Annotated in this window: 711 protein-coding genes, 1 tRNA gene, 1 other RNA gene, 7 pseudogenes, 2 riboswitches and 5 other annotated features (2 of these 727 only partly in view); of the genes and pseudogenes, 535 read left to right on the top strand and 185 right to left on the bottom strand. The window is 47.5% G+C overall.

Going from position 1 to position 776,271, the window contains the following annotated elements:
- The 8 genes in view from BBR47_RS07145 to BBR47_RS07180 are tightly spaced (at most 58 nt apart) and all read left to right on the top strand, a layout consistent with a single transcriptional unit that may run on beyond the window.
- On the top strand, positions 1–203 hold the end of the coding sequence (locus tag BBR47_RS07145) for a response regulator transcription factor (RefSeq protein WP_012685084.1). It extends 589 nt beyond the left edge of the window; 203 of the gene's 792 nt are visible here — the last part of the coding sequence; its start codon lies beyond the left edge, outside the window; it ends in the stop codon at positions 201–203.
- Positions 204–233: 30 nt separating this feature from the next.
- A complete protein-coding gene (locus tag BBR47_RS07150) occupies positions 234–1,595 on the top strand; it encodes a nucleotide sugar dehydrogenase (protein WP_012685085.1) in 1,362 nt (453 codons plus the stop codon).
- 44 nt (positions 1,596–1,639) lie between these two features.
- Entirely contained in the window at positions 1,640–3,472 is a 1,833-nt protein-coding gene (gene glmS, locus BBR47_RS07155) for a glutamine--fructose-6-phosphate transaminase (isomerizing) (RefSeq protein WP_012685086.1), read from the top strand.
- Positions 3,473–3,527: 55 nt separating this feature from the next.
- Positions 3,528–3,734, top strand: a complete 207-nt coding sequence (locus BBR47_RS07160; RefSeq protein ID WP_012685087.1) for a hypothetical protein — start codon at positions 3,528–3,530, stop codon at positions 3,732–3,734.
- The gene (glmU, locus tag BBR47_RS07165) at positions 3,731–4,753 is read left to right on the top strand and encodes a bifunctional UDP-N-acetylglucosamine diphosphorylase/glucosamine-1-phosphate N-acetyltransferase GlmU (RefSeq protein WP_012685088.1); all 1,023 of its coding nucleotides are present in this window, start codon (positions 3,731–3,733) and stop codon (positions 4,751–4,753) included. Before BBR47_RS07160 ends, glmU begins: the two co-directional genes overlap by 4 nt.
- 47 nt (positions 4,754–4,800) lie before the next feature.
- A complete protein-coding gene (locus BBR47_RS07170; protein ID WP_231850571.1) occupies positions 4,801–5,667 on the top strand; it encodes a hypothetical protein in 867 nt (288 codons plus the stop codon).
- A gap of 3 nt (positions 5,668–5,670) precedes the next feature.
- Positions 5,671–7,350: a hypothetical protein gene (locus tag BBR47_RS07175; protein ID WP_012685090.1), complete on the top strand. Its 1,680-nt coding sequence runs from the start codon at positions 5,671–5,673 to the stop codon at positions 7,348–7,350.
- A gap of 58 nt (positions 7,351–7,408) precedes the next feature.
- Positions 7,409–7,915 (top strand): hypothetical protein, encoded by a 507-nt coding sequence (locus BBR47_RS07180; protein WP_012685091.1) that lies wholly within the window; start codon positions 7,409–7,411, stop codon positions 7,913–7,915.
- 57 nt (positions 7,916–7,972) lie between these two features.
- Here the strand turns inward: BBR47_RS07180 and BBR47_RS07185 are convergent, their stop codons facing one another.
- The 5 genes from BBR47_RS07185 to BBR47_RS07205 all read right to left on the bottom strand — a co-directional run bounded on the left by BBR47_RS07185 (position 7,973) and on the right by BBR47_RS07205 (position 14,443).
- Entirely contained in the window at positions 7,973–8,839 is an 867-nt protein-coding gene (locus BBR47_RS07185) for a hypothetical protein (protein ID WP_012685092.1), read from the bottom strand.
- 335 nt (positions 8,840–9,174) lie between these two features.
- Positions 9,175–10,482, bottom strand: a complete 1,308-nt coding sequence (locus tag BBR47_RS07190; RefSeq protein ID WP_012685093.1) for a YheC/YheD family protein — start codon at positions 10,480–10,482, stop codon at positions 9,175–9,177.
- Between the two features lie 41 nt (positions 10,483–10,523).
- On the bottom strand, positions 10,524–11,900 hold the full coding sequence (locus tag BBR47_RS07195) for a YheC/YheD family protein (protein WP_012685094.1): 1,377 nt from the start codon (positions 11,898–11,900) through the stop codon (positions 10,524–10,526).
- A gap of 3 nt (positions 11,901–11,903) precedes the next feature.
- Entirely contained in the window at positions 11,904–12,992 is a 1,089-nt protein-coding gene (locus tag BBR47_RS07200) for a YheC/YheD family protein (RefSeq protein ID WP_012685095.1), read from the bottom strand.
- Between the two features lie 5 nt (positions 12,993–12,997).
- Positions 12,998–14,443 carry a YheC/YheD family protein gene (locus BBR47_RS07205; RefSeq protein WP_012685096.1) on the bottom strand — a complete coding sequence of 482 codons (1,446 nt, stop codon included), beginning with the start codon at positions 14,441–14,443 and terminating at the stop codon, positions 12,998–13,000.
- Between the two features lie 91 nt (positions 14,444–14,534).
- Here BBR47_RS07205 and BBR47_RS07210 point away from each other — a divergent pair, with 91 nt between their 5' ends.
- Both BBR47_RS07210 and BBR47_RS07215 read left to right on the top strand, forming a co-directional pair.
- Positions 14,535–15,692 carry a DUF445 domain-containing protein gene (locus BBR47_RS07210; protein ID WP_012685097.1) on the top strand — a complete coding sequence of 386 codons (1,158 nt, stop codon included), beginning with the start codon at positions 14,535–14,537 and terminating at the stop codon, positions 15,690–15,692.
- Positions 15,693–15,906: 214 nt separating this feature from the next.
- Complete coding sequence (locus BBR47_RS07215; RefSeq protein WP_012685098.1) at positions 15,907–17,217, top strand: DRTGG domain-containing protein; 1,311 nt, start codon at positions 15,907–15,909, stop codon at positions 17,215–17,217.
- Positions 17,218–17,265: 48 nt separating this feature from the next.
- Here BBR47_RS07215 and BBR47_RS07220 read toward each other — a convergent pair whose 3' ends face one another.
- A complete protein-coding gene (locus BBR47_RS07220) occupies positions 17,266–18,555 on the bottom strand; it encodes an MFS transporter (protein ID WP_012685099.1) in 1,290 nt (429 codons plus the stop codon).
- Positions 18,556–18,679: 124 nt separating this feature from the next.
- On the opposite strand from BBR47_RS07220, the gene BBR47_RS07225 reads away from it, so the two are divergent.
- Both BBR47_RS07225 and BBR47_RS07230 read left to right on the top strand, forming a co-directional pair.
- The gene (locus BBR47_RS07225) at positions 18,680–19,537 is read left to right on the top strand and encodes a helix-turn-helix domain-containing protein (protein ID WP_012685100.1); all 858 of its coding nucleotides are present in this window, start codon (positions 18,680–18,682) and stop codon (positions 19,535–19,537) included.
- Positions 19,538–19,733: 196 nt separating this feature from the next.
- Positions 19,734–20,363 (top strand): metalloregulator ArsR/SmtB family transcription factor, encoded by a 630-nt coding sequence (locus BBR47_RS07230; RefSeq protein ID WP_012685101.1) that lies wholly within the window; start codon positions 19,734–19,736, stop codon positions 20,361–20,363.
- Between the two features lie 219 nt (positions 20,364–20,582).
- Here the strand turns inward: BBR47_RS07230 and BBR47_RS07235 are convergent, their stop codons facing one another.
- Complete coding sequence (locus tag BBR47_RS07235) at positions 20,583–20,894, bottom strand: YtpI family protein (protein WP_012685102.1); 312 nt, start codon at positions 20,892–20,894, stop codon at positions 20,583–20,585.
- A gap of 169 nt (positions 20,895–21,063) precedes the next feature.
- On the opposite strand from BBR47_RS07235, the gene BBR47_RS07240 reads away from it, so the two are divergent.
- The 11 genes from BBR47_RS07240 to BBR47_RS07290 all read left to right on the top strand — a co-directional run bounded on the left by BBR47_RS07240 (position 21,064) and on the right by BBR47_RS07290 (position 36,472).
- Positions 21,064–24,492 (top strand): DNA polymerase III subunit alpha, encoded by a 3,429-nt coding sequence (locus tag BBR47_RS07240; protein ID WP_012685103.1) that lies wholly within the window; start codon positions 21,064–21,066, stop codon positions 24,490–24,492.
- Between the two features lie 168 nt (positions 24,493–24,660).
- Positions 24,661–25,905: an NAD(P)-dependent malic enzyme gene (locus BBR47_RS07245; RefSeq protein ID WP_012685104.1), complete on the top strand. Its 1,245-nt coding sequence runs from the start codon at positions 24,661–24,663 to the stop codon at positions 25,903–25,905.
- Between the two features lie 105 nt (positions 25,906–26,010).
- Complete coding sequence (locus BBR47_RS07250; RefSeq protein WP_012685105.1) at positions 26,011–26,682, top strand: FadR/GntR family transcriptional regulator; 672 nt, start codon at positions 26,011–26,013, stop codon at positions 26,680–26,682.
- Positions 26,683–26,763: 81 nt separating this feature from the next.
- A complete protein-coding gene (locus BBR47_RS07255; protein WP_012685106.1) occupies positions 26,764–26,946 on the top strand; it encodes a hypothetical protein in 183 nt (60 codons plus the stop codon).
- Positions 26,947–26,965: 19 nt separating this feature from the next.
- On the top strand, positions 26,966–27,910 hold the full coding sequence (gene accD / locus BBR47_RS07260; protein ID WP_012685107.1) for an acetyl-CoA carboxylase, carboxyltransferase subunit beta: 945 nt from the start codon (positions 26,966–26,968) through the stop codon (positions 27,908–27,910).
- Positions 27,877–28,833, top strand: a complete 957-nt coding sequence (gene accA / locus BBR47_RS07265) for an acetyl-CoA carboxylase carboxyl transferase subunit alpha (RefSeq protein ID WP_012685108.1) — start codon at positions 27,877–27,879, stop codon at positions 28,831–28,833. Before accD ends, accA begins: the two co-directional genes overlap by 34 nt.
- 221 nt (positions 28,834–29,054) lie before the next feature.
- Entirely contained in the window at positions 29,055–30,014 is a 960-nt protein-coding gene (gene pfkA / locus BBR47_RS07270; RefSeq protein ID WP_012685109.1) for a 6-phosphofructokinase, read from the top strand.
- A 40-nt stretch (positions 30,015–30,054) separates the two neighbouring features.
- Entirely contained in the window at positions 30,055–31,809 is a 1,755-nt protein-coding gene (gene pyk / locus BBR47_RS07275; protein ID WP_012685110.1) for a pyruvate kinase, read from the top strand.
- Positions 31,810–32,252: 443 nt separating this feature from the next.
- Positions 32,253–34,514 (top strand): ribonucleoside-triphosphate reductase, adenosylcobalamin-dependent, encoded by a 2,262-nt coding sequence (gene nrdJ / locus BBR47_RS07280; protein WP_012685111.1) that lies wholly within the window; start codon positions 32,253–32,255, stop codon positions 34,512–34,514.
- Positions 34,515–35,642: 1,128 nt separating this feature from the next.
- Positions 35,643–36,074 carry an acyl-CoA thioesterase gene (locus tag BBR47_RS07285; RefSeq protein WP_012685112.1) on the top strand — a complete coding sequence of 144 codons (432 nt, stop codon included), beginning with the start codon at positions 35,643–35,645 and terminating at the stop codon, positions 36,072–36,074.
- A 2-nt stretch (positions 36,075–36,076) separates the two neighbouring features.
- Positions 36,077–36,472, top strand: coding sequence for an FxsA family protein (locus tag BBR47_RS07290; protein ID WP_012685113.1), 396 nt, complete (start codon positions 36,077–36,079; stop codon positions 36,470–36,472).
- 76 nt (positions 36,473–36,548) lie between these two features.
- On the opposite strand, the gene ytvI (BBR47_RS07295) is transcribed toward BBR47_RS07290, so the two are convergent.
- Positions 36,549–37,679: a sporulation integral membrane protein YtvI gene (ytvI, locus tag BBR47_RS07295; protein WP_012685114.1), complete on the bottom strand. Its 1,131-nt coding sequence runs from the start codon at positions 37,677–37,679 to the stop codon at positions 36,549–36,551.
- Positions 37,680–38,103: 424 nt separating this feature from the next.
- On the opposite strand from ytvI (BBR47_RS07295), the gene citZ reads away from it, so the two are divergent.
- From citZ to BBR47_RS07355, 12 genes are all read left to right on the top strand, one after another.
- Complete coding sequence (citZ, locus tag BBR47_RS07300) at positions 38,104–39,216, top strand: citrate synthase (RefSeq protein ID WP_012685115.1); 1,113 nt, start codon at positions 38,104–38,106, stop codon at positions 39,214–39,216.
- A gap of 153 nt (positions 39,217–39,369) precedes the next feature.
- Entirely contained in the window at positions 39,370–40,653 is a 1,284-nt protein-coding gene (gene icd, locus BBR47_RS07305) for an NADP-dependent isocitrate dehydrogenase (RefSeq protein WP_012685116.1), read from the top strand.
- Positions 40,654–40,705: 52 nt separating this feature from the next.
- The gene (mdh, locus tag BBR47_RS07310) at positions 40,706–41,644 is read left to right on the top strand and encodes a malate dehydrogenase (protein ID WP_012685117.1); all 939 of its coding nucleotides are present in this window, start codon (positions 40,706–40,708) and stop codon (positions 41,642–41,644) included.
- Between the two features lie 702 nt (positions 41,645–42,346).
- Complete coding sequence (locus BBR47_RS07315; protein WP_012685119.1) at positions 42,347–43,042, top strand: response regulator transcription factor; 696 nt, start codon at positions 42,347–42,349, stop codon at positions 43,040–43,042.
- A 13-nt stretch (positions 43,043–43,055) separates the two neighbouring features.
- The gene (gene pnpS, locus BBR47_RS07320) at positions 43,056–44,819 is read left to right on the top strand and encodes a two-component system histidine kinase PnpS (protein ID WP_012685120.1); all 1,764 of its coding nucleotides are present in this window, start codon (positions 43,056–43,058) and stop codon (positions 44,817–44,819) included.
- A 106-nt stretch (positions 44,820–44,925) separates the two neighbouring features.
- Positions 44,926–45,582, top strand: coding sequence for a phosphate signaling complex protein PhoU (gene phoU, locus BBR47_RS07325; RefSeq protein ID WP_012685121.1), 657 nt, complete (start codon positions 44,926–44,928; stop codon positions 45,580–45,582).
- Positions 45,583–45,729: 147 nt separating this feature from the next.
- Complete coding sequence (locus BBR47_RS07330) at positions 45,730–46,818, top strand: PRK06851 family protein (RefSeq protein WP_012685122.1); 1,089 nt, start codon at positions 45,730–45,732, stop codon at positions 46,816–46,818.
- Positions 46,819–46,910: 92 nt separating this feature from the next.
- Complete coding sequence (locus BBR47_RS07335; RefSeq protein ID WP_012685123.1) at positions 46,911–47,855, top strand: VanW family protein; 945 nt, start codon at positions 46,911–46,913, stop codon at positions 47,853–47,855.
- Positions 47,856–49,047: 1,192 nt separating this feature from the next.
- The gene (locus BBR47_RS07340; protein WP_012685124.1) at positions 49,048–49,476 is read left to right on the top strand and encodes a MarR family winged helix-turn-helix transcriptional regulator; all 429 of its coding nucleotides are present in this window, start codon (positions 49,048–49,050) and stop codon (positions 49,474–49,476) included.
- Positions 49,477–49,485: 9 nt separating this feature from the next.
- Positions 49,486–50,145, top strand: a complete 660-nt coding sequence (locus tag BBR47_RS07345; protein WP_012685125.1) for an HlyD family secretion protein — start codon at positions 49,486–49,488, stop codon at positions 50,143–50,145.
- Between the two features lie 6 nt (positions 50,146–50,151).
- The gene (locus BBR47_RS07350) at positions 50,152–51,381 is read left to right on the top strand and encodes an efflux RND transporter periplasmic adaptor subunit (protein WP_012685126.1); all 1,230 of its coding nucleotides are present in this window, start codon (positions 50,152–50,154) and stop codon (positions 51,379–51,381) included.
- 15 nt (positions 51,382–51,396) lie between these two features.
- Entirely contained in the window at positions 51,397–52,974 is a 1,578-nt protein-coding gene (locus BBR47_RS07355; protein WP_041749295.1) for a DHA2 family efflux MFS transporter permease subunit, read from the top strand.
- A gap of 60 nt (positions 52,975–53,034) precedes the next feature.
- On the opposite strand, the gene BBR47_RS30810 is transcribed toward BBR47_RS07355, so the two are convergent.
- Both BBR47_RS30810 and BBR47_RS07360 read right to left on the bottom strand, forming a co-directional pair.
- Complete coding sequence (locus tag BBR47_RS30810; protein ID WP_155801074.1) at positions 53,035–53,175, bottom strand: hypothetical protein; 141 nt, start codon at positions 53,173–53,175, stop codon at positions 53,035–53,037.
- Positions 53,138–54,082: a DMT family transporter gene (locus BBR47_RS07360; protein WP_041749296.1), complete on the bottom strand. Its 945-nt coding sequence runs from the start codon at positions 54,080–54,082 to the stop codon at positions 53,138–53,140. Before BBR47_RS07360 ends, BBR47_RS30810 begins: the two co-directional genes overlap by 38 nt.
- Positions 54,083–54,213: 131 nt before the next feature.
- On the opposite strand from BBR47_RS07360, the gene BBR47_RS07365 reads away from it, so the two are divergent.
- Positions 54,214–54,957, top strand: coding sequence for an N-acetylmuramoyl-L-alanine amidase family protein (locus BBR47_RS07365; RefSeq protein ID WP_012685129.1), 744 nt, complete (start codon positions 54,214–54,216; stop codon positions 54,955–54,957).
- Here BBR47_RS07365 and BBR47_RS07370 read toward each other — a convergent pair.
- Complete coding sequence (locus BBR47_RS07370; protein WP_012685130.1) at positions 54,928–55,710, bottom strand: divergent polysaccharide deacetylase family protein; 783 nt, start codon at positions 55,708–55,710, stop codon at positions 54,928–54,930. The genes BBR47_RS07365 and BBR47_RS07370 overlap by 30 nt on opposite strands.
- Before the next feature lie 141 nt (positions 55,711–55,851).
- Here BBR47_RS07370 and polA point away from each other — a divergent pair, with 141 nt between their 5' ends.
- From polA to BBR47_RS07395, 5 genes are all read left to right on the top strand, one after another.
- Complete coding sequence (gene polA / locus BBR47_RS07375) at positions 55,852–58,500, top strand: DNA polymerase I (RefSeq protein ID WP_012685131.1); 2,649 nt, start codon at positions 55,852–55,854, stop codon at positions 58,498–58,500.
- A gap of 48 nt (positions 58,501–58,548) precedes the next feature.
- Positions 58,549–59,379: a DNA-formamidopyrimidine glycosylase gene (mutM, locus tag BBR47_RS07380; protein WP_012685132.1), complete on the top strand. Its 831-nt coding sequence runs from the start codon at positions 58,549–58,551 to the stop codon at positions 59,377–59,379.
- 102 nt (positions 59,380–59,481) lie between these two features.
- Positions 59,482–60,090 (top strand): dephospho-CoA kinase, encoded by a 609-nt coding sequence (gene coaE / locus BBR47_RS07385; RefSeq protein ID WP_012685133.1) that lies wholly within the window; start codon positions 59,482–59,484, stop codon positions 60,088–60,090.
- Positions 60,087–60,650, top strand: a complete 564-nt coding sequence (locus BBR47_RS07390) for a lytic transglycosylase domain-containing protein (RefSeq protein ID WP_012685134.1) — start codon at positions 60,087–60,089, stop codon at positions 60,648–60,650. Before coaE ends, BBR47_RS07390 begins: the two co-directional genes overlap by 4 nt.
- A gap of 174 nt (positions 60,651–60,824) precedes the next feature.
- Positions 60,825–61,871: a glyceraldehyde-3-phosphate dehydrogenase gene (locus BBR47_RS07395; protein ID WP_012685135.1), complete on the top strand. Its 1,047-nt coding sequence runs from the start codon at positions 60,825–60,827 to the stop codon at positions 61,869–61,871.
- A gap of 62 nt (positions 61,872–61,933) precedes the next feature.
- Here BBR47_RS07395 and BBR47_RS07400 read toward each other — a convergent pair whose 3' ends face one another.
- The gene (locus BBR47_RS07400) at positions 61,934–63,067 is read right to left on the bottom strand and encodes an HD-GYP domain-containing protein (protein WP_012685136.1); all 1,134 of its coding nucleotides are present in this window, start codon (positions 63,065–63,067) and stop codon (positions 61,934–61,936) included.
- A 137-nt stretch (positions 63,068–63,204) separates the two neighbouring features.
- Between BBR47_RS07400 and nrdR the strand changes: the two genes are divergently transcribed.
- The 3 genes from nrdR to dnaI all read left to right on the top strand — a co-directional run bounded on the left by nrdR (position 63,205) and on the right by dnaI (position 66,223).
- On the top strand, positions 63,205–63,684 hold the full coding sequence (gene nrdR, locus BBR47_RS07405; RefSeq protein ID WP_012685137.1) for a transcriptional regulator NrdR: 480 nt from the start codon (positions 63,205–63,207) through the stop codon (positions 63,682–63,684).
- Positions 63,685–63,835: 151 nt separating this feature from the next.
- Positions 63,836–65,275, top strand: a complete 1,440-nt coding sequence (locus BBR47_RS07410) for a replication initiation and membrane attachment family protein (RefSeq protein ID WP_012685138.1) — start codon at positions 63,836–63,838, stop codon at positions 65,273–65,275.
- Positions 65,276–65,290: 15 nt separating this feature from the next.
- Positions 65,291–66,223, top strand: coding sequence for a primosomal protein DnaI (gene dnaI, locus BBR47_RS07415; protein ID WP_012685139.1), 933 nt, complete (start codon positions 65,291–65,293; stop codon positions 66,221–66,223).
- Here the strand turns inward: dnaI and BBR47_RS07420 are convergent.
- Positions 66,200–66,841 (bottom strand): YdcF family protein, encoded by a 642-nt coding sequence (locus BBR47_RS07420; RefSeq protein ID WP_012685140.1) that lies wholly within the window; start codon positions 66,839–66,841, stop codon positions 66,200–66,202. The genes dnaI and BBR47_RS07420 overlap by 24 nt on opposite strands.
- A gap of 180 nt (positions 66,842–67,021) precedes the next feature.
- On the opposite strand from BBR47_RS07420, the gene BBR47_RS07425 reads away from it, so the two are divergent.
- Together BBR47_RS07425 and BBR47_RS07430 are read left to right on the top strand one after the other, a co-directional pair.
- Positions 67,022–69,613 carry an Ig-like domain-containing protein gene (locus BBR47_RS07425; RefSeq protein ID WP_012685141.1) on the top strand — a complete coding sequence of 864 codons (2,592 nt, stop codon included), beginning with the start codon at positions 67,022–67,024 and terminating at the stop codon, positions 69,611–69,613.
- A gap of 170 nt (positions 69,614–69,783) precedes the next feature.
- Positions 69,784–69,859, top strand: a tRNA-Ala gene (locus BBR47_RS07430).
- 319 nt (positions 69,860–70,178) lie between these two features.
- On the opposite strand, the gene BBR47_RS07435 is transcribed toward BBR47_RS07430, so the two are convergent.
- Together BBR47_RS07435 and BBR47_RS07440 are read right to left on the bottom strand one after the other, a co-directional pair.
- Positions 70,179–70,787, bottom strand: a complete 609-nt coding sequence (locus BBR47_RS07435) for a LysE family translocator (RefSeq protein ID WP_012685142.1) — start codon at positions 70,785–70,787, stop codon at positions 70,179–70,181.
- A 32-nt stretch (positions 70,788–70,819) separates the two neighbouring features.
- Complete coding sequence (locus tag BBR47_RS07440) at positions 70,820–71,449, bottom strand: pyridoxamine 5'-phosphate oxidase family protein (RefSeq protein ID WP_012685143.1); 630 nt, start codon at positions 71,447–71,449, stop codon at positions 70,820–70,822.
- A gap of 109 nt (positions 71,450–71,558) precedes the next feature.
- Between BBR47_RS07440 and BBR47_RS07445 the strand changes: the two genes are divergently transcribed.
- A complete protein-coding gene (locus BBR47_RS07445) occupies positions 71,559–73,013 on the top strand; it encodes a PLP-dependent aminotransferase family protein (RefSeq protein ID WP_012685144.1) in 1,455 nt (484 codons plus the stop codon).
- Positions 73,014–73,097: 84 nt separating this feature from the next.
- On the opposite strand, the pseudogene BBR47_RS07450 reads toward BBR47_RS07445, so the two are convergent.
- The 4 genes and pseudogenes from BBR47_RS07450 to BBR47_RS07465 form a co-directional block, all read right to left on the bottom strand.
- Positions 73,098–74,178 (bottom strand): annotated as a pseudogene (locus BBR47_RS07450) (IS256 family transposase).
- Positions 74,179–74,311: 133 nt separating this feature from the next.
- Positions 74,312–75,421, bottom strand: a complete 1,110-nt coding sequence (locus BBR47_RS07455) for an acyltransferase family protein (RefSeq protein ID WP_012685147.1) — start codon at positions 75,419–75,421, stop codon at positions 74,312–74,314.
- Positions 75,422–75,864: 443 nt separating this feature from the next.
- Positions 75,865–76,608, bottom strand: a complete 744-nt coding sequence (locus BBR47_RS07460; protein ID WP_041749298.1) for a LytR/AlgR family response regulator transcription factor — start codon at positions 76,606–76,608, stop codon at positions 75,865–75,867.
- Positions 76,580–78,295, bottom strand: coding sequence for a LytS/YhcK type 5TM receptor domain-containing protein (locus BBR47_RS07465; RefSeq protein ID WP_012685150.1), 1,716 nt, complete (start codon positions 78,293–78,295; stop codon positions 76,580–76,582). Before BBR47_RS07465 ends, BBR47_RS07460 begins: the two co-directional genes overlap by 29 nt.
- A gap of 273 nt (positions 78,296–78,568) precedes the next feature.
- Between BBR47_RS07465 and BBR47_RS07470 the strand changes: the two genes are divergently transcribed.
- Entirely contained in the window at positions 78,569–79,900 is a 1,332-nt protein-coding gene (locus BBR47_RS07470) for an MFS transporter (RefSeq protein WP_012685151.1), read from the top strand.
- A 149-nt stretch (positions 79,901–80,049) separates the two neighbouring features.
- Here BBR47_RS07470 and BBR47_RS07475 read toward each other — a convergent pair whose 3' ends face one another.
- Both BBR47_RS07475 and BBR47_RS07480 read right to left on the bottom strand, forming a co-directional pair.
- Entirely contained in the window at positions 80,050–80,580 is a 531-nt protein-coding gene (locus BBR47_RS07475; protein ID WP_012685152.1) for an ECF transporter S component, read from the bottom strand.
- A gap of 312 nt (positions 80,581–80,892) precedes the next feature.
- Positions 80,893–81,468 (bottom strand): NAD(P)H-dependent oxidoreductase, encoded by a 576-nt coding sequence (locus tag BBR47_RS07480; RefSeq protein WP_012685153.1) that lies wholly within the window; start codon positions 81,466–81,468, stop codon positions 80,893–80,895.
- Positions 81,469–81,610: 142 nt separating this feature from the next.
- On the opposite strand from BBR47_RS07480, the gene BBR47_RS07485 reads away from it, so the two are divergent.
- The 6 genes from BBR47_RS07485 (at position 81,611) to BBR47_RS07510 (ending at position 86,358) form a co-directional block, all read left to right on the top strand.
- Positions 81,611–82,630, top strand: a complete 1,020-nt coding sequence (locus BBR47_RS07485) for an AraC family transcriptional regulator (protein WP_041749300.1) — start codon at positions 81,611–81,613, stop codon at positions 82,628–82,630.
- 130 nt (positions 82,631–82,760) lie between these two features.
- A complete protein-coding gene (locus BBR47_RS07490; protein WP_012685155.1) occupies positions 82,761–83,417 on the top strand; it encodes a TetR/AcrR family transcriptional regulator in 657 nt (218 codons plus the stop codon).
- 11 nt (positions 83,418–83,428) lie between these two features.
- Positions 83,429–83,797: a DUF4180 domain-containing protein gene (locus BBR47_RS07495; protein WP_012685156.1), complete on the top strand. Its 369-nt coding sequence runs from the start codon at positions 83,429–83,431 to the stop codon at positions 83,795–83,797.
- Between the two features lie 2 nt (positions 83,798–83,799).
- Positions 83,800–84,489: a formylglycine-generating enzyme family protein gene (locus tag BBR47_RS07500; RefSeq protein WP_012685157.1), complete on the top strand. Its 690-nt coding sequence runs from the start codon at positions 83,800–83,802 to the stop codon at positions 84,487–84,489.
- A 37-nt stretch (positions 84,490–84,526) separates the two neighbouring features.
- Entirely contained in the window at positions 84,527–85,078 is a 552-nt protein-coding gene (locus tag BBR47_RS07505) for a MarR family transcriptional regulator (protein WP_012685158.1), read from the top strand.
- A gap of 74 nt (positions 85,079–85,152) precedes the next feature.
- Complete coding sequence (locus BBR47_RS07510; protein ID WP_012685159.1) at positions 85,153–86,358, top strand: MFS transporter; 1,206 nt, start codon at positions 85,153–85,155, stop codon at positions 86,356–86,358.
- A 36-nt stretch (positions 86,359–86,394) separates the two neighbouring features.
- On the opposite strand, the gene BBR47_RS07515 is transcribed toward BBR47_RS07510, so the two are convergent.
- Positions 86,395–87,867, bottom strand: a complete 1,473-nt coding sequence (locus BBR47_RS07515; protein WP_012685160.1) for an MFS transporter — start codon at positions 87,865–87,867, stop codon at positions 86,395–86,397.
- 129 nt (positions 87,868–87,996) lie between these two features.
- Positions 87,997–88,380: a nuclear transport factor 2 family protein gene (locus BBR47_RS07520; RefSeq protein WP_012685161.1), complete on the bottom strand. Its 384-nt coding sequence runs from the start codon at positions 88,378–88,380 to the stop codon at positions 87,997–87,999.
- A 220-nt stretch (positions 88,381–88,600) separates the two neighbouring features.
- Here BBR47_RS07520 and BBR47_RS07525 point away from each other — a divergent pair, with 220 nt between their 5' ends.
- The 12 genes from BBR47_RS07525 to BBR47_RS07580 all read left to right on the top strand — a co-directional run bounded on the left by BBR47_RS07525 (position 88,601) and on the right by BBR47_RS07580 (position 101,293).
- The gene (locus tag BBR47_RS07525) at positions 88,601–89,047 is read left to right on the top strand and encodes an SRPBCC family protein (RefSeq protein ID WP_041749301.1); all 447 of its coding nucleotides are present in this window, start codon (positions 88,601–88,603) and stop codon (positions 89,045–89,047) included.
- A gap of 220 nt (positions 89,048–89,267) precedes the next feature.
- Positions 89,268–90,035: an ABC transporter ATP-binding protein gene (locus tag BBR47_RS07530; RefSeq protein ID WP_012685163.1), complete on the top strand. Its 768-nt coding sequence runs from the start codon at positions 89,268–89,270 to the stop codon at positions 90,033–90,035.
- Positions 90,022–91,950 (top strand): ABC transporter permease, encoded by a 1,929-nt coding sequence (locus tag BBR47_RS07535; RefSeq protein ID WP_012685164.1) that lies wholly within the window; start codon positions 90,022–90,024, stop codon positions 91,948–91,950. The genes BBR47_RS07530 and BBR47_RS07535 overlap by 14 nt, the downstream gene beginning before the upstream one ends.
- A gap of 20 nt (positions 91,951–91,970) precedes the next feature.
- Positions 91,971–92,342 carry a YxeA family protein gene (locus BBR47_RS07540; protein ID WP_012685165.1) on the top strand — a complete coding sequence of 124 codons (372 nt, stop codon included), beginning with the start codon at positions 91,971–91,973 and terminating at the stop codon, positions 92,340–92,342.
- A 106-nt stretch (positions 92,343–92,448) separates the two neighbouring features.
- Entirely contained in the window at positions 92,449–93,147 is a 699-nt protein-coding gene (locus tag BBR47_RS07545) for a response regulator transcription factor (protein ID WP_012685166.1), read from the top strand.
- A 3-nt stretch (positions 93,148–93,150) separates the two neighbouring features.
- Positions 93,151–94,566, top strand: coding sequence for a sensor histidine kinase (locus BBR47_RS07550; protein ID WP_012685167.1), 1,416 nt, complete (start codon positions 93,151–93,153; stop codon positions 94,564–94,566).
- Between the two features lie 45 nt (positions 94,567–94,611).
- Positions 94,612–95,748 carry a VanZ family protein gene (locus BBR47_RS07555; RefSeq protein WP_012685168.1) on the top strand — a complete coding sequence of 379 codons (1,137 nt, stop codon included), beginning with the start codon at positions 94,612–94,614 and terminating at the stop codon, positions 95,746–95,748.
- An 83-nt stretch (positions 95,749–95,831) separates the two neighbouring features.
- Positions 95,832–96,593, top strand: coding sequence for a DUF4253 domain-containing protein (locus tag BBR47_RS07560; protein WP_012685169.1), 762 nt, complete (start codon positions 95,832–95,834; stop codon positions 96,591–96,593).
- An 87-nt stretch (positions 96,594–96,680) separates the two neighbouring features.
- A complete protein-coding gene (locus tag BBR47_RS07565; RefSeq protein WP_012685170.1) occupies positions 96,681–97,118 on the top strand; it encodes a CoxG family protein in 438 nt (145 codons plus the stop codon).
- Positions 97,119–97,232: 114 nt separating this feature from the next.
- Positions 97,233–97,625, top strand: a complete 393-nt coding sequence (locus tag BBR47_RS07570; protein WP_012685172.1) for an iron chaperone — start codon at positions 97,233–97,235, stop codon at positions 97,623–97,625.
- 32 nt (positions 97,626–97,657) lie between these two features.
- The gene (locus BBR47_RS07575) at positions 97,658–100,279 is read left to right on the top strand and encodes a LuxR C-terminal-related transcriptional regulator (protein WP_012685173.1); all 2,622 of its coding nucleotides are present in this window, start codon (positions 97,658–97,660) and stop codon (positions 100,277–100,279) included.
- A gap of 81 nt (positions 100,280–100,360) precedes the next feature.
- Positions 100,361–101,293 (top strand): NAD(P)-dependent alcohol dehydrogenase, encoded by a 933-nt coding sequence (locus BBR47_RS07580; protein WP_012685174.1) that lies wholly within the window; start codon positions 100,361–100,363, stop codon positions 101,291–101,293.
- Positions 101,294–101,354: 61 nt separating this feature from the next.
- On the opposite strand, the gene BBR47_RS07585 is transcribed toward BBR47_RS07580, so the two are convergent.
- From BBR47_RS07585 to BBR47_RS07600, 4 genes and pseudogenes are all read right to left on the bottom strand, one after another.
- Positions 101,355–102,200, bottom strand: a complete 846-nt coding sequence (locus BBR47_RS07585; protein ID WP_012685175.1) for a DegV family protein — start codon at positions 102,198–102,200, stop codon at positions 101,355–101,357.
- Positions 102,201–102,427: 227 nt separating this feature from the next.
- Entirely contained in the window at positions 102,428–103,285 is an 858-nt protein-coding gene (locus tag BBR47_RS07590; RefSeq protein WP_012685177.1) for an amidohydrolase family protein, read from the bottom strand.
- Between the two features lie 2,768 nt (positions 103,286–106,053).
- A pseudogene (locus BBR47_RS31935) lies at positions 106,054–106,395 on the bottom strand (GNAT family N-acetyltransferase); the annotation flags it as partial.
- 143 nt (positions 106,396–106,538) lie between these two features.
- Complete coding sequence (locus BBR47_RS07600; RefSeq protein WP_041749302.1) at positions 106,539–106,967, bottom strand: hypothetical protein; 429 nt, start codon at positions 106,965–106,967, stop codon at positions 106,539–106,541.
- 247 nt (positions 106,968–107,214) lie between these two features.
- On the opposite strand from BBR47_RS07600, the pseudogene BBR47_RS07605 reads away from it, so the two are divergent.
- From BBR47_RS07605 to BBR47_RS07630, 7 genes and pseudogenes are all read left to right on the top strand, one after another.
- Positions 107,215–107,523 (top strand): annotated as a pseudogene (locus BBR47_RS07605) (exonuclease domain-containing protein); the annotation flags it as partial.
- 152 nt (positions 107,524–107,675) lie between these two features.
- Positions 107,676–108,872 (top strand): DUF418 domain-containing protein, encoded by a 1,197-nt coding sequence (locus BBR47_RS07610; protein ID WP_012685181.1) that lies wholly within the window; start codon positions 107,676–107,678, stop codon positions 108,870–108,872.
- Positions 108,873–109,035: 163 nt separating this feature from the next.
- Entirely contained in the window at positions 109,036–110,508 is a 1,473-nt protein-coding gene (locus BBR47_RS07615; RefSeq protein WP_012685182.1) for an S-layer homology domain-containing protein, read from the top strand.
- A 230-nt stretch (positions 110,509–110,738) separates the two neighbouring features.
- Entirely contained in the window at positions 110,739–112,121 is a 1,383-nt protein-coding gene (locus tag BBR47_RS07620; protein WP_012685183.1) for a TraB/GumN family protein, read from the top strand.
- Positions 112,122–112,285: 164 nt separating this feature from the next.
- Positions 112,286–112,687, top strand: coding sequence for a DoxX family protein (locus tag BBR47_RS07625; protein ID WP_012685184.1), 402 nt, complete (start codon positions 112,286–112,288; stop codon positions 112,685–112,687).
- Positions 112,688–112,852: 165 nt separating this feature from the next.
- Positions 112,853–113,005 (top strand): hypothetical protein, encoded by a 153-nt coding sequence (locus BBR47_RS30815; protein ID WP_012685185.1) that lies wholly within the window; start codon positions 112,853–112,855, stop codon positions 113,003–113,005.
- A 100-nt stretch (positions 113,006–113,105) separates the two neighbouring features.
- Entirely contained in the window at positions 113,106–113,951 is an 846-nt protein-coding gene (locus tag BBR47_RS07630) for an alpha/beta fold hydrolase (protein WP_012685186.1), read from the top strand.
- 171 nt (positions 113,952–114,122) lie between these two features.
- Here the strand turns inward: BBR47_RS07630 and BBR47_RS07635 are convergent, their stop codons facing one another.
- Positions 114,123–115,175, bottom strand: a complete 1,053-nt coding sequence (locus BBR47_RS07635; RefSeq protein WP_012685187.1) for a 2,3-butanediol dehydrogenase — start codon at positions 115,173–115,175, stop codon at positions 114,123–114,125.
- A 246-nt stretch (positions 115,176–115,421) separates the two neighbouring features.
- Between BBR47_RS07635 and BBR47_RS07640 the strand changes: the two genes are divergently transcribed.
- Entirely contained in the window at positions 115,422–116,453 is a 1,032-nt protein-coding gene (locus BBR47_RS07640; protein ID WP_041749803.1) for a LacI family DNA-binding transcriptional regulator, read from the top strand.
- Between the two features lie 74 nt (positions 116,454–116,527).
- On the opposite strand, the gene BBR47_RS07645 is transcribed toward BBR47_RS07640, so the two are convergent.
- Positions 116,528–117,265, bottom strand: a complete 738-nt coding sequence (locus BBR47_RS07645) for a cyclase family protein (RefSeq protein ID WP_012685189.1) — start codon at positions 117,263–117,265, stop codon at positions 116,528–116,530.
- Positions 117,266–117,484: 219 nt separating this feature from the next.
- Between BBR47_RS07645 and BBR47_RS07650 the strand changes: the two genes are divergently transcribed.
- From BBR47_RS07650 to htpG, 7 genes are all read left to right on the top strand, one after another.
- A complete protein-coding gene (locus BBR47_RS07650; protein WP_012685190.1) occupies positions 117,485–117,901 on the top strand; it encodes a VOC family protein in 417 nt (138 codons plus the stop codon).
- A gap of 144 nt (positions 117,902–118,045) precedes the next feature.
- On the top strand, positions 118,046–120,049 hold the full coding sequence (locus BBR47_RS07655; protein WP_012685191.1) for a serine hydrolase: 2,004 nt from the start codon (positions 118,046–118,048) through the stop codon (positions 120,047–120,049).
- A gap of 50 nt (positions 120,050–120,099) precedes the next feature.
- A complete protein-coding gene (locus tag BBR47_RS07660) occupies positions 120,100–120,807 on the top strand; it encodes a response regulator transcription factor (protein WP_173362196.1) in 708 nt (235 codons plus the stop codon).
- Entirely contained in the window at positions 120,794–122,173 is a 1,380-nt protein-coding gene (locus tag BBR47_RS07665; protein WP_012685193.1) for a HAMP domain-containing sensor histidine kinase, read from the top strand. Before BBR47_RS07660 ends, BBR47_RS07665 begins: the two co-directional genes overlap by 14 nt.
- Before the next feature lie 156 nt (positions 122,174–122,329).
- Positions 122,330–122,989: a type A chloramphenicol O-acetyltransferase gene (catA, locus tag BBR47_RS07670; protein ID WP_012685194.1), complete on the top strand. Its 660-nt coding sequence runs from the start codon at positions 122,330–122,332 to the stop codon at positions 122,987–122,989.
- Between the two features lie 81 nt (positions 122,990–123,070).
- Complete coding sequence (locus tag BBR47_RS07675; RefSeq protein WP_012685195.1) at positions 123,071–124,234, top strand: substrate-binding domain-containing protein; 1,164 nt, start codon at positions 123,071–123,073, stop codon at positions 124,232–124,234.
- 238 nt (positions 124,235–124,472) lie between these two features.
- The gene (htpG, locus tag BBR47_RS07680; protein WP_012685196.1) at positions 124,473–126,353 is read left to right on the top strand and encodes a molecular chaperone HtpG; all 1,881 of its coding nucleotides are present in this window, start codon (positions 124,473–124,475) and stop codon (positions 126,351–126,353) included.
- A gap of 69 nt (positions 126,354–126,422) precedes the next feature.
- On the opposite strand, the gene BBR47_RS07685 is transcribed toward htpG, so the two are convergent.
- Entirely contained in the window at positions 126,423–127,184 is a 762-nt protein-coding gene (locus BBR47_RS07685; protein WP_012685197.1) for an SDR family NAD(P)-dependent oxidoreductase, read from the bottom strand.
- 114 nt (positions 127,185–127,298) lie between these two features.
- On the opposite strand from BBR47_RS07685, the gene BBR47_RS07690 reads away from it, so the two are divergent.
- Positions 127,299–127,676, top strand: coding sequence for a MerR family transcriptional regulator (locus tag BBR47_RS07690; RefSeq protein WP_012685198.1), 378 nt, complete (start codon positions 127,299–127,301; stop codon positions 127,674–127,676).
- An 84-nt stretch (positions 127,677–127,760) separates the two neighbouring features.
- Here BBR47_RS07690 and BBR47_RS07695 read toward each other — a convergent pair whose 3' ends face one another.
- Positions 127,761–128,396, bottom strand: coding sequence for a DUF5701 family protein (locus BBR47_RS07695; RefSeq protein WP_012685199.1), 636 nt, complete (start codon positions 128,394–128,396; stop codon positions 127,761–127,763).
- Between the two features lie 161 nt (positions 128,397–128,557).
- Here BBR47_RS07695 and BBR47_RS07700 point away from each other — a divergent pair, with 161 nt between their 5' ends.
- Positions 128,558–129,265 (top strand): MerR family DNA-binding transcriptional regulator, encoded by a 708-nt coding sequence (locus BBR47_RS07700; protein ID WP_041749303.1) that lies wholly within the window; start codon positions 128,558–128,560, stop codon positions 129,263–129,265.
- Positions 129,266–129,321: 56 nt separating this feature from the next.
- Here BBR47_RS07700 and BBR47_RS07705 read toward each other — a convergent pair whose 3' ends face one another.
- Positions 129,322–131,151 (bottom strand): adenine deaminase, encoded by a 1,830-nt coding sequence (locus BBR47_RS07705; protein ID WP_012685201.1) that lies wholly within the window; start codon positions 131,149–131,151, stop codon positions 129,322–129,324.
- Between the two features lie 108 nt (positions 131,152–131,259).
- Here BBR47_RS07705 and BBR47_RS07710 point away from each other — a divergent pair, with 108 nt between their 5' ends.
- Positions 131,260–131,601 (top strand): hypothetical protein, encoded by a 342-nt coding sequence (locus BBR47_RS07710; RefSeq protein ID WP_041749304.1) that lies wholly within the window; start codon positions 131,260–131,262, stop codon positions 131,599–131,601.
- A gap of 49 nt (positions 131,602–131,650) precedes the next feature.
- On the opposite strand, the gene BBR47_RS07715 is transcribed toward BBR47_RS07710, so the two are convergent.
- Positions 131,651–133,021 carry an amino acid permease gene (locus BBR47_RS07715; protein WP_041749305.1) on the bottom strand — a complete coding sequence of 457 codons (1,371 nt, stop codon included), beginning with the start codon at positions 133,019–133,021 and terminating at the stop codon, positions 131,651–131,653.
- A gap of 416 nt (positions 133,022–133,437) precedes the next feature.
- On the opposite strand from BBR47_RS07715, the gene BBR47_RS07720 reads away from it, so the two are divergent.
- The 6 genes from BBR47_RS07720 (at position 133,438) to BBR47_RS07750 (ending at position 139,032) form a co-directional block, all read left to right on the top strand.
- Positions 133,438–134,181, top strand: coding sequence for a metal ABC transporter ATP-binding protein (locus BBR47_RS07720; protein ID WP_012685204.1), 744 nt, complete (start codon positions 133,438–133,440; stop codon positions 134,179–134,181).
- A complete protein-coding gene (locus BBR47_RS07725) occupies positions 134,181–135,041 on the top strand; it encodes a metal ABC transporter permease (RefSeq protein ID WP_012685205.1) in 861 nt (286 codons plus the stop codon). The genes BBR47_RS07720 and BBR47_RS07725 overlap by 1 nt, the downstream gene beginning before the upstream one ends.
- Positions 135,042–135,056: 15 nt before the next feature.
- Complete coding sequence (locus BBR47_RS07730) at positions 135,057–136,001, top strand: metal ABC transporter substrate-binding protein (protein WP_012685206.1); 945 nt, start codon at positions 135,057–135,059, stop codon at positions 135,999–136,001.
- A 160-nt stretch (positions 136,002–136,161) separates the two neighbouring features.
- Positions 136,162–136,881, top strand: a complete 720-nt coding sequence (locus tag BBR47_RS07735) for a YebC/PmpR family DNA-binding transcriptional regulator (protein WP_012685207.1) — start codon at positions 136,162–136,164, stop codon at positions 136,879–136,881.
- Between the two features lie 959 nt (positions 136,882–137,840).
- Positions 137,841–138,416, top strand: a complete 576-nt coding sequence (locus BBR47_RS07745) for a hypothetical protein (protein WP_012685208.1) — start codon at positions 137,841–137,843, stop codon at positions 138,414–138,416.
- 22 nt (positions 138,417–138,438) lie between these two features.
- Positions 138,439–139,032 carry a hypothetical protein gene (locus BBR47_RS07750; protein WP_012685209.1) on the top strand — a complete coding sequence of 198 codons (594 nt, stop codon included), beginning with the start codon at positions 138,439–138,441 and terminating at the stop codon, positions 139,030–139,032.
- A gap of 849 nt (positions 139,033–139,881) precedes the next feature.
- Here BBR47_RS07750 and BBR47_RS07755 read toward each other — a convergent pair.
- Positions 139,882–140,820: an ABC transporter substrate-binding protein gene (locus BBR47_RS07755; protein ID WP_012685210.1), complete on the bottom strand. Its 939-nt coding sequence runs from the start codon at positions 140,818–140,820 to the stop codon at positions 139,882–139,884.
- 250 nt (positions 140,821–141,070) lie between these two features.
- Between BBR47_RS07755 and BBR47_RS07760 the strand changes: the two genes are divergently transcribed.
- The 4 genes from BBR47_RS07760 to BBR47_RS07775 all read left to right on the top strand — a co-directional run bounded on the left by BBR47_RS07760 (position 141,071) and on the right by BBR47_RS07775 (position 145,726).
- The gene (locus BBR47_RS07760) at positions 141,071–141,307 is read left to right on the top strand and encodes a hypothetical protein (protein ID WP_012685211.1); all 237 of its coding nucleotides are present in this window, start codon (positions 141,071–141,073) and stop codon (positions 141,305–141,307) included.
- Positions 141,308–141,350: 43 nt separating this feature from the next.
- Positions 141,351–141,767, top strand: a complete 417-nt coding sequence (locus tag BBR47_RS07765; RefSeq protein ID WP_012685212.1) for a VOC family protein — start codon at positions 141,351–141,353, stop codon at positions 141,765–141,767.
- A gap of 382 nt (positions 141,768–142,149) precedes the next feature.
- Positions 142,150–143,880 carry an ABC transporter ATP-binding protein gene (locus BBR47_RS07770; RefSeq protein WP_012685213.1) on the top strand — a complete coding sequence of 577 codons (1,731 nt, stop codon included), beginning with the start codon at positions 142,150–142,152 and terminating at the stop codon, positions 143,878–143,880.
- Position 143,881: 1 nt separating this feature from the next.
- Positions 143,882–145,726 carry an ABC transporter ATP-binding protein gene (locus BBR47_RS07775; protein ID WP_012685214.1) on the top strand — a complete coding sequence of 615 codons (1,845 nt, stop codon included), beginning with the start codon at positions 143,882–143,884 and terminating at the stop codon, positions 145,724–145,726.
- Between the two features lie 56 nt (positions 145,727–145,782).
- Here the strand turns inward: BBR47_RS07775 and BBR47_RS07780 are convergent, their stop codons facing one another.
- The 3 genes from BBR47_RS07780 to BBR47_RS07790 all read right to left on the bottom strand — a co-directional run bounded on the left by BBR47_RS07780 (position 145,783) and on the right by BBR47_RS07790 (position 147,628).
- The gene (locus tag BBR47_RS07780) at positions 145,783–146,523 is read right to left on the bottom strand and encodes a class I SAM-dependent methyltransferase (RefSeq protein WP_012685215.1); all 741 of its coding nucleotides are present in this window, start codon (positions 146,521–146,523) and stop codon (positions 145,783–145,785) included.
- Positions 146,520–147,278 (bottom strand): MBL fold metallo-hydrolase, encoded by a 759-nt coding sequence (locus tag BBR47_RS07785; RefSeq protein ID WP_012685216.1) that lies wholly within the window; start codon positions 147,276–147,278, stop codon positions 146,520–146,522. The genes BBR47_RS07780 and BBR47_RS07785 overlap by 4 nt, the downstream gene beginning before the upstream one ends.
- Positions 147,279–147,361: 83 nt before the next feature.
- Entirely contained in the window at positions 147,362–147,628 is a 267-nt protein-coding gene (locus BBR47_RS07790) for a CD3324 family protein (RefSeq protein WP_012685217.1), read from the bottom strand.
- Between the two features lie 285 nt (positions 147,629–147,913).
- On the opposite strand from BBR47_RS07790, the gene BBR47_RS07795 reads away from it, so the two are divergent.
- A complete protein-coding gene (locus tag BBR47_RS07795; RefSeq protein WP_012685218.1) occupies positions 147,914–148,129 on the top strand; it encodes a hypothetical protein in 216 nt (71 codons plus the stop codon).
- Positions 148,130–148,215: 86 nt separating this feature from the next.
- On the top strand, positions 148,216–149,046 hold the full coding sequence (locus tag BBR47_RS07800; RefSeq protein WP_012685219.1) for a prohibitin family protein: 831 nt from the start codon (positions 148,216–148,218) through the stop codon (positions 149,044–149,046).
- 49 nt (positions 149,047–149,095) lie between these two features.
- Here the strand turns inward: BBR47_RS07800 and ahpF are convergent, their stop codons facing one another.
- Together ahpF and ahpC are read right to left on the bottom strand one after the other, a co-directional pair.
- Positions 149,096–150,625, bottom strand: a complete 1,530-nt coding sequence (gene ahpF, locus BBR47_RS07805) for an alkyl hydroperoxide reductase subunit F (RefSeq protein ID WP_012685220.1) — start codon at positions 150,623–150,625, stop codon at positions 149,096–149,098.
- Between the two features lie 13 nt (positions 150,626–150,638).
- Positions 150,639–151,202 carry an alkyl hydroperoxide reductase subunit C gene (ahpC, locus tag BBR47_RS07810; protein ID WP_012685221.1) on the bottom strand — a complete coding sequence of 188 codons (564 nt, stop codon included), beginning with the start codon at positions 151,200–151,202 and terminating at the stop codon, positions 150,639–150,641.
- Positions 151,203–151,510: 308 nt separating this feature from the next.
- Here ahpC and BBR47_RS07815 point away from each other — a divergent pair, with 308 nt between their 5' ends.
- A complete protein-coding gene (locus BBR47_RS07815; protein ID WP_012685222.1) occupies positions 151,511–152,002 on the top strand; it encodes a PH domain-containing protein in 492 nt (163 codons plus the stop codon).
- Complete coding sequence (locus tag BBR47_RS07820) at positions 152,002–153,513, top strand: PH domain-containing protein (protein WP_012685223.1); 1,512 nt, start codon at positions 152,002–152,004, stop codon at positions 153,511–153,513. The genes BBR47_RS07815 and BBR47_RS07820 overlap by 1 nt, the downstream gene beginning before the upstream one ends.
- Before the next feature lie 38 nt (positions 153,514–153,551).
- Here the strand turns inward: BBR47_RS07820 and BBR47_RS07825 are convergent, their stop codons facing one another.
- Entirely contained in the window at positions 153,552–153,944 is a 393-nt protein-coding gene (locus tag BBR47_RS07825; RefSeq protein ID WP_012685224.1) for a VOC family protein, read from the bottom strand.
- Between the two features lie 156 nt (positions 153,945–154,100).
- Here BBR47_RS07825 and BBR47_RS07830 point away from each other — a divergent pair, with 156 nt between their 5' ends.
- The gene (locus BBR47_RS07830; protein WP_012685225.1) at positions 154,101–154,811 is read left to right on the top strand and encodes a YetF domain-containing protein; all 711 of its coding nucleotides are present in this window, start codon (positions 154,101–154,103) and stop codon (positions 154,809–154,811) included.
- A 34-nt stretch (positions 154,812–154,845) separates the two neighbouring features.
- On the opposite strand, the gene BBR47_RS07835 is transcribed toward BBR47_RS07830, so the two are convergent.
- Both BBR47_RS07835 and BBR47_RS07840 read right to left on the bottom strand, forming a co-directional pair.
- On the bottom strand, positions 154,846–155,706 hold the full coding sequence (locus tag BBR47_RS07835; RefSeq protein ID WP_012685226.1) for an S-layer homology domain-containing protein: 861 nt from the start codon (positions 155,704–155,706) through the stop codon (positions 154,846–154,848).
- Between the two features lie 36 nt (positions 155,707–155,742).
- The gene (locus BBR47_RS07840; RefSeq protein ID WP_012685227.1) at positions 155,743–156,573 is read right to left on the bottom strand and encodes an MBL fold metallo-hydrolase; all 831 of its coding nucleotides are present in this window, start codon (positions 156,571–156,573) and stop codon (positions 155,743–155,745) included.
- A 138-nt stretch (positions 156,574–156,711) separates the two neighbouring features.
- Between BBR47_RS07840 and hrpB the strand changes: the two genes are divergently transcribed.
- Positions 156,712–159,216, top strand: coding sequence for an ATP-dependent helicase HrpB (hrpB, locus tag BBR47_RS07845; RefSeq protein WP_012685228.1), 2,505 nt, complete (start codon positions 156,712–156,714; stop codon positions 159,214–159,216).
- Positions 159,217–159,469: 253 nt separating this feature from the next.
- Here hrpB and bluB read toward each other — a convergent pair whose 3' ends face one another.
- Positions 159,470–160,123: a 5,6-dimethylbenzimidazole synthase gene (gene bluB / locus BBR47_RS07850; protein ID WP_012685229.1), complete on the bottom strand. Its 654-nt coding sequence runs from the start codon at positions 160,121–160,123 to the stop codon at positions 159,470–159,472.
- A 105-nt stretch (positions 160,124–160,228) separates the two neighbouring features.
- Here bluB and BBR47_RS07855 point away from each other — a divergent pair, with 105 nt between their 5' ends.
- From BBR47_RS07855 to BBR47_RS07880, 6 genes are all read left to right on the top strand, one after another.
- A complete protein-coding gene (locus tag BBR47_RS07855) occupies positions 160,229–160,942 on the top strand; it encodes a response regulator transcription factor (RefSeq protein WP_050763823.1) in 714 nt (237 codons plus the stop codon).
- Complete coding sequence (locus BBR47_RS07860) at positions 160,908–162,341, top strand: HAMP domain-containing sensor histidine kinase (protein ID WP_012685231.1); 1,434 nt, start codon at positions 160,908–160,910, stop codon at positions 162,339–162,341. The genes BBR47_RS07855 and BBR47_RS07860 overlap by 35 nt, the downstream gene beginning before the upstream one ends.
- 144 nt (positions 162,342–162,485) lie before the next feature.
- Complete coding sequence (locus BBR47_RS07865) at positions 162,486–164,081, top strand: efflux RND transporter periplasmic adaptor subunit (protein WP_012685232.1); 1,596 nt, start codon at positions 162,486–162,488, stop codon at positions 164,079–164,081.
- Between the two features lie 4 nt (positions 164,082–164,085).
- Positions 164,086–164,817 carry an ABC transporter ATP-binding protein gene (locus BBR47_RS07870; protein WP_012685233.1) on the top strand — a complete coding sequence of 244 codons (732 nt, stop codon included), beginning with the start codon at positions 164,086–164,088 and terminating at the stop codon, positions 164,815–164,817.
- Positions 164,804–166,015 carry an ABC transporter permease gene (locus BBR47_RS07875; protein ID WP_012685234.1) on the top strand — a complete coding sequence of 404 codons (1,212 nt, stop codon included), beginning with the start codon at positions 164,804–164,806 and terminating at the stop codon, positions 166,013–166,015. The genes BBR47_RS07870 and BBR47_RS07875 overlap by 14 nt, the downstream gene beginning before the upstream one ends.
- A 53-nt stretch (positions 166,016–166,068) precedes the next feature.
- Complete coding sequence (locus tag BBR47_RS07880; protein WP_012685235.1) at positions 166,069–166,284, top strand: hypothetical protein; 216 nt, start codon at positions 166,069–166,071, stop codon at positions 166,282–166,284.
- A gap of 336 nt (positions 166,285–166,620) precedes the next feature.
- Here BBR47_RS07880 and BBR47_RS07885 read toward each other — a convergent pair whose 3' ends face one another.
- Entirely contained in the window at positions 166,621–166,962 is a 342-nt protein-coding gene (locus BBR47_RS07885; protein ID WP_012685236.1) for a hypothetical protein, read from the bottom strand.
- Between the two features lie 216 nt (positions 166,963–167,178).
- Here BBR47_RS07885 and BBR47_RS07890 point away from each other — a divergent pair, with 216 nt between their 5' ends.
- From BBR47_RS07890 to mscL, 3 genes are read left to right on the top strand one after another with little or no spacing between them, the layout of a single operon-like run.
- On the top strand, positions 167,179–168,027 hold the full coding sequence (locus BBR47_RS07890) for a nucleoside hydrolase (protein WP_012685238.1): 849 nt from the start codon (positions 167,179–167,181) through the stop codon (positions 168,025–168,027).
- 4 nt (positions 168,028–168,031) lie between these two features.
- Positions 168,032–168,964 (top strand): nucleoside hydrolase, encoded by a 933-nt coding sequence (locus BBR47_RS07895; RefSeq protein ID WP_012685239.1) that lies wholly within the window; start codon positions 168,032–168,034, stop codon positions 168,962–168,964.
- Positions 168,965–168,977: 13 nt separating this feature from the next.
- Positions 168,978–169,442, top strand: coding sequence for a large conductance mechanosensitive channel protein MscL (gene mscL, locus BBR47_RS07900; protein ID WP_012685240.1), 465 nt, complete (start codon positions 168,978–168,980; stop codon positions 169,440–169,442).
- Between the two features lie 36 nt (positions 169,443–169,478).
- On the opposite strand, the gene BBR47_RS07905 is transcribed toward mscL, so the two are convergent.
- Positions 169,479–170,273, bottom strand: coding sequence for a YheC/YheD family protein (locus BBR47_RS07905; protein WP_331382766.1), 795 nt, complete (start codon positions 170,271–170,273; stop codon positions 169,479–169,481).
- A 164-nt stretch (positions 170,274–170,437) separates the two neighbouring features.
- Here BBR47_RS07905 and BBR47_RS07910 point away from each other — a divergent pair, with 164 nt between their 5' ends.
- The 5 genes from BBR47_RS07910 (at position 170,438) to BBR47_RS07930 (ending at position 175,061) form a co-directional block, all read left to right on the top strand.
- Positions 170,438–171,262, top strand: coding sequence for an AraC family transcriptional regulator (locus BBR47_RS07910; RefSeq protein WP_231850572.1), 825 nt, complete (start codon positions 170,438–170,440; stop codon positions 171,260–171,262).
- A 76-nt stretch (positions 171,263–171,338) separates the two neighbouring features.
- Complete coding sequence (locus tag BBR47_RS07915; protein ID WP_012685243.1) at positions 171,339–171,698, top strand: MmcQ/YjbR family DNA-binding protein; 360 nt, start codon at positions 171,339–171,341, stop codon at positions 171,696–171,698.
- 11 nt (positions 171,699–171,709) lie between these two features.
- A complete protein-coding gene (locus BBR47_RS07920) occupies positions 171,710–172,087 on the top strand; it encodes a VOC family protein (protein ID WP_012685244.1) in 378 nt (125 codons plus the stop codon).
- A 246-nt stretch (positions 172,088–172,333) separates the two neighbouring features.
- The gene (locus BBR47_RS07925) at positions 172,334–173,749 is read left to right on the top strand and encodes an FAD-binding oxidoreductase (RefSeq protein ID WP_012685245.1); all 1,416 of its coding nucleotides are present in this window, start codon (positions 172,334–172,336) and stop codon (positions 173,747–173,749) included.
- The gene (locus BBR47_RS07930; protein ID WP_050763824.1) at positions 173,742–175,061 is read left to right on the top strand and encodes a (Fe-S)-binding protein; all 1,320 of its coding nucleotides are present in this window, start codon (positions 173,742–173,744) and stop codon (positions 175,059–175,061) included. The genes BBR47_RS07925 and BBR47_RS07930 overlap by 8 nt, the downstream gene beginning before the upstream one ends.
- A gap of 36 nt (positions 175,062–175,097) precedes the next feature.
- On the opposite strand, the gene BBR47_RS07935 is transcribed toward BBR47_RS07930, so the two are convergent.
- Together BBR47_RS07935 and ytvI (BBR47_RS07940) are read right to left on the bottom strand one after the other, a co-directional pair.
- Positions 175,098–176,342: a pyridoxal-phosphate-dependent aminotransferase family protein gene (locus tag BBR47_RS07935; protein WP_012685247.1), complete on the bottom strand. Its 1,245-nt coding sequence runs from the start codon at positions 176,340–176,342 to the stop codon at positions 175,098–175,100.
- A gap of 93 nt (positions 176,343–176,435) precedes the next feature.
- Entirely contained in the window at positions 176,436–177,467 is a 1,032-nt protein-coding gene (ytvI, locus tag BBR47_RS07940) for a sporulation integral membrane protein YtvI (protein ID WP_012685248.1), read from the bottom strand.
- A gap of 263 nt (positions 177,468–177,730) precedes the next feature.
- Here ytvI (BBR47_RS07940) and BBR47_RS07945 point away from each other — a divergent pair, with 263 nt between their 5' ends.
- From BBR47_RS07945 to BBR47_RS08015, 14 genes are all read left to right on the top strand, one after another.
- Positions 177,731–179,005 (top strand): cation:dicarboxylate symporter family transporter, encoded by a 1,275-nt coding sequence (locus BBR47_RS07945; protein ID WP_012685250.1) that lies wholly within the window; start codon positions 177,731–177,733, stop codon positions 179,003–179,005.
- A gap of 458 nt (positions 179,006–179,463) precedes the next feature.
- Positions 179,464–180,372 (top strand): NUDIX hydrolase, encoded by a 909-nt coding sequence (locus BBR47_RS07955; protein ID WP_012685251.1) that lies wholly within the window; start codon positions 179,464–179,466, stop codon positions 180,370–180,372.
- Positions 180,373–180,396: 24 nt separating this feature from the next.
- Positions 180,397–181,257, top strand: a complete 861-nt coding sequence (locus BBR47_RS07960) for a TIGR02452 family protein (RefSeq protein WP_012685252.1) — start codon at positions 180,397–180,399, stop codon at positions 181,255–181,257.
- Positions 181,254–181,967, top strand: a complete 714-nt coding sequence (pnuC, locus tag BBR47_RS07965; protein ID WP_012685253.1) for a nicotinamide riboside transporter PnuC — start codon at positions 181,254–181,256, stop codon at positions 181,965–181,967. The genes BBR47_RS07960 and pnuC overlap by 4 nt, the downstream gene beginning before the upstream one ends.
- On the top strand, positions 181,955–183,013 hold the full coding sequence (gene nadR, locus BBR47_RS07970; RefSeq protein ID WP_012685254.1) for a multifunctional transcriptional regulator/nicotinamide-nucleotide adenylyltransferase/ribosylnicotinamide kinase NadR: 1,059 nt from the start codon (positions 181,955–181,957) through the stop codon (positions 183,011–183,013). The genes pnuC and nadR overlap by 13 nt, the downstream gene beginning before the upstream one ends.
- Positions 183,014–183,054: 41 nt before the next feature.
- A complete protein-coding gene (locus tag BBR47_RS07975; RefSeq protein WP_012685255.1) occupies positions 183,055–183,642 on the top strand; it encodes a DUF1802 family protein in 588 nt (195 codons plus the stop codon).
- Positions 183,643–183,674: 32 nt separating this feature from the next.
- Complete coding sequence (locus BBR47_RS07980; protein WP_012685256.1) at positions 183,675–184,655, top strand: quinone oxidoreductase family protein; 981 nt, start codon at positions 183,675–183,677, stop codon at positions 184,653–184,655.
- A gap of 67 nt (positions 184,656–184,722) precedes the next feature.
- A complete protein-coding gene (locus BBR47_RS07985; RefSeq protein ID WP_012685257.1) occupies positions 184,723–185,202 on the top strand; it encodes a GNAT family N-acetyltransferase in 480 nt (159 codons plus the stop codon).
- A 234-nt stretch (positions 185,203–185,436) separates the two neighbouring features.
- The gene (locus tag BBR47_RS07990; RefSeq protein ID WP_012685258.1) at positions 185,437–185,874 is read left to right on the top strand and encodes an RrF2 family transcriptional regulator; all 438 of its coding nucleotides are present in this window, start codon (positions 185,437–185,439) and stop codon (positions 185,872–185,874) included.
- A 62-nt stretch (positions 185,875–185,936) separates the two neighbouring features.
- Positions 185,937–186,323 carry an IDEAL domain-containing protein gene (locus BBR47_RS07995; protein ID WP_012685259.1) on the top strand — a complete coding sequence of 129 codons (387 nt, stop codon included), beginning with the start codon at positions 185,937–185,939 and terminating at the stop codon, positions 186,321–186,323.
- Positions 186,324–186,352: 29 nt separating this feature from the next.
- Complete coding sequence (locus BBR47_RS08000) at positions 186,353–186,916, top strand: thioredoxin family protein (protein ID WP_012685260.1); 564 nt, start codon at positions 186,353–186,355, stop codon at positions 186,914–186,916.
- A 32-nt stretch (positions 186,917–186,948) separates the two neighbouring features.
- Entirely contained in the window at positions 186,949–188,154 is a 1,206-nt protein-coding gene (locus BBR47_RS08005) for an MFS transporter (protein ID WP_012685261.1), read from the top strand.
- A 55-nt stretch (positions 188,155–188,209) separates the two neighbouring features.
- Positions 188,210–188,468, top strand: a binding site (T-box leader).
- A gap of 69 nt (positions 188,469–188,537) precedes the next feature.
- The gene (gene ileS / locus BBR47_RS08010; protein WP_012685262.1) at positions 188,538–191,618 is read left to right on the top strand and encodes an isoleucine--tRNA ligase; all 3,081 of its coding nucleotides are present in this window, start codon (positions 188,538–188,540) and stop codon (positions 191,616–191,618) included.
- 116 nt (positions 191,619–191,734) lie between these two features.
- A complete protein-coding gene (locus BBR47_RS08015) occupies positions 191,735–192,709 on the top strand; it encodes a Gfo/Idh/MocA family protein (RefSeq protein WP_012685263.1) in 975 nt (324 codons plus the stop codon).
- Between the two features lie 79 nt (positions 192,710–192,788).
- Here the strand turns inward: BBR47_RS08015 and BBR47_RS08020 are convergent, their stop codons facing one another.
- Entirely contained in the window at positions 192,789–193,379 is a 591-nt protein-coding gene (locus tag BBR47_RS08020) for a TetR/AcrR family transcriptional regulator (protein WP_012685264.1), read from the bottom strand.
- A 151-nt stretch (positions 193,380–193,530) separates the two neighbouring features.
- On the opposite strand from BBR47_RS08020, the gene BBR47_RS08025 reads away from it, so the two are divergent.
- Entirely contained in the window at positions 193,531–194,169 is a 639-nt protein-coding gene (locus BBR47_RS08025) for a DUF2306 domain-containing protein (protein ID WP_012685265.1), read from the top strand.
- A 94-nt stretch (positions 194,170–194,263) separates the two neighbouring features.
- Here the strand turns inward: BBR47_RS08025 and BBR47_RS08030 are convergent, their stop codons facing one another.
- A complete protein-coding gene (locus BBR47_RS08030; RefSeq protein WP_012685266.1) occupies positions 194,264–195,157 on the bottom strand; it encodes a LysR family transcriptional regulator in 894 nt (297 codons plus the stop codon).
- Positions 195,158–195,296: 139 nt separating this feature from the next.
- Here BBR47_RS08030 and BBR47_RS08035 point away from each other — a divergent pair, with 139 nt between their 5' ends.
- The 5 genes from BBR47_RS08035 to BBR47_RS08055 all read left to right on the top strand — a co-directional run bounded on the left by BBR47_RS08035 (position 195,297) and on the right by BBR47_RS08055 (position 200,313).
- Positions 195,297–196,232, top strand: a complete 936-nt coding sequence (locus BBR47_RS08035) for a dipeptidase (protein WP_041749308.1) — start codon at positions 195,297–195,299, stop codon at positions 196,230–196,232.
- A 35-nt stretch (positions 196,233–196,267) separates the two neighbouring features.
- Entirely contained in the window at positions 196,268–197,326 is a 1,059-nt protein-coding gene (locus BBR47_RS08040; protein WP_012685268.1) for a P1 family peptidase, read from the top strand.
- A 72-nt stretch (positions 197,327–197,398) separates the two neighbouring features.
- Positions 197,399–198,208 (top strand): alpha/beta fold hydrolase, encoded by an 810-nt coding sequence (locus BBR47_RS08045; protein ID WP_012685269.1) that lies wholly within the window; start codon positions 197,399–197,401, stop codon positions 198,206–198,208.
- 114 nt (positions 198,209–198,322) lie between these two features.
- Positions 198,323–198,820, top strand: a complete 498-nt coding sequence (locus tag BBR47_RS08050) for a hypothetical protein (RefSeq protein ID WP_012685270.1) — start codon at positions 198,323–198,325, stop codon at positions 198,818–198,820.
- Positions 198,821–198,987: 167 nt separating this feature from the next.
- Complete coding sequence (locus tag BBR47_RS08055) at positions 198,988–200,313, top strand: serine hydrolase domain-containing protein (RefSeq protein ID WP_012685271.1); 1,326 nt, start codon at positions 198,988–198,990, stop codon at positions 200,311–200,313.
- A gap of 91 nt (positions 200,314–200,404) precedes the next feature.
- Here BBR47_RS08055 and BBR47_RS08060 read toward each other — a convergent pair whose 3' ends face one another.
- Together BBR47_RS08060 and BBR47_RS08065 are read right to left on the bottom strand one after the other, a co-directional pair.
- Positions 200,405–200,746 (bottom strand): DoxX family protein, encoded by a 342-nt coding sequence (locus BBR47_RS08060; RefSeq protein WP_012685272.1) that lies wholly within the window; start codon positions 200,744–200,746, stop codon positions 200,405–200,407.
- Between the two features lie 152 nt (positions 200,747–200,898).
- Complete coding sequence (locus tag BBR47_RS08065; protein WP_012685273.1) at positions 200,899–201,324, bottom strand: MarR family winged helix-turn-helix transcriptional regulator; 426 nt, start codon at positions 201,322–201,324, stop codon at positions 200,899–200,901.
- Positions 201,325–201,532: 208 nt separating this feature from the next.
- Between BBR47_RS08065 and BBR47_RS08070 the strand changes: the two genes are divergently transcribed.
- The 3 genes from BBR47_RS08070 to BBR47_RS08080 are packed head-to-tail and all read left to right on the top strand — an operon-like array spanning position 201,533 to position 204,654.
- The gene (locus tag BBR47_RS08070; protein WP_012685274.1) at positions 201,533–202,852 is read left to right on the top strand and encodes an ABC transporter substrate-binding protein; all 1,320 of its coding nucleotides are present in this window, start codon (positions 201,533–201,535) and stop codon (positions 202,850–202,852) included.
- A gap of 18 nt (positions 202,853–202,870) precedes the next feature.
- Positions 202,871–203,821 (top strand): carbohydrate ABC transporter permease, encoded by a 951-nt coding sequence (locus BBR47_RS08075; RefSeq protein ID WP_041749309.1) that lies wholly within the window; start codon positions 202,871–202,873, stop codon positions 203,819–203,821.
- Entirely contained in the window at positions 203,821–204,654 is an 834-nt protein-coding gene (locus BBR47_RS08080) for a carbohydrate ABC transporter permease (protein WP_012685276.1), read from the top strand. The genes BBR47_RS08075 and BBR47_RS08080 overlap by 1 nt, the downstream gene beginning before the upstream one ends.
- Here the strand turns inward: BBR47_RS08080 and BBR47_RS08085 are convergent.
- The 10 genes from BBR47_RS08085 to nikC form a co-directional block, all read right to left on the bottom strand.
- Positions 204,651–205,535, bottom strand: a complete 885-nt coding sequence (locus BBR47_RS08085) for a phosphotransferase family protein (protein WP_012685277.1) — start codon at positions 205,533–205,535, stop codon at positions 204,651–204,653. The genes BBR47_RS08080 and BBR47_RS08085 overlap by 4 nt on opposite strands.
- Positions 205,536–205,607: 72 nt before the next feature.
- Positions 205,608–206,054 carry a hypothetical protein gene (locus BBR47_RS08090; RefSeq protein ID WP_012685278.1) on the bottom strand — a complete coding sequence of 149 codons (447 nt, stop codon included), beginning with the start codon at positions 206,052–206,054 and terminating at the stop codon, positions 205,608–205,610.
- A 135-nt stretch (positions 206,055–206,189) separates the two neighbouring features.
- Positions 206,190–207,083 (bottom strand): DMT family transporter, encoded by an 894-nt coding sequence (locus BBR47_RS08095; protein ID WP_012685279.1) that lies wholly within the window; start codon positions 207,081–207,083, stop codon positions 206,190–206,192.
- 22 nt (positions 207,084–207,105) lie between these two features.
- Positions 207,106–208,434, bottom strand: coding sequence for a sodium:solute symporter family transporter (locus BBR47_RS08100; protein ID WP_041749310.1), 1,329 nt, complete (start codon positions 208,432–208,434; stop codon positions 207,106–207,108).
- The gene (locus BBR47_RS08105) at positions 208,431–209,135 is read right to left on the bottom strand and encodes a response regulator transcription factor (protein ID WP_012685281.1); all 705 of its coding nucleotides are present in this window, start codon (positions 209,133–209,135) and stop codon (positions 208,431–208,433) included. Before BBR47_RS08105 ends, BBR47_RS08100 begins: the two co-directional genes overlap by 4 nt.
- A 4-nt stretch (positions 209,136–209,139) precedes the next feature.
- Positions 209,140–209,928 (bottom strand): sensor histidine kinase, encoded by a 789-nt coding sequence (locus BBR47_RS08110; RefSeq protein ID WP_012685282.1) that lies wholly within the window; start codon positions 209,926–209,928, stop codon positions 209,140–209,142.
- Positions 209,929–210,023: 95 nt separating this feature from the next.
- The gene (locus BBR47_RS08115; RefSeq protein ID WP_041749311.1) at positions 210,024–211,019 is read right to left on the bottom strand and encodes an ABC transporter ATP-binding protein; all 996 of its coding nucleotides are present in this window, start codon (positions 211,017–211,019) and stop codon (positions 210,024–210,026) included.
- Positions 211,020–211,021: 2 nt separating this feature from the next.
- The gene (locus tag BBR47_RS08120) at positions 211,022–212,044 is read right to left on the bottom strand and encodes an ABC transporter ATP-binding protein (protein WP_012685284.1); all 1,023 of its coding nucleotides are present in this window, start codon (positions 212,042–212,044) and stop codon (positions 211,022–211,024) included.
- A 12-nt stretch (positions 212,045–212,056) separates the two neighbouring features.
- On the bottom strand, positions 212,057–212,977 hold the full coding sequence (nikB, locus tag BBR47_RS08125) for a nickel ABC transporter permease (protein WP_012685285.1): 921 nt from the start codon (positions 212,975–212,977) through the stop codon (positions 212,057–212,059).
- A 13-nt stretch (positions 212,978–212,990) separates the two neighbouring features.
- Entirely contained in the window at positions 212,991–213,890 is a 900-nt protein-coding gene (gene nikC, locus BBR47_RS08130; RefSeq protein ID WP_012685286.1) for a nickel transporter permease, read from the bottom strand.
- A 180-nt stretch (positions 213,891–214,070) separates the two neighbouring features.
- On the opposite strand from nikC, the gene BBR47_RS08135 reads away from it, so the two are divergent.
- The 7 genes from BBR47_RS08135 to BBR47_RS08165 all read left to right on the top strand — a co-directional run bounded on the left by BBR47_RS08135 (position 214,071) and on the right by BBR47_RS08165 (position 223,593).
- Positions 214,071–215,306, top strand: coding sequence for an amidohydrolase (locus tag BBR47_RS08135; protein ID WP_012685287.1), 1,236 nt, complete (start codon positions 214,071–214,073; stop codon positions 215,304–215,306).
- Positions 215,307–215,322: 16 nt separating this feature from the next.
- Positions 215,323–216,546: an amidohydrolase gene (locus BBR47_RS08140; protein WP_012685288.1), complete on the top strand. Its 1,224-nt coding sequence runs from the start codon at positions 215,323–215,325 to the stop codon at positions 216,544–216,546.
- Positions 216,547–216,580: 34 nt separating this feature from the next.
- A complete protein-coding gene (locus tag BBR47_RS08145) occupies positions 216,581–217,798 on the top strand; it encodes an amidohydrolase family protein (protein WP_012685289.1) in 1,218 nt (405 codons plus the stop codon).
- Positions 217,799–217,978: 180 nt separating this feature from the next.
- Positions 217,979–218,653: an ABC transporter ATP-binding protein gene (locus tag BBR47_RS08150; RefSeq protein ID WP_012685290.1), complete on the top strand. Its 675-nt coding sequence runs from the start codon at positions 217,979–217,981 to the stop codon at positions 218,651–218,653.
- Positions 218,613–219,794, top strand: a complete 1,182-nt coding sequence (locus tag BBR47_RS08155; RefSeq protein WP_231850573.1) for an efflux RND transporter periplasmic adaptor subunit — start codon at positions 218,613–218,615, stop codon at positions 219,792–219,794. Before BBR47_RS08150 ends, BBR47_RS08155 begins: the two co-directional genes overlap by 41 nt.
- An 18-nt stretch (positions 219,795–219,812) precedes the next feature.
- A complete protein-coding gene (locus BBR47_RS08160; RefSeq protein WP_231850604.1) occupies positions 219,813–222,695 on the top strand; it encodes an ABC transporter permease in 2,883 nt (960 codons plus the stop codon).
- A gap of 4 nt (positions 222,696–222,699) precedes the next feature.
- Entirely contained in the window at positions 222,700–223,593 is an 894-nt protein-coding gene (locus tag BBR47_RS08165; protein ID WP_012685293.1) for an ABC transporter ATP-binding protein, read from the top strand.
- A 328-nt stretch (positions 223,594–223,921) separates the two neighbouring features.
- Here BBR47_RS08165 and BBR47_RS08170 read toward each other — a convergent pair whose 3' ends face one another.
- On the bottom strand, positions 223,922–224,809 hold the full coding sequence (locus BBR47_RS08170; protein WP_012685294.1) for a LysR family transcriptional regulator: 888 nt from the start codon (positions 224,807–224,809) through the stop codon (positions 223,922–223,924).
- A 112-nt stretch (positions 224,810–224,921) separates the two neighbouring features.
- Between BBR47_RS08170 and BBR47_RS08175 the strand changes: the two genes are divergently transcribed.
- Positions 224,922–226,304 (top strand): MFS transporter, encoded by a 1,383-nt coding sequence (locus BBR47_RS08175; protein WP_012685295.1) that lies wholly within the window; start codon positions 224,922–224,924, stop codon positions 226,302–226,304.
- A 13-nt stretch (positions 226,305–226,317) separates the two neighbouring features.
- On the opposite strand, the gene BBR47_RS08180 is transcribed toward BBR47_RS08175, so the two are convergent.
- Positions 226,318–227,202 carry a LysR family transcriptional regulator gene (locus tag BBR47_RS08180; RefSeq protein ID WP_012685296.1) on the bottom strand — a complete coding sequence of 295 codons (885 nt, stop codon included), beginning with the start codon at positions 227,200–227,202 and terminating at the stop codon, positions 226,318–226,320.
- 133 nt (positions 227,203–227,335) lie between these two features.
- Between BBR47_RS08180 and BBR47_RS08185 the strand changes: the two genes are divergently transcribed.
- Positions 227,336–228,538: an MFS transporter gene (locus BBR47_RS08185; protein ID WP_012685297.1), complete on the top strand. Its 1,203-nt coding sequence runs from the start codon at positions 227,336–227,338 to the stop codon at positions 228,536–228,538.
- 75 nt (positions 228,539–228,613) lie between these two features.
- Here BBR47_RS08185 and BBR47_RS08190 read toward each other — a convergent pair whose 3' ends face one another.
- Positions 228,614–229,456, bottom strand: coding sequence for a DUF92 domain-containing protein (locus tag BBR47_RS08190; RefSeq protein WP_012685298.1), 843 nt, complete (start codon positions 229,454–229,456; stop codon positions 228,614–228,616).
- Between the two features lie 263 nt (positions 229,457–229,719).
- Between BBR47_RS08190 and BBR47_RS08195 the strand changes: the two genes are divergently transcribed.
- Positions 229,720–230,094, top strand: coding sequence for a nuclear transport factor 2 family protein (locus BBR47_RS08195; RefSeq protein WP_012685299.1), 375 nt, complete (start codon positions 229,720–229,722; stop codon positions 230,092–230,094).
- Positions 230,095–230,135: 41 nt separating this feature from the next.
- Here BBR47_RS08195 and BBR47_RS08200 read toward each other — a convergent pair whose 3' ends face one another.
- The 3 genes from BBR47_RS08200 to BBR47_RS08210 are packed head-to-tail and all read right to left on the bottom strand — an operon-like array spanning position 230,136 to position 232,170.
- On the bottom strand, positions 230,136–230,846 hold the full coding sequence (locus tag BBR47_RS08200) for a B3/B4 domain-containing protein (RefSeq protein ID WP_012685300.1): 711 nt from the start codon (positions 230,844–230,846) through the stop codon (positions 230,136–230,138).
- Positions 230,847–230,874: 28 nt separating this feature from the next.
- Positions 230,875–231,513, bottom strand: a complete 639-nt coding sequence (locus tag BBR47_RS08205) for a LysE family translocator (RefSeq protein WP_012685301.1) — start codon at positions 231,511–231,513, stop codon at positions 230,875–230,877.
- Between the two features lie 33 nt (positions 231,514–231,546).
- Complete coding sequence (locus BBR47_RS08210) at positions 231,547–232,170, bottom strand: FMN-binding negative transcriptional regulator (RefSeq protein ID WP_012685302.1); 624 nt, start codon at positions 232,168–232,170, stop codon at positions 231,547–231,549.
- A 103-nt stretch (positions 232,171–232,273) separates the two neighbouring features.
- Between BBR47_RS08210 and BBR47_RS08215 the strand changes: the two genes are divergently transcribed.
- Positions 232,274–233,683 (top strand): PLP-dependent aminotransferase family protein, encoded by a 1,410-nt coding sequence (locus BBR47_RS08215; RefSeq protein WP_012685303.1) that lies wholly within the window; start codon positions 232,274–232,276, stop codon positions 233,681–233,683.
- On the opposite strand, the gene BBR47_RS08220 is transcribed toward BBR47_RS08215, so the two are convergent.
- Positions 233,680–234,027, bottom strand: a complete 348-nt coding sequence (locus BBR47_RS08220) for a hypothetical protein (RefSeq protein WP_041749313.1) — start codon at positions 234,025–234,027, stop codon at positions 233,680–233,682. The genes BBR47_RS08215 and BBR47_RS08220 overlap by 4 nt on opposite strands.
- Positions 233,993–235,234, bottom strand: coding sequence for an amidohydrolase family protein (locus BBR47_RS08225; RefSeq protein ID WP_012685304.1), 1,242 nt, complete (start codon positions 235,232–235,234; stop codon positions 233,993–233,995). Before BBR47_RS08225 ends, BBR47_RS08220 begins: the two co-directional genes overlap by 35 nt.
- A gap of 283 nt (positions 235,235–235,517) precedes the next feature.
- Between BBR47_RS08225 and BBR47_RS08230 the strand changes: the two genes are divergently transcribed.
- Positions 235,518–236,987: an amidohydrolase family protein gene (locus BBR47_RS08230; RefSeq protein ID WP_012685305.1), complete on the top strand. Its 1,470-nt coding sequence runs from the start codon at positions 235,518–235,520 to the stop codon at positions 236,985–236,987.
- 56 nt (positions 236,988–237,043) lie between these two features.
- On the opposite strand, the gene BBR47_RS08235 is transcribed toward BBR47_RS08230, so the two are convergent.
- Positions 237,044–237,826 (bottom strand): SDR family oxidoreductase, encoded by a 783-nt coding sequence (locus BBR47_RS08235; protein WP_012685306.1) that lies wholly within the window; start codon positions 237,824–237,826, stop codon positions 237,044–237,046.
- A gap of 230 nt (positions 237,827–238,056) precedes the next feature.
- Between BBR47_RS08235 and BBR47_RS08240 the strand changes: the two genes are divergently transcribed.
- From BBR47_RS08240 to BBR47_RS08310, 14 genes are all read left to right on the top strand, one after another.
- The gene (locus BBR47_RS08240) at positions 238,057–239,130 is read left to right on the top strand and encodes a branched-chain amino acid aminotransferase (RefSeq protein ID WP_012685307.1); all 1,074 of its coding nucleotides are present in this window, start codon (positions 238,057–238,059) and stop codon (positions 239,128–239,130) included.
- A gap of 204 nt (positions 239,131–239,334) precedes the next feature.
- Positions 239,335–240,051, top strand: coding sequence for a GntR family transcriptional regulator (locus BBR47_RS08245; protein ID WP_012685308.1), 717 nt, complete (start codon positions 239,335–239,337; stop codon positions 240,049–240,051).
- 26 nt (positions 240,052–240,077) lie between these two features.
- Entirely contained in the window at positions 240,078–240,710 is a 633-nt protein-coding gene (locus BBR47_RS08250; protein ID WP_012685309.1) for a sterol desaturase family protein, read from the top strand.
- 475 nt (positions 240,711–241,185) lie between these two features.
- Positions 241,186–242,790, top strand: a complete 1,605-nt coding sequence (locus BBR47_RS08260) for a glutathione ABC transporter substrate-binding protein (RefSeq protein ID WP_012685310.1) — start codon at positions 241,186–241,188, stop codon at positions 242,788–242,790.
- Positions 242,791–243,632: 842 nt separating this feature from the next.
- The gene (locus tag BBR47_RS08270) at positions 243,633–245,219 is read left to right on the top strand and encodes a glutathione ABC transporter substrate-binding protein (RefSeq protein WP_012685311.1); all 1,587 of its coding nucleotides are present in this window, start codon (positions 243,633–243,635) and stop codon (positions 245,217–245,219) included.
- A gap of 101 nt (positions 245,220–245,320) precedes the next feature.
- Entirely contained in the window at positions 245,321–246,892 is a 1,572-nt protein-coding gene (locus BBR47_RS08275) for a glutathione ABC transporter substrate-binding protein (RefSeq protein WP_012685312.1), read from the top strand.
- Between the two features lie 37 nt (positions 246,893–246,929).
- Positions 246,930–248,150, top strand: coding sequence for an amidohydrolase family protein (locus BBR47_RS08280; RefSeq protein ID WP_012685313.1), 1,221 nt, complete (start codon positions 246,930–246,932; stop codon positions 248,148–248,150).
- A gap of 843 nt (positions 248,151–248,993) precedes the next feature.
- A complete protein-coding gene (locus BBR47_RS08285; protein WP_012685314.1) occupies positions 248,994–250,568 on the top strand; it encodes a glutathione ABC transporter substrate-binding protein in 1,575 nt (524 codons plus the stop codon).
- Between the two features lie 130 nt (positions 250,569–250,698).
- A complete protein-coding gene (locus BBR47_RS08290; protein ID WP_012685315.1) occupies positions 250,699–251,337 on the top strand; it encodes an NUDIX hydrolase in 639 nt (212 codons plus the stop codon).
- 145 nt (positions 251,338–251,482) lie between these two features.
- A complete protein-coding gene (locus tag BBR47_RS08295; protein WP_012685316.1) occupies positions 251,483–252,919 on the top strand; it encodes an MDR family MFS transporter in 1,437 nt (478 codons plus the stop codon).
- A 146-nt stretch (positions 252,920–253,065) separates the two neighbouring features.
- Positions 253,066–254,316, top strand: coding sequence for a GNAT family N-acetyltransferase (locus tag BBR47_RS08300; RefSeq protein ID WP_041749806.1), 1,251 nt, complete (start codon positions 253,066–253,068; stop codon positions 254,314–254,316).
- A gap of 90 nt (positions 254,317–254,406) precedes the next feature.
- On the top strand, positions 254,407–254,580 hold the full coding sequence (locus BBR47_RS31190) for a hypothetical protein (protein WP_016739076.1): 174 nt from the start codon (positions 254,407–254,409) through the stop codon (positions 254,578–254,580).
- Between the two features lie 77 nt (positions 254,581–254,657).
- Entirely contained in the window at positions 254,658–255,134 is a 477-nt protein-coding gene (locus BBR47_RS08305; protein WP_012685318.1) for a PilZ domain-containing protein, read from the top strand.
- A 114-nt stretch (positions 255,135–255,248) separates the two neighbouring features.
- Entirely contained in the window at positions 255,249–256,391 is a 1,143-nt protein-coding gene (locus BBR47_RS08310; RefSeq protein WP_012685319.1) for a DUF2087 domain-containing protein, read from the top strand.
- Here the strand turns inward: BBR47_RS08310 and BBR47_RS08315 are convergent.
- The 3 genes from BBR47_RS08315 to BBR47_RS08325 all read right to left on the bottom strand — a co-directional run bounded on the left by BBR47_RS08315 (position 256,388) and on the right by BBR47_RS08325 (position 257,736).
- Entirely contained in the window at positions 256,388–256,705 is a 318-nt protein-coding gene (locus BBR47_RS08315) for a hypothetical protein (protein WP_012685320.1), read from the bottom strand. The two genes, BBR47_RS08310 and BBR47_RS08315, sit on opposite strands and share 4 nt — an antisense overlap.
- A gap of 126 nt (positions 256,706–256,831) precedes the next feature.
- A complete protein-coding gene (gene gerQ / locus BBR47_RS08320) occupies positions 256,832–257,281 on the bottom strand; it encodes a spore coat protein GerQ (RefSeq protein WP_012685321.1) in 450 nt (149 codons plus the stop codon).
- Between the two features lie 32 nt (positions 257,282–257,313).
- Positions 257,314–257,736 carry a cell wall hydrolase gene (locus BBR47_RS08325; RefSeq protein ID WP_012685322.1) on the bottom strand — a complete coding sequence of 141 codons (423 nt, stop codon included), beginning with the start codon at positions 257,734–257,736 and terminating at the stop codon, positions 257,314–257,316.
- A gap of 168 nt (positions 257,737–257,904) precedes the next feature.
- Here BBR47_RS08325 and BBR47_RS08330 point away from each other — a divergent pair, with 168 nt between their 5' ends.
- From BBR47_RS08330 to BBR47_RS08340, 3 genes are read left to right on the top strand one after another with little or no spacing between them, the layout of a single operon-like run.
- A complete protein-coding gene (locus tag BBR47_RS08330) occupies positions 257,905–258,321 on the top strand; it encodes a MerR family transcriptional regulator (RefSeq protein WP_012685323.1) in 417 nt (138 codons plus the stop codon).
- Complete coding sequence (locus tag BBR47_RS08335; protein WP_012685324.1) at positions 258,318–259,889, top strand: class I adenylate-forming enzyme family protein; 1,572 nt, start codon at positions 258,318–258,320, stop codon at positions 259,887–259,889. The genes BBR47_RS08330 and BBR47_RS08335 overlap by 4 nt, the downstream gene beginning before the upstream one ends.
- Positions 259,886–261,697: an acyl-CoA dehydrogenase family protein gene (locus BBR47_RS08340; RefSeq protein WP_012685325.1), complete on the top strand. Its 1,812-nt coding sequence runs from the start codon at positions 259,886–259,888 to the stop codon at positions 261,695–261,697. The genes BBR47_RS08335 and BBR47_RS08340 overlap by 4 nt, the downstream gene beginning before the upstream one ends.
- Before the next feature lie 52 nt (positions 261,698–261,749).
- Here the strand turns inward: BBR47_RS08340 and BBR47_RS08345 are convergent, their stop codons facing one another.
- Entirely contained in the window at positions 261,750–262,316 is a 567-nt protein-coding gene (locus BBR47_RS08345) for a YqaA family protein (protein WP_012685326.1), read from the bottom strand.
- 242 nt (positions 262,317–262,558) lie between these two features.
- Between BBR47_RS08345 and BBR47_RS08350 the strand changes: the two genes are divergently transcribed.
- From BBR47_RS08350 to BBR47_RS08395, 10 genes are all read left to right on the top strand, one after another.
- Positions 262,559–262,783 carry a hypothetical protein gene (locus BBR47_RS08350; protein ID WP_012685327.1) on the top strand — a complete coding sequence of 75 codons (225 nt, stop codon included), beginning with the start codon at positions 262,559–262,561 and terminating at the stop codon, positions 262,781–262,783.
- A gap of 147 nt (positions 262,784–262,930) precedes the next feature.
- A complete protein-coding gene (gene mqnC / locus BBR47_RS08355) occupies positions 262,931–264,037 on the top strand; it encodes a cyclic dehypoxanthinyl futalosine synthase (RefSeq protein ID WP_012685328.1) in 1,107 nt (368 codons plus the stop codon).
- 186 nt (positions 264,038–264,223) lie between these two features.
- Positions 264,224–265,144: a putative sporulation protein YtxC gene (ytxC, locus tag BBR47_RS08360; protein ID WP_012685329.1), complete on the top strand. Its 921-nt coding sequence runs from the start codon at positions 264,224–264,226 to the stop codon at positions 265,142–265,144.
- Positions 265,145–265,465: 321 nt separating this feature from the next.
- Positions 265,466–267,379 (top strand): threonine--tRNA ligase, encoded by a 1,914-nt coding sequence (gene thrS, locus BBR47_RS08365; protein WP_012685330.1) that lies wholly within the window; start codon positions 265,466–265,468, stop codon positions 267,377–267,379.
- 148 nt (positions 267,380–267,527) lie between these two features.
- Positions 267,528–269,582, top strand: coding sequence for a methyl-accepting chemotaxis protein (locus BBR47_RS08370; protein ID WP_012685331.1), 2,055 nt, complete (start codon positions 267,528–267,530; stop codon positions 269,580–269,582).
- A gap of 206 nt (positions 269,583–269,788) precedes the next feature.
- The gene (moaA, locus tag BBR47_RS08375) at positions 269,789–270,808 is read left to right on the top strand and encodes a GTP 3',8-cyclase MoaA (RefSeq protein ID WP_012685332.1); all 1,020 of its coding nucleotides are present in this window, start codon (positions 269,789–269,791) and stop codon (positions 270,806–270,808) included.
- 74 nt (positions 270,809–270,882) lie between these two features.
- Positions 270,883–271,033 (top strand) — a sequence feature (ribosomal protein L20 leader region).
- Between the two features lie 41 nt (positions 271,034–271,074).
- Positions 271,075–271,581, top strand: coding sequence for a translation initiation factor IF-3 (infC, locus tag BBR47_RS08380; RefSeq protein WP_041749807.1), 507 nt, complete (start codon positions 271,075–271,077; stop codon positions 271,579–271,581).
- Between the two features lie 30 nt (positions 271,582–271,611).
- Entirely contained in the window at positions 271,612–271,809 is a 198-nt protein-coding gene (gene rpmI / locus BBR47_RS08385) for a 50S ribosomal protein L35 (RefSeq protein WP_012685334.1), read from the top strand.
- A 91-nt stretch (positions 271,810–271,900) separates the two neighbouring features.
- Positions 271,901–272,260 carry a 50S ribosomal protein L20 gene (gene rplT / locus BBR47_RS08390; protein WP_007728568.1) on the top strand — a complete coding sequence of 120 codons (360 nt, stop codon included), beginning with the start codon at positions 271,901–271,903 and terminating at the stop codon, positions 272,258–272,260.
- 158 nt (positions 272,261–272,418) lie between these two features.
- Positions 272,419–272,784, top strand: a complete 366-nt coding sequence (locus BBR47_RS08395) for a hypothetical protein (protein ID WP_041749316.1) — start codon at positions 272,419–272,421, stop codon at positions 272,782–272,784.
- A 64-nt stretch (positions 272,785–272,848) separates the two neighbouring features.
- Here BBR47_RS08395 and BBR47_RS08400 read toward each other — a convergent pair whose 3' ends face one another.
- Complete coding sequence (locus BBR47_RS08400) at positions 272,849–273,535, bottom strand: helix-turn-helix transcriptional regulator (RefSeq protein ID WP_012685336.1); 687 nt, start codon at positions 273,533–273,535, stop codon at positions 272,849–272,851.
- 213 nt (positions 273,536–273,748) lie between these two features.
- Between BBR47_RS08400 and BBR47_RS08405 the strand changes: the two genes are divergently transcribed.
- From BBR47_RS08405 to leuB, 10 genes are all read left to right on the top strand, one after another.
- Positions 273,749–274,642, top strand: coding sequence for a R2-like ligand-binding oxidase (locus BBR47_RS08405; protein ID WP_012685337.1), 894 nt, complete (start codon positions 273,749–273,751; stop codon positions 274,640–274,642).
- Positions 274,643–274,818: 176 nt separating this feature from the next.
- Positions 274,819–275,058: a hypothetical protein gene (locus tag BBR47_RS08410; protein WP_012685338.1), complete on the top strand. Its 240-nt coding sequence runs from the start codon at positions 274,819–274,821 to the stop codon at positions 275,056–275,058.
- A gap of 159 nt (positions 275,059–275,217) precedes the next feature.
- Positions 275,218–275,448 carry a hypothetical protein gene (locus BBR47_RS08415; RefSeq protein WP_012685339.1) on the top strand — a complete coding sequence of 77 codons (231 nt, stop codon included), beginning with the start codon at positions 275,218–275,220 and terminating at the stop codon, positions 275,446–275,448.
- A 212-nt stretch (positions 275,449–275,660) separates the two neighbouring features.
- Positions 275,661–276,362: a phosphoadenylyl-sulfate reductase gene (locus BBR47_RS08420; RefSeq protein ID WP_012685340.1), complete on the top strand. Its 702-nt coding sequence runs from the start codon at positions 275,661–275,663 to the stop codon at positions 276,360–276,362.
- Complete coding sequence (sat, locus tag BBR47_RS08425) at positions 276,344–277,483, top strand: sulfate adenylyltransferase (protein ID WP_012685341.1); 1,140 nt, start codon at positions 276,344–276,346, stop codon at positions 277,481–277,483. The genes BBR47_RS08420 and sat overlap by 19 nt, the downstream gene beginning before the upstream one ends.
- Positions 277,484–278,147: 664 nt before the next feature.
- The gene (ilvB, locus tag BBR47_RS08430) at positions 278,148–279,884 is read left to right on the top strand and encodes a biosynthetic-type acetolactate synthase large subunit (protein WP_041749317.1); all 1,737 of its coding nucleotides are present in this window, start codon (positions 278,148–278,150) and stop codon (positions 279,882–279,884) included.
- A 1-nt stretch (position 279,885) separates the two neighbouring features.
- Positions 279,886–280,392: an acetolactate synthase small subunit gene (ilvN, locus tag BBR47_RS08435; RefSeq protein ID WP_012685344.1), complete on the top strand. Its 507-nt coding sequence runs from the start codon at positions 279,886–279,888 to the stop codon at positions 280,390–280,392.
- 56 nt (positions 280,393–280,448) lie between these two features.
- On the top strand, positions 280,449–281,471 hold the full coding sequence (gene ilvC, locus BBR47_RS08440) for a ketol-acid reductoisomerase (RefSeq protein ID WP_012685345.1): 1,023 nt from the start codon (positions 280,449–280,451) through the stop codon (positions 281,469–281,471).
- Positions 281,472–281,528: 57 nt separating this feature from the next.
- Entirely contained in the window at positions 281,529–283,067 is a 1,539-nt protein-coding gene (locus tag BBR47_RS08445) for a 2-isopropylmalate synthase (protein WP_012685346.1), read from the top strand.
- Between the two features lie 79 nt (positions 283,068–283,146).
- On the top strand, positions 283,147–284,241 hold the full coding sequence (leuB, locus tag BBR47_RS08450) for a 3-isopropylmalate dehydrogenase (RefSeq protein ID WP_012685347.1): 1,095 nt from the start codon (positions 283,147–283,149) through the stop codon (positions 284,239–284,241).
- 72 nt (positions 284,242–284,313) lie between these two features.
- Here the strand turns inward: leuB and BBR47_RS08455 are convergent, their stop codons facing one another.
- Together BBR47_RS08455 and BBR47_RS08460 are read right to left on the bottom strand one after the other, a co-directional pair.
- A complete protein-coding gene (locus BBR47_RS08455) occupies positions 284,314–285,660 on the bottom strand; it encodes a TrkH family potassium uptake protein (RefSeq protein WP_012685348.1) in 1,347 nt (448 codons plus the stop codon).
- Between the two features lie 88 nt (positions 285,661–285,748).
- Positions 285,749–287,191 (bottom strand): PLP-dependent aminotransferase family protein, encoded by a 1,443-nt coding sequence (locus BBR47_RS08460; RefSeq protein ID WP_012685349.1) that lies wholly within the window; start codon positions 287,189–287,191, stop codon positions 285,749–285,751.
- 174 nt (positions 287,192–287,365) lie between these two features.
- Between BBR47_RS08460 and BBR47_RS08465 the strand changes: the two genes are divergently transcribed.
- The 10 genes from BBR47_RS08465 (at position 287,366) to BBR47_RS08510 (ending at position 298,131) form a co-directional block, all read left to right on the top strand.
- Positions 287,366–287,872: a MogA/MoaB family molybdenum cofactor biosynthesis protein gene (locus BBR47_RS08465; RefSeq protein WP_012685350.1), complete on the top strand. Its 507-nt coding sequence runs from the start codon at positions 287,366–287,368 to the stop codon at positions 287,870–287,872.
- 121 nt (positions 287,873–287,993) lie between these two features.
- Positions 287,994–289,772 (top strand): B12-binding domain-containing radical SAM protein, encoded by a 1,779-nt coding sequence (locus BBR47_RS08470; protein WP_012685351.1) that lies wholly within the window; start codon positions 287,994–287,996, stop codon positions 289,770–289,772.
- Between the two features lie 37 nt (positions 289,773–289,809).
- Positions 289,810–290,481 (top strand): DNA alkylation repair protein, encoded by a 672-nt coding sequence (locus tag BBR47_RS08475; RefSeq protein ID WP_012685352.1) that lies wholly within the window; start codon positions 289,810–289,812, stop codon positions 290,479–290,481.
- 171 nt (positions 290,482–290,652) lie between these two features.
- Entirely contained in the window at positions 290,653–291,270 is a 618-nt protein-coding gene (locus BBR47_RS08480; RefSeq protein WP_012685353.1) for a DedA family protein, read from the top strand.
- Positions 291,271–291,273: 3 nt separating this feature from the next.
- Positions 291,274–291,657 (top strand): DUF1294 domain-containing protein, encoded by a 384-nt coding sequence (locus BBR47_RS08485; protein ID WP_041749318.1) that lies wholly within the window; start codon positions 291,274–291,276, stop codon positions 291,655–291,657.
- Positions 291,658–291,751: 94 nt separating this feature from the next.
- On the top strand, positions 291,752–293,032 hold the full coding sequence (gene kynU / locus BBR47_RS08490; RefSeq protein WP_012685355.1) for a kynureninase: 1,281 nt from the start codon (positions 291,752–291,754) through the stop codon (positions 293,030–293,032).
- Between the two features lie 133 nt (positions 293,033–293,165).
- Positions 293,166–294,707: a spore germination protein gene (locus BBR47_RS08495; RefSeq protein ID WP_012685356.1), complete on the top strand. Its 1,542-nt coding sequence runs from the start codon at positions 293,166–293,168 to the stop codon at positions 294,705–294,707.
- Positions 294,704–295,864: a GerAB/ArcD/ProY family transporter gene (locus BBR47_RS08500; RefSeq protein WP_012685357.1), complete on the top strand. Its 1,161-nt coding sequence runs from the start codon at positions 294,704–294,706 to the stop codon at positions 295,862–295,864. The genes BBR47_RS08495 and BBR47_RS08500 overlap by 4 nt, the downstream gene beginning before the upstream one ends.
- On the top strand, positions 295,857–296,987 hold the full coding sequence (locus BBR47_RS08505; RefSeq protein ID WP_012685358.1) for a Ger(x)C family spore germination protein: 1,131 nt from the start codon (positions 295,857–295,859) through the stop codon (positions 296,985–296,987). The genes BBR47_RS08500 and BBR47_RS08505 overlap by 8 nt, the downstream gene beginning before the upstream one ends.
- Positions 296,988–297,000: 13 nt before the next feature.
- The gene (locus BBR47_RS08510; protein WP_012685359.1) at positions 297,001–298,131 is read left to right on the top strand and encodes a GerAB/ArcD/ProY family transporter; all 1,131 of its coding nucleotides are present in this window, start codon (positions 297,001–297,003) and stop codon (positions 298,129–298,131) included.
- A 42-nt stretch (positions 298,132–298,173) separates the two neighbouring features.
- On the opposite strand, the gene sspI is transcribed toward BBR47_RS08510, so the two are convergent.
- On the bottom strand, positions 298,174–298,410 hold the full coding sequence (gene sspI / locus BBR47_RS08515) for a small acid-soluble spore protein SspI (RefSeq protein WP_012685360.1): 237 nt from the start codon (positions 298,408–298,410) through the stop codon (positions 298,174–298,176).
- 171 nt (positions 298,411–298,581) lie between these two features.
- On the opposite strand from sspI, the gene BBR47_RS08520 reads away from it, so the two are divergent.
- Complete coding sequence (locus BBR47_RS08520; protein ID WP_007728524.1) at positions 298,582–299,235, top strand: potassium channel family protein; 654 nt, start codon at positions 298,582–298,584, stop codon at positions 299,233–299,235.
- A gap of 4 nt (positions 299,236–299,239) precedes the next feature.
- Positions 299,240–300,055, top strand: a complete 816-nt coding sequence (locus BBR47_RS08525) for a TrmH family RNA methyltransferase (protein ID WP_012685361.1) — start codon at positions 299,240–299,242, stop codon at positions 300,053–300,055.
- Between the two features lie 68 nt (positions 300,056–300,123).
- Here the strand turns inward: BBR47_RS08525 and BBR47_RS08530 are convergent, their stop codons facing one another.
- Entirely contained in the window at positions 300,124–300,474 is a 351-nt protein-coding gene (locus BBR47_RS08530; protein ID WP_012685362.1) for a hypothetical protein, read from the bottom strand.
- Between the two features lie 88 nt (positions 300,475–300,562).
- On the bottom strand, positions 300,563–301,282 hold the full coding sequence (locus BBR47_RS08535) for a DUF2225 domain-containing protein (protein ID WP_012685363.1): 720 nt from the start codon (positions 301,280–301,282) through the stop codon (positions 300,563–300,565).
- Between the two features lie 120 nt (positions 301,283–301,402).
- Positions 301,403–301,689: a binding site (T-box leader), on the top strand.
- Positions 301,690–301,740: 51 nt separating this feature from the next.
- Between BBR47_RS08535 and pheS the strand changes: the two genes are divergently transcribed.
- The 3 genes from pheS to zapA all read left to right on the top strand — a co-directional run bounded on the left by pheS (position 301,741) and on the right by zapA (position 305,572).
- Positions 301,741–302,775, top strand: coding sequence for a phenylalanine--tRNA ligase subunit alpha (gene pheS, locus BBR47_RS08540; protein WP_012685364.1), 1,035 nt, complete (start codon positions 301,741–301,743; stop codon positions 302,773–302,775).
- A gap of 15 nt (positions 302,776–302,790) precedes the next feature.
- Positions 302,791–305,214, top strand: a complete 2,424-nt coding sequence (gene pheT / locus BBR47_RS08545; protein WP_012685365.1) for a phenylalanine--tRNA ligase subunit beta — start codon at positions 302,791–302,793, stop codon at positions 305,212–305,214.
- Positions 305,215–305,296: 82 nt separating this feature from the next.
- Positions 305,297–305,572, top strand: coding sequence for a cell division protein ZapA (zapA, locus tag BBR47_RS08550; RefSeq protein ID WP_007728510.1), 276 nt, complete (start codon positions 305,297–305,299; stop codon positions 305,570–305,572).
- A 95-nt stretch (positions 305,573–305,667) separates the two neighbouring features.
- Here the strand turns inward: zapA and BBR47_RS08555 are convergent, their stop codons facing one another.
- Positions 305,668–306,042, bottom strand: a complete 375-nt coding sequence (locus BBR47_RS08555; protein ID WP_041749319.1) for a phage holin family protein — start codon at positions 306,040–306,042, stop codon at positions 305,668–305,670.
- A 245-nt stretch (positions 306,043–306,287) separates the two neighbouring features.
- Here BBR47_RS08555 and BBR47_RS08560 point away from each other — a divergent pair, with 245 nt between their 5' ends.
- The 7 genes from BBR47_RS08560 (at position 306,288) to BBR47_RS08590 (ending at position 313,255) form a co-directional block, all read left to right on the top strand.
- A complete protein-coding gene (locus BBR47_RS08560; RefSeq protein WP_012685367.1) occupies positions 306,288–308,645 on the top strand; it encodes an endonuclease MutS2 in 2,358 nt (785 codons plus the stop codon).
- 17 nt (positions 308,646–308,662) lie between these two features.
- A complete protein-coding gene (locus BBR47_RS08565; RefSeq protein ID WP_007728502.1) occupies positions 308,663–309,073 on the top strand; it encodes a DUF350 domain-containing protein in 411 nt (136 codons plus the stop codon).
- 281 nt (positions 309,074–309,354) lie between these two features.
- Entirely contained in the window at positions 309,355–310,653 is a 1,299-nt protein-coding gene (locus BBR47_RS08570) for a nucleotide sugar dehydrogenase (RefSeq protein ID WP_012685369.1), read from the top strand.
- A gap of 146 nt (positions 310,654–310,799) precedes the next feature.
- On the top strand, positions 310,800–311,387 hold the full coding sequence (locus tag BBR47_RS08575) for a sigma-70 family RNA polymerase sigma factor (RefSeq protein ID WP_041749320.1): 588 nt from the start codon (positions 310,800–310,802) through the stop codon (positions 311,385–311,387).
- A complete protein-coding gene (locus BBR47_RS08580; protein ID WP_041749321.1) occupies positions 311,366–312,127 on the top strand; it encodes a DUF4179 domain-containing protein in 762 nt (253 codons plus the stop codon). The genes BBR47_RS08575 and BBR47_RS08580 overlap by 22 nt, the downstream gene beginning before the upstream one ends.
- A gap of 106 nt (positions 312,128–312,233) precedes the next feature.
- A complete protein-coding gene (locus tag BBR47_RS08585; RefSeq protein WP_012685372.1) occupies positions 312,234–312,434 on the top strand; it encodes a cold-shock protein in 201 nt (66 codons plus the stop codon).
- A gap of 206 nt (positions 312,435–312,640) precedes the next feature.
- Entirely contained in the window at positions 312,641–313,255 is a 615-nt protein-coding gene (locus tag BBR47_RS08590; protein WP_012685373.1) for a hypothetical protein, read from the top strand.
- Positions 313,256–313,322: 67 nt separating this feature from the next.
- On the opposite strand, the gene BBR47_RS08595 is transcribed toward BBR47_RS08590, so the two are convergent.
- Both BBR47_RS08595 and BBR47_RS08600 read right to left on the bottom strand, forming a co-directional pair.
- On the bottom strand, positions 313,323–314,150 hold the full coding sequence (locus tag BBR47_RS08595; RefSeq protein ID WP_012685374.1) for a M55 family metallopeptidase: 828 nt from the start codon (positions 314,148–314,150) through the stop codon (positions 313,323–313,325).
- A gap of 163 nt (positions 314,151–314,313) precedes the next feature.
- The gene (locus tag BBR47_RS08600) at positions 314,314–315,450 is read right to left on the bottom strand and encodes a glycosyltransferase (RefSeq protein WP_012685375.1); all 1,137 of its coding nucleotides are present in this window, start codon (positions 315,448–315,450) and stop codon (positions 314,314–314,316) included.
- Positions 315,451–315,660: 210 nt separating this feature from the next.
- On the opposite strand from BBR47_RS08600, the gene BBR47_RS08605 reads away from it, so the two are divergent.
- Positions 315,661–317,010 (top strand): glycosyltransferase family 4 protein, encoded by a 1,350-nt coding sequence (locus BBR47_RS08605; RefSeq protein WP_012685376.1) that lies wholly within the window; start codon positions 315,661–315,663, stop codon positions 317,008–317,010.
- Between the two features lie 153 nt (positions 317,011–317,163).
- Here BBR47_RS08605 and BBR47_RS08610 read toward each other — a convergent pair whose 3' ends face one another.
- Genes BBR47_RS08610 through BBR47_RS08620 form a run of 3 tightly spaced genes read right to left on the bottom strand, consistent with a single transcriptional unit; the run spans position 317,164 to position 320,870 of the window.
- Positions 317,164–317,982: a hypothetical protein gene (locus BBR47_RS08610; RefSeq protein ID WP_012685378.1), complete on the bottom strand. Its 819-nt coding sequence runs from the start codon at positions 317,980–317,982 to the stop codon at positions 317,164–317,166.
- Positions 317,975–319,603: a hypothetical protein gene (locus BBR47_RS08615; protein WP_012685379.1), complete on the bottom strand. Its 1,629-nt coding sequence runs from the start codon at positions 319,601–319,603 to the stop codon at positions 317,975–317,977. The genes BBR47_RS08610 and BBR47_RS08615 overlap by 8 nt, the downstream gene beginning before the upstream one ends.
- A 4-nt stretch (positions 319,604–319,607) precedes the next feature.
- Entirely contained in the window at positions 319,608–320,870 is a 1,263-nt protein-coding gene (locus BBR47_RS08620) for an O-antigen ligase family protein (RefSeq protein ID WP_012685380.1), read from the bottom strand.
- Positions 320,871–321,059: 189 nt separating this feature from the next.
- Between BBR47_RS08620 and murJ the strand changes: the two genes are divergently transcribed.
- Positions 321,060–322,586 (top strand): murein biosynthesis integral membrane protein MurJ, encoded by a 1,527-nt coding sequence (gene murJ / locus BBR47_RS08625; protein ID WP_012685381.1) that lies wholly within the window; start codon positions 321,060–321,062, stop codon positions 322,584–322,586.
- Here murJ and BBR47_RS08630 read toward each other — a convergent pair.
- A complete protein-coding gene (locus BBR47_RS08630) occupies positions 322,561–323,937 on the bottom strand; it encodes a phenylacetate--CoA ligase family protein (RefSeq protein WP_012685382.1) in 1,377 nt (458 codons plus the stop codon). The two genes, murJ and BBR47_RS08630, sit on opposite strands and share 26 nt — an antisense overlap.
- A gap of 204 nt (positions 323,938–324,141) precedes the next feature.
- On the opposite strand from BBR47_RS08630, the gene BBR47_RS08635 reads away from it, so the two are divergent.
- A complete protein-coding gene (locus BBR47_RS08635; RefSeq protein WP_012685383.1) occupies positions 324,142–325,794 on the top strand; it encodes a putative polysaccharide biosynthesis protein in 1,653 nt (550 codons plus the stop codon).
- Positions 325,795–325,851: 57 nt separating this feature from the next.
- Here the strand turns inward: BBR47_RS08635 and BBR47_RS08640 are convergent, their stop codons facing one another.
- Together BBR47_RS08640 and csaB are read right to left on the bottom strand one after the other, a co-directional pair.
- Entirely contained in the window at positions 325,852–326,703 is an 852-nt protein-coding gene (locus tag BBR47_RS08640; protein WP_012685384.1) for a class I SAM-dependent methyltransferase, read from the bottom strand.
- A gap of 24 nt (positions 326,704–326,727) precedes the next feature.
- The gene (gene csaB, locus BBR47_RS08645) at positions 326,728–327,825 is read right to left on the bottom strand and encodes a polysaccharide pyruvyl transferase CsaB (RefSeq protein WP_012685385.1); all 1,098 of its coding nucleotides are present in this window, start codon (positions 327,823–327,825) and stop codon (positions 326,728–326,730) included.
- Between the two features lie 430 nt (positions 327,826–328,255).
- Here csaB and BBR47_RS08655 point away from each other — a divergent pair, with 430 nt between their 5' ends.
- The 18 genes from BBR47_RS08655 (at position 328,256) to BBR47_RS08740 (ending at position 346,453) form a co-directional block, all read left to right on the top strand.
- Positions 328,256–329,179, top strand: a complete 924-nt coding sequence (locus tag BBR47_RS08655) for a 50S ribosomal protein L11 methyltransferase (RefSeq protein ID WP_012685386.1) — start codon at positions 328,256–328,258, stop codon at positions 329,177–329,179.
- 65 nt (positions 329,180–329,244) lie between these two features.
- On the top strand, positions 329,245–330,420 hold the full coding sequence (locus BBR47_RS08660) for an acetyl-CoA C-acetyltransferase (protein ID WP_012685387.1): 1,176 nt from the start codon (positions 329,245–329,247) through the stop codon (positions 330,418–330,420).
- 54 nt (positions 330,421–330,474) lie between these two features.
- Entirely contained in the window at positions 330,475–331,464 is a 990-nt protein-coding gene (locus BBR47_RS08665) for an LCP family protein (protein WP_012685388.1), read from the top strand.
- Between the two features lie 200 nt (positions 331,465–331,664).
- Entirely contained in the window at positions 331,665–333,365 is a 1,701-nt protein-coding gene (locus BBR47_RS08670; RefSeq protein ID WP_041749322.1) for an AMP-binding protein, read from the top strand.
- Between the two features lie 151 nt (positions 333,366–333,516).
- The gene (locus tag BBR47_RS08675; protein WP_012685390.1) at positions 333,517–334,107 is read left to right on the top strand and encodes a TetR/AcrR family transcriptional regulator; all 591 of its coding nucleotides are present in this window, start codon (positions 333,517–333,519) and stop codon (positions 334,105–334,107) included.
- 118 nt (positions 334,108–334,225) lie between these two features.
- On the top strand, positions 334,226–334,999 hold the full coding sequence (locus BBR47_RS08680; protein WP_012685391.1) for an enoyl-CoA hydratase: 774 nt from the start codon (positions 334,226–334,228) through the stop codon (positions 334,997–334,999).
- Between the two features lie 52 nt (positions 335,000–335,051).
- Positions 335,052–335,819 (top strand): electron transfer flavoprotein subunit beta/FixA family protein, encoded by a 768-nt coding sequence (locus tag BBR47_RS08685; RefSeq protein WP_012685392.1) that lies wholly within the window; start codon positions 335,052–335,054, stop codon positions 335,817–335,819.
- Positions 335,820–335,839: 20 nt separating this feature from the next.
- Entirely contained in the window at positions 335,840–336,799 is a 960-nt protein-coding gene (locus tag BBR47_RS08690; RefSeq protein ID WP_012685393.1) for an electron transfer flavoprotein subunit alpha/FixB family protein, read from the top strand.
- A 109-nt stretch (positions 336,800–336,908) separates the two neighbouring features.
- Complete coding sequence (locus tag BBR47_RS08695) at positions 336,909–337,196, top strand: hypothetical protein (protein ID WP_012685394.1); 288 nt, start codon at positions 336,909–336,911, stop codon at positions 337,194–337,196.
- Between the two features lie 140 nt (positions 337,197–337,336).
- Positions 337,337–337,654 carry a thioredoxin gene (gene trxA / locus BBR47_RS08700; RefSeq protein WP_007722428.1) on the top strand — a complete coding sequence of 106 codons (318 nt, stop codon included), beginning with the start codon at positions 337,337–337,339 and terminating at the stop codon, positions 337,652–337,654.
- Between the two features lie 184 nt (positions 337,655–337,838).
- On the top strand, positions 337,839–339,026 hold the full coding sequence (locus BBR47_RS08705; protein WP_041749323.1) for an ABC transporter substrate-binding protein: 1,188 nt from the start codon (positions 337,839–337,841) through the stop codon (positions 339,024–339,026).
- Positions 339,027–339,173: 147 nt separating this feature from the next.
- The gene (locus BBR47_RS08710) at positions 339,174–340,040 is read left to right on the top strand and encodes a branched-chain amino acid ABC transporter permease (protein WP_012685396.1); all 867 of its coding nucleotides are present in this window, start codon (positions 339,174–339,176) and stop codon (positions 340,038–340,040) included.
- Between the two features lie 5 nt (positions 340,041–340,045).
- Positions 340,046–341,017: a branched-chain amino acid ABC transporter permease gene (locus BBR47_RS08715; protein WP_012685397.1), complete on the top strand. Its 972-nt coding sequence runs from the start codon at positions 340,046–340,048 to the stop codon at positions 341,015–341,017.
- Between the two features lies 1 nt (position 341,018).
- Positions 341,019–341,780, top strand: coding sequence for an ABC transporter ATP-binding protein (locus BBR47_RS08720; protein WP_012685398.1), 762 nt, complete (start codon positions 341,019–341,021; stop codon positions 341,778–341,780).
- Position 341,781: 1 nt separating this feature from the next.
- Positions 341,782–342,495, top strand: a complete 714-nt coding sequence (locus BBR47_RS08725; protein WP_012685399.1) for an ABC transporter ATP-binding protein — start codon at positions 341,782–341,784, stop codon at positions 342,493–342,495.
- A 124-nt stretch (positions 342,496–342,619) separates the two neighbouring features.
- A complete protein-coding gene (locus tag BBR47_RS08730) occupies positions 342,620–342,871 on the top strand; it encodes a DUF2164 domain-containing protein (RefSeq protein WP_012685400.1) in 252 nt (83 codons plus the stop codon).
- 38 nt (positions 342,872–342,909) lie between these two features.
- Positions 342,910–344,691 carry an excinuclease ABC subunit UvrC gene (uvrC, locus tag BBR47_RS08735; protein ID WP_012685401.1) on the top strand — a complete coding sequence of 594 codons (1,782 nt, stop codon included), beginning with the start codon at positions 342,910–342,912 and terminating at the stop codon, positions 344,689–344,691.
- 102 nt (positions 344,692–344,793) lie between these two features.
- A riboswitch (Lysine riboswitch) is annotated at positions 344,794–344,980 on the top strand.
- A gap of 231 nt (positions 344,981–345,211) precedes the next feature.
- Positions 345,212–346,453, top strand: a complete 1,242-nt coding sequence (locus tag BBR47_RS08740) for an aspartate kinase (RefSeq protein ID WP_012685402.1) — start codon at positions 345,212–345,214, stop codon at positions 346,451–346,453.
- 49 nt (positions 346,454–346,502) lie between these two features.
- On the opposite strand, the gene BBR47_RS08745 is transcribed toward BBR47_RS08740, so the two are convergent.
- Complete coding sequence (locus BBR47_RS08745) at positions 346,503–346,955, bottom strand: YslB family protein (protein ID WP_012685403.1); 453 nt, start codon at positions 346,953–346,955, stop codon at positions 346,503–346,505.
- Positions 346,956–347,383: 428 nt separating this feature from the next.
- Here BBR47_RS08745 and BBR47_RS08750 point away from each other — a divergent pair, with 428 nt between their 5' ends.
- The 3 genes from BBR47_RS08750 to sdhB are packed head-to-tail and all read left to right on the top strand — an operon-like array spanning position 347,384 to position 350,540.
- Positions 347,384–347,995, top strand: a complete 612-nt coding sequence (locus tag BBR47_RS08750; RefSeq protein ID WP_012685404.1) for a succinate dehydrogenase cytochrome b558 subunit — start codon at positions 347,384–347,386, stop codon at positions 347,993–347,995.
- A gap of 19 nt (positions 347,996–348,014) precedes the next feature.
- On the top strand, positions 348,015–349,772 hold the full coding sequence (sdhA, locus tag BBR47_RS08755; RefSeq protein WP_012685405.1) for a succinate dehydrogenase flavoprotein subunit: 1,758 nt from the start codon (positions 348,015–348,017) through the stop codon (positions 349,770–349,772).
- A gap of 18 nt (positions 349,773–349,790) precedes the next feature.
- Positions 349,791–350,540, top strand: coding sequence for a succinate dehydrogenase iron-sulfur subunit (gene sdhB / locus BBR47_RS08760; protein WP_012685406.1), 750 nt, complete (start codon positions 349,791–349,793; stop codon positions 350,538–350,540).
- Between the two features lie 570 nt (positions 350,541–351,110).
- Here sdhB and BBR47_RS08765 read toward each other — a convergent pair.
- Positions 351,111–351,554: a MarR family winged helix-turn-helix transcriptional regulator gene (locus BBR47_RS08765; protein ID WP_012685407.1), complete on the bottom strand. Its 444-nt coding sequence runs from the start codon at positions 351,552–351,554 to the stop codon at positions 351,111–351,113.
- 189 nt (positions 351,555–351,743) lie between these two features.
- Here BBR47_RS08765 and BBR47_RS31775 point away from each other — a divergent pair, with 189 nt between their 5' ends.
- From BBR47_RS31775 to BBR47_RS31520, 10 genes and pseudogenes are all read left to right on the top strand, one after another.
- The gene (locus BBR47_RS31775; protein ID WP_012685408.1) at positions 351,744–355,475 is read left to right on the top strand and encodes a S8 family serine peptidase; all 3,732 of its coding nucleotides are present in this window, start codon (positions 351,744–351,746) and stop codon (positions 355,473–355,475) included.
- A gap of 72 nt (positions 355,476–355,547) precedes the next feature.
- The gene (locus tag BBR47_RS08775) at positions 355,548–355,946 is read left to right on the top strand and encodes a hypothetical protein (protein WP_041749324.1); all 399 of its coding nucleotides are present in this window, start codon (positions 355,548–355,550) and stop codon (positions 355,944–355,946) included.
- Positions 355,947–356,038: 92 nt separating this feature from the next.
- Positions 356,039–356,497, top strand: coding sequence for a chemotaxis protein CheX (locus tag BBR47_RS08780; RefSeq protein WP_012685410.1), 459 nt, complete (start codon positions 356,039–356,041; stop codon positions 356,495–356,497).
- A 74-nt stretch (positions 356,498–356,571) separates the two neighbouring features.
- Positions 356,572–357,096 carry a hypothetical protein gene (locus BBR47_RS08785; RefSeq protein ID WP_012685411.1) on the top strand — a complete coding sequence of 175 codons (525 nt, stop codon included), beginning with the start codon at positions 356,572–356,574 and terminating at the stop codon, positions 357,094–357,096.
- A gap of 20 nt (positions 357,097–357,116) precedes the next feature.
- On the top strand, positions 357,117–358,865 hold the full coding sequence (locus tag BBR47_RS08790; protein ID WP_012685412.1) for an ABC transporter ATP-binding protein: 1,749 nt from the start codon (positions 357,117–357,119) through the stop codon (positions 358,863–358,865).
- Positions 358,866–358,911: 46 nt separating this feature from the next.
- The gene (locus BBR47_RS08795) at positions 358,912–359,436 is read left to right on the top strand and encodes a GNAT family N-acetyltransferase (RefSeq protein ID WP_012685413.1); all 525 of its coding nucleotides are present in this window, start codon (positions 358,912–358,914) and stop codon (positions 359,434–359,436) included.
- A 350-nt stretch (positions 359,437–359,786) separates the two neighbouring features.
- Positions 359,787–360,650, top strand: a complete 864-nt coding sequence (locus tag BBR47_RS08800; RefSeq protein ID WP_041749325.1) for an ABC transporter permease subunit — start codon at positions 359,787–359,789, stop codon at positions 360,648–360,650.
- 34 nt (positions 360,651–360,684) lie between these two features.
- Entirely contained in the window at positions 360,685–361,608 is a 924-nt protein-coding gene (locus tag BBR47_RS08805; RefSeq protein ID WP_012685415.1) for an ABC transporter permease, read from the top strand.
- A 421-nt stretch (positions 361,609–362,029) separates the two neighbouring features.
- On the top strand, positions 362,030–362,251 hold the full coding sequence (locus BBR47_RS08810) for a helix-turn-helix domain-containing protein (RefSeq protein ID WP_003387736.1): 222 nt from the start codon (positions 362,030–362,032) through the stop codon (positions 362,249–362,251).
- Positions 362,252–362,715: 464 nt separating this feature from the next.
- Positions 362,716–362,865 (top strand): annotated as a pseudogene (locus tag BBR47_RS31520) (DNA adenine methylase); the annotation flags it as partial.
- 32 nt (positions 362,866–362,897) lie between these two features.
- Here BBR47_RS31520 and BBR47_RS08815 read toward each other — a convergent pair.
- The 9 genes from BBR47_RS08815 to BBR47_RS08860 form a co-directional block, all read right to left on the bottom strand.
- Entirely contained in the window at positions 362,898–363,092 is a 195-nt protein-coding gene (locus BBR47_RS08815) for a hypothetical protein (RefSeq protein WP_041749326.1), read from the bottom strand.
- Positions 363,093–363,270: 178 nt separating this feature from the next.
- Positions 363,271–363,654 carry a hypothetical protein gene (locus BBR47_RS08820; protein ID WP_012685418.1) on the bottom strand — a complete coding sequence of 128 codons (384 nt, stop codon included), beginning with the start codon at positions 363,652–363,654 and terminating at the stop codon, positions 363,271–363,273.
- 850 nt (positions 363,655–364,504) lie between these two features.
- On the bottom strand, positions 364,505–365,182 hold the full coding sequence (locus BBR47_RS08830) for a hypothetical protein (RefSeq protein ID WP_041749328.1): 678 nt from the start codon (positions 365,180–365,182) through the stop codon (positions 364,505–364,507).
- 478 nt (positions 365,183–365,660) lie between these two features.
- Positions 365,661–366,446 (bottom strand): hypothetical protein, encoded by a 786-nt coding sequence (locus BBR47_RS08835; RefSeq protein ID WP_012685420.1) that lies wholly within the window; start codon positions 366,444–366,446, stop codon positions 365,661–365,663.
- A 412-nt stretch (positions 366,447–366,858) separates the two neighbouring features.
- On the bottom strand, positions 366,859–367,881 hold the full coding sequence (locus tag BBR47_RS08840) for a GNAT family N-acetyltransferase (protein ID WP_231850575.1): 1,023 nt from the start codon (positions 367,879–367,881) through the stop codon (positions 366,859–366,861).
- 1,266 nt (positions 367,882–369,147) lie between these two features.
- On the bottom strand, positions 369,148–369,231 hold the full coding sequence (locus BBR47_RS30235) for a YjcZ family sporulation protein (protein WP_012685423.1): 84 nt from the start codon (positions 369,229–369,231) through the stop codon (positions 369,148–369,150).
- A 243-nt stretch (positions 369,232–369,474) separates the two neighbouring features.
- A complete protein-coding gene (locus BBR47_RS08850) occupies positions 369,475–369,834 on the bottom strand; it encodes a VOC family protein (RefSeq protein ID WP_012685425.1) in 360 nt (119 codons plus the stop codon).
- 79 nt (positions 369,835–369,913) lie between these two features.
- The gene (locus BBR47_RS08855; RefSeq protein ID WP_012685426.1) at positions 369,914–370,432 is read right to left on the bottom strand and encodes a hypothetical protein; all 519 of its coding nucleotides are present in this window, start codon (positions 370,430–370,432) and stop codon (positions 369,914–369,916) included.
- 224 nt (positions 370,433–370,656) lie between these two features.
- On the bottom strand, positions 370,657–371,196 hold the full coding sequence (locus tag BBR47_RS08860; RefSeq protein ID WP_231850576.1) for a M23 family metallopeptidase: 540 nt from the start codon (positions 371,194–371,196) through the stop codon (positions 370,657–370,659).
- Positions 371,197–371,432: 236 nt separating this feature from the next.
- Here BBR47_RS08860 and BBR47_RS08865 point away from each other — a divergent pair, with 236 nt between their 5' ends.
- Complete coding sequence (locus BBR47_RS08865) at positions 371,433–373,613, top strand: glycosyl hydrolase family 18 protein (protein ID WP_012685428.1); 2,181 nt, start codon at positions 371,433–371,435, stop codon at positions 373,611–373,613.
- A 249-nt stretch (positions 373,614–373,862) separates the two neighbouring features.
- On the opposite strand, the gene BBR47_RS08870 is transcribed toward BBR47_RS08865, so the two are convergent.
- Positions 373,863–374,105 (bottom strand): hypothetical protein, encoded by a 243-nt coding sequence (locus BBR47_RS08870; RefSeq protein ID WP_012685429.1) that lies wholly within the window; start codon positions 374,103–374,105, stop codon positions 373,863–373,865.
- 321 nt (positions 374,106–374,426) lie between these two features.
- Here BBR47_RS08870 and BBR47_RS08875 point away from each other — a divergent pair, with 321 nt between their 5' ends.
- The 13 genes from BBR47_RS08875 (at position 374,427) to BBR47_RS08935 (ending at position 388,202) form a co-directional block, all read left to right on the top strand.
- A complete protein-coding gene (locus BBR47_RS08875; protein ID WP_012685430.1) occupies positions 374,427–375,632 on the top strand; it encodes an ROK family transcriptional regulator in 1,206 nt (401 codons plus the stop codon).
- Positions 375,633–375,784: 152 nt separating this feature from the next.
- Positions 375,785–377,065, top strand: coding sequence for an ABC transporter substrate-binding protein (locus BBR47_RS08880; RefSeq protein ID WP_012685431.1), 1,281 nt, complete (start codon positions 375,785–375,787; stop codon positions 377,063–377,065).
- A gap of 71 nt (positions 377,066–377,136) precedes the next feature.
- On the top strand, positions 377,137–378,096 hold the full coding sequence (locus tag BBR47_RS08885; RefSeq protein WP_012685432.1) for a carbohydrate ABC transporter permease: 960 nt from the start codon (positions 377,137–377,139) through the stop codon (positions 378,094–378,096).
- A 30-nt stretch (positions 378,097–378,126) separates the two neighbouring features.
- The gene (locus BBR47_RS08890) at positions 378,127–378,969 is read left to right on the top strand and encodes a carbohydrate ABC transporter permease (RefSeq protein ID WP_041749329.1); all 843 of its coding nucleotides are present in this window, start codon (positions 378,127–378,129) and stop codon (positions 378,967–378,969) included.
- A gap of 28 nt (positions 378,970–378,997) precedes the next feature.
- Positions 378,998–379,987 (top strand): Gfo/Idh/MocA family protein, encoded by a 990-nt coding sequence (locus BBR47_RS08895; RefSeq protein WP_012685434.1) that lies wholly within the window; start codon positions 378,998–379,000, stop codon positions 379,985–379,987.
- 13 nt (positions 379,988–380,000) lie between these two features.
- Positions 380,001–380,975 carry a Gfo/Idh/MocA family protein gene (locus BBR47_RS08900; RefSeq protein WP_012685435.1) on the top strand — a complete coding sequence of 325 codons (975 nt, stop codon included), beginning with the start codon at positions 380,001–380,003 and terminating at the stop codon, positions 380,973–380,975.
- 15 nt (positions 380,976–380,990) lie between these two features.
- Positions 380,991–381,965, top strand: a complete 975-nt coding sequence (locus BBR47_RS08905) for a Gfo/Idh/MocA family protein (protein ID WP_012685436.1) — start codon at positions 380,991–380,993, stop codon at positions 381,963–381,965.
- Positions 381,966–381,970: 5 nt separating this feature from the next.
- Positions 381,971–382,795, top strand: coding sequence for a sugar phosphate isomerase/epimerase family protein (locus BBR47_RS08910; RefSeq protein ID WP_012685437.1), 825 nt, complete (start codon positions 381,971–381,973; stop codon positions 382,793–382,795).
- A gap of 27 nt (positions 382,796–382,822) precedes the next feature.
- Positions 382,823–383,809 (top strand): ROK family protein, encoded by a 987-nt coding sequence (locus tag BBR47_RS08915; RefSeq protein ID WP_012685438.1) that lies wholly within the window; start codon positions 382,823–382,825, stop codon positions 383,807–383,809.
- Between the two features lie 163 nt (positions 383,810–383,972).
- Positions 383,973–384,794: a hypothetical protein gene (locus tag BBR47_RS08920; RefSeq protein WP_012685439.1), complete on the top strand. Its 822-nt coding sequence runs from the start codon at positions 383,973–383,975 to the stop codon at positions 384,792–384,794.
- A 125-nt stretch (positions 384,795–384,919) separates the two neighbouring features.
- Positions 384,920–385,972: a hypothetical protein gene (locus BBR47_RS08925; protein WP_012685440.1), complete on the top strand. Its 1,053-nt coding sequence runs from the start codon at positions 384,920–384,922 to the stop codon at positions 385,970–385,972.
- A 136-nt stretch (positions 385,973–386,108) separates the two neighbouring features.
- Positions 386,109–387,023 (top strand): cysteine synthase A, encoded by a 915-nt coding sequence (gene cysK, locus BBR47_RS08930; RefSeq protein WP_012685441.1) that lies wholly within the window; start codon positions 386,109–386,111, stop codon positions 387,021–387,023.
- A gap of 15 nt (positions 387,024–387,038) precedes the next feature.
- Complete coding sequence (locus BBR47_RS08935) at positions 387,039–388,202, top strand: FAD-dependent oxidoreductase (RefSeq protein WP_012685442.1); 1,164 nt, start codon at positions 387,039–387,041, stop codon at positions 388,200–388,202.
- A gap of 58 nt (positions 388,203–388,260) precedes the next feature.
- On the opposite strand, the gene BBR47_RS08940 is transcribed toward BBR47_RS08935, so the two are convergent.
- Positions 388,261–389,445, bottom strand: coding sequence for an amidohydrolase (locus BBR47_RS08940; RefSeq protein WP_012685443.1), 1,185 nt, complete (start codon positions 389,443–389,445; stop codon positions 388,261–388,263).
- 241 nt (positions 389,446–389,686) lie between these two features.
- Between BBR47_RS08940 and BBR47_RS08945 the strand changes: the two genes are divergently transcribed.
- Positions 389,687–391,015 (top strand): sensor histidine kinase, encoded by a 1,329-nt coding sequence (locus BBR47_RS08945; protein ID WP_041749330.1) that lies wholly within the window; start codon positions 389,687–389,689, stop codon positions 391,013–391,015.
- A gap of 76 nt (positions 391,016–391,091) precedes the next feature.
- On the opposite strand, the gene BBR47_RS08950 is transcribed toward BBR47_RS08945, so the two are convergent.
- Positions 391,092–392,279 carry an MFS transporter gene (locus BBR47_RS08950; protein ID WP_012685445.1) on the bottom strand — a complete coding sequence of 396 codons (1,188 nt, stop codon included), beginning with the start codon at positions 392,277–392,279 and terminating at the stop codon, positions 391,092–391,094.
- Positions 392,280–393,229: 950 nt separating this feature from the next.
- Between BBR47_RS08950 and BBR47_RS29720 the strand changes: the two genes are divergently transcribed.
- Entirely contained in the window at positions 393,230–393,955 is a 726-nt protein-coding gene (locus BBR47_RS29720; protein ID WP_012685446.1) for a CPBP family intramembrane glutamic endopeptidase, read from the top strand.
- A gap of 269 nt (positions 393,956–394,224) precedes the next feature.
- On the opposite strand, the gene BBR47_RS08960 is transcribed toward BBR47_RS29720, so the two are convergent.
- The gene (locus BBR47_RS08960) at positions 394,225–394,983 is read right to left on the bottom strand and encodes a TrmB family transcriptional regulator (protein WP_012685447.1); all 759 of its coding nucleotides are present in this window, start codon (positions 394,981–394,983) and stop codon (positions 394,225–394,227) included.
- Positions 394,984–395,379: 396 nt separating this feature from the next.
- Between BBR47_RS08960 and BBR47_RS08965 the strand changes: the two genes are divergently transcribed.
- From BBR47_RS08965 to BBR47_RS08990, 6 genes are all read left to right on the top strand, one after another.
- A complete protein-coding gene (locus BBR47_RS08965) occupies positions 395,380–397,641 on the top strand; it encodes an immune inhibitor A domain-containing protein (RefSeq protein WP_012685448.1) in 2,262 nt (753 codons plus the stop codon).
- Between the two features lie 199 nt (positions 397,642–397,840).
- On the top strand, positions 397,841–398,671 hold the full coding sequence (locus BBR47_RS08970) for an electron transfer flavoprotein subunit beta/FixA family protein (RefSeq protein ID WP_012685449.1): 831 nt from the start codon (positions 397,841–397,843) through the stop codon (positions 398,669–398,671).
- The gene (locus BBR47_RS08975) at positions 398,668–399,690 is read left to right on the top strand and encodes an electron transfer flavoprotein subunit alpha/FixB family protein (RefSeq protein WP_012685450.1); all 1,023 of its coding nucleotides are present in this window, start codon (positions 398,668–398,670) and stop codon (positions 399,688–399,690) included. Before BBR47_RS08970 ends, BBR47_RS08975 begins: the two co-directional genes overlap by 4 nt.
- Positions 399,683–400,978 (top strand): FAD-dependent oxidoreductase, encoded by a 1,296-nt coding sequence (locus BBR47_RS08980; RefSeq protein ID WP_012685451.1) that lies wholly within the window; start codon positions 399,683–399,685, stop codon positions 400,976–400,978. The genes BBR47_RS08975 and BBR47_RS08980 overlap by 8 nt, the downstream gene beginning before the upstream one ends.
- Complete coding sequence (locus tag BBR47_RS08985; protein ID WP_012685452.1) at positions 400,978–401,274, top strand: ferredoxin family protein; 297 nt, start codon at positions 400,978–400,980, stop codon at positions 401,272–401,274. The genes BBR47_RS08980 and BBR47_RS08985 overlap by 1 nt, the downstream gene beginning before the upstream one ends.
- Before the next feature lie 16 nt (positions 401,275–401,290).
- Complete coding sequence (locus BBR47_RS08990; protein WP_012685453.1) at positions 401,291–401,479, top strand: hypothetical protein; 189 nt, start codon at positions 401,291–401,293, stop codon at positions 401,477–401,479.
- A gap of 36 nt (positions 401,480–401,515) precedes the next feature.
- Here the strand turns inward: BBR47_RS08990 and BBR47_RS08995 are convergent, their stop codons facing one another.
- From BBR47_RS08995 to BBR47_RS09010, 5 genes are all read right to left on the bottom strand, one after another.
- On the bottom strand, positions 401,516–401,905 hold the full coding sequence (locus BBR47_RS08995) for a M67 family metallopeptidase (RefSeq protein WP_012685454.1): 390 nt from the start codon (positions 401,903–401,905) through the stop codon (positions 401,516–401,518).
- Positions 401,906–401,927: 22 nt separating this feature from the next.
- On the bottom strand, positions 401,928–402,110 hold the full coding sequence (locus tag BBR47_RS31525) for a hypothetical protein (RefSeq protein ID WP_217364556.1): 183 nt from the start codon (positions 402,108–402,110) through the stop codon (positions 401,928–401,930).
- A gap of 83 nt (positions 402,111–402,193) precedes the next feature.
- Positions 402,194–407,374, bottom strand: coding sequence for a hypothetical protein (locus BBR47_RS09000; protein ID WP_012685455.1), 5,181 nt, complete (start codon positions 407,372–407,374; stop codon positions 402,194–402,196).
- Between the two features lie 151 nt (positions 407,375–407,525).
- Positions 407,526–408,728, bottom strand: a complete 1,203-nt coding sequence (locus tag BBR47_RS09005) for a hypothetical protein (protein ID WP_041749331.1) — start codon at positions 408,726–408,728, stop codon at positions 407,526–407,528.
- A gap of 108 nt (positions 408,729–408,836) precedes the next feature.
- On the bottom strand, positions 408,837–409,721 hold the full coding sequence (locus tag BBR47_RS09010) for a glycosyltransferase family 2 protein (protein WP_012685457.1): 885 nt from the start codon (positions 409,719–409,721) through the stop codon (positions 408,837–408,839).
- A gap of 136 nt (positions 409,722–409,857) precedes the next feature.
- Between BBR47_RS09010 and BBR47_RS09015 the strand changes: the two genes are divergently transcribed.
- Positions 409,858–411,219 (top strand): hypothetical protein, encoded by a 1,362-nt coding sequence (locus BBR47_RS09015; RefSeq protein WP_012685458.1) that lies wholly within the window; start codon positions 409,858–409,860, stop codon positions 411,217–411,219.
- A gap of 55 nt (positions 411,220–411,274) precedes the next feature.
- Here the strand turns inward: BBR47_RS09015 and BBR47_RS09020 are convergent, their stop codons facing one another.
- Positions 411,275–412,381 (bottom strand): peptidoglycan-binding protein, encoded by a 1,107-nt coding sequence (locus tag BBR47_RS09020; RefSeq protein ID WP_012685459.1) that lies wholly within the window; start codon positions 412,379–412,381, stop codon positions 411,275–411,277.
- A 95-nt stretch (positions 412,382–412,476) separates the two neighbouring features.
- Here BBR47_RS09020 and BBR47_RS09025 point away from each other — a divergent pair, with 95 nt between their 5' ends.
- On the top strand, positions 412,477–412,824 hold the full coding sequence (locus tag BBR47_RS09025) for a DUF1360 domain-containing protein (RefSeq protein WP_012685460.1): 348 nt from the start codon (positions 412,477–412,479) through the stop codon (positions 412,822–412,824).
- Positions 412,825–412,828: 4 nt separating this feature from the next.
- Here the strand turns inward: BBR47_RS09025 and BBR47_RS09030 are convergent, their stop codons facing one another.
- Positions 412,829–414,016, bottom strand: a complete 1,188-nt coding sequence (locus tag BBR47_RS09030; protein WP_012685461.1) for a glycosyltransferase family 2 protein — start codon at positions 414,014–414,016, stop codon at positions 412,829–412,831.
- 123 nt (positions 414,017–414,139) lie between these two features.
- Positions 414,140–414,988, bottom strand: coding sequence for a DUF1698 domain-containing protein (locus BBR47_RS09035; protein ID WP_012685462.1), 849 nt, complete (start codon positions 414,986–414,988; stop codon positions 414,140–414,142).
- A 207-nt stretch (positions 414,989–415,195) separates the two neighbouring features.
- Between BBR47_RS09035 and BBR47_RS09040 the strand changes: the two genes are divergently transcribed.
- The 6 genes from BBR47_RS09040 (at position 415,196) to BBR47_RS09065 (ending at position 420,977) form a co-directional block, all read left to right on the top strand.
- Positions 415,196–416,041 carry a hypothetical protein gene (locus tag BBR47_RS09040; protein WP_041749332.1) on the top strand — a complete coding sequence of 282 codons (846 nt, stop codon included), beginning with the start codon at positions 415,196–415,198 and terminating at the stop codon, positions 416,039–416,041.
- A 113-nt stretch (positions 416,042–416,154) separates the two neighbouring features.
- Entirely contained in the window at positions 416,155–417,558 is a 1,404-nt protein-coding gene (locus tag BBR47_RS09045; protein WP_012685465.1) for a sugar phosphate nucleotidyltransferase, read from the top strand.
- Positions 417,551–418,642: a CDP-glucose 4,6-dehydratase gene (gene rfbG, locus BBR47_RS09050; protein ID WP_012685466.1), complete on the top strand. Its 1,092-nt coding sequence runs from the start codon at positions 417,551–417,553 to the stop codon at positions 418,640–418,642. Before BBR47_RS09045 ends, rfbG begins: the two co-directional genes overlap by 8 nt.
- Positions 418,643–418,666: 24 nt before the next feature.
- Positions 418,667–419,446 (top strand): glucose-1-phosphate cytidylyltransferase, encoded by a 780-nt coding sequence (rfbF, locus tag BBR47_RS09055; RefSeq protein WP_012685467.1) that lies wholly within the window; start codon positions 418,667–418,669, stop codon positions 419,444–419,446.
- Between the two features lie 13 nt (positions 419,447–419,459).
- Positions 419,460–420,053: an FkbM family methyltransferase gene (locus BBR47_RS09060; protein ID WP_012685468.1), complete on the top strand. Its 594-nt coding sequence runs from the start codon at positions 419,460–419,462 to the stop codon at positions 420,051–420,053.
- A 36-nt stretch (positions 420,054–420,089) separates the two neighbouring features.
- The gene (locus BBR47_RS09065) at positions 420,090–420,977 is read left to right on the top strand and encodes an NAD-dependent epimerase/dehydratase family protein (protein WP_012685469.1); all 888 of its coding nucleotides are present in this window, start codon (positions 420,090–420,092) and stop codon (positions 420,975–420,977) included.
- Positions 420,978–421,028: 51 nt separating this feature from the next.
- Here the strand turns inward: BBR47_RS09065 and BBR47_RS09070 are convergent, their stop codons facing one another.
- From BBR47_RS09070 to BBR47_RS09095, 6 genes are all read right to left on the bottom strand, one after another.
- A complete protein-coding gene (locus BBR47_RS09070) occupies positions 421,029–422,468 on the bottom strand; it encodes an FkbM family methyltransferase (protein WP_012685470.1) in 1,440 nt (479 codons plus the stop codon).
- A 27-nt stretch (positions 422,469–422,495) separates the two neighbouring features.
- Positions 422,496–423,602: a glycosyltransferase family 4 protein gene (locus tag BBR47_RS09075; protein WP_012685471.1), complete on the bottom strand. Its 1,107-nt coding sequence runs from the start codon at positions 423,600–423,602 to the stop codon at positions 422,496–422,498.
- Complete coding sequence (locus BBR47_RS09080; RefSeq protein ID WP_012685472.1) at positions 423,599–424,555, bottom strand: GDP-L-fucose synthase family protein; 957 nt, start codon at positions 424,553–424,555, stop codon at positions 423,599–423,601. Before BBR47_RS09080 ends, BBR47_RS09075 begins: the two co-directional genes overlap by 4 nt.
- Positions 424,556–424,585: 30 nt before the next feature.
- Positions 424,586–425,821 carry a glycosyltransferase family 2 protein gene (locus tag BBR47_RS09085; RefSeq protein ID WP_012685473.1) on the bottom strand — a complete coding sequence of 412 codons (1,236 nt, stop codon included), beginning with the start codon at positions 425,819–425,821 and terminating at the stop codon, positions 424,586–424,588.
- A gap of 44 nt (positions 425,822–425,865) precedes the next feature.
- A complete protein-coding gene (locus BBR47_RS09090) occupies positions 425,866–426,837 on the bottom strand; it encodes a GDP-mannose 4,6-dehydratase (protein ID WP_012685474.1) in 972 nt (323 codons plus the stop codon).
- Between the two features lie 125 nt (positions 426,838–426,962).
- A complete protein-coding gene (locus BBR47_RS09095) occupies positions 426,963–427,820 on the bottom strand; it encodes a hypothetical protein (RefSeq protein ID WP_012685475.1) in 858 nt (285 codons plus the stop codon).
- Positions 427,821–428,020: 200 nt separating this feature from the next.
- On the opposite strand from BBR47_RS09095, the gene BBR47_RS09100 reads away from it, so the two are divergent.
- Positions 428,021–428,728, top strand: coding sequence for a hypothetical protein (locus BBR47_RS09100; protein WP_012685476.1), 708 nt, complete (start codon positions 428,021–428,023; stop codon positions 428,726–428,728).
- A 6-nt stretch (positions 428,729–428,734) separates the two neighbouring features.
- Here BBR47_RS09100 and BBR47_RS09105 read toward each other — a convergent pair whose 3' ends face one another.
- On the bottom strand, positions 428,735–430,471 hold the full coding sequence (locus tag BBR47_RS09105) for a phospho-sugar mutase (protein WP_012685477.1): 1,737 nt from the start codon (positions 430,469–430,471) through the stop codon (positions 428,735–428,737).
- A gap of 223 nt (positions 430,472–430,694) precedes the next feature.
- Here BBR47_RS09105 and BBR47_RS09110 point away from each other — a divergent pair, with 223 nt between their 5' ends.
- The 9 genes from BBR47_RS09110 to BBR47_RS09150 all read left to right on the top strand — a co-directional run bounded on the left by BBR47_RS09110 (position 430,695) and on the right by BBR47_RS09150 (position 442,182).
- Positions 430,695–431,663 (top strand): GDP-mannose 4,6-dehydratase, encoded by a 969-nt coding sequence (locus BBR47_RS09110; RefSeq protein WP_012685478.1) that lies wholly within the window; start codon positions 430,695–430,697, stop codon positions 431,661–431,663.
- Between the two features lie 279 nt (positions 431,664–431,942).
- Complete coding sequence (locus BBR47_RS09115; protein WP_012685480.1) at positions 431,943–432,968, top strand: asparaginase; 1,026 nt, start codon at positions 431,943–431,945, stop codon at positions 432,966–432,968.
- 79 nt (positions 432,969–433,047) lie between these two features.
- Positions 433,048–434,718: a peptide ABC transporter substrate-binding protein gene (locus tag BBR47_RS09120; protein WP_012685481.1), complete on the top strand. Its 1,671-nt coding sequence runs from the start codon at positions 433,048–433,050 to the stop codon at positions 434,716–434,718.
- A 75-nt stretch (positions 434,719–434,793) separates the two neighbouring features.
- The gene (locus BBR47_RS09125) at positions 434,794–436,869 is read left to right on the top strand and encodes a sigma-54 interaction domain-containing protein (RefSeq protein WP_012685482.1); all 2,076 of its coding nucleotides are present in this window, start codon (positions 434,794–434,796) and stop codon (positions 436,867–436,869) included.
- On the top strand, positions 436,866–438,299 hold the full coding sequence (gene pepV, locus BBR47_RS09130) for a dipeptidase PepV (RefSeq protein ID WP_012685483.1): 1,434 nt from the start codon (positions 436,866–436,868) through the stop codon (positions 438,297–438,299). Before BBR47_RS09125 ends, pepV begins: the two co-directional genes overlap by 4 nt.
- A 15-nt stretch (positions 438,300–438,314) precedes the next feature.
- Positions 438,315–439,247, top strand: coding sequence for an ABC transporter permease (locus BBR47_RS09135; protein WP_012685484.1), 933 nt, complete (start codon positions 438,315–438,317; stop codon positions 439,245–439,247).
- 9 nt (positions 439,248–439,256) lie between these two features.
- Entirely contained in the window at positions 439,257–440,192 is a 936-nt protein-coding gene (locus BBR47_RS09140; protein WP_012685485.1) for an ABC transporter permease, read from the top strand.
- Between the two features lie 20 nt (positions 440,193–440,212).
- Positions 440,213–441,235: an ABC transporter ATP-binding protein gene (locus BBR47_RS09145; RefSeq protein WP_041749334.1), complete on the top strand. Its 1,023-nt coding sequence runs from the start codon at positions 440,213–440,215 to the stop codon at positions 441,233–441,235.
- The gene (locus BBR47_RS09150; RefSeq protein ID WP_012685487.1) at positions 441,232–442,182 is read left to right on the top strand and encodes an ABC transporter ATP-binding protein; all 951 of its coding nucleotides are present in this window, start codon (positions 441,232–441,234) and stop codon (positions 442,180–442,182) included. The genes BBR47_RS09145 and BBR47_RS09150 overlap by 4 nt, the downstream gene beginning before the upstream one ends.
- A 51-nt stretch (positions 442,183–442,233) precedes the next feature.
- On the opposite strand, the gene BBR47_RS09155 is transcribed toward BBR47_RS09150, so the two are convergent.
- The gene (locus BBR47_RS09155; protein ID WP_012685488.1) at positions 442,234–442,611 is read right to left on the bottom strand and encodes a DUF3899 domain-containing protein; all 378 of its coding nucleotides are present in this window, start codon (positions 442,609–442,611) and stop codon (positions 442,234–442,236) included.
- An 18-nt stretch (positions 442,612–442,629) separates the two neighbouring features.
- The gene (locus BBR47_RS09160) at positions 442,630–443,499 is read right to left on the bottom strand and encodes a LysR family transcriptional regulator (RefSeq protein ID WP_012685489.1); all 870 of its coding nucleotides are present in this window, start codon (positions 443,497–443,499) and stop codon (positions 442,630–442,632) included.
- Between the two features lie 127 nt (positions 443,500–443,626).
- Between BBR47_RS09160 and BBR47_RS09165 the strand changes: the two genes are divergently transcribed.
- The 12 genes from BBR47_RS09165 (at position 443,627) to BBR47_RS31195 (ending at position 479,931) form a co-directional block, all read left to right on the top strand.
- Complete coding sequence (locus tag BBR47_RS09165; RefSeq protein WP_012685491.1) at positions 443,627–444,523, top strand: PhzF family phenazine biosynthesis protein; 897 nt, start codon at positions 443,627–443,629, stop codon at positions 444,521–444,523.
- A 179-nt stretch (positions 444,524–444,702) separates the two neighbouring features.
- Positions 444,703–452,445 carry a S8 family serine peptidase gene (locus BBR47_RS09170; protein ID WP_012685492.1) on the top strand — a complete coding sequence of 2,581 codons (7,743 nt, stop codon included), beginning with the start codon at positions 444,703–444,705 and terminating at the stop codon, positions 452,443–452,445.
- Positions 452,446–452,507: 62 nt separating this feature from the next.
- Positions 452,508–457,898, top strand: coding sequence for an RHS repeat-associated core domain-containing protein (locus BBR47_RS09175; protein ID WP_012685493.1), 5,391 nt, complete (start codon positions 452,508–452,510; stop codon positions 457,896–457,898).
- A 51-nt stretch (positions 457,899–457,949) separates the two neighbouring features.
- Positions 457,950–458,579, top strand: coding sequence for a hypothetical protein (locus tag BBR47_RS09180; RefSeq protein ID WP_012685494.1), 630 nt, complete (start codon positions 457,950–457,952; stop codon positions 458,577–458,579).
- Between the two features lie 360 nt (positions 458,580–458,939).
- Entirely contained in the window at positions 458,940–469,403 is a 10,464-nt protein-coding gene (locus BBR47_RS09185; RefSeq protein ID WP_012685495.1) for an Ig-like domain-containing protein, read from the top strand.
- A 15-nt stretch (positions 469,404–469,418) separates the two neighbouring features.
- The gene (locus BBR47_RS09190) at positions 469,419–470,390 is read left to right on the top strand and encodes an RCC1 domain-containing protein (RefSeq protein ID WP_012685496.1); all 972 of its coding nucleotides are present in this window, start codon (positions 469,419–469,421) and stop codon (positions 470,388–470,390) included.
- A 68-nt stretch (positions 470,391–470,458) separates the two neighbouring features.
- Positions 470,459–475,924, top strand: coding sequence for an RHS repeat domain-containing protein (locus BBR47_RS09195; protein ID WP_012685497.1), 5,466 nt, complete (start codon positions 470,459–470,461; stop codon positions 475,922–475,924).
- Between the two features lie 12 nt (positions 475,925–475,936).
- Positions 475,937–476,374: a hypothetical protein gene (locus BBR47_RS09200; protein ID WP_012685498.1), complete on the top strand. Its 438-nt coding sequence runs from the start codon at positions 475,937–475,939 to the stop codon at positions 476,372–476,374.
- Between the two features lie 502 nt (positions 476,375–476,876).
- The gene (locus BBR47_RS09205) at positions 476,877–477,410 is read left to right on the top strand and encodes a TlpA family protein disulfide reductase (protein ID WP_041749335.1); all 534 of its coding nucleotides are present in this window, start codon (positions 476,877–476,879) and stop codon (positions 477,408–477,410) included.
- A complete protein-coding gene (locus BBR47_RS09210; protein WP_012685500.1) occupies positions 477,407–479,191 on the top strand; it encodes an ABC transporter ATP-binding protein in 1,785 nt (594 codons plus the stop codon). Before BBR47_RS09205 ends, BBR47_RS09210 begins: the two co-directional genes overlap by 4 nt.
- A 15-nt stretch (positions 479,192–479,206) precedes the next feature.
- Complete coding sequence (locus tag BBR47_RS09215; protein ID WP_012685501.1) at positions 479,207–479,767, top strand: MauE/DoxX family redox-associated membrane protein; 561 nt, start codon at positions 479,207–479,209, stop codon at positions 479,765–479,767.
- A complete protein-coding gene (locus BBR47_RS31195) occupies positions 479,764–479,931 on the top strand; it encodes a hypothetical protein (RefSeq protein WP_173362197.1) in 168 nt (55 codons plus the stop codon). Before BBR47_RS09215 ends, BBR47_RS31195 begins: the two co-directional genes overlap by 4 nt.
- Positions 479,932–480,201: 270 nt before the next feature.
- On the opposite strand, the gene BBR47_RS09220 is transcribed toward BBR47_RS31195, so the two are convergent.
- A complete protein-coding gene (locus tag BBR47_RS09220; RefSeq protein WP_012685504.1) occupies positions 480,202–480,648 on the bottom strand; it encodes an acetyltransferase in 447 nt (148 codons plus the stop codon).
- Between the two features lie 288 nt (positions 480,649–480,936).
- Between BBR47_RS09220 and BBR47_RS29890 the strand changes: the two genes are divergently transcribed.
- Positions 480,937–482,043, top strand: a complete 1,107-nt coding sequence (locus BBR47_RS29890) for a peptidylprolyl isomerase (RefSeq protein WP_041749336.1) — start codon at positions 480,937–480,939, stop codon at positions 482,041–482,043.
- A 78-nt stretch (positions 482,044–482,121) separates the two neighbouring features.
- On the opposite strand, the gene BBR47_RS09230 is transcribed toward BBR47_RS29890, so the two are convergent.
- Positions 482,122–483,153: a superoxide dismutase gene (locus BBR47_RS09230; protein ID WP_041749337.1), complete on the bottom strand. Its 1,032-nt coding sequence runs from the start codon at positions 483,151–483,153 to the stop codon at positions 482,122–482,124.
- 170 nt (positions 483,154–483,323) lie between these two features.
- On the opposite strand from BBR47_RS09230, the gene racE reads away from it, so the two are divergent.
- Together racE and BBR47_RS09240 are read left to right on the top strand one after the other, a co-directional pair.
- Positions 483,324–484,136, top strand: coding sequence for a glutamate racemase (gene racE / locus BBR47_RS09235; RefSeq protein WP_012685507.1), 813 nt, complete (start codon positions 483,324–483,326; stop codon positions 484,134–484,136).
- Between the two features lie 96 nt (positions 484,137–484,232).
- On the top strand, positions 484,233–485,285 hold the full coding sequence (locus tag BBR47_RS09240; protein WP_012685508.1) for a GerMN domain-containing protein: 1,053 nt from the start codon (positions 484,233–484,235) through the stop codon (positions 485,283–485,285).
- Between the two features lie 19 nt (positions 485,286–485,304).
- Here BBR47_RS09240 and BBR47_RS09245 read toward each other — a convergent pair whose 3' ends face one another.
- Positions 485,305–486,552, bottom strand: coding sequence for an MFS transporter (locus BBR47_RS09245; RefSeq protein ID WP_012685509.1), 1,248 nt, complete (start codon positions 486,550–486,552; stop codon positions 485,305–485,307).
- Between the two features lie 214 nt (positions 486,553–486,766).
- Here BBR47_RS09245 and rph point away from each other — a divergent pair, with 214 nt between their 5' ends.
- The 10 genes from rph (at position 486,767) to BBR47_RS09295 (ending at position 498,619) form a co-directional block, all read left to right on the top strand.
- The gene (gene rph / locus BBR47_RS09250) at positions 486,767–487,528 is read left to right on the top strand and encodes a ribonuclease PH (RefSeq protein ID WP_012685510.1); all 762 of its coding nucleotides are present in this window, start codon (positions 486,767–486,769) and stop codon (positions 487,526–487,528) included.
- On the top strand, positions 487,521–488,114 hold the full coding sequence (locus tag BBR47_RS09255; RefSeq protein WP_012685511.1) for an XTP/dITP diphosphatase: 594 nt from the start codon (positions 487,521–487,523) through the stop codon (positions 488,112–488,114). The genes rph and BBR47_RS09255 overlap by 8 nt, the downstream gene beginning before the upstream one ends.
- A gap of 30 nt (positions 488,115–488,144) precedes the next feature.
- On the top strand, positions 488,145–488,684 hold the full coding sequence (locus BBR47_RS09260) for a metallophosphoesterase family protein (protein WP_012685512.1): 540 nt from the start codon (positions 488,145–488,147) through the stop codon (positions 488,682–488,684).
- 124 nt (positions 488,685–488,808) lie between these two features.
- Positions 488,809–490,101, top strand: a complete 1,293-nt coding sequence (tig, locus tag BBR47_RS09265) for a trigger factor (RefSeq protein ID WP_012685513.1) — start codon at positions 488,809–488,811, stop codon at positions 490,099–490,101.
- A gap of 131 nt (positions 490,102–490,232) precedes the next feature.
- Positions 490,233–490,814 carry an ATP-dependent Clp endopeptidase proteolytic subunit ClpP gene (gene clpP / locus BBR47_RS09270; protein ID WP_012685514.1) on the top strand — a complete coding sequence of 194 codons (582 nt, stop codon included), beginning with the start codon at positions 490,233–490,235 and terminating at the stop codon, positions 490,812–490,814.
- 20 nt (positions 490,815–490,834) lie between these two features.
- Positions 490,835–492,100, top strand: a complete 1,266-nt coding sequence (gene clpX / locus BBR47_RS09275; protein ID WP_012685515.1) for an ATP-dependent protease ATP-binding subunit ClpX — start codon at positions 490,835–490,837, stop codon at positions 492,098–492,100.
- 197 nt (positions 492,101–492,297) lie between these two features.
- Positions 492,298–493,995 carry an ATP-dependent protease LonB gene (lonB, locus tag BBR47_RS09280; RefSeq protein WP_012685516.1) on the top strand — a complete coding sequence of 566 codons (1,698 nt, stop codon included), beginning with the start codon at positions 492,298–492,300 and terminating at the stop codon, positions 493,993–493,995.
- 248 nt (positions 493,996–494,243) lie between these two features.
- Positions 494,244–496,583 (top strand): endopeptidase La, encoded by a 2,340-nt coding sequence (lon, locus tag BBR47_RS09285; protein ID WP_012685517.1) that lies wholly within the window; start codon positions 494,244–494,246, stop codon positions 496,581–496,583.
- Entirely contained in the window at positions 496,580–497,227 is a 648-nt protein-coding gene (yihA, locus tag BBR47_RS09290) for a ribosome biogenesis GTP-binding protein YihA/YsxC (RefSeq protein WP_012685518.1), read from the top strand. The genes lon and yihA overlap by 4 nt, the downstream gene beginning before the upstream one ends.
- Positions 497,228–497,266: 39 nt before the next feature.
- Positions 497,267–498,619, top strand: coding sequence for a protein O-GlcNAcase (locus BBR47_RS09295; RefSeq protein ID WP_012685519.1), 1,353 nt, complete (start codon positions 497,267–497,269; stop codon positions 498,617–498,619).
- A 49-nt stretch (positions 498,620–498,668) separates the two neighbouring features.
- On the opposite strand, the gene BBR47_RS09300 is transcribed toward BBR47_RS09295, so the two are convergent.
- The gene (locus tag BBR47_RS09300) at positions 498,669–499,610 is read right to left on the bottom strand and encodes a DMT family transporter (RefSeq protein ID WP_331382892.1); all 942 of its coding nucleotides are present in this window, start codon (positions 499,608–499,610) and stop codon (positions 498,669–498,671) included.
- 233 nt (positions 499,611–499,843) lie between these two features.
- Here BBR47_RS09300 and hemA point away from each other — a divergent pair, with 233 nt between their 5' ends.
- From hemA to BBR47_RS09335, 7 genes are all read left to right on the top strand, one after another.
- Positions 499,844–501,208: a glutamyl-tRNA reductase gene (gene hemA, locus BBR47_RS09305; RefSeq protein WP_012685521.1), complete on the top strand. Its 1,365-nt coding sequence runs from the start codon at positions 499,844–499,846 to the stop codon at positions 501,206–501,208.
- A gap of 141 nt (positions 501,209–501,349) precedes the next feature.
- The gene (locus BBR47_RS09310; RefSeq protein ID WP_012685522.1) at positions 501,350–502,168 is read left to right on the top strand and encodes a cytochrome C assembly family protein; all 819 of its coding nucleotides are present in this window, start codon (positions 501,350–501,352) and stop codon (positions 502,166–502,168) included.
- A 23-nt stretch (positions 502,169–502,191) separates the two neighbouring features.
- Positions 502,192–503,121, top strand: a complete 930-nt coding sequence (gene hemC, locus BBR47_RS09315) for a hydroxymethylbilane synthase (RefSeq protein WP_012685523.1) — start codon at positions 502,192–502,194, stop codon at positions 503,119–503,121.
- Positions 503,118–503,930, top strand: a complete 813-nt coding sequence (locus tag BBR47_RS09320) for a uroporphyrinogen-III synthase (protein ID WP_012685524.1) — start codon at positions 503,118–503,120, stop codon at positions 503,928–503,930. Before hemC ends, BBR47_RS09320 begins: the two co-directional genes overlap by 4 nt.
- Entirely contained in the window at positions 503,914–504,888 is a 975-nt protein-coding gene (gene hemB / locus BBR47_RS09325) for a porphobilinogen synthase (RefSeq protein ID WP_012685525.1), read from the top strand. Before BBR47_RS09320 ends, hemB begins: the two co-directional genes overlap by 17 nt.
- A 7-nt stretch (positions 504,889–504,895) precedes the next feature.
- Positions 504,896–506,185 carry a glutamate-1-semialdehyde 2,1-aminomutase gene (gene hemL, locus BBR47_RS09330; protein ID WP_012685526.1) on the top strand — a complete coding sequence of 430 codons (1,290 nt, stop codon included), beginning with the start codon at positions 504,896–504,898 and terminating at the stop codon, positions 506,183–506,185.
- A gap of 120 nt (positions 506,186–506,305) precedes the next feature.
- Positions 506,306–506,782, top strand: coding sequence for a GyrI-like domain-containing protein (locus BBR47_RS09335; RefSeq protein ID WP_012685527.1), 477 nt, complete (start codon positions 506,306–506,308; stop codon positions 506,780–506,782).
- A gap of 53 nt (positions 506,783–506,835) precedes the next feature.
- Here the strand turns inward: BBR47_RS09335 and BBR47_RS09340 are convergent, their stop codons facing one another.
- Positions 506,836–507,513, bottom strand: a complete 678-nt coding sequence (locus BBR47_RS09340; protein WP_012685528.1) for an alpha/beta family hydrolase — start codon at positions 507,511–507,513, stop codon at positions 506,836–506,838.
- A 110-nt stretch (positions 507,514–507,623) separates the two neighbouring features.
- On the opposite strand from BBR47_RS09340, the gene BBR47_RS09345 reads away from it, so the two are divergent.
- From BBR47_RS09345 to BBR47_RS09395, 11 genes are all read left to right on the top strand, one after another.
- Complete coding sequence (locus BBR47_RS09345; protein ID WP_012685529.1) at positions 507,624–508,415, top strand: alpha/beta fold hydrolase; 792 nt, start codon at positions 507,624–507,626, stop codon at positions 508,413–508,415.
- An 88-nt stretch (positions 508,416–508,503) separates the two neighbouring features.
- Positions 508,504–510,381, top strand: coding sequence for a bifunctional metallophosphatase/5'-nucleotidase (locus BBR47_RS09350; protein WP_012685530.1), 1,878 nt, complete (start codon positions 508,504–508,506; stop codon positions 510,379–510,381).
- Positions 510,382–510,488: 107 nt separating this feature from the next.
- On the top strand, positions 510,489–510,818 hold the full coding sequence (locus BBR47_RS09355) for a PadR family transcriptional regulator (RefSeq protein ID WP_012685531.1): 330 nt from the start codon (positions 510,489–510,491) through the stop codon (positions 510,816–510,818).
- Positions 510,805–511,356, top strand: coding sequence for an HAAS signaling domain-containing protein (locus BBR47_RS09360; RefSeq protein ID WP_012685532.1), 552 nt, complete (start codon positions 510,805–510,807; stop codon positions 511,354–511,356). The genes BBR47_RS09355 and BBR47_RS09360 overlap by 14 nt, the downstream gene beginning before the upstream one ends.
- A 1-nt stretch (position 511,357) precedes the next feature.
- The gene (locus BBR47_RS09365) at positions 511,358–512,206 is read left to right on the top strand and encodes a DUF4097 family beta strand repeat-containing protein (RefSeq protein ID WP_012685533.1); all 849 of its coding nucleotides are present in this window, start codon (positions 511,358–511,360) and stop codon (positions 512,204–512,206) included.
- A gap of 138 nt (positions 512,207–512,344) precedes the next feature.
- Positions 512,345–513,382, top strand: a complete 1,038-nt coding sequence (gene hemE / locus BBR47_RS09370) for a uroporphyrinogen decarboxylase (protein ID WP_012685534.1) — start codon at positions 512,345–512,347, stop codon at positions 513,380–513,382.
- Positions 513,383–513,399: 17 nt separating this feature from the next.
- Complete coding sequence (gene hemH / locus BBR47_RS09375; protein ID WP_012685535.1) at positions 513,400–514,332, top strand: ferrochelatase; 933 nt, start codon at positions 513,400–513,402, stop codon at positions 514,330–514,332.
- Positions 514,333–514,344: 12 nt separating this feature from the next.
- Complete coding sequence (gene hemY, locus BBR47_RS09380) at positions 514,345–515,754, top strand: protoporphyrinogen oxidase (RefSeq protein WP_012685536.1); 1,410 nt, start codon at positions 514,345–514,347, stop codon at positions 515,752–515,754.
- A gap of 94 nt (positions 515,755–515,848) precedes the next feature.
- Complete coding sequence (locus BBR47_RS09385; RefSeq protein ID WP_012685537.1) at positions 515,849–517,348, top strand: LysM peptidoglycan-binding domain-containing protein; 1,500 nt, start codon at positions 515,849–515,851, stop codon at positions 517,346–517,348.
- 14 nt (positions 517,349–517,362) lie between these two features.
- Positions 517,363–518,361: a phosphotransferase gene (locus tag BBR47_RS09390; RefSeq protein WP_012685538.1), complete on the top strand. Its 999-nt coding sequence runs from the start codon at positions 517,363–517,365 to the stop codon at positions 518,359–518,361.
- Entirely contained in the window at positions 518,348–519,343 is a 996-nt protein-coding gene (locus BBR47_RS09395) for a hypothetical protein (protein ID WP_012685539.1), read from the top strand. The genes BBR47_RS09390 and BBR47_RS09395 overlap by 14 nt, the downstream gene beginning before the upstream one ends.
- Before the next feature lie 38 nt (positions 519,344–519,381).
- Here the strand turns inward: BBR47_RS09395 and BBR47_RS09400 are convergent, their stop codons facing one another.
- The gene (locus BBR47_RS09400; RefSeq protein WP_026133903.1) at positions 519,382–519,564 is read right to left on the bottom strand and encodes a hypothetical protein; all 183 of its coding nucleotides are present in this window, start codon (positions 519,562–519,564) and stop codon (positions 519,382–519,384) included.
- 250 nt (positions 519,565–519,814) lie between these two features.
- On the opposite strand from BBR47_RS09400, the gene BBR47_RS09405 reads away from it, so the two are divergent.
- From BBR47_RS09405 to BBR47_RS09510, 22 genes are all read left to right on the top strand, one after another.
- Entirely contained in the window at positions 519,815–521,017 is a 1,203-nt protein-coding gene (locus BBR47_RS09405) for a PP2C family protein-serine/threonine phosphatase (protein ID WP_012685541.1), read from the top strand.
- Between the two features lie 27 nt (positions 521,018–521,044).
- Complete coding sequence (locus tag BBR47_RS09410; protein ID WP_012685542.1) at positions 521,045–522,283, top strand: ATP-binding protein; 1,239 nt, start codon at positions 521,045–521,047, stop codon at positions 522,281–522,283.
- Positions 522,284–522,390: 107 nt separating this feature from the next.
- A complete protein-coding gene (locus tag BBR47_RS09415; protein ID WP_007726674.1) occupies positions 522,391–522,717 on the top strand; it encodes an STAS domain-containing protein in 327 nt (108 codons plus the stop codon).
- A 58-nt stretch (positions 522,718–522,775) separates the two neighbouring features.
- Positions 522,776–523,017: a binding site (T-box leader), on the top strand.
- 57 nt (positions 523,018–523,074) lie between these two features.
- The gene (locus tag BBR47_RS09420) at positions 523,075–525,747 is read left to right on the top strand and encodes a valine--tRNA ligase (RefSeq protein WP_012685543.1); all 2,673 of its coding nucleotides are present in this window, start codon (positions 523,075–523,077) and stop codon (positions 525,745–525,747) included.
- 43 nt (positions 525,748–525,790) lie between these two features.
- Positions 525,791–527,164: a bifunctional folylpolyglutamate synthase/dihydrofolate synthase gene (locus BBR47_RS09425; protein ID WP_012685544.1), complete on the top strand. Its 1,374-nt coding sequence runs from the start codon at positions 525,791–525,793 to the stop codon at positions 527,162–527,164.
- Position 527,165: 1 nt separating this feature from the next.
- Positions 527,166–528,548 (top strand): UDP-N-acetylmuramate--L-alanine ligase, encoded by a 1,383-nt coding sequence (murC, locus tag BBR47_RS09430; protein ID WP_012685545.1) that lies wholly within the window; start codon positions 527,166–527,168, stop codon positions 528,546–528,548.
- A gap of 419 nt (positions 528,549–528,967) precedes the next feature.
- Positions 528,968–529,963, top strand: a complete 996-nt coding sequence (locus BBR47_RS09435) for a ketoacyl-ACP synthase III (protein ID WP_012685546.1) — start codon at positions 528,968–528,970, stop codon at positions 529,961–529,963.
- Between the two features lie 113 nt (positions 529,964–530,076).
- Positions 530,077–530,511, top strand: a complete 435-nt coding sequence (locus tag BBR47_RS09440) for a prepilin peptidase (protein ID WP_041749816.1) — start codon at positions 530,077–530,079, stop codon at positions 530,509–530,511.
- Between the two features lie 117 nt (positions 530,512–530,628).
- Entirely contained in the window at positions 530,629–531,921 is a 1,293-nt protein-coding gene (locus tag BBR47_RS09445; protein ID WP_012685548.1) for a hypothetical protein, read from the top strand.
- 159 nt (positions 531,922–532,080) lie between these two features.
- A complete protein-coding gene (locus BBR47_RS09450) occupies positions 532,081–532,320 on the top strand; it encodes a DUF4321 domain-containing protein (protein WP_026133904.1) in 240 nt (79 codons plus the stop codon).
- Between the two features lie 8 nt (positions 532,321–532,328).
- Positions 532,329–532,916 carry a Maf family protein gene (locus BBR47_RS09455; RefSeq protein ID WP_012685550.1) on the top strand — a complete coding sequence of 196 codons (588 nt, stop codon included), beginning with the start codon at positions 532,329–532,331 and terminating at the stop codon, positions 532,914–532,916.
- Positions 532,917–533,017: 101 nt separating this feature from the next.
- Positions 533,018–533,716, top strand: a complete 699-nt coding sequence (radC, locus tag BBR47_RS09460; RefSeq protein ID WP_012685551.1) for a RadC family protein — start codon at positions 533,018–533,020, stop codon at positions 533,714–533,716.
- Between the two features lie 108 nt (positions 533,717–533,824).
- Entirely contained in the window at positions 533,825–534,868 is a 1,044-nt protein-coding gene (locus BBR47_RS09465) for a rod shape-determining protein (RefSeq protein ID WP_012685552.1), read from the top strand.
- Between the two features lie 14 nt (positions 534,869–534,882).
- The gene (gene mreC / locus BBR47_RS09470) at positions 534,883–535,836 is read left to right on the top strand and encodes a rod shape-determining protein MreC (RefSeq protein ID WP_012685553.1); all 954 of its coding nucleotides are present in this window, start codon (positions 534,883–534,885) and stop codon (positions 535,834–535,836) included.
- A complete protein-coding gene (gene mreD, locus BBR47_RS09475) occupies positions 535,836–536,360 on the top strand; it encodes a rod shape-determining protein MreD (protein WP_012685554.1) in 525 nt (174 codons plus the stop codon). Before mreC ends, mreD begins: the two co-directional genes overlap by 1 nt.
- A gap of 21 nt (positions 536,361–536,381) precedes the next feature.
- Positions 536,382–538,814, top strand: a complete 2,433-nt coding sequence (locus BBR47_RS09480; RefSeq protein WP_012685555.1) for a peptidoglycan D,D-transpeptidase FtsI family protein — start codon at positions 536,382–536,384, stop codon at positions 538,812–538,814.
- 154 nt (positions 538,815–538,968) lie between these two features.
- Positions 538,969–539,646 carry a septum site-determining protein MinC gene (gene minC / locus BBR47_RS09485; protein ID WP_026133905.1) on the top strand — a complete coding sequence of 226 codons (678 nt, stop codon included), beginning with the start codon at positions 538,969–538,971 and terminating at the stop codon, positions 539,644–539,646.
- 20 nt (positions 539,647–539,666) lie between these two features.
- A complete protein-coding gene (minD, locus tag BBR47_RS09490) occupies positions 539,667–540,461 on the top strand; it encodes a septum site-determining protein MinD (RefSeq protein ID WP_012685557.1) in 795 nt (264 codons plus the stop codon).
- A gap of 58 nt (positions 540,462–540,519) precedes the next feature.
- The gene (locus BBR47_RS09495; protein WP_012685558.1) at positions 540,520–541,650 is read left to right on the top strand and encodes an FtsW/RodA/SpoVE family cell cycle protein; all 1,131 of its coding nucleotides are present in this window, start codon (positions 540,520–540,522) and stop codon (positions 541,648–541,650) included.
- 308 nt (positions 541,651–541,958) lie between these two features.
- Positions 541,959–542,159 carry a cold-shock protein gene (locus BBR47_RS09500; RefSeq protein WP_005832370.1) on the top strand — a complete coding sequence of 67 codons (201 nt, stop codon included), beginning with the start codon at positions 541,959–541,961 and terminating at the stop codon, positions 542,157–542,159.
- A 158-nt stretch (positions 542,160–542,317) separates the two neighbouring features.
- Positions 542,318–543,103, top strand: coding sequence for a M23 family metallopeptidase (locus tag BBR47_RS09505; RefSeq protein WP_012685559.1), 786 nt, complete (start codon positions 542,318–542,320; stop codon positions 543,101–543,103).
- Positions 543,096–543,932, top strand: a complete 837-nt coding sequence (locus tag BBR47_RS09510; RefSeq protein WP_012685560.1) for a M50 family metallopeptidase — start codon at positions 543,096–543,098, stop codon at positions 543,930–543,932. The genes BBR47_RS09505 and BBR47_RS09510 overlap by 8 nt, the downstream gene beginning before the upstream one ends.
- Before the next feature lie 10 nt (positions 543,933–543,942).
- Here the strand turns inward: BBR47_RS09510 and aac(6')-35 are convergent, their stop codons facing one another.
- Positions 543,943–544,482, bottom strand: coding sequence for an aminoglycoside 6'-N-acetyltransferase AAC(6')-35 (gene aac(6')-35 / locus BBR47_RS09515; RefSeq protein ID WP_012685561.1), 540 nt, complete (start codon positions 544,480–544,482; stop codon positions 543,943–543,945).
- Positions 544,483–544,588: 106 nt separating this feature from the next.
- Between aac(6')-35 and BBR47_RS09520 the strand changes: the two genes are divergently transcribed.
- The 9 genes from BBR47_RS09520 to BBR47_RS09560 all read left to right on the top strand — a co-directional run bounded on the left by BBR47_RS09520 (position 544,589) and on the right by BBR47_RS09560 (position 551,811).
- The gene (locus BBR47_RS09520; RefSeq protein ID WP_012685562.1) at positions 544,589–546,064 is read left to right on the top strand and encodes an Rne/Rng family ribonuclease; all 1,476 of its coding nucleotides are present in this window, start codon (positions 544,589–544,591) and stop codon (positions 546,062–546,064) included.
- Between the two features lie 57 nt (positions 546,065–546,121).
- Positions 546,122–546,200 (top strand) — a sequence feature (ribosomal protein L21 leader region).
- Between the two features lie 10 nt (positions 546,201–546,210).
- A complete protein-coding gene (rplU, locus tag BBR47_RS09525) occupies positions 546,211–546,522 on the top strand; it encodes a 50S ribosomal protein L21 (protein WP_012685563.1) in 312 nt (103 codons plus the stop codon).
- 13 nt (positions 546,523–546,535) lie between these two features.
- Positions 546,536–546,886 (top strand): ribosomal-processing cysteine protease Prp, encoded by a 351-nt coding sequence (locus tag BBR47_RS09530; protein ID WP_012685564.1) that lies wholly within the window; start codon positions 546,536–546,538, stop codon positions 546,884–546,886.
- Positions 546,887–546,893: 7 nt separating this feature from the next.
- Positions 546,894–547,187 (top strand): 50S ribosomal protein L27, encoded by a 294-nt coding sequence (gene rpmA / locus BBR47_RS09535; protein WP_005832382.1) that lies wholly within the window; start codon positions 546,894–546,896, stop codon positions 547,185–547,187.
- A 72-nt stretch (positions 547,188–547,259) separates the two neighbouring features.
- Positions 547,260–547,880: a sporulation initiation phosphotransferase B gene (locus BBR47_RS09540; RefSeq protein WP_231850578.1), complete on the top strand. Its 621-nt coding sequence runs from the start codon at positions 547,260–547,262 to the stop codon at positions 547,878–547,880.
- A gap of 13 nt (positions 547,881–547,893) precedes the next feature.
- A complete protein-coding gene (obgE, locus tag BBR47_RS09545; RefSeq protein WP_012685566.1) occupies positions 547,894–549,171 on the top strand; it encodes a GTPase ObgE in 1,278 nt (425 codons plus the stop codon).
- A gap of 8 nt (positions 549,172–549,179) precedes the next feature.
- Positions 549,180–549,845 carry a PilZ domain-containing protein gene (locus BBR47_RS09550; protein WP_012685567.1) on the top strand — a complete coding sequence of 222 codons (666 nt, stop codon included), beginning with the start codon at positions 549,180–549,182 and terminating at the stop codon, positions 549,843–549,845.
- A 289-nt stretch (positions 549,846–550,134) separates the two neighbouring features.
- Positions 550,135–550,590: a DUF1641 domain-containing protein gene (locus tag BBR47_RS09555; RefSeq protein WP_012685568.1), complete on the top strand. Its 456-nt coding sequence runs from the start codon at positions 550,135–550,137 to the stop codon at positions 550,588–550,590.
- A gap of 42 nt (positions 550,591–550,632) precedes the next feature.
- A complete protein-coding gene (locus BBR47_RS09560; RefSeq protein WP_012685569.1) occupies positions 550,633–551,811 on the top strand; it encodes an NAD(P)/FAD-dependent oxidoreductase in 1,179 nt (392 codons plus the stop codon).
- Between the two features lie 51 nt (positions 551,812–551,862).
- Here the strand turns inward: BBR47_RS09560 and BBR47_RS31200 are convergent, their stop codons facing one another.
- On the bottom strand, positions 551,863–552,015 hold the full coding sequence (locus BBR47_RS31200; RefSeq protein ID WP_007728640.1) for a hypothetical protein: 153 nt from the start codon (positions 552,013–552,015) through the stop codon (positions 551,863–551,865).
- A gap of 185 nt (positions 552,016–552,200) precedes the next feature.
- On the opposite strand from BBR47_RS31200, the gene BBR47_RS09565 reads away from it, so the two are divergent.
- The 6 genes and pseudogenes from BBR47_RS09565 to BBR47_RS31530 form a co-directional block, all read left to right on the top strand.
- Positions 552,201–552,644 (top strand): ACT domain-containing protein, encoded by a 444-nt coding sequence (locus BBR47_RS09565; protein WP_012685570.1) that lies wholly within the window; start codon positions 552,201–552,203, stop codon positions 552,642–552,644.
- Positions 552,645–552,680: 36 nt separating this feature from the next.
- A complete protein-coding gene (locus tag BBR47_RS09570) occupies positions 552,681–553,982 on the top strand; it encodes a homoserine dehydrogenase (protein WP_012685571.1) in 1,302 nt (433 codons plus the stop codon).
- Complete coding sequence (thrC, locus tag BBR47_RS09575) at positions 553,982–555,064, top strand: threonine synthase (protein ID WP_012685572.1); 1,083 nt, start codon at positions 553,982–553,984, stop codon at positions 555,062–555,064. The genes BBR47_RS09570 and thrC overlap by 1 nt, the downstream gene beginning before the upstream one ends.
- Positions 555,061–555,990 carry a homoserine kinase gene (thrB, locus tag BBR47_RS09580; protein ID WP_012685573.1) on the top strand — a complete coding sequence of 310 codons (930 nt, stop codon included), beginning with the start codon at positions 555,061–555,063 and terminating at the stop codon, positions 555,988–555,990. Before thrC ends, thrB begins: the two co-directional genes overlap by 4 nt.
- Positions 555,991–556,012: 22 nt before the next feature.
- Complete coding sequence (gene pheA, locus BBR47_RS09585) at positions 556,013–556,876, top strand: prephenate dehydratase (RefSeq protein ID WP_012685574.1); 864 nt, start codon at positions 556,013–556,015, stop codon at positions 556,874–556,876.
- Positions 556,877–557,024: 148 nt separating this feature from the next.
- Positions 557,025–557,078 (top strand): annotated as a pseudogene (locus BBR47_RS31530) (LysM peptidoglycan-binding domain-containing protein); the annotation flags it as partial.
- Positions 557,079–557,203: 125 nt separating this feature from the next.
- Here the strand turns inward: BBR47_RS31530 and BBR47_RS31535 are convergent.
- Entirely contained in the window at positions 557,204–557,671 is a 468-nt protein-coding gene (locus tag BBR47_RS31535) for a hypothetical protein (protein ID WP_041749338.1), read from the bottom strand.
- A 147-nt stretch (positions 557,672–557,818) separates the two neighbouring features.
- Between BBR47_RS31535 and BBR47_RS31540 the strand changes: the two genes are divergently transcribed.
- Both BBR47_RS31540 and BBR47_RS09600 read left to right on the top strand, forming a co-directional pair.
- Entirely contained in the window at positions 557,819–558,583 is a 765-nt protein-coding gene (locus BBR47_RS31540) for a hypothetical protein (protein WP_050763825.1), read from the top strand.
- A gap of 183 nt (positions 558,584–558,766) precedes the next feature.
- A complete protein-coding gene (locus tag BBR47_RS09600; protein ID WP_012685576.1) occupies positions 558,767–559,795 on the top strand; it encodes a phosphotransferase in 1,029 nt (342 codons plus the stop codon).
- Positions 559,796–559,850: 55 nt separating this feature from the next.
- Here BBR47_RS09600 and BBR47_RS09605 read toward each other — a convergent pair whose 3' ends face one another.
- On the bottom strand, positions 559,851–561,839 hold the full coding sequence (locus tag BBR47_RS09605) for a bifunctional 2',3'-cyclic-nucleotide 2'-phosphodiesterase/3'-nucleotidase (RefSeq protein ID WP_012685577.1): 1,989 nt from the start codon (positions 561,837–561,839) through the stop codon (positions 559,851–559,853).
- Positions 561,840–562,054: 215 nt separating this feature from the next.
- Between BBR47_RS09605 and BBR47_RS09610 the strand changes: the two genes are divergently transcribed.
- Positions 562,055–562,627: a BofC C-terminal domain-containing protein gene (locus tag BBR47_RS09610; protein ID WP_041749339.1), complete on the top strand. Its 573-nt coding sequence runs from the start codon at positions 562,055–562,057 to the stop codon at positions 562,625–562,627.
- Between the two features lie 85 nt (positions 562,628–562,712).
- Here the strand turns inward: BBR47_RS09610 and BBR47_RS09615 are convergent, their stop codons facing one another.
- On the bottom strand, positions 562,713–563,798 hold the full coding sequence (locus BBR47_RS09615; RefSeq protein WP_012685579.1) for a hypothetical protein: 1,086 nt from the start codon (positions 563,796–563,798) through the stop codon (positions 562,713–562,715).
- A gap of 132 nt (positions 563,799–563,930) precedes the next feature.
- On the opposite strand from BBR47_RS09615, the gene BBR47_RS09620 reads away from it, so the two are divergent.
- The 9 genes from BBR47_RS09620 (at position 563,931) to yajC (ending at position 571,375) form a co-directional block, all read left to right on the top strand.
- Positions 563,931–564,122: a hypothetical protein gene (locus BBR47_RS09620; RefSeq protein ID WP_007724527.1), complete on the top strand. Its 192-nt coding sequence runs from the start codon at positions 563,931–563,933 to the stop codon at positions 564,120–564,122.
- Positions 564,123–564,285: 163 nt separating this feature from the next.
- Positions 564,286–564,786: a crossover junction endodeoxyribonuclease RuvC gene (gene ruvC / locus BBR47_RS09625; RefSeq protein ID WP_012685580.1), complete on the top strand. Its 501-nt coding sequence runs from the start codon at positions 564,286–564,288 to the stop codon at positions 564,784–564,786.
- Positions 564,783–565,400, top strand: a complete 618-nt coding sequence (gene ruvA, locus BBR47_RS09630; protein WP_012685581.1) for a Holliday junction branch migration protein RuvA — start codon at positions 564,783–564,785, stop codon at positions 565,398–565,400. The genes ruvC and ruvA overlap by 4 nt, the downstream gene beginning before the upstream one ends.
- 4 nt (positions 565,401–565,404) lie before the next feature.
- A complete protein-coding gene (gene ruvB, locus BBR47_RS09635; RefSeq protein ID WP_012685582.1) occupies positions 565,405–566,403 on the top strand; it encodes a Holliday junction branch migration DNA helicase RuvB in 999 nt (332 codons plus the stop codon).
- Positions 566,400–566,618: a DUF2905 domain-containing protein gene (locus BBR47_RS09640; RefSeq protein WP_012685583.1), complete on the top strand. Its 219-nt coding sequence runs from the start codon at positions 566,400–566,402 to the stop codon at positions 566,616–566,618. Before ruvB ends, BBR47_RS09640 begins: the two co-directional genes overlap by 4 nt.
- A gap of 163 nt (positions 566,619–566,781) precedes the next feature.
- Complete coding sequence (locus tag BBR47_RS09645; RefSeq protein ID WP_012685585.1) at positions 566,782–568,716, top strand: SpoIID/LytB domain-containing protein; 1,935 nt, start codon at positions 566,782–566,784, stop codon at positions 568,714–568,716.
- Between the two features lie 43 nt (positions 568,717–568,759).
- Entirely contained in the window at positions 568,760–569,788 is a 1,029-nt protein-coding gene (queA, locus tag BBR47_RS09650) for a tRNA preQ1(34) S-adenosylmethionine ribosyltransferase-isomerase QueA (RefSeq protein WP_012685586.1), read from the top strand.
- A gap of 117 nt (positions 569,789–569,905) precedes the next feature.
- Positions 569,906–571,036, top strand: coding sequence for a tRNA guanosine(34) transglycosylase Tgt (gene tgt, locus BBR47_RS09655; RefSeq protein ID WP_012685587.1), 1,131 nt, complete (start codon positions 569,906–569,908; stop codon positions 571,034–571,036).
- Between the two features lie 18 nt (positions 571,037–571,054).
- A complete protein-coding gene (gene yajC / locus BBR47_RS09660) occupies positions 571,055–571,375 on the top strand; it encodes a preprotein translocase subunit YajC (protein WP_012685588.1) in 321 nt (106 codons plus the stop codon).
- 49 nt (positions 571,376–571,424) lie between these two features.
- On the opposite strand, the gene BBR47_RS09665 is transcribed toward yajC, so the two are convergent.
- Positions 571,425–571,832 (bottom strand): TIGR04086 family membrane protein, encoded by a 408-nt coding sequence (locus BBR47_RS09665; protein ID WP_012685589.1) that lies wholly within the window; start codon positions 571,830–571,832, stop codon positions 571,425–571,427.
- Positions 571,833–571,962: 130 nt separating this feature from the next.
- Between BBR47_RS09665 and corA the strand changes: the two genes are divergently transcribed.
- Both corA and BBR47_RS09675 read left to right on the top strand, forming a co-directional pair.
- Positions 571,963–572,940, top strand: a complete 978-nt coding sequence (gene corA / locus BBR47_RS09670; RefSeq protein ID WP_007717563.1) for a magnesium/cobalt transporter CorA — start codon at positions 571,963–571,965, stop codon at positions 572,938–572,940.
- Between the two features lie 68 nt (positions 572,941–573,008).
- Positions 573,009–573,716 (top strand): DUF421 domain-containing protein, encoded by a 708-nt coding sequence (locus tag BBR47_RS09675; RefSeq protein WP_012685590.1) that lies wholly within the window; start codon positions 573,009–573,011, stop codon positions 573,714–573,716.
- 9 nt (positions 573,717–573,725) lie between these two features.
- Here BBR47_RS09675 and spoVB read toward each other — a convergent pair whose 3' ends face one another.
- Positions 573,726–575,312 (bottom strand): stage V sporulation protein B, encoded by a 1,587-nt coding sequence (gene spoVB / locus BBR47_RS09680; protein ID WP_012685591.1) that lies wholly within the window; start codon positions 575,310–575,312, stop codon positions 573,726–573,728.
- An 88-nt stretch (positions 575,313–575,400) separates the two neighbouring features.
- On the opposite strand from spoVB, the gene BBR47_RS09685 reads away from it, so the two are divergent.
- The 8 genes from BBR47_RS09685 (at position 575,401) to BBR47_RS09715 (ending at position 584,633) form a co-directional block, all read left to right on the top strand.
- Entirely contained in the window at positions 575,401–575,637 is a 237-nt protein-coding gene (locus tag BBR47_RS09685) for a post-transcriptional regulator (RefSeq protein ID WP_012685592.1), read from the top strand.
- 185 nt (positions 575,638–575,822) lie between these two features.
- Positions 575,823–577,061: a protein translocase subunit SecD gene (gene secD, locus BBR47_RS30250; protein WP_012685593.1), complete on the top strand. Its 1,239-nt coding sequence runs from the start codon at positions 575,823–575,825 to the stop codon at positions 577,059–577,061.
- On the top strand, positions 577,051–577,968 hold the full coding sequence (gene secF, locus BBR47_RS30255; RefSeq protein WP_012685594.1) for a protein translocase subunit SecF: 918 nt from the start codon (positions 577,051–577,053) through the stop codon (positions 577,966–577,968). The genes secD and secF overlap by 11 nt, the downstream gene beginning before the upstream one ends.
- Before the next feature lie 164 nt (positions 577,969–578,132).
- On the top strand, positions 578,133–580,481 hold the full coding sequence (gene recJ, locus BBR47_RS09695; RefSeq protein ID WP_012685595.1) for a single-stranded-DNA-specific exonuclease RecJ: 2,349 nt from the start codon (positions 578,133–578,135) through the stop codon (positions 580,479–580,481).
- Positions 580,482–580,493: 12 nt separating this feature from the next.
- Positions 580,494–581,006, top strand: coding sequence for an adenine phosphoribosyltransferase (locus tag BBR47_RS09700; RefSeq protein ID WP_012685596.1), 513 nt, complete (start codon positions 580,494–580,496; stop codon positions 581,004–581,006).
- 383 nt (positions 581,007–581,389) lie between these two features.
- On the top strand, positions 581,390–583,561 hold the full coding sequence (locus tag BBR47_RS09705) for a RelA/SpoT family protein (protein WP_012685597.1): 2,172 nt from the start codon (positions 581,390–581,392) through the stop codon (positions 583,559–583,561).
- 51 nt (positions 583,562–583,612) lie between these two features.
- On the top strand, positions 583,613–584,050 hold the full coding sequence (gene dtd, locus BBR47_RS09710) for a D-aminoacyl-tRNA deacylase (protein WP_012685598.1): 438 nt from the start codon (positions 583,613–583,615) through the stop codon (positions 584,048–584,050).
- A 22-nt stretch (positions 584,051–584,072) separates the two neighbouring features.
- Complete coding sequence (locus BBR47_RS09715; protein ID WP_012685599.1) at positions 584,073–584,633, top strand: short-chain dehydrogenase; 561 nt, start codon at positions 584,073–584,075, stop codon at positions 584,631–584,633.
- Between the two features lie 75 nt (positions 584,634–584,708).
- On the opposite strand, the gene BBR47_RS09720 is transcribed toward BBR47_RS09715, so the two are convergent.
- Together BBR47_RS09720 and BBR47_RS09725 are read right to left on the bottom strand one after the other, a co-directional pair.
- Entirely contained in the window at positions 584,709–585,251 is a 543-nt protein-coding gene (locus tag BBR47_RS09720; RefSeq protein WP_202890437.1) for a DinB family protein, read from the bottom strand.
- A 190-nt stretch (positions 585,252–585,441) separates the two neighbouring features.
- Positions 585,442–587,286, bottom strand: coding sequence for an SH3 domain-containing protein (locus tag BBR47_RS09725; RefSeq protein ID WP_231850607.1), 1,845 nt, complete (start codon positions 587,284–587,286; stop codon positions 585,442–585,444).
- 206 nt (positions 587,287–587,492) lie between these two features.
- Here BBR47_RS09725 and BBR47_RS31205 point away from each other — a divergent pair, with 206 nt between their 5' ends.
- From BBR47_RS31205 to BBR47_RS09750, 7 genes are all read left to right on the top strand, one after another.
- Positions 587,493–587,663, top strand: a complete 171-nt coding sequence (locus tag BBR47_RS31205; protein WP_012685602.1) for a hypothetical protein — start codon at positions 587,493–587,495, stop codon at positions 587,661–587,663.
- 107 nt (positions 587,664–587,770) lie between these two features.
- Positions 587,771–589,294 (top strand): coproporphyrinogen III oxidase, encoded by a 1,524-nt coding sequence (locus BBR47_RS09730; protein ID WP_012685603.1) that lies wholly within the window; start codon positions 587,771–587,773, stop codon positions 589,292–589,294.
- 495 nt (positions 589,295–589,789) lie between these two features.
- Positions 589,790–591,064, top strand: coding sequence for a histidine--tRNA ligase (gene hisS / locus BBR47_RS09735; protein WP_012685604.1), 1,275 nt, complete (start codon positions 589,790–589,792; stop codon positions 591,062–591,064).
- A 24-nt stretch (positions 591,065–591,088) separates the two neighbouring features.
- Positions 591,089–592,879 carry an aspartate--tRNA ligase gene (gene aspS / locus BBR47_RS09740; protein ID WP_012685605.1) on the top strand — a complete coding sequence of 597 codons (1,791 nt, stop codon included), beginning with the start codon at positions 591,089–591,091 and terminating at the stop codon, positions 592,877–592,879.
- 50 nt (positions 592,880–592,929) lie between these two features.
- Positions 592,930–593,111, top strand: a non-coding RNA gene (ssrS, locus tag BBR47_RS29900) — 6S RNA.
- Between the two features lie 68 nt (positions 593,112–593,179).
- Positions 593,180–593,935 carry a tRNA threonylcarbamoyladenosine dehydratase gene (locus BBR47_RS09745; protein WP_012685606.1) on the top strand — a complete coding sequence of 252 codons (756 nt, stop codon included), beginning with the start codon at positions 593,180–593,182 and terminating at the stop codon, positions 593,933–593,935.
- Positions 593,936–593,941: 6 nt separating this feature from the next.
- On the top strand, positions 593,942–595,300 hold the full coding sequence (locus BBR47_RS09750) for an AAA family ATPase (protein WP_012685607.1): 1,359 nt from the start codon (positions 593,942–593,944) through the stop codon (positions 595,298–595,300).
- A gap of 16 nt (positions 595,301–595,316) precedes the next feature.
- Here BBR47_RS09750 and BBR47_RS31210 read toward each other — a convergent pair whose 3' ends face one another.
- On the bottom strand, positions 595,317–595,490 hold the full coding sequence (locus BBR47_RS31210) for a hypothetical protein (RefSeq protein ID WP_016739245.1): 174 nt from the start codon (positions 595,488–595,490) through the stop codon (positions 595,317–595,319).
- A 97-nt stretch (positions 595,491–595,587) separates the two neighbouring features.
- Between BBR47_RS31210 and cymR the strand changes: the two genes are divergently transcribed.
- From cymR to BBR47_RS09785, 7 genes are all read left to right on the top strand, one after another.
- Positions 595,588–596,007 carry a cysteine metabolism transcriptional regulator CymR gene (gene cymR, locus BBR47_RS09755; protein ID WP_012685608.1) on the top strand — a complete coding sequence of 140 codons (420 nt, stop codon included), beginning with the start codon at positions 595,588–595,590 and terminating at the stop codon, positions 596,005–596,007.
- A gap of 210 nt (positions 596,008–596,217) precedes the next feature.
- On the top strand, positions 596,218–597,363 hold the full coding sequence (locus tag BBR47_RS09760) for a cysteine desulfurase family protein (protein ID WP_012685609.1): 1,146 nt from the start codon (positions 596,218–596,220) through the stop codon (positions 597,361–597,363).
- 172 nt (positions 597,364–597,535) lie between these two features.
- Complete coding sequence (locus BBR47_RS09765) at positions 597,536–599,200, top strand: methyl-accepting chemotaxis protein (protein ID WP_012685610.1); 1,665 nt, start codon at positions 597,536–597,538, stop codon at positions 599,198–599,200.
- Positions 599,201–599,282: 82 nt separating this feature from the next.
- Positions 599,283–601,544 carry an SF1B family DNA helicase RecD2 gene (locus BBR47_RS09770; RefSeq protein ID WP_012685611.1) on the top strand — a complete coding sequence of 754 codons (2,262 nt, stop codon included), beginning with the start codon at positions 599,283–599,285 and terminating at the stop codon, positions 601,542–601,544.
- 74 nt (positions 601,545–601,618) lie between these two features.
- Positions 601,619–602,098 carry a PRC-barrel domain-containing protein gene (locus BBR47_RS09775; RefSeq protein WP_012685612.1) on the top strand — a complete coding sequence of 160 codons (480 nt, stop codon included), beginning with the start codon at positions 601,619–601,621 and terminating at the stop codon, positions 602,096–602,098.
- Positions 602,099–602,132: 34 nt separating this feature from the next.
- Positions 602,133–602,339, top strand: a complete 207-nt coding sequence (locus BBR47_RS09780) for a hypothetical protein (RefSeq protein ID WP_012685613.1) — start codon at positions 602,133–602,135, stop codon at positions 602,337–602,339.
- Positions 602,340–602,366: 27 nt separating this feature from the next.
- Positions 602,367–602,561: a hypothetical protein gene (locus BBR47_RS09785; protein WP_229088206.1), complete on the top strand. Its 195-nt coding sequence runs from the start codon at positions 602,367–602,369 to the stop codon at positions 602,559–602,561.
- 113 nt (positions 602,562–602,674) lie between these two features.
- Here BBR47_RS09785 and BBR47_RS09790 read toward each other — a convergent pair whose 3' ends face one another.
- On the bottom strand, positions 602,675–603,361 hold the full coding sequence (locus BBR47_RS09790) for a TerC family protein (protein WP_012685615.1): 687 nt from the start codon (positions 603,359–603,361) through the stop codon (positions 602,675–602,677).
- Positions 603,362–603,739: 378 nt separating this feature from the next.
- Between BBR47_RS09790 and BBR47_RS09795 the strand changes: the two genes are divergently transcribed.
- The 9 genes from BBR47_RS09795 to BBR47_RS09835 all read left to right on the top strand — a co-directional run bounded on the left by BBR47_RS09795 (position 603,740) and on the right by BBR47_RS09835 (position 613,477).
- Positions 603,740–604,804: an AI-2E family transporter gene (locus BBR47_RS09795; protein WP_012685616.1), complete on the top strand. Its 1,065-nt coding sequence runs from the start codon at positions 603,740–603,742 to the stop codon at positions 604,802–604,804.
- 312 nt (positions 604,805–605,116) lie between these two features.
- Positions 605,117–607,765, top strand: coding sequence for an alanine--tRNA ligase (alaS, locus tag BBR47_RS09800; protein WP_012685617.1), 2,649 nt, complete (start codon positions 605,117–605,119; stop codon positions 607,763–607,765).
- A gap of 110 nt (positions 607,766–607,875) precedes the next feature.
- Positions 607,876–608,136 (top strand): IreB family regulatory phosphoprotein, encoded by a 261-nt coding sequence (locus BBR47_RS09805; RefSeq protein ID WP_012685618.1) that lies wholly within the window; start codon positions 607,876–607,878, stop codon positions 608,134–608,136.
- Between the two features lie 9 nt (positions 608,137–608,145).
- Positions 608,146–608,562, top strand: a complete 417-nt coding sequence (gene ruvX / locus BBR47_RS09810; protein ID WP_012685619.1) for a Holliday junction resolvase RuvX — start codon at positions 608,146–608,148, stop codon at positions 608,560–608,562.
- Between the two features lie 5 nt (positions 608,563–608,567).
- Positions 608,568–608,858, top strand: coding sequence for a DUF1292 domain-containing protein (locus tag BBR47_RS09815; RefSeq protein WP_005832492.1), 291 nt, complete (start codon positions 608,568–608,570; stop codon positions 608,856–608,858).
- Between the two features lie 147 nt (positions 608,859–609,005).
- Positions 609,006–610,106 carry an endolytic transglycosylase MltG gene (mltG, locus tag BBR47_RS09820; protein WP_041749341.1) on the top strand — a complete coding sequence of 367 codons (1,101 nt, stop codon included), beginning with the start codon at positions 609,006–609,008 and terminating at the stop codon, positions 610,104–610,106.
- A 105-nt stretch (positions 610,107–610,211) separates the two neighbouring features.
- Positions 610,212–610,847, top strand: coding sequence for an O-methyltransferase (locus tag BBR47_RS09825; RefSeq protein ID WP_012685621.1), 636 nt, complete (start codon positions 610,212–610,214; stop codon positions 610,845–610,847).
- Positions 610,848–610,898: 51 nt separating this feature from the next.
- Positions 610,899–611,543, top strand: a complete 645-nt coding sequence (udk, locus tag BBR47_RS09830; protein ID WP_012685622.1) for a uridine kinase — start codon at positions 610,899–610,901, stop codon at positions 611,541–611,543.
- A gap of 107 nt (positions 611,544–611,650) precedes the next feature.
- Positions 611,651–613,477, top strand: coding sequence for a peptidoglycan D,D-transpeptidase FtsI family protein (locus BBR47_RS09835; RefSeq protein ID WP_012685623.1), 1,827 nt, complete (start codon positions 611,651–611,653; stop codon positions 613,475–613,477).
- On the opposite strand, the gene BBR47_RS30260 is transcribed toward BBR47_RS09835, so the two are convergent.
- Positions 613,389–613,880, bottom strand: coding sequence for a Mov34/MPN/PAD-1 family protein (locus BBR47_RS30260; RefSeq protein WP_049684149.1), 492 nt, complete (start codon positions 613,878–613,880; stop codon positions 613,389–613,391). The genes BBR47_RS09835 and BBR47_RS30260 overlap by 89 nt on opposite strands.
- A 216-nt stretch (positions 613,881–614,096) precedes the next feature.
- Between BBR47_RS30260 and BBR47_RS09840 the strand changes: the two genes are divergently transcribed.
- Together BBR47_RS09840 and BBR47_RS09845 are read left to right on the top strand one after the other, a co-directional pair.
- The gene (locus tag BBR47_RS09840) at positions 614,097–615,161 is read left to right on the top strand and encodes an HD-GYP domain-containing protein (protein ID WP_012685625.1); all 1,065 of its coding nucleotides are present in this window, start codon (positions 614,097–614,099) and stop codon (positions 615,159–615,161) included.
- Positions 615,162–615,354: 193 nt separating this feature from the next.
- Positions 615,355–615,921 carry a GNAT family N-acetyltransferase gene (locus BBR47_RS09845; RefSeq protein ID WP_012685626.1) on the top strand — a complete coding sequence of 189 codons (567 nt, stop codon included), beginning with the start codon at positions 615,355–615,357 and terminating at the stop codon, positions 615,919–615,921.
- A 90-nt stretch (positions 615,922–616,011) separates the two neighbouring features.
- On the opposite strand, the gene BBR47_RS09850 is transcribed toward BBR47_RS09845, so the two are convergent.
- From BBR47_RS09850 to BBR47_RS09860, 3 genes are read right to left on the bottom strand one after another with little or no spacing between them, the layout of a single operon-like run.
- Positions 616,012–616,731 (bottom strand): DUF1266 domain-containing protein, encoded by a 720-nt coding sequence (locus BBR47_RS09850; RefSeq protein WP_012685627.1) that lies wholly within the window; start codon positions 616,729–616,731, stop codon positions 616,012–616,014.
- Positions 616,732–616,751: 20 nt separating this feature from the next.
- Positions 616,752–618,776 (bottom strand): J domain-containing protein, encoded by a 2,025-nt coding sequence (locus BBR47_RS09855; protein ID WP_012685628.1) that lies wholly within the window; start codon positions 618,774–618,776, stop codon positions 616,752–616,754.
- Complete coding sequence (locus BBR47_RS09860; RefSeq protein ID WP_012685629.1) at positions 618,776–620,476, bottom strand: molecular chaperone HscC; 1,701 nt, start codon at positions 620,474–620,476, stop codon at positions 618,776–618,778. The genes BBR47_RS09855 and BBR47_RS09860 overlap by 1 nt, the downstream gene beginning before the upstream one ends.
- 185 nt (positions 620,477–620,661) lie before the next feature.
- Here BBR47_RS09860 and BBR47_RS09865 point away from each other — a divergent pair, with 185 nt between their 5' ends.
- Genes BBR47_RS09865 through BBR47_RS09875 form a run of 3 tightly spaced genes read left to right on the top strand, consistent with a single transcriptional unit; the run spans position 620,662 to position 622,940 of the window.
- Positions 620,662–621,987, top strand: coding sequence for an SMI1/KNR4 family protein (locus BBR47_RS09865; RefSeq protein WP_012685630.1), 1,326 nt, complete (start codon positions 620,662–620,664; stop codon positions 621,985–621,987).
- A gap of 16 nt (positions 621,988–622,003) precedes the next feature.
- Positions 622,004–622,432, top strand: coding sequence for an immunity 22 family protein (locus tag BBR47_RS09870; protein WP_012685631.1), 429 nt, complete (start codon positions 622,004–622,006; stop codon positions 622,430–622,432).
- 19 nt (positions 622,433–622,451) lie between these two features.
- Positions 622,452–622,940, top strand: coding sequence for an ankyrin repeat domain-containing protein (locus tag BBR47_RS09875; protein ID WP_231850579.1), 489 nt, complete (start codon positions 622,452–622,454; stop codon positions 622,938–622,940).
- A gap of 20 nt (positions 622,941–622,960) precedes the next feature.
- Here the strand turns inward: BBR47_RS09875 and BBR47_RS09880 are convergent, their stop codons facing one another.
- Complete coding sequence (locus BBR47_RS09880) at positions 622,961–623,158, bottom strand: hypothetical protein (RefSeq protein WP_012685633.1); 198 nt, start codon at positions 623,156–623,158, stop codon at positions 622,961–622,963.
- A gap of 153 nt (positions 623,159–623,311) precedes the next feature.
- Here BBR47_RS09880 and BBR47_RS09885 point away from each other — a divergent pair, with 153 nt between their 5' ends.
- The gene (locus BBR47_RS09885; RefSeq protein ID WP_012685634.1) at positions 623,312–623,671 is read left to right on the top strand and encodes a sigma-70 family RNA polymerase sigma factor; all 360 of its coding nucleotides are present in this window, start codon (positions 623,312–623,314) and stop codon (positions 623,669–623,671) included.
- A 902-nt stretch (positions 623,672–624,573) separates the two neighbouring features.
- Here the strand turns inward: BBR47_RS09885 and BBR47_RS09900 are convergent.
- Positions 624,574–625,326 (bottom strand): hypothetical protein, encoded by a 753-nt coding sequence (locus tag BBR47_RS09900; RefSeq protein WP_012685635.1) that lies wholly within the window; start codon positions 625,324–625,326, stop codon positions 624,574–624,576.
- Positions 625,327–625,505: 179 nt separating this feature from the next.
- Between BBR47_RS09900 and BBR47_RS31895 the strand changes: the two are divergent.
- Positions 625,506–626,361 (top strand): annotated as a pseudogene (locus tag BBR47_RS31895) (recombinase family protein); the annotation flags it as partial.
- A gap of 413 nt (positions 626,362–626,774) precedes the next feature.
- Here BBR47_RS31895 and BBR47_RS09910 read toward each other — a convergent pair.
- The 3 genes from BBR47_RS09910 to BBR47_RS09920 all read right to left on the bottom strand — a co-directional run bounded on the left by BBR47_RS09910 (position 626,775) and on the right by BBR47_RS09920 (position 628,660).
- A complete protein-coding gene (locus BBR47_RS09910; protein ID WP_041749344.1) occupies positions 626,775–627,092 on the bottom strand; it encodes a DUF2834 domain-containing protein in 318 nt (105 codons plus the stop codon).
- Between the two features lie 562 nt (positions 627,093–627,654).
- On the bottom strand, positions 627,655–628,071 hold the full coding sequence (locus BBR47_RS09915; RefSeq protein ID WP_012685640.1) for a DUF421 domain-containing protein: 417 nt from the start codon (positions 628,069–628,071) through the stop codon (positions 627,655–627,657).
- Positions 628,072–628,279: 208 nt separating this feature from the next.
- Entirely contained in the window at positions 628,280–628,660 is a 381-nt protein-coding gene (locus tag BBR47_RS09920) for a DUF1259 domain-containing protein (RefSeq protein WP_012685641.1), read from the bottom strand.
- Positions 628,661–629,349: 689 nt separating this feature from the next.
- Between BBR47_RS09920 and BBR47_RS09925 the strand changes: the two genes are divergently transcribed.
- The 4 genes and pseudogenes from BBR47_RS09925 to BBR47_RS09940 form a co-directional block, all read left to right on the top strand.
- Complete coding sequence (locus tag BBR47_RS09925; protein WP_012685642.1) at positions 629,350–629,775, top strand: hypothetical protein; 426 nt, start codon at positions 629,350–629,352, stop codon at positions 629,773–629,775.
- A gap of 238 nt (positions 629,776–630,013) precedes the next feature.
- Entirely contained in the window at positions 630,014–631,204 is a 1,191-nt protein-coding gene (locus tag BBR47_RS09930; RefSeq protein ID WP_012685643.1) for a hypothetical protein, read from the top strand.
- Between the two features lie 212 nt (positions 631,205–631,416).
- The gene (locus tag BBR47_RS09935) at positions 631,417–632,916 is read left to right on the top strand and encodes a recombinase family protein (protein WP_012685644.1); all 1,500 of its coding nucleotides are present in this window, start codon (positions 631,417–631,419) and stop codon (positions 632,914–632,916) included.
- Positions 632,917–632,949: 33 nt separating this feature from the next.
- Positions 632,950–633,324, top strand: a pseudogene (locus BBR47_RS09940) (sigma-70 family RNA polymerase sigma factor); the annotation flags it as partial.
- Between the two features lie 146 nt (positions 633,325–633,470).
- Here BBR47_RS09940 and BBR47_RS09945 read toward each other — a convergent pair.
- Positions 633,471–633,665, bottom strand: coding sequence for a tautomerase family protein (locus tag BBR47_RS09945; protein WP_012685646.1), 195 nt, complete (start codon positions 633,663–633,665; stop codon positions 633,471–633,473).
- Positions 633,666–633,786: 121 nt separating this feature from the next.
- On the opposite strand from BBR47_RS09945, the gene BBR47_RS30825 reads away from it, so the two are divergent.
- Positions 633,787–633,939 carry a hypothetical protein gene (locus tag BBR47_RS30825; RefSeq protein ID WP_155801079.1) on the top strand — a complete coding sequence of 51 codons (153 nt, stop codon included), beginning with the start codon at positions 633,787–633,789 and terminating at the stop codon, positions 633,937–633,939.
- A 223-nt stretch (positions 633,940–634,162) separates the two neighbouring features.
- Here the strand turns inward: BBR47_RS30825 and BBR47_RS09950 are convergent, their stop codons facing one another.
- Positions 634,163–634,630 carry a hypothetical protein gene (locus tag BBR47_RS09950; protein ID WP_012685648.1) on the bottom strand — a complete coding sequence of 156 codons (468 nt, stop codon included), beginning with the start codon at positions 634,628–634,630 and terminating at the stop codon, positions 634,163–634,165.
- 124 nt (positions 634,631–634,754) lie between these two features.
- Here BBR47_RS09950 and BBR47_RS31215 point away from each other — a divergent pair, with 124 nt between their 5' ends.
- The 3 genes from BBR47_RS31215 to BBR47_RS09960 all read left to right on the top strand — a co-directional run bounded on the left by BBR47_RS31215 (position 634,755) and on the right by BBR47_RS09960 (position 635,990).
- Complete coding sequence (locus BBR47_RS31215) at positions 634,755–634,901, top strand: hypothetical protein (protein WP_012685649.1); 147 nt, start codon at positions 634,755–634,757, stop codon at positions 634,899–634,901.
- A 308-nt stretch (positions 634,902–635,209) separates the two neighbouring features.
- The gene (locus tag BBR47_RS09955) at positions 635,210–635,656 is read left to right on the top strand and encodes an ASCH domain-containing protein (protein ID WP_012685650.1); all 447 of its coding nucleotides are present in this window, start codon (positions 635,210–635,212) and stop codon (positions 635,654–635,656) included.
- A complete protein-coding gene (locus BBR47_RS09960; RefSeq protein WP_041749346.1) occupies positions 635,640–635,990 on the top strand; it encodes a YopX family protein in 351 nt (116 codons plus the stop codon). The genes BBR47_RS09955 and BBR47_RS09960 overlap by 17 nt, the downstream gene beginning before the upstream one ends.
- 34 nt (positions 635,991–636,024) lie before the next feature.
- Here the strand turns inward: BBR47_RS09960 and BBR47_RS09965 are convergent, their stop codons facing one another.
- Positions 636,025–637,356, bottom strand: coding sequence for an IS3 family transposase (locus BBR47_RS09965; protein ID WP_012684240.1), 1,332 nt, complete (start codon positions 637,354–637,356; stop codon positions 636,025–636,027).
- A 114-nt stretch (positions 637,357–637,470) separates the two neighbouring features.
- On the opposite strand from BBR47_RS09965, the gene BBR47_RS31940 reads away from it, so the two are divergent.
- Positions 637,471–637,545, top strand: coding sequence for a YopX family protein (locus BBR47_RS31940; protein ID WP_155801118.1), 75 nt, complete (start codon positions 637,471–637,473; stop codon positions 637,543–637,545).
- 27 nt (positions 637,546–637,572) lie between these two features.
- Here the strand turns inward: BBR47_RS31940 and BBR47_RS09970 are convergent, their stop codons facing one another.
- Positions 637,573–637,878: a recombinase family protein gene (locus BBR47_RS09970; RefSeq protein ID WP_041749347.1), complete on the bottom strand. Its 306-nt coding sequence runs from the start codon at positions 637,876–637,878 to the stop codon at positions 637,573–637,575.
- Positions 637,879–638,006: 128 nt separating this feature from the next.
- Here BBR47_RS09970 and BBR47_RS09975 point away from each other — a divergent pair, with 128 nt between their 5' ends.
- Positions 638,007–638,399, top strand: coding sequence for an ArpU family phage packaging/lysis transcriptional regulator (locus BBR47_RS09975; protein ID WP_012685652.1), 393 nt, complete (start codon positions 638,007–638,009; stop codon positions 638,397–638,399).
- 40 nt (positions 638,400–638,439) lie between these two features.
- On the opposite strand, the gene BBR47_RS09980 is transcribed toward BBR47_RS09975, so the two are convergent.
- On the bottom strand, positions 638,440–638,886 hold the full coding sequence (locus tag BBR47_RS09980) for a replication/maintenance protein RepL (protein ID WP_012685653.1): 447 nt from the start codon (positions 638,884–638,886) through the stop codon (positions 638,440–638,442).
- Between the two features lie 243 nt (positions 638,887–639,129).
- Between BBR47_RS09980 and BBR47_RS09985 the strand changes: the two genes are divergently transcribed.
- A complete protein-coding gene (locus BBR47_RS09985; RefSeq protein WP_041749348.1) occupies positions 639,130–639,339 on the top strand; it encodes a hypothetical protein in 210 nt (69 codons plus the stop codon).
- 737 nt (positions 639,340–640,076) lie between these two features.
- On the top strand, positions 640,077–640,328 hold the full coding sequence (locus BBR47_RS09990) for a hypothetical protein (protein WP_041749349.1): 252 nt from the start codon (positions 640,077–640,079) through the stop codon (positions 640,326–640,328).
- 202 nt (positions 640,329–640,530) lie between these two features.
- Here BBR47_RS09990 and BBR47_RS09995 read toward each other — a convergent pair whose 3' ends face one another.
- On the bottom strand, positions 640,531–641,019 hold the full coding sequence (locus BBR47_RS09995; RefSeq protein ID WP_041749350.1) for a hypothetical protein: 489 nt from the start codon (positions 641,017–641,019) through the stop codon (positions 640,531–640,533).
- Positions 641,020–641,209: 190 nt separating this feature from the next.
- Between BBR47_RS09995 and BBR47_RS29740 the strand changes: the two genes are divergently transcribed.
- The 4 genes from BBR47_RS29740 (at position 641,210) to BBR47_RS10020 (ending at position 644,237) form a co-directional block, all read left to right on the top strand.
- On the top strand, positions 641,210–641,536 hold the full coding sequence (locus tag BBR47_RS29740) for a hypothetical protein (protein ID WP_231850581.1): 327 nt from the start codon (positions 641,210–641,212) through the stop codon (positions 641,534–641,536).
- 386 nt (positions 641,537–641,922) lie between these two features.
- Entirely contained in the window at positions 641,923–643,218 is a 1,296-nt protein-coding gene (locus tag BBR47_RS10005) for a site-specific DNA-methyltransferase (protein WP_012685657.1), read from the top strand.
- 392 nt (positions 643,219–643,610) lie between these two features.
- The gene (locus tag BBR47_RS10015; protein ID WP_012685659.1) at positions 643,611–643,847 is read left to right on the top strand and encodes a hypothetical protein; all 237 of its coding nucleotides are present in this window, start codon (positions 643,611–643,613) and stop codon (positions 643,845–643,847) included.
- 33 nt (positions 643,848–643,880) lie between these two features.
- Entirely contained in the window at positions 643,881–644,237 is a 357-nt protein-coding gene (locus BBR47_RS10020) for a hypothetical protein (protein WP_012685660.1), read from the top strand.
- A gap of 122 nt (positions 644,238–644,359) precedes the next feature.
- Here the strand turns inward: BBR47_RS10020 and BBR47_RS10025 are convergent, their stop codons facing one another.
- The 4 genes from BBR47_RS10025 to BBR47_RS10035 all read right to left on the bottom strand — a co-directional run bounded on the left by BBR47_RS10025 (position 644,360) and on the right by BBR47_RS10035 (position 647,395).
- Positions 644,360–644,788 carry a NucA/NucB deoxyribonuclease domain-containing protein gene (locus tag BBR47_RS10025; RefSeq protein ID WP_012685661.1) on the bottom strand — a complete coding sequence of 143 codons (429 nt, stop codon included), beginning with the start codon at positions 644,786–644,788 and terminating at the stop codon, positions 644,360–644,362.
- 286 nt (positions 644,789–645,074) lie between these two features.
- Positions 645,075–645,320 carry a hypothetical protein gene (locus BBR47_RS10030; protein WP_012685662.1) on the bottom strand — a complete coding sequence of 82 codons (246 nt, stop codon included), beginning with the start codon at positions 645,318–645,320 and terminating at the stop codon, positions 645,075–645,077.
- A gap of 166 nt (positions 645,321–645,486) precedes the next feature.
- Positions 645,487–645,639: a hypothetical protein gene (locus BBR47_RS30835; RefSeq protein WP_155801080.1), complete on the bottom strand. Its 153-nt coding sequence runs from the start codon at positions 645,637–645,639 to the stop codon at positions 645,487–645,489.
- Between the two features lie 964 nt (positions 645,640–646,603).
- On the bottom strand, positions 646,604–647,395 hold the full coding sequence (locus tag BBR47_RS10035; protein ID WP_041749351.1) for a DUF2935 domain-containing protein: 792 nt from the start codon (positions 647,393–647,395) through the stop codon (positions 646,604–646,606).
- A 167-nt stretch (positions 647,396–647,562) separates the two neighbouring features.
- Here BBR47_RS10035 and BBR47_RS31780 point away from each other — a divergent pair, with 167 nt between their 5' ends.
- Positions 647,563–647,685 carry a hypothetical protein gene (locus BBR47_RS31780; RefSeq protein ID WP_041749352.1) on the top strand — a complete coding sequence of 41 codons (123 nt, stop codon included), beginning with the start codon at positions 647,563–647,565 and terminating at the stop codon, positions 647,683–647,685.
- A 213-nt stretch (positions 647,686–647,898) separates the two neighbouring features.
- On the opposite strand, the gene BBR47_RS10045 is transcribed toward BBR47_RS31780, so the two are convergent.
- Complete coding sequence (locus tag BBR47_RS10045; RefSeq protein WP_012685664.1) at positions 647,899–648,705, bottom strand: DUF2935 domain-containing protein; 807 nt, start codon at positions 648,703–648,705, stop codon at positions 647,899–647,901.
- Positions 648,706–648,835: 130 nt separating this feature from the next.
- On the opposite strand from BBR47_RS10045, the gene BBR47_RS10050 reads away from it, so the two are divergent.
- From BBR47_RS10050 to BBR47_RS10070, 5 genes are all read left to right on the top strand, one after another.
- Positions 648,836–649,330, top strand: coding sequence for a DUF1648 domain-containing protein (locus BBR47_RS10050; RefSeq protein WP_012685665.1), 495 nt, complete (start codon positions 648,836–648,838; stop codon positions 649,328–649,330).
- Positions 649,331–649,469: 139 nt separating this feature from the next.
- Positions 649,470–649,895 carry a DMT family transporter gene (locus tag BBR47_RS10055; protein ID WP_012685666.1) on the top strand — a complete coding sequence of 142 codons (426 nt, stop codon included), beginning with the start codon at positions 649,470–649,472 and terminating at the stop codon, positions 649,893–649,895.
- Positions 649,896–649,918: 23 nt separating this feature from the next.
- A complete protein-coding gene (locus BBR47_RS10060; protein ID WP_012685667.1) occupies positions 649,919–650,617 on the top strand; it encodes a Crp/Fnr family transcriptional regulator in 699 nt (232 codons plus the stop codon).
- Between the two features lie 22 nt (positions 650,618–650,639).
- The gene (locus tag BBR47_RS10065) at positions 650,640–651,107 is read left to right on the top strand and encodes a DMT family transporter (protein WP_012685668.1); all 468 of its coding nucleotides are present in this window, start codon (positions 650,640–650,642) and stop codon (positions 651,105–651,107) included.
- Between the two features lie 102 nt (positions 651,108–651,209).
- On the top strand, positions 651,210–651,713 hold the full coding sequence (locus tag BBR47_RS10070; RefSeq protein ID WP_012685669.1) for a CarD family transcriptional regulator: 504 nt from the start codon (positions 651,210–651,212) through the stop codon (positions 651,711–651,713).
- Between the two features lie 68 nt (positions 651,714–651,781).
- On the opposite strand, the gene BBR47_RS10075 is transcribed toward BBR47_RS10070, so the two are convergent.
- Positions 651,782–652,750 (bottom strand): GNAT family N-acetyltransferase, encoded by a 969-nt coding sequence (locus BBR47_RS10075; protein ID WP_012685670.1) that lies wholly within the window; start codon positions 652,748–652,750, stop codon positions 651,782–651,784.
- Between the two features lie 150 nt (positions 652,751–652,900).
- Positions 652,901–653,968 (bottom strand): CapA family protein, encoded by a 1,068-nt coding sequence (locus BBR47_RS10080; protein ID WP_041749353.1) that lies wholly within the window; start codon positions 653,966–653,968, stop codon positions 652,901–652,903.
- A gap of 154 nt (positions 653,969–654,122) precedes the next feature.
- Here BBR47_RS10080 and BBR47_RS10085 point away from each other — a divergent pair, with 154 nt between their 5' ends.
- Positions 654,123–655,289: a UDP-N-acetylmuramoyl-tripeptide--D-alanyl-D-alanine ligase gene (locus BBR47_RS10085; protein WP_012685672.1), complete on the top strand. Its 1,167-nt coding sequence runs from the start codon at positions 654,123–654,125 to the stop codon at positions 655,287–655,289.
- 281 nt (positions 655,290–655,570) lie between these two features.
- A complete protein-coding gene (locus BBR47_RS30840; protein WP_041749354.1) occupies positions 655,571–655,843 on the top strand; it encodes a hypothetical protein in 273 nt (90 codons plus the stop codon).
- On the opposite strand, the gene BBR47_RS10095 is transcribed toward BBR47_RS30840, so the two are convergent.
- The 6 genes from BBR47_RS10095 to BBR47_RS10120 form a co-directional block, all read right to left on the bottom strand.
- Entirely contained in the window at positions 655,832–656,608 is a 777-nt protein-coding gene (locus tag BBR47_RS10095) for a FixH family protein (RefSeq protein WP_012685674.1), read from the bottom strand. The two genes, BBR47_RS30840 and BBR47_RS10095, sit on opposite strands and share 12 nt — an antisense overlap.
- 6 nt (positions 656,609–656,614) lie before the next feature.
- The gene (locus BBR47_RS10100; protein ID WP_012685675.1) at positions 656,615–657,226 is read right to left on the bottom strand and encodes an SCO family protein; all 612 of its coding nucleotides are present in this window, start codon (positions 657,224–657,226) and stop codon (positions 656,615–656,617) included.
- 34 nt (positions 657,227–657,260) lie between these two features.
- Positions 657,261–658,130, bottom strand: coding sequence for a cytochrome c oxidase assembly factor CtaG (gene ctaG, locus BBR47_RS10105; protein WP_012685676.1), 870 nt, complete (start codon positions 658,128–658,130; stop codon positions 657,261–657,263).
- Positions 658,131–658,304: 174 nt separating this feature from the next.
- A complete protein-coding gene (locus BBR47_RS10110) occupies positions 658,305–658,775 on the bottom strand; it encodes a thioredoxin family protein (RefSeq protein ID WP_012685677.1) in 471 nt (156 codons plus the stop codon).
- Between the two features lie 3 nt (positions 658,776–658,778).
- Positions 658,779–659,207 (bottom strand): disulfide oxidoreductase, encoded by a 429-nt coding sequence (locus tag BBR47_RS10115; RefSeq protein WP_012685678.1) that lies wholly within the window; start codon positions 659,205–659,207, stop codon positions 658,779–658,781.
- 169 nt (positions 659,208–659,376) lie between these two features.
- Positions 659,377–660,162 carry a metallophosphoesterase family protein gene (locus BBR47_RS10120; RefSeq protein WP_012685679.1) on the bottom strand — a complete coding sequence of 262 codons (786 nt, stop codon included), beginning with the start codon at positions 660,160–660,162 and terminating at the stop codon, positions 659,377–659,379.
- Between the two features lie 178 nt (positions 660,163–660,340).
- Here BBR47_RS10120 and BBR47_RS10125 point away from each other — a divergent pair, with 178 nt between their 5' ends.
- From BBR47_RS10125 to BBR47_RS10140, 4 genes are all read left to right on the top strand, one after another.
- On the top strand, positions 660,341–661,096 hold the full coding sequence (locus BBR47_RS10125; RefSeq protein ID WP_012685680.1) for a cupin domain-containing protein: 756 nt from the start codon (positions 660,341–660,343) through the stop codon (positions 661,094–661,096).
- A 101-nt stretch (positions 661,097–661,197) separates the two neighbouring features.
- Positions 661,198–661,920: an NAD-dependent deacylase gene (locus BBR47_RS10130; protein WP_012685681.1), complete on the top strand. Its 723-nt coding sequence runs from the start codon at positions 661,198–661,200 to the stop codon at positions 661,918–661,920.
- A gap of 264 nt (positions 661,921–662,184) precedes the next feature.
- Entirely contained in the window at positions 662,185–664,101 is a 1,917-nt protein-coding gene (locus BBR47_RS10135; RefSeq protein ID WP_012685682.1) for an ABC transporter ATP-binding protein, read from the top strand.
- Between the two features lie 90 nt (positions 664,102–664,191).
- Positions 664,192–664,413 carry a hypothetical protein gene (locus BBR47_RS10140; RefSeq protein WP_012685683.1) on the top strand — a complete coding sequence of 74 codons (222 nt, stop codon included), beginning with the start codon at positions 664,192–664,194 and terminating at the stop codon, positions 664,411–664,413.
- A 44-nt stretch (positions 664,414–664,457) separates the two neighbouring features.
- Here BBR47_RS10140 and BBR47_RS10145 read toward each other — a convergent pair whose 3' ends face one another.
- On the bottom strand, positions 664,458–664,829 hold the full coding sequence (locus tag BBR47_RS10145; protein WP_012685684.1) for a L,D-transpeptidase: 372 nt from the start codon (positions 664,827–664,829) through the stop codon (positions 664,458–664,460).
- A 77-nt stretch (positions 664,830–664,906) separates the two neighbouring features.
- Positions 664,907–665,152, bottom strand: coding sequence for a hypothetical protein (locus BBR47_RS10150; protein WP_012685685.1), 246 nt, complete (start codon positions 665,150–665,152; stop codon positions 664,907–664,909).
- 202 nt (positions 665,153–665,354) lie between these two features.
- Between BBR47_RS10150 and BBR47_RS10155 the strand changes: the two genes are divergently transcribed.
- From BBR47_RS10155 to BBR47_RS10170, 4 genes are all read left to right on the top strand, one after another.
- Complete coding sequence (locus BBR47_RS10155) at positions 665,355–666,113, top strand: DUF4931 domain-containing protein (protein WP_012685686.1); 759 nt, start codon at positions 665,355–665,357, stop codon at positions 666,111–666,113.
- Between the two features lie 22 nt (positions 666,114–666,135).
- Positions 666,136–666,996: a GNAT family N-acetyltransferase gene (locus tag BBR47_RS10160; RefSeq protein ID WP_012685687.1), complete on the top strand. Its 861-nt coding sequence runs from the start codon at positions 666,136–666,138 to the stop codon at positions 666,994–666,996.
- Between the two features lie 102 nt (positions 666,997–667,098).
- Positions 667,099–668,229: a virulence factor gene (locus tag BBR47_RS10165; protein WP_012685688.1), complete on the top strand. Its 1,131-nt coding sequence runs from the start codon at positions 667,099–667,101 to the stop codon at positions 668,227–668,229.
- Between the two features lie 280 nt (positions 668,230–668,509).
- The gene (locus BBR47_RS10170; protein ID WP_012685689.1) at positions 668,510–669,805 is read left to right on the top strand and encodes a phytoene desaturase family protein; all 1,296 of its coding nucleotides are present in this window, start codon (positions 668,510–668,512) and stop codon (positions 669,803–669,805) included.
- 106 nt (positions 669,806–669,911) lie between these two features.
- On the opposite strand, the gene BBR47_RS10175 is transcribed toward BBR47_RS10170, so the two are convergent.
- Positions 669,912–670,724 carry a serine hydrolase gene (locus BBR47_RS10175; RefSeq protein ID WP_012685690.1) on the bottom strand — a complete coding sequence of 271 codons (813 nt, stop codon included), beginning with the start codon at positions 670,722–670,724 and terminating at the stop codon, positions 669,912–669,914.
- Between the two features lie 110 nt (positions 670,725–670,834).
- Between BBR47_RS10175 and BBR47_RS10180 the strand changes: the two genes are divergently transcribed.
- The 6 genes from BBR47_RS10180 (at position 670,835) to BBR47_RS10205 (ending at position 675,651) form a co-directional block, all read left to right on the top strand.
- Positions 670,835–672,460, top strand: a complete 1,626-nt coding sequence (locus tag BBR47_RS10180) for a peptide ABC transporter substrate-binding protein (RefSeq protein WP_012685691.1) — start codon at positions 670,835–670,837, stop codon at positions 672,458–672,460.
- Positions 672,461–672,487: 27 nt separating this feature from the next.
- Positions 672,488–673,225 carry a gamma-glutamyl-gamma-aminobutyrate hydrolase family protein gene (locus tag BBR47_RS10185; RefSeq protein ID WP_041749355.1) on the top strand — a complete coding sequence of 246 codons (738 nt, stop codon included), beginning with the start codon at positions 672,488–672,490 and terminating at the stop codon, positions 673,223–673,225.
- Positions 673,226–673,373: 148 nt separating this feature from the next.
- Positions 673,374–673,865: a hypothetical protein gene (locus BBR47_RS10190; RefSeq protein WP_012685693.1), complete on the top strand. Its 492-nt coding sequence runs from the start codon at positions 673,374–673,376 to the stop codon at positions 673,863–673,865.
- Between the two features lie 17 nt (positions 673,866–673,882).
- Positions 673,883–674,323: a peroxiredoxin gene (locus BBR47_RS10195; protein ID WP_012685694.1), complete on the top strand. Its 441-nt coding sequence runs from the start codon at positions 673,883–673,885 to the stop codon at positions 674,321–674,323.
- Between the two features lie 73 nt (positions 674,324–674,396).
- Complete coding sequence (locus BBR47_RS10200) at positions 674,397–675,449, top strand: DNA polymerase IV (RefSeq protein WP_012685695.1); 1,053 nt, start codon at positions 674,397–674,399, stop codon at positions 675,447–675,449.
- A 13-nt stretch (positions 675,450–675,462) separates the two neighbouring features.
- Positions 675,463–675,651, top strand: coding sequence for a hypothetical protein (locus tag BBR47_RS10205; RefSeq protein ID WP_012685696.1), 189 nt, complete (start codon positions 675,463–675,465; stop codon positions 675,649–675,651).
- A 47-nt stretch (positions 675,652–675,698) separates the two neighbouring features.
- On the opposite strand, the gene BBR47_RS10210 is transcribed toward BBR47_RS10205, so the two are convergent.
- The 3 genes from BBR47_RS10210 to BBR47_RS10220 all read right to left on the bottom strand — a co-directional run bounded on the left by BBR47_RS10210 (position 675,699) and on the right by BBR47_RS10220 (position 678,014).
- Entirely contained in the window at positions 675,699–676,145 is a 447-nt protein-coding gene (locus BBR47_RS10210; protein ID WP_012685697.1) for a GNAT family N-acetyltransferase, read from the bottom strand.
- Positions 676,142–677,359, bottom strand: a complete 1,218-nt coding sequence (locus BBR47_RS10215) for an MFS transporter (RefSeq protein WP_012685698.1) — start codon at positions 677,357–677,359, stop codon at positions 676,142–676,144. The genes BBR47_RS10210 and BBR47_RS10215 overlap by 4 nt, the downstream gene beginning before the upstream one ends.
- Before the next feature lie 106 nt (positions 677,360–677,465).
- Positions 677,466–678,014, bottom strand: a complete 549-nt coding sequence (locus BBR47_RS10220) for a TetR/AcrR family transcriptional regulator (RefSeq protein ID WP_012685699.1) — start codon at positions 678,012–678,014, stop codon at positions 677,466–677,468.
- A 214-nt stretch (positions 678,015–678,228) separates the two neighbouring features.
- Here BBR47_RS10220 and BBR47_RS10225 point away from each other — a divergent pair, with 214 nt between their 5' ends.
- The 9 genes from BBR47_RS10225 to leuS all read left to right on the top strand — a co-directional run bounded on the left by BBR47_RS10225 (position 678,229) and on the right by leuS (position 686,181).
- Positions 678,229–678,753 (top strand): YqeG family HAD IIIA-type phosphatase, encoded by a 525-nt coding sequence (locus BBR47_RS10225; protein WP_012685700.1) that lies wholly within the window; start codon positions 678,229–678,231, stop codon positions 678,751–678,753.
- Entirely contained in the window at positions 678,750–679,871 is a 1,122-nt protein-coding gene (yqeH, locus tag BBR47_RS10230; RefSeq protein WP_012685701.1) for a ribosome biogenesis GTPase YqeH, read from the top strand. The genes BBR47_RS10225 and yqeH overlap by 4 nt, the downstream gene beginning before the upstream one ends.
- Positions 679,872–679,946: 75 nt before the next feature.
- Positions 679,947–680,798 (top strand): shikimate dehydrogenase, encoded by an 852-nt coding sequence (locus BBR47_RS10235; RefSeq protein WP_012685702.1) that lies wholly within the window; start codon positions 679,947–679,949, stop codon positions 680,796–680,798.
- 29 nt (positions 680,799–680,827) lie between these two features.
- Entirely contained in the window at positions 680,828–681,118 is a 291-nt protein-coding gene (gene yhbY, locus BBR47_RS10240) for a ribosome assembly RNA-binding protein YhbY (protein WP_007727776.1), read from the top strand.
- A gap of 14 nt (positions 681,119–681,132) precedes the next feature.
- A complete protein-coding gene (locus tag BBR47_RS10245) occupies positions 681,133–681,726 on the top strand; it encodes a nicotinate-nucleotide adenylyltransferase (RefSeq protein WP_012685703.1) in 594 nt (197 codons plus the stop codon).
- Positions 681,710–682,300, top strand: coding sequence for a bis(5'-nucleosyl)-tetraphosphatase (symmetrical) YqeK (gene yqeK / locus BBR47_RS10250; protein ID WP_007727774.1), 591 nt, complete (start codon positions 681,710–681,712; stop codon positions 682,298–682,300). Before BBR47_RS10245 ends, yqeK begins: the two co-directional genes overlap by 17 nt.
- Positions 682,300–682,656 carry a ribosome silencing factor gene (gene rsfS, locus BBR47_RS10255; protein WP_012685704.1) on the top strand — a complete coding sequence of 119 codons (357 nt, stop codon included), beginning with the start codon at positions 682,300–682,302 and terminating at the stop codon, positions 682,654–682,656. The genes yqeK and rsfS overlap by 1 nt, the downstream gene beginning before the upstream one ends.
- Before the next feature lie 6 nt (positions 682,657–682,662).
- The gene (locus BBR47_RS10260; RefSeq protein ID WP_012685705.1) at positions 682,663–683,412 is read left to right on the top strand and encodes a class I SAM-dependent DNA methyltransferase; all 750 of its coding nucleotides are present in this window, start codon (positions 682,663–682,665) and stop codon (positions 683,410–683,412) included.
- A 351-nt stretch (positions 683,413–683,763) separates the two neighbouring features.
- Positions 683,764–686,181 (top strand): leucine--tRNA ligase, encoded by a 2,418-nt coding sequence (gene leuS / locus BBR47_RS10265; protein ID WP_012685706.1) that lies wholly within the window; start codon positions 683,764–683,766, stop codon positions 686,179–686,181.
- A 94-nt stretch (positions 686,182–686,275) separates the two neighbouring features.
- Here the strand turns inward: leuS and comER are convergent, their stop codons facing one another.
- The 3 genes from comER to asnB form a co-directional block, all read right to left on the bottom strand.
- On the bottom strand, positions 686,276–687,109 hold the full coding sequence (comER, locus tag BBR47_RS10270) for a late competence protein ComER (protein ID WP_012685707.1): 834 nt from the start codon (positions 687,107–687,109) through the stop codon (positions 686,276–686,278).
- Positions 687,110–687,175: 66 nt separating this feature from the next.
- A complete protein-coding gene (locus BBR47_RS10275) occupies positions 687,176–687,880 on the bottom strand; it encodes a ComEA family DNA-binding protein (RefSeq protein WP_012685708.1) in 705 nt (234 codons plus the stop codon).
- A 119-nt stretch (positions 687,881–687,999) separates the two neighbouring features.
- The gene (gene asnB / locus BBR47_RS10280; RefSeq protein WP_012685709.1) at positions 688,000–689,928 is read right to left on the bottom strand and encodes an asparagine synthase (glutamine-hydrolyzing); all 1,929 of its coding nucleotides are present in this window, start codon (positions 689,926–689,928) and stop codon (positions 688,000–688,002) included.
- A 204-nt stretch (positions 689,929–690,132) separates the two neighbouring features.
- Here asnB and BBR47_RS10285 point away from each other — a divergent pair, with 204 nt between their 5' ends.
- From BBR47_RS10285 to holA, 4 genes are all read left to right on the top strand, one after another.
- On the top strand, positions 690,133–692,535 hold the full coding sequence (locus tag BBR47_RS10285; RefSeq protein WP_012685710.1) for a DNA internalization-related competence protein ComEC/Rec2: 2,403 nt from the start codon (positions 690,133–690,135) through the stop codon (positions 692,533–692,535).
- Positions 692,536–692,588: 53 nt separating this feature from the next.
- Entirely contained in the window at positions 692,589–693,134 is a 546-nt protein-coding gene (locus BBR47_RS10290; RefSeq protein ID WP_012685711.1) for an RNA polymerase sigma factor, read from the top strand.
- Entirely contained in the window at positions 693,134–693,991 is an 858-nt protein-coding gene (locus tag BBR47_RS10295) for an anti-sigma factor family protein (RefSeq protein WP_012685712.1), read from the top strand. Before BBR47_RS10290 ends, BBR47_RS10295 begins: the two co-directional genes overlap by 1 nt.
- 241 nt (positions 693,992–694,232) lie before the next feature.
- Positions 694,233–695,270 (top strand): DNA polymerase III subunit delta, encoded by a 1,038-nt coding sequence (gene holA / locus BBR47_RS10300; RefSeq protein ID WP_012685713.1) that lies wholly within the window; start codon positions 694,233–694,235, stop codon positions 695,268–695,270.
- Between the two features lie 64 nt (positions 695,271–695,334).
- Here the strand turns inward: holA and rpsT are convergent, their stop codons facing one another.
- Positions 695,335–695,610 (bottom strand): 30S ribosomal protein S20, encoded by a 276-nt coding sequence (gene rpsT / locus BBR47_RS10305; protein ID WP_012685714.1) that lies wholly within the window; start codon positions 695,608–695,610, stop codon positions 695,335–695,337.
- Positions 695,611–695,788: 178 nt separating this feature from the next.
- Here rpsT and gpr point away from each other — a divergent pair, with 178 nt between their 5' ends.
- The 8 genes from gpr (at position 695,789) to BBR47_RS10345 (ending at position 704,610) form a co-directional block, all read left to right on the top strand.
- Positions 695,789–696,889: a GPR endopeptidase gene (gene gpr, locus BBR47_RS10310; RefSeq protein WP_012685715.1), complete on the top strand. Its 1,101-nt coding sequence runs from the start codon at positions 695,789–695,791 to the stop codon at positions 696,887–696,889.
- 146 nt (positions 696,890–697,035) lie between these two features.
- On the top strand, positions 697,036–698,214 hold the full coding sequence (spoIIP, locus tag BBR47_RS10315; RefSeq protein WP_012685716.1) for a stage II sporulation protein P: 1,179 nt from the start codon (positions 697,036–697,038) through the stop codon (positions 698,212–698,214).
- A 5-nt stretch (positions 698,215–698,219) separates the two neighbouring features.
- A complete protein-coding gene (locus BBR47_RS10320) occupies positions 698,220–698,528 on the top strand; it encodes a YqxA family protein (protein ID WP_007727739.1) in 309 nt (102 codons plus the stop codon).
- Between the two features lie 313 nt (positions 698,529–698,841).
- A complete protein-coding gene (locus tag BBR47_RS10325; RefSeq protein WP_012685717.1) occupies positions 698,842–699,810 on the top strand; it encodes an ABC transporter ATP-binding protein in 969 nt (322 codons plus the stop codon).
- 18 nt (positions 699,811–699,828) lie between these two features.
- Complete coding sequence (locus BBR47_RS10330) at positions 699,829–700,800, top strand: ABC transporter ATP-binding protein (RefSeq protein WP_012685718.1); 972 nt, start codon at positions 699,829–699,831, stop codon at positions 700,798–700,800.
- Positions 700,801–700,928: 128 nt separating this feature from the next.
- On the top strand, positions 700,929–702,584 hold the full coding sequence (locus BBR47_RS10335) for an ABC transporter substrate-binding protein (RefSeq protein WP_012685719.1): 1,656 nt from the start codon (positions 700,929–700,931) through the stop codon (positions 702,582–702,584).
- A gap of 93 nt (positions 702,585–702,677) precedes the next feature.
- Positions 702,678–703,688 carry an ABC transporter permease gene (locus tag BBR47_RS10340; protein WP_041749357.1) on the top strand — a complete coding sequence of 337 codons (1,011 nt, stop codon included), beginning with the start codon at positions 702,678–702,680 and terminating at the stop codon, positions 703,686–703,688.
- A 16-nt stretch (positions 703,689–703,704) separates the two neighbouring features.
- A complete protein-coding gene (locus BBR47_RS10345) occupies positions 703,705–704,610 on the top strand; it encodes an ABC transporter permease (protein WP_012685721.1) in 906 nt (301 codons plus the stop codon).
- A 56-nt stretch (positions 704,611–704,666) separates the two neighbouring features.
- Here the strand turns inward: BBR47_RS10345 and BBR47_RS10350 are convergent, their stop codons facing one another.
- Positions 704,667–705,437, bottom strand: a complete 771-nt coding sequence (locus tag BBR47_RS10350; RefSeq protein ID WP_012685722.1) for an alpha/beta fold hydrolase — start codon at positions 705,435–705,437, stop codon at positions 704,667–704,669.
- Positions 705,438–705,561: 124 nt separating this feature from the next.
- Here BBR47_RS10350 and BBR47_RS10355 point away from each other — a divergent pair, with 124 nt between their 5' ends.
- The 9 genes from BBR47_RS10355 to BBR47_RS10395 all read left to right on the top strand — a co-directional run bounded on the left by BBR47_RS10355 (position 705,562) and on the right by BBR47_RS10395 (position 716,015).
- Complete coding sequence (locus tag BBR47_RS10355; protein ID WP_012685723.1) at positions 705,562–706,656, top strand: M24 family metallopeptidase; 1,095 nt, start codon at positions 705,562–705,564, stop codon at positions 706,654–706,656.
- A gap of 13 nt (positions 706,657–706,669) precedes the next feature.
- A riboswitch (cobalamin riboswitch) is annotated at positions 706,670–706,870 on the top strand.
- A gap of 170 nt (positions 706,871–707,040) precedes the next feature.
- Positions 707,041–708,060, top strand: a complete 1,020-nt coding sequence (locus BBR47_RS10360; RefSeq protein ID WP_012685724.1) for an ABC transporter substrate-binding protein — start codon at positions 707,041–707,043, stop codon at positions 708,058–708,060.
- Positions 708,061–708,129: 69 nt separating this feature from the next.
- On the top strand, positions 708,130–709,143 hold the full coding sequence (locus BBR47_RS10365) for a FecCD family ABC transporter permease (RefSeq protein WP_012685725.1): 1,014 nt from the start codon (positions 708,130–708,132) through the stop codon (positions 709,141–709,143).
- A complete protein-coding gene (locus BBR47_RS10370; RefSeq protein WP_012685726.1) occupies positions 709,140–709,952 on the top strand; it encodes a heme ABC transporter ATP-binding protein in 813 nt (270 codons plus the stop codon). Before BBR47_RS10365 ends, BBR47_RS10370 begins: the two co-directional genes overlap by 4 nt.
- 222 nt (positions 709,953–710,174) lie before the next feature.
- Positions 710,175–711,218 carry a dipeptidase gene (locus BBR47_RS10375; protein ID WP_012685727.1) on the top strand — a complete coding sequence of 348 codons (1,044 nt, stop codon included), beginning with the start codon at positions 710,175–710,177 and terminating at the stop codon, positions 711,216–711,218.
- Positions 711,219–711,242: 24 nt separating this feature from the next.
- Positions 711,243–713,417 (top strand): CocE/NonD family hydrolase, encoded by a 2,175-nt coding sequence (locus tag BBR47_RS10380; RefSeq protein ID WP_012685728.1) that lies wholly within the window; start codon positions 711,243–711,245, stop codon positions 713,415–713,417.
- Positions 713,418–713,423: 6 nt separating this feature from the next.
- Positions 713,424–714,437: a methyltransferase domain-containing protein gene (locus tag BBR47_RS10385; RefSeq protein ID WP_012685729.1), complete on the top strand. Its 1,014-nt coding sequence runs from the start codon at positions 713,424–713,426 to the stop codon at positions 714,435–714,437.
- 55 nt (positions 714,438–714,492) lie between these two features.
- Positions 714,493–715,041, top strand: a complete 549-nt coding sequence (locus BBR47_RS10390; protein ID WP_041749358.1) for a sigma-70 family RNA polymerase sigma factor — start codon at positions 714,493–714,495, stop codon at positions 715,039–715,041.
- Entirely contained in the window at positions 715,011–716,015 is a 1,005-nt protein-coding gene (locus BBR47_RS10395) for a hypothetical protein (protein ID WP_012685731.1), read from the top strand. The genes BBR47_RS10390 and BBR47_RS10395 overlap by 31 nt, the downstream gene beginning before the upstream one ends.
- A 54-nt stretch (positions 716,016–716,069) precedes the next feature.
- Here BBR47_RS10395 and BBR47_RS10400 read toward each other — a convergent pair whose 3' ends face one another.
- Together BBR47_RS10400 and BBR47_RS31785 are read right to left on the bottom strand one after the other, a co-directional pair.
- On the bottom strand, positions 716,070–716,948 hold the full coding sequence (locus BBR47_RS10400; protein WP_012685732.1) for a GNAT family N-acetyltransferase: 879 nt from the start codon (positions 716,946–716,948) through the stop codon (positions 716,070–716,072).
- A gap of 60 nt (positions 716,949–717,008) precedes the next feature.
- Positions 717,009–717,158, bottom strand: a complete 150-nt coding sequence (locus tag BBR47_RS31785) for an HIT family protein (protein ID WP_012685733.1) — start codon at positions 717,156–717,158, stop codon at positions 717,009–717,011.
- Positions 717,159–717,433: 275 nt separating this feature from the next.
- Between BBR47_RS31785 and lepA the strand changes: the two genes are divergently transcribed.
- Together lepA and BBR47_RS10415 are read left to right on the top strand one after the other, a co-directional pair.
- On the top strand, positions 717,434–719,251 hold the full coding sequence (lepA, locus tag BBR47_RS10410) for a translation elongation factor 4 (protein ID WP_012685734.1): 1,818 nt from the start codon (positions 717,434–717,436) through the stop codon (positions 719,249–719,251).
- Between the two features lie 207 nt (positions 719,252–719,458).
- Positions 719,459–719,659: a hypothetical protein gene (locus BBR47_RS10415; RefSeq protein WP_012685735.1), complete on the top strand. Its 201-nt coding sequence runs from the start codon at positions 719,459–719,461 to the stop codon at positions 719,657–719,659.
- Between the two features lie 159 nt (positions 719,660–719,818).
- Here the strand turns inward: BBR47_RS10415 and ycaC are convergent, their stop codons facing one another.
- The gene (gene ycaC, locus BBR47_RS10420; RefSeq protein ID WP_012685736.1) at positions 719,819–720,451 is read right to left on the bottom strand and encodes an isochorismate family cysteine hydrolase YcaC; all 633 of its coding nucleotides are present in this window, start codon (positions 720,449–720,451) and stop codon (positions 719,819–719,821) included.
- Positions 720,452–720,830: 379 nt separating this feature from the next.
- On the opposite strand from ycaC, the gene hemW reads away from it, so the two are divergent.
- The 12 genes from hemW to BBR47_RS10480 all read left to right on the top strand — a co-directional run bounded on the left by hemW (position 720,831) and on the right by BBR47_RS10480 (position 732,440).
- Complete coding sequence (gene hemW, locus BBR47_RS10425) at positions 720,831–721,973, top strand: radical SAM family heme chaperone HemW (protein WP_041749360.1); 1,143 nt, start codon at positions 720,831–720,833, stop codon at positions 721,971–721,973.
- A gap of 153 nt (positions 721,974–722,126) precedes the next feature.
- Positions 722,127–723,152: a heat-inducible transcriptional repressor HrcA gene (gene hrcA / locus BBR47_RS10430; RefSeq protein ID WP_012685738.1), complete on the top strand. Its 1,026-nt coding sequence runs from the start codon at positions 722,127–722,129 to the stop codon at positions 723,150–723,152.
- A 9-nt stretch (positions 723,153–723,161) separates the two neighbouring features.
- The gene (gene grpE, locus BBR47_RS10435; protein WP_012685739.1) at positions 723,162–723,752 is read left to right on the top strand and encodes a nucleotide exchange factor GrpE; all 591 of its coding nucleotides are present in this window, start codon (positions 723,162–723,164) and stop codon (positions 723,750–723,752) included.
- 51 nt (positions 723,753–723,803) lie between these two features.
- Entirely contained in the window at positions 723,804–725,633 is a 1,830-nt protein-coding gene (dnaK, locus tag BBR47_RS10440; RefSeq protein WP_012685740.1) for a molecular chaperone DnaK, read from the top strand.
- 150 nt (positions 725,634–725,783) lie between these two features.
- A complete protein-coding gene (dnaJ, locus tag BBR47_RS10445; RefSeq protein WP_012685741.1) occupies positions 725,784–726,911 on the top strand; it encodes a molecular chaperone DnaJ in 1,128 nt (375 codons plus the stop codon).
- A gap of 99 nt (positions 726,912–727,010) precedes the next feature.
- On the top strand, positions 727,011–727,952 hold the full coding sequence (gene prmA, locus BBR47_RS10450; RefSeq protein ID WP_012685742.1) for a 50S ribosomal protein L11 methyltransferase: 942 nt from the start codon (positions 727,011–727,013) through the stop codon (positions 727,950–727,952).
- An 18-nt stretch (positions 727,953–727,970) separates the two neighbouring features.
- Entirely contained in the window at positions 727,971–728,729 is a 759-nt protein-coding gene (locus tag BBR47_RS10455; RefSeq protein ID WP_012685743.1) for a 16S rRNA (uracil(1498)-N(3))-methyltransferase, read from the top strand.
- Positions 728,730–728,831: 102 nt separating this feature from the next.
- Complete coding sequence (mtaB, locus tag BBR47_RS10460; RefSeq protein ID WP_012685744.1) at positions 728,832–730,190, top strand: tRNA (N(6)-L-threonylcarbamoyladenosine(37)-C(2))-methylthiotransferase MtaB; 1,359 nt, start codon at positions 728,832–728,834, stop codon at positions 730,188–730,190.
- The gene (locus tag BBR47_RS10465; protein ID WP_012685745.1) at positions 730,187–730,615 is read left to right on the top strand and encodes an NUDIX hydrolase; all 429 of its coding nucleotides are present in this window, start codon (positions 730,187–730,189) and stop codon (positions 730,613–730,615) included. The genes mtaB and BBR47_RS10465 overlap by 4 nt, the downstream gene beginning before the upstream one ends.
- 4 nt (positions 730,616–730,619) lie before the next feature.
- A complete protein-coding gene (gene deoC / locus BBR47_RS10470; protein WP_012685746.1) occupies positions 730,620–731,285 on the top strand; it encodes a deoxyribose-phosphate aldolase in 666 nt (221 codons plus the stop codon).
- Between the two features lie 101 nt (positions 731,286–731,386).
- Positions 731,387–731,782: a CidA/LrgA family protein gene (locus BBR47_RS10475; protein WP_012685747.1), complete on the top strand. Its 396-nt coding sequence runs from the start codon at positions 731,387–731,389 to the stop codon at positions 731,780–731,782.
- Positions 731,775–732,440, top strand: coding sequence for an LrgB family protein (locus BBR47_RS10480; RefSeq protein WP_012685748.1), 666 nt, complete (start codon positions 731,775–731,777; stop codon positions 732,438–732,440). Before BBR47_RS10475 ends, BBR47_RS10480 begins: the two co-directional genes overlap by 8 nt.
- On the opposite strand, the gene BBR47_RS10485 is transcribed toward BBR47_RS10480, so the two are convergent.
- Positions 732,406–733,389: a Na/Pi cotransporter family protein gene (locus tag BBR47_RS10485; protein ID WP_012685749.1), complete on the bottom strand. Its 984-nt coding sequence runs from the start codon at positions 733,387–733,389 to the stop codon at positions 732,406–732,408. The two genes, BBR47_RS10480 and BBR47_RS10485, sit on opposite strands and share 35 nt — an antisense overlap.
- Before the next feature lie 90 nt (positions 733,390–733,479).
- On the opposite strand from BBR47_RS10485, the gene BBR47_RS10490 reads away from it, so the two are divergent.
- Positions 733,480–734,775: a class I SAM-dependent rRNA methyltransferase gene (locus BBR47_RS10490; RefSeq protein WP_012685750.1), complete on the top strand. Its 1,296-nt coding sequence runs from the start codon at positions 733,480–733,482 to the stop codon at positions 734,773–734,775.
- Between the two features lie 64 nt (positions 734,776–734,839).
- On the opposite strand, the gene BBR47_RS10495 is transcribed toward BBR47_RS10490, so the two are convergent.
- Positions 734,840–735,028 (bottom strand): DUF4177 domain-containing protein, encoded by a 189-nt coding sequence (locus BBR47_RS10495; protein ID WP_041749362.1) that lies wholly within the window; start codon positions 735,026–735,028, stop codon positions 734,840–734,842.
- 100 nt (positions 735,029–735,128) lie between these two features.
- The gene (locus BBR47_RS10500; RefSeq protein WP_012685752.1) at positions 735,129–735,620 is read right to left on the bottom strand and encodes a hypothetical protein; all 492 of its coding nucleotides are present in this window, start codon (positions 735,618–735,620) and stop codon (positions 735,129–735,131) included.
- Positions 735,621–735,854: 234 nt separating this feature from the next.
- Here BBR47_RS10500 and BBR47_RS10505 point away from each other — a divergent pair, with 234 nt between their 5' ends.
- From BBR47_RS10505 to BBR47_RS10540, 8 genes are all read left to right on the top strand, one after another.
- The gene (locus tag BBR47_RS10505; protein WP_012685754.1) at positions 735,855–736,982 is read left to right on the top strand and encodes a D-alanine--D-alanine ligase; all 1,128 of its coding nucleotides are present in this window, start codon (positions 735,855–735,857) and stop codon (positions 736,980–736,982) included.
- Between the two features lie 214 nt (positions 736,983–737,196).
- Complete coding sequence (locus BBR47_RS10510) at positions 737,197–739,002, top strand: IucA/IucC family protein (RefSeq protein ID WP_012685755.1); 1,806 nt, start codon at positions 737,197–737,199, stop codon at positions 739,000–739,002.
- 25 nt (positions 739,003–739,027) lie between these two features.
- Positions 739,028–740,896: an IucA/IucC family protein gene (locus tag BBR47_RS10515; protein WP_012685756.1), complete on the top strand. Its 1,869-nt coding sequence runs from the start codon at positions 739,028–739,030 to the stop codon at positions 740,894–740,896.
- A gap of 1 nt (position 740,897) precedes the next feature.
- Positions 740,898–742,142, top strand: coding sequence for an AMP-binding protein (locus BBR47_RS10520; RefSeq protein ID WP_012685757.1), 1,245 nt, complete (start codon positions 740,898–740,900; stop codon positions 742,140–742,142).
- A complete protein-coding gene (gene asbD / locus BBR47_RS10525; protein WP_012685758.1) occupies positions 742,139–742,405 on the top strand; it encodes a petrobactin biosynthesis protein AsbD in 267 nt (88 codons plus the stop codon). The genes BBR47_RS10520 and asbD overlap by 4 nt, the downstream gene beginning before the upstream one ends.
- A 32-nt stretch (positions 742,406–742,437) precedes the next feature.
- Positions 742,438–743,421 carry a DUF6005 family protein gene (locus BBR47_RS10530; RefSeq protein ID WP_012685759.1) on the top strand — a complete coding sequence of 328 codons (984 nt, stop codon included), beginning with the start codon at positions 742,438–742,440 and terminating at the stop codon, positions 743,419–743,421.
- 7 nt (positions 743,422–743,428) lie between these two features.
- On the top strand, positions 743,429–744,265 hold the full coding sequence (locus tag BBR47_RS10535) for a sugar phosphate isomerase/epimerase family protein (RefSeq protein WP_012685760.1): 837 nt from the start codon (positions 743,429–743,431) through the stop codon (positions 744,263–744,265).
- Positions 744,266–744,376: 111 nt separating this feature from the next.
- Positions 744,377–745,510 carry a hypothetical protein gene (locus tag BBR47_RS10540; protein ID WP_012685761.1) on the top strand — a complete coding sequence of 378 codons (1,134 nt, stop codon included), beginning with the start codon at positions 744,377–744,379 and terminating at the stop codon, positions 745,508–745,510.
- A gap of 48 nt (positions 745,511–745,558) precedes the next feature.
- Here the strand turns inward: BBR47_RS10540 and BBR47_RS10545 are convergent, their stop codons facing one another.
- A complete protein-coding gene (locus BBR47_RS10545; protein WP_012685762.1) occupies positions 745,559–746,941 on the bottom strand; it encodes a UDP-N-acetylmuramoyl-tripeptide--D-alanyl-D-alanine ligase in 1,383 nt (460 codons plus the stop codon).
- A gap of 154 nt (positions 746,942–747,095) precedes the next feature.
- Between BBR47_RS10545 and BBR47_RS10550 the strand changes: the two genes are divergently transcribed.
- The 25 genes from BBR47_RS10550 to BBR47_RS10655 all read left to right on the top strand — a co-directional run bounded on the left by BBR47_RS10550 (position 747,096) and on the right by BBR47_RS10655 (position 768,333).
- The gene (locus tag BBR47_RS10550; protein ID WP_012685763.1) at positions 747,096–747,419 is read left to right on the top strand and encodes a histidine triad nucleotide-binding protein; all 324 of its coding nucleotides are present in this window, start codon (positions 747,096–747,098) and stop codon (positions 747,417–747,419) included.
- A 113-nt stretch (positions 747,420–747,532) separates the two neighbouring features.
- On the top strand, positions 747,533–747,706 hold the full coding sequence (gene rpsU, locus BBR47_RS10555; protein WP_007727630.1) for a 30S ribosomal protein S21: 174 nt from the start codon (positions 747,533–747,535) through the stop codon (positions 747,704–747,706).
- 17 nt (positions 747,707–747,723) lie between these two features.
- Positions 747,724–748,170, top strand: coding sequence for a GatB/YqeY domain-containing protein (locus tag BBR47_RS10560; RefSeq protein WP_007727628.1), 447 nt, complete (start codon positions 747,724–747,726; stop codon positions 748,168–748,170).
- Between the two features lie 164 nt (positions 748,171–748,334).
- Complete coding sequence (locus BBR47_RS10565) at positions 748,335–749,678, top strand: NfeD family protein (protein WP_012685764.1); 1,344 nt, start codon at positions 748,335–748,337, stop codon at positions 749,676–749,678.
- 7 nt (positions 749,679–749,685) lie between these two features.
- A complete protein-coding gene (gene floA, locus BBR47_RS10570) occupies positions 749,686–750,690 on the top strand; it encodes a flotillin-like protein FloA (RefSeq protein WP_012685765.1) in 1,005 nt (334 codons plus the stop codon).
- 11 nt (positions 750,691–750,701) lie between these two features.
- Complete coding sequence (locus BBR47_RS10575; protein WP_012685766.1) at positions 750,702–751,202, top strand: hypothetical protein; 501 nt, start codon at positions 750,702–750,704, stop codon at positions 751,200–751,202.
- A 170-nt stretch (positions 751,203–751,372) separates the two neighbouring features.
- Positions 751,373–751,543, top strand: coding sequence for a sigma-70 family RNA polymerase sigma factor (locus BBR47_RS30845; protein ID WP_155801082.1), 171 nt, complete (start codon positions 751,373–751,375; stop codon positions 751,541–751,543).
- Positions 751,544–751,749: 206 nt separating this feature from the next.
- A complete protein-coding gene (gene yqfC / locus BBR47_RS10580) occupies positions 751,750–752,046 on the top strand; it encodes a sporulation protein YqfC (RefSeq protein ID WP_007727617.1) in 297 nt (98 codons plus the stop codon).
- A gap of 27 nt (positions 752,047–752,073) precedes the next feature.
- Entirely contained in the window at positions 752,074–753,258 is a 1,185-nt protein-coding gene (gene yqfD / locus BBR47_RS10585; protein ID WP_012685768.1) for a sporulation protein YqfD, read from the top strand.
- A 56-nt stretch (positions 753,259–753,314) separates the two neighbouring features.
- Complete coding sequence (locus tag BBR47_RS10590) at positions 753,315–754,286, top strand: PhoH family protein (protein WP_012685769.1); 972 nt, start codon at positions 753,315–753,317, stop codon at positions 754,284–754,286.
- Between the two features lie 3 nt (positions 754,287–754,289).
- The gene (gene ybeY / locus BBR47_RS10595; RefSeq protein WP_253901956.1) at positions 754,290–754,799 is read left to right on the top strand and encodes an rRNA maturation RNase YbeY; all 510 of its coding nucleotides are present in this window, start codon (positions 754,290–754,292) and stop codon (positions 754,797–754,799) included.
- Between the two features lie 9 nt (positions 754,800–754,808).
- Positions 754,809–755,180 (top strand): diacylglycerol kinase family protein, encoded by a 372-nt coding sequence (locus BBR47_RS10600; protein ID WP_012685770.1) that lies wholly within the window; start codon positions 754,809–754,811, stop codon positions 755,178–755,180.
- A gap of 123 nt (positions 755,181–755,303) precedes the next feature.
- Complete coding sequence (cdd, locus tag BBR47_RS10605; protein ID WP_012685771.1) at positions 755,304–755,702, top strand: cytidine deaminase; 399 nt, start codon at positions 755,304–755,306, stop codon at positions 755,700–755,702.
- On the top strand, positions 755,695–756,612 hold the full coding sequence (gene era / locus BBR47_RS10610; protein WP_012685772.1) for a GTPase Era: 918 nt from the start codon (positions 755,695–755,697) through the stop codon (positions 756,610–756,612). Before cdd ends, era begins: the two co-directional genes overlap by 8 nt.
- A gap of 104 nt (positions 756,613–756,716) precedes the next feature.
- Entirely contained in the window at positions 756,717–756,872 is a 156-nt protein-coding gene (locus BBR47_RS30280) for a YqzL family protein (RefSeq protein ID WP_012685773.1), read from the top strand.
- On the top strand, positions 756,863–757,636 hold the full coding sequence (recO, locus tag BBR47_RS10615) for a DNA repair protein RecO (RefSeq protein WP_012685774.1): 774 nt from the start codon (positions 756,863–756,865) through the stop codon (positions 757,634–757,636). The genes BBR47_RS30280 and recO overlap by 10 nt, the downstream gene beginning before the upstream one ends.
- A gap of 325 nt (positions 757,637–757,961) precedes the next feature.
- Positions 757,962–758,888: a glycine--tRNA ligase subunit alpha gene (glyQ, locus tag BBR47_RS10620; protein WP_012685775.1), complete on the top strand. Its 927-nt coding sequence runs from the start codon at positions 757,962–757,964 to the stop codon at positions 758,886–758,888.
- A complete protein-coding gene (gene glyS / locus BBR47_RS10625) occupies positions 758,881–760,950 on the top strand; it encodes a glycine--tRNA ligase subunit beta (protein WP_012685776.1) in 2,070 nt (689 codons plus the stop codon). Before glyQ ends, glyS begins: the two co-directional genes overlap by 8 nt.
- A gap of 122 nt (positions 760,951–761,072) precedes the next feature.
- A complete protein-coding gene (locus BBR47_RS10630) occupies positions 761,073–761,717 on the top strand; it encodes a helix-turn-helix transcriptional regulator (protein ID WP_012685777.1) in 645 nt (214 codons plus the stop codon).
- A gap of 11 nt (positions 761,718–761,728) precedes the next feature.
- Positions 761,729–762,565: a pyruvate, water dikinase regulatory protein gene (locus BBR47_RS10635; RefSeq protein ID WP_012685778.1), complete on the top strand. Its 837-nt coding sequence runs from the start codon at positions 761,729–761,731 to the stop codon at positions 762,563–762,565.
- A 202-nt stretch (positions 762,566–762,767) separates the two neighbouring features.
- Positions 762,768–764,642: a DNA primase gene (gene dnaG, locus BBR47_RS10640; RefSeq protein WP_012685779.1), complete on the top strand. Its 1,875-nt coding sequence runs from the start codon at positions 762,768–762,770 to the stop codon at positions 764,640–764,642.
- A 34-nt stretch (positions 764,643–764,676) separates the two neighbouring features.
- Positions 764,677–765,807, top strand: coding sequence for an RNA polymerase sigma factor RpoD (gene rpoD, locus BBR47_RS10645; protein WP_012685780.1), 1,131 nt, complete (start codon positions 764,677–764,679; stop codon positions 765,805–765,807).
- Positions 765,808–765,900: 93 nt separating this feature from the next.
- Positions 765,901–766,815, top strand: a complete 915-nt coding sequence (locus tag BBR47_RS10650; protein WP_012685781.1) for a hypothetical protein — start codon at positions 765,901–765,903, stop codon at positions 766,813–766,815.
- Positions 766,816–766,890: 75 nt separating this feature from the next.
- Positions 766,891–767,055 carry a hypothetical protein gene (locus BBR47_RS31220; protein ID WP_012685782.1) on the top strand — a complete coding sequence of 55 codons (165 nt, stop codon included), beginning with the start codon at positions 766,891–766,893 and terminating at the stop codon, positions 767,053–767,055.
- Between the two features lie 138 nt (positions 767,056–767,193).
- On the top strand, positions 767,194–768,333 hold the full coding sequence (locus tag BBR47_RS10655) for an acyl-CoA dehydrogenase family protein (RefSeq protein ID WP_012685783.1): 1,140 nt from the start codon (positions 767,194–767,196) through the stop codon (positions 768,331–768,333).
- 78 nt (positions 768,334–768,411) lie between these two features.
- On the opposite strand, the gene BBR47_RS10660 is transcribed toward BBR47_RS10655, so the two are convergent.
- Entirely contained in the window at positions 768,412–769,692 is a 1,281-nt protein-coding gene (locus BBR47_RS10660; RefSeq protein ID WP_012685784.1) for a S8 family peptidase, read from the bottom strand.
- A 383-nt stretch (positions 769,693–770,075) separates the two neighbouring features.
- On the opposite strand from BBR47_RS10660, the gene BBR47_RS10665 reads away from it, so the two are divergent.
- From BBR47_RS10665 to BBR47_RS10685, 5 genes are all read left to right on the top strand, one after another.
- The gene (locus tag BBR47_RS10665; protein WP_012685786.1) at positions 770,076–770,810 is read left to right on the top strand and encodes a tRNA (adenine(22)-N(1))-methyltransferase; all 735 of its coding nucleotides are present in this window, start codon (positions 770,076–770,078) and stop codon (positions 770,808–770,810) included.
- The gene (locus BBR47_RS10670; protein WP_012685787.1) at positions 770,786–771,901 is read left to right on the top strand and encodes a Nif3-like dinuclear metal center hexameric protein; all 1,116 of its coding nucleotides are present in this window, start codon (positions 770,786–770,788) and stop codon (positions 771,899–771,901) included. The genes BBR47_RS10665 and BBR47_RS10670 overlap by 25 nt, the downstream gene beginning before the upstream one ends.
- A gap of 56 nt (positions 771,902–771,957) precedes the next feature.
- On the top strand, positions 771,958–773,958 hold the full coding sequence (locus tag BBR47_RS10675; protein ID WP_012685788.1) for an S-layer homology domain-containing protein: 2,001 nt from the start codon (positions 771,958–771,960) through the stop codon (positions 773,956–773,958).
- Positions 773,955–775,451: a S41 family peptidase gene (locus tag BBR47_RS10680; protein WP_012685789.1), complete on the top strand. Its 1,497-nt coding sequence runs from the start codon at positions 773,955–773,957 to the stop codon at positions 775,449–775,451. The genes BBR47_RS10675 and BBR47_RS10680 overlap by 4 nt, the downstream gene beginning before the upstream one ends.
- Positions 775,452–775,581: 130 nt before the next feature.
- Positions 775,582–776,271 carry the beginning of an alkaline phosphatase family protein gene (locus BBR47_RS10685; protein ID WP_041749363.1) on the top strand. The gene runs 795 nt beyond the window's last position, so 690 of the gene's 1,485 nt are visible here — the first part of the coding sequence; its start codon is at positions 775,582–775,584; its stop codon lies beyond the right edge, outside the window.

Consider the following 776,271-nt stretch of genomic DNA (forward strand, 5'->3'; position numbering starts at 1 on the left):
TGAATCTCCCTATCCTCAATGGATACCAGCTCATGGAAAAAATCAAGCATATCAGCGCTTCCATGAGCAAGATTATGGTGCTTACAGACAAACGTCTGGAAGAAGATGTGCAAAAATCGTTTGCGATGGGAGCATCTGACTACATTACGAAGCCATTCTCTCCGGTAGAGCTGGAAGCCAGGGTGAAAAGGCTGATTTCATAATTCTAGAAAGAGAAAGGGAGAGAAACGAGGATGGCGAGATACGAGGAACTGCAACAGAAGATTCAACGAAAGACAGCGAGAGTGGGTGTCATTGGGCTTGGGTATGTAGGGCTGCCGCTTGCCGTAGAGACGATCAAGAGCGGTTATACCGTAATCGGAATCGATTTGCATGGTGGAAAAATCGAGAGCCTGAAAAGAGGAGAGTCTTACGTCCAGGATATCTCTAATGAAACCTTGCAGGAATGCCTCGCGACCAACCGCTTTTTTCCGACGACTGATTATAGCGTAATCGAAGAGCTGGATGCGATCAGCATTTGCGTTCCGACACCGCTCAGTCCCAATCAGGACCCGGACACCTCTTACATTATAAACGTTGTCGAGCAAATCAAGCGATTCATGAAAAGAGGAATGCTCATTACACTGGAGAGCACAACCTATCCGGGAACAACGGAAGAGCTGATCCAGCGCGAATTTGAAAAGCTGGGCTATCGGGCTGGCATCGATTTTTTCCTCTGCTACTCGCCGGAGAGGGTCGATCCGGGCAATCGCAAATACAGTACGTACAATACGCCAAAGGTGATCGGCGGGACGACAGAACGTTGCATGGAGTTAGGCACACTCTTGTATGGCAGTCTGGTCAAAACCGTCGTACCAGTCTCCTCGCCAAAGGTGGCGGAAATGTCCAAGCTTTTGGAAAACACCTTCCGTAGCGTCAATATTGCCTTCATGAATGAGATGGCGATGATGTGCGACAGAATGGGCATCAATGTTTGGGAAGTAATCAAGGCCGCATCGACCAAGCCTTTCGGGTTCATGCCATTTTACCCGGGACCCGGAATCGGTGGGCATTGCATACCGCTCGATCCGATGTATTTGTCGTGGAAGGCCAAGGGCTTTCGTTTTCACAGTCAATTTATTGAGATCGCCCAGTCGATTAACGACAACATGCCGGACTATGTGCGAAACAAGACAGCACAGGTACTCAATATTTACGCCAAAGCGATTAACAGCTCGCGCATCTTGATTCTTGGCATGGCCTACAAGCCGGAAGTCGATGACTTGCGGGAATCACCTGGGCTGGAGATTTACGAGCTATTCACCAATAGCGGAGCGACGGTTGACTATTACGACCCGTATGCGCAGAGCTTTGTGAATAAAAAAGGGGAGATCGTCCATTCCATTGCCAATGACTACGAGGCGTTCAAGACTTACGATTGCATGGTGCTCATTACGAATCACCAATGCTTTGCCTATCAGGAGCTGGCGGATTTGGGAGTGGCTATTATCGATACACGAAATGCGTTTGAGGGCATCACGAATCCGAATGTGTATCGCATCGGAACCTCCGTGGCTATCAAGCAGGAGAAGGAAGTCGTCAGCTTGCTCGCATAATACAAAGTCGCAACATTATACGCAACAAGGGAGGAACCAAAGACATGTGCGGAATTATGGGATATATCGGGAACAGGGAAGCGCAGCCGATTCTTATCAATGGGCTGCGAAAGCTGGAATACAGAGGCTACGATTCCGCTGGCATTGCGATTTGTGACGGAGCAACGATCGGCATTCGCAAGGCAAAAGGCAGAATTGACGTACTGGAGAGCCAAACCCAAAAGTCCGGCTTGCAGGGCTCCATCGGCATTGGTCATACGCGCTGGGCGACACACGGACGACCATCTGACGAAAACTCTCATCCTCACTTTGATCAGTCTGGCAAGTTCTCGATCGTGCATAACGGCATTATCGAAAACTATCTGGATCTGAAGCAGGAGTTGATCGAAAAAGGCGTGACGTTTACTTCGGAGACGGACACGGAGGTCATCGTACATCTTTTGGCGCAGGAATACGATAACAACCTGGTTGCGGCAGTGCAGAAGGTCGCTGGCAAAATTCGCGGAGCCTTTGCCCTCGGTGTGATGACGGAGCATGAGCCTGACAAGCTGATTGCGGTTCGTATGGCGAGCCCGTTGATTATCGGGGTAGGGGAGAATGAGAATTTCATTGGCTCTGATATCCCGGCGATCCTGGAGCATACGCGTGATGTGTACGTTTTGGAAGACGGAGACCTGGCGATTCTGACCAAAGATTCCGTTCACGTCATGCGTCTGGATACCACGGAGCCAATCGAGCGAGAGCTGGTGCGGATTGAGTGGGACAAGGAACAAGCGGAAAAAGACGGCTTTGCGCATTATATGCAAAAGGAAATTTACGAGCAGCCGCGTGCCCTGCGCAATACAATGACAGGTCGAATCGATACTACCGAGCAAAAGGTTATTTTCCCTACTCTTCAGTTATCAGAAGCGAGTGCCAAGCGTGTGGAGAAAATCTACATTGTCGCATGCGGTACCGCTTATCATGCAGGCTTGATCGGGAAGCATGTGATCGAGCGACTGGCACAAATTCCGGTAGAAGTAGATGTAGCGTCGGAGTTTCGTTACCGTCGCCCACTCTTTCAGCCCAATACGCTCACGATTGCCGTCAGCCAATCAGGGGAGACAGCAGATACATTGGCAGCGATGCGTGAAGCCAAACGAAACGGCTCAGCAGTACTCGCGATTACCAATGTAGTCGGAAGCTCGATTGCCCGTGACGCCGATGACGTGATTACGACAAATGCAGGTCCGGAAATCGCGGTTGCTTCGACGAAGGCATATACGTCGCAGCTGATTGCGTTTTACTTGCTTGGCATTTATTTGGCGCAAGCGAAGGGTACACTGGATGCTGACACCCGTGCCTCACTGCTTCAACAACTGACCGCGCTCCCGGATCAAGTCGATCATATTCTCCAACATGCGGATGAGATACGTCATTTCGCTGAATCGATCAAGGACGAGCAGCATCTGTTTTTCATTGGACGAGGACTCGACCATGCCGTATCGATGGAAGGCTCGCTCAAGCTGAAGGAAATCTCGTACATTCATTCGGAGGCGTATGCGGCAGGAGAGCTGAAGCACGGCACGCTGGCGCTGATCGAAGAGGGAACGAGAGTCATCGCCTTGGCTACACAGGATGAGCTGCATGAGAAAATGATCAGTAATATTACAGAAGTAAAAGCCCGAGGAGCAAAGGTTCTCGGTATTACCTTAGATGGACATGTAGAGCTGCATCGCTCGGTTGATGATGTATGCCTGATTCCGCAGACAGATGCCTTGTTTACATCGGTGTTAGGCGTGATCCCCCTCCAGCTCATTTCCTATTACACTTCTGTTGCGCTCGGCAATGACGTAGATCGTCCACGAAATTTGGCCAAAAGTGTAACAGTTGAGTAAACACAAACGTCTGTCGTAAGAAAGGTAGAGACATTCAAATAAGGGGGAAAGATGAATGAACACCTCGAAGCGGACGTTGAATCAGGAGAAATTACTGGAGATTATGCTTCAGGCCTATCAGCTGGGCGTGCAGAGGAAAGACATTAATTTGAGCATGATGATTGACACACTGACCTATGAATTGAAACCATACTTCGATCAGCAAATCCAACAAGGTCAGCTTGCAAAAGGGGAGCTGACCAAGACGGAGGCGATAGGATGAACATACATGCAGTAGTACTCGCAGCAGGAAAAGGAACCAGAATGAAATCTTCGCTCTACAAGGTCATGCATCCAATCTGCGGGAAGCCGATGATTGAGCATGTCGTAGAAACATTGGAACCATTATCACTTCGGCACTTAGTCGTCGTTGTCGGTCACGGAGCCGAAGTGGTCAAAGAACAGCTGAAAAACCGTGTTCAGTATGCGTATCAACCGGAACAGCTAGGAACTGCTCATGCAGTTTGGATGAGCCATGAAATTCTCGGGGCGCAGGATGGCATAACGATTGTCATGAATGGCGATACACCGCTCGTACAAGAACAGACGCTGCGAAGCTTGCTCGAGTATCATCAGCTCAAACAAGCAGCAGCCACGGTTTTGACATCCATTGTGGACGAGCCTACAGGCTATGGCAGGATCATTCGCGACGAGAACGGCGATGTCCGGAAAATTATCGAGGAAAAAGACGCGACCTTGGGCCAAAAAAAGGTGAACGAGATCAGCACCGGAATCTTTTGCTTTGACAATCAAAAGCTGTTCTCGATGCTGCCGATGGTCTCAAACGAAAACGCGCAAGGGGAGTTTTACTTGCCGGACGTTCTGGGGCTATTGCAAGAGCAAGGTCATTTGGTAGCGGCGTTTGCAACGGATGATCCCGAAGAAGGCAATGGCGTCAATGATCGTGTGCAGCTTGCAGATTTGGAACAGCTAATGCGCAAGCGAATCAATGATTTCCATATGCGAAACGGAGTGACGATGATAGACCCGAGCTCGACGTACATCGATTCGGACGTAATGATCGGGCGTGATACGGTGCTCTATCCGGGAACCTGCCTTTTTGGCGACACACAGATCGGTGAAGGCTGCCAGATCGGGCCGAACGCGTTGGTCAAAAACAAGAGCATCGAGGATTACACGAGAATTCCGCCGTTTTCAGCGGTTGACGGTAGTACGTTTGGTGAGCGGGCTTTTGCTGGAGTGGGAGCGACGACACAGCAGTACGGTATCGACCAGCGCTGATGCAGGTACTTCGCCGATATAGCTGGCTTTGGATAGCATTGCTTCTTGTGACAGTGACTTCGATCATCATGCTGTCGTTGGCAAGCACCCGCTCCGCCCTGACAAAAGCAACCTGGATATGGGATGCCAAGCAAATGAAGACCCAAACCGATGAAATGATCGAGTTTGCCGAGAAAAATGACATCAACCTGATCTATCTTCACGTTGAACCAGCAGCAGTTGCGCCAGAGACGTATCGTACCTTCATTGAAAAAGCCAACCAAGCAGGCATCAAGGTAGAGGCGCTTGGCGGTGACCCAAATTGGGCGTTAACAGCAAATCGACAGAGTATCGACGATCTCATCTCCTGGGTGAAGGCGTTCAATCGAAGTGCCAAGCCAGATGAACAATTTTCGGGGATTCACGTCGATATCGAGCCGTATTTGTTGCCTGCATGGAAGGAAGACCAGGCAGAAATCGTCCGGCAATGGCTGAAGAATGTCAGTTATTTGGCAGCAGAGACGAAGAAGGATACGGATCTTGCTGTCGGTGCCGACTTGCCTTTTTGGATCGACTCCGTAAACGTTCCTGGCAGTGATGAAAAAGTGAGCAACTGGATGGTGCAGCGACTCGACAGTATTACATTAATGGCCTACCGCAATCAAGCCCTTGGGCAAAACGGGATCGTCGAAATCGTAGAAAAGATCGTCGATGATGCCAATGTACGCAAAAAAGGGTCGGTCATTGTTGGCGTCAACATCATGGAAACGATGGAAGGCGCTCATGTGAGCTTTTATGAAGAAGGCACAAAAGAGATGAATAACCAGTTGGCCATTTTACAGGAGGAGCTGTCAAACAATCCGGCGTTTGCGGGAAGTGCGATCCATGATTACGAGAGCTGGAAGCACGCAAGTCAACGAGAGGAGCAACTTTGACGAATGAAAGCTGCGCGCATCTATTTGAGTGTTCTCTGCCTGACGGTCGGCTTTCTGTTCGGCTTTTCCCCCGCGGAGAAGAAGAGTAAAGCAACGTGGATCTGGCAATCCGAAATGATCGGGAGAGAGAAACAAGAGATTCTCGATTTCTGCAAAAGGAACGATATTAATCTCGTCTACTTGCGAATCGAAATGAACAAGCCCTATGAATACTACCGCGATTTTATCCGCGAAGCGACAGAGATGGGAATCGAGGTACATGCGGTTGCTGGTCATCCCGCATGGGCACTCAAAAGCAATGAAAAGCGGATGATGAACATCGTCCACTGGGTAAAAAGCTACAATCATGAAGCCCAGAAGAATGAGCGAATTCGCGGGATTCAGCTAGACATCGAGCCGTATCTCCTGCCGTTTTGGGAGAACGATCAGAAGCGGATTATTCGGGAATGGCAAGCCAATGTGCAGGCGTTCACAGAAGAGGTGTCAGAAGATGAGGAATTGGTTTCCAGTGCAGCCATTCCATTTTGGCTGGACGATATTCCTGTTCCGGGACAAGAAGACATGTCTCTGTCGAAATGGATGATAGGTCAGTTTGATACGGTATGTATCATGGCGTATCGTGACACACTGTCAGGTCAAAACGGCATCCTGAATTTGATTGATCAGGAAATGAAGGAAGCGGATGAATTAGAGAAGCGTGTCTTGGTTGCTGTGAATATGAAGCCGCTTGATGAAGACCACGCTTCTTTTGCAGAGGAAGGTCCGGCTCTCATGCAACAGCAATTAGAGCAATTACCTGCCCTTTTGGCACAGCATCCGTCCTTCTCTGGCGTCGCGATCCACGATTATCGCTACTGGAAGGAGGCGGCTCCATTGCCCCCGGCAACGAAGCAACGCTACAAAGGCACCTACATATGGCGTGCAGAATTGATTGACACGGAAAAGGAGGAAATTCTCTCCTTTGCAGAACAAAACGGGCTGAATCTCCTCTATGTGCGTCTAGATTTGGAGCAGCCGATTTCCTATTATCGCGATTTCGTGAAAGAGGCTCGTGAAGCGGGTATCGAGGTTCATGCGATGGGGGGCCATCCGATTTGGGCTCTGTCTGAAAGTAGGAGCAAGATCATGAAGCTCGTGAATTGGGTGAAAGCCTACAATGAGGCTGTCTCGACAGAAGAGCAGTTTCACGGCATTCACTTAGACATTGAGCCGTATGTCCTTCCTGTCTGGCGTGAGGATAAAGAGGCAGTTTTACGCCAATGGATGGGTAACATCGAAGCATTTGTCGAAGAGACCAAGAAAGAAACATCCTTGGAAGTAAGCGTCGATCTCGCCGCATGGCTGGACAAGACACCAACTCCGGGTCAGCCGGAATTGCCGTTTTCGCATTGGATGATCAAACAGCTTGATCATACGACCTTGATGGCCTTTCGCGATCGCGCTCCTGGCATCATCGGCTTGGTTGAAAATCAGATGAAGTACGCAGAGAGCCTCCAGAAAAAGCTGGTCGTCGCCGTGGAAACGAAAGAGAGTCACGAAGGGAACGGGATTACCTTTCACGAGGAAGGCATGGGCGAAATGGACCGGCAGCTGGATCTGGTGACAAAAGTGTTGGATCGATACTCCTCTTATTGGGGGCTCGCTATTCATGCCTATGACTACTGGAAAAACGGGAAAGAGTAAGCTGCCATCATTGTTGTACAATAGAAGAAAACGAGCGTCGGAAAGAGGAGAACAAGCCATGCGAGATGTGCAAAACCGACATCGAAATCTTCCGCCGCGTACACCAGAGATGTTGTACAACGTGGTGCGCAAGTTTTACCGTGGAGCAGTCAGTCATTTTGATCTGATTCAGGAGAAAAAGCAGGAAGCACGTGCAGCCTTGGAAACGGGTGACCATGACAGAATCCGTGCAGCTGTACACACGTTATTTTTGGAGTTCCATTTTTATGTGACCTGCTGGCTCCAGATTGAGCTTGCCCTGTATCGGCTGTCGCGTCAGGATGAACGGCTTGCACAAGTGATGGAAAACTATCGACCATCGTTGGAAAAGCATGTAGCGGTACGGCAACTGCTGGATCAGACGGAGGCGTGTGTGGAGGCACAGTTTCAACCAACCGGGGATGGATGGTCCTGCGTGCAGAAGGATGCCTACGTGTTTGGCAGCATCATTTTTACAGTGGATGAACAGAGTTTGCAAGATTTGCACGCCGTGTATCAGGCGATTTGGGAAAAGGTAGACCGCTGAACCATCTCCCATAATAAAAAGCGTGACCGTCGCGATGGATGGTCACGCTTTTCTCGTTTAGAATGTGCCAGGGAAAATGGAGCCTGTGTGAGGAGCCATTTGGCCTGGGGTGTTCAATTGTTGAACCTCTTGCGTATTCGTGCCTGCAAAGCCAGGAGAGAAAATTGCTTGTGCTCCTGCGCCAGCCTGATTGCTGTACCCCTGATTGGCATATGCCTGTGGTTGCAGCTGAGATTGTTGCAGCTGAGATTGTTGTAACTGAGATTGTTGTAACTGAGATTGCTGCAGCTGACCTTGCTGCCCATACATGCCATAGCCAGTGTTATTCAACTGGCGAACTTCCTGGACATTGGTATTGGCAAAGCCAGGCGAAAAAATACTGCCAGTCATCGCTGGCGGATAGGCTGCTTGATTCGTATAGCCAGCTTGTCCACCGTAGCCGCTATAGCCAACCTGATTGCGGGCTTGAACGTCTTGAACATTCGTGCCGGCAAAGCCTGGAGAGAAAATGGAGCCTTGTCCAACCGATTGCTGATAAGAAGGCTGTGCTTGTATGTAGCCAGCTTGCTGGCCTTGTGCATAGCCAGTGGATTGGTTTTGCAACGAGTGAAGTGCTGGATTTTGAGCATAGCCGAAATGCTGTTGCTGTTGTTGTTGTGGATAGCCAGTGTTATTTAGTTGTCTCACTTCTTGGACATTCGTATTTGCAAAACCTGGGGAGAAAATCGCTTGTGCCCCACCGGAGGACATCCCCAATGAAGGAGTTCCGATGGATTGGGCATGACCGCCGTGGTTCCAATGTTGTACTTCTTGTACGTTTGTTCCGGCGAATCCTTGTTGGAACATAGCACCTGCAGGGCTCATTGCTCCAAAAAATTGCGGTTGTTGCTGGGAGTGCATCATATTGTTAAGTATATGGGTCATGGTTAAGACCACCTCCATGGAGTATTTTTTCCAAGGTTGATCAAGTCATGCATTCGAAACGAAAAAAACATGCCGCAGTCTAGACGGCATGTTCCTTTAGATCAAAATGTGAGACTTGCCTCATTGTTCAGTGCTACCCGCACGTGCAGCCAGCATGCCAATTCACTTATTGCGGTAGCGTTTATCTACAACCAGGAAGGATTGACCCATTATGAGCCAACAGCCTGGGGGTCAATCGCGTCAGCCAGTCGTCGTTGGGTGACGCGCCGTTCCCCTTCCTGACGGGCAAATCGCACCAAGGTCGTCTGTGAATCAGCTAGTGCTGTTCGACTCCCTTATCCTGCGGCACTCCCTGGCTTGCTTTGCATATGGGAGACATGCTGTGCGTAGTGGATTAAATTCGCTAACGACAATTGTCGAATCGAGGGTTCATCGAATTTCTCCGGCTTTGCATTTGCTTCAAAGAGCCATAGCTTTCCTTCTTCTGTCAAGCCAAGGTCCATCGACATCTCAGCCAAATCCGTCCATTCTGCATTTAATGATCGTGCGATGGCGAGCGCTGTATCGTGAATGTGTCTTTCCATTTGCTCGTGATTATTATGAAACAAGGCTTGCATAACGGTTGATAACGAGTGGATCGAGCCACCGCGTGGCACATGAGTAGTGATACTTTGCGAGCCAGCCCTTCTGATGCCAGCTCCGGTTATGCTCCACTCGCCCTCACCATCTTTTTGTACGAGGACGCGTACATCGAAAGGTTTACCGTTGTAGCGGGCACGACGGATGCCTTGCTGCATGATGTACTTCTGCTGCTTGACATGAAGTCTAATATGCCTCCATACGTCATTCAAATTGGAAAAGCGGCGAGTAATGGCCTTATGCTCCTTTAACCGTTGCAGGAACCACTTATCGTTTTTGAAATCAATGCGCATGATTCCCTGACCAGCTTTGCCGCGCACAGGTTTCAAGTAGACAAAGCGATGTTCGGTGCAAAAGCTTCGAAAGCGGGCCAAGGTGTCCAGCTGTTTCGTCTCCGGGAGAAAAGCTTGCACTTCCAGATGGGACTCAAGCATCGTAAACAGCTGTTGCTTGTCAAAAAAGCTGCGATTAAACAAAGTGACATTTGGCATCTCATGGATGCGGTTCAATGTTCTTCGGACTTCAGGTCGCCGTTCTGCTTTTCTCGTCGGAATTCGGTTGTAAACCACATGGGGGAAAGGTAGAATCACCTCTTGCCACGAGTTTAGACGATTGTTGTACAAATAGCCGCGCACCTTTTTCTTCTCCCAATTGATTCCTTGTGGAGTGAACACATATACGAGTGCACCCCATTGCTTTCCCGATTGAGAAATATCCTTGAAGTTCTCGCGATTTCCTAAAAATGTTGCCCCTTCACCAACGGTCAATATGCCAAATAATGGGCCAAGCTTCAGGGAGTCGTCCGCCATTTTCCAGTTAATGCGTGTACGAATACGGTTTGCTTGCACGCGGGGTAAACCAGCGTATATCCGTTTCGTATGAGAAAAGGGACCGAGACTGGCGACCAGTGGCTTTGGCGAGCGTTTAAGGACTAGCCGAGGTAACTGTACGAACCATCTACCGCTAGGGAGGATCGTCAGCCACCCGGAGCGCTGCTGAAGCATGGTGTTCCTCCTTCCTGAAAAACGGTACAGATCGCGTGCGACTAGAAATTGGCCAAGTAACAGCTATAATCGACGAGCAACTTGCGTGATTCCTGATCAGCCTGCTTGAGACGGGCGTGCTTGAATATAGAACGGCCAGGCTTGGAATTCGCTTCGAACATCCAGACATGGCCTTGTGTATCAATCCCCATGTCCAGCCCCAATTCTCCTAAATCAATCCCTTTTGCCAGTTCAATTGCGGTAGCGAGTCGGATTGACGCGTCAGAAATGCGCTGAGTCATGAGGGGTTTTTGTTTGCCAAACAGGTGCTGCAACAGGTCATCGCCTGGGATAACAGTTCCACCTGTGCGTACATGGGTAGTTACGCTACCAGAACCGGCAACCTTCGCTGCCGTGCAGGAGACGACCCATTCGTTTTGTTGATTTTTATGCAAGTGAACACGGAAATCAAACGGTCGTCCATGGAATGTCATGAGCGAAATGCCCTGTTGTGCCAGATACGAACTAACGCGACGACTGCGGAAGACATGCTGATAAAGGCTGGACAGCTTGGAGAATTGTTTTTTTACATTGCCGCTGCCTGTATGATAGGAGGCAGTAAAGCCACCGCCTGCCTGGCGAACAACTTTGACAATGCCATACCCGAGACTTCCGTTTTTGGGCTTCAAATAAACGATAGGGTATTTACGCAGCAAGTCTCGAACTGTTGTAAGGGAAGGAGAGGTATAAGTCTCCGGGATATGCTCATTCACTTCTGGATTCGGATACAGCAGCTGGTGCACGCCCCATTTGTTGAAAAAGCCCTGATTGAACATCGGTAAATTGGGGTAACTGGCGAGTCGATACTTGAATTCCTGAACGGCTTCATGTTTTTCTGCTGAACGAGAGGGAATACGATCATAGACGACATCGGGCATGGCGGTAACATGCTTTTTCCAAAAGTAGCTGCCTGATTTGTTTCTGCGCAAAAACCACGCTTTGACCGTATTCGATTCCCAGTCTACATCGGTTGGGGAAAATATATAGTAGAAAACGCCTTTCCCTTCTTGGGCCTGTAACAAATTGTGAAAAAACGAGGTGCGTGGGCCAATTGGCTGCTTGGGATCTCGTCTGATGCCAGTCGTAACGATCCCGATTGAAGGACCGATCCGGAGCGCGGAACCCTCTAGTTTGAGCTGGATCAAGCCAGGGTGAGGAATGCCCAGCTCTGATTGCAATAGCGTCGTCACTTTTATGACATTCGCATCCGGATTGCGTTTGTCTTGTAAGACAGTTGCGACTACTTCCTTTTTACCCAGTAAGACTTTAATTTTCTGGCGTTGCCGTAGCTGTAGCTTTTGGAAGAGACTAGCTGGCAGAATAATCCCACTGATACGGGGGTTGGAAAGGAAGCGAAGCCGCATTCTGAACGTTTCCATGCTTTAACCTCCTACACGCTCTTTCATGAGATAGTGGGCGTAGCGAACAGGCTGAGTAATCGAATGTAGTTGTGCAGTTGGGTCGTCAATCATTCGAAAAACTGTTCGCCCTGGTCTGCTGTTTACTTCGATGATCCAAACATTACCTGCGGTGTCGATGCCAATATCGATTCCCAGCTCAACGAGTCTGCCGTGCGACTCTTCCAAAAAACGGGGAAGTTCTTCCGCCACTCGGTTGATTGATTGCTCGATGCGTGCCGCTTTTGCGGATTTGAAGTGAAGGGGCAGGAAAGAGGCCAGAGGTGTTGCTTTCCCTCCTCCGTGCAAATTGGAGGTGATGCTGCGTTTGTCTCCCAGGCGCACAGCTTTGCCAGTTGTCGCCCATTTACCTAGTCCGTTTTTTTGAACCAGAACACGGACATCAAATGGGGTACCATCCGGGGTATGCAACTCCAAATAGGGCTGTACCAGGAACTTGCGGCCAGCTGTAAAGACAGACACAAAACTTTTTAATCCGGCAGTGTCACGAATTCGCCTGGTGAAAGGTTGATTGTCCCGGTTTCGTCCAGAAGCTTCATAGCCACTGCGCACTTCTTTGATTCTCACGACGCCAATACCGTGAGTTCCCGCCATTGGTTTGATGATGGCTGCCCCGTATTTTTCCAGGGTTGCCTGAAGCACAGGATATGAGAATATTTCAGTAGGTGGTAGCAGCGGGGCGAGAAGAGGAGACTTAGCGAGCATCTGGTGCACCTGCCATTTTCCAGACAGACCATGCCCCAAAAACGTAATGTTGCGATCGTTTTGCAACTTTTCCACAAATGGTTTATAGTGGCGATAAGATGGGCCCACAAAGCAACGATCATAGATAAAGGCGGGGATTGGGAATTCTTTCGCGTGCCAGGACCCATTGCGATATTCGAAGCCTTTTACCATACGGGTGGAAAAGTTAACCTGACGTGGTGAAAAAACGAAGACACGTATGCCGTGCTTGCGTCCATAGAGCGTAAGCTTTTTATAGTACCCTTTGTCTACAAAGTGGGAGCCTTGGCACCGGGCCATGATGCCAAGACTTCTCTCGGATGCTGTCATGTAGGTCACCTTCGCCTGTTATTGTTGCGCTTCGGTCTTCTTTTTATGGGCTTTTGTGGTTGAATGGTCCGGGGAAAACCACTTAGAAAGGCGGAATAATCCAGCATGCGAACGACAGAAGGGCGAGCGCGCCGAGGCAGCTCTTCGGCACCCTCAGGCAACGGAACTGTTTTGGCTGACTTGGATGGCTTACTGTTGACCTCCAATAGCCACACCCGTCCATGGACATCGACTCCCAAATCAATTCCGAATTCTCCGTAATGCCCAGGCAGTGATTCTTCTAAAAGGATCGCGAGCTTAAGTGCTACTGTGTGTAACGTTTGAGGGGATGGTCGTATCGTGCTCGCCCGTGGTCCACATACTCGCAGCGCCTGAAGGGGAGTCATCATTTGCCCACCTCTGGATATATTGGAAACAATGCTGTTTAATCCCAGGCGAGCGACCATGGAAGTGACGGACCATTCGCCTTTTCGGTCTTTTTGTACCAATACACGAAAGTCTGTCGGTCGTCCTTGGATGCCGATTAACGGTAACCCTTGCTGCAGCAAATAGGATGTGCCTTTTGTCCTTTTTTGCAAATACTGATGTAAGCCCTGAATGCTAGCAAATGATTTGCGGAATCCTCCGGGGAACGCGAGCTGGTATCCTCCGGGTGAACTGCGAACTCGAATGATCCCGCGTCCCATACTGCCGTTAGCTGGTTTAGCATAAATCGTGCGATAGGTAGATAGCATTTGTCGCAGGTCTTCTTGATTCAAATAACGAACCATGCTGGGAAGATGCTCGGAGGCTGTCGGTTGATTCTCGAGAGCGGCGTGCACATGCCACTTATTCAAAAAACGCTCGTTAAAAAAGGGAATGGAAGCTTCCTTGCAGCGTTGAACCCAGTTGGCCATTTGTTCACTTCGTTCGCGTTGGCGGGACACGAGTCGGTTGTAAATGCATTGTGGAAGCGGAAGTAAGGTTTGTCTCCAAACGCCTCCTTTTCTAACGAGGCCGCGCACGGTTCCTGCATCCCAGTTGACATCCTGAAGCCGAAATGCGCAAAGGATCCCTCCGCGTTTACGGGTGATATCGGACATCTCGTGAAAGAAATTGTTTAGGTGTCCAAACGGTCCTTGCGAGGATGCTGCATTGTAGTTTGAAACAAGAACACCTACATACGGTCCGAAAACGATTGTTTTCTGATTCGTATCATAACGAACTAAGAGTGGAACGCCTTTGGGTAGATAGAGTGATTGAGCTAAAGAGGGTCGAATGAAGGTTTTGCCCGAGGTTTTGCCTCCCCGTTCCCAACCGCCTACGCGTGCGGAAACGGTTTTGTTCCCAAATTGGACCGAAATGGTGGACGGTGTTGAAAGATTCCATTTGCGCAAGTGCGCCTGGGGCAGGTAAAGGTCTACTTCCGATATTATCTCGTTTTCGACAACGATTGTTGGAACGTAGGACATGAGTATCCCCTTCCCATCAGGCAAAGTTAGTCTATGGTATGAGCATCCAAAACGTTTGGTGCCATGTAGAGAAGAGAGGTTGTTAGGATTTATGAACGCATGGATACTATTAGTGAACATTGCAGTAGGCTCTGTCATTGGTGGAGTGACGAATGAGTTAGCCATCCGAATGCTGTTTAAACCAGTAAAACCGTGGTATATAGGCGGATGGAAAGTGCCATTTACTCCGGGATTGATCCCAAGAAGACGGGACGATATCGCGATACAAATGGGCAGACTCGTCGAAGAGCATTTGCTGACGACGGAGGGGGTCAAGCGTGCGCTGAACCAGAGTGGTCTGGAGAGTACACTGACAGGATGGATGAACACCATCGCTCGCGATTGGATGACAGATGAGCGTAGTCTACGTCAAGCATTGCTCACAGTGATGCCACAGTTATTTAAGGAAGATGGAACGTGGAGTGAGGGTGTCCGCGCGCCTATCGAGGCGAAATGGGGTGCCTTTGTCGATCAGGTTCTGGCACAATATGAAGAGAAAAAACTGCGAGAGTTGGTTACGGACAACGGACGCGAGCGTCTGGATGCTGCACTTGGCAGTGTGAGCGAACTGCTCTTGAAACGTTTTCGTGAATATTTGCATTCCCCGGAAGGTCAGCAAACCTTGCAAAACATGGTTCGCGGATTGCTCGGCGGAGGCGGAGGCATGTTTGGTGGCTTGGTCGGGATGTTTCTTGGGGATGACAAGATTTTGGGCAAGATTCTCCCATATCTCGATGAGCTTTTGCAGAGCAGGGAGCTTTCGGAACGCGTGCACTACTTTTTGCATAAGGAAGCGGACAAGCTCTTGGACAAAAATGTGGGCGAAGTGGTTGCCTGGATTGGGCGAGATCAAGTGGACGATTGGGCGCGAAAGCTTTTTGCCAAGCTGGAGGAGCAAAGCCTGCGTATCGTGGACGAGCCTCTGTCTCGTTTGACGGCGCCTATTTCTGAGACGGTGACAACGGAACTCGTTCCCCGTTTGGCCAAGTGGATGGTGGACACGCTGCAACAAAATATAGAGAGAATATTTTCGCGCCTGGCCATCCGGGATATTGTTACCCGGCAAGTAGAGGGTTTCCCGATTGAAAGAATTGAAGAGATGGTAGTCGGAATCTCAGGCAAGGAATTCCGCATGATCACCGTGCTTGGATTTATTCTTGGCGGGATTATTGGGCTTGTCCAAGGTATATTGGCAAATTTAGTTAGTTAAACAAAACTGAAAAGAAACTGTAACTGTGTTGTAATAATCCTGTAATATTCCTTGGGTATGATAAAAGCACGATGAAAACCCCCTTAATGATATACTTTCTGGTCGGTAGCTTTCGAAAAAGCTACCCTTTTTTTTTGCCCCGCCTTCGGGTATATTGGTCGAAGGAGCGCACGTACATGGAACGGGTGGGAGAAAAGGAAGGGGGAGTAGCAATATGGCAACGAAGCATGAACAAATCTTGCAACATATTGATCGCCTTCCGATCGGTTCGAAGATTTCCGTGCGGCAGATCGCGAAAGACCTGGATGTGAGTGAAGGGACTGCATACCGCGCGATCAAGGAAGCGGAAACGCAAGGATACGTCAGCACGATTGAGCGTGTCGGTACGGTGAGAATCGAGAAGAAGCAGAAGGAAAATATTGAACGTTTGACCTTTGCGGAGGTTGTGAACATCGTCGATGGTCATGTGCAGGCTGGACGTGAAGGCTTACACAAGACCTTGAATAAATTTGTAATAGGCGCCATGCAGCTCGAAGCCATGATGCGCTATATCGATGCCGGGAGTCTCTTGATTGTCGGTAACCGCTATCAGGCACATAAAATCGCTTTGCAGCAAGGGGCTGCTGTATTAATTACCGGAGGATTCGATACAAGCGAGGAAATCAAGCAGCTTGCTGACCGCTTAGCGCTGCCAATCATCTCCTCCAGCTATGACTCCTTTACGGTTGCTTCGATGATTAACCGAGCCATTTACGATCGCCTGATCAAAAAAGAAATCGTAATGGTAGAGGATATTTTGAAGCCGCTTGCAGAAACGCCTGTCTTATTGACATCCGATTCTGTTGCCAAGTGGCATCAGTATACGGAGTTGTATCAGGACACGAGATTCCCCGTTGTTGACGAGCAGATGCGCCTGATCGGGATTGTTACTTCCAAAGACATCATCGGTCATGAGGAGACGGCCATAATCGACAAGGTCATGACGAAGAACCCGATTACGACCTCGCCGCGGGTATCCGTAGCGTCATCTGCGCACACCATGGTGTGGGAAGGAATCGAGCTATTGCCTGTCGTAGACAATCATCGCAAGCTCGTAGGGGTCTTGAGCCGCAACGACGTGCTAAAAGCGCTGCAATTTACAGCGAAGCAACCACAGATGAGTGAGACGTTTCCGAATCTGATCATGTCCCATTTCAGGGAGGAGCGACAGGCAGATGAGATGGTCTATCTGGGTGATGTGAGCCCACAAATGACCAACCATCTCGGTACGATTGCCAGCGGAATCATGACGACGGTCATGGTCGAGGCTGCTTGTAACCTGTTGCGCCACCATCGTCGAGGGGACATGGTACCAGAAAATATCACCGTCTATTTCCTAAAGCCAGTTCAGATGGAAAGCCATATCGAAGTAAAGCCGCGCCTATTAGACATCAGCCGCCGCTTCGGAAAAGTCGAAGTATCCGTATTCCACGGCGATCAGCTCGTGGGGCAGGCCATGATTACTGCGCAAATTATTGAGCGATAAAAGAAAGGAACAGTCTTCGGGACTGTTCTTTTTTTAGTTGGTAAGCAATTATAAACCGTCATTCATTTTCTGTGTTGAGTTGGGGCAAGAGGCGCGCCTCCTTTTTTCTATGCGCATAAAAGGGATGTGAATGAAGATTTTAGCCAGCATGCCTACGCCCAAAACAAATGCTGCATAAACCAATTCAATTGAGTCAAACAGCGCTCCGTATAGTTGAAAACCGATCAGCCTACCCACAGCAAACAGCATAACCATGACGGAAATAAATCGTCCCAGCATATGTGATTCGATGGTTTGCTGATAGAAGGTACGGAAAAATACACCGTAGATATTGAACATGGAAAACAGAAAATAGCTTACCAATGAATAAAATAGGACTACGGCAAACGGAGAGGTTTGCAAGAGCTGTAAAAAAGAATTACTGCCCAAGAGCAGGAGGGGAAAGACCGCTGCAACGATCCCGATCAGACCGATACCAATACTATTGGAGACGGAAAAGCGTTTCTTTAAAAGGATCACCCCAATAATCGAGCAGACGGAGCCCATAGTTTGTGCACTTTCGACCAGTCCGAAATCGATGTCCGATCCACCAAATACCTGTTTGATCATGTACGGGAAGCCAATCATGACAAAAGGAAAGAGAAAGATATGGGTAAATAGACCGTTTAGTACAAGTGAACTAATTCGAAGATCCGTGGTGAAAATCTGTAAACCTTCCTGTAGTTCCTTTATAATCGAAGAAGAACTGGATGCTCTTGGAATCGAAGGAAGCCTCATGAAATACGTGGATGCTGCTGAGCTCAAGGAAAGTATCGCGTTTAGTAAAAAGACGGCTCCAATTCCGCTCATAGTATACAGTAGTGTGCCAATGAGTGGAGCGAGGACACGAACGCTCTCCACGATAGTACTATCCAGAGCGATAGCGTCAGTCAATTCTGTTTTCTTCACCACATGCTGCAAGAGTGTAGTATACGCGGGAACTGCCAGTAGATTGCATACAGAAAAAAATAGAACGGCCACATAAATTATCGTCTCTTTGATGGGCTGAAACAGCGAGAAAAAGAACAGCGAAAGCAGAAAAATACCGTAAATGAGATCGATGCTGCAAAGCAGCTTTCGCTTGTCCAGTCGGTCAGCCCATACACCTGCAAATGGACCGAACAGGATTTGCGGGATTACCCCCAGCGCCAGTATGGAAGCAAATTTTCCTGCTGATCCTGTGAGTGCCAGGATGTACAGGGCAAAGGCAACGCTTAGGCAGATCGTACCAAACTCGCTGGTAGAATGGCGAAACAAAAACAATGAGAAATTCGGGTTGGCAAACAAATGAAATTTCATAGCTGATCCCTCCAAGTGCTCTAGGCAAAACACATAGGTTGATTGTAGAGGGATCAGGAAAAAAAGCTCGGCAAATTTTGCTGTTAGAATGAGCAATTATTGACATCGGAAGGTGGGGATGAGAATGATGAGCCAGATTACCAAGCCGTTATCCTTGAAGAATGTGAATAGCGCTATTACCATCTATCAGATAGAGGCAGGCGGCTCTGATGAGCTACATCAGCATGATAGTTTTTTTCAAATCAGCATGTTGCTTCAGGGCAATCCGCTGGTGCAATGTGAACAGCAATTTCGCAAGTTGGCTGGACGTCAGCGTCTGGTTGCATCACCTGGGTGTCAGCACCGTCATTTTTCTGAAGCTGAGGCTATGCGGTTGTTGCTCTTCTTTATCAGCCCAAGCCTTCTGGAGAGCGTCTATGCTGACAAAATGGAAGCTGTTAGCGGACCGATTGAATTTGTCCCATGGTCGGAGGATGAAACGGATGGTTTTCAAAGAATCGCGGAAACAGTCTGTACACAAATGATTACTCAGCAGGTGGAAAAGCTTGCGCTTGAACAGCTAGAATGGGAGTTGGCCACCTTGTTGTTAACAGTGCAGGAAGGATCGCACACGCAAAAATGGCGGGGCAAGCATCTAGCCCCTTATTCCGCCATCCCTGCATCGATCCATCCAGTCCTGAAAAGGGTGACTGATTTCATTCAGGATGATGTAACCGTAGATTGTTCACTGGATACACTGGCGGGGGTTGCGGGTATCAGCAAATTTCATCTGATTCGTCTATTCCGTGAGCAGATTGGTCGCACCCCGGCGCAATATGTGACAGATCAACGTGTAACCCGGGCGGCCTGGTTGCTCCGAAACAGTAAGCTCGCCGTTACGGTCATCGCCTTTGAAGTGGGCTTTGGCAGTGTAAGCACATTTGAGAGGGCATTTAGAAAAAAATATAGTGTAAGTCCGCTCGATTACCGCAATAGCATGTAGGTGCGAACAAATATCGAAAAGTTGGATTGCGATGAGGCTATGGGGCCAACCACGACTGGGATGACTACTTTGGACGCGGTTTCCCTTTTCCGTGGAGCTTTGTCAACCATGAATTGACAGGGCAAGGAATGTAACTTATCATCTAATTAGGATATCATCTAATTAGATTGAGTAAACGAAGAAAGGAGTGTCCCACTTGCAATTAGACCAACTCGTCACCTTTTACAAAGCACTCGGAGACCCCACGCGCATACGCATTCTCGCAATATTGGCAAACGGCCCCCTACATGGACAGGCGTTGGCAGGCAAGCTCGGCGTGACACCTCCGACCATCACACATCATATGGCAAAGCTTCGAGAAGCAGGTGTTGTTTACGAACGTCGTGATAAAAACACCATTTACTTTTACCTGCATGAAGCCAATGTAAAACGACAGTCGCAGGCTATCGTGAATGTCATGGAAAAAGCAAAGGATACGTCAGTAGAGGAGTTATTTGCAGAAGACACCTTACATGTTCAGAGGAGGCACCAGATGGCAGCCGAAAAAATGCAGGTTATTCGCAGCTTCATTACTCCAGATGGCAAGCTGAAACAAATCCCGTCCCAGCGTAAGAAAAAGCTGATCGTCTTTGAATACATGGTGCGCGGTTTAGAAAAAGGGCGCAAGTACAAAGAACCGGAGATCAACGAGTATATCCGTCAGTTCCATGAGGATTACGCAACGATTCGCCGGGAATTCATTATGAATCATTATATGTATCGGGAAGAGGGGATCTACGAGCTGAACCCAGAGGAAATGTGGGCAAAAGCCGAAGACCTGCAATAATGGGAATTGTTTCCTCCTGACTCGAACAGAAAAAAGGACAACCTTCGGCACTGCCGCTCAGGTTGTCGAAGCAATAGAATGTCACACAAACTCATTATAGCGAGAGCTCTAGCAAGTTTGTATGATAAACGGCTGGGAATAGAGGAAAAGTATTTCCAGTCATCCTTTCCCAAAAATGAAAAAGGCATGCGGAACGTAAAGCTGTTCCCATGCCTTTTTTTATACCCCTTTTTTCAATTCTGCCTGCCAAGCCGTACGATAACGGAAATAATTGCGAGTTCCCAAAAATAAATTCATAACCCCTACAATCAGCATGATCAACGCAACGACAATGCGGAGCGTATCGAGAGAATCAAAAGTAAACTGATTGATACCGAACAAAGAGACGAGTATCCCCAATGACACATTCATTTTCCCCAGCAACATACGGGATTCAAGCGGATGGATGCCTCGCCTGCGCGCATGGATACTATAGTAGACACTGGCTACTAGGGAGGCGAGAACACCGGTCATGTAAAAGGCAGACCACATAGATGGATTCATCCTTTCTAGCCATTCTGGTATTACCCATCCTACCAAAATCAGGGGATAACGGTCAAATACAGGTAGGAACGTTTGTTCTTATCATCCGTATACGTTATACTTCCGGTATAATGTAAGGGAGAAAGTTTCAATCGTGAAAAGTGAGAGGGGTAATATCATGACCTCCTTTGTCCATTTGCATGTTCATACGGAGTATAGTCTGCTGGATGGAGCAGCACGTATCGATACGCTAGTGAAGCGAGCCAGCGAATTGGGCATGCATGCACTGGCAATGACAGATCATGCCAACTTGTACGGGGCAATCCCGTTTTATAAAGCTTGTCTGGAGGCAGGCATCCGACCGATTATCGGGATGGAATTATACGTAATAGAGGGGAATCTTCAAGATCGCGTGCGAAATGCACCGCCGCCTAGTCATCTGATCGTTCTCGCTGAAAATGAAACGGGTTACCGCAATCTCCTGAGGTTGGCAACAATCGCGAATACAGATGGCAACTATATCCTTCCACGTCTCAACAAAGAGGTGTTGGCAAAGCATACGGACGGCCTCATTGCACTGAGCGGCTGTCAGCAAGGGGAAGTAGCCAAGCTGTTACTGGCTGGAGAAGCGGACACTGCCAAAGAAGCAGCCCTCCGGTATCAGCGAATGTTTGGTGAACAGCATTTTTATTTGGAACTGGCTGATCACGGATTGGAAGTGGAGCGCAGGCTGAATACTCGTCTCGTGAAACTAAGTCAGGAGACGGGGATTCCGCTGATTGCGACCAACAACGTTCACTACATCCACAGAGAGGATCACCAGCAGCATGATATCTTGTTGGCGATCAAAGAAGGCAAGACCATTGGCGAAGAAAACCGTTTTCGTTACGAGACGGATCAGTACTATTTGAAAAGCGCTGAGGAAATGGCGGCGCTCTTTGCTTTTGCTCCACAGGCGTTAGCGAATACGGTAGCTGTTGCAGACAGGTGCAAGCTGGACCTTACCTTTGGCGCGCATATTTTGCCGGAATTTCCCTTGGCAGAGGGACAAGATTCGACGCAGTATTTGCGTGAACTGTGTGAAAAAGGCTGCCTGGAGCGATACGGCGAGATTACGCCAGAGGCACAAGCGCGTCTGGATCACGAGCTGGCGATCATTACAGGAACGGGCTTCACCGATTACTTCCTGATTGTTTGGGATTTCATGCGGTATGCTCACGAAAACGGGATTCCGACCGGACCTGGACGAGGATCTGCGGCAGGTAGTCTGGTCGCGTACGTTTTGAAAATCACGAATGTCGATCCCCTTCGCTTTCAGTTGCTCTTTGAACGCTTTCTCAACCCGGAGCGGGTGACGATGCCCGATATTGATATCGATTTTTCCGTAGAGCGCCGTGACGAAGTCATTCACTATGTAGCGAGCAAGTACGGTCATGATCGCGTCGCCCAGATCATTACCTTTGGTACGATGGCGGCTCGTGCAGCGGTGCGTGATGTTGGGCGGGCGCTAGGCTTGTCTTTGGGCATCGTGGATCGCGTTGCCAAAATGATTCCGCAATCTCCAGGCATGACGATTGAACGAGCCATGCAGATCAACCCGGATATCGGCAAGCTATGCGCGGAAAACAAACAGGCAGCGCAACTGATCGAAACGGCAAGGGGTGTAGAAGGTTTGCCGCGTCACGCCTCTACACATGCGGCGGGTGTCGTCATTTCGCGTGAACCGCTGACGAATTACGTCCCATTACAGACGGGCAATGAAGGCTTGGCGCTTACTCAATATCCGATGGAAATTCTCGAAGAAGTCGGTCTGTTGAAGATGGACTTCCTCGGCTTGCGCAATTTGACAATCATTCAGGAGACCTTGCGTCATTTGCAGGAGCAGGGAATATCGCTTGATCTGGATAAGCTGCCGACAGACGATGAGAAAACATTCCGCATGCTCTCCCGTGGGGAGACAACCGGCATTTTTCAACTGGAATCCTCAGGGATGCGCAATGTGCTGCGAGATTTGAAGCCGAGCAGCCTTGATGACATCATTGCGGTTCTCGCATTGTATCGTCCGGGGCCGATGGAGATCATCCCGCAGTATATCGCCGCCAAACACGGGACTAGCAAAGTACAGTACGCTCATCCTGTTCTCGAGCCGATTTTGCGTGAGACACACGGCTTTATGATTTATCAGGAGCAAATCATGCAGATTTCCTCGACACTGGCAGGCTTCAGTCTTGGTGAGGCAGATATTTTGCGCCGAGCAGTCGGGAAAAAGAAACGGGAGCTATTGGCGGAGCAGCGGGAGAAGTTCGTGGCTGGTTGCGTCCGGCAAGGTTACGGAGATGAGCTGGGCAATCAAGTTTACGATTTGATCGTGCGCTTTGCCGATTACGGCTTCAACAAAGCCCACTCGGTTGCTTATGCAATCATCGCCTATCAGATGGCCTATTTGAAAGCAACTTATCCGCTTGCGTTCATGGCAGCGCTGCTCTCCTTGTCCATTGGCAGCCAAACGAGAATTGCCGAATACACGGAGGAAGCGCGGCGACTACAGCTTACCGTACTCGGACCTGACGTGAATAAGAGCTTGGCCTTCTTTACAGTGGAGCAGGATGCGATTCGCTTTGGTTTGGCTGCAGTGAAAAACGTCGGATACGGTGCCATTGAATCGATCGTGAAAGAGCGCAAAGGCAGACCGTATCGTGACGTCTTTGATTTTTGTGCGCGCGTGGATGCACGATTAGTCAATCGTCGAGTAGTAGAGTCGCTCACTTTATGCGGCGCACTGGACTCGTTGCCAGGACATCGCAATCAGCTTTTGCTATTGCTGGATGAAGCGGTAGGGAAGGCAAACAACAAGAGAATCGAGCGTGACGCCAACCAGCTCAATCTTTTTGCGGGAGAAGAAGATGCGGCACCTTTGCGGGAGCCAGCAGAATATCCCGAGGTACCGCCACTCTCACATACGCAGCAATTAAAAGAGGAGCGGGATTTGATCGGGGTATACATCTCCGGTCATCCACTTGATCAGTTTGCCCATGTCGCAAGTCGCCCGGAAGTAACAGTGATCTCTTCGTTGGGGGATGTGCCGCGCGACAAGACGGTAAAAGTATTTGGAATGATAACGGAAGCCAGACGCATCCAAACGAAAAAAGGGGACCCGATGGCATTTATTACGCTAGAGGACAAAACGGCACCAGTAGAGCTGGTCGTTTTCCCGCAGGTGTATGCGAAATATGCACAACTGCTCGAGCGCGAACAAATCATTGTGGCAGAAGCCCGAGTCGATCACCAGGAAGACATGGTTAAGCTCTTGGCTTCTCGTGTCTGGGATGCACAAACGCTGCCGCAGCCGAAGTCTGAGACTGTATTGTTTGTCAAAATATCGGCAGAGCAAGAGCACGATTCGACGCTGCAAAAACTTTCACGCTTGTTTGTCGAAAAAAAAGGAACGATTCCCGTTATCCTTTTCTACGAAGGAAAAAGACAGACAATTCGCCTGCCAGAAGCAAATTGGGTAGTCGTAGATGAGTCATTTTTGGAGCAAGCGCGAGAAATTGTGGGGCCTGACAGCGTAATTCGGAAAGAAATGCCTATAAATTGGGGAGGATGAGGAATGTCCTCCCTTTTTCGCCGTTTTCGGCAGGTTTACAGGAGAACAGATTTTTATTATATTGAGAGCATAACTCAATGAGTGGTCAGACCACTTGGAATAACCCAGGCATTTTTACTGCCTACAAGCCATCATAGAAACTATTATCGTGAAATGGAGTGGGATCTCATGTCCAACCTGAGAGAAGAAGCACTGGAGCTTCACAGAAAACATCAAGGAAAATTGGAGGCAGTGACCAAGGTACCCGTTCGTAATGCTTACGATCTGAGTCTTGCCTATTCTCCAGGGGTTGCTGAACCTTGCAAAGATATCTTTGATGACAAGTCCAAAGTCTACGATTACACGATGAAAGGCAATCTGGTTGCAGTAGTCAGCGACGGTACTGCTGTACTGGGTCTCGGAAATATTGGACCAGAAGCAGCAATGCCGGTTATGGAAGGGAAAGCAGTTTTGTTCAAATCCTTCGCAGGCGTAGATGCATTCCCGATCTGCTTGAATACAACAGATGTAGATAAAATCGTAGAGACAGTAAAACTGCTCGAGCCTACTTTTGGTGGCGTGAACTTGGAAGACATCGCAGCTCCTGCATGCTTCGAAATCGAAGAGCGTCTGAAGCGCGAAACAAACATCCCGATTTTCCACGATGACCAACACGGTACAGCAATCGTTACAGCGGCAGGTCTGATCAATGCTCTGCGCGTGGTGGACAAAAAGCTGGAAGATATCCGCGTAGTAGCAAACGGTGCAGGTGCAGCTGGTATCGCGATCATGAAGCTTTTGATTTCCATGGGCGTGAAAGAAGTGATCATGGTTGATACAAAAGGAATCGTGTACGAAGGCCGTCCGTTCGGTATGAACCCAGTGAAGGAACAAATGGCAAAAATTACAAACCGCAGCATGCTGCAAGGTGACTTGGCTGATGCCATGAAGGGCGCTGACGTATTCGTCGGTGTATCCGTAGCTGGTGCTGTTACCCAGGACATGGTTCGTTCGATGAACCGCGATCCAATCATTTTCGCTATGGCAAACCCAGTACCAGAAATCATGCCGCAAGAGGCAAAAGAAGCAGGTGCGGCAGTAATCGGTACAGGCCGTTCCGACTTCCCGAACCAAGTAAACAACGTACTGGCATTCCCGGGAATCTTCCGTGGTGCTTTGGATGTACGTGCAACGGAGATCAACGAAGAAATGAAGCTGGCTGCTGTATATGCAATCGCAGACCTGATCACGCCAGAAGAGCTTACTGCGGATAAAGTAATTCCTTCCGCATTCGATCCACGTGTAGCGCCAAACGTAGCTGCGGCAGTAGCAAAAGCAGCGATGGAAACGGGTGTTGCTCGCATCACAGTTGATCCGGAAGAAGTAAAACAAAAAACAATGAAATTGACAGCTATCTCTTACCAAGAAGCGTAAAATACTCTTTATCGAGGCACCGATGACACCCTCCGCGAAAAAACGTAGGTATTTTACAAACGTGGAGGGTGCTCCTCGTTGAACGTACGAGTAAGGAGGAAAATCGTGCTCGACTCTTCTCAAGATCGAAAGGTTTACGAAGGAATTCTCCTGCAACTTCATGAAATCATTCAGGAGCAAAACTTGCGGCCCGGGGACAAGCTGCCGTCTGAGCGGGAGCTGTCCGAGCAACTGGGAGCAGGACGTTCCTCTGTACGCGAGGCTCTTCGGGCTCTGGAGCTGCTCGGACTCATTGAGACGCGTCGCGGGGAAGGCACCTTCCTCAAGCATTACCGACACAATCGGCTGATCGATATTCTTGGCTTTTTTATCCTACGGGATACGAAAACCAAGAAGGACTTGATCGAAATGCGGCGAATGCTAGAGCTGGATGCTGTCCGCCTAGCCTGTAGACGGGCGACTGACAAGCATTTTGATGAAATGGAACGCATCCTGGCCATTGCAGAGGAAAGAGTAGCAAGAGGCGAGGTACCTGCGGAGGAAGACTATCAGTTTCATCGTGTCATATGTCGCTCCAGCCGTAACTCGATTCTGCATCGCATCTGGACGCCTTTGGTTGAGTACAGCAACAGTATTCGTATTGAATCACTGTCGCGCGAAGGTAGAGCGAGTGCAGCACTCGTAGAGCATCGACAGATTATGGAAGCCATTCGCGAAGGCGATGTGAACGTGGCATTAGAGAGAATGAAAAAGCATTTGGAGAACAGTAAGCTATAGTTTTCCCCTAATTTGCGAGGGGCGCTGGCGCTGTGATATGATGATGCAGACCTGTATTGGACGATTGAGGAGGAAGCCAGCATGTGGACGGTCATCTACATCGCTCCTAGCGCTAGAATTGCAGAACGGATACAGCAACGTTTGACAGATGAAGGATTTTTGGTAAAAATTCGCGAAGGCAAGGTCTCCAAGCAATACGAGATTCTCGTGCCTGAGAGCGAACTAAACGAAGTCCGGGATGTACTCGGCACGATCCTTCACTGAAGAGAAAGGTGGGTTACCTGTGCTTAAAGATCTTTTTGGGAAAAAGCGCAAATTCGCTACAGTTCCTTCTGAGACACTAGCACGTGTCCCTGCTTCCACCGACATTAGCAAGGAAGCGGGTACGAAAGAAAAGGAAGTCCCTGAGGGATTGATGAATAAATGCCCACATTGTGGGACGATTCACTACTCGAAGGATTTGGAGAAGAACTTGCGCGTCTGCAAAGGCTGCCAGTTCCATTATTCCATGTCCGCTCCTGAGCGCCTGCAAGCGCTTCTGGATGATGGGGTTCTGAGAGAAGAATTTGATGCCAATTTGATAACAGCCAATCCACTCGGTTTTCCTGGTTATTTGGAAAAACTGGAGCAAGATATGGCCAACACCAATTTGAACGAGGCAATCATTACAGGCGAAGGTTTCCTAGGTGGGAACCGCATTGTGATTGGGGTCATGGATTCTCGTTTCCGTATGGCGAGCATGGGCTCGGTCGTCGGGGAAAAAATCACGCGTGCAATTGAGCAAGCGATCGAACGGCGTTTGCCTTTCATTCTGTTCAGTGCATCTGGTGGAGCACGCATGCAAGAGGGCGTATTGAGCCTGATGCAAATGGCGAAAACCAGCGCAGCGTTGTCTCGATTGGATCGCGAACGCTTACTGTTTGTCTCGGTCATGACGAATCCTACATATGGTGGGGTATCAGCCAGCTTTTCTTCGTTGGGAGATTACAATATTGCAGAACCAGGTGCTATGATCGGTTTTGCTGGGCGTCGAGTCATTGAGCAAACGATCCGTCAGGAGTTGCCAAAAGACTTCCAAACAGCGGAATTCTTGTTAAAAAACGGGCAGCTCGATATGGTGGTACACCGTAAGGACATGCGAAATACACTGTCCAAACTGGTAGAGATGCACACGTCTCGGGAAGGAGTAGAAACATGGCAGGCGAGCTCTCCTTTGAAAAGCCATTAGTAGAATTACAAGATAAGATTAAGGAATTGCGCCGTTTTACTGAAGAAAAGGGAATTGACTTCTCCGAAGAAGTACAGCGTCTCGAACAAAAATCAAAAGAGCTTGCTGCGCAAATCTACGGCAATTTGACTCCATGGCAACGCGTACAGCTGGCTCGTCATCCGGAACGGCCAACGACTTTGGACTATATACAACTACTTTTTACTGATTTTATCGAGGTTCATGGAGACCGTCTGTTCGGAGACGACCATTCGATTGTGGGTGGAATTGCCAAGCTGGATGGACGTCCGGTTACGGTCATCGGTCACCAAAAAGGGAAAGACACAAAAGACAACATCAAGCGTAATTTCGGGATGGCTCATCCTGAAGGCTACCGGAAGGCATTGCGCATTATGCAGCAGGCGGATAAATTCGGTCGCCCGATCATCTGCTTTATTAATACATCAGGGGCATATCCTGGAAAAGCGGCAGAAGAGCGCGGTCAGAGCGAAGCGATTGCCCGCAATCTGCGTGAAATGGCGACATTTGGCGTGCCAATTATTTGTATCGTCATCGGGGAAGGCGGAAGCGGTGGAGCCCTGGCGATCAGCGTAGGTAACCGTATCTATATGTTGGAGAATTCCTATTACTCCGTGATTGCACCAGAGAGTGCAGCAGCGATTCTCTGGAGAGATTCCAGCTTGGGTATGCGTGCAGCGGAGACGATGAAAATTACGGCACCTGATTTGTTGGAATTAGGAGTCATTGACGGAATTATTGATGAACCATTCGGAGGAGCCCATCGTGATTTGATCGCGCAGGCAGGAATGGTCAAGGCGGTCATCGCGGAACAACTAGAACAGCTGGGCCGTTTAACTCCAGATGAATTGATACAGGAACGTTACGAGAAGTTTAAACAGATCGGACAATTCGCCTCCCTGTAAGAAACAGGGGGCGTTTTTTTCTTTTTTCTCTGAGGAAAATCTGCTACAATCGAAGTCGAATGAAAGAGTTATCAGAGCTTTCAAAAAGTATGGCACATATCTTTTGAGTGTATAACAGATATGAGGATTTGAGTGATACAGCATGTTTCATACAAAGTATGGTACATACTGTTTCCGTTAAATGACATGCTAAAGACGATACGATTGGAGAGGTGGATTCCATGCGGAAACTTGCAGTTCTCACTAGCGGTGGAGATTCTCCTGGAATGAATGCCGCCGTCCGTGCGGCTGTACGTCGTGCTCATTTTCACGAGGTACAAATGTTTGGGGTTTACCACGGATACGAAGGGCTGATGAGGGGAGATATCAAGGAGATGTCTCTAGGCTCTGTTGGGGATATTATCCAACGGGGAGGAACCATTCTCTACTCCGCTCGCAGTGAGGCGTTCAAGACGGAAGCCGGACAGCAAAGAGCGGTGGAACAATTACGTGCTCATGAAATTGAGGGTCTGATTGTCATTGGGGGAGACGGGTCGTTTCGCGGTGCACAGAAGCTAACCGAAAAAGGTTTCCCGACTATTGGCGTACCGGGTACGATTGATAATGATATTCCATGCACCGATTTCACGATCGGGTTTGATACGGCATTGAATACCGTAGTGGAAGCGATCGATAAAATCCGCGATACGGCCACCTCGCATGAACGCACGTACATTATTGAAGTAATGGGGCGAGATGCTGGCGATCTGGCATTGTGGGCAGGGCTTGCAGCTGGTGCCGAGTCCATTATGATCCCAGAAGCGTCGCAGGATATGGACGATATTATTGAACGTTTGCATGCTGGACAACGCCGTGGTAAAAAGCATTCCATCATCATTGTGGCGGAAGGGGTAGGAAGTGCCGCTTCTTACGCCGAAGCGATCACGAAAGAGACAGGCTGGGAGACTCGCGTGACGGTACTGGGTCATATTCAACGTGGTGGTTCCCCTACTGCGATGGACCGAATGCTGGCGAGCCGAATGGGTGCCGCAGCTGTCGATTTGTTGCTGGAAGGCAAGCAGGACCGAATGGTTGGGGTTCAAAACAACCAGATCGTTGATGTTGATTTTCAGGAAGCATTGGCGAAAAAGCATCAATTGGATTTATCCATTTATCAATTGGCGCGCACGCTATCTATATAAAACTGACAGTTTTTACGAGTGTCGAGGAGGCCTACATCCTATGTTAAGGAAAGCAAAAATTGTATGTACCATCGGACCAGCGAGTGAATCGGTTGAAACGCTGAAGAAACTAATTGAAGCAGGAATGAACGTAGCCCGTTTGAATTTCTCGCACGGTTCCCACGAGGAGCATGCGGCGCGAATCGTAAACATTCGTCAGGCATCAAAAGAAACCGGGAAACCCGTTGCAATCCTGTTGGATACAAAAGGTCCTGAAATTCGCACGGGTACGCTGGCAGTAGATGCAGTCGAGCTCGTAGAAGGAAATACGCTGATCCTCACCACGGAGGAAGTAGCGGGTACCGCAGAGCGCGTCTCCATTACGTATCCGGAATTGCCACGTGATGTGAAAATCGACGATACGATCTTGATCGACGACGGCTTGATCGGGTTGACTGTACAAGAAGTGCGTGGCACCGAAATCATCTGCTTGATCAAAAACGGTGGAACACTGAAGAGCAAAAAAGGCGTAAATGTTCCTGGTGTTAAAATCAACTTGCCAGGTATCACAGAAAAGGATGCGCAGGATATCGAATTCGGTATTGAACAAGGAGTCGATTTCATCGCGGCTTCCTTCGTCCGAAAAGCATCGGATATCTTGGAGATTCGCCAAATTCTGGAGCGCCATAACGTGCGTATCGATATTATCGCGAAAATTGAAAACCAGGAAGGCGTCGATAACGTAGACGATATTCTGGTAGTAACAGATGGAATCATGGTTGCGCGTGGTGATTTGGGCGTAGAGATTCCGGCAGAAGAAGTACCGCTTGTTCAAAAGAAGCTGATCAAAAAATGTAACGAACTCGCGAAGCCAGTCATTACGGCAACACAAATGCTTGATTCTATGCAGCGCAACCCACGTCCAACACGTGCGGAAGCAAGTGACGTTGCGAACGCCATTTTCGATGGGACAGACGCAATCATGCTCTCCGGAGAGACGGCTGCCGGTAAATATCCGGTTGAGTCTGTCGAGACCATGGTGCGGATCGCTGTACGTGCAGAGCAAGAGCTGAATTATCGTGAAATCTTGTATGCACAAGCACAGCTTAAACAAGTGACGATTACGGATGCGATCAGCCAAGCTGTATCCAATGCAGCATTGGATCTGGACGCTGCAGCAATTATTACAGCGACCGAAAGCGGACACACTGCTCGCATGGTATCAAAGTTCCGTCCGAAAGCACCAATCGTGGCTGTAACACCGCATGAGGCGATTATTCGCCGTCTTGCACTCGTAAATGGCGTGTATCCAGTGAAGGGCGAAATGGCGAATACAACCGATGAAATGCTGGAGATGTCTGTTCAAGAGGCGCTTGATGCAGGCTTCGTTCGTCATGGCGATCTCGTTGTGATCACAGCAGGCGTGCCTGTGCGTGAAGTTGGGACAACGAACCTGATGAAAATCCACGTCATTGGCGATGTGGTAGCAAAAGGACAAGGTATCGGCCGCAAAGTTGTCACAAACAAGGTAGTGATTGCTAGATCAGCTGAAGAGGCACTGGCAAAGGTAGAAGAAGGAGCAATCCTGGTAACCATCGGTACGGACTCCGATATGATCGAAGCGTTTGGCAAGGCAGGAGCGGTGATTTGCGAAGAGGGCGGACTTACCTCTCACGCAGCTATCGTAGGCCTGAATCTCGGCGTTCCAGTCATCGTAGGAGTGCAATTTGCTACGGATGTATTGAAGGATGGACAAATCGTTACAGTGGATTCCGAGCGCGGGCATATTTACTCAGGACACGCACGGATTCTGTAGGTAAAACTACTCATCTTTAATGGAGAGTACCTCTGAAGGGTGACCAAAGGGTCACCCTTTTTGGCTTGGTGTAAAAAGGATTAGCCGACGAACTACCTGATAAGTTTTACCAGATAACGGTGATTATTAGGTGATGCAAAGCGAGTGGGAATCTGTTAAAATCGGTCGGTGGCTTTGTGTCAGAACGGATGAAATCCATACGTTCGGGGTTTCCAAAACATGCCAGAATGGATGTTGTAGCGCTCGTTGCCAGGAAAAGGCTGAACATAAAACTGCCCTTCTGTACGTCCAATGTTCGGGATTTTGTGTCAAGTGTTTTTTTTAGGGTAAACACAACATCTAGTATTGTCGAAAATTATTTCGCACAATATATAGGTAAAGCTATTGAGTTTTACAGATAAAGATAGTTAAACTAGAGAGGATAGATTTGAAGGAGGAACGATATGCTGGCGACCGAAACCGTATCCCGAACTCAATTTTTGCGGGATGAATTCTTAGATCAATACCCTGATTTTCCGAACCATATGAGTCCTCTGGGACAATTTGTTTACTACCGTACTTATTCTCGCTTTGTGCCGGAAAAAGGAAGACGGGAAACGTGGAAAGAAACTTGCCGCCGCTCGGTGGATTACAATATTAAGCTGGCTTATCAGCATTTGAACAAAATCGGAATGAACGCCGATTCCCGCGCAATGGAAAAAGAGGCAGAAGGCTTGTTTGACAACATGTTCAACCTTCGCCAGTTTTTGTCTGGCCGTACCTTGTGGGTTGGTGGTGCAGACAATGGTGTAGCGGATTTGTATCCGTTGGCAAACTTCAACTGCTCCTTCCTGAACATCAAGTCTTGGGATGACTTGGGCGATTTGTTCTACCTTCTCTTGGTAGGAACTGGCGTAGGCTTCAAATGTACGAAGGAAATGGCTGCTGGACTGGGCCCGATTCGCACGAATGTTTCGCTGCTTTCTTCTGAATACAGACCGCTGCCAAAGCATCAGCGCCTAGAGCGTTCTGAACTGAATGTACTGGATAACGGCTTTGCCAAAATTTATGTGGGCGATAGTAAAGAAGGCTGGGTAGAATCCCTCCGTCTCTACCTGCAAATTTTGACAGATTCCACTTACGAACACATTCACACCGTGAAAATCTCTTATAACAGCGTGCGTCCGAAAGGCGAGCGACTGAAGCGCTTTGGCGGTACGGCTAGTGGTCATGAGCCGCTTCGTGAAATGTTTGAAGGAATCGATAAAGTGTTGAAAAACCAAATCGACCAGCATTTGGCACCAATCGAGAGTGATGAAAAAGGATACGGTAAAATCCGTCCGATACATATCCTTGACATTGGAAACCTCATCGGAGCAAACGTCGTAGTAGGTGGCGTGCGCCGTACAGCGGAAATTTTCCTGTTTGATCACGATGACTACGAGTGCATGCTTGCAAAATACGGCATCAATGGCTTCTGGACGGAGGATCAGCTGAACCATCACCGTCGTGTAGGCGAGCTGTTGGGAGAGCACAAGCCTGTATGGTTTGACACCATCCAAAATGTAGGGGACGGACGCGTTGGTCTGGATCACCGCCGCATGTCCAACAACTCCATCGCTTTTACCAAACAACCGACCAAACCATTCTTGAACCTCGTGTTCACCTTGATGCAATTGGAAGGCGAACCAGGCTTCATCAACCTGGAAGAAGCAAACCGTCGTCGTCCAAATGCAGAGGGCTTGAACCCTTGTGCAGAAATCCTGCTCGACTCTTATGGCGTCTGCAACCTGACGACAGTCAATCTGGTTGAATTCGTGAAGGATCGCGGGGATAGTTCCAAGTATCTGGATCTCGATGGCTTGCTGGAAGCACAACGTAAATCTGCTCGCGCTGGACTGCGCATGACGCTGGTAACGTTGGAGCTGCCGCATTGGGATACCGTTCAACAGCGTGACCGTTTGCTCGGGACTTCCCTTACTGGTGTGAAGGATGCGCTGGCATCCCTTGGCTATACAGAAGAGCAAGAGCTCGAACTGCTGCGCCAGCTGGGCGATGCTGCTCGTGACGAGGCGAACCGTTATGCGTATGAGCTGCGTGTGAACTCTCCACTCTTGGTAACGACCGTGAAGCCGGAAGGTACGCTGTCTCAAGTAGCTGGTGGTGTCTCCAGCGGTCTGCACTGGTCCCATTCGCCGTACTACATCCGCCGCATTCGTATCAATGCTGAGGATCCATTGGCAAAAGCGGTACAAAATCTTGGCTGGACAGTCAACCCAGAGGTAGGAACACCAGGCGAAACGTATGAAGAGCGCATGGCAAATGCACGTACACTCGTAATCGATTTCCCTGTAGCATCAGGTGCAGAAGAAACGAAGAACGAAGTAAGTGCAAAGCGCCAATTCGATACGTACTTCCGTTTCCAGAAAGAATATACGGAGCATAACTCTTCGAACACCATTACGGTACGCAAGGAAGAGTGGGCAGAAGTAGAAGACATCGTTTACGATAACTGGGATAATTTCGTAGGGGTATCCTTCTTGCAATTGGATGGCGGAAACTACCAATTGGCTCCATATGAAGAGTGCACCAAAGAACAGTACGAGGCATTGAAGCATTCCATGAAGCCATTTGATCCTGCGATTTTGCAGCAGTATGAAACTGGCGGCGAGGCTGACCTGTCCACCGCTGAATCTTGCGAAGGCGGAGCTTGCCCGATTCGTTAAGCGATCTGAATAATAAGAGGCAGACTGAGAAAATCAGTCTGCCTCTGTTTTTTTATGTGGCTGTAGGGGAGAGAAGAATATTTCCAGTCTAGGCTCCAGGCTCCGTCCTGCTGAGGGCTGGGACTGTCCGCTCCGAAGGGATTCGCGGGGAAACGCAAAAGTGGTAGCCGCTACGCCGCGTTGGCACGGTTGCGTTTCTGTTGCCCGCCAATCCCTTCTCCGCTCGGTAGGACTCCACAAGTCGCTACGTCTGGAAATATTCTTCTCTGTCGTGACTGATGGTATTTCTTCGTTCTTTTAAATCCTTAAAAGCTCATTTAAACACGGGAAAGCTCGTAGAGGAAACAGGAGAAAAAAGCGAAGATCTTTGGTACACCGACCGAGACGTAATGCAAAAAGCGAAACACGCTCTTAAGCGTCCACCTCTGAAAACACATCCTGAAAGGACCACTTTGGACGCGGTTTCGCTTTTTGCATGGAGTCGTGCAGTCAATCCCCCAATGGGTGGACCTAGAATCTGAGCGTTTTCTCCTGTTTCCTCCCCACTACTACAGCAACAACTTGAGGGTCTTATGTATGTGGCTATGGTGGGGAGAAGAATATTTCCAGTCTAGGCTCCAGGCTCCGTCCTACTGAGGGCTGGGACTGTCCGCTCCGAAGGGATTCGCGGGGAAACGCAAAAGTAGTAGCCGCTACGCCGCGTGGGCACGGTTGCGTTTCTGTTGCCCGCCAATCCCTTCTCCGCTCGGTAGGACTCCACAAGTCGCTACGTCTGGAAATATTCTTCTCTGTCGTGACTGATGGTATTTCTTCGTTCTTTTAAATCTTTAAAAGCCCGTTTAAACAGGGAAAGCTGGTAGAGGAAACAGGAGAAAAAAGCGAAGATCTTAGGGACGCCGACCGAGACGCAATGCAAAAAGCGAAACACGCCCTTAAGCGTCCACCTCTGAAAACACATCCTGAAAGGACCACTTTGGACGCGGTTTCGCTTTTTGCATGGAGTCGTGCAGTCAATCCCCCAGTGGGTGGCCCTAGAATCTGAGCGTTTTCTCCTGTTTCCTCCCCACCACTACAGCCACATAGGGGTACTATGGTACAATCATCCTATAGAGAAAGGAGCGATCCAAAATGACTCCGTTTATTCATTCCCATCGATTGCGTGTCCGCTATGGCGAAACCGATCAAATGGGTGTGGTCTACCATACGAATTATTTGAACTGGTTTGAAGTAGGAAGAACAGAACTGATTCGCCATGCGGGAATCACCTATCGTGAGCTAGAGGAAAAAGGCGTACTTCTGCCTGTCACAGATGCGAACATCTCTTACAAACAGCCCGCTCGCTATGACGACGAGGTAGAAATACGCACACGTGTAAAAGAAATCAGTCCTGTCCGTCTCACATTTGCTTACGAGATTGTTAGATTGCCTGACCAACAGCTGTTGGTGTTAGGTGAGACGATGCATGTATTTACCAACACAGCATTGAAGCCGATTCGCTTGTCGCGAGCGGTACCTGACATCTATGATTGGTTGGACTCCCAACATAAAGGAGGGGAATAGGCATGTTCCGCTTTTTTGCCATTCTATTTGTCGTTGCGTTTGGTTTAGAGCTTTGGGGGCTTATTACCATTGGATCGTGGATCGGCGGCTGGAATACAGTCGTGCTGGTCATTCTCACGGGGATCTTGGGTGCTTGGCTTGCGAAGCAGCAAGGGATGCAAGTATTCCGCATGGTCCAACACCAGTTGTCGCGTGGCCAAATGCCTACGGATTCGCTTATCGATGGTGTCTTGATCCTGATCGGTGGCATTTTGCTCTTGTTGCCTGGATTCGTCACGGATGTGATTGGACTGGTCTTCCTCATTCCGTACACACGGATGATCATTCGTCATCTATTAAAGCGCTGGCTGTGGAACCTTATCTCGTCTGGTCGTGTTCAATTGTTTTTCCGACGCTAATACAAATATTCTTTATGAAAAAGAACCGCTCCGAGCTACGTACAAGCTGCTCGCAAGCGGTTCTTTTTACATGAGGTCAGGTTTTCCTCCCACGGATGTAGCCCCATACATCTACGAAGACGTTGGCTTTTACCAAAGCGTTGATCATGACGAGTGAAACAGGTCCAATGATCAAGCCCAGGAATCCGAATAGCTGGAGACCAACAAACAGCGCGACTAGCGTGAGGAGCGGGTCGAGACCGACGTTTTCGGCAACGACTTTTGGTTCGATAATTTGACGGAAAATCAAGACGACCCCGTACAAAATGGATAAGCCAATGACCATCGTGTAATTGCCTTTGAAAAACATGTAGATGATCCAAGGAACAAAGACGGTCCCAGTCCCAAGATAAGGCAAGAGATCGACCAAGCCCGTGATCAAGCCAATCGTAATCGCGTACTCGACACGCATGACCAACAGGCCAATGATGACGATGGCAGCGGTTAAGGAGATGAGGGTCAACTGCGCCTTGACGAATCCGAACAAGGCATTGCGCAAATCGATGAAAATTTGATCGAGACGGCTGTTTACCCCAGTTGGCAAAAGACGACGAGCCCTCGCTTCCCAAAGGGAAAAATCTTTAGAGATAAAGAAGGCACCCATGATGGAAATAACGGAAACTGTTGCCATATTAGGGAGTGAGAGAAGCAGGTTTTTCAATCCATCCAGGAATTTGACGATCAAGTTCTGCCCGACATTCGTGATGGTCGAGATTGCACTGCCTACCGTACTGGCGAGCTTCTCTTGGTATCCTTGATCAAGCTGAGCATAAAACCACTGAATCTGATTGTACAGTCCCATTAAAAAGTCTTGAGAAATTGTAGTTTGCAAATAATGGGCCAGCTCCTGTGCAACGACTGGCAAACGCTTGGCCAGCTCTCCGATTTCCACGACCGTTTCCGTGATGATCAGTGTGGCCACTCCGCCAGCGAGCAGTATCAAAACCAAGAGCGCGATAATGACCGAAAGCCAGCGGGGAATCCGGAACTTACTGGTCATAAACGTAACGGGTTTGTTGATGATGAGCGCAATGAGTAAAGCGATTATAAATGGGTACAGTAAAGGTGTTGCGTGTTGGAATACCCAAATCCCTACATAGACAAGCTGGCAGACCCATAACAAGCGAATGATTTGAAAGAGGCGCTCTACCCAGTTTTCCTGATTCAAACGATTTCTCCTTTCCGCCGCGAAGGTGCGAACATAATACTGATGTTTCTATTATGCAGCATGCCTCATAGGTGGAGCAAGAACGCGAAAAAACAAAACTCCGTTTCACCCTTCGAAACATTTTTTCGCTAACCTTATTCACAAAATCGCAATAATCTTTTATAATTGGGTCGTCTTAGTGGATTCTTTTCTCTCGCCTCTCCCCTTACACGAGCGTCATTTTCATGTACGACCTTGTGAGGATTTGCGTGGATACATTCCCTGTCAAGAGTGGTGGATGAAAGAAACCGCTGCTTACAATTTCATAGATAGGATATTCAAAAAGTCGTCTATTTTGAACTTGATCAGGCCGTTTATCAGTCATGGCGGACAAGCGAAGACTAGATAAGCACTACTACTTGAGTGGAAAAGGAGAGGGAGTTCTATGACAACTACTCGTGGACTTGAAGGCGTTGTTGCCGCTCAATCATCTATCTGTTCGATCGTCGATGGAGTTCTTTGCTATGGCGGGATCAACATCGATGAGCTGGCAGAACATGCAACTTTTGAAGAGGTTGTATATTTGCTCTGGCATGGAGCGTTACCGAAGCGTGATCAGCTGGACGCTTTGAAAAAACAATTGGGTGAAAATGCAGCAGTGGCCAAAGAAGTGCTGGAAAGCGTTCGCCACTATCCAAAAGGCGTACACCCAATGGCGGCGTTGCGCACAGCTGTCTCTTCGTTAGCGCTCTACGACACAGAAGCGCAAGATATGTCTCCAGAAGCCAACTATCGGAAATCGATCCGTCTGATGGCACAAACTCCTACCTTGATCGCTGCTTACGAGCGTATGCGTAAAGGTTTGGAGCCAGTAGCTCCACGTGCAGATTTCACGATTGCACAAAACTTCCTCTACATGCTCACAGGCCAGGAGCCAACAGAAACAGCAGTAAAAGCGTTTGACGTTGCTCTGATCCTGCATGCTGACCATGAGTTTAACGCATCTACATTCTCTGCTCGCGTAACTGTTGCAACTCTGACTGATATTTATTCCGGTATCGTGTCTGCAATTGGTACGCTCAAAGGCCCTCTGCATGGTGGCGCTAATGAAGCAGTAGCGAAAATGCTGAACGAAATCGGCGGTATGGCTAATGTAGAATCCTACATCCGCACCAAGCTGGATAACAAGGAAAAAATCATGGGCTTCGGACACCGTGTATACAAAGATGGTGACCCACGTGCGAAATGGCTGAAAGAAATGTCCAAAGCACTGACCGCGCAAATCGGTCGCCCTGAGCTGTTTGAGATGTCTGTGAAGATCGATGAAATGATTTCCGGTGAAAAAGGATTGAAGCCAAACGTTGACTTCTACTCCGCATCTGTTTACATTTCACTTGGCCTCGAAACGGACCTGTTCACACCGATTTTTGCTATCAGCCGTATGTCCGGTTGGACAGCACACATCATGGAACAGTATGAAAATAATCGCCTGATCCGTCCTCGCGCGGATTACACCGGTCCGGTCAACCAACACTACGTTCCAATTGACCGCCGCTAAGAACTCGCTATTTTCGAGCGTGGAGGGCAGGTGGTCAGCCAGGCTGATCGCTCCTGAGCGCAAGCTTGAGAACTACCACAAGTGAGTGGTAGTTCTCCTACGTCTGGAAATATTCATAATCACCGAATATATATAACACTGGAGGGATTTTTTGTGTTTAAAAACCTGACGCAACCAACTGTAGGCGAAAAAATTACTGTGGATAACGGTAAATTGGTAGTTCCAAACAATCCAGTCATTCCTTTCATCGAGGGTGACGGTACTGGCCCTGACATTTGGAAAGCTTCTGTTCGCGTTCTGGATGCAGCTGTAGAAAAAGCTTACAAGGGCGAGAAAAAAATCGCTTGGTTCGAAGTATTCGCAGGTGAAAAATCCTTCAACCAATACAGCGAGTGGCTACCAGAAGATACGCTGACTGCTGTTCGTGAATACCTGATCGCAATCAAAGGTCCTTTGACTACGCCAGTAGGCGGCGGTATCCGTTCTATCAACGTAGCACTGCGTCAAGAGCTGGATCTGTATGCTTGCGTACGTCCTGTTCAATACTTCGATGGTGTTCCATCCCCAGTGAAACATCCTGAATTGACTGACATGGTAATCTTCCGTGAGAACACTGAAGACATCTACGCTGGCGTAGAGTGGGCTGAAGGTACTCCAGAAGTGAAAAAAGTAATCGACTTCCTGCAAAACGAAATGGGCGTGAAGAAAATCCGCTTCCCAGAAACTTCTGGTATCGGTATCAAGCCTGTTTCCAAAGATGGTACAGAGCGTCTGGTTCGTGCAGCGATCAACTATGCGATCGAGAACAACCGCAAATCCGTTACCCTCGTACACAAAGGTAACATCATGAAGTTCACGGAAGGTGCTTTCAAAACTTGGGGATATGCAGTAGCTGAAGCAGAATTCGGCGACAAAGTATTCACTTGGGCACAATACGATCGTATCAAAGCTGAAGGCGGCGACGCTGACAAAGCACAAAAAGAAGCAGAAGCAGCTGGCAAAATCATCGTGAAAGATGTTATCGCTGACGCGTTCCTGCAACAAATCCTGACTCGTCCAGCTGAGTACGACGTAGTAGCAACACTCAACTTGAACGGTGACTATGTATCTGATGCATTGGCTGCACAAGTAGGCGGTATCGGTATCGCTCCAGGTGCAAACATCAACTACCTGACTGGTCATGCGATCTTCGAAGCAACTCATGGTACAGCTCCGAAATACGCTGGTCTGGACAAAGTAAACCCATCCTCCGTGATCCTGTCCGGAGAAATGATGCTGCGTCACCTGGGCTGGAACGAAGCAGCTGATCTGATCATCAACTCCATGGAAAAAACCATCTCTGCGAAAACAGTAACATACGATTTCGCTCGTCTGATGGAAGGCGCAAAAGAACTGAAATGCTCCGAGTTTGCTGACGCTCTGATTCAAAACATGTAAGATAGATTTGGGTACAAATTTTTACACTTACATTTTTGGAGGGGAATAGTTCATGGCATTCAACCGTAAAAAAATCGCTGTTATCGGTAGTGGCTTCACTGGTGCAACAACTGCATTCATTTTGGGGCAAAAAGAACTGGGCGACATCGTATTGGTTGACATTCCGCAACTGGAAAACCCAACAAAAGGTAAAGCGCTCGACATGATGGAATCCGCGCCAGTATTAGGCTTTGATGCAAGCATCACAGGTACTGCCAACTATGAAGACATCAAAGATGCTGATCTCGTCATCATCACAGCTGGTATTGCCCGCAAGCCTGGCATGTCCCGCGATGACTTGGTTAACACGAATGCTGGCATTATGAAATCTGTTGCAGAGCAAGTAAAAACATATGCACCTAACTCTATCGTGCTCGTATTGTCCAACCCAGTTGACGCGATGACGTACACCTTCTTCAAAACGTCGGGCTTCCCGAAAGAGCGCGTAATCGGTCAATCCGGCGTTCTGGACACAGCTCGTTTCCGTACCTTCGTGGCTATGGAGTTGAACGTATCTGTAGAAGACGTAACGGGCTTCGTTCTGGGTGGTCACGGTGATGACATGGTTCCTTTGGTTCGCTACTCTTATGCTGGTGGTATTCCATTGGAAAAATTAATCCCGAAAGACCGTTTGGATGCGATCGTAGAGCGTACCCGCAAGGGCGGCGGCGAGATCGTAAACCTTTTGGGGAACGGTTCCGCTTACTACGCACCTGCGGCTTCCTTGGTACAAATGGCCGAAGCCATCCTCAAGGACAAAAAACGCATTCTACCATCCATCGCTCTTCTGCAAGGAGAATACGGCTACAACGATCTCTACCTGGGAGTACCGACTCTGCTCGGCACAAACGGGATCGAGAAAGTGATCGAATTGGATCTGACTGCCGAAGAGAAAGCAGCTCTCGACAAATCTGCTGACTCCGTACGCAGCGTAATGGCTGTTTTGAAATAAGATCAATACATGTAAGACGCCTTTCTTTGGGAAGGCGTCTTTTTTATTAAAGTTGCTGTGGTGGTGGAAGAAGCGAATTTCCAGTCTACGCTTCGGCCTACGCCCCGCAAGGGGTATGACTGTCCGCCCCGGAATAAATGGCGGGAGCGCTTCAAACGTAGAAGTTTCGAGGGAGGATTTCATAAGTGAAGCTGAAATTCCCCGCCATTTATTCCGGAGCTGAGCTGGGCTCCAGAGGCGCTTGGACTGGAAATTCGCTTCTTCCACGATGCTTTTCAGTTTTTTTAAAAGCGCTCAATGAAAAAGGGATGTGATTTTAAACTCTAGAAAACTTCACTGAGCCCACTTGCAAAACGTTGTAAAAGCAATATATACATCTACAGCTGTCCGAAAGCACTGTCACATGTTTGGAAGGAGACCGCCCGAACGCAGAGAGGATACAGGCGACTGGAAAACATGTGGCAGGGCTTCTCCCGACCACTACAGTTTGAAGGCATTTTTAATATAGTACCTTTACCTAAAAGAGGAATACTATTGCCAAGCCACTAAGTTCTATGTACGAACAGCATGTCTTTACAAAAAAATTACTTGTTTTCCGCAATCAGCATTGGCAGACTGAGTATTGTAGAGAGAAGTATTTTTCAGGGGACGTAGGATAGAAAATCGAGCGCAAGCATTGCAACGCTAGGGGGAAACAGACAGATGATCAAAGTATTGGTAGTGGATGACGAAGCTTCTATTGTAAAGCTATTGCAATTTAATCTTGAAAAATCAGGATTTCAGGTCGTAACTGCTTTTGACGGTAAACAGGCCTTGGAAGTAGTTAAAAGCGAGCAGCCTGATTTTATCATTCTTGATTTGATGCTTCCCAAGATGGATGGAATGGACGTATGCAAAACCTTGCGCCAAGAACGCAATAATACGCCGATCTTGATGCTTACAGCGAAAGATGATGAGCTCGACAAGATTTTGGGGCTTGAGCTTGGTGCCGATGATTATTTGACAAAGCCTTTTAGCCCGAGAGAAGTAATTGCTCGCGTGAAAGCCATTCTGCGGCGGTTTCAGAACACGCCAGAAGCAACTACAGGGCATCAAGAGGTGTTGCTCCAATTCGGAGATATTCGCATTTACCCGGAGAAGTACGAGGTGTTCTGTAAAGACGTCAAGGTCGAGCTGACGCCAAAGGAATTCGAGCTGCTCAACTATTTAGCGAGCCACCAAGGGCGTGTACTGACGCGCGATCAATTGTTGAACGCTGTTTGGAACTACGATTTCATCGGGGACTCTCGAATTGTGGACGTTCATGTCAGCCATTTGCGCGAAAAGCTTGAGGATGACACGAAGAACCCGAAATACATTAAAACAGTTCGCGGATTAGGATACAAACTGGAAGGATAACGGAGGATTTACCTTGACTCGCTTTCGAATCAAACTCACTTTGACTATTTTGGGTTTAATCTCTCTCGTACTATTGGTGATGGGCATGTATTTTGCCAAAGTGCTTGAGAATTCCTACCTCCAATCACTGAATGAGCTATTGTCTCGCGAGTCGAAGCTCATCGCTCAGGCGGTCCGATTCCCGGACGTCTTTTCTGATAAGGCGACGTTAGAGGATCGGGTTAAACAAGTAGCGCCAGCAGATGAAGTACGGATCACCATTATCGACAAGGATGGTCAAGTGATGTACGACAACTCCTCCCATTCGGAAGAGATGGAAAACCACCATGACCGACCAGAGATGAAGGCAGCGTTACAAGGAGAAACAGGGATTTCCCGCCGTTTCAGTGAGACGCTCGGCTATGACATGATGTACGTTGCAGTACCTGTTGAACTGAACAACGAAATATTCGGTGTTGTTCGTTCAGCGATGTCAATGAAAGATATTACCGATACGATCCACAAAATGTGGTACAGCTTACTCACTGGTTTATTGGTTACCTTGGTAGTCGGATCGATTGTCGTTTCCCGCATTTCCTTTTCCATTATTCGTCCGATCGAGGAGATCACCCGGGTAGCCCGCAACATTACACAGCGCCAATATGAGAGCCGTGTGAGAATCAAAGCAAAGGATGAGATCGGTCAGCTTGCAGGCGCGATCAACTTCATGGCATCGAGCCTGGAGCAGCAGATGTACGAAATCTCGGAGAATCAGCAGCGCCTGGCAGGGGTGCTGACTAATATGACGAGTGGCGTAATCTTCATTTCAGAGCAACGTCGGATCATGCTGGTCAATCCAGCCGTTGAAAAGCTGTTGGGGACTGCTGGCCATGAGATCGTAGGCAAGCTGCATATCGAGGCAGGCAAAAGCTTTGGGCTTAGCCAATACATCGACAGGTGCCTCGACAGAAGCGAGAAGTTTCGTCAAGAGGTACACATCTATTACCCGCAGGAACGCATTCTTGACGTGAATTTTGCTCCCTATATCAACTTCAAGGGGGAGTCGAGGGGTGTAGTCGTGGTACTGCATGACATCACGGACATTCGTCGCTTGGAGAAGATGCGCAGTGAATTCGTAGCAAACGTATCGCATGAGCTACGTACGCCGATTACCTCGATCAAGGGCTTCACGGAGACCTTGCTTGAAGGCGCGATGCAGGACGAGGAAACATGTCGCAATTTCCTGCAAATCATCTCGGATGAGAGCGAGCGGCTCTACCGAATGATACGCGATATCTTGGATCTCTCCAAAATCGAGCAAAAGCGAATCCCATTGCATCTGGGTCAGGTTCACTTACAGGATTTGATCAGTTCAGCAGTTGCCATTATGCATGACCAGGCACAGCGCAAGGAATTGACGATCACGCTCCCTTCACCGAAGCCAGATATTTGGCTGATGACCGATAAGGATTGCTTGCAGCAGATCATCCTGAATCTGTTGACGAATGCGATCGCCTACACGCAAGAAGGTGGAAAAATCAGCATCAAGACAGAAGCAGACAGCGAAAACATCACTATACAAGTCATGGATACCGGGATTGGCATTCCGGAAAAGGAGCTCACGCGTATCTTTGAGCGGTTTTATCGCGTAGACAAAGCCCGCAGCCGCGATTCAGGTGGAACAGGTTTGGGCCTCGCAATTGTGAAGCATCTCGTGGAAAATTTGCACGGGCATATTAGTGTGGAGAGCAAGGAAGGAAGAGGGACAACCTTCACAGTTACACTCCCCCTTACCTAAAAACAACTGCAAAAAGATTTACACAAACAAAATAGTAGCTTTACTTCTACAATACAATCGCCTTGTACCATTTGACATGTCAGACACAAGAAGGGGGAAGAGGGAAATGTCACGGCATGCTTTTGAAGAACAGCAGGATATACTGCACCGCAAGCTCATGACGATGGGCACATTGGTGGAAGAAGCCATTCATAAATCGATTAAGAGTCTGGTTGAGCGAGATGCCCAACTGGCTGAACAGGTTATCGCAAGCGATCCTGTGATCAATGAGTTGGAGCAAGAAATACAGAGCGATTGCTTCCGTCTCATTGCGCTACAGCAGCCAGTCGGTGGTGACTTGCGACGCTTGGGAACTATGTTGAAGCTGGTGACGGATTTGGAGCGCATGGGTGATCATGCCGTTTCCATTGCCAAGACGACCCGACGCTTGATGGCGGACCCGTACGTGAAACCCCTCATCGATATTCCGATGATGGCTGATCACGTTAAGGCTATGGTGCGTGATTGCTTAAATGCCTATATTGCACGCAACAAAGAAGCGGCAGAAGAGATTGCCTCACGCGACGACATTGTTGATAAACTGTACTCCACGATTTTCCATGATCTGATTGAATTGATGACGAAAAACAGTCAGGCCATTTCGCAAGGAACGCATTTGCTCTTGGTCGCGCAATATTTGGAACGGATTGCCGATCATGTTACGAACATCTGCGAATGGATTATTTATATGTCTACTGGAAAAATGACGGATTTGAATAAATAATGCCCGAATAACAAAAAGCCGCTGTGAGCTATGAATATTAGCTGGCAGCGGTTTTTTCACGGTTGTAGACAGACGCCTATTCTCCCTTTTGTGCATACAATACATCGATTCAATGGCAGCTAGAAGAAGTACAGGAGGGAAAGGGCAATGACCACAAAAGTCCGCCATATATATGCCGCAGGGAATACTGCGCGAGGATACAAGACGTTTTATGACTCCGTATTGGAAGGCTTGGAGCGTGTTTATATTTTGACAGGGACAGTAGAAGGAATTACTTCACCGCTCATAGAGGCGATTGGCAATCAAATAGCACGAGTGACAGATGAAGTGGAGTGGATTCATTCGCCTTTTGTGAACGGGCAGTTTGATGGTGTTATTTTTCCAAAGTATAAAGTGGCGATCATGGATGGAAGCTATCCCCGGATTTGGAGACCAGCTTCTCCCGGTGTAAAGGAAATTCAGGTCAATTTGCAGTCGATGGTCAACATTGATCAGCTGGTGGATGAGAAAGACCAGATTGCCAGTTGGTACGAAGAGATTTTTAGGAAGAGTGAAGAGGCATACCAAGCTTTTGGCGAGGCGCTCCGCATCCACGATGAGTGGGAGGCTCCCTACATTGAGCACCTCAATAGAGAAGAAGCCAATAGTGTTACGGAAGAAGTAAAAGCCTTGTTCTTCGGCGAGGAGCAACTGGAAAAGAAAGCAAAGGTAAGGCGTATGTATTTGGGGGCAGCGACGCCGCAGGGGCCCGTAGATCATATCATGAAGCTGACCGACCATTTGGAGAAGCGCTACTTTATCAAGGGCAGACCAGGCTCTGGCAAGTCTACTATGCTGAAAAAGTTGGTGGAGGAAGCCAAAACACGCGGCTTTGACGTGGAAGTATACCACTGTGGATTAGACCCGCACAGCCTTGATATGGTAATTGTTCCTGAGAAGGGCCTCGCTATTTTTGACAGCACCGCACCTCATGAGTATTTTCCAAGCAAAGAGACAGATGAGGTTATCGATATGTATGAACGGGCAATTGAACCTGGCACAGATGAGGTATACGAAGAAGAGTTAATGGATATTCAGGTCAGATACAAGCAAAAAGTGAAAGAAGCAACGGCGAATCTTCTCGCTGCGAAGGAGCTGCGCGACCAGTTGAACAATGCTTACCAGGAAGCGGTGGACCAGCAACGTCTCAGGGCAGTTACGCAAGCAATTGTCAGCAGACTGACGAAGATGAGCTAATCGAATTCAAGTCGTAGAATGAAACCCGTTCGACTGCTCATACTACAAGAACGGAAGAGGATCGTTGTTGGAGAATGGAGGTGAGCAGCCGGATGGGTTTTGCTATGACGATGGCTCTGTTACTGTTAATCAATCCCCTCGACCCAACGAATTTTTTGCAGGTAGAGATCGAGGGCAAGACAGTAGCTATGCTCAATCGGGCTGATTATGCTCTTCCCTTTGATGGCGTTCCTTTGGTCGATGACAGCAAGCTTGCTCGAATGGTGGAAGAGTTGGCGAAAAAAACATACATCGAGCCGATCAATGCAACGATTAATAACGCCGGGGCCATCGTTCCAGAAGCTAAGGGAAGAAAGCTAGATGATCTAGCATTTCACGCACGTTTTTATGATTATTTTTACGGTGCGGGAGCCGCAAGTATGAATGTCAGCTACAAAGAGATATTCCCGAAGGTAGACAAGGCTCTCATGAGTCAGGTTCGGAAAAAAAGGATCGGACAATATGCGACCTATTTTAATGCAGGCAACCGGAATCGTGTACACAACATCAAGCTTGCCTCGCAGGCGATTAACAATTACGTGGTGTTACCAGGAGAAGTTTTTTCTTTTAATAAGGTAGTGGGCCAGCGTACGAAAGAAAAAGGGTATTTGCAGGCTCCTATCATTGTCAGAGGAGAGCTGTCGGAAGGCATCGGGGGAGGAATCTGCCAAGTATCGTCTACGTTGTTCAATGCGGTAGATCAGGCAGGTCTGCACATTATTCAGCGCTATTCCCACAGTCGAAACGTAGCGTACGTACCTCCAGGTCGAGATGCAACCGTGAGCTGGTACGGCCCTGATTTTGTGTTTCAAAACAAATACGCTTATCCCGTCTTGATTCGTGCGATCGCGAGCAATGGAAGCATGTACGTGACGGTTCACTCTTTTCCAGAAATGGAGCATGAGCCGCGAAATGTACCAAGCGTACGCCGCACGACCCCTGAAGAAGCACCGGATGCTCCATCTATTTTGAATGAAAATGGACCGACAATCCCTTAGAGATGAGAAGGGGTGTCGGTTTTTTTGCTTTTAGTGCGAGGCTACGGTGGGGAGAAGAATATTTCCAGTCTAGGCTCCAGGCTCCGTCCATATGAGGGTTAAGACTGTCCGCTCCGAAGGGATTCGCGGGGAAACGCAAAAGTGGTAGCCGCTACGCCGTATGGGCACGGTTGCGTTTCTGTTGCCCGCGAATCCCTTCTCCGCTCAGTAGGACTCCACAAGTCGCTACGTCTGGAAATATTCTTCTCTAGCGTAACTGCTCACATTCCTCATTCATTTAAGGCTTTTAAAACTCGTTTAAGCACAGAAAGCTCGTAGAGGAAACAGGAGAAAAAAGCGAAGATCTTAGGGACACCGCCCGAGGCGCAATGAAAAAAAGAGAAACAAGCCCTTAGCGTCCACCTCTGAGACGCCCCCTGAATGGACAACTTTGGACGCGTGTTTCGCTTTTTTTCATGGAGCCGGACAGTCAATCCCCCAGCGGGTGGCCCTAGAATCTGAGCGTTTTCTCCTGTTTCCTCCCCAGCACTACAGCAACAACTTGAAGTTCTAATGTATGTAGCTGCGGTGGGGAGAAGAATATTTCCAGTCTAGGCTCCAGACTCCGTCCCGCTGAGGGTTGAGACTGTCCGCTCCGAAGGGATTCGCGGAGAAACGCAAAAGTGGTAGCCGCTACGTCGCGTGGGCACGGTTGCGTTTCTTTTGCCCGCGAATCCCTTCTCCGCTCGGTAGGCCTCCACAAGTCACTACGTCTGGAAATATTCTTCTCTGTCGTAACTGATGATATTTCTTCATTCTTTTAGCTCTTTAAAACTCGTTTGCGAACGGAAAGCTCGTAGAGGAAACAGGAGAAAACAGCGAAGATCTTAGGGACACCGACCGAGACGCAATGTAAAAAGCGAAACACGCTCTTAAGCGTCCACCTCTGAGACGCATCCTGAAAGGACGACTTTGGACGCGGTTTCGCTTTTTCCATGGAGTCGTGCAGTCAATCCCCCAGCGGGTGGCCCTAGAATCTGAGCGTTTTCTCCTGTTTCCTCCCCACCACTACAGCCCATCCCAAGCATGCTTCTAAAAGCTTGCCTAGTTAAAGTTTCACCTAAAGAAATAGTTGCCACGGATAGAAAAACATCGTATAGTTTTCATGTGATAAATTTCGTACACGAAATATTACTTAAGAAAGGAGTGCGTTATGAATAAATCACTGCATATTCGGGACTTGTTAAAACGGTTGAACAAGACTTTTGGCACAATGGCCACAAAAGAACTGTCCCAATATGGTGTGACTGTCCCGCAGCTAATGGTCATTCGAGAAATACATCCTGATCCCAAAACGATCGGTCAGATAAGCAAAGCCGTAGACTTATCCTACAGCACCGTTTCTGGCATCATTGATCGTTTGGAACGAGAACAACTCGTAGAACGTGTACGTGATGAGAATGACCGACGTGTTGTCTGGATTCGTAAAACACCGAAGATTTCCGAGCTGTTCGCAAAAGTTGATTTTTTCTCAGAGAATTTTTACAAGCGTATTTTCCATGGATTTTCCGATGAGGATTTAGACATCATTATTCAGTCGATGGAAACATTGATTGCGAAACTAGAAGAACGAGAAAGTTGAGGAGAAACCATGAAGCGAAAACTGGTTTTGTATGTCATTTTGCTCCTGATCGTGGCAGGTGGTGGAGGAATCGGTTACTACTATTGGTATCAAGGTGCGCATTATGTGACCACACAAGATGCCCGGATTGCGGGAGACATTTATCGGGTCATGCCCAAAATGACAGGCAAACTGACCGGACTCGCTGTCAAAGAAGGCGACACCGTTATAGCGGATCAAATCGTAGGGCAGCAAGATACAAGCAATGTAGCAACGACCATGCTGGAAAACAGCGTGTTGCGTTCCCCCATTACAGGTACGGTGATTAAAACGCAAGCCAAAGAGGGAGAGATTGTTTCAACAGGGCAATCGGTAGCTCTCGTGATTGACGAAAGCAAATTGTACATCTCCGCCAATTTGGAAGAGACTGAGATCGAACGCTTGAAACTCGGCCAAAAAGTCGATTTTACGATTGACGCTTACCCAGGTAAGAAATTGGGCGGTCATTTGATGGAGATCGGAAAGGCGACGAATTCTACATTTTCCTTGATGCCAGCGGCCAACACGAGCGGGAACTTCACCAAGGTAACCCAGCGTATCCCGATCAAAATCGCCATAGATGACACAGCAGGTCTGGACCTCGTGGCCGGATTGAACGCCGAGATCAAAGTGCACGTGAAGGAGATGTAATGAAGCATGAAAAAGACAGCACAATGGAAAACAATCGCTGCAGTCATGGCAGCCGTTTCGCTTATTGCAGCGGGCTGTAGCGAGACATCTTCAGCAACGCAAACGAGCGAGAACGTCCCTGTTGTGAAGACGTGGAAGGTGACTTCTGGCTCTACGGGTGTCATCGCCAATGGTAAGGTGGCAGCATCTGAGGAGATCCAAGTCGTTTCTAAAGTTTCTGGAAAAGCAGCGAGCGTGAATGTAAAAGAAGGTGCAGTCGTCAAGCAAGGCGATGTTCTGGTCACGCTGGAGGCAGCCGATTATCAGCAGCAGATCAATCAGGCACAGGCAGCTATTGCAGGTGCTCAGGCAAAACTGCGAGATACAAAAGCAGGTGCACGCAATGAGCAACTGACGCAGCTTGGAAGTATTGTCACGCAGGCAGAAGCCAGCCTGAAGGTGGTTGAGAGCAACTACAATCGGATGAAAGCACTGTTTGATGCAGGCGCATTGTCCCAGGCTGAGTTGGAGAAATCTTCGCTGGAATTGGAAAAGGCGCGCACAGGTCTTGAACAGGCGCAAGCCCAATACGATCTGGCAAAAGCAGGCCCAACTGCCGACACGGTAGCAGCTATGCAAGCAGAAGTGAGCCGTTTGGGCTCCAGTCTCGAGCTGGCGAAAAGCAATTATGACAATACCATTATTCGTGCGCCAATCACAGGTATCGTCGCCAAGCGCGCGGTTGACCCGGGAGAAATGGCAGCAGCGGGGACACCTCTTATGGTGCTAGTGAATATGGCAGATGTCAAAGTAGAAGCAAGCGTACCGGAAAACGAAATCAACCAAGTGAAAGTCGGCTCCACTGTTGATGTGAAGGTAGGCAGTCTGGGTGGGAAAGTGCTGAAAGGTACAGTTGAGTTTGTCTCTCCGATTTCGGATACCAACAGCAGTTCGTTCCCAATCAAAGTGAAGGTAAATAATCAGGACGGCATGCTGCGCGCAGGTATGGTAGCAGAGGTTATGCTCCAAGGACAGGCAACACCAGGAACAAAATTACCTACCTCTGCTGTGCTGGAAAAGGACAGCAAGCATTACATCTATACAGTAGATAACAACGTTGTGCACCAAGTGGAAGTTGCAGTAGAGAACGCAAGCGGCGATTGGACAACTGTCACGAATGGCGTCAAAGACAATGATCAAATTGTGCTGAACCCGACAGACAAACTGTCCGAGGGCAGCAAGGTGATCGCAAACTAACGGGGGTGTTGACACATGGCGGAAGCGGTGGCACACCGAGAGGAGAAAAGCGGGAACGGCGGCATGTGGCTGTCTCTTGTCGCCATCCTCTCAGGAACCTTCGTTGCGATTCTGAACAATAGCTTGATTAACGTTGCCCTGCCTGCCATGGTCAATATTTTTGGTTCGAGTACCGAGACCATGCAGTGGGTATTGACCGGATATATGCTGGCAAACGCCGTCATGATTCCCATGAGCGGCTCGTTGTCCGCTAAATTCGGCGCGAAAAAAATATTTGTACTTTCCTTATCAGCATTTACTTGTTCGTCCATCCTTTGTGCATTGGCGTGGAGTGACTCTTCGTTGATTGCTTTTCGCGTCGTGCAAGGCGTCAGCGGGGGGATGATCATGCCAATCGGGATGTCGATGATTTACATGATCGTTCCGCGTGAAAAGATCGGAATGGCATTGGGGATATTCGGGATTGCTTCCATGACAGCCCCTGCGCTTGGCCCGACCTTGGGTGGGTATCTCATCGAATTTTTAAGCTGGCAATTTCTTTTTCTGGTCGGTGTACCCTTTGGTATTTTTGCGGTGATCATGAGTATCGTACTGCTCAAGGAAACGCCGAAAAAGCCAGAGTTAAAGTTCGACTTCTTGGGAGCATTTCTTGCCATCGTCGGTTTCGGGACGCTGTTGCTCGCTTTGAGTAAAGGGCAAGCAGAGGGCTGGACCTCCTTTTTCATCGTCAGTTTGTTTTTCATTGCGGTAATGAGCTTGATCCTGTTTGTCTGGGTCGAGCTGGGGAAGGAAAGTCCGCTGCTCGATCTGCGGCTTTTGAAGATCCCTACCTTCACCATCAGTATTTTGACTTCCGGCTTCGTCATGATGGGGATGATGGGCGGTATCTTCCTGATGCCGATTTTCCTCCAAAACATTCAGGGCTTGACGGCTATGGAGTCTGGAATCTTGCTGATGCCGCAATCGATTGCCATGGCTATCATGATGCCAATCAGCGGAAAGCTGATGGATAAATATGGGGTCGGCCCGATTGGATTGGTCGGCTTGACCATTATGAGCATCACGACGTATGAATTGCACAATCTATCTGCTGACAGCATGCATTCGTGGATCGATATGATCCTGACCATTCGCGGGATCGGAATCGGCTTGTGTATGATGACACTGTCCACCGTAGGGATGAACGCTGTTCCGCGTACAAGTGTGGGGGATGCCTCTCCGCTGTCCAACGTATTGCGTCAGGTCATGAGTTCGTTTGCCATCGCGATTTTGACAGTGATCATGCAGGCACGTCAAAATTTCCACATGGCCTCAATCTCTGACAACTTGAATACGGATATGGCAACGCAGTTTATCAGTGGCATTTCAGGAATGTATGCACAAGTAGGGGTAGATGCAGCGAGTGCGACAGGGGGAGCCAGCGCGATTTTGTACGGAATGATGGCAAAAGAATCGTTGGTCCAAGGCATCGGGGATACTTTCCTCGTCTCAGTAATCCCTATTGTCCTCTCGATTCCACTTCTGTACTTCCTGCATAAAAAGCCGAAAAAAACGCAGCAACAGGTGCCAGCAACTGAGAAGGCAACAGCCTAATAGCAAGGGGCAATTCCGCAAGTCTTATCGAAGACTTCTTTGGAATTGCCCCTTTTCCTGTTAGGACATCATTTTAAATAACCAGTACAAAATCCGTCCTACGATGTAGCCAAGCAGAATTGTCCAGCCAATCTTCGCCCAAATACTCAGTCCCTTGACGAATTCACGCAAGCTTTTGCGCTTCTCCGGTTGCTTGTTCAATGGAGGACACTCCTTTAGCAGGTTGGTTAAAACGAATGAACACATAAATACCGGCGATAATGATCAAGCCGCCGATCCATTGCGGAGGCGTTACCACTTCACCCAAGATGAAGTAAGCGAGAATCGCAGTCCCGATCGGTTCTCCCAAAATCCCCATGGAGATCGTCGTCGTATTGAGCCATTTAATGATCCAGTTAAAAATAGAATGTCCAAGCAAGGTCGGGAACAGGGCGAGACAGAAGAACCAGCCCCAATCCGCCGCAGGGTAACCGACGAGCGAATACCCGAGAGCCAGATCATAGGAGACGAGAATCACGCTGGTTGCCGTATAGACGACGAGTGTATAGGCAAAGGAAGACATATGCTGGCGAACGTACTGCCCGACCAGCCAGTAGCCCGTCACGGTGACAGCTCCCATCAATGCGAGGAAATCCCCCCACAGAGCCATGCCGCCTACTTGAAAATCTCCCCAGCCAATCACAAAGCTACCTGCAATAGCCAGAAAGCCGCCGGTTAGAGCAAGAAATCGAACTTTTTCACCAAAAAAGAAGTAGCCGCCAATGAAGGCAAATAATGGCTGTAACGTTACGAGCACAGTAGAACTGGCTACAGATGTGTAGTTCAGTGATTCAAACCACAACAGAAAATGGCTTGCCAAAAAGGTTCCCGATAAAATACAGAGTAGCCACACTTTCTTGGACATTTCTCCAATCTCTGCGAGGGCACCACGATTCCAAAATAAAAAAGGAAGCGTTAATAGAACGGAAAAAATCAGGCGATACGTAGCAATAATCGGAGCAGGTGCATCCGATAGCTTTACAAAAATCGCAGAAGAGGAAATGGCGATCACCCCGATTAAGAGAGCCAAATACGGAGGAAATAACGGTTTTTCCAAAGATTGATTCATCAGTACACCTTCTTATGCGGGTAAGGTCATGGTTCATTAATTGTAATTGTACAGTTGGATTAAAAAATTCACAATGTTATGTGTACCTCACCGCTTGAAAGGTTTCTTTTCAATCCGGTTATCCTACTGGCATGAGAAACTTACAGGCTTTTTTCCGTATAACTACTTTCATGCTTATCCTCATCTGTATCCCGACGCGAAGTGAGGCATTGCCGCTCACCCCCTTTCATATTTTGATTGATGTTGGACATGGAGGTGTAGATTCGGGAACTTCATTTGGGGATTTGTACGAAAAAGACATCAATCTGCAAATTGCCAAACGACTTTACCAACAACTCACAGCTGCGGGTTACACCGTGGCTTTGAACCGCCACAAGGATGTTGCCCTGAGTGATGACAATCGTTGGTTGGACAACCGATCCCGCCATATACGTGACCTGGCTCAGCGCAAGAATTTGGCAAAAGAAATTGGCCCGCAGATGATGCTTAGCTTGCATGTAAACTGGTCACCGAGTCCTCGGCGCAGAGGAGCGATTATTTTGCATCAAAACACAGAAGAAAGCTACCTGTTGGCAGGGCTGCTGCAAAACTCGCTGAACAAGCTCTCAGGGTCCAACGAAAAGCCAGTCAAGGGCAAGACGTACTACATGCTCCGACATAACTACTGTCCGTCTGTCATCGTGGAGATGGGGTTTATCAGCAACGCGCAGGACCGCGAAATGTTAACGAATCCCAAAGCACAAGAAAAAATCGCTCAGGCCATTACAGAGGCCGTGAGCGAATACGTAAAGCTATCACAAAATCTGAAAACGGAGGCTAGTGTGCAGGAGAGCTGGTGGAGAAAATTAATGAGTAGTTTGCTGGATAAGCTTTGAAATGGTTACAAATTCGGCCTCCTTCTGAATTCGCGGGATGTACTGGCGCAGAAGGGAGGCTGTTTTCTTGCCAGGAGGTCCAACATGACCAATTGCGATACATAGGGGATGGTTATGGATTTTTTTGCAGACGAGCTCCATCTGCTTCGTAATATGTGGGACAGAGTATACGTCATCCAGAAAAATTTGATTCACTGCATGGGGGACGCCCATTTCGGCTGCGACTTTCGCCGCCACGCTTTTATCGGTAGTCTTGCTGTCCAGGTAAAAAAGGCCCCGTTCTTTGACGACCTTCATGATGATGCGCATGATTCGCTCGTCAGCCGTAATTTTTGAGCCCATATGGTTATTCATGCCAATCGCATGTGGCACATCGTCAATCGCTTTCTCCACGCGACTGCGAATCTCATCGTCGGACAGGTCAGCCGTAATGGCTCCAGGACCGAGCCAGGAGCGTTTTCCTTTCATTGGCTCCATCGGCATGTGAACGAGTACATCATGACCTTTTTGATGAGCGAGCTCGGCATCCTGCTTTGTGCTGGGCATAAACGGCATGACGGCAACAGTCAGAGGGACTGGCATTGCTAATATTTCCTCCGTCCCTTGCATGTTGTTCCCGAAATCATCAATGACAAATGCCATCAGCTTTTTGACGACGGGTGCAGGGGCTGGGGTGGAGTTAGCAGTCACTGGAATCGCCCCAAGGGAAAGTAAAAGCGTGAGCACGATCGGAATCAAATTTCTCCCATTCATAAGATCACCTTCCTTGTCCATTTTTTTCATAGTCTGTTCAATCACCTTGTGCTTTACCCGCCATATCTACGGCTTGGCTTTGATGTTTGCCCTATGTTACGATTAAAGATAGTAGTTTTGTAACGAGAGGGGTCGAATTCCTTGAGTCATTTTGTGTTGATTGATGGAAACAGTGTTGCGAACCGGGCGTTTTATGCGCTCCCTTTGTTGTCCACATCGGCAGGACTGCATACAAACGCAGTGCTGGGCTTTACGACTATGCTGTTAAAAGTGTTGGAGGAAATGAAGCCGACGCATATCATGGTTGCTTTTGACGCGGGAAAAGTCGTGTTTCGCCATAGCGAGTATGCCGAGTACAAAGGGGGACGCAGTAAAACTCCGCCGGAGCTGTCTGAACAGTTTCCACTGATTCGGGAGCTGTTGGATGCCTTCTCAATCAAACGCTTCGAGCTGGAAGGCTATGAGGCGGATGACATTATCGGTACGTTGACGAAGCAGGCAGATGAGCAAGCTTGGAAAACGACTGTCATTACCGGAGACAAAGATATGCTGCAGCTCGTGTCCGAGCATGTATCCGTTGCTTTGACGCGCAAGGGAGTTAGCGAAATCGAGATGTACACTCCGGAAGAAATTCACGAAAAGTACGGCCTTAAGCCGCTGCAAATAATTGATCTGAAAGGCTTGATGGGCGATTCGTCCGACAACATTCCAGGTGTTCCTGGTGTCGGGGAAAAAACAGCGCTGAAGCTGCTGCACGAATACGGTTCTGTTGAGCAAGTACTGGAAAATATCGATAAAGTATCAGGTAAAAAGCTGCAAGAGAACCTGCGTGAGAATGTAGACAAGGCGAACATGAGTAAAGCCTTGGCAACCATTTTGCGTGAAGCGCCTGTGGAGCTGGATGTACAAGAGACTGGCTTTGAAGGCTATGATGGCCTACCTGTGAGCGAGTTCTTTAAAAAGATGGAATTCAAATCGCTCTTGTCCAAGATCAAAGTGGCACAGCCAGAAGGTGGAAGCGGACAAGCAGACGCCAAGCCATTCTCATTTGAGATGATTTCAGAGGAAAACAAAGCGGCGTACGAGTCCAAGCTGACTTCGCCAATGGCTCTTTACATCGAAATGGACGGGGAAAACTATCATCATGCGCCTTTCCTCGGGATTGGACTGGCTACGGAAGATACGGTGATGTTTGTGCCGTGGGACGTAGCCAAGGAATGGAAGGCGCTCTGTGAGTGGCTGGCTGATCCGGCAAAGGAAAAGTGGGTATTTGACGGCAAGCGAGATACGGTTGGACTCGCTTGGCATGATTTTGCGATAAAAGGCATCAGCTTTGATGTGTACCTCGCTTCTTACCTGCTGAATGCGGCTGAGAGCAACCCGACCTTGGATAGCATTGCGGCACAATACGCTCAGACACGGGTATTGTCAGATGAAGAGGTGTACGGCAAGGGTGCCAAGCGTCTTGTTCCTGAAATGGACGTGCTGAGCGAGCATGTGGCACATAAAGCGGCAGCCATCTGGCAGAGCGTTCCAGTATTGCGCGAGCAGCTGGCGGAAAACGAAATGGAAAAGCTGCTCGGCGAATTGGAAGCACCACTGAGTATGGTATTGGCTCTCATGGAAAAGCAAGGCGTGAAAGTAAACAGTGAGCGTCTCGTGCAAATGGGGGAAGACTTGGATAAAAAGCTAGCGGGTCTGACTGATCAGATTTACGAGCTGGCGGGTGGGGCATTCAACATCAACTCGCCGAAGCAATTGGGTGAAATTTTGTTTGACCGCTTGTCTCTGCCTGTATTGAAAAAGACTAAAACCGGGCCTTCTACTAGTGCGGATGTATTGGAGAAGCTCGCCCCGTATCATCCGATCATCGATGCGATCCTGACCTTCCGTCAGCTCGGCAAGCTCCGTTCTACGTATATTGAAGGTTTGACCAAGGAAATTCATACGAAGACGAGCAAGGTGCATACGCTTTACAACCAAGCGACTACGGCGACAGGACGCCTGTCCAGCACAGACCCGAATCTGCAAAATATCCCGATCCGCATGGAAGAAGGACGCAAGATTCGCGAGGCGTTTATCCCGTCAGAGGATGGCTGGTACATGCTGGCGGCCGACTATTCCCAGATTGAGCTGCGGATTTTGGCCCATATTTCGCAAGACGAAAACTTGATTGACGCCTTCCAAAAAGGAATGGATATTCATACCCGCACCGCGATGGACGTCTTTGGTGTGAGTGAGGAAGAAGTGACTTCGCTGATGCGCCGTCAGGCCAAAGCGGTCAACTTCGGGATCGTATACGGCATCAGCGACTACGGTCTGTCGCAAAACCTCAATATTACCCGTAAAGAAGCTGGGGACTTCATTGAGCGTTACTTTGATGTCTTCTCTGGTGTGAAGCGCTGGATGGACGAGATCGTTCAGCAGGCGAAGGCGGATGGCCATGTGACGACCTTGTTGAACCGCCGCCGCTACCTGCCTGATATTCGCAGCAGCAACTTTAACCTGCGTTCGTTTGCCGAGCGTACCGCGATGAACACGCCGATCCAGGGGACTGCTGCCGATGTGATCAAGCTGGCGATGATTCGCATGCAGGAAGCGCTCGAGGAGAAAGGTCTCGCTAGCCGCATGCTTTTGCAGGTGCACGATGAGCTTGTATTTGAAGTGCCAGACAACGAGCTTGAGGTCATGCGCAAGCTGGTACCAGAAGTGATGGAGAGTGCGCTGTCCCTCGACGTGCCGCTCAAGGTGGACGTCAGTGACGGACGTACCTGGTACGATGCGAAGTAGGCATGCCTAGGACATAAGGATCGATAGACAGCGAGAGGAGGAGGGCATATGCCAGAATTGCCGGAGGTAGAAACCGTCGTAAGGACTTTGCGTGGCTTGGTTATGGGAAAAACGATCGAGAGAGTAAGTGTTCATTTGGCGCGTATTGTACGTCAGCCAGATGACGTGGAAGCTTTCAAATCTCTCTTGGTGGGACAAACCATCCAGGATATCCAACGGCGGGCAAAATTCATTCAGTTTTTCTTAAACGAGGACGTGCTCGTGTCCCATCTGCGAATGGAAGGGCGCTATGGCGTGTATCAGGCGGATGATCCCGTTGAGAAGCATACCCATGTCGTCTTCCATTTTACGGACGGGACGGAGCTGCGTTATCGGGATGTTCGCCAGTTCGGGACGATGGATCTGTTCCCTAAGGGGAAGGAAACAACCATTGGACCTTTGGCAAAACTGGGGGTAGAACCGCTAGATAAGAGTTTTACTCCTGAAGTTTTGGGGAAATTGTTAAAAGGACGGTCAACAAAAATTAAGCCGCTTCTCCTAAACCAGGAATGTATTGTAGGGCTGGGGAATATTTATGTGGACGAGTCACTCTTTAAAGCAGGCATTCATCCGGAGAAACCAGCAGGAAAGCTGACAGATAAAGAAGTTATTCGACTGCACGAAAGCATCGTCTCCACTTTGCAAGAAGCGGTAGAACAAGGTGGTAGCTCCATCAAGTCGTATGTGAACGGACAGGGCGAGATGGGAATGTTCCAGCAATCTCTATTAGTGTATGGACGAAAAGATGAGGCGTGTACGAAGTGCGGAGCCGAAATCATTCGGTTTGTAGTCGGCGGCAGAGGGACGCATATTTGCCCGGACTGCCAAAAGAACCAGTAGTGACCGTTTCTTTTGGCGACCGCAAGCGGTCATTGTATTTTCATGAAAAACTTCGAGAAGTTTTTCACAAAGCAGTTATAACAGTTCGACCAAGGGAGGAGGATGGGCATGATACTAGGGTTAACAGGCGGAATTGCCACTGGGAAAAGCACGGTGACAGGTATGCTTCGAGAGCGTGGAATTCCTGTCATTGACGCTGACCAAATCGCCAGAGAGGTCGTAGAACCAGGTAAACTGGCCTATGAAGCGATCGTGCGCCATTTTGGAAGAGAAATCCTATTGGAAGATGGTCAAATTGATCGAAAAAAACTAGGTGAGATCGTGTTTTCGGACGAGTCCGAGCGTCAAAAGCTGAACGCCATCGTCCATCCCGAGGTACGCCGCGTCATGCGGGAAGAGGCCGAATCAGCGGAAGCGAATGGAGCCGAGATCGTCTTTATGGACATTCCTCTGCTGTATGAGAGCAAGCTTACGCATATGGTAGAAAAAATCGTGGTCGTCTATGCGCCCTACGAGATGCAACTGGCGAGAATGCTGGAGCGCGACGAATTGGAAGAAGAACAAGCACGAAAAAGACTGCGGGCACAGTTTCCTATTGATCAGAAGAAGCAGGGCGCAGACTTTTTGATCGATAATTCTGGTTCGCGTGAAGAAACCGAGCGTCAAGTGGAGGCTGTATTAGCCGCGATTCGATCGGAGCGTCAATCATGAGTTTTGGCAAACGTGCAGCATGGATTCTGCTCGTTTTGGCGAGTGTATTTTTGCTGCTAAACACGCCAGTGGTGTGGAAATGGATGTACCCGATCAAATATGAGCAACAGATTGTGACGGCTGCACTGAAATATAAGGTGGACCCTCATTTGGTATTGGCCATCATTCGTTCCGAGAGTGGATTTGCGACAGATCGCGTTTCGAAAAAAGGTGCGGTCGGGCTCATGCAACTCATGCCGGAAACAGCGCAATGGATTGTCAATGAGGCAGGCTTCCGTCCAAAGGACAGTCAATACTTGTACGACCCTGTCATGAACATCGAGATTGGGACATGGTATCTCGATTTTTTGCTGTCCCGCTATGATGGCGATATCGTCAAAGTCATTGCCGCCTACAACGCCGGTCCGGGAAAAGTAAATGGATGGCTCGCGAGTGAGCAATGGAACGGAACTCGAGACACGGTTGAGGACATACCATATGGGGAGACCCGTCAATATGTCCAGCGAGTGCTCTATTATCATGATCGTTACAAAAATATATACGACTTTCAATTACGTTGAAAATTATGAAAAGCCGCTTCTCTTACGGGTTAGAGAGCGGTTTTTTCTCTTTTTTTGGGTAGGGTAAATCGTCCAAATATTTATTTTTCAGTAAAACACATTGATAATTGTGTCATACTTATTATAATAAAAGTATCAGATAAGCGTAACTCAATTCGAAAGGGGTTTCTATATATGACAATTAAAATCGGTATTAATGGTTTCGGACGTATTGGCCGTATGGTATTCCGCCGCGCTATCCAGGACCCCAACATTGAAATCGTTGCAATCAACGCTAGCTATCCAGCGGAGACGCTTGCACATTTGTTGAAATATGACACGATCCACGGACGCCTGCAAAATAAAGTGGAAGTCCAAGACAACAAGATTATCGTAGATGGAAAAGCAACAGTTGTACTGTCTGACCGTGATCCGCTGAAGCTGCCTTGGGGTGACCTGGGAGTAGAGATCGTTGTAGAAGCTACAGGTAAGTTCAACAATCGCGAAGGCGCTGGCAAGCACCTGCAAAGCGGTGCGAAGAAAGTTGTGATTACAGCACCAGCGAAAGAAGAAGACGTGACAATCGTAATGGGTGTAAACGAAGGCACCTACGACCACGCCAATCACCACATTATCTCCAATGCTTCCTGCACAACCAACTGTCTCGCACCTGTGGCAAAAGTGCTCAACGATTCATTCGGTATCGAACAAGGTCTCATGACTACCATTCACTCGTTTACAAACGATCAGGTGAATCTCGACAATCCGCATAAAGACCTGCGTCGTGCACGTGCAGCTAGCGAGTCCATCATTCCAACGACGACAGGAGCTGCTCGTGCAGTAGGAATCGTTTTGCCAGAATTGAATGGCAAGCTGAACGGTTTTTCCTTGCGCGTACCAACTCCAAACGTTTCTGTAGTAGACTTGGTGGTCAATACGAAGAAGCCAGTTACATTGGACGAAGTAAACCGCGTCCTGCGTGAAGCGAGCGAAGGCAGCATGAAAGGCTACCTCGAGTTCTGCGACGAGCCGCTCGTATCCAGCGATTTCAATGGCAATGATCACTCCTCGATCATCGACGGTCTGTCTACGATGGTAATGGGAGACAATCAAGTAAAAGTCATTGCTTGGTACGATAATGAGTGGGGCTACTCCTGCCGTGTCGTAGACTTGGTTCGCCACGTATCCGAGCAGCACAATCAAGCTGCAACAAGAGAAGCTGCTGCTGTTGGTGTAAAATAAGTAGCATATACAAAACCCCTTTGCCGATATTTCGAGCAAAGGGGTTTTTCGTTGCTTCGTATTTACGATGAGGTAGGAGGATCTTCTAATGAGTTCACGTTAAATAGATCATCATCTTCAAAGCCGATAATAAACAGTCGGATGTTCGCTTTGAGATCGAGGTCATAAGGGCTAGGGACGTCGTTTCCTCGGCCGTCTTTTATCACACGTACAGTAGGGCGATGCGAATAATCCGGATCAACCCGACTCACTACCCCGACTTCTCCGGTATTCAAAACGACGCTGCTACCAATCGGGAAGATAGCAATGTGCTTGATAAAGGCACTTACGAGATGGTGCTCGAATAACGTACCGCCAGACCCAAACAGGTATTCCACAGCATCCTGTGGCATGTACCGCTTGCGCCATGGACGTGGGGAAGTCAATGAATCATAAATATCGCAGAGACCGACGATTTGCGCGAATTCGTGAATTTGCTTGCCGGATAATCCCTGTGGATAGCCACTTCCATTTAGCCGTTCATGGTGCTGCAAGCAGACGTGGGCTGACAAAAGCGAGATGTCATGCTGCTTTCGCAACAAATTAAAGCCAAGCATCGTGTGTTGTTTGGCGATTTCCTTCTCTTCGTCTGTCCAACGCTCTGTTTTTTGCAACAGCTCTTCAGGCAGGCTCACTTTGCCGATATCGTGCAGCATGGCCCCTATCCCCAAATTGATGAGCTGTGTGCGATTGTAGCCTAGAGACATGCCGACAGCAGTCGCCAGTACGGCCACATTCACGGAGTGATGGTATAAGGATGGCGAATGAGAAGAGATCGTCGTCAAATGTCCAACCATTTGCTTGTTTTGCATCAGGTCGTCCAAGATAGAACTAAAGGCACGCTGAAAATGAAGGCCCATTTCTTTTAAGGAAATTTTCCGGGCCAGCTTGTTTGAGTTTGTAATTTGTTTGATCGTCTTCTCGATGGCTTCCACAGCTACTTGTCTGGTTTGTGGGCGAATCACTTCTTCCACAACGATGTCATTGGTACGGGCATCATCGATATACACCGAATCAACACCAGTTCGCTCTAATCCGGAAATGAGTCGTTCCGTTAATTGCATACCGGTTCCAAGCAGCACCTTTCCATCTTCTGTGAAGACCGTACGTCCCAATTTCATTCCAGGCTGTAGGTGTTTTAAAGATACTAAACGCATGACTATCCCTCCAACAGTACCATAATTGTACTCCATTCGACTTATGCTTTAAATAGGTACAAGGATTGACTTGACTTCTGACAGGAATATGAGGGACACTGTAGACAAGTATTGTCAGTATTGGAGTTGATTCTGATATGCGTTGTCCATTTTGCGAATATAATGGGACTAGAGTCCTGGATTCACGTCCTTTCAATCATAATAAATCCATTCGTCGCCGCCGTGAGTGCGAAGCCTGCGAGCGCCGTTTTACTACCTTTGAAATGGTAGAAGAAACACCTTTGTTAATTGTGAAAAAGGACGGAACACGCGAGGAATTCAGTCGAGACAAGATATTGCGCGGGTTGGTGCGTGCTTGCGAAAAGCGTCCCGTCCCGTTGGAAGTGCTTGAAAATGTAGTGAACGACATTGAAAAAGAATTACGCAGTTGCGGACAAGCAGAGATCCCGAGCAATGACGTTGGGGAGAAGGTCATGGAGCGTTTATACCATGTTGATGAGGTCGCCTATGTGCGCTTCGCCTCTGTATACCGTCAATTCAAAGATATCAATGTATTTATGAAAGAGCTGGAGGAGCTATTGGCTCAAGCGCGAAACAGCTCGTTTCCGAAAGAATAGATAAGCTTTTTCTGCCAGACTGGCAACTTCTTTCTCGCTCTTGCGGCCAATCCGCCAGGGCTTCTTTGGTTTTCCAACTCATTTTTCCGCGAATGAATGGGTTGTCATGCTATAATAAAAGAATCGAATTTTGTCAGGAAGGAAAGATCTGATGCGTCGTTTAGTTTGGAACGAGTTGTTGCCGAAGGATCGTTATCTGGTGCGGATGGCAAGACCGATTGGCTTTGCCGAAATGGGCTTTGTTACGCAGCTATACTTGCCGATCATCGGTGTCGAATCGTACGCTCTCTACCAATTGCTCGTCCATGGCGTGCAGGAGGTGAGCGGAGCCTCTTCGGAGGGGACCCATCGCAGTTTGATGCTGACGACTTCGCTTTCTCTGGACCGGCTATTGGATGCGCGTGAACGTTTGGAGGCAATCGGGCTAGTTGAGGTGCGCCGCAGGGAAAATCAGCAGCGTGACTATTATTACGAGTACTTGATCAAACCGCCGCTTAGTCCGGCTGAGTTTTTTGCAGACTATGTACTGTCGTTGATGTTGTTAAACAAAATCGAAAACGTTCGCTATTCGCAACTGCGCCAGTATTATGCAGACACGCTTGGCAGTCAGTTGGATCAAGAATACTCCATTGTGGAAAACGTCACGAAAGACTTCCACGATGTGTTCCAGTCGTTGAAACCATCGGAGCTGGAAGTGAAAAAAGGATCGGAGCGGGATCAGTTTTTAACCGAGATGGACACTAGCTTCCCGCAAGCGCCGATGAAATCAGGCTACGAGGCACAGGTCAACCATTCGCTGAGTGTATCGTCCTTGCGCCTGTACTTGCCGGATAATGCCGACTCGGTCAAAGTGTTGGAAGGCAAGAACATGGAGCTGTTATTCTCGCTGTGCCATTTCTATCAGCTGGACAGCTGGGGGATGGGGCAGGAGTTGCGTGATTGGACGCTGTACAAATCGGATCGGAGTTTGGACGGAGAAGTTTTGCGCAAGCGTTTGGTACAACGTTACACGGAAGACAAGCTGTACCGGACTACGCCTGCAACTGACACGACAGAGGATGGATGGGGACCCGGTCGCTTGCCTGAGCCTGGCAGCGAAGCCTTTATTCGTGCTTGTCGCCAGCTATCTCCGGTGACCCTGTTGGAAAAGGTCGTCGGTGGCAGAATTAGCAAGGTGTTTTTGGAACGGGCTGAAACGCTTGTATTTGCGGATGGGATGCAGCCGGATGTCGTCAATGCGCTGCTGCTCCATACGCTAGCCAGCATGCAAATGGAGCTGCCAAAAGCGTACATGGAGACGATTCGTGACAGCTGGAAAGCGAAGCGGATTGCGACAGTGGACGAGGCAGTCAAGCAGATTCTCGAGCGTGCGGATCAACGGGCACAAACAGCCGAGAAGGCAAAAACGAGCAAGAAGGAATCTACTCCGGTCAGACGCAACGGTAGAGCCATCTTGCAGGACAAGCTGCCGGCATCTGTCGAGTGGCAGCTGTCGCAGGAGAAAACCACATCGGACGCTGAAAAGAAACAGTCCATTCAGGATTTTCCAGACTTGCAGAAAAGACTGGAAACCTTGCGAAAACGGAAATAAGGAGTGTGAGGGAACGTGGAGTCTATCAGTGAGTTTATGCAAGAGCTCGCCAAACGAACACCGCGTCAGTTGCTGACACCGGATCAGCAGTTAGATAAAATGTTCCGTTCGTCAGCGTATTTAAAAGCATTTCAACAAGAGCACCCCGCATTGACCAGGGACGATTACCTTCGCTCGCTCTCCAATATCTATACGGCAGTCAAGGAGCAGTATTGGTGTGAGCGTTGTCCAGGTCTTGGCGAATGCCCGAATTTGGTCAAGGGGCATAGCACTCATTTGGAGCTCGCTCACCAGCATATTATCAGCTCGATGACGCCTTGTTCCAAGCAACTGTCGCACGAGGAAGAGATTCGCCGCCGTCGACTGATGCGCAGCTACTATGTTTCCGAAGAGACCTTGAACGCGAGCTTTGAAGGCTTGGTCATTGACTCCGGGAATTTGGCTACCGTAGATGCCGCGATTCAGTTCTGTGAAAAAGTCGGAACAGGCGAGCGGGTAAAAGGACTTTATTTGCACGGTCCGTTTGGTGTTGGAAAAAGCTATATCATGGGAGCAATCGGTCGCGAGCTCTCGGAGCGCAACGTGGCTTCCTTGCTGGTTTATGTGCCAGACTTTATCCGGGAGATGAAGGACTCTATCTCGGATCAATCGTACGCAGGGAAGCTGGAGCTGCTGAAAGAAGTACCTGTACTGATCCTCGATGATATCGGCGCGGAGAACTTGACACCATGGGTTCGGGACGAGATTTTGGGCGTTATACTGAATCAGCGGGCAAACAACCATTTGCCTACGCTATTTACTTCAAACTACGCGCTGAATGAACTGCAAGAGCATATGTCTATCTCCAACGGAAATCGGATCGAACAAACAAAAGCGGCTCGCATCATGGAGCGAATCCGCCATTTTGTCGATGTGTATGAAATTTTACGCGAGAACCACCGTTCCTAGCACTTGTGTAAAGAGGCGAGAGAGCTCCCAATACGTGAGGGCGAGTACTTCTCTCGCCTTATGATACGGTCCAAACAGGACGTGTGACGTCGTTCCTACAGGCGAGGCGACAATTCCCAGTGAATCAGCCATGACCATGGCACGGGCCAAATGGTAGTCGTGGCTGATGATCAGGGCGTCTTGAATATGATGTTCCTCCAAGACCTGCTGGCCGTACAGCAGGTTTTCGTATGTGCTGGTAGACTTGCTTTCTAGCAAAATGTCCTCTTCGGGAATTCCTTTGGCCACCAAGTAATTTCTGCTTACAGCAGCTTCCGTGATCGTTTTGCCTTCACCAAGGCCACCAGTGACCAACAGCTTCGATACATAACCTTCTTTATACAGGATCGCCGCCTGCTCCAGACGCTCGCGCAGACCGGGACTAGGTCCCTCACCCCAGACAGCTGCACCGAGGACAATGCCGACGGTTGCGTGTCGTGCGTTGGCCTTCTCAATCGTCTGTTCGATGCGGTACCAGTTGTAGCCCGACCATAGTAGACCGAGAAGGATGACAAGCTCCAACATGATCCATATCCTGCGCCAGTAAGGACGCTGTGCGTTTATCGTTCGATTTTTCATTCTTCGAAATCTCCCTCGTAGTCTCTCTCTATTTAGACGTTTAAAATAAGGTCTAGTTACAAGGTTTGACATATGCCTGACACGAAAAACTAGTAAATTCTTTCTTGCACTTTGCCGATATAGTAATGGTGGAATGGTTTCGAAGAACAGCAAATTTCATACTTGCGAGGGAGGCTAGCAATGTTCTGGAAAAAAACGATGCTCTTGTTTCTGGCCGTCTTTCTATTAGTGGGGACTGGAAACGCAGGGGTAGGATTGGCTGCCGATGAAATCAGCCGACTCGTTCTGTCCAAGAACGAGGTAACACTGGAAAATGGAGATTCTACTAACCTGACGGCTACCGCTATTTATGTGAGCGGAAAAACGGAAGACGTCACCGTCAAGACAGAATGGACGACACAGGACGCGAATATCGCTACTGTTTATGCCGGACAGATCACAGCCAAATCGGTAGGGAAATCTACCATTACAGCTACTTACATGGGTAAGCCTGTCGTAGTGGGTGTGACTGTAACCAAAAAGGTAAAGGCACTGACAACAGAAGATCAAACGTTGAACGTGAGAATTGGCAGCACGGAAAATGTAAAGCTGACAGCAGTATACAGCGATGGGACAACAGAAGACGTTACCACTAAAGCAGATTGGTCCATCGACAATCCTGCGATTGCGACTGTAGTAAATGGAGCAATCAAAGGTCTAAATTCAGGATCTGGTACAGTGACAGCAAAATTCGGCAGCCAGTCAACAACGATCTCTGTAAACGTCGAGATTGCACACAGATTGGAGCCTAGCAAAAACCAGATTTCACTCTTGCTGAACGGCGAAGAAAAAATCAAGCTCAAAGCCATTTTCCCGGATGGAAGTGTAACGGAAGACGTCTCCGACAAGGCTGAATGGTCTTCAGACAATACCGCTGTAGCAGATGCGCTCAAGGGCACGATCAAGGCTTATGGCGCGGGTACAGCAACTATAACGGCGAAGTATGGAACAAAAACAGCGACGATTAAAGTCGATGTGGATACAACGCAAAAATTGGAACTCAACAAGCAAAACATTTTCATGAATGTAGGCAAGGAAGAAGACATCGAGCTGAAGGCAACCTATGCCAATAATGGCGGTTCCACAGTAGTGAACGATAAGGCCGAATGGTCCTCGGATCGCGAGGATGTTGCTTACTACAGCAACGGAAAAATCCATGCGGTGAAGTCCGGTGAAGCAGTGATTACTGCGAAATACGGAAACAAATCCGTTCAGGTACGTGTAGATGTAGAAGTCCCCCGTTCCTTGTATATCAATCCTGCTTTCTTAACGATGAAAAGCGGGGATAAGAAAGACGTAATTGTAAACGCGTCCTTTGCAAACGGTACAAGTGAAGAGGTCACTTCAAAAGTAGAGTGGTCTTCGGATAATGCAGATGTCGTATTTGCAAATGGCAAGACCGTATCCGCGTACAAGGCTGGAACAGCGAATGTAACAGCTAAATACGGCGGAAAAACAGCGACACTGGTTGTCGATGTAGATGTACCGCAAAACTTGACCGCAGATATCACGACAGTAGCAATCCCCGTGGGTGGCGCGAAGCAAGTGACGGTAAAGGCTTCGTATCCAGGCGGAGGCTCTGCTGAAGATATCACACAAAAAGTCGTTTGGTCATCGAGTGCACCTAACGTAGCAAGCGTGCGTCAAGGCTTGATCACTGGTGTGTCCACAGGTTCAGCGACCGTGACCGCTACATACGGAACACGCACAGTAAACATTTCCGTATCCGTTGGCGTCATGCAGACATTAACTGTAGACAAGAAAAAGATCGTGCTCGCCAATGGCAAGTCCGAAACGCTTAAGCTGACGGCAGCTTACGCAGATGGAACGAACAAGGATGTAACAGATACAGCGACATGGAGCACAGCTTCTGCTGCTGTAGCAGAAGTAATGAACGGAAAGATCACGGCGACAGGAGCAGGGAAAACGACCGTAACAGGTACCTTCGATGGCAAGTCGGTTTCAATTGCAGTAGAAGTAGACCAAGCGACGAATCTCTCTGTTGATCCTCGCATGCTGATCTTGAACGTCAATGAATCAAAAGACATCAAGCTGAGCGCAACAAACTCTGCTGGCAATTCGGACAATGTGACCAGCGATGCTGAATGGTCCTCGTCCTCGCTGAAAGTAGCGGATGTGGTAAACGGCCGTGTAACAGGTCTCTCAAACGGCCGTGCGACGATCACCGCGAAATACGGCGGGAAATCGATCAGCATCCCGGTAGAAGTCGGAATCGTGAGCAAGCTGGAGGCAGACAAGCGCTTTGTTTCTACGAAGTCGAACAGCAACGTACAAGTAACCTTGACAGCTACCTTCTCCGATGGCCGCACCATGGATGTTACCAATCTGGCTGATTGGAAGACGAGCAACTACAAGGTAGCAGACGTAACAAAAGGCCTCGTTTCAGGACGTGCTTACGGCAAAACGACAGTTACAGCTAGGTACAACGACAAGAGCGTATCCATCCCAGTCGATGTTGATATGTTGAAATACTTGAAGACAGATGTCGTTCAGCTCGTTATGAACAAAGGTGAAACGAAGCAAGTGAGCGCCATTGCGACGTACATGGATGGCTCCGAGCAAAATGTCTCCAAGCCAGCTCTCTGGACCACTACTCGCCTGTTGGTAGCCGATGTGAAAGACGGCGTGATCAAGGCCACAGGGTCGGGTAAAGCAACGATTTATGTGCAATATGGTGGGAAGAAGACACCGATTGTGGTGACGGTGAGATAGTGGAGTGTTAGGGAAAAAGAGGAAAGCCAACCGGGTGGGATCGGTTGGCTTTTTCTTTGGTTTTTTCAGCAGGGACGGGGATTTATCTGATTTTTTCGCTTGCAGTGTACGGCTGGCGTATGCTATACTGATTTCACTGAGGCGGTAAACGCTGGAAGTACCATACATATGGGCCCTTAGCTCAGCTGGGAGAGCGCTACACTGGCAGTGTAGAGGTCGTCGGTTCGATCCCGATAGGGTCCACCATAAAGAAGATTTTAAACGCTTGAGTTTTCGAGCGTTTTTTTGTTTTTTAGCTGATGATTCTTATGTTTTGGTCAGTGGTCACACTTCGGCGTTTTTTCGTCTTTTTTTAGGCAGTATTCTTCAAAGTATAATAATTCTCGACAATAAATAACCCGCTTAGTCGTAAGGTTTGTGGACTGAGCGAGTTTTCATTTCTCTATCTAAACAACATATCACTATATTGTTTAGATAACATAGGAATAGATATCTAGGGTTACTCGGATACCGCTATGCCTAAGAATTATAGACATATGCCGTAACTGGGTTCAACTTTAGACTCCTAGCGCGTTACAATCAAGATGGCAGCGCAAAACATCATCGCACCTGCTGAGCGATCAATGAGTCCCTTGGAATTCGACATAGAGAACAGTTTTCTTGCGACCTCTGCCATTAGGCCATAGCCGACCACAATCGCAATCATTACACAAATAATCATTGAACACAAAATAACGTAGCTGTAGAGTGTTAAACCCGAGACATCAATCGTACCTGGAAGAAGTGCCAAGTAGAAGATGATAGCAATTGGATTAGATAGAGTCATGGCTAGACCCAGTCCGATTTCAACAACGAAGTTGACGGGTTTTGTATTCTCGTTTGACGCAAGCACACTCCCCGCATTCCTCCATTTCTTAATACCCAACCAGATAAGATACGCAGCACCGCAAAACTTCAACGCTACGAATACTGGGCCTAGTACGTTAACAAGTGCTGTAAGTCCAACAACCGCAGCTGTGAAAAAAAGCAACTTGCCAAGAATCATACCTATAGCGAGAGGCAGACTGGCGAACATCCCGCCAGAAAGAGTTCGGGATAGAAGTCCGGCAATTTCTGGTCCAGGTGAAGCTGCAGATACAGCAAAGGCCAACATAAAAATGAAGTAATCAGTCATGTAGATTCTCCTGAAATGTGCTTTTTTGCTTTTTAGTCTGTATGGGCATGCGGACAGTAGCGGCGCATCAGTTCAATCGTTTCAGCGTCCTGCGGAAGACCGCGTTCTGAAAGCCCTTCGATGATCCCGTTTCTAACTGGCTCCTTCAAGTTCTGTCCAAATTTGAACTTCCCGCTTGTATGATCGGCATCGATGCGGACGAGGCCTACACCTTTCAGTCGAGGGATGTAATCGGGATCATCGGCGTCAATCGTCTTGTAGCCGCCCTCAGGCTGCAGCTTGCGCATGAACGCTTCCAAGGCGTCCGCCTTTTCGCGCAGATCGCTGACGACAACTGCCCGTCCGTCTATCCGCACAGATTTGTAGTAAGCGGTTGCCGGACAAGCCAGCAGCGGGTCTTCAAAATATGACGGGATAATCGCGTATTCTTTGGCGATTGCAAATGTAACCTCTTCATTGGCGGATAAATTGTTCATTTTCTCTCCAATTCTACTTCCGTGGAAATAGATTGATCCATGATGGTATACATAATTGAGCGGAGTTACGGAGGGCTTTCCGTCCGCTCCTACCGTTCCGAGAAACCCGAAGCTCATTTCGTTCAAGAACGTTTCCAATTCCTTCATGTTTTCTTCTTCCGTCATTGCAAATTCCTTTCTACGCATATGGTATCCTCCTGTAGAGTTTCACAAGTTTGTTATAATCAAATAAAGTATACATAGGATACCACCCATACAGTCAAACACTGACCCTAACACTTAAGGCGGGAAAAATATGAAATGGGAACTGAACCGTTTGTCAGAAATACCTCTAACCAAGCAAATTTATCAGGCGATTGCAGACAAAATTTTATCCAATTTAATCGCCGCGGGTACGTTATTGCCGTCTGTTCGCAACCTGTCAAAAGAATTAAAAGTTAGTACCGATACGGTTATTCAAGCCTATCGTGATTTGGAAAAAGATGGTTTCATTACTCGCTTGCAAGGAAAAGGAACTTTCGTGAATCAACGAGAACAAAAGCCAGTACCCAAAAGCCCAAACACATTACCCTATGCATGGCAGTTATCCGTCCAAGATTATTTGCCAAGAGCATATTTCTCCAACCATGCCCAGTCTCATGAAAAAAATAATCTCTCCATTTCTAGGATAAACCCTGGTTTATTCCCCAATCGGTTCATTGAGAAACTAATATCGGACGAATTGCTACAAAATTCAAAATCAATTTCAACGTACGGAGAAATTCAAGGAGATAAAGAACTTCGAGAAGTTTTTGCCCGTTATCTGAAGAAAGAGCATAAACTGAAAACGAGTCCCCAGGATTTACTCATTACATGCGGTTCGCAACAAGGAATTGAATTGGTTGCTAAAAGTTTTGTAGGCCCTGGTGACTTCGTCATGGTAGAAGCCCCCACCTATCCCGCAGCTATAGATATATTTAGGTCCAGAGGAGCATCGATCATTCAGGTTCCTGTTGATCAGCAAGGATTACGGGTTGATCTGCTAGATCCACTCGTCGAAAAATATAAGCCGCGCTTGATATACACGATACCAAACTTTCAAAATCCAACTGGCGCAGTATTAAGCTTTCCTCGAAGACAAGAACTTTTACATATTGCACAACGAACAAATACTCTGATTGTAGAAGATGATCCATGGAGTGAAATATACTTTGATGGATGTCCCCCATTGCCGCTGAAAAGCCTTGATACATATGGTCATGTGATCTATTTGAAAGGGAGTAAGATCATTGGTCCAGGTTGCAGAATCGGGGTTTTGGCAGCCAATGGAACACTATTAAGCCGACTAATTGCAGCGAAAGGCTTATCCGATTTAGGAACGCCTCTTCTAAATCAAAAGGTGGTATCGCTATTGCTGGACTCCAAACGAATCAGTACACACACTGAAAAGCTTAGGACGGCATTAGAAATAAGACGTGACATGATAACGGAAATGTTGAAGAAATTGCCGGATGTGGTTACGGTGAACGTTCCAACGGGAGGACTCAATTATTGGATTACACTTCCTGCATGTGTAAATACCGACAATCTATTATATGAGGCGAAAAAAGAAGGAGTTTCTTTTATGCCAGGTTCAGCATTTTATGCACATGCTCCCGAATGCCATCATCTCCGCATTTGTTTCTCATCTGTTGATGAATACAGCTTGCAGGATGGGGTACATAAGCTATTCAAGGTTATGAACAGAGCAGTAAAGGGCAGAAAAGAATGAAAAATGAGAGCCGCAACATGCTGCTTGACGCGTTGGTGTAGAAAAAGACAATCCCTTCGGGGATGAAAGCCTTTCTTTTATGGCTTAACGGATGTGTGGTCGTACGCGATCCTCAAAGAAAACAGATAGCTGAATGAGAATCTGTCCCCAATTGTGGACTCGTCCCGTCCATTTACGTAGGACATCCATGGTTACGAGATATAACATTGTGAGAAGAGCATCGTCTGTGGGAAAGACGGCTTTTCCCTTCGTTACCTTACGAAGTTGTCGATGGTAACTTTCAATAACGTTGGTTGTGTAGATCAGCTTTCGAATTTCTGGGGAATATTTAAAAAAGGTCCCAATCTCATCCCAGTTGGTGCGCCAAGAGCGTACCATCAAGGGGTATTTACTCCCCCAAGCTTGCTCAAACAGATCGAGTTCTTCGCGTGCAGCTTGCTCCGTTGGAGCCTTGTAAATAGGCTTTAACTCTGCCGTAACTTTCTTTAAATCCTTATAGGAAACATATTTAATGGAGTTACGGATTTGATGAATGACACAGTTCTGAAGCTCTGTCTTTGGATAACATGCTGAAATGGCCTCCGTAAAACCTCGGAGGTTATCAACGCTCATAATGAGAACATCCTGGACTCCACGGTTTTTCGGTTCATTGAGTACATGTAACCAGAATTTCGCTGATTCATTTTCTCCAATCCAGATTCCAAGGACATCTTTATGACCGTCAAGGTCAATTCCAATGACCATATAGGCAGCTTTGTTGACGATAGCCCCGTCCTGTTTTACTTTAAAGTGGATCGCGTCTAAGAAAACAACGGCATAAATCGATTGCAAAGGGCGATTTTGCCACTCTTTAATCAGGGGAACAATTATTGGACTGGTGCTTCTTTACGATGGCAGGCTCAAATTCTCCCTCACGATCACGAGGGACTTGAATGTCAACTTCACCATACTCGGAACGGACTGTTTTTTTACTGTATCCATTACGGCTATTCGTTGTCCGCTTTCTTTTCATGTCATGCTTCGCATATCCAAGAGAGGACTCCATTTCTGCTTCGAGCATTTCTTGGATCGTTTCAGCAAACAAATCCTTCAAAGCCGACTGTACGTCGTCCACAGACTTCATATCCTTCTCTTTGATCCACTGTTTGATCTGCTCTTTTGACATCATAAAAAATCTCCCAACCTTTCTAAGACTAATTGTAGTTTAGAGGTTGAGAGTTTACACAGAATATTTTACAGACTCGTACTCTTGGACGCATTTTAATCGGTTCCTAAATATATTAGGAACGGATTAATTATTACACATTTTTCTGGAATTTTATTGTTCTTTGCTTTGCCCATTTTATACAGTTCTTTTCAATAAAATGATACGATACGCTAGAAAACAATATTGCCGTTGTAACACATAAGAGGAACAGCAAAGAGATTGGAATTTTGGTATACAAAAGTTTAAATAGCACCATCATGATTGGAAAATGACATAAATAGATACTATATGAAATTTCCCCTAAGTATACAAATACACTCTTATTTAAAATTGCTTTTACTTTTAGGTTACTCATAGCCATTATAATAAGTATACTAACACCAATTACAACGCCCCAATCTTTTAATAGAAACATCGTATCACTACGAGAAATCAGCAATAATCCAGTAGAGTATAAATATAGAATGACTCCTAATGTGATAAGAAGCCTTCTTTTTAATTTTTTCATATTTCTATATAAACGGACAAGTTCTTCCTGATGCTTAAAAAGTAACATTCCGACCATAAACATAGATGTGAAATGTAGTGTATCAGCATAACCATTATAAAATCCCTCAGCTTTTCCAATGTGCAATATATTAAGGAAAATACTAATGAAAGAAAAGCTCATGGCAAGCAGTATCGTTTTCTTCCAACTCTGTTTATAAAAAAGAAGGAATAACAAGGGAAACACGATAGATATACGCATTTCTTGAGCCAATGACCAGATAACCGGATTGTAATTATCTGAAAAAAAGTTGTTGAGAAGCACTAGGTGATTGATAATATCTAATCCTGTTATAGGACCTTGCCACTTATCATAGTACCAATCTCGTAGTCCCGTAACTTCATATGGCGAAAACAAAATAAATAAAGCAAAGGTGATGAATATCCAGACATAATAAGGGATATAAATTCTTACAAATCGCTTAATTAAATATCCCCAATAGTTTGTTTTTGAATGATAAATTGCCATAGATAAGACAAAACCACTGAGTACATAAAAAATGATTACAGCTTCTCCACCAGCCCATAAAAATCTAAGAGGTGAAAATTTAATAGAATCAGGCAACGATGGTAACATTAAACAAAAATGTCCTATCACCACTGTAATAGCCGCCAATCCTCGTATTGAATCTAATTCTTTTATTCTCTTACTCATCGATGACTCTCCTTGTAAACTTTGCTGTTGGTAAATGCCACTATACTAGTTTTGAAGGGGATTTTTATATTTAGGGATAAATCATATAGTAATAATCGAAAGATAAAAGAAACTTTATTTAAAGGTTTTTTAAAGATTTCATTTCAAATTTATTGCTGTAATGGGTGTTGCGCTTTGGATTGCCCGGGATGCAAACGGATGCGAACAAGAAAAACCCTTGATATCCAAGGGTTTTTAAGATTGGTTTGTTTTCACAAATTGAATTATTTTCACTAGCAGTGTAGAGGTCAGCGGTTCGATCCCGCTATGCTCTACCATATAAGTAACTACGGAAACGGCAGAGATGCTGTTTTTTCTTTTTGTAATATATACCGCACGTCTCTGAAAAAACGGAGCGAAAAGATACTATCTCCTCGCTCCGTCCATCCTGCTTTCCCCAAAACTCACAAATTCATCAACCCCCGAAACGCTTTCATCCTCCCCCTACTAACAGGAATATCCGTCTGACTATCATCATTCATCTTAATCAAATACGTATGATTAAACCACGGAATAATCTCTTTAATATGCTTCACATTCAAAATATAATTCCGATGACTTCGAAAGAAAGAGCGGGACCGATTCAAAATCTCCTCTAGCTCATTTAAGGACAAATCACACTTGTCGATACTCTCTTTAGTCGCCACATATAAATCTTTCTCCCGCACAAACGCAAAGTAAATCTGCCCTACAGGGATCGGGATGATCTTGTTGCTCTTCCGGATGCAGACATGCTCTTCCATCAGGGGAACTGTCGCGGTGCGGTCATTCATGGCCGCTCGCTTCCTCAGTGTCCGCACTTTTTGGATCACGTCGTCCAATTTCGATTCCATGATCGGTTTGGTCAAATAGCCCACAGCCAGCGTGGAAAAAGCCTCCAGAGCGTGTTCGTGATAGGCAGTCGAAAAAACGATCAATGGGGGATTGGACATCTGATTCAATGTTTTGGCAAATTCAAGCCCATTCATCCCGGGCATCTGAATATCGAGCATAAGCAAATCAGGCTCGGAATTGAGCATATGAGGCAATGCTTCCAGTGGATTGGTATAGATTGCGTCCACCTGGATATCAATATACTTTTTCAGCAAATATTCCAATTCGGAACAAATGGCTGGCTCGTCATCGATGATGATCGTTTTCAGGAGCATCTGGATGCACTTCCTTTTCAAATGCGGATAACGGAGCGACAAAGGATACGACTGTTCCCAAACCAGGCTGGCTTTGAATCGTGAGGCCGTATTTTTTGCCATAAATGGATTGCAGCCGTGAATGGACATTGATAAGGCCGATGCCTTTTGATTGGCTGTTCCAGATTTCGGCCAAACGCTCTTCGCTGATTCCAACTCCATTGTCCTCAATGCTAATTTTCACTTCATGGTCGTACGGTTCCACTCGAATCGTGAGCAGACAGTCGCTAACTTTTGGGGAAAGTCCATGGTGAATGGCATTTTCCACGATTGGCTGCAAAGTCAGGACAGGCAATTTGCACTCCAGCAGGGTTTCGTCGATCTCCATGTTCACCTTTAAACGGTTGCTAAATCGGACCTTCTCGATTTCCAAATACGACTTGATTCCGTCCAGTTCTTCCTGCAAGCTGTGATGATTTCCCTTGCTTTTCAAATTGCGCCTGAAGATGTCGCTTAAATGACCGATTAAGTTTCTCGCTTGATCAGGGTCTGTTCGACAGTAGGACATTATCGTCCCCAAGGTGTTGAACAGAAAATGCGGGTTGATTTGTGCTTGCAGGGCGCTCACTTCAGCTTGCTTCCTCATTTTCGCTTGATGCTCGATCTCCGCCAGTTCAATTTGGACCGACAGCAGCTTGGCTAGGCCGTCCACTAACTTCTCGTTGGTCTGGGACGTCTTGGAGGAAGAGGTTTTATAGTAGAATTGCAACGTCCCGATTTTCTGGTTTTGATGATACAACGATGCGGCGTTGATCGATTTTAGGCGAGGTGGATGCGGAAGAGCAAAATCTTTGTCGCACCATATCCCTGTAGGGTGGTTCAAAACAGCCTCCGCTACTTGTGCACACAGCGTCTCTTTCTGCAAATGATTCTCCAGTTCATGGCCTTTTGCGCTGAGCAGCTTTTCGCGGTCGGTAATGGCGACTGCATCCACCTTGGCCATTTCACGGATCAGTTCAGCGGTTTTTTTCGCAGAATATTCATTTAGCCCCGTCCGCAGATGAGGCAACGTCTGGCTGGCAATCGACAAGGCAAGGTTTGCCCCCAATGCGCCGGACTGGTCTTGCATCATTTTGAGATTTTGGAAAACGCGCGTGAAGAGCAGCAGACCTGCAATGGTCATAATGGTGGTCGGGATCGCGATTTTGACTTCCAGCTCGAGTGCCGCTGAAAAAGGCTTGGCCATGAGCAGCACCATAACTTTTTGAATGAGCTCGGCTGTAACGCCAATCAGTACGATATGCTGCCATTTCAGACGTAGCATATTCATTTTCGTACTGACGATTCCGGCCAAGTAGCCGTTCATTACGGTCGAGATGGCACAGGCGAATGCGGTAAATCCACCGATCGAATAGCGATGAATACCGCCTATTAGGCCGGCCAAAAAACCGACGACAGGCCCTCCGATCAACCCACCAGCGACGGCACCGACAATGCGCGTATTGGCGAGTGCGTCATTGACCCGTAAGCCATTCTCCGTTCCGATAACCGACAGGAACCCAAACAGCGTAGAGAGGATCACGATCCGCATCCAGTTGTTTTTCCCGTACATGATGTTCCGAAAGTAATCGAGTTGGCCGATGATAAGGGCGATGACTGCAATTACAGAGATGTCTTCAAGCAGTCCCAGAAGCATAGTGATTGTCATAACAGCCGCCTCCCTATGGAAAAGGGTAGCCCGAACTGGTCGAAAAATCAATGTAACTCAACTGGGTTTTTCGGCAGCTCGGATGCCGTTTTTGCACATCCGGGAGTATTCAATAGATTCTAGCAAAACAAACAACTTAGAATAAAAACAGTTCTTCGAGAATCCATCCGGGTAAATATGTAACCCCTTTCAAAGCATCGTTTCATTTTGAAAGCGGTTCAGCGATCCCAATTGCGAATGGATTCGGGTCAAACATAAGGAGGGGGCAAAACAATGAAGCCATCGAGTGATCGTGAAAATACGCGGCGCATCACAAGCAACATTTTTAAAGGTTCACTGGGGAACCTGATTGAATGGTACGACTGGTATGTCTATGCAGCTTTTGCGGTGTATTTCTCGTCTCAGTTTTTTCCAAAGGGCGACGCTACCAGCCAGTTGCTGAATACTGCCGCTGTTTTTGCTATCGGATTTTTAATGAGACCGATCGGGAGCTTGCTCCTGGGTCGATACGCTGACCGTCATGGGCGTCGTGCTGCGTTGACATTGTCTGTTACCATCATGGCGGGTGGTTCTCTGGTGATTGCCGTAACACCAAACTATGAAACGATCGGCGTGTTTGCGCCTATTATTCTCGTTCTTGCCCGCTTGCTCCAAGGTCTTTCGCTTGGCGGGGAATACGGAACATCTGCCACGTACTTGTCCGAGATGGCTTCGAGTGGTCGCCGAGGGTTCTATTCTAGCTTCCAGTACGTCACGCTAATCAGTGGTCAGCTGTTGGCATTGGGTGTGCAAATTATCCTGCAGCAAATACTCCCAGAAGAAGCGATGATGGCATGGGGCTGGCGAATTCCGTTCATCATCGGAGCATTTGGCGCAGTAGCCGTGTTGTGGTTGCGCCGCAGTATGGACGAATCGGAGCAGTATACCAAAATGGAGTCGAAAAACAAGGAGAAGGCGGGTACACTACGAGAGCTGATGAAGCATCCGAAGGCGGTGCTGGCAGTTGTCGGTCTTACGCTCGGGGGAACCATTGCCTTTAACACCTACACAACCTATTTGCAAAAATTCATGGTGATTACGGTAGGAATGCCGAAAGATGTAGTCAGCTGGATTAACTTTACCGCATTGCTCGTATTCGTCGTCTTGCAGCCGCTTGCTGGTATGCTGTCCGACCGAATTGGACGGCGCCCGTTGTTGATTGGTTTCGGTATTCTTGGAACATTGTGGACCGTACCGATGTTTATGCTCCTGGAACAAACGACTAGCCCATATGTTGCTTTCCTGCTGATGCTGTCTGGTCTTATCATTGTTACTGGCTATACGTCCATCAATGCGATCGTGAAAGCCGAGATGTTTCCTACCGCCATTCGTGCTCTGGGTGTAGGCTTTCCATACGGGGTGACCGTTGCGATCTTTGGGGGAACAGCGGAGTTCATCGCGCTATGGTTCAAAAGCATCGGGAACGAGTCTCTCTTCTATTACTATGTAGCAGCTTGTATTGCCATAAGTCTTCTCGTTTACTGGCGCATGGGTGAGTCTTCGAAAAACTCCCAGATTGAAGCTGAGCTGAACACTGAAAAGGACAAGCATGCTTCTAGTCAATAGGAGTGAACGGACATTTTGAAAGCGGTTCGATCCCGTTATGCCCACCTAACGATAAAAAACACGATCCAATGGGTCGTGTTTTTGTATTGGGGAGAGTGTTGAAAAAATCGCCCAAGAGAACTCATGTCCCCTGAGCGATTTTTCTCTTTTTACCCTTGCCCAACAATCTTCTTCAATCGCCCCACCAGCGGAATAACAATAACCGCTGCTACTACCACCTGCAAAACGTTCCCCGGAATGGAGCCAAACGGTTGAATCCAGTTCCCGTAAAGAATAACCTCAACAAAGTAGTAGCCCACGATCTTAATCACCAATGCAGCGACAACCGCGAGTGCGTACACAAATACCCGATTGCCAGGCACCTTTTCGGCGATGAGGCCAGCTACATACCCCATTGCACCTACGATTACGAAGGTAAACGGTGCCCATGCTGTCCAACCGGAGATAAGGTCAAAGAGGCCCATACCAAAAGCTCCAGCGATAGCTCCTGTTTTTCTGCCGTACACAAAGGCTGCGATTAAAAGAGGCACGTTACCGAGATGAATGAGGCCACCGTTACCCATGATCGGGAGTCGTAAATTGATAAACATGGTGGCTGCGAGCGTAAAAGCGATGAAGAGTGCGTTAATAACTAAGGTTTTCGTCTTTGTTGCTTTTCTTGGTGAAAAAGTAGAATCCATATGATAGCCTCTTTCTTATTATTTTTACTATTATCATACTCACAATCAGCTACATAATAAATACACTTTGCACGATTTATTTGCCTAGGTAAATCATTCCAACGAAAGAAACACGCTAGAGAGTGGCTAGGAAGCAGGTGCAGGACAGTGGCAGATTTGGATTAACTAGCAGATCCGCTGCTGGAAGGCGGCCCCGCATCAAGTTTTTGGAAAGTGTGCAAACGCATCTCGATCAGTAAGCGAATAGGAAAAACTCAAGTCTATTTTAGCTTGAGTTTTTTGTCAGTTTGATTCGTTTTTTTACCGTAACGCTTAGGCTAGCCTCTCCCCAAGCTGTTTCACTTTCTCCAGCCACATCTTGCGCTTTTCCTCCGCCGAGGCATTCACCCCACTAATCTCCGTAACCTTCACAGGCTTAATCCCGCAAAACTTCAAAATGTTGCGTTTCATCACGAGATGTCCGGCTTGCCAGTAGATCAATCGGTTGTACCAAGATGGGGTATCCATGGTCACAATTACATGGGCGGTTTTGCCTGTTAACAGCTTATCCCAGAGTGACGAACCCTCCCGATATTTATAGGCGAATCCGGATAAAAGGACGCGATCGAAAAACCCCTTCAAGATAGCGGGCATCGTGCCCCACCAGATCGGATAGACAATGACCAGATGATCCGCCCAACGGATGAGGTCCTGTGCTTCTTTTAGGTCATCCTCCAGCTCTGTTCTTTTCCGATATCCGTACTTCAAATTTGGGTCGAAAGCAATTTGGCTCAAATCAATGGTGCGAATCTGTGCTGCTTTGCCTGCGGCTCCTTTCATATAGGCGTGCGCCAACGCGGAGCAATAGCTCTCGGGATCCGGATGTCCGATGATAACGAGAATGTTCATTTTCATATCCCCCTGTAGAGTTGATTCCATAACCGACAGATCGTGGTAAACTGAACTGTATTCAGCATATCGTGTGGAATGGAACAGATGAATGATCGAAGGCGCATAAATGTTGTGGATTCACGCAAAGGAGGTTCCGTACTTGGAAAATGCGCATGGGTTTGCGATTTCGATGGTGTATCCGATTATGAAAACAATTACTCACAAGAAGCTTGATTTTGAGCGTTTTTGTGATCATATTTCTTTCGACAGTAGCTTGCTAAAGGATGTAGAGGCGCGGATTGATGAAGCAGAGCTCGAGCGCTTGATGAAAGAAGCTGCCATTTACACGCAGGATGATCATTTCGGACTGCATCAAGGACAGTTAACGGATATTGCCGATCTGGGCATCCTTGGCTATGTCATGATGCATTCGGAAAAAATCGTTGATGCATGGAAGGCTTATCAGCGATATCACGTGATCCTTTGCAGCGGGTACGAGCTGGATTGGGAAGAGCGGGGGAAGGATGTTTTCCTACGGTTTCATAGACAAAGTCCTGGGAGCGTGTCCCGACACTGCATGGAGGATATGATCAGCTCCTTGTACCACTTGATCGTCCGTATGAGTCATCAGACCATTCCGTTACAGTCCATACATTTCACACACGACGCTACGGATGATATCGCTCCGTATTTGAATTTGTTCGGGATGGAGCCTCACTTTGGTGAAGAAGAAAATGGGCTCTTGGTAGGCAAAGAAGTTTTGCAATACCCGATTCTGTATTCAGATATCCGGCTGCGTAAAGCTTTCGAACCAATCGCGGAAGAAATTAGAGAGAGGCTGATCAGGGGGCGGGAATTTTCGGACCGTGTGTTCCAATGGATGATGGGATGTATGCCTGCGGCTTTTCCGACCTTACAGCAGACAGCCGCTGCTTTTCATATGAGTACGAGATCCCTGCAAGCAAAACTAAAGGCAGAGGACACTTCCTATCATGAATTGTCCACGAATGTCCGCAAAGAAATGGCGATGGGGTATTTACAGCAAGCGGAGCATTCCATTGGAGAGATTGCCTACCTGCTGCATTTTTCAGATCCAAGCGCCTTTCAAAATGCTTTCAAGAAATGGACGGGGCTGACACCGGGGCAATATCGGATCAGTCGCCAAGCGCTTGCTATGTAACGGCATGATCGAACACGCTGCGTAAGCGTGTTTTTTTGTGCTGTGGAGCCTCCTCGTTTGACAATTTGGAAAACCATGGTGTACACTTTTTTTATTCCGACCGTACAGTATAAATAAAAGAGGTAAAATCATGCCCAAATTAGGAATGGAACCAAAGCGCCGAGCGGATGTCATCAATGCGACCCTCACTTGTATTAGCAATCACGGGATTGATGGCATGACACTGGATAAGGTGGCGGAGTATGCGGACTGCTCAAAGGGTGTCGTCACGTATTACTTTAAGAATAAGGATAATTTGACGAGTGAAGCCTTTCAGGCATTTTTGGCCTACTATGGCTTGAAAATCGAAGCTGACATTGAGAACACCATGACCGCCCAGGAAATGATGGACGTTACGCTTGCACACATCTTGCCGCCATACGTGAACGACAAGGAAAAACGGATCAATGTTTCGCAGCTGCATGGCATCGCTGAGATGTACATCCCGCATGAAGATCAAGCAAGACTCTTTGTCCAATTCTTCTCCAAAGCCGCATTGGACCCCAAGCTGCAAGAAGTGGTTGCGAAGAGTTATACGAGAGATTTGCAGGGCATCACCAAGATTTTTGAATACGGCAAGCAAACCGGGCTTATGTCTGCAGAGGATTCACAAAACGCTGCCTACGGACTTATGGCAATGGTTGTTGGCTTGAGCTTCTTTCGAGTGGCGAGCGTTTCGCCAGCAACCGGTGGAGACAACCGATATATTTGTGAGGATTATGTGAGGCAGATTACCAATAGAAGATGAGGAGGGTACACATGAATATTACAAAGGTAGAAGCTGGCGGAAAAAATATTGCTATTGTGAGTGGTAGCGAGGTTCTTATAGGGGATGTACAGTCCGCATTGGATTTGATTGCAACGGTACACTATCAAGCAGACAGTGAGCGTATTGTTCTCAACAAATCATTGCTGAACGAAAGCTTTTTCGATTTGAAAACACGCCTTGCTGGGGAAATCCTTCAGAAGTTCATCAATTATCGAGTGAAAGTGGCAATTGTAGGAGATTTTTCGGTGTACACAAGTAAAAGTCTAAAAGACTTCATCTATGAATCGAACAACGGAAACGACATCTTTTTCTTGCCGACCGAAGAGCAGGCGATCGAGAAGTTAAGCCAGGTGAAATAGAGATGGAGCGGTCGTATACTATGGTGAGCATCCCAGCAGGGCATATCGAATTACGGGACGATCGAATCAAGGCGACATGGACAACCGAGGTGAACGCTTTTTTACTCGCACCGGTTCCTGTTACGAATGCGTTATACTTCTCGGTTGTACAAAAAGCAGCTGGACCGAGTGACCACCCAGAGGCTCCCGTCGTGAATGTCTCGTGGAATGATGCGATTTCGTTTTGCAATCTGCTTTCTCAGCAAGCAGGTCTCACGGAATGCTACTCGATAAGTGAAGATGGTGAGCGTGTTGGTTGGAACGAGGAAGCGGATGGCTATCGTCTGCCGACAGAGGCGGAATGGCAGTACGCTTGCAAAGCAGGGACGGGTGGTTATCGGTACGGCGAGCTGGATGAGATCGCATGGTACGAAGGGAATGCTGAGGGTACAGCACATGCAGTAGGACAAAAGCAGCCGAATGCGTGGGGGCTCTATGACATGCTGGGAAATGTTTGGGAGTGGTGCTGGGACCTTTACGATGTAAACGTCTATGGCTCCTACCGAATTTTTCGCGGTGGTAGCTGGGCAGAAGAGGCCAGAGGCTGTGGGGCGACGTGCCGCAGACGCAGTCACCCCACGTTTCGAATTGATGATCTCGGCTTTCGTCTTGCCAGAGGGGCTTGCAAAATCCAAAAAAATCCTTTATATTGATTTTAGTTAGATAATCTAATTATATTCAAGGTGGATTATGAGCAGAAAAAACAAGTGTGAGCATACATCCGATCAATTGCCGAAACTTGGTATTCAGCCATATTTGCATCTGATGGAAACAACTGCTCTGCAAAATACGGATCGCAAATTGGCTCATTTGGGATTATTGATGCTATGGCTGGGGGATAACGCCATAGACGTCATTGATTTGAATTTGGAGAAATTCGGCATAACGGAATGTAAATGGGACGTATTGCTGTTGCTTACGTTACATAAAGACAGAGAACTTATCACCCCTTCTTCGCTTGCAGACAGGCTGGGGATTCGGCGTGCTTCTGTTACAGCTTTGCTGGACTGGCTGGAAAAAAGGCACTGGATCATCAGGGAGCAAAGCACGCTGGATGGTCGCAAGATTCATGTCAAAATAACGCAAGAAGGCAGAGAATTAGTAACCAGCGTACTGCCAGTTTTTTGGTCTGCTTGCTCCTCCATTATGAGCGAATTAGAAGAGGAAGAACGGATGCTGTTGGAAAAAATCTTGATGAAGTTGAATAACAGCATGGAAGAGAAACTGGGGGTGGGAAGATAAGATCATATTTTTTTGTGAATATAATTAGATAATCTAACTAGAATGTGTGTAAATATTCGAAAAAGAGGTGTGCGATGTCACAGCGAAATTACTCACTCATGACGGCAATTCTCTGCTGGTCTGGAATCGTCGTCATGTCGAGCTTATACGTTACGATTCCCCTTATGACCCTGTTTGCCGATCTTTTCAGTATTACGTTGACACAGGCTGCAGCAGTAGGCAGCGCATTTTCGGTTGGGTTTGCCATTGGGTGTCTGATTTATGGACCGCTGTCCGAAAAGTATGGCCGCAAGAACGTTATTGTGATCGGGATGATTGCCCTGGCTCTCTTTTCTTTGTTGCTTGGTAGTGCAAATGATTTCGTATGGATCATTGTACTCAGGGGCTTGCAAGGTGCTGCCGCTGCTACGTTCTCGCCTGTTGCACTCGCCTATGCTGTGGAAATGTTCCCTGCGGCAAAGCGGGTAACGGCAATCGGATTTATCAGCACGGGATTTTTGGCGGCAGGAATCATTGGTCAAGTGCTCAGCACTGTAATGAGTCAACAATACAGTTGGCACGCTGTATTCTATATGCTTGCTGCTATCTATTTCGTGACGCTGTTTGTGGTGATGAGGTGGCTGCCAAAAGAAGAGAGTCCCCTTGCTACCGTTAATATTTGGGAGCCGATTAAGCGAATTCCCTCCTTGTTCAAACAAAAAAATATCGTCTTGAGCTACATAATCGCTCTTGTATTGCTTATGTCTTTTGTTAATATGTATACAGTCTTGAGCAGTTATTTGGCGGGATCTGATTTTGGGCTTAGCAACAAGGAGATGCTGCTTGTTCGAACGATTGGTGTAGTGGGTATGCTCATTTCTCCGCTGGCGGGCGGGCTGGCAAAACGGTTTGGCTTACGTACCGTGCTCCGCTTCGGATTAGGTTTGGCAGTGGTCAGTATGGCTTCCCTCGGTATGATATCTAACTTGGCTCTTTTGATTGGTACGAGTGTGCTTTTCGTTGCTGGAATTGCGTTATCCGTTCCTTCCGTGATCTCGCTTGTTGGACAGCTAGGGGGCAAATCGCGGGGAATTGCGGTTTCTGTTTATACGTTTATCCTGTTTTCGGGAACAAGTCTTGGGCCGATATTGTCCATCCGATTAATGAATGTTGGAAGCTATGAACTTACTTTTGTCCTGCTTGCAATCGTACTAGGAATTGGTCTGTTGGCTGCATGCCTGATTCGCAGTGATTCTGCAGTTGAAAGTAGTAGCACAAAACCTCCTTCGCCACTAGCTTAGTGGTTGAGGAGGTTTTGTTGTTAGAAACGATGGCTGCTATTGATTGTTTTGTTGATTCAGCAAGCGTTCTCGCCGCTTATGCACGGCAATGAAAGCGGCAAACACGAGCAACAGACATCCTGTGAACAGAAACCCTTCCTCGATGGAGAAGGGCAGCCAACCTAAAAGGCCTGAGCCGACGACCACACCGAGAGAGAAAAAGGCGTATAAGTAACCGTGTGCTTTCCCCCGCAATTCTTGCGGCGTCGATTGAATGAGCATCGTATTGACAGAGGGAAACAAGAGAGCAAAGCCGATCCCATATAGTCCTAACATGCAGTACAGTGCCAATGTCGTGTTGGATTGACCAATAAGCAGCTGACTCACGCCCATGAAGCCAATACCGATGGACATCGTTTTGGAAGGGGCCACACGATCAAAAATCTGGTTGGTCGGAAGCACAAAAAGCAAGACGGCAATGATCCCAAAAGTGCTCATTAATGTACCGCTTAATTTCGAATCGTATCCAAGCGATTGCACATGCAAGGGCAAAAGATAAGCGATCACACCTTGTGAAAACATGAGCAAAAAGGCACCGCCGTAAGCCTTGATTATCCCAGCATTGAAGATCAAGGCTGAGGTCGGGACGTCCTTCTTAAGCTTCTCTTTCTTGCAAGCCTGAGTGGATTTCAGAAAAATGACGGACAGGATGGTTAGGAAAAAGCCCATAACAGCTACACATGTAAAGACAAAGGGCACGGAGGTTTTGCTTGCCATAATGCCGCTGAACGCAGGTCCGATAATCGCTGCGAGTCCCACAAAGGTACCAGTGAAGGCAACCTTTCGTCCTTGCTGCTCATGTGTCGTGTTATTCGCAGAAAAAGTAAAAGCAGCAGGAACGATCAAACCGGCGACAAATCCGTGAATGATTCGCACGATAATCAACAGAAACGGCTGATCGACGATGTGATACAGCAGCAAGGCACAGCTCGATAAAACCAAGCCGATCAACAGTGGTTTGGATGGACCAACCTTATCTGTCAGTATGCCTGAGATAATATTGCCAAAGGTATTGGCTAGCGAATACAGACCGATGACAAACCCTATAACAAATGAGCTGGCACCTACGGAAGCAGCAAATGTACTCATGACCGGCAGTTGCGAGAACAAATCAAAGAACGAGAAAAAAACGATGGCGTATACGAGCAGGGCATTGTTAAACGGCTTCAGAGGATACACATCCTGTGCCGTTTTCAGTCTGCGATCCAGAAAGAAGTTCCCAAACGGTACAAAAGCGGCGAGTAACGCAGCAAGAGACCAGAGCAGGCTCCATCTCACGCGAATGGCTGCATAGAGTATCGCCAGAGCATACAAGCAAAATATCCCGCCGTGAATACTCCCTATGATGGTTACGGCTTTGTCTAAGCCCCACACGTATTTCAAGGGCATCGCGATGCCCATCAATACTAATAAAGAAAGGCCATCGAGTAGGCCTGTAAGACGTAAAAAGTAAATTGGATGTACCCGCACTTGTGACTCTCCTCATTTTTTATGAAGTAATGCCTCTATCCTACCATTTTTTTTGAGGAAGAAAGTGAACAAATTCGGGTCATTCCTGTGTCGATATCATGAGGGCGGTGTATTTCTTTTGCCGTGTTCTTAACTGTAATCTTCAATCAGGGAGACTTTTCCTTCTTTTATCATAAAAATCGATTTTCCTTTTAATTGGAGCGTATCTCCAGCCTTAAGTCCGTTTGGCAAATCAATCGCGAGTGTTCCTTCATAATCAATTTGCACTTCTGCTTTGTCATCCATCACGAGGCAGGCGAGAATCGTCTGACGCCGACTCGAGAAAATTTTCGCAGACTTTTCAGCTAGCTCTCTAAACGCTTCTATTCCTTTTGTTTCTGTGTTCAGTTCACCGTTGGAATAATTCCTGAACACAATATCCGTATGCAAGAGTCTCGCCATACCTTCGACATCAAATGAATTGTAGGCCTGCACATAATTTTCGATGATTCCTTTTACCTCTTCATTCGTCATGGTCATGCTCCTCTTCAGGGATATATCAAGCGTATTCCTTAGGATTCGTTTAGATGCAGCTGTTCTCCTCTTATAACGATAGGAGAACAAGCAATCGACGCCCAATCGCAATACTATCGAGGTGTTGGTCTTCTGTATAGGAGTGACATTTTATTGGCGATTGTTTACAATTTACTCGTGAAAAGTTCGTCCTAACAAATAGGGTTGGCGAGGTGACCCGATGAAGAGTCAAAATCCCGAATCTAGCAAAATCGTTGGTCAAACGGCAGCGACAGGCTTCCAGGTAGGTGTACGCAGGACGATGCCCATTACCCCTGAACAGGCTTGGGCGTTTTTAACCTCGTCCGAAGGGGCGAAGTTATGGCTTGGACATGTAGCGAACCTTACCTTTAGCGAGGGGGAGACCTTTACTTCCAGCGATGGAATATCGGGTCAATTTCGTGTGGTAAAGCCGTTTCGGCAGTTTCGTTTAAAGTGGTCGATGAAGGACTGGGAAAAGCCGTCCACATTGCAAATTCGGCTGCTATCCGACAAGCCTGACCAAACGACCATTAGTTTTCATCAAGAGAATTTGGATCATGAGAATACACGAGAGCAAATGAAGCTTCATTGGGAAGAAGTTCTGAATGAAATCAAGCAAAAGTTCTCCATGATGGAGAGGGGATAAAAGCTTCTGTCGGAACGGGGATTTATTTTTCCATGTTCTACGCAGATTAGCAAAGTATGTTTCCAATAGTAACGTGGGAGGCGTCCGAGGGAGGACGCTTTTTTGCTTTTCGGATGCTATTTTTAAGGATTATATAAGGTTTAAATAAAAATGCTCTAAGGTTCGATCGCTATGATAAATGCAGTACGCAAAAATGAGTTGCATTTGAAAGGATAGCGATATGAAAACCATTCTGGAAGCAATCAACGTGCAAAAAACATTTGGTGCAAAAGGAAATGTGTATACAGCCTTGCAAGATATTAACTTAAAAATACAAGAGGGTGAATTTGTCGGAATCATGGGTCCATCCGGAGCCGGCAAATCAACCTTGCTCAATATTTTTTCGACCATCGATATGCCTTCTTCGGGCGAGGTCGTTATTGCTGATCAAAATATCGTCCACATGAACGAAGAGCAATTATCAGACTTTCGCCGGAATAAACTGGGCTTTATTTTTCAAGATTATAATCTTCTCGATACGTTGACTGTCAAAGAAAATATTTTGCTTCCGCTTGCCTTGTCGAAGGTGCCAGCGGCTGAAATCGAAAAGAGAGTCAACGAGATAGCGGACACGTTCGGCATTCGAGAAATCTTAGACAAATACCCTTACCATATTTCAGGGGGTCAAAAACAACGGACAGCGGCTTCGCGGGCCATCGTGGCAAATCCAAGCCTCATTTTGGCGGACGAGCCCACAGGTGCGCTTGATTCCAAATCGGCAGCAAGCTTGTTAGCAAGCTTAAGCAGACTCAATGAAACCAATCGATCTACTATTCTGATGGTCACGCATGATGCATATGCGGCGAGTTACTGCAACCGGGTTATTTTCATCAAAGATGGTCAGCTCTTTACCGAGTTTTACAAAGAAAAGCAGTCCCGGAAGGAGTTTTTCCAAAAGATACTGGAAATTCTTGCTTCGCTTGGGGGTGGGTATCATGACGCTCTTTAGCATTGCCAGAAAAAATATCCGAAAAAATTTCACCAACTATTTTATCTATTTTGCTTCGATGATTTTTAGTATTGTGATTTACTTCACGTTTGTTTCCTTAAAATATGACGATTCCATTCAGCTGGCCGCCGAAGGGTCGAATAAAATAAGTTCTGTATTTAGCGGAGCTTCGGTCGTGTTAATGATCTTCGTGGCCATCTTTATCTGGTATTCCAACGCATTCTTTACACGTAAACGCAAGGGTGAGGTCGGGCTTTACTCCCTGCTCGGCGTGCGCAAGAAGCAGATCGGCCGCATGCTTTTTTACGAGAACTTCATAATGGGAATCATTGCACTCCTGATCGGAATTGCTCTTGGTTCTGTGTTGTCCAAGTTTTTTGTTGCGGTATTAATGAAGGTCATGGGTTATGATGCCATTGCTAATTTCTCTGTTTCATCCGAGGCAATTATAGACACGATCACCGTCTTCTCCATCATTACGTTCATAAATTCGCTCCAAGGCTATCGGTTAATTTATCGCTTTAAATTAATCGAACTCTTTCGCGCGGATCAAGAAAGCGAAAAAGAACCAAGAACGTCTTGGATCACTGCTATCTTATCGGTTCCGTTGATTGGCTTCGGTTATTGGCTTACGCTGCAAAACATCTTTGAGTCAGCGATATGGAGAAAAGTAGGGATAATGGCAACGCCGCTCCTCATCTTATTAACCGTCATTCTCGGAACGTATCTCCTATTCGGTGTTTTCAGCGTTACGCTATTGAAAAGGTTAAGAAACCATAAGAAGAGTTATTGGTATGGCATTAACGTAATTGGGATTTCTCAGCTGCTGTACCGAATGAAAGGAAATGCCCGCACGTTAACCATCATTGCTGTACTAAGCGCCACGACGCTCACGTCTGTTGGAACGGCATACAGTTTGTATTACAACAATAGAAGCACTGTCGAAAAGGTGAATCCGAACAGCATGATGTTTATCGCTACGGACAGCCGTTTAACCAAACAGGTGGAGGAATTGATTTCGAAGCATCTTAATCATGAAGTTCTTTATCATCGAACCATTCCGGTTATTCAGATGGATGTAGATACTAGTGATCTGGATGTTGGAAGTAATGAACGGACATATACCGTGATGTCAAATCGTGAATTCAACCAATTGACCCAATTACAAGGAAAAGACGATGTGCTTTCCTTACAAGCCCAGGAAGCCGTTTTATTAGACCCCTTTTACATGGAGGGTATTTCCCCTCAATATGTCGGGACAAGGCTTCCTTTAAAAGCGAAGGGCGGCGAAGTAATTATAACGATCAAGGATCGAAAGGATTACAACGTCTTGAATCTGCAAACGGTCTTTTCGACGATCGTCGTCAGCGATGAGCTGTTCGTCCGCTTGCAACATGAAGTGAATCAGGCGAGCTTGGTAGCATATGCCATTACACAGGAAGATCAGGCCAAGCAATTAACCAAAGAGATTCAAGCGATCTTACCCGAAAAAGCAAGATTTGCAAGCTTCTATCAGGACTATGCACAAGGATTGGAAACGTCCGGCTTACTCATTTTTATGGGCGGATTTCTGGGACTCGTTTTCCTGGCTGCAACTGGTAGCATCATTTACTTTAAACAGCTAACGGAAGCCCATGCAGACAAAGGGCGATATGAGATTTTATACAAAATCGGCGTCAGAAAAAAAGAAATCAAAAAAACCATTGCCAAACAAGTCTTGTTCATCTTCGCGCTTCCCTTACTGGCTGGTATCGCGCATAGTGCCGTCGCTCTAACGCCTTTATCGCGGATGTTGCAAATGAACTTAGTCGTTCCTGTAGTGATTTGTATGGCAATCTATACATGCATGTACACCGCCTACTATTTCTTGACCGTACATGCGTACTACAAAATCGTAACGAAAACAAAATCGTAAACTTGTAAAGGAGACTATCTATGAAAAAGACAACCATCATTGTATTATCAGTCATACTTGCTCTTATGATAGGAGCTGTACTCTTGCTTCAAAACGTGAATTTTAACAGATTGGGTGCAGATGAGTATTATGTTCAGATTAATAAAGAAGGGAAAAAGAATGAAGTTACACTGGATAGCGGGGAGAAGTTGGTCTCGTACGATTATACGTTGCAAGGCTATAATGCAAATGGCGAAGAAAAAGCACTCAACTTTATGGCGATGAAAGAGCTGCGTAAAGATGCCTATCTGTGCGTATTCGTAAAAGAGGGAAAAGGAGTTACCTCTTATCAGGAAGTGAAAGTGGACGAACTGCCTGATAAAGCGAAAGAAAAATTGGCAATCCAGCAGTAAACGAAAGAAGGTTATACCGAAGGCATTCAAGGATGGCTTCGGTGTATCCTGGTTTGTTCAAGGAAAGGATAAGAAATGATTCTAGTTTTGGCAGGGGGGCTTCTTCGTGAGCAAAGTACTGATTGTGGACGATGAAGAGGATATCGTCAGACTGTTGAAAACGGTTCTGATCAAGGAAGGCATCGAGAATGTATACACGGCTTCAACGGCAGCCGAAGGATTCGGGCAGTTTCAAGACAAGCATCCAGATGTTGTGATTTTGGATATTATGCTTCCGGACGGGGAAGGCTATGACGTATGCAAAAAGATCAGAAGCATTTCACATGTCCCGATCTTGTTTCTATCCGCAAAAACGGAAGAAGTGGATAAACTAGTAGGCTTGGCCATCGGCGGTGACGATTATATTGGCAAACCGTTCAGTCCGAAAGAAGTGGCCTATCGAGTGAAAGCACAGTTAAGAAGAGCTGAATATCAGCAAGTTCAAGTAAAGGCGGATCCTATCATTCAGGTCGGCCCATTTGTCTTTGATGAAGAAAAGGTCGAGTTGCGAAAGCATGGAACCATCATCGAATTGAAACCGAAAGAGCTGGGGCTGTTCACCCATTTGCTCAAGCATCCTAACCAAATTATCAGCAAAGAAAAGCTGTACTACCAAGTATGGGGTGAAGATTTTTTTGGTTTTGACAATACCGTGATGGTACACATCAGAAAATTACGAGAGAAAATAGAGGATGATCCTTCCAACCCAACATACCTGTTAACGGTGAAGGGCTTGGGATATAAGCTGGTGGTAAAGGATGAATAGTGGATGAATTGGAGGTTGACTGGGAGGTTTCTGGCGTCTGTTGTTTTGATTGTCATCTTGGTTGTACTGAGCAATATTGTTCTTCTTGTTTTGTCGATCATGGTCACCATCCAAACGGAGTGGGATGAAACTGCAATAAGCGAGAAAGGAAACTCTGCTGAAGCAATAACCAGTCGTTTCCATGAGCAAATTATCATTTCGAATCATCAGGCGACGCTTACAGACAAAGGGAAAGCCGAGCTGGATCAGCATAACGCATGGATACAAATTCTAGACGAAGATGGCAAACAGATCTTTGGCTATCGATTGCCGGTGGGTATAAAAGAAAAATATGCGCCCATAGACATTATCCAGATGTACAAATACAAAGAAATTGATATGAACACGATGGTGTTTATTGGTGAGAAGCAAACAGGTTCTAGTCATTATAGTTACTTTATCGGGTTTCAAAATCGAAATTTGCAAAGACACGTATTGTCCTATGATATCCGGGAGGTCGTGCAAGTTTTTAACATAGGAAGCATTCTCGTACTGACCGTCGACGGATTGATCGCGCTGATCGTTGGATATTTTTTTAGCAAAAGACTAACGAAACCACTGCTGTCACTCATAGAGGGAATAAGAAAGCTTGCTAATAAGGAATACCATATCAACTATGAACCGATTGGCATCTATAAAGATGTTTTCTATAATGTCAATTATTTATCATATGAACTGAGAGCGGCGGAAAATGAAAGAAAAAAATTAGATGCAATGAGAGAAGAGTGGATCGGCAATGTCTCTCACGATTTAAAAACGCCATTAGCGTCGATCCAAGGCTACGCAGAAATGATGAAAGACACCGAGTATGACTTTTCGTATGAGGAATTGAGAGAGTTTGCGGAGATTATTGAACGAAAGTCATTGTACCTGAAAGACGTCATTGAAGATCTGAATTTATCTGCCCGCCTAAAAAATAAAGAATTGCGCTTGCACAAATCAAATAAGAACATCGTGACCCTGTTACGAAATGTCGTCATTGATACATTGAACGATGCGAGATATGCAGACAGGAACATGGAATTCCGATTTAGCGATGAAATGATCAAAGTGGATATGGATGAAATTCTGATTCGTAGAGCGATCACCAATTTAATTTACAATGCCATCGTCCATAATGATCCTTCCGTCCTCATCAAAGTAAGTGTAGAGAAAGGTAAGCACACCCTGATCAGAATCGAGGATAACGGCAAAGGAATGAAAGAGCAGGAGCTCGATCGAATCTTTGACCGTTACTACCGGGGGACGAATACTGGGGAGCTGCACAAAGGCTCCGGGCTGGGTATGGCCATTGCGCGGGATATTATTGTGGCGCACGGTGGAGAAATAAAGGTGAATAGTTTATTGGGGCTAGGAACAAAGATTGAAATCCAACTATGAAAAAAGCTGCCACGCAGCTACTCAACAGGTAAAAGGAGTACTCTCATGTCATCGTACGTATTTCCCATTCAATATGCTTTTCTTGTTTTTATGCTAGGTTCTTATTTATTGTTTGTTCCCTGGCTCATTTACACGTATAGAAAAGATGGGTTTTTTAGTTGGTGGAGGTTCATTTTAAACGCCTCCTTTCTTTTTTATTTGCTTTGCTCTTTGTTTTTGGTGCTGCTTCCTTTGCCAGACACGAGGGATACTTGCGCGATGCAAGCAGAGAATACGGTTTATTATTCGCTGGTTCCCTTTACCTTTGTCCGTGATATTCTCAAGGAAACTTCGATAGTATGGTCCCACCCATCCAGCTATATTCAACTCATATTGGAACGAGCTTTCTTGCAAGCTGCATTTAATTTTTTGTTACTGCTCCCATTTGGTGTTTATCTCCGGTACTTTTTCCAGAAGCGGGAATATTGGAAACGGGCATTGGGGCTTGGCTTTGGGTTGTCGCTTTTCTTTGAGGTCACACAATTAACAGGGATTTATGGCATTTATAATTGTCCCTATCGACTGTTCGACGTCGATGATCTTATACTCAACAGCAGCGGTGCATTATTTGGATTTCTCATTGCTCCGATCATACTGGCTTTGTTTCCGTCCAATAAAAGCATAGAAGCAAAAAGAGAAAGTGTCATGGAGAGTGGTATCGTCCTCCCTGTACCACAATTGCTGGCGTTGTTGATCGACAGTATCGCAGTTGAGTTCTTGTCGGATTTGTTTGGCCTTCTTTTTCCGGTTGGCTGGCTGACAGAGGTGATCAGTACCTCGCTCGGTATGCTGCTTTGCTTCTATTTCATTCCAATTATATGGAATGGAAAGACCATTGGATCGGTGATATTGCGGTTCAGACTGGTGAACGAAGATTCCGGGAAGCCATCCGGAATTGCTTTATTCAAGCGATTTCTTGCGCTATATTTCACTTGGTTTTTCACGTACACCTCGAGTGCAATCAGTCAGATAGAGAGTTTAATGGAGTCGGCTTTTTATCCATTTCTTATCCTTTTCTCCTTTGGCGTCTTCGTACTGATTTCGCTTGTACTCCTCGTTCACGGTCTGCTCGTGGTGTTTTCCGGCGGTAGACGTAGGTTTTATTTTGACTTTGCGTCCAGAATAAGACCAACTCGAAAGTGAATCCAAGAGAGGGTGCACAGGATTTTTCTGTTAGATGTGGTAAGATATACGGTATGAAAAAAAGCAAAAAAAGAGGTGTGACGATGGTAGAAGAGTTGTCGAATTACCTAAAAGAATGTGACATAGAAGTGGTTGCTGCGGAGGATTTCACGGTACCTGCTACAAAGGAAGATAAGCACAGCATTTTGGTTCTGCCTAGCTATAATATACTAGAGATGATAGAAGAAGCAGTGGACGAAGAGGGGTCACTCTCTGATTATGTACATAAACAGCTAGAGGAGGTTCACGGCTTATCTGTGGAGGATGTCTTTCGGCGGATTGTGAAATCTCACCTTTTGTATACAGACATTGAATCCGAATTGAAAAGTTTGGAAGGAAAGAACTTTGAAGGCATCTATCAGGCATATTCCCTAATATGGGAAGGGAACGAGCTGATCAATGAACAACTCAGTGAAACAGAGACGGAGTCCTTCCTCATAAGTGAAAAATGGGTGCAGGATCGATTACAAGATGACGCCCTGATTGTCCTGGAATTGCCGAATGCATCCGGCTATGAAGCACCGTTGTGGGTCCCGATGGGCGGATATAATGAATGCCCACTGCCCGTTTACCAGTCCGTTATCGTAAAGCACTGGCAGGAGGCGTATGGGATCAAGATTCTCGCTGTGACAGAGGATACGTGGATTTTTCAAGCCGGTTCAAGACCGCAGACCTACGAGGAGGCAATTAAGCTGGCAAAAGAGCATTTCATCTTTTGTCAGTACGTCTTGGATGAGTTTCCTTCATTAGGGCATTACGCGGATTATTTAATGAAACAGGATGTATGGCATTTTTGGTGGGATTAACCCGCCATATTCCTGAAATATCTCCCGTGTTCCGACAATAAACATAACAAGATACCAAAGAACACTGGGGGAAGGGATGAGCAAATCATGCCTCAAGGAATACATGATGTGGAGCTGAACCAGCCCATCGGGGCGGTATGGCAGTTTGTGAGTATAGTGGAGAATTGGGTTCCACTGGTACCTGGCTACATCAGCCACGAGGTAATCAATGAACGTCGTGTCGCTTGGACGTTTACAGGCGATATCGGCATCATGAAGAAGACCATCAGCCTGCAAGTGGATATCACCGAATGGACGCCTCCGACCGAGGTGAGGTTTACCTTGACCGGGATTAGTGGGAATTTTACCGGTCATGGCTACTTCAAAGCGAAGGCATTGGGTGAGGCACGGACGAAAATGACGGGGTGTCTGGATATCACCGCACACGGTGTGAAGGGTCCTATGATTAATTCGATTTTAAAATCCAATCTGCCCAAGACAACGAGAGAGCTCGTGGAGGCTATTGGAAAACGTATAACGAAATAGCATCCTTGCCACCAAAACGAAACGAAACACGCCAGCGCGGCGTGTTTTTTTGTGTCATGCACGATTGGGAGATAATAAAGGCATTCACCTCTGATCGAGAAAGGAGATTCCTCCATGAAAGAAACCAAAGTCACGTATGCGTCCATCGATGAATATATTTCGACGTTTGCTCCCGAGGTTCAGGAGATTTTGCAAACGCTCAGGGGAGTAATAAAGGAGGAGGCGCCGGATGCGAAGGAAAAGATCAGCTACCAGATGCCTACCTTTGCCCTCCATGGAAATCTGGTGCATTTTGCTGCTTTCAAAAATCATATCGGTTTTTATCCATCCCCAGGTGGTATAGAGGAATTCAAAGAGGAAGTGAAGGAATATCACAAGTCGAAAGGGACATTGCAATTTCCGATCAATCAGCCCTTACCTTATGATCTGATTAGGAAAATCGTCCAATACCGTGTAGCGAGCAACCTGAAAAAAGCAGAGAGTAAATCAAAAAGTCGGCGGAGTTGACGCTTAGAGACAACGGTACATATAATTTCTTTATGACGATTCCAATTGTAACCACCAAACTGTATATGCCCCCGCCACGGTTGAAGACCGTTACCCGTCATCGACTAATCGAGCAGTTAAACGAGGGCCTAAATCGCAAGCTGACGGTCATTTCAGCACCAGCAGGCTCCGGGAAAACAACACTTGTCAGTGAATGGCTTGCTAGCGGTGATCGACCCTTCGCCTGGATTTCCATGGATGAAGGGGATAATGACCCTGCGCATTTTTTTACATACCTCTTCACAGCGCTGCAAAATATTGGCCCGAATATTGGATCGGGCATATATCCTTTGTTCCATTCTCCTCAACCTCTATCAATCGAGTTAATGATCTCGACTCTGCTTCATGAAATAATCGCAATATCCAACCCTTTTGTTCTTGTCTTCGATGATTACCACGTTTTGAAAACGGGGCCGCTTGATGATGCTATCTCATTCCTGCTTGAACGCATGCCCCGGCAAATGCATCTGGTAATTGCAACCCGTGAGGAACCACGACTGCCTCTTGCCCGCCTACGAGTACGGAACCAATTGAATGAAGTCCGCGTATCCGATTTGCGCTTCACCTATTCGGAAGCAGCTGAATTTCTGGAGAAGGTGATGGAGGTAGAGTTGTCACCGGAAAACATCGCCCTGCTCGAAGCCCGCACAGAAGGCTGGATTGCCGGTTTACAGTTAGCTGCTCTTTCCATCAAAGAACAAATAGATGTCGAAGCCTTCCTTCCATCTTTTTCTGGGAGTCATCCTTTTATTCTCGACTATCTGGTTGAAGAAGTGCTAACCCAGCAATCGGCAAGCACTCAAGCATTCTTGTTGCATACATCCATTCTCGACCGATTGTCCGGTCCTCTTTGTGACGCCGTTTTTAGTCAAAGTGATATGTGTTTAGGTTCAGGCCAGGAAACGTTAGAATTCCTCGAACGCGCCAATTTGTTTATCGTTCCGTTGGACAGCGAACGGCGTTGGTACCGCTATCACCACCTTTTTGCTGATTTGCTGAGGCAGAGGCTCCGTCAGCGTGTTTCATCGATAACAGGAGAGGGCGAGCGAATTCTCGCAGAATTACACACCCGTGCAAGCATTTGGTATGAAGACAATGGATTTGAAATGGAAGCTTTTCACCATGCAGTAGCAGCCAATGATCTATCGCGAGCAGCACGACTGGTGGAGGGAGAGAGGATGCCGCTGCTCTTTCGTGGAGGAGTAGTTCCTGTGCTGAATTGGCTGGAGTCGTTACCACGCGAGGAGCTGGATGTAAGGCCAGCGCTGTGGGTGATGTACGCCTCAGCATTGCTGATGACTGGACAAATAACTGGCGTTGAGCCGAAATTGCTAGCAGCTGAAAAAGCAATGCAAGGTATGGGCCAAGATGCAGGTGCTAGAGATACTCTTGGGCATATCGCTGCTATACGTGCCACTTTGGCTGTGAGCATGCATCAAGCAGAGGAAATCATGGCTGAGGCCAAGCGAGCCTTAGCATACCTGCACCCCGACAACTTGCCTGTCCGCACAGCCACTACGTGGTCGCTGGGGTATGCTTATCACCTCCAAGGGAATCGTACCGCAGCCACCAAGGCTTACCAGGAGGCATTATCGATCAGTAAAAAGATTGGCCATGTTGTGATCACCATGATGGCTACGCTTGGACTAGCGAAGCTACAGGAGGCAGATAATCAGCTCCATATGGCGGCTGAGACTTATCAGCATGTACAAAAATTGGCGGGTTCTCCACCTTTACCAGCTGCTTGTGAAGCGCATCTGGGTTTGGCCCGGATTTTTTATGAATGGAACGACCTGCATACAGCGGAGCTCCATGGTCAACAGTCCATTCAATTAGCACGTCAGCTGGAACAAACGGATAGAGTCGTAGCAGCGCAGGTGTTTCTCGCAAGACTGAAGCTAGCACAGGGAGACGTTAGCGGAGCGGCTACCATGCTTGCAAATGCTGAGTATGTGGCTCGCAAGCAAGGCTTTGTCATGCAGATGCCTCCTATTGCCGAAGTACAAGTCCTTATTTTGCTTCAGCAGGACAACCTGACAGCGGCAGCCCGATTGGCACTGAGGCACGACCTACCCATACTCCAAGCCCGTGTTCTTCTGGCACAGGGAGATACGTCCGCAGCACTTGCGGTGCTCGAGCCATTACTCGTGCAGGCGGAGGCAAAACAGATTGAAGATGAACGGCTCAAAATCATGCTTTTGCAAGCGGTTGCTCTGCAAGTGCAGGGAGATCAAGCAAAAGCTGCGCAAATAATGAAAGACGTATTGGTGATAGCGGAGCCGGGTGGCTTCATTCGCACTTTTGTCGACGAAGGTAGCCAGATGAAAAGAATATTGCACGATGCGACAGTCCATAGAATGCTGCCACGCTATATAGAAAAACTGCTTGCAGAATTCGAGCCCCACCATGCTGATTCCCTGATCGAGCCGCTTAGTGAGCGAGAGCTTGAAATTTTGCAGCTCATCGAAAAAGGATTATCGAATCGTGACATTGCCCAACAGCTGTTCCTCGCACTCAGCACGGTGAAAGGGCATAACCGGAATGTCTTTGACAAGCTGCAGGTACAGCGGCGTACGGAAGCAGTCGCACGGGCTCGCCAGTTGGGCTTGTTGTAAATTCCAAAACAATACTTAAGTATCTGTATACCAAACAATGCTCCCGCTATACTCATGGCAAAGTGGATGGGGGAGATGCCAATGAGAGCCGTGATATGTACAAAATACGGATCGCCAGATGTTTTGGAGCTAAGAGAAGTAGAACATCCTATACCTAAGGATAATGAAATTCTGATAAAAGTTCATGCCACAACGGTTACATCTGGAGACTGTAGAATACGCGCCTTCAAAAGTCCGTTTTTGCTCTGGATTCCCATGCGCATCGTGCTCGGCCTCACCAAACCGAGAAATCCGATTCTTGGTGTGGAGCTATCTGGGGAAGTCGAAGCGATCGGCAAACATGTGAAACGATTTAAAAAAGGAGACCACGTCTATGCATTAACCGGGATGCGATGCGGTGCGCACGCGGAGTACATCTGCCTGCAAGAAAACGCAATCGTGGGCTTAAAGCCGACAAATGTAACACATGAAGAAGCCGCTGCGATTCCTTTTGGGGGAACGACTGCCTTGCATTTTTTTCGAAAAGGAAAGCTGCAAAAGGGACAGAAAGTGCTGATCTACGGGGCTTCTGGGTCAGTAGGGACCGCCGCGGTACAGCTTGCCAAGTATTTGGGGGCTGAGGTGACAGCGGTATGTAGCTCCGCCAATTTCGATTTGGTGAAATCGTTGGGGGCCGATACCGTCATCGATTACACGAAAGAGGATTTTACGAAAAAAGAAGAGCGGTATGACGTTATATTTGATGCGGTTGGGAAAGCAACGAAGTCCCATTGCGTAAAAGCATTGGTGCCCAACGGGATATTCCTGACAGTGGATGGGCAAGGGATTGCGAAGGTGCGGACGGAGGATTTGGTTTTCCTCAAAGAGTTGATGGAGGCAGGGGAGATAAAAGCGGTTATTGATAGACGTTATTCGCTGGAACAAGTACCGGAGGCTCATCGATATGTAGAGACAGGGCGGAAGAAGGGGAATGTAGTGATTAGGGTGGAACATGATGAAATGGTGCTAAAATGACATACAAAAGGGGCCGCTCTTTGCCGAAAAAATCGGCAAGTGAGACTGCCCCATTTCACTCTTACTCATTCCGCCAAGCCAACGCCAGCGTCCCCATCCCAGCATGCGCCCCAATCGTAGAACTGATCGGCCCAACCAACACCTCGACATCGGCGTACTTGCTTTGAATTTTCTCTTTCAGTTCCAGCGCTTTGTCCAAGACGTTGCCATGCAAAATCTGCACGTGCTTCACGGAGTAGTTCTGTTTGGCGTTCTCCAGCTGTTCCAGCATGCGCTTGACCGCTTTTCCTTCGGTACGAACCTTTTCATATACTTCAAACAGCCCGTCTTTCATTTGGAAAATCGGCTTGATCTGAAGCAGATTGCCGATGAAATATTGCAAACCGGTCATTCGGCCGCCCTTGTAAAACTGGTCGAGACTGCCGACCAGGATATAGTTCTCGAAAGATTTGTATTCTTCGCGCAAGGAAGCCGCGATTTCTAGATAGTCTTTTCCTGCTTTGGCTTGCTCGATTCCGTTTAAGATAATCGAGGTAATCGGGTACGACATCAGCTTGGAATCTACCGACTCGACAGGGAAGTCTACCATCTTGGCTGCTGTTGCGCTTGTATTATAGGTTCCGCTCAGATCAGAGGAGAGGTGGACAGCAATCGCGCATTCATACTCTTCCTTTAATCGTTCGTAGAGCGACACAAATTTTCCTAAGCAAGGCTGCGACGTTTTGGGAGCATGATTGGCCTGCTTAATTTTTTGATAAAGCTGTTCAGGAGCTAAATCAATGCCGTCTTCATAAGTACCATCTTCAAAGATAATCTCCAGTGGAACGACGTAGATATCATGCTCTTCCATGACGTGTTCAGGTATGAGCGCGGTACTGTCTGTAACCCAGGCAATTTTTTTCTTCAAGGAAACATGTCCTCCCCCAATTTAGTAGAAACCTTGCTATCTCTTTACTCTCGAAAGTTTTGGGTCATGGTTGTCCGAACCTGACGATGTATAAGTAAACTCGCATATATGTATCATAATACGGAAACTGTCGTTTTTTGTCGTAAATAGAAGAAGTTTTCTTGAACAAATGAAAAATCCCATGTTTCTTCGAGAGGAAGAGACATGGGATATAGGATTTGTATCGTCTACTCAACTAACGGCTTGATTTTGGGAAACACCTTCAATGCTGTCTTGTAAAACACATCCTCGTGATACTCCGCTGGGATTAGGTCCTGTACAAACTGGATATACGACTTCACTGGTGCCAACGGCCAGTCTGTTCCGAACAAAAACTTGTCGTAATGATCACAATAGGTGATCGCGTGGCGCAGATGGGAGAAGAAGAGAGGAGATTCCGCGAGTCGCTTGCAATTGGCTGCGTCACCGACCATTAAGCCGGAGAGATCTGCAAACATATTGCGGTTTTTATAAACAACCTCTGCCCCATCGAGTACCCACGGATCACCAAAATGGGCCATCATGAAATTGACGTCTCGATGCTTCACCGCCACCTCGTCCAGTGTCAGAGGGTGGGAGTATTTTAAGAGCCCACGCTCTGAGTACGTATCGCCGGTGTGAAAGACGACAGGCACCTGGTATTTGGCAGCGAGTGCATAGACGGGATCGTAGACGCTATCATAGGCGTAGAAGGGATAGTAGCCCAAATAGATTTTTAACCCGACCACGTTGGGTTTTTGCAAATCAGCTTCCAAGCGTGCCACTGCTGCTTCATCCAGCTTGAACGGATTGATTCCCAGACAGTAGACGAACTGTGGCGGCAACTCGTCTGTCAGGTCTAGTCCCATAGGAGTGAGAGCTTCCACATCGGGAAAGCCGTCTGGCTGAGTCTCTGTCAAGCCCATGCCTATCCCAAGAACCACGCCATTTTCGGCATATTCTTGCAAGAGACCAGCGACAGAGTAATCGACAAACGACTTTTCAGCTGCCGTCCGCTTGAATTCCTCGATATGGGATAAATGCATGTGCGCATCAATGATTTTCATTGTGAAGCCCTCCCTTATTTGGCAAAGCGAATCGCTCGTAAGTCAGATAAGGCATTGGATGGGAGCGTGTTGTCGGCAAACAGGAAAAAGACAGGCGGAGTAAAGGTCGTGCTGTTGTTTGGCAGATTTAGTTCGCGTACGACAGAAGCTACGGCCACTTCTTTGTTTGCGTATACTTGGAGGTCCGCAGTATCGAGGTCAGTAACGATATGCATCTGATCCTTGCTGTTAGCTCGCCCGAGGACATAATCGGAGACCTCAAGGACATCCAATTCACCTTGTGCCAGCGTGTAGTTGAGCTCCTCGCCGTTTGTACCGACCGTTTTCAGCCATACCGCTGCGTCCTCGGTTCCTGTCTGCAAAAAGATGTCAGTGGCCAATTCTTTGCCAGCAAAGTACGTTCCGGTATTCTGCTCAATCTCTACGGTATGACAGAGGACAGGTACTCCTGGCAGCAGCAAGTAATACTGGTGGCAAGTCAACCCGCGATACTTCTCCTGCTTTTTCACATGGTAGCTCACCTTGATTCCCTGCCAAGCATTTTGCTTGTTGTCGACTAGCTCGACAAACGAAGCCGTACGCTCTTCCTTAACCAATGAAAACGCACTTAACTCCTCCATATAGTTGCCGATTCCGCCTGTCCATGGATTCCACCAAGATTTCGGCTTCCGCTCAGGGAAGGCGCTGTCCAGCCACTCCTGCCCATTGCTTGTGAGCGAGTAGAGTGTGGAGGCAAAATCTGGAGCGGCTTTGATCCGCAATCGTCCATTGTCGGCGATATAGACCTGCTGTCCCTCTTCCACTGTTTGCTCCTGGATGACCTTGCCTTGACCGATTGGGAAAATGGCGCTCTGCAAATGAGACACATGCGTAGCAAAACGTCCCTCTACTTGCACGAGGTCATATGGTTTTTCCGGCGTCTTGAAGGAGAAGCCAGATTCCGTCTCTTCCTCATCTTCTGTAAAGCTCTGTGTTTGTCCGGAAGCTGACTCACTCATAAGAGATGCCATCAGTTCTCCTTCCAAGTACTGCTGCTTGTACTCTTTCACCTGTACATCCACGTCTGTGCTTGAGACAAACGGATTTTGTCCATTGGCACTCAACTCCAGGTGAGAGGTCAAGATCAGGTCTGCTGGCATAGGTTCCTTACGGGCAAAGGCGCGGAACTCTTTCCAGTCGTTATAGCCACCATGCGAGAAGTGGATCGGGCCAAACGATTTTCTTTCATGTGGAGCAAGCATGCCGAGATTGGTTTCCAGTGTGACGTACCAGCCTTGAATGTCAAAACGGTATTCAGGAGGCCAACACATTCCCCATGGGGCCGTTTCATCTTGTGTAAACAGCCAGTTTTCACTGACTAACTCAGCATCCCAATAATCCATATCGCTACCATAGGAGGATGGTGTTTCAACATAAAGGCCTTGGTACGGCACAATGGGGCGGAGAAAACTGTGATGAAAGCCTTGGTTAAGCCAAAGCTCAGCAGCCAGCTTGTCAGCCGAGTGGTTTTCTATCTCCAATCCGTGTTCTACGGTGCCATCTCCGAATAGGAGCGTTTTGCTAACCAATGCGATTTGCGGGTAGGTACTAGAGTGATACGTCGCATGGATTCCGATCGCTCCCTTTTCAGCGATAAACGTAACTTTCTCGGCACGTTTCTTCGAGAACTCGCTGGAAAAGGGTTTGCCGAGCTTGGGATAGTAGAGAGTGGTTGGGTCCCCGCCTGTCCCGCCGACAACGGTCATCTCATTATCTTCTTTGTTCAAGTAGAGCGAATGGCGGCCATGGTGAACTTGCCAAGCCTGTTCCGTTTCTCCCGACACCATCGCACCTAGTCCGGTAAAGGCAGCTCCGATTTTTTTAGCAAAAGAAACCGTTCTGCCATCTGCGAGCTTTGTCTCCACCTGTACGTTGGCTTCGTAAAAGCCGTGTTCATACAGGTCAGCGTTAAGCGGAAGCGAAATGCGCTCTTTGCCGGACAGTTTCAGTATGTGAGGGTGCTCTTGTAAGCTGAAAAATGAGCAAGCGGGCAGCTTGAATACAAATTCCGCTTCTTCCGCAAAGTTGTTTTCCACGTCCAAATAAAACAGTTTTGTCTGTCCCGGATAGGAGAGGCCAGGTACATGCAAGGAAAGGGTAGCAGGAAACTTGGGAAGGATTCCTACCTCAAATAGCGCTGCCTTGCCGTTGATCAGCAGGTGGGTGCAGACACGCGGATGCGTGCGCCAGATGCTTTGCTCTTCTGTGATTGGATCGACAAAAAAGGTTGCAGACAGCGTGGTATCCCCTGTCACAGCCAGCTCGTGCTGATAATCAAAGCGGATCGTGTCGCTCGGTTGCCCGTTTAACGAAATCTGTAACGGCTTGCCTGATTTGTTGATGATTCGGTAGTGAATCTGATATTCCCGTCCAAAGACCAGCTCCAGCTTTTCCACTTCGGCGGAGACGAGATAATCTTCTGTCTCGATGAGGCGCATGCCTCGACCGCGCCGCTCAAACTCCACGCGCAAGCTCTGTTCTCCTTTTGCCCAGGAGTAGGTGAAGTAATCAAAGCCGTTTTCCTTGCGTCCATCCGGCTCTACGACGATCTCCCGCGTGGAGTCCTGATACCAGTCAAGCTCTTCAAAATAATGGGCGATTGCTTCGGTACGGAGCACAGAAGGAATCATGTTCATCAGATGGGTGGCGTCGTCCCGGTCTTCCCAGAAAAAGCCGAACTTCTTATACAACGGAACAGCCTTCGTGTTTCCTGCCCACGTATACAGATCAAGTCTCGGCCATCCGAGCTCAATCGTTTTTTTCAGTGCGCACGAGAGTAGCATCCGGCCGACCTTTTTTCCGTGATAGTCGGGACGTACATTGAGCAACGGGATGTAGAGGGCGCCGGTATCTTCCCGATATTCGGCTAGGCTGCAATAACCAACGACCGTTTCACCTTCCATTGCGAGATAGACAGTGATAGCGTCAGAGGCTGCCTCTTCTTGTCTGATTTGTTCGGCTGTCGTAATCGAATTTCCGCCTCCCCAGCTATCTCGGCTGGCATTCCACATATCTGCGACCGCTGCGGCTAGCTCAGGGCGGTAGGTGACAATTGAGATTGATGCTTCCATGCTTGTTAACACCTCGATTACATTGTTAAATGATGTATCTTATAAGAGTTGTACGTATGATCGACAAAATTGTTGCTAGTTTTCGGAAAAAGTACCAAAGCATATGCAAAAAAAGCACCTTATTCAGGTGCCTTTTAACGCATTCAGGTTCTCGTTCTTACTGCAAGTCCACTAAACGTAACAGGACCCACAACATTAGCTCTGGTATTTGCCGTTCGATTTTCTGCGGTTACTGTGTAAATATGGGTACCAGCCCTTACATTTCGATCGATTGCCTGAAAGGTGACAGCATAGTTTTGTTCAGAACCAGTAGATTCAATACCTTGGAGGGTGTTGAAAATCTCTCTACCATCACGAAATACACGGAAGAGGATTTGCGCAATACCGGTAATCCCCCGAACACCAACTGTTGCAACTAATTCCACACGATTTGGTTGGGAATTCCTGGATGGTATTCTGATTCGGATGGTGGCGAGACGAGACCTTCCTGGCGAGCGTCTGATTGTAAAGGAATTTGCCAAATTAAATCTACGGCGTGGCTGAACGGCTGCTTTATCGAGAATACGTGCCAATAAAATCACCCCCTCTTACCTTGATAACTCAAATTATGTTGGACAACGGGAGAGTGATTGGACGAGTAAACGATGCCTTTTGAAATTAAGTCATCTATCTGATAGACGAGAGGACCTTTTGATAGGCTTGCTAGTAGGTGTAGGATAAATTTGGTATATTTTCTAGAGGGATACGTGCCAGTCGCAATATTCGTTTTTAGGGAAATGACAATGCATTGGAAGAGTGTCAGCCACGGGAGGAATGACTATGAATTACATCATCTTTGACCTTGAAGCTACATGCTGGGAAAACGACAGGACGAAACAAAATGAAATCATAGAAATTGGAGCGGTAAAGTTGAATGAGAACCTTGCCGTGATCGGTGAGTTTCAAACTTTTATCAAGCCAAAGCTAAACCCTATTCTCTCAGACTTTTGCAAAAAATTAACATCCATTTCTCAAAAAGAGGTGGATCAAGCACCGAGCTTTGGTGAAGCAATCAGCCATTTTCAAAACTGGATAGGCAGTGAGTATCACCTTTGTTCATGGGGCTTCTACGACAAGAAGCAATTGAAAATAAAATATTCGTCGAAATATTTGATCGGTTGAAGTTCTCCTGATCGTCTATCATACGCAAGTTGCGACAAATGTAAAATTAAGGTAACGGTAAGGCGTGATTTAGAAGCCATTAAGCTTAGCTCGTTACAATCAGGCTTGAGGTGATTGTCATGGAGCTAAAGCAGAACCGCGTTCGCATCATCGATGGCTTGCGGGGATTTAGTTTAGTAGGGATTTTGATGGCGAATATGCTGATTTTCCAGTATGGGATTTGGGGAAGCCAAGAAATGGAGTTGTACGCCCTCCCCAATTATGAAATGACAGCTTATCAGCTTGTGAAAATATTTGTGGAAGGCAGCTTTATGCCGATTTTTGCCTTCATGTTTGGTTTTGGCATGATCAAAATGCAGCAAAGCTTGGCTGCCAAAGGCTTGAGACAAAAACGCTACCTTACCCGCAGGTTTTTCATGCTGATCGGACTTGGTCTCCTTCATTCGTACTTCCTGTGGGAAGGAGATATCTTGGGGTTTTATGGCATGATGGGCTTCTTTTTGTTACTGTTCATGAACCGGAAACCGAAAACTCTGCTCATTTGGGGGATTGTCTTGCTCTGCCTCGTCAGTTTAATGGGGCTTGCTCCAAATGATCCGAATGATCCTGCGAGTATTACCGATTCTGCCCGTATGGAAGCCTATGTGGTCAAAACCATGACCGTCTACGGCACGGGAACATACGAGGAGATCGTGCATCACAGAAGCAACGAAGATCCGCTTGATTTGCCAGAATACATGATGTTTGTTTTGCTGTTGATCGCGCCGCTTATGACTGCACCGATGTTCCTTTTTGGGATGTATGCTGCGAAGTGCAGGTGGTTCGAAAAGCCAGAGCAAGAACGAACCTCGTATCTCCGAAACATGCTGATCTTCTTGCCAGCGGGACTTCTGTTAAAAGCGCTCCATGTGTATCTGCCGGGAGCTTGGTGGAGTGGCGTCGGTGATATAACGGGGGAAAGCATCCTTGCCATCGGTTACATTTTCGCCTTTGTTTGGTTCTTTTCCAGAGGCGCGGAATCAACTTGGCTGCCAAGATTTGAAGCTGTGGGGAAACTCTCTTTAACCAATTACCTTTTGCAAACCGTCATTTGTACGACCATCTTTTATGGATATGGACTCGGATGGTTCGGAAAGATCGGGATATTGGCTGGTTGTGGATTAGCGATCGTGATTTATGTGGCACAGCTTTTCTTAAGCCCACTGTATCTAAAACGATTCCGTTATGGTCCAGTGGAACGACTATTGCGTATGTGGACCAATTTTTCGTTTTCCGGCAAGACAAAGCAACGCCCGGAAAAACCTATTTCTGCGTAGCATCAGAAAATAAAAACCAAGTAGCTGCTCTATTGGCTACTTGGTTTTTTGTTTGTTTTTGGCCTCTAAAAATATGAATCCTCTTATCGGTCTCCATCATACAATGTAAATGGTTGGAAAAAAGATGATCAGATAGGTCATCGGAAAGAACGGAGGATGGGAATTGGGACGTTTTCACAGAGCCGTAACGAGTCTGGTTTTCTTTAGCCTCTTTTGCTTGATCTTCCAAGCATCCATATTCGTGCCTGTAAGCCAAGCAGCAAGTGCAGAGGAAACACCTGCCGCGGTAGAAGCCACTGTAGATCTTCGTCACTTACAAGGAAAAGTCAATGAAATTAACGCCGAGAACTTAAACCAGGAAAAATATACGCCAGACAGTTGGAGCAAGCTTGTGTATGCGTTGGATGCTGCAAAAGCGGTACTGACGAAGCCAAACGTCACCCAAGCAGAAATCGATGGTGCCTTGTCCGTGTTAGTCATAGCAAGAGACGGGCTGAAGAAGCAGGAAGGTACAGTTGACAAGAGTAGACTACAAACGAAAGTAGAGGAAATTGCAGTAGAAAAGCTGCAAGAAAAAGATTACACGAGGGCCAGCTGGAAAGAGCTACAGAATCGACTAGGGAATGCTTACTTTGTGCTGGATGATCCGCATGCGAGCCAGATTGTCGTAGATGTTGCCCTTGAGAAACTGATCAAAGCAAGACAAGATTTAAAGAGACAGGATGACGCGGTCTATAAAAGAGAATTGAGAGCCAAAGTCGACGAGATCGAGGATAAAGACTTGGATAAAGACGACTACACCAGATCAAGCTGGCGTGATTTGGAAGATGCACTCAAACAAGCATGGGATGTCATCGATGATCCACATGCCACGCAGTCGGAGGTAGACGATGCTCTGTACGATTTGAAGAAAGCATGGAGAGATCTAGAGGATGACAAACATCGAGACAGAGACCGGGATCGGGACAAAGGCCGTAAAAAAGGTTCCTATACCACGCCGACAAACAGCTTTTTTACGGGAGGCAGCTCTACAGATAAGAAAGAGGAACGCCCGTCAACCAATAAGAAAAGTAAGAGTCAACGTGGCTATATCAACGGCTATCCAAACGGAACGTTTCAACCGGATCGCACGGTGACACGTGCGGAGATGGCGGCCATTTTACTGAACGCCGGAATGGTGAGCCAGTCTTCTGCGAATAAGGGAAGGTTCTTCGATGTAGCCGACAACTACTGGGCAGTAAATCCGATTCATCAAGCAAGTGCGGCGGGTATGATGAGCGGCTACACCGATGGCACATTCCGCCCATCGGCCAACATTACCCGGGCGGAAATAGCCGCAGTCATCTATAAATACAAGGCCTTGCAAGGTGGAGGAGGGGGCACTGCCTTCTTTGATGTGAGGGGAGATCACTGGTCATCTCCAATCATTGCAGCGGTTGTTGCGAAAGGCTACATGACAGGTTACCCCGATGGCACCTTCCAGCCAGAGAAAGCGCTGACTCGTGCCGAAGCCGTAACGATTCTCAATCGCGTGCTGAATCGCGTCCCAGAGAACCAAGCTGGTCCGCAAAGATGGCCGGATGTCGCACCTGGTCATTGGGCGTATAAAGAAATCGAAGAAGCATCTATTCAGTAACGATTTCGAAAAAGGGCTCACCCTCCTGTAAAATAGAGGGTGAGTTTTTTTATGGTGATGAACATGATCCTGACGATCAGAGTGGCTGCTTTTTATGTATAGTGAAAAAGGCCCTATTTTCTATTCTTTTCTATCATTCGGTTATCTCTTCCAGAAGATTGTGGTATAATCTACCACTAAGATAGAATGGCATAAAATCATTCAGCTTAGAATCGAGAGGAGAAAGTTTCATGAAATTAAACAAACGCTGGAGCAAACTGACTCGTTGGGCAGGTACAGGTGCACTCAGTTTGGCGCTTTTGCTAGGGTATGTGCTTCCGGTTCACGGGCAAACTCCCGTAGCTCCCGTAATCAGCCCTTGGTCGGTGACCACGTTGAACGAAGGGGAGAAATACGGAATTTTTCCACTGGCGTGGTATGAAGACGGTTTATTTCAGCAATCGATTCCTGCTGACAAATTTATTTCGTTGATGGAAGGAACGGCGAAAAAGCTGGATCTTCTGGGATTGAAGAAAAAGAACGCTTCCTTATCCTTTCCGACTGATAAGGTCATTACGAGAGAAGCAGTCATTACTTCTCTGTACAAACTCCTGGCGAACTACGAATTGCCAGCAGCATTCGAAATGACCGGGGATAACCCGATTGACTATATGAAGAAAAAAGGCTTGGTCAAAGGGACAAGCGCAGGTCTGGAGCTGAACCAGCCAAGCACGCTTGAACAAGCGACGGTGATGGCGAGCCGACTGGTCGAGTTCGCATTCGATACGGTGGGAAGCGGTGCCGAAGGTCTCATGTGGAAAGTGACTAATGGCAAAAATACCATGTACTTGCTCGGCTCGATCCACATGGGGATCGCAGATATGTACCCGATGCAAAAAGACATCCGGGAAGCGTATGAAGAATCGGATGAACTGTGGGTCGAAGCCGATATTATCAACGGTGACAATGACTATTTAACACAGAAGATGGTATACACGGATGGCACCACACTGAAGGATCACGTATCCGCTGAGACGTACCAAAAGGTGCAAAAATTGCTTGCAAAGCTGCAACTGCCAGCCAATTCTTTTGATGCCTACAAGCCATTTGCTATTGCGTTGTCTGTGCCAACGCTCGGCTACGCAGACGGTGAAACGGATCTTCAGTTCGCGATGCTGACTGGCATCGACAGGTACTTCCTGACGAAGGCGATGCTGGATGAGAAGCCGATCAAGGAGCTGGAAGGCATTAAGCTGCAAGCGGACTTGCTGTCAGGTGTACCGGCAGAGCAGCAGGAGAAAGAATTGAACATTATTTTAGATAGTGCGATGACCGAAAAAGGGCTGGAGGAAGGCACAAAGCTCTTAAAAGATATGCAGACGGAATGGGTAGAAGGGGATCTTAATGGCTTTACCCAGATCATGACGACGAATGGCGATTTCGGTGAAGGCGAAGTGAACCAGCGCCTGCTCGGTGAGCGAGACAAAAACATGGCTATTAAACTGGCAGAAGTGTTGGAGAAAAAAGGAGAAACGACTTCTTTTGTCGTGGTCGGTGCTGCCCACTTCTCAATGAAAGGCATGGTTATCGATCATTTGAAAGCCAAGGGCTATCAGGTGCAACAATTGCAATAAGAGCTGGAATAGGAAGTGTCGGCGGGCAGGCTGGCACTTCTTTTTTCTGCTCGAAAAACCAGGTTACCGAGTGAACATTTCCCCAAAAGAGCAATTCAGAAGAAATCTCTCTGTTTTGAATGTGCTACGATCTGCTTAGGAAAAAAATGAAAGGTGGGACCCCCATGCGGAGTCAAATTTCAAAAACACGTCTGTGGATTGCACGGATTATGAGCGGACTAGTCATTCTTTTTATGCTTTTTGACGGTGTATTTAAACTCATCCAGCCTGCTCCTGTCGTAGAGGGAACCCTCGTACTCGGCTATGCGCAGCATCACATTGGTGTGATTGGAATTCTCGCCCTTGTATCAACGGTGTTGTATGCGATCCCCCGGACAGCAGTTTTGGGTGCGCTTCTGTTGACTGGATTTTTCGGTGGGGTCATTGCGACCCAGATCCGTGTCGACGCGCCTCTTTTTACGCATACACTGTTTGCTGTCTACCTCGCGATTTTAATGTGGGGCGGATTGTGGCTGCGTAATGAGCGGGTGCGAAAGCTGCTTTTCGCTGTCAAAGAAGAAAAATGATAGCTACGAACAACCGTTGAAACTGCCAATCGTTGACAGATGAAAAAGCATGTGATAGGATGGGCACAACTTATCAAGAACGGAGGGTTACGTGTGGCAAATTAATTTTTCGATACTTTATTCGCACAACACAATCGATGATATAGCGTAAAAAGGCTATGTTGTGTGCATACGAATCGAAAAATGGTTTGCCGCTACGGTAACCCAATTGAATCATGGGCAAATGGGAGTGAGGAAGGCAAGCGTGCTGCCCCCTCTATTTGCATGATCTGCAAAGAGAATGGAATCCATCCTGTACAATCAGATGCGGGTATCTGATGTCCATGGTTTCCGTTTCTCTTTCCTTTTTCGATGACGTAAGCACAGGCAGCCTAGCCTGTGTTTTTTTATTACAGTTCGTTGAGGAGGAAAACGTACAATGGCAGAACAGATCCTAAAAGTAAACGGTGTGGAAATATGCGCGGAAAGCTTTGGGAATCCCACAGATCCGGCGATTTTGCTGATAATGGGAGCCCAGATGTCCATGCTTTGGTGGGAGGAAGAATTTTGTCAGCGAATAGCCGACGCTGGACGATTTGTTATTCGTTTTGATAATCGGGATGTCGGGCGCTCCACGACGTACGAGGTTGGCCAACCAGGTTATATGTTTGAAGATATGGCGGATGACGCTGTTCACGTCCTGGATGCATTCGGTGTACAGCAGGCACACTTCGTTGGTATGTCGATGGGCGGAATGTTGACACAAATGATTGCATTGCGACATCCCGAAAGAGTTCGCACGATCACATTGCACGCGACATCGAATTTTGCACCTGGCCTACCACCAATCGATGAGAAGCTGATGGAGTTTTTCAGCAAGATGGGGGAGATCAACTGGGAGGATGAAAAAGAGGCGTTAGAGGCGGCGGTTGCGAGTTGGAAAGTTCTCAGTGGTTCCAAACATCCTTTTGACGAGGAGCGCGTTCGTGAATTGGCCAAAATCGATATCGCCAGAAGCAACCACTATGCGAGTAGAAATAACCACGCCTTCGTGACGGCCAGTGAACCGTATTTGTTGCGGACAGCGGAAATCGCTGTACCAGCTCTCGTGATTCACGGTACAGAAGACTTGCTCATTCCTTTCGCGCATGCATTACATCTTGCAGACACCATTCCGGGAGCAGTCTTGCTCACGTTGGAAGGGACAGGGCATGAGCTTCCGTATGGGGATTGGGATGTCGTCATCGAAGCGATTTTGAAACATACGCAAGAAAAGGAAGCGTAAGGACACTTCCTCCTCTTCACTGAGCGCAAGGTTACAAATCGAAGAGGGTAACAAGAAAAAACGGAGCGGAAAACAGGAATGACCCCTGCTTTCTCTCCGTTTTTTTGTAGCGGAATGGCGTATTTCCTTATGTGGAAGGAAACAGCACGATATTTATGGAATCGTTTTCGATTATGCTCTCGGGCTAACGAGAATTTTTACCTGGTTTTTCTCTTTCAGCAGCGCTTCAAAACCATTCTCCATAATGTCGTCGAGCTTGATGCGCTGGGTGACCAGCTTGTCTGCCGGGAAGAAGCCCTTTTCCATCAGGCTGATGACGGCAGGGAATACATCGCGGTAGCCAATAATTCCTGTCATGTTGCGCTCTTTCATCACGATGTGATTTGGCTTGATTGAAGCTTCTCTTTCGAAGATGCTGACGATCATGATTTGTCCAGCGATTTTGGTAGATTCGATGGCTTGCGTGAGGACAGGAGGCACGCCTGTGACTTCAAAGGCGATATCTGCACCGCCGTTTGTCCGGTTGTGAATTTCCTGGACTACGTCGCATTCTTTTGGATCGATGACGATAGCTCCCAGCTCAGCGGCCTTGCTTTTACGTTCGGGGGACAGCTCCACTGCATAAATCTCAGCTGCACCTGCTGCTTTCAGTGCTTCGATGACAAGCAAGCCGATAGGGCCTGCACCGAAAACGACAGCTTTGTCACCAGCTTTCAACTGACTTGAACGAACTGCATAAAGGGCTACGGCAGATGGCTCCACAAGAGCACCTTGCTCATAGGAGAGACTGTCTGGGATTTTGTGGACCATGTGCTCATCGCAAGCCACGTATTCCGAGAAGCCGCCACCACCGCCTGCCAAACCGAGGAAGCCCATTTTTTCACAAAGATTGTATTTGCCTTGTCTGCACGCAGCGCATGTTCCGCAAGCGAAAACCGGCTCGACAACGACGCGATCGCCAACCTTGATAGTGGTTACGCCTTCCCCGATTTCCACCACTTGTCCGGAAAATTCATGCCCCATTACGATCGGGGCTTTTTCACCTGTAAGTGGATGTTCAGCTCCCTGTGGGATGAAGATCGGGCCAGCCACGTATTCGTGCAAGTCGCTTCCGCAAATCCCGCACCACTCGACTCTGATTTTCACTTTACCTTTGCTCGCAACCGGTTCCGAAATGGTTTCCAAACGGAGGTCTTTCAAACCGTGCCAACGTAATGCTTTCATATCTGCCATCTCCTCGTTCGATTTGGATTCTATATGAAATTCAGCAAGTAAAATAGGAAACGTTTCCGAAAATTAATATGTCATAAGTTCAGCATCTTGTCAATTTGATTTCCTAGGCAAGAGTCTGCTATGTTTTGCTCACGCCTCGTTACCGTTACTTTTGTGTATGCTATAATTGCGGTAGGAAAACACAATTTAGATCGGAAACTTAGAAAACGATTCCGGTATGGAAAGGAAAGCAAGGCGTTGGATACAAAAAATAAAGTGACAATAGAAGACGTGGCGAAGAAGGCTGGCGTAGGAATTGCAACAGTATCGAGGGCCATCAATGACAGCGGCGGGATCAGTCCGAAGACGAAAGCGTTGATTTTGGACGTGATCGATGAGCTGGGCTTTATTCCAAACACTTCCGCGCAAAGTCTAAAGGTACGCCAAACCTATCAAATCGCGTTGGCTGTCCCTGACATTCGCAATGCGATCATTCCGGATATCGCCTGGTCTGTCGAGCAAGCAGCCAAGCAGCACGGCTACCGTGTCGTACAAATTAATACAGCAGGAAATGCCCGAATGGAGCTTGAGACTGTGCGTGAGGTCAAAAAGCTGCATGTAGACGGGCTGATTATCATGCCGCTCGCCTATCCGAAGACGTTGGTCCAGATGATTAACAAAGCGAGTGTTCCCGTTTCGATTATTAACTATGGAAAAAAGCTTGAAGATAGTGTGAAAGCAGATGTGGTCAGCATGGCCCGTCAAGAAGGGCGACTCGTCATGGAACATCTGATCAAAATTGGCCGTACGCGAATCGCATACGCTGGTGCGCCGAAGGACAAGATCGAGGAGCGGTATTTTGCCTATGAGGCGTCACTTCAGCACGTCGATCCTTCGCTGGTGTATTTTGGTGAGGACTTCTCGTTTGAGACGGGCCTTCGTGCTGCCGATTACTTTTTTAGCCTGAAAAACATGCCGGACGCTATCTATGCGGTCAATGACATGGTGGCAATCGGGATCGTGAATCGGTTCAAGGAGCTCGGCGTCCGCGTACCAGAAGATGTCGCGGTCGTGGGAATTGACAACAATGTGTGGACGACGATTACGACTCCGCAGATCAGTTCTGTTTCGATCATGGGGGAAGAGGTGGCACGGCTGGCGACTGAGCTTTTGCTGAAACGGATTCGTGAGCAGGGGGCAGGAGCGTATGAACGCGTACAGTTCGAGCCGCGGCTGATTGTAAGGGAGTCCAGTGTGGCGGTTATCCGTAAATCGTCATTGGATACGTAGAGAATTTTCAGCTGAAAAGCCGAGTGAAAGACAGGTGATCGGTGATGATACCTGGCTTTTACTCGGCTTTAGCTTTAAGGCAATATGGCGAACGAGCGAACCGGAAACCCGGAGGCTTTTTCAGGCTTGGGTGTAATGTTTACAATGACAGCGCCTTTTGCCGGGAGCTTATCGAGATTTTTGAGCAGCTCTACTTGATAGGTGTCTTGATCGAGGACGAAATACTCACCCAAAAGTGCTCCGTTTTTTCGGTAATCAATCGTCGCATCTGTATCAAAGGTTTCGTGACCGACTGCTTTGATTTGTCTTTCCGCGAACAAAAATTGTAAAGCCTCCAATGACCAGCCAGGAGCGTGGTTGTTTCCATCTGCATCCTTATTGTTGAAGGCCTCCACATCTGGCCAGCGCTTGCTCCAATCTGTACGCAAGGCGACGAAGGAGCCGCTCTCGATTTGACCATGCTCGTTTTCAAAGTGCAAAATGTCTTCCACGGAAAGCGAATAGTCGTTGTTGGCTTCGGCTTCTTTTGATTTGTCGATGACGACGAGCGGCAATACGAGTTCTTTTAGTTCGATCTCGTCCAAGTAACGCTTGTTGCGCACGAAGTGAATGGGTGCATCCAAGTGCGTACCGTACTGTCCAGGAAAAGAGAAGCGCTGGGCAAAGAAGCCGTCGTCATGCGTGAACAGTGTTTGGAATTCGGCGGCGTCAAAGGCGTGGAAGTGCGGAGATTCCGGACCGAATGTGTGCGTAAGATCGACCCATTCTTTTTGTTTTAACAGGGTAATTGCTTGAATCAAATCGTTTGCCATGTGTCCACCTCGTTACTGTTTTTAGAATTTTCGCGCTTATAAAACCGAGTTTATCCAATACTTTATCGCTTCTAATTCCGAGTGTCAATATCGGAAATAATATGGATGAATGGTTTAACAAAAAATAGCAATCGAGAAGAAGCGTTCGAGCATGATTCTGCTATGCTTTAAAGGAGAAGAATGAGTATCATCCAAACAAAACGCGAAGGAGAATTTCCCATGACAAAAGAGCTTTGGATCAATTTGCCCGTCAAGGACCTCGAAAAGTCCAAATCATTTTTTGCCGCACTCGGTTTCTCTTTTCATCCTCGCCATGAGAATAGCAAAGAGATGGCGGGCTTGGTAATCGGCGAAAAAAACATGCTCATCATGCTGTTTCCAGAGGATACCTTCCAATCGTTTACGCAAAATGAATTGGCAGATACGAAACGCGGAACGGAAGTGTTGTTTTCGATTGATGCCGAGAGCAGAGAAGAAGTGGATGAATTGGTGAATAAGGTGAAAGAGGCTGGGGGCACTGTTTTCAGTGAGCCACGGGAACATGGTCCAGGGATGTACGGGGCGGGCTTCGCTGATTTGGATGGTCATCGGTGGAATGTGTTGTATATGGATATGAGACAGATATCGAGAGAATAGAGGAGCGTGCCCCTGAGAAATCAGGGGTTTTTGCATGAACAAGCAAAAAATTCATGTTCTATTAAGGTTGTATAGAAATACGATTAAGACTGATTGTGTATTCTTCTAGAGAAGGAAATAAGGGTAAAGAAGAGGAGCAATCTTATGAAAATGTTTTCGAAGTTACAGACATTAATGGCGACTGTACTTGTAACTACTATGAGCGTCAGCCTTGTAAGCGGAGTTGTTTCTCCAACCAAAGTGTTCGCATCTTCTGTATCTGGGCCGGATGATCCGAGAGAGGTAGAGCAATTTGCAGATGAATTTTTTAACCAGTCAGAAATTAAGAACAACATGGCAGGAGCTTCATTTGTAGTTGTAAAAGGAGACAAGGTCCTTTTTAAAAAAGGGTATGGATATGCGGATGTAGAGAAGAAGATTCCGGTCGATCCTGATCGGACTGTATTCCGTGTAGCGTCAGTATCCAAGGTTATTACAGCTACAGCCGTTATGCAATTGGCGGAGCAAGGAAAAATAGATTTGAACAAAGATGTATCCGCATATATGGGGGGTGCCCGGATTCCGAATAAGACAGGCACTCCTCTTACAATGAAACATCTGTTAACGAACTCCACTGGATTTGACTTTGGAGACACTTCTGACGGTTCAACAACCGACTTGAAACGGGAGGTTCCTTTAAAGAAATTCGTTATGGACAATCTCCCAAATGTCATTCGCAAGCCAGGAGAGTTTTACAGATATGACAACCTCGGCTTCGACATTCAAGGTTATGTTGTGGAACAAGTAGCAGGAAAACCATTTGGTGAATACGTGCAGGAACGCATCTTTAAGCCGCTTGGCATGGAAAATAGTGATTTTCGACTGACGTCAATAGTCAAAGAGTTGGCTGTACCTTATAATATTATCGGACAGCCGATCCCGACTTATGCAATGGTACCAACTGAGCTTCCTGATGGTGGAATGCTCTCAACTGGTTCTGATATGGCTAAATTCATGATTGCTCATCTCAATAAAGGAAAGCTTGGGAATGAGACGATTATGGAAGAAGAAACGGCGGCAGAAATGCACAGACCTCATCTTTCCGTGCATCCAAAGCTGAATAACATGGCGCTTGGTTTCGAATATGCCAACCAGCAAAATTACAATGGACAATATGTTATTGAAAAAGCAGGGGATTTACAAGGATACCATACCGGGATGTGGTTGATCCCGGAAGAAAAAGTGGGAGTATTTGTTACAGTCAATAAGGACTACGAAATTCGTATACCTTTGATTAAAGCGTTTATGGATCATTACTACCCGAAAAATGAGCAGAAAAAGGGAGTGTTTGAGTTAGCGAAACAAGAACTCACGAAGTTTGAAGGGACATACAGCGATTTGCGAAACCGGATGTGGACGACCCGTATACGTGCTGAAGGCGGCAAACTCATTGTAAAAGACTCACTGGGAGAACATGTCCTATATGAGGTGGAGCCACTCTTATTCCAGGATGAACAAGGTAGTAAAGCTGCTTTTAAGCTGAACGATCACGGAGATGTGCGGGCTTTCTATTACGAGTTAAAATCAGATAGTTGGGCAGAAAAAATGCCTGAGCCGCAACGTTATCAGGATGTGGAGAATGACCATCCATATGCGTCCTATATTTATCACCTGAGACAGATCGGTGTCTTTGCTGATATGGAAGGAGACAATCGCTTTTCGCCCGAACAACAGATAACAAAAGGAGAGTTTGTTGGCTGGTTCATCAAGTGGAGTGGTATTGCCCCATCAAAGCATAAACCGATTTACACGGATCTTTCAGGTAACAAGTATGCGCGGGAAATTCAATCAGCTTACGAGTTAGGTTTACTAAAAGCATCTGCTGATGGCAAATTTTATCCGAACGAGCCATTGACGCGTCAAGAAGCAGCATCCATCGTATGGCGCATGGCATTTGGCTATCTTCATGCAGAACCGAAAAAAGCCAAGTTGAGTGGTAGGACAGATGCTTGGGCTTTAGAGGGAGTCCATTTCGTAGTGGCAAAAGGATTATACGGACCAGAAGTGGTGAAAGGCAGAGATGGCAGTCTCGATTATAAATCAGAGCAGCTGATGGTAAGGAAAGAAGCGGCTGCGTTACTATCTCGGTTCGCAGACCAATTATTTTAGTGTACAACAAGCTCTGACTTCTTATTTGTGCTTCGTTGCGACATGAGGCGATGGAGGGAAATACAATCAAAACGATACTGATCATCGACGATGAAGCACAAATTCGTGAACTACTCAGTATTTATTTGAAAAATTACGGGTTTGCTACTTATGAAGCAGGTAATGGGGTTGATGCGCTGGCTGTATTCTCAAACGTGCAAATCGATCTGGTTATTGCTGATATTATGATGCCGATGATGGATGGATACGAGTTATTAAAAAAGATTCGACATATTTCCGAAGTTCCGTTTTTGTTCCTGTCCGCTAAATCGGACGATATGGATAAAATTATTGGACTGCAGCTTGGCGCTGACGACTATGTGGGGAAGCCTTTTAACCCCATAGAAGTCGTCAGCAGAGTTCAAGCGTTATTCAGAAGAATGGATGTATTTTCTAAAGGTGAAAAGCAGAACCATGAAATCATACAAATTGGCGATGTCATGCTCGATTTGGTGAGCTGTAAGCTGTACAAAAATGGACAGCAGAAAGAAGTGACATCGTACGAGTTCAAGATTTTGTCTTTACTGATGAAGCATGCGGGGAGAGTTTTTACAAAAGCATCCATTTACGAGCATGTTTGGGGGCAGGAATACATAGGGGATGAAAACCTCATCATGGTCTATATCAGCAAACTCAGGGAGAAGATTGAGGATAACCCAAGAAAGCCAGTTTATCTTATTACGATCAGGGGGTTAGGCTACCGTTTTGAAAAAAAATGAGAGCATCCCCGACAAGCCGCCGTTAAAACAACTGTTTTTTCGGCACTATGTTGTGATAAGCTGTTTGTTCTTATGCACGATTATGATTGCTCTTTTGGGGACAGACCTGTTGATGGACAACTATTTTGATAAATCGCCTGATTTGACCCGAGTGGACGGCAGTAAAATATACCAGTACCCTTTTGAAAAGATTGATGGTCGGTTGTTAGACGAGTACGGTGGCTGGTTCGAGATCGTGGATGAATCGGGGACAGTCATCTATGTAAAAGGCAACAAGGAAGACAATATCATGACATATAGCGATGGAATGCTGTACGCTAAAGTGGACATACTGCGAAATGATGATTCAATTTTCTACCATGCCTTTCAAGTGCAAGGGCCAGAGGGTGAGACCTATGTTCTGTTATGGAAAATTCCTGAGCGGTCGGAAATTATATCATTGGCGTTTGGAATCTTACTAGCGTTGTTTGTCGTTCTGTTGTTCATCGCCCTTTATTTCTACACCCGGTACTCCGTCTTGAAGATGAAGAAGCCTCTCCGGCAAATTGTAGAGGGCATTAAAGAGATGGAAGGCTTCAATTATCAGAAGAGGCTTACATTTTCGGCTGAAATGGAATTTGCAGAAATCCGAGAAGCATTTAACGGAATGGCAGAACGACTACAGCAGACCTCTGAAGAGAAAGAAGCGGTAGCGAACAACAAAAGAAACATGCTGTTGCATTTGTCTCATGATCTGAAAACACCGATTACCTCTGTATTCGGGTATTCTCAGTTGTTGCTGGATAGGCCGGAGCTAGAAGAAGAGCAAAGGCGTCAGTATGTTCAATATATTAACGACAAATCGTCTTATATGGCCCATTTGATTCAAAATTTGTTCGAACTGGCAAAGCTGGAAGACCAGCACGTGAGACTGGATCAAGAAAAGGTGAATATTAGTAAGTGGTTTATGCAGCTTGTTGCGGAATTTTATCCGGAAATAGAAGATAGGGGATTTCAGTTGGAAGTGAAAATTCCAGAGGAGCCGCTGTTTGTCATGTTCGACAAAATGCATATGAACCGCGTTATTACGAATTTGATCGGTAACTCACTAAAACATAATCCTCCGGGAACGCAGCTATTCGTTTCATGCGAGAAAATAGAGACCGGCGTTGTTCTGTGGTTGGGTGATAACGGTATAGGTGTTCAAAAGGATGTTAGGGAACACATTTTTGAAGAGTTCATAAAAGGGAGCAATCCTGTGAAAGATAGCACCGGACTCGGTCTAGCCATTTGTAAAAAAATTATAACGTTACATCAGGGGACCATTCATTTTGAAAGAAATCAACGGTATACGACTCTATTTAAAATAACTTTGCCTCTTGAATGAGCGGTACTCTTCTTGTGGCAGTCTGATGTCAGGAAGAGATACAAATGGTATGCTGGAAGGGTAAGGCAGGATTGGAGAAGGGGATGGTGTTATGAAAAGGACACGCAAAATCACCTCCTAAAATCATGATGGTTTCGATTTTAGGAGGGATATCCAATGGAATTTCAGCGAATCGATCTAGATAATTGGAGCAGAAGGTCTTATTTCGAGCATTATCTGAACCGAGTGAATTGCACTTTCAGTATGACTGCCAACATAGATATAACGGAATTGCTGCCCGCTCTACGGCAAAAGGGGATGAAGCTGTACCCGGCTTTTCTGTATATGGTGACAAACGTTGTCAATGCGCATCGTGAATTTCGGACTTCCTTTCATGCGGATGGCGAGTTGGGCTATTGGGAGAGCATGATACCCAGCTATACTTTTTTTCACCAGGACGATCAAACTTTTTCTACGATGTGGACGGAATTCGACGACGAGTTCCCTGTGTTTTATCAAAATTACGTAGCGGATATGAAGCAGTACGGGGACAACAAAGGTCTTGTGGCAAAAGAGTTGGAACCGCCTTATACGTTCCCTGTCTCGTGTATTCCCTGGGTTAGCTTTAGTGGGTTTAATCTGAATATTACGGGAGATGGGCGATATTTGCTGCCGATCATTACGAGCGGAAAGTATTTCGAGCAAGAAGGCAAAACGTTATTGCCTGTTTCTTTGCAGGTCCATCATGCGGTTTGTGATGGCTATCACGCCAGTCTGTTCATTAATGATTTGCAAAAATGGGCAACAAACTATAAGGAATGGTTAGGTGTCGAGTGAATTGGCTCGTTTGGTATGCTTCTCCTTCCTAATCTCTTCCAATCACTTATAATAACGGTAGGAGAACTGGGAGGAGAAGGAATGAATAAAGAATTGGTAGGAAAAGTCTTCGGCTGTATCGTTTTAGGTGCGATCATTACTGTGATCGGAGTCGTGGCGATGGTAATGACTGCCTTGAACGCACAGGGAAGAGTTTATTCCCTACTTGTCGCTGTCACGACAGTCGTTTTTATCCTTTACATCATCGGGCAAATGTTCGCCCCGCAAAAGAGTCGGTTATGGAACAGAGCCCTCTTTGTCTATTTTCTCTTTTGTACGCTGCCAGTTGCAGGATATGAGATCAGCAGCTATTACCATAATAGCATTCCTATGGTCAGTGAGGCAGAGGTCGATCAGGAACAATATAAACCGTTTCGTACAGGCTCCAAAATTCAAAAGCTTGATCAACCTGCGACACTGTCATTACAGTCTGATTTGCCCAAAATAGATGGGGCGACTGCCTTGTATCCTCTTTACGCTTCCTTTGTGCAGGCTGTTTATCCCAAGAAGGATTACGACCTTGAGAACAGCGAAGTCATGGTAAGCAAAACGCCAAAAGCGTACGAAAACTTATTGGATGGCAAAGTCGATGTCATCTTTGCAGCAGCTCCTTCCGAGGAACAGCTCCTAGCAGCCAAAGAAAAAGGCGTTGAGCTGAAGCTGACCCCAATCGGAAGGGAAGCCTTTGTCTTTTTTGTCCATGCAGAGAGTCTTGTTCAGGGACTCACTACTCAGCAGATTCGGGGCATCTATGCGGGAGACATCATTTCTTGGGAGGAAGTCGGGGGTGGGTATGAGTTCATTCGCGCCTTTCAGCGTCCGGAAAATAGCGGGAGTCAGACGATGCTCAAGAAGATCATGGGAGGTAAAGAGCTCATGAAAGCGCCACAAGAAGACGTGGTAACAGGAATGGGTGGAATCATTGAGCAAACAGCCAACTACAGAAATTATTCGAATGCCATCGGTTACTCGTTCTTGTTTTATGCCACGGAGATGGTGCGAAACGGAAACATTCGTCTACTCGCTATTGATGGGGTTAAGCCTAATAAGGAAACGATAAAAAACAGAGCGTATCCGTTTGCGGCGGAGTTTTACGCAGTGACAGCAGGGACGGACAATCCGAATGCAGAGAAACTGATCGAATGGATTTTGTCTCCGCAGGGACAAGAATTAGTAGAAAAAACGGGCTATATTCCAGTGAAATAATCAGTAGCAAGTAAAGGAGACCCTTGGGCAATTGACCCCGAGGGTTTCTTCTTCGCTTTTGTGGTTCGTAACGGTAGGAGGGGCGGCACCTCGTCACAGATGGACGCACAGACTGGCAGGTTCATATTGACAGAAAAATCTAAGACTGTTATAAAAATAGTAAATAGCACTCGCGAGGTGAGAGTGCTAATATTGAAAAAGGAATACATAAGAAGTCCGGAAGGGTGGGTATTTTTTCATGGAAAAAAAGCAGTTTCAAGCAGAATCTACACGTCTGTTGGAAATGATGATCCATTCAATTTACACACAAAAGGAAATCTTTTTGCGCGAATTGATCTCTAATTCCAGTGACGCGATTGACAAAATCTACTACAAATCGCTCGTCGATGAGCAATTGGTGTTTGATAAAGAGAACTATTTTATCAAAATAGCGGTTAACAAAGATACCAGAACTTTGACCCTGACAGATACCGGGATCGGCATGACGCAGGATGAACTGGAAAATAATCTGGGTGTCATTGCGAAGAGCGGTTCGTTGGCGTTCAAAAAAGAAAACGACGCAAAGGATGGCTACAACATCATCGGTCAATTCGGCGTAGGCTTCTACTCGGCCTTCATGGTTGCCGACAAGGTTACGGTCATCAGTAAAGCACTGGGCAGCGACACGGGGTACAAATGGGAGTCCAGCGGTGCGGATGGCTACACGATCGAGCCTTGTCACAAAGATTTGGTCGGGACCGAAATCATTCTCGAAATCAAGGAGAATACAGAAGAAGAGAACTACGACGAGTTTTTGGAAGAGTACCGTTTAAAAGCGATTATCAAAAAGTACTCCGACTTCATTCGTTACCCGATCAAAATGGACATTACCCAGCATAAGCCAAAAGAGGGCAGCGAAAACGAATACGAACAAGTGACGGAAGAACAAATCGTGAACAGCATGGTTCCGATTTGGCGTAAAAATAAAAGCGAGCTGACAACAGAGGATTACGAACAGTTTTATGCGAGCAAGCATTACGGCTTCGACAAGCCGCTGGGACACATCCACATTAATGCAGATGGAGCCGTTGTTTATCAGGCGATTTTGTACATCCCGGAGAGCATGCCATTTGATTACTACTCGAAGGAGTACGAAAAAGGTTTGGAGCTGTATGCGAACGGCGTACTGATCATGAACAAATGCGCGGACCTGCTTCCAGACTACTTCAGCTTTGTTAAAGGGATGGTTGACTCCGAGAGCCTGTCGCTCAACATTTCCCGTGAGATGCTCCAGCATGACCGTCAATTGAAGCTGATTGCGAAAAACATCACGAGCAAAATCAAAAGCCAGCTCCAAAGCTTGCTGAAAACAGAGCGGGAAAAATATGAGCTGTTCTACAAGTCATTTGGCAGACAGTTGAAATACGGCATGTACAGCGACTACGGAACGCATAAAGAAACATTGCAAGACCTGCTGATGTTCTACTCTTCCAAAGAGAAAAAGCTGGTGACGCTACAAGAGTATGTAGAGAGAATGCCAGAAGATCAAAAGTACATCTACTACGCGTCCGGCGAGTCGATCGAGCGAATCGAGAAGCTGCCGCAAACTGAGCTCGTATCCGAGAAAGGCTACGAAATCCTGTACTTCACAGATGACGTCGATGAGTTCGCGATCAAAATGATGATGAACTACAAGGAAAAGGAATTCAAATCCGTATCGAGCGGGGATTTGGGAATCGAACCGGGCGAAGAAGAAAAAGCAGCCGAAGCCGAAAACGAGAACAACAAAGATCTGTTCGACTATATGGCATCGCTGCTCGAAGGAAAAGTCAAAGCTGTAAAAGCTTCCAAGCGCTTGAAGTCACACCCTGTCTGCTTGTCGACAGAGGGTGAAGTGACGATTGAAATGGAAAAAATCCTGAATGCGATGCCAAACAATCCGAGTGTGAAGGCAGACAAGGTACTGGAGATTAATGTGAACCATGCGGTGTTCCAGTCGTTGAAGGGTGCATTTGACACAGACAAGGAAAAGGTCAATTTGTATACGGCACTTCTGTACAATCAGGCTCTCTTGATCGAAGGCTTGCCAATTCAAGACCCGGTTGAGTTTACGAACGATATTTGCAAAGTAATGGTGTAATCACAAAAAAGGGGATGAGACTTGCTCATCCTCTTTTTTATGCGGAAAACGTCTAGGAGTGACAAAAAACTAGTTGCTTGGCCTTGGTACATACGTGAAGATTGGATCTCTAAGCTCGAACTCATATGTTGCTCCATTCACGATTCCAACGACCTTCTCACTGTCATATAAATCGAGTAAGAAACCGGCCATTTGTTTAGCTGTATGGAACTTAGGAACTGCACCAGCATATTCAAAGTGATCCATATCAAGGGAACGCTTCGCAAACTCGGTCTCTGTTGCAGCAGGTGCCAATACTTTTGCTTGCATGGCTGCTCCGTTCTCCCTCAATTCTTGTGCCAGACCTTCCGTAAAGGCACTAACATAGAACTTCGTCGCGCAATAGGTCACGGCGTTAGCGATGATTCTGTAACCTCCGCCTGAAGAGATATTGATGATTTGCGTTCCATTCACATGTGCATAGTCACGAGCATAACGAGAAGATAGAATCGTTAGTGCTTCAATATTCAAGTGAAGCATGGACTCAATTTTATTCAAATCTTGTTCCCCGACAGAAGCAAAGTTTCCAAACCCTGCATTGTTAATCCAGGTCTCAATCTCATAATCCTTTAGACTGTCGTAAAAGTCATGAACATTTGCGCGCACACTTAAGTCAACTGTCCGAATGACCACATCCAATTTTGCGTTGATTTCAGCCACTTTTGATTGGAGCTTTTCTAATTCCTCTGTTCGACGAGCTGCTAAAATTAAGTTTTTTCCACGAGCAGCAAATGCCAGAGCGGTTTCAAAACCAATTCCTGAGCTTGCTCCCGTAATGACCGTATAATTCATGTATATCCCTCCTGAATTTATTCAATAGCTTCCATGGAGATGGAATGTTTCATTGAGTATACAGATTAGAGTAAACTCTAAGTCAAGGGTGTAAAAACTATTCGGAGGGTTCTCATGCGCAAGATTGGTGAAGTGGCACATCTATTAGGGATAAGCACACATACGCTGCGGTATTATGAAAAGGAAAAAATAATGATTCCGGATCGCGATGAAAGCGGTGACAGGCGATATAGCGATTCGCATATTCAATGGCTGCGATTTGTTATCAAGTTAAAAGAAACGCAAATGCCTATCTCGAAAATCAAGAAGTACGCTTCCCTGTTTTTAGAAGGAGAACATACTGCCTCAGCTCGATTGAGTCTTTTAGAAGATCATAAACATTATATTGAGCAACAAATAAAAACTTTAATCGATGTGGATGGTATGCTAGAGCGTAAAATTGTTGCTTACAAAGATTTCATCAGTAAAACCGAGCAGCCAAAGCACAGGTAGACTAAGCTCCATTGCACGCGTGCATGGAAACAAGCAGGCTTGTGGAAGATGGATTCATGGATAGAAAAAACCTTGAGTGAGGCTTCAAGGTTTTTTTTCGTCCAAACGAGCTTGGCAGGAAGCTGAACCGAGCCACGTATGAGGATTGCCGGCCCAGCACCAGCCTAGCTTCGGTTTATTTTCGCTGATCCACATGGCTGTCACGCGTCGGTCGCCACAACGAGAGCCGAGCAGAGAAAAGCCGTTGTTTTTCTTTACCCGATCCGGGAAGTGAGTGATCAGGGCAATCCCTTCCTCCAGCGTGAGCGGAGAACGCTGTTGCTCCAAGAGGATGGGCATCGCGTCATTCGGAGTGATGTTCAGCGTCTCATTTCCTGTATCAATTCCGGTCATCAGGTAAGCCATTCCTGTAGGAATCTCGATGCTTTCGATGGGTGTAAATCGCCGGATTTCTTCTGCATCCATGACACTGAAGCCAGCTTTCTTTTTCCGCTCGATTGCTTGCATCGCTTTTTCTCCGTCGAACCAATCGCCTTTTACCACGAGAACAAAAGGGATAAGGCCCTCCTGCTGTTCGTCTTCTTGAATGGGAAGAGCTTCTGCCAGTGGTTGCAGCGGGACCAGACTTTTCCTGAACTCTTCTGCTGTCATGCCCGCCATTTCAGGATAGCCCTTTTGAATGAGTGTTGTTAGTTGCCGTTCGAATTCTGCTCTGTGCATGGGTTAATGCGCCTCCCTCCACTTTTCACATTCATCTTACAACATTCGTGCTAATTCAAAGGTTTTTCCAAAATAAAAGGAATAAAGCAAATTTCGGTTGAAGTAACTTTACAACTTAGCTTTAATCTTGATGGAAGAAAATCGGAAGGAGGCTGTCTGCCATACGCCCTATTGATATTGCACGTAAGCTGAAGCTGAGTACAAGCGCCTTGCGAAATTATGAAGCACATGGGCTGGTTCCGCCTGTAGAGCGGTCAGCGAGCGGCTACCGGAAATATACGGAGGAACACGTCGCTTATTTTACCTGTATTCAAGCCATGTCTCCTGGCTTTGGGATGGATGTGACGGCGCAGGTGATGCGGCTGATCCAGGATAAACAGTTGCAGGCTGCTCTGTGGCTTGTGAATGAGGTACAGGCTAATTTGCAGAGGGATAAGCAGTTAGCGGAACGAAATTTGGCGATGCTTGAAGACGGCCGAGCAGGTAAGGTGGAGGAAGCTGGAATCAGCGAATGGATGACGATTGGAGAAGTAGCAACCATGACTTCTCTGCCCAGCTCAACCATCCGCCACTGGGAAAAGGTTGGACTTATTACGACTTCCCGCGATGAGAAAAATGGCTATCGTCTTTTCAATCGCTCGCAAATCCGTAAAATCATGCTGCTTCGTACGCTGCGACCTGCTGTCTATTCTTTATCGGTTGTGGAGTTAAAGGAAGCCATTGCGAGCATGAACGAAGAGGATGTAAAAGAGGCTCGAAACATCGCTTTGGAAACGCTGCGCTATCTGGATCAGATGAATCTCGTACAAACACGTGGGGTTTTCTATTTCTATCAATTAGGCAAAGTGGTTCAGTTGGTCGAAGAATAGGGTAGCGAAAAGAGAAAACCCTCTTCTGCTCATTCGCAAAAGAGGGGATGTCATCGTTATTCCACAAACAGTGATACTCGCTCAAATCCTGCATCTGAAATGCGAATCAAGCCTGTATCCGATATGTGCAATGTCGGTATGACGACCAGAGCAAGCAAAGACAATGTCATAAAGGCGTAGTTCATCGTGCAGCCAGCCTTCACCAAGGCTTGGCTAATCTCCATGGACTGCTGGACAACTGTTTCATAAGGCTCGGTCGACATCAGTCCAGCTAAACGCAGCGGAAGCTCCACCATTTCGCCGTCTCCAGTCACGACAGCGATACCACCTTGCATGCTGATCACAGCATTGGCTGCTTGTGCCATCCGCTCATCATCGTTTCCGATGACAAGCACGTTATGGCAGTCATGGGCGACAGTCATGGCAATCGCTGCTGGCTGGTTAAATCCGACATTGCCGACAATCCCGATGCCAGAGCCGCCTGTTTTCCCATGGCGTTCGAAAACAGCCATTTTGCACAAGGTACTCTCGGGCGTAATCTGGAGCTCGCCATTTGCGACAGCCACATCGACAAACACTTCTTCCGTCTCTACGTGATTTTCGCGGACAACTGCGACGCGTGTCTTGATCGTCCCGGACGGAACGGGGGTCTTGATGATGAAGTCAGATGGAGTGAGCTCAGCCTTGATTTTCACAGAGTTGATGGCAAACTCAGGGTAAGGGAACGGAGAAAGCTCGAGCGTCATTTCACCGTTTTCCGCCACTACTTCACCGCGTGCGATCGTCGTCACGACATTTACATCAGCCAGATTCCCGTCGAGCAAAATGATATCGGCGATGATACCCGGTGCGATCGAACCTACATCTCGTGCGACACCGAATCGTTCTGCTGTATTAATGGTCGCCATCTGGAAGGCAGTCACAGGCTTGACTCCTTGCGAGATCGCATGTCTGACGATGAAGTTCATATGACCTTCTTCTTTCAACGAATCACAGATGCGGTCATCGGACACGAGCATCATCCGGCGGGAGTCAATGCCCTGTTCGGTGTGTGCCTTGATCGTTGCCGCAACATCGTGCCAGGCTGAGCCGCGGCGCATTTTGGCATACATGCCAAGGCGTACCCGCTGTGCGACATCTTCGCTGGTCACACACTCATGGTCGCCGGTTACACCCGCAGCGGCATAAGCAGCCAGACGCGGATCACTTGACGGCCATGTATAGTGACCATCCACTACTTTTCCTGCCCGAAGTGTCGCTTGAATTTCTCCAATCATTTTCGGGTCCCCGTACACAACACCAGGGAAATTCATGACTTCTCCGAGTGCGATCATATCGGGTCCCCAGCTCAATGCTTCCGCGACCTCGGCTGGTCCGAATTCTGCCCCAGCCGTTTCAAAAGAAGCATCCGTTGAAGGGACGCAGGAAGCGACCTGCATGTAAGCAGCCATCGGGGTTTGTCTCGCCTCATCCAGCATGATTCGCAAACCGGGTAGACCGAGAACATTCGAGATCTCATGCGCGTCGAAAAAGCCGCCTGTCGTTCCGAGCGGCAATACCGCATTGGCGAACTGCGTCACGGACAGCATGCTGCTTTCGATATGACAGTGCCCGTCTAACAGTCCTGGTGCCATATACTTTCCTTTTGCATCGATGATCGTGGTGGATTCATCCGTCATTCCTTCCACAAAAGGACCGACATAGGCGATACGGGTGCCAACAACAGCGATGGACATATTCGGCAAGATTTCACCGGAGAGAACATTGACGAGAGTGCCGTTATGGATGAAGAGGGTCGCTTTTTTCTCCCCTCTGGAAAAGGCAACGAGATCAGGAATGCAATCTGCGAGTGGAGGTCTTGCAAAGGACGAATGTTGCTGTGTCATGTTTACTATCACCTCATGCTGGATTTGGTTTTTTACATATCGTACACATCGGAGGCGAAGGAAGCTAGTTTTCTCTTAGAAAAATTTTTGAAAAAGAGGGTGCAGTGGATGACGAGAGTAAAAGTCAAATACCTAAAAATATCGTCCTACCTAAAGCTGTGCGTAGGCGCTGGGGTTTCAATTGGGATTTTGGATGGGGCCTTCCGTTTTTTATTATTACTCGTAATGGGGCAGTTGAGCACTTCGGAAGCATTGCTATTCAGTATGCAGGTAAAGGGATGGATAGCGGGAATTTTGCAGTTGCTTTCTGTACCGTTGCTGTATGGGGTGGGTACAGTCTTGTTTGGCTGCGTCTCCTATTTTCCGTTTATGTACTACCTAAAATGCAAGAAGGGGCTTGTGATCGAAGGGGTATTTGAAGGGGATTATCACGAGGACATACCAAAATAAAGCACCTCCCATTTTCACCGTTGTTGAAAGTGAAAACAGGAGGCACTGCTTAGTGTTCTGCTACCTCTATTTCATTTGTCTTTGTTTTCCGCAGTTTGTAAATCGCAACGAGTAAAATAAACCACACAGGTGTGATGAACAAGGCGACTCGTGTATCTTCCGCGAGAGCCAGCACGACCAGAATGAAGGCCAGGAATGCCAGGATCAGGTAGTTGGCAAACGGATAGAGCGGCATTTTAAACGAATTCGCTTTTGCTAAATCTGGTCTCGTTTTGCGATATTTCAAATGACAGATGACGGTAATTCCCCAAATAAAGATAAAGCAAACGGTCGAAACGCTAGTGATCAGTGTAAATACGCCTTCTGGCATGACGTAATTCAAGACAACGGCGATAAGGATAACAATCGTCGAAAAGAGGAGTGCATTTGCCGGAACCTTATTGGCAGTCAGTTTGGTAAGGGGCACAGGTGCATTCTTTTCTTTGGCAAGGGAGTAGACCATACGGCTTGTACTGAAAATGGCGCTATTACATGCGGAAGCGGCAGATGTCAGTACGACAAAGTTAACGATACCGGCAGCGGCTGCAATGCCAATCGCTGCGAAGACCTGCACAAACGGACTCTCTAACGGGTTGATCGCGTTCCAAGGATAAATGCTCATGATGACGATGAGTGCGCCAACATAGAAAATCAAAATCCGAATCGGGATTTGGTTAATCGCTTTTGGAATGACTCGTTTTGGGTCTTCTGTTTCACCGGCTGTCAGACCGACGAGCTCGATTCCAACAAATGCGAACACGACCATCTGGAAGGAGAGAAGGAACCCATTGAAGCCGTTCGGGAACATACCGCCATGACTCCAGAGATTGGTGAAGCTGGACGCACCAGCATTCGTAGAAAAGCCCTTGATGATCATGAAAATGCCGACAAAAATCAGAGCGAGAATCGCGATGACCTTAACCAGCGCGAACCAAAATTCCATTTCTCCAAAAAGCTTCACGGTCGCCAGGTTCATGATTAACAAAATCACGAGGGCGATTAAGCCTGGCATCCACTGCGGTATTTCCGGAAACCAAAATTGCGTATAAAGACCAACAGCTGTCAGGTCGGCCATGGCGATGGAAATCCAGCAAAACCAGTAAGTCCAGCCCGTGACAAATGCGGCCATATTCCCCAAATAGTCTTTGACGAAATCCACAAAAGAATGGTAGTTCAAATTGCTCAAGAGGAGCTCCCCGAGTGAGCGCATGATTAAAAAGCAGATGATGCCTGTAATCAAGTAAGCAAATAAGATGGATGGGCCGGCCAAATGAATCGATTTTCCTGCGCCCAAAAATAATCCTGTTCCGATTGCTCCGCCGATCGCGATAAGTTGTACGTGTCTGTTTTTCAGACCTCTCTCCAATTTTTGATCCTGCATACGATCCACCTCTCTCTATTTTTAGTTAGTTTTTAATTTTTAGATTTTTACCAAACAGATAATGTTCATATTAACATAACTATTGTTGTTTCACATATGTTTATTTATTTTTATAGAAAAAAAGCTTTTAATTATGAACGAGATAGGAACATTTTGGAAGTGTTGGCTTTTTTAAACAAAGGCCGCACTTTTTTTGTATTTCAGAAAAAAGAAGATATTGACATGAGAATGGAAATCATTTAATTTTGCATTAAGGAAACTTTTTTATACATAACCACATTAGTTTTCTTGAGTAAATATTATTGGTACAAGACTACATTGTTGTGTGTAGGCATATATGCAGATAGGAATTACCCGTTTCACCATCGTTTTCTGGACGGGATCATACAACGGGCTATCATTTGGAGGGAAGAAGCATGGAATCGGCTATCGCGGTAAGGGACTTGCATGTCTCCTACTTTGGGAACGAAGTTGTTCGGGATGTCTCGTTTGACGTTGAGCTAGGGAGTATGGTTGGAATCATCGGTCCAAACGGGGCAGGGAAGTCAACCCTGATCAAAGCGCTCTTGGACCTCATTCCGAGAGACAAGGGGAATGTGCGGATTTTTGGGAAAGAGACAAATGAATTCCGGAAGAAAATCGCCTATGTACCACAGCGGAGCATGATTGATTGGACGTTTCCGATCACCGTCATGGATACCGTACTGATCGGAACCTATCCAAGCGTCGGACTATTCAAATTTCCGAAAAAAAAAGAAAAAGCGTGGGCGCTGGAATGCTTGAGAAGAGTAGGGCTGGAGGATTTCCGCGACAGGCAGATTGGGGAGCTCTCCGGCGGGCAGCAACAGCGTGTCTTTCTCGCAAGGGCACTTGCACAAAAACCGGAGCTACTGCTTCTGGACGAGCCGTTTGTGGGGATTGATGTAGCGAGTGAGGACACCATCATTCGCATTTTGAAAGAGCTGCAATTTCAGGATAAAACAATCGTGGTCGTCCATCATGACTTGTCCAAAGCATATGCGTATTTTGATCAGCTTCTTCTCATGAACAAAGAATTGATCAAGTTTGGTACGGTCGATGAAGTACTGAATCGAGAAGTCATGTCGAGAGCATATTCCTATCAACTCCCATTTCTCGAAAAGACCGAGGTGCTTGCATAATGGATTTCTTGATGGCAATTGGACAGTATGAGTTTTTGCAAAAAGCATTGTTTACATCTGTAGTGGTTGGGTTAATCTGCGGCGTCATCGGTAGCTTTATCATCTTGCGCGGAATGTCTTTGATGGGGGATGCCATCTCACACGCTGTTTTGCCTGGGGTGGCTCTCTCCTATGCTTTTGGGATCAATTTCTTCGTGGGCGCTGTTTTAACGGGTGTGCTAACCGCAGTTGGAATTGGCTACGTGAGCCAAAATAGCCGCATCAAGAATGACACGGCGATTGGAATTTTGTTCACGTCCGCCTTTGCAATTGGAATCATCATGGTTACGATGCTGAAAAGCAGTACCGATCTGTATCACATTTTATTCGGGAATGTATTAGCTGTGCGCTCGTCAGATATGTGGGTGACGGTTGGTATCGGGGTCATCGTCATCGTGACAGTCTACGCTTTTTTCAAAGAACTGTTACTGACTTCGTTCGATCCGACCATTGCTGCTGCCTACGGCTTGCGTAACAACCTCATTCATTACTTGCTGATGACCTTGCTGACGATGGTAACTGTCGCTTCCTTGCAAACCGTAGGAATCGTGCTCGTAGTCGCCATGTTGATTACACCGGCTGCTACCGCTTATCTTTTGACGGACCGTTTGTCGATCATGATCTTCTTGGCTGGCGGTTTTGGGATGCTGTCTTCGGTTATTGGTCTTTATTTTAGTTTTACCTATAATTTGGCCTCTGGTGCCACGATTGTCGTGGTTGCAACTGTGCTCTTCTTCCTGGCCTTTCTCTTCTCCCGAAAACACGGGGTGGTATGGAAATCAATCCGAGCTCGGCAAAAACGAATCGAGCTCTTAAAGTAAAGGAGAATTATCGTCATGAAGAAGTGGAATCTGCTTTTCGTTTTTCTACTAGCAACCGTATTAATGGCAGCGTGTGGTGCTCCGCAAAGTGCGAACGAGCCCACGAAATCAGAGAGTGACAAGCTACAGGTCGTAACCACGTATTCGATTCTGTATGACATCGTGAAAAATGTTGGGGGAGATCGAGTAGAGATTCATAGTCTCGCTCCGATTGGCTCCAATCCTCATGAATATGACCCACTACCTGCTGACGTGCAAAAAACGACGGATGCAGACGCGGTTTTCTACAACGGACTGAATTTGGAAGCAGGTAACTCCTGGTTCGATAAGCTAATGACCACAGCAGGCAAAACAGGTCCGGATGCACCCGTGTTCCGTCTCAGTGAAGGCGTAGCAGCTAAGCACTTGACGACCAAAGGCAAGGAGAGCGAAGAAGACCCGCACGCTTGGCTGGATGTACGCAATGGCATCAAGTATGCGGAGAACGCCAAAAATGCCCTGATCAAGGTGGACCCAGCGCACAAGGAAACGTATGAGCAAAACGCCAAGAAGTACATCGAACAGCTGACTGCGCTACACGAGGAAGCGGTTAAGCAGTACAACCAGATTCCGAAAGAACAGCGTTTGCTTGTGACGAGCGAGGGAGCGTTCAAATATTTCAGCGAAGCGTACGATTTTGAAGCGGCATACATTTGGGAAATCAACGCTGAGAACCAAGGAACACCAGAGCAGGTCACACAGGTGGTCGATACAATCCGTGCGAAGAAAATCCCGGCTCTGTTCGTAGAGACGAGTATCGATCCGCGCAGCATGGAGATGGTATCGAATGAAACGGGTGTACCGATTGTCGGGAAAGTATTTACAGATTCGCTCGGAAAGCCGGGAGAAGATGGTGATACGTACATCAAAATGATGGAATGGAATATCAAGACGATTTACGAAGGATTGACCAAGAAATAAGCTTCGTAAAAGCAAAGCACAGCTCTCCTAATCAGGGGCTGTGCTTTTAAATTCTTCCACTGCTTAACATCCTTCATCAGATTGAGGTATAATAGGCTAGTGTGCAAAAGGAATCCGGAGTATTCATATTTAATCTGTCATATTGAAAGAGAGTGGGATTATGGGTCGTAAGTGGAACAATATTAAAGAGAAGAAAGCTTCTAAAGACGCGAGCACCAGTCGTATTTACGCAAGGTTCGGGAAGGAAATTTACGTAGCGGCAAAGCAAGGCGAGCCGGACCCAGAGTCCAACCGTGCTCTGAAGGTCGTCCTGGAGCGTGCTAAAACGTACAGCGTACCGAAAGCGATTATCGACCGCGCGATTGATAAAGCAAAGGGCGGCTCTGATGAAACGTTTAGCGATCTGCGCTATGAAGGCTTTGGGCCAAACGGTTCCATGATCATCGTGGATGCACTGACCAACAACGTAAACCGCACAGCTCCTGAAGTGCGTGCCGCTTTCAACAAAAACGGCGGTAACATGGGCGTATCCGGTTCGGTTGCTTATATGTTTGACCCAACAGCGGTATTTGGTTTGGAAGGCAAATCCTCTGATGAGGTGTTGGAAATCTTGATGGAAGCGGACGTAGACGTGCGCGACATTTTGGAAGAAGACGGTGCTGTCATCGTTTACGCAGATGCAGAACAGTTCCACGCTGTACAAGAAGCACTCAAAAATGGTGGCGTTTCAGAGTTTACGGTAGCTGAACTGACTATGCTGCCACAAAACGAAGTAACGCTGACAGAAGATGTACAAGCGCAATTCGAAAAGCTGATCGATGCTTTGGAAGACTTGGACGATGTGCAGCAGGTGTACCATAACGTTGATTTAGGTGAATAAGTTTTTAATGGAGAAGACCTTTGTTTTAGGACAAGGGTCTTTTTTATGTGCTGTGTATTGGCTGTGGTGAGGAGAAGAATATTTCCAGTCTGGGCTCCAGGCTCCGTCCTGCTGAGGGTTGAGACTGTCCGCTCCGAAGGGATTTGCGGGGAAACGCAAAAGTGGTAGCCGCTACGTCGCTCGGGCACGGTTGCGTTTCTTTTGCCCGCAAATCCCTTCTCCGCTGGGTAGGACTCCACAAGTCGCTACGTCTGGAAATATTCTTCTCTGTCGGAATTTCTCACATACTTCAATCTTTTAGGTCGTTAAAAGATCGGTAAACACGGAAGCTCGTAGAGGAAACAGGAGAAAACAGCGAAGATCTTTGGTACACCGACCGAGACGGAATGCAAAAAGCGAAACACGCCCTTAAGCGTCCACCTCTGAGAAGGCATCCTGAAAGGACCACTTTGGACGCGGTTTCGCTTTTTGCATGGAGTCGGGCAGTGAATCCCCCAGTGGGTGGGACAAGAAGCTGAGCGTTTTCTCCTGTTTCCTCCCCACCACTACAGCGACACTTATGTGGCTGAGGTGAAGAGAAGAATATTTCCAGTCTGGGCTCAAGGCTCCGTCCTGCTGAGGGTTGAGACTGTCCGCTCCGAAGGGATTTGCGGGGAAACGTAAAAGTGGTAGCCGCTTCGTCGTGCGGGCACGGTTGCGTTTCTGTTGCCCGCAAATCCCTTCTCCGCTGGGTAGGACTCCACAAGTCGCTACGTCTGGAAATATTCTTCTCTGGCGTAACTGCATGCAATCTTCAATTTTAAAGCTGGTCGAATGCATCAAAGCAAGCAGATAATTAGTAACTTATCATCCCATTCAATTAGTAGAATTAAAACGGATAATTACAAATATTTACAATTTTATTTCTGTCATATATTATGGGCTTGATGTTAAAATTTTCTTGATCAGGAGGATATTTTATGTCACGTAAAAGGAAAAAAGTTGCTGCTGGTTTATTCACTGTCATTGCCTCGCTTTCATTTTTTACAACAAGTGCATTTGCTGACTATCTCGGAGGAGAATGGGACATCTATGATGTTACATATGAAGATATCAATTTAGATGAAAAATACTCGGATTTACTTTGGTCTGCTGCTGACCAGTGGAACGCAATCAGTAATATCAACCTTTCGCCAGCAGACACTAATGAAACTGGTTATATTTCTGTAGAACACCCAGATTCAAGAGTCGAAAAGGAGCTTTATAGGCTTGGTACATATGGACTTGGAATACCATATGATGATAGAGGCAGGATGAATCGATCTCCATATGCGTCAGCCAACATAATAATTGTAAGGTCTATGTGTGACGATCTTGACACGGATGACACGATAAAAACTATGACTCATGAATTCGGTCATACACTTGGTCTTGCTCATCCTGAAGATACTAGTGTAGATTCCATAATGGATAACAACGATGTATTTGACTGGGATATCCACGGTCCTACAAAGTATGACAAAAAAGAACTTCGAGGTCTCTACGACAACAACTAATTATGGAAAGGATGTGTGAACATTGAAAAAACTGATTGCTATTGTGTCTGTGACAGCAGTAATTGCTGGTGTTGGTTCTGCACTGATGTATAAAGAATTCAACCATTCAAACTCTCATAGCGTTGCTCTATCTAGAACATTCAACTCTACTGAAGAAATAGTCAAAAAAGCTAATGTAATCATAAAAGGAAAAGTACCATCTGAGTTTAGACAAGAAAAAGTGGGTACTGTTGTTTATAATGTATACGAAGTGCAAGTGGATAAATTATATAGTAACCTTTCTGACGCCAAGATAACTGAAGGTGAAAGCATCGAACTTTATCGTCTTATAGGTCTAGATTTAGGTGACAATAAAGAGATTGCTAACGTAGTTGATGCGAATTATCACGAGTTAGAAAAAGGTGAATATCTGCTATTTTTGAGTGGCGAATATGATGACGAATTGAAAAAATATACTTATATTCCAAACACACCTAATCAATTATTTAAAATGAACAGTTCGAATGGCTTAAGATCTAATCAATCAAACGTTGAATTTGAAAATATAACTGAGGCAGGTGAGCTTCCTTCCATCAATGAGGCAGATTTGTTAGAAGTAATAGAATCAATGAAGTAATTTTATCTTAGGCGCTTCCTATGAAGTGCCTTTTTTAATCTCAATATATACAGCATTCCCGATGACAGCAATACAGTAACAACGTAAGGTTTATATGATGTGGCTGCGGTGGAGAGAAGAATATTTCGAGACTAGGCTCCAGGCTCCGTCCTGCTGAGGGTTGAGACTGTCCGCTCCGAAGGGATTTGCGGGGAAACGCAAAAGTGGTAGCCGCTTCGAAGCACGGGCACGGTTGCGTTTCTGTTGCCCGCTGGTAGGACTCCACAAGTCGCTACGTCTGGAAATATTCTTCCCTAGCGTTACTGCTTACATTTCATCAATCTTTTAAGGCTTTTAAAACCCGTCTTAATCTGGAAAGCTCGTAGAGGAAACAGGAGAAATTAGCGAAGATCTTTGGCACACCGACCGAGGCTCCATGAAAAAAAGCGAAACAAGCTTTTAGCGTCCACCTCTGAGCCACCCCCTGAATGGACGACTTTGGACGCGGGTTTCGCTTTTTTTCATGGAGCCGGGCAGCTTACGCTACCCTGGGGGTGGGACAAGAAGCTGAGCGTTTTCTCCTGTTCCCCACCACAACAGCCCGACAAACGATTTTTAAAAGAAATAAAACCGCCTCCATAAAGGAGACGGCATATATCGAGCTCGTTAGTTTTGAGGTGCTACCGATCATCACGTGCGACGCATCTACCTCCAGTATGAAGTTAGAAGCTTAAAGCAGTGTACGGTTTCCCTTACTCACTAGGTGATCGTGTAAATCATCCATGGCACATCGCCTCCGTAAAGGTCTACAGCCTGATTGAAAACACACCACCGAGCTCGATGAGTATAGTATGGGCAAAGCCCATCTTTTTATTCACTCATCTGTAGCATCTGTTTTCGAATAGCATTTAAAAACTGTTGGTTGCTGTAGGCCGTGCCACCAGCTAATCCTGGTTCTACTGCATTCACGTACATTTGATCAGCTTTGACTGCACGTAGATTTTTCCATGCAGGCTTCTCTTGCAACTGCTTGAAAGCGGGCTGGTCTTCTTTGTTAACCATCACAAACAAGTAGTTAGGATCTTCTTTTGCCAAAGCATCCATAGAGAGTGCGGTACGCTCCTTCATGTTCGCGACGACATCTGGGACAGGCAGGGCCAAGTCCGTATATAACAGGTTATTATACCGTTCATCCTTTGGATAGGCGTAAAAGGAGCCTTCTTGGAACCACAGCGTCAGCACTTTCTTTTCCGGGAGTGGAGCGAGCTTGTCGCGGAGTTCCTGTGCATTTTGCTTCACTTTCCCTATAAAGGTATCCAAATTGTCATCTCTTCCACGAACATCAGCGAGCAAACGCAAGTTTTCTTGCCAATGAGCTCCGTTCGTAGAGACGGGAATGACGGATGCAGCGGTTTGTAATTTGGCCAAGTCTTCCTTGGAGGTCTTGTCAGTTGTCATGATGACGTCAGGTTCGAGGGCAACCAGCTCACCTAGGTTCTCAGTTATATGATAGGGGAGCTGCTTGGCATTTCTAATCATGGCTTGATATTCCGCCGGAAACTTTCCGTTTTTATCCACCGTAGCTGCGACGGGCGGGATTCCCAGCAAGAAAGAATCTTCATACGAAGCAGGGAAGCCAACGAAAACAATAGCTTTGGTTCTGGCCGGAATTGTATAAGTGTTGCCTAAGTAAGTGATCGATCTGGTCGGTTTTGCTGCCGCTGAATCGCCCGTTTGTCCACCATTTCCGCAGGCTGCCAGGACGAGGAGCAAAGCAGCAATCGGGATAGCTAGTAGCCGTTTATACATACAGGTCACTCCGTTCTTACTTCTTGTGTTATCAGGAAAGTAGCAGGACTCATGTAAATTATAGGCTACCCGATCCATCCGTCGCTGTTGCATTCCTGAACATTTTCAAACATTCTGCTGTAACCTTTTTCCTGCTCAAGACACTAATGGGTATCCAAGAAAATTTTCGCATATGAAAGTAGTCGATCAGCCGACAGCAAGAGAATGGAGGAGCTTCTTTGTATGAAGAAATGAAACATCAGGTCATCATATGGGGGGCTATACGGTTCACTTTGATGTGGACAGGAAACAGGTGATCGGAATCATTCCTCCGGATGCAGAGGATTCTAAACCGCTTCCTAACAAAAGCAAAGCAATGTCACGGGAAGACGCGACTAGCGTATACGTCACCCATCGTCCGCTCCGATTGGTCTACAAGCTGATGGAGAACCCGGCTACATGGCAAAATAGCAATCCAGAAGAAGCCTCGGGTAATGGGAAATGCTAGGATATAGACATCAAGGAAAAACAACCCCGAGGAGGAATCACACATGGCATTGCAATCCAAACAAATTTTCGTCAATTTACCGGTGAAGGACCTCAACAAATCAATCGACTTTTTTACGGCGATCGGGTATGAATTTAACCCGCAATTTACGGATCAAAAGGCAGCATGCATGGTAATCGGCGAAAATATTTTTGCCATGCTGCTCGTCGAAGAGTTTTTCCAAACGTTTACGAAAAAAGAGCTGACGGATGCAACCAGAAGTACCGAGGTCATTGTCGCGTTGTCTGCGGACAGTAGAGCGCAAGTCGATGAGATCGTAAACAAAGCATTTGCTGCGGGCGCAACTCCAGCGAAAGACCCGGTTGACCATGGCTTCATGTACGGCTGGAGCTTTCAAGATTTGGACGGCCATCTGTGGGAGTTCTTGCATATGGATCAAGGCGCTGTTCCACAGGAATAATAGACCAAGAAAACGAACTGAGGGCAAAAAGCACGGGATCGAAAAAAGATTCCAGCTTTTTGCCCTTTTTTCCATTCTATACTGGCACATCCCAAGTGGATTCCCGTCCGGGTCAAACAAAGGTCTGCACCCAAGCTTTTCTTCATACCATTTTGCAGACGCGCTTGGGTCCGTCACACGTATAAAAAACCCTTCCATGCCTTTTAACAGTGATTGAACCATCTTTTCATCTCCCATTCGACCAAAAATCAATCACCTAACATTTTCGACGACGATGGTAGGAAAAACCTGGAATTCCCACACTTTCATTTTGACAATCACTCGTGACATTTCGCTAGCTAAGCGTTATCTTGTACGTAAAGAACACAGATGGGGTGAACGGATGCGCTTCTACACAACCTACATAAAAAAATACGGCGTAGTCGCCGGGATTTCCATGTTTTTCTTAGCTTTGGAGGCGGTATGTGATCTATTGCAGCCGACGATTCTGTCTCACATTATCGATACGGGTATCGGAAACCGGGATATGGATTACGTGCTCAAGACAGGCGGGCTGATGCTGCTCGTTACGGCGTTGGGGGCAGTCGCGGCATCGATCCGCAATGTGCTGGCGACATACGTGTCGCAAAACTTTGGTGCGCAGCTGCGCGCAGATTTGTTTTCCAAAGTGCAATCCTTACCCTTTGAAAACCTGAACAAGTTCGATAGAGCCTCACTCGTGACACGTCTGACTAATGACGTCAATCAAGTGCAGATGTTTGTGAACGGCATGATGCGAATATTCGTCAAAGCGCCGTTGATGTGCATTGGCGGGTTGTTTATGGCAACCCAATTGAACGTGGATTTGGCTGTGATTCTCGCCATTGTCGTACCCATTGTGGGTCTGTTTATTTTCTTGAATATGAAAATCGGTTTTCCGTTCTTCCTGAAGGTACAGCAAGCACTCGACCGAGTGAACGGTGCGATGCGTGAGTATTTATCTGGGGTACGAGTCGTTAAGGCATTCAATCGCTTTGATTTTGAGCGTGGCAAGTTTACACGGGCAAACGAAGAGCTGCAGTCCAAATCGGTCTCGGCTACGCGGGTGATGTCGATCTTCAGTCCAGCGATTATGCTGACGATGAATCTCGGAATTGTCGCGGTCCTCTGGCTTGGGGGGCTTGGCGTAGAACAAGGAAGCATCGAGGTCGGTCATATCATCGCGTTTACGAACTACATGACGCAAATCCTGTTTTCACTCATGATGATTTCCTTGGTATTTAACATGTTTGTGCGGGCCAAAGCATCGGCAGGACGCATCGGAGAAGTATTTGCGGAGGAAAACCAAATGAGCTGGAAGGAGGAGCAACCTCACGAGCTTCCAGGCAAAAAGGGACGCATCGACTTCGAAGAGGTCAGCTTCTCGTATGATGGAGAAGGCGGTCAGCCAGTACTCAAGCAGATTTCGTTTACTTGTCTGCCGGGGGAGACAGTCGGGATTATCGGGTCGACAGGCTCTGGAAAAAGCAGTTTGGTTGGTTTGATTCCACGGTTTTATGATGTAACGGAAGGCACGATTCGAGTAGATGGCATCGATGTACGCGATATCGAACCGAAGCGATTGCGCGAAAAAATGGCAATTGTGCCGCAAAAAACCATGCTGTTTACGGGCACGGTGATGGAAAACATTCGTTGGGGCAAGGCAGAGGCGACCCACGAGGAGGTCGAGCAAGCGGCACGTATGGCGCAGGCTCACGAGTTCATCTCCGCCACTCCTGAAGGCTATGAGACACGCGTAGGACAGGGAGGAGTCAATTTCTCTGGAGGACAGAAGCAGCGTATTTCCATAGCCAGGGCCTTGGTGAAAAAGCCGGAAATCCTCATTCTCGATGACAGTACAAGCGCGGTAGATGTGGCAACAGAAAGGAAGATTAAGGATGCGCTTCGAGCCTATGCGGCTGGTCTTACCTGCATTTTGATTGCACAGAGAATAACCTCCGTTATGGATGCGGACAAAATCATCGTGCTCGACAATGGTGAAGTTGCGGGCATCGGTACGCATGACGAATTGATGACCTCTTGTCAGGTCTATCAGGAAATCTTTCAGTCACAAATCGGCCGGGAGGTGAAGTAAGGTGAGTCAACAGAAGCAACAACAACCTGTCTTTTCACCGAGACCTGGCCGAGGCTTTGGACATGGTGCTGCCAGAGGTCCAGTAAGTAAGCCTAAAAATTTTTCGGGTACGCTAAAAAGACTCTGGTTAGCTTTTGGCAAAGAAAAGAAGCTGCTGCCGATCGTATTCGCCATTGTATTTGTCGATGCTCTACTCATGCTGTCTGCCCCTTATTTGATCGGAAAGTCGATTGATGCGATGACAGGTGGCGAGGAAGCTCTTAGCTTTTTGTCTATCCTCATTCTTGCTTTGCTCGGCTCGTATATCTTCGATGGGGCACTGACGTTTTTGCAAAGCTGGTTGATGGCAGGCATCTCGCAACGGATCGTCACGAACTTGAGGCAATCCCTTTTTGACAAGCTGCAAAAGCTGCCAATTGCTTATTTCGATTCGCGGACGCACGGGGAGTTGATGAGCAGGCTCACAAATGATATCGACAACGTCAGCAGCTCCATTTCCCAATCGACAACGCAATTGATGTCAGGGGGGATCGTGATCCTCGGTTCGCTGGTGATGATGCTCGTCCTGTCTCCGATCCTGACACTTGCATGCCTGATCACGGTGCCACTCGTTTTTCTGCTCACACGAACAATTGCCAAACGAACGAGCGTACTGTTCAAAAATCAGCAGATGGAGCTAGGTAAGCTAAATGGACACATTGAAGAGACGATTTCAGGCATTCAGGTGGTGCAGGCCTTCAATTATGAGCAAAAAGCCATTGAGGACTTTACGACGATCAATGACCGGCTCAGCAAGATCGGGATGAAGGCACAAGTCTGGACGGGCTTTCTCATGCCGATCATGAACGTGATTAACAACCTCGGCTTTGCCATGGTGGCGATTGTCGGAGGTGTTCTCGCTGTCAAAGGATTGATCACAGTCGGTGTGATTGCGAGCTTTCTCAGTTATTCCCGCCAGTTTGTCCGTCCGCTGAACGACCTCGCCAACATTTTCAATGTGCTTCAATCCGGTGTTGCTGGGGCGGAGCGGGTGTTTGAGGTGTTGGATGAACAAGAGGAGCCAGTGGATTCTCCGGGTGCCACTGTGCTCGCACAGCCTAAGGGTCACGTTGTTTTCGATCAGGTTAGCTTTGGCTATCGTCCAGATCAACTGATTTTGAAAAATATCAGCTTCGAGGCACAGGCGGGGAGTACCATCGCGTTAGTCGGACCGACGGGTGCAGGCAAGACCACCATTGTGAATTTGCTCACGCGGTTTTACGATGTGACCTCGGGTACGATTTATTTGGACGGAAAAGACATTCGAGAGTATTCGCGGGACAGCTTGCGGCGCAGCTTTGGCTTTGTTTTGCAGGATACGTACTTGTTCTCTGGTACGATCAAGGAAAATATTATGTACGGCAAGCCAGATGCGACAGATACGGAGGTAGTAGCCGCTGCGAAAATGGCAAATGCAGATGTGTTCATCAATCGGCTTCCGATGCGTTATGACACGATGCTGACGGAAAATGGGGGCAACCTGAGTCAGGGACAACGCCAGCTTTTGGCGATTGCCCGCGTCATACTCGCCAAGCCCTCGCTGCTCATACTCGATGAGGCAACAAGCAGCATCGACACACGGACAGAGCTGAATATCCAGGATGCGCTCCTCACCATTATGGATGGGCGTACGAGCTTTGTGATTGCACACAGGCTTAATACCATTCGGGATGCCGACACGATTATGGTCGTGGATCGGGGAGAGATCGTGGAAAAAGGCAGTCACGATGAACTTATTGAGCAAAAAGGTACCTACTATCAATTGTTTTACAACCAGTTTAAAAATCTGGAGGCTGCTGGGGAATAACAGAGCACCCCGTCCAAACACGGAAATGACGTGGAGGGCGGGGTGCTTTTTAATAGTTAGGATGATGCTGGTTTGCTGGCGGCGATCAACAAGAAGATCGGCCGACGGATTTCGTCTCGCATCCCGGGTATATCCAGCATTTCCTCAGGAGGACCAGGCTCAGCGACTTTTGTAAGGTAAAATCCGGCAGCAAGGAGATCGTTCATATAGCTTGAAAACGTTCGGTGATACTTGACGACTTCATGATCCAGAAAGTTGGTTTGTCGGATGCCTTCCTGCTGATAGTTGTCCACTGGCCAATGCAACCGTTCGCCCCCGGGTCCGTAATGCCAGTCCTGTCCAGCCAGAGCAGTGAAGACGGGATGCTCCACGGAGAAAACGAAGGAACCTCCAGGAGCAAGACAGTGATAAATACGTTGGCAAAGCAAGTCAAAGCGCTCCACATAATGGATGGCCAAGGAGCTGATGACGACGTCGAATTCCTCTGGAGTAAAATCAATGTCTTCAATCGGAAGACGCAGATACTCGATGGCGGGATCAGTTGTCGTCTCTTTGGCACGCGCCAGCATTTTTTCGGAAAGGTCCACACCCACAACAGAGCGGGCCTGCTGCTCACGCGCATATCGGCAATGCCAGCCGAAGCCGCAGCCTAGGTCGAGCACTTTTTTCTCGCGAAGGGAAGGCAGTAGCTCTCGAAACGCGTGCCATTCTCCCGCGGCGTTCAGTCCCTCAACCGAACGGGCCATTTGACTGTAGGTGGTGAAGAAACTTGGCTCATCGTATTTGTTCTGTTTCATCCGTTTAAAACCTCCTGGGTCGGGTCGTAGGCTTGGAGTAGTTCCCGCAGCGCTTTCTTGACGTCCCCCTGAAACGATCCACCGTGATAGCAAATCAACTGCTCGATGTCATAATCGAGCAAACGGCGGACAGAGCGAATCGCTTCCTGCATATCCAGCGTATAGGACGGATTGGCGATTTCGAGTCTACCGTTTTCGATGACAACAGCATCACCAGCAATCAGTGTTTTGCTTGCGATCAAATACAATGAAATATGTCCCGGCATATGTCCAGGTGTATGAATGATCTCGATGCCGCCGCACAAAGGCAGGCGTTCGTGATTCGTTACGGTTCGATCAACCGCACAGGGCTCGATGGACCGCAAAAAGCGAATAAATTCCTCAGCGTGCTGCTTTTCACCCGACGCCAGATGGTCCAGTGTTGCTTGCGCCTGTTCCAATCGCAAAGATGTCTTTTGTCCAGCGATGTACGGTGCTTCGGATTCGTAGGCGATGATTTCGAGGTGGGGATAGGTTCTTTTTAACGCTGCCAAAGAACCGATGTGATCCATATCGTGATGCGTCACAATGACCTTCGTAAGGTCGTCGAGCGTAAGCTGTTGCTTGTGTGCGGCCTCCTGAAGCAGTGGCAAAAAGTCCGGATAACCACAGTCCACAAGAATCAGTTCATGCTCATCTTGCAGCAGCACAGGGGTAATGACCTGTGCAGATCCATTGTACATAAACGAAATGGCGAGAAAGTGAATCTGGTTCATACGTTGTCCCTCCTGACTGACTCATCTTAAAAAGGAGTGTAACGCAAGAGTAGAGCAGACACACGGTCGACCTTTTCTCTGTCTCATTTATGTCCACGAATAATGCGCCGAATACTGTGTTCGGTCAAGTAATGTTTCTGGGCGAGCATTTTGACAGAAGCCCCTTCGCGATAGGCTTGCCAAATCGCTTGATTACGCTCGCTTAACCATTGCTTTGTGTCTGTGGATGCGCCCCATTGTCGTTTGTTTTCGTGGTGGATCGGGATGTACAAGTAACTTCCTTGTACGTAATGCTGAATTTGCCGCAGTAGATCGCCTGGCAATAGGTCTTGTGCATTTTTGTATTTCATGTGCTTTGCTCCTGTCTATATAGCGTGATGTGCGTATATAGATGAGCAAAGAGATCCTCAACTCAATATGGGAAAGGCTCTGAACCAAGAGAAAGAAGAACTCTTTGCTCAGAGCCGCATTCGGCTCTTCGTACATAAGGGTCTCGCATTTGAATCATCTCCCTTCTAGTCTCTATAGTAGTGAGAAAGGGAAGCTCCTTCAATAAACAACTTTTCCTCGATTACAAAAGAAAGGGTAAGATGAGAGGGATGCATAATTGTTTTTGGGATGGAGATGAGAAATAAATGAGTCTTGGCGGCTTTCAAAGCGGCTTTTCCGCTCGCAAGGTATCACGTTCGGAAGTGCGGTGGGGACAGTTTTTAATATGCAATCACGGGTGTGAGGAAGTCATCCAATTGATTTCGCATGTATCTGGTGAAGTCGAATTTGAGCTATGCAAAATTGAGGCAGAGCGCATGGCGCACGTTCTGTTAGAAGCTTCGAAAGCAGAGCGCTTATGACATGTACTTTTCATAAATTTCTTGAAACTTATAGCCCCCTCTCTCGTATACATGAATGAGCATGTATAGATAGAGGGAGGACGAGTATGAGCGACAAAAATGTTGTAAAAATGAGTCCCTTTCAAGCAGGAGGAAAGCTGATCGCAACGATTGTGATACTGGTTGCGTTGGTCTTGCTTGGCACGCAATCTTTTACGATTATTTCCGCAGGGCATAGTGGGGTTGTGCTGCAACTGGGAGCGGTACAGCCAAAAGTGTTACAAGAAGGCATGCATTTTAAAATTCCGTTCATTCAAACGGTGGTGCCGATGGAAGTGCGGGTGCAAAAATCAGAAATGAGCCAGACTTCTGCTTCACGTGACCTGCAAACCGTCTCTACGACAATTGCTGTTAACCATCATTTGGATGCAGAAAATGTCAATAAACTGTATCAGCAAGTGGGATTGGAGTACAATAGCCGAATTGTTGATCCTGCCATTGCCGAATCATTTAAAGCCGTGACTGCTCAATACACAGCAGAAGAACTGGTATCCAAGCGTTCTGAGGTCAGCCAAAAGGTAAAAGAAGTCTTGCATAAAAAGCTGTCGAATTATAACATCATCCTCGACGAAATCAATATTCGCGAGTTTACTTTCAGTGATGAATTCAACCGCGCCATTGAATCCAAGCAGGTGGCCGAGCAGCAAGCGCTCAAATCGAAGCTGGATTTGGAGCGGATCAAGATCGAGAAAGAGCAAGAAATCACAAGAGCAGAAGCACAGGCACAAGCACTGCGTCTGCAAAAGCAAGAGGTTACGCCAGAGCTGATTCAGCTCAGACAGATTGAGGCGCAACTCGAAGCGATACGCAAATGGGATGGAAAGCTGCCGAGCGTAACGGGTGGAGCTACTCCGTTTATCAACGTGGGTACTAAGTAACCAACTAAATAAACAAAGCCACTCCCTTGAAGAGGAGTGGCTTTGTTATTTAGTTGCGGATGAGATAATCGAAAGCTCCCAAAGCCGCAGTAGCTCCAGATCCCATCGAAATGATGATCTGTTTATAAGCACTGTTCGTGCAATCACCCGCAGCAAAAACACCAGGGATGTTTGTAGAACCATGGCTGTCTACTACGATTTCACCAAAGCGAGTGCGCTCAATCGTTTCGCCCAACCAATCTGTATTTGGTACCAGACCGATCTGTACAAACACACCTTGCAATTCAATGTGCTTGGTTTCACCTGTCTCACGCTCGATGTAAGAAATGCCGTTTACTTTATCTGTACCCGTAATTTCTTTGGTTTGAACGTTTTTGAGTACAGTGACATTTGGCAGACTGTAAAGACGATCTTGCAATACTGCGTCAGCTTTCAGTTCTGGCGAGAATTCCAGAACGGTTACATGCTTCACAATACCTGCGAGATCAATCGCTGCTTCCACACCTGAATTACCGCCGCCAACAACTGCGACATCTTTGCCTATGAACAAAGGACCATCGCAGTGAGGGCAATAAGCTACACCCTTGTTCTTGAACTCTGCTTCACCTGGTACACCCAGATTCCGCCAACGAGCACCTGTCGACAAGATGACTGTCTTACTCTTCAGAACAGCGCCGTTTTCGAGTTCGACTTCGATCAGATCCTTCTTCTCCAAACGCTTGGCACGTTGCAGCTTCATGACATCAATGCCATACTCTTTTACTTGCTTTTCCAAGTTGGCTGCGAGCTGAGGACCTTCAATGTATTTCACACTGATGAAGTTCTCAATGCCCAATGTGTCATTGACTTGACCGCCAAGGCGTTCAGCAACGAGACCAGTACGAATCCCTTTACGTGCTGCATAAATCGCCGCACTAGCACCTGCTGGGCCACCGCCAACAACAAGTACATCATAGGGGTCTTTATTGTCAAACTCGGATGCGTCCGGAGCAGAACCCAGCTTGGCAAGAATTTCTTCCACGGTCATACGGCCGCTTTCGAAAAATTCACCGTTGAGGAAAACGCTTGGCACAGCCATCACGTTTTTGCTCTCTACCTCGTCCTTGAATACGGCACCGTCAATCATTGTATGAGTAATACCAGGATTGAAGATACTCATCAAGTTCAGAGCTTGGACAACATCTGGACAATTGTGGCAACTCAAGCTGATGTAAGATTCGAACTTATATTCACCACGAAGGTCTTTGATTTGATCAATGACACTTTGCTCGACCTTTGGAGCTCTTCCGCTAACCTGCAAGAGAGCCAATACCAAGGAAGTAAATTCGTGACCCAGCGGAGTACCGGCAAAAACAACGCCAGTATCTTCGCCGACACGGTTTACGCTAAAGCTAGGTGTGCGAGTGAGTTCTGCTTTCTCCACACTGATCTTCAAAGACATGCTGGCTAGCTCATCAATCAGTGCAAGCATCTCTGAGGATGCCTCATCCGTGCCTGCACTGACTTTGAGTACAATATCGCCTTCCAAGAGCTCGAGATATTGTTCTAGTTGCGCTTTGATTTCTTGGTCAAGGGCCATTTTATATCACACCTTAGATTTTGCCTACGAGATCAAGGCTTGGTTTCAGTGTTTTGCCACCTTCTTGCCATTTAGCTGGGCAAACTTCACCTGGATTGTTGCGAACATATTGTGCTGCTTTGATTTTGTTGATCAGAGCACTTGCATCACGGCCAATGCCACCTGCAGTAATCTCAACAGCTTGGATGACACCGTCTGGGTCGATGATGAATGTACCGCGATCTGCCAGACCTTCAGCTTCGATCAATACGTCGAAGTTGCGGGAGATCACATGGGAAGGGTCACCGATCATGATGTATTCTACTTTGCTGATTGCTTCAGAGCTTGCGTGCCATGCTTTATGAGTGAAGTGAGTATCTGTAGAAACGGAGTATACTTCAACACCGAGTTCTTTCAAAGTTGCATATTGGTTTTGCAGATCTTCGAGTTCAGTAGGGCAAACGAAAGTGAAGTCTGCTGGGTAGAAGCAAACTACGCTCCATTGACCTTTGAAGTTTGCTTCAGTTACTTCGAGAAATTTACCTTTTTGGAATGCTTGTGCTTTAAAAGGCAATACTTCAGTTCCGATGAGTGACATAGTGTTAGCTCCTTTATATGTTTTTTGTATAGTACATATTCAGGACATGCGTAACGAGGCATGCTTGAATATAATTTACAATGATTATTATTTAATAAATGATTCAGTAAGTCAAGTTTTTTATAATGATTATAATGTGATAATTTTTACAAGCCGTTTTCTCCATTATTTAGTATGATTCGAACGGCATAAGAGTATTCGTTTGCTGCATGAAAAATTGCCGATTCGTTCGTAGAAACCAGACGGAATGTTTTACGTATGAAATAAAGGGAGCATGGACAGTGGAATAAACATACAGGAGTGATGATATGCCTTCTCGAATTAGCGCACCACAGAAGAGCTTGTCCAAGGATGCGTTCAAGGTAGAGCTTATTACTGCGGGGATTACGGTTGTAATCGGGCTTGTTATTTTGACCGTTCTTTATTATCTAGATAATCGTTTTGCCTGGAAGGAATGGATGGGATGGTGTTTGCACGGATTGCTCGTTATCGGTGTGATCGCGACGATCTGGTCTTTTGTCGAGCCGTATTTTTTATATAAAAGCTGGCGGTATGATATCGATGAGGATTTCCTGCAAATGAAATTCGGGGTGATCACAGAGAAACATTTCCTTGTTCCCATGACGAAAATTCAAGCAGTCTCTACGAAACAAGGACCAATTTTGCGAAAGTACGGGCTGTACACCATCTCGATTAAAACAATGGGCTCCTCACACGAAATTCCAGGGTTGCCGGGGGATGTCGCTTCTCAATTGAGAGAACAGATTGCACACTACGCCAAATTAAAGGAAGTGGAGTAGTGATGGAAGCAAAACGATACCATCCACTAACGATCCTTTTTGATCTCATCATCCAAGTTAAGCATCTGTTTTTTCCTGCGTTGATTCTGTTTGTGTTCAACCATGACGCGACAAACGCATTCATTACATACGGGAGAATTGCTTTTTACATCTATGTAGGAGGGATGCTGGCCTATCTGCTTTTGAAATGGGTTTCGTATAAGTATAGGCTGGATGATACGGCTTTCCATCTTTACGAAGGGATTCTTACGAAGAAAAAGCAAACGATCCCCTTTAGCAAAATCCAAAACGTCAATCGACATACGACGTTGCTGCACCGGATTTTTAAAGTGACTTCTATCCGGTTTGAGACAGGGATGGTTGGCGATGATTCTAGAGTGGAATTCGCGGTGATTTCTGTAAACGAAGCAGATCGACTGGAGGCCTACACGAAACAGGCAGTGCGATTAGAGAAAGAGTCTGAGGCTGAAGGGAAAGCAGGAGATTCCACGGAGGAAATCGGTACACCGTATATCACTCCTGAGCGAGTCATACACTTTACGCCAACGAAAAAAGAGATTATCAAGGCTTCCTTCACTTCTCTCAGCTTCCTCGGGATGATTACGTTACTGATTTGGGCGTACTTCAAACTCACCGAATATATCGACGTGGAGGAGCAGGTAGTAGGTATTTATTCGCTGATAATGAGCTCGTGGACATGGATCACGCTAACAGCCGTTGGACTACTCGTCCTGTCCATCATATTCGGCCTGGTTACGACTTATATTCGTTACGGAAAATACGAGATTTCTTCAGATCACGACCGGATTTACATTGCCAAAGGAGTCATTGAAGAAACGACTTTTTCGATCGCAAAAGAGAGAGTGCAAGCGATTAAAATCAAACAATCCTTGCTAAAGCGCATGTTGGGTCTCGCCGAAGTCAAGCTGACGGTTGTTGGCGGGGATAGTGATTCGGATAAGGATAAACAGGATGTCAGCTCCCTCTATCCATTTCTACCAATAAAACGTGCGTATGAGATGATCGCAGAAATATTGCCTGCGTATGAAGTGACGGAAAAAATGACGAGTCTCCCCATAAAATCGTTATGGGTTCGCTTGGTCAGATCGAGCTGGATTTGGCTTATAGGCACAGGTGCACTTTTTTATTTCAAGCCGAATATGTTGGGGTGGGAGCAAGCCTGGTGGGTTATATCCATTGCGTTGACACTGATCATCCTAGCCTTCGAAGTCATTGAATTCTACAACACGCGATACATCTTGAATGATCATTTTATTCAGTTCCAAACAGGGAGCCTAACTACGACCTTATATATCTCCAAACGAGAAAAGATTATTGAGGTCAACGTCAAAAGAGGCCTCCTGCAAAAGCAGCTAGGGCTTGCTTCGATCAAAACAGTCAATCGTGCCAAACCAGTGAGTCATAGAGGGGTAGCAGATGTGCCGATAGAGTTGGCGGAAGGATTTTATCAGTGGTATATGGGACGTAGAAAAGAAATCAAAGTAAAATAGAAGAGGGGACGTAGAAGGAAAAGGCGAATCTTTTCCCTCTACGTTCTTGTGCTTTCAAACAACTCCAGCCACTCCCCATCCGGACCTTTGAAGAACATATAACGCGAGCCGTTCGGCAAGGTGGTTATTTCCTGATCGATAAAGGTTACATGTCGTTGCTTCAAACGGTCGATTTCAGCTTCGAGGTTGTCCACAGCAAACGCCAGGTGGTGGACTTTGCCCTCTACCGGAAGGGAATCGCTGTATCCATGAATGAGCTCCAGCTCTGTCTCAGTGCTTCCCGGAAATCCAAGAAAAGCAAGCGTAATAACTCCGTTGGAATGAGCGAGCTTTCCTTTTAGCTCCATTCCAATCACTTCGGTGTAAAAGGCAACTGAGGCGTTCAAATCTTTTACCATCAAGCCCACATGCTCCAGCTTTTTGATCGCCATATCATTTTCATTCCTTTCCATGGGTATGATTTTTTTCTATTGTAGAAGAATTTGTAGGAAATGTCTGTATGCGAAACGGTCATGATAGGTTTTCCATTGATAAACATGGCTATAATTGGGGTATGGTGCAAAATTTCGTCATCCCCGGGGTGGAGCATGGAATCTATTGTGGAAGTAATTGCGAGAGCACTGCTGGCTTTTGCCATCATGATGATCATTACTAGAATCTTGGGCAAGCAGACGATTGCGCAAATGACGTATCACGATTTTGTCGCGGCGATCACCTTGGGGGCGCTGACAGCAAATCTTGCCTTTAACAACATGGCCAAAATATCGCACATGCTCGTGACATTACTCACTTTTGGTGGTATCGCCTATTTGTTGATGATTCTCTCCCTGAAAAACCGGAAAATGCGAAAATGGTTTTCGGGCCAGCCGACGGTGGTCATCCAGGAAGGAAGAATTCTCGAAGATAACATGCGCAAGCAAAAGCTGTCTTTGGATACGCTGAATCAAGAGCTGCGGGAAAGAAACATTTTTAATATCGAAGAAGTTCAATATGCTGTGCTGGAGTTGAATGGAGAGATATCCGTCCTGAGAAAACCGCAATTTTTACCTGTTACTCGCGGGGACTTGAAACTGAAAATGGGGAAGAGACAGATATTCCCGATTGAATTGATCATGGATGGTCAAATCATCCAGAGCAATTTACGCCAACATAGCTTAACCATCGAGTGGCTACTTTCACAGGTGGGCAAAAAAGGCTTGAGTGTCGAGGAAGTGAATTACGCCGTGATTAGCTCCAATGGACAAATTTATTTCGACCCGTATGAGGACCGTATGAGTAATCCGATCGACAAAGAATAAAGTGTCGCAAAAAAACCTCCGGGATGGAGGTTTTTTACTTGCTCGAGTATTGGCGGAGTGTCCCTGTCTGCTTCAAATGGTTATAAAATCTGTGCAAAATAGTGACGGCTTCGGCGCGAGTCAGCATTTCTCCACCCTCGAACTTGCCGTTCCATGCAGTCATGATCCCTGTTCTTTGCAAAAGGGCGAGGTTGGTTCCGAGGATTCCGCTGTAGTCATCCGTAAACAAGATTTCATCGCCATCTTGGCCAAAGAGAAGCGGATACAGGATGTTCGTTTGGTCTCTCCCATCTTCGTTGTACCGACCATCCTCCTGGAAAAGGTGTCCAGGCGAGTTTGGGTCAAGCGAATACGGACTCAAGATGATGGGAATATCCCGCATGCCAGAAAGGATTTGTAAGACCTCTGCCGCTGGAATGTCTTGGTTTTCCAACATAAAGACGGGCAGGACGTTTGCCGCACCAATTCGATTTAGTTTCGTGTCTGGGAAAAAAAAGTAGCCATTGGACGAATATCGGACAGCGTTCCACCAGTCTCTTGTGACGATCGAGCTGATCTCTGTGTACGCCCAGTGACTTTTAGGCACGTCAGCAAATTTCTCGATGTGATAGTTGCTGTAATCTGTTTTTTTGTTAGCTTTGTATGGTCTGTATTGATCAAACAGGCGATAGATCATGACGGTCATTTCCGCTTTGTCTACCAATCTTTCGGGTTGGAAGCGACCGTCAGGATAACCGCTAACAACCCCCTTATCTACCATGAAGGAGATCGAATTCATGGCCCAGCCGTATTTCTTCGGATCGACATCATGAAATTTCGGTGCAGCATGTGTAACCGCAGGATAAATACCAGATAAACCTAGAATGAGTGCAAGGAATACTGTGATGACTTTCATATACGCTCCTCTTTTTTAAAAATAGAATTGTAAGGATTATCCTTCTAGTATACTATTCGGCGTTGGAAAAGGAAGGTGTTCTGCAAGAACAGATGTTACGATATAGAGGGAGTCAAACTCGCCAGAAGAAGCCGCGATGATCAGCGGTTTAGAAGGAAACAGTTGCTTGTTTATTTCGCGGGAAGAAAGCCCTTGGCTATACAAACGCAGGATTTCCCCAGACAGATTCTCCAAATGCTCCAGCTTTTGCTGCAAGCGTATTTTCCCGTCTGGATGATATCCGGAATGGGCGCAAAAGATTGTTTGGAAGTCACAAGCCAGCACGGTTCGAAGGGACTTCATCAAGGTGGGGATTGATTCTTCTCGTAAAATAACCTTCGTTTTCACACCCATAAAAAGATCGCCGCAGAACAAGCGACCGTTCATTTCGTCCAGCAAAACTACATGATCATGGGCATGACCGGGGGTATCCATCACTTTCCATTCGAGGGAACGAGAGTGATGGACGTCACCCAAAGGGTGGGCCACAAACGGATCGCGAATCCCCCAAGTCAGCTGTCGGTAGAATGGGTACAGTGCTTTTTGGGAGCAAATGTTCACGCCTTTTTCGTGAATGAAAAGAGGGACCTGCTTGTGCTGGGCAATCCACGAGGCGGTACCGACATGGTCTTCATGACTGTGCGTCAATACGACCGAATCAAACGAGGCTTCCAGAAACCTGTGAATGAGAGCTTGCTCGAGTACTTTCGGGCCCGTATCAACCAGCATGCCATCGGTCATATAAACATAGATTGCCGATTCCCAATCCCCTACGCGAACAATCCCTTCCAGACAAGCCACGTCTTCATGGTGATGAATGTGAATCATACCGCACACCTCCCATAGTAATGGATTCATTATACTGTTGAATGATTATTCAGTCATTTTCGTTTACGATCCACACTCATCCTATATTCCTATATCGTGTATGATGAAAAGGGATGATTGCTCGTATGAGGTGAAAACATGAATGCATTGCCAATAAATGAAGTATTGCCCGAGCTGGTAAACACGCTGCGTGAAGAGACAAACGCAGTGTTGGTTGCTGCTCCGGGTGCGGGGAAGACGACGCGGGTACCACTGGCCTTGCGTGAAGAAGCTTGGTTACATAATCGTCGAATTGTGATGCTGGTCCCACGTCGACTGGCCGCACGTCAAGCCGCTGCCTACATGGCTGCCTTGCTGGGGGAAGAAGTTGGACAAACAGTCGGATATCGGGTCAAGCGTGAATCAAGAGTAGGTCCAGGCACACGAATTGAAGTGATGACAGAAGGAATTTTAACGAGAATGCTACAGGATGATCCGGAGCTATCTGATGTTGGTCTTGTTATTTTCGACGAGTTCCATGAACGAAATTTGCACGCGGATTTAGGGCTGGCCCTTAGTCTTCAGGCACAAAGCTTGTTTCGAGAGGACCTGCGAATACTCGTGATGTCCGCTACACTCGATGCAGAGCCTGTGTCAGCCTTGCTGGGGAATGCTCCCATTGTCAGTAGTAAAGGCAGGATGTTCCCGGTAGAGACGCGCTTTTTGACATCCCCGATGCAGGGGCGTCTGGAAGAAGCGATTGTCCAGATGATCTTTCAGGCGTTGAGACAAGAAGAGGGAGATATGCTTGTCTTTTTACCGGGAGCCAAAGAGATTCACCGGGTGCAAGAGTTGCTTGAGCAAAGCGGTGTGGGCACGAACATACGGATTGCGCCTCTTTACGGAAATTTGTCGCAGGAGGAACAAGATAAGGCGATCCAGCCTGGGAAAACAGGAGAACGCAAAATTGTCCTCGCTACCACGATTGCCGAGACAAGCTTGACTGTCGAGGGTGTGCGCATCGTGATTGATAGTGGATTAAAACGGATCCCGCGCTTTTCTCCGCGAACAGGGATGACGAGACTGGAGACTGCAAAGGTATCGAGAGCATCTGCTGACCAACGCCGTGGAAGGGCTGGACGTCTTGCACCCGGGGTCTGTTTTCGACTGTGGACAGAGCAAGAAGATCGTATGCTCATACCACAGCAGGCACCTGAAATCATGGAAGCGGATCTGGCTGTGTTGGCATTAGAGCTGGCTTTGTGGGGAGTCGGGTCGTCGGACGAGCTGGATTGGCTGAATCCCCCACCGAAGCCAGCGATGGCACAGGCTCAAGAGCTGCTGCTCCAACTGGGCGCATTAGATGAGCGGAAGCAGATCACAGCACATGGACGAGCGCTTGCTGGAATGGCTGTGCATCCGAGATTGGGTCACATGATTCAGAAAGCGAATGAGCTGGGGGAAGGTGAGCTGGCCTGCGAGCTAGCTGTTCTCTTGGAAGAACGAGATATTGTGAGGGGGCGCCAAGCGTCAGTAGATGCGGATATGCGTACGCGTGTTGAACTACTTCGTCGGGTAGGAAATAAACAGAGTGGTGGAACGGAGCTTCCGATTGATGTAGGAGCATGCCAAAGACTTTGGAAGGAGGCAGCTCATTTCAAACGGGTATGGGGAAACAACCAGTCTGCTGGCACTTCCACTCGTACAGAAGCGACGGGAAGACTGCTGGCGTTTGCGTACCCGGACCGGATTGCCCAGCGAAGGGCGGATGGACGTTATTTGCTTCGCAATGGGCGTGGGGCGGCTTTTTCCGTGCAGCAACCACTGGTGGCTTCGCCGTATATTGTGGCAGCAGAACTCGATGATCAAGGTGCAGATAGTCGGATATTACTGGCGGCTAGCGTGGAAGAAAGCGAGCTGTTGAAGGATTGTGCGATGCAGATTACTGAACGAATGAACGTATGGTGGGAGCATTCAGCTGGGGCAGTTCGCAGCCGCAAGCAAAAACGGTTGGGCGCGATCCTGTTGGCGGATATGCCTGCGGAGTCTTCTCCAGATGAGGTGTTAACAGCGTTTTTGGACGGAATAAAAGGAGAAGGCTTGGAGATTTTGCCGTGGAATCGGCAGGCGAGACAGTATCGGGAGCGTTTGTTGTTTATGCATCGTCTGGAGGAAGACTGGCCGAATGTGGAAGATGAGTCACTGCTTGCTTCCTTGGAGGAATGGCTCGCTCCCCATGTGTATGGTTTCAAAAGAAAGGAAGACCTACAGTCGCTGTCGGTGACGACGTTGCTAGAGAGTATGCTCTCATGGGAGCAGCGAAGACAGCTAGACGAGCACGCTCCGACTCATGTGATCGTCCCGAGCGGTTCCAAAATTCCTGTCGATTACAGCAATCCAGCGGCTCCAGTGCTTTCGATCCGGCTACAGGAGTTGTTTGGTTGGCAAGACTCCCCGCGAATAGGCAGAGGCAGAGTCCCACTGACATTGCACCTGCTTTCGCCAGCGCATCGTCCGGTACAGGTGACACGGGACTTGGCGAGCTTTTGGGCACATGCGTATTTTGAGGTGAAAAAAGATTTAAAGGGACGTTATCCCAAGCATTACTGGCCGGATGATCCGCTTGCGGCCATTCCGACAAACCGGACGCGTCCACGCATATAAATCGATTCGCTAGGTATATTCGAGCAGAGAGGAAGAGCTCCGTGTCAGGTGAAATTTCCCATTTTGCTAGTTCGATGTTCGTGAGTCACGTAAATTGTGAAACCTTCCTCGTATCCTAGCACGTCAGGAAGATACCGTGAATCACGTACTACCCCCTCCATTTCTCTGGGCTGCCTGTTTATCAGGCGGTCTTTTTTTTGTGAAAAAAGGGTGCCGCAGTAGCAGCGCCCTTGCTTTCGTACAGGGTCAAGGCTTACGCTTTATTTCCCCACTGCTCTCGATAAATCAACTGTTGCAGGTCCTCACGTTGTCTCCATTGGTGCAGCTCCAAGAGTGGACGTTCGGGATAATGATCTGTGTAGCCGATCGACAGCAATGCGACAGGATCGATATGCGGCGGTATGTTCAGGATACGACGCACGTCGGCCTTCTTGTAAAAACTGACCCAGCCCATCGCCAAATCTTCGGCGTAGGCCGCCAGCCACATGTTTTGGATTGCACAGCTGACCGACATAATATCTGTTTCCGGGATGGAATTGCGTCCGAGTACATGGTCTCCGCCACGTGTAGGATCACAAGTGACACAGATGGTGACAGGCGCTTCCTTGATCCCTTGAATTTTCAACTCCAAAAAGGTCGACTCTCGTCCTGTTCCTTCGTAGTGGATGGCAAGCGCCCGGCGTTCTTTATCCGCACATTCTGCCAGAGCTTGCTTGGTTGCGTCGTCTTCTACCAGGACAAAATTCCAAGGCTGCATGAATCCGACAGAAGGAGCATGGTGGGCAGCGGCCAAGATCATGGCGAGCTTATCCGGGGAGACAGGGTCTTGGCGAAAGGTACGAATATCGCGACGATTGCTGATGGCTTTATACAAACCGTTTTTTTCTTCCGCACTTAAGCGTTTCATGAGAAAAACCTCCCTATTTGCATTCACTTCTCTTTATTTTACTTACAAAGTATGCTTCCTTCCAGACATCTGCTTGACATATTCATGTCCTACGCTAAAGAGAGGATGAGTCCGAGCAGAGGGGAGAGTACGAGCACGCATAATATCTTAATCGTGGAAGACGAACTACCCATCTCTCGGGTATTGAAGGCGTACTTGGAAAAAAACAACTTTCGGGTTGAACAGGCATTTAACGGCGAGGAAGCAGAACGGAAGTTTGATTCACACAGTCCTGCGCTCGTTTTGCTGGATGTGATGCTGCCTGGACGAAGCGGATGGAGTATTCTCGAATATATTCGGGCGAAAAGCTCGTGTCCTGTCATCATGCTGACAGCGTTGGGACAAATCGATAACAAGTTGGCGGGCTTGAACAAAGGCGCCGATGACTATATCACCAAGCCCTTTATTGCCGACGAAGTGGTCGCTCGCGTACATGCAGTATTACGTCGCTCGAAACAATTGATAGAAGGCAATCATGTGAAGCAGTTTGGCAGTCTGAAAGTCGACTTCAAGGCATATTCTGTGATGCTGCACGGCATTGAACTTGCGTTTACGCCAAAGGACTTGTGCCTGTTTCTATTTTTGGCCCAGTACAAAAACCAGACGTTCACCAGAGAACAGCTCATCGAGCAGGTGTGGGGGATGGATTACGAAGGAAGTGATCGCGCAGTAGACCTCGCGATCAAGCGCATCCGGCGATCTTTGGAGAATTGGCCGACATCCGAAGGGGAAATCCGTACTTATCGTGGCTTGGGCTACAAGCTGTGCGTATATGAGTGAGAAAAAACGCACCTCTTTGTTTCGCTATTGGACGACGCGATACTTGATCATTTTGTGTATCGGCCTTTTCGTGATCGGGATTGCATCCAGCTACTGGATTTCTTATAGCGAGACTCAAAAACGCCTTGATTTTATGAGACTGATGGCAGCAGAAGTAGCGGATCGGGTCGTTGATATGGAAGGCAAGGTAAAAATGGCTCCGTTCTTGTTTCGTATTGTGGACAGTCGCCAGGAGTCACTCGGAGTCAATTACAAGCCAATGATGATGATCCTGGATGAACACAAACAACCAGTATTTGGCGTACCTGGTCCTTTTTCTAGTGAACTGAAGCGCCTCGCGCCTGATCTGGTGGAAGCGAATGACAGCCTGTCACAGTTTGAGCTTGCGCGGGGAGACGAAGTGCTTTTCGTGAAGGAAAGCATTAAGGTTGATGAGCGAGTGGTCGGATGGGTCATGCTGTTCACCCCACAAAAACAGCTGATACGCAGCATGACCGAATTCCAATTGCTTGCGATCATGCTTCTAGGTCTCGGTTTGCTTGGTTGGCTCGTCATTTATTTGCTGACGAAAAAGCTGTCTCAGCCGATTAAGGATGTGGCAGACGCTGCCAAGCAAATCGTAATGGGAAACTACGAGATTCAATTGGATAAAAATAAGCGCGAACAAGAAGTGTATGAACTGATCCATTCCTTTGAAGAAATGGCAGAGCGATTGAAGCAGCTGGAAATGATGCGTACAGAATTGTTGGCAGGGGTAACCCACGAACTCAAAACACCTGTTACGTCCATCAGTGGGCTGGTGCAAGCCGTGAGGGAAGAGGTTGTGAGCGGTGAGGAAGCCAAGGAGTTTTTGGATATTTGCACGAAGGAAACGACACGTCTGATAAAGATGGTAGAGGATTTGCTCGATTTTAACTCTTTTGCAGTCGGTGACATTCGCATTCGCAGGCAACCTCAAAACATGCAGGAGCTGATCCGGGAAATTACGCACCAATGGAGAATTTTGCAAGAAGAAGAGAAGCTCAGCCTGCACATCGAAAGTACCCCTGATCCGATCATGATAGATACCGACCCGTTGCGTGTACAGCAAATCATGTACAATCTCCTAAACAATGCAGCACAAGCGATGGAATCGGAAGGGCGGATCGTCGTGTCACTATCTGCATCAGCAGAGGAGATTCGCATTGACGTGAAGGACAATGGACGTGGGATACCAATAGAAGAACAGTCTTTGATTTTCGAGCGATTCTACCGAGGCGAGGACAAGAAGCACATCGTCCGTGGGCTGGGGCTTGGTTTGTCTTTTAGCAGAATGATTGCCCAAGCGTTAGGAGGTATATTGATTCTGACTGAGAGTACGGCGTCAGGCAGCACCTTCACGTTGATTTTGCGCAAATAATCCATGCATGATCATAAAACGACCTGGTTATCTGGTCGTTTTTTTTGTGTTTTCATCTGACTTTTCCCTGACGTATTCGTTCCGTATAGTGATCGCAACCAAAAAGACAAGTCTTCAATCAAGCAGACAGTAGGAGGACTGAGCGTGACTCACAAGGAGAAAAAGAGAGAGTTGTTTTCGAGGGCAGGAAGCAACAAGAGAAGATGGATTGTTGGGGCTTTGGCTGTCGGGGTCGTGATTGTTTCAGGCGGTATCTTCAGCTATCAGTCGTTTTTTACCCCGCAAACGGCGCAGGCCGCTTTTCAAGTGGAGACGGTAAAAAGGGGAGACATCTCAGAAGTCGTGCAGGCATCAGGCACGGTCCAGGCTTCCAAGCGCTCGTCTCTCTCGTTTTCAGATGCAGAAGAAGCGAAGGATGCGATCTCTACCATTCAGGTCGGCGTTGGTGATGCGGTAAAGGCAGGGCAAGTTCTGGCGACGATGGACGATTCCGTAGCGAGAATCCAGGTGACGAATGCGGAAGCAAATCTTTTATCGGCGCAAGCCAGGCTAGAGGAGGCACAAAAGCGCAAGAGTCCCGCAGAAATCACTTCTTTGCAAGCCGCCGTCAATCAGACAAAGAACGAATGGGAGCTCGCAAAGCAAAACATTGACGGGAAAAAAGCGGCGAATGACGTGGAGAAGGCAAAGGCAAGCCTGGCGAGTGCCCAGAAGACGTACACTTCCCAGCAGGTCTTGTTCGCGGCAGGTGCGATTGCCAAGAGTGAATTCGACAGTGCCCAGGCCTCGTTGGACCAAGCCCAGCGCGATTACAACACGGCCATGCTGACAGCCAGACAGACGACAGGACAGGCCGGTGTGAAGGTAGAGCAAGCACTGGCTGCGTATCAAACAGCGCAAGAAGCGTTACAGGAAGCCAATGAAGGCCCAGATGCTGCCACAGTGTTATCGGCCAAAGCAGCGGTAGAACAGGCAAAAGCGGGGCTGCAACAGGCACAAAAGGCATGGAGGGCAGTCACCTTGAAAGCGCCGATGGATGGAGTGGTCGTCCAGGTAAACGGCAATGTAGGAGAAATACCCGGCAATGATTTCATTATCATGGATAATTCGAATAGCGGAGATTTAGAGGTAGTGGCACAAATTAGCCAGAGCGATATCGGAAAAGTGCAGGAAGGCTTGCCTGTGACGTTTACGACGAGTTCTTATGCGGACGAGACGTTCCGTGGAAAAGTAAAGCTGATCTATCCAGAAGCGAAAACGGACGCTGGAGTCACCACTTACGATGTGCTTTTGTCTGTGGCAAATCAGGATAACAAATTGAAGATCGGGATGACGATGAATGTCGCGATCGAACGAGGAACCCATAAAAATGTGCTCGTGGTACCTGCGCAAGCGCTGCAAACGCAAAATAATAAGGATGGCGTGTATGTGCTACGGGATGCTACTGCACAACAAGCTGAAGAAGGAGCGGAAGAGAATCAGGTTGAGGCGAAGCAAGCGAATAACCGCAGTGGAGGCAAAGCGGGCAGAGCCAATATGCCGTATCGATTTGTTCCAATTAAAATGGGGTACTTCACTGCCGATCAGGTAGAGGTGACGGAGGGGCTTACCGAAGGAGAGCGTGTCGTCATCCTCGTGAATACACAGACCTCGTCCGGAACGAATCAAAATGGAAATCGAATGGGCGGCGGTATGCCAGGATTCGGCGGAATGGGCGGCGTCCAGATAAGGGGACGGTAGGCAGATGAAACCGGTCATTCAAATAGAAGAGCTGAGAAAACAGTACGTCATCGGAGATCAGGAGATTTATGCGCTCAGGGGTGTCAGCTTGTCGATTGAGGAAGGGGATTTCGTGGCAATCATGGGGCCGTCTGGTTCAGGCAAGTCTTCGATGATGAATGTGATTGGCTGCCTGGATAAGCCTACCTCGGGAGAATTTTTTTTAGATGGCTATCCTGTATCACTAGCACATGATGATGAATTAGCAGTCATCCGCAATCAAAAAATCGGATTTGTTTTTCAAAATTTCAATCTGTTACCACGTACGACCGCAGTTGAAAATGTAGAGCTGCCCCTTTTATATGGAGGCGCGCCTGCACGGGAACGAAGAGAAAAAGCCATCTGGGCATTAACGAGTGTCGGACTGGCAGAGCGATTGAACAACAAGCCCAATGAGCTGTCAGGTGGACAACAGCAACGCGTGTCGATCGCGCGAGCTCTCGTCAATGATCCTGTCATTCTGCTGGCAGATGAGCCGACAGGAGCGCTGGACACAAAGACGAGTGAAGAGATCATGGGTATTTTTCAAAAGCTGAACGATGCGGGCAAAACGGTTATTTTGGTGACACATGAACCTGATATTGCGGAGTATGCCAAGAGGATCGTCCGGTTTCGTGATGGGCAAATCATCGCGGATGAAGCGGTGGAGGATCGCAGGAGGGCGTCGATGGAGGGTAGAGCAGATGAGCTTTCTTGAATGTGTACGCATTTCCTTTCGCAGCATCAGGGCAAATGGCTTGCGCTCCGTTCTCACGATGCTGGGAATTATCATCGGTGTGGCTGCTGTTATTGCGATGGTGGCGATCGGCGAAGGAACTTCCACGTCTGTTGCGTCGCAGATCAATGGTTTAGGGAGCAACCTGCTGATTGTCACACCTGGTCAGGCGACACAAGGCAGGGTAAGCCTTGGGGCTGGCTCTCTGAATACGTTGACGATGGCAGATGCAGAAATCCTGACGCAAAAAGAGTCCATTTCGGGTGTGGCTCCCAGCGTCAATGCCCGGGGGCAGATTGTCTGGGGAAGCAATAACTATTCCAGTATGCTCGAGGGGACGTCAGCCGATTTCCCCCAGGTGAGGAATGTAGAGGTGGGACAAGGGCGCTTCTTTAGCAACTTTGAAGTGAAGATGCAATACAACGTGGCTGTCGTGGGGACAGAGGTGGTCAGTAACCTGTTTAAAGGAGCAAATCCAGTAGGGCAAACCGTTCAGATCAACCGGATTCCGTTTACGATCATCGGCGTATTGCAGAGCCAGGGAAGCTCAGGCATGACAAACAACGATGATCGGATCATCATTCCGATTACCACTGCGATGAACAGGTTGACCGGAGGCAAAAACGTGGGCTCGATCTACGTCTCGGCAGCGTCGTCGGACTTGATGGAGAAGGCGCAACAAGATATTCAGCAAGCCCTTCGTGCCAATCACAAACTACGGCCACAAGCTGCCGATGATTTCCGCATCACGTCCCAGTCAGACATTTTAAGTACAGCACAGTCCGTATCCAGCTCGATGACTGCACTTTTATCTGGTATTGCCGCGATCTCGCTGATTGTTGGCGGGATCGGCGTGATGAACATTATGCTTGTATCTGTCACGGAGCGGACAAGGGAGATCGGAATTCGCAAGGCGATTGGAGCCAAGCGGGGAGATATTCTCCGCCAGTTTTTGATCGAAGCCGTTACGCTTAGTCTGATTGGCGGGGTAATTGGCATTGCTTTAGGGGTTGGGGCTGCGTTTTTGGTTAGCAAGCTCGGTCAGATGGCTACCTCGATTAGTCTGTCGCCGATCATGTATGCGTTTTTGACCTCTACATTGGTTGGTGTCATTTTCGGTGTGTATCCGGCGCGAAAAGCAGCACAGCTCAAACCCATTGACGCACTACGGTATGAGTGAGTGTGTAATTTTACCAATCCGGGGCATACTAGCCGTGAGAGGTGTTGGTGCTGATGGAAAAAAGCGTTCAATTTTCCGTACCATGGCGAGAAGCGACACGCATTGTGCAAAGGATCAAAACAAGCAAATTGCGTTATTTTGTCAGACAACAAGAGGGCAAGACCAGTGTTGCGTTCGTCTTTCCTCGAGTTAGCGTCAGCCAATATGTCTATTTGTATATCATTTTTGGACCAAGAGCTGCTGATGTGCTCAATAACGATAGCAAATAGAATGATCCCTGATGGCCTTTAGCAGGCGTCAGGGGTTTGTAATAATTCACAGGAAAACAAAACCTGACACTTTTCGATAGGACTGTTTCATAGTACAATTCGAATATGAACGAACTTGGGGAAGTTCGGGATGGCGGCACCCAATCTGTGCAGAAGGGCCGCCTCTTTTTTTTGCTCATAGGAGATAATAGGTACAATTACCTGAATGTACAGCTGGAATGAGTGAGTAGTGGGATATAAAATAAGCTTATTCACGTGAATATAACGTACTACTCTCTCCCAAGAATTGATCTTGGGGCTTTTTTTTGTTCAAAATGCATCAAAAAAAGCCGTTTCTCATGACGGCTCTGTTATCGATAGGGTAGGTTGAAAGCTTCCTTTTAGCAAGGCATCAATCAATTGCTCCTGTGTGAGAGAAATCGTGATGCCCATCCCAGGCAGATCGACAGAAAAAACATTCTCCAGGTACAAATACCAGAGGTGGCCTGTCGGCTCGATGGAATAGACGTGTATATTTTTCTGGGAATGCTGGCCAGCCTTTTGGATTTCCCGCAAAGCTGTAAACAGTTCTCCCCAAATAGGCAGATAAGGCTTCGTTTGGTGCTGCACAATCGCTTGGATCAGTTGGTTTTTCGTGAGAGAAATAGCATCCATGGTTGGGTGGTTCAACGAAAGCATGACCGTTATACTCCTTTTGCATGGCATGGGGCATTAGTCTTTCGTGATGGCGATTTCTGTCGAAGTTATGAATAAGTGTAAAATAGTTAACGGCTCGATGCAAGAGAAGAGAAGGTAGAGATGAGCATTTGGATATTTGACGGTTGCTCTGGATTTGGATAGCATAGGAAAAGCGGTTTTGACAAATGGAAATAGCGAGAAGCGGGAGATGAGATTGTGGCAAAAAAACACCGGTTGATTATTGAGTTTTGCGGTGGATTTGGTCAAGGGTTGGCCTTGCTGTATGCTTTGCGGTCGCCTGATGTTCAAGTGGCAGGAATCATTTGCAGTGACACGCAGTCAAGTTTGGCTAGCAAGCTGATTGATTTTGCACAGCCAGGCTATGAAATTCCAATTGTTACAGGTGCCAAGCAGCCCCTTTTCTCAGGAACCATAGAGACGAGCACCTCGGAAGGTGTACGGCTCCTTGCAGAAGCGAAGCAGGATGAGGAAAGTGACTTGACGCTCGTGACGTTTGATCGTTTGACGACGCTAGCTTTGGCTGTCACGCGTGATCCACTGTTGGCGCGTAAATTTACGAGAATCGTTGTGCAGGGTGGAGCGATACGCGTACCAGGAGACGTCACGGCTATTGCCGAAACAAACATGTATCGTGATCCAGAAGCAGCTGCGCTCGTTTTGTCAGCCCGCTTGCCACTTGTGCTTGTTCCATTAGATACAACCAGCTCGTTTCGTTTGAAGGAAGAGCAAGTACATACGCTGGGGAGTCTCGCAAAAGCAGTTGGCCTGATCGATAGAACGACGATGTCTGACGTGCCATTCGCCGTTTCTGGTGGTGCGCTCCATGCATGGGTAGCGATGCTCGCGGCTCTCTCGCCTGATAAAATACGGACGGAGCAGATGAAGCTCTCAGTCGAATGCAAAAGCGAATTATCACGCGGTGCCATTTTAGCCGATTTACGGGCAAAACCGAGTGTAGGAACCGATACGGCCGTATGCGTTGAGGTTGAGATGGCAGAGGCAGAGCGCTTTTTGCAAACCGTTTTGGATCAGGGAGGGGTATAAGCGCATGGAAAAAATCATTTTGGATGTAGATACCGGGATTGATGATGCGATGGCGATTGCTTATGCCGTTCACTCGCCTGCGCTTGAAGTGTGTGGAATTACCACGACTTTTGGCAATATCACGGTGGAGGAAGCAACACGCAATACCTTACAGGTGCTCGAGCTGCTGGGTGCGTCTGAGATTCCTGTCTATCAGGGGGCATCGAAGCCGATTGTTCGCGAGCTTACTGGAAAAGCAAGGCTGTTCCACGGTGAAAACGGGCTAGGCAATGTCGTCCTTCCAGATCCATCGACAAAGGCTCAGCCACAGAGTGCCGCACAATTTCTCATCTCTACGATAAAGGAAAATCCTCACGAAGTGACACTCGTGACCGTCGGGAGCATGGCCAATTTGGCGCGGGCGATTATGGCTGCTCCAGAAATCGTATCCCTTGTCAAACGCGTGGTCGTGATGGGAGGAGCTGTAACCGTGCCGGGGAATCGTACGCCAGTAGCCGAGGCGAATATTTGCGCCGATCCGGAAGCCGCAGCGTACATCTTCCAGTCTGGTATTCCCGTGACGCTCGTAGGCCTGGATGTGACGATGCAAACGCTGCTTACCCGCGAACACTTGCAGGAATGGAGAGCGAAGGATACACGCTTAAGTCATTTTTTCGCGGATATGTGTGAGGTGTACATGGATGCCTACGCAACAGTGGGCAATTTGCGCGGCTGCGGTCTGCATGATCCGTTGGCTGTCGGTGTCGTCATTGATCCAACGTTTGTGAAGTCAGTCCCGATGCATGTTGCGGTAGATACATCCGGGGGAGCCAGTGATGCCCGTACGATTGGAGACAGACGTCCACATCCAGCGCAGCCGCCGAATGTGGACGTATGCCTGGAGGTTGATCATGAACGCTTTGTCAGCCATTTTTTACAAAATGTTTTAGGTGAGTAAGGAGGAAGTCATTATGTTAAAAGAGTTTAAAGAGTTTGCGTTAAAGGGAAATGTAATGGATCTCGCTGTCGGTGTCGTGATCGGTGGGGCTTTCGGGAAAATTGTAACCTCGCTTGTTAATGACATCATTACTCCCCTGATCGGATTGCTTCTGGGCAAGGTGGATTTCTCCGGCTTGTTCATCAATTTGAGCGGGGTTCCTTATAAGACGATCGCCGAAGCAAAAACAGCACATGCTGCGACGCTGAACTACGGGTTGTTCCTCAACTCTGTGATTGATTTTGTCATTATTGCCTTTTCCATTTTTATCGTCATCAAGCAGCTCAACCGTTTCAAACGCAAGCAAGAAGTGGAGCAAGCGCCTGTAACGACCAAAGAGTGCCCGCATTGCATCTCCGCGATTCCGGTCAAGGCTACGCGCTGTCCGAACTGCACCTCCATGCTGGAGACAAAAGGAACGGCATTGGCACACGAATAAGACATATTCAGGAATCAGACAAACAGAGGAGGGCGATTATGCCTTCCTCTGTTTTCGTTTCACGCGGTTTTTATACTGATAGTGAAGTCTTTTAATCGTATGATAATAGGTCTTGTCTTTGAGCTTGGCAAACAGCCCATGGGATGGAAAGTCGTAATTCACTTCAATAATGGAGAGGTTTCCAGCTTTATCAATGGCAAAATCGACGCCGATTTGCGCACTGTGCCGATATTTATTAAAGTGGGCACATACACGGTGACTGACTTGGATTAACTGAGAGACGATCCCTTTTATCTTATCTGGTGTGACAGCTCCAGACTTTTTCAAGGCATGCGGGACAGTGACGGCATATCCGCCGCCGCGAGCGACATTGGTAATAATACTGTCGGCACCGGCTACCTTGGCTAGCATGCCGGCATATTGCCATTTACCCAAGCCATTGCGCATCATCATGACGCGAATATCAAAGGGACGAGCGTCGATTTCAGCTAAATCCAGCCCTTTTTGTATGACGTAATTTTTTTCTGTGCACTGCGCGGCAAGTTGCTGCTTCAAGTCAGCTAAAGAATTTGCTTGCACAGGCTCTCCGCGCTCCTTCACAAATTGATAGTCCCCACGATCTGTTTTCCAGACACGAATAATGCCTTTCCCCATATGGGTTCTCGTCGGTTTGATATAGACGGTAGAATACTTCGCTAAATACTTCGCTAAATACGAGTCCAAGCTTGCGGGCTGATATAAAGCAGTAGGCGGCAGGTAAGGACGAATGTAAGGACTTTTTGAAAAGAACTGGTGAAGGCTCCACTTGGAGGAGGAGATCACATCATGCACCTCACTTTACGAAAAATCCATTCGTCCCAGCATATGCAGAAGTGTTCGCGACCGTTTTTATTTTGACAAGGGACGTTTTTCAAAAAATGCCAAGGACGTAAGAAGGAGTTAAAGGATTATGGGGGAATATATGTTCTAATCATAGGAGAAGGATGGCGAAAATCATGCGGAAATTCCGTCCGGTGCAACCTCCGACTCTGCAACGAGCGAGCGCCCAAAATGCCTATCATTATCAGGAGTACATGCCCAGCAAATGTCTGGTGAACGAGATCGCCTGCTACTGGACCTCAGAGTACGACGGTAAAGGGATAGCACCTGCAAGCCGAGTCATACCCGATGGATGCGTCGATATCATTTTCAATCTCGGTGCCACTTCCTATCAGAAGGCGGCATTTCTAACGGGACTGATGAGGACGTACGAGGTGATTCCGTTGACTGAACCACAATCCTTGATCGGTATTCGTTTTTACGCGGAGGGAGCGGCTCGCTTTTTGCGCTACCCTGTCGCCATGATCAATGGTCATCATCCGAATCTGGAAGACATCTGGGGTAAAGAGGCAGATGAGGTGATAGAAGCCTTGCTCGAAGCTTCCAACACGGCGGAGCGGATCGCTTTGTTGGAGCGGGAGCTCATCAAACGATTGTGGATGGATGATCCAGCAGACCCGTTGCTATTGACCAGCATGAACTATTTATATGAATACAGAGGAAATCTTTCCATGGCAGCACTCGCCGAGAAAGTGAATTACAGCGAGAGAACCTTGCGCAGGACGTTTCAACAACAATTGGGTATGAGCCCGAAGGAACTGGGCCGAATCATTCAGTTTCAAGGGCTGTTGCAAATGCTGGCGAAGGGAATACGCACTTCGTTTACGGATGCAGCCCTCCAGAGTGGCTATTATGATCAGTCGCACTTGATCAAGAGCTTTCATACTTTTTACGGTGTTGCTCCAAGCAAAATGATCTCGCCAGATCGTACGAATCGATAGTCTTTAAAAGTTGTCCGTTTTTTACAATCTTCTTATGGTTAGACCCGTTATCTTAAAGAAAGGATGGTGAATTCATGTGAATGAACAAACTTTAGATGCATACTGTCGGAAGCAGCCCGGTGTCACCCATGACTATCAGATGGATTGGGAATGCGATCGCTACCATGTCGGAGGCAAAATTTTTGCCATGATTGGAGGCGATTCCAAAGGTGTTCGCATCCTCACCTTGAAATGCGATCCGATGCGCGCAGAGGAATTGCGCGAGACCTACGAAGGGATCGTACCCGGCTATCACATGAACAAGTCCCATTGGAATTCTGTCTACCTGGACGCTGATATTCCCGAAGGCTTATGGGAAAGGATGATCGAGCATGCGTACGAAACGGTGCTCCAAAAACTGCCCAAGCGCGTCCAGCAAGAAATCAAGAGCGAATAGGAGTGAATGATGTGGGAATCAAGCTTGATATGGTAGGGATTGTCGTACAGGACATGAAAAAAGCGTTGGATTTCTATCGGGTACTCGGTTTCGATATTCCTGAGGGAGCAAATGAAGAGCCGCATGTGGAGGTAGCGCAGGACGGTGTTCGTCTGGCCTTTGATACAATAGAAGTTGCCAAGGGTGTGTATGGAGGATGGGAAGCACCTGTCGGGCATCGGATTGAGCTGGCATTTTTGTGTGAGAATGCGGAGGCACTTGATGCGTTGTATACGAAAATCATTTCCCATGGTTACGAGAGTCACCGTGAGCCGTGGGATGCGTTCTGGGGCCAGCGATATGCCATTGTGAAAGACCCGGATGGGAACTTGATCAGTTTGTTTGCGTAATACGATCCTTACATAAGAAGACAAGCCGAGCCTTTCTGAAAGAGGTTCGGCTTGTTTGCGTTTGGAGACGGAATCATTGGCTACTTAATCGTGAAATGAAATTTACTTATGGTTAGTTGATTTGTGTAATTTTACTTCATATAATGAGGGTGATAATAGGAGTGAATTTTCAGTCAATGAACAGGAAGAATCAGGGAAGCCATTCAGCAGTTGGACTAAGACTTTGGGAAAGGGTGGAGAGATTCCATGTTGCCAGCATCCATTCGCGAAGAGCTGCGTGCCATCGTCGGAGCGAAAAACTGTCTCGACAAACAGGAAGCATTAGTCGCCTATTCGTATGACGCGACGCCGATGCAGCAAGCATTACCGGATGTGGTCGTCATGCCGAAGAGCACAACCGAAATCCAACAGGTCATGCGAGTCGCTGCACGACATCACATCCCGATTGTGACGCGTGGAGCAGGCTCCAATCTATGCGGAGGCACGATACCAGTCGGTGGCGGAATTGTTTTGGTGTTGAGCCAGATGAATCAGATCGTAGAGATTGACGAGCAAAATTTGACGATTACGGTGCAGCCGGGGGTTCGAACAGTCGACATCCATCAGGCGGTAGAGGCAATCGGTTTGTTTTATCCACCAGATCCAGGCAGCATGGTCATCTCCACGATTGGTGGGAATATTGCGCTCAATTCGGGTGGACTGCGCGGGTTGAAGTACGGAACCACCAAGGATTACGTGCTGGGTCTCGAAGCTGTGTTGCCGAACGGAGAGGTCATCCGTACTGGGGGCAAGCTGATGAAGGATGTAGCGGGCTATGATCTGACCAAGCTTTTGGTTGGTAGCGAGGGTACATTGGCGATCATTACCGAGGCAATTCTCAAGCTGATTCCAAAGCCGCAGACACAGCGAGTTATGCTCGCGATGTTCGCAGATATGGCACAGGCGGCGAGGTCTGTTTCCGATATTATTGCCAACCGTATTATTCCTGGAACGCTGGAATTTCTCGACCAGGGCACGATCCGTGTTGTCGAGGATTTCAAACAGATCGGGCTTCCAACAGATGTGGCGGCGATCCTCCTGATCGGTCAGGACGGAGAGCCACAGACGGTTGATCGGGATATGGAGCAGATAGCTGCTATTTGCAAGAAGAATGCAGCCGTGCAAATCAAGGTAGCGACGACAGTGGAGGAAGCTGATGAGGTGATGACTGCCAGACGCAGTGCGCTCGCCGCATTGTCCCGGATGCGTCCAACGACCATATTGGAGGACGCAACCGTTCCTCGTGCCGCGATTGCGCCCATGGTTGCCGCGATCCAAGAGATTACAGAGCGTTACGGGCTGCAAATTTGCACCTTTGGCCATGCAGGAGACGGCAATTTGCATCCGACCTGCATGACAGACGCTCGCAACACGGAAGAGATCGAGCGTGTCGAGCATGCCTTCGAGGAAATTTTCGCGGCGGCAATCGATTTGGGCGGTACGATTACGGGAGAGCATGGTGTAGGAATCGTTAAGGCACCGTATTTGGAGTGGAAAGTAGGGGCCGCAGGTATGGAGATCATGAAAGGCATCAAGCACGCTTTCGATCCTCACAATCTCCTGAATCCTGACAAGATGTTTGCGAAACAGTCCCGGAACAGAGTGGTGGTCCAGCGTGCTTAAAGAAGCCTTGGAAAAGAAGCTCGATTACGACGAACTGTCCAACTGTATGCGCTGTGGCTTCTGTCAGCCAGCCTGTCCGACCTTTCGGGAAACTGGCTATGAGGCGGCTTCTCCACGAGGTCGCATCGCCTTGATGAAAGCCGTAGCAGACGGTGTCATGGAGCCGGACAAAGATTTCGTCGACCAAATGAATCTGTGTCTAGGCTGCCGGGCATGTGAGCCGGTATGTCCAGCAGGTGTGCCGTACGGTCAGCTGATCGAGCAGACGCGAGAAGCGATCGAAGAGGCGCAGGAGCATCCATGGTGGGTCAAAGCCGTCCGCAGGCTCGCGTTTTTCCACCTGTTTCCTCATCAGAAGCGCATGTACCAGCTCGGCGGACTCCTGCGCTTCTATCAACGCTCAGGTGTGCAAAAAGCCGTTCGCAAGCTGGGGGTGCTGTCCATCCTGCCAAAGCAAATGCGGGAAATGGAAGCGATTATACCAGAAGCAAGCAGTAAAGGCATTGTGGACTACTTTGGCGGCACTGTCATTCCGGCCGTTGGAGAGCGCAAGTATCGTGTCGGGATGTTTCACGGCTGCATCATGGATGTCCTGTTCAATGAGACGAATCGCAACACCGTTCGGCTTTTGAGTGAGGCAGGCTGTGAGGTCATCATCGCTCCAGACCAGGTTTGCTGCGGCGCTCTCCATGCACATAGCGGTGAACGTGAACAGGCTCGCCATCTGGCGCGAAAAAATGTGGCTGCTTTTCACAAGGCTGACGTGGATTTCATTGTATCCAATGCAGGTGGTTGCGGGGCGATGCTTCTAGAATACGACCACTTGCTGGCAAAAGATGCCCTGTGGCAGGAGAAAGCACAATGGTTCGCTTCACGAGTAAAGGATATTAGCGAGGTACTTACACGCCTTGTTGAGCCAAAAGAATGGCAGTCATTGTCGCAACGAATCACCTATCAATCCTCCTGTCACCTGCGCAACGGGATGAAGGTGACCAAAGAGCCAGTGAGCCTCTTGCAAGCCATTCCGGGTGCTACATACGTACAGCTACGCGAAGGAGATCGCTGCTGCGGCTCTGCGGGTATTTACAATCTGGTGCAGCCTGAGATGGCCGGGAGTCTTTTAGACGAAAAAATGGGGCATGTAGCGGCTACCCAAGCAGACATTCTTGTGACATCGAATCCGGGCTGTCTGTTGCAAATGAAAGCAGGCATTCACCAGGCAGGACTAGAAGGAAAGATGGAAGCCGTGCACATCGTCGATTTATTGGCACGTGTGCAGCAGGAAGAAAAGCCCTTGTCGCCCCTTGAGTGAGTGGGGATGACAAAGGCTTTTTCTGCTTAAGAGGGGCTAGCTGTTTTGTCCTTTTTCCTGATCGTAGATATCCAATGCAGCTTGAACAGCGCGCCCAGCGTGTACACGGGCTCCATGCCGAATGAGAACGGCTTCCAACGCCCCTAGCACATGCAAAATGTTTTTCTTCCGGCAGCTGTAGCCCATTGTGCCAATCCGCCAGATTGTTCCTTTTAGCGGCCCAAAGGAACTGGCAATTTCAATATGAAAATCTTCGAGCAGCATAGCACGGACTGACTCTCCGTCGAGCCCGTCAGGAATTTTAATACAGGTCACGACGGGAAGCTTGCAAGCCGGATCGCCATAGAGCTGCAATCCCATCGCCAACACACCAGCGACCAAGGCTTGTTCATGCAAGCGATGTCTGGCAAATCTCGCCTCCAGACCTTCCGTGAGGGCGATGCGCACTCCTTCGCGCAAGGCGTACAGCATCGTTGTCGCCTCCGTATGGTGGTTCAGCCGTGCGGGTCCCCAGTAATCCATGAGCTGGCTCAAGTCAAAATAGTTGCTGCGGATCGTTCGGGTTTGAGCAGATTTCGGAGCAGAGGGATCAGCGAGTCCACGCTCAATCTTTTTCCGTTGGAGCAAGAGTTCTTCTATACGAGAATTAAACGTGATCGGAGCCATTCCTGATGGGACCGACAAGCATTTTTGTGTGCCGCCAATACAAGCGTCGATATACCAATCGTCTACCTTCACTTCTGTCCCGCCGATCGAAGCGACAGCATCAACGACAAACAGCACATCCATCCGGCGGCAAGCTTCTCCGATTTCTTTCAAGGGCTGAACACAGCCAGTGGATGTTTCACCGTGAACCATTGCTACGATTTTGGGCTGAACTCGCTCGATTTCGGCAATGACGTCCTTCGGTTCAAAGACACTTCCCCAGCGCGTTTCCATCGTTATCACATCTGCGCCGTACCTTTCCGAAATCTCCGTGAGCAAGTGCCCGAATCGTCCATAAATGGGTACAAGCACCCGATCTCCTGGTTCAATTATGCTACATAAAACGGCCTCGATGCCCGCCCGGGAAGTTCCATCTATAGGGAATGCCCAATGATTGGATGTCTGAAACAATTTCCGAAGCATTTCCATTGTTTCGTTCATGATGTCTGTGAATTCTGGATCGAATTGTCCCAAAATGGGTGACCCCATCACGCGGAGAACACTAGGCTCGGCCTCGACTGGCCCTGGCGTCATGATTGTCCGTTGTGAGGTGGTCAGTTCTTTGTATGCACACATAAGCTCTCCCCCAGATCTTTCTATATCAACGGCCGCTTTTCCGATTCCATTACCGGAAAAACGGCGGTAGCACTACCTATACTTTTGTGCCCATCAAAAATCGATTTTGAAATTCAAGAATCCAGCTTTTCTCAGCGCCTCGTAGATAATGACGAGCGCTGGACCAAGTATCAGCCCGAAAAATCCCAGCACCTGAAATCCGAGGAACATGCTGACAAGAGCGGCCAGGGCGCTTATTCCCAGATTAGATGCGAGTATCTTTGGTTCAATAATGCGACGGACGACCGTAATCACGAGGAAGATGACGATCAGGCCGATTGCCAGAGAAGAGTTACCCATCAAGAAGGTGTAAATGGCCCATGGGACGAGGAACGAGCCTGTGCCTAAGATGGGGAGAATATCGACGAAAACGATCATGAGCGAAATGACGGCTGCATACTTGACCTGCAAAATGAGTAATCCCAATAAGGACAGCGCGAACGTCATCAGACTCAAGATGATTTGGGCACGTAAAAACCCAAGGGTGGCACGGTTCAATTGAGAGATAACCACCTCGACCTTTTCACGAGCAGATACGGTGAACATTCTCATGAACCCAGCACGCAACTTCGGCAAATCGAGACTGATCAAAAACAAGGCAACCAGGTAAATAATCGTGGAGATTAAAAAGCCCGGAATGATGGCTGCCACACCGAGAATCCCTTTGGCAACCGTAGAGGCTGAAGTAAGCGCCCAGCTTTTCAGCCCAGCGAAGACACTCTGGATTTCCGATACGGTTTCAGCAGGTAACGACGCATAGTAAGTTTCCCAGCTCATCAAATAGGACTCGACCAACTCAAAAATATGCTGTGAATAAGCCGGTAATCGCTGAGCCAAATCTATTCCCTGAATCACAATCTGCGTACCGATCCAGTACAGTACAATCCCAAAAGAAATGAGAAACAGGAAAAAGGCTGTGATTACTGCACTCATCCGATTCGTTCGTAGTCTTTTGATAAGAAACAAGACGAGCGGCTCAACCAGAATTGCAGTTAACAGTGCTAGCAAAAAGGGGATGGAGTAAGGCAAAAGAAACAACCCGACTGCTAGAACTAGTAGCAGGATGATCATTTTCCGAATCGTCATGACTGCGCTCCATTCTGAGTGAAAAGTCGCTGAAAATTGATTCCCTTATTTTATCATTTTTCCAGAAATGAATACAATGAGCCCAATCATATCGCGAAATTGATAGAGAATATCAGAAAAAACAAAAAAATGAAAAGAATACAAAAAAGGGGAAAACACAAAAAGTCATGATATGATGCTCACCTATATACCACTCAAGCTTGATGCGTGTAAGCATATCGTCTTGAGAGTCACATCTTATTCTTTCATAGCGAGGTGTCGGAATGAAGCGGTTTGGATTAGCGATGCAGATTGTCGTCGGTCTCATTCTGGGTATCCTGGTGGGTGCCATTTTTTACGGCAACCCGGCAGTGGCGACCTATTTACAGCCTATCGGTGATATTTTTCTCCGGTTGATTAAAATGATTGTCGTTCCGATCGTTGTTGCCACGCTTATTGTGGGCGTAGCAGGCGTAGGTGACATGAAAAAGCTCGGCAAAATTGGTGGTAAGACAATTCTGTATTTTGAAATCGTTACCACGATTGCCATTATCATTGGTCTTTTGGCGGCCAATATCTTTCAACCGGGTGTCGGCGTGGATCGAACAGTCCTTACCAAGACTGATATCCACAAGTATGTAGACACGGCAGAAGCAACACAGAGTCACGGTATGGTGGAAACATTTGTTAAGATTGTACCAACGAATATCTTTGATTCGCTTGCTCGTGGTGATATGTTAGCGATTATTTTCTTCTCCGTTCTGTTTGGACTTGGTGTCGCAGCAGCAGGGGAGAAGGGAAGGCCGGTTCTCAACTTTTTCAATGGAGTCGCGGACGCCATGTTCTGGGTTGTGAACACCATCATGCGTTTCGCTCCGTTCGGTGTTTTTGCACTGATTGGTGTTACCGTTTCCAAATTCGGTTTGTCTTCCTTGATTCCATTGGGGAAACTGGTTATTTTGGTTCACGTTGCCATGGTGTTCTTCATCTTGGTGGTATTGGGCATCATCGCACGTATCAGCGGAATCAAAATCACTTCCCTTCTGCGTGTATTGAAGGACGAGCTGTTGTTGGCTTACTCCACTTCCAGCTCCGAGACTGTACTGCCTAAAATTATGGAAAAAATGGAGAAGATGGGCTGTCCGAAGGCGATCGCGTCCTTTGTTATTCCGACAGGCTACTCCTTCAACCTGGATGGTTCCACACTGTACCAGGCACTGGCTGCTCTGTTCATTGCGCAAATGTATGGTATTCACATGCCAATTAGCACACAGATCACGCTGATGCTCGTACTGATGGTTACGTCCAAAGGGATCGCTGGTGTACCGGGAGTATCGTTCGTAGTACTGTTGGCTACCCTCGGCTCTGTAGGTCTCCCAGTAGAAGGTCTTGCTTTCATCGCCGGTGTAGACCGTTTGATGGATATGGCTCGTACAGTTGTTAACGTAGTAGGGAATGCGTTGGCAGCAATCGTGATCTCTCGTTGGGAAGGTCAGTTCGACAAAAAGAAAGCAGACGATTATGTTCAGGCAGTAAAAGCCGATCCGAGTGCTGCTTAATCTAAGCTATTAATAGTTTGAAGAAGCCTCCTGTCAGTGAATTTAGCTGGCAGGAGGCTTTTTTGCATTGCGTGGAAAAGTGGCTGAAGTGGAAGGAAGAAGCGCATTTCCAGTCTACGCTTCGGTCTCCGCCCCGCAATGGGGGGAAGACTGTCCGCTCCGGAATAAATGGCGGGAGCGCTTCAAACCAGAAAACGCTAGAGCGTTTTTGTATGTGATAAAAGCTGAAATTCCCCGCCATTTATTCCGGAACTGGGGCGGGCTCTAGAGGCGCTTGGACTGGAAATGCGCTTCTTCTACGCGGCTGTTTTCAACAAATAAAACTCCTTACTTGAAAGTGGGGATTTTTTGTTGACACCAAAAACAGGAAAGAGTAATATGATACCAACAACTTGATAATAACATTTTGTTAATAACAAAAAAGTAACAACAACTCAGCAGCAAAAAGAGGCGATTGGATGAAAGATAAACCTTCTGTCAATAAACAAGGCCAAACCGAACAGGAGTACTTGGAAGCTTATGATGTCAGCCAATTCGAGCGACCGTCTGTGACAGTCGATATGCTGGTATTCACCGTGATGGATGAGCTGGAAGAGAATTACCGCAAGCTCTCGCCCAAGTCGTTGAAAATATTGCTGGTGAAGCGTGGTGAGCATCCGTATATCGGCCAATGGGCGTTGCCAGGTGGGTTTGTTACACCTGGGGAGAGTCTGGAGGAGGCAGCCAGACGCGAGCTGCGTACGGAAACAAACGTAGACGACATTTACTTGGAGCAGCTCTACACCTGGGGCGATGCGGGCAGAGATCCACGGACATGGGTTATTAGCACGTCGTACATGGCCTTGGTAGACAGCTCGTCTTTACAGTTGCAGGCAGGGGATGATGCAGAGGAAGCGGAGTGGTACCGCATCGAGGACAGGTGGCTAAAAGAAACGAAGACGGCGACGCTTGACGGCTCCATTACTGAAAAATGGCTGGAGCTGCGTCTTGTACATGAGAGAGAGCAACTGTCTGCCACGATTAAAATTACCAAAACAGTAACGGGTCGCACTGTACGTGAGACTCGCGAAATTGTAGAGACGAACAACCTTGCATTTGATCACGCCAAAATCATTCAATACGCACTGGAGCGATTGCGTAACAAGATTGAATACACAGATATCGCCTTTGCCTTAATGCCGGAGCTGTTTACCCTAAGCGATCTACAACAGGTGTACGAAGTGATTTTGGGACGTGAGCTGTTGGCAGCGGCGTTTCGCAGGAAGGTAGCCGACAAAGTGGTGGAAACGAATCAATATCGAAAACATGCCGGGCACCGCCCATCCAAGTATTTCCGCTTTAACCCGGAATGGATGGATCAGACGTAGCCCCATACCAGGGAGGAAATCACAATGAATCAGGGACACAATCGAAGCGTACGCGTACGAATCGCGCAAGAGACGCTGCAAATCATAGAGCAGGGCTACTACGTAAACAAAGCGGGAGAAAAGAAGAGCATTACGGAGGATCTCGCTGCTGCCATCAGCCAGTCGGTCTTGTATCGTCCAAATGATTTGGCTGCAGATACAGTACAACTGCCATCACATCAAACAACAGCTGCACAACTGCGTGCCAAGATCGAGGTCACCTCGGAATCCAGCCTGGATGCAGCCAAGCGCCTTGTCGTTTCTGAGAAACGAGCAGATGCCGTATGCTTGAATTTTGCTTCCGCCAAAAATCCGGGCGGAGGATTCCTAGGGGGAAGTCAGGCGCAGGAAGAGAGCTTGGCGCGTTCCTCTGGTCTGTATCCTTGCATCGTGCAAATGCAGGAAATGTACACCTACCATCGCCAGTTGAAAACCTGCTTTTATTCCGACTACATGATTTATTCACCGCGGGTCCCCGTGGTCCGCGATCAAAGCGATCAGCTTTTGCCTGATCCATACCTCTTGTCTTTCGTAACGGCGCCTGCTGTGAATGCGGGGGTTGTTCGTGAGCGAGAGCCTGAAAATATCGCAAAGATTGGTCCTGTCATGATGGAGCGCATCCGGAAAATTTTGCGGGCAGCAGCCATTCACAACCATCGGACGATCATTTTGGGGGCGTACGGCTGCGGAGTATTCCGCAACAAAGCGGAGGACGTAGCAGATTACTTTGCGACTGTTTTGATCGAGGAACAGTATGCACAGCTTTTTGAACACATTGTTTTTGCCGTCTACGACAATTCTGCGCGCCAGGAAAACCTGCGAGCGTTCAAGGAGAGATTCGCATGAATGCGAAAAGCACCGGCTTTTTAGCAGACTGGAATTGGTTTGAAAAAATTTGGCTCATCTCGTTTACACTCGTTACCCTCTACTTGTATTTCGCGCTGGATGATACATTCATCGGCTTGATCGCCTCCTTAACAGGGATGCTGAGTGTCGTGCTCGTCGCCAAAGGAAAGACGTGGAGTTATTACCCGGGTATCATCAATGTGGTTTTGTACGCGTTCGTCGCCTATGGGCAAAAGTACTATGGGGAAGTCATGCTGAATCTTCTCTATTTTTTGCCGATGCAATTCATAGGACTCTACCTGTGGCGCAAAAACCGCGTGTCCGAAGTCAAACAAAATGACGTCAAGATTGCGATTTTGTCCAACCGAGCACGCATCTGGTGGACGATCTTGAGCATCATCGCAACCATTGCCTACGGGTTTGTATTGAAGCAAATGGGCGGGGCCTTGCCTTTTGTTGATTCCTTGACGGCTGTTCTCTCCGTCATCGCGATGCTTTTCATGGTGAAGCGCTTGGTCGAGCAGTGGGTGGTCTGGATCATTATTGATTTGTTCACGATCTACATGTGGCTGGCAGCGTTTTTGAAGGACGGAAGCGATATTTCGATGCTGGTCATGTGGTCCGCTTATTTAGTGAATGCCGTCTACGGCTTGATGAACTGGGTAAAACAGTATCGCAAGCAAAGGGAGGAGCAAACATGGGGAGCGTAGGCTTCATTGGCGGCAAATTTTTGCCACTTCATCAAGGACATGTATACGCGATTACACAGGCGGCCTGCCGCTGCGACGAGCTATACGTCGTTCTCTCGCACAGCCCTACGCGCGACCGAAAGCTGTGTGAGGAGGCAGGAATCAGGTCCATTCCCTATGAAGTACGGTTGAGATGGCTGTCCACGCTGGTTAAGGACATGGAAAATGTCCGTGTGCTTGCAGTTGAGGATCTTGCGGATAGCGACGAGAGCTACGATTGGGAGGCGGGAGCAGCGGACATCAAGCGCGAGATCGGGAAAAAAATCGATCTGGTTTTCAGCTCAGAGTCCGCCTATGATCCGATTTTTCGCCGTTTATACCCGGAGGCAGCGCACATCATTCTCGATGAATCGCGCAGCCAAGTACCGATCTCCGCTACCCAGATTCGCAACGAAGGGGTCTTCGCTCATTGGCAGCACATCCCGGCTATTGTTCAGCCCTATTTCGTCAAAAAGGTAGTCATGGTAGGAACAGAGAGCTGTGGAAAATCGACCTTGACCCGTTATCTTGCGAAAATCTACAACACTATGTTTGTCGAGGAGTACGGTCGCACAATCTGCGAAGAGGTTGGGGGCTGCGATACGATTTTGACACCGGAGTATTTCCCGCACATCGCGTATGGTCACAAAATGGAAGAATACAAAGCGCTCCAGCAAGCCAACAAGCTCTTGTTTATCGATACCGAAGCGATTGTCACCCAGTTTTACTCTGAACTGTACACCGGGCAAACCTTCCCTGTTCTTGACCAGATTGCCAAAGAGCAGGCGTATGATTTGTGGCTATTGATGGAGCCAGATGTCGCATGGGTAGATGATGGACTGCGTGTGCACGGAGACGAGCAAGTGCGCCTGCACAATCACGAAAAGCTGCGTAAGATGCTGGATGATCGGGGAATTACGTACGTGACATTGCGAGGAAATTATGCGGAGAGACTGCAAGGAGCTATGCAGCATGTCGATCAACTGTTGAAGGCGACTTCTCAACGAGCTGAAATTGGGCTAGACTAAAGTCATCAAACGATTCTGACAGTAGAAGGGAGCCGTGCTGCATGCAGTCGATCGTACAGCCGCTATCCCCCCTTAGCTTGAAGGAATGGGCAGTCGCCGTCAAAGCGCTTGGAGAAGGTGAGCAGATCATCACGATCCGCAAGGGTGGGTTATACGAAGAAACACGAGAATTCCGCTTGGAAAACAATCAATTTTATTTGTATCCGACCTATGAGCACCAGAAGCGCGACATGGTAAAGGCAGACTACCAACATCTGTTAGATGCGACCCTCGAAGGCTGGACAATGGACAAGAAGACCGTGACGATCGAATATTTTGCCGAAGTAACCGACGATGTAGAGCTGATGGACGAAGCCAAGCTGCGCGCGCTATCGCCCTTCCACATCTGGACGGAAAATTTCGCAGATGTGCGCTTGCATTGGAAGAAAAAACAGCCGCTGCACATTTTGTTCGTGCGGATGTATCGATTAGAGCAACCGGTAGAAATTCCGATTGACGCTGCTTATCAGGGCTGCAAATCCTGGCATGATCTATTGGTGGAGATTCCGCGAGCTACGTTTACGCCTGTGCTTTCCGACGAGGAGTTCGCAGGGAAAAAAGCTGCGATCATGACGATTCTGCAAAACTAACATTCCATTTTACTCTTGTCTGGAGGGTTCTCATGAAAGCGATCCTGGTAACGGAATTAGGCGGGCCAGAGACGATGAAATATGCGGAAGTCGAGATGCCGACCATGTCATCTACACAAGTCCTGATCCGCGTCGAGATGACCAGTGTCAATTTTGCCGATATCAAATCCAGGTATGGAAAAAAGGGAGCTGCCAAGCTGCCGTTTATCCCGGGACTCGATGCGACTGGCGTGATCGAACAGGTAGGGGCAGAGGTGCAAAGCCTGAAGGTGGGACAACGAGTCATTGCGTTTCCGGCCAACGGATCATACGCCGAGTATATCGTGGCGGAAGAGTGTTTGACTTTTGCACTGCCAGATCAAATCAGCACGGAAACAGCAGCCGCTTGCCCAGTCGTGTCATTTACTTCGTACCAGCTACTGGCGAAGGTTGCCCGCATTGCCAAAGGGGAAACTGTACTGATTCACGCTGCGGCAGGCGGAATTGGGACGACGGCGATTCAATTAGCCAAGCTACTCGGAGCAGGTCGTGTCATCGGAACAGTCGGTAATGAAGCAAAGGCGGAAATTGCCTTGTCAGCTGGTGCCGACCATGTGATTTGCAATGATCGCGAAGATTTTGTGGAGAGTGTACGCGCGCTGACGGATGGTGCGGGAGCCGATGTGATTTTGGACTCGATTTCTGGAACGGTGAGCGAGCGTAGTCTCGAGTGCCTCGCTTGGTACGGCCGACTCGTCCATTTTGGCAATGCCAGCGGTGAAATCGGTCAGATCAAGACAATCGATTTGCACGCAAGCTGCCGCTCTGTATTAGGCTTCAGCTTTGGTACGACACGCAAGCTGCGTCCACACTTGTTACAGGATACTGCCAAGCAAGTTTTGGACTATTTGGCGAATGGACAGCTGGATATCAAGATCGGCAAGCATTTTGCATTGGAAGAAGCAGCAAGTGCCCATGCGTTGGTAGAGAGTAGGGCGAGTACGGGAAAAGTACTGCTGGATGTGCGTTCGTAACGATGTGGAGCCCTTGCTGACTCAAAAGCGAGGGCTTATTTTCTATCATTTTGGAGAGGTGAATGCTATGCAGATGATTTCAACAAGTGAACTGGACAAAAACGTCATCACTGAATTTTTTATCAAACATTGGGGAAGTCCGCAAATGGTCATCTCCAGTGGCGTTTTCCAATGCGATGCGCTGGACGGCTACGCAGTAATGGGGGAAGAGGGTGCAATCAACGGATTTATTTCTTATGTGCTCGAAGATCAGGAATGTGAAATTATTTCCTTGGACAGTTTGATCGAAAACAAAGGAATCGGGACCGCCCTTCTCAATCAAGTAGAGCAGACCGCCAAAGAAAAAGGCTGCCACCGGATGAAGCTCATCACCACCAACGATAACCTGCACGCCATGGGCTTTTACCAAAAAAGAGGCTATCAGTTTCACGAGCTGTACATCCATGCTGTGGACAAGGCCCGGCAAATCAAACCAGAAATCCCCCTTATCGCAGACAATGGCATCCCAATCCGCGATGAAATCCTTTTTATTAAAAAGCTTTTTTGAAAATAGCCTCGCAGAACCAACTGTTGTCCGAAAAGCGAAGGTACATGTTTGGAAGGAGACCGCCCGAACGCAGTGAGGAAAAAGGCGACTGGAAAACATGTGCCTTCGCTTCCCCCAACCACCGCAGATTGAAAACCTCCAGTTTTAAAAAAAGTTTGCCCCCACACAATTGTTGACATTCGTAACTGTACGAATTAATATTACAGTACTCTTCGCAAGGAGGCCGTCTGTGACGTGAATAGTGAATTTACCATTGCTGTTCACAGCTTGGCTTTGTTGGCTCATATCCCGGAGCATATGGCAAGCAGTGAGCTCATCGCAAAAAATGTATGTACGAATCCAGCCAGAATTCGCAAAATCATGAGCATTCTGCGTAAGAACGAATTTGTGAAGACCAAAGAGGGAATTGGCGGCGGTTATATCCTCGCGTGCGACCCGAATGAGGTCACCTTGGCCGAGATATATCGTTCGATCTCGAATGGTACGCTGAAGCCGCACTGGTGTTCGGGAGATCCGCAAGAAGCGTGTCAGGTTTCTGCGAATATGCACGGAGTTATGGATCAGATTTTTACCGAAGCAGAGATGTACTTTACAAAATATTTGGAACAAATCACGATCCAAACCGTATTAGATAAAGTCCGTCATGGATGTCAGGAGAGTTCGCAACAGTAACCTTACAAATTTTTAACATGGAAACTGTAATGATTTCCGTTACAATTAGGAGGTGCACCAGAATGAATCGAGATGAGTTATTGGAAGTCGGAGAATGGGTATTAGGTAAAACCAAATTCGGCGAGTTAATTCAAGGCTTCGTCGAAACAGATGATTCATTGCGAGGTACCGCGAAAGTATATGTGGTTCAATGCGACAACGAAGAGACGATCGGCAAGCTGGTGGTGATTCCGAGACAGTGGATGGATCGCATTCCAGTAGGCTCTTTTGATGATGAAGAGCATATGCATGATTTGATCGACCTCGCACTCGTAACCAAAGACAGAGAGTGGTTTATGGACCTGACTGCCAAGGCAAGCACCATGAAACAGTCAGGGAAAGAAGCCCGCAAAACAAGAAGCTCTTCCATTCGCAATCGCTTGGGAACTTCTGCTATTTGGGAGCAATAATTTTTCACTATACAGGAGGAGTACGGAGTATGTCTGTCGTGAATCATAACAGTTGGTTTGAAAAAGGAATGAGCTTTACGGCGTACAAAGAAAGCATGAACGTCAATAAAGAAGAGCTGTCCCGTGTGTACGATCAGCTCACATTTACTGACGAGGATATGGCTGTCTGGAAGGATCTCTCCCAACGCAATTGGAAAGGGGTCGTCCTGACCGCAGACTGGTGTGGGGATGCTTCCTTATGTGTTCCTGTCATTCAGCGAATTGCCGAGGAAAGCAACATCGAATTGCGCTTTCTCATCCGTGACGAAAATCTCGAGCTGATGGATCAGTACTTGACCAATGGCACAGCACGTGCGATTCCGATCTTTATTTTCCTCGACCAGGATGGCTACGAGGCAAGAGTTTGGGGACCTCGTTCTCAAGAAGTTCAGGAAATGATTACGACTGCCCGTGCTGGATTGCCGGCTGCTGACGCTCCTGATTTTGAGGAAAAGCAAAAGGAGCTGTACCGCAACTTTAAGCAACAGATTTCAACAGACCCTGCCATTTGGCGTACGGTGATTGAGAGTGTGAAAGCGAAGCTGCAAGGCTAAAGAGAAAAATCTACAAGGATAGGACTGGATAAATGAATATGAATGCACAAGAGAATAGTGAGCGACCGATTCTCTTCCTGATGATTAACATGTTTATCGCCATGCTGGGAATTGGCTTGATTATTCCGATTTTGCCCGAGTTTCTTAAAGAGTTCGGCGCGGGTGGGGAGACGGCTGGATACCTGGTGGCGGCTTTTGGTGTGACTCAATTTCTTTTTTCTCCGATTGCGGGGGAATGGTCAGATAAGTACGGTCGTAAAATCATGATTGTAATGGGACTCGTCCTGTTTACGATCTCCAACCTGGTTTTTGCCTTGGCTGAACAGACATGGGTGCTCTACCTTTCTCGTCTGATCGGCGGGATCGGGGCAGCAGCGATGATTCCGTCGATGCTGGCATATGTAGCGGACATTACGACCGAGGATAAACGTGGAAAAGGACTGGGGATGCTCGGAGCCGCCATGTCTCTCGGATTTGTTATCGGACCTGGTATTGGCGGATTTTTGGCAGAGCTTGGCTTGCGCATGCCGTTCTACATTTCCGCGGCAGTTGGTGCGGTAGCTACACTCGGTTCCATCTTCTTCTTGTCAGAATCTCTTCCGAAAGAGAAGCAGCTCGCGTCACGAAACGCCAAAGACAAACAGGAAAACATCTTCTTACAACTCGGCAAGTCGTTCCAATCGTCGTACTTCATCATGCTGGTACTGGTCTTTACGATGACGTTTGGCTTGGCGAACTTCGAAGTTATCTTCCCGCTGTTCGTCGATGCAAAGTTCGCTTATACTCCACGTGATATTTCCATCATTATCACAGTGGGAGCACTTGCCGGTACGATTGTGCAGGCAGCGCTGATCGGCAAGCTCATTACTCGTTTTGGCGAGAAAAAACTCATTAACGTGACGTTCTTCTTGTCTGCTGTTTCGATGGTGATGATGTTATTGTCGGGTAACTTCTGGTATATGCTGATTATGACGGTTCTCTTCTTTACCCTGACGTCGATTATGCGTCCAGCAATCAACACGCTGATCTCCAAGCGTGCGGGGGATGAACAGGGCTTCGTAGCGGGGATGAACAATGCGTATATGAGTCTGGGGAATATTTTTGGCCCAGCAGTGGCAGGTACGTTGTACGGGGTGCATTTGAACGCACCGTATTTGTTCGGCGCGATTATCCTGGTTCTTAGCTTGTTCTTGTCGCAGGTGGAAAGCCGTCGCAGCGTGAAGCGCGTCGTGGCCTAACCCTTGACAGTTTTTAGAAAACCGTGTAAAAAGTAAAGTAATAAAAATAACACCAACAAATTCATTGACGAGAAAGAGTAAGCTAATCCCCTTGTTCCCCAGAGAGTTGGCCCTAGTGCTGAAAGCCAACGTTCAAGACTTAGCCGAAAATCCTCTCCGAGAAGGAAAGCTGAAGCATTTGGAGTAAGCTGACCCGGAATCCCACCGTTACAAGGGACGCGTATGATGGTACGTAGTAGAGGTGCCGAAATGACATGCTTGCATGAAGATTTCGGAACAAGGGTGGTATCGCGAGATCAAATCTCGTCCCTTAGGGGGCGGGATTTTTTTGCGTTCTATGAACCTACACTTCTACGCAAACTACAGAAGAGGGAGTGTACATGATGAGGAAAGTAGACGTAAAAGAAAAAGCAAGGGCACGAGAGTTACGTGTTTTGGAACAGTGGAGGAAAAACGATACATTCCGCAAGTCAATGGACAATCGGCTGGGAATGCCAAACTTCGTCTTTTATGAAGGTCCTCCGACCGCCAACGGACAGCCGCATATCGGTCACGTGCTCGGACGGGTCATCAAGGATTTTATCGGGCGCTACAAAACGATGTCCGGCTACCGTGTCGTCCGCAAAGCAGGCTGGGATACACATGGTCTTCCGGTAGAGCTTGGGGTGGAAAAGCGACTTGGCATTTCCGGCAAGCAGGAGATCGAAAACTACGGGGTGGCCAAGTTTGTCGAGGAGTGCAAAAACAGCGTATTCGAGTACGAAAAGCAATGGCGTGAGCTGACGGAAGGCATCGCCTATTGGACGGATATGGAGCATCCATATGTGACGCTGACCAACGATTACATCGAAAGCGTCTGGCACATTCTTTCTGACATTCATAAAAAAGAACTGCTGTACAAAGGGCATCGTGTCAGTCCGTATTGCCCGGATTGCCAGACGACGCTCAGCTCCCATGAAGTGGCGCAAGGCTATGAAGACGTGAAGGACTTGAGTGCAACGGTCAAATTCAAAAGCAAGACAAGCGATGACTACTTCCTCGCGTGGACGACAACGCCATGGACACTTCCAGCCAACGTGGCTTTGGCTGTAAACAAAGAGCTCGATTACGTGCGGGTGAAGCACAAGGATGAAGTGTACGTCGTAGCAAAAAATCTCGCGGAGAAAGTCTTCAAGGAAGACTACGAGGTTTTGACCACGCACAAAGGCGCAGAATTGGTCGGTACCCCGTATGAGCCGCCTTTTGGCTATATCAAGGTAAACCATGGGCATATCGTCGTCGATGCGGACTATGTCAGTGATACGAGCGGAACGGGTATCGTGCATACTGCGCCAGCGCATGGGGAGGATGACTATCGCACGACCCGTCAGCATGGACTTGATTTCGTGAACGTCGTGAATTTGGCTGGTCGTTATACGGATCAAATCTCAGATTTCGCAGGTCGGTTCGTGAAGGATTGCGACGTCGATATCGTTAAAGACTTGTCACATCGCGGTCTGCTGTTTTCCAAGGAACGCTACGAGCATAGCTATCCGTTCTGCTGGCGCTGCAAATCGCCACTGCTCTACTATGCGATGGAGAGCTGGTTCATCAAAACGACAGCGATCAAGGATCAGCTGATCGAAAACAATAGCAAGATCGACTGGTATCCGGGCCACTTGCGCGAAGGGCGCTTCGGGAAATTCCTCGAAGAGCTTGTAGACTGGAATATTAGCCGCAACCGGTATTGGGGAACGCCGCTCAATTTATGGCTTTGTCAGGATTGTGGCAGCGAATATGCGCCAGGCAGTGTAAAAGAGTTGCGTGAGAAATCTGTGGCACCAATCGACGAGAAGCTGGAGCTGCATAAGCCGTTTGTGGATGAGGTGAAGCTGCGCTGCTCTTGCGGCGGTACGATGGAGCGGACTCCTGAGGTCATCGATGTGTGGTTCGACAGTGGTTCGATGCCGTTTGCTCAATACCATCATCCATTCGGAGACGAAAAGGTGTTCGAGGAGCAGTACCCAGCCGACATCATTTCGGAAGGAATCGATCAGACGCGGGGCTGGTTCTTCAGCTTGTTGGCAGTCTCTACCCTGTATAACGGAAAAGCACCCTACAAGGCGGTCATCTCTACCGGTCACGTTTTGGATGAACACGGTCAGAAGATGTCTAAAAGCAAAGGAAACGGGATCGATCCGTGGGAGGTAATCGAGGAGTTCGGTGCAGATGCGTTCCGTTGGGCGCTTTTGTCTGACAGTGCGCCGTGGAGCAGTAAGCGCTTCTCCAAGCGGATCGTCGCCGAGGCGAAGTACAAAGTGATCGATAAGATCCATAGCACGCATGATTTTTATTCGTTATACGGCTTGATCGATGCATTCAAGCCAGAAGAGCATCCAACACAACCACCTGTGAACAAGCTGGATCGTTGGATATTTTCCCGCTTGAATACCACCTTGCAGCACGTGGTAAAAGGTCTGGAAACCTACGATTTCATGAATCCGGCGGGGCATATCGAAGCGTTCGTCGACGAGTTAAGCAACTGGTACATCCGTCGTTCGCGGGATCGTTTCTGGAGCAGCGGGATGACGCCTGACAAAGTATCTGCTTACCAGACCCTGCGAGAAGTGTTGCTGACGCTGGCGAAGATGATCGCACCATACGCGCCGCTGATCGCAGAAGATTTGTATGGCAATCTGGGGGGAGAAGGCAGCGTTCATTTGACTGACTATCCGAAAGTGAACACAGAAGCAATCGACGAAACCCTTGAGCGGGACATGGAAACGGCTCGAAACATCGTGGAGCTGGCGCGAAATGTCCGCAACGAAACCGGACTCAAGACCAGACAGCCTCTGTCCGAGCTGATCGTAACGATGGAGCAGCCATTTAACCTCGAGCGATTTGCTAGCATCATCGAAGACGAGATCAATGTCAAAAACATTCGGGTAGAGCAAAGCGACAGCAGCTTTGTGACGTATCATTTCAAGCTCAACCTGAAGGTAGCCGGGAAAAAATATGGCCAGCTCGTTGGGCCAATCCAAGGGTATTTAAAAGAATTGGAAGCAGCCGATGCACAGAAGGCAGTGGACAATGGCTACTTGGATGTGGAGGTCGCAGGCGAGAGGGTGCGGCTTACGCTAGATGAGCTGCTTGTGGAAAAGCAAGGGAAGCAAGGCTTCGCTTCTGCATCCGGCTATCAGCTTCACGTGGCCTTGAATACGACACTCACAGAAGAGCTTGAGCAAGAAGGCTTGGTTCGTGAGGTCATCCGTGTCATTCAGGATGCACGCAAAAAGCTGGATTTGCCTATCGATAAACGTGTCCAGCTCACCTTGGATGTGGACGATGAGCTACGAGCAGCATTAGAGCGCTTTGATCATGTTTTGCGTGGGAGCGTACTCGTTTCAGATGTGTCTTTTGCGAAAATAGCAGATAGGGAAACCGTTTCGATCGGAGACAAAACTTTAGGCTTGCACATCGGGTAAAAAAGGAAGCACAGCAGCAGCTGACAATCTGAGCTTTTCAGAAGGAATGTTCAAATCAATGGAGAAAGGGGTAGAGGCACGAAGACGAACATTCATCAGGAAGCGAGGAAAGGCAGATGGATCAAGTGAAATGGAACGTTGGGGTGATTGGTGCAGGCGTCATGGGCGAACGCATGATGAACGCGATCCGTACCCACGAAAAATTTCGAGTAGCTGCAGTGAGTGATGTATCAGCGGAAAGAGCACAGGAAGCCGCGCAAAAGTCCGGCGATGTGCCTTGGTACACAAATTATAAGGAATTATTGAAAAAGGTAGAGCTGGACGTCATCTATTTGGCAGTTCCTCCGAAATTCCATCATGTGATTGCCCTGGATGTGCTGGCACACAAAAAGCATTTGCTCTGTGAAAAGCCGTTGGCTAATTCCTTGACAGAAGCGCAAGAAATGTTGGAAGCAGCAAATAACGCAGGGGTTGTCCATGCGATGAACTTCCCGCTCTACTATCAAAGTGTTTTTCCTGAACTAACCCGCAGACTCGAAGCAATCGGAGATGTCCGCCGTATCGATATCCTGACGCATTTTCACCAGTGGCCGCGTCCATGGCAGCAAACACCTTGGCTGGCTGGTCGTGAGCAAGGCGGTTTCATCCGTGAAGTGCTGCCTCATTTCACTCACCTGACTTACGAGCTCTTCGGAGACCTGCATGTAGTCCACTCAGAGGTAGACTATCCAGCAGATCCTGCGCTATGTGAGACAGGTGTATCGGCCATTCTGCATCTGACAGATGGTACCCCGGTTACGATCAATGGCTTGGCGGGTATCGCGCATGAGGAGCATTTGGATTATCGCGTGTACGGGTCAAAAGGAACGCTGAGTGTCGTGAACTGGAGCAATCTGTTTGTGGGTGGACACGGCGAAGCGCTCGTTCCGGCTGAGGTTCCGCAGCAAGACCGTCTCTCCCTGTTGTTGGATGAGCTGTCTATTGCGATGAACGGTGGCGATGCCCGACTGGTTACATTTGAAACAGGCGTGAAAGTACAGCAAGTGCTGGAAGCATTGCTCGGACATGAAAAAGTACACTACATCAAATAGAAAGTAGCAGGAAAAGTCCACGAAAAAAGAGCAGGTAGGCAGGGGTAGCACATCCTGCGCGACTGCTCTTTTCTTTTTGCTAGGGCCGGTATGACTGTAAAAGCTGCTCAATATGCTTGCTGGCAAAATGGACATGCTTGTTATCGTGTGTGAGTCTGCTTGCCATGATGGCTCCTTCAATGGAAGAGAAGATAACCGAAGCGACTGCTTCTGCGTCCATTTCGGAACGAAATTCTCCCTGGGAGATTCCTTCTTCCAGCAATCCCTGCATGAACGAAATGGTCTCTTGGTAAGCGGCAACGGCATAATCGCGAAGAACAGGGAACGAATGGTCACTTTCGATGGCTGTGTTGAGAAGCGGACAGCCACCTTGGAGCGGGGGATTGTTTACCGCATCAGAATACACCTTTGCCATGGCTACGAGTTTTGCAGTAGCTGTGTCCTGTTTTTCCAATACAGCGGCAAAATGTTCATTCAATACTTCTCCCGCATATTTGAAGGCCTCTATGGCAATTTCATCTTTACTGGCAAAAGCTCTGTAGAGGGCACCTTTTGTAAGTCCCGTGGCATCCATGATGTCTTGCATGGAGGTTCCTGTATATCCGTATTGATTAAATAGCTCTGCTGACTTCTGGATAATATACAGCTTTGTTTTTTCTCCTTTTCGCATCGCGATAGTCCTTTCATTCGGCCAAAACGGTCTGTATTCGTCCAAGTTATTGTAACATTTCTCTCGTGTACGAAAGAAGGCAATCATGTAAAATGAAAAAGAGACCGAACCGTTCGGTATCAAAAAATCGAACAAAGGGTTGTGTGACAGGATGAACCGTATCAAACCGTATTCGATGGTCATTTTCGTCGCCTGTATAGCGATCACGTATGCACTCGTGCAAAACTTTATCATCGATCCAGAAGCAAAAGGCTTTCTCAGTCACAAGTCTGATTTCAACAAAGAGCGAATGAACACATCGATCTGGCTTACGGTCATGTACGTCCATTTGTTTTTCGCCCTGATTGCCCTAATCTGTGGGGTGGCTAACTTTTCGGACAAGCTACTCGCCCAGAAGCGCAAGCTACATAAAGTAACAGGTTATGTTTATCTTTTTAGTGTGTTGGTTGTGGTAGTCACATCGGGGTATATGGCTCCTTATGTAACGGGCGGAAAAGTGGCGAGTTGGCCCTTCCACCTGTTGAACATTATCTGGCCGGCAATCACTATTACGGCGCTCGTCAAAATTAAAAAGCGCCAAGTCATGAAGCATAAGGAATGGATGGTCCGGAGTTTCGTCTTCTTATTTACCAACATGCTGATTCATCTCATGAAGCTGATCGTAGAGAAGGTGGTAGGCTTGCCGTATGAGCTCAGCTACACAATCGGTGTATATGCCGCCCTGATAGGACTTGTCGTGACGGCGGAGATCATCATTCGTACAAAATTGCGAGCACGGAAAAAAGCATGAGAGAGACGCAGCGCCTCCTTAAAAAAGCTTCGCATCAACCAACTCCATTGGTTCAGATGTGAAGCTTTTTTAGGGGGTAAACCGATGGCCATTCCTACTGCTGCAAAGCTTTGCACTGCATCAAAAAGTCGATAAACGTACGCATAATCCCGTGAACAGGTGTATCCTTGAGGTAAATCAGCTCGAAGTTCCGGTTGATTTGCGGCAGATTCAAGACGTCTACTTCCTGGAGTTCCCCTTCGTCCAAGTCTTTGGAGATGGCAAACCGAGGCAAAAAGGCGATGCCCAGCCGTTGTTTGACCATTCGCTTCACGACCTCGATATTGTCAGCCTCCATGATGACGTTGTTTTGTAGCTGAAAATGGCTGAATGCATTGTTGATCAGCTTCCAGTCGAGCGAGCCCCGATTGAACAAGATCAATCGTTCACGTGCGACTTCTTCAATGGAAACCTGGTGGCGGAATCCAAACGGATGGTCAGGATAAATCGCTAAGACCATGTCATCCGGCATCAGTTGAATCCGGTTAATCTGTGGATGGGTAACGGCACGAGCAATTCCAAACGACACCTCATGGTTTAGAACCATATCCAGCACCTGATGAGAATGTCCGGTGAGGATCGTCAGCTTGATTTTGGGGTACAATTGCTGGAACTGCTGGACGAGGTCAGGCAAAATGTAAAAGGCGGAGACAAAAACGGTGGAGATGGTCAATTCTCCCTCTACATCGCCTTGCGATCGCTGAATGGCTTGCTGTCCCTCTTGTAGCATATGCATGATGTTTTTGGCATAAGGAAGGAACAGATCGCCTTCCTTTGTAAGAGAAATCGTATGACCCGTACGTTGAAACAGCTTACAGCCCATAGTCGTTTCGAGTGCCTTGATTCGCATGCTGACCGTGGGCTGTGACAGATAGAGCAAATCAGCCGTTTTGCTGAAGCTCCCGGTCAGGGCGACAAAGATGAATGCTTCCATTTGCTCCATATTCATAAGTAGTGGCTCCATTATGTGAATTTTTAAAGTGGCCTATTGCAAATTTTAATTGGAATCGCTTATAAAATTACATTAACGTAAAATTAGCAGAATAGGTAGAGTTATCAAAAGAAAATAGCCCAAGGGATGGATGAAAATGGCGAGAATGCCGATTATCGATTTACACTGTGATGCACTTCTGAAAATTTGGGAGAAAAATGGGGCTCTGTCCTTTGCAGATGCGGACGAGCTGGACGTCAACAGGAAACGGCTACACGATGGCGGGGTGAAGCTACAGTGCTATGCGATCTGGACATCACCTGAATTGTCCACGGAGCAACGTTTTCAAAAAGCTTTGGATCAAATTCATTACTTTTATACAGAGGTTCTCGGAAAACATCCAGAAATGAAACAGATCCGTGATTGGAGCGATCTCGACCGTTTGCAAGAGGGAGAGATCGGAGCGTTGCTGACGTTGGAAGGGGTAGAGCCAATCGGTAACGATTTGAAGAAGCTGCACATTTTTTATCAGCTAGGGGTTCGCTCTGTGGGCCTCACCTGGAACTTCGCAAATCTCGCTGCGGATGGTGCGCTGGAACCAAGGAATGCCGGACTGACGACCTTTGGCAAGGAAATCATTCAGTTCCACAATGAGCATAAAATGTTGACGGACGTCTCGCATCTAGGAGAGGGCAGCTTCTGGGATACGATTGAGCTGGCTACATATCCGATCGCGAGTCATTCAAATGCACGAGCGATCTGCGACCATCCACGCAATCTGACGGATGAACAGGCAAAAGCGTTATTTGCCAAAGGCGCGAATGTACATGTCGTTTACTGCACCCAGTTTATCAATGAAACGACACCAACCACGATAGATGATCTAATTAAGCACATCGAGCATTTTTGTTCACTCGGTGGCGTGCGTCATATCGGGCTCGGCTCTGACTTTGACGGCATTACCGCAAAGGTCGTGGGCTTGGAGCATGCGGGGCAGAGCCAAAACCTGATCAACGAGCTGCTCAAGCATTATAAGGAAGAAGAAGTGCGCGGGTTTGCCTATGAGAACTTTCTGCGCAATCGTCCCGTGTAAGCAATCGGCATAGATGCACGAAAGGAATGGAATGTATGACGAAAAAAATGCGGCAGCTTAGTGCGACAATTAGTAGACTGCCGGTTGGTGAGAAAAATGACATTACGGATGTAGCCGGAGTCCGAGTTGGACATGTGACGATCCAGCATGAGCTGGACAACGACGACTATGCATGTACAGGAGTGACAGCCATTTTGCCACATGGCGGCAGCTTGTTTCGGGAAAAGGTAACCGCAGCCAGCTATGTGATCAACGGCTTCGGCAAAACGACGGGACTCGTGCAAGTAAATGAGCTGGGGGTGCTGGAATCGCCGATCATGCTCACCAATACGTTTTCCGTCCCTGCGGTTACACAAGGGACTCTGCAATACATGCTGGATACGAATGAAGAGATCGGGGACACGACCGGGACGATCAACATTGTCGTGGGCGAATGCAACGATGGTCATCTCAATTCCATTCGCCGCTGTGTCGTGCGCCCGGAAGATGCTAGAGAAGCGATTCAGAACGCAACGGACCAAGCCGTAGAAGAAGGAGCTGTCGGGGCAGGGACGGGGATGATTGCCTTTGGCTATAAAGGTGGTATCGGCTCGTCTTCTCGTATCGTAGTGGCTGAGGGGCATACCTATACATTGGGGAGTTTGGTACTCAGCAACTTTGGCAACAAAAATGATTTCTTGGGAGCAAATCTGTTCACAAGCTGCAAAAGCTATGAAAACGCAGTAGAGAAGTCCGAGGATGGCTCCATTATCATCGTACTGGCGACAGATGCGCCGCTCAGCGATCGACAACTGCTTCGGGTAGCAAAGCGCGCAGGAATTGGCTTGGGACGAACGGGCAGCCATTTTGGGCATGGAAGCGGCGACATCGTCATCGCTTTTTCCACAGCACAAAAAATCCCCCATCAGACAACAACCATTACGGAAACGCGCGTGCAGCTACGCGAGGATCATCCGATCATGAACGAACTGTTTGCTGCTGCGGCAGAAGCGACAGAAGAAGCCATCTACCATTCCCTTGCACAAGCAGTCACGACCACGGGAAGAAAAGGACGCATCGTTCATGCGTATCCAAGTCAGGGCTTAGGACAGTAGGAACATAACCCTACAACTGGTGACATACCTTGAGTGTAAAGAGGTGCATGGTGTGATACAGGAGGTAGGGTTATGTACATTGAAGTCGAAAAGGGTGTCACGGTTTTCGTTGAAGACCTCAATCCTGGCCCGAATAGCAAAACGATTTTTTTCGTTCACGGCTGGCCGCTAAACCATAACATGTTTTCCTACCAATTCAACGTACTTCCCCAGCACGGTTTCCGCTGTGTTGCCATGGACATACGCGGCAACGGCCAATCGGACAAACCATGGAGCGGGTATACGTATGATCGCTTGGCAGATGACATCTTTGTCGTTTTGGAAGCATTACAGATTAGGGATGCTGTCTTGCTAGGCTTCTCGGTGGGCGGAGCCATTTCGATTCGGTATATGTCTCGTTATGAGGGGCGGCATATTTCCAAGCTAGCGTTAGTGGATGCGGTTTCTCCTTCCTTTGTGAAAATGCCGGGTTCTCCATACGGCGTCTCGAAGGAGCAAGCGGACGGGCTGATCAGTCAGATGTACGCCAATTTGCCTGAGTTATTAAACACAGTTTCCTTGCAGTTTTTCAATCGAAATTTAGGGACTGCTATGCTCCAGTGGTTTGTCAAAATGGGGCTGGATTCCGCTTCCTATGCGCTCATCAAAATCATGCAAGCAGCAGTGAAAGAGAATGTAATTAATGACTTGGGTCAAATCCGCGTGCCGACCGGAATTTTTCATGGGATTCACGATCAATTGATTCCATTCAAAAGCGCCGAGCTCACCCAGCAGCAAATCAAAGGGTCGAAGCTGTTTTCGTTTGATAACAGTGGACACGGCTTGCCGATATGTCAGGCGGATGACTTTAATAAGAAGCTGATGGCGTTTGTTCAATCATAATTCGTAAGGGAACTGACAGCCGATTCTCTGCCTTACGTGCAGGATATCGGCTGTTTCTACTGGAATTTACCAAAATATCATTTTCAATAGCACTGGAAAAAACAACGAGTAAGGATGGGAAAATTGAAGAAAAGATTGTGGGTTTCTATACTACTTCTAGCAATCGTTGTGGGAGGTTTTTATTCCCTTGTAAAAGGTAATCCGCCATTGGATATTGGCACCCGTGCTTCAAGCGAAGATCATAAATCTGTTGTTGTGGGCATGGGTAATAAGGGCTTTGGTGAAGTGAAAATCATAGATGTTTCAGTGAATAACGATGAAACACCATCAAAAACAAAAGTACAGGTTAGTAATGCTTTACAAGGGTTCATCATAACGGATGATTTTGATAATCCGGGCTCCAAGCCGTATGGATTTCAGAATCTAGAGGACGTAGCGATAAAAGCTGGCACATCTCCTTCTGCTTATTTTAAAAAAATGGATGAGGGTACTGCTACGAAAAACGATGAAATTTATGGACTAAGTGTCGTTCATCATGAAGCAATAGACAGAGTGCATGTAAAGTACAGCTATCTTGGGATGACATTTGATGAAATCGGGATTTTACAGTAAAAGAAGCATTTGGCTTTACGTCCCCTAGAGTCAAGCATTGGGTATTATGCGCGCATGACTCATGTATCGATGTGTTGGCCCATTCCTTTGAATGGGAAGAGGTCGAATGACTTTTGGAACACTCTTTTTGCTAGCTAGAATCTTTCAACCAAAGGCAGGGGAATGGAATGGACCACGCAAGCGTTTCAGCTCTGGAAGCATTTGTGCAACAGTTCATGCAGAAGGAAAAGGTGCCGGGGCTCTCCATTGGCATCTCTCGGGATGGTGAGACCATCTATCAAAAAGGCTTTGGTGTTACCGATCTGGGGACGAATCAGCCAGTAACACCCGAGACCATTTTCGGCATTGCTTCGGTTACCAAATCGTTTACGGCTGCCGCTATCATGCAGCTCGTGGCAGAAGGCAAGCTGTCTGTTGACGAACCGATTCGCAACTATTTGCCTGATCTACAAGCAAAGGGAGACATACATACGGACAAAATCACGATCCATCATTTGCTCTCTCATACTTCAGGTGTTCCACCGCTGCTACGCCGTGAAGAACTGACGAGACTGCCTGAGCATATTGCCTATTTGAACGAAGTCCAATTTGAACCCCTTGGTATGCCGGGTGAGTATATCAGTTACAGTAACGACATGTTTCTCCTGCTGGGAGCTATTATCGAACGTGTCACTGGGCAGCGCTACCGTACCTATGTAACAGAACGCCTGCTAGCGCCGCTCGAAATGAATCGCTCGACCTATAACCTGGAAGAAGTGGCTGGCTTTGCCGATGTCTCCGTCCCTTATGTCAAAGGGGAGGAGCAGCAACTGAAAAAGGTGTCGTGGCCCATGCTTGGCAACTATGAAGTGGGGGGAGGCATCCGCTCCTGCGTCGTTGATTTGCTGAAATACGGCCAGCTCTATGTCAATGCCGGGCGCTATCAAGAGAAGCAGGTAGTAGATGGGGCCTCTCTTAGAGCCATGTGGCAGCCAGTTCATCGACTGACAAAAGACACCTGGTATGGCTACGCGCTCAAAACAACGCCTGGTTATGCAGGAATAACGCTAGTTGAGCATGGTGGCGGTCAGCCCGGGGTGTCGTCGAACTTCGGATTCGTTCCGGAAAAAGGGCTAGTCGTCACCGTTCTTTCCAATCTGGAAAATGTGCCGATTCGGGGCGTCTGGCTGGCTGCTGTGAATGCTGCCCTTGGTTTACCGCTTACACACAAAGAAGACGAAGCCCCGCTCTATACGCCAACGAGAGAAGAGCTAGAGAAGCTCGTCGGGACGTACACGTCAGGAGAAGGCGGAAGATTGCGGCTCTTCCTTCGAGAGGATGCTCCTGTAGCAGAAGTAGCTGGCATGGAGTACGCGTTACGGGCCAGTAGCCACGATACGCTGATCGATGTACAAAACGGTCAACCGCTCCGTTTCTTTTTCAAAAAACAGCAGCAAGCATGGGCGGTCCTCATGGGGCTGAGGATGCTCTGTAGGAGCGAAGACAAGTTCTAGACGGACTCCATAAATGAAACAGCGGCGACCGAAGACATGATCATGAAGTCTTGGGCTCGCCGCTGTTATGATTGTATGGGTATTCCTCTGTCTAGGCTAAATAATGATACGTCGAGATGAAAAAGGAGAGAATGCAAAGAACGAGTGCCGGTATTGCTTTTGGAAAAGGATCTCTAGCAATCACAAGCAGGATGAAGGCAGCAACCAACATAGTCACGCCTAAAAGCAATCCAGATAATAATGCCGCGATCGAAAACCATATTCCAATAATCAAGCCAATGGAACTGATGATCTCGATAAAGCCAGTTAAGAAGTTAAAAATGGGTGGGAGTCCAAAGCGGTCAAATTCATTCGCCATTTTACCGGAAATAATTTTTGTACCTGTAAACATAAAGAAAATCGCTACCACGACTTGCAAAACGATTAGGAACATGATGACTTCCTCACTTTCGTTATTCATTATCAAACTAAATGTATGCTATAAAAACGATTAGGAACATGATGACTTCCTCACTTTCGTTATTCATTATCAAACTAAATGTATGCTATAGCATGTATTTGGTAGAGAAAGTATCTGACCTCTAGTTATTCATCTTTTACGACTTGATAGAGTTTGTCGAGTAAAGCATGCAATTCCGCAATCTCTACATCGGTAAGGTTTTGCGTTACATGGTTATGCGCATCGGTAACGACGGGTAGAAGCTTTGATTTTAGCTCCATCCCTTTGTCACTCAGTAACAAATTATGTGAGCGTCGATCCGCGTCATTTAATGTACGAATGACGATTCCCTTTTTTTCAAGCGAGTAAATCATTCTGACGACGGTGGTTTGATCGCGGTCAATCGCATCCGAAAGATCCTTTTGTGTGATCGCTCTTTCTCCATCCATGATGCTAAGAATGCCCCATTGCTCTGGCGTGATCTCCAATTGCTTTAACCTTTTCTTAAAATAGTTCGTCATTTTCATATCTGTACGGTGAAGAAGAAATCCGGTCAGATTGAATAATTCCATAGAGAATCCAAACCCCTTTATTTATATGCTATAGCATATAAAATGCTAACGTATTTTTTCCCGTTAGTCAAATAAAGAGTGTCGGGAAAGCCTCACTGAAAAAAGAGTAAAGAAAACGAAAAAACTGGTAAAGATATTAAAACTTATAATTCAGAATATTTAATATAATACGAACTGTCCAATAAAAAGAACATGAGGGGGTTCGTGTATGGGATTTCGTTCCTGGATTTCTGTGGCGCTCCAATTAACGATGGCGACAGCATTGCTTGTAGGCTGTAGTCAACCGGCGGCCACTCCTGACTCAGCATCGCCGTCAGGTGCGAATGGCGTCACGCTAAAAATGGTCGAGAGCATTACTAGCCCGCAACGAACTGCGCTGTTAAAAGACATGCTAGCCCAGTTTGAAGCGAAGAATCCGGGGATCAAAGTCGATCTTATTTCACCTCCATTCGAAGGAGCGGATCAGAAGATCACACAGATGCTGATGGCAAAAGAAGAGCTGGACGTACTAGAAGTTCGTGAATTCAATGCCAAGCAGTTTTCGATGAACGGCTTTATTGAAAATTTGAAGCCCTACACAGACAAATGGAAAAATTACGATCAGCTGACGGACGTCGCCAAACGGCGTGCCACCTGGGTGGACAAGACTCCTTATTACATTCCGAATGGACTGTACCAGCGCGTCTTGTATTATCGGACGGATTGGTTTAAGGAAGCAGGGATCGAGGTGCCGAAGACGTGGGATGAGCTCTTGGTCGCAGCCAAAAAGCTGACGGACCCTTCCAAAAACCGCTACGGGTACAGCTTCCGGGGAGGAGCGACCGGGTGGGATTACGCGCTGATCACGATGTGGGCCTACAACGGGACGGAGGTCGACCCTGACTCTGCCTTTTTCATGAAGGATGGACGCACGCTCTTCTCCACGCCGCAATCATTGGAAGCGATGCAGTATTACAAACAGCTTTACAAGGAAGGCTCTCCAAAAGATTCCGTGAGCTGGGGCTTTCAGGAGATGGTACAGGGCTTTGTAGCGGGTTCGACTGCCATGCTGATTCAAGACCCTGACGTTATTGATGGAGCCAAGGAAAAGATGCAGGAAGGGACGTGGGCGACCGCTCCGATTCCGCTTGGTCCTTCGGGTGTTGCTCAACAAGTAGTCGGTGGACCGGGATGGGGGATGACTGCGTACTCGAAGCACAAGGAAGAGGCGTGGAAGCTGATTGCATTCCTCTCTGATCCTGAACAGAGCACTCATTTTGCGAAAAAGACTTCCACGATCCCTGTCGTGAAAAGCGCGGCCGAAGATGAATTTTACAAGACAGGTTACTTCCAGCCGTTTATTGAGATGAGCCAGCAGCCGACGAAGTTCCTCGATGTTTCACGTCCTGTGGACTACAAAGGCTGGGGAGCCTGGCAAAGCACGGCGGATAAAGATATTCAGAGCTTTTTGCTCGATCAGCTCACCGCAGAGGACCTGTTGAAAAAATGGGATCAATACTGGACAAAAGAAAAAGCCGAGCGAAAGTAGACGTGGGGGGATGGTAGCTTGGACACACAAAAACCCATCGTCATGATGACGAAGCAGGTTGTGCCGGAAGGGAAGAAATCGTTCCGGATTTCCAAAGAAGGTCGTTTTATATTTTTGTGCCTGTTACCCGCCATTTTGTTTGTTTCGGTCTTTACGTATTATCCACTCGTGCGTGGAATCATCATGTCTTTTCAGAACTACACGCTTTTTGATTTGATGAATATTCAGTTCATCGGGCTGGACAATTTTGTGAATGTACTGACAAGCCCGGACTTCCCGCGTGTTGCCATGAACAGCTTTTACTGGGTGTTTTTCTCCCTTGTCTTTCAATTGCTGTTTGGCTTCATGCTGGCCCTTATGATGCAAAAAAAATTTCGCGGGAGAGGGATTTATCAGGCATTTCTCTTTTTTCCGTGGGCGATGTCCGGCTTTCTGATTGGGCTGATTTGGCGGTGGATGTTCAATGCCCAGTTTGGCGTTATTAACGATTTGCTCTTGAAAACGGGACTGATCGATGCGCCGATCTCCTTTTTGGCGGATGGAACTTGGGCGATGGCTGCCGTCATTATCGCGAATATTTGGTATGGCGTCGCGTTTTTTGCCATCATGATTCTGGCTGCCCTGCAATCGATTCCAGAGGAGCTGTACGAAGCGGCGGCGATGGATGGAGCGGGGCGGATTCAGCAGTTTTGGCGGGTGACACTGCCGTATATCATGCCTACGATTCTGGTGACGATCCTATTGCGGGTCATCTGGATTCTTAACTTTCCGGACATTATTTACGCGATGACAAATGGAGCTCCTGCAGGCTCCACGCATATATTCGCTACCTACATGATCGATAAAGTGATCTTTGGACAAGACTACGGGCAAGCCTCGGCTGTAGGTGTCATCATCGTGGTGATTTTGATGTTATTCACGATCTTCTACGTGAAAGCGACCAAAGTAGAGAAGGGAGGGGACTTCTGATGCATCGTGAACATCTAGGGTGGAGGACTGGCAGAGCGATTGTCTTGACCTTGTTTCTTGCGTTCGCGATTTTCCCGCTGTATTGGATTATCATTACGTCGCTCAAGGGTCAAAAGGAAATCTTTTCGCTGCCGATTCAATATTGGCCACAACAGGTGACGTTGAACAATTATCTGGAGATCTTTCAGATTTCCCACTTCCAGGTGTACATCTGGAACAGCTTTCTCGTTTCCTTGGTCGCTTCGGCTATGGTCGTGTTCATCGCGATGCTCGGCGGTTACGTGTTGGCTCGCTTTTCGTTTAAAGGAAAGCGTCAGGTGATGTTTGGATTTCTCGTCACCCAAATGATTCCGATGTTCATTGGCATGGCGCCGTTGTACGTGATGATGTCCAAAATGCACATCTTAAACAGCCTGTTTTCGTTGATGCTCATCTACACAGTCATGCTGATTCCCTTTTGTACGATTATCATGTCTGGCTTTTTCCAACGGATACCCAATGCCTTGGAGGAAGCAGCGATGATGGACGGCTGCTCTCGATTGAGCGCTTTGTTTCGCGTCATCGTACCGATCATGCTCCCCGGAATTGCGGCCACGTTTATTTTCGCCTTCGTTCAATGCTGGAACGAGCTGATTATGGCCGTTCTGTTCATTGATGAAGAGTCGGTCAAAACGATTCCGGTCGCGATGAACGCCTTTATCAAAAAATACGATATCGAATGGGGAGCGATGTCGGCAGCTACGGTGCTGTCAGTCATCCCAACGATGCTATTGTTTGCCTTTTGCCAAAAGTACTTGGTGGAAGGGCTCACACAAGGTGCCGTAAAAGGCTAGAGGTAGTCTCGCATGCCAGCTAGGTAAGCTGTCTCATCGTCATTTGTCAGACCAAACAGCGCTTCTTCCAAGGCAAATGTACTGCGGTAAAATCTCATCCTTGTCATCACCTGTTCAAGCTGGGGGTACACCGGGTTGAAATGCTGCAAAAACGCTTCTCCGTAGCTCGCACATAGTCCAGCGAGGTCGTATGCCGGATCGCCTACACCAGAGCCGCCAAAGTCGATGATGCCAGTGATGCGTTGTTTTGCCGGGGAGTACAAGATATTCCCTGTGCCAAAATCTCCATGAGTCAAGCAAGGCTGAAAATCAAAGTGGGCAGGGTCTGCCAGGTATGCTTCAAAGCGCTCAGCTACATCCCTTTTCGCTTGCTCACGCATGGCAGGGAACAACTTCGAAGCAATCTGTTCATACAGCTCAGTCAACTGCTTGGCCATGTCAAAATCGTCAGAGATAAGCTCCGGGAGCAAGGAGGAGACGGGGAGCTGGTGCAGCTCATGAAGAAATTGTGCCAGCTGGGTAGCGACAGTCGGTACCGCGTTTTGACGCGAGGCTGCTTGAAAAGCTTCTCGGGTAAAAGGCTCGCCTTCGAGTAGCGGATATCCGGCAAACACTCGCCCAGGTGCTTCCTCGGCAAAGGACAAATAGATCGGAGCCGGAATCGGCAGGGAGAGATATGGTCTTACCGTGCGTAAAATGCTCGTTTCCATCTTCAGTTGCTCGATTCCGGCGGTGTACTTCGGAAAACGAAACACGTACGCGTCATTGACGATGAGTACATCATTGTTTTGGCCCATCTCGTTAAAGTAGGCGGAAGTGATGGTCAACTCTGGATACATTGCTTGAATGTGTTGGATATACGTTTGCGTTGTCGTTGTCATCATGATTCTCCTTCCAATACCCCGCATTTCGAAAAAAGAGCACTCTCCCCTGAGGAAAGTGCTCTTTCGTATTTACGATGCTGCCAGTTCAAATCTGACGAGCGTTTCTTTGGTGTTTGCGAGCTTTTCTAGTTCAACAATTCGCCAGTTAGGGGAGATTGTCCTGCGCATCCACGCCAACGCATCGTCTGGTAAACGAACGTGGTGCAACGCTGTCTCCTCGACTTGATAGTCATGCTCCGCTTGGATGTTGTAACGTTTGTTCAGCAAAAACTTGATCCCGTTAAAAGTGGTGAACTTGATCTGGTAGCCTTCGCGAATGGCAGCTTCCAGCGTAAGGGGATCATTTTTGGACAGTTCAAACAGAGGGGTGTAATCGTACTTGCCGCCCTCCACGTCCGAAAAAGGCGCAGGGTCACCTGTTCTCAGCTTGTGGATGATTTCTTCATCGACGAATCCATGGGCACGGGCTGCCTCTAACAGCATCGTTTCCCACTGGGATAGCTTTACGGTAGACATGGACTGTCCCTCCTCTTATCACGATGTAACGGCACAGACATCGCCAGCCTTTCTTCTAGTATAAAACAATGAAATTGTACTTCTCAACTACAATTCCGACTGTTTTACTATGAAAAGTGCAGCGAGCTGTTTTGCTCAGGATGAAAGCGAGGAGGGGTTCTTCTTTTTACGCGGTTCCTTGGAGGTTGTGGTCAAGGTCACGCCCGCGATGATGAGAATCGCACCGAAAAACTGTACGCCTGTAACAGGCTTTGCCAGCAATAACAAGCCGAAAAGCATGGCAATAAACGGTTCCAGGTTGGCAAACATCGCGGCTTTGGCAGCGCCTACCTTCTGTAGTTGGCTGTTCCAGATTAACGTCACAATGCCGTGCATGACGACACCGGTGACAAACAAGAGAAGCCAGGATGAAAGGCTGGTGCTTACCATGGCCGTAGGGATGCTGATCAGGACAAAAGGCAGCAGCGATCCAAAGCCGATCAAATTGGATACGAGCGTCGTCACGAGTGGAGGGAGTCGATGTCCCAACAACCTGACGAGGATGATCGAGGTAGCGAACGTCAGCATCGTCAATACAATCCAGAGGATACCGACATCAAAATGCAGCTCTGCCCCTGTATAAATGACGAATATAACCCCGGATGTACCGATTACCGAACCGATTGCCATGCGACCAGTCAGCGACTCTTTCAAGAACAAGGCAGCCAAAAGAGCGGTTGTAATCGGCGTCAGCGCCAGGATCAGGGCCGAGGTGGTCGGATCAGCTGTAACGAGTCCTTTGTAGAAGGACCACTGGTTAATGAATACGCCAACTACCCCCAATACCGCGAGCAAGAGCCAGTCCGTACGAGAGAGCTTTGGCATTTTCAGCCGCCCTCTGGACCAGATGAGCAGAAACAACACGATAAACAAGAGACGCATAGCCGATAAAAAGAGCGGAGAAAACTCGGCGACGAGCATTTTCCCGAAGACGAAATTGCTACCCCAAGCGGTTACGCAAAAAATGAGCAGCAAGTAGGAGCGTAGCATAGGATTCGTTCCTTCCTGTGGGTCAGCGAGTGTGATCCGGCGTTCGGATGTACCGTTTCCATAGCCAGGTCATGCACAAGTAGGCGGTTAAGACCAAAGCTGTACATAAGGAGGCAATCCAGATTGCCATCATCGGATCGACGTACATCCGGCTGCTATAGCCTGCGACGAATCCCATTACTGCGCTGATCAAAATGAAAGTAGGTGCTTTGCCCTTCGTCAACACGATGACGACGACAGGCAAAAACAGCGAGGCATACATAATGCCAAAGAAGAACAGCAAATCCAGCAAGGTCGGCTGGAAGTAGATCGTCAAACCATACGAAAGCGCACCGATGGCAATGGCAAGGATGTAGCCCAAACGGATTTTTTGCCGTTCCGAAGCGTCTGGGCGGAACAGCTGATAGACGTTGTTGACCATCAGACTGATCATGGAATGAAGCCCCGCCCCGAAAGCGGACATGATCGCACCAAAGGCACAGAGAACAAATAATACAAGTAAGATCATCGTGTCAATCTTGCGTACGAGATCAAACAACAGCGAGTAAATATCATCAAAACCGCCCGTAAAAAGGACGATGATGATTAGCGAGGAAAACGCCAGTGGTACGGTGGCAAAAATGAGTCCGGACACCAGAAAAGTAGGGACGATCTTTTTCTCTTCCATCATATAGAGCCGCTGCCACGATGCCTGATCGACAAACACTTGACCAAACCCGATCAACAGCCCGGTAATGATAAAAAAAAGACCCTCGTTGTTGTTGAGCACCAGAAGGTAAGGATGGTAAAGGCGCAGTCCGTTATAGACGTGCTCGACACCTTTTCCGACGAAAAAGTAGACGGGAATCAGGATGACGGCAGCAAACGTAATGACAATTTGCACGATGGCAAAACGATGGATCGAGCGGATTCCCCCGATGCCTGCAAACAGCACACAAAATACGAAAAAGCAGAGCAAGCCGAGCGGGATCGGGAAGCCAAACAAGATGTTCAGCAATACGCCCCCAGCCATTCCCTGGACGAACATCGCTTCAATCGTCGTAATCAAAAGGATGATGATCATTAGCCAGTAACCAAACGGATGCAGCTTGTCCCGCATGTAGTCCCCGATGGTCATCCCTTCTGATAACTCACGGCGGACCTTTCGCCCAAGAAGTCCAAACATACTGAGGGCAAATGCTCCCATCAAAGCGAAGCCGATCCCGCCAAATATCCCGTATTTGACGAGTGCTTCCGGTGAACCGAATATCGTGTTTCCGGTCACCCAGCGGGCGAGGATCGAGACGACCCCAAGCCCGATGCCGATTTTTGCTGCACCGACCACATATTCGCGAAAAGATAAGTAGGTCAAGATGCATTCCCCTTGTCTCGGTATTCTTTCGGGGTTTTCCCCACTACCTTGCGAAAAATGGTGCTGAAATAGTGTTGGCTGTTGAAGCCAGTCCGCTCCGCAACCGTCGATATGCTCCAATCAGGATGAGCGATCAGGAACTTCTTCGACATTTGAATGCGGTACTGCATTAAATACTCAGAGAATGAGACGCCTACTTCTTCATGAAAACGGCGGCTCAAATACGTCGGATTGATATGGACCTCTGCGGCCAGATCAGCCAAATTCAGCTTCTCCGCGAATTTTTGATGAATGATGTTCATCGCATCAGAAATAATTCGGGTGTAAGCAGAGAGGGCAGGGCTCTTCTGATATTTTTTCAGAATGTCGACCAGCTCGCTCTCAATGACGGGCTTCGTGATGTAATCCACGACACCGAGGCGGATCGATTGCTTGGCATAATGAAAATCTTGATAAGCCGTTACAATGATGAGCTCGATGTCTTTGTGCTGGGCTCTCAGCTCTTCGCCAAGCACCAGCCCGGATTTCCCCGGAAGATTAATGTCCAGAAAGGCGAGATGAAGAGGAACCTTCTGGCTGATCGCCATGGCCCTGCTGCCATCTGCGGCCTTGTAGAATTTCCACAAGGGGAACATGGGCTGAATCAAATACTCGAGTTGGTCCAGCTCCAACGGTTCGTCATCCACGAGTAGTACGTTCATCTTCTCACCTCAGATCGATTTGTTCATACGTACAGGGCCACCTGACAGACACAAGAGTTCCTCCCTCAGATATCGGAGCAAGCTCCAGATGTGCATGATCACCAAAACAAAGGTGGAGCCGCCTGCGGATGTTGTCCAACCCGTGACCGCTCTCCTCATGTGGCTGTTCAGTTTCGATCTCACTTTCATTCTGGAATGCTGTGAGTCCGGAAGAACCGTTGTCGATGACCGTAAGCAGGACATCGTCATCTTTTCGGCTTATGCGGATGTCTAAGATAGCTTCGCCCATTTTTCGTTCCAATCCATGCTTAAATGCATTTTCCACTATCGTCTGCAAGACGAATGGCGGAATAGATGCTTGCAAGAGATCATCTGCACAATCTAGCTGAATTCGGAGCCGATCACCGAAACGCAGCTTTTGAATCTCCAAATATTGCTCCGTGTACGTAATCTCCCGCGCCAATGAAATCAACGGCTCTGTGGATTTGTATTTGAATTTGAGAAACTGGGAGAGGACTTCGAGCGCTCTCACCAGTTCCTTCGTTCGGTTCAATCGCGCCAGACTCAGAATGACATTTAGCGTATTAAACAAGAAGTGAGGCTGGATTTGTTGATTCAATTGATTGTAGAGCGCTTGCTGCAACTCTTTTTCCAGCTCGATCTTCAGATTCTTGTTTTCTAACAGATCAATCCTCTTCTCGAAAATGAACAGAAACAATAAAGCAATAGCTCCTATGATAGGAGCCAAAATAAACAGCAGAATGAGTAATGTGAAACCTTCGAAGCTTATCATGAGATCCCTTCTGTATGGAGAGATTTTGCAGTTACCATCATATCATGCTGCTTCTTGATCTCTTGCGTTTTTAGAAAATTTTAATCTCTCTATGATTAGACTTGGGCAAGGTGGCAGGCTACTTGGTGCGTATCGTGCAGGCTCGTGAGTCCAGGTACTTCTGTTTTGCAGCGATCAATTGCATACGGACAACGCGTATGGAAGCGGCAGCCCTGCGGAGGATTGATAGGAGAAGGTACATCTCCGCGCAGAATGATTCGTTCCTGCTTTTTATTGATGTCCGGCACCGGGATCGCAGACAAGAGAGCCTGTGTGTAAGGATGCTGCGGGTTGTCGAACAGCGACTTTTTATCCGCGATCTCTACCACTTTACCGAGGTACATCACCATGACGCGATCCGAGATGTGACGAACGACGCCGAGGTCATGGGAGATGAACAAATAGGTCAGCTTGAATTGCTTCTGCAACGATTTCAGGAGATTCAGCACTTGAGCCTGAATGGATACGTCGAGTGCCGATACGGCTTCGTCACAAATGATCAGCTTCGGCTGCATCGCGAGGGCACGGGCAATCCCGATCCGTTGACGTTGACCACCACTGAACTCATGCGGGAAACGGTCAATTTGATCCGGACGCAAGCCTACATAGCCGAGCAGCTCGATAATGCGCTCGCGGCGTTGATGCGCTGGTACGATATTTTGGATCGCCAACGCTTCCCCGAGAATAGCGGATACAGATTGGCGCGGGTTGAGCGAAGCAAACGGGTCCTGGAAAATGACCTGCAAATGCTTGCGCATGTCGCGCATTTGCTTCTTGGACATCGCCAGCAGATCCTGTCCCTCGAATAGTACCGTTCCGCTTGTCGGTTCGTCCAGACGGAGGATGGCACGACCGGTAGTGGATTTTCCACAACCGGATTCGCCTACAATACTCAGTGTTTCTCCTTCATGGATCGTGAAGCTGATGTCATCCACGGCTTTTACATGGTTGACGGTACGACCCAATAAGCCGCCTTTGATCGGGAAGTGCTGCTTGAGATTTTTTACTTCCAGCAGTGGTTTTTTCGTTGGATTCGCTTGTGTCGTCATCATGGTCATACCCCCACTTCCGTAACAGTCTTGGTGTCGCCGTCCCACTCAGACGTATACATCCAGCAGCGTACTTTGCTTCCGTCTGCATACTCCAAGAGTTCAGGAAGCTTTGTATGGCACAGCTCTGTTGCATGCGGGCAACGTGGAGCGAATCGGCAGCCAACTGGCATATTGAACGGACTTGGTACATTTCCTTTAATTGCTTGCAGCTCTTCTACGTCCTCATCCAGACGGGGGAGGGAGTTCATCAGCCCTACAGTATAGGGATGACGTGGATTCGCGAACAGGTTTTGTGCAGTCGTGTACTCTACGACTTTTCCTGCGTACATGACCGCGACCCGATCGCATGTTTCTGCAACGACGCCAAGATCGTGGGTAATCATGATAATGCTCATGCCCATTTCGACTTGCAGCTTTTTCATCAGCTCGAGAATCTGAGCCTGAATGGTAACGTCCAAAGCTGTCGTCGGTTCATCCGCGATCAAAATTTCCGGGCGGCAGGCGAGAGCCATCGCGATCATGACACGCTGGCGCATACCCCCAGACAATTCATGCGGCTCTTGCGTCGCGCGCTTTTCCGGGGAAGGAATACCGACCAGGCGCAGCATGTCTACTGCTTTGTCCCAAGCTTCCTTCCGTCCCATGTTTTGGTGCAGGCGCAATACCTCTGCGATTTGCTCTCCAACCGAATAAACCGGATTAAGCGAGGTCATTGGCTCTTGGAAAATCATCGAAATCTCGTTGCCACGGATCGCACGCATATCTGCTTCTGATTTTTTCGTCAGGTCTTGCCCTTTGAAAAGGATTTCTCCTCCTACAATTTTTCCCGGAGGACTGGCAATCAAACGCAGGATCGAGAGGGAAGTGATACTTTTTCCACAGCCCGATTCTCCTACCAGCCCGAGTGTCTCTCCTCTATTTAGAGAGAAATCAACGCCGTCCACTGCTTTACTGACGCCATCTTCTGTGAAAAAATGCGTTTGCAGATTGCGAACGTCCAGGATGATATCTTGTTGTTCCGCCATGGTGATCCCTCCTTAGTTCAGATCAATTCGTTTATTGAAGTAGCGATACAATACATCGACGAGCAGGTTCACGAACACGAAGATAATGGAAGCGATCAGTACGCCGCCTTGTACGACAGGCAAATCACGCATGCGGATCGCATCGACGATCAGACGACCCAAGCCGTTGATGGCAAAGACAGATTCTACGAGAACCGTACCGCCCAAAAGGAAACCGAACTGCAAGCCAACGACGGTAATAATCGGGATCAAGGCGTTTTTCAAAGCATGCTTGTAAATGATGACTGTTTCACGCAAGCCTTTTGCTTTTGCTGTGCGGATGTAGTCTTGACGTACGACGTCGAGCATACTGGAGCGAGTCATACGAGCAACGATGGCGGCTCCGGCAGTACCGAGTGTGATCGCTGGCAAAACCATGTGCTTCCAGGTGCCCCAGCCTGCGACCGGGAAGAGTTGCAGCTTGACGGAGAACGTGTAGATCAAGCTCAAACCGAGCCAAAAGCTTGGCAAGGATACACCGAGCAAGGCAATAACCATGATCGTAATATCAGCAGCAGAGTATTGCTTGGTAGCAGAGATGATCCCTGCGATCATTCCGAGGACAACCGTTACAAAAATACTGGCAACAGCGAGCTCGATGGTAGCAGGCAAGCGTGCCATGATCTCATCCCACACGGGGAGGTTGGAGCGAAGTGATGTCCCAAGATCGCCTTGGAACACGTTGACGACATATTGCGCGTATTGAACCATAATCGGCTGATCCAAGCCGAGCTGTGTACGCATTTTCGCAATCGTTTCTGCAGAAGCGCCTTCACCAGCAAGCAATACTGCCGGGTCGCCAGGAACCATTTGCATGATCAAAAAGACGACCAGAACGACACCGAGCAGGACGGGAATCATTTGCAGCAGGCGACGAGTAATGTAAACAAACATGTAGCATTCCCTCCTATTGTTTCATTCGTGGATCGAGAGCGTCCCTGAGGCCGTCCCCAAAGATGTTGAAGCCGAGAACAAGAGTTGCAATAGCGAAACCAGGGAACATGGCCAGATGCGGAGCGGTAAACAAGAAGTCGCGTCCGTTACTGAGCATGGCGCCCCACTCCGGCAGAGGAGGCTGTGCTCCCAGTCCGAGGAACGAAAGGCCAGCGGCGGAAAGAATCGCGGTAGCAAGGCGCATCGTTGCCTGTACGATAATAGGAGACAAAATGTTTGGAAAAATGTGTCTAAAGATAATCGTGAAGTCATTGGCACCGAGTGAGCGGATCGCATCGATGTACTCCAGTTTTTTCACCGTCAAAGTAGAGCCGCGGACAATCCGTGCAAATACAGGAATCGAGAAGATACCAACGGCGATCATAACGTTAAAGAGACTCGGCCCTAAGGCACTGACAATGGCTAGAGAAAGCAGGATTCCCGGGAAGGCGAGGAGGACATCGATGATACGGGAGATGATCGTATCTACCCAGCCGCCGTAGTAACCGGATAATAAGCCGAGAATAATTCCGAAAAATGCACCAATAAAGACGGCGACAAATCCGACGGACATCGAGAGCTGTGTTCCGTATAAAAGACGGCTCAGTACATCCCGACCTTTGTCATCGGTACCCATCCAGTGTTCAGAAGATGGTGGCTTCAACTTGTTAACCAAGTCAATCTCATATGGATCGTGGGGCGCGATAAAAGGTGCCAGCAGGGCAATCGCGATGTAAAAAATCACGATACAGCCGCCTACCATGGCGAGTTTGTTTTTTCGTAGTTTCCTGTAAAAAGTCCGCCATCTGCTAGGGCGTGTAGCCGCTGCTTTCGGCGGAAGAGCTTGATTGGTTGGTGCGATCTCAACCTTCATGGTGTAACCCCTCCTTTGCTTACGTCAAAGTTATCAGAAAAATGTACGAAGTAAAGGCAATTTGAACAAGTCGTAAAAATAGTGAAAATAGACGTAAAGATTGTGCAAATCAAGTCTTTCAGCTTCCTAGATAATGGGGGAGAAAGGAATGGAGAGAGACAAAGAGAGGGTGGATAATGGATGGGCGTTACCTATTGGTTAACCAATGTTCGTTTGGAGACGGGCTACCGTCGGGAAAACGGTGTCGTCACGGGGACAGAGGCATCCTTGTTTCACATTTTAGTTAAAGACGGAAAATTCACGCGTATTGTACCAGAGACCGAGAAGCTTACAGACGGTATTTTGCAAAAGGATGCAAAAGGCTTATTGGCACTCCCATCTTTTGTAGAGAAGCATGTTCATTTGGACAAGACGCTTCAGGGAGAGCCATGGCGGGCTGTCATTCCTGTATCCAATATCATTGAACGCTGCGAAATTGAAAAGCGTACACTGCCGGGATTGCCGTCAACGACACAAGAGCGTGCGGAGAATCTGTTGGAGATCCTCTTGTCCTATGGCTCGACACACGTGCGTACACATGTGGACATTTACCCGGAAGTGGGAATCTCCAATTTGGAATCAGTAAAAGCAGCATTAGCAACCTACGCGGATCGAGTCACCCACGAGATCGTGGCATTCCCGCAGCATGGCTTGTTGCGTACAGATGCAAAAGCACTCTTGCGTGAGGCGTTGCGCCAAGGTGCGACTCATGTCGGGGGTGTAGACCCAGCTAATGTAGATGGCGATATAGAAGAATCCTTGCACCAAATGATGGAGCTAGCAGTAGAAGCAAACGCAGGTGTGGACTTGCATTTGCATGACCCAGGCCATTTGGGGACCTACACGATGAAGCGACTGGCAGCAATGACCGTAGACGCTGGCTGGCAAGGCCGCGTGGCTGTCAGCCATGCGTTTGCGCTCGGAGACATCTCAGTGCAAGAAGCTGAAGAGATGGCGACGATCCTGCGGGAAGCAGGCATTACGATTATCACCAGCGTGCCATTTAGCCGCGTGATCCCACCTGTACAGCTACTGCACCAAAATGGCGTAGACGTTGCGGTCGGCTGCGACAACATTTTTGACACATGGCAACCTTATGGAAATGGCGATGTACTGGAGCGCCTCTGGCGACTGGCAGAACGCAATCGTTGGCTGGACGAGCTGTCTTTGTCTCAATCGCTGCGTTTTATCACAGGGGGCAAAACGACGCTGGATGCCAACGGAACACAGCTGTGGCCTGTACAAGGGGAAGACGCGAGCCTGATCCTCGTGGATGCGACCTGCTCGGCAGAAGCGATCGCGCGCCGTGCAGATCGACACGCTGTATTCTTCAAAGGCAACCTCGCTTCTGGTCAAGTGGAAGAAGTGAACGTTTAAGAGGGGGGAAAAGCCGGTGAAATCTTCTCCTTATTGGATCGTCAACGCTCGATTGGAAATCGGGTATGAGTGGGAAGAAGGCGTGATCAGTGGAACGCGGACAGAGCTGTGCGATTTGCTCATTGAACATGGAAAAATCACACGCATTGTCCCTTCCAGTGAAATTTTGGAGGATGGGCTGCCTAAAAAGGACGCGAAGGGCTTACTGATTTTGCCGTCTATGGCGGAGAAGCACATTCATCTGGAAAAAACGTATTACGGCGGCCCATGGAAGGCAACAACTCCCGTAAAAAACTTGTTCGAACGCCACGCTGAGGACAGAGAGCTGTTGCCGATGTATCTCAAGCAGGCACAGACAGGAGCAGAAAATATACTCTCGCTGCTGGTGGAAACAGGCGTTACGCATGTAAGAACGCATTGTCATGTGGACCCACAGGTTGGGCTAGGGTTTTTGGAAGGAATGAAGAGTGCGTTTGAGACGTATGCAGACCGCGTCTCCCACGAAATCGTTGCTTTCCCGCATTACGGCATGCTGCGGACACAAGCACGCGACATGGTACGTGAGGCACTGCGTCAAGGCGCCACTCATGTAGGCGGCGTCGATCCGGGTGGAGTAGATGGCGACATCGAGCGTTCCCTGCAAACGATGCTAGAGCTGGCTGTAGAAGCGGATGCCGACATTGACATGCATTTGCATGATCCAGGGCATCTCGGAGTGTTTACGATGAAGCGTCTTGCTGCTCTGACGGAAGAGGCAGGCTGGCAGGGACGTGTCACGATTAGTCACGCGATGGGATTGGGCGATGTTTCGCAGGAAGAAGCCAGAGAGATGGCGCAACGCCTCGCCTCGCTTGGCATCTCCATCGCCTCGACCGTTCCGATCAATCGCCCGACCATTCCGATTCCGTTGCTGCATCAAGAAGGCGTAGCCGTCATGCTCGGCAACGATAGCCTGACAGACAACTGGACCCCCTTTGGCAGTGGAGACCTGTTGGAAAAAGCAGGACGATTGGCTGAACGCTTCCGCTTGACGGATGAAAGATCGTTAGGCGTAGCACTTGGCTTTGTGACAGAGGGGCGGATCACTCTCGATGAAACCGGGAATCGCCTGTGGCCATTGGTTGGCGATGAGGCGAGCCTGATGGCGGTCGAAGCGACATGTTCAGCAGAAGCAGTTGCGAGACGTGCGAAGCGCAAGGTCGTTCTTTTCCAAGGCAACCGGGTCGCGGGTGACTGGTAGTACTACTTTTAAATAGAAAGGATGTCATGGATAGATGTCTACAGCCTATTGGATTACCAACGTCCGCTTGGAGAGCGGATACCGCAAAGAAAATGACAAGGTGGTTGCTACAGATACTGAAGTGGCGCATCTATTAATCGAAGACGGACGAATTGCACAGATCGTGAGTGGAGCAGCTCCACAAACCGAGCTGCCAACGAAGGATGCCAGCGGTCTATTGGCACTGCCGTCATTCAGGGATATGCACATCCACATCGATAAAACGTACTATGGTGGCCCTTGGAAAGCCGTGACGCCAGTAAAAAGCATCCTGGGTCGACTGGAAGAAGAGAGCCAGCTCATGCCGAAGCTGTTGCCAACAGCACAAGAGCGGGCAGAAAAAATGCTGGAATTGCTGCTGTCCGCAGGCTCCACCCATATTCGCTCCCATTGTAATATCGATCCGTATATCGGACTCAAAAACCTGGAAGCGACCATGGCAGCACTGGAGACATTTAGCGGCAGATTGCAGTGCGAGGTCGTGGCCTTCCCGCAGCAAGGTCTTTTGCGAAGCAACCAAGTGGAAAACATCCGCCAAGCCTTGAAGATGGGCGCGACCTACGTTGGTGGTGTGGACCCGGCGACAGTGGATCAAAACATCGAGAAATCGCTCGCTACCATTTTTGAGCTGGCAGTCGAAGCGAATGCACCTATCGACGTTCACTTGCATGATCCAGATCATCTCGGGGTGTTTACATTCAAACGTCTCGCTAAAATGACCGAAGAAGCAGGGTGGCAAGGTCGCGTTACCATCAGCCATGCCAACTCCCTTGCTGACATCAGCCTGGAAGAAGCAGGGGAAGTAGCAGAAATGCTAGCTGGTTTGGGCATTTCGATCACTTCCACTGTACCAGTGAACAGAGGAACAATTCCAATTCCATTGCTGCATGAGAAAGGCGTGTCGGTGTCTCTCGGAGACGATAGTATTACCGATCACTGGTCGCCATTTGGTCAAGGAGACAGCTTGGAAAAAGCAGGCCGCTTGGCAGAGCGCTTCCGCATGCAGGACGAGCGTTCCCTGTCCCAAGCACTAGGCTTCATAACAGGTGGGAAGACGCCGTTGGATAAAGAGGGCAACCGCCTGTGGCCGAATGTTGGCGACGAAGCGGATATTGTATTCGTTCATGCATCCTCGGCAGCAGAAGCAGTTGCACGCCGTGCGAAGCGCCAAGCAGTCATGTTCCGAGGGAATGTCGTTTCTGGGACTTTGTAAAATCGAAAAGGAAATAAGAAAAAGGCAGAGCCACAGGGTTTTGCCTTTTTTCTTTTTGTATTTTATTTTCGTTTATATTCATTTATCTTAATTTATTCCAATTTTATTAAACAATAGTTTCCAATTCGGTTACTATTAATAAAAATTGTATTTTTCAGATATTTATTCGGGGGTGTCATTTTGTCGTTCATTGCAGAGACAAAAAACGTAGAGCGCACGTTTGGTAGAGGGGCAGCTGCCGTTAGAGCGCTTGCGGGTGTAAAAATGCGCGTAGAAGCAGGACAATTGCTCGTACTAAAAGGCAGATCAGGATCAGGAAAAACGACGCTATTAAACCTTTTGGGTGGACTCGATCGTCCGACGGTAGGAAGCGTGTATTTTCAGGGGCGAGAAATCGGCCAGCTATCGGATCATGAGCGAACGAGGATCAGGCGAAAGAACATGGGCTTTATCTTCCAGTCGTTTGGCCTGCTTCCGCTGATGTCAGCCGCTGAAAACGTCGAGTTTGGGCTCCGCCTGTCAGGTGTGCCTGCTGCCGAATGGAGGGAGCGTGTTCGCGAAGCGCTCGATTTCGTTGGGCTGTCCAAACGGGCGCATCATCGGCCGTTTGAGATGTCCGGTGGAGAACAGCAACGCTGTGCGATTGCAAGGGCTGTTGCGAACAGACCGACACTACTATTGGCAGATGAGCCGACAGCTGAGCTGGATAGTAAAACCGGTCTGCAAATTAGCCGTTTGTTTCGTCAATTGGTCGATGAAGGTGCGATGAGCATTGTCATGACGACACATGATCCTGGTGTAATGGAGGTGGCGGATGATGTCTATGAATTGGAGGACGGTCTTATCAAGGAATAGCAAAATAAAATGGGCGTACTTGAGCGTTTTCCTCTTGTTGACGGGCTGTTCCCTATTCCCTAAGGAGGAGGAGGTTCTGGCTCCGCCATTAGTAGAGCCGTCGCCTATCAAATATGAGGTGGCAGAAGTTTTACAAGGGCCGATCGTAAAAAGTGTGAAAGGAAACGCTTCCTTCACGACCGTGAAAACGGCGGAGCTCTCTTTCCCAGAGACGAAGGGACTGCGGCTGAAGTCGTTCTCTGTCCAAGGCGGCGATAAGGTGAAAAAAGGACAGGTACTTGCTGAATTGGATGCGGCTGAAATGGAAAGGGAGATCGAGTCGGCCAAGTATGAGGTGGAGAAGGCAAAACTGGAGCTGCTTGAAGCCCAGCAGGATAATCACTACGAAGTCGAATCCGCGAAGCTGGACGTTTTGAAGGCAGAGATGCACGCCAAGGTAAACGAGACCAAGCTAGCCAAGATCGAATTGGAAAAGGTTAAGCTGGACTTGGCGAAATTGCAGGATCCCAAGAAGCAGCAGTACGTGGTGGAGGGTGCCAGACTAAACGTGAAGCAAAAAGAGATGGACCTGAAGAACCTGCAACAGCGTTGGAACGAGACCAAGCTGATCGCGCCCTTTGACGGCATCGTGCTGTTTACAAGCAATGGGCAGGTGGGAGATGAGGTGGAAGCGCATCAAAAGTTGGTAACGATAGGCGACCCGAACAAGCTGTTCGTCATGTATATCGCGCCCGAGAAAGAGGCCCTGCAAGATGTTAGAGAAGGGATGAAAGTGATTCTCACCGGTAAAGACGGCGAAAAAGGCGAGGGGACAGTTGTTCAGACGCCCCTGCATGTCCCTTCCAATTTACCAGAGGATTTGACGAAGCTGTATCAGAGAAGTCTACTCATTACACCGAAAATCCCTCCAAAGGGCCTGGAGATCGGGACAGGAGTCAGTATGGAAGTGATTGTGGACAAGCAGGATCAGACGCTTTTTATACCGAGAAAAGCACTTCATGATTTATCGGGCAGGAAGTACGTCCGGGTGCTCGACGGGAATAGCAAGAAGGAAGTGGACGTGGAAACTGGGATCATGACCCAGACGGAGGTTGAGATTCGCAAAGGTCTTTCGGCAGGCCAACTGGTTATTTTGGAATAGGGGGACAATGTCGTGGCGATGCTGCAAATGATCCTGCGGAAAATGATGAATAACCGCTGGCTGGTCGGCAGTCTGTTGATCGGGCTGGTCGTCGCTGTCGGATTGGTATCGAGTATACCGGCGTTCACGTCAGGGGTACTTCAACGTATGTTGATCAAGGATATGGAGGAATACCAGAAGAATATGAAGCGCTTCCCTGGTGGCTTACTGATCGCGGTCAATCAAAACAAACTGGGGGAGAATGGGGCGGTTATTGTAGACGAAATGACCGCTCATTTGCAAAACGAAGTAATCGCTCAACTGAATGTCCCGGTGTATGCAGAAGTGACAGTTTTGCGGACCATTCCGTTTAATGCCATTCAGGAAAACATAAAGGAGAAGAGCCCGCTCAGTTCCGACAGCTCGCGGATCTATTCGCTGAGTGGACTTGCGCAGCATATGACGCTCGTTGACGGTCGCTTGCCTGCTGCAACCCCCGTTGATGGCGTGTACGAGGCGCTGGTAACGGAAAAAGCGCTAAAGGACCGCCGGATGGTGCTAGGTAGCTTGTATGAACTGACCACGAGCCAGGTAGAAGGACTCAAGGTGCGAATCAAGCCGGTCGGTGTTTTCAAGGAAAAAGAGGGGAACGATCCTTATTGGTTTGCTTCGATGAGTGAATATTCCAGTGGCTTCGTATTGGATGAAGGGCTTTTTCGGCGTGTGTTTTTGGAAGAGAAAAATCTGGTCATTTCAAGCCAAATGTATACGGCCCTTCACTACCAATCCTTTCGGATCAGCGATACAGAGAAGCTGAATTCATTGGTGACTGGAATTGAAGGGAAGCTGCAACAGCATGGATTGAAAAAAGCGGAGATCAACGTTCAGTTTCCGGCGGCTAATCTCGTCGGCAAGTACAATGAGCAAGAGAAGCAATTCAAAACCATTCTCTGGTCGCTCTACATCCCCGTTTTCATTATGCTGGGCATTTATCTCGTCATGATTTCGGGATTAATTGTGGAAAGGCAACGAACGGAAATCGCTGTGCTGGGCAGCAGGGGAGCCAGCAGAATGCAGATTTTTTCTATTTATTTCATGGAGATCGCCATTTTGGGGTTATGCGCTTTTCTGATTGGTCCATTTGTGGGGATACAGCTTAGCAAGATACTCGGCATCTCGAATGGATTTCTCGAATTCGTCGATCGCAAAGGTTTGGATGTCACCATAAGTCGCGAAGTTTTCGTGTATGCTGCGTGGATGGTGCTTGCCTGTATCACACTCGTTTTGATTTCTGTATTTCTGGCAACCAAGCAAAATATCGTCACGCACAAGCAAAACATGGCGAGAATGAGTGGACATGCCATTTGGCACCGACTGTTTTTAGACGTATTGCTGCTTGCGGTCTCGTGGTATGGATGGTATTCCTATCAAAACGCCGCTGAAACCGCAGCAAAAACAAGCGAAGGGGCTTCGGCCGTCTCGATCGATTTCCTTCTCTTTTTTGTGCCCGTTCTGTTCTCGCTCGGTTTTGGCCTGCTGCTTCTCCGATTGTACCCGTGGCTCCTGCGCCTGATGTCTTGGGCAGGACGTTCCTTCTTCCCGCTTTCTCTGCATACGACGCTGGTTCAGGTAGGGAGAGCTCCGCGGCAGTATCATTTTCTCATGCTGTTTGTGACGATTACGGTCGCAGTAGGAATGTTCAGTGCAAGCATGGCACGGACGATCAATCAAAATGCAGAGGAGAGAATCCGTTACCAAATCGGCGCGGATATTCGTTTGAAGGCCGAGTGGCAGAGCGACAAACCGGAAGTAACGGTCTATCGGGGAGGATTGAATGCGGAAGAAGGTGAGGGGGCAGAAGTGGTACAAGCGCCCGTAGCTCCTCCCGTTCAGTATGTAGAGCCGGATTTCGAAATGTACAGTCGGCTGCCTGAGGTTGAGCATGCAACAAAAGTCTTTGTGAACGGCTTGGCGGAGGCTTCTTTTCAGGGCGATCCTGTGAAGGACATCACCTTGATGGGGATCGACCCCAAAGAGTTTGCAAAGACCGCTTGGATGAAGCCTGACTTGCTGCCGCATCACTTCCACGATTATTTGAATTTGATAGCAAAAGAACCACGTGCCCTCTTGCTGTCTCGCAGCCTCGCTGACAAACTGCATGTGGTGGAGGGACAAACCATCCTGCTAGGTTGGGGGGATTCTCGCAGGGTTGAAATGATTGTGTATGCCATCGTGGATTACTGGCCGGGATGGAACCCTACTCCTGTAAAAAGCACATACGGAAACAGCGTGGAAGAACAGTATTTGGCAGTAGCCAACTTACCGTTCGTGCAAGACAAGATTCACATGGAGCCGTATGAGGTTTGGATCAAAATGAAAGAGGGATCGTCTTCTGAATCGCTTTACAAGGGTCTGTCACAAGAGGGAGTCAAGCTCGCCTTGCTGAATAATGCCAAACAGCAAGTCATCCAGATGAAAAACAACGCATTTTATTTGGGGCTGAACGGATCGCTGACGCTTGGGTTCCTGCTTTCCATGCTGGTCACCTTTATCGGCTACGTGTTGTACTGGGTGCTTACACTTGGAGCCAGAAAATTGCAATATGGCGTGTTCCGCGCGATGGGAATGCCCTTCAGACAGCTTCTTGCCATACTCGCGTGGGAGCAGCTCTTGACGTTTGGCGTCGCTTTTGCGATGGGAATGACAGCTGGCAAGCTGGCAAATAGCCTGTTTTTGCCTGCACTCAGCCTCTATTTGCATGCCGATAAGCAAGTTCCTCCCTTTACCGTCATTTCGATGCCGCAAGATGAACAAATCATTTATACGTTCATTGCTGTGACACTGGTTATCGGAATCGGGGTCGTCGGTATTTTGCTGTCACGGATGCAGATCCATCAAGCCGTAAAGCTGGGGGAGGACTAATCAAATGATCGTATGCGAAAATTTGGTGAAAATCTACAAGGCAAATGATTTGGAAGTGGTGGCGCTGCAAGGGTTGGATTTGCGGGTAGAGACCGGAGAGCTGATGGGGATCATCGGGAATAGCGGCAGCGGAAAATCAACGCTTCTGAACATGCTGGGTGGGCTAGACCGTCCCTCGGCAGGAAAGCTTTCCGTGGCGGGAGCTGATTTGTTTCGATTGACGACTTCCGAATTGGTTCAGTACCGCTTGCAGACCGTAGGCTTTGTCTGGCAGAACAACGCCCGCAATCTGATCCCTTATCTATCTGCTCTGCAAAATGTGGAGATGCCAATGCTTTTGCGGGGCAAGCGAAAAAGGGAGCGCGCCCACGAGTTGTTGGAACTGGTGGGGCTGGGCCACCGAAAAAAGAACAAGTTAAGCGAACTTTCCGGCGGGGAGCAACAGCGGGTAGCCATTGCGATCGCGTTGGCGAACGAACCCAAGCTGCTTTTGGCAGATGAACCGACTGGCAGTGTAGACACTCGAACGGCAGCTATCATTCTCGATTTGTTTCAAGAGCTGAACCGATCTTTTGGGCTAACCGTCGTCATCGTGACGCATGACTTGGAACTGGCGCGAAAAGTGGATCGCGTCGTAGCTATTAGGGATGGGAAAACGTCCAGCGAGCTGTTGCGGCGAAAAGGAACGGAAGAAAACACTTCCGATTCGTTGGATGAGTCAGCTAACGCGGACACGCATGAGGAATTGGCGGTGCTTGATCAGGTGGGGAGGCTGCAGATCCCAATGGAGTACCTCCAGGCGATTCAGGCGGACGGCAAGCTGCGAATCGAGCTGGAAGAAGATCGAATTATCCTAAAGGCTCCTGTAGCCTCCACAAAAACAGACACGCGATTGTGACGTGTCTGTTTTTGTGTTCATTTGCCTGCACCTAAAATGCATGGCACCAGCATAAAGGATCATCTCCCCCACAATGAGGGCAACAACCACCTGTATAGCGAAGTCGAATTTGATCGGAATGTAGCACACCATAGTCGGTAATCGGTTCGACACCCGGGATTGGTTCGTCTGGAATCTCGCGCACTTTCATGTCCGACCACTTTCCGCTCCAGGAACATTTCCTGCACGTTAATCTCTCTGCTGTAGGGTGCAACGCATTCTCGATGACGATCATACATTCTTGACTGTAGGTATTACAAGTAGGGCAATCGTGAAATTTCATGATTCATCACCTCTCAAGTTTGCAAACATCCCCAAAATAATCGACAACGACCTCACGGAATTCTTGGGCAGCTCGCGAAATGTACCGACTCTTGTTCCATAATAAAGCGATTTCCCGTACCAATTCGTGATTCTCGACTCTTAGATACGTGATTTGTTCACGAGAATCTCTTGCCGTGCTTGGGATGAAGGCTATGCCAATTTCTGCTTCCACCAGCTGGATGAGCCTTGCAGGTTCATCTCCCTCATACACATAGGTAGGTACAAATCCAACCGACTTGCATATAGCGTCTACGAAATCGCGTGTACCGTACCCTTTTTTTACACCGACAAACGATTCATCCTTCAGCTCTGTCAAAGATACGATACTTCGGTCTGCCAGTCGATGTCCCCTTGGAACAGCTACGAGAATAGGGTCAATGAACACGATTTCACATTCAATGTCATCGTCTTGGATAGGAGGGGAGGACAAGCAAAAATCGACCTCTCCTCTATGAAGAAGCGTAACCATTTCCTGCGTGGTGAGCATTTGTACATGGAATTGGATATCGGGACGCTTTTTCCGAAACTCTCGAAGGATATTGGGCAGGGTGCTTGCCGTAGTCACTGCTAATTCAAGCGTACCATGCTCCGGGTTGGACAAATCGCGAAGCTCCAGTTTCCCTTGTTCCAATTCAAACAAAGCTCTTTCCACCCGGCAAAGGAATTTGCTTCCGAACTCATTCAGACGCAGCTTTCTCCCTGTACGATCAAAGAGAGGGACTCCCAGATCCTCCTCTAATCTTTGGATCGTTTTGCTCAGGGACGATTGGGTTACATGCAGACTTCGTGCAGCTTCGGTCACATGCTCCATACGAGCTACGGTAAGAAAGTATTGCAGTTGAAGAAGTTCCATGTAGCTCCTCCATTCATTCCTTTCAATCCATGAAATCATAACACGAAATGCGTTGGAGTAAATGTATGATTTCCAGTACGATATCATCAAAACTCTTAAGGAGGGCCTGAAAATGGGGGCTCACAACAGGTGGTTGATGATTGCCGTTGGACTAGGGATAATGTTGAACCCATTAAATTCTTCGATGATTTCTGTTGCAATTGCAAGGCTGCAAAATGTGTACCGTCTTGATTTCACGGTTGTTTCGTGGATTATTTTCTCGTTCTACATTGCGAGTGCAATCGCTCAACCTGTCATGGGAAAGGCAAGTGATTTGTTCGGCCGCAAGAAGATATTTCTTATTGGGCTTGTCGTATCTTTCGTTGCTTCCTTATTGGCTCCATTATCACCAAACTTCGGGTGGCTCATTGTATTCCGAATTGTGCAATCGATCGGAACAAGCATGATGGTTGCCGTTGGAATGGCCCTTGTACGAATTCATATTACGGAGAAGCAAGCGACTGCGCTTTCCGTACTGTCCATATTCCTATCTGGAGCAGCAGCGATTGGACCTTTTATTGGTGGGGTATTGCTTCATTATTGGGATTGGTCTGCGATCTTTCTCATTAATATTCCGTTCGTGGTGGCGAGCTTGCTGTTAGCCTGGAGGATGATTCCAAATGATGAATCGGCAGCATCTGTTACACAAAACATGTCCTTTCGAAAATGGTTGGAGCTGATTGATGCAACAGGGATCGTGCTCTTCGCAGTCGGTCTGGTTGCACTGCTCGTTGGATTACTGTCAGCAAAATCATCGGGGCATGTCTCATGGTGGCATATCATGGTTGGAGGGATCGGCTTCGTTACATTGGGGGCTTTCGTACGACATGAGTTAAAAACGACGTCGCCGTTTATTCCTCTAAGGACATTCGCGAAGTATCCTGCGATGACGTGGGTCAATATCGAATTCATGCTCGTTAACGTCCTTTTTTATTCGCTTTTTTTCGGGCTTCCGTCCTACTTGCAAATGGTTCGTCATGTCAGCGAGTTTCATACTGGAATGCTCATGCTCAGCTTAGGCTTATGCTCACTCATTGTGTCTCCACTAGCAGGACGATGGATTGATCACTCAGGACCTCGGCCAGCATTGTTAGCATCCGCCATACTGATGACATTTGGGTCATTGTGGCTCGTGATGTTCAACCAAGATTCACAGGTCGTCAGTGTTTGTGTGGCGTTAGCGGCATTCGGCATTAGCAACGGCTTAAACAATGTCGGAATGCAAGCAGCCTTGTTCAAAAGCTCTCCAAAAGAAATCATCGGCGTCGCATCCGGATTATTTAATACATCCAGATACCTAGGAACCATTCTTTCCTCATTATTGATCAGCATAGTAATGGGAGATACGTTTAGCACCGAGGGTTTGCAAGTGCTTGGCATGATCCTCACGACAATCTCATTGTCTTTGGTACTCATGAGTTGGCGACGGGAATCAAGGCAAGCGGGGGAGTCGTAGATTCACCCATCCCTTATTCAAAATCGCAGGCATGATCCATAACAAATTGTTGGAATTTTTCAGTGGCAGGTGATAAATATCTCCCTTCTACCCAAGCGATTCCAATTGTTCGTTGGCACTTCGGGCTTTTGACAGGGATTTGTGTGATCTTACTTTGGTCCGTTCCCTTTAAATTGGGCAAAAGGGAGATTCCCAATCCAGCAGCGACCAGCCCTGCAACGGTATCTGCTTCCTCTCCTTCAAATGTAATGGGAGGTGTAATTCCCGCTTCTTGAAACAATTGCTCGACAGTGATACGAAGGGAGTATCCTTCTTTTAAATGGATAAAGGATTCATCTGCAATCTCTTTCAAAGTAATGGAGGTACGATTTGCATATTTGTGGTCTTTGGGGACAATCACAAAAAGCTCTTCATCCCAAAGCGGTTTCCATACAAAGGGAGACTTCATATCCATCGGAGCAAGTAGACAAAGATCAAATTCTCCTCCTTGCAATTGATTCATAAGCGTATGAGAGGGACCTTGCCCGAGTCGAAAATGAATGTTTGGGTAGTGGGAGCGAAAAGAAGCCAGTAAATCAGGGATGCGACTCGTACTTAACGTGTGCAGAAATCCAAGAGACACCTCTCCCTTATCGGGATCAAGTAAATCCATGATTTCTTGTTTTCCTTCATGAAATTCCTTCATCATATTTTCGACTCGCTTTAAAAAGAGCTGACCATATTTATTGAGCCGAATCGAACGTCCCTGACGGTCAAATAGAGGCACGCCTATTTCATCCTCAAATCGGGCAATCGAACGACTAAGGGCAGGCTGGGAAATCGAAAGAGCTTCGGCAGCATGTGTCACGTGTTGGATTCTTGCCAGGGTTTGAAAATATTCGAACTGTTGCCATTCCATTCGAAAGCACCACTTTCCGTTTGGATTAATCATTACATGAATGCATGAAAAACATAATTATAATGAATTATACATCATAAATAAATGGTGGTACCATGAAGCCATAATCATCCTGAAATGATATGGTGATCACATGATACAACAAGGCACATCACTCTTCCGCAAGACAAGCTTTGCTTTTTTTGCCGCTGGTTTCAATACGTTTGCGATTCTTTACTGCGTACAGCCTTTGATGCCAGAATTTTCAAAGGAATTTGCGGTTAGTCCAACGACAGCAAGCCTTTCCCTCTCCATTACGACAATGGTTCTTGCTGTCAGTATGCTCGTTTTTGGTTCGTTGTCTGAAGTATGGGGACGCAAGCCAATCATGATCGTTTCTATGCTCGCTTCGTCTGTGTTTTGTATTCTCACAGCATTCAGTTCGAATTTTCATGTTCTCCTGGTAATGCGAACGATTGAAGGTATTTCATTGGCGGGTTTACCCTCCATAGCAATGGCCTATCTTGGAGAAGAAATCGAATCCAAAAGTTTGGGAGCGGCTATGGGTCTCTATATATGCGGCAATTCAATTGGAGCTGTGTTTGGCAGGGTTTTCTCAGGTATGATGAGTGACTACTTCGGCTGGCAGATCGCAATAGGGGGAATTGGCCTCATTAGTTTGGCTGCCACACTGGTTTTTTGGAACACCTTACCGCCTTCACAAAATTTCGAAGCACGCCCATTCGTAATGCGAAAGTTAGGTCTGTCTTTAATGGACCATCTAAAGGCTCCAAGTCTTATTTGTTTATTTGTCATCGGCTTTATCCTTTTAGGGAGTAATGTAGCGTTGTTCAATTACATCGCTTATGTATTGCTCGAGAAGCCCTATTCACTGAGCCAATCACATATAAGCTGGACATTTTTAATTATGATCATCGGGATGTTCAGCTCCGTCTGGACAGGAAAATTAATAGATCGTCACGGCAAGCAAAGGCTGTTATTCACAAGCTTATTCCTTGCCTTGATCGGCGTCTGCTTGACGTGGGAAGCGAATCTAATGATGAAGATCGTAGGACTTGGATTTTTTACTTTTGGATTTTTTGGAGCGCATGCCGTCGCAAGCAGCTGGGTAGGACAGCTTGCTTTACAGAACAAAGCACAGGCCTCTTCTTTGTATTTATTTTTCTACTACACGGGTTCAAGTGTAGGCGGAACACTCGGAGGAATGTTTTGGTCCGCTTACGGATGGGGAGGCGTCATCAGCATGAATGTCGGCTTTCTCCTGATTGGCTTTATACTTTGGGCGTGCGTTTCAAAAATGGTACAGAACGCGAAGAAAGTGACGAAAATCGCCTAGACTTGTGCCTCAACATAAAGAAACGGAAAAACTCAGTATCGTTTCGTGATACGAAGTCTTTCCGTTTTTTATAGGTCATAGGTCAAACAGCAAGCCGATTGCCAGCGCCAATAAGACGGCGAAAGCACCACCTGCAAGTGAGCCAGCGACATTGACGGCATCGTTGTTCCAACCAGCGCGACCGCGGATTCGGATGGCTGGCTTACCGCAGTGACGGGCCTGCTCGATTTCTCGACCGCAAACGCTGCAACGGTACATTTGTTGCCATGTTGCACCGATCCATGAATCGACCAGTGACCCTACCAGGCCCGCCAGTCCTGCTATGCCGATCCACGCTGCCAGTCTAAGGGCAGGTGTGATCACATCCGGCGCGGGGTGACCGGCTACCGCAAGCAGCAGCCACGCTGTACCGCCGATAAATAGTCCACCGGCAAGCGAAGCACCCATGCCGAGACTAGAAACACCGCCGGAAGTACCAGGAGGAACACGCTGCCCCGTCTTAATCGATCGCGGAGGCTTCCGGCTCAAGCCGCCGATTTCTGTCGCCCATGTATCGGCTGTGACCGCCGCCATCACGCCGAGAAACGCGTACCACCAAAGCGGATGCGGCCACGCCCAATTTGCCATACATAACAGCAACCCTAGCCCGCCGTTTGCGAGCACCTGGCCAGCATCGCGTCTCCCTGTTTTCTCATAACCGCTCTCGGCCTCTTCCTTTTTATGCTTTTTCCACTTGGATAATAAAGTGGACGAGACAAAAAAAGCGATGAGGGAGCCGAACCAGATAGGGCTTCCGAGTGCGTACATCACGGTGCCCACTATCACGGCCGCCAAAAAGCCGGAACCAGACAGCGACCGTTTTACATAAGCCGCCCCCGCAATCCCAGCGCTACAGGCTAGACCGATTAACCATGCCACAGCTTCCCGCCCCCTTTGCTTTGACTATTATACCTCACCGTAGCAGGCAAGATGAGCGGTTTCCTCTAGAAAATGGTAATGACAGAATAGAGGAGTAACGGATATGGGAAAAAGGTTAATTAGGTATACAGAAGAAATAGTAAATACGTATGGCAAGATTGAAAGCATAGCAAGTGACGAGGAGTGTTAAAAAGTGCAAAAAGTTGGGCATAAATAGACGTGTTATACGAACGGGTATCTTGATAAAGAAAGGATGATTGGTTATGGGGACTATTCTCAAAGAGAATGCGGTGTCGTTCTTGCAACTGGTAGCGTCGGGGAATGTGCGAGAAGCATACCAAAGATACGCGGGTCCGAATTTCCGCCACCATAATCCCTTTTTCCGTGGCGATGCTCATTCTCTCATGCTCGCAATGGAAGAGAACGCCGCAAAGAATCCGCATAAGATTCTCGAAGTGAAACGTGCCATCGAAGAGGGGAATATCGTTGCCGTTCATTCTCATGTGAAGCAAAACCAAGAGGATCTTGGGGGAGCTGTGGTTCATATCTTCCGTTTCCATAACGACCAAATCGTCGAATTGTGGGATGTAGGCCAACCTATACCGGCTGATTCCCCCAATGAGAATGGAATGTTCTAAAACACGAAGTACGGCAGCCAGTGAATTTGGCTGCCGGTTGTTTAACTATAGAGGGTCATTTCCTTCTGATGGATATCTAGCACTTCCATTTTCACCATACCGCCAAGATGAAGTGGCACGAGATCAGACAATTCTTTTAGCGCCATATGGAATTCATCGATTCTTGTTTCATCTACTAATTCCATACAGAGGAATGCATTTTTCGTGTTTTCTGTTAGCATCGTCCTCTGGGCTTCCCGCCAATTCCAGCATCTGCATATGGCACCTTCATCATCTTTATAAACAATTTCCCCTTCATAGGGCGAAGCATTTTCATCCTGTCCCAATGGGAGAAACGGTTCGTTGCCATTTGCTTGCGTTAGCCGAATATCGCCTACAAAAGTGTCGATATCTTCTCCACCACAGGGAAATCCATAACGCAAGGAAATGGAATTATAGATGTCAACAAGCGGGTTTATGGTTCCGATCGGATTGCCATTTTTCACTCTTTTTAATAAAGCTTCAATGGAACACCTTGCCCCTTTCTTGGTCTTGAATTTCTGAAAAGCTTCTCGCCAAACGGAAATGACAGGATTACTGCTAAATTCCTCCAGGCGTAAAAATTTGTGTGCTTCTTTTTCTGCCTCCCGCAGTAGCTTCTCGTATTTTTCAACGTCCCTACTTGAATTATCAATCCCTTGGCATATCACGATGCCTATTTTTGCATGCGGAAATAACGACCAAAAATCATCTTCTACGATAAATCTGGACATAACCTATCTCTCCGTTTCATTTCATTGATTATGTTTTGGAGGGGCTCGCAAAGGCGGAGAAAATCCCGAGAGCAATATAGAAATAACCAGTGACGCGATTCATTACCTTTGAACTCGTTGTACTACCCACAATCCGCTTTCTCATACTTGCTGCGAGAACGGCATACAGACCATCGCTAATAAAAGCGAGGATAATAAATATCGTTCCTAACAGCAAAAATTGAACGGTGACTGACCCAGCAGTAGGTGCGATAAATTGCGGAAAGAAGGCTAAAAAGAAGAGTGCTGTCTTGGGGTTCATTACCTCCACAAGCGCTGATTCGTAAAAAATCTTTCGTAATTTTTTGCGAGGGGCTTTTGGAATTTCGGAAGTAGTGCTATCAGATTTTGAAAATAATGTCTTGCACCCTAAATAGATAAGATAAGCAGCGCCCAAGTATTTTACGATATGGAAGGCTGTTGCTGATGTCATAAGGATCGCAGAAACTCCGATTGCTCCAGCTAAAACGTGAACAGAACCACCAAGAGACACTCCTAGAACTGATACTAGACCTGCTTTTTTCCCTTGATCAATACTTCTTGCCATAATATAGAGCACAGCTGGTCCAGGTATGATTAACAATGTAGAAGCGGCAACGACAAATAGCCAAATAGTTGAAAACTCCATAAGAAGCAACTCCTTGTTGTATCTATAGGCTGATCACTTGAATAACTCTTTTCGTTGCTCACGCATCCACTGAGCAACCTGAATTTCCTCTTGATCCTTTGATTTTTCAAGCTCTGTCACAATTGATTGATAATCGGTGTTGTTGCGATTTTGGCTCATTTTGGCTGCCCCTTGGATCGAGGTGATTTCAATTTCAAAACCAACGATTCCTTTCATTTCTCTCTCAAGCAATTCAGGATCAAATGTCTCCCAGAGCCGACCATTTTCTCGGTGAGATTCATAGTGTGTCAGCATCGTATCCAAAGCCGACTTGAGTTCATCCTTCGTGAGAATACGTGCTGTCCCATACGCATGTACAGCGAGATAGTCCCATGTGGGAACCTGTTCACTCTCATACCAGCTTGACGAAATATAAGCGTGCGGTCCTTGAAAAATCAGCAAAACATCTCTATCGTTATCCAACGTTTTTTTCTGCATGTTTCCGTATGCGATGTGCCCAGTCGCATAGATTTTCCCGTCCTCTTCACGAATTTCCAACGGGATATGTGTAGCCAACGGGCGATGTTCATCAACCGTAATCAATAGGGCAAACGGGTTAGCCTTCATCATCTGAACGGCCTCATCATGTTCCATACGATATAGCTTAGGAATGTACATAGTAACCATCCTTTCAACTTGTATTTGAACCAAGCTTATGATACAAACTGACATAAAAAAAGATACAATAACAAACAAATATACATGTCAGAAGGGTTTCAAAATGAAAAATACCATTTTTACATTCAAGGATAGCTCTCCTAAATACAAACAAATCTATGAGAAATTTAAATCATTTATTGAACAAGGCGACATAAAGGCGGATGAGCCATTGCCCTCCATTCGTCAACTCGCAGATTCCTTACATGTAAGCCGTAATACAACATTAATGGCGTATGAACAGCTTGTTGCGGAAGGGTATATTCGTGGAGAAGGCCGAAAAGGTTATTTTGTGAATGAGTTAGAGCCCGTTTTATTTCATGAGGCCCGTAGCTCTTCTGCTCACAAGCAAACAGAGCCGGTACCCTCTGTTCGCATTGATTTTCGCGCTGACGTTGTCGATCAATCGCATTTCCCTTTAAAAACGTGGCGGAGGATTTCGAATCAGGTATTGATGGAAAAGGACAGCTTTCGGTACGGGGAACCTTTTGGTGAATGGGGCCTGCGTGAGCAGATTGCAGCCTATTTACTCCAGTCTCGTGGGGTGAGAACAGAACCAGATGCCATCATTATCGGCAGTAGTACACAACAAATGCTGGTGTATCTCGGTCTTGTCCTGAAACATGATTTTTCTAGCGTGATTGTGGAGGACCCTGGTTATGATGGAGCTAGGAAAGCTTTTCAATTAAATCGTTTTACACTGGAAACGTTACCCGTTTATGAGACAGGTGCTGATTTTTCACACCTGGAACAAATGAAATCACGGTTGATTTATGTGGCGCCATCCCATCACAGTCCATATGGGGTAAGTATGCCCATTCAGCAAAGGCACGCACTCATCCATTGGGCAAAAAATAGACAAGGCTATATTATCGAAGACGATTATGATAGTGAATACCGCTATACCCAACAGCCATTTCCGGCTCTCGCTTCCATCGATTCAACGAGGGTTATTTATCTCGGAAACTTCTCGAAGTGCTTTCTGCCAGGAATTCGTTTAAGTTATATGGTATTGCCACAGCCACTGATCAGCTGTTATAAAAATCAATTCGCACATTTCGAGAGCACCACTTCACTCCTTAGCCAATTTGCCATGGCGAAATTTATGGAAGAAGGGGAATGGAATCGCCATATTAAACGCATGCGTCTTGTCTATAAACGAAAAATGCAGCATTTCGTTAGTGAGTTAAGGAAGTACTTCACACACCATATTTCAATCATTGGGGAGCAGTCTGGTTTGTACGTATTAGTCAAAGTACACCTGGAGCGTTCAGAAGAATGGCTCATTCAACAAGCGTCCCTTCAGGGAGTTAAAGTCTATCCGACTTCACTCTTCTTCATTAAAAACAAAACCGATCACCCAATCGTCAGACTTGGTTTCAGTAATTTATCAACTGATGAAATTCAGCTTGGTGTAAAGCTCTTAACTAAGGCTTGGTTACAAAATGACGGGTTCAATAGCTCAAGCTTTTAGTCGCGAACAAACACCCAAGCTGGCAAGAGAAAAAAGAAGAAATAAGCGAAAGTCTTTGGGATACCAGCCGAAGCGCAATGGAAAAAAAGAAACCTGCCTTTAGCGTCCACCTCTGAAATACTTCGCAGAGGCGCGACTTTGGACGCGGGTTTCTTTTTTTCCATGGAGCTGGGCAGGGATGACCCCATAGGAGGTAGCCCAAGAACTTGAGCGTTTTCTTCTTTTTTCTCCTCACCACCCAAGGCTCGATTTAAACCCAAAGAAAAAAGGCTCCCCTGAAAAATCAGCGAAGCCCTCGTATCTAACTGGCTACTTTGTTTCTCCCATTCTCTCCAAAGCACCATGCACAATTTTCCCTTTAAACATAACAGCAGCCCGACGAGATTTTCTCGCAATCGCTTCCGCAGAGCAGGAGCTTTCTGCAAACACGATGCTCGCCTCGTCGCCAACCTTTGGCCATGCACGGTTGCCATCTTTATCGAGCGTTGTTTTTCCTCCGGTGATGAAGTACAACGATTGCACCAATGATATCTCATCGACCCAACGGTAGCGTTCAACCAGACGGTTTAGCTTATCCAGCATATCGCCTGTACCATATGGCGACCACGAATCGTAGAACCCATCATAACCAAGTGCGACTTGTACACCTTTGGCATGAAGCATCGGAACAGGTGGCATTGCACGATTAATCGGAACGGTTGTCATGATCATCGTTCCCAGCTGGGACAATCGATCTGCCATGTCCGAGGACTCCTCCATCGACACATCTCCGAGCGCAAAGGCATGACTGATTGCCAAACGGTTCTGCCAGCCAGCTTCCTCGGTTAGATCAAGCAGTCTTTTGATCGTATAAAAGCCGAGTGTCCCCGGATCATGCAGGTGAATATCGACATCTGCATCTGCTTCCACCGCAATGTCCATCATTTCACGCAAGGAGCCTTCCAATTCATTATCAATCCCAGCCGGGTCCAAGCCCCCAACCAGTGTAGCGCCTTCCTTCATCGCTTGTCTCATCAAGGAGCTTGCTTGTGTGCGCAACAGCCCCTGCTGCGGGAAAGCAACGATTTCATACGTCAGACGATCACTGTACTCTTCTAGTGCTGCACGCACACCCTCTAGGTTTTTCAGCCCGATGTATGGATCGATGTTCACGTGTGTGCGCACATGTGTGGCACCGCCTTTAATATGGAGCTGGAGCATCGCTTGAGCACGCTCTTTGGTCGTTCCCGTCATCAGCGGCATTTCTTTTGCTTCGAACTCCAAGCGATCGATCAGTTTTTTCGGAGGGAGGCAGGATTTCCAGGTTGCGCCTGCATACGTTTTATCCAGATGATTATGCTTTTCAACAAAAGAGGGGAGGGCCAATAAACCTTTTGCATCTTCTTGTGGTAAAGGGGTGTCGAGTGGTTCGGTCGCGGATACGATCTCTGCGATTTTGCCGTCTTCGATTTTTAAATGACAGATCTCCGAGATTGTGTGAAAGACACCGTCGTCTCCTGTTTCAAATCCTTTATCGAGACGGACGTTGGTTAACCAAAAAGCTTGTATCACTAGAAATCAGCCCTTTCTCTATCTTGCAAGTAGTGGATGAGAGTTCGGTCTAGCTGTCTCTCTTAATTGTAGTGAATATTTTGAACAAGGGTTTTCATCTTTTTTACTAGTTTTTGCATGATCTTTACGTATTGTATGGAATCTTGCCTGTTTTCGAAAAGGAGTAAAGATTGTGCAAATACACGTAAAGGTTTTGAAACAAATTTTACAGAATATTTCCTATAATAACGAAGGATACAACCGAGTGGAGAGGTCGGAACGAAAAAGAGTAGGGAGGATCATCATGAAAAAGAAAATAACCGCAAAATATGTCATCGGTTTTGACGGCGAAGATCATGTGATTATCAAAGATGGGGAAGTCGTTTACGAGAATGACACCATTTTGTATGTGGGGCACCATTTTGATGGCGAGGTAGATGAAGTAATCGATGCGGGCAATGCAGTAGTCAGTCCGGGCTTCATTGACCTGAATGCGTTGGGTGATATTGATCACGACATCTTACATTTGGAGCAAGCCTCTGCTCGAAACAAAAACATGCTCTGGTCGGAAGACTACTACCGTAAAGGCTACCATGAGGTAATGACCCCTGAGGAAGAGGCATTCAAATCCCTTTACGCCTATAGTCAACTGATTCTAAATGGAGTAACGACAGCGATGCCGATTACATCCGTTTTCTACAAGCGCTGGGCGGAAACGTATGAGGAGCTGGCAGCCGCAGCTGTTCATGCAGGGCGCTTGGGATTGCGTATGTACATGGGGCCGAGCTATCAGTCCGGCATGCGTGTTGTGAAGGCAAATGGAGAGATCGAAGTACTGTGGAACGAAGCAGAAGGACAAGCAGGGCTGGAGCGGGCTGTCCAATTTGTCAAAGATTTCGATGGGGCTCACAACGGACTCATCCGTGGAATGCTGGCACCAGAGCGAATCGAGTCACAGTCTGTAGAAAACCTGATCAACACAAAGCACTTCAGCGAGGAGCTCGGATGTCCGATCCGTCTGCATGCTGCACAAGGTCTCTATGAATATACGGAAATCCATCGTCGTCATAGCAAATCACCGATTCAGTTCCTGAATGAGATCGGCTTCCTCGGGAAGAAAACAGCAATTCCGCACGCACATTTCATTCCAGGCTTTAGTAAAGCGAAATTCGGTGAGGGAGACGATTTGGCGATCCTGCAAGAGACAGGTACGACCGTGATTCACTGCCCGCTCGTAGTAGGCCGCCACGGTGAGGCTCTCGAATCGTTTGCCCGTTACAAACGTCGCGGCGTCAACATCGCGATTGGAACCGATACGTTCCCGCCTGACTTCATCCAAAACATTCGCACAGCCAGCATGCTGTCTCGGTTGGTGGAAGGCGATGTTACGGATTCCAGCTACGCGGATATTTACCGCGCAGCGACATTGGGCGGCGCACGCTTCCTTGGCAGAGATGATCTGGGACGATTGGCACCGGGGGCAAAAGCAGATATCATTGCTATCGATCTGGACGGTTTCCACATGGGTGCGGTTGATGATCCAATCCGTACGATCATCACGTGTGGCTCAGGCCGTGATGTGAAGCTCTCCATCATCGCTGGGCGCACCGTGATGAAAGACCGCCTCCTGCCAGGAGTTGATCTGGAAGAGATCAGAGCGAAAGGACAGCGTTACTTTGACAAAATGCGTCTAGGCTACGTCGAGCGCGACTATCAACAGCTGGGCGAAAAAGAGCTGTTCAAGCCATCTTTCCCAATCGTGAGTAAACCATAGCTTGAATAAATAGAAGAAGCACAATCTGCTAGAAACGGCGGATTGTGCTTTTTCACTTACCGGATGAATCCGCCTTCGGAATGCATGATTTGTCCCGTAAGCCACTCCGCTTCGTCACTTGCCAGAAAAGCTACCAGACGCGCTGCATCCTTGGGCTGTCCGACCCGGCCGAATGGAGATTGCTGCAAAAGGTAATGCTTGATTTCGTCGTTCATCCAGCCAGTATCGGTGGGCCCTGGATTTACAGCGTTGACCGTAATCCCTCTCGTAGCTACTTCGACAGCAAGTGTCGTCGTTAGGGCATCCACGGCTCCTTTTGTTGCCGCATACGCGATCTCACCGACCATCGGGCCTTTGGACTGACCAGATGTCATGTTGATGATTCGGCCTCCGCGTTGTTGGGAGAAGCGACGTGCAAATTCCACACTGAGCATTGTGGTTGCCCGCACATTGATGGCATAATGTGCGTCCAAACTAGCGATATCCAGCGCCTCGAAGCCGTCATTTGTTGAATGGCAAGCGTTGTTGACGAGGATGCTCGGAGCGCCCAATTGTGCTGCAGCTGCGTCAAGCACCTCTTTGTAGGCATCAGGCTGTGACAGGTCGATCTCGATCCCGGCACATCTGACTCCGTAGCATTTGATCTCTTCCTGCAAGATGGCGGGTTCATCCTTTTGAATCCCATGCGTCATGGATTGGTCATAGGCGGTCCAATACGTATGGAAAATATCGGCTCCGTGTGAGGCAAGCATTTTACAAATAGCAGCCCCAATCCCTTGAAGGCGGCTGGCTCCTGTTACTATGGCAATTTTTCCGTGCAAGCGAAGGTGCGTGGTCATACATATCCCTCCTCATTCTGTCGCTATCCATTCCTTTCGGGATACCTATTCCTTTCATCCTGCCTGGCGAAGAAAAAAATCAATCACGAAATTTTTGCGAAGTTTTCGCTAAATAACCAGAAATTATAGAGGAAGGACAAACTTACGCTGGAAATCATGCAAAATTGTTGCTATTTTGTATATATAGGAAGTTTCAAATCGTGGTTTTCATACTAAGGGAGATGTAGAAGATGGAGTGTCAGTTAACAATTACCCGGACAGAACAGAAAAAAGAGAAACCAGCTTCTGACAAGCTGGGGTTCGGTGTGCATTTTACCGATCATATGTTCACCATGGATTATACTGAAGGTAAAGGATGGCATGATCCACAAATTGTCCCTTACTCTCCGCTGACATTGGACCCGGCAGCAATGGTGTTCCATTACGGACAAGCTGTGTTTGAGGGCTTGAAAGCTTATCGCAATCAAGAGGGCAAGGTTCGCTTGTTCCGTCCTGATCAAAACTTCAAGCGTATGAACCGTTCATTGGAGCGTATGAGCATGCCGCTGATCGACGAGGAATTCATGGTCGAGGCATTGAAACAGCTGGTGGCAGTAGATAAAGAATGGATTCCAACAGAAAGCGGACAGTCTCTCTACATTCGTCCCTTCGTAATCGCGACAGAGCCATGCTTTGGTGTGCGCGCTTCGCATACGTACAAATTGGTGATCGTTCTTTCTCCAGTTGGAGCGTACTATGCGGGTGGAATGAAGCCCGTGAAAATTTACGTAGAAAACAACTATGTTCGTGCGGTAAGAGGCGGAACAGGAAATGCAAAAGTGGCGGGCAACTACGCAGGCGGTCTGAAAGCACAAGTGGAAGCAAAAGAAAAAGGCTATGAGCAAGTGCTGTGGCTGGATGGTGTAGAGAACAAATATATTGAAGAAGTAGGCAGCATGAACGTGTTCTTCAAGGTAAAAGGGGAAGTGTGGACCCCAGCATTAAACGGTAGCATCTTGGAGGGGATCACGAGAGATTCAACGATCCAATTGCTCAAGGACTGGGGAATTCCAGTCGTAGAGAAGCGGATTTCCATGGAAGACCTGCATACCGCTTACGTCAATGGTGAGCTGGAAGAAGCATTCGGCACGGGAACAGCAGCTGTTATTTCCCCAGTCGGTGATCTGAACTGGAACGGACATCAGATGATCATCAACGGTGAAAAAACAGGGGAACTGACCACGAGACTGTACGACGAGATGACAGGAATCCAGTACGGTGAGCGTGAAGACAAGTTTGGCTGGTCGGTAAAGGTGACAGAATAGTCACGCCAGCAAAATAAGAGGCATAGCCTTCTCTTTTTCGGGAGAGGGCTATGCCTTTTTTGAGCTGGAGAAGGAGCACTCAATTTCGCGTGGGTACTGGTAAGTCCAAGTTTTTCACCTCTTGACAGGAGTTGTGTAAAATATTACCTTTTGTGGTAATACCACAAAGATTTGCTGTAGGACCAACAATGCAGGGAGGGAAACATGACAATGGAGAAAAAAGGGGGAAGGAAGGAACGGTCGTCGGATCAAATTGAGAAGAAATTAATCAGAGCAATTTTGACCCGAGAGTATCCTGCAGGAAGTACGCTACGGCCGGAACGGGAGTTGGCAGAGTACTACGGAGTAGGTCGGCCAACCGTTAGAGAAGCACTGCAACGCTTGGAAAGAGATGGATGGATAACTGTGCGGAAAGGACATCCGGCAATTGTCAACGATTATTGGCATCAAGGCAATATCATGACCCTAGTCCATATCATTCAAAACCACGACGATGTTACGGATGAGTTTATTTCGTACTTGCTGGAACTGCGGATATCGTTGGCGCCTGTTTACATTCGTAACGCGGTTGCTGCTCATCAGCCGAAGGTGGTCGCATTGCTTGCCAATCTCGATCAACTGAAACCTGATGCTGATTCTTATGCAGCGTTTGACTGGGAGCTACAGAAAAATCTGACGAGGCTCTCCCCAAATCCTATCTATTTACTGATTGTAAACAGTTTTGATTCCTTTTACCTAAAAATGGCACGAAAGTATTTTTCCACCCCGGAACACCGCGAGGCATCTTGGCATTATTACCATGAACTTTTGAACGTCGCTTTACAAGGTGATTACATCGAAGCAGAGCGTGTAGCCAGAAAGGCAATGGAAAAAAGTTTGGAGCTGTGGAGAAACCGAACCGTGTTGGAACAAGACAAGTGAAGGAACACAAGAGGAGGGCGTTTTTGTTGAAGGCAAAGTATCTAAAGGAATTCTTTACGTTTCCGGATATCCTCATCATGAGCATCCTATTTCTGATTAGCTTGTCTATCACTCTTTCTGAATGGTACGTGTTGAAAACATGGGTGGCACTCGTGGCGGGGATGATTGGATATGCGGCAAGCGAATACTTGTTTCATCGATTTCTCTTTCACCTCAAACCGCCTCGAAATCCATTTTTTCTCCAAATGTTAAAGCGCCTCCATTACGATCATCACGCCGATCCCAACAACTTGCACCTGCTATTCTTGCCCGTGTGGTACAGCTTGCCGCTCATTGCAGGAACCGGAGCCATTTGTTATCTGCTCACTTCCGACGCGATTATCACCAATGCCTTTGTTACAGGCGTGATCGGATTTCTGCTATTTTATGAATGGACGCATTATATCGCCCACCGCCCGGTTCAACCCATATCTCCATGGGGGCGCTGGATGAAAAAGCTCCATCTATGGCATCACTTCAAAAACGAACATTATTGGTACGGTGTTACCAGCCCTGTTTTTGACGTCATGCTGGGAACTTACAAGAATGAACAGGATGTCGAGAAAAGCTCGACCGTGAGGGATCTGGAAAGACGGTGGGACAAAGATGTTGAACTATAAATGTTCTTTCATGCACGGCCATCCCTTTTTGAGGGATGGTTTTTTATCTTCTTAAGTTTTAGAAGCTATCGCTAAACCTCAAGCTAGTGAGAAGAAAAAGCACAGGGCTCGCAGACCTTGACAAAGCCTACCCAGTCGGAACTTAAAAAAGGGGACCACGCTTGTCGAACACTTCTTCCTCGAGAAACGTCCGCCCGTAGGGTGGCTTTGGCTCGACGGTCCCCTTTTTTAAGTGGAGACGTCCAGTGAATCCCCCCTTGCGGGCGTGTCAGAGTCGAAGAGACCTGTGCTTTTTCTTCTCCGCCACTATGGTAAGTAAATTCAATAGAGTTATTTTTAACATTCAAAAAAGACATAGTAAAGAAAGTGAAAAGAAAGGTAAAGATAATGAAAAGATTAATAGTGAGAAAATTAGTAATATTTAGTCATGTCATATTCATTTCATTCTATCATCCAGAATAAGGGGGCATTCACAGTGAAGAAGAAGCACATGCTACGATCCATTCTCGCCCTGTCTGTCTTGGTTTCCACAGTCTTGACAGGCTGTGGTGGCAGTCAGACGTCCAGTGGGACGAATTCCGCGTCCAACTCCAATCAAGCTTCGACTAGCCCCGCGTCTTCATCCGCCGCAGCAGGTGGAGGTGGTACCCTGATTATTGCGCGCTTGTCCGATGCCAATAATCTGGACCCGCATTTTAGTACCCAGATTAACTCCATGGCGGTGACGCAGCACAAGCTCTATGAAGGTCTGGTCATGATGGATCGGAATAGCGAGTACAAACCTCTTTTGGCAAAAGAATGGAAACAAAAAGATGATGTCACCTGGGAGTTCACACTGCGTGACGGTGTTACCTTCCACGATGGGGAGCCTTTTAATGCGGAAGCGGTGAAAAAGACGATCGACCGCATCTTGGACAAAGACAATCCGACTCCCAAAGCAAACATGTTTGGCATGATTAAAGAAGTGAAGGTCATTGACCCACTGAAGGTGGAGATTATTTTACATTATCCGTTCGCAGGGCTCCTGTCCGTTCTGGCTAGTGCCGAGGGTGGCATCATTAGTCCGAAGGCGATGAAGGAATTTGGCAAAGAGTTGTCCAAGAAACCAGTAGGGACGGGGCCGTTCATCTTTGAATCATGGACACCTGGACAAGAAATCGTCTTGGTGAGAAACGAGAAGTATTGGGGAAACAAGCCGAAGCTGGAAAAAGTCGTTTTCAAGACCATCCCTGAGGATGCGACACGTGTAGCCATGGTGGAGACAGGGGAAGCTCATGTCGCAGAGCAGCTACCGGTCACTGAACTGGAAAGGGTACAGAACTCGCAGAGCATGTCTTTGGGGCGGTTCGAATCATTCGCGGTTGACCATATCGGGATGAACGTCAAGCAGAAGCCTTTTGACGATGTTCGTGTCCGTCAGGCCATCGCCCATGCGATTGATAAGGAAGCAATTATTAAAGGGGTCTATAACAATGTCGGAAAAGTAGCCATCTCGTCATTAGGTCCAAAAGTCATCGGCTATAGCCCGAATATTAAAACGCCAGACTACGATTTGAATAAAGCGAAGCAATTGCTCACCGAAGCAGGCTACGCCAACGGATTCAAGGCAACCATCTATCTCAATGACAACAAGGCGCGGATCAATGTGGCAGAAGTGCTGCAATCCCAGCTGAAGGGAATCGGGATCGACTTGCAGATTCAAGTGATGGAGTTCGGCGCGTATTTGGAATTGGCGGCAAAAGGGGAAGCGCAAATGTTCATTAGTGGCTGGGGCAATGCGACCGGGGATGCCGATTACAACCAGTACAACCTCTTTCACAGCACGTCAGCAGGTGTGCCAGGCAACCATTCCTTCTACAATAATCCGAAAGTCGATGCGCTGATCGAGGCGGGGCGTAAGGAAAAAGATCCAGAGAAGCGCAAGGAAATCTACGCAGAGGCGCAGCAAATCGAGATGGAGGAGGTGCCGTTGTTGCCATTCCGCAGCAGTGAAAACCTCGCAGCCATTGCAAAAAATGTACAGGGTGTGTACATCAGTCCATCCGGGTACATTGACGTGAGCCAAGTCACAATTCAATAGCAGGAGCTAGAGACCTTCTCTACCAAATGGAGAGGGTCTTTTTTTAGTAGATAAGAATTTATAAAAATTCATATCGACATGGAAGACTTTTGCTCTTTGGGTACGAAGGCTTCACCAAAAATCTTGGCGAAGCCAGTATTGTGGCTGCGGTGGGGAGAAGAATATTTCCAGTCTAGGCTCCAGGCTCCGTCCTGCTGAGGGATAAGACTGTCCGCTCCGAAGGGATTTGCGGGGAAACGCAAAAGTGGTAGCCGCTTCGTCGCGCGGGCACGGTTGCGTTTCTTTTGCCCCAAATCCCGTCTCCGCTTGGTAGGACTCCACAAGTCGCTACGTCTGGAAATATTCTTCTCTGGCGTAACTGATGATCTTCTTCAATCTTTAATGATCTTAGGGACACCGACCGAGACGGAATGCAAAAAGCGAAACACGCTCTTAAGCGTCCACCTCTGAAAAACCTCCTGAATCGTCTACTTTGGACGCGGTTTCGCTTTTTGCATGGAGTCGTGCAGTCAATCCCCCAAGGGGTGGCCCTAGAATCTGAGCGTTTTCTCCTGTTTCCTCCCCACCACTACAGCAACATATACTCCAAGTCTATTTTTATTGCATGATTCGCATAAAAGTAGAAAAAGTGAAAAAAAGAGTAAAGAAAGTGAAAATACAAGTAAAGAGAGTGAAAACACAGTGACAGAATAGTGGGTAAAATGAAATATGCGCGAATGGTCAAAATATTCAAGTACATCTGGCGCAAAAAGCGGTCACGACTGTTTTTTTGACCGCAAGCAGTCACATCAACATGGATGAAAAACATCGAGACGTTTTTCACAAAAGAGGGGGATAACTACATGAAAAAGACGCGCTTTTTCCAGACGCTGCTTGCCATGACCGTTGCGGTTTCTACAGCGTTGGCAGGCTGCTCACAAGCACCTGAAGCAGGAGGGACTTCCAATTCTTCAGGGCAAACCAATGCTTCATCACCAGCTGGCAAAGAAGGCGGGACACTCGTCATCGCTCGCTTGTCTGATGCGAACAACCTTGACCCACATTTTCTAACGCAAATCAATTCCGCCGCCATCATTCATCACAAGGTATACGAGGGTCTCGTTCGGATGGACAAAGAAAGCAAATATGTAGGCTCACTCGCTTCTGAATGGAAGCAGCTCGATGATGTGACATGGGAATTCAAGCTCCGCTCTGGTGTGACATTCCACGATGGCACGCCATTCAATGCGGAAGCTGTGAAAAAGACGATTGCACGTGTTCAAGACCCGGCTGTAGGCTCTAACCGCGCCAATTTGTTTGAAGCCATTAAGGAAGTAAAGGTCGTGGATGATACAACGGTTCGATTCATCCTGCACTATCCATACGCACCACTCCTGTCTGTGCTCGCCAGTGCGGAGGGGGGAATTTTGTCACCAAAAGCGATTGAACAGTATGGGAAAGATTTGACCAAGCATCCAACGGGAACAGGGCCTTATAAATTCGAATCATGGACACCTGGACAAGAAGTCGTCCTGGTGAAAAACGACAGCTATTGGGGCGACAAACCGAAGCTGGATAAAGTCGTCTTCAAGACCGTTCCAGAGGATACGACCAGACTCGCGATGGTCGAGACAGGAGAGGCGAATGTAGCTGAGCAATTGCCAGTGACAGAAGTTGATCGGGTGAAAAATTCTCCGAGTATGACACTTGGCCGTTACCCTGCTTTCGCTAGCGATCATATCGGGATTAACAACTCGAAGAAGCCATTCGATGATGTACGCGTTCGTCAAGCGATTGCACATGCGATCGATAAGAAAACCATCCTTCAAGGGGTCTACAACGATGTCGGGACGGTTGCTCATTCCTCCATTACCCCGTCCATGGTTGGTTACAGCCCGAATGTAAAAGACTTGCCTTACGATCTGGAAAAATCCAAAAAGCTGTTGGTGGAAGCTGGATACGGAAACGGCTTCAAAGCAACCATTTACTTAAATGATAACAAGGCACGAGTAAGCTTGGCAGAGGTGCTGCAGCAACAGCTGAAACAAATCAATATCGATTTGGAAGTGAAAGTGCTAGAGTTCGGTGCTTATATTGAAGCAGCCAACAAAGGCGAAACAGAATTGTTCCTCAGCGGTTGGGGAAATGCCACAGGCGATGCAGACTACAACCAATACAATCTGTTCCACACGAAGTCGCAAGGGGCAGCCGGCAACCATGCTTTCTACAGCAATCCGGAAGTGGACAAGCTGATCGATGAGGGCCGCAAAGAGAAAGACGAAGAAAAACGGAAGCAAATCTACGAAAAAGCACAGCAAATCGAAATGGACGAAGCGGCAATGGTACCATATCGCTTCTCAGAAAACCTCGCAGCGATTCAAAAAGGCGTAGAAGGAGTTTGGATCAGCCCAGCAGGACACATTGAGATCGACGATGTAACCATGCCATAATTTCAGCAAAAAAGTGCTTCACGATCAGCATAGCTTCGTCCATTGGGAACGAGCTATGCTGATTGATTATACAAAGAAAGAATAAAATGGGGGCGAGTCTAGTGAAAAAACAAAAGATGCTAGGTTCAATGCTGGTAGGTATTCTGAGCGTTGGCCTCGTGCTTACAGGCTGTTCATCGGGTACAGAGCAAGGTACGGCAGGGACTCCGACTGCGAAGGAAGCTCCGGCAACGGATCAGACGCTGGTGATTGCACGGCAGTCTGACGCAAACAATCTGGATCCGCACTTTATTTCAGCGATCAATGCAGCGAGTGTGGTCCATCACAATGTGTACGAAGGTCTTGTCCAGCGAGATGATAACATGGCGTTCAAACCAATGCTAGCCACGGAATGGAAGCAGTTGGACGATGTCAACTGGGAGTTCAAGCTACGTCAGGGAGTCAGCTTCCACGATGGTACGCCGTTTAACGCCGAAGCGGTGAAAGCAACATTCGCACGCGTACGCGATGAAAAAGTCGCCTCTCCACGCGCGTCTCAGTTTAAGATGCTTTCGGAAATAAAAGTAGTGGATGATTACACCGTGCAATTCAAGTTAGCCTACCCGTACTCCCCATTACTGTCGATCCTCGCCAACCACGAAGGCAGCATCATCAGCCCAAAAGCAATAGAGCAATATGGCAAGGACCTGAGCAAACATCCCGTCGGTACAGGACCGTTTGTATTCGAATCGTGGACACCTGGCCAAGAGATTGTACTCGTGAAAAATGACAATTACTGGGGAGAGAAGGTAAAATTCAAGAAGGCCGTCTTCAAAGTCGTACCGGAGGACACGACCCGCGTAGCCATGGTAGAGACGGGAGAGGCGCACATCGCTGAACCATTGCCGGTAACGGAAATTGACCGCGTCAGTAATTCCCCTCATATGAGCTTGTACCGAACAGAGGGTTTAGGGACAGATTTCATCGGGTTCAATACCAAGAAGAAGCCGTTTGACGACATCCGTGTTCGTCAGGCGATCAACTATGCGATTGAGACAGATGCGATTATCAAAGGTGTGTACAACGATGTCGGAACGAAAGCGAATTCAGCAGTGAGTCCGAAGGTTCTAGGATACGATGGGGCGTTAAAAGGATACGAGTTCGATCCGAATAAGGCGAAGGCCCTGTTAAAAGAAGCAGGCTACCCAGACGGCTTCAAGACAACCTTGTGGACAGGCGATCGCAAGGAACGGATTAATGCTGCGGAAGTCATTCAGTCCCAGTTAAAAGGAATCGGCATTGATGTAGAGGTAAAAGTGCTTGAGTATGGAGCTTATTTGGATGCAGAAGACAACGGTGAGACAGAGCTGTTCATCAGCGGCTGGGGCAATGCCACTGGAGACGCTGACTACAACCAGTACAATCTGTTCCACTCCAGTTCTTTGGGCAAAGGCGGTAACACAACATTCTACGTGAATAAAGAAGTGGACAAGCTGATCGAAGAGGGGCGCCGCGAGCAGGATACGGAAAAACGCAAGCAAATTTATGGGAAGGTATTGGAGATTGAAAAGCAAGAAGCACCAATCGTCCCGATCCGCAATCTTGAACATGTCGCTGCAGTCAGCAAAAACATCAAAGGCTTCTGGATCAGCCCTTCTGGGTATATGATGATCAAAGGCATTACGATCGAATAACGCAAACATTTAGAGAGAAAAGGATGGGAGACGAAGCATGAAAGCAAGCTTGTGGATCAAAAATGCGAGTCTGGAATGTGGGTATATAGAGGAGAATGGCATCGTGACGGGAACAAAGACGGAGCGTTTCCACGTCTTGCTCACGGACGGTCGCGTTGAGAAAATCGTACCTGCGCTGTCAGATATACCTGACGGGGTATCTGTGTGGGATGCACAAGGCCTACTGATGCTTCCTTCTTTCCGGGAAATGCACATTCATTTAGACAAAACATTTTATGGAGGTCCGTGGCAAGCTGTTCTTCCTGCTCCCAATCGTTTTTTTCGAATCGAGCAAGAGCAGGAACTGCTACCCCTCCAGCTTCCCGTTGCCCGTGAGCGTGCAGAAAAGCTGCTGGAGCTAGTGCAATCGCACGGCGCTACTCACGTGCGGACGCATTGCAACATTGACCCGGTCATTGGGCTGAAAAATCTGGAAGCCACATTAGAGGCATTGGCGACTTACCGTGAAAAACTTTCCTGGGAAATTGTCGCGTTTCCCCAACATGGCTTGCTGCGCAGTGATTCTGTTTCCCTCGTTCGTGAGGCGATGAAGCATGGAGCCGGACTCGTCGGTGGTGTCGATCCTGCCACGTTTGACGATGATATCGAGAAATCACTTGATACGATGATGGATATAGCGGTTGAAGCGAATGCGGATGTGGACATTCACCTGCACGAGCCTGGTCATTTGGGTGTTTATATGATGAAAAAATTGGCTGCAATGACGAAGGATGCGGGGTGGCAAGGTCGAGTCACTGTCAGCCATGCTTACGGGCTAGGAGAGGTACCGACTGCGGTGGCCAAAGAGGTCGCGGAGCTTTTCACCGAGCAGCAAATCGCTGTCATGTCGGCTGTTCCCATTGATATGCCAACCATCCCAATTCCGTTGCTTCATGCCAAAGGCGTCCATGTTGGATTGGGCAATGACAACATTACTGATCATTGGGACCCATTTGGAACAGGAGATATGCTGCAAAAGGCAAACCGTCTGGCTGAACGGTTCCGGTGGATCGATGAGCGATCTCTATCGCGTGCACTGGGATTCGTTACAGGTGGCGTGACCCCACTGGATCAAGCTGGCAATCAAGTTTGGCCGAAAGTCGGAGATGAGGCAAATGCGGTTTTTGTCCGTGCCAAATGCTCCGCCGAGGCTGTGGCCAGACTATCTCCGAAGGAAGCAGTGGTTTTCTCGGGCAAGATAGTTTGGCAGAAACAATAAAGAGTAGGAAATACGATCCGATCTTCTTAAGAAGGTCGGATTTTTCATGTGCTTTAAAAGTGGCTGTAGTGGAGAAGAAGTGCATTTCCAGTCTACGCTTCAGCCTCCGCCCCGCAAGGGGGATCGACTGTCCGCTTCGGAATAAATGGCGGGAGCGCTTCAAACGTAGACAGTTTCGAAGAAGTATCTCATAAATGAAGCTGAAATTCCCCGCCATTTATTCCTATGCTGAGATGGGCTCCAGAGGCGCTTGGACTGGAAATGCACTTCTTCCGGCGTAGCTTTGGGGACATCTTGAAAGTAGATTCAAGGTGACAATTGATTACTTAACTAACTATAAAATGATTTTCATAGCAAAATCCATATATTAGAATGCTACAGAAGAACAATCATGAAGAACCTTCAAACATTTTCTTGTTGCTTTTCATACATAGATCGAAAAATAGACACAAGCAACGTCAAAGAAGCGTGTTTCCAGTCATAGCGCCTCTGGAGCCCGACCAAGCGGAGGGATGAATGATGGGAGCGTTTTTAGCTTCAACGTGCGAATACCTCCTCGAGGCAACCACTTTTGAAGCGGCTCCCGTCATTCATACCGGAGCGGACAGTCTTCACCCCCTTGCGGGGCGTAGGCCGAAGCGAAGACTGGAAACACGCTTCTCTACCGCGGCTACGGTATCGAGTATATTTTCACGTTTTTTAATCTGTACAAAATTAAATAAAAGTAAAAATATTATAAATTGATGTAAAGATGCTGAAAGGTTCGGTTGGGGATCTACCGTATAATGCAAATAAGAAATACATTCAGAATTTTCGACAGTATTCTACAGGGGGTAGACACAAATGAAGAAAACGGGCATGGTCGGTTCCTTGTTGGCTCTGACATTGACGGTTAGTGTTGCGCTGACTGGATGTGGTGGTGCGAACTCGGAGCAATCCGGTTCGACGAATACAACTGCTGCTGAAGCGCCGAAAGAAGGGGGAACCCTGATTGTCGCTCGCAAGGCAGACGCCAATAATCTGGACCCGCATTTCATCTCCAATATTCCTTCGGCAAACTATGTGTATGGAAAAGTGTATGAGAGCTTGGTTTCTCGCGATAAAAACGGCGAGTACAAGCCTACTCTAGCAACTGAATGGAAACAGCTCGATGACTTGACATGGGAGTTCAAGCTCCGTGAGGGTGTTACGTTCCACGATGGTACACCCTTTACAGCAGACGCTGTGAAAAAGACGTTCGAACGTGTACGCGATCCAAAGGTTGCATCACCGCGTGCATCCAACTTCTCCATGATCAAGGAAATTAAGATCGTAGATGATAAGACAGTACATTTCGTACTGGAGTATCCTTTTGCACCGCTGCTCTCCATCTTGGCTAGCTCAGAAGGAAGTATCATTAGCCCGAAAGCAATCGCCGAGCATTCCGATACATTGGCGAAGCAGCCTGTGGGAACCGGACCTTTCAAATTTACATCATGGGCACCGGGTCAAGAAATGAAACTCGCAAAAAATGATACCTACTGGGGTGAAAAGCCAAAGGTAGATGAAGTATTGTATAAGGTTGTTCCAGAAGATACGACGCGTGTAGCGATGATCGAAGCAGGCGAAGCGCACATCGGCGACCAGCTTCCCGTGACGGAAGTAGAGCGTGCACAGGCATCTCCTGGGATGAACATGGTGCGTGCAGAAGGCTTGGGTGTGGATTACATCGGCTTTAACGTGCAGAAAAAGCCATTTGATGATGTACGTGTACGTCAAGCTGTCGCACATGCTATCGAAAAGCAAGCCATTGTACAAGGGGTATACAACAATGTAGGAACACAGGCTGTTTCCTCGCTGTCACCAAAAGTCATCGGCTACAACCCGAATCTCCAGGATTACGCGTATGACGTCAATGCAGCAAAAGCACTGCTCGCAGAAGCAGGTTACCCAAACGGCTTCAAGACAACCATCGTGACAGATGACCGTAAAGAGCGCATGAACGTAGCAGAAGTCATCCAGTCACAGTTGAAAGGCATCGGCATTGATTTGGAGATCAAAGTAATGGAATACGGTGCGTATCTGGAGTACGCAGACAATGGTGAGCATGCGATGTTCATCGGGGGCTGGGGCAATGCAACAGGGGATGGCGACTACAACCAGTACAACGTCTTCCACAGCACTTCGAAAGGCAGCGCAGGTAACATGGCGTTCTACAACAATCCAGAGGTAGACAAGCTGATTGAAGAAGGACGTCGCGAAAAAGATGCGCAAAAACGCAATGAAATTTACGCAAAGCTGCAAGAAATCGAGCTGAAGGAAGTACCGATTCTTCCAATCCGTACGATTGATCATGTGGCGGTTACGTCCAAGAATGTAAATGGCTTCTGGCTGAGCCCTGTTGGCTACTTGATGCTGGATGATGTATCGATCAACTAATGGTGATAGAAGGGATGGCGCTTGTCGCTGTCCCTTTTTTCGTCAATCGTCAATAGAGGAATTCGCGTTCTGGACCAGGAATAACTTGGGGAAGAGAAATGCTCAAGAGACAGGTCATGGGGTGGAAAACATGCAGGAAGAGCAGCTAGACATATTTGACGAAGCAGGACAGCATATCGGGGTAGAAGCGCGTAGCGAAGTACACCGCTTGGGGCTGTGGCACCAAACCTTTCACTGCTGGATTTATCGTGTAGTAGATGACCAGATCGAAATGTTGTTCCAAAAAAGACATCCACAAAAGGATACTTGTCCAGATCTGCTCGACATTACCTCTGCCGGTCATCTTCTCGCCACGGAACAGCCATGTGACGGCGTGCGGGAATTGGAGGAGGAGCTGGGCTTGTCCGTGAGCTTTGAGGAATTGGACCAGTTAGGCGTAATTCGTGATGTTATGGTTGCCCCCTCTATCATTGATAAGGAAATGTGCCATACATTTTTGTATGAATGCGATCAACCGTTACGCGAGTACCGTATACAGGAAGAAGAAGTCACAGGGCTGTTTTGGGTCAGTCTGCGTGAGTTAGAGCGGTTGTTTGCGGGCGAGATCGGACAGATGACGGTGAATGGATTTTTGCTAATGGAAAATGGTGAACCAAAGGATATAGCAATGATCGCGGCCAAGGCTGACTTTGTACCGCATGAAGTGCATTATTACCAGCAGGTGTTTGCAGCAGTGAAACGACGCGCAGCCAACGCAGCCAATCGATAGCCCTGAACGGAAAAACAATGCCTCGCTTGTTATTTGACAAGACGAGGTTTTTCGTTGGTCGAGAAAGATTGTTCTTTCGTGTGGTATACTAAACAATGCTTTTTCGCTACTCGCGATCATGCGTACATAGAGAGAGGAGATCGAGATGAGACTACAGATTATGATTGCCCTTATGCTCTCGACATTCCTTGCTGCGATGGAAGGAACGATTGTGAGTACAGCCGTACCGCGCATTACGAGTGATTTGGCAGGCTTTGAACAGGTGAGCTGGGTATACGCCATCTACATGCTTGCCACTGCCGTATCTGCTCCCATTTACGGCAAACTAGCTGATTTATTTGGCCGAAAAAACGTGTTGTTAATCGGGATCGGCATCTTTTTGTTAGGTTCTACGCTCTGTGGAGTGGCGACGTCAATGTGGCAGCTTATTATTTTCCGTGCCATTCAAGGCTTGGGTGCGGGATCAGTCATGCCGATTACGATGACCATTATCGGAGATTTGTATACGGAGCAGACTGCCCGGGCAAAAGCGCAGGGCTGGATTAGTGCTGTATGGGGACTTTCCGGTGTGGCAGGTCCGTTGGTCGGAGGATTTTTGGTCGATACACTGACGTGGCGTTATATCTTTTTTCTTAACTTACCTTTTGGACTTGTATCGTTTTTCATGCTCATCTTTTTGTACAAGGAAAAGCTTGCCGTCAAAGAAAAGCGCCATATCGATTATCCGGGCGCGCTTATTTTTTCGGTCGGGACGATCGCCTTGTTGTATGCCTTGCTAACAGGTAGCCAGAATCAATCCTGGACCAGTCCAGTGACGATTTCCTTGATCGTATTTGCTTTGGTGACCTATCTAGTGTTTGTATCGGTGGAGAAGAAATCGCCTGAGCCGCTGATTCCGCTTTCGCTTTTTACCAATCGAAATGTAACCATGATCAATCTGCTGACGCTCTTGACCAATGGAATTGTAATCAGCATGGTGGTTTACTTGCCGATCTGGAGCCAGGGAGTCTTGGGCGAAAGCGCGACGATGGCTGGCTTTGTTCTAACACCGATGCCAGTTTGCTGGACGATTGGCTCTATCCTTGCGGGGAACTTGTTAGGAAAGCTACGAGCGGAACAGTTATTTATCGCAGGGACAGCCGTTCTGACGGTAGCGACAACATTGTTGAGCTTCCTATCCACTCACTCAGCGGGATACCTCATTTATGTGGCTGTGGGCTCAATTGGTTTAGGAATGGGACTCATTTCCCCAATCGTTATGGTAAAAATTCAATCGTCTGTTGAAGTCGACAAGAGGGGGACTGCCATTGCCCTCAATACATTCACGGGTACATTTAGCCAAACCTTCGGGGCAGCGGTATTTGGAATGTTGTTCAACATGGTGACTGTAGCAGGTGGCCATACGAATTTAGGGGCCTCGTTTGAACACGGATCGATCCCTGTGGCCCAGCTGGCACAGATCCGAGACTTATTGGCTAGTGGTGTTCATGTGGTCTTCACAGGCACCTTCGTGCTTGCGATAAGCAGCTTTGTTCTGACCCTTTTGATCGCAAAAGGAAACCGAGTCAAGCAGACTCACTAATTCGAAAACGTCCGCCGCGTGCGGGCGTTTTTCAATATTTGGTTACAATTTTCCAAAAAATGCAAACTTCGTATTGCCAGCCGTTACATTCATCGATACTATTTTCCTAGATACCCAATTTCTTGCAGACAGGAGTGCATGAGATGATGGAGGAGATTCGTCCGGTTTCCATTGACGATATCGATGAGGTCGTGAGAATAGCAGCGCTGAGCTACCCTGGAAGCAATCTACTGGGTGCAGAGAGCAGACAGCGATTTGCCCAACGCGTAAGGGAGACGATCGAAAACGACCCACATGTCAGCTACCACGGCTGCTACCGTAATGGACAATTAGCGGGTATAATGAAATGGTACGATTTTCCTATGAATGTTCTTGGTACACCGCTTTTGACTGGCGGAATTGGGCTGGTCGCCGTAGACCTTTTGCATAAAAAGGAAAAGGTCGCCATGTCGATGCTTCAAGGCTTTCTTTCCAGCTATCGGGAACGGGGAATCTCGCTGGTCTCTCTCTATCCGTTTCGTGTTGATTTTTACAAGCAAATGGGGTTTGGAATAGGGACCAAGGTTCATCAATACAAGTTCAAGCCGTCCAGCCTGCCGTTTATAGGCAAGGACAAAATCATTTATATAAGAAAAGAGGACAAAGAAGAACTGTCTGCTTGCTATCATCGCATCGCCCGTCAAACCCATGGCATGATCAAGCGAACAGACCGTGAGTGGGACAGACTCCTCGATGTCCCTGAAATGATTGTCGTCGGTTACAAAAAGGAAGGGAGATTCGCCGGCTATCTCGCTTTCCAGTTCCAGAGCGCTCATGAAAAAAACAAACTCATCAACAACATAGAAGTAAGAGAGCTTCAGTATGAGAGCCGCGAAGCACTTGCACAACTGCTCTCTTTCCTGCGGAGCCAGGCCGATCAGATTCAGCGAATCGAGTTCACGACGACGGACGAAGATTTTCATTTGTTGCTATCCGACCCGGGCAATGGAACGGATTCGATTTTATGGAGCATTTATCATGAGAGCCATGTATCTGGAGTCGGTCTGATGTATCGGATTATTGATGTACCGGGATTTTTTCGTCAGCTGTCCCACCACCGATTTGGTTTGGAAACAGTGAATGTAAAGCTGACGATCCACGATTCGTTCCTGCCTGAGAATGAAGGGACATGGCTCATCAAGTTTGTCGATGGACGTCCGGAAGTAGGAGAGGCAGCGGAGTCTGACGTTTCGGTGGAGCTAGATATTTCGGATTTTTCTTCACTCGTGATGGGGGTAGTAACGGCACGCAAGCTGTATCAATACGGCCAGTTGGAGCTGGATGCACCAGAAAAGCTCCCCATTTTGGATAGACTGTTTGCTGTTTCCGAGAAGCCGAGAAGTGTGACAACCTTTTAGAAAAGAAGGTTCGTCACGTTTTTGACACATTTGGTTATCTTATTTTGCTTCCTCCCATATGTTGTTAGTAAATGGGAGGAGGTACGATTTATGATCTTTCTAACACTGGTTATCTTTTTTGCATTTCTTTTGATTGTTTGGGTGGTCGTTAGACTCCTCTTCCGGCTGGAAAAGCATGATTCCATCACACATGATGAGAGAGAATTATGGAATCGTTTTCAGGTGAAGGAGCAGGAGATCAGATACCGAAAGCCCAAAAAATAAAAAGAAAGGCGCCAAGATGACAGGCGCTCTTTCTTTTGCGTGTTACCCACTATGAGATGAGAAAGAAGGAGAAAACAATGCCAGGTAGATCAGAGGGGCATCAACGTGAATTTTTTCGCTTACGTCTAGAATACGCCCTCTGTGCAGACATGACCATTGTGCTGGTCAAAGGGAAAACGATGGAGATTGGGAGCACGCAGGTATTGATCGAGGATATTGGGGCAGGTGGACTTCGTTTTCTTTCTCATCTCAAAATGCCAGCAAACGACCAGCTCGTTCTGCAGTTTGCGACGGAATTGTGCGGACAGGCTCTGAAAATGTACGGCCACGTCGTTCGCACGATTCCGTGGGAAACGGACTATTACGAATACGCTGTACGGTTTACGATGGAAGAGGAACAGCATCTTGAGATTAATCGCTTGGTAAACCGATTGGCCATCCGCTATCGGCAGAAGCGTACAGCAACAGAAGGACGTTTCTACAAAGGTGACCGTTTGACATTTTTAAAAGAGTTGGCTCAAGCAAGTCTTTCGATGCGAGCCAGTGAAGCATAGATAAAAAGGCTTTCTGTTGTGCGAATACAACGGAGAGCTTTTTTGTTTGACATGGAATAAACACAGTGATAAGTTATCTATAATAACTCAAACGAATAAAGGTTGTGTTTATAGATGAGTCTTCATGAAGCATTTTGGAGCGCTTCTCTTCAAGAATGGAAGCAAGGTTACATCGAACAAGAAGAACATTTCATGTGTTTGCTCTGTGGGGAACAGGTGGAGAAAGGCATCATTTATCCGGTGGAGGATGTCCTGTACGAAGCCTCCCGCTTTATCCGCCATCATATTGAGGTTACGCACGGTTCTGTCTTTACCCACCTGAGCCAGTTGGATAAACGATTGACGGGCTTGTCTGATCATCAAGTTAATCTACTTCGCCTTTTTTACCAAGGAAAGACAGACGCCGAGGTTCAAAATGAAATGGGGATCGGCAGTGCATCGACGATCCGTAATCACCGCTTTGCACTCAAGGAGAAAGAACGCCAGGCCAAGGTGTTCCTGGTCATGATGGAGTTATTGCATGAAGCGGATAAACAGCAATCGTCCAATGATGCCAAATCAAGCAAGCAAAAGAACAACTCGAAAGATGGCGATGTCACAGAATATGCCGCGGTCGTAAAGAAATTCCTTCCGAATGGACTATCAGGTCGATTAGAGCGCTTCCCACGCAAGCAAAAGCATAAACTCATCCTACTCGAAGAGATTTCCAAAAAATTCGAGCTTGATCGTCTCTACACCGAGCGGGAAGTGAATGAGATTCTCGAAGGTCTCTACGATGATTATGTGACCTTGCGGAGATATTTAGTCGATGCTGGATTGATGGATAGACAGGCGGACGGTAGTCAATATTGGAGGATCGCTGTGGAAAACGAAGGAGAGGAACGGGGGGCGCAGCAGATGAATCGCAAGCAAGAGCTCAAGCAGATGTACAAGGAAGTAGAAACCGATGCAGGTGTTTATCAAATAAAGAACAAGCAAGACGACAAAGTCTTCATCGCCAGCACGAATAACCTAAAAACGATCAACGGTAGAAAGTTCATGCTTCAGCATGGCTCGCATCCTAATCGACAGCTGCAAAAAGACTGGGATAAATACGGTCCGGACGCTTTTGAAATCGAAGTGCTAGAGAAGGTTGAAAAGAAAGACCACCCGTATTTTGATTTGAAGGATGCATTGGAAAAACTCGAAGATAAATGGATGAAAAAGCTGACGCCATATGGTGATCGAGGCTATCACGTGCAAAAAGATCCGTCTTAGTCTCGTCCATTCTCCAGCATGCGGAAGCGCTCCAAGTGATCCCACAGACCTTCCTTTTGCAAGATCTGGATTTGTTTTTCGCCAAGTAAATCAAAATGCGGGAAAGGCGCACGATTATGAATGTAGGCAGGATCGAGTCCGTTGGTAAGGCACCAGTCTGTCAGTAACGAATAATTGGCGCAGCCTACTTTTGTAACGGTTTTAATTCCAGGAAACCGGGGGTCCAGCCAATAGTGGGTAAGAAATGCCAATTCGCCTTGACTAACGGCTTGCTTCCAACGGTTTAGTTCGTCTCGTGTAATCCCAAATGCCACTGTTCCTCATCCTTTGCAAAGCAGTTGTGTCTCTCCCTCATTAATAGCATGGAATGGTAGATACGTCAAAAAGACAGTTCTCCCCGGGGATAGCCGAAGGAAACTGTCTTTTTGTGCTTGGTTTGCTTACCGAACTCCTGTAGGAAGCTGAGGCGGGATGTAATTCAATTCTTCGTCCGCGGTGATGTAATCCGTGTGGACCATGAGGAGCAAATAGCGTTTGCCGGTTTGCGGATCACTGAGAATGATGTGGTCCCGGCCAGCAGTTTCGAGGACACCGCGGAAAATTTTGGCGTTCCATTGGCTGTTGTTTTCAAACGTTTGGTACACCGTAATGACTTTGCCTCGATTCAGGCGAAGGATGTTTTCGATGTACGATTCTTCCAGCACTTGCCCAGGAGTAATGGGCATTCCAGGAATCAAGGATCCGCTTGGTTGCATCGGAACCAGTTGAGGTTGCTGCTGAATCATCTGCTGCTGTTGCTGAGGTATGCCGTATGGATACTGTGCGGATGGGTACATATCGTAACCGAATTGTTGTTGAGGGTAACCAGTGTAAGGCATTTGTTGACTCATGATGAACTCGCTCCTTTATCTATCTAATCCTTTTAATAGACGCGTGGACAATCTGCAGGTGTTGGAACGAAGAAGCAGTGTGCCTTATAGCGACCGGAGTTTTGTTGATCCCACCAGGTAGCTGGACAGTTTCCGGCAGGCCGGTAGAACCATAATGCGTTGCTAGCCGGACGGGTCTTTTCGCCATTGACTGCGCGCTGTGCCAATCGTCTTTCTTTATCCCTGGTCCGTTGATAGAAATACGGCTTCTGGACCGCTTCGAATCCTCCCGGAGATTGATAGACCATGTCACGCATGCTGCGAATGTTTTTGAAGTCAAGGCAGTTACCTAAAATCCGATTTACCCCAACGTTGCCAACCATCAACATGCCCAACTCACCTTCACCCTCAGCCTCAGCTCGAATCAGTCTGGCAAGCATATCGACATCTTTGGAGTTCGCTTTGATGACGGCCATTGCTTCACCTCCTTCCACAAAAATCACAATAACAATATATGGGCGAATAATAGATTGGTGATTGGCCCGATAAATTTTTCATCAAATTGACGTTTACGTAAACGGCAGTTACAATTATTTTATTCGGTAAATTTAGAATTTTACAAATGTAAGTAAGGGGCGCTGGACATGAGCAGAGAAGGAATACAGAAGGAAGAATCGTGGACCATCTCTGATCTTGCTCAACAATTAGATGTCAGCACCAGAACGATTCGGTACTACGAGGAGCTAGGCTTGATTTTCCCCAGTCGGACAGAGAAGGGCAGCAGGCACTATAACCGTAAGGATCGTGCCAGGCTGCGACTCATTCTGCGAGGGAAGCGCTTCGGATTTTCGTTGGATCAGATTCGCGAGATGATTAAGCTGTTTGACGAGGATCGTACAGGTCGGGCGCAGCTTTTGCGAACGATTGAGTACGGCAACCAAAAGCTGGCTGAGATCGACGAGAAAATCATGGAACTCCGACAACTGAGAGAAGACATTCTCGTCTACAAGCAAAACTTTGAACAAAAATTGCTTGAAGAAAATGAGGAGGAGAAACGATGAACGTATCAGCTCTGCTCGCAGCAAACGGAAGGAAATACCCTGACAAGCCCGCTCTGGTTGCAGGAGATGTAGAGGTCACCTACTCCCAGTGGGATACACGCTCTACACAGTGGGCTTTCTATTTGCGAGAGCTTGGCATCGAGCAAGGGGATCGGGTCGTCATGCTGATGCCCAATTGTCCGGAGTTTGCCATTTTTTACGTCGCCGTCATTCGCACTGGTGCACTCGTCGTGCCGATCAACGCACGCTCAACTCAAGAAGAAGTACGACATATATGTGAACATGCCGGAGCAAAGGCACTTCTTGTTCACGATGCCCTCGTGCCGATCGTGAATGAGTGGGTCCTTCAAACGCCGCAGCTTGTGGCCATCAAAACAGGAACGAGCCAAGGGAATTGGCAGGGCATTGCTGATTGGGATGCCACTGACGTGTCTTCTGATGAAATGAATGCGTTTTCTTTGCAGCCCTATTTGGTGAATATGAACGAAGATAGCGAGGTTAGTATCCTCTATACATCTGGAACGACTGGACGACCTAAAGGGGTGCTTTATACACATAGAAGCTTATTGACTGTCGCGAAAATGATGTCGATTGAACTGACGATGTCACATCGTTCTCGAATTTTACATTTGATGCCGCTGAGTAATTCGGCTCCGCTCCATCTCTTTTTCATTGCAGGGCTCATGCTTGGCGCCACTCAGGTAATGGCTCTGACCTTCTCGCCGCAGCTTCTTTTGGACCTGGTGCAGCAGCATCGGATTACGCATTTCTTCGGAGCGCCTGTGGCGTATTTGCTGACGATGAAGCATCCCGAGTTTGCTTCGTACGATTTGTCTTCCATCGAATATTGGATGTATGGCGGGGCTCCTTTGTCCAAAGAGATGGCTGCGCTCATGGAAGAAACTTATGGACGCGATAAACTGGCGTGCGTCTACGGCTTGACAGAGGCAGGGCCGACCGGAATGTGTCTTTTGCACCGAGAACATCCAGATAAAATCGGTAGTATAGGCAATCGTGGTGTATTGTTCGTCGAAATGGAGGTCGTAGACGAGCGAGGAGAGCGATGCGCCAGTGGCGAAGTGGGTGAAATTCGCTTGCGCGGGGAAGGGACAATGAAAGGATACTACAACAATCCAGAGGCTACAGCAGAATCGATACGAGATGGCTGGGTGTATACGGGCGATATTGCACGGGTAGATGAGGATGGATTTCTGTGGATGATTGATCGCAAAAAAGACGTGATGATCACGGGTGGGGTTAACGTTTACCCCAAGGAAATCGAGCAGTTGTTGGAGCGTCATCCGTTGATTGGCGAGGTAGCGGTTGTAGGTTTGCCACATGTGGAGTGGGGCGAGACGGTGACGGCCTATGTGGTGCTAAAATCAGGAGTCGATAACAATCGAGATTGGCTAGAGGAAATCCAAAGCTTTTTGCGCGGTCATCTCGCGGATTACAAGCTACCGCGACAGGTCCATATTGTCCCTGCGCTGCCGCGGAATACGAGTGGAAAAGTCCTGAAGCATGTATTGCGTGATGTCAGTTCCCAGAAGGAAGTGGAGCTGCGATGAGTGATTTGCAAACGAGCATCGATCAGCGAACTTACAGTGACAACATCCCGCACCCGCGTATGCCACAGGGGGAAAACTTTTTCAAAGCAGATCCCAATCTCAATTACTTGCTGGAACGTTATCTCCCTGCTTCCATGCATGAATGGGCCAAACAGCAGTTGAGCTGGTTAGGTGCGCAAGTGGCAGGACCTATCGATGAGCGTGCCGCTTATACAGACAGGGAAGGCAAGCCAAGATTACGCAAGTACAATCGGCTGGGCGAGGATATTTCCGAGATTATTACCAATGAAGGCTACAAGGAAACAGTAGCAGAGGTTTACGGAGCAGGCATCGTCAGCTATTTGTATCAAGACATCCCTGAGTTGGGGAGAAAAGCGCCGTACAGCTATTCCTTTTTCATGGGCTATCTCGTGAGCCAGTCTGAGCCGGGCTTTTATTGCCCTGTCACCTTGTCGATGTCAGCCGCTTATTTACTTGATCGTTACGGCAGCGAAGAACAGAAGGAGCAGTACCTGACAGGACTGACCTCTCGCGACCGCACTCGCTTGTATGAAGGGGCTACTTGGCTGACCGAGAGACAGGGCGGGTCGGATGTCGGTGCGAATTTGACCGTTGCAGAGCCAGTAGCAGGTCGGCCCGGAGTGTACCGATTGACAGGAGAAAAGTTTTTTGCGAGCAATGCCGGAGCATTTGTTGCGACTGTTTTGGCAAGAATCGATGAGGAGAAACCGGGGACAAAAGGGCTCGGACTGTTTTTGGTGCCTTGGGTAAAGCCTGACAACGAACGCAATCACATCCAGGTCCGCCGCTTGAAAGAAAAGCTGGGCGTCAACGCCGTACCATCTGCGGAAATACTGTTGAACGGGGCAGAGGGTTATTTGATCGGGGAGCCACAAAACGGCTTCAAATACATGGCAGAAGCCCTGAACCTCTCGCGCATTTGCAACGCGATTGCTTCGATTGGGATTATGCGTAGAGCTTTTTACGAAGCGAGGAATTATGCCGAGCAGCGCCGTGCATTCGGGAAGCCAATTGATCAGTACCCGATGGTAAAAGAAATGCTGGTGAGCCTCTTATTGGATACAGAGGTCAGCACGGGTGCGGTGTTTGATATGATTGCTGTCTATGATCGCTTGCAGTCTCATTCCGTGAGCAAAGAGGATAACGCGCTTGCACGCCTATTGATTCCTTTGCTGAAATACCGTACAGGGGAAGAAGCTGTCAAATCAACCCATACCGCGATTGAAATTCATGGGGGTAACGGCTATATCGAGGAATACGTGACGCCGCGTCTGTTGCGTGACGCGCAAGTTTTGACCGTATGGGAAGGCACCTCGAATATACTGGCACTCGATATTTTGCGTGTGATGCAAAAAGAAAACAGCCACGAAGTGTTTAGCAGAATGCTTCGGGAGCGCATAGCTGGCTGGAAGCATGTCTTTTCACAGCCGTACGCCGAGCTGATTCGAACAGAACTGGCCATCCTGGAGGAAAATATCGCCTATCTCATGCAACAGATCCACGATTATATAACGTACAAATTAAAAACGCTCGCAGACCATATGGTAGATTTGTACACCTTATCATGCATCGTCAGTGAAGCAGAGGATCAGGTGACACGTGAGGGAAATGCGCGCAAATACATTTTGGCAAAGCTGTATGCCGAAAAGCATTTCCCTTCACGAGAAAAGCGGGGGATTCAAGTTGATCCTTTGCTGGATGTTCAGTTCTTTACCCAATTGGTGGAGTATCAGTTGGTCAGCGTAGAAGAATGGGCCCAACAGTCCGCTATTGTTCCGACCCGATAATCAAAAAGCGCCTTTTGTCCACTTGGTGAGGTGGCAAAGGCGCTTTTGATTTTTACGCGTACCGCTTGCGGCGCATGCTCCAAATAAACCAGGTCGCAGCAACCAATGCTGCTACCGCCAACAGCGTGATCTCGAAGTATTCATCGATCAGAACCTTTGCGTGATTTCCGTATAAATAAAACAAGGTGCCAATCAAGAAAAACTTCAATCCCCGCCCGATGATCGCATAAAACATGAGCTTGGTCAGCGAGTAATTGAATACGCCAGAGAGCACAGTGAAAACCTTGAAAGGAATGGGGGTAAAAGCTCCGATTAGGACGGCAGCATCCCCGTTTTTTGCGAATTTTTCCGTCGCTACGATAACCCATTTTTCAGGGAGAATCTTGTGCAAAAGTGGTTTTCCCAGCCATCTCCCCAACAAAAATCCGATGGGAGCGCCGAGGACGGAAGCAGTAAAGGCTACTGTCGCAAACTGAATCGCTGAGCCTGGATCGAGCAGACTCATCGCAATTTGCATAAAAAACGGAGGAATTGGACTGATAAATGAGTCCAAAAATGCCATGGCCGCGAGTCCCCACATCCCATATTGCATGAATAGCTGTGTGATATGTTCGAGCATGAGCATCTCCTTACGGGGTTTTTTCTATTGTAGCCATCTTATGCCACTTTGTCCAAAGAAAGACCACAACGGAAGTTAGGTGACGTGAGGAAAAACGAGGAAATAGGGCGATTGGCCCAGCTATCACATTCCAAAAGCTCTAGGTCGAATATTGGTAATGAAGTCCTTGCTTTTTCATTGACGCTAGGAAAGATTATCCACTAAAATGTAGGGAAACAGGACAAACATCATGGGAGGAACCAATGAAAACATTGGGTTCGGGAAAAGTCGTTTTCTATGCACCAAACGGGACTAACTTGCAAGTATCAGGGGAAATTGACGTACGTGGTGATCGGGTATCCATAACAGAAATCATCTATTTTAATGGAAAACCAAACGGAGCGCGCGAAACGAATTTGCCATTAGCGCAAACCGTGATTTACTGGGAGCCAGAAGTGTACGAACAGATTGGATATGAAGAAGAGTAAGAATCATTGCGATTCCAAGCCCTGTCTCTTGCAGGGTTTTTTCGCGTATGGCAAGTGTGCCTGTCAGCACCTCGGGCTATAGCCGATGTCCCGGTATTGTGTTATGATGTGGGATGGAATTTACGTATGGTACAAGGAGTGATCCTTATGATCGATTCTATATTAGAACGTGCTCTCGCAGGTGAACGCCTGGGTCTCGAAGACGGTCTGGCTTTGTTTGCGAGCAATGAAATCGAAAAGATCGGACATTACGCCAATCTGGTTATGCAGAAGCATCATCCAGATCCGATTGCGACCTTTGTTATTAGTCGCAACGTCAATTACACGAACGTATGTGACACGTATTGCCGTTTTTGTGCCTTTTATCGTCCCCCAGGCTCTTCTGAAGGATACGTTCTTCCCAGAGAGACGATTTTCGAAAAGATTCAGGAGACCGTTGATGTAGGCGGTACAGAAATCTTGATGCAAGGCGGCACCAATCCTGATCTAAAGCTGGATTATTACACTGACCTCTTGCGTGCGATCAAAGAGCGCTTCCCGCAGATTACGATGCACTCTCTGTCTGTGGCGGAAGTGATGAAAATCGCGGAAGTTTCTAACGTGTCTGTCGAGGAAGTGCTGAAAGAGCTGAAGGCAGCAGGTCTCGATTCCTTGCCGGGAGCGGGTGGCGAAATCCTCGATGATCGTACACGTCGGAAGATTTCCCGTTTGAAGGGTTCGTGGACTGAGTGGATTGATACCCAAAAAGCCGCACACCGTGCAGGCTTGCCTGGTACAGCTACCATGGTCATTGGTTTTGGGGAAGAGATGGAGGAGCGCGTACTTTCTCTGTTGCGCATCCGCGATGCACAAGATGAGACAGGCGGATTCAAAGCGTTCATTGTCTGGACCTTCCAACCGGACAACACCAACATGAAGGCTGTCAACAACACGCCGGAGGAATACTTAAAAACACTGGCAATCAGCCGCCTCATGCTGGATAATATCGAAAACTTTCAATCTTCTTGGGTGACAATGGGCCCGCATTACGGTCAGCTTTCTCTCTCTTATGGAGCGAACGATTTCGGCCAAACGATGATGGAAGAAAATGTTGTTTCCGCAGCAGCATGTACGTACAAGGTCAACACGAACCAAATTTTGGAGCTGATTCGCGGCGCAGGCAAAATTCCTGCACAGCGCAACACACAGTATGACATCCTGCGCGTTTTCAAAGACGGCGAGATGGCAGAACGTGATTTTGTCATGCAAAACTAAAAACCAATAAATCCAAAAGACGCTTCTCTGTCCCCTAACAAAGGGAAACTGGCAGAGAAGCGTTTTTTGGTATTTTAATCAGGAACTTTTTACCTGCAACCTTCCCTGAGTTTCCAACCGTTTAAAAGTATATCGCTCCTGACGGGACATATACTGTAACTACAATGGCGGGTTGGGGGGATGGTTATGCAGACGTTTCGCGTATTGCTGGAGAATGTCCCTGAGCATTGTGACACGTATCGGGCTATCGTAAATGAGATGACGGAGCGGGTCAACACTGCACCGGTGCGCATTACATACAGGGAGCAAGAAGAGAATGGATACCTCTTGTTCTACTTTCAAAGCTGGTGTGAGAGTGAGTATGACGCGCAGACCATCGATTGGGCAAGAGCCTTCGTTGCTCTTACATTAGCCGAATGGGTCATTCAGGTGAAGGAACCGAAAATCATGGAAGAAATGGCCGCAGACTTACTCGCTGTCGAACAGATGGAAAGCGAGTGGGCGGAAATTTTTCCTTATATTCAACGCATGTGCCAAGAAGTCGAGCTGGATGGCGGGGAACTGTTAACGGCTACGACACGCAAGGCAAACGTATATCGCAATGTCTTCTCCTATCTGGAGTGGGAGAGAACGATCAACGTATTGGGCTTCATCCGTTTTCGACTGCAGGAGCATTGGAACGAGCTGTTCGAACTCGTGGAAACGGGCATTGACGAATATCTGGAAGACAAGCAATACCAAGAGTTTGTCGAACTGCTGCGCTATTTCATTGCTGTACAGGAAACCAAGCAGGAAATCGTTCATGTCGTTCCTAGTGTGGACAAACCTTTCCATCTTTATGATAAAAAAGGGGATCGTCTTTGGCTTGAACAGTTGGATACGGTTCTGAACATGGACGAACAAAAATGCCGAGACGAGGATTATTTGGTCAGTGCTTTGGTTACACTGGCTCCTGAGAGTATCGTGCTCCATATGGCTTCGGAAAAGCCTGGGCTTGCACAGACGATCCGCAGTATTTTTGACGGTCGGCTCATTACTTGCCACTCTTGTTCCCTTTGTCTATCCGAGCGACGTGTACTTGACGGGAATAATCCCTCTAAACTATAATAGCAAAAACAACTTTACATCGCTTATAAATACGATGAGAAGGACACGGACAATAGTAAGGACGCTCTAGAGAGGCGGGCCACAGGCTGGAAGCTCGCTGCGAACTGTTATTGATCTACCACCTTTGAGTAGCTGCCGGGAACGAAGCGTAGGCTTTTACTATCGGTATGCCGGTTAGATACCGTTACATGGAATGAGGAGTCTGTTTTTGTACGCAGACTTGAAGTAGGGTGGTAACACGAGAACACACTCGTCCCTTTTTGGGGATGGGTGTTTTTTTATTTTCTCAACCAAAACAGATACAGGAAGGAAGAATCCACAGTGGCACAAATTCATGTTACTTTCCCAGATGGAGCCGTTCGTCAATACGACGCTGGGATTACTATCGAAGACATCGCAGGCTCCATTAGCTCTAGCCTGAAGAAAAAGGCAGTAGCTGGTAAAAAAGACGGCAAGGTTGTTGATCTGTACACAGAACTCACAGATGACGCAGCGATTGAAATCGTTACCCTCGATTCTGCCGACGGGTTGGAAGTATACCGCCATAGTACAGCTCACTTGCTCGCCCAAGCGGTAAAACGTATTTACGGCGCTGAAGTGAAGTTCGGAATCGGTCCTGTGATCGAAGATGGCTTCTACTACGACATGGATATTCCGGTTTCCCTTTCCCCAGAGGATTTGGGCAAAATCGAAGCAGAAATGGAAAAAATCGTGAAGGAAGACCTGCCGATTCGCCGCAAAGTTGTAAGCCGCGAAGAAGCAACTGCGATTTTCCAAGAACTGAACGATCACCTGAAGCTGGAGCTGATTCGCGACCTGCCAGAGGATGCGACTATCACGCTGTATGAGCAAGGCGAATTTTTCGACCTCTGTCGTGGACCGCACTTGCCGTCCACTGGCTTCATCAAAGCATTCAAGTTGATGAGCGTGGCAGGTGCATACTGGCGCGGAAAAGCAGAAAACCAAGTTCTGCAACGCGTGTACGGTACAGCTTGGCCGAAAAAAGCAGACATGGATGAATATCTGCACTTCATCGAAGAAGCGAAAAAGCGCGATCACCGCAAATTGGGTAAAGAACTGGGCCTGTTCATGTTCTCTGAGGAAGCACCAGGCATGCCGTTCTACCTGCCAAAAGGTTTCACTGTTCGCAACGAGCTGGAGCAATTCTCCCGCCGTCTGCAACAATTGGCACAATACACAGAAGTGCGCTCACCGTTCCTCATGAACGAGCGTCTCTGGAAAGAATCCGGTCACTGGGATCACTACAAAGAGAATATGTACTTCTCAGAAGTAGACAACGCGACTTACGCCTTGAAGCCAATGAACTGCCCAGGTCACATGCTGATCTATAAAAACGAGATGCATTCGTACCGTGACCTGCCGATCCGTTACTCTGAGTTCGGGCAAGTTCACCGTCATGAGTACTCCGGGGCGTTGAATGGAATGCTGCGGGTGCGTACCTTCTGCCAGGATGACGCGCACGTGTTTGTCCGTCCTGATCAGATCGCGAGCGAAATCAAAGGCATGATCACTTTGATTGACAGCATCTACAAGGTATTTGGCTTCGAATACAGTGTGGCTCTGTCCACTCGTCCGGAAGATTCCATGGGCTCTGATGAGCTGTGGGAAGCAGCAGAAAGCTCTCTGAAAACAGTGTTGGAAGAGCTCGGCATGGCCTATGAAATTAAAGACGGAGACGGTGCGTTCTACGGACCGAAGATCGACTTCCAAATTACCGACGCGCTGAAACGCCGTCACCAATGTGGAACGATCCAACTGGACTTCCAAATGCCTGAGAAATTTGACCTGACTTATGTTGGTCAAGACAACGAGAAGCACCGTCCAGTTGTTTTGCACCGTGCGATGTACGGCTCCATGGAGCGCTTCATCGGTATCCTGATCGAGCACTACGCAGGTGCATTCCCGATTTGGCTGACACCAATCCAAGCACGCATCATGAACATCAGCGAAGTGCACATGCCATATGCAGAACAAGTAAGAGAAAAACTGCAACAAGCCGGTATTCGTGTAGAGCTGGATGGCCGCAATGAGAAAATCGGCTACAAAATCCGTGAAGCACAAGTTGAAAAAATCCCGTACATGCTGGTCATCGGTGAAAAAGAGGTGGCTGACGGTACACTGTCCGTCCGTAAACGCGGAGTGGGCGATGAAGGCGCGATGACAGTGGATGCGTTTGTAGAGAAAATCCGCGCTGAAATCAATGAAATGAAGTAAGAGCGTTTAGAAGTAAAGCCGCCCTGAAGTTTCGGGCGGCTTTTTTTCAGTAAACGTTTACTTGATACGTTTACTTGGAAAAAAGAACGGGAAAAGGATGTAGAGTAAGTATCCTTATCGACATCAAGAAGAACAGCGGGGGATTCGCATGCGGGTAAGCATTAAGCAAAGACTGATAGCAGCATTTCTTGCCATTATTTTAATCCCGATTGGGGTGATTAGCTCATTTGTATATGTCAGTATGGAGGAGCGAATCCAGTCTTATTTTATTGAATCCTCGACAAAAGAAGTGGCTCAGGTAGACAACGCGATTAACTTGTATTTCGACTCGATTCGTGAAAACGTCAACCTGATAGCAGGCAGTCCCTTACTAAAGAGTGCAGATAACACCATCACGACGTATATGGACAAACCAACCAAAACCAAGCATACCCCCCTGCAAAATGGCGGGGTAGAGGCCGCTATTTTTCAAGATTTCCTGCGATTTGTCGATTCTCATCCGAATACTGCCTTTATTTATTTAGCGACAAAATACGGAGGATACATACAGTGGCCGACAGATGATGTCATCGCGAATTACGATCCGCGTACAAGGGATTGGTACAAAAAACCAATGGAGAATCCCGGAAAAGTGATCACAACAGATCCTTATCTCTATTTGGGCGATAACAGTATCGTGATCAGTAACGTGACGACGTTAAAGGATGACAAGGGTGAACCATTGGGCGTTGTTGGACTGGATGTGAATTTAAAAGGGCTAACCGATATTTTGAAAGAAATTAAGATTGGGAAAACGGGTTATCTCATGTTGGTGGGCAAAGACGGAACGATTTTAGCTGATCCCAAGAACCCCGAGCTCAATTCGAAAAACCTGAAAGATACCCAAATTCCTGAATTGGCCGCTATTGCAGAGAATACCCCCAGCAGCTTTGCGGTCACAATGAACGATACCGAGTATTTGGCAAACGTCTTTACTTCCAGCAAAACCGGTTGGAAATATATTTCGTTTATCGAAAAAGCTGAGCTCTCTGCTGAAGCCAATCAAATCGGTTTCACCATCGGGGCATTAAGTATTTTGTTTGCCTTACTAGCGGCAGTGGCTTCTGTTCTTTTCTCGCATAAATTTACCAAGCCATTGCTTGCCATCGTTGACCAGATTGCACAGATCGGTCGTGGTGACTTTACCGCGGAATTGCCCAAAAACCTTTTGGATAGAAAAGACGAAATCGGTATGCTTGGTCATAGCATTCAGGTGATGCAAGTATCCATCCAAGGACTCATTCGGGAAGTTCAAAAAGCGGTGAACACCCTTTCTACTTCGTCAGACAACATATCGGTTCGCATGGCGGACAATGTAGATACTGCGAACAAAATATCTACCACGATACAGGAAGTAGCGAGCGGGGCGCAAAATCAGCTCCGAGGTACAGAAGAATCCGCAAGAGCGATGGAAGAAATGTCGATCGGCATCCAACGTGTGGCGGAGACAACCTCCATTATCTCGGAATCATCTACAAGTACGGCGGATGAAGCGCAGCTAGGAAACCAGTCCATCCAAAAGGCTATCCAGCAAATGGACTCCATCCGTGGCTCTGTGGAACATTCTGTATCCGTCGTCAAGCAATTGGGTGAGCGTTCCAAAGAAATTGTGCAAATCATTGACGTGATAACAGGAATTGCCTCTCAAACGAATCTGCTTGCTCTGAATGCAGCCATTGAAGCTGCTCGTGCGGGAGAGCATGGACGAGGTTTTGCTGTCGTAGCAGATGAAGTGAGAAAGCTCGCAGAACAATCTGATGAGTCTGCTCGACAAATCGCCAACCTGATTCAGGAGATCCAAACAGATACGAACATGGCGGTCAACTCGATGGATTCCGTCAATCAAGATGTTCAGGTTGGATTGTCTACGGTACTGGAGTCAGGAGAAGCCTTCCAACGCATCTTGCAAGAAATTCAACAGATAACCGATCAAATTCAAGAGGTATCTGCTGTCTCTGAACAGATGTCCGCCGGATCGGAACAAGTAGCGGCATCTGTGGACGAGACTGCCCAAATCGCAAGGGTTTCAGCGCACAATGCTGAAAATCTGGCGGCTTCCTCCAAAGGTCAGTTGGCCACAATGGAAGAGTTTGCCGTTTCATTTGAATCATTGAACCAGATGGCTCGCGAACTGGAAAGAATGATTCGCAAATTTAAGATATAAGAATGCATAGCGGGAAGAGTACGAATGTCAGGAGGAATTCGTACTCTTTTTTTGCAAAGCGAACCCATTTATGCCACAATGTGCTGTTTGCGTTTGAAAATTTGGCGATTTCGATTTAAGATAATAGACTGGAACGAAGTCGAAATACGGTATGATGAAGATGAAGGGGAAAAGTCGTCCTATAGATAAAAGGAGAGTGAACAGCTATGCCAGATAAAGTGCTTGATTTACGGAACCGTCCTCTCCGAGATTTACGAATATCTGTTACCGATAAATGTAATTTTCGTTGCCGTTATTGCATGCCTGCCGATATTTTTGGACCGGATTTTGAGTTTTTGCCGCAAAGCAAGTTGCTGACCTTTGAGGAAATTACCCGTTTGACCCAGATCTTTACTTCGCTTGGAGTCGGGAAAATCCGCATTACCGGCGGAGAGCCATTAATGCGCCGAAATTTGCCTGAATTGATTCGAATGATACGTGAAGTAGAAGGCGTTCAAGATATTGCGATGACGACCAACGGCTCTCTCTTGTCGCGCCATGCGCAAGCACTAAAAGAAGCAGGTCTGGATCGGGTCACGGTCAGCCTGGATAGCTTGGATAATGAGCGCTTTGGGATGTTGAATGGAAGAGGCTATCAGGTCGATTCTGTACTGGATGGGATTCGTGTTGCAGCAGATGCTGGGCTTTCGATCAAGATCAACATGGTGGTACAGCGCGGAGTCAATGATCAAGATATTTTGCCGATGGCACGGTACTTCCGTGAGCAAGGGCACACCCTTCGATTCATTGAATTCATGGATGTGGGGAACAGTAACGGCTGGCGGCTGGATCAAGTCGTACCTTCCCGTGAAATCGTGCGTATGATCCATGAAGAGATGCCGCTGGTAGCGACCGAAGCGAACTACTATGGAGAGGTGGCTTCTCGCTATCGCTATGAGGGATCCAACCAGGAAATCGGGTTGATCTCATCGGTGACCCAAGCTTTTTGCTCCACTTGTACGCGGGCTCGCCTGTCGGCAGAAGGGAAATTGTACAATTGTCTCTTCGCTTCATCCGGAGATGATTTGCGCGAACCAGTCCGCGATGGACGCACGGATGAAGAGATTCGCGAGCTGATACGTGCGATATGGGAGCGGCGTGACGTGCGCTACTCGGAGGAACGACTAAGTGAAACGCCTGGTCTCGACAAGCGTGAAAAGGTCGAAATGTCCCATATCGGGGGATAATTAGGTATTAGCCTTGACAAAACCCAAGCTACCTTGTAATATAAATTGCGTGTATAAACAACACTTCATACTTCGAGAACAAGCAGAGGCGCCCAGCTTCTCACCTGGGTCGACGTCGTATACGACTGTTGACAGGTAACTCTTACGCAAGGATCTTCGGATCCGATGAAATTGCTTAGGTGAGATATGTGCGGGCGCAGAATGCGTTCGCACATTTTTGTTCCTTCTCGAAATTGACGGGGGTGGCAAGTATTAGCAAGGATCAAATGTTAATTAACGAAGCGATCCGTGCCCGTGAAGTCCGTTTAATCGGTGCTGACGGGAGCCAATTGGGAGTCGTACCTTTTAGGGAAGCATTGCGCATTGCCCAGGAAGCTGAATTGGATCTGGTAAACGTTGCTCCTACAGCCAAGCCGCCTGTATGCCGTATCATGGACTATGGAAAGTTCAAATACGAGCAGGCGAAAAAGGAAAAAGAAGCGCGTAAAAACCAGAAGATCATCGAGCTGAAAGAAGTGCGTTTTTCTTCTAACATCGAGGAACACGATTTTCAAACAAAGCTTCGCAACGTCCGCAAGTTCTTGGAGGATCAACACAAGGTGAAGTGTACGATCCGTTTCCGTGGACGTGAAATCACCCACTCCGAAATTGGACTAGGCGTTATGGAACGTGTAGCTGCCCAGTGTGAAGATCTCGCTGCGCCTGAGCGCAAGCCGAAGATCGAGGGCCGCAGCATGATCATGATTCTGGCTCCGAAAGCGGAAAAGCAGTAAGATAGTAGTTTAGACAGGAGGATTTTTCAGATGCCTAAAATGAAAACCAACAAGGCCGCTGCGAAACGTTTCAAAAAGACTGGAAGCGGCCAATTGAAGCGCGACCGTGCGTTTGGTAGCCACTTGTTCGCTAACAAATCGACGAAAGCTAAGCGCCACCTGCGCAAAGCTGCACTCGTTTCCAAAGGCGATCAAAAACGTATTGAGCAAATGCTCACTTACCTGTAAGTTTTTCTTTATTACACACCATTACGCAGCATGAGCTCCCTAAGCGCCTAGCAGTAGGCCGCCATGCTGGAAAGACCAGGAGGAGTTTAGTATGCCAAGAGTAAAAGGTGGCATTGTTACACGCCGTCGTCATAAGAAAATCCTGAAGCTGGCGAAAGGATACTTCGGTTCCAAACATCGCCTGTTTAAATCCGCTAATGCGCAGGTAATGAAATCCCTGCTGTATGCATACCGTGACCGTCGTCAAAAGAAACGTGATTTCCGCAAACTGTGGATCACTCGTATTAACGCACAAGCTCGCATGAACGGTCTGTCCTACAGCCGTTTGATGCACGGCCTGAAAGTTGCTGGCATCGAAGTTAACCGCAAAATGCTGGCTGACTTGGCTGTTAACGACAAAGCTGCGTTCAACGAACTGGCAACAGTTGCAAAAAGCAAACTGAACGCTTAATTTTTGAATAGAAGAGCCGATCTTCCCGATTGAGGGCAAGGTTGGCTTTTTTGTTGTGGTCTAGAGCGCAAAATCAAACGAATAGCATCCTACACCTGTCCACACGCTATCAATCTCCTTGTCATATCTTATAGCAAAGATAGAAGGAGGTGAGTGGCATGGCAGAATTACGAGTAAGCCTATGGGCAGGTCGAAACTTTGAAGCTCGTCGTATTCGTTTTCGTAGACGTGGGGTAGCAGTTAGACAGTGTCAGGCTCTTGAATTCAATGACGTACTGTCGAGTTTTCGATTACGAGCAGGGAATAATGGCCGAGTGACACTCGTTCTGTTTTCAGGAACCGCTTATCAAGGCGATTTTCGTGTCTTTCGGGGCAATCGAGATATTGCCAACCTCGGTAATTTTGGCTTCAATAATCGTACCTCGTCGTTCATTTTTGTGGGACGAAATCTGACTACTTCTCAAATCAGGGAGATTCAACGGACGAGAACAGCACCGAGAAACGTGGTAGAAATCAGAACGTAGAAAGAGAAGTTTGAGTCAAAGAAAAAACAACCGAGCTCACATTCGGTTGTTTTTCTATTTCTATTCAACAAATGATTCGTTGGCGAATAGCGTCTGCCACACCCTGTGCGCGATTTTGTACACCGAGCTTTTTTAAGGCGGACTTGATGTAATCCTGCACGGTAAACTCACTAATTCCCATCCAGCTCGCCATCTCCTTAACGCTTTCGCCCCATGACATCCGCTGCATGACTTCGACTTCTCTGCGTGAGAGCTTGACGGTTTTAGGGCGAAGGGAGTCGGTTGCCAATACTTTGCCCAGCATCGAGCAGTATGCGCTCAAAGATTGTACCAATGGATGGTTGATGCCAGAACAGCCATCCTGATGCCAGGAAATACCGGCGTAGCCGAGTACATTAGGTCCATAGCTGATAGGGAGAATGAGCGCATAAGGGGCGCCGTACACTAAATGGGGCGGTAACTCACGAATCGCCTCAGAATCTAGTAGTACGGCTCTCTGTTCACGGATCGCCTGCTGGATAAGGGGCATATTGCGCAAGTCCACCCGGATATTTCGGATGGAGCATAACTCTTGGTCAAGGATCGACCATAGTCCCTCACCCGTTTGACTGAGCGTGGAGTAATTGCACAGAATGGCTCCCGTAAAAGGAAAGAGATCCACGAAACCGCGTACAGCAAGCACTAGTTTCTCCTCGTAATATGCCGTTTCTTCGATTCGATCGATGTACATGTTCAGCTCTGGACTGACCATGGAGTGATTGCCACCTCCATTTGAGTGATAAACACCCCCTGATTTTTGGGGATATGAACGACCGTTCAGCCTGACCTATAATCAACCTACAGCGCCTTCATTTTATCAAACCGCAGATCGGAGCGTAAAGAATGGAATTGGTATAAATTAACAACTTCACAACTTCTTTCATTCATTCGAAATAGAAGGCGTATCAGAAAAAAGAAAGGTTGGATGGGGATGAGGAATGGTTTTGTTTCGATCAGCCAAAAAGGATTCGATCAGGAGCTACTGCCATACCAGTTGTATCAAAAAGCGAAGAGATACGGCATTTGGAACCCGCAGGACATTGATTTTACACAAGACCGCGAAGATTACGCGAATATGAATCCAGAGCAGAAGGAAGAAACCTTGGGACGGATTGCTGGTTTTCTTGGTGGGGAAGAGGCTGTCACCCTCGATCTTTTGCCTCTGATCATGGTCATTGCAGAGGAAGGGCGACTGGAGGAAGAAATGTTTTTGACGACCTTCCTCTTTGAAGAGGCCAAGCATACGGAGTTTTTCCGGTTGGTTCTCGACAACATCGGCGAGTCAGGAGACTTGCATCATTTTCACGACGATGTGTACAAGCGAATTTTCCATGAGATCCTACCGAACGCACTCCATCGTCTATTAACGGATAAATCCCCCGAAGCCATCGCAGAAGCTTCTACTGTCTACAACATGTTTGTGGAGGGCGTGCTCGCAGAGACAGGTTACTATGCGTTTTACGAAGCACTCAGCAAAACGGGGCTCATGCCTGGTCTCATGCAAGGAATTGGGTATTTGAAGACAGACGAATCGCGGCACATCAGCTATGGAACATTCCTGCTACAGCGATTGATCTGTGAGCATCGGCATATTTACGATGTCATTGCCAAAAAGATGGATGAGCTAGCTCCGATGGCAACTCATCTGTACGACTGGATGGATGACCCACAAGGGGTGAGTGCATTCGGAGTGAAGATCACTGATTTGAAGCAGTTTGCGAAAAAGCAACTGAGTGTGCGCATGGAGGTACTTGCCCGAGCAAAAGGACAGACGATTGAAGAGCTGTATAAGCATACAAGGACAACGATTGATGTGTAAGCAAAAATGCGATCGAACATATTCGCGTCGTTGTTTACAGAACTAGGCTATGGTCCTAAAGCGGAATCCGCCTAAGGTCTGAGTAAAAAACAACCTCCCGTCCGTGTTAGACAGCCTGGCTAATCCCTTACAATAAAGCCATAAGAGGAAAACATTGGATAGGGAGAGAGATCAAAATGAGAAAACAAAAGTGGATGATGTTAGGAATTACAGCGGTTGTTTGTTCGGCGATGGTCGTGCCAGGGGCGTTTGCCAAAGAGAAAGAAGACGCATATTCCGTAACGAATGCTTTCTTCGCCCCTGCTCCAAACACGACAGCTCCAGTAGTCCAGAAAACAGATACCGTGACAGGTACGCAAACAACAGGAAGTGCATTTATTTTCGCTCCAAATGTAAACGAAAAAGAAAAAAACTAATGGGTTAAAGCATCCGAACAGGATGCTTTTTCTTTTGGAAAAAACGAATCCATCTCAAGTCTGAGAAAAAAACAATCTTTCGTCCGTGTCGAGCAGACTCCCTACTGCCATACAATAAAAAGCGTTACAGGAAAACATTGGATAGGGAGAGAGACATAGATGAGAAAACCAAAATGGATGATGATGGGTGTAACAGCAGTTGTCTGTTCAGCATTGCTCGTGCCAGGAGCGTTTGCAAAAGACAAGGATGATTCTTACACGGTGCTACCTTCCTTGGTAACCCCTGGTTCTTACGCCGTACCAACGGAAAAAACCGAGGTCAAAAACACGCAACAAACCGGAGCCTCTTTTATTTTCGCTCCCACCGTAAACGAAAAAGAGGAGAAATAAAGCAGAAGAAAGCTGTCAGACCCTGTCTGGCGGCTTTTTTCCTGTGAAAAGCGTCCTCTCTCATCTGGGGATCGAAACATCGACCGCTTGCATTCGATCAAACGATCATGACCGTTTGGTTTGGGCGAGTTGGATATAGGTGGACGATGCGCCACTTCCAGTTACTAGGCATATGATGGTGGGTGAATCCTAGCAAGAGAGGAGTTTCGCTGATGAGCAATCGCCAGAAAATGGCGGATGAGGAATTACAGGAATGGGCAAGCAGACTGGAGACTCAAGCGCCCCAAGACGTGCTTGTGAACGCCGTGGAAAACTATGCAGCGAGTCTGATCCTAGCTGCCAGCTTTGGCGCTGAAGATGTCGTTTTAATCGACATGCTGCACAAATTGGCTCCCACGATTCCTGTATTTTACCTTGATACCAACATTCATTTTGCTGAAACGTACGATACGCGTGACAAGCTGCAAGTCAGGTACGGCACGACATTTATTCAAGTGCAGCCACAGGTGACGTTAGCCGAGCAGGCAGAAACACACGGTGACAAACTGTGGGAGCGAGAACCGAATCTTTGCTGCGAGATTCGAAAGGTAGAGCCATTAAAGCGCGCCCTGTCCAACTATCAGGCGTGGATTACAGGCATTCGCCGCGAGCAATCACCTACCCGAGTGAATACCAAAAAAGTGGAGTGGGACGAAAAATTCAACCTGGTCAAATTCAATCCGCTAGCAGATTGGACGGAGGCCCAGGTGTGGGAATATATCCATGCACATGATGTCCCTTACAATCCATTGCACGACCGGAACTATCCAAGCATTGGCTGCCGAGTATGCACGCGCGCTGTCCTGCCTGGCCAAGATTCTCGGTCGGGACGGTGGGCTGGCTTCGAAAAGACTGAATGCGGTCTGCACAAATGAACAGCGCAGGAGGGAAAGGTGTGAAGCAAGCGATTTTGCCGCACGGGATCAAAAAAGCCATTATCGTGGACAAATGGACCCTGTCGGACATCGAATGTCTTGCCATCGGAGCATTTTCGCCGTTGACTGGTTTCATGGAAGAGGCGGATTACCACACTGTCGTGGAAACGATGCGTCTAGCCAATGGAGCGATTTGGCCGTTGCCGGTGACATTGGCTGTCGATGCAGATGAGCACGACGATCTTGTGCCTGGCGACAGCATTCTGTTACGTGGGGAAGATGGAGTGGACTATGCGATTTTGCAGGTGAAAAGCTGCTTTGTGCCAGATAAAACGCGTGAGGCAGAGCTTGTTTTTCGCACGGTGGATCTCGCTCACCCCGGTGTGAAAAAGCTGTTTGAAAAGCCCAACCTATACGTGGGTGGGCCTGTAGAAATCCTGCAAAAGCCACAGCCTGAGCGCTTCTCTGATTTTTATTTGACGCCGGCAGAAACCAGAAAAAGATTTCGAGAAAATGGCTGGAAAACGGTGGTTGGTTTCCAAACGCGCAATCCCGTTCACCGGGCGCATGAGTATATTCAAAAAGCCGCATTGGAGATTGTCGATGGCCTTTTTCTCAACCCATTGATGGGGGAAACGAAATCAGACGATGTTCCTGCACAAGTACGAATGAAAAGCTATCTCGCCCTTCTGGAAAATTACTATCCACACAACCGTGTACTGCTCGGTGCTTTTCCGGCTGCTATGCGATATGCAGGTCCGCGTGAGGCGGTGTTCCACGCATTGGTACGAAAAAATTACGGTTGTACACACTTTATCGTCGGCCGTGATCACGCAGGGGTAGGCGATTACTACGGCACGTATGATGCGCAGCACATCTTTTCCGAGTTTGCTCCTGGCGAGCTCGGTATCCAGCTGCTCTTTTTTGAGCACAGCTTTTACTGCAACGCCTGCCAAGGGATGGCGACGACCAAGACGTGCCCACATGACAGAGATTCTCATATGACCTTATCGGGAACAAAAGTGAGGGAAATGTTGAGAAACGGGATGACGCCACCTCCGGAATTTACACGTCCGGAAGTCGCAACAATTTTGATTGAGGGATTGAAATCTCCGCAATAAAACGGAACCGGAAGAGCAGGAGAGGGACGGCAAAGCCGTTCTTTTTCCGTTGCAAAAACTGGACAAGTGTGGTGAAAAACGTCTCGGCGTTTTTCATAAAAGTATACGCGATCGCTTGCGGTCAACAAAACGGTTTTGATTGTTTGTTGTATCCGCTTTCACGCAAAAACCGCGCTATAAAGCCATTTCCAACTGAGCATTCGTTCGGACGAAAGTCTAGTAAAATCTTTTTGTTTTCGTTGACACCCCCTAGGTGCCTAGCTATAATCAGACGTAACACTTTATTCTGACAACAACAATATTGAAAATATTTTTTAAATAGCAGGCTATGACGAGGACGGTGCGCGTTTCCCCTTTTACAGAGAGCCCTGATGCTGAGAAACGGGTATAGGGTACGTCGCATTGCTCACCTCCGAGCCGTTTTGCTGAAACTTGCTTTGCAGGTAGTAGGCCAAACCGCTTAACACCCGTTAACGTGTTACAGTCCACATTTGTTGTGACTGGCTGAGATCGGCTGACCGCGAGGCGCCGATAAAGTTGGGTGGTACCGCGAACCCTTTCGCCCCAAAAGACATGGAAATCGAACCGTGTCGGGGCGAAAGGGTTTTTCTATGTGTCTATAGTTATTTTCAATACCTGTTGGAATTGGGAGGAGGAGAGAGCAATGAGTGTTGAAATGGCCGAATTGCAGAAAAAGAACGGCATTCCACCGATTCAGTTCGGGGAAGAGGTGACAGGAGCAGAAACACTGCTTCGCTGTTTGATCCTGGAGGAGGTCGAATACATTTTCGGCTATCCAGGTGGGGCGGTTCTCCCCATTTATGACTCCCTGTACGGGAGCTACTTCAAGCACATTTTGACTCGCCACGAGCAAGGCGCTATCCACGCTGCTGACGGATATGCCCGAGCGACTGGCAAACCGGGTGTATGTATCGCCACTTCTGGTCCGGGAGCAACGAACCTTGTAACAGGGATCGCAACAGCTCAGATGGACTCGGTTCCGCTAGTCTGCATCACGGGTAACGTGGCACAGTCACTGATTGGTACCGATGCGTTCCAAGAGGCGAACATTACGGGAATTACCATCCCGATTACGAAGCACAGCTACTTTGTCCGCGATATTCGTGATCTCCCGCGGATTGTAAAGGAAGCGTTCCACATTGCGACAACTGGACGCCCTGGCCCAGTATTGATCGATATTCCAAAAGACGTCGCCAATGAGAAGGCACCATTTACCTACCCGGATAAAGTGGAAATTCGCGGCTACCGCGCTTCACTCGTACCAAGCGACAAAGAAGTACAAGAGTTTGTCAAAGCCGTTAGCGAAGCGAAGCGTCCAGTCATTTTGGCGGGCGGGGGAATCATTGCAGCTCAAGCAGAGAAAGAATTGCGCGACTTTGCTGAAAAAACACGCATCCCGGTGATCAACACCTTCATGGGATTGGGCGGTTTCCCTGGAACACACGAGTTATCGCTGGCAATGCCGGGGATGCACGGAAATTACACAGCGAACCAAGCGCTCTTGAATGCGGATTGTGTGATTGGTCTGGGAGCACGCTTTGATGACCGGATCACGATGGGACGCACGAAGGAGTTCGCACCAAAAGCCCGCATTGTACACGTCGACATCGATCCAGCAGAGCTGGGGAAAAACGTAGACACAGCGGTAACAGTAGCGGGCGACGTGAAGAGCACGCTGGCAAAAGCAATTCCGCTCGCAAAAGCTTGTGAATCAGAAGCGTGGATCAGCCAGTTGAAAGAGTGGAAAGAACAATATCCGTACAAGTACAAAAAAGATGGGGACGTATTGAAGCCACAAGCAGTCATTGAACTCTTGTACAACTCCACAGATGGGGAAGCGATCGTCACAACAGACGTTGGACAACACCAGATGTGGACAGCTCAATACTATAAGTTCAAGCACCCGCGCTCCTTTATCTCTTCCGGTGGTCTCGGCACGATGGGCTTCGGCTTCCCGGCAGCAATTGGCGCACAGATCGCTCACCCAGATCGCACGGTAATCTCCGTCGTAGGGGATGGCGGATTCCAGATGACCAACCAAGAGCTGGCAATCGTCTCCCAATACAACATTCCGGTCAAAGTAGCGATTGTGAACAACCAGTGCTTGGGAATGGTTCGTCAATGGCAGGAGCTCTTCTATGATAACCGCTACAGCCAAATCGATCTGACATGCAGCCCGGATTTTGTGAAACTGGCCGAAGCATATGGCGTTAAAGGCTTGCGAGCACACACGCCTGAGGAAGCCGAAGCAGTTTGGGCAGAGGCACTTGCGCATGATGGACCAGTCGTGGTGGACTTCCGAGTTGCACAGGAAGAAAACGTATATCCGATGGTTGCATCAGGCAACACACTAGATCAGATGGAATTGGGGGACGATTAGGATGCAGCAACATACCATTTCCGTACTCGTCAACGACCAACCAGGCGTTTTGACTAGAGTGGCGACACTGTTCGGCCAACGCGGCTTCAACATCGACAGCATTACGGTGGGAGGCACGGAAGAACAGGGGCTGTCCCGGATGATCATTTCAACCGGGGGAGATGACCGCCAAATCAATCAGCTCATGAAGCAATTGCACAAGCTGATCGATGTCATCTCAGTCACGAATCTCAGCGAGAACCCTTTTGTTTCACGGGAACTGGCACTGATAAAAGTGACAGCATCGCCCAGCCAGCTGGCAGAGTTAAACGGAATTGTCGAGCCGTTCCGTGCCGCGATCGTCGATGTGGGTCCTAGCTCACTGATCGTGCAAGTAACGGGTGACACCGAAAAGATTGATGCGCTGCTCGTACTATTACAAAGCTACGGCGTTATTGAATTGACAAGAACAGGTTCAGTAGCGATGGCGCGCAGTATTGTTCCAGTAACAGCCGCAGCAACGGTTTAAATTAAAAAATTTCAGAATAGAAATTCAAACTAAACATTTTTAGGGAGGCTATACAAATGGTAAAAATGTATTATGAAGCGGACGTAAAACAAGAGGTACTGCGTGGAAAAACAATCGCAATCATCGGTTACGGTAGCCAAGGTCATGCACAAGCACAAAACCTGCGCGACAGCGGTTATAAAGTAGTGGTGGGTCTTCGTCCAGGTAAATCTTGGGATGTTGCAGCGAAAGACGGTTTTGAAGTTTTGACTGTAGCAGAAGCAACCAAACGCGCAGACGTAGTACAAATCCTGATGCCGGATGAGCGTCAAGCACAAGTATACCGCGACGAGATCGCTCCAAACCTGAAATCCGGCGCTGCACTTTGCTTCTCGCACGGATTCAACATCCACTATGCGCAAATCGTGCCACCAGCTGATGTAGACGTAATCATGGCAGCTCCAAAAAGCCCGGGTCACCTTGTTCGTCGCGTATACCAAGAAGGCTTCGGTGTACCTGGTTTGATCGCCATTTACCAAGATGCAACTGGCAACGCGAAAGATCTGGCACTCGCATACTCCAGCGGTATCGGTTGCACAAAAGCAGGCGTAATCGAAACTTCTTTCCGTGAAGAGACAGAAACAGACTTGTTCGGTGAGCAAGCAGTATTGTGCGGTGGCGCAAGCGAGCTGGTAAAAGCAGGCTTCGATACATTGGTGGAAGCAGGATATGCTCCTGAGATCGCCTACTTCGAGTGCTTGCATGAGCTGAAGCTGATCGTTGACCTGATGTACGAGGGTGGCTTGGCTCGTATGCGCTACTCCATCAGTGACACGGCTGAGTACGGTGACTACAGTACAGGCCGTCGCATCATCACAGATGAGACTCGCAAAGAAATGAAAAAAGTACTGGCAGAAATCCAAGATGGTACATTTGCTCGCAATTGGATCTTGGAAAACCAAGCAAACCGTCCTGGCTTCACTTCCCGTCGCCGTCTGGAATCCGAACATGGTATCGAGGTAGTAGGGGAGCAGCTGCGTGGCATGATGTCTTGGATCAACAAAGATACGAAAAAAGAAGAAGTGAAAATCGGTCAATAAATAGGTGTGTAAAAAATGTATATATAATGTAGGGAAAAATGTGGAGGTGAAAAGTTCATGCGGACCATTGAGATTTTTGATACGACTCTGCGCGATGGGGAGCAGTCTCCGGGCGTCAATATTAGCACGAACGAAAAGGTGGAGATCGCCCTTCAACTCGAGAAGCTGGGCGTAAACAGAATGGAGGCGGGCTTCGCTGCTGCCTCCCCTGGTGACCAAAAGTCTGTGGCCGAAGTTGCAAAACGGGTGAAGAATGCAACCGTCGTCAGTCTGGCTCGTGCCGTAAAAGACGACATGGATAAGGCATACGAAGCGCTTCGCAACGCACAAAACGCTTCCCTCCACGTCTTTCTCGCAACATCTCCAATTCACCGTCAGTTCAAGCTGAACATGAGCAAGGAAGAAGTCCTTGCTCGGGCGGTGGAAGCGGTCACTTATGCGAAAAAGTATTTTACGGAAGTTCAGTTTTCCGCAGAGGATGCGGCGCGTACCGAGATCGACTTTTTGGCAGAGGTTGTAGAGGCAGTCATTAAGGCAGGGGCTACCACGGTAAATATTCCAGATACGGTTGGCTACATGACGCCGTATCAATACGGAAACATTTTCCGAGAGCTGAAAAAACGCGTGCCTTCTACTGATCTGATTCGCCTGAGCTGCCATTGCCATGATGACCTCGGGATGGCCGTCGCCAACAGTCTTGCTGCTGTCGAGGGTGGAGCTACACAAGTAGAGGGTACCATTAATGGAATCGGAGAGCGCGCAGGAAATGCTGCTCTGGAAGAAGTGGCGCTTGCGTTGGAGACACGCAAGGATTACTACCAGGCGACGACCAAGCTGAATTTGAAAGAAATCGCACGGACCAGTCAGCTGGTAAGCCGTTTGACAGGGATGATCGTACCAGGAAATAAAGCAGTCGTGGGTGCAAATGCGTTTGCGCACGAATCCGGTATTCACCAGGATGGTGTGTTAAAAGAGGTCACTACGTACGAAATTATCCGTCCGGAATCGGTTGGCTTCAAGTCAAACAAACTGGTTCTCGGCAAGCACTCTGGCCGTCATGCTTTCAAAGAAAAATTGGTTGATCTGGGTTATCACTTGGAGCAAGAAGAGGTAAACGCAGCGTTCGCTGCATTTAAAGTATTGTGCGACAAGAAGAAAGAAATCACGGATGATGACATCCTCGCATTAGTCGATTCCAAGATGGTTCGCGGACCCGAAGCGTTCCAGCTGGAATCCGTGCAGCTCGCTTACGGCAACATTTCCGTTCCGACAGCGAGTGTGCGACTGGTTCGTGCCGACGGATCGGTATGCGAAGAAGCCGCTTGTGGAAATGGATCGGTTGATTCTATCTACAAAGCGATTGACCGCGCTACCGGAGAAGAAGTCTCTCTTGTCGACTACAAAATTCTTTCTGTTACCCATGGACAAGATGCGTTGGGTGAAGTGTTCGTACGCCTCCAACAGGACGATCTGATCGTAACAGGACGCGGTGTGAGTACGGATGTGCTGGAAGCAAGCGCCATTGCCTATGTACGGGCAGTCAACAAGATCATGGAGCGGCGAGGCGAGCCTACTCCTGTCAGTGCAACGATATAAAGATAGGGTTTAAAGTGGATAGGATCATAGGAACCAGCAGCGTTCGGAAACCATTACGTATAGAAAAGCGGGATAAACGATGAAGAAAAACTATCGCATCGCCGTTCTTCCTGGAGACGGTATTGGACCAGAAATCATGCAGGAAGCGGTCAAAGTCCTTACACTCGTAGGGGAACTTGAAGGTGTCACTTTTACATGTGAAGAAGGCCGGATCGGTGGGATCGCAATCGATACGGATGGAACACCGTTGCCAGAAGAAACGGTAACGTTGGCAAAGCAAGCGGATGCTGTGCTCTTGGGTGCCGTTGGCGGACCGAAGTGGGATCAAAATCCTGGGCATCTTCGTCCAGAAACAGGGCTGCTCGGTATTCGCAAAGCACTCGGATTGTTTGCGAACATTCGCCCAGCTACCATGCACAGCTCTCTGGTGGATGCGTCCACCCTCAAGCCAGAAGTCGTTTCTGGCGTTGACTTGATCGTTGTACGTGAACTGACCGGAGGGATTTACTTCGGTGAGAAAAAACGCTATGACGGTCCAAACGGTGAAGTCGCAGAAGATCAGTGCATTTATCATGAAGCGGAAGTCGAGCGAATCATTCGAGTTGGCTTCGATATTGCCCGCAAACGCCAAAAGCGTCTCGTATCTGTAGATAAGGCAAACGTTCTCGAAAGCTCCCGCCTCTGGCGCAAGGTAGCCGAGCGAGTAGCGGCTGACTATCCAGATGTAGAGCTGTCTCACCAGTTGGTAGACTCTTGCGCGATGCAGCTTGTGCGTGAACCAAAACAGTTTGACGTCATCGTGACAGAAAACATGTTTGGCGACATCTTGAGTGATCAGGCAGCGATGCTGACTGGTTCGATTGGGATGCTGTCCTCGGCGAGTCTGGCAGCTGGCAGCTTTGGCCTGTATGAACCGGTTCATGGCTCTGCCCCTGACATTGCTGGAAAAGGCATTGCCAATCCGCTGGCAACCATTCTGTCCGTAGCGATGATGCTTCGTCTCTCTCTCGGAATGGATGAAGCGGCAGCAGCGGTGGAAAACGCAGTTTGGTCCGTACTGGAAGCAGGACATCGCACGGGCGATATCGCAGCAGACAGAAGCAAAGCGATTGGTACAATCGAGATGGGCCAACTGGTTCGCGACGAGCTGTCCAAACAGTGGCAAACACAATAAACCATACACAAAACGAAACCCTGCCAAAGTCCTTCGGGTGCTCTGGCAGGGTTTTCTCCATTATGATACGACTTATCCGATCGTGATCTTCCCTTTTGGATAGCGGAAGTACTCCTTTTGCTTGCGTTGTGCGAGGGCAAAGGCAATGGTGAGAGGCCCTACCCGACCGGCAAACATCGTCAATACGATCAGGATTTTCCCGATTGGAGTCAGATGAGGGGTTAGCCCCATGGACAATCCAGTCGTAGCAAACGCAGAAGTGACCTCGAACAGGATCATTTCGAATCGGGCACTTGTCTCTGTAATGGAAAGCACCATCGTCATGACAAGGACAATAAACAAGGAGATCATCGTCAATGTCAGCGATTTGTAGACCATGTGAGGCAGGATGCGTTGTCGGAAGAAGATCACGTCTTCTTTGCCTTTCATTTGGGCGACAACAGCACCAATCAGTGTGGCGAATGTCGTCGTCTTGATACCGCCACCCGTTGATCCTGGGGAAGCACCGATGAACATTAAGAGAATAATGAGGAATAAAGATGACTGATACATGTCACCGATATTCAAGGTGTTCGAACCTGCCGTACGTGCTGTCACTGATTGATAAAGTGAGCCAAGCACTTTGCCCATCATAGACAAAGGCTGCAAGGTCTTCGGATTCGCATACTCCAAAATAAAGATCAGAGCAGTTCCTGCGACAACTAATATCCCGGTCGTAGACAAAACGACCTTCGTATGTAGAGAAAGACGGCGCGTTTGACGGTAATCGTACAGCTCACTCACAACCATGAAGCCGATCCCGCCGAGGATGATCAGCAGACAGACAACGAGCGTGACGACCGGGTCATCTACGTAGGCTGTCAAGCTGGAGAATTCCCCCATTAAGTCAAAGCCAGCATTATTAAAGTTAGAAATTGCATGAAAAAAGCCGAAGTAGATCGCTTTAGGCAATGGGAAATCAAAGGCAAAGCGTATAGAGAGAAGCACACCGCCGATCAGCTCAGTGAGGGCAGTAAAGACCAGAATCATTTTGGCCAAACGAACGATACCTTCCATTGACATCTGATTCAGGGATTCTTGCAGGATGAGTCGCTCGCGCAAGGAGATCTTTTTGCGCATGATTAGTGCGAAAAAGGTAGCGAACGTCATAAAGCCGAGTCCGCCAATTTGGATGAGCGATAAAATGACGAGTTGACCAAAGGTAGTGAAAGTCGTTCCAGTATCGACGACAACCAAGCCTGTTACACACGTAGCAGAGGTGGCTGTAAACAGCGCATCAAGCCAATGCAGACCAAGTCCATCAACTGTAGCGACCGGGAGTGTCAAAAGCAGCGCTCCTAAGAAGATAATCAAGGAAAACCCAAGGACAAGCGTTTTTGGTGGATCAAGGTGAAGCTTTTCTACGATTTTTTTAATCATAGCAGGTTATACCTCGGCTTTTTTTTGAGTCTAGTGAAAAGGAAAAGAGGGAAATCCATTTCTTAGTATGGCATTTCCCTTGGAAAACTTACCGAAGTAGAGCAGCACCCAATCGGTGAAGCCAATGCTTCAACTCTCGTTCTTCCAGTGGAGCGAGTGGAAAACGGACTGCCGGGCAGCGCAGAATATCGGCGGGCTCATCTGCTACGCGAAAAGCATGACCGCCAGTCAGCTCGAGTCCTTCCTCACGCAGAATAGCGACGACTCTCTCTTCTTGTTCGGTTGCTCTTGCGGTTGGCGTGCCCCATTTGATCCACGTATTTAAGCCCCCTGAAATGGGGTACATTCTCGCATGATCAGGAAGTGCCTGGCGTCTTTCCTGCCACAGTCGCAGGAAGCGGGTCTGGAACAGGGCGCGACGATCCGTCAGAAACTCTTCATAAAACCATGGATCATCGAGGAGGCGGACGGCGGATTCCACGACGAGCAAGGATGGCTCAGCTCCTGTCATGGAAACAAGCTGACTGTAGCGTTCCAACTCGTCATCCGATAAATCAGAAGGAAGCATCAATACGCCCAATTGCAGATCGCGAGCCAACGTTTTTGACAACGAATGCAGATAGTAGACCTCCACAGGGCTTTTTGCCTGTGCAGCCATCTGGTACAGCGGAACACTCGGTTCTTCAAACCAGAGGTCGCCATAATGGTCATTTTCCACAAGACGTACGTTGTGGCTTTGCGCCCATTCGAGCAGATCTTCCTTTCGTTTCAACGAATAGCTGATACCCGTAGGAAATTGATAATGCGGGTTAATCAAAAGCCAATTCGCCGGGTAATGCTCCTGCTCTTCTGTGAGAGCTTGAATACAAACGCCTTCTTCATCCATGCGAATCGGGCGAACGGTAATTCCGCACTGACTCAATAGGCGAAGAAATACGGGATAGCTGTACTCCTCCACATAGACGACATCACGTGAATTCATGACACGCTGGGCAAGAAAGGCGAAGCCGCTTGTGCTTCTATTAAAAAGCAGGAGGCGCTCAGGTGAGTGAGGAAGCCCACGGCGGCCGAGGTGATCGGCAAAAACCTTGGCAGCTTGTGTACGCCTGATTTTCTTTTGCGCGGACGGTTCATCCAATACGGTCAGGCTCTCATAAAAAGCACCACGCAATCGTTTCACCAGCTCTTCGCTAGGACGAGGGGAGGAATCAGCTAGGGAAGCGATCGGAATATCTGTGAGCGGGAGGCGATTTTCCAAACGAGCTTCTTTAGCAAGCTGCGTCAAGTAATAACCTTTGCCGTGCACAGCTTCCAGCCAGCCTTCCAACGCAAGATGATCGTATGCTTTTTTGACTGTCTCCAACGAGCAGCCGCTAATTGTTTTCATATCTCGCAGTGATATCAATTGTTGTCCATCTACAAGAAAGGCACCACGAAGAATCGCTGTTTTCAATTGTTCAGCGAGTTGTACATAGATCGGTGTGTGCGATTGTTTGTGGAAATGAAAAGAAAAATATGGTCGCTCTGGCATTCGCGCACGCCTCCTTGTCTGTCAAAAAAATAGCAGTCATCAGCATTATATAGGAAAGCGAAGCATCTCGGGTATAGGGAGTGAAGAAATTGTTGCCGGAACGACGAGGGTATTGGAAACCGGAACATGGTATCATGAGAAGAGATATATATTGAAGAAATGAGGAAAATACGGATGAGTACGCAGGAACACAAGGCGCTATCGCCCAAGCAAGTCACATGCATGGTCATCACCGTTTCCGATACCCGGACAGAGGATACAGATAAAAGCGGGCAATTAATGAAGCAACTATTGACTGAAGCAGGTCACAGCGTTGCGCTTTATCAAATAGTTAAGGACGAGCCTGTACAGGTCATAGCTGCGATCGAAGCGGGAATCGCACATGAAGATGTTCAAGTCATTCTTCTCAATGGCGGTACTGGCATTTCCCCTCGAGACAATACCTTTGAGGCTGTTTCTGGCTTGCTCGATAAGGAAATGCCAGGGTTTGGCGAGCTGTTTCGGATGTTGAGCTTTACAGAAGACATCGGTTCGGCAGCGATGCTCAGTCGTGCGATTGCAGGAACGCGGAAAGGGAAAATGATTTTTTCCACGCCAGGTTCGACAGGTGCGGTGCGACTGGCGATGAATCGGTTGATCGTGCCGGAGCTGGGGCATGTGGTGCGCGAATTAAACCGTTAACGATTTGCCGTTACTAGCCTCGTATGGTACTGTTACGAAAGGAAAAAGATCGGTCAGACCTGAACCATCGATTGCAGATGGTTTTTTGGTGCCGAATTTTGCAAGGAGAGTAGACCCATCCATGAAGATTTTACTATCGACTTTAAACGCCAAGTTTATTCACTCCTCACTCGCTTTGCGTTATTTGCGAAGCTATGCTCAGGAAGCATTTCCTTCGATTGAGCTGGTGGAGTATACCATCAACGATGTGACGTTAAATATAGTAGCAGATATACACAAGCGCAAGCCCGATGTTGTTGCATTTTCCTGTTATATCTGGAACATTCGTGAGACCCTCAGTGTCATGCGCACGCTGAAAAAGATTTGCCCGGATGTTCCGATTATCCTCGGCGGACCAGAAGTGACCTATGATGCGGACGAATGGATGAAGAAGCATCCTGAAATCGATGTGATCTGCATTGGTGAAGGGGAGCAAACCTTCTTGGAGCTTTTGCAGGTGTACCAGGAATCCCTGCAAACCAAGCAGCCTCCGCGCTTGCGTGATGTAGCCGGAATCGCTTATCGCGAAGAGGAGTACGTGCGTTTTTCTATGCCGCGTGCGCAGGTTGAAGAGATGGACAGCATTCCTTCCCCATACGCGGATCATCTGGACGAGCTGAACAACCGCGTCGTCTATTTCGAGGCATCCCGTGGCTGTCCGTTCAAATGCCAATACTGTCTGTCTTCGATTGAAGACGGCGTACGCTATTTCAGTCTGGAACGAGTGAAGGAAGATCTCATGCGTTTGATCAATCACGGCGTCAAAACGATCAAGTTCGTGGATCGAACGTTTAACATCAATAAAAAATATGCGTTGGAAATCTTTCAGTTTTTGATCGATAACCACAATGGCACGGTCTTTCAATTCGAGATTACGGCAGACATTTTGCGCGCGGACGTACTCGACTTCTTGACCGAGAACGCACCTCCAGGTATTTTCCGCTTCGAGATTGGGGTTCAGTCCACGAATGATGAGACCAACCGCCTTGTTCAGCGGATTCAGCGCTTCGATCGCCTTGCGCGGACAGTGACACAGATCAAGGATTCGAAAAAAATCGATCAGCATTTGGACTTGATCGCTGGTTTGCCTGAGGAAGATTATGCGTCCTTCCGCAAAACCTTCAACGACGTGTTTGGTCTGCGCCCGGAAGAACTTCAGCTCGGCTTTTTGAAAATGCTGCGCGGGACAGGTGTTCGTGCGCGAGCGGCTAATCACGGCTATGTTTTTATGGATGAGGCTCCTTACGAAATTTTGGGGAACAACGTCCTTTCCTTTGATGACATGCAAAAAATCAAGCGTGTAGAAGACATTTTGGAAAAGTACTGGAACGCGCACCGGATGGACTATACAGTGGAGTGGCTCTTGGCGAATCAGTTCGAAACGGCTTTTGACTTCTTCCAGGCATTTGGCGATTATTGGGAAAATCAGGGTTGGGGCCGAATTGGTCATCAATTAGAGGATTTGTTCGTACGTTTGCAGAAGTTTTTGCAATTCCAGGAAGTGGATGGTATGGGTCATGTGCTTAGCATGATGAAATTCGATTTCCTGCGCAACCAGAAGCATCGCCCGCGCAAGCTGTGGTGGGAGGATGTCATGGACAAGGAAGAGATGCAACAGACGTTTGCTGTCCTAACCGAGCAGCGTGAGCGACTCCGCGATGATTTTGCGGCACATGCTGCGTTGGAAAAAGATTATTTCAAACACACGCTGACTGCCAAGGTGACCTTTGATATTGAAAAATGGATGGAGACCGGTGAGCTTGTCGAGGGAGATTTTACACTCGTCGTGTATTATCCGTACAAAGACGAAGAGCAAAATGCTTTTGCCGTCGTCAAGCAGGACGTCCAAGCAGCAGGCTAAACCACCGGATGATCAGATGGGGTGGGAGGAGACGCGGATGAACGCAAGTGAGTATACGGAGGCTGTCGAGGAACGGTTGCGTGCACATAGTGATTCGATTGTGGCTGGCCCCATGGCACAGTACATGAAAAATCATTTTCCTTTTCTGGGGATAAAATCACCACAGCGCAAAGAACTGACCAAACAAATCTTTCGTGAGTATGGTGTACCCGAAGATTGGGAGCAGGTCGTTCGGTCCTTGTGGGCTTTGCCAGCGCGAGAGTACCAGTATGTAGCGCTTGACGTACTCGAGAAGTCCAAAAAGCGTCTCACCCCTAACCATCTCCCGTTCGTTGTCGAACTGATTACGACAAAATCGTGGTGGGATACCGTCGATTATTTGGCTTCCCATACAACGGGCAAATTGTTCGCCGTACATCCCGAACTGATCGAACCGAATACGACAGCCTGGATGGATGGGACCAACATGTGGCTGCAACGAACGGCAATTTTATTTCAATTGTCGTACAAGGACAAGACCGATCAGCGGCGGCTCTTTTCTTTGGTGGAAAGATGCGCGGATTCCAAAGAGTTTTTTATTCAGAAGGCAATCGGCTGGGCGTTGAGAGAGTATGCGAAAACCAATCCCAAAGCCGTGCGTGAATTTGTAGAAGCGACTCCACTTGCGAGTTTGTCCAGGCGTGAAGCGCTCAAGCATCTATCAGGATAGGGTCGTCTGTTGTATCTGTGCTTGATAAAATACGCAAATCTATTGCACAATAAACAAGTACCTTTTTTGAGGTTCATAACGTAATACATAGAGTCAGATATCGTGCGATGCCATAGCTGCTAGTATGTCAAGAAATGACCGCACTGTGGCAAGGATAGGGGATTTTGCCTCATGGAAGTCGACCTGCTAATGTCCATCATAGAGCAATACGGTTACGTAGCGATTTTTTTCATGCTTTGGCTGGGGATTGTAGGCTTGCCGATTCCCGATGAGCTGGTTGTCGCTACAGGAGGATTTCTTGCCTCCATTGGCATGTTAAACCCTTGGTATTCTTTTTTGGCGGGATATTTAGGGGTTGCCTCCGGATTGACGATTGGCTTTTTACTTGGAAAGTACTTTGGGAAACCGATATTGCAGTGGTTGTGCAAAACCGAGAAAATGAGGAACGCCGTGAATCGATCAACGAGCTTGCTGGAGAAGTATGGAACTACTGCTCTTTGCATCAGCTACTTATTTCCGGTTGTCCGTCATGTCGTACCTTATTTGGTCGGGCTTGGTGGTATGACGTTCCGGCGTTATGCGGTGCTGTCATATCCGATCGGGTTGATTTGGACCATCGCCTTTTACTTTCTCGGCCATGTATTCGGTAATAATGTGGAAGCCATTATCGAGGTCATCCGTAAATACGGTTTCTACGCTTTGCTGGTGATCGTGATTGTATTGGCTGTGGTATTTTTCGTACGCAAGCAGTTTATGGCAAATCGGGCATATCGGGCAAAAGGAGAATAAGAAATGTACCATCAACAATTAGCTGCCCACCGCCGCAATTTCATGTTGCTGCTCGTTATTAGTTGGGCCCTCCTCTTGGTCGGATACTTCAATTCGAATGTTTGGGTGCTGGCGGCAGGAGCTTTACTGGTGAATGGCTATGCTTATTACCTGATGCAGGCAGACAAGCGTCTGGCTAAAGAAAAAGGTTTTCGGGTTCCAGAAATGAGCCTTTTTTTGGTCGCATTTTTAGGAGGAGGGATTGGGGCGTTTGAGGGTATGCTCATTCAACGGCATAAAACCAAGCATACCTCTTTTCGTATTCTACTCCCGCTCTTTTGCATCGCGCAAATCTTGCTAGTCATTTGGGGAATACAACTATATTTGGATAAGAATCTCGTGTCGTAGGTGGCACGGGATTTTCTTTTTGTAAAAAGGATTCTTTTGTTTGAAAATTCAGCCTATAATGGAAGTAACGATGGAACAAGCTGAGGAGGTAGTTATGTCTCAATCGAGCGGCTTAACGAAAGCGTACGCGCAGCAATTGGATGCACAGGATGAACTCGCGAGCTATCGCGAAGAGTTTTATTTGCTTCCGAGCCTGTATTTGGATGGAAACTCGCTTGGCCTCATGTCAAAAAGAGCGGAAAAGAGCGTCATGGATATGATGCAGTCTTGGAAGGAGCTGGGTGTGGAAGGCTGGACAACGGGTCGTCATCCGTGGTTTTTCTTTTCGGAGAAATTGGCAGAGATGAGCGCAGCGCTTGTAGGGGCAGGCCCGGAGGAAGTGATTGTCACGGGATCTACGACGATCAACCTGCATCAGCTGGCAGCTACCTTCTATCGTCCTGTTGGGAAGAGGTCGAAGGTCGTTGCCACTGAACTGGATTTCCCTACCGATATATACGCACTGCAGAGTCAAATGAAGCTCCACGGGCTGGACCCGGAAGAGCATTTGGTTCGGGTGGCATCAAGAGATGGTCGCCTAATCGAAGAAGAGGATATTATCGATGCGATGACGGATGAAGTAGCACTCGTTGTCCTTCCTACCGTCCTGTATCGCAGTGGCCAGCTGCTCGATATCGAACGGTTGACAGCAGCCGCACATGAGAGAGGCATTCTGATTGGTTTTGACGGATGTCACTCTGTAGGAGCGATCCCGCATTCCTTCAGTAAATGGGGAGTGGACTTTGCCTACTGGTGTAACTACAAATACGTAAATGCAGGGCCTGGAAGCGTGGGCAGCCTATATGTAAATCGCAAGCATTTTGGCAGGACTCCTGGATTGGCGGGATGGTTCAGCTCGAAAAAGGATAAGCAATTTGACATGGATCATACGCTGGAGGCATGTGAAAGTGCGGGCGCTTACCAGATCGGTACCCCACATATGCTGAGTCTCGCCCCACTGCTTGGTTCGTTGGAAATGTTCCAGGAGGTGTCCATGGAAAAGCTCCGTACCAAGTCGCTCGGCTTAACGCGGTTCATGATGGATTTGATCGAGGTGGAGCTGACAGACATGGGTTTTACGATTGCGAACCCACAGCAGGACGATCGCCGAGGTGGGCATGTCAGCCTTGAGCACGAAGAGGCCATACGTATATGCAAGGCCTTGAAGGAAGCGGGCATTATTCCTGACTTTCGTGCCCCAAACATCATCCGGTTAGCCCCTGTTGCTTTCTATACGACTTATACAGAGGTTTGGGAAAGTGTCCAGATCTTAAAGGCGATCATGCTGGAGAAGAGCTACGAGAAATTTGAAAACAAGCGCGAGGTAGTCGCTTGACAGGTCCGACTTAGGTTGGACCTGTTTTTCTTTTGTAATACGCCATTTACGGGATTTTCTTTCCATTATTGGGCACACTATCCGTACCTGTAGACAGTCTACATTCTACATTCCATGGATAAGGGTGAGCAGCTTGAGCCAGTTTCTTCAAGCATGGAAAAAAAGAAAAGAAGCCCTCCAGTCAAAAACGTTGGAGCAGCACTCCGACAAGAGCATGGAAAGCGTATCCGATGTTGCGCTCACGACAAATGTGGAGGAAAACATCCAATTGATTCAAGCGCAGTTTGGAAAGTGTGACGATCTCGTCGTTCGTCGTTTTCAAACGAAGACAAAGACGCAAGCCGCTATCGTTTTTATAGATGGCATGGTGGATCGAAATGTCATCAGCGATTTTATTATTCGCTATATGACGACTCCCGATATCACCTATAATGATCCGGCTACAAATGAGCTGGATTTGACAGACAAACTGAGGCAGATCGTCCGAAATATTTTGTCTGGATGTGCGGTACTGATCCTCGATGGATGTCAAAATGCATATTTGAATAACACGAGAGGTTGGGACAGGCGTTCAGTGGAAGAGCCTCAGACGGAATCCGTCGTACGAGGGCCACGCGATGGTTTTTGTGAGACGTTGTGCGTGAATTCAGCACTAATCCGCTTCCGCTTGAAGGACCCGAATCTCAGAGTGCGACATATGGTTGTCGGAGAACGAACGCAGACTGACATTTACATCATGTACGTCGAGGGTATTGCGTATCCCCCGATGGTAGAGGAAGTGATTGCGCGAATCGAGAGTAATGTTCGGGTGGATTCTGTGCTGGAGAGCGGGTACATCGAACAAATGATCCAGGATCGGAGATGGTCTCCATTTCCGCAGATTCAAAATACGGAGCGCCCGGACAAAGTAGTGGCCAATCTTTTGGAAGGGAAGGTAGGCATTCTGGTAGATGGGACTCCGTTCGGATTGATTGCTCCGGCTGTTTTTTCGCAGTTTTATCAGAGTCCTGAGGATTATTACGAGCGGTTTTATATCGCGACCTTGATTCGTTTCATTCGGATTATCAGTATCAGCATTGCCTTGTTGTTGCCGTCTCTTTATATCGCTTTTAGTTCGTTTCATCCTGAGATGATCCCTTCTCGACTGGTCATTGCGATGGCGGCAGGACGATCTACCGTTCCATTCCCTTCTTTAATCGAAGCTCTGTCTATGGAGTTGGCCATTGAAATATTGAGGGAAGCGAGTGTGAGGCTGCCGGGGCCAATCGGTCCTACGATTGGGATTGTTGGGGCACTCGTGGTTGGGGAAGCAGCGGTAACGGCTGGGCTTGTCAGTCCTGTCATGGTGATCATCGTGGCTGTAACGACAATTGGCTCGTTTGCATCCCCAAGTTACAGTGCAGCGATTGCTATACGCATGCTCCGCTTTCCGGTAATGATTCTGGCAGGAATGTTTGGTCTATACGGTATTATGCTGTTTTTGATTGTCATCCTCATTCATTTGTCTTCACTGAAATCGTTTGGAGTGCCCTATATGAGCCCGCTTAGTCCGCTCAACCTGAATGGAATGAAGGACTTGTTCATACGGGCACCCCATCACATGTTGAAAACAAGACCGATGATGTTTCATGTTCAAGACAAAATCCGGATCAGAGAGGAGGATAACCAGAAATGAACAGGAGGGAAGGGCACGTCTGGCACCAGACTCTATCGATGTGGCAGCAAATTTGTCTCATGACAAGTACCTTAATCGGTGTCGGAGTTTTGACCCTTCCTCGCACAACCAGTTCGAAATTATATGAGGCAGGCTGGATCGCCCCTCTGATTGGCTCAGCAGGTGCGTATGTCTCCTTATGGCTAATTGTCAAATTGAGCAAGCGTTATCCAGGGGAAACCTTTATTGAATACAGTCACAAGGTGTGGGGATCTGCCAAACGGCCCTGGGTGGGAAAAGTTTTCAGCCTTCCTTGGATTTGTATCTATTTGGTATACCTGTATTTCTCCACGGCAGTCGTATCGCGTGTATTTGGTGAAGTGGTTGTGACTTCCGTTCTGTTGCAGACTCCGTTGGAAGTTATGCTTATCACGATGTTTTTATTGATACTATTCTTGTGTATGCATGAGGTGGAAGTAGTAGCGCGAGTGAACGAGCTGCTGTTTCCTTTTATTATCTTTCCCCTTCTTTTTATCGCGATTGCGTCGTTTCAAAAGGCGGAAATTGGGAATCTCCTGCCGATTAATCATGTGTCGATCCGATCAATGGTAGAAGGAGTGTACGAAGGAATTTATTCCTATTCCGGTTTTGAAATTATGTTCATCTTTTTCGCCTATGCGCAACAAAACACGAACAGGGAATTGGCGGGATTTTACAGTTTATTAATTGCAGCATCACTCTACATGTTAATTGTGGTTGCTGGTATTTCGGTGTTTGGTTACGAAGAGCTGCAGAGGGTGACGTGGCCGACACTAGAATTGGTCAAGACGACCCAGGTGCCCGGATTGATCTTGGAACGATTGGAGTCCGCTTTTTTGGCAGTGTGGGTTTCGGCTGTTTTTACTACGGTAGCCAATGCGTATTACGTTGTTGTTTATTCATTGAGACAGTTGTTTCGTAAGGGAATCAGGTTTCAAAGAATCATGGCTTCTGTCCTTCTCATCCCTTTATTCTTCTTTGCCCTCATTCCACAAAACATCACGGAAGTATTCAGTATGGCTTCGGTGCTGGGGTTGTCTAGCCTGGTCATTAATTTGCTGATCCCTGTCGTTTACTGGGTAGCAATCCTCATCCGCGACATGGTGACCCGACGAGAGGGGCGGAATATCGATGGGTAAGTCTCTTAGATACTTCGCGTTGCTGATTATCTGTACAATCCTGCTGACAGGGTGCTGGGACAGACGTGAATTGGAAGAACGCGCATCGGTGTTGGCCATTGCGATAGATCAGGATGAAAAAAATGAAAATCTGTACAAAATGACCGTCCAAATCCCTATTCCCATCAAAATCGCAGGGAGTAGCGGAAAGGGCGGAGGAAATAATGCGGATGCCGTGAAAATCATGAGCGTGACAGGAAGAACGGTGACAGATGCATCCAATAACTTGCAAATGCGGCTAAACCAACGATTGTTTCTTGGGCATACGCGTATTCTTGCCGTAAGTGAGGAAGTGGCTAGAAAGGGAATCCAAGACATCATGGACAGCTTTCGTCGTGAACCGCAAATACGACGCCTCCTGTGGCCGATCGTCGTAAGGGGCAAAGCGTCTACCTTGCTGGAAATCAAGCCGAGGATCGAGCCGATTCCAGTCGTCTTTTTGATGGGGCTGATCGAAAATGGCATGAAATTAGGAAGAATTCCAGACCAAACGTTGGGCGACTATTTCAATCAGACCTCTAATCTAACCATGGAGCCGTTTTTGAATTATGTAGAGGCAAGAAATAATGAGGTGAGCTGGAAAGGGGTTGCTGTTTTTCGGGGACACAAGATGGTGGGGATATTGGATCACGTACAGTCATGGGTATTACTTCAGCTGCGAAATAAAAAACCGGGTGGAGACATTGTGATTCCGTTGCCGAAAACCAAGAACGGATATGTGAGCTTTCGTCCGCATTTTGTAAAAAAAAAGGTGATCATTCACAAATCCTCTTCCGCTACCTATCAATGCGAGCTCCAAGGGGATATTGTCGAACTTACAGAAAACCTGAAAATTCCTCCTGAGCAATTCATCTTACAAATGCAAGCGCTTATTAAAAAAGAAATGGAAAACCGCGCAAAGAAGCTCTTGCAGCAATTACAAAAGCAGTACAATAGTGACATTTTGAAACTGGGCCTTACACTGCGTGCGAAGCATTACCAAGACTACTGGAAAACGCACAACTGGAAGCAAGATTTCAAGGATTTTCCGATTCGCGTTACATACACAATCAAGCTGCGCCGTCTTGGTATGGAAATGCAATAGGAGAGCGATCACTGTGGAGAAACAGCAACGTAATTTTGGTACCTGGCAACTGACAAGCATTATGATCAGTTCAATGATCGGGGTAGGTATCCTCGTCATCCCGAGAACGGCAACCGAACTGCTTCATCAAATGGGATGGTTGGGACCCATTGCAGGTGCTTTCGTAGCGTCTTTGGCTGTGGCGGCTATCGTTTATTTAGGCAACCAGTTTCCTGGCCTTACCTTTGTCGAATTTATGCCGAAGATATTTGGTGTTGCCATCGGTACCCTGTGTATATGTCTCTTCATTCTCTATCAGTTCCTCAATGCGGGAATCACAGCCAGATTGTTTGGGGAAGTCGTCGTGACCTCCGTATTGCCACAAACGCCACTGGAAGTAATTATCATCACGTTGCTATTGTTGGTCGTGTTTCTTTGTTGTCATGAGATTGAAGTTGTGGCAAGGGTAAATGAGCTGTTGATTCCTTTCCTCCTTTTGCCGTCTCTCTTGATTCCGCTCGTCTCCTTCATGAACGCAGATTGGTACAATTTATTGCCATTCCGATTCGAGTCATGGACAAATGTCATGAAAACGGGGCTGAATACGTATACGCTCTACACTGGGTATGAGTTGTTAATGGTTTACTTTGCCTTCGCTATTCCTGGGGCAAGGTTAGGGGTGGCTAGCATGACAGGGATGAGCTTTTCTCTTGTCGTTTATCTGATTACAGTTGTAGCAGGCATTACTGTATTTGGCTATGAAGAATTGCAGAGGCTGGTGTGGCCTACACTTGAACTGGTCAAGGTAACGCAGAAAACTGGCTGGTTTTTGGAGCGTTTTGAGTCCGCCTTTTTGGCGATTTGGGTTGCTTCCGTATTTACAACGATCGGGAATATGCTTTACGCGACGATTTTTTCATTGCGGCGCTTGTTCCACAAAGGCATTCGTTTTCAGCAAATCACCGCGATTGTGATCATGATGCCTCTTTTTTTCCTAACGTTAGTGCCGCAAAATATAGTGGAGCTGTTTTCTTATACACAGCATTTGACCAATGTAGGATATTTGATCACCATCATCATCCCTATCTTGCTGGCAATTACCCAATTCATACGCAATCGGTTCAACAAAGGTCGAGAAGTGAATAATGCAAAGGGAGGGACATAGGAGCCCCTCCCTTTGCAGCATGTCTGTTCGAAGAAGAAATGGTTAGATTGGCTTCTCGGCTTGCTCAGGCAAGTGTTCCGCGATAGTCGTAATCATGGATTGACGTGAGGAAGCATCGCTGTTTTGCCACAGAACTTCAAACAAAACGCCTAACCCCGGCAGTGTCTTCTCCTGACCGCTTGAGATAGCATCACTGATGGTCTCTTCCACTTCGTTTGGATCTGAGCCTTGCATTTTGTACATGATCGCTTGACGTAAATTGAGTGAGGCAATATTCATGACCGCGCTTGCACCTCTCTTGTGAGAATGAATTCAAGAAATAGTATTTGTAAACGCTGATTTGTGCATACCATGCTTTTCGTACAAAACGTTCATGACCGTTTTGTGGGGGATGTTTTGGTTGTGCTATAATGCTTGTTATTGGTAAGTTCCGTAAAGGGGAAGATTAACATGTCCAAGCAATTTGCCATTATCGGGATGGGACGTTTTGGTTCCAGCGTGGCGAGAACGCTGTACGAGATGGATTATGAAGTGATGGGTATAGATGAGAACGAGGAGCGCATTAACGAAAATATTCAGTATGTAACGCACGCGGTAGCAGCTGATTCTACGGATGAACGCGCCTTGAAGGAAATCGGCATCCGCAATTTTGACGTAGTTGTCGTGGCCATTGGGGTCGATATTCAGGCGAGTATCCTGACGGTGTTGACGCTGAAAGACTTGGGTGTCAAAAAGATCGTGGCAAAAGCACAGAATGAGCGTCATGGACAAGTATTGTACAAGGTGGGAGCTGACCGTGTCGTATTCCCTGAGCGTGACATGGGTGTTCGGGTCGCCCACAATCTGATCTCTTCTAACGTACTTGACTTTATTGAGCTGGCAGAGGACTACAGCGTAGCGGAGGTAGTCGTGTCGTCCAAGCTGGTCGGTCAAAACTTGCGCCAACTGGATATTCGGAAAAAATACGAAGTCAACGTGATTGCGATCAAAAGCGGAGATAAATTCAATATCGCTCCTAGCCCGGATGAAGTCATCCAATACGGCGACGTGCTTGTGGTGATCGGGAACAACAAAGACTTACGCGAATTTGAGGAGCGGGCATAGGTTTATGACAAATGAAATCATTACTTCAGTACAAAACCCTCTGGTAAAGCGATTGCACCAGTTGCTATCACGGAAAGGACGGGAAGAGCAGCAGCGTTTTCTCGTGGAAGGGGCGCATCTGGTAGAAGAGGCGTTAAAAAGTGGGGCGGAGGTAGTCACGGTGATTTACGATCAGCAGCGTGACATGGACCCTGCTTGTCAGCGTGCTCTGGCTAATCATCCGGAAGCTGTTCAGGTCATTGCTGCGCCAGAGACAGTGCTGGCGAAGCTGTCCGAAACGAAGTCACCGCAAGGAATTGTGGCCGAAGTGAAAAAAACAGCAGCAGATTGGGCAAAATGGGTGGATCAGAAGAGAGAGGAACAAGGAAGCTTACTGCTCCTCTTTTTGGACGAAATACAAGACCCGGGCAACCTCGGCACGATTTTGCGCACAGCGGAAGCGGCTGCAATCGATGGTGTCGTACTGGGGAGTGGCAGTGTCGATATTTACAATGGAAAAGTGGTACGGGCAACAATGGGGGCACTGTTCCGGATCCCGGTCTTTACGCAATCGTTAGTTGACACGGCTGATGAATGGAAGGCAAAGGGAGGGAGAGTTCTCATTTCTTCGTTGGAGCAAAACAGTGTTTCCTATGACGAGGCTGATTATGCGGGTCTGACGGCACTGGTCATCGGCAATGAAGGAAGAGGCGTCTCGAAAGAGATGTTTGCCAAAGCTGATCAATTCGTCCACATTCCGCTTTACGGCGGAGCGGAGTCGCTGAATGCAGCGGTTGCGGCAGGAATATTTGTCTATGAGGCACAGCGCAAAAGAAGATAATAAGGAAAGCCGACATCCTCGAGAATAGTAAGGATGATCGGCTTTGTTTGTGTGATCCACCGAAATGATTACATGGGACCTACATTAAAATGGAAGATATACACTTTCGTGCCACCGTAATAGACATCAACCTTGTAGTAGCCTGGAGACGATGCAATCACTCGGCCTTGGGAATCGATGCTAATCCCACCCTTTGTCGACTCGTATGAGATGACACTCGTATGGTTGTTGGTTGGGAGTCTGTCATAAATAGGGTTTTGATAAATGTCCAGATTAACGTTGACTTCTGTAACGCTTGACATGGCAACCACTGCCTGCGATGGCTTGTTCGAAACCTCGGCAGCACTTGCACCAGCTTGTCCTGCCAAAAGCAATGGGATTGCCAGCAGACTTGACGTGATAAGATTCCACTTTTTCACAAGAATCACTCCTTTGTATTAGATGTCTAAAATATACTATTTTTACCATATTCTTTCAATTGTTGCATATAAAAAAAGATCGGCATGTCTAGCCGATCTTTTGCTCGTTCTTCTTCTCTTTAAACTCTTCACGCGCGAGTTGCCATTGATCCTGCGCCATCCGGATAATGCCGCTCTCAATGGTGTGGTTGCGAAAGGCGAGTGCCTTGCCGAAATATTTAATGGCTAAGTCAAACTTTTCGAGTCTGCGATAGAGCTCACCAATCAAGTACAGCAAGCGGACTTCGGTCATTTCTTTGTCACCGCGTGTATAATCGGAATGAATATACGATTGTTCATATTCTTCCACGGCCATATCGATAAAGCGCATTTCTTCCGTGACATTTTTTTGGTATCGATAAAGCCAGGCAAGGCGCAAATATAGACCCGCTTTTACGGAATGGGGCTGATCTGTTATTTCAGCTGCATAAATAGCGAGCTTGTAGCTGACAATGGCTTCTGGTACGTGTCGAACCTTGCCAAAATCTTTTGGCTTCCATTTCGAGGAGATTTGTTCATCCACAATCTGCTTTTGCCAGGGGGCGAGCTTGTCCCGGAATTGATCCGTAAAAGCAAAGCCGCATTCAGGGCAGACATTGACGGTATATAAAATGGGATTTAAAGATTGCTCTTTAAAAGTGGTATAAAAATCGCTGTCGCGGTTGACCATCGTCAACGTGCCGCTTCTGATTCTTTTGGTCGAAAAGGTCGCTTGGCAATGGCGGCAGCTGCTTGTCTTATCGTAAAGGGCGGAAACATTGTCTATCATGTCAAAATCCCCTTTCGAATGGGTAACATACACTTGAAAACACAATCTGGATATGTAACATTTGTAGAATTGAAAGTTCTCTCTTGTTACGCTATAATTTTCCTTACGTCACAATTATAACGTAAAGCGATGACGGAGACTAGTACGCAGGACCTATCTGTTTTTTCAGGGAGAAGATGCCACAGACTGCGAGCATCTTTAACATGATAGCTGCCGAATTCACTCCAAAGCCGCACTCTGAACCGCTTTTCGCGCAGTAGGAGCAGCCGGGTCATACCCGTTACCAATGATCTGAAGTGAGACAAATGTCTCTTTCCACTAGTGATATTGTCATGCATTTGTCACAGGGTGGAAGCGAATTGTCTAACAAGGGTGGTACCGCGAGAAAAAAGTAACTCGTCCCTTTTTGAGGGGCGGGTTTTTCTTTTTCCAAAACAGAAATAAAGGAGCGATTCGAAGTGCAAACTCGGTTGCAAGAAATGAAAGAGTCCGCACTGGGCCAAATCAGCCAAGTGACAGAAGCCGCACAACTTCAGGATTTGCGCGTCAAATACCTGGGGAAAAAGGGCGAGTTGACAGAACTGCTGCGCGGCATGGGCAGCCTGTCCCCAGAAGAGCGTCCAGTTGTCGGTCAGCTGGTGAATGAAGTAAGGGAAGCGCTGGAGGCAGCGTTCTCCGGTAAACAAAAAGCATTTGAAGAAGCGGCTCTCTTTGCCAAGCTTTCTTCTCAAACGATCGATGTGACACTGCCAGGACGCCCAGTACCAGCAGGCACCATGCATCCGCTTTCTCGGATCATTGAAGAGATCGAGGACATCTTCATTGGCCTAGGCTTCGAGGTGGCAGAAGGTCCTGAGGTTGAACTGGACCACTTCAACTTCGAGATGCTGAACCTGCCGAAGGATCACCCGGCACGCGATATGCAAGATACGTTTTACGTCACAGAAGAGCTGCTGCTCCGTACGCAGACATCCCCTGTGCAAGCACGTACAATGTTGAAAAAAGAAGGCAAGACCCCGCTCAAAATGATCTGTCCGGGTAAAGTGTATCGCCGTGATGATGACGATGCGACACATTCCCACCAATTCACGCAGATCGAGGGTCTTGTGATTGATAAAAAAATCGGGATGAGTGACTTGAAAGGTACCCTCTTGACGTTTGCCCGTCAAATGTTCGGGGAAAATCAGCAAATTCGTTTGCGCCCAAGCTTCTTCCCGTTCACGGAGCCTTCCGTAGAAGTAGACCTGCAATGCTTCAACTGCGGCGGTCACGGTTGCCGTGTATGTAAGCAAACCGGCTGGATCGAGATTTTGGGTGCTGGTATGGTACACCCGCGCGTACTGGAAATGGCTGGCTACAACCCTGAGGAAGTCAGCGGCTTTGCATTCGGTATGGGTGTGGAACGAATTGCGATGCTCAAATACGCGGTAGAGGACATCCGCCATTTTTATACCAACGACGTTCGTTTCCTGCGTCAGTTCAATCGAGGCTAGAGAGGAGAGGTAAAGATGAAGGTATCGTACCAATGGTTATCTGAATACGTCGATCTGAGTGGAACGACGCCCCAGGAGCTGGCTGAAAAGCTGACTCGCAGCGGGATTGAAGTAGACGCAGTTGAATCGCGCAACGAAGGTGTATCCGGTGTTGTGATCGGTTATGTAAAAGAACGCAGCAAGCACCCGGATGCAGATCGTCTCAACGTATGTGTGGTTGATGCAGGACAAGGAGAAGACCTGCAAATCGTTTGTGGAGCAGCGAACGTAGACCAGGGACAAAAAGTTCTCGTTGCCCTGATCGGTGCGAAGCTCCCAGGTGGTCTGAACATCAAGCGTTCCAAGCTACGCGGTGTAGAATCCCAAGGGATGATCTGCTCTGCAAAAGAATTGGGCTTAAACGACAAGCTTTTGGCAAAAGATCAGCAAGAAGGCATTATGGTTCTGCCAGCGGATGCGGAGATCGGAATGGATGCTGTTTCGTACCTCGGCTTGGATGACTACGTGCTGGAATTGGGATTGACCCCGAACCGTTCGGATTGCTTGAGCATGTTGGGAGTTGCTTACGAGGTTGCTGCTATCTTGGGCAAAGAAGTGGTATTCCCGCAAATCGAGCTGACCGAAAACGGTGGCGACAACCCGATCCAAGTTAAGATCGATGCGACAAATGAATGCTATCAATACCACGGTCGTCACTTCACCAACGCCAAAATCGCGACATCTCCGCAATGGATGAAAAATCGCCTGATGGCAGCAGGAATTCGTCCAATCAATAACGTGGTAGACGTAACGAACTACGTCCTGCTCGAGTACGGCCAGCCGCTGCATGCTTTCGATGCGACACAGGTAGCTGATCGATCTATTGTCGTTCGACTGGCAAACGAGGGCGAAAAGCTCGTGACATTGGACGATCAAGAGCGCGCGCTGGATGCACAAACCTTGCTGATTGCCGACCAGACCAAAGGCTTGGCGATCGCTGGTGTAATGGGCGGAGCGAACTCCGAAATTACTGGTGAGACGAGTGAAATCATTCTCGAAGCAGCCTGGTTCACGCCAAAAACAGTGCGCCGTACTGCTCGTATGCTTGGCATGCGTACAGAAGGCTGCGTACGTTGGGAAAAAGGCGTTGACCAAGCACGTGTACAAGAAGCTGGTGAGCGCGCCGCTGCGCTGATTCAGCAATTGTCTGGGGCAACAGTATCCAAAGGAATCAGCTCTGCTGTTGTAAGCGAAGCTGCGCCTGCTGTTGTTTCCGTTACGCTTGCAAAAATCAATCAGCATCTCGGAACCGACATGTCTGCTTCTGATGTATCGCCGATTTTCGAGCGTCTGCAATTCCCGTATGAAGTAGCGGGCGACAAATGGACGGTAACCGTTCCAACGAGACGTGGCGACATTACGCTGCCAGAGGATTTGGTGGAAGAGGTTGCACGTCTGTACGGCTACGACAACATTCCGACCAGCTTGCCTTCTGGCTCGACCACACAGGGACAGTTGACAAAAGAACAGCAATTGCGCCGTACGATCCGTCATCACCTGATCGGTACTGGTATGAATGAAGCGATTTCCTATGCACTGGTTCATCCAGATCGTGTTGAGGCAGTAGCGGGTCTGCATCAGGAAAAAGTAAACCCTGTTGCGCTCATGATGCCAATGAGTGAAGACCATAGCGTTCTGCGCACGAGCTTGATTCCTAGCCTCTTGGAAACAGTCGCTTACAATAAAAACCGCCAAAACCACGATGTTGCGATTTTCGAATTGGGCCGTGTGTTCTTGACAAAAGAAGAAACACTCACCCAGCTTCCGGAAGAGCGTCTGTATGTAGCGGGTGCATTGACTGGACAACTGCTCACACAAAACTGGATGGGCGCCAAGCAGCCTGTTGATTTCTTCCAAACCAAAGGGATTGTGGAGTCACTCTTCGCTCGTTTGGGCATCCAAGCTACCGAGTACAAAGCAGTCCAGGACATCGCAGGTATGCACCCAGGACGTACCGCAGAGGTATGGGTAGGAGAAAAACGTCTGGGCTATCTGGGGCAAGTTCATCCGGGCACAGAAAAAGCGTATGATCTGTCCGAAACGTACGTATTCCAGTTGGATGTAGCTGTTTTGATTGATGTAGCTGCCGAGGTTGGACATTACAATCAGCTGCCGAAGTCCCCAGCGGTAACGCGTGACTTGGCTCTCGTTGTCGATCGTAATGTAGCTGCTGGTGCATTGGAAGCAACGATTCGTGAAGCGGCAGGAGAGCTGCTTGAGTCCGTAACCCTGTTCGATGTATACATGGGTGAGCGTATTGCCCAGGATAAGAAGAGCATGGCATTTGCCCTCGTATTCCGTCACGCAGAGCGTACCTTGCAGGACGAAGAGATTCAACAAGTGACTACTGCTGTCATCGAAGCCTTGAAAAACAACACAGGTGCTGAATTGCGCGTGTAACACAGCTTGACGAAATCTGACATTTTCAGTAACCTAAAAAAGGATAATGTAGAGCAAAGGTCGCAGTAGGGAGGTACCTCTCGTGCAAGGTGATGGGAAAAATCGTTTGACGGTGGACATCTTTGGCCAACAATACCGGCTCAGCGGCAAGGCAAGTGTCAATCACATACGCATGGTGGCCGGTTTCGTTGATGACAAGATGAACGAAATCGCAAACGGCAACCATCGACTGGATACTGCCAAAATTGCCGTACTTTCTGCAGTCAATATCGCGGATGAATACTTCCGCTTACGTCAGGAGTACGAAGAACTGCTGAAAATCATTCAGGAAGAGGCAAAGGCTAAACCGATAGATTAAGGAAAAGAGGGGCGAAATGCCTCTCTTTTCACGTTGAGGGTAAAAGGAGAAGAGCCACCCCGTCTTTGATGGGATGGCTCTTTGTTGCATTTTGCCTATGTCTCCTGCTTGTTCCCGGCATCTCCATTGCGCAAATCCATATGGGTTTTGATCGGGATAAACAAGTCGATGATCCCAATCACCAAGGAAGCCAGGAGCGCTCCAAGAATCGTTACGCGGAAGCCAGAGACGATGAACTGTGTGAGATAAATCACGACGGCACTGACCAAGAAGCCGATAATACCCCGATTGTACGGCGAAATTCGTTCTCCGAAGATGGCTTCTACGGCCCAGCCAATCAGTGCGATGACAACGGCCGCGAGCAGAGCTGTCCAAAAACTGCTAACTGAAAAGCCGGGGACCAGAAAGCCGACAAACATCAGGACTACGGCAGCGACGATAAAGCGGACGATATGGCGCATGATCGTCAAGTGTACTCCTCCTTTAGGGTTGTTTCACCTTTCATTCTCTCACGCCAGGAGCTGAACTATGCCAAACGAAAACGTGTAAAATTATCCTTCGCTAGTGGTGCCTGTCCGAAGCTATCCGTTGCCCAAGTTTTCTAAGCTCCGCTGCCATGCTATAATGGGGAGATATCGTAATGATTGCCGGTATAGACCGTCGCTCCCGCCCGCACGGTACAACGGTCGCCGCTGGATAAAGAAGGAGGAGCACAGTGGAACAACGGGTTTTAAAGACGTTAGAATACGATAAAATAGTCGCCCTGTTGATTGACAAGGCATCTTGCACATATGGAAAAGAAAAAGCATCAGAGCTGATTCCTTTTTTACGTTTGGATGAAGTCATTAACGCTCAGCAAGGGACTGAACAAGCAGCAACCGTGTTACGCTTAAAAGGCAGCGTACCGCTCGGAGGCATTCGCGATATCCGCGGCCCCGTACAGCGCGCCAGATTGAACGCCATGCTCGCCCCGATGGAATTGCTGGATATCGCCAGCACCGTTATGGCCGGACGCAGGCTCAAAACGTTTTTGCTCGATATGTGTGACGATCACGAGCTGCCATTATTGCAACAGCAGGCAGAGCGTATTGAGGGCCTGCGCGAGTTGGAAACCGAAATTCGCCGCTGTGTTGATGAAAACGGCGATATTTTGGACAGCGCGAGTCTTGAATTGCGTCAGGTGCGTCAGGAGATTCGACAGCTCGAGTCCCGCATTCGCGAAAAACTCGATCAAATGACACGCTCGTCTACGTACCAAAAAATGCTGATGGAAAACATCGTTACGATTCGTGGAGATCGTTTCGTCATTCCGGTGAAGCAGGAGTATCGTTCGGTATTTGGTGGAATTGTTCACGATCAGTCGGCATCCGGAGCGACGCTCTTTATTGAACCGGAAGTGATTGTCGAGATGAACAACAAGCTTCGCGAGCTTCGCCTGCGCGAGGAGCGTGAAGTGGAGCGCATTCTGTATGTGTTGACGGAGCAAGTATCCTTTGCGGTAGAGGCTTTGGTCGAGAATACAGAAGCACTGACAGAGCTCGATTTTATGTTTGCCAAGGCGCAGCTTGCCTGGAGCATGAAGGCGATTTGTCCACGCATCAATGATCGCGGATACGTGAACATGCGAAAAGCGCGTCATCCACTCATTCCACGTGAAGTTGTCGTTCCAGTCGATGTGGAGCTAGGTGGAGAGTATCAGGCAATTGTTGTGACGGGTCCGAATACAGGGGGGAAAACCGTTTCCCTCAAAACAATCGGGCTGCTGTCCTTGATGACGATGGCGGGCTTGCACATTCCGGCGGAGGAAGAGAGCGAGATGACTGTATTCTCCTCCATTTTTGCCGATATCGGGGATGAGCAATCCATCGAGCAGAGCCTGTCTACATTCTCGAGCCATATGACCAATATTATTCAAATCTTGGCGAAAATGGATGACAAGAGCTTGGTGTTGTTTGACGAGCTAGGCGCAGGAACAGACCCAACAGAGGGTGCTGCTTTGGCCATGTCCATCATCGACCATGTGATTGATTCCGGTGCGAGATTGGTTGCAACGACTCACTACAGTGAACTGAAGGCGTATGCCTACGATAGACCCGAAGTCATCAACGCCAGCGTAGAATTTGACGTACAGACGTTGCGTCCTACTTATCGCTTGCTCATCGGGGTGCCTGGCAGATCCAACGCGTTTGCCATCGCAAGACGTTTGGGATTGCCGGAACATATCATTGATGTAGCGCGTGGCTCGATCAGTGAGGAAGACAATCAGGTCGAGAGCATGATTGCTTCGTTGGAGCGTAATCGCAAGTCGGCGGAAGCAGACAGGTTGGCGGCAAAGGCAGCCCGCCAAGAAGCGGAAGAACTGCGTACACAGCTCGAGGAAGAGCGCGCCCAATTTGCTGAAGAGAAAAACAAACGAATGGAGCGAGCAGAAGACGAAGCGCGAATTGCTGTCCAACTCGCAAAAGAAGAAGCGGAAACGATCATTCGCGAGCTGCGCGAAATGATGGCAGAAGGCATGGAGATCAAGGAGCATCGTCTCATCGATGCGAAGAAGCGCTTGGGTAATGCCGTGCTTGAGCTGGAGAAGGAAAAGGTGAAGAAGCCGGCAAAAGCAGTTCGCGCCACGCAGATCAAGGTGGGCGACGAGGTAATGGTGACGAGCTTCGGACAAAAAGGAACCGTGCTGGAAAAGGTAAACAATGAAGAGTTCCTCGTGCAGATCGGGATCATGAAAATGAAAGTAAAACGCGATGATATGCATGTACAAAACTCCATCCAGCAAAAACCGCAAGCGGCTCCGTATACCTCTGTGAAACGTCGCAGTGACAATATCAAGATGGATCTCGACTTGCGCGGCTACAACGTCGAGGACAGCATTCGGGAAATCGATCAGTTTTTAGATGATGCACTGCTGGCAGGCTTGCACTCGGTGTCTATTATTCACGGACACGGGACAGGAGTACTGCGCAAAGGCGTGCACGAGTATTTGCGGAGTCATCGTAATGTAAAATCCTTCCGCTTGGGCGGTCAAGGAGAAGGCGGCGTAGGTGCTACCATTGCCGAATTGAAATAAGAGGTCGGGAGGGACATATGGAAAGCCTTCTACACAATCCATATTTTGCAACTGCAGCTTATTTTACAGTGTCTGGACTGGCGATGGTTTTATTCTTAGCCATTTTTGAACTGGTGACGCGATATCGTGTTTGGGAAGAATTGAAGCGTGGGAACATGGCAGTAGCAATGGCAACAGGCGGGAAAATTTTTGGGATCGCGAACATTTTCCGTTATTCCATTCAGGCGCATTTGTCTTTGGGCGAAGCGTTGATTTGGGCGACATTCGGATTTTTCCTGTTGCTGTCTGCGTACTTCATTTTTGAATTCATGACCCCAACGTTTAATGTTGATCAGGAAATTGCGAAGGATAACAGGGCCATTGGCTTTATTGCGATGGTCCTGTCCATCGGTTTTTCGTATATCATAGGGGCATCCTTGCCTCGTTAGACGGGTTGAACGATATTTCAAACGAGAGTATAATTTGATTTGGCGAAAGAGTACCAAACTATTCTGCCCAATCAACGTCCTTTTTACGAAAAAGAGGACAAGCCAAGATTGTATGGGGGAGGAACAGCCTTGGAAACGTTGTACAAGGTCCTCATCGGATTGTGTGTGCTTTTTGTCGCTGCAGGTGTTTACTACCTGTCCTAAAATATACGCAAGTTGGCCGCGTGATTTCTTACAGTCATACGGACCTTACTTGGAGAATGTGAAAGAGGAGATACGCAATGACACAACCTGTACGCGTAGCTGTTGTGGGATTGGGGTTTGTAGGCTTGCCGTTGGCGCTTACCTATGCCATGAAAGGAGCAAACGTCATCGGTATTGACGTCTTACCGCATGTCGTCGAAGAGATCAATGCGGCACATTCCCATCACCTGGAGTCCTATCAGGGAAAAACGTTGCCAGAGATCCTCAAAGAGCAGATTGAAGCAAAACGTTTCCGTGCAACGTCCTCCTACGAGGAAGCTGCTGCGGAAGTCCATAACTATATTGTAACAGTTGGGTTGCCTGTTCATAACGGCGATCCTGATCTCGGACCGCTGAAAAGCTGTGCACAGTCGCTCGGTCGTGTACTGAAAAAAGGCGATACGATCATGATCCGCAGTACCGTCGTACCAGGAACGACAGAAGATGTGATTCTGCCGATTTTGGAGGAAACAAGCGGCCTTGTTGCGGGTGTCGATTTCTACCTGACATACTGCTCGGAGCGAATTGCAGAGGGGCGTGCTTTTGAAGAGTTCATCCATATGCCGCTCGTTTTGGGTGGCATCAATGAACAAAGCGCTGAAAAAGGTAAAGAGTTGTTGTCCTTCATCAGCGAGACCGACATTACGATTACGGATATCCGCGTAGTCGAGACAGCAAAAGTCATCGAGAACATCCAGCGTGATGTGAACATTGCGATGGTGCAGGAATTCGCTCGTTTCTCTGAGGCATTTGGCATCGATACGTTCGAGCTGATCAAGGTTGCTAATACGCACACACGTGTAAACCTGTTATCGCCAGGACCGGGTGTAGGCGGCTTCTGCTTGCCGAATGCGTTGTACTACTTGCAGCCTAAGGCACGTGAATTGGAAGTAAACCTGCCGATTCTGCAACTGGCTCGCAACACGAATGATGCGGTACCTGAAGTGTTGATCGGCATGCTCGAGCAAGCGTTGAAGAAGAATGGCAAGACATTGGCAGAAAGCCGTGTAGCTGTGTTGGGAATGGCAATGAAAGACTTTTCCAATGACGACCGTGTAAGCCCTGTCCACGACCTTATCAAGGTGCTCATGGCAAAAGGAGTAGACGTTCGTTCTTACGATCCGGCTGTTCCGACTGTGTATGATCACAAGGTTGAAAGCCTGGACAAAGCAGTGAATGGAGCAGATGCGTTGATCCTGACTGCTGTGCAAAAGGAATTTGCTGAGGCAGATTGGGCACAGGTTGCTGAAAAGATGGCTGACGCACCGATCCTCTTCGATACAAAGAACCGCATCCCGCGTGACCTTGTCAGCAAGGCGACTGTGGTGCGCATTTAATTCTTAAATAAGGTTCCACTGATTCGTACGAGAAAACCTCTCTAAACGCACGTAAAAGCGTTTGGAGAGGTTTTTTTCATAAAGTAGTGAACCATATTGAACGAGAGAGCCAATACAAGGTGTATACAATTTCAGGGGGCCCTCCGATGAATGATCAAATGTTAGAACTGTGGCTGGACCGTTTGCGTGAAGGAGATCAAGAAGCTTTTGAGGTGATCTACAGCATGACGCGGACAAAAGTTTACGGTACCGTAGCAGCCATGGTCACGAATAAAGAAGATGTTCATGATATTGTAAGCGAAATTTACTATCAGCTATGGAGATCACTGCCTGCCTATGATCACAAGCGTCCGTTTCTTTTCTGGGTGAATGGGATTGTCATTAGACAGGTGAATAACTGGCGTAGACAGATTTGGAGAAGATTCCGTCTGTTAGAACGAAAACAGAGCTTGGAAGAAGAGCAACATGTCGAAACACCGGATGAGCCAATGCTTGCGATGGAGTCTGCCACAGAGATGCAGCAAGCAATCCAAAAGCTGCCGTTCAAGCTGCGGATCGTCGTCATTTATCGGTATTACTACGATTATACGTACGATCAGATAGCCGAACTGCTGCAAATACCTGTGGGGACAGCAAAATCGAGAAATCATCTGGCATTAAAGCGCATCCGCGAGTGGATTGACGTCGAATGGAATGAGGAGGAACTCCAAACATGTCTATCGAAAAAATCATAAAACAGTCACTCACCAAGCAAATGGACGAAACCACGATCCCTGATGAACTCGACCAGCGTGTCAGGCAGTCCTTTCATCGCTATCACGAAAAAAAGGAGCCTGTAACGATGAAGAAAAAATTACTTATGATGGGATTAGTTGCTGCTATTATACTGCCGACTGGCGTATATGCGGCTTTAAATGGAACCTCTTATTTTGCAGACAATCCAAAAGACTTGAACAAGTTGGTGGGTGAAGGGGTTAAGCGAGCAGCGGCAGAAGGATTGTCTATTCCGATCGATCAAAAAATTACCGATCAGGGGATTACGATTCATTTTACGGAAGTGTATGCGGAAGATAGCAAGGTTCTGTTGCACTATCGCATTGAACAACAAAATGGAGAACTGGTGCCTTTCGAATTCGATACGACAGGTTTAGATGTGGTAGGCGAAGCAAATGGCAATCCCGTGTACCAGGAAAAAGGCTTGGAAGGTACAAGTGTCCTAAACTTTATCGGGACCAAAGGGGATAATATGCCTTTCTACTTAACAGACGAGTCCGGTAAGGAAGTCGAGGTTGGAATAGCCGATCATGACAAGCCAGAGGGCGTTCTTGCCTTCGTCACGCATGGAGTCAAGCTACCACAGCCACTCACTTTAAATATCGATGTGAACCGGATCGGTAAAACAAAGGGCGACTGGAAGGGACAATTTATTGTGGACCAGAGCAAAGCCAAAGAAGCAACAGAGGCTGCGAAGTAGGAGAAAAAAATTCGGTCACGTATAATAAGCCTCGTAAATGGCAATAGTAACCGAGGTAAGACAATATTTCAAATGTCATGTAAGGGTTACATGCTAGGAGGCAAAAATGGAACGTGGAAGAGTAAAGTGGTTCAACAGTGAAAAAGGTTTCGGTTTTATCGAGCGTGATGGTGGAGATGACGTATTTGTTCACTTCTCCGCTATTCAGGGCGAAGGGTACAAATCCTTGGACGAAGGGCAAGAGGTGGAGTTTGACGTAGAAAACGGTCAACGCGGTCCTCAAGCCACGAACGTTCGGAAATTATAAAAGCTGAAACGACAAGCAGACTCACATGGTGGGTCTGCTTTTATATTTGGGTAGTAACTACAGTGGAGGAAAGAAGTGAATTTCCAGTATACGCTTCGGAATACGAACAATAGTATATTTTTTGCAAATCCACATCATTTGTCCAACACGCTTTGTCCGTCTTGCGCATTTACATGTAGTAGCTCATGTAAAGGAATGAACTGCACATGTCCCGTCGGAAGGATAAACTGACAGTCATTTACCAAAAGGGTAAAAAGCGAATGGTCGTGAAGACATTTTTGCGTGAAACCAGTAGAGTGGTTGTCGTACTCAATACGCAGTTTACGAATGCCCCAAACACCACCCAAATTGCCAGTGGAGCAGGACGAAGCGGTGCTGCCGGTAATGATGCCGCCATCGATTCATCGAACACACTGCAACAACAGAGCGTGGGAGCTGGTGGAATTGCGCGAAATCGGGGAATGGCCGGCAAGCAATCGGAGTATCATGGTCATCATAAGGGCAAAAAGAAAAATGGAAAAGAAGCCATTGTGGTGATAAACGATCAAGTAGTCAAGCTGGCAAGACGTCTTAGAAATGCTTCCGCCACACAAGTTGCAGGTGGGGGTGGCACGTACAGTACAGGTGGTACGAATGCTGCGATTGAAAGCTCCAACACGAAGCAACAGCACGCTGTTGGAGGCGGGCCAGGCTCTCGGGCATCCAATCGAGGAATGAACAACAGACAGAAGGAGAAAGCGAAGGGAAAAGCAAAAGCTAGAAAGGGAAAAAGAGGCTTCCGGCCACAAGTAGCGCGGAAACGGAAGAATAGGCGGGCTTGAATAATCTACCGCCAAAATGGAGAACGGAAGAACTGATTTCAGCCCTTCCGTTCCTTCCTTCTTCTTTTTAAAAAAATTCAGCACCGGATGCCAGATTCAGCATAGCGCGCATTGTTTTGTACATATCCTGCGGATTGGCTGCATTGTAATAGACAGTGTTTGTTGCTGTTTCATAACGCGTGCCCGGGACAATTGCGGCCATCTCGGCTTGTCCTGCGTGCGAGAATTCCATCGCCAGCTCTACAGGTACAGCTGTACGGAATGGCTGGATGTTGTTCCGGTTGCGCAAGGCATTGGCTGTCTTGCGTTTCAGTTCAGCGGTCGCTTCTTCGCGCGAGAGACAGATAGCAGCTGTGCGGGATACCGCTTCCTTCACGATCGCTGTTTGGATGCCTGGAATCAATTCCTGTGCTTCGACAGCGATGAGATTATCACCAGACACCATGACAACAGGAACGTTATGCATACCCGCGATCGCGGCGTTAAAGCCGAACTCACCCACGACTTGTCCGTTGATATACATATTGTGAACCACCCCGGACATTGTATGGCTGAGCACACCAGGAATCCCTTGGCGAGTATGATAGCCGATAAACATCGCTGCATCAAAGCTCTCATCGATTCCCTGCATCATGGATGAATCGCGTGGAGAACCTGCCAACAGTCTCGCTTTCGGATGGAGCTTTTCCCAGAGAATGTTGTTCATCGTGTTGTGGCTGTCTGCTACGACAATTTCCGTTACGCCAGACTCAAGTGCAGCTTCAATAACCGCATTGGCATCATCTGTCATAAATTGGCGTCCACGCTGATAGTTAACCCCCGAACTCGGGTTAATATAGCTCGTATCTACAATGCCTGAAATACCTTCCATGTCTACCGATAGAAATAGTTTCATCTCATTTTCACCCTTTCTGTCTGGTGCAGCTTGCTATACAAAATAGTTCCAATTCATATGTAACCAGATTGATCATGAGTAGGCAACCATAAAAACAGATTCTTCAAATAAATCATATAAAAAAAGCACGATGCCCGCTGTTCGCGTTTCACCGTGCCTTTCGTCATTTCAGTAACGTACGATAAAGAGCAACAATTTGTTCGGTCATGAGTTGAATGGTAAAAATCGATTCTACTTTGTTCAACGCGTTTTGCACCAAGATCTCACGCAATTGTGGTGAAGTCCAAAGTCGTTCCATTGCTTGCGCCAACAAAGCAGGATTTCCCGGTTCGACGATCAGCCCCGTCTCGCCATCGAAAACAAACTCTTTCACACCACCGACATTGCTTGCTACGACAGGAACCTCCGAAGCCATAGCCTCGATGATGGTATAGCCAAGCCCTTCATACAAGGAAGAGTGGACAAAGCCATCTAAGGCATGCAAGCACGCAGGAATGTCTTGTCGAAATCCAGCAAAGCGAACACGCGATTCCAGCCCCAATTCTTTTACCTTCGCTTCAAGCATTGCACGTTCAGAACCGTCTCCGATCAATACGAGGTAAGGAGCCGCCCCTTTCGTGTCCGCCACAAGCGTATGAAAAGCATCGAGCAGAATCGGGAGCCCTTTTACGGGAACAAAGCGAGCTGCTGTCCCGAACAAAAAGGCGTCCTCTGGTATGTTCCATTCCGCACGCAGTCGATTGCGGTCATTCTCCCGTAAATGGTTTTGCCGATAAGGCTTCATGTCCATTCCGTTATAAATCACGCTAATGTCAGACGAGCGAACACCCTGCCCCCGCAAAATATCGGCAATCGCACCACTGATCGCGATGTAATGACGGTTCCAATGTCTCGTGCTCATTTCCATCATGCTGACAATGGCATAGGCCAAGGAGCTTGTATAATCATAACGGAGTGAGCTGTGAACAGTGGTCAGCAAAGGCACCTTCATACCGCGAGCGGCCAGTCGTGAAAAGAAATTGGCTTTAATCCCATGCGTATGAATGATCGCTGGTTGGAATGTGGTAAAGGCATTCCGCAGAGCCTGTAGCAATCGTAAGTCAAAACGTCCGAACTGATTCAGTGTAATGACTTGGATGCCTGATTCCCGCAATTTACTCGCAAAAAGAGAATCATAGAAGCATACGACTGCGACTTCTACTTCGTCGACTGGAAAAGTAGTGACCAAATTGAGAATATGTTGTTCAGCACCGCCAAATTCCCCCCCGCCAATCACGTGGAGGACTCGTAATTTGCTCATCTGAATTCACCCGAATCGTAATTAAAAACCCCTACTGAGGTTATGTACATGGAGGCACGACCGAATAGAGGCGGTGTACCGAAAAAATAAACGATCATTTGTAAACAAAGCCATTTTCACTATAGCAGATGCCTGCTAGATTCGCAATAAGACAGCACTTATGGTATCGTTGATGATGGAAAATTGAAATGGAGAAGGACGGTTACGTAAATGAATACGCACAACGTGTTGATCATATGCTACATATTTCCTCCTATTGGGGGAGGCGGCGTGCCAAGACCGTTGAAAATGGCCAAATATTTGGGGGAGTTTGGCTGGAATGTCCATGTACTGACAGTAGATCCTGCTTATCATGCGACGCTCGATCCATCCCTTTTGGCACAACTGCCGAGTGATGTCACCATTCACCGTGCGAAGGAGTGGCAGCTGCTGCCGAATCGAGGGGGACAAGCCCCATCAGCAAGTGCCAATACAACGTCTACACCATCACAGCCATCATTTAAGGCGAAGGTAAAAAAACAGATCGTCAACGTGCTGAAAAAAGTTAAGCCATACCTGTTGATTCCAGACGACCAAATCCTGTGGATGCCGAATGCGCTCAAGCTAGGGCGAGAAATCATGCGACGTGAAAAGATCGACGTGATTTTTTCTACATCGGGACCCGTAACGAACCATTTGATTGCGAAAAAGCTTTCCCGTGAGTTTGGCTGCAAATGGGTAGCGGATTTCCGTGATCCATGGACGCAAAATATGCACACCTCTGGCATCGAATGGCGAGAGCGCATGGAAGAGCGAATGGAGGAGGCGGTGATGTCCCAAGCGGATGCGATCACGACCGTCACTGCGACCTTCGCCTATAATTTTCGCGAGAAGCACCAGAACCGCATCAAGCGGATGGAGCTGATCTACAATGGGTTTGATCAGGCTGATTTTCAAGGGTTGGCTCCCAGCCATGCTGCTCCGGACAAGTTTCATGCGGTGTACGCAGGTATTTTGTATCAAAAGCGCAACCCACGCCTTCTCCTGCAAGCCATCCGGGAACTCATCGATGAAAAAGCAGTAGACCGAAATGATCTCTTGCTCAGCTTTGCCGGAGTGTTCGATTACCCGGGGTATTCCGAAAATCGCGACTGTGTAGAAGCATTGGGGCTGAGTGACATCGTTCGCGTGTTAGGGAACCTGCCGCATAAAGAAGCGCTCGGATTGATGAAAGGCGCGAATGCTCTCTTGCTGATCGGGGATGTGTCCGCTGACGCCGGAGCGTATATTCCGGGCAAGCTCTACGAATACATGGGGATTGGCAACCCGATCCTTGCTCTGAACAAAAGAGGCGAAGCGACAGAGATTATTGAAGATTTCCGTCTTGGGCAAGTAGCCGATCCTGAGCAAAAAGACGAGATCAAGCAAGCATACCTGAAGCTGTATCAGGAGTGGAAAACGCAAGAACAAACGGGTAGCGAGGAACGCGGAGCGGATTTTGCAGAGCGTGTGAAACCGTATGAGCGCCGTGAACAGGCGAAGCAATTGGCGCAATTGATGGATGAACTGGTGAAAAAATAGTACAGCATCGCCCCGGAGCCAATGAAGGCTACGGGGTTTTCTTCGTGTGGCAGGCATACTTCTTCTGCTTCAAAATAAAAGGACCTGACGATGTTCGCCAGGTCCTGATTCGTACTGATTTGTCTGCTGCCAAGCTAAGGTAGCAGGCTTTTTTTAGTACAGCAAATATTTCTCTACTTCTTCCGGTTCCTTGATGTGAATGCCACCAGTATCGCCGTATTTTAACAGGTTGAACATCACTTGCTGGTCCATCGTTCCGGCTTCAGGGAGTGGGAGAATGATCCAAGTCTCGTATTGGTGGATCAGACGGTCTTCCTTACCGAACCAAAACGTTGTCTTGATCGTGGATTCCTTCAAGATATAGTCCAGATCAGGGCGTTCTCCCAATTGCTTTTTCAATGGTTCAAACAGTGGGCTTTGGCTATTTTTCAGCCATTCTGCTCCTGTCATTTTCAATTGGAACGGAACGCTGACTACACCGATAACTTTTTCCTCAGGCAATTGGACGGCCTTGTCCATGAGAGGCAGCCAGTCCTCGAAGCCTTTCAATACATCAAATGCTAGCGGCTCATCCGGAGCGGTTACAAACTGCTCATTTGCCTTGATGTAGCGTTTGTCGTTAATTCGATAGTACGAATAAGGCTGGGCCGCGATGCGTGCATCCACATTGTAGCCTTTCCCGTTGATGACGGCTCCATTGAACATACTCGTCGTGGTACGAGACAGGATTGTGTTTTTTACATACCCCTTATACCAGTAAGTCTGTGCATCTTTATCCGTTTTTCCCTTTTCTAGGGCTGTTTTCAACCACTCTGCCCCTGACTCGGTTTGGACCGTTGTCGTTTGATCCGGCTTTTGGTCAAAATTGGTAGTGGCAAAAGCCTTCGTCCCTGATTCATACGTGCAGCCACCGAGCAGGGAGGCTGTGCAGATGGCAGCGAGCAATGCCCATGCTTTCGTCGCTTTACGCATGGCGAAACCTCCTTACGACTCCGTATCCCAAGAGTCCCACGAATAGCCCGATTGTGAGTCCGAGTACCGGAATGTTGTGCTGCTTAAACACGAGAATACGATGCGTATTGTACATATTAGCCACGATTTCGTTTTCTTTGTCTCCATCGATGTCGCCGATTTGAACATTGATCAGCGGCATGTAGATGCGCCAGGTTTGTTTCAAGCCCTCTGGCGTGTAGTCATAGCCAGCCAAATAGCGAGTATCTGTGGTACTTACCCAGCTTTTCGCTTTGGCTACGATCTCAGGCTTGGCGTTGTTACCAATCGTAGCAAAGTTGGAGAAGCGGAAGCTCTTATCGTAGTCACCGCTTGCCCACAAAATTTCCCACGTACCGTCTGCTTTTGGTTTCAAGATGTACGAAGGTTTGCCAGCCACGAGTAGCTCATCGACCTTGTCGTTGTCGATATCGGCAGGAATGAACTCGCCAGTTGCCAATTCAGCCTGTTTGCGTGTCAGTGTGTACGATTCTGTCAGTGTGCCATCTGCCTCTACAGACAGTACACTCAGGTGCTCGCCCATGACAACGATTCCCTCGCGGCCATCTGGCAGCATCATGGTGGTCATCAGCTTGGTAGCTTTGGTCGTGCCGCCAAAAGGCTTGCCGTCGTAGTTACCTGTTAGCATACCATCCTTAATGTGTAGATCCGTGTACTTGGAACCCAATGTTTGTCGGACGTCTATACTGCCTGCATTATCTGCCAGTTGATTTGCGATGTTCTCCATGTCAAGCATAAACGCACGATAGGGTGCCGTTCCGATTTGCATCATGCCTTCCGCATATGGTTGGCGTTGGACATTCGGTACCAATTGCCCATCTTTCATCGTGTAATACGGGAAGCCTGGGTAATCGGTCGGCAGCTTTTCCTTGATGATCTCCATGGTTTCTGCCGGAATCTGATCATTCGGCATCCGCACCATTTGCCCATCTTTCCAGGTCAGGACGTAGAGAGAAACAGGTTCCGCCTGCAAATGGCGCAGCTTCTCCGCCATTGCTTTTTTCTCTTCTTCCGTCTCTGGCTTTTCAATTTTTTCTGGTAGTGGAAGCTCCTCGGCATTGCCGTACGTAATGATCTCCATCTTGCCATCGCCATTGACGTCTTGCAGCGTGATCGGGAAATAATCTACCCAATCGCCGTTGTACAAACGATCAGATTCGTATGTCACGGTAAAGTGGCTCAGTGCAGTCAGAGTATCTCTGTTGAACGTCACGTTCGCCAAAAGTGCGATCAGAACTAACGAGCCGACTGCACGCCAGTTGAGGCGCCCATACCATTTCACGAGAAGCGCAATCACGATGACTGCGATTGCACCACCGATCAACAGAGCAGCGGTCGTTTTCACATCGACGCGTGTCAGTGCGCGATCCAAGAGCAAGAAGCCGATGGTAAACACAAGCACTTGTCGACGTTCCGACGGATGTACCACAAAGTAGCAAAATGCTAGCAGTGGCAGGAAAATGAGTACAGCAATCCACGTTAAATCAAGGAACGCGGGTTTCACGAGCAAATGATAAATCAGAAACAGGGCAATGGCGTACAGCGCCCAGCTTATCGTATCGAGAATAGGATTCCGGCGCATGCCCTCACCACCTTTTATTTTGTGTCTGGTCGACGAATAATGCGCAGAGGAAGCCGCCAAACAGCCAGAAATAGAGGGCCACGAACGGCACCTCGAAAATGTTTTCCACGAGGTTATGCGTTGCTACCGCGATTAGTCCGCCCAGCAGTCCGAGAATCGCGAAAAAGTGCGGCGAGCCTTGGAGGTTGCGGATAAGTCCGGCGCCATACTTGAACATGGTGATCACGGAACCGATTAACAGGATGATCCCGATCAGACCGTATTCCGCCAAGCTTTTGAAGAAATAACTATCTGAATAAATCGTTCCGAAATGGCGCGTAGCAACTGCACCGCCGTGATGACCGAGACCGACGCCGAATAATGGCTCGATGCGCATCTTGTCATAGGCTTCGCCCCAACGGCCAATACGTCCGCCTTGGCTGCTAGATTCGAAGTATTCAGGTGTAAACAGCGTGAAAATGCGGTCTTTTACTTTTCCGACAAGCGGAACTGAATCAGGAACGAAGAACAGGGCTACAACCCCGATAATTCCTGCGATCACCAGATATCCTGCTACTCGTTTGTTCCAGATGTAGAAGCAAACGAACACGGCAAAGGCAAGAGCGAACCAGGCACCGCGGGACCCGGTTAAGAGCAAAGCAAGCACGGTGGTCAGTGCAACAATGGCCCAAATCAATTTTTGCTTGAGAGTAGTAGCTGTCATGAACAGACCAGCGGCAATCGGTGTAACCAACGCCATATAGCTGCCCAATACGTTCGGGCTCGTTACGAAGGAGAATGCACGCGTTGTAACTGCTTCCCCTTCCTGCACCCATGATTCAGGTGTTTTGACGCCCACGATGACTTGCAAGACACCATACAGTGCCGCTACGAAACCAACCAGCACAAGTACCTTCATGAACTTGTTCAGGTCTTCCATCGACTTCAGTAAATAGAAGCCCATGAAAAAGGCGAGGATGTACTGGTAGACAGAGCGGAATCCTTCCACAGTCGCTTCCCAGTTCGCCATGTCTGTCACCATGATGGCAACACCCAGGACGAAAAAGGCTCCCAGCCAATGTTTGATTCCAGGCATCGTTCTGTTTGATTGCAAAAAGGCTCCAAACGTAAACAGCATCAGAACGATGAGCAGTGCTTCATCCCACAAAGAAGATATGACTAGAATCGGTAGAATCTGTCGCAAGACGTAATCAATTACTGGATAGGCCAACAGCAAATACAACCATGTAGTTGATTGGCTTCCCCACTTCAACACGGTTTCTCTCATTTTTATTGTAGTCCTCCTACAGGTAGGGATTAACCTACCTATTATAATGAATCTGGCAACCCGGTAGCAAGCCGGGGGGAAAGAGGTTGGTAGGAACGGTAGAAATAAGATATGATAACTAGGTAGTTTGAGGGGTTAGAACCAAGCCTGGAACGTAGGGTTTCAAATAGGGATAGGAGAAAAGTGGACATGAGTTTGTTAAAAATTGCTTCCATGATTGTTGTGCTGACTCTCGTTGGAAGGCTTCTGGGCTTTTTTCGCAGTGTGTATGTATCCAACTTGTACGGTACTGGTATGGAGGCAGATGCGTTTAATATCGCGGCAACGATCCCGCTGACGCTGTTCTTGGTCATACCGGGAGCGGTCAATGCTGTACTGATTCCGACCATGCGCGGCATGATGGAAAAAGGGGAGCGGACGACTGACCTCTATCAGAAGATGCTCACGATCATTTTAGGTATATTCGTTGCTCTGTCTGTCTTAGGAGTTGTCTTTTCTTATCAGCTTGCTGCAATGTTTGGACTGACAGGTGAGAAGCTTGAACTCACGGCTAGCATGCTGCAATGGATGTGGCCATCAGCTATTTTCATCGGGTTAACAGGGCTGTGGTCGAGTATTTGTAATGCTCACCAACATTTCTTTACACCGACGCTCGGTACGGTAGCCAATGGTGCTTTGGTAATTGTCAGCATGTATGTGCTCGTTCCGATGTATGGACCCATTGGTTTGGCCATGGCTACGACAATCGGTTACTTGGCTGCACTGTTGCCGATTCTCCCGACTTTGCGCGGATTCGGTTATCAGCAGCGCTTCTCCTTCGCTTGGCGTGAGGACGCTGCTCTCAAAGGCATGGGCGAGCGAGTCATTCCGATTTTAATTGGTGCAGTTGTTGCTCAGGCGACTACCTTTTTGGAGCGAGGTTTCGCGGAAGGGCTTGGAACGGGTGTCGTTTCCGCTCTCGCCAATGCGAACCAGATCATGCAATTGCCTCTGGCTATTTTTGTCGGGGCGTTTACGTTGCCGTTATTCCCACTGTTGGCTAGTCATGTCAAGCGGGGGGAAATGACGGAGATGAAGCAAATCCTGCAAAAGGGACTTGCCTATCTCCTCATTTTGCTGCTGCCCGTGACTGTTGGACTTGCGTTATACGCAGAGCCGATCATCCGTCTAGCTTTTGAGCGCGGTGCGTTCGATGAGCATTCTGTCGCTTTAACAGCGTGGGCACTACCGTTTTACGGCGTGGGACTTTTCTTCTTAGCGTCGAGAGATCTGCTGACTCGCGCCTTTTATGCACTGGAAAACACGAAGACACCCGTTATAATCGGGGCGATTGGGATCGGTGTGTATGCCCTAGCCAACTGGTTGCTCATTCCGCTGCTTGGTCATGGCGGAATTGCTCTCGCCAATGCGGTTTCAGCCATCAGTCAAGCGCTTCTGCTGTTTATTTTGCTGTGGAGGGCAATAGGTAGCCCTGTACGAGCGAATTTCCTCATGACTACGGGGAAAACCATTCTGGGCTGCGCAGTCATGGCTGGTGCTATTTTGTTCATCGATCCATGGTTATCCGTTTTGCCTGTCTGGTTGTACTTATCGCTGGGAATTATGGGTGCAGCTCTTTTATATCTAGTTGTGCTCATTTTGGTTCGCGAGCCACTTGTGTCAGAGCTGCTGCAAAAAGTACGCAAGCGGTCTACTCCAGCGGGGGGGCGCTCGTAAGCGAGAATTCCCGGATGGCATAACGAGTCTTACCTGAGCTAGCTGGGGGAATGGTCTCCACATAAGAAACGTGGATACTCACTTGACCTAACGCCGCGCGAATTCCTGCCAAAAGCTTGGCTTCATCGGCAGGCAAAAAACGTTCGGGCTCCTTCACCAGTCGCAGGCTCAGTCGCTCCGGTTCATGCTGGACGATCTGGAAGGTGCGAAAGCTGTCCATATTGCGAACAATGTGATTAAAATAATGTCCGTGTACATACTGTCCGTTTCGTGATAGGAACATGTCGTCTTCTCTGCCGTCGATCGAAGCAAGAAGTGGAAAAGGGAGATTGCATGAGCAGGCTGAATCAGAAAGAGCGACGACATCTCCTATTTGGTAGCGCAGGCGAGGCATGACGGTATTGTGCAGGTCAGTGACAAGCAGTGCTCCTGGGTGCCCATTGTTGAGGGGAATATGCGTAATTGGATCGACTACCTCCAAATAACAGTTCCCGGAAAAGGCATGCATGCTCCCTGCTTTACATTGATAGGCGATCATTCCGCCGTCACGAGCGCCGTATTCATTCACAACAGGCGCATCAAAAGCTTGGGTAATCGCTTGCCGTTGTTGCTCGTGCAGGCTTTCTGCTGTAGAGACCACGGCTTTAAGCGGGATTCCAAGTCCCATGCCGCGTCGTAGCATCATCATGGCGAGGGTATGCAGCGCGGAGGCGTACCCGTATAAATAGGCTGGACGGAATTCCCGGATGAGGCGCAGGTTTGCTTCCAAATGTCTTTCGTCCAATTCATAGGCAGAAATCATCAGGCGGTTTTTCAACCAGCGTTCCTTCCAGCGGTAGCGGCGAGCTTGCTGGGCGTTTAATTCGAGTGGAGAGCCCCAAATCATCACACATGGGTCACCAAAGCGAATACCGTACCAGGATAGCCCAAACCACCGTGCAGCTTCATATCGCTCGACAGTTGGACGATCGAGGTAAAAATGGGTAGGTTCACCCGTGGATCCTCCCGTTCGATTGCCAATGAGCCTGCTTGTTTGTCGGCCCTGGCTCAAATATTGATCAGCGTTTTGCCGAAAGTGTGTTTTGGTCAGAACAGGAATCCGCTGCAAAAAACGTTCAGGCATCTCGCGCATGTTACTCCAATCTGGGGCGAAGGCAGTGTAAGCTGGAACATTTTGTATCGCATGATCGAGTAGTTTCACCAGCTTTTCTCGCTGCTGCACGGCAAGCGCTTCGGCAGGTAGACGCTGTGTTGCTTGCAATTCTTTCATGTAAGGACGGATGCGATTTCCTTTCAAAGCCTCCATTAGCGGCCACTGTACATGGCGGATCAAAAATCCGGTTGTGGGCATAATATCCCCTCCTACTCATAGATCACACAGGCAGATGATTAAAAAAAATCAATGGAATCTGTTTTTCACCAGTATTCCTGCGAAATTCCATCGATATACCTGTTTGCTGGAAGAGGGAAATGATAGTAGGATAGAGAGTGGGTTCATGTCGATTGGTGCTGCCCCACGGGTATCCAGTCAAAGAGACGAATAAAGGAGTTACCCATGTTGAAAAAAAGTCATTTTCTCGCGGGAGCGTTGATCTTAGCCATAGCGGGGATTTTGTCAAAAGTTATCGGGATGTTCTATCGAATTCCCCTTCAAGAGATAGTTGGCGACAGAGGTCTCGGACTCTATCAGGAAGTATATCCTCTCTACCTGACCTTTCTCATATTGGCGACAGCAGGTGTGCCAGTAGCGTTGTCGAGAGTGATTGCAGAGGCATTGGCTGAAGGAAAACAAGGCTCTATTGGACAAATTTTGGCCCGTAGCATGGTCATGATGGGCGCCATCGGACTTGTCTTGTTTGGGCTCCTGTACGCCAGCTCTCCACTCATCGCAAAGCTCATGGGAAATCCGCATTTGATTGAGCCGATCCGAGCGATTTCCATGTCGCTGCTGTTCGTTCCCTTGATTGCGGTTATTCGCGGCTTTTTCTACGGCCATCAAAAAATGTTGTTTGTCGGGCTCTCGCAAATCGTAGAGCAGACGTTGCGTGTCGTATTTATTTTGGTAGCTTCCCTGTATCTCGTGTCACTCGGTGAAGATACGGATACCGTGATTACCGGAGTCAACTTCGGTACGATGATCAGTACGTTTTTAAGTCTCGGGTTTCTAGCGTTACTCATGTGGCTCCACAATCGGAAAAATTCCGTATTTGGCGGGGCTGAGTGGCGGAGCCTTACTTGGTGGTATGATCGTGCCTTCTTCGCCTCGATGTGGCGAATTGCCTGGCCGATTTGTATCAGCGCCTTAGTTATCCCGATTTTTAGCTTGACGGATTCCTTTCTGGCGATTAACATCTTCCGCTACATATGGAATGTGGACGGCTTGACGGCGGATACGTGGTTTGGCATTTACAGCAGGGGAGGACCACTTCTGCAAATGGCAAGCTTGTTCGGATCATCGATTGCTCTCTCGATCGTTCCTGCCATTGCCGAAGCGATCAGACAAAAGGATCAGGAACGGATTACGACCTTGACCAAGCTCTCCCTGCGTTTTGCTTGGCTAATCGGTCTACCTGCTGGTCTGGGACTGACAGCTGTAGCTGAAGGGGCGAATCTGGCGTTGTATGGTGATATGGAAGGCACGCGTGCCATGGCGATTTTAGGCATCACGGCGATCCCGCTTTCTTTGTTGCTGGCTACAAATGGTATTTTGCAAGGGATCGGCAAAGAAAAAATCCCTGCACGACATCTGCTGTATGGGGTTATTGTGAAGGTACTGGCGACACTCGTGTTTACCTCGATGTTCGGTATGGACGGCTTGTCCCTGTCTTGGCTGGTTGCGACTGCATTTGTCTGCGTACTGAATATGCGAGTCATCAACCGTTACGTATCGATTCCGATTAACTGGCGCTTCGATACCATTTATCCGTTACTGGTGGCTAACCTCATGCTGATTCTGGCTTGGGGAGCGACAGAGGCAGTTGATTTCCTGTTCAGGGGAAGAGAACCAGTACGCATGTTGGGAGCGATAGAGACCGTCGCTGGAGTCGGTGTAGGACTCATTGTGTACTTGGGACTGCTCATCCTCATTCCGCTCATTGAGGACAAGGAGTTGGATTGGCTGCCTGGCGGAAACAAGCTGCGCACCTTTATCCAATTCATTCGGAGGAAACAAGCTTCTTCATTAAAGTCCAATACGAATAACGATTAAACCAATCATAAAACCCCTTTCTCCACAAACGGAGGAAGGGGTTTTATGTGGTCCTTTTTATTTCGCTTTTTGATAAACACAGACGACCATTTTTACGAAAAATTCACGGGTAGCGGGCAATTTTGCCAAGGTCTGCAACTGATTGCGCAACGGAATCTCTCGCTGGTAAACCGCAGGCTGCACCACGCCTTGTTGAATTTTTCGAAATCGCTTGATCGTCATGCGATTGATGTACGAGATCGTATCTCTGCCATCAGGAAGCTTGTCGAAGCGAAAAGCAATCCGGTCAGAACCGTCTGGCAAGTCGCGGACTAGCTGTTTATAGGCGTCAATCAAGGCTTGCTCCGAGAAGAGAGCATGCACCCAAGGAATGCCGATCGCATCTGACAAATGAGCACCGTATGGATGATAATACGGCGGAAAATTGATGTAGAGATGCCCGCCAGGCTTCAAGACCCGAAAGCATTCCTCCAGCGTTTTTTCCGGTTCGCCTACGTGCTCCATCGCGTCATTCATGATGATCGTATCGAACGTGTTGTCCGGGAAGTCCATTCTCGCGGCATCACCAGTCATGAAGGAGACGAGATGATCCAGTCCTTTTTTCTTCGCGAATTCATTTCCTTCGTCCGCGTAGTGGGGGACGATGTCGATGCCGATCATTTTTTTCGGTTCAAAGGTGGCGTAATAACAGGTTTTTCCACCGCCGCCACAGCCGATGTCCAAAACCGTTTTGTCACGGAACATTTGCTCCTGTGAATGGAAGGGGAGGAAAAACTGAATCGTTTGATCCCCTTTTTGAAATTGCCATTCTGTATAGCTCATTTCCCCGTTGTTTGCCAGATTAAATGGGTGAACGGGGAGAGGAAATAATCGATTTAAACGAAGTAACACTTGTGAAGAAAAGGACATGATGTCCTCCTTTCCAGGTCAGCCTTATTTGCGCAGCGCCTGCAAAACAAGTTCACTGCTTTTGGAAGCTTCGATCGCTAACAGATGGGAATGCTTCGTTACCACATCAATTTCGTGTTCGAGGTTGTCCAGTTTTTCAGCGAGCAAGGTCAAAAGTGTAGTTTCATCGAGTTCAGTAATATGACCAGCATTGGGCATTCCAGCGCGTTCAACGAATCGATCGATTTTCGGATCGTAGGAGATACCGATAAAAGGGATTCGCAGCATGCACGCAAGAATAAGTGAATGAAGCCGCATTCCAACGACGTAGTTGCATTGCTTCAGTACCGACATAATGTCATGAAAAGTCACGGGTGCATCGAGAAGACGTGCTCCTGGTTGGCTCATCTGGTCCATGATTTCCTGAGACGGTGCCAAATCACTAGGGACATGCATCGGCAGGAAGAGAACATTCCATCCGCGCATGATAAACCAATCTGCTGCCCTGGCTATCTTCTGTTTGAATTGTTGTTCCTGCTTCCAGTCCCGGACGGAGATGGCGACCAAAGGCTTGGAAGGATCATCAAACATACCATGGAGCAGCTCTTTTCCCCGTTGATCTGCAATATCGTCAGGGGATATCGTCAGAGCAGGGTCAGCTGTTATATAGATAGGGGCTTTTTTTACGCCGCAGGCTTTGAAGTCCTCCCCTGATTCGTAGTCGCGAACCGTGATGATGTTGACGTGATTCACCACGCGTTTAATCATCGTGCGACTGAGCGATTTAAGGATGGGTCCAAACCCTTGCGCGTAAAAGACCACGGGTTTACCTAAAAGCTTGGCAATGGTGACGATGCCCAAATAGTAGAGGACACTGCGCGGACTGGTTACATCCTGCATCAGTGTACCGCCGCCCATCACCAGCATGTCACTTCGCGAAAGCTCGCGGACGATGGTTCCAAAGCTCCAGCGGTTATAGGCTTCAATCCCGAACAGTTCTGCAGTCCGATCAGGCTGATTGGACAAGACGGCGAGAGAGATATTTGGTTGTTCCCGCTTAAGTGAGCTGATGATGCCGTACAGGACCACATCGTCTCCGGCATTATTAAAGCCGTAGTACCCGGAGATGAGAATTCGCGACATGGAGTGAACCTTCTTTCTATATCAAACGTACAGGAAAAATACATTCTCAAGTATAATCGAGTAAACAAGGGGAAGTAAAGCAACCACAGTAGAAAACTTCCCGCTCCAATTGTTTGGACAGATACAGTGGGTGCAGCACGGTTCGTAGGGTATAATGATGTTGTTCCGACTTACGAGAACATATAGAGGAAACCCATACCGAACATGCCGATGCCAAGAACGATGAGGGCAATCATGACGATAAAAAGTCCCTTGTTTTTGCGGCGACGGTAAAAAAATTCGTCAAACATGGTAAGCCTCCCTGCGGTTGTGATAGTCCATTCTACTATCATACCATGTTCTCTATCATCCTTGCCATCTACATATGAGTGAATAGATGTCCGCAAGAATAGGGGCGACTAACAGCAAAAGGGAAGGAGCATTTTTCATCATGGAAAACATGTGGCTCAAATACACATTACTAGTAGAACCAGAAATTGAGGATTTGTTTGTGGCAGAGGTTTTGACCAGCTCCTACACGCTTGGCTGGATCGAACCGCAAATCGAAGTACTGACAACGGAAAACGGATATGATTACGCAGAAAATACGGAAGGTCCACTTGCTGGTTATTTGTTTGAACCCCAGCACGATCGTGAAGAGGAGCATGTAGCTCGCCTGAAGACCTACATTCAGCGGTGGAATGGACAAGTCACGATAAAAGATGTAGAACTCGTCGCTGAGGAAAATGATTCGTGGAAAGAGGAGTTCCGTGAAGTCAAAATAGGCGACTGGTGGGTGGCACCAACGTGGACGGACCCCGCAGCGCTGGAGTCGGCTCGGCATATCCTATGGATCGATCCAGGTGCAGCCTTTGGAACCGGCTATCATGGGACGACGCAAGACATACTTTTGTTTTTACAAGAAATGGATTTAGAGGGTAAGCAAGTCATCGATGTAGGAGCTGGCTCAGGAATTCTCTCTTTGTACTGCGCCTTGAATGGAGCGAAGCATCCTGTATGGGCAGTGGACATTAATCCACAAAGCGAGTATCAGGTTCTCGTCAATGCGACCAATAACCACCTTCCTGACCACGCTGTACAAGTAATCATTGGGGATGCGAGCGAGGACGGAGTGAAGTCCCAATTGCCTGATCAAGCTGATGTCATTCTGGTCAACATCGGGGGCGATGAAAATGTCGCGATGCTTCCGATGATTACGGAGAGAATGGCACCGAAAGGAACTTTGATTCTCTCGGGAATTGTCGAATGGAATCGGGATGCTGTCATCGCCTTATTTGAACAAGCAGGCTTCCAAGTAGAAAAAGAAAGTCAACATGACGAATGGGTTACCGTTGTATTGAAAAACATCGCTTAGAACCGCCCTGTAACTTCCGTGTGAGACAATAAAGAAAATAAGGTACTCAATGGAGGGGAAAACAAATGGAGCAGGTTGTCATTGCTGCTGCTGGACGTACGCCAATCGGTACGTTTGGTGGCGTCTTGAAAGATGTAAGCGCTCGCAAGTTGGCAGAAACCGTCATTCGTGGTGTCATGGATCGATCTGGCCTGGAAGCTTCTCAGATCAATGAAGTCATTTTAGGCAATTGCATTCAGCGCACAGACGAACCAAACATAGCGCGAGTGGCAGCATTGGACGCAGGATTGGGAAAAGAAGTGACGGGCTTCACGATACAACGTCAATGTGCGTCCGGCATGCAAGCGATTGTGAGCGGCGCTTCCCAGATCCTTTTAGGCGACAGTGAAATTGTTTTGGCAGGCGGCGTAGAGAGCATGAGCAACGCCCCGTATGTCCTGAAAAATGCGCGTTGGGGCAAACGTTTGACACATGGAGAAATGACCGATGCAATGTGGGAGTTGTTAACAGATCCCCACCATCAAATCCTGATGGGCGAAACGGCAGAGCGTCTAGTCGACCGTTACGGGATCACACGTGAGGAGTCGGATGAAATTGCCTTGCGCAGTCAGCAGAATGCGATCCGCGCCATAGACAGCGGTTTGTTTGCCGAGGAAATCATCGGGGTCCCTATTAAAAAACGGACCGAAGAAATCATGGTTACGGAAGATGAATTCCCTCGCAGGGGAGTGACCCTGGAGAGTCTTGCGAAGCTTAGACCCAGTTTTCGTGACAATGGTACAGTGACGCCAGGCAATGCTTCCGGGCTCAACGATGGAGCGTCCGCAGCCGTTTTGATGAAAGAAGGAAAAGCGAGAGAGCTCGGGATCGAACCACTCGGCAAAATTGTCTCGTGGGCAGTAGCGGGAGTAGAGCCTGATTTGATGGGATATGGACCCGTTCCAGCGGTGAAGCGAGCATTGGCAAAAGCCGGTTTGACGCTCGCGGATATCGAACTGATCGAAGTAAATGAAGCCTTCGCCGCACAATATCTCGCCGTGGAAAAACTGCTGGAGCTGCCTCGGGAAATAACGAACGTGAACGGGAGTGGCATCGCGCTGGGTCATCCTGTCGGTTCTACTGGCTGCCGAATTGTCATAACCTTGCTGCACGAAATGAAGCGGCGACAGCTGAAACGAGGCTTGGCTGCCCTTTGTGTTGGCGGCGGGATGGGTATGGCGATGGTTGTCGAACGCACATAGGTTTAAACGAAGTCTCCCCTGTTAAAAATGGAAGCAAAGGGGGAGGCTTTTGTCATGTTTATAGGGTCATTTTTCAAGCGACATGGAAAACAGATTGCGTTTCATACCTTATCCTGTTTGGCGATCGGGGCGTTGCTGCTGGTTGCCTACAGTGCCTATCAATACAAGCAAATGACCAATCAGTGGTATGCTCCGATTGATGGAGCCAAAGGGAGCGCAAAACAGACGACTGCGTCCCTTCCTCCTCGTGATCTTTTGACAGGAACAGAACCATTGAAGCCTTTCGTCGCCCTGCTTCTTGGCGTAGATAGTCGAGACGGGGAAAGTGCTCGTTCAGATACGATGATGCTTGCGGCGATTCATCCCGGGAAGCAATCCGTCTACCTTTTGGCGATTCCGCGTGACAGCTACATGGAGCTCCCGGGAAAAGGATACGACAAAGTGAACCATGCGATGGCTTTTGGTGGTCCGAAAATGGTGAAGGAGTCACTGGAAAAGTTTTTACAAATAAAAATTGATCGGTATATCTCCGTAGATTTCGATGGCTTCCGTCAAATTGTGGACGAGCTGGGCGGTGTCACTGTCGATGTGAAGAAACGTATGAAGTACAGCGATCCGAGCGACGACACGTACATCGATATTCAGCCAGGGCTGCAGACTTTATCAGGTGAGCAGGCATTGGATTATGCCCGTTATCGCAAAAGTGATCTGGGCAAGGAAGACAGTGATTACATGCGGATTGGTCGGCAGCAGGAGATTCTCAAAGCGTTGGCTTCTAAAGGCACCTCGCTCCAAGGGTATACCAAGGCATTTTCACTCATGGAAATACTGGGTCAGCATGTGAAAACGGACCTCACGGAGCAGGAAATCGCCTCTCTGTTACTGTCTTATGGCGATGGCACTCCGAACACCATTCAAGTCGATACACTGGTCGGGCAGGATGAGCGGATTTGGCATAATGGAATCGTCGGCTGGTATCATCTCGTCCCCACAACTGAACGGGAAAGAGCACGTCAGCAAATAATCAAGGAAATAACACCGTAAGACTCAAAGAGCATAAGGGTAAAGGACACGGCTTCATCATGGGTCGTGTCCATTTTTGTCGAATGCTCTTGTCCTGATAGAAAGTACATGATTTTAATTGGAAAATTGAATATGTTTCGAATACAATAGTCATTAGGAAGAGATTATGAATGTAGATCATAGGGAGAGGCAAGGCCATTTAAGGGATGGAGGGAATGACCATGTCAAATGCCAAGCCTTGGATTGCCAATTACCCGCCCGAAACTGCGCCGTCATTGGATTACCCCCGTGTTCCTTTGACGCATTTTCTGGAGCAGTCTGCAGCTATGTATCCAGACAGTAACGCGATCTATTTCATGGGAAAAAGCATTACGTATCGAGAGCTTTTGCAGTTGTCATACCAATTTGCCAATGCATTGATCAAGCGCGGTGTAAAGAAAGGTGACCGCGTGGCGATTATGCTGCCAAATACTCCGCAAGCCGTCATCAGCTACTACGGGGCGCTTTTTGCAGGCGCGATCGTGGTCATGACCAACCCGCTATATACCGAGCGAGAATTGATTCACCAAATGAACGATTCAGGCGCCGAGACCATCATCACACTGGATTTGTTGTACAAACGTGTTACCCAAGTCCGTGCATCTACCTCACTTCAACGAATCATCATCACAAGCATTGGCGATTTCCTTCCCTTACTGAAAAAATGGCTCTATCCGTTCGTGCAGAAGAAACAAGGACAAAATCCGCAGGTTACATACAGCGCAGATATTGAGCCTTTTCTTTCCGTATTAAAAGAAAGCGCTACCAAGCCTGTTGAAGTACCAGTCGATCCGACCAAGGACATCGCGCTCCTCCAATATACAGGGGGGACAACAGGTGTTGCCAAAGGCGTCATGCTGACGCACGCCAATCTCATTGCAAATGCAGTTCAGTGCCAAGCGGTCCTCTACAAACTGAAAAAGGGAAAAGAACGGATTTTGTGTGTGCTCCCGCTGTTCCACGTGTATGGAATGACTACCGTGATGAACAAAGGGATTTGTATCGCAGCAGAAATTATTCTCGTTCCCAAATTCGACGTGAAGCAAATATTTGAAATGATCGATAAGCGCAAGCCTACTCTTTTCCCAGGGGCACCCACCATGTATATCGGTCTCATTAACCACCCGGACTTGAAAAAGCATGATCTTTCATCTATCGACGCATGTGTCAGTGGATCAGCTCCGTTGCCGATCGAAGTGAAGCTCAAATTTGAGGAGTTGACGGGAGGCAAACTGGTCGAGGGCTATGGAATGACAGAGGCTTCTCCCGTAACACATTCCAACCCGATTTGGGAAAAAGGCATTACGGGAAGCATCGGGATGCCGTGGCCAGATACGGATTGCCGAATTGTGGATCCGGCCACAGGAGAAGAGATGCCCCAAGGCGAGGTCGGGGAGTTGGCCGTAAAAGGACCCCAAGTCATGCTAGGCTATTGGAATCGCCCAGAGGATACCGCTGCCGTATTAAGGGATGGCTGGTTTTTGACGGGAGATATGGGCTATATGGACGAAAACGGCTATTTCTATATCGTAGATCGCAAAAAAGACATGATTATAGCTGGTGGCTTCAATATTTATCCGCGCGAAGTAGAAGAAGTGCTGTTTGAGCATCCCGCCATCCAGGAGGCAGCAGTCATCGGTGTCCCAGATCCGTACCGGGGGGAAACAGTCAAAGCATACGTCGTTTTCAAGGATGGACAGCTCGTAAGTGAAGAGGATCTGGAATCGCATTGCAGACAGAGACTCGCCGCCTATAAGATTCCGAGACAATACGAGATTCGTACAGATTTGCCCAAAACCATGGTCGGAAAAGTATTGCGTCGTCAATTACAAGAAGAAGACAAGAAGAAAAGGGAAGCCCAGGAAGAAATCAAAACGAGCTAGTAGCTGATGTTTTGAGGCTTGCGATCCCAGGCGGAAAGCGGCCTTTTTTGCTGACCTCTTGCGATTGACAGAGGAATGGCCCTGTATTACACTAATTATGAATGAGTGATCATTCATTTCATCATCAATGTTAGTAAACATGGAGGTAGTTATGGCAAAGAAAACGGGGGAAAAGTATCAAGCCATTATTGATGCTGCTGTTCGAGTAATCGCCAAACAGGGCTATTACAGTGCCCAGGTATCGAAAATTGCGAAAGAGGCGAAGGTAGCAGACGGCACCATATACCTCTATTTTGAAAACAAGGATGATATTTTGATATCACTGTTTAACGAAAAGATGGGCCAGTTTGTGGAGACAAACCGCAAACGCATTTCGGAAGCGACGACTATTGAGCAAAAGCTGTATGTACTCATCCATGCACACTTGAGCCAGCTATCCAAGGACCATGATCTGGCAAAAGTGACGCAAATCGAGCTCCGCCAATCCAGTCCGTTCATTAGTGAAGGAATCGGCAACGTGATGAAGCAGTATTTCAACCTTATTGACGAAGTGATCGTAGAGGGTATGGAGCAGGGCGTATTCCGATCTGATCTCGAGGTGCGGATTACGCGCAAAATGATTTTTGGAACGCTGGACGAAGTGACGACATCTTGGGTGATGAAAGAGTGCAAGTACGACCTTGTCTCTTATGTTGATTCCATTCATAACCTCTTCCTGCTTGGTATGAAGGGAAAAGAATGAAAAGAAAAGCTTTTTTTGCATGAAAACGTTTGTTACAATGGAAACAGTAAGACTGAGCGATCGCTCGGAATGAAAAGTAGCTGTTTTTTATATATGGGGAGAGTTTGGGGGGAGAGGAATGGCGTCGCATTGGAATGTAGAAATCGTTGATCGCGTTGCTACGGTTACGATTAGCAACCCGCCTGCTAACGCACTCAGTCAAGCAGTGCTCGGTCAATTGAGTGAACTTTTGGACCAGTGGGAAAATAACGATGAAATCAAAGCGATCGTTTTGACTGGCGAAGGTCGGTTTTTCATTGCAGGAGCGGACATCAAAGAATTTACCCAACTGAATCGGGAAAATGCAGAAGAAATGGCGAAGAAGGGTCAAGCGTTGTTCAATCGCTTGGAAACGTTCCCGAAGCCAATCATTGCAGCAATTAACGGCGCTTGCCTTGGCGGAGGATTGGAGCTTGCATTGGCATGCCATATCCGCTTGGCAGCACCTGAAGCCAAGCTTGGGTTGCCAGAGCTGAATCTCGGACTCATTCCTGGCTACGGTGGTACGCAACGTCTACCACGTCTGGTTGGCCGTGGCAAAGCAACACAGATGATTCTCACTTCTGAGATGATCGGTGGCGAGGAAGCATTGCGTATCGGTCTTGTGGAAGCGGTTTATCCCGTAGAACAATTGCTTGCAGAAGCACAAAAGCTGGCGGCTGTTTTCGCGAGTAAGAGCGCGATAACCCTGAAGCTTGCCCTAGCGTCCATCCATAACACAACGGAGCTTTCGTTATCACAAGGCTTGGAGCAGGAAGCAAAGCTCTTTGGTGATGCTTTCGCGACGGAGGACGTAAAAGAAGGCGTGACTGCATTTCTCGAAAAGCGCAAGCCGCAATTCGCAGATCGGTAGTTAAGCATATAGCTTCACAAGTATGAGGTACCACTAAGGAGGAGGCATCCTGATGAATATCGTGGTTGTGTTGAAACAGACGTTTGACACAGAAGAAAAAATCGTCATCCAAAACGGACAAATTTCCGATGATGGCGTTGAATTCATCATTAATCCCTACGATGAGTACGCTGTGGAAGAGGCAATCAAGCTCAAGGAAGAGCACGGCGGCGAAGTAACGGTGGTCAGCGTCGGCCCAGATCGTGCGGAAAGTGCCCTGCGCACTGCTTTGGCTATGGGCGCAGACAAGGCTGTTCTGGTGGATGACGAGTCTCTGTTCGGAGACGAATTCACAATCGCCAAAGTATTGGCTGCAGTAGCGAAAAAGGTTGGCTTCGATATCATCATTGGTGGACAAATGGCTGTAGACTCCGGGGCTGGCCAAGGCGGTCCTCGTCTTGCAGAAGAGCTGGGAATTAACCATGTATCGACTGCTGTGAAGTTAGAGGTGGACGGTACGAACGTACGCGTAGAGCGCGATGTAGAAGGGGACCTGGAAGTCGTGGAGACGAGCCTTCCTGTTTTGATTACGGCTCAGCAAGGACTCAACGAGCCGCGCTATCCTTCTCTCCCAGGTATCATGAAAGCAAAGAAAAAACCTTTGGATAGACTCGGCGCAGACGATTTGGGAATGACTGCGGATGAGGTAAAAGCAAAGACAGAAATCGTCGATCAGACATTGCCTCCGAAAAAGCAGGCGGGCCGCATTCTCTCTGGCGAATTGGCAGCTCAAACGTCGGAATTGGTGCAACTGTTGCGCAATGAAGCGAAAGTGATCTAAGCGAGAGGGAGAGGATATCCATGAAAAAAGTACTTGTATTGGCAGAAGTACGTGACGGACAACTTCGCAACGTGTCGCTGGAAGCATTGACTGCAGCACAAGCATTGGCTGAGGGCGGCGAAATTGTAGCAGGTGTATTCGGAGCAGATGCAGCAACGCATGCAGTGACATTGGGGCAGCATGGTGCGAGCACGGTGTATACGGCTGATCATACAGCGTTGGCACAATACACGCCAGATGCGTATGTGCAGGCACTTACGCAGTTGATTGAGCTGGCTTCTCCAGATGCAGTTGTTTTGGGTCACACCGCGATCGGTCGTGACATCGCACCTCGCGTAGCAGCGAGACTCGGTTTTGGTCTGGTTTCGGACGTAACCGGTGTTGAAGCAGGCCCAGTATTTATTCGCCCGATCTATGCCGGAAAGGCGACGCAAACACGCAAATTCGTTGATGGAACAACATTTATTACGATTCGTCCAAACAACATTGCCATCGGCGCCGCTGACCCTTCGAAAACGGCAGTGGTGGTACCGGTTGAATTGGAAATCAAGGATTTGCGCACCATCGTAAAAGAAGTTGTACGAAAAACAAGCGGCAAAGTAGACCTTTCCGAAGCGAAAGTCGTGATTTCCGGAGGACGTGGTGTGAAGAGTGCAGATGGCTTCCAGCCGTTATACGATCTGGCGGAAGTGCTCGGTGCAGCTGTTGGTGCATCTCGTGGAGCTTGCGACGCAGACTATTGCGACTACTCCATGCAGATCGGACAGACAGGTAAGGTCGTTACACCCGATTTGTATATCGCATGCGGAATTTCCGGAGCGATTCAGCACTTGGCTGGTATGTCCAGCTCGAAAGTCATTGTTGCCATCAACAAAGATCCGGAAGCGCCAATCTTCCAAGTGGCTGATTACGGTATCGTAGGTGACTTGTTCGAAGTGCTGCCATTGCTGACGGCTGAGTTCAAAAAAGTATTGGTTTAACATAAAGATGATGACTAGGCGCTCCTTTTGGGGGCGCTTTTTTTGTCCTTGGCTCTTACTTTATGCTTTCCTTGCTTGGTATAATAGGGGATAAGGTGAGGTGATCGGAATGAGCGAGGAACTTTTGCAACAACTGATTCACATGGTTGCTGAGAATAATCGGCTTGTAAAAGAGACACAACAGGAACAGCGTGAGTTTAAGAAAGAGATGTATGATTTTCGTGATGAGATGTACGCGTTTCGAGATGAAATGTACGAATTCTGCGATGACGCTACACGCCGATTAGACAGATTAGAACGTCAAAATAAACATATCGATGCAGACCTTGACCTGCTGCATCGGAAAGTTAGTGACCACGAACGGGAGATCAACCGGCTCAAACAAGTTGGGCAATAAGGTGCGGTCAGACTGGACAGACTATAGCGAGAAGTGCAGGGCAAAGTGTGGAGCGGCGTAGTCAATTTGTTGTTTGAATGATATACTGATAACCGTTAGGAACCTTTATTTAGTAATTGAAATTCAAGGAGGTAACTTCTATGGCAATTGTAAATGCTACCGACCAAAACTTTTCCCAGGAAGTAGAGCAAGGCGGTACAGTCCTGGTTGACTTCTGGGCTCCATGGTGCGGCCCTTGCAAAATGATCGCTCCTGTACTGGAGCAAATCGACGGTGAAGTGGGCTCCCAGCTCAAAATCGTCAAAGTAAACGTGGATGACAACCCAGACTCTGCTGGTCGTTTTGGCGTAATGTCCATCCCAACCCTGATCGTATTCAAAGACGGTCAACCAGTTGACAAAGTGATTGGCTTCCAACCAAAAGAAGCGCTCATGGCAACTGTAGGCAAACATCTGTAAGAGCAATCCAACGGCTGAAGCGGCATAGTTATGTGCCGCTTTTTTATTATGTTTGAATACTGAATTCTGAGCGATCGTTTGTCAAAAAATTAAGTTTACTTGAGCGAAAATAATTGCGTTTTTAGAGTACTTTGATTAAACTTCATATATTCAATTTATTTCGAAAATAGAGGGGGCTTTTCTAATGAAGGGATTTCATTTGATGCGCTCGCTGGCGGCGATCTCGCTAGGGGCGGTATTGATGGTCGGATGTTCGAGCGGAGGAAATACAAGTGCTCCTGCAGCAGGAGAAGGTGGCTCTGGACAAGCAGCTAGCACCGACGGACAAGAGATACAAGCAAAACTCGGTGTCGTTGGTTTCCTTTCAGGATCTGGTGCAGCATATGGAGAAGCGCAAAAAGCAGGATTGGAGCTGGCGTTGGGCGAGGTGAATGAAGCCAACAAAGGAAAGCTTAAGATCGAACTGAAGTTTGAAGACTCCGCAGGAGAAAAAGAAGGCGCGATTAATGCGGTAAATAAACTGATTAATCAGGATAATGTCGTGGCGATCATCGGACCGACACTTTCCGGTGAAATGTTTGCAGCAGGACCAGTTGCAAACGAGGCGGAAACTCCGATTTTTGGTATCTCCAACACGTCAGAAGGAATCAATGATATCGGGGAGTATGTGTTCCGAAATTCTTTGCCTGAGTCCATTGCAATCCCGACAGCTATGAAAGCAGCCGTGGAGAAAAATGGCTTGAAAAAAGTAGCACTCATCCATGCATCCAACGATGACTTCTCCGTGAATGGTTACAAAGTCATGAAAGCAACCGCAGAAAAGCTGGGCTTGGAGATTACTGGTGAAGCGACTTTTGCAAATGGCGATGTGGACTTCTCGGCGCAGTTGACCAAGCTGAAGCAAACAAACCCGGATGCTTTGCTTGTGTCCGCTTTGTACAAAGAAGGCTCCATGGTTGTGAAAAAAGCACGTGAGTTGGGCTTTACAAGGACCATTCTTGGTGGAAATGGTTTCAATAATCCGAAAGTTTTTGAAATAGCAGGTCCAGCAGCAGAGGGCTTGATCGTTGCCACTCCATTCAGCCCTGAAAAGAAGGATGATAAAGTACAAGCCTTCGTAAAAGCATTCGAAGCCAAATACAACAAAAAGCCTGACCAGTTCGCTGCCCAAGCATACGACTCACTGTACATCATGTCGCAGTCACTGCTTGCCGCAGGAAAAGCAGATCGCGAAGCGTTGCGCGGACAATTGGCTCAGCTGAAAGACTTCACAGGTGTATCCGGCAAACTGTCTTTTGACGAGAAACGCAATCCGATTGGTGATGCGGTGGTCGTTGTCGCAAAAGAAGGCAAATTTGTCCCGTTTGAATAGGATCGTGCCCGGGGTCGCTCCGGGCTTCTTTTTCTATCTGTTATCTCGCTGGATCAGAAAGTATCAAATGATATTTTCGCTTGCTGATCCAGCGAGAATAACCCAATCATCGTTGGATGGTAACCACTTAACAGTGAGGTGAGGCATTTGTTTTGGCAGCAATTAGTCAACGGTTTGACAGTTGGTAGCACTTATTCATTGATTGCATTGGGCTATACGCTCATTTTTGGTGTCTTGGGAATCATTAATATGGCACACGGCCAAATTTTTATTTTTGGATCACTGGTTGGCTTGGTGTTGATGACCAGCCTGAATATGCCTTTAGGGGTAGCGCTGATCGTAGCAATCGTCATATCTGCTATTTTGGGTCTCGTGCTTGAGTATATAGCGCTTCGCCCCCTTCGTAAAAAAAATGTACCCCATCTGGCATCCTTGATCAGTACGATCGGATTTGCCATTTTGATGGAGGAGGCCATGCACAAATTTTTCGGTGCTGACTCCCGTGCGTTCCCGCAATCTTTTGGGGACACCACCTTTGACTTGGGGCTCGTTCAAATTCGCAGTGTCGATCTCGTTATTTTGGGGATTTCTGTGTTACTGATGTTCGTTCTGCATTTCTGGATTCAAAAAACGAAAATGGGAAAAGCCATCCGCGCGACGGCTGAAAATACGGATACAGCAAATATTTTGGGGATTAACACGAATATGGTCATTGTCGTGACCGTCATGCTTGCTTCGGCGCTGGGAGGCATCGCCGGCATATTGATCGGGATGGCGTACTCTGCTCTCATTCCGACGATGGGAATGACGCTTGGCTTCAAAGGTTTGGCGGTCTTGATTTTAGGCGGTGTGGGGAGCATTCCTGGAGCCATGGTGTGTGGCGTATTGCTCGGGATTATCGAGGTGTTTACCGTCGCATACGGAGATTCGTCGTATCGGGACGCGGTTGCTTTTGGCTTGATCATTCTCATTTTGCTCTTGAAGCCGGAAGGACTATTTGGACGCAAAGCGTAAGGGAGGTGCAGACATTGGACATTCTCAATCCATATAACTTACAGGTACTGACTTTTATCTTGTTAAACAGTATTTTGGCGATCAGTATTTACATTACGCTCTCGACGGGACAGCTTTCCTTGGGACATGCGGGCTTTATGAGCATTGGTGCTTTTACGGCGAGTATTTTGACGAAGCAAGCGGACATGCCGCTGTTTATCGCCATCATTATCGGAGGACTGGTGGCAGGGCTGATTGCACTGTTGATCGGTGCTCCGACATTGAAGCTCCACGGCCTGTATCTGGCAATTGCTACGCTTGGCTTTGGTGAAGTGATTCGCGTTATTTTTCTCAATATGGAGATGACAAATGGCGCTCTCGGATTGACCGGACTTCAATCGATTGGCAATTACTTGTACGATTTTGAAAAAGCAATGGGGGTAAAAGCACAGACCTTTGGCATTTCGGTCATGCAAATCAAGTCATTATCAACCTTTGTGTTTATGCTGCTCCTGTTTGCCTTCGTTCTTTTTCTGACGCTGCGTCTGAACCGTTCGCGTCTGGGGCGAGCTTTTGAAGCGATCAAAGCGGATGAAACGGCAGCACGAGCAATGGGATTGCAAGTCAACTATTATAAAATGCTTGCGTTTGTGATCGGTTCCATTTTGGCTGGTGTATGTGGAGGATTGTTCGCCCACATTACGACGACGATTACGCCTGATGATTTTAACTATCATAAAGTAGTCGAAATCTTGTCCTATGCCGTTATTGGCGGCAGTGAAGTGGTTTGGGGGCCGCTATTCGGTGCCTTTGTTTTGACAGCACTGCCGGAGGTGTTGCGTGGTTTGGCCGAGTACAAAATGCTCATGTACGGTTTGATCATGGTCGGTGTAATGGCGTTCCGCCCGCATGGCTTGATTGGTGCCGACACGTTCCAAAAGCTGTTCAAGCGTCGTCGGGGCAAGTCATCCGACAAGGAAGCGAAGGGGGGAGTATAAGATGTTGCTGGAACTTGCGAACGTAGGAAAAAGCTTTGGCGGCATCACTGCTCTTCGTGACGTTTCTTTTACTGTGGGAGAGGGTGAGATTGTCGGCTTGATTGGTCCGAATGGTGCGGGGAAAACGACCATTTTTAATATGGCGACGGGCATATTCGAACCAACGACGGGAACCTTTACTTTTGCCGGACAGAAGCTAAATGGAATGGCGCCTAACAAAATTACCGAAATGGGGATTGCAAGGACGTTCCAAAATATTCGCTTATTCGGTCACATGAGTGCGTTGGACAACGTGAAGGTAGGATGTCATTCGCGCATGAAGGCCGGCTTCTGGGCTTCCCTTTTGAAAACATCGGGACAACGTGCGGAAGAAAAGGCGGTGACCAAAAAAGCAGAGGAGCTCCTCGAATTCGTAGGCTTGTCTGACATTGCTGACGTCCGCTCGGATACATTGGCGTACGGTCAACAACGGCGTCTGGAGATTGCACGGGCACTGGCTACTGAACCAAAACTCTTGCTATTGGACGAACCTGCTGCCGGGATGATCGAGACCGAGACGAAAGCACTCATGGAGCTGGTCAAAAAAATTCGCGATGACGGAACGACTGTTTTGTTGGTCGAACACGATATGGGATTGGTCATGAATCTGTGTGAAAAGGTCGTATGCATCAACTTTGGGGTCAAAATTGCTGACGGCACACCAGCAGAGGTACAAAACAATCCAGATGTGATTGAAGCCTACCTCGGCAAGGAGGACGAATAAGATGCTGAACATACAAAACTTGACGACCTCCTACGGTCAAATCAAGGCGATTCGCGGGATAACGCTGGAAGTGCCGGAGGGCAAAATCGTCTCGCTAATCGGGGCGAATGGAGCGGGCAAAACCACAACTATGCGTACGATCGCAGGTCAACTGAAGCCTGAAGCAGGGACGATTACGTTTTGTGGTCAACGCATAGAGGGTTCGAGACCCCATCAGATCGTGAAAGCCGGGCTGGCTTTGGTTCCAGAAGGGCGTGCAATTCTCGGGAAGATGACCGTACTGGAAAACCTGGAGATGGGCGCATTCCAGCGCAACGATGCACAAGGCATCAAGGACGACATGGAGAAGATGATGACGTGGTTCCCCATCCTCAAGGAGCGTCTTTCCCAATTGGGAGGGACGATGTCTGGTGGTCAGCAGCAAATGCTAGCCATTGCCCGCGCATTGATGTCTCGACCGAAGCTGCTGCTTTTGGACGAGCCGTCAATGGGCTTGGCTCCCATTGTGGTGGCAGACATTTTCAAGGTGGTCAAAGAAATCAATGCAGAAGGTACGACCGTCCTGATCGTGGAGCAAAATGTCAAGCAGGCCCTCAAAATCGCTGATTACGGGTATGTGCTGGAGGCTGGGCAAATCGTATTGGACGGCACAGGAGTAGCGCTGTTAAACGACGAGCGTGTAAAAGAAGCATATTTGGGCGGTCGCAAACACTAGGTCTGCCTGTAAAAACTGTCGCCATGGAATGAGGCGGCAGTTTTTTTCGTATGGATTCCATGGTACTATGAAAGATAGAACGTATATTCTCTTATGATGCGAAATGGGAAGGAAGCCGGATACGATGCCAACCAAATTGACGAGAGAGCAAATGGAATATCTTGTTCATCAAGTACAACGCTATTTTAAAGAAGAACGGTCGGAAACACTCGGCAATTTGGAGACGGAAGAGTTGATTGCCTTTTTTTCAAAAGAGCTCGGCCCTTTCTATTACAATCAAGGGGTGCAAGACAGCCGCAAGCTGCTGATGGAACGGATGAGTTCCTTAGAAGATGAACTGTATGTATTGGAAAAGCCAATCCAAAAGAACAAATAGATGCCAGGCAGATATAGAGCAAAGAGGAGAGAGCAGCCATGAACAGCTCCTTAAAAGATAAACTGGCCGTCCTGCCAGATAAACCAGGCTGCTACCTGATGAAAAATGCGAGCGGGGAAATCATTTACGTCGGAAAAGCCAAGGTGCTGAAAAACCGCGTCCGCTCGTATTTTACAGGCAGTCATAACGGGAAGACGCAGCTGTTGGTCAGTGAGATCGTGGACTTTGAGTACATTGTGGTATCCTCAGCGATTGAGGCGCTTATTCTCGAGTGCAACCTGATCAAGGAGCACGACCCGCGCTACAATGTCATGCTCCGCGATGACAAGACGTATCCATACATCAAGATTACGAATGAGGCGCAGCCACGTCTGGAGATTACCCGTAAGGTATTAAAAGATAAAGCCAAGTATTTCGGGCCCTATCCGAATGCCGGAGATGCTTCCGAGGTGAAGAAGCTGCTGGATCGACTCTATCCGTTGCGAAAATGTCGCAATATGCCCAAGCAGGTTTGTCTTTACTACCATTTGGGACAATGTCTTGCGCCCTGTGTGTACGAGGTATCGGCAGAGGAAAACCAGCGTTTGGTGGATCAAATCAGCCAGTTCCTCGATGGTGGCCATGAGGAAATGAAGCAAACCCTCACGGAAAAAATGCTGCAAGCCGCAGAAAACATGGAGTTCGAACGAGCTAAGGAATATCGTGATCAGATCAAGAGCATCGAAGCCGTAATGGAGAAGCAGAAGATCACGTTCACCGATACGATAGACCGCGACATTATCGGGTTTGCCGTGGAAAAAGGCTGGATGTGCATCCAGGTGTTTTATATGCGAAAAGGGAAGATGATCGAGCGTCAGACGACTTCCTTTCCATACTATGGAAGCGAAACCGAGGACTTCATGTCTTATGTGAGCCAGTTCTACTACGACAAGCAAAATGCGCTGCCAAAAGAAATACTGCTCCCGCAAGAGAGTGAGCCAGAGCTTTTGGCTGAGTGGTTGGGCATCAAAGTCCATGCTCCGAAAAGAGGCAAAAAGCATGAGCTCGTGAAGATGGCTACCGAGAACGCCCGTATTGCTTTGCAGGAGAAGTTCGCGCTGATGTCCAAGGACGATGCTCGTACGGTCCAAGCGGTACACAATCTCGGTCACATTTTAGGGATTCCGGTTCCTCATCGAATTGAAGCGTTTGACAACTCCAACATTCAGGGAACAGAGCCAGTGTCTGCAATGATTGTGTTTACAGACGGCCGCCCTGATAAAAAGGAATACCGCAAATTCAAGATCAAAACCGTAGAGGGACCAGATGATTACGGCTCCATGCGCGAAGTTGTTCGCCGTCGTTACTCTCGTCTGCTGAAAGAAAACCAGCCAATGCCCGACCTGATTGTGATCGATGGTGGTAAAGGCCAAATCAGTGCAGCTATGGACGTGCTGGAAAACGAGCTAGGTCTCTATATTCCTGTCTGTGGTCTGGCGAAGGATGAGAAGCACCGCACTGCTCAGCTCATGTACGGAGATCCGCCAGAGCCTGTAAATCTTAGACGTGATAGCTATGAGTTTTATTTGTTGCAGCGTATCCAGGATGAAGTCCACCGTTTTGTTATTACGTTCCACAGACAATCCCGGACAAAAACAATGCTTTCCTCGCAGTTGGATGAGATCCCGGGTATTGGTGAAAAGCGGCGCAAGCTGTTGTTCTCTCATTTTGGCTCGTTGAAAAAAATGCGCGAGGCGACCGTTGAAGACTTCCGCCAATTGGGAATCGGCGACAAGCTGGCAAAAGAAATCATTGGGCATCTGCGTAAGCTGGACACATAGCCAGTGTGGCTTTTGGAACAACCTTTAAAAAGGAATTGATCCATTTTTAGACTCATGATATAATCCGATTCAAACAGAATAGTTAGCCTCACTTCCATTATGGAGTGAGGTAGAGGCGCGAAAACCAAGAGTACCACCCTGAGATCGGGTATCTGTGAAGGGTCGGGAAAGGGGAATTCGCCGAAGTGTGGAGGGAAACCCGCTTTTCTCCATGCTGGGTCTGCGTTGAACAAATGCAGGACTGTCATCTGCACAATGACCAATTGTCAGATGGAGAGCTATCTCACGGTGTGTCAATGTGAGTTTTGATGGTGATAACTGTCAATCTTCGTTGTCCGCGTGTATTGGGAGGGAGGAACCGGTATGTCGAAACAGTAGGCAGCGGCAGGTCTTATTCCTTGTCGGTGCCTTTTTTGTAAAATAAAAATGCAAGACTTTTCCTTATAGAGAGAATAGTGAAAAACCATACGATACGAGATAAATACCAATATTGGATATGAGAAAAAGGGAGAGAAGCCGCATGGGGTTGATCGTGCAGAAATACGGAGGCACCTCTGTAGGTACCATTGAGCGAATTTTACGAGTTGCGGATCGAATTATCAGCTATAAAGAGGAAGGGCATGATGTGGTAGTTGTTGTTTCTGCAATGGGGAAATCTACTGACGTGTTGGTAGACATGGCCAAGCAGATTAGCGCATACCCATCCGAGCGTGAAATGGATATGCTGCTGACCACGGGGGAGCAGGTATCGATCGCGCTTTTGTCGATGGCCTTGCATACAAAAGGCTACGATGCCATTTCTCTTACGGGCTGGCAAGCTGGAATCACCACAGAGGCGATTCACGGAAGAGCACGGATCAAGCAGATTGATCCAGAGCGGATTCAATCCGAGCTCGGTCGTGGTCGTGTGGTGATCGTGGCAGGATTCCAAGGGATCAGTGACGAAGGGGAAATTACGACGCTCGGCCGCGGTGGATCGGATACATCTGCGGTTACACTCGCAGCCAGCTTGAACGCTGAGAAATGCGAAATCTTTACGGACGTGTCCGGGGTTTATACAGCTGATCCGCGAATGGTTCCAGCTGCGAGCAAGCTGGATACGATCTCGTATGATGAGATGCTGGAGCTGGCGAACCTCGGTGCAGGGGTTCTTCATCCTAGGTCAGTTGAGGCTGCGAAAAAATACAAGGTAAGGCTGGTCGTCCGCTCTAGCTTTACTGCCGAAGATGGTACGTACGTTGAGGAGGTTGCCAACATGGAAACAGGAAGAGTAGTAAGTGGAGTTGCACACGATGAAGATGTAGCCAAAATCACGGTTGTCGGCATGCCTGCCAAGGTCGGGACACTCTCCCGTCTGTTCAATACGCTGGCGGACAATCAGGTGAACGTCGATATTATTATCCAAAGCTCTTATGATGCTACTGTTACAAATATTTCTTTTACAGTTGCAGCGGATGACCTGAAAAAAGCACTGGATACGCTGGACAGAAACAAAGAAGAGCTTGGCTTTGAAAAAGTCGATTTCGAGGAAAGCTTGACCAAAGTATCCATTGTCGGCTCTGGAATGATCAACAATCCAGGGGTAGCTGCCGAAATGTTCCGCGTTCTGGCAGAAAAAGAAATTTCTATTAAAATGGTATCAACTTCTGATATCAAGGTTTCTTGCGTCATTCCAGCAGCTTTGACAGAGCTGGCTGTTCGCAGTCTTCATTCGGCCTATGGTCTGGATGTTGAGGAAACCGCGGTTGTGCACGGAGTATAAAAAGATAGATGCTCCCTCTCCCTTCTTATAGGTAGAGGGGGCATTTTGTTCATGACGCCACTTGTACAGAGATGCGTATGTCTGAAGGGCTTTCCATTTCGATTTTGCTGAACGCTTCTTTTTCTTTCCACTGCTCAATCATACCTGCGATGATCCCGGCTTCAAAGGAAAGACTGCAACCTAGTCTTTCTATAGACTGATAGCTAAAAATGGAATGATTGAGTGAATAGACGATCGTTTGCTCGTTCTCCTCGAGGACGTCTAGCTGACCTAATCCAAGCCGAATAAAAGGCATAATCGGGCCTGTTGCAGATTGAATGGGGATTTGGCGACCCATATTTTTTCCTATCCAATAGAGAATATGGTTTTCACTATCGCCTAGCAGGGTGCTAGTAAGCGTTTCGCGTAGAAGATGATAGCCAAGATAGGGCATATTCATTCTCTCTGCATAGGGAATGGTCTCTGGCGGCAATAGTGCTGCAAGCTGATCCTTCTCTTTCATATGTGCTTCCCTCCTGTCTTTACTAGATTATGAGGAGGGACACGCATTCATGACATCGGAATAGAAAAAATAGCTGGACTAAACAAAGTTATTCTATCAATGTATTTAGTACATTGATTGTCTTGACGCTCTGTGTCGACAAGAGTACAATTGGATTTGGTCATAGTTTTGCCCAACTTTTTCTCGTATTTTGACACATTCCGACAAATTCATTTGATCTAGTGAACGCAGTCATTTTGTGAACAGCGTCAAGATCCCGTTCATAAAATGATCGTGGTGGTTTTGCTATGTCTAATGGGTGAGGCAATGGGTTAGGATATTGGGGAAAGGTCTATCAAAACGGTCGAAGCCGTTTTGGACCGCTTGCGGTGATGCTTGACGTTTTTCACAAAATTGAGAGTTACATACATTGAAAGGGGGACCATTGTATGGCGAAAGGCCATAGCTTTCTCAGTCACAAGCTCCACTCACTTCTTGGTTTGTTTCCGATCGGGCTCTTCCTGCTGTTTCACTTGACAGCTAACTACCAAGCGACCCGTGGAGCCGAAGCTTTTAATCAAACAGTTGGTTTGATTGAAAATGTTCCATTCGTATTGGTGCTTGAATTTGTTTTCATCTACCTCCCGATCCTGTTTCACGCTATTTACGGTATCTACATTGCGTTCCAAGCAAAGCAAAACGTAGGGAACTTCGGCTACTTCCGAAACCAAATGTTCTTGTGGCAACGTGTTACAGGAGTCATTACCCTCATTTTTATCGTTTGGCACGTTTGGGAAACCCGTATCCAAAAAGCAATGGGTGCACACGTGGATTTTGACATGATGGCAAACATTTTGAGCAGTCCTGCAATGATCGTATTCTACACTATCGGGATTATTAGCACGACTTTCCACTTCTCCAACGGACTGTGGTCGTTCCTGGTTCACTGGGGAATTACAGTTGGGCCGCGTTCCCAGCGCATTGCAACATTCCTGACTTTGGGCGTATTCGTAATTGTAACCTTCATCGGCTTGCGTGCGATGTCGGCTTTCATTTTGTAGGGATAGGGGGACAAAACACATGGCAAAAGGTAAACTGATCATTGTCGGTGGAGGTTTGGCCGGCTTGATGGCTACCATCAAAGCAGCAGAAAAAGGCGTTCCTGTTCAGCTGTTCTCCCTGGTTCCGGTAAAACGTTCCCACTCTGTCTGTGCGCAGGGCGGTATTAACGGAGCGGTAAATACCAAAGGGGAAGGCGACTCCACATGGGAGCACTTCGACGATACAGTATATGGCGGAGACTTCTTGGCAAACCAACCGCCAGTTAAAGCAATGTGCGATGCAGCACCTGGCATCATCTATATGTTGGACCGTATGGGCGTTATGTTTAACCGTACGCCAGAAGGTCTGTTGGACTTCCGTCGTTTCGGGGGAACCAAGCATCACCGTACCGCTTTTGCGGGTGCGACAACTGGACAACAGCTTTTGTACGCATTGGACGAACAAGTACGCCGTTATGAAGCTGAAGGTCTGGTAACCAAGTACGAATATTGGGATTTCCTCGGAGCCGTTTTGGACGATACAGGAACCTGTCGCGGGATTACTGCACAGAACATGCGTTCCGGTGAAATTCAATCCTTCCGTGCGGATGCCGTTATTTTGGCAACAGGCGGACCTGGTATCATCTTCGGTAAATCGACGAACTCGATTATCAATACTGGTACAGCAGCATCTGCGGCGTACCAACAAGGGGTTATCTACTCCAATGGTGAGATGATCCAAATTCACCCAACTGCAATCCCGGGCGACGACAAGCTGCGTCTGATGTCCGAGTCTGCTCGTGGTGAGGGTGGTCGTGTATGGACGTACAGAGACGGTAAGCCTTGGTACTTCCTGGAAGATAAATACCCTGCTTACGGAAACCTGGTTCCGCGTGACATCGCGACTCGCGAAATCTTCTCTGTTTGCGTAGATATGAAGCTGGGTATCAACGGCGAAAACATGGTATACCTCGACCTGTCCCACAAAGATCCAAAAGAACTGGATGTAAAATTGGGCGGTATTATCGAGATTTACGAAAAATTTGTTGGGGATGACCCACGTAAAGTTCCAATGAAGATTTTCCCTGCGGTTCACTACTCCATGGGTGGTATGTGGGTAGACTACAACCAAATGACCAATATCCCTGGTTTGTTTGCAGCAGGTGAGTGCGATTACTCTCAGCACGGTGCAAACCGTTTGGGTGCGAACTCCCTCTTGTCCGCGATCTATGGTGGTATGGTAGCAGGTCCAAAAGCGATCGAGTACATCAATGGCTTGAACCAATCCTCTGATGACCTGTCTTCCACGCTCTTCGACGGCTTCACAAGCAAAGAGCAAGCGAAATATGACAGCATCCTGAAAATGGACGGAACAGAAAATGCTTACCTGATCCACAAGGAACTGGGTGAGTGGATGACTGACAACGTAACGGTAGTACGTTACAACGACCGTCTGCAAAAAACGGATGATAAGATCGTTGAACTGATGGAACGCTACAAGAAAATCAACATCAACGATACAAATAAATGGAGCAACTCTGGTGCGGCGTTTACCCGTCATCTGTGGAACATGCTCGCACTGTCCCGCGCGATCACAATTGGTGCGCTCAAGCGCGACGAGAGCCGCGGTGCTCACTACAAGCCTGACTTCCCTGAGCGTGATGACGAAAACTTCATGAAGACGACAATGGCGAAGTTCAATGCTGAAACGACTGCGCCTGAAATCTACTATGAAGACATCGACGTATCCCTGATCGCACCACGTAAACGTGACTATACGTCTGACAAGAAGCATTAAGAGAGGAGGAAACTGATCATGGCAGAAAAATTGATTCATTTGATTATCACTCGTCAAGATAGCCCTGACAGCACTCCGTACAAGGAAGAGTTCAAAATCCCTTACCGTCCTGGTATGAACGTGATCAGTGCTTTGATGGAGATCCAACGTAATCCACTCAACGCACAAGGTCAAAAAACGTCTCCAGTTAACTGGGAATCGAACTGCTTGGAAGAAGTATGCGGTGCGTGCTCGATGGTTATTAACGGAAGACCACGTCAAGCGTGCTCGGCACTGGTAGATAAACTGGAACAGCCGATTCGTCTTGAGCCAATGAGCACCTTCCCTGTACAGCGTGACTTGTCGATTGACCGCAGTCGCATGTTCGATGCGCTGAAGCGCGTAAAAGCGTGGGTTCCAATCGATGGTACGCATGATCTGGGACCTGGTCCTCGCATGCCGGAAGTGGAGCGTCAATGGGCGTACGAGCTTTCGAAGTGCATGACGTGCGGTGTTTGCTTGGAAGCTTGCCCGAACGTGAATGCGAAGTCTGACTTCATCGGTCCGTTCGCAATTTCGCAGGTTCGTCTGTTCAACCAGCATCCAACGGGTATGATGAACAAGCATGAGCGTCTGGAAGCTTTGATGGAAGATGGCGGTATCGGTGATTGCGGTAACTCGCAAAACTGCGTACAAGCATGTCCAAAAGGCATTCCGCTGACAACCTCGATCGCTCACATGAACAAAGAAACAACTAAACATGCAGTGAAGAAGTTCTTCTTCTCCTAATTGTTTGCAATAGAAAAGGCGTGCACCGGTGATCCGGAATGCACGCCTTTTTTCAGTTACATGTCGCTGTAGTGGAGAGAAGAATATTTCCAGGCTAGGCTCCAGGCTCCGTCCTGCTGGGGCTGAGACTGTCCGCTCCGAAGGGATTCGCGGGGAAACGCAAAAGTCGTAGCCGCTTCGTCGTATGGGCACGGTTGCGTTTCTGTTGCCCGCGAATCACTTCTCCGCTCGGTAGGACTCCACAAGTCGCTACGCCTGGAAATATTCTTCTCTGTCGTAACTGAAGACATTTTTCCTTCTTTTAAGGCTTTTAAAACTCGTTTAACACGGAAAGCTCGTAGAGAAAACAGGAGAAAACAGCGAAGATCTTAGGGACACCGACCGAGACGCAATGCAAAAAGCGAAACACGCCCTTAAGCGGCCACCTCTGAAAAACATCCTGAGGATACCACTTTGGCCGCGGTTTCGCTTTTTACATGGAGTCGTGCAGTTAATCCCCCAGGGGGTGGCCCTAGAAGCTAAGCGTTTTCTCCTGTTTTCTCCCCACCACAACAGCAACGTACAAGGAGTTTATTCACTCGCCTCGATAACCGCCGCCATTGCCAGCTTTTCAAAGATGCTAACGAAGTGCTGAAGTTCATCCTCACTGAGGTGAGAAAACATTTTATTTAGTTGTTCTCTCCGATTCTGCTTGGCTACTTGCAGAATTTTTTTGCCAGAATCACGCAAGCTGATGTAAACAACTCGGCGATCTTCATCATCACGATCACGGGCGACGAAGCCGTGTTTATCCAAACGGTCGACCATTGCTGTGATTGCGCTTGGTTTGACCCCCATTGATTCAGCCAACTCTCCAACCGTGCATTTTTCCTTCTGTTCCAACTGATGAAGAATGTAGAATTGGGGGCCAGTTAAACCAGAGACAGGTTCGGCTAATTGTGTTCCCATCGTGCGCATAATGGTACGAAACGCCTCCTGCAAGCGCTCAAGCGTATCTGTAGAGGGGGAGGGCATGCTCGTATCATCTCCTTATTTGATCTATTTCTTCGAGAAAGGGAATATTTGATATGCAATATTTAACGCAATTAAATATTGGCTGAAATTACTTCGTTTGTCAACCTTCGCGAAAAGAAGGGAATACCCAAGCCATTCCTAGTGAAAACTGAAAACATAATGGAATGACTTCCAGCAAGGGGGCAAACGATGAAGAAAAAGGTATGCAGCATTGGATTGATATTGGCTTTGCTTCCCGCAACGACTGTCAGCACAACAGCGTTTGAAGGAACGGCGACCATTCGTACGCAGATTTTGCAGGATCTCGCGGAAATGCACGAGCCATTACATACAGGCAAGGCGGACAAGGAATATAAAACGACGGCAGATGAATGGCAACGACAAGAACTACTACTGCGAGGTGAGCAATTAAAATCTGCGCCTGTCGATTCGCTGGAAATGATTGAGGCGACGAAGGCTTGGGAGGAAGCGGGGGTAAAAGGGGAAGGGATGCTCGTTTCGGTGATCGATACGGGAATCAATCCGCGCCACCCCGATTTACCTGCCCCACATGATAAGCGTTCAGCCATGCAAAAGTCAGGCTCTTCCCAGAAGGTGATTCCTGGCTTTAACTGGGCTGACCGTACGCAAACAACGGAAGACGTATCGGAATCTCAGCATGGTATCCATGTTGCGGGAATTATTGGTGCGAACGGAAAAGTAAAAGGGGTTGCACCTGAAGCCCAGCTCATCAGCCAAAAGGTATTTTCCAATTATCAAAGCGAGGTTCCTGGGCTAGGTGAATCGATTTTATTTGCGATCAATGATTCTATTACGAAAAAAGCAGATGTGATCAATTTGAGTCTCGGTTCCTCTGCGGGTTATGTAGATGAAACAAATGTGGAGCAAATGGCAGTGAAGCGAGCAGTCGATAGTGGGATCGTAGTAGTGGCAGCCGCCGGCAATGATGCGTATTTCGGCAGTGATAAGGTACGAGCACAGAATCCGGATATCGCCATGATCGGTTCTCCAGGCTTGAGTCCTGATGCGTTTTCAGTTGCTTCTATTAACGCAACAGCACTGGCTGGTTATAGCTTCACGGTGCAAGGGGTACCCGGTATGGAGAAAGTCGTGTATTTATCGGGCTATGTGGAAGGCGGGGGTGCAATAAACCCAGTCATGACGCTGATGAAGCCGTATCCGCTCGTCTATATGGGGAAAGGGAAGAAGGAAGACTACAATGTTTCCGTAAAAGATAAAGTGGTATTGCTCGAGCGAGGTGACATTTCATTTGACGAAAAGCTACGTCTAGCCAAAGAAGCAGGAGCTGTTGGTGCCGTCATCTACAACAATGAAATGGGACCACTGATTATCAGTGCGGAGCACGCCAAACAAATCCCGGCTGTTTCTATTTTGAAGCACATGGGCGAGCAAATGGCACAAGCGATTAAAAAAGGCAAGAAGGTGACGGTCTCCTTTAACGGTGAATATGGACAAAATCCAATGCCTTATCCCGACGGAGGAACAATCTCGGCTTTTTCATCATGGGGACCAACGCCCGATTTGCAGTTCAAGCCGGAGATTGCAGCTCCAGGCGGGGGCATCCTGTCACTCACGCGAGAGTCTGAATATGCCGTGAAAAGTGGCACCTCAATGGCAACGCCACATGTGGCAGGCGGGATGGCATTGCTGAAGCAAGGCTATCTCAAGCAAGGGCGGAACCTGCAAGGCAGGTCGCTTGTCAATACGTTAAAGGCTGCGGCCATGAATACAGCAGAACCGATTATCGATCCGCAAATCAGCGTACCAGCAGCGGATAAAGAGAAAGCAAAAAAAGTACCTTACAGTCCACGTGTTCAAGGGGCAGGGTTGATGCAAACCGCAAAAGCGATCAAGACTCCAGCCATCGTTGTGACTGCAAAAGGAAAAGCAGGTGTCTCGTTAGGCGAGATCGGGAATTCAACGACCTTTTCTCTGTTTATTAATAACAAGTTTGGCAAAAAGCCGATTACGTATCAGCTGCAAAATGAGTTTGGTGTCTTGACTGACTTGCGCAAGAATGGGCTCAACATGCTAACGGATACTCTTTTCGAGGGGGCAGAACTGCAATTTTCCGCCCCGAAGATTACCGTTGCGCCAGGGAAGTTAGAGGAAGTGAAGGTAACGCTTACGATACCGCCAGGCTCCGCACGCAATCAATTTGCAGAAGGATTTATTTCCTTTCAACCAGATGATAAAGAGCTGCCTACGTTGCGTACGCCGTTTTATGGCTTTTACGGCGATTGGGATGAGCCAAGGATTATGGATCAGCCTGTATGGGAGGCAGAAAGTCAGGAAAAACGAACAGGTGTCAAGACAAGCTGGTATCACGATAAACGCAATGACAAGTGGCGCTACCGGGATTATCTAGGAGTGACAGGTGTCAGAGCCGATGGCGGCGCGAAAATCGACCCCAATCATATCGCCTTTTCACCAAACGGGGATGGGCATTACGATGTCGCTGCTCCTTCAATTACATTTTTGCGCAATGCCCGTCATATTATCGTCGAAGTAACCGATCAGTCAGGCAAGCCGATTCGCACTCTTGTACGCGATGAAAAGGTGAGCAAGTACGACCAATCCAAGCTGGGGACTCCATACTATTATACGGAAAGGGAAGCGTGGAGCTGGGACGGAAAGATCTTTTCACCACAAAAAGGCGCCTACATACAGGCACCTGATGGACAGTACCACTTCTCCATTAAGGCCAAAATAGACGACCGCAATGCAAATTGGCAATCAATGACACTCCCCATCCGCGTGGATACAAAAGCTCCTGTGATTACAGCTTCTGTGTCAGGTAACCGGGTTCAATGGAGTAGCCGTGATAAAGATATCCAGGCCTATTTCCTTTATGTAAACGGAAAAAGGGTAGGAGGCCCCTATTCTCCAAAAGTGTCCAGCACACTTATTAATCAGCCGGATAAAAAAATGAGTGTGGTAGCGCATGATTACGCGGGGAATATCAGTGTGGCACATATAAACGGGAAAAGCGACAGCACCCCGCCCTTTGTGGAGTTCCCGGATGATTTGTTTCCTTATTTGAAAATATCCAAGCAGCCAGACGTGGCCTTCAGGGGCAAAGTAACAGGCGAGGATATGATGGACAGGGTGCGTTTGTCGATTAACAAAACGCCTGTAAAGCTGGCGACGGATGGCTCCTTTGAAACCATCCTGCGATTAACGGAAGGTCTCAACTATGTGATGTACAGTGCAATGGATATGTATGGAAACAAGCGCCAATTCACGCAGCGGGTTATCGTTGATACGAGCCCTCCGATATTGCAATTGCTAAACGACGGTAGCGAAGACGTACAGTTCGATCCAGCAACCAAGAACATGCTGGTTCCGGTCCGTTTCCTATACAGAGATCAAACATACAAAGGTCAGGTAAGTATCAATGGGCAAATCGTGTCCTACTTTGAAGAAGAGCAATTGGAAATCCCTGCACAAAAATACGTAACCCAAATTTTGAACATGAAGCAGGGAGAAAATCGCATTTTGCTCGAAGGGAAAGACGGGGCAGGCAATCAAAGCATGTTGCTGGTGTATGCGTATGTCGATGCCAATTCAGGGGCGGTTGTCATAAGCAATGGGGAGCAGCGTATATCCTACAAGGCGCGAACAGTGCCAGCACCGACGATCCAGCTACCGAACAAACAGCTAGAAGGGCAGGAAGGTGAAGCGCTGCCCATCGAAGGGAAAGTGACAGGTGCTGGTGCTGTTAACCTCCAAATCAACTATGGATCAAAAAGCTTTCAGACCAACGCGAATGATCAAGGGTTATTTCGCTTGGTGCTTCATGAGGTAGAGGAAGGCAAGCAAAAAGTGACGGTTGTTGCCACCGATGCGCTGGGGAGGGAAGCCCGAGCGGAGATGAACGTCGTCGGAAAGAAGAAATAGGGTAGCGGGCCCGTCAGTAGCAGATAAACGGCTATTGCCGGGCCAAATTTTTTTGTGGGAGGATTCTATTCGATGTTTTACCATGGGATCATGTGGGAATATGTTATGAGAGAGTACCCAGTGCTCTCACCAAGAAGGACAGCCAAAAGGAAACGTGGGGCGGAGCAATTGTTGGATCGCATTCATCTGATCGAACAATTCGGTTTGGAACCCGTTCATTTGCTTGAGGCCGACGAGGATTACGATGAAGTCCGCTGTATACAGGAATGTTTGGCATTTGGAGATACTGTTTTTGCCTTTGATCGAGTCCAGCTTCCGATGTGGCAATTGAGTAAGCATGAGATTGGTGTAGAAATAGTAGACTTGCGAACGTGTACGGCCATCTATACCATTGGTCATGAGACAAAAGTAGAGGATTATTTTCCTGGCAAACCTTGTTTTTGTGACCTTATACCTAGGAAGTTTTCGTAATCCTATTGCATCTGCCAAAAATCGACATTATGATAGTCCTATACGAGTTCAACGTCTGAGAGTGAATTGCCCGGGAAAGGAAGAGAATGCAGATGATAGTCCAGTACCTTGATCCATTTCTTGAATCAGCTTCGTCCGTGATTCAACAAGTATGCAATGTCGACATTTCGCGTGGAGAGTTAGCTGAAAGAGAATGGAGCCATGTAGAAGGCCATACATGGATTCGAATCGGAATGACAGGTCAATTACAAGGTGAGGTCTTTTTCGGTCTGCAAGAGGAATTGGCTTTGCGCATTGTCTCGGCCATGATGGGTGGCTATCCCGTGCAAGAGATGGATGAGCTCGGAAAAAGTGCCATTTCCGAGTTAGGGAACATGATTTCCGGGAATGCGAGTACGCTTTTGTCCAATCGAGGAGTTATCGTGGACATAACCCCGCCCTTATTTTTACATCAGCATGACTTGAAAGACATGGCAGGGACAGCATTGATTGCACCGCTCGATCTTCATGACATGGGCAGACTGGATATTCAAATAATTGTGATAAGATAGAGGCGGCTAATGGCCGTCTTTTTTGTGAAGGATACGTACCTACGCTTTATCATTCAAAGGAGGGAAGGAAAGAGATGGATCATTACTTCTCGATCTGCTCAGCTGAGATGTATTACGAGAAATACATGGCCTTTTTATTGGAAAACTACGACCAGCTTCGCATGCCATATTCCTTTCCTGTGGCGCTCAGTTTTCTGGCGAGTCCCGTTTTAATGGAGGGGAAAGCATTTCTTTGCTTCAACGATGACGATGAAGTGATCGGTGCCTTTTCATACATTTACGGGACAGGTGAGAATCAGTACGAAGACAAGCAAATCGTTCAAATTCAGGTAATCTATTTTTTGGAACAGTATCGCAGCAGTCGCCTTTTTTTGCATGCCCTTCAGTATGTAACCGAGTATATCGCCTATATGGAGGAGGACGTGAAGGAGTTTCGATTCTGGACTTCCTCAGACGACTCTTTACGCAAATTGTTTGCCAAGATTGCAGATCGAGTAGCTTCTGTGGAAACGGAAAACGGTCCATTGGATGAATATCGCGCATCATTTCGGGCTTGGAAATCCTATGCGGCCAGGTTTCAACATGAACCATTTTTCTAATCCAAGAAGGAGACGTTACGATGCTGTTCGTCATCAAAAACCTGTTTGGCTACCTACGCCCCTATAAGCTCCTGAGTTCCCTTTTTTTCCTCACGCTTGCACTTGATCTACTTTTTTTATCCTTGGCACCTCTCAGTTTCCAGATGATCATTGATAGAGCGATTGTTCCCAAAGATATGCACGTATTCTCAGTTATCATGATAGTCTTGGCGATTAGCGGGTTTATCTGTATCAGTGCTGGAATGATCAGTGATTATGTGCTGGCAAAACTAAATGCACGTGTGCAAAATGATTTGCGGCAAAAACTGTTTGCGCATATGCAACATTTGCCGGTCAGCTATTTCCATAAAACGCGTTCGGGCGAACTGATCTCTCACTTTTCAGTGGATTTGCCTGTCATTGACAGATCGTTAGCGATTCTCTTCACGACAGGTATTCAGTCATTGGTGGTCGTGACGATTAGTACAATGGTGTTGTTTTATTTGGAATGGGTGATGGCGCTGTGTATTTTGGTTGGGGCAATCTTGATCTTTACAGGCCCTTATTTGCTTGGACGACGTGCCCACGCAATCAATGCTGCCTATAAAGAACAACTCGCTGCTATGACGAATGATGTCCAGGAAAATACGAAAGCGCAAATGGTTATCAAGGGATTCAACCTGCAAGCTGTCATGATCGATAAATTCATGGAAAGACTCGAATTGCTGTTGGTCAGCAACTATCGCAAAAATTTGATGGCAGCGAAGCTGGAACGAATTCCTGCGCTATGCTTACTTCTCATCAACTTTACGATCATTGGCTTCGGTTCCTATCTAGCACTTACCGGGCGAATCTCTGTCGGTTCGCTTGTCGCCTTTTTCACCATGTATACGTCGATGGGGAATGCTGTGTTTAATCTGACCTTTACGCTTCCACTGATGACAGATGCACAAGTCAGTATGGAGCGAATCCAGAAGGTGCTGAATGAACCTAGTGAAAAAGTCGACCATTCTTCATCCGAACAGATCGATTTGCGTACGACTGAAGTGTCCATAAAAAATGTTACGTTTGGCTATCAAGAAAATCAGTTATCTATTAAGCAAATCAACATGCAGATTCCAGCTCGGTCAAAAATTGCGATAGTTGGCTCCAGCGGGTCTGGAAAAAGCACGATCATTCAGCTGTTATTAGGCTTTTATCAACCTAGTTCTGGTCATATCGAGATAAACGGGACAAAACTAGATGAAAGGAATCGGGGAGCCTTCCGCAACCATGTAGGGGTTGTCTTTCAGGAGCACTTTCTTTTTCACGGAACAATAGCAGAAAACATCCGGCTCGGCAAACTCGACGCGACCAACGACGAGCTGAGGATGGCTGCACAGCAAGCAGAGATCCATGACTTTATCATGAGTCTACCAGACAAGTACGAGACACTAGTTTTGGATGGGGGTAGCAATCTCTCGGGGGGACAAAGGCAGCGACTCGCCATTGCTCGAGCGATTCTGCGCAATCCTTCTCTATTCATTCTGGATGAAGCAACTTCTGCTCTCGATCCCATTACTGAGGCTTCTATAAACAAGACCTTTGCGAAGCTTTCCAGCGATCGGACTGTCATTACGGTGACACATCGTTTGTCGACCATAACGGACATGGATCAAATATTTGTTTTGGAGCAGGGGGAACTAGTGGAGCAAGGGACACACTCTCAACTGTTTCAAAAGCGGGGCTATTACACAAGACTATGGGAGAAGCAGCAGAGAAGTTCCATCTCCTCGCACGCGGAAAGGTAGAAGTGATACGTTAACCAACAGAAAAAAGAGAGGCGGTGTGTAAAGGATGCATGTCCAATTTAGAAAATGTACCAGTGACAATGATTTTGCCCAATTCACGCTATTCTTTATGCGCAATCGATTGGAATTTAGCCGTATGTTTTCCCTTAGTGACACGCTCGTTCATATTTTGACGTTTCTCCCGGATTCTCATTTGATCCTCATAGAAGACGAGCGAGGTAAATTGATCGGATGGGGCCATTATCAATACTTGACAGCAGAAAGGCAACCAGACCCAGAGGGAGAAATTTGCTATATCCATTCCGTCATCGTTGAAGAAAAATATCGAAGGAGCAGGGTATTTCTAAAAGGCTTTCGCCATCTTATCAGACAGGTCCAGGAAGAGAATGAACACGTGAAACAAGTAACCTTTCATGCAGATGCTAATCATATTTATCTGAACCGGCTCTATTCGAAATTTGCACAGCTTGCAGGGGAGCAGGAGGGGTATTATGGACGAGAAAACATCTACCTATCCGAAATCAATCAGCTCGCTTCCTATCTGGGAATGGACGCAATTGACGTTAAATAAGGAAAAATGCTATTCTTAAGAAGATATTGTCAGAAGGGAGGTCTATCAGATGATTCCAATGGTACCACGTTTGAAAGACGGAGTAAGAAAACCATTCACTGCTTCGATTCAAAATCTTCTCATGAAAAATGAGCAGCTGCGTGTAGCTACTTCTTCTACGAAGTAATCGATCAGCTATCATCTTTTTCGAATCAACTGTTCCCATGAATGGAGAAGTGGTTGACAGGCTATCCTGCTCAGCCACTTTTTTATTTCTGTTTGAATAGAATTAAAAAATAAAATATTTTCTATTGTCTAGATGATTTTTAATAGATAGTGTATTGTTGGAACTAGTAAGGGGGTATGAGAGCTTGACCTATGTAAAACAATTAATTGGGATGTTTTTCCTGGTTATCGCCGTTTGCGGCGGGCCTTTCATGCTATATACGCAAAAGGAAGAAATCGTGTTCGAACCAGGAAATATCGTAGTCCATGCGGTATATCTGATTCAGCAGTTTGCAGAGGGCTCCCTCGGAACCTATTATTCCGGGCAAACGGAAAGGAGCATCGCAGAGGATATCCTCCCATTTGCAATTAGCTCCTTTAAACTACTATTCTCAAGTGTGATTGTCGCCGTTCTTGCTAGTATTATTTTTGGATTGCTATTGCAGCGCTTTCGGATTGTACGTCAATTTCAAAAGGTTTTGAATTTACTTGCCACCATTCCTGATTTTATTCTGATCGTTGTTTCGATTGTGGGTGCGGTCGGATTTTACAAGATGACGAACATTCGAATTATCACCCTGTCACCTGTAAGTGACTCTGATAGTACTTGGTTTCCGATCACGCTACTGTCCATTGGACCAACGATTTTTCTCATGAAGGTAGTCAGTCTGAAGTATGCACAAATCGGCGGCGAAGACTATATTAAAACAGCTCTTGCCAAGGGGATGGGGATCTGGCATGTTCTCATTCACCACGTCTATAAAAATATCAAGCCGTTTCTCATTGCTGATTTAAAGAAGACGATTGCGATTTCGGTAGCCAACTTGTTTATTGTTGAGTACCTATTAAACGTCGTAGGATTGACCCGCTTTATTTTTAGCAAAGATGGCAGTTACGAATTCAATGCTGCTGTCATGGGATTGTTAGGTATCATTTTGCTATCCATTTTGGTCTATGGATTGATTCGTCTCATTTTGTATGTGATTGAACGCGCGGTTGTATATAAATAACCCAGACTTCTTTTGGAATGAGTGAGGGTATGGTATGAGGAAACGGTTCAATTGGTCTTTATGGCTAGGCAGTATCTTGGTATTATTTTTAATCATTATCGGTGTAGCCGGACCCTATGTAGCCCCCTATGACATCGATTACCAGGCGAAAGTGCGTAATGAGATGGTGAACGGGAAGCAAATGATCATTTCGCCTCCTTTGGCACCGTCAAGCGAGCATCTGTTGGGTACGGATAAATGGGGCTATGATTTGCTTACAAAACTGCTCCACGGGGCACCGTATACCATTTTTATTACGCTCATGATTGCGTTATTGCGATTATTGATGGGAGCATGGATCGGACTGAATATTGGAATATTGGACAAGCAGCAGCGTTGGTGGATTGCGATTGAGAACGCCTGGGGATACATGCCTATATTTATTCCTGTCTATTTTTTATTGAAAGGAATCAATATCAATCCCGAATTGCCAACGTTTACGCTCGTATTGTTTTTCATAGTGGTCGTGGCTGTGCTAGGGACGCCTTCGGTAGCTGCGTCCATCCGTCAAAAAACAGAGCAAATCAAGGAATCGCAGTACGTATTAGCTGCGACCTCTCTGGGGGCCGGGCGGGATCAGATCATCTTTCGCCACATCCTGCCGCATTTGAAGGAGCATCTGGTCATTGTCCTGGTGACAGAGATGATCGCCACCATGACGTTGATGGGGCTTCTCGGGATATTTGGTCTTTATGTAGGCGGCACGACTATGTACTATGACCCGGTTGAGTTTCACTCGATCACACATGAATGGGCAGGACTGCTCGGGACTTACAGAAGCTTTGTCTACACGAATTACACGTGGATTTTCCTGATCCCACTTGCTGCTTATATGCTTGCAATTGGTTCCTTTAGTCTACTGGCCAAAGGCTTGCGTGATAAGTTCGAACAGACGTATAGTCGTACCCCATTTATTTAAGTTGTGGTGCTCTTGATTTTTACGAATCAAGGGCACTTTTGGTTGATCGGGTTAAAAAAAGTGGAATGGAAGTCGAATTGTAGGGAGCAGTATATGTCTCGGATGAATAGACTGGAGTGTCGGGGGCGGTGTTGGCCTTGGGTTCCGATGGCAATCTCATCAGGCGAGGAGAACTCGTCGCGATCTGAACGGGGAACAACTGGCGGCCATCGTCGTCTCGAACGGAAAAATTCACGGCGGATGTCGAAGAGGTTTCTCATCGGTGTTCGGAACCCATTGCCCATTTTCTGAATAGGATGTAAGGCAAAAGCCTAAAATCCTTGAAATTCCGGCACCATCACCCACCCCCCATCATAGGATAAGGTGACTCTGTAATCCCTCAACCTTGTTCCTGTAGAGCCCACAAGGAGGGGTGGCACGATTGAAGGGTAGCGACCAAACCAAGCCGTTGTTAACGAATCGCGAAAGAGAAGTGTTTGAACTCTTGGTCCAAGATAAGACAACCAAAGAGATTGCCGGACAACTCTTCATCAGCGAAAAGACTGTGCGCAATCACATTAGTAATGTCATGCAAAAATTAGGTGTCAAAGGTCGATCTCAGGCAGTAGTCGAACTCGTTCGACTTGGTGAACTAGAGATTTGAACCCAGTCCACCCAGCCTCCCTTTTCTTCCCTTGGTCGGAAGGGAGGGTTTTTTTATGTTGTTTTGCCCGGATACCCCTCAAAGAAAGGAGCAAGGAAAGATGGATGAAAAAAAGACCACCCCCTACCATTTTCATGGTCTATGGGATAGCCTCTTTTGTAATATCTCACTTAGTCTGGACACATGCATTTCGTGTAGGGTGGAAACCAAAGGCAGGGAGGAGTACATCTAGCTTGGGGTTGACTACCTAACTTTTGAAGAAGTTTTTTGAACATTCCTAATCGCCTCCTATTTATGGATGAATTTAACTTTCTATTAAATAGTAACACATGGAGGTGATTTTTTGTATACAGTCTTTTCTGAATTTTCACTTTAACTGAGCGCGTGCAAGAAATAGAAAGCATCAGAATAGTAATATTATCTCTTGCTCACAGAGATAAACGAAGCGGAACGAGGCGCGACAGGTGAGTAAAATACAGCGAATTTTGCACTACCCCGGCAGCAAGTGGAGCATGGCTGACAGGATTATCAGACACATGCCGGATCATACAACTTATCTGGAACCCTTTTTCCGTAGCGGTGCTGCTTTGTTCAACAAGGAGCGATCGATACTGTTGAAAGAGTGGTGATTTACATTGGAAACAAACTATTTTTCTTTCTCTTCCTCTTCCTGATTCATAAACGAGTAAAGCGGATCTCTTTTAACACGCCCAGACATCATATCGTCGTAAGGGGTAAAATCTGTTCTTTTTGGTAATTGATTTTTATTAATTGATGTAAAGATCCACCAAAATATTGCAGCTACAATAACGAAGGTAATTACAGTAATGATTAAACTCATTTGTATCACCACTTTCTGCACTAGAGGGTACTTTTGTTTAACATATTAGACTGGATTACCATCCGAAAGGTCACAAGTGGAACTGTTAACAGGATTTAACACAGGTGAAACTCCATAAAAAAACCTGCAGCAAGATAAGTTTAATCTTGTGCAGGTTAACAGTTTTTAAGTGAAATCGTTAGAAAGGTCTTCTAATAACTTTAATTCTCCGTGCTCCATTGCGGATAAGCCTTTGCGCTCGTTCACGGCTGATTCTAACAAGTACTGAAATATCTGTTGAGTTTTCAACGTCAAAGACTGAAAAAAACCGACCATTAGCGAAAAGTACACCTTTAAATTCAACTTTCAATCCAGGACAAGCTCGCGGTCGTGTGTTCTGAATAATAGTGCGCATTACACCTGCTTTAATGAGCGCCCTCGCTTGTTGGGGCGTTGTACGAACCGCAAAAACAGGGTCAATTTCAACACCTGGCGCCTTTGCTTCCACTTCAACAATTAAGAAAAATTGGTTTCCGATCTTTGCAATACTATTTGCTCCGATAGTAATCGGTGCTTTTGCCATGAGAGATCACCTCCTTGTACCAAAATATTCAGGAGGTCATGAAGGGGACAAGGGCTATACTACAATTTTTCAAATTTGGTATTTTGACTAGATTGGAAAAGAAATTCGCTGCTCTTCTTTATTGCTTCGAAGGCATTCCAATAACTCGAAAATGATATCCATATCCTTTTTAGCACCACCTTACTGTGATGATGGCAGGAATGGGGAAACAGCTGAACACAACGGTATTTTAGAAAATGAACTCTAAGGCTGTCAAAAGTATCCCGAAAAGCAAGAGTATCCAGCCGATCACGAATGTTATGTAAGTTAAAAGCTTCCAGATTCCATAAACAGAGCCTTTTCGTAAACTAATACGACTCCATAGAATCATCCATAATCCCATCAGGGTCGCTTCCTTTTGAAGGACTGGAAAAGCAATACAGATTAATAGACCTGTGATGAAACCTAATAGTACCAATTGTATTGAGACAGTCATATAAACTACCTTTCAAGTCCCGGATTTATGTTTCAAACACCATAAGGAGGAAAGAAGATGCTAAAAAAGGCCATTTGGTCGTGATGCATACTTGTGGTGAGGCTGAAACGAACAGGCCGTGGTTCATCCTCATCGAGAAAGAAGCTGAATATTTGGAGGCATGCGGGAGATGTATCGAAGGAATCGCGCTAACAAGCACAATTTTACAAAACATGTAAATCTAAATTCTTGATTAAACCAAGTATCGTATTTTCTGATCACTGTAGCGGTGGCTTCACATTCATTTCGAACATATTGTTACAAGCCCACAAGCTGATGCCGATTGCATCTCGACGTCAGCTCGCGGACTAGATACATTGCCATGTACTCTTTGTTTTAGCCAATTTTCCTGATTACTTTTGATTTTCCACCTGAACTGAGAATAATCCATCCTTCAGGAACAGGCGAGGCTTGCAGTACCTCAATCTGCGTTCCGTTAGGAGCACCATTGACATTTCTGATCACATTCGAACCTCCATAGGTTCGGACCATGACCCATCCTTTAGGGATAGGCGAAGCGAGCATCACTTCTACCTCCGTGCCGTACGAAGCATCATGAACATTTCTGATTACATTTGATCCTCCAAAGGCTCGAACCATGACCCATCCGACTGGAATAGGCGAGGCGAGCATCACCTCTACCTCCGTACCATAAGAAGCACCGTTCACATTCTTGATGACATTCGATCCTCTAAAGGCTCGAACCATGACCCATCCGCTGGGGATAGGCGAAGCTAGCAGCACCTCTACCTCTGTGCCATAAGAAGCACCGTTCATATTCCTGATCAGGTTCTGCGTTCCTAACGTTCTAACGATAACCCATCCGGCTGGAATAGGAGAGGTAAGCGACACCCAGATTTCTTCTCCATACGTGGCGGTTCTGATGTTTTTATTGGAAGCGTAGGTGGTTGCCTTTTCCTGTGTAGGGGGCGTTGCCGCTTGGACTTGTGTGGCTAGAGAGGGTACTATGACGACTGAACTTAATGACAGGATAATAAGTGCTTTTTTAAACATGAACATCAACCTTTCATGATAAAAGTTGTTTGGAAACTATCATCGAGTAGAGGTCAATTGTTATAGCATTTCTTGCAAAAAAGAGGTGGGTGCCTATCATCTCCTCCCTAAAATACCAATATATACCATCCTATCACAAAGACGATCCTCTAACTTTAAGAGAAATTGTCGAATGGAGGTTTAAATTGACAATATTTTTAATGAATGAATAAGGTGCACATGGAGAGCGGATGTGAGATTTGGCTGAATGGAAGGCTCCGATACTCCGACAGATTGAGTATCTACAAAAAGGGTGAAATACACAAAAAATTAAAAAGAGGCCTCCAGTAGGAAGCCCCTATCAATTAGCGAACATGTAGTGAGTAATGGCAGAGTGGAGCTACATTACCTGAACCATTCAAAGTTAGACATAGCCAGATCAAATGAATAAAGTGCCAGATGTAATATCTGACACTTTAGTAATGAAAGTAGAAGATATCTACCTTAATTCATGTCTAATATAGATTGCAACTACTAAACCGTTTGAGGTTGCGAAAGAAATATAAGCAATATCGGTCTCGGACAACATTTGGTAATATCCTACAATATTGTTTCTTGATTTTTTATAACCGTAAGCCTTATGTACATCTTCAATAGAATCGCCTATTTTAATTCCACGTGGGGTTTGGTAGTTAAGCTGATTGTTTGCATACATTAAGGAGATGATTCCGGAATTTTCCTCTCTTTCTCCGGCGATGATCCGTTCTCCCCAGGATGAGGTGAAGTGATTCTCATTACTTATATAAGTTTCATCTGGTGGACGGCCAATTAATTCTTGAACATCTAAAGAAGTCAATCCTGTGTTTAACGGACCAATTTGTAAATCTTGTAGGGTTAGCTTAGGCGCAGTTAATGGTTCAATGGTTTCGGAAACATCTTGCTCTTTAAGAGATTTAATCGTTTCGGAAGCATCTTGCTCTTTAGGAGGTTCGTTGGTTTCGAAAGCATCTTGTTCTTTAGGAGGTTCAATGATTTTGGAGGGATTGCCCTCCGTTTGAGAATTATGGGCTATAGAATTTTTTCGATCTTCGCTAGGAGGTTTAACTTTAGCGAATTTGTTAGTTACCCCTATGTATGTTACTACGAAGGCAAGTAACGAAATTATTAGTAGGAGTAAATTCACTCGGGCAAAAATCACTTTGTTTTTTAGCATTGTAAAAATCATCAATAACGTAAAAAAAATTGTTGAGATACCGAAAACGAGTAGAAGAGGATCTTTTTCCATCAGGTGCCATCCTTAATAAAAGTTTGAAATCAAAAATATAATTCGTATGAGATACCCTCATATGTCATCTGTTTATCTCATCTATCAATGAACAAGGCTACCTTTTTGAGCGATATAGTTCAATCTTCGGCATAAAAATCAACACCGAATACAGAAGTGAATTCCTCGGCATCTTCACTTTAGCAGTTCGTCCGGTAAGAAAAGTTTACCATATATATAGGAGTATGAGACAATTTTAAGGGAAATTATCAAGAGATTTGCAGCTAGTGAAGAATGTGAAACACCATTAGGTTTGTACCCAGGGAGGGAACAAGGGACGGTTTCGGTAATGAAGTTACCACTACCCATTATTAAGTGTCATTCTAAAATTAAAACAAGCTGATCCATTGTAGATCAGCTTGTTAGGAAATTACTACTCTTTCACCAAGGTTATTCTGCTATCAATAAGGCGAGAAACTCTGTAAGAAACAGGAAGGAAGCCTTGACGAGGCCAATAACGTGAAGATTGTAAATTCGTTTCTCTCCAATCTGTCATGCAGGAGACATATCCTTTTTTCTTCGCATGGGCAAGTCCATGTAGTGTAAGTGCATAATTGATACCTTGCCCGCGATATTGATCTAGAGTACCAGCCACCCCTAATTCAACACAACGATCCGGTACATTCAAATTTACATTACTTCTATCGAAGGGGAAATATCCTTGAAAAGAAATAATTTTTCCATCTTTTAAGGCGATCCAGAAATCGACATCATGATCATCAAGGAGACCTGCATAACCTTTACGTAATTTCTCAGGGTCATCATGTAAAGAATAAGCAAAAACGGGTGCCTTATTTTGATGAGTTCTAATAATGTTTGCAATCTCCTCTACCAAATTACTATCTTCAGGGGATGCCAAGCGAATTTCCACATTTGGAATGCTCAAAGGAAGAGGAAATTCCCGATCAAGTAATGAGAGTAATGCATGTGTTTGTTCAAAGCCAAATCCTAAACGGAACCAAGAATGAAGTAATTCCGGTTGACTGGCTGGAATTAGTGCAAAATGACTGAAATATCCCTCATCTACCCATAGTTGAGAAGCTTCTGAATAAAGATCTCTATATAATTCAAAGGAGGTATTGCGAGAAATGGCATGTCCCTCCAAATTCATCCAGACATGTCGACCCCGAAGAGGGTTTTCCATCTTTTGTCCAATGAGGTATCCGATTAATTTACCATCTTCCATTGCTGCGACTCCGCTACTGTTTGGTCTTGACCATATCGTTTTAACAGCAGTCGTTGCATAATTTTCATCTTCACATTCAATTGGTAGTACCGAAAGGATTTCCCGATCTAGTTTATGACGTTTGGACAATAGTTGCCCAGCTTCTGAGATTAACTCATCCGTAAATGGTATGAAATACATAAAATGGACACCTCTGTTTTTTATCATCATAAAGCTGCTCTTAATCTGTTGCAATTAGTTTTGCCCTAGAAGGTGAAGTAAAATGAAAGATTCTCTTTTCGGTTCCTATGAGTGAAGTATATGTCAGGATGCAGGCGTTAGGTTAAATCGGGGTCATTCTTTTCCAATACCCCTTTGGATATCAAAAGAGCGAAGTATATGTATGTAATTAGGGCCGGGATCAAGTAGGATAAGAAGGTTCCTCCAATATTCCAACCATTAAAATATTGTACTTTGCCAAAATAATAGGCGATAGATTCCAAAAGCGTTTGGGCAACAGAAAAAAATAGTATCCAGAGAACTGGCTGGGTTTTCGTTCGGAAAATGAGAAAGTAAGTACAGCAGGCAATAATAGGGAATAGTCCGAGGTTCATTGGAAGCACGGAAGCGGTCTTAACCTCTAAAACAGGTGTCAATATCCAGTAATGGTTATAAATCCCCCAGACATTAACGATGTACGACAGGACCGATGCAAATGGACCCATCGTGAGAACGATTTTAGGTGATCGCAAATACAACCAGATTCCAAAAATCCATGGAAATACGAAGCCAAGCAAAATGTTTATAAGCATTGCTTTGTTTTCTCCTCAAATTCTTTTTCATGAACATTATTGCCGTTGTTTACAAGACTTATCACAATGCTCAAATAGAGGTTTGAAAAAAAGAGAGGGAATATGTATAAGCCCCGTTGGACCGGGGCCTTGAAGCTAGCAATTGCAAGGGAATGGAAAGAGGTTTATAACGAAATTTAATGGAATGGTGATGATGGTGAACGTCTCATTGCTACCAGTGTAGACCCGAACACGATAACCATTTGGTCCGACACTGAGAAGACATCCAGTAAATGTATCGAAAATGGTTCTTATTACAACGATTCTGTTGATTAATCGGACTGCTTTTCTCCGATTCTTTCTTTGTATTTCTAAGGACACTCTTCTCGACGAAGTTGTAACACCTTTTTGAGCCGCCAATTCTCGCACCTCCTTTTAAACGATCTTGCATACTCGATTTGATGTTTTTGTGAGAGAGATGCGTATACTTCGCCTCCGTACGTCAGATTACTCAACTCGCTTCTCTCACATGGTATAGGGAATGCAATTAGGGGATGCTTGGCAACTGATACGAGCCTAGGGTAAACGTAAATGTGCGAATGAATGCGCAAATTTATTTATTAAGGGCATATCCTAATGAACGACAAGTTTAGCGGGAAGTTATGTAAAAAGGGCAGCTTATAAAGCTACCCAAAAACATTGAAAATTACTCGCAACTGCAAGCAACAATTACCAACAGGACGAAGAGAACCAAAATTAAAGAAAAGTCATCAAAAAAGCCAGCGCTCATGAATGTCACTCCTTAATTGTGATTGAGGGTACTCCCCAAATTAAGGTATGTGATATAACGAATTATGTAAGGGCGTTTGTACATGAAAAAAATAATGGGTGGAAAAAAAGTTGTTTTTATGGTGGTTGACACAATGTGTAGGGAGTGAAACCGATGGATCGCAACTGCATGGTTAGAGTGGCTAGCCGCATGAAATCGACGGCAGGCAGAAGTGGACGAACAGCACTGAATTATGAATAGGCTTCAATTGGACTGTAGATGACCAAGAATGTTGATGAGCTTGCCAAATGGGTCGCGGACGTAGAAACGCCGAACACCCCAAGGCTCATCTGCTGGCCCATATTCAATTGGAAACCCTGCTTGCTTCATCCGTTCAAGCGCTGTATCGACATCATCGACTTCAATGGATAGATCAGGAGTAAGCGTGTGGGAACCTCCCTGTGAAGCAAAACTAATTTGAACGCTCATTTCTTCGTCAGTTCCGTAAGTTGCGATCCAACCATGATCCATCAATAAATGTAGGCCGAGTATGTCCTGATAAAAGCATTTAGCTGCGGCGATATCCTGGGTGTCTATATTGGCGACAATTCGTTTGACCTTCATTTCGGACCCTCCAAATGATTACGCAAACGGCAACACACCTCTTACCCAATGTAAGAGGTGTGTCTATTCGCAAACTTTGTTATTTGTCTAGTAAGGAACCATCGGGAAATGCATTCTTTAGAGAGTCAGCAAGTACCATAATTTTATTCCAATCAAAATTGTATTTGTTAAAAACAGATGCGCTTGTGATGCCACGCTTAACTACTCTTCCGTTTTCTTCATCTAAAAGATAGACAGTTGCACTGCTTTGAAACCTTATCAGTTGAGCATTTTCGCCTATGACTTGCCCATCAGGAATACTGCTGAGAGACGGATATTCCCTAATACCATCCCAACTATTAAACAATTTAAAGTAAACATCGGCACTGACAATGCCTCTCTTTTTACCATCCATGACTACATATACAGTTGCGCTGTTCGTTTCCTTCACTCGAAAACCATTCAATAGAGATGGATCTGTTGCTATTGCTTGGATTGACCGATTTGACTTTGAAGATTGGAAGGTGGCAGTCGTCTTATTTGCTTCGGCATACGATGGTGTAGCTAACATACTTGCTAAAAGTAATGTAGCAGAAAGGAAAGACAAGGTTCGCTTCATGAAAAACACTCCTTATTTGTAATTTATTTCCAATTCAATATGAATTTCTTGTCTATCATTAGTTTTCCTTTAAATGTATGGGGGGATTTGTTACAAAAATGTGAATACCGAGATTTTGTTGAGTTTTTTCGCAATCCCATTCAAGAAAGGATAATGATACCGAATAATCAGCTGGGTATGTGAATGAAAAAAGCCACCATTCCTTACGGAAGGTGACTAGATCCTCATTGGGTACTTTTAGGTAGAAAATCGGTAGGATTTACTAGAGTTCCTTGTTTCATAACAGAAAAATGCAACATATCTCCTGTTTCGGATGACCCTACTTCTGCTATTTTTTGACCTTTCTTTACAGTATCTCCGGGCTTCACAAGAAATGAACCAAGGAGAATGTGACCATAGAGAGTACTGAATTCGGAATTGTGCTTGATTATTATTGTTTCTCCAAATCCTTGTGTGCTTTCAGCGAAAAGAACGACACCATCATTTGCTGCAAAGATAGCTGTACCTTTAGCGGTTGCATAGTCCAATCCGTTATGTCCTTTTGATTTCTTGGTTTCGGGATTTATTTGCAAGCCGAAATCAGAGGAAATGACATAGGGATCATGAATGGGGGCTTCTAACAAAAAGGGTGCTTCGTTCATTTTACCAGGCTGACTCAAATTACTTGCCTCCGCTGCGAAAGCCGTTGGTGTTAAAGTAACAGCTAAAGTTAAAAGATTCAAAGTAACAATATTCCTGATCCTCATATTTTTTCCTACTTTCATAAAAATTAGTTTCATTAATAAATACGAGGAAAATGGAAAAAAGTAACTGTTAAGGAATTGTTGGTTGTGAAAGTGGCCAAGGGAACCTACTCAGAGCCCCCCCTTTTCTTCCCTCGGTCGGAAGGGAGGGTTTTTTAATGTACATTCGCTTCGGATTAACCTTTTATTACCATTTATGTAAGCGCATTAGCATATTGTAATGTAAGGCGTAATAAGATGGATTTGTAACAAAATCCATGAAGATCGAGAGGGATACTATGAAATTCAAGAAATGTGTGAGGAATGTGCTAATGGTAGGGGCGCTGCTTGTCACCGCCGTTTTGCCGTTGGCGGCACAGGTGGCACAAGCAGAGGAAAATCAAGCGGAGGCGACTGCGGTATCCAATTACAAAATTATTGGCTACTACCCCTCATGGGGGGCTTATGGACGAAACTACAATGTAACGGATATCGATCCTAATAAAGTAACACATATTAACTACGCTTTTGCGGACATTTGCTGGAATGGCAGACACGGCAACCCAGATCCAACGGGGCCCAATCCACAAACGTGGGCTTGCCAGGATGAAGTAGGCAATATTAATGCCCCGAATGGTACGGTTGTTCTCGGAGATCCATGGATTGATGTGCAAAAATCCTATCCCGGGGATACATGGGATCAGCCGATCCGCGGAAATTTGAATCAATTGGCAAAACTAAAGCAAAAAAACCCTCAATTAAAGACATTGATATCGATCGGGGGCTGGACGTGGTCCAATCGCTTCTCGGATGTAGCAGCAGATCCGGCTGCACGCCAAGTATTTGCGCAATCTTCAGTCGATTTCATCCGGAAATATCAGATGGATGGGGTCGATCTCGATTGGGAGTACCCGGTTGGTGGAGGTTTGCCTGGAAACAGCACACGTCCAGCAGATAAGCAAAATTATACGTTGTTGCTACAGGCTGTCAGAGATAAACTCGATGCGGCTGAGGTAACGGATGGTAAACAGTACTATTTGACGATTGCCTCTGGTGCCAGCCCTAGCTATGCAGTAAATACAGAGCTTGGGAATATTGCCCAGGTTGTGGATTGGATCAATATTATGACCTACGACTTCTATGGAGCCTTCCAAAAGCAGACCGGACATAACGCACCGTTGGCCTATGATCCGGCAGCAGGAGCAGCAGGCTTGCCAAATGCCGAGACCTATAATGTCCAAACAGCAGTAGAGGGTCATCTTCGTGACGGGGTTCCTGCCAGCAAGCTCGTTCTCGGACTTCCGTTTTACGGCAGGGGCTGGTCGGGTTGCGGAACAGCGAACAATGGGGAATATCAAAATTGCACAGGGCCTTCAACAGGAACGTGGGAACCTGGCATGCTTGACTTCACGGATATCCAAAATAATTATGTGAACAAAAATGGCTTCACACGCCACTGGAATGACGCTGCAAAAGTGCCTTATCTCTTCAACTCGGCTTCGAAAACATATATTAGCTATGACGATGTGACTTCAATCGGTCACAAAACTTCTTATATTACATCCAAAGGATTGGCAGGCGCAATGTTCTGGGAATTTAGCGGGGACCGTAACAAGGTTCTGCTAGACAAAGTGAATGGCGATCTTCTGGGCGGGACAGCACCAGTCGACAACGTTCCGCCGACAGCACCAGCTAATCTCCAAGCGACCGCCAAAACAGCAACAAGTGTTAGCCTGAGTTGGGGGGCTGCTACTGACAATGTAGGGGTTACTGGCTATGAGGTATACAATGGCACTCAGCTTGCGAAAACGGTAACGGGTACAAATACGACGATTAGCGGGCTGACAGCTGGCACTACGTACCAATTCACTGTGAAGGCGAAAGATGCAGCAGGGAATTCCTCAATAGCAAGCAATGAGGTAACGGTTACGACGGATACGATTCAGCCAGACAACCAACCTCCTAGCACACCTACCAATCTAGTCATAACAGGGAAAACTGGCACGAGTATCAGTCTAAGCTGGGCTGCTTCTACAGACAATATTGCGGTGACAAATTACGAGGTTTACAACGGGACAGCATTAGCAGCGGATGTAACGACTACGTCTGCAACTATCACAGGACTCACGCCTAACACTTCTTATACCTTCTATGTGGTAGCGAAGGATGCAGCAGGTAATGCTTCACAAAAGAGCATTGAGGTCGTAGGCGTAACAGATGCTGCAAATCCAGGAATTCCTGCCTGGGCGCCAAATGTAAATTATGCAGCTGATGATTTGGTCAGCTATCAAGGCAAGGTATACAAATGTCTGCAACCTCACACTTCTCTCGTAGGGTGGGAGCCAGCAAATGTAGCAGCTCTCTGGCAGGTTCAACAGCAAGGGGCAGTGGAAGAAGTCGATGGTTATGTAGATGAGGAGATTTTGGAGGAAACAGAAGGAAATGCAGATACTCAATAAGTAAGGAAGGGGCTGCCCCTCCAGTCATGAAAATGACGGAGGAACAGCCCCTATTTGTTCGTTTGGAAATTAAGCAAAGGCTTTTAACAGTTGGAGGACTAATGGAATAAGATCTCCAATAAAAGTAAGAATCGCAATTGCCGTATTCATAGAAGCCCCTCCTTAAAATTCCAAATTCACTATTATTATATGAATGCTGATAATAGAAATCAAGAAATATTTTCCACCTACACTGAAATAATAAGTGGCTTATGTGAAAAAGTCATACAATGACTTGATAAAAATAACGATTTGTAAGGCAACTAGTCCAAAAATTTTGACAGCCCAGTTTCTGTTCTTTTTCCATTCCAATACGCCTTTCGAGGCACACATAACGACTAAGCCTACCATTGCTAATAGCTGAATGAAAGCGACACCTGTCAGAAATGCTAGAATTCCAATGACAAAAACAACAGTCACGGTCGCTTTAAACCAAAAGGGATGCTCACTCATACTAACGCCCCATTCCCTTTTTTGTAAATTTTAACATACACAAGAAAAAAGCCAAGCCATGTAGCCGAAGCTTCAAAAGAGTCGTAGCTATTTGAGAACAGCAAGTACAGGGAGAAAAAGCTGATCATGGATATCATACGGTCACCTCATACAAGTTTTGGCAAATTAAGTATATCAGTTTGATTGTTGGCGAAGGTATATGGAATATTCAATCAGAAAAAGTTGATCGAAATCTAAGAAAAAACGAAATTGACACAAAATACAAACTTCAGTATGATCACTTTATAAAGTCATTGGAAAAATAAAGGATGAACGAATACGATGCGCAGAACTGGAGATCTAAAACTAATTCAAGAGCTCAATCGCTTTATTATACTCGACACCATTCGCCAGTTTGGGCCCATCTCGCGAAGTGATATCGCCAAAAAGCAGGGCATCAGCCCCACTACAGTCACCTCGGCAGTCAACGAGCTAATCCGTGACGGCATGGTTGCAGAAGATGGAACTGGTGAGTCAAAGGGTGGTCGTAAGCCGATTATGGTTCGCTTTTGTCCAGACGGGAAGTTTTTGATTGGCGTCTCGATTACGAATACAGCGATTACGATAGCTGAAATGAATTTGGAAGCGGCTACAAAGCAAAAGAAAATCTATCCTGTCAAAGCTGGTCTAGTGAGTGACCTGATCATCCAGTATGTGCTGGATTCGATCGGGGACTTTCTCCAGTCGGTGGATGATGTCAGCCGTTGTTTGGGCATTTCCATCATCGCACCAGGGATTGTCGATGCAGCGAGCGGGGTCATTCGCTTCAACTCCAAGCTACGTTTGCATGATGTTCCATTAAAGGACATGGCAGAAGAGCGTTTTGGGCTAAACACATGGCTCGACAACGATGCCAATGCAATCGCCCTGGCGGAAAAAAACTTCGGTGGTGGTCTGAATGCTGACAATCTCCTGTTTGTTACTGTAGGAGAAGGGGTTGGTTCGGGCCTCGTTGTAAACGGTTCCATCTTCCGCGGAAGTCGAGGTGGAGCAGGTGAATTCGGGCATACGACTGTTGATCGAAGTGGGATGCGCTGTGACTGCGGTAATGTCGGCTGTTTGGAAAACTACGTGGCGTGGCCGGCCATTTACTCAGGCATACTGTCCGCCGTTACACGTGGAAAAGAAACGCTCGTCATGGATTTGGCTGACGGAGATATGACAAGAATCACATTTGATGTCTTTCGCCAAGCACTGCATCAAGGGGATCAGGTATGCCAAGACATCGTCGACGAAATCGCTTCATACATGTCAATTGGCATAGTGAATCTGGTGAATTTGTTCAACCCGAGCCTGATCATTCTGGGTGGAGAAATGATACGGGACAACCAAGTGTTGTTTGAGCGCATCCAAAAACAAGTGATGGCCCAAGCGATGGGGACGATGGTCGAAGGACTGGAATTCCGTCCAACTGTACTGGGGGCTGATTTCGAGGTCAAGGCTGCTGCTGCTGTTTTGTTACAAGATGTTTTTCACTTCAGCTTGTAACATCTTTTTATATACTTTATTTGGTCATTGGAAAAAGAAAGTTTACCCCATCAAAAATCGTTGAAAGGGGGCGAGTCGAAAAGGAAAGCGTGTTGGGTTTGGCCATATTTTGGGGGTAAAAGAGGAGAACGTAAATCGAGGAGGGGTTTCTGATGAAGAAGTTGGTTTCGATTGCAATGGCTGCTCTCTTGGTAGCAGTAGCAGGATGTTCGGGCGGCGGGCAGAGCTCCGCACCAGCTGGAACAACTGACAGTGCTGCTTCAGGCGAAAAGGTAACGCTCACCTATGCGCTGTGGGACAAAAACCAAATGCCTGCGATGGAGGAAATGGCAAAAAAGTTTAACGAAAAGAACCCGAACGTGGACATCAAGATCGAGCTAACACCTAACAAGCAATACTGGACAAAAATGGAGGCAGCCGCAACGGGTGGCACCCTGCCGGACATTTTTTGGATTAATGGTCCGCGTATCATTAAATACGCAGATAATGACATGCTCTTGCCGATAACAGATCAAATTAAGGCAGATGGCATCGATCTGAACAATTATCCGAAAGCTCTCGTTGATCTCTACACCTACGATGGACAAAACTACGCGCTACCGAAAGATTTCGACACCATTGGCCTCTGGTATAACAAGAAGCTGTTTGACGATGCAAAAGTACCATATCCAGACGAAACCTGGGATTGGAACAAGCTGAAGGAAGTAGCAAAGCAACTGACGGATGAGAAAAAAGGCGTTTGGGGAATTGCAGCACCTCCTTATGGACAGGACGGCTTCTATAACACAATCCTTCAAAACGGTGGCTACATCATTTCGGAAGACAAGAAAACGTCCGGCTATGACAAACCGGAAACGATCGAGGGCCTCAAGTTTTGGACAGACCTGATCAACGAAAAAGCATCACCAACAGCAGCGCAATTGTCCGAAACAGAGGCAACACAGCTATTTGAATCAGGCAAGATCGCGATGATGTACAACGGTTCATGGATGGCATCCGCTTTTCATAAGAATGAATATACGAAGGACAAGGTGGACGTGACGTATCTTCCAAAAGGGAAAGAGAACACAAGCGTCATTCACGGCTTGGGCAACGTAATTTCGGCTAATACCAAGCATCCGAAGGAAGCATGGGAATTCGTGAAATTCTTGGGCTCGAAAGAAGGGGCAGAAATTCTGGCAAAATCGGGTGCTGCGATTCCGGCATTTAACGGAACACAGGATACATGGATGCAATCCATGCCGAACTTTCATTTGAAAATTTTTATTGATCAGGCAGCTGTGGCGAAACCGTATCCGATCTCGAAGGACACGGCAAAATGGGCCAAGCTGGAAACAGAGCTCATGACCAAGGCTTGGGCAGGACAAATGAGCGTAGAGGATGCATCCAAAGAGCTCGCGCAAAAAATGAACGAAATGCTTAGCCAAGAATAAAAGGTCTATGATGGATGGCTTCGCATCATGGACGAGGCCATCCTTTTTTGAAAAGCTGATGTAAGGAGGGAATGAATGCGATGAGCAGCCAGTTGCAGCCTGAAATGCACGCCGCCGTCCAGCCAAAAACGAATAAATCGTTGAATCGCATGAAGAGAAGTGATTGGTTCTGGGCGTATCTCATGATTGCTCCCACACTGATCGGGTTGGGTGTCTTCTACTTATGGCCGATCGTACAAACCATTTATTTAAGCTTTACCAAATGGGGAGGCTTCGGCAAGTACAAGTGGGCTGGCTTACATAATTACGAGCTGTTGTTGAAGGACCCTAACTTGTGGATCGCGCTGAAAAATACGCTGATTTATACAGTAATCGCAGTTCCGGTAGGTATCGCTATCTCCATTTTTATCGCTGTGCTACTTAATCAGAAAATTAAGGGGATTTCGATTTATCGCACCCTGTACTTCCTGCCTGTTGTGACGATGGCAGCAGCTGTGGCGATGGTGTGGAGATGGTTGTACAACGCTGATTACGGTCTGATCAATTATTTGCTGGGATCGATAGGTATTGAGGGCCCACGGTGGATATCTGATCCTGCCATTGCTTTGTATGCGGTGATTATCGTTGCCGTTTGGAGCTCCATCGGATACAACATGGTGATTTTTCTGGCTGGCCTGCAAGGCATCCCGAGAAGCTATTACGAAGCGGCAGAAATTGACGGAGCGGGGCCGGTTCGCATGTTTTTCAAGATTACGTTGCCGCTGTTAACTCCTTCGATTTTTTTCGTCAGTATCACTTCCTTGATTGGGGCTTTTCAAGTATTTGACCTGATTTACCTGATGCTTGGAAGCAAAATGGGCAATCCAGCGACTGAACAAACGCAGACGATGGCGTACTTGTTCTTTACGAATGGATTTGAATCAGGAAACGGTGGCTATGCGGCCGCAGTTGCTGTCGTGCTTCTGGTGATGATCCTGATTGTTACCGCAATTCAAATGAAGTTGCAGAAAAAATGGGTTCACTATGATTAATCAACGCTGAACAGACGGGAGGGATATGGAATGAGTGTTTATACGAGTCGGAACAAAATGGGCAAGAAGTTGCTGATTCATCTGCTGTTGATTGCAGGTGCTCTCGTGATGATTGCGCCATTCGTCTGGATGGTTCTCACCTCGCTCAAGTCACTAGGCGAATCAACACAGGTGCCTCCGGTCATTTTGCCGACCAAGTACCAGTGGGAGAATTACACCCATATTTTTGAGATGCTGCCCTTCTTGGACTTTTATTGGAATACCGTGATCACAACTGTGGCGAAGGTAATCGGACAAGTATTCCTTTGCTCGCTTGCGGCGTACGCATTCGCGCGAATTGAATTTCCAGGGCGAAACGCCTTGTTCATCCTGTTCTTGACCGTTTTGATGGTGCCAGGCCAGGTGTTTCTGCTCCCGCAATTTATGATCATGAAGGAGCTTGGCTGGCTGAATACGTTGACAGCGCTGATTGTACCGGGATTGTTCAGTGCATTCGGTACGTTTCTTCTGCGTCAGTTTTTCATGTCGCTGCCTAAAGAACTGGAAGAAGCGGCGAAGCTCGATGGCTGCAACCATTTTCAGATTTACTGGAGAATTATGCTGCCGTTGTCGAAGCCCGGCTTGATCGCACTCGCTATTTTCGTAGCGTTGTGGTCTTGGAACGACCTGATGTGGCCGTTGATCGTCAATAGCACGCCTGATAAAATGCCGCTTTCCGCTGGCTTGGCGTATTTGACGGGCGAGCACACCAATTTGACGAACTACCCGATTTTGATGGCGGGCTCCGTTCTTGCCATTTGGCCGATGATCATCGTCTTTATTTTCTTGCAGAAGCATTTTGTCGAGGGAATTACCCTAACTGGGTCCAAATAGACTTTTTCCCAAAAGGAGTGAAACCATTATGAATCATGTTCTGGTAATCGGAGCAGGAACCATGGGGACTGTTCACGCGAAATCGTATGCTGCCATGGAAAACGTCAAGCTGGTCGGGATCGTCGATATCCGCAGCGAGAGAGGAAAAGAGCTGGCAGCCGAGACAAAAACAGAATGGTTTGGGAGCTATGAAGAGGCCATAGAAAAACTGGCGCAGGTAGATATCGTAGACGTGTGTTTGCCTACGTACCTTCATAAGACCTATGTGAAAAAGGCTGCAGATGCAGGCAAGCATGTCATTTGCGAAAAGCCGTTGGCCCGTGATAAGGAAGAAGCTCGTTTTATCGTTGATTATTGCCGGGAGAAAAACGTCAAGCTGTTCGTCGGACACGTCCTGCGCTTCTTCCCGGAGTACGAAAAGTCCCGTCAGCTGGTTAATGACGGTGCGATTGGCAACGTTGGTGTGGCACGGACGTTCCGTGGTGGTATCTTCCCGACAGCGTGGAATGACTGGTACGCCGACTACAAAAACAGTGGCAGCCTTGTTTTAGATATGATCATTCACGATTTTGACTTTTTGCGTTGGTGCTTCGGGGATGTGGAGCGTGTGTACGCGAAAGGCTTGCTTGGTCGAGGCTTTGCACGGATGGATTACGCGCTGGTCACGCTTCGCTTCAAGAACGGCATGATTGCACATGTGGAAGGCTCGTGGGCACATGAAGGCTTCGCGATGAAAATGGAGCTGGCAGGCAAGGAGGGTATCATTTCCTACGACAGCTCGAAGGAAAAACCGCTTGTAGCAGTTAATCGCTCGAAGCAAGCAGGCATGAGTGGAGTCGCAGTTCCGGAGAGCCCGTTGCGTGAAAACCCGTATTTCAGAGAACTGAAGCATTTCATCGAGTGCATCGACCGTGATCTGGAGCCACTCGTGACGGCAGAAGACGCCGTGAAAGCGGTAGAGATCGCTCGTGCCGCGCTTGTGTCAATCGAAACGGGCAAACCCGTAACTTTGGTGTAGGAGGGGACTGGACATGAAACTCGGAATCATCAGTGTTGCACATATGCATGCATACAGTTACGCAAATGCGGTTGCGAAATTAGATGGGGTTCAATTAGTCGGGGTAGCAGACGAGGATGACGTACGTGGAAAGGCGGCGGCTGAAAAGTTTGGCGTTCCGTTCTTCGCCGATTATCATGAGCTACTCGCAACGGATATCGATGCGGTCATCGTCACCTCGGAAAACGCCAAGCACCAAGAGCATACGATAGCGGCAGCGAAGGCAGGCAAGCACATCCTGTGCGAAAAACCGCTGGCGACAACAGCAGAGGCTGCTCAAGAGATGATCGACTTTTGCCGTGAACAGGGCGTCATTTTGCAGACGGCATTCCCAGTGCGATTCCATCCAGCTGTTGTTCGAGCAAAGCAATTGGTGGAGCAAGGCAAGGTCGGACGGATCATGGCAATCCGGGGTACGAACCGTGGACAAAATCCTGGTGGTTGGTTCGTCGATCCGGAAAAATCCGGCGGAGGTGCAGTGATCGATCACACGGTTCACGTTGTTGATTTGATGCGCTGGTTTATGAACGCTGAAGTGCGTGAGGTATATGCGGAGATAGACAGCAAGTTTTCCGATACGCCGATTGATGATTGCGGCATTTTGACCATGGAATTTGAGAATGGGGTATTTGCCACACTTGATTGCAGCTGGTCTCGCAACAAGTCCTTCCCGACATGGGGAGACGTGACAATGGAAATTATCGGGACAGAGGGCACAATTTCGCTCGACGCTTTTTCTCAAAAGCTGGATGTGTATTCGAATGAAAAAGGCTTGAAGTGGGTCAACTGGGGCGATGACATGGACAGTCAATTGGTCAAGGATTTCGTCACCAGCGTGCGAGAAAAGAAAGCGCCGTCGATTACGGGTGAAGACGGCTTGCGGGCTGTGGAAGTTGCACTCGCCGCTTATCGATCCGCTGAACAGAAGCAACCAGTCGTATTACGCTAGGACGGTGAAAGACGCATGAGTGTACGTGTAGGCATGATCGGCGTAGGTGGAATCGGGCAGCATCATTTGAAAGGCTTGTTGGCGGACGAAAGGGTAAAGGTTGTTGCAGTGTGCGACGTTAACCAAGAAGCGGCTGCTGAGACTGCTGAGCGCATTGGTGCGCATGGCTACACCTCTTGGCGGGAGCTAGTAGAGGTAGAAAAGCTGGATGCTTTGTTTGTGTGCGTCCCACCTTTTGCCCATGAAGAGATTGAGGAAACGGCGGCTGCGAAAGGGATTCATCTATTTGTGGAAAAGCCAATTGGGCTGGACATACAGAAAGTAAATGAAAAGCAAGCAGCGATTGAAAGGGAAGGGATTATCACCGCGACTGGCTATTGCCTGCGTTATCTCGATATCGTGCAGGAAGCGAAAGCGTACTTGGAAGGCAAGTCGATTGCACTCGTCCGCGGTCATTATTTGACCAAGTTCGTCACGACACCTTGGTGGAGGGAAATGGGCAAGTCGGGTGGACAGCTTGTCGAGCAGGCGACACATACGCTGGACATGATGCGGTATTTGGCTGGAGATATCGAGAAGGTCTATGCGCAGATGGCCTTGCTCGTCTCGCGTGACATTCCAAACATCGATATTCCAGACGTGACTTCCATTAGTATGGTGTTTCAGTCTGGGGCGCTAGGACATCTGGATACGTGCTTCATTCAGCCGGATCACCGTACGAATGTAGAAATCTTGGGCAAAGATTTCCGCGTCATGATTGACGGGAAGCAATTATCGATCATCGATGAGCAGGGAGCGCGTACGAAAGAGAGTACAGTGGATATGTACGTGGAGCAAGATCGGGCGTTTATCACAGCAATTGTTACAGGGGATCGCAGCTTGATTCTGTCGCCGTATGAATCAGCGAGAAAGACGCTGGAAGTAACATTGGCAGCGAATCAATCGGCACAAGAAGGAAAGCCGGTCACCATTTTGAGAAAAGGGGAGTGAGGCGCATGGCTTTTCAAAAGGGGATCAATGCTTGGTGCTTCCCAAAGGAAACGAGCGTGCAAGAAATGTTTCGCCAGGCGAAAGCGCACGGCTATCAAGGGGTAGAACTGAATTTGGACGAGGGAGATGCTCCCTTTTATCTAGGGATGACAGAGCAGGAATTAAAGGGGCTGGCAGACGAGGCTCGCGAGCTCGGTTTGGAGCTGCCAAGCGTCTCTACTGCTCTTTTATGGAAATATCCGTTGACACACAATGAGGAAGCGACCCGCGAGCAAGGCATTCATGTTGTCGAGAAAATGATAGGGGCGGCAAGCATTTTTGGCTCGCGAACCGTCCTCGTCGTTCCAGGTCTCGTAACAGCTGAGGTGTCGTATGATACGGCCTATGAACGGGCACGTGAAGCATTGCAGCGCTTGGCGAAAAAGGCGGAGCAGCATCAGGTATACATCGGAGTCGAAAACGTGTGGAACAAGTTTTTGCTTAGTCCACTGGAGATGGCCCGCTTGATCGATGAAGTAGATAGTCCGTGGGTAGGCGCTTATTTTGATGTAGGCAACGTGTTGCAATTCGGTTTTCCTGAGCAATGGATTCGCATTTTGGGCAAGAGAATTCAGGCTATTCACGTCAAAGATTTCAAGACAACGACAGGCAACATCACAGGTTTCGTGCCGCTGCTCGCTGGCGATATTCCATGGAACCGCGTGATGGAAGCGTTGCGTGAGATCGGGTACGACGGCTACATCATCCCGGAAATCTCACCTTATAGCCAGTTGCCTGAGCAAATGATCGCGCATACGTCCCATTCGTTGGACGCCATTTTTCAATCGTGAATGGACAGCAAGGATGTGAAGCGGAAGATGAATCAAGACAAACCATATGCCATCGGGATTGATCTGGGAGGCACGAAGATCATCGCCGCGATCGTCGACGAGCATGGTAATATCCTCAGGCAGGCGAACGCAGCGACCCAAACAGAAGAGGCAGCGCAGGCAGTCATCGGACGTATCGGTGATTTGGTGCAGACGGTCCTAGACGAGAGCGGCATCAATCTCTCTCGCATTCGCGGGATCGGGATTGCAACCGCGGGAATTATTGATACGCAGCGCCAAATGGTCATTTTTGCGAGCAATCTAAACTGGAGCGATGTCCCGATCGGCGCGATCCTTCAGGAGCGGTTTGGTGTAGCCGTGCAATTGATCAATGATGCCAATGCAGCAGCGGTAGCAGAATGGGCGTTTGGAAGTGCACGAGGCACGAAAGACTTGATTTATGTAACGGTCAGTACGGGTGTTGGTGCTGGGATTATTAGTGGAGGGCGGCTGATTACAGGCGTTGGCGATAGTGCCGGGGAGTTCGGGCATATTTCGCTTGATCCAGAAGGACCGCTGTGCGTGTGCGGGAATAGAGGATGTCTGGAAAATTACACGTCTGGGCTGGCTTTGGCAAGCAGGGCTAGGGAACAGCTTCTACAGGGTGCTACAAGCTCGTTACTCGTTGAAAATGGGAATGACCTTAGCAGGATAACGGCTAAAGAGGTCGGAGAGGCAGCGGTTCGCGGAGATTTGCTTAGCATGACCTTGATGAAGGAAGCAGGTTATTATCTCGGGGTCGGGCTGACTAATCTGATCCATCTGTTCAATCCACAGGTGATCGTCATGGGTGGCGGTGTGATGAAGAACGGGCAGCTGCTGCTTGCGGAAGCGAAGAACGTCATTCGCGAGCGCTCTATCTCTCGGATGGCAAACCAAGCGAGCATCCAGTTGACGACAATTGGAGCAGAAGCAGGCGTGCTCGGTGCAGCAGGTATGTATTATCCATCCGAGCGTGAAATGGTTGAGGTATAACGGAATGAAAGTGCGAGAGGCCGATGTTTGGGAGACATCGGCTTTTTCCTGTTCCCTGTATAGTGCAAGTCATAGGAGCCTAGACCTAGATTCTATCTATTGGTAAAATATTAATTGGAAAAATCTTCACATAGCATGATAGAGAGACAGACGGAGGGGTACCATGGCAGAGGCCAAAACAGCAAAAGCAGCGAAGAAGCCCGGATTTTTCAAAGAACTCCTTACTTTTTTATTGGTAATTGCCATCATCCTCGGAATTGCTAGCGGTGCTATTTTCTATTTATCTGGGAAAAACCTTGAGGATCTGCTAGGACCGAGACCCGTAGCGAAAAAGGAAACGAATCAGACTGCACCTGTAAATCCGGTGTCTACAGGTCAGGAAGCGGGCACAAATCAGCAGTCAAATGCTGTACCTGTTTCATCGGAGGAAAATGGTGCAACAGACGCGGCGACGCCAACGGCTTATCCTGTAGAAACGCAAGGACAACAAAGTAATGTAGATGTAGGAGAACAGGTAGCACGAACAGCACTTCCTACTCAAAAGGGAGCACTCAAGGGTACGATTACGTGGCAGTATAACGATTTTGTTGGGACGAAGCCGGATGTGAATGCGAAGATTCTGCTCATTCGTACAGATTTTGATAAAAATACGATTACCGACGTAGAAGAGGGGGTATTTGCAATAGGTTTGGCTCCAAAAAACTCGGGTTTATTCGCGGGAAAAGCAAATGGGTATGGAAACTACGAGATTGGTAACTTGCCGGTTGGAGAATACCATATCACGATCGTATCCGCACAAACTAATCGCAACATTATGCTGCCTGTGGATGAATATCCTATAACGAAATTGAAACCATACATACAAAAATGGGATGCATTTTTATCGATGAGTCTATTGGATAAGAAATATCACGTCGCTACCATTACCATCGAAGAAGGTCAAACACTCGATTTTAGTCACGATTTTGGGAATACGTACTTTTAATGAGTGTTTTGGCCTTTAGACTCATAGGGTTTTCCAGCGCGATTCATGTATCATATTACTATGGCACGTTTTGGCAGGAAAAACAGGTCAAACGTAATAGAATTTGTGGGTAAAGGGGTCGCAGCATGAAGGGGAAAAACAAAAGCATCATGATCGTCATGGCTCTGGTCATCGTCGCACTGCTGGGTTACGCAGGCTATCGTTTCCTTGGTCCTGTGACACTGGCGGAAGGGTATTTGTATGAAGACGATACACGCATGTTATACACGAGTGTCACAGTGAATAACGAGAAAGTAAACGTTGAATTGACGGACTCCATCGTCGAAACGGAAGACAGCATCCCGGTTCTGAAAACCGAGTCGATCTTGCTAGAGGGGACGATAGATGGGAAGCAGCTGACCCTCAAAAATCCGGCGACTGGTCAGGATATCATCGGTACAGTGCAGGGGGACGAGCTTCAATTTGACGGGCTGCTGATGGAAGGAAATAAGGGACAGACGAGTCTTGTTGCCACAAACAAAAGCGCGTACGAAAGCAAATTGACGACATTAACTAAGCGCATCAACGAGGAAGCAGAGGTAAAAAAGAAAGCAGCAGCAGAACAACAAGCTAAAGAAAAAGCGCGTGTGGACTTCGCCAAAAAAGTAGAAAAGACAGGAAAGCTAGAGGCTGATCTGATTGAAACGGCAAAGTATTTGGACGAGCTGCAATTTACGGATGAGGCGCAGTTTTCAAACGATCAAATAGCGGAGTTGCAAAGACTGTTGGAAGAGATACGTACCTATTCGACGCAGCCAGGCTTGAGCAAGATGGAATTCGAGGTCATGCAAGGAACGCTGGGCAGTATGAAGGTGTTGGTCGATGGGATGAACACGATGGATGGCTCGATCCAGGATAAAAACAAAAACATGCAGGAAATGATCGCCATCATGGAGACCGACATGAAGGACCTCCAAACGATTTGGGCGGAAATCAAAGCGAGCGTGCCGGATGCCGAGAAACGGGAAAAAGCAGTCCACGCGGCTATCAAGACGGCGACTGATTCAATCGCGCAAGCGAAGCAGCGCCAAGGCTCGGTAGACAAAAGCGGACAAGCAAAAGTGAAAGAAACCGCGAACGGTCTGTATCAACAAGCGGTGAATGTAGTGAATCAGACAAAAGCAAAGTATGGTTTTTAGACAGGAACAAGGCTCTCCTTCGAGAGCTTTTTCTCATTTAAGCACCCTTATCGTTTTCAGGTCGGAAAAATTGTATTATTCTTATAGTATTACTAAGAGATAATGACATGAAGGCATATTTTCCAGGAGGAGTACGATGAGCGTCTACCAGAACATTACCGAATTGATTGGAAACACGCCGATTGTTCGACTGAGGCGCATGGTTCCTGAAGGAGCAGCAGAAGTTTTTGTGAAGCTGGAGAAATTCAATCCGTCAGGGAGTGTGAAGGACCGCGCTGCCTATAATCTGATTTTGACGGCTGAGCAAGCAGGACTGATTCAACCGGGGGATACGATCATAGAGCCAACGAGCGGCAATACCGGAATCGGCTTGGCGATGAATGCCGCAGCAAAAGGCTATCGTGCAATTTTGGTCATGCCTGATAATATGTCGAAGGAACGGATCAATATATTGAAAGCGTATGGGGCAGAGGTTGTCTTGACTCCGAGCGAGCTAAGGATGCCGGGGGCTATTGCCAAAGCGCAAGAGCTGCAAAAAGAGATTCCGCGCAGCTTTATTCCCCAGCAATTCGAAAATCAGGCAAACCCTGACATTCATCGAGCGACGACAGCTAAGGAAATTTTTGCGCAAATGAATGGTCGACTGGATGCTTTTGTCGCCACAGCTGGGACGGGAGGAACGATTACTGGAACAGGAGAAGCGTTGCGCGAAAAGCTCCCGGAGCTGTATATTGCTGTCGTCGAACCAAAAGGCTCCCCGGTTCTGTCTGGCGGAAAGCCTGGTCCACATAAACTGGTGGGCACAAGCCCCGGTTTTGTTCCACAAATCCTCAATACAAGCATTTATAATGAAATCATTCAAATCGCAGACGAAGACGCCCTACAAAGCATGAGGCAGCTTGCAGCGTTGGAAGGGATTCTCGTCGGCCCTTCATCGGGTGCTTCGGTCTTTGCTGCCATCACGATTGCCAAAAGGCTCGGAGTGGGGAAGCGAGTCGTTTGCATTGCGCCTGACACGGGGGAGCGGTATTTGAGTATGAATCTTTTCTAATGAGGAGAAAGAGCGATGAGCAACGAAAAACACGCGGTGATCATCGGGGCAGGCTTGAGTGGGCTTGCAACTGCGCTTACTTTGAAGCAAAAGGGCTGGCAAGTGACGCTTTATGAACAGGCAAAGGAGCATAAAGGCATCGGCGCTGGAATTGTTTTGGCTGCCAATGCCATGAAGGCATTGGATAAGCTGGGAGTTGGACAGGAAGTACGCGAACTTGGAGCAACTGTCCGTTCAGCAAGGATTCGCGACTGGAAGGGAAATTTGTTAGTCGAGCTACCTGTTGCGGAACAAGCAGAACGGTACGGGGCTGACAGCTACTTGATTCATCGGGCTGATCTACAGCAGGCTCTTTTGGCGAAAATCTCGACACATGAATTGGTTTTAGGCAAGCAGTTCGTTTCATTTTCTCAAGAAGAAGAAAGGGTTCATGTCGCTTTTGCAGATGGGTCGCGTACACATGGGACGATTCTGATCGGAGCGGACGGGATTCACTCCCGTGTACGGAAGAGCTTGTTCGGTGAAGAGTTGATGAGATACTCCGGGTATACGGCGATTCGCGGAATTGCTACTTATCAAGACCCTCGTTATCCACTGGAATCAGGGGGAGGCTTTGAAGCATGGGGCAAGGGAATTCGTTTCGGATTTTCCCATATCGGCAACAATCGAATACATTGGTTTGCCGCCATCAATGCACCTGAGGGAGAACAAGATGGGCCGATGGGACGGAAGCGAGAGACGTTGTGCCGACTTGAAGGCTGGTATGAGCCAGTACGTGCAGTGATTGAGGCGACAGAGGATGCAGCCATCTTGCGCCATGATATTTACGACCGTACACCACTCAGGAGATGGAGTGAGGGCCGTGTTACATTAGTGGGCGATGCGGCACATCCGATGCTGCCGAATCTGGGGCAAGGAGCGGGTCAGGGAATGGAAGACGCACTTGTGCTGGCCAGATGCTTGGCGGATAACGACACGGACTCGGCTCACGCTTTGCGCATGTATGAAGAGATACGAAAGAAGCGAGCGAATGCGATTGTGAAAGGCTCCCGCTTGATGGGGACAGTCACCCAATGGGAAAATCCGCTCGCGATCGCGGCTCGTCATTTCCTGCTAAAAACGATCCCTGCCCGTATCCAGAGCAGAAGACTGGACTGGATTGTCGGACACGAGGTGTGAATACGGCGGCAGAAAAAAGGCAAGGAGCATGAGGCCCTTGCCTTTCGACTTTTTCCGCTTATTGATGACGTGCCTGATAGGCAAGCAACGCTGCAATGAATAACTGACCAGTTTGAATCATGGAGCGCTCATCGACATCGAATTTGGGATGATGATGCGGATATGTCGCTTGAATCTCCGGATTGCGTCCACCGACCATGAAGAAGGTAGCGGGGCGCTCTTGAGCAAAGTAAGCAAAATCCTCTCCGCCCATGCCAGGTGGGATTTTCAAGACGCGCTCCTCACCAAAAATACGTTTGGCTTCTTCTGCAAGTAGTGGAGTTTCTGTCTCATCGTTCCAAGTAGCTGGGTAGCCGCGTTGGTACATGATTTCGCAAGTAGCGCCGACTGCCTGGCAGCTGGCTTCCACGATACGTTTCAGAGATTGCTCGACCGCTACTCTTACTTCCTCGTCATACGTGCGGACAGTCCCCTTGAGCCTCACTTGATCAGGGATGACGTTGAACGCTTCGCCCCCGCCCACGAAGGAGCAAACAGACAGAACGACTTGTTTCAGCGGATCTACCTGACGGCTGGCAATCTGCTGCAAATTCATGACAACCTGACTGCCCAATACGATTGGATCAACGGAGGTATGAGGATAAGCACCGTGTCCGCCTTTTCCGTACAAAACGATCTCAAAGCTGTCTGCTGCTGCTGTAATGTAGCCATGACCGATTCCGACAGTGCCTACGGGAAGTTCGGAGGCAACGTGTGCGCCATACACAACATCGACTCCTTCGAGACAACCCGCCTCCACCATGGCTTTGGCGCCACCGGGGGGCAGCTCTTCCGCGAACTGATGCAGAAATACCACATTTCCTGGAAGCTCATCGCGAAACTCGCTCAACACTTGTGCGACTCCTAAAAGTCCAGAGGTATGTATATCGTGACCGCACGCGTGCATGACGCCTGGAATGCGGGACTTATACGGTACTTCTTTTTCATCATGGATGGGTAAGGCATCGAAGTCAGCGCGCAACGCAACTGTTTTTCCTGGCTTTCCACCCCTCAAGAGACCGACAACACCCATACCACCGACACCGGTTTGTACCTCTATACCAAAAGAAGCAAGCTTGTCTGCTACTTTCTTCGCTGTATTTTCCTCCTGAAAGGAAAGCTCGGGATACATATGCAAATCACGTCTGAATGTAACAAGCTCTGGATAAATCTCCTGTAGCCGGGCAAACCATTTTTCTTCCATCGAACCCACTCCTTTTTCCTAGGGAAAGAGATTGGTATTTCGTATTCGTCTTATTATAAAAATATTCCGAATCATAATTCAATGTATGATTTCGAGAAGTATAATGAAGCTACATTCATATTATGTAGACATTTCCAGTAGAAATCTCTAGAATATTAGAGAGACATGTTCAAAAAGTCGTGTTTTTAGTACAACCAAATAAACAAAAGACGACTTTTTGCACAGATGGATTGAGGAGATTATGACGAGTACACACCCAAAAAACCCCAGAGTTCTAATCATTATGCTCGTTTCTAGCATCCTTGTTTTGATCTTGACTTGTGTAAGCATCGCGATTTCTTATTTCAATACGATTCAATCCGTCCGACTCTCCATTGCGAATCAAAGCATGAAAGCTGCCTCTACAGTAGCAGACAGTCTAGATGTTGACGCGTATCAGGAGTTTTTACGAAATCCGGTAAAAGGGACCCCCGCCTATAAACGAATCGAACAGCAATTGAATCAAGCGCGTGAGCAGCTCGGTCTGCTGTATTTATACACGATTCAAATCAGTGAAGACAGGCAGAGTGGTCGCGCAATGATCGTCGCAAGGCCTCCAAATGCGAAGCAAACTTTTGATATCGGTATGCCTATTGTTCTATCTTCTAAGCACATTCAAATGATTTACGAAGGATCATCAACGTACTACTCAGATATTATCAGGGATCCAAATTACGGGGTCTACCTGTCTGCTGGCGCGCCGCTTAGAGATAGAGAAGGAAGAATCATCGGAATCATTGGAGTAGATACCGACGTAGCCATCGTCGAGGACATTGGAGATGATGTCGTTCGTAGCAGCATTCCTGTTTTTGCGATTCAAGGTTTGTTTGTCGTCGTACTGATCTTCCTGGTTCTTTGCATGGAACGCTGGTACCAACGTGCCATCAAGGCAGCAGTTGACGAGACGGAAGAAACCTATCAGGATGAATTGCGCTCAGTCATTTGTTCGATGCGCTCCATACGCCATGATTTCGTCAATCACATGCAAGTGCTCTACGGTTTGATCGAATGCGGATATTATCCAAAAGCACGAGATTACGTGCAGTCGTTGCTGAAGGAAACCAAGCTTCTGGACCTCACCGTGAGGATTGCGAATCCTGCCTTAATGGTATTGCTTCACACCAAATGGGAGCAGGCTAAATCGAAACAAATCGTGATGCAATTTGAAGAATGTTCTGATCCAATCGATAGCATTCCTTCCATTGATCTGATCAAAATTTTATCGAATCTTATTGATAATGCGATTGAAGCGGCTGATTTAGCGGATGGGGAGAAGCGAGTCAGCATATATTTTTGCTGTGATGAAGAACACGTTATTTTCCGAGTTGAAAATACAGGACCGGAAATCACGCCAGAACAACGTGCACGTATTTTCGAGCATGGCTATACAACGAAAACAGAGAAAAAATATGGCTCGCGTGGAACGGGTCTGACGATCGTAGATGCAGTTGTTCACAAGTACAAGGGGAAAATTGAGGTTTGGTCCGAGCGGGGAATCACGAGATTTACCGTCTGGCTGCCAGTGAAATAGGCGCATAACGAAAATGATTCAAGGATGATAAGAAAAAGCCGTCAAACAGTTGACGGCTTTTTGCTTTTGCGAGTCTCTATGCATGGTGTCCTGGCGCAGGTTGTACCACTTGGCTTTCCTGTGCTTGAAATGGACGTGAGACCGAGTAGAAGGCAAATCCGAATGAAATCAGGACGAACACGGCTCCAACCCAAGGCGTGTAGATGACGGATGACCGTTCGACGACGAGGCCGCCAGCCAGAGAGCCAAGGGCGATACCTAAATGCTGGGCAGAAGTATTCAAGCTCAATTGAATATCCGCAGTAGCAGGTGAGCAGGAGATCAAATAGTTTTGCTGCGCTGGCGAAATAGCCCAGCTAAGCGCACTCCAGATGACCATGATCGGCAAGAACAAATAAAGCGAGCCTGTAAAAAACGGCAAGACACACATGATCAAGCCAAACACTGGAATGATGAACAGTATGCTTTTGGTTGCTCCCCATTTATCTGCGATCCAACCGCCAATACCGCCGCCAGCAACGGCTGCAAGCCCAAACAAGAGATAAATCCAGCTCAGTGTCGTTCCATCGACATTCATCGTCGTTTGCAGATATGGAGTGAAGTATGCATACAGCGTCAAGTGACCTGTCAGCATTAACAAAACGATAAACAAGGCGCTGAATAGCTTGCCGCTACGGAGGGTAGTCATTTGATCACGCAGCGGAATCGGCGGTGCGGTTTGAACTTTTGGCAAAAACAAGAGGATAAAAATCATCGCGACAATACTCAGAGCTGCAATCAGCCAAAAGGGGGCACGCCATCCGAAGGCATTCCCCAGAGCCAGTCCGACAGGGACGCCGAGTACGAGCGAACCGCTAATCCCCATGAAAATAACCCCAATGGCGCGGCCGCGATAAGCAGGTTCCACAAGATTCGTTGCAATTGTAATCGACAGCACAATCAGGATGGAGCTACTTGCTGCGCTCAAGACGCGCGCCGTCATTAATACAGCGTAGCTCGGACTAAGTGCAGCGAGCACATTACTCAGGAAAAAGGCTGCTAATGCATACAAGTATAGCTTTTTACGCTCGACGCGCCTTGTAACATGCAGGAGCAGAGGAGCAGCAATGGCAAAGGCAAGCGAGAAAATGGTGATTAATTGTCCGGCAGCGCTAATCGATACCTGAAGATCACGAGCAATCAGATCGAGCGTACCACCGATAATCAATTCCACCGTACCTACGACAAAGGTAGCAATCGCTAAGATGAAGACACGTGGATTCAAGACAATAGCTCCTCTCAAGTAAAAAGGTTACTACCATAATAGTAACCTTTTTATTCTTGTGCAACTAGAAAATTCTCCATATAAATAGAAAAGTCTCCGGCCAACTGTAGAATTAAAAGCGTAAAAAGTTCATCATGACCAATAAAAATAAGTAATCGAATACAAAATAAAACAATTTATTGAAGGATGTGTAATGTAAAAGGGATATTCCTTTTTGCGTTACCATCCTCTTCATTTTTTTACGTGCGATTTCGATACGTACATAGTAAGAAATGAATACCTATTTATGTGATTTTTAGTTTAATTTGCTTTTGAAGAGCGAGTTTTACGCTTAGCCCCAGAACAACATCGGAATAACCGCAAAGATGAAACAGATGCCATTGTTCAATATTTACCTGAAATCAGGGCGACTGCACGGTTTCGATGGAGTCAAGTGAAACAACGTTGGTTTCTCCGAAAAATAAAGTCCTAGACTGTCGCTGTTATATTGAAGGATCGTAGTCTACTAAGCTTATTCCGTGAATTGATTCGTCATCAACCTCGTTTTTTACCAAGGAAGAACTCCAACTTCACCATAGAATCCACCTGTAGCTCCGGCATGAGGGAGAGTGGCAAGTTGTACCACGATGCGGTAGCGCCTTGGGAGTGTTTTAACTGAAATTGCGAAGAAGGGGTTAAAAGTCTCATCTGCAAAAGCAGGTTTGAATCTAGAAAGGAATTAAGATCTATCGTAACGATGAGCAGGGCAATGTCGTAGTAACATCAAATGGAACTGAAATCGGTTTTCAGTTAATGATTGGAGGCCTGCTACATCTGAGAAAACAAATGGGCAGTTCTTAATATCTGTACTGCCTAAATTGTAAAAAATCTTTATGAATAGTATAGAAATTGAGGTTGTGCAACCTTTCGTATTTAATTAAACCGGCGCTATAAAGGAGTAATTCTAATCTATGAATATTGAGAAACTAAAAAAGGAATTGGGTATCTTTATACTATATTCTTTATTATATATTTTCATTGTTGCATTATTTTCTGTAGCGATAATGTATTTTCCTATACCAATTTTGGGAGCTACAGGGTTTATTCAGGATGTATGGTATGTAGTATTTGTAAAAATCATTTTTCTACTTTTTCTTCCCTTGTGTATTTATAAAAGACTTGGGTACGAAATTTCTAGTATATTTAAAACCAAACTAACGTGGAAAATATGTATAGCAGTATTTAGTTGTTTTATTCTTGGAATGCTTCTAAATGTCAGTTACATAGCTGAGATTAATAGAGTTGTTGCCAATGGTGGTATCATGATATGGATAAACTTCACAGTTGGACTTCTTTTACCGCTTGTGCAAGCGGCTATTCCAGAAGAGATTTTTTATAGATATATACTCCAAACTCGATTGGAAAAAGTATGTGGTGCTATCTTAGGTATTTTTTTATCTGCGCTCTTGTTTGCTTCATTTCATTTTCCCTCTCGTTATCTACTTTCAAGCGGAGTAGAGGGAACTGCGGGAAATATTTATTCGGTCCTCATAGGAACTATTGTACCAGTGTTTGTTATTGGTATTATCTTCGGATTTTTATGGTGGAGATATAGGAACATCTGGATTTTGATTGCTTTACATTATGGAATAGATACATTACCTTCAATTGCTTCATTTCTACATATAAGCAAATAGAGCCATTAAAGATGAGTTCATGTCGGCAGATGATGCTGTTCAACTAGCTGATTTCGATCGTTCAAATAAACGAAAGCCGATTTACAGAACAAAAGAGTTGCTGTAAATAACAAAAAGAAATGGATAGAATTCAGATCTTCTCTGAAACCTCTATCCATTCTTATTTTCACTAATAAACGTCTAACATTGTATCGCATTAATTAATAGGATCGGTTAAATTGGACTTCCTAGCTATTTAAATAAAACCAAAAGCCAAAGTCCAGGGATTATCAGTATCGGAGACGGATGATCATCTTGCGGATTTCTTCATCGTCAAACAGTTGATCCACATATTTTTGGGTGATTTTTGTCAGTGCGACATCATGGTAAAAAGAATCGGCAAAAAATTTGACGAATGGTTGACCGCGTGTCTTGATCGCATGCCAGCCTGTGTCCTCCTCACCTGCAAAAATCATTTCATCTTGGTCCACTACGATTAGCTGATAGCGCTCCAAGCCTTGATGCTCTTGCACCGGGATAAAGGAATGAACACAGGAAAGCGTGGTGTAAATCTGCCCGATCACCAAGGCTTCGATCTCGACGCCTTCCTTTTCTTTCTTCTCAAGTAGGGAGACATACTCTAAAAAATCATCGGACCAGGCGGAGATACGAATAGACCGAGTCGCTCGTTGGATCAGTTGTTTGCATTCTGCGCGAATCGATTCGTCAACCTTCAGGCTCCAGACTCGGTCATCACGTACGGTTTTATGAGAAAGGGAGCTGGTTAATTTTTTGACGTCCGTTTGAAATTGGCGGGTCAGCTTTTCTACCAGGCTGTCCAGAGGAAGGGCTGTATACCGCTTCTTCTTTTCCGAGATGGTGTCAAGGACCATCCCCTTTTCTACCAGACGATTGAGCACCTCGTAAATTTTGGCCTTTGGCACCCCCGAATGCTTCACGACCATTGCAGCATCGAGAGGCTCGCCGCTAGACGCCAATGCTTCATAAACTTTACTCTCATACAGAGAAAAACCAAATGTTTGCAGCATCAAAATCCTCCATGGAAAACACGAGCATTTTTATTCGATCGTACCGATAATTGAGGTGTTTTGCAAGAAAGAGGAGGGGCGAAAGGAATATTTTATCGAAAAGTATCGAGTTTTTTCGACATAATTCGACGGTATTCTTGTAGGTCCTTAGGCAGTAGACATACCAAGCATATATCAAATAGAGACCCTATGTGTAAATGATCAGCCGAAAATTCGGCACTTGTTGCAAGTAGGTCGATAGCCTTATTGAGCAATTTCTTTTGAACGTGAAGGTTTTTTTGTCGAAGGAAAAAATTTGGCAAAGATTACGTATCGCGTAATAATTAAAAATAGTCGGAATTGGGGGTTTAATTTTCCGATGCATCACAAATAGATAGAAAAAGAGGGTGAACCGCAGTGAAGAAAAGCAAAAAGCTCTTATCCGTTTTATTTTCCTCCTCACTCGTGCTCAGTACTTTCGTGGCTGCACCTGTAACGGGTTTGGCCAAACCAAAAGAGGACAAGCATGATCTGCATGTAGATTTGTCCACTGTGAACCTGGATCGACTGATTAAAGGGTTAATGGAGCAAGGAATCATTGATGAAGACGCCGATCAGGAAGAGATTGACGAGGCGTTGCTGGAGTACTTCGAAGACAAAAAAGTACCGCACGGCATTGATGAGTCGTCTTCTTACGGTAAGGAAGCGAGCAGAGGACAGCAGGCAGCATTAGCTGATGCTGTGCAGAAAGCGGCTGAGATGGAAGACGGCGATGAAGTGCGTGCTTCCAAGCGTCTACATACCGATAACATCGTTGTCGCTCTTGTCGAGTACCCTGACCGGGAGCATAACCAGCTGCCAAAAGTGAGTGACTCGCTTTGGACGGAAGACTTCAACGAAAAGCACTATAAAGAGATGCTGTTTGATCAGAAGGGGTACAAAACTCCTGAAGGAGTCAGCATGACAACAATGGCGAAATACTTCTACCTGCAATCAGGAAGATCTTGGACAGTTGACGGTGTGGTAACGCCTTGGCAAATGGCAGAGAATGGCTATAAGTATTATGGAGGAAACTCCAAGGCCGGTGACGATTCCAATCCGCGCGATCTGGTAGTCGAGACCTTGGCGGCGGTAGGGGAAGCCATTGCTGGAAAAGAGGAATTGTACGATCAGCGCGATCCGTATGATATCGATGGTGATGGAGACCTAATGGAGCCGGATGGCAATCTGGACAATCTCATGCTCGTTCATGCGGGGATCGGAGAAGAGACAGGGGAAGATCCAGATGCGATCTGGTCTCACCGTTGGACTTTGAAAAAACCGGTGGAAATTCCTGGAACAAGCCTCAAGGCATTTGATTACATGATCCAGCCTGAAGATGGCGCTCCAGGTGTATTCACTCACGAATACGGACACAATCTCGGTTTGCCAGACTTGTATGACACGACAAGAGCCGGCAAAGATTCGCCAGTAGGCGCTTGGTCCCTCATGTCGTCCGGTAGCCATACAGGTAAGGTCTTCCAAACAGAACCTACAGGCCTTGATCCTTGGTCCAAAATGGTTCTGCAACAAATGTTTGGTGGCAACTGGATTGCTCCGACTGTTCTGGACTACAAAGATGTAGAAAAACGCAAGAAAACGGTTCCGCTCATTGATGCGAGCAGCATTGAGAAAAACGGAAAAGTCGTCAAGCTGAATATGCCGAAAGTTGAAAAGAAACCGCCGGTTGAGCCAAAAGATGGTGGCTACGCATACTTCTCGGATGAAGGAAACAAATTGAACACCAAAATGACTTCCGATGTGATCGATTTGACAGGGGTCAGCTCCGCAACGATGAAATTCGATTCATGGAGAAGCATTGAGGAAGGCTATGACTACCTGAGCGTTAATGTAATCGATGTGGATACAGGTGAGAAAAAAGAAGTGGAAAAATTCGATGATGTAACAAATGGCTGGGACAAAGAAGAAATCAGCCTGAATGAGTTTGTCGGCAAAAAAGTGCAAGTCGAGTTTAACTATGTGACAGATGCTGCTTTCGTATTGGACGGCTTCTATCTCGATAACTTTGAAGTAGAGGCAGATGGGCAAGTCATCTTCGCGGACGATGCGGAGGGTGAGAAGAAGTTCAAATTGGATGGCTTCGTCCACTTTGATGGAAAAGGCAAGCTATACGATTCGTACTATCTGGTTGAGCTGCGCTCTCACGAAGGAATTGACGCTGGACTGAAATACTTCCGCCGTAACGACTCCTTCTTCACGTATGATCCAGGTATGGTGATCTGGTACTTTGATGGTCGCTACGAAAGAACACGTGATAACAATACGAGCAAGCATCCAGGTTACGGCTTGCTCGGTGTGGTAGATGCCCATCAGGAAGTGCGTTACTGGAACAATGATGAGAATAACAAAAACGCAATCGCAGACTCCCGCTATCAGGTGAACGATGCTGCGTTTAGCCCGAACAACACATCCGGTATGGATCTGGATTACATCTATGGAACGATGAAATACGATCCGTTGAAAGGCGTTAAGGAGTTTAGCGATAGGGATGACTACTCGATGCCAGAAGTACCGGAAGTCGGAAAAATTCTGCCGCAAATCGGTTTGCAAATCAAGCTGAAAAGAGCTTCCAAGAAGTTCACGGATGCTACGGTTGAGTTCTCCATTGACAAACATTAATGAATAAGTCAAAAGACGCCACACAGCGCCAAGCTGATGTTTGGCGTCTTTTTCGTTTCTATGATTACTGGTCTAAGCTCGGCTGCATCGAAATAGGCTATAACAATGAACAACAAGCTGCCCGAACTGATTGCGCGTAAGAAAGGCAACCTTTTGTACAGGCATAGGAATCGCGCCCGGCAGCAAGGGGGGATCAATCATGCTGCATATTGTCGCTTGCATTAAGCAGGTGCCGGACACCAAAATCATCAAGATGAATCCGAAGACGAATACGATGGATCGCGCCAGTGCACCAGCTATTCTTAACCCGTATGATGCACATGCGGTAGAAGAAGCCGTTCGGTTGAAAAATCGATATGGGGGTGTGGTCTCCGTCGTCACCATGGGACCGCCGCCAGCGGTGAAGGCCATTCGGAAGTGCATCGAGATCGGTGCAGACGCAGGTTATCTGGTAACGGATCGTGCATTTGCTGGGGCAGACACATTGGCAACCAGCTATGCGATTACCAAAGCCATTGAGAAGATTGCAGAAAGCCAGCCAGTCGACCTCGTCATTTGCGGAAAGATGACCATCGACGGTGATACGGGACAAGTCGGACCAGGAGTCGCCAGACGGTTGGATATTCCGCCGCTTACGTGTGTGAAAAAAGTAGTAGAGATAAACAAAGAACAAGGTTACGCCATCGTGCATCGAAAGCTGGAGGATGGTTATGAAGTCATCCAGTCGACCTTGCCTTGTTTGTTTTCTGTGGAGAAGGAGATTAATGAGGTACCGTATTCTCCGCTGCCCAATATGCTTCGAGCTGCTAGGTATAATCCTGTTGTTTGGTCCGTCGATGACTTGGGGGATATCGATCGGACGCAGTTAGGTCTGAAGGGCTCTCCTACCATCGTTGCAAAAGTTTGGCCCCCAGAGAAGCCAAAGGGTGGCGAAATGCTTGAAGGAAGCGTCAGCGAGCAAATCGCACGCTTGATGGAAGTTTTGCACGATAAACAGCGATTGTTTCGGGTGAAGGAGGAGCAGATATGAATCTGGATGATTTTCGTGGCATCTGGGTGTTTTTAGAGGTGAGTGACGGCCGTATCGCCCCAGTATCACTCGAGCTGTTGGGGGCGGGAAGACAAATGGCTGACAAGCGAGACGTGCCGCTTGCTGGCTTGTTAATCGGAGATGGAGTCAAGGAGTTGGCCCACACGGCGTTTCCCTTCGGTGCGGATCAAGTGTATGTATACGATCAGAAGATTTTTCATGAGTACCGTACAGAGTCCTACATGCGAGCTGTCATCGAATGTGTCCAAAAGCACAAACCGGAAATTATCTTGTATGGGGCGACGTCCACGGGAAAAGATTTGGCTAGCGCTGTTGCGACGGATTTGGAGACAGGGCTGACCGCCGATACGACCATGCTCGATGTAAACGCGGAGACAGGATTGTTGGAGGCGAGCCGTCCAGCGTTTGGTGGTAACATCATGGCGACGATTTTGTGCAAAAAACATCGACCGCAAATGGCGACCGTTCGCCCAAAAGTCATGAAAGCGCTTGAGCCAGACGAGTCACGTACAGGAGAGATCATCGAGGAAACCATGGAGCTGCGTGAAGAAGACATTCGCACAAAAGTACTGAAAATCGTCCGGGAGACGAAGGAAAAGGTGCGGTTGGATGAGGCAGATGTGATCGTCGCTGGCGGTAAGGGACTCGGGAGCAAGGAAGGCTTTGCGCTTATTCATCGCTTCGCAGAACGAATCGGGGCAACCGTCGGGGCCAGCAGAGATGCGGTGGAAGCTGGCTGGATCGGTCATGAACATCAGGTCGGACAGACGGGAGTGACGGTCACGCCAAAAATCTATTTTGCCATCGGCATATCGGGAGCTATCCAGCATTTGGTCGGCATGCGTAACTCAGGATTGATCATTGCCATCAATAAAGACCCGAATGCACTCATCTTCCAGGCTTGTCACTACGGTATTGTCGGTGATGCTTTTGAAATTGTGCCATTGCTCATGGAAGCATTCCAAAAGGAGCCGGATAAGGAGGTAACGTATGGCTGAGAAATTTGATGTAATCATTGTCGGAGCAGGCCCGGCTGGAACAGCTTGTGCTTATACGCTTGCCAAAGCGGGTGTAAATGTACTGTTGATGGAGCGCGGGGAATATCCGGGTTCCAAAAACGTCATGGGAGGTGTGTTGTATCGCAAAACGATGGAAGACATCATCCCCGAATTTTACAAGGAGGCACCTGTTGAGAGACCGATCGTCGAACAGCGGTTCATGATGCTCGATAGGGAATCAGCCATCAATTTCAGTTATAAAGGCATGGAGTGGGCCCAGGAACCTTATAACAATTTCACGGTGCTGCGGGCGAAATTTGACCAATGGTTTGCAGACAAAGCCGTGCAGCAGGGAGCACTTTTACTTAATGAGACCGTGGCTTTGCAGTGCATTGTTGAAAATGGCAAAGTAGTCGGTGTGAAAACAGATCGACCGGATGGGGATTTATACGCAGATGTTGTCGTTCTGGCAGACGGCGTGAACTCCTTGTTGGCGAAATCGTTAGGGTTCCACAAAGAGTTTCGTCCAGATGAAGTAGCGCTCGCTGTCATGGAAGTACTGAAGCTGGATCGTAAAATAATCGAGGATCGCTTTAACCTAGAGGGCGATCACGGTTGTACGATTGAAATTTTCGGAGATTCGACCAAAGGGATTTTGGGGACGGCTTGGTTGTATACGAATAAGGACAGCTTGAACATTGGGGTAGGGACGATGCTGTCGGGTTTGATCAAAAACAAGATCAAGCCGTATGAGTTGTTGGACTATGTAAAGAATCACCCGATGATTCGGCCGTATATCCAAGGCTGTGAGCAGCAGGAATACTTGGCGCACCTGATTCCCGAGGGAGGCTATCGTTCCATTCCCAAAATTGTTGGCAATGGTGTCCTTGTCGTAGGAGATGCTGCCCAGCTCGTCAATGCGATCCATCGAGAGGGATCGAATATGGCGATGGCATCTGGTGTCATGGCGGCGGAAACGATCCTGGCGGCAAAAGAGGCGGGGGACTATTCCGAAAAAATGCTCGACGGATACCGAATCAATCTGTTGAATAGCTTTGTCGGTCAAGATTTGAAAAAATACAAGGACGCAACGCATCACTTTGAAAAATTCCCGCAGTATTTTGAACAGTATATTCCGATGATGAACAAAGCGGCGAGTCAGATGTTCACGGTTGATGGCAGCTCGAAATGGAGCAAGCAGAAGAAAATCTGGAGCGACCTCGGCTCCGCGAAGGACAAATGGAAAATGGCGCGTGACTTGATGAATGCGTGGAGGGTGATGAAGTGATGCAGGATATACCGAAGGGCCAGTCAATCGAGGAGAAACAGTATCTCGTGCGCTTCAAAGCGGATACGGAGTCACATCTGCATGTGCTCTCTGCTGATGTTTGTGCGACGCAATGCCCTGATAAGCTCTGTACCATCTTTTGTCCTGCGGAAGTATACAAATGGGAAGAAGTGCGGATGCACGTCGGTTACGAAGGATGTCACGAATGTGGGAGCTGCCGTATTGGTTGCCCGTATGAAAATATCAAGTGGGTGTATCCGAAGGGTGGACACGGAATCATCTTCAGACTCGGGTAATGGGCGGCGATAAGCGGTGATACAAGTAGGCGATCTGGTCGTATATGTAAAGGATGGGGCAAAGGGAGTCGTCATTCATATGGAGGAGGACCGCTTCCAGATAAAGTGGGAGGATGATTTTGTCAGCTGGGAGAAAAGGGAATGGCTGTTGCCCAGTTCATTGGAACAAAGCGATCTTCCAAAACAGAAAGAACAGCAGGAGTAGATTCCCGCTGTTCTTTTGTTTTGAGGAATTTGATCACTAGTTACGGACTGTATAAGGATACATCCGAGCAAAAGACCCCTCAATTCGAAAACAGCCGAGAACTGGTTGTGGAGAAGCGAGTGAAACGATGAGATACGCGACCTCCGGGTAGCGACAGTAAGCAATATCTTCAGGTGACGGAATGGGAGGTGCAGTAGGGTGGGAGTGGTAGATCCCGACCAAATGCTCCCCGCGCAACGCCATTTCGTGGAAAACGTGTTGAATCTGCTTGGGGTCCATAGCGAAGGCGACCGGGCTTTTCAACGTATTTTCCATTCGCCAAACTGTCTGTGCACTTCCATTTCTACCGGAGAGCAATCCACACGTTTCATTTGGCCGCTTCTCCAGGGAATCTCGGATGATCTCATCCCAGACGGTACGTGTCATGGAAAAGGGGGGTTCTAAAAGATTAGCCCTGCCAACGCCTGCCGCAGCAGCCTCCGCTTGTTCTAGTCTGGACGGACGGTTGGACTCTATGAACCGGACCGGATTTTGGCAATGGCGATCGCGGCATTTTCGATGGGCGCTGGGCAGGTTGGACTTGATGTTGTTGACGTTGATGATACAGTGCACGCATTTGTTCAGGGGTCATGGTTTTTCCTCCCTTTCTGGACTGTAATATGTTGTATTCAGGTTAGATTCACATGGTAACGGCTCTTGCACATTTTCACTTTTTCAACGAAACGGGTTGAATTCGTTGGCATTTTTGGGATAGGGCATCTGCATTTTTACTGGTGTGGAAGATAACTGTTGAGTGGAGGGATCAGAGCTTGGCATGAATTGGGTGTTTGAGTGGAATTGGGCGCTTGGTTGAAATTGCGTGTTTGGCTGAAATTGGACATTTTGCTGGAGTTGACTGAAGGCTTTATTGGATCGAGCTTCTTTTTGCGTGAATTCCTTGATGATTTGCTTGTATTTTTCTTCGTTGTTTTGGTGTTCTTTCACCATGTTTTTAAGTCCGGTTATCGTCTTTTTCAACACTTGCTCCTGGGATGTAAGCTGCTCAATGGTTTTTTCCTTTTCTGTTAACAGAGAGTCATATTTTTGGGTTGTTTTCTCCAGTACTTCGTTCCATTTATTTTTTTGAAGAGAGACGTTCGCGAGCTTTTCATCGGTTTCCTTGGCTTGTTGCTGAAAAGCTTTGATACGATCCTGTGCATCGGTTAATTGCTGTTGAGCTTCTTTTAACTCCGACTGGAGACTCTTAACAGTGTTTTGTGTTTGTTGGATTTCTTCGTCGCGTTGTTGGATGCTTTGCTGCAATTCTTGCTCATGCAGGGAATGCAATTCGGCCAGCTTTTTATAATCGGCTACGAGTTGATTTTTCGTTAACCGGGCTGTTTCCAGCTCAAGCAGGGCTTCCGTTAATTGCTGAGAAGTCTCTTCGTGCTTTATTGTCCAACTTTGCTCGAGATCTATTGCTTTTTGCAACATCTCATGGCGAGTGGCTTCTAGCTCTTGCTCTTTCGTGCGCAAATCTTGTTTTTGTGCTTCGAGTTCTTGTTCTCGGGTGTAGATGTCTTGATTCTGTACTTGTAGCTCCTGCTCCCGGGTTTGCAGCCCTTGCCTTTGAGCTTGGATTTCTTGCTCCAAAGAGAGTAGTGCCTGTTCCAGTGTGTTTAGTTCTTGCTCCCGAGTAAGCAACTCCTGTTCACGAGTGTGTAGGGTATTCGCTTGAGCGTGCAGCTCCTGCTCTTGGTTGTGCAGTTCTTGATCTCGGAAGTTCAGCTCTTGTTTCATCGTGAGTAGCTCTTGCTCGTGGGAGTGGATTTCCTGCTCATGAGAGAGAAGCTCCTCCCCGCGAAGCTGCAGTGCTTGCTCTCGGGATTGAAGTCCTTGTTCTTGAACCTGTAGTTCTTGGCTCTGCGTTAAAAGTGCTTGCTCCTGAGAGAGGTTGGCTTGTTCCCAATCCCGAAGCCCTTGTTCATGGCTCTTGAGCTCTTGTTCTTGAACCTGCAAGGCCTGTGCATGAGCATGTAGTTTTTTTCCTTGGGCCTGGAGCTCTTGTTCAACATCGTTTAGTTCTTCTTCACGTGCTTCAAGGTCTCGCGTCCGCTCGAGAATTTCTTGATCTCGGGCCTGAAGCTCTTGTTTGAAAGCGAGCAGCTCTTGTTCTTTTGTCTGGAGGTTATGATTCTGAGAGTGAAGTTCTTGCCCGCGCGTTTGTAGCTCTTGCTCAAGGGTATATAGGTCTTGCTCTCGAGCTTGAAGGTATTGCGTCTGGGTGAGAAGCTCTTGCCCTTGAACTTTAAGTCCTTGTTCGAGCTCGAGAAGTTCTTGTTCTTTTGTTTGGAGGTGATCTGCTTGCGTTTCCAGCTGTTGCCCTTGTACTTGGAGCTCTTGCTCGAAATTGAGAAGATCCTGTTCCCGTGAGTTGAGGTCTTGCGTCTGGGAATGCAGCTCTAGCTCTTTGGATTGGAGCTGTTGTTCTTGCGTCTGCAGGTTATGTTTTAGGGATTGAAGTTCTTGGTTGTGCGTCTGAAGTTCTTGCTCGAGCTCGAGAAGTTTTTGTTCTTGTGCATGGAGGTCTTGCGTTTGGGAATGCAGCACTAGCTCTTTGGACTGGAGCTGTTGTTTGAGCTCGAGAACTTCCTGCTCCCGTCCGTGGAGGTCTTGCGCTTGGGAATGCAGCTCAAGCTCTTTGGACTGAAGCTGTTGTTCTTTCGTTTGCAGGTTTTGAACCAAGGATTGGAGGTCTTGGTTTTGCGTCTGAAGCTCTTGTTCGAGCTCGAGAAGTTCTTGCTCCCGTGAGTTGAGGCCTTGCGTTTGCGAATGCAGCTCAAGTTCTTTGGACTGGAGCTGTTGTTCTTTCGTTTGCAGGTTTTGAGCTAGGGATTGAAGCTCTTGGCTTTGTGTTTGAAGCTCTTGTTCGATACCGAGAAGTTCCTGCTCCCGTCCGTGGAGGTCTTGCGCTTGGGATTGCAACTCAAGCTCTTCGGACTGAAGCTGTTGTTCTTTCGTCTCAAGGTTATGTTTTAGGGATTGAAGTTCTTGGCCTTGTGTCTGAAGCTCTTGTTCACGTGAGTTGAGGTCTTGCGTTTGAGAATGCAGCTCAAGCTCTTTGGACTGGAGCTGTTGTTCTTTTGTCTCAAGGTTATGCTTTAAGGATTGAAGTTCTTGGTCTTGTGTCTGAAGCACTTGTTCGAACTCGAGAAGTTCCTGCTCTCGTGAGTTGAGGTCTTGCGTCTGGGAATGCAGCTCAAGCTCTTTGGACTGGAGCTGTTGTTCTTTCGTTTGCAGGTTTTGAACCAAGGATTGGAGGTCTTGGTTTTGCGTCTGAAGTTCTTGTTCGAGCTCAAGAAGTTCCTGCTCCCGTGAGTTGAGGTCTTGTGTTTGGGAATGCAGCTCAAGCTCTTTGGACTGAAGCTGTTGTTCCTTTGTTTGCAGGTTTTGAGCTAGGGATTGAAGTTCTTGGCCTTGTATCTGAAGCTCTTGTTCGATATCAAGAAGTTCCTGCTCCCGTGAGTTGAGGTCTTGTGTTTGGGAATGCAGCTCAAGTTCTTTGGACTGGAGCTGTTGTTCTTTCGTTTGCAGGTTTTGAGCTAGGGATTGAAGCTCTTGGCTTTGTGTTTGAAGCTCTTGTTCGAGCTCGAGAAGTTCTTGTTCACGTGAGTTGAGGTCTTGCGTTTGGGAATGCAGCTCAAACTCTTTGGACTGAAGCTGTTGCTCTTGCGTCTGCAGGTTATGCTTTAGGGATTGAAGTTCTTGGCCTTTTGTCTGAAGCACTTGTTCGATATCAAGAAGTTCCTGCTCTCGTGAGTTAAGGTCTTGTGTTTGGGAATGCAGCACTAGCTCTTGGGACTGGAGCTGTTGTTCTTTCGTCTCAAGGTTATGCTGTAAGGATTGCAGTTCTTGGTCTTGTGTCTGAAGCTCTTGTTTGAGAACGTGAAGTTCCTGCTCCCGTGAGTTGAGGTCTTGTGCCTGAGCGTGCATTTCTAGTCCTTGCGCTTGTAACGCTTGTTCAAAACCGAGAAGTTCCTGCTGTCGTGCTTGAAGCTCTTGTGTCTGAGAATGTAGCTCTAGCTCCTTAGCCTCGAGCTTTTGCTCAGTAACAAGCAGCTCTTGCTCTTTGGTCTGCAGGTTATGTTTTAAGGATTGCAGTTCTTGGTCTTGTGTCTGAAGCTCTTGTTTGAGAACGTGAAGTTCCTGCTGCCGTGCTTGAAGCTCTTGTGTCTGAGAATGCAGATCCTGCTCCTTAGCCTCGAGCGTTTGCTCAGTAACAAGCAGCTCTTGCTCTTTGGTCTGCAGGTTATGTTTTAAAGATTGCAGTTCTTGGTTTTGCCCGTGCAACTCTTGTTCAAAACCGAGAAGTTCCTGCTGCCGTGCTTGAAGCTCTTGTATCTGAGAATGCAGATTTTGCTCCTTAGCCTCGAGCTTTTGCTCAGTAACAAGCAGCTCTTGTTCTTTGGTCTGCAGGTTATGTTTTAAGGATTGCAGTTCTTGGTTTTGCCCGTGCAACTCTTGTTCAAGACTGAGAAGTTCCTGCTGCCGTGCTTGAAGCTCTTGTGTCTGAGAATGCAGCTCCAGCTCCTTAGCCTCGAGCTTTTGCTCAGTAACAAGCAGCTCTTGTCCTTTGGTCTGCAGGTTATATTGTAAGGATTGCAGTTCTTGGTTTTGCCCGTGCAACTCTTGCTCAAAATCGAGAAGTTCCTGCTGTCGTGCTTGAAGCTCTTGTGTCTGAGAATGTAGCTCTAGCTCCTTAGCCTCGAGCTTTTGCTCAGTAACAAGCAACTCCTGTTCTTTGGTCTGCAGGTGATCCGCTTGCGTATGCAGTTCTAACCATTCGGTCTGAAGCTCTTGTTCAAGACCGAGCAGTTTCTGCTCCCGTTTTTGTATGTGTTGCGACTGAGAGTGTAGATCCTGCTCTTTCGTCTCAAGGCTACTCGATAGGGATTGCAGTTCCTGCCCTTGCCCCCGCAGCTCTTGTTCAAGATCGTGCAGCTCCTGCTCGTGAGCCTGGAGACTATGCTCAAAGGCGTGGAGGTTTTGCTCGCGCACCTGTAGTTCTTGTTCTCGCATCTGTAGCTCCTGCTCCCGTTGCTCCCAATTTCCGCTTGCTGCTGTAAGCTGCTGTAGGTTAGAGAGTGTTTGCTCTTCCCGTGCCCGTGCATCCTCCAACTGCTGATTCAATGATTCAATTTTGGATAGTTGCTCGTGCTGTCTTATCTGCGCACTCTCAAACTCTTCATTTGCATGATCCAAAGCTTGTTTCCATGTAAGTTGTTGCTGCTCCAGATGCGCGATCATGTCTAAATGCTGCTGGCGTTCATGCAGGATCTCCTCGATTTGACTCAGCTGCTGCTGATCTTGCTCGTGTAACGCCTTTTGCCAGTGTGCCTCTTTTTGTTCGTAGCTTTGTACTTGCCGCTGGAGCAAATCAATGTGCTCGCGCAAGTGTGCTTCCTGGGCTTGATGTTTGGACATGATTTCTTCCAGTCGTGGACCTTTTCGTTGTTCTCTGATCTCGGTTTGCAAGCTCTCGATTGAACGCTTTAGTTTTGCCTCTGTTTCCTGGTGGTCGGTTATGGCATTTTCGCGTTGTTTCAAGAGATGTTCGTAGTAGTCGAGCTTGCCCTTCATTTCTTGAAGCATGTCTTGTGAATCGTTCAAGCGCTGCTTCCATTCGGCCCCTTTGCTGTCCAAATCGTGGAGGTTCTGGTTCAGATGTTCAAGCTGCTCTCTATATGCTTCGTTTTTTTGGGATGTTTCCTCGATCAGCTTTTGTAGGTGCCACACTTCTTGCATGAGTTGGTTTGTTTTTTCTTCGTAGTAGTGTGCTTGTTTTTTTAGCAGGAGGAGCTTCTCATTTTCTCTCTCTTTCGACTTGTTCGCATTGGAGATTCTCCTTTTGTACACAGTGTTGTCCTCCTTTTACCGTCTGGCTTTCCCATATAGACATATGTACGGGGTGGGAATTGGTGCCTGTATTGTAGTGACGGTTCCTCTATAGAAAAAACGGGAGAAGTGTTGGTCTTCTCCCGCCTGATTGGAAACGAATATTTTTTTCTTATGGAGTGGTAATGACAATATCCCCAAACGTGATGCAATCGGCAACCAGTAATTGTTCGTCCGGAACGACTGTAATGGTGGCGCTGAAGACGAGAACACCAGAAGAGTCGGTGAGTGTGAGAATGATAACGTCTGGCAGGCCGAGTCCTGTTTCGGCGAGTGTCAGAGAGTAGGTCAGGGTTTCTTGTGCGCCTGTTGCTGTGAATGTCCGTACACCAGTACCTGTTACGACCAGACCTGTCACAATTGGCAGGATAGGCAGTACGGTAATGCATGTCGGAGAGCTGATAGTCGTTGGAGAGAAGCTGAAGCTTTGATCGCCAAGGACATCAGGCAGGAGAGCATCAAAGAAGTTAAAGGTAAACGAGCTGCTGGATGGATCGCAGCTTGGGCAGATATCTGCGATGAGTTGGATCGTACCGACGGCAACGGCGAGTGGGATACCAATAGAAATGGAGACGTTTGGTACCAACGCGTTGACGGACGCCTGGCAATCGCAGTTGCGTACTGGGAAGATTGGTGGGCATTGTGGCGGGAATGTAATCGGCGGGCAACGGAAAGATGGCGTTGGCGATGGAATTGGAATGCTGTTTGGACGTGGAGAGCAGAATTTCGCCAATACTTCCAGTTTGACTTCTGCTTCTACTTGGATTTCTACGCAGACAATGACGTCGAGTTGAACCATGCCTCCGAGGAGAACAGTACCGGTCGGTGAGCACTCGAAAGCACTGATTCGGCACAAGATATTGTCCTCGTCAAGCGGTTCAGGCAAGCAGAGAACGACTTCCTGATCGAATTGCACTGTTGTTGTGAATTCGCAGAGAGGTGTTCCGTCTGCGAAAACGCGAACGAGCACAGTGGCTCCGAACACAAAGCGAACGACTCCGACCCGAACAGTGGTCCCATTGACTGTAATGTTCTCGCGGCGAATACTGACGACTCTGCAAGTAGGACCAGGAGAAACTGGCTCAACGCAGGAGAGCGTGATATCTTGCCCAGCACGAATGGCAGCGTCTACCAGAGCTTGACAATCGTCGGGAAGGGCAATCTTGTTTCGGTAGCTGTTCGCTAATACTACCCAGTCATACACCTTATTGACGCGAATGCACTCTTCCTGCAGGTTGTTCGATATAGGAGGAGTTGCTGTAGGCGTCGGTGTAGGGAGCTGGCGACCCATAATGGGCTTCACGTGATGTTTCACCGTAAGAATCCTTCCTTTCCTAGGGAGTTTGCTTTGCAGTTACATACTATGTGGGCAACGGGAGTTTGGCATGTTGAGCATGCGCCTATTTTTTAGGTCACTATTTTGTTAGAAAGGAATTTGGAATTTTTGGAAGAACCAATTGTCGTCGAATTTTCTTTGGGAAGTGTATCGAACACGCTGAGCAGCAGCTCCGCAAGTCAGCACATCATCCGCAATTTCACTCGCATTTGCGTAGAGCACAAGTTTTTTCGCAGCCTCAATCCGCCGCTCGTTAAAATGGCTGTACGCCATTCGAAGCATATTGTAATAAATGTGCTCATGTGCAACTGTGTAAGGGTGAACTTGCCTAAACAAATGCAAGATTTTTACGGATGGCTGGACCATACACGTATACCCAAAGAGCCACATCTTAATGGAAAATTCGATATCTTCAAATCCCCAAATGCGAAAACCACGGTCAAAACCCCCGACCTTCATAAAAGCTTCACGGGTGACCAGGAAGCAACCCCCTGGCAATATCGCAACCGGTGAAGGGCCTGTTGGCTTTGGATACCAGGTGATTTCGAGCTTCTGATTCAGATTTTGCCCATATCCGATTTTATGTGGCTCTGTCATGGAAGCGATTCCGGGAGCAACGCCATCTGCTTTCTTTGTCAGAATGAGCTCCATCATGCGATCGATCCAAAAGTTTTCAAAAGACAGATGGGCATCGCAAAAAATAAAGTAGTTGCCACGGGCATGATTCACACCTAAGTTTCGTGCTGCTGCAGCACCAATGCCTTCTGTCGTGATTAATTTTATTTTTTCATTCTGCCCTTGGCCTTGTAAAAAGTGACAACCGTTATCAGTTGAGGCATCATCGACTACGATCACTTCATACGGAAACGTGGTTCTTGTATTCAAAAGGGAAGTGATGGTAGAACGCACATTGTCCCCCTCATTTTTGACAGGAATGATAATGGAGATTAGGGGCATTTGTGAGGTGGGCATATGACCACTCCTTTCTGTAGCATCGTATGCGCAAAGCGTTTCTTCGGAACAGTCATCGCCAAAAATGTTCACTTTGGACACTGGGCATTCATACAATATCGCGGACTGACGGAAAGTTTCGTGAGGAGAGATGGGAATGGATGTTGAGGTATATTACAGTGGTCAACGTGGCGGGACCATGCCGTACGCGGCTCTGCCAGCGTTTCGTTTATTTTGCAAGCAAAATGGCTTTCAATTGAAGTGGGATTCGACGAATAAAAGAGTTGACCTGGATTCGGGGTTGAAAGGAAAAGTTTGCGTTCTCTTTACAGGCATATCTTCAGGAGGAGGAACTGCCTATGAGTGGGAGGTATTGGCGAACGTACAAAAATTTCTTTCTGATAGCGGGATGGAAGTTGTCATAAGCCAAAACAATCCGTCTCTGGCGAAAAATACGGATGTCGCTATACGTTTCAGCTTGAAGGAAATGAGAGTTCTGGAAAAGCCAAGACTGATTTTCTTTCAGTCGGAGGATGAAAAGCGGCAAGACCTGGTTAAGTGTTTGCGTGCAGAATTGCAGCAGTCAGGAATCCCGTGTCACTACAAAGTAACCAAAAACCAAAAGCAACCATCGATCGTTCACATCCAGTTGCAGTTGCCGCTTTTTACGGAAGTGAGCAAGCGTAAACTCTATGCGGAAAAAATTGCGCTACATTTAGCGTCAGGGGTTTTGGAGTATTTCCAAAATGGATTGCACATTCAACCAATGGCGTTTTTACCACCCACTATTTTAAAGCTGTTTTATTCCACCATGCTCATTACCCCTGACAACGAAAGTCAGCAGGGAGCAGATGAAAAGCCATGGGCAGAGGAACAAAGCACGATTCAGGAAAGTAACCAGTCGAGTGCTGAGGACAGTGACTCAAATATAGAAGGAAACAGTGAATCAGACAGTGAACGGGAAGAGCTGATGATCTTGGCAGAAGAAGAACTGCTGGATCAAGTAGTGACCATTCACCCGGTCGAAGAAGTGCCAGAACAGGTTGAAACGCGTACAGCGGCAGAAGTGTATTTTGATTACACGTTGATTCACTCAGAATCAGCTGAGAAGCCGTACCTGTTGATTGGGACGCTTCAGGTGAAAAATACGGGGAACGTTGAACTGAAAAATCCAATCGTTTGCCTGCGTGTTTCACCTGTCGATTCGATCAAAATGGGAGGCCAGGTATTGCCGCCGAAGCTCGTGGAGACGATGGCCGTGCAAGGTACATCGGGCTTAAAAGGATGGAGATACTTGGAAGACGATTGGTTTGCCCAAGCGATGGAGAGAGGGGAATATTGGATAGCGCCGATCCAGCCTGTAACCATTGCACCGGAATCGACGGAATCCTTCCAGAATTTCCAGATTTCGTTTTTGAAACAAGAAGCGGGGAAGGGAATCGTCGTCGAGGGTGTCGTGCTGTGCAACGATCAGACCGTACACTTTTCCGCCAATAACCGGATCGCCGTGTCGTTCTAATCGAGAAGAAAAGCCACCATTTCAGAAGAAATGATGGCTTTTCCGTTCCGCGCCTTTATTTTTTCAAGAACATTTGTACGAACGTTTTCCCGTACGGACCGCCATTTACAACAGCAATGGCAACGTAGTCGTATGTTGGACTCATGATATTAGCTTTGTGCCCAGAGGAATTCATGAACATTTGATGAGCGCTGCTTACAGAATTGTTTTGGGCAATATTTTCGGCAGCAGCCAAATAGCGAATACCAAAAGTGTCCATCATTTGAAACGGTGAGCCGTAAGTGGGAGAGGTGTGGCTAAAGTAGCCTTTGTTTACCATCTCTTGAGCTTTTACACGTGCAACGTTCTCCAACTGCATGTCCACTTGATAGGGTGCGAGTCCGCGGCTGGTGCGCTCTTGATTCACGAGCTGAACCATTTCTTTTTCCTCAGCCGTCAAACCAGCGGGTAGAGGAACTTGCGCGCCAGCACCAGGGTTTTGCGGCTGCTCAGGCTTGCTAGGTGTTACGGGAGTCGTTGGATTTGTTGGAGTGGATGGCTTCGTATCTGGTTTGGGCTGCACGGGATTGTTCTTGTATTGCGTTTGAATGGCTGTATAAGTTTTGGTATCGGCTTCACCAGTCAAGGTTTGTTTATTGCGCGACTGGAACAGCATGACGGCAAAACGTGTAGATTCATCGAATTGTCCCGATGCTGTTACTTTGTAACCGAGGCCAGCGAGCATCGTTTGCAATTCCTTCACGCGTTCACCGCTAGCACCCAATTTTAGCGTAGCGTAATCATTGGACTCAGCCGGAGTGCTAGGCTTGGACGGTGTGCTTGGCTGTGCTGGTTGTGTTGGCTGCACTTGCTTGCGAGCTTGGTACACGCTCGTCAGTTTATCGTAGGTGGTTTTGTTTACAATTCCGGTTTGCGGCAGCTTGTATTTTTTCTGAAAAGCTTTGACGTTATAAACTGTGTAGCTATTGTATGTCTTGTCCACTACCAGCTTGTAGTCGTAATGGAGTGCATCGAGCATCTTTTCCACTTCAAGCACGCGCGAGTTCTTCATCCCTTTTTTCAAAGAGGTAAAGCTTGTTTTCGCAAATGCAGGTTGTCCGATCATGGTTACGAGGACGGACAGGGAAAGGATGGTTGCCATTTTCTTTATGTTGCGATTCATCTCATCACGCCTTTCTCTGTTTTGTCGCACCACAATGGTACTAAATGTGGAACAAATGAGAAAAGCACAAAATATTGGAAAGAGGTGGAGGTGGAATGTTTGACCTCTCTTGGATCGACCTAATCATTCTCGTGCTGGCAAGCTTTCGTCTCACGCATTTGATTGTTTTTGATGAGATCACGTCTTTTTTGCGAAACCCATTTTACCAGGTGTTCTATGTACCCGACGAGTCGGGGCAAATGGTTCGGGACTTTCAATTTAAAGGCGGAAGGGTGCGCCAATGGATAGGCAGATTGTTGAGCTGCCATTGGTGCGTGGGAATTTGGGTGGGGGCCTTGATCGTGGGGTTGTATATGTATGTGCCAGCCGCCTATCCGTTGCTGCTCCTGCTTGCCATAGCCGGAGCGGCGGCTGTCATTGAAACGAAGCTATATACGAGTTGAATGGTTAACTCCTTGAAAAAATTCTGTACACGATCACTTCGTCATACGAAAGAGGAATAATCTCTTCGGCCATGTATCCCCCCACGATTCTTTGCTGGACTTGCGGGGTGTTCGGTACACCGACACTAGAAGAAGCGATGTCCACACGGTGTGTCGTGGCATTCGGATCGAGTGGGATTTCGAGGGCAAAGGTGGGTTTATCAACGGTGTAGCTTTTTACGTTTACGCCATTCACGAGCGCAGTCAAAACAATGGGCTTTGGCAATTTTGCAGGGGAGCCAGGGACTTTGCCCTTCAGTAACAACATTTGAGCCGGTGCAGATGGATCTGATTCGACAATCGCACGCAGGACAGGAGGCGCCCACAAGTCCATCCCCCGGTTCATGCTTGTAATTCTGGTTGTATTAGATGGAAAGGACTTATAGATCCTCAACAGGTCGAGTACACCCATGCCTTTGTAGTGTGGGACGTACGATATCCAATGGCTGGGGATGGACGAATAATTTTTTGCTAATGATCGCAACACTTCAGGTACGCCGACAGAATGCCATTGTGTAGCTGATTTGCAGGTCGTGTGGATTCGGGCGTTTCCTAAGTAGTGAGGCACATAACCGATGGGATAAAATTTGGCGATGCGCATCCACAGGTCGTAATCCATGCAAAATTGCAATTTTTCATCCACGCCCCCCATATGCCTGAAAACGTGGGTCCTGATGAAAGCGGATGGCTGGCAAATCACGCAGCTCTGATACAGCTTCTTGGAATCAGCCTGTTCGGACGGGTAGGTGCTAGATACTTGACCGTACTCGTTCATCACTTGGCAATTGCCGTGAAGCATTCCCCAGCTCGGGTTGCTCGCAAAAGCGTGAACAGCCATCATGATGGCGCCGGGTACATAGGTATCGTCTGAATTCAGCCAGCCAATGATTTCCCCTCTTGCCATTGCCAGACCTTTGTTAAGCGCATGAGACTGTCCGCGATCCGGTTCGGAAATATAACGGAAGCGCGGATCTTTTTGTGCATATTCTTGCAAGATGGAGAGCGTATCGTCAGTCGAGCCTCCATCTACCACGATATGCTCAAGGTTTGCATAGTCCTGGGTCAATATGCTATTTATCGTCTCACGAATAAACCGGCCTTGGTTAAAAGAGGGGGTAATGATACTCACTAATGGTTGCTGTGAGTGGGACACGAGATTCACTCCCATCTTTCCATCATAAAAAATGCATGCACTACCATCAGACTATGATAGAACGGAAAATCGGGTACACAAGCATCGTCGATCTTGTGCACCCGATTTCAAATTCCCCGGATATTACAGGTAGTCCGGAATGATCCCCGGATTGCGGAATATACGGAGTAACTCCGCGTGACAGTTCTGGTCGATCTCGCTACCAGGAATGGCTCTTGCCACGAGGCTGATGCGACCCGCATCGTAATTGTTTATTTTGCCAGAGGGGATGGTCCTAACCGATTCAGGAATAACTTCAAACAACGTGCCTCGGAGCATCTCCTCAATGCAAAGTACGGATGGCAACCACCAAGTCGTATCGTCCTTATAAATCCGATTCATTTGTCCAGGAGCTCCGTTGTAGACCATGATGGACTGATTCGTATCCAGAATACAGGCAGTTTCCAACAAGAGGTGCCCACCTGGCTTAATCACGCTTCGGCATTGCGACAATGTCCACATCGGATCGCGCAGATGATAGAGCAGTCCAAGATGCTGGACGACATCAAATTGATTGTGCCGTATTTGTTGAGGGAATGGCAGTGGTTCTATAAAATCGTCCATCAGCAAAACTTGCAGCCCTTCCCATAGTTTGTAAGGGCTGGTATTGTACAGCGGCAAAACTTTGCTTTGCAGGATGTTCTTGCAAAACTCAAAATTCAAATAGAGCGGCTGCATACAATCCGTAGCCACGACAAGACTTGCCCCTCGCTGCTCCGCTTCAAAAGCCCACATACCGTCAAAACTAGCCAGATCAAGAACGCGTTTCCCCGAATATGGGATGTATTCTCTGGATTGTCTCGTCATATTCCATATATTTTCCAGAAGCGTAATCCCGGGAGTGACAATACCAGGTCGCAACTCGATTTTATGGTACCATCGTCGTTTGTTGATCTCATCGAGAATTTCCTGATCTGTCCAAAATCTTCCCATCGACATGTCCCCCTCCACTGCAGAGTGCTTGCCCTATACGATATGTTCGGACCTTGCTGGGGGAAATGATATAAATGCATTAATTTCGTCCTATTCACGTCTAAAGTTGCTTGGCAACAAGGAGGTTTTTGGAAAAAAGGCATATGCCCGTTTCTTGTTGTCTGTCACATACATAAAGTATGGGGAGAAAAAGGAGGCGGAAAGAGTATGCCCTTGCCCATCGTGATCATCCATCGGGGGGACGATGATTATCTCACATACAGCTTGCAGCAAGCGAAAAGAAGTAATCCCCATTCGCCTGTCTATCTGATAGGGAACGTGGGAAACAGAAGGTATGCCGTGAACGGCATCATTCATGAGATGATAGACGATTACATGCCTGCTGCTAGTGAAATGACGAGAGTCTATAAACATATTCATTTTATGCCCTATGAGTACAATCTGTTTTGTTTTCAAAGATGGTTTATTTTGTTGGCGTTTATGGAAAGGCATCAGATTCCGAAATGCTGTTATATCGATACGGATGTCATGCTGTTTACCGACGTGAACCATCCGCGCTTTGAAAACTTTACGATGGAATTCGTATGGACAAATTTCGTAGATAGGCAGAAGTTGGAACTATATTGTGAGTTCATGAAGTCTCATTTTGCCAATCCGATTGCATTCGCGCAAGTCGTTCAATACACCATGCGGAGAAAGGAACACGTACGATTCAATCAACCTCTGATAACGGATATGGTGCTGGCCTTGCTCTTTCTTGAGCGGCTCAAGGGTTACCAAATCACGAATGGCTTGTTTCATGATGGCATAATTGACGGGAATATTCAGCAGGCGACATCAATGGAAAATTTGTACGGCTATAAGAAAATTTACTCGATAAATGGTGTCCTGTGCTGCAAGGATAAGGCAACGTTGCGATATCTGCCGGTGTTTTCTCTTCATTTTCAAGGATATACGAAGCACCATATGAAGTTTTTCACGACTCCCTATCTCCCCCAAGCCGGTTCTTACATTTTCGATTATATTTCTAACCGTTGGATTCAGTTTCTATAGGCTTCTATCATTCCTCGTGTTAGTTGACCATTTTCATTGGACGATAGAGCATTGACTGCGACAGACGCATAAGATGGTGCATACAACACGCTAAACGGATCGAGGTGGCCTGAGTGAAACTGATATTACTATCGGGTGGTTCAGGGAAAAGGCTGTGGCCGCTCTCCAATGATGTCAGGTCCAAACAGTTCTTGAAATTGATAGGCAATGCACATGCCCAACCAGAGGCGATGGTTCAACGAGTATGGAGGCAGCTGGCCTCCCGCAATTGGTCGGAGCCTGTTTATATTTCAACAGGTCGCTCGCATGTTGATTTGCTTCAAAGCCAACTAGGTGAAGACGTTCCTTTGATCGTGGAGCCGGAAAAAAGGGATACCTTCCCTGCCATTGCTTTAGCGGTAACCTATTTGTACTCTGCTTTGACAATGGACCCGGATGAAGTCATCGCCATCATGCCTGTAGATCCATTCGTTGAGGACCGCTTTATGGACAGGATCAAGGAGCTAGAGAACGTCATCCTCAAATCTGGCGCGAATCTCGCATTAATCGGAGTGAAACCTACGTATCCATCTACGAAATACGGCTACATTGTTCCACAGCTAGAATCACAATCGGATCAGGGTAAAATACCCCATGCCTATCAAAAAGTAAAAAGCTTCAAAGAAAAGCCGTCCCTTGAGCAAGCGCAGGATTTAGTAGAAAAGAAGGCCCTGTGGAATTGTGGAATTTTTGCTTTTCGATTGGGCTATCTGATTCGCGAATTGGAGCAAAAAGGATTGCCTACTGAATACAACCGCATGCTTGAGCAATATAGCCAAATGCCTGCCATCAGCTTTGACTATGAGATTGTAGAAAAGGCAGAGAAAGTAGTCGTTCTCCCGTATGAGGGAGCCTGGAAGGACCTAGGGACGTGGAATACACTCACGGAAGAAATGAGCAGGAATACAATTGGTAAGGTTTTGCTGGATGAGAGCTGCACCAATACGCACGTTATCAACGAATTGGACATCCCTATCGTGTCCATTGGTCTATCGGATATGATCGTGGCGGCGAGTCCGGATGGCATCCTCGTTTCTTCCAAGGAACAAAGTCATATGGTCAAAAATTTGTCTTTGGATTGGACAAAGCGCCCAATGTATGAAGAGCGGCGCTGGGGTTGGTATCAGGTTATGCATTTTCAGAAAAATGAAGACGCGGGGGAAGTATTAACGAAACAAATCCATGTATACGCCGGGAAAAATTTGAGCTATCAGTACCATCACCACCGTAGCGAAGTATGGATCATCGTAGAGGGCAGCGGAGAGTTCATTTTGGATGATCAGCTGAGCCAGGTTGGACCAGGTGACGTATTGCAAATCCCGATAGGAGCCAAGCATGCAATCAAAGCTACGACCGAACTGGCATTCATCGAGGTGCAGATGGGCAGTCAGCTGGTAGAAGAAGATATCGTTCGACTTGGGATGACGTGGTCAGCGATTCTGGAGCAGATTAGGAAGCACGGTGATCCCAATGATTGATCCTGCGTTCTGGCGAGACAAAAAAGTGTTGATCACAGGTCATACAGGCTTCAAAGGCGCATGGCTGTGCTTATGGCTGCATGACTTGGGGGCGAAGGTAACAGGGTATGCGCTGTCGCCGCCGACAAATCCGAGTATTTTTGAGTGCGCCCAAATCAGTTCATTGGTTGATTCAATCATTGATGATGTCAGATCGAAGGAAAGTGTTCAAAAAGCAATCAACCAAGCAAACCCGGATATCATCATTCACATGGCCGCTCAGCCGCTGGTGCGTTTATCGTATCAATATCCAGCGGAAACCTTCGAAATCAATGTCATGGGTACGGTAAATGTACTCGAGGCGGCGAGAGTGGCTGTGCAAGACGGAATGAAAATCAAAGCAATTATCAATGTTACGACGGATAAGGTTTATGAAAATCGGGAGTGGGTGTGGGGATACCGCGAGCAGGATGTGCTGGGCGGCTATGATCCGTATTCCAACAGTAAAGCATGTTCGGAGCAAGTGACTGCTTCCTATCGCAATGCTTTTTTCCACCCCGACCAGTATCATCAGCATGGCGTCGCCGTTGCTACAGCGCGAGCAGGCAATGTGATAGGCGGTGGTGATTGGGCGATGGATCGCTTGATACCGGATTGCCTAAGTGCCTTGATAAAGGGAGAGACCATCGTCATCCGAAATCCAAAAGCAATTCGACCGTGGCAGCACGTCCTGGAGCCCTTGAAGGGGTACTTGATGCTCGCTGAAAAAATGTGGGCGAATGGCAAGGATTACTCCGAGAGCTGGAATTTTGGTCCGAATGAGGAAGATGCCAGATCGGTAGAGTGGATCGTCCGGCAATTGTGTGAGCGTTGGGGGGCTGGTGCTCGTTTTGAAGCAGAGCGAACCGAGCCACAATGGCACGAAGCCAAATATTTAAAGCTGGACTGTTCCAAAGCCAAAGGCGTAATAGGCTGGAAGCCCAACTGGTCGCTCGAACAGACCTTGGACAGTATCATTTCTTGGCAGAAGGCTTATCAGCGAAAGCAAGACGTAAGAGAGATTTGTTTGGCCCAAATCGCGGCGTATACCAATGAGGCCAAGTGAACAACAGAGGAAGGAGGGAAGCCAATGAAAGTCGTCATCCTAGCAGGAGGGTATGGCACGCGCATTGGAGAAGAAACGCATCTTCGGCCGAAGCCGCTCATTGAAATCGGTGATTGGCCCATCATTTGTCATATCATGTCCATTTATTCCAAGTACGGTTTCCATGATTTCATCATCTGTCTCGGGTACAAAGGCTACATGATCAAGGAGTACTTTGCGCACTACTTCCTTCACCATTCTGATGTGACGTTTGATTTTCGTAACGACAATCAGGTCACTTTTCACAATCACAATGCTGCTCCGTGGCGAGTCACATTGATTGATACGGGGAAAGACACAGGGACAGGTGGAAGGGTGAAGCGGATACAGAAGTATGTGGGAGAAGATACATTCATGCTGACGTATGGAGATGGCCTATCCGACATTAATATTGAACAGCTGGTAAAATTTCATCGCACGCATAAAAAACTCGCAACGATCACTACGACTCAACCGCCAGGCAGATTCGGAGCATTGGATATTGCCAATGGGAACACCGTAACAGGATTCCAGGAGAAGCCAAAAGGGGACGGCGGATGGATCAATGCTGGTTTTTTTGTCATGGAGCCAGGCGTATTTGATTATATGGCAGGTGATGAGACGGTATTGGAAAAAGAGCCGTTGGAGGGCTTGGCCAAGGCGAATCAACTAATGGCCTTCAAGCATACCGGTTTTTGGCAGCCAATGGATACACTCCGGGATAAAAACTACTTGGAAGAACTGTGGAAATCCGGAAAGGCAGCATGGGCAACCAGCCGAACATAAGGAGGAAGCAGGAGTGGGCGGATTAAACGAGAACAGTGAAGAAGTTTTTTCTCCGATCGGATACGGGGACATAACGATCGATTGTGGGGCAAATTATGGGGTCATTTCTCAAAAAATGGCGGATAAAGGCGCTCTCGTCTTTGCGTTTGAGCCGAATCCATACGTATTTGAGGAATTGAAAAAAAGGGTAGGCGCCTATCCCAATGTTATATGTATCAACAAAGCCGTTTGGCATAAAAACGATAAGCTACGTTTGCATTTGCACGAACATTACCATACGGATCCGGCAGGGTCTGCTTACGCCTCTTCCCTTTTGAACAATCATCCTGTTACGAATCCCCATAAGTATGTAGAAGTAGAGGTCATTGATTTGACACAGTTCATCCAGATGCTCAATCGGCCGATCAAATTAATCAAAATAGATATCGAGGGGGCAGAATTTGAACTGTTGGAAAAAATCGTAGAGCAAAATTTACACCTGCAAATCGAAAAAATCGTCGTAGAAAATCATGAATGGCTGATTGAAGGCTTGAAAACGAAAGCCGATCACTTTCGGAGGGTCATGCAAGAAAAACAAATTCACAACATCGACTTGAACTGGATATAAGAAGATTGTAGAGCAGGTGAAGGGGAGCGATCCCGAATGAAGATACTAGTGACCGGCGCGACAGGCTTTCTCGGAAGCCAGCTCGTAAAAGCGCTGCGATTGGACGGACATACTGTCATCATCTTGAAAAGGAGTACTTCCGATTGCTCGCGTATCCAGGACATATTGCCTGATTTGATTACGTATGATGCGGATCGCGGTCAATGGGATGCTCCTTTTTTCGAGCAGGGGAGAATCGACGCAATCATCCATACGGCAACCTGTTATGGACGAAACAACGAGAGCATTACCACGATGGTAGATGCCAATGTGACCTTTCCGCTGAAGCTGCTGGATATGGCCATGCACTTTGGTACCCCTGTTTTTCTAAATACAGATACGTTTTCCAGTGCGCCCATCCGATTATCCAAACATCTGCAACCATACAATTTGACGAAGCGTAAGTTTCGAGAATGGGGAAAATGCCTAGCAGATACCTCTTCCCTACAATTCATCAACGTCAGGCTGGAGCATGTGTATGGTCCTTATGACAATACGAATAAATTTGTGACTTCTGTCATCAAAAGCTGTCTCGAAAATCAACCTGAACTAAGGCTTACAGAAGGGAATCAAGCAAGAGACTTTATTTATGTGGAGGATGTTGTTTCTGCCTTCCGCGTGCTGTTGGCGCATGTTGCTCGTTTACCCGCGGGCTTTACGGAATACCAGGTAGGGACAGGTACGGCTACTTCGATACGAGAGTTTGTAGAACTGGTTCATCAGATGACGCAATCAAGCACGGTCTTGAAGTTCGGATCGATTGCGTATACTGATAGGGAAATCATGCATTCACATGCAGATACTCGACCGCTGCAAGCACTAGGGTGGAATCATCGAGTGAAGCTGGAGGATGGATTGAGAAAGGTAATGGCCACTTTCAAATAGCAACGCAACAAAAAACATGGCGAGCATACAGCCATGTTTTTTCATGTGCGTTTAATCGAGGAACGTCTTGTTTGTGCAAAACAGATCAGCGTGAAAAGGTTTCATTTCGTCTAGTAAGTGGTTGTAGTTCTTCACCTTTACCACTGTATTGTCCCGTTTAAACATATACAGGTGGGTAAATAATTTCTCCAGCAGTGTGTAGAGCACGAGTGGATGTCTGCCGAAGTTTTCCGTGATGCTCTCAGGGTTGAATTCAATGATCACATCTGGGTCCCACTGCTTAAGCGTTCGCAAGGCACTTTCCAAGACGATGACCTCAGAGCCTTCCACGTCAATTTTTATCAGGTCGATGCGCGAGATCATATTCTGCTCTACCCAGTCATCCAGCCTGACACATGATATGAATTGGGTGGATTTCTCCACGGCTTCTGGCTCATGTGGGATATAAGACCATCCGCCTCCACGCGGGTCGTCGTTAAAATGAATGTTCCCGTTGCGATCGGCTATTCCCAGCTGGAGTGGCTCGACATTGGTGATGTGATTCTCGGCAAGATTTCGCAGGAGATAAGGATAATTGACATCGGAGGGTTCAAATGCGTACACCTTGCCTTGAGGCGCGAGATAGCTTAGGGCGAGCGAGATCGCACCGATGTTCGCTCCGATGTCTAGGCAAACATGGTCAGGTTGTACGATTTTTTTCAGAGGATGGATAACGTAGTCTTCATAGTACCCTTTGTAATACTCCATAAAATACAGGACGCTTTGATCAGAGTCGTCCCCATAGACGGTAAAGGTTTGATTGTCAAACGGCAGGTGAAAGTCAACTTTCTTCATCGAATTTGTTGCTCCTTCAAGTGGATTGTAGATCATGATGATGTCATTTCCTACGACGAATAAGAGGTCGGGACGAAGAGAATGAACGAATTCTCGTAGTTCTTGGATAGTGGGATAATCTTTCAACAATGGATTGGGACCAATAAAGCAACGAGCATCATCAATCAAAATGACGTGATTAAGAACAGAATGCTGCAAAATGGCAGCCAGCTCATGCAAGATAGGGGTGTCCAGGTCCCCCTTGGCTGCCTCCGTTGAGCGCGGGATGTAATGACCGTCCAGCCAAAACAGGCAAGGTGATGTAACAGAGTGCATCAGGTTGCTCAATACTTTTCCACTGTCACCGTGGAGGATATGGATGTGGCTGTCGCCTGAGAATCTTTCTTTTGCCGCGATAAACAATGCTTCATCCAGCTCGATGGAAACAAGCAAGTCGAAATGGTGTTTCATTGCTTGCAACATGTCGCCTTTAAACGTACCTGTCTCGATCAAGGTGCGGATGCCCATCGTTTTTGCGATATGCTTGATCTTCGACTTTTTCAAATCGTTTGTCGGTGCTTCCAACAGCCAAAAATCCCAAGTTTCTTGTTCGGTTAACGGAAACGGGATTCGGCGCTCCTTCCTCCACGTATCCCGAATTTGCTGCATGCGTGACATACAAGGATGACCTCCTTTCAAATGACATTAGCGTGCGACGGAAGAAAAGACAGCCAAAGTTTCGCGCGCGCATTTCTCCCACGAAAAATGCTTGGCTTGATGGATGCCTTTGGCAACCAGGTCTGCTCGTGCCTCAGGTGTCAGATAAATATGGGCGAGCTTCACTGCGATATCATCGGAAATATTCGGGTCGAAGGTGAGAGCAGCGTCACCAACCACCTCAGGAATGCTCCCTGCATTGGAGCAAACGATGGGAATGTTGGACTTCATAGCTTCTACCAGTGGAATGCCAAAGCCTTCGAAGAGGGAAGGGAAGCAAAGAAACTGGGCATTCCGGTACAAGTAAGGCATCTCTTCCTGCGGTACGTAATGAAGCCATTTGACTTGGTCCCAAAGCTGGTTATTTGTGATGTAATTCATGACGTTTTGATGAGCTTCTTGAGCAAAACCGGTGAAAACCATGGGAATTCGGATTTGGTGTTTATCCCGCAAAGTGACAAGAGCTTTGAATACATTCAGGTGATTTTTGTGATGCCATGTATTCGCGGGGAAAAAGCCGTATTCGCTGGGCAGCTTATACTTTTGTATGACCTGTTGGTTGAGTGCCTCATTATGTGGCAAGGAAAATTCCCGCGAGGCATCTAGGTGGATCGCATGTACTTTATGCGGAGGAAGCCCGAATTTTTGGAGGATCGTTTGCTTGGAAAACTCCGAGAGAGTCAGCACGGCACTGCAACGCTCTGCAGACGATTTGTAATTGTCTAGTCGCCAACGCAAGGAATGTGCATCGAAAAACTCCGGGTAATACTCGTGCTGGATATCTGGAATGTTGATCACAGAAGGGATTGTGACATCGGCTGGATTCAATACAAGCAGCGGGCAAAACCACAAATTCAACTGCAGGGAGTTTATCCAGAAATGAAGCATCGCGTGTGCATTACCGTGGTCAGGGACCATGAATTTGCGCACATTTTTTTGCGCCTCAAAGGTATGGAAATTGTGTGAGGATAAAAAAAGAAACCACTGATGGCCATCCCCAGCATTCATCGAGTAGGCCAGCAAGTTCCTGACATACTGCTCCATCCCGCCGATTTTGCCAGGAATCACTGACATCAGGTTTATTCCGACTCTCATGTAGGGATCCTCCCTTGCACGTGAGGATGTGCCATGTACCAATTGATCGTTTTCTCCAAGCCAGCGAGTAAGGACGTTTGTGCCACGAAGCCGAAATGCTCTTTTGCTTTGGTCACATCTAAGAGGCGGCGCGGCTGTCCGTCTGGCTTGGTTTTATCCCATTCGATCTCTCCTTGGAAGCCGCTTAGCTGCTTGATCGTTTCTGCTAAGCTTTTGATGGAGATTTCTTGACCAGAACCGATATTGACCGGTTCGGATTGATCATAGTTCATGGTTGCAGCAATAATCGCTTGAGCCGCATCCTCGACATAAATGAACTCGCGTGTGACGCTGCCTGTTCCCCAGAGAACGATCTTCTTCTCGTCATTGCGAATAGCATCTACGCATTTTCGAATGATGGCAGGGATGACGTGTGAGGTTTCCAAATCGAAGTTGTCGCCCGGGCCGTACAAATTGACAGGGAGCAAATAAATGGAATTGAACCCGTATTGCTCGCGATAGGCTTGTGATTGCACCAGCATCATTTTCTTGGCTAAGCCATACGGAGCATTGGTTTCTTCAGGGTAACCATTCCATATATCTTCTTCCTGGAACGGTACGGAAGCATATTTCGGGTAGGAGCAAATGGTTCCGATAGCTACAAATTTTTCGACACCGAATAAACGGGATTGCTCCATGAGCTGAGTCCCCATGATCAAATTATCGTAAAAGTATTTCCCGGGATTTTTTTGATTCGCGCCGATTCCGCCAACGACGGCAGCCAAGTGAAGAATGATATCGGGACGGAAATCCTGCAACATCTTGTTCACATCATGTTCTTTGCGAAGATCGTATTCATGGCTTCTAGGGATGAAGATGTCCGTACAGTCCAGCTTGCGCAAATGATGAACGACGTGGCTTCCTAGAAATCCTGATCCACCCGTAACCACAATCCGTTTTTTCGCCAGATTCAATTCTTGTCAACCTGCCTTTCTCGTCCGCATTCAAATTCGAGGCGAAGGGACTCTGCGATTTACCCAATTTTCGATCTGGGCCTTTCCTTTGGTAAATTCCTGATAAAATTGGTACTCCTCATAGGAAAGCGGGAGGACTTCTTCCAGGTGGTAGCTGACAGAGCGTTTGACTTCAGGATTGTTGGGGTGGTTCTGAAGAATCTGCTGGCTGCAAAAAATACTCACTTCACATTGCTGTCCCTCTGAGGTAATGGGAATCACGACTTGAAAACGCCCTTGGGTAACTTGGAATTTGTATACGAATTTTCCATTCCTCATGACATGGAAATGAAGAAGAGGGGCGATATCTTGGTTGCTTCCTTTGATAAGCAAAGCGTTCATCGGTCCATGGCTGGCTTCGATGGTCATTCGCAGGTTTTGGGGAGCCCATGAGTCCGAGTAGCGGTTGGATGCGATGATTTGGGGAGAGGGCCCGAAAGCATGATACGCTTTTAGTTTATTGAGAAACCAAAAGGCTCCTTGCTTGTAATGATTCTGCGTATAGTGATAGAGCCATTCATTTGAGATGGTGCCATGATGCTTCACGCTTGTTTTCAAAATTTCGGAAAACCCTGGCTCCAATTCATAGACAAACGTTTTGCATGCGTCATATAAGCGTGAGTTAGCCAAGAATTCCGGTATCGTTCCAATCGGATAATGCAGGGAAATCCGGTTCCACAAATCGTAATCCATGCACCAGTCGTGTTCTTCATTTACACCACCAACTGCTTCAAAGGCATGCTTTCGCAGGAAAGCAGCGGGTTGGCAGATGATGTTGAAATGAAACAATTTTTTTCTGTCAAACTCCACCCAAATGTACGGATATTTTACTTTGTCATCCTCATCAATGTGGAGCCCTTTACCGTATACCACGCCCCAATCGGGATTTTGCTGCAAGGCTGTCACAGCTTTTCGAATGGCACCGGGGAAATACGTATCATCTGAATTGAGCCAACCGATAATCTCGCCACGTGCCATTTGTAATCCTTTATTAATGGCATGGGATTGGCCGCGATCTGGTTCGGAAACGTAGCGGAAGCGGTCTGCCAGGTGGCTGTACTGCTGCAAAATATTCTGTGTACCGTCAGTGGAGGCGCCATCTACCACAATATGCTCAATATGGGGATAGTCCTGTGTCAGTACACTTTCGATTGTTCGTTTGATAAATTTTGCCTGATTGTACGAAGGGGTGATGACACTGACGAGAGGAAGGGATTGCATGGACATAAGAAGTTCCCTCCTGATTTTTTCTACTCATCCACTCGACGTTTTCAAGGGCTGATCTGTTGGCGTAGTACAGAGCGCCAGTAATTCAACAAATCTTCCATTGTTTGCTGGAAGGAGATCTCGGGCTCCCATCCCGTCTTTTCTCGGAACAGCGAAGAGTCTCCCAATACAATGTCCACATCAGAGGGGCGCAACCGATTGGTGTCTACATGTATTTCTACCTGCACATCAGTCAAGGCAAGTAGTGTCTTCAACATGTCCTCGATGGTGTAGCGAGTACCCGCGGAAATATTGTAGACATCGCCTGGTTCACCTCGGGTAATCGCCAACCAATACGCCTTGACAATATCCCGTACATCCGTGAAGTCTCGAATGGCCTCAAGATTGCCGACATGCACTTTTGGCTCTTGCAGACCAAGCTCAATCTGGGCAATTTGTTTGGCAAAATTGGAGGTCACATAGCTTTCGCCTCTTCGCGGACCTGTATGATGAAACGTACGTGTACGGATGATGGCCAGACCGTAACTATGGTGGTATTGGTATCCGAGATAATCCTGGGCGATTTTACTGACCGCGTATGGATTCAGAGGACGGAGGGGGTTGGTCTCCTTAATGGGGATTTCCTCCGGATAAACCAAACCATACTCCTCACTGGAGCATGCGATTTGAATTTTGCAAGCAACAGCATGGTTGCGTACCGCCTCGAACAAATGTAACTGTGGGACAATATTGTTCACCATCGTATCCGCAGGAGATGACAACGAGGTGGGGACGAAGCTTTGGGCAGCCAGGTGAAAAATGAGATCAGGCTTTATTCTCTGGATGAGTTCATTTACAGATTGGGGATCTTTTAATTCACAGTTTTCCATATGCACGCGGTCTATCAGGTTCCCCAGCTGCTCCTTTTTGGTAAGGGACCGGAATGTACCGTAAACATCTACATCTCCCCGCGACAGTAGATACTCAGCCAAGTGACTGCCGGCAAATCCCGTTACTCCGGTAATCAATGCCTTCATGAGTCGAATCCCCCCTGTCCATGATGCTCGTAGCGAAGGATGAACAGCTTAACATATTATGAATATGGAAAAACGTGAAAAATGGCACGGCGTACAGCTCGTTTCCAGAGGGAATTTTATGGGGATCAGGGCTCGGCATGCACCCATTTGCAGGTTGCATAGTCGAAAAACATGAAATCATCTGTGTTCGGGATAGCCTGTGAGCCAAAGAAGGGGATATAGGCTTTTGCGTGTCCTTGAAAATGCAAGGAATGAGCAGGAAGGTAGTCAGTCGTGCCCGTTATTTTGCAAAAAAGAGCACCAGCCTTTTGATAAATCTGCTTCTTCCCATCTTGACTGTCAGCCTGCGGGCAGGATGGAGCAAAAGGACAGTTGAGATTATGATCGAAAAAGCCGTTGGCGACTATACCATACGTAGCTTTACGGCGAAGCGCGTAATTGTGAAACAGGATAAACAACACCATGTCGGAAATGGGGACATCTCCGATTTCTTTTGCGAATTGAAGCAGAGTCTCGTAGTGAAGAGGGTCGCGAAAAAATTTGGTCGCGTAATCGCAAAATTGATTGAGTTTTTCCAGATCGCATACAGTCGTCCAGGTATACTCAAATGTAAAGTCATCGAACTCCTCGTTGTATCGCTTGCTGATATCGGTGAATAGCATGACGTCGGAGTCCAGATAACAGCAACGTTCTATCCCTTGATTCCTCATAAAATCGCGCAAAATAAACCAGCGTTGGAAGCAAAACAGATTGTATTCGTAGGTGTTGGAAGTGGAGTGCTTGTAAACATGAGAGAAAGCTTGGGCGCTTTGGTAGAAATGACTCAACAGGAAGTGCTCTGTATTTCCTGTAGAAAGATACTTGTTTTCTGGGCTCCCGATAAGAATGACACGAGAAGAAGGGTTGCTGTATTTCGCCTGTTGCATGCATAATCCTACATGCTCTTCAGCCGTTCTGTGAATAAACACGATGGGCAAACTCACAATTATACATCTCCTCTGTCTTACAAAATGCCTGCTAGGCTCCTATTGATAAACTCTATCCTAATATATTGTCCCGAGGAGGGCCTTGAAACCATGCAAATAGCCTGTTTTGCGGCCTGTTCATTGAATGACCAATCGTATCCGCAAAAAGATAAATAAGATATGAAAAGAGGGACGTTGTGAATGGAGGCATGGAGAGAATGGATCTGTTAAACCGATATGAAAGGCAAGTGTATTCTCAAAATGGAGAGGACGGCATCATTGAAGAAATATTTTCGCGAATCGGAACTACGAATCGCTATTGTGTAGAATTCGGGGTTGGCGATGGCTCGGAATGCTTGATAAAAAATCTCGTCACGCAGCATGGATGGAGCGGATTGGCGATGGAAGGCGACCTGAACAGCTGCAATAAAATGTCTGCGGATTATGCTGCCTATCCCCAGGTCATCATCAAGAATGAGTTAATCACGAGAGAAAATATTGCTGGTTTATTCGAAAAAAATGGTGTCCAAAAAGAATTTGATCTGCTCTCTATCGACATTGACGGCAATGACTACTGGGTATGGCAAGCTCTTTCTGCTTACACCCCGAGACTTGTCGTTATTGAGTACAATGCGGCTTTTCCGCCTCCACAAAAAATGGTGATCGTGTATCAACCGGATTTTAAATGGGGTGGCAATACCTACTATGGTGCCAGCTTGAGTTCCCTGGCCATTTTGGGAACCAGCTTGGGATATGCCTTGGTGGGGACAGATTCAAAGGGCGTCAACGCTTTTTTTGTAAGACGCGACTTACTTCTTCAATCCGGTTTCCCTGAATTAACACCAGAACAGGCTTATCATCCTCCTCGTTACGGATCAGTCGCGGGCGGACATCCTCCTCAGTCCGGTCCCTATTTGGAAATCTAGTCCTGACTAGAAATCGAGCAGCTGCAAGACAGCTTGCTTCAAGGTGAAGAGCTTTTCCTGGCTATCTTGACTACTCGTTCCTTTCACTCCTAAATAAATTTTGATTTTGGGCTCCGTGCCTGAGGGTCTGACACAAAACCACGCATGATCGTGGAAAAAGTATTTGATTGTATCCGAGGCTGGCAAGGTGAGCGGTGTGGTTGTACCTGTTTGACAATCCGTGCGGATTCCGCTGGCATAATCTTCGATGGCTAGGATGGGGTGGGAGGCGATTTGGGAAGGTGGCTGATTGCGCAGGGAAGACATCGTTGCCGATATTTTTTGCATGCCTTCTCCACCTTTGCATGTGAAAGAAATCAGCTCTTCTGCATAATGACCGTAACGGTCGAATAAGTCATTCAGTGTGTCAGCGAGGCTTTTGTGTTGTGATTTGCAATACGCGCACATGTCAGCAAGTAGCAAAGCGGTTTGTACGGCATCCTTATCCCGGACAAAATCACCGATTAAGTACCCGTAGCTTTCTTCGTACCCAAACTGGAAGACGTACGCTCCACTTTTTTTATAGGCTTCGATTTTTTCGCCAATATATTTGAAGCCTGTCAGGGTGTCTTCTGTCAATACACCGAAGTCTGCCGCGATGGCTCTACCCATTTCGGACGTGACGATTGTTTTCAAGACAAGGCCGTTTGTGGGGAGCTCCCCCTTTTTTTGTTTGGTTTCCAGCAGGTAATGAAGAAGCATGGCTCCCAACTGATTTCCTGTCAGGACGCTGTAGTCTCCTGCCTTATTTTTGACGAGCACGCCAAGGCGATCTCCATCAGGGTCCGTCCCCATGATCATGTCGGCATCCACCTGTTTGGCGCATGAAATCGCTACTCGAAAGGCCTCAGGCTCTTCGGGATTAGGCGAGTCTACCGTCGAAAAGTTAGGATCGGGGATAGCTTGCTCGAGAACAACACTCACTTGTGTATACCCGAACTGTTTCAATCCACGCGTGATCGAGTCATGGGTCGTGCCGTGCAGAGGAGTAAAGACGATTTTCACTTGCTCTCGGATCGCAGGAGATAAGTCTGGATGGACGCGCAATTGCTTTACTTTTTCCAAATACGCATGCAAGAGAGAATCGTCAATGTAGTGGAGCAGTCCATTCTTGTGCAGCTCTTGCTCATCTGCTGGAGTGATTTCGAGTTCATTTCCGGCATTAGCGATATGGTCCATCAGTCGTTCGGCTGTCGCGAGCGTAATTTGTCCCCCGTCTGCGCCATAAATTTTATAGCCGTTATATTCTGGCGGATTATGGCTTGCTGTAATGACAATGCCAGCACACGCACGATAGTAGCGCACGGCAAAGGAAAGCAGAGGGGTAGGAGTCAGCTGTTTGAATATACATGTAGTAATCCCGTACTGCCCGAGAACTTTGGCGGTTTCCTTGGCAAACATCTGTGAGTGTTTCCGTGAATCATAGGCAATGACGACTTTTTTGACGGCCAGATCCGGGTATGTTTCGAGTAAATAAAGAGCCAGCCCTGCGCTTGCTTTGCGAATCGTGTAAAGGTTGATGCGGTTTATTCCCGGCTCCATGACCCCGCGCATCCCTCCGGTTCCAAATGCAATCGGGGCAGAGAAGCAATCCGCAAGCTGCTTTTCATCAGCGTGCATGGCGGTTAACTGCTGACGAAGCTCTGAATCAAGGGATTCACACTCGTTCCAGCGTGTGTAGTGTGTGTACCAGTTTGCATTCATATAGAATTCACTCCCGCGTGTAGAGTACGACATCATTTATTAGGGTATTAAGAAAATAGTGAGGGAGATACTGCTTCACCATTACGATGGGCTTCCATTCTTGACCCAGTCAACCTCGTTAAACTGAACGTATGAGCATCGTCCGGCATAAGCTTAAGAGAAATTTATAGGAACAATCGGATTGCCCATTACGGCACAGCCTGAAGAGGGGGAGTAGAAACGGATGAAAACAGCTTTCCTTACAGGAATTACAGGTCAGGATGGAGCCTACCTGGCAAAATTTCTGCTGGAGAAGGGATACCATGTGGTGGGACTGGTTCCACGTCGGAGCACAGTGGACAGGTGGCGGCTGGAGTATTTGAACATCGCAGATCAGGTAGAGTACAAGGACGGCGATTTATTGGATGTCTCGTCGTTGACGCGTGCGCTGAAGGCATGTAAACCAGCGGAAGTGTATCATTTAGGTGCACAGAGCTTTGTCGGTTCGTCGTGGGAACAACCTATTTTGACCGCGCAAGTAACGGGAATGGGTGTCCTGCATGTTCTGGAGGCGATTCGGGAAACGGACCCTGCTATCAAAATGTATCAGGCTTCGTCAAGTGAGCTGTACGGATTAATCCAGGAGCCACAGCAATCGGAGCAAACGCCTTTTTACCCAAGAAGCCCATATGCAGTCTCCAAGCTGTTTGGCTACTGGATGACCAAAAACTATCGGGAAAGCTTTCAGATGTTTAGCACCAACGGCATTTTATTCAATCATGAATCGCCTTTGCGTGGGCTGGAATTCGTTACGAGGAAAGTGACGCATGCTGTTGCAAGGATTGCCGCCAACAAGCAAAAGGAACTGCGGCTGGGGAATATTCAGGCGAAGCGGGATTGGGGCTTTGCTGGAGATTTCGTAGAAGCGATGTGGCTGATGCTCCAGCAGGATAAGCCAGATGATTATGTCATCGCGACAGGAAAAACATCGACGGTGGAAGAGATGTGCAAAATCGCCTTCGATTATGTTGGGTTGAACTACTTGGATTACGTCGTGATCGACCCGGAATTGTATCGACCAGCAGAAGTGGACATTTTGTTGGGCAATCCGGAAAAAGCGAAAAGAGAGCTCGACTGGACACCGAGAACGAAGCTGGAAGAGCTCATTTACATGATGGTCGAAGCGGATATGCAGCGGGTTGCCAAACAATAAGAGAAAGGCTATTCAGGACACCCTATTTCCGATTCCGGGAGAAAAAGGGGTGTTTTTCTTTTATTTGATCATGAAGGTAGCCTGATTATCGAAAAGGACAACCTATTAATGTTTATGGGGTGACTCATTCATCGTGCGGATGGCTATTTTTGTCCCACTACTCATAGGTAAAATAGCAGAAAATTCAATATTAACTGTCATATCCTTGCGTTGGCACGCTAATTGCTTACTGTAGAAAAGTACAACCATTCTACTATTCACACTCAAAGGAGACTTGCTATGAACGTCGTTGCCAACGTATACCGGGGAGAACAGGTAGAGAGCTCACATCTTGGACATATCGCAGTTGTTGATTCGCAGGGGAGATTGCTCTATTCGTACGGGGACCCCCATCGCCTCACATATGCACGCTCCAGTATGAAACCGTTGCAGACGATTCCGGTAATCGAGACGGGGACGGCAGATCGGTATGGTTTTGAGCCGGCTGATCTCTCGCTCTGTTGCGCTTCTCACAGTGGAGAGCCACGCCATCGTACACGGGCGCTCTCGATGCTTGCGCGAGCAGGTCAGCCAGAAGCGGCATTGCAATGCGGGACACATGTGCCACGTCATGAGGAGAGCTACAAACAGCTGATCCGGGAGGGCAAGCCGCTCACACCCGTATTCTCGAATTGCTCCGGTAAGCATTCCGGCATGATTGCCACTGCGACACATATGGGGGAGGACGTGACTACCTATCATTTGCCTACGCATCCGGTGCAACAGCGAATTCTCGAAGTAATCGAGGACATAACAGGCTACCCCAAAGACAAAATCAACCTCGGGACAGATGGATGTGGGGTTCCCGTCCATCATTTGCCGCTCGCTCATTACGCGTGGGCCTTCGCCAAGCTGGCGAGACCAGAGGTGATTGAGAATCCCGAGCGACAAAAAGCTGTTCAGCGAATTACGGATGCCATGACCGCTTATCCCGAAATGGTCGGGGGCGAAAATAGATATTGCACAGACCTCATGTCAGCATTTAGCGGTCGCATCGTAGGGAAGGCAGGCGCAGAGACTGTGTATTGCTTGGGGGATAGAGAAACAGGATTGGGCATAGCCATCAAAATCGAGGATGGAGGACCACGAGCGATCAACCCGGTCGTCAATGAAGTGCTTCGTCAATTGGGAATCGGCATGGACGGTCCATTGGAAGCGCTCGCGGAATATACCAATCCGCCTATTACAAACATGAGTGGGAACGTTGTTGGACGGATCGAGACTTCCTTTCGTCTTGCCAAGACAGATTTTTCATTGCGTGTATAAATGGCATTCCCAGCGTGCCGTTTATTCATAAAGCATCAAAGGCTACATGCTGTTTAAAAAGAAAAGGGGGTCACATGCAATGAACATGCGAAAAGGATGGAAGCTGCTTAGTACCGCTGCACTTGTCACTGTTCTTGCCATTACGGGTTGTAGTCAGTCGGCAACGCCGACACAGCCAGGAGGGGGAGGGACAGCAGGTCAAGCGTCCACAGATTCAGGTGGACAAGCAAATGTCGCTGCAAAGCTCAAGCTCAATCTGAAGACCGAACCACCTTCACTCGATCCGCCAAAGGGCTTTGACAGTACTTCCAACGAGGTGTTGAACGCCACAATGGAAGGCCTGGTTCGACTGGACAAGGATCACAAGCCGCAAGCAGCCATGGCCGAGAAATGGGCGGTGAGTGAGGATGGAAAAACGTATACCTTTACCCTGCGCGATAGCAAATGGTCGAATGGTGAACCAGTGACAGCGCAGGACTTCGAGTTTGCGTTTAAGCGCATTGTCGATCCGAACAATGCATTCCCGTCTGCTTTTCTCGCCTATTACATCGATGGAGCAGAAGCGTTCAACAAAGGAACAGGAAATGCAGATGGCGTACAAGTAAAGGCCGTAGACGAGAAGACGTTTGAGGTAAAGCTGAAGGCGCCAACAGGTTATTTCCTCCACATCCTGACGCAGCCGACCTTCTTCCCAGTGAATAAAAAAGTCGTGGAGAGCAATCCGAAATGGGCGGAAGGCGCTGCAAGCATCGTGACGAATGGACCGTTCAAAATGGAAGATTGGGTTCATGACCAGACAGTGAAGCTGGTGAAAAACGATGGCTACTGGGACCGTGATTCGATCAAATATGCGGGAATCGAGTTTGTCATGGTCAACGATGAAAATACACAATTCCAAATGTACAAAACAGGTCAGCTCGACATGATCCAGACCGTTCCCAATGATATGAAGAAACAGTTGATCGATTCCGGAGAAGCAAAAGTGGAGACGGAAGCGTCCATCTACTACTACCGAATGAACACTACAATTCCTCCGTTCACGAACGCCAACATTCGGAAAGCATTTGCACTGGCCATCGATCGCAAAACCTTAATCGACAATGTCGTGCAAGGGAAGCAAACACCTGCCATGGCCCACGTTCCATTGGGCTTCCCGGAGCCAGACGGAGCGGATTTCCGCACAAAGGGCGGAGATTTCTTCAAGGATAACGATGCAGAGCAGGCAAAAGCATTGCTGAAAAAAGGGATGGAAGAAGAAGGCTGGACAACCCTGCCGCCTGTCACCATGACCTATAACACCAGTGATGCACATAAGGCCATCGCGCAAGTTTTGCAGGAAATGTACAAGAAAAACCTTGGGGTAGATGTGAAGCTGGAAAACAAAGAGTGGAAAGTATTCCTCGCAGAGCAGCGTGCTCGCACTCTCCAATTCTCCCGCTCGACGATCCCTGCCGACTACGGAGACCCGGTCAATTACGTGGAGCTGTTCGTGACTGACCATCCTGGGAATCGTATCAATTACAGCAACAAAGAGTATGACGCACTGGTCGAGAAGATTCGCAACACTGCCGACGAACCCGAGCGCTTCAAGCTCATGCATGACGCGGAGAAAATTTTTATGGATGATATGCCACTCGTACCTATCTATTTCGGGACAAAAGTATTTATGGAGCAGCCAAACATAAAAGGAATTATTCGCCATCCAGTCGGTACGATTGACTACAAATGGGTAGAAATCGGTAATAAGTAGTAAGTAAAATAAGCGAAGACAAGAGCGAATATTCGAAACGTTCTTGTCTTCACTTTACATCTTGGAGCGGCTGAAATGGACAAAAAATCGATCATATTTATTGCGAGAATGGATGAGTTTCTACAGTCTGTCGTTAGTCAATACCATGAATTGGGAATCGGCGATGATATCCATGTCGAGGCGATGCGAGTAGACCAGCTTCCGTTACGCCCGATCACGCCTGGTGCTCTCGTCATTGTATCCACCAAAAGGATCGTCCCCCTTGTACAACCGTATATGCCGAAAGAATCCAGCATCATCATTGCCAAGCGAATGCTGCCGTATCATAATTTACGCGGCATGCTGGAAATTCCGAAAGGCGTGAAAGTGCTTCTCGTCAGTGACACCAAGGAAACTGCTGAAGAAAATGTGGAATTGCTGCGTGCTTCAGGGATGGATTTTGAGCTGTATCCCTATTATCCAGGTGCTGACTATCCACCTGACATCGAAATTGCGGTTACGCCAGGAGAGGCAGAGCATGTCCCCACGCACATTCGTAAAGTTGTCGATATTGGGTATCGGATCATCGATTTATCTACATGGCTTGCCATCTACTCTCATTTTAAAAACGGTAATTTTCAAAAGGTGACCGCACGCGCTATGCAATCGTTGGTCGATATCACCAAAGAGCTGAACAACGAGATTCAGCATGCGCATCTGTTAAGCAAATATTTGGAGGCCATCGTCAATGGAATCGAGGACGCAGTGATTGCCATGGATGAAAAAGAAAACATCCGTTTTGTCAATCAGAAAGCAATCGATACGTTGCAGATGGAAGGGAATGAAGTCGTCGGTGAGAAGGCGTCCAATTGCTTGCCCGCGAGTTTTTATCAGTTGATCCGGCAGTGTGAAGAGAACAAGGATGTTTTGGTAGATTGGGCGAACAAGACCTACTTTTTCCGCAAAATGCACATCGTCATGGAAGGCAGCTTTCTGGGGAGTCTGCTCTTGTTTCGTCAGGCGGCAGAAATTGAAAAGCTAGAGCATGATTACCGCATGCGCCTTTACAGCAAAGGATTGATAGCCAAATACCAGTTTGATGATTTTTATGGGGAGAGTGCCCCTGTACAAAAAGTCATTCAGATTGCCCGCAAAATCGCCAGAAGCAACTCCACCGTGCTGTTGTTGGGAGAGACAGGGACAGGGAAGGAATTGCTCGCCCAGGCTATCCATAATGCTTCGCCACGCAGAAGAGAGCCATTTGTTGGGGTCAACTTCGCTGCTATATCGGAATCTCTTTTGGAAAGCGAGCTATTCGGCTATGAAGAAGGGGCTTTTACCGGAGCGCGTAAAGGTGGACATATCGGCTGGTTTGAATTGGCCCACAAAGGGACCATTTTTCTTGATGAGATCGGGGATGCCAGCACCGCTATTCAAAACCGACTGCTGCGTGTATTGCAAGAACGTCAGATTATGCGCGTAGGAGGGAGCAAGATCATTCCGACAGATATTCGCGTCATCGCCGCAACGAATCAAGACTTGCAGCGGATGATTGCGGAAGGAGCCTTCCGTGCTGATTTGTATTATCGCCTGAATATCTTGCCAATTCATTTGCCGCCGCTACGGAACAGACGGGAGGATATCCCGTGGTTGGCCCAACAATTTATAAAGAAATATTCCTATGATTTGCGCCGCCCGCCGTTTACGTTGACCAATGAAGCGATGCGAGCGCTCCATGAGTACGATTGGCCTGGAAATATTCGCGAGCTTGAAAATGTGATCGAGTATTTAGCACATGTCGTGGAGGAGGAAGCGTATCCGTATCATTTGCCGTTTCTGCGGGAAATACCGGAAGCGCCGTTGCCTGTAGATGGTCTACACAATGAATGTGAAAGCATCGTTACTGAATATAAAAAGCGAGGATTTCTAAATGAAATCACCGCTATTTTGCAGGAGCTGAGACAAGGAAGCGGTGGGCGCTATACGCTACTTGCGCAGTTGCAAGAACAAGGTCACTCGGTTACGTTGCAACAGCTGCGCTATCGCCTGAAGCTTTTGCAGCAGGATGAGCTGATTCAAGTGGGAAAAGGAAGACAAGGAAGTCAGATTTCCTCGAAAGGTGAATCGTTTCTTGCCTATTTACATCGGATGAAAGCAGGGGAACGTATATGAGCGATTACTGGAGGCAGCAAGCGCTTCTGCAAAGAGAGCAGTACCTGGATGATTTGAAATCCTTTCTTTCCATTAACAGCATCGAAGACATGACGACGGCAAAAGAAGGAAAGCCATTTGGTGAAGGTGTTGCCGCGGCGCTTGAAGCCATGCTCGGACGCGGTGAGCTGGATGGCTTCCAGATCAAAAACCTGGATGGTTACGCTGGGACAATCGAGTTCGGCGACGGGAAAGAAGAGATCGGTGTGCTCGTTCATATCGATGTTGTCACTGTGGGAGAAGGCTGGACGACCCCGCCTTTTGAACCGAGCATTCGCGACGGTCGTATCTATGCGCGGGGAGCGATTGACGACAAAGGCCCAGCGATGGCTGCGTACTATGCGCTGAAGCTGGTCAAGGATTCAGGCTTGCCACTAACCAAACGTGTTCGCATGATCATCGGAACGGATGAAGAGAGCGGCTGGCTGTGCATGAAGCATTTTGCCCAGCATGATCGCATCCCACCGATTGGCTTCTCACCTGATTCCTCCTTCCCGATGACACATGCCGAGAAGGGACAGATCAATCCGACATTGACGATTCCCGTGATGGAAGCAATCGAACGAAATGGAGCATGGCAGTTAGCGTCGTTTGTCTCCGGTGATCAAGGCAACAGTGTACCCGAAAAAGCAGTCGCTCTAGTACGACTGGACTCCGAGGCACGGCAGGAGGTCGTCCTTTCCCGATTGGCGGAAGAATGGGAGATGTTTCTGAATGAAAAGCACACAACTGGTCGTATGGAGCTGGTAGGGCTGGGGCAGCTGCAATTCACGCTCGCAGGAAAGCCAGCACATGGGATGGCGCCATTCCAAGGCGTGAATGCGGGAACCTTGTTGGCTACTTTTTTACGAGCGTACCCGTTTGGTGGCTCCTGTTTGTCCTTTCTTACGATGTTGGCTGATGTTTTGCATGAAGATTATTTTGCTCACCATCTCCATATGGCTTGCGAGGATGAAGTGTCAGGCAAACTGACGGTCAACGCGGGGATTTTACATTACGATTCCAGCGAAGGGGGGACAGTTCGGCTCAATATCCGCTATCCGGCGACCATTTCCTGTGAAGAATACGTTGAAAAATTGAAGCAAAGGACTGCTGAGCTGGGCTGGACGCTTTCCGCTCTGCGGACATCCAAGTCGCATTTTGTACCCAAAGAGCATCCTGTGATCCAAACCTTGTCGCGCGTGTACGAGGAGCACACGGGAGAGCCAGCGACCCTTCTTTCCTCAGGAGGAGCCACTTACGCCAAAATCATGCCGCATGGTGTTGCTTTCGGTCCGCTCTTTCCGGGGAAGGAATCTATGGCCCATCTCGCTGATGAATATGCCGAGATTGACGACCTGCTGCGTGCCATGGCGATTTACGCGCATGCCATTTACGAGTTGGCTAAGTAAACGAGGAGGACTTCCATGTCAAACTATCTGGTAAAACGTATTTTGATGATGTTCGTCACCCTGTGGATTATCGTGACGCTGACGTTTGCCTTGATGCATGCCATTCCGGGGAACCCGTTTGCCTCCGAGTCGGATCAGTTGCCCGAGCAAATTCTCAATAATTTACGTGCCAAATACAACCTGGACGAGCCGTTGCCTGTTCAATACATTTTATATCTGAAAAATCTGTTAATGCTCGACTTGGGCCCATCCATCAAGTCAGACTCTCGTGGAGTCAATGACATGATTTCCGATGGTTTTGCTGCATCAGCCTGGTTGGGTGCACAAGCGATCGGGGTCGCAATCCTTTTCGGCATTACATTGGGCATTATCGCAGCGCTTAATCGCAACAAATGGCTGGATTACGTTGCCATGGCGCTTGCCGTATTGGGGGTAGCGATTCCGAGCTTTATTATGGCACCGCTTCTGATCAATTTTTTCGCGATCAAGCTACCGCTCTTTCCCGTTGCGACATGGGGTACCTGGATGCATACGATACTGCCTTCGCTGGCGCTTGCCTTTGGTCCAGTTGCGGTCATTACCCGCTACATGCGTGCCAGCATGATTGAAGTCATGAACCAGAACTACATTCGAACAGCAGAAGCAAAGGGGATTCCGATGTTTATCATCGTCGTCAGACATGGAATTCGCAATGCGATTCTGCCAGTTGTCACCTTTCTAGGACCATTGATTGCCAGTTTGATAACAGGAACCTTTGTCGTGGAGAAAATCTTTGCGATTCCCGGCATTGGCAAGTATTTCGTAGACGGCATTTTCAACCGTGACTATCCGGTCATCTTAGGTACGACGATTTTTTACAGTGCGATTCTGATTTTTACCATTTTCCTGATTGATATCGCATACACCCTGATTGACCCGCGGATCAAGCTGACCAACAAGGAGAGATAAACTGTGGCGATGGAGCACAAAGTAGACCCGATATTTCGTCCGTTGGCGAAAAATACGCAGGCGAATGTCATTGCACGACCCAGTCTCAGCAATGGACAGCAGGTCATTCGGAAGCTACTGAAAAACAAGCTGGCTATGCTCGGGCTGTTCATTATTCTCGCTTTGGTTGGCATGGCGATCATTGGCCCGAATCTCGTGCCGTATAGTTATTCCGACCAGAGTTTGCTGACCAAAAATCAGGAAATCTCAGCAGAGCATTGGTTCGGTACGGACGAGCTGGGGCGTGACATGTTTGCCCGTACGTGGTATGGGGCGAGGATTTCTTTGACGATTGGCATTGTCGCGGCATTGATCGACCTGGTCATCGGGGTGACTGTCGGGGGCATTGCAGGCTATATGGCCGGACGAGGCAAACGAGGGGATCGCATCGATACCATCATCATGCGCATTATCGAGGTTTTGTATGGGCTGCCGTATTTGCTGGTCGTCATTTTGCTCATGGTGGTGATGGAGCCGGGAATGTTGACGATTATTATTGCCCTGTCTGCTACGGGTTGGGTTGGCATGGCGCGGTTGGTGCGCGGACAAATCCTGCAATTGAAAAATCAAGAGTTCATTCTGGCTGCCCAAGTACTGGGAGCAAAGTTTTCACGAATTTTGTTCAAGCATTTGATTCCCAACACATTTGGGGTCATTATCGTCAATTTGACCTTTACGATTCCATCGGCGATTTTTGCGGAATCGTTTCTTAGCTTTCTTGGACTCGGTGTACAAGCTCCCGTCGCCAGTTGGGGGACGATGACAAACGATGGCTTGGGCGTTATTTTGACGGGCGATTGGTGGCGACTGTTTTTCCCGGCATTGATGATCTCGCTGACGATGTTCGCCTTCAACGTATTCGGCGACGGTTTGCAGGATGCGCTTGATCCGCGTCTACGTGATTAGAGACGACAGGGGGAATGAGGATGAATCAGCATTTGCTGACAATCGATGACTTGCGGGTGAATTTCAAGACGTATGGCGGAGAGGTTCAGGCCGTGCGGGGCGTGTCCTTTTACGTGGACAAAGGGGAGACGGTTGCCATCGTAGGGGAGAGTGGATGTGGCAAGAGCGTTACGGCTCAAGCGATCATGGGATTAATCCCGCATCCACCTGGAAAAATCGTCGGGGGAAGGGTTGTATTTGAAGGAGCCGAAATCAGCCACCTGCCCAAAAAAGAGCTGCTGGGTATTCGCGGAACGCAGATCGGCATGGTCTTCCAAGACCCGATGACAGCGCTCAATCCGACAATGAAGGTAGGGACACAAATCGTAGAGGGGTTTGTTCGCAGTCACCAAGTATCGAGAGAGGAAGCGCGAAAGCGATCGATCGAGATGCTTTCCCTCGTAGGAATTCCCGATCCGGAAAAGCGAATCGATCAGTACCCGCATCAATTCAGCGGAGGGATGCGTCAGCGTGTGGTCATTGCGATTGCCCTTGCTTGCCAACCCAAGCTAGTGATTGCGGATGAGCCGACGACAGCGCTGGATGTGACGATTCAGGCGCAGATTTTGGATTTGCTCAAGCGACTGCAAGAGGAACAGGCGTTATCGGTGGTGATTATTACCCATGATTTGGGAGTCGTAGCCGAGATTGCTCATCGCATGGTTGTCATGTATGCGGGGATGGTGGTTGAGACTGGGACGGTTGAGGATGTTTTTGCAAATCCTCGTCACCCGTATACATGGGGACTAATGCGCTCGCTCCCTCGTCTGGATGAAGGCGAAAAGCAACGGCTGATTCCCATCGAAGGCAGTCCGCCGGATTTATTTCATCCGCCAGTCGGCTGTCCGTTTGCTGCCCGTTGTGATTTTGCGATGGAGATATGCGAACAACAGATGCCTGTGACGGACGAATTCGGTCGTGGACATCAGGCTGCTTGCTGGCTTCACGATCCACGGGCACCGCGAATAGAGGAGCTCGTGGCAGCGGGGAGGCAGGGAGTATGACAGAAGCGTTGCTTGATGTTCGCGATTTGAAGAAGTATTTTTCGCTTGGAACGGGATTTGATTTGAAAGCAGTCGATGGTGTCTCGTTTACGATCAACAGAGGGGAGACATTCGGTCTGGTCGGCGAAAGTGGCTGCGGGAAGTCTACGCTAGGCAGGACGATTATTCGCCTGTATGACCATACAGATGGCGAAGTGCTGTTCAAAGGGAAGAACGTTCATCAGCTTCGGGGAAAAGAAGTGGGGCAGTTCAATCGGGATGCCCAGATGATTTTCCAAGACCCGCAAGCAAGTCTGAACCCGCGTATGACCGTAGAGGATATCATTGCAGAGGGCTTGGACATCCACCATTTGAACCGCGGGATGAGACGAGAGCGTGTGGCGGAGCTGCTCCATCTAGTGGGCTTGCATAAGGATCATGCGCAGCGTTTTCCGCATGAATTCAGTGGGGGACAGCGCCAACGGATCGGAATCGCGCGTGCGTTGGCAGTGGAACCGGAATTTATCATTGCTGATGAGCCGATTTCCGCACTCGACGTCTCGATTCAAGCGCAAGTCGTCAATTTATTGGAGGATTTGCAGCATGATCGTGGATTGACCTATTTGTTCATCGCGCATGATCTGTCCATGGTCAAACATATTTCCAACCGGATTGGCGTCATGTATTTGGGCAAAATGGTCGAGCTGGCATCGAGCTATGAGCTGTACGCTCGTCCGTTGCACCCCTATACGCAGGCTTTGCTCTCTTCTGTGCCAGTGCCGGACCCGACGGTAAAGCGAGAGCGTATCGTTTTGCAGGGAGATTTGCCGAGTCCAGCGAACAAGCCGAGTGGCTGCGGATTTCGCACACGCTGCCCACTCGTTCAACCTCGTTGTGCGGAAGAAGTACCGAGGTGGCAGGAGGCACAACCCGGGCATTGGGTGGCATGCCATTTGATAGAGTCGTAAGAGAGGAAGAAGGGCTGTTCCCGATCGATGGGACAGCCCTTTCTTGTGAGATTATAAATAGTAGAAACAGGTGAGAACGATTGAGAAGACAATCAATCCAGTGCCCGATGTAAGAAAAAGCGACGTTCCGATTCGCACGAACGACTCCTTCTTTTCCTCGAAAGCAGGGTCGTTAGCTTGAACGATGTCACTGTCCATCATGCGCGGCTTGCGAAAGAACATCCCTTTCAACTGCTTGAATCCATGCAGAAAAATCGTGAAAAATCCGGAGCGTGTCACGACGACAATACTCCCTACGATCAACAGGAAAAGCCCGATTAAAAAACTCTGGTTAATTAATGGCACCAACGTCCCAGCTTGAATGGTAATTCCTAAAATCACACTGCTGATCACGGAGAGAGCGAGTAGGAGAATGAGCCATTTTTTCAACGAAGAAGCACGTCCTTTTTATAGTGTAGGTGCGATGCGCTCTGCCTCTCGCAAAAAAGCCTGAACGGCAGATGGGGCTTCACGAAGCGAACGTACAGCCAAGCCGATTTGCCGAGAGAGAGGCGGCGTGATTTCTTTGACAGCGACATCAGGTAGTTGTGTTGGTAGAGTCAGTGACGGAACGATTGTAACTCCAACACCGCTTTCTACCATGGCCAAAATCGTTGTATTATCAGCGATTTCATAGGAAACAGTTGGCGTAAGCCCAGCCTTGGCAAACTCCGCGCCAATCAACAAGTGACAACCCGCCATGGGCATGAGAAACGATTCGCGGGCTAATTGCTCCAAGGTAAGGGAGGGCTCTTTTGCCAAAGGATGCTGGGCTGGAACGACAGCATGCAGGGCGTCTGTCGTCAGCAGAATTCCCTCGAGCTCGTCATCGGGCCACACATGAAAACCGACATCGACAACTCCCGAGCGAATCCATTCTTTTATTTCTTGATAGCTACCTTCATATAGCTTTGTTTGCATATGCGGATAGTGACTTTCTATCGACTTTAGCAATTTGGGTAGGAGCTGAGCGGTTACGCTGGGAAAGGAAGCAATCCGGAGCGTTGCCTCCAGATGCTCGCCTGATTCGGCAGCCACCTGTTTAATCAATGAGACGTTTTCCAATATGATCCGGGCCGAGGTGACGATTTTTTCGCCAGCTGCGGTCAGCTTAACACCGCTGCGATTGCGGGTGAACAAGGAAATACCGAGCTCTTTCTCCAGTGCGCCGATGGTATGACTTACACCCGACTGGCTCAATCCGATTTGTTCCCCAGCTCGCGTGAAGTTGCCAGCGTTGGTGACAGCCACAAGGACTTCCATTTGAAACAAAGTCATAGAGCTTCTCCTTTCATGAAGTTTTTATCATGGTTGGTATGCGAAAGCTTCATTTTACAGCGCGCTTGCACCACTTTAAGATGAAAAACAAGAGAAGCATTCGTTTAACAAAAGGAGAGAAATAACCATGAATCATGTGAGCGTATATCATGTGGACGCCTTTACGAGAGAGCCGTTTGCAGGCAATCCCGCGGGCGTCATCCCGGAAGCAGGTACTTTGACTTTACACCAAATGCAGAAAATTGCCAATGAGTTGAATCTTCCTGAGTCTGCCTTTTTGATGCCATCCGACCATCCAGAAGCTGATTTTCGCATTCGCTATTTTTCTCCTTCGGTTGAGATCGATTTCTGCGGACATGCGACAGTGGGTTCTGCTTGGCTATTGGCAACAGAGCGTGGTTGGTTGGAAAAGGGTAGTCGTATCGTGTTTGAGACAAATGTTGGTTTGATTCCTGTTCAATTGATGATGGAGGATGGCCAGTTACAGCGAGTGGAAATGACCCAAATCAGGCCTTCCGTGAAGGAGATTGATGTAGACAGCGAAGAGGTAGCGAGGCTGGTAGGCATAACATTGGCCGATCTGGATGATCGCTATCCGATGAAGCTCGCTTCCACTGGAAATAGGCATCTACTCGTTCCAGTCCGCACCCGCCAGGCAATCGATGCAGCACAGCCATTGCTCGCTTCCCTCGCAGAAATGAATAAGGAACACGGCATCACAACCACTCATTTGTTTTCGTGGGATGCTCCTGAAGGCTATGACTTGTACACGAGAGATTTTGCGCCTGCGATCGGGATTGCGGAAGATCCTGTAACAGGTGCTGCAAACGGGGCTTTGGCTGGTTATCTGGCATTGGAAGAGTTGCTGCCTGCTGGAAAAGTGACAGAGCTCGTCATAGGGCAAGGACATGCGATTGGTCGGCCAGGAAAGCTGTATGTAACCGTTGATCGATCTGGAGAGGAGCCTGTTATTCGTGTAGCAGGTGAGGCGCATTTGACGATTGCGGGGCAAATGAGAGGATAAATAAGGAAAGGTGAAAGGCGTTCTTGTCTAAGAACGTCTTTTTTTGTCTTTATTTCCTGTTGATCCAATATAAGGAATTCATTATAATTCGAATTGTGTGTTTAAGGAATATTTCACTAATTTTACCTGTACTTATTTTCTTTCGGTTTTGAACCGGTATGGGGGAGGGAGTCTTAGAGATGAACAGTAAATTCATCCGTTCCATCAGTATTTGTAACGTATTTATCCTGCTCTCTTTACTGTTTTTGCAAGCGGTTCCTGAGCAGGTGCGTGCAACGGAAAAAAGCAAAACTTACTTGATTGGTTTCAAGGACAGTAAGCGAACAAAAAGGAGCGCCATTCAAGGAACGTCTGTGCAACAACTTAGCTCCAAAATTATGGTGGCTACCTTAACTGAAAGCGAAAGGGAGGAATTATCTCAAGATCGAAATGTCGCGTACATAGAAGAAGATAGTGACACAGAGTTAGCAGAGATCGACCTGACAGAAAAACAGGAGATCCCATGGGGAGTCGAGCATGTAGGTGCACTTCAAGCACATAGCAAAAATTACTTAGGTAAAAATGTGAAGATAGGAATTTTGGATACCGGAATCTCACGTCATGAAGATTTGAAAGTGAATGGTGGCATTTCCTATGTAGAAGGTGAAGTGGATTACGATGATGCCCATGGTCATGGTACCGCAGTAGCTGGGGTAATCGCAGGAAAAGACAATCATCTTGGAATCGTAGGAGTCGCGCCAGAAGCGGAAATCTATTCGATCAAAGTTCTTGATGAAAAAGGTCATGGCAAGTATTCGAGTATGATTCAGGGAATAGAATGGGCCATCCAGAATGGCATGAATATTATCTCGATCAGTGCAGGTGGGTCCGTGGGCAGTCAAGCGTTGCACGACCAGATTAAAAGGGCAAATGAGCATGGAATTCTGGTCATTGCAGCAGCGGGCAATCGAGGCCTGGGGGAGGATACCCAATTATTCCCGGCACATTATCCGGAAGCCTTGTCGGTAGGTTCGGTTGATCGGGATAACCAGCGTGCAGATACCTCCAGTGTAGGAGCGGGTTTGGACCTGATGGCTCCGGGCGTGGATATTTTAAGCACTTCCCTTCACAAAGGGTATGAATTGCGCTCGGGTACTTCGCTAGCTGCTCCTCACGTGGCAGGTGCCGCAGCAGTCATTTGGTCGAAGAAGGGAAAGGCAACCAGCGATGAAGTCCGGGATATTTTGATCGAGAGTGCAACACCACTAGGGGAGCCACGTTTTTATGGTAAAGGGCTGGTGAACCTGGAAAAAGCCTTGGAAATAGGAAGCACACAGTCTACCGGGATTCAGGCGATTGAATCTAATCCTAACGAGCTGGCTATTTCCGTAGGGCAGAGCCATCCATTGAAGATCAAGGCGAAGCTGAAAGATGACACGACCAAAGACATTACCGAGCAAGCGAATTATGCCAGTAACGATGAAAAAATCGCTACAGTAAACCCAACAGGAATGGTGATCGCGACTGGCATTGGTGAGACGCGATTGATCGTAACGTTTGAAGACAAGACGATCGAAATCCCGGTAGTGGTTAGTGAAAAGGTACCTTTGACCCCACGTGGTGGTCTTGATACCCCAGAAAATGGTGAATTCATTGTCAGTACGTATGTGTTGAAGGGATGGTATCTAGATCCAGCAGGCGTGTCCCAAATCAGTATCATGGTTGATGGCTTAAAGGTTGGAGAAGCAACTTATGGTGACCCAAGGCCCGATATTGAGGCCAAGTATCCAGCGTACCAAAATGGAAACGCAGGCTTTCATTTTAACCTGGATACAAGAGAAATGAGCGTAGGATTGCATACGATTTCGCTTGCCATTCAAAACAAGAATGGAGAGCAGTCGGTTATCGAAGGAAATACGTTCTATGTTGGCACCAAGCAGCCAGTAGAAGGCCTTCATGCGGATGTTTCCAAGCTGGAGCTAACGGACGAGAATACGCATCAGCTCGTTATCTCTACGATTCTCGAAGATAAAACGCTAAAAGATGTCACGATGCTGGCTGAATACACTTCTTCGGATGAAAGTATCGTAACGGTATCCCCAACTGGCTTCGTAAAAGCAAAAGGACTGGGAACAGCGATTGTGACGATTCGCTATGAAGGACAAGCCATCACGCTGCCTGTCACGATCCAGGAAAAAATCGCGCTCATACCGCGTTGGGAACTAGAGAGTCCAGCCGATCATTCCACAATGACGGGAGTCTCTCTCATGAAAGGCTGGTATTTAGATCCGGCAGGTGTAGCAAAGATAGCGGTCCATGTAGATGGGAAATTAGTCGGGGAAGCTCTTTACGGGCAATCGCGACCTGATATCGCGCAGGAGTACCCGGCATATCAAAATGCTACTTCTGGTTTTCAGTATTTTTTGGATACGACTCAAATGACGGAAGGGCAGCACACCATTACTCTGATGGCTGTGAATCAGGAAGGCAAAGAGCAAGTGCTGGCGGAGCGCTCCGTGTCTATCGAGCGTGCACAACCTGCCAAGAGTATAGCTGCAAATGTAAGCAAAGTCGAGCTATCACAAGGGAATACACAGCAACTGACCATTTCGGCTGTTTTGCAAAATGACCAAATCAGAGATGTAACAAGAGAAGCGAAGTACACCCTTGAGGATTCTACTGTTGCCAGCATTTCCGATCACGGAATCATCACTGGTCTGCAGATCGGAAAGACCACGGTGATTGTCGACTACCAGGGACAAGTGCTGACGTTACCGATCACGGTGAAAGCAGCTGCTGGAGCTTCCCAAGGGGGATTGGACAGTCCTCTCGACAACGCGACGATTAGCGGAATCTACCCTGTAACAGGCTGGTTTATCGCCTCAAGTGGCGTCTCGAGCATTGAGGTATTGGTGGATGGCGTTGTAATCGGTGAAGCCAAGTATGGAGTTCCACGTCCCGAAATCGAGATTACGGATATTTCTTTACCGGGTAGCAACGTTGGATTTCAATACAGCCTCGACACAGCTCTTCTCCAAAAAGGAAAGCATGCCATTTCTGTTCGTGGAACAGCCAAGGATGGAAATCAAACGATGTTGGGGTCAAGAACCGTTCAGGTGGTCGAATTGATCCCGGCAATCGGATTGCACGTAGATATCGCCGAGCTGCAGCTTTCTCAAGGAAAAACACATCCACTCACTGTCAAAGCAGAGCTAAAGGATCAGAGCAAGCAGGATGTGACCAAGCTAGCCCTCTACACCGTAGAAAATCCATCTGTTGCAAAAGTGAGTCCAGACGGCGTAGTTACGGCTCTCGCGCAGGGCAATACGAGCCTTACGATCAAATACGGAAATCAGAGTATCCAGATACCAGTCGTCATTACAGCAGCAGAAGTACGAAAGGCAATCGGCGAAATAGAAACGCCAGCAAATGACGCGGTTATCCATGGTTCGTATACGATAGCGGGCTGGTTTTTGCATCCTTCTACGCCTACTCGTTATCAGGTCTTCCTTGATGGAAAAGAAGTCGGACAAGCCAATTCGGGTATAGCACGACCTGACATTGCCCTGCTGCATCCAGATTATAAGAATGCGCATGCAGGATTCAGTTATACGATGGACTTGTCCGATTTGCAATCCGGTCATCATACGGTTTCTGTTGTGGTGACGGATAGCGAAGGCAAACAATATCCGTTGCCAGAGAAAAGCTTTGTGGTTAGAGAAATAACTCCGGCAGATAGTTTGAAGCATACGGAATCGGGAATTAGTTTAGCAAAATCGTCGATGCAGAAGCTACGGATTACCGCAACTACAGCTGGTCAAAGTCCAAAAGATGTGACTGCGCATGCCGTATATTCGTACGAGAATGCCAATGTGATCCACGTGAGTCCATTGGGAATCGTCACAGGACTCGAAGTAGGAATGACCAAGATTGTCGTCAGTTATGGAGGTCAGACCCTAACGATTCCAGTGGTTGTGACGGAAACAGAATCAGGCCCACTGGTTGCAAAAGGAAAGATCGACATTCCGATGGAAAAAGCAGAAATTGGAGGAACCACAACAATTCAGGGATGGCTTCTTGATCCGGACGGTGTAGCCAAGATTGAAGTTTGGATGGATGGGCAGCTACAAGGAACGGCAGTATATGGCGGACCTCGCCCAGACATTTTTGCCCTGTATCCACGCTATGAGAATGCAAATGCAGGCTTTCAGTATCAACTCCATACAATGAGTTTCAATGAAGGCGAGCACAAAATAACCGTACGAGTAACCAACAAAAAGGGAGTAGAAAGTCTCGTCCTCGATAAAGAGGTAACAGTTGGCCCCGTAACAGGGATTACTACCAACCTCTCCACAATTGATCTTGAGAAAGAAAAGACCGCTTCTCTCACGGTTGTAGCAGCTTATCGGGACAAGAGTACAAAGGACGTAACAGGCGAAGCCACCTACGCAATTCAAGACCCAGCCATTGCAAAAATAGACGAAACTGGTGTGATAACGGGCCTAGCACCAGGGAATACCGTTTTGTCCATTACTTTTGCTGGCATCGTTCAGCAAGTGCCTATTCATGTGAAGGGTGGCACTCTGACGACGACAGGTGCGATTGATGCTCCAGAAGAGAATGAACAGATTAGTGGGAGCTATAACGTGGCAGGCTGGTTCATGACCTCCGGTGAAGTGGAAAAAATCGAAGTGCAGATGGATGGCGTTGCATTGGGTGAGGCGAAATATGGACTGGAGCGCCCAGATATTTTGCGAATGTACCCAGAGGCACCACCTGTAAAACCCGGTTTTTCGTATCTGTTGGAAGTGAATGATCTGGACTTGGGACAGCATCAGCTGACTGTGCTGGTAACGGAAAAAGACGGGAAACAGACTAGCATGGAAAAGGCGATCACAATTGTGAAACCGATTCATGACAAATACACCTATTGGCTGCAATTTTCAGATCAGCAAGGTAAGGACAATTGGTCCTATCAAGAGGTGTCAGGGAATCAACATGCTGATTTGACATGGAATAAGCAAACAGAAGAATGGAAGGGCAATCACGATACGGCCATCGGAAATACCTGGATAAAAGTTGGCAGCACAAGCCCTGTCATCAAATGGGAAGCACCACGATCAGGAAAAATCCAGGTCAGCGGTTGGATTTCCAAAATTCAAGTCGATGAGGGCGATGGGGTAAACGTCCGATTGTTGAAAAACGATGAACAAATTTGGCCGTCCACTGGCTGGCAAGCCATTGAATTCAACGATGAAATTGGTGTGGGACTCCAAGAAGAACTTGAGGTAGAGCAAGGAGATGCGCTCTTGTTTCAAGTGGATCAAAAAGAAAGCAGCATCGGCGATTTACTAAAATGGACACCTGAAATTACCTACGTGAGTAACGCCGTTAATGATAATGCGTCTCCCCAAATCTATTTGACCTCTCCCGTTGTGGGAGCAGCGGTCTCCACCGTTGATGGCAAAGATGTCGTTGCGATCTCAGGCTTTGCCATGGATCCGAATATGGGAGATCAGGTAAACATTTGGTACCAGCTGGATGATGGAGATCCACAAGAGTTGACGAGATTTACGGCTTCGGAAAAGCCCCAACCATTTTTGTTCAACCTGCCCACTCATCACTTGAAACCGGATGTTCTTTACTCTCTTCGTGTCTGGGCAGTCGACCAAAAGTCCGGAAGATCACTCAGTGAAAAAGTAGACTTCACCCTGGACATGATAGCGCAAGCCGAAAAGGAAGACATTGTGGTTGTCGCAGACTGGAAATCTCCGAAGGATGGAACCGAAATTTCAAAAGGAGAAAAGGTTTCACTGACATGGGAATATGTAGGCTACGGTGGGCACTCCAGTAAAATCGAATCGCAAGAATTACTCATTTATATAAGCGAAGGTGGGCGTGTCACCTCAACGATCCGCGAAAAATTGACAGGTACAGCACGTTCCTATGTTTTTGATACAAGTGTGATCGAGAAAAATGCCCGAGTGGAAGCACGAATTCGCACGATTATGCCGAAGACGCCTGCTTATGTTTATGGTGGTACGGCGAAGTTGAATTTTAGTGTTCTGGCTGCCAATCAAGCACCTGTCGTAGCTAGTACGGGGTTTGTCACCTTGGACAGAGGGCTTACAGGAACCATCAACTACACGCTCAATGAAAATGATGTCACAGACAAAATCGTTTCGACAAAATTACGAGTGGGCTTCACGCCAGGTGGAAACGAGATTGTTGAAAAAGAGGAGCTGATCCCGGAAGCTTCTCAAAACAGACAAGTTGTTAGCAGGTATTCCTTCCCGCTTACAAAAGATATGCTGCACCAGACCATTTACTGGACAGTGCAGGCGCAGGATAACCGGGGAGCTTGGACACCAGCGGTTAACTATTCCGTCCCACTGGAAGAAGCACTTCCGAAAATCGTGATCTACACGCCGGTTGCCAAGAGAGTCATGGACCTTGATGACATCTTTACATTGGATGGAACATACACGAAGCTTACCTCTGGAGAAACGATTGAAGCCAAAGTGTCCTCCTCTCATTCTGCCAAAAAATTTACAACAACAGGAACCTCCGGTCAGTGGGAGCTGAATTGGACGGGGCGGGAACTCGGATCGGGCACGTACGAAAATATCCAAGTAACGGAGCCGATTGTGGCCTATTACAGTGGAAGCTTAACGGTAGAAGACAAGCCGGATGCACCAAGCATCGTTAACGTGGAGGCCGAAACCAATTCACTCAAAATCTATTGGAGTCCATCTGTAGGGGCCATTGACTACGGAGTCCAAGTCGATGGTGGCGGTATTAAAAAAGTGGGTGACGTCACTAATCATACGATCGCGGGCCTTCAGCCTTCCCGTGTGTATACCATTAAACTTTGGGCGTATACTTCAACCGGAATTAGCAGCTACAGCAGTTCGATTACGGTTGAAACGAGACCAGCAGAAGGCAATTTTAATGGAATGGTTGAGAATAGCCCCGTGCGGATGTATTTCCCTGCAAATGAGGCGCAATACATGAAAATCGTTGCCGGAGCAAATGGAACCTATTCATTCACGTTAAACAACGATTCGGGTTCACCTGCAAATGCAACCCTATCCGTCTATAAAGCGGCAAGCTTGCAGGCACATGAGGAGATTGCGGCGGATGCCAACGGAAGAGTCAACCCCGTGTTTGTTGCAGGAAAAACCTATTATGTAAAAATTGTCGCTAAGGATTCCATCTACGCTACGCTCCTGGCAAAGCCGGGGGGAGAGGCCTTTACCTTTAACCAACCAAAGGAAATTACGCTTCAGCCTGGTCAAACGGTAGAGATGGCCATGAATACGATCATTTCTGGCAAGTATCGCATGACGACACAATTGAAAAATCAGACGCATAAATATCCAGTTGTCACGGTACTGTCCAATGGAAATGCCATAACTCCTAAAGAGACGCCAACTCCTTCCGAAAGCAATTATGAGCTGGGGATGGGGAACTACACGATCAAATTGACCAATACCGAGAGTTATCCGGTGAGTGTTTCCTTCACTGTTTTTGCTCCCCCGCCTGGTGGGACTCTTTATGAGTACGTATACGATCAAAACAATCGGATTAAGGCGATTAAAGAAAATGGCGTAGAATCCGTAACCTTCATTCATGATGAGAATGGAAACATTTTGAAAAGTGTCAAGCATGCAGTGACGCTTCCACCAAAAGGAACCGTATTACATGTGGATCAGGAAAAGGTGGAGGTACGAGCTGGCAGCACGCGACCGATCAAGGTCACAGCAACAAAGGAGGACGGCAGTACGCTGGATGTAACAACACAAGGCCTTTACACGGTGGTAGATTCTAGAGTTGGATTTATCGTGAAAGGCGTTGTGTATGGGATGAATCCTGGAACTACAGAGGCCAGGGTGTCTTACGACGGACAGTTTAAAACGATAACGATTACGGTTGTACCGTAATCCATGTTCATGCAGTCCCCCCTTCGCATCATGGGGGGACGAATATCTCTAACGGAGGCATTATGAAACATTTTTCCATAAAATCACACATGATCGTTGTGCTTTGCCTTGCATTATGCACGACGATGTTGCCGCTTGGAACGACGTTCGCAAATGAATCCGCACCCGACTCCATCTCTCCAGTTACGTCAGGTGAGAAAGCAGCAACTCCTGACACGACAATCGAAGAGATTCAACAATCCATGGGCGAGTCAATCACCAATGGCAAAGGAGAAGCAAAAAATCCGACCGAGTACACGGAAACGGATATTTCTTCGCTTACATGGACGCAGCTAGAGACTGACACTGTTATTGACATTCATCGCAGTTTTGACAGAGCATTGTTAAAATTCGCAGCCTATTTCTATTCCGAGCTGCTGCAATTACTAACAGCGGAAGAACAAGAAGAAGTCAAACGCCTTTCCACTGAGCAGATTATCACCCAATTCGAGAATTTGAGTCAGGAAAGCAAAGACCTGTTGCAGCGGTTACCCCCTCTCGTTTTATCTAAAATCAATGAAATCAAGCAACTGGAAGAACAGATGGAGGTCCAATCCACTTCGCTTCCTCCGGTAAAATACACCGAACAGGATCAGGAGTTTCGCTTTGCTCGTTCAAAAACAGAGCAATCCGTCGACAATCTATATCGCGCTGCAAACCTCGTCGAGCAAGATCTCTACTTGCCAGGAAAGAATGGACTGTATCTGGATATAAAGCGTAGATACCACTCCATGAGCAGTAAAATCAGTGTGCCAACCTGGGATGATGATCTAGACAAGAATGAAGCCCTACATGACACTGACAAATTTGCAACCGGCTGGGATTTTAATATGCCGAGATTGGATATCGTCAGTCGGGAGCAGGCCGTAACGGTAAGGGACGATGCCTATGATTCAAGTCTACAAATTTACTCTACCAAGGTAGATAAGGATCCATCGAGTAATCGGTATTACATTACCTTAGAAGACGGTACATCTTTAGAATACCGGTTCAACAAGTTTGTGAATTATCCGTATCAAGACATCCGCTTCACGATTGACGAAGTGAATCGGAAGTACACGCTGCATTACCGTAATCTGAAGTATGAATTTGATATGACTCGAGGAATGGTCGTCAAATCCAATATTTACGGGGATACGATCAAGTACAATCTGAGTAGCGACGGAGAGAAGGGCAGCATCGAAGATAGTGTCGGTCGTTATGTGGTATTGAACCGAAAGCAAAACGACACCACGCAAGACTTGATCGTCTACAAAGACAAGACCGAGACCACGGTGCTCAAGCACATTCGCTACCATTTTGAACGAAAGTTCGCATTGAGCGCTTATCATCAGCTTGTTCGAGTAGAAATCTTGCCGACAGCAGGAAGCGGAAGCAGCGCATATACAGTGGCGCGTTATGCCTATCATGATCCCAAAACGAAGGGCATAGCCTATTTCAATTTAAATAAAAAATATACGCTGGATAAGCTCCCAACCGATCAAAGCCTCCAAGATTCATCCAAGTATTGGGAATCGGATACAAAGAAGCGTAAGGAAATCGATTACTTGCTCATGCAAGAGGTTTCCTATCCGTTGCAAGGATTAAAAATCAACTACGACTATCGTCCCTATCAACTAGGTCAGACTACGTTTAATGACGGTCTCGTACGGATTTTTCAAGACAAGCATGCACTCAGCTATGTAGCCTATCATCCAGTCAATAAAGTATCGTACAGCTACACGCAGAAAACGCCAAAAGGAACCAATACGTATAAGCTCGAAAAGAACTATGCCAATAACGACAACCTCCGCGAAATATGGAAGGTATCAAAGGAACAACTGCCTCGATTAAAGAATTTTGCGGAACGCCATGGGGATACCATCCAAGTGACAGAATCTGAGGCTTCCCGGTACACGAAGAATTCCATTTACAAGGTCAATCAAGATGGAAATACGTTGCTGCGAAGCGAAAAGACAACAGGCGTGAGCAAAGGCGGAACAAATGTATCAGGCGCGAAGTATCGGGTCGAGTACAATCCAACTACGTACACAACCTATGCCTATTCAGGCCGGAACACAAAGCCGACGTATCAATACGTTTTCCTGGAACCGACATCGGCAGTTAGCGATCTGGATGTTTACAATTCCTACTTGAAAGACCCGAACCTTTCCAATCGCTCGCGGTATGCAGCTAAGATCAACAATTACGCACAAGAGACGTACCTGGAATACAACCATTATGGACAACTGATCAAGCAGATTGCGCCAAACGGCATTATGAGCACATGGACATATGATGAAGTGGCGCTGAATCCACGGGGCTTCCTTACCTTCTCTGTATTGAAGGCAGCCAGAACACAATCAACGACAGCACCCGGTGATTCGTATTATTCGAATACCACCTATGAGTACAACGATCAATATTTGCTCCGGAAGGAAACGGAGATCAACTCGTTCCCTGCCAATTTAATCAATACGCCCAAGAGTCAATCGGTTGAACGAACCTACGAATACACAAACAAACAGCTTTATTCGATAACGGAGAACTTTGGCGGAGGAAAGACACGGACGCAGACCTTCACCGCTTATGATCAATACGGAATTCAGCCTACGCAAATCGCACTCGCAGGTGTCGAGCTGGAAAGCGGTAAATCGGATGTATCGAATTTTTCCTACGACATCGATGACAAAGGCCAAATCAAAAGCCAGACCTATCCGAACGGAAGCAAGGCTACGTATGAATACGATGAATTAGGAAGACCTCTATCAGAGACTTTTCAAAATCAAGGCGCAAAACGAACCATTACGTATGTCTATCGGGACGGCGAAGCCTCTGGATCGAGTGCAGAGGGACCGGGCATCGTGGAGAAAATTGCCCCAGATCAATCGAAGCTGATCACTTACTACACCCCATATGGAGATACCGCTTATCAAGAACAGATAGGCACAACAGGTGCGAAACGTCCATTGGTAGAAAACGAGTTTACGCCGGATGGGTTAGAGGTTAGCCGTACGGTTCCTTTTGGGAAGCAGGAGGAAAGCACCTCATACCTGTATGACTGGGATGGCTTTTTGTATCAAACGACGAATGCACTAGGAACCACCAAGCACCATCGAAATAATGCCTACTCGGATGGAACAAGATACTTACCTCGTTTGACGGAACAAACGCTCTCTCCAAATGGTTTTATCGCGACCACCTACAGCGATTTGTATGGAAAAGTGGAGAGCACAGAGGAGACGACCCAAAGCGGCAGTCACCATCGCGTGACGAACTACCAAACGGATCGATTCGGGAAAGTAACCAATAAAGAAATCTCTGACGGCAAGACTTCACAAGCGTGGAGCATGCGCTTCGACCATAACGACAACCTGGTTTATTTGCAGGACCCGGAAAATAACGTAAACGTATATGGCTACGATACGCTAGGCAATCTCACCAGTGTTCTGGAAAATGGGACGACTACCGCAGAGTATACCTACAATAGTTTGGCATGGAAGCTCTCCGAGAAGAATCCAGAAACGAGAGCAGAGACGTACACCTACGATAAAAGCGGCCTTGTGAAAAGTTACAAGGACAAAAACGGCGTCACGTTCAACTACGACTATTCGCCTTTCCATGAACTGACGAAAGTTTCTTCTGGTACAGCCTTCTATGAAGAGCGCGTGTACGATCCACAGTCTGGTCTGCTTTTGAGCGAGAATAATCACACAGGAAACGCCATCAGCTATGGCTACGATGGATTCCATCGGAAGAATCGCCAGACGATGATGGGCAAAGACTACCAGCTTCTCTATTCAGACAATGACGATTTGGTAGATACACTTGTATACCCTGCAAGAAGTGCGGTATCTGGTTCTGCTCCATCTCTAAGTGTCGGATACACCTATGACAACGCGAACAGATTGAACGCGGTGGCGATTCCAGGAGTCGGAACGACCACGTATACGTACGATATTAGTAACTCAGGAGAAACCAACGCTATATCGTATCCGGGTCAACCGACAGCCATGCAACAATCGGTTAGCTCGTTTGCAGAACTAACAGCAATGAATCACGCAGACGGCTGGAACGAGACGAATGGCTACGATCTGTTTGGGAATATCACCAGTCAAAAGCGCTCTGGTACGAATTATGGATTGTTTGTGTACGACAAGCTTTCCCGGATCAAGGAAGAATCGGTCGAAGGGAACGTTAAGCAGTATTCCTATGACAAGCGCGGCAACCGTCAAGTGTATGCAAATGCTCCGGCAAATATCTTGGGCTCCTATGAAATGAAGCACGATTTGTTTAATCGTTTGCAGGAGTATAAGGATGAGAAGGGGACAACGACATACACGTATTATCCAGGTGGACTGCGTGCGACGAAGCAACAGACTGGCAGCGTGACGGATACGACTCACTACGTCTATTTGGATGGGCAAGTGATTGAAGATCTGACGCAGGATGGCAGGGTCAAGGCGCGGAATGTGTTTGGTAACCAGTTGATTTGGAGGAAAGACTACGCGTCAAATCTAGAAGGTACCTACTATTACAATAGCCACGGGGATGTAGTTAAGATCAAAGACCCGAGTGGGAATGTCCTGAATACGTATGAGTATGACATTTGGGGCAATTTGATTGTAGATAAGGTCAAGGAAACGATCTCAAATCCGTTTATGTATGCAGGGGAAATGCACGACAAGGAGAGCGGATTCTATTATTTGCGTGCTAGATATTACGATCCGAAGATAGGTCGGTTTATATCCGAGGATACGTATAAAGGACAAGTGGATAATCCGTTGACGTTGAATCGGTATACGTATACTCACAACAATCCGGTTAGGTATATTGATCCTACAGGACATGATGCATGGCTAGTTCATGGGACTTTTTCGGATAATTCTACTTGGAAGGATGATTTTGTTACGTATTTCAAAGATTTATACAAAGAGGATGTAAGAAAATTTGAGTGGTCAGGTGATAACGATAATACGGCAAGGGTAAAGGCAGCACAATCTTTGGCAAGCGAGATCATGAATTGGCGAAGTATTAAAGGTAATGAGAAGAAACCAATTCGGCTAATTGGTCATAGTCATGGCGGAAATGTATCAATTTTAGCAGCAAATGTTTTGGAACATGAAGGAATTCAGGTGGAAACGCTTGTTACTATTGCTACTCCTGTAAGGGAACTTGAATATTATTTAGAGTATCCAGTGGGACAGCATCTACATGTTTACAATGAACGAGATGGTGTACAGGTAAATGGGGGAAGCGTATGGTTACTTGGCGAAGCCAAACGGGAGTATACAAATGCAGCAAATATAAAAATTGAATTAGGGGAGGAGTACAACCCAATTGAGGCTCACTCTGCAATGCACTCTAATGTTGAAAGGTGGAAAAAATATATAACGCCGTATCTCGCAAAATTTTATGTGGAACCAAAAAGGTAAAAAATAATCTTACTGCGAAACTAAATTAATTAGCAGGAGGGGGAATGCCCAGTGCGATTGTGGTTGAAGTTAATTTGGATCATCACTATACTCGTTAATTTATCAGGTGTTATCTGGTTTGTACTTGGCTCTACTGCAAATTTTCAACGCGGTATAGACTTGATTTCCACGGTAATACTTTTGTATCTAGGTATACCCTCAATTTTATTGATAGTCGTTTCTAGTTTTCTATTATTGAAAAAGTGGAGTCCATCTAGGTGGTGGGAGTTCATTGGGGTTTTAATTATCATCATTGCCATGCTTTTAATGACACCACATTTGTATAAAAACGTAGAGACGAATGGGTGGTTAACAGAAAAAATAAGAACTGATTCCATACAGCAGACACCGGATGGTAGATTTGAATACTGCATGGAACTAATTAATTTGTTTCAGAAAAATAGTTCAGCTCGCTTATATTTAAAGAATACCCAGACATTGGAGGAAATAAGAATTCATTTAGAGTTTCCTACAAAGGAGATCACAGGTGTATCTTGGGGTGATGTAAATTACTTTGTTAAGCTCGAACCAACTACTAACTCAAATATTTACATACTTAACACTACCGAGGAGTTTCCTTTTCCAAATGAGAAATATGAAATTAATATACAGGAGAAAACAGCAGTAAAAATAAACAATTAATAGAACTACCTCATCCCCTAAACGAGTAATCTACGCTCGTTTGGGGTTCTTTTTTGTCTGAAGTAAGGAAACTTCGGAAACAATCTACTTTTGAGAGAGCAAGGCTGACCTACAAGCAAGGGAAACACATTCCAACTTGGAAATCCCTTCTGCTAATCAGCAATATTGGCTGACTAGTAATTTGTTAGTCAAAACATATTGGTAAGTTCCTATTGAACCAATATCAGGAATTCACTATAATTCTAAATGCTGTTTAGGTAAAATTTACATTTTTTATCTGTACTTATTTTTGGGGGAGGGGATGAAGAGTAAAAAGAAGTGATCCAAAGCTCAAGACAATTATGACAAGGAGTTACAGGAATGAACCCTAGATTCATCCGCTTAATCAGTAGTTTCAATTTATTCCTACTGCTTGCTTTACTGTTTTTGCAACTTGTCCCAGAGCACGCTATCGCAAGCGCTAGTAGTAAGACGTATTTAATTGGTTTTAAAGAAAACAAGAAAACAAAAGTCAGGGCTATTCAAAGATCATCGGTACAGCAAGTTAGCACGAAAGTGATGGTTGCTCAATTAACAGAGAATGAAATGGAGGTAATGTCTCAGGACGAGAATGTAGCCTATATTGAGGAAGATAGTGAAATAGAGTTAGCTGAAACAAACAGAACAGAAAAGCAGGCAATTCCGTGGGGGATTGAGCACATAGGGGCAAATCAAGCTCACGAAAAACATTACAAAGGCCAAAACATCAAAATTGGAATTATTGATACAGGTATATCCAATCATGAAGACCTCCAAGTAAAAGGAGGCATTTCCTATGTAGAAGGAAAATCAGATTTTGATGACGAGCACGGGCATGGAACTGCGGTGGCTGGTGTTATCGCTGGTCAAGATAACGATGTTGGGATTGTTGGTGTTGCCCCAGAAGCTGAAATCTATGCCATTAGAGTCCTTGATGAAAAAGGTCACGGTACATATTCCAGCATGATTCAGGGGATTGAATGGGCGATACAGAATGACATGGACATCGTTTCCATTAGTGCTGGTGGTAGAATTGACAGTCAAGCGCTACACGACCAGATAAAAAGAGCGAATCAACAAGGGATACTGGTTATTGCAGCAGCGGGAAATCGAGGAATGGGTGAGGATACCCAGTTATATCCTGCGAAATACGCAGAGACATTGTCTGTCGGTGCGATTAATCAGGACAATCAACGGGCTGACTTTTCAAGTGTTGGCAGTGGGTTAGACCTGATGGCTCCTGGCGTTGATATTCTAAGTACGTCTCTCCATGGAGACTATGAGCAACGTTCAGGCACATCGTTAGCAGCTCCTCACGTAACCGGTGCAGCAGCTGTTATTTGGTCAAAAATGGGTGGAGCCACCAATCGCGAAGTGCGTGATCGTTTAGTCGATAACGCAACATCTTTAGGGGAATCACGTTTTTACGGAAAAGGGCTTGTAAACCTAGAGAAAGCGCTGGGACTAGGGGATGAAGACTCCGCTGAGATTACCTCACTGGAATCGACGCCGAACGAATTGCGACTTTCCGAAGGTGAGAATTATCAACTGAAGATTACGGCAAACATGACAAATGGCAACACCAGAGATGTCAGCAAAGAAGTAACGTATACGAGCAAAGATGAAAAAATTGCTACGGTTACACCTTCAGGGTTTGTCACAGGAAGTGGAATGGGAGATACGCAACTGATCGCTGAGTTGGGTGACAAGACGATTGAGATTCCGATAGTGGTGACGAAGAGAGCTCCTTTGATACCAATAGGTGGGCTCGACACTCCCGAAAAAGGCGAGTTAATCAGTGGTACGTATACCATTAAAGGATGGTATCTCCATCCAGACGGGGTATCGAAAATCAGTATCCTGATTGATGGTACGAATGTGGGAGAGGCATCTTATGGCGACCCGAGACCAGATGTTGAAGCGAAATATCCAGCTTATCAGAATAGCAATGCTGGATTTCACTATCAACTGGATACTCGAAATGTAATAGCAGGCACCCATAGCATTACGGTGGAAGTTCAAGATACGAATGGACAACAGATCGTTCTAGAAGGAACGACGTTTTACATTGGTGACATGGAGCCGTTGAGTGGTCTGCATGCTGATGTAACCAAGTTGGAGTTAACGAATGAAGGTTCGCATCAGTTGGTGGTATCTACTGTTTTAGAAGATAACACCCTGAAAGACGTGACAAGTCTTGCAGAGTACGCTTCATCAGATGAAAGTGTCGTAACAGTAGACGCTGCTGGACTTGTAAAAGCAATGGGGGCTGGAACGGCGATTGTGACCATTCGATATGAAGGTCAATCAATCACGATCGCCGTTACGATTAAAAAGGATGAACCATTGATACCGCGTTGGGAGTTAGAAGCGCCAACCAGTAATTCCATGATGACAGGCGTCACACTCATCAAAGGCTGGTACCTAGATCCATCAGGTGTCTCCAAGATAGAGGTTCATGTCGATGGAACAGTAGTAGGGGAAGCTTCTTATGGGCATACCCGTCCTGATATTGAATCCTCGTATCCACAATATCAGAATGCTAGAGCCGGATTTGAGTACCGTTTAGACACAACGCAGCTAATGGAAGGGCAGCATTCGATTAAGGTAACGGCTGTTACTAAAGACGGCGCTGAGCAAGTTCTGGCAGAGCGAGCTGTTTTCATTGGGCGTGCTGAACCGGCCACAAGTATTGTGGCAAATTTAAGCAAGGTAGATTTGATACAAGGGAATACACAGCAATTATCCATTTCTGCTGTTTTACTGAATCAACAAACGAAAGATGTGACCAGAGAGGCTCAATATACCGTTGAGAATCCTGCGATCATTAGCCTTTCAGATAAAGGAATCGTTACGGGAATTGAAATCGGTCAAACCAATATCATCGTGAAATACCAGGAACAAACGCTTACGATACCTGTTTGGGTCAAAGCAGCAGGGGGTCTGGCTCGGGGAGGCATTGACAGTCCCGCAGACCATGCATTAATCAGCGGTGTTTATCCTGTCACAGGCTGGTTTATTGACTCTACTGGTGTTGAAAAGATTGAAGTACTGGTCGATGGAGCCGTAAGTGGTGAAGCAACCTATGGCATTTCTCGTCCGGAAATAGAAATTATGGATGCTTCTAAACCGGATGGAAACGTAGGGTTCCACTATAATCTCGATACAGGAAAATTGCGGGAAGGCACACATACTCTTTCTGTCAGAGGAACAGGCAAGGGTGGAAATCAGGTAATGCTGGGGAACAGAACGATTCAAGTCGTTACCTTGCTACCAGCAATCGGATTAAAGGCAAACGTTACAGAGGTAACCGTTCCTCAAGGAAAAACGCATCAAATAACTGTCATGGCGGTACTAGAGGATCAGAGTAGTCAGGATGTAACCAAGCTGTCCCTATACAACATAGAGAATTCTTCCGTAGCAAAGGTGAGCACAGATGGCTTGGTCACGGCTCTAGCCCAAGGAAGTACCAGTCTCGCCGTAAAATATGGGGATCAAAGTATCAGCATTCCTATTACCGTTACGGAAGCGGAAGCACTTAAAACTTTGGGAGAGATAGAAACGCCTGTCAATGGCGCTACTGTCAATGGCACCTATACGATTTCAGGCTGGTTTTTACATCCTTCTGCTATCTCAGACTATCGGGTTGTCATTGACGGTATCGAGCATGGGAAAGCAAAATCGGGCATTGCTCGACCTGATATTGCCCTACTTCATCCGGAATATACAAATACGCAAGCAGGATACAGCTATACCGTTGATCTGAACGAACTACAACCGGGTAATCATACCGTTTCTGTGATCGCAACGGATAGCGAAGGAAAGCAACATCCACTACCAGAAAAAAATTTCGTGATTGGAAAAGTTGCTCAAGCCATTAGTCTGCAAAATACAGAACCAAACATGAGCGTAGCAAAAGACGCTATGCAGAAACTGCAGATTACGGCCAGTTTTGAAGGGCAAAATCCAAAGGACATTACAGGGGAAGCTGTTTATACAGTAGAGGATCCGAATGTCGTTTATGTCAGTCCACTGGGAGTCGTTACAGGTCTGAAGGTTGGAATGACAAAGATTCATGTAAATTACGGGAATCAGTCATTAGTAATTCCAGTTGTTGTCACAGAATCAGAATCAGGCTCGCTTGTTGCCAAAGGGCAAATGGACATCCCTAAAGAAGGCACAGTTATTGGTGGAACTACAACCATACAGGGATGGATTCTGGACCCAAGCGGTGTGGCCAAAATCGAGGTTTTGGTGGATGGACAATTACAAGGAACCGCTGTTTATGGCGGACCTCGTCCAGATATTTTCGCCATGTATCCACTCTACCAGAATGCAAATGCTGGTTTTCAATATCTACTGGATACGTCCTTGTTTGCGGAAGGGAATCACAAACTGACCATAAAAGTAACGGATAAAGCGGGCGCGGAGAGTCTCGTGCTGGAAAGTAACATCATAATTGGTCCCGTTACGGGAATCACAGCTAATTATTCCGAAGTTACTTTAGAAAAAGACAAGAGCGTAGCATTCACGGTCGTTGCATCTTATCGAGATAAGAGTACCAAGGATGTAACGGGAGAAGCGACCTACACGATCGATAATCCATCTATCGCCAAAATAGATGCAACAGGATTACTAACAGGTCTCTCATCAGGAAGTGCAGTTCTTACCGTGTCTTATGCTGGCATCGTGAAGCAATACCCTATCACTGTAAAAGGCGACGTCTTGGTAACAGGGGGCGCCATTGACACCCCGCAAGATAACGAACTCATCAGTAGGAATTACAACATAACGGGATGGTTCGTTTCTTCTGGTGAAGTGGAGAAAATCGAGGTTTTGATGGATGGAGATAAGCTGGGCGAGGCGAAATATGGGCTTGAACGACCAGATATGAAGCGCAAATACCCAGACGCATCACCTCTAAAACCAGGTTTCTCCTATCTGTTGGAAGTTGAACAGATGCAAGTAGGGGAACACCAATTACAGGTGCTGATCACAGAAAAAGACGGGAAGCAAACCAGTATGGAGAAGACGATCACGATTGTTGAACCCATACATGACACGTATGCTTTTTGGCTGCAATTTTCTAATCAACAAGGACAGAACAATTGGTCCTATCAGGAGGTAAGCGGAGATCGCTTCACGGACTTGGAGTGGGACAAAGCTGCCGAGGAATGGAAGAGTAATCAAAACGAGACGGCAATCGGAAATACGTGGATAAAAATCGGGAGCTCAGATCCAGTCCTGAAATGGAAGGCACCGCGTTCTGGACGAATTCATGTTAGCGGTTGGATTTCCAAAATTCAAGTGGAAGAGGGAGACGGAGTCAACGTCCGATTACTGAAAAACGATGTCCAAATTTGGCCTTCCTCTGGCTGGCAATCGATTGACTTTAACGATGAGATTGGTGTGGAACTTCAGGAGGAGCTTTCGATTGAAGAAGGAGACGCACTGATTTTTCAAGTCAACCAGAAAGAAAACAACGTTGGGGATCTTCTCAAATGGACACCTGAAATCACCTACATAACGACCGAGGTGAACGATAATTCTGCTCCCCAAGTTTATTTGATCTCACCAGTGGTAGGGAAGGCTGTCACTACTGTTAATTCAGAGGATGTCATCACCATATCAGGTATTGCGATGGATCCGAACATCGGAGACCAAGTTCATATTTGGTATCAGCTAGATGAAGAAGATCCTCATGAACTGACTCGTTTTACGGCGTCCGAGAGCGCAAATGAATTTTCGTACAACTTGCCCATCCGAAATTTGAAACCAGATCATCTCTACTCACTTCGTGTCTGGGCAGTCGATCAGAAATCCAGTAAATCTCTCGTCGAAAAAGTCGATATTAGCGTGGATATGAGAGCGCAAGCTGAAAAGGACCCGATAACCATTTCTGCGAATTGGAAATATCCGAAAGATCGAGCAGAAATACCAAAAGGGCAGTCGATTACGTTGGATTGGGACTACTACAACGGTAAAGGGTATCCAAGTTATATAGCCTCGCAAGAATTAATCATTTATATCAGCGAGGGCGGGCATGTCACTTCTGTAAAACGGGAGAAATTAACAGGTACAGCCCGTTCTTATGTATTTGATACAAGCTATATACAAAAAAACGCACTCATTGATGTGCGCCTAAAGGCGGTAATGAAGAGCGATGCCCCGAAACTCCTTGAAGGCAGTACCGCTAAATTGGAGTTCTATCTATTAGCTACGAATCAAGCACCTGTCGTCGTAAATACAGAGTTTTCCATCATGGATAGTGGACGAACAGGGTTAATTAATTATTCGCTTAGAGATAATGATGTTTCAGACAAAATCGTATCAACAAAATTAAGAGTGGGACTGACACCAGGCGGAAACGAGCTTGGTGAGAAAGAAGAGACGATTTCCGAATCGAGTCAAAATGGGAATGCGTCCGGCAGATATTTTTTCCCCATCACAAAAGAAATGTTATATCAAACCGTTTACTGGACGGTTCAAGCTCAGGATAATCGTGGTGCATGGACTACACCAACGAATTACTCATCCCCATTGGTAGAAGCACTCCCGAAGATCGTTATTTATACCCCTGGGGCAAAGAGGGTCATGGACATTGATGAGACCTTTACTCTGGAAGGGGTCTATACCCATCTTCAAGCAGGCGATGTCATATCTGGAAGGATGAATCGTCTTAAAAATCCGAAGGAATTTACTACTACTGGTAGCTCAGGTCAGTGGAGCCTTAGCTGGAGGGGAAGGGATCTTGGAGAAGGCACCTATCCGAACATCGAAGTATCCAATCGCGGCGGTTTTGTAGCGGTTTATCCCGGAAGCTTGACTATCGAGAAGAAACCGGATGCCCCAAATATTATTAAAGTAGAGGCAGAAACGAATTCCCTTAAAGTATTTTGGAGTCCTGTCGCAGGCGCAACAGACTACGGCATTCAAGTAGATGGCGGCGGGATCAAACGGGTAGGCAACGTATCCACTTATACCATCACGGGCCTACAACCGGATCGCGCTTATACAATCATACTTTGGGCGTACAATTCATCAGGTACTAGCAGCTATAGCAGCAGCCCCTACACTGTCCAAACGAAACCAGCAGAAGGCAATTTTAATCTGTTGGTAGAGTATAACCCGATACGAATGGATTTTCCTGTTAATCGGCCAAAATACTTTAAAATCACGGCGAAAACGAGCGGAGTTTATCAGTTCACGTTAAATAACGACTCGGGATTAGCGGCAGATGCGAATATATCCGTTTATAAAGGGGCGGGCTTGCTGGACCATGAGGAGATCTCTTCAGGAAGTAATGGTAGAGTGAATCCAGTTTTTGCTGCCGGAAAAACATATTATGTGAAGATTGTAGGAAAAAGTACGTTTTACGCTACGCTTCTGGCAAAGCCAGGAGGCGATGCCTTTGTTTTTAATCAGCCAAACGATATCACGATTCCAGGTGGACAAACGGTAGAAATCGCCATGAATGCTATCATTCCTGGAAAGTATCGCATGGTTACGCAATTGAAAAATCCAAGTCAGAAGTATCCTGCTGTAACGGTCTATTCCAATGGGGTTCAAGTGTCACCGAGGGAGAAGCCAAGTGCAGCTGAAGTCATTTATGATTTGGCAGCAGGTGCCTATACGATTAAGCTGACCAATACAGAAAGTAATCCAGTCAATGTATTATTTACAGTTTTTGCTCCAGCGGCTGGGGGAACGGTTTACGAGTATGTATACGATCAAAACAATCGAATCAAGGCGATCAAAGAAAACGGAGTCGAAAGCGTCATTTTTTATCATGACGAGAACGGAAATATCACAAAAAGTGTAAAGCAAAACGCATCTACACCACAGAAAGCCAAAGCCTTAAGTCTTGATCTGGAGAAGGTGGATGTATCACTCGGTAACTCCAAATCGATCAAGGTCATGGCAACGTTGGACAACGGGAGTCAGGTAGATGTAAGCGCGCAGGCTGTATATGTCGTGGAGGATCCTTCGGTTGCCTATATCAACAAGGGGATTGTGTATGCGGTGAACGGCGGGACGACGAAGGCCAGGTTGTATTTCGGAGGGCAGTCGAAGACTTTTACCATTACCGTTGATGCACCATCCGTTCATTTGACATCGATCAGTCTTACACCAGGACAATCAACGATAACAGAAGGCCAAATCCAACGCTTGTACGCATCCGCTTATTACTCAGACGGTAACAGCAAAGATATCAGCAGCGTTGCCAGCTTTGACACCTCGAATCCATCTGTTGCGCAAGTAAGCAGCCAAGGTGTCGTAACGGGTATCAAAGCAGGAACAGCGACGATTACCGTTTCTTATGATGGTAAAAACGCATCCAGCCAGATAACTGTTCAAGGGGCTACCATTCAGGAAATAAAAGGAACCCCAGTGCAAGTGTCGTTGGTTGCAGGTGGTACTCAACAGCTTAGTGTAACGGCCACTTACTCAAACGGGGCCGAAGAAAATATTTCAAAGCAAGCCGTGTATTCAAGTAGTAATGCCAATGTTGCATCAGTGGATAGTGGTGGACTGATAACAGCACTTTCGCCAGGAGCTACGCAAGTCACGGTAAGCTACGGTGGGCAAAGTACGATCATTCCTGTTACGGTTTCAGGAAATGCCATCTCTCTCGTGTCTTTGGCTGTTACGCCAGCGACAGTAAGCATTGGCAAAGGAGCCAACCAGCAGTTGGAAGTGAAGGCGACCTACAGTGATAACAGCCAAACGATTGTAACGAATCAGGCGACTTATCAGAGTTCGCAACCTGCTATTGCCAGTGTTGGAGCAAGTGGCTTCGTTACAGGGATGGCAGCCGGATCAGCTACTGTAACAGTATCTTTTGGTGGGAAAACCGTTACAGTTCCTGTTCAGGTTACAGAGACGCAAGAGCCTGTGCAGAGCTTGTCTGTTACACCAGTTAGTCTGAACATGTTGGTTGGGAAGACTCAGCAGCTACAAGTAACAGCGACCTATAAGGATGGCAAGAACATGGATGTTTCGGGGCAAGCAGTCTACTTGCCAGGAGATGCCACAGTGGTGACCGTTGATTCGAACGGAGTGGTTACGGCTGTTAGGGCAGGTAGTACGAACATCACTGTTTCCTTTGGGGGAGCGAGTGTGGTTATGCCTGTTGTTGTTACTGCTGAGAACGTAATTCAAAGCATCAAAGTTCTACCAGAAAAGATAACAATGCTAGAGAACGGTACAAATCAGTTGCTTGTAAAAGTAGTTTTTATGGATGGTACAGAAGTTGATATAACGAATAAAGCTTCGTATACATTGGAAGATCAAGCCATTGCTTCTGTTACTACCGATGGACTGTTAACAGGTTTAAAAGTGGGAAGTACCTCGATCACCATTGCTCATTCAGGAAAAACCATAAGTGTAATGGTTCGTGTAGTGAATGTGGAAAGCAAGATAGAGCACTTGTCAGCCGGAGGTGCTCACTCGCTGATGGTCAAAGAGGATGGAACCATATGGGCTTGGGGGAAAAACAATGATGGACAGTTGGGGGATAGAACAACCCAAGATCAACCTACCCCAGTTGAAAGCAAAGCGACTCTCTCGGTACAGCAACTTGAAGCCACACCGGATGTAGTGCTGCTATCAATGCTAGATAGCCAGAAACTTGTGATCAGGGCAACCTACGCGAATAACATTACACAGGAAGTAACAAGTCAAGCCACGTACGTGAGTAACGATCCAGCTGTGGTGACGATTGATAAATCAGGTGTAATTACAGCAGTAGCCGCAGGGAAAACAACGATTATGGTCACTTACTATGGAAGTACGATTACGGTTCCTGTCCAGGTAATTGAGAAAGAACCCAAATCGAAAAGATTGTCAGCAGGCGTTTCTCACACACTGATGGTGAAAGAAGATGGAACCGTATGGGCCTGGGGGAAAAACGCGAATGGGCAGTTGGGAGACGGTTCGATCGAAAATCAGATGTTGCCAATAGAAAGTAAAACGATTCTCTCGGTACAGCAACTGGAAACCACACCTAGTGAAGTGCTGCTATCGATGCTTGACAGCCAGCAATTGGAGATTAGAGCAACCTATGCGAATAACATTACGCAGGAAGTAACAAGTCAAGCTACTTACTCCAGTAATGATCCTGCTATTGTGATGGTTGATAAAGCAGGTTTAATTACAGCAGTGGGAGCAGGAAAAACAACGATTACGATTACCTATTACGACAAAACGATTGCGGTTTCTGTGCGGGTTATTGAGAAACAAATAAAAGCGAAGCGCTTGTCAGCGGGAGGCGCTCATACACTGGTTGTGAAAGAGGAAGGAACTGTATTGGCCTGGGGGAAAAACGAAAATGGGCAGTTGGGGGATGGAACGACCCAGAGTAAGATTTCGCCGGTAGAGAGTAAGGTGGCTCTCTCGGTAAAACAACTGGAAGCCACGCCGAGTACATTGCTGCTGTCAATGCTAGATAGCCAGCAACTTGAGATCAGAGCAACTTATGCAAATAACGATACGCAGACAGTCACAAGCCAAGTCATTTACGCTAGTAGTGATCCGGCAATAGCGACGATTAATGAGTCAGGTTTGCTTACAGCAGTAGGAGTAGGGAAAACAGAAATCACAGCCACTTATTATGATAAAACGATCACGGTTCCTGTGCAGGTATATGAGAAAGGTAACAAATCGAACAGTTTGTCAGCGGGAGGCGCTCACTCGCTGATGGTTGAAGCGGATGGAACTGTGTGGGTATGGGGGAAAAATGAAAATGGGCAGTTAGGGGATGGAACGACTCAAGATAGCAATGTTCCTGTAAGAAACCAAAAATAGATGGAGTGTATGTATATGAACAAAATTGCAAATAGAATTAGGAATATTTTCCTGGCGATGTTTTCAATTCTGATCTTGTCACAAGAGACAACTTTTGCAGCAGGAAATGTAATAAGCAGTGCAGCGGGTGGTAGTCATTCCTTGATCCTAAGGAGTGACGGTACAGTTTGGGCATGGGGAAACAATGGGAACGGTCAATTGGGAGATGGTACGTTTGAACAAAGAAATGAACCTGTATTGGTAAAAGGACTTACGGGTGTTACAAAAATTGCAGCTGGATCTTCGCATAGTTTAGCATTAAAAAGTGATGGTACAGTTTGGGGGTGGGGATGGAATGGCAAAGGTCAATTAGGCAACAACACAACTACATCCTCAAATATTTCTAAACCTGTACAAGCAGTTGGACTAACAGATGTGATTGATATTGCTGCTGGGGATGCTCATGGGCTAGCCCTGAAGAAAGATGGAACGGTTTGGATTTGGGGAAGTAATAGTACCAATTTGCCAACGAGAGTAGAAAGTTTAACAGATGTAAGGGCGATTGCTGCGGCAGGTGCACACAATCTTACAGTAAAAAAAGACGGTACGGTATGGTCCTGGGGGTGGAATGGGTATGGTCAGTTAGGCATTAACAATACAGGCTCGAAGGACGTCCCAACGAAAGTTAGTAATTTGTCGAATATTGTCTCAGTAGCGGCAGGATTTCATCATAGTCTGGCGCTAGACGTAGAGGGGAAAGTATACGCTTGGGGAGGCAATACTTATGGACAAGTAGGAGACGGAACTACCACGCAGCGAAATGCACCAGTCGAAGTGCCTAGTTTAGTTGATATTGTTGAAATAGCAAGTGGGTCTTATTCGTATCATACTCTGGCACTGAAAAAAGATGGAACCGTTTATGCATGGGGCCTGGGTACCTCTGGGCAACTAGGAAATGGTACAACCACGAATAGTAATATACCTATTCAAGTCAATATTGTTCCATAAATATCTTATTTATTTCCATTAAGCCCCCCTTCTACAAGGGGGGCAGAATAATCCCTTATGGAGGCATTATGAAACTCCTTTCCATAAAATCACTCTTAACCTATCTGCTATGCATTTCACTTTCCACAACGCTTATACCACTTGGAACCTTGCTGGCGAATGAACCTGCACAGATATCAATCTCAGATGAAACACCAAATACTGAAGCAGTCACCCCAAATGCGACAGTAAAAGAAATTCAACAATCCATAGATGAGCAGAACACCGCTCCTTCATCACGTAAAGGGGAGAATGATCCAACACAGTATAACGCAGAGGATGTCTCTTCTCTTACATGGACCCAGCTGGATGCTAACACAGCAATAGAAATCCACCAAACATTCGACCGAACCTTACTAAAGTACGCTGCCTATTTCTACTCAGATCTATTGCAGCTGCTTTCAACTGAAGAACAAGCAGAAGTCAAAACTTTTTCCAGTGACCAGCTCATTTCTCAATTCGATCATTTCAGTCAGGAAAATAAGGCCCTCTTAAATCGCCTTACACCCCTCGTGCAATCGAAAGTAAATGAAATCAAGAGTCTGGAAGAAACACTCGACATTCAAGCAGTGAATACAACTCCTCCAGAAGTTCTCTACACGGAAAAAGATCAGGAGTTTCGCTTTGCTCGTTCAAAAACAGAGCAATCCGTAGATGATGTATATCGCTCTGCAAACTTGGTCGAGCAAGATCTCTACTTATCAGGAAGGCATGGACTGGATCTGGATATAAAACGCAGATACCACTCCATGAGCAGTAAAATCAGTGCACCAAGCTGGGACGATGATCTAGACAAGAATGAAGCCCTGAAGGCCAATGAGAAATTTGCAACCGGCTGGGATTTTAATATGCCGAGACTGGATATCGTCACGCGTGAGCAGGCAGCCACGGTAAGGGACGACCCCTATAATCCAGGCCAGCAAATTTACTCCACTAAGGTAGACAAGAGTCCAACGGCGAATCGTTATTACATTAGCTTAGAGGACGGGACATCTTTAGAATACCGGTTCAACAAGTTCGTGAATTATCCATATAAAGACATCATGTTCATCACGGACGACGTGAATCGGAAATACACACTGCATTACCGTAATCTGAAGTATGAATTCGATGTAAAGCTAGGAACGGTCGTCAAATCCAATATTTATGGGGATACAATCAAGTACAACCTGAACAGCGACGGAGAGCCAGTCAGCATCGAAGACAGTGTCGGCCGCTATGTGGTGCTAAAACGAAAGCAAAACGACACCACGCAAGACTTGATAGTCTATAAAGACAAATCAGAGACTACCGTGCTCAAGCACATTCGCTACCACTTTGAACGAAAGCTAGCATTGAACGGTTACTTTCAGCTCGTTCGAGTAGAAGTCTTGCCGACAGCAGGGAGTGGAAGCGGTTCTTATACAGTAGCAAATTACTCCTATCATAATCCTACTACCAAGGGTATTGCTTATTTCAATTTGAACAAAGAATACACACTGGACAAGCTCCCAACTGATCAAAGCCTTCAAGATTCAGCAAAGTATTGGGAATCGGATACAAAGAAACGTAAGGAAATCGATTACTTGCTCATGCAAGAAGTTTCCTATCCGTTGCAAGGATTAAAAATCAACTACGAATATCGTCCCTATCAACTAGGTCAAACGACGTTCAATGACGGTCTCGTACGGATTTTTCAAGACAAGTATGCACTGAGCTATGTAGCTTATCATCCTGTTAATAAAGTATCGTACAGCTATACGCAGAAAACGCCAAAAGGAACCAATACGTATAAGCTGGAAAAGAGTTATGCCAATAACGACAACCTCCGCGAGATATGGAAGGTACCAAAGGAACAACTGCCTCGATTGAAGAATTTTGGGGATCGACATGGGGATACCATCCAAGTCACAGAATCTGAGGCTTCCCGTTATACGAAGAATTCCATTTACAAGGTCAATCAAGACGGAAATACGTTGTTGCGAAGCGAGAAGACAACAGGCGTGAGCAAAGGCGGTACAAATGTATCTGGCGCGAAGTATCGGGTCGAGTACAATCCAACTACGTACACAACCTATGCCTACTCCGGCCGGAACACCAAGCCGACGTATCAATACGTTTTCCTGGAACCGACATCGGCGGTGAGCGATCTAGATGTTTACAATTCCTACTTGAAAGACCCGAACCTTTCCAATCGCTCACGGTATGCGGCGAAGATCAACAATTACGCTCAAGAGACGTATTTGGAATATAACGATTACGGACAGCTAACTAAGCAGATTGCACCGGACGGGATTGTAAGTACATGGACATATGATGCAGAAGGGGTAAATCCATGGGGCTTCCGGACCTTCTCTGTATTGAAGGCCGCCAGAACGCAATCAACCTCCGCCTCAGGCGATCCGTATTATTCGAATACGACATTCGAGTATAACAATCAATATTTGCTTCGGAAGGAAACGGAGATCAACTCGTTCCCTGCCAATTTGATCAATAATCACAAGAGCCAATCAATCGAACGGACATATGAGTACACCAATAACCAGCTCTATTCGATTACAGAGAACTTTGGCGGAGGAAAGACAAGGACGCAGACCTTTACCGCCTATGATCAATATGGCGTTCAGCCAACACAAATCGCACTCGCAGGTGTTGAGCTGGAAAGCGGTAAATCGGATGTATTGAATTTTTCCTACGACATCGATGACAAAGGCCAAATCAAAAGCCAGACCTATCCGAACGGAAGCAAAGCTACATACGATTACGATGAGTTAGGCCGACCGTTATCCGAGACTTTTCACAATCAAGGCGCAAAACGGACCATTACGTATGTGTATCGGGACGGCGAAGCCTCTGGATCTAGTACAGATGGACCGGGCATCGTGGAGAAAATCGCCCCGGATCAATCAAAGCTCATCACTTACTACACCCCGTATGGAGATCCCGCCTATCAAGAGCAGGTGGGCACGACTGGTGCGAAGCGGCCTTTGGTAGAAAACGAGTTTACGCCAGATGGTATGGAGATTAGTCGCACGGTTCCTTACGGGAAGCAGGAGCAAAGCACCTCGTACCTGTATGACTGGGACGGTTTTGTGTACCAAACGACGAATTCCTTAGGAACCACTAAGAACCATCGAAACAATGCCTACTCGGATGGAACAAGATACTTACCCCGTCTGACGGAACAAACGCTCTCTCCGAATGGCTATATCGCGACCACCTACCGTGATTTGTATGGAAAAGTGGAGAGCACGGAGGAGACTACGCAAAGCGGCAGTCACCATCGCGTGACGAACTACCAGACGGATCGATTCGGGAAAGTAACCAATAAAGAAATCTCAGACGGCAAAACTTCCCAAGCGTGGAGTATGCGCTTCGACCATAGCGACAACCTGGTTTATTTGCAGGACCCTGAAAATAACGTAAATGTATACGGGTACGATGGGCTAGGCAATCTCACCAGTGTATTGGAGAACGGGACGACTACCGCTGAGTATACCTACAATAGTTTGTCGTGGAAGCTCTCGGAGAAGAATCCGGAGACAAAAGCGGAGACGTACACCTACGAAAAAAGCGGTCTTGTAAAGAGCTACAAGGACAAAAACGGCGTCACATTCAACTACGACTACACGCCTTTCCATGAGTTGAAGAAAGTTTCTTCCGGCGCTTCTTTCTATGAAGACCGGATGTATGATCCACAATCTGGCCTGCTTCTGAGTGAAAATAATCACACCGGAAACTCTATTAGCTATGGCTACGATGGATTCCATCGAAAGAATCGCCAAACGATGATGGACAAGGATTACCAGCTTCTGTATTCCGACAACGACGATATGATAGATACACTCGTATACCCGGCAAGGGGGGCGGTATCTGGTTCAGCCCCATCTCTAAGTGTCGGATACACCTATGACAACGCGAACCGATTAAACTCGGTGGCCATCCCGGGCGTTGGAACAACCACGTACACGTACGATATCAGTAACTCAGGAGAAACCAATGAAGTATCGTATCCGGGACAACCGAAAGCGATGCAGCAGTCGGTCAGCTCATTTGGTGAAAAAACAGCCTTGAATCACGCAGACGGCTGGAATGAGACGAATGGCTACGATCTGTTTGGAAATATCACCAGTCAAAAGCGTTCCGGTACGAATTATGGATTGTTTGTGTACGACAAGCTTTCCCGGATCAAGGAAGAATCGGTCGAGGGAAACGTCAAGCAATACGCTTATGACAAGCGCGGCAACCGTCAAGTGTATGCCAATGCTCCGGTAGATATCCTGGGCTCCTATGAAATGAAGCATGATTTGTTTAATCGTTTGCAGGAGTACAAGGATGGGAAAGGGACAACGACATACACGTATTATCCAGGTGGACTTCGAGCGACGAAGCAACAAACGGGTAGCGTAACGGATACGACTCACTACGTCTATTTGGATGGGCAAGTGATTGAAGAGCTGACGCAGGATGGCAGGGTCAAGGCGCGGAATGTGTTTGGTAACCAGTTGATTTGGCGAAAAGACTATGCGTCGAATCTTGAAGGTACCTACTATTACAACAGCCACGGTGATGTTGTCAAAATCAAAGCTCCTAATGGGAATGTTCTGAATACGTACGACTACGACATCTGGGGCAATTTGATTGCGGATAAGGTCAAAGAGACGATTTCCAATCCGTTTATGTATGCGGGGGAGATGTTTGACAAAGAGAGCGGATTCTATTATTTGCGGGCCCGGTATTATGATCCGAAGATAGGGCGGTTTATATCGGAGGATACGTATAAAGGGCAAGTGGATAATCCGCTGACGCTTAACAGGTATACGTACGTGAGCAGTAATCCTTTAAAGTATATTGATCCTAGTGGACACCAACAGGTAATACAATCAGAATTTTCGCCAGGAGGAAATTACTACTACTACGATAAAGAAGGAGTAAGACGGATTCATGGTAGTAAAGAAATCGATTGGGATTTTTATGTAGATTGGTACGGTCGAGACGCATATGGAATGGTAGAAGAATTGCGTGGTACTAATTCTGTAAAAAATACAATTGCTATGTATGCTGGTCAATTACACCGTGAAAGAATTGGGATGCCTGACTCAATTAATGGTAGTGGCTCATTCGGAGTTTCCAAAAACGCAGGGAAATTGTCTAAAGGGACGAATATTCTTAGTCCCAAACTTATTGAGCTTCATACGAAATTAGATGAACTTGCTGAAAAACATCTACTCCCACAATTTAGAGCAATTGACCCTAATCTCAAGGCGGGTTATACTGGTTCATTTAAGACTGGCACTGTTGGGAATCAGAGCAAACCGACGTTTGGCCAACCTATTGATATGAGTAAGTATGATATTGATTATTATATAGAAAGTGATATTTTGTACGAGAAATTTGGTAATGGTCTAAAAGCTAATCCCGAATTTAGAAAAATCCTCTCAGAGACGCCAGGATTTGAAGGGCTTAAACCGAATAAACAGGGTTTCTCAATTAAATTTAAGCCATCAAGTAAATAGGAGGAGGCGAACATGCAAATGGCTGACAAAGTATATGGTGCTTATTCAAAGGTATTCATTCAATACGAAGGTTCATTACAAGACTTAGGCTCAAAAATAGAAAAAGGACTAAATATACCTGAAATAAGATATGAAAATATGGAGGATGAACCTTATGATTTAGTGGGTTACTATGAGGTTTTAGGCTTTGAGGTTGAATTAAGAAGCATACATGATAGTGAAAAGTGGCCTGATTATCAATACTTCCTTGGAGTAACTACTACTGATTCATTCCAAGAAGTATTTAATGACCAGATGTTCGACATTTCACTATGGATGGCACGGTACATTTCACTTAGTTGTGAGGTAACCACCATGGCGGAAAACTTAGATAAACAAACAGGTCAATCATTCTATTTCAATAAAACAACATTAAAAAGAGAAAGTAGTATCATTGAAGCAAGTCAATAGTTTGGAAAGCCATATAGGGAATCCATTTCCTTCTATGGCTTTTCCTTTTTTTGGGGGCTATCCAGTGCCGAATGAACCCATCCTTCACCCAAGTACCCGTATGAAAATTTCGACATTTCTTTTGTAATCACATTAATGCTTGAATTATACAATCTAAATAACGCAATTTCGTTACATTGACCAGATTTTTTGTTATCTTCGCTTTCACTTAGTTTTTCCAATTCTATCACATTAGTAGAAGAGTGTGTTTCGCCAGGTGGTGATAGAACAAGGATTGCCACTATAACTATGGATAGAACGACTACTGAAAGTGAGAGAGTCAGTAAAGAATCGGAATTTGTCCGAAACCAAACTGATCTAATGTAACGACAAAACTTTTTCTACCAATAAACACATTCGAACCATAAAACAATGACAAAACTTGAATATTATGGTATTTTCTCTGTAAAAACACGTCACGCCTCTCGCATATCTCGAGTCGCACGAAAGGAGATCGATAGATTTGCTCATAGCCATAAACATGATCTTTCTACTTATCTTTGCCTTCATACTGGCAAAACTCCTCACCCTACTAAAACAAACACAAGATCAGGTCCATCACTTCCACCCATTCATCCCAGAAACCGGACCAGCAATCGGCACCAAACTACAATCGCTACCTTTCCGCACACTAAACGGTCTAGAGCAACAACTAAATCACCTGCCCCGCCCACTCATCGTAAACTTCACGCATACAGGCTGCGGGCACTGTGCCAATCATGTGCACGAACTATTATCCGAGGGAAGGGTACTCACAGATGCATCCGTTATCATCTCGACAGAATCCGAGCACATATCCACTTCCCAATGGCTACAAGAAAATAACATATCCGGCATACCAGTATTGATCGGCAACGAACCCATGCTGGAAGCATACAAGATCAACCATTTCCCCAGCGTTTTCGTAATCGATGAGCAGGACGTCATTCGTGCCAAGCCGATAACCGCAGTGGATACCAAAAAGAAGCTCCTGGCGCTAGCAGGTGAACCAGCATGATTCGCTCCTATTTTGCAAAAACCGTTCGATTGATTTGGACACATGGCAAGCTATGGCTCATTTGTTCCATTGCTCTCAGAATCATCCTGGCATTTTCCCCGTTGGCTACGATCTGGATTATGAAAGAAATGGTGAACGAGGTTACAGCCATTGCGCTGGACCAAACAGATGATTACCAGCCATTGCTTTGGCTGCTTGCGGGATTGTTTTCCGTGACGTTGGTGACGAATGCGTTGGAAACGGTCTTGCGTGTTCTCAATGCCCATACGGAGCAACGACTGGAATATCATTTGGAGCATATGGTAGCAAAGAAAGCAGCATCTGTTCCGCTCTCCTATTTCGATGATCCGGAATTTTACAATCATCATCACCGCATTCGGGCAGAAGCAATGGGGGAACGCTTCCTGGACCCTCTGGAAAGGGTATTGGATCTCGGTAAAAATCTGATTACTCTGATTTCGTTTGCGGTATTTTTGTTTAGCATTCACTGGGGATTAGCTGTGATGAGCTTGCTGGCCGTGATCCCGCTGTTAATTGTCCAAATCAAATTTGGGATGTCGGAATACTATCTCGCAAGGCTACAGACGCCGGAAATTCGAGAAGCTGCCTACATCAGCTCGATCCTGAATGAGCGCGACAGCTCCAAAGAGGTCCGACTGTTTCAGCTCAAGGACTTTTTGCTAGGCAGATGGTCTCGCCTGTTTTTGAAAAATATGAAAGAGGTACTTCGTCTGCTCCACCGCAGAGAAAAAGCACTGATTCTCTCAGGGATCTTTACCTCCTCGATGTATATTGGCTGCTTGGGATTGGTCGTATCGCTGCTTCGTGCAAGTGCCCTGATGGTAGGGGATTTTGTAGCGATTGCACAAGCGGTACAGAATACGCAGCAGCTGCTTTCGCAAATGACCTTTAACCTCGCACATATCGTCAACAGATGCTTGTACATCGCTGATCTGTTTGACTTTCTGGAATACGAGGATAAAACGATTCCGCAGCTCACTGGCAAAGCGGAGTTTCCGACCAAGCTGCAATCTGGTATTACATTTGATCGGGTTTCGTTTTGCTATCCCAAAATGGAGCGCAATGTGATCGATGAAGTTTCCTTTACGATCAAGCGGGGGGAGCGTATTGCGATTGTTGGCGATAATGGCTCTGGAAAAACGACGCTCGTCAAATGCCTGATGGGGCTTTATCCGATCCATTCAGGAAATATTCTGTTCGACAATCAGTCGATTCGTGAGCTCGATATTTCCGACCTGCAACGAAATATCACGGTCATTTTCCAAGACTTCATACGGTACAACTTCACTGCTGGAGAGAACATCACCATTGGGAGAGTGACGCAGGAAGTCAATCCCGCCCAGATGAGGCAGGTAGCGGTTGAAACCGGTGCAGATACCTTTATTCGTCGGCTCCCTAGTGGTTACGATACGATTTTGGGGCGGACGCTACAGGATGGCGAAGACTTGTCAGGTGGACAGTGGCAGAAGGTCGCGTTGGCGCGGGCTTTATACAGAAGAGGAGAGATTTTTATTCTGGACGAGCCTACGGCGGCACTTGATCCGCAGGCAGAGCTGGAAGTATTTCAGCAGTTTGATGCCCTCACCCAGAATAAGACGGCGATTTTTATTTCCCATCGGATGGCTGCGGCACGAATGGCGGATCGGATTTTTGTCATGAAGCAAGGTCAGCTGATCGAAGTCGGGCATCATGATGAGCTCATGGATGCAAACGGAGAATATTCGCGTATGTACCGCATGCAGGCGAAATGGTTTGCGTAACAAAGGAGGGGTGTTATGGAGGAGCTTGGGCTGCTGTTTCGGCTGATTCTCGCGTTTTTATTTCTCAGTACGTTTATTTCAAAAATAAGGGATATAGGCACGCATTTGTCCATTGTGCGAGCCTATCAGATCATACCTTATTCGTGGTCAAAAGGCTTTACGTATCTGGATCTGGGGCTGCAAGTCACCGTAGCGGTTTCCTTGCTGATCGGTCTTTTTACAACGCTGGGACTGTCCTTGGCGATTTTGTTGCTAGGGGTGTACACACTTGCGATCAGTATCAATCTAGCAAAAGGAAGAAAGAAGATTTCATGCGGGTGCGGCGGAATGGCGGGAAACCATTTTTTATCGTGGAAGCTCGTATTGCGTAACCTCGTATTCATCAGTCTGGCAGTCTGTGTGGGGCAATGGAACGGGGGCTGGGCGAGTGTTGACCATTATTTGTTGTCCGGTAGTTTCGAAATCACCAACGAAGTTATGGCTATCTTCTTTTCGAGTGTATGCATCTCACTACTCATGGCCATTAGCGGAGAAATCAGTACGTTCAAACATATTTTAGGGAAAAGGCAGGGATGAACATGTCTACAGGCTGGATGATTGGGTTCGGGGTATTATGGGTGACGGTCATCGCAATTTTGGTCGTCTTGTTTCAAGTATTAAAGGTGGTCGGGACGTTCATTAATAAAATGGAAGCAGCAGAAGAGTACAGTAGAAGAAGCGACAAAAATATGAATTCCTGAAATTTCAGAAAATGCTTTCAATTTTCATATAATCATTGTATTATATACCTGTAAATACAATTTATACCAAAGGGGCGATAAGAATGTTCAAGAAATTACTCCAAAAGCTCGGAGCAAGTGGATTTGCAGGATGCCAAAAAGGATGCATAAAAAATGGCCCATTGTGTGAATGCCCTTGGTAGTTTTTCAGACACATAAGTAGAGCAAGACTGTCTCGCTAGTAGAGAATTCTACTACATGAGGCAGTCTTGTTTTTTGCTAAACCGAAAATTAACGTTCTAAATCTAAATGAAGCAAAGGAAAGGGCCTTCCGGAACCATCCAGTTCAGATCGTCCTGTTTGCACAAATCCATACCGTTTGTAGAAAGCGTGAGCCCCTTCGTTTTGCTCGTTGACATCTACTTTCAAATGCGGGCCATACTTACGCTCTGCATGTTCGAGTAATCTGCTCCCAATCCCTTTCCCGTGATATTCTGGATCAACGAACAGCATTTCGATTTTCGTTCCATCAAGCCCAATGAAGCCTACAGGCTCTTTCTTTTCGTTTATTTCCATCCATACCTCAACAGCAGATAGTGCTTCATTTTTTACCATGTTTTTATAAAACGCAATATCTTCTGTCGTCAAAAAATGGTGCGTACGGCAAACAGCACGATACCAAATATCTACCAATTGATCACGATAGCTGGCTTCATAAACTACAGTTTTGGTATTCATCATGAAACCTCCCAATTCAAACTAACAAACAAAAAAGAGCGCTCTTGAGAGCCTATTATATAGAGTCGCCAGGAACTTTCCTATCTTGTTCACAGTTTTTCTATCCTCCCAGAATAATCTGACAACTGAAAAGGGGGAAGGGTGCAAAAAGATGCGAGATATTTCATGGAAAAAACGGGATTTTCTCGCTCTATTTAGCAGAATTTTTAAAATATTTCAGACATCAATTCTCGGATTGAGCTATACTGTCTTTATGGAACAATCTTCTAATTAGTGGGGGCGGAAAGAATGAAAAAACTCGTTTCTTTGGCAGTCGTTGCAAGTATTGCGATCCCGTTACTAAGTCCAACTTTTGTCCAACAGGCAGCTGCAAACGCTATTCATGACTATCGGAATGAAGTTCAGGTCAACCAGTTCCGCCCACATGGGGGAGATAAGCAGGAAGTGAATGATTTCATCGCGTCCTTGGTAAAGCAACGATCCAATCCTGCTGAAGTAGCAAAGCTGGTAGCAGATGACTCCTTGACGAATTTTGCGATGAAAACCTATATGGAAGGATTGGCGCAATACAAAAACATTCAGGTGATCGAAGCAAAGGTAGACAAGCTGTACACCGTCACGAAAGAGGACGCCTTCAATAATTATCGCGCGATTGTAAAATTCAAATACGTCGGGTATACCGCAGATAACAAGGCGATTGAAAAAACGGATTATCTCGGCTTGGCAAGACTCGGGACAGACCCGGTAAACTGGAAGGCGTGGGGCGTCATTTGGCAGGACTCTGGCATCGATGTGTCAGATGTGAAGCTGATTCAGTTAGAGAAGCCGCGCAAAGGCGAAGAAGTATGCGTGATCACGACAGATGCGGGTGTGATCAAGCTGAGACTGTTCCCGAACAAAGCTCCAAAAGCGGTGGAAAACTTTAAAACACTCGCGAAAAAAGGGCAATACAACAATATGATATTTCACCGTGTAATCAACGACTTCATGATTCAGGCGGGAGATTTGAAAGGGCCCGATGGCAAGGAGCTGCCGAGTATTTATGGCGAGTCGTTTGAGGACGAGTTTAGCCGGGATCTGTTCAATTTCAGAGGAGCACTCAGCATGGGGAACGCTGGACCTAATACGAATAGCACGCATTTCTACATTGTACAAAGCCCGAAGGTAGATCAGGAGTACCTCGATTTGTCGGCGCTGCCGCTGAATGCAGAAGCGAAGTATAAAGAAATTGGCGGACGAGCTTACCTCGACAATCGTCACACTGTTTTTGGGCATGTATTTGCCGGGATGGAGGTCGTAGACAAGATCGCAGCCCAGAAAACAGATGAGAATGCAAAGCCCATCCAAAATCCGATCAAGGTACAAAAGATCGAATTTGTCCCGTATAGCGAATAAGTTTTGCCAACAAAAACCCCCTCTCATTCCTGACATTTGGGATGAGGAGGGGGTTTGTCAATGAAAGGGATATGCAAGTTAATACGGCTCCCAGCGCAGTTTCCGTGCTTGCTCGAATCGCTCTTCCACATAGGGCCAGTTGACGATATTCCACCAGTTCTCTACATACTTGTCTCGCTGGTTTTGATACGCCAGGAAATAGGCATGCTCCCATACGTCCAGAGCCAGTAACGGAATCACATCCCATTGTGACAGGTTCTGGTGCTTTTCGGCTGTAAGAATCTCCAGATGATGTGCGCGCGGGGCCCAAACGAGGATCGCCCACCCCGGACCTTCTACCTTTTCTGCCGCCTGGCTAAATTGTCTTTGAAAGGCGTCATACGAACCGAAATACCGATTGATTGCCGCTGCGAGATCACCAGAGGGAGTGCCACCCCCATTTGGACTCATGGATGACCAGAAGATCGTATGCAAGTAATGACCGGCCCCATTAAAGGCTAGCTCGCGCTCCCAATGGCGTATGAGATCGAAGTTGCCACTTTCTCGCGCATCTGATAGCTTCCTCTCTGCTGCATTGAGATCGTCTACATACTTTTGGTGCAGTTTGTTGTGATGGATTTGCATGGTAGCTTCATCGATGTACGGCTCTAAAGCGTTGTACGCATAAGGGAGCGGGGGGAGGGTATGTCGGCCGACAGCCACGGGGCGTGCCGCACGGACTGGCTCACGTGCACCGGGATAGGAAACGTGCTCTGGCACAACAGGCACTTGTACTTCTTCTGCCATCGCTGGCTGTGCATGTATTGATTCCGCAACAGGTTCCTTCGCTTCTTCTTCCAGTTGGTCATCCTCACTCAACTGTGCCAGTCGTAAAAAGTGATGGAATTGCTCCTGCACTTGTTCTGCGCGAGTGATGAGAGTAGGGAGTTCGTCGCTGTCTTTTGTTGAATCAAGCTTGGATGCTTGTCTTCCGATCCGTGTAAATGTTTCTTCGAATTTGTGCAGATGCCGTTCGAGTTCTCGGTTGAGGGTCTTATGTTTTCGCAAATGCTCGATCCATTGTCGCCCCCATTGGCTCCAGTCCAGCAAATTCTTGGCTTCTTCTACCAAAAGATTCTCCTCCTCGTGGGCACATCATCACTCCCCACATTATGAAAGGCGCCTAGAGAAGGTGCGACATTTGCGGAGTACAAGAAATTTCATCTACGCATATGGTAGTAGCACAAATGTTTGAGTGGTATGCTGTACTATATTCATTTCAACAGGGGAGACACATTAGTATGAGTAGAGAACGAGCGATTGCCGTTATTGATTCAGGAGTGGGAGGATTAACTGTTGCGAAGGAAGTCATGCGTCAGCTACCCGAAGAACGGATTGTTTATGTAGGCGATAATGCCCGTTGTCCGTATGGCTCCAAATCGCCGGAAGAGATTCGTACCTACAGCTTTCAAATGATCGACTATGTGATGCGTACACCGTTAAAGGCATTGGTGATCGCCTGTAATACTGCGACTGCCGTCGTGCTGGAGGAAGCGATAGGGGATTTGCCGCTACCCGTCATCGGGGTGATTGAGCCAGGGGCGCGTGCGGCTGTTCAAGTAACGAAAAACGGAAGGATCGGTGTCATCGGGACGGAAACGACCATTCGTACCAAGGCGTATGAACGTGCGCTTTTGCGGATTCAGCCTGATCTGTACGTCGCAGGAATGGCTTGTCCCGCATTTGTGCCACTGGTGGAGAGCCACATGGCAAATACGGAGGAAGCAAGAAGAGTTGTAAAAGAAACGCTTGCCCCGTTCTTGCACGAAGATTTGGACACGTTAATTTTGGGTTGTACACACTATCCGTTGCTAGCACCAATTATTTCGGAAGTGATGGGAGACCGAGTACGCCTGATTAACTCCGCAGAAGAAACAGCGCGAGAATTGTCCCTACAAATCGCGACGGACGCCGAACGCAAGCAAATAGAGCGCCCGGAGCATCTGTTTGTGACGAGTGGGGATGCCAACAAATTCCGGACCATTGCAGAAGAATGGCTGGATTGCAAAGTTAACGTCCAGCACAACTCACTGGAAAAAACTGTCCAGCCCTGATGGAAGACCTTGTCTGGCGAGACAAACTTTCAACGCATAAACCCAAGCCTAGCTCGTATACATGGTAGTACAAAGTGTGTGGAGGAGGCTGGGGAAATGAAGATAAGGCACATCGGGAAAATGACGGCCGTGCTGGGAGTTAGCGCAGTGCTTTTGTCGGGCTGCGGTCTCTTTGGCCCGGAAAAGGAAACGATTAGTATTGATGCACCACCACAGTCAGAGGTATCTGTGGATTTGCCCAACGGCACGCCGTCCCCGGATGCTGCAAAAGATGGCGCACAACCGGTGGTTCAGGAGACTGGAGAGAGAATGGTGTACTTGCAGGATGCTAACGGATATATCGTTCCTGTCTCGATGACTCTTCCGAAATCAGACGGTCCTGCCAAACAAGTATTGAGCTACATGGTAAAAGGTGGACCGGTTGAGAGCATGCTCCAGGGTGGCTTCTCCGCTGTCTTGCCGAAAGGGACAGAAGTAAAAGGACTTGTCATCAAGAACGGCGTAGCCACTGTCGATTTTTCCAAAGACTTCAAAACGTACGAAGAGAAGGACGAGAAGAAAATTGTCGATGCAGTCACCCGGGCGTTGACGGAATTTAGCACTGTCAAGACTGTGCAAATTTGGGTGAACGGAACACTGTTAACAGAAATGCCAGCAACCAAAACACCCATCACGCTATTAGACCGGAATCAAGGAGTCAATCTCGAACTGGGCGATGGGGCAGTGCCAGGAGATACCTCCAGCGTAACGGTTTATTTCCAAGGTCAGCTGGATGATACACGTACGTATTATGTCCCGGTCACTCGTCTGGTTCCTGAAACAACTGACATCGCCAAGGCAACGGTCGAAGAGTTGATCAAAGGACCGAAACAAGGATCTCAGCTCTTCAGTTCCTTGCTGCGTACGACACGTGTTCTGAATGTGAAGCAGGAAAAAGATTTGGTGACAGTCAATTTGAGCAGTGACATCCTCAAGTATGACGATGGCAAGGAAGCGAGCCCAGAAGCTCTGCAATCGCTTGTCTTGTCATTGACAGAGACGACAGGAGCCAAGCAAGTGCAGCTGCTAGTGGAAGGAAAACCGCTCGCTAGTGGCGCGTTTACCAAGCCAGTGAGCCGCCCGGTTCAACTCAATCCCATACAGATGTAAGGAACGAGCCACGCCCGTATTAACGAGCGTGGTTTTTGTTCGCCAATGGTTCGTTGTCACCAGCCCGTACGGTTCTCCAAATAACGGGCCCGAGTCCAAGTGATGGGATCGTGATCAAAAGACCTGCCACAAAGCCGACTATACGTGGGTCAGCCATCGTCAAAATCCAGCCGCCAAGGAGCATGGACAGACCGATCAGAATATTTGAGATCGTCGCATCCAAAGCGAATACTCTGCCATGGTAGCTGGGGGTGACATGCCGCATGATCAACGTATTCAGGCTGGCGTTTCCCATTCCTCCCGCCACGGTGGATAGCGCAAAAAACAGTGCCGTTACATAAATCGTAGGTGAAAAGCTGGTCAAAAGCATTCCAAAGCCTTCCAAAGCAAAGCTGCTGGCAGCCACTTCGTAAAAGTATCGTTGAAAGCGCTGAGCAAGTATTCCTCCGATGATGAAGCCAATTCCGATCGCACCGTACAACAGACCAATTCCCCATTCACCGGCAGCAAACACTTGATAAGCATAGACACTGATCAAGACATTGATGATCCCCCCACCGATTGGCCACACGGCTTTTAGCAAAAAGATGGCGTACACAATCGGTGTGGATGTGATGGCGCGTATCACCTCTCCGTAGGAAGAGACTTTAGCAGCCTGCTGCAACTGTACGTTAGAAACGGGGTCGTTTGGGGAGGCGGGTACCTTCAGCCTAGCCAGAAACAGAGCCGAGGCGAAAAAGGAGAGGGCATTGAAAAGAAAAGCGAGATCACTTCCCCACAGTGCAACAAAAATACCGCCGATCAACGAACCGATGGCCATGACGATTCCATAGATACTTTGATCAAGTGCATTCGCAGTCGCCAATTCCTCAGGGTCAACGATTTTGGGCAGCAGGGACATTCGTGCAGGATTGTAAAGGGAAGAAAAGGCAACTAACGAAAAAGTACCTGTATAGACCATCCATACATCTGATTTTTCAGATACGAGCAAAAACGAAAGAGCAACGAAGCCGCGAACGAGATCACAGGCGACCATCACTTTTTTTCGATCAAAACGGTCTGCCATTAGACCGCCCAGTGGACCAAAAATCAAGTGAGGCAGCGTGCGTAGTGCGAGGGTAATGCCTACCGCGATAGCTGTTCCCGTTATTTCGAGCAGCAGTGCAAGTACAGCAACGCTGTTAAACCAATCTCCGATTCCGCTTAAGAAATTGGCGGTTAAAAGGCGCCGCAGATTCGGCTTTTTCAAAAGAAACAAGAAGCTCATAAGTAAATTCACCAACCATCAAATTAATTAAATATCTAATTAGATAATATTTTAAATAGACGAGTGACGGCAAGAAATTTTTTATGAGGAAGGAAGTGACAAGAATATTTGCAATTCACGTAAATAGGGAAGAGGCGTTTGTGCAGTGGCAGATCGTTTCCCGCCTCTGGTATAATGAGCGGAGTGTAACAAAGCGATTTAGGAGGAACTTGGAATGAGAGTGGATGGCCGTGCCCATGACCAATTGCGCCCAGTAACCATTACGCGCAATTACATTAAACACGCAGAAGGATCTTGCCTGATTGAAGTCGGAGACACAAAGGTGATTTGTACGGCGACTTTGGAAGAACGGGTACCGCCTTTTATGCGTGGTGGCGGGAAGGGCTGGATCACAGCCGAGTATTCCATGCTTCCCCGAGCAACAGCGACCCGCAACGCGCGTGAGTCGTCGAAAGGAAAAGTCGGTGGACGAACAATGGAGATTCAGCGTCTGATCGGACGTGCTCTGCGCTCCGTTGTAAACCTTGAAGCAATGGGTGAACGCACCATTTGGCTGGATTGCGATGTCATTCAGGCAGATGGAGGTACACGGACAGCTTCGATTACCGGAGCGTTTGTGGCAATGGTAGACGCGATGCAAAAGCTGGTGGATAGTGGCACCTGGAAACAGCTTCCGCTAAACGATTTCCTGGCAGCAACCTCAGTAGGGGTAGTCGGCGAGGAAGCCGTGCTGGATCTCAACTACAAAGAGGATTCTACAGCAATTGTCGACATGAATGTCGTCATGACGGGAAAAGGAAAGTTTGTCGAGCTGCAAGGAACAGGGGAGGATGCACCGTTTTCGCCTGAACAGCTACAAGAAATGATTTCCCTTGCAAAAGTCGGCATTGACAACTTGATCCACAGTCAAAAAGAGGCGCTCGCTGATGTTACGCTCTCTTTTGCACAATCGGTAGCGGAGGAAAGTCATGCCTAATCGAAAAAAAGTCGTTCTCGCAACACGGAACCAAGGAAAAGTGAAAGAATTCAACAGGCTGTTCGCAGATGCAGGCTGGGAAGGGATTAGCCTCGCTGAATTTGATGGTGTGCCTGAGGTAGTAGAAGACAAGGACACCTTCGAAGGAAATGCGCTGAAAAAAGCAATCGAAATCTCTACATACTTGAACATGCCAGCTCTCGGTGACGATTCCGGTCTGGAAGTAGATGCGCTGGAAGGACGCCCGGGTGTTTACTCCGCACGCTTCGCTGGGGAGGATGCAACAGACGAGCAGAATTGGCGTAAATTGTTGAATGAGCTGGAAGAGGTATCGACAGAAGAACGCACAGCTCGCTTTCGTTGTACGTTGGCGTTGGTGATTCCGGGCGAAGAGCCAATCATTGCCACTGGCGCTTGTGAGGGTGTGATCGCGCGTGAACCAAAAGGGACAAATGGCTTCGGTTACGATCCGGTATTCTACGTCCCATCGATGGACAAAATGATGGCCGAACTCATGCCAGAAGAAAAGAATCAGATTAGCCACCGCGCTCGTGCCATGCAGCAACTGCTTGCAATCCTCAAGTAGACAAGAGAGAAAACAGGAGAGTGAAGCGTGATGGGAATTCTCATCATGAGCGATAGCCACGGCTTGGTTCGGGAAGTAAGCCAGGTCGTCAACCGACATCATGTCGAAAAAATTCTGCATTGTGGCGATTTTTGTGTCGACCATAAGCGCGAGCCGTTTTCCAACATGACGCTTGTCCGAGGCAATTGCGATTCGACACAAGAGGTGCCGACTGAGCAAGAGACCAAATGGCGCGACCTTCACATCCTGCAAACGCACGGGCATCTTTTCGGAGTGAAAGGCTCTCTTCTGCGCCTTCATTACCGTGCAGAAGAGGTCGGGGCAAATGTAGTCGTATTCGGTCACTCCCATGTACCTGTCTGTGGAGTAGAAAGAGACATTTTGTTTCTAAATCCAGGTAGCCTGCAAATGCCACGAGGTTTTCACGTACCGACATATGCTCTTTTAGAAGAGACAGGAACGAGCCCGACAGAAACTTACATATCCGTGGCGTTTTATGATCATGCAGGCAACCCGGTTCCACAATTGGGAGGGAACTATTCTGTTCGTCGACCAATGAGGTCTTCTTGAAAACTAAAAGATTTGTGCTATACTAGAATGGTTATAATGGCTAGAATATTATCATCCGAGCCTGCGAAGATACCATGGCGCGGCTGGCGATGTTCTGTTATTCGATTTAGGAGGGGAAGTTTACGTGGCAGCAAATTGGGAAAAGGTAGAGAATAACCAGGGAGTCCTGACGATTGAAGTAGATGCTACGCAAGTAGACGCAGCATTGGATCAAGCGTTTAAAAAAGTGGTTCAAAAAGTTCAAGTTCCAGGATTCCGCAAAGGAAAAGTACCACGCAAAATGTTCGAATCCCGTTTTGGTGTAGAATCTTTGTACCAAGACGCTCTTGACATTCTGCTTCCAACTGCATACGGACAAGCTGTTCGTGAAGCTGGTATCGAGCCAGTAGATCGTCCAGAAGTAGACGTAACGCAAATGGAACAAGGGAAAAACCTGATCTTCAAAGCGACTGTAACTGTGAAGCCTGAAGTGAAGCTGGGCGACTACAAAGGTCTGTCCATCGAAGAAAAAGACTTCTCTGTAACAGAAGAGAGCGTTGACGCTGAACTGAAGCGCATGCAAGAGCGTCATGCTGAGCTCGTAGCAGTAGAAGAGGGTGCCGCACAAACAGGCGATATCGCTGTAATCGATTTCGAAGGCTTCCAAGACGGAGTAGCTTTTGAAGGCGGTAAAGCAGAAGATTATTCTCTGGAACTGGGTTCCGGTACTTTCATCGCAGGGTTCGAAGAGCAACTGGCTGGTTTGAACATCGGCGAAGAAAAAGAAATTACCGTAACTTTCCCTGAAGAGTACCACTCTCCTAACCTCGCTGGTAAAGAAGCGGTATTCAAAGTAAAGCTGAACAGCCTGAAGCGCAAAAACATGCCTGTTTTGGATGATGAGTTTGCCAAAGACGTGAGCGAGTTCGACACGCTGGAAGAGCTGAAAGCAGACACCAAGAAAAAACTCGAAGAAAAAACAGCGCAAGAAAAAGATCAATATGTTCGTGAGCAACTCGTTCTGAAAGCAGCTGAAAACGCTGAGATCGATTTGCCAGCAGTAATGGTTGAGCATGAATTGGATCAAATGGTTAATGAATTTGGTCAACGTCTGCAATACCAAGGTATGACGCTGGAACTGTACTACCAGTTCTCCGGCATGGATGAGAGCCAACTGCGTGATCAATTGCGTGCAGACGCAACATCCCGCGTTCGCACTTCCTTGACTTTGGAAGCAATCGGCAAAGCAGAAAACATCGAAGCAACAGAAGAAGACGTAAACGCAGAACTGGATAAACTGGCTGGCGTATACGGCCGCCCAGCAGATGAGCTGCGCAAAATCTTCTCCGCACAAGATGGCATGGCTGCTCTGTACCGCGATGTGCAAACTCGCAAAACAGTAGATTTGCTGGTTGCAGAAAGCAAAGTAACAGCATAAGCTTAGAAGAACGCATGATTGGTCAGTGGGTAGGCTAACCCTGACGCTGGCTGTCAAGACCACAAGGCACGAGTGTATCGTGCCTTGTTTTTCCACCATTGACTTTTTTCGGCAAAGGAGGAAAATACATAATGTTAATCCCTATGGTCATCGAGCAAACAAGCAGGGGAGAGCGTTCCTACGATATTTACTCGCGCCTCCTGAAAGACCGGATTATTCTCTTGGGCACCGAGATTGATGATGAAATCGCCAATCTGATTGTCGCTCAGCTGCTATTCTTGCAGGCAGAAGATCCGGACAAAGACATATCGCTATACATAAACTCTCCAGGTGGTTCTGTTACAGCAGGAATGGCCATCTATGACACCATGCAGTACATCAAACCGGATGTGTCCACGATTTGCGTGGGCATGGCTGCCAGTATGGGTGCTTTCCTGTTGGCTGCTGGTGCAAAAGGCAAGCGCTTTGCTCTGCCAAACGCCGAGGTAATGATTCACCAACCGCTCGGCGGTGTGCGTGGGCAAGCAGAAGACATCCGCATTCATGCGGAATGGATTATGAAAACGAAGCGCCAGCTGAATGAGATTTTGTCTGAGCGGACAGGTCAGCCTTATGAACGCGTAGAGCAAGATACAGACCGCGACAATTTCATGAGTGCAGAAGAAGCAAAGGCCTACGGATTGATTGACTCTATTATTGAACGCAAAAACTGACCCGTTGTGAGGTGAAGCGCATGTTTAAGTTTAACGACGACAAAGGCCAACTGAAGTGTTCCTTCTGCGGCAAGTCCCAGGAACAGGTGCGCAAGCTGGTAGCTGGTCCTGGTGTTTACATTTGTGACGAATGTATCGAACTGTGCAATGAAATTGTACAGGAAGAACTGGGCACTGAAGAAGAAATCGATATGAAAGAAATTCCAAAGCCAGTGGAAATTCGCAAAATCTTGGACGACTATGTCATCGGTCAAGATATGGCGAAAAAATCCTTGTCTGTAGCGGTGTACAACCACTACAAACGGATTAATTCCGGGGCGAAGATCGAGGATGTGGAGCTGCAAAAATCCAACATCATGCTGATCGGTCCGACTGGTAGCGGAAAAACGTTGCTCGCGCAAACATTGGCGCGCATTCTGAATGTACCTTTCGCGATTGCGGACGCAACTTCTCTGACAGAAGCAGGCTATGTGGGCGAAGACGTTGAAAACATCTTGCTCAAGCTCATTCAAGCTGCTGACTATGATGTGGAGAAGGCTGAAAAAGGAATCATTTACATCGACGAGATTGATAAGGTAGCCCGCAAATCGGAAAACCCATCCATCACGCGTGATGTATCTGGTGAAGGCGTTCAGCAAGCGCTCTTGAAAATTTTGGAGGGTACCGTTGCGAGTGTTCCACCACAAGGCGGACGCAAGCATCCTCACCAAGAGTTCATCCAAATCGACACGTCGAACATTTTGTTCATCTGCGGTGGTGCATTTGATGGCGTCGAGCAGATTATCAAGCGTCGTTTGGGTAAAAAAGTCATCGGTTTCGGTGCAGACTTCGGCGATGGTGTAAAAGGCGATCTGAAAGCCGGAGAATACCTGAAATACATTTTGCCGGAAGACCTGCTGAAATTTGGTCTGATTCCGGAGTTCGTTGGTCGTTTGCCAGTGCTGGCTACTTTGGAGCCGTTGGATGAGGAGACGCTCGTGCGTATCCTGACAGAGCCGAAAAACTCTTTGGTGAAACAGTACCAAAAACTGCTAAGTCTCGACGGTGTTGAGCTGGAGTTCGATAACGGTGCGCTGCTGCAAATCGCGAAAGAAGCGATTAAGCGCAACACTGGTGCGCGCGGACTGCGTGCGATTATCGAACAAATCATGCTCGATATGATGTATGAGCTTCCTTCCAGAGAAGACGTCAACAAGTGTGTCATTACCGAAGAAACGGTACGCGATAAAGTGAAGCCGCAACTGTTGACCAAAGAAGGACAGGAATTGCACGAAGAAACAGCCTAAGCATTGTCTACAAAAACCATCTCGTTATCAGCGAGGTGGTTTTTTTGTTGGTGGTTTACGTCTACGCTTGCGGGGCAATACTACTTGATATCGTTCAAGAGAAGCTTTACATATGCACAATACGGTCATGAACGTGCTCCTCTCTCTTCGGAGGACAAAAGTTGACCGCAAGCGAAGACGCATGGGAGGGACTGCATATGGACTATACGACATTGGTCATTGCTGTCATTGAAGTGGTTGTTGGTATCGTGATCGGCACCTACTTTTGGAACTTGCTGCGAGCGCAGAGAAACACGAAAACCTCAACCGAAAAGGAATCGCGCAAGGATCTTGATTCCATTCGGAAAATGAGAATGGTTGCGTTGACAGAACCTCTATCAGAGAGAACAAGACCGGCGACTTTGGAAGAAATTGTAGGACAAGAAGATGGGCTTCGTGCGTTGCGTGCCGCTTTGTGCGGTCCCAACCCGCAGCATGTCATTATTTATGGACCACCAGGCGTAGGCAAGACCGCAGCGGCTAGAGTTGTACTGGAAGAAGCGAAGAAAAATCAGCTATCACCGTTTTCTTCTGATGCCAAGTTTATTGAAATCGATGCGACGATTGCGCGGTTTGATGAGCGTGGGATTGCTGACCCGTTAATTGGCTCCGTACATGATCCGATTTATCAAGGGGCAGGCTCGCTTGGGCAGGCAGGGATTCCGCAGCCAAAGCCAGGCGCTGTGACGAAAGCGCACGGTGGCATGCTTTTTCTTGATGAAATCGGGGAACTTCATCCTATTCAGATGAATAAGTTACTAAAGGTTCTCGAAGACCGTAAAGTCATGCTGGAGAGTGCTTACTACAGCGAGGAAAATAACCAAATTCCTTCGCATATTCATGACGTTTTCAAATACGGTTTGCCCGCCGACTTTCGTCTGGTTGGAGCGACGACGAGGCTGCCAGAAGAACTGCCTGCTGCGCTTCGTTCCCGTTGCCTGGAAATCTTTTTCCGTCCATTAAAGGCTGGAGAAATTGGGTGTATCGTGCGTACGGCCGTACCTAAAATGAATATGAATATAGAAGATAGCGCTGTTTCTGTGATCGAGCGCTACGCAACCAATGGACGTGAAGCGATCAATACCTTGCAAATCGCCGCGGGAATTGCCTTGACGGAAGAACGCCAAGACATCCAGGCTGCCGATGTGGAATGGGTAATGCACAGCAGTCAAAAATCGCCTCGCCCCGAAAAACAAGTGCATGATACACCGCAGGTCGGTTTGGTCAACGGTCTTGCTGTGTACGGTCCGAACATGGGCAGTGTGATGGAGCTTGAAGTGACGGCTTCACCCGCAGCTGTTCCTGGTCAAGGTCGAATGGCGATGACAGGAATGGCAGAGGAAGAGGAAATGGGCAGCCGCAGCCGGACGATTCGCCGAAAGTCGATGGCAAAAGGCTCGATCGAAAACGTTTTGACTGTCTTGAGCAGAATGGGCGTCCGTCCGTATGATTATGATCTGCATATTAATTTTCCGGGAGGCATCCCTGTTGATGGGCCTTCGGCAGGCATTACCATTGCCACAGCGATCTACTCGGCGATTGTGAATCAGCCTGTCGATAATTTACTGGCGATGACTGGCGAAGTGAGTATACATGGGAAGGTAAAGCCAGTTGGGGGTGTAGTGGCAAAGGTGGAAGCCGCCAAACAGGCGGGAGCGACCAGAGTCCTCATTCCACAGGAAAACTGGCAAAGTATTTTTGCGGACATGAATGGGATCGAAATCATTCCGGTGTCTACAGTCTCTGAAGTAATCGAGCTAGCTGTACCGCAAGCTACCATGCAAGAAGAGGAGGCGACGGGATTTACTTTGCAAATCCCAGAAGAGGATCTCGCTTCCTCTCCGCTATCCCTGTAACAGTCGGGTATGCTCGCAAATTAGACATCGGATTGTGTTTGCGCTACAATGGAAAAAAGCTTCTGCTTGCAAAGAGCCAGAGGCCTTGCCCGGCCTGAAACGAGCTCCACAAAAAATGATTGTGTATGATCTTTTTTGTCTCGTTTTTTGGGGCCGGGTGGGCGTTTAAAAAACGGCTTTGAGGGCCGTTTTTGTCTGTTATAAGGCTCTTTGTAAGAGGGTAGATCAACAAGGAGAGGTGCATCCGCTTGGGCGAACGTTCCGGTAAACGAGAATTACCGCTTCTCCCGTTGCGAGGATTGCTTGTTTATCCGACAATGGTACTCCATTTGGACGTTGGACGGGAAAAGTCCATCCGCGCATTGGAGCAAGCCATGGTAGACGATAACAAGATTTTGCTTGCGACACAAGAAGAGGTCCACATAGAAGAGCCAGATGCTGAGCAAATTTACAGGATTGGTACCGTTGCGCGTGTGAAACAAATGCTGAAGCTGCCAAATGGGACAATCCGTGTTTTGGTAGAAGGCTTGCAACGCGCGAAGATCGAGGAGTATCTTCAACAGGAAGATTATTTCGTCGTGTCGATTACATATTTGCAAGATGAAAAGACAGAGCAAAATGAAGTGGAAGCTTTAATGCGTTCCTTGCTGGGCCACTTTGAGCAGTACATCAAGCTGTCCAAAAAGGTTTCTCCAGAGGCACTGACCTCTGTGCAGGATATTGAGGAACCAGGACGTTTGGCCGATGTCATTGCTTCCCATCTGCCGCTCAAGATGAAGGACAAACAAGAAATTCTGGAGACGACCAACATCAAGGAACGTCTCGAAATTCTTTTGACCATTTTGAACAACGAGCGCGAGGTACTTGAGCTGGAGCGCAAGATCGGCAACCGCGTGAAGAAACAGATGGAGCGCACGCAAAAGGAATACTACCTGCGTGAGCAAATGAAAGCTATCCAAAAAGAGCTGGGCGACAAGGATGGCCGCCAAGGTGAAGTAGATGAGCTGCGTGCCGGGCTCGAAAAATCGGACGCTCCTGAACGGATCAAAGCGAAGATCGAGAAGGAGCTCGAGCGTCTGGAAAAGATGCCGGCGACTTCTGCGGAAGGCTCAGTCATCCGCACATATATCGATACCTTGTTTGCGCTACCGTGGACGAAGACGACAGAAGACAATCTGGATATTCATCATGCACAGCAAGTTCTCGATGAAGATCATTACGGCTTGGATAAACCAAAAGAGCGTGTCTTGGAGTATTTGGCAGTACAAAAGCTGGTAAACTCCATGCGTGGACCGATCCTTTGTCTGGTTGGTCCTCCGGGTGTCGGGAAAACATCTCTGGCCCGTTCCGTAGCGCGTGCAATCGGGCGTGAATTCGTTCGTATTTCCTTGGGGGGAGTGCGCGATGAAGCAGAAATTCGCGGTCACCGCCGTACGTATGTAGGAGCTCTCCCAGGACGAATCATCCAAGGAATGAAGCAAGCTGGCACGGTTAATCCTGTCTTTTTGCTGGATGAGATCGACAAGCTCGCGTCCGATTTCCGCGGAGACCCTGCGTCTGCCCTACTTGAAGTGCTAGATCCAAACCAAAATGATAAATTCAGTGATCACTATATCGAAGAGACCTATGATTTGACGAACGTCATGTTTATTACGACCGCAAACAGTCTCGATACGATTCCGCGTCCGCTCTTGGACCGGATGGAGGTCATCTCGATTTCCAGCTATACCGAACTGGAAAAGCTGAACATTTTGCGTGATTATCTCTTGCCGAAGCAAATGCAGGATCACGGTCTGGGCAAAGATAAGCTGAAGATGAACGACGATGCGATGCTGAAGCTCGTTCGTTTGTACACGCGGGAAGCGGGAGTCCGAAACCTCAATCGCGAAGCAGCAAACGTATGCCGCAAAGCTGCCAAGCTGATTGTGGGCGGTGAGAAAAAGCGTGTCGTGGTTACGGTCAAGACGTTGGAGACGCTGCTCGGTAAACCGCGCTACCGCTATGGTCTGGCGGAGATAAAAGATCAAGTCGGCTCCGTTACGGGTCTGGCTTGGACACAAGCAGGCGGAGATACGCTGAATGTAGAAGTCAGCATTTTGCCTGGAAAAGGAAAGCTCACCCTGACAGGGAAACTGGGTGACGTCATGAAGGAATCTGCGCAGGCTGCATTCAGCTATATTCGCTCCCGTGCAGAACAGTGGGGAATCGATCCTGCCTTCCACGAGAAGAACGACATCCACATCCACTTTCCGGAAGGGGCGATTCCAAAAGACGGTCCGTCTGCTGGGATTACGATGGCAACCGCACTCGTATCCGCCCTCACGAAAATCCCTGTGAAAAAAGAGGTGGGGATGACCGGGGAGATTACCTTGCGAGGTCGTGTACTGCCAATTGGCGGGCTGAAAGAAAAGTGCATGTCCGCTCATCGCGCAGGTTTAACCACGATTATTTTGCCAAAAGACAACGAGAAGGATATCGAGGATATCCCGGAGAGCGTACGCGGTGAACTGACATTCTATCCAGTTGACCATTTAGATGAAGTGCTGCGTCACGCGCTAACTAAACAGCCAGTAGGTGACAAAGCATGAAAGTAACATCATCAGAGTTTATTATCAGTGCGGTTGGACCGAAGCAGTATCCGACAGATGGCCTCCATGAGATCGCGTTGGTAGGACGCTCTAACGTAGGAAAATCATCATTGCTCAATAAAATGATGAACCGCAAAGGGCTTGCCCGGATTAGTTCTCGTCCGGGTAAAACCCAGACATTGAACTATTTCCGTGTCAATCAAATGCTCTACTTCGTTGACTTCCCGGGTTATGGGTATGCAAAGGTAGCGAAGACGATCAAGGAACAATGGGGAAAAATGATCGAGGGTTATTTGAAAAACCGGAATGAGCTTCGCTTCATTATTCAACTGGTCGATATTCGCCATGCTCCGAGTAAAGACGATATTGCGATGTACGATTGGTGCAAGCAAATCGGGCTCCCTACCGTAGTCGTAGCGACGAAAGGTGATAAAATCGCTCGCGGGCGTTGGCTACAGCATACAAAGATCATCCGTCAAAGCCTGAATTTGCGCGGGGATGATACGATCATTGTATTTTCCTCGGAGACAGGTCAAGGCAAGGATGAGCTGTGGGCAGAAATCATGCGTCGTATCCGTGCTGGTGAGGAAATGGCAAGGGAGACGGCTGCCAGGGCAGAAGAGATTGCTCCAGCCAGTGAGTAATTCTTAGACCCAATTCGTCGTGGGGAAGGGAGCATCTGAGTGAGCGGGAGTGCTTGCTTTGCTGTACGTGGTGTGATCGAAGGCTTCTATGGAACACCCTGGACACATGAAGAGCGGCTGGATATGATCGACTTTTTACACCGATATGATTACAACGCGTATTTCTACGCTCCCAAAGATGACGAGTATCTGAGGGAACGCTGGATGGAGCCGCTTCCTGTGAAAGCCAATCAACAGTTAGATGAGCTGATCCAGCGGGCAAAGACTCACAACATGCAGTTTATTTATTGTCTGGGTCCCGGACTTAGCATGGAATATACGAATCGTCAGCACTTGGAGCTGTTAGGTAAGAAGTATCGGGATTTGTATGATCGGGGTGTGCGTTATTTTGCGCTATTGTTCGATGATATCCCCATGCACCTGTTGCATGAGAAAGATGTAGCCGAGTTTGCCCATTTGGCGGAGGCGCATGCCCATACGACGCTTTATGTGTGGGATTTGATACGTAGCTGGGGCGATCCAGTCAAGCTGGCTGTCTGTCCTACACAATACAACGGGATAGGAAAAGAAGCGTATATCATGTACCTCGGCAAGCATTTGCCGCCAGAAATAGATTTGTTCTGGACGGGACGATTCGTCTGCTCGCCTTACCTGACGGACGGTGATGCGATTCGCTTTCAAGAGTACACCGGACATCAGCCATTTTATTGGGACAACTACCCGGTGAATGATTTGGCCATGGCGAACGAACTACATATCGGTCCATTGCGTCACCGTGACCCTGACCTGTGGCAATACGCAGCAGGCTATGTGGCGAATGCGATGTCTAGACCAGAATGCTCGAAGATTCCTTTGATTACGACGGCAGCCTATTTGCGAGATCCGATCGGCTACGACCCTGAGACGGTATGGAAACAAGCGGTCGAGGAAGTAGCGGGACAAAAGGATGCGGATGCTTTCTTCACCTTTGCGAATAACGTGCAAAGCTCGTTTTTATGCGAGGTGGAATCGCCGCAATTGCTAGAAGCGATCCTGACCTTCCGCTTTCATTTCTTGGAAGGAGATCGACAAAAGGCCATTGCGGACTTGACGGCTCTTTTTCAGAAGATGGAGGCGGCGGCAAACAAGCTGTTGGCAGGGATGGCGAATGAGAAGCTTGCAGCAGAAACGAGGCCGTGGGTGGAGAAGTTCCATCTGTGGACCAAAGTCGGTCTGTCGGCAGTCGCTCTCATCGATCATGGGACAAGAGGGCGAATGCCACAAGCAGTCTATCACTTGCTCCGCCTCAAACAGTGGCTCAAACGAACGGAGCGTTACCCGCAAGAAGTGTGTGGACCCGTTATGCAGCTTTTTGTGGATGCCGTAATGCTAGAGGTTAAGAAGAGCTCATAAAAAAAGTTCCTAATCCCGCAGGGGAGAAGGAACTTTTTTGCTTTTCGCATCAGGCGGATTCACGACCGTCATTTGGCTTTCTCTGACGGAAATTCCGCACCCATTCTTGAATCGGCAGCTCAGCGAGAATCATGCCGGTGAAAATCAGGAGACATCCGGTTAACTGTCTTCCACTTAATATTTCATGAATAAAGACGTAGGAGGTGACTGCAGCAAATACGGGCTCCAAAGCGAAAATGAGAGCGACCCGCGTCGAGCTGGTTTGCTTTTGCAAGGCCGTTTGCGCGAGAAAGGCCAGTGCCGTGGCGAAAATAGAAGTGACGATTAAACCAAAGGCCACCTCGGGTATGAACAAAATCGCCGGATCAAAAGCACGACTCCAATCCTCAAAGAAAAAGGCGTACAGCCAGCTCATTACAGCTACTGTGCCTAATTGCGTGATGGCAAGGGGCAATGCTGCAAAACGAGGTGCGTATTTACCGGTAAAGACGATTTGCATGGCGAAGCAGATGGCAGCGACGAAGATCAGAGCATCACCGAGATTAAAGGAGAATGACTGGTTCTGCGTTAGCAAATACAAGCCGAATGCTGCCAGAATCACACCGAAGATAGCGAAAGGCTTGACGCGTTCACGCAAGAGCAAAAACGAGAAGAGCGGCACCAATACGACGGCTAATCCAGTGATAAAGCCAGCTTTGGACGGCGAAGTATACAATAGTCCTACGGTCTGTAAGGCGTATCCCAGACAGAGCCAAAAGCCGAGAATGACGCCTGCACGAAGCAGTGGCCCTCTCCATTCAGAGGTTTGCCCACGATGACGATTGCGGATGAAATAGATGATCAATAAAAATAACGCAGCAATGGTAAAACGAACACCGTTAAACGTATTGGGAGGCAGCGATGCGATTGCCTGCTGTACGATCAAAAACGTAGTTCCCCAGATAACTGCGACGAGGAGCAGCGTTATATCTGCCATCCAAGGTTTTCTCAAAGCTTCTTTCCTCTCCTTTCTGACATTTTCACAATTTTTCTTCGGTTTTCATGTATAGGCGAAATCATAAGGGATTCCCGGAAGGAACGCAAGCGGATTATATAGGATAAACGCAAAGTGCGCTCCGTTAAAAAACTTTTCACAATTACTCCTATCCGATTCGGGACATAATGATATAATAATAGTGCATTTTACATATGCCGCTAACAGGTTTGTTATTCTGGGAGGACATTATGGATATTCTTTTGCTGGGTTTAAACTATAAAACAGCTCCTGTCGAAATTCGCGAAAAGTTTACATTCAGCGACGATGGGACAGCACGCGCTCTTCATCTACTCTCCCAGACGAAGAGTATCGCAGAATGTATCATCCTGGGGACGTGCAACCGGACGGAAATTTACGTCGTTTGCGACCAGGCGAATATAGGCCGAGACTATACCCGCCGTTTTTTGGCTGAATGGTTCGGCGTGGAGAAAGAACAATTTAAGGATCATCTCTATATAAAAGAGAACGAACAGGCAATCGAGCACTTGTTCCGCGTCTCTTCCGGTCTTGATTCGATGGTAATGGGAGAAACACAAATCCTCGGACAAGTACGGGATGCGTTCCTGTTGGGGCAGGAGCATCAAACGACAGGGACTGTCTTCAACACCTTGTTCAAGCAAGCGATTACGTTTGCCAAGCGTGCCCATACAGAGACAGCGATTGGACAAAATGCGGTTTCTGTTAGCTACGCTGCTGTCGAACTGGGGAAAAAGATCTTCGGTTCCTTTGCAGGGAAGTCTGTCCTGATCGTCGGAGCGGGCAAAATGAGCGAGCTGACCGCCAAGCATCTGCACGCAAATGGATCAGAACGCGTCATGGTTGCGAATCGTACATTGGAGCGAGCGCAGCTTTTGGCAGAGAAGTTCAAGGGTGACTCCTGTACGATGGAGCAGCTGCCTGAGGCACTGCTCACAGCAGACATCGTCATCAGCTCGACCGGAGCGACAGGTTATGTCCTCGGCAAAAAAGAACTGGCTCCGATCATGAAACAACGAAAGCATCGTCCGTTGTTCATGGTGGATATCGCAGTTCCTCGCGATCTGAATCCTGACTTGCATGATCTTGATAACGTATTTTTATATGATATTGACGATCTGGAAGGCATCGTTGCGAGTAATGTTGCGGAACGTTCTCGTGAAGCGGAACGTCTGGATGTCATGATTCAAGAAGAGATCGTGGCATTCACGACTTGGTACCAAACGCTTGGCGTAGCACCACTGATCGCTGCACTGCGTGACAAGGCAAACACGATCCAAAGCGAAGCGATGCGAAAAATCGAAAACAAGCTGCCAAACTTGTCTGAGCGGGAGATGCACATCATCCGCAAGACAACCAAGGGCATTGTCAATCAACTGTTGCACGATCCGGTCGTACGTTTAAAAGAAATGGCAGCTACCAAAGATGGGGAAGAAGTACTGGATATTTTCGAGAAAATGTTTGCGTTGGAGGAGATCCTGGAGCGAAAAGAACAGGAAGCAATCTGGGCTAACGATAAAAATAAACAGACATCTTCTTCTCGGGAGCAAGTATTGGTTTCCCGGTTCCCTGACTAAGCTGACCTGACAATCTATCTGCTACTAGAGGTTGTTCAAAAAGTCGTCTTTTGATCACGGAGTAGCTCAGAAAGCTAATACAAGCCGACTTTTTGAACACGCACTGTTAGAAACCGATTGGGAAAGTGGGGGAGAGAGTGCATGGCCGAGGTGAGATGGATCTACGACTTGACGATCTTTCTCTACGCTGCAAGTGTTCTCTTCTATTTTAACGACTTCTTGCAAAGCAACCGGAAAGTCAATCGTCTGGCTTTCGGGTTGCTTGTTGTCGTTTGGGCCTTGCAAACCGCATTTTTTGTCTCGCAAGCAGTCATGAAGGGGTATTTTCCAGTCATTACGCTGTTTGAGACACTCTTTTTTTATTCATGGGTGCTGGTAGGCTTGTCGCTTGCCATTCACTATTTTTTTCGGATTGATTTGCTGGTTTTTTTTACCAATATTATTGGGTTTGTCGTGCTCGTTATGTCGATGTTTTTACCGGAAACGCCGATTGAGGCTGTATCGAGCATTTTGACCTCTGAACTATTGCTGACGCATGTGACACTGGCCATGTTCAGCTACGGGGCGTTCTCGCTCTCGATGATCTTCTCGGCCATGTACTTGCTCCAGCACAAAATGCTCAAGGGAAGACGGTGGTCACCGTTGCTCAGGCGTTTGCCTAGCCTCGATCAATTGGAAGGCTACGCGTACCGAATGAACATGCTGGGTGTACCAATGCTCTTGCTCTCGATTGTATTAGGGATCATTTGGGGTAAAATGGTTTTGCCGGAGAAATTTCTGCTAGATTCAAAAGTAGTGCTCTCCGTGCTGGTCGTTGCGATTTATTCGCTGTGGCTGTACCAGCGCTATCGGGATACGATGCAGATGCGCAGACTCGCGCAGTGGAACGTCGTGGCGTTTTTGTTACTGCTTATCAATTTTTTAGGCTTCACTACTTCTACATTTCACGACTGGTGGTAGGAGCTGTTCATAAGGAGGCTGTCATGGGAAAATGGAAAGTGGGAACGCGTCGCAGCAAATTGGCGCTCACTCAAACGAATTGGGTCGTTGATAAACTGAAGGGGTTCGCACCTGAGGCTGATTTTGAATTGCATGAAATCGTGACGAAAGGCGATCGAATCCTCGATGTGACCTTGTCCAAAGTTGGCGGAAAAGGATTGTTTGTCAAAGAAATCGAGCAATCGTTGTTCGATAAGGAAACCGATTTTGCGGTACACAGCTTGAAGGATATGCCTGCTGAATTGCCAGATGGCTTGGTAATCGGAGCGATTCCGAAGCGTGTTGATCCTCGAGATGTCCTGCTTTCCAAGGACGGCAAGACGTTGGATGAATTACCACAAGGCGCTTTGGTAGGGACCAGTAGCTTGCGCCGTTCTTCACAGATTCTCGCATATCGCCCTGATATTCAGATCGAATCCTTGCGTGGAAATATTGATACGCGCATGCGTAAGCTTGCGGAAGGAAATTTTGATGCGATCATCCTTGCTGCGGCTGGACTTGAGCGCGTGAATTTTGAAGGGGAAATCTCGCAGTTCCTGCCTGTTGAAATCAGCTTGCCAGCAGTCGGTCAAGGTGCGCTTGCCATCGAATGCCGAGCAGACGATGAGGAGACACTCGCTCTCTTGAAGCAGTTTGATGACGCACCGACGCGTTTGGCGGTATCGGCAGAGCGGAGCTTCCTGCACAAGCTCCAAGGGGGCTGTCAGGTGCCGATTGGCGCATATGCGACAGTTGGAGAGAACAATGAAATTACGTTGACCGGAATGGTTGGCTCCCCAGATGGGAAGCAAATGTTCAAAAACACGGCGACTGGCCAGGATCCGTTAGCGCTGGGTATTCAAGTAGCAGAAGCACTTCTGGCGCAAGGAGCGGGAGACGTACTTGCGGAAGTATTGCGGGAGAATGAGCAATGATTGTCCACGGATCGCACAAGCCGCTGACTGGCAAGTGCATCATGGTCACCCGGGCAAGAAGTCAAGTTCGCGAGCTCGTTGAACAGATCGAGCGGTTGGGTGGAGAAGCATACGCATTTCCCCTGCTAAAAATGATGCCGCCGACGGACACTGCCAAGCTCGACGAAGCCATCACCCAGTTGCCAGCATTCGACTGGGTGGTCTTCACGAGTGTGAATGGCGTGCGCTTTTTCTTGGAGCGCATGCGCGAGGTCGGGGTTGGCCTTGAAGCGTTCACTGGCAAAATTGCTGCGGTCGGTCCGAAAACGGCCAAGGCGCTTGAGCATCACGGGCTCGAAGTAGCTGTCATCCCGTCTGATTACGTCGCGGAGGGCTTGCTGTCGAGCTTGTATGATCAGTTGCTTCCTGGTCAGCGAGTTCTGCTGCCTCGTGCAGATATTGCGCGCAAGGCATTGCCAAAGGAGTTGGCTCGCTTGGGGCTTGCTGTGACAGAGGTAGACGTGTATCACACTGTCATTGATGCAGAGCACGCTCCAGAAGCAGCGGAAAAACTACAGCAAGGTCTCATTGATATCATCTTGTTTACCAGCTCTTCAACGGTGACGCATTTCATGGCAGCGATGGAGCCCTATGCATCGTTAGACTGGCTCAAGCACGTTCAGATAGCCTGTATCGGACCGATAACGGCAGATACAGCAAAGCAAAACGGACTTTCTGTTCATGCAGTAGCAAGTGAGTACACCGTGGAAGGATTACTAGCAGCAATCATAGAGAATCTGGGAGGGAATCGACATGGCACAAACATTTGACCGTCATCGCCGCCTTCGCAAAAGCGCGGCTATGCGCAATCTGGTGCGGGAGAACCACGTACGGGTGGAGGACTTGATTTACCCGTTGTTCGTAGTGGAAGGAACCGGTATTAAGAACGAGATTCCGTCCATGCCAGGCGTGTATCAGCTCTCCTTGGACACGCTGGCCGAAGAGTTGAAGGAAATCGTAGCTCTGGGAATTCAAGCTGTTCTGATGTTTGGGGTACCAACACATAAAGACGCATGCGGAACAGAGGCGTACAATGATGATGCGATTACCCAGCAGGCGATGCGTCTGATCAAGGAAGCCCATCCGGAAATGATCGTGATTGCAGATACATGCCTGTGTGAATACACCGATCATGGTCACTGTGGTGTCATTCACGAAGGTGAAGTTGTGAATGATGAAACCTTGAAGCTTTTGGGTCAGACTGCCGTTTCCCAAGCAAAAGCTGGAGCAGATATTATTGCACCTTCCAATATGATGGACGGTTTCGTGATTGCAATCCGTGAAGCGTTGGACGAGGCTGGTTTTGAGCATATTCCGATCATGTCCTATGCGGTGAAATACGCTTCTGCCTTCTACGGGCCGTTCCGCGATGCGGCAGGCTCCACTCCACAATTCGGCGATCGCAAAAGCTACCAAATGGACGCGGCCAATGCACGTGAAGGTCTGCGCGAGGCAGCTTCCGATGTAAAAGAAGGCGCGGACTTCTTGATCGTCAAGCCAGGTCTTGCCTTCATGGACATGGTTCTTCGTCTGCGTGAGAACTTCAACCTGCCGATCGTGGCTTACAATGTGAGTGCCGAGTATTCCATGGTAAAAGCGGCAGCTTTGAATGGCTGGATCGATGAAGAGCGTATCGTTATGGAAACATTGGTTGGCTTCAAACGCGCAGGTGCAGATATGATCATTACGTACCACGCAAAAGATGTTGCAAAATGGCTGGCGAGGTGAGCACGAGATGAATAGAGAAAAATCTACTCAGTTATTTGCAGAAGCACAGCATTACATACCAGGCGGAGTAAACAGTCCGGTTCGTGCCTTTAAAAGCGTGGGAGGCAATCCTGTTTACATCGAGAAAGGAGAAGGCTCCCGCATTTTTGATGTAGATGGAAACAGCTACATTGACTACATCGGCTCGTGGGGTCCGTTGATCTTGGGTCATGCGCACCCGCGTGTCCTTGCAGCGATTACGGAAGTAGCTGCGCTTGGAACCAGCTTTGGTGCACCGACTGAGCGGGAAACAGAAATGGCAAAGCTCGTTTGTGAGATCGTGCCATCTGTCGAAGTCGTGCGCATGGTGAACTCCGGTACAGAGGCGACGATGAGCGCTCTGCGCCTCGCGCGTGGCTATACCCGACGCAACAAAATCATGAAGTTCGAAGGCTGCTACCACGGTCATGCCGATAGCCTGTTGATCAAAGCTGGTTCCGGTGTGGCTACATTAGGCCTTCCAGACAGCCCAGGCGTACCAGAAGGAACAGCACACAACACGATTACGGTTCCTTACAATGATCTGGAAAGCGTCAAACTGGCATTTGAAGCGTTTGGCGATGATCTGGCAGCAGTTATTGTGGAGCCAATCGGCGGCAACATGGGGGTTGTTCCTCCACAGCCAGGCTTCCTCGAAGGGCTTCGTGAAATTACGGAGAAACATGGGACACTGCTCATTTTCGATGAAGTCATGACTGGCTTCCGTGTAGCATTGGGCGGTGCACAAGAGCTGTACGGCATTACTCCTGATTTGACAACGATGGGGAAAGTCATCGGCGGTGGCTTGCCAGTAGGTGCATACGGCGGCAAACGGGAGATCATGCAGCAAGTGGCTCCAGCAGGGCCAATCTATCAGGCAGGGACGCTGTCAGGAAATCCTTTGGCGATGGCTGCTGGTTTGACTACCTTGCAAGAGCTCAGCAAACCAGGTGCTTACGAGCGCTTGGAGAAGATGTCCGCTCGTTTGGCTGAAGGCTTAGCTGACAATGCTAAGAAGCTGGGCATTCCGCACACGCTCAATCGCGTAGGCTCCATGGTTTGCCTGTTCTTCACAGAGACGCCGGTGATCAACTATGAAACAGCGAAAACATCCGATCTGGAGCGTTTCTCAGCATACTTTAGCTATCTGCTGGAGGAAGGCGTCATGATCCCGCCGTCCCAGTTTGAGGGTATGTTCGTTTCCTTGGCTCATACGGATGAAGATATCGAACGGACGATTGAAGCAAGCTACCAAGCGATGAAAAAAGCGTTTAAATAAAGAATGAAAAGAAGAAAGCACTTCCTTGCTAATGCGGGAGGTGCTTTTTTTGACTTTCAGCAGGATTTTTCTATCTCCTGTCAAAATACGAAGGAAAATGCCGATGAATGAGGTGGAGAGATGGAAGGGACGATTGTTCACGTACCGCAAAAGTATCTAGTTGGGCTTAGCTTCTCCGGTTCTTTTCCGATGCTTGTCGAATACATGCCCAAACTATGGGAGACTTTTTTGACGCGTCAGGATGAGATTCCTCTCGCGATTTCACCAGATGTACGTTACGACATCAGCGACGAGAATCGGACGCACCAAATGTATACCGAGTACATTGTGGTAGAGGTAGAGCGTTTTGAGCATATCCCTGAGGGCATGGTGGGGTTCACCATCCCAACGAAAACATACGCTCGTTTTACTCATACAGGACCGATGGAACAGGTCCAAAACACATACCACAGTCTGTTTGGCTGGCTCAACGAGAATGGTCATCAAGTGGACGAGCAAGCTCTTCGCATGGAACGCTACGACCAGCGGTACGTTCCCTCTGTGCATGAGTCTGCTCGCGTCGACAATGCGTATGAAATTTTTATCCCGCTTCGGTAAAAAACAAGTGAACAACACCTGCTTTGCACGAGCAAGAGGTGTTGTTTTTGATGTCAATCCATTTGCTTGTCCAAGAAGCTTGCCAGTTCACCCATGACAGACTGAAGCACTTGAAGGGAATCATCGACGCAGAGATCGACATCAAGGGAGTGCTTGGCGTTTTGCGGGAGATGGAGCTGGATGTTCGGTTTGGATGTGGCAAGCTGATCAACCACACCCTGATTATAGTAATGGTCGGCAGTGCCTGAGACGAGAAATATTTGTTGGGTAAGATTCAGTAATTCCGCATGAAACACATCCTCAGCCAGCAATGGAGTCAACAGGATAGCAGATGAACGGGCAAAACGAGATTCCTTGAGCAATCCGCATGTTATCGGCACCGTACCGAGTGACTTCCCGAGGAAGAAAACTCGTTCATACTCGTGAACATCCAGCACACGTGAAACAACGGTTTGCATCTCCTCGCTGATCCAAGCACTTCGTTCACCGAATGAGCGATTCCACAAATCCGTATTTTCTCGCCCGTAATTTGCAAGTACATGGACCAGATCGATCTGTTTGTTTAAAAAAAGCATGGTAGAATAATACAGATACGGCCTGTCGAACGAATAGCTGGCTCCGGGAAAGAAAAAACAGACGGAGCGAGATGGCGTCTGATTTGCCTGAATGTGCGTGTACGTCATTTCTCTGCCGTCCCTGACGATCACGGAACCTGTTTTTGGGTATACCATCTACTAGCTGCACCTCTTTCATGTTCTTTGGAACAAGGGTTATTTTCCAATCCTAAGGGTCAGTAGCACTTCTTGACAAGAAGTAAACAAACAATAAAGGAGTATGACCGATGAAAAAGGAAGTCCAACTAAGTAACGGCATCAAAATAGCCTATGTAGAAGAAGGAACGGGGGATTCGCTTGTTTTGATCCACGGTTTTTGCGGGAGCTCAGCTTACTGGCATAAGCTAGTGCCGCTCTTGTCTAAAACGCATCGTGTCATTGCGATCGATTTGCGTGGTCATGGAGACAGCTCGGCGCCTGATGAACCGTATTCGATCGAGCGCTTTGCAGACGATCTGGCTTTGCTTGTAGAGGAGCTTGGTTTAGCGAAGATTCATCTGTTTGGACATTCGCTCGGTGGCTATGTGACCTTGGCATTTGCAAATCAATACGCGGACAAACTGGCGAGCTTTGGCTTGGTCCATTCGACGCCATATCCGGATGACGACGCTGCCAAAGCCAATCGGGATAAAGGCGCAGACAACATCCGCCAAAATGGAATGGAGCCGTTTATCAAAGCCCTCGTACCGAAGCTGTTCGCACCTTCCCATATCGACACGATGAGAGAAGAAGTCCAGCTGGCAAAAGAAATTGGCTTTGCGACGAGCCCGGTTGGAGCCGTCCAAACATTAATCGCTATGCGTGATCGAGTGGATCGCAATCATGTGCTGCAAGAAACGACATTACCTGTGCTATTAGTCGCAGGAACAGAGGACCAGATCATTCCTGCTGAAAAAACTTTTACAGTAGATAAAAATAACGTCGAACAAGTGCTGTTGCCTGATGCTGGGCATATGGGCATGGTTGAATCGCCAGAGAAAATGGCTGAAGCCTTCAAGAGCTTTCTAAACAGAAACTAAACAAATATCACACCATAGTCCTAGCAGATTTTGCTATAATGAAAACGTTATCCTATTTATTTATACATAGACGAGAGGGGAAATTATCATGAAAAAGGCACGTCGGATTACGATGACGGCGTTTGCATCTATCGTATTTGCATCGCTGATGTCTTCCTCAGCATTTGCAGCACCCTTGCATCCCGTTCAGCATGTTGACTGGATGGTGAAAAAGGCAATTGTATCAGCGGGTCAAAATGGCGATCTTGCTTTGGATCGTGCCGTGACTCTCGCAGAAGCGACTGTTGTTTTCTCCAAATTGAAAGAGGTAAAAGTGGGAGCTGCCGCTAAAGGTGCTCATTGGTCTACCCCTTACTTCGACTGGGCAAAGAGCAAAGGTGCTCTTACTCAAGATGACTATAAAAACCCTGCGCAAGCGGTAACATCTGCGAAGCTTACACAAATGGCTGACAAACTGGGCTACAAAGTGAAGCTCGACAACAAGGCGACTGTCACGCGCGGTGAATTTTTCCAGGCATTGGGTGATGCGGCTACCACACATGTAACGATTGCCCATACCAACGATACACACGGTCATATTCAAGAAGACAAGAACCAAAAAGAATTCGGCTTTGCTAAAATCGCAACCTTGCTCAAGGAATGGCGTGCAGAGAACGAAAACTTCTTGCTCTTGGACGCTGGTGATACCTTCCAAGGTACCGTTTTCGTGAACCAATTCAAAGGCGAATCTGTTGTTCCGATCCTCAACAGCCTTGACTACAACGTAATGGCTGCAGGTAACCACGAGTTTGACTTCGGCTATGAGCAACTGCTCAAGCTGCGTGACATGCTCGAGCATCCAGTTATCTCTGCTAACGTATTTAAGTCAGATGGAAAAGAATTGCTGCCACCTGTTTTCAAAGCAGAGATTGGCGGGAAGAAATTCGCCTTTGTTGGTTTCGTAGCGGAAGACACACCTGTATTGACTCACCCTGACAACGTAAAAGGGCTGACATTCAAAAACCCGGTAGAAGTGGCAAAAGCACTTGTACCTGAGCTGAAAAAAGAAGCAGATCACGTGATTGTTGTTTCCCATATCGGCGTGAACGTAGACCGTGAAATCGCGAAAAACGTTCCTGGTATTGACCTGATCGTTGGTGGTCACTCCCATACTCCGCTGAAAGAACCTGAACTCGTAAACGGCACATATATCGTACAAGACTGGGAGTACGGTAAGTCTCTCGGACGCGCTGACCTCTACTACCTCGGAAAAGAACTGGTAGCATTCAGCGGCGGTTTGAAAGAGTACGATGAAGCAGTTGTGGCTGATCCAGATGTAGATAAGATGGTTAAAGAAATCGTGAGCAAAATCGATACGGTTATGAATGTTGTCATTGCGAAATCCGAAGTGCCACTCGATGGTGACCGTGCACTGGTACGTACGAAAGAAACAAACGTTGGTAACCTGATCACAGATATCATGCTGGAGCGCACGAAGTCCATCAAAGGCTATGAGGCAGATGTAGCACTGGCGAACGGCGGCGGAATTCGTACACAGCTGCCAGCCGGCGATATCACGAAAAAAGGTCTGTACACGCTCCTGCCATTCGAGAACAATACATTGGCAGTCGTAGAAGTAACAGGCGAAGAGCTGAAGCAAGCCCTCGAAAACGGCGTGAGCAAGGTAGAAGAGGGAGCGGGACGCTTCCCTCAAGTGAGCGGCATGAGCTTCACGTACAACCCATCCAAGCCAGCTGGTGAGCGCGTAGTAGAAGTAAAAGTTGGCGACAAGCCGCTTGACCTGACGAAAACGTATAAATTGGCAACGATCGACTTCCTGGCAGCAGGTGGAGATGGTTACGAATCGTTGAAAAAGCCATTCTTCAACACAGGCCTGTCCATGTACAGCATTGTGGAGGAAGGTCTGGTCAAGCGTAAAACTGTCAATCCAAAAGTAGAAGACCGCATTGTTGAAGTGAAAAAATAAGGTTTGACCGGACAGGGGTGGAGAAAAACCTCCCTGTCCGTCTTTTATTATGAAGTACCTTGCAATATAGAGTAGCCATTTGGTAAGCTTTTACATGGGTGATGTTGATGAACGTACAGTTTAAAAAAGGGGTTCTGGAGCTGTGTGTTCTCGTCTTGACAGCTAAGCAGGACAGATACGGATACGAACTAGTTGCGAGCATCTCTGAAAAATTCCATATCTCTGAAGGAACAGTTTACCCCTTGCTTCGCCGATTGACCCAGGAAGGATTTTTTACGACCTATTTGGCGGAATCACAAGAGGGACCCCCACGGAAATATTACCAGCTGACAAATCGCGGACGTCAATACATGAATGACCTTATCTTGGAGTGGCGAATATTTAACCGCGGGGTAAATGAGATCATAGAGGAGGGACTCGGATATGACAAGGCGTGAGTTTATGGATGAGTTAAATGCATTACTTAGCGCTTTGCCCGATAAAGAACGCTTAGACATCCTTGCCGATTATACAGAGCATTTTCTCTCGGGTATGAATCAAGGGAAGACGGAGCACGAAATTGCGGAAGGATTGGGAAGTCCGAAGCTAGTGGCACGCGAGCTTTTGGCTGGCTACCGAATTGATCAAGCTCAGTCCACCGCATCGGTAGGGAATATGACGAGAGCGATTGTCGCGACGATCAGCTTGGGTTTTTTCAATCTCGTCTTTGTTTTGGGGCCATTTCTAGGCCTGATCGGTATACTGATGGGGTTGTATGCGATGACTGCGGCACTGTTGGTCGCGCCAGTCGGAATATTCTTGGATTACGGGATTCCTGCTCCATCTCAAGAGCGACTTTTCTTGTTATTCTCCAGCATGGTTTCCGTAGGCTTGGGCGGTATGCTTGCCATCGGCTTGCTGCGATTGACAAAATGGCTGTATCGCCAGTTCTTGCGTTATCTCCAGTTCAACGTGAAGATGATCAGGGGGAAATAAGATGCGAAATTTAGGGAAAAGACTCTTTGGCATAAGTCTTCTTTTATTCATCATCGGTGTATGTGGAATCATCTGGCTCTTTACGAAGCAAGAAAATTTCTCCTTTTCGTTAAAACAAGTGAATGAAGAGCGCGTGATCGAACAAGAGGTCAAAGCGATTGAGGTGCGGACGGAAGCGTCTGATGTGGAAATCTTGGCAAGCAAGCAACCAAAAGCGAGCGTACGGATGGTCGGGGAAGTATCTGAACAACAACAGGAGCGACTGGAGTTTCGGAGTGTAATCTCACCAGATGGTACGCTGCTCGTAGAACTGCGTGAACGCCCTCACGTCAATATGTTTTATCCTCGCAATGGGAAGGTAAAGCTGGAGCTCTTCCTGCCGGAAAAGGTGTATGAAAAGGTCCAGCTTGAAACGATGACAGGGGATATCAAGAGTGGAATGCTGCATGCAAAGAACACGAAAATATCCACCGGCAATGGAGATGTGAACGTGTCTGGTTATGAAGGAGAAGCGCTTGACGTCCAGACAGCTACAGGAGATATCAATCTGGCGAATGTTCGCTCGGCCGTTGCCATTGTAAGCTCGACTGGCGAGATTGATAAACTGACAATGCCAGAGCTGACCCATGACGTTTCCATCCGAACGGATACGGGGGATATTCGAGTGACAGTAGCCAAGGAGCCTATTGCAGCACAGCTGGATGTGACGACAGATACAGGTTCCATCGAAACCACCTGGTCGAACCTTACCTATGAAAAAGACGAGGAATACAGAGTGAAGGCATCGATTGGAGCAGGTGGACCCAAAATGACTGTACGAAGTTCTACTGGGGATGTTCGCATTCAATAGGAGAAGTTTGGAAACACTGATGGATAGGATTGGAAACGGAAGAAACGAAAAGATTTTGACACAAAAGAGACATTCCTTGTCGAATGACGAATGGTATCATATTGAAGGAAACATAATTGTGCAAAGCGAGGTTTATTCATGACCGCAAAAACTTTTAACGATACGTTTTTGAAAGCATGTCGCGGTGAAGCGACAGAGCATGTTCCGGTTTGGTACATGCGTCAGGCGGGGCGTTATCAGCCAGAATACCGCGCCATCCGCGCGAAGCATAGCTTTTTTGAAATGAATTACATACCGGAAGTTTGTGCGGAAGTGACACGTCTGCCCGTTGAGCAACTGGGTGTTGACGCTGCAATCTTGTTTGCAGACATCATGACGCCACTAAAACCGATTGGCGTAGATGTGAATATCGAATCGGGGATTGGTCCTGTAATCGCAAACCCAATCGAATCCTTGAAGGATGTTGAGCGTCTGCTTGAGCTCGATCCGGAAACACATGTGCCGTACATACTTGAATCCATTAAGATCTTGCGTCAGCAATTATCTGTTCCATTAATCGGTTTCGCAGGAGCACCATTTACACTGGCTAGCTATTTGATCGAAGGCGGCCCTTCCAAGCACTATCATAAGACAAAAGCATTCATGTATACCGAGCCAGTTGCTTGGCAGGCGCTGATGGAAAAACTGGGCGATATGACGATTACCTACCTCAAAGCGCAAATTAAAGCAGGTGCGCAAGCTGTTCAAGTATTTGATTCGTGGGTCGGTGCATTGAATGACGAAGATTACCGCGAGTACATTACACCAGTCATGACCCGTATCTTCAACGCTCTAAAAGATACTGGTGTGCCAACGATCTATTTTGGTATCGGCGCTGGTCATCTTTTGATGGATTGGAACCGCTTGCCTGTTGATGTGGTTGGTCTGGACTGGCGTACTTCGATTACAACTGCTCGTGAAATGGGTGTAACGAAGACGCTGCAAGGCAATTTGGACCCAACGCTGCTACTGGCCCCGTGGGAGAAGCTCGAAGCAAAGGCGAAGGAAATTTTGGATGAGGGCACAAAACAGCCAGGCTTCATTTTCAATCTGGGACACGGTGTATTCCCAGACGCTAAAGTAGAAACGCTGCAACAACTCACGAAGTTCATCCATCGTTACAAAAGGGACATCTAATCAGGAGGGGCGCTTACATGTCAAAGCAGAAGATCGGACTCTTGTTAATGGCGTATGGAACGCCACGCAGTCCTGAACAGATTGAACCATACTATACGCACATTCGCCGTGGTCGTAAGCCACCACAAGAACTGCTCGATGATTTAATGGCGCGTTACGAGGCTGTAGATGGATTGAATCGATTTGCAGACATTACAGATGAGCAGGTGCGCGCGCTCGAGCAGGAAATGAACAAACGTTACCCAGACCGTGAATTTGTAGGGTACCTTGGTTTGAAGCATATCGCTCCGTTTGTCGAAGACGCAGTAGAGCAAATGAAACGCGATGGAATTACGGAAGCGATCAGTCTTGTTCTGGCGCCTCATTATTCCAGCTACAGCGTCAAAGAATACAATGGACGAGCACAAGAGCATTCCGCGGCAATTGGCGGATCTGTCATCCACAGCATTGAGAGCTGGTATCTGGAACCAGGCTTCATCGGATATTGGGCAGACGCTATTCAAGCGACGTTTGCCGCGATGACGGATGAAGAGCGTGGACAAGCAGTCGTAATCTTCTCCGCTCACAGCCTGCCGGAAAAAATCTTGAAGTCAGGTGATCCGTACCCAACGCAATTGGAAGAGACAGCAAAGCTCATTGCCGAGCAAGCAGGGATCACTTCCTATGCAATCGGATGGCAAAGCGCAGGAAATACACCTGATCCGTGGTTGGGACCAGATGTACAGGATTTGACCAGAGAGCTGTACGAAGCAAAAGGCTACCAAGCATTTGTTTACTGTCCGGTCGGATTTGTTGCGGAGCATTTGGAAGTTCTGTTTGATAATGATGTGGAATGCAAAGCGGTTACAGATGAGCTAGGGGTACATTACTATCGTCCAGCGATGCCTAACGCCAGACCTGCGTTCATTTCCTGTCTGGCTGATGCAGTCGGAAAGAAGCTGGCGAATTAGGGGATCGATCATATGAGCGATAATACCTATCATATTACAATTATAGGCGGCGGCATAACAGGGCTGGCCGCTGCTTTTTACTTACAAAAGGAAATCGAAGCAAAAGGCTTGCCCATCCGTTTTCGACTGCTTGAAGAGCAGGGACGACTTGGTGGGAAAATCAAGACATGGCGTCACGAAGGATTTGTCATTGAGCAAGGTCCCGATTCGTTTCTCGAGCGGAAAACAAGCGCGGCTGAGCTGGCTGTAGACTTGGGGCTTGGGGATGATCTCGTTCGCAACAGTACAGGCCAAGCTTATATCTGGCATCAGGATCGCCTGAAGGCTATACCAGAAGGAGCGGTCATGGGTGTACCGACAAAGGTCATGCCTTTTGTCACGACCGATCTCATTTCTTGGCCGGGCAAGCTTCGGGCTGCCTTGGATCTTGTTCTTCCTGCCTCAAAAGGAGACGGCGATATCTCCGTGGGTGACTTTTTTCGGCGTAGGTTAGGTAATGAAGTTATTGATAATCTTATAGCGCCCTTATTGTCCGGTGTCTACTCCGGGGATCTCGACAATCTCAGCTTGCTTGCGAGTTTTCCTCAATTCGCTAAAATGGAAGAGCAGCATCGCAGCTTGATTGTAGCGATGAAGCATTCGCGCCCACAAGCAAAAACGCAGGGAAAGCCAAAAGGCATCTTCCTGACATTGAAAAACGGCTTGCAGTCTTTTGTTGAGGCAATCGAGAAGAGCTTGCCTGAAGAAGTCATCTCGAAGAATACTGGTGTCAAAGAACTGGTGAAACGGCCAGACGGGAAGTACACCTTGGTATTGAAAAATGGAGAAACGGTTGAGACGGATACGGTGCTGTTTACCGTACCACATGCTGTGGCAGAGCCATTGTTCCGTCCGTATGTACAAGTGCCTACCTTGCCACAAGCGAAGCCGCATATGGTGGCAACCATTGCGATGGCATTTCCAGAGTCAGCCATTGATTTAGGGATGGAAGGGACAGGATTTATTGTACCGCGGAATTCTGGCGCAAAAATTACGGCGTGTACGTGGGCGCATCGCAAATGGCCGCATACGACGCCGAAAAACAAAGCCTTGCTGCGTAGCTTTGTGGGGAGAGCAGGAGAGCAATCCTTCATGGAGCAGACGGACGAGGAAATTCTGGAGGTTGTCCTCCGCGATCTGCGCAAGATCATGACGATTCGAGCAGAGCCGGATTTTTATAACGTATCACGCTTGCAAAATGCCATTCCATATGTTGTGGGACATCAGGCTTGGGTGCAGGATGTGAACAATCAATTAAAAGAAAAACTCCCTGGTGTTATCGTGGCAGGTGCGTCGTACAGTGGCGTAGGTGTACCAGATTGTATTGATCAGGGGAAAAAAGCAATAGCAGAATGGATAGCGTCAGTAATACCGGGGAGATAGATAACCCCGGTTTTTCCTTTTTTTTCGGTGCTAAACGGCTCGTCCTGTCCATATAGTATAGGGAAATGTCCTGCACTTGAAAGGAGGAGCACGAATGGCATTACAGGATGGGCAACTCTCTTTTGCCATCAAGGAGACCATTTTCCTCTCATCCGATAGAGCTGGAATAGGTGAATTGCAAGAGCTGGAATTGGTTCCAGATGTGGAGGTGCTGGAAAACGATTCCTACATCTCGATCACGGGTTGCTTGCAATTAGTAGGGAAGTACGAGCCAATCAGGGAAGCCGCAGAAGCAACAGGCGGCGAAGGAGAATCGCTGGTTGAGGCCATGACTTTTACTCCCTTTCGCCAGGAAGCATCGGATCAAGCCTTTTATGGCTGGGAGGAACAGATCGGTCATCGCATTCCGTTGAATATCACCATTCCATTGGATCGGATTACAGAGATCGGCGACATCTACGCGATTGTGGACAGCTTTGACTACAAACTGGAATCACCACATCAAATGCTAATCGATGCCGATCTGAAGATTTTAGGGATAGTCCTTGGGAATCGAAATGAACAAGCAGAGCAGATCGAAACGCAGGCTGCCGGTCCAGACCAAGAAGCATGGGAATACACCTTCGCTGCTGGGGATGATGGGCAAGAATATTCGGAGCAGACGTCCCTCGATGACATTGATCAAAAGCTGAGTGAGCTGGAGGAGGAATTGGAGCGGCAGGCATTGCCAGCATCCTATGAATCAACCGAATCTCCTTCCATGTTCGATACCCCGGCTATTGCTCAATCCAATGAAGATGAATACTACGAGCAATATGGGGATGTACTGGAAGTGGCTCAGCCCGATCCACCAGAATCTTGGGAGACAGCTCCTATTTCGTATGACTTCGATTCCCAACAAACTACTTCGTACGATTCTTCTGACTCCTATTCCGAGCAGCCGGTATTGGCAGATGAGCAAGAACAGATGAGAGAAATAGCCGAAAAAGAACAAGGACATGAGGAGCCAATACTGGCACTACACGATCAACAGGCAATCGGATACCAACCAGTTTCTAATGGACCTACTGGCTCATCAGTCGAAGCAGAGTCACAGGAAGCTGTGCAAGAAGCGGTGGAAGCTAGTGTAGTATCTGAGCCAGAACCTGAGCATGAAGCAGAACCAGTCGTTGCAGAAGCAGTCGTAGCAGAACCAGAGGCTGCCGCGGAAGATGTAGAAGTACGAGTGGCGATTTCAGGGAAACCCTCCAAGGAAGAAAAAAGTAGCGTGAACATTACTTCCATCTTCTCTCAAGCGAGTCGTGCTAAGCAGGAAGCGATGGCGCAGGAGGCGGAATCTTCATCTAGCTCTTCACGATATGGGTCTGCGGCGAATGCCAGCCCTTCTACGGTGGAGGCCATGCAAAATCTCACATCGTTTGTCCGGAAAAAAGAAGAGCGCTCCAGTCAGCTGAAAATGTGCATTATTCAGCGCGATGAGACGTTAGAGCATATTTCACAGCGATACTCCTTGCCAGTTTCCAAAATCGTGGAAGTAAACCGATTAACTTCTGAGCAGCTCGTAGCAGGGCAGATTCTGTACATCCCACAATAGAGGAGTGGGGGACCGTGGATAAAATTGATCTCTCCGAGGTTTGCCAGCAATATCGAGCCCGCGTAATCCGAATTACGCCCCTTGATGATTGCTATTTATTGGAGACAAACCGGGGCCCCAAAGAACTCCACGTTTGGCCGCGTGTAGATGTGATGCGCTGGTCGTTTGCCTGGCGCGAACGACTGGCTCGTCAGGGGTTTCGAGAAGTGGAGCGGTTTATTCGGACGAGAGATACCAAGCCATTTTTGATTTTGGGCAAACGCGGTGTTACCATGACGGACCACCACAGACAAATCGAAGACTATCAGCCTGGCCAGGACACTGCGAGGCAATGCGGACGGGTGATCGCGATGATGCATCAGTCTCAGCAGGAGAGTCCTTTACTGTCCGGAAGTGATTTGCTCAAGCAGGAAAAGCAGCAAGTAGAAGAAAAAGGAAGACGTGCCAAAGAGCTGGTCGAATCATTTCGAGCCAAATATGAGAGGAATTCTAAGGAAAATCGTTGGGTTTCGGAACTCATGACCCCTATGCTGCAAAGAATGGACCGTTCCGCTACGATGCTGGCCCATGAGCGAATTACCACGGAGGCAGTCGCTGTATCCCATCGGGACCTTTTGCGTAACAACTGGGGATTGATAAACGGGAAGCTGTACTTGAGAGGCTTCTTCAGACCGGTCATATCAGTCCAGCAACGCGACGTTGCCACCTTTTTGCGCGATCATTTTTTAACCCATAAGGATTTGAAGCAGATAGACGCTTTTTTTGACGGCTATGAAGAAATCAAGCCCCTTACCTATGGAAATTATTCGTTGATACTAGCCTTTATGGCTCGTCCCCGTGAACTGTACAGGGGTATCGAATCCTACGTGAAACGTGTATCACTGAATCAAGAAGCGTCGATCGCTGGTATTGAGCACGCCTTGCAGAGCCAACAATCTGTTGACTTGCTACTTCGACATATTGCAGAGCGGGCCGAGCGTTCGAGGAGGGAGGGAGTCTATGAGTCGGTATGATGACATTGCTCCTTTGTTCAAAGAGTATGACATGTATGCACAGAGCATTGACGTTTTAAAGGAGCCAAATGTATTTAAGGCGACGACTCCCTACGGCTCCTTCGTATGCAAACGAGCGCAAGTACCCGCGCAACGTCTTGTTTTCGTCAGCGATATGCTGCGCCAATTGCAGCACCGCGGATGGGATGGAGCTGTTCCTTTTACGTATACGAAATACGATGATCCTTTTGTTCAACAGGGTAGCACTGCCTATTATGTAACCCCCTGGCAGCCAGGGAGTGAGGAATGGGCCGAGCAGCCGTTGTCTTGGGCGCCCCCCGCCTTGGAACGTTTGGCGGAGCTTCATCATTTGACACAAAACTATCGCTACGATGACCCTAGACAGGTAGAGCCGCTTGTCGACTCCTTGCTGAACCGCTGGCGATATTGGCAAGAACAAATGAATAAGGCGGCAACTCTTGCGCAGGAGCGCAAATACCCTTCTCCTTTTGATCTGGTGTTTTTGGCAAATAAGGAGTTTATTGAGGAAATGGCCCAAACAGCGACAGACTTATTGACCGATTGGCGAGAACGTCATGAGACACATGCTCATTTTCGCTTATCGTTGATCCATGGTAACCCGAATCCAGATCATGTTGTGCCAGATCGATCGGGAAAAGGACGGCTGCTTAATTTTGATCGTGCCAGTTTTGATACACCAGTACGCGATTTGACGCTGTTTTATCGCACTTATTTTCAAATGGCGGGCGATGAGGTTGGGGCTTCTCAACTATACCATCGCTACGCCGAGATATTTCCGCTGCAACCGGAAGAAATTGAACTGATGGCTTCGTTTCTGTCCTATCCGGAGAGGATCATGAGGGACCTGGATATTTACTATCATCATCCCCGCGAGTGGAGCGAGCTTTACGCTGTCCAACGTTTTGAAAAAGATATGGACCGCCTGATGCGCCTGCATCGTTGGGTCCAGCAAGCCTTTTAATGAGCAACGTCTCACCGCGTGGGGCGTTGTTTTTCTTTTTATAACCATTCAAGAGAGATGGCAACATAGAGCATGGCCAGCAAACCAAGAAGGATGACATCAAAAGAGGTAGGAAACACAACCGTTCGGACAAACTGAAAAACCAACAGCGGAAAGAGCACCTGTTTGCATCCGTATTTGATCCGTAAATACGTGGGGTTATACTTCCAACGAAAATTCATCACAATCACCTCATTCCAGCATATGCGCGTTAACTTTGGACAGTGTCTACAACCTTGAACAAACGCCTGAAACATTTTCGTGGGAAGCAGATAGTGGTTTGAATGGCGCCTGAAAAGGGAAGGTGTAGGGCAGGAAGGCTAGGACGAAACGAATAAAGGTGATCATAATGTTTTTGAAAATTGCCAAAACCCTTTGCGCAATTCCCGAAAGAAAGAATTATGCTAAAGTGTGTATGGGAGTGGCCCGGGGATGAATCATCAATTGGTCAAACTAATGGAATTGAAACAAAATTATGAGTATCTGGTGATGACCAGCAATGAGCAAAGCAAGCGCCAGGTCAATTACGAGAGTCTCATGCCATTTATAGAAGAGTTAGTCGATACGTGGTTCGTGAAAATGGACAAGCCCTGCTTCCTGTCGATCTCGTTTGAATCGGCTTTAGGTGTTGTCTATTTTCGAATTGAGCGTGGGAACAAAGAGAGCGCAAAAGTGCAGCGCGAAGTAGAGGAGCGCATTGTTGTCTCGGAACAGTGTGATACCGCTCAAACACCGCGTTATGTCCGTTTGTTCGCGCAGAGTAACGTCAACAACCGTGAGCTAAAGGAACTGGAGAAATCTTTTTATGGGTTACTCCTCGTGAACATCCGGGCGTTGATCCTCAGATGTCAACAGGACCAGTCATCAGGACAGCGAGAAATTGAGATGGAGATGAAGCTGGCTAGACGCATGCAGTCGATGCTCATTCCCACAGAAAAATTGCAGTTGACCAGTTTGCGAACAAGAACGGTTTACGTACCAGTCGATTATGTCGGTGGAGATTACATCGATTATCGACAAATTAATGATCGCTACACTTGTTTTATCATTGCGGATGTGTCTGGTCACGGTTTTTTGGCCAGTATTTGGGCAACGGGGATTAGGATTGCCGTACGGCAGGTGTTGCAGTCCAGCTATTTGCCGGATGAGATCTTGGAAAAACTCAATCAGTTGCTTTATGCAGATTTGGTGAAAACCCGTTCTTACATTACGATGCTGGTTGCTGTCTATGATGAGGTGGAACACAAAATTCGATTTAGCAGGGCAGGACATCCTCAGCCTTTTTATTTGTCCAAATCGAATCAAACCGTATTAGCCTGCAGGGGTGGGGTAGGCCTAGGGCTTTCGCCCGATAGCACGTACCAAATGGAGGAGGTACCCTTAGAAGAAGAGGGTATGCTATTACTCTACACAGATGGTTTGATTGATACAGGGAGAAAAGATGAGTTTCGAGGAAGCAGGCATTGGCTAGAAGAACTAACCTCCTTATTACATATGCCTGGTGACAGTAAGCAGGAGTCGATGGATCGAGTTGAGTCCTACTTAATGGAGATAACACAGCAGCGACAACAAACGGATGATATTTCTGTGTTGATTCTTCAATTTGAGCCTGAAGAGAGTATAGCCCTCGTGTAGTTGCGTCAGTGAATAGGAGGATGAACTGTGATTTTGTGTGAGCGTTGTCCGGACAATCCCACTTGTGATAATTGCCTTGTCGCGCTACGTTCTGGCGGTGCAGCGAATAAAGTCGTTCCGCCCCGCACTGTTAAGGTGACGAACCTAGCAACGATGGAATCGTACCAGGCGAAGCTGGTAGCAGTGAGTCGGACGACCATTGGGTTAAGCAGTTCTGAGCATGATTTGCACGGACGCATAGAAATAGAGCTCGCCTATGATTTCCGAATTATCGGTAGCGGATTGCGTGGTATAGCAGGTGATCCTTACCACATTATCGATATCGAAAAGGTTTTGCGACGGGAAGATGTCCTGGAGCGATTGCTTCTGGAAGAATTTCACACGTGGCACATGAGTGGCGAATTGGACCCTACAGACGTCTTGTTACATTGGAAGGATCGAGACGACGAGCGGGGGCGATTAATCAAACAAGAGATTCAAAAGCTATCCATACTGCGTCAGATCGAGACCATTTTCCTCTATCTTTACGATGAAGGGGAAGTGCGTCCGCTGGGTGACGCTCGTGCAAGTGTGGAAGTAGAGCGAGAAATGCAACGACTGGTCGAAGAGGCGGCTGGAACGGGCGGACCTGTGAGGGAGCAAATTGTCACCTCGGATGGTACAAAGGTGTTTGAATTATACACATCTGTATTGCCAGATCGGACCTGTGGAATCGCCTTGATTGATGTCACCGCCGTCATTGCAGAAGAACGAAAACGCAAAAGACGGGAATGGGAGATCTACAGAGATATTCTGGGTGTGGTCACAGAAGGTAAGCTGTTGTTGCTTAGTGATGAAGAATTATTTTTCTTGCTTCGGGAAGGGCATAAGCTCCTGGCGATCGATATCCGTTTACCGGAGCAGCTTGCAGAACTGCGTAAATTGTTCAAGCAGGCCTTGGAACCACAAGGCATTTCTGATAAACGATTGCTGCAGTTTCTCGTTGCGGTCAACGAAGCTGCTTCGAATACGTTGAAGCACGGAAATGGCGGTGTGGTCACGTTATACTTATCGAACGACAGGCAGATGTGCCGGGCTGTGATCCATGATGAAGGCCAAGGAATTTTGCTCGAGGATATTCCGCGTGCTACCTTACAACAAGGATTTTCTACACGCCACTCACTTGGTGCCGGCTTTCACGTGATCCTGCAATACTGTGATCGTGTATATTTGAGCAGCTCGCTGGCGGGTACAAAGCTAATTTTAGAATGTAACCTTTCGCGTTAAGCAACGATTTCCAAAAAGCCAAATGTTTGCAAGTGAATGAAAATGGGTAATATAGTAAAAGGACGAGCAGATTGGGTGTACCGATACCTATTGAGAGGAGTTTGAGCATGGACTACCGCGCAACAGAGGCGAACGGACAAGCTACATTGTTTTTCGTCGGAGAGTTGGACATGGCTGTAGGAGATCGAGTGGGTGAATTGCTCCAGCAGTATGGAGGGCGAAATCAATCCGTTACCGTCGATTTTCAAGGTGTCTCCTTTGTAGATTCTTCCGGTATTGGAAGCCTGTTTTTTACCACGAAAGAACTGTTGGCCATGGGCAAGCAGGTAGAAATCGTCAATGTCCGAGAAGAAATTCTCGATATTTTGGGCGTTCTCGGTTTTACCGAAGCACTGGGCATTGCAGTTGGAAAAGTGGGCGAAACCCGGGTTTGACGCCAAACAGCGTGATTGTATATAATAGTGAAAGCTAACAATAAGACAACTACATACGATATGAACGATGAGTGGGAAGAGTAAGTCAGGACGCCTTGGCAGAGAGGAGAATCAGTAGCTGCGAGATTCTCTAAGGTCATGAATGGCTGAAGGTCGCCCAGGAGTTTTTTCGGTGAAAGCATGTGCCTAGCCGAGACCGGTTCGCAACCGTTATCTTGTCAGAGTGAACACGCCATAAGCATGACGTTTATCGTGTGTTAACAAAGGTGGTACCGCGAAAATAATCCTTTCGTCCTTTGCGATGAAGGGTTTTTTTATTTTTTGCAAAGCAAGCCATGCTAATAGGAGGAGTCGTACATGTCTACACAGCCAACAACCGACATCGACCAATTGCTGCCGAAAAACTATGATCCAAAAGCAGCAGAGAACAAATGGTATCCGTATTGGATCGAAAAACAATTTTTCAAGGCAGAACGTGACCCGAATAAACGTCCGTTTACGATTGTTATTCCACCGCCGAACGTTACTGGTAAATTGCATTTGGGCCACGCACTGGATACGACTTTGCAAGATATCATTACGCGTACCAAGCGTATGCAAGGCTACAGCGCCTTGTTCTTGCCAGGTATGGACCACGCCGGTATCGCAACACAAGCGCGTGTAGAGGCTACCTTGCGAGAAGAAGGCATCTCTCGTCATGACCTGGGCCGCGAAAAATTCGTGGAAAAGGTATGGGAGTGGAAGCACATTTACGCTTCGCATATTCGTGAGCAGTGGGAAAAACTCGGTCTTGCTCTGGATTACTCCCGCGAGCGTTTTACCATGGATGAGGGCTTGTCCCAAGCTGTACGCGAAGTATTTGTTCGCTTGTACGAAAAAGGCTTGATCTATCGCGGCAATCGCATCATTAACTGGGACCCTGCAGCCCGCACGGCTTTGTCCGATATTGAAGTAATCTACAAGGAAGTAAAGGGTGCGCTGCATCACATGCGTTACCCATTGGCGGATGGCACTGGTTATATCGAAGTAGCTACAACCCGTCCTGAAACGATGCTAGGTGATACGGCTGTAGCGGTACATCCGGAAGATGAGCGTTACAAGGACATGATCGGCAAAACCGTGATTTTGCCAATCGTAGGACGCGAAATTCCAATCGTAGCAGATGACTACGTTGATCCTGAGTTTGGGTCTGGCGCTGTAAAAATTACGCCAGCACACGATCCGAATGACTTTGAATTGGGTCTTCGTCATCAGTTGCCACAAATCGTTGTCATGGATGAGACGGGCACGATGAACGAGCTGGCCGGTATCTACAAAGGCTTGGATCGCTTTGCATGCCGCAAGCAAATCATCAAAGACTTAACGGAGCAAGGCGTTATGTTCAAGGTTGAGGAGCATATTCATCAGGTTGGACATAGTGAGCGCAGCGATGCAGTCGTAGAACCATACCTTTCTACCCAATGGTTCGTAAAAATGCAGCCATTGGCTGACGAAGCACTGGCTAATGCAAATAGCCCTGAGAGTGTGAAGTTTGTCCCAGAGCGCTTCAAGACGAACTACCTGCGTTGGATTGAAAACATCCGTGACTGGTGCATCTCCCGTCAGCTTTGGTGGGGTCACCGAATTCCTGCATGGTATTGCGGAGATTGTAACGAAACGATTGTATCTCGTGCGGATGTGACTGAGTGCCCAAGCTGCCACAGCCACAAGCTGGAGCAGGACAACGACGTTCTCGATACATGGTTCTCTTCTGGTCTGTGGCCGTTCTCGACGCTGGGCTGGCCAGAAGAATCCGAGGACATGAAGTACTTCTATCCAACGAATGTCCTGGTAACAGGCTACGATATCATCTTCTTCTGGGTAGCACGTATGATGTTCTCAGGTCTTGAATTTACCGGGAAAAGTCCGTTTGAATCCGTTTTGATCCACGGCATTATTCGCGACTCCGAAGGCCGCAAAATGTCCAAATCACTCGGCAACGGTGTCGATCCGATGGAAGTAATCGAGAAGTACGGAGCGGACGCACTGCGATACACACTGGCGACCGGGAACTCTCCAGGGAATGACCAACGCTTCTATTGGGAAAAGGTGGAGGCAAACCGCAACTTCGCAAACAAGATTTGGAACGCGTCCCGTTTTGCCTTGATGAACCTGACTGACTTCAAATACGAGGAAATCGATTTGAGCGGTGAGTTGTCTACACCAGACAAATGGATTCTCTCCCGCCTGCAAGCAACAATTGCAGATGTAACCCGTCTGTCTGATGCATTTGAATTCGGTGAATCTGGCCGTGTGCTTTACAACTTCATTTGGGATGACCTGTGTGACTGGTATATCGAGATGGCGAAGCTGCCATTGTACGGTACCGATGAAGCGGCGAAGAAAACCACCCAATCCGTTCTGGTAACGGTTCTGGATCAAACGCTCAAGCTGTTGCATCCGTTCATGCCGTTCATCACGGAAGAAATTTGGCAGGCATTGCCGCACCAAGGCGAGAGCATTACAGTAGCACCTTGGCCAACCGTTAACGAGCAATGGATGTTTGCTGAAGCAGAAAGCGAAATGAACCAGTTGATGGATATCATCCGCAGCGTACGCAACATCCGCGCTGAAGTAAACGTACCGATGTCCAAGAAAATTGAGCTCTTGATCAAGCCAAGCGATGCACTGTCCGCTGAGCGACTGACACGCGGTGAGCAGTATCTCACTCGTTTCTGCAACCCTGAGCGTCTGGAAATCAGCCTGGATCTGGCTACGCCTGATAAAGCGATGTCTTCCGTGATCACGGGAGCAGAACTGTTCCTTCCACTGGCGGGCTTGATCGATATCGAGCAAGAGCTGAAGCGCCTGGAAAAAGAAGTGGCGACACTCAACGGCGAAGTGGAGCGCATTGAGAAAAAGCTTAACAATGCTGGATTTATGGCCAAGGCACCTGAAAAAGTAGTCGAAGAGGAAAAAGCGAAGATGGCAGACTACATGGATAAGCGGGATAAGGTGATTGCACGACTTGCTGAATTGAAGGGCGAATGATCCGCCATACCATCGCATATTTTTGAGAATGGAGCATTGTGGTATGCATGCAGAAGAAGGGTTTGTAGAATACACCCAAGCGCTCGACTGGCTGCATGGACTGCTCAGGTTCGGTCAACGGCCGGGGCTTGAGAGAATGCAGTGGGTTTTGGAGCAGGTAGGACATCCTGAGCGGAGAATCCCGTTTATTCATGTGGCTGGCACCAATGGAAAAGGTTCAACCTGCGCATTCCTGACGCAAATGCTGATGGAAGCCGGATATAGTGTAGGTACATTTACCTCCCCCTATTTGGTGGATTTCCGTGAACGCATCCGTTACAACGGCAGCATGATTGCGGAAGAAGATCTATTGCAGCTGGTGAATGAAGTTAAGGTGTGGGTGCAACGATGCGAACAAGAAACAGAGTATGGTTCCCCTACCGAATTTGAAGTGATTACGCTGATCGCCATTCTTTATTTTTCAAGAGTGGCGAGACCAGCGGTAGTCGTTTGGGAAACAGGACTAGGCGGGCGATTGGATTCGACGAACGTCGTCCTTCCGCTTGTTTCAGTCATCACGAATATCGGCATGGACCATACACAAGTGCTGGGAGAAAGCTTGGAAGATATTGCCCGGGAAAAAGCGGGGATTATCAAGCCGGGTGTTCCTGTAGTCACAGGTGAGGTTAGGCCGGAACTTCTCGCGGTTTTTGAGGAGCGCGCGAGACAAATGAAGAGTACGCTATATCATATAGGTGAACATTTCCAGGCAGAGCAGGTAGAGGAGCAGCTGGGTGATCAACAGTTTGGTTACAAAAGCATTCACCGTCGTGCGGAAGCATCCTACCGTCTTACCATGAATGGCATTCACCAAACAACCAATGCAGCCGTTGCTTTAATGACTATCGATGTCCTGCGAAATTACTTCTCTTTCTTGCTGGAGGAAGAAGAAATATCTCGTGGTTTGCAACAAACGCGTTGGCCTGGTCGTCTAGAAGTCATCTCTCCAAGACCAATGGTTATCTTGGATGGGGCACACAATCAGGAAGGAATGGAGGCGCTTGTAAGCAGTCTGGATCGGTTGTTGCCGGACGGAGTACAGTTGCATTTGCTCTTTTCTGGATTGGCAGATAAGCCGCTCGCCAAAATGGCAGAGTCGCTCGCACCAGTTAAGTCAAAAATGAAAAAGCTGCATGTGACAACCTTTGACTTCCCGCGTGCAGCCGAAGCCAATAGCTTACAAGAGTCGTTTTTAGCCGGAGGCTGGGAGCAAGAGTTTCTCGATGCAGTCCCAGACTGGCGGGCGTTTCTCCTTTCTTGGATGCGGGAGAAGCAATTAGCGAAGGCGGATGACTGGCTGGTCGTCTGCGGTTCGCTCTACTTCATCGCCCAAGTACGCGCATTCTTTCCCACTATAGTAGAAGAGGCAGGTGAATAGGGTGGATCAGGCCCAACACGTCCACTTTGTGGGCATCGGCGGTTATGGCATGAGTGCCATTGCCCGCGTCTTGATCGACCTTGGATACAAGGTAACCGGCTCCGATGTCGCCATGAACGATTTGGCGAAAAAGCTGGAAGCAAGAGGGGCGGTCATTCATATTGGCCATAATGCTGCCCACGTGGAGGGAGCAGACAGCATCGTATACTCCACCAGTATTTCTAAAGACAATCCTGAGGTGATCGCAGGCCAAGCACTAGGAATTCCGGTCATGCACCGTTCCCAAATGCTTGCTCGCATATTGAATGAACGCACAGGAGTAGCAGTAGCGGGAGCACACGGCAAGACGACCACGACATCGATGATCTCTCACGTACTGGAAGAGTGCGGTGTAGACCCGACTTTCATCATTGGCGGTGAATTGATGAGTGCTGGTACCAACGCAAAGGCAGGTACCAGTGATTATGTTATTGCCGAAGCAGATGAGAGCGACGGTTCCTTTTTGGAATACAGGCCGATGTATGAAATTGTGACGAGCATCGAACCAGATCATCTCGAGCATTTCGATGGCGACTTCAACAATTTGAAACAGGCGTATGTCCAGTTCTTGAGCCATCTCAAACCGGATGGAAAAGCGATCCTGTGTATCGATGATTCACATGTGCGCGAAGTCATGCCGTCCGTCGAAAAAACGGTCGTGACGTATGCAGTTGATCCGAACTTTGTGGCACAAGCACAGTTTTCTGCCACTTCGATTGAATGTGGAGATCGTTGCAGCACGTGCCAGGTTTATCACAAGGATGAGCGGTTGGGTGAATTGTGTCTCGTAGTCCCAGGCAAGCATAATATTGCAAATGCACTAGCTGCGATCGTTGTATGTCTGGATATTGGCCTTTCCTTTGATAAAATTGCACAGGCGCTGTCTACCTTTAGCGGTGCCAAGCGCAGATTTCAAATTATCGGGGATGCACGAGGCGTCCTGGTCGTAGACGACTACGCGCATCATCCGACAGAAATTATCGCGACACTTAGTGGGGCAAGAGCATCGGGCAGACGTGTAATCGCTGTGTTTCAGCCACAACGCTATACACGCACGTATTTCCTTATGGATGAATTCAGCCGTGCCTTTGCAGAAGCAGACGAAGTGATCATCACGGACATCTACTCCCCGGCTGGCGAAGAAAAAATCGAAGGAGTTACCTCCGAGGTGCTGGTTCAAAAAATCCGCACCAACAGCCACCCGCGTGCGCAGTACATTCCTACAAAGGAACAAATGCAGGAGCATGTCTTCAAAGAATTGCAAGAGGGCGACCTCGTGTTGACAATGGGTGCAGGAGACATTTGGAAATCTGCATATTGGCTGGCTGAAAAGCTAGAGAAATAACAGATAGAGCTGTATGAAGACTTGGAACCTACTGGTTTCAAGTCTTTTTATTTTGCTCTACCTATATTTAAAAAGTATCGAGCTATCAACAAAGCTAGTGAGAAGAAAAAGCACAGGGCTCGTAGACCTTGACAACGCCTACCCAGTCTCCACTTAAAAAAGGAGACCACGCTTGTCGAACACTTCTTCCTTGAGAAACGTCCGCCCGTAGGGTGGCTTTGGATCGACGGTCCCCTTTTTTAAGTGGAGACGTCCAGTGAATCCCCCATGCGGGCGTGTCAGAGTCGAAGAGACCTGTGCTTTTTCTTCTCCTCCCCTATGACGACTCAACATAGACTTTTATTTTTCTAAAAAATTAGTACCAGATACTAATATCTAGTGTTATAATCAGATCATAAAAATCGAAAGGTGATGTTCGGATGATGACAAATACAAGCCCCTTCAAGTCGCGAATTACCGCCATCGGTACGTATGTGCCGAGCCGCGTTCTTACTAATACAGATATGGAAAAGCTAGTAGATACATCGAATGAATGGATTTTGCAACGAACGGGTATTCATGAGCGCCGTATGGCAAGGGAAGATGAATTTACCAGTGATCTGGCCATCGCTGCTATCCACGATATGATTGCAAATTATGGGAAGGATGTCCGCGATGTCGATATGATTTTGGTCGCAACTAGTACCCCAGACTATCCATTTCCAAGCGTCGCGAGTCAAATCCAAGCGCATTTTCAAGTCGAGCAGGCGGGAGCCATGGACCTCTCTGCTACCTGTGCAGGATTTACGTATGCGCTCCATACAGCTAATGCGCTCATCAGCTCTGGTTTGCATCGCAAAGTGTTGGTGGTAGGTGCAGAAACGCTAACAAAAGTAACTGACTATACGGATCGTACGACGTGCATCCTATTTGGGGACGGAGCGGGAGCGGTGCTGGTTGAGCAGGATTCTACAGCTCCTGGTTTTTTGTCCGTCTATTTAGGCTCAAAGGGAGACGGAGGGATTCATGTATACCGAGCGGGCTTGTCCACGCGTATGGACGGACGAGAATTGAGCGGGAATGGATGCATGGTCCAAAACGGGAGAGAAGTGTACAAGTGGGCAGTAACAACTGTTCCAAAGGGGATGCTAGAGGTGGTGAACCGGGCGGGTAAAACGCTCGAAGATGTGGACTGGTTTATCCCGCACAGTGCCAATTTGCGCATGATCGAATCCATTTGTGAGAAGAGTCAGTTCCCTCTCGATAAGACATTGTACAGTCTGACACATTACGGGAACACATCATCGGCTACCATCCCATTGTCGCTCGCCTTGGGGATCAAGGAAGGCAAAGTAAAGGCAGGGGATACGATCCTGGTGTATGGGTTTGGCGGTGGTCTCGTCCACGGTGGTCTTTTGTTCACTTGGAATCCGTAATAGTGGCTATATCGAAAATGGAGAGGCTGTCCAGAATTGTTCTGGGCAGTTTTTTTGTCCCAGGAATGGTAGATATCCTTTTAGGAGGACAGGTTCGACTGGGGGAACAAAAAATGGCGAACGCTATGATATTATTCGTACTCTGCCTTTACCTTTCGTGGGTTGATTTTCATCATAGACGAATACCCAATCGCGCATTAGTTGCAGGGTTTGTACTAATTTCTTTTCTCGAACTCGCTCTCTCTTCGCCGATGGAATGGCTGATGGCTGGACTTTTTGCGATTCTCAGTTCACTGGTGTTTGGATGGATTAGCTATTACAAGCCTCTTGCGCTTGGGATGGGGGATGTGAAGCTATTCGCTCTAGTCTGCTATGGACTCGGGATTCGCGATTTTGTAGTCGTTCTTACGGTTGCGAGCTTGGCTGCATTGCTCGTCTCTCTCGTTTTGTTGCTGATACGAAAAGTAAGTCTAAAATACGAAGTGCCGTTTGCGCCTTTTGTCACGATGGGGTTAGCTGTCCTTATATTTATGAGTGAAGCCTCTTGAAATGGCTTGTGGAATCGTAGTAGAAACAAATTCGATAGAATCACTAGATAGAAGTCATAACCCGTCCGAGCAAAACGTATGCTAGTACAAAGAGCCTGTGACTAGGAGGGCAAGCGTATGAGCGGACAAAATAAAAATCGTGTGACGGTCAAAATGAACGGAAGGTTCTGGGATGAAAAGCGGGACGACAGCACAAAGGTAGCAAGTAGAAAGCGCACGCCAAAGGACGATACGCCACGTGTTCGTTTTCAAGCCCCCCCCTTACCGTTTACTGACCCGTTTAAGGAGAAGGGCAACGAAGCATGGGAACGGATGATGCAGCTACGAGGAGCTGCCGCCAAAGAAACGAAGCCGAGTATTGAACTCGATCAGACGCCAAACGACTCCTACGAATCCGATTTTTCCTTCGAGGATACCGAAGAAAAGGGATACAGGAGTCGTCCGATGAGTCGACTCGCAGCGTTATGGCCAGAGGGGCCCTTTTGGCGTACGACTTTAACAACAGGTGGGGCTGTAGCCATTGGCCTCTTGTTCGGATTTCTCGTTTTGACGGTCTTTTCTCAAAAGGAATTTTCCGAGTCGTACGGAAATGTTCTGAGTGAAACGGTTCAGACACTGACCGCGCCGGGTGCAGGCACTGAACAAACGGCTGGGAAAAATGGCGTGGCAGGTCCCGCTTTGCCAGATGATAGTCAGCAAGCGAAAGGTAAGGCGACGAATGGTAACACAGTGGGTCAAACAGCGGTAGCTCTACAACTGCCAGCCGTAAACATGTACGTTGCACAGGCGGGAGTATTCCAGCCGGATGCATCGCCGCAAACAGCTGTAGAACCACTGGAGAAGGCGGGTATTCCTCATCTGCTTTATAAAGACGCAAGCAAGCAGTACATGTTCGCAGCCGCTGCTCCCACAAGAGATGCTGTGCTAGGCTTTGCCGCCAGCTTGAAAAACAAAGGCATGGATATATACGTCAAAGAATTCTCCTTTCCCGCATTTGAAGGGTCTGTCCCTGTGGGAAAAGCCGCCAACGCATCTGGTGACCCTAACGTGAATGCCTTTTTCACCCACGGAGTCAAACTCGTCCAAACACTTTCCGCACAATCGGGGCTGATTATTACGACGGGTCAACTTTCGCCAACCGCAAAAGAAACGGCAGAAATAAAGGAAATTCACCGCCAATTTTTGGAGGAAAGCCGTAAAATGGAAGCCAAGGAGGCCTGGAAGCCATTGCTTGATGGGATGGTAAATGGGGTGAATCAAGCGCTGGCAGCCAGGGACAAAATGGCGGAAGCAAGCGCTGGCAAAAAGGTGGAAAGCGCGGAATCCTATGCGTGGCAAGTACAGGCAGGTGTCCTTGCTTTTTTCGAGAGCTACGCGAGTTGGATTCAAAAGGCACGTTCATCCACATAAATACAAGTTTATATGGTCTTCCGCAAGGTTTTCTTGCAGGAGGCCTTTTCTTTCTATACAGTAATTACCAGGAGCAATCAGGGATTGTTTCGCTTCTCCCCATTTGCTAAACTTATGTTTGGCAAAAAGAGAATCCCTTATAAAAAGGGAGTTGGGAAAATGGGGAAAGAAACGCTTACTCTCGTGTTTCTGTTGGTGAGTGGACTTTTGTTTGGTAGCATTATCGGGGAGATTTTAAGTCCTTGGCTACCTTTTTTGGCCAAGAGTAAAGAGATTACTTGGTCGCCTGCGGCAGATTTAGAAATTTTGAAGTACGAACTGAACTTTCAGGTAAAACTAAATCTAGCCAGTATCGGAGGCTTAGCCCTCGCGTTTTGGATACATCGACGAATAAAGTAGGTTGAAAAATGACGAAAAAAAATGTTCCTCTCATTCTGGCTTCATCTTCGCCGCGTCGAAGGGAGCTTCTGCAAACTTTAGGTTTATCATTTACCGTCATCACCAGTGATGTGGATGAGACGACCGCAGAGCATTTAACTGCGAGCGAAGTAGTAGAAGAATTGTCTTTGCGCAAGGCCAAGGAAGTGGCTTCTCGCTTGACGGAAGGCGTCGTTTTAGGATCTGATACGGTAGTCGTTCTTGATGACCAAATACTGGGCAAGCCTATTGATGAAATGGACGCATATCGTATGTTGTCCATGCTCCAGGGGCAAGAGCACACCGTTTATAGTGGAGTCGCCTTGATAGATGTGGAGACAGGTCGTACTGAAGTCTCACATAGTCTAACGCACGTAAGAATTCGAGCTTTAACAGAGCAAGAAATCAAGTCGTACATCGCGACAGGTGAGCCGATGGATAAAGCGGGCTCTTACGCCATTCAGGGTATTGGAGCCACGATCGTGGAAGGAATAAACGGAGACTACTTCACTGTTGTTGGTCTTCCGTTAGGCCTGACGTCTACTCTTTTGACACGTTTTGGGATGCCAATTTTGTAAAGTTGTCATGCTTGAATCAAGCGGCGACGGCCATACGCCTCATGAACATCTCCATGTCAGCCGTTTTCGATAATGTGAATATGGCTGGAGGCGGATATAAAATGGCAACAAATACCTGTAACAAAATGCTGTTGAAAAACGTCCCTTACTATGACCGTCCACGTGAACGACTGCTTCGCGAAGGAGCGGTCCATCTGTCTGATACTGAACTTCTTGCCATTTTACTGCGGACAGGCAGGGAACAAGAGACGGCTCATCAGCTGGCTCAGCGCTTGTTAGCCAGGTTTGGAGACCTGCGTGGTTTAGCCCAAGCCTCTCATGCTGAGTTAACAGAGCTAAAAGGAATTGGTCCAGTCAAAGCGATTGAATTGCATGCTGCGTTTGAGCTTGGGCGTAGATTGATGGGAGTTCCTCGAGAGTATAGGGCTTCTATCCGTTTACCACGGGACGTAGCTGATTTGATGTCGCCAGAGCTTGCTCATTTGACACAGGAACATTTTGTCTGTCTCTTTCTGAATACCAAGAACCATGTGATTGGCAAGCAGACGATTTTCGTAGGCAGTCTGGACGCTTCCATCGTACACCCGAGAGAAGTCTTTAAAGAAGCGATCCGTCGTAGCAGCGCATCGGTGATATGCCTACATAACCATCCGAGCGGTGATCCGACACCTAGCAGGGAAGACATTGCGATTACGCATACATTGCGTGACGCTGGTGAACTGGTGGGGATTTCATTGTTGGATCATGTTATTATCGGGGAAGGCAAGTACGTTAGTCTCAAAGAGCAAGGGTACTTGTAGCATGTTTGAAAACCTTCCCCAAAAACGCGGTCGCTCTACCTTGAAGAGGCCTCGAAAGAGGTTCTCTTATGCTTGTCATTTGGATTAATATTTGGAAGGAGTTTTTTTATGTTTGGTGGATTTACACGTGACTTGGGGATTGACCTCGGCACTGCCAATACACTTGTTTTTGTGAAGGGGAAAGGAATTGTGGTGCGTGAGCCTTCTGTTGTAGCGATCCGCACGAATAACAATTCCATTGAAGCAGTAGGGAATGCAGCGAAAAGTATGATCGGTCGTACACCAGGCAATATCGTAGCGGTTCGCCCAATGAAAGACGGGGTTATCGCTGACTTTGATACAACTGCGACAATGATGCGCTATTTCATCAATCAAGCACAAAAAAATCAAGGGCTGTTTACACGTCGTCCAAACGTAATGGTCTGTGTACCTTCGGGAATTACTGCGGTGGAAAAGCGCGCGGTCGAAGATGCTACGAAGCAGGCTGGGGCGAAGGAAGCATATACGATTGAAGAGCCGTTTGCAGCAGCGATCGGTGCAGACCTGCCGGTGTGGGAGCCGACTGGTAGTATGGTCGTTGACATTGGCGGCGGTACGACAGAGGTTGCAATCATCTCACTCGGGGGGATTGTGACATCCCGCTCTATTCGTGTGGCCGGGGATGAGATGGACGAAGCGATCATTCAGTACATCAAGCGCCGTTACAACTTGATGATCGGGGAACGGACTTCAGAAACACTCAAGTTGGAGATCGGCTCTGCGATTGCTCCTGATGAGGTCGAAAACGTTGACATTCGCGGTCGTGACCTTGTAACCGGATTGCCAAAAACGCTCTCGGTAAGCAGCACAGAGATTGCGGAAGCATTGGCGGAAACCATTTCTGCTATCGTGGAATCGGTGAAGGTAACACTCGAAAAAAGCCCGCCTGAGCTCGCGGCGGACATCATGGATCGTGGAATTGTACTCACAGGCGGCGGTGCGCTCTTGCGCAACATGGATCGCCTGTTAAGTAAGGAAACGGGTATGCCCGTGCATGTCGCGGAAAACGCACTGGATTGCGTAGCGATTGGAACAGGTCGTGCATTGGAGAACATTCACCTGTTCAAATCCAAGCAAGGCATCACCTCTTCCCGACTAAAACGGGGTAAATAAACGGAGGGTAGGGCATGTCGTTTTTCGGGAATAAGCGGCTTATCATTGTACTTGTAGGCTTGGTCCTGCTTATCTCCGTCGTGGGCTTCACTTCTCGTGAACGGGTTAGCCTGACCTGGCCAGAAATGTTCTTCAAAGATACCTTCAGCGTGGTGCAGGGCTTTTTTTATCGTCCTGCCCAGGCTGTTTCTGGCTTTTTTCAGGAAATAGAAGAAGCGTACGGCGTGTATGAAGAAAACAAGGCACTTAAGGCAAGCTTGGATCAATACGCACGTCTAAGTGCCGAATTGCACACACTCAAGGCAGATAATGATCGCCTTCGAGAAATGGTGGGGGCAAAAGATTCACTTAAATCTTACAACCTTCACTTCGCGGAAGTTGTGGCGAGAAACCCTGATACATGGAACAACGTCGTTACCATCGATCAAGGATTAAAAAGTGGTATCAAAAAGGATATGGCTGTCATTACAGCCAAAGGAATGGTCGGGCGCATACAAAGTGTTGCCAACTTTTCAGCTACGGTTGAATTGTTGACGAGCTACGAGCGACGTGACCATATCTCAGCGGATATTTTGACTGAGCAGATCGTTGACGGCAAGCCTATGTACCGTCAGGTTAGTGGTGTTATTGAAGAGTACGACGCGCAAAAGAGATTGCTCGTCATGCGCAAAATCCCTTGGGGACAGGCAATTAAAAAAGATCAGCAAGTTATTTCATCCGGCTTGGGAGGAGTTGTCCCTCGCAATTTGCCAATCGGCTATATTGTTCGCGTAGAGCCAGATGATTATGGCTTGACTCAAACCGCCTACATCCAGCCAAGCGCTGATTTTTCACAATTGAATGAAGTCATGGTTGTGGAACGAGACTTCACAATTGGCCCCAATGGTGAATTGATCCCGCAACAGCCAGCTGGTCAGACACAAAAAACTGTCCCTCCGGCTCCACCTGCTAGCGGGGGTGGTCAGTAATGGCTCGATTTTTATTGACGTTGGGCGTCGTGGTTGTGTTTGTTTTGGAAGGAACTGTGATGCAAGTATTTTCACCTGATGCATGGGGTCTGTCTTGGTTGACGGTACCCCGGTTTGCGCTTGTCTGCTGCATCTTTATTTCGATGTATCTCGGCAGGCGCGAAGGTTTGTATTACGGGATCGCCTTCGGGTTTTTACAAGATGTCCTATTTGGGCAACTAATTGGAATCTATACCATGTCCATGATGGTGGCCAGCTACTTTGCAGGGATGATCGTTCTTTTGTTCCAGAGAGGATTCGGGATGGTTTTCATTACTAGCTTCCTGATTTTGTTCGGACATGAGTGGCTTTTGTATTCGTTGTTCCGCTTGTTTTCCGCCGCCCCCTTCGATGTTCGATGGATTTTGACGCATCAAATTTTGCCTAGTGTGCTGTTTAATCTCGCTTTTGGCTTACTGGTATACTTTCCGATCAAGAATGTATGCAACAAGATTCTGGCGAAAAAGGAAATGCACATGCAGTAAGGACAAAGGAGAGGAGAGTTCGTGGAAGAAGTCAAAGAACCGAAATCAGACATACCTATTCGGCTCAATATATTGTTTGTGATTGTATTTTTGTTCTTCGCCGCCATTATTTTGCGGCTATCCATCGTGCAGCTGGTGGAAGGCGAACAGTACAAGCATGAATTGGAAAAGTTCAGTATTCGGGAACTGCCGATTTCCGCTCCTCGTGGCCGTATCTTGGATAAAAATGGCGAGGTACTCGTTTCGAATAAACCTGTGTACACCGTGCAATACGTTGAAGAACAAGGACAGGACATTGATGAAGAGAAAGTCGCGGATCGTCTGGCAAAAATCCTCATCCCCGATGGCGGCAAAATTGGTACGGATAAGGAATTGTTAAAGAAGACGATTGAATTGAGATCAACCTTGCCTGTTGCTTTCAATGGGCAAGAAACGAACGATCTCAAGGCAAAGGTCGCGACGAAGTTAAAAGTCGTTCCGAAAGTCGAGACCGTTGATCAGATGTCTGACTTCCAGTTGGTAAAAACCGCTGTATATCTGGGGATGCGCGTTCGTTCTCCTTTTGATGACAAGGAGAGAGCAGATCTTATTAAGAAACTGAATGCTGCCAAACCAGGTACACCCGCTATTACGGAAGCGAACACCACGGACTTCGAGCTGTTAAAAATGGCGATAAACGCCAATATGACCCTCGCTCTGAAATTCGACAAGGAAGATCGCAATGACCTCGCCAAAAAAGTGAAGGAACAGATTTCAGCTTTGCCAACCCCGGAAGGCTTAGCAGATAAGTCTGACATGGATTTGCTGCGCTATGCCTCGTTGTTCGACATGGATGTCAAACTGCCGTTAACAGAGCAGCAACGCCAATTTCAGTGGCACAAGCTCTCTTTGCTGCAGGAAATGCGTTCACCGCAGATGGCCAGCTACATTCCAAGACGTGTCAAGGTCAACATCACAGAGCAGGAAATGTTCCAAATCGAAGAACGACGCACCGAGCTGCCGGGAATTAGTGTGGAGCTGGAGCCAGTGCGCCAAATTTTCGAAGATCCGGATGGTTCGGCATTTGGTACTCACTTTCTCGGGTACATCAATGCGATTCGTCCTGAGAGCTTGAAAGAATATCAGGCACAAGGCTACAATGCTATCGACCGTGTCGGTGTAACCGGGCTGGAGAGCTCCTATGAACGTTATTTGCGTGGCAAAAACGGGATTATGGAAGTGCACGTGAACAAAAATTCGGAGACGGTAGAGAAGCAGATGCGCCAAGCCCCTGAACCAGGAAACGATCTTGTTTTGGCTTTGGACTGGCGTTATCAAAGCAAGGTAGAGGCCATCTTGAAAGAAGAGGTTGAAGCATTCAAGAAGCGCCCGTCTACACCAAAAGCATTTAAAGACGCACACGTATTGGTGATGAATCCGAATACAGGCGAAATATTGGCGATGGCGAGTTATCCAGATTACAATTTGAATCTGTATTACGACCGTAAGAAATTCAACGAGAATTACGCCTCGCTTATTTTGCCGAACGAATCAAACAGATTCATCTATACGCCGTATCCACCTGCTTCTACCTACAAGCCACTGTCTGTCATGATTGCGCTTCAGGAGGGGCTGACTACACCGAACGAAGTCATCTATGACCGAGGCGGATTGTATGTCGGAAACACGTATAAACGCAACTGGAAGGCGGGTGGTCATGGAGCTGTTAACGCTCGTCGTGCCTTGCAGGTGTCGAACAATACGTATATGTACGAAATGGCGCTTCGCTTAGCAAGAAAAGGAAAAGATGGCTGGGAGAAGCAGTTCTCTGTCTATGATTACTACAATGCCCAGTTTGGTCTTGGTGTGAAAACAGGTGTGGATCTGCCGAATGAACATACTGGTTGGGAAAACCAGAACATGTACTTCGGGAACTTGGCGGACGTGATGATTGGTCAATATGATCTGTTCACGCCGATGCAGTTGGGTCAATACGTTTCGACCATTGCCAATGGAGGATATCGAATACGCCCCCATCTTGTAAAAGAAATTCGCAAAGGAACCACCGATCCGAAGAAACCAGGTCAAACGCTCTCCGTTATTGAACCAGAAGTGCTCAACCGGGTTGATATCGATCCGAAGTATATACAGGTGGTAAGAGAAGGGATGCGGCTGGTTACTCAACCAGGTGGTACCGTTCAACGCTTCAAGGGGTTGCCGTTCACGGTTGCAGCCAAGTCTGGTACGGCACAAACGTCGCAGCCAGCGGAAAACGCACTGGTTGTCGGCTTTGCGCCTTATGAAAATCCTCAACTGGTTTTCGTCGTCGTTGCGCCGAACAGTTTGAGAGATGGTACATCCAGTTCTGATGCTACTGGTCCGATCTCGCGTCGATTGCTCGAAGCTTACAATGAACTGAATCCAGGTGTCCTTACTGGTGGGGTTCCGAAGCCGAATCCAACGTCCTCGAAGTAACCAGAAGGTTGTCCAGGGCAATGAAGCCCAAGAGAATAATTGAGTCAAGCAAGCTCTTGTAAAACGCCACTATCTGACCCGTTTCGGCAATTTTTTTACGCAGAGCAGGAAAAATCTTTCTGCATGGCGAATGGTATCGGTCGAGGTGAAACCGGTGACGACTGTGAAAAGCAAGGTCACGATCAAAGGGACTAAAGAGGGTCTCGTCTTCTTTATGGATGATACCTGTTCCTTCGACGAACTGCTGGCCGATATGCGTGAAAAAATAGAGCATAGCCACCAACAGATTTTGTCGGGGCCACTCATTCGGGTATCTATAAAATTGGGAAAACGATACTGCTCACCAGAGCAACAAGAGCAGTTGACTCAAATTATTCGAACTAAGGGCAACCTGGTGATCCATACAATCGAATCTGATTTGATCACGCGGGAAGAAGCGATGGCTGAACGCCTGAAAACCCATTTTTCCATACAGGTAAATACGGTGCGCTCTGGGCAAGTTCTGGAGTTTGACGGTGATTTGCTCTTATTGGGAGATGTCAATCCCGGGGGGACGGTTCGCAGTACAGGAAGCATTTACGTGCTAGGGCATCTCAGAGGGTACGCGCACGCAGGTATTTCCGGTGACTCACAGGTAATTATTGCGGCTGCAGTCATGAGTCCTACCCAGTTGCGGATTGCAGAAGTGATTAGCAAGCCGGGTGAGGAATGGACGAATAATTCTGGAGGCACAGAATTCGCCTATCTGGAAAATGAGATCATGCTGGTAGCGAAAATGAACTACTTGTCGCGAATCCGCCCTGAATTGGGTGAGAAAAAGCGTGAGGGTTGAGGGAAAGAGGAGGAACGGACGTGGGGATAGGAATTGTCATAACTTCCGGTAAAGGCGGCGTGGGTAAGACGACCACTTCCGCCAATTTGGGAACGGCGCTCGCATTGTTGGGACAAAAAGTGTGCATGGTAGATACCGATATTGGCTTGCGCAATCTGGATGTAGTCATGGGACTTGAGAACCGAATTATTTATGATCTGGTAGACGTTGCCGAAGGCGCATGCCGACTGCCACAAGCTCTGATCAAAGACAAGCGGTTTGAAAATCTGGCATTGCTCCCGGCTGCTCAGACAAAGGACAAATCCGCAGTAACTCCTGAGCAGATGGAAGAAATCATTACGCAACTGAAGCGTGAATATGATTATGTCATCATCGATTGCCCTGCGGGTATTGAGCAAGGCTTCCGCAATGCGGTGGCAGGGGCTGATCAAGCAATCGTCGTGACTACACCTGAAAAAGCCGCTGTGCGTGATGCTGATAGGATTATTGGCCTATTAGAGCGAGAAAAAATCGGAATGCCGAAGCTGGTGATCAACCGTGTTCGCTCCCATATGGTGAAAAATGGCGACATGCTGGATGTAGAAGACATATTGGATTTGTTAGCCATTGACTTAATTGGCGTAGTGCCGGATGATGATCATATCATTAAATCCGCGAACCAAGGTGAGCCTGCTGTGATGAACCATGAATCGCGTGGTTCCATCGCCTATCGGAACGTAGCCCGACGCCTTTTGGGTGAAGCTGTTCCATTGCAACCATTGGAAGAAAAAGCGGGCGTGTTCCACAAAATGCGTAAATTCTTTGGATTAAAATAGGTAATACTTGGCTCCCTTCTTTCTATAGAGGGGAGTCACGTTTTCTAGGAGGAAACGGATGGACCTGGAAAAACGTCATTTAAAAACAATTGACTGGACCATCATTTTGATTTTGGCAGGCCTAGGTATATTCAGTTATCTGGGGATTTCCGGTTCTGCGGCAGGTGTAGATAAGGCGCATCAGCAGGTCCTTTGGTATGTCATTGGCTTTATTGTGCTGGGTGTGACATTACTATTTGACTATCGCCTATTCCACAACATGGCTTATGTCTTATATGCACTCGGTCTGATTCTTTTGATCGGGGTATTTCAAACGAAGCCCATTAACAATACGACGAGCTGGTATAACCTTGGTATTATCTTGTTTCAGCCTTCTGAACCGATGAAGTTGTTCACGATCATAACGGTGGCCCGCTTCTTGTCCAAGAGGGCAAACGATCCGGACCGCTTTTACTACTTTTACAAACTGATTCCGGTAATGGCCTTGGTTGGTGTACCATTGCTTTTGATTTTGGTTCAGCCCGATTTGGGTACCGCAATGGTCTATACGGGTATGCTTGCCACTATGCTAATCGTTGGTGGTATACGGATGAAGCATGTATTGTATATGGGCGGGCTGGTCGGCAGCTTTTTTGGCGCCATGACACTGTTGTATCAATACAAGCACGATATCTTTTTCAAGATTATCAAGCCGTATCAATGGGATCGGATCGTCTTTTGGATGAACCCGGATCTTGAACCGATGGGACGAGGGTTCCAGCTCAAGCAAGCATTGATTGCTATCGGCTCAGGGCAACTGTTCGGAAAAGGGCTTGATACGCCGACACAAGCGAGCTTTGGATGGGTGCCGGTAGGAGAAAGTGATTTTATCTTTACCGTCATTGCAGAAAAGCTGGGCTTTGTCGGAGCGGGCTTGCTGATGATTTTGTTTTTCGTCTTGATTTACCGAATGATCCGCATCGCGATGGAGGCAAAAGATCCGTTCGGCTCCTACGTTGTTGCGGGTGTCGTAGGGATGCTTACTTTCCAGATCTTTGAGAACATCGGTATGACGATTCAGTTGATGCCGATTACGGGTATTCCGCTTCCGTTCATTAGCTACGGAGGGAGCTCGCTCGTAACCAACTTCCTGATCATTGGTGTGGTTCTCAACATTGGGATGCGTAAGGACAAGTTGCGTTTTGATTAAATAGTTGTTCCAAAAAGTCTTCAGTTCGCCCGCTTTCTCGGTGCGGAATGGAAGACTTTTTGGATACTCATGAAATGCGTGACAAATGCAAATACTTATGCTAAAATCATCCTAAGTTAACCATTTTTACAAGTTATAGTGTTTGATTGATTGGTATGGAGTCGTACGTATTGTGAGTGACGTCACCAATTGTCAATCGCAATTCGTATGACTTTTTTTCCTTGACGCAAAAGGCTTATCTGTAAAAAAGAGGTTAACGCTACACTCTTTCGCCTCGTGGGGCGTAATGTTCAGGGAGGTTTTGTTTCATGCAACAAGGTATCGTAAAATGGTTTAACGCAGAAAAAGGATACGGTTTCATCCAAGTTGAGGGTGGCGACGACGTATTCGTACACTACAGCGCAATCCAGTCAGAAGGTTTCAAATCTCTTGACGAAGGTCAAAAGGTTGAGTTCGAAATCGTTCAAGGTAGCCGTGGACCACAAGCTGCTAGCGTAACTAAACTGTAAAATTGACAGATTCAAAGGCAGTCTCTCTATGGGGAGACTGTCTTTTTTGCATGTTTCTACCCGATAAGCTGGGGAGTTGGAGAGGGGCGACGGTCGTCATAAAGCAGGTAGACAAGTCATAGGATGATACTAAAGGCTTGGACTGCGGAGGGATGGACATGTTTGAAAGAGTAGATCGCGTAAAAGAAAGACGGAGGGAGCGTTTGGAACGAATTCGAACACAGTCACGAGACGGCTATACTCCCTACGTCGATGATTGGAAAGATCCGATCGAAGAAACGCCAAACCCATTCAGTTACTCGCCGCCCGAGAACGATATGATGGACCAGCCACCGTCTCATGAAAAGTGGGGCGTGCAAATTTTAGCATCTGTCTTATTGATTGGTGCCGCTTATGTATTGTTTCAAACAACGCTGATCCCTGCCTCTTGGAAAAGCTCCGCGAGGGAAGTCATGACACGGGACTTTAATTTTTCGGGGGTAGCGGACTGGTATGAAGCGAGATTTGGACCGATTCCGACGATGCTTCCTTCGATGCCTACCAATCCCCCTGCCGTGCCAGCTACGAGCACAACAAAGGGTGTAGCTGCTGTGTGGAAGCTCCCAAGTAGCTGGGAAATCGTTAAATCCTTTGATCCAGAGAGCGCAAATGTGATCCTGCATACGGGAATGAACGATCAAATCACGATCGGAGAAGCTGGCTGGGTTGCTTTTGTCGGTGAAAAGCCTGATTATGGGACGACAGTGATTGTTCGCCTAACCAAAGGGCGGGAGATATGGCTGGGCAATCTCGATAGTATAGGGGTGACGAAGGACGAGGTCCTTGCACCTGGTAAGGTCATCGGAACCGCTCGGGTAATGGATCAGACATCACGTCAACTGTATCTAGGGGCGAAAGTGAAAGAGCAATTTGTCAATCCCTTGGAAGTGATTCCATTTGAATAGGGGAGGCTGGCTCGACATTCGGTTTCGCATTCACCTGCTATTTTGGGTGGTGATTGGCTTGTCCGTGGTGACAGGCCATTTTTTGGAGGTCATTACCTTGTTTGTCATCGTGCTGATCCATGAATTAGGGCATGTAGCGATGGCGCGTGAGCTCGGATGGACGGTAAAAGAAGTGCAGCTTCTGCCTTTTGGTGGAGTAGCGACCATGGAAGACTCATACGCTACGGACCCATTGGATGAGATTGTCGTGGCACTGGCAGGGCCCTTTTTAAATATGGTGATGATGGCTGCCTCCTACTTGTTTTGGTTTATGGGGATATGGACGGAAGAGTGGGCCCGCTTTTTCTTGGTAAGCAATTTGACGATTGCGCTGTTTAACCTGTTGCCAATCTGGCCATTGGATGGCGGGAGAATCTTGTTGGCGGTTCTATGCTGGTTTATGTCATATAGGCAAGCGACGATGATATCGATGACCGGGAGTACGCTGTTTGCGGGGATCATGGTGGGGATGTCCAGCTTGGAGTTGAAGTACAACTTAGCAGTGATCGGGATTTATTTACTGACGTTGAACATTCAGGCATTTTTGCGATTTCCTTATCAATTTTTTCGTTTTCTGGTCGAAAAATACGATCGGCAGCTAGACGGAGCTGCCGTTCAAGCGATACGGGTGCATCCCGAGGAAACGGTACTAGCTGTCTCGCACAAGCTGCGACGGGGATGCTCCCATCTTTTCTACGTCCAAGGTGCGGGTCTCTTGGCTGAGGAACAGCTTTTGTATGCCCTTTTGTTTGAACAAAAGCACGACGCCGCAGTGGGCAAGCTCCTATAGTCTGTAGACCTTAATCAGCAGGAGCGATCCATTCCATCAGCCAGCAATCACACATGCTTCCTTCGTGCCATTCGTGCAGGGGAAGCTCTTTTACTTTTCGAAAGCCACATTTTTCGTAGCACCGGAGGGCTCGTTCATTCCAGGCTTGCGGGTCAATCGCTACTTTTTGTGCTCGTTTTTCCGTTTGGAGGTAGTGGAGGATGGCTGTAACGAGCTGAGTGCCAATACCGCGATTCCAGTAAGCAGGCTCTCCGATGAACTGGTCCATGCCGTAGACAACATCGTCCTTTGCATAACCATACCGTTGTTTTTCCGGGGCATCGAGCGGATAAAATTGCGCATAGCCAATAGGTTTGTCCGCGTGCAAGATCAGGCAGCGGGTTTCACCGTCATCTTCCGGAAAAAAGCTTTGCTGCACGAGGGACTCGTCATGTGGCCGATCGCGACCTTCATAGTAGGCCAAAACGCGTTCGTCAGAAAGCCATTTGACTAAGTGAGTGGTATCATTGGGGGTTAATGCTCTCATGGTAAGATCACCAGCATAAATCATGGTTTATCTCCTTTACCTTGACTTGGCAGCTATGTTAGATTACTTCCTATGAGCCCAGTTATCCTTCTTTGGGGCAAGTTTGTACGGGGAATAAGGAGTGAAGGCAGTGAAGCAAGTAGCGATCAGTACACAAGGTGGCAGCATCCGCATCGCATTTATGGAAAACGGGAAATTGCAGGAATGGCGTACACAGGATGTGAGGTCACACGCAAGCGTGGGTGACATTTATCAAGGACGGATCGCAGATGTGAAGCCTGGTATCCAATCCGCTTTTGTTGATATTGGTACAGGTCAAAATGCTTATTTGTATGTAGATGACACGGTCGGTGTGGAGTCCGGTGGAACAGCGAAACCCAATATTGCAGAACGCGTTCACGTTGGGCAAAAGGTATTGGTTCAAGTGAGTAAAGAGGCGATGGAAATGAAGGCGCCCAAAATCACAATGCGGATCAGCTTGCAGGGGCGTTACCTGGTGTACCTTCCGACTGAAGAGAGCATTTCACTTTCGCGTAAAATATCTGATGATACCAAACGAAAACGACTGCAACAGGTGATCTCTTCGACAGTAGAGCAAGGGGAAGGCTGTATTTTGCGCACAGAAGCAGCGGAAGCAGAGGAGCAGACACTCATTCGTGAACTTACCTATTTGCGCAATCGTTGGCAGGACATGCGGCGAACAGCGGAAGGACTGCGCTCAACCGGGCGGATTTTTCAGGATGCCGAGTTGATCGAGGTGGCCCTACGAGATGGCTTGGCGAACGGAATGGATGAGTTGTTGGTAGAAGGTGCGGCGACTCATCAGCAGGTAAAAGCGGCGTTGGCAGCTTTTGCTCCGGAAGTACAAGAGAAGCTTCGCTGGTATCAGGGGAAACAGCCGCTCTTTGACTACTTGGGTGTCGAGGCGGAGTTGATTCGTGCTCGTGATCGACAGGTGCCGCTTAAGAGTGGAGGGTCCTTGGTCATTGACAGGACAGAAGCGATGACGGTCATCGATGTAAACACCGGTTCATTCACTGGTGCGGGAGGGCAACAGCGGGAGCAGGCAGTAACCGCGACCAATCTGGAGGCAGTAGCTGAAATTGCCCGGCAGCTTCGCTTGCGGGACATCGGTGGCATCGTGATCATTGATTTCATTGACATGAAAGAGCAGGGCAATAAGGAGCGAGTGATCTCGCGATTGAAACAAGAGCTGGCAAAGGACCCTGTGCCTTCGACTGTTCTTGGGATGACTTCGCTTGGATTAGTCGAGATGACGCGAAAAAGAGTTCGTGCGAGCCTGATGGAGCGGTTGACGGAGCCATGTGAGGCATGCGCGGGTCGAGGGAGAGTTTGGCGAGTAGACGAGCTGTTACGGCGCTTGTACGTCGAAGTTACTGCATTGGCAAAGAGCCAAGATGCGGAGGCTGCTCTCGTAGACATGCCGCCACGATTGTTGGACATGATAGAGGCGTGGGAAAAAGCAGAAGCAGTTACATGGCCTGTCCATGTCTATAAGCGGCTTGTTCCTTCTATGAGCCCAGACGAGTTTCGAATTGGATACGTCGGAAATCGGGCAGAGGCGGAGCGTTTACACTCGAAATAACTTGACTGGGCTATTGTAGCTATGATAACCTAATGGTTGTCATGCAGATATGCCTCGTGCATACTGTAACCGCACGAATCAGGTACATAAGCCGTCGCTCGTCGACGCACCTGTAAAGGCGAGTCTGAGTATAGGAGGTGCACACAGTGTACGCAATTATCGAAACCGGTGGAAAGCAATACAAAGTTGAAGAGGGAGCAGTTCTCTTCATCGAGAAATTGGCTGACGTTGAAGGTGAAGTAGTTACTTTTGACAAGGTTCTTCTCGTAAGCAAAGACGGCAAAGTTACTGCAGGAGCTCCTACAGTAGCTGGTGCTACGGTAACTGGTAAAGTAGAAAAACACGGTAAAGCGAAAAAAATTATCGTGTACAAATACAAAGCCAAGAAAAACTACCGTCGCAAACAAGGTCACCGTCAACCATTCACTAAAGTTGTGATCGAAAAGATCAACGCTTAATTGGTGACTTGTTATGATTGAAGTGATCGTGAGCCGTGCGCAGCACGGTATCCATGAAATTAGTATTTCCGGACATGCCAATGCGGGTGCCTATGGGGCAGACATCGTTTGTTCTGCTGTATCAGGCATCAGCTTTGGTATATTAAACGCCATCCAACCTTTGACCGGCATCACTCCTGATGTCGCTGTCGCACAAGAAGGCGGTGGGTTCTTGAAGTGGAGCCTTTCTTCTTCGGATGATGAGACTGCACGCGAGAAACAACAGCTTTTGGCAGAGAGCATGGTCATTGCTCTTTTGTCAGTTGAGGCGAATTACGGTAAATACGTAAAAGTAAATGATCGTAAATGGCAGGGAGGTGTCTGATATGAACATGCTGTTTAACTTGGACCTTCAGTTTTTCGCATCGAAAAAAGGGGTAGGTTCCACAAAGAACGGTCGCGATTCCATTTCCAAACGTCTGGGCGTGAAACGTGGCGACGGGCAATTCGTTACTGCTGGTAACATTCTCGTTCGTCAACGCGGAACTAAGATCTACCCAGGTGCGAACGTAATGAAAGGCGGAGACGACACTCTGTTTGCAACTGCAGATGGTGTTGTTCGTTTCAAGCGTCTGGGCCGTGATCGCAAACAAGTTGTGATCGAGCCAGTTGCTTCCGAAGCGTAAATATTTATTAAGAAAAACCCAGCGATATAGCTGGGTTTTCTTTTTGTCCGGCTCTTTTTTGTGGTACAATAGATGGGAAAGATATTCTTATCGACTTGGGTGAATGTGATGGGGGACGAGCGGAGGCTGTTTACGCATCAGACAGACCAACTGCTGACCGTTCTGAACAGGCAGCGGCATGACTGGTTGAACCATGTTCAGGTTCTGCTCGGCTATTTGCATTTGAACCGTACTGAACAAGGAGAGGCCCATTTGAAGCGCATTGCACAGATGGCAATGCAGGAATCGATGGTTGCCCGATTGAATAGCTCCTTGTTGTCCGTCTTCTTCTTGACATTTAACGCACTGAACAATGAATTGCTTTTAGAAGTAGACGTGTGCAATCATGTGGATCTCACGCGAGTAGTCTTGAACGAGCAAGACTTGTTTCAGTTGGTGTCAGAGATATTATGCACAGTGAACGATCATGTAGACCAGAGCGGGTACGAAGCGGCCAGCATGCAAGTAAGCTTGCAGATGGATGAGCGTGGCGTTCATTTTCGTTTTGACCTGGCCGGTGTACTTCGTGCATCCGGAATGGAAGAATTGGAAAAGCTGATACGTAAAAGCGAACAGAGTACGGTGGAAGTCACCGAGTGGATACATACGGAAGAGGAATGGGTCCTGAAATTGGTGGTTCCATTCGCGGAATGAAAGAGGTGACACCATGTTTGTCGATCAGGTAAAAGTATATGTAAAAGGCGGGGACGGTGGTAACGGAGCCGTCTCCTTTCGCCGGGAGAAGTACGTACCGCTGGGTGGTCCAGCGGGTGGAGATGGCGGTCAAGGTGGAGATGTCGTATTTGTCGTGGATGAAGGTCTGCGCACACTGGTAGATTTCCGTTATCAACGACATTTCAAAGCACCACGCGGAGAGCATGGCCGCAACAAATCTCAGCACGGAGCAGGCGCGGAAGACATGGTCGTGCGCGTGCCACCGGGAACAACTGTCATTGATGATGATACCAAAGAAGTGATTGCCGATCTTGTGGAGCAAGGTCAACGTGCTGTGATCGCAAAAGGCGGACGTGGTGGACGAGGCAATAATCGTTTTGCCAACTCTTCGAATCCAGCCCCACACATCTCGGAGAATGGAGAGCCAGGTCAAGAGCGTTACATTGTCATGGAGCTCAAGCTGATTGCAGATGTAGGCTTGGTTGGTTATCCGAGTGTAGGGAAATCCACGTTGCTGTCCAGTGTAACAGCGGCGAAGCCAAAAATTGCTGCGTACCACTTTACGACGCTGACACCGAATCTGGGTGTTGTGGACTTGGGGGAGCGGAGCTTTGTAATGGCCGACTTGCCAGGATTGATTGAAGGCGCGCATGAAGGTGTGGGTCTTGGTCACCAATTCCTGCGTCACGTAGAGCGTACACGCTTGATCGTCCATGTGATTGACATGGCAGCAGTAGATGGACGCGATCCATACGAGGACTATTTGCAGATCAACCGAGAGCTGACGCTGTATAACCTGAAGCTCGAAGATCGTCCGCAAATTGTAGTCGCGAACAAAATGGAACTGCCAGAAGCAGAAGAAAACCTGCGTATTTTCAAGGAAAAGGCTCCAGATGTCAAGGTGTACGAGATCTCCGCTGCAACCAGTAAAGGCGTACAAGAATTGATGTATGCGATCGGGGATACCTTGGCGACGATTCCGGACAAGCCTGCTGTCGAAGAAGTTGCGGAAGTGGAAGAGCGCGTAGTGTTCCGAGCAGAAAAAGAACCAGACGCATTCGAGATTACGCGTGATAACGAAGTATTTGTCGTCAGCGGTGAGAAGATCGAGAAGCTCGTACGCATGACGAATCTGAACAGCTATGATGCAGCCCAGCGTTTTGCGAGACAAATGCGTAGCATGGGTGTAGATGATGCTCTGCGCAAGCTGGGAGCAAAAGACGGGGATACCGTTCGGATCGGCAAATTAGAGTTTGACTTTGTGGAGTGACAAAAACCATGATTGATATCCCATCACTGAACCCATTTATGGGGGATAAACGACTCCAACGCGGTGCATCGCTACCGCTAATCATCTCCAAGCAGGTGCAGACACCTGTCCAAGTTTTGGTTGAACATGCAAAGGGCAATTATCTCGTAGTTTCCTATGAGATGAAGCCTGAAACGAAAGCAGAGCTGCTCGGAACAACTGTACGCATTCGTTGGGAAACAGATGCGGCAGTGAACACCATTGATTTGGAAGTAGTTTCGGAGCAAACGATTTGGCCGATCAAGCTTTTAGGGATGATTCCGATTAGTGTAGGGGTAGAAATTACCCAAAAGCGCAAGCAGGATCCGATTTCCCCAGATCTCGGTATTTCTGTCCCTTACAAGGTGATGGGAGCTAGACCGATCGAAGAAAAAGGCGAGGCAGTGTTGCTGAAATTCTCTCCTACCCGTCTCGTTTTGGGAACAGACGGTTATGTGTCAAAGGGCGATTTTCTCCATTTGTCTTTCAAGATACCGAAGCAAGCGCAGGAGATCGTCATGATGGCGAAAATCGTGGAAAAAACGTTCCAAGACAACCAAACAATCATTGAATTAATCTTTACGGATATCAATGAAAAGCACCATGAACTCATCAAAGATTACTATAAAAAGCTCTCAACTACCGCTTCTTCCTAAGGAAGCGGTTTTTTTCCTTTGATGTTCCCGTGAAGAAGGTATATAGTAGAGTACATAGAGTTCTCAATCGAGCCTGTTCACTTCATGATTTGTTGTGTGCGCTTTCCTGAATAAATATTTGTGAAATCATTCACTTTTTATTATAAGAATCCGTTGTTTGCTTTACTTTGTGAAAAATGTTACATGCAATTTTTTACCGGATTTTCAGGGAGAATAGCGGCCGTTACTCGTATGAACAGGCATCGAGAATGGAAGGCCTCTATTCCAAAGCAAAGGAGGACGTTTTTTTATGTCTCAAACAACTACGCAACAAGCTCAAGCTGCTGCTGAAGTAGCAAGCACTGCTACTCTGGCACCAGCGCAGCAACAAGATGTACTCGATCAGTTGATGAAACCAGAAATTCAAGAGTCACTGAACATATTGGTGGCGAACCTGCCTAAATTGGCAGAACTGACAACTCTTTTGACCAAAACTTATGATTTGGTACAAACGGTAGCAAATGATCATGTATTGATCGACGACATCAAAGGCGGAATGGAAGAGTTCGTAAAACCGATCTCTGATAAAGCAAAAGGTATTGCGCAAGCAGCCATTGAAGCCAATGACCGTGTTCATGTAGAAGAGTCTACGATCGGTTTGTTCGGTATTCTCAAAATGCTCAAGGATCCGCAAGTACAAAAAACATTGCGTTTCGCACAAGCATTCCTGGAAGTAACTGCAGAACGTCAACAACAAAAACGATAGTTTTTTTATTATGGAATGGAAGACAAGGACGGAGGATTGGGCATGGCGAAGCATATTCTGATTCTAGGCGGCGGTTATGGCGGTTTGCTCAGCGCATTGACTGCACGTAAATACATGACGGCTGAAGAAGCGTCGATCACGGTAGTAAACCGTTTTCCTACTCACCAAATCATTACGGAACTGCACCGCTTGGCAGTAGGAAACCTGTCTGAACAAAACGTGGCGCTCCCTCTGGAAAGATTGCTGCGTGGCAAGGAGATTAACCTTGTAGTAGACACGGTAGAAAACATTGGTCTTGAGTCCCAACGCGTAACATTGGCGAGCGGCGAGTCCATCAAATACGATGCTTTGGTCATTGCGCTGGGAAGTGAAACCGCATTCTTTGGAATCCCAGGTCTGCAAGAGCACAGCTTTACACTGAAGTCTGTAGAAGAAGCAAATCGTCTGCGTGCACATCTCGAAGAGCGCGTGATTGAATACAAGACGAGCAAAAATAAAGCAGATGCTACCTTCGTTGTAGGCGGTGGCGGTCTGACAGGTATCGAGCTGGTTGGGGAATTCGCTGATATGTTGCCAAATCTGTGCCATAAGCACGGCGTAGACTTTACAGACGTTTCCATCTACTGCGTAGAAGCAGGTCCATCCATTTTGGCTGGTTTTGCTCCTGACCTGGTTGAGCGTGCGAAAACAAGCTTGGAAAAACGCGGCGTTCAGTTCCTGACAGGCGTACCTGTAACGGAAATGAAAGAAACCACAGTTTGTCTGAAGGATGGCGGTACCATTGAAACCAAAACAATGGTATGGACAGGTGGCGTACAAGGAAATCGAGTAGTAGCTGAGTGCGGCGTGGAAGTAAACCGCGGGCGTGCAACTGTTACAGAATTCCTGCAGTCCACTTCTCACCCTGATGTATTCCTTGCAGGTGACAGTGCGGTCGTAATGGGGCCAGAAGGTCGTCCATTCCCTCCAACTGCTCAACTGGCATGGCAAATGGGCGAAGTAGTAGGTTACAACCTCTTCGCACACTTCAACGGCACCAAAATGGATACCTTCAAGCCGGTATTCTCCGGAACATTGGGTAGTCTGGGCCGTAAAGACGCAATCGGTACAATTGGTGCAAGCCAATTGAAGCTGAAAGGTCTGCCTGCAACCTTGATGAAAGAAGCGAGTAACGTTCGCTACTTGACTCATATCAACGGTCTGTCGTCTTTGGCATACTAATCGAATCAGGAAAACCCGGGATCATGATATCCCGGGTTTTTTTGTGCTTGTTTATCCGTTTCCGCTCGGATCTTCAATCACGTTTGGGGATTGTGCCATCTTTTTGCCCCGCATGTCATTGCCAAACTGTTCGAGACTGCTTGGCTTACCCGCTGGGTGATTGTTGCGGCGCTCCGATTTATCTGACTTTCCACGTCCGGCCATTTGTCTTTCACCTCCTCCATACGATACGCATTATTGTGTGCGAAGAAGCTCCCCCTCATGTAATCAAAGTAAACCAAAAAGGAGCGGATGAAAAAAAGTGGCGGATAAGGATTGTCACATCCCATGCTTTCCGTTATAATGTCCTCTATGAAGAAACAACTGTTTTTCTCAGGAGGACACAACGCATGAAGAAGGAAGAAAAATTCTACTTGATTCGATCTGACATCCTGCCAGAATCGATTGCCAAAACGATTGAAGCCAAGAAGATGCTGGAATCCGGCGAAGTGGATACCGTGAATGAAGCGGTTGAACGGGTGGGATTGAGTCGTAGTGCTTTTTATAAGTACAAAGATGGCATTTTTCCGTTCAATGCGATGATGAGCGAAAAAATTATGACGTTTACTTTCTCTTTAGATCACATGTCAGGTTACTTGTCCAAAGTGCTCACATATGTAGCAGATCAAGGTGGAAACGTATTGACCATCAATCAAACGATTCCACTTCAAGGGATTGCTACCATATCCATGTCAGTCGATATGGCTAATCTTCGCGTATCTAGCACGGAGTTTTTGGATGGCTTGCAGCTGATCCCGGGCGTTCGCAAAGCGATGATCGTCGGTAGGGGCTAAGAAAAAACAATCAAAGAAAAGGCAGGGGAGAGAGACATGGAGAAGCAGAGCATTAAATTGGGATTAATGGGGTTTGGAACAGTCGGGACTGGTGTCGTACGCATTATTCAAGCGCATCAGGAGGATTTGCAAAAGCAAACCGGTCTCAGCATTGAGATTTCCCGTATTCTTGTTCAGGATGCGGAAAAATCCCGCAATATTTCATTCATGGAGGGCACGCTCACCACTGACCCTGCTAGTCTTTTGGATGACCCGGAAATTGAAGTCATTGTGGAAGTAATTGGTGGCATTCACCCTGCAAAGGAATACATTTTGGGTGCACTCGAACGAGGCAAGCACGTTGTAACAGCCAACAAAGATCTGATGGCGTTGCACGGAGCCGAAATTTTAGAGAAAGCGCAAGAAAAAGGCTGTGACGTTTTCTACGAGGCAAGCGTGGCAGGTGGGATACCGATATTACGTGCATTGGTAGAAGGGTTCTCCTCAGACCGTATCGCGAAAATGATGGGGATCGTCAACGGGACGACCAATTACATCATGACCAAAATGAGTCAAGAGGGCGCAGAATACAGCGAGGTATTGAAAGAAGCGCAAGCGCTGGGCTATGCGGAGCAGGACCCAACCTCCGATGTGGAAGGCTTTGATGCCGCCCGCAAAATGGCGATTCTGGCAACGCTGGGCTTCCGTGTACCGATGAAGCTCGAAGATGTGGACGTAAAAGGGATCAGTTCTGTGAGCAAGGAAGATATCGCCTATGGCAAGCAGCTGGGCTATGAAATCAAGCTGCTCGGGCTGGCTCGTCGTGACGAAGAGGCGATTGAGGTAAGTGTGCAGCCGACTCTGGTTCCGAAATCTCATCCACTCGCTTCCGTTAATGGTGTCTTTAATGCCGTGTACGTACATGGGGAAGCGGTAGGAGAAACCATGTTTTATGGGCCGGGCGCAGGTGAATTACCGACTGCTACCGCCGTTGTGTCTGACCTGGTCACTGTCGTAAAAAACAGAAAGCTAGGAGTGAATGGGCGCGGAATGGTTGCTCCATACAAAGAAAAAGTACTGAAAGAAGACAGTGAAAAATTCTCGAAATATTTCCTGCGTATCGTCGTTGCAGATAAACGCGGTGTTCTTGCTCAAATTACGCAGCTGTTGGCTGACAAAAATATTTCCCTTGAGCAGGTGATCCAGCAACCGTTCAACAACGGACGTGAAGCAGAGATTATCATGATTACACACATGTCCTCAAAAAGTGACATGGATGCAGTACTGGCTTACATGGCGCAGATGGATATCGTATCAACTGTGCAGAGCTGCTACCGTGTAGAAGGGGGAGACAAATAATGGCTTTTAATAGACAGTCTGGCATCCTAGAACGTTACCGGGAATTTCTCCCGATTACGGAAAAAACTCCGCTGGTCAGCTTGCATGAAGGAAACACTCCGCTGATCCATGCCCCGAACCTATCCAAACAATTGGGGGTGGAGCTGTACGTCAAGTACGAGGGGCTCAATCCGACCGGATCTTTCAAAGATAGAGGCATGGTCATGGCTGTAGCCAAAGCGGTTGAAGAGGGAAGCAACACAATCATGTGCGCTTCGACGGGGAATACATCAGCAGCAGCAGCGGCGTATGCGGCACGTTCAGGATTGCGTTGCATCGTCCTGATCCCAAGCGGCAATATCGCACTGGGCAAGCTGGCACAGGCCATCGCCTATGGTGCAGAAGTGATCGCGATTGACGGTAATTTTGATGAAGCACTGGATATTGTTCGGGAAATCACAGCGAAAGAGCCAATTACACTGGTGAATTCCGTGAACCCTTACCGGATCGAAGGACAAAAGACTGCGGCATTTGAAGTGTGCGATGCGTTGACAGACGCTCCTGACATTTTGGCTATTCCAGTTGGTAACGCAGGTAACATTACGGCATACTGGAAGGGCTTCGAGGAATATTTCGCAGCCAAAAAATCGAATCGCTTGCCTAAGATGTACGGATTCCAGGCAGCCGGAGCAGCTCCGTTGGTTCACGGCGAACCCGTATCCAACCCTGAAACGATTGCGACAGCGATTCGAATTGGCAACCCAGCGAGCAAGGATGGCGCTTTGAATGCCATTTCGAAATCAAACGGTCTTGTCGATAGTGTAACAGACGAAGAAATTTTACATGCTTATCATTTGCTGGCGAAGAGTGAAGGCGTGTTTTGTGAGCCTGCCTCGGCAGCATCACTGGCGGGTATTATCAAGCTGCATGAGGCTGGAAGGCTCCAACCTGGCAGCCAGATCGTGTGCGTACTGACTGGAAACGGACTAAAAGATCCCAATATCGCTTTGAAGCTGGTAGGTGAAGAGCCGCGTTCTGTACCGGCGACACATGAAGCTGTAATGGAGCTGGTTCGTCAAAGTGGGAGAGAATTTGTATCATGAATGGACGACGTGTAAAAGTAACCATACCGGCAACGACAGCGAATCTGGGACCGGGATTCGATGCGCTGGGAATGGCTTTCCAGTTGTATTCTGTCGTAGAAATGGAAATCAGTGACCATACGACAGTAGAGATGATGGGCAAGGAGCTACAAGGAACACCGACGGATAAAAACAATCTTCTGTACAAGGTTGCAGCGGGATTGTTTCAAGAAGCAGGTCTCGCCATTCCTGAGCTCGCGATCCGTGCCTCCAGTGAGGCTCCCCTGACGAGAGGATTGGGAAGTAGTGCCGCTGCGATTGTAGGTGCACTCGTAGCGGCTAATCATCTCGCTGGCGAACCATTTACGCGTGAGCAGTTGTTTGAAAAGGCAACACGCCTGGAAGGGCATCCGGATAATGCAGGTGCGTCGATGTTTGGAGGTATCATTGTTGCGACGATGCCTGAAGTACCAGGAGACCCCGTTCCTTATGTGCGGTTTTCTGCTCCGGCTGGATTGCAGACCCTCGTTGTGATCCCGGAATTCATGCTCTCGACAGAAAAAGCGCGGAACGTCTTGCCACAGGTGTACAGCAGAGAGGATGTTGTATATAATGTGGGTCATAGTAGTTTGCTAGTTGCTGCACTAGCACAAGGCAGACTCGACCTGATGGGACGGGCAATGTCGGATCGGCTGCATCAGCCGTATCGAGCAAAGCTTGTACCTGGCTTGAACGAAATCCTGGACAAAGCGACTGAAAACGGGGCACTGGGAGCTGCTTTAAGCGGTGCTGGACCGACGATCCTCTGCTTCTTCTCCTCGGATGAAGAATTAGAGAAGCTGCGTGCATTTGTGGACAGAGTGATGAAAGGGCACGACATCTCGTACCGCGTGATGATCTTGCAACCGGACGAAAATGGCGTACAGGTAGAAATCCATCAGAGATAGACCATAGTGGATAGGAGTAGCCATGGAGAAGAAACTTGCTTTTCTAGGACCGCGTGGAACGTTTACCGAAGAAGCAGCGCGGATACTGTCGCTCGGACAAAATCTATCTTTCGTTCCGTACCCAGGTATTATTGAAGTACTAGACGGTGTTTCCAAAGAGGAAGTGGCATACGGTGTCGTACCGATGGAAAACTCCATTGAAGGAACGGTCAATTCTACACTGGATTGGCTCATTCACGAAGTAGAGCTGCCTATTTTGGCAGAGCTCGCCTTGCCAATTACGCAAAATTTGCTTGTGGCAAAACGAGAGCACCCACTTCCTTTGTCCGCGATTACGAGAGTGCTGTCACATCCTCAAGCGATTGCACAAAGCCACAACTTTTTGCGTGAAAATTTGCCGGAAGCAGCGATCGAAACAGTAAACAGTACGGCATTGGCTGCAAAAATGGTGAGTGAGCATCCAGAAGAGCCATGGGCTGCTGTTGGTACTCGATTAAATGTAGAGATCTATCCATTGGAGTTTGCGCGTGAACAAATTCAAGATTATTCGAATAACTATACGCGCTTTGTTCTCGTCGGTCGGGAAAGTCTTGATCTACCGGTTTCCCGCAAGGAAAAGACGACGATACTGGTCACGCTGCCAGAAGATTTCCCGGGAGCGTTGTATCAAGTACTTGCTGCTTTTGCTTGGAGAAAGGTCAACTTGTCTCGCATCGAATCACGTCCGACGAAGAAAGCACTCGGAAGCTATTATTTTGTCATCGACATTGAGCAGAAGATGGACGATGTCTTGTTGCCAGGAGCATTTGCTGAGATTGAAGCCATTGGTTGTCAAGTTCGTCAGCTCGGGACGTATCCGTTTTATATGCATCAGACCAATTCCTAGAGGGATTGGTTTTTTCTTTTTCTACTCCCTCCCAACAAAGGAATGACGTCAAGGAGCAAAACGCCCATGACTGCATACGATGTTAGGGAGTTTGGTGCAAGGGAGGAGAAAAACATTGAGAATACACATCGTCCAAAAAGGCGATACGATGTGGAAGATCGCCAAAAGATACGGCGTCGATTACAAAGAACTGTTACGCCTTAATAGTCAATTAAAAACTCCCGATACAATTTATCCTGGAGCGAGAATCAAGATTCCGGCGAAACAAGTTCCTGTCCGACCACCACAAAGAACGACGCCCCCGCATCCAATGAGTGAGGCGGCCCCTTATGTGAAAGAAAGACCGATTACGGAAGAGGAAGAGATGGAGGTTCCGCAACAAATTGAAAGGCGGCCCATTGAGCCGGAAGAATCAGGAGAAGTGGAAATCGAATCCAGAGAGGAGATCAGACCTACTCTACCACCGGCTCCCATTCCTACGAGGCCACCCAAGGAGATGCCTAGACCTCCCAAAGAAATGCCAAGACCACCAGTCCCTTCTGTTTCACCAGAGATAGTCAGGCCAACGGAACCACCAACATTACCACCAACATTACCACCAACATTACCACCAACACTACCACCTCCACCACCAACGGAGCCGATCGAAAAACCAATCGAGAAGCCAAGTGAAAAACCGATCGAAAAACCGATCGAAAAACCGATCGAAAAACCAACACCGTATAAACCACCGAACATTTCAGGTAATCCAAATGTGCTGCCTCCGGTTCCGCCTGTTCCTATACGTCCACTCATACCGACTCCACCTCCAACCGGAGTGAGTCCGTATATTTATCCACCAGCGATTCCACCGAATCAAAATGTTCCCTACATTCCATATAGACCACCGACTCAGGTCTTGCCCTTACAGCCAATACGACCGCCAGCAAATGTATGCCCACCTTGCACGCAGCCACAGGTAAGCCCATTGCAACCGATGCAGCCAAACTACCTACCGCCACGGGTAAGCCCATTGCAACCGATGCAGCCAAACTATCCACCGCCACGGGTAAGCCCCTTGCAACCGATGCAGCCAAACTATCCACCGCCACGGGTAAGCCCCTTGCAACCGATGCAGCCAAACTATCCACCGCCACGGGTAAGCCCATTGCAACCGATGCAGCCAAACTTCCCACCGCGGGTAAGCCCATTGCAACCGATGCAGCCAAATTTCCCACCGCAGGTAAGTCCATTGCAACCGATGCAGCCTACCTACCCACCACGAGTAAGTCCGTTGCGGCCGCAGAAGCCGACTTCAAAGGTGAGCCCGCAACAGCAGCTCAAGCCACCTTCAAAAGTGAGCCCGCAACAGAAGCAGAAACCAACAACGAGGGTAAGTCCAGAGCAAGAGCGCAGGCCGATGCCACAGGTGCGCCCATTCCCGCCATTCCGACCGCCATTCATGCCACCATTCCCACCACCATGCCCGCCATTTCCTCCCTGCCCACCGTTCGTGAACCCGTGGAATGGCCCATTTTATCCAAGTCGCCGACCGATTGTGAGTCCCGAACAAATTCGACCTATTCAACCATTTCCAATGGTCCCACCACCGATCAGACCGATGCCGTTTCCTTATCCATGCCCACCACCATTTCCACCCATGCCATTAAAGCGGCCACGAGCGAAGAAGCCTGTGTGCCCGGAACCAGTGGAGTCATCATCATGTGAGTGTTCTTCTGAAGTCATGGAGTACAGAGGCCGAAAAGGCAAGTACAATCGTTCTCCACAGGGGATTCACAATAACATGATGTTCCCGCCTTCCCCGTGTATGGCTTCCATGCCTGAACAAGGGGTTTGGCCGAACTGGGGAGATGGGCATGAAGAATCCTCTTCTTACTGAGAGGGTATGGGATGAACAAAGGAATCTTATCCACCATTGAAAAGGCTTTTCGCTGTCAAATCTACGGGGTAAAGCCGAAGCGAAACGTCAACCTGTTAAAAACAGACCGGGGCCATTGGATACTCAAAGGATATAAGCAGGTCGAAAAAGCTGTGTGGGTGACAGAGTTAGCAGATGCCCTATACCAAAAGGGCTTTCATCATACGGTGCAGTATGTGGAGAGTCAGGAAGGGGCAAAAATTTTTACATTTGAAGACCGCCATTACACCATCATGAAAATGATTGATGGGCATGAAGCAGATAACGGTTCTCTTTTCGATGTGAAAAAAACAGCAGAGACATTGGCGCGCTTTCATGTTGCAGCTCAGGGTTTTCCTATTGCTCATTCCTATGCGTATGAAGGAAAACCTGCCCTTTTAGATAAATGGGAGAGCCGCTTGGAATACTTTGAGCGATTGATGTGGTCGCTTGAACAGAAGGGACCACAGACAAAACTGGAGCAACTCATTTCCCAACAGGCAGATCATGTCCTTCGGGATGGCAAGGAGCTGCTGCAATCTGCCTACAAGCTGCCTTTGACGCCAGAAATGTTTTTAGCCATGGAGAGGGGGACACTCGCTCACAGAGACGTGGCGAGTCATAACTTTTTGCTTACGGAGCGAGGCAATTGCTATTTGATCGACCTTGATACCGTAGGGCATGATCTTCAGCTTGTTGACCTTGTACAATTGATGTCGCGGATGCTATTGATGCAAGAGTACCGAATGGATTCCTTTGTAGAAGCGATGGAAGCCTATAGTAACGTCAACTATTTGTCTGATACGCAGATTTGGGCTGTTCATCAATTGCTTCGCTATCCGGATAATTTCTTGCGGGAGGTAACGGGCTTGTATAGTCAGCGCCCAGGCTACCACATGAAGGGCGTCATGCAGCTGATCCAAATGGAAGGCAAAGTGATGGCAAATCGCCAACGCTTTTTAAACGACGGAGAACGAATCTTCCAGCGCTCTCCGTGGGGGCATTACCACTTTGTTGGATAGTCGGATAAAATAAAACATCCCTCTTTCAAGAGGGATGTTTGTGTTGTTGGCAAGCTTACTTGGAAGCAGGCTTGGACAGATCAATAGAGAATTTCGCAAACCCAGATTCCAATACGTTGATGAACTTGATATGGGACATTTTTTCAGCGAATGGTTTCGCGTCAGGAGAAGAAGTGAAGGTAACGTTCAGCTTCGCATCCACTGGAGCAAAAGACCAGTTGTTGTCTGCTGCTGGATCGATATTTTTTTGGTTCAGGATGTAGTCGATTACGATTTGACGGTTTTCATCTGGAGAATCGATTACGATGTTTTTGCCATCCAGGCCTGGGAACGCACCGCCGCCGCTTGCACGGTAGTTGTTGGTTACGACGATGAACTTGTCTTCAGGTTTTACTGGTTTGCCGTTATAAGACAGGTTTTTGATGCGGTTTGCATCTTTGTTTGCTACTTTTCCATCTACAGCGTATTTGGATGGTTGCGTAACATCGATTTGATAAGTAACACCGTCGATTACATCATAGTTGTACGTTGGGAAAGACTCGTTGATGAGTGGTTGCTCATCTGTTTTCTTCGCATCGATTTGGTTGAACTGTCCAGCGGAGCGCTCTAACCATTCTTTCACCGTAGCACCATCGACCAGAACCGCTTTTAATGTGTTCGGGTAGATGTACAGGTCAGATACGTTTTTGATGGCGATTGTACCAGCTGGGATATTGGAGTAGTAGCTCACTCCGTTACGGCCGCCCGCTTTAAATGGTGCACCAGCAGACAGAACTGGAATGCCGTCGTATTCTGTACCCTTCACGTTTTTCTCAACGAACCATTTTTGTGCATTGGTTACGATCTGGATAGATGGGTCATCTTGCACGAGTGCAAAGTAGCTGAAGATCGGGGAAGATGTTTTCCCTACAGCGGAGCGAACCCAGTCAACTGTTTTATCGTGATCTTCTTTTACTGCTTCTACGATAGCTTTGTCTGCATCAGCCAAGGATGCTTTGTTTGCTTTGTCATAAATCGGAACAACTTTTGTAGCGGACTCAGCTACTTTCCATTTTCCGTTTTCTTGTTTCAGCGTCAGGTCGATCACGCCGAGGTGGTTACCCCAGAAGCCAGGCATAACGGCTGGTTTACCGTTGAGCGTTCCTTTTTCTGCATCAATGCCTGGAATTTTATCGAATCCAGGACCAGGGAATACGGAGTGGGAGTGTCCGAACAAGATCGCGTCGATACCATCTACTTTGCTCAGCTGGTAGCTAGCGTTCTCCAATTGAGGACCACCCTCGATAGGACCAATTCCGGAGTGAGGAACTGCGATGATGATGTCCGCACCTTTTTTCTTCATTTCAGGTACGAATTTGTTGGCAGTTTCCACGATGTCCTTCGCGATTACTTTTCCTTCCAGGTTGGCCTTGTCCCACTGCATAATTTGTGGAGGAACAAAACCGATTACGCCTACTTTGAGTTTTACATCTTTGCCGTTCTCATCTTTAAAAGTACGCTCCAGGATTTCGTAAGGAGTGAACATGTTTTTGTCATTGTTAGGGTTTTTGTCCTTGTCGTCTACATAGACGTTGGCGTTAATATAAGGGAATTTCGCACCTTTCAAGCTGGTGCCCAAGAAGTCCAAACCAAAGTTGAACTCGTGGTTACCGATATTGGCAACATCATAGTCCATCAGGTTCATTGCTTTGTAAGCAGGGTGAGTATCTCCGGCTTTCAACGGGTCAATTTTTGCCACGTAGTCGCCCAATGGGTTTCCTTGCAACAAGTCACCGTTGTCGATCAGGATGCTGTTTTTCGCTTCTTCTCTTGCTTTTTTGACCAATGTCGCTGTTTTTGCGAGGCCAAACTCGTCTGTGTTTTTGTCTTGATAGTAGTCATAGTTCACGATGTTGGTGTGGATATCTGTCGTTTCCAAAAGGCGGAGCTTGAGGACAGAACCTGTTTGCGCGCTTACAGGAGTAAGAGGAAAAGAGAGTGCGCCAACAACCAAAGAAGTGCTGAGGAGAAAAGCAGTCAGCATTTTTTTGTTCGTTTTTTTCATGTTTGAAATGACCTCCATAAGTTTACAATAATGCCAAGCAAAAATAGTTTATCATTAGATTTGAAGGCTGGATAGATAGCTAGATGAAATAGTATATTAATTTTTTGTATTGACAAAAGTAAAAAAATATAACGTCAATCCCACTTTAGTCGCGTATGCCCCTGTTTCTTTGTGGCAATGATAGGAAGAAAAGTCTATAAAAGAAGGGGTTCTATTTGACTGAGAAGAAAAAATGGATGGTTTACGCGACGTGGGGTGTAGCTTTCGTTACAGGCGTCGTAGCCGGCATCGTATTTCTGGGTAAAGATGGAAACGATTCAGGTCTTACGCGCTTACTGAACCATACTGGTATAGCAGATGTAGTTGCAGGTAATTCGTACGAACTGGTTTTAACCCGCCATTATTTGTGTGGGGTGCGAGATGAAGATCATGTATCGGTTCGTCCGAATCAACTGGCAGACGCCATGGGCAACTATAATGGATGGGAAATTGTACAAGCCGAGCCCGTCAAGATGCTCTTAATGAAACGCGAGCAGGATATAGCGCCAGCGTGCAAGGAGAATGGACATATCGGAATAGCTGCGGACGGCATGCTTGCCCTGTTTCATGGTCTGCCCGCTGAACAAGATGTCGTGCAAACCTTTTATCGAATCGATACGGCAAAAATGGAAGCGAGTCTGCCAAAAGAGGAATGGGAGAATCTGAAACGGGGGATTCGCATTCGGAACTTGGCAGAGTATAACAGTGTATTGTCTACCTATGGCGAATACCAATGGAGCGGACAATGAATACGGGTAAACCGAAAAGAAATCCCTTTCGAGCCTTTCGTGTAACAAGCGCGTATGGACTGGAAAGGGATTTTTGTTTCCATGGCTACGGATTTAGTTCAACCGCAATGATTCGCCAGCGTTCCCCCGGGACTTCACGGCGCAAAAGAAACTTCCATGTTCGTCGAAAATTCCCGCCTTCCTCTGCGATGTACGCGAGCCGAACAGGAACCTCTATCAAGAGGGGACCACGTTCGTCTGAAGGGATGACGATTTCTGACGTTCGCACAGATTCGATCGCGGACAGTTCTTCTGGAAGTGTGAAACCGTCTGTTGTCATTCGCATCGAATGGGTGTCGTGCTCATGCAGAGCGGTGAGGAAATAGCCGACCAATTCTTCAGGTGACGCCCCTTTTAGTGTAGTTGCAAGTGCTCCGGAGGCTTTGAGAATCATCATGCTGTGACTGGGATCGGGCTCTGAGCGTCGATGGGTGGAGCTGCCAAAAAAGTGGATGCAAAAATGCCCCGGGAATTCATTTCCCTTAATCGCACCAGCACCATGAGGCATTCCGTGCATAGACGCTGCAAAATAAGTACCGTCTACCTCTACCAGAATGGCTCTGCGCTTCCACGACCATTTTCCCTGATAAATGTTCTTCATGATCTGTGTATCCTTGCGCGTCAACGGTTGAACATCGGCATGGCGACTACCTGCTCTGCGCTGGACATCAAAACGTTGTCCTGTCTCTAAATCAATTACCGTACCGAACTCCATCCGTTTTAACGTTTTTTTCACCTGTTCCCAAGGAATGGCTTGTGCAAAATGGACTGCCTCTACGGACTTGACCATTTCTTCGATCTGCTGGCGAACATCATTTGCCAACACATAGCGACGTGGCATTTCTTTTTCATAAAGCTGACCATCGTGATCATATACATACATTCGTTTTTTTACGGTCAATGTAGCGCGTACCCAGTGTGGGTTATAGGAGGCAACTTCGATAGCAGAGCCCAATATCCGCTTCGTAAATTGCTTTTGATCAGGGAAGGACATGGTCGTTTGGAAGGAGGAATCGGGTGACACCGATACGGTGACCATGATGTCATTCTTGATCTTGGCAAGCGCATAGTATGGCATGGACAGTGCGATTGCGAGAAAATAGATACAAAAAATAAGGACTTTGCTGCGCAACAACCAACACCTCCACAGCTTATCGTTTCAATAAGATGTCTGACATATGTGGCGTAAATCTTGGTATCATAACACCATTGCGCTTACGCCATACTGATTTCATACGGTGATCGAAGGAGGAGTCTTTAGACCATGTCTACCATGCCTAGAGGTAGCTACAAAGACCAGTTCCATCAGCGTTTGTACGTTCAGTTGAACCAGGGGCACAACAAGCTCAATTACCAACAGATCAATAAGATCAAAGAGCACATGCAAAGTGGCGTAGACGACTATGCCCACATGCAGCATGATGTGTCGGATTCATTCGGAATGAACAAACACTAACAGACGCCGTATAACCCGTTCCTTTTATTGGGAGCGGGTTTTTTTATATTTCTGTTCAAAAGTCGACTTTTTGAACTTGGATATGAAATGGAAATACACGTTCGCTTTTTGGGTGCTTTGTGTTACAGTAGAGAGTAGAATCTTTGCTCACGGAGAGTGGACTATGCGCATTTTAGGAATTGACCCTGGCATTGCGATTGTTGGCTTCGGGGTTGTGGATAAAGAGGGCAGCCAATTGCGTCCCGTCCAATATGGAAGCATTCAAACAGAAGCTGGATTGCCAGTACCGCTTAGATTGAAACAGATTTTTGAGGCAATGCAGAGCCTTCTGGAAACCTATCGTCCCGATGAAATGTCCGTCGAAAAGCTTTTCTTTAATAAAAACGTGACGACGGCCTTTACAGTTGGTCAAGCGCGAGGGGTTATTATCCTTGCAGCAGAGCTGGCTGGTGTGCCGGTCTATGAATATACCCCGATGCAGGTCAAGCAAGCTGTGACTGGATACGGGGGAGCAGAGAAGAAGCAAATACAGGAAATGACGAAGCTCCTATTGCGGTTAAAAGAAGTACCAAAGCCTGACGACGTGGCGGACGCATTGGGCATTGCGATTACGCACGCACAGTTTCGAGCGTTCATTTCCATTTCGGAAGGGGTCAAGAAATGATTGATTTTGTAGAAGGTACACTTAGTTATCTCGATTCGGAATACATAGTTATCGAAACGGGTGGAATTGGTTATCGACTGTTTTGCCCAAACCCGTACCAATTCGTTCGGTATGAAGGCAACAAAACCAAATTGTTTACCCACCACCACGTGCGGGAAGATGCCATCCTGCTGTACGGCTTCGCTACCCGTGACGAACGCGATTTGTTCCGCAAGCTGCTCGATGTTAGCGGAATTGGTCCAAAGGGCGGATTGGCTATTCTGGCCGCTGCAACGCCTGAGCAGCTAGTGATGGCGGTTCAACAGGAGAATGTTACCTATTTGACGAAATTTCCGGGGATTGGGAAAAAGACGGCCCAACGCATTATCCTCGATTTGAAGGATAAATTGGTAGGGTACACACCATCTGCGATTTTGACTGTTGCAGCGGGTGATTTGACAGCAGGCGAGCAAGCTGTGTCTGCACTGAACGAAGCGCTCGATGCATTGACTGCACTGGGTTACTCTGATGGTGAACTGCAAAAAATCAGAAACACGCTGTCTGAGAAATCAAAAGAGGGCGATGGTGTAGAAAAGCTCATCAAACAAGGGCTTGCGTTGCTCATGAGGGGGTAGGATTTTGGATTCTCGGATCATCACGACGCATATGAATTGGGAAGAAGATGCGGCGGAGCTGAGCCTCCGTCCTCGTTATTTAAACGAATACATCGGTCAGCAGCATGTGAAGGAAAACCTGAAAATTTTTATTGAAGCGGCCAAAATGCGGAAAGAGTCGTTGGACCACGTACTGCTGTACGGTCCTCCTGGTCTGGGGAAGACGACTCTGTCGCAAATTATTGCAAATGAGCTGGGTGTGAATATCCGCACGACTTCTGGTCCAGCAATTGAACGCCCCGGTGATTTGGCAGCGATTTTGACGAATTTGCAAGAAGGCGATGTCCTGTTTATTGACGAGATTCACAGACTGAACCGAAGCGTCGAGGAAGTTCTGTATCCGGCGATGGAGGATTTTGCGCTGGACATCATTATCGGTAAAGGGCCAAGCGCTCGCAGTGTTCGTTTGGATTTACCGCCATTTACACTAGTCGGGGCTACGACGCGGGCTGGAATGCTCTCCGCGCCGCTTCGAGATCGCTTTGGGGTTGTCAATCGCTTGGAATTCTATACTGTTCCGGAACTGACCTTTATCGTTTCACGGGCAGCCGACATCCTGCAGGTCGTCATTCGAGAAGGCGGGGCAGAGGAGATTGCCAGACGTTCACGGGGAACACCCCGGGTGGCAAACCGTTTGCTGAAGCGGGTTCGCGATTTTGCCCAAGTAAAAGGCGAAGGCGTCATTACGACAGAGATTGCCAAAGAAGCGCTGGAAAGATTGCAAGTAGATGCCTGCGGTCTCGATCATATTGACCACAAACTGTTGCTAGCGATTATTGATCGTTTTGACGGTGGGCCGGTTGGACTGGATACGATCGCAGCAACAATCGGAGAAGAGTCACAGACGGTGGAAGATGTTTGCGAGCCGTACCTCATGCAGATTGGCTTTATGCAGCGGACGCCACGGGGGCGTGTACTCACCCCAAGTGCGTACCAACACTTTGGTCGGGAGATGAAATCGTGAATCCTGTAGCCAAGCTACTTATTATTGGTGGTGCTGCTTTAATCGTAATCGGTCTGTTGTGGCAGGTAGGAGGCAGATTTTTGCCGCTGGGACGTTTGCCGGGAGATATCGTGGTAGAAAAGGAAAACGTCAAATTCTACTTTCCGATTGTGACTTGTATTGTGATTAGCATCGTCCTGTCTCTTGGCATGTATCTATTTCGGTTGTTTAAATAAGCAAGTGTGTAGGCCATCGGAGCTCATCGTTCCGGTGGTTTTTTTGTGTGTGCGGGCGTTTGGTCCCATTTTACGAAAAAGGCAGGAGATCAGCCGACGATTGTCGAAAAAACAAGTGGGAAGACATGCCAATTTTTGTTGAAAATCAGGTGAAGAAAGGACAATGGACGACATGAGAAAGAAATGGATGGGGAAAGTCCTTTCGGTGGGCCTGCTATCAGTAGTTCTCGTAGGAGGACATGAACCAGCGCAGGCAGCCGGCGACAATATTAGGGTTGCGCTATTTGTGGATACAGGACAAGGATATCGAGGAGTAGTTCCTTCCGTTACGCTAACTGCTGCAAATGGAATGGAGGTCGTGCTCAATGGACCCGAAGGCAAGACAGATTTACCCGAATTAAAGGGAGATGCAGCTCGTTACCGAGTTGATGAATATCATCTGATCGTTGCCGAAACAGGTGACTGGAATCGCGCACAGCAGATTGCACAGCAATTGAGCCAACGAAAATACGAGGGTTCGATCCAGGTGGCAAAACGTAACGGTCAGACCGTCTATCAGGTTGTAAGCGGAACGTACGACACGTATCAGGCTGCTGCGAATCAGGCAAAAACAGTTGCCCAAGCAATCGGGCAGAATCCGCTGGTAAAAGGCCCGCATCGACTCGAAGCGGGTAAATTCAAAAGCTTAAAGGAAGCGCAAGAATGGCAAGCGTCCTTTGAAGCAGCGGGTATTCCTGCTTATCCCGTGATGGTATCAGAGGGGGATAAAGTAAAGTATGCGGTTTGGATCGGTGATGAGGTTAGTCCTGATGCTTTGAAAGAATTGAAACGAAGAGCAAACGCTGCATTCCCTTCTTTCTCCTATCAGGAGCCAGACAGCCATTCATATGTTATATTGAAGCAGGATGTATACGGATCATCGGATGAAGTGATTTGGAAGTATGTATTCTCCCCTCAAGTTAAGCTGACCGTTGAAGCGAATAAAGCAGACGATGAAGCGGTGATTGGCGTTGTGGAACGAGAGCAGCGCACATATCGGGGTGAGATGGAGCTGTCGGAATACAATGGTCACTTGACGCTAGTAAATGAGCTTCCGATGGAAGAGTATCTGTATGGCGTCGTTGGCTCTGAAATGGCTCCAGGCTGGCCAATAGAAGCATTGAAAACGCAGGCAGTCCTGTCGAGAACTCGTGCTGTGTGGCAAGGCAATAAGTATGGTGTTGCCAATGTGTCCGATACGGTTTTCGAACAAGCGTATTATGGCTATACAAAAGAGTCTGATGATGTGCGTGAGGCCGTCGACGAGACGGAAGGCGAAGTCATTTACTACCAAGGCAAACCAGCCGAGTCGCTCTTCTATTCCAACGCAGGCGGTATGACAGCGGATGGCACAGAAGTATGGGGCAATCCCGTTCCTTATTTGCGATCTGTCGAGAGTAAAGACACCTATCCAATGGATAATGCAAGCGTATGGTATCGTGTGGCTTTAGCGGATGGTACGAGCGGCTATGTACGAAATGATCTGGTAACCGAAACAGGCCAGAGCAATTCAGCCGGACAAAGAATGGCGGTCATTTCGACCGAGAATACCAATTTGCGCTCGGGTCCAAGTACAACGACGAATCGGGTGTTGTCCGTACTCCCTACTGGTGCAGAGGTAACGATCCTCTCAGAAGTAAAAGAAGAAAATGCGTATTCGTGGACGCGTGGTCCGTTTACCGCTACAGAGATCGCAGCCATGATCAATGCGGCGCATGACAAGAACAAAGCTCCACGCATTTCAGGAAACGTAACGAGCCTGAAAGTGACAGAGCGCGGTCCATCTGGACGTGTGATCGCGATGGAAGCAAACGGGAAGCCAATCGTCGTTTCTTCACCGGATGCTTTCCGTTCTGTTTTTCAACAAGGTGGCTCCCCTCTTCGCAGCACGAAGTTTGAAGTAGAAAAGATCAATGGTTCGCAATTCATCTTCCGTGGTACTGGCTTTGGGCACGGACTTGGTGTTTCGCAATACGGAGCACGTGCGATGGCAGAGGAAGGGTATGACTACAAAGATATCTTGCAACACTACTACCAGGATGTGACAATCGAAAAGTAAGTCGTTTGCCACAAGATCTACCGCAAAAAGGAGTAACGATTTCGTGGACGTGCAACAATTTGATTTTGATTTGCCGGAGCATTTGATCGCCCAGCACCCGCTAGAAGACCGAACTTCATCGAGATTGCTCGTGTTAGAGAAACAAACAGGCAATATCGTTCATCAGCAATTTACCCATTTAATCGATCACCTCCAAGCAGGGGACGTACTCGTCATGAATGACAGCCGCGTTTTACCTGCCAGATTGATAGGGGAAAAGACTGACACTGGTGCGAAAATAGAAATCCTTTTGTTGAAATCACTTGGTGAGGATCGTTGGGAGACGCTGGTGAAGCCCGGGAAGCGGATGAAGCCGGGGACAGAAGTGGTTTTTGGTAACGGCCTTTTGCGTTGTGTTTGTGAAGACGTGACAGAGACAGGTGGACGAATCGTGCGCTTTTTGTACGAGGGAATCTTTTATGAGATTCTCGACCAATTAGGCTCGATGCCTTTACCTCCGTATATTCACGCGCAGCTGGAGGACAGCGAGCGTTACCAGACAGTCTATGCGAAGGAGCGCGGTTCAGCGGCAGCTCCGACAGCCGGGCTTCATTTCACAAAGCCATACTTGGAGCAAATCGCTGCCAAAGGGGTACAGCTGGCTTATGTGACACTGCATGTTGGACTTGGGACTTTTCGCCCTGTATCAGCGGATTCCGTGGAAGAGCATGTCATGCACGCGGAGTACTATGAGATTCCCGAAGAAACAGTAGAGCTGGTGAACCAGGCAAAAGCAGAAGGTAGAAGAGTAATCGCTGTCGGGACGACATCCTGCCGAACATTGGAGACAGTAGGGCGCGCGAATGGAGGAAAGCTGGTGGCAACCTCTGGTTGGACGGATATTTTCATTTATCCGGGCTACACGTTTTCCATCCTGGACGGGCTACTGACAAACTTCCACTTGCCAAAGTCTACGCTCGTCATGCTTGTGAGTGCATTGGCTGGAAAAGAGAATGTGATGCGTGCCTACAAAAGGGCTGTGGAAGAGGAGTATCGCTTCTTCAGTTTTGGCGATGCGATGCTAATTTTATAAAAATGTGAACAACCCACCTGTATAAGTGTATACTTATTAGTCAGGTGGGTTTACTTCACCCGGAAGTTTTTCTATAATAGGTAAGACTTACATACATAGCTTGAGGAGTGCAAAGATTTGGCTGTACGCTACGAGTTAATCAAAACATGCAAACAAACTGGTGCACGTCTCGGTAAGCTACATACACCTCATGGGACGATTGACACCCCTGTCTTTATGCCTGTCGGTACACAAGCGACAGTAAAGACGATGAGCCCCGAGGAGTTAAAAGCGATTGGTGCGGGCATCATCCTCAGTAATACGTACCATTTGTTTCTTCGTCCAGGGCATGAAATTGTTCGCGAGGCAGGCGGACTGCACGGTTTTATGAATTGGGACCGTGCCATTCTGACTGATTCCGGCGGTTTTCAAGTATTTAGCCTTAGTAACCTCCGCAAGATCACGGAGGAAGGAGTATCCTTCCGTTCCCACCTAAACGGAGAGAAGCTGTTTATTGGTCCTGAAGAGGCGACACAGATTCAAAACGCGTTGGGTGCCGATATTTTCATGGCATTCGATGAGTGTGCTCCTTATCCTGCGGAGTACGATTACGTAAAAAAATCAATGGAGCGAACAACCCGCTGGGCAGAGCGTTGCCTGAAGGCGCATACTCGTCCAAACGAGCAAGCGCTGTTTGGGATCGTTCAAGGTGGAATGTTCAACGACTTGCGCGCACAAAGTGCACGAGATCTCGTTTCCATGGATTTCCCAGGATATGCGATCGGCGGTTTGAGCGTGGGAGAACCGTTTCCTTTGATGTACGAAGTGCTGGAGCATACTGTTCCGCTGCTTCCGACAAGCAAAGCCCGCTATTTGATGGGGGTTGGTTCACCAGATGCTCTTATCGAGGGAGCGATCCGCGGCATCGACATGTTTGATTGTGTGTTGCCGACAAGAATTGCCCGCAATGGGACATGCATGACAAGCCAGGGAAGACTGGTCATCCGTAATGCAAAATACGCGCGCGACTTTACCCCGCTTGATCCAAATTGCGATTGCTACACCTGCAAAAATTACACACGTGCTTACATCCGACACCTGGTCAAGTCGGAGGAAACCTTTGGTATCCGATTAACTACTTACCATAACCTGCACTTCTTGGTGAAGTTAATGGAACAGGTGCGTCAGGCGATTGCCGAAGACCGCTTGCAAGATTTCCGCGACCAGTTTTTCGCTCAATATGGATTGGGTGAAGATAGATCTTTTTAATCGAGGGGGATTTTTTTCATGGATGGCTTGACTCAGTTTTTACCGATTATCATCATGTTTGCGATTTTTTACTTCTTGCTGATTCGTCCGCAACAAAAGAAGGCAAAACAACGCAACGCTATGCTTGGTGCTCTGAAAAAAGGCGACAAGATCGTAACAATCGGTGGAGTGCATGGAACAATCCAAGAACTGTCTGATGATACTGTTACGTTGCGGATTGCTCACAACGTAAACGTTACTTTCGATCGTGGAGCGATCAACAACGTAGCTTCTTCCAGCAACGAACCTGCTAAGACTGAACTAACGAAGAGCGAAGAAACAAAAGAAGAATCCAAATAATACATGCGAAAAGCAGGTGGGTGATCCACCTGCTTTTTTCTATCTTGTTTTAGCGGCGTGGCTTGATAACTTTAGGTTTATGCTTGTTGTTGGAATTTGCCGAATTCACACCGAGAATCCCACCTAATGCAGCCACTCCAAAAGCACCGAACAAGAACAGGAAGGTTCCCCATTGCATCGGGGCGTCAAAGCCGAGGAAGCCAATCAAGAGAATGAAGAGGAAGTACGTGAGTCCGGTAAGTCCGCCATAATACCAGCCCTTGCCGCCGCAACGTCGACCAGTAACGTATCCCCCGACCAAGAGGGCAATGGCATTGATTACGTACGTAAAATAGGGCAGCGTGCCTTCTCGTATCGAGGTGAAGCTAAGAAGCAGGGTCGCGAGCAACGCTCCAATTAAAACAAGACATGTCGTATACAATAGACCGGTCAGTACAGAGGTGGATGCACTTCGCACGGTATGTACCCCCTTATTGGAAGTGTTTGTACATCTATATGAGAGGCTTGGCTCACGTATTCATCTTCGCGTTGAACATTGAAAGGAATTTTCGTATGATGGATGGGGAACGAGACGGGGGTGAGAAAGATTGATCAAAACGTACTTTTATAACCACTCTGAACAGAAAATGTTTCACGACGTTGATCTGGCAACGAAGGATCAATGGCTGAAATCACCAGAGGATTTGCTCTGGATCGATCTGTATGATGTGGGAAACAATGAACTGCCCTATATTGCCAAGATTTTTGACTTTCACCCGCTGGCAATTGAGGACTGCCTGCACGTCAGTCCACGTGCCAAGGTAGACAAGTACGATGACTACTATTTCTTCGTTTTTCACGCCCTGCGTTACAATGAAGAAAGTGACGACGAGATCACAACGGTAGAACTGAACGTTTTTCTCGGCCCTAACTACATCGTGACGATCCACAAGTCCCCGATGAATACCATCGGTCGGATCGCTGCCATGTGTCACCGCAACATTTCTTACTTGAACAGAGGTCCTGACTATTTGCTTTATGCCATTGTAGACGGGATTACCGATGAATATTTTCCCATTATTGATCGGATTAGTGTGCGGATTGACGAGCTGGAGGACGAGATTTATGAACATCAGATGGAGGAAATTACCGAAGAGTTCCTGGCGTTGAAGCGAACGATTATTTTAATCAGGCGTGTGATCATGCCGCAAAAAAGAATTTTCGCGAACGTCAACGGCCGTTACTCCTTCGACATTTCCGAGGAAAACGTTCCGTTCTACACCGACCTAACAGACCACTTGGAACGGATCTCGGATTCAACGGAAACCTTCCGTGATCTGGTTAACGGTGCGTTGGATACGTACTACACCATCATTAGCGCCAAAACAACCGAGACGATGCGGGTTCTTACCATCATCTCCACAATCATCCTTCCGTTGACATTTATCACCGGACTATTCGGGATGAATACTTTCGCATGGCTGGGTGAAGAAGCAGAACCGTATATGCTGATCGTGGCACTCGTAATTATGCTAGCCATGACGTTTGCCATGCTTCACATTTTCCGCAAGAGAAAGTGGCTGTAATTGGTGCTAATACTTTCCCTGCCCCCTGTTGAACACTAGTATCAAATGTTCTTTGGGGGGCAGCGTAAGTGGATGATCTTACTATGGTGTTACTTCGCACCCTTTTCTCGTATTTTTTCCTCCTGATCTTAGTGCGGTTAATGGGAAAGCGGGAATTGGGAAAGCTGTCCGTTTTTGATGTGGTCATCTCGATTATGCTTGCAGAAATGGCTGCACTGGCGATTGAGGATGTCGATAAGCCTGCTCTTCGGTTTTATTTGCCGATGCTGTTGATTGCCTTATTGGAAGTCGCCTTCGCTTATCTGTCATTAAAAAGCAAGAAATTCCGCGATACTGTGGACGGCTCTGCCGATTTGATTATAGAAAATGGGCAAATCAGGGAGCAGGCGATGCGTCGCAATCGCTTGAATATGGATGATTTGATGGTACATCTGCGGCAAAAAGACGTAAAAAACATTGCCGATGTTGAATTTGCGTTGTTGGAGCCAACTGGACAGATGAGTGTGTTTTTAAAGGAGCAAAAAGAAAAGGTTACGAGGGAAGATCTCGCGTTGATGAAGAAGCTACAGGTCGGTCCTGTCTCATACAAAGGCCTGCCCATCCCATTGATTCTCGATGGCAAGGTGCGAACGGAGGCATTGAGCAAGATCGGACAAAACGAGCTATGGCTGAAACGAGAAATCCGGAAATACGGTATTAAAGACATTCGAGAAGTCTCTTTTTGCAGCATTGACGAGCGTGGCATCATGTATTTGGACAAAAAAGATAAGCCGTAGCAACAAGTGCTAACGGCGAGGGAAGAATGCGGCGAGTTGTTCGCCGATCCACGGAATGCGCCGGACGTCTTGCTTCCCCAAGACGCGCATGGCGACGAGTAGGACAATGTACAGCAACATGCTAATGAAGGTGCTTGCGGTCAATAGCTGTCCAATCGAAATGTCCGTAAACCAGTGCTTGGCAATGTAGGAACCGGAATAACCCATGAGCAGCATGGCAACCGCGATTTTGCCGAATTCCCGAAGGTCGACCGTAAAACCAATTTTTTTGATCAGGCTGGCAAAATGCAATAGCGTCCCAAGCGTAATGCCGATATTAAGAGCAATGACAGCGCCGTGAATACCGAATGATGGATGTGCCGTGAAAAAAAACATGGCGACAGTTTTGATGATGGCACTGATCAGTGTATTTCGAAAGACGACCTGAGCGTAATCGAGACCTTGCAAAGCGGCGGCAAGAGGGGCTTGGAAAAACAGGAAGACGGAGAACGGTGCCAGCTCTTTTAGCAGCACGCCAACCTCCCGATACTCATTGCCGTAGAGCAGGACACATAAGGGTTCTGCAAAAATAGTGAGTAAGACGGTACAAGGTGCTCCAATGACGAGTGTTATCCGCATGGCTTGATAAATGCGGCGATGCACGAGTGGAGCATTTTTTTGATAGGCCGCTTCCGCTACGGCAGGAACGAGGGAAACGGACAAGGAATACGTTAAAAAAGTGGGAAAAAGCACCAAAGGAACGGCCATTCCGGCAAACTGTCCGTACAAGCTAGTAGCAGTCGAGGTGGTAAAGCCTGCAATAACGAGCGCGTACGGTACGAGCATCGGCTCAAGCACGTAAGCAATGGAGCCGATGACGCGGCTAAGCGTGACAGGGAGTGCGACATGAATGAGTTGCGACAAGCTCTTTTTGCTTGCTGAAACCGTCATGAGAAGAGGCTTATCCAGAAGCTGAGCTGCTGCTTTTTTGCTGCCTTTGCGATACTGCCAGAGAATGTACAAGAGTCCGGCGGCTTCTCCAAAAATAATACTGGCGACAGCCCCTGCTGTGGCGTACTCAATGCCTTCCGAAAGAAACGACATCGTCATGACAACGACCAGTGCCATTCGGACGACTTGCTCCACAAGTTGAGAGACGGCAGTAGGGATCATGTTTTGCTTGCCTTGGAAGTATCCTCGCAGGACAAGGGAAATGCCGGAAATCGGGATGACCGGAATGGCTGCTAGCAGAACAATGTGTGCACGAGGGTCTGCGAATAGCATTCCGGAAATCCATTGTGAGAACAAGAGAAGCAGGACGCAAATGAAGAGGCTAATCCCGCCGGCAACCGACAAGGCTAGTAACAAAAATCGGCGAGTCAGCCGCGGATTATTAGCTGCTTCCGTCTCTGCCACTTGCTTTGCAATGGCAACCGGAAGTCCGAATGTCGTCACCGTAATCAGAAAGTATAAAAGGGGCACAACCATCTGATAAAGCCCCATTCCTTCCGCTCCGATAATGCGCGACAACACGATCCTGTGAGCAAAGCCAAACACTTTGGTGATGCCACCAGCAATAATGAGGATGACCGTTCCGTAAAAGAAGGATTGTTTCATGGAAGGCTCCTTTGCAAGGATAAATTCACTCAGTAAAGAATATGGACGTGCCGCTGTCGGCATGACTACTTTGAGGGGGAAAATTGGGATGGACCAAGCGCAAAAACAGGAATGGTATGGGCAAGTCGTAAGTCTCTGTGTAAGCAAGGCAGAGGAATTTGCTCTTTTGGGTTACGACAACGTGGCGCCTGAAGACGTTTGGGAATGCGTCACGAATGGCTATAAGGAAATGCCACCGATACACCAGCTTGTCAACGACATTTTGTCCTTGAAGACTAACAAGTACATGAATTACCTCATGATTCAAATGTACAAAAATTCTTAGTGAGTTTATAGAAACTTCCGGCCGCCCTCTTCGTATACGTACATGTCGCGAAAAACGCAAGGGGTTGGTTACCATGGTTTACATTCCCAGCAATAATTGACACGTTTTTTTGTACTTCGTTATAATGGGCATATTGGTTTCTCGTCTAGGACGGGACCCTGTTAGGAAAGAGGGGTATTACTACTATGGTTAAATGGGGAAGATTCCTCCTGTTTCTGGTCGTTGTAGGGCTTTTGGCTACGCTTGTAGCAACTACGACCAAGCAGGTGGCAGGAAACATCACACTCGGTCTGGACCTGCAGGGCGGGTTTGAGATTCTGTATGAGGTAGAGCCTCTCGAGGCTGGGCACAAAGTTGATATCGAGCTTTTGAAATCAACAGCTCACATGATTGAAAGACGGATTAACATCGGTGGCGTAGCTGAGCCAGTCACCACTACCGAATTGCCAAACCGGATTCGTGTTCAAATCGCATCACAATCAGCAGATCAGGACAAGCTTCGCGAGTTGATCGGGAAGCCTGCTCATCTGACATTCCGTGATGAAAATGGCAAGATTATGTTACAGGGAAGTGACTTGGCTCCAAACGGGGCAGCAGTTGGTTATGACGACCTGAAACGCCCGCTCGTTACCCTGAAATTCTCTGACCCGAAGAAGCTAGAAGAAGCTACACGTGCAAACCTGCACAAGCCAATGGCGATCTTTTTGGATGAGACGATGCAAACTAATCCGACCATTCAATCGGTCATTTCTGGTGGTAGTGCGCAAATTACTGGAAATTACACACAGGAATCGGCACAGGAATTGGCTGATCTGCTGAATTCCGGTGCGATGCCAGCCAAACTGGTTGAGAAGCAAGTAACCTCCGTGGGTGCTTCCTTGGGAACCCTGGCTCTGGAGAAAACCATGTATGCAGGGTATATCGGGGCTGCGCTGATCTTTATTTTCATGCTAGTTGTTTACCGTATGCCAGGTATGATTGCAAACATTACCTTGGCTGGATTTACCTATTTTTGTATGGTCGTACTCGACTGGATGCATGCAACGCTGACGCTGCCAGGTATTGCTGGATTTATTTTGGCCGTAGGGATTGCCGTGGATGCCAACATCATTACCTATGAGCGCATCCAGGAAGAAATCCGTTCTGGCAAGACAGTCCTCTCTGCCTTCCGTGCAGGTGAACGTCGTTCCTTGATTACGATTATCGATGCTCATGTAACGACACTGATTGCAACGGGCGTTCTGTTTTTCTTCGGGACGAGCTCCGTACAAGGCTTTGCTGTTGTATTAGCGATGACGATTATCGTAAGTATCATTACCAACGTGTTTGGGTCCCGCTTCCTCCTCTGGCTGGTTGTCCGTTCCAACATGTTTAAAAAGCCGTTCTGGTTCGGGGTAAAGGAGAGTGAGATCCGTGAGCTATGATAAAGACCATACTGTAATCAGATTTGACATCGTGAAAAATCGCAGGAAGTTTTTCATCGCTTCCTCTGTGATTATTATCATCGGCCTTCTGTTTACGCTATTTCAAGGTCTTCACCTGGGCGTTGACTTCAAGGCAGGAACTCGCTTAGATATGTTTATTGGAAAAACATTCAATCCGACAGATGTAGAAGAAGTGATCAAAAAAGAGGTTCCTAATGTGAATTTCAGTAAGGTCACTCCATATGGTGAAAATCAAGCCTACACACGTTTTGACCAAACCATTTCATCCGACACACTGATGAAAATGGAAATGGCTCTCAAAGCAAAATACGGTCAGCAGGTCTCGAAGCAGGTTTCGTCGGTTGATCCGAGTATTGCGCAAGAGATGGTGCAAAAAGCGGCGATTGCGGTTGCGATTGCTGCTGTGGGAATTGCCATCTACATCGCGATCCGCTTCCAATGGCTGTTTGGTATTGCGTGTGTCGTGGGGCTTGCGCATGACGTGTTTATTCCGATTGCGTTGTTCTCTATCCTCGGGTTGGAGGTAGACATTACCTTTATCGCCGCGCTTCTGACGATCTTGGGTTACTCGATTAACGATAAAATCGTTATTTTTGACCGGATTCGGGAGAACTTGAGAACGATGAAATCCAAGACAATTCCTGAACTGGAACATCTGGTGAACGTGTCGCTGTGGCAAACGATGCGCCGTTCTGTATACACGGTAGCGACTGTATTCTTCACAGCTCTTGCACTGGCTGTTTTGGGAAGCGAGAGCATTCAGAACTTCTCCTTGGCCCTGCTGTTCGGTCTGGTGAGTGGTACGTATTCCTCTATCTTTATTGCAGCCCAAGTATGGGTGAATTTGAAAGAACGGAATATGAAAAAGAAAAAAGAAGTAATGTAAAGGTGGACAAAACCGCAGGTGAACCCTGCGGTTTTTCTATTCTCTGTTTCTGTATTTGCCGCAGTTTGAAGCCGTATGAGAGTTTTGCATAAAACGGTATGTTTTATGCAGTTGTCAGCTTCCTGCTCCATCCACTATAATGAATGAGGATTGGAGGAAAGCCCATGCTGAAAGCGAAAACACGCTGGAAACTGGCCACCTATGATGAGCAGCTTGCTGCTAGTATCGCCGCAGATTGCCAGCTTACTCCGCTCGTATCCAAGCTACTGGTGATACGTGGCATTGATACATCACAAAAGGCTCGTGATTTTTTGCAAGCCGGTCCAGAATTGTTTCATGACCCTTTCTTGCTGGATGGAATGGAACAAAGCGTGCATCGCATTCAACAAGCCATTCAAAGGCAAGAACCGATTTGCATATACGGCGATTACGACGCCGATGGGGTTAGCTCCACATCGCTAATGGTACATCTACTGCGCCAACTCGGCGCTGTTTTTGACTACTACATTCCCAACCGTTTTACAGAAGGGTATGGGTTACATAAAGACGCCTTGGCGCATCTGCATCAAAGCGGCTATAAACTGATCATCACTGTTGATACAGGGATCAGTGCAGTCGAACAGGTAGCGTACGCGAACCAGTTGGGTCTTGACGTCATTGTAACCGACCATCACGAACCTCCGGCAGTCATCCCGGAGGCATTTGCTGTGATTAACCCCAAGAAGCCTGGTTGTTCGTACCCGTTTGATATGTTGGCGGGAGTGGGGGTCGCCTTTAAAGTAGGGCATGCCTTACTGAAGGAGCCGCCTCTGCATTTGGCTGATTTGGCTGCATTGGGGACGATAGCGGATCTGGTGCCGTTGGTAGATGAAAATCGCATTCTTGCTCGAGCAGGATTAAAGCGCTTAAATCATACAAGGAACCTTGGTCTGCAAGCCTTAATCCGAGTTTGTGGGTTGGCCGATACTGAGCTGTCTGCTGGACATGTGGGCTTTGCGCTTGGACCGCGTCTGAATGCGAGTGGAAGGCTGGAGACGGCTGAATCCGCTGTGAAACTGCTGACGACCTCAGACATGGACGAAGCAGAGAAATGTGCCCAGGCGCTGGACGACTTAAACCGCGAACGTCAGGAAATCGTAGCAGCGATGACTGAGGAAGCTGTCCAGATGGTGAATGAGCTGTATCCGCCAGACCAGAACAATGTTCTCGTTCTGGCTAAAGAAGGCTGGAACGTGGGCGTGGTAGGGATTGTAGCTTCCCGATTGGTCGAGCTTTTTTACCGTCCAACGATTGTGCTTGGCATCGATCCGGAAAAAGGAACGGCAAAAGGCTCGGCGAGGAGCATTGCAGGTTTTGATATGTATGAAGGTTTGACTGCTTGCAAGGAATGGTTACCGCACTATGGCGGTCATACAATGGCAGCAGGGATGACCTTGCCTGTAGAAAATCTCGACTTATTACGCCAAAAATTGAACGAGCTCGCTGGAGAGTGGTTGTCCTCCGAAGACTTCACACCGATGACCAAAGTGGACGTTGCGATGAGTATGGAAGAGATCAGCTTGACCGCAGCAGAGCAACTCGAACAGCTCGCCCCATATGGCATGGGGAATCCAACACCGCTCGTTTTGTTAGAAGAAGTAGAAACACAAGGGATGCGCACCATTGGGCGAGATGACAATCATTTGAAGTGTACATTGAACAAAGCGGGAACCTCTTTGGATGCAATTGGCTTCAACTGGGCACATGTAACAAAGAGAGTAACGCCCAAGGCACGTTTTCACGTATTGGGAGAGTTGTCTGTAAACGAATGGAACGGAAATCGAAAGCCTCAGCTGACGATCCGTGATTTGTCTGTTGGACACCAGCAAGTGTTTGACTGGCGAGGCAGTCGTGACAAGATAGAGAAATGGCAGCAAGTGATGACGGAGTCCAATTCGGTGACGATTCTGTTTCGCGAGGAAAGCTATGAACCATTGGCAGCGAAGGCGACAAGCGATCAGGTGAATTCCTTGATCGTGGTTGGTCGAGAGGGGACGAATATCACAGCCTCTTCCAACGTGATTTTGTATGATTTGCCGACGCGCCGTTCCGAATTGGAAGTGGTTCGTGTCTTGCTCAAACAAGCGGAGCGCATATACTGTTTGTTTGGTGATCCGGATTTAGGAATGGAGCGGCTTTCCTGTCCGGGCCGGGATCATTTTAAACAGTTGTACCAGTTTTTCGTGCAAGTGCCAACTGTTAAAAAAATCCATATGGATGCATTGGCCAGAAAGCTGCAATGGAAAAGAAATCTATTGGACGGCATGATCGCCATTTTTATGGAGCTGGAGTTTTTAGCGGAGGAGGCCGAGCAGTACACGCTGCAAGCCAACACTGCCAAAAGGCCACTCGAGAGCTCTGTGCTCTACGCGAATTGGAAGGAAGAGGCACAGCTCGCGACGGATTTATTACTTTCTTCTTCCGATGCAATGATTCAAGCGCTTCATCAATTGGTGGAACCAACCACCGTTTAGGAGGAATTTTTCATGGATTTTAAACAATACATTCGTGTTATCCCAGATTTTCCACAGCCAGGTATTCGTTTCAAGGACATCACTACTCTCTTGAAGGATGGCCCTGCTTACAAAGCTGCGATCCAAGACTTGGCTGTCTTCGCTCGTGAAGTACAAGCAGACGTAATTGCGGGTCCAGAAGCTCGTGGATTCGTAGTAGGTGCGCCATTGTCGTACGAAATGGGAATTGGCTTTGTACCGATCCGCAAGTCTGGCAAGCTGCCATATGAATCCATCAAGGCGAATTACGACCTGGAGTATGGAAAAGATGCGCTGGCTGTACACGTGGATGCTATCCAACCAGGTCAGCGTGTTCTGATTGCAGACGATTTGCTGGCGACAGGTGGAACCATTGAGACAACAATCAATTTGATTGAGCAACTCGGTGGCAAAGTAGTAGGAGCTGCCTTCTTCATCGAACTGTCCTACTTGGATGGACGTAGCAAAATAGGTGAAATTCCTATCAAATCGCTCGTTCAATATTAATTGATGCAACAAGGAAAAACGGGTGAAATGCCCGTTTTTTTCTTTTTTCTGCGGCTGTACATACTTTACAGGGGAATTCAGCTTTACAAGACGAACGACATACAAGATAATAGTATGAAATAGACAGACATGATACGTGCAAGTAAGCCTTCGCCTGCGCCAAAAGACTTGGCAACGCCCAAGTTTTCTAGACGTATAGGAAAGTTCAAGTGCTTCACAGTGCGAAATGCGTCCAGGCTTAAACTTTCCGGAGCGCATCACGAAGTGCCCCAGCGTCTGCTTCCGGCAATACTTCGGTGAAACTTTCCGCTATAATGCGGTCGCTCCTCCGTGAGAAGGCCTCGATCGAGGTTATTTTACTGAGAGGATAAGGGAAGGGAACTATGATTACCGGCATTGATGAGATAGTAAAAAAAGCAAGCACATATTTATCACAAACGGATATGGACCTGATTACACGTGCCTATCAGCTAGCAGAAAAAGCGCATGAAGGGCAAATACGCAAATCAGGCGTTCCTTACATTATGCACCCAATCGCCGTGGCGGGTATTCTTGCAAACCTGCACATGGATGCCGTTACGATTGCGGCTGGATTTTTGCATGATGTCGTGGAAGATACCGAGATTACGCTTGATCATCTCCGTGAGCAGTTCGGACCGGATGTAGCTCTCCTTGTAGATGGAGTGACCAAGCTGGAAAAAATTAAATACAAGTCCAAAGAAGAGCAGCTCGCCGAAAACCACCGCAAGATGCTGGTTGCCATGGCGCAGGACATCCGCGTCATCATGATCAAGCTGGCAGACCGTCTGCACAACATGAGGACACTTCGGCACATGTCGGAGGAGAAGCAACGCGAGATTTCCGATGAAACGCTGGAAATCTTTGCGCCACTCGCTCATCGATTGGGGATCGCTTCCGTCAAATGGGAACTGGAAGATACGGCGCTTCGGTATTTGAATCCGCAACAGTACTATCGGATTGTGAATTTGATGCAAAAGAAACGGGTGGAGCGTGAAGCCTACCTGAATGAAGCATCGGATACGATCAGAGAAAAGCTGGGCGAGTTAAACATCGAGGCAGAAATTTCGGGACGTCCGAAGCATATCTACAGCATCTTTAAAAAGATGACGAGACAAAACAAGCAGTTCAACGAGATTTATGATCTGCTTGCGTTGCGAATCATCGTGAATGACATCCGCGACTGTTATGCGGTTCTCGGTATCGTGCATACCCTGTGGAAGCCGATGCCAGGCCGATTCAAAGATTACATTGCCATGCCAAAGACGAACATGTACCAATCGCTTCATACCACAGTGATTGGGCCAAAAGGTGAGCCATTGGAAGTGCAAATCCGCACGTGGGATATGCACCAGACAGCAGAGATCGGGATCGCGGCTCACTGGGCGTACAAGGAAGGCAAAAGCATCGTGCAAGGCTCTTTTGCAGAGAAGCTGGGCAGTCTGCGGGAGATTATCGAAGGTGGGTCGGAAGAAGCTCCGAACGCGCAAGAGTTCATGGAGAGTCTCAAGCAGGATCTTTTCTCCGATACGGTTTTCGTCTTCACGCCAAAAGGCGATGTAGTCGAGTTGCCAAAAGGCTCTGTACCGCTAGACTTCTCCTATCGGATTCACTCTGCGGTAGGAAACAGAACGATTGGCGCCAAGGTGAACGGCAAGATTGTGCCGCTCGACTATGCGATGAAAACAGGCGATATCGTAGAAATCCTGACGTCCAAGCATTCGTACGGTCCTAGTCAGGACTGGCTAAAGATGGCCAAATCCGCGCATGCTCGCAATAAAATTAAGCAGTGGTTTAAAAAAGAGAAGCGGGAAGAGAACGTCGCAAAAGGTCAGCAAATGGTGGAAGCGGAGATCAAGTCGCGCAGCTTTGACATAAAAGAAGCGATGACGGAAGTGAACCTGAAGGAAGCGGCAGCACGGTTTAATTTCCAAGGGGCAGAAGACATGTTTGCCGCGGTCGGCTATGGCGGCATTACGGCATCGCAAATTGCGACTCGTCTCCTAGACAAACTCCGTCGGGAGCGCGAAGAACAAAACCCAACCATTCCTGAGGTCAAACCGAATCCAGCAAATCGCTCTGTCAAGAGTGAGTCTGGTGTGAAAGTCCGTGGCTTGGATAATTTGCTCGTCCGTATTTCTCGTTGCTGTACACCTGTCCCAGGCGACCAGATTATCGGTTTCATCACGAGAGGTCGTGGGGTATCGGTGCATCGACTGGACTGTCCGAACGTACTGACTGACGAATGTACTGAACGTCTGATTGATGTCGAATGGGATACGGATTTCAAGCATAATTTCCATGTAGAGATCGAGATCACGGGCAATGATCGGAGCGGACTGTTAAACGATGTACTGCAGGTTGTGGCTGAAACAAAGACGAATATTGCGGCTGTCAGTGGCAAGTCCGATAAAAATCGAGTGGCAACGATTCATATGACCATCTCGATTAGCAATGTGGATCATCTGTTGAAAGTAGTAGAGCGCATTAAGCGCATCAAAGATATTTATTCGGTTCGCCGGATACTGAGCACCTGATCCCTCGTGGATTAGGTGTTCTTGTTTAGCGAAGGGAAAGGATGAATCAGTGTGAGAGTTGTCGTACAAAGAACGAGAGAAGCGAGTGTGACCGTAGCAGGAGAGGTTGTCGGACAAATTGATCACGGCTTAATGCTGCTGGTAGGAATTACACATGAAGACACAGAAAAAGAAGTAGAATTTGTCGCAGACAAAATTGCGAACTTGCGTATTTTTGAAGACGAGGAAGGCAAAATGAACTTCTCTGTTTTAGATAAGGGTGGTCAAATTTTGTCCGTATCACAATTTACACTGTATGGTGATTGTAGAAAGGGCAGAAGACCCAATTTTATGGCTGCCGCACGACCAGAGCAAGCTGAACCGCTGTACGAGCTGTTTAACACCAAGCTGCGGGAAAAAGGGCTCCAGGTGGAAACGGGACGCTTTGGTGCAATGATGGACGTACGTCTGTTAAATGATGGCCCTGTCACATTGATTGTGGAATCCTAAACACAACCAAGGGGATGAAAACATGGCGCAAGAAGCATTGGTGATCGGTGCGAGTGGCATGCTTACAGAGGTTTCCCGATGGCTGGCTCGCCAAGGTTATCAAGTAACGGTGCTTGGGCGTGATCCAATAAAATTAAGTCGTATCAGAGACGGTTCCATTCATCCAGAGTCGATTCATTTGCTGTCTCAAGACTATCAGCAGACAGACAGCTTGCGTCAGTCTATGGCCGAGCTCGTAGAGAAGAGAGGGCCAATGGATGTGGTTGTCGCGTGGATTCATTCGACTGCACCGCATGCACTCTCTGTGATCGTAGAAGAACTGTCGCGTCCAGAGAAGAGCTGGCAATTGCTGCATGTGTGTGGGAGCGGTGTTTGGAAAAATTACCCAACAAAACTTACATCAGAAGCTTGTATATATCGACGGGTCATCCTCGGGTTTACGTGTGCAGGTGAGCATTCACGCTGGCTGACGAATGATGAAATTGCGGCTGGGGTAATTGACGCTCTGCAAACAACTGAAAAACAAATAATCGTCGGTCAGGTTGAGCCGTGGGAAAAACGTCCGGCTTATTCATCCATATAACGAAATAGCGAAGTCAAAAACAAAAAACGATTGCGTTCGGCAATCGTTTTTTGTTCGTTTCAGTACGAAATCGAGTCAGTGAATGTAATTGGCTGTTGGGAGGATCAGATTTTTGCCGATTAGATTTGCAGAAATCGGCTTTTTCCCGATTTCTCGTGCCCATATCGATAGCTGACCGACATGGTGGATTTCATGAGCGATCATGTGCCGCATAATTTCACCCCATGTGTACGTAGCGATGCTGCCGTCTGGCTTCGTGTCCTGAAAGGCTCTTGTTTCCATGCTTTCATCCCAATTGCGCAAAAATTGAAGCACATCCGGGCGAAAAGTCGCCTCCAGCTCACAAACCTTTTCCAACCGGTTGTAAAGGTTGAAGCTTTCTTGAAAATCAGGCCTTCCCAGCATGACTTGAATCCAGCTCCACTCCACATCAATGACATGGAACAGGGTATGCAAAATCCCCCCGACACCTCCGATGCGCGGACGAAGCAATTCTTCTATCGGAACGTCCTCACACCATTTCAGCCATTCTTCACGAACTATCCAATTGTACTCAAACATGGTTTTAATAGAAATCACTCCATTTTCAAAGGTTAACTTGTGATCACCTGCGTCCATACCGTGCGATTACTGATAGTGTGATTGTTTTTCATCCGTCATCACTCCTTTCGATGCTTATGATATTCGCAAATCCTTTGGGAATTCCTGCCTGGCTTGCCTTGATGCGATCAGATGCGCCATAAAAGAAACCCCCAAACGCGAGAGCTTAAGACAGCTTCTTTCGCCTGGGGATTTTGTAAGAGAGGGATCAGCCTCCCTGATTGCTTTGTGTATTAAAGTACTGGACAATCCCTTTGAACAGACCTTCTGCGGCAAGATCCTGCTGTTTCTCAGAACGTGCGCGAATCTCATCGTTGTAGTTGGATAAGAAGGAGATCTCGGCCAAAATGGATGGCACCGGGTTTTCGCGTAGAACGAAATAGTCTCCGTACCGATAATTCATGTCCTTGTAGCTCGTCGCTTTCACCAGTTCTGTTTGAACGAGGGAGGCGAGCTTGCTAGAGTTACCTTGGCTGTAGTAGAAAATAATCGAGCCATTCGTTGCAGAGTTTGGATGCGTATTATGATGGACGCTGACAAAAATATCAGCCTGATTTTGAATCGCGATGTCGACGCGCTGTTGCAGGGTCAGTTTGCGATCATCAGCTCGCGTCATGATGACTTTGGCACCTGCTGCTTCCAACTTGTTACGTAGGAGCAGAGAAACTTGCAGATTGACCGTTTTCTCTAAAGTAGAGAAGCTGGAGCCAGTCGAACCACCATCTGTGCCACCATGTCCAGCATCGACGACGATGACTTTGCCGACAAGATCATTACTGCGTACCACTGCTTGCGCACCGTTAGCAGAAACGAGCCAACCTGCAATGTAGCCTGTGGAGCCGTCAGGGAAGTTTACTTGGAACCACTCGCCTGATTTATTGGCAATCCCATATTTCTCGCCAGGCTGTACCTGTTTGATAACAGCGTGATCGGTACTCGGACCAGAACGAACATTGGTATCTGGATTCATGACCGTCACGTATGGGCCACTCGGAGTAGGCATGCTTGGTTGGTCCACCGTAATGTGCTGGCCTGCCACCCAGCCAGTTTTTCCGTCCGCCGCTTTGATGCGGTACCAGTCTCCTTGTTTTTCCAAAACAGACAGCTTGCTTCCGACGGGAAATGTAGTTTGAATGGCACTGCTTGTGTTCGGTTCACTGCGCAGATTTAATCCGTCCGTTTTTACTGTGGCGGTTTGACTTGAAGAGGATGGTTGTCCAGTCTGAGGTTGCGTGTTCCCATTTCCAATTTCAGGCAGGGTCGGCTGACCTGTGTTCGGGTTGGTTTGATCGGTGGAGAGCCAAGCATTGACTCCATCGTAAGGGAATTGAATCCAACCATTTTGTCTGTTCAAGACCGTGATTTTCTCGCCCGCATGTAGTTGACCGATTGCAGGTGTACTGGTATCTGGCGTGGCGTATACATACGGAGCGAAATCCAAGGTTAGGCTGGTTCCTTGTAGTGCAGGAGGCTTCGGTTGTGAGCCAGTGCCCGCTGGATTGGTCGTTGGAGGCGTACTACCTGTAGAGGGAGGAGAAACTGCTTGTCCCGTACCTACTTCTTTTACAAGCCAGTTTGCGACCCAGCCTTTTGTTCCTGCGTTGAGTTGAATTTGGAGCCATTCGCCACTCGTTTGCACGATGGGGTAGCGTGTTCCTGGATTGATGGTTTGTACGACTGCATATGTTTGACCTGGTCCAGAACGAACATTGAGATTGGTTGTGGTGCTCTCCACTTGCTTGGTAGATACAGTTGCTGGTTTCTGTTGTTGTTGCTGTGTGCTGACGAGCCAGTTCGCTACCCAACCGCTTTGACCGTTCGGAAGCTTTACTTGAATCCAGTCATTTTTGGTGGAGATGACGGGCAGCACAGTTTTGTTCGGCAGTGAAGTGACGATAGCGTCTTGGAGGCTGGGACCTGAACGGACATTGAGCTTGTCCACGGTGACCTGAACAGAACCGGCGGCCCAGGCTGCAGAAACGGGGAGGGAAATGGCACAGACGACAGTCAGGAGACTCATCAGGATCTTTTGACGAACAAACACAATAGACATCCTTTCCGAAATACGTAGCTTTTTGAATTCAATGCGATCTTGATCTTGCATGTTTTTGCCAAAATAATCACTTCGCTATTTCTCCTGCTTTTTCCTGCAAAATACGACAAGGTTCTGCATGGGTTCCCTGATTGCTTTTCAGCTGGCAAGGCAATACTAGATTTTACTAGATGCTAGCGCACGCAGCTTTTCAGGAGGAATTTATCGTGAGACAGTCAAAGAAGGAAACATTCGCGCAAGGATTGAATCGGCAGTTTTTGTCTGTTGATTTTCAAGACGATTTAGAGAAAGAAACGTCACTACAAAATGCGGAAATGGCCCAAGATTTTCATCCGGGCTTGCGGGATATCCAACACCCCCGGCAGAAACGGAAATAACCGTTTTTGTCACCTTGCACACGATGCCACAACTTGTCTAGTTGACCCGAGTAATTCTCGTCGGCTATGATGAGGAGTGGCATTTTTGAAAAAAGCAGGTGAACTCCATGATTCAGATGATATGTGAGGGACACGCATTCGAGCGGGAACTCTCCTTAATTCTCGCGTTATTTTATGAAGATCCGGCGCTCACTTTTGTGCCCGAGTGGACAGATGAGGCTGATTTGAAAATTAAGCTGGTATTGACCGTGCGTGAAAATGGAGTCGTAGCTTCGGGAGAGTTATACGATGGCAAGCGAAGCATCTCCCATCAGGTGGAGCGAGACTACGTAGCACGTGATGAGAAAGCGATGAAAAAGACGACCAAGCAAGCTCTTTGCTATGCGTTGTTATTGATGCTGGAAGAATACACGGGCATGGAGCAAGGCTGGGGAATTTTGACCGGGATACGCCCGACGAAACTGTTGCATCAGTTGAACGCGGCCGGTGTAGACAGACAGGAAGCACACAAGAAATTGCAGCAGGATGTGATTTTGCGTCCATACAAGCTAAAGCTTTTGCAAGAAATCGTAGACAAGCAGCTGAACGTCGTGCCTGATTTGTATCAGATTGACCGCGAGCTATCGGTCTATATCGGTATCCCATTTTGTCCGACGAAATGTGCGTACTGTACGTTTCCTGCTTACGCGATTCGCAGTCATACGGCTTCGGTTAATCCGTTTCTCGAAGGCCTTCATTACGAGATGGAGCGGATGGGGGAGTGGCTTCGGGCGAATGATCAACGGATCACGTCCATTTATTTCGGCGGCGGAACCCCTACGAGTATTACCGCAGATGACATGAATCAGCTGTTTGAGACGATGCATCGTTCGTTTCCACACATGGGAGATGTGCGTGAGTTGACGGTTGAGGCGGGAAGACCCGACACGATTACACGCGAAAAGCTCGATGTTATGAAGCGGTGGGAAGTGGATCGGATCAGCATTAATCCACAGTCGTTTACGCAGGAGACGCTCCAGGCAATCGGACGTCACCACACCGTCGAAGAGACGATTGAGAAATACCATCTGGCTATGGAGATGGGCTTGACAAATATTAATATGGACCTGATCATCGGGCTGCCAAACGAAGGTGTATCCGAGCTGGCACACAGTCTCCAAGAGGTAGAAAAACTAATGCCTGCCTCGCTGACGGTTCATACGCTGTCTTTCAAGAGAGCATCTGAGATGACGCAAAACAAAGACCGCTATAAGGTCGCCAGTCGCGAAGAAATTAGTAAGATGATGGAGATGGCTTCCGATTGGACAGCAGCGAACGGTTATGACCCATACTATTTATATCGTCAGAAAAACATTTTGGGAAATCTGGAGAATGTCGGGTATGCCAAGCCAGGGCAGGAAAGCATCTACAACATCATGATCATGGAAGAGGTACAAACCATCCTTGGTCTCGGCTGTGGGGCGGTCTCCAAGCTGATGGCTCCAGGAAGTGGCAAGCTGACGCGTTTTCCGAATCCAAAGGACCCGAAAACGTACAATGACACGTACAAGGTTCTGGTTGAAAACAAGCTCCGTGATTTGGATGAAATCTATTCGGGTGCGAGAACGGCTGGACAGGTATCTGGCAAGTAAGTGATGGATATACTTGTTATTAGTAAAAAAAGTTTTATTTGAGCGCCTGTTGACGGCTGTTGGCCGGTTTGCTATGATTCACATTAAGCTTTTTTATTGAATAAGAAATGATCTGATGACGGGAACAAGTATCCAGGAACCGGATGCCCAGAGAGAAAGCGCCGTGGCTGAGAGTGCTTTCGTATAACGGCTTGGTGAATGACATCCCTGAAGACCGCAGTGAACGGTAGAAAGAAAAGAAATCTCTTTCCCCAGTAACTGGCAGGCGTGTGCCGGCGTTAACGGCTAATAAGTGGGATAGCCTTTTGAGATATAGGGCTATTCAAACAGGGTGGCACCACGGGAGTATAACCAGTCTCTCGTCCCTGACATGCGGCGATTTGCTAAATGTCAGGAGACGAGGGGCTTTTTTATTTGTTCATAAAGAAAGGTTCCTTGATCCTGAAGGTTTGGCTTTAGCCCGAGTTTTTGAAAAGACATGGAGGTTCGAGAGGAATGACAAGAATCCAGATCCCACGCGGTACGCAGGATATCATGCCTGGTACTGTAGAGCTGTGGCACTACGTGGAGGCCAAGGCCCGCGATCTGTGTCGCCGCTCCAATTACGCGGAAATTCGTACGCCGCTGTTTGAGAGCACAGAGTTGTTCCAACGGGGTGTAGGCGAGACCACGGATATCGTGGAAAAAGAAATGTACAGTGTAGCTAATCCACGCAGTACAGATGCTCTCACGCTGCGTCCAGAAGGGACAGCGGGTGTTGTTCGCTCCTACGTGGAAAACAAGCTGTACGGTGTGCCTAATCAGCCTACCAAGCTGTACTACTTAGGACCGATGTTCCGTCACGAGCGTCCGCAAGCAGGCCGCTATCGCCAATTCGTCCAATTCGGTGCAGAAGCGATTGGTTCAAGCGATCCAGCAATCGATGCAGAAGTCATTGGCCTTGCGATTCGTCTGTATCAGGAGCTCGGATTGACCGGACTTTCTGTGGAGTTGAACAGCGTAGGTACAGTCGAAGACCGGGCACGTCACCGTGAGCATTTGCTCGCACATTTGAACGGCGTTCGCTCTGAGCTATGCGAGGATTGCCAGTCTCGTATCGATCGCAACCCGCTGCGCGTACTCGATTGCAAAAATGAAACATGCAAAAGACTGACGATGGACGCTCCGTCCATTTTGGACTACTTGAGCGAAGAGTCCGCGGCACACTTTGAAGCCGTACAAAACTACCTGACCGCGCTGGATATTCCGTTTCATGTAAATCCACGTCTGGTTCGCGGTTTGGACTACTACACACTGACCGCATTTGAAATCAAAATGGCGGAGATCGGTGCGGTAGAAACACTTTGTGGCGGTGGGCGCTACAACGGACTGGTTGCTGAGCTGGGCGGCGACGATATGCCGGGCATTGGCTTCGCACTCAGTATCGAGCGTCTGCTGTTGGCTCTGGAAAAGCAAGGTGTTCAACTGCCGATTTCAGGTGGCATCGACTGCTTCGTAGTGGTGCAGACACCAGAAGCGAAAACAACCGCTTTCGTCCTCGTTGACCAATTGCGCCAAGCAGGAATTGCAGCTGAGCTGGATTATCTGGATCGGAAAATGAAAGCACAGCTGAAGCAAGCAGATCGTCTACAGGCACGTTTTACGGCAATCATTGGTGAGTCTGAATTAACGAACGGCACGGTTGTTCTAAAGGAAATGGCAACAGGCGAGCAACAGGAAGTGAAACGCGAGGAACTCGTTGCGGTACTCGCTGCAAAAGCAAATCAATAAAACAAATCGTTGGGGGAAATGATCATGTCTTGGCAATATCGCACCGTACATGGTGGAGAAGTAACAACAGCACACGTTGGGCAGGAAGTCGTACTGAACGGATGGGTACAAAAGCGTCGCGACCTCGGAGGCGTCATCTTCATCGACTTCCGTGACCGCACTGGCATCGTCCAAATCGTATTCAACCCGGAGTACAACAAAGAAGCTTGGGAAGCGGCTGACAAGGTTCGCAGCGAATACGTACTGGTTGTAAAAGGGAAAGTAGTAAACCGTGCACCGGAAGCAGTCAATCCCAAGCTGAAAACAGGCGAAGTAGAAGTGCACATCTCCGAAATTGAAATCCTGAACGATGCAAAAACGCCTCCGTTCCTGATTGAAGATGAGATCGATGTAGATGAACAAGTTCGTCTAAAATACCGTTACCTCGACCTGCGCCGTCCAGAAATGCAGCGCTCCCTGCTTTTACGTAGCAAAGCAGCAAAAGCTTTCCGTGACTACCTGGATGAGAACAACTTCATGGAAATCGAAACACCTATTCTCCAGAAGAGCACTCCTGAGGGCGCACGTGACTACCTCGTGCCTTCCCGTGTACATCCAGGCGAGTTCTACGCACTGCCGCAATCGCCACAGCTGTTCAAACAGCTTTTGATGGTATCCGGTTTGGAGCGCTATTACCAAATCGCTCGTTGCTTCCGTGACGAAGACCTGCGTGCTGACCGTCAGCCTGAATTTACCCAAGTGGACATTGAAACCTCTTTCCTGTCTATGGAAGAAATCCTGCCAATGATGGAAAAGATGGTCGCTCACGTATTCAAGCAAACGGTTGGGGTAGACGTACCGACTCCATTCCCTCGTCTCACGTATGCGGATGCCATGGCGCGTTACGGTTCTGACAAACCAGACGTACGCTTCGGCATGGAGCTGACAGACGTATCTGATCTGGTTGCGACAAGCGACTTCAAGGTGTTTGCAGCAGCTGTAGCTGGCGGCGGACAAGTAAAAGCGATCAACGCAAAAGGTTGCGGGCACTACTCCCGAAAAGAAGCAGACGACCTGGGCAAATTCGCTTCCCGTTATGGCGCGAAAGGCTTGGCTTGGATCGGATTCAAAGACGGAGAGGTCAAAGGTCCAATTGCGAAATTCTTTAAAGAAGAAGAGCTTAACGAGATGAAAGCACGCTTGGCGGTCGAAGAAGGCGACCTGCTCCTGTTCGTTGCTGACAAACCAAAAGTAGTAGCAGATGCACTGGGTGCCCTTCGTTCCAAACTGGGTGCGGAACTTGGTCTGATTGACCAAAGCCAGTTCGCATTCCTGTGGGTAGTAGACTTCCCGCTGGTTGAGTGGGATGAGGATGCAAAACGTTACGTTGCCCTGCACCATCCGTTCACGCGTCCAAAAGACGAAGACCTGCACCTGTTCGACACCGATCCAGGTCAAATGCGCGCACAAGCGTACGACATGGTTCTCAACGGATACGAGCTCGGCGGAGGTTCCATGCGGATCTTCAAGCGCGAAGTCCAAGAAAAAATGTTTACCACACTTGGCTTTACACCAGAAGAGGCGCGGAAACAATTCGGCTTCCTCATGGATGCATTCGAGTACGGTACACCTCCACACGGTGGAATCGCTCTTGGCTTGGACCGTCTGATCATGCTCTTGGCTGGACGCACCAACCTGCGTGAAGTCATCGCATTCCCGAAAACAGCAAGTGCGAGCGACCTGATGGTAAATGCTCCAGATGTCGTAGACGGAAAACAATTGAAAGAGCTGTCCATTGCAACAATTGTCACAGAAGAAGAAAAGGTGGAAGCGTAATCGACTTGCGCAACTGCATTGCTCTTTGATACATTGGTAATACTATGATGAAAGCCCTGCGATGCTCGTGACATCCGATAGTTTTGAGCCACAAAGTTTGTTTAGGGAGTTTTTCGTCCGTGATTGTAAAGGCATGCCTCCTTAGAGTGGACGTCTGTAACAGTTCGGCAAGACACCCACCTGCGATGAGCAGGTTCAAAACTAAGGAGTAACACGACATAATGGGGCTCCTTTTTCTATTTCAATCCTACTTTTCCGATTGACTATAATCCAGCTTGCGAATGAAAGGTGACACGAAATATGCTTCATCAATTTTCTCGTTGTGAATTGGCCTTCGGTCCCGAAGGTTTGGAAAAAATGAAAAATAGCTGCGTTGCTGTATTAGGAATTGGCGGAGTAGGTTCCTTTACAGTGGAAGCACTGGCGCGTACAGGTGTAGGCAAGCTCATTTTGGTAGATAAGGATGTAGTAGACATCACAAACATCAACCGCCAAATCCATGCGACGCTGAACACAGTCGGTCAAAAAAAGGCTGAGCTTATGAAGGAGCGCATTGCGACGATCAATCCAGAGTGCGAGGTCGTAACTCTCAATATGTTCTACAATGAAGAAACAGCGGATGCGCTGTTCGAGCATGAACTGGATTACATCGTGGATGCGATGGATACCATGTCCGCGAAGCTCCATGTGATTAAGGAAGCCAAGCGTCGCAATATCCCTATTATTTCTAGCATGGGTGCGGCCAACAAAATGGACCCGACCCGTTTTGAGGTTGCCGATATTTCCCAAACGAGTTATGATCCGATTGCAAAGGTCATTCGTCGTGAGCTGCGGAAAAGCGGTATCTACAAAGGGGTAAAAGTTGTATATTCCCGTGAGATTCCCGTAACCGTACGTGTAGATGTACGCGAACAGATCGTTTCTAACCCGGATTCACCGATTAGTAAAGTGCGGATGCCTCCAGCGAGCAATGCTTTCGTGCCTTCTGTAGCTGGTTTAATTTTGGCCAGTGTAGTGGCAAGAGATATTTTGGAGTGGCAGCCTGTAAAAGGATAGTGGGACATGGATGATTTATTCACGTTTGCCTATGACCAGCAGGGTGGCGGCAAACAGAAGCCATTGGCTGCACGGATGCGGCCGCAAACGATTCAGGATGTAATCGGGCAATCGCATATTTTGGCTCCTGGAAAGCTGCTTCGACGCGCGATTGAAGCAGATCAAGTGTCCTCTGTCATTTTTTACGGACCTCCGGGAACAGGGAAAACAACACTGGCAAAAGTCATTGCCCGAACCACACGTACGCATTTCTCCGAGTTAAATGCCGTTACGGCCGGTGTCGCTGATATCCGCAAAGTAGTAGATGCAGCGAAGGAACGGCTCGTTATGGACAGTCAGCGGACAACCTTGTTCGTAGACGAGATACACCGCTTCAATAAATCACAACAGGATGCCCTTCTTCCTTATGTGGAGGAAGGCACGATTATTTTGATCGGCGCTACGACGGAGAATCCTTTTTTTGAGGTGAATCCGGCGCTTTTGTCGCGTTCACAAGTATTTTCCCTTCAATCGCTTTCTCATGAGGAATTAAAGCAGGTTATGGATCGGGCACTTACTGATGAAGAAAACGGATTGGCGGAGCTATTTGTCACTGTAGAACCGGAAGCGGCAGAGCATTTGGTTCAATACGCAGAAGGGGATGCCAGACGTTTGCTCAACGCATTGGAACTGGCGGTGACAACGACGCAACCAGGAGCAGATGGACGCATTACGGTGACATTGGACGTCGCCGTGGAATCCATTCAGCGCAGGGCAGTGCGCTACGATAAGAGTGGGGACAATCATTACGACACGATCTCGGCTTTTATTAAATCCATTCGTGGTTCTGATCCGGACGCAGCTCTTTACTGGTTGGCGAGAATGATTGATGCCGGAGAAGATCCGCGGTTCATTTCTCGACGCTTGGTTATTTCGGCTTCAGAGGACATCGGAAATGCTGACCCGCAAGCGATCACAGTTGCGATGTCCTGCTTTCAGGCGGTAGAATTGGTGGGGATGCCTGAAGGGCGTATCCCTTTAGCACAAGCGACGACGTACCTAGCGACCGCCCCCAAAAGCAATGCTGCTTACAACGGAATTAATTCTGCGTTGGATCGTATCCGAACAGATGGTCACAAGCAAGTGCCGATTCATCTGCGAGATTCTGCTTACAAGGGAGCTGCGAAGCTGGGACACGGTCAGGGATATCTGTATCCGCATAACTATCCATATGGGTATGTACCTCAACAGTATCTGCCTGACGGTGTAAACTACTCGTTCTACCAGCCAAAGGATCACGGCTATGAGCGTCACATTCGCCGCTTTCAGGAAGAAAGACAGAAGATGGATGAACGTGGATTGCCAAGGAAAAACTCCCCCGAATAATGGGGGAGCTAACATGTTAAGTGCGGACATTTCCGCCTGGTTTATTGGGCAAATCACCGTTTTCATTCGGCTGTTTGCTCTGCTCACTCGCACCGTAACGGGCTTTGTGAGCAATCGTGCCTGCGGGTTGGTCGTACAAGGTTTCGGACGGGTGGTTGGGACCTCGTTCCGAGCGTTTGTTCGTTGTCATCTGCATATCACCCCCTAAGATGTTAGTGTGTCCCTCGATACAGAAGACATGTAGGGGGCGGGCGCGTATTACCGATACAAAGAGGAGAGTTGTTAACGTGAAGATTTCAACGAAAGGACGTTACGGGCTGACGATCATGATGGAATTGGCCAACCGTTGCGGAGAAGGGCCGACTTCCCTGCGGAGCATCGCCCAAAAACATGATTTGTCCGAGCATTATTTGGAGCAATTGATTGCACCTCTGCGTAACGCGGGTTTGGTAAAGAGTATCCGTGGCGCATATGGCGGTTATGTTCTGGCGAAGCAGCCGGATGAGATTTCTGCTGGCGATGTGATTCGCGTGCTGGAAGGACCGATCAGCCCTGTGGAATTTGCAGAGGAAGAAGACCCGGCTAAGCGTTTTTTATGGCTGCGTATTCGGGATAGTATTTCTTCTGTTTTGGATTCGACATCCCTTCAAGACTTGATCAGTTTTGAGGACGATGGTCCTGCCGATAATTATATGTTTTATATCTAGAATGTAAGAGGTTGTTCAAAAAGTCGTCTTTTGATCACGAAGTAGCTCAGAAAGCTAATTCGACATCGAATCTGGCGTTCACCTCCGAAGTCCGGTGCTCATGTAGATTACCTACACTCCGCTCCTCCTTCGTTCGGTTCTCGCCATCTTCTCGGTGCTAAAAAGCGGACTTTTTGAACACGTACTATAAGTTGGTAGAAGGTGACGGCATTGTCAGAGCGAATGTATTTTGACCATGCAGCTACTACGCCGGTGCATCCGCGTGTAGTTGCTGCTATGACTCCCTATTTGACTCAAGTATACGGGAATCCATCCAGTGTCCATGGTGCAGGTCGCGAAGCACGAAAAGCGTTGGAGCATGCGAGAGACACGATTGCCGACTTTATGGATGCTGATCCGCAATCGCTCATCTTTACGAGTGGCGGGACAGAGGCGGACAATATGGCAATCATCGGTGCCGCAATGGCACAGCGCGAACGTGGTCGTCACGTCATTACTTCGCAAATCGAGCACCATGCAGTCTTGCATGCTTGTGAATTTTTGGAGCAGGCAGGATTTGAAGTGACGTACTTGCCTGTTGACCAGACAGGCATGGTCCGTTTGGAAGACCTGAAACAATCGGTTCGTCCGGATACGGTACTGGTGTCTATTATGTACGGCAACAACGAAGTAGGAACGATCCAGCCCATCGAGGAAATGGGTACCTTTCTGCGTGAAAAAGGGATTGTTTTTCATACAGATGCTGTACAGGCTTTTGGTGTACTGCCTGTCCATGTACGAAAGCTGCCTGTTGATATGCTCTCGGTATCCGCCCATAAAATTAATGGGCCAAAAGGAGTCGGCGCTTTGTATTTAGCGCGTAAGGTTCCGTTTTCCCCGATTTTGCACGGCGGTTCGCAAGAGCGCAAGCGCAGAGCAGGAACGGAAAACCTGGCCGGGATTGTTGGGTTTGCCGAAGCGACGAGGGTCGCTGGCGAGGAAATGGCGGAGCGAGTTGAAAAGTATAAGCAGATGAAAGCAGCGATGATCGCAGTCTGGCAGGAAGCAGGAATTACGTTCTGCCTGAATGGACATCGCGAGCAGGCATTGCCACATATTTTAAATGTGTCCTTCCCTGGCGCCCATACAGAAACCATGCTGATGAATCTGGATATCGCCAAAATTGCAGCAGCGAGCGGCTCAGCTTGTACATCTGGATCACTAGAGCTGTCACACGTTCTAAAAGCAATGCACTTGGACGAGAAGATTGCTCTTTCAGCCATTCGTTTCAGCTTTGGGATTACGAATACGGTGGAAGAGGCGAAGGAAGCTGCTACAGCGGTTGCTGCGATTGTGAAGCGCTTGGTACGCGAATAACGAAGGATGAAAGCCGTTTGGGTAAAGCCAAGCGGTTTTTTCATTGGAGCAAAAATGGGTTTCTTATTGGAGTTTGTGGTGAATTGTGGAAGAGGATGGTAAAATGATGCTGTAGTACTGATTCCGAAGAACTACTATACAATTCGGATCATCCGATAAGGAGAGGACTTTCATGTTGGCCAGACGCTACTCTATTCGCTACAAACTGGTGTTTACAATACTCATCCTAACCATGCTTCCATTAATGGTCGTCGGTTATATCCAATTTGAAAATGCGCGCAGCGCGCTATACAAGCTCGCTGTATCTGACTTGCAATACATAACGGAAATAAAGGCACGCGAGCTGGCTGATTACACGCAAGAGGCAACGAGTAGTGAGCGGAACAGACAGAAAATTAACGAAATAACACGCGAGGTGGCCGAAAAATATTACAAGCCAAATGGCATGGTTGGCTACGCCTATATCTTGGATGCGAGTGGAATCGCCATCTTTCATCCAGACCCGAAAGTTGAGAATACCTCTTTGGCGAATGAACCATTCACGCAAGTCATGCTCGCTCAAAAAAACGGCTGGATCGAATATGAATTCGGAGGCTCAACCAAAGTGGCGGCGTATAAGCAGCTGCCGAACGGGTGGATTCTTGTTATTGGCAGCTACGAGAATGATTTGCTGACGACGATTGAGAGCAGTCGTCCGATGATGTTTCTCCTCAGCCTGATAAGTGCTAGCTTAGCGCTGGTTACAGGTATTTTTATTGTCAACAAGCTGGTACGACCGCTAAATGAGCTGGTAACGGCAATGAAACGTGCAGAGACAGGAGATTTGACCTCGCAAGTGACTGTTCGTTCCCGGGACGAGCTTGGGGAATTATCGTCGATGTACAATGAGATGATGGGAGTATTTCGCAGCATGGTCAACGAGGTGCAGCGAGTAGCCCAGCAAGTCGCGGCAGCGTCGGAAGAATTAACAGCGAGTGCGACAGAAAGTGCGCGTGCTTCCGAACAGATTTCCATCGCTTCCTCGGAAATCGCTACGGGTTCCGAACAACAAAAACAAACGGTGACGGATACGGTACGCTTTTTGTCTCGCATCGGTGGAGATATCCAACTCATTGCGGCCTCGACTTCTCAAGTCAATGCTGATGCGACAGACGCGAATCGATTGGCGCAAGTTGGGGAAGGCAAGCTGCACGAGCTCGTACAAGAAATGGATCAAATCACGGATCACGCCCGTCGTACAGAGCAGGTTATCCGCGAGCTTGGCTCTCAATCCGAGCAAATCATCGGTATCATAACGATCATTCGTCAAATATCTAACCAGACGAATCTATTGGCTTTGAATGCCGCCATCGAGGCTGCACGGGCGGGGGAACAGGGACGTGGCTTTGCGGTTGTGGCTCAAGAGGTGCGTAAGCTGGCTGAGCAATCGGGTGCAGCTGCAGAAGAGATCGCAGGCTTGATTCATACGATCCATACAGATATTCTCGCGGCTGTAACGGAAATGGGAACGACTGCTGTCGCTATCCAGGATGGACGCGAAGGAGTGGCGCAGGCAGGAGACAGCTTCCAACAAATCTTGGTGGCTGTTCAAGACGTCAGCCAGCAAGTACATCGTATGAATGATGCAGCTCAAGCGATTCATCGCGATACAGTTCAATTGGTGAGTCACTCCGAAAAAATTGATGGACTTGCGGAGATAGCGGCCAGAGATACACAGGAAGTGGCAGCAGCGTCCGAAGAACAGTCAGCAACGTCTGAGGAAATGACGGCAGCATCCGAAACGCTTGCGAAAATGGCGGAGCAGTTGTCAGAACAAGTAAAACGATTTACAATTTAAGACGAGCCTATGAGAAATCCACTTTCCAAAAGAAGTGGATTTTTCCTTTCTGGAACGGTTTTTTATGTAAGGAGGCGTTTAGATGGATGAGCAGCAGTCAATCTCGCTGTTTGCGGAAACCTACATTCGAGGATTTGTTTCTCAAGAAATTTTTTACAATGAAGAAACCTGGTACGGAGTTATCCGTCTTAAGATAGAAGAGACTACCGAATCGATTAAAGAATCGGAGGTCATTATTGTCGGTAATTTTCCTCGCCCGCATCCAGATGAGCTGTACACCTTTTACGGTGAATGGAAAACACATGCTCGTTTTGGACAGCAGTACGTAGCAAAACGCTATGAACGTGAAACGCCGAAAACATTGGCAGGGGTAGAGCGCTACTTAGCCAGTGGCTTGTTTCAAGGGATCGGAAAGAAGATGGCCAAACGAATTGTCGAGCAGCTCGGGGTAGATGCACTGTCGATTATCGCAGACTTCCCAGAGCGATTGGCTGAGGTACCAGGCATTTCTGAACAACGTGCCAAAACGATCTATGATTCCGTGGTCGAGCATCGCTCCTTGGAAAGTGCCATGGTTTTCTTGTACGACTTCGGCATTGGTGTGAACATGGCACTGCGTATTTATCAGACCTACAAGATAGAAACGATGACAGTGCTGAAGGAAGAGCCTTACCGTTTGATTGAGGATGTCGTAGGAATCGGCTTTAAGCGAGCAGATGACATTGCACGAGCAACTGGGATTGCTGCTTCCTCAGAAGAACGTGTGAAGGCGGCGGCTCTCTTTATGTTGCAGGAGGCATCGTATTCGGAAGGGCATGTTTATTTGCCTGTGGAGGAGCTTTGTGAAAAAACACTGCGCCTTCTCGAAGAGTGCGGGGGGCACGTCTTTTCCGGAGACGATATTCAACTGGCAGTGGAAGCCCTGTTCGTGTCGAGCAAAATTGCCTGGGAAGATGAGCGGGTTTATTTGCCCTCGCTGTTTTTTGCCGAGCTTGGTCTAGCCAAAAGACTGCGTCACTTCGCATCACGGGATGAATTCGGTACGTTTCCGACATCGGAATTTTACCGTGCGTTAGGGGCGGTCGAGGATGAGCTGGGGATTACGTATGCCCAGACGCAGCGTGATGCCATTGAACAGGCGATCAAAGCAGGTTTGATGCTGTTGACAGGGGGACCTGGTACGGGGAAAACGACAGTCATTCGTGGGATATGTCGTGTCTTTTCTCAGCTTCATGGATTGTCGCTGGACTTGAAAAAATACAACGAAGAAAATCCATTCCCGATCGTTCTTGTGGCTCCTACCGGACGTGCAGCAAAACGTATGACAGAGACTACGGGTTTACCTGCAATGACCATCCATCGCTTGCTCGGTTACAAAGGGGAGAGCTTTGAGCATGACGCGGAGCACCCAATCCGTGGACGGCTATTAATTGTGGATGAAATGTCCATGGTCGATATCTGGCTTGCCAATCAATTGTTTCGTGCGGTTCCAGACGACATGCAGATCATCATGGTAGGTGACCCTGACCAGTTGCCTTCTGTAGGACCGGGCAACGTTCTGCTGGATATGATCCGATCTGGATTGCTTCCGTTGGTACAGCTGACAGAAATTTATCGGCAAGCTGAAGAGTCTACCATTATTCGGTTGGCCCATGATGTACGCAAGGGGAATGTACCGGCAGATTTGCTTCACACCACCCCGGATCGGCGATTCTTCACAAGTTTGCCACAAGAAGTTCCGGAAGCAGTGAAACAAATTTGCTTCGGAGCCGTAAAAAAAGGATATACGGCAAAAGATGTTCAGGTATTAGCCCCTATCTATAAAGGTAATGCCGGTGTGAACCGGTTGAATGAAGAATTGCAGGAGCTGTTTAATCCGAAAACGCCGCAAAAGCGTGAAGTTACTTTTGGAGAGACGACGTTCCGTACAGGAGACAAGGTTCTGCAATTGGTGAACAATGCTGAAGAACAGGTGTTTAACGGTGACATGGGTGAGATCGTCGCCATCTTTTTCCCGAATGAAAATGCGGAGAACCAGGAGATGCTGGTCGCTGCCTTTGATAACAGGGAAGTGGTGTACAAGCGTTCGGATTACCATCAGCTGACGCTTGCCTACTGCTGCTCGGTTCATAAGTCTCAAGGTAGTGAATTTCCGATTGTGATCATGCCGTTTGTCAAAAGTTACTACCGTATGCTCAGACGTAAGTTGGTCTATACCGGGATCACCCGGAGCAAATCATTCCTCATCATGTGTGGAGAGCCGGATGCGTTCCGTGCTGCTGTAGAGTCTGATGAGGAAGGGGTACGGTACAGTTATTTGGAGGAACGGCTAAAGCAAGAGTGAAGTTGGAACCATTTGCGCCGAATGGGCGCGTCCATTTCGCCTGATACTAACAAGGCGGAAGGGGGATGTCCCACATGCGCAAGGCAATGGATGCAGTCGGATTGCCAGTTGTTTGCCTTCAAACAGGCGAGACGATTGGAACCGTGCGTGACATTCTTTGCGACTCCACTTGGCATGTACGAGGAGTCTTGCTGAGCGAACAGGGCTGGTTCCAATCAGGTACCTATATTCCTGCCGAACATATTCATGCGGTCGGGGAGTCCTGCCTTACCGTATCGGGAAAAGACGCGATCACGCCCTTACCTCATCTCGCCGGACTAGAGCCTGTCGGCATTGTGACGGGAAAGACAAAGTTAAAAGGAAAAGCGGTGATTACCGCTTCTGGAGAATGTTTGGGGAGGCTGGAAGATGTTTACTTTTCAGCCAACTGGGAGAAACTTGTAGGGTACGAACTATCAAATGGCTGGTTTGCAGATATTACGGAAGGGCGAAAGCGCCTCCCTGCACCAGCATCCGTTATCATCGGGGAAGAAAACCTGATCGTGCCGGACTAGTTCGTGGCCAGGCGTGAAAGGGAGGAAAAGCGTGATGCGTGTCATATGCCCGAATTGCAGTTCCAAAGACGTAGGCAAGATTGGAACCAATCAATACTATTGCTGGAACTGCTTTATAGAAATGAGCGTTTCCAATGAGCAGATCGCTTCTGTCTACCAAGTTGAGGAAGATGGATCTTTGCATTCGCTCAACGATCTGTTTATTGAGGAACAGACAGTAACCGCTCACTTGAATATGTAGTGGATTTGAGCGGCAAATCCAATGGAGGTGGCACGCTTGTTCACTCGAAGCCTGTTGCGGGTTCTGGCCACAAGCGGAATTGTGGCGATCATTGGCTATTGGTTGGCTCCGCGACGTCGCAGTCGGTTTTCATTGAATTGGAATCAGTTGCCCTTCTCCATGCGTGATGTAACGCGTATGTGGAAATCAGGTCGCAAGCTGATGCGTGCCGTTACTCGTTAACACAAAATGTGAATTGGAACGTAAACAAACACCCGAACATACACTGTGTTCGGGTGCTTTTTTCGCCATACATGAAAAAGCTCCGTCGTGGAAATGACGGAGCTTGCGTTGTATTAAGATTGTTCTGCCAAGCGTTTTTGCTGTTGGCTTTTCGTGCGCCCGATCAACAGGACACCAACCACAACAGCCACGATGAATACCCATTTTACCCAAGGGTAAGCGGCAAAGAATGGTGTGAGGAACTTCTCACCTGTTACCATGTTCGCAGCGGTATACGCCAATACTCCAGAACCGATATAGATAACGATCGGATATTTCTCGATCAGCTTCAAGATCAATGTGCTACCCCATACCATGATGGGAACACTGATGATCAAACCGATAACTACCAGAAGGAAATCACCATGTGCTGCACCAGCAACGGCGATAACGTTATCCAAGCCCATCACGGTGTCGGCTACGATAATCGTCCAAATCGCTGCTCCCAGTGTTCCGCTTGCCTTCATATTCTCATGACCATTATCCTGAATCAGCAACTTGAGAGCGATCCAAATGAGAATCAAACCACCCACTAGTAACAGGCCAGGAATTTTTAGCAACCAAACCACAGCGAGTGTCGCCAATGCACGAATGACAATGGCACCAACCGTTCCCCAGATGATGGCTTGCTTTTGCTGATGAGCGGGCAGGTTACGAGCCGCCATCCCAATGACGAGGGCATTGTCCCCGGCCAGCACGAGGTCGATGATAACGATAGAAAGTAATGCGGTCCAAAACTCAGGGCTTAACAATAAATCCATTTCTCTTCCTCCTCCTAATCCATTTTAGAAGCGAATAATCCGCTGGCCGTTTTCTTGTTACCTCCCATAGTGTATGTAAAGGGGCGAAAAAGAAAACGACCTTTCCCGATTCAGGAAAAGGTCGTTTGAAAACCAAAAATAGACCTTTTACCTGATCGGCAAAGGTCTTGCTTACAACATCGCGAAAATGTTGCCAACATAGCCGGGGAAAAATCCCGTAATGACGACTATGTTGCGAAAAAGCTACTCCCCTTTGGAGATATCCTCTTGTAATTACATAGTACTGAACACGAAATTGTGTGTCAATAGGTTACATGAAATTAATGTGAATGAGACAAGCTAAAAAAGATGTAGGCAAATAGGGAGGAGTTGGGGAACGTGGATGAACTTCGGCGAAGTCGTCTATTTGCTGCTGCTGTTTGGGTCATCACACTTTTGGTCATCGGCAATCTGCTTTGGCTGCTCCGACCAGTCCTGTCACAGTTGTTTTCGCTCATAAAGGAAGTGCTCGTTCCCGTCATATTGGGACTAGTCATTGCGTACTTGCTCCATCCGATCGTGCAATTGCTGGAAAAAAGAAGGGTTCCGCGCTTGATGGCAGTCCTGCTCATCTATGGATCATTTGTATTGGTGATTACGATTGCGATTATTAATGCCATCCCAGTTTTCACGAAACAATTGGTGGAGCTGTCAGACGATATTCCCCGCCTGATGGATTGGTACTATACATGGATGAGTGAGTGGGAAGCGCGAAAATATTTTTTGCCGGATAGCATCTCGAAGGGTGTGGACCGGGTGATCATCCAGTCGAATGAGGGAATGTCTCATTCCGTATCGAAAATCGTGGATAATGCCAAGCATTCGATGGGCAAGTTGTTTGCCTTTGCTATTGTGCCGTTTATCGCTTTCTACTTTTTGAAGGATATGAAGCAATTGCATGAGACGGGGATGTCGATTGTTCCAAAGGCTTATCGGAAGCAAGTGCTGATTGTCCTGCGGGATATTAATGAATCCTTGGGTAAATACATACATGGACAAATGATGGTCGCCCTGATCGTAGGCGTCTTCGCATACTTGGGCTATTGGTGGATCGGCATGCCGTATCCTTTTGTATTGGCTGCATTCGTATGTCTTACCAACATCATTCCGTACATCGGACCATTGATTGGGGCGGCACCAGCAGTTGTGATCGCGATTACGATTTCCACCAAGACACTGCTACTCGTTGTCGTTGTCAATCTCATCATTCAAATCGTGGAAGGGAACATTTTATCTCCCAACATCGTTGGTCGTTCCTTGCATTTACACCCGCTACTGATTATCTTGGCACTGCTGGTAGGGGAGACGGTAGGGGGGATCATCGGGTTAATCGTTGCTGTCCCGATTCTGGCCGTTTGCAAAGTGATCGTCAGCCGAATCGCTGTCATGATGCATGAAAGTTGACAGTGATCAGGTAAAATATTTATAATATGGACAAAGTGATTTATGTGAAATCAATGAGGGAACGAGTATGTTGCAGACCTTTTACAGAGAGGACGCTCCATGGTTGAGAGGGCGACCAAAAGAAGAGCAGCAGAAGGCTACTCCTAAGACCGGGCAAAACCCGGCGGCTTGGCACCGTTAGACGCCACTTAAGCGACAGGCCTTGGCTCAGTTAAGTGTAGCGAGCCTGTAAGCAGGGTGGTACCGCGAGAAATCAGTTCTCGTCCCTGAGGGGATGGGGGCTTTTTTTATTTTTAGATGAGGAGAATGTAGATGAAGAAGCTGACAGGCAATCAAATCCGCCAGATGTTCCTCGACTTTTTTGTAGAAAAAGGACATCGCATTGAGCCTAGCGCTCCATTGGTTCCAATCGACGATCCTTCCCTTCTGTGGATCAACAGCGGTGTGGCGACTCTCAAGAAATACTTTGACGGCCGCATCATCCCGGACAACCCGCGTATCACAAACTCGCAAAAGTCTATTCGTACAAACGATATTGAAAATGTGGGACGTACGGCTCGCCACCACACTTTTTTTGAAATGCTGGGTAACTTCTCAATTGGTGAGTACTTCAAGGAAGAAGCGATTGAATGGGCATGGGAGTTTTTGACAAGCCCAAAATGGATCGGCTTTGATCCTGAGTTGCTCTCCGTTACCATTCACCCAGAGGACGAAGAAGCATTTGAGCTGTGGAACAAGAAAATCGGTGTTCCAGAAGAGCGAATCATCCGACTGGAGGGCAACTTCTGGGATATCGGAGAAGGCCCGAGCGGACCGAACACGGAGATTTTCTATGACCGTGGAGAAGCGTTCGGAAACGACCCGAGCGATCCTGAGCTGTACCCGGGTGGGGAGAACGAGCGCTACCTGGAAATATGGAACCTGGTATTCTCCCAGTTCAACCACAATCCAGACGGTACCTACACGCCGCTGCCTAAGAAAAACATTGATACGGGGATGGGTCTTGAGCGCATGACGTCTGTCATCCAAGGCGTAGACAACAACTTTGAGACAGATCTGCTGTTCCCGCTGATCGAAAAGACCACGGAAATCTCCGGTGTGAAGTATAAAACAAGCCCGGAGATGGATGTAGCCCTGAAGGTTATCGCTGACCATGCACGTACGGTTGTGTTTGCGATCGGTGACGGTGCGCTTCCATCCAATGAAGGCCGTGGCTATGTCATTCGCCGCCTGCTTCGCCGTGCCGTACGTATGGGGAAAAAGCTGGGCGTAGAAAAGCCATTCCTGTACAGCTTGACTGAGACAGTAGGTACAATGATGGGTGAATTTTACCCAGAGGTTGTTCAAAAGCGTGCGTTTATCGAAAAAGTCATTCGTGCCGAGGAAGAGCGTTTCCACGAGACACTGAACGATGGTCTGGCGATCCTGTCTGACATGGTAAAAGCAGCAAAAGATAGCGGAAAGACACAACTGTCTGGTCAAGATGTGTTCAAAATGTACGATACGTATGGATTCCCTGTTGATTTGACAGAAGACTTCGCAGACGAGCAAGGGCTGACTGTCGATCGCGATGGCTTTGATAAAGCAATGGAAGAACAGCGTGAGCGTGCACGTGCAGCACGTCAAGACGTAGACAGCATGCAAATCCAAGGTGGTCCATTGTCTGATTTGACGGTTACGAGCCAATTTGTTGGTTATACTGAATTGGTAGCAACAGGTAAAGTGGAAGCGATTATTTTGGACAACCAGCTGGTAGAAGAAGCAGAAGAAGGTCAAACCGTACAAGTCGTTCTGAGCCAAACTCCTTTCTATGCAGAAAGCGGCGGTCAGATCAATGACGAAGGTTTCCTGATTTCTGATATCGTGAAAGCACGTGTGACAGATGTACAAAAAGGACCAATGGGTCAAAATGTACATTCCGTCATCGTCGAAGCAGGTACCCTGCGTAAAGGCGATGATGTTCGCGCGGAAGTGAACCGTGAAGCACGTCTGGCTATCACGCAAAACCATACAGCGACTCACTTGCTGCATCAAGCACTCAAGGATGTCCTGGGAACGCATGTCAACCAGGCAGGTTCTTTGGTAGCACCAGAGCGTCTCCGTTTTGACTTCACTCACATTAGCTCCATTACTCCAGAAGAGCTGGAGCGTATTGAAGCAATCGTGAATGAAAAAGTGTGGGCAAACCTGGGTGTTGAGATCTCCAACAAACCATTGGCTGAGGCAAAAGCGATGGGCGCGATGGCGTTGTTCGGTGAAAAATACGGCGACGTTGTACGCGTTGTAAAAGTGGGCGAATACAGCCTTGAGCTGTGTGGTGGATGCCATGTGAACAACACCGCAGAAATCGGTCTGTTCAAACTGGTTAGCGAGAGCGGTATCGGTGCAGGTACACGCCGAATCGAAGCAGTAACAGGACGCGGCGCTTACCAGTTCCTGAACCAGCAGTTCACTACACTCAAAGAAGTGGCGCAAGCACTCAAAGCACCTGTACTGGCTGAAGCACCTGCACGTGTAGAAGGTCTGCAACAACAATTGAAAGAAGTACAGCGCGAAAACGAGTCCCTGCGTGCAAAACTGGGGAACATCGAGGCAGCGTCGTTGACGGATAAACTCCAACAAGTAGACGGTATGAATGTACTCGCTGCACGTGTTTCCGCTGTCGATATGGACAACCTGCGCGGCATGGTGGATGAGCTGAAAAACAAACTCGGCTCCGCTGTCATTGTGTTGGGTGCGGTCGATGGCGACAAGGTGAACCTCGTTGCAGGTGTAACCAAAGATCTCATGGATCAAGGCATTCACGCTGGCAAGATCATCAAGGAAGTCGCAACTCGTTGCGGTGGCGGTGGTGGTGGACGTCCTGATATGGCACAAGCCGGTGGTAAGGACCCATCCAAGCTGCAAGAAGCACTGGATGCAGTGGTTGACTTCGTGAAGAGTCAATCAGTAGCGAAATAATGCGATTGTAAGAGAAATTTGTATAATCGACAGGAGTAAACGAAATCCGAGTCGAATACAAAAAAGAGTAGGAAACCAAAAGAGTCTCAAAGGAAATCGAGGTGTTGATTGTGAGTTCGTTGGATAATACCATGAAATTCACGGTGCCCAAGGAAGCGAATACGGCGGATGTCCAAGAAACATTGACAGAGGTGTACAAAGCCCTGCAGGAAAAAGGATACAACCCGATCACCCAGATCGTCGGTTACTTGCTTTCTGGCGACCCGGCGTTTATCCCACGCCACAACAACGCGCGGAGCCTGATTGGCAAATTGGAACGGGACAAAATCATAGAAGAGTTGGTGACCGTTTACTTGTCAGAGCGCAAGTAGACCTTAACGATGACACGATTGATGGGGTTGGATGTAGGCGACAAGACGATTGGAGTGGCTGTCAGCGATGAGCTGGGATGGACTGCGCAAGGAGTAGAGACCATCAAGCGACAATCCAAGGAAAAGGATTTTGCCCGCCTGAGCGAATTAGTTTCGCAGTATCAAATTGGGGCTTTCGTCGTTGGTTTGCCCAAAAACATGAACGGAACCATAGGCCCGCGTGCTGAAATGTGTCAAGCATTTGGCAAGCTTTTGGAGGAACGCACGTCTCTTCCTGTCCACATGTGGGACGAACGCTTGACGACGATGGCGGCAGAGCGTATGCTGATTTCTGCTGATGTTAGCCGTCAAAAGCGAAAGACAGTGATAGATAAAATGGCGGCCACTTTAATCCTCCAAGGATATTTGGACGCGAAATCGAGGTGACCACAATGAGTGAAGAGATGATGGAAGAGTTCGAAGTGGGCGATGTGATCGCGCTGACGGAAGAAGGTACCGAGGAACCGCGAGATTTTCGTATCATGTACATTTTTGACATTGAAGACCGCAGCTATTTGGTACTCGTACCAGTAGATCAGGAAGAGGAAGAAGAGTACGAGGTTCACTTCCTGCGTTATGACGGTACAGACATGCTTCAGCCAATCGAGGATGATGAAGAGTGGGAGCAAGTAGAAGCTACCTTCGAAACGTTGATTGCTGATTTGGAGAAAGACGGAATTTAATAGATTCGTGGAAAGAGAGTCCGCAACTGGCGGGCTCTTTTTTTATGACTTTTTTCGCCAAAATCACCCATGAAGTGACAGTTGGATAAGCCTCTTGTATAATGAATGGGATGGAGATAAAGAGACCCTAAAGGGAGGATTTCTAGCTTGAAACCAATGTCAGCGAAGCCTGATTTTAACCCCGAACGCCCTGCGACGCGTCGACGCAGACGCGGCGGACGAATTGTGATGTGGCTGGTTGCCTTGTTGTTGTTGATCATTTTGGCTGCGGGGGGAGCAGCGTGGTACGTGTACCAGCAATTACAGCCTGTTGCAGGTGAACAGACGGTAAAGAACGTGGCAATTCCGTCAGGTTCCTCCGTACAAAAAATTGGTCGGCTACTGGAAGAACAAGGTCTGATCCGAGATGCCGATGTATTTAATTATTACGTGAAGTATAAAGGCGTGGCTCCTGATCTTAAGGCGGGAGAGTACCAATTCACGACTGGCCAAGCCATTGACGAGATACTAACAGCCATGGTGGAAGGAAACACGGTGATCAATGCGAACCGATTTACGATCCCAGAAGGCTGGAATGTCGACCAGATCGCAGATCATCTCGATAAAGAAGGTATTGTAGAGAAAGCGGCATTCTTAAAAGAAGTAAATGAAGGTGCATTCCCCGAATATCCTTTTGTCGCCGCCATACCGAAGCAAGCAGACCGAAAAAACCGTCTGGAAGGGTATCTGTTCCCGGAAACGTATGAGGTGGACAAAGACACTACGGCACATGAAGTCGTCTCGCGTATGCTGGCTCAATTCCAAAAGGAATGGAAGCCAGAGTGGACAGAGCAGCTGAAGCAGCGACATTTAACACTGGATGAAGCAGTGAATCTCGCATCGATCGTTGAGCGTGAAGTAACCGTTGACAAGGAGCGTCCGCTTGTAGCAGGCGTGTACTACAATCGGATTCGCGATAAGTGGCCGCTGCAGGCTGATGCTACCGTCCAATTTATTCTCGGTAAACAACGTGACCGTCTGACCTTTGAGGACCTAAAAGTAAAAAGCCCGTACAACACGTACACAAATCCTGGATTGCCACCAGGGCCGATTGCTAACCCAGGCAGAGCTTCGCTTGAAGCAGTTGTCAATCCGGCCAAACACGATTACTTTTTCTACGTGACGAAAAAAGACGGAACGTCCGAGCATTACTTTTCCAAAACACTGCAAGAGCATGAAGCAAATGATAAGAAAAGCAGGGGAAACTAACCAGGTTTCCTCTTTTTTTTGCCTGCGGTCAACAGTGCTTGACGTAGCCAAGTTTTCCTTTGGTGTGCTATAATAATTCGGTTGTAACGAAAGAGGAGTGAAATCATGATTACCAATCCGGCAATTGACGACTACGTGTCAAGCCTGGTTCCCGAGCGTTCTTTGCTGCTCAAGCGACTAGAGCAGGAAGCGGCAGAGGAAAACATCCCTATTGTGCAGCTCCCGTCCGCTCAAGTCATGCGGATGTTGTTATTGCTGCATCGTCCCAAAGCGATTCTTGAAGTGGGTACAGCAATTGGCTATTCCACGATTTGGCTTGCAGAAGCTGCACCGGAAGCGCGAATTGTCACGATGGACATAGATGAAGATCGATTGGTGAGAGCACGGGAAAATATAAAAGAAGCAGGATGTGCAGATCGTGTGGAAATACTCTCACGTGACGCTACTTTAGGGCTGCCGGAGTCGTATCAATTTGACTGCTTGTTTATCGATGCGGCCAAAGGTCAATATCGTACGTTCCTCGATTTGTATCTACCGCTTCTTCGCGAAGGCGGTTTGGTAATCAGCGACAATGTCCTGTTCCGAGGACTGGTAGCGACCCCAGAAGAAGCGGGCAAGCGCCAGCGTCCGATGGTGGACAAGCTGCTTTCTTATAATTCACATCTAATGGAGCGTCCTGATTTAGAAACGACATTTATTCCAGTCGGAGACGGGTTGGCCATCAGTATGAAAAAGAAGTAAAAACATAGGGTCGTATATGCGTAAAGCATCATGAGGAAGGGGACATGAAGCATGGGTAACCCCGTATTGATTGGGGTAGCGGGAGGCAGTGGTTCTGGAAAAACTACTGTAGCAAAGGAGCTGTACCGCCAGTTCCAAAATGATAGTGTAACGATGATTGAGCAGGATTCCTATTACAAGGATCAAAGCCATTTGAGCCCAGAAGAGCGGGCGTTGACTAACTACGACCATCCCTTTGCTTTTGACAACGATTTGTTGCTTGCGCATTTGCAGGAGCTCATGCAAGGAAAGGCGATCCAAAAACCGATCTACGATTTCAAGGTGCATAACCGCAAGCCGGAACAAATCCAAGTCGACCCAAAGGATGTCATCATTCTGGAAGGAATGCTGATTCTGGAGGATGAGCGGATTCGTAATTTAATGGATATCAAGGTGTACGTCGATACCGATGCGGATGTGCGTATTGCACGTCGAATCGTACGTGACATCGAAGAGCGCGGTCGTTCCCTTGATTCAGTAGTGACACAGTACTTAAACGTCGTTCGACCGATGCACTTGCAGTTTATTGAGCCGACCAAGCGATATGCAGACGTCATCATCCCAGAGGGCGGCTACAACCGAGTAGCATTGGATCTGTTATCCACGAAGATCGGAAATATCTTATTGGAGAAGCAACAATTCACCAATCAATCATAGACACCTAAAAGTGCACCGTGACGTACGGTGTGCTTTTTTCTTTGTTCGCTGTTTCTGTCGCGTACATTCCGGCAATACTGGTGAAAAAAGCCAGGGAGGGGAATTCGATGCAGCTGGATCGACGAATCAAAAGACGTCACTTTCTTGTATTGCTATCCATGTCGTTGTTATGGCTCGGTTTGATCGTGCGCTTGTGGTGGATTCAGCTCGGATCACCCCATCGGTTTTCTCGGCATGGCGTTGACTTGGTAAAAGCAGCAGTAAAGCAAAGACAGCAAAGCATCGTACTGCATAGCGGGCGTGGCGATATCGTAGATCGAAATGGTTACGCCTTTACCGGAGAAGAGCATCTCGCCTTGATTTTGTTCCCGTTGGCGCGTGGGAGCCTGCAAGGAACAGATGGCTTGCAGCGGTTGGCTCAAATAACCGGAGAATCTAAGGAACGCCTGTCAGAGACCATGGAAAAGGCGAAAGTACCGCTGCTCATGCGAGAGGCGTCCGGAAAGCTGGTGATGCTCACCGAGCGGCAGGCCGAGGAAATCAATGCCCTTGCCATCCCAGGAGTTGTGGCATTGGCGGTGACAGAGCGATACCGTGCTGATGAAGTAGCCAAGCATTTGATTGGTTTTATCCATAAAAATCCCAACATGGTGCAGAAGCTGTATCCAGATGAATGGACAAGTGGCAAAATGAATGCCGAGAGCACGCTAGGGGCGTCGGGCCTTGAGCGAAGCTTTGACCGTTTTTTACAGGGGGTCGAGCCATCTGTCTTGTCCTATTATGTAGATGGGCACGGTCAACCGCTCCGAGGGCTGGATATCCGTTATACAAAGCAATCGAATCAATACTATCCGTTGTCCCTGACGACTACCTTGAATGCGGCGATCCAGAGACGCATGGAGGCAGCAGCCGATCAAGTAGGTCTCAAAGAAGGCAGTATCGTCGTTTTGGACGTACAGACAGCCGATGTTCTTGCAGCTGTGAGCCGCCCTACCTATGATCAAACGAATGTTACAGGAAACACGAGCGATTGGAAGAATCGCGCGTTCAAACAACTCCCGCCTGGTTCGGTCTATAAAACAGTGGTAGCAGCAGCCGCCCTTGCGGAAGGAATCGTTTCACCAACTGACCGTTTTTCATGTACAGGGGAATACGGGAAGTACCAATTCTCCTGCTGGAAAAAAGAAGGCCACGGCAGTGTGACACTGGAAGAAGCGTATGCCCATTCCTGCAACATTGCGATTGCTCATATCGCCAAGATGGTGGGCGGGGAAAAGTTGGAGGAATATGCAAAAAAGCTGGGCTTGACCACTCAAGTGGGACATCTTACCCCTCATCTGTATAAAATCCAAAACTTCAAGCAGCTGGATGGCGAAGAGCCAGGTAGAGTCTTTGCTGAGGGGATATCCCGCGACGATGAAGGCGTCCTGATTCAAAGCGCCATCGGTCAGCGGGATGTACGCATTACCCCCTTGCAAGCAGCCAATATGATGGTAACGATTTTGCGTGGCGGTCAAAGCTCTCAAGTACGGCTGGTAAAAGAGATCGCATACCGAAATGGTCAGTCGTTCCATACATTCCCCGAGCAGGAACTCTCTTTGGACGGTATTGACTACGTCACAGCCAACAAATTGCGAAAAATGATGCGAAAAGTCGTCACAGAGGGAACAGGAAAGGTGCTCATGAATTCCGCTTGGCAGGTGGCAGGCAAAAGCGGGACTGCGCAAATCGGGGATGCGAATGGAAACAACCATCTGTGGTTTCTCGGGTACGCTCCGTTAGAGGAGCCACGTTACGCCATTTGTGTCGTGGCAGAAAACCAGCCGAGCTGGGGAAAAAACCAGGCTATGGAGCTTTTTCACCAAGCTGTTGCTGGGCTTGCCGATCATACAGCTCAATCTTCCCAACCTCGCGAAGAGTATTTCCGAGGATGAATCCTCTTGCGTTAATTTGATTGTTTTTACTTAGCCCGACGATCAGCATGAGGGGAGAGGAAGACATGTACATGGATTGCGACGCTTTTGCCCAAATGGTTCTCTTATCACCTTTGCTGGGTGACAGGCGTTTCACCGTATGACTATGCCAATCACCAATGTATTTCCATTGTCGATTTCTGCTTAATTTGCGGACGAGCTTGTTGAGATGCGTGTCATCGAAAAAAATAGAATGTGGCTGGTGAATCGCATTTGGGCCTGGTTCACTTGCATACGTAACGACCCATCTATCCTCACCAAGTGGGTATCCCATCATCACCCCTCCTGTTTCCAGTGAGGGTTTTTTTCGTACGGCCTGCTCAATCTGTTTCCACGCTTTTGGTGTGATGTACAGCGTCGTCATGAGACGTTCGTCCCTCCTTGATAAAACCACTGACATTTGCTTGATATCATATGTATGCGAATGGTGAAATGACCCGTGTCCAGCAAAGTTAGGAATTGTCGAAAAAAAGATTGTAACTAACCTTCTTCCTTTCTATAATTTGAATAAAAGTGTGAGTTCAAAAAGTCGGCTTTTTGAACAACCTCTACTAAGACAGAGACTGGAAAGGTTGATTGTATGCCTTTGGCACCTGTTGATCTCTCACTGATTGGACAAGTATTAGCGGCAGATTTGTACACCGAACAAGGAATATTGCTGCTGGGACAAAATACGACGATCACACCTGCCCATGTGATCCTATTGCAAAAGCAACGAGTGCGTGAGGTTGAAATCATACAGAGTCTTACAGAGGGAACTGGTGAGGAAGTTACTTCTCAACTATTCCAACTGGATGCAGATTCTGAGACCGTTGCTGCTTATGTACAAGCTCTCGACAAAACGAGACTACTCTTCGACGAACTGACAGTTGGCGGGGCAGAAACACTTGATCATTTTTCCAACATCTTTTTTGATGTAGCAGAAAAATCGACGAAGCATTTGGGGTTGTTCCGGAACTTGTACGTGCTGGAAGGGGCAGACAGCTATACATACCGACATTCATTAAATGTAGGCATTCTCTGTTCGCTCATAGCTCGCTTAATGAAGTGGGATGAAGAGCGAGTAGCATTCATGGGGATAGCCGGATTTATGCATGACATTGGGAAAATGAGAGTACCGAAGGAAATATTGCTGAAGCCAGGTAAGCTAAGTGAAGAGGAATTTGCGATCATGAAGAAGCACACCGTCTTCGGCTATGAAATGATCCGTGAAATGAAGGGTGGGTCTGAGCTGTTGGCATTGTGTGCCTTGTTGCATCACGAGCGACTCGACGGGTCTGGCTATCCGGAGCAAAGAAAAGGCGATAGCATTCCAATCGAATGTCAGGTGCTCGCTGTTGCCGACATGTTTGATGCGATCTGTTCTGATCGGGTGTACAAAGGGAGGACGTCCCCATTCGAGGCGGCACAGCTCCTATGGAAGGAAGCCTGTAACGGAATATTGAACGTCGAGATCGTTGCACAGTTTGTTCGCTACATTGCCTTGCTGTACGTAGGCGCGAAGGCGAGGTTGAGCAGCGGGGAAGAAGTCGAAGTCATTCTTATTCATCAAGATGAACCGATGCGTCCGTTGGTAAGAAGAATGGGTGAATTCCTCGATTTGCGGCATGATCGCAAGCTGACGATTGAAAAAATGATTGGATAAGAAACCCCGATGCGAAAAAGGAAAAACCGCTCTTGGAAAAAATGAGAGCGGTTTCATTGTTGCTGATCTGTGAACGATCGTCGGGAAAGCTCGATCAGCTTGGAAGATTGTGACACAATGAAAGTGTGTATGATAGACAAAGAAACGAAAAGATTCGTGTCGTGCGAATGCTCGAAACGATAGGAGGAAACACATGATACGCAAAGCGGAACCCACAGATGCAGCTTTTGCTGCGCCATTAATTTACGATGCCATTGGCGATATCGCGCATACGTTGACAGGTGCAACGGAGGCGGCGGAAGCGATTCGCATGATGGAGGAGTTTTTTGCGAAGGAAAATAACCGGCTCAGCTACGAAAATGCAGTGATTGCCATGGATGGAGATGTACCAGTAGGACTGGCGCTCTTTTATCATGGAAGCCAAACAGAGGTGCTCGATCGCCCCTTCGTTGAGCATGTCCAACGTTTGACTGGCGAGACGATTACGCTCGTAAAAGAAGCAAAGGACGACGAATTCTATTTGGATTCTGTCGCGGTTGATTCCTCATGCAGAGGGAAGGGGATCGGATCACTTCTGCTGGATGCTTTTGAAAAAGAAGCGATTCAGCGTGGACATGACCGAATTGCTTTGCTCGTTGACGAGGAAAAACCACGTGCGCGCAAGCTGTATGAATCGATCGGCTATCGCGAGGATGGGACAGTGATTGTAAGCGGGCATAAATTGAGCCATATGGTGAAGGATATACCGAAAAAGGCGTAAGAAGACCTCTGTTGGGCTTGATACAAGAATAAAAAACGTTTCCCGTTGGACAAAGCGCAAGAAGTCCGAGGGAAACGTTTTTTTGTAAGCTTAGCTGCTAAAAGCAGGGAGGCATTCTGCATGGGGGGAGGGCAGGTAAGGTGTGAGATCAAACTTCCAGTCAAATTCACGGATCGGACTGTACTTACCCGTCAAGAGTTTCAAAATATGAGCTTCAGTTGCTTTCCTCGTATTTTTAGATGCGGCTGCTTCGTCGTAAAGATTGCCGCATGCATAGGCAAATAAATACTCTTCCCAGCTCGAATAAGCGAGTTGGATTCGCTTGGCTACGTCCAGCATGCCTTCTACGGCCTCTGCCTTGGGAAGATAGGACTGCTGGGCGCCTGCTTTGCAAATAATGAGATACCAGGCGTAATCAAAGGCGGCGATACCGGCATGTGGGAGCCTGTTCATGTACGCGTACACGACCAACTGTCGGGCTGACTCCAGATCGCCTTTTTTTAAGGACGCGATGTAGTTGGAACGATTGGCATCGCTGAGTGTAGATAATACGTGGCGATGCTGATTAAATTCAGTTCTTCGCCCATGCTCCAAAAACCAAGTCAAGCGCTCTTTCGTTTTCGTGGCATCCCCGGTATCCCATCTGTTATCAATACGAAGCCGCAAAAACGTATCGCGCAGGCGGTTGTATTCGTGTATGGCCAAATAATACGCGAGCCGCTTCTGATTTAGGCAAACAGAGGAGAGCGCATGCAAGTAGCGGCTTAACTTTGGGTCGATCTCTTTTTCGTTTTCTGCTTCTTTTGTCATGGTAGTCCTCCCTGCCTCCTTTAGTGGAATGTCAATGCTTTGCGAGTTTTGGGAAACTCACGAATGATGCGGATGTAATACAACATGGCAATCATCGCGAGAATGCCCAGAAGCCATGATCCCGTCCATCCTTTTTCTTCTAAGTCAGGCTTGGCATTGATATACGTATCGGTCACGAGAATCGACTGATAGGGATGCTTTCGTTTTTCCAAAGCATTCACAATGGCAGGCAACATCTCCCCATCCGGTACAGCCTTCAGCGTTCCTCGCATCGTTATGGATTGCTTGTCATGAATTTCCTTGGCATGTTCGTAGTTCGTAATGACAATGATTAATTGTTGACCCAGATAACCCACATTTACATAGCCTGTGTCCGAGTTTAATAGATCTCGCTCTTTGGCTTTGGCAGCAGGAATGAACTCGGCTTTTGGCTCAGGATACTTCTCTTTGTCATAGACACGGAGCATATTGATATAAGACGCTTTGGTCAATGTAAATTCCACCTGGTAGCCAAGAGGAGTTTGTTTCATCTCTTCCACCGTCTTGATTTGGACAGGCTTATATTTATTGACCAAGGAGTCAAACATTTGCTCCGAAGTCATATCCAGCTTCATGGATACGACAGCAAACATTGCGTAATGGAGCAGAAGGAGAAAAATAATCGTCCAAATGTTACGTCTCGTGTAGAGAGCAAAAAATTGCTTGAACCTTGCTAGCCTGCCAGGAAGTCCAAGCGTTTGCAAGTTTTTTCTCCTAACAGCTTTGGCCTGCTTGCTCGCAGGTGGTTCCGTTATCCTGTTAAACGGTGAGTGTATTTGTGTCAGGCATATCTTCGCGTCGATATCGGATGGATTATGCGAGAGTATCTCCTGAAAAACTTTTTGAGCCTTCTCCCATTCCCCTAGCTGAAGATAGCCTTTCCCCAGCAAGCTGCGAGCGTCCCATAGTTCTGGCATGCGAGTGAGGATTTCCTCGCAATCTTTGATCGCATCTGTGGCATCTCCCTTCTCGAGGAAAAGTCGGGCACGATACAAATACGCATCGATGTTATCTGGATCAAGACGTATCAATTGATCAAAGGTATGAAAGGCACGATTCTTATTTCCGGTTCGCAAAAAATATTCGCCCTGCAAACGGATCAAATCGGGGTCAAGAGCATACAGAGCATGAGCTTTTGCCAAATAGCTTTGAGCCGTTTCCCAATCATTTTCCATGAGGGCAAATAACGCATCGCTGCGCCATTCTAGAAACGCTTCAATATCGAGGTCATCGCGCTTCTCAAAAGAGTGGTAACGCAGCGTGAAAATCTGATTAAGCTGGCCGTTCAGGTAAGCGACAAAACGTCCTGAGAGCTGGCTTGCGAGCTTTTCTGATTTCTCCCGCCATTGAAAATGGGAATCGAGCAGCATCCACACTTCATGAGGCAAGTGATAGTGTTCTTCTAAAAAGTGGAGAAATTGCGTATCGATGAGTTGATGGCAGCCGACATTCCACATGGCCTCGTCATTCAGCAACTCACGCCAGTTTTCAAGCTGGATACGTTCGTGATAGTTGTCGTACAACTCTTGTGTACGGCGGAAAAAACGCTCCACCATGTCATCGGGGTTCATGGAGCGTTCGGAATGATCGACGTTCTCCGTGAAATCGTACCGCTTGGGAATCGGGATTTCTTCTTGCGAGACTACTTCTGGCGTTGGTTCCTCTAAAAACCTGTCAAACAGGGTGAGCCGCTGCGGCGGATCGTAGCTGGGCTGTTCTTCTTCTGCTGGTTCAGAATGCCACTGCTCATATAGTCGTCTCGGCGGCTGGAGGTGAATCGTCTCCTCTTGCGTTTCGTGTTTCTCCTCGCCGTCCTGCGGTCTTTTTTCAGGATTCCGCTTGTCATTGCGTGTGAACTTCAGGGCGAGGTCATACGCCTCTCGCAATCGCTGAAAGCCTTCAGGATCAACTTCCGGATTATGCACCTTCAACTTTTTGGCATAAGCCTTTTTTATCTGGGCAGGATTGTCCGTCGGTTCAATCCCGAGAATCTCCCAAATCCCCATTAATACTCATTCCACCCTTCAAACATGTCCAGCTGCTGCTTCAATTCTTCTGCTGCTTTGGCAATGTCCCTTTCATTTTGGGTGGACAGGACACTTTCGAAGCGGCGTAAGTAATTCGCAATGATCATCCTGTTTTCGCCCAACGCTTCCTCATACATACGCTCGCCTTTTGCCAGAAGCAATCGATTTTCGGTTCGTTCTCTAGGGTGGATCTTTATGTTTTGAAGGGCTTGAAAACGCTCCTCAATTTCTTCTTTTGAAAGGCTACCCGGATTTTTTTCGATGACGGCCTTGGTTTTGACTCCTGTAGATACGACAGTCACTTCGACTTCGAGAATCCCGTTGATGTCATATGTATAACGAACATCGATAGACTCCTCGCCCTTTTTGGCAGGGGGAACTTTTATATTCAGTTCGCCAAGCTTGAGGTTATGTTCGACGCGTCGGCTTTCGCCTTGATACACGTCAACGAGAATGGAGCGTTGATTATCGAGAACGGTGTACAGTCGTTCTACCCGGCTGACCGGGATTGGCGTATTGCGCTCGATGATCGGAAAAAAGTAGCCATCCTCGTGTTTGCCGTTGGCCATGGTTTGAACAATACCCGTACCGAGTGTGTATGGGCAAACATCTGTTAATACAAGCTCGTTTAACGCCTCGTTGCGTTCCTTGAGTGCTGCTTGTATCGCTGTTCCCAATGCAACGGCCTCATCGGGATTAATATGGGAATAGGGCAGTCGCCCAAATATTTTGCTTACGATGGATTTGATAAGCGGCATCCGCGTCGCACCGCCAATAAGCACGATGGCGTCTAGGTCCCGAGGTGAGATGGATGCGTCTCGCAAAGCACGCTCGATCGGCTGTCGCAGTCGTTGCAGCAGAGGAAACGCGAGTTCTTCCAGCTGATTTCGACTAAGGGTCGTTTCAACCAGCTCACCCTGGATATTGACACTCATTTTCCCTTCTTGCTCGGAAAACAAGGCGCGCTTGCACAACTCAGCTTGCTTGTGGATGGACGAACGCGTTTTGCTGTCCAGCGTGTTGATATCGAGTCGATGGGCTTCAATGAAATAAGAGGCGATCAGATCGGTAAAGTCTTCGCCGCCCAGAAAGTTGTCTCCAGCGATTGATTTTACTTCCATCACACCTTCGAACATTTCCAAAATAGAAACGTCAAACGTTCCACCACCTAAATCGAATACGAGGAATTGTGTCTCGGATTCCTCTTGATGGAGCCCATATGAGATCGCGGCGGCAGTCGGTTCGCTGATTAAGCGCTCTACTTTCAGTCCTGCAAGCTCCGCTGCCCGCTTGGTCGCTTTGCGTTGTGTGTCGTTGAAATAGGCAGGCACACTAATAACCGCTTCGTGAACGGGGTGCCCTAAATGAGCTTCTGCATCCGCCTTCAAAGATTTAATCACAAAGGAGGAAAGGTCATCGGCAGAAAAGGAATATCTCCCGAGTTGGTATCTTTTTTCTGTCCCCATAAACCGTTTAAAAGTAGAAGCGGTACGATCTGGGTGAGTTAAGAGGCGCTCTCTGGCGATTTTTCCAATCAAGATCTCGCCGTTCTCATCGACGCTGACAACAGAAGGAGTTAGTGTTTCTCCGAGCGCGTTTGGAATGAGCGCGGGTCCATTTTCAGTCCAGTAGGCAACCAGACTGTTCGTCGTGCCCAAATCAATTCCAATGGTGGTCATTAGCTAGGTCCTCATTTCCGTGTTTTTTCTACTAATATCGGCAAAAAAAAGCGACTTTGTAGATAATTTTACCATGAAAAATATGGATATAATTGGTGCTTTAGTAGGATATGAAATCGAATTTTAGAAAAAGAAAATAGATATAGAATTCGTAAGATAGAAAACGACAGACGAGAGAGGTCGTTATGCCAATGCAGCAACGAATGGAAAAGTGGTTTGAAGCGTGGAAGTTACTTATGCATGATATGGAGCGACAAGGCGCTCAGGTTTGGCCGCTCACCATAGAACCTCCAGCCACGCTGGAAGAAATCGAAAGAAGAGAGGAAAGTCTCGGGATCAGCTTTCCCGCGACGATCCGGACTATTTTACTATTGGGCAGCAGTCAGGTTCAAATAAATTGGTCGTTGCCATCTCGAACGTTAGATCCTTTTTCGCTCAGTGGGGATTTGGGATGGTCATTGGATGCGTTTGAGTGGCCGTACTTTGGTGGGGACGAAGAGAGTGAGGACGAGAAAAGGTATCTCTGTTTTCACGTCGGTGGGAATGGCGATATGCTGCTCATCGATTTGGCGACAGGCGTGGATGACCCACCCGTTTATTCTTGGGGGCATGAGACAGACGAATTCCTATTGCTCGGCAAAAGCTTCACAGAGTTCGTAGAGCGAGTCACAGAGCTGGGCTGTATTGGGGCAGAGTGCTGGAATTATGAAGCTCTCGCCGGTGCAGATGGGCTCGATGTGGAGGGGCAAGTCGCACAAGAGTGGAAAGAATGGCTGCAAATCTATCGGACGCTAACCTTTGAAGAGGCAGCGCAAGATTTCGAGAAGCTAGTCTTGTTTGCAAAAATGCATGGTGCAGGAAATTCACGTATCCAAGAGGCATTTACCCAGTACGATTGGGAGCCAATTTTGCAAAAATGGGTAACACAAATTGAGCAGGAAACCTCATCGAGTAATCTGCTACTTTGGTGCCAGCTCATTGTTGAGACAGTAGGCAAGAAGGCAGAGAGCTGGGTGCGCTCGCTATGGGAGTCCGGGCCACATTATCAACGGCTAGGATCAAGCCAACGTGCATATCTAACGGCAGCTTGTTTGCCGGAAGAAGAGGGCTTACAGCGAGTTTTGGCTGAAATGGATGAAGTCGTTGCCAGAAAAGAATGTTTGGTAGGATATGCTGCCAACAGTCATTTGCATCACTTTCACTCCCGAGAAGTCATTTGGTGGATGGAGCCGCATGTGGCGTACCCGATTGAAGGCTGGGATGAGCTTTTCGCGGTGTCACGTCCACAATGGGAGGATCTGATACGCTGGCTGGATGGAAATGAAGCACAGCGGCAGATTGCATTAAGTGCTTGGGGAAAAATGCTGACAAGTGGTGAATCGCCTTCCGGTGAAGCGAATTGGCAAGAAATCAATCGGTTGCTGGATGTAGCATACGAGAAAGCCATTCTGCGCAAGGAAAAGGAGCGTGTAGATCGTATTCGCTCTTCCTTGGAAACCGTAAAGCATTAGACGAGGGGGAGAGACAATGAGAAATGTGGTAACCGTATGGGGAACAACCTTGCAATCGGCTGATGAACTAGCGGATTTTCTGACTCCGGTTTACGATGAGGACGGGGAAGTGATACCGTCTGGCTTTTTAACAGCGTCGGGTCTTGAATGGGTAGACGAGGACTTTTTTGAAGTACATGAGGTACAGGATGCAGAGGCAAGAGCGGACTTTTTCATGTATTTGGAAAACGAATATGCGATGAATGCAACACTCGATCGAAAAGAATGGCCGGAAAAGCTAACAGAGGAAATTGGCAAGTACCCACATGTCATTTTGCTGTATGGCAATGAATCGCGGTACGGACCGATTAACGAAAAATTGTTCGATCTCACTGAGGGCGGGCAAGAAAAAGATTCACCGCTAGTCCTGCTCGCCAAACTTGTATTTGAAACAGAAGAGCGGTAAGGAGCAGGGAGAAATACATATGATAGGAGAGAAAGATATGGCTTATCATTTCGCAGATTTGTATGATGCGGCTGAACTGGGAGACATCGAGCTTGTAAAAAAGATTGTCACGAAACAGCCGGAATTGCTGCATGAAAAGGATGAGTATGAGTTTTCTGTACTGCATGGCGCAGTGATGACGGACGATGTTGACCTCATTGCGTATTTGGTCGCACAAGGTGCGGACGTTCATGCGAAAAACGATGAGGGTATTACCCCGTTGCATATCGCGCTCTATCCAGAGGTTGCAGAGGCGCTCATTGCGCACGGTGCAGACATACATGCCAGTGCTCATGATGGAAGTACCCCGTTGCACACACAGGTAGCGGATGGAGAGGAACGTTTGGATGTGGTAGAGTTATTGCTGGCCAAAGGTGCGAATCCAAACAAAAAGGACATGGATGGGCAAACACCATACGATATAGCGCGAGAGAGAGAAGACGAAGAGATGATGGCTCTATTTGAATAGGGGAAAAAGGAAAGCGTCCGTTATGATTCCGGACGCTTTCTTTCTTGCTCGAGTGCTGCGACGCGTTTTTCCAGCTCGTCGAAGGCTTTTTGCTTGGTTGTGGTGCGCTTTACAATGAACAAGCAGCAAGTAATGACAAGTGCGAAAGGCAAGAGGAAGACAAAGAGCTGAAAGAGTAAAGTACCCCATTCGATCGACACAGCGCCAAAATCTAGCATGGGTGATCACTCCAATCATAGGTGGAAATGTGAATCCTTTACCATACAAGCAACCGTGAATTAATCGACAACAACTCCCTGCGTACAGGCACGCATAGGCGACCGCCCACATAAGGATAGAAGTAAGCTATTCCAGACGTGGAGGTGGCAGCCATGTCCAGCATTATCGCGGCGCTTTCCCTTGTTTTTAAAGAACTACTCGTTTTTGTGGCTTATGTCAAGAACAATGCCTTCCCGCAACCGCTTCAGGACACCGAAGAAGAAAAGTACCTCCGACTCATGGCCAAAGGCGACCCTTACGCCCGCAACAAGCTGATTGAGCACAATTTGCGTTTGGTGGCGCATATTGTGAAGAAATTCGAGAACACGGGTGAGGACAGTGAAGATCTGATTTCGATCGGTACCATCGGCCTGATCAAAGCAATCGAGAGTTATCAGGTGGATAAGGGCACCAAGCTGGCTACGTATGCTGCGCGTTGTATTGAGAATGAGATAGTAATGTCAAAAGGGTAGCTCATGGGATGTAGTCATATGAGGAAGGGGACCTACATATTGATTGAGTTCACTTTTAGTAATCAGTTTTACTTTTTTTGAAACAGTTAAATCCGGCTTTTCGGCAAGTAACAGTTGATCTTTATTAAGTGGATGGATTAAGTACCATTTCTTCATTTGAACTGTTGGCGACGAATTAGCAGCAATAATTAAAGGTGGAATTGAAGCGGTTAGTTCTATGTAATAAAGCATTTTGGCGACCATCAGCCTGTTTATTATTATGAAATAGATTAAATATAGTGGTGTGAAAATATTTGCAGCTAAGTACATAGTTAAAATGATATTAATAAAATTTTTTTTATCGGTAAAGTGTATACTGATGCTATAATGTTAAAATTTATTAACGGAAGTTAGCGGAGGTAAAACTTTGGCACAAGTAGAACGGAGAGTGTCCGAGAGTGTGAGGGTTGTTCTGGAAAAAGGCAGTTTTGCTAGGAGAAAGATCGCAAGTATGTTGACAATCAGTCGAAGAAAAAAACTCGAGTTAAACTGCAAATTGGCGGGAAATGGCATGTTGCGCTCTCGATTATTCGTTGAATATATCATGTCAACTAAATGATGGCGTAATGTAATCAAAAAAATTCGGAGAGTCCAAGAATAACCAATTTAATGAAAAAAATAAACCCAATTGTAATTACATACTCAACAATTAAATGTAAAACCTTTGGTGGTTTTTCTTGTTTAGTGAAAGTATATTTAAATACCATAAAAAGTGCTATACCCATAAAAATAGCTAAAGGTTCCTTCATCATGTGTGCTCCTTTCAAAAAATAGAAGAGATGCAATAATTGCATCTCTTCTATTTTCCACATATTGCAGAAAATTCCTTTAAATAATATATTCCGAAACAAAGTATTCGTCAATCATACAGTCCATTGTGTAATCGATACAGTTCCAGATGGATCAATAACAAATCTCCAACGATATTTCCATGTGTTATCTTTCCCGCTGGTACTAATATAGACAATAGATTCGTTAGTTCCACTTGAAGGAACTGGAGTAGTGAAAATCGCGCTGTAAAGTGGGACTTGTTTTGATGTCATATAAGTGGATGAGGCGATAGCAAAATCACCGAAACCAAAAGGTTGTTCCTTGTTTAACTTGTTCAAAAGCCTAGCCATGTACGGGATTTTTTTTACGATTTGGTACGAAGCAAAAGTTCCAAATGCATTGTTCCAGTTTGAGGTAAATACGCCAGTAACCTCATTCATCCATGTTTGTGTCCAATTCTGGGTATAGTAATACATGTCTGGTCTTTGAAAAATAACTAGCTTTCCATTCTTAACGGTATACTCCAAGGGCATTCCTGCATTGTTAGTCATGCTAGTTGTTATTTTGAGTGGACTATCATAAGAACAACCATGGCAATCGGGATCTTCTTTAAGAGGACCTATCGAAGCACGTATATCTATACTATTTTTCCAAGTTGTATCCACAAAAGTCTTTTCATTGAACTTTGGCAAGTCATCATCAGCTTTTATATTTTGGGGATTGTGACTGTTTACATATTTTGTTATCTCTTCCTTGTTACCTTGATGGATTCCTTCGGCTGATGCTGATGTCAAACTGGTTAGAGATACTATTATGCTAAGCAATACAGGAACTAGTTTTTTCAATTTAATCACTCCTAAGTAAATAATTGGTAAATATAGCGATTAGTATAACTGGTTTTTTCTGTATATTCAAGATTGCATTATTATTCCTGCCTATTAATATAATTCTGTTATTTTACTTTACATATCATAACTTTTGACAAGCTGTTGTTGCATACCCTCTGACAGGAGGGAGAAGCCGTATGATCGGAATATTTGCTAGGGTGAGTACAGAGGAACAAGCCAAGAGCGGGTTCAGGTTCAGGCTCGACGATCAGGTAAGGGAATGCAGGAAGAAAGCAGTGACGAGTGACGCCGCCGAGTACATAGATGATGTATCAGACGAGTTCCTGGATTCGTCCGGCTCTCTCCAGGCTAAGACAAGATGTGAAGGATGGAGTTATAACACAAATCGTTTGTCTTGACCCAGACCGATTATCTCCTAAGCTTATGAACCAGTTGCTTATTACAGATGAATTTGACAAACGCGGTATAGAGCTTGTGTTTGTAAATGGTAAATATGCCAAAACTCCAGAAGGACAGCTTTTTTATAGAATGCGCGGTGCAATTACTCAATTTCAGAAGGTAAAAATTAATGAGCGTATGAGTCGAGGAAGAAGAGAAAAGGCAAGGCCGCGTTCTCCGAGACTTTCAGATATATGGATACAGTTATGATACTGAGAAAGAACAGATCGTAATAAATGAAGCTGAAGCAGCAGTAGTACGGCTTGTGTTTGATTTGTTTACTCAGCCTAACGAGCTAGTTCAAGGGATCAACGGTATAGCTCTTTATCTCACCAATAAAGGGGTCCCAACAAAACGCGGTGCAAGCGTATGGCATCGTCAGGTCGTGCGACAGATGCTGATGAACGAAGCATACGTGGGAAGATTTTATCAGAACAAGTGGAATACAGAAGGGATGCTTGGCAACCAGTTTCGCAACTGGATGAGAAAGTCCGTATGAAAATGCGCCCAAAAGAAGTTTGGATATTACTGCCCTGCCCATCGATTATCGACAAAGTAAAATTTGAACATGCCCAGCGACTACTTAAGGAATCCATCGAAAATTGAATAACGAAGGTAAGGCAGACGACCTCTACATTAAAGAACACTCTTTTTCTTGGAGCGTAACGTGGGAGGATGGGCAAAAAAGAACCCACCCTATAGCACATTCACTATGGGTGGGAGTGGGAAGCGTTACCCTGCCTAGGGCTCACTCTTTAGGGATTCAATCCAATCAGCATGACAGGTATCGCACACTAGTTCGTTGCGATCCTGCTTACCTTGGAAAAACGTGATTTGGCGACCGCTGTCCGTTTCACATTCACAGTAATAACAGCGATATTTTTCCAATACGGTCCCTCCCTGAAGAGTTTTTCAAGAGTCACGCTAATTATTCTCCCTATCTATGTTGTAATCTAGCACACTAGGAATTTTTTAAATCATCAACAGCTCAATTATGTGAAATCAATTCATTTACGACCTTCTATTGTTTTCTGTCTGAAGTAAAGAAACAGAGGAAAAGAAAATGATAGACCAACTGTTAAAGTTGCGGCGATGTAAATCCACCAATGCTTCATGTGATGCTTTCTAACTTCTTGAAAAAGAAATACCCAGAAAATGAAGCATGAGATAAGAAAATCGGTTGCAAAAAACGAAGAAATGTCGTTTGTAAAAAGTTCGGATGTAAAAAGGTTGATATCTAATCCATTTGCACGAAGGAACGGAATGAAATAACTGTAAGGCAAGACTGCCCCCAAAATTGCCAGTAATAAATATAGGTTTTTCATTCTCAACTTTCCCCTTTATTTTTGGAGATATTATACAGTAGGTAAAGAGTCCACTTCAATTAGTTTCGGAGTAAAATCTTTACAGTTTAGGGAATTTATACTTTGCTCAAAATACTAAATACCATGGTGAACAATACTGTAGTTTTCATGAAAGGCCTGTTCAGCAATAGCTGCCAATGCAGATAGGGTACATGGCTACTTCTTTTAGCGATATGGTTAAATCTTCGGTCTTAAAATCAACACCGAATACAGAATGGAATTCCTGGTGTCTTCACTTTGGTAATTTACCACAATACAATAGTTATTGAAAAAAGCCCTTTAATAAAAGAGCCCGTAAATAAGATGAGTATCTGTACCGAAAACAACATCAACCTGAATGCCAGCTTAGTAAGAGGTGAGTGGAAATTTTGCCGCCCTGGTAAACTGCGAATGCATGCTTACTGGAGATTGGTTGGGTGTGAATTTTGGTGCCAAGCGCTCCGTATGCGGTATCCGATTCTCAAGAATATCAATTAACCGCTGAATGTCTTCTTTCGTCGCAGGTTGCTTTTCCAATTTAAGTTCATAACCTAAGTCCCACTAACTTCAATTGTAGCCCATTGAAATTTGAGATTCCAGCTTGTCGTAGTCGCATTTCAAGCTTGTCAGCTGTTAGCCTGAGTTTGCGCATGTTACTTTCAACCAATTCTCCATTTTCAATTACAATTACTGCCTTGCCCGTAATAAAAGTTTCGAATCCATTAGATTTAATCTCTAGGAATTCCATCAATATCATGACCACGACCAAGACTGCTGCTAATAGAAAAGTAGGCCAGTAACCATTACCAGTAATAGGTTGGATGATCAAAGTACCAAGCCCGATCATCACAATTACTTGGGCCATAGTCATTTGAGAAATTGATTTTCTACCAGCAATTCGCAGTAGAAGAGTACCGAGTACAATTACACCTACAGATTGCCATATAAGAGTCCAACTCATGTGAATACCTCCGCATTCATGATGGTATAGGTTGCCCAATTGCAGGAAAAGTTTACAAGCCACACGATTTGTTAAATGGGGAGGAGAGACGATGCAAATATGTAGTAAGGAGACGACTAGGCAAGACAACAATCAATGTGTGAAACGATAGTGGTAGAAAATGAAAGAGGCGCTAAGGCATTTATACGCTTAGCGCCACGGGGATTGGTTATTTCAGTACATTCAAAGCACGACGTAGTTTCTTTGCAAACTCTATGGGTGGTTCAACAGATTCAATATGCAAATACATGAGACGTGGCTTATCAAAGAGCCAGTGATTGTGCAGGGCAGAAACGATAAACCCTTCTTTACGAACAGCGTCTATAAACTTTTGGACTTCGGTTTGCAGGAGTGTAAATTCACCTGTATTCAAGGTGTTGCCTTCTTTGTCGAGGGATTCAATGGTAATTTCATGCTCAGTATCATATGGCTTGCCCAAGATTGTTGCATTGAGGTTACGCTGAATCGTGATAGAACAAGTATCATTTGACATGCCTGTCCCACCCAGAATTTTGGCTATCCGATCGCATAAACTTTTCGGTATCTTCAAGTGTGATCCTCCTTTTCTTGTTTTCATACATTCTATGTAGAACAGAATAAGAGGTTCTGGACAGGGGGAAAAAAGGGTGCATGTACAAGTGAAAGGATAATAGCAAGGAGATTACTACAAATGATTACACGAGAGTTTGAAAGTGAAGGACCAGATAAACAAATTGCTACGGCACTCGGGACGACCTGAGTGTTTTTTTTATGCCAAAAAGACCGGCAAAAACTCTGGATAAAACGCGGACAAAATCATGGATAAAGGCAGGACATTCTGAGCATAAACGCACTAGAGTGGAGTAGGGGATATGCAATTATTCATTTTATTTTTAAGTTGTACAGCAGTTACTAAATTTCAGGAATCCCTCAGAACTTTGGAAATTTCGAATAATTCTGCTCGGATTTTAATGAACTGGGAACTACATGCGAGATTTACGGCTCCGGCCACTCGCCCCTTGTCTTTATTTTTAGGCGATCTGTAATTGGCGGAGCAGCCTGCCGAAAGAAATCCCAAAGTTTTTAAATAATACACTCGTACTAATTTGAGGCTGCGTGTTATGATGTTTTTGTAATAAATGGCAATAAATGGAAAAGTTATCTGTAACATTTAAATGTCGGCAACAAAGTCCACTCTCCCGTTAACTTGCTTCTCTTCTGAGGGCGGGTAAAAATAAGAGTAAGAAGGAGTGTTTTTTGATGAAAAAGTTTCTGACTAGTTTAGCAACACTGGCACTATTGACTTCAGCTGTACCTGCATTTGCACAGGAGGGACAGCAATCACCTGCAGCTACTGCAACGGCTCACTATTCATCATCCAAAATATCTTCTAACGAAGATGAAAAGTATGAAGATATGTTTCAAGATATTGGGGTGAAGTTTAATTATATTCCAGGTGCAGATAGATATAAGTGGGTTCGTTACAATGTAACAGATGGATATGAGGATGCGACTGGTACTTCGTACACTACTAGCTCAAAAATCTATAGTTTAAGAATTGGAAAACTATATCGAATACATGCTTATGCGGTAGACGAAAACAATAGAGTACTCGCCGTATCAGCCCCGGTTGAAATTAGAGGGGAAAAAGGTTGGGATACGGTTATTAATTTTTGGTTAAAATAATGCTGACTGAATAGTTAGACGAATAGGCACCCACGCGGTGCTTTTTCTTTTGAAAAACTACTTATTAGAAACGGGTCCAGAAATAGGTATAAGGATGCGGGAGAGAACTCTGCCCGAAGGATGGGTATCTACCGGGTAATTATGGGTGAGATGTAACTTTATTCAAGAGGAGTTCGTCAAACAAATGTATTTGCAAACCCCCGATAAACATGTGCCCCACTGAGGAGGTAACAAATCCATGAAAAAGGTTGTGCTCATCGCTGCAATGACAGCTGTTCTGTCTGTCGGGCAGATCGCCTATCCCATTCAAGAGGTAGGAGCGGCAACGGCGGCCTCTTATCGCATTTCCTACAAAATGCCCACGGTCAATACACTGGAAGAAAAAGAAGTTTTTCATTCTCTCCTAAAAGATGCGCTTAAGATCAAAAATCCGCATCCGGCCAGCACCCTGGACAAAAACAGAAAAAGCCTCACGGAAATCGTCGGCGATCTTAACGGTACAGACACGCCGCGCGGTTTCATGATCGATGAATTCGTCGTTTCTAAAAACGGGTATTTGTTTGCCCTGTACAATGAGATCGGGATACTAGATCCCGTCTATCCCCAAGGCTACGATCCGGCCGCCATCAGCAAGCAAATATTGGAGCAGGAAGCATCTGGTCAATGGGGAGGCGATCTACGGCGAAAGCGGGGAGAGATGGAACTAAAAGCGCGGGTAGACGCACTTGTCCAAGCGGGGTACGTACAGCCTGAGGAACTGAAAGACCAACTGCTTACGAAGCAATTTGTTGCGGAGACGTTGTACCGCATGTACAAAAAAGTTAGGCCTTTTAAAGGGAGTGTAGCTCCCAAAGACAGCCAAAGTGAAGCAGTCCGTTGGGCAGTAGAGGTGGGAGTGCCGGAATTCCAGGTCGATGCAAAAGGGTATGTGTATCCGCAAACGCAGCCGTACTACACAAATTCGCTCGACTTCATCCAGCTGTTTTTGCCGAGTAAAAAAACAGCGGCTGGATGGGAGTATTTTCAATACGAAGTCAATCAAGACATGCTGCTAGAGGCCGTGCACAACTATTCGGGCCAATTATTGTATGTAAACAATAAGCCGTTGTCCTCCCATCCCAACTATGTGATTCTGTCTAAACTTCCAGAGACGAAGAAGGCCGAAACGCAGCTCAGCGCCTCTCTTGAACCTAAAGTAATGGAGATGGTGGAGCAAGTCCGGCAAGAAGTCCAAAAACCGCGCGTGTGGGACTGGCGAACAGACGTAATCCGGCATCCTTCCTTTACCAAACTTGTGAGCGAGTACCGGAAAACGAAGAGCCAAAAAGCGCTGAATCAGGTCTATCAATCAGTCAAGGCGCGCTATAATTTATTCGATCGGCAGGACTCGCTTCAGGTCATAAAAAGCGTCCTGGATCATATTCGGTGAGTTTTCGATAGCACTACACCATCATCAAACAAAAGCACCCTTGTGGTGCTTTTTCCTGTTTCCTCACTACTTTTGACAAGCCGTTTGCGCATATCTTCTCGACAGGAGGGGATGAACGGTGCATGTAAAGATTATACCGGGTATTGCTACTGACAGTATTCGTTCCGCCTGTTATCAGTATTTATTAGGAAAATACAGGAGGGAGAAGCCGTATGATCGGAATATATGCCAGGGTGAGTACAGAGGAACAAGCCAAGAGCGGATTCAGCCTCGACGATCAGTTAAGGGAATGCAGGAAGAAAGCAGCGACGAGTGAAGCTGCTGAATATGTTGACGATGTATCAGGCGAGTTCTTAGACCGACCGGCTCTCTCAAGGCTTAGACGAGATGCAAAAGAAGGACTCATTACGAAGATCGTTTGTCTGGATCCTGACCGTTTATCACGCAAGCTTATGAACCAGCTGCTAATTACAGATGAATTTGATAAACGCGGGATAGAGCTCGTATTCGTGAATGGCGAATACGCCAAAACTCCAGAAGGACAGCTCTTTTATAGCATGCGTGGAGCAATTGCAGAATTCGAAAAAGCGAAAATCAATGAACGAATGAGTCGTGGAAGAAGAGAAAAGGCAAGACAGGGCCGTGTTCTCCGTGACTTTCAAATATATGGATACAGCTATGATTCCAAGAAGGAACAGATCGTAATAAATGAAGCAGAGGCAGCAGTAGTGCGACTCGTATTTGATCTGTTTACTCAGCCCAACGAGCTCGTTCAGGGAATGAATGGGATAGCTGTTTATTTAACCAATAAAGGGGTTCCTACCAAGCGTGGTGCTAGTGTATGGCATCGTCAGGTGGTGCGACAGATGCTGATGAACGAGGCATACGTGGGGAGATTTTATCAAAATAAGTGGAATACGGAAGGAATGCTGGGTAATCAGTTTCGCGAGCCAGATGAGAAAGTCCGTATGAAAATGCGCCCAAAAGATGAGTGGATATCCTTGCCCTGCCCATCTATCATTGACGAAGTTAAATTTGAACATGCCCAGCGACTGCTAAAGGAATCCAGAAGGAGATGGGCAGGCCGGAGCTTCAACGAGTACCTCTTAAGTGGCCTAGTACGATGTGGGTCCTGTGGTAATACGATGTCAGGAAGAAAAGTAAAAAACTGGAGCCAACATATATTTGAGTATACTGACGTTAAGAATACAGCAGGTGCAAAAAATAAGGGATGCGGTCGCCGTGTAAGATGTGAGCAATTGGACAATCAGGTTTGGGAAACGGTACGTTCATGGTTGAACAATCCAGATGAGATAGCGATAGCGGTTGAAGAAAAGGTGGAGACTCCATTTGAGCAAGTAGAGCTGGAACGTTTGCAAAAGGAACTCGAAAAAACGAAAGCAGGACGCAAAAGATTGCTCAAATTGTTTGCATCCGTTGAAGAAGACATAAGCGAAGAAGATATACGGCAAGGGTTAAAAGAGCTGAAGGAAAAGGAGGATAAACTGAATCAGCGCTCGAACGAGCTACATGAACAAGCGAAACTACAGATCGCTAACGAATATAACCGCAACTTGATCCAGGAAGCTGCTGACTATTATTTATCAAAAGCACAGGATGAACTATCGTTTGGGGATAAGAAAGAGCTGATCCGTCATGTAGTAAGGGAAGTTAGAGTTTATGAGGAGAGCGTGGAGATATACACGTTCTAAATCCGTTTATGCACTTCTTTTGACATTTAGATTGAAATCCTCATGCATCTGAGAAGTCTGAAAAAAACCAAAAAAGATGTTTCCTTGCACGACCCAATCGGGACGGATAAAGAGGGGAATGAAATCACCTTAATCGACGTCCTTGGTACAGAAACCGACGAAGTGGTCGACGCTGTGCAGCTCAAGCTGGAGTCCAATAAGATTTACCAGCACATACACATCCTCGATGAGCGTGAAAAAGAGGTAATCATTGGTAGGTTTGGGCTGGATCAGGACAAAGAAAAAACACAGCGTGAAATTGCGCGGGAGCTGGGCATCTCTCGTTCGTATGTATCCCGTATCGAAAAGCGAGCGTTAATGAAGTTGTTTAATGAGTTTTATCGGACGAAACAGCCGCAGGGTAGATAAAAGGTAAAGGAATAAAGGAAAATCATTTGGGAAAAGATCACCCGTAAGCGAGGCATTGTTTAAGTCAGCCGTCTTACGGGTGATTGCTGTGCGAATAGCATCGGCAAAAAGTCCCAGTATCAAACTGGAACTTTTACGAAACATGCTTAAAGTTTTCTGAAATCATCAGTGAGAATGCCCGCATACCCCCAGTTTTCATCGTCAATCTCTTCAATAACGATGTGAGTATGTTCAGGCTTTTTGCCAAGAACATTAACAAGAGTTTCCGTGAACTCTTTCACAATCTGAGCTTTTTGATCACGGGTTGCACCTTTTGTAATTTGAAGGTTGATATATGGCATTTGTCCACATCTCCAATCAGGTTCTTTTATAACGTAGACGGACAAGGTAGCAAATAGTTTCAATCATATTACAGTTTGAGTGACAGGGATTTTTAACTTAATAGTTAGGGAGGAAAGAGCGATGAATAGACAAGCAATTTTGGATGTTTTGAACAACCTGGAGGTAGTTGAAATAAATGGCGGAGATAGCCCATACATCCTCGTTGAAAACAATGAGATTGTACGCCAGAAACTCAATGCAGTTGGAAAGAGTCTTGCCCTCATTGTGAAATGACACTCTACGGTGAAGGTATTTCATGGGATGAACAGGTACTTGTTCGCATCTATGTAGACCATAAAACTGGTGAATTAAAGGTTTGGGGTTTAGATTCAGATGATTAACAAAACGGTAATTGAGAAGAACGGAGGTGAGACGGTGTACAAAACATTTCGTGCTTCGGTAATGTTCTCAATAAGTAAAAAAGAGCCGCGCTTACACGGCTCCAACTATTATATTCTTATTGACCACCTGTATTTGAAGCCCAGACAGGATACCAGCCTTGATTCAAGTCCGTAGTGTTATAAAGAACTAAATTTCCATCATCTTGCATAATCATAAGGTCGCCTCTAAGGTTTACGGGTGGTTTACCTTGATAATGGATATTACTCCATGCAGCGTTATCTGAATACCAAAGCGGATCACCATTCCCACGGAGTAAAACGAGTTTTCCGCTATAAAAGTCAAGCTTGAGAGAATGTCCAGCGCGGTTGGTATTCACGCTCCATAAAACGGTATTTGATCTGTTCTTTAATTGAAGATCGTTATAAACATTAAAACCTAATTGGTATTTACCGTTAATTGACATAAGCGAACCAGTCATTTCTTGATTTGGCTTAAGACGGTCATTCCAAAATGCAAATGTTGCAGAAGTGAAATGGAGTTGGATCATGAAAACTGCAAATAACAGCAAAGCAATCTTTTTCATAATAACCTCCTATTGGATGTATTTTCCATATACTACTAAATTTTACCATGCATTCTATAAAAAATGTGCAATTTTCAAAAAGTAATCAAATCACACGATTTGTTAAATGGGGGAGGCTACTCGAATGGGCTGTCAGCATTGTGGTGGCTTGGGTTATACGGTGGAAAAGACAGGAGAGGTCTCTCCACATATTCCTTATACCGAGGAAACATATAAAGAACCGTGTGAATGCTGGCTTGAAGAGGATCAGAAGAAACAGTCGTCTTTTTAACAAAACATTACGTTTGATTATGACAAAAGAGAAAGAGGGTAAAAAACCCTCAATCTCAATCGTTTTTAATACCCATTAATTTGTCTGTGAATTTTTCCAAATCCTCATTGTCTACTTTCAATATGCAATCTGAACAACAAGGATGTTCAAAGATGACTGAAGTGATGATGTAAGGAATTTGTTTATTACAATTGAAACATTTTGGTAACATTAAAATTTTACCTCCTTTTAATTTATAAAATTATTATCAAAATGAATGGGATTATTAACATTTTTTTCACTACGTTTTTCTCAAGGAGGGATAACCGTTGAAAGCCATCACTATTCACCAGCCGTGGGCGACACTGATTACCCTCGAGGAGAAGCAATTCGAAACACGAAGCTGGGCGACGAAATACAGCGGGCCAATTGCGATCCATGCCGGCAAGAAGGTAGACAAGGAAATTTGCCTGGAAGAGCCTTTTCGCAGCGTGTTAGCTGAACATGGATTCACGGCAGATAACCTGCCAACAGGAGCAGTTGTAGCGATTTGCCAACTTGGAGAGTGTCACGAGGTTATGGCGGACTTTGGAAACTATGCGCTGATTGCAGAAGACCGATTCTACATAGGCGCACAAGAATACCATTTCGGAAATTATGAGAGTGGTAGGTATGCTTGGGAGCTTCTAAGTGTCAAGCCAATTGATCCGGTGCCAGCAAAAGGGCAGCAAGGGCTGTGGAATTGGGGAGGGGAACGGGATGCAAGCAGGACGTGAAGTGAAGTACCAGGTATGGATAGTGCCTACAAGGGAAATGAAAAAGGTCACCGCTCTATTGTTTGATGATGATGGACAGTTGTTCGGGGTAAAGACCCCAGATTCCGAAATTAACTCCTGCTTGAGTATTCATACAGTCCGCATAAGAGAATTTACGAGTCTCCATGACAAGAACGGCAAGGAGATTTATGAAGGAGACATTGCCCAAAACAAACATGGTGCCATCGGCGTTATAAGATTCCACAAAACATGGGGAACATTTTATTTTGATACAATTCTTGGTTTAAATGAGGAAAACGAACTGGTGAGGATGAGAAGTGAACTACTCCCCTAGTAATAGACAGTATTTAAAAAGAGCCTGTTGCAAATTAAGCAGCAATGAGATGATTCCTGGTTTCATCAGGAGTCATCTTTTTTAATGTCCACTGATAACGCTCTGAATTGTAATAGGTTACATATTCGTTGACGCGTTGACGCAACTCTTGAAGTGAAACACAGTCCTTATATTCGAGTTCGTCTTTCATATGACCGAAGAACGATTCCATTGAAGCATTGTCCCAGCAGTTACCTTTGCGAGACATCGACTGCTTAAAACCAGCCTCAGCAATAAGGCGCCTCGTTGTAAGATGAGTGTAGTGCATTCCTTGATCCGAATGAAAAATAGCATCCGGATGGACGTTACCGTCCAATCGTTTGATTAATAAGTCTAGTGTCCGTTTCACTAGTGATAACTCCAATGTCGAAGACAGATAGTGTGCCAAAATCTGTTTGGTCGCCCCATCTTTTACGCAAGACAAATATGCCCATTGACCAGTACCATAGCGCAAATAAGTAATGTCAGTAAGTAGAACCTTCTCGGGTATACCTTGATCAAACTGACGTTTAAGTAGGTTTGGGCATGTGCGGTGTTCCTGAGTAGCCTTGGCCATTTTTCGATACGGATTCGCTTTCCGAATAAGAGTGACTAACTTAAACTTTTGCATAAGACGACGAATCTTTTTATGATTCATCACGGCACCGTTCATCCGCTCCAATCTCATTTTAATGACCAGCACTCCTGCTCTCCCTTTTCGAGTTTCGAAATGCTCCTTGATGAGCAGGAAGTCTCGTTCGTCGGCTTCTTCTCGAATTTGTCGCTGTTCCTCAGCACTACACCAGCGATAATAGCCACTTGAGCTCACTTCAGCAATCTGGCATAGATAACGGGTTACACGCTTCAAGCCATGTTTACGAAGAACTAGGCTAATAAGCTGAAAGCGCTCGGGAGACGATAACGTCTTATTGGTTTGTCTTTCGAGCGCTTCTAGCTTTTTTAAAAGTTCGTTCTCTGCCTCCAGAAGCCTAATTCGTGCTTCAGCACGTCTCAGTTTTTCTTCTGCTGATAATTCTCCCTCTGACTTTCTACCGGTGCTCCCCTTGCCTCTGCGCTCCTCAATTAATCCAGCTTCCCCAAAAGTCGTATATACTTTTCTCCATCGATGTAAGCATTTTTTTGGTGTATGACGACCAATTATTTCTAAGGGGAAACCTGCCTGAAGAAATATCTCAATCGGCGTTTGTCCCTCTCGATATGCCTGTACAGCGGTAAATTTGAACATAGAAGAATACGTGATGTTTTTCCCTGTTACTCGAAGTACATTTTGATTTTTTTCTAACATATGTATCTCATGTTCCGTAAAACTTATTCTATTTTTACTCATCTAACATATCCCCACTCATTTCTCGTTAATGATGATTAAAACATAAAAACCCGTTAGACGGTCACTTTTTTCAAAGTGTCCATCTAATGGGTAGTAGTTCAAAGCGCAGTACCAATGTGGAACGATTGGAGTACGTTGACTATCATTGGCAACATCTATGAGAACCCTGAGCTGCTGCAAGCTGCTTAACAAAGAAAAAAGTGATTCCATTCAGAATCACTCAGCAAAAACTAACGGTACATTCTTCTGATTAGCAAGCTGCATGAACTTCCCCAATTCAACAGGGTTACGGGAGATTCGCTCAGCACTATGACAGATTACCTTGTTTACCAATCCTGCCTCTATGTCAGCAATCAATTGAGACAAGCCAGGACGATCCGAGTCAATAGTTTTAACGTCGATTTCTATGTACACCTTATGGGCTACATTTTTGACATGTGGCATGTAGGACTCCATTTGTCTTTCGGTCTTTCTAAAATCATCTGATGCAGTTCTGATGAAAACAGCAACCACTATGATCACCTCAAATTGAACTCTTGCGTCAAGTTTACAGCGCAAACAGACAAAAAAATAGCCCCCAGCAGGGAGCCCGTCTATATGTTCGCCTAAACTAAATTATATCATGGGCTCCGCGAGGGGGAATTGGAAAGATGAGCGCACAGGTACAAGAACAACTGTCATTTCTACAGCCGGTCAATGAAAGAGAAGTCAGAAAAGCAGTTGTGAAAGAATTGAAATCATATAAAGCCCTCCGTGTTGCTGTTCAAAACAAAAAGGAGCAAGAGGAGAAGGGCATCGAGCAATTGTTCCCTCGGCTGCAGTTTTCAGAGACACAGAATGAGTTGAAAGCGAAGCAGATCGAAAGAGCACTCGAGTATTCGCTCGATGAGGTCGAGCGACAGATCATCGAAGAGAAGTATCTCAGCACATCCAGGGTGAAAGACATCAACGTATATCTGGACTTAGGTCTGACAAAAGACCAATTCTACACAAAAAAGAAAGAGGCAATAATGCAAATTGCTACGGCACTCGGAATGATCTGAGTGTCTTTTTCACATTCAATATACAAAAGAAATGGACAAATTAGTTAAATGGCCAATCATCCATATCCCCTAAAACTTCGAGTGTGTGTTCATCTTCATTAAAAGAGAAACGAAGACTTTCACTTTCATCGATCAGCAGTCTATCGAAGCTATCACGTAAATTTTCACGATTGTGATAACCATTCCCTGCATAGAACAAATGTGGATTAATCATATAACCATCGGGTGCTTTGGCAATGAATTGTTTCGTACGTAGCTTCTTTAAGCACTTGGAAACGTTACCTTTATCCATTGCGAGATCATGAGAAATGATCTTTTGTCTTACACGAGCTGTATTGTCATCGTTATACATCTTATGACACAAGTAGAACAGTATTCGATAGTCGGCTGCGCTTAACTCATGATCCTGCAGATATTTGAACCAATCTAGGATAAACGCACCCCAATAGACATTTCTCACACGATTTACAGGTCTTTTACTTGCCATCTTACCGTTCCCTTCGAATATAAGTTGTAATATTTACAATTAATATTGTATTTAGTTGAAAAATAGACAACCAATATGTGTTAATTTTACAACTTTTTTCGAAATATATAAAGTAATTAAATGCCTTATTTATAGTAATGAAAACGCTTTTAAAATGTATTGTATCCTTCGCCATATTATATATAGTTTTGTACAATTCAAAGTGTAAAGAGAACAGGTTTTTGTTGGAAGGAGAATACTATTATGAAGCTTTGGTTTCAGAAGAATGTCTGGTGGCTAGGGTTAGTCATAACGCTTGCGATTGCATTGTTTCCGCAAGCATTTGCGTTGGTTGGTAAACTTTTGGCTGAGTATTGGGCACTTTATTGGCTACAGGGCTGCCTTGTAGTTATTGTTGTATTGTTGTGTATGATTCTGAAACATCTGCATAAGAAGGATAAGCATTCACCTTGATATGTGGATCGAAGCTAAAGAATCAACGGAATTATTGTGTTCATGTACCGCTATTCCCTAGAACCGTTCACTCAAAAGTACGAAGCTTAGGAGCTGCACTTACAGATGAGATAGAAGAACATAGTAAACCGCCAATAAGGTGGTTTTTTGTTTTCGTACACAAAAAATCCGACAAAAAGTAGGACAAAACCCGGAGAAAAATAAGGAAAAAAACGAGGATAAAATGCTGGACGTTTTTATTTGGCCGGATCGGTACCCTTGAGTTAAGAGCTTTGCTCTTGGGAGATACCGCCTATCCCTTATCAATGGTGTACCTGAGCGAATCTATGGGTGATGACGAATGTGACCTTACGAGAGGGGGACATTCTGAGCCTGAACGCACCAGTTGCGACGAGCGTAGCAGGGAACCATGCAATTATTTTTCATTGTATGCATTACAGCGGTTTTCAAGTTTGGGAACCCCTCTCGGAGCTTTAGAAAATCGCGAACTACTCTGCTGGGATGTACCGGACAGGGGACTACATGCGAGACCTACGGCTTCGGCTTCTCGTCCCTTGTCCGGTATCTCTCAAATACGAACACGCCAATTCTGGTTAAGCGTGTGCACCATCGCTTAACCTTTGACCGCAGCACTTTAAGGTTTAGATCGCGGCGGAGACCACTGCCGGAGGAAGTGGGGCTTTTGATATAGACAAGCATCTGGCATTACCTCAAAATGGAATAGGGAGGGAATGCAATTGTCTGAACAAAATTTTTTTGAAGGTATGCGTAATTTAATGCATGCTGGAGCTTCTGCAATATTTGAAGTATTGGCTATGTATGTTTTGGGGCCGATTCTAATTTTTTCTGTTATCGCTTGGTTTATAAAGTTAAGCGAGAAGGTATTTATGTTAGGCTTGATCCTCGTTATACTTGTATGTCTATATGCTTTTTTTGCCTATGGACTTTGGAGTATTCCTGAGGTTTACAATCAAAAAGTTTCTCCATAGCACCCAAGCGGTGCTTTTTCTTTTGTGCGCCCAACAGACAGGGACTTATTTGCGAGTCGCGACTCAGACCAGTCGCTCCCTGTTCGGTGGGCGTTCCACATGGGAATTAATCGCAAAAAACATCTCGATTCACCTTAGAAAGTGAAACGAGATGTTTAATCGTTCTTTCTGTTATTTAGTTATTCGCTCTATTGAGACAGCGTTATTGCAGTTCGTTCTCGTGCTGTGCAACCTTAACAGCGATATAACCTGCCATATCATCTCCAGATGTGGAAACCCCAACTGTATGTTTACCAGTTCCCCATGCTGAGCTACTTATCTCATCAAAAGCACCACCAGGTTTAATTGTATCGTACATTAACTGACTACCACTTGGATCCGTTACTGATACGGTTATGTCAGTTGTTCCCTCATTTTTTACATATACTTTCACCCAACCGTAACCAGATGGAATGTCGAAAGTCGCAGAACCTTGAGTGCCTTTAACTTTTTTGTTGTTAACAAGTTTTTTGACTTCCATAGGAGTAAATACGTTTTCTGAAATTTTCTCGGAATCAACCAAATCTTGAACCTTATTCCCCGTAACGTGACTCACAACTGTATCAGGGGATGATGCCATAGCACTAGATCCAATAGATAGACTGCTAAGTAAAAGAGCTGCTGCAATTGTGCCTTTAATGGATTTTTTCAAAATAATTCCTCCAATTGGATTATTTGGAATAAATTTCCTGTTCACTATATTACATGAAAAATTTAGTTATGCAAGAGGCATTTTCCTTTTCCTGCCATACTTCTGTTGAAGGGAGTCCTATGTATATCGGGAAGAGATATTCTATTAAGGACCCAAGGAGTGCTTTTTTCATGGAGGTGGGTGAAATGTAGTGCGCCAGTATGTCGACTCAGCGACAGGAGAAATTTATTACACGGAGGAAGTACTGCGCCGGTCGGACGAGATTGTAAAAGTATTTCGTCCAGTTGGTCGAAGCTCAAAATTCGTGAAGATCAAAGCCAGCCAAAAGGCAAAGCGACGGCTCAGAAAGCTGTCACTCGCTGAGGCTGGCTTTTTGTTGAAGATCGCTCCTTATGCCAGTGAGGGAACTAACCTCCTGCAAGGCGCAATGAGCGCGGATAAAAGGGGACGCCGCTTACCGTCAAAGACCTTGCCCGCATCGCAGACTGTTCCTATCCAACAGCACGCAAGATTGTGAAGACATTCATTGAGCTGCACATAATGCGTCGAACCGACATGGAAAGACGGTCAGCATTCGCTATCAACCCACTGTATTCTCTCAATGGGAAAACAGCAGAAGCGTGGCTCCTGCACCTATTCAGCCAGGAGATCACAGAGGCAGGCGAAGACCCCAATTTGGACTAAGGGGTCGCCAGAAGCCAACAGGCAGCCAACGCATAAGGCTCTAAGCTTCAACCTCATTTTTTGCGGTGAAACAATACATATACTTTTCCGCTGGAATAGTAGTCGTTTGGTTTCACCTACAAAACACGGCGACAGCCCAACAGCATCAAGGCATACAGCAATTCAAGGGCTGGCAATATTCTTTATTCTTACTTTATCGCCACGAAGGAGCTGAACAGCATGGACATACGTAAAATACCAATCTCTAAAATCAATCCAGCCCCTTATAATCCGCGAATAGATTTGCAGCCGGGCGATCCTGAATATGAGAAGCTAAAACGATCTATCCAAGAGTTCGGATACGTGCAACTGCTCGTCTGGAACAAGCGAACAGGGAACCTTGTTGGAAGTCATCAAGGATTCAAGATTCTCGTCAATGAGTTGGGATCCACGGAAGTAAATGTTTCAGTTGTGGATTTGGATGACATCCGAGAGAAGGCGCTCAATATCGCACTAAACAAGATCAGCGGTGCTTGGGATGAGGTGACGCTCGCCCAGGTGTTGGCGGAGCTGCAAGAGAGCGATTTGGACGTAGAGCTAACAGGTTTTGACCTGGAGGAAGCTATAGACTTGATCAATGAGTACGTTACTATTGAGATAGATGAGCCAGTCAAGGAAGATGATTTCGATGTAGAGAAAGCATTAAACGATATCATTGAACCGGAGACGAAGCCAGGGGACATCTGGAGACTCGGGCGGCACATCCTTATGTGCGGAGACGCCACAAGTGAGCAGGATGTGAAACGGCTGATGGATGGTCAGCGGGCAGCTCTGGTAGTGACGGACCCTCCTTATAACGTTGCGTTCAAGAGCGATTCAGCAGAACTTGCTTCAGACGGCAGAGAAAGCATCATGAATGATGACATGCCCATGGAGCAATTTGAGGACTTCCTTCAAGCTGTGTTTGCAAATTATGCATCAATCATGGACCCGAAAGCAGCAATCTATGTTTTCCTTCCTTCCAGCTATCAGCGAGAATTTGAGAACAAGATGAACGAGGCCGGAATAGTATCACGCACCCAGTGTATTTGGGTTAAGAACGCTTTTTCTTTGTCATTTGCTCAATATAAGTTCAAGCATGAGCCAGTGTTCTATGCTCATCTTAAAGGGCAGGCTCCAGCATGGTACGGAGACTATAAGCAGACCACAGTTTGGAAATCAGGATTACCTTCATTCATTGAAGAACCGGAGACAGTCTGGGAGGTATCGCGAGGGGATGTAAGCAAGTACGTCCATCCAACTCAAAAGCCATTGGAACTGTTGGCCATTCCAATAGGGAACAGCAGCAAGAAGGATGACGTGGTGGCTGACTTTTTCGGAGGCAGTGGATCAACACTGATGACCTGTGAACAGATGGGGCGTATCTGTAGAACAATGGAGCTTGATCCGAAATTCTGTGATGTCATCAAGCGACGTTACTATGAAGTGACGGGCATTGAACCTGTGTTGCTAACGAGACAAAGCGCTAGAAAATAATATCGATTTCGATATCGGGCCACGCTTCTTTTAGTGGCAGCCCATTTAACTTAACAAGAGAGAGCAACTCATCAGGCTGTTTTGTAGTAATGACACTATCCTCGTCATAGTAACGTGTGAATGAATAACCAAACGGAGTGTTTGTTATTGAGTATCTGTTGCTATTATAAATAAACTCGATGTCACGACCTGATCTTATATCTTCAACGAATTGATCATATGAGGAAGGCGTCATAGCAGGCACTTCCTTTCTAAATATAGCAAAAAGGAGACGCGCGAACGTCCCCCCATGCAACCAGGTAACCCCGGCTGAGATAGTGGAAACCCGTGGCCACGGAAGCTTCAAGCCACTATCTCGTTTTCCATTTTACAGGAAAGCCGAGGGTGCCACAATGAAAACAACTACAGAACAGTCTTCTCCTGAATCTATTGACCTTCTGTTGCAATATCAAATTGAAGTGATGGAAGGCATCATGGAATCGAAGGATCAATACAGGAAAGTCGTGAAAGCAGCCATTGCAAAGTGGGTTAAGGACTTCCAATCAGGCCATATCGAAATAAAAACAGTAGATGACCTGAAAAAGCTGATCGAATTGGATATCGAATTGCAGAAAGACGAGTGTCAATGAATTGCTAATTTTATCTAGGAGGAAGTATTCTTGATGAAGAAGCATATTTGGATTAACACAGAATTATCTGAGATCGAGAGTCAGCAAAAAAATGATAATAATGTAGATGTAATCGTAACCTTACCAGATCGAACAAGATGGTGGGGAACATTTTTTACTTATCAAAACATCGAAACATTACGACGGAAGAATAAAAATACTGGTGAGAACCTGTCTGGCACTTATCTATGGTCGATAAATATGGTTATTGTTGAAGATGTGAGTCGTGAAACGATTGAAAAAGTAGTGGATGAGCTTATTCGAGAAGGTGATTTACAAACAATTATGGCGAAGATCGATGATGTTTCTAGTGACTCAGAAGCTGAATATGGTGATGATTTTTTTGAATAGGCTAATCACTCACTCTCTACGAAGTCCTTATTTTTGGTGTTAAAGAAACAACCCGTCCCTGTATAAAGGAGACGGGTTCTTTCTGAGAAATGTTTATTCATATCCAGAATGTGCGGGCAACCTTATTTGACCAAGATTTCAACCTTGGTTCCGTCGGGATAATCCTCTAGTTGATTGGAAATCCACGATCCAGCCCCTCGATTATCTGAAGGTGATATGTATTCAATATGTGCCCCTGTGCCTCCCTCAGCACACATAGCCATTGGCCATTCATCTCGATCATATCCCTTTTTTGTAGGAATACCTTTGAGTGATTTTTCGCGATTTCCATCTGCCCCACTGCGGTCAATTGTACATACAGCTGACTTCCCAGAGGCAATCGCTTCTTTGATATGCTTTGCGGTCTGAGGGTATCGATCAGACGGAAAAACAATCGTATGGTCTACGTTCCCGTTGTTGACTGGTTTGTTCTCTTTTGGCACAAGTCCAAAGAAATAGGCTGCGCCGATCAGCAGCACCACAATCAACATCAGGATTTTTTTCTGTGTCATGCTTTTGTCCTCCAATATAAGTTCTTGTTCAATAATAACACCGCCAAGAATTATGTCGAGGAGTTGTGAATGCCTATAATCTTCTGTAAGCCTATTTCATAAGGCCAAAGCTTATACATATCCTTGATGAGTGCGAAAAAGAAGTGATACAGACAAGTAAATAGAAAAGCCACTCGGATGCCGAGTGGCTTTTCTATTTGCTAGCGGATCAAGAAGCTCCACCTCTAAAACGATTTTTACAAGTATCTCACAAGAAAACCAAGTGAACCGTATTTCAACCAGATAGTTATTTTGTAACGGCGACATATATCATCTCTGCCAACACGAAAACTTGAAAAGCGGCCACACCAAATAGAATAAAGGCCATCTTACGGTTTTTCTTCCGTTCAAATGATCCTAAAGAAGCCATGAGAACGGCAAGGCATATCATCGTTACGATTCTTAAGAAAGCCACATGTGTAAAAATATTCACTACTGCAATAGCAAGAGCAACTACTGAAAAGATATTGAACCAAAGAGGTCTATTTTTCATAAATGATCACCAACAATTCCCTTTTTCAAATAATTTTAACAGATTGGCGATCTAGAAACATTAAAATGGCTCCGGGAATTGTAACAAGAAAAACTCCCTAATAAACAGGGAGTGGTAAAAACACAACCAATGTGGATAGCATGATGTTTCTTGGAATAAGGTCACATTACATCTCGCGTTCTGGACACCACCAACCGCACCCATGACGCATGCATAGCCAGATACAGCCTCCAGATTGTGCTGGATAATAAGATGAATATTGCACCAATTGACCATTTACTTTCTTGAATTTCTTAGAATGAGATTTCTTCTTTTTCATGGGATCTCTTCTCCTTTAGGATGGATCTAAAATAAAGTATTAACAGAATTTTCCTTTTGATTGTACGAGTGTTCTCAAGTGACGAAAATGGACGATAAAATAGTGTTAGGATGGTCACGGACGTGTGCTCTCCTTATTGAGGATGGAATGAAAAGGCACCCCAATAAGGTTCCAACGTCCCACAGTTTGGCGTTTTGGGAAACCTCGATTGTAATTTCGGGGAATTTCTGAAGAGGAAAATCAAAAGTCTCTGCCCCTAATGTATTGGATATAACATATGTTAAAATAATGGCTATCGGAATTGATAGACTGTGTGCTTTTTTATCGAGGTGGTTGTAATGTCAAGTTTCCATTTAATGAGGTGTCCATGCAGATTTTACGTTTTTTTAGTGCAGCAAGTGTAGCGTTTCTTGTCAGTGCCATGTTGTATATCGTTAGTATGCTCTCCTTCCTATCCTATCAAGGTGAAGGAGTGGTTAATGTTTTCACTTTCTTGACATGTATGTTGAGTTTTTATTTACTACCGTTTTGCTATGTTGGATGCTTGATAGGAGAATTGGTCTATTCTTTTACATCCAAGATAGTAAACCGTTTTCTTGTAACTTTGATCTTTGTAGTAACGGGCATCATGTATTCATATCTGGTAGATAGGTTTTTATTGCAGGGAAGTTCTTTTGGATTTTATTTATGTTTGTCAGTGTCGGGGTCAATATCTTTTTACTGGGCTCATTTTATTACCGATAGAAAGATGAATATAAAACTTGCAGTAATACCAGGGTATGTAATTATTATGTGTTTGGTTGGATTGCTGTTTAACTTGTCCCTATTCTAAAGAGACTTTTTGAGTCAATAATTTGCTTCATGGTTATCAATGCGAAGAGGCACCATCCTGTCTGATAGGAGGTGCCTCTTCGCATTATTGAGACGGGTTTAAAAGTATCCGATAGATGTTCCTCCTGTTTCGCTACTTTGCGTGTGTGAGGGATATCTCAAAAGCATCTAAAATCTCTAGAAAATGCGAAGCTTCTCTAAATACATGGTCAGCGAGCAATGGGGGGATTATGCTCTTAATTTTGCATTCCTCAATCAAATCACGAGCTGTTTTTTTGAAGTCGCGCAATTGACGAACGGATACGCGATTTTGATCCACAAATTGATTCAGTAGTGGTTTCGTTTGAGATTGGGGACGCATGGAATCAAGATCCTGAGCTTGGAACAATAATTGATCAAAATCATGGCTGAATTCTCTAGCTTGGTCCACTAGCTTTCTTTCAGAAGGATCGAGCAGATGGTTAATAAATTTCGCATGGTCTGCCATGATTCGCAGGAAAAAGACATTTTCATTAATCACCGCATCAGGTAAGGGATCAAGGTTTCCTGTATTCAATTGTTCTAATCGATTCCGAAAATAAGCAGCCTCCCTGCTCACATGATCGACCAACAGCGGAAAGTTGTTACCACCGATTTTGCATTGAATAATGAGTCCGAGTACTTTGCGTTTAAAAGCCCAAATATAGGAAACGGCATTGTGAACGAGTTGATTAAAGTCATAGATTCGTTGAGGGTCTACGTCAGAAGGAAAAGCAAGTGCTTGGCTTTCAATTTCTTCAAAAATGCTGTAAAAGCGATCCGCTTCCTCAATCAATTTTGTGTCTTCGCAGTTAAAGCCCAATTTGAGAAACAGGGAGTGTTCTTTCATGATGCGAGACCAAAACCGTATTTCCTCTAATGATCGATCAACAAAAACATCTGCCATGTTGTACCTCCGCATAAGGATTTGGGCGGATCAAAGCCCATTTCCACTTTTGATCATACATGATGTATGACTATGCGTTTACCCAGTTTCGTGAATGGGCATGAGCACAGAATTAAGAAATTATTGGCTTGTCCCACAAAAAAACTCCCGGTAAAGGGAGTTTTCCCATGTCAAAAACGACGCATCGAATGCATTTGCATTCTGTGGTGATGGGCCCTCATGCGATGGAAGTGTTCTCTTTCTCTAAAGGTATGATGACGCAGTCGGTCATGACGATGTTCAAAAGCTAAAGAGCGAAAACGTTCTGCTTGCCTCATATGGTGATGCATACGCTGTCTATGATGATCAATTGGATCCATAACACTACCCCCTTAACCGTTGGTACTGATAGGATATGAGGACAGCTTTCTGCTTGCTTATGCATGAGTGGATATCGCGAAGAAAGAATGAAAAAGAGGCGTAAAGCCTTTAACTTTCGCCCAGTTCTGAACAAGGTTAATCTTTTACTCGGTTCGCGGTCTTGTCGGGAAACAGTCTGGTGATGGCACGTCGGAAACCTCAGATAGCTTCATCAAATAGTAGCATTCTTCCCGGGACATATGGTCGGCCATGAGCGGGGAGAAAACTCCTAGCAATTCATCGCGCATCCGCATCTCTTCCAATTCATGTAAGAATACCTGAAAAAGCTTCATTTCCATTTCTGCTTGATGGTTAAAACGGCGCAGTGCCGGGAAGTTATCCAAGTTTGTTCGGAGATACCCAGCTAATTCCACCGCTTTCAGGTAAAAATGCTCGAACTGTTTGGTAAATTGTTCACTTTTACGCTGATAATCTTTTTCCACCATGTCCAAAAGGGAAGTGATGGTGGCTGCATGCCCGACCGCATCGGATAGCCACAGAAGGTGGAGCTCTACCGGGTGATTGGCAGGTGGCAAGCTTCCGGAGAGGAAGGCATGCAAAATACGTTCATACTCTTCTAGTTCATTGACCATGTGGTTCATAAACGTTGGAGGAAGACTGATCGATATTTTACTGATGAGGTGCCTTTCCAGAATGTGGAGTTTAAATTCACGCAGCTGTTGCGTGAGTTCACTTGCCTGCTGGTTGAGTGCGTCTAGTTCATCGGAAGATAGATTCTGCCTGGCGATATCCAGTAAGTTATCAAATGACACAATAAAGTATACAGCTTTTTCAATCTCCTGCTCTTCATTCGGAGCGAGTGATTGAAAAATAAAGCGGGCATGATCGCCCAGAATCTGAAGCCAGAAACGATGCTCAAACAACATACTTTCCCTTATAGGAGCATTCACTGTTGTTCCCTCCTTACTCCACATCAAAATATGTAAAAACGCCCAGAAGTGTGTGACGGATTGACCTTGACTCACAAATGGACATAAATGGTAAAATACTTGTAGGAGGAGCAGCAGTAGGGGGGAGAATATGAAGAGACCAATCACAAATATACCAAAGACAGGCAGCGAACGGTTATGGGATGTAGTTGGTTGCTTATTTTTTGTGGGATCACTACTCTTTTTAGTCTTTGCATGGAATAAGCTTCCTGACGAGGTGCCTGCCCATTACGATTCCTTGGGGGAAGTAGACCGCTGGGGTTCAAAATGGGAGTTGCTTCTTTTGCCTGGGATTGGCGTCTTTATCATTTTCCTCATGCAGGTACTCGAAAAACATCCGGAGCTACATAACTACCCAGCACGCTTCTCTGAATCGAATGCCGAGCAGTTTTATTTGCACAGTCGAAAAATCGTGAACCAAATAAAAAATAGTTGCTTAATTATTTTTTCCGTAATCTTGTTAGAGTCGGTTTCCATTGCTCTAGGCTGGGGAGGCGGCTTTGGGAAGTGGTTTCTGCCGATCACGATCATTGGGATGATCGTTTTGCTTGTGATAGGAATCGTGAAACAAAAAAAGATTCAATGAGAATAGTAAGCGAGGGGGCCTTCTAACGGAAAGGGCCTTTTCTTTGTTTTTTGCAACAAAAATCATGAGGACATATGTCCTTCCCTATCCACCTTGCCATCCTTTTTAATTAGGAACAGATCAGTGTGAGGTGAGAGGGATGAAAGGAATTATTTTTGCTATTTTGGGCGGTGTTTTCATTACCTTGCAAGGGGTAGCGAATGCAAGAATCAGTCAAGATATTGGTACTTGGCAAACCGCGACACTTACGCAGTTAACGGGCTTTCTCACGGCTTTTATACTCCTGTTGTTTTTTCGAGATGGAAAATGGCAGGCATATAGGCGAGTGAAACCGTTATATTTGACAGGTGGGACACTCGCAGCGTTTATCATTTTTAGCAATGTTACGGCTATCCAGCATATCGGGGTAACCATGACGATTTCAGCTGTCTTGATTGCGCAGCTTAGCCTGACTTTTCTCATTGATAGCAATGGGTGGTTCGGTGTCGATAAACAAAAGATGAGGCTACCGCATTTTATTGGGATCGGGATGATGATTCTGGGTGTGCTGATACTGAGATCCTGATAGCGAGAGGGGGAAACAGAGGGATGAAGGAAATCGAAAATCGTGAGCTTTTGCAACAATATCTCCATGAACATCAGTTAGCGTCTGTTTTTTATGAGCCTTTTCTGCCGCATTTGTCCTTGTACCAATTTGATCATGGGGAGCTCATTTGTGCCCAGGGTGAGGCGGCCTGTCACCTGTATGTTTTGGTGAAGGGAAAAGTAAAGGTTTTTACGACTTCCCCCGAAGGAAAAACGTTGATCCTATCCTTTAAAAAGCCCCTTGAAGTGATCGGAGATATTGAGTATGTAAGAGGAATTTCTTACCAGAATTCGGTAGAAGCGGCCTCGTCTGTTCAGATGATCGGGATTCATTATCGCTGGTTGAAAAAATACGGGACAGACTACGCTCCACTCCTGCAATTTTTACTGCAAATCATTACGAATAAATTTTGTGTGAAGTCCAACACACTAAGCATCAACCTTTTGTACCCAGTAGAAGTACGTTTCGCGCGTTATTTGTTGTCCGTTTCGATAGAGGAGTGGAATTCTGCCAACAGAGAACAGATCAGTACGAGCTATCTCTTGGATGCAGCGAATATGATTGGAACGAGCTACAGACATTTGAATCGGGTCATTCAACAGTTCTGCAAGGAGGGACTGATTGAGCGTGCCAATGGATACCTTCTAATCAAGGATAGGGAAGGTTTAGCTAAAATGGCGAGCGAGACTCCCAACGAATAAGGAGACAGGAGTGTCAAAAAACATGGTAGTCGGGCTATTTTTCGCGTTACTGGCTGGCTTGTTGGTCAGCCTTCAAAATATTTTTAACAGGAAAGTAAGTGAACAGGCAGGAACATGGTCTACGACGACTCTTGTGCTTGGGATGGGGTTTCTGTCGTCTTTAACAATGGGTCTCATATTTGAAGGAAGTCAGTTGTTTTCACCTCAAACTATGCAGCCGTGGTACTGGTTCAGCGGCATGATCGGCGTTGGGGTGGTCTTTTGTTTGGTGCAAGGGATGAGACTGCTTGGCCCAACGTATGCCATCTCCATCGCGCTTACTGCCCAGCTCGGTTTTGCTTTATGGTCGGATTCAATCGGCTGGTTAGGGCTGATTCAAGTGCCGATTACTTTTACGCAATTGTTTGGGGTTCTGGTCATTGTCGGGGGTGTGATCGTATTTAAACTAGGCGGCGAATGGCAACAGAAACGCTCAATGAGTAAGATGTAAATTTTTTATTGACTTGATTTTGATCGTCATGATAAAATAAAAAATTTTAAATTCGATTTTTGTGTTATAATGGCTTTAGATTGCTTTGAAGGAGGTGGACGTATGTTTCTAGTTGGAGACAAGGTTTTTTATCCGATCCATGGGGCAGGCGTAATCGAGGCGATGGAGGAGAAAGAGTTTTTGGGTGAAAAACACCTCTATTATGTGCTCAACATGTCGCTGAAAGAGTTAAACATCATGGTCCCGGTTGAAAAGATGTCCGCTCTTGGTATCAGAAAGGTGGTCGAAGCCGACATTCTAGAGAATGTTTTGGCCGCCATGCTAGAGGGGCAACGCGACACCGCCTTGAATGCAGCACAGCGCTACAAGCTTCATACAGAAAAAATGAAGAGTGGCGATATTTACGAGCAATCTGAGGTCATTCGCGATTTGGTTGGTATGAGTAAAGAAAAAGTGTTGGGAACGAGTGACAAAGTGATGCTGGATAATGCGCAGCAGCTCCTCATTAGTGAGATTGAATTGGTAAAAGATGTAGATACGCAACAGGCAACAGAAATGCTAAAGCAAGCTGTATGCCCAGCAGAAATGTCTGAAATTGTCCCATAAATATTGTCTATACAAGGGAAGTAAGGGGAGTGATTGTTACTGCAATCGCCCCCTTTTTTGTTTGTCTGTTAGAGCAACAAGCTGCGATCGAGGGAAAATTCTTGGCGACTGGCAAACTGGTGATAACCAGCACGTAAAAAGGCTTTGGCCATTGGCGTGTTTTTTACATCGGTATCTGCGCGGATGTATGTTTTGCCAGCTTGTACAAGAACGTCTGTGGCTTGCTTCAGCAATTGATCAATATAGCCGTGTCCTCTTTGCTCGGGGAGAACACCGATGTATCCAATCGTAGCAAAGGTAGGGCTGACTGTAGGTATCAAAAATCCAATGAGCTCATTTTTTTCGGTATAGGCAAGCTGCCACCATTCGGGTTCGTATTTCATTTGTTGCAAATCTTGGAACATTTCCTGCGCTTGGACTTGAGGGCCTTTTTCCAAGCGCTGTTCTGTTATTTGTTGATCATGGGTGAATTGCGAGACACGCAGGATGGCATCCACAAATGCAGCCTCACCGACCTCAGGAAGACTGCGGTACAAGATCAGATCATGCGTTCCTTTTGACGATATAGCAGTTGCCTCGTTCGAAGCATGCCATTCGAATCGGTTTGTTTCCCGGCTAATCTGAAAGCCGAGCGCCTCCAGAACATTTCTTTGCTCTTGGTGATCCGTTTGCCATTGGGGAGAGGAGGAAGGGGAATCCAGAACATAGCCGATTTTCTCCGATAGATTTCCAGCCATGAGTGTAAAGACTTCGCGTAAAAAATGAGCTCCGAGGGAAGAACATTCTGTTTCTTTCCATGGAAGCTCCCACAAAACCAAATCAGTCGCTTGCTTACTGCCAGGCAATGTCCAGAAGGCAAGACGACCAGCGATCTCACCCTGTACCTCCAGAACGAAGCACCAGTCTTGACGCATGGCTCCTTGTGTAAACATTTTATCGAGATAAGCAGCGATATCATCCCGAACGGAAGCAGGGTGATCCGGGAAGGCCAGAAATGCAGGTAAATCCTCCGAATCGATACGGCGAACGGTGATCATGCAAGGCATCTCTCCTTTGTAACTATCCATAGTTATTTTGTTAGTTACAAATGAATTTTACCAAAATGTTCTGTAAATCGTCAATCGTGGTCTATGTAGGAAAAGAGGAAGGGGAGGAGCAAACTGCCCGCTCCCTCGTTTGCTCCTGTGTTATTCAATCAATACGCCCCGCGACCTGCCTATGATGCGGATGGCCCGACTCCACAGCAGCTGGAGCTTTTTTCTCAGCAGGGGTCGCACATACAGATCAGGGCTTTTCAAGTAGGAACGCATGGGGATGACACGAAAGCATATACGTCCTTGATTTACATATCGTTGCGAAAACGTCGGGATGACGGAAATTTGCTCGAGTGAAATCTGATTCCTCTCATCTTTTTCGACAGTAAATCGCAGGATTGCTCCGCACTGGGATTGATCAAACGAAAGCATTTTCTCTGATGTAAAATTGCCCAAAGAATACGCGACTAATGTTTGTCTCTTTGTCCCGTGAGGAGTCATGATACTCGGAGTGACAACAGGCTGCAGAACATGTGGGTGAGCCCCGAGGATGACATCAGCACCATTGTCGAGCAGGCTTTGTACGAGCTGCCGCTGGCGCGTCGTCGGTGTATAGCGGAATTCAATCCCAAAGTGAAGGGAGATGATCACGACATCGACCAGAGGACGAACTTTTCTCAAGTCGGATAATATCGTGTCAAGATGAAGAAGTCGGACGATCCATGGTGTATGAGCGGGGATCACCTGCTTGTTTGTCCCGTAGGTATAAGCAAGCATGGCGATGCGAATGCCGTTTACCTCCTTGATCAGGTAGGTATTTGCCTCGTCGGGGCTTCGATAGGTTCCGGTATGAACAAGTTTGTAACGATCCAAAACATCAAGGGTTCGGCATAGTCCGGTTACTCCGCCATCCAGACAGTGGTTATTCACTGTAGTCAATACGTCAAATCCAGATGTTTTCAAGTCCCGAGCCAATTCATCTGGACAGTTGAAGCGAGGGTAACCGGTTCGTGCCGAGCCGATTTGATAGGGCTGTGTTTTCCCGGAAAAAGTGGTTTCTAAATTGCCAATCGTGAGATCCGCCGCTGAGAGAATTGGTGCCACGGGATGAAACATATCGGTAAAAGAGAATTGATCTGTACCAGGCAATCTGGCAGTTGCCACCTGCTCTTTCCACATCAGGATGTCGCCTACAGCGGCGATCGTAGCCTTCTTTTTCATGCGCTTCACCTCCCCTTCTACTCTATTCCAGAAGTCGTCCTTCTGATTTGGATAGTAGCGGAACGTTTTCATAGATAATGGTCTATACAGGCTGTCTATGCCGTTCATACAATAGGAAAGCTGATCGTGAGAAGAAGAACGAGGCAAAGGGGTGATGCCCGTGAAAAAGAAGAGAAGAGCTGCTGTACCTGTAAAGACGCTGATTCTCGACAAGCCGGTTATCGCTGTGACAGGAAGCGCAGGGAAGACCACGACAAAGGAAATGATCTACAGCATCTTAAGTCTACGCATGCCCACATATAAATCGATGTATAACAAGAACTTCCTGGGAAATACAAGAGCACATACCAAAAGAATTCGGGACGAGCACAAAGCCGCAGTGCTTGAGTATGGAATTTATCGAAGCGGTCATTTGCGACAGCATTGCAAAATCATCCAGCCGTCTATGGGAGTCATCACGAATATTGGCACGGCTCACATCGGAAATTTTGGCGGTGATGCCAAGCAGCTGGCGTTAGCAAAAACGGAGTTGATTCGCCATATGAAACCCACAGGAACCGTTTTTCTGAATAGAGATTGTCCCTATTCTCGCGAGTTTGTTCAACAGCCTTACTTGGGGTCGTTCACGGGAAAAATCGTGACATTTGGCAAGGAGCAGGAGGCGGACTATAAGGCGGGGCGAACGAAAATAGAAGGCAATGGGTTTCGATTCGAATGTTCTTTGCGTGGAGAAAAGGAGTCATTTTTTGTTCCTATTCCTGGCGAGCATAATTTATACAACGCGTTAGCTGCTATTGCAGTCGCACATACGATGGGGATTCCCGTCGATGACATTCGTCGCGGGTTAAGCCAGTTTCGCGGACAGAGAAAACGCCTTACCAGTTATCGACTCGCAAATAACATTCAGGTGCTGGATGATACCTACAGCTCGAATCCCGATGCGGCCAAGGCAGCGATTGATGTGTTAAGCCAGGTCGGGCATACCACAAAGATCGCCGTGCTCGCCAGTATGCTAGAGATGGGAAAATACGACGTCAAAGGTCATGAGGATGTCGGGATATATTTGAGTCAAAAAAATGTAGACTACTTATATACGCTGGGAAATAGTGCGAGGTATATTGCAAGAGCAGCGATTCGCTCCGGATTTCCGGCAAATCGGGTGAGGCATTGCTTGAGTAAGGCAGGCTTGCATCGGCGTCTAGCAAAACAGCTGAAGCCAGATACAGCCTTTCTCGTAAAAGGATCGAATCGGTTGAAAATGGGAGAGACTGTACAATTTTTGTGCAGGGTAACTGCCAATCTAGGTGCTCGGAAAGGATGAAAGAGTGGGGGCGCCTGCGGATTTATATACAGGCTATTGCGGAAAAAATAGGTGAATGACGGCGGTCAAACGCACATACCATCTGTGCGTTTGCTGCATTTCCTATAGGGAGACTAGTAGGAGGTGACACGTCATGTCATATCAATTTCCCCCTGGCGGCCGAGATGGTTCCCCAGGTTTTCCAGACTCCCCTGGTTCCCCTGGTTCACCGGGAGGTTTCCCCCCGCCACCACCAGGTCCTCCACCCAGCAGGACGCCAAGTGCACCAGGAGCAAGTGGCTATGGGGGAACACGCCGGATTGATGCTGGAGGATTCTATCCCTGCTTATATCGCTACACGTACGTATGGTTGCGGAATGGTCGTTCTTTCTGGTTTTACCCCGTCTATGTCAGTCGTAACTCTGTATCTGGATATCGCTGGACTGGATATCGTTGGGAGTATTACGGGACAGACTTGCATCGAATCGCTTATTTTACTTGCTAACCAAATTTACAAGAAAAACGGCCATTCCTTGGGAGGATGGCCGCTTTATTTTGTGTTCTTATTTTATTGAAAGTGAAAAATCCTTGTGATCATGAATTTCTCCCTTTTCCACATGGACCTTGACTGTATAATCCCCAGCAGTAGGGAACTGTACGTTGCCGTCATACTGACCAGCCGCAGTTTCCGTTGCGTCGACGAAGCTATGCTTTTGGTCAGTTCCCCTCCAGAACTCGAACTTGACTGTCGCTTTGTCCAACGCTTTGTTGTCCTTCATGAGATGAACAGTGAGGGCAGTTGGTGTTGCTACTTTGATATTGTCGGCTGGGGAGAAATGATAATCTACTGTTTCGGCATTCGCGTGGCCTGTCGCTCCATGATCGTGTGACGGATCTGCACCAGCTTCTGGCACGGGCGTCGCCCCAGGCCCAGGAGTTTCACCTGCTTTGTTGGTTACGGTAAAAGGTGTCTTCTGCATATTGTGGAAATCTCGTGCCGTTACATGGTAGTAGACAAAATAAGAACCTGGCTCGTTCATGGTTTGTTGGGCCGTGTAGACACCGTCTCCTTGCAGCGAAGCCGGGATCGTTTCATGCTTTTCTTGCCCATCTTTCCACCATTCGAATTTCACTTCCTTGGCATCATCCACGGGTTGGCCATCTTGAGTGACTTTAACAGAGAAGGTAACCGTGTCGCCTGCTACAAGCTCCTTTGGTTCCAATGTAAAGGCAGCCTCAACGGGAGCTCCGGGTTGAAAAGCTTGTTGCTCGTTCTCTTTTCCACAAGCGGCTAAGAGGAGCAGAAGCATGGATAAGAGCAGAATCATCGTACGTTTCATGTTGGATTACCCTTCCTTTTTTAATTTCAACAGTTCCTGATAAATTTGATCGGGATCGAAATCGTCACCCATCCCGAATTTTTGAATGACAGCATTGTTATCATCCACGAGATACGTACTCGATGTATGAGAGATAAATCCATCATCCATCTTATTGGCAAAAAAGCCAAGCGAATTTGTAACCGTTTTGATCGTTTCGTCATCACCACGAAGCAGGGTCCAACCGTGCTCTTGAATCCCCAACTGCTTGCCATAGTAGCGCATGACATCAGGAGTGTCGTTTTGCGGATCAATCGTGATGGTCAAAAACTCAACGTCTTGCCCCATCAGATTTGCTTCGAGCAAGCGCTTTTGCAGCTGAACCATTTTGATGGTTGTCGTGGGACAAATATCCGGGCAACGGGTATAAATTAGCTCCACCAAGCGAAAGGTTTTCTTTTGCGGTGCTAGCGAATAGGGTTGTCCATCGATAGTTTGCAGAGTTACATCTGGCAATTTCGCCTGGGCATTTTTGGGCCCGAACCAAACCCAAGAAGCGACAAGAGCAACAAGGACGAGGACGGGTAACAACAAGAGCAACCGTCTGATTCGGATAGCGGTAGCAGGGGCGATATTCACGTGTGAGTAGCGCCTCCTTTCTCATTCTTTTTGGCTATGGCGTTATGAGGCCGTCCTCTTCCTGATTCTTTTCTTTTCGGTACCAGGTAGAGAAAATGTAAGCCAGGACAACTCCGTACGTCAGCTCCTGCATGAGCTTCATCACGATTCCGCCGAGTCGTTGATCATCCAAAGGGAGAAGGGGGACGGCGAACATCGATTTGTCGATCGGCGCGGAAAAGAATGGAGCGCAGAGCATGGAAGGACCGTCTACATATGTCGTATACAAAGGTGTTGCTGAAAAAATAATCAGTGCACAAGCAGGTGTAATCAAAACGCCGTTAGCAAAGATGTAGGCAAGCTTTTGCAGTTCTGACAGACGGTGAATTTCCGGTATCGGTGCGATAACAGGCATCCACATCAAAATCGCAGTCACCAGCAGCAGTAAATGAATCAAATTATGTAGGGCCAGGTTGTTCATTGCCAAGTCTAAAATAACAGGCATATGGTAAAACGAGAACAGGGCATTGAACATGAGAATAGCAGGGATCGGATGACTCGCTATGCGCATGAAAAGCTTGAGCCCTCGGCGATAGAACAGGGAGCGAATCAACCATGACGGGGTACCTGCCAAGAGCAGCAAGGGCATGACGAGATAAAGCAATGATTGCTGTAGCATGTGGGCGCTAAACAAAAAATGCCCAGCTACGTTCAAGGGACTCCCCAAACTAAAGTAAAAACCAAGTAAGCCGAGAGTGAAAAAGGTCTTTTGCTTGCGTGTGACAGGTGTGGAATCTTGAAACGTTTGGCGTAATGGTCCAGTCAGCGAGAAATAAGCCAGACCAATCAAGAAAGTCAATAGAATCAGCTCTGGATTCCATGTCGCCCGAAAGCCAAAGGTTTCAGTGAAATAGGTGAGGGTCATTCGATTACCTCCGTTTTCAAGGATTATCCCCAGTACCCATTATAGGCAAATAACTGGAAAAGCCTAATGACTCGTTCGGGCTATTTCTTCCAAGGGAACGGAATTCTTCACATATTTGTCACGTATGTCCAATATGAAAAGAGCCTCCCGCAAATCGAGGGAGGCTGCCACACGTTATGATTTTTTCTGTTCTTCCAACCAAGTTTTCCATTCGCTCGCTTCCCGTCCACCGACGAGTCGCGCCACTTCCTTGCCGCCCTTGTAATGAACGAGGGTCGGAGTGAATTCGATGTTGTATTCACCATAGCTGGCGTTAAATTCCAGCAAATTGAGCTTTTTCATATCGATGTCCAAGCTTTTCACGATCGGTACAAGGACGGGGGTAGTTGCTTTGCAATGCTCACAAACCGGGCTGTAAAAGTAAACAAACGCGTCCTCCTGATTATCGAGCTTACCTTTAAGCTCATTAGGCATAATGAGATTATCATATAGTGGGTCACTCAATTGTTCGAGAGTAGCGGGGTGCAAATTGGCTTTACCATAAGGGTTTCCTTCCGCAAGCTGACGGTTCGAAATGTCAGCGTACACAATCGCACCGATCAGGAGCGCAGCCACAAGGATGGATAGAGCGATGACTTTCTTCATGAATCATTTCTCCTTTGCATTTTTTATAACGATGACAAGCAGGATGCTGATCAAGGCGAAGGCAATGAGAGCAAGGAACGGAATCGTGATAAACCCTAGCCAGTTAATATAGTCCGTGTTGCATGGCACAATGCCGCAAGCGCTGCCGAGATCTTGAAGGGCAGGTATTTTTTGAATCGAGTAATGATACAGCGATGTGAGTCCTCCGATAATGGAGAGAATCAAGGCGTACGACGCGATCTTGTCGTCTTTCTTTGCGGAGGCAACCCCCAGTAAGATGACGAGCGGGTACATCAAGATTCGCTGGTACCAGCACAGGTCACACGGTATGTACTTTAACACCTCTGAAAAAAATAAACTGCCTCCTGTTGCGATGAGGGAGACTCCCCATGCGGCAAACATGGCTTGTTCCACGATTTGCTGACGTTTCATATAAACACCTCGTCCATATCTTAACATATTACAAATCGAAAGTAGATTATAAAAAGTAATAATTTGTTGAAAGTATGGGCTTGTCTCCTGCATCATACTGGTTGCACTACCCGATGCGCTTGCAGCAGGTAGAAACCAGTGCGAAAGCTCTCCGTTTTCCCGACCATAATCAGTAGACCCGTACGTGTGGAGAGGATTGCCTTTCCCGAATCGGTACGAAAGTGGTTTGTAGCGAAGGCCATTCGACGAGCATGACGCCTCGCCAATATCCTGCGCCACCATCAATGCCGACCATATTGTCTCTGCGCCAAGGACCGCTGCCAGCGTATTGAGGCAATCCTGGAACAGGGGTATGGCCAAAGATGACAGGGAGTTCTCCATCATAATTCTGGTAGAAAGGCTCGCGAATCCATAGTAAATCATGCGGATTTTGTTCCTGCAAGGGGACGCCGGGTCGAATGCCTGCGTGTACCAAAAGTGCAGCTGGAGCCCCTGTTCGCGGATCGGCTGGTAGCTCTATATACAAAGGAAGAGACGACAAGGCTGGCAAAATTGCTGGGTAGCGAGAAAGGATAAATTGCCGTGCTTCTTCTTGTTCCTGCAAAGAAGGCACCCGATTAAGAAAAGCTCGCCGAAGCGGGTGATTCTCTAAGAATGAACGAATGGTGGCATCGCCGCCGTTGTAGCGCAGGTATAACTCCGGATTGCCGTTGCCGGATAGCCAATCTACAAGCATTTGCTCGTGGTTGCCTTTTATGAGATAGATTTGGTTCGGATACGTCTGCCGAAGAGTGAGTAAATCGAGCAATACTTCCTTTGATTCAGGTCCTCGATCGATCATGTCCCCCAATACGAACAGACGATCACCAGCTTGGGGGGAGAAGGAAACGTCCCGTAGCGCCTTTTGAAAAGCCTGATTCTGACCATGTATGTCCGAGACCAAATAAGTAGCCAAACAAGATCACCCTCCTCGATTGCCCGTTTTGCCTATTAGTAGGATATGTTTGTGCAAAGTGGAGGGTGAAAGGGTGTGTCTCTTTCCTAGGTGTATAAATGGGTGCACATCTTTTGTGAATAGGAATAGAGATGCATAATGAGTCAAATACCCATACGGTGGGAGGAACAAACGAAAGATGGCTACTTCTTATCGCGACTATACATCGCCAAATACGCAGTTCACGTACGATATGAAAAATAATCTGTTTTTCAAAAAGGACGATCGGAATTTCATCGATGCCTTGGGGATCGCCCAATTAAATACATTGGGCAACAGTTCGCTGCTAGATATTTACCTGACAACCGGAAATGTTGTCGAGCCACACATTCATCAAAATGCAGCAGAACTGGTGTATTGCATCGCTGGTGAAGCCATTGTGTCCTTGATCAATCCTTTTACTAATCAATTGCTCAACTACCATATAAAACCGAGACAAGTTGCCAATATCCCGCAGGGCTGGTGGCATTATGAAATGGCCTTGACAGACGATACGCATCTACTGGCTATTTTTGATGCGCCTGTACCTGAGGTGATCTTTGGCTCCGATATATTACGATTGACTCCTGCGAGTGTGTGGGCACATACGTATTGTTTAGACGAAGCAAAGGTACAAGAAACATTTGCGCCTCTTACCCAAACCGTTGTGATTGGTCCGCCAGTAGGATGTCAGCAGCAGGGGCCGTTGCCAGATAGAGCTGCTTCAAGCCAGTACCCGTACTATGGTTACTCGAGTCATTTGCCAGACAGTTACGGTTATTACGATACCAACTACATGCAGCAGGGTGGGTATGGACAGCACCCAGTCTATCAACAGCAGACCAGTTATCCGCAATATGGCACGAATCCCTCCCATACCGGATATCCGCCACAGCCCGTTTATCCATCCTATTAAAGAGAAAGAAAAATCGTGTTCTGATGGGCAGGTCTCCTAAATCTGGTATTCTTCTATTACAATCAGAAGAAGAACATTTTCAAAGAAGTGGGGAGACCATGATGGAACATCTGGCACACTGGTTACGGACATCTTCCTTTACCGTCGTATTCACCGGAGCAGGCATGTCGACAGAGAGTGGCTTGCCTGATTTTCGTTCACAGTCGGGGCTATGGCGTGGCAAAGATCCGATGCAACTCGCGAGTACACGCGCGATGATGGAGAATCGGGAAGCGTTTGTGGAATTTTATCAGATGCGCATTCAAGGGCTACTGTCTTGCAAGCCACACGCCGGGCACGAATGGTTAGCAGAATGGGAGCGCCGTGGCTTCGTTCATGGGATCATTACACAAAATGTTGATGGCTTTCATCAAGCGGCGGGAAGCTTAGCAGTAGCCGAACTACATGGCTCCCTTGCGAAAATCCGCTGTCTAGACTGCGGGACCGAGTATGCCCATACATGTTATCTGGAGGATCAAGGGACGATTTGCGCATGCGGAGGCTTTTTGCGTCCGGGTGTTGTCCTGTTTGGCGAATCTTTGCCGCAAGCCCAAGTCGATCAGGCCATCGCGTGGACGGAACAAGCCGATTTGTTCATCGTGTTAGGTTCTTCACTAACCGTGAGTCCAGCTAATTGGTTTCCGCAGCATGCAAAAGAAAGAGGAGCCAAACTGGTCATTGTCAATCAGGAACCCACCCCATTGGATGCGTGGGCAGATGAGGTCATCCAAAAGGAACGGATCGGCGACGTGTTGCAAAGAGTAGGGCAGTCATTAGGAGAATAAAAGCAGGCGTGCTCGATGAAAAGAGTACGCCTCTTCTGTTTGGGCTCGTTAACCTGCCTTACTGCTGGTGACGCTTCCTATTGTATTTTTGTCTACGAGTCATTATTACTTAATATTCAATATTTTACCATTAATGAGGCTGTTTTCCAATATTTGGTCTATCCATTTGAATCACCCTAGAGCTTGCGCGAAAAACATGATACCATCGAGTGTAAGATTCATATGGCTTCTCGATAAGCAAATAGAAAAGAACAGGTGACGTTCATGCAAATATTATCAGTAGAAAACCTCTCCAAAGGTTATGGAGAAAAAGAATTGTTTGATAACATTTCCTTTCATATTGCCGAGCAAGAGCGTATTGGTCTGATCGGTGTTAATGGTACGGGAAAATCCTCGCTCCTGAAAATTGTGGCAGGCTTGGATACAGCGGATAGCGGAAAAATTGTTCACGCGAATCATTTCCATGTGGAGTATTTGCCGCAAAATCCTGATTTTGACGAAAACTCCTCCATACTGGAACAAGTATTTTACGGCGATTCCCCACTCATTCAGCTTTTGCGTGATTATGAAACAGCGCTAGAGGCTGTTCAGGAATCGCCTGACGATGAGAAAAAACAGGCGCGATTGTTTGCTGTTCAAAACCGGATGGATGCGGCTGATGCGTGGGAGAGCAATACGCAAGCCAAAATGATCCTGACCAAGCTTGGCCTGCACAATTTCTCACAAAAGGTAGGAGAGCTCTCTGGTGGGCAAAAAAAGCGTGTAGCCATGGCACGTGCTTTGATCCAACCAGCAGACCTGCTTATTTTGGATGAGCCTACGAACCATATTGACAACGAGACAGTCGAGTGGCTGGAAGAGTATTTGTCCCGATACAAGGGCGCTTTGCTGCTCGTCACCCATGATCGGTACTTCCTGGATCGCGTGACGAACCGCACGTTTGAGCTGGATCGCGGCAACCTCTATAGCTACGAAGGCAACTACGCGATGTTCCTGGAGAAAAAAGCAGAGCGTGAAGAAAATGAAGCGGCCGTAGAGAGCAAGCGGCAAAATCTGCTTCGACGCGAGCTGGCATGGCTTCGTCGCGGAGCAAAAGCACGGACGACCAAACAAAAGGCGCGTGTGCAACGGGCTGAGGAGTTACGAGATAAAGCTGTAGATGGACCGGCTGCCAAGATGGAAATGGCACTCGGGGCCAGTCGTCTCGGTAAAAAGGTGATTGAGCTTACAAACATCCATAAAGCGTACGGTGAGCGAAAACTGATCAACGATTTCAGCTATATTGTCCTGCCGGGTGATCGTGTGGGGATTATCGGGCCAAATGGAAGCGGAAAAACGACGCTCTTGAACATGCTTGCAGGAAGAATTCAACCAGATAGCGGTTCATTGGAAATTGGGACGACCGTAAAAATTGCCTACTACACGCAGGATAGTGTCGAGATGGACGAAAAGCTGCGCGTCATCGAATATGTAAAGGAAGCCGCAGAGGTCATTCAGACGAGCAACGGAGAATCGATCACAGCTTCGCAAATGCTGGAGCGGTTCCTGTTTTCGCCGCATATGCAATGGACACCGATTTCCCGCTTGTCTGGGGGAGAGCGCAGACGTCTCTATCTGCTTCGTACGTTGATGGGAGAGCCGAATGTGCTGTTTTTAGATGAGCCGACCAATGATTTGGATATTCAAACACTCAGTATTTTGGAGGATTATCTCGAGCAGTTCCCCGGCGCAGTCATCACGGTATCGCATGACCGCTATTTCCTCGATCGCACCGTAGACCATTTGTTTGCTTTTGAGGGGCAAGGAAACATTCGTCATTACTACGGCAACTACTCCGAGTACCTGGAAGAAAGACGTCAGGAAAAGGCAACACAAGTGCAAGAAGCGGATCAACAGGCAGAAAAGGCGCAAAGCAACAGCGGGGCTAATCGCGGCAACAATCGCACGCGCAAGCTGTCCTACAAGGATCAGAAGGAATGGGATGCGATTGAAGGCAAGATCGCGGCTTTGGAAGAGCGCAGCGTCAAGCTAAAACAAGAGATTGCAGCGTCTGGGAGCGATTACGGCAAAATTGAAAAGCTCTATGCAGAAGAACAGCAAGTGGCAGCAGAGCTGGAAGCAACTATTGAGCGTTGGGCGGAATTATCTGCAATGGTAGAGGAATTGGAGCAAGGGAAATAATTAGTGACGTAGCCAGTAATTGAGGGCTGGGAATCCGACGCATCCACCTGTAGACTAGAGTAGATTACTAGAGTAGAGGAGTCGCTGTCGTTGCCTGCCTATAAGTTAGACCCGGAATGGGTGATGTCTTACCTAGAGCTGCAAGAACATCAGCTCTCTTCCGAAGTGCATCCAGAGGATAAAGAAGTGATCATGAACAAGATCAGGGAAATGACGTTATCGATCATGTACAAGCAAGCGAGAAGATTTCTTGTATACTTGGAATCGGATGAAACGGAAGCAGAAAGAACGAAAAAGACTCATCTTATGTGAAGAAGACCCGCCTTGGTTTAAAAGGGCGGGTCTTTTGTTTCTATTTATTGCTGTCTGATTCGAACGGGCGTACCTATGGGCACGATTTTTGCCAGCGCATTCACGTCCTCATTGAACATGCGAATACAGCCGTGAGATACATACTTGCCAATAGAAGAAGGATCGTTCGTACCGTGAATGCCATAGTGTGGCTTACTTAGTCCCATCCATAAGGTGCCGAAAGCACTCAAACGACCTCCCGGATAGGAATTCGGATAGGGAACCTTGCTGATGATGGTAAAATCCCCTCGTGGTGTCGATGTGGCAATTTTGCCCAAGGCAACAGGATAAGAACGGATGAGTCGGTTCCCATCGAACAGGTCGAGCCGTAGCTTCGCAATCGAGATGCGGATGTTGTAGGACGGCAGCTTCTTCACCTCCCCCACAAACGATACGAAATGCCGCTTATACCATCTTATGAAAACCAACGGAACCGGTACCTTTTCTCTGATGATTAATGTAGTTTGAAATCTAATGAAAACGTATCTGGATAGCGTAGTCCGTCACGATAGAACAAGGTTCGCACCCAGACGTACATCCGTAATGGAATGGAAGGAAAGACGATGGCGAGCTTACCTTCTTCCAAGACAGGCAAATCGAGCGGGGATTGAATTTCATAAGGGACTCCTTCTTGATCAAGCAACGTTTTGTAATGTTGAGCCTCACTCCAGCTAACAGGATAATAAAATGATCTCTCCATCCAATTCCAACACCTTTCCAGGTTTCACTGCTTCCCATTGTATGTAAAACATTTGAGATAAAAAAAGAAACAAACGCCATAGTCATTGAAAAATAGGCAGCCTAATTGCGTTTTTAAAAGTGTCGTCTAGGCAAAAAACGTCATGATTTTCCCAGAAAATGCGTGTAAAGTGGAAGTAAGCACAAACTGGAGGGACAAGGGAATGAAGCAGACGCACTTGCACTTTAACATGCAAATAGGCAGAAAAAAGCCAGTGAGTGTAAACAACACGGAAACGGCTTGTCCTTTTTGTGATCGAAACAGTCTCACCGATGTTTTGGAGCAGCGGGGCTCCATGATTTGGCTCATGAACAAATTCCCTGTTCTGGAGGATACGCATCAGACTGTTTTGATTGAGACGGATGAATGCCAAGGAGATTGGTCTGTCTATTCCAAAGAACATGTACGTGCATTGCTGGCATTCGGGGTAGAGAAGTGGCTTGAAATGGAGCAAAGCAAGTCTTATCGTTCCGTTCTGTTTTTCAAGAACCACGGTCCGTATTCCGGAGGGAGCATTCGCCATCCGCACATGCAAATTGTCGGATTAAACGACTTTGACTATCTGGATCAAGTAAAAGACAGTGATTTTATTGGCATGACCATCGATCAAGAGGCGGGGGTTGAGTGCAATCTGTCTACGCATCCGCGTGCAGGTTTTTTTGAATACAATGTCATTCTTTCGGACTTTGATCGACTGCCGAAAATGGCAGACTACTTACAAATTTTAGCACATTGGATACTGACTCATGTCAATCCTCGTCATCAAAGCTATAATTTTTTCTTTTACCATTGGGGAGAAAAGCTGATCGCCAAAGTGGTTCCGAGATTTGTTACCTCGCCTCTTTACGTAGGCTATTCGATTCCGCAGGTCGCCAATAATTTGGAGGATATGGTCGCCCAATTGCAACGACGATACTTCTAATCATAGAAAGGGTGCTTACGCGATGACGTATACGATCTCGGCAAGAAAAACACTCACCTCAGAGGAACTGGCACAAATTAAAGAATTGGTTGGGATTTGCAATGAGCAGGATGGGATTGATCTCAAAGTAAACCCGGGAATGCTGGAAAAGCGTTCGGGAGAGCATGAAGAGGACTTTGTCTGTTATGCGGATGGAAAGCTGGTTGGCTTTCTGGGCCTCTACGTGTTTCATGGCGGTGAGGCAGAAGTGAGCGGCATGGTCCACCCAGCCTACAGAAGAAAAGGCATATTCACAGCGTTGCAAGCACAAGCCGCAGATGCATGCAGACGAAGAGGCATTCCGGCGCAGTTGTTTATTGTTCAGCGAGAATCGGAAAACGGTAAGTCGTTGATGGAGCGAATCGGCAGTGAATACCAATTCTCGGAATATTGGATGGATTTGGGAGAGAAGCAAAGAGCAACGGTTTCTGAAAACGTGCTGCTTCGACCGGAGATCGCCAGTGACTACGAAACATTGATTTGGCTAAACGTCCATGGCTTTCAAATGGAGGAAGAACGTGCAAGGGAAATGGCCGAAAACATGGCGGGTGATCCAAAGGCCACCACGCATTTGATGATTGTCGATGATAAGGCCATTGGCAAAATAAGCGTGAACAAGGATGAGGGCAAGGCGTTTATTTATGGATTTTGTGTCCACCCGGATTACCAAGGGAAAGGATATGGACGCCAGGCTTTGGCGCAAACGATCGAGATGCTGGGGAAAGAAGGATACCAGAACATATCACTGGAGGTAGCCTGTGAAAACAGCAATGCTTTGGGGCTGTATGAATCATGCGGCTTTTTCGTAAAGTCGGCCAATGATTACTATAAGCTGGCGTTGTAGGGGGCAAACTGCTTTTCACTATCTCTCAGGTTGGAAAACGTATCAGGATACATGCTACGATAGAAGAGAAAGCAAGTGTGCTGTAAAAAGGAGTGACTCATTATGAAACTGTTGTCCATCGAACCGACGCCGAGTCCAAACGTCATGAAGCTGAATGTAGACGAGCGTTTGCCGGATGGGGTCCAACATGTCTATACAAAGAAAGATACGAGTAAAGCACCAGAACTCATGAACAAGCTCTTGGAGATCGAAGGGGTTACCTCCATTTTTCATACGGCAGATTTTCTTGCGCTGGAGCGAAAGTCCAATGCAGATTGGCAACGTATTTTGACGGTCGCGCGCGAGGTTTTGCATGCAGGTGGAGGAGCGGCTGTTCCTGACCTGTCTGCCGAAGATGCGGGGGCATTTGGAGAGGCGCAAGTGTACATTCAAATGTTCCGTGGAGTTCCGATGCAGGTCAAGGTGACCATGGGGACGGAGCAGATTCGTGCAGCGTTGCCAGAGCGTTTTGGACAGGCAGCCGTGCGGGCAGGATCTGCGTCGCCTAACCTCATCATGGAGCGAAAATGGGTCGAGCATGGCGTACGCTATGGCGATTTGCGCGAGATTGGTGAGGAGGTCGCACTGGAAGTCGATGCCTCCTATCCGGAGAGCCGTGTGGAAGTAATCGTGGAACAGGCTATGGCGCTTTGTCCCGGGGAAACCCCAGAGCCAGTCGTGCGTGAAAAGAAAGTCGTTACGCTGGAGATGCTCGATGATCCGGATTGGCAAAAAAGATATGAAGCGCTGGATCGAATGGAGCCTACTGAAGAGGATTTGCCTGTTTTAGAAAAAGCGCTTCGTGATGGCAAGCCGTCGATTCGCAGGCTGGCCGTTGTGTATTTGGGCATGATTGGCGGGGATGATGTCTTCCCGCTGCTATTTGAAGCGCTCCGCGATGATTCCGTCTCTGTACGACGCACAGCGGGGGATACCTTGTCTGACTTAGGTGACACACGCGCAATTCTGCCGATGTGTGAGGCGTTGAAGGATAAAAACAAGTTGGTACGCTGGCGTGCTGCACGTTACTTGTTTGAGGTGGGGGATGAAACGGCCTTGGATGCTTTGCGTGCCGCACAGAACGATCCCGAGTTCGAGGTCAGCTTGCAAGTCCAAATGGCCGTCCAGCGCATTGAAAGCGGCGAGGCGGCAAGCGGTACCGTTTGGCAGCAAATGACTCGGCGAAACGATTAGTTCGCTCCTTCCCGTTGCGTTTGAGCCCTCTATCAAGCAGATTCCTGCTAGAGAGGGCTTTTTTGTGGTGTTCTCGTTGGTTGGATATACAGCGGATAGCGGGGCATACTGCTTCAAGAAGAGCGGTAAACAAGCTGGTTCATTAGGTAAATATTGGTATAAGTCAGTATAAAAATAGACACAGTTCAATAATAGTTGACTTCCACCTTATCCATCCCTTAGACTAGGATAGGGTTTAGTTTATGTATTCAACATCGCTAGTGCGTAGGGGAGATTGTGTATGACAACCAATCACTATGACGTTGTTATTGTAGGTGGAGGACTTGCTGGTCTTTCCAGCGCTGCCTACCTGTCGTCGAAAGGCAAAAAAGTTGCAGTTTTGGAACGCGGTCAATTGGGTGGACGTGCCGTTACACTGAAGATCAAAGGATTTAACTTCAACTTCGGTGCCCACGCCATTTATGCTCGCGACAGCTCCGTTTTGAGAACGTTTGAAAAAGAATTGGGTCTGAACATCGATTGGCAGGATTTCAATCCGACGAAAGCCAAGTACGATATTGGTAGCGATCTGACTGCAGTTCCGGCGAATGTACAAGGACTTTTCCAAACGAAGCTCTTAAAAGGTATGGACAAAGTATTGTTCACGTTTGAGATTTTGAAAACGATGCTAAAAATGGAGAAAGGCCATCCACATATGTCGATTCAAAAGTGGATGGAGAAAAAGCAAGTCAACGAAGAAGTGCGAGAAATGATGTTGACGCTTGCTTCTTCCAACTTCTTCACGCGTGAGCCTGAAAAGATTCCTTCTGACGTTTTCTTTTCTTACTACAGCCGTTTGTTTACAACGAATAAACCGGTAGCGTATATCGGTGGCGGCTGGCAAGCACTGATCAATGAATTCGTGCGTGTGATTGAAGCAAATCAGGGTACGATTCTGATCAAAACCAAAGTAGAAAAGTTCCACGTAGAGAATGACCGTGTGGTTGGAGTGGTGACACCGGAGGGCGAATTTACGGCGGATGAATTTATTTGCTGTATCCCGCCGAAGGAGATGGCGAAGGTCTTTGCGGAGACGCGCCTGGAGCATGCGGTTGCACAGCATGCTGAATACGAGCCAACGGTTGTTATGGTGTATGACATTGGCTTGAAAGAGCGAATTGACGTACCGTTCTCCTACATCTACGAAAAAGCAAACAATATTTTCATTACCGATATTTCGTATTATGACCGCACTTGTGTACCTGAAGGCGGGCAGTTGCTGCAGGCGACTGCTTACATGCGTCAGGATGAAGTAGGAAACAAGGAAGCGGCCGAAATCCGCAAACAAGAGATTGAAAACCTGTATGACAAGCATTTCCCAGGCTGGCGTGAGCAACTGGTTGTGCCGCGCGTTTCTGCTCGTGCAGTCGTACAGGAGATCAAATGGACCATGAATCAGAAGCCAATGCCGATTTTCATGCCGGATTACCGCAACCTGTTCTTTGCGGGTGACTGGTGTGAAGGACAAGGCCAACTGTCTGAGCTGTCTTTCTCTAGCGCGATGAACGTTGCCAAGCTGATTTTGGAAAAAGAATAAGTCGATGACGAGCGGGTGTTCCTTGGAGAAAGGAATGCCTGCTTGTTTTTTCTCATTCAACGTTATAAAGAGAAAGCCCGCCAATGGAGATGGCAGGCCACATGGATTACGCTTTCTGACTATATGCGTGATAAACGAGATTGCCGATTTGCGCCATGACGTTGGCAGCATCCTTTTGCTCGAGTCCCTTGTTTAAAATGGACAAGGTGACAGCGTGTGAACCGATGTAGAGGATCCCGACATCATGCGTGATTTTGGTTACAGAGCCAGTCTTGTTGGCGAATTCCCATTTCGGAATCGTCCCGATCACATCACCGTCCGGGTCAGGCAAAAGGAAGGGGATGCGCTCACGGTGCTGCTGAGTCTTCAAGATGGCGACCATTTTTAAACAGCTGTCGTAGGAGATGATTTTTCCTGTTGCCAAGTAGCGGAGGTGGCTTCCCATGTCTTTTGCCGTCACCTCATTGTATCCTTCCAATTCGGCTGGGACGACCATAAGCTTGTTGTGGAATTGACTGTTTTTCATTTCGGTTTTTTGCATCGCGTTACGGATGCTCTCTGTCCCCACGAGGTCAATCATCATGTTCGTCGCCGTATTGTCGCTTTGGATGATCATCAGGGTAACCAGGTCGCGAATCGTAAATTCGGTGCCGGGAGTCATATGCTGAAGAACACCTGCACCGCCAACGAGATCGTCTGTACGCAGCTTGATTTTGTCCTCGAAGGCAAACTTGCCTGCATACGCCTCTGCAAAAACAGCTGTCATGATCGGGATTTTGATCACACTGGCTGCATAGAAGCGCTGATCTTCGTTGATGGATAAGGTTTCGCCGGTTTGCAAATCTTCGAAAAAGATTCCCCATTCCCCGCCAGCGTCCTTGATCAGACTGGATATTTGGGCAAAAAGACTGGATAACATGTAGACCCATCTCCTTTTGTTTCGATGTAGACAAAATTTTCTCAAGATAATATTATTTAGTCATGCTCCTAACAATCAAGAAGAATTATTCAAAGATGGGGGTTTTGCTGTTGCATAAGTGGAAGAAACTATCATTTTGTGCTGTTCTGTTAACCAGTTTAGCATTCGCTGGTTGTGGAGCACCGCAAGCAAGCAACACGGGGGAGACGACAGGTGCGAAGCAGGAGCAGAGTAGCGCCCCCCAAACAATGCAGGTCAACCTGAACTCAGGTGAGCCAAGCACGATTGATCCTGGACTGGCAGAAGATATCCCTTCAATGTCTGTTGCCCGTGCAGCATTTGATGGCCTCCTGCGCCTGAATGAAAAAGGCGAGCTAAAAGAGGCGGTCGCAGAGAAGTACGAGGTTTCCGCTGATGGTCTCACGTATACCTTTCATCTGCGGGAGTCCAAATGGACCAATGGAGATCCGGTTACGGCTCATGACTTCGAATACGCATGGAAACGGGTTCTCGACCCGAAAACCGCTTCCGGTTACGCGTATCAGATGTACTATTTGAAAAATGGGCAAGCCTTTAACGCCAACAAGGCAAAAGCCGAAGATGTCGGCGTAAAGGCAACAGACGATAAGACGCTGGTGGTTACGCTGGAAAACCCGGCGCCGTTTTTCCCGGGACTGGTTGCGTCTGTCACCTATTTCCCGGTCAACAAAAAAGCGGTTGAGGGCAACAAAGAGTGGGCTTCGAAGCCAGAGACGTACATTTCAAACGGGCCATTCAGCTTGAAAAATTGGGAGCACAAATCAAAGATCGAATTCGAAAAGAACGATTCTTACTGGGATAAGGACGCTGTCAAATTGTCCAAGCTGACGTTGAACATGATCGAGGATGCCAATACAGAGCTGTCGATGTTTGAAAAAGGTGATCTGGATTGGGCGGGCTCACCACTGGGCGATTTGCCACTGGATGCGCTAGATGCGCTGAAAGAATCCGGAAAGATGCAATCTCAAGCAACAGCGGGTACGTACTGGTACATTTTTAATACGAAGCAAAAGCCGTTTGACAACAAAAAGATTCGTCAGGCATTTGCTACGGCAGTCAATCGTCAGGAAATCTCCGATAATGTCGTACCATACAAGAGCACGCCAGCGACGGGTATTCTCCCGCCGACCATGGCACTCACGCCAGAAGGCTACATCAAAGACGGCGATGTAGAGACCGCGAAGAAGCTCTTGGCGGAAGGTATGAAAGAAGCGGGGATCAAAGAGTTGCCACCGATCACGATTGCATACAATACATCAGAGGTTAATTCACGTATTGCGACAGTCATTCAGGATCAATGGCGCAAAGCATTTGGCATCGAAGTCAAACTGGTTAACAAAGAGAACAAGGTTCACCGTGAGGACATGAAGCAAGGGAACTTCACCATCGGTCGTGGTAGCTGGATTGGCGATTTCAACGATCCGATCAACTTCCTGGAAGTCTTCAAGGGTGGACTGAATACATCCAAATGGGAAAACAAGGAATTCCTCGATTTGCTCGCGCAATCTGCGAAAGAAGGGGATGTAGCGAAGCGCAAGGAAATCCTCAAGAAGGCTGAACAAATCGTCATGGATGAAATGCCTGCGTTGCCAATCTACTATTTCACCTATGCGTGGGTGAAGCAGGATAGCGTTAAAGATGTGGTAGTAGATGCACTCGGGTTCATCGATTTCAAGTACGCTTCCAATCAAAAGTAATCATGAATCTATGAGGGAGTGACTGGCGTGCGTCCGATCATTGGTGTGGCATGTACGAAAATGTATTTTCCGAAGAACGATCTCGACCAGTTTTTCTATGTAGGTTCAGGCTATGTGAACGGAATTGCGCGCAGTGGCGGTACTCCACTGATCTTGCCACTGCTGACGATTCAGGATGCTCCGTTTCGTGAGATGATCGAATCGCTGGACGGCTTGATTTTGTCCGGTGGTGAAGATCCTGCGCCGCATTTGTACGGCGAAGACCCGCTGCAAGGGCTGGGCGATATCAATTACGAAAGAGACATCACAGAGCTTGAGATTATCAAGATTGCGTTGGAGCTGAAAAAGCCAATCCTGGGCATTTGCCGCGGGATGCAAATTTTGAATGTGGCGTGTGGCGGCACCCTCATTCAAGATATCGCGAGTCAAGTACCAGGAGCATTACAGCATGCACAGAAGGGGTCACGGCAATACGGGGCGCACAAGATTACGCTGCAACCTGGCTTTGTAGCGGATGCCCTCGGAAAGACAGAGGTGCTCGTGAACACCTCTCATCACCAAGCAGTCAAAGACATAGCACCGGGCTTCAAAGTCACAGGATGCGCGGCTGATGGTGTGATTGAGGCGATGGAAAGCCTCGACGGGCTACATGTGGGCGTACAGTGGCATCCAGAACGGATGTGGGCACACGACGACGACATGTTGAAGATTGCCGAGGCATTTGTTGCTCGGATAAAGCAGTTGAAGCTGCAAGTGACTAACTAGAGTCGTAATGAGAGAAACCGTTCTGGGATTGCCCAGAGCGGTTTTTTGCGTGTGGGAGGGCTTCCCCGTAGAAGTGTAGGGAAACAAGGATAAATGACAAGCAGAATCGAACTTCACGTAAGAGACTGGATTTTCGTGAGGTGAGTATTTGAAGAAAATAATTGTTGTTATTTTGCTTTTTCTACTCGTTTTTCCAAGGTTTCTTTTCGCAGAGTATTTTGCTGAACGCGAAATGAAAATGATAACCACAAATTATTATCAAGCGCTAATCGATGAAGACTACGCAACGGCTTTCGAGATGCTTTATCTTTATGATGCTAACGGCAGGCACCCAGTTGATGGGACAACGTTAAGTAACCATGAAGCGAAAGAATTTTATATGAAAAAGGTCGCCTTCTTACAAGCTCAACAGTATAAAATGAAAGACTTTGAGATCACAAAGATTAGATACGAAGATGGGCATACTGCCTTTCTTGAAATGAAGTTTGAAGTTGAGCAGGGTGGACAAAGATTTGAACATGCTGAAACCGTACATGTATGGGAAGGAAAGGTATGGATTATGGGGGAGGAGAAAGATCCGTTCACAAAGTATCGGGATGGGCGAATGAATTTTGACATTCCGAAAGCCCTTGTATACTGAGGATAGAGGTGAGAGAAATGTTAAAGGTCGGAGACTCGGCTCCCGTCTTTACGGCGACGAGCACAAAAGGAACCATTGATCTTAGGAATCACATCGGCAAAGAAAATATTGTCCTCATCTTCTATCCGGGCGATGATACCCCGATTTGCACGAAGCAGCTATGTGCGGTTCAGGATCACTACAAGAAAATCGAACAAGCAAATACCCTCGTTTTTGGTGTCAATCCCGGTGGCATGGACAAAAAGCGCTCGTTTGCTGATAAGTTCCGTTATGAATTTCCATTGATCGTGGATGAAGACGAATCCATTCGAAAAGCGTATGATGTCGGCAAGGTTCTCGGATTGTTTTTCCAGCAACGTATTGTGTATATCATAGGCAACAACGGAACGATCATCTACGCCAAAAAAGGAAATCCTCCAGTATCAGAGCTGCTACAGGTAATCGAAAACCAAGCCTAGGACGTTCTCGCTTGCGTCAATGGACCAAAACAGGGATAATAGAAATGAGAATGTATGTTTGGTGGTTATCCCTATGAAAAAAATTCTTCACTTGGATATTGACGCATTTTTCGCGAGTGTAGAGCAGTTAGATCGTCCTGAACTTCGGGGGAAGCCGGTCATTGTCGGGGGAACTGGCAATCGAGGTGTCGTATCGACCTGTAGCTACGAGGCACGAAAATACGGTGTTCGCTCCGCAATGCCTGTCGCCATGGCGAGGAAGAAATGTCCGCAAGGCTATTATTTGCCTGTCCGCTATAGCCGTTATATCGAAAAATCTGCTGAAGTCAGACAGATATTTACTTCTTATACAGAACGTTATCAAACAGTGGGTCTAGACGAGGCTTATTTGGACGTGTCCCATTATGAGAATGCGGTACCCATCGCCCGCGATATCAAGAGGCGAATCAAACGAGAGACCGGACTTACTTGCAGCATCGGACTTTCCTACAATATGTCATTGGCTAAGATTGCCAGTGATTTGAAAAAGCCGGATGCCTTTGTCATCATCCGACCAGAGCAGGCTTTGGATGTGCTGCGGCCGTTGCCAATTGGCACTTTGCATGGAGTCGGCAAAAAGTCACAAGAGCTGCTCGCGAAAAAGGGGATTGAGACGGTAGAGGATTTTTGGCGGCTTTCACTCGATGAGGCCACTACATTATTTGGAAAGTTCGGTCGTTCCCTCTATTACCGGGCGAGGGGAGAAGACAATCGCGAAATTGAGATGGACCGCGCGCCGAAATCATCGAGCCGCGAAACGACTCTGCCCTTTGATTTGTTTGACAGAGATGCGATTGCGCCGATTGCTACCTCCCTTTTGCGTGAGGTCGAAGAGGATATCCGAGAAGAAGGGGTCGAGCCCCAGACGATTACGCTAAAAATCAAGTACGCGGACTTTACCCAACGAACCAAGCAGCACAAGGCTGTGGCTGGGGCTAATTGGCAGGAGCTGTTGGACGATTTGCTCGACGCTTTTGACTATACAGCGGGCGTTCGATTAGTTGGTGTAGGCTTTTCGAATTTTGCCGAGCAGCAAGGGGAGCGGTACGAACAGCTCTCGATGTTTTCGTGGAAGCTGGGGAGGTAAGGGAGGGAGAACAGTGGAGACAGAGAATGCCTTTCATTGCTGTGCGACCTGTATCCATTTTCGCGTGGAGAAAGGTACGGGAGGAGTCAGCTATCGATGTTCTCGTCTGACCTATGAGACGCGTCCGGACTATCGATTCCAATGCTGGACTCCGACTGAGAAGGTCAAGCGACTGATGGAAGCACGGAAAAGTAAACGATAACGACAAGAGGCACCCCCTTCGTCCGTATCGACAGAGGAGGTGCCTTTCTATTCCATTGTCAAGTCGAGGACCATCACTTCCTCCGGTCCATCCATTTCGCCATTGGAGGTAAAGCCTAACGACTCATACAGCTTGCGAGCGAACTCGTTTTCAGGATGAATACTCAAGTAAATGCGCGTACAACTGTAGCGTCTGCCCATTTCTTCAACGAGCATGCGCAGAAACTTTTTGGCGTAACCCTTCCCCTGATGGCGACCATCAATCATAAAGCGATCCAGCCAAATTCGGCTATTCTCTACGTCGATCCCGTGCATGGCATAACCGACAGCGATGTCCATGTCATACAGACCGCATGATATCCATTCCGGTTCAAACCCTGATTGGGCGATGGAAAAAGAGTTGCTTTCGATGAAGGCGTGTTGACCTTCTGTTACAGTCAAGCTGGCAATTTGGCGCCAATTTTCTTTCGTAATTTCACGAATCGACAAGCTCAAAATTTCATCTCGCTTTCCTTGATACTGAGGCTGGTGGATTTGCTTGCTTTTAATTGGACAAATAGTAAAATGCCGAAGCCAAGTATGGATGCTGCGACGATTAGGAGGGCAGACGATACAGGAAGTAAATCCGTCAAAATTCCCCCTGCCAGTGGGCCTGCAACCATTCCGATCCCGTGAAACATATTAAAAAGAGAGTAGGCTGTGCCGTATGCACCGCTGCCTCCTTGGTCAATAATGGCCCCTAACGTACCCAAGGTAGGCGATAAGGTGAAACCAATGCTGGCTCCAATCAGGGCCATTGCGAGCATTGCCTGCCAGAGGGAGTCGGCCCACGCTAAAAATGGCAGAAACACAGCCAACGTCATGATTCCACCAAACATGAGTTTATACGGATTCATGCGGCCAGAAAGAGAGCCGGCAACTGGGGCGATCATTCCGTACGCGAGTGTCATGACCCCAAACAAAAGACCAATCGTTGTCGGCGTCATGCTGAGTTTCTCTGTAAAAAATACGGGTAACGTCGGTTCCAGCAAGCAAAGGGAGATCTCAGCCAACAGGACGATCCCAGCGATAAAGATGACTTGCGGATTGCGGATGAATCCACCGACATGAAGCTTTTCGCTGACAGTTTTCGTCGCGTCTTCCTTCAAGAACAAGTAGACCAGCACAATGTTGATTACGGTAAAGGCTGCTGCTGCCAGAAAAGGCATGCGATGGTCACTGATTTCAAACAGCCATCCGCCAATCGGCGCTCCGAGCAATGTACCGGTCGAAATCGCCGTCAATGCAATTCCCATTACAGTTCCGCGCATTTTGGATGGGAACAAATCCGCCAAGAGGGCAAGGGCAGTTGGCCATGTAGCCGCAGCAGCAATACCTTGAACAAAACGCGCGGTAATCAACAAGCCCATTGTTTCAGAGAAAGCAAACAACAACGTGGAAGCAGCAAGACCGAGCAAACCGATCAAAAGCATGGTCCGTCTGCCCATCCGATCGGATATCGGTCCGAAAATAGGAGTGGCAATGAGCATTGCGATCGCATAGCTGCTAAACAGCACGCCCATCATTGTAGAGGATGGCTGCAGCTTTTCCGTAAAATAAGGAACAATCGGAATCAATAAGCTATACAGTAGCATATCGATGAAAAGGATCAGGATGACAAACAAAAGTCCGATTCGTTGTTGTTTGGTCATTTGTGTAAAAATGGACATGATGGAACACCTCTTAACTATAAAAACTATTTTTGTTTTATTGGTTTTCTTACAAAGAACGATATCGTGGTCTTCCAATGTTAGTGGGATGACCACGAGTCATTTGTTACCTTTTATCGGCTGGTACCAATCCAAATAAGAGGACATCTACAATAGCGGATAGCGCTTCTGAGACTGTAATCTGGTTTTTCATGTAAAATCGCTGGTCGAGTGTAGAATTCAGCGCATCGACAATGACCTTCAGCATGAGCGTGACGTCCATATTGACGATGAGTCCTTCTCGAATCGCTTGCTCGAGTAGGTGGCGAAGTGTCTGCCAATCCTCGGATAGAGAAGCCTCAACTTGGGCATATTGCTCAGGATAATATCGCTTCATCTGTTCGAGGATGCGCAAATCATAAAATTCATAGTGTGTCGGTAAAACCATCATGACGCCTTTGATTTTTTCGATAAGAGAGAGACTGTTGTCTGCGAGGATTTGCTGTGTTTTTTCATCGCCCTCTTCAAAGGACTGCTGTATGATTGTTTCCAGAATTTCCACTTTGGATGAGAAGTGCTCGTATAACGTGCGTTTGCTGATCCCGAGCCGCTTCGCCAAATCATCCATGGAGAATTTCATGCCTTTATCGCGAATCTCTTCAATGAAACCCTTCATGATCCGGTTTTTAATTGCAATCGACCCCCAGCCAAAACAACGGAATAGAAAACCATAAAAACAAAAATAGTTTTCTTAGTAACGCTATTTTACACAGGATGAGAGTGCAATGCAAGTGGTGATCATGCTTTTTGTTTTGCAACCAAGTGGTCGATTATGGTATAGTAAGTGCCGAAATCGCGGTTGATTGCTTCACATCATTTGGAGGTGCCCCGTGTTTTTAGAGAAGCTGATGCCTAGTCAGTTCGTCGAATCAATCCATCACATTGACATAGATCAATTGAAACGAAATAACATCCGTGCGGTGATTACAGACTTGGATAATACCTTGGTGGAATGGGACAGGCCACATGCAACCGAGGAGGTCATCAACTGGCTTGCTCGCATGCATGAGGCAGGCATACAGGTCACTGTTGTCTCCAACAACAACAAGGAGCGTGTAGACCGCTTCTGTGCCCCATTAAATCTCGGGTTTATTTATGCGGCCAAAAAGCCGACAAACCGTGCCTTTTTGCAGGCAGTGCGGCAGATGAATGTAACCATCGCTGAGACTGTTGTCATTGGCGATCAATTGTTTACCGATGTGCTGGGAGGAAATCGATTAGGATTTCATACGATCCTAGTTGTTCCTGTAGCCCAGACGGATGGTTTTTGGACGCGCTTTAATCGTCAGATGGAGCGTGTGGCCCTTATTTGGATGGAGAGGAAAGGAATGGTTTCGTGGAGGAGAAAAGCATGACGGAACAATCGCATGGCTCTTGTGCTGGATGTGGGATTGCCATTCAGACAGCAGATGCAAAAAAGCCTGGCTATGCACCTGAATCCGCGCTTGGCAGAAAGGTAATCATTTGCCAGCGCTGTTATCGCATCAAGCATTATAATGAAGTAGCTCCCGTAGGAATGGGCGATGACGACTTCCTCAAGATTTTGGATGGCATCGGCTCTACGGAGTCTCTTGTCGTAATGGTAGTCGATATCTTTGACTTCCAAGGCTCCTGGCTCAAGGGTTTGCCACGTTTTGTCGGGAAGAATCCGATTTTGCTCGTGGGTAACAAGGTTGATTTGCTGCCGAGAAACATCAACCTGAACCGTGTACGCAACTGGATGCAGCACGAAGCAAAAGAACGCGGACTGCGCCCGGAGGATGTCGTACTGATCAGCGCGCAGAAAGGGCTTCATATCGATGAATTATTGAATCGCATTGGAGAGTTGCGCAAAGGCCGTGATGTATACATTGTCGGTGTGACCAACGTAGGAAAGTCGACGATGATCAACCGCATCTTGCATGACTACGGTGCGGCTGAGCTGGAGATTACCACTTCGCCATTCCCTGGTACGACACTTGACAAAATCGAGATTCCGCTCGAGGATGGCCGCTCCATTTTTGATACGCCGGGAATCATTAATCGCGACCAGATCGGACATATGGTATCCCCGACTGATCTGAGAAAGATTACCCCGACCAGCCGGATTAACTCCAAGGTGTATCAGCTCGATGATGGGCAATCGCTCTTTTTGGGTGGTTTAGCCCGTATCGACTTCGTACGCGGAGAGAGACAGCCGTTCATCGTCTATGTCGACAACGATCTGTACATCCACCGGACGAAGCTGGAGAAAGCAGACGAAGTGATGCAAAAGCACCATGGAACCTTGCTGGTGCCGCCAACAGGGGAGGAAGCTGCGAAAGCACTTCCACCATTTGTGAAGCACACCTTTAAAATCAACAAGTCCACCATGACCACTGACATCGTAATTTCCGGTTTGGGCTGGGTCAGCATCCAAGGAAAACACGAAGCGAGTGTTGTCGTGCATGCACCTAAAGGCGTAAGTGTTGGGATGCGCAAAGGGCTGATCTAGCTTAAACAAGAAAAGTCGAGTTAGCCTTGCCCCTTGCCATATGCTATAGAGAGACGTCCGGGGAGGAAAAGCTCCATGATTACAAGCAAAACACAACTGGTTGGCCTGTTTGGGCATCCAGTTTCCCACTCACAATCACCGATGATGCACAATACAGCTTTTTTAGAGACCGGGTTGGGATTTGCCTATGCTGCGTTCGATGTGGAACCGGAAAATCTGGAAGATGCAGTCGCGGGTATTCGCGCGTTAGGCCTGAAGGGGATTAACGTCACGATTCCCCACAAAGTCGCTATCATGCCGATGTTGGATGAAATCGATCCGCTTGCCAAACGAATCGGTGCCGTTAATACCGTCGTTTCTCGTGATGGACGCTTGATCGGCTATAACACAGATGGTATGGGCTATGTTCGTTCGCTTGTGGAAGAGACGGGAATCGTTCTTGAAAAGCAAGTGGTAACCATGGTAGGGGCTGGAGGCGCTGCGCGAGCTGTGGCGTTTACCTTGGCTGAACAAGGAGTCAAGGAAATTCGCATTATCAATCGTTCCCGGGAAAGAGCTGCGGTATTGGCTGAGCATGTCGGAATGATTGTACCTACGAAAATCGTAGAACAAGGCGAAGGGGAAGCAGCTATCGCGGACTCTTCGTTGTTGATCAATACGACATCGATCGGAATGCTGCCAAACGTGCAGGAGACACCTGTGCCAGCAGAGTGGCTTCATTCCGGTTTAACCGTTAGCGATCTGATTTATAACCCGCTCGAAACACGTCTGCTCAAAGAAGCGCGTGCTATTGGAGCCACTGTTCATTCCGGAATCGGCATGTTCGTGAATCAAGGTGCACTGGCATTCGAGCTGTGGACGGGCGAGCAAGCACCAACTGGGGTTATGCGTGAGGTCGTCTTGCAACAATTAAAGAAAACAACCTGATTGGCAGGATATAAAAGGAGGCATTGCCGATGTTGACCGGCAAGCAAAAGCGCTTTTTGCGCGCAGAAGCACATCATCTCACCCCTATTTTCCAAGTTGGAAAAGGTGGAGTAAACGAAAACATGATCACACAGATCAAAGAAGCGTTGGAAGTACGTGAATTGATCAAGGTAGCGATTTTGCAAAACAATAATGACGATAAACATCAAGTGGCTGAAGATCTCGCTGCAGGTGCTGGAGCAGAGCTTGTGCAGTTGATTGGCCATACAGTTGTCTTGTACAAAGAGTCTCGGGAGAACAAGACGATCAAGCTTCCGTAAGTGACCTGCATGCAATGAGACAGCCAATCAAGCAAGTAGGGATCATGGGAGGAACGTTTGACCCGATTCATTGTGGGCACTTGCTGGCGGCCGAACAAGCCAGAGAGCAAGCGGGCCTGGATGAAATCTGGTTTATGCCTACACACGTTCCACCACACAAAGAAAGAGAGAGTCTGACGCTGGCGCATCACCGCTTGCAAATGGTTCAGCTGGCCGTGTCTGATCACGAGGTGTTTCGTGTTACAGATGTAGAGTTCGAAAGAAAAGGGCCATCGTACACCTATGATACGATGACTCAGCTCATTAGGCAGTTCCCGGATTGCCGGTTTTCCTTTATCATGGGGGGAGATATGGTAAAAATCTTGCCCAAATGGTACCAGTACCAAGAGCTGATTCATATGGTACGCTTTATAGGTCTAGCGAGACCAGGAACCGAACTGGACCTAAAATCGAGCGAGGACGTCACATATGTGGAGATGCCTGTTTGGGACATATCCTCCACGATGATTCGCGAGAAGGCAGCTGCCAGGAAAAGCATCCGTTATCTTGTGCCTGATGCCGTGGAGCGCTATATAAAGGAGAACCGAATCTATGAGACTTTTGGATAATCGGGAAGAGCTTCTCGTTCGCGTACGGCAACAAATGCATGAAAAACGCTACAATCACACGCTAGGGGTGGCTGCGTCGGCTCGCGAGCTGGCAGAGAGATTCGGGGCTGATCCTGACAAAGCCGAGCTTGCTGGTCTGTTGCACGATTACTGCAAGTGCTGGCCTGTGGAAAAAATGTTTGAGATTCTCGTTCGCCACGATATGCCTACAGAGCTTTTAGAAGGGGAAAAAGAGCTGTGGCACGCCTTTGCAGCAGCGATCGTGATCCAGACTGACCTAGGTGTAACGGATGCAGATATTTTACAAGCTGTTCGCTACCATACGACGGGGCGAGCTGGCATGTCCCTGTTAGAAAAAGTCGTCTGTGTGGCAGACTATATAGAACCAAACCGGGTTTACCCCGGTGTCGATTTTATTCGCGCCAAAGCCATGCATGATTTGGATGCCGCCCTGGCACTTGCCTTGGGAGGCACCATTCAATTTTTGATAGAGAAGCAAAAGACAGTTTTTCCGTTGACATTGACGGCCTATAACGATTTGGTTTCCCGCAAAGGGAGAGAAGGAGGGTTTTGATGGTTAAAACAGTAGAAGATTTGGCCCAGTTGGTTGTGAAGGCAGCAGAGGACAAAAAAGCAGAGAACTTGAAGGTGCTCGATATTAGAAAGCTGTCTGTGATCGCAGACTATTTCATGATTTGCCACGGAAACAACGAGCGTCAAGTACAGGCAATTGTTCGCGAAATTCGTGACCAAGCCCACAAAAACGGCTTTGACGTCCGCGGTATCGAGGGAGCAGATGAAGGGCGCTGGGTACTGGTTGATCTGGGCGATATCGTCATTCACGTTTTCCATCGCGAAGATCGCGAGTTTTACAACCTGGAGCGCCTGTGGAAGGACGCAGAGGAAGTTTCCTTCAGCGCGCAAGGGTAAGGACAGATGGCATACGCACATATGGCCGCTGTATATGACAGGCTGATGGCGGATACTCCTTATGACCAGTGGCTCGATTGGGTCGAGCGTCATTGGAAAAAGGGAGAGAAGCCTGTGCGGGTCATTGATCTTGGCTGTGGGACTGGCACGATTGCGATCCCACTCGCCAAGCGGGGATACCGTGTTACGGGAGTGGATCTCTCAACAGAAATGCTTGCAATCGCCTATGACAAAATGAGGCAGGAGCAAGTAGAAGTAGCGTGGGTGGAGCAGGATATGCGGGAGCTGTCCTTGCCAGAAGCGGATGCGGTCATCTCCTTGTGTGATTCATTGAGCTATCTTACAGAGGAAGCGGATGTGCAGGAAACGTTCAAACGCGTTTTCGCCCATCTCGCGCCTGGTGGGAGCTTTCTATTTGATGTGCACAGCCCGTACAAGATGCTGCACATTTTCGGAGACGAGACGTTCACACATGTAGAAGATGAAGTTTCGTACATTTGGCAATGTTTTTGCGACCCACTGCGACTAGAGGTAGAGCATCAGTTAACGTTTTTCATTCGTCAGCCAAACGGATTGTACGAGCGGATGGAAGAGGAGCATTGGCAAAGGGCTTATCAGCCTGTCCAACTGATGCGCTGGCTGACAGATGCTGGCTTCACAGATATCATCATCACCGCTGATTACTCGGATTTGCCACCACAAGAAGCGAGTGAGCGCCTATTTTTCTCAGCCCGCAAGCCGAAAAGTTTGACATGATTGGTTCGGATTGACTATAATGGCGTTATAACTACAGATTTCGACGCGTTTAAGAGGAATAGTAGGAATCGGATTCGAGCATTCACAGAGAGTTGACGGATGGTGCAAGTCAACCCGGATCTATCTGAACTCACCTCCCAGCACTTGCCCCCAAGGTCATCCAAGTCATGACTGCGTAAGGGTGAGCGGCTTATCCCCGATACGGATGAAACAAGTGGGTGAATGCTTGTCATTTGCCAATCTGGGTGGTACCGCGGGAATGTAAACAACCTCTCGTCCCTTTCGCAAGAGCGATCTGGGATGTGAGGTTTTCTTTAATTTTTACCTATTTTAAGATGGGAGTGCTTTACCATGGTATTCAGTCATCGTAATGTCGAAAAGAAGTGGCAGCAATATTGGGAGCAGAACAAGACCTTCAAAACCTCCGAGGATGAGGGCAAGAAAAAGTTTTACGCACTCGACATGTTCCCGTATCCATCTGGAGCTGGCCTGCACGTAGGACATCCGGAAGGCTATACGGCTACTGATATTTTGTCCCGCATGAAGCGGATGCAAGGATATAACGTTCTCCATCCAATGGGCTGGGATGCGTTTGGTTTGCCAGCGGAGCAATACGCGCTCGATACAGGAAACGATCCGGCGGAATTCACCGAGCACAATATCAACACCTTCCGTCGCCAAATTAAGTCTCTCGGATTTTCCTACGACTGGGATCGTGAAATTAACACAACTGATCCGCATTACTACAAGTGGACACAATGGATTTTTACGAAGCTGTATGAGCACGGCTTGGCTTATATTGACGAGGTAGCTGTAAACTGGTGCCCTGCTTTGGGAACGGTTTTGGCGAACGAAGAAGTGATTGATGGAAAAAGTGAGCGTGGCGGACACCCAGTAGAACGCCGCCCAATGAAGCAATGGGTCTTGAAAATTACTGCGTATGCGGAAAGACTGCTCGCTGACCTGGATGAACTGGATTGGCCAGAGAGCATCAAGGAAATGCAACGCAACTGGATCGGCCGTTCTGAAGGGGCAGAAGTAACCTTTGGTATCGAAGGTCATGATGAATCCTTTACCGTCTTTACGACTCGTCCAGACACTCTTTACGGGGCAACCTATGCGGTACTGGCTCCTGAGCACAAGCTGGTTGAACAAATTACCGTACCGGCTCAAAAAGAAGCAGTAGAAGCGTACCTGGATCAAGCAAAGCGCAAGAGCGATTTGGAACGTACTGATCTGGCAAAAGAAAAGACAGGAGTATTTACTGGAGCGTATGCGATCAACCCGGTTAACGGCGAGCGTCTGCCAATCTGGATTGCAGATTACGTGCTGATCAGCTACGGAACAGGCTCCATCATGGCGGTTCCAGCGCACGATGAACGCGACTATGAGTTCGCGAAAACATTCGATCTGCCAATCAAGCAAGTCATCGCTGGTGGCGATATCTCCAAAGAAGCGTATGCAGGCGACGGAGAGCACATTAACTCTGGCATGCTCGATGGTTTGAACAAAGAACAGGCGATCAGCAAAATGATTGAGTGGCTGGAAGCAGAAGGCAAAGGAAATCGCAAGGTAACGTACCGTCTGCGCGACTGGCTGTTTAGCCGTCAACGTTACTGGGGTGAACCAATTCCGATTCTCCACCTGGAAGATGGCACGATGAAAGTCGTTCCAGAATCCGAATTGCCAATCATGTTGCCAAAAACAAAAGAAATCAAACCATCCGGTACAGGTGAATCGCCATTGGCAAACATCGCGGAGTGGGTCAACACTATCGATCCGGAAACAGGCATGAAAGCACGCCGTGAGACAAACACGATGCCGCAATGGGCGGGTAGCTGCTGGTACTTCCTGCGCTTCATCGATCCACACAATGACAAGGCATTGGCTGATCCAGACAAACTGAAAGAATGGCTGCCAATCGACATTTACATTGGTGGTGCAGAGCATGCGGTACTGCACTTGCTCTACTCTCGTTTCTGGCACAAGTTCCTGTACGATATCGGTGTCGTACCTACAAAGGAACCATTCCAAAAGCTGTTTAACCAAGGGATGATCCTGGGTGAAAACAACGAGAAAATGAGTAAGTCCAAAGGCAACGTCGTAAACCCAGACGATATCATCGACAGCCATGGTGCCGATACACTACGCATGTACGAAATGTTCATGGGGCCACTGGATGCTTCGATCGCTTGGTCGACAAAAGGCTTGGATGGCGCACGCCGCTTCCTGGATCGCGTATATCGTCTGTTTGTGGGTGATAACGGTGAGCTGAACGAAAAAATCGTGGAAACCTCCAACGTAGCTGGCATGGAGCGCGTGTACCACCAAACTGTGAAAAAAGTAACAGAAGACTACGAGGGCCTGCGTTTCAATACAGGTATCTCTCAGTTGATGGTATTCGTAAACGAAGCGTACAAAGCAGAAGTTTTGCCGAAGAAATTCATGGAGGACTTTGTAAAAATGCTGTCTCCAATCGCTCCGCACTTGGGTGAAGAGCTGTGGGAAAAACTCGGTCACAGCGAGAGCGTGGCATACGCAGCATGGCCTACGTATGACGAAGCGAAGCTGGTTGAAGACGAGGTAGAAATCGTCCTGCAAATTAACGGCAAAAACAAAGAAAAGCTGCTCATCGCTTCTGATTCGACGAAAGAACAGATGGAAGAGATGGCGAAAAACAACGAGATGATTAACGAACTGATCGAAGGAAAAACGATCGTCAAAGTCATCGCTGTTCCAGGCAAACTGGTGAATATCGTCGTTCGTTAAGAAAAGGGCGACAAGAAATAAGAAGAGGAGTGGAACCTGAGAGTGACAGGTATCCACTCCTTTTTTCGTCAATCCACGCTTACGTCGTCATACGCTAATGCGGCTGATTGTTCAAATTTCGTGCAACCAGTTCCTGATCCTCGGCAAACTTCGCTTGTGTGCGGCGAAATACTTGGGCGAAAAGACCAGGAATACCGTCTTGCAAAGGAATCAGTCCTTCCCCAGTAATTCCTCCGGGCACGCAGACCCTTTTTTGGAGAGTAGGGAGGGTGAACGCTTCTTCCCGTAAAAGATCTGCGATCCCAATTAGCATTTGCGTAGTCATGTAGGTAGCAGCTTCTGCGGAAATACCCGTTTCTTCAACAGCTTCTTGAATCATTTGCTGCAAAATATAGCTGATAAACGCTGGCCCACAACTGACAATGTCAGAAGTAATTCGTAAAAAAGGCTCCGAAATCTCAATAGGGGAGCTAATGTGCGCAAACAGACTTCGTATGAATTGACGCTGTTCCTCTTGGATTCGTGATCCGAATTCACATAAGCTAACACCACTCATGACGGCATTTGTTATAGAAGGAACGACTCGGGCAACGGCACAAGGAACTTGAGACTCCAAATCCGCAAGCTTGATCGGACTGGTGATCGTAATCAACAGGTGGTCTGGCGTTAAGGCAGGAGCGATTTGTTCAAGCATCACGCTATATTCCAGTGGCTTGACGCACAGCACGATCGTTATAGCTTCTTTGGCCAAATCGGCATTGCTGTGCGCGACAATGAGCCCAGGATGTTTTTCTGCCAGTTGCTGCGCCTTCGCAGGGGTTCTGTTGCTGATAATGACATGACCAGGTGTCAGCGCCTTGGCTGACAGCAATGATTCAATCAAGATACTGCCCATGCTGCCCGTACCAATGAACCCAATTCTATTCATGGGCATACCTCCCTCCGATATTCTTCTCCCATTCTATGTAGGAGCACCTATGATCATGACCGGATCTCATTGTACCATCAGCCGATCCTTTATCCGTGCAAACATCTTCTCGCCAATTCCCTCAATCTGTTTCAGGTCATCCGCTGAACGAAATGGTCCTTGTTTTGACCGGTAATCCACGATTGCCTTTGCACGAGCTTCTCCAATTCCGGGAAGGCTCATGAGCTCATCGGCAGTTGCCGTGTTGAGGTTTATGACTGAAGAGGCACCAGTGGTGGATACGCTTGCAGCGGATTGTACAAGGCCAATGGATGAGGAGACTGGTGCGGTTGCCCCTTTAGCCGGGATGACAAGAGCAGCTCCATCTGCGAGCGGCGCTGCCAAATTGATCTGTACCAGGTCAGCATCAGGAAGTGCTCCTCCTGCTTTTTCGATGGCAGTTGCGACACGCGTACCTGGTTCAAATTGGTATAAACCGGGGTTTTTCACTTGCCCTTTCACATCGACATAGAGAGGAGGGGGGAGTGGTTCCTTATCCTTATCTTTTTCTTGCGTTGCTTTTACTGGCTTGGCAGGTTGAGCAGCAACTGAATCATCTGTTCGTTCTTTTGTTTCAACATCTGATGCTGCATAAGCTGGAGTATGCAACGGTAGTTCGGCAGTCTTATGCGATTGGTCGCGTTGATAGAGCCAATAGCTACAACCGACAAACAGAACAGCCGCAGTCAGCAAGAGGATACGGCGATAACGCTCCCACCATTCCAACACCATAACAAAAAACCCTCCCGTCCTTCACGTAGCGATACGTTCATAGAGAGAACTTGTTCTCTATAAACGATGCTACGAAAAGTAAGAGAGGGCCTGCAAATCTATTTAGTCTGTTTTCGCCGTTAGCCGATATGCTGCAGCGAAGAATTTTTCTTGCGGCGAAGGTCTACATTCGGGCTGACATAAGGCTCAAAATTGTGCTTTTGCTCAATGAAGATCTGATGCCACAGCATGAAGACCAGGATCGTCCAGATTTTGCGGCTGTAATCCGCATTGCCTTCACGGTGTTCATCGAGCATGTAGAGCACATAGGCCTTATTGATCAAATTATCCACCTTGGATTCAAAAATGATCTCTTTTGCCCATTTGTAAAATTCGTTTTTGAGCCAATGACGAGTCGGAACAGGGAAGCCCAGCTTTTTTCTCGATTGGATCTCAGGTGGTAAGAAGTCTTTCATCGCTTCACGAAGAACGTGCTTGGTCGTGCCGTTGGCAATTTTGTACTTGGTTGGAATGGTAGCGGCGAATTCAAATACCTTCAGATCAATGAAAGGCACTCGCAACTCCAAAGAATTGGCCATCGTCATCTTGTCGGCCTTCATCAAAATGTTGCCTCTGAGCCAAGTGTGAATGTCCAAGTATTGCATCTTGGTCACATCATCATATTCGGAAGCGCGTTTGTAAATCTCTTCTGTAATGGTGAAAGGAGATACATACGATTCCGAACGGGTAATATCCTCCATGACGACGCGCTTTTTCATCTCTTCGCTGAAAATCAGTGCGTTTCCGAAGAAGCGCTGTTCAACCGTTTTCGACCCGCGGATGAGGAAGTTCTTCCCTTTTACCTGATCAGGGAGGCGTTCTGCCATGTATCCGATGGATTGGCGCATCCAGCCAGGCATTCCGGAAAACATTTTGAGAGAATGAGGCTCTCTGTAAATATTGTATCCGCCAAAAAATTCATCTGCACCTTCACCGGACAATACAACGGTTACGTGTTCACTCGCCATCTGTGCTACGAAATAGAGCAAGATGGCAGATGGGTCTGCTACCGGTTCGTCCTGATGCCAGATCAGTCTTGGTAATTCATCCATGTACTGCTTGGCGTTTATCACGCGCTCGAAATGCTCCGATCCCAAGTATGCTGCGGTTCGCTTCGCATAATCGAGCTCGCTATAACCAGGAATATCAGAGCCAACAGAAAAAGATTTGACTGGCTCAAATGTACGCAACATCCCAACGATACTGCTAGAGTCAACACCACTAGACAAGAAGGCTCCACGAGAAACTTCGCTAATTCGGTGTTTGTCGACAGATTCAAGCATGACACTGCGCGTACCCTCAACAAAATAAGAGAACGGCTTGCTTTCATCAGGCTTGAATTCTACATCCCAGTACCTTTCCAGCTTGATCTGGTCGTTTTCAACCACGAACGAGTGTGCAGGTGGTATACGGTAAATGCCAGCAAACATCGTTTCAGGATCAGGTACATATTGGAACGTCAAATAGTGATAAAAAGCGGTTGGATTCACTTCGCGCTTGAAGCCTGGCAGCTCCAGCAAGCTTTTGATCTCACTGGCAACCCCGATCGAATCATTCGTCTCAACATAGTAGAGAGGCTTGATTCCAAAATGGTCGCGTGCCCCAAACAGACGTTTTTTACGGGAGTCGTAGATCGTAAAGCCAAACATCCCGCGTAAATGCTTAGGTGCATCTGTTCCTACCTCTTCATAAAGGTGGAGGATGGTTTCAATATCAGAATCGGTGTGGAAAACGTGACCGATGTCCTTTAACCATTGCTGTAACTCTTTGTAATTGTAGATTTCGCCGTTACCGATAATCCAGATGTCACGTGTTTCGTTAAACAGCGGTTGATGTCCGCCTTCCACGTCAATGATGCTTAAACGACGAAAGCCCAGGGCGATGTTGTCTTCAAGGTGAAAACCATCGTCATCTGGACCACGGTGCAGGATGACACCCGTCATTGCACTAATCGCTTCTTGTTGAACAGGCTTTTGCCGCTTGTTATAGAGTGATACGATTCCGCACATAAGAAATGACTCTTCCTCTCACTGGATTGCTCCTGCTAACTCTATCATGTATCGACAATCAACGCAATCTCTTATGAATGCCAGTGATTGACCTCGAAAACGCTGATTCTACAAGGGAATTAGCCTTTCTTCTTTTCTATTTTTGTCCCCATTCGGTTAGATATACTCCCTTAGGAGACCATGAATCGTTCGACATAACGGTTCATGAAAGAACAGGACGGGGGAATTACAGTGTCAGTATGGATAGCAAGCCTAGCGATGATGATCGGCCTCATTCTGTCCGCCTATTTGCATCCTGCTTGGCTGCTATTGGCTACAGGCTTATTAGGGGGAGTCGTTGCATGTATCCCGTTACCATACCGCAAATGCGTTGCGTGCTACTCACTGATTTCTATTCTAGCAGGTCTCTTTTTTTATGGGTACGAGAATCTCCACAGCTCTGAAGTGAAACCATTAGCAGAAAGGGAGCAGACCATCTGGATAGAAGGTGTCATTGATTCTCCTGTGAGACGGGACGGCGATGCAGCACGATTTTTTGTCACGATAACATCCTGGGGTGAAAACGAGCGTGATCAGAACGAGCATTGGTCTCTCGAAAAAATCGCGCTTCGTGTTAAACTTGCCTCTTTCCAAGAAGCAAAACAAATAGAGCAGTGGAGACGTGGGAGTGTTATCGCGGCTCCGATCCGACTATCCTTACCAGCTCCTGCGCGCAATCCTCATGCCTTCGACTACGCCAGCTATTTGTATTGGCAAGGTGTCCATGTCACAGGGGAAACAAGCTATCAAGCGGTTGAGATGACACCTGCTTTTTCTGTTTGGGCGAGCTTTCAAGAATGGCAGGACTCGGGTGCAAGGCGAATTGAATTATTATTTACAGATACAGAAACAGCGGGTTATATGAAGTCGCTCCTGCTTGGTCTTGGACAAGAGGTGAACCCCGAGCTTGCGGCGATGTATTCGAATTTGGGCTTAAGTCATATCCTCGCAATTTCCGGTTTGCATGTGACATTGGTCAGCTCTATGTTTATGTGGTGTTTGGAGCGGATTGGAATCAGACGCAGACTAGCATTTGTTGTAACGATTTTGTTCTTGATCGGGTATGTGCTTCTGGTGGGAGCCAGCGCGTCGGCGATCCGATCTGGACTGATGGGAAGTGTGGGGCTTCTCTGCCAGGTAGTTGGAAAGAAGTTGGATGGCAAAGACGTCTGGGCTGGGGCACTCATCCTAATGCTGCTGATGAATCCGTATCAGCTGTGGCATGTCGGTTTTCAGCTTTCTTTTGCGGTAACACTTGGTCTGATCATTTTTGTGCCATACAGCTTGCATGTGTTTGTTCGGGTACCTGTCTGGATTCGTACACTGCTGGCGGTTACTTTGTCAGCCCAGCTTGTTTCTTTTCCGTTTCTCATCTACCATTTTCATTTGTTCTCACCTGTGTCTTGGCTGGTCAATTTGGTAGTGACACCGATTCTCTCGGCCATAGCGCTACCATTCGGGTATATTGCAGTTGTCCTCGATTTCGTCCACCCGTTTTTGGCGGTGATTCCTGTTTGGTTATCGACGGCAATGCTGAAATGGATTCATCTTCCACTGTTTGCTATTGAAAAAATGAGGCTGCCCTTTACCTATTGGCCGCATCCTTCGTGGTGGTGGCTTGCTTTGTATACCTGTTTTTTGGGTGCTCTGCCCATTTCATGGAGGTTGGGCTATCATCGAAAGCGTGATATAATGCTTACTTTCGTTATATTTCTTTCGTTCATTGTAGCGGCGAGACAGCCGTTTTCAGGAGTCGAAGAAGTGCGAATTACCTTCCTTGATGTCGGACAAGGGGATTCCATCGTTGTCGAAATTGGTGATCAGAAGGTATACTTAATGGATGCGGGTGGGACAATGCAGTTCCCAGCTGCTGAACCATGGATGGAAAAACGTGACCCATTTGAGGTGGGGAAAGACGTCGTTCTGCCGTTTCTGATGGCCAGAGGAATCGAGAAAATCGATCGTGTCATCATGACGCATGGCGATCTGGATCACATTGGGGGATTCAAATCGCTTGTTCCTCATTTTTCTTTTGGAGAGGTATTGGTGAATGGAACAGCACCTTCGAAATTGGAGGGTGAGATTGTCCAACTTTTCCAACAAGAAGGAGTTCCGATACTAACCGGGCTTCCGGGTCAATCATGGTCAGATGCACCAGGAATCGAGTGGAAGTGGCTGCACCCGGGTGAATCGACTTTTTCAGGAAATGATGCATCCGTAATACTCCAGCTGACTGCTTTCAACAAGACTGTATTGTTTACGGGTGACATTGAAAAGGATGGGGAAAGTCAGCTTGTTCAAAACGGTTTGACTTCTGTGGATGTTTTGAAAGTAGCCCATCATGGAAGCAATACCTCGAGTACCGAAGAGCTCCTTGCAGTCACAGCACCAAAAGCCGCTGTAATCTCTGCCGGGGTGAAAAATCGGTACGGGCATCCTTCGCCCGAAGTGCTACATCGCCTAAAAAAATCGGGTTCCGCCGTGTACAGGACTGATGCTCATGGAGCGATTACGCTGGTTATTACACCTACGGGATTATATTGGCAGGCCCAAATATTGGATACATAATCTGTTTGCAACTTTTTCAATGAGCGAACCGTCTGTAGGGGGGAGAAGAGAATATGCATGAAGCAGAGTTGATCAGGATGGCGCAATCCGGGGATCATGACGCGCTAGTTGAACTGCTTCGATCTATTGAGACCTCCGTTTACCGAAGCGCTTATTATATTCTAGGGAACGAACAAGACGCGCTCGATGCCTCCCAGGAAGTCCTCATTCGAATTTATCGAAAGTTGGACACCTATCAGGAAAAAGCAAAGTTCTCTACCTGGGTACAACGCATTGTTAGCAACGTTTGTATGGATAAATTTCGCGCGAAGAAGGAAACGGTCTCAATTGACGAGCACGAGTTGATCATTCCTGATCGTAACAACGTAGAGGAAGAAATCCTTCTCACCGGGCTGTCGAATGACATCCAGGAAGCCATCGGAAGATTGCCAAAGCAATATCGAATGGTTGTAGTACTCCGCTATCTGGAGGATTTGTCTTATCAAGAAATAGCGGAGGCACTAGATTTGCCGCTTAACACGGTAAAGTCGTACTTATTTCGGGCTAGGCAACAGTTACAGGAGCTGTTGTACGACTACCAGAAAGGGGGGATCGGTTGATGACCAACGAAGAGATTTTTGAACTCATGCAGCGGGATTTGGATGGAGATTTGTCGGAGTCAGAGCAGCAACTACTCCATCGTTTGATCCAGAAAGATACTGACCTGCAGCTTATGTACAACCGTTTGAAAGATGTGTCACAACAATTGGAACATCTACCCCCTGTCGTACCTCCGATCAGCATCGTAGATTCTATCCTACCCAAGCTGGAGTCAGCCGCTGCAAAGCCTGCTGCGGTGAAATCTATGGTGAACGAGGAAATCCTGCCCACTCTGGAAGTTAAGCGTGAGTCGTCTTCACTGCCGGAATCAAAAAAGTGGAAGCGGATGAAAGTGTGGATGGCTAGTCTTGGTACTACAGCCGTCGCAGCCAGCTTATTGGTTGGCATGCTTTTCTCTGGCGGTGATGGTAAGAAGCAAGAAGTCGATTCGTTCCAGAACGGAACGGACATGACGCCAGCGGCCGTGGAACAACCTAAAACCCCCGGGCCAGATGCTCCCACTCCTCCAAGCAATAATCCAATATCATCGAATTCAAAAGAGGAAGAGGACAAGACGAAAAAGTCTACGAAATCGGCTACTCAGACGAAGAGTAAAAGGCCACCGGCAAAGAACGTTCAAAAGCAGACACCGCCACCGAAGAAAACGAATCCGCCACAGCCACCGAAGAAAGTTGTACCTCCACCGCCAGTAATGACAGATGATCAACCATCGGGCTGGCCGATCGGACTGGATGAGAATCCGGACAGAGAAGACAAAGAACCTGCTAATGACAAAAAGGACGACGACGGGGACAAGCAAGAGGAGAAAGACAAGGGAAAAAATAAAGAGAAGAAAAAAAATAAAGATAATGACTAACTTTTTTCCGCGTATGGACCGGCACCGCTTGCGGGGATTCTGCGTATAGTACATTATCAAGCACCCCCTGCTTACCGTTTGGGGAGGAGGAATCCCGGGGCTTTTCCCTAAACGTTTACATAGAGGTGCCAACGGATGAAAAAGCCGCTACCGATTCACTGGTGGCGGTTTTTTTTCGCTTTGCTCTCATCAACATGTGCTATAATAACGCAGGTAAGAAGAAGGAAAGGGGAGAAAACGTATGCCACTCCTATCGGCTATTCGCGAAATACGGCAAAAACAATTCTCGCCGATCTACGTCTTATACGGTCCGGAGTCTTTTCTGGCCGAAGATTTTTTGGCGGTGGCTCGTAAAGAAATGATTGATCCAGAATTTATGGATTTGAATATGAGCATGTATGATTGCACCGAAACAGGATTGAGTGAAATTCTGCAGGATGCGGAAACCTTGCCGTTTATGGGCGAGCATCGATTGGTAATTGCCAGACAAGCCTACTTTTTAACAGGAAGTAAGCCTTCGACGAAGGTAGAAAGTGACCCAGATGCTTTGCTCGATTATTTGCAAAATCCGCCCCCCTACACTACGCTTATTCTACATACAGAAGCGGACAAGCTCGATGAACGAAAAAAGCTGGTTAAAACGTTGCAGCAAAAAGCGAAAGTGATCCCTTTTCCGTTGCTAAAAGACGGGGATTTATACGGATGGGTAGAGCGGCAAGCGGGTAAATACCAGGCGAAAATTGATCGTCAGCAGACCATGAAGCTTGTGGAGCGAGTAGGAGCCGAGCTACGTCTACTGGACAAGGAAATCGAAAAGATGGCTCTGTTTGTCGGGGTGGGGGAAAGCATCACGGATGACGCTATTGAGCTGCTCGGAGCACGTACGCTGGAGCAGGATGTATTCGGGCTGATTGAACAGGTCGCTTCGGGGAGATTGGACAAGGCACTCAGGATGATGTACGACTGCATGAAAACAGGAGAGGAGCCGATCAAACTGCTGGCTCTCTTGGCGAGGCAGTTCCGCATGCTGTTGCATGTCAAGCAATTGGCCCCGCGTGGTTATTCACAACAACAAGTGGCAGGCATGATTAAAATGCATCCCTACGCAGTGAAAAAAGCAATGGAACAAGCGCGTCATTTTTCTGAGGAGTCGTTAAAAAAACTGCTAGGTATCTTAGCCGAAGAAGATTTCCGGATGAAGTCAGGGCAAGTGGACAAGCGCCTCGCCCTCGAATTATTTATTGCACGTGCACATGACGAACGAACAAAACGGTCATGACGATTTTTCATAGTAAAAAACCCCTAGAACAAGATGTTCACGGGGTTTTTTGGCGCTTGGTCTCTTACGCTACAGGAGCGCTCAGAACGTTAAGCTTTTTCATCAAACGAGACTTTTGACGGTTTGCTGCGTTTTTATGAATGAGACCTTTCGAAGCGGCCTTGTCCAGCTTTTTCACAGCCACCAGAAGAGTAGATTTCGCCAATGCTACATCGGAAGCAGCGACAGCTTTCTCAAAGTTCTTGATGGAAGTACGCAGATCAGACTTTTGAGAAGCGCGGTGTGCGCGACGCTTTTCGATTGTTTTGGTGCGTTTAATCGCGGATTTAATGTTTGGCATGTGTGTCACCTCCTTAATACGACCATAGACATACAGTCATACAACAAAGTAATTCTAGCATGGGGCGAACCCATTTGCAAGAATGGATTCGGAATAAAAATGCAGGATTCAAGCAAGCTAGTAGCAGGAACAAAATGGTCAGTACTTTTTTCACTTCGGATCAAAGGAGCTGATGAACATGGCACATAACATTGACTTGTCTGGTTATTCCATTCGTACGGATCTGGCCTTGGAGGCCCACGAGCTTGCTCAGCAGCAAAACCAGAGTGATATTGAAGGCATTTGGCTGCAAGCTGACGATAGCGAGCCCAATGTGAAAGTAACGAGATTGCATGTGGAAACAGAGGAAGCGGGAAAGGAAATCGGCAAGCTCCCGGGGCATTACCTAACCATTGAAGTGCCCAAGCTGCGGGATAACGATACATCGATTGAGGAGCAGGTGGCCAAGCGCTTTTCCGCCGAATTTGCGATGTTTCTCAAGCAACTGGGGATCACAGAGGACAAAAAGGCTCTCGTCGTTGGTCTGGGTAACTGGAATGTGACCCCCGATGCGCTTGGACCAATGGTTGTGGAAAATTTGTTGATTACACGCCATCTGTACACGCTGGCGCCTGAAACCGTTGGAGAAGGGTATCGGGAAGTCAGTGCGCTATCACCGGGCGTCCTTGGGATTACGGGTATAGAAACGAGTGAAATTATTTTTGGCGTCGTGGAAAAAAGCAAACCCGATTTTGTCATCTGTATCGATGCACTTGCGTCCCGCGCGCTGCACCGGGTCAACACTACGATTCAAATATCGGACACAGGGATTCATCCCGGATCAGGAGTCGGAAACAAGCGCAAAGCGATTGATCAGGAGACACTTGGTGTGCCTGTGATTGCGATAGGAGTCCCTACGGTCGTTTTTGCCTCCACGATTGTAAATGATGCGATTACATACTTGCTGGGGCATTTTGGACAATCCATGGTGGAGAGCAAGCGGGTGTTTAACAAACTGGCATTGAGTACGCTGCCAGAGCGTAAGGAACCGTATACCGAAGAGGATTTGCCTGACTTGGAATCCCGTAAGACATTCATGGGATTGGTAGGTTCACTGCCGGAAGAAGAGAAACGGCAACTGATTCATGAGGTCCTCCGGCCGCTTGGACAGGATCTGGTCGTCACGCCAAAAGAAATTGATGATTTTATTGAAGGCGTGGCTAATGTGATCGCAACAGGCCTGAATCGGGCCTTGCACAGTGCCGTAAATGAAGAAAATAGCGGCTCGTATACCCACTAAGTCATGAAAAGCTAGAGTGAGAGAGAAAAGCTAGAAAAGGGTTCTATCGTCTCTATGAGCCTCATAAGCTAAAGCATAGACAAGCACGAGGGAAAGGGAAAGTTCTCCCGACGTGCAATCATGCTACAGCTAGAGGAGTGAGACTGATGGCGACCCTCATTCAACGCCAATTCGTTGTTCTTTCATTTATAACCGCCTTCCTGTTTGTCATGACAGGAGTGCTTTCGCTCGGCGGGAATCGAATCGCAATTTCGTCCTCCGCCATTCAACAGGCCGCTTCTCATATTTCCAGTCTGGCGATTTTGGGATGGATGGGGCAGGAAATTCCGGTTTTGTCCGAAACCGTGCAAGCACAGGCTGATGATCGCACGAATAGCGTAACGGGTTTTCTCTTTCGCTTGGCAACCAATATACAACCGGGAGACTTGCGCAGCTTGCTAGGCAGGGAGCTGCCTGGGATGGTGACGACAGAGGATGCCAGATTTGTCGTACAGGGAAAGGGAGCTTCTCTCGCAGATTTTTATTTGGAGTATCCCGCCCATCCAAAACAGGTAGCAGATCAATCGCAAGTAGTTCCAATCGTAGAGCCAAAGCCGGAGGATACCACCAAGTCAGGTGAAGCAAAGCCAGCTCCTGTGCCCAATTCAATCACGGACGGTAAAAAAATCGTCTACATCTATAACTCGCACAACCGGGAATCGTGGTTTAGTGAGACGAAGTCAGTGGGAACCTCAGTCGATCATCCTACGAGAAATATATCGTTAATCAGCAAGTACTTATCAGAAGCGTTGAATGACAGAGGGATTGGTTCCGATGTGAGCACCGACGACATCTATCAACAGCTTTTGAACAAAAAAATGCATTACTCCTTTTCCTACGCGGAATCTTTGCAAGTGGTCAAAGCGGCAACAGAGAAAAACAAGGAACTGTACTACTTTTTCGATCTGCATCGAGACACAGCGCCACGAGAGCGTACGACGGTCACGATCAAAGGGAAAACATATGGAAGAGTGTTGTTCGTCATCGGAAAAAGAAACAAAAGCTACGAGAAAAATGAGGCGTTTGCAACAGAGCTACATGAGTTGATGGAAAAAATGTACCCAGAGCTTTCGCGTGGCGTGATGGAAAAAGGCGCAAAAACGGATCATGGTGAGTATAATCAGTCACTCTCCCCGGGAAGCCTGTTAATAGAAATAGGTGGTACGGAAAACAGCGTGCAGGAAAGCAGGAATACGGCAGAAGCATTGGCAGATGTTTTCGCAGCCTATTATCAGCAAGCTGAAAAAGTAGGCAAACCAGTTTCTGACGAGCCTGCAAAGAGGTGACGGGCATGAACGTGACGATGAAGCTAACTGGACTGTTAATCATCTTGCTGGTCGGGGTAGTTTTGGGATTGCAAACGGCTGAGCGTGGAATATCCAAGGTGAGTGGGGTGCCAGAGGGGCAGGCGCAAACCTTTTCCATCAAAAAAGTGGATCAAGGACAAGTAGAGATCGCGGTAATGGGCAAGCAGGTTCAGACTGCCAACCCGAAGGAAATGGTCAACTATGTCAGTCGGATCGGTTTGACTTTGGGTGGAAGCATTAAAAGTGGAGCGCAGAGTTTTGTCGATTGGGTAGGGAGTTTTTTTGAACCGTGAAAATGGTTTACGCGCAAAAAGAAGGGGTGCAGAAAGCCCCAGTGACTAAAGACCCGTACAGGCGGGTCTTTTGCATGTGACCACTGATGCTTCGTACGATCTGCCTAAACAGTGCATATGAGGCTACATCAACAATGAAAGGGCTATCATAAAATTCTTTTACATAATTTTCAAGCGCGAGTCAAATATTCTTTTTAGTCAGTAAAAAGGTAATAGTTAGAATTTATTGTGTTGCGAAAAAATTGAATAAATGACATAATGTCTATGGATAGGTCTATTTTGGAAGTATATTTCGGTGAGAGAGGTGAGCCACGTGTCACATCCTGTCCTACAAATTGAAAACCTGCAAACGCACTTTTTCACGGACCGCGGCCAAATCCCTGCCGTTGATGGCGTGACGATCACGGTACAAAAAGGAGAAGTAGTCGGTATCGTAGGCGAATCCGGCTGCGGAAAGAGCGTTACCTCCCTTTCCGTCATGAAGCTAGTACCCAATCCCCCAGGGAGAATCGTGGGAGGTTCGATTAAATTCAAGGGGGAGGATCTCGTATCTGTCGATGAAAAGCGAATGAGAGACATCCGCGGAAATGAAATTGCGATGATCTTTCAGGAGCCGATGACGTCTTTAAATCCGGTATTTACGATTGGAGACCAGATAGGAGAATCAGTCCGATTACATACGAAAGCGAGCAAGAAGGACGCAAGAGCACGTGCTATTGAGATGTTGAAAAAAGTCGGAATTCCTCGAGCGGACGCGATTGTCGATGAATACCCGCACCAGCTTTCTGGAGGCATGAGGCAGCGTGTCATGATTGCGATGGCAATGGCTTGCAATCCAGCGCTTTTGATTGCAGACGAGCCTACTACTGCGCTCGACGTGACGATTCAAGCGCAGATATTGGACCTGATGCGCCAACTCAACCGGGAAGCTGACACATCCATTCTCCTCATTACTCACGATCTTGGGGTCGTTGCGGAAATGTGTCACCGTGTCGTGGTGATGTATGCAGGCAACGTGATTGAACAAGGCGATGTCCGTACGATTTTAAAAAATCCGAAGCATCCTTATACGATCGGCTTGTTGAATTCGTTGCCGAAGCTGGAAGGATCACAGGAGCGTCTCTATTCGATTCCAGGCAATGTCCCGATCCCGGGTTCGCTTACTGTCGGATGTCGTTTTGCCCCTAGATGCGATAAAGTTTCAGACCGATGCCGCAGTGAGATGCCAGAATTAAAAGTGGTAGGGGACAATCACCTTTCCCGCTGCTGGCTGACCGAATAACCCGAGAGGAGCATGCAGGTGGCTGAAGATCTTCTGGTTGTAAAAAATTTAAAAAAATACTATCCAATCACAGGCGGTGTTCTTGGAGGGGAAGTAGGTGTAGTAAAGGCGGTAGATGACGTTTCGTTTACCGTTAAGAGTGGCGAAACCTTGGGGCTGGTAGGTGAGAGTGGCTGTGGAAAGTCCACTACGGGGCGTTCCTTGCTGCGACTGATTGAACCGACCTCTGGTGAAATCAACTTTGACGGGACAGATGTCATGTCACTTTCCACAGATGCAATGAGAAAGATGAGACGTGACATGCAAATTGTCTTTCAGGATCCATTTGCTTCGCTTAACCCTAGACATAACATTGAGAAGATTTTGGAAGAACCTTTGATTGTACATGGCTTGGGTTCTTCGGCAGAGCGAAAAAAGCGCGTGCAGGAAATGCTGGAGATCGTTGGTCTGAGCAGCTATCACGCGAGCCGCTATCCGCATCAATTCAGTGGAGGACAGAGGCAGCGGATTGGTATTGCGAGAGCGCTGATGCTCAAACCCAAATTGATCGTTGCGGATGAGCCTGTGTCTGCACTAGACGTGTCCATTCAGTCGCAGGTGCTCAACCTCATGCAGGATTTGCAACGCGAATTCGGCCTTACATACTTGTTCATTGCCCACGATTTGAGCGTAGTGCGTCATATCAGCGATCGGGTGGGCGTGATGTACCTTGGCAGAATTGTCGAGCTGACGACGAGTAGCCAGTTGTATTCTAATCCGCTCCATCCGTACACGAGAGCATTACTTTCGGCTGTACCTTCGCCAGACCCTGATGCAGTACGAGAAAGAGTGATCCTCCAGGGAGATGTACCGAGCCCTGCAAAACCTCCAAGTGGCTGTACATTCCATACGAGGTGTCCCCATGTGACAGAGGAGTGTCGTACTGTGCGCCCAGAATTTGCGGACACAGGCGATGGTCACTTTGTTGCTTGTCACTTATACAAGTCCTAATCGACAAAAGGGAGTTTGCCTGCCGAATAGGAAGTCTTGTAAAGGGGGGATGCAAAGCAGGAGGTATTGTATCGGCCATTTACCAAAAAGGAACATGCGACTAATAGTAGAAAAAGGGGGATGTTTTCATGAAGAAGAGAGTTCTCTCCGCAACCATGACCAGCCTAGTGGCGCTGGCCATGCTGATTGCTGGATGCTCTAGCACTTCTACGACACAAGCGCCGGCAGAACAAGCAAAGACAGAAACTCCGGCACCTGCAGATAAGCCTGCAAAAACTGGACCGAAGCAATTAATCATCGGTCGCGGTGCAGACACAAAAGGGCTTGACCCAATTACGCAAACAGATGGTGAGACATTTAAGGTAACCGAGAACATTATGGATACATTGATTGGCTTCGCGGATGGCTCAACAGAGCTCGCTCCATCGTTGGCCGAGAAATGGGAAGTGACTCCTGATGGTCTCGTTTATACGCTGAAACTGAGATCAGGCGTGAAATTCCACGATGGAACTGATTTCAATGCAGAGGCGGTTAAATACAACTTCGAGCGCTGGAGCGACAAGAGCCATCCACAGCATTCACCAGAGGGCTACGAGTACTACGTGAGCCAGTTTGGTGGGTACAAGGGTGACGCGACTCACATTATCAAATCTGTAGAAGCAGTCGATCCGACCACTGTAAAATTCACGTTGAATCGTCCATTGGCTCCATTCCTTGCCAACCTGGCAATGTCTCCTTTCGCGATTGGCTCGCCTGAGGCATTGAAAAAGGATGTTAAGAAATTCAATGAGCATCCAATCGGTACAGGACCTTTCAAATTCGTAGAGTGGAAGCGCAACGACACGATCACACTTGAGAAAAACCCTGATTACTGGAGCACAGGATATCCGAAGCTCGATAAGCTGGTGTTCAAGGTCATTCCGGAAAACACGGCACGTCTGACTGCTTTGGCATCTGGTGAGATTGACTTGATGGATGGTCTGAACACAGATGATATCCCAGCAGTAAAAGACAACAAAGACCTGCAACTCTTCCTGCGTCCTACTAATAACATCGGATACATCGGCTTCAACGTAGAGAAGAAGCCACTCGACAATCCAAAGGTTCGTGAAGCCATTGCTTATGCGATTAACAAACCTGAAATCGTAACAGCCTTCTTCGATGGGGTTGGAGAACCAGCAGTCAACCCAATGCCAAAAACGATGTGGGGACATAACAACGATATTAAAGATCGTGAGTTCAACCTCGATAAAGCAAAACAATTGCTGGCCGAAGCAGGACATCCAAACGGCTTTAAAATCAAGTTTTGGGCAATGCCAGTTCCACGTCCGTACATGCCAGAAGGTGTGAAGATTGCAGAGGCAATCCAGCAAGACCTGAAGAAAATCGGGGTTGATGCTGAGATCGTGACGATGGAATGGGCAACGTATTTGGAAAAGACTCGTTTGGGTGAGCAAGAAATGTTCATGCTTGGTTGGACAGGTGACAATGGCGACCCTGACAACTTCTTGGCTGTCTTGCTCGACAAAAACAACATCGGAAGCAACAACTATACACGTTGGGCAAACGAAGAAGCACATCAATTGATGATGAAAGCACAGTCCACCCCAGACCAAGCAGAGCGCGAAAAAATGTACAAAAAAGTACAAGAGATCATTTTCAAAGATGTGCCAATGGTTCCGCTGGCACACTCTACACCAGCATTGGCAGGAAAAGCGAATATCGTCGACTACAACCCGCATCCAAAAGGATCTGAAAGTTTGGAAAAGGTAGACTTCAAGTAAGCTGATTCATCGGAAAAGGGTAAGAGGAGTGCATACCTCTTCTTACCCTCCTTTCATTCATTTAGCCATTATTTTATGCAGGAAGGCGAGGAGATGGCATTGCTAGCTTACAGCATTCGAAGAATTTTAATGCTCATTCCTGTCTTAGTGGGCATGTCAATCATCGTTTTTTCCATTATTCGTGCCATCCCTGGTGATCCGGCTTTGACGATTTTGGGAGAAAAAGCAACACCACAAGCGATTGCAGACATACGAGAAGCTTTGGGATTGAATAATCCGTGGTACATACAGTATTTCGATTATATGAAAAATATTTTGAGTGGAAATCTTGGGGAATCATTGCAAACGAATGCGCCGATTTCAGATGAAATCATGCCTTATTTGGCGGCGACGACTGAACTTACAATTGTGAGCATGCTGATTGCGGTGTTTATCGGTGTAAATGCAGGGATTCTTTCTGCGTGGAAGCAAAACTCCTGGTTTGACTACTGTGCGATGTTGATCGCTTTGGTTGGTGTATCCATGCCGATTTTTTGGCTAGGTTTGATGGAGCAATGGGTGTTTGCCCAAGAACTGAAATGGCTGCCATCAGTTGGTCGCGACAATTCGCGTAATCCCATAGAGGCTATTACGCACTTTTATATACTGGATACGATGATGGCTGGTCGATGGGATCAGCTATGGGAAGTTATCAAGCATTTGATCCTGCCGGGAATCGCGTTAGGTACGATCCCGATGGCGATCATTGCACGTATCACTCGTTCGAGCATGCTGGAAGTCATGCGTGCCGACTATGTCAGAACCGCTCGCGCAAAAGGGCTGACACAGTTTTGGGTCGTGTACAAGCATGCGCTGAAAAATGCCCTGATCCCTGTCTTGACGGTAATTGGCTTGCAAACAGGGTTGCTGCTGGGTGGAGCCGTTTTGACAGAGACGATCTTTGGATGGCCAGGAGTTGGTCGCTATATTGTGACCGCCATTGGAAACCGTGACTATCCGGTTATTCAATCGGGTATCCTTGTAATCGCGACGATTTTCGTCCTGATCAATCTCTTGGTCGACCTTCTGTACGCCTATATCGATCCGCGCATCAAATATCGCTAAGGAGGGACGAAGAGACATGGCACAACCACAATTACAACCACAAGGTCAGGTAGTACCTTTTAAAGTGAAGCAAGAAGAAGTTGTCTCTCCTTGGAAGGATGCATGGAGGACGCTACGAAAAAACAAGCTGGCGTTGGTGGGCTTCGGGATCATTTTGTTTTTCATTGTTGTGGCGGTACTAGCTCCATGGATTGCTCCGTATCCGTACGACAAAGGCGAGCTCGTGATGAAAAACAAGCCACCTTCCGAAGCGCATTGGTTTGGAACAGATTACAATGGTCGTGATGTCTTTAGTCGCGTTATTTATGGGGCACAAATCTCCTTGTGGGTAGGGACGTTCTCTGTCATTGGCTCCGTTCTCGTAGGGACCTTGCTTGGTCTTTTGGCAGGATACTATGGCAGATGGATCGATACGATCATTTCGCGTCTCTTTGATATTATGCTTGCCTTTCCGAGTATTCTTTTGGCAATCGCTGTCGTTGCCATCTTGGGGCCATCTTTGCAAAACGCCTTGATTGCCATTGCGATTATTAACATTCCGACATTTGGACGGTTAGTACGCGCCCGTGTATTGAGCTTAAAGGAAGAGGAATTCGTCATGGCCGCACGGGCAATCGGAATGAAAAATTCCCGGATTATCATGCAGCATATTTTGCCGAACAGCCTCGCACCAATCATTGTGACCGGGACGATGGGGATCGCAACAGCAATTATTGAAGCAGCTGCACTTGGCTTTCTCGGACTGGGAGCACAAGCGCCAGAACCAGAATGGGGAAAAATGCTCGCTGATTCACGTCAGTACATTCAGAAAGCACCATGGACCGTTATTTTTCCAGGGCTCTCTATCATGCTGACAGTTCTCGGCTTTAACTTAATTGGGGACGGCTTGCGTGATGCACTCGACCCGCGGATGAAGAACTAGTCCAATCACAAAAAGACAGAAGGGAATGGAGATACCGTCCTTCTGTCTTTTCTTATTTATCCTTCTTCCATGAAGGTGCGGCACAACTGATTGAGTGCAGGGGCGGCTTTCGTGATGACTTGATGCTTTACGTTAGGGATTATCTCAAGTCTTGCTTTTGGCAATTTCAGTGTCAGCATTTGCGCATAATGATGCATACGTTTATCTTGTCCGCCATAGGCAAGTAAAATCGGAAGCTGGATGTTGCCCAGGCGCTCTGTACATTGATAGCGGTGTCCGGCAGTATAAAGGTATTTTAAGCTGGTGGGATCTGTTTTGGAGGCGTGCGCCGTCCATTTTTCCCGCATTTCTGGGCTATTGACATGTGAGGAGGCAATGGAACGGGCAAGAAGAGGGACTCCGTGAAGCATCGACAACGCTCGGGCCATCCAAAATCGTCCATGCAAATATAGGTCATTCACTTCGGAAAAACCGCTCACGAGTATACCGCCTCGCGCATGATCAGGATAACGAAGGCAATATTCTAGGGCGATAGAAGCACCTTGGGAGTACCCCAAAATAAAGGGACGCTCAATGCCGAGAGACGGGATCAGCTTATGGAGTCGTTCTGCCAATTCCCTAATAGAATAGGGCTTCTCCATGGGCGAACTGTCACCATGTCCGGGCAAATCAGGGACAATGAGCTGATAAGTATCTGCGAGTGTTTGCTGATAAACAAAATTGATAGAGCCGATGCATGGCGCATGGATACACAATAACGGCTGGCCTTTCCCCGATATGTGAAAAGCAAACTGCTTGCCATCCTGATGGACGAGTATTTGTTCCATTTTTGTTTTCACCCCACCTTTAGGTTGTCCGATCCGAAGTAGATTTTGCAATTGAACTCTTCTTTTTTTGATGGGGAAGTGGTATTCTCGCAATAGAATAATTGGTGAAAGCAGGGTGAAGAAGTTGTTTCAAGAGCGCATTTCGAAGCTCCACACGTTTTTGACAGAGCAAGAGCTGAACGCGGTGTTGATTACCTCTCCCAAGCACGTCTACTATTTGACCGGATTTTTTACTGACCCGCATGAACGTTTTATGGGTCTTGTTATTCCTGCTGAAGGAAAGCCTTCTTTAATTGTACCTGCTCTTGATCGTGAGGCGGCAGCAGAGGCTTCTTTCGTTCAAGATATCCATACACATACGGATATCCAAAACCCGTATGAAATCCTCAAGCAAGTGTTGCCAGCGAACTTGGCGAAGCTCGGCATTGAGAAAAGTCATATGACTGTCGAGCGCTATGAAGCACTTGGACAAGTTGTTCTGGCGTCGAGCTATGTGGACGTGGAAGAGCCACTGCGTGAAATGCGTTTGATCAAATCTGCGGACGAAGTGGATCGTCTGAAGCACGCTGTTCAGTTGGTCGAGGATTCCTTGCGGGAGACCCTGAAAAAAGTCAAAACAGGCATGACCGAGACAGAAATCGTAGCTGAGCTGGAATTCCAGATGAAGCGCTTGGGCGCAGAAGGTCCATCCTTTACGTCCATGGTATTGGCAGGGGAGAAGTCCGCTTTGCCACATGGGAAGCCAGGAACGCGCCAGGTGCAAGAAGGCGACTTGCTTTTGTTTGATATCGGGGTAGCTGCGAACGGATATGTATCCGATATTACTCGTACCTTTGCTGTAGGCAAGATCAGTGCCCAGCTACAAGAAATTTACGAGACAGTTTTGGCTGCCAACGAAGCGGCAATTGCTGAGATTCGTCCGGGTGTGACCTTTGCGCATTTGGATAAAACCGCTCGCGATGTTATCACCGCAAAAGGCTACGGAGAATACTTCATGCACCGCCTTGGGCATGGACTAGGGATGGATGTACATGAATATCCATCTGTTCACAGCCAGAACCAAGAAGTGCTTCGTCCAGGAATGGTCTTTACCATCGAGCCGGGCATCTATTTGCCAGGAGTAGGCGGCGTGCGAATTGAAGACGATGTATTGGTTACGGAAACAGGCGTTGAAATACTCACGCAGTTCCCGAAAAAACTAACTTCTATCAACCAATGAAGAAGTTGGAAAAATTGAATACGTATCGAATGGTGCTGGATGGCATATGCCGTCAGCTTAAAAGGGAAGTCCGGTGAGAAACCGGCGCGGTCCCGCCACTGTAACGAGGAGCGCCTAGCGAATAGCCACTGTTTTTTGCGAGACAAAAAATGGGAAGGTAGCTGGGTGTGTTGATCCGTAAGCCAGGAGACCTGCCATGCGATCATTTACAATCGACCCACGAGGATGGGGCAGATGTGGAAACAGTCTATGAAAGGGCGCCTTTGCGCCTGTTATGGCTATATCTACGTTTGTCATGCACCTCCCGATTGAAATGGGGGGTGCTTTTTTGGTGGGAACATTTGGTCTCATTTCATAATTTACATACAGAAAAGGGGATTACAGATGGTGAAGGCAAACAAAACAAAAACAGTGATGAAAGGACTAGGACTAGGCATCATGACGGGCGTCATGATTATGGTTTCGGCATGTGGCTCCACTACGACAACACAAGCTCCAGCCAAAACAGAACAAACGGCTGCTCCTGCAGCAGAGAGCAAGCCTGTAACATTAACCAATAATGGTATCGAAATGACCTATCCAAAAGCACCTGAGCGTGCCGTGACATTGAACCAACACGTAACCGAAATCATGCTGGCATTGGGCCTGGCTGATAAAATGGTCGGAACCGCTTACCTAGACGATAAAATCCTTCCAGAGTTAAAACTAGAATACGACAAGGTTCCGGTACTGTCTGACAAGTATCCTACGAAAGAAGTGCTGCTGGCAGCGAACCCAGACTTCGTGTACGCCGGATGGAAAAGCGGATTCGGCGAAAAGGGCGTAGGATCGATGCAGGATTTGGAAAAGGTCGGCATCAAATCGTACCTGCAAGAATCGTCTAGCAAGCCTGGTCCAACGATCGACGATGTGTTCGCGGATATTACGAACATCGGACGCATTTTCCGTGTGGAGGACAAAGCCAATGATTTGATCCATAAAATGAAGAGTGAAATGGATCAAACGATTAGCAAAATCGGCAAGGTGGACGAGCCACTTAAAGTGTTCGTGTACGACAACGGGGAAGATAAGCCATTCACAGCAGCCAACAATTACATGACGTCCTTAATCAAGACGGCTGGCGGCAAGAACATTTTTGATGACATTCAAAAGGGGTGGGCAGAGGTCAGTTGGGAACAAGTAGTGAGTCGCAATCCGGACGTGATTATTGTCGTAGACTACGGTGACAGAACTGTTGATCAAAAACGCAATTTCCTTTTGACCAAAAAAGAACTGGCAGATATTCCAGCGATTAAAAATCAACGACTGGTTGTATTGCCATTGTCTGCGGCTTCTGAAGGCGTTCGAGCACCGATTGCGCTGAAAATTTTGGCGGAAGGACTCTACCCGGATAAATTCAAATAGAGTACGCCCCTTTTAAGGGAGGGAATAGCACTGCAACAGATCAAGTTACCTTCTATCATCATTACTTTATTGGTTGGACTCTTCCTCTCGATTACGTTCGCAGTTACGCTGGGATCGGTGGAGATTAAACCGACTACGGTATGGAAAATCGCCTTATCAAAAATTCCGATGCTGACCCAATGGATTGAGGTGGACTGGTCCAAAGGGGAGCAAACAATTATTTGGGATATTCGCTTTCCGCGTGTACTCTTGGGGGCGATCGTCGGCGCAGGTCTGTCTGTCGTGGGAGTAGCGATCCAATCGTTGGTTCGCAACTCCCTGGCTGACCCGTATGTGTTAGGCGTATCTTCAGGTGCTTCCGTTGGAGCTACTTCGGTAATTATTTTCGGAGCATTCAGCATGTACGGGCAGTATGCGTTAACCTTTGGCGCTTTTACAGGCTCCCTCGTGTCCATCATTCTCATTTTTACACTATCCCGTATTGGAGGACAAAACTCGACGGTACGCCTGCTCATGGCTGGAATTGCGATATCTGCGATCTTGTCGGCCATTACCAGTCTGCTTGTGTTTTCAGCGCCGAATGAGCATGGAATTGGAACGGTTCTGTTTTGGTTAAGTGGCAGTCTGGCTGGCGGCAAATGGGAGTACCTGACGATTCCTACATTGATTGTCGTCATCTGTCTCATCGTCTTAATGGCCCAATACCGCTCGCTCAATGCGATGCTGATGGGCGAGGAGTCAGCGGGGACACTGGGGGTTAATACGGTACAATTCCGCAAGCTTCTCCTGGTGATCACGGCACTACTCACCGGGGTGATCGTGTCCATCGCGGGATCAATCGGTTTTGTCGGATTAATGATGCCCCATATTGTCCGTGTGATGGTCGGATCAGATCACAGACGTGTCCTGCCTGTCAGCGCTTTGTTTGGCGCGATATTTCTCATCTGGGTTGATGTAGTCGCCAGGCTTGCATTTGCACCGGAAGAGCTGCCGATCGGTATTTTGACAGCGCTGTGTGGTGGTCCATTCTTTATCTGGTTGATGTTGCGGAGTTCTTATTCCTTTGGAGGTAGCGGACGATGAATTTGCAGGTTGAGAATATATCGGTCGAACTGGAGAAAAAGGGAATCCTGCGCAATGTCAGTCTGGAGGTGTGCTCCGGAGAATTCGTGGGACTGATCGGGCCAAATGGCAGTGGGAAGTCCACATTGCTAAAAAGTATTTATCGGGTACTGAAGCCGCGTTCGGGATGGATCTCACTGGATGGCGACGACGTATACAAGTTAACCTCGCGTCAAAACGCTCAGCGAATGGCGGCAGTACGGCAGGAGTCCTCTGTTGAATTTGATTTTTCGGTAACTGAAATCGTGAATATGGGGCGTGCTCCGCATAAACGACTATTTCAGTCTGATAACGCAGAAGACCTTCAGATTTGTGAGGAAGCACTACAGCGGGTAGGGATGCATACATATGCCGATCGCAGCTTTTTTAGTTTATCGGGTGGGGAGAAGCAGCGGGTGTTAATTGCCAGAGCTTTGGTGCAGCAAGCCCAGTTCCTTGTCCTTGACGAACCGACGAACCATTTGGATGTTCGATACCAGTTGCAGGTGATGGATCTGGTTAAAAATCTTGGGATTACGGTGTTGTCCTCGTTGCATGATCTCAATATTGCAGCCATGTACTGTGATCGTCTGTACGTGATCTGTGACGGGGAAATCGTTACATCAGGGACCCCAGAGGATGTCTTGACACCCACTCTGATCCGGGATGTTTTCGGAGTAGAGACAGAAGTGACGACCCATCCTATTACTGGGAAAAAGCATGTATATTTCTACTCGGAAGCGATCCGTATGAAACCATCTATCCAGAAGGTAATAAGTGGAGCCAACTGACGGGGGACAAGTTGAGTTTCTTTGATTTTCATAAGAGGGGATGCCTAGTCGGCGTCCTTTTTTGTTAAGCCGACGGCAGTAAAAGCGGAAGGAACCTCGCTCCAACTGTCGGGGCTTTACCTGTTAGATGCAAAGGTTCTCTTATTGATCAAAGGAGCCGTGCAATACGTCGCGAATTTGTTGGTAAGAAAAATCCATAGAACAAGATGGGAGATGACTCGTATGACGGAAGTAACGAGAGAACAGGCGCGCAAATTTCATGACGGTGTTCACGTTCTGGATGGGCATTTTGATTTGCTGATGGATGTGGAGATTCAGCGTGGATACGGTCGAACCAAAATGATCGAGACGGAGTATTTGCCACGGTTTCAGCAGGGGGGCGTGCATTCCCTCGTGGCAGCCGTGTTCGTCAAGGATGCATTTGTACCGGAGATGAGTCTGCGCAAGGCGCTCAACCAGATCAGCGCTATGCATGCAGAGGCGGCTGAGTCACCCGCGCACATCGTCATCGCCAAAAATCTGGATGATTTGCAACGGGCAAGAGCGGAGCAAAAAGTATCGTTCATTCTGTCGTTGGAAGGGGCAGAGCCGCTGCATAACGATTTGAGTCTCTTGCGTGTCTTTTATGAGCTCGGAGTACGGATGATGGGGCTGGTTTGGAGTCGGCGCAATTTCGTTGGGGACGGTAGCTTTTTTGCACCGGTGCGCGAAGGGAAAAAAGGAGGCATTACCGATTTCGGTGTGCGTCTTATCGAAGAAGCGGAAAAGCAGGGCATCGTCATCGATGTGAGCCATTTGAATGACGAAGGGTTCTGGGACGTGATGGAAATTGCTGAAAAGCCAGTGATTGCTTCTCATTCCAATAGCCGAACAGTCGTACCGACGATGCGTAATTTGACAGATGAGCAGATCAAAGCGATTGCGGAAAAGGACGGACTTGTCGGGGTGAATGCGTTTAGCATGTTCACAGCGGCTAACAGCGCTGACGCAACTATCGAGAAACTGATAGATCATGTTGACTATATGAAAAAGCTTGTTGGAGCAAGGTACCTCGGTATAGGCCTAGACCTGTGCGATGATTTGACGAAATATTTGCCCTTGGACAAGATTGCCAAAACCGAAGAAATGCCATTTGACGTAGTAAAAGGTCATGCGTCTCTTCCTGAAATTACGCGTGAACTGATGAAGCGTAGGTACACGGATGCAGAAATCGAAGGAATCTTGGGTGGCAATTTCCTCAGAGTGTATCAGCAAGTGTGGAAGTAGATCAGATAACAGGAGGAATGCCGGATGGCACAGACTGGTTTTACACTAGTTTCTTTTGGTTATTATCAATCTGGTATCAAGGTAGCTGATATACGTTTTGAGGATGGGGAAGTTTGGCATCGAAGCACAGGTTGGGATGAGGGTGGTGCGGCTGAAGGTCTATTTGCACAACTGATTGAAGGGGAAGCAGCCTACGAGTTGCCTCTCCTCATCCTGGCACAAAAGCTGCTGGAATGGGAGAGAATCGACTGGGAGAGCGAACAAGTCGTATTTTTGGAAAACGGAGGGCACTACCAACGCCATCTATCCATCGAAGGAACGGGTCCCGCAGGGCAAAAGCAAGCGTGGATCTGGGCGGCGCGCGAAGCAGCGCAGCCAATTGACCTGATCATTTGTGAAAACGAAGTCATCGCATTTGTGCTGACAGGTCGCGGTGATAGTGTCGTATTGGCGAAAACAGGGTGGGAGAATTTGACGCCACTTACGATGTGGCAGGACCCTCTGCTGTCCGAGGTTAACTACGGTGTACATCATTTGGGTAGGCATGATGTAGAGATGAGGGATGGCATTCGTTTGGCGACCGAGGTTTGGCTGCCTGCGGGCTTGGCGGAAGGACAGCGAGTTCCGACGATTTTCATGCGCACTCCCTATGGACGGATGGATGGCATTTTTCGCCGTTTACCTTTTGTAGCTCGCGGATATGCGCTGGTTGTTCAGGATACGCGCGGACGAGAGGATTCCGAGGGAGAGTGGATTCCACTCGTTCATGAGCGAAATGATGGAGACGACAGCCTCAACTGGATCGCGAGTCAGGAGTGGTCGGATGGCAGCATCGGGATGCTCGGCGGCTCGTATGTGGGGTATGTGCAATGGGCTGCGGCTGCAAGCGGAAATCCACATTTGAAGGCGGTTTTCAGCTACGTGACAGTAGGAACACCTTATGTGGACATCCCGCGCAAAGGGGGAACGATTCTTGGTGGTCTGTCATGGATTTTCATGATGGCAGAGAAACGGCGAAATGTTGAAGCTCTTTCCCGGGAGGACTGGAGGGAGGTCATCAAGGTGCGTCCGATCAAGGAAATCCCGCAAAAAGTGCTAGGGAAAGAAATCCCGTTTTGGACAAAATGGATGGAGCATCCGGACGGAGACGATTTCTGGGCCATGTCAGACTGGAAACGGCATGCGGATCAGGTGAAGGTGCCTGCTTTCCTCGTATCAGGTTGGTATGACGACAACGGGATGGGGACGAGCGAATCGTGGGAGGTTGTCTCACGAAATGTACCAGAGCACGCCAGACTCATCTTGGGGCCGTGGTATCACAAGGCGAATACGACGCGAGAAATCCATCATGTGCCCTTCGGAAACAACGCCATCCGCTACGATCTGGATGTGACACAGCTTCGCTGGTTTGACCGCTATTTAAAGGGAGTGGAAAATGGCGTCGATCAAGAGCCGCGTGTCGAGTACTACATGGTGGGAGAAAACGAATGGAAGACCTCGCAGACTTGGCCGCCAGTGGAGACGACACTGACGAATCTGTATCTGAGCAGTCGGGGAAACGCCAATACGAGCGGCGGAGATGGAACACTGACCCTGTCCATCCCAGGTGAACAGGCGGTGGATACGTATAGCTATGATCCGCTAGACGCGGCACCGTATCTGCTGGATTTGTCCGAGAATGAAAACAGCGTTCCGGAAAACTATCGTGATGTGGAAAAACGCTCAGATGTCCTTGTCTACACATCGGAGCCATTGGAAGAGGAGGTCGTCATCGCGGGAGAAATCTCGGCCGTTATCTATGCATCCAGCTCAGCGCGGGATACAGATTGGCTGGTGCGGCTGTGTGATGTAGATGAGGAAGGCAATTCGATTCGTTTATCGGACGGGATTATATGCGCGCGCTACCGTCACTCGTTTACGGAGCCCGAGCTACTTGTTCCAGGACAAATCGAATGCTATGAGATTCGCATGACCAAGATCGCCAACGTCTTCCAGAGGGGTCACCGCATTCGCGTCTCGGTTACTTCTGGTGCTGAGAACTTCTCGTTCCCGAATCCGAATACAGGCAATGATCTGGCAACGGAAACCGAGACGGTCATCGCCTCGCAACGTGTCTATCATGACAGCCAGTATCCGAGTCATATCAAGCTCCCTCTCTTACGGTCTGGGGGAAGTAAGGAATCTTCAGGAGGTAATTAAAGCATTATGACTATTTACAGTTGCAGAAAATGCAAGTTCCGTTACGACGAGTGGCTAGGTGATACGAAAAATGGCGTCCCGCCTGGAGTGCCTTTTCCTCATTTAGCAGGTTCTGTGTGTACGGAATGTGAGATGAATGAGGAAGGACGGCACTTGCCGCTTCCTGAAACGAAGTACACGAACGTAGAAGCTACGTATTACGATCAGTTTGCCGGAAAGGCTAGCATCGCTTTTTATCGAAACTGGTTGCTGCGAGAAGCGGAGCAATCACCGGTTTCTGTGCTGGAGATGGGTGTTGGAACAGGGAGAATTGCCATTGAGCTGGCACGGAATGGCTTGCCCGTCAGCGGGGTCGATTGGAGCCCAGAGATGCTGGAGCTGGCCACCAAAAAGAAACGGCGCATATTAAAAGGGAAAGAAGAACTGCTGGAGCTGGTAGAACAGAATATGTGGGAGTTGGAGCTAGGTCAGCAATTTACGCATGTGCTTCTTCCAGAAGGGATATTTCAGCAGGCCACCTGTAGAGACAAGCAACGTCAATTGCTTTCGGTCATCCACGATTACATAACGGAGGACGGAACCGTGGCAATTGACTTACTGTTGCCGCCAGTAAAAAATCAATGGGCAACGATGCAACGCAAATTCGTTTTCCCGGATCGCATGGTGTATCAAAAGGTGGAGGGGGAAACCTCACTCTTGGATCAAAAGTTCCGCTACACGCTTACTTATGAGACTTTTCTTGATCAGATTGAGCAGCCGAGGTATCGCGTAGAACGCGAGATGGCATTGCTTTTGCCTACAGAGCTTGAGCTGTTACTGGAAGGATCAGGCTTTCGCGTCATCTATAGCAGAGAGAATGTATTCCACAAGCAAGACTTCGAGCCGAGTCAAGCGGACGAGGGCTATGATATGGATCGTTGGCAGCATGGTGGGTATCCGTTCGCTGAGCCTGTCGGAACACCGGGTGGAGCTACTCGCTGGACAATTTTGGCGAAAAAAATTTCTTCCTCGACTTTGTAACAAAACGTCTGCTGCTGCATCTAACCAGTGAATGCGAGTGAAGGAGGTCACGCCCTTGGAAAAATTGCAGCCAACAACAGATGCTGCTTTTGAACAAATCATGAGGGAGTATGGGACCCGCGTGCTTCGACTCGTCACTTTTCTGGTCAAAGATCGCAGCTTGGCAGAGGATATTACCCAAGATGTCTTCGTTAAGGTGTATCGGCATCTTCCACGCTTTCGGCAGGAGAGCAGTGTGCACACGTGGTTATATCGAATCGCGGTTAATGAGTGCAAAGGTTATTTGCGTTCTTGGTCGTTCCGCCATATCCTTCCCCGCTCGTGGATGAGACAGGATGGGGAGCTTTCTACAGAAAGTCTTGTGCTCGATCAAGCCGAGAAGGACCAGCTCGTTGCGGAAGTGTTGCAGCTTTCTCCGCTCTATCGTCAAGTGATTGCCCTTCATTACTATGCGGATTTATCCATCGGAGAGGTGGCTGAGGTGCTAGGAGTAACGGAGGGAACAGTCAGAACTCGGTTGCATAGGGCAAGACAGCAACTACGGCAGAGTATGGGAGAGGGGAGGGACTGGGAATGGACGAAAACCGATGGCTCGCGGATTTAAAGGAACGGGCAGATCAGACCATTTTTCGTGATGTGCAGTTCACTGCATCGATGGAAGAGCGAGTGCGGCAGCGGGTGAGGTCTGGGACTGGGTGGATGACTGGCTGGAGGAAGTTAGCCTTGCCGGGCGTTGTGCTGACGATGGGCTTGCTCTTGTGGTTTGGGCTCCCCATTCAGGAGGAGAGACAATCTGCACAGCATGTGATAATACCTCCACAACAAGAGACACAAATACCTTCCTTGTTACCAGGTGGCCAAATCGTCGAAGCCGACTTGTGGAAGCTGTCACCTTTTTTGTCTTCCACTTACGACAATCAGACCTTTTCTTATTTGGGAGAAAAGCCTGTCCGCATCATGACAGATCAGGACGGTTTCTACGAGGGACAGACGCAGCGGGTGATATGGCTGTTGAATGGGGATTACGCCCAAAAAATAGAGATCACTGCTTACAACACCGATGGGACCCGTCTGTCATTGGGCAGCTACGAGGTTATGGACCCCTTATACGATGCAGATGGTCATTTTCCATCAGGGATTGTGTTGCCTGAACCGGGGAAATGGAAGCTGGAAGCAAGATCAGGAGGCAAACATTTCGGACAAGTTTTTGTCGAGGTGAAAAAAGGGATAGCACCTGCGAACCGTCAGTTGGTTGGGCCTATCATTCAGCAGTATTTGGAGACGGAAAGCATCAAGCTGGGGTGGCTGGGAAAATATCGAGAGATAAACGTTGAGCTGCTTGGAGTGGAAGCGCCAGATGCTGCGAGGCGAACCGTATACGCTTGGGTGAAAATAACGGGTAGCCATTCTTCCGCGCTCAGTGCACCGATGGTCTTTCAAATTGTCTACAATGGAAATGCTTATCGGGTTACTGACTTCCAAATGCCCGAGGACGGCAGCAACTACCAGAGCAGCCTGCAAAAACTGTTTCCACCAAAAGTGCTGGAACAAGTTCAAAATCGATCAAAAACAAACTGAGAATGACAAAACGGACCTTTGCCTAAAACAAGGTCCGTTTTTCGCTTTTCATGTCTATCCGTATATTTGAGCGCCTATCGCCCAGTACGTTCCATTACGGCGAGGTAGGCTATTCGCATTCGCAACCATTACTGGGGGATGGGAAACCTGTGTGAAGCCGTTTTGCTCTAAATAAGTGTGAAACGCTGCTTGTTCATCCGGTACGTCTATTCGCACACGTCCGGTATGATGCTGTGTCAGCTTATACAGGAGGTTTTTAGCCATACCAGCATTCTCTGCGACGATCGGCCCCGCGATAAGATTGACTGGGCCTTGAACGGCGAATCCATATCCGATGACCTTGCCGGAGGGATTTTTGGCTACCAGACAGGTGCTTGCTTGTCTCATGCGTATCTCGAGAAAATGAGTGCGACTGCTACCCAGTGCTGCTTTGTCTAATTCAACCACGCTCGAGAAATCGTCCAACTCCATTGGTGCAATTTCAAATTCGTCATTCGCTTCGTTTTGCGGAGGTGCTTCAGGCACAAAGCGTTCAGCTATAAACTTGCGAATACGATCCACCGTCTGGAACCCGAGATTTTTGTACAATGGCTCTCCTTCTGGAGTTGCAATGAGCATGATCGATGTATCCGTAGAAACAGACGCCATGCACGCCTTCATGAGCTGGAGACCATACCCTTTGCCTTGCGACGAGGGATGGACAATCACCATACCGATGCTCGCAAGCTTGTCATCGTACGGGATGATAGCCGCACATGAAAGGAGGGTGCCATTCGCGTCTTTGTGACCGAATGCGGTTCCGATAGACAGAATTGTGCGAATTTCCGATTCGTCGTAATCCCAGCCTACGGAATCAGATAAGGCAATGAGACCGGGAATATCCGCTATCGCTAAGGAATGCAAGCAAGAGTCAACGCTGTTCACTTTGATCATTCTCCGTTTCCTTCTTTGTGTTCACGGCGATATCGCTGAAGAGATCGTTCAATGCTGCCGCTACTTTTGGGCGTGGGACAGAGAGGTGACTGCCTCGCATACCTTTTGCATCGTACATTCATCCAAGTCTGTCCAATCTACGAAATGCTGCTTCGGAAGAATGAGTACATGACCTTCCGAAAAAGGATCGATATCCAAAAGGCACGCCACTCATTCGTTTTCAAAGACGATATGTGATTCTACGATTCTATGGGCCAACCGACAGCCCAAACAGTCGGCTTGCTGTGCATTCATTCCTAGCCACCTCCATGCTATTTACCACTTTAGCACAGGAAAAGTTTGGATACGAGAAAAAGGAGGCAAATGCCTGATTCTCTTTGGTTGCTCTTTATATCATCGGTTTGTTATAATTACTGTTAGTGTATTTTTTGCGAGGCGCAATCTGAACGTTTGAATGGATTCGCGTGGGAGGGAACGAACAACACATGGATCGTCGTGAAAGACAAAAAAGGATACGAAATTTTTCCATCATCGCCCACATTGACCATGGAAAGTCGACGCTGGCAGACCGCATTTTGGAGCTGACCGGTGCTTTGACTGCACGTGAGATGGAAGCCCAGTTTCTTGACACGATGGAGCTGGAAAAAGAGCGCGGGATTACGATTAAGCTCAATGCCGTGCGTTTGAACTATAAAGCAGATGACGGTGAGGAGTACATTCTCCACCTGATTGACACCCCTGGACACGTCGACTTTACGTATGAAGTATCCCGCAGTTTGGCTGCCTGTGAAGGAGCTATCCTCGTCGTGGATGCGGCACAAGGGATCGAAGCCCAGACATTGGCTAACGTGTATTTAGCGTTGGACAGCAACCTGGAGATCATCCCGGTCATCAACAAAATCGACCTGCCGAGCGCAGAGCCTGAGCGCGTGAAGCAAGAGGTGGAAGACGTGATCGGTCTGGATGCCAGCGATGCGGTTCTGACTTCTGCCAAAGCAGGTATCGGGATTAAAGAAGTACTGGAAGCTGTTGTGCAAAAAGTACCTGCTCCAGAGGGAGACCCGGATGCACCTCTCCAGGCTTTGATTTTCGACTCCTATTTTGATGCGTATCGTGGCGTTATTGCCTCCATCCGTGTCATTAACGGAACCTTGAAAAAGGGTATGAAAATCAAAATGATGGCGACAGGCAAGTCGTTCGAGGTAACCGAAATCGGTACATCGACACCACGCCAAACACAAGTAGAAGAATTAACGGTTGGAGATGTAGGCTACGTAGCTGCTTCCATTAAAACTGTGGGAGACACCAGTGTGGGGGATACCATTACAGATGCGAATCGCCCTGCAGCTGAACCGCTACCTGGTTACCGCAAGATCAACCCAATGGTTTTCTGCGGCTTGTACCCAATCGAAACGAACGAGTACAACGATCTGCGCGATGCATTGGAAAAGCTCCAGCTAAACGATGCGTCCCTGCAGTTTGAGCCGGAGACTTCCCAAGCACTTGGCTTTGGTTTCCGTTGTGGTTTCTTGGGACTTCTGCACATGGAGATCATCCAGGAGCGGATCGAACGGGAATTCAACATTAACTTGATTACGACCGCGCCGAGCGTTATTTATCGCATTACCAAAACGAACGGCGAAGTATTCGAAATCGACAACCCGTCCAAAATGCCGGAAGCACAAAAGATCGAAATGGTCGAGGAGCCTTACGTTACGGCTACAGTCATGGTGCCGAAAGAATACGTTGGTGATGTTATGCAGCTGTGCCAAGGTAAACGCGGTGAGTTTCTTGACATGCAGTACCTGGGTGAGAACCGCGTGCAGCTGAAGTACGACATGCCATTGTCCGAGATCGTCTATGATTTCTTTGACATGCTGAAGTCCGGAACAAAAGGATATGCATCCTTTGACTACGAGCTGGGTGGCTACAAAGCTTCTAAGTTGGTGAAAATGGATATTCTCCTTAACAGCGAAGTGGTGGATGCTCTGTCGTTTATCGTACACAAAGATACGGCCTATGCTCGCGGTAAAGTCATTTGCGAAAAGCTGAAGGAATTGATTCCACGTCAGCAATTCGAGGTGCCGATTCAAGCAACCATCGGACACAAGGTTGTCGCTCGTGAAACGATCAGTGCGTTGCGTAAAAACGTTCTTGCTAAATGTTACGGCGGGGACATCTCGCGTAAGCGTAAACTGCTCGAAAAGCAAAAAGAAGGAAAGAAGCGCATGAAGTCTGTTGGTTCCGTAGAGGTACCACAAGAAGCATTTATGGCTGTATTGCGCATGGATGATAAGAAGTAGCAGCCTCCCCCCACCAAAAAGCCACCAATGGGCGAAATGGTGGGGGATTTATTTTTTTTTCATACATAAGTTACTCGAAGGTTAACGGTATGAAATGAGATGTAGAATGCGACGACATAGGCAGAATTTTTAAATCTGCTTCTGTCGTCTTTCTTTTTGGCACATTCCGTTCTCATGACATGAAAACTCGACCCTGTGGAGGATCGAGTGGTCACCAAGGATGTGGTGGTTGGGGATGATTGGTTACAGGTGGTATCGCTGGTGGATGTGGATTGGTTGGGGGGAGCGGTACAGGAGTTGGTGGATGAGGATCGAGGCTGTGTGGTGGCCAAGGAGTTGGTGGATGAGGGACTTCATTCGATGGCGGGAATTCTGGATTCGGTAAGTTACAATCTGGTGGACAGTTAGAATTAAGTTGGGAATCATTATTGGTTGGTGACAATCAGAACTACCTCCTTTACTTGTTTGTAGTATCAAGTATTTGAAAGGACATTATGCAAATGGATGAGGGTCGCAAGTAATAGCAAGGGGTACCGCCAACAATATGGAGGTACCCCGAAGTGGGTTCTATTTGACAAGTTCGTTCTGCGCTTGATAACTTTCGATTACATTTTGATAGCCGGGAAGGTGACCAGCTAGTAAAGCACCAAAACCTTCGACGTCGTTGCGCCAATCCCGTTGTAGCTCACACGCTACACTAAACCAGTTCATAAGCTGCGCGCCAGCATGTGCCATGCGCATTAACGAGGCTTCCGCTACCTGTTTGCTGAAAGTGCCAGAAGCGTCGGTGACGACAAATGCTTCATACCCTGCATGAAGAGCGGAAAGTGCGGGGAAGCTTACGCAGACATCGGTAACCACACCAGCAATGATAAGTTGCTTCTTGCCAGTTGCCTGGATCGCTTTTACAAACTCCTCATTATCCCACGCATTGATCTGTCCTGGACGAGCAATCTTAGGCGCGTCTGGAAAGAGTTCGACGAGTTCCCTGATCAATGGACCGTTTGGACCACTCTCGAAGCTCGTGGTAAGAATGACAGGCAAATTGAAAAATTTCGCGGTCTTTGCTAAAGCCAGAACATTGTTCTTGAATTCATCAACCCCGTAATCACGCACAAGTCCAGAGATAAGGCCGGTTTGATGATCAATCAGAAGAACAGCAGCATCATTTTTAGAAATACGGGAATAGAGATCAGTCATTTAAGAATCCTCCTCAAAAACAAGTAACAACTCTAACATGTCTATTCGAAATGAAACGTTTCATTCACGTATTTGAACAAACAGATTAAAATGATAGATTTTGTTTTATTCCTGCGCTTCCCTATCATGTTTGACTCGATATAGAAAAATACACTATGATAATCAAGCTGTTACAAATGCTTGCTGTATCAATGTTTGCAGTCGATTCTCTCATTTACTGTGTTACAATAAAATAACGAGGTCGATCAAAGGCGTATATGGCTGTTTTACGCATGGATGATAAGAAGTAGGCCTGACCTTGTGTCAGGTCTTTTCTATTAAAGAGGTTGTCAAAAAGTCGTCTTTAGAACAACCCAATTTTAAAAGGAGGGAAAGGGACATGATGCCACAATCGGTTTACATTCACATTCCCTTTTGTACGAATAAATGTTACTACTGTGACTTCAACTCATTTGTGACGAACAATCCACAGCTCATTTGGGATTACTTAGACGCATTGAAAAGCGAAATGGAGATCACCTTTAGCCAGCAGCTGATCGAGCAGGTGAAAACGATTTTTGTCGGCGGAGGGACGCCAACGTTTCTGGATCATGCTCAAATGCGCGCGTTCTTGGAAATGGTACAAAAGCAATTGGGCAAGTACTGGACGGATGATATCGAGTTCTCGATGGAAGCGAATCCGGGAACAACAGACGTGGAAAAACTGCGGATCATGCGTGAGCTGGGTGTCAATCGGCTGAGCTTTGGTGTACAGTCCTTTGACGACGCGCTCTTAAAACGACTGGGACGAATCCACGATCAGGAAGCCGTGTACCGCAGTATCGATAATGCGAAAAAAGTAGGCTTTGACAACTTCAGCATCGACCTGATGTTTGGATTGCCGGATCAGACACTCGACATTTTCCGTCAGACATTGGACAAGGCATTTGGGCTAGGTACCACTCATTTCTCCGCGTACAGTCTCAAGGTGGAGGAGAACACGCTGTTCCACACGCTTTACCAAAAGGATCAGCTGCCACTGCCGTCTGAAGAGACGGAGCTTGAGATGTACATGGTATTAATAGAAGAGATGGAGCGGCATGGGTACAAGCAGTATGAAATCAGCAATTTTGCAAAACCAGGCTTCGAGAGCAAACATAATAAAACCTATTGGCTCAATCGTGAATACTATGGGTTGGGTGCAGGTGCCCACGGTTATGTGTGCGGTCACCGCCACGTGAATGCTGGCCCGCTTGCGATTTACTTGCAGAAATGCAAGGAAGGGCTGCCGCGTGTAGAACAATTCGAGGTACCGCGCGAGGATGCCATGGAGGAACAAATGATTTTGGGACTGCGTTTGAGAGAAGGAGTTGACCTTTCGGCGTTTGCGTCCCGTTTTGGTGCAACTGTTCATGATGTTTTTGGGACAATAATAGAAGAAGAGGTAGCCAAAGGGATGCTGGAAGAAAAGGGCGGCTTTTTGAAGCTAACGAAACAGGGGCTTCCGCTAGGAAATGAGGTATTTGCACGCTTTCTTCGTTAAGGAAAAAGTAAAACTCGCGAAAAATGAGATTTTTTGTCTATAGAACTAGCTCAAGTTCGTTGACAAATCCTTCTACTATTGATACCTTAGTATATAGATTTAGCACTCGATAAGCATGAGTGCTAACAATCCAACAGGAGGCGAGCGACATCCATGTTATCAGACCGTCAACAAATGATTTTAAATGCGATTGTCGATAATTACATTCATTCTGCCGAACCTGTTGGCTCCCGAACCATTTCCAAACGGGACGACATCGGATTCTCATCGGCAACGATACGCAACGAGATGTCTGACTTGGAGGAGCTGGGATACTTAGAACAGCCCCACACATCGGCGGGACGTGTTCCTTCTACAAAAGGATACCGCTTCTACGTCGATAACCTGATTCAGCCTCATCTTTTGGAGGAAACGGAGTTGGGTAAACTAAAACAGTTGTTTGCCGAACGTATTCTCCACGCAGAACAAGTGGTAGAGTACACTGCCCAAATTCTCTCTCAGCTGACAAACTACACGGCGATTGTCTTGGGACCAGAGATTTTTGAGCATCGGTTAAAACATATTCAAATCGTTCCTCTGAATGCTGAACAGGCTGTCGCGATTGTGGTGACACATACCGGGCGAGTGGAGAACAAGCTGATCGATCTTCCAGAAGGCATAGGAGCTGGGGAAATCGAGAAACTCGTCAATCTGTTGAATGCAAAGCTGACCGACGTGCCACTATGGCAGCTTCGGCAACGTCTTTATCAAGAGATTTCCGGTGAAATGCAACGTCACACGGAGCAGTATGAAGAAATTCTTCAGCTCCTCAACAACTCGCTGACACAAGAAGAAGAACGAGTATACTTACGCGGTGCGACCAAGATCATGAACCAGCCGGAATTCCGAGATGTAGATAAAGTCAAGGATATTCTCGAGCTATTAGAGCAGCACGATCAATTAATGAATGTGATCGGCATGCAGGGTGATGGTCTCACGGTGCGCATCGGACAGGAAAACCAGCTAGACGCGATTAAGCAATGCAGTATTATTACCACTTCTTATTCGCTTGGAGGCAAGCCAGTTGGAATGGTGGGGATACTTGGGCCGACGCGAATGGAATACGGCAAGGTCATTACTGTACTCAATCATTTGGCGGAAGGCCTATCGCGCATGCTGACTTCGCAGTTTGAGAAATAAATGGAGTGAATGGCAACACAGTCTTTTGACTGGAAAAGCCGCCAGGAGGTAGTGACGTTGAGCGAGGAAAAAGTAACGCAAGACCCGACTCTCGAGGAAGAACAAGTAGCAGAGGATGCAGACCAAGCAGAAGCAACTGAGATGAACTGGGAGCAAGAGGCTGCTCACTGGAAGGCTCAGGCTGAGGATCACCAAAACCGCATGCTGCGTGCCATGGCTGACATGGATAACCTTCGCCGCCGTGTTCGCAAAGAGCAGGAAGATCTGGCTAAGTACGCTTCACTGAAAATCGTGGAAGAGCTTCTGCCAGTCCTCGATAACTTCGAGCGAGCACTCGCCGCTGACAAGGAATCCATGACAGTAGAATCCCTTTTGGAGGGTGTCAACATGGTATACCGTCAGATGGTCCAAGTTTTCGATAAAGAAGGCTTGGCTGCAATCGAGGCACAAGGAAAACCATTTGACCCACACATCCACCAGGCGGTTATGCAAACACAAAACCCTGAGTTTGAATCAGGCGTTGTGGTAGCCGAGCTGCAAAAAGGATATATGTTCAAAGACCGCGTCGTTCGTCCGGCGATGGTTCAAGTGAACGAGTAATCTCAAAAAACGAAAATTCACTAGACGTATAGTGTTAGGAGGACATTTTGTATGAGTCGCGTAATCGGAATTGACTTGGGAACAACCAACTCTTGTGTAGCAGTAATGGAAGGCGGCGAGCCAGTTGTTATTGCCAATGCGGAAGGTAACCGCACCACACCATCCGTAGTAGCATTCAAAAACGGCGAGCGCATCGTTGGGGAAGCGGCAAAACGCCAAGCGATCACCAATCCAGACAATACCGTAATCTCCATCAAGCGCCACATGGGTAGCGCCCATAAAGAAACGCTGGAAGGCAACCAGTACACACCTGAGCAAATCTCTGCTATGATCCTGCAAAAGCTGAAAGCAGACGCTGAAGCCTACCTTGGTCAATCTGTGACGCAGGCAGTGATTACGGTTCCAGCTTACTTCAATGACAGCCAACGCCAAGCAACAAAAGATGCTGGTAAAATTGCTGGCTTGGAAGTACTGCGTATCGTGAACGAACCAACCGCAGCTGCACTTGCATACGGTATGGAGAAAACAGAAGATCAAACCGTTCTCGTATTTGACTTGGGCGGCGGTACCTTTGACGTATCCATTCTCGAATTGTCCGATGGCTTCTTCGAAGTAAAAGCAACGTCCGGTGACAACAAACTGGGCGGAGACGACTTCGACGATGTTGTGATGAACTACCTGGTGAGCGAATTCAAAAAAGAGCATGGCATCGACCTGTCCAAGGATCGCATGGCTCAACAACGTTTGAAAGACGCTGCTGAAAAAGCGAAGAAAGACCTCTCCGGCGTATTGACTACGACCATTTCCCTGCCGTTCATTACAGCAGATGCAACAGGTCCAAAGCACTTGGAGATGAACCTGACTCGTGCGAAGTTCGAAGAGCTGTCTGCTGAGCTGGTTGAGCGTACAATGGGCCCAACTCGTCAAGCGCTGAAAGACGCTGGTCTGACTCCAAGCGAACTGGATCGCGTTATCCTGGTTGGTGGTTCTACTCGTATCCCAGCGGTACAAGAAGCAATCAAGAAATTTACAGGAAAAGAACCACATAAAGGTGTGAACCCAGACGAAGTAGTAGCACTGGGCGCGGCTGTTCAAGCGGGCGTACTGACTGGTGACGTGAAGGACGTTGTTCTTCTCGACGTAACTCCACTGTCCCTCGGTATCGAAACATTGGGTGGCGTATTCACCAAGCTGATCGATCGCAACACGACGATCCCAACAAGCAAATCCCAAGTGTTCTCTACAGCTGCGGACAACCAAACATCTGTAGAAATTCACGTTCTCCAAGGGGAGCGTCAAATGGCAGGCGACAACAAATCGCTCGGACGCTTCAACTTGTCCGATATCCCGCCAGCGCCACGCGGCATCCCGCAAATCGAAGTATCCTTCGATATTGACGCGAACGGTATCGTAAACGTACGTGCAAAAGACCTGGGTACAGGTAAAGAGCAACGTATCACGATCACTTCTAACTCTGGTCTGTCCGACGATGATATCGATCGCATGGTAAAAGATGCTGAGTTGAATGCAGAAGCGGACAAACAACGCAAAGAGCAAGTAGAAGTTCGCAACGAAGCAGACCAACTCGTATTCACGACTGAGAAAACACTCAAAGAAGTAGAAGGCAAGATCGATCAAGCTGAAATCGATCGTGCTAACGCTGCGAAAGATAAAGTGAAAGCTGCTCTGGAAGGCAGCAACTTCGAAGAGATCAAGACAGCGAAAGATGAACTGTCCGAGATCATCCAACAAATTTCGGTGAAGCTCTATGAGCAGGCTGCTCAAGCGCAAGCAGCACAAGGCGGCGGCGCTGAAGGTCAAGAGCCGAAGAAAGACAATGTCGTTGATGCTGACTACGAAGTGGTAGACGATAAAAAGTAACACGCTGGAACTGTGAGGGGAGAGATTTCTTCCCTCACTTCCCACGATGTGACCCATGAAAGTCAAAGTCACGGAATGCTGACTTTGACTTTTTTTCAAGTCTGTCACATGCTATGATAACAGTTGACTGTCATGGGAGTGATGTAGGAGATGAAACGTGATTTATACGAGGTTCTGGGCGTAGCCAAGGATGCGGACGCGGATGAAATCAAAAAAGCGTATCGCAAGCTGGCACGTCAGTACCATCCGGATGTAAATAAAGAGGCTGACGCGGAAGAAAAGTTCAAAGAAGTTAAGGATGCGTACGACATCCTGTCCGAGCCACAAAAGCGTGCGCAGTATGACCGTTTTGGTCACCAAGACCCGAATCAGGGCTTCGGTGGCGGAGGGTTTGACGGATCAGGCATGGGCGGCTTCGGAGATATCTTTGACATGTTCTTCGGTGGCAACGGCAGACGTGCGAATCCAAATGCGCCTCGTAAAGGATCAGATCTGCAGTTTGGCCTCAGCATTGACTTTATCGACGCGATTTTTGGAAAAGAAACCGACGTGGAAATTCCAAAAGAAGCAGAATGCGATACATGCCTTGGTTCTGGCGCGAAGCCTGGTTCCGGTGTCGATACATGTAAGACTTGTAGTGGTACAGGACAGCAAGAAGTGGTGGCGAACACGCCGTTCGGCCGAATCGTCAACCGCCGTGTTTGCTCGACTTGCGAAGGCAAAGGGAAAGTTGTCAAAGAAAAATGTTCAACTTGCCGTGGAAGTGGACGTGTCAAGGTACGCCGCAAAATTCATCTCAACATCCCAGCAGGTGTGGACGATGGAGCACAATTGCGCGTAACAGGCGAGGGAGAACCGGGTGCAAATGGTGGACCTCCTGGGGATTTGTACGTCGTATTGCGCGTGAAGAGCCATGAGTTTTTCGAGCGTGAAGGAAATGATATTTACTGTGAGGTTCCGCTAACTTACGCACAGGCAGCACTTGGAGATGAGATCGAAGTGCCGACTGTCGACGGTCGCGTGAAGTTGAAGATCCCGGCAGGTACTCAAACAGAAACATTCTTCCGCTTGCGTGGAAAAGGTGTTCCGCATTTGCGTGGAAACGGCCGCGGTGATCAGCATGTGAAAGTGCGCGTTATTACGCCGACCAAGCTGAGCGATAAACAAAAGGAATTGTTGCGTGAGCTCGCCGAACTGTCTGGAGAAAAGCCAGGACAGCACGGAGGAGAAGACGAAGGCTTTTTCGAAAAAATGAAACGGGCATTCCGCGGCGAGTAATCCGTCGCGGTTTTGTCCGCTTTTTGCCTAAAGTTTCATGTACCGAAGTCGATTAAATGAAAAGCCCGATTGGGAGCTTATGTGGGGAGTGGTAGATTCGTGAAATGGTCAGAAATCAGTATCCATACTACAGCGGAGGCTACGGAGGCGGTGTCAAGCCTCTTGTATGAATTGGGTGCCAATGGTGTCGTAATTGAAGACCCGGAGGTGCTCTATCGTGAGTGGGATACCCCCTTTGGCGAAATCTACCAGCTTTCTCCTGATGATTTTCCGGCCGAGGGCGTATTCGTTAAAGCATACCTGCCGGTTGACAGCAGCGAGCTGCTAGATGTTGTAGAAGAATTGAAAGAGCAGCTGGCGCAGTTGATCGAGTACGGTTTGGATATCGGCAAGGCATCGATTGCTGTAAACGATGTCCATGAAGATGAATGGGCCCACGCCTGGAAAAAATACTACAAACCGGTTCATGTATCCGATCGCATGACCATCAAGCCAGTATGGGAAGAGTACGTGCCGAAGCATCCAGATGAGATCATTATCGAAATGGACCCAGGTATGGCATTTGGAACAGGTACACATCCGACGACCATTCTTTGTCTGCGTGCACTCGAGAAGTATATGGCAAAAGGCGATCAGGTGTATGATGTTGGGACAGGCACAGCCATTTTGAGTATTGCTGCCATCAAGCTCGGAGCAAAAGATGTGCTGGCGATGGACTTAGATGAAGTAGCCGTTCGCTCTGCACAGGCCAATACCGAACTGAATGGTGTGCATGAGCATATCAACGTGAGACAAAACAACTTGCTCGACGGCATCGAGGAGCAGGTGGAAGTGGTCGTGGCTAACATTTTGGCTGAGGTCATCGTGCGTTTCACCGACGATGTATTCCGCGTGTTGAAGCCAGGTGGGACCTTTATCTCGTCAGGTATTATTGCTGCACGTGAAGCGGATGTGAAAGCGGCGTTGGTGGCTTCAGGTCTTGAGATCGTGGAAACCATTTTCATCGATGACTGGGTAGCAATTGTAGCAAAAAAACGATAGAATAGTGGGGTTGACGAGATGCAACGATATTTTGTCGAGCCACATTCCTTTACTGAGAATGAGCTAACGATTGTCGGAGACGACGTACACCATATCGTAAATGTAATGCGTGCTCGGGAAGGCGAAGAAATCATCGTTTCTGATGGAGCGGGCAGGTCAGCACGGGCCAAGCTTGTCTATCTTTCTGCCAAGGAAGTACGGGCAGAAGTAATGGAAATGCTTCAAGAAGAGCGAGAACTGCCGATCCGGGTCACAATTGGTCAGGGGCTTCCAAAAGGCGAGAAGCTGGAGTGGATTTTGCAAAAGGGGACGGAACTTGGGGCGTACTCCTTTTTCCCGTTTTCTTCTGAGCGAACCATTGTAAAGCTGGACGCCAAAAAAGAAGCGAAAAAACTGGAGCGTTGGCGCAAAATCGTTAAAGAGGCTGCTGAACAGTCTCATCGTGCTGTTTTGCCAGAGCTTTTATCTCCTGTTTCGTTTCGTGAGATACTTGAAGCTGGCCAGTCGTATACGCATTGCGCAATTGCTTATGAAAAAGAGGGCAGTACCACGATTCATCAAGTGTTAGAAGAGATGACTGCGAGTGATTCACTTCTCGTCCTCGTTGGACCGGAGGGAGGCTTCTCTCCTGAGGAAGTGGCCCAAGCAGAGAGCAAAGGGTTCCTGACGGTTTCCCTCGGCCCGCGTATTTTGCGCACGGAAACAGCAAGCCAGTACGTTTTGGCCTGCGCTTCCTATCAGTTTGAACGAAAGGCTTCATCACTTCGCAAAGGATGAGCAGGAACGAAACGGTTATGACCGATTTCGTTGACCGCAAGCGGTCACATCCACTTTTATGAAAAACGGAGAGACGTTTTTCACACAAAAGGAGGAATGGCAATGTCTACCGTTGCTTTTCATACATTGGGCTGCAAAGTAAACAGCTATGAGACAGAGGCCATCTGGCAGTTGTTTAAGGCTGACGGCTATGAGAGAGTCGACTTTGAACAAGAAGATGCAGATGTTTACGTGATTAATACTTGTACGGTTACGAATACGGGAGATAAGAAGAGCCGCCAAGTAATTCGTCGTGCGATTCGCCGGAATCCTGAGGCGATCGTAGCCGTAACGGGCTGCTACGCGCAAACCTCTCCAAGTGAGATTGCGCAAATTCCCGGTGTAGATATCGTAGTTGGTACACAAGGACGCGAGAAGCTGATCGAGTACGTGGATCAAATTCGCGCAGAACGCACGCCGATCAATGCCGTAGGCAACATTATGAAAGCTCGCGACTTCGAAGAGCTGGATGTTCCTAACTTCACGGATCGCACACGTGCTTCCCTCAAGATTCAAGAGGGCTGCAACAACTTTTGTACGTTTTGTATTATTCCTTGGGCACGCGGTCTGATGCGTTCCCGCAAACCGGAGAGCGTCGTCGAACAGGCCCAAAAGCTGGTGGAAGCGGGCTACCTGGAAATTGTTTTGACTGGGATTCATACAGGTGGATACGGCGAAGATTTGGAAGACTACAATTTGGCCAAGCTGTTAATTGACCTTCATCAGGTGGAAGGCCTCAAGCGCATCCGCATCAGTTCGATCGAGGCAAGCCAAATCACCGATGAAGTGATCGAGGTCATCAACAACTCCGATCGTGTCGTACGCCATCTGCATGTACCGTTGCAAGCGGGCGATGACGAAGTGTTGAAGCGCATGCGCCGCAAGTATACGACTGCTGAGTTTTACGAAAGAATGGTCAAAGTACGCGAAGCATTGCCAGGAGCAGCGATTACGACAGACGTCATCGTAGGCTTCCCTGGTGAGACCGAAGAGCAATTCTGGAACGGATACGAGTTTATGAAGAAAATCGGTTTCGCCGAGATGCACGTATTTCCGTACTCCATGCGTACAGGTACACCAGCAGCGCGTATGACGGATCAAATTCCTGAAGAGGAAAAGAACGAGCGCGTTGCGAAGCTTCTGGAGCTCAATCAGGAACTGACCTTGGCATACTCCAAGAAATTCGTAGGGGATGTACTGGAAGTCATTCCAGAGCGTCCGTTTAAAGAAGCACCTGATAGCGGTCTTCTGATGGGCTATTCGGACAACTACCTGAACGTCGTCTTCCCTGGCGATGAGAGCATGATCGGCAAGATTTGCAAGGTCAGACTGGATGAACCAGGCTCGGAATACTGCAAAGGGACTTTTGTTCGCGTAGTGGAAACAGAGGCGCTGCCTTACCTGAAGGAGCGAGCTATATGACGGAGATATCGGCTGGGGGCGTTGTATACCAGAAGCAAGACGCAGAGTACATGCTCCTATTGATTGAAGACCGCTATGGCAAGGTAACACTCGCAAAAGGGAAGCAGGAGATGGGCGAGACCATCGAAGAAACGGCTCTGCGCGAAGTTTTGGAAGAAACAGGCGTAGCCGGACGATTGGGATCCAAGCTTGACATGATCACTTATGTGTATACACATCCAGTGACGGGCGAATCCATCGACAAAGAAGTCCATTATTATTTGGTGGAAGCTTACAACACGGAGATCACCGTGCAGCTAGAGGAAATCAATGATGTCCATTGGCATTCTGCAAAGGAAGCATGGGATTTGCAACTGCAACGGGGATACCGTAACAATGACAGCATTTTTCGCCTTGCATTCGAACAATTAGGGATAGAGGTGTAGTTCTATGAACATGAACAAATATATCGACCACACGCTGTTGAAGCCTGATGCTACACAAGAGATGATTGACAAGCTGTGCCAAGAAGCAAGAGAGCATGACTTCATGTCTGTATGTGTAAACCCTTATTGGGTAAAACGCTCTGCTGAACTCTTGGCAGGTTCTGATGTAAAAGTGTGCACGGTTATCGGTTTCCCTCTGGGAGCGAGCACAATCGAATCCAAAGCAGCCGAAACCCGCGATGCGATTGCAAACGGAGCGACTGAGGTAGATATGGTACTGAACGTGGGTGCCCTGAAATCCGGCGACCTGGAAACTGTCAAAAAAGACATCGCTGCTGTAAAGCAAGCGGCTGGCGATATTCTCTTGAAAGTGATTCTGGAAACCTGCCTCTTGACCGAAGAAGAAAAAGTAGTTGCGTGCAAGCTCTCCGTAGAGGCTGGTGCTGATTACGTAAAAACCTCCACAGGATTTTCAACAGGTGGAGCAACGGTTGAAGATATCGCCCTGATGCGTAAAACCGTAGGACCAAATGTAGGCGTAAAAGCGTCTGGTGGCGTTCGTGACGGTGAAACAGCGGTTGCGATGATCGAAGCAGGCGCGAGCCGTATCGGTACGAGCTCCGGTGTTTCCATTGTAACAGGAGCAAAAACAACAGGCAGCGGATACTAATACCAAAGAAAAGCCTGGCCGAGGTAAGGCCGGGCTTTTTCCGTCCTGCATGCTGAAGTTCCTATAGAGAGAGGATAGGGAGCGGGGAGGAGATTAGCAAAATGAAATTTGTTAAAGGAATCGTCATCCTGTTGGCTTTTTATGGGGTAGGCGTAGCTGCGAGCAAATGGCTGCATATTCCCCTGCCCGGGAACCTTGTGGGAATGCTGCTATTAACACTGGGACTGTGTATGGGATGGATACGAATGGATTGGGTGGAACAAGCGGGTACATTTTTAATTAGACACATGTTGCTCTTTTTCGTACCGATCATTGTCGGAGTTGCTTCCTATTTAAACGTATTCACACAAAACCCATTGCCAATCATACTATCGATGGTGCTTGGTCCATTGCTGGTCATGCTTGTGACTGGCGTGGTTGTGCAATGGTATATGAAGCATCATAAACAAAAATCAGAATCGTCCTTGCCGCAAGAAGGGAGGACTTTGGATGCTTAGTCCATTTTTTGCCATTTTAGTATCGATAGCAGGGTACAAAGGTGCAACTATGATCAACGCTCGATTCCATCGATTGCAGCCTCTTTTGGTGGCTGTGATCTTGGTCTGGACCATGTGGTGGGCATTTAGCGGTGATTGGGAGGCGTTTGCTGCCGGAGGATCGTGGATTTCCTTTTGGCTCGGTCCTGCAACGGTGGCACTCGCTATTCCGCTGGCTAAACAGATCAAGGAATTTGCTCATATTTGGCGCGGTGTTTTGCTTGGTGTATGTGCAGGCTGTGCAGTTGCGATCCTCGTCGTTATGGCGGTTCATTGGTGTCTAGGCTCAAATGAGCTCGTATACAAAAGCATGCTCAGCAAATCCGTGACCACCCCCATTGCGTTGGAGCTGAGTCGTTCCATAGGTGGGGAGCCTGCACTTGCAGCCTTTTTTACCGCGCTAACAGGGATGGTCGGTGTCATGATTGCCCGTCCTGTTCTCAAATGGGGAAAAATCACGGATGATTGGGCAATCGGGATCGCTATTGGTACGAGTGCACACGCCATTGGTACGGCTAGCTTGAACCGCGTTTCCCCTGTTCAAACGGCAGCGTCCAGTGTCGCAATGATCGTGGCTGGCGTCATTACTTCCATCTACTTGATACCATTTTCTTTCTAAAGGTGAGGTCAGTCGGACGACGCTTATCAGGGATAAGCCATTGAATAAACCGGGCTATTTGCGGCACGAATGGCAGCGCAACTAGAGAGCAGACGAGATTGAAGATCGTCTGTGAATGGGCGATTTGCATAGAAGGACTATCCGTTAAAAAGGCACTGACGAGGGCAAGCTGGGAAAGAAACGGTAAAAAAACAATCGCGCCTGCAACGTTGAAGAGCGTATGGCACCATGCGACCTGCTTGGATGCCGTATTTGTGCCAATCGCAGCGATGACAGCAGTAAAGCAGGTTCCGACATTCGCGCCCAATACGATGGCGAGTGCCGTTTCCATCGAAAGAATTTGATGACTGAGAAGGCCCATCGTGATCACGGTTGTAGCGGAACCGCTATGAATGAGCGCGGTGAAAATGACCCCGGTAATCAAACCGATCCAGATGGAATGGCTGCTCTCCAGAAAAAGCGAACGAAACGTCTCAGACTGCTCCAAAGGCTTCGCCATGACTTTCAATGTATCGATGCCGAGGAAGATCAGTCCGAAGCCGGCGACGACAAGACCAATGCAACGAATGTTTCGGCGCGGCATCAGCCAAAGGGCGACTCCGATGAGAAGCATGGGGATGGCAAAAGACTCGAGCTTGAGCGCAACCAGCTCCGTTGTCACGGTCGTGCCCAGATTGGTACCTAAAATGATGCCAACGGTTTGTGTGAACTGGATGATACCTGCGTTCGTCAGCCCAATCGTCAGGACGGTTACCGCACTGGAGCTTTGCAAGACAAAAGTAGCGAAGAGACCAATCCAGAAGCTATGGAGTGGGGTGCGAGTAAAGCGCCCCATCCATTCTTCCATTTTTTTGCCGGCGAGGTTTTGAAAGCCGGAGCGCATGGCATACATACCGAAAAGAAAAAACGTGAGCCCAAAGGTAAAAGGGGCGAGGATGGAGACTATCACAAGATACGTTCCTCCCTGTCCATTTTTAGCAAGTTACTATAACGCTATGCCTGTACTAGGGCAAGCATGACAAAGAGGAGGAATGGCTGCATGGCACGTGTGCTATTGAATCAACATCGGAAAAAGCGGCTAGAAGTAGGACATCCGTGGATTTTTAAATCAGAGGTATTAGAAATTCAAGGGGATGCAGAACCAGGTGAAATCGTCGAGGTCACCAATCACAAAGGACATTTCTTGGCAAAGGGCTACATCAACCCTGCTTCACAAATGATTGTACGCATTTTGAGCTACGACCAAAAGGAAGAGATCGACTACGACTTTTTCTTGCGGAAAATCAAGGAAGCGGCAGAATTCCGGACGAGATTTGTGGACAACCCACGGGCTTGCCGTGTGATTTACGGGGAAGCTGACTTTTTGCCTGGACTCATCGTCGATCGCTACGAGGATACATTGGTTGTCCAAGTCCTCTCATTGGGGATGGAGAAGCGCATCGATTGGATTCGGGATGCACTGGTAGAGGTATTTGCTCCGACTGGTATTTATTTGCGCAATGATGTACCTGTCCGTGAACTGGAAGGGCTCACACAGGGCAAAGAGGTCCTGTACGGAGAGTGTCCGCGTGAGGTATTAATCGAAGAAAACGGATTGAAATACTATGTGGATATCGTAGAGGGGCAAAAGACGGGCTTTTTCTATGATCAGCGGGAAAATCGCGCCTCCATCGCGCCATTGATGAAAGGCTGGGGCGAAAAGCACGGCATTTCCCTGACGAGTATGGAAGTAGACGGCGAGACAAAGCAGGTGCCTGTAGACAAGCGGGGGAAAGCGGTCAAAAATCCGTTTTGGGATGGCGCTGAGGTATTGGAATGCTTTACACATACGGGTTCCTTTACCCTGAACGCATGCAAGCACGGTGCGAAAAAAGTGACAGCCCTCGATATTTCCGAGCACGCTATCGAAACAGCGAAGCGAAACATTACACTCAATGGCTTCTTACATCGTGTTGATTTTGTGGTGGCGAATGCGTTTGATTACTTGCGTGAAAATGTAGAGGCAGGCAAGAGCTGGGATGTAGTCATTCTTGACCCGCCAGCGTTCGCGAAATCGCGTGGAGCAGTGAAAGGCGCTTGCCGCGGTTACAAAGACATTAACTTAAACGGAATGAAGCTCGTTCGTCAGGGCGGCTTTCTCGTTACCGCATCTTGCTCGTACCATATGTCGCCTGAGCTGTTCCTGCAAACGATTCAAGAGGCAGCGGTCGATGCGAAAAAGATATTGCGCCTGATTGAATGGCGAGGAGCGGGCAAGGATCACCCGCAAATCAGTGGGGCTGATGAGGCTCATTACTTGAAATTTGCCATCTTTGAAGTAAGAGATCGTCGATAGAGAAAAAGAAAAACAGCGTCCGCATTAAAACGGCGCTGTTTTTCTTTTCGGCTTTTAGTCTGATTTAAGAAATTGGTTTTTCAAAAATCAATTCGAAGTATTTGGCGATACCATCGCCCCCGATGCTTGGAGCAAAGATTTGCACCAAACGCCAGCCTTCCTTGGCGTGCTCGTGGACAACGGTCTGATAATCTTCTTTTGGTTGGCGTCGAAAAGAGGACAGCTCAACTCGGACGAATTTGTATTCAAACATGTTCTTTCCCCCCGCTTGTATCGTCTCTCTTTTTATACGCGCGACGAGCGGAAAGAGTTGCACAAAGAATGCGAATCATTTCGAATGAAGAAATAAGTGCTCATGACAATTGCTTGTCATTTTTTACACGCCTGACGAGATCGAGTGCCTCCTTGAACCCCAGTTCCTTGCCTAAAAAGACTTGTCCTTCGGCGGGGGTAGAAGCGCGGGCCTGGCTTAAGTTCTGAAGCTCGTGCGTCAAGAGATGCTCGACCAGATAAAGCTGTACCTGACCAATTTCCCGTTCGCTTTTCCGATCACGCTCCTTGAATTTAGCCCGCTGTTGACTTTCCTCCACATACTTGTCAATATCATCCTCCAAAAAATGTGAGGCATTGCAGATGATATGGCGGTAGTCATCCGTCTTAGAGGGAATGGTACGGATGGTGTGACCGAGATGGGCGAGGAGAAATTTGTTCAAGACGATTGGGTCACGGGTGTAGTTGTTATGCAGCAGGGAATATTCCCCCAAAAAAGAACCGCTGTCCTTATCATAGCTATGCAATAAAGTGTAAGAAGAGCAGTACGTGCAGTACAGTAAATAATCTCTCATGGAAATCCCTCCAAAAAATAGCTCCATGACAGGAATTTTATTTATATCGTATGAGAAAAAACGTGAGCAGGTGATACTTGCTTCTCTTGTTTTTGGCGTTTGGTTTGTGTATGCTAAATGACGGGCTCGGCCCGGTAAATAGAGCAGATGTTGGGCTTTTGCATAGCATAGGAGAGAGTAGAAACTGGGTAGACTCTCCGGGTATCGTACGGAGGGGAAAGGAGCATGACACAGATGGGAAATCAAAAGATTCGACTGGGCATTATTTATGGAGGAAAATCCTCAGAGCATGAAGTTTCATTGCGTACGGCCATGTCCATTATGCAGGCTGTAGATGCAAATAAATATGAGGTAACCCCTGTGTACGTTCAATTGGATGGCTCTTGGGTGACTGGAGAAACACTGGCAGGTCAACTGCCGGATAAGATCGAAGCGTTGCGCTTATCGGCAAAAACACCAGTTAGTAACGAGGCAACAGAGACAGGGCAAGAGCTGGCAGTAACAAGCAAGTCAGGCTCGCTGTTTGCCATGAATGAGCAAATGGATGTTGTTTTCCCTGTGGTTCACGGACCATTTGGCGAGGATGGGACGATTCAAGGACTGCTGGAATTGGCGAATATCCCGTACGTGGGAACCGGAGTAATGGCTTCCGCTGTAGGAATGGATAAATGGATGATGAAGACCGTCTTTGCACAGGCTGGACTACCGCAAGTGAAATATGTAGGCTTGCTGCGCTCTCAATGGGAAAAAGGCCAGGACGATGTCATGGATCGGATCGAGCGTGAACTCGGCTATCCGTGTTTCGTCAAACCAGCGAATATGGGCTCCAGCGTAGGGATTAATAAAGCGAAAAATCGTGAGGAACTTAAGCACGCATTAGATGTAGCTGCCAAATTCGACCGCAGATTGATCGTGGAAGAGTTCGTTCAGGTTCGTGAGTTGGAGATTGGCGTTTTGGGGAATGAAGAACTGATGACATCTGTCGTTGGGGAAGTCATTGCCGCTAAAGAATTTTACGATTATGAAGCCAAGTACAAGGGGGCGGGAACAGAGCTCTCCATTCCTGCCATCGTTCCCGAGCATGTATCCGAACAAATCGCGGAAATAGCCAAGCAGGCATTCCAAGCACTCGATGGCTCTGGCCTTTCCCGTGTAGACTTTTTCTGGGATGAAAAAAACGACAAACTCTATATCAACGAAGTGAATACGATGCCAGGCTTTACGCCGTTTAGCATGTATCCAATGCTCTTCCAAGCTGCGGGTGTGGGCTACAGCGAGCTGATCGATCGTCTGGTACAACTCGCTATCGAGCGACATGCGGATAAAGGTCGCAACGTCGTAGATGCGGAAGAGTTGGAGTAATCATGAGAAAAAAGATGCTGATGAATCGGCATCTTTTTTTTTGTGTGGATGGAGGAACGAAATTCGGCCAGCGTATCTCTTTTAACTGTATCCGAAGAATATTATCACTTGAAATGAGAATGATAATCGTTTACATTATACATGGGACGTTTTACCAGTTATGTAAGTCGCAATGCTTGAATAAAAAATTGGATCAAGCAAGAGGAGAGGTAACATGTTCGTAGTCAAGCATATCGCAGAGCATGCAACGATGCAGAGCTTTCTCAATTGTTATCTCCGAGAAACAGGTAGGGGCGAGTGGGTCAATCGAAAAGACGAAATTACAAAGCAGCTAACGAAAATCATACAGCCGAGTTCAACGGGTACGTACCTTCATTGTGAACTCCCGCATCAGGGGATCTCCCTCTATGTCAGTGTCAAATATCATTCCGTGATAGGCAGGCATTTGTTTCATTATCCAGCTTGCTACCGAAGTGGTGACTGCACTCGTTTCGTTCAGGCGGACTACTTGACATTAGCGGTTCTTTTGATCAAAGAACTAACGCTTCAGCATGGGGAAAATGCAGTTCCGGATGAATTAGTCTTGCGGATGATTCAAAGCTGCCAAAGCATTGAGAAATTTGTTCGGACGCGCCAAAGTAATGCCGAGATGTTATATGGCGTGGAACAAAGCTTCATCGAAGCAGAGCAGGCGCTTTTGTTCGGTCACTTGTTCCATCCAACGCCGAAGAGTCAGCAAGGAATTCCTGAGGCCAAGCAAGCGTTGTATGCACCGGAGTGTTGCGGGAAGTTTCAACTCCACTTGTTTGCAGCCCATCCATCGATTGTTCATGAAAAATCTGGGCAAAAAGAATCCGCTACGCAATTACTGAAGGATGAGTTTCCTTCGATAGCTGATGTTGATCCATCATTTTCAATCGTCCCGATTCATCCGCTCCAAGCAGAATGGTTGCTCGAAAAGGTAGCTGTACAAACCTTGATCCGGAAAGGGTTGCTTCTATACCTGGGGCCAGCGGGTGAGGAGTATATGGCGACATCTTCTCTTCGAACGGTTTATCATCCTGAGAAGAAATACATGCTCAAGCTGTCAGTCCCAATCAAAGTTACGAATTCATTACGGGTCAACAAGTTAAGTGAGATGGAGATTGGTTTAGAGGCGAAGCAACTTTTTGAAACAGGGATCGGTGAAGTGAGTCGCAAGTATCCGGGCTTTGGCTTTATCTCTGATCCGGCTTACATCACGATCATGTTGGAGCATGAGGGAGAAACGGGATTTGAAGTAATCCTGCGTGATAATCCCTTTATGGGGAGGAATGCAGAACAAGTCACGCAAATCGCGGCACTCGTGCAAGATCCACTTCCTGGTTACAAGAGTCGGTTGGCAACGATCATCCACTATCTGGCACAAAAGGAAGGGAAGGCGCCGGATGTAGTTAGTCTGGAATGGTTTAAGCGGTATGTAGACATTTCATTGAAACCAATGGTATGGCTCTATCTAAAATACGGAATTGGCTTGGAAGCTCATCAACAGAATAGTGTTGTCACGCTCAAAGACGGATACCCCGATCAGTTCTTTTATCGTGATAATCAAGGCTACTATTTCTCAGAATCGATGCAAGAAGTATTAGAGACAGAATTGCCTGGGGTTGGCAAGGCGAGTAGGAACATTTACAAAGACCATCTTGTCGATGAGCGAATCACCTATTATATGATTTTTAACCATATGTTTGGACTTATTAATGGATTTGGAACGGAAGGTTTAATTGACGAACAAATCTTATTGGCAGAGATGCATGAGGTTTTGACGGAGTTTTTACCTATAAATCGAGAGGCGTCGAAGTTTCTAGAGAATCTACTTACGCGTGAACAGCTTCCGTGTAAGGCGAATTTGCTCACGCGCTTCTATGATTTGGATGAATTAACCCAACCGGAAGAGAGATCATCTGTTTTTGTTTACATAGATAATCCTTTAGCAAAGGTAAAGCAGACCGAAAAGGCAGGGCAGCATGCTTTTGGATAGCTTGAAGAGACTTGGAGGATAAGGTATGGAGTTAACAATACAAGATTTCTCGATTGAAGAGGCACTTCACTCGACACAGTACGTGCAGGTGAGAAGAAGGGTGTTTCGACAATGCATCGAGTCATTGCTCTATGAGGGAATTGTGATTCCTGAGACCATCCAAGAGGATGACGAGACGATTTATACCCTACATGGGCTTGATGAGGGAGATCTGCCTGTTCGCTATCGGTGCCGGGGGCGGAAAAGTCCTAGTTTTGGGCTGGTACGTTTAGGGAAGGATCCCGTTACTCGAGTTGCTTTCGATCAAAGCGGAGTCGCACAGCAAGAATCTGAAGCGATATCCCTCACTCGTTTTTTAGTGGAAGTCTTCCGAATGAATAAGGTAGATGAACAAAGACTGAAGCTATTTGCGAATGATCTGGAGCAAACGTTGTTAAAGGATACATTGGCTCAATACTATCGGGTGCAAAATGATATTCGGATGCAGGGCAAATCATACGATGAGCTGGAAGGGGATTTGATGGACGGTCACCCTTACCATCCTAGCTATAAATCACGTGTTGGATTTACCTACGTAGATCATTTTGCCTATGGTCCTGAATTTAAGCAGGAAGTTCATTTTCTATGGCTAGCGATACATAAGCGATATTCTCAAGTATCCATTGATCAAGGGAAAAATTTCGATGACCTTCTTTTGGATGAATTAGGTCGAGACCATAAAGAAGCCTTTCAACAAATCATCGTCAATCATGGATGTGATCCGGATCAGTATGCCTTCGTGCCTGTCCATCCTTGGCAGTGGCGTAATCATATCGTGCCTGGATTCCTGGACGATATCCATCGCAAAGAGATCATTGTGCTAGGAGTAGGCTCTGATGGTCATCGTCCACAACAATCCATTCGCACCTTTGCTAACAAAAGTAATCCGCATAAACCGTATCTGAAACTCTCGATCAACGTGGTGAATACCTCAGCGGCACGTCATCTCACCCCGCACTCACTGGCAAGTGCACCCATTGTTTCGAGGTGGCTCAAGGAGATTACGGACGAAGATGTGTATTTACGAGACGTGCAAAAGGTGATCATGCTCCAGGAGTTTGCGGCAGTGGCATACGATCCTCCCCCTGCTTCTGAACTGGTGGAAATGGTTACATTCGGAGTAATTGGGTGCATGTGGAGAGAAAGTCTCATCCCTCATCTCGAAACGGGAGAAGATGCGGTTCCTTATAACGCATTAGCGGCAGTAGAGGTGGATGAGGTGCCGTTCATTGATCGCTGGATTCGTGAGCAAGGGCTAGAGAATTGGCTTGTGCGATTATTGGAAAGCAGTGTTTTGCCAGTCGTTCATATTCTGGTGAAACACGGAATTGCCATGGAAACCCACGCACAGAATATGATCCTGGTGCATCGGGATGGTGTTCCTACTCGGGTAGCATTGAAGGATTTTCACGAAGATTTGATTTTTTGCCAACCGTTCTTGAGTGAGCCGGACAAATGCCCGAACTTCGCGGAAGTGCATGAATATTACGCAACGAAGCCCGACGATGTGATGTTTCACATGAATGAAACTTCAACAGTCAGAGATTTGACGTTAGAGACCTTATTTCTGATCAATCTGGGGCAACTCGCACGGCTATTGGAAGAACATTACGGATATGCCGAAGAGCGCTTCTGGGAGATGGCCGCTCAGGTTTTGGAGGGGCACCAACAACGATTCCCGGAATTGGCGGAACGATTTACGCAATTTGATCTGTTTGTTCCAAGTGTGCAAGTAGAGAAATTGACCAAGAAAAAGCTATATACAACGAACGAGAACTATCATTTACATGAAGTTCCCAATCCTTTGTTCGAGGCAAGGAAAAGGCTTCATTCCATGGCTGTAGGAGGTTACTAGCATGTTCATTGTAAATCAAAACGAGATTTCAGTGCTTGAATTGGAGAGACATAAGCAAGGATTCGAAAGCATGGATCATTTTCGACAGCCAGAAGGAAAGAGGTACGCCGTCTGCATAGCTGACCCACTTGACGTGATTAGTCTTGTTCAATATTTACGTGAGCATGATGCCTCCGTGTTGTTAATTCATGGGGAAACCCCAATGGAAACAGCTTATCAGATGGCCGTGAAGGCAAGATGTTATGGGCTTGTTTATCAGGAGACGAAGCACTTCTTGTCCATCACGGATAAACAACAGAGCGAAAAACCATCGCTCTACCAATATAGCTCAGGCACAACGGGAGACGCGAAGCTCATCGGGAGAAGTTGGGAGGATATCCAAACAGAAATTCATGCTTACAACCAGTTGTTTCAGGGAGAGGAAGCGTTAACCCCGATCGTGCTGGCATCGGTGACACATTCGTATGGATTGATATGTGGAGTTTTGGCAGCTTTGGAGCGGGGGAGTAAGCCTTCGATTGTGACGCACAAAAATCCGAAGTTTGCTTTGCAGGTGATTCAAGATACTCCCCAGCATATTGTGTATGGTCTGCCAGTCTTTTATCACATCTTATCTAGCTTTACGCGAGAGCAGGTACGCTTTCACCGGTTAATGACATCAGGAGCTCCCATGCCAGAAGGCCTGTTTCTCAAGCTGCAAGGCATGAGCGACATCTTGATGCAACAATATGGATGCTCCGAGGGGGGATGCGTCAGTATGAGTAAGCAGATGCGGACCCATACAGATCTGGGAGTTCCCCTTTCCCATGTAACAATGACAGCAGGCGAAAATGAAGAACAACCCGGTGAAATTAAGATTTGGAATGGACAGAACGAAATAGCGACGCAGGATTTAGGTTTCTGGACAGGAGAAGGACATATTCAATTTGTATCAAGGATGGATGATGTGATAAACGTTTCTGGCTTAAAGGTATTTCCTTTAGAGGTCGAGGACGTCATTTTGAAAATGAGTGGGATAAAAGAAGTTGTCGTGTATCGTGGACATCATCCGGTCATGGGAGAGATTGTGAAGGCGCAGGTTATTGCAGAGGGAGGAGCTACGTCTGAACAAATCAGGAAATGGTGCCAGGATCGTTTGCCAGGCTATAAAGTCCCATTCGAAATCCAATGCGTGAAGAGCATTCCTAAAACAGCTACAGGAAAAATCAGCCGTCGATTAGTAGAAACGGAGACGATCAGTAAATGACACGATCAGAAAGAATCGAGCAAATCCATACGATCATGACCGAAAAATTAAAATTATCGCATATTCACACGCTAGAAGAGTCTATGAGATTGAATGAGGATCTACATATAGATTCGATTATGCTATTGCAACTGATTGTGTATATCGAAGAAGATTTGCAATTGGTAGTTCCTGCTCATGAGTTAGATCCACGAATCTTCCAAACGGTTGGATCGCTCCTTACTTTTGTTGAACAGCTGGAACCGCAGCATGTATCGAAATAGCGTCTATACAAACAGCGAGTGGGGGATACAGAATGGTTAAGGTTCATTGCATCATTTCTTGCCTATGCGAAGTGATTAAGCGCCGCACAAAGATTGATTATCGTCCCTATTATTTTGGCATATGGGATGCCGAGTACTCCATTACAGATCAAGGTGTGGTCACCTATTACATTGATAACCATGAGGAGATTATCAAGGGATATGAGCGACTTTTCCGAGCGAAAGTAACAGAATGGTATGATCATTCCCAAGATAAAGCCTCCAATCTGGACATGTTCTTAGAGCTAATCGATAAGCGTACCGAGGATCAGTTTGTCCTTGTTCAGATAGACATGTCGCTGGTTCCAGAACGAGATAATAAATTTGCGTTGAAGCCATTCCCGCATTTTTTGATGATTTCAAAGACGGAGAATGAGGATGAGTGGTTTATGTTTGACCCGGATTTTCGTTGGGAGGGCAATGTGAAGAAGGAGACGGTGATCAAAGCCTTCTTGGAAAATCCGTTTGGTGGCGGCTTTATGGTGGATGCGAGTGAAATTAAGGAACCAACCTATGAAATGATCCACGACTATTTCTACGACGCACTCAAGCGTGATCATAACCCGTTCACCCTTGAACTGAAGCAATTGATTACAGACATGGCAGAAGGACGCAATGGATACAACTTGGACATGTTGCTTGCGGCAGTGACTCAAGTGAAAGTGATTGCAATCCGCAAATACAGCTACGAGTACGCATTTCTCTATCTGCAAGATTACCTGCAATACCATCGTGATGAGTTTTTGCGCATTGCCTACAAAGTGGAGGACATCTACCAAGGGTTTACGACAGCTCAGTACTTGTCTGTCAAAATGGCGATGACCAAGAATATGGCGTTGTTGCCTCCGATTATCGAGGCGCTTGAAGAGATTGATCTGATCGAGCTTGAAGTGAAAAAAGAGTTGGAACGTCAGTTTGTTCTGTGGACCCAAATGGATAAAAGTCTCGTCACTGTCGACGAAAAAGGGTGGAGGTAAAGATCATATGAAACTCTCATTGTGCACAATTACTTTTCGCCACCAGTTGATTTCGTTTGCACAGCTTGTTCAATTTGCTCATCGTCATCATTTTGATGGAATCGAGTTATGGGGAACTCACGCCCAGCATCTGTACGATCATGATCGAGTAGAGATGGAGGAGCAGGTAAGGCTGGTCAGGGATCAAGGCATGAGTATCTCCATGCTTAGCGATTATCTGGATATTGCTACTTCATCTGGATTTCAGCGTACATTGGAAAAAGCAAAAAGACTCATTTCACTGGCGAATCTGTTACATGTGAAGCAAATCAGGACGTTTGCTGGACAGAAGGCAAGTCAAGAAGTAGGGCCAGAAGAGCGTGCACGCTATGTGTATCATCTGCAAATCTTATGTAAGATGTGTCAAGAGCACGGGATTCAGCTTTTGGTCGAAACACATCCGAACACGCTTACAGATTCGCTGAGTTCTACACTTGCCTTGTTGCAGGAAGTCAATCATCCTGCACTAAAAGTGAATCTTGATTTTCTTCATATCTGGGAATCCGGTGCTGATCCGATCGATGCGTACGAGCAATTGAGACCGTGGGTAGCTCATTATCATTTGAAAAATATTTCTTCATCGGATCATTTACCAGTATTCGCTCCGCATAATGTATATGCCCCTAACGGCGATCGTGAGGGAATGGTATTGCTCGGTGAAGGTGTTGTAGATTATGGGCCTATTTTAGAAAAGATTGCGGATACGGATTATTTTGCATCGATTGAATGGTTTGGTCAGAGTCCGCAGCGTGTATTAGCGGAAGAGGTAGAGTGGTTGCGGAAGGCAATGATGGTTCGTGCGTAAGTGAAAAAGGTCGGGGGCGCAGGGGTGCTTCCGATCTTTTTTCGTGTAAAAGGAAACCAAGTGCTTCCAGTGAGCGTCTACGTATTGATTACTTATTCGGGAGGACCCTTGATGAAAAAACACCTATTGCTCTCATGCTTGCTGATTTCCTTGCTGGGCATCCTTGTTCCTGGACAAATCAATGCTTCTGCTCCTGCGAAGGCAGACCCTCGCAAGCCAGAGCCAGTCGTCATCTATCAAGTACCGGTAGATGGAAAAGTGACAAAAACCGTGACGAACATGACCTTGATTCACCGGGCGAGCATGTCGCCATCGGGCAGGTTTGTATACGGGGAGCGAATCGGATATGGGAAGACAGACCGAACCATACCGTACCTGTACGATATGCAAACCAAAAAGATGACGCAGCTATCCGGCTATGGCAAATGGTCGCCGAAGCAAGACGCACTCTACGTTCGTGAAAACGGCGGTATCGTAAAGCTCAGTCTTCCAGATGGGAAAAAAACGGTACTCGTCCCGGCAGCAGCTCAGTATCCCGTCCTTGATTTTTCCGTTTCACCGGATGAACAGTACATGGTGTTCACCCGTATGGACATGCTCTCTTCCAATTCCAAAGTAAGCGGTCATCTGATCTTGCAGCACCTGCCTACACTCAAAATGAAAAAGAATGACCAGTATGAATGGCCGAGTGGAACAGAAGAAGAAAGGTATTACTGGGTGCCGAATTCGAAAAAGCTGTTTTACAAAACGCAAACCGCATACAAGGAGTTAGACTTACCGACTGGCCTGAAATACGATCATAACATGACGACATTCCCTTCTTACTCCAACGATATGAAGTACCGGTATATGCGAACCAATACAGAGGAATACATGCTGGATTTGCAGACAGGGAAAAAGGTCAATTTGAAGGATTCCGTGTTCACTGAGAGCTACTTGGACAAGATTGTTTGGTCGCCAGCAGGGCATCAGATGGCAGTAGAACAGCACGCTCGTACTTCCAATTCTCAAGACTCGTATATGTACATGCAATCATGCAAAGAAGTCACGAAATGCAGCTATCCATTCGGTTCTCCTGACAAGGGAATGCCTGGCTATTACGACTTAAGTGACAATCAGCGCATCATCGGCTGGGCAAAGGACGGCAAGTCGTATTATGTAGCTGATCTCGCATCGATCCACTATAGCGATTTTTCGCCTGAAAAGTTGGGGCCTTCCAACAATGTCATTGAACTGCGATCATAAAAAAGAAGCCGTCTCCCGTATGATACGAGAGGCGGCTTTCTCTTTCGATTATTCGTGACCTTCCAGATCAGTAATGAGTGTCCATAATGACATACCTTTGGAAGCCTTGAACAAAAAGGCATGTTTTTCATCCCGTAGCGGCAGTAGAGCAGCCATTGCCTCTGCTTTGGTCGCGAAGTGCAACTTTTTCCCTGCATAAGCATCATGGAGATGGCGTGAATCTTCACCGATTGTCACGAGCAGCTCGAAGCGCTCGGCGATGTCTTGAATCGAGGCTCCGACGCCCGCGTGCATAGCCCTGCTATCTGGTCCAAGCTCGTACATGTCACCTAACACGACGATTCTTGCGCACTCAGGGTATAGCTCAGCAAATGTCCGTACGGCAGCCTCCATGGAGACGGGGCTGGCATTGTACGCATCACTGATATACACAGTAGCGTGCTTCCCGTTGATTTGCTCAAATCGCATGGCGGAGAGCTGAACGGTGGACAAGGCATAAGCGATTTGCTCCGTATCCATTCCGAGCCTCTTGGCAATCGCGACAGCAGGCAGTGCATTCAGGACACTGTGGCGGCCGTGGAGCGGAAGGAATGCCTCGAAATACTCCCCGGAGGCAAGGTATACTTTGAAACGAGTCCCACCTTCAACCGTTTCGATTTGCTCTGCCCAAATATCCGCTTTCTCATTAACAGAGTAGTACATGAGTTCACCCGGATACAGATGGGCTATCAACCGAAGATACTCCGAATCCTTATTGAGCAGCACAAGCCCGTCAAGAGCGGTATGAGGAAGCAGTTCCGCCTTTGCGAGAGCTATTTTTTCACGCGTGCCAAAATACTCAATATGGGACTCTCCGATAAATGTAATCACGCTAATATCTGGCTGGACCAGCGAAGCGAGCAGATCAATTTCCCCGGCGTGGTTCATCCCGAGCTCCAGTACAGCAGCTTGATGGTTTTCTTCCATCTGCAATAACGACAAAGGTACACCGATGTGGTTGTTGAAGTTTTTATATGTCTTGTATACAGGCGAACGGCTCGCAAGTACGTGTGCCACGATGTCCTTCACGGTTGTTTTCCCGATACTTCCGGTAATGGCGATGCGAGGGAACGAAAAGCTTTTCCGATAAGCGGCAGCCAGCTTTTGAAAGCCACGCAGTGTATCATTGACGAGAATTAACCCAAAATCGTTTGGCAAGTCCCCAGGAATCTTCTCCTGATTCGAAACGAGAGCAGCTACGGCTCCTTGCTCAGCTGCTTGTAACAAAAAATCATGTCCATCCCGTGCGCCGCCTGTCAGCGCTACAAACAAAGATCCCACAGTCAGCTCGCGGGTATCAAAGTGAACGGATGACAAGGCAAGCCCTGGGGAACCAGCGATCAAAATCCCTTCTGCGTTGATTGCTGCCTGATCCAGTGCAATTGGTTTCATCTGCACGAACTCCTTTTTCTTGTTATCCTGTTTCAACCTCGAAGTCATGCTACCATGCGTTAAGTAGCTCCGCAAGACAAAAGTGAGGGAATATGATACGATCAATCCTTACATACATAACTATCCACATACATGAGGAAGAAAGGAGTCTCCCATGGAAAAAAGTATTTTTACCAAAATCATGGATGGTGAAATTCCTGCTCGTATCGAGTATGAGGACGAGCACGTCATTGTCATCCACGATATTGCACCAAAAGCACGCGTTCACTTGTTGATCATCCCGCGTAAGCCAATTCCGACGCTAATGGATGTAAGCGCCGAGGACCTGCCGCTGATCGGACATATCCACCATGTAGCACAACTTCTGGCGAAAAAGCTGGAGCTGCCAGGATTTCGCTTGATTAACAACTGTGGCAAAGAGGGTGGGCAAGAGGTTTTCCACATCCATTATCACCTGTTGTCCGGTTTTTACGAATAAAATTGAACTAAAGGTTGACCTTCTTTAGTCAATTATCCTATAATGAAGTGTGACAGTCTGTTCGTACGTTCGACTCAGGCGTCCCACGGTTTTAGCGGAGGGAGGGAAGACAAATGGCAGAAATTCGAGTCAAGAAAAACGAGTCTTTGGATAGCGCACTTCGCCGCTTCAAGCGTGAAAGCGCAAAATCCGGGGTGATGGCGGAACTGCGTAAACGTCGCCACTTTGAGAAGCCTAGCATTAAGCGCAAGAAGAAATCCGAAGCAGCTCGCAAACGCAAGTTTTAATTGACGGAGGGCTCATCATGAGTGTAATGGAGCGACTCGATCAAGATATGAAGCAGGCAATGAAGGACAGAGCTGCTCTAAAACTCTCTGTTATTCGCATGGTGAAAGCCGCATTAAAGAACGAAGAGATTAACAAGGGCAGACTTTTGTCTGAAGACGAAGTGCTGACCATCTTGACTCGTGAGTTAAAACAACGCCGTGAATCCCTCCACGAATTTGAGAAGGCAGGCCGCGTGGAACTTGCCTCGAAAACGCGCGAAGAGATCGACGTGCTCTCCGCTTACTTACCCGCTCAGCTTAGCGAAGACGAAATTCGTGATATCGTTCGGGAAGGTATCGCAGCTACCAATGCCTCCTCCAAAAAGGAGATGGGCAAAGTGATGGGTGCGATCATGCCGAAAGTGAAAGGCAGAGCAGACGGAAACCTCGTGCAAAAGATTGTATCTGAGGAACTACCATCGTAGACGCGAGTAACACCTCATATAGATACGAACAGAAAAACTCAACCTGTAAAGGTTGGGTTTTTCTTTTTTCCAAATGTGAAAGAAATATGAAACGATTGCCAACCTCTTTCGTATACCTTATTGCACACAAGTTGAAGCTGATAGAAGGAAAGGAGGTACATGCAATGAGTGCAACAAGGCTAGTAAAAAGCCGCGTGCGATTGCTTTTTTCACTTCTTTGCCTGATTATGGGTATGACGATGCTTTTTGCTCCCGCGTCCACAACAGCCAAGACCTATCAAAAAGCTGTCTGGATTCCAGTAGATAGCACGATCGAGCGAGGGCTGGAGAGCTTTTTACACAGAGCATTTGCTGACGCACAGCAGCAACAGGCAGATCTTGTTATCTTGCATATCAATACGCCAGGTGGAGAAGTGAACGCTGCCGACCAGATTGGGCAGTTGATCCGTCAGGCTCCCATGCATGTGATAGCCTACATTGATAACCAGGCTTTTTCAGCGGGAACTTACATCGCCCTGAATGCAAATGAAATTATTATGACTCCGGGTAGTAGCATGGGGGCAGCCACACCGATTGACTTGGCAGGGAATGCAGCAGATATCAAGTTCATTTCCGGTTGGAGTAATAAAATGAAGGCGGCAGCTGAGCTGAATAATCGCAATCCTGACGTTGCTCGCGCGATGGTGGAAATCGATACAGAATTCCCGGGATTAAAGCCAAAAGGCACGGTGCTCTCTCTCGATGCCCAGCAAGCGAAGCGGTTGGGTTATGCGGATGATGTGGTGTCCAATAAGGAAGAACTGCTAAAAAAGCTTGGCATTCAGCCAGATTCCCTTCAGGCCATTGAGCCAACCGGTGGCGAGCTGGTAGCTAGATGGGTGACGAGTCCCATTGTGATGAGTCTTTTGCTCATCATTGGATTGGGAGGAATTGTAGTTGAACTGTTTGCTCCTGGCTTTGGGGTTGCGGGGACGATTTCGCTCTTCGCCTTTAGTCTGTATTTCTTCGGTCATTATGTAGCGGGATTTGCCAACTGGTTGCACATCGGACTGTTTGTCGTCGGAATCTTACTGATGCTTCTGGAAATTTTTCTTCCGGGCGGCATTGTCGGTGCGATTGGCTTCCTGAGCATTGTGACAGGTCTCGTAATGGCAGCCTACGATACGAAGCAAGGGCTCGCATCCCTGGGTGTAGCCGCTTTGGTCACGGTAATTGTAGCATTCATGTTAGTGAAGAAATACGGGGTCAAAGGTTTATTCAACAAGTTTGTCTTGGGTGAGACGCAAAGCAGTGAGGAAGGTTACGTAGCTCCGCGCGATCAGCGTGAGCTGGAAGGAAAATCAGGCATCGCGCTAACGCCATTGCGCCCGGCTGGGGTCGTCAAGGTGGAAGGAAAACGTGTGGATGCCGTATCGGTTGGTGGGTTCATTGAAGCAGGTACCGCCATCACCGTTGTGCAAGTAGAAGGCACGCGTATCGTCGTTGCCGAACTAGAACAAAAGGAGTGAGCTCTTCATGTTTGAAGGCGGTTTGATTCCCCTTATTTTTATGGTGGCAGTAGCCATTGTTGTACTCTCAGTTTTCTTCTCGTTCGTACCAGTCATGCTCTGGATTTCTGCGCTGGCTTCCGGTGTGAATATCGGGATTATTACCCTCGTCGCTATGCGCCTGCGTCGCGTCGTACCATCTCGTATCGTGAATCCGTTGATTAAAGCGCGTAAAGCGGGCTTGCAGCTGGATACAAACCAATTGGAGAGCCATTATCTCGCTGGCGGTAACGTAGACCGTGTAGTAGATGCGCTCGTAGCAGCACAACGCGCGGATATTCCACTTGGCTTCGAACGAGCTGCAGCCATTGATCTGGCTGGTCGTGATGTATTGGAAGCGGTACAAATGAGCGTTAACCCGAAAGTGATTGAAACACCTGTGGTTGCAGCTATGGCAAAAGACGGTATCGAGCTGCGCACTCGTGCAAAAGTAACGGTTCGTGCCAACATTGATCGATTGGTCGGTGGTGCTGGTGAAGAAACCATCATCGCCCGTGTTGGTGAGGGGATCGTATCGACAATTGGTTCGTCAAAAGGACATAAGGACGTATTGGAAAATCCGGATCTGATCTCCAAAACGGTATTGAACAAAGGTCTGGATGCCGGAACTGCTTTTGAAATTCTCTCGATTGATATTGCGGACGTGGATGTAGGGAAGAACATCGGGGCACAATTGCAAACCGACCAAGCAGAAGCAGATAAACGTATTGCCCAAGCGAAAGCGGAAGAGCGTCGTGCCATGGCGGTAGCCCAAGAGCAAGAAATGATCGCGCGCGTACAAGAAATGAAGGCAAAAGTAGTAGAAGCAGAAGCACAAGTACCACTCGCTTTGTCCGAAGCTTTGAAAAGCGGCAAAATGGGCGTAATGGATTATTACAACATGCAAAACATTGCTGCTGATACACAAATGCGTCAATCTTTTGGGCATGCAGGTGACAAACAAGATCCTGCTTTGCCAGACGAGAAAGAATAAGGGCGATTGCCATGGAAGATCTCATGGATCTCGTCGTAGATTTACTGGATTTAGTCGAGTGGATCATCCCGCTCATTGGCAAGTTCTGGTTTGTCATCCTTGGCTACTTAGGATATAAAGCCCTTGGCAAAACCGGAAAGAAGAAGATGTCTCAAGGCAAGAAAATGCCTCCGCTTACCCCGGTAAGCACGTCGGAAATCCCGATGGAAACGGAGGAGTACGGCAGAGAGACGGTGCGAGCATCCTCTAAATACGAGCCACTTCAGCAAGAATCGATGGAAGGGGTTGGAGTTGAGCAGGAATGGGCATTTTCCAGTCCAGCTCGTGCTTCGACGGGTCCGACCATCACAGTGAAGGAATCGGAAACGAAGAAGGTTGCTGATTTGGAACGAGCGAGTACTCTCAAAGCGAAACACGGCAATCCGCGTGATGGGATGAAATGGGCACTCATTTTTGGAGAGCCGCGCTCTAAAGCTCCGTACGCCCAGCAGGTTCGGCAAAGAAAGATTTGATAATAGCAGCAAGTCAAAACAGGTGAACCTCGGTTCGCCTGTTTTTCTTGATACGCAATGTTTTCATGTCGAAATATCTCGAACAACTTGTCTTGTTTCTCGTATCCCGGTTGACTATCCTGAATGTAAAGAAAATTCTTCCGAATAGAAGAAGGAGTAGAGGTCAAGCGATGAATCAACAAATTTTCGAACAAATGGGGCGGTTTCGCCAAAAAGTGATTCGGCTTGCCATCTTCGAAAAGAAATCAGTGTATGAAACAGCGATCGCGTGCGGTTGTTCCGCTGAGAAAGTAAAACGAGTCATGAAAAAATGGAAGGCACTTACACAAGAAAGCAAATAATCAATGGATTTTGTTACATGTATTTCAAAAAGGGAGTTCTCACCTGCTTGCCAAATTGCGAGCGATGAGGGCTCTTTTTTTGTGACCGTTTTTGATGAATGCCACTTTATGCTCGCGCATACGCATAGATAAGAATGGTTTTGCACCTGCAAACAGTTGAGATCGTCATATCCGCCAATATATAGAACGAGAAGGGGGGCTAATCCATGAAGCGTTGGAGCCGCCGTCTGCGCCAGTTGGCCGGAGGGGTGTTGGATCTGCCGCAAGATGTAGTCCTGGAAGTCCCGCGCATCACGATGATCGGCCATTTGCAAATGTATATAGAGAATCATCGAGGAGTCTTGCATTTTAGCGAAAAAGAGCTTCGCCTGTTGTTGACGAACGGTCAAATGATTGTTTCAGGTGAACAGCTTGTCATCCGAGCGATTTTACCTGAGGAGGTTCTGTTAGAAGGCAGAATCGGTGGCGTGAAATTTTTGGAGACGGGACCACAGAGCTCGTAATCTTTGTTAAGGTAGGGGGCGGCACGTATGAGGTATGGAATCAAGGAGTGGGTGGATGGACATGTAACCATTACCGTTCGGGGAAAACGGTTTGAGCGGATGCTGAATATGGCCGTACGGGATGGAATTCGAATCTGGAATATTCGCAGGGTAGGAGAAGAGGTGACTCGCTGCGATATTTTGATTCGGGATTATTTTCGTTTGCGGCCGCTTTTAAAAGAGACAGGCTGTCGCAGTCACGTCGAGGCAAGAGATGGGCTACCTTTCTGGCTGTTGCGTATACGTAGACGATCTGGACTGGCAATTGGGGCTGCTCTTTTTTTCATCGGATTGTACATGCTCTCCTCTTTTGTTTGGAGTGTGGAAGTGAGTGGGACGAAAATGGTTGATCCGCGACGAGTGATTCAAGCCGCCGAACAAGTAGGGATTAAAGAAGGGGCATGGAAGGTCAAACTAAAAGAACCGTTGGTTTTGCAAAAAGAGCTGTTGAGTCTGTTGCCTGAAGCGTCCTGGGTTGGAATTGAGATTCAAGGAACCAAGGTCATGCTTCAGGTGGTTGAAAAAGAGGCTCCCGTAAAGCCGCTTGCAACTGGTCCCCGTCATCTTGTAGCGAAAAAGAGGGCTGTTGTCCATAAAATTCTCCCGGAGGTTGGTCGCAGTCAGGTTGTGAGCAATCAATTGGTAGAAAAAGGCCAAGTGCTTATTTCCGGGATCATCGGCAATGACGACCGTCAACAAGCCGTATCAGCACGAGGCAAGGTGCAAGGGGAAGTGTGGTATATAAGTAACACATCCGTCCCGCTAAAACAAGCGTTGCACCGTTTGACGGGAGAAAAGCTTCAGCATCAATACTTGCTCGTAGGCCCCTATGCGGTATACGTGTGGCCCTTTGAAAAACAGTCCTTTGCACAAGCCGAAATGGCAGAACAACGGTTTCTGCCCTCCTATGCGGGATATACCTCACCACTTGGCTGGAAGACAGTAACGTACGCGCAAACAGAACCCGTTCAAACAGAAATGAGCGTAGAGGAAGCGACGGAGCTGGCTAAAAAATTCGCCAGGGAGGATATCTTGAAAAAAGCTGGAAAAGATGCGTTCATTCAGGACGAAAAAGTTTTGCACGTCACAACAGAGAATGGTAAAGTTTACGTAAGCATTCATTTTTCCGTCATTGAAGATATTGCCATTGAACAGCCTTTTGTTGGGCAGTGAGGGATGGCAAGCAAATGACGCATTGCTGATTACCGTTGCAAGGAGATGGAAGCCTGTTGCACGTACAAGATGAGGTAAGAATCCCGTTTTCAGACGCATCTGAGGCCTTGCTGTTGTTCGGACCACATGACGCGTACCTAACACTGATCGAGCAAAGAAATTCCGCCAAAATCATGACCCGAGAAGGCGAACTGGTTATTAGCGGGGATAAGCCGGAAGTGGACAAACTGACAGCGTTAATTGAAATTCTGCTACAGTTGATTCGCAGAGGGATTGCCCTGTCCGAGAGAGACATCTCTTATGCGATGTCGTTGATTGAACGGGGAGAAGGTGCCCAACTGCTCGATGTGTATGATGAAGAAGTCGCTCGTACCCAACGTGGCAAAGTAATCAGGGCAAAGACTTTGGGCCAGCGTCATTATTTGTCTGCGATCAAGAAGCATGACATTGTGTTTGGAATTGGACCAGCTGGTACAGGAAAAACGTATTTGGCTGTTGTCACAGCAGTAAATGCGTTGAAAAATGGGCGTGTCAAACGGATCGTTCTTACCAGACCGGCCGTAGAAGCGGGGGAGAGCCTTGGATTTTTGCCAGGAGATTTGCAGGAAAAAGTAGACCCTTACCTGCGTCCGCTCTATGATGCCTTGTACGACATGCTGGGCAATGAACAAGTCGCCAAAATGATGGAACGAGGACTTATTGAGGTTGCTCCTTTGGCGTACATGCGTGGTCGTACGCTCGAAGATTCCTTCGTTATTTTGGATGAAGCCCAGAACACGACTCCCGAGCAAATGAAAATGTTTTTGACCAGGCTTGGCTTTGGTTCCAAAATGGTCATTACGGGTGATGTGACTCAGGTGGATTTGCCAAAAGGCAAGAAATCCGGATTGCGCGAAGCACAGCGCATCTTAAATCCGATTTCCGATGTAGCCTTTATTCATTTCCAAGAGGGAGACGTCGTTCGTCACAGTCTGGTACAAAAAATCATCGCTGCTTATGCCAAGGAAGAAGTAGAACACGGCTATTAATAAATGGCGTCACAAAAAGGAGATCGTTTACCTGTGTTATCTGTAGAAATCCTTCATGAAGAAATCGAACCGATCGATGAGAATTTGCAAAACCTGCTTGTCCGTTGTCTGGAAGCAGCGGCAAAGCTGGAAGAGGTACAAGGAGAAGTAGTTGTCACGCTGGTGAACAACGAGCGCATCCACGAGCTAAATCGCGACTATCGTGGCGTTGATCGGCCTACGGATGTTCTGTCCTTTGCGATGAATGAGCCAGGTGAAGGGGAAATGGAAATCTTCATTGATGAGGATGAGGCCAGCGAGTTTCCGAATATGCTTGGAGATATCATCATCTCGGTGCCAAAAGCACATGAGCAGGCCGAAGACTATGGTCATTCATTCGAACGCGAACTCGGATTTCTCACGGTTCATGGTTTTCTTCACCTTCTGGGCTATGATCATGGGACGCCAGAAGAAGAGAAGGAAATGTTTTCACGTCAAGAAAAGGTACTGGAAGAAATCGGCTTGACGAGGTAGGAGATTACGTTGAAGGAATGGCGACGATTGACTCGCAGCTTCACCTACGCTCTGCAAGGAATTTCCTATACCGTACGGACACAGCGAAACATGCAAATCCACGTAGCCGCAGCCATAGTGGTGCTGGCGGCAGCGTGGTGGCTGCAGATACCCCGCAGCGATGTTTTGCTGGTCCTTTTTTCTATCGGTTTGGTCTTCTCCCTTGAGCTGGTAAATACTTCGATCGAAGCAGTCGTTGATTTAGCTTCCCCGGAATGGCACGCCAAGGCGAAGATTGCCAAAGATGTGGGAGCAGGAGCTGTGCTTGTGGCGGCGATCCTGTCTTTTATCATCGGAGTCATCGTATTTGGACAGCCACTGTTGCAAAAAGTATGGGGATAGTTTTTACTAGTGATACCGGACGGGTCATTCCAGTTGACCTTTCAGTCTGGTTTCTTCGTGTCTCTTTGGACAGATTCTGTTGTGAAATGATGTTAAAGAACAATCATATGAGGAATGATGAAAATGGATAAACAAGCATTATTAGCACAAGCAATCGAAGCCAGAAAGCTCGCTTATGTACCGTACTCCAAGTTTCAGGTCGGAGCAGCTCTTTTAGCTGAGAGTGGCAAGGTTTATTTGGGAGGCAATATCGAAAATGCAGCGTACTCGCTGTGCAACTGCGCAGAGCGTACAGCTCTTTTTAAAGCGTATTCGGAAGGTGATCGGACTTACAAGGCATTAGCTGTCGCTGCCGATACGCCACAAGCTGTGTCACCGTGCGGGGCTTGCCGACAAGTCATCGCGGAGCTGTGCCCGTCGGACATGCCTGTATTTTTGACGAATCTCAAAGGCGACATTTGGGAAACGACAGTATCTGCCCTGCTTCCAGGCGCATTCACCAAGGAGGATTTACGTGGATAATCGCAAGACCAAGCAATCGTTTAAATCTGGCTTTGTCTCCATCGTGGGACGCCCAAATGTTGGGAAATCAACACTGTTGAATCATATTGTAGGGCATAAAATTGCCATCATGTCGAATAAACCGCAAACGACACGCAACAAAATTACAGCGGTGCATACGACCGAAGAGGGTCAAATTATTTTCTTGGATACACCGGGGATTCACAAGCCTCAATCCAAACTCGGAAACTACATGGTTTCGGTTGCCGAAAATACATTGAACGAAGTAGACCTCGTTTTGTTTGTTGTCGATGCAACAGAAAAACGCGGAGCCGGGGATGACTACATCATCGAGCGGTTGAAGCAGGTCAAAACGCCAGTATTTTTGGTCATCAACAAAATTGACAAAGTACACCCGGAAGCATTGTTGCCAATTATTGACGATTACCGCAAATTGTATGATTTCAAGCAGATTGTTCCGATCTCTGCTCTGGAAGGTAACAATACAGCATCATTGCAGCAGGCTATTTTGGGTGAAATGGAAGAAGGCCCGATGTATTACCCTGCTGACCAGGTGACAGACCATCCGGAACGCTTTGTAGCAGCTGAATTGATTCGGGAAAAAGTTCTGCATTTGACGAGAGAAGAAGTACCTCACTCCATTGCTGTCGTCATTGAAGAAATGAAGCGAGGCGAAAATGGCAAGACACTTTACATTTACGCGGCCATTTATGTAGAGCGGGATTCCCAGCGCGGTATTTTGATCGGGCAAAAAGGTCAGATGCTCAAAGAAATTGGTCAACGCGCGCGCAAGGATATCGAGCGACTGATGGGGGACCAAGTATTTTTGGAGCTTTGGATCAAAGTGAAAAAGGATTGGCGCAACCAAGATCGGATGCTGCGTAACTTCGGTTTCTACGACGAGCAATAATATTCCCAACGCGATGTGTTAATTTTTCCAAGGCATAGAATAACGGGCAAAGGTGATTCTAAGAAGGAAGTGGATAGACCCGATATAGGAAAGGATGATGCTCCTTGCTTCGTGACTTTTCTTGGAGAGTTTTCGCTTCAACCGGTGACATCCATGCTTACCTTCTCTACCGTGATCACCATCAAACAGATGTTTCCAGCGAGGAGACCTCGTTTGATCTCGCCCAGGAAGAATTGGGTGACACACAGGCATGCTTGTAAAATGGGAAGGGATTGTCATTCGCAGTGTGGACTATGGCGAGTCCAGTAAAGTGGTGACAATGTTTACCCGGGAGAACGGCAAATTAGGCGTGATGGCCCGTGGTGCCAAAAAGACCAAAAGCCGTCTTGCCGCCGTCTCCCAGTTGTTTTCGCATAGTTATTATCTATGCAAGGCAGGACCCGGTACGGGAATGCCTGATCTCTCTCAGGGAGATATGCTGGATTCGTTCCGGGATATGCGGCAAAGCCTGACTGCTACGGCTTATGCCGCATACATAGCAGAACTTTTGGATCGACTGACGCAGGAAAGGGAGCCGAATCCCTATTTGTTTCAGCTACTTCTTCATACGTTCCGCCATTTGGATGAAGGACGAGATGCTGAGATTCTGTGTCGGATTTTTGAGACCAAGATGCTCATTGTAGCGGGGATCTCCCCGCAGCTCACAGCGTGTGCAAACTGTGGCGAACAGCGCGAACCCTATGCGATCAGTGTGGGGCAGGGCGGCCTGTTGTGCCCAGTTTGCCTGCCTTCCGATCCGTATGCGATGGCAGTTACACCCTCGACCTGGAAGCTGTTACGGCTGTTCCAGGTATTTGATTTGGAACGGCTTGGTGACATTGAAGTAAAACCGGCTACACGCAACCAGCTCAAGCATGTACTGCGGAGCTTCATGGACGAGTATCTGGATCTCAGGCTGAAAAGTCGGTCATTTCTGGAGCAACTGGAGCGTATGGAAAGAATGACGCAATCAGATCAGGACTAATTGACATACGAATTTGTTTTCGTTATGATAAGAACCAAACTTGTATACCGAATGTTGCCGTGAAGGAAAAGAGTAGTCGGCCACTGGCTGTGAGTAGCGAATCGGGGATAGTGGGAGCCCGGTCACCATGCTGATGAAGGGCGTTCTGGAGCAATTTGATTGTAAGGTGGGCGAAGAAGTCATTCGCCAAGTAGGGTGGAACCGCGAGAATCCTCTCGTCCCTACACTGTCGCATCAGGCAGTGTAGAGGCGGGAGGTTTTTTTAGTTTCGACTTAAAGCCAAGTTCTAAGTTCTACGAAGTTTAGAGGAGGATCAAGCATGAAAATGACATTTCAAGACATCATTTTGACGCTGCAAAATTTTTGGGCAAAGCAAAACTGTCTCATTGTCCAGCCGTATGACGTTGAAAAAGGGGCGGGTACGCTAAACCCAATGACCTTCCTTCGTTCCATTGGACCTGAGCCGTGGAATGTAGCATATGTGGAGCCTTCCCGTCGCCCGGCTGACGGACGATATGGGGAAAACCCAAACCGTTTGTATCAGCATCACCAGTTCCAAGTAATCATGAAGCCATCGCCGGACAACATTCAGGAGCTGTACCTGGAGAGCTTGCGCGAACTCGGGATCGAGCCACTGGAGCATGATATCCGATTTGTTGAGGACAACTGGGAGCACCCTGGTCTTGGCGCTTGGGGCTTAGGTTGGGAAGTTTGGCTGGACGGAATGGAGATCACACAGTTCACGTACTTCCAGCAAGTGGGCGGTCTGGAATGTAAACCAGTGGCAGTCGAGCTGACTTACGGACTGGAGCGTTTGGCTTCCTATATTCAGGAAAAAGAAAATGTGTTCGATCTGGAATGGTGCAACGGGTATACGTACGGAGATGTATTCCTGCAACCAGAATACGAGCATTCCAAATACACATTTGAGCTGTCTGATGTCGACATGCTGTTCTCTCTCTACAATACGTATGAGGCGGAAGCAAAGAGACTGATGGCGGAGCGCCTGGTTTACCCGGCTTATGACTATGTACTGAAATGCTCCCACACCTTCAACTTGCTGGATGCACGTGGAGCCATCAGTGTGACGGAGCGTACAGGCTACATCGCTCGTGTACGTAATCTGTCTCGTGAAGTAGCACAAACCTACTATAAAGAGCGTGAGCGACTCGGTTTCCCGCTTTTGCAAAAAGGCAACGCAGACGCTGCGGATCAAGTGAATCAGGTGAAGGGAGAGGATACAAATGAGTAAGCGCGATTTACTTGTAGAGGTTGGTTTAGAAGAAATGCCTGCTCGTTTTGTCGCACAGGCAGCGGCACAATTCAAGGAAAAAGTAGAAAAGTGGCTGACTGCTGAGCGCGTGCCGTTTGATCAAATTACGGCATTGGAGACACCTCGTCGCTTTGCCCTGTTAATCAATGGATTGGCAGAAAAGCAGCCTGACCGCAATGATGAAGCGAAAGGTCCTGCACGCAAAATCGCACAAGATGAAGCGGGCAACTGGTCCAAGGCAGCACTCGGATTTGCACGGAGCAACAATGTTGAGCCTGACCAATTGTATTATAAAGAAGTAAACGGGATCGAGTATGTTCATGCTCGCAAATCCGAAGCGGGAAAACCAACTACTGAGCTTTTGCCGCAACTGGCTGAAGTAATCACCGGCATGAGCTTCCCGAAAAATATGCGCTGGGGCGCACGCGAGTTGAAATACGTTCGTCCGATTCGTTGGCTGGTTGCTTTGTTCGGCGATGAATTGATCGATCTGGAGATTGCAGGTGTAAAAAGCGGACGCGTTTCGCGTGGACACCGCTTCTTGGGAACAGAGGTTACCTTGAATCACCCAAGCGAATACGTGAGCAAGCTGGCTGAGCAATATGTCATGGTGAAGCCCGACGAGCGTAGAGCAACCATTGTAGAACAAATTCATCGCTTGGAGAAAGAAAATGGCTGGACAATTCCAATGGACGAAGGGCTTCTGGATGAGGTAGTTCATCTTGTAGAATACCCGACCGCTCTTTACGGTACGTTCGAACAAGAGTTCCTTTCCATTCCACGTGAGGTTTTGGTTACCTCCATGCGTGAACACCAGCGTTATTTCCCTGTTGAAAATGCACAGGGTCAATTGCTGAATCATTTTGTGACAGTACGTAACGGAGACAGCCGCGCTCTGGAAAACGTAGCGAAAGGGAATGAAAAAGTTCTTCGCGCACGCTTGTCTGACGCTCGTTTCTTCTACGTGGAGGACCAAAAGCTGTCCATTGAAAGCTGCCTGAAACGCTTGGAGACAATCGTTTACCATGAAGAGCTGGGAACAATTGGTGATAAAGTTCGCCGTGTACGCAAAACAGCTGCGCAAATAGCAAGCAAGCTAGGCGTGAGCGCGGAAGAAACCAAGCAAGTCGACCGCATTGCAGAAATCGCAAAATTCGACCTCGTGACCAACATGGTAGGGGAGTTCCCTGAACTGCAAGGGATCATGGGTGAAGATTACGCGCGCAAAGCGGGTGAGTCCGACGTCGTTGCAAGTGGCGTATTTGAGCATTACCTCCCGCGTTTTGCAGGAGACAAAATGCCTGCTTCGGCTCAAGGCGCGATCGTCAGTCTGGCTGACAAGATGGACACGATTGTAGGCTGCTTCTCGATCGGTATTGTGCCTACTGGCTCACAGGACCCGTATGGTCTGCGCCGTATGGCAGCGGGGATCGTTACAATTTTGGTGGAGCGCGATTGGCAAATTTCTCTTGCCGATCTGTGGGATGCCGCGATGGAAGGCTATGTAGCGCAAGGCGTAAACAAGAGAGCCGCAGAAGACGTGAAAAAAGACCTCGTAGACTTCTTCGCACTCCGACTGAAAAATGTCTTGCAGGATCATGGTGTTCGTTACGATGTCATCGACGCCGTTCTTGCTGCCGACCTGACATTGGTTCCAGAGGTGCTGGCAAAAGCAAAAGCACTAATGGGGGCGGTACAAACAGAAGAATTCAAGCTGATTGTGGAGCAGTTTAACCGGGTGAACAATCTGGCGCAAAAAGCGGAAGCAGACCAAGTCAGCGAAGCTTTGTTCGCAGAAGATGTGGAGCGGGCCTTGTATCAGGCATTCCAAGCTGTTCAGAAGGATGTAGAGGGTCTGAAGGATCAAGAGAAGGTGCTCGCAACCTTGTCAACCTTGCGCCAGCCGATTAACGCATTCTTTGATAAAGTCATGGTCATGGCCGAAGATCAGGCTGTTCGTGCGAATCGTCTTGGACTTCTCTTGCAGCTTTCTCGTGTGCTTTATCGCTACGCAGATTTTTCCAAAATTGTTTTCGCCTAAACCAAATAACACTGGTGCCTTCGTCTGAAAATCAGGCGGGGGCACCTTTTTTCCGCGTGAAAGAAGGAATATCCCGTCGAATAGAGTAATACTAGGAAGAGGTAAAGACAGAACCGGGGTGATTGGTCATCGAGCTTACCAAACGACAAGAGCACATCTTACAGATAGTGAAGGATGACGGACCGATAACAGGAGAACATATCGCGGAGCGACTGAATTTGACTCGCGCGACGCTGCGCCCTGATTTATCCATCCTCACGATGTCAGGATATCTAGAAGCCAGACCTCGGGTCGGGTATTTTTATGCCGGCAGACCCGCAAGCTCAGTCATAAGTGAACGGCTTCACAAGCTTCTCGTCAATGACTACAAGGCGGTACCGATCGTGGTATCCGAATCCGCCTCGGCTTACGACGCCATTGTTACCCTCTTTTTGGAGGATGTTGGCACGTTATTCGTCGTCAACCAAAAAGGATATTTGGCTGGCGTGATCTCACGAAAAGACCTCCTGCGGGCTTCTTTAGGCAATAAGACGCTGGAGGATGTGCCAGTCAGCATTATCATGTCTAGAATGCCGAATATCATTACATGCGCACCTGATGAGACCTTGTACGCAGCTGCTAAAAAGCTGATCGATTTTCAGATCGATTCTCTGCCTGTCGTAAGGCCTAGCGAGGAAGATCCGAAGCAAATGGAGCTGTTGGGGCGCGTCACCAAGACGACGATCGCGAAAGCATTTGTAGAATTGGGTAGCGAACCGAAAGTGTAGGAGGAGAAGCGATGCAAGGTAATCAGCGAGGACAGCTCATCTATGTAGTCTCAGACTCCATCGGCGAAACGGCCGAACTTGTCGTTCGCGCAGGAGCTAGTCAGTTTGATCGTTTTTTGTTTGATGTACAAAAGTATCCGTATATAGAAGACAAGGAATCGATTGACGAAATCATTGCTTCGGCAAAAGAATCGCGGGCAATGATCGTTTTCACTCTGGTCATTCCGGAGCTGAATACGTATATTACACAACAAGCTGCTCTTCACGGAATTCCGGCTCTTGATGTTATGGGGCCTTTGATGAATACATTGCAGGGCATGTTGAAAGAGCCACCAACCGGAAAACCGGGTTTGGTACGCCGACTGGATGAGGAGTATTTCCGCAAAGTAGATGCCATCGAATTTGCTGTCAAATACGACGATGGTCGGGACCCACGCGGTCTGTTGCGAGCAGATGTGGTTTTGATTGGCGTTTCGCGTACTTCCAAGACGCCTCTTTCCATGTATTTGGCTAACAAACGACTTAAGGTTGCCAATGTTCCGCTTGTCCCGGAGGTAGAGCCACCGGAAGAATTGTTCCAACTGCCAGTCGAACGGTGTATTGGGCTTACCATCAATCCGGAGCAACTGAACGGCATTCGGACAGAGCGTCTGAAGGCACTGGGATTGACAGCACAAGCAAATTACGCCAATCTCGAACGGATTGCCGAAGAACTGGCGTATTCGAAGCGCATTATTGAGCGCCTCGGATGTACTGTTATTGATGTTTCCAACAAGGCAGTAGAAGAAACGGCAAACATCATTTTGGAGATGATTCGAAAAAACAATCTCCGGAATGAAAGGAAATAGGCCGAAAGAAGGATTTTGACGTTTTTTGTAGAATTTCAATTAGCTGAGGTGCTTATCATACGTGAGTTCTCAGCGTTTATTGCCTTAAGAAATGTGGAAAAGTAGAAAAGAAGAAAAGAAGTTCGATGCAAAGAAGGAAATTGACGAATTTTGACGAACTAAATATTCTCACGTGCGATTCTCCTTATAAAGGTGGAAAGACATGACTGGTCCCACTTCAGATGAATTTGTAAATCAAGTGCGTGCCGCTGTCGACATCGTAGACGTTGTAGGAGAGTACGTTCAACTGAGAAAAAGCGGTCGTGCCTTTCTCGGTCTATGTCCGTTTCACTCTGAAAAGAGCCCTTCCTTCAACGTAAATGCAGAGCGACAGTTTTTTCATTGCTTTGGCTGTGGAGCAGGTGGGGACATCTTTTCCTTTTTAATGAAACTGGAGCAATTGACTTTTCCAGAGGCACTGCACAAATTGGCGGAGCGTGCCGGGATAGCTGTGCCCCAGCCGCAGCAAGTAGAGGAATCACCTGAAAAACGGATGAAGCATGTGATGCAAGAAGCGCATACGTTCGTTTCACGCCTCTACCACTACGTGCTTACGAAAACCCCGTATGGCGCAGAAGCGATGAAGTATCTCGCAAAGCGCGGAATGTCTGAGGCGACAATCGCCGAATACCAAATCGGGTTTGCCCCGGATTCCTGGGATTTCGTGACGCAGCAGTTGACAAAGCGGGGATTTTCACAGGAATTGATGGTGGAAGCAGGGTTATTGGCTAGAAGCGATGCAGGAAAAATCTTTGATCGCTTTCGAGGTCGTATCATGTTTCCGATTCAGGATTCCCAAGGTAACGCCATCGGATTTGGTGGGCGCTTACTGCAAGGATCGAAGCACAATTCCAATCAAAAGTCTCAACCCAAGTATCTGAATAGCCCGGAGAGCCTTTTGTTCAACAAAAGTGCTACGCTGTTTAATCTTCATCGTGCACGCCCCATCATTAGAAAGAGAAAAGAGGCGCTGTTGTTTGAAGGATATGTCGATGTCATATCGGCATGGCAGGCGGGTTTTACGCAAGGTATTGCCACTTTGGGAACAGCCTTGACGGAGCAGCAGGCCAGAATTCTTCGTCGCAATACAGAGTCAGTCGTACTCTGTTATGACGGAGATGCTGCAGGACAAGAAGCAACGAGCAAAGCGATTCACGTTTTGCAGCAAGCCGGTTTGATCGTTCGAGTAGCTCCGCTTCCACAAGGAGTGGACCCGGATGATTACATCCGCCAGCATGGGGCTGAAGCATTTTCCCAGCAGGTATTGTTACAGGCGATGCCAATTACGGCTTTCCGTCTGAAACATTTACGCAGTCAGTTCGTAATAAAAGATGAGACGGACAAAGCTCGCTTAATCGCGAAGGCGGTCGAGATCATCAATGAACTGGGCAGCCCGGTGGAACGGGACATGTATCAACGGCAATTGGCTGAAGAATACTCCCTTACTCTCGGTGATCTCAAATGGGAGTCCAAACGCGCCTACAATCAGCAAAAAAGTGAGCGCCAAAGGGATAAAGTGACGCCAGCATGGAATAATAGTATAAATAATGGCAAAGTTACGCTCGCGAAAACACTGCCACCCGCTTATCACACGGCTGAGCGCATGCTGCTTTACTACATGATGCGGAACGAAGAAATAGCCGCCCGCGTCCAGCAGGAATGCAGTGCCCACTTTCAGGTGGATGAACACGATGCGCTGGCTGCCTACCTGTACGCCTACTATGCAGAGGGAAACCCGGAAGACCCTGGAAAGTTTATACATTACGTGCAAGACGATTTGTTAAAGCAATTAGCCTCGGGATTGGCCATGATGGAGTGCAACAACGACGTATCTGAATTAGAGATCGGTGACTACATCAAACAAGTGAATAACTACCCGAAGCGTGCCGAGTTGGAACGATTGCGCGATGAGCAGCGGAGCTTACACCTCCAAGCGGCCGCAGCGGACAGCGAGGATGCGCGCAAACAACTTGAACTTCAAGCAGCCGTTACAGGGATGAAGATTCTTGAATTGGAAAATGCTTTAAAAGAAGGGTAGCTTCAGATCATTCCCGGGGAAGGAGGGAAAGTAGATGAACAAGCAAAATATTACTTCCGACATGGAAGCAACGTCCATCGAACAAGTGAAGGAACAGTTGGTCGAATTAGGCAAGAAACGCGGCGCATTGTCGTATAAGGAGATTACTGCTCGTTTGGCAGGTTTTGAGCAGGATTCTGATCAAATGGATGAGTTTTTTGAATATCTAGGTGATCAAGGCATTGAGATTAACAACAATGAGAATGAAGATGACGACGATGAAGTCGATCAAATGATCATCAAAGACGAGGACAACGAAGAATTTGATTTTGACGATCTCTCCGTTCCGCCTGGAATTAAGATCAATGACCCTGTACGGATGTATCTGAAGGAAATTGGTCGAGTTCCTCTGCTCTCCGCAGAAGAGGAGATTAAACTAGCGCAGCGAATTGAACAAGGTGATGAGGAAGCCAAAAGACGTCTGGCTGAGGCGAACTTGCGATTGGTAGTATCGATTGCGAAGCGTTATGTAGGACGTGGTATGCTCTTCCTCGACTTGATTCAAGAAGGGAACATGGGTCTGATTAAAGCGGTGGAAAAGTTTGACTATCGCAAAGGCTACAAGTTCAGTACGTATGCGACCTGGTGGATTCGCCAAGCGATTACCCGTGCCATTGCAGACCAAGCTAGAACGATCCGGATTCCGGTTCATATGGTGGAAACCATCAATAAATTAATCCGCGTTTCCCGTCAGCTTCTGCAAGAGCTAGGTCGTGAACCTATGCCAGAAGAAATCGCTGAAAAAATGGATCTCACTCCGGAAAAAGTTCGGGAAATCATGAAGATTGCTCAAGAACCAGTATCCCTGGAGACTCCAATTGGGGAAGAAGACGATTCCCACTTAGGTGATTTCATTGAGGATCAGGATGCATTGGAGCCATCTGATGCAGCTGCCTATGAACTTTTGAAAGAACAGTTGGAAGACGTTTTGGATACATTAACAGACCGGGAAGAAAATGTACTGCGTCTGCGTTTCGGGTTAGATGACGGACGTACACGGACGTTAGAAGAAGTAGGCAAAGTGTTTGGTGTAACCCGTGAACGGATTCGTCAGATCGAAGCAAAAGCTCTTCGCAAATTGCGTCATCCGAGTAGAAGTAAACGCTTAAAAGATTTCTTAGAATAACCGATATAAGAAGTATGTGGCCTACGTTAGCCGACGTAGGCTTTTCTTATTCATGAAGGAATACACTTTTTGTCGTAGTTAGGAGGGGCCGCGTTGGACGACCAGCGCAAGCGCACGATTATCGCCGAAATTGAAAACTGGCGGCGCAACCATTTACTGCCTGAACATTACTGCATCTTCTTGTTAAATCTGTATACAGAAGGGGATCGGCCAAATACACCGGCGTCCGCAGGCGGGAATGAGCGAATGGGAACGGCACCGAGTGTGCTGTCAGGAAAAGTCAATTCAACATCATCTGTCACAAACACATATGCACCTAGAACTGTCTCTCCAGTGACGGGGAAAATGGTAGTGGCATGGCTCCTTGGTGCCTTTGTCATTGCTGGTTTGATCTTACTTGCTTTTCATTTTAACCGTTTTCAAACCCCAATGCAAATTACCATCTTTGCCTGTTTCGCTCTCGTCTTCTATATTCTGGGACTCGTTTATCGAAGATCAGCCCCGCCATTGACGCATTTATTCCTGGCTTTGTCCTTTGGGATTTTGATCGCGGGAGGCGTTTATTGTATCCAAAAAATGGATGGTAGCTTGCCGTTTATCCTGTTTTATTTAGGCTTCGTTTGCATGCTGTTGTGCATCAGCGCAATTGTTTTCGGCTATGCTTATTTGCTCTATGCAGGGTTACTGGGTTTGGCCATCTTGTATGGCATTACAACCGTTCATCGAGTAGGGATAGACTATACATGGTGGACATCGGAGCTGTACTGGGTACCGCTTGCGTGCTTGCTCACAGGTATGGGCTTCTTGATGAATAAGGCCAATTCGAAATGGGCGGGAGTATTTGCAGTATGTGGACTTGCCTTTTTCTTTGGTGCAGAGATACAGGCTCTGTATATTCCAGCGGCGAAGCGAGATATGATTCAATTGCTGTTGTTCATTAAGGTGTTCATCGCGTCCATTTTGTTCTTCTTCACGCGTGGATATTGGTATGCGTGGTTGAGACTGTAGACTATGCGAGACTTCTCGTTCTCCTCTGCCTGCTTATCTGTTACAATTTCAGAAGAGAGCAAACGGGGTGAATAAATGAACAACAATTGGAGAGTTTTAATCGGTATATTGCTGGCGGCTTTTTTTCTGGGTGGAGAAACAGTAGCCAAATTTATGGGTGTACATACATATAGCATCGGATTCATAGCAGCATCTGTCTCTTTTTTGGGAGCGATTTTATTAGGAGCACGCCGATCATAGGCGTGTTTTTTTTGAGAAATTCCACATGAATCCAAAATCGTGGTGTATAATGGTAAGAGTATTCTGAACAAACGCTCAGTCAAAATTGTGTATTTCTTGATGGTTCTTTACTAAAGCGTTTTCAAGGGGGCAGCGATTATGAACTTCGATTTGACTTCAGAACAACAAATGTTAAAAAAAATGATACGCGAATTTGCTGATGAGGTAGTGGCACCGGAAGCAGATGAACGCGATCAAACTAAACAATTTCCTGTCGGAATATTCAAGCAGATGAGCGAACTGAACTTGATGGGCCTTCCCTTCTCTGAGAAATACGGGGGTGCGGGAGCCGATTCCACGAGTTTTGCGATCGTTGTGGAAGAGCTAAGTCGTGCATGTGGCTCTACAGGAATTACGTATTCGGCGCATATCTCGTTAGGTGGCGCTCCACTGGCTTTGTTTGGAACAGAAGAGCAAAAGCTGAACTATTTAAGCAAAATTTGTTCTGGCGAAAGCTTTGGTGCGTTTGGATTGACCGAACCAAATGCAGGGTCTGATGCAGGCGGTACGAGGACGAATGCGATCTTAGCAGATGGGGAGTGGACGATTAACGGCTCCAAATGCTTCATTACCAATGCCTCCTATGCTTCGTTTCTCGCCTTGACAGCTGTGACTGACAAAGAGCAGGGCTCACGAGGTATTACTGCTTTTATCGTTCCGACTGATACACCTGGCTTTCAGGTGTTGGCGAACTATGAAAAGCTCGGCTTGCACAGCTCCAATACGACGGAGCTCGTTCTTGAAAATGTCCGCGTGCCAGAGGAAAACGTCCTTGGGAAGCGGGGAGAAGGCTTCAAGCAGTTTCTCATTACACTTGATGGTGGGCGAATCGGGATCGGAGCTATGGCAGTAGGAATTGCACAGGCTGCCTACGACAAGGCGTTGCAATACTCCAAGCAGCGTACGGCTTTTGGCAATTCCTTGAGTCATTTTCAAGCGATCCAGCACAAGCTGGCGGATATGGCGATGCATATAGAGCTGGCGAGAACGATGGTGTATAAAGCAGCGTGGTTGAAAGATCATGGTCGCAAATTTACGAAAGAAGCAGCAATGGCAAAATTGTATGCTTCGGAGATTGCCATGTCTGCTACACATCAGGCTATTCAGATTCACGGTGGGTATGGTTATATGCGGGAGTATCAGGTAGAACGATTTTTCCGCGATGCCCGACTGTTAGAGATCGGCGAGGGGACTTCAGAGATTTTACGTAATGTCATCGCAAGAGAAATCGGGTGCTAGCCTTCCGTTTTTGACAACGAAAGAGCATGACTGCCAGCGTTAACTGACAGCCATGGCTCTTTTTTTGTTTGTTACTTTTTATTGATCGCCAGATTGTACAGTTGGGAAACCAAATCCACTCGCGATATCGTCCCCTACAGTAGCGTTTGAGCCACCTTTGATGTCATTTCCTTTCGCGCGTTTTTGCAATTCTACACGAACATCTTGAGAGCTCCAAGATGGATTGGATGCCCAGATTTTCGCAGCCAAACCGGAAATGTGTGGAGTTGCCATGGAAGTTCCGCTGATGGAATTATAACCTCCGTTATTCCATGTAGACTGAATAGCGCGTCCTGGTGCTGATACTTCCACATCACGCTCTTGAATCACGTAGTCTCCCGCTTGCCCGCTCTTGCCACGAGAAGAGAAGTCAGCTACACGGTAGGTTCCGTTTTGTTGAACATTCTCCAACGCTGCTACGGCTACTGTATTCACTAATGCTCCAGGGTAGCCAATGCTATTCACTGTCGGTCCGGAGTTACCAGCCGCTGCGACGACTAATACACCTTTTTGGTTTGCATACGTGATGGCACTTTCCATAAGGGTACTCTTACCGCTAGAGCCAAGAGACATAGAGATGATCGTTTTCACGCCTAATTGAGCGGATTGGTCAGCAGCGTAACGAATAGCATAGGCAATGTCATCCTCATAGCCGGATCCAGAGTCATCCAGTACTTTATATGCCCATAGCTTTGCATCTGGTGCTACACCATAAATACCTGCGCCATTGCCGCCGTCAGCGAGAACAGTTCCGGCGACGTGTGTTCCATGACCATGCGCATCATTGCAAGCACCAGTAACAACAGGCGAAGAAGATTGCGTGAAATCGTTGCACTGCTCTGCGTTCGCGGTTAGGTCCTGGTGCTGCGTATACACGCCAGTATCCAGGACTGCAACACGAACATCTGCACCGCCAGTTGTAGCGGAGAGGGATTGGTTTTTATAGATTGCTTTAATTCCCCACGGAACGACTGCCGCAGGAGAGACCTCTAGCGCACTTGCTTGATCTTCTTCTATATACTCAGCGATCTTTAATTTTTGCAATACGGTGATTTTTACATTGGGATCGCTTTTCAGTTGGTCAAGTTGATCACTATTTACATCGAGGGTAAAGCCATCTTCACCAAAATCATGGCGTACTTCCAAAGGTCCAGCAAAATAACCGGTTTTCACATCCGAATCTGATTGAATTAATACCCGTTCAGTATCAAATTCATTGAGCGAGTCGTTACTGGCTGCCCCCACTCCTGTGAAGACACTCATCACTAGCGCCGAAGAGAGTAATCCCATTGCCCACCACTTGCCGGTTCTTTTTTTCAAACTTTTCTCCTCCTTAAAGATAGTTAGTTTGTGTTAGTTCATGATGTTCATGGCGTTAATATACATATCTGTAAAAATTTTGTAAATATTTATTTATTAAAATAAAGTTCACAATTCAGTGAAAATTAAATCAAATTGCATAAAATGCGATAAAACAACGCCATATTTAAAAATTTTGCTTGTTATTCCGAACATTACATCCACCTAATGGCAACCTGTAAGCCTCTCGACTACTACCAAAGGGCCCCCCTTAATGGCCTTGTCCCTGCTGGGTGCAACAGTGAGGATTTTGTCGTTCTTTGCTGATCATCTGTTAGGGAATTTGCATTTCGCAATTGCTGCCAAATAGGGTAGAATAGAGGCAACGGAAGGTGAATATACAGATGACATCAGTATCAATATCCAAGCGGCTACAAACAATTGCCCGCTATTGTCCAGAAGGAGCCCGCGTCGCCGACATCGGGTCGGATCATGCGTTGTTGGCTTCTTATTTGCTTGTAAAAGGAATTGCTTCTTTCGTGATCGCTGGCGAATTGAATGAAGGGCCTTTTCAAGCGGCAAAAAAACAAATACATACATTGCAGGTAAAAGATCGCGCTTCGGTACGTAAAGGAAACGGGCTCGCGGTATTACAACCTGGGGAAGCAGATGTGGTCTGCATTGCTGGGATGGGCGGACAATTGATCGTTTCCATTTTGGAAGCAGGAAAAGACAAACTGGAAGGTGTGCAACGCCTGATTCTGCAACCAAACGTAGGGGAAGAAGCGGTTCGCCTGTGGATGATAGAGAATGGTTGGCAGTTAATCGCGGAATCCATATTGCAAGAAGACGGCGTGATTTATGAGATTCTCGTCGCAGAACGAGGCAATCCTACCTTGCCTTATGAGGGCAAAGATCGTACGCAGCAAGAGCTCCTGCGCATTGGTCCATTTCTTTGGGTGGAAAAATCAGAGGTATTACAAGCGAAGTGGCTACATGAGCATGAAAAATGGCAAAAGATCATCGTTCAATTAAAGCGTTCGGACAAGCCGGAAGCAGCAGAACGAATCAAAGAAATCGAAGCAGAAGTAAAATGGATCGATGAGGTGATCGCATGCTTGCGCACGGACAAACAGTAATCCAATATGTAGAACGTCTTGCACCTAAATCGTTGGCGATGGAAGGCGACAAGATTGGCCTTCATGTTGGCACCTTGCAAAAAAAGGTAAAAAAAGTGATGATCGCACTAGACGTACTAGAATCTGTGGTGGAGGAAGCAATCGCAGAGGGTGTAGACCTGATTGTGGCTCACCATGCCGTTATATATCGACCACTGAAACACCTTAGGACAGATCTCGCCGCAGGACGTGTGTTCGAAAAGCTGATCAAGCATGACATCGCGGTATATACAGCCCATACCAATTTGGATGTTGCGTATGGGGGGATGAACGATTGGCTCGCAGAAGCGGTTGGACTCACTAATGTAGATGTACTGGATGTTCTTTCAAGAGAGGCTTGGAAGAAGCTCGTCGTATTCGTGCCCGCTACTCATAAGGAAGTGGTGTTTTCCGCACTTGCTGAAGCGGGGGCAGGGCATGTAGGCAACTATAGCCACTGTTCTTTTCAGACAGAAGGCACCGGAACCTTTTTACCAGGGGAAGGAACGAATCCCCATATCGGTTCGACAGGTCAATTGGAAAAAGTAGAGGAAGTTCGGATCGAGATGATTGTTCCTGCCTCCAGGCAATCGGCTGTGGTTAAAGCAATGCTTGCTGCCCATCCCTACGAAGAAGTCGCTTACGACATCATTCCTTTGGAGCAGTCCGGAACTGCATACGGAATTGGGCGAATCGGTACTCTGCCTGAACCACTGACGCTCCGAGAGTTTGCTTTGCTCGTCAAAGAACGATTCTCCCTCCACGGCCTACGCGTAGTTGGCGACTTGGATGCGACAGTCAAAAAAGTAGCGGTAGTAGGTGGAGACGGAAGCTCCTTTGTTTCCAAAGCCATTTTTAAAGGCGCGGATGTTTATTTAACAGGAGACATTGGTTATCACACTGCACACGATGCGCAAGCAGAAGGCTTGTCGATCGTAGATGCTGGTCACAATATCGAAAAAATCATGAAGGAAAAGCTGGCGACTATCTTGCTTGAACAATTGCAGGCAAATGGTTACGAAACAGAGGTTATTCCTTCGCGCGTGCACACAGATCCGTTCCAGTTTGTTTAAGACGTAGCAGGACCAACCTTTTGTTGCCTGCCAGATGAAGTGTAGGAGGATTTTATGTGCAAAAACTAATCCGGACAATTTCTTGTGGATTACTGACATTAAGCTTACTCACCCCCGGCGTCGCTTCAGCGGCTGGGGGCTTATTGCCATACAATGACATCAGCAAGCACTGGGCGAGAAATGCAATCATTCAAGGCGTGCAGCTCGGTTTGTTTGAGGCTGGTCCAAATGTTCCGAAGTTTTACCCAAATCGTGACATGACACGTGCGGAATTTCTCGTCATGATCGATCGGCTTTATTACGGGGGGCAGTATCAGATCTATCCGCTTACTTTCTTATCCGAGCATTCGGAGTGGGCGCGGGCAGAAGGTTTTCAGGAACCGTATTTGCCGTATAAAGACGTTGACCGTCTAACCTGGATGTACAAACCAACATTGCGCATCTCCACGATCTTGGATAGACTGTACGGCCCAAATGCGATTCAGTACATTTTTCCCGGTGAGATGATGAAGCCGAATCAGCCGATCACCAAAGAAGAAGCTGCCAAGATATTGCAAATGTTCACCATGTCTCCAGATAGTAAAAATGCGTGGGAAGAAGTGCGTTCGTGGGGATGGCTAGAGGGAGAAAAAACGGAACGAGTGAAGCGAGGAGATGCTGCGGTCGCAGCTGATCGCATGGTGAATTATTTCCTTCAGGATGGAATCATGCCTCTGCTGGATTACGACGGGAAAAAGTTCCCCATGGTCCCGGATCTCGAAGAGGTATTGCCATTATTCGCAACCTATGCAGATCCCAAAACAACAGAAGAACAGATTTATGTAGATGCGGCTGCCGCTATTCGCAGTAGAAATGATAGTGAAGAGACATTTGAACAGTTACGCAAGCTGGCGGATGACTCCTTCCCCAATCAAGTCGGTGTTCACTATTTACTGAGCTGGAATCCTGAAACACCGATTGAAACCAATCTGGAGGAAGCTTTTCTTTCTATCGACGCTTACTTCGAAGACAAAATCATTCTCCCGGAAACACTCGGGCTGTTGAGTGCCAATGTGTACGATATCGCCTTGCAGCTAGGGAACAAGGATCAAAGCCAATACAAAAAAGTGCTTGACCGACTTAGTGCTTATGAACAAAAAGTGAAGCAGGATTCCAAAGAATGGGAATCGCTCGCCATGTATTTGGGGGCACTGGAAATCAGGAGTGGTCAGGTAGACCTGGCGCTGGCTCGATACAAGCGATTTGCCGACAGGAGCCCGGAGGCATTGTTGAATACTTCCTACTATTATTTGCAGGAAGGACGTATGCAGGAAGCTGAAGAGGTTCTTGCTGCGATGAAACCGAAAGCGTCAGACAGCAGAATGAATCAGTTGCACAAAATGTTGCGTCAAGAGTTTGCATCGTTAAAAGATCAGCCAGCTATTATTTCTGATTTGGGGTACTCTTTGCGGAAGTTGGACAATGCCGACACCTATCAAGTGAAGGGTGAAGCGGTGTTGAGTGGATTGACGTTCTCATACACGCAGGATGTTAACAAGGAAAAGCAAATAAGCAGGATATCCGGCTCTTATCAATCTCCGCAAAAACTAATATCAGACAAGCTGCTCTCCTATACAGATGGGAAAACAAACACGCAATACTCGTACGATACGGATCGGCAGACATGGGACAAGAGTAGAACGGACAAAGTGGACTTTTTGCACGAGTGGGTTGGTGCTGTCAAGGTAGCCGATCGTGCCAAGGAGCTTCATGCACGCTACTACAAGCAATCATACGGGAAGTATGATGTCATTACAGAGTGGATTCCGGGCTCCATGCTGGTAGAGAAATCAAAGAAGGTTACGCTCGGACAGGGAAAAGTGAAAGAGGTTCCCTTGTTCATGAACAAGTATTATATTGATCGAGCTAGCGACCAAATTGTCAAACATACATGGCGTTATGAAGAAATTTATGAGGGCGACGGATACGTAGCCTATTCGGGTACCGACAATTACGACTTTACAAGCAATGTTGCATTCTCGATACCTGATGATGTTCGAAAAGGGGTGGCGCCATGAAACGATTTAGTCAATGGGCAGTAGCAGCTGTACTGCTACTCACAACTGTTCTTCCTGTGCAAGCGGCAGAGTATCCTTTCGAAGAAACAGAAGAAGTATTCCAGCACGTCATGCAGAGCCACTTGAGCAAACCGGTAGCCAAACAATTGGTAAAAGGGGCTCTAGAGGTGGTCAGTGAGCAGGCTAATCAGAAAAAACAACTTCAATTCAAAGTTTCTGAAGAAGATGACACCTGGGACGAGTTGGAATTGAGGCTTGTAGAATGGCAGAAAAAAGGCGGGTTTGATACGCCGACGATGAACACTTGGGCGATTGATGGAATGCTCTCTACACTCGACGACCCACACAGCGTATTTTTTACGCAAGATGAACTGCGTTTGTTCCAATCTGACGTTGAGAATCAATTCGTTGGATTTGGTTTTCGTCTCCGGCGGCAAAATGATCATATTATCATCCGTGAAATCGTTCCGAATTCTCCAGCAGCAGCTTCTCCCTTGCAACGAGGCGATCAATTGATCAAAGTCAATGAGACCTCGCTGGTCGGAAAGTCTTTTGAAGAAGCGTATGCTTATTTGAGGGGTAACGAAGGGACTGAAGCCGTTCTTACTGTATATCGTCCATCTGATAAACGGGAGCACCAGATAAAGTTGAAGCGTGCCTCGATGACCTTGCCGGAAGCGGAAGGACAGATGTTTTCGAAGGGCGCAGTTGGCTATATCAGTCTGGAAACATTCGGATCAGAAGGAGCCATCCAGGTAAGGGATAAGCTTGCTGAACTATCCCGTGTGCAAAAGCCGTTGTCCGGATTGGTGTTAGACCTGCGGGATAATGGCGGGGGATACTTGTCCACAGCGCGGGATATCGCGAGCCTCTTTATGGAAGAAGGCTTGCTCATGTATACCACGAATCGCAATGGGGTAGAGGTAGAGACGTGGGTACGAAATGGGCAGGATATCGGCATTCCAGTGCGAATTTTGGTAAACGGCGGAACCGCTTCTGCATCTGAGCTGTTGTCAGGTGCGCTGCGTGATCATGGCATCGCCAAACTTGTGGGTACCAAGACATTTGGAAAAGGAAGTGCCCAACAAGTTATTCCTTTGTCAGACGGCGACGCACTCAAGCTCACATTGAATGAATATTTTACCCCTAAGCATACTGTGGTGAATCACGTAGGGCTGCAACCGGATATGGTTGTGGAGGATTATGGAGCACAAGTAGTAGAAGCTCTCCATTCATTGAACGTCAATACGTGGGAACTGAGTGACGCAGAAGGCGATACCGTCATCAATGGAATTCCTTTCCCTACGGTAGATCCTCTCTTTAAACAAACGCCTCAAGGGCTGCAAATCCGAGCTGCTGTACTTTCGCATTTGCTGGATGATCCGTCCATTGGCGAGAAAGATTACGTAGCACTTGCTCCATATTTGAAGAAGTACCCTGCACTAAAACAGCAAACGAAAAATGGTATCAACACTCTCACATTTACTTCGTGAGCATGGTCCCCTGTCGCTTTTGGCGAGCAGGGGCTTTTTCTTTTTCAGGCGTATACTCGGTCATGCAAAATCGAACACTATCAGGTGCGACTATGACTATTGCTATTACGAAGAGAAGGGTGGCAGCCGGATGAAAAAGGTCATATTATTCCTGATCGACTCTATGATGCCTGATGTTCTGGAGCGATGCATTGCTGCCAATAAAGCACCAGCGCTTCGGTTTTTCATGGAGCATAGCCAATACATACCAGATTGTGTGACCGTTTTCCCTACAATGACGGCTTCGATAGATTGTTCTCTCATTACGGGAGTCTACCCCGATCAGCACAAAGTACCGGGTTTAGTTTGGTATGATGCAGAGCAGAAACAGATGGTGAATTATATTAATGGGGTCGCTTCTATCCGAAAAATAGGCATCTCAAGCTGTGCCGAAAACGTCCTTTTTGATTTGAATGAACGTCATCTGAGCAAGGATGTCAAAACCATTCATGAGGTACTGGAAGAAAACAAACTTGTATCTGGTTCCATCAATGTGATTGCCCATCGCGGACATAAGCAGCATAAGGTGAGTATGCCAACCTTGCTTGATACAATTACATCTTTTTCCCTGCGCGAAAAGGTGAGTGGTCCAACGATCATGAGTATGGGGACACTGGTGAGCCCGGCGTTATTTCGTACCGTCCCCTGGGGCTTCTCTCAATCCGCTTTGGAAGGCTACGGAATTAATGATACTTATGCAATCGATGTGATGATTGAGGTGATTCGCAGTGGTCATCAGCCACATTTTACGCTAGTCTATCTGCCAGAGAATGATCATAAA

This window comes from Brevibacillus brevis NBRC 100599 (assembly GCF_000010165.1).
Taxonomy (GTDB): domain Bacteria; phylum Bacillota; class Bacilli; order Brevibacillales; family Brevibacillaceae; genus Brevibacillus; species Brevibacillus brevis_D.

Excerpts from the sequence above, each read along its gene's own strand:
- rpsT (WP_012685714.1), bottom strand. The coding sequence starts at position 695,610 with ATGCCAAACATTAAATCCGCGATTAAACGCACCAAAACAATCGAAAAG.
- BBR47_RS09965 (WP_012684240.1), bottom strand. The coding sequence starts at position 637,356 with ATGAGTAAAAATAGAATAAGTTTTACGGAACATGAGATACATATGTTA.
- BBR47_RS09925 (WP_012685642.1), top strand. The coding sequence starts at position 629,350 with ATGAAAAAGTTTCTGACTAGTTTAGCAACACTGGCACTATTGACTTCA.
- BBR47_RS07725 (WP_012685205.1), top strand. The coding sequence starts at position 134,181 with ATGGATTTCTTGATGGCAATTGGACAGTATGAGTTTTTGCAAAAAGCA.
- bluB (WP_012685229.1), bottom strand. The coding sequence starts at position 160,123 with ATGAAACGCTTAAGTGCGGAAGAAAAAAACGGTTTGTATAAAGCCATC.
- BBR47_RS07975 (WP_012685255.1), top strand. The coding sequence starts at position 183,055 with ATGCAGTCGATCGTACAGCCGCTATCCCCCCTTAGCTTGAAGGAATGG.
- BBR47_RS08240 (WP_012685307.1), top strand. The coding sequence starts at position 238,057 with ATGGAGTGTCAGTTAACAATTACCCGGACAGAACAGAAAAAAGAGAAA.
- BBR47_RS10335 (WP_012685719.1), top strand. The coding sequence starts at position 700,929 with ATGAAGAAGAGAGTTCTCTCCGCAACCATGACCAGCCTAGTGGCGCTG.
- BBR47_RS07220 (WP_012685099.1), bottom strand. The coding sequence starts at position 18,555 with ATGAAATTTCATTTGTTTGCCAACCCGAATTTCTCATTGTTTTTGTTT.
- BBR47_RS10150 (WP_012685685.1), bottom strand. The coding sequence starts at position 665,152 with ATGGAGAGATCATTTTATTATCCTGTTAGCTGGAGTGAGGCTCAACAT.
- sdhB (WP_012685406.1), top strand. The coding sequence starts at position 349,791 with ATGGCAGAAAAATTGATTCATTTGATTATCACTCGTCAAGATAGCCCT.
- gerQ (WP_012685321.1), bottom strand. The coding sequence starts at position 257,281 with ATGAGTCAACAAATGCCTTACACTGGTTACCCTCAACAACAATTCGGT.
- BBR47_RS08635 (WP_012685383.1), top strand. The coding sequence starts at position 324,142 with ATGTTGAAAAAAAGTCATTTTCTCGCGGGAGCGTTGATCTTAGCCATA.
- BBR47_RS31525 (WP_217364556.1), bottom strand. The coding sequence starts at position 402,110 with ATGACCCCTGAACAAATGCGTGCACTGTATCATCAACGTCAACAACAT.
- BBR47_RS08660 (WP_012685387.1), top strand. The coding sequence starts at position 329,245 with ATGGAGCAGGTTGTCATTGCTGCTGCTGGACGTACGCCAATCGGTACG.
- BBR47_RS09745 (WP_012685606.1), top strand. The coding sequence starts at position 593,180 with ATGCTTCATCAATTTTCTCGTTGTGAATTGGCCTTCGGTCCCGAAGGT.
- BBR47_RS10175 (WP_012685690.1), bottom strand. The coding sequence starts at position 670,724 with ATGTTATCCAGTCTTTTTGCCCAAATATCCAGTCTGATCAAGGACGCT.
- accA (WP_012685108.1), top strand. The coding sequence starts at position 27,877 with ATGGCAGGCGAGCTCTCCTTTGAAAAGCCATTAGTAGAATTACAAGAT.
- BBR47_RS07355 (WP_041749295.1), top strand. The coding sequence starts at position 51,397 with ATGGCGGAAGCGGTGGCACACCGAGAGGAGAAAAGCGGGAACGGCGGC.
- BBR47_RS07795 (WP_012685218.1), top strand. The coding sequence starts at position 147,914 with ATGAGTCTTGGCGGCTTTCAAAGCGGCTTTTCCGCTCGCAAGGTATCA.
- BBR47_RS09310 (WP_012685522.1), top strand. The coding sequence starts at position 501,350 with ATGGCCGAGGTGAGATGGATCTACGACTTGACGATCTTTCTCTACGCT.
- trxA (WP_007722428.1), top strand. The coding sequence starts at position 337,337 with ATGGCAATTGTAAATGCTACCGACCAAAACTTTTCCCAGGAAGTAGAG.
- BBR47_RS08765 (WP_012685407.1), bottom strand. The coding sequence starts at position 351,554 with ATGCCCTCCCCCTCTACAGATACGCTTGAGCGCTTGCAGGAGGCGTTT.
- ilvN (WP_012685344.1), top strand. The coding sequence starts at position 279,886 with ATGCAGCAACATACCATTTCCGTACTCGTCAACGACCAACCAGGCGTT.
- BBR47_RS08725 (WP_012685399.1), top strand. The coding sequence starts at position 341,782 with ATGCTGAACATACAAAACTTGACGACCTCCTACGGTCAAATCAAGGCG.
- rfbG (WP_012685466.1), top strand. The coding sequence starts at position 417,551 with ATGATTGATCCTGCGTTCTGGCGAGACAAAAAAGTGTTGATCACAGGT.
- BBR47_RS08045 (WP_012685269.1), top strand. The coding sequence starts at position 197,399 with ATGTACATTGAAGTCGAAAAGGGTGTCACGGTTTTCGTTGAAGACCTC.
- BBR47_RS07210 (WP_012685097.1), top strand. The coding sequence starts at position 14,535 with ATGAACGCATGGATACTATTAGTGAACATTGCAGTAGGCTCTGTCATT.
- BBR47_RS09705 (WP_012685597.1), top strand. The coding sequence starts at position 581,390 with ATGATTACCGGCATTGATGAGATAGTAAAAAAAGCAAGCACATATTTA.
- BBR47_RS07425 (WP_012685141.1), top strand. The coding sequence starts at position 67,022 with ATGTTCTGGAAAAAAACGATGCTCTTGTTTCTGGCCGTCTTTCTATTA.
- BBR47_RS08820 (WP_012685418.1), bottom strand. The coding sequence starts at position 363,654 with ATGGCAAAAGCACCGATTACTATCGGAGCAAATAGTATTGCAAAGATC.
- BBR47_RS09465 (WP_012685552.1), top strand. The coding sequence starts at position 533,825 with ATGTTTGGTGGATTTACACGTGACTTGGGGATTGACCTCGGCACTGCC.
- ileS (WP_012685262.1), top strand. The coding sequence starts at position 188,538 with ATGAGGAAAGTAGACGTAAAAGAAAAAGCAAGGGCACGAGAGTTACGT.
- BBR47_RS07495 (WP_012685156.1), top strand. The coding sequence starts at position 83,429 with ATGAATATTACAAAGGTAGAAGCTGGCGGAAAAAATATTGCTATTGTG.
- BBR47_RS07555 (WP_012685168.1), top strand. The coding sequence starts at position 94,612 with ATGTCATCGTACGTATTTCCCATTCAATATGCTTTTCTTGTTTTTATG.
- BBR47_RS10510 (WP_012685755.1), top strand. The coding sequence starts at position 737,197 with ATGTTCGTAGTCAAGCATATCGCAGAGCATGCAACGATGCAGAGCTTT.
- BBR47_RS08300 (WP_041749806.1), top strand. The coding sequence starts at position 253,066 with ATGGAGGAGATTCGTCCGGTTTCCATTGACGATATCGATGAGGTCGTG.
- BBR47_RS10035 (WP_041749351.1), bottom strand. The coding sequence starts at position 647,395 with ATGGCAGATGTTTTTGTTGATCGATCATTAGAGGAAATACGGTTTTGG.
- BBR47_RS08170 (WP_012685294.1), bottom strand. The coding sequence starts at position 224,809 with ATGGAACTTCTTCAACTGCAATACTTTCTTACCGTAGCTCGTATGGAG.
- BBR47_RS08245 (WP_012685308.1), top strand. The coding sequence starts at position 239,335 with ATGACAATGGAGAAAAAAGGGGGAAGGAAGGAACGGTCGTCGGATCAA.
- ilvC (WP_012685345.1), top strand. The coding sequence starts at position 280,449 with ATGGTAAAAATGTATTATGAAGCGGACGTAAAACAAGAGGTACTGCGT.
- BBR47_RS09420 (WP_012685543.1), top strand. The coding sequence starts at position 523,075 with ATGTCTACACAGCCAACAACCGACATCGACCAATTGCTGCCGAAAAAC.
- BBR47_RS08720 (WP_012685398.1), top strand. The coding sequence starts at position 341,019 with ATGTTGCTGGAACTTGCGAACGTAGGAAAAAGCTTTGGCGGCATCACT.
- BBR47_RS08230 (WP_012685305.1), top strand. The coding sequence starts at position 235,518 with ATGAAAAAGAAAATAACCGCAAAATATGTCATCGGTTTTGACGGCGAA.
- BBR47_RS09845 (WP_012685626.1), top strand. The coding sequence starts at position 615,355 with ATGATACGCAAAGCGGAACCCACAGATGCAGCTTTTGCTGCGCCATTA.
- BBR47_RS08065 (WP_012685273.1), bottom strand. The coding sequence starts at position 201,324 with ATGGAATTATTCAATCTGACCGGATTTCTTCTTCACCGTACAGATATG.
- BBR47_RS08615 (WP_012685379.1), bottom strand. The coding sequence starts at position 319,603 with ATGCGCCGGAATCCTATTCTCGATACGATAAGCTGGGCGCTGTACGCC.
- BBR47_RS08210 (WP_012685302.1), bottom strand. The coding sequence starts at position 232,170 with ATGTACATTCCTAAGCTATATCGTATGGAACATGATGAGGCCGTTCAG.
- BBR47_RS09150 (WP_012685487.1), top strand. The coding sequence starts at position 441,232 with ATGACAGAAGCGTTGCTTGATGTTCGCGATTTGAAGAAGTATTTTTCG.
- BBR47_RS07560 (WP_012685169.1), top strand. The coding sequence starts at position 95,832 with ATGGTAGAAGAGTTGTCGAATTACCTAAAAGAATGTGACATAGAAGTG.
- BBR47_RS08685 (WP_012685392.1), top strand. The coding sequence starts at position 335,052 with ATGAATATCGTGGTTGTGTTGAAACAGACGTTTGACACAGAAGAAAAA.
- BBR47_RS08120 (WP_012685284.1), bottom strand. The coding sequence starts at position 212,044 with ATGGCGGAACAACAAGATATCATCCTGGACGTTCGCAATCTGCAAACG.
- rpoD (WP_012685780.1), top strand. The coding sequence starts at position 764,677 with ATGAACAAGCAAAATATTACTTCCGACATGGAAGCAACGTCCATCGAA.
- BBR47_RS07590 (WP_012685177.1), bottom strand. The coding sequence starts at position 103,285 with ATGAAAATCATTGATGCGCACATGCATTTATCCCATATCGAGGAATTC.
- BBR47_RS07175 (WP_012685090.1), top strand. The coding sequence starts at position 5,671 with ATGAAAGCTGCGCGCATCTATTTGAGTGTTCTCTGCCTGACGGTCGGC.
- pheT (WP_012685365.1), top strand. The coding sequence starts at position 302,791 with ATGAAGGTATCGTACCAATGGTTATCTGAATACGTCGATCTGAGTGGA.
- BBR47_RS10395 (WP_012685731.1), top strand. The coding sequence starts at position 715,011 with ATGGACGAAAACCGATGGCTCGCGGATTTAAAGGAACGGGCAGATCAG.
- BBR47_RS08785 (WP_012685411.1), top strand. The coding sequence starts at position 356,572 with ATGGATCATTACTTCTCGATCTGCTCAGCTGAGATGTATTACGAGAAA.
- BBR47_RS07790 (WP_012685217.1), bottom strand. The coding sequence starts at position 147,628 with ATGAAATACAAAAATGCACAAGACCTATTGCCAGGCGATCTACTGCGG.
- BBR47_RS10220 (WP_012685699.1), bottom strand. The coding sequence starts at position 678,014 with ATGAAGGGTTTCATTGAAGAGATTCGCGATAAAGGCATGAAATTCTCC.
- BBR47_RS09445 (WP_012685548.1), top strand. The coding sequence starts at position 530,629 with ATGAGCGGACAAAATAAAAATCGTGTGACGGTCAAAATGAACGGAAGG.
- BBR47_RS10345 (WP_012685721.1), top strand. The coding sequence starts at position 703,705 with ATGGCACAACCACAATTACAACCACAAGGTCAGGTAGTACCTTTTAAA.
- BBR47_RS07955 (WP_012685251.1), top strand. The coding sequence starts at position 179,464 with ATGAAAGATAAACCTTCTGTCAATAAACAAGGCCAAACCGAACAGGAG.
- lepA (WP_012685734.1), top strand. The coding sequence starts at position 717,434 with ATGGATCGTCGTGAAAGACAAAAAAGGATACGAAATTTTTCCATCATC.
- BBR47_RS08405 (WP_012685337.1), top strand. The coding sequence starts at position 273,749 with ATGGGGATGAGGAATGGTTTTGTTTCGATCAGCCAAAAAGGATTCGAT.
- BBR47_RS07335 (WP_012685123.1), top strand. The coding sequence starts at position 46,911 with ATGGGTTTTGCTATGACGATGGCTCTGTTACTGTTAATCAATCCCCTC.
- BBR47_RS07180 (WP_012685091.1), top strand. The coding sequence starts at position 7,409 with ATGCGAGATGTGCAAAACCGACATCGAAATCTTCCGCCGCGTACACCA.
- csaB (WP_012685385.1), bottom strand. The coding sequence starts at position 327,825 with ATGTCGCGAATTCTCATCTCCGGGTACTACGGCTTTAATAATGCCGGA.
- BBR47_RS09860 (WP_012685629.1), bottom strand. The coding sequence starts at position 620,476 with ATGACCACCATTGGAATTGATTTGGGCACGACGAACAGTCTGGTTGCC.
- BBR47_RS08485 (WP_041749318.1), top strand. The coding sequence starts at position 291,274 with ATGTACCATCAACAATTAGCTGCCCACCGCCGCAATTTCATGTTGCTG.
- ahpC (WP_012685221.1), bottom strand. The coding sequence starts at position 151,202 with ATGTCACTCATCGGAACTGAAGTATTGCCTTTTAAAGCACAAGCATTC.
- BBR47_RS08000 (WP_012685260.1), top strand. The coding sequence starts at position 186,353 with ATGTCTGTCGTGAATCATAACAGTTGGTTTGAAAAAGGAATGAGCTTT.
- BBR47_RS09550 (WP_012685567.1), top strand. The coding sequence starts at position 549,180 with ATGATTGATATCCCATCACTGAACCCATTTATGGGGGATAAACGACTC.
- BBR47_RS08880 (WP_012685431.1), top strand. The coding sequence starts at position 375,785 with ATGAAGAAGTTGGTTTCGATTGCAATGGCTGCTCTCTTGGTAGCAGTA.
- BBR47_RS31780 (WP_041749352.1), top strand. The coding sequence starts at position 647,563 with ATGTCAAAAACGACGCATCGAATGCATTTGCATTCTGTGGTGATGGGC.
- BBR47_RS09035 (WP_012685462.1), bottom strand. The coding sequence starts at position 414,988 with ATGGGAAGATTTTGGACAGATCAGGAAATTCTCGATGAGATCAACAAA.
- BBR47_RS08750 (WP_012685404.1), top strand. The coding sequence starts at position 347,384 with ATGGCGAAAGGCCATAGCTTTCTCAGTCACAAGCTCCACTCACTTCTT.
- BBR47_RS07575 (WP_012685173.1), top strand. The coding sequence starts at position 97,658 with ATGACGATTCCAATTGTAACCACCAAACTGTATATGCCCCCGCCACGG.
- BBR47_RS30845 (WP_155801082.1), top strand. The coding sequence starts at position 751,373 with ATGAATCAACAAATTTTCGAACAAATGGGGCGGTTTCGCCAAAAAGTG.
- moaA (WP_012685332.1), top strand. The coding sequence starts at position 269,789 with ATGCCAGATAAAGTGCTTGATTTACGGAACCGTCCTCTCCGAGATTTA.
- BBR47_RS07650 (WP_012685190.1), top strand. The coding sequence starts at position 117,485 with ATGACAAAAGAGCTTTGGATCAATTTGCCCGTCAAGGACCTCGAAAAG.
- BBR47_RS10480 (WP_012685748.1), top strand. The coding sequence starts at position 731,775 with ATGCTTAGTCCATTTTTTGCCATTTTAGTATCGATAGCAGGGTACAAA.
- BBR47_RS08595 (WP_012685374.1), bottom strand. The coding sequence starts at position 314,150 with ATGAAACTATTTCTATCGGTAGACATGGAAGGTATTTCAGGCATTGTA.
- BBR47_RS08145 (WP_012685289.1), top strand. The coding sequence starts at position 216,581 with ATGTCTACAGCCTATTGGATTACCAACGTCCGCTTGGAGAGCGGATAC.
- asnB (WP_012685709.1), bottom strand. The coding sequence starts at position 689,928 with ATGTGCGGAATCGTATCACTCTATAACAAGCGGCAAAAGCCTGTTCAA.
- BBR47_RS08030 (WP_012685266.1), bottom strand. The coding sequence starts at position 195,157 with ATGAATATGGAGCAAATGGAAGCATTCATCTTTGTCGCCCTGACCGGG.
- BBR47_RS07455 (WP_012685147.1), bottom strand. The coding sequence starts at position 75,421 with ATGAGTAAGAGAATAAAAGAATTAGATTCAATACGAGGATTGGCGGCT.
- BBR47_RS10085 (WP_012685672.1), top strand. The coding sequence starts at position 654,123 with ATGCCCGTGAAAAAGAAGAGAAGAGCTGCTGTACCTGTAAAGACGCTG.
- ilvB (WP_041749317.1), top strand. The coding sequence starts at position 278,148 with ATGAGTGTTGAAATGGCCGAATTGCAGAAAAAGAACGGCATTCCACCG.
- yqeH (WP_012685701.1), top strand. The coding sequence starts at position 678,750 with ATGACGGAACAATCGCATGGCTCTTGTGCTGGATGTGGGATTGCCATT.
- BBR47_RS07345 (WP_012685125.1), top strand. The coding sequence starts at position 49,486 with ATGAAGCGAAAACTGGTTTTGTATGTCATTTTGCTCCTGATCGTGGCA.
- BBR47_RS08395 (WP_041749316.1), top strand. The coding sequence starts at position 272,419 with ATGGCAGAATTACGAGTAAGCCTATGGGCAGGTCGAAACTTTGAAGCT.
- BBR47_RS07500 (WP_012685157.1), top strand. The coding sequence starts at position 83,800 with ATGGAGCGGTCGTATACTATGGTGAGCATCCCAGCAGGGCATATCGAA.
- BBR47_RS07510 (WP_012685159.1), top strand. The coding sequence starts at position 85,153 with ATGTCACAGCGAAATTACTCACTCATGACGGCAATTCTCTGCTGGTCT.
- BBR47_RS08900 (WP_012685435.1), top strand. The coding sequence starts at position 380,001 with ATGAAACTCGGAATCATCAGTGTTGCACATATGCATGCATACAGTTAC.
- BBR47_RS08840 (WP_231850575.1), bottom strand. The coding sequence starts at position 367,881 with ATGATGATAAAAAACAGAGGTGTCCATTTTATGTATTTCATACCATTT.
- BBR47_RS07675 (WP_012685195.1), top strand. The coding sequence starts at position 123,071 with ATGAATAAAGAATTGGTAGGAAAAGTCTTCGGCTGTATCGTTTTAGGT.
- BBR47_RS10065 (WP_012685668.1), top strand. The coding sequence starts at position 650,640 with ATGGTAGTCGGGCTATTTTTCGCGTTACTGGCTGGCTTGTTGGTCAGC.
- BBR47_RS30235 (WP_012685423.1), bottom strand. The coding sequence starts at position 369,231 with ATGAGCGCTGGCTTTTTTGATGACTTTTCTTTAATTTTGGTTCTCTTC.
- BBR47_RS08920 (WP_012685439.1), top strand. The coding sequence starts at position 383,973 with ATGGCAGAGGCCAAAACAGCAAAAGCAGCGAAGAAGCCCGGATTTTTC.
- BBR47_RS09405 (WP_012685541.1), top strand. The coding sequence starts at position 519,815 with ATGAATCATCAATTGGTCAAACTAATGGAATTGAAACAAAATTATGAG.
- BBR47_RS08025 (WP_012685265.1), top strand. The coding sequence starts at position 193,531 with ATGAACCGTATCAAACCGTATTCGATGGTCATTTTCGTCGCCTGTATA.
- BBR47_RS07995 (WP_012685259.1), top strand. The coding sequence starts at position 185,937 with ATGAATCGAGATGAGTTATTGGAAGTCGGAGAATGGGTATTAGGTAAA.
- BBR47_RS09175 (WP_012685493.1), top strand. The coding sequence starts at position 452,508 with ATGAAACATTTTTCCATAAAATCACACATGATCGTTGTGCTTTGCCTT.
- BBR47_RS08670 (WP_041749322.1), top strand. The coding sequence starts at position 331,665 with ATGTCAAATGCCAAGCCTTGGATTGCCAATTACCCGCCCGAAACTGCG.
- BBR47_RS10535 (WP_012685760.1), top strand. The coding sequence starts at position 743,429 with ATGAAACTCTCATTGTGCACAATTACTTTTCGCCACCAGTTGATTTCG.
- BBR47_RS08580 (WP_041749321.1), top strand. The coding sequence starts at position 311,366 with ATGTCTATCGAAAAAATCATAAAACAGTCACTCACCAAGCAAATGGAC.
- hrpB (WP_012685228.1), top strand. The coding sequence starts at position 156,712 with ATGAATGCATTGCCAATAAATGAAGTATTGCCCGAGCTGGTAAACACG.
- BBR47_RS07550 (WP_012685167.1), top strand. The coding sequence starts at position 93,151 with ATGAATTGGAGGTTGACTGGGAGGTTTCTGGCGTCTGTTGTTTTGATT.
- BBR47_RS08035 (WP_041749308.1), top strand. The coding sequence starts at position 195,297 with ATGGCGAGAATGCCGATTATCGATTTACACTGTGATGCACTTCTGAAA.
- BBR47_RS09125 (WP_012685482.1), top strand. The coding sequence starts at position 434,794 with ATGGACAAAAAATCGATCATATTTATTGCGAGAATGGATGAGTTTCTA.
- BBR47_RS10490 (WP_012685750.1), top strand. The coding sequence starts at position 733,480 with ATGGCACGTGTGCTATTGAATCAACATCGGAAAAAGCGGCTAGAAGTA.
- BBR47_RS10165 (WP_012685688.1), top strand. The coding sequence starts at position 667,099 with ATGAAACTGTTGTCCATCGAACCGACGCCGAGTCCAAACGTCATGAAG.
- infC (WP_041749807.1), top strand. The coding sequence starts at position 271,075 with ATGTTAATTAACGAAGCGATCCGTGCCCGTGAAGTCCGTTTAATCGGT.
- uvrC (WP_012685401.1), top strand. The coding sequence starts at position 342,910 with ATGAACAGCTCCTTAAAAGATAAACTGGCCGTCCTGCCAGATAAACCA.
- BBR47_RS09400 (WP_026133903.1), bottom strand. The coding sequence starts at position 519,564 with ATGAATTTTCGTTGGAAGTATAACCCCACGTATTTACGGATCAAATAC.
- BBR47_RS10680 (WP_012685789.1), top strand. The coding sequence starts at position 773,955 with ATGAAACGATTTAGTCAATGGGCAGTAGCAGCTGTACTGCTACTCACA.
- nadR (WP_012685254.1), top strand. The coding sequence starts at position 181,955 with ATGGGGAGCGTAGGCTTCATTGGCGGCAAATTTTTGCCACTTCATCAA.
- coaE (WP_012685133.1), top strand. The coding sequence starts at position 59,482 with ATGGGCATGATACTAGGGTTAACAGGCGGAATTGCCACTGGGAAAAGC.
- hemH (WP_012685535.1), top strand. The coding sequence starts at position 513,400 with ATGTCAAAGCAGAAGATCGGACTCTTGTTAATGGCGTATGGAACGCCA.
- BBR47_RS08995 (WP_012685454.1), bottom strand. The coding sequence starts at position 401,905 with ATGACACGTACCGTCTGGGATGAGATCATCCGAGATTCCCTGGAGAAG.
- BBR47_RS07620 (WP_012685183.1), top strand. The coding sequence starts at position 110,739 with ATGAAATTAAACAAACGCTGGAGCAAACTGACTCGTTGGGCAGGTACA.
- BBR47_RS07445 (WP_012685144.1), top strand. The coding sequence starts at position 71,559 with ATGAAATGGGAACTGAACCGTTTGTCAGAAATACCTCTAACCAAGCAA.
- BBR47_RS10465 (WP_012685745.1), top strand. The coding sequence starts at position 730,187 with ATGACGGAGATATCGGCTGGGGGCGTTGTATACCAGAAGCAAGACGCA.
- BBR47_RS07565 (WP_012685170.1), top strand. The coding sequence starts at position 96,681 with ATGCCTCAAGGAATACATGATGTGGAGCTGAACCAGCCCATCGGGGCG.
- BBR47_RS10295 (WP_012685712.1), top strand. The coding sequence starts at position 693,134 with ATGACCAACGAAGAGATTTTTGAACTCATGCAGCGGGATTTGGATGGA.
- BBR47_RS08875 (WP_012685430.1), top strand. The coding sequence starts at position 374,427 with ATGCGCAGAACTGGAGATCTAAAACTAATTCAAGAGCTCAATCGCTTT.
- BBR47_RS10635 (WP_012685778.1), top strand. The coding sequence starts at position 761,729 with ATGCAAGGTAATCAGCGAGGACAGCTCATCTATGTAGTCTCAGACTCC.
- hemE (WP_012685534.1), top strand. The coding sequence starts at position 512,345 with ATGACCGCAAAAACTTTTAACGATACGTTTTTGAAAGCATGTCGCGGT.
- BBR47_RS09835 (WP_012685623.1), top strand. The coding sequence starts at position 611,651 with ATGCAGCTGGATCGACGAATCAAAAGACGTCACTTTCTTGTATTGCTA.
- BBR47_RS09570 (WP_012685571.1), top strand. The coding sequence starts at position 552,681 with ATGGAGAAGCAGAGCATTAAATTGGGATTAATGGGGTTTGGAACAGTC.
- BBR47_RS10130 (WP_012685681.1), top strand. The coding sequence starts at position 661,198 with ATGGAACATCTGGCACACTGGTTACGGACATCTTCCTTTACCGTCGTA.
- BBR47_RS08795 (WP_012685413.1), top strand. The coding sequence starts at position 358,912 with ATGCATGTCCAATTTAGAAAATGTACCAGTGACAATGATTTTGCCCAA.
- BBR47_RS07925 (WP_012685245.1), top strand. The coding sequence starts at position 172,334 with ATGTTGCCAGCATCCATTCGCGAAGAGCTGCGTGCCATCGTCGGAGCG.
- BBR47_RS09090 (WP_012685474.1), bottom strand. The coding sequence starts at position 426,837 with ATGAAGGCATTGATTACCGGAGTAACGGGATTTGCCGGCAGTCACTTG.
- rplT (WP_007728568.1), top strand. The coding sequence starts at position 271,901 with ATGCCAAGAGTAAAAGGTGGCATTGTTACACGCCGTCGTCATAAGAAA.
- BBR47_RS08470 (WP_012685351.1), top strand. The coding sequence starts at position 287,994 with ATGAAGATTTTACTATCGACTTTAAACGCCAAGTTTATTCACTCCTCA.
- BBR47_RS08525 (WP_012685361.1), top strand. The coding sequence starts at position 299,240 with ATGACAAATGAAATCATTACTTCAGTACAAAACCCTCTGGTAAAGCGA.
- ytxC (WP_012685329.1), top strand. The coding sequence starts at position 264,224 with ATGCAGACGTTTCGCGTATTGCTGGAGAATGTCCCTGAGCATTGTGAC.
- BBR47_RS07830 (WP_012685225.1), top strand. The coding sequence starts at position 154,101 with ATGGAATCTATTGTGGAAGTAATTGCGAGAGCACTGCTGGCTTTTGCC.
- BBR47_RS08860 (WP_231850576.1), bottom strand. The coding sequence starts at position 371,196 with ATGAAAGTAGGAAAAAATATGAGGATCAGGAATATTGTTACTTTGAAT.
- BBR47_RS09020 (WP_012685459.1), bottom strand. The coding sequence starts at position 412,381 with ATGAATCGCAACATAAAGAAAATGGCAACCATCCTTTCCCTGTCCGTC.
- BBR47_RS09110 (WP_012685478.1), top strand. The coding sequence starts at position 430,695 with ATGAAAACAGCTTTCCTTACAGGAATTACAGGTCAGGATGGAGCCTAC.
- clpP (WP_012685514.1), top strand. The coding sequence starts at position 490,233 with ATGTTAATCCCTATGGTCATCGAGCAAACAAGCAGGGGAGAGCGTTCC.
- BBR47_RS08895 (WP_012685434.1), top strand. The coding sequence starts at position 378,998 with ATGAATCATGTTCTGGTAATCGGAGCAGGAACCATGGGGACTGTTCAC.
- BBR47_RS09340 (WP_012685528.1), bottom strand. The coding sequence starts at position 507,513 with ATGGTATACCCAAAAACAGGTTCCGTGATCGTCAGGGACGGCAGAGAA.
- radC (WP_012685551.1), top strand. The coding sequence starts at position 533,018 with ATGGCAACAAATACCTGTAACAAAATGCTGTTGAAAAACGTCCCTTAC.
- BBR47_RS09980 (WP_012685653.1), bottom strand. The coding sequence starts at position 638,886 with ATGGCAAGTAAAAGACCTGTAAATCGTGTGAGAAATGTCTATTGGGGT.
- BBR47_RS09975 (WP_012685652.1), top strand. The coding sequence starts at position 638,007 with ATGAGCGCACAGGTACAAGAACAACTGTCATTTCTACAGCCGGTCAAT.
- BBR47_RS08745 (WP_012685403.1), bottom strand. The coding sequence starts at position 346,955 with ATGAAAGAGAAGGATCAGCTTGCAGCACTATTGCCGCCAGAGACCATT.
- udk (WP_012685622.1), top strand. The coding sequence starts at position 610,899 with ATGGGTAACCCCGTATTGATTGGGGTAGCGGGAGGCAGTGGTTCTGGA.
- BBR47_RS30260 (WP_049684149.1), bottom strand. The coding sequence starts at position 613,880 with ATGACGACGCTGTACATCACACCAAAAGCGTGGAAACAGATTGAGCAG.
- BBR47_RS08655 (WP_012685386.1), top strand. The coding sequence starts at position 328,256 with ATGGAAAACATGTGGCTCAAATACACATTACTAGTAGAACCAGAAATT.
- hemY (WP_012685536.1), top strand. The coding sequence starts at position 514,345 with ATGAGCGATAATACCTATCATATTACAATTATAGGCGGCGGCATAACA.
- glyS (WP_012685776.1), top strand. The coding sequence starts at position 758,881 with ATGAGTAAGCGCGATTTACTTGTAGAGGTTGGTTTAGAAGAAATGCCT.
- BBR47_RS07935 (WP_012685247.1), bottom strand. The coding sequence starts at position 176,342 with ATGTGTGCATACAAAGAACTGACCACCTCACAACGGACAATCATGACG.
- pyk (WP_012685110.1), top strand. The coding sequence starts at position 30,055 with ATGTTAAGGAAAGCAAAAATTGTATGTACCATCGGACCAGCGAGTGAA.
- BBR47_RS09190 (WP_012685496.1), top strand. The coding sequence starts at position 469,419 with ATGAACAAAATTGCAAATAGAATTAGGAATATTTTCCTGGCGATGTTT.
- lonB (WP_012685516.1), top strand. The coding sequence starts at position 492,298 with ATGGACTATACGACATTGGTCATTGCTGTCATTGAAGTGGTTGTTGGT.
- BBR47_RS08640 (WP_012685384.1), bottom strand. The coding sequence starts at position 326,703 with ATGTCCTTTTCTTCACAAGTGTTACTTCGTTTAAATCGATTATTTCCT.
- BBR47_RS08185 (WP_012685297.1), top strand. The coding sequence starts at position 227,336 with ATGATACAACAAGGCACATCACTCTTCCGCAAGACAAGCTTTGCTTTT.
- BBR47_RS10550 (WP_012685763.1), top strand. The coding sequence starts at position 747,096 with ATGGAAAAAAGTATTTTTACCAAAATCATGGATGGTGAAATTCCTGCT.
- glmU (WP_012685088.1), top strand. The coding sequence starts at position 3,731 with ATGAACATACATGCAGTAGTACTCGCAGCAGGAAAAGGAACCAGAATG.
- BBR47_RS10455 (WP_012685743.1), top strand. The coding sequence starts at position 727,971 with ATGCAACGATATTTTGTCGAGCCACATTCCTTTACTGAGAATGAGCTA.
- BBR47_RS09505 (WP_012685559.1), top strand. The coding sequence starts at position 542,318 with ATGTTTGAAAGAGTAGATCGCGTAAAAGAAAGACGGAGGGAGCGTTTG.
- pepV (WP_012685483.1), top strand. The coding sequence starts at position 436,866 with ATGAGCGATTACTGGAGGCAGCAAGCGCTTCTGCAAAGAGAGCAGTAC.
- BBR47_RS07630 (WP_012685186.1), top strand. The coding sequence starts at position 113,106 with ATGGCAGAACAGATCCTAAAAGTAAACGGTGTGGAAATATGCGCGGAA.
- BBR47_RS10170 (WP_012685689.1), top strand. The coding sequence starts at position 668,510 with ATGACAACCAATCACTATGACGTTGTTATTGTAGGTGGAGGACTTGCT.
- BBR47_RS08740 (WP_012685402.1), top strand. The coding sequence starts at position 345,212 with ATGGGGTTGATCGTGCAGAAATACGGAGGCACCTCTGTAGGTACCATT.
- BBR47_RS08005 (WP_012685261.1), top strand. The coding sequence starts at position 186,949 with ATGAATATGAATGCACAAGAGAATAGTGAGCGACCGATTCTCTTCCTG.
- BBR47_RS08890 (WP_041749329.1), top strand. The coding sequence starts at position 378,127 with ATGAGTGTTTATACGAGTCGGAACAAAATGGGCAAGAAGTTGCTGATT.
- BBR47_RS09170 (WP_012685492.1), top strand. The coding sequence starts at position 444,703 with ATGAACAGTAAATTCATCCGTTCCATCAGTATTTGTAACGTATTTATC.
- BBR47_RS08675 (WP_012685390.1), top strand. The coding sequence starts at position 333,517 with ATGGCAAAGAAAACGGGGGAAAAGTATCAAGCCATTATTGATGCTGCT.
- BBR47_RS08285 (WP_012685314.1), top strand. The coding sequence starts at position 248,994 with ATGAAGAAAACGGGCATGGTCGGTTCCTTGTTGGCTCTGACATTGACG.
- BBR47_RS09015 (WP_012685458.1), top strand. The coding sequence starts at position 409,858 with ATGGATGTTGAGGTATATTACAGTGGTCAACGTGGCGGGACCATGCCG.
- yajC (WP_012685588.1), top strand. The coding sequence starts at position 571,055 with ATGGATGGCTTGACTCAGTTTTTACCGATTATCATCATGTTTGCGATT.
- BBR47_RS08705 (WP_041749323.1), top strand. The coding sequence starts at position 337,839 with ATGAAGGGATTTCATTTGATGCGCTCGCTGGCGGCGATCTCGCTAGGG.
- BBR47_RS08050 (WP_012685270.1), top strand. The coding sequence starts at position 198,323 with ATGGGAAAATTGAAGAAAAGATTGTGGGTTTCTATACTACTTCTAGCA.
- BBR47_RS09385 (WP_012685537.1), top strand. The coding sequence starts at position 515,849 with ATGGCATTACAGGATGGGCAACTCTCTTTTGCCATCAAGGAGACCATT.
- kynU (WP_012685355.1), top strand. The coding sequence starts at position 291,752 with ATGTCTCAATCGAGCGGCTTAACGAAAGCGTACGCGCAGCAATTGGAT.
- BBR47_RS08215 (WP_012685303.1), top strand. The coding sequence starts at position 232,274 with ATGAAAAATACCATTTTTACATTCAAGGATAGCTCTCCTAAATACAAA.
- ahpF (WP_012685220.1), bottom strand. The coding sequence starts at position 150,625 with ATGGCCCTTGACCAAGAAATCAAAGCGCAACTAGAACAATATCTCGAG.
- BBR47_RS07910 (WP_231850572.1), top strand. The coding sequence starts at position 170,438 with ATGCGGAAATTCCGTCCGGTGCAACCTCCGACTCTGCAACGAGCGAGC.
- BBR47_RS10020 (WP_012685660.1), top strand. The coding sequence starts at position 643,881 with ATGAAGAAGCATATTTGGATTAACACAGAATTATCTGAGATCGAGAGT.
- BBR47_RS09450 (WP_026133904.1), top strand. The coding sequence starts at position 532,081 with ATGGGGAAAGAAACGCTTACTCTCGTGTTTCTGTTGGTGAGTGGACTT.
- BBR47_RS07895 (WP_012685239.1), top strand. The coding sequence starts at position 168,032 with ATGGAAAAAATCATTTTGGATGTAGATACCGGGATTGATGATGCGATG.
- BBR47_RS10290 (WP_012685711.1), top strand. The coding sequence starts at position 692,589 with ATGCATGAAGCAGAGTTGATCAGGATGGCGCAATCCGGGGATCATGAC.
- BBR47_RS09685 (WP_012685592.1), top strand. The coding sequence starts at position 575,401 with ATGGACCAAGCGCAAAAACAGGAATGGTATGGGCAAGTCGTAAGTCTC.
- BBR47_RS10505 (WP_012685754.1), top strand. The coding sequence starts at position 735,855 with ATGGGAAATCAAAAGATTCGACTGGGCATTATTTATGGAGGAAAATCC.
- BBR47_RS09455 (WP_012685550.1), top strand. The coding sequence starts at position 532,329 with ATGACGAAAAAAAATGTTCCTCTCATTCTGGCTTCATCTTCGCCGCGT.
- yihA (WP_012685518.1), top strand. The coding sequence starts at position 496,580 with ATGAAAGTAACATCATCAGAGTTTATTATCAGTGCGGTTGGACCGAAG.
- BBR47_RS10530 (WP_012685759.1), top strand. The coding sequence starts at position 742,438 with ATGGTTAAGGTTCATTGCATCATTTCTTGCCTATGCGAAGTGATTAAG.
- BBR47_RS09350 (WP_012685530.1), top strand. The coding sequence starts at position 508,504 with ATGAAAAAGGCACGTCGGATTACGATGACGGCGTTTGCATCTATCGTA.
- BBR47_RS07870 (WP_012685233.1), top strand. The coding sequence starts at position 164,086 with ATGAAACCGGTCATTCAAATAGAAGAGCTGAGAAAACAGTACGTCATC.
- BBR47_RS08280 (WP_012685313.1), top strand. The coding sequence starts at position 246,930 with ATGAAAGCAAGCTTGTGGATCAAAAATGCGAGTCTGGAATGTGGGTAT.
- BBR47_RS09645 (WP_012685585.1), top strand. The coding sequence starts at position 566,782 with ATGGACGACATGAGAAAGAAATGGATGGGGAAAGTCCTTTCGGTGGGC.
- BBR47_RS07350 (WP_012685126.1), top strand. The coding sequence starts at position 50,152 with ATGAAAAAGACAGCACAATGGAAAACAATCGCTGCAGTCATGGCAGCC.
- BBR47_RS09120 (WP_012685481.1), top strand. The coding sequence starts at position 433,048 with ATGAACATGCGAAAAGGATGGAAGCTGCTTAGTACCGCTGCACTTGTC.
- BBR47_RS07470 (WP_012685151.1), top strand. The coding sequence starts at position 78,569 with ATGAAGCCATCGAGTGATCGTGAAAATACGCGGCGCATCACAAGCAAC.
- glyQ (WP_012685775.1), top strand. The coding sequence starts at position 757,962 with ATGACATTTCAAGACATCATTTTGACGCTGCAAAATTTTTGGGCAAAG.
- BBR47_RS08135 (WP_012685287.1), top strand. The coding sequence starts at position 214,071 with ATGGGCGTTACCTATTGGTTAACCAATGTTCGTTTGGAGACGGGCTAC.
- asbD (WP_012685758.1), top strand. The coding sequence starts at position 742,139 with ATGACACGATCAGAAAGAATCGAGCAAATCCATACGATCATGACCGAA.
- BBR47_RS08600 (WP_012685375.1), bottom strand. The coding sequence starts at position 315,450 with ATGAGCAAATTACGAGTCCTCCACGTGATTGGCGGGGGGGAATTTGGC.
- BBR47_RS09335 (WP_012685527.1), top strand. The coding sequence starts at position 506,306 with ATGGAAGGGACGATTGTTCACGTACCGCAAAAGTATCTAGTTGGGCTT.
- glmS (WP_012685086.1), top strand. The coding sequence starts at position 1,640 with ATGTGCGGAATTATGGGATATATCGGGAACAGGGAAGCGCAGCCGATT.
- gpr (WP_012685715.1), top strand. The coding sequence starts at position 695,789 with ATGGCACATAACATTGACTTGTCTGGTTATTCCATTCGTACGGATCTG.
- rpsU (WP_007727630.1), top strand. The coding sequence starts at position 747,533 with ATGGCAGAAATTCGAGTCAAGAAAAACGAGTCTTTGGATAGCGCACTT.
- dnaG (WP_012685779.1), top strand. The coding sequence starts at position 762,768 with ATGACTGGTCCCACTTCAGATGAATTTGTAAATCAAGTGCGTGCCGCT.
- BBR47_RS31190 (WP_016739076.1), top strand. The coding sequence starts at position 254,407 with ATGATCTTTCTAACACTGGTTATCTTTTTTGCATTTCTTTTGATTGTT.
- BBR47_RS30840 (WP_041749354.1), top strand. The coding sequence starts at position 655,571 with ATGGGGGAACACGCCGGATTGATGCTGGAGGATTCTATCCCTGCTTAT.
- BBR47_RS31210 (WP_016739245.1), bottom strand. The coding sequence starts at position 595,490 with ATGACAACGAACAAACGCTCGGAACGAGGTCCCAACCACCCGTCCGAA.
- deoC (WP_012685746.1), top strand. The coding sequence starts at position 730,620 with ATGAACATGAACAAATATATCGACCACACGCTGTTGAAGCCTGATGCT.
- BBR47_RS08015 (WP_012685263.1), top strand. The coding sequence starts at position 191,735 with ATGGATCAAGTGAAATGGAACGTTGGGGTGATTGGTGCAGGCGTCATG.
- BBR47_RS10500 (WP_012685752.1), bottom strand. The coding sequence starts at position 735,620 with ATGAGAGATTATTTACTGTACTGCACGTACTGCTCTTCTTACACTTTA.
- BBR47_RS08155 (WP_231850573.1), top strand. The coding sequence starts at position 218,613 with ATGATGTCTATGAATTGGAGGACGGTCTTATCAAGGAATAGCAAAATA.
- sdhA (WP_012685405.1), top strand. The coding sequence starts at position 348,015 with ATGGCAAAAGGTAAACTGATCATTGTCGGTGGAGGTTTGGCCGGCTTG.
- cysK (WP_012685441.1), top strand. The coding sequence starts at position 386,109 with ATGAGCGTCTACCAGAACATTACCGAATTGATTGGAAACACGCCGATT.
- BBR47_RS07835 (WP_012685226.1), bottom strand. The coding sequence starts at position 155,706 with ATGAAAGTCATCACAGTATTCCTTGCACTCATTCTAGGTTTATCTGGT.
- BBR47_RS07635 (WP_012685187.1), bottom strand. The coding sequence starts at position 115,175 with ATGAAAGCATTACGTTGGCACGGTTTGAAAGACCTCCGTTTGGAAACC.
- BBR47_RS08985 (WP_012685452.1), top strand. The coding sequence starts at position 400,978 with ATGCAGGATATACCGAAGGGCCAGTCAATCGAGGAGAAACAGTATCTC.
- BBR47_RS09605 (WP_012685577.1), bottom strand. The coding sequence starts at position 561,839 with ATGAAAAAAACGAACAAAAAAATGCTGACTGCTTTTCTCCTCAGCACT.
- BBR47_RS09620 (WP_007724527.1), top strand. The coding sequence starts at position 563,931 with ATGTCTACCATGCCTAGAGGTAGCTACAAAGACCAGTTCCATCAGCGT.
- BBR47_RS10515 (WP_012685756.1), top strand. The coding sequence starts at position 739,028 with ATGGAGTTAACAATACAAGATTTCTCGATTGAAGAGGCACTTCACTCG.
- rsfS (WP_012685704.1), top strand. The coding sequence starts at position 682,300 with ATGGTTAAAACAGTAGAAGATTTGGCCCAGTTGGTTGTGAAGGCAGCA.
- BBR47_RS08620 (WP_012685380.1), bottom strand. The coding sequence starts at position 320,870 with ATGAGAGAAACCGTGTTGAAGTGGGGAAGCCAATCAACTACATGGTTG.
- BBR47_RS08680 (WP_012685391.1), top strand. The coding sequence starts at position 334,226 with ATGGCGTCGCATTGGAATGTAGAAATCGTTGATCGCGTTGCTACGGTT.
- BBR47_RS10565 (WP_012685764.1), top strand. The coding sequence starts at position 748,335 with ATGAGTGCAACAAGGCTAGTAAAAAGCCGCGTGCGATTGCTTTTTTCA.
- BBR47_RS08570 (WP_012685369.1), top strand. The coding sequence starts at position 309,355 with ATGACACAACCTGTACGCGTAGCTGTTGTGGGATTGGGGTTTGTAGGC.
- spoVB (WP_012685591.1), bottom strand. The coding sequence starts at position 575,312 with ATGAAACAATCCTTCTTTTACGGAACGGTCATCCTCATTATTGCTGGT.
- BBR47_RS31535 (WP_041749338.1), bottom strand. The coding sequence starts at position 557,671 with ATGAGTGGACGTATAGGAACAGGCGGAACCGGAGGCAGCACATTTGGA.
- BBR47_RS08220 (WP_041749313.1), bottom strand. The coding sequence starts at position 234,027 with ATGGTGCTTTGGAGAGAATGGGAGAAACAAAGTAGCCAGTTAGATACG.
- BBR47_RS08460 (WP_012685349.1), bottom strand. The coding sequence starts at position 287,191 with ATGCCAGAGCGACCATATTTTTCTTTTCATTTCCACAAACAATCGCAC.
- BBR47_RS08340 (WP_012685325.1), top strand. The coding sequence starts at position 259,886 with ATGAGTGATTTGCAAACGAGCATCGATCAGCGAACTTACAGTGACAAC.
- BBR47_RS10360 (WP_012685724.1), top strand. The coding sequence starts at position 707,041 with ATGGTGAAGGCAAACAAAACAAAAACAGTGATGAAAGGACTAGGACTA.
- BBR47_RS07625 (WP_012685184.1), top strand. The coding sequence starts at position 112,286 with ATGCGGAGTCAAATTTCAAAAACACGTCTGTGGATTGCACGGATTATG.
- ycaC (WP_012685736.1), bottom strand. The coding sequence starts at position 720,451 with ATGACTGATCTCTATTCCCGTATTTCTAAAAATGATGCTGCTGTTCTT.
- BBR47_RS09185 (WP_012685495.1), top strand. The coding sequence starts at position 458,940 with ATGAACCCTAGATTCATCCGCTTAATCAGTAGTTTCAATTTATTCCTA.
- BBR47_RS08420 (WP_012685340.1), top strand. The coding sequence starts at position 275,661 with ATGAGCAATCGCCAGAAAATGGCGGATGAGGAATTACAGGAATGGGCA.
- BBR47_RS09885 (WP_012685634.1), top strand. The coding sequence starts at position 623,312 with ATGTCCAGCATTATCGCGGCGCTTTCCCTTGTTTTTAAAGAACTACTC.
- BBR47_RS08110 (WP_012685282.1), bottom strand. The coding sequence starts at position 209,928 with ATGATAAGCTTCGAAGGTTTCACATTACTCATTCTGCTGTTTATTTTG.
- BBR47_RS09070 (WP_012685470.1), bottom strand. The coding sequence starts at position 422,468 with ATGTCACGCATGCAGCAAATTCGGGATACGTGGAGGAAGGAGCGCCGA.
- BBR47_RS09780 (WP_012685613.1), top strand. The coding sequence starts at position 602,133 with ATGCGTGTCATATGCCCGAATTGCAGTTCCAAAGACGTAGGCAAGATT.
- BBR47_RS07695 (WP_012685199.1), bottom strand. The coding sequence starts at position 128,396 with ATGCACAGAGCAGAATTCGAACGGCAACTAACAACACTCATTCAAAAG.
- BBR47_RS31215 (WP_012685649.1), top strand. The coding sequence starts at position 634,755 with ATGGGCTGTCAGCATTGTGGTGGCTTGGGTTATACGGTGGAAAAGACA.
- BBR47_RS09360 (WP_012685532.1), top strand. The coding sequence starts at position 510,805 with ATGACAAGGCGTGAGTTTATGGATGAGTTAAATGCATTACTTAGCGCT.
- BBR47_RS31195 (WP_173362197.1), top strand. The coding sequence starts at position 479,764 with ATGAACATGTCTACAGGCTGGATGATTGGGTTCGGGGTATTATGGGTG.
- leuS (WP_012685706.1), top strand. The coding sequence starts at position 683,764 with ATGGTATTCAGTCATCGTAATGTCGAAAAGAAGTGGCAGCAATATTGG.
- BBR47_RS09425 (WP_012685544.1), top strand. The coding sequence starts at position 525,791 with ATGCATGCAGAAGAAGGGTTTGTAGAATACACCCAAGCGCTCGACTGG.
- phoU (WP_012685121.1), top strand. The coding sequence starts at position 44,926 with ATGTCACGGCATGCTTTTGAAGAACAGCAGGATATACTGCACCGCAAG.
- rpmA (WP_005832382.1), top strand. The coding sequence starts at position 546,894 with ATGCTGTTTAACTTGGACCTTCAGTTTTTCGCATCGAAAAAAGGGGTA.
- BBR47_RS09555 (WP_012685568.1), top strand. The coding sequence starts at position 550,135 with ATGTCTCAAACAACTACGCAACAAGCTCAAGCTGCTGCTGAAGTAGCA.
- sat (WP_012685341.1), top strand. The coding sequence starts at position 276,344 with ATGCGGTCTGCACAAATGAACAGCGCAGGAGGGAAAGGTGTGAAGCAA.
- BBR47_RS07705 (WP_012685201.1), bottom strand. The coding sequence starts at position 131,151 with ATGACACAGCAACATTCGTCCTTTGCAAGACCTCCACTCGCAGATTGC.
- BBR47_RS07745 (WP_012685208.1), top strand. The coding sequence starts at position 137,841 with ATGTCACGTAAAAGGAAAAAAGTTGCTGCTGGTTTATTCACTGTCATT.
- BBR47_RS09040 (WP_041749332.1), top strand. The coding sequence starts at position 415,196 with ATGCCCTTGCCCATCGTGATCATCCATCGGGGGGACGATGATTATCTC.
- BBR47_RS09540 (WP_231850578.1), top strand. The coding sequence starts at position 547,260 with ATGGGAAAGATATTCTTATCGACTTGGGTGAATGTGATGGGGGACGAG.
- BBR47_RS08205 (WP_012685301.1), bottom strand. The coding sequence starts at position 231,513 with ATGGAGTTTTCAACTATTTGGCTATTTGTCGTTGCCGCTTCTACATTG.
- BBR47_RS07685 (WP_012685197.1), bottom strand. The coding sequence starts at position 127,184 with ATGAATTATACGGTCATTACGGGAGCAAGCTCAGGAATTGGTTTTGAA.
- BBR47_RS31775 (WP_012685408.1), top strand. The coding sequence starts at position 351,744 with ATGAAGAAAAAGGTATGCAGCATTGGATTGATATTGGCTTTGCTTCCC.
- BBR47_RS08975 (WP_012685450.1), top strand. The coding sequence starts at position 398,668 with ATGAATCTGGATGATTTTCGTGGCATCTGGGTGTTTTTAGAGGTGAGT.
- BBR47_RS08665 (WP_012685388.1), top strand. The coding sequence starts at position 330,475 with ATGTTTATAGGGTCATTTTTCAAGCGACATGGAAAACAGATTGCGTTT.
- BBR47_RS09950 (WP_012685648.1), bottom strand. The coding sequence starts at position 634,630 with ATGAAAAAGATTGCTTTGCTGTTATTTGCAGTTTTCATGATCCAACTC.
- BBR47_RS09355 (WP_012685531.1), top strand. The coding sequence starts at position 510,489 with ATGAACGTACAGTTTAAAAAAGGGGTTCTGGAGCTGTGTGTTCTCGTC.
- BBR47_RS08610 (WP_012685378.1), bottom strand. The coding sequence starts at position 317,982 with ATGCGTAAAGCGACGAAAGCATGGGCATTGCTCGCTGCCATCTGCACA.
- racE (WP_012685507.1), top strand. The coding sequence starts at position 483,324 with ATGAGTAGAGAACGAGCGATTGCCGTTATTGATTCAGGAGTGGGAGGA.
- BBR47_RS10080 (WP_041749353.1), bottom strand. The coding sequence starts at position 653,968 with ATGAAAAAGAAGGCTACGATCGCCGCTGTAGGCGACATCCTGATGTGG.
- BBR47_RS08200 (WP_012685300.1), bottom strand. The coding sequence starts at position 230,846 with ATGTCCAGATTTATCGTAGAAGATGATTTTTGGTCGTTATTTCCGCAT.
- yqfD (WP_012685768.1), top strand. The coding sequence starts at position 752,074 with ATGAGGTATGGAATCAAGGAGTGGGTGGATGGACATGTAACCATTACC.
- BBR47_RS09500 (WP_005832370.1), top strand. The coding sequence starts at position 541,959 with ATGCAACAAGGTATCGTAAAATGGTTTAACGCAGAAAAAGGATACGGT.
- BBR47_RS10055 (WP_012685666.1), top strand. The coding sequence starts at position 649,470 with ATGAAAGGAATTATTTTTGCTATTTTGGGCGGTGTTTTCATTACCTTG.
- BBR47_RS10275 (WP_012685708.1), bottom strand. The coding sequence starts at position 687,880 with ATGGTGTTGGAATGGTGGGAGCGTTATCGCCGTATCCTCTTGCTGACT.
- BBR47_RS07390 (WP_012685134.1), top strand. The coding sequence starts at position 60,087 with ATGAGTTTTGGCAAACGTGCAGCATGGATTCTGCTCGTTTTGGCGAGT.
- BBR47_RS08590 (WP_012685373.1), top strand. The coding sequence starts at position 312,641 with ATGTCCCGTCGGAAGGATAAACTGACAGTCATTTACCAAAAGGGTAAA.
- BBR47_RS07570 (WP_012685172.1), top strand. The coding sequence starts at position 97,233 with ATGAAAGAAACCAAAGTCACGTATGCGTCCATCGATGAATATATTTCG.
- BBR47_RS07785 (WP_012685216.1), bottom strand. The coding sequence starts at position 147,278 with ATGAACCAGATTCACTTTCTCGCCATTTCGTTTATGTACAATGGATCT.
- BBR47_RS08835 (WP_012685420.1), bottom strand. The coding sequence starts at position 366,446 with ATGGAAAAAGATCCTCTTCTACTCGTTTTCGGTATCTCAACAATTTTT.
- BBR47_RS07840 (WP_012685227.1), bottom strand. The coding sequence starts at position 156,573 with ATGATTCACATTCATCACCATGAAGACGTGGCTTGTCTGGAAGGGATT.
- BBR47_RS07215 (WP_012685098.1), top strand. The coding sequence starts at position 15,907 with ATGGCAACGAAGCATGAACAAATCTTGCAACATATTGATCGCCTTCCG.
- BBR47_RS09815 (WP_005832492.1), top strand. The coding sequence starts at position 608,568 with ATGAGTGAAGAGATGATGGAAGAGTTCGAAGTGGGCGATGTGATCGCG.
- BBR47_RS08235 (WP_012685306.1), bottom strand. The coding sequence starts at position 237,826 with ATGACCACGCACCTTCGCTTGCACGGAAAAATTGCCATAGTAACAGGA.
- BBR47_RS10665 (WP_012685786.1), top strand. The coding sequence starts at position 770,076 with ATGACATCAGTATCAATATCCAAGCGGCTACAAACAATTGCCCGCTAT.
- BBR47_RS08585 (WP_012685372.1), top strand. The coding sequence starts at position 312,234 with ATGGAACGTGGAAGAGTAAAGTGGTTCAACAGTGAAAAAGGTTTCGGT.
- BBR47_RS08535 (WP_012685363.1), bottom strand. The coding sequence starts at position 301,282 with ATGATAGACAATGTTTCCGCCCTTTACGATAAGACAAGCAGCTGCCGC.
- dnaK (WP_012685740.1), top strand. The coding sequence starts at position 723,804 with ATGAGTCGCGTAATCGGAATTGACTTGGGAACAACCAACTCTTGTGTA.
- BBR47_RS07770 (WP_012685213.1), top strand. The coding sequence starts at position 142,150 with ATGCGCTTCTACACAACCTACATAAAAAAATACGGCGTAGTCGCCGGG.
- recJ (WP_012685595.1), top strand. The coding sequence starts at position 578,133 with ATGCTGAAAGCGAAAACACGCTGGAAACTGGCCACCTATGATGAGCAG.
- BBR47_RS07440 (WP_012685143.1), bottom strand. The coding sequence starts at position 71,449 with ATGCGTAGAAAGGAATTTGCAATGACGGAAGAAGAAAACATGAAGGAA.
- BBR47_RS08480 (WP_012685353.1), top strand. The coding sequence starts at position 290,653 with ATGGAAGTCGACCTGCTAATGTCCATCATAGAGCAATACGGTTACGTA.
- BBR47_RS08815 (WP_041749326.1), bottom strand. The coding sequence starts at position 363,092 with ATGAGTTTAATCATTACTGTAATTACCTTCGTTATTGTAGCTGCAATA.
- BBR47_RS08905 (WP_012685436.1), top strand. The coding sequence starts at position 380,991 with ATGAGTGTACGTGTAGGCATGATCGGCGTAGGTGGAATCGGGCAGCAT.
- BBR47_RS09825 (WP_012685621.1), top strand. The coding sequence starts at position 610,212 with ATGATTACCAATCCGGCAATTGACGACTACGTGTCAAGCCTGGTTCCC.
- BBR47_RS08175 (WP_012685295.1), top strand. The coding sequence starts at position 224,922 with ATGGGGGCTCACAACAGGTGGTTGATGATTGCCGTTGGACTAGGGATA.
- hrcA (WP_012685738.1), top strand. The coding sequence starts at position 722,127 with ATGTTATCAGACCGTCAACAAATGATTTTAAATGCGATTGTCGATAAT.
- yhbY (WP_007727776.1), top strand. The coding sequence starts at position 680,828 with ATGTTGACCGGCAAGCAAAAGCGCTTTTTGCGCGCAGAAGCACATCAT.
- grpE (WP_012685739.1), top strand. The coding sequence starts at position 723,162 with ATGGCAACACAGTCTTTTGACTGGAAAAGCCGCCAGGAGGTAGTGACG.
- BBR47_RS09875 (WP_231850579.1), top strand. The coding sequence starts at position 622,452 with ATGATAGGAGAGAAAGATATGGCTTATCATTTCGCAGATTTGTATGAT.
- BBR47_RS10050 (WP_012685665.1), top strand. The coding sequence starts at position 648,836 with ATGAAGAGACCAATCACAAATATACCAAAGACAGGCAGCGAACGGTTA.
- BBR47_RS10155 (WP_012685686.1), top strand. The coding sequence starts at position 665,355 with ATGAAGCAGACGCACTTGCACTTTAACATGCAAATAGGCAGAAAAAAG.
- BBR47_RS08180 (WP_012685296.1), bottom strand. The coding sequence starts at position 227,202 with ATGGAATGGCAACAGTTCGAATATTTTCAAACCCTGGCAAGAATCCAA.
- BBR47_RS08790 (WP_012685412.1), top strand. The coding sequence starts at position 357,117 with ATGCTGTTCGTCATCAAAAACCTGTTTGGCTACCTACGCCCCTATAAG.
- BBR47_RS09365 (WP_012685533.1), top strand. The coding sequence starts at position 511,358 with ATGCGAAATTTAGGGAAAAGACTCTTTGGCATAAGTCTTCTTTTATTC.
- clpX (WP_012685515.1), top strand. The coding sequence starts at position 490,835 with ATGTTTAAGTTTAACGACGACAAAGGCCAACTGAAGTGTTCCTTCTGC.
- BBR47_RS09065 (WP_012685469.1), top strand. The coding sequence starts at position 420,090 with ATGAAGATACTAGTGACCGGCGCGACAGGCTTTCTCGGAAGCCAGCTC.
- murJ (WP_012685381.1), top strand. The coding sequence starts at position 321,060 with ATGAGTTTGTTAAAAATTGCTTCCATGATTGTTGTGCTGACTCTCGTT.
- BBR47_RS10670 (WP_012685787.1), top strand. The coding sequence starts at position 770,786 with ATGCTTGCGCACGGACAAACAGTAATCCAATATGTAGAACGTCTTGCA.
- BBR47_RS10095 (WP_012685674.1), bottom strand. The coding sequence starts at position 656,608 with ATGAAACGTACGATGATTCTGCTCTTATCCATGCTTCTGCTCCTCTTA.
- BBR47_RS08325 (WP_012685322.1), bottom strand. The coding sequence starts at position 257,736 with ATGGCCGTCATCAAAGCGAACTCCAAAGATGTCGATATGCTTGCCAGA.
- BBR47_RS08575 (WP_041749320.1), top strand. The coding sequence starts at position 310,800 with ATGAATGATCAAATGTTAGAACTGTGGCTGGACCGTTTGCGTGAAGGA.
- alaS (WP_012685617.1), top strand. The coding sequence starts at position 605,117 with ATGAAGAAGCTGACAGGCAATCAAATCCGCCAGATGTTCCTCGACTTT.
- BBR47_RS08935 (WP_012685442.1), top strand. The coding sequence starts at position 387,039 with ATGAGCAACGAAAAACACGCGGTGATCATCGGGGCAGGCTTGAGTGGG.
- hemA (WP_012685521.1), top strand. The coding sequence starts at position 499,844 with ATGGATATTCTTTTGCTGGGTTTAAACTATAAAACAGCTCCTGTCGAA.
- BBR47_RS07580 (WP_012685174.1), top strand. The coding sequence starts at position 100,361 with ATGAGAGCCGTGATATGTACAAAATACGGATCGCCAGATGTTTTGGAG.
- BBR47_RS09720 (WP_202890437.1), bottom strand. The coding sequence starts at position 585,251 with ATGGACGCAGGTGATCACAAGTTAACCTTTGAAAATGGAGTGATTTCT.
- BBR47_RS09985 (WP_041749348.1), top strand. The coding sequence starts at position 639,130 with ATGAAGCTTTGGTTTCAGAAGAATGTCTGGTGGCTAGGGTTAGTCATA.
- BBR47_RS07240 (WP_012685103.1), top strand. The coding sequence starts at position 21,064 with ATGACCTCCTTTGTCCATTTGCATGTTCATACGGAGTATAGTCTGCTG.
- BBR47_RS10070 (WP_012685669.1), top strand. The coding sequence starts at position 651,210 with ATGTTTCTAGTTGGAGACAAGGTTTTTTATCCGATCCATGGGGCAGGC.
- rpmI (WP_012685334.1), top strand. The coding sequence starts at position 271,612 with ATGCCTAAAATGAAAACCAACAAGGCCGCTGCGAAACGTTTCAAAAAG.
- rph (WP_012685510.1), top strand. The coding sequence starts at position 486,767 with ATGAGAGTGGATGGCCGTGCCCATGACCAATTGCGCCCAGTAACCATT.
- BBR47_RS10400 (WP_012685732.1), bottom strand. The coding sequence starts at position 716,948 with ATGATCAAAGTGAACAGCGTTGACTCTTGCTTGCATTCCTTAGCGATA.
- hemW (WP_041749360.1), top strand. The coding sequence starts at position 720,831 with ATGATGCCACAATCGGTTTACATTCACATTCCCTTTTGTACGAATAAA.
- BBR47_RS10370 (WP_012685726.1), top strand. The coding sequence starts at position 709,140 with ATGAATTTGCAGGTTGAGAATATATCGGTCGAACTGGAGAAAAAGGGA.
- BBR47_RS10060 (WP_012685667.1), top strand. The coding sequence starts at position 649,919 with ATGAAGGAAATCGAAAATCGTGAGCTTTTGCAACAATATCTCCATGAA.
- BBR47_RS07340 (WP_012685124.1), top strand. The coding sequence starts at position 49,048 with ATGAATAAATCACTGCATATTCGGGACTTGTTAAAACGGTTGAACAAG.
- BBR47_RS09960 (WP_041749346.1), top strand. The coding sequence starts at position 635,640 with ATGCAAGCAGGACGTGAAGTGAAGTACCAGGTATGGATAGTGCCTACA.
- pfkA (WP_012685109.1), top strand. The coding sequence starts at position 29,055 with ATGCGGAAACTTGCAGTTCTCACTAGCGGTGGAGATTCTCCTGGAATG.
- BBR47_RS07535 (WP_012685164.1), top strand. The coding sequence starts at position 90,022 with ATGACGCTCTTTAGCATTGCCAGAAAAAATATCCGAAAAAATTTCACC.
- BBR47_RS10015 (WP_012685659.1), top strand. The coding sequence starts at position 643,611 with ATGAAAACAACTACAGAACAGTCTTCTCCTGAATCTATTGACCTTCTG.
- BBR47_RS08910 (WP_012685437.1), top strand. The coding sequence starts at position 381,971 with ATGGCTTTTCAAAAGGGGATCAATGCTTGGTGCTTCCCAAAGGAAACG.
- thrC (WP_012685572.1), top strand. The coding sequence starts at position 553,982 with ATGGCTTTTAATAGACAGTCTGGCATCCTAGAACGTTACCGGGAATTT.
- BBR47_RS07765 (WP_012685212.1), top strand. The coding sequence starts at position 141,351 with ATGGCATTGCAATCCAAACAAATTTTCGTCAATTTACCGGTGAAGGAC.
- BBR47_RS08885 (WP_012685432.1), top strand. The coding sequence starts at position 377,137 with ATGAATGCGATGAGCAGCCAGTTGCAGCCTGAAATGCACGCCGCCGTC.
- BBR47_RS07880 (WP_012685235.1), top strand. The coding sequence starts at position 166,069 with ATGGAAAAAAGCGTTCAATTTTCCGTACCATGGCGAGAAGCGACACGC.
- BBR47_RS10075 (WP_012685670.1), bottom strand. The coding sequence starts at position 652,750 with ATGATCACCGTTCGCCGTATCGATTCGGAGGATTTACCTGCATTTCTG.
- BBR47_RS09730 (WP_012685603.1), top strand. The coding sequence starts at position 587,771 with ATGATTCAGATGATATGTGAGGGACACGCATTCGAGCGGGAACTCTCC.
- BBR47_RS08465 (WP_012685350.1), top strand. The coding sequence starts at position 287,366 with ATGAGTACGCAGGAACACAAGGCGCTATCGCCCAAGCAAGTCACATGC.
- BBR47_RS07285 (WP_012685112.1), top strand. The coding sequence starts at position 35,643 with ATGACTCCGTTTATTCATTCCCATCGATTGCGTGTCCGCTATGGCGAA.
- BBR47_RS08335 (WP_012685324.1), top strand. The coding sequence starts at position 258,318 with ATGAACGTATCAGCTCTGCTCGCAGCAAACGGAAGGAAATACCCTGAC.
- BBR47_RS08270 (WP_012685311.1), top strand. The coding sequence starts at position 243,633 with ATGAAAAAGACGCGCTTTTTCCAGACGCTGCTTGCCATGACCGTTGCG.
- BBR47_RS08105 (WP_012685281.1), bottom strand. The coding sequence starts at position 209,135 with ATGAACGTACTACTCGTGGATGACGAACCGTTGGAGCTGGACCAACTC.
- BBR47_RS09085 (WP_012685473.1), bottom strand. The coding sequence starts at position 425,821 with ATGTCCATGCAATCCCTTCCTCTCGTCAGTGTCATCACCCCTTCGTAC.
- BBR47_RS08195 (WP_012685299.1), top strand. The coding sequence starts at position 229,720 with ATGGGGACTATTCTCAAAGAGAATGCGGTGTCGTTCTTGCAACTGGTA.
- BBR47_RS07235 (WP_012685102.1), bottom strand. The coding sequence starts at position 20,894 with ATGTGGTCTGCCTTTTACATGACCGGTGTTCTCGCCTCCCTAGTAGCC.
- BBR47_RS08780 (WP_012685410.1), top strand. The coding sequence starts at position 356,039 with ATGATAGTCCAGTACCTTGATCCATTTCTTGAATCAGCTTCGTCCGTG.
- BBR47_RS09100 (WP_012685476.1), top strand. The coding sequence starts at position 428,021 with ATGGATCTGTTAAACCGATATGAAAGGCAAGTGTATTCTCAAAATGGA.
- BBR47_RS07435 (WP_012685142.1), bottom strand. The coding sequence starts at position 70,787 with ATGACTGATTACTTCATTTTTATGTTGGCCTTTGCTGTATCTGCAGCT.
- BBR47_RS07315 (WP_012685119.1), top strand. The coding sequence starts at position 42,347 with ATGATCAAAGTATTGGTAGTGGATGACGAAGCTTCTATTGTAAAGCTA.
- BBR47_RS10125 (WP_012685680.1), top strand. The coding sequence starts at position 660,341 with ATGGCTACTTCTTATCGCGACTATACATCGCCAAATACGCAGTTCACG.
- BBR47_RS07370 (WP_012685130.1), bottom strand. The coding sequence starts at position 55,710 with ATGAATGGGAGAAATTTGATTCCGATCGTGCTCACGCTTTTACTTTCC.
- BBR47_RS10575 (WP_012685766.1), top strand. The coding sequence starts at position 750,702 with ATGGAAGATCTCATGGATCTCGTCGTAGATTTACTGGATTTAGTCGAG.
- BBR47_RS07200 (WP_012685095.1), bottom strand. The coding sequence starts at position 12,992 with ATGACAGCATCCGAGAGAAGTCTTGGCATCATGGCCCGGTGCCAAGGC.
- mscL (WP_012685240.1), top strand. The coding sequence starts at position 168,978 with ATGTTAAAAGAGTTTAAAGAGTTTGCGTTAAAGGGAAATGTAATGGAT.
- BBR47_RS07645 (WP_012685189.1), bottom strand. The coding sequence starts at position 117,265 with ATGGCAAACGATTTGATTCAAGCAATTACCCTGTTAAAACAAAAAGAA.
- BBR47_RS08730 (WP_012685400.1), top strand. The coding sequence starts at position 342,620 with ATGCCAACCAAATTGACGAGAGAGCAAATGGAATATCTTGTTCATCAA.
- comER (WP_012685707.1), bottom strand. The coding sequence starts at position 687,109 with ATGAATAGAATTGGGTTCATTGGTACGGGCAGCATGGGCAGTATCTTG.
- mreD (WP_012685554.1), top strand. The coding sequence starts at position 535,836 with ATGGCTCGATTTTTATTGACGTTGGGCGTCGTGGTTGTGTTTGTTTTG.
- BBR47_RS08070 (WP_012685274.1), top strand. The coding sequence starts at position 201,533 with ATGGGATTTCGTTCCTGGATTTCTGTGGCGCTCCAATTAACGATGGCG.
- BBR47_RS08925 (WP_012685440.1), top strand. The coding sequence starts at position 384,920 with ATGAAGGGGAAAAACAAAAGCATCATGATCGTCATGGCTCTGGTCATC.
- BBR47_RS07465 (WP_012685150.1), bottom strand. The coding sequence starts at position 78,295 with ATGACAATCACTATGCTTCTGGGACTGCTTGAAGACATCTCTGTAATT.
- BBR47_RS09200 (WP_012685498.1), top strand. The coding sequence starts at position 475,937 with ATGCAAATGGCTGACAAAGTATATGGTGCTTATTCAAAGGTATTCATT.
- BBR47_RS10320 (WP_007727739.1), top strand. The coding sequence starts at position 698,220 with ATGAACGTGACGATGAAGCTAACTGGACTGTTAATCATCTTGCTGGTC.
- BBR47_RS10340 (WP_041749357.1), top strand. The coding sequence starts at position 702,678 with ATGGCATTGCTAGCTTACAGCATTCGAAGAATTTTAATGCTCATTCCT.
- BBR47_RS09115 (WP_012685480.1), top strand. The coding sequence starts at position 431,943 with ATGAACGTCGTTGCCAACGTATACCGGGGAGAACAGGTAGAGAGCTCA.
- BBR47_RS07730 (WP_012685206.1), top strand. The coding sequence starts at position 135,057 with ATGAAGAAGTGGAATCTGCTTTTCGTTTTTCTACTAGCAACCGTATTA.
- BBR47_RS08290 (WP_012685315.1), top strand. The coding sequence starts at position 250,699 with ATGCAGGAAGAGCAGCTAGACATATTTGACGAAGCAGGACAGCATATC.
- BBR47_RS09105 (WP_012685477.1), bottom strand. The coding sequence starts at position 430,471 with ATGAATGCAAACTGGTACACACACTACACACGCTGGAACGAGTGTGAA.
- BBR47_RS09320 (WP_012685524.1), top strand. The coding sequence starts at position 503,118 with ATGATTGTCCACGGATCGCACAAGCCGCTGACTGGCAAGTGCATCATG.
- BBR47_RS07255 (WP_012685106.1), top strand. The coding sequence starts at position 26,764 with ATGTGGACGGTCATCTACATCGCTCCTAGCGCTAGAATTGCAGAACGG.
- BBR47_RS08330 (WP_012685323.1), top strand. The coding sequence starts at position 257,905 with ATGAGCAGAGAAGGAATACAGAAGGAAGAATCGTGGACCATCTCTGAT.
- BBR47_RS10350 (WP_012685722.1), bottom strand. The coding sequence starts at position 705,437 with ATGGAACAAATACTCGTCCATCAGGATGGCAAGCAGTTTGCTTTTCAC.
- ytvI (WP_012685248.1), bottom strand. The coding sequence starts at position 177,467 with ATGACGATTCGGAAAATGATCATCCTGCTACTAGTTCTAGCAGTCGGG.
- BBR47_RS10160 (WP_012685687.1), top strand. The coding sequence starts at position 666,136 with ATGACGTATACGATCTCGGCAAGAAAAACACTCACCTCAGAGGAACTG.
- BBR47_RS09255 (WP_012685511.1), top strand. The coding sequence starts at position 487,521 with ATGCCTAATCGAAAAAAAGTCGTTCTCGCAACACGGAACCAAGGAAAA.
- BBR47_RS08915 (WP_012685438.1), top strand. The coding sequence starts at position 382,823 with ATGAATCAAGACAAACCATATGCCATCGGGATTGATCTGGGAGGCACG.
- BBR47_RS09345 (WP_012685529.1), top strand. The coding sequence starts at position 507,624 with ATGAAAAAGGAAGTCCAACTAAGTAACGGCATCAAAATAGCCTATGTA.
- BBR47_RS08500 (WP_012685357.1), top strand. The coding sequence starts at position 294,704 with ATGAACAGGAGGGAAGGGCACGTCTGGCACCAGACTCTATCGATGTGG.
- BBR47_RS09870 (WP_012685631.1), top strand. The coding sequence starts at position 622,004 with ATGAGAAATGTGGTAACCGTATGGGGAACAACCTTGCAATCGGCTGAT.
- BBR47_RS07655 (WP_012685191.1), top strand. The coding sequence starts at position 118,046 with ATGAAAATGTTTTCGAAGTTACAGACATTAATGGCGACTGTACTTGTA.
- BBR47_RS09770 (WP_012685611.1), top strand. The coding sequence starts at position 599,283 with ATGGATGAGCAGCAGTCAATCTCGCTGTTTGCGGAAACCTACATTCGA.
- BBR47_RS08160 (WP_231850604.1), top strand. The coding sequence starts at position 219,813 with ATGCTGCAAATGATCCTGCGGAAAATGATGAATAACCGCTGGCTGGTC.
- BBR47_RS07825 (WP_012685224.1), bottom strand. The coding sequence starts at position 153,944 with ATGGCGATCAAAAAGCTGGAGCATGTGGGCTTGATGGTAAAAGATTTG.
- BBR47_RS09165 (WP_012685491.1), top strand. The coding sequence starts at position 443,627 with ATGAATCATGTGAGCGTATATCATGTGGACGCCTTTACGAGAGAGCCG.
- BBR47_RS08310 (WP_012685319.1), top strand. The coding sequence starts at position 255,249 with ATGAGTCTTCATGAAGCATTTTGGAGCGCTTCTCTTCAAGAATGGAAG.
- catA (WP_012685194.1), top strand. The coding sequence starts at position 122,330 with ATGGAATTTCAGCGAATCGATCTAGATAATTGGAGCAGAAGGTCTTAT.
- BBR47_RS08445 (WP_012685346.1), top strand. The coding sequence starts at position 281,529 with ATGCGGACCATTGAGATTTTTGATACGACTCTGCGCGATGGGGAGCAG.
- BBR47_RS07815 (WP_012685222.1), top strand. The coding sequence starts at position 151,511 with ATGCCTTCTCGAATTAGCGCACCACAGAAGAGCTTGTCCAAGGATGCG.
- BBR47_RS08095 (WP_012685279.1), bottom strand. The coding sequence starts at position 207,083 with ATGCTACGCTCCTACTTGCTGCTCATTTTTTGCGTAACCGCTTGGGGT.
- BBR47_RS07760 (WP_012685211.1), top strand. The coding sequence starts at position 141,071 with ATGGGGGGCTATACGGTTCACTTTGATGTGGACAGGAAACAGGTGATC.
- BBR47_RS09010 (WP_012685457.1), bottom strand. The coding sequence starts at position 409,721 with ATGCCCACCTCACAAATGCCCCTAATCTCCATTATCATTCCTGTCAAA.
- BBR47_RS07395 (WP_012685135.1), top strand. The coding sequence starts at position 60,825 with ATGACAATTAAAATCGGTATTAATGGTTTCGGACGTATTGGCCGTATG.
- BBR47_RS09195 (WP_012685497.1), top strand. The coding sequence starts at position 470,459 with ATGAAACTCCTTTCCATAAAATCACTCTTAACCTATCTGCTATGCATT.
- BBR47_RS08085 (WP_012685277.1), bottom strand. The coding sequence starts at position 205,535 with ATGACAACGACAACGCAAACGTATATCCAACACATTCAAGCAATGTAT.
- ybeY (WP_253901956.1), top strand. The coding sequence starts at position 754,290 with ATGGCGTCACAAAAAGGAGATCGTTTACCTGTGTTATCTGTAGAAATC.
- BBR47_RS07780 (WP_012685215.1), bottom strand. The coding sequence starts at position 146,523 with ATGAAACAGAACAAATACGATGAGCCAAGTTTCTTCACCACCTACAGT.
- BBR47_RS08040 (WP_012685268.1), top strand. The coding sequence starts at position 196,268 with ATGACGAAAAAAATGCGGCAGCTTAGTGCGACAATTAGTAGACTGCCG.
- BBR47_RS08520 (WP_007728524.1), top strand. The coding sequence starts at position 298,582 with ATGTCCAAGCAATTTGCCATTATCGGGATGGGACGTTTTGGTTCCAGC.
- BBR47_RS07360 (WP_041749296.1), bottom strand. The coding sequence starts at position 54,082 with ATGAATCAATCTTTGGAAAAACCGTTATTTCCTCCGTATTTGGCTCTC.
- spoIIP (WP_012685716.1), top strand. The coding sequence starts at position 697,036 with ATGGCGACCCTCATTCAACGCCAATTCGTTGTTCTTTCATTTATAACC.
- BBR47_RS31220 (WP_012685782.1), top strand. The coding sequence starts at position 766,891 with ATGAACAACAATTGGAGAGTTTTAATCGGTATATTGCTGGCGGCTTTT.
- BBR47_RS10520 (WP_012685757.1), top strand. The coding sequence starts at position 740,898 with ATGTTCATTGTAAATCAAAACGAGATTTCAGTGCTTGAATTGGAGAGA.
- BBR47_RS09395 (WP_012685539.1), top strand. The coding sequence starts at position 518,348 with ATGAGTCGGTATGATGACATTGCTCCTTTGTTCAAAGAGTATGACATG.
- hisS (WP_012685604.1), top strand. The coding sequence starts at position 589,790 with ATGACAAGAATCCAGATCCCACGCGGTACGCAGGATATCATGCCTGGT.
- BBR47_RS08960 (WP_012685447.1), bottom strand. The coding sequence starts at position 394,983 with ATGCTGCAAACATTTGGTTTTTCTCTGTATGAGAGTAAAGTTTATGAA.
- BBR47_RS07610 (WP_012685181.1), top strand. The coding sequence starts at position 107,676 with ATGGAGCTAAAGCAGAACCGCGTTCGCATCATCGATGGCTTGCGGGGA.
- BBR47_RS09600 (WP_012685576.1), top strand. The coding sequence starts at position 558,767 with ATGAACAAAGGAATCTTATCCACCATTGAAAAGGCTTTTCGCTGTCAA.
- BBR47_RS31200 (WP_007728640.1), bottom strand. The coding sequence starts at position 552,015 with ATGGCCGGACGTGGAAAGTCAGATAAATCGGAGCGCCGCAACAATCAC.
- BBR47_RS08455 (WP_012685348.1), bottom strand. The coding sequence starts at position 285,660 with ATGATTAAAAAAATCGTAGAAAAGCTTCACCTTGATCCACCAAAAACG.
- mutM (WP_012685132.1), top strand. The coding sequence starts at position 58,549 with ATGCCAGAATTGCCGGAGGTAGAAACCGTCGTAAGGACTTTGCGTGGC.
- BBR47_RS10110 (WP_012685677.1), bottom strand. The coding sequence starts at position 658,775 with ATGAAGAAAGTCATCGCTCTATCCATCCTTGTGGCTGCGCTCCTGATC.
- BBR47_RS09840 (WP_012685625.1), top strand. The coding sequence starts at position 614,097 with ATGCCTTTGGCACCTGTTGATCTCTCACTGATTGGACAAGTATTAGCG.
- ruvA (WP_012685581.1), top strand. The coding sequence starts at position 564,783 with ATGATTGATTTTGTAGAAGGTACACTTAGTTATCTCGATTCGGAATAC.
- BBR47_RS08295 (WP_012685316.1), top strand. The coding sequence starts at position 251,483 with ATGAGACTACAGATTATGATTGCCCTTATGCTCTCGACATTCCTTGCT.
- BBR47_RS29890 (WP_041749336.1), top strand. The coding sequence starts at position 480,937 with ATGAAAAAACTCGTTTCTTTGGCAGTCGTTGCAAGTATTGCGATCCCG.
- BBR47_RS07540 (WP_012685165.1), top strand. The coding sequence starts at position 91,971 with ATGAAAAAGACAACCATCATTGTATTATCAGTCATACTTGCTCTTATG.
- BBR47_RS07290 (WP_012685113.1), top strand. The coding sequence starts at position 36,077 with ATGTTCCGCTTTTTTGCCATTCTATTTGTCGTTGCGTTTGGTTTAGAG.
- BBR47_RS08475 (WP_012685352.1), top strand. The coding sequence starts at position 289,810 with ATGAACGCAAGTGAGTATACGGAGGCTGTCGAGGAACGGTTGCGTGCA.
- BBR47_RS07400 (WP_012685136.1), bottom strand. The coding sequence starts at position 63,067 with ATGCGTTTAGTATCTTTAAAACACCTACAGCCTGGAATGAAATTGGGA.
- BBR47_RS10245 (WP_012685703.1), top strand. The coding sequence starts at position 681,133 with ATGAGACAGCCAATCAAGCAAGTAGGGATCATGGGAGGAACGTTTGAC.
- BBR47_RS09565 (WP_012685570.1), top strand. The coding sequence starts at position 552,201 with ATGAAGAAGGAAGAAAAATTCTACTTGATTCGATCTGACATCCTGCCA.
- BBR47_RS10540 (WP_012685761.1), top strand. The coding sequence starts at position 744,377 with ATGAAAAAACACCTATTGCTCTCATGCTTGCTGATTTCCTTGCTGGGC.
- BBR47_RS07720 (WP_012685204.1), top strand. The coding sequence starts at position 133,438 with ATGGAATCGGCTATCGCGGTAAGGGACTTGCATGTCTCCTACTTTGGG.
- BBR47_RS07660 (WP_173362196.1), top strand. The coding sequence starts at position 120,100 with ATGGAGGGAAATACAATCAAAACGATACTGATCATCGACGATGAAGCA.
- BBR47_RS09530 (WP_012685564.1), top strand. The coding sequence starts at position 546,536 with ATGATTGAAGTGATCGTGAGCCGTGCGCAGCACGGTATCCATGAAATT.
- hemC (WP_012685523.1), top strand. The coding sequence starts at position 502,192 with ATGGGAAAATGGAAAGTGGGAACGCGTCGCAGCAAATTGGCGCTCACT.
- BBR47_RS07195 (WP_012685094.1), bottom strand. The coding sequence starts at position 11,900 with ATGGAAACGTTCAGAATGCGGCTTCGCTTCCTTTCCAACCCCCGTATC.
- BBR47_RS07490 (WP_012685155.1), top strand. The coding sequence starts at position 82,761 with ATGCCCAAATTAGGAATGGAACCAAAGCGCCGAGCGGATGTCATCAAT.
- holA (WP_012685713.1), top strand. The coding sequence starts at position 694,233 with ATGCCACTCCTATCGGCTATTCGCGAAATACGGCAAAAACAATTCTCG.
- BBR47_RS09935 (WP_012685644.1), top strand. The coding sequence starts at position 631,417 with ATGATCGGAATATATGCCAGGGTGAGTACAGAGGAACAAGCCAAGAGC.
- BBR47_RS09775 (WP_012685612.1), top strand. The coding sequence starts at position 601,619 with ATGCGCAAGGCAATGGATGCAGTCGGATTGCCAGTTGTTTGCCTTCAA.
- yqeK (WP_007727774.1), top strand. The coding sequence starts at position 681,710 with ATGAGACTTTTGGATAATCGGGAAGAGCTTCTCGTTCGCGTACGGCAA.
- BBR47_RS08505 (WP_012685358.1), top strand. The coding sequence starts at position 295,857 with ATGGGTAAGTCTCTTAGATACTTCGCGTTGCTGATTATCTGTACAATC.
- BBR47_RS07365 (WP_012685129.1), top strand. The coding sequence starts at position 54,214 with ATGAGAAACTTACAGGCTTTTTTCCGTATAACTACTTTCATGCTTATC.
- BBR47_RS08020 (WP_012685264.1), bottom strand. The coding sequence starts at position 193,379 with ATGCGAAAAGGAGAAAAAACAAAGCTGTATATTATCCAGAAGTCAGCA.
- BBR47_RS08695 (WP_012685394.1), top strand. The coding sequence starts at position 336,909 with ATGAGCGAGGAACTTTTGCAACAACTGATTCACATGGTTGCTGAGAAT.
- BBR47_RS10115 (WP_012685678.1), bottom strand. The coding sequence starts at position 659,207 with ATGAAACGTCAGCAAATCGTGGAACAAGCCATGTTTGCCGCATGGGGA.
- BBR47_RS07755 (WP_012685210.1), bottom strand. The coding sequence starts at position 140,820 with ATGTATAAACGGCTACTAGCTATCCCGATTGCTGCTTTGCTCCTCGTC.
- BBR47_RS08090 (WP_012685278.1), bottom strand. The coding sequence starts at position 206,054 with ATGTCTACCGTAAAGCTATCCCAGTGGGAAACGATGCTGTTAGAGGCA.
- BBR47_RS07800 (WP_012685219.1), top strand. The coding sequence starts at position 148,216 with ATGAGCGACAAAAATGTTGTAAAAATGAGTCCCTTTCAAGCAGGAGGA.
- BBR47_RS08870 (WP_012685429.1), bottom strand. The coding sequence starts at position 374,105 with ATGAGTGAGCATCCCTTTTGGTTTAAAGCGACCGTGACTGTTGTTTTT.
- BBR47_RS10025 (WP_012685661.1), bottom strand. The coding sequence starts at position 644,788 with ATGACACAGAAAAAAATCCTGATGTTGATTGTGGTGCTGCTGATCGGC.
- BBR47_RS07205 (WP_012685096.1), bottom strand. The coding sequence starts at position 14,443 with ATGTCCTACGTTCCAACAATCGTTGTCGAAAACGAGATAATATCGGAA.
- BBR47_RS10495 (WP_041749362.1), bottom strand. The coding sequence starts at position 735,028 with ATGTTTGAATACAAATTCGTCCGAGTTGAGCTGTCCTCTTTTCGACGC.
- BBR47_RS09945 (WP_012685646.1), bottom strand. The coding sequence starts at position 633,665 with ATGCCATATATCAACCTTCAAATTACAAAAGGTGCAACCCGTGATCAA.
- nikC (WP_012685286.1), bottom strand. The coding sequence starts at position 213,890 with ATGAAGGTTGAGATCGCACCAACCAATCAAGCTCTTCCGCCGAAAGCA.
- BBR47_RS09750 (WP_012685607.1), top strand. The coding sequence starts at position 593,942 with ATGGATGATTTATTCACGTTTGCCTATGACCAGCAGGGTGGCGGCAAA.
- BBR47_RS07875 (WP_012685234.1), top strand. The coding sequence starts at position 164,804 with ATGAGCTTTCTTGAATGTGTACGCATTTCCTTTCGCAGCATCAGGGCA.
- cdd (WP_012685771.1), top strand. The coding sequence starts at position 755,304 with ATGGATAAACAAGCATTATTAGCACAAGCAATCGAAGCCAGAAAGCTC.
- BBR47_RS08855 (WP_012685426.1), bottom strand. The coding sequence starts at position 370,432 with ATGAAGCGAACCTTGTCTTTCCTTTCTGCTACATTACTTTTAGCAAGT.
- BBR47_RS10380 (WP_012685728.1), top strand. The coding sequence starts at position 711,243 with ATGGCACAGACTGGTTTTACACTAGTTTCTTTTGGTTATTATCAATCT.
- htpG (WP_012685196.1), top strand. The coding sequence starts at position 124,473 with ATGGAAAAAAAGCAGTTTCAAGCAGAATCTACACGTCTGTTGGAAATG.
- BBR47_RS10545 (WP_012685762.1), bottom strand. The coding sequence starts at position 746,941 with ATGAAACCAATTGCACTGGATCAGGCAGCAATCAACGCAGAAGGGATT.
- BBR47_RS09140 (WP_012685485.1), top strand. The coding sequence starts at position 439,257 with ATGGAGCACAAAGTAGACCCGATATTTCGTCCGTTGGCGAAAAATACG.
- BBR47_RS07735 (WP_012685207.1), top strand. The coding sequence starts at position 136,162 with ATGGGTCGTAAGTGGAACAATATTAAAGAGAAGAAAGCTTCTAAAGAC.
- thrB (WP_012685573.1), top strand. The coding sequence starts at position 555,061 with ATGAATGGACGACGTGTAAAAGTAACCATACCGGCAACGACAGCGAAT.
- BBR47_RS08865 (WP_012685428.1), top strand. The coding sequence starts at position 371,433 with ATGAAGATCGAGAGGGATACTATGAAATTCAAGAAATGTGTGAGGAAT.
- BBR47_RS08830 (WP_041749328.1), bottom strand. The coding sequence starts at position 365,182 with ATGTTTAAAAAAGCACTTATTATCCTGTCATTAAGTTCAGTCGTCATA.
- BBR47_RS10475 (WP_012685747.1), top strand. The coding sequence starts at position 731,387 with ATGAAATTTGTTAAAGGAATCGTCATCCTGTTGGCTTTTTATGGGGTA.
- BBR47_RS10560 (WP_007727628.1), top strand. The coding sequence starts at position 747,724 with ATGAGTGTAATGGAGCGACTCGATCAAGATATGAAGCAGGCAATGAAG.
- BBR47_RS07530 (WP_012685163.1), top strand. The coding sequence starts at position 89,268 with ATGAAAACCATTCTGGAAGCAATCAACGTGCAAAAAACATTTGGTGCA.
- BBR47_RS10215 (WP_012685698.1), bottom strand. The coding sequence starts at position 677,359 with ATGTCCATTTTTACACAAATGACCAAACAACAACGAATCGGACTTTTG.
- nrdJ (WP_012685111.1), top strand. The coding sequence starts at position 32,253 with ATGCTGGCGACCGAAACCGTATCCCGAACTCAATTTTTGCGGGATGAA.
- BBR47_RS07985 (WP_012685257.1), top strand. The coding sequence starts at position 184,723 with ATGCAGATGATTTCAACAAGTGAACTGGACAAAAACGTCATCACTGAA.
- aspS (WP_012685605.1), top strand. The coding sequence starts at position 591,089 with ATGTCTTGGCAATATCGCACCGTACATGGTGGAGAAGTAACAACAGCA.
- BBR47_RS09850 (WP_012685627.1), bottom strand. The coding sequence starts at position 616,731 with ATGACAAAAGAAGCAGAAAACGAAAAAGAGATCGACCCAAAGTTAAGC.
- ruvC (WP_012685580.1), top strand. The coding sequence starts at position 564,286 with ATGCGCATTTTAGGAATTGACCCTGGCATTGCGATTGTTGGCTTCGGG.
- BBR47_RS10135 (WP_012685682.1), top strand. The coding sequence starts at position 662,185 with ATGCAAATATTATCAGTAGAAAACCTCTCCAAAGGTTATGGAGAAAAA.
- BBR47_RS08850 (WP_012685425.1), bottom strand. The coding sequence starts at position 369,834 with ATGAAGGTCAAACGAATTGTCGCCAATATAGACACCCAGGATATCGCC.
- secD (WP_012685593.1), top strand. The coding sequence starts at position 575,823 with ATGGTTAAATGGGGAAGATTCCTCCTGTTTCTGGTCGTTGTAGGGCTT.
- BBR47_RS09560 (WP_012685569.1), top strand. The coding sequence starts at position 550,633 with ATGGCGAAGCATATTCTGATTCTAGGCGGCGGTTATGGCGGTTTGCTC.
- BBR47_RS07160 (WP_012685087.1), top strand. The coding sequence starts at position 3,528 with ATGAACACCTCGAAGCGGACGTTGAATCAGGAGAAATTACTGGAGATT.
- BBR47_RS10030 (WP_012685662.1), bottom strand. The coding sequence starts at position 645,320 with ATGAAAAATAGACCTCTTTGGTTCAATATCTTTTCAGTAGTTGCTCTT.
- BBR47_RS07475 (WP_012685152.1), bottom strand. The coding sequence starts at position 80,580 with ATGGATTCTACTTTTTCACCAAGAAAAGCAACAAAGACGAAAACCTTA.
- BBR47_RS10005 (WP_012685657.1), top strand. The coding sequence starts at position 641,923 with ATGGACATACGTAAAATACCAATCTCTAAAATCAATCCAGCCCCTTAT.
- BBR47_RS09725 (WP_231850607.1), bottom strand. The coding sequence starts at position 587,286 with ATGTCTATTGTGTTTGTTCGTCAAAAGATCCTGATGAGTCTCCTGACT.
- BBR47_RS10285 (WP_012685710.1), top strand. The coding sequence starts at position 690,133 with ATGAAAGAACAGGACGGGGGAATTACAGTGTCAGTATGGATAGCAAGC.
- BBR47_RS10385 (WP_012685729.1), top strand. The coding sequence starts at position 713,424 with ATGACTATTTACAGTTGCAGAAAATGCAAGTTCCGTTACGACGAGTGG.
- BBR47_RS10375 (WP_012685727.1), top strand. The coding sequence starts at position 710,175 with ATGACGGAAGTAACGAGAGAACAGGCGCGCAAATTTCATGACGGTGTT.
- BBR47_RS09880 (WP_012685633.1), bottom strand. The coding sequence starts at position 623,158 with ATGCTAGATTTTGGCGCTGTGTCGATCGAATGGGGTACTTTACTCTTT.
- BBR47_RS08630 (WP_012685382.1), bottom strand. The coding sequence starts at position 323,937 with ATGCCCACAACCGGATTTTTGATCCGCCATGTACAGTGGCCGCTAATG.
- BBR47_RS09220 (WP_012685504.1), bottom strand. The coding sequence starts at position 480,648 with ATGAATACCAAAACTGTAGTTTATGAAGCCAGCTATCGTGATCAATTG.
- BBR47_RS07710 (WP_041749304.1), top strand. The coding sequence starts at position 131,260 with ATGACGAGAGTAAAAGTCAAATACCTAAAAATATCGTCCTACCTAAAG.
- BBR47_RS09215 (WP_012685501.1), top strand. The coding sequence starts at position 479,207 with ATGGAGGAGCTTGGGCTGCTGTTTCGGCTGATTCTCGCGTTTTTATTT.
- BBR47_RS09790 (WP_012685615.1), bottom strand. The coding sequence starts at position 603,361 with ATGGATTTATTGTTAAGCCCTGAGTTTTGGACCGCATTACTTTCTATC.
- BBR47_RS09855 (WP_012685628.1), bottom strand. The coding sequence starts at position 618,776 with ATGGGGATTTGGGAGATTCTCGGGATTGAACCGACGGACAATCCTGCC.
- BBR47_RS09765 (WP_012685610.1), top strand. The coding sequence starts at position 597,536 with ATGTTGGCCAGACGCTACTCTATTCGCTACAAACTGGTGTTTACAATA.
- BBR47_RS08980 (WP_012685451.1), top strand. The coding sequence starts at position 399,683 with ATGGCTGAGAAATTTGATGTAATCATTGTCGGAGCAGGCCCGGCTGGA.
- BBR47_RS08400 (WP_012685336.1), bottom strand. The coding sequence starts at position 273,535 with ATGGTCAGTCCAGAGCTGAACATGTACATCGATCGAATCGAAGAAACG.
- BBR47_RS08345 (WP_012685326.1), bottom strand. The coding sequence starts at position 262,316 with ATGCTCGAACATATCACACAGCTATTCATGCAATATGGGATGTGGGGA.
- BBR47_RS08415 (WP_012685339.1), top strand. The coding sequence starts at position 275,218 with ATGAGAAAACCAAAATGGATGATGATGGGTGTAACAGCAGTTGTCTGT.
- BBR47_RS30835 (WP_155801080.1), bottom strand. The coding sequence starts at position 645,639 with ATGAAAAAGAAGAAATCTCATTCTAAGAAATTCAAGAAAGTAAATGGT.
- BBR47_RS07190 (WP_012685093.1), bottom strand. The coding sequence starts at position 10,482 with ATGCTTCAGCAGCGCTCCGGGTGGCTGACGATCCTCCCTAGCGGTAGA.
- BBR47_RS08165 (WP_012685293.1), top strand. The coding sequence starts at position 222,700 with ATGATCGTATGCGAAAATTTGGTGAAAATCTACAAGGCAAATGATTTG.
- BBR47_RS07945 (WP_012685250.1), top strand. The coding sequence starts at position 177,731 with ATGAAGCGGTTTGGATTAGCGATGCAGATTGTCGTCGGTCTCATTCTG.
- BBR47_RS07980 (WP_012685256.1), top strand. The coding sequence starts at position 183,675 with ATGAAAGCGATCCTGGTAACGGAATTAGGCGGGCCAGAGACGATGAAA.
- BBR47_RS07505 (WP_012685158.1), top strand. The coding sequence starts at position 84,527 with ATGAGCAGAAAAAACAAGTGTGAGCATACATCCGATCAATTGCCGAAA.
- BBR47_RS08940 (WP_012685443.1), bottom strand. The coding sequence starts at position 389,445 with ATGGAAGAAAAATGGTTTGCCCGGCTACAGGAGATTTATCCAGAGCTT.
- BBR47_RS08080 (WP_012685276.1), top strand. The coding sequence starts at position 203,821 with ATGCATCGTGAACATCTAGGGTGGAGGACTGGCAGAGCGATTGTCTTG.
- BBR47_RS07410 (WP_012685138.1), top strand. The coding sequence starts at position 63,836 with ATGCGTCGTTTAGTTTGGAACGAGTTGTTGCCGAAGGATCGTTATCTG.
- BBR47_RS07460 (WP_041749298.1), bottom strand. The coding sequence starts at position 76,608 with ATGCTCCTGAAAACGATCATCATCGATGACGAGCCAGCCATTTGTTCC.
- hemL (WP_012685526.1), top strand. The coding sequence starts at position 504,896 with ATGAATAGAGAAAAATCTACTCAGTTATTTGCAGAAGCACAGCATTAC.
- BBR47_RS10260 (WP_012685705.1), top strand. The coding sequence starts at position 682,663 with ATGGCATACGCACATATGGCCGCTGTATATGACAGGCTGATGGCGGAT.
- BBR47_RS09135 (WP_012685484.1), top strand. The coding sequence starts at position 438,315 with ATGTCAAACTATCTGGTAAAACGTATTTTGATGATGTTCGTCACCCTG.
- BBR47_RS07185 (WP_012685092.1), bottom strand. The coding sequence starts at position 8,839 with ATGACCCATATACTTAACAATATGATGCACTCCCAGCAACAACCGCAA.
- BBR47_RS09240 (WP_012685508.1), top strand. The coding sequence starts at position 484,233 with ATGAAGATAAGGCACATCGGGAAAATGACGGCCGTGCTGGGAGTTAGC.
- BBR47_RS10200 (WP_012685695.1), top strand. The coding sequence starts at position 674,397 with ATGAAAAAAATTCTTCACTTGGATATTGACGCATTTTTCGCGAGTGTA.
- BBR47_RS09440 (WP_041749816.1), top strand. The coding sequence starts at position 530,077 with ATGGCGAACGCTATGATATTATTCGTACTCTGCCTTTACCTTTCGTGG.
- BBR47_RS08775 (WP_041749324.1), top strand. The coding sequence starts at position 355,548 with ATGTTTTACCATGGGATCATGTGGGAATATGTTATGAGAGAGTACCCA.
- BBR47_RS08410 (WP_012685338.1), top strand. The coding sequence starts at position 274,819 with ATGAGAAAACAAAAGTGGATGATGTTAGGAATTACAGCGGTTGTTTGT.
- mtaB (WP_012685744.1), top strand. The coding sequence starts at position 728,832 with ATGTCTACCGTTGCTTTTCATACATTGGGCTGCAAAGTAAACAGCTAT.
- BBR47_RS09865 (WP_012685630.1), top strand. The coding sequence starts at position 620,662 with ATGCCAATGCAGCAACGAATGGAAAAGTGGTTTGAAGCGTGGAAGTTA.
- BBR47_RS08350 (WP_012685327.1), top strand. The coding sequence starts at position 262,559 with ATGAAAACATTGGGTTCGGGAAAAGTCGTTTTCTATGCACCAAACGGG.
- BBR47_RS07150 (WP_012685085.1), top strand. The coding sequence starts at position 234 with ATGGCGAGATACGAGGAACTGCAACAGAAGATTCAACGAAAGACAGCG.
- BBR47_RS10235 (WP_012685702.1), top strand. The coding sequence starts at position 679,947 with ATGATTACAAGCAAAACACAACTGGTTGGCCTGTTTGGGCATCCAGTT.
- yqfC (WP_007727617.1), top strand. The coding sequence starts at position 751,750 with ATGAAGCGTTGGAGCCGCCGTCTGCGCCAGTTGGCCGGAGGGGTGTTG.
- citZ (WP_012685115.1), top strand. The coding sequence starts at position 38,104 with ATGACAACTACTCGTGGACTTGAAGGCGTTGTTGCCGCTCAATCATCT.
- BBR47_RS08565 (WP_007728502.1), top strand. The coding sequence starts at position 308,663 with ATGGAAAGCCTTCTACACAATCCATATTTTGCAACTGCAGCTTATTTT.
- BBR47_RS07520 (WP_012685161.1), bottom strand. The coding sequence starts at position 88,380 with ATGACGAATGAAGAGGTAAAAGGAATCATCGAAAATTATGTGCAGGCC.
- BBR47_RS09245 (WP_012685509.1), bottom strand. The coding sequence starts at position 486,552 with ATGAGCTTCTTGTTTCTTTTGAAAAAGCCGAATCTGCGGCGCCTTTTA.
- BBR47_RS09435 (WP_012685546.1), top strand. The coding sequence starts at position 528,968 with ATGATGACAAATACAAGCCCCTTCAAGTCGCGAATTACCGCCATCGGT.
- BBR47_RS07245 (WP_012685104.1), top strand. The coding sequence starts at position 24,661 with ATGTCCAACCTGAGAGAAGAAGCACTGGAGCTTCACAGAAAACATCAA.
- leuB (WP_012685347.1), top strand. The coding sequence starts at position 283,147 with ATGAAGAAAAACTATCGCATCGCCGTTCTTCCTGGAGACGGTATTGGA.
- nrdR (WP_012685137.1), top strand. The coding sequence starts at position 63,205 with ATGCGTTGTCCATTTTGCGAATATAATGGGACTAGAGTCCTGGATTCA.
- BBR47_RS08370 (WP_012685331.1), top strand. The coding sequence starts at position 267,528 with ATGCGGGTAAGCATTAAGCAAAGACTGATAGCAGCATTTCTTGCCATT.
- BBR47_RS07690 (WP_012685198.1), top strand. The coding sequence starts at position 127,299 with ATGCGCAAGATTGGTGAAGTGGCACATCTATTAGGGATAAGCACACAT.
- BBR47_RS07420 (WP_012685140.1), bottom strand. The coding sequence starts at position 66,841 with ATGAAAAATCGAACGATAAACGCACAGCGTCCTTACTGGCGCAGGATA.
- floA (WP_012685765.1), top strand. The coding sequence starts at position 749,686 with ATGTTTGAAGGCGGTTTGATTCCCCTTATTTTTATGGTGGCAGTAGCC.
- mqnC (WP_012685328.1), top strand. The coding sequence starts at position 262,931 with ATGATCGATTCTATATTAGAACGTGCTCTCGCAGGTGAACGCCTGGGT.
- BBR47_RS08055 (WP_012685271.1), top strand. The coding sequence starts at position 198,988 with ATGGACCACGCAAGCGTTTCAGCTCTGGAAGCATTTGTGCAACAGTTC.
- BBR47_RS09915 (WP_012685640.1), bottom strand. The coding sequence starts at position 628,071 with ATGAGTTGGACTCTTATATGGCAATCTGTAGGTGTAATTGTACTCGGT.
- nikB (WP_012685285.1), bottom strand. The coding sequence starts at position 212,977 with ATGTTTGTTTACATTACTCGTCGCCTGCTGCAAATGATTCCCGTCCTG.
- BBR47_RS07885 (WP_012685236.1), bottom strand. The coding sequence starts at position 166,962 with ATGCTTTCGTTGAACCACCCAACCATGGATGCTATTTCTCTCACGAAA.
- BBR47_RS29720 (WP_012685446.1), top strand. The coding sequence starts at position 393,230 with ATGAATATTGAGAAACTAAAAAAGGAATTGGGTATCTTTATACTATAT.
- BBR47_RS09075 (WP_012685471.1), bottom strand. The coding sequence starts at position 423,602 with ATGAGAGTCGGAATAAACCTGATGTCAGTGATTCCTGGCAAAATCGGC.
- BBR47_RS09415 (WP_007726674.1), top strand. The coding sequence starts at position 522,391 with ATGGACTACCGCGCAACAGAGGCGAACGGACAAGCTACATTGTTTTTC.
- BBR47_RS09930 (WP_012685643.1), top strand. The coding sequence starts at position 630,014 with ATGAAAAAGGTTGTGCTCATCGCTGCAATGACAGCTGTTCTGTCTGTC.
- BBR47_RS08115 (WP_041749311.1), bottom strand. The coding sequence starts at position 211,019 with ATGATGACGACACAAGCGAATCCAACGAAAAAACCACTGCTGGAAGTA.
- BBR47_RS10195 (WP_012685694.1), top strand. The coding sequence starts at position 673,883 with ATGTTAAAGGTCGGAGACTCGGCTCCCGTCTTTACGGCGACGAGCACA.
- obgE (WP_012685566.1), top strand. The coding sequence starts at position 547,894 with ATGTTTGTCGATCAGGTAAAAGTATATGTAAAAGGCGGGGACGGTGGT.
- BBR47_RS09210 (WP_012685500.1), top strand. The coding sequence starts at position 477,407 with ATGATTCGCTCCTATTTTGCAAAAACCGTTCGATTGATTTGGACACAT.
- dnaJ (WP_012685741.1), top strand. The coding sequence starts at position 725,784 with ATGAAACGTGATTTATACGAGGTTCTGGGCGTAGCCAAGGATGCGGAC.
- rfbF (WP_012685467.1), top strand. The coding sequence starts at position 418,667 with ATGAAAGTCGTCATCCTAGCAGGAGGGTATGGCACGCGCATTGGAGAA.
- BBR47_RS07525 (WP_041749301.1), top strand. The coding sequence starts at position 88,601 with ATGAAGAGTCAAAATCCCGAATCTAGCAAAATCGTTGGTCAAACGGCA.
- sspI (WP_012685360.1), bottom strand. The coding sequence starts at position 298,410 with ATGAATATTGCCTCACTCAATTTACGTCAAGCGATCATGTACAAAATG.
- BBR47_RS30825 (WP_155801079.1), top strand. The coding sequence starts at position 633,787 with ATGAATAGACAAGCAATTTTGGATGTTTTGAACAACCTGGAGGTAGTT.
- BBR47_RS09160 (WP_012685489.1), bottom strand. The coding sequence starts at position 443,499 with ATGACTTTGTTTCAAATGGAAGTCCTTGTGGCTGTCACCAACGCTGGC.
- BBR47_RS07960 (WP_012685252.1), top strand. The coding sequence starts at position 180,397 with ATGAATCAGGGACACAATCGAAGCGTACGCGTACGAATCGCGCAAGAG.
- BBR47_RS08605 (WP_012685376.1), top strand. The coding sequence starts at position 315,661 with ATGAATACGCACAACGTGTTGATCATATGCTACATATTTCCTCCTATT.
- BBR47_RS07715 (WP_041749305.1), bottom strand. The coding sequence starts at position 133,021 with ATGCAGGATCAAAAATTGGAGAGAGGTCTGAAAAACAGACACGTACAA.
- BBR47_RS09700 (WP_012685596.1), top strand. The coding sequence starts at position 580,494 with ATGGATTTTAAACAATACATTCGTGTTATCCCAGATTTTCCACAGCCA.
- BBR47_RS08305 (WP_012685318.1), top strand. The coding sequence starts at position 254,658 with ATGCCAGGTAGATCAGAGGGGCATCAACGTGAATTTTTTCGCTTACGT.
- BBR47_RS08060 (WP_012685272.1), bottom strand. The coding sequence starts at position 200,746 with ATGTTCCTAATCGTTTTGCAAGTCGTGGTAGCGATTTTCTTTATGTTT.
- BBR47_RS09025 (WP_012685460.1), top strand. The coding sequence starts at position 412,477 with ATGTTTGACCTCTCTTGGATCGACCTAATCATTCTCGTGCTGGCAAGC.
- BBR47_RS09145 (WP_041749334.1), top strand. The coding sequence starts at position 440,213 with ATGAATCAGCATTTGCTGACAATCGATGACTTGCGGGTGAATTTCAAG.
- BBR47_RS08970 (WP_012685449.1), top strand. The coding sequence starts at position 397,841 with ATGCTGCATATTGTCGCTTGCATTAAGCAGGTGCCGGACACCAAAATC.
- mdh (WP_012685117.1), top strand. The coding sequence starts at position 40,706 with ATGGCATTCAACCGTAAAAAAATCGCTGTTATCGGTAGTGGCTTCACT.
- hemB (WP_012685525.1), top strand. The coding sequence starts at position 503,914 with ATGGCACAAACATTTGACCGTCATCGCCGCCTTCGCAAAAGCGCGGCT.
- BBR47_RS09495 (WP_012685558.1), top strand. The coding sequence starts at position 540,520 with ATGGACCTGGAAAAACGTCATTTAAAAACAATTGACTGGACCATCATT.
- BBR47_RS09715 (WP_012685599.1), top strand. The coding sequence starts at position 584,073 with ATGGCGCAAGAAGCATTGGTGATCGGTGCGAGTGGCATGCTTACAGAG.
- BBR47_RS10655 (WP_012685783.1), top strand. The coding sequence starts at position 767,194 with ATGAACTTCGATTTGACTTCAGAACAACAAATGTTAAAAAAAATGATA.
- ctaG (WP_012685676.1), bottom strand. The coding sequence starts at position 658,130 with ATGACCCTCACCTATTTCACTGAAACCTTTGGCTTTCGGGCGACATGG.
- BBR47_RS07855 (WP_050763823.1), top strand. The coding sequence starts at position 160,229 with ATGAGTCCGAGCAGAGGGGAGAGTACGAGCACGCATAATATCTTAATC.
- BBR47_RS07225 (WP_012685100.1), top strand. The coding sequence starts at position 18,680 with ATGATGAGCCAGATTACCAAGCCGTTATCCTTGAAGAATGTGAATAGC.
- BBR47_RS08805 (WP_012685415.1), top strand. The coding sequence starts at position 360,685 with ATGAGGAAACGGTTCAATTGGTCTTTATGGCTAGGCAGTATCTTGGTA.
- BBR47_RS09260 (WP_012685512.1), top strand. The coding sequence starts at position 488,145 with ATGGGAATTCTCATCATGAGCGATAGCCACGGCTTGGTTCGGGAAGTA.
- BBR47_RS08690 (WP_012685393.1), top strand. The coding sequence starts at position 335,840 with ATGAAAAAAGTACTTGTATTGGCAGAAGTACGTGACGGACAACTTCGC.
- recO (WP_012685774.1), top strand. The coding sequence starts at position 756,863 with ATGCTTGTAAAATGGGAAGGGATTGTCATTCGCAGTGTGGACTATGGC.
- pheA (WP_012685574.1), top strand. The coding sequence starts at position 556,013 with ATGGAGAAGAAACTTGCTTTTCTAGGACCGCGTGGAACGTTTACCGAA.
- BBR47_RS09910 (WP_041749344.1), bottom strand. The coding sequence starts at position 627,092 with ATGAAAAACCTATATTTATTACTGGCAATTTTGGGGGCAGTCTTGCCT.
- mreC (WP_012685553.1), top strand. The coding sequence starts at position 534,883 with ATGTCGTTTTTCGGGAATAAGCGGCTTATCATTGTACTTGTAGGCTTG.
- ruvX (WP_012685619.1), top strand. The coding sequence starts at position 608,146 with ATGACACGATTGATGGGGTTGGATGTAGGCGACAAGACGATTGGAGTG.
- pnuC (WP_012685253.1), top strand. The coding sequence starts at position 181,254 with ATGAATGCGAAAAGCACCGGCTTTTTAGCAGACTGGAATTGGTTTGAA.
- BBR47_RS07480 (WP_012685153.1), bottom strand. The coding sequence starts at position 81,468 with ATGAACATTCTCGTTATCATCGGACATCCGGATCCCGAGAGCTATTGC.
- BBR47_RS08945 (WP_041749330.1), top strand. The coding sequence starts at position 389,687 with ATGACGAGTACACACCCAAAAAACCCCAGAGTTCTAATCATTATGCTC.
- BBR47_RS07330 (WP_012685122.1), top strand. The coding sequence starts at position 45,730 with ATGACCACAAAAGTCCGCCATATATATGCCGCAGGGAATACTGCGCGA.